Origin of the sequence: Ralstonia sp. 24A2 (genome assembly GCF_051783885.1) — a bacterium.
Lineage (GTDB): Bacteria > Pseudomonadota > Gammaproteobacteria > Burkholderiales > Burkholderiaceae > Ralstonia.
This window is the reverse complement of the sequence record NZ_JBPVZD010000003.1, coordinates 498,240-1,414,163: the sequence shown is the minus strand read 5'-3', so window position 1 is coordinate 1,414,163 and position 915,924 is coordinate 498,240. Positions and strand designations below refer to the sequence as shown.

Sequence of the window (915,924 nt, the reverse complement as noted above, 5' to 3'; positions counted from 1 at the left end):
TTCACCAGCGGCGCCATCTTGATGGCCTCCGGGCGCGTGCCGAACACTGTCAAAATCTTCCCGGTCATTTTGCTCTCCCCATGTCGTCTGCATCGGCTGGTGGCTCCAAAGCGCGACGACGAACGCGTCGCTTCTGACGCCGGCGCAGACTTCACCACAGAGCGAAGGCCGTGCCATGCGTCATGCCTGGTCCTGCCGTGGCGCTACGACGCCATCGCGCGCGCGCCGATGCGAATCCTCCTCGTTACCCGTATCCCTCGTTGATCAAAAACGTTTCATCCGTGACACGTTGGTCCTAGAACCACAGGATGGCGCGTGCCACTACGCCCTTCGCTCGGTCGGCGTGGGTCAGTGGCAAGCGGTACTGCACAGTCAGGTCAAGCCAACTGGCCGGGGCGCTGTACTGCGACTCCCGAAACCAGTAACGAAAGTTGATGCCTGGGCCGACACCCAGTGCAAGTTGCCGGTCAGGCGCCTTGTTGTCATGGTCACCAGCCAGCACCACGTGCGGATAGACCGTCAGGTGATCGCTGATCGAATTGAGCATCCAAGTGTGGCCATAGCGCATTTCGGTGCTGACGATCAGGCGGCCCTGGTTGACGAAGTACGCACCCTCGCCATACACCTGCCAGGTCTGCCAGCGTGGTTTGGTGACCTGAAGGTCAAGGCCTTGGTCGGTGGAAAAGCCGATGCGCAGCAGCGTGTCGTTGGTGGTCAGTCGGCCGATGCGAAACAGGCGCTCGGCGGTGAACACAAGATTGAGGTCCTTGATCGGCTTGTAGCGTGCGCCCACCGACCCCTGCGCAGTTGGTAGACCGGTGATGCCGTTGCGGTCATACACGCTGTCGTAGCCGCGCACGAAAAGCTGGAAGATGCTGCCGTCACGATAGCCAATGCCCGGCGGCTGCCAGTACACCTCCGCGCCGCCCTGCGCCGTGCTGACGGTGTTGGGCAAACCGAATGCCGATGTCTGATACGCGCCCGAGAGCACCATGCCGAACGTGCGCTGCATCTGCTCGACTTCGCGCCGGTAACCGAAGCGACGGTCTGCGGGGAGGCGGTCATCACCGTTGCTACCACCATCGCTCTTGGCGTCGGCATCTGCGTGATCAAGACTCTGGCGGAACAAATGGATGGCGGTCGAGTTGTCGCCCAGGCGCTTGGCGGCATAGGCCGCATCGGCGTAGTGGGTCCAGCTGCCCTGGCCGGTGGCAAACCCGCGCTGGAAGGCTGCCAGCGCCGCGCGGTCGTCGCGTGCGCGCAGGTGGCTGTAGGCTTCGTTCAATTCGCGCTGGCCGATCGTGCGCGGGTCGTCAGGTGAAGTGGCTTCGCCCTGTGCCTGGGGTGCCATCGCCTGGGCAAGCAGCGCCTTGGCGTAGCGTTGTTGCGCCGGGTCTTTGGCGTGTTCTTCCGCCAGCGTGGCGGCCTGCGTTGCGCCATCGCGGTCGCCCAGTTGCAAGCGTGATTGCGCAAGGCGCAATTGCACATCGGCATCCGGCTGATCCTGCAGGGGGCTGAGCGCATCCAGCGCCGCCTGCGGATGTTTGGCGGAATACGCGCTGTCCGACCATGCCAGATGCAGGTTGCGCTGTTCCTGCACGGTCCAATCGGTACCTTGCACTGCGTGCGCAAAGTCCTGTTCGGCCGTGGCCGGGTCACTCGCCCTCTGCGCCAGGAACCCGTGCTGCGCATACACGCGCGGTTCATTGGGGTACCTCTGCACCAGTGCATCGGCTTGCGTACGTGCCGCCTCCAACTGGCCCTTGCGCGTGAGTACATCGAGCAGCAGCAGGTTCAGTTGCAGGCTGTCGGACTGCACAGCCAATGCCGCACGCGTGGCTGCCTCGGCATCATCGAGCTTGTTGGCATCGATGGCTCGGTAGGCGCGGTCTGCCCGGAAGTACGCGTCGGGCTGCAGCGGCTGCACGGCCTGCTCCGCCATCGACGCGCCATGACATAGCGCCCACACCGCGGCAGCAATCGGCCACCGCAAACGGCGCGAGATAAAACGGTCTGCTCTCTCGGTTTTCATGCCACACCTCCCGCAACAGATGGATTGGGGCGTACCTCTGGGCCGGGCGCCAGATCCGGCAACACCGGTGTCGGAGGTATCGGGGGGATGGGGGGAGCCTCGGGTGCGAGTGCCGTGCCTGCTGCAACTGCCGGGCCGGCGCCCGTCATGGATTCGACGGCCAGGGTGGCCGAATACGCCGCTGGGCCGAACACGACCGTAGCGCGGCGATTGGGGTCGGCCATCAGTGCCAGCTCGGCCAACATCTCGTGGTCGCATGCCATGAAGCACGCAACCTTGCGGCCGGCCGCACGGGCCAGTTCTTCCAGCGCCTCGCCGTTGGGCAACTCCGACACGGCGATATTGAGCGCGCCGTCCTCGCCAATGGAGAACGGCACCACGTGATGCCGCACAGCCAGATCGCGCGGCAAGCAATCGGCCAGCGCGCCCAGCACAACGTTGGTCAGGCTCACACGCGGCAGGTCAACCTGTTCGGCCAGCGCATCGGCCAGCGTGTCGGCCGTCACCAGCCCTTGCTGGACGAGGATGGTCCCCAGCCGACGGCCGGTCTCCTGCTGTATGGCCAACGCGGTGTCGAGCTGCGCTTGCGTGAGCACCTCCCACTTGAGCAAGGTCTCGCCCAGCATGGAACGCGTACGGCCAAGCGCGTCGTTCGACAGGTAGGTGTGCTGGGTCTTGTCCCACGCGATCGGCTTGCCGGTCAGACAGTAGACCAGAAAGATCTTCCACGCCCGGCACACCGAGAAGAAGTTGATGAAGTTGTTCACCACCAGCCTGGGCAAGCACAGCACGCCCTGCAGCGGACCGTTCAGACGCCCGACAAAGTACATACGCTGTGCCAGCCGGTTGATCAGCAGCGTCGCGTTGATGGCCAGCAGGTTCTGCATCCAAACGGTGCTGACCACGAACGCGCCATCCGGAACCGACGCCCACCCCTTGGCCGTCAGTGCGCCAACGACCAGATAGTTGAGTGACAACACATAGGCCAGGATCGAAAAGAGCGCGGTCAACACACCCTTGCGGTCACGGAAGAACATGTACTTGGTGATGAGGCTGCCCTTCCACCCCATCTGCAGCCAGCCCTGGAACGCGATGCCGAGTACCCAGCGCGCGCGCTGCCGATAGGCGGTACGGAAGGTACTTGGAAAGTACTCACGCGTTGCCAACAATTGCGGCCGCACGCCGCGACGGCGCCCAAGACGCCAGCGCGTACGCGTCTTGCCCTCCGCATCCTCCGCAGGCGCCGCGTTCTCACAGATCGGGAAGTGCACGAAGGCTTCACGCATGCCCAGCTCGCGCAGGCGGAAGCTGAAGTCGTAGTCTTCCGTGAGCGTGCTGGTATTGAAGGGCGAATCCCCGCGCACCTTCATCACGGCTTCAATGGCGCGACGGCTGTAGCACAGTGCCACGCCCGCACCAGGCACCGTGCCGGTCAGCGCCTGGCGCGCCACCAGGTCCTTCTGGTGTGTTTCGGAGAAATCATCCATGTAGGTGCCGGCCACCCACTCGTACCACTTGCGCTCAAGGGAGAGCACCGGCAACTGCACCAGATCCTGGTCGCCGATGAAGTAGTTGAAGTACTTCAGCTCCAGCGGGTGGATCACGTCTTCGCAGTCGTGCACGATCACGCCCACAAAACGGATGCCGTGGCCTGCCTCGTAGCGGGTGATGGTCTGGATGATGGTGTTCAGGCAGTCGGCCTTGCAGGTGGGGCCATCGTGCGTGACCGCCGCCCGCACCACGCGACCCGGGTAACGGCGCACCATGCGCTCCACCTCGGTGGTGGTTTCCGCATCATTGCGGTAGGCCCCGGCAAAGATGACGAAGTGCGCATACTCCATCGTCGCCAAGGTGTTCTCCACCATCTTGGCGATGACGTCGTATTCCTTCCAGGCCGGCACCATGACGGCGAGCCACTGCTCTTCGCGGTCACGCAGCGCCTGCGCCGAGATGGTGACGGGCGTGCGGCCGCGCTGCGGCCAGAGCCACAGCTCCCGCACCCAGTAGAAGGCGTCCAGGAAGAAATCGTCGGCGGTGCTGATGAGGATGACGAGCGTGGTCGCCACCGTCAGCGTGTTGAGCAACGCCAGGTAGATTTCCCATGGCACATCGCTCATGGTCCCTCCCCAAAGCCGGCATACGACCGATGCCTGGCAACGCCCCCGTTTTGCGCTGTGGCGCTCATCACTTTCCCCAAGTTCTTGTCGACCTGCGGCGCAACCGCTTGCGCCGTACATCCGGCGCCATCGCCATGCAAGCGATGACTGCCGATGCGTGGTTCTCTGGCCCGCTCCGCAAGCCTGAACGCGAGGACCGTACCAACCCCCGCCAGGGCGCGCTGTTATGCGGTGTCGCATGCGGCACGGGCTTGCACGCGGATGCCGCTCACGCAGGGTTGTTGCAAGGGTGAACGCGATGCGAGGTTCTAAGCCGCGCTGCAATTGCAGCCACGGCACGCAATACCCGTTGACATGGAACCGCACTCGTCCGGGCAGCCGACAAGCCCGCCCTACAAAAGGCGGAGGCGCTTGGCACCCAGGCGCAGGGTGTTCGGCTGAGGCACGCGCATGCGCAGCCCGGCCGGCATGGCACGGCCCCTTGCGCGCGGGGCTTGGTGTATGGGGGTAGAGGGGAACAAAGCCTTGTGGGAACAGGCTCTACAGGAAGTGGAGCGCCATCGTTGCGATGCGCAGCGAAGACGCACGGCGATCGTGCAGCAGGAGGGGGATTGCATGACCCGATGCGAGCGACCGAGACGGCGGTACCGGCAACAGGGTCCGTGCCTCTCACTCAAATCGGTTACAGCGTTGAAACACAAAGCCGCGCACGAGGCGCGGCTTTGCAAGGGTCATGCGTGTCTGCGCGTCAGGATGTCAGAACTGTTCCCAGTCATCTGCATCGCTGGCGGCAGCGGCAATGGCCAGCTTGCCGGGCTTGGGCTCGATTGCCGCGGCAGGGGTAACTGCCGGAGCGGATGCCGGTTTGGCAGGCGCTGCGGCAGACAACACAGCAGGCTTGCGAGCAACACGCTTGATTGTCGAGGCAGGCTTGCGCACGACAGGTTTGGCAGCAGCAACCGGCGCAGCCGACGGTGCCTTCGAAGCGCTCACCATAGCAGCCGGCACAGCATGCGTGCCAGCCGGCGGCAGGCGGAACGACGCCACCGTCTCACGCAGCACGCCCGCCTGCTCTTCCAGCGATTGCGCAGCGGCCGCAGCCTCTTCCACCAGTGCCGCGTTCTGCTGCGTCACCTCGTCCATCTGCGTGACGGCCTGATTGACCTGCTCGATACCAGCGCTCTGCTCGTCCGACGCGGCGCTGATCTCACCCATGATGTCGGTCACGCGCTTGACGGCCACCACCACTTCGTCGATCACCGCGCCCGCTTCGGTCACCAGCGTCGAACCGTTTTCAACACGGCCAACCGAATCGCTGATGAGTTCCTTGATTTCCTTGGCCGCCGTGGCCGAGCGCTGCGCCAGGCTGCGCACCTCACCCGCCACCACGGCAAAGCCACGGCCTTGCTCGCCAGCACGCGCGGCTTCCACTGCGGCATTGAGCGCCAGGATGTTGGTCTGGAAGGCAATGCCTTCAATCACGCCAATGATGTCGGCAATCTTCTTGCTGCTGTTGTTGATGCCGGACATCGTCTCGATGACGCGGCCCACCACCTCACCGCCCTTGACGGCGATGTCCGATGCGTTGCCCGCAAGCTGGCTGGCCTGACGCGCGTTGTCGGCGTTCTGCTTCACGATGCTGGTCAGCTCTTCCATGCTGGAAGCGGTCTCCTCCAGCGAGGATGCCTGCTCTTCCGTGCGCTGCGAGAGGTCCAGGTTGCCGGCGGCAATCTGCTTGGTCGCGCTGGCGATGGAATCGCTGCCGCCTCGCATCGTCTCGATGGTGCGAATCAAACCACGCTGCATGTCGATCAGGCCGCGGGTGAGCGCACCCATTTCGTCATGGCTGCTCACGGTGATGTGCTCGGTCAGGTTGCCGCGCGAGATCTCACCAAAGTGGCCGAGCATGCGCGACAGCGGCACGGAGATCGCGCGATGCAGGCCAAACGCACAGCCCAGCGCTGCAGCAATGCCCACCACAATGGCGCCGATGATCAGCATCAGAAACGCGTGCGAGCGGGCCACCGCATCGTCGTATCCGGCCTTGGCCTGCTCGGACTGGCTGCGATCCAGCGCATCTGCGGCGGCGGTCAATGCCACCGACAGCGGAGGAATGACGTCCATGACCACTTTGTCGGCTGCAGCCGTATCACGGGCACGCAACGCGTTCATCAGCGGCTCAATGCCATCGCGGAACAGCGCCGCGCGCTTGGCTTCCACATCGGAGGCCAGGCGGGCCTCGTCGGCGCTCATGGGCAGCGCCTTGTACTGCTTCCAGGCGTCGTCCGACTTTGCGCGGTAGCTATTGGCCTTGTCGAGGATCGCCGGCACCTCGGCGGCATCGGGGTGGAAGACCGCACGATCCAGCGTGGTGCGCACGATGGCGGCATGCAATTGCGCCTTGGCCACCAGCGAGGTTGAAGCGAGCTGGTTGCTATAGATCTCTTTGATGGTCGCGTCGGACGCGCGCATGCCGACAACGCCGATGGTGCCAATGGTAGCCAGCAGCACGGCGAGCAGCGCGAGGGCTGCATTGAGTCGGAAACGGATGGAAAGTCGATTGAACATGGGATGTAAAGCGGGCGGCAAAACTAGTTGAGGCCCCCGCTATAACGGCCAGTCCGCGCCATTTCTGAAGTCTGGCGCGGACAGAATCCCGTGGTCGAGCGACTGCAGTAAGTGGCTAGTAAGGCACAGCCATGTTGTTTTCGATGCGGGCGTGGTCGCCCGGGCGCAGGCCGTTCGGGTTGTTTTGCGTGAGCGTCACCATGGAGTTGTCGTTCAGACGCATGGTCACGCGATAGGTCTGCCCCACCACCGTATTGCCTTCCACGGCGTTGCCGGCCATGGCGCCCGCCACCGCGCCGCCGATGGTGGCCACGGTATTGCCGCGTCCGCCACCCACCTGGTGACCGAGCAGGCCGCCCACCACGCCGCCCAGCACCGCGCCCACCCCAGTGGGCTGCCCGCGCACCGGCACCGCGTCAATACGTTCGATCACGCCGTAGCGGTTGTCGGCCGGCGCCTCATAGGCCGGCGCGTTGTTGTTCGGATAGGGGGAGTAATTCGGCTGCGAATAGGCTGGCGCCGGTGCCGGCTGCTGAGACGGATACGGTTGCGGATACGGCTGCGGCGCATTCGGGTCATAGCTGCCGTTGTAGCCGTTGTTATAAGTATTGTCGTATCCGTTGCTGGCATAGCCGTTGGCGTACGGCGTCGTGCTGTAGGTCGTGCTGCCGTAGCTGTTGCCGTATGCGCTGCTGCCTGCCGCATAGCCGGCGCCATAGCCTGCGCCGTAACCGGGGTAGGGCGCCGTGACACAGCCGGCCAGCCCAGCCGCGGCGACAGCCATTGCCGCCACTGCCATCCACCGCCCTGTGCGACCGGCGCGCGCCAGCTTGTTTGTTGCTTGCATGATTGATCCCGTGTGTGGACGAGGCGTCTGGTCCGGCCCGGCGGCCTTCCTACGATCTGCGCCCCTTGCCGCAAAGTCTATGCCGCAGGCCGCACGCCCCGTGCAACCAAACTTCTTCATTGGTAACGGCGTGTAACCTCGTTACGCCAGGGGCTTCCGGCGCACAGGGGTATGGGCGCGCTATGATCGCCCGAGCGCCGTGCACGGCACCTTTTGCTGACAAGACGCGGCCCGCCCTCCTCTCCTCACCATGCAGCCGACGCTTCTGATCCTCATTGCGATGACGCCCAACAACGTGGCGCAGATCGCTCAGCACTTCCACGTCATCCACGCCCCGACCCGGGCAGAACGCGATGCCGCCATCGCCCGTGACGGCCACGCCGTACGCATCGTGCTGACCAACGGCTCGACCGGCCTGACCGGCGCGGAGATCGTCGCCTTACCCAAGCTGGAACTGGCCTGCGCGCTGGGCGCCGGCTACGAGAACATCGACGTGGAAGCCGCCCGGGCGCGCGGCGTGGTGGTGGCCAACGGCGCCGGCACCAACGACGCCTGCGTGGCTGATCACGCCTTCGGCCTGCTGCTGGCCGCGGTGCGTGGTATCCCGAAGCTGGACCGCGCCACGCGCAATGGCGTCTGGCGCGACGACATTCCGCTGCAGCCGGGTGTGTGCAACAAGCGACTGGGCATCGTCGGTCTGGGCACCATCGGCCTACAGATCGCGCGCCGTGCAGCGGGCTTCGACATGCAGATCGGCTATCACAACCGCAAGCCGCGCGACGGCGTGTCGTACCCGTATTTTGGTGCGCTCAAGGACATGGCTGAGTGGGCGGACTTCTTGATCGTTGCCACGCCGGGCGGCGCGCAGACCAAACACCTGGTGAATCAATCCGTTCTGGAAGCGCTGGGGCCGAACGGCTGCGTGGTCAACATTGCGCGCGGCAGCGTAGTGGATACGGCAGCGCTGGAAGCCGCTATCCGCGCAGGCAAGCTGGGCAGTGCGGGGCTGGATGTGTACGAGAGCGAACCGAAGCCGCCGGTGGGCTTGCTGGATCTGGAGCAGGTCGTACTGACGCCGCACATTGCCGGTTGGTCGCCGGAATCGGTGCAGGCTACGGTGGATCGCTTTCTGGAGAACGCCCGCCGGCATCTGGCGGGCGAAGCGGTGGTGTCCCCGGTCTAAGCGCGCCTCGCTTCGACCGGGAACGGGGCCACTACACGATCACGACGTCGGCCGCTTCATCTGGCACGACGTCGGCTGCGCTCCGAGGTGCGGCTCAAGCGTGACGTCGGTACGCCAGCCGTAGCCGGTGTTCTCCTGGTCGTACTTCACCTTCTTGCCGTCGGCCTTCACCCAGGTGGTGACATACAGCGTCTGCTGTGCCTGGTGATCGGTCTTGCGCATCTCGACCGGGCCATTAAGGCTGTCGATCGTCATGCCTTCCATCACCTTGGCCACCTTGGCGGGCTCAGCCGAGCCTGCCGTCTTGACGGCCTTGGACAGGAAGGCCATGCCGGTGTAGACATCGGCGTTGAAGAAGTCGTCGTTGTATTTCTTCTTGAAACCGTCGAGCACGGCGTTGGTTTTCGGATTGCCGTCGTTCGGGGCAAAGTAGCTGATGACCTTTACGCGATCCGCGCCCGACGCGCCCATCGCGGTCGGCACGCCGGTGGTACCGGCGTAGTACGTGTAGAAGTTGGTGCTCAGGCCCGCATCCTTGGCCGCGCGAATCAGCAAGGCCAGATCGCTGCCCCAGTTGCCGGTGATGACCGTATCGGCGCCGGATGCGCGAATCTTGGCCACGTACGGCGAGAAGTCCTTCACTTGCGCCAGCGGATGCAGGTCTTCGCCCACCACTTGAATGTCCGGGCGCTTGCGCTTGAGGTAATCCTTGGCCGCACGCGCCACCTGATGCCCGAACGAGTAGTTCTGGTTGAGCAGGTAGACCTTCTTGATGTTCGGGTCCTTGGCCAGATAAGTGGTCAGGGCCTCCATCTTCATGTCGGAGTTGGCGTCCAGACGGAAGTGCCAGTAGTTGCACTTGCTGTTGGTCATGTCCGGATCGACCGCCGCGTAGTTGAGATAGATGATCTCTTTGCCCGGATTGCGGTCGTTGTACTTGGCGATGGCGTCCTGCAGCGCCATGCCCACACTGGAACCATCGCCCTGTGCAACGTAGCGGATGCCCTGATCGGTGATCTGCTTGAGGATCGTCAGGCTCTCTTGCGGTGAGACCTTGTTGTCGAAACCGACGACTTCAAACTTGGTGCCGTTGCCGCTCCAGTTCTGCTGGTTGGCCAGATCGGCCGCGTATTGCCAGCTGCGCAACTGGTTCTGGCCCAGCGCGCCCATCAGCCCGGACAGCGGATCGATCCAGGCGATCTTGACGGTCTCAGCGTGAACAGTGCTCGCGCAAAATGCGCCCGCGACGGCCGCCGCGCACAGCGCGAGTCGGAATGCCTTCATGCAAATGTCTCCTGATGTCTTATCGTTAGACGCCGTGCAGAAGGCATCGTCGAGCATGGTTCTTGCACAAAACCGCAAACCGAGGCTTACGGTAGCTCGATCCTTCCATACACAAACGTATGTGCATGGTAGGAGTGCGTTTGTTGACATGTCAACCGGAGAAAACCTGGGGCGCTCAGCATGCGCTCAGCGCTGGACAGCGGTGTCAGCGCCGCTAGAATCCGCCTTCATGTCCAAGCCGCACGAGGTGCGCATGCCCTCCCCGCTGATCGACGAACACGACGCCCCCGTCGACGCCGAATCCACCTCCGCCGCCGCGCCGCGCGCCCAGCTCACGCCCAATGACTGGGTGCGCGCGGCCACCGACCTGCTCGTCACCAAGAGCATCGACGCCGTGCGCGTGGACGTGCTCGCCAAACAACTGGAGGTCACGCGCGGCAGCTTCTATTGGCACTTCAAGAACCGCGACGATCTGCTGCATCAGGTGTTGCAGGACTGGAGCGAACGCACACGCGTCGGCCCCAAGCTCGAGCGACAGAACCCATCGGTGCAGGGCTTGGTGCGTGATCTGTTGGCACTGCCGTTTCGCGGCCGCAGCGCGCGCCGCACCGCCATGATCGAGTTCGCCATCCGTGCCTGGGCGCGACGTGACCCGATGGCACAAGAGGCTGTCGAAACCGTCGACGAGCACCGCATGGACTACTACGTCCAGCACTTCCAGGCGATCGGCTTTGCGCGCAAGGATGCCAAGACGCGCGCCTTCATGCTGTATGCCTACCAACTGTCTGAAGCCACGCTGTGGCACCAGGGCAGCAAACCCGACAAGGACGCGCGCCGCCGCTTCTTTGAAGACACCCTGCTGGCCGGCGCGCCGCTCACCGGCTCAAGCGGAGCCGTGCAGGAATAAATCGTGCTGCATCGCGCGCATTCCAGATCGAATGTGCCGCGATGCCCGATTCACCCGCGTTTCAATCCTCTGATCTGCCCAGCCGGCTGGACCGCCTGCCGTGGTGCCGCTTCCATACGCGTGTGGTCATGGCGCTCGGCATCACATGGTTGCTCGACGGGCTGGAGGTCACACTGGCTGGTGCCGTGGCCGGTGCACTCAAGCAAAGCCCGGCGCTACAACTCACCAACGCGCAGGTGGGCATGGCCAGCAGCGCCTACCTTGTCGGCGCGGTGCTGGGCGCGCTGCTGTTCGGCTGGCTGACCGATCGGCTGGGGCGGCGCAAGCTGTTCTTCATCACGCTCGGCGTCTATATCTCGGCCACCGCTGCGACGGCGTTTTCTTGGAGCTTCGCCAGCCTCGTTGTCTTTCGGATGCTCACGGGGGCGGGCATCGGCGGGGAATACGCGGCCATCAATTCGACGATTCAGGAGCTGACACCGGCGCGCGTACGCGGCTGGACAGATCTCGCCATCAACGGCACGTTCTGGGTGGGCGCGGCACTGGGCGCTGGAGCATCGTTGTGGCTGCTGAACCCGGCGCATCTGCCGATCGATACGGGCTGGCGGCTGTGCTTCTTTATCGGGGCAGCGCTGGGGTTGGTGATCCTCGTCATGCGCTTCTGGATTCCTGAGAGCCCGCGCTGGCTGCTCACGCGCGGCCGGCACCCAGAGGCTCAGGCCATCGTCAGCGAAATCGAGAACGCGATCACTGCACAAGGCCATCGCTTCGACGCGGTGCCGCTACCAGCACTGCGTCTGCGCACACGTGCGCATCCAGGCTTGCGGGAAGTTGCACGCGTGCTGCTCGTGCAGCATCGGCAACGCGCGCTGGTGGGCCTCGCGTTGATGGCTGCGCAGGCGTTCTTCTATAACGCGATCTTCTTCACCTATGCGCTGGTGCTGACCGATTTCTACGACGTGCCCGCCACGAAGGTCGGCACCTACCTGCTGCCGTTTGCACTGGGCAACTTTCTCGGGCCACTGTTGCTCGGGCGGCTGTTCGATGTGCTGGGCCGGCGCATGATGATCGCCACCACCTACGCGATCAGTGGCGTGCTGTTGCTCGCCAGCGGTGCGTTGTTCAGGGCGGGGATACTTGACAGCACTACACAGACGCTGGCGTGGACGGTGGTGTTCTTCTTTGCATCGGCGGCCGCCAGCTCGGCCTACCTGACGGTGAGCGAGACCTTTCCGCTAGAGGTGCGCGCGCTGGCCATTGCACTGTTCTATGCCGTGGGCACGGGCCTGGGCGGTGTGGCGGGCCCCGCGCTGTTCGGCTGGCTGATCGACACGCACGCCCGCAGTGCCGTCTTTGCCGGTTACGCACTTGGCGCCGTGCTGATGCTGCTGGCCGCCGCCATACAGGCACGCTGGGGGACCGCCGCCGAGCGCAAACCGCTGGAACAGGTTGCCGCGCCGCTGTCTGCGGATGACAGTGTCGCTTGATCTATGCCAAGGTCACGCCACACGTGCCCCCGCTTGTGGCAGATATACTGCGCGCTGCCCTTTCCTGTTTTGCCGGAGACATCCATGCCTGACGCGACGTACAACGACCAGAACATCTTCGCCAAGATCTTGCGCGGCGAACTGCCCTGCATCAAGGTGTATGAGGACGACCACACCATCGCCTTCATGGACATCATGCCGCAGGCCGACGGCCACGTTCTGGTGCTGCCCAAGGAAGGCGCGTCGGAACTGTTCGACCTGTCGGATGAGGCCGCCTCGGCCGCCATCCGCACCACGCGCAAGCTGGCCCGTGCCGTGCGCGCAGCCTTCACGCCGCCGGGCATCGCCATCTTCCAGCTCAACGGCAGCGCCGCCGGCCAGACCGTGCCGCATGTGCACTTCCACGTGCTGCCGCGCTATAGCGACACCCCGCTGCAACCGCATGCCCGCGTGCAAGCCGATAGCGACAAGCTCAAGGCACACGCCGAGAAGATCATTGCCGCATTGCAGGCCGAGTAAATCCTCCCCCTACGGCGCAGCGGATGGCACGACCGCATCCGCCTGCGCTGCTGCCCCCTCCCGCCCTTCATCACGTCGATAGGCCAGCCGGTACAACACCGGCAGCACCAGTAGCGTCAGCGCCGTCGACGACAGAATCCCGCCGATCACCACGGTCGCCAGCGGTCGCTGCACTTCCGCGCCGGTCCCCGTCGCCAGTGCCATCGGCACAAAGCCCAGCGAAGCCACCAGCGCCGTCATCAGGACGGGGCGCAACCGCGTGAGCGCCCCTTCCCGCACCGCCTGATCGACTGACTGCCCGCCCTCGCGCAGGCTGCGGATGAAGCTCAACATCACCAGCCCGTTGAGCACGGCCACGCCCGACAGCGCGATAAAGCCCACCGCGGCGGAGATCGACAGCGGAATGCCGCGCAATGCCAGCGCCAGGATGCCGCCCGACAACGCAAACGGAATGCCGGAAAACACCAGCAGCCCGTCCTTCAGGTTGCCAAACATCATGAACAGCAGTGTGAGCACCATCGCCAACGCCAGCGGCACCACAATCTGCAGGCGCTCGGTGGCCGACTGCAACTGCTCGAACTGACCGCCCCACGCCATCCAGTAGCCGGTCGGCAAACGCACCTGTGCGTCGAGCACAGCCTGCGCCTCCTCCACGAACGAGGCGATGTCGCGCCCACGCACATTGGCGCTGACGACGATGCGCCGCTTGCCGTCTTCGCGGCTGACTTGGTTGGGGCCGGTCACCTCGTTGAGCGTCGCCACATCCGCCAGCGGCACGTAGCCCTGGCCGTTCGGCAACGCGAGCGGCAGACGGCCGAGCGCGGTCGGGTCGCTGCGCAAGGTTTCCGGCAAGCGCACAACGATGCCGAAGCGGCGGTCACCCTGGAACACCGTGCCAGCGTCCTTGCCACCGATGGCCGCCGATACCGTGTCCTGAATGGCGCCGATGGACAGCCCATAGCGTGCCGCCTTGTCGCGATCGATCTCGACGTTGAGGAATGGCAAGCCGCCCGTCTGTTCGATCTTCACCTCGGCGGCACCGGCCAGCTTGCCAAGCTGGGCTGCCACGATCCGGGCCTGCGCTTCTAGCACAGTCATGTCGTCGCCGAAAAGCTTGACGGCCACGTCACTGCGCACACCCGAGATCAGCTCATTGAAGCGTAGCTGGATCGGCTGCGAGAACTCGTACGCGTTGCCGGGCAGTGCCTCCACCGTGGTGCGAATGTCGGCGAGCAGTTGATCGCGGTTGCGACGCTTGCCGTCTGGGCCGGTGGGCCAGTCCTTCTCCGGTTTGAGCATGATGTAGCCATCGGAGATACTGGGCGGCATCACGTCGGTTGCCACCTCGGCCGTACCGGTGCGGGCAAAGACGCGTTCAATCTCAGGGAATTTCGCCTTGAGCGTGCGCTCAATCTGCATCTGCATGTCGAGCGATTGCGCCAGCCCCGTGCCCGGCACGCGCATCGCCTGGATGGAGAAATCGCCTTCGTTCAGGTTGGGCACGAACTCCGCACCGAGGCGCGTAGCGGCCACCAGCGAAACCGTCACCGTCACCGCCGCAAAGGTCAGCACCACGGCCGGCGCAGCCAGTACGCGTTCAAGCAGCGGCGCATACATGCGGCGCGCCCAGCCCATCAGGCGGTTCTCCTTCTCTGCCACGCGCTCGCCGATGAACAGCGCCACCGCCGCCGGCACAAACGTGATGGACAGGATCATGGCGGCAGCCAGTGCTAGCACCACCGTAATCGCCATCGGGTGGAACATCTTCCCTTCCACACCAGAGAGCGCAAAGATCGGCAGGTACACGACCATGATGATGAGCTGGCCATACAGCAGCGGGCGACGCGCTTCGCGGGCAGCTTCAAACACCTCATCGAAGCGCTCGGCGTGTGTGAGCGGTCGGCCGCGCGCCTCCTGTGCATGCGCCAGGCGCCGCACGCAGTTCTCGACGATCACCACCGCACCGTCGACGATGATGCCGAAGTCCAGCGCGCCCAGGCTCATCAGGTTGGCACTCACCTTGGCAGACACCATGCCGCTGAAGGTCATCAGCATCGACAGCGGAATCACCAGCGCCGTCAGCACCGCCGCGCGCAGGTTGCCGAGGAAGAGGAACAGGACAGCCATGACCAGGATGGCGCCTTCCAGCAGGTTCTTCTTGACCGTGGCGATGGCCTTGTCGACCAGCACCGTGCGGTCATAAACCGATTCCACGCGGATGCCCGCCGGCAGCGTCTTGCGGATCTCCTGCATGCGCTTGTCCACCGCCTGCGATACCGTACGGCTGTTCTCCCCCATCAGCAGAAACGCAGTGCCGAGCACGACTTCGCGCCCGTTGCTCGTCGCGGCGCCTGTACGCAATTCACTGCCGCTTTCGATGGTGGCGACATCGCGCAAGCGCACCGGCGTGCCATTCGGGCTGGCGAGCACGACGTTGCCGATGTCGGCCGCATCGCGCAGCTGACCGGGCGCACGCACGAGGTATTGCTCCCCCTTTCGCTCGATGTAGCCGGCGCCGACGTTGGCGTTGTTGCGCTCCAGCGCGGCCACCACGTCGGCCAGGGTGAGCTTGTACGAAGCCAACCGCTCGGGGCTTGTTGCCACGAGGAATTCCTTGGCAAACCCGCCGATGGTGTTCACTTCCGTCACGCCCGGCACGTTGCGGATCTGCGGGCGGATCACCCAGTCCTGCAGCTCGCGCAGGTCGGCCGGCGTGTAGACGGCGCCGTCTGGCTTGCGCGCATTGGCGTCAGCCTCGACGGTCCAGAGATAGATTTCACCCAGGCCGGTAGAGACGGGGCCCATGCTTGGCGCCATGCCGGCGGGCAGTTGCTCCTTGGCAGCCTGCAGGCGCTCGCTCACCAGCTGGCGCGCGAAGTAGATGTCGGTGCCTTCCTTGAAGATGACGGTGACTTGCGATAGGCCGTAGCGTGACAGCGAGCGCGTCTGCTCCAGCTTTGGCAGCCCGGCCATGGCCGTCTCCAGCGGATAGGTGACGCGCTGCTCGGTCTCCAGCGGCGAGTAGCCCGGTGCCGGCGTGTTGATCTGCACCTGCACGTTGGTGATGTCGGGCACCGCGTCAATGGACAGGCGCGTGTAGCTGTACGCACCGAATGCGGCAGCGGCCAGCACGGCCAGCAGCACCAGCCAGCGTTGCGCGATGACGGTTCGCAGAAGGCGTTCAAACATGGCGCCTCCTCTTAGTGGCCGTGGTCTGCGGACTTGCCGGCTTCGGCCTTCAGCACATAGCTGTTGGCGGCGGCATAGCGCGTGCCTGCGGGCAGGCCTTCCACGATCTCTGTCCACGTGCCGTCGGTACGGCCGGTCTTGACCGGGCGCACCTCAAAACCAGTCTGCACGGGCACGAACACCGAGGGCTTGTCGTCGACGGTCTGCACGGCATCGGCACGCACGGCCACGGGTACCTGCACGCGACCCGACTCCACCGACACGTTGACGAACATGCCCGGGCGCCAGGCCAGCTTGGGGTTGTCGAGCGTCACACGTGCGGGGGCCGTGCGTGTCTGCTCGCCCAACAATGCACCCACGTACGACACCTTGCCCTGCACGGACGTGCCGGTGGCAGTGGCGTGCACGGTGGCGGCGGCGTTGGTGGTCACCGCTTCCAGGTCCTTGGCGGTGATGGAGAAATCCGCCCAGACGGTACGCAGGTCAGCCACGGTAAAGACCGCGGTCTCGGCCTGCACGGCCTCGCCTTGTGACAGGTGCCTGGCGACAACCACACCATCAAATGGTGCGCGCAACTCGAAACGGTTGAGCGCCGACCCAGACGGTGCCGCGCCAATGGCCGTCAGCTTCTGACGCGCGTTGTCAGCCGCAATGCGCGCCTCCTGCAGCGACGTGCGAGCCTGCTGGTAGTCCTGCTCGGCGGCAATGCCCTGCTCCCACAGGCGTTTCTCGCGGGCGTGGGTTTCCTGCGCCAGCGCCAGCCGCTGTTGCGCAGCCTGCAGCTCGCTGCGCTGGTCCGAGAGCGTGGGGCTCGACAGCACCGCAAGCAGTTGGCCCTGCTTCACGGCTTGCCCCAGCTCCACCGCCACCTTCTCGGCCACACCCGCCACCCGCGGCACCACGTGTGCGGTGCGATCTTCGTTCAGCTTGATCTCGCCTGGCAGGACAACTTCCGTGCGCAACACCGTCACACCCGCGGTCTCCACGCCGATCTTGGCATTGGCGATGGCCTCGGCCGTCATGGCGAGCGTCTCGGCGTGCGGCGCCTCGGCCTGCTCTGACGCGGCTGGCGCGGGTGCGGCCTCTGCGTCGGTGGTGGCGGCCTGGCGTGCGCCCATGCCAAACCACAGCCCGGCGGCGGCCAACGCGCCCAGCACGACGATGAGCGCGATGGCGCGCCGTTGTTGCGGAGGAAGTGTCATGTCAGCAAAGAGAGAGGTGCCGGATCACCGGCCGAGAATGCGATCGATACCGGCTGCCGCCTGGTGCGCGCGCGACAACGCGGCCAGGTACTGCGCACGCGCCTGAAACAACGTGCGCTGGGCATCCAGCACATCGAGAAAATTGAACTTGCCGGCGTCAAAGCCGATGCGCGCGGCGTCATAGGCACGTTGCGCGCCGGGCAGCACGTCCTGGCGCAGTGACTGCACCGCCGTACGCGCGGCATCGAGCCGCGCAACGTCTTGCGCCAGCGTGGCGTTCTGCTCAAGTTGCAGCACACGATAGTCTTCGAAGGCCTTGTCGGCCTGCCGCTGTGCTTCCAGCAGGTTGCCCTGATTACGATCGAACAATGGCAGCGGCACCGCAATGCCGAGCACCGCCATGTTGTTGTTCGCACTGCTGTCGCGCTTGACCCCTACGTTGACCGTCACATCAGGCACGCGCTTGCTGCGCTCGACGTTGGCGAGCGCCTGACGGCGGTCGATCTCCAGACGGGCACGGACGGCGCGGGGGGTGTTGTCCAGCGCGCTTGTGGTCGGACTTGTCGCCTGGCGTGCCTCGGGCGGCACGATGGGTAGTGTCTCTGCGCTACCATCGGCTTCCGGTGCAGCAACGGCGCCGCCCCAGAACGCAGACAAGGCGCGTTGTGCGACCAGCAATTCGGCGCTCGCATCACGCAGCTCGATAGCTGCGCTGGCGCGCGCCACGCCGGCCTTGGTCTGCTCTACCGGCGACACCTTGCCTGCCTGCACACGCCGCGCTGCAGCCGACTCGGCCTGCGCGGCCAGTGCGTCAGAGGCCTGTGCCAACGTCAGTCGTTCTTGCGCGATCACCAGATCGAAGAACGTGCGTGTCACGTCGGCGCGCAACTCGGCGCGCAGGACTGCCGCGTCTTGCGTGACGGCGTCACGCCCCAGCTCGGCTGCACGCGTACGGGCTGCGCGCTTGCCGCCAAGCTCCAGCGGGATATTGAGTTGCGCCGTCATGGTGGCGCGGTTGCGGCGCACGTCCTCGGTAATGAACGCGGCCTCGGGGTTGCGCAGGCGGCTCGCCTGATCCAGCGCACCTTCACTGGCGGCGATCTCGTAGCCCGCCGCCGCCAGTGCGGGATGCGTCTGCATGGCGCGCTCTACCGCTTGCTGCAGCGTCACGCGTTCGGTCTGGCCGGCAACCCCATTGCCCAATACAGAAAGGGCCACCGGGGTGACAGGGTCAGTTGCCGCCACGGCAGCCAAAGGAGCAGCTAGAAGACACGCAAGGGCCGCTCCTACGGGCCGATAGAGCCAGGGCTTGCGACGCATCACACGAGGGCGCCGTCGGTGTACGGATTGCGCTCGCGCGGGCCACGCGTGTCGGTCAGGCCGCCATCGGTGTACGGGTCGCGCGGGCCGATGCGGGCTTCGAGCACGACTTGTGCTGCGGCACCGTCGGTGTACGGATCGCGTGTGCCGGTTTTCGCCCCATCGGTGTAGGGGTCACGCGGGCCAGCTTTCGCCAGCGGCGCGGTCATCGACTTCACCTGTGGGACACCCCAGGCTTCGTGATGGTCCTGGGCGGCCACGGCGGCGCCGGAAGCCAGCAATGCTGCCAACGCGGCAGAGGTGGCCAGAGGCAGCAGTACACGTTGGAATCGAATCGCCATGATGATCTCCTTGGATAACCCGACACCAGCAAGACAGGAAGGGGGCGGTGTCAGTGGGGCCAGTCTAGGGAGGGGGTCGCCACGCAGGCATGACTTGAACATGACAAACTTGTCATCTTCGGCCCCGCTACAGGGGTTTTGGCATATCGTGGCGGCATCGGCAGCCAAGACGGGCAGCGTCGTACCACGCACGCCCGCAACTTTCATCATGCGACTGCTCATCGTTGAAGACGAGCCCAAGGCGGGCGACTACCTCCTGAAAGGCCTGACGGAATCCGGCTTCGTGGCCGACCTCGCCCGCACTGGCCCCGATGGCCTCTTCCAGGCCATGGAACACGACTACGACCTGATCGTGCTCGACGTCATGCTGCCCGGCCTGGACGGCTGGCAGCTCATCCAGCAACTGCGCCGTCACAAGAGCACGCCGGTGCTGTTCCTGACGGCGCGCGACGACCTGAACGACCGCCTCAAGGGCTTGGAACTGGGCGCCGACGACTATCTCGTCAAACCCTTCGCCTTTGCCGAACTGGTGGCGCGCGTGCGCACCATCCTGCGGCGCGGCCCGATGCGCGAGAGCGACGTCCTCGAAATTGCCGACCTGACCATCGACACCATCAAGCGCCGCGTCACGCGCGCCGGACGCAAGATCGACCTGACCGCCAAGGAATACGCGCTGCTGCACCTGCTGGCGCGCCGCGCGGGCGAGGTGCTGTCGCGCTCGCTGATCGCCTCGCAGGTGTGGGACGTGAACTTCGACAGCAACACCAACGTGGTCGATGTGTCGATCCGCCGCCTGCGCGCCAAGGTGGACGACCCCTTCGAGCACAAGCTGATCCACACGCTGCGCGGCATGGGCTACGTGCTGGACGCGGTGGGTCGCTGATGGATCCGCTCATGCGCTGGCCTGCATCGCTTGCCAGCCGGCTGGTGCTGGCCTTCGTTGCGGTAGCGGCCGTTACGCTCACCGCGGCCGGCACGTACCTGTATTACGCGCTCAACGCCCAGCTGCGCGCCACCGACGACGCCATGCTGCTCGGCAAGATCACGCAGCTGCGCCACCTCACCAGCGAGGCACTCGGTGCAGACGATCTGACACGCAATGCGCACCGCTATACCGACGTGGTCTCCGGCCACGACGGGTTGATCCTGCGTGTGGCCACGCTTGAAGGACGCACGCTGATTGAAGTCAATCCGGAAGGCGAACAAGTGACGGTGCCACCCGCGGTTCGGGCTGCGGTGCCGCCAACGGAATCGGCCGTGCATACCTGGATGTCGATGTCCGGCATCACATCGCGGGCAGTCGCGGCAGAGGCGTGGCTGGGGCAAACGGGTACGAAAGTCATGGTGCTCGTGGCGCAGGATGGCGACAGCCGTGCCGCGCTGCTGGCCAATTACCAGCGGCACATCGTCTTTGCAGTGATTGGTGGTGTGGCTGCCGTGGCGCTGCTGAGCCTGGCGCTGGTGCGCAGTACGTTGCGGGGCCTGGAGCGCATCGGTCGGCAAGCTGCTGCGGTGGTGCCCAGCCAACTCGACACACGCCTCGCGCTTGAGGGTGCGCCACGCGAGCTGGCTGACTTGATGGCCTCGCTCAACGCCATGCTCACGCGCCTGCAGGATGGCTTTGCGCGGCTCTCACAGTTTTCGGCAGACCTGGCGCACGACTTCCGCACGCCGCTGGCCAACCTGGTCGGCCAGACCGAGGTGACGCTCGCCCACCCGCGCACGGTGGAGGAGTACCGCAGCGTGTTGGAATCCAACCTGGAGGAGTACGCACGCCTGTCGCACATGATCGAAGACATGCTGTTCCTCGCACGTGCCGACCATGCGCGCGTGGCGCTGTCTGTTGCGCCGCTCGACGCGCGGCACGAGATCCAGGTGCTGGTGGACTACTTCGAGGCGGTGGCCGCCGATCGCGACATCGCCATCCACGTCACGGGCGATGCGCAGGTGCGGGCAGATGCCACGCTGCTGCGCCGGGCGATCAACAACCTGCTGGACAACGCATTACGCTACACGCCAACGGGCGAGCGCATCGATGTGGTGGTGGAGCACCTGCTCCAGGAGATCAGCATTGCGGTGCGCAACCCGGGGCCGACCATTCCGGCCGCGAGCCTGCCGCTGCTGTTCGAGCGCTTCTACCGGGGAGACCCGTCAAGAGCGCAATCCGGGGTGCAATCCAGCCAGTCCACGGGGTTGGGACTGGCCATCGTGAAGACCATCATGGACCTGCACGGGGGTACGGTGCGGGCCAGCAGCCCGCCGGGTGGGCGGACCGAGTTCCGGCTGGTGTTTCCGGCTTAGTCTTCTCAGGTGCCAATGCGCAACGCCGACGGCGTACGCGTGGCATCACGCCCGTCGTCGCGCAGGACCTGCCGGTAGGCGGCGGCCACCAGTTGGCCGATGAAGCGCAGCAGACGGCGCGGCGCGTTGATGTCTTCCGTGACGGCAAAGCGCGCCGGCACGCCGTCGACGGGTTCGCCGGAGAGCCAGAAGCGCACGCCCGCCGGTACGTCGATCGATTGGCCGGGCTTGAGCCAGATGTCCTGCATCTGGTGCTCTTGCGTGACCCACAACAGCCCGGCTTGTGCGGCGATGGTTTGGGCCCGTGCCGACCGCCAGCTCACCGGCACGCCCGGCCGGTCCAGTTCGAAGATCCTGATTTCGCGCATGATTGAGACTCCTTGTGCCGGGGTTCGTGGTGGATGTATTTGGTATTGGGCACTGCTGGTCGGCACAACCCCATCTTGCGCGGCGCACCAAGGCATTGACATGAACAGTTGTGAACAGTTTTGCTGAACTGTTCAGAGTCTTTCACGAACACTTCGGTTCATGGTCTGGGCCTGTGGGTCCGATTGTTAAACTGACCGCCCATCGCCCCTTTGCCCATCAGGCTTCTCCGTCGCACCCTCCGACCCAGTCGGAAGCGCGTCCGGCTGGCCAGGGTGGAACAACAGGGTGTGGTAGGTATGAACAGCATTGACTTCAGATCCACCAATCCGCGCAGGCCAGCGTTATGCAAAGCAAAAGTAGGGCAACACTCATCGGACTCATCGCGGTGTTGCTGTGGAGTTCGATCGTTGGTTTGATCCGCGGTGTCAGCCAGAACCTGGGGGCGGTGGGCGGCGCCGCCATGATCTATACGGTCGCGTCGGTGCTGCTGGTGTTCTCGGTGGGGTTCGGCAACCTGAAGGCCTTTCCCCGGCGTTATCTGGTGTGGGGCAGCCTTCTGTTCGTTTCGTACGAGCTGTGCCTGTCGCTGTCGATCGGCTACGCCAACAATGGCCGGCAGGCCATCGAGGTCGGGATGGTCAACTACCTGTGGCCGACCTTCACCATGCTGTCGGCCATTGCGTTCAACAAGCAGCGGGCGAACGCCCTGATCGTGCCGGGTGCCCTGGTCTCTATCCTGGGGATCTGTCTGGTGCTCGGCGGTGATCAGGGGCTGGATATCGCCGGCATGGCCGCAAACGTGCAGGACAACCCGCTCAGCTACGGATTGGCCTTTGCGGGGGCAGTGATCTGGGCGGCGTATTGCACGGTCACCGCCCGCATTGCCGAGGGCAAGAACGGCGTCACACTGTTCTTCATGCTGACGGCGCTCACCCTGTGGATCAAATTCTTCGCCACGGGCGGCGGTGCGATGCACTTCGGCGTCTCTGCGGTCATCTACCTGGCACTGGCGGCCTCCGCCATGGGGTTCGGCTATGCGGCCTGGAACGTCGGCATCCTGCACGGCAACGTCACGGTGCTGGCGGGTGCGTCGTATTTCATTCCTGTGTTTTCTGCGGCGCTGGCGGCTGCGCTGCTGCATGCTCCGCTGTCGTTCGCGTTCTGGAAAGGCGCGTCGATGGTGGTGGCCGGGTCAATCCTGTGCTGGCTCGCTACGCGTGGACGGCGCGCAAAGGCACCGTCCACGCCAAAGCCCTCGCACGAGCAACAGAACGCCCACGGGCAGTGAGCGCTAAGTCGGTGCTCGTCCTGAACGGCCTGCGCTTCAGCCTGCCGCCTGCTGAACCAAGCGGTGGTAGAAGCGGATCAGCTCGACCAGGTTGGCCTCGGTAATCCGCTCGTTCGTGCCATGAAAGCGCGGCAGGTCTTCCGGCTTGGCGCGCACCGGTGAGAATCGATACACGTGGTCGGCAATACCGATCATGTGACGCGAATCCGTTGCACCAATCATCAATCCCGGCGCCACCACGGTGCCCGGAAACAGCTCGCGCACCGTCTTGTTGATCAACTGATACGACGCCGATTGCGTGGGCGACACCGGCGAGGCTTCGCTCACGCCCGGCAGGTTGCTCAGCTCGAACTTGCCGTTGGGTGCCGCTGCCTTGGCGGCGCTCTCCACGTGCTCGGTGATTGACGCCACGGTGTCGCCCGGCAGCAGGCGGAAGTTGACAATGGCCTCGGCACGGCCGGGCAGCACATTGTCCTTGTTGCCGGCCTGGATGACGGTCAGCGCGGTGGTGGTGCGCAGCATGGCATTGGAGCTGGCAGACGCCTCCAGCTGTTTCTGCACCAGCGGGCCGAACAGCCACAGGTTCGACAGCGCGACACGGCTGAAGCCCTGCATCTCAGGCGCCAGCGTCTGGAACATCTCCTGCGCCACACCGCGAATGCCGGCGGGCAGCTGATCGTCGTCCAGGCGCTTGAGCGCGGCGCTCATCATGGCAATGGCGCTCTGGCCATGCGGCGGCGGCATCGACGAATGCCCCGGGGTGGCCGACACCTTGAGCTGCATCGACAGGAAGCCCTTCTCCGCCACGCCGATCAGCGCTGCCGGCTTGGTCAGCCCTGGCAACACGCCTTCGGTAATCAGCAGCCCTTCGTCGATCACGAAATCGAGGCGCTCGCCGCGCGACTTGAGCAGCGCGGCGATCTGCTTGGCGCCACGGTCGCCGCCCACTTCTTCGTCAGCACCAAAGGCGAGGTGGATCGTGCGGCGTGGCTTGAAGCCGTTGGCGGCCAGCAGTTCGATGGCCTCCATCTGCGAGATCAGGTTGCCCTTGTCGTCCCACGCGCCTCGGCCCCAGACCATGCCGTCCTTCACCACGCCGTCGAAGGGTGGCTCTTTCCAGTCGCCTTCCGTGCCGGGAGCGATGGGCACGACGTCCTGGTGCGCCATCAGCATGATGGGCTGCAATGACGGGTCAGAGCCCTTCCAGGTGTAGAGCAGTGCAAAGTCACCCACCTGCTCGCGTTGCAGCACGGCGTGCGCCTTCGGGTAGCGCGCTTCGAGCATGGCGTGCAGCTGGCGGAACTGGTCTGCGTTCAACTGCGCGTCGGTGGCGCTGGATACGGTACGTGCACGCACGGCCTCGGCCAGGTGCGCCGCTGCCGCCGGGCCATCCACAGCCACCGGCGTGACGGCCGGCACATCGAGCTGGCGCGAACCATGCCGCCATGTGTTGAAGGCCACATAGGCCGCCACCACAACCACCACTGCGATCACGAGCCGCAACAGCCGCCCGATCACTGCACCACGACGCTTGTACGACGCTCTCATTGGTCTCCGCTCCTTGAGGTGAACTGCCTTCGCCCGGCATGCGTGCGCCGGGCGTAAGGCGTCAGTATCGCTGTACTCGCGTGCCGCCGCCAGCACACCTCAACACGTCACCATGTCCTGACCGAGTAACCATCTACGCAAATATTCGTGGGAATAGGGCCACCCGCCATGCTGGAATCACCCCATGTTCCCTTTGCGGCATGCACACCCATGAAGCTCACACATCGACTCTTCCTCGCCTTCGCCACCCTCACATTGACCGCTGCCACGTATGCGGCACCGTTGCGCATTGGCGTCACGCCCGGCGCGCTGGCCGATTCCGTAGAGGTGGCCGCCGCCGAAGCCCGCAAGCAGGGGCTGGACGTCAAGGTGGTCGAACTGACCGACTGGACCACGCCCAACGTCGCGCTTGCCTCGGGAGACCTGGATCTCAACTACTTCCAACACCAGGCCTTCCTGGACAACGCCATCAAGGAGCGCGGCTACGCGTTCAAGAGCGTCGGCATCGGCGTGCTGGGCAACATTGGCCTGTATTCCAGCAAGATCAAGCGCCTGTCCGATCTGAAGGACGGTGCGCGCGTGGCGGTGGCCAATGACCCTGTCAACCAGGGCCGCGGCTTGTTGCTGCTGCAGAAGGCGGGGCTGATCAAGCTGCGCGATGGCGTGGGCGCGCGCGGCACCCTCAATGACGTGGTCGCCAATCCGAAGAAGCTCAAGTTTGTCGAAATCGAAGGCCCGCAGCTCGTGCGTGCACTGGACGACGTGGACCTCGCGCAGGGCTATCCGGCGCACTTCGTCAATGCGGGCAAGGGGGATGTTGCCGGCGCTGGCCTGCTGTACTCGGGCATCGACGACGAGTACTTCGCCATCCGCTTCGTGGCGCGGCGCGACAACGCGGGCGATCCGCGCATCGCGCGCTTCATCAAGCTGTATCAGGAGTCGCCAGCCGTGCAGCAGCAGATCCACACGTCGTATGCCAACGACAACAAGCTCTACACCCTGCCCTGGCTCAAGCGCTGAAACGATGATCCGGTAACGCCATGACCACACTTGTCTCGAACCCCGTCCACGCCTGGCCTGACGCTCCCGCACCGCACGCCAGGGCCGCCGATGCGGTTGTTGCTACGCCCACCGCCGGCACCATCACCTTCCGCAACGTCGGCAAGACGTACCGCGCAGCGGCGGGCGATGTGCATGCACTGCAAGGCATTGACCTCGACATTCCGGCCGGTGGCATCTTCGGCATCATCGGGCGCAGCGGCGCGGGCAAGTCCAGCCTGCTGCGCACCATCAACGGGCTGGAGAAGCCGACCAGCGGGCAGGTGCTGGTGGATGGCGTCGACGTCGGCACGCTCGGCACGCATGCGCTGGTGGGGCTGCGCCGCCGCATCGGCATGATCTTTCAGCACTTCAATCTGCTCTCCGCCAAGACGGTGTGGGATAACGTCGCGCTGCCGTTGAAGGTGGCCGGCGTGCCGGCGGCGGAGATTGCGCAACGCGTGGACGCGCTGCTGGCGCTGGTTGGGCTGGAGGGCAAGCAGCATGTGTATCCGGGACGCCTGTCCGGCGGGCAGAAGCAGCGCGTGGGCATTGCCCGCGCACTGGTGCACCGGCCCGAAATCCTCCTGTGCGACGAGGCCACCTCCGCGCTCGACCCGGAAACGACTGACGCCATCCTCGCGCTGCTGCGCGACATCAACCGCCGCCTGGGCCTGACCATCGTGCTCATCACGCACGAGATGGGCGTGATCCGCGACATCTGCGACAACGTGCTGGTACTGGAAGCCGGTCGCGTTGCAGAACAGGGCCCCGTGTGGCGCATCTTTGGTGATCCGCAGCACGACGCTACGCGCGCCCTGCTGCAACCGCTGCGCGGCGGCCTGCCCGACGACGTGGCGGCGCGCCTGCAGCCCGCCCCGCCCACGCGCGGCGCCTTTGAGCAACTGATTGAGCTGGGCTACACCGGCACGGCCGCCGTGCCCGAGCTGGCGCAGATCGCCCAGGCGCTTCGCTACCCGACACGCCTGCTGCACGCCGATCTCGATCGCATCCAGGGCCGCACGCAAGGGCGCTTGCTGGTTGCCGCAGCGGGCGGCGCTCTCTCGCAAGACGCGTTGGCGGCCTTGCAACTGTCCCAGTCCACCCGGAGCCTCGGCTATGTCCCCGCTTACGATTGACCGCATCTGGCAGGGCCTGCTCGACACGCTGACGATGGTGTCCGCATCTGCGCTGATCGCCGCGCTGGCCGGCATTCCGCTGGCGCTGATCCTGGTGCTGACGGCACCGGGCAGCACGCTGGAATCGCCGCGTGTGCACCGCGTGCTGGGTGCGCTCATCAACGGCTTTCGCGCCACGCCCTTCATCATCCTGCTGGTGGCGCTGCTGCCGTTCACGCGGCTGGTGGTGGGGGCCACCATTGGCGTCTGGGCGGCGGTGGTGCCGCTGTCGATCAGCGCCACGCCGTTCTTTGCGCGCATTGCCGAGATCAGCCTGCGCGAAGTCGACCGCGGCCTGGTGGAAGCCGCGCAGGCCATGGGCTGCGAGCGCCGCCACATCGTCTGGCACGTGCTGCTGCCTGAAGCGCTGCCCGGCATCATCGGCGGCTTCACGCTCACCATCGTCTCGCTGATTGGCGCGTCGGCCATGGCGGGCGCGGTGGGTGCGGGGGGCCTGGGTGACATTGCCATCCGCTACGGCTACCAGCGTTTCGACACCACCGTCATGGCGGTCGTGATCGTGATCCTGATCGGGCTGGTGAGCGTGGTGCAGTGGGTGGGGGATGGATCGGTGCGGCGGCTCAAGGCACGATGAGGGCACGATGACAGCTGCGATGGACACGGCGCAACGATGCATCTGCGCAATCCTTCGTTGGCACCGTTGCGGGCGTCCTCAAGAAAGGCGACGGGGCCGGGGGCCATCATTGGTTCTTGCCCAACGACAATGACGCCGACCAACGCGCTCCCCGCGCACAAGCTGAGTGGCACGCCCCCGATTCAGCGCACAGGCGAAGGCCGCATGCTGTATTGCCGTTTCGTCTCGAGCCAGTTTTGATAGGCCTTGTATGAAAATTCAGCAAGCGCGCGAGCCGCGGTCCCGCAGGCGAGGTTCTTGTCCTGCTCTTGCTTGGCCGCGACGATGAGGTGGTCCACGTAGTCTTGCGCCTGCGTGGTCATCAACGGTTTGAGCCCTTGCAGTTGATTGCTGAACGCGCTCCTCGCATAGGGTGGGAAGGCTGGGAGCACTTCCGCCGCAATGGCCGTATCCACCGACAAGAACGCTCTAAGCGCATAGCCGCAGTAGGATCGCTTGAAGACTTTCAGTCCTTCAAGAGACCCCAGGTAGGTCTTCGCGCTTTCTGCCAACGTGCTCTCTGGCGTCTGTGACGCACCAGAATCCGCAAAGGCTGCTGGCATCACTACCGTTGCTACCAGCAATACGATCAAACCAGTACAACGCCCAAAGGCCAGCGAGCTTGCCATGATCGCCCCCCGTATGGTTTTAAAGATAACGATGCCGGCATTGGGCAACGATGTTTTTATGCTGGGAAGTAAAGCATTCCGTCTGCGCTCTTCCCATTGGTCATATGGCGGATGACGGTGGACGTAACGAGCCTGAAACGTTCTGCCCCGTTTCTGCTCCGATTTGTGGAATCCGATGGCCTCGTTTTCCGTTCCAGCCAAGGCTGGAGCGGTTTTCCATGTTTCACCTCCGAACACTCCACTAAGCGAATGGATTGCCTATATTCGTTGAACGGCAAAGGCCTTTGAAAAAAGGGGCCGTAATGCTCGGGGAGGAAACATCATGCGTACACGTACAAGCCTGTTCAGCCCGTCAACCCCAGAGAAGATGGCGGAAAAGGAATTGCGGGAAATGCGTCTGACCTTGTTCCAGGCCGAACGCCATCTGCTCGAAGTGCAGATGCATGTCGCCTATTACCGTGACATGGTGGCCTTTCTGGAAGACGTCCAGGCCAGCGGGGTGGAGCAAGTTGTGGACAAGCGGCACGCGCCCGACGACTACGCGCTGGGTACACGCGCTGCGCTCAGGACCGTGTTCAAAGCGCGCCCACGCCCCGAGGCCACGGAGGTCGGCTAAACGTGTTGTGCGCATGAAGCAGGCGGACCTGAACCTGGACGTGCCCTTGCGCGTTCAGCGCAATGGCTGACCGAGTGAAAAGCCGCCAGCCTAGGGCCTGTTGACGCTAAAAGCGAGCGCCCGCAAGGGGCAGATGGGTCGCAGGGCTAGGCGTGGACGGCGCCGCTTAGCCGGCTAAGTAAGCCGGCCACAACGACGCCATGTGGCCCATCTACCCCTTGCCCTCCGGGTTGACCCGAGGGGGGGCCATCTGCTTTGTCGGCGCGCCTTGCAAATGGAATGACCATTTGCGGCGGCGTCCTTCGCGCATCTGGCCCCCGCTCGGGTCAACGGGCGATCGCTTTTAGCGTCAACAGGCCCTAATGCGGGACCGGCGGCACTCACTTCCTCCGGAGCGGCGTAACGTCTACCGCCGCGCCAGTGCACTCACCACGCGCACCAGTTCATCCACCTCCTCACACGTGTTGTAGAACGCCAGCGACGGCCGCACCGTGGCCTCCACGCCAAAGCGCCGCAGGATCGGCTGCGCGCAATGGTGGCCTGAGCGCACGGCGATGCCTTCGCGGTTGAGCGCAGCGCCCACCTCTTCCGTGCGATACCCCGCCAGCGTGAACGACAGCACGCTCGCCTTGTTGGCGGCCGTGCCGATCAACCGCAACCCCGGGATGCGCGACAACCCGTGCGTGGCATACACCAGCAGATCATGCTCGTAGCGCGCGATGTTCTCCAGACCGATGCGCTCAACGTAGTCCAGTGCAGCGCCCAACCCCACCGCGTCGGCGATGTTGCCGGTACCGGCCTCAAAGCGCGCGGGCGCGGGCTGGTATAGCGTCTTCTCGAACGTCACGTCGGCAATCATGTTGCCGCCGCCCTGCCACGGCGGCAGCGTATCGAGCAGATCCTGCTTGCCGTACACCACGCCAATGCCGGTGGGCCCGAAGATCTTGTGGCCGGAGAACACGTAGAAGTCCGCATCCAGCGCCTGCACGTTCACCCGCAGGTGCGACACGGCCTGTGCACCATCTACCACCACGCGCGCCCCCGCCGCATGCGCCAGCGCAATGATCTCCTGCACCGGCGTGACCGTGCCCAACGCATTCGACACCTGCGTGACAGACACCAGCTTCGTCCGGCTGCTGAGCAGCTTGCGGTATTCATCCAGCAAGATCTGGCCGCTGTCGTCCACCGGAATCACGCGGATGCGCGCGCCCACCTGCGCGGCAAGCTGCTGCCACGGCACGATGTTGGCGTGGTGCTCCAGGTGCGAAACGATGATCTCGTCACCCGCGCCGATGTGCTGACGACCGAACGTCTGCGCGATGAGGTTGATCGCCTCCGTCGCACCACGCACGAAGATGATCTCGCTGGCCGAACGCGCACCGAGGAAGCGAGCCACCTTGTCACGGGCCCCCTCATAGGCATCGGTGGCACGTGCGGCCAGTTCGTGCGCCGCGCGGTGGATGTTGGAGTTCTCGTGCGCATAGAAGTACGCCAGCCGGTCGATCACGGCCTGCGGCTTGTGCGTGGTGGCGGCGTTGTCCAGCCAGATCAGCGGCCGGCCGTTCACGCGCTCGGCCAGGATCGGGAAGTCCCGCCGCACGGCCTGCACGTCGAACGTGCTGGCGCGGTGCGGCTGGTGACTGGTCTCGCGCGGTGCCTCCAACACCGGCGGCGCAAGGAAGTAGAACTGCCCCGCTTGCACTGCACCGCCCGGCTGTCGCAAGGCATCTGGCCCGGCCGGTGGTGTACCGGCAGCACCGTCAATCAGCCGAGCCAATGCATCGGTACCCGGCAGGTGGAACGGCTGCGCGGTAACGCGATCGTCCGGCGCGCCAGCTTCTGTTGCCGCCACGCCCGCATGCGGCACGGCTGACTGGTAACCACTCGCCTCGCCCAGGAAGTAGTACGGCGAACCAGGTGTCGAAACCGGGTGCGCAGGCGTGGGTTGACCATGACCGGATACCCCCTGTGGCAGCGCCGCTGCGTACTGTGTGGGCACACCCAGCACGGGCACAGGCGGCACAGCGGGCGCAGCTTGCGCGGTGGGCAACGGGCTCAACTGCGGCGCAGCACCCACGGGGGCCGGATCAACCTCGGGCTCGGCCCCCGGCAACGTGGCGAAGAACGCGTTCGCCAGTTGCGTCAGTGCGGCGACATCCGGCAAACCCGCAGGCACCTCTGCCACCGGCAGCACCAGGCCGCTCACGCCGGCCGGGTTACTTGTAGGTGTCGGGATAGTCATGGTACTTGCCGATCTCCACGTCATCGAGCACAGCCAGTGCATCTTCAGTCAGCACTGCCAGTGAGCAGTACAACGAAATCAGGTAGGACGCGGTGGCGTTCCGGTTGATGCCCATGAAGCGCACCGACAACCCCGGGCTCTGCTCACCCGCCACGCCCGGCTGATACAGGCCGACCACGCCCTGGCGCTTGTCGCCCACGCGCAGCAGCAGGATCTTGGTGCGGCCGTTTTCATCAATGGGCACCTTGTCCGACGGGATCAGCGGCAGGCCGCGCCAGGTCAGGAACTGCGAGCCGAACAGGCTGACGGTGGGCGGCGGCACCCCGCGCCGCGTGCATTCGCGGCCAAACGCGGCAATCGCCAGCGGGTGGGCCAGGAAGAAGGCGGGCTCCTTCCACACCTTGGTGATCAGCTCGTCCAGGTCATCCGGCGTAGGCGCACCGGTGAGCGTGGAGATGCGCTGTGTCTCGTCCACGTTGGCCAGCAGGCCGTAATCGGGGTTGTTGATCAGCTCACTTTCCTGACGCTCCTTGATGGTCTCGATCGTCAGGCGCAGTTGCTGCTGGATCTGGTCGTGCGGACTGCTGTACAGGTCGGACACGCGGGTGTGCACGTCCAGCACCGTCGTCACGGCGTTGAGGAAGTACTCGCGCGGCTGATCTTCGTAGTCGACGAAGGTTTGCGGCAGCTCCGCACCCTCGTCACGCTGCGAGCACGCGACGCGCACGTCGCGCGGGTTCTTCACGCGGTTCAGGCGAAAGATGCCGGCCTCCACCGGCTGCCATTGCAGCAGGTGCACCAGCCAGCGCGGGCTGATGGTGGACAACTGCGGAACGGTCTTGGTCGCGTTCGCCAACTGGCGCGCGGCGGTATCGCCCAGCGCAGTGCGCACGTCAAAGGTATCTGCTTCTGCCATGCAATGACTCCCAACTTCACTTGGTGGAATGCGCCCCGCTTTGCCGGTGGGGCGCGGTGGAAAAAACGAGGGATGTGGATAGGGACGTGGGCGGGTCAGCGCGCAGCCACTGCGCTGCGCGCCTGGGGTGCCTCGTTCTGCGCGTTGGCCTGCACGTTGGCTTGCGTGATGCTGCTGCCAGGCGGCACGCTGCGCGTGAGCCACACGTTCCCGCCAATGGAAGAACCGCGCCCGATGGTGATGCGCCCGAGAATGGTCGCCCCGGCGTAGATGACGACGTCGTCTTCCACCACCGGATGGCGCGGCGCGCCCTTCTCCAGGTGACCTTCGGCGTCGGCGGAAAAACGCTTGGCGCCCAGCGTCACCGCCTGGTAGATGCGCACGCGCTCACCAATCACCGCTGTCTCGCCAATCACCACGCCGGTGCCGTGGTCGATGAAGAAGCCGCTGCCGATCTGCGCGCCGGGGTGGATATCAATGCCGGTGTCGGCATGCGCGGTCTCGGCCACCATGCGCGCGAGCAGCGGCAGTCCGGCGCCGTACAGATGATGTGCAATGCGGTGATGAATGACGGCGAGGATGCCCGGGTAGCACAGCAGCACCTCGTCGACGCTGCGTGCAGCCGGATCGCCGTGGTAGGCGGCCAGCACGTCGGTGTCGAGCAGCCGGCGCAGCGCGGGCAGCGCCGCTGCGAAATCGCGCACCAGCTGTATGGCCTCGGTATCGGAATCGGCATCGTGTGCGCCGGCCTGGCGTGCGGCGTGTCGCAACTCAAGCCGCATCTGCGCGACCAGCGCGTTGAGTGCCGCATCGAGCGTGTGGCCGACGTAGAAGTCTTCGCTCTCTTCTCGCAGGTCCGTCGGCCCGAGCCGCATGGGGAACAGCGCCCCGCGCAACGCTTCCAGGATCTGCCGCACCGCCTCGCGCGAGGGCAACTCACGGCCCGTGACTTCGGTGCGGCCGTGGCGTGCGCGCCAGTCAGCCCGCGCCGTGCGCAGCTCGCTAACGATGCGGTCCAACTGCCAGCCTGCGCTTTGCGCGGGCGCAGGCCGCCCCGCGATGACGCTGTCGCTCATCGTCGCTCCCCTGTTCAGTATTCGGTGATTGGTCTTGTGGTTGGGTGAGGTGGCCTGGCCGATACCCTCAGTCCTGCTGCCACGGCAGGCCCCAGCGGCGCCAGCCGCCTGCCTCGCCGCGCTGCTGTTGCTCGTCGAGATCGCCCTCGAAACCCTCGAGCACGTTGAACGCGTTGGCAAAACCCGCAGCCGCCGCCGCTTCGGCCGCCGCTGCAGAACGCTTGCCGCTTCGGCACAGCAACAGCAGTACTGCATCCTTGGGGGCCGCCTTTTCCAGCTCCCGCAAGAAGCGCGGGTTCTTGAGCATGGCGGGGCCGGTCTGCCAGGCAACGTGCACGGTGTTGGGCACACGGCCTACGAACTTGCGCTCCTCTGCAGTGCGCACATCCACGAGGATGGCCTCGCCGCGGCTGGCCAGTGCCCAGGCCTCGGCCGGCGTCAGCCCGCCTGCATAGCGCAAACCTTGCGCGGCGGCATGGGCACGCGCGCGCTCCAGCAGCGTGGCCGAAGGCGTCGACAGCACGTTGTCGAGCACGGCCTGGACGGCCGGATCGCGCACGGCGGCAGTGGCTTGAGCAGTGGTGGCAGGCATCGGACCTCCGGCTTGGCAACAGTGAGTGATGGACAAGCCCACTCTAGCCGTGGGTGATATTTGATAAAACGAATAAAACCACCCTTCGATCAACGGTCATCGCATAAAGCGGGCAGATGCCCTTCTCCCACTTGCGCGGCAGGCCGCTACAATGCGAACAGTCACGAACAGTTGCACGTAACTGTTCCGCATCATCCGCCACGGAGGGTTGCTGCCCATGAAGCTCCTGATCGACGCCACCACGCGCGTGCCCATTGCTGACCAGATCGTGGCCGGCGTGCAGGCCTGGATTCGCGACAACGACGTGCGGCCCGGCGCCAAACTGCCGTCGATCCGCCAGTTGGCCGCCGAGTACAGCATCAGCCGGTTTCCGGTGATCGAGGCGTACGACCGGCTGGTGTCGCTGGGGTTGCTGGACTCTCGCCACGGCTCGGGCTTTTACGTGGCCGAGAGCGGCCTGACTGGGCGTGCGGGACGCGGCTGGTCTGACCCGCGCCTTGCCGAAATCGAATCCGATCACATCCTCGAACAGTTCAACTACCCCGATGCGTCGCTCAAGCTGGGTGGCGGTTTTGTGCCGGCCGACTGGCGCGACCTGGGCGGCCTGACACAGGCCATCCGCCAGGTCTCGCGCACCGACGTGGAAGCCGTGATCGACTACGCCACGCCGCTGGGCACCCCCGCGCTACGCCACCAGATCATGACGCGTGCGCGCCAGCTCGGCATTCAGGCCGAGTTGCCCAACGTGATGATGACGGTGGGCGCCAGTCAGGCCATCGACCTTGTCATCCGCCACCTGCTCAAGCCCGGCGACACGGTGTTCGTGGAAGACCCGGGCTACTTCAACGTGTTTGGCCTGCTGCGCCTGCACGGCGTGAAGCTGATCGGCATTCCGCGCACCGCCGACGGCCCTGACGTGGAGGTGACCGAGGCGATGCTGCGTGAGCACCGTCCCAAACTGTTCTTCGTCAACAGCGTGCTGCAGAACCCGACGGGCTCGGTGCTCTCGCCGCCGGTGGCGTTCCGCTTGCTGGAGCTGGCCCGACGCCACGGCTTCGTGTTTGTGGAAGACGACATCTTTGCCGACATCCAGGGCGACCCGACCGCGCGGCTCGCCACGCTGGACCAGCTCGAACACGTGATCTACGTGGGCGGGTTTTCCAAGACGGTGTCGGCATCACTGCGCGTGGGCTACCTGATCGCGCGGCGCGATCTCGTACAGGACCTGACCGATGTGAAGATGCTCACCAGCGTGGGCGGTTCACGCTTTGCTGAAGCGGTGGTCGCCACGCTGCTGGAGCGCGGCGCCTATCGCAAATATGTCGAGCGGCTACGCCAGCGCATCGGCGATTCGCTCCTCGCCTCGCTCGATGTGCTGACCGATGCAGGCTGGGAAATCTTTCATCACCCGCCGGGCGGCAACTTCCTATGGACACGCGTGCCGCACATCGAGGACTCACGCGAACTCGTGGCGGCGGCGGCACAGCATGGTGTGACGCTGGCGCCCGGCAGCTACTTCCGGCCGAATCTGGAAGTCTCCCCGTGGGTGCGGATCAACACCGCCTACACAGGCGAGGCGCGTGCGCTGGACTTCCTGCATGAGATGGGCCGACGCCCGGCACGCAAGCGGGCATAGCGGGCACGGATGGTGAGGCCGCTGGGCGGGAATGACGGTTGCGGGGACGTTGCCGTCTCCCATCACCGCAGAGGCCGCATCATGCACGCTAACAAATTCCGTTCTGCCCGGCCGCCGCTTGTCGGCGCAAAAACGCTCCCGGCCAGCGCGGTTCCGGACGATCCTGTGCAATACGCATCACGACGCATCCGCTCCGTTGACGCAGCAGGCACCGAAGCCTCTGGCAGCACGATCGACAGCGATGGCAAGAGCAACGAGGCCATCCAGAATTCATCGCTGTGGCAAGACAACGTCATCTACTCCAACGCCTCGCTCGTCAACACCAACCCCGAGCCTGACCCCGACGCACCCATCGCCGGCATCGACAGCCGGCCCGGCCAAGGGTTTCCGGCCGTCGCCACAACAGCAGGACACCACGTCGTACGGCGTGGCGAAGTTGAAGAGACAGTGCGCAAGAGCACGCACATCGTGCAGCGCTTTTCGCTCGAAGACGACAGCCCCGACACAAAGCCGCACTGACAAGCATGTCGCGTTGACACGCTTGTGCAAACTTTCGCACACCACAACGCCATCTTTGTTGCCTAGAGTCGGTCCGGCCTTGCTGACGAACCCGCAGTTCTCGCCCGTTCTCGCTCATGCCGACCTTCCGCTACGAGGCCGTCACGCCGGCCGGACTTCGGCACGCTGCTGGTCGATGGCCGCGTTGAAGGCCATGCGGTAGAGATAGGCGCCCGGGTTCTGCACCGGTTCGATGGCGTCAGCGCTGCCATTGCCTTCCAGACGCAGCCAGATGTCCTGCAGCGCATCGCCGGCCAGGTCGGGGTTGCCCAGCCGTCGGGACAGCAGGTACTTCAGGTGGCTATAGCGCTCCACCAGAAAGTCGCGCAGCACGGCGCGGCCGCCATCAGCCATGGCGCCCCCCGGTTGCGATAACGGAGACGGACACCGCCGGCGCGACACAGCCCCAGCTCTGCCCCGATGCACGCGGCATGACGACAAAGGTGAATGGCTGCGCCACGGATGCCGGCACAGCCTCGCCAACCGACACGCCCTGCAGCACGTTCACCACCAGCCGATCGAGCACCGCATCGCCGGTGGAATCAAGCAGATGCACCGGGCCAATCGCACCCTGCGCATCCACCCACAAGCGCAACGCAATGCGATGCCGACCTTGCGCGAGGACCGCGTTTGCACAGAACGCATCACGTACGCGGTGCTGGATCAGGCCGTAGTACCGGCGTTGTGCGAGTTGGTTTGCGGTATCGGTATCGTTTGCCTCTGCGCTGGCTTGCGAGCGCACGGGCAGCAGCACCAAGGTGTCCGTGCCGGTGTAGCGCGGGGCTAGGCCGCTGCCTTCCAGCAAGCGCAACAGCGCCATGTGCGGCGTCATGGCACCACGCACGGCAGGCGCAGCACGGCCTGCCGTCAACACGCTGTCATACAGCAGAGACACCCCGGTGACGGCGCCGTAGCGCTCCAGCGCGCGCTGCAGCGGCTGCGGCTCGATATCGAACCAGCGCTCGACATCCAGAGGCGGCGCGCCGGCAATGACGGCCGGCTCCGGCTCGACAGGGCCGGCAGACACGGCAGGATGGAAAACGCAGACGCCGATCATCGCGATGCACCAAGGCAGTATCCGCCGCGCACCACCCGATGCGACGTTTCCAGCCATACCCGGTCAGTGAGAGACGCGTGCTCCATCGCCCGGTGTGCGGACGTGTTTCACAACGCGCAAGTGTGAAGTAAGCGCGTAGGGTAGTAATGCAACGTGACTGTTCTGTTACAGCACCCGTTGGAGGGGGTGCAGAGCAAGTGCACGCTCAGGCGTTTGAATCGCCCCCATGCGGGCTGAGGGTGCGTGGGGAGACCACCATCGTGTCGTGGCCAACAGGCAATCCAGCAATAAAAAAGGCGGCCAGACCAGGGCCGCCGAAGGAGACACCGCCGCGCTCAGTGCGCCACGGCGTTGAAATTGGGCGGCCGCCGATCGACGAACGCCCGGAAGGCTTCATGCGCCTCGGGAGACTTCAGGCGCTTGGCAAAGCAGGCGCTCTCCGCATCCATCTGCTGGGTGAGCAACTCGGCATCACGCATCAGGCGTTTGGTCTCGGTCAGTGCACCCAGCGGCTGGCGCGCGAGGCGCTGCGCAATCGCCAGCGCCTCGTCGCCCAGCTTGTCGAGCGGTACAACGCGGTTTGCCAAACCCCATGCGAGCGCGGATTGCGCACTCACTGCGTCACCCAAGGCAAACATCTCGAACGCACGCACGTGGCCCAGCCGCGCGGGCATCAGCAGGCTCGATGCGGCTTCCGGCACCAGCGCCAAGTTAACGAATGGCGTGGAGAGCTGTGCGTTGTCGGCCAGCAGCACGAAGTCGCAATGCAGCAGCATGGTCGTGCCGATGCCGACCGCACGCCCCTGCACCGCCGCCACCAGCGGGCGCGTGGCGCGTGCCAGCGCATGCAGGAAGCGGATGACGTTGCGCACGCCGCCGTTACCGCCGCCAGTCATGGCTACGGAGGCAAATTCGCCGATGTCGTTGCCGGCCGAGAACATGTCGCCCTCAGCACGCAGCAGCACCACGCGCACGGTGTTGTCACGCTCGGCGGCATCCAGCGCATCGGCCAGTGCGCCGTACATGGCATCGGTGATGGCGTTCTTCTTGTCTGCGCGTGCCAGGGTGAGCGTCAGCACGCCATCGGCAATATGGCTCTGAATATGGCTCGGGATGTGTTCACTCATTGCTCGTCTCCGGTGGGGAACTTGGTTTGCAGGCTGGCGAGCCAGCGTGCAACGGTGTCGATTTCTGCGTCGGTAAAGCCTTCGGTCAGGCGCGCGTTCAGCTCGGTCAGGCCGCCGCGTGTTTCGGCCAGCGCGGCGTGGCCGGCGGGCGTCAGCCAGAGTTGCCAGGCGCGGCCGTCCTTGGCGTCTGCACGGCGCTCGATCAGGCCGGCATCGGCCGTGCGATCCACCAGGCCACTCATCGCAGAGGGGCCGAGGTCGAGCGCGGCACCGGCTTCGCGCATCAACGCGCCGTCTTTCTTTTCCAGGAAGAACAGCAGGCCGGATTGCGCAGCGGTCACGCCCTCGCCGGTGCGCGTTTGAATCCAGCGCTGCAGGCGGCGTTGCCCGACGTTGATGAGATAGACGAGGCGGCGGTCGGGTGCGGTCATGCGGCCTCCGCGGCTTCAGGCGCACGCGCAGCCGCTGCCTGCGCGCCAAGCCAATCAGCCAAACCCGGCCAGAGCGTGTCGACGAACTTTGGGCGAAAGAAACCCATGTGCCCAACAGCACCGCCTGCCTCCGCTGGCGCAATCTGGCGACGCTCGACCCAGGTGCCGGTGAAATGCTGCGTCAACGCGTTGATGGCGGGCGGCGTGGCCCAAGGATCGTCGTCAAAGCCGTAGACGAGCACGGGGTTCGTTACGCGGTTGAAGCGCTCGACAGCGCCGAGCGTTGGATCATCGAAGAAGTAACGCTGCATGCCGGCCCACGCGCCCCACTCGATGGCGACCCCACCCGGCAGGTCTTCGCCCAGGCCCATGCGCTTGCCGGGCACGTAGCCAATCAGCCGCCCCAGTGCCGGGCCAACACCGCGCAGGATCAGCTCGACACGCCAGCGCTCACCCCGCTGGCGGATGAAGCGCGAGTTGCCGGTATGGCAGGCCACCAGCACCGCGCCGGCCAGACCCCAACCCGCACCACACATGCCGATGCCGTGGCCGCCCACTGAATGCCCCACGGCCAGTTGCGGCAACGCTGGATACCGCGCCCGCGCCCAGCGGGTCACGCCTTCCGCATCGAGCAGCATCCAGTCGCGCATGCGGGCAGCAAAGCCGCGCAAGGTCTTCGGCCGGGATGCACCGATACCGCGATAGTCGTACGTAATGGCGTGGAAGCCGCGTTCGGCCAGGAACTGCGCAAAGGCCTGGTAGATGCGCTGCGGCACGCCCGTCGCCGGGTGCATGACGACCACGCCCTGCGGCGTGCCGGCAGCTGCCCAGAACGTGGCGCCCAGGGGGTAGCCGTCTGTGGCGGGAATGGTTTGAGGTGTGCTGTCCATCGTATCGATTTAGTTCGCATGCGAAGTGTTTTACTTTGTATGCGAAGTAAATCGACGTGTCAACCACCGAAAGATAAAGTACTTGCTTAACTATTCAGAGTCGCTATAGTTAACAATATGCTTAACCATGACACCTCTCTCGATCTCGCCTTCCAGGCGCTGGCTGATGGCAACCGGCGCGCGATGCTGGTCCAGCTCGTACGCGGCCCAGCTTCTGTGAGCGAGCTGGCGCAGCCACTCGACATCTCGTTGCCGGCTGTGATGCAGCACTTGTCCGTGCTGGAGAACTCCGGTCTTGTGCGATCGGAAAAGGTGGGCCGCGTGCGCACATGCCGTATCGAACCCGAGGCCCTGAGCCTCGCCGAGCAGTGGATCAACCAACGACGCCTGGAGTGGGAACAGCACTTCGACCGCCTCGGCGCCTATCTGGAAACCCTCAAAACCCAAGGAGAACCGAATGACGACAACCATTGACCAGCCCGCAGGCACGACCCTGCACCCGCTTGTGATCTCGCGCACTTTCCCCGTATCGCGCGACTGGGTCTTCAAGGCATGGAGCACCGCCGAGCACATCAAGCGCTGGTTCTGTCCGACGCACTACACGGTGCCCGACGCGACGGTGGAGTTCCGCGTGGGCGGCAAGTTTGACGTGTGCATGCGCTCGCCCGAAGGGCAAGACCACTGGTCGCGCGGCCACTTTCTGGAGATCGTGCCCAACGCGCGTCTGGTGATCGATATGAACGTGGTCGACGCAGACAACCGCCCTCTGATGAACGCTCACACCATCGTCACTTTTGCAGAAGAATCCGGCGGCACGCGCATGGAAGTCACGCAGACCCACACGCCGCTCGCCCCGATTGCCGAGATGATGATCAAGGGCGCGCCCGAAGGCTGGAAGCAAACCCTGGACAAGCTGGAACGCGAAGCCGCACGTGTGCCGCTGGCCGATGGCGTCAAGCGCTCGGTCGTGCACGCCACCTTCACCGTCGAGCGCACGTACGACGCCCCGCGCTCGCGCGTGTTCAAGGCGCTGACGGACCCAGCCGCCAAGGCCAAGTGGTTTGCCGGCGGCAACGGCTACACGCTGCTGGTGCGCGAAATGGATGCCACGCCCGGCGGCCGTGAAGTCGTCAAGGGCCGATGGGACAGCGGTGTCGTCTCCAGCTTCGAGGCCCTGTACCACGACGTCATCCCCAACGAGCGCGTGGTCTACTCGTATGTGATGCACCTCGATGACCGCAAGATCTCTGCTTCGCTTGCCACGCTGGAGCTGCGTCCGGCCAAGGATGGCTCGGGCGGCACACACCTCGTCATGACCGAGCAAGGCGCCTTCCTTGACGGCTACGACGATGCCGGATCGCGCGAACGCGGCTCGCAGTTCCTGCTCGACATGTTGGGCGATTCACTCAAGGACTGAGCATCCGAAGCACGTCGCGCGCGACGGCCGCCACGGTGACCGCCGCGCCGACGATGAGTGCCATGCCCCACAGCACGCCACCCACATAGGCGAACAGGATCTGACGCGTGGTCATGGCAGCGTCTCCAGCAGCGGTTGCGCAAGGTGCAGCAGTTGGTGGCACGTGGCGATCTCGTTGTCACCCGGCTGGGTCTCCGACAAGCGCACGTGGGTCAGCCGCCAGGCCGCGGTGTCCACACCGACGATTGCCGCCACCGTTCCGGCTTGCGCGGCGGCCTCATGGTTGCGTTCGATGGCGTGCCGGAAGACATCCGTCAGCCCCACGTCGGGCACGATGTCTTCGACTTCGATATAGGCAAAGCGCGCCATCTGCGCCGGCCCCTTGCGGGCATCGAGCGCCATCTGCGTGTGGATGGGCGCGCGGCCGAAGCTCTCGGTCACGACGTGGTAGCGGCCGTTGACCAGAAAGTCGCAAAACGCCGCGTCCTGCTTCCACAGATACAGCGACGAATACGCATTGGCCGTCGCGCCAAACTCGCCACGCTCACGCAGCAGGAAGGCCTTGAAGAACAGTTCCGGCGCGTCGTCCCACAGCGGGCCGCGTTGACGCGCACGCTCGTGCAAGCGCGTCATGTCGTAGTCCGCAGGCAGGTGGTGGACATAGTGGGCAAGCAGCACGGCGCACCTCAGCTCTTGTCCGCCACATACTGCGCGATGCCGTTGCCGAACGACCAGTTCTCGGGCAGCACCTCCACCAGGTTGATGAACACGTCTTCAGGCCGCACGCCAGGGCTCTCATGCAGCAGCTCGACGATGCGGCGGTAGAGCGCCTGCTTCTGCTCCCGCGGGCGCGTGTTGCTGACGGTGATCTGGAGGATGACCACATCGTCGGTGCGCTGAATGCCCAGGTAGGTGGGACTGACGCTGAAGGTGCTGGCGTCGAACTCGGTAACCGTCATGAAGCGGTCGTCTTCCGGCACGTTGAAGGTCTCACGCAGGGCGCGATAGACGCCGTCAAAAATGGCTTGGTGATAGGCAGCAGGCTTGCCGCGCCGCAGCGACGCTTGAACGAGAGGCATGGTGAACTCCCTGGTTTGTGATGACCACAGAATGCCCCAGGTTGATCATTGAAAAAAGACATCCTAAGATATTTCAATCATTCGATTTCAAAATGATTGAACCATGAGGATGCTTGATCTGGAGGCCGTACAGGCCTTCGTACTGACCGCCGACCTGAAAAGCTTCACGCGTGCCGCCGAGGCAATGGATTCCACGCAATCCGCCGTGAGCCTGAAGATCAAGCGGCTGGAAGACGCGCTGGGCCGCCGCCTGCTGGAGCGCACGCCGCGCCTTGTGCGGCTGTCGCAGGACGGCAGCGCCTTTCTTGGCCCCGCACGCGACCTGGTGGCTGCGCACGCAGGTGCGGTCGGCTCGTTTGGGGAGGAGCGGCGCCGGCTGTCGGTCGGCATGAGCCACCACATCGTCGGGGCGGAACTACCGCGCTTGCTGCGCCAGATGCGCCGCGCAGAGCCTGCGCTGACGCTGGAGATCCGCATCGGCAGTTCGCGCGAGATTCTCGATGCGTTCGAAGACGGCGCACTGGACGCCGCAGTGATCCTGCGCCATGACAGCCGCCGCACCGACGGTGAAGTCCTCATGGAAGAGCCCTTCGGCTGGATGGCTGCCCCCGACTTCGAACACCGCAGCGGAGAACCGCTCTACCTCGCCACACAGGCCGAGCCGTGCCGCGTGCGCGAGATGGCTGTCACCGTGCTGGATGGAGCGAGCATTGCGTGGCAGGAAGTGTTCGTTGGCGGCGGCGTGGGCACCATCGGTGCGGCAGTCGCCGCCGGGGTGGCCGTGGCCGCGCTCAGCCGGCGCGTGGCACCGCCCGGCACCATCGACGTGGGTGAGTCGCTCGGCCTGCCGCCGCTGCCGCCACGCAGCGTGGTGCTGCATTCTCGCGTGGCCGATCCGGTGGCAAAGAAAGCGCTGCGCACATTTGCCACCACCCTGCGAGCCACGGCGGGGCGATAACGCTGCAGGCGCACATTTGCGCAATCGCTGCACCGCGCGGCGCGTGTCGGGCGGCTATGCTCTCCAGCATGAAACCCCGCACCATTCGCGACTACCACCGCCGCATCGCCCGCGTGATCGAGGCGATCCTGGCCGACCCCGCCGCCCCACACACCGTGCAGAGCCTGGCGGAGGTCGCGCATCTGTCGCCGTTTCATTTTCATCGCATCTACCGCGCGCTCACCGGTGAAGGGGTATTCGAGACCGTGCAGCGCGTGCGGCTGGCGCAGGCGGCCCAGCGCCTGACCGGGGCAGAAGACTCCGTCACCGACGTCGCCCTCAACGTCGGCTATGGCAGCCCACAGGCATTCGCACGCGCCTTCCGCGAGTTCACGGGTGTGAGCCCGCGCGCCTTTCAAACCCGGCAGCAGGAACTGATCGTGCCGACCATGGAAGCCGCCGGCCTGCCGCCGCTCGAGCTGGTCGAGCAGCCGCCCCTGAATGCACTGTGCCTGCGGCACGAAGGCCCGATCGCGACTATCCGTCAGACCTTCATTGCGCTATGGCAGGCACTTGGCCTCGAGAGCACGTCGCCAGATGCACCTGACCGCATCGGCATCTGCTATGGCGATCCGGAAACACCGGGCTCGTTTGAGTACTTTGCCGGCATCATTCTCGATGCACCGCGTGCAATCACAGGCGACTTGCAGCCTATGCGCCTTGAAGGCGGCCTCTACGCATCGCACCGGCTCATCGGCCCCTATGCGCTGATCTCACCGACCATGCAGGCACTCTATGGCCGCTGCCTGCCCAGCTACGGCTTCGAGCCAGACGATCGCCCCACGCTGGAGCTGTATCGCAACGGCGCGCGCCAGCACCTACCGCGCGCCTGCGTGACTGACCTGATGATCCCTATCCGCAAGGAGTAAAGATGCTGCGTCGTTGGCTTACCGCCGCCATGGCGGTCTTTGTCGTGGGCGCCGCCTATGCGGCCGAGCCCGCCGCGCCCTACCACGTAGGCGGAACCTCTCGCGTGTTCCATCCGCAGGTCGAACGGCATTGGCGCGGCGCACGCGCCGAAGCGCTCGTCACCAACATCTGGTATCCGGTGGATGCCTCTGCTCCTGAAACGCCGCACGACATCGGTGAGCCAAGCCACCCGCTGTTTCGCGGGCACCCTGCTGCCCATAACGCACCGCTTGCGGGTACGCAGGCCACCTACCCGCTACTCGTGCTCTCGCATGGCACGGGCGGCACCGCGGATAGCCTCGACTGGCTGGCCGCCGCCTTGGCCGCGCAAGGCTACATCGTCGCAGGCACAAACCACCCCGGTAACAACGCACTGGAGCCACTCACGCACGACGGTTTCATGCTCTGGTGGGAACGCGCAACGGATGTGAGCGAAGTCATCGACGGTGTGCTTGCCGATGCGACACTCGGCGCGCATGTCGACCGCGACCGGATCGGCGCGGTGGGCTTTTCATTGGGTGGTTATACGGTGCTGGAGTTGGCCGGCGCGCGCACCGATGTGCCGGCGTTCATGGCGTTCTGCGGCTCGCCGCAGGCCGACGCCATCTGTCACCCACCGGAGATGCGCCGCGTAGAAACCGGACCGCAGCCCAACGCATCGAAGACACCGCAAACAGAGGCCTCGCTTGCGCGCTCGGGCGCGTCTTACCGGGATACGCGTATCAAGGCCGTCTTCGCCATCGCGCCGGCGCTGGGCATGGCGATGGACCCAAACTCGCTCGGCAACATCACTGTCCCCATCTCGCTGATGGCCGGTGATGCCGATGTGACGGTACCCGTGGAGACCAACGCACGCCGCATCGCCGGGCTGTTGCCCAAGGCGGATCTGCTGCTGGTGCCGGGCGCCTCGCACTACACGTTCATGGACACGTGCTTGCCAGGTGCGGTGGCACATCTGCCGCCGTGGCTCTGCCAAGACAACCCGGGGGTGGACCGTGATGGTGTACACGCGCAGGCCGCGCGCCGTGCGCTGGACTTCTTCCGGGCGACGCTGCCGGCCAAGACCTGAGCATCGCCCGCCGGTGGCCTACCGCTTCTGAAGGGCGACGCTGCCGATCGAATAGCCCGCGCCAAACGAGCAGATCAGGCCCAGATCGCCCGACTTCATATCGGCGCGGTGACGGTGGAACGCAATGATCGAACCCGCCGACGCCGTGTTGGCAAACTCATCCAGAATGACCGGCGCTTCGTCCGCCGAGGCGTCGTGCCCGAGCAGGCGCTTGCCGATCAGTTGGTTCATCGCCAGGTTGGCCTGATGCAGCCAGAAGCGGCGCACATCCGCCGGCGTGCGCCCCAGGTGCTGCAGATGACCGGCGATATGCTCAGCCGCCATCGGGCAGACTTCCTTGAACACCTTGCGGCCTTCCTGGCGGAAGAGCTGGTCGCGGTCATCCGGGTTGCGGTCTTCGCTGCGCGAGAGGTAGCCGGCGTTGTTGCGGATGTTGTTCGAGAAGCTGGTCGCGCACTTGGTGCCGAGCACGCGCCAGGCATCCGTCGAGCGGGTGGCTTCCGCGCGCTCGACCAGCACGGCCGTGCACACGTCACCGAAAATGAAGTGGCAGTCGCGGTCTTTCCAATCCAGGTGGCCGGAGGTGATCTCAGGGCTCACCACGAGCGCTGCACGCGCGGTACCACTGCGCACGGCGTTGATCGCCTGCTCCAGCCCAAAGGTGGCCGACGAGCACGCAACGTTCATGTCGAACGCATAACCGCCCGCGCCGATGCCGTTCTGGATTTCGACACCCAGTGCCGGATAGGGGCGCTGGAAGTTGGAGGTGGCGCAAAGCAGCATGTCGACATCGGCGGCGTCACGGCCGGCAGCTGCCAGGGCCTCGCGCGCGGCCGCCACGCCGATCTCGGCCTGCAAGGACAGCGCATCGTCCGGGCGCTGCGTCAGGTGCGGGCGCATGCGCGCCGGGTCCAGCACCCCGATCTTCTCGATCACATAGCGCTGGCGGATACCCGAAGCCTTCTCGATGAATTCCGCCGACGATTCCGACAACGGCGCCAGCTCGCCCGCAGCAATGGCCGCTGCGTGTTCCGCATTGAAGCGCTGTGCGTAGGCGTTATAGGAGGCAACCAGCTCCTCGTTGGTGATGACCTCCGGCGCGACCCACAGGCCCGTGCCGCTGATAACAACGTCGTGCATACCCGGTGTTTGTGAAATTTGTGTGGCGGGGACGATAGCACATTGGGGGAGGGGTAGGCCGGGGTCGGGTCTTGTCGTTTACATCTAGTCCTCGTCAGCGTGACTGCAGAAACACGCGCGTCGCATGGGGGTAGCCCCATCTCCGTAAGAGGCCTACACAAACCCACCGACAACCCCCACAAGCACCAGTCCGACCATCAATCCGAGCACGCTGATCTTGAATGTCTGGTGCGTCAGCCCCATGACAAGCGTCCAGATCACGCCGCCGAGTGCCAGCGCACCTGCGGCAAGCACGGCAAGAAATCCGACACCCCAGTCCTGGCTATTGCCGCCAAACGTCAGGATCGCCCAGCAGGTCAGCGCCGCAACGGGAAAGATCGCGACACCTCGAATGAAGTCTCGCTTTTGCACCGCGTCAGCGCCATTCGGCGCGCCTTCTCGATTTTCTCTTGTGGCCATGCATTGGGCGCTTCAATTGAACAGCTGAGGGATATGGCCTTCTACGGCGCAACCGCCGATGCATCATCAGAACCCAGGCTGGCGTCCGCCCCTTTCAACGGATAGTCCGGATGCCTCAAGCCATACAGCGTCACGAACACGCGGATGTCTCCGTTGCGCAGGAAATGCACCGAGAACTGCCCGGTGCGCTTCGCGTCGTACTCAGGCACCGGTACAACGCGCTCCTGGTAGTGCTCGTCTCGTTCGTCAGTCCAGCCAATCGTCGCGGTCAGTCCTGATCGCCAAGGGTTAGGGATGGGCGCACAACACGCGAACTTTCCGCCGCCCTGATGGGCGCCCAGAAACCCTCCACCACCACGGCCGTTCACCGTAAAGTGGCCAATAGCCGCGTTGGTATGGTTGTAGCCGACGATGCTTGGTGCGATGGTCTTGTCCTCGCAACTGCCAAGCAGACCGCCTGCCACGACCGCTACCAGAACCAGCCCCAGCAGCATTGGGGCGATGCCCTTGAAACCGCGGACAGGCCGCTGACTCAACCTTGCCCCAAGCGACCCGACAAGCTGATCGCCATCTGACAGCCGACGGTGACGCGGCCGAACAAGGAAATACCAGTAGGCCACTGGCGGTGTGATCAGCAATCCGGCCGGCGCGCCGTAGATGCCCAATAACAGAGTGCCCAGCAGGAAATCATCCGCGCCGCAGCTCAGCGACTGATCTACGCACGCCACGACCAGGAAGAGGAGGCCGGCCAGCACGATGCCGATGGCGGGCCCCACAACAAAAGAAAGCGCAAAAGCCCACTTCCTCCAATGGGCGCGCGCTCCGTTGGAGACTGGTACCCGAGCTGCACTCATGTCGTGAGCAGAACCTTACGGCCGTGCAGGAAGTACATGTTCAATGTGCCTCTTCCCACGAATGTCTTAGTAGGTACGACTGCCCCGTTACTGCTGCGGCTTTGCCCACAGCGGACTCTTGTTGTCCGAGGCCAGCACCTGCGCGAGCACGTCTGCATCGGCATCACGAGCCGGCGCTGCATTGTTCTTGCGGGAACGCACGACCTTGGAGCGCTTCTTTCCGTGCTTCTTCGCCTGAGCTTTGGTCTTCGTGCTAGCTTGAACGGTGTTGGCAGAGGCTTGAGACGTCGTGGTCATCTGAGCGCCGATGCTGGCGTTCATCCAGACGGCGGTGAGAAGGGCTGCAGCGATTTTGTATTGCATCGTTCTGAGAGAGGTTGATTGATTTAGAAGAAGGGGCCGACCAAGAGAAATGCCAGCGCCGTGACGCCCAGCACGATCACTCCGCCCACGCCGATCAGGGTATAGGCGATGCTTCGGGCAGTCTGCCTCTTGCTGGCGGCAGTGCTGGTTACGGGCTTACCGCTCTTGTTGTCTTGGCGCTGCGCGCCGTAAGTCATCAGCAGCAACACCTCACCGAGCAGCATGAAGAGCGCGGCGATTGCGAAGATGATCATGATGATCGGGCGTAAAGCAAAAACGGGACGCTCGGGTCGAACATATCTGCGGCATATCCGTAAGCGCTATCAACGAACACTCGGTACCAGCAATAGGCTCACGAAGCACCACCGCAGACTGAAACTGTTCGCCCTCACCGAGCCATTCCAATGAAAAGTTTCTCGGGGCTGTGTGACGGCGGGCAAATCCGGCCACCTCGGCACGCCGTAGCAGCCTATTCACCACCTTTGTCATAAACCGTGCGGTTGCGCATATGGCCACGATGGTTAATGGTGAATTCATCCACACCATCCTGTGCAAAGCCGGCCATCGAGTCGTGGACATACTTATCGAACAACGTCACGAGCGCCGGCGGTGTCTCTCCCACCCGATGCATGGCCTCCCACATATCCAGATCTTCCTTGATGAAGCCCTTGTTCAGGTTGTCCCGCATGCTCGGCGTGGTATTGGTAAAGGTCCCCTGACGCCCGTTCTTCACCCATTGGTAGTACGCAAACTCCCGGTCATGATCTGCCACGCGCTTGGCATTGGCATATTTACGCTGGAAATCCTTGCACTGCGACTGGAAGTGGCCGTTGGTCAACTCCAGGAACTTCGCATCATCGGCAGGCGCGCCCTGGGTCTTGGCTGTTGATACGAATGAGTCCAACCTGCGAAACCGATAAAAGCGATAGCGATCCATGCACCGGTTCAGCACCTCCTCGGTCGAGCCGCTCACCTTGCAAGCGCCGACGTAGGCATTGAAGTCGTCGAGCAGTTGATCGGACGGGGTAAAGTTTCTTTTCTCCCGCGCGGTCATCGCGTCAAAGGGTTTTAGCGGAACACCGGCAGCAAATGCCTCCTTGTACATGTGGACGCAAGGCACCAGCGCCAGGAAATTGTACGAGTCGACGCCGGGCGAGGAGCTGCGCCCTTGCGTATTGGGCCTGTAGCCGCCCCCCACGTCCGAATGCGCGCCGGGGTAGGCTACCTCTACGCAATTGCTGGGCAACACACCCTTGTAACGCACTGAATCGAGCGAGAAGCAAGCCCGCACCTCATGTGAAGCCACATAGTGCACGCAGCGCTGAATGGATGGATGAATGCGCAAGGCCTTGTTGGCCCAAGCTTGATGGCCTTCCATCGTCAGCAGGTCGGCCCCGATTACGCCAACCGAGGCCACTGTGTCAAAGATGCCCAGAAAGATGATGCGCACCGGCACACCTGCCAGCGTGTGCCCAGCACCAGCCGGTTCGCACAACAGTTCGTAAAAAGCATTGCAGAACGCGCGTGCCTGAGCGGCACCGCGCGAAAAACCGAATACCGACACGGTGAACTGCTGCACCTTTGGCTTGGGGTCGCTTTTGAGAATCGCGGCAAGTTCCTTGGCTTTTGCCTTGATACCAGCTCTGCCCGTTTCGACCGACCACGGGTTGCTGCTCCACCCAGCTGCCAGCTTACCGGCGTCATTGTCGGGCACGAGCGGCCCGTTCTTCACGGCCCGATGCAAGGCGTTCAGCGTTTGCAGCAGCCCCCAGAAGATGCGTGCCTGCCCGCCGTAAGCGGCCGCCTTGCCGGCCGTGGCCTTCGCCCCTTCGTGTTGGGTTTCGCCCACTAGGGGGAACGGTGTACCGACGCCAGGAACGTACTCCGAGCGAAAAAAAGCCGATGGGGTGGCGCTCTTCTTGTCCTCGCTGTCACGGTGCGCCATCCAGAGTCTGACTACATTGCTCTGCTTGTTCTGGGGCAAGTCGTCGTCACGGTTGTTGCCCGTGCCGTCGAAAAACATTCCCAGAAAGACCGTAGTTGAGCAACTAGGCTTGTTCTTTTCCGGCAACGTACACGAGAGCGCCTGTGCACGCCGAATCAGGTCTTTCTTGGAATTGGCCAGCAGCTCACTTTTGGCCAGAGCAGGTGCCATCGAAACAGCCGGGTTACCCATCAGTCCTTCTCCTTCGTCCACTCATCGTGCAGCGGATTGTTGGGACTGCGCAGATCCCAGTTGGTGATGACCACCTTCACCGTGTCACCGCCATAGAAATGCACCTGCAACTCGCCAGGCTCGTCGTAACGCGGGACATCCACGCGCTTCTCATGCCAATTCGAGTCGGGGTCAGTTTCGAGTTGCCACTTGACCGTGACCTGTAGTCTGTCATGCCAGCGTTCAGGAATCATCACGCAACACAGGCTGCGCCCACCCCCCGTCTTTGCATCGCTGATACCTCCCCATGTGCCATCGACGTAGAAGTTGTCTACCGTGGTGTGAGTGTGGTTGTAGGGCACGATGGAAGCCGTCGCACGACGAGTACCGGCATGCCACCAGTCGTAGGCCCACCACGCCAATGCCAGCACAGCACCTGCGCCAAGTACGACACCGGCGTTGCGAAGCCAGGGCTTGGGTATTTGCACGTTGAATGACTTCCTTGAAAAACAAAATCAAAAAGCGGAGACTCTATATGAACCGCAATTGCAGCCGAATCAAAAAACAAAGCGACAATGCAAATAAAACAAGTACAGCCCAACCCATCACTCTATATTTCTTTCGAAATAACGGAAGCGAAATTAGGAGCACCACGTATACGGAAATTGAAATAAATATCGTGTACCAAATCCATGCATACCCCTGCCCATCTTTCCGATAGAAACCACGTGCAATAAGCCAGGCAATGGTGCCACCCGTCAACACGCTGGCCGGCAAACCAAGCAGCAAGTAGGCAATCATCAGCACCAAGGAGGGCTTCTTCATTCTGAAACAATTTTCCTACTTTCATCAATGTGGCACTTGAGCGAATCCATGGACTACGAATCCGGTCAAAAGTATCTTTCAAATAACTCCTCGATCCAGCAACACCTGCCCTAGGTTACCGGCAGTCCAGGTTTGGGTTTCCAACACGTCTTGTATGGTCGCCAATATCGGGGATTGGGTGTCTAGCCCCTCCGTAGCCATCGCCAACACGGCGATGTCGACCAGATTTTCGACGCGATAGGCAGCCGCCTGTGCGCAGGTGCGCACCATATCTGCATGCGCTTCGCTGGGCAGTAATGTAGGCGAAACAGCGCCCGGCATTTCCCGTTGCATGAAGTCGAGAACCGCGTCGGGTTGGGTCCGGCTCATGAGGGCATCCAGTTGCGCCTGGTCTAGCTCCAGTCTCTGCGCGGCGTTGCCTGGCGCCAGCTTCGGCAACAGAGACGGCATGCCCGTGCGGTTGATGACCATCCACGCAGTGGTGGGGGCGCAATAGCTCCGCCACTGGTCGGCAAGCAAGATTTGCGGGAGTTCTGTTAGCACTCGGGTATCCGCAAAACGCACCAGCATTTTTTGCGATTCTGGCAGATGCGCCCAGTACGCCAAACGCCAAGCGCTCACCAAGTCCTGCGCTGTACCCGTGCTCGCTACCAGACTCATCATGGGGCGGCCACTGCAATGGGCAAGGAGACGCGTCAGCGCCGCCTGGCCGGGTGCTTGCACGCTCAGCGGTACAAGCAGGGGGGCAACCGTGGGTAGGCCAACGACGATTTCGCCCTCATAGCAGTTGACGGCACCAGACAGATCGTTGTGAGGCGCTGCACCATGATCGAAAGCGCTGTCGATCAAGGCATACCAGCGGGCGTTGCGATGGAGATCGCACTGACTGCGCCAGAAGGCCACTACGGCGTCAATGTCGGTTTGGTCTTGGCCAAACCATTGGAATGGGCCCAGGGTTGTCATACGGATGCAAATGGACTGCCTGCCGCCAATGCCTTGAGCATGCACTCAACGCAGATGCTTTGTGGGAACGACGGCAACGGATAGTCCGCATTCACCGGCCCCTGAAACTGCCGCTGCGCCGCCTTATACGTAATCGGCCCAGCGCACTCCACCGTAATGTTCCCGCCCTCGATCGTGATCGACGCCCCACCTGCCGTGGCGATGCGAATGCGCTTGGCCGCCGCAAAATCCACGTTCATGTTGGCCGACACCAGCTTCAGGTCTTGCTTGGCCATCAGTTTGAGCACGTCGTGCTGGGCCTGCACGTCGATGTTGTCCTGCCCCGCAGTGATCTGCAGTCCGATGTTGTTGTCGCCCGCCTTGGACAAACCCGCCGCTACGCCAATAGCCTGACCGGCGTGCATGCGCGCCTGTTTGCCGATGGCGAGGTTGGTGTCCTGGCCACTGCCCAGGGCGATGCTCTCGCCGTTGGAGAGCTGCAAGTCTTGCCCGGCCACCATCACCAAACCTGCACGGCCAGCAAGGTGCACCATGGCTTCGCCTTGCTGCGGCACCTTGCCTTGCGTGGCGGTGTTGCCGGCGCTGGCGTCTTGCTTGGCGGCATCCAGTGCTTTGCCGTCGACCATGCCGGCCGCTGCTTTGCTTTGCTTGCCGAGCGGCGCGTCGTCGTCCTTGGCGGTGGCGAGTGCCGTGGTCTGGTGCATGACGGCGCCTTGCCCCAGCGATGCGGTCAACGCCTTGGCTTGCTTGATGAGCGCGATGCCCGCCGCGTTGTCGCCGGTGGGCACAGCTTTGCCGCTGGAAGCGTCACGGTAGGTGGTGAGCAGCAAACCCGCTTGACCGCGCACAGCCGCGTGCCCATCTGTACGCAACTCGAAGCCCTGTCCGCGGAAGCTGCCGCGCCGGTTGTCTTGCTGATGAACGAGGTGGCCGAGGTTGAGCTGGCTGTACTGCTGCGTGGTGCCGAGCTGCGTACGCAACTGCCCATCGCTGTCGTCAAACACGAGTTGGTTGTAGCCATTGCCGCCGTGCTCTGCACTCTTGAAGCCGGTGTGCGCGGCGGCGTTGCGGTGGCCTTCGGCTTCGGTGCCCATGCCGTGCCACGCGGGGCTATGGCCGCCGGCCAGGTTGCCTTGTGCGCTGGCAGCGCTGTCGCTGCCTTGCTTGTAGAGCGCGGTGCCATCGCTCTGGCTGGATGCGCCTTGCCCACCCGGCGTGGGCGCGATACCAGCTTCGCCCTGTCCGTTGTACAGCGCGCCAATCACGACTGGCTGGTCGATGTCGTCTTCGCTGAACTTGACCAGCACTTCCTGGCCGATGCGGGGCAGCCACTGCCAGCCCATGCCTGAGCCAGCCTGGCGCTGCGCGACACGCACCCAGCGGGTGCTGCGGTCGTCAGCACGCTCGCCTTGTTGCCACGGGAAGCGGACGCGGATTTCGCCGGCAGGGGTTGTGTGGTGTTCGCCGTCGCCACCCGCCTGGGTCTGGCCGTCGGGGCCGACCACGATGGCGCTGTGCACACCCTGCGCGGTAGGCGCGGCGTACAAGCGCCCCGTCTCGGGTTCCGTCACAGCGGGGCGCCACGGGCGGCGGGCATCGCTCGCACGGAACCAGCCAACATAGCCATGCTTGCGTGCGGCAGCAAGCAGATCGCCGGTGGGTGCAAGGCGCTCGACCGATTCGTCCACCTCCTGGAAGCCGAACACGCCGGGGCCGGATTCCGGTGCGTCGGGCGGCGTATCGAACAGTAGCGACGCATCAAGCCCACCCAACCGCTGGCCCAGCGCCAGATGTGTGTCGGCCGTCAGGTTGTTGATGCCGCAGTGCTCGACCAGATCCATCAGCAGCGGATACGGTGCGCTGGCGTCAGCATTGGGGTCTTGCGGCAGATGCGGGCAGTCCCTCACTTGCAGGCGAGTGCCGCTGCGCAGCGTGCGCACCGTGCCACGGCCGGAGAACAGCAGCGCACGCGCCTCCAGGCTTTCCATCACCTGTTCGGCAACGCGCTGTGCGTTGGCTGCGTCGGGCGCCAGCGATGGGCTGATCGACAGATAGGCGTCTGGGCTGCCGGATGCGGCACCTGCGCGTGCCGGCGCATGGCCACGCACGCTGTTCTTGCCTTCCGGGTCCCATGCGGCCACAGCCACGCCGCCTACCGTCGTGCGGCTATGGCAGGCGAGTTGTTGGATGGCGTCGCTTTCTTCCTGGCTGTGCGCACGGTGGTAACGAATACCACCATCGGCAGCCGATTCCGTGTCTTCCGCCAACTGCGTGCTGTCGGCAAAGATCACCAGCGTGTGGCCACCATGCGCCTGCTCGTCTTCCACCGTGGTAAAGCCAAGCCCGGCTTCCGCCAGCAGGCGCGTGACGAAGTGGTAGTCGGTCTCGCGAAACTGCGCGATGTGGCTGCGCGTGCCGAAGTCGCTCATGCGCGCCTCGGCGCCCGCGGCATAGCGCCACGACGCGTACGGTGCGTACGGGTTCAATACCTGTTCAAAGATGTCCGCCAGCGGCCGGTTCTGAAACACCTGGCTGTGCCGCTGCTGCGTCGCCAGCCAGAACCAGGGCACGACGGTCAGGCGATAGCGCGTCAGGCTGCCGTCTGCGCCAAGCTTCTCTGCCAGGCGGATGAGGCCAGTACGTTTGGTTTGCGTGCCGTTGGCCAAGGTCGTGACCAGCGTCACGCGTTGACCAAGCAAGGATTTGAGCGCGATGCGTGCGTTGGCGCTGACGGCCACCACGCGCCACTCGAACAAATCGGAGAGCGCCTCGCGGCCGAGCCACGCTTCCACCGCCAGGTCGGCCAGCGGGCCTTCGCCTTCCAGGGCATACAGACGATGCGCCGGAGCAAAGAGGTTCTGGAGAAGGGTCGTTACGTCCATTCGCTGTCCGATACTGCAACGACGGGCGCATCACGTGAGAACGATGACGTGAAGCCGGCGCGCATGCATTGTGTGGGCGGCGCATTGTCCCGCATTGCGCCAGCCGCCTGATTAACGCCCGGCAACACAAACATCGCCCGGCGATTGCCCTTCCGGACATCCACCGAGCGGCTATTTCCCCTTGTAACTGGGTTGATTGGCCGGTTGATTGGCGTTTTGCGGCGCAAGCAATGCCGCCAGCAAATCGGCATCTGGATCATCTGGCGCCAATCCGCCTTTACGGTTCTTGGCTTTTGTCGCGGCTTGCGGCTTTGCCTTTGTAACTTGCGCAACCTTGACCGGTGTATTGGTGGATTTTGCAACCAGCTTGGCGGTTTCCACCTTGGCTTGCGGCGTATCACCCGATTTGGCCGTCACGGCTTGCTGCACCGTGGTCGAGGTATGGGCATCCTTTGCAGGGGCATCGGCAGTTGCCTTGGCGGTTTGCTCATCCTTGCCCGGCTTGTCGAGCGCGTGCTCGTCGTTAGGGGTCACGTTGACGATCGTGGCCGCGGGGGCTGCCGCACTCTCACTGGCTGGCGCTCCAGGCGCGGTAGCCTGCGCAGGCTCGGCCGCGGCCTGCTGTGTGGCAGCTGGTGTGGCAGGCGCAGCGTGTTCCGCCACTTGCGGTGCACTCTGATCGCCCGACGGATTCAGCACGATCCACGCCCCGACGCCCGCCAACAGCACGGCGATGACCGCAGCGATGCCATAGCGACGCCCCAAACTCTTGGGCGGATTGCCACCTGCCCCGACCCTGCCTTCCAGGCTCGCGAGGATGCGTGTATGGCCAGCCTCATCAGTTTCAGACTGGGAATTGAAGAGCGTCGGAGGCCCTTCTTTTTTCAAATCGCCGTTATTACTCATCACGGGTCAAGAATTGAAATAGAATGCGCGGCGAGCGTATGCGTATCAAAAACAACGTCCGAGCATCAGGTACAACAAAACATGCCGATTCCGGTTGTGGCTGCTGATTCTAAGTCTGGCCTAGCTGAAAGACAAATGGTTAGGAAAGGCACACGCTTTCTTTATCGTTTGTTAATAAAACAGAACCAAAAATCGGCTGAATCTTTATCGTTTCATAATATTTTCAATCCCTGAATACAGATATAAATCAGGCTGAATTGATGTAGACGCCTACGCTCCGCAGGTCGGTATGGTTTTCGCTGTTCTCGCTCTCTACTTCGTCGCCATGGTGGTGGTGGCTGCGGTGCTGCTGTTGCCGTCGGTTCGGCAACGCTGCGCTGCGGTCGTGCGCGCACAGTGGCAGCGCCTGAGCGCTGGTGCGGCCGTGGTCGGCGCGCGCTCGGCAGGCTCGTTGCGCGGGTCGGTAGACAGCGCAGCGTCAAATGCGTCTGCGTTCAAGCGGTTCGTAGCGCGCCGCAAGCTGCTGCTGGTGGGCGCGCTGGGCGTGCTGTCGGTGCCCCCCATCGTGGCGCTGGCGCTGCGCGAGCAGCAGTCGTTCGAGTTTGACGATGACCAGGTGCGCGAGCCGGACCCGCACATCTCTGCGCTGCTCAACGGTGAACGGCTGATCCCGCCGCCACCGCTGCCGCCCGAGGTGTTCACCACGCGCGAGGTCGAGCTGATCCGCCCGGCCATCCGCGATGCGAGCCGCGACTGGAACCTGCTCGACGCCGATTTCCGCCAGCGGCTGCTGCTCGTCTACAAGATCATGCGCGACGAACACGGTTACGAGATGGCGCTGCTCGAAGGCTTCCGCAGCCCCGATCGGCAAGCCAAGCTGGCGGCGATGGGCAGCAACGTCACGCAGGCTGGGGCGTATCAGAGCTACCACCAGTACGGCCTGGCAGCAGACAGCGCGTTCTTCCGCGACGGCAAGCTGGTGATCAGCGAGAAGGATCCGTGGGCGATGCGCGGCTACGAGTTGTATGGGCAAACGGCGGAGTCGGTCGGCCTCGTGTGGGGCGGCCGCTGGAAGATGATGGACTTGGGCCACGTGGAGCTGCGCCGCAAGGGCGTACTCGGCAAGCGTCCCGACGTGCCAGTCCAATGATGAATCGATGAATCGAACACATACGGGGAGCATGCAATGACACGTCCCTTCATCCTGCTGGGTGACAAGACGGACCACGGCGGTGTGGTGATCAGCGCGTCGGGCAACACGTCCACGGGCGGCAAGGGCATCGCCTGTGTGGGCGACAAGGTCACCTGCCCCAAGCAGGGCCATCACGGCACCACCGTCATCGTCACCGGAGATCCGAACGTCATCATCGACGGCAAGCAGGCTGCGCGCCACGGCGACAAGACCGCCTGCGGCGCCACGCTCCTGTCCAGCCAGGGCAACACGGGCAGCATCTGAGAACGACATGGCTGCACGACTCTTCCGGTCCGGATTGACGCTGCTGGCAGCGTTCGTGGTGGTGTGGATTGCCGTCATCGTGTGGTGGCAGTCCACCAATCGCATGCCGAGCACCGCCGACATCGTCACCTACCTGTTCCTGCTGCCGCTGGGCATGGTGATTGGCTACTGGGTCATCAAGCGCGCGCTGGACGGCATCCGCTCCAACGTTGCCGCGGGCCGTGAACTCTCGGCCGCAGCGCCCGCTGCTGCTGCCAAGAGCGATGGCACACCGGCCGACCCGCAAGATGCGACCCGCCACTGGCGTGCCGTGCTGCTCGCCAGTGCGTTGCGCGCCCCCGGTGGCAGCGATGCGGCATCGTTGGTCGATGCCGTGCAGGCCAGTGCTCAGCCGGGTCTGACCGACGTCCAGGGCTTTGGTCAGCAGATCTTTGCGGCGCCAGTGGATGGCCTCGACATCGAAGACCTACGCAGCGAGCTGACGGAACGCCACCCACACGTGGACTGGCTGGACGAACAGTTGCGCGCGTTAACGCTTGCCGGGCAGGTTGCCGAAGAACTTGCGGCCCATGCCGTCGCGCAGCATCCCGAACCCACTGGCCTCGATGCCACGCGGCTCGTCATCACCGCCCTGCTGCCGCGCGAGTGGACCCCGCAACAGCAGACCACCGCAGATGCTTGGTTGCGCCAGCGCATTGGCATGATCTGGCCCGCCGATCACCTCACCCTTGAGCCGATCACAGCCAAGGGCGATGCCGATGCCCTGCTGCTGCTCGATCGCGCCACGCAGGCCGTCAACCGCACAAGCGACGAACGCGTGCTGCGCATGCTGGTGGTAGCCGACTCGCTGATCGGCCCCAGCGCCGTGGAGCAACTGACGCAGCACAAGCAGTTGTTCGAGGCCAACCGCCAATATGGCCGCGTGCCGGGCGAAGCCGCCGCTGGCGTATTACTCTGCGCGCCGGCCCTCGTTATGGCCCAAGCAGCGCAAGCCAACCCGCCCGCAGCTGATACGGGGGATGACGCCCCGCCGGCCAGCATCACGATCACCCGCGCCAGCGTGGCCCGCCTGGAAGCACCCACACCCGATCGCGGCCAGCCGCAACTGGAAGCCCTTGGCGGCGCGGTACGTCACGTGCTGGAGGCGCTTGCTGCCGCTGCCGATGCAGAGCCACTCGTCGCCAGCGTCGTCACCGACACCGGCATGCACCCCGTGCGCACCGTGGAGGTCGCACGCATCTTCTCTGAACGCTTTCCCAAGCTGGACGTGGCCGCCGATCTGCTGCCCCTGGGCACGCCGTGCGGCTACGTCGGTGCGGCGGGTGCCCTGCTGCCAGTGGTGGTGGCGCACCAGTTGAGCCAGCAAAGCGGCAAACCCGTGCTGGCCATCACCGCCAACGACATCCAGCAGCGCGGCGCCATTGCGGTGGTGCCGAGCCTGACCTAATCCTGAATCCCGAACTGTTCCCGAGCCGAAGGCAACATGCAACGCTTCCTGAACTTCCTGACCAACTCACGCACGCTGTCGGTTCTCGGCGTGATCGTGCTGACCATCTTTCTGCTGCTGATCGCGCAGACCTTCGAGATTGGCCTGGTCTGGGCCGGCATCGCGCTGGGTGTGCTGCTGACGCTGTGGCTGGTGGCCTATCTCTGGAAGCGCTGGCGCGCGCGTCAGGCCAGCAAGAAGCTGGAAGGCGTGCTGGAGCAAGCGGCCACAGCCGACAAGGCCGTCACACCCGACAAGCGCGAGGAAGTCGAAGCCCTGCGTGTGCGTCTGGCAGAGGCCGTCAAGACCATCAAGCGCTCCAAGCTCGGCCAGATGTCGGGAGACGCCGCGCTGTATGAGCTACCGTGGTACATCGTGATCGGCAACCCGGCGGCGGGCAAGAGCACGGCGGTGCTGAATTCGGGCCTGCAGTTTCCGTTTGCCGACAAGGGCGGCGCGGTCATTCAAGGCATTGGCGGCACGCGTAACTGCGACTGGTTCTTCACCACCGAAGGCATCCTGCTCGACACCGCCGGCCGCTACTCCGTGCACGAAGAAGACCGCCGCGAATGGCTCGGCTTCCTGGATCTGCTCAAGCGCTATCGCCCGAAGGCCCCCATCAACGGGATCGTGGTGACGGTGAGCGTGTCGGAGCTCACGCAAAACCGCCCCGAATTCGCCATCAACCTGGCCAAGAACCTGCGCCAGCGCGTGCAGGAACTGACCGAGCGCCTGGAAGTGTTCGCCCCGGTGTACGTGATGTTCACCAAGGCCGACCTGATCACCGGCTTTACCGAATTCTTTGGCGACAGCGAGAAGCAGGAGCGCGACCGCGTGTGGGGCTCTTCCCTGCCCTTCGAGCCGGATGCCAAGCCCGATGTGGCGGCCATGTTCGACCAGCGCTTTGATGAGCTGTGCGACGGCCTGAAAGAGATCAGCGTGGCGCAGATCGCTCTGCACCAGAAGAACAAGCTCTCACCGGGGCTGCTGAGCTTCCCGCTGGAGTTTGCGTCGATCAAGCCGACGCTGCGCTCGTTCCTGGTCACGCTGTTTGATGAGAACCCGTTCCAGTACAAACCGGTCTTCCGCGGCTTCTACTTCACCAGCGCGCTGCAGGAAGGCGCGACCAATAGCGTGTCGGCCGAGCGCATTGCGCGCCGGTTCGGGCTGTCGACCGATGGCGCCGCGCGCAACCGCGAGGTGTTCTCGAAGAACGGCTTCTTCCTGCGCGACCTGTTCTCCAAGGTGATCTTTGCGGACCGCCAGACGGTGCGCCAGTTTGCGAGCCCCGCCAAGACGCGCCTACGCATCGCTACCTTCTTTGGGCTGGTACTGGCGCTGGGTCTGATGCTGGGCGGCTGGACGTGGTCGTACATGGGCAACCGCACGTTGACTGCCAACGTGCAGGCCGACCTCGACAAGATCGTGAAGATGCAGCAGAACCGCGTCGACCTGCAGGCCCGCCTGGAAGCGCTCGACATGCTGCAAGACCGCATCGAGCAGCTTGATCGCTATCGCAACGACCACCCGCTCGCGTTGTCGCTGGGCCTGTACCAGGGCGATACGCTGCAGCACAAGCTGCTGGATGAGTACTACAACGGCCTGCGCCAGGTCATGCTCAAGCCGGTGGGCGGCGCGATTGAAACCTTCCTGGCCGAAGTCAACGCGCACCCGGACCAGCTCGCACCAATGGTGCGACCGCCTGAAACCGGCGCGGTGATGACCACGTCTGTGACCACGGCAACCGCCACCGTGGGTGGCGCCTCGGGTGCCGCCGCCAATACGCCGGTCAACAACAACCAGGCCACCGCCTCGACCGGTGCCAAGCGCTACACCGATGCCTCCCCCACCAACGTGGAAGACGGCTACAACGCGCTCAAGACCTACCTGATGCTGTCGGACAAGCGCCACGTGGAAGTCGCGCACCTGACCGACCAAGTCACGCGCTTCTGGCGCGGCTGGCTGGAAGACAACCGGGGCAACATGCCGCGCGAGCAGATGATCCGCTCGGCGGAACGCAACCTGTCGTTCTTCCTGGCGCACGTCAACGACGACAACTGGCCGATGCTGGAAGGCAACCTCTCGTTGGTCGACCAGACGCGTGAAAACCTGCGCCGCGTGGTGCGCGGCATGCCGGCTCGCGAGCGCGCCTATGCCGAGATCAAGGCCCGCGCCTCCACGCGCTACGCCCCGATGACGGTCGCCCGCATCGTCGGTGAGACCGGCGCTGGCGTGGTGGCCGGCAGCTACGCCGTGCCCGGCACCTTCACCAAGGAAGCCTGGCTCGGCTACGTGCAACCCGCCATCCGCGAAGCCGCCAACAAGGAGCTGCAGACCAAGGACTGGGTGCTCAACGTGGCCGCGCGGGATGACCTGACGCTGGAAGGCAGCCCCGAGCAGATCCAGAAGGCGCTGGTCACGATGTACAAGACCGAGTACGCCCGCGAGTGGCAACGCTTCATGCAAGGCGTGGCCATCCAGGACTTCACCGGCTTCGACCAGGCCGTCACCGGCATGAACCTGCTGGGTGACCCGACCAACTCGCCGATCCGCAAGGTGCTCGACACCGCCTACGACCAGACCTCGTGGGACAACCCGTCGATGCTCAACGCGGGCCTGAAGCAGGCCAAGACCGGTGTGCTGGGCTGGTTCAAGCAGCTCTTTGCACGCCAGACGCCGTCGCAGGTGAACATCAATGTCGATACGGGCAACATCGCCGATGCCGGCTCGATCCCGATGGGTCCGGTGGGCAAGGAGTTCTCCGGCCTGGCCCGCGTGGTGATGGTGCGTGACGACAAGTCGCTGCTGCGTGGCTACATGGATTCGCTGTCCAAGGTGCGCACGCGCTTCAACCTCATCAAGAACCAGGGCGATCCGGGCCCGGGCGCGCGCCAGCTCATGCAGCAGACGCTGGATGGCAGCGGCTCGGAACTGGCCGACACGCTCAAGTACGTGGATGAACAGATGCTGACCGGCATGACCGACAGCGAGCGCGCCACGCTGCGCCCGCTGCTGGTGCGTCCGCTGCTGCAGTCGTATGCGGTGGTGATCCGCCCGGCCACGGCAGAAATCAACAAGGTGTGGAACGCGCAGGTCTACCAGACGTTTGCCACCACGCTGGCTGACAAGTACCCGTTCTCGGCCAACGCCAAGATCGAAGCCAGCGCAGCCGAAATCGGCCAGGTGTTCGGCCCGGACGGTTCGATTGCCAAGTTCGCCAGCACGACCATCGGTCCGCTGTCGGTGCGCCGTGGCGACATGCTTGCCGCCCGCACCTGGGGGGATCTGGGCCTGTCGTTCGTGCCCGAGTTCACGACCGGCTTTACGCGCTGGATCGCGCCGCTCACGGGCGGTGCAGCGGGTGGCGGTGCCGGCGGTGCAGCCGCTGCCGCCCCGCAGACGGTGTTCCAGATCCTGCCGGTGCCGTCGCAAGGTGCAACCGAATACACGATCGAAATCGACGGCCAGCAACTGCGCTATCGCAACACGCCGCCGCAGTGGGCCAACTTCGTGTGGCCGAACCCGCAGGGCACGCCGGGGGCGAAGGTGACGGCCACCACGTTTGACGGCCGCACGGTGGAGCTGCTCAACGAGCCGGGCCGCTTCGGCCTGGAACGCCTGATTGCCACCGCGCAGCGCAAGCGTCGCCCGGACGGCGCCTTTGATCTGTCTTGGACAAAGGACGGCCTGACGGTTGCCATCAGCCTGCGCATCATCAGCAGCCCGCAGACCGGCGGCACGACGGCTTCCGACTCGCCGCAGGGCCAGGGCCTGCGCGGCCTGCGCCTGCCGACGTCGATTGCCGACATGAACGCACCGCTGAACACCTCCACCCCACCCGCCCCGGCTGGCTCGCCACCGGCGGGCCGCACGCCGGCCCCTGCTCAGACGCAGGCCGCAACCCGGTCCGCTGTCACGGAAGAGCAAGGGGGGACGGCACAATGAGCCTGACGCAGTTGCAGCTTTCGTACTTCGGCAAGCTTCCATCGCGTGGCGATTTCGTCAAAAGCGCCAACAACGTCCAGTTGCTCGACACGCTCGACCGCTGGTTGGCGCAAGGCATGGAACTGCTGGCCGAAGCACCGGACTGGAAGACCACGTACGACACCTGGAAGCCGGTGCAATTCGCCTTCCTGGGCTCGCAGAGCCGGCTGGCGATTGCAGGCACGCTGATGGCCAGCAGCGACCTGTCTTCGCGCCGCTTTCCGTTTCTGACGGCGGCGGCAATGGAGGTCGATCGCCCGATCAGCTTCATCGCGCGCAGCCCGATCGCACTGGCCCGCCTGTGGACGCGTGCCGGTCAGCAGATGATCTCGCTCGGCCAAGCCTCGGATGCCACCGAGGGCCTGCGCCTGCTGGCCGAAGGACAGCACAGCGTAGAAACCGACAACGGCACGCAGGCCTACGACGCCAGCTTCTCGGATTTCATCGACTTCCAGACCGTCTCGGGGCTCGAGCAGATGCTGCGCGCGGAGGGCCACAACATCCGCCTGCGCCGCACGCTCCTCGCACTCGGCACGCTGCTGCAGCCGGTCATGGCCAATGGCTCGTCGCGCTTGGAGAAAGGGCTCACGCTGCCCCTGCCGGCCGACCCGCTGTACCGCAGCTTGGTGGCGAGCTTTTGGCTGGAACTGGTGTCGCGCTTCCTGCAGCGTGCGGACTTCGAGCTCTCGCTGTTCCTGGGCGAGATCAACGGCGCTGAGCGTTTGGTCATCGGCTTCAACGGTGCATCGTCGCGCACGCTGCACAGCGTGATGTCGCCGCTGGCGTACGCCGAGCAGAACATCAACATCGACGATCCGGAATGGGTCGACCAGCACGTGAGCGGAGAGTACGGCTTGGCCAAATTCGTGAGTTACCTGGATCAACCGCAGCTCTCGCTGCGCGTGGCGGTCGACACCTTCCGCGAAGTCTTCATCGGAGAATGAACATGGGTCTGGATGCAATCAAGCGCGGCTTCCGGCCAGCAACGATCCTGATGGTGTACCTCGCTGCTCTGCCCGGCCTCGCCTTCGCTGCCCCTGGCGACCAGCCGCCGGCTGCTGCAACGGTAACGGCGGCCACGCCTACCCCGGGTCAGGTCGTAGCCGGCGGTACGGTGCCCGACGAAGCCACCAAGGCCAGCGTGCTGGCAAAACTGCGTGAGCTGTACGGCAGCACCAACGTGGTGGACCAGATCGAGGTGGGCAATGTGGTGTCGCCGCCCAACTGGTCGGCCAACGTGCAGAAGATCCTGTCGCCGGCCATCAAGCAGGTCAACCGCGGCCAGCTCAACGTCGACGGCACGCAGGTTTCATTGCACGGTGATGTGGGCAACGAAGCGCAACGTCAGCAGATCACCAGCGACATGGCCACCACGCTGGGCCAGAGCTACACGATCAAGAACGGCCTGCGCGTGGCGGCGGTGTCCGAGCAGGGCCTGCTGGACAAGACGCTGGCCAACCGCATCATCGAGTTTGAAACGGGTAGCGCCACGCTCACGCCCAAGGGCCGTGCGATTCTGGATGAGATGTACACCGTGCTGCCACGCCTGAACGGCCGCAAGATCGAGATCGTCGGCCACACCGACAACTCGGGCAGCCGCGCGATGAACCTCAACCTGAGCCAGGCGCGTGCGGAAACGGTGAAGAACTACCTGATTGCCAAGGGTGCCGAGCAAGGCACGCTTACGGCGATTGGTGTGGGGCCGGATCAACCCGTGGCGGCCAACAATACCGATGAAGGGCGGTCGCGTAATCGGCGGATTGAGTTTCGGGCGAGCCAGTGACGCAATTGTTGCCTGACGTCAGTTTGTACAAGGGGTACGGTGCGATGCTGCACAACGCAGGCATCCACTAGCTTGATCCGCTACCTATGACACCGGCCCCTTCCTCCGCCTTTCCGGAATCCGATTCCGCGTCTGTGCCTCACGCCGCTCCGACCAACGCGGATCGCGACGCTTGCCTGCTTCGACTGAGCCAGTATTCGCTCGATGCGCCTGACGCCCCGATGCCTTTCAGCCGCCGCTTGGCAGAAGCCGAGGGATGGTCGTCTCTGTTTACCCTGACCGTCATCGAGGAGTACAAGCGCTTTGCCTATCTGGCGGTGTATGCCGGGCACCCGGTCACGCCGTCTGAGGCGATCGATGCCGCATGGCATCTTCACCTGCAGTATTCAAAAGACTATTGGACGGTGTTCTGCGCGGAAGTACTGCGCGCTCCGCTCCACCATGCGCCGGGCATCGGCGCGCCGGGTGAAGAGGACACCTACGCGCGCCACTACCAGCAAACGCTCGACAGCTACCGGAGTGCGTTCGGCGTCGAACCGCCCCCCGATGTCTGGCCGACGCCGGAAGGCATGGCTGAGCAAGTGCCGGACAATGGCACGCAAGAGGCGGATGGTCCCGCATGGCGTCCGCGCAGCATTGCCCCGCCGCCGCGTGTTTCGACCGCTCGCCGGATCAAGCCGCTTGCGTGGCTCACGATCGGCGTCACCCTCATCGCCATCACTACGCATGCTGCGCCGGATGCCGGCGTGCTGAACTATCCGGGGCCGCTCTTTCTCGCGTTCTACCTGGGCGTGTGCGTGATGGCTTGTCTGTCGATCCGGGGCCTGCACCAGTTCACGTACAAGCGTCGCCCGCGGGGAGTGGCGCACGGCAGCACGCCGCATACGCTTACGCCCGACGAGGCTGCACTCATTGCAGGCGACGCTTCGCGAATGGCGCAGGTCGCAACACTCGCGATGCTCGACGCAGGCGCGATCCGCATTGCCTACCCAGCGAAGAAAAGCCGCGACCGCAAGACCTACGTGGTCGCAAACGCGGAGCACACGCCCGAGCGCCACGTGAACGCATGGGTGTGGCTAAACCAGCAAAAGCAGCACCGCTCGCCATGGCCGAGCTTCCGAGATCGACTCGTCAACGAAGCCTCCGATATGACAGCGCGGCTGCAAGGTCAGGGATGGATGTGGACGTCCGGCTCCATGCGCGCAACGACGTTGGCTGCGTGGGCGATTGCGCTGCTGGTACTCGGGCTCGGCGTGACGAAGGTATTTGTCGGCCTGATCCGAGATCGTCCGGTGATGTGGCTGTTGATCGAAATAGCGTCGTTCGGATTCGCGTACTGGTGGTTGACCGCACGACTGGTCGGCGTTGGTAGCGCCGGACCGACCGCGACAGCGGACGCCGCGCTCGATGCTTACCGTCAGCGTGGCCAGCAGGCGTCCGATGCCCGTTGGTCGAAGACCGACCTGCTGTGGATGACGGCGTTGGGTGGTACCAGCGTGCTGACCGGCACAGCCTGGGCCGGATACCGATCGATGATGGGCGGACCGGGAATGCCAGTCAGCTCCGGAGGCTCTGGGAGCGACACGTCGAGCAATTGCAGCTCAAGCAGTGGTAGCTCAAGTAGCTGCAGCTCCAGCAGTTGCGGATCGAGTGGTTGCGGCGGTTGTTCGAGCAGTTGACGAGGTTTGCATCTGCATAGACCCCACGCCAGGCACCGTGCCTGGTTGGGGCCCATATAGAAGATCAGCCTGCGCTATCCGGCGACGGATCACCCAAACCCAGCAGCTCTTCAATCTGCGACAACGTCGCATCATCCTTGACCACCGTGCGCAGCCAGGCATGCAGCGGCATGTCGCCCCACTTGGCGGCGCGTGCGGCCAGATAGGCCACCGGGCTGTGCGGCTCGGTCTGACGGAAGAACTCCGCCACTTCACGCAATTGATCCAGTGCTTGCGCGCGCGAGCGGATCGGCCCCACTACAGTTGCGACAACCGCTTCCGTTGCGGCCTGCCCGGCAGCTTGCTGGGCTGCCTTGGCTTCCACCGCAACCGGCTTGGGCTCAGGGGGCTTGCCACCGAAACGCTCGATCAACGCACGCACCGTCTGCAGCGTCTCGCGGGCCGCACGGAAGCTCGGAGCATGGTCACCTGCGCGCCCATCGAGCACGGATTGCAACCGCAGCAACGCGGCCCCGCAACCCACCACATCGTCATGCAGCGTCTTGTAGAACGCCGGTGATGTGGACCGCCGTGCAGCCTCAAACTGCTCCTGCGTAACCTTGCCGCGCGCGAGCTCATCGGCCTGATCCGGATCGCGGCGGATCGCCTCGACCAAGCTGCTCGCGACTTCCCAGTCGACGAGGTTGTAGCCGCCCTTGGACGCATCCACCAGCGGCACTTCGCGGATCAACTGGCTCGAACGTGCAGCCAGCCATGCCATGCTGCCTGTACGCGCCTCGGGGTCGTCCGCCTCGGGCAGCGGATAGATGTGTTCCCAATACTGTTCGCACAGGCCCGAGATCAACTCATAGCCCTCGCGCAGGCCCGCAAAACCGCGCTCTTTCGACAGCGCTTCGGTCAGCCACGCGAGCAGGCGCAGATCCTTCGTGCGGTTCTGCAACAGCGACGTGCCCTCGGTAATCACGGCGCGCCAGTCGGCCTCCTTGATCTCGGTCACCCACTCGCCTTGGTCGAGCGACGGATCGTCGAAGCGGCGTGCCTCTTGAATGCTGTCGAATTCGGCGGAGAAGAGCATGTCTTCGCCGCAGGGTTGCGCGCCAGGCAGCGGGGCCAGCAGTTGTTCAAACGGAAGAGTTGCCATGATGTAACTAGACGAGAAGATTGATATGCCTTCCCGGTATCGCCTCTGAAGAGCGTCCCCGGGCATGTCTCTTTGCTTTGTTCAACGATCGAGCGGTGGCTTGTCGTCTGGGTACCGCACCTCCACGATCGACACGCCCATCCAGCTGCGTCTTATCTCCAACACATAGCGATTGCCCCGTGCGACCGAAACCGCCTCTCCGGTAGTGGATGGGCTACTCCCGCCCGTCGAAAGGAAGTCCCCGGCATCAGGACCGTCCAACAACTGGAATTTGACATGGCTGGTCGACCTCGTGCTGCGATACCCCGACCCGGGCGACGATCGGGTGTCATCGCATCTGGCAAGCACGAGCAGCGGTTTAGCAAAGGCGGCGTTATATACGTTCATCAGGCTCTCGCCATTGGCCCCGACCACGATCAACAGGCAAAAGAACATTGCGCTGCCAGCGCCCGAGAGATCAACCGGGCCAGCGCGCTCGCTTGCCGGTATGAGCATTGAGGCGCCCATCGTCATCAGTATCAACAAGATGAACGACACGACAAAAACGAGCGGCCAGCGCACCAGCCACCATAGCCAACTCTGATCCCCCGCCCAATGCGGATAGGGGTTGAGCTCGTAGAGAAAAAGCGACAGAAAAATCGTGAAGATGGCGCCGAAAAGGAGACCGACCATTGTGCCGGCACCGCTTTCCCCTGGCTCTTCACCCGAGGTTTCGGTAGACGCTGTTGTAGATGCTTCTGACATCAGCGGTGCGCTCTCTATCGATATGCAGTAGAAGTCATGAAGAATGGCGGAGTCGGTTCGCAACCCATTTGACTCGCTGGATTGATTGATGCCGATTGTCCCCTGCAGTACGCTTTGCAGAGACCTGCATTGACTTAGGTCGACGAGTCCTCAAGGTTTGATGAGTCGACAATCAGCCAGCGCCAGCGTCAGGCCAACGAACTGCCGGTTCAGGCAATCGAGTGTGATGTCCTTGCTGAGCTTGTACGCCGAGATTTTGTTGTCAGGAAATGCAGCCTTCAGCGCGTCGCGCTGGTCATCCTGAAACGGGGCGCCAACCTTGAGGTCTTCAGTAACAGCCAGCGTGTTCAGGCTGTCGTCGGACAGCGGGTACACCTGCCCCTTGAACTCAAGGCGATGGCCGTCGTACTTCTTGGCAGCGCTGGGGGCGTCCTTGAAATACTCGGTGAGGACTTGCCGGTACGACACCTGAAGTGGCGCGTCCTCGCCGGCCAGTGCGGGGCTGGCGACCAGCGCAGCGAAGATCGGGGCAACGGCAACGCGAAGCAGTGGGGCCATGTTGGTGCGTTTGAAAATAGGGCAATCCTCGCTTGGCTGCGATTGGATTCAACGGTGCTGATGCTACTCAGGGCGGGTCGGTTTAGGGGGATTGTTTCTAAATCTTCATATGAAGATTGCGGCACCCAGAATCTACCGACATGCGGCCAGCAACGGGCTGAACCGCGTCCGGCGCCCACGCCCTGATGCGCAGAGTTACTGATCGTACACGCCTAATAACGACATCCCCATCCAACTTCTTTTCATCGAGATCAGGGCAATCTTGCCATCGTCGGCACGGGCGCCGTGTTCGCTCGTACCACTCCAACTGAACCGAAGGGTCTCTCCTTTTAGCGGCCCCTCCAGAAACTCGTATTCAACCTCGGTGCGGCCAATGCTTCGATTACCTTTCGGAGAAACGGACGTGCTCAAGCGCCTTGCCTTCACTATCGACCCCTCGCCGTATGAGGCGTTGTACAGATTCATCAGGGTGCTGCCGCCGAACGTAACGACGGCAATCGCGGTGGCAAACAGCACAGCGTTCATTCCGTCCGTCACCTTCTCAAACTCCTTTGCAAAGTCAGTATCGTCAATCCGGCTTGCGATGATGGCCTGCGGGATCAGGCACACAATGAACCCAGCGATGACCAGCGGGTACCGCAGCCACCACCATCGCGCGCTTTGCACGCCGCTCAGTGGATAGGGGTCGGCATAGCCAAAGACGATCAGGAAGAGCGCTAGGGGGACGATCAACAAGATGATCACCGCGCCGACGATGGCGATTTCACCGGGTGGATTCTCTGGCGCGTCAGACATTCTTTTTCATCGGGATATGGGTGTGCTCGGATGGAGTCGTCACCTGCACACTAAACGGTATGCCGCCGCCAAGGCCCCGTCTTGCGGCGACGCTTTGGCATCCGTTTGCGGACGTTGACGCTATGTGGGCCAAGCAGACGTAAGCAACAATGCAGGCGTAGCTGAAACGCCTTGTTGCCTACAAGAATCCAGAAATCATGCAACCAATCAGTGGTTGGGTTCCGAAACCGGATTGCTTTCTTCCTGCCGTGCAGCAGGCTGTGCTTGCTTGTACTTCGCGTTCTGGATTTCCTCCAGACGTTCCGCCACTTCATCGCCCTTGAGGAGCGCCACTCGGGCGCGCACGGTTGCATTCACGTACTGGTGAGCAAAGCCATCACTCACGCGCCAAGTCTCGCCATCCTGAACAAAGTCAAAGTCGCCTTCCATGACCTGCCATTCGGATTGGCCCAGTGCGGACAGAACGATATCGCGATACTCGGCCTGTACCCGGCAAGACCACTTGCCATTGCCAAGTGCCGTGCAGTTGTTCAGGGGCTGCACATTGCGCACGGTGCGCGTGTCGGTTTCGGGGGGCTCCCCACGCATCTCGCGCTTGCGCTTGCGCGCCGCATCAAACGCATCCTGCTGGAGTGGTCGAGTCTGTTTAGTGAAGTCGTCCACGCCGTTTGTGAAGGCCGTGCGCAGGCGAGAGGCGCCGGCCGGCTGGCCTAGCTTTTCGTCAATCTGCCGATACCGGGCACGCAGAACGCGCGGGTCTTCACCCTTCACCAACATCTCGCCGTTCTTGCCCGTGGGACTGATGCTGTAGCCCATGGGGACCGCCAGATCACCAATCTTGACGGTGGCTGTGCAGCCACGTGAGCGCTCTTCCTTGACGTAGCCCACTTCCTTGACGTCTGAAAACTGCGCCGACAAGTAGTTCACTGACGCGGACTCTGCCGATCGAAAGGCATCCCTCGTGCTCTGCATGAACGCAGCGCTGCGAAACGCTTGCTGCACACGAGGGTTATCGCACCCTGGCGTTGCGTCCGGTGCAAATACGTACCATGCTGCGGCAACGGCAAAGGCTGCGCCACCACACAGCCAAAGCCATCGCGGCCCTGGAAACAGAGCATCCAGCATGGCCTTGTCCGATTGCTTCAGCAGCTCCTTGCTGTATGCCTCGGCTTCGCGCTGCACTGCTGCATGCAGTTGCTGAACTGCCTCAACGCGCGCGGCATTGCCTGCGAAACCGGCCTGCGAGACCGACAAGGATTCGATTTCCTCCAGATCCTCGTCGGACAGGATGTCCTCCATATGCAGCCAGATCAGGGCCTCACCTGCATTGGGGTAGGGCTCGAGTTCGCCGGGCAAGGCATCGAGCCGCTGGCGGGCAAGATCGAATTGCGCTTGTTGGATGAGTGTGTCTGAGAGCAGGCCGTCAAGAATCGGCGTGGCGGCAATGGGCATGCGAAGCGGGACGTATTGAAGAAAAAGGGGTCACGCGGTTTTCAGAATGAAGTCAGCGTCTTGGCGACTCACCGCAACGAATCAACAACGTTCAAAGCTAGACCACCTGTTGCTGCGATAACGTCCGTCAAAAACACCGTTGGTTTAGCTCTTCTCGTGGTGAATGCGAAGTCAATTTCCCTCTGAGCGAGGAGGCAGCGCAAGTTCGAACGCGCTGCAATACTTCGCCAATCGCGGGTCCGCATTGGGGGCGCCATAAGCTGATTTCTTGCTGTCAAAGCTAAGAACGTACCTACGACTAATGACATCCCCGACTTTATCGTCAAAACATGAACGACTAACTTCGAGATCTAGCCATCCCTTCGCTTTCCCCTTGTCCTTAACTCGCACGTCTGACAGGAAATCATCCAATACCTTCACGTATGTGCCGTCGGAGCAGTTGGCATAGCCCATGAAGTGCACTACATCATGCATACCATATGCACCAGAAAAATCTTTGATGAGATAGTCGGGTCTGCCGTCGCCATCGAAATCAGGTTGACCATAGACGAAGGTCTTGCCATTGGAAAAGGTATATAAACAGTCACCTTTTCCATCTGCGCGGCAAATACTCGCCATCCTCTCCGCATTTATCTCGATCTTCACTCGGGCTTCTGGAGTCGGCGCGGCACAAATGCTAGCTCGGCTCACCTGCGATCCAGACGCACCACCATCGGATTGCGCACTTGGCGCACACCCCAGAAGAAGAAACGCTATGCCAGTTGTACAAAGTCTCATTGTCATAGTCCAGTGGCATCTAAAACAAACGAACCACGCGCCTCCGATAAGGAGCCGAGTTCAGTTCCCACAACGTAGTTTCGGTCTGCGCGCCCAGCATAGTTGGGCCAGTTTGCCAAAGCTGTTTGTGTAGCGTTGACTTGGGCTGCATCTGTGAGGAGTCGCGCTGTAAGAGCAGACTCGTGCGCGTTCGTCCACTGCGCAGGGGCAAGACTCCAGCTTAGCGTGGGATTCGCTTGGATTGCCGCCACGATCGAATTTCGCACGCGCTCCCCACTCACATGCGCTGGACGAAAAATGTGCCATCTCAACAGGATTGCCGCAGCCTTCTCGGAAGTGAAAATCGTTCCTAGCGTTCCATTCACCGTGACAGAACCAGAAGTCACTGTCACCGAAATACCCAGCACGTCACGAAGACGGAGTCTTACCATATCCCACATCGAGTGGCGAACGGTCTGTATTGTTCGTCCCGCCATGACCCACCTGAAGAACCAATGCCAGTTCTTGTAGTAGTTCGCCTCTGCGGGGTCCCGATCAACAAGCGGTAGTTGCGCAACGTTGTCAGGTGCTTGAAGCGGGTCTACGTTGTCATCATGAGATCGAATCCAACCCGCGTACTTTCGCTGCCCCGCATTCCAGAGTGCGCCTTCATTGCTGCCGACCCACGTGTCCGAGGGGTACAGCCCAAAGTTTCCGTAGGCTGTCAGGTAATCGTCACGGCTCTTGGATAGCACGTAAGCAAGAAAACCGGGGAGCTCACCGTTCTTATATCCCCCGTCTGGCATGATGCCCATCGTCCAGTGACATGGGCCTAGCGACACCAGTGCATCGTCGTAAGCGTTGACGGAATCGAACGCACCCATGCACTCCTGCTCTGCAGCTGCGCGAACGGCGCGATAGGTCGAGGCGGTCGCCCCAGTCAAGTTCGACTGCAACGTTGCGACGGTCGTTGCAGCGTCAATCAGAGACTCGGGTGTCATTTCGGCCTCTTCACGCCATGTATGCTTTGGCACAAGGCTCGCTGGGCCACCATATGTGGAATAACTGCTGTAAGTCCCCAGTACCTGGTATTGGCTAGCGTCCCGCGTTCCTGGATATGGGTAATACCCGCTGAAATCCCGATAGAACATGCGAGGCGCAGAATTGGGAAGCTCGTTATAACGCCAGATATTCACACCATTGGCGGCAGTGGTTGTTCGCTGCCCATGCGCGATATTCCACGCCTCGATGACAACGGGACATCTGTAGCCGTTCCCAATCCAGTGAGCGATCGCCTGTCTGGTTCGCTCGTTCACCAGTCCGCTAATTGGGCCGGTATACCGCGCTGTATTGGTGGCTTGCTCGAGCGAGGCTACATAGAAAGATTCAGGTGGATCGGTGTTGGGTGCAGTCCCTAGCGCAGCGACTTCGTGCGCTGCCTCCCCCGTCTGAGGGTCATTCGTCATTTGGTGCAGACGGGAACGATTGAGCTGCGCCACGCGTGCCATGCTCGCATAGATCTGAAACTCGCGGACAGCCCATTCCGTCCCTCGTCCAAACGAACCATCAGGCGTCCCCACCAGCACAAATCCAAGCTCCCGCAGATCGCGCTGCAGTTGTTCTACGTGCCCAAGCACGGCAACCGATCCCCCCCCTTGCGAAGGAGTCTCAGCGGAAGCTGGCGATGCAGGTGGATCCTCAACGCCGCCCCACTTTGGGGGGGTGTTGTTCGCAGTATTGCCATCATGATCGCCACGCCTCAGATCGTGGTTCCCATAAGCCATCCCAGAATCCCCTTTTCTTATATGTCGTGACGATGGTTGAGCTTCGTCAAGCCCTGCGCAACCAGTTCTGACGTGGCGGCTTGGTCTTGAGACTCATGAAAGCGCCGCAAAGCAGCCTGGCTCTTTCGCCCGAAGTCTCCATCGATCTTTCCGTCATAGAACCCAAGATTCTTCAGACGCGACTGGATCCCCTTGTGCTGGTTAGTCGAGCTTTGCTTCTTGAGGTCAAGATCCCATACCCATGGTTGCCGATCTTTTCCAAAGGCATACACCGTCAACTTCCCTTTTCTCACACCCGGCGGAGCGGGGTGATCAATGATTCCGTTTGAAATCACCCCCTCAAACGTCTGCCCACCCAGCTCAAGGCGATACGGTTTCCCCTCCAACGAACCTCGCCCATACTGCTGCTGCACACGAATCGCAAACCGTTCGGCAGGAACAACAGTGGAGTACGGCATATGAGGGGGGATCGTAGGGCTACCGCCGGGCCCCACAAACGCGTGTCGGGCCCCTTTAAACGTCACCATCCCCGGCGCATGCAGCTCAATCGTTCCGTTGGTCACCTTGATCTGCGCACCACCCGCATTGACCAGCACATACTGCTTGGCCTCTGCCGTCACGCTGGCCTGCGTGGACGCCACGGTCACGGCCTTCTCTGCCACCAGGTGGCTTTCACCCTTGAGGCTGCTCAAACCCACCTTGCCGCTGGCGGCATGCATGGCGATACCCGGTGTGGCATCCCCTGCCTGCCCGAGCGACTTGCCATGCGCATACAGGCTCAGCCCTTCGGCCACGGCAACAGACAGGTTGCCCCCCACAGCCACATTCGCATCCTGCTTGGCGGCAAGCATCACCTGCGTGCCAGCAACAATCACGGCGTCGACGGGCGTGGTGGTGACGATGCCCTTGGGCGCGGAGATTTGCAGATGCGGCTCGCTATAGGCAACGGCTTGAGCGCCTTCCCGCCCGCTCTCTGCGTGACGCAGGACTTCCGTGGTGTGGCGCAACTGCTTGAGCGCAGGCAGCTCCTTGGCAGCAGGCTCGTCGGCCATGCCGGCCTTCTGCTTCTGCGCAGCCTCGGCCAGGGATTCCGCCAGATCGCTTGTCGCTTCGATCTGGCTGGCAGCAGCTTCGCTGTCTTGCAGTGCTGCGCTTGTACCAGCGCTGTGCGCGGTGAGCAGAAGACCGGCACCTGCGCGCACGCTGCCACTGTCGTCGGTGGCAAGCGCGGCGCCGTGGCCGAGATCAGCCTGACGGGCACTGTCGATCTGTTCCTTGTGGTGGCCCAGCACGAGGCCGGTGGCGGCCTGCGTGGTGCTGAGTTGCGTGCGGCCCTGGCCTGCCGTGTCGTCAAACACAAGCTGGTTGTAGCCCGACGTGCCCGCCTGACTGCCTGCCAGCGCCTGCGTCTTGATGCCGGAGAGCACCGCGTTGTGAGCGTAGGCGCCCTGGCTCTTGCTGTCGCCGGCAAACCAGGCGGGCGCGTTGCCGGTAGCGCCGGCCGCTCCGGCCTGGTTCTGGTTGTACTGTGCGTCGGTCTGGCCAGTGCCGTTGTAGGCGGCGCCCACTACCACGGGGCGGTCGATGTCGCCTTGCAGGAATTCCACCAGCACTTCCTGGCCCACACGTGGCAGCGCCACACCGCCCCAGTTGGGGCCAGCAACGGGCGCGGCCACGCGCACCCAGGCACCTAGGCCTGCGCTGGCGCGTGCGTTGTCATCGCCAGCCGGGTGCGACTGACGGCTAGCCGAGCGCGCACCGCGCTGCCAGTGGAATTGCACCTTGATGCGGTGGTCGCGGTCCGTATGCACCGGGCCATCGGCGCCAATCACGAGTGCGGTCTGGCTGCCGTTGACGGTCGGGCGCGGGTGCAGTGCGCGCCCTTGCTCGTCGCTCTGCTGGGGGCGTACGGGCACACTGTCGCGCACCACGGTGAAGTGGTTGCGGTAGAACGTGGCGTCTTCGCCAGCGCCCTTGTTGCTGCCGGCGCCAAGCACATCGCCATCCTTCAATGCCCCGAGCGTTTCGGTCAGCACCTGCCCGAAGCGGTCGTTGAAGTTATTGCGTGCCTGGTGCGTCACGGCCAGCACGGCAAAGCGCTGGTCGCCCTCATCGTGATCAAAGTGGTCGGTCAGCTTGAAGCGCGTGCCGGTCGCCAGCGTACGCACGCTGCCTTCGCCATCGAACTGCTTGTCGCGCAGTTCCAGCGCTTCCATCATCAGCCGTGCGACACGCTGTGCCTGGTTGTTGTCTTCAAACCAGTATTGGCCGGGATAGTCGGTGTCCTGCAGCGTCAGTTGCGGGCCGTCGCTGCCCTGCTGCTGGCCCCCAAGCTGCGCCGTGCGCTTGGCATTGGCGCGGTAGTCCCAGCTTGCTATCGACACGGCGTTGGTCTGCCAGCGGCGCGTGCCCTGCCAGCGGTCGATCACGTCTTCGGTGGCGGTAGTGTCCGCACGACCAAAGCGGATGCTGGATTGCGCGTTATCGGTGAACACGTCATTGGCATCGGCGATGACCATGCGGTGCACGCCCAGCGCATCGCCATCCTTGGCTTCGTGCTCGAAGAAGTAGAACAACCCCTCTTCGGCCAGCAGGCGCGTGACGAAATCGAAGTCGCTCTCTTCGTATTGCGTGATGACGCTGCGGCGCGTGTAGACCGAGCTGTCGCGCAGCGCCCAGCGCCATGCGGGCACCAGCCGCCCTTGTCCCTGGTAGTCGCCAAAGAGGCTGTCGATCACCTCGATGATCGACATGTCCTGGAACAGGAAGCTGTCGCGGCGGTAGCGCAGGAAGGCGAGCCACGGCTCGATCACCAGCCGATAGCGCACCAGGCCGCCATTGGCGCCAAGCTGCTCAAAGCGCGTGACGTGGCCGTGGAACGGGCGCAGCGTGCTGCGGCTTTGCTGCGTGAGCAGGTCGAGCCGCACAGGCTGGCCGAGCAGCTTGGTGGAATCGATGTCGGCGTTGTCGGACAGCGCCGTCAGTTCCAGGCGGAAGCCACCTGCGTCCGTGTGCTCGGCGGCGTCCAGTTGTTCGGGCAGCAGCGCGTTCGGCCCCAGCGGCGTTTCCAGCCGCAGCAGGCGGTTGGCCTGGGTGAAGGCCGCGCGCAGCAGGTTTGCCAGCTCGGTCGGAGAGACCATGGTGTGCTCGCTTATTGAATGCGGTACTTGAACTCGCCGCTCTTGCCGACGCCCACCTTGATCTTCTCAACGCTGCCGCCCTCGGCCATGCGCGTGAGCACCGATTCGGCAATCTCTGGCAACAGCGTGCCGTTGAGGATGTGGTCGACCGCGCGGGCGCCGGCATCCACCTCGGTGCAGCGTGCGAGCACGGATTCCACCAGCGCGTTGTCCCACTGGAAGGTGGCCTTGTGGTTGACGGCCACGCGGTCACGGATGCGGCCCAGCTTGAGCGTGATGATCTCGGCCAGCACGTCGTCGGAAATCGGGTAGTACGGCACCACCTTCATGCGGCCGAGGAACGCCGGCTTGAACGCCTTGTAGAGCGTTGGGCGCAGCTGTTCGGCCAGGGCATCGGCGTCTGGCAGTTCTTCGGCCGCCTTGTTCAGGCACGCCTGCATGATGTTCGACGACCCGACGTTGGACGTCAGGATGATGATGGTGTTGCGGAAGTCGATCGGGCGGCCTTCGGCGTCGTCCATCTCGCCCTTGTCGAACACCTGGAAGAACATCTCCAGCACATCGGGGTGGGCCTTCTCGACTTCATCCAGCAGCACGACGCTGTACGGGTTGCGGCGTACGGCTTCCGTCAGCACGCCGCCCTCGCCGTAACCGACGTAGCCCGGCGGCGAGCCCTTGAGACCCGACACGCTGTGCGCCTCCTGGTACTCGCTCATGTTGATGGTGATGAGCTTGCGCTCGCCACCGTAGAGGATGTCGGCCAGCGCCAATGCCGTTTCAGTCTTGCCCACACCCGACGGCCCAGCGAAGAGGAACACGCCACGCGGCTTGTTCGGGTCTTCCAGATTGGCGGTGGCGGTGCGCACGCGCTGCGCGACGGCATCCAGTGCGTGCGCTTGGCCGATCACGCGGGCGGCCAGCAGCGGCTTGAGGTTCAACACCGTGCGCAGCTCATCCTTGACCATGCGGCCGAGCGGAATGCCCGTCCACGCGGACACGATTTCCGACACCACGTGGCCATCCACCTGCAACGGCACCATCGGGGTTTCGCCTTGCAGCGTGCGCAGTTCGGCCAGCAGCTTGGCCAGTTCGTCCGGCTCATCCGCGGTGCGGGCGCGCTTGGGCATCGACACCACGTTGCTGTTGGCGGCCACGGGCAGCGCGTCTTCCTCTCCGGCTTGTGTGGTGCCGCTCTCGCGCGCTTCGCGCAGGGCCTGGATGCGGGCGACGAGTTCGCGCTCCTTGGCGAGGCGTTCGGTGTTCTGGGCGACGCGCTGCTCCAGTTCGGCACGTTGCACGTTCAGGGCTTCCAGGCGCGCATCGTGTTCTGCCCCAGCGCTCTGCTCGCGCTCCAGCGCGTTGATCTCGCCTTGCAGGCGCTCAAGCGTTTTCTGGTCGTCTTCAATGGCGCCGGGCATGGCGCTCTGACCCAGCGCCACCTTGGCGCAGGCGGTATCCAGCACGCTGACGGCCTTGTCCGGCAGCTGACGCCCGCTGATGTAACGGTGCGACAGACGCACCGCCTCGGTAATCGCCTCGTCCAGCACGCGCACACCAAAGTGACGCTCCATCAGCGGCGCCATGCCACGCAGCATGGAAGCCGCCAGCGGCTCGCTCGGTTCTTCCACCTTGACGACCTGGAAGCGGCGAGCCAGCGCGGCGTCCTTCTCGAAGTACTTCTTGTATTCGCTCCACGTGGTGGCAGCAATGGTGCGAAGTTCGCCGCGCGCGAGGGCCGGCTTGAGCAGGTTGGCCGCATCGTTCTGGCCAGCCTGGCCACCTGCGCCGATGATGGTGTGCGCCTCGTCGATGAACAGGATGATTGGTTTCGGGCTCTTCTTGACCTCGTCGATCACGTTCTTCAGGCGGTTCTCAAACTCGCCCTTCACGCTGGCGCCCGCCTGCAGCAAACCCATGTCGAGCGTGCGCAGTGTCACGCCTTGCAGCGGCGGCGGCACGTCGTTGGCGGCCACGCGCAGGGCCAGACCTTCCACCACGGCGGTCTTGCCCACACCGGCCTCGCCGGTCAGGATCGGGTTGTTCTGGCGGCGGCGCATCAGGATGTCGATCACCTGACGGATCTCGGCGTCACGGCCGATGACCGGGTCGATGCGGCCATCGCGAGCGGACTGCGTCAGGTCGACCGTGAACTGGTCGAGTGCCGGCGTAGACGACAGCGCTGCGGCGGGCTTGCCGCCATCTTCGGCCTGAGCGGTTGCATCGTCAGCGATATCGACGGCCTGCTCCTGCTCGTCCGAACCGGCGGTCATGCGCTCGAAGTCATGCTTGAGGCGATCGACCTCGAACTTGGCAAACAAGCGCGAGCCACGCTCAGCCAAGGCAGACAGGCTCGGCTCCGTCAGCAAGGCCAGCAGCAGATGGCCTGAGCGGATGCGCGTGATTTGGGAATCCAGCGAGGCGATCAGCCAACCGTGCTCGAACAGCTTTGGCAGGTACGGCGAGAACGCCGGCGTGCGCGTGTTGCCCTTCTGGAAGCGGCCAATCTCTGCTTCCAGATCACGCTGCAGCGCTGCCAGGTCAATACCGCTGGCACGCGCGGCCACTGCGAAATCGCTGCGGCGGTTTTCCAGCAGTGCCAGGAACAGGTGTTCTAGGTCGACCTCATAGTTGCCTTGCGCCATGCACAGCGAGGCAGCGCGCTCGGCAGCCTGCCGGCTGGTCGCGTTCAGCTTGGCGATCAGGGTCTTGAGTGGGATGGCCATGGCGGCAGGGCTCCGAAGGGTCGAGAAGGTGTCGGTTGTTAGTGTCAGTGCAGCGGTGCGAGCGTGTAGCGTGCGTCGCTGCGGTCTTGCTGTGCGGGACGCGAACAGAGGAATGTGTCCCACCCAATCCTGCCGCTGTCTCGTGCGCCGAGCGTGCAGCCAGTCACGTCTTGCTGACGCAGGATCAGCTTGATCTCAAATTCGAGCGTGGTGCCGCACAGGATGGTCAGCATCTTGCGCAGCGCCAGTGCGCCCGGCGCACCGGGCAGGAAGTTGCGGTACTGCGCCCGCTTGAGCGGGCCGACCCACAGGCGCACGCGCAGATCACGCTGCCAGACGCGGGCACCGGCCAGGGCAGTTGCGCCCAGCACATTGCTCGTGCTGCCAAGCCGCGTGTACTGCGATGCAGGCACGTGATACCAGCCGCCCACGAATTGCTCCACGCGCACCGGCGCCTGGAAGTAGTCCGCCAGCACGCGCTGCAGATACGCGGCAGACACCGGGCGGTGGCGCACCGCGGTGGCATAGCCGGCCAGTGCTTCGTCGTGGATGGCGCCGGGTGTGCCGGTCAGATCGCTGCGCAGCGTCTTGTCCGCCGCGCCGGCCAACGAGAGCAGCAGCGGCAGGTAGTGCTTGCTGTTGTCGACTTCGTACTGGAACGGCAGCCGGTACTTCTTCCACGCCAGGTAGAACAACGCCGTCGCGCGATTCGAGAAGATGTCGAAGAACGCGCGGGCTGCACGGTCGCGCCAGACGGATTCGCGCTCAGCAACGATCTCGGTGTAGCGCAGCGGCAAGGCGCCTTGCCCACCGAGCATGCCAAAGAAGGAGGGCGTAATGGCGAGGTTGTCGAGCGCGCCCTCTTCCAACGCGGCGATGAAGGCCTCGTCGGTTTCCAGCATGTCGGGCGTCAGGCTTGCGGCCTCGATCCCCTGCAGCTCGCTGGGCGGAAACGACAAAGACAGCGTGTTGCGAAAGCTCACCCGCGTGGCAAGCGCCTGCTCGGGCGCCTGACTGCCGCGGCGTGCGAAGAGCTGCTCCAGCAAGCGCACGGCCTGGAAGAACTGGTACCGGTGCGGCTGCTTGAGCAGCCGGCGGATCACACCAGGATCGATTCGCCGCTGCGAGGTGCGCATTTGACCAGTTCCTTGCCGCTGCGGCGCGACACCGCGATCAGTTGTACAAAGCTGTTCATGTGGACGTACAGGCCGAAGAAGTGGTCCAGCACGCGAATGAAGCGATGCAGGCCCGTGCCGACAAAGGCGTCTTCGTCCAGCGTGAGACGGATTTCCAGGCCGCGCACAAAGGTGGCGAACGGCTTGCCCGCCAGCCACTGCGTCGCTGGCTGGTAGTCCAGACCCACGATGCCTTCGATCTGCCGGGCAGAAATCGCGCTACGCGGCAAGTCATGCAGACGCAGCATCTCCTTCAAAGTCGGCAGCCCATTCTGTACGAGCGAAAGATGGTTCAGCGCCAGCAGTGAGATCAACCGCCACTGCGCCGCGCGCCCACCGCCAAACCGCATGGAAGGCGTCGGTTTGCGCAGGAAGGTGATGTTGCGGGCAATCGAGCTGCCCTCCATCGACAGGTCACCATCGGGCTGACCAAACGCCAGCGTTGCTGGCAGATCGCGATTGGTGCAGGTGACCGACAGGCTCAACGTATCGGTCTGCGGGCTGGCCGGGTCGAACTGCGTATCCACGATCGAGATCTCGGTCTCAAACCCTGGGCTGCGCTGCGCGACCATCTCGTTGCGGCGGGCCAGCCAGTAGTGGCCTGCGCGGCCCGGCTCTTCGCCGTGGTGCAGCGAGTAGAACGGGCGGAACTCCGTCACCTGCTCGTGCGCGGTCGTCTCGCGCACCAGCTGTACTTTGTCGATCGAGTAGATGTCAAAGCCATGTGCGCGGCGGCTGTCGGCCACCACCGGATATGCACTGGCGGTGTGTTCGATGCGGATCGGGTCCGCCTTCTGCTGGAACAGGTTGACCACCGGCGTGCAGTGCAGACGCAGGTGTTCCGCTTGCAGGTTCTCGAGCAGGCGCGCGGCGTGGGAATCGCTGCGTACGTCTTTCAGCACGAGGTGCAGGACCAGCTTGCGCACTGGCGTGCCGGGCGTCAGACCGCGCCGCAGTGCCGCCAGGTCGATGTCGAAGAAGTTGAACTTCTCCGAGAAACTGAAGTGCTCGGTCAGCAATCGATAGGCCGGGTGTGAACGCGCCGGGCAATCGATCAGGGATTCGTCTTCGGTAAAGCCGACTTCCAGCAACGGTACGCCGGCCAGGCGCTTCCATACGCCGGGGCGCTCGCCCTCCACGTACGCAGCAGCGGTATGCAAGAAGAGTGCATCGCCCAGCGCCGCCACAAACGACGGTTCGCCATCCATGTAGACACGCAGCTTATCCAGCGCCAGCGACTCGAAGCCGCCGCGCTCACCAACGTGCTCCAGCGTGATAGCGATGGCGCCGGTCGCGCCCTTGGGCAATTGCACGGCGGCCGGCGCGGACACGGCGCGCTCGAACGTGGCCGCGGCTACCCGCACGGGCGCGAAGGTCACGTCATACGCGGTGCGGAAACGGCACTCCACCTTGCGCACAATGCGCGTGGTCAGGAAGGTGCCGCGTGCAATCGTGACGGGGGCACTCAACTGCGCAGCCACGCCACGCACATCGAAATGCGCCACCGAGCACGAGGGAAACGGACGCAGGTAGTGGGGGTACAGAACCTCCAGCAGCGCCTCGGTAAATTCGGGGTAATCGTCGTCGAGCTTCTTGCTGACGCGCGCGGTCAGGAAGGCGAACGACTCGATCATCCGCTCGACGTGCGGGTCGTCGCAGCCCTCGCCTGACATGGCGAGCCGGCCAGCGACCTTCGGATACCGCTCGGCGAAGTCGCGCGAGTACCGGCGCAGGAAGGCCAGTTCTCGTTCGTAGTAGGGCAGCAGCTCTTCCATCTTCCTTGCGGTCCGGTACAGGTCCTGAGGCCGTCAATCGGTGCACTCAGGCCCGAAGGCAATCTCAGCCGCGTCCGCGTGAAACGGAGTAGCGCAGCGTGGACGGTTGCAGCGTGGCGTCGAAACTCACCGGCTCGCGCGCAGGCCCGACCAGCAGCACTGCACTGATCCCAAAGCACAGCGCGTTCGTCGCCCGCTCGTTGATCTCCAGCGACACGTTCACATGCTGCAGGCGCGGTTCATGGCGCTCGATCGCCTTGGTAAGCGACTGGCAGATGTAATTGCGGTCGTAGAAGCTGGCGAGGCTCAGGCCGGCAAAATCGTTGAGCCCATAGGTGAGCAGCGACCGCTTGCACTCCGGCAAGCCATGCAAGTCATCCTCCTCAAACACGATGCGCGTGTTGAGCAGGGATTCAATGTCGCGTGCGACCGTGCTCTTGAGTTCTTCCAGCGAGAGCTGGCGCAATGCCGTGGGCATGGGCGCGTGGGGCTCGTCGTCGAAGAGCTTGTCGAGCAGGCTGGGTTCGAAGCCTTTCATGCTGCGGTTGCAGGTGCCGATGCCAATGCAAGACGCCGCAGCGTACGGCTGCGGCGCTTGCAATCAGAACGCCAAACGTTAAAACGTTAGACCGAGTACGTCTTGTCGTTCTTCGTGAGGCTCCAGGCGCCTTGCGAGTTACCGCCTTGGCCGCCTGCACCCTTCTGCTGCGTGTACTTCCACTGCACAGCGGCGTAACGCAGGCTGAACGTGTCGCTCGGGATGCCCTGGGCCACCACTTGCGAATCGACTTCGCTCAGGATGGCGTTCTTCAGCTTCACTTCGAGGTACTTCACGCGGTTGCCTTCACCGTCAGCGCGGAAGAATTCGATCGTGACTTCACCGAAGGTCGTACCGCCCGAAGCGTGTTGGTACAGCAGCGGGCTGACCACGTCCAGATCCTTCGAGAACACCATGTCGCGGTGCTCGCAGCGCTCGGCGGTGTGACCGCCGGCGGTCGAAGCCGTGGCCGAACGCGGTTGCACGATGGCTTGCGACCAGCTGTTGATCTCGATCCAATCCTTGTGATCCTTGTCTTGCGACTCCCCCTTGATTGCCGGGCTGTCGAACTTGACGTAGATATCCTTCATACAGAGACCCTCTTCAATAGATAGGTTGTTGGTACTGCAATATGTAACGAGCGCAACGCGTGGTTAGGCCCGAACATTCCCCCCCGGGGAGAGTCCGGTCAGGAATGTGATTACGAGTTGGTTGGCTTGGGCAGATCGGCCACCAACCGCAGCGAGATCGAGAGCTCATCCAGCTGGAAGTGCGGACGCAGGAACGCCACCGAGCGGTACGTGCCCGGCTTGCCCGGCACCTCCGACACCTGGATCGACGCCTCGCGCAGCGGGAATTGCGCCTTCTGTTCTTGCGTGGCGTTGTCGTCCAGCAGCACGTACTGCGAGATCCAGCGGTTCAGGAACGTCTCGACGTTCTTGGCCGAGGCGAAGCTGCCGATCTTGTCGCGCATCATCGCCTTCAGGTAGTGCGCCACACGCGACACCGAGAAGATGTACTGGAGCTGAGCCGACAGCACCGCGTTGGCGTTGGCGCTGTCCGTGTCGTACTTCTTCGGCCGCTGCACCGACTGGGCGGCAAAGAATGCGGCGTAGTCGGAGTTCTTGCAGTGGACGAGCGGGATGAAACCGAGGTCGCTCAGTTCCTTCTCGCGGCGGTCGGTGATGGCGATTTCGGTCGGGCACTTGAGCGCGACTTCGCCGTCGTCGGTCTTGAAGGTGTGCGTCGGCAGGTCTTCGACCAGGCCACCACCTTCCACACCGCGAATGGCCGCGCACCAGCCGAAGTCTTCAAACGCCGCCGTCAGGCGTGCACCGAAGGCCCAGGCGGCGTTGCACCACAGGTACTTGCTGTGGTCGGTGCCATCCACGTCTTCGACAAAGTTGAAGCCTTCAACGGTGGTGCCGTCCTTCGGGTTGTACGGCAGACGGCCCAGGAAGCGCGGCAGGGTCAGGCCAACGTAGCGCGAATCCTCCGACTCGCGGAAGGACTTCCACTTGGCGTATTCCACCGTGTCGAACACCTTGGCCAGGTCGCGCGGCTTGCCCAGGTCGGCAAACGATTCAAGGCCCAGCAGCTCAGGCGACGACGAAGCGATGAACGGTGCATGCGCGGCGGCGGCCACGTGCGCCATCTGCTCGATGAAGTACATGTCCTCAGGCTGACGCGTCACTTCAAAGTCGCCGATCATCGCGCCAAACGGTGCGCCGCCGAACGTGCCGAACTCTTCTTCGTACACCTTCTTGAACAGCGCGCTCTGGTCAAACTCGATGGCCGTCTTGAAGTCCTTCACGAGATCGCGCTTGGTGGCGTTGAGCGCCTTGATCTTGATCGTCGTGCCGGTCTGCGTTTCCTTGACCAGGTAGTTCATCCCGCGCCAAGTGGATTCCAGCTTCTGGAATTCCGGCGCATGCATGACCGCGCTCAGCTGCGACGAGATCAGGCGATCCAACTCGGCCACACGCGCATCGATCGTGGCAGACAGGTTGTCGGACACCACCACGGTGCCGTTGAGCACCTGGCTGGCCAGCTCGCCAATGATGTCCTTGGCGCGCTCACGCTCGGAGTCTGATTTGGCAACGCGGCTTTGCTCGACGATGCTGTCGAGCAGGCTGACCTCCTCTGCAACCGAGGCACCCTGCGCAGCGGATTGGTTCTCAAGCATCCTCGCCCCCGTTTGTCTTGGCGCCGAGCTTCTTCGCGTTTTCGGTGTTCTTCAGCACGTCGGCCAGCAGGTCTTCCAGCTTGTCGTTGCCGGCCATCTTGTTGCGCAGGTCGGCCAGCTTGGAACGCGCCTCCAGCAGCTGGCGCAGCGGCTCAACCTGCTGGACCACGGCCTCGGGGCTGAAATCTTCGATCGAGCGGAACTTGAGGTCGACACCAAAACGGCCGCCCTCTTCCGTCAGCGTGTTGGGCACCTGGAAGGCCGCGCGCGGCTCCACGGCCGACATCACGTCGTCAAAGTTGTCTCGGTCGATATTGACGAACTTGCGGTCGCGCAGCTTGGGTTGCGGCACTTCCGACTGGCCCGACAGGTCAGCCACCACGCCGACGACGAACGGCAGTTCTTTCTGCTCGATCGCGTCGCCGATCTCAACGTCATACGTCAGTTGCACGCGCGGCGGGCGCACCTTCTGCAGACGCTTCTGCACACTTTCTTTCTTGGCCATCTCGTTCCTCCACAGATGCGGGACTCGTGCAACGCTTAGCGCAGCGCGCCAAACGGATCGGCACTGCCGCTGGCACCGCCGGTGGCGGCCGGAGCCGCTGCGCCACCATGGTTGGCGGCCTCGGTTGCAGCCGGAACGGCACGCTTGACGACCGGGCGGCGCTTGACGACCGGCTTGTTGGCTTGTTGCTCGCCCGGGAAGAGGACTTGCTCGCCCAGCGTGTCACGCAGCATCTTGGCCAGCACCTGTGCATCGGTCTTGACGTCGCCTGCCAGTGCGCTGTCAGCACGCAGCTCCTGCAGCGAACGGCGCGCCACGCGCAGACCGCTCACTGCCAGGATGCTCTTGGCCTGACGGTCGCTGCCATCACGCTGCAGCGCTTCTTCTGCGGCCAGGATGGCCTGCGGATATTTTTCCGAACCGAACTGGATCTGGGCGATGCGCACCCACGGTTCGTCACGGGTCGGGTTGACCTTGGCGATCTGCTGATACAGCTCGATGGCCTTGTCCTGCTGACCACCCTTGGCGGCAGTTTCCGCCTCCGACATGCTTTGCTTGAATGCCTCGTCCGTTTGCGGGCCTGGGTTGGTTGTGGCGCAGCCTGTGATCAGGGCAGCGACACCAGCCAGCACGATGAGGGAACGGAGAACGCGGGAAATAGACAGGGAGTTGGCCACGGCGAGACTCTTCAAAGTTTCAAAGCGGTGCGTCGACATCCAATCATATTCACCGGAATTGGCGAGTTAAATGTTGGTCTCGACTGGCGCGAAATAGTACACTCCGCTCGTTGAAGTTGACAACCACAAATGGATCATTAAGAAACCGAAACATTTCCTTTGAATTCAAGGCTTTGCAGCGCTCCCAGGCGGCAAACCACGATTATTAAGAAATCGAAATATTTCGCCGTTTTCAATTATTAAGAAACCGAAACATTTCACAATTTCTTTTATTCGAACAAGCGCGAAACCGGTCAAATCAATAGAATTAAACAGTACAAAAATCAGGCATGAAGACAATGAAACTCGATGCAGCAAGGAGGCTGTCGGGCTGCGACAGCCCCCCCGAACGCCGCGTCGCGACGGTGCTCAAACTGATGCTGGCCGGGGGGAGCGTGGTGGCCCTGGCGGCCTGCTCCACCGGTGCCAGTGTGCTGGCCGGCGCCGCCAATGGCGCTCTGGAAGCCATGGGCCTGAAGTCGTCGAATCTGCCGGACGCGCAAAAACCGCCGCGCGAGGTGCCACTCAAGCTCACCGCCGGCAGCAACCTGAACGCCGCCAACGACAAGCGCCCCGTTGCGCTGGTGGTGCGCCTGTACTCGCTCAAGGACCCGACCAGCTTCCTGCAGGCACCGTATGACACCTTCATCGATCCGGCACGCGAGAAGCAAACCCTCGGCGCTGATCTTGTGCAGGTTCGGGAAATGACGCTGATCCCAGGCCAGCGCTACGACTTCACGGAGAAGGTCTCGCGTGAGGCCACGACGCTCGGCGTGGTGGCGCTGTTCCGCAGCCCCGCAGCCCAGCGCTGGAAGTTCGCCTTCAACACCGAGAAGAACGAGAAGAACGGCATCGTGATCGGCCTGCACGCCTGCGCCATGACCTTGACCGCGGGCGCGCCGACCACACCGGCCGGCAGCACACCGCAATCCGATCTGAACCTGCTTTCGCCCGCCATCTGCGGCAGTTGAGCCGGCGCATCCATGCACAAGCACTAGAAGGGCCAACGTGAGCTATTCCGCAAAGATTCTCTGGGGCGAGGGGCTGTTCCTACGTCCGCAGCACTTCCAGCGCCAGGACGCGTACCACGAGTCGCGCCTGCACGCGACCGCGCAAGTCATCCAGCCCTACGGTTGGGGCGTGCGCCACGCGCGCTTTGATACCGATGCGCTCGCCAGCGGCGTGCTGCGCGTGACGGAGCTGTCGCTGTTCTTTCCGGATGGCGAGCTTTACTTCGCGCCACAGGCAGATGCGCTGCCGCCGCCGCTCGTGCTGGATGCCATTCCGGCTGGCGTGTCCGAATTGACCTTCCATATCGCGCTGTATCCGCTGCAGGAAAACGGCGGCAACTACCGCGAGCCGGTAGAAGGCGCGTCGGTCTCACGCTTTGTCGGCGCAGAAGAGGAAACAGCCGATCTCTATACCGAGGCCGAGCCCGCCGCCATCACCTTCCTGAAGAAGTCGGTCAAGCTGGTGGCGGAGACCGAGCCGCGCGACCAGTTCATCTCCCTGCCCGTTGTGCGCGTGCGCCGTACCGGCACCGGCGGGTTCGAGCTGGATGAGGCCTTCGTTGCGCCCAGCCTGTCGATCAACGCCTCGGCGGTGCTGTATCAGCGGTTGCGCCGGCTGCTCGATGCGCTGCAGGCCAAGGTCAACGCGCTGTATGGCTTCCACCGCGAGCCGACCAAGAACATCATCGAATTCCGCTCGGGTGACATTGCCTCGTTCTGGCTGCTGCACACGGCCAACGCGGCCTTCGCGGCGCTCTCGCACCTGTACCACCACCCGGATCTGCACCCCGAGCGCCTGTTCCAGGAAATGCTGCGCCTGGCCGGCGCGCTGATGACGTTCACCAAGAGCTACACGCTGACCGACCTGCCCGCCTACGATCACGACCAACCCGGTCCGGCGTTTGCCAAGCTGGACACGATCGTGCGCGAGCTGCTCGATACGGTCATCTCCACGCGCTACTTTGCGATTGCGCTGGAAGAGACGCGCCCGTCGTTCCACCTGGGCCGCATCGACTCCGGCAAGATCGACGACAAGACCAGCTTCTACCTGTCGGTGTCGGCCGACATGCCGGCGGCAGAACTGGTGGAGGCCATTCCCGCCCGCTTCAAGCTGGGCGCGCCTGACGACGTGGAGAAGCTCGTGCTCTCATCCATGCCCGGCGTGCCGCTCACCTACACCCCGCAGGTGCCGCCGGCCATTCCGGTGCGCCCGGGCGCGTGCTACTTCGCCATCGAAGCGCGCGGCATGCTGTACGACCGCATGCTGCAGGCCCAGACCATCACCATCTACGCCCCGGCCGGCATCCGGGAACTCAAACTTGAACTCATTGCGGTGACTTCATGAGCGCTACCACCACCCCTTCGCTGTTTGGCGGTTCGGCACCCGCACCCGGCAATGCCGGGGTCGATGCCCGTGAGTCGAACTCGCACGCGCGCACGCTGCTGGACTTGCTCTATGACGGCTTCTTCATGCTGTTCCAGTTGCGCAACGGCCAGCAGCCCGCCAGCGCAGAAGACTTTCTCGCGCGTGTACGCACCTTCCTGGATGAGTTCGACCGCGGCGCCAAGCGCCTGAACGTATCGGCCGAAGATGTGTTCGACGCCAAGTACGCTTTCTGTGCGGCCGTGGACGAAACCATCCTGTCGTCCAACTTCTCGATCCGCACGGCGTGGGAGCGCCGCCCGCTGCAGCTCGTGCTGTTTGGCGAGCAACTGGCCGGTGAGACCTTCTTCGTCAAGCTGGAGGAACTGCGCGCCCACGGTGCCCCGCGCCTGCAGGCGCTCGAAGTCTTCCACATGTGCCTGCTGCTGGGCTTCCGCGGCAAGTACATCCTGGAAGGGCCTGAAAAACTCGCCTACCTGACCGCACGCCTGGGCGATGAGATTTCCGCCATCAAAGGCAAGCGCGCCGCCTTCGCACCGCACTGGCCGCTGCCGGACAAGGTGGCGCACACACTCAAGCGCGAGACGCCGCTGTGGATCTTCGGCGCGGTGTTTGCGCTGATGGCGCTGCTGGCTTTCCTCGGGCTGTCGCACACGCTGCGCACCAAGACCAACGAGACGCTGGAAGGCTATTCGCAGGTCATCAAGCTTGGGCCACGTTTCTCGCACCTGACGATTTCGTTGCCCTGAGCGCTGCCCCCGATTGCCACCCTGGCGCGGCCGACACCCGCGCCAGCCTGCTGATACCGCTTACACATCCATCGCGACGCCGCTCCGATGAAGCCTTTGTCCACCCTGTCGGCCACAATGCCGCAAGCTGTCCTGGGCGCGCTGCTCGGGCAGCAAACCCGCCAGATCACCATCGAGACGGCGCTCGCTTCCGACAACCTCGTCGTGGAGCGCTTTACCGCCACCGAGGCGGTCTCGGCCTCGTTCGTGCTGCAGGTCGACTGCCTGAGCCCGTCTGCCCACCTTGATACAGTCAAGCTGGCCTCGCAAGAAGCCACACTGCGTCTGATGCAGGCCGATGGCCGCTGGCGCGCGTGGCACGGCTACGTTGCCGACTGCGCATCGCTGGGCGGTGACGGCGGCCTGGCACGCTATCGATTGCGCATCGTGCCGTGGCTCGACCGCCTGCGCACCCGCAGTGATTGCTTCGTTTATCAGAACAAGACGGCGCTGGAGATCATCGAAGAGGTCTTTGCCGAGTATCCGGTCGCGCACTACAAGATTGCCGCGAGCCAGCCGTGCGCCAAGCGCTCGATCTGCTGCCAGTACCGAGAGACCGACTACGCGTTCGTGATGCGCCTGCTGGCGGAAGAGGGCCTGTCGTTCCGCATCGAGCATCAGCAGAGCGACCAAAATGACAACAAGCAGCAGGGCAACGCCCAGTCGCGCCCGCAGTCTCGTCATTCGGTCGTCATCTTCGACAACGACGCGGAGCGACCCGCCTGCGCGCAGTCCGACATCCGCTTTCATCGTGTAGATGCCACGGAAAGCGAAGATGCCATTGAGCGCTTCTCGAACACGCACAGCGTCGGCACCAATGCCGTGACCCTGGCATCGTGGGACTACAAGGCGCTGGCCGCCACCACCGGCCACGCCACGGCCAAGGATGCCGGCGGCGAGTTGCCCACGCTGGAGAGCTTCGAGGCCTCTGGCCCGTATCAATATACCGACGCGCAAGGCGCCAGTCTCGCCGCACGCCTGCGCATGCAAGCGCATGAGGGTGCGTTCCTGCGCTACCGAGGCCAAGGCAGCGTGCGCCAGTTGGGCGCCGGCCAGCGCTTCAAGCTCACGCAGCATTTCGACAGCAAGCACAGCGAGTTTGTCACGCTGCAGGTCGAGCACGAGGCCGCCAACAACCTCGGCGCCGATATCGCGCGCCTGCTGGGCACCACGTCAATCGAATCGGGCAGCTACCGCAATCGTTTCATTGCCGTGCCCGCCGATGCGCCCATCGTGCCGGCGTATCGCCGCCGCCCGACCGCGCCGGAAGGCCAGGCCGCCGTGGTCATCGCTGATGACGGCGCACCGCTCACCACGGACCGCGACCACCGCGTACGCGTGCGCTTCCCGTGGCTGCGCGCGCCGGAAGTCAACGCCTTCTCCGATCCCGGCAGCAGCGACCGCTCGCAGATCACCGCCTGGGTGCGCGTGGCCACCGCCAGCGCCGGCCCCAACTGGGGCGGCAATCACCTGCCGCGCGCGGGTACGCAGGTGCTGCTCACCTTCATCGACGGCGACATCGACCGGCCGATGGTCGCCATGCAGTTGCACAACACGCAGGACGCCCTGCCCTGGCCCGCTGCCGATGCGCCGCTGGGTCAGGCGTTGTCCGGTTGGCATTCACAAGGCTTGGGCGGCGACGGCTACAACCAGTGGGTGGTCGACGATCATCCGGGCCAATTGCGCACGCGCCTGGCCAGCTCCACCGCCAACAGCCAGCTCAATCTCGGCTACGTGACCTCGCATGGCGCCACCGGCGGGGACCGCGGCAGTTGGCGCGGCACCGGAGCGGAGCTGCGTACCGATGCGTGGGCCGTGGTGCGGGCGGGCGCGGGCCTGCTGCTATCGACCACCGCGCGGGCACAAGCGGCTGGCACGTTGCTCGACGCGCGTGAGGCACGCGGACAGCTCACCGCCGCGCAGAAAACCGCGCAGCGCCTGTCCGATGCGGCGTCCAGCCAGCAAGCGTTGCCGCTGGCGGCCAACGAGGCGTTTGAGCCGATCGACAAGGCGCTCGACCCGACGCAGGACGGGCACTATGCAAGCAGCGTCAACGGCCAGGACACGCAGCAACCGGTCGACAAGTTCGGGCAGCCGCTGCTGGTAGCGGAGTCGCCTTCGAGTATTGCGCTGACCTCACAGGCCACCACTACGGTTTATGCGGGTCGTCATCTGCATGGTACCGCGCAGGCCGATTGGCATCTGGCTGCCGGGAACGTTGTCGCCGCCGCGGCTGCCAAGGGCGTGAGTCTGTTTGCGCAGCGCAACGGCATCCGCGCGATTGCGGAAGGCGGGCCGGTGTCGATCCAGGCCCATACCGACGCGTTGGCTGTGCTGGCGGACAAGGCTGTCACCGTGACTTCCTCTGCGGATTCCGTTGAGATCCTCGCGCAGCAGAACATCGTGCTGCACGGTGGGGATTCGATGATCCGACTGGAGGGGAATGCGGTGACGTTTGAGACGTCGGGGTTGCTGTCGGTGAAGGGAGCCGGACATCCGTTGGTTGGGCCGGGGGGGCAACCGGCGCAAATGGTGGCATTGCCCGCGCTGCAACTGGGGCCATACAAGGGCCAGTTGCAACTCGTCGATCACGGCGAGAAAGCCATGCCCGACGTTCCGTACAAGATCGTTGGCGCAGACGGCGCGGTACTGGCCGAGGGCATTACGGACCAATCAGGCAAGAGCCCCGTCGTTACAAGCGACAAGGCAAATGCCACGGTCTACATTGGCCGTGGCGGCTGGACGATCAGCGAAGAGACCATCGAAGAAAGCGGCTGTGGCTGCTGATGACCCGACAGATATGCACGTGCACCAGCAATGACAAGCGACGAACCTAACCACGATCATGACCACGCCGGTGGTAGCGCCGAGCTCTACTTCGAACACGGATTCGGCCAAGCAATCTCCGGCTTGACTGTGCGTGTGACCGCCGGCAGCAAATCCTTCTCCGGCGCTACGGATGCACAGGGTTTTCTGCCGACGCTCCACTTGCACTCGCCCGGCACACCAGCAGCGCACGATCACGGCAACTGGGTGGTTTCCGCAAAGGCACCGGTGCGCGTCTCCATTGAAGTAAAAAAAGGAGACGGTTCCTGGAAGAACATCGGTGCCTTCAATCTCGAGGACGGCCAGCGCAAGCGCGTTACCGTCTCCGCAAACAGCACTGCCAGCCCCATGCCTCTGGCGTTGCACGGCGCAGCTTAAGGATTCACTACATGGCTACGGAACAACAGCAAGTCCCCGCTGAGCAAGCACAGAGTGAGGCGAATGGGAACAATACGGAGCAGCAACAAGCCCCCTCTCAGCAGGTACAGAGTGAGACATCTGGGAACAATACGGAGCAACAGCAAATCCCCGCTCAGCAGGTACAGAGTGAGACGAATGGGAACAATATTCTGCAGACAACGGTGCAGTTGGTGCAGCGGTATTGGGTGCGGGTGACTGCTCAAATGCGCGAACATGGCCCCCCTGTGTCAACAAGTTTCGCGGGAAACTTGCCATACGTTCTTGTCATGCAGGATGGAGAACATTGGCTTGTATTGAGTACGGGGCTCACTGGTATGTCGAACGGGCGTGCCAGTTTTGGCATCCCGGGAGCAGGGCGATATCGGGCTTACGCCAAAGAGCCCACGCGTACGTTCCAAACCGGGGCAGCGTTCGAGATTCCCTTCCATCAGCTACCGAATGGGCAGGACAGTACCCGTGAGGTACAGCCTTGGTTTGATATGGAAGTCACCGCCACCGGAAGCCCTCAAACCTTTCAGGTGCGACAGGCGCTGCCCAATACACTTGGCCGTCCCGCGAACCTCTACCCTCCAGCAAGCGCTGCCCCGCATCCGCTAACTCAAGCACATACATCCGCATCAACGCCGCTCGACTTTGGCAACTATCTCATTACTAATCAGCTATGGAGTGACATCAGCCGTTGCTACGGCACCTCCCACTCTGTGGTCACCGCGAGCGCAAACAGAGCGGCGCTCGAAATGATCTATGGAGAGCAGCTGATCGTTGTTGGACAGCATGGCCGACGGTTGCAAATCGACGATAGAACCATTGAATTTCAAGAAGGCGCCACTGAAGGTGGGCGGCAGACTTTCGGCTTTGCTGACAACACAAATATGACTGCGAGTGAGTGCATTCGCAAAGCATATCCAAAGGTTTTTGATTGGTGGCTGCAGTCAATGACAACGCTTCGACTATCAAGTGCAACCGTGTCCAGCACATGGCGCCCACATACAGGGTCGACACGCCATCGCTACTCCTTGGCGTTGGATTTGGTCTACCTAACCGGCCTGGTTGATATATCTCCGACACAGACAGCATCCACTACGGTATGGCTGAACAGACTGCAGCCCATTTCCAATCCGGCAAACACGGCACCGCCGGCAAACGCAGACGAGTCGCACAAGCGATTGCTCTCCACCGCATTTCACAAGCACTTGGCTGAGGATAAAGCTGCAAGCCATCTTGGATGGCTTGGAGGACCCTGGGCACTCAAACGCTCGGAGGTGGGGCTTAGCGGGAATACGGCCTTCATCGTTACAAATAACACCCACAAAAATCACGTCCATGTTAGCGTTGGAATAGAGCAGTCCTGACCTATGAACATGATCCGAAAGCATTGCACCCTGCTAATAATTGCAGCCACTTGTGCGACAGCTACCGCAAATGCCGCCCCTTCGTACAAGAACAGGTACTACAGCGAAGAGATGGGGAAGTGGTACAGCGTACCTAGCAAGCCTGCCGCGGTAATTCGCAGCCAGGACTTACGATCCTCATTCAAAAAAAGTGAGGCAATCCCCACCTCTAGCAAAGCGCCGGAGAATTGGACTGTACGAGCTCTATACGATGGCCCAGGCGGAGATCTGCTTGAATTTGACCGAGATGGGACTGTTGTTTACAACAGCAGCGACCCTAACAAGACTGCCGCAAAAGAAGATTATGCAATGAGGCAAGTTTTCGCCAAAGGAAAGCCTATTTGGATTAACGCGACCGTATTTAATATGATCACCAAATCCACGGAAGATGCCCCGGGTTACTCCTTTGCGTTCGCACCTATTGGCATAGTTAGAAGTGCACACGGAAAATATTGCCCAGTACGAGATATTGATCCAATTAAGCATCAAACACCTTGGAATGGCGCGCCCGTCTACATACTCGACGGTACGTGTGACGACTCCATTGAATTAAATTTAGGTGAGCATAAATTTCTCACCTACCCTGGCTTCAAGAATATCAAAGAACCGTATTTTTTTTGGTCTATTCAATATTTTAGCGACCCGGTTACCCAGATGTACAGCGAGTCCGGTGAATGCCTACGCTATTGCGACGAAGAGAGCCAGAAGAAGGAAGCAGCACTCAGAAGTGCTGGCAACTAGCGCCCAGCCAGCAACGACCACACACAAGCGCTGCCCGCCCTCGTGGGCGGCAAACACGATAGCCAGTCCGGCGCCGGTGACGAGTTGAGTACCGAGGTCTGAGTCATAGTGCATGCAAATGCAGATCTGCCCCCTCGCATGATCTATGACCGCTCAAACCTGAAGCGCGATGGATGCGCTGCAGGCACCTCCAAACATGGCTATGAAGGGTGGGCCGCAGTTCTGAAAGGAAGCCGAATAGTGATCAGCGCGATTCGCCAGTTCCTTACCGTGTACGCCGCAGCAAAGACCCAAAGGATCGGGCGCGAGAATGCGATCAACTACGTCATCTCCCATCCGATGCACAGTGACTGGTGGCTCACGTCTGTAGCAGCCAATTCACGGCAGTGTTTCCAGCTAAGCGAGGCGATACCCACGTTCAACACCGACTACGGCGGCGCCATCTCGCAGTGGGATAGCGATCAGTGCGAGCCGAGACTCTAGCCCTGCCCCGCCCTCCAACCTCAGAAACAAGACACCACGGGTTTTCTAGAAAAACTGTTTGGGCGAGGCGCCAAAGACAGCACCACTAAAGCGGCTGCCGATGCTCCCCAACCGGCGAAAGGCGAAGGCAACACCTCCGGCGACATCGCCCCGGAACTCGCCTCCGCTCTGCAGTCCTACCAACAGGGACGGCACGAAGCGGCGATCGCCGCCGCTGCCCCTCACGTGGATCGCCATGCCGACGCCAACCGGCTATGCATCCACCTGCCGTCCGGTTTCTGCCCGGCGGCAGTTCAGAGGCAACGATCTGTGCAGGTTCATGTTGTCCCGACCTAGACAATGAAAAAAGCACCGCAATTGCGGCGCTTTCTCACGCGAAGCCAACGATAAGGACGTTCCTGGAGGCTAGCGTGCCCATTGCGCGAACCAGTGGATAGCGGCGACCGCCAAGGCTAGGCCGCAGCCCGCATTGCTGAGCACCTCGGACCAGAACTGGACCGGCTCGTCCTGACGTGAGAGGCGCCGGCCGGTGACGCGCTGGCGAAAGCTGCCGCGACACCACAGCGACCACGCACGGCCAAGCATGGCAACGGCGCACAGCCCAAACAACACTCCCAGGGCAGCGTTCGGCATGGCCCCTCCTTCAGGTGGCATGGTGGCGCCTCGATACGCCTGAAAAGGCATACAAGTTTGGGGCGATTCCGTAAGCCTTATCTCCCCAAACGCCATACCAATAATAAGACTTATCGGAATAGCGGTCCTGTATGCACGAAGAACTCACCGGTCAGCGCCCAATCGATCATTCGTGATCACTGGCACTCCAGTGAAGCACCTCCAGCGCAGAAGCGACATGCAGACGCCGCTGCGCCAGCGGGCAAGGCAGGAGCGGTTCGGCGCGCTCCTGGCGGCGCAGCAACGTATTGCGATGCACGCGCGTCTTTTCGGCCGCCTCGGTCACGTTGCAACCTTCCGCGAGACAGACGCGAAGCACCTGCCGCAACGACCTGTCCGCTTTGACCAGATCGCCCAGGTTGGGGTGACGAACTGCTGCACAGATCCATGTGCTGTGCCATCAGTGCGATCAGACCCATGTTGTTTGCGTGCACCACGCCGACACCGGTGTGCAGTCTTCCCAGCAACCGCTGTGTGGGCAGCGCATTCAAGTGACCGCGCCTGACGTTACCCAGTGCAGCAGTAGCGCGCTGCGGTTGAATCTGCAGATCGCTGCCGCCGCTACGGGGACGCCCATCACCTGGCTCGGGACCACATTCAGCCCATCGACCTCCTCCAGCCATGCCGCTTGGACAGTGGGCACGATTTCATCGCCCCGCCGGATCGGTTCCTGAACACGGGGCGAAGGCAGCGGCCAAGATGGACGTACGGGTGGAGCTGGATTCTGCAGCATGGCAGCGCCTTTCGCTGACGCATGTCCCGCCACACACAGACTAGACGGCATGCACATCGTTTGCGCCCGATCGGCTGGGTGTTTTCCCTACCCTACGCCGGCTTGAATCTAGGCCAACTCAACGCTAATATTTGGCCGTTAGAACGTTAGCTGTAGGCCAACAATACGTACTTATGGCGCCCTATTTTGGGCAGGGCCTGCGTATGGCAGCGACGCGGGGTTCGGAGCGCAGCCCGAAAACCCGGGTCGGACCACAGCGCTGCCAACCAAAAGCTCCCTACCCCTGGGCACCTCGACCCAATCTGGAGACACGCTGTGACCGTACATCACCTTCCGCCCACAGAGCATGTGGATGTCCTCATCGTAGGCGCCGGCCTGTCTGGCATCGGTGTTGCGCGTTACCTGGAGACGGAGCGCCCGGGCACGTCCTACGTCATCCTGGAATCGCGTGCGGTTACCGGCGGCACGTGGGACTTGTTCCGCTATCCCGGCATCCGCTCCGACTCGGACATGCACACCTACGGCTACGAGTTCAAGCCGTGGCCGTACAAGAAGTCGATTGCCGGGGCGGCCGATATCTTGTCCTACCTGCGCGAGACGGCGGCTGAGTATGGGATCAATCGCCACATCCGCCTGCAGCACAAGGTGATTCAAGCCTCGTGGTCCAGCGCTCAAGCCCTATGGACGGTCGAGGTCGAACGCACGGACACGGGCGAACGCAAAACGATGCTGGCCAAATGGCTGTTCAGCGCCGCCGGCTACTTCGACCACGATGAGGGCTTCACCCCCAAGCTGGAAGGCATTGAACGCTTTCAGGGCAACACCATCCATCCGCAGCATTGGCCAGAGGACCTCGATTACACCGGCAAGCGTGTCGTGGTGATCGGCAGCGGCGCCACCGCCGTCACGCTGTTGCCGGCCATGGCGGACAAGGCCAAGCATGTGACGATGCTCCAGCGCACGCCCACCTATGTCTGGAGCCTGCCCTCGGAAGACATCATCGCCAACACGCTGCGCAAGGTGATGCCGCACGCGTGGGCCTACTCGCTCGTGCGCCGCAAGAACATCGCCATTTCGCGCGGCATGTGGTACCTGTGCAAGAAGCATCCCAAATTCGCGCGGCGTCTCATCCGCTTCCTCAACAAGCGCCAGTTGCCCAAGGGCTATCCGATCGACGTGCACTTCAACCCGCCCTACGACCCGTGGGATCAGCGTTTGTGCGCGGTGCCCGATGGCGATCTGTTCAAGGCCATCCGCGAAGGCCAGGCATCCGTGGTAACGGATCACATCAAGACATTCACGGAGACCGGCATCCTGCTGGAATCGGGGCAAGAGCTGCCAGCCGATATCGTGGTGACGGCCACCGGGCTCAACATTCGCCTGTTCGGCGGCATCAAGCTGATCGTCGACGGCGAGCCCGTCGATCTGCACAGCACCGTGACCTTCAAGGGCATGATGCTCAGCGGCGTGCCGAACTACGTCTTCGCCATCGGCTACACGAACTCGTCGTGGACGCTCAAGCTGGGGCTGCTGGCGCAACATTTCTGCCGCATGCTCGACCACATGGATCGCACCGGCGCCGCGATCTGCGTGCCGGAGACCCCGGACGCTGACATGCCCAAGCTTCCGCTGCTCAAACTCGGCTCCGGCTACGTCAAGCGCGCTGTCCAGAGCATGCCATGCCAGGGCGTGGAATCGCCGTGGATCATGTCGGAGGACTACATCGTCGACGTCGCCAACCTGCGGGACAGCCCGGTCGAAAACCCGTTCCTGCGTTTTGAGCATGCCCACCAAGCGAGCAGCACGGCGCGCTCGCAAGCCCGGCAAGCGGTGGGGGCCTGATCATGTCGATCCACGCCATGGATGAAGCGCGCGATCTGTTCTGCGACGCGCCGACCGGTGTCCGCCTGTGCTATCGCACGTACGGCCCCGAGAGCGGAGAGCCCCTGCTGCTGATCGCGGGCCTGAGCCTGCAACTGACGTCATGGCCCGCCAACATGATCGACAGCCTGGTGCAACGCGGCTTTCGCGTCATCGTCTTCGACAACCGCGACGTCGGCCGCTCCTCGCGCATCCCGCAGAAGCCGCCCGGCTTGCTGCGGCAATTCCTGTGGTTGCCGAAGCCTTCGGCCTATGACCTCGAAGACATGGCCGCCGACACGGTTGGCCTGCTCGACCATCTGCGTGTGGCGCGCGCCCATATCGTGGGGATGTCGATGGGCGGCATGATCGCGCAGATCATCGCCGGCCGCCATCCGCAGCGCACGCTGTCGCTCACCTCGATCTTCTCCAGCACCGGCTCGCGAAAGGTCGGCCAACTGGCCATGTCCAGCATGCTGATGCTGATCAAGCCTCCCGCACGCACGCGCGACGAAGCCGTGCAGCGTTACAGCGAGGCCATGGCCCACATCGGCACGCAGACGTACCCCGTGAACGACGCCGCGCGACGCGCCTACGCCGCCGACGCATGGGACCGCGGCCAGCAGGCCAAGGATGCCGAAGGCATGGCACGCCAACTCGAGGCCATCATGAAGTCGGGCGACAGAACGGCAGACGTCCGCCGCATCCAGGTGCCGACGCTGGTGGTGCACGGCGATCGGGATCCGATGGTGGCAACCAGTGGCGGCACCGCGACTGCGGCTGCCATCCCCAATGCGGAGATGGTCACCATCCGCGGCATGGGCCACGACATCTCGGAAGGCGTCGTGCCGCTGCTGGTCGACCTGATCGCCGGACATGCGAGACGCAATACGGCAGGCTCCGCAGCCGAACAGACGAGCGCCAGCCGGCATTCCGCCTGAGGTCGTTTCGGCGTGCCGTGACCACCTCGTCGGCACGCCACCCAAGCATCACCAAAACAAAAATAGCCGTTGCTGCGATCTCTCAATCGAGAACGCATAGGAGACACCATGCTGCAAGGCTCCCCAACCGAGCTCGTGGCTAGCTTTGAACGCCAGCGCCGGGCTTTTGCGCTGGACCCCGCCCCGACACTAGCCACGCGCCTGTCGCGTCTCGATCGACTCGCCACCTGGCTCGACTCGCACGAGCCGGACATCGTGCGCGCCATCGACGCCGACTTTCAAGGCCGCTCGGCGCACGAAACCCGGCTTGCCGAGGTGTTTGTCGTGCGCGCGGGCATCCGTCATGCGCGGCGCCACCTGAAGCAGTGGATGCGTACGCAGCGCGTGCCGACCGCATTGCACTTCCGCCCCGCCTACAACCGGCTCATGCCACAGCCGCTGGGCGTGGTGGGCATCATTGCGCCGTGGAACTATCCGCTGCAACTGTCGTTGGGGCCCGCACTTGCTGCGCTTGCGGCCGGCAACCGGGTGTTGATCAAGCCGTCGGAGCTCACGCCCCGGTTGTCGGCGTTGCTCGCTTCGATGGCGCGCGAGATATTCAACCCGGATGAGCTTGATGTCGCCATCGGCGATGTCGAACTCGGCAAGGCCTTCGCGAGCCTCCCGTTCGATCACCTGTTCTTCACAGGCTCAACCCAGGTTGGGCGTGACGTGGCGCAAGCGGCGGCGGCCAATCTGACACCGGTCACGCTGGAACTCGGCGGCAAATCGCCAGCCATTCTGGATGTGTCGTGCAATGTCGCCGCTGCAGCGCAACGCATCGCCTTCGGCAAGCTGCTGAACGCGGGGCAGACCTGCGTCGCGCCCGACTATCTGCTCGTGCCGGCCGGCACCGCCGAGAAGACCGCCTCGCATCTGGTGCAAGCCATCGGGCGGCTTTATCCGCGGCTCGTCTCCAACCCTGACTACACCGCCCTCATCAGCGATCGGCATCGCAGGCGCCTGGCCGAGATGGTCAGCGAAGCCCGCGCAGCGGGTGCACGCGTGATCGAGGTCAACCCCGCCCGCGAAGCGTTCAACACTGCGACGCGCAAGTTCGCACCGACCATCGTGATCGGCGCATCGGCCAACTCGCGGCTGATGCGTGAAGAGATCTTCGGGCCCGTGCTGCCCATCGTCGAATACGCAAACCTCGACGACGCGCTGGCGTACGTTCAGCGCAACGCACGCCCGCTCGCGCTGTACTGGTTTGGCGACGATGCATCGCGCTGCAACCGCGCACTGCGCGAAACCGTATCGGGCGGCGTCACGATCAACGACTGCCTGTGGCATCTGGCACAGGAGAGCCAGCCGTTCGGCGGCGTCGGCCCGAGCGGGATGGGCGCCTACCACGGCAAGTGGGGCTTCGACACCTTCAGCAAGCTCAAGCCGGTCTTCCATCAGGCTCGCCTGAACGGTACGGGGCTGTTCCACCCGCCCTACGGCCACACCTTCAACTGGCTGCTGCGCGTCCTCTCGCGCATTGCCTGATCCCGTTCGTTGCTTGTCGAGAGAAACATCATGAATCAACAGTTCGACTACATCATCGTCGGCGGCGGCTCGGGCGGCTGCGTGGTTGCAGGCCGGTTGTCCGAGGACCCGAACGTCTCGGTCTGCGTGCTGGAAGCAGGCGGCCATGGCGACGGCATGGTGGTCAAGGTGCCGACGGGCTCGGTCGCAATGCTGCCAACCAAGCTCAACAACTGGGCGTTCGATACCGTGCCGCAAGCCGGGCTGAACGGGCGCATCGGCTACCAGCCGCGCGGCAAGGCGCTGGGGGGCTCGTCGGCCATCAACGCGATGGTCTACATTCGCGGCCACCGCAGCGATTACGACCACTGGGCGTCGCTGGGCAACAGCGGCTGGTCGTATGACGACGTGCTGCCCTACTTCCGCCTCAGCGAGCACAATGAGCGCTTCGACAACGCCTGGCACGGCCGCAACGGCCCGCTCAATGTCAGCGACCTGCGCAGCGACAACCCCTTCCAGGCACGCTATCTGGAAGCCGCTCGCCAGGCCGGCCTGCCACTCACCGACGACTTCAACGGCCCCCAGCAGGAAGGCATCGGCATCTACCAGGTCACGCAGAAGCAAGGCGAACGCTGGAGCGCGGCGCGTGCGTATCTGCACCCGCACATCGGCCGACGCGCCAACCTTACGGTCGAAACGCACGCGCAAGTCCGCCGCATCCTGTTCGAAGGCAGGCGCGCGGTGGGCGTAGAAGTGCTGCAGAACGGCACGGTACGCACGTTGCGCGCGCGGCGCGAAGTGGTGCTGGCTGCCGGGGCGCTGCAGACGCCGCAGCTGCTGATGCTGTCCGGCGTGGGGCCGGCACAGGAACTTGCACGCGTCGGCATCCACACCGTGCGGCATCTTCCGGGCGTGGGACGCAATCTGCAAGATCACCCCGACTTCGTCTTCGGTTACCGCTCCGGCAGTCTCGACACGCTGGGCGTCTCGCTGCGCGGCAGTATGCGCATGCTGAGCGAGATCCTGCGCTTCCGCCGCGAGCGCCGCGGCATGCTGACGACCAATTTCGCGGAAGGCGGCGGCTTCCTGAAGACGCGCCCCGAGCTTGAGGCCCCCGACATCCAGCTGCACTTCGTGGTGGCGATGGTCGACAACCACGCGCGCCGCCTGCGCCTGGGCCATGGGTTCTCGTGCCACGTCTGCCTGCTGCGTCCGCGCAGCCGGGGCGCGGTCACGCTACGCAACAACGATCCGCTCGCCGCACCGCTCATCGACCCAGCATTCTTCGATGACCCGCGCGATGTCGAAGACATGGTGGCCGGCTTCAAGATCACGCGCAGGCTCATGCAGACGCCCGCACTCGCCAAGTGGGCCACGCGCGACCTCTTCACCTCGCACGTGAAGACCGACGACGACATCCGCGCCGTCCTGCGGCAGCGCACCGATACCGTCTATCACCCTGTCGGCACCTGCCGCATGGGCCAGGACGAGATGGCCGTGGTCGACCCGCAGCTGCGCGTGCACGGCGTAGATGGGCTGCGTGTTGTCGATGCATCGATCATGCCGACGCTGATCGGCGGCAACACCAATGCGCCCACCATCATGATCGGTGAGAAGGCCGTCGATCTGATTCGCGGTGTCAGCCGTGTCACGTCCGACATGCGCGAAGAGGCAGAAGCCACCGCCGCGCAGCCCGCGACCCATCACCAAGAAACCCGTCATGCAACCACCTGAGGTATCCCTGGAGATTGATGCATATGAACTCGTATAACGTAGCCAGGTTCACGGCCTGGAGCGCCATCGTTGGCGGTCTCGCGGCGTGCGCCACCCTCGCCCTGTCGGTGGTCGTCACGGGCGGCGACATCGAAATGGTGCCCCACGGCCCGGCAATGCTGGCTTTGCCGGCGCAAGGGCGTGACCTGTTCCGCTGGTGGATGCTGGCCGACGTGCTGGGCTTCTATCTGCCGTTCGTGGCCATTGGCGGCTACTTCGTGCACACGTTCCGTGAAGAGCTTGGGGCGCTGCGCGAGATGATCGCCATTGCTGTTGCGGTCTATATCGTCTGCGGCATCGCTGGGGCGGTGCTCCAGTTGTCGACCATCCATCCGCTCGCGCATGTGTATGCCAGCGGGGACGAAGGTGCGAAGGTTGCAGCTGGCGCCGTGTGGACCGCCATTGCCAATGCCACGCAAAACGGGTTCTGGTGGGTGGAAGGCCCGCTCGTGTTCTTCTGGACATCGATCGCCGCCAGACTGCTCAAGAAGGCGGGCTGGCGCGGATCGTTCCTTCTCCATATCGTCGGCTGGGGCTTCGGCGTCTTTTTCGTGTTCGGCTTCTTCCCGAGCCTTGCTGCAGTCACGGATGCGGGCGAAACCGTCGGCGTCCTGGCCCTGCCGCTCTGGATGCTGGTATTTGGCTGGCAGTTGCTACGTCGCGCGCCGACGCTTGCGGTGCCGAATGCGGCCCGGGCTTAACCCCTCGTCTACCACCCACGTGAAGTCTGGAGTCGAAACATGCCCCCGGAAACAATACGCAGCACGCGCAAACCGTGACCGAAGACGACATCATCACGTGGGCCCGCGAGAACATGGCGGCCTACAAGGCACCACGCATTGTTGAATTTGTCGAGTCCCTGCCCAAATCGGGCACCGGCAAGATCGTGTGGCGCGAGCTTCAGGAGCAGGAAGCCGCGAAGGCTGCACGAACCACAAGCTGAGCCGATCACCGTAGTCCGCATCCACTTCTGGAGATTCCACCTTGTTCACCGCCGCAAGCAAGTTGCTGCTGCTCTTTGTGTATGGCGTCGCAGCCGGCAGTTACCTGACGGCGCTGCCGCTGGCGCCGGACGCTGTCCACTGGGTGCGTGTCGCGGCTGCGGTACTGCTCGCCGTGCATGCATTTGAAGTGCTGATCTGCTTCAGAAAGGTGGCCCTGCACAAGGGTCCGCTGTTCGATAGCGTGCTGCTGACGCTGCTCTTCGGTGTCCTGCACTGGAAACCGATGGCCGATGCCGCGCGCCGACCGCGCTGATCGCGGAGTGCCCCCGAGCCGCAAACATCGATCGGTGGCTCAGATAGCGGCCTCAAGAAACGACAGCCCCGCCATGACAACTCCGACCACCAGCAGTATGGTCGGCGTGCGCGTGTTGGCATCGAAACCAGGGTGCCGTGCCACACGTGCCTCCAGCGCCTGATTCACAGACTGGAGAATCTGACGCTCGTTCGCGTCGACCTTGTCGAAGATGTTCGTCAGCGCGTTGTCGGTATCCGGGAAAGGATCGCGCAGGAGCTGCGCCGCATCGGCACTGGCGCGCTGCAGGCTCGCGGCGGACAACAGCGCCGATGCCACCATGGAAGCGAGGGCCGCCATCGCAAAGCCCACGCGCACCATGCTGCCAGGCGCGTGAAGGTCGACGCTGCCAAAGCGCAGGATCGACGCATACAGCGTGATCAAACCCGCTAGCGCCCCGAGCGACAGCGTGAACATCATGCGCAGATGGCTCGTGAGCAGCAGTCTTGCGCCCTCGATATGTTCCAGGTGGATCTTCACGAACGTATCGATCGCGAAGCGGCAGGCCTCGAAACGTAGTTGCCGGTCTTCCGACGCTTGTGCCTGGCTCATGCGCAGCCTCCTGAATGGCTAGATAGCTGTCTCATAGTCATATCAAACCGCACCGGCAAACACGCGACGCAGGCCTACGGCAGCCGCCCAACGCGCGCCTTCTGCCTGGCTGACGGCATCCTGCGCACGCAGGTAGCTGCGCCGCGCATCCAGTACCGAGCTCACATCTGTCAGGCCGGCATCGAACAGGCGTTCCGCACGCACTGCCGCGGTTTCGCCGGCAGCCTGCGCCTGCTGCCACTTGCTCAAAGAGGCCTCCGAGGTGGACCACTGCGCCAAGGCCACCTCGGCGTCTGACAATGCGGCTAGCATGGCTTTTTCATACTCGGCCATCGCTTCGTTGGCCCTGGCCTCGTTGACCGCGATGTTCGCGCGGATACGCCCGCCATCCAGGATCGGCAACGTCAGCGAGACGCCGTAACCCAGTACCACCTGCGGAGACGCGGATTGGCCAACGATCGCCGTCCGTTCACGCGTGTTGGCCCACTCGATCTGCAGCCGCGGGTAGACCTCTCGACGTGCCACACCCACGCGTGCCAGGGCGGCATCCAGCGCGCGAGCTTGGCGCAAGACATCCGGGCGGCGCTCCAGCAGTTCGCCAGGCAGCAAGGTGGCCGGCGCCTGCGGTGCGGTGGCGCTCGCCTGCAAGTTCAAAGCCGGCGCCTCACTCACGCCGAGCAGGACGGCCAGTTGGCGATGACGTATCCGCCGCGAACCATCCAACTGCTCGGTAACGGCTTGCTCCTGCGCCAGCTCTGCCTGCCAGCGGTCCACATCGACCGACGTGGCCTGCCCTGCGTCGAACTTGCGGCGAACCACTTCGACCTGGCGCTGCGCAACGGCAATCGCCTGACGGTTCAGCGCCACGCGGTGCGCAAGCGTCTGCAACTCGAAATAGGCGGTTGCCACATCAGCCGCCAGCGCGATCTGGGTTGCTCGTAACGCCTGGGAGGCGGCTTGCGCGTCCGCCTCGGCCGCGTCGATCGCCAAAGCCCCTCGTCCGAAGACATCGATTTCCCAACTCGCACGCAGGCCGGCGAAGCTACGTTCAGCACGCGGATCGATACCCGTCTCCCGGCCGCGTTGCGCCCCTGCTACAGCGCCCAGCTGCGGCCGGCGATCAGCCTGTGCCCCGTCGGTCAGTGCACGTGCCTGGGCCAGCCGCGCGGCGGCGATCTTCAGGTCTCGATTGGATTTGAGCGCTGTATCAATCAGCGCATCCAGTTCACTACTACCGAAGTCGCGCCACCACTCGGCGGCCACGACGCCTTGGGTGGCGATTGCACTTTCGCTCCATTGGCTGGGCACGTTGACGGTGGTTGCCGTCGGCGCGGAGCCGGCCGGGGCCGTGGCGCAGCCGGCCAACCCAATCAGAGTGACCACCGCGGCGCCAAGCAGCGTCTGGCGCGTGGTGCGGCGGAATACGGGGGCAACAGAAGAAATCAGGGGGTACATGCAATAGCTCCGGGCATTGACGAGTCGATTTCTTTAACTATACTATACGTATAGTAAAGTTCCAACATAAGGAGATCCCATGGCTGCACCCAATGAGTCTTCCAACTCTCGCGACAAAATTCTCGATGCCGCAGCAGACCTGATGGCAGAGCGCGGTGTGACCCAGCTGACCATCCAGGCGACGGCAGATGCCGTCGGCATCACCAAAGCCGGGCTGATCTATCACTTCAAGACACGTGACGATCTGCTCACTGCCCTGGTCGAGCGCATGGTGGCCGAGCTGGACGCACAGGTCGGCATACCAGCGCCGGACGATGCAGAGCCGATTTCGCTACGGGCAAAAATGGCCGAGCTGACAAGTTTCACCTTCGACATGCCTGCCAGCCAGAAAAAGCTCATGGCCAACATGTTGGCGGCGGCCTCGGCTCACCCTCACCTGCTACCGCCGGTCCAAGCGCTGTTCACCCGCAGCTATGAAGCCTTGGACCACGGCCCCAAGGCCGGTCTTGCGCAACTGCTGTCCGTAGCGCTGGACGGCCTGCTGCTGCTCGAACTCCTTCAACTGCACGAGTTCACCCCCGACCAACGCGCCGCCATGCGCAAGGCGGTGGAAGAACTGGCGCGCGGTCTGCCCTAACCCCTGCCCCACCGCTTCGATTCAAAGGTTGCCCCATGCGTACCCATTTCCAGCCCACCGCCGGGCTCACGGTCCTCGCGGCTGTGGCGTCAGCATTCGCCTTGAGCGCTTGCTCCCCATCCGCCACGCAGGTGGCCGCACCTCCCAAGCCGGTCAAAGTCGAGGTCGTCGGCGCAGTCCAGGCCAGAGCATCCGCCGACAGCTTCGTCGGCACCCTGCGCGCGCGCCAGCGCAGTGACCTGGGTTTCGAAGCCGCCGGCCGCGTGATCGCCATCCCCGTCGAGGTGGGTGACCGGGTGCGTGCAGGGCAGGTGCTCGCACGACTGGACGACTCTCCAGCCCGCTGGCGCCTGAACAAGGCTGAAGCCGACCGTGCCGCAGCAGCAGCAACCGCGGTAGAACGCCGAGCCCAATTGCAGCAGCAAGAGGCACTGGCACGCGACAAGATCATTTCGCAGACGGCGCTGGAATCTGCACGGGCCGCCCACCAGCTTGCGCAAAGTCAGCTGGCAGCAGCCGATGCCGCACTCGCTACGGCCCGCCGAGATCTGGCGCTCACCCACATCACCGCCCCGTTTGACGGCGAAATCGTGGCACGTCTGACGCAGCCTTTCTCTGACGTTGCGCCGGGCCAGGCCATCCTGCAGATTCAGGCCGGCAACGCACTGGAGGTGGTTGCCATGCTGCCTGACAGCGTGGCCGCCAGCCTCTCGTCCGGGGACAGCGCCCAGGGCAAGAGTGGTTCCGAGTCATTCCCGCTTGCGCTGGAACGGCTGTCCGCACGCAGCGACAACGGCTCGCTGGTGCAGGCGATCTTCCGTGTGCCGCAAAGTGCGGCAACCTCGAAACATCTGCGCAGCGGCGGCGTCGTGTCGGTCGAGCTGCCTAACCGCAGCGCGCCCAACGCCATCACCGTGCCGGCGCCTGCCGTCATGTGGGGCGACAAGCCGGGCCAGGCTGCCGTCTTTGTGCTGGACCAGGCTGGCAAGCTGCAGCGCCGCCCGGTGCAAGCGGGCACCGCCGTACAGCGCGAGGGCCGCGTCACGGTTTCCCAAGGCCTCGCGGCCGGCGACCGTGTGGTCGTGGCAGGCACCGCCTTCCTGCATGAGGGCCAGCCTGCCCAAGCGCATCCGACGCAGACCCTGCTTCAAGGCGCAACGGAAGGGGTCGCGCAATGAAACTCACCGAAAGCGCGTTCAACAGTACCCGCCTGACGTTCTTCGCCGCGCTGCTGATTCTGGTATCGGGTGTCGTTGCCTTCCTCAGCTTCCCATCGCAAGAGGAGCCCTCTACCACCGTCCGTGACGCGATCGTCATCGTGGCCAACCCTGGCCTGCCTGCAGAACGCATGGAGCAGTTGGTCGCACGTCCGCTGGAAGAGCGGCTACGCCAATTGCCCGAGCTCAAGCACGTGACCAGCACGGTGCGCCCCGGCACCGTCATCCTGCAGGTCAACCTGCGCGATGAGGTGCGCGACCTGATGCCGGTCTGGCAACGCATGCGCGCCAAGATCGAAGAGGCTCGCCCACTTTTCCCCGCCGGCACGCTGCCGCCGCAGATCAACGACGACTTTGGCCGCGTGGCCATCGCCTCGATCGCCGTGACGGCGCCGGGCTTCTCGATGAGCGAGATGCGCGAGCCGCTCAAGCGCCTGCGTGAGGGCATCTACGCCATCAAGGGCGTACAGGGCGTGTCCTTCCACGGGCTGCAGGACGAACGGGTCTATATCGAATTCGACCGCACACGTCTCGCAGGCCTGGGCCTGGGCGCCAACGCCGTACTGCAGCAACTGCACCAGCAGAACGTCGTGCTCTCGGGCGGGCAGGTCGTGCTCTCGGGCCTGAACAGTGCGGTGGTCGCCTCGGGTGAAATCCGCTCGCTGGAGGCGCTGCGCGATTTCGTGCTGGCTGTGCCCGCCAGCGCCGGCACAGCACCGGCCACCGTCCGCCTGGGTGACATCGCCCAGATCCGCGTGCTGCCGGCTGACCCACCGGAGTCTGCTGCCATCTATCGCGGCGATAACGCCGTGGTGCTGGGTGTGTCGATGCGCCCGGGCCAGAACATCAAGATGCTGGGCCAGGAGCTCAAGGAGCGCGTGGCCCAGTTGGAACAGCAGTTGCCTGCCGGTTTCTCGCTCGACTTCGTGACCTACCAGGCCGACGTGGTCGAGCGCGAGATGGGCAGCATGAACCGCGTGATGGCAGAAACCATCATCATCGTGATGGCGGTGGTGGTGCTGTTCCTGGGCTGGCGCGCCGGCATCATCGTCGGCAGCATCGTGCCGCTCACGATTCTCGCCACGCTGCTGGTGATGCGCGCCTTGAGCATCGAGCTGCATATCGTTTCCATGGCGGCCATCATCATCGCGCTCGGCCTGCTGGTGGACAACGGCATCGTGATTGCCGAAGACGTCGAGCGACGCCTGGCCATGGGCGAAGACCGCAGAACGGCCTGCATCCGCGCTGGGCAATCGCTGGGGATTCCGCTGCTGACCTCTTCGCTGGTCATCATCTTTGCCTTCTCGCCATTCTTCTTTGGCAACACCACGGTCAATGAATACCTGCGGCCGCTGGTGATCGTGGTGGCGCTGTCGCTGCTGAGCTCCTGGCTGCTGTGCCTGACGGTGACGCCGCTGCTGTGCTACTTCTTCCTGAAGCCCGGCCACCACAACGCTGACGAGCCGCCAAAAGAAACCGGCTTCTACGCGGGCTATGCGCGCGTGATCCGCAAGGTGCTGGAGCACAAGGGCAAAATGCTGGCCGTGATGACGGTGCTGTTCATCGGCTCGATGGTGCTGCTCTCGCGTGTGCCGGCCGGGTTCCTGCCGCCGTCGGAACGCCCGCAATACCAGGTTGCAATCGAGTTGCAGCCGGGCAGCGATGCGCGACGCACGCAAACCGTGGTGCGCGACCTGAGCCACTGGCTGAGCGACAAGAAAGCCAACCCCGAAGTCACGACCAGCATCGGTTACGTGGCAGATGGGGGCCCCCGCGTCGTACTGGTGCTCAGTCCGCCGTTGCCGGCCTCGCACGTGGGCTACTTCACGGTGAGCGTGCAGAGCGCGAAAGATGTTGCGCCCATGATCGAGCGAACACGCCAGTGGATGGCGCAGCGCTATCCCGATGTGCGCGTGGATGCCAAGCGCTTCTCACGCAGTGCAAACGATGCCGGCACGGTGGCCTACCGGATCAGCGGCCCGGACGAAACCGTACTGCGTGACATTGGCACCAAGATCGAAGGCGTGCTGCGCCCGCTGCCCGGGATGGTGCACGTGCGCAATGATTGGGGCCCACGTGTGCCGCGTGTGGACGTGCAGATCGACCAGCGCAAGGCGCGCCGCCTGGGCATCAGCAGCGAAGACATCGCTACCTCGCTCGGCGCCCGCTATACCGGCGTGGAGGTGTCCGTCCTGCGCGACGGCGACACGCTCGTGCCGCTGGTGGTGCGTGGCAGCGATGCTGAACGTGCCCGCCCCGAAGACTTGGCCAACACGCTGATCCACCCGGCCAGCGGCGCGGCCCCTGTGCCCCTGTCGGCACTGGCGAGTGTGTCGCTATCTTCTGAGCCGTCGGCCATCCGCCGACGCGACCTGGTGCGCACGCTGACAGTGGAGGGCCGCAGCACGCAGGCCACCGCGCAACAGATCGTCGACCGTGCCGCGCCCGACATCGCAAAGATCACGCTGCCCCCGGGCTACCGTATCGAGATGGGTGCCGAGATCGAGGAAGCTGCCGATTCCAACGCGTCGCTCAAGACATACCTGCCGCTCGCGGTGGTGGCCATGCTGTTGCTGTTCGTCTGGCAGTTCAACTCGTTCCGCAAGCTGACGCTGATCGTGGGCATCATTCCGTTTGCGATGATCGGTGTGGCGCCGGCACTCCTGCTCGGCGGCGAGCCGTTGGGCTTCATGGCCAACTTCGGCATCCTGTCGCTGGGCGGCATCATCGTGAACAACGCGGTGCTGCTGCTTGAGCGCATCGAGGCCGAACTGGCTGCCGGCAAGCCCCGGCGCGAAGCCGTGGTGTCGGCTGCCGTGGCGCGGCTGCGCCCCATCGTGATGACCAAGCTGACGTGCGTGGCGGGTCTGATCCCCCTGCTGCTGTTTGGCGGCAGCCTATGGGCGGGCATGGCGCTCACCATCATCGGCGGGCTGTTGCTGGGTACGTTGATCACGCTGGGCCTGGTGCCTGTGCTCTACGAACTGCTGTTCGGCGGGCGGCTGGCGCGCTGGCTGGAACAACGTCGCAGCGGTGAAGCCTCCGGATCGATCGCTCACTCCTGATGCAATGCGGGTCCTGATATGCGGGACCTGCACTGCGTCGATCTCTTAAAGCCAACTGGGTGGTCTGAAAGGCCACCCAGTTGGCTTTTGGCATGTCGAAACTTCGCGGTTAGATGGCCGAGGGCTGGGCAGTCAGTGGTGGAGGCGCCGGAAGTGCTGCACCTGGAGAGGGATTGCGTAGCAGTCCGTGCAACAGCAGCGATACCACATGCGTGATAAACACCTTCGGCTCCAGCGCCTTAGCAGCACAGATGCCGAAGGAGTGCTTCCACATCTTCAGAAACAGCATCGGTGCGACCAGAGCCAGCGTGGTCTGGTGCACATCGGTTTCTCGAAAATCACCCCGCGCCACGCCGCGCGCCAGGATGCGAGCAAACAGCCGATCGTAGCGCTCTATGACCTCCACGCTGTAGTACTGCACGAGATCGGGGAAGTTGCCTGATTCGGCGATCAGCAGTTTGGTCAGCCCCGAGGCAGCGGATTCACCAATTCGCTCCCACCAGCGCATCAGAATCTCGTGCAGCAGCGCCTCGCTGGTGCCTTCGAAGGTATCAATGAAGACTTCTCCTTCAGCCAACACAGGCAGGAGGTTTTCCTGGATCACTGCCTTGAACAGTTCTTCCTTGCCAGCGAAATACAGGTAGACCGTGCCCTTGGATACCCCTGCGGCCGCGGCGACATCTTCCAGCCGCGTGGCCGCATAGCCGCGCGCAACGAACAGGTCCAACGCAGCGGAGACCAGCTCTTGCGGCCGGGCTTCCTTGCGTCGGACCCAACGTTTAGCGGACGGCCCGCAGCCTTGGCGCTTCACGAAACTCACTCCAAAAGGCTCATTCTGGGAGCCTTTAAAGGAATCGTTACGAAAGCAGCGTGATTACTGCGAAGTCCGCCCTAAACCGCCGATGGCATAACCTCGATTCAGGTTCAGCTCATTTTCCTGCGCGCGCTCCAAGGCGCAATAGGCGTAATAAAACACCACGGACTGATAAGCCCAGACAAGCAGCGCAATCGTATAGAAAACCGTGTGATCATCGTCACCCGGAATATGGTAGAAGTCATAGATGCTGGCAATCGTCTGTGCGGATATCAGCGCCAGAATCAAGCCAGCAGCGACAAATTTCTCGCCGACGTTCAGCAACCTCTTGATAACGTAAGCGACGTAAACCGAGAACAAAGACCACATCACCAGATAGAAGTAAGGCTTTGGCCCCACCATGAAATCTGCCGTCCAGACAACGACGGTTGCCGCCAATCCGCCCCCCACATACATGACATCCACACCAGTCGATGGCTTGTATCGATGCGTAACGGCCATCATGCCGGCGACCGCGATCACTGGTACACCGACGGTTCTCGAAAACGCATCGCAAAAAAGTGAGATGTTCAGGAAAACCTGCTCTCCGGTTAATGCGTTGGTCAATAAGTTCGTTGCCGAGAACGTCACAACCAGCCACTCGAACCCGAGCAGGAAGTTTCGCTTCTTGAGAAGCTTGATCCCGTAGATCAATGACGCCGTGATCAATGTGAAATCAGCGAGGCAATAAAGATAATATTTTGGTTCCATGATGAATTCCGGTGGTTTCGATGAATGTCTTCACCATTGCGTTTATCCACGAACATCAATCCTTTCTTATCGGCTGGCGATGAATTGCGCGAGGTCTTCGATGTCCTGTTGTGACAACGGGCCGGCCATCGCCGCCATCGCGCCGGTGGCGTCGTGGCGCTTACCGGTCTTGAAGTTCGTGAGCTGATCGACCAAGTAGTCGTAGCCCTGCCCAGCCAATCGCGGATACGCGTCCTTCCCCTCTAGCTGCTGCCCATGGCAGGCGGCGCAGTTCTTGGCCTTGGAGAGCGCCTCGCCACGTGCTACGCGCGCCGCATCGGCATGGAAGCTCGTGTTCGGCAGCGGCGTCATCTGCGAGAAATGCGTCACCATCGACTCGAACTCGTGCTCCGTCAGGCTGAGCGCAAATGGCGTCATGGTCGGGTCGCTACGCTCGCCACTGGCGAATGCCTTGAGCTGCTTCCTGAGATAGGCCTCCTTCTGCCCAGCCAGGCGCGGATAGGCCTGGGTAACGGCGTTGCCTTCGAAGCCGTGGCAGTAAATGCAAGAATCGCTGGCGCGCGGCCAAGGGCCGTTCACACGTGCGTTGCTGTCCGAGATCTTGTCGACCTCATTGCTTATCCGCAGCAGGCCATAGACTTCCGGCCCATAGACGATGCCGCCGACCACGGCAGCCGCCAACAGCAGCCAGCCCGACAAGATTAGCATCCGCTTGCCACGGCTGCGTGGTTTCGTTGTGGTATTCATCAAGCCTTCCCCCCGGCTACGGCCTGCAGCGCCTGCAACGCTGCCTTGTGGCCGGAGCGCACCGCACCATCCATGTAGCCCGCCCAGATTTCCGCCGTTTCCGTGCCCGACCAGATCAGCTTGCCGACCGACGGGTGCAGGGCTTCACCGTACGTGGTGAGAAAACCGGGCGGCATCGGCGACACGCAGCTCAGCGTCCATTTGTCTGCCTTGAGCCAATCGCGCTGATGGAACGCGATGGGGTGCAGCGCTTCGTCGCCAAACGCCTCGGCATAGATCTGCGAGAGCTGGGCCTCGGCCTCTTTCGGGTCGGCCGGCAGCATGCTGATGTGCACGAACGCGTTGATCACGCCGAACGAGACATCCTCCGGCGAGTTGTCGTACGCCCAAAGTACCGGCCCCCCCGGTTGAAAAATCCAGCCGTTCAGGCCCTTGTCGCGCCAGAACGCTTTCTTGTAGACGTGCGTCGTCTTGCGTCCGGGCGCAAACGCCGGCCAGCGGCGCTGCATTTCGCGGCGTTTCTCCGGCAGCGGCGGGTCGAAGGCGATCTGATTGCACAGCATCGGCGCGAGCGCGACGATCACGTTACGCGCACGGACCACACCATTGGCGGTATGAATGGCGACCGGTCCGTTCTGCCAGTTCTCAATGCGCAGCACGGGGCTCGACAGTCGGACCTTGTTACCCAACGCTTCCGCCATCTTGATCGACAGAATCTGCGAGCCGCCCGAGAGTCGGGTGCCCTGCGCGCCGTCCTTGACCGCTTCGAGCCGGTCGTAGTTGCATTCGGCTGAATTGACCATCGACAACCAGTGCAGCAGCGACAGCCGCGCCGGCGAGGCGCCACCCGTGATCGCCAAGCCAGTCGACCAACCGATCTGGTCTGCGTTTGCGATGTTCTTTTTCACCAGCCAGTCGCCGACCGACATCGCGTCGAACTCGGCGGCGCGCGGCGATTTCCACGGCGCGCCGCACGGCACGCTCTTGGCCAGCTCCTCGAGTTCATGCGCAATCTTCGGATCCGTGCCGAAGCCGCCCTCGGTATCGACTGCGGCACGCGCGCCACCGGCCAGCATCACGGTCTTACCCTGCCAGTAGGTGGGAAACGTGCCAACACCCAGCTCGCGAGCCAGATCGGCAACCGCAGTCTGACCCGGCCCGATCCATTGGCCGCCCGATTCCGAGAAGTAGCCTTTGCCGAGGTCGTGGTTGAGGGTGCGTCCGCCAACACGGTCGCGCGCCTCCAGCACCACGAAGGATTCGCATCCGGCACGCTTCAGGTCACGTGCAGCGGTCAGGCCGGCCAGCCCGGCACCGATGATGGCCACTTCGAGCACGTCGCGCTCATCGCCGGCGGTAGTTGCCGCGCTCGCCACCTTCGGCAGTACCGCCGCCGTTGCCGCTGCCGTCACCGATGCGGCCATGCCGAGAAAGCCGCGCCGCGTGAGCGCGGCCGCCTCGGGGGCCTCCTCGCGTTTCTTTGCAATATCGTCCATCTTGTTTTCCGCCTAGCTTGAAAAATCTGCGTGGTCTATCGGCTTGCGATGTATTGCGCCAAGTCTTCGAGATCCTGCTGCGACAACGCTCTGACGACTGCCGGCATCGCGCCGGTGGCATCGCGGCGCGCACCGCTCTTAAAGCGCGTCAGTTGATCGACCAGGTAGTCGTGGCCCTGCCCAGCCAATCGCGGATAGACGTCCTTCCCCTCCAACTGCTGCCCGTGACAAGCGGCGCAGTTGTTGGCCTTGACCAGCGCTTCGCCGCGCGCCACGCGGGCGGGGTCCGCCTGGAACGTCGTGTTCGGCAGCGGCGCCGTCTTCGAGAAAAACGCCACCAGGCCGTCCAGCTCGCGCGGCGACATGCTCAGCGCCATCGGCGTCATGTTCGGATCGCTGCGTTCGCCGCTGGCAAATGCCACGAGCTGCTTCTTGAGATAAGGCTCCGGCTGACCCGCCAGGTGCGGATAGATCTGGCTGCCCGCATTGCCTCCGTAGCCATGACAGCCAATGCACGCCTCGCTCGCGCGCGGCCACGGACCGCCGGTACGCGTGTCCTCCGCCGAGATCTGATTGACCTGCTGACCCAGCTGCAGCAGCCTGTAAAGCTCCGGCCCGTACACGATGCCGGCGATCACGGCGACAGCTAATAGCAGCCAGCCCGACAGGATGAGCATCCGCTTGCCGCGGCTGCGTGGTTTCGTTTTCGTGGTCGTATTCATCATGCCCTCTTCGCTGCCAAGGCTTGCAGCGCCTGCAAGGCCGCCTTGTGGCCGGAACGCACTGCGCCATCCATATAGCCCGCCCAGATATCCGCCGTTTCCGTGCCCGACCAGATCAGCTTGCCGACAGACGGGTGCAAGGCTTCACCGTACGCGGTGAGAAAACCGGGCGGCATCGGCGAGACACAGGTCAGCGTCCATGGATCTGCCTTGCCCCAGTCGTGGTCGTGATACGCCACGGGATGCAGCGCTTCGTCACCGAGCGCCTCGGCATAGATGCGCGTAAGTTGGGCCTCGGCCGCCTTCGGGTCGGACGGCAGCAAACCGCTGTGCACGAACGCGTTGATCACACCGAACGAGAGGTCCTCGGGCGAGTTGTCGTACGCCCATAGCACCGGCCCCTTGATTTGGAAGATCCAACCGCTCAGACCCTTATCACGCCAGAACGGCGTCTTGTAGACATGGGCCGTCTTGCGCATCGGCGCATAGGCGGGCCAGCGGCGTTGCATTTCGCGGCGCTTTTCCGGCAGTGGCGGATCGAAGGTGATCTGGTTGCACAGCGGCGGCGAGAGCGCGACGATCACGTTGCGCGCACGGATCACGCCGTTCGGGGTATGAATGGTGACTGGTCCGTTCTGCCAGTTCTCGATGCGCAGCACGGGGGTTGAAAGTCGAACCTTGTCGCCCAGCGCCTCTGCCATCTTGATCGACAGGATTTGCGAACCGCCCGAGAGACGGGCGCGCTGTGCACCACCGCTGGTGCCTTCAAGCCGCTCGTACTTGCAATCGGCCGAGTTGATCATCGACAGGTAGTACAGGAGCGACAGTTTCGTCGGCGAGGTGCCGCTCGTCAGCCGCAAGCTCGCTGACCAATCGATCTGGTTCTCCGGTGCGACGTTCTTTGTCGCCAGCCAGTCGCCGACCGACATCGCATCCAACTCGGCGGCGCGCGGCGACTTCCACGGCGCGCCGGACGGCACGCCCTTGGCCATCTCTTCGAGTTCGCGCTGAAACTTCATATCCGTGCCGGGTACGCCACCGAGCTCGATCGCAGCGCGTGCATCGCCGGCCAGCATCGTGGACTTGCCCTGCCAGTACGTGAGAAACGTACCGACGCCGAGCTCGCGAGCCAGATCGGCAACCGCGGTCTGGCCTGGCCCGATCCACTGGCCCCCTGCTTCTGAGAAGTAGCCTTTGCCCAGGTCGTGGTTGAGGGTGCGTCCGCCAACACGGTCGCGCGCCTCCAGCACGACGAAAGACTCGCATCCGGCACGTTTCAGGTCACGTGCCGCGGTCAGGCCGGCCAGCCCGGCGCCGATGATGGCCACTTCGAGCACGTCGCGCTCGTCGCTCGCGGCAGTGGCGGCGCTCGCCATCTTCGGCAATACCGCCGCCGTTGCCGCTGCCGTCACCGATGCGGCCATGCCGAGAAAGCCGCGCCGTGTGAGCGCGGCCGCCTCATCGCGCTTCTTTGCAATATCGTCCATCTTGCTTCCCGCCTAGCTTGAGGAATCTGCGTGGTCTATCGGCTTGCGATGTATTGCGCGAGGTCGTCGATATCCTGCTGCGACAGCGCTGCGACGACCGCCGTCATCGAACCCGTGGCATCGCGGCGCGCGCCACTCTTGAAGCTGGTCAGCTGATCGCGCAGATAGCCGTAACCCTGCCCGGCCAGTCGCGGATACAGGTCTTTGCCCTCCAGCTGCTGCCCGTGACAAGCGGCGCAGTTGTTGGCCTTGACCAGCGCCTCGCCGCGCGCCACGCGGGCCGGGTCCGCCTGGAATGTCGTGTTCGGCAACGGCGTCATCTTCGAGAAATGCGCCGCCAAGCCGTCGATCTCGTGTTGCGACATGCTCGCTGCCAGCGACGTCATGGTCGAATTGCTGCGCTCGCCGCTGGCGAAGGCGGTGAGCTGCTTCTTGAGGTAGGCCTCCGGCTGACCCGCCAGGCGCGGATAGGTCTGGGCGCGTGCGTTGCCCCCATAACCATGGCAAGACACGCACACTTCGCTGACGCGTGGCCATGGACCGCTGACACGCGTGTCCTCCTGCGTGATCTGATCGAGCTGCTTGCCAAACTGCAGCAGGCCATAGAACTCCGGCCCGTACATAACGCCGCCGACCACCACTGCGGCCAACAGCAGCGCGCCCCCCAGTACCAGAATCCGCTTGCCGCGGCCGCGTGATTTCGTTGTCGTATTCGTGTTCATCATGCTTTCCCCCCAGCCGCGGCTTGAAGCGCTTGCAATGCCGCCTTGTGGCCCGACCGTATTGCGCCGTCCATGGTGGTAATCCAGATTTCGGCGGTTTCCGTACCCGCCCAGATCAACCGGCCGATTGGCGGATGCAACACATCGCCGTACTTGGTGAGAAAGCCCGGAGGGATGGGCGATGTGCAGCTCAATGACCAGTTGTCAGCCTTCCCCCAGTCGTGCTCGTGGTACGCGACGGGATGCAGCGCTTCGTCGCCAAACGCCTGGGCATAGATGCGCGAGAGCTCGGCTTCGGCAGCCTTGGGATCGGACGGCAGCACGCCGTTGTTCACAAAGGCCGAGATCACGCCGAACGAGACATCCTCCGGCGAGTTGTCGAAGGCAAATTGGACCGGCCCCTTCAATTGCACGAGCATGCCGTCCAAGCCCTTGTCACGCCAGAACGCCTTCTTGTAGACATGCGCTGTCTTGCGCATCGGTGCATAAGCAGGCCAGCGGCGCTGCATTTCCCGGCGCTTTTCCGGCAGCGGCGGATCGAAGGCGATCTGGTTGCACAGTGATGGCGAGAGCGCGACGATCAAACTGCGCGCGCGAACCACGCCCTTCGCGGTGTGGATGGTCACCGGTCCGTTTTGCCAGTTCTCGATGCGCAGCACCGGGGTCGACAGGCGCACCTTGTCGCCCAGCGCCTCGGCCATCTTGATTGACAGGATCTGCGAACCGCCCGCAATGCGGCTCTCCTGTGCACCGCCCTTGATTGCTTCGAGCTGCCTGTAATTGCAATCCGCCGAGTTGATCAGCGACAGATAGTGCAGCATCGATAGTTTTTCCGGTGCAGTCCCCGTCGTCAGCTGCGCGGCGAGCGCCCAGCCGATTTGGTCTTCCGGTGTGAGGTGCTTGGTTGCCAGCCAGTCGGCGAGCGACATGGCGTCGAACTCGGCAGCACGCGGTGACGTCCACGGTGCGGCGGTCGGCACGCTCCTGGCCATCTCCTCGAGCTCGCGCCGCAGCTTCGGATCCGTGTCAAAGCCGCCGTCGTTTGCGAGGGTTGTGCGTGCGTTGCCGGCAAGCATCACTAAATCGCCCTCCCAGTGCGTCAGGAAGGTACCGACACCCAGCTCGCGAGCCAGATTGGCGATCGCGGTCTGGCCGGGCCCGATCCATTGGCCACCCGCTTCCGAGAAGTAGCCGTTGCCGAGATCGTGGTTGAGGGTCCGTCCGCCGACGCGGTCGCGCGCTTCCAGCACCACGAAGGACTCGCACCCCGCACGCTTCAGGTCACGTGCCGCGGTCAGGCCTGCCAGCCCGGCGCCGATGATGGCCACCTCAAGCACATCGCGGCCATCGCTTGCTGCAGTGACAGCGCTCGCCACATTCGGCAGTACCGCCGCCGTTGCCGCTGCCGTCACCGATGCGGCCATGCCGAGAAAGCCGCGCCGCGTGAGCGAGGCCGCCTCCGGCGCCTCATCGTGTTTCTTTGCAATGTCGTCCATCTTGCCCCCCGGGCTTAACTTGAAAAATCTGCGTGATCTATTGGCTTGCGATGCATTGCGACAGCGTGCCGACGCCCCCGGGGCATCGCGCCAGTGACATCGCTGCGTGCACCGCCCTTGAAGCGGTTGAGCCCTCCCCATGCGCTCCATGGGGAGGACGGATGCACTGGAGTCAGTCGAAGTGGCCGACCTCGACAAAGTCGTCCTGCTGGAGCAATGCATGCGGGTCGGTCATCACCCCGTTGCGTTCGACAAATCCCGCATAGGTCGTGCTGCACGACCATCCAAGCAGCCGCTGCATTTCCTCGGGGAAGCGCTTGACGCGCTCGATCGGCAACGTCAGGTAGTGGTTCTCTTCCTGCCGCAGGATCGCGAGGTCATACGACATGGTCAGCCCCGTGCGCGGCGCATTGCTACGGTTCTGACCACCGCCGTGGTACGTCGAACCGATGAAGATCAGCGCATCGCCCGCGTCCATCGAGGTCGGGATCGCCTCTTCTTGCTTTGGCATGCGTTCGTCGTCCCACTTGTGGCTGCCGGGGATGACCAAGGTCCCGCCGTTCTCTTCGGAGAAATCGGTGATGGCGATCATGATCTGCACGCGCGCCTCTCGGCCATAGCTGGGGTGTCGCCACAGCCAGACCGAATCGTCACGGTGCAACGGTTGCACGCCTTGACCAGGGTGAATCTGAATGGCCTGCGTCACGCCCACCTGAATGTCGGGCGCCACCTCGGCCCGGTTCTCTCCACTCCAGAGCTGGATCGGTTTCTGCAGGATGAGGCGCGCGGTTTCGAGATACAGCGGGTTCAGCGCGACGTCGACCATATGGTCGGTTCGTGCAAACAGACGTGACAGCCGCCGCGTTTGTGCACCGGCAAAGTATTCGTCCACCCCATTCGGCGTGGTTTCGAGCATCGGAAGAAGATCCTGCTTCAGGTGTTCGAGCAGGCTGGGGCTTAGGAAGCCCTTCACGATCACACCGCCGTCCGCTTCAATGACGGATGCAAGTTCAGAGGGCGTTGCTGAGTTGGGGAAACGCTTGACGGACATGGTGTTACCTCACGTTGATGTTGATGGCTGAATAACGGCGAAACGGCCCAGGGCGTCGTGTTGCTTTGCAGTGAGAGCGCTCGCCTTCAGGCTGCCGCGTCCCGCACCTTGCGGTTCAACCGATCGTCCAATGTGTTTGCCGCGGCCAGCGCCCCATTGAGGAGACACCAGCGGAACGGCTCTGGCGGCAGCGAGGGCGTGTCGTAGCGCAACGCTGCGAGCAGCGGCGGCTCGGTACCGCGAATCTTCTGGGCGAGCATGTTCCCGAGCATGGATTGACTGGCCAAGCCATGGCCGGAACACCCGGCGGCGTAGTAGATGTTCTGGTTTGCGCCGGTGGTGCCGACCACGGGAAGCGCGTTGCCTGCGGTACTGATGTAGCCGCTCCAGCAGTGCCGCAATGCGACGTCCTTCAAGGCCGGCAAACGCTCATGGAGGTTTGCTCTCAGCGCTCGATACTGGTCGTAGGCGGGCACGTTCGGCGTCTCTGAGCCGTAGGGGTAGTGGATGCGCTTGACGGTGGAGATGATTGTGTTGCGTGCCGTCAGGCGGAAGCTCTCCATGCTGTAGTGGCCCGTCACGATGCCTTCGCGCCTTGGCCAATCCAGCGAGGCCAACTGCACTGCGGACAGCGGTTCGGTCTCGATCGCCGAGATCCGCAATGGCACCACCTTGTTTGCAAGCAAACCGAGCTGCGGGGTGTAGGCATTGGTGGCCAGCAACAGCACCGGGGCGGTGACGCTACCGCGCGGCGTCTTCACCTGAATGACCGGGCCTTCGGTGTAAGACAGCAGCGGCGTGTTCTCGTAGAGCTTCACGCGAGCCCGCAGCGCGGCACGCCGCAGGCCCATGACGTATTTGCCCGGGTGGAGCGTTCCGCCGGCCGGCGTGTATTCGCCAAATAGAAACGCCGACGGAATGCCGCGCGCGCGCATCTGCGCGTGATCGAGAAATTCCGACTTGTGGCCGTGTTCGATACCGACCTGCATATCCGCGCGGATCTTCTTTTCCTGCGACGGATGGACACCCGCCCGGATCCACCCGGACTGCACGTACTCGCAGTCGATATCGTGTTCCTTGAGCTTGCCTTCCACGAAGCCGACAGCGTCGTCGTAGTAGCGGACGATCTGCGTCGCCCGTTCCTTGCTGAGGCCCCTGAACATGAGGTCGTATTCGAGCGCCATGGCGCCGGCCAGATAGCCTGCGTTGCGTCCGCTTGCGCCGAAGCCCGCGAAATCCCGCTCAATCACAACGACGTTCGCGCCCAGCCTGGCCAGTTCCAGCGCCGCGGAAAGACCTGCGAAACCGGCACCGGCAATCACCACATCCGCGCTGACGTTGCCCTCGAGCGCGTGCTGCATGTCGTCGGGCTTTTCCACCCACCCACCCAGCGCCCGATACTTCCCCAGGTCGGCTCGCTCTTTGCCGTCCTCAAGATTCGTACTCATTTCAGACTCCCTCAGTTCCTACTCAAGATGTGGACGGCCAGCGCGGCTTCTTTAATGCCGTCCATCCCTCCATGCACGAAGACGGGGGCTTTGCCATGGCTGCCCCCTGCGACTTCTTCTGTTGAGGGTTGGGTCAATCAAACGTGGATCGATGCGCGACGGTGCGCTGCACATCAGTTGAAGCCGGCTCTCATATCCGGGCGAAAGAGAAGCGGCGCCGCCCTTCTGTTTCACCGTCAAGTTGGGAGCCGTTCAGCACTTCCCGAAAAGCATTGCGCACGCAACCAGCACTGCGACGCATGAAATCCATCATCCGATTTCGCAGCCAGCATCCGCATTACATGAGCGTATCGCCGGCCCTCTAATTACGTTATTACGGCCTAATATTAACGGCGCACCGGCCTACACTCAAGGACGAGCAAGTTAGGGAAAACACCGACCAAGCGGGACGCAAACGCTGTCGAGCCGACTCAACTTCGTTCACTGCAAGTTACGGTGTGGCGCGGCAGACCATCGGAAGCGTTTCGCAGCGCGAGGTGGGCGGGGAACGTCCTCTGCGACGGACTCGCGTTAAAGACGCACGCGAGCGCTGCACGTCAGGAAGCAGTCATCGCTCGCACACAAGGACGTGAAAGAAAGAGGCAGCGTTTTTCCCATTCCGTCGGATAGGCCTATAATTTGCGGAAGTTTTGTAGAAGCCATGGGAGAGTCAACGTGCAAAACAGCGCGGTCAAGCAAGGAACCCCTGACCATTCGGAGGGAGCCAAGTCCGCCGTGCGCCCATCAACACGGCGCAATCGGGAACAGCGCATTCGCGAGATCATCGAAACCGCGCGCCAGGTCTTTCAAGAGGACGGCTATGCTGGATTCGCAATACGTCGCGTAGCAGATCGCATGGGCATCACCCATGGAAATCTCCAGTACTACTTTCGAACGACGGAAGAATTGCTGCGCACGGCGCTCCCGGCCTATATGAGCCAGGTCATGGAGGATTACGCGGCAATTGCGAGTCGTCCGGGCACGGGGGCAGCGCAACGTTGCTCCGCGCTGATCAATCGCATCTTCCAGAACATCAACGAAACCGATCTGCCGAAATTCATGGTGGAGATCTGGGCATTCGCTTCGCATGAAGCCTTTGTCGCAGAACTGCTGGACGATATGCAGGCGCGTTTTCGAGACATCTTTGCGAAGTTGTTGTCGGAACTCCACCCCACGTTGAGTCACGAAGAATGTCTGGTGCGCGCCGCCGTGATCGGTGCCCAGATGGACGGCATGACGCTATTCGCATCCCACGGCGATTACCCCGGAAGAGACTATGTCGAGCTCGCTCGTGTTGGGAAGCGCGCCGTCAAAATGGTCGTGAGTGCTTCAGCAGCAACGCTGCAAAGCGAGGTGCCTCTTCGTCGTCCACGCACACAGCACGACGGTAGCGATGCCCGTGTCAGCGTTTTTGGATCTGACGGGTATCTGCAGCCGGCCCTACTGGAACTGCGCGCGCGTCAGTCGACTCAAGACACCTTCCATTACCGGCCGACGGCGCAGGGCAAACGCAGAGAGCTCAAGATCAACGAGATCATCTCCACCGCCACCAACCTGCTGGCGACGGAAGGCTATGCAAATTTCACCCTGGCACGGGTGGCAAGAGAACTCGGCACCCTGCCATCGGCGCTTCAGAACTATTTCCCGACCCATGACGATTTGCTCCGTTCGACAATGGAAGCGGTGGGGCAGGCTTATCTGGACCGCTACTCGGAGATCGGCAAACCGAGCGGCAAACCGGCACTGGAGCGCATGCTCGAAATTGCCGCAGAAAACTTCGAGGAAACCTGTGTTCCTGCGGTGCAGCAGCTGTGGTCGGAGATGTGGGCGCTGGCCCAGCATTCGGATATCACGCGTGAACATGTGAGAAACGGCTATGCCGCCTACCGGGTGGTCTGGGCCGACCTCATCCGGGAAGTCGACGCGACGGCAACCGCGCGGGAATGCCTCGCTCGCGCAACGCTCATCACAGCACTGCTGGACGGTGTCACGGTGCTGAGGTTTGACGCCCAGCATCAATCGGTGAGCGAGGACCGCGCATTCGAGCTGGTGATGGTGATGACTGCGCTCATCGCGCAAGGGCGGATCGCCCCCAACGACGTTCCGTAAAGCAAAGCATTCTCAGAAAAAAGAAGATGCCGTGCTGCCACGGCATCGAAAGACCCCAGAGGAGACCGAACCTAGGATCTAGGAGACGTCACCAGCGTACGCTTTCAATCGCATCGGATGACTGTGCTCGCTGGTTTAAGGGGGCGTGGCGACCGCGCACGCCGCTGAGACGACGACTTTGCTTGCCTCAGCGCACCTGCGTGCAGTAAGGCGCCCGGAACGGCTCGCCCGGCGTCAGCGACGGATCGTTGAGATCGCTGATGTCGTAGCCGTAGTTGCATCCCCCGGTTGGCAGGGGCCGGTAGAACAGCTTGTCGCCGTAAAACCGGTAAACCAGCGTATGGCGATCCGGGCAATCCGGGGTCACGGGCGCACCACCATGCAGCGAGCCCGAGTGGAACAACAGCGCATCGCCCGGCTCCAGATCCCAGGAGACAACGTCCCACGAGGCTGGGTCTTTTGCACGGTCGGCCTCAATGTTGGGCAGTAGAGGCCAATCGGTGTTGGCCCACAGCGGCTTGGTGTGATCGTTGGGGTCGTTGTAAGAGGTACCGTTGTACTGCGCCCCAAGGTGAGAGCCTCGCACGACCTCCAGCGCATTCTTGCGGGGAATCTTCTCAAAGCACGTCCAGATGTTGAGCAACTGCGGCCCGCTGAACGGATAGTACGAAGTGTCCTGGTGCCACGGTGATCGGCCGGCCCTGCCGCCCTTCTTGATGAAGAGTTCCTCGCCGATGAACCACACATGCTCGGAATCCCAGAGCGACGCTACAAACTCATCGAGTCCCAACGCCTTGACCGTTGCAACGTGTACATCGCGGTTGTCGAAGTTGCCGTAGTCGTTGAAATGCTCATCCGGCGTACCTGCAAAGGCGTAGCCGTGCTGCGGGCTGGGGTGGGCAATCCCGTAATCGAACGCCTCGCGCATCCGCTTGAGGCGCTCGGGTGAAAACAGGCCTCGGGCGACGGTGGCGCCATCGCGCGCCAGCTCCAGCTTCATCTGCTCAGTCACTTGCATGTGAACCCCTTCTTACCTCGTTGGATAACGAACCGTCTCGAAGATGCCGAGAGACACGGGGAGACGTGTGTGCGCATTAACTGGCCTCAGAGCCCAGCCAGCACGCCCTCTTTCGAAAACAGAATCGGCTTGCCACCCGCATCGATCACAGCGGCGGTGAGCGCTGCGCGGTCTTCACGCTGTGCAACCGCCAGCGGCGCGCCGTCTTCACGCTGCTTGAGCACGAGTCCATCCAGCCCAACCGCAACGAGCCCGTTACCCGACGCCACAAGACCGGTGATCGAACTCTTCGTCTCGGCCTTCAACGGTTGCCAGTTCGCTCCACCATCGCTGCTCTGGAACAGGCTGCCGAGCAGACCACCCACCACAATGCGGCCATCGGCTGTGACCACGCCAGACCACAACGAGCCCTTTCCGCCGGTTGCCAGGTAGTCCCAGGTGGCGCCGCCGTCCGTCGACTTGAGCACCGTCCCCTGCTCTGCCGAGATGTAGAGCGCGCCCTTGCCATCCGCAAACACGTGGTACAGGTTGCGGTCGGCCTTGCCACCTCCGGGTGGTTTTGGCAACGTCGTTTTGGTCCACGTCTTGCCGCCATCATGGGTCTGCAGCATCAAAGACCACAGGCCGACCGCAATGCCATCCCGGTCGTTCGTAAAGAGCACGGAGAAGAGCGGCTGATCGACGGCCGTGTCCATGCGCTGCTTTTGCCAGGTCTCACCGCCATCGCTCGTCGCGAGAATCACGCCCCACTGCCCGACTGCCCAGCCATGTTTGTCATCGGCAAAGGAGACAGCGGATAGCGTGGCGGACACCGGCACCGTGCGCGCCTGCCGATACGTCTTGCCTTCGTCGTCGGAGAGCAGAACGATGCCGTACTCGCCCACGGCGACGATGCGTTTTCCGGCGCGCGTGGCGTCCAGCAGCATCCTGTTGGTCGGCGCTGGCCACGTATGCGCGGGTTTCGTCGCCCAGGTGGCCACCGTGCTTTCGGCGGGTGCTTGTGCAAACGCTGCGGTGGCCGCACACAGCGCAATGCTGGTCAGGATCGTTTTCATCATGGCTGTGTCTCCGGATCAATGGCTCAGCAGGCCCGGCGCACGCGCCGGCTTGCGCCGCGGGAACCAGCGCTCCAGCACCGAGGCCAGCGCCGGCAACGCGGTCATCGCCATCACTAGGTTCACGATGAACATGAACGCCAGCAGCTTGCCCATGTCGGCCTGGAACTTGAGCGCAGAGAAGCTCCACGTCGCCACACCAACCGCCAGCGTGATGGCGGTAAAGATTGTCGCCACGCACTCGAACTCCAGCGCGCGCTCCATCGCTCGCTCAATCGGGTCGCCTTCGGCCAGGTGCCGCTGCAGGCGGTTGTAGATGTACAGCGCGTAGTCCACGCCGATACCGACCGCCAGCACCATCACCGGCAGCGTAGCCACGGTCAGGCCGATCTTGAGTTCCTTCATGAACCAGTAGCCGATGAAGGTGGCCACCGTCAGCGGCACGCAGCAGGCCAGCATCGAGCGCCAGTCGCGGTAGGCCAGGAACACGAGGATCACGATGGCCGCGTACACGTACAGCATCATCGGCAGTTCGCTGTGCTCCACCTCGTCGTTGGTGGCGGCCAGCACGCCGGCATTCCCTGCCGCCAGGCGGATGTTGACGCCGGGGAACGGATGCGACACGCGGTACTGCTTGATGTCGTCCAGGATCCGATTGATCGTCGTCGCCTTGTGGTCGGTCAGGTACAGGTGCACAGCGGTCATGCTGCAGTCGGCCTTCATGAAGCCCTTCAGACGCGCCACGTCCACCGACACCGCACCGTAGTTCTCGGGGTCGATCGGCACGACGTTCATCTTTGGATAGTCTTCGTTGTAGCCCGCGTTGTAGGTCCGCAGCATCCCCGAGTACGACTGGGCGGACACCACGCCCGGCTCGGTGCGCATGGCGGCGGTGAATTCGTCCTCGTACAAGCCGACGGCCGGGTTGTCGCACGCCTTGCCGGTCGACTCGATTGCAACCGACAGCCAGTCGAGGCCCATGTCGTAGTTGCCAGCAATCGACGTCGCGTCGCGGTTGAAGCGCGCTTCCTCGCGCAGCTCCGGCGCACCGGGCTGCAGCGTGCCGATCACACGATCACGGCTTTGCCAGACCGCCAGCCCAAACACCACTAACGTGATCAACAGCGTGACGCCGGCGTACTTCGGCTGCGCCACCTTGGACAGCGGGCGCAGCACCGCCGAACGCCAAGCTGCACGCTTGAGCGCGCTCTGCGCATACGCCTGCGTGAAGTTGAAGCACGAGGCCGCAACCGGCAACAGGATCAGGTTCGTCACGATCTTGTAGGCCACGCCCAGCGATGCCGTGATGGCCAGTTCGCGCACCATCGGGATCGGAATCAGCAGCAGCGTGACGAACGACACAAACGCGGTGACCAGCGCCAGCACGCCCGGGATCAGCAGACCACTGAAGCTGTGGCGCGCGGCGTCGTACGAGCTATTGCCGCGGGCAATCTCACGCACGATGAAGTTGACCTGCTGCACGCCGTGCGACACGCCAATGGCGAACACCAGGAACGGCACCAGAACAGCGAGCGGGTCGAGACCAAAGCCGAGCAGCTTCAACGTGCCGAACTGCCAGACGAGTGAGCTCAACGAGCACACGATCAGCAGCACTGTGAAGCGCACCGAGTGGCAGTACCAGTACACCGAGAGCGCGGTCAGCAGCAGCGCGATCGCGCAGAAGACGAGCACACCCTTGGCGCCATCCGCAATGTCACCGATCTGCTTGGCAAAGCCGATGATCTGGACCTCGTAGCCGGCATCTTCAAACGGCTTGCGGATCTTGTCTTCGAGCGTGTGGTTGAACGCCACGTAGTCGAGCACCTTGCCCGTGCTGTCGCGCTCGTTCAGCTCGGCGGTGATCATCGCGCTGTCTTCGTTGTGCGAGACCAGCGTGCCGACATAACCACCCAGCGTGGTCGCACGACGAATGCTCGCCACGACTTCAGGCGTGAGCTGATCCGGTGTGATGTTGCCCGAGATGATCGGCTCGGCGCGGAAGCCTTCTTCGGTGATCTCGTTGACGAACGCGTTGGGCGTCCACAGCGAGCGCACACCAATGCGATCCACGTTCGGCAGGTAAATGACGGCCTGGGTCACGTTGTACAACCGTGTGAGACCCTCCGGCGTCCAGATCGAGCCCTTTTTCGCGCGCACCACCACCGTGATGCGATTGGCCCCGAGCAGATCGTTCCGGTACTTCTGGAACGTCTGGATGTACTCATGGCCGATTGGCATCTGCTTCTCGAAGCCCGCATCCATGCGCAGTTGCACGGCAAACACGGCCATCAAGGCCGTAAACAAGCCAATCACCGCAAGCACGATCGCGCGGTGGCCGAAGAAGGCTTTTTCCAGCCCCGCAACAAGACGATTCAACACGACACTACCCCTTCAAGTATTTCTGGCGGCGCACCGCGTGCGCCACCGCCCGACACGGACGCGTCAGAAGTTGCGCGTGATGAATGCGCCGATGAAGTTGCGATCCGAGTACGGATTGCCCACCGTGTTGTGCCCGCCCCAGAACGCCGTGAAGTTGATGCCCGCCTGCCACACCGTCGGGTTCTGGTTGAACAGCACGTAGAAGTTGGCGGACTTCGCCCCCTGCATGTAGTTGGCGTTGAACGTCGGCGTGTAGCCGTACAGCGCGGCGTTGAATGTCACGCCGGGCGTCACCTGCCAACCGGGGATGAGCGTGCCGTCATACGTCCAGTTGAAGTCGACCGTCACACCGCCCGAGGCAGCCGTACCCTGGCGCATGCCGATGGGGTAACCCGTGTCCGAATTGTTGTTCAACCACGTCAAGTAGCCAGCCTGGGGCGCCTGCATGACCTGTACACCGTTGACGGTGCGTGTCACGCTTCCGCCCAGGCCGGGGTAGTAGACCATCGTCGCTTCGGCGGTCAGCGAGGCCGAATCTGCTCCGATCATCTTGAGGAACGGATACTCGCTGCGCGTGAGCGCCAGAATGCCGTTGATGCCGAACTGCAGCTTCTTGCGGTCGACCCACTGCTGGCAGTCGACGCCACCCGGGTTCACGTTCAGGTCCATCGGTCCGCCTGCGCCGTAGCAGCCCGAGAGCGCCACCGCATCACGCGGGCGATACGACAGCTCGGTGCCGACTGCCCACGGTCCCACCGGGAAGTTCGCGCTGATACCAAACAGCTGACGATTCTGCTGATACGACCACTGCGCCGTGTTGTTCGCAAGCGAGGTCAACACGGGCGACTTGTCGGTGTAGTTCTCGTAGTAGAACGCGAAGTTCGCGTCGATGGAGGTCGGCACGTAGTTGAACTTCACACCGAACTGCGGCTTGTACTTTGAAGGCAGCTTGTTGGAGACCGGCACCCCGATCGAGAACGAAGGAGGGCCAGCGAAGTCGCCATTAACCAGGCCGTTGTTGATCGCCGCAATGGTGCCCGGGTCGCGGCTGTTCAAACCGTTCTGGCCCGCCACCGTACCCGCGCTCGGGCCGTTCGCGTTGAAATTGGTCGTGTTCGCGGTGAAAGGCTCAGCACCACGGCCCACAGCGTTGGACGCCGACCAGAAAGAGCCGACCGGCGGCATGCGGTTGCCGTTCCAGATGAACTGGTAATAGGCCTCGGTGCTCAAGCCATGCGAGAGATTTGTGGCAAAGCTCACCATCGGCGCAGGTAGCAGCGCCTGCTTGAGCTGGGAGCCCGGAATCAGAAGCTTCTGGATATCGAGCGAGTTGGTGGCATTGATGCCGCCCATGGCATACATGCTCTCGCCCCAGTTGATGACCTGGTTACCGATGCGGACGTGGGCGTTCTGATCCGCCACGGTAAAGTCCTTCTGCGCCCATAGATCCAGCACGTGCGCGTCATACACCACCTGCGCCCTCGCATCACTCGACAGCGGCGTGCGCTCGGTGTTTTTGGCCATGAAGTCGTACATGCCCGTGCCGCGCGCCATGAACTTCAACCCCTCGCTGGGCATCGTCAGCAGCAGTTCACTGGTCGCGCTCAGGTACGCGCTGTAGGGCTTCCACTTGCGGTAGTTCAAATCACCGTTGTCGCCCGCGCCCCACTGGTCGGTATTGGCCGCCGCACCGCAGCCGTTTGCGTTCGGATCACCCGTGAGCGCGCAGCTCGGGCTTTTCGTCCGCGCTGCCACACCGGCCGTGACGTTGCTCACCAGCGAGCCTTTCACCGCGTCGTCCGTGCCCATGGTGAAGTCGTAGGCGTACGCTGCAGACGTTGTTGCCGCCAACACGGCGAGCGAAATCGCTGTCCGCGTGGACATCTTCTTGGTATTCATGTTTTCCTCCAACCCGTTTTGATACCGGCACGCCCCTCCTCAAGCGCGTGCCGGCCCCCGCTCATGCGGCCACGTTCAGCGCTCGCTCACCGCGCGCAGGGTTTCGGCCGTGAAGAAGTCCGTCTTGAAGCGCGGATCATTGATCTGCTCGTACCAACGAATGTCTTTGCCTTGCCCGAACGTCGTTTGGTCCATCACGTAACGGCCGTTGCTGAGGTCGTACATCGCGAAGGGCAGGTTGTCGCACGTGCCGCCCAGCTCCCACACCGGGATCGGGTAGCTCTCGCGCACCTTCCATAGCTTGCCCTGGGCGTCGTAGTCTTCGCCGACGAGGGCCAGCCAGCTGTCTTCATCCAGGTAGAAGACCTTCTTCGATGCAACGTGGCGGGCGCTGGGCTTGAGCGTGGCCTCGACCACCCAGACGCGGTGCATCTCATAGCGACGGTTGCTCGAAGCAACGCCATCGGGCGTGGCAACGTCGTGCAGATTGGTCTTGAACTTGTACATGCCGAACGCGTTGTACGGCACCAGCAGTTCCTTCTTGCCGACGAGCTTCCAGTTGAACCGGTCGATGGTGCCGTAGAACATGTTGGCTTCATCGATCAGGTACTGGTTCTCCATGCCGATGACCGGCGCATCATGCGTATAGGCCGGCATGCGGCGCACACGGCGCTGCCCCGGGAAGTAGTAGAACGTTTCCGAAGGCTTGTTGAAATACTGGCGTTGCACAAACGCCTGCCCAGCGAGCGCCGGTGGCGATTCCATCTTGAAGAAGGCGGCAGTGCTCAACTGATCCACATCCTGCGGCGTCGTCTTGCCCGGCTTGCCCCAGGGCAAGAACGCGTGCTGCGGGGAGACGACATCGATCCATTCGTTACTACCCGGGCGCGGCGAAATGGTGGTGATCATCTTGGGCCATTCGAAGCCCTCACCGTGGTAGCGATAGATGTAATTCAGGATCGCTTCCGCGCCGTTCTTGGGCTGCGGAAACGCAACACCCGGGAGCACTGCCGTCTGCAGTTGCTCGCCGGTCGAATCAAGCTTGGCCGCCGTGAGGTTTGCCTTGGAGTTCTGCGCAACGACGTCGGGCACCTGGCATTCGCGATGCGACGGATACACGTCCATGCGATAGCCCTTCTTCTGCTTGAGGAGCTGGATCTGGCCTGGCGTCAGCTTGTCTGCGTACTTGTCGATGTTCGATGCATCGATTGAATACAGCGGCTTCTCATTCTTGTGCTTCCAGAAATCGCCGCGAACCTTGCCCCACTCCCATCCGGCTTCTGGGGATTGCTTGCCAGCATAGGCAGAGACGCTACCGTCCTTGCTGGCCGAGCGATCACCGCCCTCGGGAGTGAGGTCTTCCGCCATGGCGGCGGTGCCGATCACACAACATACTGCGGCCGCGATAGCGGATACGACTCCAATGCGTTGCTTCTTCATCATGGGCTCCTTCCAATATCTCTCTCGCCTTGCAGCCGGCATGTCCGGCCGCCTCAAACGCTCATTCCGCTCCGGATCCGGCCACTGCCGTTGCGCGAATCTCGATCAGCAATCCGGGCAAGGCCAACTGCGTCACCCCCACCGCTGACCACGACGGATAGCGGCTCGGAAAGTACTGGTCCTTGACGGCGATAAACGCATCGATGTCGCCATGCAGGTCCGTGTGAAACGTTGTGAGTTCAACGACGTCAGCCAGGCTCGCGCCCGCCTCTTCGAGAACGAGCTTCAGGCATTCGAATGCGATCTGCGCCTGCGCGTGCATTCCCTCCGCAGGCTTCATGTCGGCGTCCACCCCAACCTGGCCAGACACCCAAACCATGTCGCCCACGCGCGTTGCCGGCGAGAAGTGATATGCGTCGTAGTGCCCTTGGAAAGGGGCCGGGACGATCGATTGACGCTTATTGCTTGCAGCCATGGCCTGAGCCTCTCTGCTAGATGCGTTGATGGAAACAGGTGTGCGGAGCAGAAGAAAACGCCAACAGCGCTGTAGCCCCGGCACCTGTTTTCGGGCTGCCATTTGAAGATCGCCTCGCCGCCAAGAAAGCCAGCACGGCCGCGTGACGCGCGGTGCGGCACCGACCTGAGCGACGCCCACCTGAGCATCGCCTTACGAATACGTATTGACGGCCTACAAATAACGTTAGTACGGCCAAATATTAGCGTTGCACCGGCCTATCATCAAGGTGTGACAAACTAGGGAAAATACCAACCAAGCGGGACGCAAACGATGTCCAACCGGTTCATTACAGGTGCTTGTGTGGATTCGGCGGTTCGATCGCCGCAGCGCAACGCTGCAGCACGCGCGCGTGCCGCGTTGCCATCAGACAAAGGGCCGGAACAGGAGCGACTGGGGGAGGCGCACGGGGCCGGGATTCACGCGGCGGTCGAGTGAACCGATCCGCGCCTGGGCAGGCGAAAGGGTTTATGCCTAGCAGGCCTGGCTAATTGCCGAAGTGCGAGTCGAGACCGACAGGTCGACGCGGCATTGCTAGCGCAGCGAACAGCACACGCGCTAGCGCGCAGGCCACCCATCAGAAGAAGGCAACCTCATCGTTGCTCATCAAAAGCAACGCTTTACGAATGCCGGGAAAGTCGGCGAATGAATAAGCCGGCAAGCTCCAGCAGGTTCTGCGCCGTGCTAACGCGCCCAGCCGCCGTGAAGATGCCGTGCATGTGACGAGGCAGGTGATGATGCTCTAGCAAGCCACCCGCCCGCGCCGCCATTGCCGCGTATTCGATACCTTCGTCGCAGAGTGGGTCCAGGCCAACGGTGGCGATGAACATCGGCGGCTGACGGCGGCCCTCTGCGTGTAGCAGCGGCGACAAGGCAGGCTGGTCAAGCGATGTGCCTGCGGGCACGTACAGATCACGGAACCATTGCATCGATTCTGCGACGAGCGGCAGCCCACCCTGGAAGCGGCCGTAGGACGGCCGGCTTGCGGTAAGGTCCGTCACCGGATAGAGCAGCACCTGGCCTATGACCTGGTACGCCCCTGCAACCGGCGCGTTGCTGATGATGGTCGCCATGCTGCCGCCCGCGCTGTCGCCAGCCAGCACTACGCGGCTGGCGTCAATGGACAACGCTGCCGCATTGGCGACCAGATGGCCGAGTGCCTGCTCGCAGTCGCGCAGCGGCACGGGCCATTGATGTTCCGGGGCAAGGCGATATTCCACCGACGCGACGATGCAGCCACTCTGCCGCGCCAGCAGCCGGCAAATGCCGTCATGCGTGTCGATGCTGCCGATCACCCAGCCGCCGCCATGCAGAAACACGACCAACGGCCCCTTGCCGCCCTCGCCCTCCGCTTCGTCCGGCTGGTACAACCGCACCCGGATCTCACCGTCGGTCACCGGCACCATGATGTCGCGATGGCCAACGCCGTCGATGTCGTTCAAGCCGTTCAAGCCGCAGGCCCGGGCGAAGTTCGCACGCGAAGGCTCCGGCGGCAGGCTGCCGTAGTGCAGACCGCCCGCCTCGCGGAACGCCTGCACCAGAGGCCGCGCATCCTCCGCCACCTCGGCGAGCGGCTGCCAGGAGCGTTCAGAAGACATGCCCTGGCTCCCGTCAGACCGGCTCGAATGCGCCGGGATTCCAGCGCACCGCCGCGCGGTACTCGTCCACCGTGCCGGACCAGTTGTTGATGACCTTGCCCTGGGCGCTCTTGTACCAGCTTGAGCAATCCGCCGAAAATGCCGAGCCGTTCATCGCCGCCTGCAGCGCACGGTTGTAGTCGTCGGATAGCGCCTTGCTGACCTGGAACCCGCCAGCGCCTGCGGCCTCGATACCGCGAATCGCATCGATGATGTAGCGCTGCTGGATCTCTAGCATCGAGATGATGGAGTTGTGGTTCAGGTTGGTGTTCGGGCCATAGATCATGAATAGATTCGGGAAGCCCGGTACCGCCATGCCGAGGTAGGCTTCCGGGCCGTCGGCCCAGGCATCGGCCAGCGAACCATCGAGGCCGCTGACCTGCAGGTCACCCTGGAATGCCTGGCTCTCAAACCCGGTGCCGAACACCACGACGTCGAAAGCGTGCACGCGGCCATCCTTGGTCAGAATGCCCTCTTCGACAAACGCTTCGATTCCGGCCGTCTCGAGCGTGACGTTGTCGCGCGTCAGGGCCGGATAGTAGTCGTCGGAGCGCAGAATCCGCTTGCAGGCAAATTCATAGTCAGGCGTGAGCTTGGCACGCAGGGCCGGGTCGGCCACGCTACGCTCCAGATGCTCCAGCGCCAGGCGCTTGCCTTCGCGCTGCGCATCGGTGCCGACGCGGGTGCGCTCGAAGCCCGACTCCCGGAATGCATGCAGCCGCTCGCGGCTCTTCTCGAACAGTGCCGGATCACGCTGAAATTCATCGAGCTGTTCCGTGGCGAAGACAATCTGATTGCGCGGCATGATCCAGTTGGCGCTGCGCTGAAACACGGTCAGATGGTTCACCACCGGGGCGATCTCGGGGACGTACTGCACCGCGCTGGCGGCGTTACCAATGCTGGCGACGCGCTTGCCCCGCAGGTCCACGTCATGGCGCCAGTCGGCGGAATGAAAGTACGCCCCCTTGAAGGTGCTCAGTCCGGCCACCTTGGGAATCAACGGTCGGTTGAGCTGGCCCCAGGCCGGCACGAAGAAGCGCGAGGTCAGGCGCGAGCCGTCGGCCAGCTCGAAGCGCCAGAGGCGATCTGTCTTGTCCCAGACCGCGCTGCGGATTTCGCTGTTGAAGCGCAAGTGAGCATCGAGTCCGAAACGGGCTGCGAGCGATTCCATGTAGCCGAGCAACTCGTCGCGGCCCGCGTACATGGCGCTCACGCGCAGATGCGGATGGAAGCTGTAGCAGTAGAGGTGCGATTCGGTGTCACACGCCGCGCCGGGGTAGGAGTTGTCGCGCCAAACACCGCCCAGCGCCGGGCGCTTTTCCAGCACGACGAAATCATCGATGCCCGCCTGCTTTAACTGGGCCGCCATGCCCAACCCGCCGAATCCGGCGCCGAGGATGACAACCTTGTAGTGACCGTTGGTTTCCACGTGACTCATGATGCTTCGCTTCCTGTACTGCGGGCCCCGCCGGACGACGGGCCCCTTTGCAATGGATTGGTAGATGCCGGCCTGCGCTGTTCACGAGCGCATCGCAGGCGAAGGTCGGGCTTCGCACCTGGCGCAGGCCAACGTGGTTCTCCAGCCAGTGGCGCGCCGGTCTTGACTGGTCCAGCGAGTGCCCCACTCCGGCCTCAGTACGCCTGTTCGTAAAGCCGCAGGGCGTCGGCTTGCTGCACGTCGATCGGGTTGTTCTGTAGTAAGCGCTGCTGCTGCATAGCGTCCGCAGCGAGCATCGCCAGGCTGTCGCGCGTGACACCTGCATCGCGCAGCCGCCGTGGCGCACCGGACCGATCCATCAGGTCCTCCATGAATGCAATGAAGGCAGCGGTGCGGGCGTCGTCATCGCCACCTGCCTCGCCGATGCCCAGCGCACCGGCCAGCTCTGCGTACTGCGCAGCCGCTGCTGCGGCGTTGAAGCGCAACACCGGCCCAAGCATCAGCGCGTTCGACAGGCCGTGCGGGATATGGAAATGCCCACCCAGCGGATACGCCAACGCATGCACGGCCGCAACCGGCGCATTGGCAAAGGCCTGGCCGGCGAGCGTCGCGCCAAGCAGCATCGCCTCGCGCGCGCGCCGGTCGTTACCGTTCTCGCACGCAGGTAGCAGATTGGCCGCCAGCAGGCGCAGCGCCTCACGCGCCAGCGCGTCGGAGATGGCGTTCTTCTTGTGCTTGCTGGTGTAAGCCTCGATGGCGTGAACCATGGCGTCGATGCCTGTGGCCGCGGTGTGCTGCCGCGGCAGGCCGACGGTCAGCTCGGCGTCCAGGATCACGCGGTCTGCGTAAAGCTGGGGCGCGACGATTCCCATCTTGGTGGTCTCGCCGACCGACACGATGGAGATATTGGTCACCTCCGAACCGGTACCCGCCGTGGTCGGCATCTGCACCAGCGGCACGCGTGCGCCCTTGACGTTTCCGATGCCGTACATCTCGGCCAGCGGCTGCTCGGAGACAACCAGCACGGCCGCCAGCTTTGCAATATCCATCGACGAGCCGCCACCCAGACCCACCACGAGGTCGACACGGGCCGCGCGCGCATGCTCGACGCAGCGCAGCAGCACCGCCTCAGGCGGATCGGCTACCACCTCGTCGAACACGGTCACGCGGAAGCCGGCGGTCGCCAGCGATGCCTTAGCGCCCTCCAGCACCCCGGCCTTGTGCAGGCCGCCATCGGTGACAACCAGCACACTGCGGCGCTCGGTCCATGCGGCCAGGATCTCTCCAAGGCGGCGCGCGGCGCCCCACTCCTGGTGGATGGACGGGACCGTGTCGAAACGTACCGGCTGTGGGAATTGATCCATGCTCTTGCTCGTTGGTGCTGTCGGTTGCGCCACGCTCAGACCTGTGCGCACAGGTACTTGATTTCCAGGTATTCGTCGATGCCGTATCGCGAGCCTTCACGGCCGAGGCCGGACTGCTTCACGCCACCGAACGGGGCCACCTCGTTGGAAATCAGACCGGTGTTCAGGCCCACCATGCCGTACTCCAGCGCTTCACCAACGCGCCAGATGCGCGCGTTGTCGCGGGTGTAGAGATAGGCGGCCAGGCCGTACTCGGTGTCATTGGCCATCGCAATCGCCTCAGCCTCATCGCGGAAGCGGAACACAGGCGCGACCGGGCCGAACAGTTCCTCGCGCGCCACGCGCATGTCCGGCGTGGCGCCGGCAATCACGGTCGGCTCGAAGAACGTGCCACCCAATGCATGACCCTTGCCGCCGACGACGACCTTCGCGCCCTTGCCGACGGCATCGTCGATCATGGCTTGCAGGTGTTCGCACGCGGACTTCTGAATCAGCGGCCCCTGCTGCACGCCTGGCTCGATGCCATTGCCGACCTTGAGCTCCGCCACACGGCGCACCAGCGCCTCGACAAAGCGATCGTAGATGCCATCCTGCACCAGGAAGCGGTTGGCGCATACGCAGGTCTGCCCGCTGTTGCGGTACTTCGACGCCATCGCGCCTTCGATGGCGGCATCGAGATCCGCATCGTCGAACACGATGAACGGCGCGTTGCCACCCAGCTCGAGCGACAGCCGCTTGATCGTCGGCGACGACTGGCTCATCAGCACCCGGCCAACCTCGGTCGAGCCAGTGAAGGACAGTTTGCGCACGACCGGGCTGGCCGTCAGCACCGCGCCGATCTCGCGCGACGGGCCGCACACGACCTGGAGCACCCCGGCGGGAATGCCGGCACGCTCGGCCAGCACTGCCAGCGCAAGCGCAGTCAGCGGCGTCAGGTCGGCCGGACGCACGATGATCGAGCAGCCCGCGGCAAGGGCGGGCGCCACCTTGCGGGTGATCATCGCCGCCGGGAAATTCCACGGCGTGATGGCCGCGCAAACGCCGACCGGCTGTCGAATGACGAGGATCCGCTTGTCGGTCTGCGGATGCGGCGCGACGTCACCGTAGATGCGTTTGGCTTCTTCCGCGAACCACTCGACAAACGACGCCGCGTAAAGGATTTCGCCGCGCGCTTCGGCCAGCGGCTTGCCCTGCTCCGAGGTCATGATCAGCGCCAGGTCGTCGGCGTTGGCAATCATCAGATCGAACCAGGCACGCAGCAGCTTGGCCCGCTCGTGGCTGCTGCGGCGCTGCCACATGGCTTGCGCTTGTGCGGAGGCCGTGATGGCCGATTCAACTTCGGCACCGCTCAGGCTGGCCACGCGGGCCAGGATCTCGCCCGTGGCAGGGTTGGTCACCGCAAACGAGCGTCCGGTGGATGCCTCCTGCCACCCCGAGGCCAACCAGGCGCGCGTTTCGAGCAGTGAAGGGTCGCGCAGACGGTCTTGGAGCGCGGCAGTAGCTTGGGTGTCGTGGTTCATTGCGTTGAACTGCATGGATATAGATGACGCTTCACAGAAGGCGGGCGGGCAAGCTACGCAGCGGCAGGATGGTTGTCTCGGCCGCGCATCCTCGGCCCGCCCATGACGAGGTCCCTACCTCACGACGACGCTTGGCAAAGGCAACGATGGCAATCAGTTGAGCACCACCATGCAAGCCGCCAGCCTCGACACATCTTCTTTTTACGTATCATCGGCCTACAATTAACGTTGATTTGGCCAAATACTAACGGCATATCGGCCTAAACTCAACGCAGCAGGAGCTAGGGAAAACACCAACGGAAGCACGCCCAACTGATGTCATGTCGAGTTGTATGGGCGTGTTGCTGGACGAGTAGTCGGGACGGTTCAAGCGCAAGTATTTGCACGCGCGTGCGCTTGACCATCGAAGCGGGCACTTCGTTGCCGCGTGCGCGGGCTTGAGCGGCTGAAGGAGAGGCTAGGCTTGCCGACTCTTACCAAGAGGGACAATGGTTTAGTGTTCGCTAGCCCAGTACGGTAACGGGCGTACGCAACTCCTGCGCGATTGCGGCGTTCCAGAAGGTTTGCTCGTTGGTGACGCGCTGCAGTTGAGCTAGAGCGCATTGAAATCGTCAGCCGGCACGGCCGCCTCATGCAACGAGCGGTCGCCTTGCGCACCCCGGTAGATGCAACCAGTCGCATTAACTGTGTCTGCGAGTCTGCTTGTTGTGTCGTCAGTCGCAGAAACTCTGTCATCCGACACAACACCGTCCTTGAATTCCGTAAATAACTGTATATATTTACAGCACCTGTACATTCATACAGCTATTCGCCATGGACGACCTGATCCGCATCGAGAACGAGTACGACCGCCAAACCGCAGCGTGGCTGCGCAATCGCCTGGGCGATCAGGCGTTGTGCGAAGTCGTGATGCGCATGGAGGGACACGGTCGCCCGTATGTGTCAGAGGTGTGCCGCACGCTCGGCGTGACGCGTCCGCCATATCAGCGGGCTTCGCGCGCACGGCCGCTCAACCGTGCCGTAGGCGAGGCGTATCTCGCCACCATCCGCGGCATCCTGGGCGCGGGTCGGCACGCGGTGGCGTAACGCTGGGTCAGTCCGACAAAGACGCCGCGGTCTCTTCACGCAGCCAGGCAAGCCACGCGCCGGCGGAGCTGTCGGGCGTGATCGGCACGCTCGACAGCAGGCAGTACGCAGATCCATCACGCCGGAAACCGTCCGGTGCCACCAGCCTCTCATCTTTCAGATCGTCACCCGCCATCAGCTTGGAAGCGATGGCTGTGCCCTGCCCCGCCAACGCGGCCTGCAAGCTCAGATAGAAGTGTTCGTAGCGCGCCTCCGGCAACCGCCCGCGTGTGCGCCGCATACCGCTGATGCGCCACCACGTCTGCCAGGCGTCGGGGCGCGTGGCCGTGTGCAGTAGACGCCGACGTACGGTGGCATCGGTATGCGGCGCACGCACAGGGCCGATCCATTCCTCGCAGATGGGCTCCGCATGCACATGCTCCGGCCATGCAAAGTCATTGCGGCGCAGGGCAACGTCGACGCCAGTGCGCGCAAAATCGATTGGCCCGCCTGCAGCAAACAAGTGCACCTGGATGGAAGGATGTCGCGCCTGAAAGCGTGACAGGCGCGGGATCAGCCAGCGCATCGCCAGCGTTGGCTCACACGAGACCACCAGTGCGGAAGAGGTGGCACGACGGGCAATCCGGTCGATGCTTTCTGTGAGAATAGAGAACGAATCTGCAGTCGCTAAGCGCAGTTGTTCTCCAGCCGGCGTCAGGAAAACGGCCCGGTTGCGCCGCTCGAACAGGTCAACCCCCAGCGATTCTTCCAACTGCCGAATCTGGCGGCTTATAGCGCCATGTGTCACGTGCAACTCCTGTGCAGCGCGCACAAAGCTGCCGTGTCGCGCTGCGGCCTCGAACACGCGCAAGGTATTCAGCGGGGGAAGCGCCATCTGTCAGTTTTTCTCACTGAAAAACCGCATCATAAATCGATTTTCAGCGATGCCCCACTCGCCCAGAATCGGCGCATCTCCACTTTGCATCGAGCGCCTGACATGGCCGAACTTCTTGCCGTTGCTGTCATCACGATATTGGCCGTCATCAGCCCGGGGGCGGATTTCGCCATGGTCACGCGCAACAGCCTGCTGTATGGCCGGCGTGCGGGTGTGCTCTGCGCTTTGGGCATTGCATTGGGCGTGCAGGTGCACGTGTTCTATACGATGTTCGGCGTAGGGTTGCTGATTGCGCATGCGCCAGCGCTCTTGCAGGGCATCAAGCTGGTCGGCGCGGCGTACTTGGTGTGGATCGGTTGGAAGACGTTGTCGGCCAAACCGATGCCCGTGGGCAAGACAGCGGATGACGGCACGGGCAGCGACACGCTGTCGGCCGGCGCCGCGCTGCGCATGGGCTTCCTCACCAACGCGCTCAACCCAAAGACGACGCTGTTCGTCGTCAGTACGTACACGCAGGTTGTTCACCCGGGCACACCGCTGGCGGCGCAGTTCGGCTACGGGCTCTTCATGTCGGTGGCGCACGCTGCGTGGTTTGCATTGGTGGCAACTGTGTTTGCGTCGGGTGCGTTGCGGCGTTCGCTGCTGGCGCGGCAGCAGATGGTCGATCGCGTGATCGGCGTGATCCTGATCGGGCTGGGCCTGGCACTGGGGTTCGCACGGCTGGCGTAGGGCCTGCGGCACGGCGTCGCAGAAAAGTTGCCAGTTGCCGAGCCAGCAGTATCCTCGCGCGATGTCCGCTCGCCGCCTCGCCTGGAAACCTGCACCCCGCCTGCATCTTGCCGGTGGGCGTTTGGTCGCCTGGGTACTGCTTTGGACGTATCTGCTGGCAGCCACATGGATGCCGTTGGCGCACGCCGCACGCGCGCACGCCGAGCAATTGCCAGTGACGTTGTGTTCCGCGCACGGCACGGGCGTGATGATCATTCCGCTGTCCGATCCGGGCGAACGCAAGCGCGTCGAGCAATCCATGTCGGCGCCAGCGTGCTGTGGCGCGTGCGTCGTCCTGGCAGACATCGCGCCAACGCTCGATATCGATGCGCCCAACGCACCGGCCTTGCTGGGCAGTGTCAGCGCAACAGACATCCTCACCCCTCGCCTTGCCACTCCTGCGCCGCAACGGCGCGCCCGCGGCCCACCGCTGGGTTGACCCGCTCCCACCCAAGACACCTTCGCCCGCGCCGTGATTGCGGCGGCGGGCTTCACCCATTTCGTCCTTGTCTTTCTCATGAAGCTGGATCACCCACACTCCGGACGGCACGCTGTTGCCCTGGCGGTTGCCGCGCTGTCGTCCATGTCCGTCGCTCACGCAGCGGAACCCGCTCCACCTGAAATCGACCTGGCGACCACGATGGTGATTGCACCGCCGCCATCGTCGCCGCTGACCATCGTCACTGATCCGAAGTCCCCACGCCAACCGCTGCCCGCCAGCGATGGTGCGGACTACCTCAAGACCATCCCCGGCTTTACCTCCATCCGCAGCGGCGGCACCAACGGCGACCCTGTGCTGCGCGGCATGTTCGGTTCGCGGTTGAACATCCTCACCAACGGCACGTCGATGCTGGGCGCGTGCCCCAACCGCATGGACGCACCCACCTCGTATATCTCGCCTGAGAGTTACGACAAGCTGACCGTCATCAAAGGGCCGGAATCGGTGATCTACGGGCCGGTCGGCTCGGCAGGCACCGTACTGTTCGAGCGCAACACCAAGCGCTTTGCCGAGCCCGGCACCCGCTTTGATGGCAGCGTGGTTGGCGGGTCCTTCGGCCGCAATGACCAGAACGCCGATTTCACCGCCGGCACGCCCGACGCCTACGCGCGCATCACCACCAACCACGCGCATCAACAGGACTACAAAGACGGCAACGGCAACACCATCCCCTCTCAGTGGGACAAGTGGAACGTCGACGCCACGCTCGGCCTCACGCCCGACGACCACACGCGCCTGGAACTGACCGCCGGCACTGGCGATGGTTACGCGCGCTATGCCGGACGCGGCATGGACGGCGCGCACTTCCGCCGCGAGAGCGTGGGCCTGCGCTTTGACAAATCGCACATCGGTGAAGTCCTGCAGCGCATCGAAGCGCAGGTCTACTACAACGATGCCGACCACGTGATGGACAACTTCACGCTGCGCAAACCCGACCTGATGAGCAGCATGCCGATGGGCATGGCCGCCGACGTAGGCCGGCGCACGGTGGGTGGACGCGTGGCCGCCACGCTGCGTTGGGCCGATGCGCTGCAGCTCGTCACCGGCCTGGACATGCAGACGAGCCGTCTGCGCTCACGCAGCGGCACGGAGATGGAGTCGTACAGCACTCGCGCATGGGTGCCTAGCGCCAGCTTCTTCAACACGGGCGCCTTTGGCGAGCTGACCTGGTTTGCGGCCGAGCACCAACGCGTGATTGGCGGCGCGCGCATCGACCAGGCCAGCGTCCGCGACGACCGTACATCGATCAGCAGCATGATGGGCAGCCGCCCCAACCCCACGGCGGGCCAAGACCGCTCGCGCACACTGCCCAGCGGCTTCGTGCGCTACGAGCACGACGTATCCGGCGTGCCCGCCACGCTGTACGCTGGCGTTGGGCATGCGGAGCGCTTTCCGGATTACTGGGAACTGATTTCGCCGAGCACGGGGCCCATGGGCTCCGTCAACGCGTTCTCCGCCATTCGGCCGGAAAAGACCACGCAGCTCGATGTGGGCGCGCAGTACAAGAGCGCGCGCTTTGATGCGTGGGTTGCGGCGTATGCGGGTGTGGTCAACGACTTCATCCTCTTCAACTACCGCCCCGGCATGATGGGGCCGATGTCACAAGCCAACAACGTAGATGCTCGCATTGCGGGCGGCGAGATCGGCGGAACATGGCGCGTGAACAATGCATGGCGCGTCGACGGTGCGCTTGCGTACGCATGGGGACGCAACAGCAGCACCGGTCAACCGCTGCCGCAAATGCCACCGCTGGACCTGCGCCTGGGTGTGGAGTACGAGCGCGGGCCGTGGTCAGCCGGCGGCCTGTGGCGCGTGGCTGCGGCACAGCACCGCTATGCGTTGAACCAGGGCAACGTGGTCGGCCAGGACTTCGGGTCCAGTGCGGGATTTGGCGTGCTGTCGCTGCATGCGGGCTATGCGGTCAGCAAGACGGTGCGCGTGGCCGTGGGCGTCGACAACGCGCTGAACAAGGCCTACACCGAGCACCTGAACCTGGCCGGCGATGCAGGCTTCGGCTTTCCGGCGCGCACGCCCATTCCTGAACCGGGGCGCACCGCGTGGGCGCGCGTGAGCATCAAGATGTAGCGCGGTATTGCGCTGTGTGCACATTGCGCGAGGGAATTCGCCAAATGTGACCCCGTAGGCGCACAAAATCACCGCGCGTGCATTGAGGCTCGCTGCGCCCTGCACTACCTTGGAACCATCAGCGATCGCTCGCCGCGCCCGGCGCGCGGTCGCTTTTCGTTTGCTATCAAGGAGTGTTGTTCATGCTGCATACGCTTTCCAAGTTGTGGTGGGTGCTCGCGCTGCGCGGGCTGTGTGCGTTGGCCATTGGTGTTGGCGCGTTCGTGGTGCCTGCGGCCACGCTGGCTGCGCTGGTTCTGGTGTTTGGTGTCTATGCGCTGGTGGAGGGTTGCCTGCTGCTGGCGACGTCCTTTGGCGGCCAGCACCGCAGCCATGATCGCTGGCCCACTTTGCTGCAGGGGTTGCTGGGCGTGGCGGTGGGTGTGCTGACGCTGTTCAATCCGGCAGTCACTGCGCTTGGGCTGCTGCTGTATATCGCCGCGTGGTTGCTCGCGCAGGGCGTGCTACAGATCGTGGTGGCCATGCGCCTGCGTGAAGAACTGCACGGCGAGTGGTGGTTGATCCTTGGCGGCATCGCCAGCGTTCTGTTGGCAGGCGTCCTGCTGTGGCGCCCGGAGACGGGTGTGCTGGCGGTGCTGTGGTGGATTGGCGCGTGGGCCATCCTGTGGGGCATCGCATTGATCTTCGCGTCGCTGCGCGTGCGCAAGTGGGGTCGCAGCGGCTCCGCGCGCGCGTTCGCTTAGCGCCTTCCATCATGCCCACGCCGTTTCGTGATCGCGCGGATGCCGGCCGGCAACTGGCCGATGCACTCGCAACGCGCAACCTGCCCGCGCCACGCATCGTGCTGGCGCTGCCGCGCGGCGGCGTGCCGGTTGGGTATGCGATTGCGCGGGCGTTGAACGCAACGCTCGGCGTGCTGCTGGTACGCAAGCTCGGCACGCCGTGGCAGCCGGAGCTGGCACTCGGCGCGTTGGCGGATTGCGGCGCGGGCATGCCACCGCATATCGAATGGAACACTGAACTACTCGACGCCATCGGCCCTTCGCAGGCGTATCTGGACGAGGTGACGGCGCAAGAGCTGACAGAACTGGAACGCCGCCGCGCACGCTACGGCGTCGTGCCTTTGCCGCTGGCAGGCGCGACAGTCATCGTGACAGACGACGGCATAGCAACCGGGGCGACAGTGCGTGCAGCCCTGGCTGCGGTACGTCATGCCAAACCCGGGCGCCTTGTGCTGGCCGTTCCAACGGCGCCAGAGACCATTTGGCACACGCTGCGCGCCGAGGTGGATGACGGCCTGTGCCTCATCGCCCCGCCCGACTTCAGCTTCCAGGCCGTCGGGCAGTACTACGGCAATTTCGATCAGACCGAGGACAGCGAAGTGATTGCGCTGCTGGCAGACGCCGCGCAACGCAATCTTCGTTAAGCCATCAAGCCGCCTGCAAACGCTGCTTGCGCTCGATGTCCGGCAGGAACACCGTCAGCAGACCAATGAGCGGCAGGAACGAGCAAAGGTGGTAGACGTTGTAGATGTCGGTGGCATCGGCCAGCTTGCCGAGCACGGCTGCACCGATCCCGCCCAGCCCGAAGGCAAACCCGAAGAACAGGCCCGACACCATCCCGACCTTGCCCGGAATCAGCTCCTGCGCATACACGAGGATGGCCGAGAACGCCGAGGCCAGCACCAGCCCGATGATCACTGTCAGCACCGCCGTCCAGAACAGGTTGGCGTACGGCAGCATCAGCGTGAACGGCGCCACACCCAGGATCGACACCCAGATCACGACCTTGCGGCCCACGCGGTCGCCAATCGGGCCGCCCACGATCGTGCCCACCGCCACCGAGAACAGGAAGAGGAACAGGAACAGTTGCGAGGTCTGTGCCGACAGGTGGAACTTGGTGATCAGATAGAACGTGTAATAGCTGTTCAGGCTCGCCAGATAGAAGTACTTGGAGAACAGCAGCACGACCAGCAGCGTCATCGCAAACGTCACCTGACCGCCTGTCAATTTGACCGCCGCATGCGCGCGGCCACCGGCCTTGCGGCCGTGGCCCGCAGCGCGTTCACGCTTGTACCAGCCGCCCACGTGATAGAGCACGAAGATGGCGATGAGCGCGGCAATCGAGAACCACGCCAGGCTGTGCTGCCCGTACGGCATGATGATGGCCGCGGCCAGCAGCGGGCCCATCGCGCTGCCCGCATTGCCGCCCACCTGAAACAACGATTGCGCCAGGCCATGCCGCCCGCCCGAAGCCATGCGTGCCACGCGCGACGATTCCGGATGGAAGATCGACGAGCCCGTTCCCACCAGCGCCGCCGCCAGCAGCACCGTGCCGAAGTTGGGCGCCACCGACAGCAGCACCAGCCCCACCAGCGTAAAACCCATGCCCACCGCCAGCGAGTACGGCTTCGGGTGCTTGTCGGTGTAGAGCCCGACCATCGGCTGCAGCAGCGACGCCGTGATCTGGTACGTGAGCGTGATCAGCCCGATCTGTGAGAAATCGAGGTGGAAGTTGCCCTTGAGCAACGGATAGATCGCCAGGATCAACGACTGCATCATGTCGTTGAGGAAGTGCGCGAAGCTGATGGCGCCGATCACGCCAAAGCCGGTCTTGTCGGCCTGCATGGGGGCTGCGGCCGTGCCGTTTGCGGTGGTTTGCATGATGGTTTTGCGAAGAAAGGAACACAAGCGAGAAGCGCTCCATCATGCGCCCAAACGGTGCAGGCTTGTTACCGCAAATTCGACAATGATTAGCGCGAAACAGACAAATTACTGTCCGGGCAGAAGCGTCACCGCGCACCGCGCCGCTTCACCAAAAACACCCCCTGATTTCCCGCAAACCCGCGCCGCGCTTGCCTCGGCAGACAGCTAACCTGTTAGCCATTTTCGTGCAGGAGGCTCGTCCGTTCGTAGCATGGCCCGTCAGGAGGCGCTTTCTATACTCGGCAGCATGGACTGCAGTACGGCGCAAGACACACACACAAGGCGCCAGCACTGACAGCCAGAGCATGTGCACGATCTGCACACCGAATCGGTGACCGGCGCCCCAATGACGTGGCCGCCGCACGCCGGCCAGTCATGGGAGGGGGAACCATGAAGATCCTGCTAACGGGAACGCACTACCGCGCGATGGGAGACCTCTTCTATCAGGCCTTGCTCGACGACCGCGTCATCTGCTGCTTCGTGACCTCCGAAGCCGTGGACGTGACCGGCAACGCCATGCATCCGTCGCCCGCCACCGCCTCCCCGTGTACCGACCCTCGGCTCGCTGACGTCTCTCGGTCGGCGAGTTATTGCGCGCCCCTCGTCCCGTAGGGCGCGCTCTTTTCTACCGATGCCGTCAGCGCGGGGGCGCTGGCGGATCACCCCGGAACAGACGCCTCAGCCAATCAGCCCGGCATCCGTCAGCTCACGCTTCATGTAGGCGTACACCACCGGCGCGGCAATCACGCCGCCCACCCCGAACAGTGCCTCCATCGCAATCAGCGCAAGGATCAGTTCCCATGCGCGTGCATCGATGCGGCTGCCGATGATGCGCGCGTTCACGAAGTACTCCAGCTTGTGCACCACCACCAGGAAGACGAGCGACGCCACCGCCAACTCCAGCGACGCCGTCACGCTCATCAGCACGATGGCCGTGTTCGAGATCAGGTTGCCTGCCACTGGAATTAGCCCAGCCACGAAGGTCAGCAGAATCAGCGACTTGGAATACGGCACATGCTGCCCGAACAGCGGCAGTGCCCCATACAGGTAGATGGCCGCCAGCGCCGTGTTGAGCGCGGAGATCTTCACCTGCGCAAACACGACGGCCTCGAATGCACCCGCGAGCCGCCCCAACCGGTTCAGCAATGCCGCCGCCAGCGGCTTGTGGCGTGCCGGGTCGGGCGTATCGGACCACGCCACCATCGCCCCAAGGATCAGCCCCACCAGCATCAGTGCGCTGGCACGCAACCCGTCGATGCCGATGGTCGACACCTGATGGCCATGCTCCTTGATCATCTCGACAAGCTGCCCACGCAACTCAGAGACCGACTGCGGAACGTAGTCGACCACCGCTGCCGGCAACGATTCACGCAGGTTGTCGAGCACGTCGGCAAGTCGCGTGAGCATGCCTTCGAGCCCATGACCGTGCTCGACCAGGCGACCGATCCCGATGCCCAGCCCGGCCAGAATGAGCGCTGCAATCAGGAACACACCGCCCACCGCAATCGCCTTGGCGCTCTTGGACAGCGTGCGCCGCTCACGCAAACGCGCCTCCAGCTTGCGTGCCAACGCATAGACGAGAAAACCGGCAATGGCCGCCGGCAGCAGATGCAGCCACAGTACGGCCGCGATCATGGCGGCCACCAGCACATAGCTGACGGTATCAATGGTGCGGGAATGCATGGGCGGAGGAAGCTTCGTCATGAGAACAGGCCGGCAGCGATGTTGATGGAGAGCGCGAGGATGCTCGTATTGAAGAAGAACGACAGCAGCGACTGCCCGAGCACCGCCCGGCGCATGGCGCGCGAGCGGATGGCGACGTCGGCCGTCTGGCTGGCGACCGCGATCGTAAAGGAGAAGTAGAGAAAATCCCAGTAATCGGGCTCGATCTCCTGGTCGGGAAACACCAGCGTCGGCGCGTTCGGCACGCGGTAGTACAGATGCGCGTAGTGCACGGTGAACATCATCGGCACCATCAGCCAGGCACCCAGCACCGTCACGCCGGTCAACGCGTAATGCCAGGCCTGCGCATGCCCCGCCGACTTGGCCGTGACCAGCTCGAAGGCAATCGCCACCATGCTCGCCACTACGCCCAGGCAAACAACGGCCAGCACCGCCGAAGCGCGCTCATCTTCACGGCGCGCCACCGCGCGGATGCGGCGCGGATTGGCCCGGAGCATCATCACCGAGACCAACACCAGATACGTCCACACCGCGGCATCCCAGCCGAGCAGTGCACGTGTCAGCCAACCATGCGCTGCCGGTATCAGCACAGCAACAACGATGCCCAGCGTGAATGCCCCGAGCAAACGCGGCCGTGTAGAGGCAAATCGGGGGATCGAAAAGGACTCGTCCTGCGGGTTCACATGGGCCTCGTGCGTGCGTTCTGGCAAGGCGACATGGTATCTGCTCAGGCTTGAACGCCCAATGCCGGTTCAGGGCCGGTTCAGGGCCGGTTCAGGGCGACGTGAGCATCGACGCGAGCGAACGCCTGCACTTCTCCTTCACGCGCTCGTGCGTCTTCAGTTGCTCGGCAGTGATGTTGGCTTCTGGATAGACGCGGCACATGCCGACGATGGCGATATCCAGCGAATCCGACGAGCCGGCCTGGAACTCGAACTGCTCAAGCACCGTGTCATCCGTATCGCGCACGGTGATCTGGAACGGGCCGGGGGTGACGAAGGTGGTGCAACCGGCCAGCATCGTGGCCGCCGCAGCCAGAGCGATGCACAGCGTAGAACGGGTTTTGCCAACAAGGCGGCGGGCACGGGTCATCGAGAGCTCCAGGCGTGAATGCCAGTCAGACGCGGCGACACTATATCGGTTCACAAAAACAAAAACGCCCGCAAATGCGGGCGCTCTTACGAATCATATGCGCTGGGCATCTTCGCCCAGGCGATAGCCTCAGGCATTGGCGCCGTCGGTGTACGTGTTGAACTTGTCGCCAACCTTGGCACCTTCCGTGTAGGTGTCGAACTTGCCAGCGCGGGCCAGTGCACCTTCGGTGTACGGGTCAAACTTGCTGCCGGCCTTGGCGCCTTCCGTGTAGGTGTCGAACTTGCCAACGCGGGCCAGCGCGCCTTCGGTGTACGGATCGAACTTGCTGCCAGCCTTGGCACCTTCCGTGTAGGTGTCGAACTTGCCGGCACGTGCCAGTGCGCCTTGGCTGTAGACATCAAACTTGTCGCCCACCTTTGCACCTTCGGTGTACGGGTCGAACTTGCTGCCTGCCTTGGCGCCTTGCGTGTAGACGTCAAAACGTTGACCCGCTGCGGCGCCTTGGGTGTACACGTCGAACTTCGTAGCGGCCAGGGCGGGCACGGTGGCCAGGGCGATCAGGGCAGCGATCAGGGTGCGTTGGGCTTTCATGATGTCTTCTCCAGATGGGCGCAGCGCGTCGGGCAGGTATCCGGTGAATCTGTTGGACTGTTTCGCTGCGGCGCCGCATTCGATGGAGTTATCGTAGGCGAGCCTGTTCAGACAATAAATGTCGCGACAGACAATTTATTGTTGCGATATTAGAAATTACGGGAAAACCCGCATCAGCACTGGTTTTGCGGCCTGCAGCAAGGCGCAGCCGGTTTATTTGCGCAAACTAGAGATGTGACTTTTCCGACAAAAGCCAGCTTTGTGCGCCCGACGAACGCTTCGGATTGTTTCACTTTCGTGCAGCGCACCAACTGCAAGTGCGCCGCACAGATTGTCATTTCCCGATACAAACACGCACAGGTTGGTGGGCGAGCCTGTGCCACACTGCGCGACATTCGCTTTCGACTACTTCGCCCCCCCACACGATGAAACGCTTTCTGCTGGCCGTAGCCCTTCTAGGCACCGCACTCCTCTCTGGCTGCGGCGTGGTGGCCGCGCCTTGCCGTGTCGCCTCGGCGGGGCTGAAGATGGTGCCGCTGGTGGGGCACGTGGCAGCAGTCCCCACCGATGCCTGCGCCGACATCATCGACTGACCACCCGCACATCACTCCCGCGCGTTAGCGATACCTGTCTGCCGCGCCACCCAGTCCTGCAGATCCTTCAGTTGCTGGGCGTTGGCATGGAAAGCTTCGGCTTCACGCTCGTGCTGGGCTTCAACGTCAGAGAGGACAACGCCACTGGGGGCTTCATCAAGGAGGCCGGTGGTGGTGGGAAGCTCGGCACGGTTGGCGGAGTTCCACATGCCGACAAAGCGGCCAGGGATGCGGCAAGCAGCATCGTCGTGCACAACGACTTCATGGGGCACCTCGCGATCGCGGTAAAGGATGCGGTCTCGAAAGACCGTCTGGATGTGGGTCTGCGCTTGCGCGGCCTGATCAGCAACCTGTGCGGTCACTTCAGCTTGGCGGGTCTCGGTCTTTGCGGCGGCAACTTGGCGCTTGAGAGCGTCCGCACGCTCCTCGCGCATGCGATGCAGATCGCCCGTGCCATAGCCAAGACCAAACGCCAGGGCCAACGCCAGGATGGCACCGCCCCACAAGCGGGGATCGAGCAGGCTCATGGCGTGACACCTCCCGCGTGGATCGCAAGAACGGCTCGGGCGCGTGACCACAACGCGCGCCGGTCATCGATACCGCTGGCGCCGCCGTTGATGCGGCGGGTCAGTTCCACAAAGGCGGCGTCGGTGTCTTGATCGGCAAAGCGATTGAGCCCAGCACGCAACCAGAACCACGCCGCCGATGCGGCCGCATGCACGGGCTGTTCGAGCAGCTCAGGCTGCGCTTCCAGATCCAGGCCCAATGCGATGCCGCAGGCGCGATAGTTGGCGCGGCCGGTGACCTGGATCAGGCCACGGCCCAGAAAGCGCTTGCCATCACCCGGCTGCGTGTTGCCCAGGTCTGCACGGCCCTCGTAGCCGCGCTGTGCTGGCGTTGGCCCCCAGAGTTCACGCACGTAGCGCAACTGCCCGGACTCGTGCCCGACCTGCGCCAGAAACGCGGCAATGCGCGCAGGCGTGTTGATCTGACGGAACAGCAGAACATCGGCGAGGATCGGCGCAAACACATCGGCACGCATGCCGGCGTTGGGCATGACGGTGCGCAGTTGTGCGGCGGTCAGAAGAGGTTCAACCATGGTTTGCCTTGCTCAAGGTTTCTCGCACGTCGTCGACGACCTCGGCAAGATCGGCGTCGCGTCGCTTGTTGATGAAGTTGAAGACCCAGCGCACGATCGCCCAGCCCGGCAGGCCGCAAACGAAGTAGATCCCGCCGAGTGCCATCGCGCCGTTGGCCGAGCCGATCCAATGCGCCACCCCGAAGTACTGGATGACGGTGGCGCCGCCACCCACGCTGGCGATGACGGTGGAGATGAGCGCGACCGCCCACTCGCCGCGTGCGCGTGGCAACGTCATCACCATCACGACGATGGTGGCGAGCGCGCTGGCGCAACCCGCCACGGCCGCGGGCCCGCCGATGGCTTTGAAGGCAGCCGCGCCCGCGGCCCCCGCCGCGGCACTGCTGCTGATAGGTTCGGACATCGGTTCCCCCCGGAAATAAAAAAAGCCCGCGCGATGGCGGGCTGTGCGGCTGAGATAACGGTGCTTACCAGTCGATGGCTTGCACCTCTTCGACGCTGGTTGCGGCGTTGATCTTGGCGATCAAGCCTGCGTACTTCTGCTGGGCGGCGACGCGGTGGGCGAGCCAGTCGGTGTTGACTTGCTGGACTTGGGTTGCGGTGTGCGGGGCAAATGACCAGGCATCGTTGCTGGCGCACCAGATGGGGGTGGTCCAGGTTGATGATGCGATGGCGGCTGCGCTGACAGCGCATTGCAGGTTGAGCTGATCCGTATCCTGTGAGGGATAGGCATGCGCACCATCCAATGCCGACGAGGTGAAGCCGGCAACCAATGCGTTGGCACATGCTGCGTTGACCTTGGCGGACTGCTCTGCCTGAGCCTGCGCCAACAGCTGAGCATCAGTTGGCGGCAGCGGTGCTACCAACGCACCGCTCACCACAGTGTGGCCGGGCTGCCTAAGGCAGGTCTGCCACTCGTCATGTGTGATCTCGATGACGTTGGTCAGGCCTTCGGGGACCGGGCTGTCGACGTTGTCGTAGTAGGCGGTGATGTGACCCCGCAAGTCGTATGCTGCGAATTTCTGTTCCATTTTTACCATCCCAAGGCAAGCCAGTTCGCACCGATAGCAGAAGGGGTGTAGTTGTTCTGAATCCGATACGTCGAGAAAGACAATGGCGCACCAGAAATGAAAGCATTTGCGTTCGGTGACAACGTGTAGCCGGCGGCACTCGCCAGAAAAATTGCGCATGCCCCCGGAAACGCAAGTGGAAACACACCATCCACCGTCGAAGGAGACGTGCCGTTCGACACGGGCACACTGATGGCTCCCCACTGGACGATCAGGCCACTCGGTAGCTTCTGATAGCCGCTAGCCTGCAACGATCTACCAAAATCACTGCTGGAAGAATTGACCGCCGTACCAGTGATGAACCACACCCCTGAATAGACATAGGTGAACTCAGCACTTGTTCCTGCAGGAACAACAAACGTCGCTAGGAGACCAGACGACGGAGTTTGCAGCTTATCCGTGCTTTGCGGGACGACCGTCAGCGGTTGCGAGCCAAAATTGGCAACCGTCACGACCGCGCCAATCGGTATTGAATATGTCGCAGAACCTGGAATGCTGTACGAGTTGAAGCTTGTCGAGTACCCGTAAACCTTCCCACCCACATGCGCAGCAATGCCGGTCAACGAACCGGTAAATGGCGTTACGCCGGAAAGTTGCTTACCTACGCGTTGCACAAACGCTGTCGTCGCCAGCTTCGCACTGTTGTCGAACTGCGCAGGCGTGGTCCAGTGCGCACCTGACATCGTGCTCGCATACGGAAGCTGAGCCGACCCTCCCACGACATACCAAACGTTCAGATTGCCAAGCGATTCGAGCACCAGCGTATCGCCATAATCGACCGTCATCGTGGAGAGGTTCGCCATGCCGGTCACAAGCTTGTCACCGCTTCCTGCAGCGACCTGGATAGTCACCGCGCCCCCGGATCCGTAGTTGAAAAACTCCAGACGGCTCCCCGGAGGCGCCGAGGCAACACTCGGCAGCGTAATGGTGATGGCGCTTTGCTGAAAGGTGACGATCGACTGCCCCATATTGGCCGCGGTTAGCACAACACTCGCACTGACAGCGTTGAGAACCGCGCTCAAGCCCACGCCTTGTACAAACGCCGTCGTCGCCAGCTTGTTGCTGTTGTCGAACTGCGGCGGTGTCACGCCCGTGGTCAACGTCTGCCCCGCGCTGACCCACCCGTTCAAACCGTTCGACACGAACTGCACGGCTTCACCGGGATTGAGCACGAGGCTGTTGGCGCCATTGCCTTGTCCGAAGGCAAGCGTATCCGTGCCGTTGCGCGTCACCGTCGTCGAGCCACTCGCTTGCATATAGGCAACGCAAACGCTCGTGCCGTTCGGGCAATTTGCTGCAGGCGGCAACGTGATGGTCTGGCCGCTGGCCGTCACGTTCATGAGTGCGCCCAGTGCAGCCGTGGTCAGCCCAGTCGAAACGGCCAGGTTCTGGATGCTGGAGAAGCGCTCCCCCACTGCAGCAAGAAAGCCTGCACCCGGCGCTTTGGGCACATTCGGGTAAGGCACGATGCCCGCGTTCGTCACCGTGCTCTGCCCGTTAGCAACCGTGATGACCGCCAACCCCACGTACCCCGCCGTCACCGCTGGTGTGACCTGTGTGTTGGTGGGCGCGGCCGTGCCGGCAACGAGCTGTAGCGACACCTGCCCTGCACGCGTAGTCGGCTGCGCAGCGCCGCTGCCACCTGGTCCATTGAACGCCTGCGACGGATTCGCGCTGTTGTAGTACGGCAGCACGACATTGCCGATGTCGTTGTCCAGGTAGGCCGCCTGAATCAGGTAGTTCTGGCTGTAGCCGGTCGTGGTGGGTGCCGTGAGCGTGAAGGACTGCGCATCCATCAAGATGCCTTGCTTCAGCAGGCTATGCGTCGTGTCTTGCGGCAGCGCGCTGTACGGTGTGCCGTCAAGGTTGGCCTGCTGGTAGATCTGCCCCGGCGTAATGTTCACACTCATCGAAGCGGGCGACGTTGGCACGCAGTTCAGGCCCGAGACCACGGTGGACGTGCCGAACAGATCGGCGCACAGCTTGGCCAGCGCGATCATGGTCTGTCTGTTGGTATTGAGCAGGTCCGTGGTTTGCGGCACCTGGCCGCTGTAGACAATCTGACGATCCAAGACTGTTCTCCAAAAGAAAAAGCCCGGCGTGTTGCCGGGCTGTCGGTGGTGAAGAAAGGCGCGTACGCCTAGGAACTGATGCGCGTCCAGACAATGGAAGCCGCCGGCCGCACCGATTCAATGGCGGCGTAGATGTCGGCGTCGGACACAGTGTTGCTGCTCATCGAGAGATCGGTGTATTCGCCTTGCGACGGCACGTTGTAGCCAGTCGTGACGATGCTGTAGCCCGCGACATTCGGGATGCCGCTACCGAACGGCCGATACGCCTGCACGAACGCCTGGTACGTCAACGACACCTGCCCGTATGCGCCGGCCATGCCGTAGCCGCTGTTGGGGGCGTCATAGGCGCCGCAGTCCGCCGGGCGGTTGGGTTCGATGACGATCGGCGCGCGACCCGTCAGGTCTGTGAGAACCCGCACGATGGCGTTGCGCGTGCCGCGCTCACGAAGCACGTTGGCGATGATGTTGGCGCGAAACGAAGCGTCCGACTGGCCTGTCCTACGCTGGATCGATGTGCCGAAATAGTCTGCCGCGATCATATCGAGCCAGCCATCGGACGCCGTCCTGATGCGCGTCTGCAGCCTTGCGTAGGCGTACAGGGTGTAGACATAGGCACCACTGTAGGCCAGCCCCTGCAATAGCGCGTTAAGCACCGGCGACTGCGCCACATCACCAAACCAGCGCGGCAGATAGCCACGTATGCGCGCAAAGATGTCTTGTTGGTCACCTGTTGCCATTACGACACCGTGATGGAGTTGAGCGTGGTCTTGATGACCTGCAGGTTGGTGGCCGGCAAGTCCGTCGTGCCGCCGTTAAGCAGCATGCTCGTGACGTTGATCACCCCAGGTGACGCGTCATATGCCACCTGTGCCAGCCGCGAATACGCAAGAGTGGTACCCAGCGGCAAGCTGTTGACGTAGTTCATCAGGGCCGTCTGCACCTGTGCCGTGATGACCTGGTGCGTGTAGCCCGCCGCGGTTGCGATGCTCATCGCCACCGCGGCGTTGACGACCACCGGGCCATACACATAAAACGTGCTGGTCAGTGGTCGAACCGCATCCACCGCGTTGCTCACGCTGGAGAGCAACGCGGACGGGGGCGAGCCGCTGCCGTCATCCACGATCACGATGAACGTGCCGTTCTGCTGCAGCCCCGCATAGGTCTGGTTCTCCAGGATCACGTACGTCAGGCCTTGCTTGATGCTGGCAATGGCCGAACCGATAGCGGTCTTGGTCGCCTTCGACAGGCTGGCCACGTAGGCGATGAACCGCGAGCGGAAGGCACTGTCCGGCTCTGCGTCAGCACCGTTGGCGAAGGTCGCGGCGTTGGTCACTGTATCAACGCCGGCGATGGCTCCCACGATGGTGGAAACCGCGCCAGCCACCGCGTTGCCCGCTGCACCGGGTGTCACCGCCTGCACTGGCACGGTCACGCTAGCGGCGCCCGCTGGGATCACATAGCCGCTCAGCACAGCGCTGTAGGCGGGGTTGGTCGTATCAATGGTCACGTTGAACTGCTGCGTGCCGTCGCTCGTCTGCACCACGGCGGTAAGCGGCACCAGAACCTGCTGCGTGGTGGTGAAGCGCGAGAACGTCACGGTGCCGGTTGCAGGCACGGCGGCGAGGCGGCTGAGGCCGAAGTCGGCCATCCACGAATCGAGATCGGCCCCGCTCGATGTCGATGCCCGCGTGATCGCCATGACCTGCAGGATCAAACCCTGCAACCAGACCGTTACTGCGGCGTTGGCTTCGACTACCGCGCGCAGCACCGACCCCACGGTCAGATCGACCAGCACCTTGGCATAGCCCTGGATGGCCGTCACCTGGTTGCGCACGAGCGTCACCCAGTCTTGCGTCTGAATGGACATATCACTTGCTCACATTGAATTGAAGGGATACCGGCTCGCGCGTGATCGAGCTGGAGTACAGAATGCGCACGCTCACGCCGCCCGTGATGGCGGTCACATCCACCTGCGGCTCGGGCGTCTGCGCAACACCGGCTTCCAGCGCCGTCTGCGTGCGGATCAGGCCGCGCAGCGCAGCGATGTCGAGCGTCTGCCCGATCCGCTGCGTCAGGCCTGCACCGTAGTCGGTGTGGAAGAGGTAGTCACCCTGGTTGGTCACCAGGCGCCGCACGATGCGTTGTTGCGTACGCAGGTCTGCGCTGGCCAGGCCCAGGTCGCCCGTGGGCGAGACGGCGATGTCGTCGCCCACCCAGTGGTTCAGGTCGTTCAGGAGTTGTTGGGTCATGCCACGCTCCCCGTGGTGCTGGGACCGGACTGCACGCCCGTGTGACGGTGCGTTTCGTCGATCGGATGACCGTTGGCCGACACCTGCCCGCTGAACTGCGTGTTGCCGCTGATGCTCATCGAGTTGCCAGTGCCGTTGTTGCCCGACACCGCCATGCCAGCCTGACCGGTGATGGTTTGCGTCACCAACAGCGTGCCGTCGATCTGCACCGGGCCGCTATGGTTCCATTGCGGGGCGTGGCTGGTCAGCGTGCCGGCACTGACGAGCGTGACGGTGCCGTCGTTGTGGAACTGCAGCTTGGAGCCCGACGCATGCGAGAGAAAGAACTCGCCGGATTGCGCGCCGGTGGGCCGCGCCTGATCACTGAACAAGCGCGCGCAGATGTAGCCGTTCTCGATGTCGCCGCCGAGAAACTGCACCTCCACCTGATCGCCTGGGCTGACCGGCGCATCGATGCCCCAGCCATTGCCGACCCAGGCAGAGGCAACGGGCATCCAGCCGGTCAGCGAGCGCGCTGGGTCGGTGGGGTCTTCGGGTTGGAGGCGTACGCGCGCAGATGCCGTACCGGGGTCGTAACTGGTGACGATGCCCATGCGGTTCTCTGCACGATTCGACTGCGCCATCATCGCGGCGAGCACCATCTGGTTGCGAAGCTGTTGAATCATTTGCTGGTGTCCCTGTTGATGTCCTTGGCGGAGATCTCCATCACATAGCCTTCACTCAAGCTCATGCTGCGCGTGATGCTGTCGATGAGGTAGTCCTGGTCGAACTTCGTGCCGGTGCCCGTCAGGCGGATAGTGTCGGTTTGCGTGAGGATGTGATCGGCGGGCAGGCGCGCATGCAGCTTCATCTCGTGCTGCGCCACCTCGTCGTGCTTCTGCTTGGCCAAGCGCTTGACGCCGGCCTGGTCGAGGCCATTGCGCTCAACGGTGTGGGTCGGCTTGCGCCCCTTGCCGCCATCGGCCTCGTTGCTGTAACGGGCGACAAACGGCTTGCTCTGCTTCTGATGCCACGAACGCGCCTCGACCGTCACGCCTTTGGCAACCGTCAGGTCGCGCGACAACTGCAGACTGGCCACATTGGCCGCCGGGTTGCCCTTGTCATCACGCCCCCACCGCAGCTCATAGGGCTCGGGCGGCGCGGGCGCGCGCGGGCCGAAGTACAGCGTCTTGCCGGTAACATAGCAAACGAACCCTTCAGCCAGGGCCATCGCGGCAAGCAGGTCCCATTCACTACGCTGGTCCGTCATGCTGACCTGGTCACGCGCATACAGCTTGCCCACCGGGCTCTTCGTCGCGCTGCCGGCGATCTCCAAGCCATGTGCCGTTGCCAGCTTTTCTGCCACTTCCGATGCAGTCTGGTTCTGGAACTGCACGGTCACCTTCGCGTCGATGAACAGCGCGGTCAGGTCCCGGCCGCTCAGCGTCAGCTGGGCCAGGATCGGATCGCACTCGACGCTATCGACGCGACCGTAGATCAGCGTTTGCAGGTTGGTCTCGTCGTACTGCAGCGGATCTTGCGGAAAGCCGGCAAAGATCTCGACCAGCAAATCCCGCTGGCTTGAGAACCAGTTCGCATCGCGGTCGGGTGGCAGGCCGCCCGCGGCCAGCGTGAGCTGAAACGTATCCGCCTGCGCATACGAGTTGTTCTGCACAGACCAGCTCACACAGGCCGGCACACGTTCGCCGTTGACCCTCACGATCGTGCGTGGCTGCCGCACCTGCGGCACCACAGGTAGTTTGTTCAGGCTCATAAAGAAAAAGCCCCGCAATGCGGGGCCGTCCGGTTGATTGAACTGGCTGGGCTAAGGGTTCATCAGGCCGCCCACGTTGTCCTTGTTTGGCGGAATCGTCAGCGTCTGGATGCCGTGCACCTGCGGGTCACCCATCAGCTGCGGGTTGGCCTTGGCCAGGCCTGTCCAGGCCATCGCATCGTTGTATTCCTTGACAGCCATCTGCATCAGGTTGCCGCCGGCCACCACGACTTGCTTGGCACTCGTGTAGGTCGAGGTGATGTTCGCCTGCATTCGACCTGCAACGCGATCGAGCTGAACCAGGACAGGCAAGCTCAGTGCCGAGTTGATCTGTCCGTTGAGTTTCGCCACTTGCTGCGAAACCGGGTTGTTCGGCAGGATGCCGCCCAGTGTCGTCACCGTGGTCAGCGCATTGTTTGCGGACGCGACCAGCGTCTGCGCACGATTGCGGACTGCGGTGACCTGTTGCAACACGTTGCTGAGCGTCGACTGCGCTGCATTGGCAAAGTTCGCCACCGTGCCGATCGCCGCGTTGGCCGAGTCCATCAGGCCCGACAGCGTGCTGTCGCCAATGGAACTGACCATATCGGTGGCAGTTGCGGCATCGCTCTTGATCTGGCTGTCGACGCTCTGGCCCTCATCCTTGCCGGCGAACTTCGACAGGTCACTGGTCACCTCGCACGCGATCTTGTAGGGGATCTTGTAGAAGCGCTGGAAATCTGCCCGAAACTCGCGGATCACCACGGCGTAGTAGATCTCGGACCATTGCAGCAGCAACGACGAACCGCGCACGCGCAAATCATCCAGCTCGCGTGCACGTAAGAGCGCATCCTCGCCAAGCAGCCAGCCCGACCACTCGACGGGTGCGCAGAACGCCCCCATCGAGTCGATCACGCGCGTGCCACCCACCAGGTCATGCATGGCCAGCTTTTGCGTACCGCCAAACGAGAGGCTTTCGGGAATCTCCAGATCCTTGAACTGGAAGCCCCCGAGTTTGAGAGCAAAGTCAGACATGGTTGATCAAAGTCCTGAAGGCATCAGTTGCATGCCGGAGTTGAAACCGCTGGCGCCGGTTTGCGGCCGTGCGAGGTTACCGTTGATCTGCTTCCACACCACCTGCCCGACCGTGCGGCCGTCCATGGTCACGTCGCCCTTGAGGATGACGGGCTTCTGGTCCGCAATCTTCACGGAGCTGCCAACCACCGGGCTGCGGTTGTGACCTTCGTTCGAATACGGTGTGGTGGACGGGCTCGTGAGCTTCTTCCCTTCACCCGGGTGCAGCAGGTCGTACAGGTAGGTGCCGAGCGTTGCGCCTTTGACACCGCTCAGGCGCTCGGCCAACGGGTTGATGAGGTTGGTGTTGGCCCAACTGCCGACCTGATACGCGGTCTTGCCGACTTGCCAAGCCGTGTCTATTGCGTTGACCGCCAGACCAACCGGCCCTGCAAACCGCAACGCTGTGCGCGCCACCGGCGACTTAACCAAGGCGCCCGTAGCGCCCAGCACTGCTTTGAACGGCGATTTGGCCAAAGCACTTGCGGCACTCAACAGCCCTCGCCCCAAGCCAGCGCCCTTGCGAAGCACCGACACGCCGGTTGTCCCTAGCGCCTTCACCATCCTGCCGGCATTGCGTCCGACCAATCGCGCCCCTGTTGCGAGCGAGCGGCCACGGCTGGCCACGTTGCGAACCAGCGTCTTGCCCAAGCCTGCGCCATTACGGAGCGCTGACAACGTGGTTTTCCCCAGCGACTTCGCCATGGTGCCAGCACGGCGTCCAACCGATCGCACCCCATTTACGAGCGAACCGCCACGGGTCACAGCGTTGCGGACCAATTTCCTGCCCCAATCCGCGCCCTTACGGAGTGTCGACATCCCTGCTCTGCCAATCCGCTTCAACCGCGAGCCAAGCGCTACACCCAACTTGCGAAGCGGCTTGCGCGCGATCGACTCGCCCAGCTTCAGGCAATCGCATGGCGAGCCCTTGCCCGCGCCACCACCGCCCGCAGGAGGCACCAATACTGGCAACAGCTTCTTGAAAAGCGTCAACGCCGTGACCGCAAGCATGACCCCCTTCGCGACTTCAGGATGCTCCTGTGCCAGCTTCGTGATCTTCTCGATGAGACCACTGAACTTCTCCAAACCAGCACTCGCCAACGGCAAGATATGCTCGCCGAGCGTGATCTTCAGGTTTGCGACCTTGGTTTTGTAGTCTCGAAGCTTGGCGTCGTATCCCTCGTTTGCCTTCTCATAGACCTGGCCAACGCCTCCCGCTTGCTTGTTGTTCTGCAGGTACTTTCCCGCACGGTCCTGCTCGTGAAGCAGCACGCGTGCAAGGTTGGCATCTTTCGCGCCCAGGATGGCTTCCAGCTTCGCGTTGAGGCGATCCCCCGAATACCCCTGCTTCTGCAGCGCGGGCACGATCACGTCAACCACATACTTGAACGGGTTGGCCGCAAACTCTTGCGAGCGCGCCATGCCCGTCGCATCCACGCCGACAATGTGCCCGGACTTATCGCGATGCACGGCCTTGTGGTCCAGCAGCTTGACCCGCTCCAGCTCCCGCACGGCAATGGGCGACATCTGCCCCGAGGCCCAACCCTGCAGCGTGGACATTGCAGCAACGCTGGTGTTGGAAGCACCAGCACCCTGCATGAACTGCTTCAGCCCGTAGAAGGCGGCTTCCGTTTGCGTGAACTTTGTGGAGAGCTTGCCGGACTGCATTGCCTCCTGGTAATCCTTGGGCGCCACCTTGCCATCGCTGACCAGGTAGGTGTTCGTCACGGCATCCAGTGTCTCGCGCACCTTCTCCGTGTTGATCTTGCCGGTGTTGGGGTCAATCACCCCATCACGCATCTGCGCCACCTTCAACGCAGATAGCGCAAGCTCTTCGAATTTCGCTCCATCCGTCGAGCCCGTCGCAGCCATCAACCCCGACTTCATCTGCGCCAGCATCTCGGTCACCTGCTTCGCCTGTGCCGGATCCTGCAGAATGGTCTGTGCGCCGCCATAGAGGCCGGCGAGGTCGGTATAGGACTGTCCCTTAACCGCAAGCCCTTTGATGAACTTGTCGTTGGCGGCAATCACGTCGGGCTGAAACTGGCTGATGCGCTCGAGCATGGTGTGATACTTCGACGCCGCATCCAGCTCGTCCTTCCACATCAAGGCAGTTTCCTTGCCTGCCTTGACCAGGGCATCACCGGTATCGGTCAGCTTCTTGATCTTCTGTAGTCGGGACTCGACTTTCTCTGCGTTCTTGTCGATCGCCTCGAGTCGCGAGGCGATCTCCATCAACCCGCGCGAGGCGCTATCCACCAGCGCAATCCGTATCCCGATCTTGTAAGCATCGAGGCTCATAGGAATCCTTGTTCGTCTGTTGAGGCCGCCGATCTCACGTGCGGGCGTGTGCGATAGGGCGGCCCCCGCTGGAGCCGCCGCCACCACATCTCCCACCCTCTTCCGCAGGTTGTCAGCCTGCTCCAGTGCCAACTGCCTGAACGACCGCCCGACCAGCGTCGGGGCCAACTATGGCCCCTGGCTCCGCCAGGCGACGCACCCTCTCTGCAGGCGAGAGATTCATTCGCGCTCTTTGAAAGACATCGTCTTCAGATCAAACTCAGCGCCATGAAACTCACTGCATTTGATGGCCATCGCCTGGCGCATCGTGTCGTCCAGAGAAAACGCCACGTCGAACGGCACGCCGTTATGCACGAGCCACATGGCCTCGTGAAACGGGCCGTTCGTCAGGAGTTTTTTAGCTCGGCCTCCGGCTCAGCTGTCTGGATGAAGCTGGCAGCCACGCCGCGTTGTGCGGCTTCGTTGCCCTCCTCGCCCAGGCGCTGATACAGGGCACGCAGTTGGCCTTCCGTGGCAGGCGTGAGCACCGGGTCGCCATCGATGGCCGAGACGAACTTGAGGTGCGCCACCTCCGCCAGATACAGCATGTTGAGCTCGCTGCTGCCCGCGGCCTTGGCAAAGTCCAGGTTGCCCAGCGGGCTGGGCTTGCGCAGTGTGATCTTGCGGCCGAGCGCGTCATCGATGACCACCTCTTTCGCGGCGGCCTTGATGATCTGTTCGGATGGAGTGATGGTCACGTGCGTCATCAGGACACCTTCACGCGGCGCGAGGCCACGAAGTTGACGGATTGCTTGATGGTGGCGTCGCCCGCGCGGTTGCCGGCATCGGCCAGCGTCATCATCACGCCGTCGTAGCGGAACTGCGAGACCGAGCCATTTGCTTCCTGGATCGTTTCGTAGATCTGTGCACCCACCTCGTTGAGGCCGGCGTAGTAGCCCTCCTCAAGCTGGGCGAAGTAGCTGTCGAGCGTGGCGTCCTGGCGCTCCACATCGAACGAGCCAGACCAGCCGTCGAAGAAGCGCACATGGTCGGTGATGCCATCCAGGCGCTTGACGCGCACGTCGGTCACATCCTGCTTGCTCTTGAATGCGGTGATCTTGCTCGGTTGCAGCGTGCCGTTTGCGGTCTGGAAGACCAGCGCGTAGTCGCGGCCAACGGTATAGCCTTGAATCGGCATAGTGTTCTCCAAAAAAGAAAGGCCCCGCGTTTTGCGGAGCCAGAGGGTGGATTGAATGCTGCGTTACTGGTTGTTGGTCGAGGTCCGGATCACGGTGGCCTGCGAGCCCTCCACGTTCACCAGGAACTTCTCGATGACCGACAGGTAGACCACCTTCACGTCGGCCTGCATGTAGCCGAGCGCCACGCGGTTCATCGGGTTGTTGTTCGCATCGATCTGCACCGAGTACGCGGGGCCGCCGTTCACCGCGCCGATCATGCCCTGATGCTCCATCGAGCTCAGGAAGTTCGACAGCGTGGCGGCGGCTTGCGCACGCACCGTGGCCGACTGCAGCTGACCGACGTACTTGCCCATGCCCGCATTGATGGTGCTGGCGATGTAGTTGGTCATGCGCGTGTAGTTGTCGCCCTGCGTGAGCGCGTTCGAGCTGGTGTTGTGACCAGCGCGGCAGCCGAAGTACGCGCCACCCGGCACCGGGTTCGTGACCACGTCGATACCGGCCTGGATCAGCGTCTGCAGCTCGGCCGAGCTGTAGCTCTGGTTGGCAAACGTCTTCTGCGTGCCGACCACACCATAGATCGGCTTGTTCAGGCTGCTGTTCTGCGGCGACAGGTTGGCCAGCAAGCCCGCCACGAAGCCTTGCGGCGAGACCAGGCGCGTCACACCGTTCACGGTATCGAGCCAGTACACCCAGTCACCAAACAGCAGCTTGAAGGCGTACGAATCGATGCCAGCGGTGCTCTTGGCCGTGACGGCGTTGGCGATGGTGTCGCCGCTCGGCCCCACGCCGATCATGTAGATGCCTTCCGACAGACCAAACGCAACCTGCGTCGGCCAGGTGGTGGCATCGGCGCAGTCGGCCAGCATGGCGATCGACACGCCCTGGTTGCGCAGTGCGTACATGCCCTTGCGCGGCACGGTGTCCTGTCCGAGCAGCACGGCGCCGTTGATGGTGGCCGCGCCGTCAGTGCCGCCCGTCAGGGCAAGCGTGGCTGCCGTCGGTGCGGTCGTGCCGGCGCCTGCGCTGGCGGTGATGATCTGCGAGGCGCCGCGCATGACGCTCACGCCGTTGTTGATGGCGTTGGCGATGGCCACCCACAGCGCATTGCCGGTCTGGCCTGCGCCAATGTTGTCGAACACTTCCGGTGCCAGCGCGGGCGCTGCCACGGTCACCTTCCAGGTGTTGGCTGCAGAGCCGGCAGACAGCGCCACCGTGACGGTGTTGCCGAGCGAGCCCGTGTACTTGGCAGTGAACGTGATGCCGTTGGTCTGTGCGATCACGGTGGCCGCGGTATCGGTGCCATCGGTCACGCGCACGCAGCGGAAGTTGTTGGCGCCTTGCTGGACAGCCACGGCCACGGCGGTGCCCATGTCATACGTGCGATTCTGGATCGCGCCGAATGCCTGGGCGTACATAGCCATGTTGCCGATGATGGTTGGCGAGTTGACCGGGCCCCACGTGGCGGTCCCCACCACGCCAAGCACGTTGGTCGGCACACCATTGAGCAGGGTGACCTGCGGCGGAACAATCTGGACGTACAGGTCCGGAACGATGAGAGCAGTGGTATTGATGCTGCCCTGCTGGACGATCGGCATGCTTGCCTCCAAGGAAAACAAAAAAAGCCGCTCAAGGGCGGCCACACATGAAAAAGCCGCCCAGAGGGCGGCACGGTTTGATGAACTGCGACTGCAAATACACAGGGCCGTTCAGCCCATCACTTACTCCACCAGGGTGCGGACAGGAAACTGCGCACCCATCGATGCGCCGGTCGTCACGCTCTCCACACCTGCTGTGATCTGGTAGGCCGTTTCGGTCACGATGGTCGCGTACTCAACGGCATAGCGCAGATCCCGCCGGTAGATCAGATTGGTCGGGTCATCGTGCTGCAACCCAAGCTTGTAGCGCAGCGCGGCGCCCTGGTCCGGCAGCGTCAGGCGCACGAGGCCCGACAGCACTGCGTCGACCTTGCCTGCGATGAGGTCGCGCGGCGCAGCGCCATTCGCCCATGTGGAGATGAGGAACGTGCGCTCTTGCCGGCGCGTCTCGCGCTGCACGGTGCCGATCCCCCCAACGCGCGGCGAGATGTTGGTCGCGCCCGGAATGGTGATCGACGCGCCCGTCGCGCTCGCCGGCTGGTCCACCGCCACCAGTGCGGCAACCGCCGTTGCAATGCTCGCGGGTGTATCGCCGGCTTGCACGGCATATACATACGCACGCCCATCGACCAGCAGCACGACGTTCTGCGGCGTGCTGACCGTGCCGTTCACCATCACGGTCTGCCCAGCCAGGCTGAGTGCGAGCGTGTTGACCGGCGGCGCAGCCACCGTCCAGTCCGAGAAGGCCGTGCTCTTGTGCCGCTGGTGGCTCTTGGTCGGGAAGACCGACACATGCGCCTTGTTGGCCTGCAGGTCGGTCTTCAGCTGCGTCATGTTGGGCCAGCCGCTGTACACCAGCACGGGATTGCCCGTGATTGATGGTTGGCCAGTGCCGTTCGGATAGACCACACCCGTGACGAGCGCGACGAGTGCGTTGGAAACATCAGAGAGGTCTGCCATAAGACAAGCGCCTTCATCAATGCGCGCTGCAAGGCGCGATCGATCGAGTGAGTTGCATCAAGGAGTGAGATCACCTCGATCAAGTCGTCACCGTGCAGTGACATCGAGGCAGGTGTTGCATGTGTAGGAACGAAGCGCAGAAACAAAAAAGCCCGCTGGGTGGCGGGCATTTTTTTCGCTACGTCTACGCTTCGTCTGGGTAAGTCAATGCACCCCAATGGGGTGCATGTCTCGGTCTGAACCGGTTACGCCGCGAGGGCAATCGAACATCTGGGAAACAGAATACGAAGGGGATATAAACGGTGCAAGGGGTCTGCGAAAAAAATTTTCAGGCGAACATCGGAGCCGCTGCAGCAGCACGCACGGCCTTCACCATCTGCACGCGCGCGACCTCTGAATCGATAACGTGCGACATGATTGACTGTGCCTTTGCAAGACGCACCTTCCAGTGCTTGAGCGTGTGCGGCGATGCGCCGTGTTTGCGCACGAGGATGCGGCACACCATCTCTGCAGGCATGCGGTGCACGTAGTGATACTGCAGCAGGCGCTTCGCAACCGGATCGGCAATCTTCTGCCAGGCGCGCTCCACCAGCCAGCCATCATTCACGTCGATCGTGACGATGGCTTGCGGTGCGCCGCTATCAGCATCGCGCATGGCAACCGCCAAGCGTGCCCACGATGCGCAGTACTGCGGTTGCCAGCTCGGATCACGCACCACGCGGCCCCAGTTGTCCAGACGGTCTTCGATTCCCATATCCCTTTTCCTCGTTGGTTCAGTGCTCGTTGATTGCCGTGAGATGGCAGCGTCCATCACAGCGGCAGATATCGTTGGGCGTCGCGCCCCGGCAATCGCTGTGCTCACGGCCAGCGGCGCAAGGGCGTGACGCGCGTCTACTGAAACAGGCGCACCTGCACAGGCGCCACGCGCACGGATTGCACCCAGCGGCCCGTGGCATTGCATTTGCGGTCCTCGGCCAGCTCCAGCCGCTTGGCGGCAATCAGCTCGCTGCGGCGGGCAGAGACGCTGGACTTCTCAATGCGCAGCGCCTGCGCAATTTCAGCAATCGTGGCGGTGCCAACGCGGGCCACGTAGTCGGCAATGCGATCGCACTGCAGCTTGGCCGTCGACGTGGTGCGGCCACGTCGAAAGGCATCCATCGAAGTTTCGGTGACAGTCATGGGAATAGGCTCCAGTCGGCGCACATGGGCGCGCGGATTGAACAAGATTCGGTTCGGCCCGGCAGCCCAGGGAGAGGGTGGGAGGCAGGTCGATGGGTTGTAATTTAGATTATTCTAAACTACGATGTCAAGATACTTCTAACCCACAGATTAGAAATTTCTTGCTCTAATGCGCCCCATGGACATCTACGACAACCGCCGCCAGTGGCTTGCCCACTGGATCCAAACCCTCGTCAACGGCGACCGCGCCGAGTTCGAACGTCAGTACGGGTACTCCCGCTCGCAGGTGGCTCAGTTCCTGTCGCGCACCTACCAGGACGGCCGCAGCATTGGTGATATCGCTGCGCGCCGGCTGGAGAAGAAGCTGGGGTTTCCGGACCGCACGATGGACGCGCCATTCTCCGAAGCGGCCGCACACGCCGTGGGCGGGGTGGATGACGGCGCCCCCGTATCGGCGCAGAGCAAGGGCTTTCCTGCCCGCCCCATCACCACGTATGACCGCCTGGATGAACTGCCGACCGAGTCGACCATCCTGATCACACATGTGGATGTGACACTGTCTGCCGGCAATGGCCGTGAGACCTGGCACGTTGAGGAGAAGGAGCCGTTGCCGTTCCAGGCCGACTACATCCGCCGGCTGGACGCGAGCCCCAAGAACCTGGTTGCGGTCAAGGTGCGCGGCGACAGCATGGAGCCGCGCCTGTTTGACGACGACACCGTGGTGGTCGACAAAGCCGACCGACGCATCCCCACCGGGGGCGGCGTGTTTGCCCTGGTCTACTGCGGAGAGATGCTGGTCAAGCGCCTGTTCCGCCTGCCCGACGGGTCGATCCGTGTAGTGAGCGACAACAAGGAAAAGCACGATCCGTTCATGGTCGCCCCCGAGCAGCTCGAGCACATCGACATCGTTGGCCGGGTGAAGTACCGGTCGGGTATGGGCGATTTCTGAGCGCGCCCGCACCCGCTGCCTCAACACATGCAAACCCGCTTCGGCGGGTTTTCTTACGGGTGCTCGCAACGTTCTAAACAGTGATGCTTAGAATTATCTTGACATTCCATTAGAAACATCTAAAATATCGGGATCAACAGCGCGAGGGGAGCAGAATGGTCAACGCGAGCACGCCGATGGAACGCCTGGTCTGCCAAGCCCTGATTGCCGACGACATGTTTTGCGCTGACCGTGGCCTGGATGACACGCACATCTACATGGCCCCCATTGCCGCCACCCTGCTGCGCAATGACCTGGGCGACTCGACCATGGCCTCGTTGGGGCGTGAGTTGCTGCGCCAGTTCCTGCGCGACATCCAACAGGCGGTCGCAGAAGAAGCGACGCTTGCCGATGCCGCCATCGACACAGCCGACATCGGCGAGCGCGCTTGGTATCGCAACGGTGCGCTGGTGCTGGCCGCTTGATGCTGCGCCGCGCCCTTCGTGGCAGGCTTGAGCGCCGGCGCATCGATCTACTGATCGTCGTCGCCCTGTTTGGTGTTGCGCTGCGCGCGCTCGGGCACCTGCTCTGACACGGAGATCCGCATGAAGCACGGCACGAGGCGGGACCCACCCCAATGGGTAGACGCACACGCTGCCCTCGTCGACTGGCTACTCGTGATTGGCGTGGGGATACTTGCCGGGGCCGTGATGTATCTGGCTGTTGCCCTGCGCGCGGGCACCTAAGCACCCTGATTGACACACACGTTTCTTAACCGAATGAACGAAGCACTGATCCGCATTCTTCACACCACCCGCAACGCATGGGGCCTGGCCGCCGAGCAACGTAGCGCGCTGCCCCACATGCCGCACAACGCTCACTGCATGAGCGCGACATTTGCCGCTCCAGTATTGGCATCATTGAAAAACCTACGCTCTAGCCAGCGTTAATTTGACAACCGGAATCCGCTAGAGCGGGACGCGGGTTCGATTCCCGCCACCTCCACCAGTACACCGCAGCACCAAAGATCACGAAAGACAATCTAAGCTGTTGATTTGACGGCCTTCGAGCCCGTTTTTTGTTTGTGCTCGGTTGTCGGCGATTGTTTTGGGTGGTCCTCGAAAGTCCACGCAAAGTACACATGGAATGCACGCGCCATGGCGCCATCACGCCTCTTCCTGGCCGAGCGAGAATCGACCGGTTTTAACTTGGGATCCTAGGTCAGTGACAATGAAGTCGACAAACGCTTGGCCCTGGAATCCGACTCGGTCAATGGTGGCGGCGGTGTCTGGGCTAATGCAGCCACGGCAGAGGGTGCAGTGGCCAAGGCGTCGGCATCTGGTTCTTGTAGTCCGGCTTGGCCCGTGTCTTGTCCATCTCGTACTCCGCACTGCGGACCTTGTCATCGATGCGCTTCTGGACCAGCGGATCGGTCGACGACGTGATTGACCCTGGGTCGCTTGACACAGCCTGCGTGGTGGCGGGGGAATCCGGTGCGGTTATTGATGCCGGCGGCGGCTGACCCAATGCAGCCGAGGCAGTTAGTGCAGCAGCCAGGGCAAGCATCGTCTTCAACGGGCGCAGTTCGATCATGATTCGGCTCCTTGCTTTGCGAAGCCATCGATTGCATCGGCCACCTCGTGGACGGGAATATCAGTTGCAGTGGCCTCGGCGTGTCAGAAAAGGGTGAGCGCGGCTGATGTCGCAAGAGACAGCGAGGGCATCGCAAGATGCGCTCCCGCAGCCGACCTCGTTGCTCACGTGCAGCGCGATGAAGTTGGGACCTTTGACATTCCAGTGGGACGGTGCAGCGCCAATGCGTCAGGCGCGTTGCAGACGGGATGTCGCCATAGCAGCGTCGATGGCCGATGCTTCTTGGAGGCGGTCCCTGATTTCGCGCCGGACCGGAGTGACCTGCCCCCGGAGATTAGTACGCTGACGATGTAGAGTCCGTTCCGAAGAGGAGCGGTCATGAAGAAGCGATTCACCGAAAAACAGATTGTTGGCGTGCTGTAGGGAGCTGAAGCAGGCCTGAAGCCAGCAGCGCTGTGCCGCAAGCACGGTATCTCGGAGGCGACCTACTACAACTGGAAGGCGAAATTCGGTGGGATGACGGTCGCCGACACGCAGCGCCTAAAGGGGAGTTGGAGCAGGAGAACAACAAGCTCAAGCGCCTGCTGGCCGAATCGATGGTCGACAACGCGGCGCTGAAGGACCTGTTGGCTGCGAAGAAAATCGGGCCCCCATGCCGAACGCCACGTGGCCCGTCAAGGGGACAATCGCCCGCGCAAACGTTGATCAATATTTGCTAGAGGGAGCGGGAGTGGTGCTGGTACCCGTTGCGGCTCCGCTTGCGCTGCCGCTGGTGCTAGCGCCAGTTCCTTGCGGCGCCCCACTCATGCCTGATTGAGGTGTCACACTCCCAGAGCCAGCAGCGGAACCAGTCCCGCTACCTGCAGCAGTGCAGCCAGCTAGCGCGCAGGCGATGGAAAATGCAAGCGCACTAATCGAGGTTGTCGTTCTCATGTGGTCCTCCGTATCTCGGGTGGTCAGTCTTTTCCCTGGCACTCACGTTGGATTCGCGGGGGCCAGTGATGACGGGCGAGCAAGTGCCGTTCCCACTCGCCATGACTTAACTGGCGGCGCTTCCAGAGACCCACCGCCCGAGATTTTGGAGGCTGGCCACGAACGCTGCTCCGTGCCGATCAAGGCAGAACACATCGACGCTTGGTTCAACCCGGACCCGCCGACCTTGAAGAAACCATGGATGAGATTCTGAAAGATCGCGCGCGGCCATATTACGAACACAAGCCCGCCGGCTAACCCCGTCAACCTGTGGACGCCGTTTCAAAGACACATACATGTAGACGCAACCGAATCTGACCGGCCGAGCAAGAGGCACGCCTTAGAGTTTTGCTGTTCGAAGAAGACGCGGACCCAGTGCGACTCTTGGCTGATGTACGTCACGCGTCGCTAGACAGTGGGAACAATCGCACATACGGTAGACGCGAGGACGATCTGCAGATCGCAGTGCAGATCGTGGTGCAGATCGAAGGGGAGCCATCCTGGGAGAGCTCCCATGGAACTTTCAGTCAAAGCAAGACATGGCCACGTCGAGATTCGCACACGGCGGCGCAGCGACCAAAGATGGATGAGTGAGTTTCGGTATGTTCCCGACCACGGGTCGCCCTCCGAGTGGGCTTCAGCATGCGCTCCAGAGGGTTTCATCACAGATGCGATGGCAATGAGCGCGGCCATCTTGCTCGGAAAGGAAGCCGCCGAGGAGCTTGCCGCGACGAGACGCTCTAAACACCCCACGTAGTGGTTATGAGGCCTCGGTCAGCGGGTATGGCGCGAATCGCACCACCTCCTCCCCGATCCAATCATTGACCGCCAGCGACCGCCGCTGCATCGGCGCCACCTCGTTACGTGCGAACACCTTCGCCGCCTTCTCCACGTCACCGAAGCCGCCCGTGTTCGACGGGATGATCCCCATGAGCTGCGGCGGGATGCGGTGCACCGCGCGCAACTCGTCCACGTCTTCCTGGGCCTGCGCGGTGTCGGTCAACCTATCCATCGAGCAGCGGAGAACGTTTATTCATAAGGCTTATGGGCCAGTATCCGCGCTCCCGCCGACGTTGCACGGGCTCTACAACTCACGCTGCATGAGCAAGCAATCCAGCCAGCGCCCGAACTTGTAGCCCACCTTCTCCAGCACGCCCACCTCGCGAAACCCGCAGCGCGCGTGCAGCTTGGCTGATCCCGGGTTCTCATACCCACCACCGACCACAGCCACCATCTGCTTGAACCCACGCGCCTGGCATTGCGCAATGAGCGCCTGCAGCAGCAACGTACCGACGCCCCGCCCTTGCGCGGCCGCATCCAGATAGATCGAGTCTTCCACCGTATTGCGATACGCGGGCCGCGCGCGGTGCGGGCCGGCGTAGGCATAGCCGAGCAGCTTGCCGCTGGCCTCGGCCACGATATAGGGCATGCCGACGTCTTGCAGCGCCTGGAAGCGGCGCGTCATCTCGGTCAGGTCGGGCGGGTCGATTTCGAAGCTGGCAGAGCCGAACAGCACGTGCTGCGTATAGATGGTGACGATGACCGGCAGGTCAGCCAGGGTGGCCGGGCGGATGCTGACGGCGTCAGCGCCGGAGGCAACGTCAGAAGCGTTCATGGGGGATGCAGAGGACATGGCGACAAATGCATGCGCGAAAGCGTCATTGTCATGCCAATTTCATGTGCCAGACACGTCGCCGAACAGTCCGTACAGGTATGCCTATCGGACGACGCCGGAATGCGGTAATTTGGCACACGCATTTGCCACGCCGCGCGCCTCCCGTTTTCCTCCTATGCACGACCTGTTTCCCCTCCTTGCTGAATACGGTGCGTTTGCCGTGTTCCTGAACGTGTTGCTCACGCAGGCCGGTGCACCACTGCCCGCTGTGCCGACACTGCTGGTGGGCGGTGCGCTCACCATGATCGGCCCCCTGCACTTTATGGAACTGCTGCCCGCTGCCGTCACCGGTGCGCTGCTGGGCGATGCCCTGTGGTACGTGGCCGGCAGGCGCTACGGCCGACACGTGATGGCGCTGCTGTGCCGCGTGTCGCTGTCGCCCGATTCCTGCGTGCGGCGCACGCGCACGCAGTTTGAGCGCTGGGGTGCGCCGCTGCTGTTGATCTCGAAGTTTGTACCGGGGCTGTCGACGGTGTCTTCCGCGCTGCTTGGCACGATGCGCACGCCGTTCAGCGTGTTCGCGGGGTACAACCTGGCCGGCTCGGCACTCTGGGCGGCAATCTGGCTGATGCTTGGGCGCATGGCGCATGACAGCATCGACCAGGCGCTGCGGTTGCTCGACCAGCTTGGCAGCCGCGCCATCGCGCTGATCGTGGTGCTGGCGGCGCTCTACGTGGCCGGGCGCTGGCTGCAGCGCTGGCGTTTTCGCAAGATGCTGGAGATGGTGCGCATCTCGCCCGACGAGCTGCACGCACTGATCGAATCGGGTTCAGCGCCGGTCATCATCGATGTGCGCAGTGACAGCTCGCGGCAACTGCAGCCGCAGCGCATTCCGGGCGCGATGCTGTACGACATGTCGAGCAGGCACAACGCCATCGAGATCGACGGCCCCGACCGCGAGATCATCATCTACTGCGCCTGCCCCAACGAGGCCTCCGCCATCATGGTGGCGCGCACGCTGATGGGCCGTGGCTTCAAGCACGTGCGCCCGCTGCATGGCGGCATTGATGCGTGGGTGGAACGCGGCTATGGCGTGGAGCACGTGATCTCCGTATCGCCGGACACGCTGACCACTGCCGAAGCGCGCGCCTGAGCTCACGCCTTTGGCGGCGCCACACATTCGGGCGCCACAAAAACAAAAAGCGCACCTCGCGGTGCGCTCTCCCGTAAGTACGGCAAACATGCGGTGCGCCAGCCCCCCGGCTCGGACACGCCGCATCGGTCCGTGGCATCCACCCGAAGGCGGATGTGGCGAAGTGATCCCCGTTTGATCCCGTCTTCGCCGGTCGGACTTGACCCCCTTGTTATTCATCGCAAAGCCACCGTTGCTGCTGGGGCGTTCGCGTTGTTATTTCCCGTCCTTCTCTACTTTCGTCGCCTTGCGGCTGGCCATTGATATGGCACTCCTGAGGAGTAACGGCTGGTCTTAATAAAACTTTAGGTATTGCCCTTCTGCCGTCACGCAAACGTGTCGATGGCACCGTCGTGGCTGGAAACGCGCTGCGGTGCAGCAGCCACGGCGCTGGTGGTATCGGCATGGCCTTGTGCGTTGCCGCCAAAGCGACTGCCGCTGCCACCGTTGCCCGCGCCGTTGCCTTGCGCAGATGCGCCCTGCCAGGCGCCCTGCTGCTGGCTGAAATCGCCCGTGCTGACGGTCGTTTGCGCAAGCTGCATGCCGCCTTGCTGCATGGCATCACGCAGACGCGGCATGGAATCCTGCACGAGTTCGGCCACGGCTTGGTGCTGGCAAACAAAGCTGGCATTGACGGCACCGTTGTCGACATCGAGCTTGACGTGCAGCCCGCCCAGTTCGGCCGGATTCAACTGCAGCTCGGCCGACGACTGGCGGTGCACCTGCATGAAGGCAAGCTGGCTCGCCATGCTTTGGGGCCAGGCGGCATCGCCAAAGGTCGGTAGCGTATGGACCTGCGCGGGCGTGATCGCCGCGGTGGCAGCGGTGCCGGCCACTCCAGCGGTGCCAACGGCAAAGGTTGGTGCGGCAGCCGCGGCATTGCCTTCGGCGCGCGCGAAGATACCTTGGAACTGGGTACCACTGCCCTGTGCATCCGCCTGCGTGCCGGTGTTACCACCATTGCTCGCGCGGCTGCTGGCATCTGCCACAACTGCCGCGGCGGTTTGCGAGTTGTTGCTTTGCGCGCTCGATTCCGCGCGCTTCGGCAGGCCGTGCTCGCCGTTGGTGTTCTGCGTTGGCGAGGCACTGCCCAGTTGGCGCACGGCAGCCGGGGTGTTGTCAGACACGGCACGCGTGCGTGCCAGCGTCTGAGTGAGCGCGTTGCCATCGGGCAGCGGCGTGGCGGGCAGCGTCGGCGTGTTGCCGTTCGCAGTCGCGCCAGCGGCCTTGGTGCTCTTGGCAGCTTGCAACGCGGCTTGGCCAGCCGGCGTGGATGCGGCCGCATCGGCTGCCGCGTCGGCACCACCTTGCGAACCATTGGTGGCAGCGTTCAGCGCAGCCAGCGTGGCGGCGTCGGCATCGGTCGTGGTTGCGTTGCTTGCGCCCTGCGCTACGGTGGTCGTGGCAACCGACTGCGTGCTGGACTGGGCGCCGGACTGCGTGGCCGGCAGCGTTGTTGCGGATGCGGCGACGGCAGTCTGCTGGGCAACTTGCTGAGCCGCCTGCTGCGCTGCCTGGCGCGCAGCCTCAATCTGGGCTGCCAGTTGTGCAGCTGGATCAATGACGGCCTGCGCCGCAGCCGCATCCAGGTCCTTGGCATCGGCAGGTTGCGCCGGCTTGGCGCTGGCAGCGTCCTGCGTGCCAGTTGCCGGCACCGTCTGAGGAAGAGCCGTGGCAGCGGGTTTGATGTCTTGGCTGTTGCGCGCGCCGGCGTTTGCAGCATCCTTGCGAGCGATATCTGCGCGGCGGCTGGCGGCATCGTCAGCAGCGGACTGTGACTGTGCATCGGCACGACGACGCGCGGCATCCTGCGCCAGGCGATCTGACAGCAGGTTGCCGAAGGTGTCGCCGTTGGACGACGACGCGCTCTGCGACTTGTCAGCGGCAGCGTTGTTGCTGGCGGACAGCATGCCGGTCAGGTCTTGCGCGGCAGTATTGGGGGTAGCACTCAAACCCACGTTGACTCCGTCTTCCATCTGCGTACGTGTACGCGTGTTCAGTTGCCGCCCTGCGCTGCACGCATGCGGATCACCTTGGCGGCGTGTTCATCGTTCTCGCGCTGGTCGCGGCGCTCCTGATCCAGGCGCTGCTCTTCAATGTGGCGCTGGCGCAGGATGTCGAACGATTGCTCACGGCGCTGCTTCTCGATCCAGTTGGCACGGCTCGCTTCAAGCTGGTTCTCCAGCGCGTTGATGGTGCCCTTCTGCTGGTCCACTGCGGCACCCAGCCGGTCAATGAACGCGGCGTAGTTGCGCAGGCGCGTGATGTCGATGCCGCCCTCGGCGTTGGCCGTGTTCAGCATCTGCTGGTGATAGTTGTTGCGGTAGTCGGACAGCAGGGCCAGCTTTTGCGTGGCGGCCTCGCGCGTGTTCATCAGGCGGCCGACTTCCTGCGTGGCTTTTTCGGTGTCCTTCTGGGCCAGTTCCAGCACCGTATTGAGGCGGAACGGCTTGCTCATGGTGGTCATGGTCGAACCTCCGGATTTCCACTACGTCAACCAATCGGTTTCAAACTGTGCGGCTTGAGCCCGAAGCTTTTGCCGCGCTTAACACTTCACACTGTCAAGCGAGCACCGCGTTCATCTTCTCCAGCGTGTGCTCACGGCTTTCGTTCTCAAACATGCCCTGCTGCAGGAACGCCTCCATGTCGGGATAGCGGGCGATGGCCTGGTCGGTCATCGGGTCGCTGCCACGCGCGTAGGCACCCACGGCAATCAGGTCGCGGTTGCGTTGGTAACGGGCATAGAGCTGCTTGAAGCGGCGGGCGGTATCGAGCTGCTCGCGCGGCACGATGGCCGACATCACGCGGCTGATCGACTGTTCGATGTCGATGGCCGGGTAGTGCCCCTGCTCGGCCAGCTTGCGCGAGAGCACAAAGTGGCCGTCCAGGATGGCGCGCGCGGCGTCGGCAATCGGGTCTTGCTGGTCGTCACCTTCGGCCAGCACGGTGTAGAACGCGGTGATCGAACCGCCACGGCCGCTGGCATCCACCATGCCGTTACCGGCACGCTCCACCAGCGCCGGCAGCTTGGCAAATGCCGAGGGCGGATAGCCCTTGGTGGCCGGCGGCTCGCCGATGGCCAGGGCGATCTCACGCTGCGCCATCGCGTAGCGGGTGAGCGAATCGACGATCAACAGCACATTGCAGCCGCGATCCCGGAAGTACTCGGCGATGGTGTGTGCGTAGGCAGCGCCCTGCAGGCGCATGAGCGGTGAGTTGTCAGCCGGTGCGGCCACCACGGCCGAGCGCGCGAGCCCTTCCTCACCAAGAATCTCGTCAACGAATTCCTTCACTTCGCGGCCGCGCTCGCCGATCAGGCCGACCACCACCACGTCGGCCTGCGTGTAGCGGGCCATCATGCCCAGCAGCACGCTCTTACCGACGCCAGAGCCGGCAAACAGGCCCAGGCGCTGGCCTTGGCCCACGGTCAGCAAGCCATTGATGGCGCGCACGCCCACGTCGAGCACGTGCTCGATCGGCTTGCGCTTGAGCGGGTTCAGCGGTGCCGGAGCCAGCGTGCCCCAGGCCAGATCTTCTTGCGGGCCCAGCGGCCCCTTGCCATCCAGCGGCTCGCCGTTGGCATCCACCACGCGGCCCAGCAGGCGCGGGCCCACGGGCAGAAACTTGCTGTGCGCGATGGTCGGGTCGGCAGCGTCGGTCGGCACGTGCTGCGGTTCCAGCGGGAACACGCGCGCGCCGGGCACCACGCCCACCAGATCCGTCTGCGGCATCAGGAAGGCGCGCTCTTCAGCAAAGCCCACCACCTCGGCCAGCACGTAGCGGGCTGCCCCGCCACCATTCGGCAGTTCCACACGGCAGGCGCTGCCCACCGGTAGCTTCAGGCCCACAGCCTCCATGACCAGGCCAGCCACGCGCGTGAGCTTGCCGCACGTCACCACCGGGCGGGCCAGGCGAGCGCGCTGTGCGGTCTGGCGCAGGTGCGCTTGCCACACGCGCACGTTGGGATTATTGGCCGCTGCCTGGCCAGCCGATTGCACAGTCTCAGGCAACATGGAGCGCCCCTCCGGCCACACGCTCGGCTTCCGAGCGCTCGCTGGCGATCCATGCGGTATCGCGGCCCAGCGCGCGGGTCAGTTCTGCCCAGCGGGTCTGCAGCGTGGCATCGGTCTCGCCGAAGCGGGTTTGCACACGGCAACCGCCACGTTCGATGGCGGCATCAACGATGATGGTCCAGCCTGCCGCGGCCAGTTCGGTGCCCAGCATCTGGCGAATCAGTTCGGCATCCTCGGCATGCACGCGCAGCATGGCGGGCGCCGGTGCGGTGGGCGCATCGCCCAGCACTTCACGGATGAGCGGCAGCACGCGCTCGGGCTGCGCATGCAGCGCGCCACGCAGAAACTGCTGCGCAAGTTGCAGTGCCAGATCCACCAATTCGTCGGCAACGTTGCCGTTCAATTGATCGATCGCTTCACGCACCGATTGCATCAGCGTGGCGATCTGCTTGGCGTCTTCCTCGCCCTGGCGACGACCTTGCTCGAAGCCGTCCTGAAAGCCCTGGGCAAAGCCATCGCGACGGCCTTCGTCGCGGGCGGTGGCCAGTTCGGCGTCCAGCATCGCCTGCCATTCCTCTTCGGAAATCGACGGCTCTTGAGGCTCGGCTTCCGGCGGCGGGGGCGGTGCGGCTTCAGCGGCGGCCTGTTCAGCCTGGCGCTCGAAGTCAGTCGGCTCCCACGGCTGGTACTCGACCAGCGTATCGCGCGGAATGATCGGCGGGCGCGGCATCTCAGCGCTCCATCACAAACACATTGGGTGCGCGCGTGCGATCAGACATACGCGTCCTCTGCCTTGCGGCCGATGCTGATCTCGCCCTCGTCGGCCAGACGGCGCGCGATCATCAGGATTTCCTTCTGCTGCGCCTCGACTTCCGACACCTTGACCGGGCCCAGCACTTCCAGCTCTTCCTTGAGCATCGTGCCGGCACGCTGCGACATGTTGGCGAACACCTTGTCGCGGAACTCCTGCTTGGCCCCCTTGAGCGCCACCACCAGCACTTCCTGGCTGACTTCGCGCAGCAGCGTCTGCAGGGCGCGGCCGTCCAGGTCGATGAGGTTGTCGAAGACGAACATCTTCTCGACGATGGCGTCGGCCAGTTCCGGATCGCGCGAGCGCACGCCCTCGATCACGGCGGATTCCACCGCGCTCGGCACCAGGTTGAGGATTTCTGCCGCCGTGAGCACGCCACCCATCGCGTTCTTCTTGCGGTGGTCGTTACCCTGCAGCAGCTTGGTCAGCACGTCGTTCAGTTCGCGCAACGCGCTTGGCTGAATGCCGTCGAGTGTGGCGATACGCAGGATGGTGTCGTTGCGCAGGCGCTCGGTGAAATAGGTCAGGATTTCCGAGGCCTGATCGCGGTCCAGGTGCACGAGGATGGTGGCGATGATCTGCGGGTGCTCGTTGCGGATCAGTTCCGCCACCGACGACGCATCCATCCACTTGAGGCCTTCAATGCCGCTGGTGTCGCCGCCCGAAAGGATCCTGTCGATGATGTTGGCAGCGCGGTCGTCGCCCAGTGCCTTGCGGAAGACGGTGCGGATGTACTCGTTGGAGTCCACGTCCAGCGGCAGGTCTTCAGCCTCGACAAAGAAGGCGTCAAACGCGTCGAGCACGCGCTCGCGCGAGACGTTCTTGAGCGCGGCCATCGTGGCGCCCAGCTTCTGCACTTCGCGCGGACCCAGGTGCTTGAGCACTTCGGCGGCTTCGCTTTCGCCCAGCGACATCATCAGGATGGCGCTGCGTTGGAGTCCTTCGGCGCTCATTCGTTACTCACCCATTGCTTGATGACGGCCGCGACGGCACGCGGGTTCTGCTGGGCGACACGACGCATCGTCTCCAGCTTCTTCTCGAAATCGTTGTTCTTGAGCTGCGGCAGGCTGTCGGGCACGTCGCCCTCTGCGCCGGCGGCGGACGGGCCTTCCAGCTCCGGCCCGGCCGAAGCGGCGGCGCCGGTGATGATCGGGGCGTTCGGGTCTTCGCCTTCGCGGCCCACGAAGGTGGGCGTGGCAGGCTCGGCCTTCTTGCCCATCGAGCGGATCGCCGGGCGGACCACCCCAAACACCAGGATCAGGAAGCCGATTGCCAGCGCCAGGTACTTGGCCCCTTGAATCGCGTACTGGATCATGTCCGGCTGCTTCCACAGCGGCAGGTCGTCCTTGGGCACCGGCAGCGTGCCCGAGAACTGACTGTTGACCACGTTCACGGAGTCGCCACGCTTGGCGTCAAAGCCCACGGCATCCTTGACCAGCGCGTTGAGCTTGGTCATGTCGGCATCGGACAGCGGCTTCCAGGTCTTGCCGTCGGCACGGTAATTGACCACCACGGCCACCGACAGGCGGCGCACGGTGCCCACTGCAGCGCGGGTGCGGCGCACGGTCTTGTCGACTTCGTAATTGGTGGTGGTGTCGCGGGTGCTCGACGAGTTGCCGCTGGTGGTCGTGCCGGTGGCGCCTGTATTCGCACCTGCGGCAGCGGGCTGCTGCAACGGCTGACCATTCGGGCCCGTGGCAGCCGGCTGGGAAGCAGGCGCCGGCGCGGTCGGCAGCATGCGCGGCGCGGTCGGCGGCTGGTTGGACAGCGCGCCCGGCACGCCACCCTGGGCATCGGCCTTGTTTTGCGTGGCTTCAGCGGTATGCGTGCTGCGCACGGCAGCGTTGGCCGGGTCCTGGTTCGGACGGTACGTCTCGGCCATCTGTTCGGTGTTGTCCAGATCGACGTCGGCGGTCACCTGGGCGCGCACGTTGTCGTCGCCCACCACGGGGCCGAGGATGGCTTCGATGCGCTTGATATAGCCCTGCTCGATCTCGCGCACGTAGTTCAGTTGCGTCGGGTCCAGACCCGAGGCGTTGTCCTGGAACGCGGTCGACAGCAGGCGGCCGGACTGGTCGACCACCGTCACGTTGGCCAGCGGCAGGTTCGGCACGCTGCTGGAGACGAGATGGCCGATGGCCTGCACCTGCGAGCGGTCGAGCATGCGGCCCGGATACAACGTCAGCAGCACCGAGGCGCTGGGTTTGGCCTGCTCGCGCACGAACACCGACGGCTTGGACAGCGCCAGGTGCACACGGGCGGACTGCACCTCTTGCATGGCCTGGATGGTGCGGGCCAGCTCGCCTTCCAGGGCGCGCTGGTAATTGACTTGCTCGGCAAACTGGCTGGTGCCGAATTTCTGGTTTTCCATCAGCTCAAAGCCGGCCAGGCCGCCCTTGGGCAGCCCTTGCGACGCCAGCTTCAGGCGGGTCTCGTGCACGTTGGCCTCGGGCACCATGATGGCGGTGCCGCCGTTGGCAAAGCGGTACGGCACGTTCATCTGCTGCAGGGCAGCGATGATGGACCCGCCGTCGCTGTCACTGACGTTGCTGAACAGCACGCGGTAGTCAGGGGCGCGACTCCACAGCATCGCAGCGGCAATCACGGCCACCAGTGCGGCCCCGCCGATCATCATCAGCAGACGCGGCGGGATGTTGGCAAACCCACGGCCGAGCGGGCCCAGGGCGCCCGAGGCACCTCCGTTCTGGCGCGTCATCGCGCCTTGGCCCACCGCCGGCATATCAACCGTACCGAGCGTGTCGGCGACAGCAACCGAATCGGCTGTCGTTGGCATCCCAAATCTCCTGACTGACTGCGTTGCCGGAGCAACTAAACCCCGAGAAATCCAAACAACGGGCAAAGCTCCGTGGTTGCCATTATCGGCAGGGGGTGCGCAAGCAATTCGGCAAGAAGAGGGCCTTTTCCCGCTCTTTTGGGCGCTTGGGAACGGCAGGCGGGCGGCTACCTTTGCATCACCGTGGCGCCATAGCGGCCAGAAGTTCGCTATTCGTCGGCCAACCGCCGGCCCAACGTCGGCCAACAACCGGCGCCACATGCAAGAGACGCATAAAAGAGGAGTCCTCTTCACATGGATATTACGAACGCCAACTCGGTGGTGTCACTGATGAACAGCGTGCTGGCACCGTCGGGCAAGGTCGGCGGGCTTGGCAGCGCCAGCGGCGCAGACGGCGATGGCGCCAAAGTCAGTGTCGACTTTGGCGCGGTGCTCAAATCGTCGCTGGATAAGGTGGATGCTTCGCAACAAAAGGCCGAATCTGTCTCGCGCAGTTTCGAAATGGGCAACAACGACGTGGATCTGCACGACGTAATGCTCTCGCTGCAGAAGGCCAACATCGACCTGCAGACCGCTGTGCAGGTACGTAACAAGTTTGTCTCGGCCTACCAAAGCATCATGAGCATGTCGATCTGACGCCACACGCGCCGGATCTTTTTTTGTCTGCACCAACTGGCAGTTGCCGTTGGGAGTCCGCATGTCCAAACACGCCAAACACCGCCGCACAGGATCAACCCGATCCGAGATTGCGCTGGTGGTCATCGCCCGCAATGAGGCAACCTGCATCGAGCGCTGCCTGCTGAGCGCCAAGCCGCATGTCGACCGCATGATCGTGCTCGACACCGGCTCCACCGACGACACCGTGGCGATTGCCCAGGCATGCGGCGCGCAAGTCCACCATTTCACGTGGGTGGACGACTTCTCGGCCGCCCGCAATGCCGCGCTGGCCGCCGCCAATGCCGACTGGAACCTCGTGCTGGACGCCGACGAGTGGATCGAAGGTGGCACCGACGAGCTGCGCAACGCCTGCACCTTCGGCCCGCTGCTGGGCGTGGTGTGCATCCGCAGCGAATACGACATCTCGGGCCACGTCGAGCACTCCAACAGCTGGATTGCCCGCCTGCTGCCGCGCGGCGTGCGCTACAAGGGCCGCATCCACGAGCAGCCCAATGCCAACCTGCAACGCGTGCGCCTGCCCCTGGTGATCGGCCACGACGGCTACATGAACGCCAAGCTGGACCAGAAACGCGGGCGCAACCACACGCTGCTGCAACTGGAACTGGCCGCGCACCCGGATGATCCGTACGTGCTCTACCAGCTCGGCAAAGACTTTGAGATCAACCAGAAAGACCCGGCCCAGGCCGCCGCGCACTACCAGCGTGCGCTGACGACGGCGCCCAAGACAGCGCCCTATCGGCATGACCTGTGCATCTGCCTGCTGGCGTGCCTGAGCAAATCCAAGCAACTGGACGCGGCCATCACCCTGGCTGGCGAGTGGATGGAGGAGTGGTCCGGCTCGCCCGATTACTTCTACATGCTCGGCCACCTGATGTTTGAAGCCGCCGCACAAGACCCCGCGCAGGCCGAAAAGCAATGGCTGCCGATGGCGGAGTCCGCCTTCCTGAAATGCCTGGAGATTGGCGAGCAGCCCAAGCTGGACGCTGCCGTGTTCGGCCGGGGCAGCTTTGCCGCCGCGAAGTATCTGGCGCTGACCTACCGCGCCCTGGCCGACACCCTGGCCATCAAGTCAAACCAATATTCCGACCTCGCGCGGCAAATGCAGGAACGCAGCGCTGCCGTCGCCGCATGAGCGAGCACTGAACCATGAAGACAGTCATCCTGGCCGGCGGCCTCGGCACACGCATCAGCGAGGAGTCGCACCTGCGCCCCAAGCCGATGATCGAAATTGGTGGGCGCCCGATCCTGTGGCACATCATGAAGATCTACGCGGCCCACGGCATCAACGACTTCATCATCTGCCTGGGCTACAAGGGCTACGTCATCAAGGAATACTTCGCCAACTACTTCCTGCACATGTCGGACGTGACGTTCGATATGTCGAAGAACGAAGTGACCGTGCATGAGCGCCACGCCGAGCCCTGGCGCATCACGCTGGTCGACACCGGCGAGCAATCGCAGACCGGCGGGCGCCTGAAGCGCGTGGCCGCCTACCTCGACCCGAACGAGCCGTTCTGCTTCACCTACGGCGATGGCGTGTCCGACATCGACATCACCAGCAAGATCGCCTTCCACCGTGAGCACGGCAAGATGGCCACCGTCACGGCCGTGCAGCCGCCGGGGCGCTACGGCCTGCTCCAGCGCGACGGCACACGCGTGACCGGCTTTACCGAGAAGCCCCCCGGCGACGGCGGCACCTGGATCAACGGTGGCTTCTTCGTACTCAATCCGTCCGTCATCGAATACATCGCGAGTGAAGACACCCCCTGGGAAGGCGCGCCAATGACCCGCCTGGCCGAGATGGGCGAACTGAACACGTTCGAGCACCACGGCTTCTGGCAGCCGATGGACACGCTGCGCGACAAGAACAGCCTGGAAGCCCTGTGGCAATCGGGGAGCGCGCCGTGGAAAAAGTGGTGACGCTTCACCCGGCCGCCTGGGCTGGCAAGCGCGTCTTCCTGACCGGGCATACCGGCTTCAAAGGAAGCTGGCTGGCGCTGTGGCTGCGCCAGCTTGGCGCAGAAGTCCATGGCTACAGCCTGGCGCCGGAAACGAACCCGAATCTCTTTACACTGGCCAAGGTGGAATCAGCCCTGGCAGGTCATACGTTGGGTGACATCCGTGATGCGGGTGCCTTGCGTAACGCCATGACTGCGGCACGGCCCGATGTTGTCTTTCACCTGGCAGCACAGCCACTGGTGCGTGCGTCGTATAAGGACCCTGCCGCCACCTACGCCACCAACGTGATGGGCACGGTGAACGTGCTGGAAGCCGCGCGTGGCTGCACGAACCTGTCGGCCATCGTGGTGGCCACCACCGACAAGTGCTACGACAACCGCGAGTGGGCCTGGGGCTACCGCGAGACCGATGCACTGGGCGGTCATGACCCCTATAGCGCCTCCAAGGCCTGCGCCGAACTGGTAACCGCGAGCTACCGGCGCGCGTTCTTCGCCAACGGCCCACTGCTGGCTACGGGTCGCGCGGGCAACGTCATTGGCGGCGGTGACTGGTCGGAAGACCGGCTCATCCCCGATGCCGAGCGCGCCATGCGTGCCGGTGCGCCGCTCGTCATCCGCTCACCACACGCCACACGGCCATGGCAGCACGTGCTGGATTGCCTGCATGGCTATCTGCTGCTCGCGCAACGCCTGCTGGCCGGTGATGCATCCTGCGCCACCGCCTGGAATTTCGGCCCGGACAGCGCCGCCACGCGCACGGTTGAACAGGTGCTGCAAGGTCTGCAACAACATTGGCCCACGCTGATCTGGCAACTGGATGCCAGCGCCGCCACGGGCAAGCACGAGGCCGGCATGCTGCATCTGGACGCCAGCCGGGCGCGCCAGCAACTAGGCTGGCAAACAGCGTGGCCATTCGAGACGGCGCTGGAGCACACCGCTGCGTGGTATCGCCAACGGCATGACAAGACGACAGATGCACGCACGCTGTGCGACCAGCAGATCGACCGCTTCACTGCCGCCGCATCTGCTGCCACATCCAGGAGCACCGCATGAGCCGCTTCACCATCACACCGACACCGCTGGCCGGCGTGGTTGAAATCGACCGAAAGATCATCGGGGATCATCGCGGCTACTTCACACGCTTCTTCTGCGCAGAGGAACTTGTCGCCGCCGGTTTCGATACCCCGGTCGCGCAGATGAACCACTCCTACTCAGCCAAGCGCGGCACGGTGCGCGGGCTGCATTTCCAATACTCGCCGCATGCCGAGATCAAGCTGGTGAGCTGCGTGCGCGGCCGCGTGTTCGACGTGGCCGTCGACCTGCGTGCCGGTTCGCCTACCTTCTTGCAGTGGCATGCAGTGGAACTGTCCGCCGAGCGGCACAACAGCCTGCTGGTGCCCAAGGGGTTTGCCCACGGCTTCCAGACGCTCGAAGACGATTGCGAGCTGCTGTACCTGACCTCGACGCCATACGCGCAGGCCGCTGAAGACGGCCTCAATCCGAACGACGGCCGGCTAGGCATTGCCTGGCCGCTCGCCATGACCGAATGCTCCGACCGGGACCGTGCACATCCGCCGCTGACCAACGCGTTCACGGGGATCGACTTGCCGGCCTTGCGCAGCCACTGACGCCTGAACCACAGGAACAGCCATGACCCAGAAGATTCTGTACTCCAAGCCGTCGATCACCGAGCTGGAAGTCGAATACGCCACCGATGCCGCCCGCAACGGCTGGGGCGACCAGTGCTACGCCTATATCAATCGCTTCGAAAAGCAGTTCGCCGCATTTGTCGGCACGCAGTACGCAATCGCTACATCGAGCTGCACCGGTGCCATGCACATGGGCCTCGCAGCGCTGGGCATCGGCGCGGGCGATGAGGTGATCCTGGCCGACACCAACTGGATCGCCACCGCCTCGCCCATCACCTATGTGGGCGCCACGCCGGTGTTCGTTGACATCCTGCCCGACACGTGGTGCGTAGACCCGGCGCTGGTGGAAGCCGCCATCACCCCACGCACGAAAGCCATCGTCGCCACGCATCTCTATGGCAACCTGTGTGAGATGGACCGTCTGCTGGACATCGGTCAGCGCCACGGCATTCCCGTGATCGAAGACGCGGCCGAAGCGCTCGGCTCGCGCTGGCACGGACACGCTGCGGGTGCGCAGGGCATTTTCGGCACCTTCTCGTTCCATGGCACCAAGACCATGACGACGGGCGAAGGCGGCATGTTCGTCACGAACGACCGTGCGCTGTACGACCGCGTGATGACGCTGAACAACCATGGCCGCGCGCCGGGCGGCAAGCAGTTCTGGTCTGACTTCATTGGTTTCAAGTACCGGATTTCGAATATCCAGGCCGCCATCGGCTGCGCGCAGCTTGAGCGTGTCGATACGCTGGTCGCACGCAAGCGCGAGATTTTCGCGGCATATGCGCAGCACCTTGGTGGCATCAGCGGCATTGCGCTCAACCCGGAAGCACCCGGCACGCTGAACAGCTACTGGATGCCCACGGTTGTGTTTGACGAAGCGCTCGGCATCACGCGCGACGGGCTGCTGGCAGCGTTCTCGCGCCGCGGCATTGATGCACGTGTGTTTTTCTACCCGCTCAGCGAGACCGAGCTGTTCGGCACGTCGGCAGCCAGCGGGCGCAAGAACGCGCCCAACAGCTACGCGATTGCCGAGCGCGCCATCAACCTGCCGTCGTATCACGACATGTCGAGCGAGAACATCGAGACGGTGTCCAACGTGGTGCTCGATCTCGTACGCGAACACCAGGAGAAGCTGGCATGCCTGGCATCCTGACACCTGATCAAATCGAGACCTTTCAGCGTGACGGCCTGCTGATTCTGCGCGACTTCTATGCGCCGTCGCAGGTCGAGCCGATCCAGCGCGCGATCTACGACATCATCGGCCTCATCATCGACAAGTACCGTCTCGACATCGAGCGCGCGCCGTTTGCGCCGGAGCGCTTCGACGATGGTTATCAGGCGGTCATCAAGGCCAACCGCAAATACGGCGCCGAGGTGTACGACGCGGTCAAGCAGATCCCGGCGTTTGTCCGCCTGCTGGGCGATCCGCGCCATGAAGCGTTGGTGACAGAGGTACGGCCCGGCGCCCTGCCAGGTATTGCGCACGCTGGCTCAGGCATCCGCATCGACAACCCGCGCGAAGAGAAATTTCGCGCCAACTGGCACCAGGAATACCCGGCCCAGTTGCGCAGCCTCGATGGCGTGGTGTTCTGGAGCCCGCTGGTGGAAATCACGCCCGAAATCGGCCCCGTGGAGTTCTGCCCGGGCTCGCATGTGGAAGGGCCGCTGCCCGTGTTCAGCGCCGACCCCGACAACGCCGGCAAGCAAGGCGCGTATGCCCTGCTGATCAAGGACGAAGCAAGCTATCTCGCGCGCTATCCGCACGTGCAGCCGCTCACCAAGCCGCGCGATCTGGTGATGGTCGATTTTCTCGTGCTGCACGCATCGGGACACAACACCAGCCAGCGCTCGCGCTGGTCGATGCAGTTCCGCTACTTCAATTTCTGCGAGCCGACCGGGCGCTCGCACGGCTGGAAGGGCTCGTACGCCAACGGCGTCGACTTCCGCACCGTCCACCCCGAACTCTCCGTGGAAGCCTGACGATGACCAGTGCACTGCCATGCAACGTCTGCCAGCAACCGCTGCCAGAACCGATCTACCGCGCCCCGCAAAGTGCGCTGTCTTCACTGCGTCGCGCCATGGAGGGCACGCTGGAGGTGTTCTGCTGCGCCGCATGCGGCCACATCCAGACCGTCGAGCTGTGCGATAACGGCAGCTTCTACGACACCGAGTACGACATCCTCGTCAACAGCGAGGAGGAAGACCAAATCTACGCCGTCGAGAACGGCCAGAAGATCTTCCGCGCCGACCACCAGGTCGCCACCTTCCAGCGCAAGCTGGCATTGCCGGAAGGTGCACGCGTGGTCGACTTCGGCTGCGCGAAAAGCGCGACCATGCGCCTGTTGAAGCAACAGCGCCCGGACGTAGACGTCCACCTGTTCGACATTAGCGATCGCTACGTCGGCTTCTGGGAGAAGTTTCTCAGCCCCGAACAATGGGCCACGTACACGATCCCGCCGGCATGGCAACGTTCGTTCGACGTGGTCAGCTCGTTCTTCTCGCTCGAACACATCCCCGACCTGACGACCGCGCTGCGCAACATCCATGGTCTGCTGCGTGACGGCGGCAAGCTGTACGCCATCGTGCCGAACACGTTCACCAACTCAGTGGACTTTCTGGTGGCGGACCACGTCAACCACTTCACGCACACGTCACTGCAGGCGCTGCTGGCCAACCATGGGTTTGATCTGCTCGAAGCGGATGCGCAAAGCCACCGTGGCGCGTTCGTCGTCACGGCCGTGCGCCGTCCTGGCGACAGCAAGATTGCGCCGGTGCTGGATGCAAAAGAACTGGCCGACACGCAGAGCGCTGCCAACCGACTGGCCCGCTTCTGGCAGCAGGCCTCCAGCCACCTGACGGACTTTGAAACGCAGCACGGTGGCGCGCCTGCCGTGATCTACGGCGCCGGTTTCTACGGCGCCTACACCGCCAGCAACTTGCAGCAGCCGCATGCGTTGCGCGCGTTTGTGGACCAGAACCCGTACCTGCAAGGGTCGTCGCTGGCCGGCAAGCCGGTTGTGTCGCTGGACAGCATTCCGGACGAAGTCGAGGTCGTGTACCTGGCCGTCAACCCGGTCATTGCCGATGAAGTCCGCCACACCGTGGAAGCTGCGTATCCGAACCGCTTCCGGTATTTCCGCTTCCAGCCATGATTGCGCGCGGCAAACTCATTCTTCGGGAATGGCGCGAGGCCGATATCCCGCAACTGGTGCCGCTGCGCAACGACGTACCGACGCAGCTGCAGTTGATGACGCGCCCACGGCCCAATTCCGCGGCCAGCGTGCGCGACTGGCTGACGGCCAAATCCAAGCAGAGCGAAGTGGTGTTGTTCGTCATCGCAGCCCAGGCAGATGACAGCGTGCTGGGCTATCTCCAGTTGAACCACATCGATGCGGTCAACCGGCATGCCTCGCTGGGCATCTGCCTGGCGTCGTCTGCACAAGGCCAGGGCCACGGGCGCGCCGCGTGCGAAGCCGCGTTTGCCTATGCCAGCGAAACGTTGTGCCTGCGTAAGATCACGCTGGAAGTGCTGGCCGAGAACACGCGCGCCATCGCACTGTACGAAAAGCTCGACTTCCGCCACGTCGGCACGTTGCACGCGCACTACCTGCAAGACAACCGCTGGCACGACGTTGTCCTCATGGAGCGAATGCTGGCGCCATGAACGTCGTCATCACACAACCGATGCTGTTCCCATGGGTCGGCCTGCTTGAGCAAATCATGCTGGCGGACGTGCTCGTCAACTACGCCGACGTGCAGTTCTCCAAAGGCAGCTTCACCAACCGCGTGCAGATCAAGGAGCCGACTGGCACGCGCTGGATGACGGTGCCGCTGGAGAAGTTCCACCTCGGTGCCCGCATTGACGAAGTCAAACCCGCGAGCAACGTCGACTGGCGTGCACAGCATTTGCGCCTGCTGGAACAGGCCTACGAGGCCGCACCCTATGCGGGCGACATGCTGGCGCTGGTGCGCGAGGTGTACGCGGTGGACTACCCGAACATGGGCGCACTGGCGCTGGCATCCATGCGCGCGGTGTGCCGCTATCTGGGCATCGAGTTGGACAGCAAATTCATCGACGCGCCCGAACTGGACGTGCCCGGCAGCAACACCAGCCGTGTCCTCGCCATCGTGCAAAAGCTGCAGGGTGACACCTACATCACCGGTCACGGGGCCAAGAACTACCTGGCCCACGCCGAATTTGAGCGGCACGGCATCACCGTTGCCTACATGAATTACGCCATGCGGCCGTATACACAGTTGCACGGCGCGTTCACTCCCTTTGTCAGCAGCCTGGACCTGATTGCCAATCATGGTCCGGCCAGCCCACAGTACTTGAGTCCTCAGACCCTCAACTGGCGCGAGTTCATCCAATGAGTGAGATTGCAGCAATCCAAATCGAAGCCGGGGCTGCCCTGGCGCCTCCAGAGCAGGATGAGGTGGTCCAGCAGGTTGCGCTGAGCGTCTGCATCCCGACCTACAACCGCGCCCGCTACCTCGACAACCTGCTCGCCGAACTGGTCACGCAGATTGGCGAGCTGAAGTTCAGCTACGAACTGCTGATCGGCGACAACTGCTCTACCGACAACACGGAAGAGGTCGTCGCGCGGTATCAGGACAAGCTGAACATCCGGTATTTCCGCCGACCGTCCAACCTGGGCTCCGATGAGAACCTGAACCGGTTGTACCGCAGCGCACAGGGCAAGTACGTGCTCTACCACGCGGACGACGACCTGCCGATCCTGGCCGAGATCAACAACAACATCGGCATCTTCGAGCGCAACCCCGGCGTGGGCGTCATCTTCGCGCCCTGGATCCTCCACGACCTGCCGACCCGGCAAGACGTCACGACGTTCTATCGCCAGGACGATGACTACCTCATCGAGCAGCGCGACTATTCCAAGCTGATGGCGCTGGTCCTGTCGCATCACCTCTTCCCGGAGATCTACCTTGCGCGCCGTGAGGTGATGAACCAGCTGTATTTCAGCGCCCCCGAGCACGCGTTCTACGCGTTCGTACACGCAGCGGAAATGCTGGGCACCAGCGCCGTCTACTTCAGCAAGACGCCGTTCTACCGGTCGGTCACGCGCTACTTTGATGACGAAACCCGCTCACAGGCAGGCAACGAGCAGGTGAAGCACGCGTGGGACCGGTATCGCGGCGGGCTGGAATACCTGTTCGGCAAGTTCTCGCATACGATGCCGGCAGCCGAGCGGCCAGAGTGGCTGAATGCCATCAACCAGTTCGTTCTGGTACGCATGAAGGTGGCATTGCGCCTGCGCACCCAGGAAGGCGGCCACTGGATCGACAACTACTACATCGCCAACCGCATTCGCGCGCTGGGCGAAGCGGCCGACCTGCCCGCGCCGTACGACCTGTACCGCGTGAACGCGGCATTCGAATACGTCACCAAGCTCGATCCGTTCAAGCCTGAGCCGCCCAGGTACGCCACCCTGCGCCGCGCGCCGCTGCAGGTCTTCCACCACGCACAGGGCTTTGCCGGGACCGAATTCCTGGTGCTCGACGACGATGCCGCCCTCCCGCACCACACCATCGTCGTAACGCCGATTCCGATGGACATTCCGGTGCCCGCCGGCCGCGAAGTGCACTTCGTGTCGGAACTCGAAACGCTCGCCAAATTTCCCTAAGCCGAACGCAACATGGATTTCTCCAACGCCAACTCCGTGGTCTCGCTGATGAACAGCGTGCTGGCACCGTCCTCCGCTGTCGGTGGCGGCACCGCCAGCGGGGATGCCGCCAAGCCCAGCGTCGACTTCGGTGCCGTGCTCAAATCGTCGCTGGACAAGGTCGATGCCTCGCAACAGAAAGCCGACGCCATCTCGCGCAGTTTTGAGATGGGCAACAGCGACGTCGACCTGCACGACGTGATGCTCTCGCTGCAGAAGGCCAACATCGACCTGCAGACCGCCGTGCAGGTGCGCAACAAGTTCGTCTCGGCGTACCAGAGCATCATGAGCATGTCGATCTGACGTGACCCCACCGTCGCTTGGCTCTCGTCGCCAGCATCAAGCGACGGCCAGCGCGCTTACAACTGCCCCCAAGCGCGTGCCCCAATTCGCATGCCGTCCGTGGCAATATTGACGTCCCATTGAACGCGGTCACGCGCAAACCGCCTGCTCAGAACCCGCTTACGATCCTACTGCGCGACCCGATCTTGGCCCTGCGATGCTCACCGTACCCGTGTACGGCTGCGCTTCTCAGACCAACCTCGGGCCGCTCGCTACGGATCGCGAACAGGTTCTCAGGCCGCTGCGGCACGCGCCGCACAGGCGTCAGGACCGTCCCCGGGAGTCTTGCCGTGAACGACGTGCTGGCGCTCGATCAGCAACTCTGTTTTCCTCTGTACGCCGCCGGCCATCTGCTGACGCGCCTGTACCGTCCGCTGCTCGACGAACTGGAGCTGACCTATCCGCAATACCTTGTGATGCTGGCCTGCTGGCAACAAGCGCCCTGCGCCGTGGGCGATCTGGGCCGCACGCTGTACCTGGATACCGGCACGCTCACGCCGTTGCTCAAGCGCCTGGAGGAGCAGGGTTTGCTCACGCGCACACGCGATCGTGACGACCAGCGCCGCGTCGTCATCGAGCTGACCGAGACCGGTCGCACTCTGAAGGAGCGCGCCGCCAAGGTGCCGCAAGCGCTGACGTGCAAGATCCCGCTCGAACTCGACGAGATCGGCGCCACGCGCGAGGTGCTGCACAAGCTGCTGAATGCGCTGGCTGCAGCAGATGACCGAGGGTAGCCGCCCCATTGCCCCATCGCCCCCTCACGCAGCCCGGCCGGATTGACGTGCCGGCTGCATCCCGAATTTTCATCTCCCTGACACACCGTGCAATCCACTCCCACCAACCCGGCGCCGGTCGCGCTTGTTGTTATCGCGCGCAACGAAGCCACCTGCATCGAGCGCTGCCTGCTCAGCGCCAAACCGTTTGTCGATCGCATGGTGGTGTTGGATACCGGCTCCACCGACAACACCATCACCATTGCCCAGGCATGCGGTGCGCATGTCAGCCAGATGACTTGGCAGAATGATTTTTCCGCCGCCCGCAACGCCGCACTGGACGCCGCCAATGCCGACTGGAACCTCATCCTGGATGCGGATGAGTGGCTGGAATCCGGTGGCGAGCACTTGCGCGCCCTCGCCAATGCGAACCCGATGCTGGGCATCCTTTGCATCAAGAACGATACCGATGCGACTGAAGATGCCAGCCAACTGATCGCATGGCTCCCCCGGTTGCTGCCGCGCGGCGTGCGCTACGTGGGGCGCATCCATGAACAGCCGGTGTCATCACTGCCGGCAGAACGCCTGCCCATCGTGCTGCGGCACGACGGCTACACCACCGCCAAGATGCAGAAGAAAGGCGATCGCAACACACAGCTCCTGCTCGATGAACTCAAGCATCGGCCAGAAGATCCTTACGTGCTGTTCCAGCTCGGCAAGGAGATCGAGCTGCATCAGGAGGACTACGCCAGGGCGGCAGACTATTACGCCCGCGCTTTCGCCCGCGCGCCGCAAGACGCGCCCTACCGCCGCAACCTCGCGCTGCGCTATCTGTACAGCCTGGGTAAGTCTGATCGGTTGGACGAAGCGATGGCGCACGCGGATGCCAGCATCCATGCATGGCCGGACTTTCCGGATCTGTGTTTTGCGCTTGGCTTGGTGTTGATCGATGCGGCAGTCAGGCACCCTGAGCACGCCAGCACGCAGTGGCTGCCGTTGGCGGAGCAGGCGTTCAGCCGTTGCCTGGAGATTGGCGATCAGGCGGGGATGGACGGCAGCGTGGTCGGGCGAGGCAGCTTCCTGGCTGCCCAGCAGCTCGCCACCGTGTATCAGATGCAGGCCAGTGCGCTTGCCCGCAAATCCGAGCAATACATGGCGCTGTCGAAGGAGATGCAGGGCGCGCCTGCGCCTCGCGAATCGTAGGGGCTCAGTCGCTCAGCATCAGTAGCGCGCCATGCTGCCGTAGGCGTGGCTGGCGTTGTTGGCGCGGCGTGCCGTGTCGATGCGCTTCTGCAGGCGGTCCAGGCGCGGATACACCATCGCGCGCACACGGGCGTCGTCCTCAAGAATGCGTACGAGCAGCGTGCGCTTGCGCTCGATGTCGTCGCGCGACAGCGTGGGATGCGGCTCCGAACGGCGCAGCGCATCCACATAGGCGGCGCTTTCGCGTTCGAGCGTACTGACGACTTCCCAGTTACCCACTTCAGCCGCGCCGACCATTTCGGCGGTCAGGCGTGCGATGGCTTCGTAGCAGGCGAACAGACTTTCGCTGTCCTTGATCGGGATGTGGCGGTGCATGTTGGCTCCAGTTGGGCCGAATTCGATAAAGAAATCGCTTTGCTGCGCGGCCAGCCGCGTCAGCTCACAACACTCAGGTGGTTGCTGGGGGCCGCCGCACCCGGCTGGCCAATGGCAAGCCAAGCATCCTGCAGCGAAGCCAGCAAACCGTCAACCTCGGTAAGCATCGACAGATCGTTGGTGCCATTGGCCACCAGCAGGCGGCGCAGCATGTAGTCGTACAGGCCGTTGAGCTGCACGGCGATCTCGCCACCACGCTGGTGGTCAAGACTGGCCTGCAACCCCTGGCCGATGATCGAGATGGCCTTGTCGAAGGCACGCAGCTTGGTGGGCAGGTCACCGCGCTCGATGGAGGCGGCGGCAAGCTTGACGGCCGCGCGTGCTCCTTCGAACAGCATGGCGATCAGCCGATGCGGGTTGGCGTCAACCACAGACGTCTCGATACCGACTTGCGCGTAGGCACCGATGGCGCGGCGTGCTGCGTACATGGGAAAGGTCCTCGCTGTGTGATCTTGTTATGGGTGTTGCTTCAATCCTGACTTAGCTGCTCTTGGTCTGGTTCGCAATGGCCGCGAGCTGCGTGGTCAGGTAGGTGCTGGTATTCGTCATGCTGGCCACCGCTGCAGACAGCGCGTTGAACTGCGTGTAGTACAGGGCCTGCTTGTTGCTCAACTGCAGTTGCATATTGGTGATCTGGCTGGCGAGCGAGGTGAGCGAGCTGTTGATCGAGTCTGTCTCGTTCTGCACCATGCCGTTGGTCGACAGCAGATTGGTCATGACCGTGCTCAGCTGCGCGGCATAGCCACGCTGCACCGTCACCGTACCGCGGTTGCCCAGGGTGCCGCCGGTCACCTGCACGGTCAGGCCGTCGACGGCCGTACCGGTGGCGCCGTACAGGTTCTGACCCGAGCCCGTGGCCGCCACACCGTTGATGGTGCCCTGCACGTCCGTACCAATCGTTGCGGTGGGGCTGCCGAACAAAGACGAAGCGCCATTGCCCGACACCGACACCGACGAGATCGAACCGAACTGGTTGTCGGTAATCGACAGCACACCGCTGGCATTGGCGGAAACCGATGCCGTGACCTTGGCGCTCTGCAGGCTCGACGACGCGTTGATCTGGCTCTGGATTTGCGCAGCAAGACCCGCGGCGCTGTAGCTGCCGGCCGGCACCGTCACGTTGACGGCGATGCCGCTGATGTTGAAAGCCAGCGTGTCGTTGGAGCCTGCCGTGATGGTCGTGTTGGCTGCAGCCGAGCCCGTGAGCGAGCCCTGCGTGGCCAGTTGCGTCACGTTGACGCCATAGCTGCCCGCCTGCGTGGTATCCGAGAAGGACGGCACGTTGACCAGTGCATCCGTAGCCGTGCCGGTGCCTGCAAACAGGCTCGCCACCTGGCTGGGCGACGCAGCAATGGCGGCCGACAGCTTGGTGTTGTCGACTGCCAGCGTGCCGTCCGAATTCATCGTCACGCCCACGCTGCCCAGCGACTGATAGTTGCCGTTGCCAACCGCCTGGCCCAGCACGTCGGTAATCTGGCTGATAAGCGTCTTGGTGCTCACATCGCCCGCCAGCGGGCCGTCGTTGGCCTTGTTGCTGGTGTCGATGTTGGTGAGAGCGTTCAGCTGCGTGCGCAGCGCGTTGTAGCCGTTCACAAAGTTGGTGACGGCGGTGGTGGTGGCGGTCGGGTCGTTGGCCACGGTCACGGTGGTGCTGCCCGTCTTGGCCAGCGTGAACGACGTGCCGTCCACCACGTTGGACAACGTGTTGGTCGGGCTCTGCACGGCAATGCCATTGATGGTGGCCTGGGCGTTCTGGCCCGTGGTCACCTCGGTCATGTTCTGCGTGCCGGCGGGGTCTTGCGAGAGCAGCGATTGCAGCGTCGCATCGCCTGACACGGAAATCTTCATCTCCGAGTTGGAGCCACCCGCCGTGGAGGTCAGCACCAGACGGTACGGACTGCCGCTGCCGTCATCCACGATGCTGGCCGAGACACCCAGGTTGGCCGAGTTGATGGCATCACGAATGCCAGCCAGCGTGTTGTTGGACGAATTAATGGTGATCGAGCCGCCGGCCAAGCTGCCGTTCTGCGTGAACGTGGAGCCGGTGTACTTGCCGCCCGAGAGGCTGCCGCCCGATACCGAGCCGAACGAAAACGAAATCGTCGTGGACGTGCCGCTGCCGATGGCCGTGGTGGTGGACGTCTGCCCTTGCGCGGCCAGCACCTGCGATTGCGCAAGCTGCGTCACGTTGACGGCATACGAACTGGCCGGCGCCGAGCCGGTGACGGATGCACTCAGCACCGACGCGTCATAGCCGCTCGCCTTCATGGCGCTGTAGTTCGATGCAGTGGTCAGATTCGACAGTGCAGTCTGGAAGGTCGACAGCGCGCTCTTGAGCGTGCCCACGGCCGAGAGCTGCGTCTGATACGAGCTCTGCTGGGTCTGCAACTGTGTCAGCGGCCGGCTTTCCACGCTCATCAGGCTGGAGACCAGCGAATTGACGTCGATGCTCGTCCCGATACCGGGGATCGAGATCGGCGGTACATAGCCGCCGGTTGTGGAAGAGGTCGTAGTAGTCGCCATGATCGAATCTGGTGAGCGTCTGCTTGGCGGGAAGTCTCTCTTGTCAACGGCAGCGCCGGCCACTTCTTTAGGGCATGGCGCCCATACGCCACCCCTGATGAAGGGGGGTGTCGTTCAGCCAAAAAAAAGGCCGGCGCCCCGAAGAGCGCCGACCCTTGTCCCAGCCGCCAAGCGGCCGGGCCAGCTTCCGTCTGCTATTAGCCCTTCAGCAGGTTCAGGATGCTGTTCGGTGCCGAGTTGGCTTGCGCCAGCATGGCCGTACCTGCTTGCTGCAGGATGTTCTGGCGGGTCATGTTCGACGTTTCAGCCGCGTAGTCGGTGTCGATCATGGCGGACTTTGCAGCCGACAGAGCGGTGTTCGACGAGGTCAGCGTGTTGATGGTCGAGCTCAGACCGCTTTGCTGTGCACCCAGGCTGGCACGTGCCGACTTCAGGCTGGCCAGGTCGGTATCGATGGCCGCCTGAGCTGCCGTGGCGTTGGCAGTCGACGTGACGCTCGTGCCGGTCAGCGTGCCGAAGCTTGCCATGTTGGCGTTGGTCACCGTTGCCACGTCGGTTGCCGAGCTTTGGCCGTATTGGAACGTCGTGGACGTCACCGTGCCGTCGAACAGCTTGGCGCCGTTGTAGTTGGCGTTCGTCTCGATGTTCTTGTTGGCCGAGGCCAGCTGTTGGTATTCCTTGTCCAGGTTGGCCTGGTCGGTGGTCGACAGACCGCCGTTGTTGGCTTCCACAGCCAGCTGACGCATACGTTGCAGGTTGTTTTCAACCTGGCCCAGGTACGAGTCGGCCGTTTGCAGGTACGACTGTGCGTTGTTGGCGTTCTGGATACCTTGGGTTTGCGAGTTCAGCGTGGTGGTCAGGCTCGACGACACAGCGTAAGCGGCGGCATCGTCCTTGGCGCTGTTCACGCGCAGACCGGTCGACAGACGTTGCAGCGACGTTTGCAGAGCGTTCTGCGATTGCGACAGAGCTTGCTGCGTTTGCAGGGACGAGATGTTGGTATTAAGGCTGAGGGACATGACGGCTCCTAAGTTTCCCGATGGCGTTGTTGCCCGTTTGGTTGCTCGTTCCGGCTAGGCCGGGCAACGTGACCTGCAACTTGAAGGGGATCAGGTCTGCGTTGTACTCAGGTTATCGGTGGCCGCGGCAGAAAGTTTAGGGGCAACTTGACAAATTTGTGCGCGAGCGGCGGTTTGGCCTGGCGGGACACCCTACTTTCACCCCCTACCAAAAGAGGCACTGGGCGTCCTTCTTGGCGGATAGGTGCTCGGCTATACTCGATCGATCCGTTCAGAGGCGCCCGCATCCCTATATAGAGAGCGCCATCGCACAGATGGGGAGTTGCAAGCCCGCCGGACCAGCCCAAACCTGCCGGCGGTTAGAAGAGCTCAAGTCGAGCCCGTTTGACCCGCAACGCCCACCATGCTCAACGTTCTGATTGTCGAACCGCACGATATTGCCCGTGCCGGCTTGCGCCAGATCCTCAAGGATTCACGCCTGGCCCGGCAGATCGAGGCAGTGCCCGACCTGCACAACGCCAACCAAGACCTGCTTGCCGAACGCGAGTGGGACGTCATGCTGTTCTCGGTGGAATCTGCCACCGGTGACGAATTCCTGACCATCAAGACCGTCCGCCAGCAGCACGCACGCCTGGCCGTACTGGCACTGGGCCGTCATCCCGAGGCGTTGCTGGCCGTGCGGGCGCTCAAGGCCGGCGCGTCCGGCTATCTGCCGATGGACGCCAGCCAGCCGCAACTGCTGGCGGCCGTCAACGCCATCTCCAAGGGCAAGAAATACCTGCCGTCTGACATGGTGGAAGTGCTGGCCGACAACCTGAACGTCGACTGGGACAAGCCCCGCCATGACATCCTGTCCGACCGGGAATTCCAGACCCTGCGCATGCTCGGCTCCGGACGCACGCTGAGCGAGATTGCCGAGGCGTTGCAGATCAGCGCCAAGACAGTCAGCGTGTATCGGGGGCGGGTGCTCTCGAAAATGAAGCTGCGCAACAACGCCGAGGTGACCATGTACGTGGTCAGCAACGGGCTGCAGCTATAGGAGACGCGGTTCGCGCGGTAGGCGCAACCCGTACTGGCGCACGTTCTCGCGCACCAGATCCTGCACCGCGGATGGCTCCAGCGGCCGCGTGAGCAGATACCCCTGGTACTCGTCACAGCCGACTTCGCGCAGGAAATCGAGCTGCCCGGTGGTCTCCACGCCTTCGGCCACGGTCTTCATGCCCATTGCCTGGGCCATCATGATGATGGCCCGCGTGATGGCGGCGCGCTCGGCCACGTGCGGCAAATCCTGCACGAATGAGCGGTCGATCTTGAGCGTATCGATCGGGAACCTGTGCAGATACGACAGCGACGAATATCCGGTGCCAAAATCGTCCAGCGCCAGCGACACGCCCATGGCGCGCAGCTCGGTCAGCAGCGCATGCAGCGAGGGATCGTCGCGGATCAGGATGCCCTCGGTCATCTCCAGCTCAACCGCGTCGCCGGGCAAACCGCTGGTGGATAGCGCCCCGCGCACCATGGAACTGAGCTGCCCCGAGCTGAAGGCCTGCCCCGACAGGTTGATCGACATGCGCAGCTGCGGCAGCCCGATACGGCGCCAGCGCGCAAGCTGATCGCAAGCGGCGCGCAGGATCCAGCGGTCGATCTCGACGATCAGGCCGGTCTCTTCCGCGTCTTGAATGAACTGGCCGGGCATCATGCGGCCGAAATCCGCCGAGTTCCAGCGGATGAGCGCCTCAACACTGACGATGCGGCCGCTCTTTACGTCCACGCGCGGCTGGTAATCCGCGTAGAACTCGTTGCGGTCGCTGGCGCGGCGCAGGCCCGATTCAATGCGGAAGCGGCGCGAAACGCGGTCGTCCAGGTCGCTGGTGAAGGTCTGGAAGTTGTTGCGGCCGCGCTCCTTGGCCAGGTACATGGCCGCGTCGGCCTTGCGCAGCAGGGTGTTGGGGTCGTCGCCATCGTGCGGTGCCACGGCAATGCCGATCGACACGCCCAGGAACAGCTCCTGCCCGTCGATATGGAACGGTGCGCTGATGGCCGAGAGAATACGCTCGGCCACGCGCCGCGTGCCCAGACCGTCGAGCGCTTCGAGCATGACGACAAATTCGTCGCCGCCCAGGCGGGCCACGGTATCGGCCTCACGCGCGCAGGCTTGCAGACGGGCGGCCACTTCGCGCAGCAGCATGTCGCCAAACTGGTGGCCCAGCGTGTCGTTGACGTTCTTGAAACGGTCCAGATCCAGGAACATGACCGAAACGCGCGAGCGATTGCGGCGCGCAATGGCCAGCGCGTGCTCCAGACGGTCTTCCAGCGCGGAGCGGTTCAGCAAACCGGTGAGCGTGTCGTGCGTTGCCAGATGCCGGATGCGCTGCTGCGCCTCGCGAATCTGCGTGATGTCGACCAGCGACACCAGCACGGAGTAAGGCGGCAGGCCCGCATTGGCCCCGGCCGCGGGCACGGCGGTCATCGAGTGGCCGCCCTCGGTGTAAAGCGGCGTCCAGTTGCTCGACACCCACACGGTGCGGCCATCCTGGCAGTGCAGCCCGAAAATCTGGTTCAGCTGCGGCAGGCCCTCGGCCATTACGTCGCGGTCGGGCCAGTCAGTGTCGTGGATGGTCGTCTCGAACTCGTCAACGGCCGACAACACCACCTGTGGCAGCAGGCGGCCAATCAGATCGGCCACCGGCACGCCCAGCAAGCGCGCGGCGCTGGGGTTGGCGTACGTCACGCGACGCTGCCCATCGCACACCAGAATGCCCTCGGTCAACGCATTGACCATCGACAGCAGGTCGAGCTTCGGGCAAAAGCCCGGTGGCTCGCCGCGTGCCGGACAGTCGGCCGGCAACCCGTCGGCATCGACAGGTGCAACGGCAGCGTGGGTGGGAAAGGGCAAGGAATTCAAGACGGCTTCCGGCAGGACATTGTGCGGCGCCGGGAACTGGCCCGGCGCCCTTTGCAGAACTACAACGGCACGCACAGGCAAATCTTTCGGGCGGACATCACTTTTACGCAGAGGTTTGCGTGCCGGGAGATGCGCAAGACGCTTGAAGGCTGGCCTGGTCGTCAAAAAGTGACTTATTAGCAACTTATAAATCACTCAACGGCCAGTTCGCTTTGCCGCAAACCCCCGAGATAGACGGGATTGACCGCGTTTCTTGCCGGAATGAGCTGGACAGAGGTGGGGAAGAATGCCATCCGAGAACCCGACTCTGGAATTTCCGAATTTCGAGCCGGGAAGGCCCACCCCCCTATAGCCTCCGAGTGATCCCCATGGCCGAAGCTGCTGCCGCCACGACTGCCCCCGCCCCTGCAAAGGGCGGCTCCACCAAGCTGCTGCTGATCATCCTGATCGTGCTCGTGCTCGTCGGCATGGGCGGCGCCGCTGCCTGGTTCTTCCTGGGAGGCGGCAATCACGCTGCATCCCCTGCCGCGCCGGCCAAGCCCAAAGAGCCGGTCTTCGTGGCCATGGATACCCTGACCGTCAACCTCAAGCCTGAGGAAGGCAACGATCGCTATCTGCAGGTCGGCATCACCTTCAAGAGCTTCGACAAGCACGCTGAAGAAGGCATCAAGACCTACACGCCCGAGTTGCGCAGCCGGATTCTGACGCTGCTGGCCAGCAAGACCCCCGCCGAACTGTATCCGGCTGAGGGTAAGGCCGCGCTGGCCCGCGAAATCGTCGAACAATGCGAGCAGGTGTTCAAGGCTGTCGGCAAGGAATCGCCGGTGGCGGACGTCCTGTTCACCAACTTCGTGATCCAGTGACATGCTCAAGGAAGAGTTTCTTTCCCAGGAGGAGATCGATGCGCTCCTCAAGGGCGTCACCAACGAGGTCGACGAGGAACCGGTCGCGGCCGACCCGTCTGGTGTACGCACCTACAACCTGGGCTCTCAGGAGCGCATCGTCCGTGGGCGCATGCCCACGCTGGAAATCATCAACGAGCGGTTTGCGCGCAACTGGCGCCTGGGGTTGTTCAACTTCATGCGCCGCAACGCGGAGATCTCCGTTGGGCCGGTGAAGGTCCAGAAGTACAGCGAGTTCATCCGCAACCTGGTCGTGCCGGCCGCCATCAACCTCGTGCACGTCAAGCCGCTGCGCGGCACGGCGCTGTTCGTGTTCGACCCCAACCTGATCTTCCTGGTGGTCGACAACCTGTTCGGTGGCGACGGGCGCTTCCACATGCGCGTGGAAGGCCGTGACTTTACGGATGTCGAGCAGCGCATCATCCAGCGCATGCTGCAGCTGATGTTCGACCACTACGGCAAGGCCTGGCAGCCGATCTACCCGATCGAGTTCGAACAGCTGCGCATGGAAATGCACACCGAGTTTGCCAACGTGGCCACGCCCAACGAGGTGGTGGTCACGACCAGCTTCAGCGTGGAGCTGGGCAGCAACGGCGGCGACGTGCACATCTGCATGCCCTACACGATGATCGAGCCGATCCGCGACCGGCTCACCTCAGCCATCCAGGGCGAAGCACTGGAAGTGGACAAGCGCTGGGTGCGGTTGCTCTCGCAACAGGTGCAGACGGCTGAGGTGGAACTGGTTGCCGACTTGACCACCGCCCGCGTGCAGTTTTCCGACCTCCTGAACATGAAGGTGGGCGATGTCCTGCCGGTTGAGCTGGACGATTTCGTGACTGCCAAGGTGGACGGCGTGCCCGTCATGGAATGCAACTACGGCACCTTCAACGGTCAATACGCCCTGCGGGTCAACCGCATGCTGAATATGAGCGGCAGTGAATCTGCCATGGAGTCTGACGATGACAACTGAACCGACCATGAACCCCCAGAGCGGCGCCGACGACATTGACGTCGAGATGACGATGGAAGAGGCCATGGCCCTGGAAGCGGCACAGCGGGCTGCGGCCAACCCTACGCCAGCAGCCACTGCTGCTGATGCGGACAGCAGCATCTTCAAGCCGCTGACCGCTGACAGCAACGCGGCACCGGCCGGCCGCAACGACATCGACATGATCCTGGACATCCCCGTTCAGTTGACGGTGGAGCTTGGCCGCACCAAGGTGCCTATCAAGAACCTGCTGCAACTGGCGCAGGGCTCAGTGGTTGAGCTGGACGCACTGGCCGGTGAGCCGATGGACGTGCTGGTGAACGGTTACCTGATCGCCCAGGGCGAAGTGGTGGTCGTGAACGAGAAGTTCGGTATCCGCCTGACCGACATCATCACGCCGTCCGAACGTATCCGTAAGTTGAACCGTTGAACTGAATACATAAGCCGTCGCACCTGACGCACCCTGCGCAACCACTGCTCCCCCCGGGCAAGGTGTTGAAATGAACCATGCAGTTGATTGGGCCCGCACGCTTGGCGGGCTGTTTGTAGTGTTGGCCATGATCGTGGCAGCCGGCTGGCTGCTGCGCAGGCTGCAGCACCGCGCGGGCATGGGCCCTGGGCGGCGCAGCCAGGTCATCTCGGTGGTGGCGCAGCAGATGCTGGGCGCCCGCGAGAAAGTCGTGGTGGTGGAAGTAGAAGACACGTGGCTGGTGCTGGGCGTCACCCAGCAGCACGTGCAGACGCTGCACACGCTGCCACGCCCGGCAGATGCCGCTGCCGCAAACACGCCGCAAACCCACGCCGGCAACAACACAACACCCGGCAGCAAGCCGCCCGCCTTTGCCGATGCGCTGGCCAGCGAGCTCAAGCGCCGCTTCACGGGCAACACAGGGAAGTCGGAATGAACATGCGTGCTGTCTTCCGTGGCTTGATCGCACTGGCACTGCTGTGCGCCGCGCCCGCCGTGTTTGCACAGGCACAACCCGGCCTGCCGCTACTCTCGGGCGCTGCCGGCGGGCAAAGCTATACGCTGCCGGTGCAGACGCTGATCTTCCTCACGTCGCTGGGCTTCCTGCCGGCCATCATCCTGATGATGAGCAGCTTCACGCGCATCATCATCGTGCTGTCGCTGCTGCGCCATGCACTGGGCACGCAGACCACGCCGCCCAACCAGGTGCTGATCGGGCTGGCGCTGTTCCTCACGTTCTTCGTCATGTCGCCGGTGCTCGACAAGGTGTACACCGACGCCTACGTGCCGCTGCGCGACAGCAAGATCACCGTAGAACAGGCCATGGACACGGCCGCCACGCCGCTGCGCCAGTTCATGCTCAAGCAGACGCGCGAGCCGGACCTCGCCCTGTTCGTCAAGATGGGCAACATGCCGCCCATCGCCACACCCGAGCAGACGCCCATGCGCGCGCTCATCCCCGCCTTTGTCACCAGCGAGTTGAAGAGCGCGTTCCAGATCGGGTTTGCCATCTTCATCCCGTTTCTGGTGATCGACATCGTGGTGGCGGCAGTGCTGATGTCGATGGGGATGATGATGGTCACGCCATCCATCTTCTCGCTGCCGTTCAAGATCATGCTGTTCGTGCTGGTGGATGGCTGGCACCTGCTACTGGGTTCGCTGGCCCAGAGCTTTGTGCAATAAGGAACCGCCATGACACCCGAATACGTATTGGATATGGCACGCCAGGCGATGCAGGTCGCCATGATGGTGGGCGCGCCCATGCTGTTGGTGTCGCTGGTGGTCGGCCTGCTGATGGCGGTGTTCCAGGCTGCCACGCAGCTGAACGAGCAATCGCTGTCGTTCATTCCCAAGCTGGTGGCCGTGGCCGCCACCATGATCCTGGCCGGCCCCTGGCTCGTGAGCGTGATCGTCGACTACACGCGCGATCTGCTCACCAACATCCCCAACTACGTCAACTGACGTAGGCACCCCGCACCGCCAAACCCGCCACCATGATCCAGTTCACCGCCACCCAGCTCAACGGCTGGATCGCCATGTACTGGTGGCCGCTGGTGCGCGTACTGGCGTTCATCGCCATTGCACCGCCGTTTGCCAACACGGAAGTGCCGATGTCGATCAAGGTGGCGTTCGGCGTGATCATCACGGTAGCGCTGGCGCCCATGCTGCCGGTGCCGCCTGGCGTGTCGGTGGGCTCGTACGAGGGGCTGTGGATCACGCTGCTGCAAGTGGCGATCGGGCTGTCGCTCGGGTTTTGTGTGCAGCTCGTGTTCAGCGCCATCAGCGGTGCGGGTGAGCTGATGTCGATACAAATGGGCCTGGGCTTTGCCACACTGATCGACCCGCAGCAGACCGAAAGCAGCATGCTGCTCGGCCGCTTCCTCAACCTCACGGCCATCACCGCCTTCATTGCCGGCGACGGGCACCTCGTGCTGCTGCACGCCCTGTTCGACAGCTTTACCGCGCTGCCCATTGCGGCCACGCCTCTGGCCAACCCCGGCTGGCAGTCACTGGCCGAAGGCGGCACCATCGCCTTTGCGCTGGCCATCCGCATCGCCCTGCCGATCATCGCCATCATGATGATCGTCAACCTGGGCTTTGCCGTGCTGGCGCGCACCGCGCAGGCGCTCAACCCGTTTGCCGTAGGCATTTCCGCCACGCTGGTGGTGGGGCTGATGCTAATCATGGTGATGATGACCTCGCTCGCGCCGGTGGTGGAGCGGTCGGTGATGGATGCGATGGAGTTGAGTGGGCGGGCGTTTGGGCAGTTCGGGCAAAATCGGGCGTTGCCTCGCTGATGCAACCCGTCTTCAAGGGTGCAATCGACGTCCGTCCTTCCCGCCGTATCCACCAATGAATAGTCAAAGAATTCGATTTCTTCGCCGACGTATTCCCACTTTCGAGTGCGTCCCTGGATGCCACGACTGTTGTGGGCCCGTGACAGCCTCAACGGAAGAAATGTCGAGGCTTCCCGTCAAGAGCGACAGCGAACACGAAACCGCACTGGCAAACCTGAGTTGCCCGCATCTCGATGCCAAGGGATGCAGCGTGTATTCGGAACGCCCGTTGATTTGTCGATTGTTTGGGACAACTCCACGACTCGCCTGCCCGAACGGGAAGCGGCCAGACAAGATGATCGATCCGGACACTGAAGCGGAGATTCACCGCTTCTTTGCAGAGACACGTCACGTGCTGGTCTGAGGCAACGCGGCGTAACGAGGGTTCCACGCCTCGATCGCTTCCTCCATGGCACTGAACAGTGCGGTGACGCGCGCTTCGTCAAAGCAAGGGCGCAACGATAAGTCAGATTCCGCCGTACGCAGCTGCCCGAGATGCCAGTCAGAACATGCTCGGCGCGGCTTCCTGAAAGTTGCCTAAGCCACGGTGTTAGTCTTGCGCAATCACACATGTTCAAGCTTCACCGAAAAGGAGTCTCACCACATGAGCCGCCGTGTTCTTGTGACGGGCGCAAGCCGTGGCATCGGCCGCGCGATTGCCTACCAGCTGGCGTCTGACGGGTTCGACGTCTCGGTCCACTGTCGCAGCGGCCGCAAAGAGGCCGAGGCCGTCGTTGCCGACATCCAGGCGCAGGGCGGCACTGCCCGCGTCCTGCAGTTCGACGTGCGCGATCGCACTGCCTGCCGCACGCAACTCGAAGCCGATGTGGAAGCACACGGCGCGTACTACGGCATCGTCCTGTGCGCAGGCGTCACGCGCGACGCGGCCTTCCCTGCCCTGACAGACGAAGACTGGGACATCGTGCTGGAGACCGGCCTGGACGGCTTCTACAACGTCGTGCATCCGCTCACCATGCCGATGGTGCGAGCACGCCAGGGCGGGCGCATCGTCACCATTGCCTCCGTCTCGGGCGTAATGGGTAACCGTGGGCAGGTCAACTACAGCGCGGCCAAGGCGGGGTTGATTGGCGCGACAAAGGCGTTGGCGGTGGAGCTGGCCTCGCGCAAGATCACCGTCAATTGCGTCGCGCCCGGCCTGATCGAAACCGAAATGCTGGCCCACATGGAACACATGGACCAGGCCCTGCAGGCCGTGCCGATGAACCGCGTTGGCCAACCCGCCGAAGTGGCTGGGGTGGTGGGCTTTCTGATGTCGGATGCCGCCTCCTATGTCACGCGGCAGGTCATTGGCGTCAATGGCGGGATGATCTGATGAAGCCTAAGAAGACACCCGCAGCGCCGACACGCACCACAGAACCCGTCCTCAAACGCAACTTCGCCCGCCGATTGGCCAGCCGTTTTGCCCTGCGCCTGCATGTTGTGCTGATCGTGCTCTGGTCACTGGCGTGGGGTGTGGCGTGCAGCAAGCTGCTGCACATGGCGGGCATGGATTCACCGCCGTGGCGCTACAGCATTGCTACCGTGGCCGCTTGGCTGGCGATGCTCGTTGCTTTCAAGCTGTGGCTGGCTTACACAGGGTTCACGCAGCGCCGCAAACAGCAAAGCACGCAAGGCGATTCGATTGTCGATACCGCCGCAGATGCGATCGACTTTGGCTCCGGCCTGCCCTTGCCGCGGTTTGCCGGTAATGCAGGACGCGCAGCCATTGGCGAGCGCGGCGGTAGCTTCAGCGGTGCGGGCGCTTCGGCCGATTTCGAACCGTTGGCTGATGCAGGCGACACATCGCTACTGGGCGACGCAGGCAGCAGCGTGGCCGAAGGGCTGTCTGCGGCAGACGAAGCGCTGCCCATTGCCTTGGTGATTGCGGTGGTGGCCGCCGCCGTGGCGGCTTGCCTTGGCGTCGTGACGTACTTCTATGCGCAGGGGCCAATGCTGCTGTCAGAAGCCGCATTCGAAGTGCTGCTGGCCGGTGGATTGATCCGCACCGCGCGCCGCGCCAATCAGGCCGACTGGCTGCGTACCGTGGTCGTCAAAACGGCGGTGCCATGGTTGATCGTGCTCGGTTGCGCGATCGCGATTGGCCTCGTGCTGCGTTGAACAGCCCTGGTGCCGGCGCCACCAGATCGTCTACCACCGGCACCACAGCCAGCAGCATCAGAATCGACACCAGCGGAATACCCGAGCAAGAAGACGCGCTCGATAGGCACATCCAAAGTGGGAAAGGACGCTTCCGACTACGGAACCCTGAGCCCATCACACGTGCGCCACGCGCATCTACATCATCCTAAACATCCATGCTCGTCAGACACATCTCCGCAAAGCACTGGATGCCTATACTGCATTGCTAAGACGCTCCTCCGCAGTACGCGATGTCGTGCGACGTTGACCAAACGGAGCAAGGAGACATGACAATGGACCTCATCGTGGAGCAAGTGGAAGTCTGGGCAGCCAGCATTCCGGACAAGCCAGGTGGCCTGGCAACGGTCTTGACAACCCTGCGCGATGCCGGGGCCGATCTGCAGTGGATCATCGCGCGCCGCAGCCCCGACAGACTCGGCGAAGGCGTTGTCTTCGTCACCCCACTGCAAGGTGATCACGAAATGCAGGCCGCGGCGGTGGCGGGCTTCAACGTTTCGCAAAAACAGCACTGCGTTCGTGTCACGGGCCGCAATCAGCCAGGCATTGCCGCGGCATTGACCGAGGACCTTGCCGAGGCCGGAATCAACCTCCGGGGTTTCTCTGCCGCAGCGATTGGCTCGCAGTTCGTTGCCTACATTGCAGTTGATTCGCAAGAGGCGGTTGACAGGGCAATTGCTGTTCTTAAGGCCGTCTGATCGCTTGAACGGCGGCGGCCAACCAAGGCGCACGCCAAACCTGGACGCTCAAGGCGCAGCGAAACATGCGCGCCAATGTGCAGGCCGCAAGTGCGTCAAAGGCCCCGGAGCCGTCAGAATGCGCGATCCACCGCCGGCCGCCCACGCTGCTTCAGATGATGCGCCGCCGAGCACAAGTCCAGCACATGCTGTGTCTCCAGACTTTGCGCACGCGTGAGCAATGCGTTCAGCGGTGGGAGTTTCCCCTTCCAGGCCAGCAAGGTGTAGTTGCCGCCATCCTCGGAGAGCCAAATGGAGAAGGATTCTCCGAACGCAGTGCGGACTTCGTCCAGGTAGAACGGAATATCCGGGTCAGTCTCCAGGAAATTGGCGACCAGCACGCCATTGTCCGCAAGCCGTGCGCGGCAATCCGCATAGAACTCCGCCGTGCCCAGTTGCGCGGGCATGCCGTATGCCAGAAAGCCATCGACCAAAATCACATCCGGCCGCGCCTCCTGGCCTTTGACGTATTCGACGCCATCGGCACAGACCACCTCGAAGCGACCGTCATCCGGCGGAATCTGGAACGCATTGCGCAAGGCGATCACGGACGGGTCGATCTCGATTGCCACCACTTTCGTATCGGGAAGATGGTGATAGCAGTACTTGGCCAGCGAGCCGCCACCCAAGCCAATGATCGAAATCCGGGCAGGCGCCGGGTGCAGGAGCAAGAAGCTCATCATCGTCCGGGTATAGCCGAGCACCAGCTTGTTGGGCGCATGCCTGAGCATGAGGCTCTGGATTGCCTGCTCATCGAAATGCAGTGAAATGATCGGCCCGGATTCCAGCACCACGGGTGTCCCATCACTGGGAGAATCAACGGGAAACGCCATGTCTGCGTCAAGGAAAGCGCTGGAGGGGTCCATCTGGGGGGGCTCAATCAAATATCCGCAAGGGTGGCAAGGTTACAGCACCACCCCATAGCCCCCGGAATCCGAGACAACCCGCCTCAATGGCCCCCGAGCGTCTCGGTGACCTCGGCTACCGGTTCAGCCACTGTTCCCGGCTGACTTTGAGCACCGCTTCGGCCTGCCTGGATAGCGCTGCTTGGTGCTCGCGGGCGGCATCCTCGCTGGAGCCGATCAGCACATCGCATCGGGCGATGGCAGCAGCAAAGCTGTCCTGATAGTTGTCGTGCCCAACAGCGGCCAGGATGCCCGCCTTCTCCAGCTTGCCCCTGACCCGATCGTTCGCTTCGCTGACCAGCACCGTGATGCTGCGTTTCTCCAGCTTGGCGATCACTTCCTCCAGGGTGAGCAGCCCGGTCATGTCGATAAACGGCACGCGTTTGAGCCGCAGAATCAGCACCCGCGGGTCTGCGTGGGTCTGACTCAAGGCGCGCTCGAAATTTTCGACCGCCCCGAAGAAGAACGGGCCGTCGATCGCGTAGACCAGCACGCTGGGTGGCAATTGCATCTGCCCCAATTCGGTACCGAGCTGCTGGACAGACTGCTGCGACACCTCAACCGACGAGGCCATCCGCCGCAAAAACTGCAGCGTGGCCAGGATGACGCCGATGTTGACCGCCACCACCAGATCGGCAAACACCGTCAGGAAAAACGTCATCAGCAGAATCGCGACATCGGCCCGTGGTGCACGCCGAGTCATCCGCGCAAAGTGTCGGACCTCGCTCATGTTGTAGGCCACCACGAACAGGATCGCCGACAACGCCGCCAGCGGCACCTTCGACGCCAACGGCGCAAGCAAGAGGAGGATCGCAACCAGCGTCAGCGCGTGCACGATGCCTGCCAAGGGGCTGTTCCCCCCGTTTCGGATGTTCGTTGCCGTGCGGGCAATCGCGCCGGTCGCCGCGAAGCCGCCAAAGAGGGGCGCCGCAATATTGGCAAGCCCCTGACCAATCAGCTCCTGGTTCGCGTCGTGTCGGGTCCCGGCCATGCCATCGGCCACCACCGCCGACAGCAGCGACTCAATCGCACCCAGCATCGCAATCGTAAAAGCGGGCCCGACCAGTTCGACGACGCGCGTCATGGTCACATTGGGCAAGGAGATGTTGGGCAGGCCTTGTGGAAGGCCGCCAAAGGTGCTGCCAATGGTGGCCACCCCATCGAAGTGGAACGTTGCCTGCAGTGCCGTGACGACAACCATCGCCACCAGTGGGCCAGGCACCCGTTTAAGACGAGCAAAGCGCGGGGTGAGGATGACCAGCAATAGGCTTGCGATGGCCAATGCCGTGGTTGCGGGATGCAGATGCGGCAGGGCTTGCAGCGTATGCCAGAGCTTGTCGTGGAAATGTGCCCCAGACGGTTTGGGTAGCCCGAAAAAATCGGGCCATTGCCCCACCCAGATAATGACGCCGATCCCTGTCGTAAAGCCGACGATGACCGGGGCCGGGATGAACTTGATGACCGTCCCCAGCCTGGCGGCACCCATCCCCACCAGAATGATGCCTGCCATCAGCGTGGCGATCTGAAGGCCATCGATGCCATGGGCGGCCGTGACACCCGACAGGATCACGATGAATGCACCCGTCGGCCCTGCGATCTGCAGACGGCTGCCACCCAAGGTGGAAACCAGCAGGCCGGCGACGATGGCGGTATAGAGCCCCTGCTCAGGCTTTGCGCCAGAGGCAATGGCAAAGGCCATCGCCAGCGGTAACGCCACGACGCCGACGACCAGGCCAGAGATCACGTTGGGCAGCCAATTCTGGCGTCGCAGCAATCCAGCACGATAAGCTTCTTGCAGTGCGATCATGGATGTGTCCTGCCAACCCGTTCGACTCATCCATGGTAATCCCGGTGCCCGTGCCGCGAGTCAAACCGTTGATGGTTTCAATGTATCCGCAACAGGCAGACCGCTTGATCCGCCCGGGCTCCGTGCCCAGATGGGCGAATCAAATGAGCGACTCAAGCGCGCGCCGCCCTCAATGCGGCTTACCGCCGACGCAACAGCAGGTCGTCGACGATCGGCACCACCGCCAGCAGCATCAGAATCGAAGCCAGCGGAATCGTGGTTGCATAGCCGAGGTGCTTGAACCCCAGCGCACCCGTCACGCCACCCACGAAAAACATGCCCAGCAGCGACAGCAGCAGCCGCAGCTTGGGCCGGTTGGCGACCACGGTCGGCAAGTTGCGATGCCCGTGGTTCCAGTACAGCGCCTTACCGACCTCAATGCCGATGTCGGTGGCCAGCCCTGTCACGTGCGTGGTGCGGATCTCCGCCTTTGAAATCTTGGTGATGATGGCGTTCTGCAACCCCATCAGAAAACACAGCAGCGCGACGGTGGCCGGCACAAACACGACGCGGTATTGCCCGAGCGACGTGCCCATCATGCCGAAGAGCAGCAGCAACCCGGCTTCGAGCATGAGCGGTAGCGCAAATTCACTCTGCGTGCTGCGTCGGCGCCCCCAGTTGACAAGCACAGCCGTACAGGCCGCCCCGCACAGGAACGCCAGCAGCGATGCAAAACCCGCGAGCAGGAGCACGATATTGCCCAGCACAAGGTCGTCGGCCATTGCCGAGACAATGCCGGACATATGCGAGGTGTATTGCTTGACGGCGAGAAAGCCGCCCGCGTTGGCAGCGCCCGCCACGAAGGCCAGTGATTGCCCCAGGCGCCGGTTGGCGTCGTCGGTGCGTTGGGGGCTGGTCAGGCGGCGGAGGTATTGAATCGGCATGACCCATCCAGACGGTAACCAAGCGGCCATTATGCCCGCTCAAAGGTCACCGTCTTTAACGGAAGGTCAAGGATTGAAGTACTGGAACAGCGACATGCCCTGCATGGCCGTGAAGGTCTTCTGCGCGGCCTGCAACGACACTTGCTGCTGGGCAAACTGCGAGATCGCGGTGGTGTAGTCCACCGACTGCAGCTTGGAGATCTGCTCCTTCAACTGCTCGCCGTAGTTCGAGCCGCTGCTGTTGAGCGTGGTGATCTGCGCCTGCTGCGTGCCCACCGTCACCTGGGCCTGCAGGGCGACCTGGTAAGCGTTGTCGAGGTTGCCCTGCGCCGTCTGCACGGCTTTCTGCAGGTTGGCAACGTCGGTGGCCTGGGTGGCCGGGTTGATCGGGGTGGACAGCGCCGTGATCAGGTTTTCGTAGGTCTTGAAGATGCTCTGGTTGGCCGACGGATTGGACGGGTCCGTATTGGCGATACGCACGAACACAGAGTCACCCGACACCGAGTTCGGCATCGATACATTCTGCGAAACCTGCACCGTGGGCGGCTGACCGCTGCCGACGTACTGCACGCTGCCGCTCGTGTTGACGAACGGGTCGGTCGTGCCGTTTGCGCCACCGAACAGCGCCACGCCCTGGGCGTCGCGCTGGTTGGCGGTGGCGAGCAACTGCTGATACTGCTGCTTGACCTGCGCCAGCACACCAATGCGCTGTGAATCCGTCATCAGCGAGGTGTTGGCCGACACCAGGCTCTGCTTGCCCTGCTGCAGCGTGGTCACCAGGTTGGTAAGCGCTGACGACACGTTGGTCAGGCGCGCGTCGGTGGCGTCGCGGTTGACCTGGTACTGGTCGTTGGCGTCCTGCGTCTGCTGCAGTTGCGACATCTGGCCGAACGCGCTCGGGTTGTCACCCGCGCTGGTGAGCGCAATGCCGCTCGCAATCTGCTGCTGCAGCGTCATCAGGCTCGACTGCGTGTTCTGCATCGAAGCGGTGGATGCTGCAAAGAATTGGGCGGTGCTGACTCGCATGATCGGTCCGGACGAAGGGCTTTAGGACGTTATCGGCAGATGGGGCAGATTCTTCAGTCGACCAATCAGCCGCCGGCAATCGACAGCAAGGAATCGAACAGCGTATTCGCGGTCTGCATCACCTTGGCCGATGCCTGGTAGGCCTGCTGATACTTCATCAGGTTCATTGCTTCGTCATCCAGGCTCACGCCCGACACCGATTGCTGCTGCTGCGTGGAGCTCGCCAGCAACGCCTTCTGCGAGGTCAGGTTGCTGCTGGCCGTATTGGCCTGTACGCCCACCTTGGTGACGAGGTTGTTCCACGACGAGCCGATCGAGGTGGTGCCGCCGTCGAGCAGCGTGGCGTTGCGCAGCTTGGCCAGCGCGCTGGCGTTGCCGCCGTCGGTGCTGTTGGCAGTGTTGGCCGAGATGGTGAACGTATCGTTGTTGGCCGGCGTACCCGAGAGCGTCAGCTGCACGCCGTTGAACGAATACGTTGCGCCCTGCGTGTACGGCGCCGTACCACCTGTGTACGTGGTGTTGGTGCCGTTCACGCTAACCGTCACACCACTCGCCGGGAAACCCGAGAGCGACCCGCCCACGGCAGAGCTGTAGGTCAGGTTGACCGGCGAAGTGAGCGGTGAACCGGCGTACGCGCTGTTCACGCCGATGGACGACACCGTGGCGCTGCCCGTGTTGTTGCTGCCCTGGTTGAGCACCACCGGCGTGGCGGCCGCCACGTTGTGATAGTCGGTGGTGAGCGTCTGCATGCTCGATGCCGCGTTGGCGGTCGGGCGCACCAGGAACGAATCCCCACTGTTCATCGTGCCCGACACGTTCATCGTGATGCCGTCGATGGTGGTCGGCCAGCTCGTCACCGTGACGGAGGCGGAGCCGTCCGGGTAGTGCGAGACGGTGTAGGCGCCGCCCTGGTACTTGATCTGGTAGTCGTAACCCTGGCCCGCGTTGGCGTTGGTGATGCTGGCCGTGACCGTGGCGCTGCCGGTGTTGTTACTGCTGGCAGCAACAACGGGGCCGGCCACGGAGAACAGGTTCGCCCCCATCTTGCCGTTGGCGTCCATGCCCAGACTGTTCTGCGCGTTCACGTCGGCCGACACGGCCGCAGCCAGTTTGCCCAGACTGTTCTGCGCCGGGATGAGCGTGTTGCGGCGGAAATCCATCAGGCCGCCCAGGGCGCCGCCGCCCAGCTGGCTGTCGTCAATGGTGACGGTGCCGGCCGGGCTCTTGTAGCCAACCGACAGCTGCGTCGGGTCGTACTGCGACGGCACAGCCGCCAGCTGGTAGCTCTGGTTGCCCTGCACCAGCGCCTGGCCGTTGCCCACGTAGATGTTGTACTGGCCGTCGCCGGTCTGCACCACGCTGGCCTTGATCGACTTGTTGAGCGTCTGCACGAGCTGGTCGCGCTGGTCACGCAGGTCGTTGGCAGGCTGGCCGGTCGAGGCCTCGGCCTTGGAGATCTGGTCGTTCAGGCCGGCAATCTGCTGCGCCACACTGTTGACGGAGCTGATCTGCGTCTGCACCTGCGTGTTGACCTGGCCGGACAGCGAGGTCAACTGACCAGCAATCGAGTTGAAACGGCTCTGCAGGCCGGCCGCAGCGTTCAAGAACACCTGGCGCGCGGTGGTGCTCGACGGGTTGGACGTCAGGCCGTCTGCGGAGTTGAAGAAGCTGGTCAGCGCCGAGGAGAGGCCGCTGTTGCTGTCCGACATGTACTGGCTCAGGCCGGACACCAGGCTGTTGAGCTGGTCAGCCGAACTGGTGGCGGCCTGGCCGCTCTGCACCTGGGCCGTCAGGAACTGGTCGTAGATACGCTTGACGGTGGTCACGTTGGCACCCTGCCCCAGATAGCCGACACCGGCGTACAGCGGAATGTTCTCCGTCTGCACGGCTTCCTGGCGCGAATAGCCAGGCGTGTTGGCGTTGGCGATGTTGTTGCCGGTCACCTGTAGGTTGATATTGGCGACCTGCAGGCCGGTCGCGCCAATATTCAAAAGGGACGTGCTCATAGTTATCTCGGTGCGGGCGGCACAGCGCCGCCAGGATGGACCCTACAAACAACATCGGCCGGCTCTGATCAAACTTGAGCCGGCCGATGCTATTGGTTTTCGTTTCTGATAGCGAACGTCAAACGATCTGTTTGAGCACCGCCATGATCTTGTTGGCGTAGTTCGGGTCTGTGGCGTAACCCGCACGTTGCAGGCCCTTGGCAAACGAAGCCGCATCGTTACCGTTGCCGGCCGCGACAACGTTGCTGTAGCGCGGGTTGTTGGCCAGCAGGTTGGCGTAGTCCTTGAATGCCTCGGCGTACGAGCCGTAGGCGCGGAACTTCTCCTGGACCTTGTGAGCGACGCCGCCCACGTATTCGGTGGTGGTCACCGTGGCAGTCTTGCCCGTCCACGAGCCGCCGGCCTTGATGCCGAACAGGTTGTGCGTGTTGGAGCCATCCTTGGCCTTGATCTCGCGGCGGCCCCAGCCGGACTCCAGCGCGGCGTGGCCGATCATGAAGTTGGCCGGAATGCCGGTTTCCTGCGCAGCCTGCGAGGCGTGGCCGATCAGCTTGTTGTAGAAGCTGGCCATGCGCTCGCCACGCGGCTCGGCAGCCACGCCCGACAAATCCACATCCGGCGCTGCACTGGTGGACTGCCCAGCATCGGCCTGCTTGCGCAAGGCAGCCAGCGCACGCTGCACACGTTCTTCCAGCCCTGGGCGCGGCACGGTGCTGATGCCCGAGCCGTCATCTTCCCCACCTGACACCGTCGGCGCAACCGCCGCGGCCATGCTGTTGAGCGACGAGCGGGCGATGGCGCGGGCGGCATCGGTCGAGCCAGCGGCCCCGGGCAACGCGGTATTCGTGGCCGTCGTGCTGGACAACGCGGTATTCACCGGCCCCCCGGCATCAGGGTTCACGTGGTTGGCCTGGCGCAGCATCTGCTTGAGCAACTGGTCCGCCACGCCCACCCCGCGCGACGCCATCGTCTGCGAGAGCTGCTGGTCGAGCATCGACGTGTACATCTTGGTCGACGACGAATCGAATGGCCCATTCTGCGGCGATGCATCGCGCATCTGCTTGAGCATCATGTTCACGAAGATCGCGTCGAACTGCTTGGCGACGGTCTTGGCGGCGCCGGTCGGGTCGGTGCGTGCGGCCTGCTTGAGCGACTCGAATCCGGTGGAGTCGAGCGCCAGGCGGCTGGTGAGGTCGGTCGGGTTCATGGCGTCGGCCCCGGCGTCAGATGATTTCCAGCTCGGCACGCAGGGCGTTGGCCGCCTTCATCGCCTGCAGGATCGAGATCAGGTCTTGCGGGTTGGCGCCGATCGCGTTGATGGCCTTGACCACGTCCGCCAGGTTGGTGCCGCCCTTCACGTTGATGAGGCTGCCGCCTGCCTGCTTGACCTCAATGTTCGAACGCGCGGCCGCCACGGTCTGGCCTTGCGAGAACGGTGCCGGCTGGCTGACCACCGGCTCGGTGCTGATGGTGACCGACAGGCTACCGTGCGCCACCGCGCAGGGCTCGAGCTTGACGAGCTGGTTCATCACCACCGAACCTGTGCGGGCATTGACCACCACACGTGCGGCGGCCAGTGCCGGCGTCACTTCAATGTTCTGCAGCTTGGCGAGAAACCCGACGCGGTCCGACGCCAGCGCCGGTGCGCGTACGTTGATCGTGCGGCCATCGGCGGCCTGGGCGGTATCCGCGCCGTACTGCTTGTTGATGGCGTTGACGATGTTCTGCACCGTGCCGAAATCGGTTGTGCCGGTGTCGAGCTGGATGCTACCGGCCTCGCCCACCGTGGCCTGCACCGCGCGCTCCACCGTCGCCCCGTTGGCGATGCGGCCGGCGCCCAGTTGATTGATCTGTACCTTGCTGCCGTTGGCTGACGCGCCTGCGCCGCCAATCACCACGTTGCCCTGCGCCAGCGCGTACAACTGGCCATCCACGCCCTTGAGCGGCGTGAGCAGCAGCGTACCGCCGCGCAGGCTCTTGGCGTTACCGATGGACGACACCGTCACGTCAATCATCTGGCCCGGCCGCACAAAGGCGGGCAGCGAGGCCGTCACCACCACGGCGGCGGTGTTCTTGAGCTGAATGCTGGCGCCGGCCGGCACGTTGATGCCGAACTGCGTGAGCATGTTGTTGAAGCTCTGGATCGTGAACGGGGTCTGCGTGGTCTGGTCACCGCTGCCGTCCAGGCCGACGACCAGGCCGTAGCCGATCAGCGCGTTCTCGCGCACGCCGGCAACGCTGGTCAGATCCTTGATGCGGTCAGCGTGTGCTGCGGTGGGAATGAATCCGGCAATTGCGCTCAGTGCCACCAGGACCGCGCCAAGGGTGCGATGTAACGTCGTGCGATACAAAGTCATGGCCGCTTCCTTAGAACGGTGACACGGTCAGGAAGAACCGCGACAGCCAGCCCATCTGCTGGGATTCGGACACATAGCCCGTACCGCGGTACTCCATGCGTGCATCCGCCACCTGGGTGGACAGCACGGTGTTCTGGTTGTTGACGGTGGTCGGGTTGACCACCCCCGAGAACTTCACCGACTCGGTGCCCTGGCCCACGGCGGTCTGTTTCTCGCCGCTGACCACCAGGTTGCCGTTGCCGAGCACTTCCACCACCGTCACCGTGATGGTGGCCGTGAAGTTGTTCTGCGCACCGTTGGCGCCCTTGCTGTCGAACTTGTTGGCATCGCTGGCCGACACGCCCAGCAGCGACAGCACGCCAGGGTTCATGCCGGCGAACGTCGGTACCGAAGCGGTCATGCTGCCAGTGCGGTTCACGCTGCCGGAAGTCTGCTTGCTGGCCGCCGTGTTCTCGGTAATCACGATGGTGATGGTGTCGCCCACCATGTGTGCGCGGCGGTCTTCGAACATGCCGCGAAAGCCGCCGCTGCCCGATGCCACTTCCTGGTAGATCGCCCCATTCTGGCGCGGCGCCATGACAGGCATGGGCGGGCGGGCCGTCGTCGGGCCCTGCACGATCGGCTCGGGCGGCGGCAGCATGCCGCAAGCACTGGCGAGCACGGCAGCGGTGCCAAGCACAACCAACTGAACCGCTTTTTGCACCATCGGCACAGCGCGGCCGCCGTGCGAGAGCGAGTAGACCGGGGGGGTTTGCATCGCGTGACTTCCTTAAAGCAGCACCGTCGCGCTTAGAGCTGCGACAGCTTCTCCAGCATCTGGTCGGACGTCTGCACCGACTTGCTGTTGATCTCGTACGCACGCTGCGTCTGGATCATGTTGACCATCTCTTCCACCACGTTCACGTTGGACGTTTCCACGTAGTTCTGGTTGAGCACGCCCACGCCGTTCGAACCCGGGTTGGCCAGGTTGGCGGTGCCCGAGGCCTCGGTCTCGGCGTACAGGTTCTCGCCCATGCTGCGCAGGCCGGCCGGGTTGATGAAGTTGGCCAGCTGGAACGTGCCCACCTGCGTGTTGGCTGCCGAGCCCGGCGTGCTGACCGTCACCACGCCGTCCTTGCCAACGGTCAGGCTGGTGGCGTTTTGCGGAATGGTGATGGCCGGCTGGATCGGGTAACCGCTGGAGGTCACCAGCTGACCCTGCGCGTTGACCTGGAAGCTGCCGTCACGCGAGTAGGCCAGCGTGCCGTCCGGCATCTGCACCTGGAAGAAACCGTTGCCGTTGATGGCCACGTCGGTCGAGTTGCCGGTCTGCGTCAGGTTGCCCTGCGTGTGCAGACGCTCGGTGGCGACGATGCGCACACCGGTACCGATCTGCATGCCCGAAGGCAGCGTGGTCTGTTGCGACGATTGCGCACCCGGCTCACGCACGTTTTGGTACAGCAAGTCTTCGAACACGGCGCGCGAGCGCTTGAAGCCCGTCGTGTTGACGTTCGCCAGGTTGTTCGAGATGACATCCAGCTGCGATTGCTGGGCGTCCATCCCGGTCTTGGAAATCCACAGGGAGCGAATCATGTTCGAGTCCTTGGTTGATTCAGTTCACGCGCCGGCCGCTTAAGCGTGGCGCAGCAGTTCATTGGCCGACTGGGCATTCGTGTCGCTCGTCTGCAGCGATTTCATCTGCATCTCGAGCTGGCGCGAAATTTCAATCATGTTGACCAGCGAGTCAGTCAGGTTGACGTTGCTGCCTTCCAGTGCGCCGGGCGTGATGCGCACGTTTTCGTTCGTGTCGGCGTCTTGCCCGTCACGCTGGCGGAACAGGCCATCGGCGCCGCGGTTCAGGTTGGAAGGGTCGATACTGACCAGCTTCAGGCGGCCCAGCGACACCGGCGGCGTCACGTTGTCCGCGCTGATGGCATTGACCGTGCCGTCCTTGGCAAACTGCACCGTCGTATTGGGCGGCAGCGTGATCGGGCCACCATCGCCCATCACCGGCTGCCCGGCCAGGGTGACGATGGTGCCGTCGGCATTCAGTTGAAACGTGCCCGCGCGGGTATAGGCCTCGGAGCCATCTGCGGCCTGCACGGCAAAGTAGCCCTGCCCGTCGACTGCCACATCCAGCGCTCGGCCGGTGGTTTCGATCGGGCCCTGGGTCACATCCGTGCCAATGGCCGAAGCCATCACATAGCTGCGCGTGGGCGAGCCATCACCCTGCACGCCTACCGTATGGAACGCGTCGATCTGCGCCTTGAAGCCGGTGGTGCTGGCGTTGGCGAGGTTGTTGGCGCTGGCAGCCTGTTGGTCGAACAGGTGCTTCACGCCAGTCATCGACACGTAGATCGAGCGGTCCATGCGAATGTCCTTGGTGTGCCGCAGTTAATAAACTTCAGGCGATGGCGATCAGGCGATTACATGCTCACCAAGGTCTGCAGGATGGTGTCCTGCGTCTTGATGGTCTGCGCGTTGGCCTGGTACGAGCGCTGGGCGATGATCATGTTGACCAGCTCGGCCGACAGGTCCACGTTGGATTGCTCCACCGCCGACGACTGCAGCAGGCCGAACGAGCCCATGCCCGGCGTACCCAGGTTCGGGGCGCCCGAGTTGGACGTTTCCACCCACTGGTTGCCGCCGATGTTCTGCAGGCCTTCCGGTGCCTTGAAGTTGGCCATGGCAACCTGACCCAGAACCGAGGTGCGGCCGTTGGAATAGCGCGCAGTCACCGTGCCGTCGGTGCCGACCGAGTAGCTGGCCAGGCGGCCGGTGGCGTAACCGTCTTGCGTGACGCCAGGGGCCGTGTCGTTGTAGCCGCCGCCGTATTGCGTGGTGCCGGTGAAATCCATGCTGCCGATGCTCATGCCGCCAAACGTCGCGTTGATCTTGCTGGGCGTCGTGGTCAGCTGGCCGCTACCGTTGAAGCTGAGCGTGGCAATCGCGGCGCCAGGGTTGGGCGAAGTCTGCCCAACGCCGTCGACCTGCGAATACACGCTCCACTGGCCAACGCCGGTGTTCACGTAGTAGTTGGTCAGCATGTGGGCCTTGCCCGTGCCGTCGTACACCTGCTCCGAAACGGAGTGGTTGAACGTGGACGAGTTGGTGGCCGAGAACGGCGTGGTGGTCGGCGGCGTGGCAGCGGCATCCAGGTTCACGCCGAATGCGGTATTGGTGGTCGCCAGCGGTGCCAGGTCATTGACCGGAATCTGCAGGTTGGTCAGCACGGCGGTGTTGACCTTGCCGGTGGAATCCACGCCGTAGCCGGTCAGGTTCTGGCCGGTGGCGGAGATGATGTAGCCGTTCTTGTCGGTCTGGAACTGGCCGTTACGCGTGTACGACACCTGGCCGCTGCTCGCGTCGACCATGCGGTAAAAGCCCGTGCCGTTGATGGCGATATCCAGCGGGTTGCCGGTAATGGTCACGTTGCCCTGCGTGAACGACTGCGACACCCTGGTCACGCTCACGCCCTGACCAATCTGGTTGTCGGATGCGCCCACCAGCGAGCGTGCATACACGTCACCAAACTCGGCGGTCGATTTCTTGTAGCCGACCGTGTTGGCGTTGGCAACGTTGCTGCCAATCACATCGAGGTTGGAAGAGGCGGCGTCGAGACCGCTCAGGCCTTGCTGGAATCCCATAGTGTTCTCCCGAGAATAGAAGTGCGGCGGGCGTGTCTGAGACGGACCCGTTACTGAATAGAAGCGACGTCAGACAGCTTGGCCGTCCCGCCGGATGCCAGCACCAATTGCATCGTGCCGTTGTTGATGGTCACGCCAGCAACCTTGTCGACGCCCAGCGCGTTGGCCGTGGCGATCTTGCCGCCTTGCGTGGCCGCGACACTGATCGTGTAGTTGCCGTCTGCCAGTTGGTTGCCCTTGTCGTCCTGACCGTTCCAGGTGTAGTTGCCGGAACCGGCAGTCATCTGGCCCAGGTCAACGGTGCGCACGGCAACCCCGGCAGCGTTCTTGATGGTGACGACCACGTCGTCGGCGCCGTTGGGCACCGAGACGCCAAAGTTGGCCTTGCCGGACGCCAGCGCCAGGTTGGTCGTCGGCACCTGCACGGTCCGGCCGATCATCGACGAGGCCTGCGTGGCCGCGTTCTGCGTGAGCATGCTGGACATCGTGGTGTTCAACTGCTGGATACCGTTGACCGTGTTGATCTGGGCAAGCTGCGAGGTCATCTGCGAGTTGTCCATCGGGTTCAACGGATCCTGGTTCTTCAGCTGCGCGACCAGGAGCTGCATGAACGTGCTCTGCAGATCGGTGCTGTTGGTCAGTGCCAGGTTGTTGCCGGTGTTCGTGCTCGTGGTACCGGTAGTGCTGGAGGTGGAGCTGACGGTCATGGTCGTGTCTCGCTAGATTCGTCGCGTGTTTGGCTGGAGCGGGTGCGCTTACTGGCCCAGGGTCAGGGCCTTGGCGGCCATCGTCTTGGTGGTGTTGGCGACTTCCACGTTGGCCTGGTACGAGCGCGAGGCAGAAATCATGTTGACCATTTCGTCCACCACATCGACGTTCGGCATCGTCACGTAGCCGTCGGCATCGGCCAGCGGATTGCCCGGCTGGTGCATGCGCTTCATGGGGGTGACGGTGTCTTCGACCACGCGGTCGACCGACACGCCGGTGGCGTAGTCGTCAGCCCCCTGCTCGGGCGAGAACACCACCTGCTTGGCGCGGTAGGCGGTGCCGTTGGGGCCCGTCACGCTCTCGGCGTTGGCCAGGTTGGAGGCCATGACGTTCATGCGCTTGGACTGCGCGGTGAGCGCGCTGCCAGCCACATCCATCACCTTGAATAGCGACATGTTGGTTCCGCTGTCTGAATACTGCTTACTGTTGCCGGATCGGGGCCGTTGTTGTGTGGGCGCTCTCCGGGCCAGACTGCCTGGCCCGGGGCGCCGCATCACTCCCGCCCCTCTTTCGTCGCGCCCGAGACTGCGGCGCGATCGTCCTACCCTGTCTTGCTCTGTTCTGCTTTGCCTTGCTAGCTGCTCTGGATGGCAGCCAGCATCGACTTGATCTTCTGCGTCACGATGTTCAGATCCGCCTCGTAACGCACGGTGTTGTCGGCAAAGCGCATGCGCTCGCCGTCCATATCGACCGTGTTGCCGTCAATGGAAGGCTGCTGCGACGTGCGGTACTGCACCTCGCCCTGCAGCGACTTGGCCTGCTGCGAGAGCGAGGCCTGCATCAACGTCACATCACCGGCAGGCGCACCGTCCGCCGTCAGGTGGCCGGACGCCGTGGCCGTCATCGGCAGCGTGTTGCCGCCTTGCTGGCCGACCGCCTTCTGCAGCGCCGACTGGAAATCGAAGTCGCGCGCCTTGAAGTTGGGCGTATCGGCATTGGCAATGTTCGAGGCCAGGATCTGGTGCCGCTGCGAACGCAGTTGCAGCGCCTTCTCCTGAAAACCGAACAACTGATCCAGCTTGTCGACCATGTCTGTCTTTCCTCGCGCGTGGCGTCTTGTTGGTGCTGCCACCCGCCGGGTTGGTATTCCGTGGGGTTGGAGAAGCAGGCATCGGCGGCCCCTTCAAAACCGCCGATGCCGTCTCCAGAACCGCTGTATTGCTGAGTTGCCGTCATGCAGCCTCAGTGGAGAGGGCCTTGTCTGCGGATCCGGGGGCCGGCCGGGAAACCGACCTTCCGGGGCAGGCCGCGCGGCAAATGGAACAGCACCACGCAACGCCAGGGACTTCACCACGTTGCAAAGTCTAGGGGCCACCTGGCAAGAGCATTCGTCCGAATAAGGGGGGGATTGGCCGACATTTCCGCATTTGGCCCTCCCGCGCGCGTGGCTACACTTCACCGGACTTTCGATGGAGGGCTTTCCATGTCCACGCGGTTTGTACGCAGCGCCCAGTACCCGACCTTTGCCGTTGGCCGCCGCCATGGCGCCGCGGCAATGCCGTTGGCCGCCCGCCAGCGCAAGCTGCTGCTGGCCCTGGCGCTGGGCGTGCTGGTAAGCCTCGCCCATCCGATCCTGGCGCATGCGCAAGGCATGATGCGCGTCGGCTATGCACCAGCAGCCGCCAACATGCCGATGCCCGGCCAGGCCGCACAACCCGCCACGACCACCATCCAGGGCCCGAACGCCATCCAGATGCAGATCCAGCAGCAACTGCAGTCGCAGCTGGACATCCTGGGCGGCACCAATGACGCCGGCGCCCCGCGCGCCTCGGTGGAGGTCGGCCCGGTCGACCCGCGCGTGGCCAACCAGCCCTGCGATCAGGTCGACCTGATGCTGCCGGCGGCCAACCGCCTGCGCGGCCGCATCCAAGTTGGAGTGCGCTGCAAGTCACCTCACGCCTGGGCGGCGTGGGTGCCGGCCACCATCCAGATTACCGGGACGTATTACGTCGCTTCGCACCAGCTCTCGCCGGGCAAGACGCTCGACATGAGTGATCTGGAAGCCCGCACGGGGGATCTCTCGATGCTGCCGCCGTCCGTCGTGCAGCAGCCCGCCGACGTGGTCGGGCGCGTACTGGTAACCAGCGTGGCGGCCAACCAGCCGTTGCGTGCCGAGAGCCTGCGCCTGCCAATTGCCGTACAGGCCGGCCAGACCGTCAAGCTCGTCGCCGAGGGCGGCGGCTTCCAGGTCACCAGCGACGGCCGGGCCATGAACCAGGCCGCCGTGGGCCAGGTGGCGCAGGTGCGCACGGCCAACGGCAACGTCGTTTCCGGCATTGCGCAGTCCGCCGGTGTGGTCGCAATCCAGTTTTGAGATCGATTTGAGATCAATCGATCACATATCTACTGTGATGCACAACCGATATCCCCCGCTAAAGTTTGGACGGGGGTTGGCCGATATGGGTGATAGGATGAACGCGCTCTTCGGAGACACCCGTGAAAATCAACCATATCGTCAACAACACGCCGGCCATTGCGCCGACCAAGGACGCTGCGTCCGGGTCTGCACGCGCGACCGGCTCGCCCCAAGCCGCCACGACGGCTACGGGTACGACGCGCCACAGCGGCCAGGACACGACCGCGCCTTCGCTGTCGGTCCATCAAGTTTCGCGCCAAGTGGGCAGCGGCGACTTCGACGCAGCACGCGTCGAGCAGATCCGCAGCGCCATTCAGAACGGCACGCTCAAGATGGACGCCGGCAAGATCGCCGATGCGGCGCTGTCCGACGCGCATTCGCTGCTCTCGGCACAAAGCAAAAAGGTCTGACGGGAGCCTCCCGTCGTCCGTCCCCCATTTCTCATGACGCCGCCGGCCCTTGGCTGATCGCGGCGGGGCGGTGTGCCGGCCGGCGGCTGCCCAAGCTCCCCAGCTAAAGGTCGCCAACATGGACAACACACTGCTGATCCGCACCCTTGCCGACGAGCAGGAACTGCTCCGCGCAGCCACCCTGACCCTCGAAGCCGAAGCGCAAGCGTTGCGCGACGGCGACATGGTCGAGCTCGAGCGCGTCACCCAGACCAAGCAGAAACAGCTCGCCGCCCTGGGCGAAGCCGACCGCGAGCGCCGCCTGTGGTGGGCGCAGCATGGCGGCGCCGATCCGTACGGGCTGGTCAAATACCTGCGCACCGATGAAACCGCCAGCCGCCTGTTCGACGAGAACCTGGCCCTGGCCCACACCCTGCGCCAGCGCAATCTGGACAACGGCACCCTGATCGATCTGCGCCTGCGCGCCACGCAAAACGCGCTGTCGGTCCTGCACGCAGCCAATAACGGCGGCGGCACGCCTTACGGCCGCGACGGCAAGCAACCGCTGTCGATGCCGCGCTTCTCCGTCGTCGCGCAGTAAACCGCACGGCGCCTCCGGCGGCGAAGATTCGCCGGTTTACGTTTACGTCAATGGGTTTGAAGTGGGGCTAGCTGGCCCTGCTTGATCCTGCTATCTATATGGGCTTAGCACACCACCGATCGGGGTAAACAAAAAGGTTTACATCCCATTGATGGGTGCAACAAGCAAGCTGGGGATTTATTCTGCCGATTTTGGCGGGGTATATCCTCCGCGCCTGGCGACATAAACAAGAAAACCGGAAAGAAATCGCGCCTGAATGGCATGCCAAGGTTTCGGCCCGGCGGCACCGTACTTGGTGACTGCCGGTTGAACGGGGAAACATACCGAAACCGCGCGTCATTGCGTTTCTACCAGCCACGCCTGCATCAATTTGGATCTCGCCGATCCAAATGGGCGACGGCCGGCCATATTCCGGAAATGGGCAAACAACCATAACCAGACAGGCGGCGCAGTGAAATCGATCGTAGTTGAGGCACACCCCTTGGTGCGTGCCGGTGCGACCCACGTTTTGCAATCTTTGCCGGCCATTTCCGAAGTCGTCAGCGTCGACCCGGACGAGGCCCTCTTTGAAAACCTCGCGGCGCATGCGGACGCCGAGTTGGCCCTGATCGGCCTGCCCCTGCCGGGCATCGACGATCTGCCGGCGCTCTCCCGGTTGCTGCAGCAGCCGCACCCACGGCATGTCGCCGTGCTGGGTGAAAGCGATTCAGCCGCCCATGTGCGCGCGCTGATGCAATTGAATATCTCGGCTTATCTGCTGAAAAGCTATTCCGGCAAGTTGATTGCAGCGGCATTGGAATTGGTGCTGGCCGGCGGCCGTTATATACCGGCCTCAATCGTGCTTGCCCGATCGGATACGCTGGCAGGTGGTGCCGCCAACGGCGCCGACGACTGCGCATTATTGGGACTCACCCAACGCCAATACGAAATCCTGGTTCTGCTCTCGCGCGGTCATCCGGTCAAAACCATCAGCCGCATGCTTAGCATCTCCGAGGCCACGGCCAAGGCGCACATCAATGCGCTGTACCGTCGCCTGGAAGTCCGCAGCCGTACCGAAGCCGTATTCGTCGCCACCCAGCGTGGCGCCATGCTGCTGAATCAGCCGCAACTGGTGGCTGAGCCGGCCACGTCGTCCGTGGCACCCGTACGCATCGCGCGTACCGGTTGAGCACCCCACCCCATTCACTACTCGTCTTCCCGAAGCAAAAAACGGCGCCCGGAACCCCGGACGCCGCTGTAAATACCCACCCGCGCTGTCGACACACGGGCGGTGACAAGGAAAGCGCAGGTTTAGAACTTTGCGCGGATGCCCACGCCGAAAGTATCAGCCGAGCTCAGGTCGGATACCTTGTCGCGGAAGTACGCGGCATACACATCCGTGCGCTTGGACAGCGAATAGTCGTAGCCGATTGCCCAGGTGTTGCGCTTCACGTCCGCTGCACCCGAGGTCTTCGTGTAGGCGTACGAAGCCAGCACGCTGCCCGGGCCGACCGGGATCGAAACGCCCAGCTGGCCGCCGTTGCTCTTCGCATCGCCCGAGGCGATCGTGTTCTTGATGTACTGGTACTGGCCATACAGCTTGACCACGCCGAAGTCGTACGAGGCGCCCAGTTGCGTTGCCGTCTGACGCTGGAAACCTGCCACCAGCGCATTCAGGTCACCCGGGTTGGCATCGAAGCGCACCTGCTGGAAAGCCGCGGTGGCCGCAAAGTTGCCGCGGAAGTACAGGAAGCCCGCGCCAAACTTGTTCTGGCCATCGTGGCCGGCCTGTTCACCCGCACCGTACATCAGCGTGCCGGTGAAGCCGTTCATGTCCGGTGTGGTGTACAGGATCGAGTTGTTCCAGCCCGAATCGCCCACCAGGCCCGAGATGCCAGCTGCGCCCGTGCGGCCGTTGCCCAGGTAGGTGTGGAACACCATCGGCGAGAAGGTGTACGAATCGCCAAACGGGTTAAACAGGATCGTCGAAACGAAGTACTGCGGCGTATTGCGACCCAGCTTGATCGAGCCCCAGGTGTTCGACTGCAGGCCGACGAACGAATTACGTGCAAAGAACGTGTCGCCATCAAAGCGACCGCTCTTGCCGGTGTCGGGGCGGAAGAACGCTTCCACCGTGAAGATCGCCTTCAGACCGTTGCCCAGGTCTTCGCTGCCCTTCATGCCCCAGTACGACGTGGACATGCCGCCGGAGTTGACACCCCAGGCGCGGTCGGATGCGCCCAGGTTCTTGGTTGCGCCCGCCCAGGCATCCACCTGGCCGTACAGCGTGACCGACGACTGGGCCTGGGCCGCACCTGCGGTCAGCCCGGCGGCAGCGGCCAGCACGGCCAGCTTGAAACGTCGCTTGAGTTGCATCGTTGATTTCTCCCTCTTCTGGTTCCGTTGTGTTGAATTCGCTTCGCGGTGGCAGGTGGCTCGCCTGCCCCGCTGAGATCGCCGCGAGTGAATGCAACAGCCGTGCCAATACGCCGTCAGCACGCTGAAGTGTCACGAACGAATACGTTTTCGCGGGAAGGCGCGCAGACTAGCTTGAATACCCCTGCCAGACAAGTCCCAACACCGGGGTGTGTGGCGCCGTTTCTGCACCGTACTGGCGCAAGTGCAGAGAGCGTGTCATGTCTTTTTGCGGGAGTGCGAAACCCACCAAAAAGTCGCAGGGCACGGCGCCACGAGCACGGTTTGGCGAGCCAAATAAGCGAGCCGCAACGCGGCCATGCGGCTTTTTGGTGGGTTTCCCGAAGGGTTCGTTTCAAAACGGCTCGCGTGGGGTGTTGCAGCCCTTGCCCTTGGAACGCCAAGGGCGGCGGCCTGCGCCTACCACGCAAGCCGTTTTTAAACGAACGCATCTCCCGTAAAAGGGCATGACACGCTCTAGTCGTTTTGGAGCACGCGGATATCGACTTCACGCGTATAGCGCTCGGGCGAGAAATCGCAGTACGTGAGGGAAATCGGCACGTCGGCCACGCTATAGCCGATCCGACGAACACGCACCAGCGGCACACCCTCCGCTACTTCAAGCTGACTGGCCTGATGGGCATCGGCCACGCACGCCAGCGGCGCCTCGCGCGAGCGCGCAATCGTCAGGTTGGCCCGCTGGAAGACCTGCACGAACAGGCGGTCTTCAAAGTCACGCGCCTCAAGCATGGCCGCCAGCCGTGACGTCAGCCACGTACGCAGCAGCATGATGGGCTTGCCCTCGACCTGCGCGCGGCGCTCCACGAACGCCACCTGCGCGCCAACCTCCAGACCGAGCGCGGCCGCCACCGTCTCGTCAGCCTGCTCCAACCGGAATGCGCTGACGGTATAGGCGGCGCCCGGCACGTACTCCAGCGCTGCATCGGACTGCCCCGGGGCATACAGCACCGGACGATGCGGCCCCACACGGTCGAGCACCACGCTGCGTTGCCCGCGCGAGCGCTTGAGCAACCCGCGCGCGGCCAACTCATTGAGCGTGCGACGCGCAGTCAGCCGCGAGACGCCGTAGCGTTGGGCGACTTCGTTTTCGCTGGGAGCGACGCTGCCGGCCGGCAACGCACCGTGCAGGATGTCGAGCCGAATGCGATCGGCCAGTTCAAGGTATTTGGGAAGGCGGGGCGTCATGTCGACGTTATAGTCAGGAACGCCCAAGCGCTCCAACGAAAACGGCCCACCGGTCTGGTGGGCCGTCGTACCCGAGAGGGTAAATCAGGCAATCAGGAATTTGTCGCGGTTCTTGCCGATCCAGGCTGGTGCACGGCCACGGCCGGACCACGTTGCGCCCGTCTTCGGATCGCGGTACTTCGCCGGCACGGGTGCCTTCGCACCAGCACGGCGGCCACGGCGCGGTGCCAGGCCCAGGTCTTCAGCGGTCAGGCCGTATTCGGCAACCGTTTGGCGCACTTGCTGGATAACGGCTTCCAGCTCTTTGGCGCGGGCGGTTTCGATCTGCTCTTCGAGCTTGGCCTTTTGTGCAACCAATTCCTTGTATGTCGCCATATGCGCTCCCAATAAATTCTGTTGTGGATCAGATATTAGTTCAATTGTATTCATAACTGAAATGAAATTTCAACGGTTTTGATCGCGCACCGCAACCTGCCGCAAGCGCACCCAAACGGTTCGAATCAAATCAGGCATACCGAATGCTCAAGATTCAACCGGAAAGTCAGATTGACGCATCCACTTGGTATACGCGATCAGACAAGACCGCAAACCTGCGATGCACTGCATTTCAGTGCCATCACATTAGCAAGCGCTTATGGGTCCCGCAATTTCCGGGGCCAACTTCCACCAACACATTGCATGGAGCCCACGGTGCCGCAGTCCGCAAGGCGACACAGCAACTGCCATTGGCACCGCATTGCGCCGGCACCCAAGATCCATTTGTGACAGACGATAAAGCTGCTTCAAAGCGGCAAGCCCGGCGGGCTGGTAGGTGGATGCATCGGCGATGATTCCGTCCTTGCCCGTGTTTTACAGTCGGCTTTGCGCTTTGGCATGCCAGTATGCCTCCTGCTTACAGGCACAATCTTTTTCTTTCCATAACGTTCAATCGGGCGAGTGAACACCAATTTCGCCCTCACAATGCGAATTCGCATCTTGATGTCGGCGCGCAAGTTTGTACGCACGTATCACCGAGGCAAACGACATTCCGCCGACAAGGAAAGCGCTTCAGATGTGGCATTGCCGGCATCGATTGAACCCGTATCGGTAGAAACCCCTTTACTGTCGATGCAGCAAACAACCCAGCACCGCGTGACCAAATGAAACGCACTGTGTGTTGTATAAAGCACAAATCAATGATTTGCGCGACACGCAACTTTTGCGCATCATGAAAGTTGTGGTCCCGCCTCCGCAGGCTGGCGCCTATTGCGTTGCTCGCGGACACGTTGATTGCGTGGTGTCTCAGGCAATACCATTGGTTGGAGCGTGGGATGCAAGACGAACTTTCCTACCCGCTGTCGGCACAAAGCCTGCCCGTTCCCCTGTATGTCGTTCTCGAAGGTCGCATCGTGTATGCCAATGCAGCAGGCATTAGCATGGTGCGCGCGCTCTCGGTCGACCAACTGCTCGGCGAGCCGTTCTCGCGCTTCTTTCAAGATGTGCCTGTCGCGCTAAGTGCGTATGCGGGCACGGACGCAGATCCGCAGACACCCGACCCAGCCGCCACGCAGGTCGCTTCCGCCATCTCCTTGGGCGCATCCGATGCGCCGGTCACGGTCAGGCTGACTGTCACACCGACGCGTTTTGACGGGCTACCCGCGCAGCAGGTAGTCGTGCACGGGTTGCCCCTGCCGCTCGATGCGCAACTGCCCGGCAAGGCCGGTGAGCGCGTTCTCAGCGCTGAAGCCATCGGTGCGGCGTTGCCGCACGAACACCTCGAACACCTGCTGTCTACGCTGCCCTCGGCGGCTTCGCTTGGCGAACGCTTGCACGCGGTGTTGCGCGCGTTCGAAGCGGCGCTGCCCACCGCGCTGTGCGTGGTAACGCGCGTGGTGTCCGGGCGGGCGCGGTGGTACGGCACGCAGGCCGCCCGCGCGCAACTGGCCGCGCCTGCGTCGGGCGAACTCGATGTCGAACTCGCCCGCGTTGCACCGCTGTTGAACGACATTGCCCCCATCGAACTGATCCGCCAGTCCAATACGCCGGCCGCCCTGCACGAGATACTCACGCGTGCGCTCGGCACAGCGTTGCCCACCTGGCTGTGCCGCATCCCTGCCCAGCACGGGGGCATGACCTCGAGTGATGATCTGCTGTGCCTGTTCTACCCCGCACCGGCTGAGACCACGCCCGACGACGTTGCATTGCGCGCCGTATCCGCCAGTTATGTCAGCGCGCTGGTCAAGCTGCTGCGCCTTGAAGGCGAGTACCGCCAGGCACGTGACCTGCGCGATCAATACCGTCTGGTCGTCAACCACTTGAGCGAAGGCGTGCTCACGCTTTCCACCGACGGCCGTGTGCTGTCGTACAACCGCAGCGCGTCCGAGATCCTGCGCTTGTCGGGCGCATCGTGGAAAGGCCGCCCGCGCATGGCGCTGAGCGACATGATGCTGGCCGAGGACGGCACCATCCTGCCGCGCGCCGCGTGGCCTTCCACGCTGGCCGCGCGCACCGGGCGTGCCATCAGCAACGTGGTGGTAGGCGTGCCGGCAGGCAATGGGCAGATTGTCTGGCTGCGCGAATCCGTGCTGCCGATGTTTTCGCCGGACAGCGCATCACCGCATGCGGTGCTGGTCATCTTTACCGACATCACGGCAGAACGTTCGACCTACGAGCAACTGCGTCTGCTGGAAACGAAGGACTCGCTGACCGGCCTGCCCAATCGCGCGGCATTCATCGAACGGCTCGACGCGCGCCTGGCCCTGCCTTCCACCGGCCGGGCCGCACTGCTCTATATCGGGCTGGACCACTTCAAGACCGTCAACGAGGCGATGGGGCACCACATCGGCAACCAGGTGCTGAATCTGGCGGCGCAACGCATTCGTGCCGAGGCCGGCCAGCGCGCACTGCTGGCGCGCCTGGGCGGCGACCAGTTCTGCGTCGCCATCGACGACCCCGACACCGTTGATGGACTCGCCCAGCAGGTGCTTGCAGCGCTCGCCAAGCCCTTCACCGGCGGCGAGCGCGAGCTGCACCTGTCGGCCAGCATTGGCGTCACGGCATTTCCGGAAGACGGCAACGATGCCGGCACACTGGTCAGCCACGCTGAAGCCGCCATGTACCGCGCCAAGGAGAACGGCCGCAACCGCATCGCGCGATACTCGCGTGCGCTTGAAACGCAGATGCTGCGCCGCTTCACCCTCAATGAGCGCATGCGCCGCGCACTCGCACGCGGGCAGGTGCGGCTGGTGTATCAGCCCAAGTACGCGCTCGCCTCGGGTGAACTGGTGGCAGTGGAAGCATTGATGCGCTGGTCCGACCCGGAGCTGGGTGCGGTTTCCCCCACCGAGTTCATCGCCGTGGCGGAAGAATCCGGCTATATCCTCGAACTCGGCCGCTGGGCGCTCATGCAGGCCTGCACGCAGGGGCAGGTGTGGGAGCGCAACTTCGGCTTCACGGGGCGCGTGGCCGTCAACGTATCGGCGCGGCAATGCGATGCCGGCGTGATCGAGCGCGACGTGGATGAAGCGCTCAAGGCATCGGGCATGACGTCGTCGCGGCTGGAGCTGGAGTTGACGGAGAGCGTGCTGCTGGCCGATCGCCTGTCGACGCAACGCCTGCTGACGAGCCTGGCTGCGCGCGGCGTACGTATTTCGCTCGACGACTTCGGTATCGGGTTCTCGTCGCTGTCGTATCTGCGCAGCCTGCCGATCCACAATATCAAGATCGACCGCTCGTTCATCAGCGGCGTGCCTGCGGTGGCAGACTGCGTGGCGCTGACGAAGACCATCATTGCGATGGCGCGCGCGCTGAACATGACTGTCACGGCCGAAGGCGTAGAGACACCCGAGCAATCGGCCTTTCTCTCGACACATGCCTGTGACGAAGTGCAGGGCTTCCTGTTTGGCCGACCGCTGGAAGTGCCGGCCCTCGAAGGCCTGCTGCGCTCGCTCAGCCGCGCGCAGGCATAAAAAAGCGGCCCCGAGGTTTCCACCCCGGAGCCGCCTCTCTTGAGCGAAGCGCATATCAGCGCATCAACGCGTCGATACGTTACCCACCAAGCCGCCCAAGGCAGCACCACCCAGCGTTGCGCCTGGGCCGCCGATCAGCGCGGCACCTGCAAGCCCGCCCACCCCCGCACCGATGGCGGTGTTGCGTTGACGCGCCGTCATGTCGGCACAACCGGTTGCCGTCAGCACCGTGGCAGCCGCCAGAAAAATCGTCAGTACCCGAACCATGTTCTTCTCCTTCAAATGCGTCGGTCGCGACCCGTGATCGCCGTTGTCGCGTGGAGGGAGTCTGGTCGAAGAACGCCTGACATTCTGTTTCCGGTTGTAATCAAACGTTGCATGAAGTGGACCGTGTCAACGCGACGGGTGTGCCAAATCCCCGAGCAATGCCGACCAAAGCCCGTCGCCACGCGGGTCGGGCAACGTTTCCCACAGACTTATCCACATGTTCTGTGCATAACCCGTCATGCTGCAAACCGTTGACATGACAACGGGCTTGACGGATTCCTGCAAACGTGTCGACAACGTAAAACGCGTACGCCAAGCGAAAGTTATCCACATCGAGCGCGGTCGTTACATCGTGCAACAAATCCTTGTGCGTCAAGCAGTTGCAGCCGGTTTCGCAGGCGGTTTGGGCGTTGCTGTGAACAAATTGGGCAACTGCGACAAGCTGACCTGCCCCCCTCCCACGAGTAGCGGCCAAAGGATTCCAGCAAGAACCCAACTCAGGTTCGCTCAGGGGCCGAGACTATGGACGCCGACTACGGCGCTTCGATCAGGCGAAAAGGAGCCAAGCCGACTTGGCCGGTCACATGGAAGGGATGCTGCAGCCGAAAGCGTTACTGGAGTTTGCGTTTCTTACGCTGCCGCATGACATACCGCCTCAACACGGTTACCCGCCGGGTCAGCCAGGAACGCTGCATAGTAGTGAGGGTGGTAATGGGGCCTCAGGCCGGGGGCTCCGTCTGAATGCCCGCCTGCCGAGAGCCCTGCATGAAAAAAGGCGTCCACGTGCTCACGAGACGGGGCCTTGAAACACCAGTGCCGTTTGTTCGTCCCGATTTCGCTGGGATCCAGATACACAGCCAGGAAGGTCGAAGCGGTATCGTCAGCCGAGCAACGCTCGCCGTAACCGAGTGCGGTGGTCCGGTCATAGACCTTGCTTGCACCCAGTGCGGTCATGATCGCGTCGTAGAAGTGCCGCGCTTCCTGGATGTCCGGAACGCCGATCGACACATGGTCAAGTAGCTGCATTGCATGTACTCCCGTTACTCCCGTTACTCCCGTTGCCCCCGCCCGAATCAGCCTGGGCAAGACAACCTAATCCGCCTGTGAGGGGATTCAAAGTGATGTTGTGAGGTTCGTTCGATCGCCGGCAGTCGGCGGCGACGAGATCACCAGAAACACGACATCCTCTTCAGACGTGTTGGCGAATCGATGACGGACCCCAGGTTCAACATGGACGCCTTCGCCTGCACCGAATGTGACCGAATGCGCTTCAAACTGAAGCGTCGCCGTACCGGACAGGACATAGAAGAACTGCCTTGCCTTCGTATGAAAGTGCGGGGTTTCTCCCGCACCTGGCGGAACACGCTCCTGGATCACACTCAAGTCCGGCTGCTTGAGCAGGTGCCAACCGTCGCAGACGGCGCCCCATACGTAGTGTTCTGAGGTTTCAAAAGAAACGGCGGAGATCTCGTTGTTCATGGTGGATGTCGTTGAAGACAGAAAATGCGCCTCGACTGCCATGGCGTTGAGGCTCGTGTTTCGGGAGTGTTTCGTGTTGACGGCGCTTACCCTCGCTGCCGGTAGACGCGCGCCATGCTGGCGAGAAATGAGAGCGCAGAAATCGCGCAGGCCAGCGCAAATACGTACACGGCGAATTGGCCATCGGCACCGCCGTGCATGCCACCCACCAGTGCAATCACCACAGCAACCAGGGCCGCACCAATGGATTGGCCCGTGGTTCTCGCCGTTGAGAGCACGCCTGAGACAGTGGCCGTCCGGTTCTTGGCCGCGTTCGTGAACATTTCCTTGTTGTTTGGCGGGAGGAAGAAGCCATACCCCATTCCGCATAGCGCCACGCGCCACAGGAAATCCTCAACCGTCGGGTGTTCAGGGAGCAGGACGAGAGAGCCCAACCCAAGACAGAACATCAAGACGCCCATGCTGGAGACCTGCGTCGCATTCAGGCGATTCGTCAGCCGGCCGGCAATCGGGGCGCACAACGCGACCGCCATCGGCCAAGGTGTGAATACCAAAGCGGATTTCAGAACGCTGTAGGCATAGGTGTGCTGCAGCACAAACGGCAGCGCAACCAGCGCAATCCCCTGTGAGACGAACATCGTGACCGATGTCAGCACGGCGAATGTGTAGCGGCGCGACTTGAAAATATCCAAAGGCAGAAGCGGATGCCTGGCCCGGGTCTGACCAGTGACGAACACACACACCAGCACAGCGGACAGGGCACCAAGAGCGATGACGGTATGGTTGCTCCACCGCCCGATCTGGTCGACGGCGAGCGCAAAAAGACCAAACGCCGCAGCAGAAGTCATGGCGCCAAGCACATCGAAGCCGTGCTCCTTGTGCGTGTCCACCCCCAGGGCCATGGCTGAGAATGCAATGGCCGCAATGCCAAGGGGGATGTTGATGAAGAACAGCCATGGCCACGACGCATAGGAGACGATGAGCCCGCCCAATGCCGGGCCAAGGGCCGTTCCTACGGCAAATACCAGGGCGTTCAAGCCGAAGACGGTCCCCAGGGAACTGGGTGGAAAGATCACCCGGTAAAGGCCATAGCCGACGCTGATCAGGACAGCGTAGCTGATGCCCTGGAGGACCCGCATGACGACCAGCATGTTGAACGTCGACGCCAGTCCGCACCCCAGGGATGCGATGGTGAACAACACCAGCCCCGCCGTATAGAAACGTCTTTCGCCAATTCTTGAGCCAAGCGACGCGCAAGTCAGCATCGCCGCCGCGCTGGCCACCTGGTAGCCATTCGCCACCCAGATGACAGAGGCAGCACTGACGCCAAGATCCGTTGCGATGGTCGGCAGCGCAATGTTGACGATCGAGCTGTCCAACGCCGACATCAGTACGCCGATCAGAATGGCAGCCGCTGCAAAATGACGTCGCGGTATGTCGAATCCGTCTTCGCTGGATTCACTGATTTCGGCAGTCGTTGGCATGGGTGGCGGGCTTGGCAGAAGCGGTTCTGACGAGGGAGCGCTGCTAGCTAGGCCTTGGCAGTTCCAATGCAAACGGCATCCAGGGCGGCCTCCAGCATAACGCGGGCGTCTTCACGCCGCTTGCGCGCCAAGCGCTCAGATCCGACACGCCATTGCTCAGGGTCATCAACGAGCATGGCATGGATGTCGGCCACCGGCCGAATGACACCGCGACTGCCCCATTGGCCGTCCGGAATCTCCGTGGGGAAGACCCAGACACGCGTTGCAACGCTCTCGAACGTGCCGTTTTCAGCGCGCGCCACAGCTTCGGTGATTTTCCTGACGAGCGTCTTGCGCGATTCGTCTGTGTATTGCCCCTCCGGCACTGTGGGAATGATCCGATAGCGCGGCAGCGTCGACGGCTCTCCGCCCACGTACACGGCCGCCGGCCGGTGGACATTGAGCACCGTGACGCTCTGCGCAATCTTGTTGTCGGCACCGTAGCCTTCCGCTTCGATCAGGATGTCCGAGAGCTCTTTGAACAGGCGGGCCTCCGCCTGCGGGGTCAGGGCGTTCTCAGGGATCAGCGCGTCGATCATCGGCATCGTATTTCTCCTTGCTCAGCAGTGTTGAGGTGGCCATCTTCGGAATTTACGAGGCGCAACGGTAGTGGCAGAATTGCCATTCTTTGTGGGATATCAGACACGCAGGTGACCACCATCCGAATCTGGGCCTACGACGGCATCCTGGCATCCGGTGTCGCTGGCCCCATCGACGTTTTCAACGCGGCCAACCATTTGATGGATCAGGTGCCCACGCGGGAGGGCGGCCGTTCGACCAGGTTCAGTTGGCGGGTCGAGTCGATGGACGGGCAGCCTGTCACAGCCGCATCGGGGCAGCACATTGCCGTGGACGGCAAGATCGACGGGCGCAAGCGCGCAGACGCCATTCTGCTGACCGCGCCATTCGTCTCCGACATGGAGACATTCCTCACGCGCAAGGACCTCCTGAACGTGCTGGGCTCTGCCATCCGTAGCCAGCACAGGGCCGGCGCCGTGGTTGCCGCGTATTGCACCGCCAACTACCTGCTTGCCGAAACCGGTTTGCTCGATGGCCGCGTTGCCACCACGCACTGGGCGAAATCCGCCGACTTCGCACGGCGTTATCCGGGCGTGAGACTGCGGGCGCAGGAAGCTCTGACCATGCAGGACAGAATTCTTTCGAGTGGCGCGGTGACGTCGTATCTCAATCTTGCGATACGGTTGGTCGAGACATTCGCTGGCGAAAGACTCGCCGGAATGACCGCAAAGATGCTGTTGATCGATACCAGCCGGACTGCGCAGGCGCCGTATGCAAAGCTCCTCGGCGAACATGGGCACGCGGATGCGCTCGTCGCGCGTGCACAGCAGCATATGGAATCAACGCTGGAACAGGGTGTTCAGCTCCACGCACTGGCAGCCGATCTCGCCGTCAGCGAACGCACACTGAACCGCCGATTCAAGCAGGCGGTGGGCATGCCGCCGTTGGAATATCTGCAGAATCTCCGTATCGAAGTCGCAAAGACGCTGCTTGAATCCAGGCCCATCGGTGTCGACCAGGTGAGCGCTCGCGTTGGGTACGGCGACGTCAGTACCTTCCGGCAGCTGTTCAAGCGCAAAACTGGCCTCTCGCCCCGGGAATACCAGCTACGGTTTGCACGCGCTGCCAATCCGATCGACGCTTGATATTGATCGGGATGCGGCCCCGCCGGATCCCGCATTGCGCCTTGTCCTGCATCCGAAACCCATCGCGCCCGCGCGGGGCATTACGCCAGATCAGCAGGGGTATCGACATCGCGCAGGATGCCGGCATCGTTGCTGTTGATGCGGATGAGCGTGGCGGGGTCTATCAGGCGTCGCGCGCCTTCATCGCCGTCGAGCGCAGTCAGGCCCGTGAAGAAATCAGCGCCAAAGCCGATGGGGTGACCACGCTGCCCGGCGTGGAATGGCGCGACACAATGGTGTGCGTCGAGTGCCTGTGCAACTTGAACGATGGTCTCCGGGGCAATCCACGGCATATCGGCCAGGGCGATGATCCAACCGGCCGCGCCAGGACGTGCCGCCACACCTGCGGCGAGGCTGGCACCCATGCCGTTGGCCGCCACCGTGCATCGCAAGACTTCACAGCCGGCCTCGGCCAGCAACACGGCCAGTTGTTCAACCTGCGCGCCATGCGTGGCGGCAGCCGGTACTACGGCCACGACATCGCCCACGGCTCGCTGCAGATGTCGCGCAGCCTGTACGGCGACAGGCGTGCCATCGGGCAGTGTGGCGAGCAGCTTGTTCGCTGCACCGGCCGGGTCAAACCGGCTGCCGCGGCCCGCTGCCAGCAGCACACCAACAACAGCACCGGCAACGGGCCGCTTGTGCATCAGACCACCTCAGTCTTGAGTGTGACTTCCACGTTGTTGCGCGTGGCGTTGGAGTACGGGCACACCTCGTGTGCCTTGGCCACCAGCGCCTCGGCATCGGCTTGCGACAGGCCGCCAACACGCGCCGTCAGCCCGACTTTCAAGCCAAAGCCCCCTTCAGAACGCGTGCCGATGCCCACGTCGCAATGGATCTCGATGCTGCTCGGGTTGAGCTTGAGCATGCTCTTGGCGACAAAGTCGCATGCCGAACCGAAGCACGCGGCATAGCCGGCCGCAAACAGGTCTTCCGGCGTGGTCGTATTGGGCTTGCCAGGGCCGCCCATGGCCTTGGGGACCGACAGGTCATGCGAGACCCGGCCGTCCTCGGTTTGCGTGTGGCCATTGCGGCCGCCTGTGGCGGTGGCGTGGGCGGTGTACAGGATGTTCAATGCCATGACGTGCTCCTCCGGTAGGTGAACAACGAACAACGGGACAACACAAGCGCGGACGCAAGAAGCGGTCCGCCAAGCATAAGCCGCAAAACAAGAAAGCCGGCACACATTGCTGCGTGCCGGCTCCAATCGCATCACGCGACAGAGAAACTCACCGCGCAATCACACCGTATCGAACGGCAGCTTGCGATGCCGCTTGCCCGTCAACGCAAACACCGCGTTGGCCACAGCTGGCGCAATCGGCGGCGTACCAGGCTCACCCAGACCAGTCGGGTTGTCTTCCGACGGCACGAAGAACACGTTCACCGGCGGCGCGTCCGGCATGCGCACGGGCGGATAGTCGGGGAAGTTGCTGTTCTTGGTTGCACCGTTCTCGATGTCGATGGCAAAGCCCGGGGCGATCATCGCCAGGCCAAACACGCAGGCGCCTTGGATCTGCGCTTCCGCACCCATCGGGTTGACCACACGGTTGGCGTGCACGCCGGCTGTCACGCGATGCACGCGCGGCTTGCCCTTGTCGACCGAGACCTCCACCACATACGCCACAACGGACTCGAACGATGCATGCACCGCCACGCCCCAAGCCTGGCCCTTGGGCAGCTTGCGCTTGCCATAGCCGGACTTGTCGACGGCCAGTTGCAGCGCGGCGCGGTGGCGTGCGTGCTCCTTGTCGTTGAAGCGCGCCAGGCGGAATGCGACCGGGTCTTGCTTGGCGGCGTGCGCCACCTCGTCGACCATCGTTTCCATCACGAACGCCGTATGCGTGTGACCAACCGAGCGCCACCACAGCACCGGCACTTCCACGTCGGGATGGTGCACCGTCAACTGCATCGGAAAGCCGTAGTCGTTCTCGATCACGCCCTCGACCATCGTGCTGTCGACGCCGTTCTTGACCATGAACGCCTCGAACGGCGTGCCCTTCAGGATCGACTGACCGACGATCACGTGATTCCAGCCGACCACCTTGCCGCTGTTGTCGACACCCACGTCCACGCGGTGCAGATGCATCGGACGGTAGTAACCGCCGCGGATGTCGTCTTCACGGCTCCAGATCACCTTGACGGGGCCATTGTGGCCGGCTGCCGCGTAGGCCTTGGCCACGTTGGCGGCTTCCATCAGATAGTCCGAGGTAGGCACCGCGCGCCGGCCAAAGCCGCCACCGGCCATCATCGTGTTCAGCTCGATCTTCTCGGGTGGCACGCCCAACACCTTGGCGATCGCGCCCTGGTCGATGGTCTGGAACTGCGAGCCGACCCACACCTTCGCACCGCTGATCTTGCCACCGGCGCTCTGCACGTCGATCGTGCAGTTCAATGGTTCCATCGGCGCGTGGGCGAGATACGGAAACTCGTAGTCGGCCTGGATACGCTTGGGCGCAGATTGGATTGCACTGACATCGGCAGGCTTGGCCACCGTGCCGGGCTGACCGGCGAGCTTCTTGTACTCCGCCATCAGCGCAGGCGTGGACACCTTCGAGCCGGCGTCTTCCCAACTCACCTGCAACGCGTCGCGGCCCTGCTTGGCCGGCCAGTAACCGTCTGCGATGACGGCCACGCCCGTGCCGCCCCGGTCCGTCGGGATCTGCAGCACATCGACCACGCCCTTCACAGCCTTGGCCGCTGCGGTGTCGTACTTGGCCACCTTGCCGCCAAAGCGCGGCGGGCGGGCCAGCACGGCCACCTTCATGTTGGGCAGGCGCGTATCGATGCCGAACTTGAGCGAGCTGTCGAGCTTGGCGCGCGCATCCAGGCGCGGCGTGGGCTTGCCGACAATACGGAACTGCGACGGGTTCTTCAGCGTGACCTGCGCCGGCACCGGCAGTGCCATCGCGGCTTGTGCCAGTTCACCGTACGTGGCGCGGTTGCTGCCCGAGGTGATCACACCATCGGCCGTCTGGCACGTGGAAGGATCCACCTTCCAGCGCTCCGCAGCGGCCGAAACCAGCATGGCGCGTGCACGCGCACCCAGCTCGCGGTATTGCTGGAACGAATGATTCAGCGCGGTGGAGCCGCCCGTCATCTGGATGCCGAAACCGGGGTCCTTGTACGGATCGCCCGCCGGCGCGAGCACACCACGCACGTTGCGCCAGTCAACGTCGAGTTCTTCAGCCAGCGCCATCGGCAATGCGGTATGCACGCCCTGGCCGAACTCGAGACGATTGACTGCTACCGATACAGTATTGTCCGGCGCGATGATGATGAACGCCTGCGGCGGCGAAGGCGGCTTGGCCTTCGCGTCCTGTGCGCCTGCCAGCACCGGCGCAATACCAAGTGCAAGACCGCTGCCGGCCAGCGACGTGAGCTTCAGAAAGCTACGGCGATCCAGTGTCGCCGCACCCGCGTCCGCAGATGCCGGTTGAGGGTGTGCGCCGCCACCCGCCAGTGCTTCAAGATTTCGAATACGCATCGTGAGTTCTCCGGTGGGGCTCAGGCCAGCGACTTGGCGGCGTCGTGAATCGCCGCGCGGATACGCTGATACGTGGCACAGCGGCACAGGTTGCCGGCCATCGCGCTATCGATGTCAGCGTCGGTCGGCTTCTTCTTGCTGCGCAGCAGACCCACCGCGCTCATCATCTGGCCGCTCTGGCAGTAGCCGCATTGCGCCACATCGTGCTTGACCCAGGCATCGAGCACGGCCTTGCCGACCTTGTCGTCGGCGATATGTTCAGACGTGGTGATCTGCTGGCCGGCCACCGCGGAGATCGGCAGCACGCAACTGCGCGTGGGCTGACCGTTCAAGTGCACGGTGCATGCACCGCACGACGCAACACCGCAACCGAATTTCGTACCAGTCAGACCGAGGTTGTCGCGCAGTGCCCAAAGCAGCGGCGTCGACGGATCGGCATCAACTTCCACCGGTTTGCCGTTGATGTTCAACGTGACCATTGTGGTGTTCTCCTTGTGGGGCATGAGGGAGTCTTACCGTTATAAAGCCTTTGATACAGCGGGCTGGCGGTATGGACGGGGTGTATTAAAGCAGGTTCGCTTACGTTTTGCTGGCGAGTACTTCACATGGGATTTCCGGCGGGACGAAGTGAATTCCTGCGGTCGGCACACGGTCCGGAGCCGTCCGAATCCCGCCCAGGCAACTTGACAACTGTCCCCATCCGCCCCCAGTATCGACAAATGCACTCCCAGCAGATCGCCCTTCTCACCGCTCAAGCCCGCACCCTCTCGTGCGTGCGCGGTCTGCTATCGCTATCCGCTTCCCTACTACGCGTGTAAGCGCGTAGACCTCTCTTTCCCCCTCGTTCCGGTGTTTGACCGGTCCGTTGCGCAACAGGCGACGGGCCTCGTGTGACGTGATCCGTTCACCGATTTGGAGCTTCGCATGCCGACCTCGATCCTGCTTTCGCTACGACTACTGACCGGTTGCCAGACCACGCGCCCGTGGCTGTCTGGCCGCCACACCCGCACCCCGAACCCGGCCACGCCGGACGCCGCACGCGCGGTCGTCCCCGACGTATGCAATCGATCTCGATCACCCAGGACACCCACACCATGTTGAAGAACCCTGCCACCAAGTACCGCCCCTTCCCCCAGATCGCCCTCGCCGATCACACCTGGCCCAGCAAGACCATCACCCGTGCCCCGATCTGGATGAGCACGGACCTGCGCGATGGCAACCAGGCCCTGTTCGAGCCCATGAACGCCGAGCGCAAGATGCGCATGTTCAAGATGCTTGTGCAGATTGGCTTCAAGGAAATCGAAGCCGCCTTCCCCGCTGCCTCCCAGACTGACTTTGATTTCGTACGCGAGCTGATCGAAGGCGGGCACATTCCCGACGACGTGACCATCGAGGTGCTCACGCAGGCGCGTGAAGACCTGATCCGCCGCACCATGGAATCGCTGCGCGGCGCCAAGCGCGCGATCATCCACGTCTACAACGCGACCGCACCGGTGTTCCGCCGCACGGTATTCAACACCGACCGTGAAGGCGTCAAACGCATTGCCGTGCAAAGCGCCAAGCTGATCCGCGAGATTGCGGAGACGATGCCTGAGACGCAGTGGACGTACCAATACAGCCCGGAAGTCTTCAGCGGCACCGAACTGGAATTTGCGCTGGAAGTCTGCAACGCGGTGACCGAGGTCTGGGACCCTAACCCCGCGCACAAGATCATCTTCAACTTGCCGGCCACGGTGGAGATGGCCACACCCAACATCTACGCCGACCAGATCGAGTGGATGCACCGCAACCTGGCACGCCGCGATTCGATCATCCTCTCCGTGCACCCGCACAATGACCGCGGCACCGCCGTGGCCGCCGCCGAGCTGGCCGTGATGGCCGGCGCCGACCGCGTGGAAGGCTGCCTGTTCGGCAACGGCGAGCGCACCGGCAACGTGGATCTCGTCACGCTCGCGCTCAACCTGTACTCGCAGGGTGTCGATCCAGAGCTGGATTTCTCGCACATCAACGACGTGGCGCGCACGTGCGAAGACTGCACGCAACTGCCGGTGCATCCGCGCCATCCGTACGTGGGCGACTTGGTGTTTACGGCGTTCTCGGGCTCGCACCAGGATGCGATCAAGAAGGGCTTTGCGGTGCAGAAGCCTGATGCGCTCTGGGAGATGCCCTATCTGCCGATCGACCCGGCTGATGTGGGCCGCGCGTACGACTCGATCATTCGCGTGAACAGCCAGTCGGGCAAGGGCGGCATCGCGTATCTGCTGGAATCGGGCTACGGCGTCGCCATGCCGCGCCGCCTGCAAGTGGAGTTCAGCAGCACCGTGCAACAACTGACCGACGAGAGCGGCCGCGAAGTCACCGGTGCGGACATCTGGGCGCTGTTCCAGCAAACCTACCTGCGCACCGATGGCGCAATCGGTTACGTGTCACACCGCTTGACCGAGCAGGACGACGGCAGCCAGCACATCCGCCTGGTGGTCAACATCGCCGACCACGAGCACATCTGCGAAGGCGCCGGTAACGGGCCGCTGGATGCGCTGGTGCATGCGTTGTCGCACGTGCTGACGGCGCCCGTGTCGATTCACCACTATGAAGAGCGCGCGCTGGGCCAGGGCGCCAACGCCGATGCCATTGCGTTTGCGGAGGTGGCCGCACCGGGCGTGGCGGGCAGCGTGTTCGGCGTGGGTGTGGATGCCAACCTGACGACGGCATCGATCCGCGCGGTGGTGGGTGGTGTGAACCGCCTGATCGCCCGTGCCGGCAAGAGCATGCTGCGTCGCGGCAACGCCGAGGCTGCCGTCGCCTGAGTTGCCTTGGGGTGCAGGTCGACCTCACGCAGTGGGGCGCCAGTTGCTAAATTGGAGAGATGCGGCCCGGGCTCGCCCCGGCCCATCCCTTCCGAAGCGCGCAAGCGTGCACGCCCACTGCCACAGGAGAACCGACATGACCACTCGTCCGACCGCGAAAGACAATGCCAAGCGTTTTGCCAGTGTGATTCAGGCGCTTCATGCTTGCCAAACCGCTTGCGAGCATTGCGCGACGGAATCCGGCAAGAACGGCCACGCTGAAACCATGGCGCGCTGCATGAGCCTGTGTACGGACTGCGCGGAATACTGCGCCATCACGCGCAGGTTCCTGGAACGCAACAGCGAATTTGCAGAGTTACTGCTGGAAGACTGCGCCGAGATTTGTAACCAGTGTGCGGAAGAATGCGATCATCACGGCCAAGGCCATTGCAGCGGCTGCGCAACCGCCTGCCGCGCCTGCATGAGCGCCTGCCTGAAAGTTGCCGGTGTTGAGGCAGCCACCGCAGAACCCACCGTTTTCTGACCCCTTCTTCAACGCATATGAAAATTGGCGAGCTCGCCCAGCGCACGGGCATCAGCATCGAGACCATCCGCTTCTATGAAGCGCAGGGCCTGCTGCCGCCGCCGGCGCGCGCCGCCAACAACTATCGCGTCTACACGCCCGAGCATGCCGAGCAACTGGCCTTCATTGCGAAGTGCCGGTCGCTTGACATGGCACACACCGAGATCCGCCGGTTGCTGGAGTTGCAATCCAACCCGCAAGCCTCGTGCGAAGAGATCAATCATCTGCTGGACGACCACCTGCGCCACGTTGAAGCGCGCATTGCGGAGCTGACCGAACTCAAGCGCCAGATCGAATCGATCGGGCTGCGCTGCACGACGGCCGCGTCCGTCGCAGAGTGCGGCGTGCTGCAGTCGCTGCATGAAGAGCCGGTTTCCACCAGCCATCATGGCCACAACCATGACCACGGAGAGGGCGAACACGCACATCGGCACATCCGCGGCGTGCATCGCTGACCTGTCTTCCCCCCTGCCGTGCACGTCACTTTGACGTGCGATACTCGCCGCATTTCACGACACGTGGGTGGGGCGGATGAAGACGAAACCGGCAACGCATTTTCTGCATCAGCAACGCATGGCGCTCGGCGCGGTCACGATGGCCGCCGCTGCGGCAACGCAAGCAGCGACGCCGTCGCGCATCACAGATGTCACGCTGTATCCGGATAGCGCCACCATCGTGCGCACCACCACCGTTACCGCTGGTGCGCGTAGTGTCGAACTAACCTGCCTTCCAACAACATTCGATGCCGACAGCCTGCGTGTCGAGGGCGATAGCGCCATCCGCGTTGGTGACGTGCGCGTCGAATCGGTGCCCAGCGAAGGCAGCGCTTGCGCAAAGACGGCCCTGGAGACACAGATCCGCACGCTGCAAGACCAGCGTGCCGCGCTCGACGTGCAACTGCAGGCGAACGCGCTATCGGCCAGCTACCTGAAGGCAGTGAGTGAGCGCACCGGCGGCGATGGGCGCGCACCCGCCACGGATTTCTCCACGCTGGGCCGCGCCACCGATGCGCTGGCGCGTAACGCGCAGGAAGTCTTCACGCGGCAAGAGCAACTGAAGAAGCGCGACGCCGAGTTGAAGGCGCAGCTCGACGCGCTGCAACGCACGCATGGTTCTGGCGCCGACACGCTGCGCACGGTCCGCATTGCCGTGGCAGCACCACGCGGTGGCGAACTACGTGTCAGCTACCAGACCTCGCGCGCCGGTTGGCGGCCGGCATATCAGGCCAGTGTGGATTCGGTACGGTCCAACGTCTTAGTCGAGCGACAAGCAACGCTTGCGCAATCAACGGGCGAAGATTGGCGTGGCGTGCGGCTGCGCTTGTCTACAGGCCAGCCGCGCAACACACCGCGCGGGCCGGAACCGTATGCATGGCAACTGAACATTCAGCCGCCACCGCAAGCGATGCCGTATCCGGCAGCACCGGTTGCTGCCATGGCGCCAGCGCCCCGAGCCAAGCTTGGCCGAAGCAACGAACAGCGGGAAGTCGACGAGGCCCCACTGTTCGAAGTCAACACCGTCCAAACCGCCTTTGCCACCGAGTTTGAAGTACCGGGCGCAGTGGAACTACCATCTGATGCGCAGAAGGTGACCTTCACGCTGGCCAGCGAAACGCTGCCCGCCAAGCTGGCCGCGCGCAGCACACCGCGCATGGACACAGCCGCTTACCTGATCGCCACCGTAGATCGCCCGCAAGGCATCTGGCCTGCAGGCAACCTGCAATTGCGCCGCGACGGCGCAGTGGTCGGCAATACGCAATGGAACCCGGCGGCCGACGATCAGAAAGTCACGCTGCCTTTCGGCCGAGATGATCTCGTAACCGTGGTGGTGGAAACACCCAAGACCTATCAACGCAGCGTGGGCCTGCTCGACAACCGCAACGAACGTCAGCTTGGCGCGCTCTATACCGTGCGCAACCGGCACCGCGATGCGATTGACGTGCAGATCCTGGAAGCCACGCCGGTCAGCCAGTCCGACGACATCAAGGTGCGCTCGACCTTCTCGCCGGAGCCCGCCAAGCGCGATTGGGAGCACCGCCCGGGCGTGATCGCGTGGGAGCAGACGATTCCGGCCGGACAGAGCACCCGCTTCTCCGCCGACTACCTCATCACCTACCCGAAGGACGCGCGCGTCACCGGCCTGCGTTGATCGCCCTCCCGTGCACGCGCTGTCGGATCGTTGCGATCAGACGCGCGTGCGCATCACCCGCAGCCCGTTGAACACCACCAGCAGGCTCGCGCCCACGTCGGCAAAGATCGCCATCCACAGCGTGGCGTCGCCCATCACGGCGAGCGCTAGGAACACGGCCTTGATACCGAGCGCCAGCACGATGTTCTGACGCAGCACCGCCACCGTGCGGCGGCTGATGCGGATGAAGCCGGCGAGTTTGCGGGGGTCGTCATCCATGATGGCCACGTCGGCCGCTTCCAGTGCGGTGGCCGTGCCGGCCGCGCCCATGGCGAAGCCGATGTCGGCACGTGCCAGGGCCGGTGCGTCGTTGATGCCGTCACCCACCATGCCGACAAAGCCATGCTGTGCGGCAAGCTCGCCCACCACGCGCTGCTTGTCGGCGGGGAGCTGCTCGGCATGGACGTTGTCGATACCAACGGTCTTGGCGATGGCCTGTGCCGCACGGCGGTCGTCACCGGTAATCATGACGGGCTGTACGCCCAGTGCACGCAGTTCTGCAATGGCCCGTGCGCTTTCCGGGCGCTCGCGGTCACGCACACCGAACAGCGCCACGGCTCCGCTCGCGTCGCACAGCGTGACGGCGGACATGCCTTCGGCCTGCAACGCCTCAGCGGCAGCACGCCAGGCTGACGTATCGAAGCCGCGTTCGGCAACGAGTGCAGCATTGCCCAGGTGCCAGCGCACACCACCCAGCGTGCCCGCCACACCACGGCCCGGCAGCACGGACAGGTCCTCAACCGAACCGGCATCCACCGCACCGTGCGCAGCCGCCGCTTGCACGATGGCCACGGCGATCGGGTGTGTGGTGTTAGCGTCGAGCGCGGCGGCCACTGCCAGCGCATGCAGGTGCGTCGCATCGGCAGTGGCGTTCAGATCCGCCACTGCGCGGCGCGTGCCACCGGGCAGCACGACAGCATCGAGCACCGGGCGGCCAGCAGTGAGCGTGCCGGTCTTGTCCAGCGCCAGCGCACGCAGGCGCCGGCCGCTTTCCAGATAGACACCACCCTTGACGACGATGCCGCGCCGGGCCGCTGCGGCCAGGCCACTGACCACCGTCACCGGCGTGGAGATCACCAGTGCGCACGGGCAGGCGATCACCAGCAGCACCAGCGCGCGATACGTCCACGTGAGCCAACCATCGGCAGTGACCAGGGGCCCGACCACGGCAACCGCCAGTGCCAGCAACATCATCGCGGGCGTGTAGATGGACGAGAACTTGTCGACGAAGCGCTGCGTGGGCGCGCGCTGCGACTGCGCCTCCTGAATGGCCCCGGCAATGCGCGCGAGCGTGCTGTCAGCCGCTGCGGCTGTGGCTTCAGCTTCGATCACGCCATCGGTCACGATGGTGCCGGCGAGGATGGTGTCGCCCACGGTCTTCTCTACCGGCAGGCTCTCGCCGGTGACGGGCGATTCGTCCAGTGCGGCGCGGCCGCTGACGATGCGTGCATCCACTGGCACACGGCTGCCCGTGCGTACACGCAGGCGCGCACCGATGGCGACCGTTTCGACAGCCACATCGCGCCAGCCGCCATTGCCATCCGTCAACTCTGCGGTGTCGGGGGCGATGGCGGTCAGTGCGCGCACGGCATCGCGAGCACGCACCAGCGCTCGCGCTTCGATGGCTTCCGCCACGGCAAACAGGAAGATCACCATGGCCGCTTCGGCCCACTTGCCGATCAGCAGCGCGCCGATCACGGCCACCGCCATCAGGAAGTTGATGTTGAACGTGAGCGCACGCACGGCAATCCAGCCCTTGCGCAGCGTCGGCCCGCCAGCCAGCGCGATGGAGGCGAGCGCCAGTGCCAGCACCGGCCAGGCGTGATCGCCCAGCGACCAGGCGATGGCCTCGGCGCCAAACGCCGCCACGCCACCGACACCCAGCAGCCAGGTGCGGCGTGAGATGCCGGTGGGCTCGGCCACCCCAGCGGCGGCGCGGTCATGCGCTTCCAGCACTTCGCCATCCATGCCGATGGCACGCAGCGCCTCCAGGAACGGCGTCACGTCGTCAACGGTGTGGTGGATGGTGAGGTGGCGCTCCAGCAGGTTGAAATCCAGCGCGACCACGCCGTCGGCGCTGCCCAGCTTGGCGCGGATCATGCGCTCTTCGGTCGGGCAATCCATCTGCTGGATGCGGATCTTCGTACGGCCCTTGGCACGAGCGAGCGCGGCGGCATCCACAGGCGCGACGGGCGCTACGGCTTCCCGCGCGTGGCTGTGATCATGATCGTGTGCATGGTCGTGATCATGTGCGCCATGGTCATGCGTCTTGTGGGAGGTCTCTCGAACGACTGGGTGGTCATGGCCACAGCAACCGCCGCAACCGGACGCTTCCGGCTTGGCGGCGTGGTCGTGGGAAGGCAGGGCGGAGGCGAGATCTGGTTTCATGCCTCCATTCAAAACCCTGAAGAAGCTTCAGGGTCAAGCCCTCATCTCAAATGGGGCTTTTGCTCCACTCGGTGACGATGGCGCGGACTTCCGGCCAATCGCCCAGGCCCGATTCGGCATTGATGTGGCCGCGTGCGCCCAGATCGATCGGCGTCGCGCCCCAGGCTTCAGCTTGGCCGCGGCTCCAGGCGGCATCGCTGAACGGGTCGTTGGTACTGAAGATCAGGGTGGCGGGAAACGGCAGGCGCTGCTGCGGCACCGGTTGGAAGTCAGCCAGCTCGGGCGGCGAATCTTCACGGCCGAGCTGCGGCGGCGCTACCAGCAAGGCGCCGCGCACGCGCGCTGCGTGGGCGGAGGCCGCAGCCCAATGCGCCGTGAGCACGCAGCCCAGGCTATGCGCCACCAGTACGACGTCGCCCGGCGCGGCATTCACGGCAGCATCCAATGCGGCTACCCAGTCGGCACGTTGGGGCGTGAACCACTCGCGCTGTTCAACACGATGATCCCCATGCAGGCGCTCCCAGCGCGATTGCCAGTGCTCGGGGCCGGAGTTCTGCCAGCCGGGCAGGATCAAAACAGTCGGGGCAGTGCTCATAGGGTCTCCAGCATCGGGTTGGAACGCGCCACATTCTGCCGCGATTTGGTGGGCGGTGCCTGCGTCACTTATCGACAAGACAGCACAATTCATCCAAATATTCTGTTTCACAGGCAGATCAGCAGCTTCTACAGTCGTCCATCAACAAATCCCGCCAACAGGGATTCCGATTCCAAGCACTCGGAGGAGACCATGCTCGCATTGCTCGGGCTGCTGACCATCGTCGCGCTGTTTATCGTCATCCTGACGAAACGCATGTCGCCGCTGGTTGCGCTCATCGCCATTCCCGTCATTGCTGCGCTTGTGGGCGGCTTCGGGCTCAACACCAGCAAGTTCATCATCGGCGGCATCAAGGATGTGGCGCCCGTGGCGGGGATGTTCATCTTCGCCATCCTGTACTTCGGCATCGTCACGGACGCCGGCATGCTGGACCCGATCATCGACCGCATCCTGCACACCGTGGGCAGCCGGCCGCCGCGCATCGTGGTGGGCTCCGCACTGCTGGCGCTGCTGATTCACCTGGATGGCTCGGGCGCGGTGGCGTTCCTGATCACCATTCCCGCCATGCTGCCGCTGTACGACCGGCTTGGCATGGACCGCCGCATCCTGGCGTGCGTGACGTCGATGGCGTGCGGCGTGAACTTCCTGCCGTGGACGGGGCCGATGATCCGTGCCTCCGCCTCGCTGCACATGCCGGTGACGGACATCTTCAACCCGCTGATCCCGGTGCAGATCGTGGGCCTCGTCTTTGTGTTCGTGTGCGCCTGGCTGCTGGGCAAGCGTGAAGAAAAGCGCCTGGGGCTCGCCAACCATGGCGGCGCCACGCAAGTCGTCGCCCGCCCGCTATCGGATGCCGAACAAGCACTGCGCCGCCCGCGCAATTTCTGGATCAACCTCATCCTCACCGTCGTCGTGATGGGCGTGATGGTGAGCGGCAAGGTCGACCCCGTGGTGATGTTCATGCTGGGCGTGGTGGCCGCGCTGCTCATCAACTACCCGAATGTGGATCAGCAACGCCAGCGCGTAGACGCCCACGCCAAGGCCGCGCTGATGATGGCGAGCATCCTGCTGGCGGCAGGCGTGTTCACCGGCATCATGAGTAAGTCCGGCATGCTCACAGCGATGGCGAAGACGGCGGTGGACTTCATTCCGCCCGCCATGGCGCACCACATTCCGGTGGTACTGGGCGTGCTGTCAATGCCGCTGTCGCTGCTGTTCGATCCGGATTCGTTCTACTTTGGCGTGCTGCCAGTGGTGGCTGAAGCTTCGAAGATGCTGGGCGTCGCTCCCGTGCACGTGGCGCAGGCTGCCGTGCTCGGCCAGATGACGACGGGCTTCCCGGTCAGTCCGCTCACGCCGGCAACCTTCCTCGTGGTCGGCCTGTGCGGCATCGATCTGGCGGACCACCAGAAATTCTCGATCCCATTCCTGTTTGGCGCCACGCTGCTGATGACGGTGGCGGCTGTGGTGCTGGGCGTTCTTCCGTGGTGATGGTATGAAAAAACTACGCATCGGCGGCGGCGCCGGCTACTCGGGTGACCGCATCGAACCCGCGCTGGAACTGGCAGAGCACGGCGACATCGACATACTGATGTTCGAATGCCTGGCTGAGCGCACCATCGCGCTCGCACAACAGGTGCGTCGCAAAGACCCGTCGCATGGTTATGACCCGCTACTGGAAGCGCGCATGCGTGCCGTGCTGCCGGCATGCGCCGCGCGCGGCATCCGCGTCGTCACCAACATGGGTGCGGCCAATCCGCAAGCCGCTGCGGAACGCACGCGCGCCATCGCCCGCGAACTGGGCCTCCAGCTACGCGTGGCAGCCGTCACCGGCGACGATGTCTTCGATTTGCTACAAGCGCGCGGCCACGACTTCACGTTGATGGACGGCGGTGCACCCATCGCGTCGCTCGGGACACGCATGGTGTCAGCCAATGCGTACCTCGGCGCGCAAGGCATCGTCGATGCGCTGGCGCAAGGTGCCGATGTCGTCATCACCGGGCGCGTGGCGGACCCTGCGCTGGCACTCGGGCCACTCGTCCACGCATTTGGATGGCGCATGGACGACTGGCACCGCATGGGCTGCGGCACGCTGGCCGGGCACCTGCTCGAATGCGCGGGGCAGATCACGGGCGGCTACTTTGCCGACCCGGGTGTGAAGGACGTACCCAACCTCGCACGCCTCGGCTTCCCCATTGGGGAAATCGGTGAAGACGGTTCCGTGCTCATCACCAAGGTTCCTACCGCCGGCGGCCTCGTCACCGAGGCCACGTGCAAGGAGCAGTTGCTATATGAGATCCACGACCCGGCGCGCTACCTCACACCCGATGTCGTGGCGGATTTTTCCAACGTGCGCATGCGCACCGATGGCAAAGATCGCGTCGTCATCGAAGGTGCAACGGGCACGCGGAACACCGGTCAGCTGAAGGTCTCGATCGGCTACCTCGACAGCTACATCGGCGAGGGCCAGATCAGCTACGCCGGCCCCAACGCGGTAGCACGCGGCAAGCTCGCTCTCGACATCGTGCGCGAGCGCTTGGCGCTCACGGGTGTGCAGATGACCGAGATGCGCTTCGAGTTGATCGGCGTGGATGCATTGCACGGCGCCGCGCTGTCGCGCACCGATGCCGAACCGTATGAAGTGCGTGTACGTGTGGCCGCCCGCACCGAATCAATGGCCGAAGCCATCCGCATCGGCAACGAAGTCGAAACACTGCTGACCTGCGGCCCCTCCGGCGGCGGCGGCGCGACCAAGAGCGCGCGCGAGATCATCGCCGTGGCGTCGACGTTGATTCCCGCTGAACTCGCCCCACACACCGTGCACATTCTGGAGAGCTGACATGACCCGCATCCTCCGCGACCTCGCCCACACCCGCGCCGGCGACAAGGGCGACATCTCGTGCCTGTCCGTCATCGTGCATCGCGCAGAAGACTTTGCCGTACTGGAACAGCACGTGACGGCCGAGCGCGTGCGCGCGCATTTCGCCGAACTCGTCCACGGCGATGTCGAACGCTACGTGCTGCCGCAACTTGGCGCGCTCAACTTCGTGCTGCACGGCGCGCTGGCCGGTGGCGTGACGCGCTCGCTGGCACTGGATGCGCATGGCAAGTCGCTGTCGAGCGCGCTGCTCACGCTAAGGATTCCCGACTAAGATGCGCCCATCGCTCTATGGGAGATGCAAATGAAGTTCGGATACACCATCGTGTATGTGCCAGACGTTCCGGCATCGCTGGCATTCTTTGAAGCCGCGTTTGGGTTTGAGCGCCGCTTCCTGGCAGAAACGAACGATTACGGCGAACTCGAAACCGGCGCCACAACGCTCGCCTTTGCCGCGCGCGAACTTGCCGAGTCGCACTCGCCCGCAGGGTTCGTCTATGCGAGCCAGTCAGACAAGCCTCTCGGCATCGAACTGGCCTTCGTGACGCCTGACGTCGGGGCCGCGCATCGTCATGCGATGGCCACCGGCGCGACGGAGATCGCGGCGCCGCAAGTCAAACCCTGGGGCCAGACCGTCTCCTACGTGCGCTGCCCCGACGGCACACTCGTGGAACTCTGCACACCCGTCGGCTGACCACAACGGGCGCCGCGGCTTGGTATGAACCTCTCCGTCAAGCAACTCCGCGCCTTTGCCGCACTGCGCGAGCACAAGAACTTCACGCAGGCGGCGCAGACCTGCCACCTGTCGCAGTCGGCCTTCAGCGCACTGATCCAGAACCTGGAGGCCGATGCCGGCGTGCGCCTGTTCGACCGCAACACGCGCCACGTTGAGCTGACACCCGAAGGCGAAGCCTTTGCCGAATCCGCCCTGCGTCTGCTGGCCGATTTTGAAGCCACCTTTGCTGAACTGCGCGACCGCGCGGCCGCACGCACCGGACGCGTCACCGTGGCTGCGCTGCCATCGATTGCGGCAGGCATCCTGCCGGGCGTGCTGGCAGATTTTTCTGCGCGGCATCCGGGCATTCAATTGGCGCTGCACGATCAGCTGTCTGACCCATGCATCGACATGGTCCGGCGCGGTGCGGCGGACTTCGCCATTGCCGCCATCGGTGCAGACATGGCCGGGCTGACAGCACAGCCGTTCTGCACGGACGACTTCCATCTCGTCTGCCACCAAGATCACCCGCTCGCGCGCAAGCCGATGCTCGGTGTGGGCGATCTCGTCGATGCGCCGTTCATCCACCTCGCACGCAACACGAGCATCCGGCAGTACCTCGATGCAGCCCTGCACCCGACCAAGCTGCGCAGCGGCATGGAGGTCGAGCACCTGGCCACCGCAGCCGCGCTGGCGGCGGCCAACCTGGGCATTACCGTCATCCCCGCGCTGGCGTTGTTCCAGTTCCGCTTGCCGGAGCTGGTGGTGCGGCCGCTGCCACTACCCGGGCTGGTGCGCACGCTGTACGTGATTCGCCGCGATGGACGCAGCCTGTCCGTGGCGGCGCAGACGCTACTGGACTTGCTGCTGGCCCACCCCGTACACGCCGACAGCGAGGCTTGAGGCAACTTGACGCTACGCAAACGCGTGCGCGCAGCAAGCGTGGCGGCGTCAACCGAGGCTGCTACAGTGGACTCATCTTCATGTCCGGAGCGCCCCCATGTACCAACGCATCCTCGCCGGTTTTGACGGCAGCCAGGAAGCACGGCTCGCTGTTGATCAAGCTGCGGCACTTGCCCAGGCATTCGGCGGCCAGGTCCGCGTGGTATGGGCGATCGGCTCGCCAACCATGCCGGAGTCGCGCGAAATCTACAGCGTCGACAAGCTGCGCGACACCGAACACCAAACCGCTGACCACTCCCTGGCCGAACTGCAACGAACGCTGGAAGGCGCCGGCGTTGCCGTCGAAACCGGCATCCTGATGCTCGACTCCACCGACGACGACATCGGCAACGCCCTCGAGCACGAAGCCGTGCGCTGGCAGGCCGACACCATCGTGGTCGGCTCGCACAACCGCAGCGGGCTGTCGCGCATCCTGCTGGGCAGCGTGGCCGAACGCACGGTCAAGCTGTCGCGCCGCACCGTCATCGTGGTGCGTGCACAGCACCCCGATCACACGAGCGGCTGAAGCAGCACTTTCATTTGAATCGGTATCGAATCGGCATACTATGCAACTTGTTGCATAGTGATAGGTGCTGTGCTATGTTGCCTCCACGCTGATGCAATCTGTTGCACTTCCTGTTCAGGAGACACCGTGACCCAACCGATTCCTACCGCGCTGTCCACTCAATCGCAAGCCACGCTCACCGCCTGGCATGCCATGCTTGAGAGCGGCGACATGGACGCACTCGACGATCTGTTCGCCGACGAAGTCGTCTTCCGCTCGCCCGTGGCACATACGGCTTACCCGGGCCGCACTGCCACCACGCTGGTGCTGCGCACCGTCAACACGGTCTTTGAAGACTTCCAGTACCACCGCAGCTTCGCCACGGATGATGGTGCGAGCGTGGTGCTGGAATTCAGCGCCAACGTGAGCGGCAAATCGCTCAAGGGCATCGACATGATCCGCTTCAATGCGAGCGGCAAGATTGTCGAATTCGAGGTGATGGTTCGCCCGGCAACCGGCCTGCAGGCACTCGGCGCGGCCATGGGTGCCAAGCTGGCCGACAAGCTCGCGCTGCTCAAGGCCGAGGCCTGAGCCTCCGCGTCGCCCCCCCCTTCCTGATTCCATAACGATTTCCAACGGAGACTGCCATGTCGCTGCCCCCGATCCTGCAAAACCGCCTGTCCGTGCCCGTGGTGGGCTCGCCGCTGTTCATCATCTCCAACCCTGACCTCGTGATCGCGCAGTGCAAGGCGGGCGTGGTCGGCTCGTTCCCGGCGCTCAACGCACGCCCGGCCGAGCTGCTGGAAACCTGGCTGCAGCGCATCACCACGGAGCTGGCCGAATACGACGCGCAGCACCCGGACAAGCCGTCGGCGCCGTTTGCCGTCAACCAGATCGTGCACAAGTCGAACGACCGCCTGGAGCACGACCTGGCACTGTGCGTGAAGTACAAGGTGCCCATCGTCATCACCTCGCTGGGTGCGCGTGAAGACGTGAACCAGGCCGTGCACAGCTACGGCGGCATCGTGCTGCACGACGTGATCAACAACAAGTTTGCCAAGAAGGCGATCGAAAAAGGCGCGGATGGCCTGATCGCCGTGGCCGCGGGCGCGGGCGGCCATGCGGGCACGACGTCACCGTTTGCGCTGATCCACGAGATTCGTGAATGGTTTGACGGCCCGCTGCTGCTGTCGGGCGCGATCGCCAACGGCAATGCCATTCTGGCAGCGCTGGCTGCCGGTGCAGACTTGGCCTATGTCGGCTCGGCCTTCATTGCCACCGAAGAAGCCAACGCGATCGAAGGCTACAAGCAAGCCATCGTGGAGAGCACTGCCAGCGACATCGTCTACACGAACCTGTTCACCGGCGTGCACGGCAACTACCTGCGCAAGAGCATCGAGGGCGCGGGCCTGGACCCGGAAGCCCTGCCGGAATCGGACCCGAGCAAGATGAACTTCGGCTCGGGCGGCGGCGCGAAGGCCAAGGCGTGGAAGGACATCTGGGGCGCCGGCCAGGGCGTGGGCGCAGTCAAGCGCGTGGTGCCGGCGGCGGAACTCGTCAAGCGCTTTGCCGAGGAGTTTGAAGTGGCGCGCCGCCGCTTGAACAACATCGAGGCGCTGCGTGCCCCGGTGGATAACAAGGCGACGGTTTAAGTCTTAAGCCGTCACAGAGGCTGGCTCCAGCAACGGCAGCACATCGTCTGCCCACGCGAGCCAGCCTTCTTCGTAAACGATGCCGCGTTGAAGCACCGCGTGCTGCAACCGCTGCGCACGCGAGAGATCCGCGCGCGCAAAATCACGCTGCTCGATCTCGCGGAAGGTGTTCAGGCGGGTGCGGTGCTGCTCGATCAGGCGCTGCATTTCGTCGGCAAAACCGAGCGGGCCGATCACGGCATCGGCGCGCAGCTTCACCAGCACTTCTTCGCGGTTGTCCGACGATACGGTCGGCTCCAGCACCCAGCGCGCGAGTTCTTCTCGGCCCGGTGGCAGCACGGTGTACGTCTTCTTGCGGCCGTCTTCCTCTTCTTCCACGCTCACCCAACCGGCTTCGGCCATGCGGCCAAGCTCGCGGTAGATCTGCTGGTGCGTGGCACTCCAGAAATAGCCCATCGACTTGTCAAAGCGGCGGGCTAGCTCGTAGCCCGACGAGGGTTTTTCCAGCAAGGAGGTCAGCAGTGCGTGTTGGATGGACATGAGCGAGATGACGTGAGCTTGCGTTGTTCCATCGACCGGGTGCCAGGCACCAGCGGCCAATGCGATCTGCGAACTTTACAGAACAGTGGAGGACGCGTCATGCACTGTTTGCCGCTCACAACAGCGCTGCGCGTCACTCGGCAACCTGTGCTTGCATGAAGTCCTGCGCAGCTTGTACCAGCCACGTCCGCAACGCTTGCAACGGTGGATAGTCCGTCCGGCTGGTGGGCCACGCGAGGTAGTAGCGCTCTGCGCTTTCCATCTCGGGCACGTGGGGCAACGCGCGCACAAGGTCGCCCTGCTGCAACTCGTGGGGGATCAGAAAGCGCGGCAGCAGTGCCACGCCCAAGCCTGCAACGGCAGCCTGCGCGGCGGTGGCGAACTGGTCGAACAACATGCCTTGCGCGTCTGCCCTGTCCACGTGATCGACCTGATGGCTGGCGAACCAGCGCGACCAGGCATCGGGGCGCGAAGCCAGGTGCAACAGCGGCGCGCGCAACAGATCGTGCGGCTGCGCAAAGTCGTAGCGGGCCAGCAGTGCCGCGCTGCAGGCGGGGACGACGGTTTCGCTCATCAGCAAGGCGAGCTCCGCACCGGGCCAATCCGGCGGGCCGAAATGGATGGCCGCATCCACCGCCTCCAACTGAAAGTCGAACTGCGACAGCCGCGTGGTCAGGTTGATGGTGATGCCGGGGTGCTGGTCAAAGAACTGCGGCAGGCGCGGCGCCAGCCAACGGGTACCGAAGGTGGGCAGGATGGCCAGATTCAAGCTGCCGCCCTGCGGGTTGGCGTGCAAGCCCACCGTGGCGCTGGCAATGCGCATCAATGCGCCACGGATCTCCTCCGCATACGCCTGGCCCGCTGGGCTCAGGCGCACGGTCTGGCGTTCGCGCACAAAGAGTTCTGCCCCAAGGCGGTCTTCCAGCGCGCGAATCTGGCGGCTGACGGCGCTTTGCGTCAGGTGCAGCTCTGCGGCGGCGGCCGTAAAGCTCTGGTGGCGCGCGGCGGCCTCAAACGCACACAGCAAGGACATCGGCGGCAAAAAGCGGCGTGACGGGAACATGGCGACCAGCGAGAGGCGATGTGTACATCGGGGGAGTTCATTCTATTTTGGAATGAACTATGCCCGGATTATCGTTTGACTGGCGCACAACCTCCAGCCCAATATCACTCCAACCTTGGCAAACCCGATCCAGTCATGAGCGCAACGCATCAACCCCAGGCCGCAAACTTCGTCCAAGCAGATGACATCCGCACGCGCTTTTCGCGCGCCATGTCGGCCATGTACCGCGAGGAAGTGCCGCAATACGGCACCCTGGTCGAACTGGTATCCGACATCAACGCGCACGTACTGAGCGCCCAGCCCGCACTGCACACGCAGATGGCGCAATCGGGCGAACTGGAGCGGCTGGATGTGGAGCGCCACGGCGCCATCCGCGTTGGTACGGCGGCTGAGCTAGCCACGCTGCGCCGTCTGTTTGCCGTCATGGGGATGGAGCCCGTTGGCTACTACGACCTGTCGGTGGCCGGCGTGCCCGTGCACTCCACGGCATTTCGCCCGGTGAGCGATGCGGCATTGCTGGCCAACCCGTTCCGCGTGTTCACGTCGTTGCTGCGGCTTGAGCTGATTGCCGATGCGGCCCTGCGCGACAAGGCCGCGGCCATCCTGGCACGCCGCCAGATCTTTACGCCCCGCGTGCTGGAATTGATCGCCCAGTGCGAGGCCGACGGCGGTCTGGCCGACGCAGATGCCGACGCCTTCGTACGCGAGGCGCTGGAGACCTTCCGCTGGCACAGCACCGCCACGGTCGACGCAGACACCTACCGCGCGCTGCAAGCCGCTCACCGCCTGGTGGCCGACGTGGTGTGCTTCCGCGGCCCCCACATCAACCACCTGACGCCGCGCACGCTCGACATCGACGCCGCGCAAGCCGCCATGCCCGCGCGCGGCATGGACGCGAAGGACGTGGTGGAAGGCCCGCCGCGTCGCGACTGCCCCATCCTGCTGCGCCAGACCAGCTTCAAGGCGCTTCAAGAGGCGGTGCGCTTCACAGACAATGCCGGCGCCCACACGGCGCGCTTTGGCGAGATCGAACAGCGCGGCATCGCCCTCACGCGCAAGGGCCGCGCGCTGTACGACCAACTGCTGGCCGAGGTGCGTGACATGGGCAGCGCCGGCAGTGCCGCGCCGGACTATGAAGATCGGCTGGCGCAGGTGTTCCGCGCCTTCCCCGACACGCATGACGCACTGCGTGCGCAAGGGCTGGCGTTCTATCGCTACACGCTCACCGCTTCGGGCCGGGCGCAGGCTGAAACAACGGCGGCCGATGCCTCGTTGGATGCACTGCTGGCCAAGGGCTGGGTCCAAGCCGCCCCCATCACGTATGAAGACTTTCTGCCGGTAAGCGCAGCGGGCATCTTCCAATCCAACCTGGGCGGCGAAGAGCAGAAGCAGTATCAGGCCCATGCCGCACAGCAGGCGTTCGAGACCGCGCTGGGTGCGCGCGTACACGATGAGATCGCACTGTACGAAGCGGCTCAGCAACGCTCCATCGATCAGGTGTACGCCATGCTGCGCGGCACCCCCGTTGCGGATGCTGCATGACTGACATCGCCATGCCGGCCTTTGCCGCCGTGTTCGCACAGCCTGCCGGCTCGCCCATCCGCGAGCTGTTTCCGTACCTCAGCCAACCGGGGATGATCTCTCTGGCGGGTGGCTATCCGTCGCCCAGCCTGTTTGACGCGGAAGGGCTGGCGCAGGCCGCCGCCCAAGCCATGGCGGGCGATGCGCAGACCCTGCAGTACGGCGCCACCGAAGGGCTGCCGGTTCTTCGCACCGCACTCGCTGCATTGATGCGTGAGCGCGGCATTCAAGCCAGTGCCGAACAGATGATGGTGACCACAGGCTCGCAGCAAGCATTTGACCTGCTGGTCCGCGTGCTGATCGAACCGGGGGATACGGTGCTGGTGGAAGTGCCGGCCTACCCCGCCACGCTGCAAGCCTTGCGCCTGGCGCAAGCGCGCATCGTGCCCGTGCCGATGGATGACCACGGCCTGCAAACCGATGCGCTGGCCGAGCTGTTACGCCAGTCGCCCGCCGCGCAGCGCCCCAAGCTGCTCTACACGGTGCCGAACTTCTCCAACCCGCGCGGCACGCTGCTCTCCGCCGAGCGGCGCGAAGCGCTGGTGCAACTCGCCTGTACGCACGGCTTCTGGGTGGTGGAAGACGATCCCTACGGCGAACTGCGCTTCAACGCCCCGGACATGGAGAACGGCAACACGCCGCCCATGCCTCCAACGCTGCGCACGGTGGGCGACCGGTTGTCTGCAGGCGGTGTGAATCCGGTGGTGTACCTCTCCAGCCTATCCAAGACCGTCGCCCCTGCGCTGCGGATCGGCTGGATGCTGGCCGACAGCAGCCTGCTGCGCCGCTGCACCATCGCCAAACAGACGGTGGATCTGTGCACCTCTCCACTGGCGCAGATGGTGGCAGCCCGCTACCTGGAAAGCGGGCGCTATCCGGCCACGGTGCAGCGCGCCCGCATTGAATATCAGCGGCGCATGCAGGCCTTGGTGCAAGGCATCGCCACGCAACTCGATGGCCACGTGCATTGCGCGGCGCCGGCGGGCGGCATGTTCGTCTGGGCGACGTTCGCGCAGGCCATCGACCCGCAAGCGCTGTTTGATGCCGCCGTGTCGCAGCAGGTGCTGTATGTGCCCGGCAAGGCGTTCTATCCGGACAACGCACAGCTCCACACGATGCGCCTGTCATTCGCCGCGCCCGAGGTGCCGCAGATCGAGCAGGCCGTGCAGCGTCTGGCTGCGGCCGTGGCGCTGGCCATGCGCTGACATTGCCTGATATTGCCCTTGGGCAGACAACCTTCATCGCTGTTGCCATGACACCCGACAACCTGATCTCCACCTTGCTCGGCATCGTGGGCGCCGCCCATGTCCTGACCGGCGACGCCTGCGCCGAATACGAATCCGATTGGCGCCAGCGCCTGCACGGCAAGGCGCTATGCGTGGTGCGCCCCTGCAGCACGGCGGAAGTGGCCAACGTTGTGCGCGCATGCGCCCAAGCCGGCGTGTCGATCGTGCCTCAGGGCGGCAACACCGGCCTGGTGGAAGGCTCGGTGCCCGATGCCAGCGGCGAACAGATCGTCCTGAGCCTGCGCCGCATGCAGACCGTGCGCGCCATTGACGCCGCCAACATGACGGTCACGGTGGAGGCCGGCTGCGTGCTCCAGTCGCTTCAGGAAGTGGTGCACGAGGCGGGCCTGCTCTTCCCGCTGAGCCTGGGTGCGGAAGGCAGTTGCACCATCGGCGGCAACCTGGCGACCAATGCCGGCGGCACGCAGGTGGTGCGCTACGGCAATGCGCGCGAGTTGTGCCTGGGGCTGGAAGTCGTGCTGCCTGACGGGCAAATCCTGGAGAGCCTGCAAGGCCTGCGCAAGGACAATACCGGCTACGACCTGCGCAACCTGTTCATCGGCAGCGAAGGCACGCTGGGCATCATCACGGCGGCCACGCTGCGCCTGTATCCGCAACCCGCCGCGCAATTGACGGCGTGGGCGGCCGTGCCTTCGCTGGAGGCGGCCACAGCGTTGCTGGCCTTGTCGCATCGGCATCTGTCGGCCGCGCTCACGGGCTTTGAAGTCATGGGGCAGGAAGGGCTCAGGCTGGTTGACACGCACTACCCGCATCTGCGTGTGCCGATGTGGCGTGAGACGCCGTGGTGCGTCTTGCTGGAAGCGTCCGACAGCGAATCCGAAGCGCACGCCAGGGCGCAGTTTGAACACCTGCTAGAGACCGCGATGGAAGACGGCATCGTGACCGACGCCATCATCGCGGAGAACATCCGCCAGGCGCATGACCTGTGGCACATCCGCGAGAGCATCACCCTGGCGCAGGCAGCCGAGGGGCGCAACATCAAGCACGACGTGTCGGTGCCGATCTCACGCATCCCCGAGTTTGTGGCGCAGACCGACGCGCAGCTACTCGCGCTGGTGCCGGGGCTGCGCCTGATCAACTTCGGGCACCTGGGCGATGGGAACCTGCACTACAACGTCCAGGCGCCGGTGGGTGCAGATGCGGCGGCGTTCGTTGCCGCGCATGAGGCTGCGATTGGGGATGCGGTGTACCAGTCCGTCCACCGCTTTGGTGGTTCGATCTCTGCAGAGCACGGCATTGGCACGCTCAAGCGCGACCACCTTCCCCACTACAAAACACCGGTGGCCCTGCAGTTGATGCGCACCATCAAACAAGCGCTCGACCCGCAGGGCCTGATGAACCCGGGCCGCGTGCTCGCATAGACCCAGCACGCTCGCCAGATCAGATGGCGCGATAGGTATCGCTCACGGCCATGGAATGCATGGGGCGCCGCAGCGTCGGATCAAACGGGTTGATCAGCGTGGACAGTCGGTTGGCCTCGCGCAGCAGGATGTCGTACACGATGGGCAGGCGGTCTGCGCTCAGACGGTTGGCGAGCGTGCCGACCGACAGCGCAGCAACCACGTTGCCATTGCGGTCGAACACCGGCACCGCTATGCCGGCATTGCCTTCGAGCAGCCCGTCCGTCTTGGCGCTGTAGCCCTGTTCGCGGGCTTTCCTGACCTCGGAGCGCAGGTAGACCTCGTCATACACGCTGTAGTGCCGGATGCGTGGCAGGTTGTAGCGCAGCACCTCCTCCTGCTCGGCCTCGGGCAGGTGCGCCAGGATCACCAGTGCCCCCTGGCCCACGCCCAGTTCCACCCGGCCGCCCACGTCGCCCGTGAAAGTGCGGATGGGGTACTGCCCCTCCACGCGGTCGAGGCACACCGCATCAAAACCCGAACGCACCAACAGCAACACCGTGTCGCCCAGGCTGGCATTCAGGCGCAGCAGGGCCGGCCGCGCCACGGAGCGCAGATCGTTCACCGCGCCCGCCTGGGCCGCCAAGCAGAACAAGTCCAGGCTGAGCCGATAGAGCTTGTTCTGCTGATCCTGCTCGACCATGCCTTCCTGCATCAGGCCCTGCAGCAGACGGTGCGTCGTAGCGGGGGTCATGCCCAGTGTCTTGGCCAGGTACGTAACACGCACACCTTGGTGCTGCTGCTCCGCGATGGTGCGCAGGATCTGGAAGGTGCGGTGCATGGCGCTGCGCTGATGCGCATCGTCGTCGGAATCGAAGGACATGAAGCTGGAATGGAGTGAATTTGCTTGATCGATTGTATTCCGTTGATCGGAATAAATACGAGAAATATTCCAACTACAGCGTATACACCTAGGTTAAGACGATGTTTTGGCACGCATGTTGCAATAGCATATCCATATTGTTCAGATACCGAAGTCTGGCGACGCCCCCAGTCGCAAAGGATGTCCGATGAGCTTTCTGCGCCTCAACCATGTCTCCAAGCAGTACGGCGACCTCCGGGTGGTTCAAGACTTTTGCCTGGACGTCCACAAGGGCGAATTTGTCTCGCTGCTGGGCCCGTCGGGCTGCGGCAAGACCACGACCCTGCAGATGATTGCGGGTTTTGCCGAGGTATCCGAAGGCACGATCGAGCTGGACGGCAAGAACATCACCCGCACCCGCGCCAACGCGCGCGGCCTGGGGATCGTGTTCCAGACCTACGCACTGTTCCCGCACATGACGGTGCGCGAAAACGTGGAATTCGGCCTGGAGATGCGCAAGTGCCCTGCAGCGGAACGCCGCGAGCGCGCCATGCAGGCGCTGGCGCTCGTGCATCTGGACAAGCACGTTGACCGCTACCCGCGCGAACTGTCCGGCGGGCAGCGCCAGCGCGTGGCCCTGGCACGTGCACTGGTCATCAAGCCGCCGGTGTTGCTGCTGGACGAGCCGCTGTCCAACCTCGACGCCAAGCTGCGCGAAGAGATGCAGTTCGAGCTGCGCGAGATCCAGCGCAAGGTCGGCACGACCACCATCATGGTCACGCACGATCAGGCCGAAGCCATGTCGATCAGCGACCGCGTAGTCGTCATGGAAGCGGGGCGCATCACCCAGGTGGATACGCCGCTGGCGGTGTACGAGCACCCGCGCAACGCGTTCATCTCCACGTTTGTCGGCAAGGCCAATCTGCTGCATGCCTCGGTGGTGTCCGGCAACGATGGCGAGGTGTGTGCCGCTGTCGGGTCCGTTCAGGTGGCACTGCCGCCGGGCGCGTCCGTGGGCACCAAGGTCGTGCTGGCGCTGCGCCCCGAGAAGATGACGTGCACCGCCGACGGCTCCGGCCGCTGCGAAGGCCGCGTGACCGAGCGCTTCTTCCTCGGCAATCAGTGGATGTACACCGTCGACACGCCGCTGGGCGCGATGCTGGTGTCGGCCGTCAACGACGGCGCCGCGCCCTGCGACGTGGGCCAGACCGTGGGTGTGGATTGGCAGGACCGCTACGTGCGCGTAATCGGTACTGGGGAGGCGGCATGAGCCGACGACCAACCTGGGCGCCATGGAGCATGACCGGCCCCGCGCTGGCCCTGTTCGCCGTGATGCTGTTCGTGCCGCTAGCGTTGAGCGTGATCCTGTCCTTCAACGTCTTCGATGCGGACAAAGGGCCAATCCCGGGCACCTTCACGTTCGCGCACTACCTGCACGTGGTGCAGGACCCGTACTACTACGAAATCTTCTGGCGCACGCTGCGCGTCTCGGCGCTGGTGACGCTGGTGTGCATCCTGATCGGCGCGCCCGAGGCCTACATCCTGAGCCGGATGCGCAAACCCTGGCGCTCGATCTTTCTGCTCGTGATCCTGGCGCCGCTGCTGATTTCGGTGGTGGTGCGCGCATTCGGCTGGAGCATGCTGCTCGGGCCCGAAGGCTTGATCAACGCCGCGTTCAAGGCCATCGGCATCGGCTCGGTCAAGCTGCTGTACAACGAGACGGCCGTGGTGATTGCGCTGGTGCACGTGATGCTGCCGTTCATGGTGATCCCGGTGTGGACGTCGCTGCAGAAGCTCGACCCGTGGGTGGAGAACGCCGCGCTCTCGCTGTCCGCCTCGCACTTCACCACCTTGCGCCGCGTGGTGCTGCCGCAGGTCATGCCGGGCATTCTGTCGGGCAGCCTGATCGTGTTCGGTCTGTCGGCCAGCTCGTTCGCCATTCCGGGCCTGCTGGGCGGGCGCCGCGTGAAGATGGTCGCCACGCTCATCTACGACGAATACCTGAATGAACTCAACTGGCCGCTGGGCGCGGCCATTGCGCTAATCCTGCTGGCGGCCAACCTGATCATCATGCTGGGCTGGAATCGCATGATCGAAGGCCGCTACAAGAAGACGCTGGGTTGAAGGAGCGCACATGCAAAAGAACGGACCGCTCGCGCTCATCTTCAACGCGCTCGTCATCACCTTCATGCTGGCGCCGCTGGTGATCGTGTGCATCGTCGCCTTCACGCCCGAGGAAACGCTCACGCTGCCCACCAGCCACTTCTCGCTGCGCTGGTTTGATCAGGTGGTACATCACCCGGATTTCGTGCAGTCGTTCTGGAACAGCCTGTGGCTGGGGTTGGCAGCGGCCACGCTGTCTACCGCGCTGGCGGTGCCGGCGGCCATGGCCATCGTCCGCTATCGGGCGCCGGGCTTGCAGTATCTGCAGGGCGTGTTTCTGTCGCCGCTGATCATTCCGCACCTCGTGCTGGGCGTGGCGCTGTTGCGCATGTTCTCGCTGGTGGGTGGGCAAGGCAGCTTCGGCTGGCTGATCTTCGCGCACGCGTTGATCGTCACGCCGTACACGATGCGGCTCGTGATGGCGGCGCTCGTCGGCTTTGACCATTCGGTGGAGCACGCGGCCTACTCGCTGGGCGCCAGCAGCTTCACGGTGTTCCGCCGCATGACGCTGCCGATGATCCTGCCGGGTATCACGGGCGGGTGGCTGCTGGCCTTCATCAACAGCTTTGATGAGCTGACCATGTCCATCTTCGTCGTGTCGCCTGCCACCGTCACGCTGCCGGTGCGCATGTACATGTACGCCACCGAATCGCTCGACCCAATGATGGCCGCCGTCTCGGCGCTGATCGTCTTCCTCACGCTGGCGCTGATGCTGCTGCTGGACAAGGTCTATGGCCTGGACCGCATTCTGATCGGCAAGCATTGAGACAGAGACCACGATGATTGCTCCTGCAAAGCCCTCTGCTCTCGCGCAACTCCAGCGCCTCAAAGAGCGGAACCGCCCCACGGTGGCGTTCGTACTCGATGGCCAGCCCGCTGAAGCCCTGGCAGGCGATACCGTGCTGACGGCAGTGCTTACGCACACGCGCCAATTGCGCATCAACGAATTCAGCCAGCAGCCGCGCGCCGGCTTCTGCATGATGGGCGCCTGTCAGGACTGCTGGGTGCGCCTGGCGGATGGCCAATCACTGCGCGCCTGCCAGACCATGATCGAGCCCGGCATGCATATCTGCACGCAGCCGGCTGGCACCGAAGGAGCCGCGTGATGGTGACAACTACGGTGCAGGCTGCTTCCACACTGCAGCGTCAGGCGCAGCAGGATCTGCCGCCCGTCATCATCGGTGCCGGGCCCGCAGGCGTGCGCGCGGCCGAGACCTTGCTGGCGCACGGCCTCAAGCCGATCGTGCTGGACGAAGCCCCGCGTGCCGGCGGCCAGATCTACCGACGCCAACCCGATGGCTTTGGCCGCACCGCCGCCGAGCTGTACGGCACCGAGGCCGAACGCGCGCAAGCTGTGCATGCCACCTTCGACCGTATCCGGCCGCAGCTCGACTACCACCCGCAGACCCTGGTGTGGAACGCGCAGCCCGATCTGCTCGATCTGCTGCACGTGCCCACGCGCGAGATCAGCAGCCTGCCCTGGCGCGATGTGATCGTCGCCACCGGCGCCACCGACCGCGTGCTGCCCATCCCAGGCTGGACGCTGCCAGGCGTCTACACACTGGGCGGCGCGCAGGTCGCGCTCAAATACCAAGGGTGTGCGATTGGCGATGCCGTTGTGTTTGCCGGCACCGGCCCCCTGCTCTATCTGGTGGCCAGCCAATACGCTAAGGCGGGCGCGAAGGTGGTGGCGGTACTCGACACCGCACCGGCATCCGCGCGCTACAAGGCTGCACCGGCCATGCTGGGCCAGCCTGCCGTGATGGCCAAAGGCATGGCGCTGGTCGCCCAGCTCAAGCTGCACGGTGTGCCGGTGCACCACGGCGTGCGACTGTTGCGTGCTGAAGGCGCTGAGGACAATTCGGCAGTGGAACAACTCGTGTGGCAAGACAGCGCGGGCCGTGAACAGCGCACCGCCTGCTCTGCCGTCGGCATGGGTTACGCGCTGCGGCCCGAAACACAACTCGCCGATCTGCTTGGCTGCGCGTTCGAGTTCTCCACCCTGCACCGCTGCCACGTGCCGCGCATCGATGCCCTGCGGCGCAGCTCCGTCGCAGGCGTGTATCTGGCGGGCGATGGCGCGGGCATCATGGGCGCGGATGCAGCCGAGCTCTCGGGCGAACTGGCAGCGCTAGCCCTGTTGCAGGATCGTCAGATCCCCATCGACGCCAATCGCCTGCCGCAATTGCATCAACGGCTGCAGAAGGTCGAACGATTCCGCCACGCGTTGGAGATCGCCTTCCCGTTCCCCGACGACTGGGCCGCGCACGCCAGCGACGATCTGGTGGTGTGCCGCTGCGAGAACGTCACCGTCGGCACGCTGCGCCAGACGGCAACCGAATGCAATGCGCGTGAACTGAACCGCCTCAAGGCGCTGTGCAGGGTCGGCATGGGCCGTTGCCAGGGCCGCATGTGCGGCGCGGCGGCAGCGGAGATTCTTGCGCACGTGCAGTCCGTTCCACTGGAACAGGTGGGCCGTCTGCGCGCGCAAGCGCCGATCAAACCGCTGCCGCTGGATGTGACCGAGGCGACCGAGACAACCGAACAGGAGAACCACCTTGCGTGAGCAACTCGCATGCGACGTGGCCATCATCGGCGGCGGCATCATGGGCAGCGCCACGGCACTGTTCCTGCGGAGGCGCGGGTTGACCGTCACACTGCTCGAGCGTGACCTGTGCGGCTCGCGCTCCAGCGGCGTCAACTTTGGCGGCGTGCGGCGCCAGGGGCGCTTCATCGAGCAGTTGCCACTGGCCCAGCGTTCGCACCAGATCTGGGGCCGCCTGACCGAGCTGATCGGCACCGAGGCCGAGTACGAGCGCAGTGGGCACTTCAAGATCGCCCGGAGCGTAGCCGACATGGAATCGCTGGCCAGTTACGCCGAGCGCAGCCAGGGCTACGGCCTTGGCTTGCAGCTCATTGAGGGCCGGGCTGCGCTGCAGAAGTATTTTCCGATGGGCGGCGACCAGGTCGTCGGCGGCTCGCTGTGTCCGGAAGATGGGCAAGCCAATCCGCGCCTGCTGTCCCCCGCGTTTGCCCGTGCCGCGCAGGCTGCCGGCGCCGATGTGCGCGAACACGCGCCGGTGCAATCGGTCGAGCACGATGGCGCGCGCTTCGTCATCCATGCACGCCAGCATGACCGGGACCTGCAGATCAAGGCACCCGCCGTGGTCAACTGCGCCGGTGCGTGGGCCGCGCAGTTTGCGGCGCAATGGGGCGAGCCGGTGCCCATGTTCACCATCCCGCCCACCATGGGCGTGACCGAGCCGCTGCCCTTCTTCCTGCCCTGGAGTCTGGGCGTGGAAGGCGGCGGCATCTACTGCCGGCAGGTGCGGCGCGGCAACGTGGTGTTCGGCGGCGGGCGTGGCTACGTGCTGGACGATCAGCGCGCACGCTCGTCGCACGTGGCCATCCTGCGCCAGTTGCCGCAACTGGCCGCCCTGCTGCCGCAACTCAAGGGTGCCCACATCATCCGCACCTGGAGCGGTACGGAAGGCAACCTTCCCGACGACCAACCCGTGATTGGCGCCAGCGCCCGCCGCCCAGGCCTGTTCCATGCCTTCGGCTTTGCCGGTGCCGGCTTCCAGCTCGGGCCGGGCGTGGGCGACGTCATGGCCGAATTGATCGCCGAAGGCTGCACCAGCACGCCCATCGAACCCTTTTCCATCCACCGCTTTCTGCAACCCGCTGCTTGATGCACTCGATGCACTGATGCCCCAGGAGACCACCATGCTTGTGAAACCCGCACACACGTCATTCACGTCCTTCATTGCAGCGGCGGCCGGTGCCGCGCTGCTTGCCGCTGGCACCGCCCACGCCGAAACCAAGACGCTGTACATCGGCATGAACGGCGGCAACATGGAGCGCACCTACACGCAGTTCGTGTTCCCGCCGTTCGAGAAGGCCAACAACGTCAAGGTCGTGGTCGTGCCCGGCACCTCGACCGACATCCTCGCCAAAGCCCAGGCCACCAAGGGCAAAGCGCAGATGCACGTGATGACGCTGGACGACGGTGTCATGTTCCGCGCCATCGGCATGGGCTTGTGCGAAAAGCTCAAGCCCTCGGCCAACCTGTCGGCTGTGCCTGCCATTGCCCACCTGAAGGGCGATTACGCAGTGGGCCTGTCGATGGGGCTGACTGGCTTGGCCTACAGCACCAAGATCTTTGCCGACAAGGGCTGGGCACCGCCCACCTCGTGGGGGGATCTGGCCGACCCGAAGTACAAGGGCAAGGTGGTCGTGCAATCCATGCCGGCTTCGTCGTTCGGGCTCGACGCCTTCCTGATGTTCAACCGCCTCAAGGGCGGCACCGAGAAGAATGTCGACCCGGCATTCAAGGCGTGGCCGACCACCATCGGCCCGAACGTGGTTGAGTACATCCCCAACTCGTCGAAGGTGGTGGAGATGATGCAGGCGGGCGATGCGGCGCTGTTCCCCTACACGCTCACGCAGGTGGAGCTGATGAAATCCAAGGGCATCCCGATGGAATTCGTTGCGCCCAAGGAAGGTGCGGTCGTGCTGCTGACCGCACAGTGCGTGCTGGCCAACAACCCGGATGCCGAACTTGCGCAAAAGCTCTCGGACTACCTGATCAGCCCCGAAGCACAGGCGCTCGCCATGGAAAACGGCTCCTACAACCCGGTCAACCCCAAGGCCCCGCTCAAGGGCAAAGCGGCTGAAGACCAGGCGCGCATGAACAACATCCTCAAGACGGCCGTTGCCCTGGACTGGGACGTGATCAACGCCGAGCGCCCGGAATGGAGCAAGCGCTGGAACCGCGTTGTCGAGCGCTAAGCACCTCGGCAACCGAACGGCTTTTTCGATTGAACATGAGAGAACGGTAAGGATTCGCGATGTCAGATTCCCGAACACGATTGCAAGCGGTACTGAACGCCCTGGGCCTGGATTTGCAGGCCTACGAGGGTGCGGACTGGACAAGCCGAGCCCCGCGCGATGGCGCCGTCTTGGCGACCGTGAAATCGCATACCGCCAGTCAGGCGGAGGCCGCTATCCAGAGCGCACATCAGGCGTATCTGACGTGGCGCACCGTGCCCGCGCCGGTGCGCGGCGAACTGGTGCGCCGCCTGGGCGAAGTACTGCGCACGCACAAGGCTGCCCTGGGCGAACTGGTGTCGCTGGAGGCCGGCAAGATCACCTCCGAAGGCCTGGGCGAAGTCCAGGAGATGATCGACATCTGCGACTTTGCCGTGGGCCTGTCGCGGCAATTGCATGGCCTGACCATCGCCAGCGAGCGGCCCGGCCATCGCATGATGGAAACCTGGCATCCGATGGGGGTGGTAGGGATCATCTCGGCGTTCAACTTTCCGGTGGCGGTGTGGTCGTGGAACGCGGCGCTGGCGCTGGTGTGCGGCAACGCCATCGTCTGGAAGCCGTCGGAAAAGACACCGCTGACCGCGATTGCCTGCCAGCACCTGATGCAGCAAGTGGTCGATGCGTTCAATGCGGAGAAGCCGGGCGCCATCCCTGCGGGGCTGAGCCAACTGCTGATCGGCGGGCGCGACGTCGGCGAGGCACTGGTGGCCAGCCACCTGGTGCCGGTGGTCAGCGCTACGGGTTCCACGCGCATGGGCCGTCAGGTCGGTGTGAAGGTGGCGGAACGTTTCGGCCGTTCGATTCTGGAACTGGGCGGCAACAACGCAATGATCGTCACGCCCTCGGCCGACCTGGAACTGGCGGCCCGCGCGATCACGTTCGCGGCCGTGGGTACAGCGGGCCAGCGCTGCACGTCATTGCGTCGCCTGATCGTGCACCGCTCGGTGGCGGACACGCTTCTGGCCCGTCTGGAAAAGATCTACCAAAGCATTGCGATTGGCGACCCGCTAGCCGATGGCACGCTGGTCGGGCCACTGATCGACGGGGCTGCATTCGATGCCATGCAACAGGCGCTGGCGCAGGCACGCGCTGAAGGCGGCACCGTACTGGGCGGCGAGCGCCTGCGTGAAGACCTGGGCGCAGATGCCTGGTACGTGCGCCCAGCGCTGGTCAAGATGCCCAAGCCGACGAAGGTGATGGAAAGCGAAACCTTCGCGCCCATCCTCTATGTCGTGGTGTACGACGGTGATACCGAAGAGGCCATTGCCATCCAGAACAACGTGCCGCAAGGCCTGTCGTCGGCCATCTTCACCGGCAGCCTGGGCGATGCCGAGCGCTTCATGTCGTCCGCGGGCAGCGACTGCGGTATCGCCAACGTCAACATCGGCACGTCGGGCGCCGAGATCGGCGGCGCATTCGGTGGCGAGAAGGAAACGGGCGGCGGCCGAGAGTCCGGCTCCGACGCGTGGAAGGGTTACATGCGCCGTGCCACCAACACCATCAACTACAGCGGCGCACTGCCGCTGGCACAGGGTGTTCGGTTTGACGTGTGATGTTCGATGATGGGCGGCGGCGTGGAATGCGCCGCCGCCCGGATGCTCAACGTGCGGTGCCACCCACCTCGGTGATCGCGCTATAGACCAGCGTGCGCAACTGCCGGCGCACCGGGTAGGCGGACGACGGCAGGACCTGCGTCAGGAACAGGCCGATCAGGTCCTCCTGCGGGTCGACCCAGAAGAAGGTGCCGGCCGCGCCGCCCCAGAAGAAGTCACCGGAACTGCCGGGAATCAACGTGGCCGATGGCGCGACCGTCGTGGCGAAGCCCAGCCCGAATCCGACGCCGTCATAGGCGGCCTCACTGAACATCGAGCGCGGCGACATGGTCGATATGCTGGCCCCACCCGGCAGGTGGTTGGCGGTCATCAGCGCCAATGTCTTCGGCCCCAGCAGGCGCACTCCATCCAGCTCGCCGCCTTGCAGCAGCATGCGCGCAAAGCGCAAGTAGTCAGCGGCGGTGGACACCAGACCGCCACCGCCCGAAACAAAGCTGGGCGGCTTCAGGTAAGGGCTGGTGCGCGGGTCGTCCTGCAGGGCCGGTCGGTCTGACACCACCGTCGAGCCGAGCGCCCCGACGGCATAGCAGGCGCAGAAGCGCGATGCCTTCTCTTCCGGCACATGGAAGGCGGTGTCGACCATGCCCAGCGGGTCGAATATGCGATCTTTCAGAAAGGTCTCGAACGGCACCCCGCTGATCTTGCCAACGAGATAGCCCAGCACGTCGGTGGAGACGGAGTAGTTCCACGCCTCGCCCGGCGAGAACTCCAGCGGCACGCCGGCCAGCTTCTCGATCATGTCATCGAGCGTGCCGTTGGTCGCGATGTCGCCCAGCTTCAACCGGCGATACGCCGCATCGACATTGGTGTTCTGATGAAAGCCATAGGTCAGGCCGGAGGTGTGACGCAGCAGATCGACCACCAGCATCGGGCGTGTGACAGGCCGTGTCTGGAAGCTCTCCATGAGGCCTCCGGCATACACGCCCAGATTCGCCCATGCCGGGATGTACTTGCTGACCGGATCATCCAGTGCGACCTTGCATTGCTCGACCAGCATCATGAGCGCCACCGACGTGACGGGCTTGGTCATCGAATAGATGCGGAAGATCGAATCCTGGGTCAGCGGCACCTGCCGCTCGCGGTCAGCCATGCCCAGCACGGAGTTCAAGGCCAACTCGCCACGTCGCCACACCTGGACCAGGGCGCCGGGCAGTTTGCCGGTCGCAACGTAGGCGTCATCGATAAAGCGTTCGAGCCGTTCGAGCCGTTCGCTGGACATCCCCAGCGTTTGCCTGCCTTGCTTATCCATGCCTTCTCCTTGTATTCAGGCCCACACCAGCGGTGCAGGCTTGCGAGACTCCATCCGGTCTATGCGGGATTTCCAGCCACGTCTGCCGGCCAAGTTGACACTGTACAACCCCGGCCTGCCACCCGTGGCCGGGCCGTCCTGTGCTTCAATGCGGTTCGACCGCAACGCCACCCCAACATGAAGCGCTTCGACGATCTGTATCTCTTCACACGCGTGGTGGAAGCCGGTGGCTTTTCTGCCGCCGAGCGCGCCACGGGCATTCCCAAATCGCGCCTGAGCCGCCGCATTGCCGAACTGGAAACGCAGCTCGGCACGCGCCTGCTGCAGCGCTCAAGCCATCGCGTGTCGGTCACGCCGGTGGGCGAGGCGGTGTACCGGCATGCGCGCGACATGGCCGATGCGTCAGCCGCCATCGAAGCGCTGGCGGGTGCCGCACGCAGCGAGCCTGCTGGGGTATTGCGCGTGGGCACCTCACCGCTGCTGGCTGAAACGTTGCTCGCGGGCTGGCTGGCCGAGTTTGCCGATACCCACCCGAAGCTGCGCATTGAGCTGGACCTCTCGAACACCTATGTCGATCTGATTGAGCAGCGCATTGATGTCGCGATTCGCGCGGCGACCGGTCCGTTGCCTTCGCGCGATGTGGTGGCGCGGCATCTGGCGGTTTCACCGCGTGTGCTGGTCGCTAGCCCGGCGTTGATTGCCCGGTTGGGCGAGCCCGACACGCCCGCCGATCTTGAAGACCAGCCATGCCTCGGTCAGGGCACGCTCACGCGCAGCCGCGATTGGGTTCTGCATGACGCGCGCGGGCATCGGCTGGTGTTGCCTATCCGCCCGCGCTTTGCTGCAGACAACATCATCGCCCTGCGTGAAGCGGCCATCGCCGGGCTCGGTCTGGCCATCCTGCCGCTGCACTGCTGCCACGCCGCGCTTGGCAGCGGCCGGCTGCGCACGGTGCTGCCGGGCTGGACAGCCGAGCCGGCAGACCTGCACGCGCTCTATCCGTCGCGCGCCGGCGTGTCGCCCTCGGTCAAGGCGCTGGTGGCGTTCCTGCGCGAGCGCTTCGCCGCCGAAGCCACCATGCAACCGCTCGCCTGAGGCCGCCGCTCACTTCACCACGCGGTCGAGGAAGTCCAGCATGCGTGCACCGATTTCCTCGTGGTGCGTCTCCAGCGCAAAGTGACCGCTGTCGACAAAGTGCACCTCCGCATCCGGCAAGTCGCGCTTGAAGGCCTCCGCACCAGGCGGAATGAAGATGGTGTCATTGCGCCCCCACACTGCCAGCAGCGGCGGACGGTGCGTGCGGAAGTACGCATGCAGCGCCGGATACAGCGCCACGTTGCTCGCGTAGTCCAGGAAGAGGTCCATCTGGATGTCGAGCTGGCCCGCGCGGCTCAGGAAATATTGGTCCAGCAGGTAACCATCCGGCGCCACGCGTGTCGGGTCAGGCACGCCGTTCAGGTACTGCCATTGCGTCATCTCATCGGACACCAGCGCGTGCAGCTCCCGGCGATGCGCTTCGTCCGGATTGGCCCAGTAAGCCTTGATCGGCGCCCACGGGCCCTCCCCCAAGCCTTCTTCGTAACCATTGCCGTTCTGCGTGACGATGGCCGTGATCCGCTCCGGATGCGCCATCGCCAGACGCCAGCCGACCGGCGCACCGTAGTCGAACACGTAGATCGCGTAGCGCGACAGGCCGACCGCCTGCGTGAAGCCGTCCACCACGTGCGCAAGGTTATCGAAGGTGTAGCGGAAGCCCTCCGGTACTTGCGTCAACCCAAAGCCGGGCAGGTCCGGCGCCACTACGTGATAGCGCCCTGCCAGTTGCGGAATCAGGTCTCGGAACATGTGCGAAGCACTTGGGAAGCCGTGCAATAGCAACACGGTGGGCGCATCGGCCGGGCCGGCCTCGCGATAGAACACGCGGGCACCCTCGACCTCTACCGCGCGATGACGAACAGCGATCGGGGCATAGGCATCCGCAACGAGATGGGCTGGCTGGACTGGGGCGTTCATGACAGGGCTCCTGGTGAGATTTCGGGGAACGGCACCGGAGCTCATAGTAACCATTGAAAATACGTTTTTCAAGTTACATGAAATTTTCCCATCGTTCACATCCCGATCTGTGATGCAAAACAAAACGGGCACGCCGTGTGGCGTGCCCGCGTGGGGATGGATGCCTCAGAAAAACTCAGGTGAGCCGCTCAAGCGCCTGCGCGGCAATGCGGCGCGTGATGACTTCGGCGGAGTCTTCCGTGGCCAGTTGGGCGCCCTGGCCCGACCACAGGTTGATGAAATCCCCCGAGCCTGTCGGCTCGGTCTTGGCGCGCAGCGGTGCTAGCGAACCACCGGCCGTCGGGAAGGCCGGCGCAAATGCGCTCATCGGGCCGATCTCACGCATCAGCCGGTTGACGATGCCACGCGCCGGGCGGCCGGTGAACAGGTTGGTGAGCGCGGTATCCGCATCGGTCGCTCGCTTGAGCGCGGCACGATGGATGGCAGACGTCTTCGCCTCCGGCGAGAGCATGTAGGCCGTGCCGATTTGCACTGCCGATGCGCCCAAGGCGAGTGCCGCCACCACGCCTCGTGCATCGCCAATGCCGCCAGCCGCAATCACGGGCACACGTACCGCATCGGCCACCTGCGGCACCAGTGCAAACGTACCGACCTGCGATTCGATGGACGTGGTGAGGAACATGCCACGGTGCCCGCCTGCCTCGTTGCCCATGGCGATGATAGCGTCCACGCCGCGTGCCTCCAGCCAGCACGCCTCTTCCACGGTGGTGGCGGCAGCGATGACCTTCGCACCGGTGGCTTTCACACGCGCCTGCAGTTCTGGCGCCGGCAGGCCGAAGTGGAAGCTCACCACCTCAGGCTTGATCGCTTCCACCAGTGCGCAGGTGGCCTCGTCAAACGGTGCGCGGTTGACGGCCGGCGCCTGCGTGTTCAGGTCAATACCAAGCTCCGCGTAGTACGGCGCCAGGTGCGCACGCCACTTGGCTTCACGCTCCGGGTCGGGTTGCGGCGGCGTGTGGCAGAAGAAGTTCAGATTGATCGGGCCGCGCACGGCCGCGCGAAACTGCTCGACCTGCTGGCGTACCTGGTCTGCGCTCAGCATCGCGCAGGGGATTGAACCCAGGCCGCCCCCGCGCGCCACGGCAATCGCCAGCTCAGCACCACCCACGCCTGCCATCGGCCCCAGCACGATCGGCACCTCAATGTTGAACAGTTCCAGCACGCGGGCATCAGGCCATGCGCTCATGATCATCTCCGGCAAGGGTCTTGGATGGAGACATGGTAATGCGGCCGCCTTTGCGCCGAATTCCGACGGCGGCAACGCCCCCTTCAACGTAACTAGAATAATCCATCCATCCGGTTACAATTCAAGCGTTGATCCTAAAGGTTCCTTATGTCCTCGCCCGCCGCCGCATCGCCTGACGCACCCATGCTGATCGCCGACCACCCGGTGCTCGACATGCTCAACACCACCGCCAACGTTGACGGCCAGTCGCACGACTTCTGGCAAACCGATGAGGATGTCTCTGACTGGCTTGTCCGCGCCGGCTGGTTGGCGCAGCCGCTGGCTGGCAGCTACCCGCCCGGCGTGCTGCTGGCGGTGGCGCGGCATCTGCGCGAGGTGATCCGCACACTGGTGGAAGCACGCAAGGCCGGCCGCCCTGCCAGCGCGGATGCGCTCAACGTCTTCCTGCGGCAAGCCCCCAGCCACCCCGTATTGGTATGGGATGGCGACACCCCGCGGGTAGACCGCCTGCGCCCGACCGATTCCGTCGAGCAGCGCCTCGCGCCACTGGCCGAAGCTGCTGCACACCTGCTGGCGGAAGGCGATTTCCAACTCGTACGCGTGTGCGAACACCCGGAATGCACGCTGTGGTTCTACGACCGCACCAAGTCGCACAAGCGACGCTGGTGCAGCATGGCCGTCTGCGGCAACCGACACAAGGTGGCGGAGTACCGCAAGCGCCAGCAAGGCTGATTGCCCACCTCGGCCCTCGGTCGTTCCAATGCTGGAACGCCGCGTCGCTGCCAAGCCGGCTGCGCGCCAGCCGGCCAGTTCGTAACCTGTTCTCCCGAAACATCGCCCCTTTCAGGAGAACACCATGTCGCAAACCCACTCCCCCTCAGCCCTGCGTCTGACCGGCCGGACGGCCATCGTCACCGGCGGCTCACGCGGTATCGGCGCTGCCGTCGCGCGTCGGCTCGCCGCAGATGGCGCACGCGTGGCCGTGGTCTATCGCAGCAACAGCAACGAGGCCAATGCAGTGGTCGAGTCCATCCGCAAGGCTGGCGCAGAAGCCATTGCCCTGCAGGCAGACGTAGCCGACGCTGCCTCCGTCAACACGATGGTCACCACGGTGCGCGAAACCTTTGGTGCCATCGACATCCTCGTCAACAACGCGGGCATCCTGGAAGGCCAACCGGTGGGCGCGATCGATCAGGCGTCGTTCGACGCGCAGTTCCGCACCAATGCCCTCTCGGTCATCCTCGCGACCCAAGCGGTGCTGCCGCACATACCGGCGCGCGGCGGACATATCGTGAATGTGTCGTCGAGCCTGGTGTATCGGCCGCGAGCCGGCCTGGCGGTGTATGCCGCAAGCAAGGCAGCCGTCGACGGGCTCACGCATGCCTTTGCCATCGAACTGGGGCCGCGCAACATCACCGTCAACGCGGTAGCACCGGCGCTCACGCGCACCGACATGACTGCGCCGATTCCCGATGCGGTGAAAGACCGCATGCGCGAATCGACCCCGCTGGGCCGCCTGGCGGAGCCGGAGGACATTGCTGACGCAATCGCCTTCCTGGCCTCGGACGACGCGCGCTGGATCACCGGCCGCACGCTCATGACCGACGGCGGCTTCATCTAAGCAACGCACTGAAACGGCCATACCACGAGCACATGCGCCCAGACGGTTTGGCCGTACCCTGCCCTATGCGGCGCCTTGAATTTTTGTGAGCGGTCGGAAAAAAGAAGCAGGCTGTCTGAGCGCAGCGAGTTTGCCTCCTTCTCCGCCCGGTCACGGAAATTCAAGGAGTCTGTCGCCGCATCGGGCGCGCCTTTCTTTGCTTACTTTCTTTGGCAAGACAAAGAAAGTGAGTCGGTCCCGGCAGGGGACGAAACCGAGGCGCACCACCACCGCCAGTAAGCTCCAATCCGCGCCCACAAAACGCAGGCGCGGCACCCGCATTTACTCAGCCAGTTGCTTGACAAGGCGATAGAGGAACTCGCGCCCGTCATACAGCCGCGCGATCTCGATGCGCTCATCCAGACCGTGCGTGCGCAGGTCAGCCGGCTCGGTGAACAAACCCGACACGCCGTACATGGGGATGCCAGCATTGCGCATGAAACGGCTGTCGGTAGCGCCCGTGCTCATGGCCGGGATGACAGGCACGTTCCACATCTGCTGCGTAAGCGTGTCAACAGTCTTCACCAGGTCGCCGTTGAGCGGCGAGGCTGGGCTCGCGAGCGGCTTGTTGATGTAGCGCACCGCAATCTTGTCGTTGCCGATCACCTGCTTCAACTGGCGATCGATGTCGGCCGGGTCGTCATGCGGCAGGATGCGGCAATTGACGGTCGCCTTGGCCGATTGCGGCAACGCGTTCTCGGCATGGCCCGCGTTGACCATGGTGGCGACGCACGTGGTGCGCAACTGCGCGTTGTAGAACGGGCTTGCCGACAGGCGATCAATCGCCGCCTGATCCGGCTTGCCGGTGCCGACAGAACGCATGTCGTCTGCCAGTTGGCCCGAGGCCAGCGGCGCGCTGCGCGCGAAGTAGGTCTGCGTCACGTCTGCCAGCTTGACGGGAAACTGATACGCGCCCAGCCGATCCAGCGCTGCCGACAGCGCGTACACCGGGTTCGTCTTGGTCGGCACCGAGCTGTGGCCACCCACATCGCGCACTTCCAGTTCATAGGTGGTGTACATCTTCTCGGCCACTTGAATGCGATGGAGCACCGGCTTGCCGCCGCGCAGCTCACCACCGCCACCTTCGTTGATGCCGAATTCGGCCTTCACCAGTTCGGGCTTGTTGTTGACGATCCAGTACGCGCCGTTGCTCGGCACATCACCGCGCTCTTCATCCGTGGTCAGCGCGAGGATGATGTCGCGCGAGGGCTTGAAGCCTTCCTGCTTGAGCTGCCCCAGCACCGAGACAAACGCCGAGGCCATCGCCTTGTCGTCAATGGCGCCACGCGCGGTGAAGTAGCCGTCGGTCTCCTGCAGCTTGAACGGGTCGGTCTTCCAGTCGTCGCGCTTGGCTTCCACCACGTCGATATGGGCCAACAGCAGAACCGGCTGTTTCGCTCCCGTACCCTTGTAGCGCAGCACCAGGTTGCCCTTCTTCGGGAAGGGCTCGATCACCTGCATGTCGGAAGCGGCAAAGCCGGCATCGGCCAGGCGCTTCTCCATCGCACGGGCAGCCTGGGTGGTGTCACCCGCCGAATGCGTCGTGTTGATCTCGACCAGCTCTTTGTAGATGTCGTGATAGCGCTGCTGCTCGGGCGTGAGCGCGGCGGGCGCCGGCTTGCTGGCTGGGATGGTCTGGGCGATCGCCCCGGCGCTGCATGCCAATACGGCAGCAGACACGAGGGCGCGGACAGAAACACGACGACACTGGAAACGCATGACACCTCCGAATAATCGTTATGAGTGCACCGCATAAAACAAAGCGGGGTCGACCCGAAGGCCGACCCCGCAGTGTAGCCCTGCGGCAGCCACTTCGCTGCCGGGGGCAATCCTTGAATGCCGGTGCGTTACATCGCTACGCGGAACACCGCCACAGCACGGCGCAACTCGTCCGCCTGCTCTTCCAGTGCCTGGGCGGCAGCGGCAGCCTGCTCAACCAGCGCGGCGTTCTGCTGGGTCACGTCGTCCATCTGCGTCACGGCTTCGTTGATCTGCTCGATGCCGCTGCTCTGCTCGGCCGAGCCCGCGCTGATCTCGCCCATGATGTCGGTCACGCGCTTCACGGCCACGACGATCTCTTCCATCGTCTTGCCCGCACGTGTCACCAGGTTCGAACCCGATTCCACACGATTGGCGGAGTCTTCGATCAACGATTTGATTTCCTTGGCGGCACCGGCGCTGCGCTGTGCCAGCGTACGCACTTCACCCGCCACCACCGCAAAGCCACGGCCTTGTTCACCCGCACGTGCAGCTTCCACTGCCGCATTCAGCGCGAGGATGTTGGTCTGGAACGCGATGCCTTCGATCACGGCGATGATGTCGGTGATCTTGCGCGACGACTCACTGATCTCGCCCATGGTCGTCACCACGTCTTGCACCACCGCACCACCCTGCACGGCGATCTCGGAGGCGTTCACCGCCAGCGTGCTGGCCTGACGTGCGTTGTCGGCGTTCTGCTTCACGATGCTGGTCAACTCTTCCATGCTGGAAGCGGTCTCTTCCAGCGAGCTGGCCTGCTCTTCCGTACGCTGCGACAGGTTGGTGTTACCCGCAGCAATCTGCTGCGTGGCCGAGGCGATCGACTCGCTGCCACGGCGCACCGTCACCACGGTTTCCTTCAGCTTGGCCTGCATCTGCTGCAGGCCTTCCATCAGCAGGCCCATCTCGTCACGCGAGTGGATGCGGATGTCGGTCGTGAGGTTGCCGCCCGAGATTTCATGGAAGTGCACCAGCATGTCTTCCAGCGGCCGCGAGATGGCACGCGAGAGCACGAAGTAGCAACCGGCCGCCAACGCCAGGCCCACGGCAATGACGATCACGAACGTCCAGACCAGTCCGTTGAAGAACGATTGCGATGCCGCGTAGGCGGCGCCCGACACTTCCTCCTGGATCGCGTTCAGGCGGTCCGACTGCTCGGCATAGGCGCGAAACTGCGTCGGGATCTTTTCCAGCGCCAGTACGCGGGCAGCATCCTTGTCCCCACGCTGCAGCGCTTCAACGGCCCCGCCGATACTCTCCTTGATGATCAGGGTGCGCTGCTTGCCGGCCTCACCGGCAATGCGCTCCTCTTCCGCCGTCGAGAACGGCAGGGCCAGATAGTCCTTCCACGCTTTCTCGCTGTTCTTGATCTGCGCTGCGATACGCTCCAGTGAATCCGCGCTCTTGGTGGAGTCCGTGTCGAAGATCGCGCGGTCCAACGCGGTGCGTGCCTGCGCAAGCTTCGACTCAGCCTGCCCCAGCGCCCGTGTAGACGGCAAGTTGTTGGAGAAGGTTTCCTTGAGCGCTGCGTTGGAGCGCAGATTACCGACCAGCCCCAGCGCACCGACGCCCGCCAGGAATACAGCCAGAACAAACAGCACCAGCGCCAGCCGGGCCTTGATGGAGAGCGTCTTCATATCTGTCGCGCGAAGTTTTTGGGGAACATGAAGTGATTCCTCTATGGGAATCGAATTCAACAAAACTAACGACAGATCCTCACCGATCTTTAACTACATCGTGAGGGCTTCCCCGAAGAACAAGGCCCAGTGCGACTCTTAGCTCACCCCAACATGCGCACCATCAGCGCGTTGGCGAGCGGCACACCACGCACGGTCACGGTCTGGCGTGCTATCACTGCAAACCCATTGCGGGCGAAGAAGGGCTCGGCGCTCAGGCTGACATGGGAGTGCATGCGCGACAGCCCGCGCTGTGTGGCCAGCCCCAGAATGTGATCCATCAGTTGCTGCCCAATGCCCTGTCGCGCATGTGCGGCCGATACAAAGAAGTGGTCGATGTAGCCATCCGCCTGCAGGTCGGTGTAGCCCGCAGGCTGTCCGCCAATCTCGGCCACAAAGGGCTGGTTGCGGCGAATGTGGTCGGCCCATGCCACGACGTCGTAATCGGTCGGTGCCCAGGCTTCAAGTTGCTCACGGCGGTAACGGGCGGCAGCGAGGCCATGCACGGCGGAGTAGAAAACCGCGCGCAGAAGCGGCTCGTCGCCTGGGTGGAAAGCGCGGATGCGCGCGGGATGACGCGGTAGCAGTACGTTCATGGTCATTGGCCAGCGTGCGGCAAATCCATTGACGCTAACACGTCCTTGATGTGCTGCGCCGCCTGCTGAGCACTCTGCACCGCCGGCACGGGGGGTTGCTGATCGGTCGACAGATTGCGTACGTGGTCGTCAATGGTGATGCCGGTGCCTAGCGGCGCCAGCATCGCGGCCGATTCGTGCATGGCCCACTGGAAATCGTTGAGCGGCGCATTGCGCGCGGCCTGCAGGCCGGCAGGGTTGGCCACCATGGTACGGGCGACGACCGGGTCCCGGTTGTCATCGGGTGCGGTCAACTCTAGCACCTGGGCGAGGTCCGGCGCGCTCGCGTCGCGGGCAGTCAGTGGTGTCTGCACGCCGTAGCGGTTGCGCAGCGTCTTGATGATGGCGGTGTGATCGTATGGCTGCGCCGCCGTCGAGCGAAAGATCGTTCCCTTGGGAATCCACGGTGACACCACCACCGCCGGCACACGCACGCCCAACCGGTCAAACGCGAAGAGCTGCCCCGGTTGCGGCGGGCTGGGCGGCACGGCAGATGGCGGCGGCACGTGGTCATAGCAGCCGCCGTGTTCGTCAAAGGTGACGATGAGCATCGTCTGGTGCCACTGCGGCGAGGTGCGCAGCGCGTTGTACACCTGTGCGACCAGCGCATCGCCGTAACCGACATCGTGCGGCGGATGCATGTCGTTGGGCCAGTCGAGATCGGCAAAGTAGCGCGGCTCGATAAAGCTGTACGAGGGCAGCTTGCCGTTGGAGGCGTCGTCCAGAAAATCGTCGAACAGGTGGAAGTGGTCCAGATGCATCCATAGCCGCGTGAGCGTGAGCGACTGCGCAAAGTCGTGGTAGTAGACACGCCAGTCATCCGGCACCACACCATCCAGCGCGTTGAACAGCGTCGGCATCAAGTACGGAAAATGCACGGGCGAGTTGTTCGGATAGCCGTGCGCCGTACCGGTGTGCACGAAGAAGCGGTTGGGCCACGTCTGACACGGTGCGGAGGCAAACCACGCGTCGCTCACGGCGTAGTTGCGTGCCAGCGTGCTGAGCGCCGGCACCTGGTCCGACGTGAAGAAATGCATGATGTCTTGCGGGTCACCGCCGTTCTTGGCGTAGTTGGTGGTGAAACCCTGCATGGTGGGCGTCTGGCCCAGCGGCGTCTGCGCGCCAAAGAGCTGCTGGTTGATATCGGTAAAAAGCTCGCCCGGGTCGGGGCTGGGCAGCGTCATCACGTTGGGCGGTGCAGGGGTCGTCCACACGCGGATGGGGTTGCCACTGCCGTCGGGGTTGGTCTCGGTGCCGGAGAGCCCATCGAACTCGGCGCTCTTGGGGTAGAGCGTGCCGAACAGGTTGTCGAATGAGCGGTTTTCCAGCATCAGCACGACCACGTGCTGGATGACGTCCAAGCCTGCCATGATGGCCCCCTCGTCTCGTTGTGCGGCGGCCGCATCCATGGCGGCCTGCGGCTCACTATAGGAAGAAACGAAGGGGACTGACGCCGCAACAAGGCCTAGCGGTGTACCGCCGGCAGCACCTGCCACGCCATCAGCGCGCACCCTGCCGTCACCAACCACACCACCGGCCACGACGACCACGCCAGCACGTGCGGCAGGCACAGCGAGGTCAGCCCCAGCGCAGAAAAGGCGCCCGTATTGCCCAGCCCCAACGCCGTACCTGCCCGCTGCACACCTGCCAGCGTTGCCATCTCGGTAAAGCCCACGCCATGCCACGCCGATACGCAGATGCCCGCCACCACAATGGCCGCCACCAGCGCCGCACGCATGATCGACAAGTCGATCGGCAGCGCAGTCGTCATCCACGCCACGCCGGCCAACACAACGAACAGCGCCGCGCTCAATCGGGCGCAGATCAGCAGGTAAGCACGGCGATTGCCGTGGCGATCGGTCCAACGGCCGCTCCACACGCGCATGACCGCCGCGCCGCCCTGCACTGCGGCCATGGTCAGGCTGAGCGTCAGCACATTGGCGTGCGCAAAGTCCCGCAGGAACACGGTCGCAAAGGCAACCACCGCCCCTTGCGGCACACACAGCAGGCAGATGGCCAGCGCCATGCGCCACAGCATTGGGTCTCGCAGCGGGCCAGGGCCTGCTGTGGCTTCAGTCTTGGCGACGGTGGCGGCAATGTCCGGCGCGTCGTGCACCCAAAGCCAGGTCAGCACCGCCGTCAACGCACAGGCCGCAGCCAGCACGCCGTACACCACGGCAAACCCGGCGTGCGCGGCCAGGCTCGGCAGCACCAGCGCGCCAATGCCACCGCCCAGCGGCACGGCAGTCTGGCGGATGCTCATGGCCAGGCCGCGCTCGCCCTCACGAAACCAACCCATGACCGCGCGGCCGCTGGAGCCATTCACGCTGCCGCCCAGCAGGCCCACGCTCAACATGCCGGCCGCCAGCCACGTCAGCGGCGGCGCACTGCCATGCATGGGCGCCACGAAACACGCCATCACCAGCAACGCCAGCGCCGTCGCCCCAAGGCCCGCCAGCAGCACGGCGCGGTCGCCCCAGCGGTCGGTCAGCAAGCCCCACGGCAACTCGCTGATGGCAATGCCCAGCCCCAGCAGCCCCAGCGCGATGCCAAGTTCGGCATTGCCCAGGTGATACGCCGAGCGGATGAACACCGCCGTGGTCGGGATGCCCGAAAACGCAGCAGAAAAGCTGGCATTGGCGGCCACGCCCACCCCCAGCACCTTCCAGCGGTGGTGGTGTGAAACGTGGGCGGGAGCAGCCGGTGAAAGCGCGGCGGTCGTCATGATTGCCTCTCCAGGATTGCATTTGACAGGCGCAGTCTGGCGGAGGAAGATCAGGCCTAAATGACGTTATTCCCTCATTTCAAGACATCATGCGCAGAATCGGCTTTCTGGTGTTTCCGGGCTGCAGCCTGCTGGATTTCACGGGCCCGCTGACGGCCTTTGACGTGGCCAACCGTCTGGCGCCACAACCGGCCTATCGCATTGACGTGCTGTCCGAAGACGGCGCGCAGGTGCAGAGCGCGCCCGGCCTGGTCATGCAGACACAGAAGCTGGACGACCCGGCCTTCGACACGCTTGTCATCTCGGGCGGCAACGGCCCGCGTGCGGACACGTTTTCCACAGCGCTGATCGCGTTCGTGCAGGAAGCTGCGCAGCATTCACGGCGTATGACGAGCGTGTGCTCCGGCGCGTTTGCGCTGGCCGCCGCCGGGCTGCTGGACGGCCGCCGCGCCACCACGCACTGGCGCATGGCCGCGCAGTTGCAGCGGCGCTATCCGCACATCCAGGTGCAGAGCGACCACATCTTCATCCACGACGGGCCAGTGTGGACGTCGGCCGGCATCTCGTCGGGCATCGATCTGGCGCTGGCACTTATTGAAGAAGACCTGGGCGTTGAAGTCTCCCGCGCAGTGGCGCGTGAGCTGGTGGTGTATCACCGGCGGCCGGGCGGGCAATCACAGTTCTCGGCGCTGCTGGAGCTGGACCCGGCATCGAGCCGCATTGCGCGTGCGTTGAGCTATGCGCGCGAGCATCTGCACGAGACGCTCGACGTCGACCGCCTGGCCGAAGTGGCACACCTGAGCCGACGGCAGTTCGATCGTGCCTTCGCGGCCGAGACCGGCCAGACACCCGCCAAAGCCGTCGAAAAGCTGCGCGCAGAAGCCGCCCGCCCGCGCGTGGAATCCGGCGACGAATCGTTGGAACAGGTGGCCCGCGCCGTCGGCTTTGCGGATCCGGAGCGCATGCGACGTGCGTTCATCCGTGTGTTCGGGCAGCCGCCGCAATCCGTGCGGCGGGGTGGACGATCAGGGCGGTCGCGGCTGGCGGCCTAAGACTTGCTGATCCCAGCAAACCCGCTACCCTAGCGCGCTCGGCATCAACGCTTTTTGCCTCACCCCATGTCCACCGACACCACCCTGCCCCTGCTTTACAGCTACCGCCGCTGCCCGTATGCCATGCGCGCACGCCTGGCGATGCTGCAGGCCAACCGGCGCTTCCAGACCTTTGAAATCGTGATGCGCGACAAGCCTGCCGCGCTGCTCGCGCTGTCGCCCAAGGGCACGGTGCCGGTGTTGCATCTGCCCGATGGCAGCGTGCTGGAAGAGAGCCTGGACATCATGCGCTGGGCACTCGAATCGCCCGACCCCGAAGGCTGGTGGAGCCGCGCCCAGACCGACGACAACCAGCGCCTGCTGCGCACCAACGACGGCGACTTCAAACGCCTGCTCGACCGCTACAAGTACCCCGACCGCTATCCAGAAGATGGGCAATCGCGCGAAGCAGTGCGCGCGCAGGCAGTGGCCGCGCTGCTAACCCCACTGGAAACAAGGTTACAGGCACAGCGGTATCTTGGCGGCGCAACACCGTGCGCGACGGATCTGGCGATCTTTCCCTTCGTGCGGCAATTTGCGGCGGTGGAGCCGGATTGGTTTGCCGCACAACCGTTGCCCGCGCTGCAAGCCTGGCTGGCGGGCTGGTTGGGCAGCCGCCTGTTCGAGGTCTGCATGACCAAACAGCCGGTGCAGGCCGCTGCGGTGTTTCCCGAATTTCAGCCCGTCACCTGAACCACATACGCGGAGGCATGCATGAGCGCGAACACGAACACGAGCAACATGCAGGATGTGGCACCGGACAGTACCGCAGCACGCGTCGCCCTGTGGCGCGCCTTGCATGTTGAAGTCGACGCGCCGCCGCACGTGCTGGAAGACGGCGTTGGCCTGAAGCTGCTGGCACCTGAGCCCGGCTGGCAGCAGCGCGGCGACATGAACCCCCAGTTCACACGCCCTTTCCGCGCCTCCATTGTGGCGCGTGCACGCTTTATCGAAGACCTGGTCATCGAGCAGGCTGCGCGGGGGCTGAGCCAGTACGTCATCCTCGGCGCGGGCCTCGACAGCTTTGCGCAACGCCGGCCCGACGTTGCATCGCAGCTCAAGGTGTTTGAGGTGGACCAGCCCAACCCGCAGGCATGGAAGCGCCAGCGCCTGATCGAGCTTGGCTTTGGCGTGCCCGATTGGCTGCGCTTTGTACCGGTCGATTTCGAGGCGGGCGGGTCCTGGCAGGCAGGGCTTGCAGCGGCGGGGTTTGATGCAAGCCAGCCGGCCATCGTGGTGTCCACCGGCGTGAGCATGTATCTCACCAAAGAGGCGAACGCGGCCACGCTGCGCGAGGTGGCGGCGCTGGCGCCGGGGTCGATTCTGGCGATGACCTTCCTGCTCCCGCTGGACATGGCAGACCCCGACGTGCGCCCCGGGCTGGAGATGGCCGAGAAAGGCGCACGCGCCAGCGGCACGCCCTTCATCAGCTTCTTCACGCCGCCGCAGATCCTGGCGTTGGCCCGTGAAGCCGGTTTCAGCAAGGCGCAGCACATCTCGGCAGCCGAGCTGACCACGCGCTACTTTGCCAACCGAACCGACGGCTTTCGCCCGCCGAACAACGCAGAAGAACTGCTGGTCGCAACGGCCTAGCCGTACCCCGGGGTCAGGGTTCGTGCACAGGCCCCGGCAGCGCCTTCAAGCCAATCCACAACACCCCGATGACCACGTTGATCGGCACGCTGAGCACGCCCGGCACGTAGAACACCGCCGACAGGCCGGGCGTCTTGAGCCCCAGCTCCACCAGGCCGCCCAGGGCGTAACAGAGCAGCCCGCACCAGAGCCATCGGCGCATATAGGCCAGCAGCCAATGCGCGTGCGCCTTGTTGAAGCGCCACGCTGCTGAACGCTCGAACAGGTTGCCGTGGCTGGCGTCCTTGAACAGCCAGCCGAAGAAGAAGTAGCGATACAGCAGGGTGCGAAAGGCAAGCTCTTGCATGACGACTCCTTCACCCGCGGCCCCGTGAGTCCAATTCGTTCCAGCGTATCAAGGAATCGCCGTCTGTGAAGCCGATTCTTTGCAGCTGACACAGTCAAGCACCGGATGGCCTGAGGCCCCCAACCCCCTCTTCTGCCCACCTTACCCATGCCAACGCCCCGCCACTTCGCGGGACGTTTTGTATGCCTGTGTATCTGCCACCCGCGTCGATACGTGCCCTGACAGAAATGGGGGTTGGGCGCTACGTGCGTGATACGTCAGCCGTCTTAAATGCGTCTCGTGGCCCGGCGCTGCATGACAACAAAGCGAATCCCGGCCGCGCAATCCCAACGCAACCCCTCTCTCCAAGGAACACGATCATGACCCGCATCGAGAACGTGCTGTACACCGCCAAGGTTCGCGTCACCGGTGGCCGCGACGGCCAGGCCCAGAGCAATGACGACCGCCTGAACCTGAAGCTCTCGCCCCCGGGCAGCAGCGGCCGTGGCACCAATCCGGAGCAGTTGTTTGCCGCAGGGTGGTCGGCCTGCTTCATCGGCGCGATGGGCCGCGCTGCCAGCCAGATGAAGATCAAGCTGCCGGCCGACCTGGCACTGGATACCGAAGTGGACCTGGGCACCACCGACGATGCCTACTTCCTGCAAGCCCGCCTGAACGTCAGCCTGCCGGGTCTGGATCGTGAAGTGGCGCAAGCCGTGGTGGAAGCCGCACACCAACTCTGCCCGTACTCGAAGGCCACGCGCGGCAACATCCATGTCGAACTGAATCTGGTCTGACGCCATCCGCAGCCAGCCCGGTGTGATTGGGCTGGCCACCGCTCCCAACCTTTTACGGACTTGAGATCATGCGCACCTACTTACGCGCCGCCCTGGTGGCGATTGCCATTGGCGCGGCCTACTTTGCTGCCACCGGCGCACGTGCCTACAGCCCATTCAGCGCACCTGCGGCCAACGGCAGCGCCGCCCCCGACTTCACCGGCATTGACCAATGGCTGAATTCACCACCGCTCACCATGAGCAGCCTGCGCGGCAAGGTGGTGCTGGTGGATTTCTGGACATACTCGTGCATCAACTGCATCAACACGCTGCCCTACGTGAAGCAGTTGCATGAGAAGTACAAGGATCAGGGGCTCGTTGTGGTGGGCGTACACACGCCCGAGTACCCGTTCGAGAAGTCGACTGCGAATGTGCAGGCCGCGCTCAAGCGCTTCGACATCCGCTATCCGGTGGCGCAGGACAACAGCTACGCCACATGGACGGCCTTCCACAACCAGTACTGGCCCGCCCAGTACCTGATCGACGCCGATGGCCGCATCGTCTATCAGCACTTTGGTGAAGGGCGTTATGCCGAAACGGAAGCCGCCATCCAGAAGCTGCTGGCAGAACGCAAGCCGGCACAACCTGCGCGTTGACGCCATCACCCCAAGGGGGACGACGCCTTGGGGTGTGGCGGAATACGCCACCACGTGAGCACCACTGCCAGCAGGAACGCTACGTAGCTCACGGCAAACACCCACAATGGCAGATCGTAGTAGAGCAGCGCGCTCACCCAGCGCTGGATGAAGCCGCTTGAACCGGCCGAACCGGTGCGCAGCCGATCCTCCAGCACCGTGAGCGGACATGGCACATCAAGCACCGCCAGCCCGGCAACGATGCTGATGGCTGCGAGATGAACAAAGCGGAAGACGCGATTGCGTGCCCAACTGCGTTTGCGCGCTGCACCGACCCAGATGGCAACGAGCCCGCCCACGATGAACAGGACGAGCAACGCGTGCAGCACGAGCACGGCATCGGCCAAGGCAGTCATGCACTCAGGACCTGCTGATGTTCCGGAACGCCCAGTGTCTGCCCAAAACCGGGGGAGCGCTACAGGGCCCGGCTCAGCTCGCCAGCTTCTTGAACGTCTCCAGCACTGCATCCCCTTTGAAGGGTTTGACGATCCAGCCCTTCACGCCAGCCGCCTTGCCGCGGTCCTTCATGGCCGGGCTGCTTTCCGTAGTGAGCATGATGACGTTGACCGTCTTGTTGCCCAGCTCGCCGCGCACCTTCTCGACCATGGTCAGGCCGTCCATGTTGGGCATGTTCACGTCGCTGATGACCAGCTTGAGGCCGGGGTTGGCCTTGATCTTTGCCAGGCCGTCTTTGCCGTCCACGGCGGTATCCACAGCCAGGCCATTCTTCTTCAGGAAGCCGGCCACCTCGTCGCGCACCGTGCTCGAATCGTCGACCACCAGAATCTTGCTCATGGGTTTTTCCTCGTTCTCAATCTGAATCAAAACAATTCCAGTTCACCGCTGGACTCGACCTCGTCACGCACGTCGGCCACGAAGTTCAGCGGTGCATGGGTGCACACACACACCGTTGCGGCCACCCGCACGGCGTCATTGATCGTGACCGTATAGGCGGCCATGTACCCCGGCTTGAGCGCATCCAGATACGGCAGGCAGCGCGCGCTCACCACGTAGGGCGTCGACATGCCCAGGTCCGGAAACACCTGCAGCAGTTCCTGGTTCACCGCCCCGCAGCACAGGTTGCCGATCTCCAGGCGTGCTTCTTCAAACGAGCGGCCGGTGCCTTCTCCGGTGAAGTACGCACGCGTCGCCTCGTCTTCATCAAAGCGCAGCACCAGCAGCAGGCGGAATACGATGGATGAGATGGTCAGGATCATGGCCTGCTCACCGCCAACGGCATCGCCCTGGGCCGCGGCGGCCACTTCGCAGGTGTCTTCCGCATGCAACGCAAGCCTGCAGCGCGCGGCCTTGCGGAAGATGCGGTCGAAGCTGTCTTGCGCGTTACTGCTGATCACGTCATACCTGCCTGATGGCTTAATGAAGCTGGGTTTGAAACTGGTTCGCCAATGCCTCGACGCTCGACAACGACGCCGTGATCATCTTCCCGCCCGCCTGAATGTCCTGGAACGTGGCAGTGGTGGTCAGGTCATTGAGATGCAGGCTGTTGCGATAACTCTTGGACAGCTCTTCCGAGCGTGCCGCAAGCGAGCGCACCTCACTGGCGACCACGGCGAAACCGCGGCCTGCCGTACCCGCACGCGCCGCCTCAATGGATGCGTTGAGCGAGACGATCACCACATGGCGCACGATCGACTGCAACTCCTGGTTCTTGGCGTGCATGTCGTGGTTCTGCTCCATGAGCGAGATCATCTGCTCATGCCAGCGCTCGAAGGTCAGCGCCAGGCCACGCAGGCGTGCAGCTTCGTCCGTAATCTGCCGGGCGCGGCTGGCCCATTGCTCCTTGGCCTCTGCGGCCGACTGCAGCTCGGTGCGCAACTGCTCAACAAGCTCTGCCTGGTCGGATGCGGCGCTCTGCATCTGCGCGACGGTGGCTTCCAGCGTCTGCGCCTCGCGCGTGCCGGCCTCTACTTGTGCGGTGTGCTTCGCCAAGTCACTCGATAGTGCGGCAATGCGGTGCTCGGCGTCGCTCAGCGTGCGCATCAGCGCGTTGAGCCTGTGTTGCTGCGCCATCCACGCCAGCACTCCCAGCACCAATCCGCCGGCCAGCGCGGCCAGAACAATCGATCCCATTACGACGCTTCCTTATCCATATCCATGTGCACGTCCGCCTGGCCGCCGAGTGCCGCGTTCACGCTGTCCACCGCAAAGCGCTCGGGCAGGCAGACCACGGTCTGGAACTGGCGAAACGCTGCTCCCTTGTGGTCATCGGTAAAGCGCAGCTCGATGCGGCCCTGCTCACGCTTGAGGAACTCCAGCACGGCATCCATGCCAACACCGCGGCCGGAGACTTCCGTCACCGTCTCGGCGGTCGAGAAGCCGGGGCGGAAGATGAACTGCGCAATGTCTTCGTCGCTCGGGCGCTCTTCCGCGCCAATCCAGCCACGTTCGACGGCGATGTTGCGGATGCGATCGAGCGCCAGACCGCGTCCGTCGTCGCACAGCGTGATCTGCAACATGCCCTGGTCGACACCGACTTCGAGGTCGATCGTGCCGGCTGCCGACTTGCCAAGCGCAGTGCGCACGTCGGGCGTTTCGATGCCGTGGTCGATCGAGTTGCGCAGCAGGTGCGTGAACACGTTCTGCAGAATGCCGCCGGCTTCCGTGCGCACGCGGTAGCCGTTGTCGTCGATGTGCACGGCGGCCGGTTCCTTGCCCAGCTCGCGCGCCAGCGACGGCAGCGATTGCAGCACGCCCGACAGCATCTCATCCACCGTTTCGCTGCCCAGCAGACGCAGTAGGTGATAGACGGAATCGCGCATCGACACCAGCTCGTACAGGCTGCCTGGGTTGGCCGATTCCAGCAGGCGCAGGCTTTCCTGAATGCGCGACATGGCGTCCGGCACCACCTGCACAGCACCGCCTTGGGCTGCACCACCCTTGCGGCCCAGCTTGCTTTCGTTGATGCGCGCGTAGTTCTCGATGGCCTCGCGCACGCGGGTCAGTTCCTGCATGAGCCAGTCCTGGTCCCACGTATGCTCGCTGCCGGGCTCGCGCAGCGCGTGGTAGGTCTGCTCGGTCTCGTGCACGACGTTGGTCAGGTGCTGCAGGTTGTACGTGCGGGCGTTGCCCTTGATGGTGTGCATGTTGCGGAACAGTGCCGCAATGGCCGCGCTGTCTGCCTGCGAGTACTGGCGGATGATGCGCTCGTTCTCGTGCACGAAGCTGGTGGAGCTGTCGATGAAGTGCTGGAACTTCTCCTGGCTCACCGCCAGGATCTCGCCGATCATCTCCAGGTTGCGACGCTGCTCGCTGGCCTCGGCAGCAAGCTTGCGCAGCTCGGTCACATCGCGCACACACAGCATCAGGCGCAGGATGGTGTCGCTCTCATCGGTGATGGCCGACCACGACAGATCCAGCGTCTTCACGCGGCCATCCGGCATGCGCTTTTCCACCTCGCTCGCCAGCAAGTGCTGGTTGAAGGCAAAGTTGATGATGTCCTGCCCCAGGCACGCATCCACTGCCGCGTCCACCTGTGACAGTGCATCGGCGCCCAGGCTGGTATCGGCAAAGATCAGGTCCATCAGCTTGCGGCCAGCAATCTCCTGCGTCTCGAAAATCGACTCCAGGTAGATCGAGTACTCCTCGTGCACCACGCCGGCATCGACCACGGTCAGGATGCCCTGCTGCATGTTCTGCAGCATCGCCTGGATGTCGGCCGTCTTCTGCTTGAGCAGCGCCTGGTTCTCCTGGATCTTCTCGATCATCTGGTTGAACGCCACCACCGAGTGACCGATCTCGTCCATGCGGCCCACCGGCACGCGGCGCGTGAAGTCCTGGCTGGTGGCGATCTCGCTCATCTCACCCTGCATGCGCGTGAGCGGGCGGGTGATCTGGCGATACAGCAGCATGCCGATGGCGGTCAGCAGCACGATGGCCACGCCGCTCACCACGCCGATGGTGGTGGCCGTGCTGGCGAGCTTGCCGTTCAGGCCGGCAATGGCCTCGTCCTTCTCGCGGTTCTTCTCGATGCGCAGCGTCTCGACAATCTTTTCCAGCACATCGCGATAGCTGGCCACGTTGGCAAACAGGAAGGCTTGCGCAAGCTCGTTCTTGCCTTGCACCTTCATGTCGGTGGTCTGCTGGATGGCCTCGAAATAGCTGTCGACGGTTTCCTTGGCCTGCGTGACCAGCCCTTCCTGTGCATGGCTGTTGGCGCGCTTGGCCTGCACGTCCAGCGCGGCACGCAACGCGGCTTCCTTGGCCTTCAGGTCTTCCTTGGCCTGCGCGACGATGTTGTCGTCCGGCGCATACACCAGCACCATCGTCGCCAACTGCACGTCCTTGACGAGCGACACCAGATCGGCCGACGCCAGCGCGCTCGGCACCACACCCTCGGTCACCTGCTTGACCTCGGACGCGCTGCTGCGTGTCTGGTAGACCGCATAGCCGCCAATGGCCGCCAGCGCGACAAACATCAGCACGATCAGCAAAGTAATACGGTGACGAATCGTCATTTGAAATTCTCTCGGTCCAATCGCCGACCCCTTCAAAAGTGGGGGGCATCCTTATGCGTTACCGAACTTCGGAGGCGCAATTATTGGAGTCGAAAGATGACCAATCGATGACTGCCACAGCAGAAAATATGGCATTGCAACATCGCATCACCGCATGCGAGCATCAGGCCGCACACCCGCATGCTGCTTGGATCCTGGCTGAAATGGCGTCGCACCCTACTCAAGTAGGGATTAGCCGAAAAAGGCTAAAGTTTTTCGCATCACCGCCGTTATTTCTGCGCCAATTTATTAACCGGTTATTGATAAGGTTATTTCCCACTCATTTACCCGGAATTTGGAAAAAAGGCGTTTCTAAGCTTCTCACTGCATATCTGCGGCCGCACTTGCAAATCGTTGCCAAGTGGCTACCGCCCCACGTTCCTGCCAGAATGGTCTGCTGATCCCCCACGGAGGCAGACCCACATGAAGAAGCGTGCACCCGAGACCGCGGCACCGGCATCCGAATTGATCGACGCCAAGATCGCCGAGCTGAATGACTGGCGCGGCGAGATGCTTGCCAAGCTGCGCGCGCTCATCCTGGCGGCAGACCCCGAGGTGGTCGAAGAATGGAAGTGGAGCGTGCCCGTCTGGTCGCACAACGGCATCCTCTGCACCGGCGAGACCTACAAGCAGACGGTCAAGATGACGTTTGCCAAGGGCGCGTCCGTGCCGGACCCCGCAGGCCTCTTCAATTCCAGCCTGGAAGGCAACACCCGACGCGCGATTGATTTTCGCGCGGGCGACAAGGTGAACGAGAAGGCTTTGAAAGCGCTCATCCAGGCCGCCGTTGCCCTGAACAAGTCCACCGCACGGCGCTGAGATTCGGCGAACCGCCAGGGGCGGTAAGATGCGGCCCCTGCATCCGGGGCATCGCCCTGGCCAACCAACGGAGTGATTTCAGTGATTCAGCCGAGCAACGTATTCAAGGACAACCTTGCCCAACTGCCCGCCATTGACGGCATCGAGCGCATCGATCTGGTCGACGGCAAGGGCGCCGTGGTGGCCGACATCGAGAACAAGCCCGGCAAGCAGGGCTCGCTGGCGGTGTATCACTATCTGCAGCAGGCCTTTGGTCAGCTCGACGCCAACGCCGCCGAGCATGGCCTGGCCGTGTTTGCCGAGCACACCGTCGATGCGCGCAACCGCCCGGGCGCACACCCGAATGTGGACCGCCTGCTCGCCATTGCGGCCGGCGGCGAGGCGCTGCGGATCGAGGTTGTCGCCCGCGCCTGATACGTTAGCCGCATCGCCCTGCATGGGCAGTTCTGTGGGCGGGCATGACAGCAAATCTCATCGGATGATGACGCCGAACAATGCCCCCATCTCACTCACAGTCAGTCTCCGCACGCAAACCATGAAGCTCAACCGGATCCTGCTGGTCACCAGTGCCGCGCTATTGGTTGCACTCCCTGCTGCGGCGCTGGCCTTCGCCAAGCCGCTGCGCGTCATTGCCCCGTCGCTCATGCCGGGCATCTCCTGCCCTTTGCCCAACATCTGCACCGACGACATTGCCAGCCTGGGCGATGCGCAACGGCTGTACCAGGAGGGCTACGCCAAAACCGCCGATGTGGTGGGGCCATTCCAGCGCGCACCGCGCATGGTGTTTTGCACAACCACGGCTTGCGCCGATACGTTCGGCATTGGGCGGCGTGCGGCGGAAGCCGTGGGCAACCTCGGCCTGGTCATTGCGCCGCGCGGGTGGAAGACCTATTACGTGACGCACGAGTTGATCCATTTCCGGCAAGCAGAAGTGCTTGGTAACTATGCCGTGGCAACCCGCCCCGGATGGTTGATCGAGGGCATGGCCTATGCGCTGAGCAATGACCCTCGCCACCCGCTGGGCGAGCCGTTCGAGCAATGGCGATCCGGCTTCGAAGCCTGGCATGCAACCCTCGGCACGCGCGACCTGTGGGACGCGGCAAGAGATATCCGTTAAACGGCGCGCAGACAGCAATGGACACCAACATGGATGCGTCACGCCCCGCACAGGCAACCAACGCGCTGAGCGTGCTCGCGGTCTTCCTCAAGCTGGGGCTGACGTCGTTTGGCGGCCCGGTGGCACACATCGGGTACTTCCGCCGCGAGTTTGTCGAGCGGCGGCGCTGGCTTGACGATGCCACGTTCACTGATCTAGTTGGTTTGTGTCAGTTCCTGCCGGGGCCGGCCAGCAGCCAGGTAGGCTTTTCGATCGGCTTGCTGCGCGCCGGGTGGCTTGGCGGCCTGGCTGCGTGGTGCGGGTTCACGCTGCCGTCCGTCGTGCTGCTGATTGCCTTTGCCATGCTGGCGCCAACGCTCGGCGGCCCCTTGGGTGATGGATTGATCCACGGGTTGAAGCTGGTGGCGGTTGCCGTGGTTGCGCAGGCCGTGTGGGACATGGCGCGGCGCTTGTGCCCCGATTTGCGTCGGGCCGGCATCGCACTGGCAGCCATCGTGCTGCTGGGGCTGACGGCTTCCGTCTATGCGCAACTCATCGCCATTGCGCTCGGCGCGGTGCTTGGCCTTGCACTGTGCCGAGACACATCCGTGACAGGCGTCACCGCTGTGGCTGCACAGCACGCGGAGTTCCGCATTTCCCGCAGCGCTGGCGCCATCGCGCTGGTGCTCTTCTGCGTGCTGTTGTTCGGGCTGCCTGCGTTGTCGCAGGCCGGCGCGGGCGATGCCGTTCGCGTGTTCGACGCGTTCTACCGTTCGGGCGCGTTGGTGTTTGGCGGCGGCCACGTCGTGCTGCCGCTGCTGCAGGAGCAGACGGTTGCCACAGGGTGGATCACCTCCAGCAACTTTCTTGCCGGATACGGCGCCGCACAAGCGGTGCCCGGCCCGCTCTTCACGTTCGCAGCGTTTCTTGGCTGGATGATGAGTGGCGTGCCCAACCACCTGGCCGGCGCCGTGCTCGCCACGGTGGGCATCTTCTTGCCCGGCTTGCTGCTGGTCGTTGCCGCGTTGCCGTACTGGCAGGCGTTGCGCGCACGTAGCGCAATGGCGGCACTGCTGGCGGGGGTGAATGCCGCAGTGGTTGGCGTGCTGGCGGCCGCGCTGTACTCGCCCGTCTGGACCAGCGCCGTGCGTTCGCCTCCGGATTTTGCGATCGCTGCGGTCGGGTTCTGCCTGCTGACGCGGTGGAAGCTACCGCCGCTCGCCGTGGTGGCCTTTTGCGCTGTCGCGGGCATTGCCCAGGCCACCCTCCTGCACTAACGCCCGCGTCAATGCAAAGCGCGCTGCGCCGTCCAACGCTTGTAGCGCCGCGTCTGGCAAGCGTTGGCCAACTGCTGCATCACCAGCGCCCTGAATGGCGAGACACGCGGGTTCGTACCACGCCCTTGGCTCAGCCGCTGCAATTGGAACTTGACGACCGCCATGTTGGCCAGCGAGCCCAGCACCTTGTTCTTCCAGGTAATCGGGCGCAGCACTGGTGCAGTGTTCTTGCCAGCCTGCCAATCGCGCGGCAGGTTCGGATCGATTGACAGCGCGGTCGCAATGCCAACCATGGCGATACCGCCGTCGACCACCTGCTCTGCCACCGCACGGCGGCGGATACCGCCCGTGACCATCAACGGCATCTGCGCGATTGTGGCAATGTCTCGCGCGAACTCCAGGAAGTACGCCTCACGGGCAAGCGTGCGGCCATCGCGGGCCAGCCCCTGCATGGCCGGCGCCTCGTAGCTGCCGCCTGACAACTCCACCAGATCAACGCCCAGCGGGTTGAGCAGTTCGACCACGCGCTTGGCATCGTCCGGGCTGAAGCCGCCGCGCTGGAAATCGGCCGAGTTCAGCTTGACCGCCACCACAAACTGCGGCGACACCGCACCGCGCACCGAGCGCACGATGTCGAGCAGCAGGCGTGCGCGGTTCTCGATTGCTCCACCCCATTGATCCCGCCGCTTGTTCGTGATCGGGGAGAGAAACTGACTCAGCAGATAACCGTGCGCCGCGTGAATCTGCACGCCGGTAAAGCCGCTTTGCTCCGCCAGCACCGCTGTGCGCGTGAAGCGTTGCTGCACGTTGGCGATGTCGGCGGCGGTCATCTCCCGGGGCACGGGAAACTGCTTGGACAGCGCGCCCAGATCCATCGCCACGGCAGACGGTGCCAGCGTGGTCTGACCAAGTGCGGCTGGCATCTGCCGGCCCGGGTGGTTGATCTGCATCCAGACGTGTGCACCGTGGGCGCGCGCGGTTTGCGCCCAGCGCCGGAAGCGGTCCAGATGGGCATCGTCTTCCAGCACAACGCCGTTCGGCCCGGTCATGGCACGGTGGTCCACCATGACGTTACCGGTGAGCATCAGACCCGCTTTGCCATTGGCCCAGGCTTCATACAGGCGCACCAGCGCATCGGACGGCGCGTGGTCCGCATCGGCCATGTTTTCTTCCATGGCGGCTTTGGCCAGGCGGTTGGCAATCACCGCACCATTGGGCAGCGTAAGAGGCGTGAACAGCTTCATGAGGGGCATCCCGGTTTGACGACGCCCTAACCTTAAGCTTAAAGTCGACTTTAATGTCAAGACCCAGCGCATGCGTATGAAAATCGGTGAACTGGCGGAGCTGAGTGGCGTAGCCGCCTCGCGCATCCGCTTTTACGAAGCCAGCGGCCTGCTGCAGCCCGCACAGCGACAAGCCAACGGCTACCGCGAGTACACGCCCGACACGCTGACCCGGCTGGAGATCATCCTGTGCGCGCAGGGTGCGGGGTTCTCGCTGGAGGAAATCCGCGCCATCCTGCCGCCCGATCTGGACAAGTGGCCGCATCAGGAACTGCTGGAAGCGCTGCACCGCAAAATCAGCGAGATCGAATTGCTGGAGCAGCGCCTGGCACAGACCAAGCACCACCTGCTCGCGCTGGTGGGCGACATCAACAACCGCACGGAAGGCGAGAGCTGCGCAGGGCGGACCAAGCGCGTACTGGACAAGATCACGCAGAGCGCGGCGAAAACACCGTCGGCAGACCTGCAAACGCGCCGCACAAAAAAGCGCGCCTGATCCACGCGCTCCTTCCGGTTGACACGGGTTGCACGTTGCGGCCCAAGGGCACGCGGCGTAGCATGGAAAAGCCGTTTTTTCCGCGCTTTCCGGGAGATCGCCCATGTCTGCCCAGCACGAAGAAAAAGTCCGCCAGCACATGGCGGATGCAGTGGCCCTCGCACGCGGACGTGCACCAGACATTGCCGCACTGTTCGAGCCGTTCATGCGGCACTACTACGGGCTGGCAGACCCCGAAGACGTCGTCTCGCGCAGCGTGGCCGATCTCTACGGCGCGGCGATGGCCCATTGGCAGCTCGGCCAGAAGTTCGTGTCAGGGCAGCCACGTGTGCGGGTCTACAACCCGAGCCTTGAGCAGCACGGCTGGTACAGCGGCCATACGGTGGTCGAGATCGTCAACGACGACATGCCGTTCCTGTTCGACTCCGTCACCATGGAGATCAACCGACAGGGCCTCGCGCTGCATTCCGCCTGCCACCCCGTCTATCGCATGCGGCGCGATGCGGCCGGCACCCGTCTGGCAGTGGAAGCCGGCGGTGTGCTGCGGCCGGCAGCACTCGCGGGCGACACCCCCGCCGATGCCGATGCCGATGCCGAGACCATCGATGAGAACGGCAAGCGCGACGAAAGCGCCCACTACGAGTCCTACATCCACATCGAGGTCGATCGCTTTTCTGAGCCACAGCGGATACAGGCGCTGCACGACGGCCTGGTGCGCGTGCTGCGCGACGTACGTGCGGCAGTGGAAGATTGGAAACCGATGCAGGCCGCTGCCCAATCCGCCATCGACGCGTTGGGCGCCCGCGCCGCACAGGCCTCTGCCGACGAAACCGAACGCGCAGAGATTGCCGAGGCGCAAGCCTTTCTGGCCTGGATGCTCGGGCGGCATTTCACCTTCCTTGGCTATCGTGACTACGAACTCGTCGTCAAGGAAGACGGTCACTACCTGCAGGGCCTGCCCGGCACAGGGCTGGGGGTGTTGCGCGAGGCGTTTCGCGATCCTGGCAGCCCCGACCTGTCGCGGCTCGCCCCCGGCGCAGTCAAGATCATCGATGCGCCTGCGCCCATCTTCCTGACCAAGGCCAACTCGCGCGCCACCGTGCACCGGCCCGGCTATCTCGATTACGTGGGCGTGAAGCGCTTTGACGCCAACGGCCGCGCATGTGGCGAGCGGCGCTTCCTGGGGCTCTACACCTCCACCGTCTATATGGTGCCGGCCGAGAGCATTCCGCTGGCGCGGCGCAAGGTTGCCAGCGTCATTGCGCGCACCGGCTTCCTGCCGAACGGCCACCTTGCCAAGACGCTCGTGTCGATTCTCGAACAGCATCCGCGCGATGAGCTGTTCCAGATCGACGGTGAAGAGTTGCACGACCTGGCGCTCGGCATCCTGCGGCTGCAGGAGCGGCAGCGCACGCGCCTGTTTGTACGGCGCGATCGCTTTGACCGCTTCGTGTCGTGCCTTGTATTCGTGCCGCGCGAGAAGTTCAACACAGACTTGCGCATTCGCATTCAGAAGCTGCTGCAGGACGCCTATCACGGTACGGGGGTTGAGTTCACACCGCTGCTGTCGGAATCAATGCTCGCGCGCATCCACATTACCGTGCGCACACAGCCGGGCAACGTGCCCGAGGTGGATGTGACCGAGCTGGAAGAGCGTATCGTGCAGGCCGCGCGGCGCTGGCAGGACGACCTGGCTGACGCCCTGCTGGAGCGCGGCGGTGAGGAGCGCGGCAACCGCCTTCTGCGCCGCTATGGCGACGCCTTCCCCGCAGGCTTCCGGGAGGACTACCCCGCCCGCCTTGCCGTGCGCGACATCGAACTGATGGAACCACTGCTGGCGGCGGCACCATCAGCACCGCCAGCCGCTGCCGCCGGCACGCTCACGATGCAACTCTACCGGCCGCTCGAAGCCCCCACCGGCGCACTGCGCTTCAAGATCTATCGCGCGGGCGAGCCAACCTCGCTGTCGCGCAGCCTGCCGATGCTTGAGCACCTTGGCGTACGCGTCAACGAAGAGCGCCCTTACTGCGTCGAGCCTGCGGACGCGGCACCCATCTGGATGCACGACTTCGGCATGGAGACCATCGACGGCAGCGAGGTCGATCTCGACGAAGCACGCGTGCGCTTTGAAGACACCTTTGCACGCATCTGGACGGGCGATGTCGAGAACGACGATCTGAACCGTCTGGTGCTGCAGGCTGGCCTGACCTGGCGCGAGGTGCGCATCCTGCGTGCGTATGCGCGCTATATCCGCCAGATTGGCTCGACGTTCAGCAACGCTTACATGGAGAGCGCACTCACGGGCAATCCGTCCATCGCCCGCGCACTGGTCCACCTGTTCCTGGTGCGCTTCGACCCGGCGCTCAATGCAACCGAACGTACGCACGATGCCGACAAACTGCGCGCGCAGATTGCCGAAGCACTCGAAGAGGTGCCGAACCTGGACGAAGACCGCATCCTGCGTCAGTTCCTGGGCGTGCTGGAGGCCACGCTGCGCACCAACTACTTCCAGAATGCCGCAGACAACGGCCAGGCAGGGCAATCGAAGCCCTACCTGTCGTTCAAGTTTGATCCCGCACGCGTGCCGGGCCTGCCCGAACCAAAACCGATGTTCGAGATCTGGGTGTATTCACCGCGCGTGGAGGGCGTGCACCTGCGTGGTGGCAAGGTTGCCCGCGGTGGCCTGCGCTGGTCTGACCGGCGCGAGGACTTCCGCACCGAGGTGCTGGGGCTGGTCAAGGCGCAGATGGTCAAGAACACCGTCATCGTGCCGGTGGGTTCCAAGGGTGGCTTTATCGTCAAGCAACCGCCGCCCGCCAGTGACCGCGATGCCTATCTTGCCGAAGGTGTGGCGTGCTACCAGACCTTCCTGCGCGGCCTGCTCGACCTGACCGACAACTACGTCGACGGCCGCCTCGTGCCGCCGCGCGACGTGGTGCGCTATGACGAGGACGACCCCTATCTGGTGGTGGCCGCCGACAAGGGTACGGCCACGTTCTCGGACTACGCCAACGCCATCTCTGCGGAATACGGCTTCTGGCTGGGCGATGCGTTTGCCTCGGGCGGCTCGGTCGGCTACGACCACAAGAAGATGGCCATCACCGCGCGCGGCGCGTGGGAATCGGTCAAGCGGCACTTCAGCGAGATGGGCGTCGATACGCAATCGCAGGATTTCACCGTGGTGGGCGTGGGCGATATGTCGGGCGACGTGTTCGGCAACGGCATGCTGCTCTCGCGCCATATCCGTCTGCTGGCGGCGTTCGATCATCGGCATGTTTTCCTCGATCCATCGCCCGATGCGGCCACCAGTTTTGCCGAGCGTGAGCGCATGTTCAACCTGCCGCGTTCAAGCTGGGCCGACTACGACAAGACGCTGATCAGCCCCGGGGGCGGCATCTTCCCGCGCACAGTCAAGTCGATTCCACTATCCCCCGAAGTCCGCGCGATGCTGGATGTGACAGCGACGGAGATGGCGCCGAATGATCTGCTGCACGCCATTCTCAAGGCGCCGGTGGATCTGCTCTACAACGGCGGCATCGGCACCTACGTCAAGGCCAGCAGCGAAACGCACGCCCAGGTGGGCGACCGTGCCAACGACGGGCTGCGCGTAGACGGCGCCCAACTGCGCTGCAAGGTCGTGGCCGAAGGCGGCAACCTCGGCTGCACGCAGCTGGGCCGCATTGAATATGCGCTGCACGGCGGCCGCATCAACACCGATGCCATCGACAACTCCGCCGGCGTCGACTGCTCGGACCACGAGGTCAACATCAAGATTCTGCTCGGCCTGGTGGTGGCGGATGGCGAGATGACGCTCAAGCAGCGCAACACCTTGCTCGCGGAAATGACCGACGAGGTGGGCGAGTTGGTGCTGCGCGACAACTACTTCCAGACGCAGGCGCTCTCCCTTGCACGCACGCGCACCACGCAGTGGCTGGATGCGGAAGCGCGGCTGATGCGCTACCTGGAACGCACCGGGCGCCTGAACCGGCTCATCGAATTCCTGCCGCCTGACGAGGAGATCGACGCCCGGCGGGCCGCCAGCGGCGGCCTCACCACGCCGGAACGCGCGGTGCTCATGGCCTACAGCAAGATGTGGCTGTACGACACGCTGCTGGCCAGTGAGCTGCCCGACCAGCCCTTCGTGGCCGATGGCCTGCCTGGGTACTTTCCGCATCCGCTGCTGGCGCGCTGTGGCCCGACCATGCCAAGGCACCCGCTGCGGCGCGAGATCCTCGCGACCCTGCACGCCAATGCGCTCATCAACCGTGCCGGCGTGACATTCGTGCACCGCCTGGCCGAAGAGACCGGTGCCGAGCCGCTGGCCGTGGTGTGGGCTAGCCTCGTGGCGCGCGCGGTCTATCGGCTTGACCCGCTCTGGGAGCAAGTCGACGGGCTCGATGCGCAGGTACCGCACGAAACGCAGACCGCGCTGTTCACCGCATTCGCACAACTGCACGAGCGGGCCGCGCTGTGGTTCCTGCGGCGGCGCATGTCAGATGTGCCGGCCACGGTTGAGCGCTTCCGCGACGCGGTGGACGCGCTGGCGCCGGAAGTGGACGGCTTGCAGACGGAAGACTCCGCGCGCACCGCAGCACAACAGCAGCAGGCCCTGACCGACGAGGGCGTGCCCGAGGTTCTGGCGCGCACGGCGGCAGGTGTGCCCGCGCGCGTGTCGCTGCTCGACATTGCCGAGGTGGCCACCGCAAGCGGTTGCGATGCCAAGCTCGCCGCACGCGTGTACTTTGCGCTCGACCAACCGCTTGGCTACGGGTGGCTGCAGGGCGGCATCCTCAACCTGCCCACGCAAACCCACTGGCAGATGCTGGCGCGCGCCACGTTGCTTGAAGAACTAGGACAACTGCGCCGCAGGCTGACCGGCTCGGTGCTGCGTGATGCGCCCGCCGGTGCAGGAGCAGAAGCGCTGGTCGAAGCCTGGAAAGCCGCCCGGCAAGACGCACTGGCACGCTACAACCGCGTGATTGCCGATCAGGTGGCCGCAGGGCAGGCAGATCTGGCCATGCTGTCGGTGGGGCTCAAGGCGCTGGCCGAAGTGGAGGCTTGAGCGAAGCGCACGCCTGAACGCACCCCCTCTCCTGTGCGGCGGCCCCACCACTTCTACCGTGGTATCTTGGCCGCCGCGTCGTGAATCCGCCGCCTGAGCGCGCCATCCGGTGCGCGCTGCCGTATCGGCCGCTGCATCAGCGGCATGGCAGGCACCTGCGACTCACGTTGCGCATCCGACAGAAATCACACATGGCTAAAGGCCGCATTCAGGCCGTATCAAAGTTGTTGGGGGCGGGATGATCATCGGGATTGATCTGGGAACAACAAACAGCCTGGTGGCCGTTTGGGAAGACGGGCGGCCACGCCTGATCCCGAACAGCCTTGGGGAATACCTCACACCCTCCTGTGTGAGCCTGGACGAAGACGGCACCATCCTGATCGGACGGGCGGCGCGCGAACGGTTGCAGACGCATCCGGACAAGACCGCCGCCGTGTTCAAGCGCTTCATGGGCAGCGAGCGCACCCTCCGCCTTGGCAAACGCGAGTTTCGTGCAGAAGAACTCTCCGCGCTGGTCCTGCGCGCGCTCAAGGAAGATGCCGAAGCCGCGCTGGGCCAGCCGATCACTGAAGCCATCATCACCGTTCCCGCCTATTTTTCCGATGCGCAGCGCAAGGCGACGCGCGCGGCAGGTGTCATGGCGGGCCTCAAAGTCGATCGGCTGCTGAACGAGCCCACGGCGGCAGCCCTGGCGTACGGCATCCATCAGCTTGGCGCCGAAACCCGCTTCCTCGTCTTCGACCTGGGCGGCGGTACGTTTGATGTGTCGGTGCTCGACATGTTTGAGGGCGTCATGGAAGTCCGCGCGTCTGCCGGCGACAACTTCCTCGGTGGCGAAGACTTTGTCGCCTGCATCATCGACCGCTTCTTCGAGCAGGCCAAGGCACCGGCCAAGCTCAAGACCGATACCGCATTCATGCAACGCCTCACCGCGCAAGTCGAGGCGGCAAAACGTGCGCTGTCGGAACAGCCGACGGCGACGATCGAAGTGGTCCACAACGGCGATACGTACACGCTGGCGCTGGATGAAGCCACGTTCGAACAGATCTGTGCCCCGCTGCTGCAGCGGCTGCGTACCCCGGTAGAGCGCGCCTTGCGCGATGCCAACCTGCGCGGCACGGATCTCGACAAGATCGTGCTGGCCGGCGGCGCCACGCGCATGCCGATGGTCCGGCGCATGGTTGCCCGCATGTTCGGCCGTTTTCCGGAGTGCGAGATCAATCCAGATGAGGTTGTGGCGCTGGGCGCTGCCGTGCAGGCTGGCCTGAAGATGAAGGATGCCGCGCTGGATGATGTCGTCATGACGGACGTCGCGCCCTACTCGCTCGGCGTGGCCGTGGCCATGCGGCTGCCGGACGGCTCCTATACCGACGGCCACTTCGACCCGATCATCGAGCGCAACAGCCCGGTGCCGATCAGCCGGGTGAAGGACTACGCCCCGGTTCGTGAGGGGCAACGCGAGCTGGATCTTCACATCTACCAGGGCGAGGCGCGGCTCGTAACAGAGAACATCCTGCTGGGCACGTTGAAGGTGCCCTTGCCGAACCTGACACGCGCCCAGTGCGCGGTCGATGTGCGCTTCACCTATGACGTCAATGGCCTGCTGCAGGTCGAGGCCACCGTGCAGAAGACCCAGGAAACGGTGAGCCTCGTCATCGAAGACAACCCGGGCCTGCTGTCTGAAGAGGAGATCGCAGCGAAGCTCGCCGCGCTGTCGACGCTCAAGATCCATCCGCGTGATCAGATGGAGAACCGCACCCTGATGGCGCGCGCGGAACGGCTGTATCAACAGCTGCGCGGCAACGAACGTGAATGGCTTGGCGCTCAGATCCGCTTGTTCGAGGCTGCGCTGGCATCGCAGGAGATGCACCGCATTCAAGCCGACCGGCAGAAATTCAGCGAGCTGATCGAGCACGTCGAGCGCCAGATCCGTGTCTTCCCACAGCCCGAACCCCAAGCCTGATTCGCGAACGGAACGACCATGGCGCCGCGCTTTCTGCAGCAGCTCGAACTCGATACCACAGCGGATGAGCGCGCGATACGGCGTGCCTATGCGCAGAAGCTCAAGAAGATCGACCAGGAGGCCGACCCAGCCGGTTTCCAAGCGCTACGTGCTGCCTATGATGCGGCACTGACGTGGGCGCGGCAGCCCAGCCGGTCCGCGCCGGAGCCGGACCTCGACGCAGGGGCCGAAGCCGACGCGGCGCCAAGCCCGGCGCCCACGCCATCCTTCGCGCCGCCAAACGTGGCATTCCCCACGCTGCGTGCGGAGCCAACAGCCCCACCGCCGGTGGCACCAGCACCCGTGCCGGCACCGCAGGACGAGGCGGCGGCAGAGGCCAACGCCGCGTTCACCAGCTTCATGGATGGGTTCAAGGCTGCCGCCGCCAACCCGAAGACCATGCCGGATTACCACACGTGGCAGGCCGCGCTTGAAACGCTCATGGCCGGCGATGCACTGATCAGCATGACCGCGCGGGAGCTGTTCGAGTACCGGTTCGCGGCCCTGCTCACCCAGGGTTGGAAGCCGGGCCATGAAGCGCTGCTCGTCGCGGCCACCAATGTGTTCCGCTGGAACGAAGACCGCCGGCACCTTCAGAACTTCGGAAACGTGGGCTTCGTGCTCGACCGCGCCCTGCAGGAACGCGCGCTGTTCGATCGCCTGCCGCCGAAGGATCGTGCGCAGCAACGCGCGCTCATCCAGCGCTTGCGCAATCCGTCGGAGCCGAACCGTCGGGAGCTGCAGGACTCTTTCCTACTGCTGGAGAACACGGTCAGGAATTTTCCAACGTGGCTGGGCATCATCACCGACGTCAGCCAACTGCCGCGTTGGAGAGAACTGTATGCCGCGTTGCCGCCTGGCAAGCGCGGCAAGCAAGTACCCCCGGGGCAACTGCCACAGCACCCAACCTCCACCGGATCACGCAGGAGTGGCTGGTGGATGGTGCTGCTGCTTGTCATCCTGGTGAATGGTGCTCGCCTCCTCAGCAATGGCTCGGGGCCACAGCCGACCGTGTCTCCGGGGCAGAGCACCATCGCCAACAAGCTCCTGGTACCAACCGATCCGATGCCCGTGCCTCCACCAACGCAGGCATTCAGCTCAGACCCGGTCGACCCGCGCCACGGTCGGCAACCGCCGCCACCGCTCTCGCAGAAGGCCGTTGCGGCGCTCGTCAGGAAAGCACCAAGCCCCGAAGTCTGCGACGAGGTCTTCCGAATCACGCAGGTCTATGACCTTGACACGCCTTACCAGAGTGCGAACCCCGGCCCGGCATTCGATCGTCAGATCGTCGCCTGCGTTGCGAAGCGGCATTGGCCGATGTCGATGATGAGCGACGTATCCGTCCAGCAAGCACTGAGCCGCGAGAAGGCACGCTTGGCTGCGAACAACAAAAAGCTCCAGGCCGACATCGACCATCTCTATCTACGTGGCGACAAGCCGAACCCGTTACCACCGGCACCCGCGCCGCGCCTGCAGGGCATCTTCAAGGAGTCCACTGCGACCGGCGCATCGGCCAACGTGGAGTGACCACCGCGCACATCGTGTGGCTTTCCTGAGGGCTTCCAAGCAACCAATGCATTCTTAGAACGCGTGATGCCTGACATTCTCTCCACGGCGGTAGTTGCTGCGATCGTCGGCCTGGGTGCCGCAGCAGCGATGATTTACTTGATCCAGGTTTTGCCGCGCCGCGAGGAGGCGCATTGGCGGCTGGAAGTCGAGCACCACATGCACGCGTTTGAACGTGCTTCGACCCCTTCGACCCTATCGCAGTACTCGCTGACGCTGCTCGATAAGATTGTCGTTCTGGTGGCTGCACCTGCAACGGCGGCCGTCATCCTGATCTTGCAAGGCGTATCCGCCGACAGCCTGCTGCTGTGCTTCTACTGCTTTGCACTCGTGATGCTTGCCATCACCGGCATCAAGTACCTGATCCTGCCCGACTTCGTGGTGCTGCCCGTGCTGTGGGTCGGGTTGCTGCAGCACGCCTACTTCGGCAGCAGTGCGCAAGCAGTATTTGGTGCAGCGGCGGCGTACATGGCTGCAACTGCCTTTGGCGCACTGGTCCAACTGCGAAGAGGGAGAGAGCTCTCCTTAGGCGGTGCAGATGCCAAATGCCTTGCAATGGCGGGCGCCTGGTTTGGCATCAGCGCCGTGCCAACCTTGCTGATCGTGCTGGCCGGCACGCTGCTTCTCTGGGGGACCGTCAGACTCATTCTGCGCCAGCCCCCCGATCAACCGGTTCCCATCGCCCCCGCACATGTGGTGGCATCCCTTGTTGCTGCTGCAGGAGTCCGGCTGCTGTAGGCAGCGTATCCCGCGGCAACAGTGCGTCCTCAGTTCCCGCTCGCCCCTGCTGCGCGCGTCTGATAGCGAAGCAGATGGTCGGTGCCGGATTCCGACAGCCACAGCTCACCCGGCCGCCCCATCATCTGCCGCACACGCGCATGCGGCCGAGGCATCGGCAGCACCTCGAACGTTTCCGTGCGCGGGTCAAAGCGCACCAGCGCATTGGCGGTCCACTCACTGAGCCAGACGATGTCCTGATCGTCGACAAAGATGGCGTAGGCGTGCGGGTCTTCACCCGGCAATTGCCATTCGCGCCATTGATGGGTTGCCGGATCGAACATGCCGACCTTGCCGGCATTCCACTCGCTGATCCAGACATGCCCCTTTGAGTCCGCCCACACGCGACGCGCGCCCTGCTTTGGTGTTGGCGGCTCGATGACCTGCGCGGCGCCGCTCACACGATCGATATGGCCCAGGTAGCTGCTGGCCAGCGATGCGAAGTACAGGTTGCCGTTGGGGGTGACGCAGATGCCGTATGCGCCGGGGCCGCGCGGTGCATCAAACACGCGCATCTTTCCGCTGGCCGGGTCCAGCTCGCCGTAGATACCGCTCTGCCCGGTAAACCACAGGTGCCCCTGCTTGTCGAACACGGCGGTGTTCAGGTTGGCGCCGGCGCGGTTTTTCGGCAACGGAAAACGCGTGACGGCAAGCGTCTTTGGGTCGACGCGCACGATGGCATTGAGGCCGCCATCGGTAATCCACGCGGCCTGATCAGGGCCGACGATCACGCCATGCGGGGCTGACCCGGTGCCCAGCGCAACACGATCCACCTTGCCGTTGCGTGGGTCCAGCCGCCCAACCGCAGCTTGTGCCTGCGCGGTGTACCACACGGTGCCATCAGAGGAGGGAGCGACATCGTGCGGCGCACTGCCGATCGGCACGGCAAATCCTTCAAACGATGACGATCGCGGCGGCTGTGCCTGCGCCGTACCGATGGCGAATGCGATGCACGCGAGCGCTGCCATGCCTGTTTTCTGACCGATCTTCAGCATGTCCGCCTCCATGCGAGGGACCCCGACCGCTTCATTGTTGCACCGATACGGTCGCAGTCCCAACCCGCATTCAAGTACCTCAGCGCATTAAAAAAGGCCCATGCGAATACATCGCATGGGCCCCTTTGGACTGTCATGACATCAGCGGATCAATGCTCCATGTGCTCGCGCATCTCGCGCTCGTGCATCTCATGCTCGCGGGCTTCACGCTCACGGCGGGCACGCAATTCGCGCTCGTGATCCCTGGCCGCCTCTTCGTGCATCTGCTGACGGTCGCGCATCGCGTCGTGGCGCTCCTCGGCTCGCTTCTCTGCATGTTCAATGCGCTCCGCACGTTCGCGGTCCTGGCGGAGTTCGCGATGCTCTTCTGAGCCCGGACCCACAGGCGGTGCGGTCTGCGCATAGGCGGCGGTTCCGGCCAGGGCAAACAGTGCAGCAATCAACGTGTGCTTGGTTTTCATGGTGGCTCCTCGTGAGGTTCATGGTGCCTCACCTGGCGGTGCCGACGCGCCGGTCCACGAAGGCCGTGTGCCCGCAACATCCCGCGCAGAGGTGGACACCAGTGACTCAGCAAGAAGCTCGCCCCGCGCACTTGTGCCGGAGTGGAAATCAACCATGTGCCGGCTGTATCGCAATCAGAGCGATCACAACCGTTCGCGTGCAGCCGACGGTCAGTGGTGCTCCGAAAGCCGCGCGCGATGGAAGCAGCAAACCGCAACAATCACGACCGGAAACCGGGATGGCCGCACACCAGAATAAGGAGAGGCACGCGCTTGAAGCCGCGCTCAGTGGGCGGTCGCGGCGGCCAGCCTTCGGCCGCTTGAACGAACATGGCCCGACGCTTTGAGGAAAACATAACCCTGGAGTGTCACCCGCGCGTAGCAGCGGTCGGGGCCACGATGCTCCAGCGTGACGAGCTGTCGCTCGATCAGCGCTTCAACATCCGCGCGATCCAGTTCATCGGGCTCGGCACCATCGTTGACGAGAAGCAGGACGGCAAATTCATGGGGACTCAGCACAGTCGACTCCAGCAGTTTGTCGGTCACGGAAGGGCCGCCGTGACGATAGGCTTGATTCACTGACACCATGAGCACTGCAAGAGCCGATGGAGATGAGAGAGAGCGTGCTGTGCCGGCCTGCAGGAGAACCAAGCATAGGCGTGTGCGAATGACCAATCAAGGCGCCTGCACGCCACGTCAACGCCAGGCTGCAGGCCGATGTTTGGTGCCCGAGCACGCTCGCGGTGCAACATACGTTTGCCTTGTCAGGGCGCGCGCGGTCGACAACGATTGCGCCAGCCGCGCGTTTGCACTGCAGCGACTATGCAGCGACGTTTAGTCCTTTTGCGTTAGCCCTTTTGCTTGTTGCAACGACGTCTTGCCGGTTCTGCTGCGTTCAACCGTCCACCGGTTGTTCGGGCATGTCCAGGTTCAATTGATAGAACGCGGCATCCAGCCAGCGGCCGAACTTGAAACCGGCTTCTTTGACAGTGCCCGAGTGCACGAACCCCAGGCGGGTGTGCAGGCCGATGCTCGCCCCGTTGGCCGCGTCAATGCAGCCAACGAGAACGTGCACCTGCTTCTCTTTCGCGCGGCGGATCAGCTCGCGCAGCAAACGCTCGCCAAGCTTGCGACCACGGCATGCATGGTGCACGTACACGCTGTGCTCCACTGTGTACTTGTAGGCGGGGAATGCGCGGAACGTGCCCCAACTCGCAAAACCCAGCAATCTGCCCGCGCCATCGACGGCCCCCACCACCGGAAAGCCACCCGCACGCTTGGCGGCAAACCAGGTCTCCATGGCCTGCGGCGGACGCGGCACATAGTCGTACAGCGCCGTGGAGTTGACGATAGCCTCGTTCAGGATTTCCAGAATGGCCGCTGCGTGTTCAGCCTCGGTGCAGTCGATCAGGCGGATGTCGTCATGCGTTTCAGGGGAAGTCATTCAAGTGCCTCTTGCTGGGTATGCGCTGTTGCGGCGCGGCGCACGTTGGCGGCGCCAAAGACGGTGTCAGGTGGTGCGATGATTTCCATCATACTGGATTTGCGCATCCAGTAAACTGGAATTCGATGCTCATGCAGCGCGGCAAGCGACATTCGGCTTTCGCGTCCGGTCGGGCGTCCTATGCTGATTCCGACGCCGGGAGAACGCCCATGCCGCAGTCGACCTTTGCCTACGTCACCTACATCCGCACCACGCCCGAGAGGCTGTGGCACGCCCTGACCGATGCCGATTCCATCCGGCAGTACTGGTTCGGCATGCGCTGCGAAAGCCAGTGGACGGCCGGCGCTTCCTGGAAGCTGGTATCCGGCGACGGCGTGATCTTCGATGACGGCGAGATCATCGAAGCCGAGCCGCTACGGCGTCTGGTGATCCGCTGGCAACACCAGACCAAACCCGAACTCAAGGCGGAAGGCCCGTCGCTCTGCACGATGGCACTGGAGCCCAGCAGCACGGCGGTCAAGCTCACGCTCACGCACACCATCGGGCGCGAACCTTCCAAGCTGATCGAGGCAGTCTCCGGCGGCTGGCCGAAGATCCTCTCCAACCTCAAGTCGTTGCTGGAAACAGGCGCCATCGCTCTGGAGGAAGCCTATCCGCCCGAGAACACCCAGGCGCAAAAAGGCGTGAGTGACAGGCCATGAAAAAGGGCGCGCCTTCCAAGGAAAGGTGCGCCCTCGTCATTGCAGGTTCAGGCGATCAGTCTTCGTCCGCAACGATGTTGCCGCGACGACCGAAGCCGTGCAGCGGGTCGATACGCTCAACGCGTTCCAACGCTGCATACGGGTCTTCCAGCTGCGCGTGCGCGCCAAAGGCGTGCATGGTACGGCGACGCTCCGATGCGCGGCCAGCCACTTGCGTCGGCGCACGCCCATGCACCACCGCACTCACGCCGCCGTAGTGGCGCGCCATGCCCGGGCGCATCGCAAACGATGCCGGCTCGGGCGGCTCCACCCAGTCGTTGCGGCCCAGCCGGCCGCGGTAACCGAAGCGGTGGAAACCAGCCGCTTCAGCGGTGATGGTGTCGGCGGCCTTCACGACTTCGCGGCGCTGCGGTACGTGTTGCGTCTGCGGTGCAGGCTCGGCAGCGCGAGCCAACGAGGGCTCGGTGCGGTCAGCTCGATCGACGACGATGACTTCGTTGGCCGAAAGCACCGGTTCATCCGGGTCATATTCCGGGCTGCGCGTAAACGGCGTGGCGGGCGCAGCGGTGCCGGCAGGTGCCGGGCGGCCGCTCCATTCCTGCCACGAGCGCACATGGGTGATGTCGCCGTCGTCGTCATGGTCGACCACCAGCAGGCGCGTGTTGCGCGGGCGCTGCCAGGCCGTCTGCTGAGCATGCAGCGCGGCGCGTGAAGCTGCCGCAGTGGGCGTGAGTGTGGACGCAGGTGCGGGCGCCTTGGTGCGCGTCATTTTGCTGCGGATGGCGCGGTCCAGGCGCGAGAGGATCAGCCACACCACCAGCACCCCGCCCATGCCAGCAATGATGTTGCCGTACAGGCGCAGTTGCTCGAACGGCAGGCCGCTCGGCCCCACGCTGCTGATGGAATACCCCACATACAAGCCCAGCAGCCCCCAGATCGAGATCACAAGCACCGGCCGGAAGATGCGGAACCACAGCACGTGGTGCACGGTGCCGACAACACCCTTGTCCGAGAACGACTGTCGGATCGAGTTGCGCGAAACGTCAATGACAAGTGCGGTCATGGCGAATTCCCCTGTTGTTGTACGCCCCGGTCGGGGCTGGTCCAGCGGGCGCGGGCGCGCGTGCGCTGGAAGGCGACGGCCGGAAAACCGACCACCGTGGTGATGAGGTTGAGAATCCAGAACGCCACCGGATACCAGACGGTATCGACGAAGTAGCGCAGGATGCCGTCGTCGTAGCGGCGGTCGATAAAGCAGCCTACCGCCAATTGCAGCACGCACGTGATGAACAGCAATGTGCCGTGCCAGCGCGGGAAGGCTTCCATGCGCCACTCGGGCGGCATGGTGATGAAGAAACCCGCAACCGACCATGTGATGACGAACAGCATGTTGTACGCCCACACAACCGACAGCGCGTACTCAAAGAAGATCGGCCACATCATCGATTGCCGCAGGCTCAGCATGGCCGGCGCGTACTTGATCAGCGCCTGGATGCCACCCTTAGCCCAGCGCAGGCGCTGCTTGTAGAGCCCGCGGAAGGTCTCGGGCATCAGGATCCACGACAGCGCACGCGGCTCGTAGCGGATCATCCAGCCGCCCACCTGCAGCTTCCAGCTGATGTCGATGTCTTCGGTGAGCATGTCGTTGCTCCAATAGCCCACCTCTTCGATCGCGCGCTTGCGAAACATCACGACCACACCTGACACCGTCAGCAAACGCCCGTAAATCTGCTGCGTGCGCTTGATGAGCCCCACGATCGACGAGAACTCACCCACCTGCATGCGCCCCAGCAACGTGGAACGCGTGCGAATGCGCGGGTTGCCCGTCACCGCGCCCATGGTTGGGTTGTCCAACAGGTGCCGGATCATCCAGGCAATGGCGTCCACGTCGAGGATGGAGTCGCCGTCGATGCACATCAGGTACTCGGCGTCCGTGACTTGCGCGGCGGTGGTGAGGCCAATCGCCTTGCCCTGGTTGGACGCCTGATGGATCACCAGCAACTGCGGGTACTGCGCAGCAAGCTCGTTCAGGCGCTCGCCGGTGCGGTCGGAACTGCCGTCGTTGACAGCGATGATGTCGAAGTTCGGATACCGCATGCGGGCAAGGTGGCTGATCACCTCGCGCACGTTGGCCTCCTCGTTGTAGCAAGGCACGATGATCGACACCTTGGGGTAGCTCTTCACCCCCAGCAGCGCCAGCGGATGCTGCACGTTCCCGGTACCGCGTTCCAGCAGGAAGTAATGCAGCAGCCCCCCGATCATCCAGAAATACGACATGAAGAACGGGTAGTAGAAGACGAAACCGGACACCCAGCGTTTAGCGACGAGCAAGTCCATGTCAGCCTCCCGCCTTGTTGTTGGCCGCGTTGTTGGCCGACGCAGAGCCCGCCGCGGCCTCGGTTGCTACCGGGCTCTTGCTTGCCGGTGCCGCCGGTGCCTCCTGGGCGCTGGGGGGTTGCGTCTTCGGCAACGCGCCATCGATCTTCTCTGCGCTGGGCGGCGCCTTGCGCGTTTCGATATAGCTCTTGAGCGACATCACATCGCGCAGCACCTCGGTGTCGGGCCGTCCGGCAATGAAGTCATCCGGGTAGTAGCCATAGTTGAGGGCACCGGCGGCGCGCAGGTGGCTCATCTGCTCGTGCAGCTCAGCGCTCGGGATCGGCTTATCTTTGTTGCGCCAGTCCACCGCCTGCAGCTCGAAGATGGTCTTGCGCAAGCCGTCCTTGTGCTTGGCCACGGCGGCGGTCAGCTTCTTCATCCAGTCCTTCGGGTCGCGGGCTTCTTCCATGTAGGGCATGGCCTCCAGCGCAACGTAGTCGTAGGCCTGCAGGAAGTCGTCATAGTTCTGCGCCGTCCAGGTCTCGGCCTTCGGGTCAAGCACGGGGCCGGAGAAGATGTTGCGCGCGGTCAGCATGTCGCGGCCGTTCTGGTAGCCCTGCGCCACCGCGATCAGCTCGTGCGAGAAGGCGATCAGCGCAGCGGTCTTGCCGCGCGTCCACTTCTGCATCAACTCGGGCGACTGACGGATCTGGTTGATGTCACCCGGCAGACCCATCGCCTGGTAGGCCTTGAGTGCAGCGGGGCTGGCGTCTTCATAGTCGTCGAGCACGCCGTCGTCGTGGAAGAGAATGCCGTCGATGATGGCGTTCTTGGCCAGGTCCTCGTAGATGTCGCTGATCATCTTGCGGGCTTCCGGATCAAACGGCGACAGGCGCGGCGGCTTGATCGTGCCTGGCTTCTGCGGTGCGCCCGGCAAGGACTGCACGAGGTGCGTGGCGGCGGGGTTGTTGGCCGGCAGCTTGAACGACAGCATCGGCAACCAGGCGTACACCTCCACCCTTGCACGCGTCTTCAACTGCCACGACACGCGTGAGAAGAGGTCGGCACGCATCGGCATGTGGCGGTTCGGGAAGTACACGGAATCGACCGCGCCGTTGCCCTTCGGGTCCGCATAGGCCTGCAGGTAGACCGCCCGCGGCGCCAGGTCCCTGATGCGGTCGATCAGCTTGCCGAGGTTGGCCTCCTGCTGCTTCGGGTCGGGGTCATAGATGTAATCCATGTCGACCTGCACGACGCGCTGCACGGGGTTGATCTCACCGTGGTGGGTGACCGGTTCACGCAGCGAGCGCTCCAGGTTGCCGGTGGTGGTGTCGTAGCCCATCAGGCTGCGGCGGATGGCGGTGAGCGGCACGTCCGGCGTGTTCGGACCCGGCTCCAGCGTGAGCATGTACTTCAGGCCCACGTTGGCGGCTTCCTGGTCGAGCATCAGGTTGTGCGCACCGTACGGCCACACCACGGTCTGCACCTTGGCACCGATGTTTTTCTGGATGATGTCGACACTGCGCTGCAGGTCATCACGCACGCGCTTGCGATACTCGTCGTCGTTCTCATACCGGCCCAGCTTGGCCAGGTATTGGTGCGTACCGGCAGCCGGCAGCTCGTTGCCCTGCGGATTGGCCAGGATGCCGTGGTGCATGTCATGCGTGTGAGTGCCGAATTCCGCCAGGCCCGAGGCCTGCATCTCACGAATCTGCTGCCAGTTCATGAAGAAATCACGGTCGACGATCTGCTTGTCCGACAGCTTGATCTTGGCGCCCTGGGGCGCGTTGGTCCACTCCGTCACCAGCCCGAACACGGCAGGGAATCGGAACTGCTTGAGCAGCGGAAAGACCTTCGAGTAATGGCTCTCGTAGCCGTCATCAAACGTCAGCAGGATCGGGCGCTTGGGCAGCGGCTTGCCGCCGCGGCGCGCTTCATCAATCTGCGCCAGCGTGACCGGGTGGTAGCCGTTGGACTGCAGCCAGCTGAACATGTTGGTGAGCGCCTTGGTGTCGATGGCAAACGCATCGGGCAGCGTCTCGAAGCTGGCGCGCAGGTTGTCGCGAATGTCGTGGAAACACAGCACGCGGAAGGTCTTGCCGTCGTCCGGATCGGGCTTGGGCAGAAAGTCCACCTGCAGGGCAGCGGCCGGACGGACGGCGGCGACCAGCGTCAGCGCCGCAATCAAGACCATCCAGCCGAAGAATCGTCGCAATGACGTTTGTCGAAGTGCTCGCATAGGCCTGTTGTGCACCAATCAGAGAGGAATATTGAGGTTCAGATAGAGGAACTTGCGGTTCTCAGGCTGACCGTCATAGCGATGGCGCCCGTAACCGATCCCATATGAGATCTGCGTCTTGCGGTTGATCTGCCAGACGTGCTCAAGCCGTGCCTCATACATCGGGCTGTTGCCGAACGACTGCTGGTTGTACATACCGCCGGTCAAGTAGACGCGTTGCGTAAACGACTTGTCGGCATAGCGCCAGGGTGTCCATGACCAGATGGCAGTGGCGGTGCCGCTGTAGTCGCGTGATGGGCTGAAGTAGTTCAGGCCCGTCATGGTGTTGGTACTGGTATCGGCTCCCAACAGCACGCCCACCGTGTGGCGCGGCGAGGTGAATACCTGCTGATAGAAGTTCGCAGCCACGCGCTTGCGGAAGTTGTCGTCTGAATAGCGCGACATGCCGTACGTCAACGATGCGTAGCGCGTTTCATCCCACGTGTAGCGCACGTTGCCCGACACCGTCTTGCCGGTCACGCCCACCTGGTACGCCTTGTAGGGCACCTCCAGGTCATCGGTGGTGACCAGACCCGAGACCTTCCAGTGGTCGCTCGGCATCCAGGTGGCATCCAGCGTGCCGCCGGTCTTGCCGGCCGAGCCGACCGATTGGTGCACCTCGCCGTTCACCTCCACGCCGGTGTCGAACCACTGCAGGCCCGCGCCGTTGCGTACACGGCTTTGCGATGTGCCATCAAACTGCGCACGCCCCGCAAAGTTGTCGAAGAACAGTCGATAGTGGTCAGAGAACGGGCCGCTATAGACCTTGGTATTGACGCCGTACTCGTTGTTGGCAAACACCGAGTTGCCCTTGTCCGCCGTGGACTGGATGATCAGCTGCGGGCTCTGATAGACATCCAGGTCCTTGTTCAGCGCATGGATGGAGCCGTTTTCAGGAAAGCGATCGCCCAGCCCGTTGGCGACATCCTTGGCGGTCTTGAGATCATCCACCGCAAGCGATGCACGCCCGTAGCCCGACACCACGCTCAGATCGTCCGGGTGTTCTGCCAGCGCGGTCTTGTACATCTCCCGCGAGCGGTACGGCTCGGCCTGCACCATGGCACCGTCGGCGCGCGCACTCACCAGCGAGGCGGAGAACGGCGCTTCATGCCGCCACTTGTCCATCTCGGCAATCCCCTGGTGCGTACGGCCTGTCAGCACCAGGTACTGCGCCTCAAGACGCTTCACGCGCGAATAGTCCGGGTTGGGCGTGCCGGCTTCCGGCGCCAGGCGCACATATTCCGGGTTGTCGGCCTTCATTTTGTCGAGCAGCGCACGGGCATCTTCAAAGCGGCCGGTGTCCAGCATCGCGTAGAACAAGCCTTCCTGTACGTCGCCGGTTTCGATCTCGCCGGGGCCGGCGTCCTTCAATGCCTGCGAGTAGGCAGCGGCAGCCTTGTCGGGCGTATCGAGAAACGCATACGCATCACCCGCCGCCACGCGCGTGTAGGCCGGCACCTTGCCCGACTGCGACATCTCTTCGTAACGCTTGACGGCATCCTTCATGCGCCCGCGTGAAGCCAGCGCCACCACCTCGTCGGCGACGATCTCCTGGCGGAACTCGGCGTTCTCCTTCGTATCGGGCACCTTCTTGATCAGCGCCTCGATCTCTGCAACTGCCTGGTCGATGATGACGAAGCGCTCGGGCCCCTGGATGGACTTCAACTGCTGATGCCCCCAGCGGATGCGCTGTGCCGCAGCGGCATGATCGACGTGCCACGACTCGGCTTCCGTGAACCAATCGGGGTGCTCGCGCAAGTGTTCTTGCGCCAGCGTGGCGGCGCCTTCGCGCGCCTCGCGCTGGACTTCGTTGCGGAAGGCCTCGCGGTCGGTCGGCATCGGGCCGGCCGGGGCGTTCTCCGGCTGGTTGGCGGTGGAGTGCGTGGCCGCAGCGTTGGCAGCTTCTGGCGAGACCTGCAGCGGCTCCAGCGTGCCCGGCCCCTGGGCACTTGGGCCTGTGGGTGCAACCGGAGCAGCCTGTGCGGCGTCAGGCGACTGCACGCCCGGCGGCAGGATCACCGTGGGCGACGGCGGCGGCGCGGGCGGGGCAGCAGGTGCCGCCATGTCAGCGCCTGGCACGGGCGACGGGGCCTGCTGCGCAGGCGCCGCCGGCATCGCGGACGTGGCATCGGCCGGAGCGGGTTGCTGGGCTTGCGCCACCAACATGGCGTTGGCGGGCGAAGCGGGCAGACCGCTCGATCCGGTCGGCGCGGCAACCGCTGTGGTGCTGCCGTTCAGTTCAGCGAGTTCTGCGTCGATCAGGTTGCGCGTTGCGGTGTGCGAAGCCTCGCTGGTGGTGGCCGCGGCCTGCGCGACCATCGGCACGGTGCCGACCAGCACGACCGTGGCGGCCGCAATTGCGCACCTGCGCGGGTGCCAGACCGGCGCCGTACCTGCACACGGCTGGCTCAAGAGAGTTGGCTCGTAGGGGTTCATGTTGTTTTGGTGTCCGGTAAGCGGCGCGCACGTGCATACGTGCGTCGGCCGCGTGATGTGGGGATCGGACCCTGGGGACCAGAGCGTGTCAGCCCAGGCGGGCCGTGCCGTTGGCAGTGCGCACAAGCGTGCGTGGTGGTTTGGCAGGCGCCACGCCGCCAAAGGCGCGTGTCATGGCAGCCCAGCGCGATTCAGCACCGTGATCCGGCATGGCAACACGGGGCGCCGTCATCACAGCATCAGCAACTGCAGCGGCCGCAGGCAGCGAAGCGCGCGACGGAGCGGCCGCTGTCTGCACGAACACGGCCTCGTCCTCCTGCACAGTGGCCGAGGTTTCGCCAGGCGCCATGACACTCCCCTGCAATTCAAGCGGAATGCCCAGGCGCATGGCGGCGTACACGGCCTCGCTCTTGTTGCGCACGTTCAGGCGGCGATACAGCGTGCATGCATGCGTCTTGACGGTGGCTTCTGAAATGCCGAGCAGACGGCCAACCCCCTTGACCGAGTGCCCGCGCGACAGCAGCACCAGCACTTCGTACTGGCGCAGCGATACATTCAGCCGCTGCGCAGCTTCCGACGCATCGAGCGCGAGCATCGTCACGGCCGTGGCAGCCGGGCGCGGCATCAGTGCCGGATACGACTGGCCGCCCGCCAGCACCAGCTGCAACGTGGCCAGCAGCACTTCGGGCGGCTGCGATTTGGCGACATAGGCGTCCACCCCGCACGTCATGGCAACGTGCGCCTCTTCAGCCGACTGGCGGGCTGCCAGCAGCACAACGCGGCTGGCCTCGCTGCAGACGATGGCCTCGCGCAGTTGAGCGGTGTCGACCGGTGCATCGGCCTCGTCCAGGCCGATGACGAGCAGATCAGCCTGCTGTTCGACGGCATGCACATCGCCCGGCTCGCCAACCGGCAAGACAGGGGCGACGACTTCCAGACCCAGGGTGGGATGCGCGAGCAATTGCGCAAGTCCGGCTCGCAGCAACGGATGATTCTCCAGCAGGACTGCTTTCATGGTTTCCTCGTTTTCTGGTGAAGCGATTCCGGCCGAGCGCGTACCGAGCCTGCCGCGGCAGGCATGCACGTGCGCGTAGTCGACCGTTGAAACCCCGGGACCGTCCGAGAGAAGCGCCCTGCCGCTGGCAAGCGCAGATGCGCCAGCAGTGGAGAAGCGAAGTGCGAATGCCGTGGATTGATCCGGATCCGCTTATGGGAAGAACGTTGTGTGCGTGAGGCGCCAAGCGCTTGCTCACGCAGAATGACCGCACGACATTGAGCAAGCATCGGGCCAGAACCGTGCAACGCAACATCTGCTTACACTCTCGGCACAAAACCGACCGGTCGGAAAGCGATTGAAACCTGCTGTGGCAAAGGCTCAATGGCCTGCAGCTTCGTTTGCTGCACTGCCGCGTGCGCACCCTATTTCTGTAACCGGATGGTTACGACTTCAGGACGAGTGGCGAATGCGTGCTCGTGCCGTCGGTCGACAACTGAACGTTTTTACAACCTGTTTTAAAACTTACCAAGCAAGAGAGGCCGGCGCCGCTTGGTCACGGCAGCATGTGTTGCCGGCAGCGCGGAGGTGAGGTATGCGCAGGGCCGCTCAGGGCTTACGACGCATCACAAAGAGGAAGAGGCTATCGATGGCGCCCACCATGAAGATCAGGCCCGCAGCCGTGTGGAGCATCCACGCGCCATCTGAAAACGGCAGCGAGATCGAGGTGTGCGGAATGGCTCCCACCACGGCAGCCGCCACGGACATACGCACTACCGGCACCCACCATGTGCGCTGAGCAGGTGGCGGATCGTCATGATGACGCGGCGCCGGATTGGGCGAAGCAGAACGCTCGTCGGGCGTCGGACAGGGCATGCGGCGGGGGCAGGAAGTGGCGGGCATGCTGCATTGTTGGACACAACTTGTCCGACCGATACTGGGAACAGCCCCGCACATCCGGCCTATTTCTGCCGACTGCGGGGCATGTGCTCAATGCGCCAGATGCGCGAGGTTCTTCAGCATGTCGGCCGTCATCTCTGCCACGCCGTATTCAGGCTTCCAGCCCCAGTCGCGCCGTGCAACGGAATCGTCAATCGAGTTGGGCCAGCTTGCGGCAATCGCCTGACGGAAATCCGGCGCATACGCCACTTCAAACGACGGGCGATGCTGGCGGATTTCGGCGGCCAGTTCTGCCGGCGTAAAGCTCACGCCCGCCAGGTTGTAGCTGCCACGCTCGGTAATGTGCTCGGCCGGGGCTTCCATCAGCTCAATGGTGGCGCGTACGGCGTCAGGCATGTACATCATGGGCAAGGCTTCGTCGCTCTCCAGGAAGCACGTGTAGCGCTCGCCCTTCACAGCGGAGTGGAAGATGTCGATGGCGTAGTCTGTGGTGCCGCCGCCCGGCGCGGTCTTGTACGAGATCAGCCCCGGATAGCGCAGGCTGCGCACGTCGATGCCGTGGTGTTCGAAATACCAGCGGCACCAGCCCTCGCCCGCCAGCTTGGAGATGCCGTAGACGGTCTTGGGCTCCATGACCGTGCTCTGCGGCGTGTTGTCTGCAGGCGTGGTCGGGCCAAAGGCGGCAATCGAACTCGGCCAGAAGATGCGCTCGATGTTGTGCTGGCGCGCGGCCTCCAGCACGTTCAGCAGACCGTTCATGTTGAGCTGCCAGCCCCACGTGGGCGATTGTTCGGCCGCCGCAGAAAGCGCCGCCGCCAAGTGGTAGATCTGCGTGATGCCGTGGCGCTCGATGATCTCGCGCAATTGGCCGCGATCGGTCACGTCGAGCATTTCGTGGCGGATCTGCGGGTGGCGGCCCTTGGGCACCATGTCGCTGGTCACCACGTTGCCGGTGCCGTAGCGCTCGGCCAGCGCTGCAGCCAGCTCCGTCCCCAACTGCCCGTTGGCGCCGATGATGAGGATGCGCGGCGCCGCACTCGTGCTGCTGCTCATCAGATGATCCCCAGTTCCTTGCCGGCGGTTTCAAACGCCTTGAGTGCCGCATCGAGTTGCGCGCGTTCATGCACCGCGCTGATCTGCACGCGAATACGCGCCTGCCCCTTGGGCACCACCGGGTAGAAGAAGCCGATCACATACACACCCAGCTCCAGCAGGCGTTTGGACAGCGCCTGTGCCTTGGGCGCGTCGTACACCATGATCGGCACGATGGGGTGGTCACCCGGTTTGATGTCAAAGCCCAGTTCGACGATCTTGCGGCGGAAGTACTGCGCGCTGTCTTCCAGCTTGTCGCGCAGCGATGTGTCGGCTTCCAGCAAGTCCAGCACCTTGATCGACGCCCCAACGATGGACGGTGCCACCGTGTTCGAGAACAGATACGGCCGCGAGCGCTGGCGCAGCAGCGCCACCACTTCCTTGCGTGCGCTGGTGAAACCACCCGACGCACCGCCCAGGCCCTTGCCCAGCGTGCCGGTAATGATGTCGATCTTGCCGAACACGCCGCGGTGCTCGTGCGAGCCGCGCCCGCGCTTGCCCAGGAAGCCCGTGGCATGGCATTCGTCGATACCGAGCAACGCCCCGAATTCATCGCAGATGGCACGAATCTCATCCAGCCGCGCGATGGTGCCATCCATCGAGAACACGCCATCGGTAAAGACCAACTTGAAGCGCGCACCCGCTGCATCGGCAGCCTTCAGTTGTTCGCGCAGATCATCCAGGTCGTTGTGCTTGTAGCGATAGCGGCGGGCCTTACACAGGCGGATACCATCGATGATGGACGCGTGGTTCAGCTCATCGCTGATCACCGCATCGTCCGGCCCGAACAGCGTCTCGAACAAGCCGCCGTTGGCATCGAACGCCGAGCCGTAGAGGATGGTGTCTTCCGTGCCAAGAAACTTCGCCAGCCGCGCTTCCAGCGTCTTGTGCAGATCCTGCGTGCCGCAGATGAAGCGCACAGAGCTGAGGCCAAAGCCGTGCGAGTCCAGCGCCTCATGCGCGGCCTTCAGCACCTCGGGGTGCGACGACAAACCCAGGTAGTTGTTGGCACAGAGGTTGATGACCTCCTTGCCGTCGGCCGTGCGGATCACGCTGCCCTGCGGCGAGGTGATGATGCGCTCGGTCTTGTACAGACCGGCCTCTTCGATGGCTTCCAGTTCGTGGCGGATGTTGGCGTAGAAAGCCTCGATCGAAGCCCCTGTCGAAGCATTGCCTGCCGTTGTCCCCATGGTGCTCCTCCTGTAGACTGCGTTGATCGATAAATCGAACAAGTTCGATATATCGAATAATTTGTTCAATTTACAAGATACCATCCGATGGCACAAGCCCCTGCCACCCGTCCGTTTGAAGAAGGGCTAGCTGACGGCCCACCGGCCGTTGGCGCCAAGCTGCAAGTGCTGCGTCAGGCACGCAAGCTGTCGCTGGACGAACTCTCGCGCCGCGCCGGCGTGTCCAAATCGATGCTCTCGCAGGTTGAGCGCAACCTTGCCAACCCAACCGTGGCCGTGCTGTGGCGCTTGGCAACTGCGCTGGGTGTGGGGCTGGCGGATTTCCTCTCACCCGAAGGTGCTGCGGATGCGGCACCGTCCGTGACGGTCATCCCGGCTCACTCCATCCCAGTCATCAAAAGCCCGGATGGCAAGTGCGAATTGAAGATTCTTGGGCCGGTGGACCTGGCCGCACGCTTCGAGTGGTATGAACTGACGATCCAGCCGGGCGGTGTGCTGGCGTCAGAACCCCATGAGGTGGGGACAAAGGAGCACCTATCGGTGCTCAGCGGCACGCTGACGGTGCAATCCGGGTCGAGCGAGAAAAAGGTACGGCACGGAGAATCCGCGCGCTACCCGGCGGACGTGCAGCACGCGATTTCGAATGCGGGGAAGACGGTGGCGACGGCGTTGCTGGTGGTGGAGTGTGCGCAGTAGTAACAACAGTGCAGCATCCGCCAGCACTGATCAGCAATCGACCTACCGCATAGCCATCTAACTACGACATCGCAGCCCGCCGCACTTGCCAAGGCTAAGAGGCCAACCTGCGCCTCCAACACAGAAAATTTAAATAGAAAATAGAAAAATCAATCTCGACAGCATTAAAATAAAATCCCTACATAATAAGTTTGTTGAATATTCTTCTTAAATAATGGAATTGCATGGGGCTAGCACCATCTCGCCCCGCCTCGACCATCTCTTTCAGAGAACCATCGTCGATCGGAATAATAAAACCGCGATCATCATGGGCAGTGTCGATACAACGCTGCAGCAAGGCTTCCCAATCATCAATCTTCCTGCAAACCAGCAAACCGACTCGCCCTCGGCTCGGTGAAAATCGACTAGACAACTGGTCTAGCTCCGGATTCCCCACATCTTCCGCATAGTTTTTGCACTCCACAAATATATGCGCGCTTGGATAGTGCAGCGATAACCAATAAAAAAACCCGCTTGTTGCGCTGTTCACATACGTAAGATCAATGCGCTTCCGTCCTTGATGAATTTGATGTTGCTTCGTTGGCGTTGTCAGTGACGGATAAAAAAGCGCAGTGAGAATTTCTTCGATCACATTCTCGTACTCGGTTGCCTGCTTCCGTCCCGGTGAGATTTTGGTTAGTCTCTTCAGATGCTCCGCGAGGTCCGGCGGACTCGAGCCTTCTATTTCCGCCAACCCAAGGTGATCTAGCGCTCTTGGGAGTCTCTTCTTTTTCTCTTCGCGGTACTTATCCAATACAGAAGGGTGCTTAATGGTTTGTTCCACGACTGCGAGTTTGTCAGCCCCATATTTTTCCATGAGACTTTTCTTCGTTACACGCTTACGACCATCCTTTAGCACCCAGACCAAACCAGTATTGAGACGCTTCTCCTCCTCTTGCATTTCCGGAAGAAGATAGTGCCGGTAATATTCCTGCGAGTCATACCAAACCCTGTGCCTCACCGCTATTTTCGGAACAAGGATCACACGACCGAAATCCGATACCGGTAGCGAAACTAGATACTCCTCCCATGTCTCAGATTTCGGATTCCATATTGGCCCAGATGCAACATCAGACACCAAAGGAATTCCATAATAACCACATGCATTTTGAGTGTACTTTATTAATGGAGCCCGGAGTATGTTGCAAACAGCATCCGATATTCTGTCAGGGCCAATGCCATCAATGAGCAGACAAGTATCTTCCAGATCCTGCAGCAAGCCCGTCACACCGGCTTTCGATTTGGTCAACGCCGACCATACATCGCGCGCAGACCCATCCCCCATTCCGCTCCCTCGTGATTTTCCACTGGAAAATCCAAAGTGAAAGTCGTTGTTTTCCCCTAAACACGAAAGCAAATCTATAGCACCATCATGATCACCCGCAGATATTCTCTTTAGAACGGTATCAAAATAACCTTGCAGCAGAGATAAGCATTCTGTTGCCCATGTGCTGTTAATACTGCGCAATCTCCCTGGATCCAAAAAAACAGGAAGATCGGTATCAAGCCGAACATCGACAAAATCCAAATAAGGCTGACTCTTTCCAAGTTTGAAATACTCAGAGACCCTCATGCCAAACCCCTGAAATTTTTAATAAGTTGAAAAAAGCAACTTCCCCACTAATTCTCCGATACACGCACCCGACAACTTATCTCTTCGCTAACGCTTCTGTGAGGAAAGCCACACTAGATCAGTGGCCTGTTAAATCACTTGCAGCTGAGCCACACGCCACACGCGCGGCAGCAACACACCCAGCATCAACCCACGCAGCGCCATGAACCCCAGCATCGACACCCACAGCCCGTGGTTGCCCCACAGCGGCTGCAGCGTGATCGACAGTCCCCAGAACACAGCGGCCGCCACAGCCATCGTCACCAGCAGTTCACGCGTGCGCGTGGCGCCGATGAACACGCCGTCAAACTGGAAGCCCCACACCGACACGATCGGCAGCAGCGCCGCCCATACGAGGTAATGTCGTGCGGCTTCGCGCACGGCCGGCTGATCGGTCAGCACGCCGATGATGGCCGAGCCTGCCAACGCATACACCGCCGCAAACAGGCACGCCCCTAGTACAGACCAGAGCGTCGACACGCGGATCGCCATGCGCAACGCGCGACGATCGCGCCCACCCAGCGCTGCGCCCACCAGGGCTTCGGCCGCATGCGCAAAGCCATCCAGCCCGTAGGCCATGAAGGTCAGGAAGTTGAGCAGTAGCGCGTTGGCGGCCAGCACCACGTCGCCCTGCTTGGCGCCCGCGTGGGCAAACCAGCCGAAGGCGGCCAGCAGGCAGAGCGTGCGCAGGAAGATGTCCGTGTTCAGGCCCATCAGGCGGCGCCACGCATCTCGCGCGAGTAGTTCAGCACGCGTGAGCGGCGGCAAACCCAGCGGGCGTTGCAGCCACAGCAGCAGCATGCCCAGCGCAAACCCGGCGATGTCCGCCAGCGCCGTCGCGGCACCGATGCCGCCCACGCCCATGCGTGCACCCAGCACGAGGCTGAGCACCGCCACCATGTTCACCGTGTTGATGAACACCTGCAGCAGCAGCGCCCGCCGCACCTGCTGGCGCCCGAGCAAGGTGCCGAGCACCACATAGTTGGCCAGCGCAAACGGCGCTGACCAGATACGCGCATGGCAATACACCTCGGCCATGCGTGTAACGGATTCGCTCGCACCCAGCAGCGCCAGGGTGATGCGGATGGCTGGCCCCTGCAGCACCAGCAGCGCGGCCCCGATCGCCAACGCCAGCAACAGTGCACGCACCACGCTCGCCCGCAGCGCACGTGCATCGCCCGCACCATGCGCCTGCGACACCAGCCCCGTGGTGCCCATGCGCAGGAAGCCAAAGCCCCAGAACACGAAGTTGAAGAACACCCCGCCCAGCGCCACCCCGCCGATGTACTCCGGCCCAGGCAAGTGCCCCGCCACGGCGGTGTCGACCGCCGACAGGATCGGCTGCGTCAGGTTAGCCAGCACGATCGGAAACGCCAGCGTCAGCACGCGACGGTGCCACTGCGCAGGTGTCGCAGGTGCAACCGATGTGACGGATGAGGACTCCATGGGGTAAAAAAACTGGGAGAAACGGTGAAAAAGAGGTGCAACCGCCAGCGATTTCGCTATGATTGCGCCCCATTGCGAGTTCCGGCAATCGAGCGGCAAGTGCGGCACCCCGCACAACGTCGCCGATGACTATACGCGAATCCCCCCGGAAGGCAGGCACCGCGCCGCGCCTTTCATCGCGACCGGGCAGGTGCGGTTGATGCTACGCGTCAACCCGTGCACGCATGTCCCAGGCTGGTGAAACCCACCACATGGGACGGTGGGCGGCGCCAAAACAGCGTCGCCTCGGTAGAACTAAGCGGACTGGTAAGCAAACCGCGATGCCCTGTCGAGCGTCCGAACTCGCCGGGGTGGAGACTCCCTTGGAAAAAAACGTACAACGCAACCTTGGCGCCTGGCCCCTGATGTTGACTGGCCTCGGCTCGATCATCGGTTCGGGCTGGCTGTTCGGTGCGGGTCATGCCGCGCAGGTGGCAGGCCCTGCTGCCATCTTCACCTGGGTTATCGGCGCAATCGTTATTCTGGCCATCGCCCTGACGTATGCGGAACTGGGCGCGATGTTCCCCGAGTCCGGCGGCATGGTGCGCTACGCGCGCTACTCGCACGGCTCGCTGGTGGGCTTCGTGGCCGCGTGGGCCAACTGGATCGCCATCGTCACGGTCATCCCCATTGAGGCCGAGGCCTCCATCCAGTACATGAGTTCGTGGCCGTGGCCGTGGGCGCAGGGGCTGTTCCAGCATGGCGAGCTGACGCCGGTGGGGCTGGTGCTCTCCGCTGTGCTGGTCATCGTGTACTTCCTGCTGAACTACTGGGGCGTGAAGGTGTTTGCGAAGGCCAACAACGCCATCACCATCTTCAAGTTCATCATTCCGGCGGCAACGGCCGTGGCGCTCATTGGCGCAGGCTTCCACCCGAGCAACTTCGGCATGACCGAAGCGGCAAGCGGCGCGGGGAATGGCGTAGGCGGCTTCGCACCGTACGGCTGGTCTGCGGTGCTGACCGCCATTGCCACCAGCGGCATCGTGTTCGCCTTCAACGGTTTCCAGAGCCCGATCAACCTGGCGGGCGAGGCGCGCAACCCGGGCCGCAACGTGCCCATCGCGGTGATCGGCTCGATCCTGCTGGCGGCCGTGATCTACGTGGCGCTGCAGATCGCCTTCCTGGGCGCGGTGCCGCCGGAGTCGCTGGCGGGCGGCTGGCACGGCATTGATTTCCACTCGCCGTTTGCCCAACTGGCGATTGCGCTCAACCTGAACTGGCTGGCCATCGTGCTGTACATCGACGCGTTCGTCAGCCCCTCGGGCACCGGCAGCACGTACATGGCCACCACCACGCGCATGATCTATGCGATGGAGCGCAACAACACCATGCCGGCCATCTTCGGCCGCGTGCACCCGTTGTTTGGCGTGTCGCGTCCGGCCATGTGGTTCAACCTGGGCGTGTCGTTCATCTTCCTGTTCTTCTTCCGCGGCTGGGGTGCGCTGGCGGCCGTCATTTCGGTGGCGACGGTCATCTCGTACCTGACGGGGCCGATCAGCGTGATGTCGCTGCGCCGCACGTCGCCGGGGCTGCACCGTCCGCTGCGTCTGCCGGGCCTGTCGCTGGTGGCGCCGTTTGCGTTCGTGTGTGCATCGCTCATCCTGTACTGGGCCAAGTGGCCGCTGACCGGCGAGATCATCGTGCTGATGCTGGTAGCCCTGCCCGTGTACTTCTACTACCAGGCCAAGGCCGGCTGGCCCGACTTCAAGACGGAGCTCAAGGGCGCGTGGTGGATGATTGCTTACCTGCCCACCATCGCCGCGCTGTCGTACTGCGGCAGCAAGGAGTTCGGCGGCCACGGGTTCATCCCCTACGGCTGGGACATGGGCATCGTGGCGGCCATCTCGCTGGTCTTCTACCACTGGGGCGTGGCCAGCGGCTGGCATACGCGCTACCTGGAAGAGGTGGACAGCGTGCATGAAGATGCTGAGGTGCGCGACGACAAGCGTGCGCCACGCGAAGTGCCGCAAGGCATCTAAGCTTCATTGCGGCAGCAAGAAAAAGCGCCCGACCGGTTCTGCCGGCGGGCGTTTTTTATTTGTGTCACCGCCTACCGCGCTTCAGAAAGTTCCGGCTCAGCAGAAAACGCGCGTGCCCGCCGGAAGAACGCCACAAAGATCACGGCCGCCATCACCAGCGCGCAACTGAGCAGCATCAGGCTCAACGTGAACCCGCCGGTGGCCGCCTTGATGATGCCTACCGCCACCGGCGCTACCATCCCCGCGCTGCCGCCAATCGTGCTGATGATGGCGATACCGGCTGCTGCGCTCCTGCCGACAAGGAGGCTCCCCGGCATTGCCCACAGCACCGTGAACGCACTGGAGATGCCGGCAGACGCCAGCGCAAGACACAGCAGGGCCATGCCCGCATTGGTCGGAAATGCGCTGGCGGACACCAGCCCCACTGCTCCCGCCAGTGCTGCGAAACCGAAGTGCCAACACCGCTCGCCGGTGCGGTCCGAGTGGCGTCCGACCACGATGGAACCCACCACGCCGCAGACGGCGGGCAGCGTTGAATACAGGCCGACCTCCATGACGGTGAGCCCCATCCCCTTCAACATCGTGGGGCTCCAGAACGCGAGCGCATAGACCCCCAGAATCACGAGAAACGAAACGAAGCCGAGCACCCAGATTCGCGTATCGCGCAGCGCATCGGCCAGCCCACCTGTATGGCTGTGGGACTGTTGCGCACCACCCTCTTGCAAGAGCACCTGCAACCGACCGCGTTCGGCGGTGCTCAGCCAAGGCGCTTCCGCCGGCCGGTTGGGCAGGATACGGAAAGCAACGATGCCCAGCACCACGCAGGGCAGCCCTTCCAGCAGGAACAACCATTGCCAGCCATGCAACTGCCCGACGCCGTTCAGGTAGGTCATGATGGTTCCCGCCGCCGGTCCGGCAACGATCGGCGCCAAACCGTAGGCCATGAAGAAGAAGGCCGTCGCCTGCGCAAGACGCCGCTTCGGAAACCAGAGCGTCAGGTAGTAGAGCACCCCAGGCGCGAACCCGGCTTCGAACACGCCGATCAGGAAACGCAGCACATAGAACTGTGTCGGCGTGGTCACGAACACCATGGCCGCGCTGGCGAGCCCCCACAGGCTCATGATGCGCAGCAGCGTCGCACGCACGCCAATGCGGGCGAGCAGCATGTTGCTCGGGACCTCAAAGACCGCATACCCGAGAAAGAAGATGCTCGCCCCGAGCCCGAACACGGTGTCGCCAAAGGCAAGCTGCTCGCGCAATTGCAATTGCGCAAACCCGACATTGGTCCGATCCAGGTAGTTGAAGAGGTAGCAGACACACAGCAACGGCAACAGGCGCCAACTGATTTTCCGGAACAGGGCGTCGTCCGCCATGGGGGGATGGGTGCTGCTGACATCGTGCGTTGCGGTCATCATCGGGCCTCGGCTGGTGCGCCCTGGGGTCGGACTCGACATGGGCCGGCCCATCTTGGCGTCGGCGCCGTGGCAAGACTGTCGCCGATTGGCACTCTCCGATGAGGACTAACCCTGTCTGGAACGATCGCGAGAATCCCTGTGAAAATGGCGGGCAGGAACCCATTTCCTGTGCTGGCTCCGACAGCACACGCCCCCATGCGAGAAGACTCCACTGGTTCAGCCGAATCTGCAGCCCCTGCACTGTCAGCGGAGCTTGACGCCTTGCTGCGCGCCAATGCCAGAGACCGGCGCCTGGCCAAAGGCGAGGTGCTCTTTACCTACGGCTCGGCGCCGGACGCGCTGTTCTACCTGCAGCGTGGCCGCATCCGCGTCAGCACGACGGCGGCCAGCGGGCGCGAGGCGATGCTGGGCATCGTCGAGGCGGGTCAGTGGTTTGGGGAGGTGTCACTGCTGATGGATGCGCCGCGCGTGTACGACACCCGCGCCGTGGTCGATTGCGAGCTGCGGGTCGTGCCGGCGGCCACCTTCCACGCCCTGGTCGACGAGCAGCCGAAGTTCCTGCGCGAGTTCGTCCGTCTGATCGGCCACCGTTATCGCGGGGCGCTGGAGTGGATCGACGCCACGGTTCTGCTGCCGTTCCCGACGCGACTGGCGCGCCGTCTGCTGGATGCGCAGCAACTGCATGCGCACGCGGTGCCCAGCGAGGCAGACGCAGCGCTGCGCCTGTCGCAGGAAGAGTTGAGCCAGATGCTCGGCGTCTCGCGGCAGAGCGTGAACCGGCAGCTCAAGCAGTGGGAAGGCCAGGGCATCCTGAGCCTCGACTATGGGTGCGTGACGCTGCTCGACAAGGCGGCATTGCGTCAGCTCGCCAGCTGAAACGCCGCACGACGGGGCCATCGAACGATGGCCCTGCCTGGCAACCAACGTGGCGGCTTACAACGTCGAGAACTCAGCCCCGCCCTTGGGACGGATGTACTTGGGCATGGGGATGGCGCCCATCTTTACCGCGCCGAGTACGGCCGCCTCGATGGCGCCGGCATCCATGATGCTGTGGTATTCGCCGTTCACGAAGTTGATGTTGGCGCCGTACACCACCATCACGCCCTCAGCCGCCTCCTTGGCATCGGCAGGCACCGAGAAGGTATGGATGGAGCCGCCCGGCTCGTAGAGATAGCTGCCCGCGGTCTGCGGATCGTGCGGATACTCGATGTAGTTCCATTGCCCCTTGGTCGTGTAGAAGTGAACGGTGCCGGTGTGGAAGTGCGTCGGCAGGACAGTGCCGGGTTCAAACTTGCCGTACAGCACCCACACGCCGTTCTCACGATCAAGAAACAGCGGCGTGATCGTCACGCCGGGCATTTCGGTTGGCAGGCCGCCCACTTCGTTCACGTTGACTGTGAGCAGACGGTCCTGGTGGGTCGTGACTTCAGGTAGAGCCATTGCAATCTCCCATAGGTTTATAGGCCGGTGATACCGGCATCCACCGCCAGCGTTTGGGCGGTGATGTAGACGCTCTCGTCGGATAGAAAGAAGAGCAGTGCGTAAGCGACTTCCCACGCGGTGGCATGCCGGCCGAACGGGCCCGCTACGGCACCACGCTCTGGGCGGCCCGCGGTGGTCAAGCGCCCCAACGGGGTATCGATCAAGCCGGGCATAACCGTGTTCACGCGGATACCGCGCCGCGTGCCCTCCATCGCCACATGCCTGGCAAGCCCTTCCAGCCCTGCCTTGGATGCGTCGTACGGAACGAGCTGCGAACCTGCACGTCGGGCGGCAATGGACGACACGAAGAGGATCGAAGCGCCATCCTCCATGCGTTCAAGACCATGGCGGCAGCACAGCATCGGGCCGCGCAGGTTGGTGTCGAGCACGCGATCCCATTCGTCGAGCGTGAAGCCGTGCAACCCGGTCGGGCAGGTAATGCCGACGTTGAGCACCATGCCATCGAGACCGCCCAGATCATCTGCCGCCGCATCGATCATGCGGCGCACGTCGTCATCGCGGGTGATGTCCGCCTGGATGGAAAACGCACGGCCACCCTCCTGCTCAATCCGGCGAACCGTCTCGCGTGCGCTGGCAAGGTCATAGTCGGCTACGGCCACCTGCGCACCTTCGCGGGCGGCGAGGATGGAGATCGCCCGGCCATTGCCGATCGGGTCGGTGGCGGCGTCAAACACACGTTGTCCGCCGCCCACCACCAGCACGCGCCGCCCCGCCAGACGCCCTCTTCCAGGTGCCTCGCCCAGCGAAGCCGCGCTGGGGGCACGTACGTATGCGTTGGATTCCATCGCCATCTGCCTGTGCGGATCAGGCCGTGGGTGCGGGCTGTGCATCCGCCTGGCCAAGCATGCCGGCCAGCACCTGCAGCCTGGCCGGCTCAGGCAGCCCGCCCAGCAGCTGGCGCATCATCGTCAGGCTGTCAAAGTAGATGCGCTCGCAGATCAGCGTCTCGCCGTCAAAAAGGAACAGCGCGATCATGCGGCAGCGGAAGCTGTTGCCCGTGGGCGGCAACCCCCGGAGTACGCCACGGTGCGTGCCCAGCAGCCAGAATTCAACGATGACGGCGTCTTCCGTGTGGCGCAGTTTGATGATCTCGCTGCGCTGGTCAGGAAAGGCCTTTCGGCTCGCCGTGTAGTACGCACGTACGCCGTCGTTGCCGTCGTACACATCGCCGTTGGGAATGATCTCGTAGTGCGGATGCGGGAACGTTGCCAGCACGGCGTCAAAGTCTTGCTTGATCTCGTCGGCAAAGTGATCCAGCACGAGGCGTTCGCGGTGCGCGCGCAGCGCTGCGCTGATCGGTACGGTGTCCATCGTCGTCTCCAGTCCTGTAGGCATCGTCGGGGCCCGGAACCGCAATCGGAACCGGGCAGGCCAGGGCATTATCAAAAACGACCCGCGCGCAGACTGTCGTGGATTGGCGATCTCGTCCTGGGACTAACCCGAAGCTGACGAAACGGCCGGCATACCGCCCGCAACGTTAGGGAACGTGAACATAGGAACCGCTTCCCTACGCTAGACTGCGCTCCACAGCGCATCTCCAGCCCTCCAGACCCCTCCATCAAGAACAACGCATGCGGTCATCCTTTATGAAACGGCTTCTTATCGTGGTTGTGTCGGTGCTTGCCCTTGGCGCGTGCGGCAAGAAAGAGGAAGCACCCGGTGGCGCCGGACCGACTGCCATGCTGGCCGCCTCGCCGGAGGCCAGCGCCAAGCAGGCCGAGGGTGCCGAGCGCCGGTTTCTCGCCTACGAGCATCGCGTCTCATTGGAAATCGACGCCCCGCAGTTGGAGCGCCTGTACCGCGAGCTGCAGGACGCCTGCGTGAACGAAGCCACCTGGCACTGCACGGTCATGGATGCCAGCATCCAGCTTGAACGTGACCAGCGCGGCGGCACCGCCCACCTGAACCTGCGCGCCAGCCCCGAGGGTGTACGCGCCATGCGCAAGCGCCTGGCCGACAGCGGTGGCGTGGTCAGCCAAGGCACCCACGTGGACGACCTGGGCCAACCGATTGCCGAGGTCGGCAAGCGCCTGGAGATGCTCAAGAACTACCGCGCCAGCCTGCTCGACCTACAGCGCAAGGCGACCAAGGTGGAAGACCTGATCCTGATCGCAGAAAAGCTGTCGGAAACGCAATCCGAACTGGAAGCGGCCAGCGGCAAGAACGCGCATCTGATGGACCGCGTGAACCGCGAGGTGCTGTCGATCGACCTGAGCACCCGGCAGACAGCTGCACGCAGCCTGTGGGCGCCCATCGGCAATGCCTTCCGTGAGTTCCTGCCAGCACTGGTGAGCGCCAGCGCGAGCGTGATCTCGGCGGTGGCCTACCTGCTGCCGTGGGTGATCGTGCTGTCGATCGTGGGCGTGCTGGTTGCACGCGTGCGGCAAAAACGGCGGCAGCAGAAGTCGGCCGATTGATCGATTGATCGATTGGTCGCCAAATAGCAAAGCGCCCGCCAGAATCAGCGGGCGCTTTTTCTTTGGGCTTACGCCGCCTTCATCAACCCTTCCATCGCCTCGCGCACGTAGGCGATCAGGTCGGGCCCCATCCACGGGCTGGCGGAAAGCGCCGGCTCACGCTCCATTGCCAGACGGATCTTCGCCTGCGTCTGCGGATCGTCACCCGCATACGAGCGGAACAGATCGATCCATTGCCGGGCAAGCTGTTGCATCTCCGGCGCATGCGGTGCCGTCCCCTTGGCAAGATGCTGCCGCACCTGGGCGATGAGGGTCGGCCACTCGTTGGCACGCTTGCCGAAATTCGCACGCATGTACTCCAGCTCCTGCGGCGACAGGTACTTCGCATAGAGCACCAGCTTGGTCTCGTTGGCTGCTTCCATGATGAAGTCGAGCATTGCCAGGCTGATGCCGGTGCGATCCTGCAGGATCGGCTCGTTGATGTGCATGGTGTGCAGCTTGGCCGTGAGGATGGGGTCCAGCGCGGCGTCCTTGGCGAGCAGCTCCATCCATTGCTTGGCGAGCGCCTGTGCCTCGCTGCTGCGTGAGGGCACCTGGCGCTCCATCGCCGTGCGTACCGTTGCCACCAGCGCCGCCCAGCGCTCGTTGCGGGCGACATCCGCATCCAGACGTTCGGCACGCTGGCGCTCTTCCTGCGAAAGATATTTGTCGTACATGGTCATCCATTCCAAGGTTGTGAGCCACTCGGCAAGCTCGGGCTCTTCCTTACGCATGAGCTGGTCGTGCAGACGGGTCAGCCGGTCGCGCAGCACGCTGGCCTGCGTGATCTGCTGATCGAGCATCGCAATCTGCCGTTCCATGATCGTGGTCAGGGGAACGTCCGGGCTTGCCAGAAAAGCCCCGACATCAGCCAGCGACATGCCGAAACGCCGCAACGCCTGGATCTGGTGCAGCCGGGCGATGTCAGCCTTGTCGTATAGCCGGTAGCCGCTGTCGGAGCGGGCCGAAGGCGTGAGCAGGCCGATGCTGTCGTAGTGATGCAGCATGCGGACCGTGAGGCCGCAGCGTTTGGCGAGGTCGCCCACTTTCAACAACATGGTCAGCTCCTGTCTTTTGGCTTGAACCCAGGCTAGGACCTCACGCAGTGTGAGGGTCAAGCGCGGCGTGAATGGATGACGCCCCGTGAAGACGCAGGCGCACTCCGCATTCTGAACCATGCCCCTCTGTGGTGGGGACTCGGGCCCGCCAGCCCGCGCCACGCCGTGCGTCACAAAAAATTCATTTAACTCTGTGTTCAGCGGTCCCGCATGTGACCGTTAGGCGGAATGTCTGAGCTTCCGTCCAACGCCATGACTTCCTCACCGCTTCCCTTACCGGCGGGCATTGCGCCCGAGATGCTGCGCACGGTGTTTCAACCGATCTTCCGCCTGTCCACCACCGAGGTGCTCGGCTACGAGGCACTGCTGCGCGGGCCGGTCGGCTCGGCCATGGAATCGCCCGCTGCGTTGTTTGCCGCAGCATCGGACACGCAGGGCGCGATTGCGCTGGAGACGACCGCGGCACGCCTGGCCATCGCCAATTTCTCGGCCATGCGCCTGCCGGGCAAGCTGTTCCTGAACTTCAGCGCGTTTGGCGTGCGCCAGTTGCTGCAAGATCACGCCCGCCTGCTGCACGCGATTGCCGACCACGATCTGCACCCGTCGCGCATCGTCATCGAGCTGACCGAGCAGACGCCCATTGATGACCTCGCTAGCTTTGCCCAGGCGCTGTCGGTGGCGCGTGACTTTGGCATGCAGTGCGCGCTGGACGATTTCGGCACGGGCAACGCCAACCTGAACCTGCTGATCGAGCTGACGCCGGACTTCATCAAGCTCGACAAGTATTTCCTGCGCGACATTGCCAAGCACCCGGCCAAGCTGGACGTCACGCGCTCATTGCAGCAAACGCTGAAGGGCAGCGCGACCAGCATCATTGCCGAAGGGCTGGAAACGGAAGACGAACTGGGCGTGGTGCGCGATCTGGGTATCCGCTTCGGCCAGGGCTTCTTTCTGGGGCGGCCGCAGGACAAGCCGGCAAGCGACATGTCGAGCCAGGCAGCGCGCGTGCTGCAGTCATCGCAGATTGCAGTGTTTCCACAGGCCGTGCGCGTAGGCTGGCGTGCCATCACGGCAAGCAAGCTGCTGCACGTGGCGCCCACCCTGCCCCTGCGCTGCAGCAACGACGACGTGCTGAACCTGTTCAACCGCCACCCCGATCTGCACGCCGTGGCGCTACTCGATGAAGACGAGCGGCCGTTGGCACTCATCGCCCGCCGCGCCTTCATTGATCGCTATGCGATGCCGTATCACCGTGAGCTGTACGGCAAGAAGCCGGCGCTGGCGTTTGCCAACCGGCAGCCGGTGTTGGTGGAGAAATCCGCCTCGCTGGAAGACATGTCCGCGCTGCTGATGAGCGAAGACCAGCGCTACCTGACCGACGGTTTCATCATCACCGAGCACGGCCGCTACCTGGGCCTGGGCACGGGCGAAGAGCTCGTGCGTACCGTCACCGAAATCCGCATCGAAGCGGCGCGCTATGCCAACCCGCTCACGTTCCTGCCTGGCAACATTCCGTTGAACCTGCACATTGAACGTTTGCTGGAAGCCCGCGCGGAGTTCTACGCCTGCTATGTCGACCTGAACCACTTCAAGCCCTTCAACGACCAGTACGGCTACTGGCAGGGTGACGAGATGCTGAAGATGGCCGCTGCCGTGCTGGCCACGGCGTGTGAGCCGACGCGCGACTTTCTCGGCCACGTGGGCGGGGACGACTTCCTGATCCTGTTCCAGAGCGCCGACTGGCGCGCGCGCGTTGAGCATGCCATCGCCACGTTCAACACCAACGCGCTGGCCATGTACACGCCGGCTGACCAGATAGCCGGCGGCATCCACGCAGAAGACCGCAAGGGTCTGCCGGCGTTCTTCCGCTTCGTGACGATGGCGGTGGGTGCGCTGCACGTGTACCCCGGCGCCGCACGCAACAGCGACGACATCGGTACGGCAGCTGCACTGGCAAAACGCCGTGCCAAACAGAGCGACAGCGGCTTCTACCTGGAAGCAATGCGGCCCGCGCAAACGCTGTCGGCCATCGCCTGAGCGTCTGCTGCTAGAGCGCCTCCGCCGGATCGCGCCGGCGGCGGGCCGGGCGGTTGGCCAGCGGCGTGAGATCGGCTTCAAGGTGTGCGTGCAGCGCCTCCAGCCCTCCCTGCTCAAAGAAATGATGACCGGGCAGCGTGCGCAGTACGCTCGGGCCGCGCGTGACGTCGGCCCAGGCGGCATAGTCCGCTTCGTTCAACAGCGGATCATCCTGGCCGCGAAAGCCGAACAGCGGCAACGACAGCGGCGGCTCGACGCGGTAGTCGTAGATCTCCGACAGTCGCAGGTCGGCACGCAGCGTCGGCAGGATGTACGACAGCGTGCGCGTGTCCGTCAGCACGGATTCCGGCATACCGCCCAGCCCGCGCAGGCGGTCGATGAAGGCGGTCTGCTCCAACTCGCAGATCGGCGGGCGGCCCAATAGCCGATGCGGTGCACGATGCCCGGAAATGGCCAGCGCCACCGGCTGCACCCCACCGCGCGCACGCAGCGTACGGGTCAGCTCGAATGCCACCAGTGCGCCCAGGCTGTGCCCGTAAAACGCAAACGGCAACGCATCGGCCTGCGCACCGGCCACCTCATCGGCCATGCCGGGCAGCAGTTCATCGAGATGACCGGCGCGCGCCACCCCTGCCGGCAGAAAGCGATGCGGCAACTGAATGGCCCGCACCTCGAAGCTCCGCAGCCCGGCCGGCCACTTGGCAAAGTTGCCCGCACTGCCGCCAGCATGGTGGAAGCAGTACAACCGCAGGCGCGGCGCAGTCACGGGCGTGCGCCCGATCGGAACGATATAGCGTAGCTGGGACATGGCGGTCACCCTCCTTACCAGGAAACCTCACGCGGCAGGCCGTAGGCATCTGCGCCAGGGAAAGCCGGCCACGCAGGCGCCTGCGCTTCCTGCGCCGGGCTGTGGCCGGTCAGTTGCGCCAGCAGCGCGTGCTGGCGGGTGCGGGCGGATTCGATGCTGGCGGCCTTCACGTGGCCGTAGCCGCGAATCTGCTTGGGCAGGTTGGCCAGTTGCAGCGCCGTGTCGTATGTGAGTGCATTGAGCTTGCCGAGCGCGGTGTCGATGGCGTGCTCGTATTCGACGATGAGCGCGCGCTCCTGCCGGCGTTCGTGCGTGTAGCCGAACGGGTCGAAGCGCGTGCCGCGCAGCCACTTGAAGCGCGCCAGCACGGCAAACAGGCGCTGCGTGCCGGGCCCGTACGTGCGCTTGCGCGGCGTGCCGCCTTCCAACGCCGAAAGGATCGGCGGCGCCAGATGAAAGCGCAGCGTGACGTCGCCCTCGAAGGTCTCGGCCAAGGCGCGGCGGAAGTCCTCACCGCTGAACAGGCGCGCCACCTCATACTCATCCTTGTAGGCCATCAGCTTGAACAGGTTGTGCGCCACGGCGGTGGCCAACGTCTGCTTGCCGGTGGCAGCGCGCTCGGCTTGCCGTACGTGCTCCACAAAGTTCACGTAGCGGCGCGCATAGGCTTCGTTCTGGTAAGCCGTCAGGAAGCCACGGCGATGCGCGAGCACGGCATCCAGGCTGGCAGGCTTTTGCAGCTTGATGATGGATTCCGCCAATGGCTTGCTCGCCCCGATGCCCGCATCGAACGCCGCATACCTCCCCCACTGGAACGCACGCTGGTTGGCCGCCACCGCCACGCCGTTGACTTCAATGGCACGCAGGATGGACGCCTCCGACAGCGGTAGCAGCCCACGCTGAAACGCATAGCCCAGCATCAGCAGGTTGGTGTACAGCGCATCGCCCAGGTGGTGCTGTGCCAGCGCACCGGCGTCAACAAACTCCAGTTTGGCCTCGGCCGTTTCCCCCAACAGGCGGCGCAGTTGCTCGGTGGGGAACTGCCAGTCCACTTGCCGGATGGCGTGCCCAGGGGGTGTCTCCTCCGTGTTCAGCACGATTTGCGTATGGCCGGGCTTGATCTTGTCCACCGCATCCCGCGCAGCGGCGGTCAGGATGTCGTAGCCCAGCACCACGTCTGCCTGGCAGGCAGGAATACGCTGCGAGTGCAGCGCGTCCTGCCGCCGCGCAATGCGCACGTGTGACATCACCGCGCCGTTCTTCTGCGACATGCCGGTCATGTCCAGCACCGAGGCACCCTTGCCTTCCAGGTGCGCGGCCATGCCGAGGATGGTGCCGACCGTGATGACGCCCGTGCCGCCAATGCCGCAGATGAGCACGTTGAACGGCGCATCCAACGCTGCAAGCAGCGGCGTCGGCAAGGCTGGCAGGTTATCCGGCAACGCAGCCTTCTGTTGCTTGCGCCCGCTGCCGCGCAGGCGGCCGCCTTCCACAGTCACGAAGCTTGGGCAAAACCCTTTGGCGCACGAGGTGTCCTGATTGCACGACCCCTGATGTACGGCACGCTTGCGGCCGAACTCGGTTTCCAGCGGCACGATGGACGAACAGTTCGATTGCGTGGCGCAGTCTCCGCACCCCTCGCACACCAGCGGGTTGATGAAGAGATGCCGGGCCGGCGCCTGCACGGCTTGCTTCTTCTTGCGGCGGCGCTTTTCCGCCGCGCACACCTGTTCGTAGATCAGCACGCTGGTGCCCTGCACCTCGCGCAACTCGCGCTGCACGGCATCGAGCGACTCGCGCGGGTGGATGGTCACGCCGTCTGGCAAGCCAGTACGGCCGTCATGGCGTAATGGGTCTTCCGACACCAGCGCAATGCGCGTCACGCCTTCTGACGCCAGCTGCCGCGCAAGGGCCGGTACGGTCACGGTGCCGTCCACTGGCTGGCCGCCGGTCATGGCGACGGCGTCGTTGTAGAGCAGCTTGTAGGTGATGTTCACCTTGGCGGCTATGGCCGCGCGAATGGCGAGATAGCCCGAGTGGAAGTAGGTGCCATCGCCCAGGTTGGCAAACACGTGCGGCACCTGCGAGAACGGCGCCTGGCCGATCCACGTTGCCCCCTCGCCACCCATCTGCGTAAAGGTCTTGTTGTGCTCGGGGTAGATGGCGGTGGCCATGATGTGGCAACCGATGCCACCCAGCGCCAGGCTGCCGCCGGGCACCTTGGTGGACGTGCTGTGCGGGCACCCCGAGCAGTAGTAGGCCGAGCGCGCGGGCGTTGCCACCTCACGATCGAGAAAGGCCTGCCGGTCACGCAACCAGGCCACCGTCTTGGCAAGGCGGCCCTGCGGATGAAACTGTGCGAGCCGATCCGCAATCACCATAGCGATCTGCGCGACGGAAAGATCCGTCTTGGCGGAGAACACGCCGTTGCCAGCAGGGCCCGCCAGCTCGCCCACCCCGTCGGACTTGCCGACGATCCGCGGGCGCGCGTTGTCCGGCAGGTCGTACAGGAACTGACGCAACTGCGATTCCACCACCGGGCGCTTCTCTTCGATGACGAGAATCTCGTCCAGCCCCGTGGCGAAATCGCAGATGCCCTGTGGCTCCAGCGGCCAAGGCATGGCCACCTTGTGCAGACGCAGGCTGGCCATCTCGGGTGCATCGGCGTCGATCTCCAGCAGGGCGAGTGCTTCGCGTACATCGCGGTAGCTCTTGCCGGAGGCGATGATGCCCAGACGCGCGGTGGGCGCATCGTGGGTGGTGCGGTTGAGCCGGTTGGCGCGCGCATAGGCCAGCACGGCGGGCAGCTTGTGGTCTTGCATCAGCGCTTCCTGCTTGCGCGCGGTCAGGCCCAGTGGGTCTGATGAAAGGCGGCAGTTCAGCCCGCCTTCTGGCAGCACATGGTCAGTCGGCAGATGAATCTGCAGCGCAAACGGATCGGCATCGATGCCGGCGGACGACTCCACCGTATCGGCCAGCGCCTTGAAGCCCACCGCGCAACCCGAATAGCGCGACATGGCCCAACCGTGCAGGCCCAGCTCGATGTACTCCTGCACATCGGCCGGATACAGCACGGGAATCATCGCCGAGCAGAACAGGTGATCGCTCTGATGCGGCAGTGTGGACGAGTACGCACCGTGATCATCCCCCGCCACCAGCAGCACGCCGCCGTGCGCGCTGGTGCCGGCATGGTTCAGGTGCTTAAGCACATCGCCCGAGCGGTCCACGCCCGGGCCCTTGGCATACCAGAGCGCAAACACGCCGTCGTGCTTCGACTCACCCAGCAGGTGCACCTGCTGCGTGCCCCACACGGCGGTGGCAGCCAGGTCTTCGTTCACACCGGGTTGGAAGCGGATGTCATGCGCGGCCAATGCATCGCTGGCTTTCCAGAACGCCTGGTCCAGCCCACCTAGCGGCGAGCCGCGATAGCCTGAAACAAAGCCCGCCGTGTTGAGCCCCGCAGCACGGTCACGCAAGCGCTGCACCACCATCAGGCGGACCAGCGCATCAATGCCGCTCAGGAACACGCGCCCCGTGTGCGCCGTGTATTTGTCTTGTGCCGTGGTGAGTTGCACGCGAACCTCGCGAAGGTGGGGCGGTAGCAAAACGCAGCGCGAGCGGAGCCTGCCCCGCCGCGCAGCGGGCATCGAAACAGCATGGGTTGAACGGAAGAAGGCGGTCGGCTTACCAGTCGATCAGGCAGGCGCTCCACGACAGCCCGGCGCCAAAGCCGATCAGCACGACCTTGTCACCGCGCATCACGCGGCCCTGCCGCACGGCATCGCCCAGCGCCAGCGGGATGCTGGAAGCGCCCGTGTTGCCCGTATCCGCCAGGCTGACGAAGAAGCGTTCGGGCGCAATGCCCATCTTGATGCGCACCGACTCCAGCATGTGCGCGTTGGCTTGATGGAAGACGAACAAGTCCACGTCTTCCTGCTCAAGGCCGTTCTTCTCCAGCAGCGCGTCAATCACCTCCGGCACCTTGGTCAGCACGAAGTTGAAGACGCCAGGCCCATTCATGCGGAAGTCCGGCTGATACGCGCCGCCGCTGGTCAGGCCATGCAGCCCCGAGGTGTGCGCGGTGATGGCCTCGGCGCCTGTGCCATCGGTGCCGAACTCGAAATCGCGCACACCGATGCCGTGGTCGGCCCGGCGGATGAACGACGCAGTGGCCGCATCGCCCATGATGGTCTTGAGGCTGCGGTCTTCCGGCGCCACCAGCTTGGTGTACGTGTCGGCCGTGATAAGCAGCACGCCCTTGGCGCGGCCGCTGTCGACCAGCCCCTCGGCCAGCATCAGGCACGACACGTAACCCGAGCACCCCTGGTTCACGTCGAGCGCGCCGCTGCGCGTGGGCAGGCCCAGTGCATGCTGCACCAGGCAGGCGCTCGTCGGGATCAGGAACTTGGGCGTCTGGCTGCAGAACAGGATGAAGTCCACCTCTTCCGGTGCGATGTCGTGCTCGTCCAGAAGACGGCGTCCGGCGGCGATGGCCAGCTCAAGGCTGTACTCGTCGTCGCCGGATATATGCCGAAGGTGGATGCCGGTTTTGCCTGCGATTTTGTCGACAGGCCAATCCGGGTTCAGCTCAGCAATGGATTGATTACTGAGCGTCGCATCCGGCAGCGCATAGCTGATCGATTGAATCTGTACCGCCATGAGAGGGCTCCGCGTGAGTGCGTGGTTGCGCGACTGCGTTATTGACGGTGATACACAAGAGGCACCATGACTGGGTCGGCCTGCCGCAGCAGTGCCCCGCCCCAGGAGAAGCCCACCCCAAAGCCGACCATGCCGAGCGTCTCACGCACTGGGCGTGGGGCATCCGCGTCGTGCTCGGTCACCATCATCAATGGGATGGACGGCGGGCTGGTGTTGCCGAAGCGGTCGATGTTGCTCGGCATCTTCTCGGGTGCAATGCCGATCTTCTTCGAGAAGTAATCGAGCATGAATTTATTGGCCTGGTGGAAGAGCCAGCGGTCCACGCTCTGCACCGGCCAGCCGGAGATGGTGGAGAGCTGCTGCACCAGTTCCGGCACGTGGTTGAGCGTGAGGCCAAACACGGCCGAGCCATCCATGTACAGCTCTTCCTGCGAGCGCAGCACCTTGTCTTGCGGGTGTGGGCGGCGCTCAGCCGATTCCACCGTGCGCGGCTGGCGAAAGCCGCCAGCTTCGATGATGAGCGAGTCGCTGCCCGCGCCGTTGGTGCCGGCAAAGAAGAAACTCTCCGCCGCGTCTTCCGAATACTCGATGGCCGTAGCCGTGCCCGCATCGCCAAACAGGATGTTGGCCGGAATGTCGTGCGGCGAGATCAGCTTGCTGGGCGTGTCACCCACCAGCAGCAGCACGCGCCGCATCCCTTCCTTGGCCAGCAGCCCGAAGGCCACCATCAGCCCGTACACGTAGCCCGAGCAGCCGAGCGTGATGTCAAACGCCGCGCAGTGAAACGACAACCCCAGCCGGCGCTGCAGCACGCAGCTCGTGGCGGGCACCACGTAGTCAGGCGTTTGCGAGAGGAAGATCAGTGCATCGACGGAATCCTTCTCCCAGCCGACGGACTCCAGCAGGCGCTCGGCCGCCACGTAGCAGAGGTCGGACGCGCACATGCCATCGGGCGCCACATGCCGGGCCTGGATGCCACACAGCTTGGCCGTGCGGCCAATCTCCACCGGATCACCGGCGATGTCTTCGTTGCGCCGGACGTGATCCGGCACCGCGGCAGACACCCCGGCAATGCGCGCGTTGTGAAAGCGCCGGTAGCCCATTCAAGCCTCGACGCTCTGGCCGTGCACCAGCGCACGCAGCTCGCGGAACGTGGTCAGCTCCTGCAGCGCCATCGGGTCCACCACCTTCTGGTAGTGCGTATCGATCAGTGCGATGGTGCTGAGAAACGCCAGCGAATCCCACACTGCCTCTTCCACCATGTTGAAGTCGTCGGTGATCCGCTCCGGCGACACTTCGAGCAGGGCCGCGAAGTCTTCAATGAATTTTTGATCGTCCATCGGTTCACCTCAATCATCAGGAAACAGCGGGGGAAATACGCCAGTCGTGCCGGCGGGCATGGTCCAGCAGTGCTGCGTTGGAGCCGACCGCCACCGGGTGGTCAGCCAGGGAAAGCATCGGGATGTCACTGTCGTGGTCGCCATAGGCAAAACCGCCGTGCATGGAAAGGCCGTGCACCTGCAGGAACTGGCGCAGCGCAATGGCCTTGCCCTCGCCAATGGTCGGCTCGCCCAGCATGGCGCCGGTGTAGCGGCCGTCGCGTTGCTCCAGACGGGCGCACACCACGTGCTCGATCGACAGGTCAGCCGCAATGGGCGCAATGGCCTCGGCAAACGAACCGCTCACCACGATGACAACGGCACCGGCCTGCTGATGCGCGTTGAGCCGTGCGACCACCGTGTCGTGGTACAGCGCTGCGCGATTGGCCTCAAACCACTGCTGCGCGGCGCGTGCCATGTCCTCCACCGGAATGCCCGCGAGCTGCCGGTAGAAGTAGCGGTTCTGCGCGGCGCGGTTGGCGTTGCGCTCGACATACCACGTCAGGTTGGCGCGCACGTCACGGATGCGGCGCTCGGCCTGATCGGGCGAAGCGGCTGTGCTGCGGTGGTACTGCTCCAGCACGGCGAGCATGCTCTTCGGGCGGATCAGCGTTTCGTCCAGATCGAACACCGCGCAGATGCGCGCAGCGTTGACCTCAGGCGCAGCACAGTCAGGGGCGATGACGGCAGTCATGACAGCACCGTCCATCAGTTGTGCAACGACTTGAGCGCCGTGCTTTCCAGTGCGGAGACGAACTTGCGGTCCAGCACCGTGAAGGTAAGCGTGAGTTGCGCAATCACCTTGCCTTGCTGGCGAAAGTCGATCCGCACGGCCATCTTGCCGTCGCCGGTGGTGCGCAGGTTGCGCTCCAGCACGCGGTACTCCAGGTCCACCCGGAACGGATAGGCAAAGGCCTTGAAATCCACGTTGATGTTTTCGGCCAGATACATCTTGGCCGCCGTGGAGTGGAATTTCTGCGTAACGGCATTGCCCATCTGCCGGGCCGCTTCCAGCAGCACCATGAACTGCACATGCTTGCCAGTCACGTGGTCACTCAGGTCAGCGCATTCATCGTCGATCAACAGCACGCTGGTGTAGGTGTCTTCACCCGTTTCCTGCGGGTCGGAGATCAGCGTGTTGGAGCGCTTGATCTTGTGCGTGAGTGTGCCGTCACAGCGCTGGTGGCTATCGAAATAGCTGCGCAGTGAGATCTGTCCGGCATGGTTGCTATGGGCCACCAGATCACGCAGCACGTCCACCTGCGATTCAGAGATGCCCTGCTCCAGCGAGATGGCGGCAGGCTCGAGCTGCCCGTCACGAACACGCGCGACAAGCTCATCGAACGTGAGGATGCTTTGCGCGTTGGACAACTCCTGAAACTTGTTGCCAACCACACGAATGAGGGTATCGGTCATAGGGCGCCTGTCGTATGCGTGCTGGGTAATTGGATTGCCAATTGCGATGCACTCGACATCCATTCGAATGCGCATCGCATTTGTCATCGTTTTTATATCGACCCGCCTTTTCCGCATGTGCGCTATTGCATTTACATATGCGGCCAACCTGATGAATTCGCGCTTTGGTGCTCTGCCGCAAATCCACTGCTGGAAACGGGTCATTGCCTCTGCCGGACGCATCCTACCGTTTGCTGCAATGCGGTCAACTGCAAAAAAATACAGTAGACGGGTTGCTGCTTTTCACACAGCATCCGCGCTTAATCACGGCGCCTTTGTGCTTTGAACCAAACCGGGGCACAGGCGGCCCTGCCGCACCTTTTTGATCTGCAAAACGGTGCACGCACGTGATTTAAAAGGCCGCCATTGGATTGCCAATCAATCCAATGCGACGGATTGGTGAAACCGCGCGTTGGTGTGCGGCATCCGGCCCAACCTGGATGCCCGCTGGCCGATGCGTTCCACACTCCAATAGAGGCAGCAAGATGGCTCAACACGACTCCAAGGCCCTGGCCAACAAGTTCATCCACGCGCTGGAAACACGCGACCTCGACGCCGTATCGGACCTGCTGGCCGATGACGTTGTCTTTGAAGACGTGCCGCTGGCCGACACCGTGCACCGCGGCAAACCCCGCGCCGTCGAAAAAGTGGCCGAGTTCTTCGGCAAATCGTCTTCGTACGTCTGGAAGAAGCACCGCGTGGTGTCGGAAAACGGCACGGTGTTTGTCGAGCGCACCAGCGACATCGTCTTTGGCGACAAGAAGGTCACGCTGCCGATGGTCGTCATTCTCGAATTCAACGACGCCGGCAAGCTGACGCTGTTCAAGGACTACTTCGACCTGCAGACGCTGCAAAGCCAGCTGGCCTGATTCGCTGCTGATCCGCAGCTGATTCGCGGGCGAATTCCATGCAGGCACGCCGCCATCCCGGGCGGGTGGCGGCGCCTTCCCATCGCCCTACCTACCGATCCACCGTTTGAGGAGATGACCGATGAGCACGTCGTATCGCTCCGAAATCCACCGCTTCGGCGCACCCGCCGAAATCCGTGACCTGCACATCGATGAAGCCGTGGCGCTGGTGCGCGATGGCGATGCGATTGCCGTATTGCTGGACGTGGTCCAGCCCGAGCAGCTCGATACTTGGTGGGCCGACCCGTCGTACCCCGAGGTGATTCCGCACCGCTCGCTCTCGGGCGTTGCCAACACCGGCGTGGCTGTCGGCCCGATGCAGTTTCTGGAAAACGAAAAGCTCGTGGTCGGGCTGGCGGACTACTTTGCTTATGCCGGCCGCTTCAACGGGCAACTGCGCAACACCGCCTTTGCCCGGCTGATTCACGATGCGCTGCACATCGACACCGTGCAGGTGGGCACGTGGGCGGAGTTTCCGCTCACCTCCAAGCGAGAGTTCCAGCCCAAGAAGGAAGGCATCTACAGCGTGCCGCCGCATTGCGACGCCATCCACTTCTCGCGCGACCCGGGCAACTGGCCGATCGGCGAGAACTACTCCGAGCTGAAGAACCAGATCTCGGTGTTCCTCTCGGTGGCGGATTCCAACGAAGGGACCGGCCTCGTGTTCTGGGACTACCGCCCGCAGGACTTCGCTCAGCTGCACACGCTGATGAGCGAGTTCTTCGCCAACCAGACCATCCCCCAGCTCGAAGACGTACCCAAGCTGGTGGTGCATGGCAAGCCTGGCCAGCTGCACGTGCTCAACACGCGCGTCATGCATGCCGTGGAGCAATGCCAGGCCGTGCGCCGCACGATCGGCGCCTTTCTGGTGCGCCATGAAGACAGCTGGCGCATGTTCCACTGAACCCGCCCAGCCACACGTTGATCGGCAGATGCCCGCGCGGCGTCTGCCGGTGCTAGAGGCCCACCCATGAAGAAATGGATCGTGCTGTTCTCGATCGGCATCTACCTGCTGCTGATCAACCTGGACCTGACCATCGTCAACCTGGCGCTGGCGGAGTTCTCCAAGGATTTCAACGCCAGCATCGAGCAGATTCAGCTCGTGATCGTCAGTTACCTGGCGGCCGCGGCGGCGTTCTTCTGCCTGTCGGGCGTGCTGGCAGATCGCTATGGCAAGAAGCGCGTGTTCATGGCGGGCGGGCTGCTGTTCGTGCTGTCGTCGCTCTATATCGGAGCGTTTGCGCACAGCATCGAGGCCATCATCGCCGCGCGCTTTGTCCAGGGCATCGGTTTTTCAGCCACGCTGGGGCTGGCACTCATCCTGATCGGCAAGGCGTTTCCGCCCGAGCAGAAGGGCCTGGCAACCGGTGTGGCCGTCACCATCACGGGGATCGGGCTGGCGGCGGGGCCGCCGCTGGGCGGCTTCATCCTGCAGGCTTTCGGGTGGGAGATGATCTTCCTCATCAACGTGCCGCTGGGGTTGCTGTCGCTGCTGCTCACGGCCGTGTTTGTCGACAAGGATGATCCGCACGAACTGAGCGCCCGCGCGCTCGACGTGGTGGGCGTGCCGCTCTACCTGCTGGGGCTGGGCTGCCTGATCGTGCTGTCCAACGCGCTGGCCACGCTTTCCTGGGCGCAGATTGGCGCGCTGACGGCAGTGGGCGCCATCTCGACCGTACTCTTCGTGCGTCGCAGCCTGCACGTGGAGGCGCCGCTCATCAACCTGTCGCTGCTGAAGAACGGCACCTACCTGACGGTGGTGGGCATCCGCATCATCTTCAACTTCGTGATGGCGAGCTTCCTGTTCGTGCTGCCGCTGTTCATGCAGAACATCCTGAACTACTCGAAGGTGCGCGCGGGGCTGTGGGTGCTGTGCATGACGGCGTGCATCTTCGTGGTGGGGCCCATCACCGGCAAGGTCATTGATCGCCACGGCTACAAGCTGCCTGTACTCACCGGCATGGCGCTGCTGCTGGTGAGCTGCGCCGCCTTTCTCACGCTGCGCGTGGAATTGTCCATCGTGCTGTTCGTGATCGGGCTGGTGAGCTTCGGGCTGTCCAACGGCGCACTCACCACAGCCACCATCAACGGTGCCACATCGCAGGTGTCGCCCAAGCACACGGGTACGGCCATTGGCCTGTTCTTCACGCTGTCGATGGTGGGAGCGATGTTTGGGGTGGCGGTGTCGGGGTTGATTCTCAGCAAGGTGGGGGAATTCGAACTCGCGCGACATATCGCCAGTGCTGCCGCCACGTTCACGCCCGAGCAGCTGCACACGCTGCACGGGCTCGTCAACGCCAGCCAGAACCTGGTCAACGTCGCAGGCACGTTTGCCGATCACCCGATCGATGCGGTGCGCGACCTCGTCAACACAAGCTACGTGCCTGCCATGCGCGCACTGATGGCGTTCAACGCCTTGCTGGCTGCCATCGGCATCGGCCTGTCGGTGGCGCTGTTCAAGCGCAAGGAAACGCGCCCTGCCGAATCCGCTGACCCCACGAAATCCCGCAACGAACATCTCGAAGGAGCCGTGTGATGCAATCCAGATTCCTGAATTTCGATTTCGGCAAGCTGCACTACCTGCAGGGCGGCAAGGCCAACGGACCCACCATCGTCTTCCTGCATGGCACGGCGTCCACCGCCGCTTCTTACGCCGATCTGGAACCGATTCTGGGCGACCAGTTCAACCTGATCGCGCTGGATTTTCCGGGCCACGGCCAGTCGGACCATATCGACGTGGCGCGCTTCGGCTTTCAGTACAGCATGATCGGCCTACGCACGTTGTTTGAAGAGTTCCGCCACCGCCTGTCGCTGCACGAGATCATTGCCGTGGGCAACAGCGTGGGCGCCAACATCGCCACGCAATCGCTGTTCAAGGACCCGAACCTGCTTGGCCTCGTGTCGATTGCCGGCGTGCATGCTGTCAGCCGCGAAGATGCGTTCTCCAACTTCCGCCCTGAGGCACCAAAGGAACTTGCGTTCAAGAACCACCTGGTGGGCGATGAGGCCGATGCGCTCACACGCGCTTACCTCGACGTCTCGCAAGCCGGCACGGAGGTCTACAAGCGCATGCTGACGGACATCAAGGAATCCGACGGCAACTTCCGCGAGCAGTTCGCCATCCACTTGAAGACGCAAGGCTGGCTGGACGAACTGGCCATCCTGTCGGGCAGCAAGGTGCCCTTCCTGTACATCGGCGGCAAAAACGACGCCTTCATCGACAACGCCTACTACGACAAGCTGCAGGCCCGCGTGCCGCGCATCCAGCCCGCCAATGTGCACATTCTGGAAGACGTGGGCCACGTGCCACACCTGGAAGCACCTGAGGTGTGCGGCAAGCTGATCCTCGAATTTTCCAAGACGCTGTAAGGAGCCGGCCATGAGCCTACTGATCGTCGGGTGCGGCCCCGTTGGGATGACGCTGGCCGGGCTGCTCGCCCAGCAGGGCGAGGCGGTGCAGGTGATCGACAAGCGGCTGGAGCTGTCGACCCTGCCGCGCGGCATTGCCGTCAACCAGGCGAGCCTGGCGGTGTTCGACCAGCTTGGCATTGGTGCACAGCTTGATGCGCTGGGCCTGCGCGTGCCGCGCATGAACCTGTACCGGCGCCGCGCGTACTTTGCCGACATCAACTTCCACCAGCTCGACATTGCGCGCCCGCATTTCTTCCACCTCACGCAAGACGTGATCGAGCGTGCGCTGTATCGGCGGATTTCGGAGCTGGGCGTGTCGATCCGCCAGGGGCTGGAGTTGCAGGCGCTGCAAGAAACGCCCACTGGCGTGGTCGCCACCTGCACCCACCCGGACGGCACCGAAGAGCACATCTTTGCAGACCACGTCGTCGCCTGCGATGGCGGCAACAGCACAGCGCGGCGCCTGCTTGAGGTACCCGTCGACCAGGTCATGTATGCCGGCTACTTTGTGGTGGCAGACGTGAGCTTCGACACGCTGCCGCTGGCCAACGACGAGATGCACTGCTTCTGCGGCGTGGACGGCTACCTGATGATCGTGCCAATCCCGGGTGGCAGCTACCGCGTGATCGCGTCCTTCCCGGGCGAAGACCCGCAGAGCGGTTTCGATGCTGCGTTCATTGAACGCATCATTCGCGAGATGACGCCCATCACCGCCAACGTGCGGCACCTGCACTGGATCACGCACAGCGCGTTCGGCCACCGCATTGCCAGCCGCGCACGCGTGGGGCGCGTGTTCTTTGCCGGTGATGCGTGGCACCAGTTCAGCCCCATCGGCGGCACCAACATGAACCTCGGCATTGAAGACGCGGCGGTGCTGGCGCGCGCCATCCTCGCGCGCAATCTGGATGCGTATGAGCTGCCGCGCCTGGAAGCCGTGGCGCGCAATCTGGCGGTCACGCGCTACCTCAGCCGCCTACTGGTGCGCTCGCCCGATCTGGCGATGACCGAACGTCCGTTTGGTGCACCGTCGCTTAAGCGTTTGCTGCACGACGAGCTGCCGCGCTTCCTGACCGGACTGCGCACGCGCATCCCGGCCGCAGCACCCCGCAGGGAAAACGAAGTCGTCACCGCCTGATCTGCACAGGAGACCTTCATGGTGCTCACGTTCCGCACGCCTGCAGCCAGCCGGCTGCCGTCGCTCACCGGGCTGCGCTTTCTGGCGGCCGTGCTGGTCTTCCTGTACCACGGGTCGCTCATGAAGATCGCGGTGTTCAACCCGTTTGCCGATGCACAGTGGGCCACGGCTTACAACCACCTGTTCAACGTGGGCGGGCGCGTGGGGGTGTCGTTCTTTTTCGTGCTGAGCGGGTTCGTGCTGACGTGGTCTGCACGCAGTAGCGATACCACGCCGGCGTTTCTCAAGCGGCGCCTGCTCAAGATCTACCCCAACCACATCGTCACGTGGGCGGTGGCGATGATGCTGCTGGTGGCGCCCGGCACGCGGTCTGCGGTGTGGCTGCCCAACCTGTTCCTGCTGCATGCGTGGGTGCCGGAAGACGACATCCTGCGCGGGGTGAACGCGGTGTCGTGGTCGCTTTGCAGTGAGCTGCTGTTCTACATGCTGTTTCCGCTGATCCTGCCGGCGGTGCAGCGCATACGCGCAACGCGGTTGTGGTGGTGGGCAGCGGGCACTGTGGCAGCATTGCTGGCAGCGCAGGGGCTCATCACGCTGTTCACACCGGACGCGCCCGTCGCGCCGGGTTGGCCGTTGCCCGAGCTGCGCTTTTGGCTGGCGTATTTCTTCCCACCGCTGCGGCTGTTCGAGTTCGTGCTCGGCATGCTGATGGCACGCATTCTCATGACAGGGCAGTGGATCAGGCTTGGCCTGCTGCCAGCGTTTCTCTTCATGGTGCTGGGGTATGCGGCCGCGCGCGTGGTGCCGTTTCAGTACAGCCTGAACGCAGTCATCATCGTGCCGATTGCGCTGCTCATCACCGCCGTGGCAGCAACGGATGTGGCCGATGCCCCCACGCTGCTCGCCTCACGCACGATGGTGTGGCTGGGCGAGGTGTCGTTCGCGTTCTACATGGTCCACCTGGAAGTGCTGTACGGCGCGCGAGCGCTCCTGCACGGGCAGGCGTTTGCCACGCCCGTGGCACTGGGTGTGATTGCGGTGGAGTTCGGCACGGCGCTGCTACTGGCATGGATGCTGTACGCGCTGGTCGAACGTCCCATCATGCGCCGCTGGGCCGGCAGCGCACGGCCGCGCACCGCACGCGCGTTGGTCAACCGTGCAGACGACGGCAGCCGTGCCTGAGCCTCAGGCTGCCGTGGCCGGAATCAACCCCAGCATGGCCGCCTTCACCACTGCATGCGTCTTGTTGGCCGCGTTGAGCTTGGTGATGGCGTTCTGGATATGAAAGCTCACGTTGCGCTCGGTCATCTCCAGGATGGCCGCCACCTCGGCCACGGTCTTGCCCTCGGCCGTCCAGTGCAGCGTCTGGCGCTCAACGTCTTTGAGGCGCGCGGCGGCATCGGGCAGCACCTTGCTCGCCATCAGGTTGCTGATGGTGGCGTGGGCAAGCTGGCCCAGCCAGATCATCTCCGGCTCGATGGCGGCCAGCTCGTCTGCGGTGATGGGCTCGGCGCTGCGCGCCAGGCTGAAGGTGCCGAAGATGCCGCGATGGTCTCGCATGGTTTGCGACCACCCGTGGTTCAGCCCATGCGCGCGTGCCTCCACCCAGAACGGCTCGTTCGGATCGCTGATACCGGGCCACAGCATGGGCTTCACGCAGCGCTGGCCGAACTGCAGCACCGGGTCGATGGCGGCATAGCCGCGCGCCAGATAGGTCTCTCGCCAGCGCTCGGGGTAGTTGCTCCACGCCACGGTATTGAAGCGCGTGATCGGGATCGCCGCACGCAAGGCATAGGCGTAATAGTCGAAGCCCAACAGGGTGACGGCCGTGTGCAGGCTACGAAACGCAGCGTCTGCATCGTCCAGGGTGTTCAACTCGCGCAACAGTTCTGCGCGCCACGATGTCATCCGGTTTTCCGTCAATTCAATGCGAGCGCCCATGCAAGCGTTCTCCCAAATAGAGTCAGTGCGGCAGCAATGGCGCCGGATAATCCCGCGCACATTACCGCCTCCACCGACAGACGTTTTGAACATGGCCGCGTGCCGGCACAGCATGCGGCACTCCCCCGGCTCAGGCTTGTGGCGGCCAACCCGCGTCAGTGCGCGGTTTCAGCCTTGATCTGGTCGTCGCCTTACGCTTCGCTGATGGCTCGAAACGGCGTGCTGGAACTATACAAAATTTGAAGCGGTTTGCGCGGCGCAACATACTAACGAGGGGTAGTACATTTTCTCGAATGCGGATTTGACTGAAGGCAGGAATAAATCGGCTGATAATCGCCAGCCTTTGCGCAAATTTGGTTCACGGATATAACCACGTGCTTTTTATTGGCTGCTGCGTGGTTGCTTGCTGTTCGGACTTCCCTGGCGTTCACGTTACGTGAACACTGAATGTTCTTGGACAAAGCCGTCTTGCCGTTCGCACTTATTGCAAGACAGCGCAAACTCGAACCCGTCGCCACTGGACGCGCACTTACGCAAATGTCTGCCGGAATGTGCGCCATGCCTCGGCGCGCGTCTCGAAACCGATGCCGGGTGCCTGCGGCAAGCCTGCATAGCCCGCCTCGATGCGTGCGCCATCCGCCAGCCCACGAAACGGTGCAAACGCAAACGGGCTGACCTCCGCACCGCCCAGGCCAAGTGCCGCCACCAGATGCAGCGCAAAGAGATGTCCGCCGTGCGGCCAGAACGCATGGCGCGGCCAGCCGTGCTCGGTCATGGTGTCGATGATGCGCAGGTAGCCCGGCACGCCATAGCAATGCACGGGATCAAACACCAGCACGTCGCGCGCGCTGCGCAGGCCACCGTATTGATCGAGCAACCGCGCTTCGGCCTGCGAGAACAACGCCTCGCCCGCAGCGATGGGCGGCACATACACCTCGGCCACCTTGGCATGCGTGGCGAAGTCCAGCGGGTCACACAGGTCTTCGAACCACCAGAGCCCATAAGGCTCCAGCACGATGGCCGCCTGCAGCGCAGTGGTCTGGTCATACAGGTTCATGGCATCCACGGCGAGGTGGCTGGCACCAGACAACTGCGCGGCTGCCACTTCAATGCGTTGGCAATCCACGTCCAACGGCGCACCACCGATCTTCATCTTGGCGTGCGTGAAGCCGAGATCCACGCAGCGGCGCATCTCATCAGATAGGCGCGCCAGATCGTCCTGCGGATAGCGATAGCCGCCGCCGGCATACACGCGCACACGCGGTTGCGCCACTCTGCTGAGCCGCTGTGCAAGGAAGGCATGCAGCGGCACACCGGCAATCTTCGCAGCCGCATCCCAGATCGCCATGTCGAGTGTGCCGACCGCCACGCAGCGCTCGCCGTGGCCGCCGGGTTTCTCGCCCGCCATCATCGTGTGCCACGCCCGGAATGGGTCGAGGTTGGTGCCCGCCGCATCCGCCAGACTGCCGGGTGACGCAGACAGCAGGCGCGGTGCAAAGCGCTCGCGAATCAACCCGCCCTGCGCAAAGCGGCCGACCGATGCGTAGCCGTAGCCGACCACCGGTTTGCCGTCACGCATCACATCAGTGGTGACGGCCACCAGACTGGTGGTCAGCCCACCCGATGGAATGGACGGATCGTCATATCGGGAAACCGGAATGGCCTGCTCGCGAATCTCGGTGATGTGCATGTCAGCCCTCGCAGCACCGCCGATGTGGCGGCACGTTCGCGTGCATTGTCGCAACTTCGCGCGCCACGCGTGCTCCGGCGGCGACATGGCCGTGCGATCGTCAGCAAGCCATGCGCCTCAACCACGCGACAAATCGTCGCAGTAAAAATAACAATTTGCGGGGCCTGCGTGCAGCGTGGACAACGTTGCGGAAATGACGCGTGTCACTTTTACACGCGTATGTGGCGGCGGCCGCCCGTGCAAAAAATTGAGCGCGGATTTAACGCGGAAAGCATACGTTTATCGCGCTATCGAATTGCGCGCAAAGCCCTTACAGTCTCGCCCGCGACTCGCCTTTTTGATGTAGTCGAGACCCCGACAACAAGCACGACGGTACGAAGCAACAGGGTCACTTTTCGGCGCGTCTTCGTCGCCTCGTCACTCCCCCGGTTTGTGGCGCTTTTTCAACTTGGGCCTATCCCGAGATGGCGGAGCTTTGCCTGCAATCTGGCGATGAGACGAGGACGTGGTTTTGACTTACCGCGGCGTTCTTCGCCGTGACCCTTTTGCACAGGAAGTACCCGTCTCATGCGTACCCAACTGCTCTCTCTTGGTGTTGCCATCGGTGCAACGTTTGCCCTGTTTGCAGCACCAAGCCAGGCCAACTGCGTGGCCAATCCGCCCACGCAATCCAACAGCACCTTTCCGGCCAGCCTGACCGGCAAGCTCGCGTACCACAGCTACGTGAGCTACGGCGACGGCACCAGCCAACTCTTCATCTACGACTTTGCCGCACGCACGCTGCAGCAGGTGTCGCAACCGTCCTGGGGCATCCAGGACCCGATGAACGCGGTGTTCAGCCCCGACGGCAAGTGGATTGCCTTCATGGGCATCACCAACAACGCGTGGAACGTGTTCTTCTGGCAGGTCGGCTCCAGCAACATGCCGATCAACCTGACCAACAGCACGGGCCAGACGCGCAACGAAGATCCGAAGTTCAGCGCTGACGGCAAGTCACTGCTGTTCAAGCAGAACGGCGACGTGATGCAGGCCGCGCTGTCGTACACGAGCTCGGGCCCGGTGTTCACCTCCCTCGTCAACCTGACGCGCACGGCACCGTCGGTGGAAGACTCAATGCCGTTCCCCACGCCGGATGGCACCGCCGTGTACTACGCCACTGGCACAGGCAGCAACATGGGCCTGTACAAGCAGACCGTCGGCAGCACCAACAAGGTGGCGTTCGACACGCCGGCCGGCCTGGTCGCGTACTACCCGATCGTGCGTGCAGACGGCACCGTTTTCTACGCCCGCTGGCTTGACGCCACCAGCCAGTCCGACCAGATCTACACCAAGGTCAACCCGGGTGACACGCCCAACCAGCTCTCGCTCAACGACTGCAACAGCAATAACTCCGACCCCTCGCCTGTGAACGGCACGAACTACGTGTTCTTCTCGTCCACCACGGCCGGCGGTTACCAGCTCTACCTGGGCGATGCGAGCACGGGCCAGCGCTGGAGCCTGTCGCAGTTTGGCGTGAACAACGACACCACCAAGGCCAAGCTCGGCTCGAACTACTTCCCGGGTGCCACTGCCTCGGTTGCCCCGCAGACGACGGTGCTGCTCTCGCAAGGCAAGCCGGCCAGCGCTTCGTCCAGCTACAGCAGCGCCCTAGGCCCGGCCTATGCGTTTGACGGCAACACCACCAGCACGCGCTGGGATTCGATTGAAGGCGTGGCCGGCACGCAATGGCTGATGGTGGACCTCGGCTCGACCCGCACCATCAACGGCGTCGATCTGTACTGGGATGCCGGCGCCAAGGTGTACTCCATCCAGACCTCCAACGACGGCGTGAACTGGACCAACATCTACGCGACCACCAATGGCGTGGCGTACGGCCACGTGGCACTGGCCAACCTCAAGGGTAGCGGCCGCTATGTGCGCATGTACGGCACGCAGCGCGCCACACAGTGGGGCTACTCGCTGGACGAAATGCAGGTGTGGGGCTACTGATCGATTGATCGATCCGTCTGCCTGACATGACGACGCCCCGGTGGCTATGGCCATCGGGGCGTTTGTCTTTGCAGCGCGCTAGCGCATCAACCCGCCTGGAACTCGCCAGGTACCCAGGCAAACGGCTTGGCAATACGGTTCCACGTGTTCATCTGCGCCACCACCAGCGTGAGGTTCGACAGCTCGGCCTTGCTGAAGTGACGCAGCATCTCGTCGATCAGGTCCTCGCCGATGGCGTTGTTGGACAGCAGCGTCACCGCATCGGCCCAGCGCAGCGCGGCACGTTCGCGCTCGGTATAGAACGGCGTCTCCTCCCACACGGGCAGGGAGTAAAGGCGGATGGCGGTCTCGCCCGCATGGATGCCTTCCTTGTAGTGGCGATCCAGGCAATACGCACAGCCGTTGAGCTGCGAGATGCGATAGCGCAGCAGCTCCAACAGGCGCATATCGAAACCGCAGTGGTTGACATACGACTCGACCGCCAGCACAGCTTCAACCATCTTGGACGGCAGTTCACCAAAAGAGATGCGTTCGTTCATGCAAAGGCTCCGTTGAAAGACCGCAGCCATGGTAGGCAGCACTGACCGTTGCAGCGTGCGTGCATGCCGTATGGCAAAGATCATCCCGCCGGTATACGCCGCGCCGTTGCCTCTGGTTGAGGACTAACCCCTAGATTGTCAAAAGCTGAACATTCAGCGTGGACATGACTCGGCACGATGGCGTCTCCGCACCACGCCACAGGATGGACGATGCCCGTCCCGATCAAACCACGCACCCAAGCGCCGCACGGCATGACCCGGCGCGATTTCCTGACCCTCGGCACCGCCGCTGCCGGCCTGGGCGCGTTTGGCATGACCTTGCCCGACACCGCCCTCGCAACCGCATCGGCAGCGGATGCCGACTGGCACGCCGGGCAGCTCGCGCACTTGATCCCCGCCGCCAGCCATGACCGCATTCTCATCAAGGCATCGTTTCAGGCACCACTGGCGCGCGCACCGTGGCTGATCGTGAACGGCAAGCGCGTCGCTGGCGAGCCCACCGATACAGCAGGCCGCTTCTGGCGCTTTGATGTGCGCGGCCTGCAGCCGGCCACGCAGTACACGCTGCGCATCGTCGACGCTGGTGGCAAACCGCTGGCCGATGCCTGGCCGCTGAAGACCTTCCCCGCACCCAACGCGACACCTGCGCGACTGCGCATACTCGCCTACACGTGCGCCGGCGGTTACGACGGCCCTTCCATCGCTGGCAAAACCGCCTGGCTCGATATGAACGCGCGCCGCCGGCTGCTGGCGCGCGGCATGGCGTTCGCCCCCGATGCCGTCATCGCCAACGGCGACCACATCTACTGGGACTTGCAGACCTCGCAGAACAAGCCCTTTGCACGCGACGTACGCGAGCTGATGTGGGCAAAGTTTGGAGGCGCTCTCGACACGTCGGTGCCGATGTCGCACCCAAAGAACGAGCCGATCTTCACACGCGTATGCGACTACCAGATCAGTGGGCTGTACGGCACCACGCTGCGCTCCACGCCCGCGTACTTCCTGACGGACGACCACGACACCTTTGAGAACGACGAGTTTGACGATAAGGTCGCCACGCTGCCGCCGGAGCCATATGGGCTGATCGGCGCGGAGCTGACACAGCACCGCTACTACCCCGAGTTCCTGCCCGATGCCAACCGCCCCGTATGGCTGCCAGGCGGCGACAAGGCCGGCATGCCCACCGATACCAACAGCGCATTCGGCACGCTGCGCTACGGCGCACTGCTTGAGGCCGTGCTGTATGACTGCCGACGCTTTCTCGACAACAAGGGCATCCACGCACGTGTGGTGCCGCAGTGGGTGGAAGACTGGCTGATCGCGCGCACGCGTGCGGAAGACACTGCGCACTTCTTCCATTTGCCGTCGCTGCCGTTTGCGTATTCGTCGGGCAAGCTGGGCGACTGGTATCCGGATCTGCTCGACAAGAAGACCGGGCGACTCGTCGCAAACCAACCCAAGGCAGGCTGGCAGGCAGGCTGGCACGCGCAACATCAGCGCCTGGTGGCCGCGCTCGCTGAGCAGAAGCAGCGCGCCGCCGTCATCGTGCAGGGCGATTTTCATGCGTCGGCGGTGGGGGCGATGTCGCGTTCGGGCGATCTGGCGTTCGCGCAGCCGATACATGCCGTCATGACCGGCACCCTGGGCACTGGCGACCTCGCTTTCCCGTCGGCATTCCGCAGCATCGAGACCACGCCGGCGCTGTCCGTCGCCATGCAGGAAGCGTTGCGTCCAACCGAGAAGAACGGCTTTACCATCATCGACGTGACACCGGAGAAGATGACCTTCTCGCTGTTCCTGTGGCGCCCGCCCGAGCCGGTGGACGCCATCGACACCCTCCAGCCGGCGCTGGTGTACGAGGTACCGCGCCTGGCCTGAGGTGTCCGCACAACAACAAGGAGACGCATGGCGAAGATCTGCATCGTGGGGGCCGGTTCGATCGGCTGCTATCTGGGAGGCCGTCTGCTGGCCACGGGCGCTCACGTAACACTGGTCGGGCGTGCACGCATTGGCGAAGAACTGCGTACGCATGGCCTGACGTTGACGGACTACCGCGGTGGCCACTGGCAGGTGCACGCCGCCGACGTGGCCTACGCGACCGAGCCTGGCGCTGCAACCGCGGCAGACCTGGTACTGGTCACGGTCAAGTCGGCTGCAACCGCTTCCGTGGCGGATGAGCTAAAGCCGCTGCTGCGTCCTGGCGCGGTGGTGGTCAGCTTCCAGAACGGACTGGGCAATGCCGACGTGCTCCGCGCCGCGCTGCCGCAGCAGACCGTGCTGGCGGGCATGGTGCCCTTCAACGTGATGCAGCCTGGGCCAGGCGCCTTTCATCAGGGCACGGCGGGTGAGCTGGAGGTCGCCGCATCGCCCGCATTGGGCACGTTCCTCGATACTTTCCGGCGTGCCGGTCTGCCGCTGGTTGAGCGTGCGGACATGGTCTCGGTGCAATGGGCCAAGCTGCTGCTCAACCTGAACAACGCCATCAACGCACTGGCCAATCGGCCCTTGAAGGAAGAGCTGTCGCAACGCGCCTACCGGCGCTGTCTGGCGCTCGCGCAAACCGAGGCGATGCGGCTGCTGGCGCGCGCAGGCATTCAGCCTGCCAAGCTCACCCCCATACCACCTGCGTGGATCCCGCGCCTGCTGGCCACGCCCGATGCCGTATTCGCACGGTTGGGCGGCAAGATGCTCGCCATCGATCCGCTCGCGCGCTCGTCCATGTCCGACGATCTGGCCGCCGGCCGCACCACCGAAGTCGACTGGATCAACGGCGAGGTCGTGCGCCTGGCCGATCGGCTTGGGCAACGCGCGCCCGTGAATGCGCAGCTATGTGCGCTGGTGCATGCCGCGGAAGCGGCCGCCGCACGCCCGAGCTGGTCGGGCAACGATCTGCTGGTCGCACTGCGCTCGGCCACTTGAACACCTGAGCGCGATTCAGCTTGCGCTCAGTAGCAGCGGCATGTCCTGAATCTCGATGTGCCCGTAGCGCAGGCGGATGGCACCCAGCTTCACCAGCGCCTGCAGCTCCTTGCTGAGCGTCTGCCGGCTGACGCCCAGCATCATGGCCAGCGCATCCTGCGAGGTGCTGATGGTGGCGCGCCCTTCGGCCGATTGCGATACGTCGCCATGCGCCAGCATGGCAATCCGCCGCGCCACGCGTGCGCGCGTGCCCTGCAGCGCCGCACTTGCCAGCGAGCCGTACGCCAGGCGCAAACGCATCGCCACCAGCCGCGCGATGGCGGCCGCAAACGCGGCATCGCGCATCAACGCCTCGAAGCGCTCGGCACTGACAGCGAGCACCTCGGCCTCTTCCAGTGCAATCGCACAGTGGCCACGCGGTTGCTGATCCAACGTCGACACGCCGCCAAACCAGTTGCCCGGCTCAACCAGCGCGAGAATCGCCTCGTCGCCTTCGGCATTGAAGATCGACAGCTTGAGCACGCCGCTGGCGACGCCAAAGAACGCGTTGGCACCCGCATCCACCGGATCGCCCTGGCGGAAGAGGAATGCCCCCGCGGCAACAGACACGGTCGTGGCGGCTTCCAGCAAGGCGTGCGCCGCCTGCGGCGGAAGGCTCTGGAACCAGGGATTGGCAGAAAAGACTTGCATGACGGGCGACGACAGACTTAGCTGGCACGAGCCTACATGCAATGCGTACGCATTGGCAAAGCTGCTGCGCGTTGCGGCCGACCGACATACCCCACTTCCGGGCGCCCTCCCGGCCGGCGCGTTCTGCTAACGTCGCTTGTCGCTCGACCATTCTTTGGGGGTCTCATGCCGTATCCGCGTGTTCTGGTTGCCGTTGCCGCGCTGCTCGCAAGCGTGTCCGTCTGGGCGCAGAGCGCGCCCGCCGCCAACGCAGACGACACCCGCAACGCTCAGCTGCTGCAGGAAGGCGCACAGCTTGCCAAAGCAAGCCGGCAAGCCGAGGCCATTGACGATTTCGACAAGGTGGCCACTTTCTACGAGAACGCATATCGCGACGACACGGCCCGGCTCTACAGCGCCCGCAGCCAGGTTGAATCGCTGCTGTACCTGGCGGAAGCGGCCAACGCCAAGACAAGCGCCAAAGTGGTGTCGTCCAACTGGGCGTATGCGTACTACCTCAAGGCCTACACCCTGATTGAGTTGAATCGCGCAGATGAGGCCAAGACGATCCTGCAGCGCGCCATCGACATGGCACCGCACAATGCGCAGTTCCATGCGGAGATGGGCAACCTCTACCAACGCGAGAAGAACTGGCCGCAGGCACTCGCCAGCTTCGACGCCGCCGCACGCGATGCGCGCGAGTTCTCGCCGCCGCAGATCAAGAACAACGAGCTTGGGCGCGCCTGGCGTGGCACGGCGTACGTGTATGTCGAACAGAACAGGCTGGACGAGGCCGAAGCGCTGTACCGCAAATGCCTGGAGCTGGACCCCAAAGATGGCCGCGCGGCAGCGGAGCTGCGCTACGTGCAGGCACAACGCGCCAAGGCGGGCAACCCGTAAGCGGACTACCCTGGCCGGCGCCGCAGCACCCACCCCACAGAAAACACATACCGGCTGCCGCCCACCACGCGCGTCACGCTGTGCTCGCACGCATCGGGCCGGAACAGCTTGATGCGCCGTGTCTGGAAGATCGGGTTGGCGCAGACAAACTCACCGCCCGCACGCGGCGACTTCAACACGACATTCAACCGATAGTGCCGCCCGTTGGACACCGGGTCGGTATGCGGCGGGATCTCCGCGCCTTCCGGATAGCGGATCAGGTAGCTGTCAAACGGAATCGGCCACGTTGCGGTGGCCAGCAGCATCTTGTCGTAGCCCGTGCCCTGGCGGCCACGTTGCCAACGAAAAGCGGTTTGAAGAAACTGACGCAAGGAAGACATGAGAGCCACAGGTAGCGGAACCCGCGCATGTTAGCCGGGAACTACCGCCGCTTGCCAACCTTCGACCAGTACGTGAACGGCGCTTCGTGGCACTCGTAGTCGAGTTCGGCCACGCGCGTCTGCAGGCGTTCCTGTACATCCCGTACGGCGAGGTTGTAGACCACCGGACCAATCTCTTCGATGAAGAAACTCAGCAACGCGCCAGCCTGAATGTTGCCGATACGCTCTTCCAGGTGGTCAGTGAAGTAGCGCTGGATGGATTGAATCGCCTCTTCGCGGGTATCGCGGTCAAGCTCGATCGGCATGGGGGCTCCTGAGAATAGGCAGGCTTCAGAGCGTCAGCTTGTAGCCCTCGTGGCTCGCCACGAAGCCCAGGCTTTCGTAAAAACGATGCGCCTCGCCGCGGGAAGTGATCGACAGCGGCATTGCGCGTTGGCCGCCAGTCTAAGCCTTTCTGTGCGCTGGCCGCATGAGCGTTGCGCAGCCAAAAGCATCAGTCCATCGTCTATCGTTAAGGCAGGACCACGGTGGCCCGCCAGCGAGTGCATGGGCCGCCTCATCGCATGGGAGACACAGCATGCGCGTCGAGCTGAACCACACCATCGTCTGGTGCCGCGACAAGCAACAGTCCACCCGCTTCCTGCGCGACATCCTCGACCTGCCCGAACCCATCCCATTTGGGCAGATGCTGGTCGTACCGCTGTCCAACGGCGTCTCGCTCGACTTCTTTGACAGCGACGCGCCGATCGCCGCGCAGCACTACGCCTTCCTCATCAGCGATGCCGAGTTCGACCGCGCATTCGCGCGCATCCAGGAAAAAGGGCTTGCGTACTGGGCGGACCCCGCCAAGAAACGGCTCGGCGAGACCTATGCGCACAACGGCGGCCGCGGCCTGTACTTTGATGACCCGGACGGGCACTTTCTGGAGATCATGACGCGGCCGTATGACCTGGGGTCGTGAGCTCGCCTACCATGCAAGGCCTGATGGCATTCCTCTGCACAACACAATCCACATGGACAACGCTCCATTTACGCAACGCCCGCTAGGGCCGATGCTGCGGCGCTGGCGCACCCTGCATCGCGTCAAGCAGACACACGCCGCCGAGCTGTTTGGCGTAGCGCAATCGACCATTTCCCGCTGGGAGGCCGGCGTGCAGGACATGCTGCCGGATGAGCGCCACCGCGCAGAAACGCTGCTGCATGCACGACTCAGCTCCGCCGCCGACCACGCACTAGCCCGATTGATCGACGCGCATCCGCGTGCAGTGCATCTCGTCTGCGACCTGACCCATCGGCTGCTCGCATGCTCACCCGCACGTGCCGCCGAGTTCGGCCAGCCGATGGCGCAACTGATGGGGCAATCGCTATGGCGTTATGCCACGAAGGCCATCGCCCAGCGGGAAGCTGCGCTTGACGCGCTGGGCTGGCATGACAACCTCGCCCCGCCCGGCGTGGAGTTCAGCACCGGCACCAACGATTCGATCGTCGTGCCCATTCGGCCAAGCCTGTGCCGCTGGACGCGCATGACACTGTCCGACGGCACGGCGGTGCGGCTTGTCGAAACGCTGTCGGCAAGCTGAATCGTACCGTCCGCATTTTTTGTGCGTGGACAGTCCACAGTCGAACGCCATAGGCTCAGCCAACAAACAATCGACCCGCCCCATGACGTCCGATACCTTGCTTGCCCGGCTCGACTTTCTGCGCGAGGCGGAGCGCCTCAAGAACGTACTGCGTAGCGGCTATACCTCAACAGGCCGCCCCGAAAGCACAGCGGAACATAGCTGGCGCTTGAGTCTGATGGCCATCGTGTTTGCCGATGCGCTGAAGGAACTCGACCTGTTGAAGGTACTGCAACTGTGTGTGGTACACGATCTGGGCGAGGCCATCCACGGCGATGTGCCCGCCACTCATCAACACGCACATCCCAACAAGAGCATGCAAGAGCGCCTTGACCTGCTACAGCTCACGCACATGCTGGATACCCCGGCGCGCAACGCCATCGTCGCACTGTGGGATGAATACGAAGCAGCAGCCACGCCGGAAGCACGGGCAGTGAAGGCGCTGGACAAACTGGAGACCATCCTGCAGCACAACCAGGGCGCCAACCCTGACGACTTCGACTACGCGTTCAACCTGGGATACGGGCAGCGCTACATGCAAGCGGCGCCGCTGTTTGCCATGCTGCGCGAGCTGCTGGATGCGCAGACGCGGCAGCGGATAGCGGACTCGACACCGGCCGCAGAATCGGGCTACCCGCGCATCACCTCGTAGCGCATCTCCACGAACGTGTCCTTGTACGGGGTGGCCGATGTCAGCTTCAATGCCGGTGTCACCACCGCACGTGGCAGGAGCGGCAACCCGCCGCCCAGCACCACCGGCATGATCTGCACGATCAACTCGTCGAGCAGGCCACGGTCGAGAAACTGCCCGGCCAGCTCGCCGCCACCGACAATCCACACGTTCTTGCCGTTGGCCGCCGCGCGCATCAGTTGATGCACGGGCACCACGTCACCCTGCACGAATCGGACATCCGCGCCCTCCACCACCGGCAGCTTGCGCGAAGTGAACACCCACGCGGGCTGCGTGTACGGCCAAGGCGCAGCTTGCGCAGTGCCGGGCTTGACCAGCTCGCGCAGCAGCCATTCATAGGTGGATGCACCCATCGCCAGTGCACCCACATCGCGAATGAAGCCGTCGTAGCTCGTACCGTCGAGTGAACCGAACTGCATCAGCCAGTCAAGAGAATGGTCCGTCGTGGCAATGAATCCATCGAGGCTGGCGGCAGCGTAGTACTGGGTCTTGGACATGGCATGCGCTCTTGTTAATGTTTGGGGACACGATGCTACGCGCACCACGTTAGTACCGGCTTGCGGACATACAATGCAGCCCAGCCCACTGCGAGCTGATTCCAGCCACCCGACCCAGGACAACGCCGCAATGCCCACCGGCTACGCCTTCATCGCTGCCTTTGTGCTCTGCACGCTGCTGCATCTGACGACATTCGCTGTCGTCGGCACGGCCTTCCGGATTCCCGTGCGCGAGATGACGCTCGGCTTTGGGCCGCAGTTGATCCGGTTGGGACGTGTGCGCATCCGCCTGTTGCCGCTCGGCGGCTCTGTCCGCTTCAAGGACTTGAGCGAAGATGGGCTGACCGAAGACGATCTGCTCGGTGCGCTGGATACCCAGCCGCTGTGGATGCAACTGGTGCTGGCCCTCTCGGGTGGGATCATGCTGTTGGCCGTTGCGTTGGCACTGCTCCAGCTTGAAGCGCTGCCGACCTTCATTCACGGCTTTGCGCAGATCGTGCTCGGCGCCCTGTCTCCCGCCGGCGATGCACAGACCTTCCTGGCGCAGGCGCATCAGGCCATCCTGCAGGGGCCATTCACCATGTTGCTGGGCGGCGTGGCCGCCAAGTTTGCGGCGTTCAACCTGCTGCCGCTTCCTGCAACCAATGGTGGGCAGGCACTGGCCTTCATCGGGCGCAGGCTTGGGCTGGCCAGAACGTGGCCCGCGCAACTAACGCAGTTGCTGATGCTGGCATATCTGGCATTGGTGCTGTCCTGGGCCGCTGCGCTGGTGACGTACGTCGCGCACCAATAGTCCGCATCGCCGTTCACCCCGCCCGCAAGCCTTTTTCCGCCAACCACTGCGCATTGAACAGACGCGCGAAGTACAGCGTGCCCCGATCGCACAGGAGCGTGACGATGGTATGCCCGGGCCCCATTTCGCGCGCCAGCTGCACCGCCGCGCCCACGTTGATGCCGGTCGAGCCCCCAACGAACAACCCTTCCTCGCGCAGCAGCCGATAGACCATCGTCACGCACGTCTGGTCATCAATGCGGATGGCATCGTCAATGGGCGTGCCCTCCAGATTGGCCGTCACACGCGTCGAGCCGATACCCTCGGTGATGGAGCTACCTTCGGCCTGGATGGCGCCCGTCTTGATAAAGCTGTAGAGCCCACTGCCGTGCGGGTCCGCAAGTACGGTCTTCACCGCCGGGTTTTGCTCTTTCAGGTAGCGCGCCACGCCGGCCAGCGTGCCACCCGTGCCCGTTGCGCAGACGAAGGCATCGACCTTGCCTGCTGTGTCATGCCAGATCTCGGGGCCAGTCGTTTCATAGTGCGCCTGGCGGTTGACGGGATTGTCGAACTGGTTGGCCCAGATGGCGTTGTCCAGCTCCTGCGCCAGTCGGCCGGCAATCTTCTGGTAGTTGTTCGGGTCTTTGTACGGCACTGCCGGCACAGGGCGCACCTCTGCGCCCAGCACGCGCAGCAGGTCCATCTTCTCGGGCGATTGCGTTTCAGGAATCACGATCACGCAGCGATAGCCGCGCGCCGCGCAGATGTGCGCCAGGCCGATGCCGGTGTTGCCTGCAGTGCCCTCCACCACCGTGCCACCCGGCTTGAGCGTGCCGCGCCGCTCGGCGTCTTCGATGATGTAGCGCGCGGCGCGGTCCTTGACCGATCCACCGGGGTTCAGGAATTCCGCCTTGCCAAGAATCTCGCAGCCGGTTTCCTCGCTCAGCCGGGCCAAGCGGATCAGCGGCGTGTTGCCGATCGTGCCGACAAACCCATCGTGGATGGACATGGCGCCTCCTGCAGTGTGGTGTGCACACCTTTACAGGATAGACAGGGAAAGCAAGCCCAGTGGACTAGACCACACCGGCAGCGTAGGTGACGTCCGCAGCGCAGATCCGATTGCGCCCCTGGTGCTTGGCGTCGTACAACGCGCGGTCTGCGCGCACGCTCAGGCGGTCGAAGGATTCACCAGCCTGCCAGCAAGCCACCCCGCCGCTCAGGCTGTAGTGATGCACCTGCGCGCCAATCGCCACCATCTGTGCAGCGGCAGCCTTGCGCAAGCGTTCAGCCAGGTGCATGGCGTTGTCGAGACTGGTTTCCGGCAACAGCAGCGCGAACTCCTCGCCGCCGATGCGCCCCAGCATGTCGGTCGGGCGCGACTGGGCCTGCGCCATCTGCACGAAGGCACGCAGCACGGCATCGCCGCCGGCATGGCCCAGCGTGTCGTTGATGCGTTTGAAATGATCCAGATCCAGGATCAGCAGCGACAGCGTCCCGGCCTGCATCTGCAGGCGGTCGACATAGCGGCGTGCCAATGTCTCAAAGCCTTTGCGCGACAACGCACCGGTGAGGAAGTCACGGTTGGCGGCTTCACGTGCATCGGCCAGCAGCGCGTCGTGCATCATCAGCATGGCCGACATCGACAGGATCGGCATGATGGCCGCTGCAATCACCAGCAGCAGCACGCTGCCCGCCGTGGAAAACATGGAGGGGCTGGAAGCGGTGTCCAGCGTCAGGAAATAGATACCGCGCGCCAGCTGGCAAGCCCCGAAGGTAAAGGCAATGGCGGCCGTCACCCGGTACGGATACGTCGGGCGGCCGGCTGGCGGATGCCGTACCAGCATCCAAGCCAGCGCCGTGCAGAAAGCCGCCGAGAACAGCGTGGTCGAAAACACACGCATGGGGATGCTGTCGATGGCATAGCGCCAGTAGATGACGGCCACGCCCACCGCCGCCACGCCTGCCAGCAGAATCGGCCAGTGCGGCCGACGACCCAGAAAGCGCGCGCAGCCCGCGTAGTACGCCGCGCCGCCCAGCGCCAGCAGCACGTTGGCCGCAACGACAGAAAGTTCGTCGGGAATCGTTCCGCGCAGCAGGAGCATCGGCAAGGCCAGCACCACCGCAAGGTTGGCGCCAAACCATTCAGCCACACCCGGCTTGCCCGCGCGCAGCAGCGAGCCCAGCAGCACCAAGAGCACAAAGCTCATCAGCGCAGACGTGGCGATGGCGACGCCTGGATCTAGCATGGGCACCCTCCCGCTGGGTCTTCTGTGGCCGTGGATTCTACGTGAGGGCGCCTTCTGCGGGCATCACCGGGTGGAGGGGCACGAACTTCCGCCAACTTGTCTACATCGTCTACTCAAGTTGGGTGAGCACGTGTTTGAGATGGGAGAAAGATCGGGGCGCGCCGCCGCTCAGACGTCGGCAGAAAGATAGCGCGCTGGCACCGCATCGGTCAGCCACACACCATTCTCCGAGCGAAAGAACACGTATCCATCGGCATGCATGCGCGCGGCGTCCACTGTCAGCAGCACCACAACCCCATAGCGCTGGCCAACCGATCGGGCAACGGCCAGATCGCTGGTCAGGTGCACATGGTGGCGCTGGCGCTTGTCCAGGCCGGTGGCCAGGATGGACTCCAGAAAACGCGTCGCCGTGCCGTGGTACAGCACCGCAGGCGGCGCCACGGGCAGCAGGCCGAGGTCGACCTCGATCGAATGGCCCTGATTGGCACGGATGCGCAGGCCGTCTTCGCTGATCGCGAAACGCTTCTTGTCGCTGGTTTCAACCACGGCTTCAAGCTGCTCGCGCGTCATCGGGCGGCCCGATGCGGCGGCATTTTCCAGCAACGTGTCGATACCGGCCCACCCGGCATCGTCAAGCGTCAGCCCGATGCGCTCGGGTTCATGGCGCAGGATCAGGCTGAGGAATTTGCTGAGGGATTTGAGTTCGGATGGATACATGTGCGCGATGTTCTCATCCCTCAGAGCAGGTGACCATCAGGCATGGCCAGAAAGCTGCGAAATGATCGCGCCCGGGTTCTTGGTGGCCGGCGCCACCGTGACACCCGTCACCCCGTGCCGCTGCAACGCCTGTGCAACAAACCCGGATGCCTTCATGTCCTCGACAAACCCCGCGACATACGCCGCTGCCTGTGCCCCCCGGCGGGTCGGCACACCCATGGCCTGGCGGATGACCATGAAGCGCTCGTCCAGCAGCCGCACGCCCGGCACGTTGGCAGCATCCGCTTCAAGCTGTTGCTTGACGCCCGCAGCTACCTCGCAGTGCGTGTCGAGAAAGGTCTGCACCACCGCAGGTGACGTGGGTGCCCGGACGATCTCAGCATGCTGCAGTTCACGCGTGAGAAACAGGTCGTACGCGCTGCCCTTGCCAACCACGACGCGGTTGCCGGCGCGGTCCACATCGGCGTTGGTGCGGATGGGCGAGTCCTTGCGTACGAGGTAATAGCCCTCGATCAGCACGTACGGTTCCGTGAAGGCAATGCTCGCCGCGCGGCGGGGGTCGATGGCGAAGAAACCGATGTCCGCCTGCTCCTGCGACACCACGTCGACCGACTTGCCGGCGGCATCCACCACGACGAGCTTCAGCGCAACGCCCAAGCGTTCAGCCAGCGCGCGCGCCAGATCAACAGATACGCCGACGGCCTGCCCCTGTGCATCCAACCTCGCAAGGATCGGATTGCCCGTGTTGATGGAAGCGCGCAGCGCGCCCGTGGGTGCCAGCGCGGCAAGCAAGGTCGAGTCGATGGACATGATGGATTGGCTGGCAGCTGAGGAGATTGGTGATCGTGGAGATGGCGCCGATCGGGTGACTGTGCAGTCGCGGCAAGTGTACCGATGCCCTGGCGCTGGTGGACTACTCTTTACCAAAGCAGGCTGCATCCGCGCACCCATTGCCGAGAAATTTTCGCCACGCTAACGCCACTTCTGCGCCTGCAGCAATCGCGCAATGCGGACCAGAGTGTGCTTGCATACGCAACGAAGCCAAGTACCGCAAAGCCGATCAGCCCGCCATGTCAGCGCCACTGTCCAACCCGCCGGCGGGGAGGAGCCATGCAAGGAATCCATCACAAGGTCTGCACTGCAATACTTGCTGCAACGATTTCGTTGTTTGCCGCATGTGGCGGCGGTGACAGTGGCGGGAACTCGGGCAACGGCAGCGGCAATGTGGCTTCCCCGCCGGGCGGCGTGCATCTGCAAGTGGTGTCGTTCGGTGACAGCCTCTCGGATGTCGGTACCTATGCCCCGATCGCCGCCGCGACGGGCGGCGGGCGCTTCACAACCAATCCTGGGCAAGTGTGGACGCAAGACGTCGCGCAGTACTACGGCGATACGCTCAGCGCGGCATTTACGATCGACCTCACGCATGCACTGACGGCGCAGAGCGGACTCGGCTATGCGGAAGGCGGCGCGACGGTTGCAACGCCGGCAAGCCTGTACGACTTCCTGACCGACGTGATCGGCAATGTGGAAATGCCGGTCAACCAGCAGGTGTCGAGTTATCTGGCACGGTACGGCAGCTTCAACGCCAATCAACTGGTGCTGGTCTGGGCCGGCTCGAACGATGTACTGCGCGCCGGGACCCTGCCGGCCTCGGCACCAACCGTGCAGACGGCCGCAACCACGCTCGCGCAGGTGGTCGGGCAGATCCTCCAAGGCGGCGCTACGCATGTCGTGGTGATCAATGTTCCCAATATTGGACTCTCGCCCTCAGGCGTCGCGTCGCCCGACGGCGGTGCCAACCTGACCCAGCTATCGCAGATCTTCAACAACAGCCTGACCACGGCCCTGCAAGCCAATGGCCTGCAAGGGAAAGTCATCCTCGTCGATTCCTATACCTGGATGACCCAGACCATCGCGGCCTTCCAGGCCAATGGCTTTACCGTCTCCAACACCAGCTTTGCCTGCGACCCGGCGAAGACGCCTCATGCAACGGCATTGCTGTGTTCGCCGGCAACCTACGTGTCGCCCAACGCCGATCAGACCTACGTGTTTGCCGACACCCTCCATCCGTCGACACATTCGCATGCCCTGTTCGCCCAGTTCGTGGAGCAGCAGATCGCCAAGAGCGGTCTTGGGCATTGAACCCGTGTGCACGATGACTGGCTGGTTGAGCCTGTTGGGAAGCGACGGATCGCCGAGGTGATGTAGCGCACCGCATCACCAACCGCGAGTGTTCGATGCCCAGCGACACTTCCGTCTCGGGACCATCACTTCCCCATCAACCTCGCGGCAATATCCCGTGCCTCGTCAAGAGAAGCCTTGGCAGGACAGACTTGGAGCCGGTTGCTCAGCGTGCCTGAGACCTTTGCATAAGTCACCACTCGCCCATCCATGACAACGGCCATCATCTGACCGATATGGCGCTGGCTCCAATCCGCAAGCCGCTTCGCCGCATCATCCGCAAACACCAACCGAATACCGGCGCCCTCAGGGTCGAGCCCTCGATTGCAATCCCATTCAGCCAACGCGCCAACCACGTCGGCCTGCGTCAACAGCGGCTCGCTGGCCACCCACACGGTCGACTCGGTCTCTGACTCGTGCAGGCGGGGCATCTCCACCATGTCTGCTTGCGACGTACTGCTAGCTGCCGCGATGCTGAGCGCGATCCGGGAGGGGCCCTGCCGAGCTGTCGCCGCTTCCGTGCGCGACATCTTGAGACGCTCAGCAAAGGACTTCAAACCCTCGGCGGTACGGATCGGCGTGTCGAGCCACCAGCATCGGCTCTGTTTCGACGCCGAGAGAGGCATTTGCAGGTCGGTCCACTCCGCACCCTGCTTCGCTCGGTAGGCAACCGTCATCTCGTCGCCCAGGAACCGGCTGGATTGGTGATCAGCGACACGCAGATCGGCAACCTGCGTGGACGTACTCCATGCCGACAGATAAGCCGACAGCAATGTTTCGTCGGACGCCGTTTGCAACCTGGCATCCGTCCAATCGGAGCCCAACAACAGTGTTCTCGCCCGTGCGGAATCGGGCGAGTAGCGATCATCCAAAATCTGCCGCAGCCGTGAGCCCAGTTGCTTCACCGCCTGTGCAGAGAGCAATTCGCCCGCCTGTGCAGGTGCGGAGGCAGCCAACTCGACAAACCGGAGCGCCAGCGCCTCCGGGTCATCAAAGCATGCTGGCGATGCCAGGGCCGGCGTCACGAGGCAGGCGCTGCTCAGGGTCAGCGCGATTGCGATGCTGCGAGAACGTTGGGGGAGTGCCATGGCGTATCTAGTCGACCGGGGCCAACGCCCCAAGGAACAATGCCGTGGAGTGAACGCGATTTGGTGCCGTCGCGCAAGCTGACCAATCGGCACCAGTCGGCCGATCCGTCGTTCACGACTGCCACGCGCCCGCGATCATCCGTGCCAGCAGCTCGGCGTACGACCACCCGACAGCCCGCGCCGCAATCGCGGTCAGGCTGTCCTGATCCTCCCGCCCCGGCCGGCCCGCGCCGGTCATGTTCGGCTTCATGTTCAGGTCGAACAGCCGGTAGCGCCCGCTCGCATCGGCGCGGCAATCGATGCGGATGGGTGCACGGGCGCCGACCAGTTCGTACGCGCGCAGGCAATCGGCAATCAGCCCGCGCACAGCAGGTGCTTCCGTCTCTTCAGACGTAAGCGCAACGCTGTTCTGCGTGACGGCCACGGCGCCGTTGTAGGGCGCAACGCCGTTGTCGTGGTTGAAGCGGCGCACGGGCGGCAGCACGCTGGCGATCTCGCTATTGAAATGCGTGGGCAGATCGGGCTGGCGCGGCATGACGGTCAGCGTCAGCTCCTCCCCGCTCAGGAACTGCTCGACGATGAGAGCGTTGCCGAAGGCGCCGCCATCCAGCAAGGCCGCCGTCACGCGATGGAATTCAGGCAGATCACGCACGAGCGTCACGCCCTGGCTGCCGCGTCCGCGCACCGGCTTGATGATGAGTGGGAAGGCGAGACCGAGGCGACTCAACCCGTCGCCATCGAAGGCATGAGTTGGTGGCACATCGCCCATCGTCTCGCACCCGGCAAGGCGCGATGCCGCCGCCGGCAGCCCATGTGCGCGCAGCATCGCGTTGGTCGCGAACTTGTCGTCGGCATTCTGCTGGCGCTGCGGCAACTGGCCGACCACTTGGGCTTGATGCATGACCGCTTCGAGCGGGTGGCCGGCAAACAGCACAGTGTTGGCCCACAGCAGCGTCGCGCCGCGTGCCAGTGCATCGGCAATGCCGTCGGCCGTATCGGCAAAAACCCAGTCCATCGCGCGTGCCGGGTCGGGCTCGGCCACCGGTGTCAGCACGTCATAGCCGGACTGGCGCAGCGCAAAGCCGATGTCCGCGCCGCTATCGGAGTAGCCACCGGGCTTGGCATCCTTGCGCAGGCCATCGATGACGGGCGGAGGCAGCGCTTGATAGAGGATGGCGATGCGATGCGGCGTGCGATTGGCGGCGGGCATAGGCTGCTGCGGCAGAAAGACTGCCTTGCATTCTACGAGCGCCGCCGCCGTTGCGGTCAGTGCCTGGGGTACAGATCGTCGATGGCAGCGCCGCCAACCGAAACCAGCACGGCCTCGGTGGACTCTACCGCCGCAGGCTCGGCCTCTACGGTCAGGATGTAGCGGCCGCCCAGGACGACATTCTGGAACTTGCGTTCGTACGTTTCGGCCAGCTCGCCGCGCGGCTGGTGGTCTCCGCTGACGAAGTTGCCGCACACGGCACCCGCTTCGTCACCCTGGTACGAGAGCGCCACGCAATCGCGTGCCAAGCCGGAACGCAGCACGGTCTGTCGGGCCGCTTCGGCGTCGGCGTGGTCAATGAAGATGCGGACGATGGTAGGCATGAGGTTCTCCTGGTCGTGGTGAACCGTTGACGCATCGCGTGTGCCTGTGGCCCGTCAGACCGCGTCGACCATCGGCCCATCCCACCCGTCCAGATACTTGGGCAGTGCATCCGCCACATCCACTACGCGGTGCCGGTAAAACAGGTGCATGGTCGGGGCCAATGCGTCGGGCAATCCGTTCTGCGCGGCGCGTGCAAAGAGGCTGTTGGGGATCACTGCCATGCCCAGGCGATTATTGCCGAACAAGGTCTCTCCGCAATGGCGGCAGAAATGGCGCTTGAGCTGGCGTGTGGGGTGTTGGAAGGCGATGAGGTCGTCCGCGCCGCGCTCAACGGTGACGTGGGCCGGGTCCCATGCGGTGGCGGAGAGGACCGGCGTGCCGTAGAAATCGCGGCAGGCGTTGCAGTGGCAGTTGGCGCGCGCAGCGGGCGCGCCAGCAACGCGCAAGTGCACACGGCCGCAGATGCATTGCAGGGTGTCTGGGATCGTTGTCAAACCTGAGCTCCTGAGCGGATAAGCTGGCGCGCATTCTACGGGCGCCCGCTCAGGTCTGCTGGAGGTGCTGCGCGGGCTAGAACAGCGCCATCTGCCGCATCCCAAACCCGATCGCCTCTTCCACGCGCATACGCGCGTGCGAGAGCGACCCTTCGATGCCCGAGAGCGTGCCGGCCAGCCAGCGGTAGACGAGCGGCGCATCACCGCGCGGGCTCAGGTGGATTTCGCCGAGCTTCTTGCCGCGCTTGTCGCGGTAATAGTGAGAGCGGTAGCCGCGTTCCCAATGCGTGATCGGGCCGCGCCATTGGCGCGGGCGGCGGGGTTTGGCGGCGGGTGTTTCGGCTGGCGCTGCCGACACCGAATCCTCCCAGCCGAATGCGGGTTTGGCGAACAGCGGCAAACCTTCCAGATCGGGGTAGAAATCCATCGTCGTAGGCTCAGCTAACCGCGCCGCCTCTGGCTTTGCAGACACACACGGCGCGTAGTCCGCATGATACCTGGGTTTGTAGAGAACATCACGTGCAAACGCAATGCGGGCGCGCTCCGGATGCGGGTCCGCATCGGTATCATGACGGTTGCCAACCCACTCAGACATCCGGCAATCCGCCCGCACGCGCCATGAATCTCTCCCTCAAGCCGTTCGTCACCACCAAGACCGCCTTGCTCGCCAGCGCCGTGTGGCTCGCGGCGGGTTGCACTGCCCCGGTCACCGCCCAGGAAAGCACCTTCGCACCACTGCTGCGCCATCTGGCGGATCGCCTTGTCACCGCCGATCAGGTGGCGCTAAGCAAATGGGACACCGGCCAATCGGTCTACGACCCCGAGCGGGAGGCCAAGGTCATCGCCAACGTTTCGGGCATCGCGCCCACCTTCGGGCTGAGCGCCACCGATGTGGCCAATGTCTTTGCCGACCAGATCGAGGCCAACAAGGAAGTGCAGTACGCCCTGCTCAACGATTGGCGCAGGGCTGGCGCTGCGCCCGCCACGCCGCGGCAAAGCCTCTCGGGGGATATTCGCCCTCGGCTGGACACGCTACAGACGTCGATCCTGCAAAGCCTGCGCGAAGCTGCCCCGGCCCGCAGCCAGGCAAATTGCCTGACGCAGGTCGCACACGAAATCGGCCGCGTTGCCCACGAGAAGTCGCTCGACACGCTGCACCGCATTGCGCTGGATCGCGCGACGGCGCGGCTTTGTGCCAAATCCTGAGCGACGGATATGTCAGCGCGGTGACTGCTCTACGCACAACCGGATGCACGAAGATTGCCGAGGGCGCAGGCTCAATGAGAGTGGCGTTGACGCCTACAGCGTGCCGGCCCGGCGACAGACCTCTCTGACCAGCGCGTTCAGCAAGGTCGCCTGGTCACTAGCCGCCTCCACCATCGGCACAGCCCAGGCACAGTCCGACAGATCGAAGTGATGCTGCCAGCCCTGCGAGGCCTGCAGCCCGGCAAGGCTGAACCCTGACGACCCGCCCGTATCGGCATGCCCGCCGCCAATGGATTCGCCAAGCTCGAACGCCCGCTCCCTGAATGGGCAGAGCCACACGCCATACACATGGTGCGAAGCGTGTTGCGATGTCGGCGCCTGGTTCTTGTAGCCGAGCCGGAGCACCTGGCTCTGCAGTGCCCAGCCTTCAATCGGCTTGGACTTCTCATAGAGATAGGCTGCATCGAGAACACGGCCGCCGGGCCAACTCACCTGCCGCGCGTCAAAGGTCAGGTTCTTGAGCTTGTGCGGATAGGCAAGCTCAGGCCAGTCTTTCTCTGTTCGAGCAATCGACGCGTCAAACAAACGAATCTCCTGCCCCTCAAATTCCAGTGCGAGTTGCCAGGTTTCGTTCGGGATGACGTTGGTGAGGGTGGGCATTGTGTTTTTGGCTCAGCGGTCTGCAACGGGTCGAACACCGTTGCACATCGCGCATTTTTACGAGATTTTCATTTGACGCTCAATGGGGGCGGCGCGTAGTATTTATTTACGGTTGCGGGACAGACCCAACACCGCCAATCTCTTGAGGGAGCCTCATGAGCACCAATGCAAAGCGCTTCGATGCGCTTGTCTTCATCGGCCGTTTCCAGCCGATGCACCGTGGACATCTTGACGTATTGCGCCGGGCATTGAGCCTTGCCGATACGGTTTGCGTCCTGATCGGTTCGACCGACAAGCCCCGCACCATCAAAGACCCGTTCTCGTTCGACGAGCGCCGGCAAATGATCGCCTCCGCGCTGGATGAGGCGTCCCGCGCCCGTGTGCGCTTCGCGCCGGTACAGGACTCGACCTACAACGATGGCGACTGGGTGCGCTGGGTACAGGACGCGGTGGCCGCCGAACTGGGCGAGACCGCTGGTCGCAAGATCGGCATCATCGGCCACGAGAAGGACAGCAGCTCGTACTACCTCCGCATGTTTCCGCAGTGGGAGCTGGTGGAAGTCGACAGCGCCGAAGACATTTCCGCCACCGAGATCCGCGAGCAATTCCTGGCCGAGCGCAGCAACAGCTTCGTGTCGTGGGCCGTACCTGCGCCGGTGTTCGACTGGATGGAGGACTTCCGCAACCAACCGGCCTTCGCGCAACTGAAGGCGGAAGCGGAGTTCATTGCCGGCTACAAGAAGGCTTGGTCGGCGGCGCCGTATCCGGTCACCTTCGTCACGGTCGATGCGGTGGTCGTGCATTCCGGCCACCTGCTGCTGGTACGCCGGCGCAGCGAACCCGGGCGCGGCCTGTGGGCGCTGCCGGGCGGCTTCGTCGACCAGGAGGAACGACTGGAGGCTGCGTGCCTGCGCGAGTTGCGCGAAGAGACTGGACTCAAGTTGCCGGAGCCCGTGCTGCGCGGCTCGCTGAAGGACCGCCAAGTGTTCGATCACCCGCAGCGCTCGCTGCGCGGGCGGACCATCACCCACGCGTTCCTGTTCAGCTTCCCGGTGGGCGAACTGCCGCGCGTCAAGGGCGGCGACGATGCCGACAAGGCACGCTGGGTACCGCTCAATGATTTCGCGCGCATGCGCAGCGTCATGTTTGAAGACCACTTCGACATCGCCTACCACTTCCTCGGCAAGCTCTAACGCTTCCAGCATCAGATTCATCCGCCGGGACAGACCCGGCGGCCACCCAACGGCATAGAGGAGCTCTAGCCATGCAAAACGACCTGCGTCGTCTGTCGTCCATCCTGTCCAATCCGATCCTCAACACGGATTCGTACAAGGCCTCCCACTACCTGCAGTACCCGCCGAACACTTCAGCGATGTTCTCCTACATCGAATCGCGTGGCGGGCGCTATGACAGCACGCTGTTCTTCGGGCTGCAGATGCTGCTCAAGGAATACCTGAGCAAGCCCATCACCACGGCGATGATCGACGAGGCCCGCGACTTCTTCGCTGCACACGGCGAGCCGTTCAATGAAGCCGGCTGGCGCTATATCGTCGAAGCCTATGACGGCTATCTGCCGGTGCGCATTCGCGCGGTGCCGGAGGGCGCGGTGGTGCCGACGAACAATGTGCTCGTCACCGTGGAATGCGACGACCCGCAGGTGTTCTGGCTGACCTCGTATATCGAGACAATGCTGCTGCGCGTGTGGTATCCGGTGACGGTGGCCACGCAGAGCTGGCAACTGCGGCAACTGGTGCGCCGTTACTTGGAACGCACCAGTAACGACGTTTCGCAACTGCCATTCAAGGTGCACGACTTTGGCGCACGCGGCGTGTCGAGCGCGGAATCCTCGGCCATTGGCGGCGCCGCGCACCTGGTGAGTTTCATGGGCTCGGACACCGTGCTGGGCGTGGTGGCGGCGAACACCTACTACAACGCGCCCATGGCGGCGTTCTCGGTGCCAGCAGCCGAGCACAGCACCATCACCGCCTGGGGCCGCACCGGCGAGAGCGATGCGTATCGCAACATGCTGCGGCAGTTCGGCAAGCCGGGCGCGATCGTCTCGGTGGTCTCCGACTCGTACGATCTGTTTGCCGCGCTGCGCATGTGGGGCACGGAACTCCGGCAGGCCGTCATCGACTCCGGCGCCACGCTGGTCATCCGCCCGGACTCGGGTGACCCGAAGACCATCGTGATGCAGACCGTACGCGCGCTCGACGAAGCGTTCGGATCGGTGGTCAACGGCAAGGGATACCGCGTGCTCAACCATGTGCGCGTGATCCAGGGCGATGGCGTCAATGCGGAATCCATCGAAGCCATCCTGGCTGCGTTGGAGGCAGCGGGCTATGCAGCAGACAACATCGTGTTCGGCATGGGCGGCGCGTTGCTGCAGCAGTTGAACCGTGACACGCAGCGCTTTGCCATGAAGTGCTCGGCTGTCAAGGTGGATGACATCTGGCGCGATGTCTGCAAGGACCCGGTCACCGATGCCGGCAAGCGCTCCAAGCAAGGCCGCCTGACCTTGCTGCGCAATCGCCTGACCGGCGCTTACCAGACCGCAACGCTTCCGCTGGCCTGGGACGACCGGCGCGTCGAAGGCGAATGGGAGGAGGCGCTTCAAACTGTCTTTGACGGCGGCAAGCTGCTGGTTGACGTGTCGCTGGATGACGTACGTGCCCGCGCCCAGGCACACGAAGTCTGAATCCGAGGCTGCCACCCTGACGCTGTAGCGTGCCCGCCGCGGCCCGGACCACCGCACATGTGGTTCCGTCGCGGCACATGGAGAAGCGTCAACAACCTGATCCCGATCATGATCGAGAAGAAGAAGCTCTATCACGTGACCGTGCTGTCGAACTTTGCACGGGCATTCGACAAGTACTCGCTTTGCTATGCGAAAGCCGGCATTCCGGAAAGCACCTATCCCGATCGCTTCTATCTGCTGGAGCGTAGCGAACTCGAGATCGGCTACCAGAAGGCTTCGCGCTTGATTGAGAAACTGGCAATTCCGGGCAACCGGTTGATTGCACTGGAGACCGAAGTCGACCCCAGGCTGATCCAGGAGAACACGACCACCGGACGCGGCGTGTTCATCCAGTCCGGCCACATCAGGCTCAGTGGGTTGTATGACCTGGAGCAGAACGACAGCGGCATCGCAATGCGCCGCGCTGTGGTTGAGGAAACGGCGGCGGCTTCGCTGCAACTGTCGAGCCACCAGTTTCAGGCGTTTGCAGCGCTGCGGCCGCGCACCCTGTCCATCCTGCCCATCGCGCAGGGTTGCCAGGCCAAATGCGCGTTCTGCTTTTCCAAGGCGTCGATCTCCGCTGACCAGGCGCCGTATCGGCCCGACTGGGACGCCATTGGCGCATGGCTGGACAAGGCGGCAGCGCATGGCGCCGAACGCGCCGTGATCACCGGTGGCGGCGAGCCGACGCTACTGCCTTTCGCACAGCTCGAAAAGCTCATTGCCTGCTGCGCAGCGCGATTCAACAAGGTGGTGCTGATCTCCAACGGACACGCGTTTGCATCGCTTGCACAAGCCGAGCGCATTGCGCACTTGCGTGCCCTGCATGACGCGGGGCTACGCGTGCTGTCGCTCTCCCGACATCACTTCGATGCGCAGCGCAACGAACGCATCATGAAGCTCAACACGCCAGTTGAAGCGCTCGCCAGCACGTGGCGCGCGCATCGTCATCTCTGGCCGAATCTGCACCTGCGGTTCATCTGTGTTCTGCAGGACGACGGGGTGGAAGACGAAGCGACGCTCGAACAGTATCTGACCTGGGCGGCAGACCAAGGCGTTGAAGAGATCTGCTTCAAGGAGCTCTACGTTTCCACCAGCACGGAATCGATGTACTTCGATCGCGCGGCAAACGATTGGAGCCGGCATCATCAGGTGCCGCTGTCGCTTGTGACCAGCTTCGCAGCGCGCGAGAGTTTCTCGGTTGAACACCAGTTGCCATGGGGTGCGCCCGTCTTTGCTGGCAAATGGGCAGGCCGACCGATGCGCATTGCTGCCTATACCGAGCCGAGCCTGTATTGGGAGCGCTCACACGGCATTGCCCGAAGCTGGAACGTGATGGCTGACGGCCACTGCTTTGCATCACTGGAAGACCGCGCAAGCGAACTCACCCTGGGGAACCCGACATGAACTTCGCAGCGTTCAAACTGTGGCGCGAAGCCTGCCTGCGCACAACGCCCGACGTGGTGGATTGCGCAGAGACAAACCTGTACGCCGCCCTCGCCTCGCTGCAACCGCGTCTCGATCCCTCGCAAACGCCGCAGCGCGTGCACCGTTGCGATCTCGCACGGGCATGGCTGCAACGGTATGGCTTCGACATCGTGCTTTCGCGCCGCGCGCTGATCAGCCGCGGGGTGCGGCACGCACTGCAATTGATCTTCCGGAGGTTGTCTGCACAGGGCGCCCGTCTGTGGCTACCGAGTGACGTCTACCCGGTCTACCAGACGTTGGCCCAGTCGGCGGGCATCGCGCCACAGATGTTCCCGACGCTGCCCACGCCACGCCTTCCCGTGGACGCGGCCATCGACGGCCCCGAGTGCCTCCTCGTCGCGAACCCGCTCAAGCCGCTGGGGCGGTTCTTGAGCAATGAAGACTGTGCTGCGCTGGTTGCGTGGGTCAATGCGGCGCCCGGTCGGCGCCTGCTGATCGACTGCGTCTACGACCTGGGCGCACCGTTTCATCCCACGACGATGAAACTGCTGCAGACAGAGCGCGCGATTCTGCTGCACTCGGCCACCAAGGGCTGGCTCACGCCGCAGACGTTCGGCGTGGCACTGGTGGGTGAAGACTGTACCGGATTCGAAACTGATTTCCGTGAAGATCCCCCGTCTGCCATGCAGCTGCAGTTCGCGCACCACTTCCTGTCTGCTGCGGCCGACTGTCCGGCGCGGGTGGTCAACGCACTTCAGGCACGTGCGCGCAATCTTGCGGAGCGAGTGCCACAGGTGGTTCGCGACGCGTGTCTGGTCACGCCTGCAGACGGCGCCCCCGGTTGCTACCTCTTTCCGGTGTCGTTCAGTGCAGAGCAACTCTTGAACGATCACGGCCTGCTGGCCATCCCGGCAAGCGCATTTGGGGCTCAGGGGTGGAATGGCAGCATCCTGACCAGTTTGTCCGGCGCCTTTGCCCAACAACACCATGGATAGATCCGACATGACGCCCCTGGCCGACATGGCCGTCTACGACGACGCCGATTTCTACGATCAGGAATTCGCCAACCGGGACCACGACGCCAGCTTCTTCATCGAGCAGGCCAAGCAAGCCGGCGGCCCCGTCCTGGAAGTGGCGTGCGGCACCGGCCGTATCACGCTGCCCATTGCACGGGCCGGCGTCGACATCACAGGGCTGGATGTCATGCGTTCCATGCTGGATCGGGCACGCCAGAAGTCGCAGGCCGAAGGGCTCGATGTGACCTGGCTTGAGCAGGACTGCCGAGCAATCCAATCAGAGCGGCGCTTCGCGCTGGTCTTCTCGGCCACCAACGCTATGCAGCATCTGCACGACCTGGATTCGGTCAACGCGTTTCTGGGTTCTGTGAAGCGCGTGCTGGCGCCAGGTGGCACGTTGATCCTCGATGTGTTCAATCCGGACATCCGCAAGCTGGCACGGTCGGCCGATACCCGCTATCTGCACAAGTCGATGATTGACGCCGAGGGAAGGGAAATCTGCGTCGAGGCAACTTCGCACTACGACACGGCCAGCCAGATCCTGAGATTCGAACTCTATTACCTGCGTAACGGCGAGTGCATCCGGACCAAGCAGGTCAGCATGCGCTGTTTTTTCCCGGAAGAGCTGCTGGCGCTGTGCCGGTTCAACGGATTCGAGGCCGTGCAGCGGTTTGGAGGGTACGACGCGTCGCCATTCACGACGCACGCGTCCAAGCAGATCCTGTTCTGCCGTGCCGCCTGACATACGCCCCGGCCAAGCACAGCGATACGGAAGTCCGCTGCGCTTGGCCCGGAGGGCCTGCATGCACCTGATGCCTAAGCCTCTGCCGCACCGATGACCAGCAGAAGCTCGTCGAGTCGTTCAAGAGTGGAAGCCATGCCTTCCTTCAGTCCCATGTCGATGACCTTCTGCACATCTTCCGGCGAGTTGTAGACCACAACGGTCGTCACGAGCGTCGTTTCCTTTGCATCGGTGAAGGTGACATCCCAACGCGCCCTGGGCATATCGGGATTCACAACGCCGGTCTCGTCACTGAAGCCGTCCAAGGCCGTGTAGCCGTCGATCGGGCTGATGGATTGATAGTCCAGACGGCTCCAGAACGTCTGGCCGTCAGGGGTGGTCATGCCGTAGTGCCAATAGCCCCCAGCCTTGAACTCCATGTGCTTGGTCTTGGTGGTCAGAGGCTTGGGTGCAAACCATCGATCGAGCAATTCAGGCTTCGTGTGGCAATCCCACACGAGCTGGCGCTTCGCCGCGAACGCCTTCTTCACGGTGATGCTGCTCTTTTCCTTGTCGACGAGAAAATCGAATTGAAGCTTAGCGTTCATCACCTTCTCCCTTCAGTTCTTCTAAGAGGTTGTCCAGATTGCGATACCGGCCTGCCCAGGTCGCGCGCTGGTCTGCAAACCAGCGCTCTGCGGCATCCAGCTTCTCTTGTTCAAGCACGCACGTCCGGATGCGGCCGCTCTTGCTGGAACGGACCAACCCGGTCATTTCCAGTACCCGCACGTGCTTCATGAACGACGGCAGGGCCATGTCGAATGGCTCCGCCAGTTCACTCACCGTTGCGGGCCCGCTACCGAGCCGATGAACAACAGCCCTGCGCGTCGGGTCTGCAAGCGCATGAAAGATCGCGTCTAGCGCAATTGCATTGTTATCCATTTGGCTAACTATACTCTCGATGATTTTCCGCTGCAACAAGGCGTTTGTCCGCATGCTCGATGCGCCCATCGCGGCGTGCGGCGGTAACGCATCGTAGAACGTCCGGCTCAGTTCCAGAGAAAAGCGATTGCCTGCCGCGGGCCCGACCTGCGTCATGTGCTGAGCGTTAAGCCGTTTGCGTGACTGACGCATCGCGTGGCGGCTGCCTACACTGAGTCATCCCGACTGCGCCCAGAAGGCCACATGACACAGAGGCCACGCATTCCCGTCTGGCTGATTGTTGCAACGGCGTTCGCCGCCTTCATCGGCCTGAATCTATCGGTCGCCTACGTCCTCAGCCGCTTCCCCAGCCCGGAAGACGCCTGCACGCAAAACTGCGCCGTTGTCGGCAAGCGCGGCGTGATGGAGTACGTCTACCCCCGAGAGCAGCGGGGCCCAAAGGAATGCCGCTGCAGGTGACCCCGAATACGCCGCCTATCGAGAAGGAGTCCGTCATGCTGAAACTGCCGCGCATCTTTGCAGGATGCCTGCTCGCCGTCGTGGTTGCGGTGATCGCTGGGTGCAGCAGCCCGCCCATGCGACAAGCGACCATCCAGCGCCTCTACATCCTCAATTGCGGGGAAGGTGTTGCGGGTGACATCTCACGTTGGTCGCCCGGTGTGAACGTCGGCCAATCGATGGCGTTTGCCGACAACTGCTACTTGATCCAGCACGCGCAAGGGTGGCTTCTGTGGGACACGGGGGTCGACGACGCCATCGCCGCCATGCCCGATGGGCTGGCTCCGGCCGATCCGAAGGCAACCTATTGGCGCCGGCCCAAAACACTGGCGAGCCAGCTTGAGGAGATCGGTGTCCGGCCCGCCGACATCAAATACGTTGCCATCTCGCACAGTCACCCAGACCACCTCGGCAATGTCGAGATGTTCCCGCGCGCGATGCTGCTGGCGCAGAAAGCAGAGTACACGTGGCCCGGCGCCAACAACGCGCCGCGCTTCCAACCCGGCCACCCGGTCACCGAACTCGAAGGCGACAAGGACGTGTTCGGTGACGGCAGCGTCACGATTCTTTCAACGCCCGGTCACACGCCCGGCCATCAGTCCTTGCTGGTGAAGCTGCCAAAGACAGGCGCGATCGTGCTGTCTGGCGATGCTGTCCACTTCAGGAGCAACTGGGACAACCGCCGCGTGCCCGCCCTGAATTTTGACAAGGACAAGACACTGGCCTCCATGCAGCGCATCGCCGATCTGCTGGTCAAGGAGAACGCGCAACTCTGGATCAATCACGACAAGGCGCAGCGCGACACGTTGAAGATGTCCCCCGCGTACTACGAGTAGGCCTGCAACCGACATACACCCGCTGCTGGAGTGTGAGACATTGGCCGTCCCGACAGCGGCATGCGCCCCATCCCGCGGCACCCGGCTCTGGGATGTGATCGATTGAAGTCGGTTCGAGTCAGCGGACGCCCATGCCCGATTCTTCAGGAGACACACATGCCCAGCAAGAACACGATCTGTCTGTGGTTCAACCACGATGCGGTGGACGCTGCCAACTTCTATGCGGAGACCTTCCCCGACAGCGCGGTGCAGGCCATTCACCGCGCACCGGGCGACTACCCCGCCGGCAAGCAGGGCAACGTGCTGACGGTTGAGTTCACCGTGGCCGGCATCCCCTGCCTGGGGCTGAACGGTGGCCCGGTGTTCCAGCACAACGAAGCCTTCTCCTTTCAGATCGCCACGGACGACCAAGCCGAAACCGACCGCCTGTGGAATGCCATCGTCAGCAACGGCGGCCAGGAAAGCGCGTGCGGCTGGTGCAAGGACCGCTGGGGCATCTCGTGGCAGATCACCCCACGCGTGCTCAGTGAAGCGATCTGCGACCCCGACCCAGCAGCAGCCAAACGCGCCTTCGACGCGATGATGACGATGGGCAAGATCGACATCGCCGCGATCGAAGCGGCACGGCGGGGCTAAAAACGTCTCGCCTCTGATGGCACATGGACTGGGGTATATGGAAGCGGAGCACGTGCAAGCCAAGCGAAAACTGGCTTGACGCGAAGACTGATCTCATGAGCGGCGATGGGCACCCACCCACGCCCCTTCCCTACTGAACCAGTCCGTCAGAAAGTCGATGAACGCGCTGACCTTGGCCGACAGGTTGGCGCGCTCCGGGTACACCGCAAAGATGTCGGCCGCAGGCAATGCCCAGTCGGCCAGCACAGGCACCAGGCGCCCGGCATGCACGTGCTCGTGGACGTCCCACTCGGAGCGCATCAGGATTCCGTAGCCGGCCAGCGCCCACAGCACACCGCTCTCACCATCGTTGGTGCTCAGTACACCGCGCACCTTGATGGTCTCTTGCTTGCTGGCGCGCGTGAGGTACCACGTGCCGTAGGCGGCGTCGCTTTCGCGCAGCACGATGCACTGGTGCGATTGCAGGTCACGCGGCACCTGCGGCACGCCCGCGCGTTTCAGGTACTCGGGCGACGCGCACAGCAGCCGGCGGTTGCTGACGATCTTGCGCGCCACCATGCGCGAGTCCGGCACCGTGCCGAACCAGATGCCGATGTCGAACGCCTTATCGGCCAGGTTAACGGAGCGGTCGGTCAGCTCAAGCTGCAACTCCACCTCGGGATAGCGCTGCACAAACGCCACCACCGCCGGCGCGATATGCCTGCGCCCGAAGCCGAACGTCGCATTCACCCGCAGCAGCCCCTTGGGTGTGCCCCGGCTGCTGGAGACGGTCTGCTCCAACTCCTGCAGTTCTTCGAGCAACCGCGCGCCGGTGGCCAGATAGATCTCCCCTTCATGGGTGACGCTCAACCGGCGCGTGGTGCGATTGAGCAGCCGCACGCCCAGCCGCTTCTCAAGCTGCGCCAGCCGCGCGGTAATGGCCGGCGGCGTCACACCAAGCTCGCGCGCCAGTGCCGCCAGCGAGCCCTGCTTGACCAGCTGGGTGAAAAATTCCAGATCCGATACGCGATCCATTATTCAGTTTAAATGAAGAATAGATAAATCTATCGGCCAATTATAAAACGCTCCTGCATATCTACACTCCAGTTCGCCAGTGGACCGGGCCCGATACCGATAGGTACGGCCGGCCACCCGAATTGGAGGAAGCATGGCAAAGACGCTGTATCAAAAGCTGGTGGAGTCGCACACCGTTGCCCAGCTCGATGCGCAAAACGTGCTGCTCTATGCAGACCTGCACATCATGAACGAGTACACCAGCCCGCAAGCCTTTGCCGGGCTGAAGGGGGCGGGTCGCCCCGTCGCCGTACCGGGCCAGCAGATGGCCGTAGTCGACCACATCATCCCCACGCACCCGGTGCGTGTGCGCGTCATCCAGGACCCGGCTTCTGCGCTGCAGGCGTCCAACCTGGCGAAGAACTGCAGCGAGCACGGCATCGTCTTGTTCAATACAAACGACGCGCTGCAGGGCATCGAGCACGTCATCGCGCCGGAGCTGGGCATGATCCGCCCCGGCATGGTCGTGCTCTGCGGAGACAGCCACACGACCACCTACGGCGCATTCGGCGCGCTGGGCTTCGGTATCGGCACATCGGAGGTCGAGCACGTGCTGGCCACGCAAACGCTGGTCTACCGGTTGGCGCAAGACATGCGCATCCACGTAGACGGCGAACTGCGCAGCGGCGCCACCGCCAAAGACCTGATCCTGCACATCATCAGCCGTATCGGTGCGCAGGGTGCGCGCGGTTACGTGGTCGAGTTCACGGGCAGCGCGATTGCGGCGCTCTCCATGGAAGCGCGCATGACCCTGTGCAACATGGCCGTGGAAGCCGGCGCGCGCGGGGCACTCATTGCGCCGGACGCCAAAGCCACGCGCTACGTGCTTGAACATGCGCGCGACGTGGCCAATACGCACGCAAGCGCCGCGCTTGCCGACTGGCGCCAACTGTTCAGCGATGCCGATGCGCGGTTCGATGCCGAGCACCGCTTCGACGCCCGCGACGTTGCACCGTACGTGACATGGGGCACCAGCCCCGATCAGGCGATTCCCGTAACGGGCACGATCCCGCAGCCGGACGCGGCCTCCGCCCAAGCGTTGCGCTACACGGGCCTGCAGGCCGGCACGGCCATCGAAGGCGTGCCCGTGCAGCGCGTGTTCATCGGCTCGTGCACGAACGCGCGCATTGAAGACCTGCGTGCCGTCGCAGCCATCGTGCGCGGTCGCAAGGTGGCGCCCAGTGTGCGCGCGATGGTCGTGCCCGGCTCGGGCGCGGTGCGCCGCCAAGCCGAGCAGGAAGGGATTGCCGACGTGCTCCGGGCCAGCGGCTTTGAATGGCGCCAGCCGGGCTGCTCGATGTGCCTGGCCATGAATGACGACTTTCTCGCCCCCGGCGAGCGCTGTGCCTCCACCACCAACCGCAACTTTGAAGGGCGCCAGGGGCGCGGCGGCATCACGCACTTGATGAGCCCCGCCATGGCGGCCGCCGCGGCCATCACCGGCCGCATCACCGACGTCCGCCAACTGCACGCACAACAAACCGAGGCCGCCCATGTCTGATACCCAACGCATCGAAGGCATCGCTGCGCCGCTGCCCACACCCAACCTCGACACCGATCAGATCATGCCCAAGCAGTTCCTGCGCGGCATCGACAAGTCCGGTCTCGACAAGGGCCTGCTCTACGACCTTCGCTACGACGCCGAACACCAACCGCGCAGCGCGTTCGTTCTCAACCAACCGGCATATCAGGGTGCCTCCATCCTGGTGGGTGGCGGCAACTTCGGCTGCGGCTCCAGCCGCGAGCACGCCGTGTGGGGCCTGCAGCAGTTCGGCATCCGGGCCGTGATCGCGCCGAGCTTTGGCGAGATCTTCTACAGCAACGCGATGAACAACCGCCTGCTGCTGGTGATGCTCGACCCGGCCGTCGTCGAACGCATCCTGGCTGACGTATCCAACCCCGCCACCAACCATATCGCCATCGATGTGGAAGCGATGACCGTGCGCAGCCATAGCGTCGAGGCAACGTTTTCGTTGTCCGAGCGCCATCGCCACATGTTCCTGCATGGCCTGGACATGATCGGCGCCACGCTGGCGCGCTGGGGCGAGATCGACGCCTTCCAGCAGACGCACTGGGAAACGCGCCCCTGGCTGCGCGATGTTGCGGCCACCACGCGCGCGCGCCTCGCGGCAATGGCACCGGGCAGCAGCCTCTGAGGCTGGCCCTGCACGCTCTTCAACACGCACAGACAGCGCCGGCGCTTCACCACCTCGCCCAAGACGAGGCGCGCCGTGCGTCCAACCAGGAGACAACCATGGAAGCGTCCATCCAGGCGCAAGACACGCGTGCCGGCCTATGGCGCACGCTCGTCGACTGCAAGATCGGGCCACTGCCGCTGCCCGTGTACGTAACGATGGCCGCCATCACCGTGCTGGCGGCGCTCAACAAGAAGCTGCCCAATGACATGATCGGCGGCTTTGCCGTGCTGATGCTGCTCGGCTTCCTGCTGGGCGAGATCGGCGCGCGGCTGCCGGTGTTCAAACACATTGGCGGCGCGGCCATCCTGTGCCTGTTCGTGCCGTCGGCGCTGGTCGGCTACAAGGTGATCGACCCGGAGATGATGAAGGCGCTCACCACCACTATGAAGACGGCCAACCTGCAGTATCTGTACATCGCCTGCCTGGTGGCCGGGAGCATCCTGGGCATGAGCCACCGGGTGCTGGTGCAGGGGTTCATGCGCATGTTCATCCCGCTGCTGGTGGGCACGCTGGCGGCCATCGCGGCAGGCATCACCGTGGGCCTGTTCTTCGGCTATGACCCGAAGCACACGTTCTTCTTCATCGTCATCCCCATCGTTGGAGGCGGCATTGGCGAAGGCATCCTGCCGCTGTCGATCGGCTATTCGGAGATTCTGGGCCGGCCGCAGGCGGAACTGATCGCCATGCTGGTGCCGGCAGCGCTGCTCGGCAACGTGGTCGCCATCCTAGCGAGCGGTGTACTCAAGACCCTGGGCGAGAAGCGGCCGCACCTCAGCGGCAATGGCGATCTGGTCAAGTCCGGTAAGGATGCCGACCTGCTCAGCAACAGCCACACCGATGTGCCCATCAACCTGAGCCTCATGGGTGCGGGCCTCATGATCAGTTGTGCGTTCTTCATCTTCGGGGCGCTGCTCGCGCAGTCCACGGGCATTCCGGGGCCGATCCTGATGATCATCAGCGCGGCACTGCTGAAAGTATCGAAGGTGCTGCCGCAGAAGATGGAGCTGGGCGCCTACCAGATGTACCGCTTCGTCTCGACCAACCTGACGTTCGCCATCCTGGTCGGCCTGGGCGCGCTGTTCGTGTCGTGGAAGGAGCTGGTAGCCGCCTTCACGCCGGGCTACTTCGCAATCTGCGCGGCGACGGTGCTGGCGTTAGTGGGCTCGGGCTTCTTCGTCGGCAAATGGCTGGGGATGTATCCGGTGGAATCGGGCATCGTCACCGCGTGCCACAGCGGGCTGGGCGGCACGGGTGACGTGGCCATCCTCTCGGCCTCCAACCGCATGGGGCTGATGCCGTTCGCGCAGATCTCAACGCGCATCGGCGGGGCGGCCATGATTGTCTGCGCGACGCTTCTGCTCAAGGTGCTGCACTGACGGGCGCCGACTCCAGACCCACGCTTGCACGGTAGAACGCGTCGATGGCATTCACCATCTGCGACAGCCCCGGCTGTTCCAGCGGATAGTGCCCCGCGTTCTCCAGCATGACGACCTTCACCGGCACCTTCTTGATACGGTTGAGGAATGGCTCGCTGAGATGCAAGGGCGTCCAGCGATCTGCCGCCGGCTGGGTCAGCAGGATCGGGCAGATGTCGAAATCCTCCGGCTCCGTCGCAGGCTGGTAGGACATGTAGCTGCTGAGAAAAGCGATCGTCATCGCATTGGGGAGCGGCGCCTGTCCATGAAGGAGATTGCCCAGGTGCTGGGCTTCAGTGACCTGTCGTCGTTCTCGCAGGCCTATAAGCGGTGGACGGGTACGGCACCGAGCCTTGCGCGGTAAACAAAATTGGCCGGCCCCAAAGGACCGGCCATCTGAGACACAAGCCTCAACCCACGTCAGCCCAGATCCAGCGGCACAAAGATCTTCGTGTCGTCCCGCTGCACCAGCAACGCAACGTGCTTGCCGGCGCGATCCACCAGCGTGCGCAGTTCCTGCGCAGACGACACCGGCGTGCCGTTGAGCGACAGGATCACGTCACCCGGCTGGATGCCAACCTTTGCTGCAGGCCCCGTCGCATCCATCACCACCAGCCCGCCAGGCAAGCCGCTCTGACGCTTCTCTTCCGGTTGTAGCGGACGCACCGCCAAGCCCAGGCGGCCTTGATCAGGGGCCGCCTTTTCATTGGACGCCACCTTCGCATCCTTGGCCGCGCCCACGGTCACCGACAGCGTGGTCGGCTTACCCTGGCGGATGATCTGCATCGGCACAGTGGTACCCGGCTTGATCTCGGCCACCTGCTCCGGCAGGTCGCCCGAGTGGTCGATGCGTGCACCGTTGATCTGCAGGATCACGTCACCGGTCTGCAAGCCAGCCTTGGCGGCTGGGCCGTCCTTCTCGACCGAGTTGACCAGCGCGCCCTCGGGCTTAGGCAGCTTGAAGGAATCGGCCAGCGACTGGTTGACCTCCTGCACCGCAATGCCCAGGCGGCCTCGCGTGACCTTGCCGGTGGACACGAGCTGCTGCTCCACCTTCATCGCCACATCAATCGGAATGGCAAACGACAGGCCCTGGTAGCCACCGGTCTGGCTGTAGATCTGCGAGTTGATGCCGATCACCTCGCCGCGCACGTTGAACAGCGGACCGCCCGAGTTGCCGGGGTTCACGGCCACATCGGTCTGGATGAACGGCACGTATGTATCGTCCGGCAACGAGCGGGACTTGGCGCTCACGATGCCCGCCGTCACCGTGTTATCAAAACCATACGGCGAGCCGATGGCCGCCACCGGCTCACCCACCTTGGTGTTGGCCGGATTGCCGATCTGCACCACGGGCAGGTTGTTGGCGGAGATGCGCAGCACAGCCACATCCGATTGCTTGTCTACGCCCAGCACCTTGGCCTTGAACTCGCGACGGTCAGTCAGCTTGACGTTGACCTCCTGCGCGCCGTCCACCACGTGGGCGTTGGTGAGAATCAGCCCATCAGCCGAGACGATGAAGCCCGAGCCCAGTCCGCGCACGATCTGGTCGCCGCGCTGCTGCGGCATCTGCGGCATGAAGCGCTTGAAGAATTCGGCAAACGGATCATCCGGGCTCATGCCGGGCGGCAGGCCCTGCATGCTGGTGCGCTGGGCATGCGCGGTGGTGCTGATGTTGACCACCGCCGGGCCGTAGCGCTCGACGATGCCGGAGAAGTCCATCGGCGCGGCCATCGCCACCGGCGCCATGGCGGCCGCGGGCGCAGCGGCAGTCGCCACTGGTGCGGCCACCGCGTGCGAGATCATGTCTTTCTGCAGATAGGCATAGCCGCCCGCAACGGCGATCACGGCGGCCAAGCCAGCCGCGCTGCGTGCCAGGGTTTGACGTGTCATTGTCGTGTCCTCTCGTGCTGGTGCGAGGGCCACGGCTGGCGGGGTCGTCTGCCGTGCCCATCGGTTGCAGGCATCGTAGGCGGGCAGACTTAAACGAGACTTAAGCGAGGTTCGGGCGGGAGCCCGAAGGCCTGTTCACGCAGGAAGCAAGCGCACACAAGGGTCGGATGCGCCGCTTGGCATTGCTGCGGCCCATCTGCCCCTTGCCCGGCGAGCCAACGTGGGCTCGCTTTTTCATGCCGCTGGATGCGGGGGCAATCAGTGGCTATCCAGCCAGTTCTTGACGTAGTCCGCCACGTCTTTCCATTTCTGATCCACGATCAGCACATGGCATTGCCCCGGAAACTCATGAAAATCCGTGACCGAGGATTTGTCGCTGTATTGATTGAAATTCTTGAGATTGAGGGCGGCAGGAATGATGTGATCGTCTTCACCGGCAATCATCAGCAGAGGATTGTGTGGCTGACTGAAATCGATCTTCGCCACCTTTTCACTGGTGCCACGCCCGACTCGGCGTGATTCGGGCACGCCATAGTCCTTGTAAATCTGCTGGGCTTCAGCTTCCGGCACGCAATTGGCAAACGCATACTGGAAATCCTCGAAAGACGGCGAGTAGGCCTTGTCGGCACTTTCGAACGGGCTGATCACCGGCCAGTTGCTTTTGATGAACGACCATTTCGCCACGATCAGGCCCGACGCCGGCGCCGAATCGATGGCCACGGCCTTGGCAACCAACCCTTCCGACAGCAGCTTCTGCACCACCAGCCCGCCCATGGAATGCCCGATCACGATGGGCTTTTCCGGAAGCTGACGCAGCACCTTCCGGTAGCTTTCCACCACCTCATCCAGGGTCAGCTTGCCCAACGCGGCCTGGGCTTGCGGCGTGCGTTGCTGTTCAAGCGGCCCATCATGCAGGGGCCACGCCGGCGCGATGGTGGTGTAACCCAGCTTCTGGAAATAGGCCTGCCAGTTGTCCCATGCCTTGGGCGTCATGAACATGCCGTGCACAAACATGATCGTCTTGGGATGCGAAACCGGCTGGGTTCCCGTCGTTGCCGACACGGCATTTCCGGACGCGGCCTCCGTGGCAGGCGCTTGCGCTGCAGGCTGCGCAGAACATGCCGTGGCGCCAGCCAGCAAACCGGCAAGCAATATGGAACGACACACCCGCTTTGCGGCGTAAGCCTGGGCCTTCCGCTCATCGAACATCAACATGACCATCCCCTTGAGATAAAACATTCCCGCCTGATTCAGCGATCGTGAAGATGGCCCGGCAATCCGAGAATACCCACGCTACGCACCAGAAAAATCGCCTTTGACATCGAGGCCGCTTCGTGCAAATGATGCGTCCATCATAGTGGCCATCCGAATACGTGACATGATCAAAAAGCCGGGATTCTTTGCTGAAACGCCGACGGAACTGGACGCTGGAGCAGACCCCTTCGCCTTCAAGCGCGATGCGTTTTCCGACGTGCTGGAGTTGATCCGGGTGCGCGGCAACACGGTCTTCACCTGCGCGGCATCGGCCCCGTTTGGGATGCGGTTTCCGGCAGGCAAATGCCGGCTGCACATCATCCGAAGCGGGAGCGTGGCGATCCAGGTGGAGGGGCTCGAAGCGCAGTTTCAAGCCTCGCAGGGCGATCTGGTCATGCTGATGCATGGCCATGGCCACGTCATCTCGGACCGTGCGGGACGCCCCGCCAATCTCCTCACGGATCTGGCACGACAACAGTACGATCGGGAGCGCCTGACCCTCGGGCAGGGAGACACCACCTGGCTGTGCGGCGATTTCGGTTTTGATGGTGTGCTGTCGCAACGCCTGCTGTCCGTGCTGCCGCCGGTGCTGATCCTGAAGGGCTTGCGGGAACGGCCGTTCGAGTGGCTGGACCTCAGTTGCCACTTCATTCTCGACGAGGCATTGAAGCCACGCGCAGGCGCCGCCGCGATGATCTCCCGCTTGCTCGACGTCATCTTTGTTCAGCTGCTGCGCACCTGGGCGACCGATGGCATGACCGGCCACGGCTGGTTATCGGGGGCAATCGACGAGCGCATCAACCCCGCGATGTCTGCCATGCATGCCGATCCTGGCCGGGCATGGACGGTCCATGATCTGGCCGCGTTGTCGAACCTGTCCCGCTCGGCGTTCGCCGATCGATTCCAGCGTGTCGTGGGCCAGGCACCCTTGAGCTATCTCACCACTTGGCGCCTGGATCGGGCCGCTGAGTTGTTGCGGCACAGCCGCGCACCGATCTCCGATATCGCAAACCGGGTCGGATACACGTCCGAGGCGGCATTCAGCCGCGCCTTCAAGGGACGATACGAGATGTCGCCGATGCAGTGGCGCCGATGCAATACCGACTAGGCCAGCCGCCTACGATCACGCGTAGGCCTTGAAGGGAAACCGCACCACCACACGCAGGCCGCCGCCCTCGCGTGCCTCCAGTGCCAGCGTGGCGTCATGCGCCTGCGCAATCTCGCGCACGATCGCCAGGCCCAGGCCACTGCCGCCGGTGGGCGCCTGTGCGGGGCGATAGAAGCGGTCGAGCACGCGTTCGCGCTCCTCGGCGGGGATGCCGGGGCCGTTGTCTTCCACCACGAGCTGCACGCCGCCATCAGGCGCGTGTCCGGTGGACACATCCACACGCGCGCCACGCGGGCAGTAGTTGAGAGCGTTGTCGATCAGGTTGACCAACAACACGCGCAGCGCATCGGCGTTGCCGCTGACGGACGCCGGCTGCGACTCCATGGCGATACCAAGATCGATGCCCTTGTGCACCGCTGCCGGTGACAGCTCGGCCACCACGTCGGCCGCCACGGCATCGAGCGCGACCGGTGCGCGCTGCGTATCGGCAGCCCCCGGCTCTTGCCGCGCAAGCGTCAGCAACTGGCCAACGAGGCGGATCATGCGCTCCACGCCGCGGTGCAGATCGGCATGCGCGGCGCGGCGTTCGTCTTCGCTCTCCGCGCGATCGGCCACCTGCAACTGCAGCTTGAGCGCAGCCAGCGGCGTGCGCAGCGCGTGCGCGGCATCGGCAACGAATGCGCGCTGATGCGCAAGCGCCGTACCGAGCCGCGCGAGCAGGTCATTCAATGCGTTGGTCAGCGGGCGGATTTCATCGGGCAAACCGTGCGTGGGCAACGGCGACAGCGCCGCCGCATCGCGCGTCTGCACCTGCTTGGCCACCGAGCCCAGCGGCGCAAGCCCGCGCCCCACGGCCAGCCACACCATCCACCCCAGCAGCGGCAGCAGGATCAGCAGCGGCGCCACGGTGCGCAGCGCCATGCGGGCCGCCACCTCGTGCCGCGCGCTATACGGCTGGGCGATCTGCACGACAGCCGGCCCATAGGCCACGCTGTAGACCCGCCACGTGCCCTCGGGCGTACGCACATCGGAGAAGCCCAGCGCCGCGCGCGCGGGCAAGTCAGGACGCGCGTGCGAAAGATAGAGGCTGCGGCCAGTATCGTCCCAGATGCGGATCACCACATCGTCATCACCCGCGATGGCGGCCAGCGCGGGCGGTGGCGGGTCGATCCATTGGCTCGGCAGCGCGGCGGCCACCTGCTGCATCTGGTAGTCGAACAGCGCATTGGCTTCCTGGCGTGCCTGCGCGTAGATCAAACCGGTGGCAATGACGATGCCCACCAGCAGGCCACCGGCCAGCCACCACAGCAGGGTTTTTCGAATTGAATGCATGCGCTATTGGTGGTCTTTGTCGTCGGCAGGTTCCGCAGGCGACGTGGGCGCCTCACGTGGAATCACATACCCCACGCCGCGAATGTTCTGGATGAAGTGGCTGCCAAGTTTCTTGCGCAGCGCGTGGATGTAGACCTCGACGGTGTTGCTGCCGACCTCTTCGTCCCAGCCGTAGAGGTTGTCCTGCAGCTGCGCGATCGACCACACCTTGCCGGGCCGTGCGAGCAACGCATGCAGCACGGCAAACTCGCGCCCCGATAGCTTGACCGGCAGGCCCGCCCGCAGCACCTCGCGCGTGACGGGGTTGAGCAGCACCTCGCCGTGGCGCATGAGCGGATCGGCCCGGCCGCCCTGGCGGCGCAGCAGCGCATGCATGCGCGCGGCCAGCTCCTGCAGGTCGAACGGCTTGACGAGGTAGTCGTCTGCACCGGCATTGAGGCCGGCCACACGGTCGGCCACCGCATCGCGCGCGGTCAGGATCAGGATGGGGATGGCGATCCCGCGCTGGCGCACCTCACGCACCACCTCCAGCCCGTCGCGCTTGGGCAGGCCGAGATCGAGCAGCATGAGGTCGAACATGGAGGTGCCGGGTTCTGCGCCCGCGGTGCCAGATGCGGCGCTGGGCGCCGTCACTGCCTGCACGGCGGCCTCGCCGTCGCGCACCCAATCGATGGCGAAGCCGTCGTGGCGCAAACCCTTGCGCACGCTGTCGCCAATCATGTCGTCGTCTTCTACGAGCAGCACGCGCATGACAAACCAAAAATGAGCCGGGGAAGGCTCATTGTAGAACTGCCGGGTGAGCGATGGGGGCAGCTCACGCTTCGCGCAAGACTGCCCGCCACATCATCACCGCATCAGAACCCGCCCGACTGGATCAACTGGTTCAGCACGCCGATGTTCAGGCTGCCCCAACCCGTCGGGTAGTCCCACCCCTGGGCGGCGTTGTAGCCATAGCCCTGATAGCCGTTGTTGCCCGACACCACGTCGTACCGCAACAGCGAGGCGTTGGCCGGAATGGCGCTGTAAAGCCGCGCCGCCGGGAAACCCAGGTTGCCGTTGGCCGCCAGCAACCGCGCCCAGAAGCCCACGAAGATCGGTGACGACAGGCTGGTGCCACCAATCTGCTGCAGTTGCCCGTAGTTGTAGATGTAGGCGCCGGTGCTCTGCGCGGCATCGAACGACACGTCAGGCAGCAGGCGCGCATTGCCACCCTGCCAGCTCGGTGCCGGCAGGATCTGGCTGATGCCGCCGCCCGTGGCCCACAGCTTGCCGTTGCCATCCAGGCCCTCGTTCCACACGGTTTCGCTGGCGAAGCTCGAACCGCTGGTGTACAGCGTTGTGCCGCCAATGGCCAGCACGTGCGGCGACGATGCCGGCCACGACACGCTGTAGTTGCCGCCGTCCGGATAGCCGCGATTGTTGCACTCGTACACGCCCTCGTCACCGGAAGAGACGGAGAACGTCTGCCCCTGCGCTGCGGCCGTGGTGAAGATGGCCTCTTCGGCGTTGAGCGTGCCGTCAGCGTTGGCGTCGTTCTCGCACCAGCCAAGCGACACGTTGATGATCTTGGCCGTGTTGTCCGACACCGCCTTGTTGAAAGCCTTGGTCAGGCCCGTGTTGCCCGGCGCGTTCAGGTCGGCCATGTAGAACGCTAGCTTGCCGACCGCGCCACCGGCCGCACCCACGATGGATTGGCTGTCGAGGTTCCACTCGCCCTGGCCGTCCTGGTCATCGGCGTAGTTGCCGCTCGTGCCGTTGGTCTTGATGGCTTGCGTGGCAACGGTGGCGTAGCCGTTGCTGCTGGTGAAGGTGCGCAGGTCGCGCAGCGTTTGCGACACGCCGCCAATGGTGATGATGCCGATGGTGGTGCCGCTGGCCGTTGGCACGCCGGTGGCGCCATACAAGGCCGGGAATTCCTTCGGATAGTGGCCCGTAGCCGTACCGGCGGCCAGCGTGCGGGCTTCTGCCACGTCACCCACGCGCAGCAGCGGGCGGGCGCGCGTCACGTTCTGCAGCCCCAGCACGGACCCTACGATGCCGCCCAGCGCACGCGGCACCTGAGCGCGGCCGCTGTTGGCAAAACCGCTGCGGCCTGCAAACTGGTAGTGCACCAGCGGTGTGTTGAACGCGGTCTTGACCGTGCCCGCCGTACCGCGTGCTGACACGAGCAGCCGGTTGGGCGCCACCTCAATATCGATGAAGCCGTTCTGGCGCAGATAGTTCACCACGGCATCGACCTGCGCCTGGGTGGGTGCGTGATCGGCCAGGAACTGCGCGCTCGTGAGGTACTTGCGATAGTGCGGGCTGCGGGGGTCGTTCACGTCATGCGCGAGTGCCTTGAGCTTGGCCTCGTTGCGCGGCGTGAGGCTGATCAGCACATCGGCGGTCTGGCCAGGTGCGACCTCGTTGGCGGCACCGCGCGCCATGAGCTGGGGGCCTGTGACGAAAGCCTTTGTGTGGGTATCGACCCAATCCGTAGCGGCATGCACGGAACCCGTCGCCAGCACCAGCGGCCATGCGCGGACCAGGTGACGGCATAGGGAGGAAAGATGCTGCATGGGGGTGGCAGTACGGTTCATCGGATGTCCCTTTTAGGAGTACGACGTTGTGGAGCCACCGCGCTTGTGGCGCCCGTGGCGTCGTTCACCGTATCCATCACCTCGCCCCTGCAACAGTGCAAAAACATACAGTTGCGGGCGGAGCCATCCACACCTAAGCAGGCGGTTGCGCAAGGCTGCGCTTGCCTTTATCGTGACGCGATCGACCACCAGACACCCGCGCGCAGATGAGCGCCCTGCCAGCCACTCCCCCCGCTCCCGCCAACGCTTCGACCGACTTGCGCGAGCGCATCCGCACCGCGCGTGCGTCGCTGTCGCCGGCCGAGCGTCAAGTGGCCGACTGGGTACTGCGCCAGCCCGGCACGGTGCTGAGCCTGCCGGTGGCCGCCATCGCACGTGAGGCCGGTGTCAGTCAGCCGACCGTGATCCGCTTCTGCCGCTCGATGGGCTGCCACGGTCTGTCGGATTTCAAGCTGCGGCTGGCACAAGGCAATCTCGGCGACGTTGCGCATGACAGTGCACGCGGTGCCGCGCCAGAACGCGCCACACCGCCGCTTGGCACGCGCGTACTGCAGAACACCATCGACGCGCTCGCTGCATTGCAGGACCGGCTCGATGCACAGGTGCTGGAAGCGGCCGTTGCGCTGGTCGATGCCGCGCACCGCATCGACCTGTACGGCTTCGGCAGCTCCGGCGTGGTGGCAGCGGATGCACAAACCAAGTTCTTCCGCTACGGCATTCCCGCCAATGCGTACAGTGATCCGTACCTCGTGTCGATGTCGTTGAACGTGTTGCAGGCGGGCGATGTGGTGATCGCCATTTCCAAGTCGGGCGCGCTGCCCGAATTGCAGACGGCCGTGGAGCGCGTGCGTGAACTGGGCGTGCGCGTGATTGCCGTGACAGCGCCAGACAGCGCACTGGCCGCACTGGCCGATGTAGTGCTACCCGCCGACGTGGACACCAATGTGGCCGACCGCTCCATGGTGGCGCGGCTGCTGCACCTGGCGCTGCTCGATGCGCTGGTGCTGGAAGTGGCGCTGCGCAAGGGCAGCGCCATTCCGCAAGACCGTCAGTTGCCCGAGTAGATCGGGCTGCGGTCAATCAACACATATACCTGCGCACCGCCGGGTATGGCGGGCAACAGTTCGCTGAGCGCCACGGTCGTGCTGTCAGCGCGCGGCGTGAAATTCCATGCGCCGATCTGCGCTCCGCTGCTGAACGCCACCGTCTCCCCCGATGACACACGCACGACGCTCTGGCCGCGCAGTTCGATTGTGCGCGTCACCGTCTTCGCATCCGCGGGCGTGCCGAACAGGTGGGAGTAAGCGCCCGGCCGGGCAGCTTCCTGCACGGTCATCTGCGTGACGGCCAACGCCGGATTGGCACTGAGAAACGCCGCAAGCGAAAGCGCGGCGGGCAATACGTAGGAAGCAGAGAAGGTCATCGCAAACTCCTGTCGTCGTGTCAGAGACAGGATCAGCGTAGAAGGCCGCCGCCAACGGCAAGGTGGCGCGCAAATGACAAACGCATCATCTACCGCAACCACATCCGGGCGCGATCAATGCCCTTGTGCGACCGCGTGGTCCATCGCCGCGCACAGGCCGATGAGCGCGGGGTACGGCGAGTGAATCACATACACCGGCATCGACGCCACATAGCCCGAGAAGCGGCCCTTGTCTTCAAAGCGCCGACGGAATGGCGAGTTGGCGAAGGTCGGGCCCAGACGCGGCACGATGCCGCCGCCGATGTACACGCCACCGCGTGCACCAAGCGTGACCGCCAGATTGGCCGCGATAGTGCCCAGGAACGCGCAGAACGTGTCGACCGCGTAGCGGCAGCGCGCGTGATCGCCCAGGTTGTCTTCCACCTCGCCGAGGGCGATGGCAGTGATGTCTGCGGCGCGCCGTACGGCGGGGCCTTGTTGCCAGAGGTCGAAGCACGCGCCCAGCGCTTCGTAGATCAGCTCCAGCCCCATGCCGGAAACCAAGCGCTCGGCCGACACGTGGCCGAAGCGGTCGCGCGCGAAATTCCAGATGGCGACTTCCTCGTCGTTCATCGGCGGGAAAGCAACGTGGCCGCCCTCGCCCGCCACGGCGATGAAGCGGCCGTCCGGCGTGGGCAGCAATGACGCCACGCCCAGGCCCGTGCCCGCACCGAGCAGCGCGCGCGGCGCATCGGTCAGGCTCGCGCCACCGCCCACTTGCTCCAGCTCATCGGCCGGCAGGTACGGCAGCGCATGCGCCAGTGCGGCAAAGTCATTGAGTACGACAAAGGTGTCAAAGCCCAACGCACGCCGCATCGCTTCAATGGAGAACGCCCAGTCGCGGTTGGTCATGCGAATCTGGTCGCCCAGCACCGGATTGGCGATGCCGATGGCGGCATGCCTGACACCCGTGGCGGCAATCTCACGCGGCAGCGCCGCAAGATACGCGCGCATGGCCGCCTCGAGCGAGGGGTAGTCATCACCGGCCAGCACGCCGATGTGGGCGAGGCGCATGGGCGCCATCTCCAGCGCGAAGCGCACGTTGGTGCCGCCCACGTCAGCCACCAGGCGCGGGTAGGCCGTCACACCGGCCGTGGTGCCCGTGCTCACCTCATGCAGTCCAATAGACATCGAGCGGTACCTCCCGCTGATGAATGACGTAGCTCACCGGCAGCGCACGCTGCGCCGCACCCTGTGCAGCCTCGTCAAATACCTTGCGCTTGACCGGCCCCGTGATCGACAGGAACAACTGCCGCGCCGCGCACAGCGCCGACAGGTTCAGGCTGATGCGCCGATGCGGCGCCGCACCTGGGCGCACCGGCAAATACGCAGGCGCGTGCTTGCGGTCAATGCCGTCATCCAGTTCTGCCGCATCGGGAAACAGCGATGCCGTATGCCCATCGTCACCCATGCCGAGAATGACGACGTCCGGTTGCTGGAATGGATCGTTGGCGGTAGCCACGCACGCGTCGACATCCACGGAATCACCATGCACGTGCGCGCGCAACACCAGAGGAAAGAAACGCGCGGCAGCAGCAGCGTCCTGCAGCAAATGCTCGTGCACCAGGCGTGCGTTGCTGTCGGCATGCTCGGGCGGCACGGCGCGCTCGTCGACCAGCGTGATCGACACATCGGCCCAGCGCAGCGGCAGCGCGCGCAGCGCGGCAAACAAGGCGATGGGTGAGCGCCCGCCGGATACCGCCAGGCAAGCGCTGCCCTGCTCGTCGATCACGCGCGCAAGCGTGCTGGCAATGGCTTCTGCCAAGTGCGCGACTTGTGCTTGCGCGTCGGCCACGGCATGCCACTGCATCGTCATCACATCTCCTCGTGCCAGGCGGCGTCATCGCGCGAGAGCAGCGCGCTCGATGCCGCGGGGCCCCAGCTGCCCGCCGTATAGCTCTTGGGCGGCATGCGGACTTCGTTCCACGCTTCGATGATCGGCTCGACCCAGCGCCACGCTTCGGCTTGCTCATCGCGGCGCACGAACAGGCCCAGCTTGCCGTTGACGGCGTCCATCAGCAGACGCTCATACGCGCCGGCATGGCGCACACCGCCGTGGTTGGTGAAATCCAGGTCCAGCGTGGAAGGCTGCAGCCCCAGTGCCGCACCAGGCGTCTTGGTCAGGAACTGCAGGCGGATGCTCTCTTCCGGCTGCAAGCGAATGACGAGGCGGTTTTCCGGAAACTGGATCAGCGGCTTGGGAAACAGCGCATGCGGCACGTCATGAAAGCGCACCACGATCTCCGCCAGCCGCTGCGGCATGCGCTTGCCGGTCCGCAGGTAGAACGGCACGCCGGCCCAGCGCCAGTTGGCAATCTCCGCCTTGATGGCGACAAACGTTTCGGTGCGGCTGTCGGGCGGAATGCCCTGCTCGTGCAGATAGCCCTGCACCGGCTGCCCGGCGATGGCGCCTTCCAGATACTGGCCGCGCACGGTCTTCTCCGGCACTTCCTGCAGGGGGATCGGCTTGAGCGCCTTGAGGATCTTGAGCTTCTCGTCACGGATGGCGTCTTGCGACAGGCTCGACGGCGGCTCCATGGCGACGATACATAGCAGCTGCAGCAAGTGGTTCTGCACCATGTCGCGCAGTGCGCCGACGCCGTCGTAGAAGTCACCGCGCTTTTCCACGCCAAGCTGCTCGGCGATGGTGATCTGCACGTCCTTGATCCACTCGCGGCGCCACAGCGGCTCGAACAGCGCGTTGCCAAAGCGGATCGCCATCAGGTTCTGGACGGATTCTTTCCCGAGGTAGTGGTCGATCCGGTAGATCTGCTCTTCGGCAAAGTACTCGGCCACGGCGGAATTGATGCGCTCGTTCGATGCCAGGTCGGTGCCCAGCGGCTTTTCCAGCACCAGCCGCACGTTGGGCGTATTCAGGCCGACGCGGGCGAGTTGCGCGCAGATGTCGATGAAAATGCCGGGAGCGGTGGCCAGGTAGCAGACGGTCACCGGCGCGCGATCTGCGCCCAGCGCTTCGGCCAGCCCATCGAAGTGCTCGGGCTTACGGGCATCCACCTGCTGATAGACGATGCGCTTGGCGAACGATGCCCAAGCGTCATCCGAAACGGGGGCGCCGGAGTACAGGCGCATGGTCGGCCGCGTTTCGCGCTCAAGCAGGGCCAGGTAGCCCGCAGTCTCCAGCGGCTGGGTGCCGATGGCGAAGATCCGCCCGCGCGGGTGCAGCTCGCCGCCCTGGTGCGCATCGAACAAGGCCGGAATCAGCTTGCGGCGGGCAAGATCGCCCGTACCGCCAAACAACACCATGTCGAATGCGGGCACCGACATCGTCATCTCCTGTGTGTGAGCCACTGATTAGGCTAGCCTAGGAAACATGCACGAATCGCGCAGGAATCACGCTGATTCATTGTGAGCGCGTTTTGTGGCGGCTAGCGGTACAACGTGCTTTTCTCGCCCATTTTGTAGTATTACTACATCACAGGCAAGGCGTTGTTGCGACTGCCCAGGCAATGCTTTCCGACCGACCGCCTGACGCCTGGAGTGGCGTATAGCCGGACCCTTGGCGCTTCTTCGGGCACGCAATTCGCGTGCTCAGCCGCCAGGGAGTCACGGGCACCTGTGGAAAACCCTGCTCCACGATCTGCCCGTTTGTAGGAAAATTACAGAATTCCGTCCCACCCCGGACCCCATCAGGAGAACCAGCATGGCCCTGCACCGCCTGCACAACGTTGTGGCCGACGTCACCCAGCGCATCATCGACCGCAGCCGCGGCCCCCGTCAGGCCTATCTGGATGTCACGCGCAAGAACATCGGCCGCAAGGTCGAGCGCTCGCTGCTGTCGTGCACGAACCTCGCCCACGGTTTTGCGGCCATGCCGGGCGAGGCGAAGATCCGCCTGAAGGCGCTGGAGCGGCCGAACATCGGCATCGTCTCGGCGTACAACGACATGCTGTCGGCGCACCAGCCGCTGGAAGCGTTTCCGGCGTGGATCAAGGAAGCCGCGCTGGAAGCCGGCGGCACCGCGCAATATGCCGGCGGTGTGCCGGCCATGTGCGATGGCGTGACGCAGGGGCAGGACGGCATGGAGCTGTCGCTGTTCTCGCGCGACACGATTGCACTGTCGACCGCCGTGGCGCTGTCGCACCAGATGTTCGACGCCGCGCTGTACCTGGGCGTGTGCGACAAGATCGTGCCGGGGCTGGTGATCGGCGCGCTGTCGTTCGGCCATCTGCCGGCCATCTTTGTGCCCGCTGGCCCGATGACCACCGGCATGAGCAACGACGAGAAGGCCCAAACACGCCAGCGCTACGCCGAGGGCAAACTCTCGCGCGCCGACCTGCTCGAAGCCGAATCCAAGTCGTACCACGGCGCCGGCACCTGCACGTTCTACGGCACAGCCAACTCCAACCAGATGCTGATGGAAGTCATGGGCCTGCATCTGCCGGGCACCGCGTTCATCAACCCGGGCACGCCGATGCGCGAAGCGCTCACGCGAGAATCTGCCCGCCAGGTGCTCAAGCTCGTCTACGGTGGCGATCAGTTCACCCCCATTGCGGACGTGCTGGACGAACGTGCGTTCGTCAACGGCATCGTCGGCCTGCTGGCCACGGGCGGCTCGACCAACCACACGCTGCACCTGATTGCCATGGCGCGCGCGGCGGGCATTCTGCTCACGTGGGACGACTTCAACGATCTGTCGGGCGTGATTCCGCTGCTGGCGCGCGTGTACCCGAACGGCAAGGCGGACGTGAATGAATTCCAGGCAGCGGGCGGCTTGTCGATCGTGATTCGCGAGTTGATCGATGCCGGTCTGCTACACGACGATGTGACCACCGTCATGGGCAAGGGCCTGCGCCGTCATGCGCAGGAGCCTTTCCTGGAAGACAGCACGCTGGTGTGGCGCGATGGCGCCGCGGCTTCGCTCGATACCAACATCGTGCGCGGCGTGGCCGAGCCGTTCTCGGCCGATGGCGGCCTGCGCGTGCTGGACGGCAACCTCGGGCGCTCGGTCATCAAGGTGTCGGCGGTCAAGCCCGAGCATCGCTTTGTGGAAGCACCGGCGCGCGTCTTCCATGCCCAGGACGACCTGATCCACGCCTTCAAGGCCGGCGAACTGGAGCGCGACTTCATTGCTGTGCTGCCGTACCAGGGCCCGGCTGCCAACGGTATGCCCGAGCTGCACAAGCTCACGCCCACGCTATCGGTGCTGCAAGAGCGCGGCTTCAAGGTCGCACTGGTCACGGATGGCCGCATGTCGGGCGCATCGGGCAAGGTGCCGGCCGCTATTCACATCACGCCGGAAGCGCTCAACGGCGGGCCGCTGGCGCGCGTGCGCGATGGCGATGTCGTGGTGCTGGATGCCGAAGCCGGCACGCTGTCGGTGCGTGTGCCGGAAGCGGAATGGAATGCCCGTCAAGTCACGACGCCAGACCTGGCGCACTACCACGCGGGTGTTGGTCGGGACCTGTTCTCGGGCTTCCGCCGCAATGTGTCGGCGGCGGAAGAAGGCGCCTGCACGTTGTTCGTGTCTGCAGGGGCGTAAGTTGGCGCAGTGCGCGTCGGCGCTGTTCCGGGGCGAACTACGCCCGGTCACAGCGTCGACGTGTCAATCGAGATGCCCAACTCCCCAGCCATCTGTTCGACAAGCGCCTGAAGCCGGCTCACCTGGTCGGCCAATCGTTTCTGCTCGGCTTTCAGCGCTTCGAACTCTGAAGGCGCGATGGCCTCATCGCCGGCAGCACCCTGTGGCATGTCGGTCTGCGTGACTTCACCGCACAGCAAGTGCATCCAACGGCTTTCACGCTCGCCGGGCGTGCGCGGCAACTTCACGACGGCCGGCGGATCGCTTTGCGCCATCTCTTCCAGAAACGCTTCGACGGACGAAATGTCGGCAAAGGCGTGGAGCCTTGCAGCGTTCAGTCGCAACTCGGCGGCGGTCTGCGGGCCACGCAGCAGCAGCACGGTAAGCAACGCGACGGATTGATCTGGCATGCCAAGCACGCGCTTCATGTTGTGCTCGAAGCGCGGTACGCGACTGCTGCTGCCTTCCATGACCAGGCTCAGCGATTTCAGTCCGTCGATGGCCGTGAGGATCTCGGCTTCGGTGACAGTCATCACCGGGGCGCGCGCAGTTTTCTGATTGCAGCCGGCAGCCAGCGCGTTGAGCGTCAGCGGGTAGGTGTCGGGCACCGTGTGCTGCTTTTCGACCAGGACGCCGAGCACGCGTCCTTCAAGGGCAGTGAGGGTGCGAATGGCGCGGCGCGCAGGGGCGTCGGGATTGACGTTCATGATGGGATAGCGACGGATGCGTTGGGAGCGAGGCCGGTCGTGCGCCTGTTAGGCCGCGGCCTGTGATCCCAACATGATATCCGGCATAGACGAAGGCACCCGTCGCCATCGGGCTGGTGCAGCGTCAGCCCTTGGCCGGCCCGCGCACCAGCAATACCGGCGTGGTGGCCTGACGGATGAACTTCTCGGCCACGCTGCCCAGCATGGCGTGCGCCAGACCACGGCGGCCATGCGTGCCGATCACGACCACATCAGCGCCGCTCTGTACGGCGTCGCGCTGCAGGGCGGCAGCCACGTCTTCGCCCACGTTTTCGGTTTCTACCAGCGCCGTTTCCTGCGGCAGCCCTGCCGTGGTGAGCGTTGCTGCGGTATCCGCCAGCAGCGCCGTGCCAGCCTGGATGAACGATTTGCGCAGCTCGCTCGGGTCGTAGTAGCCAACATCAAACAGCATGGCCGGGCTGTCGACGATATACACGGCGCGCACGCTGCTCTGGAAAGCCTTGGCCAGGCGCACGGCTTCGGCCAGGGCCAGTTTGCTGGTTTCGCTGCCGTCCACGGCGACCAGGATCTTCTTGTACATGTTCAAGCCTCGCAGGAGAGTGGTTGGGGATGTTTGCGATGGCACGGCTGTGCCGGCACATGCGTATTCTGTGACATCCACAGCCCTTTTGCGTTGCGCCAAATCAGATGGCCGTCACTAAGTGACACAACAATGCACCGTTATCCACCTGCTCCCACACCTGAGTTGATCGCGGCTTACCGCAGCGCTTGGTATCGCGTCGCGTCGCCGCAAGGCGATGTGCTGCTACCCATCGACGCCGCCAGCCCGCAAGTGGCCGCGCTGCTCGCGCAGGCAGAAGCACCATGGGCTGTATTCGTGACGGCGTATCAACCGTTCTCCCACCCGGTCTCTGCAGAAGAGAACGCCGCGCGCCAGGCCGAGCTGCTTGCCTGGGCCATCGCGCGCGGCATGCCATGGCTCACTGGCGAGGGCTGCCCACCTGAAGACACGCCTGCGGGCACATCCAATGCGTGGGCGCCAGAGCCCAGCCTGCTGCTCTTCATCGACGATCCGACCATCGCCGACACCCTGATGTTGACCTTCGAACAGAACGCGGTAGTGCTGTGCGATGCGCAGGGTTTTTGTACCTTGCGTTGGCACCCGTATCTGCCAGACTGAGTTACGCAAGAACGCACTGACGCGAGTGGCGCTTTGGAGCACTGCGAGTGGCGCTTCCGATGCTTAAGTGCTGACGCGGATACATCAGCAGGAGGTTCGTATGGAACTGCATATGCAATCGCATCATTGGGAGCGCCGCATGCCCGACTGGATGGCTGCTGCCGTGTCGGGCATCGTGGGTGGCGCGCTGGTCATCGTGCTGGAGTTCTTCTGGTCGACCATGGTGCTCAATGAAAGCCCCTGGCGCCCGACGCACAAGATCGCGGCCATGGTGATGGGCCAAGGGGCGCTGGAGCAGATGTCGCTGTTCAGTTTCGGCATCGTGGCGACCGCGCTGGTGCTGCACTTCGTGCTGGGCGCCATCATGGGGATGATTCTCGGGGCCATCATCGCACCGTTCCACTTCGATTCGAGCATGGGCATGCTCGCCGCCATCGGGCTGGCGTTTGGGATCGTGGCGTACGTGGTCAACTTCTACGGCATGACGGCGGTGTTCCCCTGGTTTGCATCGGAACGCGGGTCGGGGCCATTGCTGGCGAACCTGCTGTTTGGCGCGGTAACGGCGCTCACGTACGGCATGCTGGAGCGGCGCGCCCAGGAAACGATGCACTGACGCGCCGTTTTTTTCCTGCGGCGCCGCAAGACACCCGGTGCCATCAGGAGACGGCCGCCTGCGGCACCACATGCCGGAGGCGGCCGTTTTACATTGCATCGCAGCACACACGACGTGTGTTGGCGCAATCCGTATGCCGGGTGCGCGTCCTCCTTTCGTTGCCTTGCACGATCCAGATGAGCGACCTAGCCTAGCTTTAGCGTGTTGAGGCAGATCCTCGGCGGGAGGTGCCCATGGCCCTTGCGATTGCGCTTGTGCTGATCGTCGTGCTGGCGGTGGGGTTTCACTTTGTCAGCCCGTGGTGGATCACGCCGATCGCGTCCAACTGGGTGCGCATGGATGACACGCTGACGATCACCATCGTCATTACCGGTGCGCTGTTCATCGCCATCAATCTCTTCGTCGTCGCGGCGCTCCTGCGCTATCGCCACAGGGAAGGCAACCCCAACGGCCACCGCGCCACGTACGAGCCACACAACCGCCGCCTGGAGTGGTGGCTGATCGGCATCACCTCCGTGGGCGTGGCAGCGATGCTGGCACCCGGCCTGTTCGTCTATGCCGACTATGTGCGCCCGCCTGCCAACGCGCTGCAGATGGAAGTGCTCGGCCAGCAGTGGCAATGGCGTTTCCGCTTTGCCGGCGCGGGCGGCAAGCTCGGCACGACCGACACGCGTTACATCTCCGACGACAACCCATTCGGCCTGAACCCCAACGACCCAAACGGGCGCGACAACCACCTGATCGACGCCGCCGAGGTGCACCTGCCGCTGAATCGCCCGATCCAGGTGCTGACACGCTCGCGCGACGTGCTGCATGACTTCTACGTGCCGCCATTCCGCGCACGCATGAACATGGTGCCGGGCATGGTCACCACGTTCTGGTTCACGCCCACCAAGGCGGGCCGCTACGACATCCTGTGCGCACAGCTTTGCGGCATCGGTCACTCCAACATGCGCGGCGTGGTGGTGGTGGAAGACGAAGCCGCGTTCGCGCGCTGGCTGGCGCAGCAACCGACGCTTGAGCAACGCCAGCAAGCCAAGGTGCAGGCCGCCTCGGCCACCGCAGGCGGCAGCACCCAGGCGTTGGCCGACCAGGGCAAGGCGCTCGCGCAAGCCAAGGGCTGCGTCGCCTGCCACACGATCAACGGCAGCCCTGGTGTTGGCCCCACATGGAAGGGCCTGTACGGCTCCACCCAGACCATGGCCGACGGCTCAACGGCAACGGCGGATGACGCCTATCTGCGTGCGTTCATCCGCGACCCGAAAGCGCGCGTGGTGAAAGGCTTCGCGCCGATCATGCCGAACTTCGATCTGAGCGAGCAGGAGCTGTCAGCGCTGGTGGCGTACATCAAGGCGCAAGGTGGCGACGCTGCAGCCGCGGCTGCCAAACCGTAGCGAGGAGACTCCATGTCCTACGCCCACACCGACCACGACGGCCCGCAAAGCTTCTGGACGCGCTACGTCTGGAGCCAGGACCACAAGGTCATCGCGGTGCAGTACTCGCTTACGGCCATCGCCATCGGGCTGGTGGGGCTCGTGCTGTCGAACCTGATGCGGCTGCAGCTGGGCTTTCCGGGCAAGTTCGCCTTCATCGACGCCAATCACTACTACCAGTTCGTCACCATGCACGGGATGATCATGGTGATCTACCTGCTGACGGCGCTGTTCCTGGGCGGCTTTGGCAACTACCTGATCCCGCTGATGCTGGGTGCGCGCGACATGGTGTTCCCGTTCCTGAACATGCTCAGCTACTGGGTCTACCTGCTGGCCGTGCTGGTGCTGGTGGCGAGCTTCTTTGTGCCGGGCGGGCCGACGGGCGCGGGCTGGACGCTGTATCCGCCGCAGGCCATCCTGCCGGGCACGCCGGGCACCGAGTGGGGCATCGTGCTGATGCTGGTGTCGCTGGCGATCTTCATCATCGCAGCCACGATGGGTGGGCTGAATTACGTGACCACCACGCTGCAGGCGCGCACGCGCGGCATGACGCTGATGCGCATGCCGCTCACGGTGTGGGGCATTTTCACGGCGACCGTGCTGGCGCTGCTGGCGTTTCCCGCCCTGTTCGTGTCGGCCATCATGATGCTGCTCGACAAGACGCTGGGCACGAGCTTCTTCGTGCCGGCGGTGGTGTCGATGGGGCAGCATCTGCCGCATGCCGGCGGCAGCCCGCTGCTGTTCCAGCACCTGTTCTGGTTCTTCGGGCATCCGGAGGTCTACATCGTTGCACTACCGGCCTTCGGCATCGTGTCGGACCTTATCAGCACGCACGCGCGCAAGAACATCTTCGGCTACAAGATGATGGTGTGGGCCATCATCATCATCGGCGTACTGAGCTTCGTGGTGTGGGCGCACCACATGTTCGTGTCGGGCATGAACCCGTACTTCGGTTTCTTCTTTGCCACCACCACGCTCATCATTGCCATCCCGACCGCGCTCAAGGTCTACAACTGGGTGCTCACGCTCTGGCGTGGGGACATCCACCTGACCGTACCGATGCTGTTTGCCATCGGCTTCATCAGCACGTTCGTAATCGGCGGGTTGACGGGGCTGTTCCTCGGCAACGTGAGCGTGGACATTCCGCTGTCCAACACGTACTTCGTGGTCGCGCACTTCCACATGGTGATGGGCGTATCGCCGATCCTGGTGGTGTTTGGCGGGCTCTATCACTGGTATCCAAAGGTGACGGGCCGCATGCTGAACGACACGCTGGGCCGCGCGCATTTCTGGATCACCTTCATCGGCACGTACCTGATCTACTTCCCGATGCACTACCTGGGCGTGCTGGGCATGCCGCGCCGGTATTACGCGTATGAGGGCTACAGCTTCATTCCGCCATCCGCGCAGACGCTGAATACGTTCATCACCGTCATCGCGATCATCGTGGGGGTGGCGCAGTTGCTGTTTCTCTTCAACCTGGCATGGAGCCTCGTGCGCGGCAAGAAGGCTGACGGCAACCCCTGGCGCGCCACCACGCTCGAATGGCAGACCCCGCAAACGCCACCCGTGCACGGCAACTGGGGGCCGACGCTGCCGGTGGTCTATCGCTGGGCGTATGAGTACAGCCCGCCCGATCGCACCGAAGACTTCGTACCGCAGAACGAGCCGCCGTCCGGTGCACCAGGCGCGCCCGAGACAGAAGCCGACATCCTCCACGCCGGCGGGGTGCGCGCATGACAACCCTGCCCCGCCACTTCGCTCCAGATGCGCCGCCTGTGCTGCCAAGCGCCGGGCGCATTGGCCTGCGCGTCTTCATGGGTGTAGTGACGGCGCTGTTCTCGCTGCTCATCCTGGCCTATGCGATGCGCATGCGCGAACCCGATTGGATGCCCGTGCCTCACCCGGTGCTGTTGTGGTGGAACACCGGCGCGCTCGCGCTGGCCAGTGTGGCGATGCAACGTGCACGGCGAACGGATACACGCCGGACGATCTGGTTGCTAGCGGGCGGCGTGCTCGCGGCGCTGTTCGTCTTCGGCCAATGGATCGCATGGCAACAGCTCTCGGCCGCCGGACAAGGCGTGGCGGTCAACCCGTCCAACAGCTTTCTCTATGTCTTCACCGGCCTGCATGCAGTGCACGTGATCGGCGGGCTCGTCGTCTGGGCAGTAACGGTCGCACACCTGCGCAGCAACGCTGATCGCACCCAGCGCGCCATCGCGCTGTGCACAACGTACTGGCACTTCCTGCTGGCCGTGTGGCTCGTGCTGCTGGCGGCGATGTGGTGGATCACCCCCGCATTCGTCACCGCCATCTGCGGGCCGTTGTATGGAGCCACGCCATGAGCACGCCCACGCTCCCGACCGATTCCCCGCAAACCTTGCCCGAAGGCTGGCACGGTATCGTCAACGATTGGTCGGCCGACCGCGAGGCCTTCAAGGTGCCGTGGGGCAAGGCCATGATGTGGATCTTCCTGCTGTCGGACACCTTCATCTTCAGCAGCTTCCTGATCGGCTATATGACAGTGCGCATGTCGACCACGGTGCCGTGGCCCGACACGGCCGAGGTGTTCGGCATGAAGATCGGCAGCATCGAGGTGCCTCTGCTGCTGATCGCCATCATGACCTTCGTGCTCATCAGTAGTAGCGGCACCATGGCGATGGCCGTCAACTTCGGCTACCGGCGCAACGCCAAACGTGCGGCAGCGCTCATGCTGGCCACGGCGCTGCTCGGTGCCAGCTTCGTCTGTCTGCAGGCGTTCGAGTGGACCAAGCTGATCGTGCTCGAAGGCGTGCGGCCGTGGGGCAACCCGCTGGGCGCGGCGCAATTTGGCGCGTGCTTTTTCATGATCACCGGGTTCCACGGCTTTCACGTGACCTGCGGCGTGATCTACCTGCTGCTGATCGCGCGCAAGATCCGGCAACCCGGCTTTATCGAACACGGCAACTTCCAGATCGTGGAGATCGCGGGCCTGTACTGGCACTTCGTCGATCTCGTCTGGGTGTTCATCTTTGCGCTGTTCTACTTGTGGTGAGGCACGTCATGGACCACACCGAACCCGCTCATGCTCCAGAAGCTGCACACGGCCAGCAGCACCCCATCGGCATCTATCTGAAGATCTGGGGCCTGTTGTTTGTGCTGAGCACCCTGTCGTACCTGGTGGACTACTTCCGCGTGGAAGGCCTAACACGCTGGATCCTGATCGTCGTGCTGATGATTGCCAAAGCGGGCCTGATCGTATCGGTGTTCATGCACATGGTGTGGGAGCGTCTGGCACTGGTGTACGCCATCCTGATCCCGCCCCTGTGCCTGATCGTGCTGATGCTGTTGATGGCTGCGGAAGCGCATCACACTTTTGGCATGCGTACCCTCTTCTTTCATTGACCGCAACACCGCCTGAACGTAAGGATTGGTTGCACGACACGCAACCTGGCGCCATTCCTAGCACCATCTTCTGATCGAGGCGCTAACAAGCCTCGCCGCGCGATGCCGGCCATGGCACCGCGCCACGACACAGGAGACAGGCATGGAAAAGGTGTTGGTGGAAACCGACCTGCGCGACGTTGCGCAGCCCAATGACGATGCACTCTTTATCAAGGTCAACTGGCACCTGCTGCCGCTGCTGATCACGTGCTACGTCGTCGCGTATCTGGACCGCATCAACATCGGCTTTGCGCAGTTGCAGATGAAGCAATCGCTGCCGTTCAGCGATGCGGTGTACGCGGCAGGCGCGGGCATCTTCTTCGTCGGCTACTTCCTGTTTGAAGTGCCGAGCAACCTGATCCTGGAGAAGATCGGCGCACGCAAGACGCTGCTGCGCATCATGGTGTGCTGGGGCCTGTGCGCGGCCGCCATGATGTTCGTGCAAACGCCCATGCAGTTCTACGCGCTGCGCTTTGCGTTGGGCGCATTCGAGGCGGGGTTCTTTCCCGGCGTGATTCTGTACCTCACCTACTGGTACCCCAGCAGCCGGCGCGCCAAGGCCATCTCAACCTTCATGGTCGCCCTGCCGATTGCCGGGATCATCGCCGGCCCAGCCTCGGGCTGGCTGATGAAATTCATGAACGGTGTGCTCGACCTGCACGGCTGGCAATGGCTGTTTGTCATGCACGGTCTGCCGGCCCCCCTGCTTGGCATCGTGGCCTATTTCACGCTGAAAGACCGCCCCGAAGACGCCGCCTGGCTCACACAAGGCGAGAAACACACGCTGCGCCGCCTGCTGAGCCAGAACAGCGCCCAAGCAAGCCATGGTGCGCTGGGCGGGCTGCTGCGCGATCCGAAGGTCTATCTGCTGTCGCTCACGTACTTCCTGTTTCTGGGCGCGAGCTATGCGGTGGTGTTCTGGACACCGACGCTCATCAAGAGCTGGGGCGTGGCAGACGTGTTCGTCGTCGGATTGCTGGCCGGCATTCCCGCAGTGGTGGGCGCCGCCAGCATGGTGCTGGTGGGCCGGAGTTCCGATCGCCGCCAGGAACGCCGTCGGCACTTTGCATGCATGGCGCTGCTGGCCGCATTCGGCCTGTTTCTGACGATTTTTGCCAAGGGGCACTTGGTCTGGTCCATCGTGGCGCTGGCGGTGGTCGCGGTGGGCAAGTCGTCCACCACACCGCTCTTCTTTGCCGCCGTGAGCGAGTACGTTCCGCGTAAAGCCGCCGCGGGTGGCATCGCCCTCATCAGCAGCCTGGGGAACCTCGGGCCATCGGTCATGCCTTCGGTTACCACGTGGATCACCAGCCATGCGGGGTCCCCGGTGCCGGGGCTGGCGTTCGTGATGGGCTTGTACCTCTGTGCCGGCGCCCTGCTGATGTGCGTGGTACGGCGTGGGCCGAATCACCCCGCCTGAGTCCGCCGGGCCATCAAGCAGGTTTGCTGACATCCAATGAAAAGGCCCGCCCACTGTAGGAGTGGGCGGGCCGAAAAACAGAAACCAAACAGTCGATTCAGCTGATTGCCGTCGAATCCAGCGCCTGCGTGAAGTCGGCCAGCAGGTCGGCTTCGTCTTCAATGCCGACCGACACACGCACCAGCGAGTCAGCAATGCCCATGGAGGCGCGGCGCTCGGCACCCATTTCCCAGTAGATGGTCGGCGCGACGGGAATCACCAGCGTGCGCGTGTCGCCCAGGTGGGTGGCGCGCACGGCAAAGCGCAGGTGGTTGAGCATCTCCACGTAGTCTGCGCCTTCCACCAGCTCGAAACTCAGCAGGCCGCCGTAGTGGCGGAACAGCTCGGTGGCGCGAGCGTGCTCGGGGTGCTCCGGCAGACCGGGGTAGTACACGCGCGCCACCTTCGGGTGCGCGGCCAGCGTGCGGGCCAGCGCCAGCGCGTTACTGCAGGTGCGGTCAATGCGCAGGGCCATGGTTTCGGCGCCCACGGCAATGCGGTGTGCGGCATCGGCAATGAGCGTGGCGCCCTGATCGCGCAGGCCTTTCTTGCGAATCTGCTGGATGCCCTGCATTTCCGGCTTGGCCTTGCGATAGGCCGGGAAGATGTTCGGATATGTCGTCCAGTCGAACAGGCCGGTATCGACCACCGCGCCGCCCAGCGCGTTGCCGTGCCCGCCGATGTACTTGGACAGCGAATGCACCACGAGGCTCGCCTGTGCATCCCGCCCGCGGAACAGCCATGGCGAGGTCATCGTGCTGTCGATCACGTACAGCAGGCCGCGCGCCTTGCAAATGTCACCGATGCCCTTGAGGTCGGCCACCTGCGTGCGCGGGTTGGCGATGGTTTCCACAAAAACGAGGCGCGTGTTCGGCTGCACGGCGTCCGCCACGGCCTGTGCCGAGGTGGCATCGACAAACGTCACTTCCACGCCCATGTGGCGCAACGTCTCGAACACGCTGTTGGTATTGCCGAACAGGAAGGCGCTGGAGACCACGTGGTCGCCCGCGCGCAGCAGGGTCGAGAACACCGCCACGATGCCAGCCATGCCGGTGGCGAAACACGCGGTGGCCAGGCCGTCCTCCATCATGGTGATCTTGGCTTCCAGCGCTGCCGTGGTCGGGTTGCCCTGACGCGCATAGGTGTAGCCGGGCTTGCCCTGGAACACGTCGATCAACTCGCGCGTATCCGTATATCCATAGGTGGTGGATGTATGCAGCGGCTTGTGCACGGCGTAGTGCTCGGAGCCGGCTTCGCGGTCGGCGTGCAGGAGGGCGGTGGTGAGTCCGGTCATGGCGGGCGGGGGCGAAAGAAATGCGGGAAAGCTTGGCATTATCGCGCGATTTGGGGCGCACCTGCGGCGGCGCAGCACGTGATGTCGGGTATAGCGCCGAAAGCCGCGCGGCACCTGCGGCTTGCCGCACATGTCTGCCGAGGCCCTTAAGTTGCCCGGGCAGCCGCCGTTATGCACTGTAATAATGTCTGATCATCAAAACATTCTGATCGAACAGTCCCAGCGCTAGAATTGTCGGTCGCCGCCCGCTCGGGTGGCTCCCGCCCCCGTCAACGCTTCGCGGTTCTGAAACGCTTCCATGTGGATTGTCCAACTCGCGCTGCGAAGGCCGCTGACGTTCATCGTCCTTGCGCTGCTGATCCTGCTGGCAACGCCGTTTACGCTCATGCGTACGCCAACGGACATCTTTCCGGAAATCGACATTCCGGTCGCCAGCATCATCTGGAACTACAACGGCCTGCCCGCCAAGGAGATGGCCGATCGCATCGTCTCCGTGACGGAGCGCAGCCTCACCACCACCGTCAACGACATCGAGCGCATCGAGTCGCAATCGCTGGGCGGCATCTCGATCATCAAGGTCTTCTTCCAACCCAACGCCAACATTCAGACGGCGCTGGCGCAGATCGTGGCGAGTACGCAAGCGCAGGTGCGCCAGTTGCCGCCGGGCACCACGCCGCCGCTGGTCATCAAGTATTCGGCGTCGAGCATTCCGATTCTGCAGCTGGGCCTGTCTTCCAACACGTTGTCAGAGCAGGAACTCAATGACACGGCGCTGAACTTCCTGCGCCCGCGCCTGATTACCGTGCCGGGCATTGCCGTGCCATTTCCGTACGGCGGCAAGAGCCGGCAGATCACGGTCGATCTGGATACGCAGAAGCTGCTGGCGCAGGGCCTGACGCCGGTGGACATCGTCAATGCGGTGGGCGCGCAGAACCTGATCCTGCCGGCCGGCACGCAGAAGATCGACGCCACCGAATACGGCGTCACGCTCAATGGCACGCCGGGCAGCATCGCAGCGCTCAATGCCATTCCGGTCAAGACCAGCAACGGCGCCACGCTGTACCTCGGCGACGTGGCCAACGTGCGCGACGGCTTCTCGCCGCAGACCAACGTGGTGCGCCAGGACGGCCAGCGCGGCGTGCTGCTGTCGGTGCTCAAGAACGGCGGCGCGTCCACGCTGGACATCGTCAACAACATCTACAAGCTGCTGCCCGCGGCGGAGGCAGCGCTGCCGCAAGATCTCAAGATCACGCCGCTGTTCGACCAGTCGCTGTTTGTGAAGGCAGCAATCGAGGGCGTGATTCGCGAGGCGCTGATCGCTGCGTGCCTGACGGCCGCCATGATCCTGCTGTTCCTGGGCAACTGGCGCAGCACGGTCATCATCGCGATATCGATTCCCTTGTCGATCCTGACATCGATCATCGTGCTGCACCTGATTGGCGAGACCATCAACCTGATGACGCTCGGCGGCCTGGCGCTGGCGGTGGGGATTCTGGTGGACGATGCCACCGTCACCATCGAGAACATCGAGCGTCATCTGCACGAGGGCAAGGACCCGATCACCGCCATCCTGGACGGTGCAGCCGAGATTGCCGTGCCGGCCTTCGTGTCCACGATCTGTATCTGCATCGTGTTCGTGCCGATGTTCTTCCTCACAGGCGTGGCGCGTTACCTGTTCGTGCCGATGGCCGAAGCGGTGATCTTTGCGATGCTGGCGTCCTACGTGCTCTCGCGCACGCTGGTGCCGACGCTGGTGATGATGCTGATGACCGGGCACACGCAAGACACGAAGAAGCCCGACGCCGCGCCCGGCACGTTCGCACGCATCTACAAGGGATTCAACGCGCAGTTCGAGCACATGCGCGGCAACTACGCGGCCATCCTCGGCGGGCTGCTGGAGCGCCGCCGCGCGTTCGCGCTGTCGTTCCTGGGCTTCTGCTTGGCGTCGTGTGCGCTGTATCTGGTGCTGGGGCGCGACTTCTTCCCCGATGTGGATGCCGGCCAGATCCGCCTGCACATGCGTGCGCCGTCTGGCCTGCGCATTGAGGAGACCGCACGCCTGGCGGACGAGGTGGAATCGGCCATCCGCGAGATCATTCCCAAGCAGGAACTGTCGACCATTCTCGACAACCTGGGCGTGCCGAACTCGGGTATCAACCTGTCATACAGCAACGCCGGCACGATCGGCACGCTGGACGGCGAAATCCTCATCGCCCTGCGCGAAGGCGAGCGCAAACCCAGCGCCGTCTACGTCAGCCGCTTGCGTGAAGAACTGCCCAAGCGCTTTCCGGGCGTGGAGTTTGCCTTCCAGCCGGCGGACATCGTCAGCCAGATCCTGAACTTCGGTTTGCCCTCGGCGATTGACGTGCAGTTCTCCGGCGCCGATGTGGCGACCAACCAGCAACTCGCCGGCATCCTGGCCAACCGCATCAAGCAGATCCCTGGCGCGGTGGATACGCACGTGCACCAGCGCTTCGACCAGCCAACGCTTGCTCTGAACATGGACCGCACGCGCATCCAGCAGGTCGGCCTGGAAGGGCGTGACGTGGCGCAGAACCTGCTCGTGTCGCTCAGTTCCAGCTTCCAGACGTCGCCCACGTTCTGGCTGAACCCGGTCAACGGTGTGGTGTATCAGGTGGCCGTGACGAGCCCGCAATACCGCGTGGATTCGCTCGATGCGCTGCTGCGCACGCCGGTGGCCGGCTCGCGTGGCGGTGCAGCGCAGGCGGGTGGCCCGCAACTGCTGGGCAACCTCGTCCAGGTGAGCCCATCGGTGCAGCCGCAGGTCGTGTCGCACTACGACATCACGCCGGTGGTGGACGTGTACGCCGCCGTGCAGGGGCGCGACCTGGGTGCCGTCGCCAAGGAAGTGCAGAAGGCCGTCGACGACATCCGCCCCAAGCTGCCGCGCGGCGCGCAGGTGACCATCCGCGGCCAGGTACAGACGATGGAATCGTCGTTCGTGGGCCTGGGTGTGGGCCTGGTGATGGCCATCGTGCTGGTGTATCTGCTGATCGTGGTGAACTTCCAGTCGTGGATCGACCCGCTCATCATCGTGACCGCCCTGCCGGCGGCACTGGCGGGCATTGCGTGGATGCTGTTCGTGACGGGCACGACGCTGTCGGTGCCATCGCTCACGGGCGCGATCATGACGATGGGGGTGGCGACGGCCAACTCGATTCTGCTGATCTCGTTTGCACGCGAGCGGCTGGCCGAAGGCATTGCACCGGTGCAGGCCGCGCTGGAAGCCGGCGCCACCCGCCTGCGCCCGGTGCTGATGACGGCCTTGGCAATGATGATCGGCATGGTGCCGATGGCGTTGGGCCTGGGTGAAGGCGCGGAACAGAACGCGCCGCTGGGCCGTGCGGTGATCGGTGGCCTGCTGTTTGCGACCGTATCGACACTCTTCTTTGTTCCGGTGGTGTTTGCCAGCGTGCACAACAGATTGCAGCGGCATACCAAACGAAATGCCCGGCGTGGTACCGGCACTGACTTACGGGGAAGCGAAGGACATGTCTGAGCAAACATCCAGCGCCCATTCGGGACCGCATTCAGGGCATCTGGCAGACGGCCCGCCACACCATGTCGTCACCGTTGACCCGATCGAGCAAGTGGACCGCGGCCGCGCCATGCGACGCGCACGCTGGGTCGTGATTGTCGTGGCCGTGCTGCTGGCGCTGGGCGCCGCGCGCACGCTGGTCAATCGTTACTACAACACGCATGCGCTGGAGCGGCAGGTGAGCGCGCAGACCAGCCGCTACGTCAACACCACCGCGCCCAAACCCGCCAGCGCCAGCCGTGACCTGACGCTGCCCGGCACGCTGCAGGGCTTTGTGGAATCGCCCATCTATGCGCGCACCAACGGCTATGTGCTGCGCTGGTTCAAGGACATCGGCGCGCATGTCGACAAGGGCGAAGTGCTGGCCCTGCTCGACACGCCGGAGGTGGACCAGGAACTGAACCAGGCCCAGGCCGCGCGCAATCAGGCTGCCGCACGTCGCGCACTGGCACAGACCTCGCTCACACGCTGGCAGAACCTGCGCCAGAAAGACGCCGTCTCGCAACAGGAACTGGACGAGCGCACCAGCGCCGCCAACCAGGCCCAGGCCGACCTGGCCGCCGCCGAGGCCAACGTGCGCCGCCTGCAGGAGCTGCAAGGCTTCCGCCGTGTGGTGGCGCCGTTTGCAGGTGTCGTCACCAAGCGCAATGTCGATGTGGGCACGCTGGTCAACGCCGGCAATGCGGGCGCCGACCGCGAGCTGTTCACGCTGGCGCAGACCGACCCCCTGCGCATCTACCTGTACGTACCGCAGGCGTATTCGCAGCAGGTGAAGGTCGGCCAGGACGTGGCCGTCACGCTGGCCGAAATGCCGGGGCAGACCTTCCACGGCACCATCGCGCGCGCTTCCGGCGCCATTGATACGGCCACGCGCACCATGCAGGTCGAGGTGCAGTTGCCCAACAAGGATGGCCGCCTGATGCCCGGCGCGTATGTGCAGGTGGCGGTTGCCGGCAAGGCCGGGGCGGCCGGCGATGCACCGACATCGTTCATCGTGCCGACCAACACGCTGTTGTTCCGCAAGGAAGGCCCGCGCATTGCCGTTGCGGAGAACGGCCGCGTGGACCTGCGCCCCGTCAACATCGGCCGAGACTTCGGCCGCACGGTGGAAATCCTCTCCGGCCTGAAGCGCGACGATGCGCTGATCCTCAACCCGGCCGATTCCATCGAACAGGGCGAGTCGGTGACCATCGTGAAGCCGGCGCCTGCCGCTTCGCCTGCTTCCTCGCCTGCGGCCTCCGCGCCGCGCGCATCATGACCGGGCTGCGTCCGTCCGCGCTGGCAGCCGCACTGACCGCCCTGCTGGCGGGCTGCTCGCTGGCGCCGCACTACGAGCGTCCGGCCATGGCCGTGCCCGCCCACTGGCAGACCGAAGCCCCCTGGCGCGCCGCGCAACCCGCCGATGACGCACCCAAAGGCCCCTGGTGGCAACGCTTCAATGATCCGCAGCTCGACAAGCTGATCGATCAGGCACTGCGCGAAAACCAGTCGCTCAAGGTGGCACTGACCAACCTGGAGCAGGCCCAGGCGCTCACGCGCGTGGCACGCGCCAGCCTGCTGCCGACCGTCACGGCCAGCAGCAACGATTCGCGCACCCGTACATCCGCCTTCCGGCCGCTCGCGTCGTACAGCAGTCCGACCATGTCGACGGTACAGAACGACTTCGTACTGCGCGCGGACGTGAGCTATGAAGCCGACCTGTTCGGCCGCGTACGCAACACCGTTGCCAACGCCACCGCCAGCGAACAGCAAGCTGCAGCCAACCTGGAGAACTTCCGCCTGCTGCTCACCGCGCAGGTGGCCACGACCTGGTACAACCTGCGCGAAACCGATGCGGAAATCGCCGTGGTGCAGGAAGGCCTGACCTTGCAGCGCAAGGCGCTCGATTTCGTCACCTCACGCCATCAGGACGGCGTGGCCTCCGGGCTGGATCTCGCGCAACAGCAGGCGCTGGTCGACAGCACCGCCACGCAGGCTGAACTGCTGATCAAACAGCGTGCACAGTATGTGCATGCGCTGGCCACGCTGGTCGGCACACCCGCGCCCGCTTTCCACATGGACCCCGTACCGCTGGCAGGAACACCGCCCGCGATTCCGGTGGCGCTGCCGTCCGACGTCATTGAACGCCGCCCCGACGTGGCCGCCGCTGAACGCGGTGCCGCTGCCGCCAACGCACAGGTGGGCGTGGCGCGTGCTGCGTTCTTCCCCAGCGTCATGCTGGGTGGCGGCGCCGGCTGGGAAAGCCGTGATCTCGCGCTGCTGTTCAGTGCGCCCACGCTGTTGTGGTCGTTCGGCACGCAGATCGCGCAGACGGTGTTCGACGCCGGCCGCACGAGCGCACGCGTGGACTTTGCCAACGCGGGTTACCAAGGCGCGATCGCCAACTATCGGCAGACAGTGCTGGGCGCGTTGCAGGAAGTGGAGGATGGATTGGCCGGGCTGCAATCACTCGACCGGGCTGCCACGCAGGCCCGCGCGGCGGTGGAAAGCGCCCGCAAGGTCTACGACATTGCCAGCGTGCGATACGAAGGTGGGCTGGCAACTTCGCTGGACGTGATCACCGCGCAGCAGTCGCTGTTGAACAACCAGCGCACGGCCGTGCAGATCCTGGGGCAGCAGCTGACGACCAGCGTGTTCCTCGTCAAGGCGGTGGGCGGCGATTGGAACCACCCCGCTACGGCGCCGACAGCCAAACAGTAGTGATTGGGTCAGGTCAGGCAATGCGGCGCAGGAAGCCCGCACCGGCAAACAGGCCTGCCAGCCAACTCAGCATCAGCGCTACGGTGACCCCTGCTTCAAGAAGCTCGGAGGTGTCACCAGGCACGCGCAGCGCCAGCGCAATCACCGCGGCCATCAACACACCCGCCGCGACAAGACTGACCAGCAGCGCACCCAGGCCTGAGGCAAGCGTGCGCACCAGCGGCGGGTGCACATGCGCCGGCGGACACAGCACCGCCATGCGCGCACGCACGTAGGCGGCGGTGCGCGTGCTGTCGGTGGCATCAGCGTGATGGCGCATCACCTGCATCCACGTTTGCGTATCCAGCACACCGGAACTCAGCTCCTGCGTCACGCGCCGCAACGCTGCGCGCTCGCGCGCGTGGTCGGTGGCATCAGTGGGGGTTTCGTTCGGGGCGGGCTTGTCGAATACCGCCGGCGCCGCGGCCGGGTCGTTCGCACGCACCTCGTGCCGGTATGTCACGCGCACGCGGCGTGAGCGGACGAGGTACGCCAGCGTCCCGATCGGCACCAGCACCTCCGCCGCCAGCAACAGCGTCATCGGCAGCCCCGCCGCCGCTCCTCCGGTCGCCTGCGCGGCCCACGCCTTGATCCCGCCGCTCATGGCCAGCGTGGCCACCAACTGCAGCAGGCAATAGCCCAGCCAGACCAACGGAAACCAGCGCACGCGCAAGAACGCCACGACCACCAGCCCCAGCGGAAAGACCAGCCCCACGAGCGCTGGCACGAGCCGGAACGAATCACCGCCTGCCTCGCCGAGCATGAGGATCATGCTCATTGTCAGCATGACAGCCAGCGCGGGCAGCGTGTTCAGCCACAACAACGTCACCAGCCAACCCCGCACGCCATACAGCCGATGCGCCTGCGCACGCGCTGCGGAGATTGCAATCCAACTTCCCTGCATGGAGTTCCCCCGTCCGGATCTGCAATGGTTTCAAGTGCCGTCCAGGCCGCAGTTTCCGGTTTTCCGGCGATTGTGTCATCGGGCAAAAAGCGGACGCTCCCCACAGCCGGGGGGAACTATTTAAATCTGCCTCACATATTCCACAAACCCAATACCAGCATAGCTTTCCGTCAGAATCAAGTTTGCTTAATTCAGATTTTCAATAATCTCACTGTTGTACTGGACCGGTCTTTCTCGACAAATACCCACGTGACCTGCTAGGCATGTCATCTGCACATAGGGGGCGGATTATTTTGCATAGGACAACCCTGCCGGCTGTACCGGACGCAACCCGGGCAGGCGCGCTACCATCGGCGTTCTTTTCTCCCGTCACCCTCCCGACCCCAACATGTCCGACATCCAACGCTTCCATACCAACGCCCGCATGAGCCAGATCGTGATCGCCAACGGCATCGTGCATCTGGCCGGCCAAGTGCCCGACGCCGCGTTCGACTTCAAGTCGGTGACCGAGCAGACCAACAACATCCTCGCGCGCATCGACACGCTGCTGGCTGAAGCCGGTGTCGACAAGACGCGCCTGATCTCCGCCAACATCTGGCTGACCGACGCCAAGCACTTTGCCGAGCTGAACGCCGCATGGGAAGCCTGGGTGCCGGCCGGCCACGCACCCACGCGTGCCTGCGTGCAATCGGGCCTGATGCGCCCGGGCATCGACGTGGAAATCGCCGTCACGGCCCTGGCCAAGGGCTAAAAGCAGAAGGCAAAACTCACCATGCGTTTTGACACCATCGTGCTGGGCGCCGGCATCGTCGGCGTGTCGGTGGCGGTGCACCTGCAGCAACGCGGGCGCGCCGTCGCCTTGGTTGATCGTCGGGCACCGGGCTTCGAGACGTCGTTCGGCAATGCCGGGCTGATCCAGCGCGAAGGCGTCTATCCGTACGCCTTCCCGCGTGACCTGCCGACGCTGCTGCGCTACGCAAGCAATACGTCGGCAGACGTGCATTACCACCTGGGTGATCTGCCCAGGCTGCTGCCTTTCCTGTGGCGCTACTGGCGCAACTCGCACCCGAACCGGCACGCAGCCATCGCGCGGGCCTATGCACCGCTCATCGCGCATAGCGTGACTGAGCATCGCGCGCTGGCAGAAGCTGCAGGCGCCACAGATCTGATCCGCCCGAGCGGTTGGATCAAGGTCTTCCGCAACGCGGCCACGCAGGACGAGGAAACCCGCACCGTCGAGCGCTGGCAGCGTGAATACGGCGTTGCCTTTGAGACGCTCGACCCCGCGCGCCTGCGCACGGTCGAGCCCCATCTGGACCCATCGCTGCTGGGCGGCCTGCGCTACACGGAAGCCGATTCCGTGAGCGACCCCAATGCGCTGGTGACGGCGTATGCGAAGTATTTCGAGCAGATCGGCGGCCAGCTGTTTGAAGGCGATGCGAACTCGCTCACCAGCAACGCGCCGTGGCTTGTGCGCAGCAAGGAAGGCGAACTGCGTGCGGACAACGTCGTCATCGCCATGGGCCCGTGGGCGGACGTGGTCACCTCACGCCTGGGCTACAGCCTGCCGCTGGCTGTCAAGCGCGGCTATCACATGCACTACGCCCCCGCGCCGGGCACGCAGTTGAACCACCCGGTGCTCGATGCCGATGGCGGCTACGTGCTGGCACCGATGGCACACGGCATTCGCCTGACCACGGGCGCGGAACTCGCACACCGCGATGCACCGAAGACGCCCGTGCAGTTGGAGGCTGTCGAGCCCGTCGCGCGCAATCTCTTCCCGCTGGCCGAGCGTGTGGATGCGGAACCCTGGATGGGCGCCCGCCCCTGCACGCCCGACATGCTACCGATCATCGGACAGGCGCCGCACCACCCGAGCATGTGGTTCGCGTTCGGCCACGCTCACCACGGTCTGACGTTGGGCCCGATCACCGGGCGCTTAATTGCGGAAATGATGACGGGCGAGACACCCGCGGTGGATGTACGCCCGTTCCGTGCACAGCGGTTCTGGGATTCGGCGCGTTAGTTCAGTCCGCCCTGGCACAGGTACTCGATCGAAAGATAGTCGTCGAGCCCGTACCTGGAGCCCTCAAGGCCGTAGCCTGATTCCATCACGCCACCGAACGGCGCCGCCTCGCTGGCGAGTGCGCCCTCGTTGATACCGATGATGCCCGCTTCCAGCGCGTGGCTTTCAGCGCAGAAACCCATCGGCTCGCGCGCCAAAGCGCCGGTACACGCCAGCCTGCATGTAGACGCGGTTCGGGCACACGCAGGTCTGGCCGGCTTTTCGCACCAGAAGGCGGGGCAGGCCGCGGCGCCCTATCTGACGTCGGTGAAACGCATTTTCGACACGCCCGGCAGGCCCACCCTAAAACTCCATATCCAACTCATCAATATCTTCCTTCTCCGCCTTTGCCCCGGCAATCCATTCGGCAACGTGCGGGTGCGCGAGCACGCGCATGCAGTACTCGGCGATGTCCGGGTCGAGCTTGACGTCGTAGGTCAGGAATCGCATGACGACTGGCGCATACATCGCGTCGGCCATGCTGATCTCGCCAAACAGCCAGGGGCCGCCGCCGTACTGGGCAAGGCATTCGCGCCAGATAAGCGTGATCCGCTCGATGTCGTGCTGCGCGCGCGACCAGATGCGGAAGTTCGGAAAATGTGCGCGCAAGTTCATCGGCAGTGCGGAGCGCAGTGCGCTGAAGCCCGAATGCATCTCGCCGCAGATCGCGCGGCAATGTGCGCGGGCATGCCGGTCGGCGGGCAGCAGTTTGGCCTGGGGCAAGAGTTCGTTGAGGTATTCAGCGATCGCCAGCACGTCCCACACCTTGCGGCCCTCGTGCGTGAGGCACGGCACCAGAATCGACGGCGACAGCAGCAGCAATTCCGCACGCGATGAGGCGTCGATCGGCACGCTCACCGTCTCGAACGCCAGGCCGCTCAGTCTCGCAAGCAGCCAACCGCGCATCGACCACGACGAGTAATTGCGGCTGCTGATGGTGAGCGTGGTCTGGTTGGCGGATTTCATATCGGTCCCCGGTTGTCGCGTTTCCAATCCGGTGCATGGTCGGCGCCAAGCACCTTGCCGGTGCGCTGTCTGCACTCCTGCGCTGCAAGGGCGCAGGCCGCGCCGCGCCCGGCGTGAATGCCGCGCAAAGCCTGTGCCAGTCATCACCAGCACGCATGCGGTTTCCCGCCCACCGGCGCCTGAGTTGGCACACGTATTGCCTGCTTCGCTCGACCTGCTTTCACGTCCGTTCGCGTGCATTCACGTGTCCTGCGACGCAATCGCCATGAACCTGCTCGCGTATCCCCTCTACCAGTGGCTCTCCGAATGCCTGCGGCCTGCGCGGGCGTGGGCCTCGTTCTCGCGGTTGGCGATGGCGCAGTGGTCACCCTCGACCGAGCACCCGACTGGCCGCGCCATCGATGCTTGGCTCGAACTGCTGGAATGCAGCGCGATCACGCACCGCCGCCCGTCGTTCGGCATCGACAGCGTTGAGGTCGACGGCCAAGCGGTGCCAGTGGTGGAAGACACCGCGATGCAAACGCCGTTCGGCACCCTGGTGCATTTCCGCAAGGCCACGCCCACGCGGCAACCGCGTGTGCTGGTTGCCGCGCCTTTGTCCGGCCACTTCGCCACGCTGCTGCGCGGCACGCTGCGCACGATGCTGGCCGATCACGACGTGTATGTGACGGACTGGCATAACGCGCGCGACATTCCCGTTTCCGCCGGGCGCTTCGGCTTTGATGAATACGTCGGCCACCTGATCGACTTCATCCGCCACATCGGCCCGGACGCACACGTGCTGGCCATCTGCCAGCCAACCGTGGCCGCGCTGTCGGCGGTCTCGCTCATGGCCGCCGACAACGACCCCGCGCAGCCGGCCAGCCTCACGCTCATGGCCGGCCCCATCGATTGCCGCGTGGAGCCAACCGCAGTCAACGAATTGGCCAACAGCAAGCCGATCGAATGGTTCGAGAAGAACCTGATCGGCGTCGTGCCGCCCGGCTTTGTGGGCGAGCAGCGCCGCGTGTATCCGGGCTTCGTGCAGTTGAGTGCGTTCATGTCGATGAATTCGGATCGCCACGTGCAGTCGTTTGAAGAGATGTACTACCAGCGCGCCAAGGGCGACCCTGCCAAGGCAGACACCATCCGCGCCTTCTACGACGAGTACCTCGCCACGTGCGACCTCACTGCCGAGTTCTATCTGGAAACGGTCGAGAAGGTGTTTCAGCAATACGCACTGCCGCGCGGCGAGCTGATGGTCGGCGGACGGCTGGTTGAGCCGGCAGCAATCCATCGCACCGCGCTGCTGACGGTCGAAGGCGAGAAGGACGACATCTGTGCAGTCGGGCAAACCGTGGCCGCGCAAGACCTGTGCTCGGGGCTGCCGGCGTATCTGAAGACGCACCATGTGCAGGCCGGTGTGGGGCACTACGGGGTGTTCAACGGCAGCAAATGGGAAAAGCAGATCTACCCGATTGTGCGCGCCACCATCCACGACAACGAACCCCTTAACGCCAACACCAGCGCAACCACCACCGGTGGCGAAGCAGACAACGCCCACCGCGTCACGCTGTGGGCGCTGCTCAATGCACAAACGTCGAGCCAGACCGTCACGCGCGGGCGCTCACGCAAGATGGCAGTCGTGCACTGACCCCGGGGTCCGTGTCAGCGAGGCGTAATTTAGACGGGCGAGTATCGAGCCACGGGCGGGTCATTCTCCATCGATGTCGGTCGATTCACGGAGGGTTGCGATGAACACTCACACCACGGAGTCCCAACGCGCTTCGGGCCTGTTGCATCCGGGCGGCAACCCCATCCGCCTCAATACGGGCGACTTCGTTGCCATCGATCGCCGCCAGGATGCCAAGTACGAGGCCACCTATCGCCCGCAGGCGCTGTACAGCCGCGCCGACGAAGGCTTTGCCGCCAACAACGAAGCCTTTCTGCTGCATGAGGTCGCCACCAACCGGCCGATCTACCTGGAAGACACGGGCCCGACCGATTTCCACACGCATCTGCCGCCGGGCGCCTTTCAGTTCGTGCTGGTCACATCGGGCGTGTTTACGTTCGACTACGATGGCCGGCTGCATTACGTCGGCCCCGGCTCGGTGATCCTGCAAAGCGCGATCGTGCATCGGCAGCTTTTCTACACGTGGTCGGGGCTGTCTACGGAAGACAACCTGAGCACGCCGCAAACCGTGGTGCCCGACGCGCTATCCATGGGTTGCTCGGGCAAGTTTCTGGAAGCTTTCATCACCGATCCGACCACGTTTCCCAACCCGACGATTGTGCCGTCGGCACTGATCAACGAAGCCGAAACGCCGCGCATCGCCTGGAGCCATCCGGTGCATGATCGGCCGGCAGGCGCAGGCTTCTGGGTGCAAGACCCGCTGGAGTTGCATGCGCTCTACAGGCCGTTGGCCGGCGATTCCATCCGATCGCCCGAACCAGTGTACGTGCGCGACACCGGCATCGAAGCACCAAGCGGCCAGCTTGTGACGGGGCACCTCATCGCCACTGACCCGCACGGTGAATCGAGCCTGCCCAAGAGCCAGGCGGGTGCAGTGGACGCGGCTTCCTTTTCGAAGGGCGAGGTGGTCATCTACCGTGTCATTCGAGGCGCGGCCACATTCAAGGACGGCGCTGGCAAGCTGTTTGAACTGACCGCCGGCGACGTGGTGACGGCGGGCCAGCATTCGGTCGCGCTCGTCGGCATGGACGAAGACACGCAGATTCTCCGGCTCGGCCTGCTGAAGAACATCGAACAGCTGCGTAGCTGGACGCGCGCGCAATGCGAAGAGATCGATGGTTTGGCGGGCCGCATCATTACCAGGACCGAGACGCGCCCGCAGCGGACCGAGGGGAAGCCGGTCGGGTATCTCTACGAAGCAGTCGCGGCATCCAACGGAAACACCGGCCGCTTGAGCGTGGCAAACGGAAACCGGCTGTAGTCCGAACTCGTCACGCCACCGCCGTCGCACTCGACCACCGCCTTGGCAATCGGCACGAATACGGGCCGGCAATACATGCGCGACTTCAGCAGCACAAAGCGTGCGGCATGCGGGTCCACGCCGATGTGCGTGAAGATGCCGAGATCCCAATGCTCCTGCGGCGTCTCGGTCACCACCACCTGCGCCGCGCCGATGTCGAGCAACGCGGTGCGGCCCATGCGGATGCGCTGGCCGGTGTAGGTCGGGCCGGTGATGGTGTATTCGCCGTCGCTGATGGCCGCGACTTTGCCCTGCAATGCACGAGATACCGGATACACGCCCAACTGCACGAGCGGCACCTTGTCGCCTACGGGCAGCGTGACGGTGGCGCCCATGCCCGCCTCGATCATCGCGGCGACGGCTTCGGGATCGCACACCGGCCCGACAGCGATGCCGGTCAAACCCTGCTTCAACGCTTCGTGCAGGACGTGCATGTCATCACAGGTGCCGCCGGACATGCAGTTGTCGCCGTGGTCGAGCAGCAGCACGGGGCCGTTGCCGGGGCCATCTGCCAACTCAGCTGCGCGTGCGATCGATTCGGCCAGCGGTTCGGAGCGGTAGACGAAGCCTTCGCGATCGGCCCAGATGGCTTCCGCAATGCGCTGTGCGGCGGCGTCTGCGGCTTGTGCATCGCCGTTGCCCACCACGACGACGGAGAGGCATGGTGCAGCAATATCGGCCAACCCGAAGCCCGCGAGGATCGACACGGCCAGCATGCCCTCCTTCTCGGCTTGTTTGGCCAACGCCACAGCGCGATGCATCGCCCCTTCATCCGTGCGGCTGCGCAGCGTGTGCGTGACGATCGGCACGCGCCGCCAAGTGAGCACCGGGTTCGCGCGGCCGGCCAGCTTGTCGAACAGCAGGCGCCCCGCGTGCTCACCCGTCTCGTACATGTCGACGTGCGGATACGTCTTGAAGCTCACGGCAATGTCCGCCAGGTCGATGAACTTCTGCGTGAGGTTGCCGTGCAGGTCCAGCGCGACGGTAATCGGCACATCGGGCACCACCGCGCGCAGGCGTTCGAGCAGATCGCCTTCGCCGTCGTCGCTGTTCTCGGCGACCATCGCGCCGTGCAGGTCGAGCATCAGTGCATCGCACCCCGGCGCGGCCGCAACGATGGCGTCGCACAGCGCGGTATAGGCCTCGGCGGCCACGCGCCCGCTTGGGTTGGCCCCGGCGATGACGGGCACGACAATCTCCGCACCCGCCGCTTCCGCCAGATCGATGAAGGCACCGGCCGCTGTGCGCGTGCCCTTGGCGGCGCGGTAGGCGTCGGCACCATAGCGCGGATGGAACGATGCCAGTGGCGTCGGCACCGGTGAGAACGTGTTGGTCTCGTGATTGAAGCGGGCGATCAGGATGCGCATGGGGGGGTGTCGGTTATGAGCGGCCAGCCGCCTGCAGCATGGCGTGCAGCAGCACGTTGCAGCCGGCTTCCAGATGTTCGGGGCGGGCGTCTTCGATCTCGTTGTGACTGATGCCGTCCTTGCATGGCACGAAGATCATGGCGGTGGGTGCAACGCGGGCGAGGTAGACCGCGTCGTGGCCTGCGCCGCTGATCACGTCCATCTCCGACAGGCCGAGCTGCCGCGCGCCGTTGCGCACCGCGTCCACCAATGTCGCGTCGAACGGTTGCGGCGGGAAGTACACGACCTGCTTGAGTGCGATGTCGATGCCGCTGCGCGTGCGTAATTCGGCAACGGCGGCATGCAACGCGGCGTCCATCTCGGAGAGCACGGCATCGTCCGCTGCACGCAAGTCGATCGTCATCGACACGCGGCCGGGAATCACGTTGCGCGAATCCGGATGCACGCTGAGGCAGCCCACGGTGGCACGTGCGTGCGGCGGCCGCTTCAGCGCGATGCGGTTGGCAATGCCGACGAGCTCCGCAGCGGGCAGCAAAGCATCGCGGCGCAGTTCCATGGGCGTGGGCCCGGCGTGCGCCTCCATGCCGGTCAGGACCACGTCGTACCAGCGCTGGCCGAGCGCGCCGGTCACCACACCAATCGTCGTGGCGTGCGCCTCCAGCACCGGTCCTTGCTCGATATGCGCTTCGAAATACGCGCCCACCTGCCGGCCGCCCACTGCCTCGGCGCCCGCATAGCCGATGCTGAGCAGCGCTTCGCCCACGGTCACGCCGTCACGGTCCTGCGCGGCCAGCACGGCGTCCAGCGCGAACTCGCCGATGAAGGCGCCGGAGCCCATCATCACCGGCACAAAGCGCGAGCCCTCTTCATTGGTCCACACGGCCACTTCGATGGGGGCTTCGGTTTCGATGCCCGCGTCGTTGAGCGTGCGCACGACCTCGATGCCCGCGAACACGCCGTAGTTGCCGTCGAACTTGCCGCCGGTGGGCTGCGTGTCGATGTGGCTGCCGGTCATCACGGGCGGCAGTGCGTTGTTGCGGCCGGGGCGGCGAGCGAAGACGTTGCCGATGGCGTCCACGCGCACGGTGCAGCCGGCGGCTTCGGCCTGCGCGACAAAGAAGTCGCGGCCCTGGCGGTCGAGATCGGTGAGCGCCAAACGGCGCACGCCGCCCTTGGGCGTGGCGCCAATGCAGGCCTGCTGCATGAGCGTGTCCCACAGGCGCGTGCCGTTGATGCGCAAGGTGGTGTCGAGATGGGTAGTCGTCATGATGGTGTGCGGTTCAAGCGGCCAGGCCGACGCCGAGATAGCGATCCTTGATGGCGTCGTCGGCGCGGAATTCTTCATTGCTGCCGGTGTAGACCACGCGGCCCTGTTCGATGATCACATGGCGGTCGGCCAGTTGCGTGCAGACCTCCAGGTTCTGCTCCACCAGCAAGATAGACACGCCCGCCTGCTTGATCACCTTCAACTGCGCGACGATCTCTTCGACGATGACGGGCGCCAGTCCCTCCACCGGTTCGTCGAGCATCAACAGGCGCGGGTGGTTCATCAGTGCACGGCCGATGGCCAGCATCTGCTGCTCGCCGCCGGAGAGGTTCGCGCCACCGTTGCGCCGCCGTTCATGCAAACGCGGAAAGATGCGATAGATGTCCGCCAGCTGCCACGGCGAATCGCGCCGCGCGCCGAGCTTCAGGTTCTCCTCCACCGTCAGCAGCTTGAAGATGCCGCGGTGCTCCGGCACCAGACACAGACCCTGCGCGGCAATGCGATGCGCGGGCTGCCCAGCGATGTCCTTGCCGCGAAAGCGGACGTGCCCGCGCGGTGCGACCACACCGGCAATCGCTTTGAGCGTGGTCGACTTGCCCGCGCCATTGCGACCGAGCAACGTCACCAACTCGCCCTCGCCCACCGATAGCGCCATGCCTTGCAGCACGTGGCTCTTGCCGTAGTAGCCGTGGAGGTCTTCAACATCGAGGATCATCGTCACTTCTTGCCTCCCGTGATCATGTTGCCCAGGTAGGCGGCGCGCACGCGCGGGTCTGCGCGCACGGCATCGGGCGTGCCCTCCATCAGCACCTTGCCCTGCTGCATGACGGTGATGGTGTCGGAGATGTCCATGACGATGTCCATGTTGTGCTCGATCAGCACGACGGTGTGGTCGTGCGCCAGGCCACGGATAAGCGCCTTCATGGCGGGCAGGTCGTCCACGCCCATGCCGGAGGTCGGCTCGTCGAGGAAGATCGCGCGCGGGTTGGCGGCCAATGCCATCCCCACTTCCAGTCGGCGCTGCTGGCCGTGCGAGAGCGCGGCAGCCGGCGTGTCGGCCAAGCGCGGCAATTCCAACCGATCGAGCACGCGGTCGACCGTATCCGTGCAGGCCAGATCGCCCTGTGGCAATCGCCAGCCGTGCATGGCGCGGCGCGGTGTGGTGCCTAGCGCGGCCAGCCGCACGTTCTCGCGCACAGAGAGACTAAGGAACAGGCTCGTCACCTGGAACGACCGCGCAATGCCGCGCTGCACGCGCTGGTAATCCGCTTCACGCGTCACGTCATGGCCATCAAAGACGATGGTGCCGCTGGTGATCATGCGCGTGCCCGTGAGCATGTGGAACAGCGTGGTCTTTCCCGCACCGTTGGGGCCGATGACGGAATGCACCGTGCCCGGCATCACGCGCAGATCCACGCCGCCCAGGGCAGTGAATTTGCCGTACTGCTTGACGATGCCCGTGGCTTGCAGGATGGGCGTGGTACTCATGCGCGTTCCTCCCGAACAGCAGACGAATTGCGCGGTGAGCGCACGCGTTGCCACAGCTTCTGCCCGAGGCCAAACAGGCCGCGCTGCATGAACAGGCTCACCGCAATCAGCAGGAAGCCCAGCAGCATCAACCAGCGCGGCCACAGGCTGGAGAGCCAATCCGACAGCAGCACATAGAACGCCGCGCCCAGGACCGACGCAAACACGTTGCCCGTGCCGCCGATGACAGTCATTACCAGGATCATCTCGCTGACGTGGTAGTCGATGTTCGCCAGCGGCGCGATGCCCGTGAGCATGGCGTGCAGGCCGCCTGCCAACCCCGTGACCGCACCCGAGATGACGAACGCCAGCAGCTTGAATGCCTTGACGTTGTAGCCGACGGCGAGCGCGCGTTCTTCGTTGTCGCGAATCGCCAGCAGCGTGCGACCGAACACCGATTCCGTCACGCGCTGCACGAGGAAGAACACGATGAGGAACAGCACCGCCACGAATGCGTAGTACGTCCACGGCGACCCCGCAAACGCGGGGCGCGGAATGTCGAGCAACCCGTTGTCCCCGCCCGTGAGCGACGGCGTGGTGTAGGCCAGGAAATAAAACATCTGCGAGAAGGCCAGCGTGAGCATGACGAAGTACGTGCCGCGCTGGCGGATGGCGAACCACCCCACCGCTGCGGCCACGATCGCGCCGACCACCACCGCCAACCCGATCGCCACCGGCATCGGCAATGACAACTGCGTCAGGCCCACGCCCACCGCATAGCTACCCAACCCGAAGAAGATGCCCTGCCCGAACGAGAGCAGCCCCGTGTAGCCAAGCAGCAGGTTGCAGGCCATCACGGCCATGGCGTAGACCAGTACCTCGGTTGCCAGCGTGCCGGAGGTCAGTACCAGCGGCAGCAGCAGCGTCACACCCAGCGACAGCCACCAGAAACGGTAGCGCGAAAATCCATGCAGTGCGGCTAGCATCATCCCCTCCCCCAGCAGGCCGTGCGGGCGCAGCAGCAACACCGCTGCCATCGCCACGTAGATCATCAGCCGCGCACCCTCGGGCCACAGCGTGCTCATCAGGCTCTGCACGATGCCTACCAGCAGACCGCCGACCAGCGCCCCCGCAAAGCTGCCCATGCCGCCCACCACCACCACGACGAACGCGATACCGAGTGCCTCCACACCCATGAACGGTTCCGCACCACGGATGGGCGCAGCCAGCACACCGGCCACCGCCGCCGTGGCAGCACCCAGCGCAAACATCAGGCTGAACAAGCGGAACACGTTGATGCCGAGGAGCGACACCATCTCGGTCGATTCACTGCCCGCCCGCACCGCGCTGCCGAGCCGCGTGCCCTCGAGCAGCCACCACAAGCCCATCGCCAGCACGGCGGTAAAACCGATCACGAACAGCCGGTACTTGGGATAGACGAAATCACCCCACATCACCACGCCCTGCAGCGCGTCGGGCGGCGGCACATCCACGCCCAGCGGCCCCCACGCCACGATGATGAGTTCCTGCACGGCCAGCGCCAGCCCCACGGTGATGAGGATGTGAAACTCATGCGCCTGCGCATACACATGGCGCAGCAGCACCTTCTCCGTCACCCACGCCAGCGCGCCGATGACGATGGGCGCGAGCACCAGCGCCATCCAGAAGTTCATGCCCAGTTGCAGGGCCTGAAAACAGAGATACGCACCCAGCGCATAGAACGCGCCGTGGGCGAAATTGACGAAGCGCAACAGCCCGAAGATGATCGACAGCCCTACCGCCAGCAGGAAGTAGAGCATGCCGATCCCCACGCCGTTGACGACCTGGAGCAGGTAGACGTTCATTGCGTTGACGGAAATTGCATGCAGGAAGACAGGCGCCCGCAACTCATGTGGAGCGCGGGCGAGCGGTGACTCAGATCAGGCCAGCTTGCACTGCGTCTGTTCGACCGGCAGGAACGCCTTGCCGACCGACACCACCTCGGCAAAATCGTCCTTGTCCTTCATGCGGCTCTTGGGCTTGCCCTTGAGCAGGTAGTAGTTCTTGAGCACCTGGTGGTCGGCCGCGCGAATCTCTTCGGGGCCGGTCAGGCCGTCGTACTTCATGCCCTGCAGCGCGGCAATCACGGCCTTCGGGTCGGCACTGCCCGCCTTGGCCATCGCGTCGAGCAGGATCTTCGTGCATGTGTACGAACCCGCCAGGCTGTAGTTCGGGTTGGCCTTGAACGCCGCTTGCGTGCGCTTCACCAGATCACGGTTGGCGGGCGTGTCCACGTCGTGCCAGTACTGCGCGCCGAAGTACACGCCGTCGCACAGATCCGCGCCCAGCGATTCGAACTGCTCCAGCCCCGACGCCCACGCCACCAGGATCGTCGTGTTCTTCTTCATGCCAAAGCTCACCGCCTGGCGCAGCGTGTCGGACGATTGCGAACCGAAGTTCAGGATCAGCAGCACGTCGGGCTTGGCGGCCATCGCGTTGGTCAGATAGCCGCTGAACTCCTTCTCGGTGAGCGCGTGGTAGCTGTTGCCCACGTGTTCGATACCCTTTTCCTTGAAGATGTTCTTGGCCGCCGAGAGCAGCCCGTCGCCAAACACGTACTGCGGCGTGATGGTGTACCAGCGTTTGGCCTTGGGCATCGATTCGATCAGCGGGCGCACGGTGCGCTCGATGGCGCCATAGGTCGGCACCGACCAGCGGAACGTCGCGCGGTTGCAGTCCTTGCCGGTAATTTCATCGGCGCCGGCGGTGGTGATGAACACGCCGCCGAACTTCTCCGCCTCCTTGCCCATCGCCAGCGATTCGGAGGAGAGAATGCCGCCCGCAAAGTAGCGCGCGTTCTTCTGCTGCGCGAGTTCCTGCACCTTGCGCACCGCCGTGGCGGGCTTGCCTTCGGTGTCGAGCACGCTGTACGCCAGCGGCCGGCCGAGCACCTTGCCGTACTGCTCCACGGCCAGCTTCATGCCCATGTCCGCAAATTTGCCGTTGGCGGCAAACGCCCCGGACATTGGCACCGGGCAGCCCAGCTCGATGACATCGGCAGCAAACGCAGAACGGGCCTGCAGCACCGACGCAGGCACGGCGGACAGCGCCGCCAGTTTGAGCAAGTCTCGACGATTCAAAGCGCACTCCTTGGGGTTCGTGTGAGTACAGAACAAGCGCCTGGAGCCACCTGTGGCGGCTTCCTCCTAGCCCTACCGGCGAGGTTTTCGCCGACTGTCACGTCGAGCAAGAACCAGACCAGTTTCTTATATTTGTTATGATAAATAGGCGAAATCATCATAGAAGCCGCGTCCGCGCCGCGTCAACGGCGAAGCCGTCGGTGTTTACGCCAAGGTGTGTGCGGCGGAAGTGCCGGGCGACGATGCGGAAATGCGGTGCGTGCGCACGCTCGAAGGGCATGCATGCACCACGTCGGTCATGCCGAGCGGCACGACCCCGCAGTTAGAATGCGCGCAACTCAGGAACGGACATCCATGGCCACACTCGGAGCAGGCAAGACAGCGTCGATCGGCATCCGCAAGCAAAAGCGCGCCGACCTCGTTGCCGAAGAACTCAAGCGGCTGATCACGCAGCGCAACCTCAAGCCCGGCGACAAACTCCCGCAGGAGATCAAGCTGCAGGAGACCTTTGGCGTGAGCAAAGGCACCATCCGCGAGGCGCTCAAATCATTGGAAGTGCAAGGGCTGGTAAGCGTGAGCACGGGGCCGGCCGGCGGCGGCACCATCGTCGAGGTGCCGCTGGACCGCACGTTCCAGCTCATGCAGAACTACTTGTTCTTCAAAGACATCGGCATTGCGGACGTCTATACCGTGCGCCGCCTGCTTGAGCCTGAGCTGGCCGCCGGTGCCGTGCCGCATCTGACGGAAGACGACTTCCACGCGCTTGAGCACACAATCGACCTGTGCGACCCGGCTTCTGCCAAAGCTGTTGCGCCACTGGATCAACGTCAGGAAGACCTGAGCTTTCACGACATCCTCGCTGCTGCCAACCCCAACCCGATGCTGCGGTTCTGCTGCGAGCTGATCAACGAAATGCTGCGGCAGTTGGTGGTGTTCGGCAACGAGACCTCACCCAAAGACCACGCCAAGTTCGGTGCGTCCACCGTCAAGTTCCATCGGCAGATTTACGAGGCCGCGCGTGCGCGCGATGCCGAGCGCGTGCGCGAACTCATGGCCTCGCACATGGAAGACTGCACGCACCACGTCACGCGCATGAACGGCCGCGTGCATGGCCGCCTGGTGCTGGATTCGGAGATGCCACGCCGCGGCCGTCCGCTCATCGACGAGCACGACGACGGCAGCGAAGACGCGTGAGCACTCAGTAGGTCTTGTACGGCAGAAACTTGCCGCTCATCACGATGCACACCCGATCGCCCTTGGGGTCGGGCTCACGCTTGAGATCCATGTTGAAGTCGATCGCACTCATGATGCCGTCGCCAAACTCTTCGTGGATCAGCGCCTTGAAGGTCGTGCCGTACACGCTGATGAGTTCGTAGAAGCGATAGATCAGCGGGTCGGTCGGCACGGCAGTGGGTAGCGAGCCTTTGTAAGGCGGCACCTGCAGTAATGCGATCGCCTCTTCCGGCAAATCCAACGCCACACCCACGGCATTCGCCTGCGCTTCGGTCAACGTCATCTGACCGAGCAGTGCGGCGGTGCTCCACTCCTTGCTGTGGCCGATCACCTCGGCCAGTTGCGCCCACGTCAGCTGTTTCTTGATCTTCTGCAGGACGATCAGGTCGGTCACATCTTCGCGTTGCATGTGCGGCTCCTCGGGTTGGATGACAAAGAGAAAGGTGCGCGCAACATGAGCAAGGTCGATGCCATGCACAAAGCGCCGCGCCCATGGCGGCACTTGCCTGTTCGGCTGCGACTTCCGCATTGCAACATCCACCCCACCGCCTTTTCAACACGTTGCAGATTGGCCCCGGACTAGGGCAAACCCCGAGATTGACAGCGCTGTCAATTGTGGCCATTCTTGCGTCCGTCAGCCCGCTACACATTGAGAACAGAACGCTGACACCGCTGTCATGCAAGGCAGACGGGACCAAATATCAGGAGACAGTCCATGGAGCTCGAACCCCGCTTCGATGCCTCACCGAGGCCCTTGAAGCCCGCGCGCCGGTCGGCGGCGCATCATCAATCCCGTAGCAAGCGCCTGGGCGCATCGGCCATCGCTGCCGCCGTATTGGCGCTCGGCACAGCCAGCGCCCACGCCTACGACGTCACCACCAGCCCCTATCTGCTGGGCGACTGGGGCGGCCTGCGTACCCGCCTGGCCGACCAGGGTGTGACGTTCAACCTCGGCTACGGCAGCGAACTCGCGCACAACTTCAGCGGCGGCACCGAGCACCTCACGCGTTATACGGACCAGTGGGTCATGGGCACCACGCTGGACATGCAGAAGCTCACGGGCTGGCAAGGCGCTACCTTCCAGGCCACTGTCACCGACCGCAACGGCCGCAACCTCGGCAGCGATGCGAACATCGGCAACAACATGCTGATCCAGGAAGTCTATGGCCGCGGCCAGACCTGGCACCTGACGCAGTTCTGGCTGAACCAGAAGCTGCTCAACGATCGCCTGGAAATCAAAGCCGGGCGCGTCACGGTGGGCGAAGACTTCTTCTCGTTCTCGTGCGACTTCCAGAACCTGACCTTCTGCGGCTCGCAGCCGGGCAACCTGGTGGGCAGCTACTGGGTCAACTGGCCGACCAGCCAGTGGGGCGCACGCGCCAAGGTGCACACCTCGGCCGAGACCTACGCGCAGATCGGCATCTACCAGGTCAACCCGAACTACGTGGATGACAGCTGGGCCCGCCGCAACGGCTGGAAGCTCAACAACCCGGGCGGTACCACCGGCGCGCTGATCCCGCTGGAGTTCGGTTGGCTGCCCAACATCGAAGGCCGTCCGGGTTCGTACAAGGCAGGCGTCTGGTACAACACGTCCAACGGCAAAGATCTGTACGAAGACGTGAACGGCAACCCGCGCGGCATCACCGGCCTGGACGCACGCCAGCGCAGCGGCCAATATGGCGCCTACCTGAACCTGCAGCAGCAAGTGACCGGCACGGCCGGCGGACGCGGCGCCACGGTGTTCCTGAACTTCTCGCAGGCAGACCGCAACACCGCGCAGACCGATCACCAACTCTCGGTGGGTGTGCAGTACAAGGGGCCGTTTGATCGCCTGTCCGACACCATCGGCTTTGCCGTGGGTGCAACACACAACAACGGCCGCTTTGCCGATTTCGTCCGCCAGAACAATGCCCGCACCGGCTCGAACGCTGTCGTGGGTGACGGCTACGAATACGTGAGCGAGCTGTACTACAGCTACTCACCTGTGCCCTCTGTGTACTTCCGTCCTAATCTGCAGTACATCCTGCATCCGGGCGGCACCACGCAGAACAAGAACGCGTTCGTGATCGGCCTGAAGACCGGCATCACGTTCTAAGAACACCCTTACGCACAACAGGAGACCTCTCATGATTTCCCGCGTACTGAACACCATTGCCGCTGCGGCGGTCCTGAGCTTTGCCGCAACGTCGGCCTACGCCAGCAAGGAAGCCCCGGTGATCGGCTTCTCGATCGACGACCTGCGCGTCGAACGCTGGACGCACGATCGCGACTACTTTGTCGAATCGGCCAAGAAGCTGGGCGCGACCGTCAACGTGCAATCGGCCAATGCCAACGAAGCCAAGCAGATCGCCCAGATCGAAAACCTGATCGCGCAGAACGTCGACGTGCTCGTGATCGTGCCGTTCAACTCGAAGGTGCTGGGCAACGCCATTGCCAGCGCCAAGAAGAAGGGCATCAAGGTCGTGTCGTATGACCGCCTGATCCTCAATGCCGACATCGACGGCTACGTGACCTTCGACAACGTGAAGGTGGGCGAGATGCAGGCGCAGGGCGTGGTTAAGCTTGCGCCCAAAGGCAACTACTTCCTGCTGGGTGGCGCCTCGACTGACAACAACGCCCGTCTGTTGCGCGACGGCCAGATGAAGGTGCTCAAGCCGCTGGTCGACAAGGGCGACATCAAAATCGTTGGCGAGCAGTGGACGCCGGAATGGGATCCTTCCAAGGCGCAGAGCATCATTGAAAACGCGCTGACCGCGAACAACAACAATATCCAGGGCATCGTCGCGTCCAACGACGGTACGGCGGGTGGTGCGATCCAGGCGCTGACCGGCCAGAAGCTGGCGGGCAAGGTGCCGGTGTCGGGTCAGGATGCCGACCTGGCGGGCGTGCGCCGCGTGGCCGAAGGCACGCAAGCCATGACGGTGTACAAGCCGATCAAGGTGATTGCCGCTAACGCCGCCGAGATGGCCGTTGACCTGGTCAAGGGCACCGCGCCCAAGTTCAACACCAAGCTCAACAACGGCAAGAAGGACGTCGACACCGTGCTCCTGACGCCGACCGTGCTGACCAAGGACACGCTGGACACCGTCATCAAGGACGGCTTCTATACGCACCAGCAGATCTTCGGCAAGTAAGCCGTCGATGCAGTCGTCAGTCGTCAGTCGTAGTGAGTAGGAGGACGCCATGAGCAGCAACGGCACCCTGTTCGAGATGCGCAACATCGTGAAGTCGTTCTCCGGTGTGCGCGCGCTCGACGGCGTGAGCCTGGCAGTCAAGCCAGGCGAATGCGTCGGTTTGTGCGGGGAGAACGGCGCCGGAAAATCCACCCTCATGAAGGTGCTGTCGGGGATCTACCCCTACGGCACCTTCGAGGGCGAGATCGAATGGGAAGGCACACCGCTGCGCGCGCATTCCGTGCGCGACAGCGAGCACGCAGGCGTCGTCATCATCCATCAGGAACTGATGCTGGTGCAGCAGCTCTCCATCACGGAGAACATCTTCCTCGGCAACGAGATCACCAAGCCGGGAGGCCGCATGGACTACGACACCATGCATGCCAAGGCCGAACAACTTCTCGCACGCCTGCGACTGACCGACGTGAACGTGGCCGCGCCCGTAAGCAACTACGGCAGCGGCCACCAGCAACTCTTTGAGATTGCCAAGGCGCTGGCCAAGAACGCACGCCTCTTGATCCTGGACGAGCCGACGTCGTCGCTCAGTGCCAAGGAAATCGAGGTGCTGCTGTCCATCATTGAAGACCTCAAGCGCAGCGGCGTGGCGTGCGTCTACATCTCGCACAAGCTCGATGAGGTCAAGCGCGTGTGCGACACCGTCACCGTCATCCGCGACGGCAAGCACATCGGCACACGCCCCGCCGCCGACATGAGCGTCGACAACATCATCACGATGATGGTCGGCCGCGAGATGACCTCGCTCTTCCCCAAGGTGGAGCACACCGTGGGCGACGTCGTGCTGGAAGCCCACAACGTCACCTGCTGGGACGTCAGCAACCCCAACCGCAAGCGCGCCGATAACGTGAGCTTCGCCGTGCGCCGAGGAGAGATCCTCGGTATTGCCGGCCTGGTCGGTGCGGGGCGCACGGAGATGGTGTCCGCTCTGTTTGGTGCCTACCCCGGCCGCTCCAGCGCGGAGATCACCATGGAGGGCAAACCCATCAAGGTCGGTTCGCCCGCAGATGCCATCGCCAACGGTATCTGCCTGGTGCCCGAAGACCGCAAGCGCCACGGCATCGTGCCGCTCATGGGCGTGGGTGAAAACATCACGCTCGCCACGCTGGCGCAGTACGCACGTGGCGTGCGCGTGGACAAGGGCGCCGAACTCATCACGGTCGACCGCGAAATCAAGCGCCTGCGCATCAAGACCGCCAGCCCAGCGCTGTCGATCGCCAGCTTGTCGGGCGGCAACCAGCAGAAGGCCGTGGTCACGAAGATGGTGCTGGCCGCGCCGAAGGTGCTGATCCTCGACGAGCCCACACGCGGCGTCGATGTCGGCTCCAAGTACGACATCTATAAGATGATTGCCGACCTGGCCGCCAGCGGCGTGGCGATCATCATGGTCTCGTCCGAAATGCCGGAGATCCTGGGCATGAGCGATCGTGTCCTGGTCATGGGCGAGGGCCAGGTGCGCGGCGATTTCGTCAATCAAGGCCTGACCCAGGAGCGCATCCTGGCTGCAGCAATCAATGCCGAACCGCAGCCCCAGGCTGCCTGAATTGCCATGTCGAATATCCTGCATTCCCAACTCACGCGCCAGAACGGCAGCAGCGGCGGCCCACGTCTGGACGGCCGCGCCATCCAGCAACTGTTCGTGCGCTACAAAGTGCTGGCGCTGCTGCTGGCCGTCGCGCTCATCTGGATCTTCTTCTACTTCCAGACCAACGGCACCTTCCTCAAGCCCAACAGCATCTCCAACCTGTTCCTGCAAATGTCGGTGACGGGCATGCTGGCCTGCGGGATGGTGTTCGTCATCATCGCCGGGGAGATCGACCTATCAGTCGGCTCGCTGCTCGGCCTGCTCGGCGGGCTGGTCGCCATCTTGACCGTCAATCTCGGGTGGAACACGTGGCTGGCTGTGGGCACGGTGCTCGTGGTGGGCGCGGCCATTGGTGCGTTCAATGGATTCATCACCACCAAGCTGCGCGTACCCTCGTTCATCGTCGGGCTGGGTGGCATGCTGGCGTTCCGCGGCGTGCTGCAGTGGAGCACCGACAGCGTGACCATTGCACCAGTGCCCGATGACCTCGTCAACATCGCGCAGAGCTTCGTGCCGGCATGGCTGGCGTGGTCGCTTGCGGCCGTCATCGTCGCCATGTCGGTCGTGCTGACCGTGCGTCGCCGCAGCGAGCGTGCCCGCCTGCAACTCGCAGTCCCGCCAATGTGGGCCGATGGCCTCAAACTGCTGGCCATCGCGGCGGCATCGTTCGGTTTTGTCACCGTGCTCAACCAGGCCAACGGCGTGCCGCTGCCGGTGCTGATCCTGTTGATCCTGCTGGCGATGTTCTCGTACGTGGCCACGCAAACCGTGTTCGGCCGCCACGTCTATGCGGTGGGCGGCAACATGGAAGCCACGCGCCTGTCCGGTGTGAACGTGGGCCGAGTCAAGCTGCTGGTGTTCGTGCTGATGGGTCTGATGTGCGCCTTTGCGGGCATCATCACCACGGCGCGTTCGGCGGCGGGCTCGCCCTCGGCCGGTGTGGGCGGCGAGCTCGATGCCATCTCCGCCTGCTTCATCGGCGGTACGTCGATGCGCGGCGGCTCGGGCACGGTGTATGGCGCGCTCATCGGTGCACTCGTCATGGCCAGCCTCGACAACGGCATGCAGCAGATGAATGTCGACGCCTCGTGGCAAATGATCGTCAAGGGCGTCGTGCTGGTGCTGGCGGTGTGGATTGACGTGCTGTCGGGCTCCAATCGTGGCTGACGGCGGCTGACACCAGAGCACCCTCGGGCTCAGCCGAGAGCCCAATCCAATGACCTGAAAAGACACGGCGGCGTGCTCAGCGCCAGCCGCCGGTCGCCCCTTCTTTCCTCATCCCGAACGGAATCCGACATCGTGGCTGACTACCAAAATCCCGCTCGCATTCTCGTCACCGGCGTCGCCGGCAACCTGGGCCGCAAGGTCGTCGAGGCGCTGGCCTCCACCCCGTGGTGCACATCCATCATCGGCGTCGACTGGGTCCAGCAGAACGTTGCGTTTTCTCCGCAGGCGGCCGAGCGCTTCCGCTGGGTCGTCGCAGACCTCACGCAAGCCGACGGCGCGTGGGCTGAACTGCTCAACAACGTCGATGCAATCATCCACCTGGCCGCCATCCATTCCACACCCGATGCGACGTGGGAGCAGGCATTGGCCTCTTACGGCATGACGCTCAACGTGCTGGAGGCGGCTGCCACGCGTGGCGTACGGCGCTTCGTGTTTGCCTCGTCCAACCATGCGATGGGCGCGTACAAGGACCAGCCGCTGGCCGGCACCATCGGCCCCGGCCAGCTCACCGCCGAGTTGGCTCCGGCACCCGGCACTCGCTGGAATAACGGCATCGAAGACGTCTACTCGCTCGCCTACGGCACGTCCAAGGCCATGGGCGAACGGCTTTGCAAGGCAGTGGGGGCCGTATCGGCAGCAGCAGGCGGCAAGCTATCAATCGTGTCGCTGCGCATCGGCTGGGCACTGCCAGATGAAAACGACCCGAACGACATCAACTACTCCGGCACCGCCGATACGCCCGTGCCCACCGAAGTGCCCGATGAAGCCAGCCGCATTGCGCTGCGCTGGTTCCGCAACATGTGGCTGTCGAATGCCGATCTGCGACGGCTGTTCCTGCGCTCCGTTATGGCGGACCCCGCTGGCTGGCCGGCACCGGCCATCGTCGTGAACGGCGTATCGAACAACCGCGGGATGGACTGGGGTCTTGAGACCGGCCGCAAGCTGATCGGCTATGACCCGCAGGATGATTTGTACGCGTTAATCAAAAACACGCGGTAGCCCAGATAAAAAAAGCCCGGCATGGTAGCCGGGCTTTTTTTTGTCAAGCGCAGAAAGATCAGGCGGCGCGAACGGGCCTCAGATTATCTTCGTGGCCGATCTCTTCTTCGGCCTGCTCGCTATCGGTATTGGGCTTGCGTACCTTGTCCAGCAACAACGTGATCGCGGACGCCAGTGCAATCCCGCCAATCAGCGACAACAGGGCTAGAACCAAGGCACCTGGGCCAGAACGGGTGTCCGGCAATGTAGGGCCCGACACGAATCGCGCTTCCGAAATGTGCTTGGTACGCATCTGCTCAGCGACCAGCATGATCTGGTTGTAGACCTCACGCGTCTTGTCGTCCTGAAGATTCTTGCCCTTGAAGACGTCCTGGCCGATCTTCACGAACTCAGCCAGCAAGCCATTGCCGGTTTGCACCTGTCGGCTACGCTGATCAATCCGTTCATAAAACTCGTTGCGCAGTGCATTCTGGTCGGCATCGCGCTCCAGCAACGTCAACTGCGACTTCAGGTTGGCGATCTCGGTCTCGATCCCGACGAGCTGCGCGACGGGAGACAGGTAGCGTGAGGAATCATTGTCGTTGCCCGTCGAGAGCAACTGGCGCGCTTCCATCTTGGACGCCTCGGGATACTTGCCTGCGATGGCGCGCGCCGCGTCAAGTCGGGCAGCGGCTTGCGCCAAAGCCAATCGCTTTTGGATGATCTGGTTGTCGATCTGCTGTTTCTTCGCCTTGGTTTCACCGACTTTAGTGTCAATCGCATCCAGCAGATCTTCGTTCAGCATGGTGTCCTTGACGAAATCACCCAGCAGTTGAACACGCGCCTGGGCATTTTCCGGTGACTGAGCCTTGAACGAAATCGAGAAACCTAGGATGCCAACAGCCTCAAGCGCAGCCTTTGCGTCAGTGATGTAACGCAAATCGTCCTTGGACAAGGGTTGTACCGCTTGGAGGTGCGCCTGCACAAAGCGCTCGCTCAGCGCCCCAAGCAGATAGCGACCGTTTACGTCGTCAAGCTTCTTGTTCGCTTCAAGGTAACGACGCAGCGTCTCACCATCCCAGAAGGCTGCCTTTTGCGCGTTGAATTCCGCAAATTTACGCGGTGCGCGTAAAAAACCTTCACTGGAATATTGACGACCCACCCAGAAGGAAAGCGCAAAAAACAGCACAAAAAAAACGGCGGCAAGCAAAATGATCCGTCGACGCAATTCCCAGCAGCGCAGCATCAAGTCTTTCAAATCAAAACCCAAAAGATCATCGTCCCGATACGCCGCCGCATTATCATTCTTCATCACTTCTTTCCGTCCTGAAAAACTGCCAATCATTTGCAAACAACCGCACCCGAGATCACTTTTTTAATCGCGCTTGTTTATCCTATGCACTCGGGCCCGCGCGCTCTGTTGGCTGGCATCTCAAACTGCTCCACGCCATGAGGCCGCGAAGACGTTACAGCTTGGTGACGAACCGCGCGAATGGAAGAAGAAGTCGACGGGATTACACGCATTGACTTTTCCGTCACTTTTCCCAAAGATTGCCTAGCCTGTGATGGGCAATTCTCGATATTTTTGAGCGAAACCTCAAGGACTATGTCCGTCTCGGACCAACAAAATACCAATAGATTACGACTCGTTAACATAACCGCCCGAATATGCGCGCCACCACCCTCCGACGGGTGGGTTGACCAATTGCCCGCCGCACCTCATGCGGCCGCCACATTGGGTTGACGGCAATCGCTTGACGTCATGCCGCAGTCGCCTCCGGGCCAATGCCTCAGCGCGCTGGCGAACAGGTTGATTCGCGAATCACCAGTTCGTACTGCAGATTCTCGTGCACCGAGTGGGGCTTCAGCCCGGGCAGATGCGGGCGGTGGATTGCGATGAGCTGCTCGACGGCCGCATGCGCCATCGCCTGAATCGGCTGGCGCACGGTGGTGAGGGCCGGCCAGAGCTGGCGCGAGAGCGGTGTATCGTCGTAGCCACAGATAGAGAGTTCTTCCGGCACCTTGATGCCGCGTGCCTGCGCCACACGCAGTACACCGGCGGCCATATCGTCGTTGCCGGCAAAGATGGCGGTCGGGCGCGGCTCACATGACAGCAGCCGCTCGGCGCAGGCCACGCCAGATTCGAACGAGTGCTCGCCCTGCTCCACCAAGCGCTCATCGACGGCGATACCCGCTTGCGCCATCGCGTCGCGGTAGCCGAACACGCGTTGATATGCCGCACCGTGGTCCGGATCGCACACCACAAAGCCGATGCGGCGATGCCCCAGGCCGATCAAGTGCAACGTCATATCGCGCGCGGCGGCACGGTCTTCGGTGTTGACGGACAAACCTTTGTGCTGGCGATCGGCAGGCGCCAACCGCACGTAGTCAACACCAGCCTCGTCCAGTGCATGCACCAACGACGCCACATCCGACACCGGCGGCGTGAGGATCAGCCCCGCCAGCGCGCGCTGGCGCACACTCTGGATGATCTGCTCGGCGAGGTTCGGATCGCGGTAGTTGCAGGGCGTGAGCAGCAGACTGTAGTCGAGCGCCTGGCAGGCTTCGAGCGCGCCGTGCTGGATGTTGACGATGTAGTTGTCGGAGGGGTTGTCGTAGACCAGCGCGATGATGTCGGCGCGCTTGCTGGCCAACCGCCGGGCCGCGGGGTTGGGCCGGTAGTCGAGCGTCTGCATCGCCTCAACCACTTTGGCGCGCGTCTTCTCGCTGATGTTGGGCTCGTGGTTCAGCACGCGCGAGACGGTCTTGATGGACACGCCCGCATGCGCGGCAACATCATCAACGGTGACGGCTCCGGCGCTGCGCTTCATGGTCTGGCAAGGGTCAGGCGAATGGGGTTCTCGAACACGAGACGGGCGCTGCAAGCACGCCCGTCGTGCGTTCGATTTTACCGCCAACCCTCGCGCTGCGCCGGGTGAAATCAGTGCGGGCTCAAGCTCGGGCGCCTGAACGTCCAACAGGCAGGCGGACAATGCCCTGCGCCAGACTCACGCCCAGCAGCACGAGCCCACCACCGATCCAGTGATAGCTGCGCACGGTCTCGCCCAGTATCACCGCCGCCATGGCCGCCGTGAAAACGGGCATCAGGTTCATCAGCACTGCCGTGCGCTCGCTGCCGATGCGCTTCAAACCCAGCATCCACAAATACGACGCGGCGATCGACGAAGCAATACCCGCAAACACCACGAGCCCGATGCCCTGACGCGGAATCGCGAGACTCTGCGCCGTGAAGGCCAGCGGCACCAGAAACACCACGGCAATCAGCACCTGCACATACAGGTTGAGCCATTGCCCGAACGGCAACGCCCAGCGGCGATAGAGGATGTTGTACAGCGCGTACGCGGTCGCGCCGATGAGGATCAGCACGTCACCGCGGTTGACGCCGCCGTCGAGGAACGTGGCCGGATGCCCCCGGCCAAGCAGATACAGCACGCCCAGCAGCGACACCACCACGCCCGTCACTGCCTGCACGCCCACCGGCTGGCGGAACACCACCAGGTTGATGATGAGCCCCAGCATCGGGATCAACGCGCCGATCACACCCATGTTGGTGGCGCTCGTGCTGTGCGCAGCGTAGTACGCCAGGCACTGGTACATCACCATGCCCAGCAGCGCGAGCACGGCAAAGCGCGGCAGTTGCGCCGCCACCTCCGCACGCTGGCGCCACAGCGGCCGCACACAGAACGGCGTGAGCACGCACGCCGCCAGCAACCAGCGATAGAGCGAGATGGCCGCCGGGTCCAGCACACCGGCCGCCGCCTTCGAAACAATGGTGTTGGCAGCCCAGATCAACACCGCCAGCAGGGGATACAGCACAGGCACAGCGGCCTCCGTTGTCAGACGATGTTCGAAGTGTAGTGATGTCTGGTTCGGAACATATAATGCGAACCAGACAATCTGACGTATCAAAGGCGACAACATGTACACCGCCTCTGCCTACCGCGAAGCCGATCTGCACGTGCCGAAAGGCGTGCCGTTCTATTTCCGCTACAACCACTTCGAGCCCGAGACCGCCGTTGAGCCGCATACCCATCCTTGGGGCCAGCTCTGCCGCATCAGCCTCGGCCTGATGGAGGCGACCGTGGACGCACACAAGCTGACGGCGCCGGCGGAATACCTGATCTGGGTGCCGGCCAACGTGCCGCATTCCGCATCGATCCGGCAGGCGACGGATTTCATCTCGGTGTACGTGGCCCAATCACTGGCCGAGCGCCTGCCCGCGACAGGCTGCCTGATTGCGCAAACGCCGCTGGTGCGCGCGTTGTTTGAAGACTTTGCCGCGCGCCGCGTGTCGGTCATGCAAGACGCCTGGGATTTGCGCCAGTTCGAGTTGATGCTCGAACTGCTCACCCGCGCCGAGCACACCGACAGCTATCTGCCCGACAGCCAGGACCGCCAGCTCGAACCCATTCTCCAGGCCATCCGCCTGGAGCCCGCCGACAACACCACGCTGCAAGCCTGGGCAGAGCGCGTGCACAGCACCGAGCGCACGCTTGCACGCCGCTTCCAGGCCGAACTCGGCATGAGCTTCGTGCAGTGGCGCAACCGCGTGCGTCTGCTGCGCGCGCTGGTGTGGCTCAAGGAAGATCGCTCCGTGCAGGACATTGCTCTGGCGCTGGGTTATGGAACACCCTCGGCGTTCATTGCGATGTTCCGCAAGCAGGTCGGGTTCTCGCCGGAACGTTATCGACGGCAGATGTGCGGCGAAGGCGAGCGCTCCGCCGCATAGATCACCCGATTCAGGCAACCGAATACCCACCATCGGCCACCAGTGCGTGGCCCGACACAAAGCTCGCATCGTCCGAGGCGAGGAAGGCCACGATCGTCGCCATTTCCTGCGCGCTGCCAACGCGGCCGGCTGGTGTGCCGGCGGCAAAGTCATACATGGCCTCAGCCGACGGCCAGATGCCCCGATGGTGGAACGGTGTCTCGATCAGCCCCGGTGCCAGCGCGTTGACGCGGATGCCCCGGCGGAACCATTCGATGGATGCCGTCTTCGTCATGCCGATCACCGCATGCTTGGTGCCGATATACAGGCCCGCGTTCTCAAAGCCGATCACACCGCCCATCGATGCGTTGTTGATGATGCTGCCTGAGCCTTGGCGGAGCATCACCTCGGCCTCGTACTTCATCGAGTGGAAAACACCGCGCACGTTCGGATCGAACACCTTGTCGTAGGTGGCGTCGGTCTGCTCGGTGAGGGGCGCGAACACGCCTTCGGTGCCGGCATTGTTGAAGGCGATGTCCAGGCGCCCGTAGGTGTTGACGGTGAAGTCGACCATATTGCGGATGTCGTCTTCCCGCGTGACGTCCGCTTCAATGGCGGTGGCTTCACCGCCGTGTGCGCGAATCGTCTGCACCAGCGCGTCGAGTTCTGCCTTGCGCCGTGCGGCCACGACCACCTTGGCGCCGCGCTTGGCCAGTTCAATGGCCGAAGCGTGCCCGATGCCCGAGCTGGCGCCCGTCACGAGGGCGACCTTGTCCTTCAGTTGTGCGGATTGCGTGGATTGCGTGTTGGTTTGGGTTGCTGCGTTCATTGCCGGCTCCTTGCCGTGAGTTCTGTTGATCTGGCGCCCGCTGAATCGTCCAATCCGTCGGCGCTGCCAGGCTTGGAGCCAAGTATGGGTAGGCCCGCGCAGCAAATAAATGGAATAATCCGGCAAACAAAATTCCTATTTCTGGAATTCAAGGGGTTGCCATGCAAGACCGGCTTGAACTGCTGCGCATCTTCACCGCCGCCGCCAGTGCGACGACGTTTCGAGAAGCGGCTGCCCGGCTCGGCGTATCGCCGCAGGCCGTCACGCGAGCGGTGCGCGAGTTGGAAGACGCTCTGGGCGAGACGCTCTTTCACCGCAACACGCGCAGCGTGCAGATCACGCGCTACGGGCAGGATTTCGCCGCACAGGCGCAGACCGCGCTGCAGACCGTCGATGGCCTGTTCGATGCCTCGTCGGCCAAGGCGGCAGAAGCGGGCGGCATCGTGCGTGTCACGGCGCCTTCGCACGTGGGGCGCACCTATGTCATGCCCGTGCTGACGGCGCTGATGCAGCAACACCCCGGCCTTGTCGCAGACCTTCGCCTGTCAGACACCCCGTCCGCTGTCGTCGATGAGCAGATCGACGTGGGCGTGCGCGTTGGCTTCATCGGCGACAACCGCTTCGTGGCGCGCTCGATCGGCAGCGTGCCGCTATGGGTGGTGGCCGCGCCCGCGCTGCTTGCCCGCGTGGGCGAACCCAAGACGCCCGACGCACTGCTGGCGCTGCCGGTCACCACGCTCATCAACCGCACCGATGGCCGTGCCTGGCCGTGGGCCTTCCGTAGTGACACCCAGATCCAGCCCCGCCACACGGCCTTCGTAACCGATGATCCGGAGACCGAGGTGCAAGCCGCGTGCGCGGGCCTGGGCTTCATGCAAACCTCGGAGTACCTGCTGCGCCCGCATGTTGAACGCGGCGAACTAGTGCGCGTGCTGCGGCGCTTCGAGCCCCCATCGTGGAAGCTTCACGTCTACCGCCCGCAGCGCGGGCCGGTACCGACACGCGTGCGAGTGGTGTTCGACGCGCTGACCGCGCACCTGGAGACGCTCTGCCAACCGTAAACGCGGACAGCGGCAACCACCCCGCTACACAATGGCATTTCGACCGCCCAGAGGAGAGTCCGTGCAAACGCAGATGGCACGCCCGCATCCCGCACTACGCCCGTACATCGACCGCTACTGGAGCTGGGAAGCCGCGCCGGGCGAGCGCATCGCGCTACCAAGACTCCTGCCCGGCACAGGCGCCGAAGTATTTCTGCATCACCGCCAGCCGTTTCATAGCGAGAGCGGAGCCGCACTGCCCTCCGCGCACATGCTCTGCGTACGGCTGCAGCCGTATGCGCTGGCATCAACCCATGACATCGGCTTCACGGCGATACGGATTCGCGCGGGCCGATGGGGTGCATTGGTCCGCGAATCCATCGGCCGGTTGCTGGATACACAGGCGCCGATCGATGCGTTGTGGGGCCGCGAAGCGCTCGATTGGCGCGAGCAGGTGGCGCAGGCCGCCGATTTCTCGCAGCGCGTCACATTGATCGATGCGTTTCTGCTTACACGGCTGGCACCCGCGCACGCCGATGCCCAGGTGACGGCAGCGGTTGCCGCGCTCTATGCCGCGCCGCATACCACCTCCATCGATGCGCTGGCCGCACGCTTGCACCTTGGCCGGCGGCAGCTGGAGCGCCGCTTCCTGGCGGCGGAAGGATTGCCGCCGGTCGCGTTCCGGCGGCTGGTACGGTTCCAGCACACGGTGCGCGCCTTGCATCTGCATCCGCAGTTGCCATTGCTCGACACCGCACTCGCGCATGGCTACTACGACCAGCCGCAGTTCAATCGGGAGTTTCGATCGCTCACCGGGCAATCGCCATTGCGCTATCGACAAGATGCGCAATCGAAGACGCATTTCTACAAGACCTCGCTCGCCTGACCAGGAAAGATGGCAGCCCCGTCTTCCTAACTCTGAGGTGAAGCATGTATCTGCTGATCGTTCGACTGCGGGCGCGGCCCGAAACCGTCGACGCCCTCTGCCAGCAGCTCTCAATGTTGGTGGCATTGGCGCGCGAGGAGCCCGGTACGCTGGCGTATTCGTTCTATCGCGCGCATGACGAGCCGGACGTGTTTCTCATGCACGAGGTCTATCGCGACCGGGCTGCGTGGAAGGCGCACATGGCTTCCGAACCCGTACAGCGCGCGCTGGCGACATTCGATGCGCTGCTAGTAACACCACCCGCCATCACCAGCGGAGAACTGGTGGAAGCGCACGGATTGACGTTGGGCGAAACAGTATAGGTGACCCGCGCCAACTGAAAACAATTGTGGGAATCCGCGCCACACAACCGTTTCCGGGCAGTGACATCCCTTAGAATCAAGCGCGTTGCAGATTTGGAAGCCCCCCATGCGCACACCTTGGTTCACATCCGCACGGATGCTGGGCTGTGCCCTCGCCCTGAGCGCGCCTGTCCTCAGCGGCTGCAGTTCTCTCATGTCAGAAGGTACGACGGCCGCGGCCGGTGTCGGTGGCGCGGCCCTCGCTGCCAAGGTGACCGACAACGCCGCAGTGGCCACCGGTATCGGCCTGGGCGTGCAAGCCGGCGCCCGCGCAGCGCTGCAGCACAGCCAGCGCGTCGTGCATACCGAAACACAAGATCAGATTGCCCAGATTGCAGGCGCACTGCCTGACAACACCGTCGGCAACTGGCAGATCAAACACCGCATTCCCCTTGAGCCCGATGAACGCGGGCGTGTCGTCGTCACCCGTTCGATCAACGGGCCGCTCGTCAGCTGCAAGGAGATTCTCTTCACCGTGGACGGCGAGGCCACACAGGTCGACTTCTTCATCGCGTCGATCTGCAACGACGGCAAGCAGTGGAAATGGGCCACCGCCGAGCCGGCCACCGCGCGATGGGGTTCGCTGCAATGAGGACGTTGCGCTGGCTTCTGTTGGGTTGCGCTGGCCTGGTTGCCGGATGTTCATCGGTCGGGCCGCTGACGGGCGCGGCGGCAGGTGTGGCCAGCGGCGCGGTGACGGCCAATCCGGCAGTGGCCTATGGCGTGGCGGTCACGGTCAACGCGGCCACCGATGCTTCGATCAAGTACGCCACACGCAAGTGGGCAGCCAGTGAACAGGATGCGCTGGCCACCGCCGTCGGCCGGCTCAGTGACGGCACGCCTTCGCTCAACTGGTCATTGGAACGCCTGATGGGCATCACCAAGGCGCACGGCAAGGTGGTGCTAGTGCGCACCTTCACCACGCCGTTGGCAACGTGCCGCGAGGCGATCCTCACCGTGCAGGACGGCGACGCACCCAAGACGGCACCCGGCTACACCATCTACGCCTGCCAGAACGGCAACACCTGGCAATGGGCCAATGCGGAACCCGCTGTACCCCGCTGGGGCAATCTGCAGTAGTGCGCTAACCCTTGGCGGCCAAGCGCGTCACTGCGTCCTGCAGAAACCGCTTGCTCGCTTCGATGATGATCTGCTGCATGGCTTCGTCCGGCATGGCCCGGGCGATGTGGATGGCGCCCACCAGTTGCGCGATCATCGCCCACGCGGCGTCGCCATCGCCCAGGCGCTGCGCAAGCACCGCGTGGCCCTTGCGCATTTCCTCTTGATACAGCGCGCGCACGGAGGTGTCTGCGCGCGCAATCTCTGCCGCTAACCCAGGTACCGCGCAACCCGCCTCGGGATGCTTCACGTGGGCGAGGTTGAGGTAGCGGTCCAGTTCAAAACGCAGCCAGTCCTCCGCCGTGTCGTGCGGATTGCCGGCCCACATCTCGCGGCTGGCGGCCAGTTCGGCCTCGATCAGCGCCTTGAGCCAATCCGACTTGGACCCGAAGTGGCTATAGAACGCGCCGCTGGTCATGCCGGCAGCCTGCGCGAGCGCATCCACGCCCGTCCCGGCAAAGCCAGTCGCCTTGACCTTGCGGGCCGTTGCCTTGAGCAACTCCTTGCGCTTTTCTTCCTTGTGACCCGGTTGGTATCGCATCTCTATCCCTGCACTTCGACTGGCTTGACACTATGCAACCAGTATCATAACGTTCGTTACGGTAACGACCGTTATTTTATAAACGAGGTGGATATGGAGACAAGCAGCAAGCAGGCAGCACTCGTCATCGGTGCAGGAGACGCCACGGGCGGCGCCATCGCCAAGCGCTTTGCGCGCGAGGGCCTGGTTGCCTGCGTCACACGCCGCTCGGCCGACAAGCTGCAACCGCTGGTCGAGGCGATCCATGCGGAAGGCGGCCAGGCGCTCGGCTTCGCGTCGGATGCGCGCAAGGAGGAAGACGTCATCAAGCTCGTGGACGACATCGAGCGCGACGTCGGCCCGATCGAGGTCATGGTCTTCAACATCGGCGCCAACGTGCCGAGCAGCATTCTGGAAGAGACCGCCCGCAAGTACTTCAAGATCTGGGAGATGGCATGCTTCTCCGGCTTCCTGGCCGGGCGCGAGGTGGCCAAGCGTATGGTCACGCGCGGGCGCGGCACAATTCTCTTTACCGGTGCGACAGCGGGGATGCGCGGATCGGCCAACTTTGCGGCATTCGCGGGCGCAAAGCATGCGCTGCGGGCGCTGGCGCAAAGCATGGCGCGCGAACTGGGGCCCAAGGGGATTCACGTGGCGCATATCGTGGTCGACGGTGCGATCGACACGGAATTCATCCGCGAGAACTTTCCCGAGCGCTACGCCCTGAAAGACCAGGATGGCATCCTCAACCCCGAGCACATCGCCGAGAGCTACTGGTACCTGCACACGCAACCGCGCGACGCCTGGACGCATGAGCTGGATCTGCGTCCGTGGATCGAGCGCTGGTAAGACCATCACAACACAAGGAGACACACGCATGAAGCAGGTCGAATTCTTCTTTGATGTGGGCAGTCCGTACAGCTACCTCGCGTATCACCAACTGCCGAAGATTGCGCAAGCCAAGGGCGCGGAGATCGTCTGGCGGCCGATGCTGCTGGGCGGCGTGTTCCAGGCGACGGGCAACAGCAGCCCGGCCACTATTCCCGCCAAAGGCCGGTACTCCAACATTGATCTGGAGCGCTGGGCGCAATACTTTGGCGTACCGATCCAGCAGAACCCGCACTTCCCGATCAACACACTGCAACTGATGCGCGGTGCCGTGGGCATGCAGCTGCGCAGCGATGCCGAGTTTCACAACTACCTCGCTACCATTTTCAGCGCGATGTTCGAGCACCCGCGCAACCTCGGTGACCTGAAAGAGCTGGCCGCCGTGCTGGAGGCCGCCGGCATTTCTCCCGCGCTGATGATGGAGCTGGTGCAGGACGACCACGTCAAGCAGACGCTGCGCAAGACCACCGAAGAAGCCGTGGCGCGCGGCGTGTTCGGCGCGCCCACGTTCTTTGTCGGCGACGACATGTTCTGGGGGCAGGACCGCCTGCATTTTGTCGAACAGGCGTTGTCCTGACGCCCACATGCGCCGGTGAGGGTGTGCCGGCGCCTCCCTATATCGCCCTACCTTACGACGCAACACCGCATCGCCTTGCCTCATTCAATGCGAATCATTATCATTTGCGTTATTGATTCCACTGAACTCTGTCATGCACGGTGTTGCCCTCCTGCTCGGGTTGCTGGCCGCAGGCTGCCTGTACGCGGCCTCGCCTAATCAGGCGCTGCTGGCGCCGGGCTCGCTTGTGCGCGGCCGTTTGCTCTGCGCGGCCGCACTGGCGATGGCGGCGATTGCCGTGGTGCTGTGGAACGACGTGCTCGGTTGGGCCGGCGCGACCATCGGCGTGTTGCTGGTGGTGGCGGGCGGGCTGTCGCTGTGGCCGATGGCGGGCGCGTGGGTGCAGCAACGCCGCCATGCTGCGGAGGCGCGGCCATGAATGGCATGGGCACCAAATGGCTGGCCGGCACGGTGCTCGGCCTGCCCCTGTCGATTGCGCTGTGCACGCTGGCGATCCTGTGGCTGCCGGGCGGCTGGGAAAGCGGCCTCATTGGCGCACTGCTCGTCTGCCTGCCCCTGTGGGTTGTCTTCATCAGCGTGAGCGTGCTGTTCTCGACCAGCGTCCGCGCATGGGCCGCGTTCGGCACGGCCAACCTCCTGTCATTCGGCGTGCTCTGGCTGCCGCGCCTGTTGCACATCTGACGGCTGACCATGAAATCCGCAACCCTTCGTCTGTATCAGACGCTGCATACCTGGGTCGGCCTGATGGCTGGCTGGGCGCTGTTCATCGCGTTCTTTGCCGGCGCACTCACGGTCTTTCATGAAGAGCTGCATGCGTGGCAAAACCCCTTGCGCGCAGAGCACGCTGCCGTTGCCACCACGCCGGCGGATGTCGACCATTTCGTGAACACGCTGGTGCGCACGCACCCGGCAGCGGCCGCCAGCGCGTACGTGATCCTCCCTAACGAGGGCGAGCCCGAGTTCTCCGCCTATTGGCAGAACAGCAAGGGCGATTGGCAGACCACCACCGGCAGCAAGCTCGCCGCCGGCAAGACCACACCAAAAGACCTGTCGCTCGAACCTTCCAAGGGGGAACTGGCCAACTTCCTGAACCGGCTGCACTACTCGCTGGGGTTGGAAGACATGGGCATGTACTTCATGGGGGTGATCTCGGTGCTGTATGGCGTGGCGCTTATCTCAGGCGTGCTGCTGCACCTGCCGCGCCTGAAGAAGGATCTGCTGGCCGTGCGCCCCGGGCGCAACCTCAAGCGTTTCTGGATGGACGTGCACAACGTGCTCGGCCTGTTCAGCCTGCCGTTCCACCTGATCTTTGCGATGACCGCGCCGGTGCTGTGCCTGAGCGTGGTGCTGATGACGGTGTTCAACAGCGTGGCACTCAACGGCAAGCTGTTCGATGCCGTGCCGCGCGTGACCACCGCGGCCGGCACGGTGGTAGCCGCCAATCGTTCGGCATCGATGTTGTCGGCAGAGGAACTGCTGGCGCGCGCACGCGCAACCGCCGGCCCCAACTTCACCGTCAAGTCGATCCACTACCAGCACATCGGTGATGCCAACGCCGTAGCGGAAGTGCGCGGCAGCAGCACACGCGCGGTGGGCGACTACGGCTCCGTCGCCATTCACGCCGCCGCCGGCCAACCCAACAGCGGCCAGCTCGTCAGTGATCAGACGCCCGATGCACGCGACACCAATCACGCCATCTTCAGCCTCGTCTACGGCCTGCACTTCGGCACCTACGGTGACATCGTCCTGCGCCTGGCGTACCTGGTGATGGGTATTGCCGGCGCGTTCGTCTTCTATTCGGGCAACCTGCTGTGGATCGAGTCGCGCCGCAAGCAGCGCAAGCTCGATCAGCCGCGTGTGCACCAACTGCTGGCGCGCGCCACGGTGGGTGTCTGCATCGGCTGCTGCGTGGGTGTGATGGCGATGTTCCCGGCGGCGCTGCTGTGGCCGGAGCGCTCGACGGGCGTGACGTACTACACGGTGTTCTTCGCGGCGATTGCGTGGGCGCTGGTACGACCGCCAGCGCGCGGCGCGATGGAACTGCTAAGCGCCGCGGCCATTGCGGCGGTGCTCGTGCCTATCACCAATGCCGTCGTGACTGGCGGCCACCTGCTGCGCACGATCGCGCGCGGCGAGTGGAACGTGGCCGGTTTCGACCTGGGCGCGCTAGTGCTTGCGTGCGGCTTTGTCGCCCTCGCACGAGCCACGCTGCGCCGGGCGCGCCAGGGTGCGCCTGATTCTGTCTGGGCGATGCCCGCACGCAAGGCAGACGCCAACAACGCACGCGCCGGCAACGGCCTGCATCCAAGCGTGGCCAAAGAGCCGTAACACCAAAACAGCAGCACAAACCACAACCACCCGCACGTTCCCACGCCTGCCGTTCAGCGGCATGCGTGCGCACGCGCACGCCGTTTTTCAATGACACGCAGTTCAGGGGAGCATCACATGCCAGCCGCCGTTTCACGCCGATCCACCCTTTGCCGCAGCACGCGTGTCATACGTCCGCGCGTCACGCCGCTGGCGCGGCAGCTTGCCTGGATGCTCGCGGCCATGAGCGCGGGCGCACCCGCCTGGGCTCAACAGACCTCGGCCCAGGTCGACCTGCCCGCCACGCAGATCTCCGCCAGCAAAGCGGCGGCGTACGGGGCCAAGCAGGCCAGCACCGGCGCGCTGGGTGACAAGCTATTGCTCGACACGCCGTTCTCCATCAACGTCGTCACGCAGGAGCTGATCCAGAACCGCCAGGCGCAGACGATTGGCGAGGTGTTCAAGGGTGACCCGTCCGTGACTGCCAACAACGACGGCTACATTGGCGAGGCATCGAACATCACCATCCGCGGCCTGCAGCTCGACTTGCTGGAGGGCTACAAGATCGACGGCATGGCCGTGCCCAACTGGGGCAGCGATGTGCCGCTGGAGCACTTCGAGCGCGTGGAACTGCTCAAGGGCCTGTCGGGTTTCATGTACGGCTTCGGCACGCCGGGCGGCATTGCCAACTTCGTCACCAAGCGCCCGACCAACACCTTTGGCGGCAGCGCCACGTTCGGCTATACCAGCGGCGGCACACTCAAGGAATCGATCGACCTGGGCAGCCGCTTCGGCCCCACCAAGGCACTGGGCGCGCGCCTTGGCGCGGTGCATGAAGAAGGCGACACCTTTGTCGACGGTGGCCATATCAAGCGCGACTCCGCATCACTCGCGCTCGATGCGCGCATCACGCCCGATCTGCAATGGTCGTTCGACGGCCTTTATATGCAGCGCAACGTGCAGGGCGCGTACTACGGCATCATCCCCGGGCAGGACTTTGGCGTGCCGGTCAGCGAGTTCGTGCGCACGCCGCGCGCCATTGACGGCAGCCAGCGTGTGGCCTCGCGCGGTTCGTACTACGAAACCGAAATCAAGTCCGTCGGCACCGAACTGAACTGGGCCGCCGCGCCCGACTGGAACGTACGCGCGTCGTACCGCTACACGCAGCAGAACCGCGGCAACGCCGACAGCGCCATCCAGCTGACCGACAACGCCGGCACCTTCAGCGAGCTGCAATATGGCTCGTATCAGCGTTATGCATACAGCCAAGCGCAGGTGATGGCCAATGGCAAGGTACGCACGGGTTCGATCGAGCATGAACTGGTGGTCGGCACGTCGTGGCAGAGCCTGACGCAGGCTACTACCGGCTTCGCTTCCACCTTCCTCGGCACAGGCAACCTGTACAACCCATCGGTCTTCGTGTCGTCGGGTGCGCAGTTGATGCGGGCGCCTTCATCGGAGGGGATGTACCGCACGTCGAAGATCAACCAGACCTCGGTCTTCGCCAGCGATACCGTCAAGTTCAACGAACAGTGGTCGGTGCTCGGCGGCCTGCGCTACACGCGCTTCAGCCAGACCGGCTACACGCCGAGTGGCAGCATCTCGGCCAAGTACGACCGCGAACCGATCACGCCCACACTGGCGCTGATGTTCAAACCCGTGCAGCCGATGACGCTGTATGCGAGCTATGTGGAATCGCTTGAGGCGGGTGCCAGCGCGCCCATCACGGCGCTGAACGCCGGTACCGTGTTCGGCCCGCTCAAGAGCAAGCAATACGAGGTGGGCGCCAAGGCGGAGTTGCACGACTGGACCCTGGGTGCGGCGCTGTTCCAGGTGCAGCGGGGCCTGGCATACCTGCGTCCGGACAACGTCTACACGCAAGACGGCATGACGCGCTACCGCGGCCTGGAGTTGAGCGCACGGGGCAAGATCGCGCGTGACTGGACGGTGCTGGGCGGGTTGCTGTTCATGGACTCCGAGAACACAGAGTCCGATGTCTCGGTGCTTGGCAAGCGTGCGTACGGATCACCGCGGTTCAAGGCGACGGCGTATGTGGAATATGCAGTGCCTGCGATGCCGGGGCTGGTGCTGTCTGCCGGCGGCCAGTACGTCGGCAACTCGGCGTTGGAGGCCAACAACAGCAATATCGTGCCGGGGTATCACACGTTTGATATGGGGGCGCGGTATTCCACCAAGGTGGGTGGCAAACCTGTGACGTTGCGGTTCAATGTCGACAACCTGACCAATGAAAAGTATTGGTTGCCGAGTTGGGGGTTCATTCTGGCGCAGGGCGCGCCGCGGACGTTCCGGGCTAGTGCTACGGTTTATTTTTGATTCTTGGTCTTGGTGGTTTGCCTCCCTTTCGGCCCCGGCAGGGGACGATACGAGAGATGGACCAACAACAAAACCAAAAACAAGTTGCATATCTAACTAAAAATACCTACCATCCAACTCACCATGTTTGACCACTGCCTCTACTTCAACACCTCCGCACTGGCCCGCAAGCTGGAACGCGTCTGGGCAGATGCCTTCGCCCCCTTCGACCTGACACCTCCACAAGGCTTCATGTTGAGAGCGATCGTCGACCGCCCAGGCATGCTGCAAAGCGAGCTATCGGAAGCGATGTCCGTCACGCGCCCCACGGCAACGCGTGCGCTGGATGGCCTGGAAGCCAAGGGCCTGATCGAGCGCCGCAAGACAGAAGCCGACGGCCGCGAGACTGCGATCTTCCCGACGCCCGAGGCAATGAAGATCGGGGCGGCACTGAACGAGGCCAGTGGTGCAGTCACTGCCCGCCTAAAGCGCGTGTTGGGCAGTGCGGAGTTCACCGATACGGTGTCGAAAATCCGAGGTGTGCGCTCAACCCTGAGCTGAGCGTTTTTTTTTGGCTCATATAGTTGCATTGCTAACCAATAAAGGAAGCTATCATGCCGATCCTCCACGTCAAAGTCAGTGCCCAGCGTTCTGCGCAAATGACGCAGAAGATTTCCACCACGCTGCTGGAACTCACCTCCCGCATCCTCGGCAAAGACCCCAAAGTCACGGCCATCGCCATCGACTACGTCGACCCGGCGGACTGGATTGTCGGCGGGCAGACGCTCGCTGCGCAGGGCAAGCACAGCGTCTATTTCGACATCAAGGTCACGGACGAAACCAACACCAAGGCGGAGAAGGCGCAGTACATCGCCGAGGCGTTCGAGGCTTTTGCGGCGTTGCTCGGCAATCTGCACGAGGAGTCCTATATCTATGTACAGGACGTCCGCGCTGCAGCGTATGGCTACGGCGGCAAGACCCAGGAGTATCGCTTCCAGCACGCGTGATACACGCGATGTGCCGAACACGCCGCTCCATTCACATAACAATCAGGGGTGATCATGAACCGCATGAGTGCTTTTTTTGCGGCCAGCTGGCTGGCCGCCGCGTTGCTGTATTTCGGCCAACATTCGCTGGCGCTCACGGCATTGGCAGGTGTTGTGCTGCTGGCCGGCTACGACCTGTTTCGTCCGTGATGTGTACGCGAGCACTTACGCCGGGCCACCCCGCTGTTGCGCCCGGTAACGCAGCGGGCTGCTGCCGTAGCCCGCTGCAAACGCACGGCTGAGCGCACTGACGCTGCCAAAACCGCATTCATCCGCAATGTGATCCAGCGACTGCCTGCCGGTGCGCAACAGGAAGGCCGCCAGCTCCAGCCTTAACGCCGCCGCGTAACGCCGCAGGTTGCTGCCGGTGGCGGCGGAAAAGCGGCGTGTCAGGGTCCGCTCACTCATCGCCGCCTGGGCGGCCAGCTCCGCCAACGTGGGCGGTGCTGCCAACTCCCGTTCCACGATCTCCTGGATGGCCAGCACGGCCGCATCGCCGTGGCGCTTGAACTGCGCCGTCCACACAGCCATGTGCTCGTAAGACGGCAGCGACTGCGTGAGCGCCGTACGCAACAGACGCCGCGATGCGCCCGCACCTCGGCAGTGGTCTATCACATAGGCGCACGCATCCACGGCCGGGTTGACCCCGCTCACGGTGATGAGGCGGCCATCCACCACGAGTGGCTTGTCCGGCGTGTACTGCACATCGGGAAAGTGTCGGGCGAACCAGGCGCGCTCGCTCGCCAGCCCTGTTGCGCGGCGGCCGTCGAGCAAGCCCGCCTTGGCGAACAGCGGTGCGGCATTCAGGCCGACCACCAGCGCACCGGCGTCGTATTGCGCGCGCAGCCAATCGGCAAATAGCGCCTCCTCGCCTTCCAGCCCCGCTTGCGGCGCAAACTGGCCGGGCACGATCACCACGTCATGCGGGCCGGCCGTGCGCAATCCGCCACTCGCCGGCACGGCCATGTCGGCAAAACTGATGGCGGGTTGCCCGTCTGCCGACAGCAGATCGATCTCAAACAACCGGCTGCCCATCACATCTACGCTGCGCGCCTGCATGGTGCCAGCCACCAGCAACATCTCCTGCGTGAGGAACACGTAGCCCGCAAACAGGCGCGGCGGCAGCAGGATAGCGATGCGGGCGCGCTCGGGACGGTGCGAGCGTTTGGAGGCGGCTTTCGACTGGCGATTCATATCAAGAACGTGGCGATTCAAATCAACCGAAATTGTCACGCGCTTGCTGAAATACGGCAACCATCCGCCCCTCACCCGGAGCCGTCATGATTGCCCGCACGCTGTTCGACGCAGAACACGACACCTTTCGCGAATCCGTCCGCCGCTTCATCGATGCAGAAGTCCTGCCCCACCACGAGCGCTGGGAAGACCAGGGTTACGTTGACCGCGCCATCTGGGAGCAAGCCGCTGCCGCCGGCTACCACTGCGCCAGCATGCCCGAGGCGTACGGTGGCGCCGGTGCCGACATCCGCTACAGCACGGTGCTGATGGAAGAGATCGCCCGCGCGGGTGCCACCGGCCTGGGCTTTGGCCTGCACTCGGAAATCGTCGCCCCCTACCTGCTGCACTACGGCAGCGAGGCGCTCAAGCAGCACTACCTGCCCAAGCTGGCGAGCGCGGAGATGATCGGCGCGATTGCCATGACCGAGCCCGGCGCCGGCTCCGACCTGCAAGGCGTGCGCACCAGCGCGACACGCAGCAGCGACGGCGACCACTACGTGCTCAACGGCTCGAAGATCTTCATCACCAACGGCTGGCACGCCGATGTGGTGATCGTCGTCGCACGCACCACGCCGGAAGGCGGCGCCAAGGGCACGAGCCTGTTCGTGGTGGACACGAGCATGGATGGCTTCAGCAAGGGCAAGCGCCTGAAAAAGGTTGGCATGAAGGCACAGGACACGGCAGAGCTGTTCTTCGACAACGTGCGCGTGCCCGCCGCCAACCTGCTGGGCGAAGAGCATCGCGGCTTTGCGTACCTGATGCAGGAGCTGCCGTGGGAGCGTCTGCAGATCGCCATCAGCGCCATTGCATCCGCAGAAGGCGCGCTCGACTGGACGCTGCGCTATGTGCGCGAGCGCCAGGCTTTCGGCAAATCCATCCTCGATTTCCAGACCGCACGCCACACGCTGGCGGAGTTGAAAACCGAAGTGCAGATCGGCCGCGTGTTTGTCGACCAGTGCATTGCGTTGAAGCTGGCCGGCAAGCTCGATGCGGCCACCGCATCGATGGCCAAGTACTGGACGACCGACCTGCAGTTCAAGGTCATGGACCGCTGCGTACAACTGCACGGCGGCTACGGCTACATGTGGGAATACCCCATCGCCCGCGCGTGGGCCGATTCGCGCGTGCAGCAGATCTACGGCGGCACCAACGAGATCATGAAAGAGCTGATCGCCCGCACCCTTTGACGAGTACGACACCAAGGATCGAACCGTATGGAAGCCTATATCTACGACGCCGTGCGCACGCCGCGCGGCAAGGGAAAAAAAGATGGCAGCCTGCACGGCGTCACGCCGCTGCGCCTGGCCGCCACCGCGCTGCGCGCCATCCGTGATCGCAATCAGCTCGACACCGCGCTGGTGGATGACGTGGTGCTCGGCTGCGTGGAACCCGTGGGCGAACAAGGCGCCTGCATCGGCCGCGTGGCGGTGCTCGCCGCCGGCTATGCCGAGACGACCGCTGGCGTGCAAATCAACCGCTTCTGCGCTTCCGGCCTGGAGGCCTGCAATATGGCCGCCGCGCAGGTAATGGCCGGGCAGAGCGACTTCGCCATCGGCGGCGGCGTGGAGAGCATGTCGCGCGTGCCGATGGGCGCGAGCGGCGGCGCGTGGCCGGTCGATCCGGCCGCAGCCATTCCGCTGTACTTCGTGCCGCAGGGCGTGTCAGCCGACACCATCGCCACCCAGTCTGGCTACAGCCGCCGCGATGTCGACGCCTACGCCGCCGAGAGCCATCGCCGCGCACATGCCGCGGCCACGGCAGGCCGGTTCACCGGCTCCATCGTGCCGGTGCGCGACCAGAACGGCCTCACCATCCTCGAGCGCGACGAGATGATCCGCCCGCAGACCACCGTAGACACGCTCGCGCAACTCAAACCGTCGTTTGCGGAACTCGGAGAGCAGTACGGCTTCGACGCCGTGATCCGCCAGCGCTATCCGCAGCTGGAGCGCATCGAACACGTGCACCACGCCGGCAACAGCTCGGGCATCGTCGACGGCGCCGCAGCCGTGCTGATCGGCAGCCGCGAGGCTGGCCAGCGCGCGGGCCTCAAGCCGCGCGCGCGCATCCGCAGCTTTGCAAGCATCGGCTCGGAGCCGTCAATCATGCTGACGGGCCCCTCCTACGCCGCCGAGAAGGCGCTCAAGCGCGCCGGCATGCGTGCGTCGGACATCGACCTGTACGAACTCAACGAAGCCTTCGCCTCCGTGGTACTGCGCTTCATGGAGGTCATGGCCGTGCCGCACGACCGCATCAACGTCAACGGCGGGGCCATCGCGATGGGGCATCCGCTGGGCGCGACGGGCGCCATGATCCTCGGCACGCTGCTCGACGAGCTGGAGCGCCGGGGCGCCAGCACGGGCCTGGCCACGCTGTGCGTGGGCGCGGGCATGGGCACCGCCACCATCATCGAACGCATCTAAGGGAGCGCAGACATGATCGACATCACCATCGACGCCGACGGCATCGCCACGCTCTCGTGGAACCAGCCGGGCCGCGCACAGAACGTGCTCAGCGGAGAGACCTGCGCCGCCTTCTTCGCTGCCATCGACAAGGTGATTGCGGATGCCAACGTCAAAGGCATCCTCATCACCTCCGCCAAGCCGGACTTCATTGCCGGCGGCGACCTTGAATGGCTGCAGGCCAGCGACGACGCAGCCACGCTGTTCGATCGCACGTGCGAACTGCACCGCGCGCTGCGCAAGCTGGAAACCTGCGGCAAACCCGTGGCGGCTGCCCTGCCCGGCTCCACGCTGGGCGGCGGGCTGGAGATTGCGCTCGCCTGCCACTACCGCGTTGCGGCCGACAACGCACGTGCGCGCTTCGGCTTGCCGGAAGTCACGCTGGGGCTGCTGCCGGGCGGTGGCGGCACGCAGCGCCTGCCGCGTTTGATTGGCGCGCAGAAGGCGCTGCCGATGCTGCTGGAAGGCAAGCGCATCAAGTCCGCTGACGCGCTCAAGCTCGGCATCGTCGACGCGGTGGTCAATGCCGGAGAAGAAGCCGACGCCGCACGCACGTGGCTCCTGAGCGAAGGCCAAACCCGCGCGCAGCAACCGTGGGACATCAAGGGCTACAAGGTGCCCGGTGGCGGCATCTCCAGCCCCGCCGTGCAGCAGCTATTCACGGCTGCCAACGCCATGCTGCGGCGGAAGACCTACGGCAACTACCCGGCCGCCGCCAGCATCCTGTCGTGCGTGTACGAAGGCCTCATCACCGATCTCGATACGGGCCTGAAGACCGAGGCGCGCTACTTCGTGCAGGCCGTGCTCTCGCCCGAGGCACGCGCGATGATCCGTACCCTCTTCTTCAGCCTGAACGCGGCCAACAAACTGGCTGCGCGCCCGGCGGATGTACCGGTGCGCCGCTATGCCAAGGTGGGCGTGCTGGGCGCGGGCATGATGGGTGCCGGCATTGCCTACGTCACCGCCAAGGCGGGGTTGCCCGTCGTGCTGCTCGACAGCACGCAGGAAGCCGCCGAGCGCGGCAAAGACTACTCGCGCCAGCTGGTCGAGAAACAGGTACAGCGCGGCCGCCTGCATGCTGAGCAGGCCGAAGCGCTGCTCGCACGCATCAAACCCACCACGCGCTATGCCGATCTGGACGGCGCCGAACTCGTCATCGAAGCCGTGTTCGAGCAGCGCGACATCAAGGCCGATGTCACGCGGCAGGCCGAGGCCGTGCTGTCACCCGATGCCATCTTCGCGTCCAACACGTCCACGCTGCCGATCACCGGGCTGGCGGAAGCGAGTCAGCGGCCAGGCAACTTCATCGGGCTGCACTTCTTCTCGCCGGTCGACAAGATGCCGCTGGTGGAAGTGATCGTCGCGCGGCAGACCACGCAGGCCACGCTGGCACAGGCGCTCGACTACGTCAAAGCCATCGGCATGACGCCCATCGTCGTCAACGACAGCCGGGGCTTCTACACGAGCCGCGTGTTCTCCACCTACGTGCTCGAAGGCCTGGCGATGCTGAGCGAAGGCATTGCCCCCGCACTGATCGAGAACGCCGGCATGCAGGCCGGCATGCCGGTCGGGCCGCTTGCGCTCATCGATGAGGTGTCGAGCGAGCTGATCCACAAGGTCAACCAGCAGACCCGCGCTGACCTGGGCATCGCCTACATCGAGCGCCCGGGCGAAACCGTGGCCGAGCGCATGGTGGCGCTGGGCCGCATCGGCCGCAAGGCTGGCCAAGGCTTCTACAACTATCCCGAGGGCGGCAAGAAGGCGCTGTGGCCAGGGTTGGCCACGGAATACCCCAAAGCCGCCACGCAGCCCGATGTGCAAACCCTCGTCGACCGCCTCATCACCGTGCAGGCTGTGGAAACCGCGCGCTGTCTGGACGAACGCGTGGTGACGGACCCGCGCGATGCCGATGTGGGTGCGTTGCTCGGCTGGGGCTTCCCGGCGTTCCGGGGCGGGCCGGTATCGCACATCCACCGCGTGGGCGTGGGTGCCTTCGTTGCGCTGTGCGATCGGCTGGCTGCCGAACATGGTCGCCGCTTTACACCACCCGCGCTGTTGCGCGACATGGCAGCGCGGCAGGCTGTGTTCTACGCACGCTGATCGACACCAACAAATACGGGAGCCGCGCGATGTCCGTCCTGCACGTCATCGACAAGACCGAGCTGAAGGTGCTGGCCACGCCGTCGGACTGGCACGCATGGTGGGTCACGGCGGTCAACTTTGCGTTGATTGCCGCGGCGTTTGCGCTGCCTGCCGTGTGGCCGCATCCGCTTGCGTGGGGTGTGGCGTCTGTCGTGCTGGCCGGGCGTGCGTTGGGGCTGGGCATCCTCACGCATGACACGGCACATCTGGCGTTCTTCCGCTCACGGCGCATGAACGAATGGGCGGGCACGTGGCTGTTCGGCGGCCTGCCCAACGTGCCCTACCAGGCGTATCGCAAAGGCCACCTGGAACATCACCGCACCGCCGGCACCGCCAATGACCCTGACCTCGCCTTCGTGCAAGGCTACCCCGCCACACGGGCGAGCCTTGCCCGCAAGCTCCTGCGAGACGTGTCGGGCATCAACGGCGTGAAGAACCTCGTCTATCAGGTACAGACCTTCCACTGGAAGACCACCGCCCCGGTCCTGGTCTCGCATGGCGTGCTGCTCGGCACGCTGTGGGCGCTGGGCGTTCCGCAGGTCTATGCCTGCTGGTGGATTGGCATGGTGTTCGTGTTTCCGCTGCTGGTGCGCGTGCGGGTGATGAGCGAGCACGGCGGCGTGCCCAACCACCTCTCGCGCGACCCGCGCGAGAACACCGGTACCACGCTGGCCGGACCGCTCGGGCGGCTGCTCATCGGCCCGAACCGGGTGAACTTTCACGTTGAACACCACCTGGCTGCGAGCGTGCCATCCTATCGGCTGCCGGCCCTGCACCGGTTGCTGACACAGCGTGGCTACTACGCGCACGCCCGCTGCGTCGCACCGTCGTACTGGGCGGTGATTCGCAGGTGCATGGCGGCGCGTACCTCAGGCGAGGTAGGCACCGCGCCCGTTGCCAACCTCCCCCGCGCCCGGGCGCGCGGCGTGCTCGACAATATGCGCTGAACCCGCCACGGCGAAACGTTGCGCCCAAACACCAGCCCCAAGAAGCGCGTGTCCGGGCAAACGATTGCGTTTCTCCCGCCTCCCCCCTACCGTTTGGCTTAAGACACATGTGATCTGCTCCGATATAGAGTGATGTGCATGGAGTTGCCGAGACCCCGGGCCGCAAGACGTCCCCCAGAGACGACTGGCCCCGGAGACACATGGATAAGCACACCCTGGAGTGGGGATGGCCGCGGCGCAATCGAAGGCTTTAGATGGCACGACGTCAGGGCGGCGGTGGCGGCCAGGGGGCGCCCTTGGGCTGCGCGGGCTGCTGTCACCGCTCAACCTCGGGGCGGTGGCATGCCTGGTCTTCATCTGGTGGTTCACGTTCCACCAACTCACGAAAGAGCACGACCGCCTGATCCGCGATGCGGAAGCCCGGACCGAAGTCGAAGCGCAAGCCTTTGGCGAGTACTCGCTCGGCAGCACGCGGCGCGTGTCGGAATTCCTGCTCGACCTGCGTGCAAGCTGGCTGGCCGGCCGCGAAGTGTTCGAGCAGGTGATCCACGAGCGACAGGAAGTGGTGCGCGACCTGACCTTCCAGGTAGCCGTGATCGACGCAAACGGGATGCTGCTCTACTCCAGCATCGGCCCCGTCACCGAGCGCCTCGACCTGAGCCAGCGTGAGCACTTTCGCGTGCACAAGGAATCGGGCGGACGCGACGCGCTGTTCATCAGCGACCCGGTCCAGGGCAAGGTCTCGAAGAAGTGGTCGATCCAGTTCACGCGGCCCATTCTCAAGGCCGGGCGCTTTGCGGGCGTGGTGGTGGTGTCGGTCAGCCCGGAGCAGTTTGCGGGCTTTGCCAACACGCTCACCGTCGGCAAGGACGGCGTGGCCACCATCATCAAGGACTCAGGCCTGATCATCGCCCGGGTGCCCAACCCGACCGTCGGCATGGAGAAGCCGCCGCGCAAGCGCCAGTTCAACGAACCGGGTGCGCCGGAAACGGGCAGCTACCGCGTGGTCTCGGGCACCGACGGCATCGAGCGCATCATCGGCTATCACCATGTGCCCGAGATCGGGCTCTACTTCCTGGTCGGCGAGTCGGTCGCATCAGTGCTGGAGCCGTTCGAAACGTATCGGCACACTGCCATGGTCGGAGGCGTCGCCTCGACCTTGCTGATCGGGCTGCTGTATCTCACGCTGCGCCGGCAGATGGCTGAGCGCAAGCGGCACCTGGAAGAGATGCGCATGGCCTCGCTCGTCTACGCGTCGAGCAGCGAAGCGATGATGGTGACGACGCTCGACGGCGAGGTGGTCGACGTCAACCCGGCCTTTACCGTCACAACGGGCTACGGCGCGCGGGAGTTCAAGGGGCAGTCCAGCGAAGCCATCCGTTCCGAGTGCAACGAGAGCACGGTCATCGATGCCATGCGCACGGCCGTTGCCGACAAAGGCACGTGGAGCGGCGAATACCTGATCCGCCGCAAAGACGGCAGCGAGTTCCCGGCCTTGCTGACCATCGACACCTATGCAGGCAGCACGCTGGGCGAGCCGCGCCGCGTGGCGCTCTTCCACGACATGACCGAGAAGAAGCGCGCGGAAGAGGTCATCTGGCGGCAGGCCAACTTCGACACGCTCACCGATCTGCCCAACCGGCACCTGTTCTACGATCGCCTGCGCCAGGAGATTGCCCGGGCCCACCAGTCGCACACGCAGCTGGCGCTGCTGTTCATCGACCTGGACCGCTTCAAGGAGGTGAACGACACCCTTGGCCACGACCAGGGCGACATCCTGCTCAAGGAGATCGCGCGCCGCATCTCGGCCATCGTGCGCGGCACCGACACGGTCGCGCGGCTGGCCGGCGACGAGTTCACCATCATCCTGCCGGACCTGCCCGATGCCGGCACCGCCACGCCCATCATCCGCGCCCTGCTGGCACGCATTGCCGCACCGCTGCGGCTGGGCGAGGAAAGCGTGGAGGTATCGGCCAGCATCGGGTTGGCGCTGTACCCGCGCGATGCGGACAGCGCGGAATCGTTGCTGGTGCGCGCCGATCAGGCCATGTTCGCGGCCAAGAGCGCCGGACGCAACCAATGGGCCGTCTTCACCCCGGCACTGCAGCGCGCGGAGCAGGAGCGCTTGCGCATCACGAGCGACCTGCGCGTGGCACTGGAGCAAGACCAGCTTGCGGTGCACTACCAGCCCATCGTCGACATGCACACCGGCAAGGTGCGCAAGGCGGAGGCGCTGATCCGCTGGACGCACCCGATGCGCGGCGAAATCGATCCGGCGGATTTCATTCCGGTGGCCGAAGACAGTGGGCTGATCGTCGAGATCGGCAAGTGGGTCCTGAATCAGGCCTTGGACCAACTCACGCACTGGCACGCCACGCTCGACAGCACGCTGCAGGTGTCGGTGAACAAGTCACCGGTGGAGTTTCGCGCCCACCAGTCGACGGCCGAATCCTGGCCCAAGGTCGTGGAGCGTCGAGGCATCCCGCCACACAGCCTCGTGGTCGAGATCACGGAAGGCTCGTTGATGGAAGACAACGCAGGGGTGGTCGAGCACCTCCACGATTTCCGGCGCGCCGGCATCGACATCGCGCTCGACGATTTCGGCACCGGGTACTCGTCGCTGTCGTACCTCAAGCGTTTCGACATCGACTACATCAAGATCGACCAGTCGTTCGTGCGCAGCCTGGCGCATGACCCGAAGGACATCGCGCTGTGCAGCGCCATCGTGAGCATGGCGCACGCACTACGCATCAAGGTCATTGCCGAGGGCATCGAGACCGAAGAGCAGAAGGCCATCCTCGTTGCCGCCGGGTGCGACTACGGGCAAGGCCACCTGTTCTGCCCGCCGGTACCGCCGGCAGCGTTCGAGGCCTTTGTGGTCGAACGACAGCTCGCAGAAACCTAGACGCCCCGACCCGCGCCAGCACCGGCTCCGACCACCGAGCGGTTCTTGCCTTCGTGCTTGGCTTGATACAGCGCCAGGTCGGCGGCTTCGATCAAGGTGGTGTTCGGCACGTCGTGCACCGGGCTGACCACCGCGCCACCCACGCTGGCCGTCACGTACCCGCCCGTGGACGAATGCGCGTGCGGCACCTGCAGCGCCTCGATCGCGCTGCGAATCTTCTCGGCCAGCATCTTCAACCCCTCGGGGCTGGTGCCGGGCAGCACCACGGCAAATTCCTCGCCGCCAAAGCGTGCAGCCAGATCGCCGGGTCGCCCCAGGCATGCTTCCACCGTGCTGCCGATGCGCTTGAGCACCTCGTCGCCGGCCACGTGGCCGTAGTTGTCGTTGTAGAGCTTGAAGTTGTCGACGTCGATCATCAGGAACGACAGCGTCGTCCCTTCGCGCGCGCCGCGTCGCCATTCCGCGCTCAGGTATTCGTCGAGGTAGCGGCGGTTGGCCAGGCCCGTCAGACCATCGGAGTTGGTCAGGCGGCGCAGCTCCAGGTTGGCTTCCAGCAGTTGCTGCTGCGACTGGCGCAGCGCGCGGTAGGCCTCATCGCGCTGCAGCAGGTTGACGTACGAGCGCGAGTGGTAGCGAATGCGCGCGAGCAGCTCGATGCGGTCCGGCAGCTTGACGAGATAGTCATTGGCGCCCGCGGCAAACGCGGCGCTCTTGATGACCGGCTCTTCCTTGGTGGACAGCACGATGATGGGCACATCGCGCAGCACCGGGTTGGCGCGGTAGTCGCGCACCAGCGTCAGGCCATCGGTGCCCGGCATCACCAGGTCCTGCAGGATGACAGTGGGCCGCGTCTGGATGGCGGCAATCATCGCCTCATCCGAACGTGCACAGTAGTGGAAGTCGAGGCGCTCTTCGCCGGCCAGCGCCTGGCGGATGGCCTCGGCCACGATGGCCTGATCGTCCACCAGCAACACCATCACCGGCACATCGGCCGCGGCCGGCGTGCGCAGCAGCGCGCGCGCAGCTTCCAATGCGGCTTCTGCCGCGGGGATGGGCTTGTCTTCCGGACCGCCTGGGCTGTCATGTGGTTGGTTGGTCATGTGATGCTCCCCGTTTTTTTGGTTATGCGATATCGATCGTGGCCCGTGCCGCGTTCATTTGCGTACGAGCGCTGTGAGTTCATCGGCAATGCGGCCGAGCGGCAGGATGGCGCGCGCCGCGTCCAGGGCCGCCGCCGCCTTGGGCATGCCGTACACCGCGCTGGTCGCCTCGTCCTGCGCGATCGTGTGATAGCCCTTGGCGCGCATCGCCTTCAGGCCGATGGCGCCGTCGCGCCCCATGCCCGTGAGCAGCACGCCAATGGCGGTGCCCTGCCAATGCTCGACCAGGCTGTGAAAGAACACGTCCACCGACGGGCGATACGGCGTGCTTGCCGGCTCGCGCGTGTAGCTGAACGTGCCACCGGGCAGTACGTGCATGTGGTCGTTGGTGGCGGCCAGCAGCACCTCGCCAGCACGCGGGCGATCGCCTTCCACGGCCACGCGCACCTTCAGTTCGGTCTGGCTGTCCAGCCATTCCGCCATGCCGGCGGCAAAGGCTTGGTCCACGTGCTGGACCACGGCAATGCCCGCCGGAAACTCCGGCGTCAGCTTGCCCAGCACGGCCGCCAGCGCGGTCGGGCCACCGGCAGAGGCGCCAATGGCCACCAGCGGCGCGGCGCCGTCACGCACGAGCGTGCTCACACGCGGCCTGGGCACGATGGGCTTTTCCAGCAAGCGGCCGATCTGGTCGATCTTGGTCAGCAGCGGGTGGTTGCCCTGGGCATCGGTGCCGCTGGTCAGCGTGGGCGTATCGACGGCATCGAGTGCCCCCGCGCCCATCGCTTCGTACACGCGCCAGGCGTTGGCGCCCACGCTGCTGGTGACCACCAGGATCGCGCACGGATGGCTCGACGCCATGATGCGGCGGGTGGCCTCCACGCCGTCAAAGCGCGGCATGATCAGATCCATCAGCACCACGTCTGGCGGCTGCGCGGCGCAAAAATCCACCGCCTGCGCACCATCGGTCGCCACCCACAGCACGCGGTGTTCGGGCCGGCGCGCAATCGTGCGGCGCATGGCTTCCACCGCCAGCGGCATATCGTTGACGATGCCGATGTTCATGTCCGCGCCTCCCCAATCAGGTCATGCACCGCGTCGAGCAGTGCTTCATCGTGGAAACTGCCTTTGGCGAGGTAGTAATCGGCACCGGCGTCCAGGCCCCGGCGGCGATCCTCCTCCCGATCCTTGTAGGACACGACCATCACCGGCAGTGACTTGAGCACCGCGTCGCGCTTGATAAGCGTCACCAGCTCGATGCCGTCCATGCGCGGCATGTCGATATCGGTAACGACGAGGTCGAACTGGGCGCCACGCAGCGCGTTCCAGCCGTCCATACCGTCCACCGCCACGGTGACGATATAGCCGCGCTTCTCCAGCAGCTTGCGCTCGAGCTCGCGCACCGTGAGCGAATCGTCCACCACCAGCACGTGCTTGCGCTGCTGCACGGCCACGCCCTGCCCGCGCTGCACCTTGTCGAGCTGGCCGCCACGTACCAACTTGTCGACCGAGCGCAGCAGGTCATCCACGTCGACGATGAGCACAGCATCGCCGTTTTCCATCAACGCCCCGGCGGCAATGTCGCGCACCTTGCCAAGCCGCGCATCCAGCGGCTGCACGACCAGCATGCGCTCGCCCAGGAAGCGGTCGACGGCAATGCCGTACGTCTCCGCACCCTCGCCAATGACGACCACTGGCACGCTGTCGCGCGCCTCGCCGGGCGGCTGCGTGCCGAGCAACTGGTGCGCGGTCACCAAGCCGACGGGGCGGCCCTCAAAGTTGAAATGCTGTTGGCCTTCGAGCATGTCGATCTCGGTGCGGGCCAGTTCCAGCGTGCGCCGCACGTAGGCCAGTGGAAACGCATACGCCTCGCCACCCACGTCCACCAGCAGGCTGCGGATGACCGACAGCGTGAGCGGCAACTGCAGCATGAAGCGCGTGCCGCGACCGGGCTCGGTCTGGATGCGCACGGTGCCGCGCACCGCCTTGACCATCTCGTGCACGGCATCGAGCCCGACACCACGGCCTGACAGGTCCGTCACCTGCTCGCGCATCGAGAAACCCGGCAGCAGCAGGAAGTCGAGCAGTTCGTGGTCCGACAGGCGGCTGGCGGTATCGGCATCCGACAGACCGCGCCGCACCACTGCGGCGCGCACAGCCTCCAGGTCGATGCCCGCGCCGTCATCAGCCACGGTAATCAACAGCTTGCCGGCGCTGTGACGCGCCTCCACCGTGATGCTGGCCTCGGCGGGCTTGCCCTGCGTCTCGCGGGCTTCGGGGGTTTCTACACCGTGGTCGATGGCGTTGCGCAGCAGATGGCCCAACGGCGCATCCAGCATGTCGAGGATGTCGCGATCGACTTGCGTGGCTTCCCCCACGATGGCAAAGCGCACACGCTTGGCCAGCGAACGCGCCAGGTCACGCACCACGCGCGGATAGGCGTGCGTGGCATCGCCAAAGGGGCGCATGCGGCATTGCAGGGCTTCGTCGTACAGCTGCTGCGCAAGGTGCGTGCTGCGGCGGTCGAAGCGGTCGAGATCGTCGATGTGCTCGCCCAGCGTCTGCTGCATGTGGCCGAGCATCTGGCGCACATCGTTGAGCGCGGCGTGCATGTCGGCATCGGCATGCCGGTCCAGCCGCTCGACCAGCGTTTCGTAGAGCGTATCGAGCGCGAGCGTGGCCGAGCGATGGCTGCGCTTGACGCGCAGCATCGACTCGCCAAACGGCTTGAGCCAGCGTGATTCCACCAGCGATTCACCGGACAGGCTCAGCAGCCGGTCAAGGTTGTCGGCACGCACGCGCAGCATGCGTTGCCCGTCGTGGAAACCTCGGCGCGTGCTGCCGATGGGGTCGCGATCCGGCACCGGTGCGATGGGTTCAGGCGGAGGTTCCGGTGGAGGTTCTGGTGATGCCGCCGGTGCGGACAAGGCCGCTACCTCGGCGTTCAGCAGCGCCATCGCGGCCTTCAGCGTTGCATCTTCGGCGGCCTGCTCGGGGTCAGCAAGCGTTGTAGTGGCCGGCGCAGCGGCAACACCGTCGGCGGCAGAGAATGCGGCGAGCACGGCGTCGACGTCCGTGCGTGGCACCTGCCCAGCGGTGGCAGGTTGACCCACACGCAGCAGCAGGTCAGTCCCACGCAGCAGCACATCGACATGCGCAGCAGTCAGCACCAGTGTGCCCCGCTGCGCGGCCACGAACCATTCCTCCATGCGGTGCGCGACGTCCACACCATCCTGCAGGCCGATGATGCGCGCGGCACCCTTGAGCGAGTGCGCGGCGCGCATGCAGGCTTCCAGCGCGGCGGCATCGGTGGGCGCGCGCTCCAGCGTCAGCAGGCCAGTGGATAGCACGCGCGTCTGCGTCTGTGCCTCTTCGTGGAACAGCGCGAGCAGCGATTGGCGGCCCAGATCGTCATCCATGCTCATCGCAGGCTCCGGGCGATCGAATCGAACAGGCGGTCTGCGTCGAGCAGGCCGATGGTGGTCTCGCGCCAGGCCAGCACGCCGCGTGCGTGCGCCGTGGCCGCGGTGGTCAAGGTGGACGGCACCGGCAGCAAGGCCGACGCCGGAAAGCGCAGCACGCCCTCCACCTCATCCACGGGGAAGACCGCCGGTTCGTCCTGGTGCGCCGCCACCAGCAAGCGCGCGTAACCGTTGCGGCTCGCGTGCTTGCCGCCGCCCGAGCGGTCCAGGCCCAGCAGCTCGCCCAGCGACACCGCTACCGTCAGCGCACCGCGAATGTTGACCAGCCCCAGCACCACCCGATTGCGCCGATGCGGCAATGAGTGAATGGCGCGCGGCTTGTCAATCTGACGCAGGGCAGTGGCCGGCAGCGCCAGCCATTCGTCGGCAATGCGGAAGACGAGCACGGCCAACTCTGCGTCAGCCTGGTCTTGCGCGCGCAGCGGTGCAGCGTTGCGATGGGCGCGTGCGGCGGCTTCCAGATCGTCCTGGCTCAGCGCGCGGTCGAGCAGCGCTGCAGCGCCCTGCTCGAAGACGGGGCAGTTCAGGCAGCGTGTGTACGTCGGCAACTGCGGGCAGGAGTGGTCGCCGCGGGTGCCGATGCGGTTCCAGCAATCGTCAACGCGCGTGGTGATGCCCGCGTGATCATGGACGGCGTGCGCCATGCGTTCCTCGTAAGTACTCCGGTGGTTCGGATGGTGCGGACGGTGCCCTGCCCTGGCGCGCCAGGGCCCGCTCTGCACGCAGCATCAGCTGGCGCGCGCCCACCGTGTCGCCAGCCACGTCCAGCAGTGCGGCAAGGTGGGTCAGGGCTTCGTAGTGGGCCGGCTCCAGGTAGAGCGCCTTGCGGTAGAAATCACCGGCATCGGTATGGCGGCTGCGCGCATCGGCAATCAGGCCGAGCAGGTAGAACGTATCGGCTTCGGGTGCGCGCAGGTTGGCGATCTCCAGCGCCACGCGCTCGGCCTCGTCAAAACGGCCCGCGTCGGCCAGCCGGCGTGCTTCCGCCAATGTGGGCGGTTCGGGCAACAGCGCTTCAAGAACGGGGATGGCAGGTACGGCCAGCGCCGCGGGCCGTGCTGCAAACACGGGTGCTGGTTTGGCTGCAGGCACGCGCGCCGCCACCGGGCGCACAGGCACGGTCGGCAGCGTAATGCCGGGCAAACCCACCGGTAGCGCGGCTGGTTGCTCCGGGGGCAGCGGCAGGCGGAACGGCAGCGGTGTCCGCACCCCGGTCTCACCCGCCGGCGTGCGCTGGAAGGCAAAGGCCAGCGGAATACGCGCAGAGCTCATGGCGTGACGCATCATCAGGCCGGTCTCGGCCGGGCCGACAAAGATCATGCCGTCGTCCGCCAGTTGCGCATCGAGCCGGCGGATCGCCTGGTCCTGCGCATCGCGGTGGAAGTAGATCAGCACGTTACGGCAGAAGATGAAGTCGTAGCGCGTGTCCTCAGCGGGTGCATCCGACAGGTTGGCCTGCGTAAAGCGCACCAGCCCGCGCACGGTGTCGCTCAACAGCCAGTTGCCATCGGCCTCGGTGAAATGCCGATCGCGGAACGTGAGCGGATGGCCGCGGAACGCGTTGCGCCCATAGACCGAGCGCTTGGCCATTTCAAGCGCGCGCGCACTGATGTCGATCGCGTCGATGGTGAAACGCGCCGGGTCGATACCCGCGTCGAGCAGCGCCATCGCTGCGGAATAGGGCTCCTCACCAGTCGAGCACGGCGCGCTCAGGATACGCAGCACGCGCATCGGCTCGCGTACCAGCTTCTCGCCAGCCAGGCGGGCGAGCGTGACAAAGGCTTCGCGGTCTCGGAAGAACCAGGTCTCGGGCACCACCAGCGCTTCGATCAGCGCCTGGCGCTCTTCGGGCGAGGTGTTCAGGCGCAGCCAGTACGCGTCCAGCGCTGCCGCGTCCACTGCATTCGGCATGCCGCGCGCGGCCAGCATGGTGCGGGTGCGGTCCAGCACCACGCGCTCCAGCGTGTTCGCGCCGAGCGACGGCGCATCAATGCCGGTCTCGTGAGAGAGCCAGGCTTCAAAACGCGGGTCAACGGCCACCATGACGATCAGGCTGGTTGTGCTGCTGCCGGAAACAGCAGCGCACGCGCCTGCGCATCGAGCATCGCCTGCGCATCGACGCGCTGCACGAGGCCGTCGTCCAGGCCGGCAACGGGCCCGAGCCAACGTGCGTTGGGCGTGGCGACACCGCTGTCGGCAAAACGCGTCGCATCGATGCGGCGCGTGTGGGTAGCATGCTCGACGATCAGGCCGAGCAGCGGCGCATCGTCACCGCGTGTGTCTGCCTCGTACTGCACCAGCACCAGGCGCGTGGAACGCAGCGGCCGCGCCGGGCGCCCGAGCGCCAGCTGCGGCACGTCAATCACCGGCACTGGCGCGCCATGCCGCTCGACCACCCCGGCCACCCATGCGGGCGCACCGGGGATTGCCTTGGGTGCGGCCAGCGGCAGCACTTCGGCAATCTGCGCCACATCGAGCGCATAGCGGTCGCCATCGAGTTCAAACAGGAGGTAAAGCATGGCGATTCTCGCTACAGCAAAAAACTCCGGCAGGCGTCAGGCTTCGATCTTGAAACGCGACACGCCGGTACGAAGCTGGTTGGCCACCAGCGTCAGGTCATCAATCGCCTGCGACGACTGGCGCAGCGATTCCGCCGTCTGCTGCGCGGCCTCCGACAACTGCGACAGCGCCTGCGTGATCTGCTCGGCGCCGGTGGCCTGCGTCTGCATGCCTTCGTTCACCATCTGGAAGCGCGGCGCCAGCGTCTGCACCTCGGTAATGATCTGCGAGAGCTGCGTGCCAACCTGCTGCACATCGCGCATGCCGCGCCGCACTTCTTCCGAGAACTTGTCCATGCCCATCACACCGGCGGACACGGCAGACTGGATCTCCTTCACGGTCTGCTCGATGTCGTAGGTGGCGACGGCCGTCTGGTCCGCCAGGCGACGGATTTCGGTGGCGACCACCGCAAAACCGCGGCCGTATTCGCCGGCCTTTTCGGCCTCGATGGCGGCATTGAGCGACAGCAAATTGGTCTGGTCTGCCACCTTGGTGATGGTCGACACCACCTGGTTGATGTTGGTCGCCTTCTCGTTGAGGATGGCCAGCTTGGCGTTGACCGAACCCGCCGCTTCCATCACGCCGCGCATGGTGTCTTCCATGCGGGTGAGGCCGCTCTGGCTGGCGCCGGCCAGCGTGGCGGACTGCTCGGCCACGGTGGACACCTCGTTCATGGTGCGCAGCAAGTCGCGCGAGGTGGCGAAGATCTCGCGCGAGGTCGCGCCGATCTCGGTAGTGGTGGCAGCAGTCTCAGCGGCGGTGGCCTGCTGCTCCTTGGAGGTGGCGGCAATCTCGGCCACCGAGGTCGTCACCTGCAGGGACGATTTCTGCGCCTGCGACACCAGGCTCGCCAGCTCTTCGGCCATGCGGTTGAAGCCTTCTTCCAGCGTGCCGAATTCATCGCTGCGGTGCAGGTCCAGCCGCCCAGACAGGTTGCCGGTGCGCATGTTGTCGTGCACCTGCACCAGCCGCGCCATCGGCACGGTAATCGCCTTGTGCAGGATGTAGCCGAGCACCAGCGCCGCCAGCAGCACCAAGCCCAGCGCCACAGCCAGCGTCACCTCGGTGCCTTGCACGGAGGTGCGGATCTGCCGCGCCGATTCATCGGCCACGGCACGGTTGTCGGCAACGAGCTTGTCGACGAGGCCGGTTGCCTCTTCCCACGCCGCCGTGGAACGCAGCACAACCGCCTGCGCGGCCGGCTTGGACGTGCGTGCCAGCTGCATCGCCTCGTTGAACAGCACCAGGTATTTGTCGACCGCCGCGCGATAGGCCCGGAAACGTTGGCGATCGTCTTCACGGTAGATCGTGGCCTCGTAGGCAGTCGAATGCTGGTCGAGATCGCGCGCGATCTGGGCAGCGCGTTCCAGATCACGATTGGTGGTCGCGGCGTCGGCATCGACAAACAGGGCGCGCTCAAGCGTCGCGTGGCTGTTGCGCGTGGCTGCACGCAGCGAGGTCGACAGATACAGCCCCGGCACGGAGTCGCGCTCCAGGCTCACGGCCTCTTCGTCAATTACGCGCAGGCGGTCATACGACACCGCCGCCATGATGACCATCAACACGAACAGCACGCCGAAGCTGAAGACGATGCGGTTGCCGAGTGAGAACCGGCCGCCGCGAAGCATGCTTGCCAGGGTTGTGTTGCTGATGTGGGGCGTCGCAGAAACCATGTTTAAACCTATGAAACAGATACCGGGAAGACATGGAAGCGGCTCGCAGAGCACACCCCACAAAACTGTGTTGAATGGTAAAGGAACGTATCGGCCACCGGAACCGAAACCTTTGCGATCGGACACAAATTCGGGTAAGTCCTTGCCAGGACAGACATCGGCAGTATGCAAGCCACCCCGACAAGGTGCGGCGAAAGCGCACACTGCACGCACGCGTTGCGCCTCAGCAAACACACAAAAGAAACGCCGGTTTAACCGCCACGCACTGCACGCGCAAACGCTTGCACCACGTCGGCAGAGGCGTCGGTGATGGCCCAGTAGCCCATGCCGGTGCTGCGCCAGTACATGAGCTGGTAGCCGCGCTCAGTGCGCAGGGCGGGCTCGGTGTCAGCACCGGCCTCGGGGCGCACGTACAGATCCACCGGGTGCTGCGCGGAGCGATAGACCAGCACCGCCACCGGACGGCCGTCGATGTAATCCAGCCGCCCGCCGATGAGCGGGAAACCGCGCGTGGCCAAGTCCGTGACCGGTGGTGCGTAGTCGATACGGCCGTTGAACCACGGTTTGACCGTGTGACGATCCGACGACAGCACGTCGGTCTCGCGTGCGCCCAGCAGCGCCCGCACGTGGCTGGCGGTGATGTCATGTGCGGTCTGTGCCACGGTATCGGGCCGGCCGACCAGCACCCCCACACCCAGTGCCACGGCCGCCACTGCGCCGGCGCCCAGACCCAGGCCGAGCCCCCGGGTGGGCGTGGTCAACCACCCAACCAGACGTTGCCAAGGAGATTCCGCCCTCCGCCGCGGGCGCGCAGACGCAGGTGACGTTTGCGGCCGGGCTCCGGCCTTGGCCTGCGCTTCCGCCTGCACGGCGTGCAGTACGCGGTCGCTCAAACCCGCGGGCGCCTTCATGTACAGCGCAGGCGCGCGCAGCCCCTGGCGCAACGCACGCACCACGGTGTCGTGGCGCGTGGCAACGTCCGTACAGGCCGTGCAGTTGCCCAGGTGTGTTTCCATGCGCAGGCTGTCGGCCGCACCGAGTTCGCCATCGGCGCGCGCGGCCAGCAAAGCGCGGATGTCGTCACAGTTCATGGCGGGCCTCCTTGGTACTCTTTCCCGTGCCGCCCGATGCACGGATCGGCGTGACATTGGTGCGCGGCGGCGCGGTGTCTTCGGTCAACAGGCGCGCGAGCTGCTGCCGCGCACGCGCCAGCCGTGACATGACCGTGCCGATGGGTGCATCGACCACGGCGGCAATGTCGCGATACGGCAGGTCTTCCAGCTCGCGCAGCACGAGCACCTCGCGATACGGCACGGGCAATAGCGCGAGCGCGGCATGTACCCGGCGCACATCGTCGATACGGGCAAGCAGCGCAGCCGGGTCCACGCCGTAGCTGGCGCCGTCGTCATCAGCCTGCGCCTGACTGGCGGCAGCTTCGTCATTCCACGGCTGGGCCGGCGCCTGCTTGCGGCGTGCGCATTCTGAGAACCACGTGTTGCGCACGATGGCCAGCAGCCACGGGCGGCCATCCCCGCCGCGAAATCCGCCAAACAGCCGGAACGCGCGCAGGCAGGCTTCCTGGACGATGTCGTCGGCGTCCTGCGTATCGCCCGAGAGCCAGCGCGCCAGGTTGTAGGCCGCATCGACATGCGGCAGCACCGCCTGGGCAAAGCGCTGGGCGTCGGTGGGCAGATCGAGCGTGGGGTCTGACAGGTCGGACATGGCGGCCTGATAGCGGTTGACGTGCGTATACCGAAGTGCAATCCAGTTTATTCCCGCCGAAAGAAATTTCGTTGAAAACGCGCGTTTCGTGGAATACGCGCCCACGCCGGCCGGTATGACAGGCAGGACCGGCGCGCCATCTCTCTTCATTTCTCTCCATTGCGCTGGATCAACGACCGAATCAGCAACCCAACGCAGGGGACACCCCATGAGCAAGCAACCCGGACGACGCCAGTTTCTGCAACTGGCCGCGGTCGGCGGTCTGGTGTACGCCTCCGGACTGCCCGGCTGGCAGGCGATGGCCGCCACCAAGCGCGCGGCAGGCGCCAAGCAGGAAGATTTCTATTTCGTGCAGTTGTCAGACACCCACTGGGGCTTCAAGGGTGCGCCCAACCCCGACGCACGCGGCACGCTGCCCAAGGCGATTGCCGCCGTGAATGCGCTGTCGCCCGCGCCGGACTTCGTCATCTTCACGGGCGACCTCTCCCACACCACCGACGACCCTGCCGAGCGCCGCAAGCGCCTGACCGAGTTTCGCGACATCGCCGCCCAGATCAAGGTACCGGTGGTCCACTACATGCCGGGTGAACACGATGCCTCGCTCGACAACGGCGAGGCCTACATCGAACTGTTCGGCCGCACGCACTATGCGTTCGACCACAAGGGCGTGCACTTCATCGCCATCGACAACGTGTCGGACCCGCGCGCCCAAGTGGGCGAGGCACAGCTCGCGTGGCTGGCGGCGGACATCCGCTCGGTGCCGGAACACACGCCCATCGTGGTGTTTACGCACCGGCCGCTGTTCGATCTGTACCCGCAATGGGACTGGGCCACGCGCGACGGCCAGCAGGTGATCGACCTGCTCATGCCGCACCCGAACGTGACCGTGTTCTACGGACACATCCACCAGGAACATCACCACATGACCGGGCACATCGCGCACCACTCGGCGCGCTCGCTGATGTTCCCGCTGCCTGCACCGGGTTCGCAACCCAGGCGCGACCCGATCCCCTGGAATGCCTCACAGCCCTATCGCGGCCTGGGCTGGCGCAGCATCACCGAGCACGGCAAGCAGGATGCCGCCACCTGGGCGCTGGCCGAACAACCGATCCAGGCCAGCAGCGAGACCACCGCTATCACCAAGACTCCGGAGACCACCTGACATGCGCCCGTTCATTGCACATAACCCTAAGCGGCGCCTGGCGCTGCGTCAGTTCACCGTGCTCGCGGCCGGTGCCGCACTCGCGTGCGTTGCGCATGGCGAAGGCCCGCAGGTGATCCGCGTGCACGCGCGCAAGTTCACCTTCACGCCCGACAAGATCACGCTCAAGCGCGGCGTGCCCGTGGTGTTCGAGTTGACCGGGCAGGACATCCTGATGGGCTTTTCGATTCCCAGCTTCAACGTGCGGGCGGATGTGGTGCCGGGGCAGACGGTGCGCCTGGCGCTCACGCCCGACAAGACCGGCACGTTTGATTTCCTGTGCGACATCTTTTGTGGCTCGGGGCACGAGACGATGAATGGGACGCTGACCGTTACCTAATACGTTTGGTGCGAGATCGTGAGCGCCCTGCCTGTGTGCAGGGCGTTCGATCAAACAACGTAGCGCACATGATGAGCCTCGGTTGGCAGCGGCAAGCTCCACCGATGCAGCATCGCTTCCAGCGCCTTGTTGGACAGCGATGTATCCCGCTTCGCGTTCCGGCGCAACAGTTCGGCGCGAGGCTGCTCGAGATACACGATCTCCACCTCTGCGTGATACGCAAAGAGCAGGTCGAGCGTCTTCTGACGCATGCGCTCGCTCAGGTGCGTCGCGTTCCAGATGAAGGGCTTCTCCGCTCGCAGCAGTACCTTGGCACGATCCACTGCCAGATGCGCGACCATGCCTTCGTTCTTACCATGACGCAGCCCAAGCTCGTCCCGCGCATCGTCAAACGACACCACAGGCAACTCCGGATGGTGGGCGGCCACCCAACTATTCTTTCCCGAGGCGGGCAGCCCTGACATCACGATGACTCTGGCACCGAGTGTCTGGTGAAGCTGATAGTCAGGATGTACATCAGCGCCCCGGAAATAGCTCACCGCCGTATGCGTGTCGGCAAAGGGTCGTGGCGTGCCATAGCAGCCTTCCTCGCGCGCAAGCTCCCGGAAGAGTTCGATGTTGTCGAGCACGCGCGCACTGTCAGCGCAGATGCGACCACGCATGTCGGCCTCGGCCAGCATGGCGAGCAATGGGATGCTGAGTTGCCAGGAAAGCTCGCGGACGAGAAATTCGGGCGACCCTCGGCGCGATCCATCCAGCGCAAAGAACGGCACCTGATGCACGCTGATCAGCCGGCAGATGGATTCGCGCACATCCAATGGCACACCGGCATCCCACAATGCGATGCGCGCATCAATGGCACCCTTGCGCGAATGTCCCGGCTGACCGATGGCCCCCGTCACCGGATCGATGACAGTGGTGCTGTACTTCGCCATGTCGTGCAGCAACGCCGCCAGGAATACCGTCTCCTGCTCGGCACGCGTGGCGGCCTGGTAATCCGGCAGCGCCAGCAACGCTTCCACCACCATCTGCGTGTGGGTCCAGACATCGCCTTCTGCGTGGTTCTCCACCCCTCCTTGTGGCAACTACTCACGGAAGCGATTTTCTCCCTTCTGCCGTGAGGCCGTGCTCAACAGGCCATGACTGTCCTCGGGCGAATTAGCAGCCACAGACCGACAAGGGATATGCACCCCTAACCGTTATACTTTTCTGATGTCCCTGCGCACCCTTCACTCGATAGTCCATGTCCCGATTCTGGAGGGAGCTCTCGGCACCAGCCTTCCGTTGCTCTTCCTAAGGGATGGAGAGGTTAGCTTTCTTGCGCTTGCATGGGTTCGCCAGAAGTCACTTGTGGAGGGGCTTAGCAGTTCGACAATTGCGAAAGCCGTAGCTGCCATCGGGCGCTTCTACGATTTCTACGAACTGGAAAAGAGCGGGAGGGCGCTGGCTACAGGCGAGCTGCGGCTGCTCTTAATTCAGTTCTACGAAGCTCGCCGCTTCGGCTTGAAGTCATTGGCGTGGGACGCGGTCAAGGTGACGACTGCTGCCGCTGATGTCCGGGTGGTGAGCGACTTCACGGATTGGTGTGCCGACAACTTCGGACACGCTTACATCAATCCGCTTGAACGGGTCATGATTCAGAGCCTCAATCTTCGGGAACAGCGCGCGGCTAGATTCAAACTCTCGTTCCGGAAAAACTGGGACGTTCTGTACCACCTCACTCCAGCAACTCAGGCTGCGGCGGGGGTGGTCTCGCGTAGACCCTTTGACCCAATGCGAGGCAAGCGTCAGCGCAGCTTCTCTGACAACAAACACTTTCCGGCGGACAAGGTTTGGGAAACCATCTGCAAGACTCCGCTCGTGCGAGACAAGCTCTATCTGCTGCTCTTGTTCTTCGGGGGACTTCGCATGTCCGAGCCCCTTCATCTGTTTGCTTCCGACGTTAGCGTTCTACCCGACGGGATGGCACGTGTAGTGATGGGACACCCACAGGATGGAAGCTATCAATGGATAGCTTCAGACAAGAAGAAGCGGTCAGGACACCGAGCCACCTTTCTCAAGGAAAGGTATGGACTTGGTGCACGAAACGTTCTTCCCGAGAGCCACCCCCTGCATGCAGGCTGGAAGGGGATGATGGCTGATGACGGGAAGCGCTCGGAGTCAGTCGTGCACTGGCTTCGCGAGGATGCGGGACGCCTATTCGCCCAGTTGCATTCTGAGTACGTGAAAACGTTTCGAGGAAGGTTGACCGACAGCCATCCCTACTACTTTGCGAATGTTAAGGTCGGCGAGAGCTATGGGCGGCCCCTCACGCTCTCGAACGCTACCAAACTGTTCAATCGCGCAGCCCGGCGCGTCGGCTTGAGCACCGAGCAGCCCGGCGTGAATCCGCATGGCGGCCGGCATTTCTATGGCTTTTACTGTGCCTCGATTCTTCGCCTGCCCATCGAAACCACTCAGCGATTGATGCATCACCAAAGCGCCATCTCAACCCAAGACTACTACGCCCTGTCGGCAAAGGCTGTTCGAGACGAACTGGTAGCAGCACAAGAACGAAGAGCGCTGGAAACCCCTCCTATGTTGGCAGCACCCCTCCTTAGCCCGGACCAGGGCGCCAAGGCTTATGCGTGATTCAGTATCGGTTTTCCTTCTCCCTACGTCGTCAGGTTCCGTAACGCTGAATCGGATGGTCTCGGCGCCCCATGTTTCGCCAGAGCTCACCGCCCTTCGGCTGGAGGAAATACTGCAGAAGCATGAACAGATTCGCATTCGCGAGTTCTGGGAAGACGTATTGCTGAAGCCGAGCGGCGAGAAGGCATGGCTCAACGCATTCAAGAACAAGGTCGCAGGAGACCATCTAGGTTTGACGTACCTCCGAAGCTCAGCCTTGCGCACAGCTCTCGGGACCAACATGCGCGGCCAAGAACTGACCGAACACCTCCGTCAGCTTCCGTTGGCCACTCAGCGCAGCATTGTTGAAGCGCTTCGCCCCAACACCCGAGGTGGCCTTGACGGCATCGTTGTGACGCCAGGTTTGGTTTATGCCCCGGATTTTCGAGCCATGCTGCGCAGCGCTCGAACACCAGAATGCTTTGTTGTAGAGCTGGTCCGTACCATGCGCGATATGGGGACGCCGCTGTATCACGCGCAGCGGTACATGGAGCTGCTTCTGATGCTGTGGGCTCGCAATCTCGTGCTGTTCCCTGCGGACCTCAAGACATGGCGAATCAGGAACAAGTGGGAGACTCTCAGGAACGAGCGTTACACAGGTTCCAAAACTGCGCTGGTCCAAGCTGTAACGGACGCCATGAAAGGCACAACAACCAGTGAGTTCCAGAGCAGGACCTACGGATTACTGACCTCAAGTTCACTCGCCGCTTCAACGGATTTGTGTCTTGACCTGATTGCCACGTATGAAGCTGACCTACTGGAAGCGACGGCACACTTTGAGGGGCAAGCGCTTTACTCTGAAAAGAGTTTCGCTACACGTGTAGGTCAACTCTACCGACTGCTCTTCAACCAAGCCTACCCCTCGTTTGCCGTTGCACGAACCCAAACGAGAACCGCGAAATCCAAGTCGAATGAGCAGCTAAAGGGAGACGGCACCTTCGTTTGGCTGGAAACGACAGCACCTGCTCTGCAGCCTTGGGCGGACTTAATGCGCCGGTTCGTTGCGCAACTAAAAACTGCCAGGCTGGACGGCCACATTGGGCGCCTGAATAGCTTCGCAGACTACCTTCTGTCCTTGGAAAACCCTCCCCGCAGTCCGTTTGAGCTGCGTCGCCAAGAACACATTTTTGACGCTACGCTGAAAAACAGCCAGACGTACTGCGAATATCTCCGGATTCGGATGAAGAGGTCAGTCGCAAGCACGTCGCTTTCTTTGCTCCGGCGGTTTTTCGATTGGTACGTGGACTACCTGCTAGCGTCTGGTGCGAATGAGGCGGGGACCTTTGTAAATCCTGTGCTCTCCACAGATACCCTAGGCAGCGACCGGAGGGACCGCTCCGGGCAGACGGCACGCAACGCCCTACCTGGCTACGTGCTTGAAGAGATAAAGGCCGTGCTGGTCGAGAACGATTTCGCGTTCGGAAAGGCGCAGCCGAACCATTACGTACGCGTTCTCGATAGGCAGACCGGTCTTCCGACGCGAACATGGTTCCCCGCACCAACCGTTTGCCTTTACCTGATGCTGGAAGCCCCCCTACGGTCACATCAAGCCCGCTGGATGGATTCCGGAGAACTTGACGCGTTGGTCTTGGATGCCGTAAGCGGGAAGCTCGTTCAGAACCCTTCGCCCTACGCCATCGCTGGCCGAAGAGAGGCGGCACTACGCCTACAGCATGACACTCTACGCAGCACTGACTGGCTGGGCTTGTGGGTCAACACCAACAAGACGGTGATGTACGACCGCGATGAAGTCGGCTACTGCATCCCTTACGTTTCCGAGCGACTTTCGACTCTCCTGAAAGGCATGGCTGCATGGCAGGTTCGCTACAACCTACCGATGACCGCGCCGATTCCTTACTACGGCGAAAAGCATAGCTCCGAAGAGCGCAAGCGCATTGCTGACAAAGGGCCCCAAGTTACTCCCTTGTTTCGGGACCCTGCCACGAACAGAGAGCATGCGCCTATCACCTATGACCGGTTGGTCACCTTCTATACGAAGGCGCTCGCCGAAGTTCAGAGGCGAATTAAGGTCAAGTACGGTCACGACGTTCGGCTGGTAACAGAAGACGACAAAGGCGAGCTCAAGTGGGTTGTGGACCTTCACACCCTACGCGTGAGTGGCATCACAGCGATGATTGAAAGCGGCGTTCCGCTTGAGGTTGTGTCCCAATTTGTCGCGGGACACACAACGTTGGTGATGACGCTTCACTACCTCAAGTTTTCGCCGCTGAAACTGCGGCAAATCCTCAAAGATGCCCACGACAAATCGCTGGAGACGCAGGATTTTGTGGGCTCCGAATCCTTCCTGCAAAACCTCGACAGCTTCTCCCCATTCCTGCTTGGACAGGATGGCGCCGGCCAAGGAGCCGGTATGGGCGCTCTCAAGGAAAAGACCGGCATCATCAACATTACCTCGGAGGGTATCTGCCCCGGAACGTCTTGCAGTACCGGAGGACCCGTCGATTCGACTCGAATCTCTCACGGACCGGTTCCCGGGGGACAACGTTGCGGTCTTTGCCGTTACTGGATTACTGGGCCAGCCCATTTGCTCGGCCAAGTGGCAGCAGTGAACAATCTCGCTTACACAATTCGCAAGAAAGGTCTCCAAGTTGCAGACCTCAACGATGAACGTTTGGATGCAGAGGATGCCGGAGACCAGAAGAGAGCTCGCCACCTTCGTGACCGAGTAGATTTGCTGAACAGAGAGTTGGCCATTGACGTCGAGGAATGGGCGGCGCGGTATCGATACGCGGAGCAATCAGTGAGCCTTCTGAACGAGTATCTAGCTACTAAGGCGGCGGTCGAAGGCGCGGCCGTACCTGTTCCACTTCTCACTGCGGGTACGGCTGCCGAATTGAAGATAACCCTTGAAGAAGCCCATGAATTCGCTTTGCTGGACCAAATCACGCAGATGTCGGACTTCGTTACGGGCTTCAGCAACCGCGAAGCAGAGGTCGAGAAGAACGCCATCCTGTCAAAGATGCTGGCAGCCAACGGGGTTAAGCCTTTCCTCCTGACCCTGTCAGAAGAGCAAGCTCACGAAGCAGGCAACTTGCTATCCGCCTTGCTCTTGCAGCAGGTCAAACACAGCGACCTGGACGACGTCTTGAATGGACACACCAAATTGAGCGCGTATCCCTTGCTCGCCGAGCGGCTACGCGCCCTTGAAACCGCTGCCGACGAAGGCAAGCCTCTTGCCGCCCAAGCGGACCTTCTCGCTCTAGCTCACCAAGAGAAAGCAGATTCTCTCCAAACTGAAGGTTTGTTCGCATGACGGTCATTGAAGCCACCGAATCAGCCGATGCCACTTACCAGCGCCTGCTGGAGCAGGTCACCAATCCGCGTCAGCGCACATCGCTCGAACGCATCAAGGCCGCCTGCGACTACCTGGAAGCGCAGAAACTGAAGGTCAGCCCGTCATCAGTCGAGAAGTATTGTCTGGGCCGGGATTGGGATGGTCCCAAAGCGCAGTCAATTCGGAACTCAAAGAACGTTCTGATGCTGTATCTCCAGGTTCGACAGTCGAAGCAGGTCCTGAAGCCTTCTGGGAAAAAATCGTCGGAACCCGAGATTGCTGATGAATCGCTGCGCGCGTACGTGCAGCTTTTGAAAGATGAGCGAGATAACGCGGTCGCAGCCAAGAAGCGCATTGAAGCGGGCTTACGGAGCCTGCCAGGAATCTCAGTAGACGCGTTGCTGCGCGGGGACAAGGTGGCGGAAGCCCGCACCGGGACAACGGCGACACCGCAAGCATTGAAGCTGGCTTTGAGCTCTCTTCTTGATGATTCCCGCCTCGCCAATTGCGGTCTCGAGGTAGCGAAAGGCCGACTGCGCCATGCTTCAACGAAGAACGTTCTTCTTGAAAAGGACGAGCTCGACGCAGTTGTGGCGGCTTTGAGCGATACGAGCTCGCTATGAAGACGAGACGAGCGAAAGGAACTACCTCCGCAACAGATTGAGACCGAGTTTGGACGGCCACGCTACCGCCGGCTGCGCGACAACCGCTTCAACACCTGTTCTTCTTCCGTCGACCAACTCAGCGGTCGCTCCCATACGGCGGGCTCGGCAAACAGGGCGGAATCCAGCGCATTCAATCTCGTTAGGAACGGCTTATCGATGCCGCATATGCGAGCCAGCGTGAGAATGCTGTACGCCTGTCGGGCGATGTCCTGTAGGCGATAGATTTCCCAAAGCAAATCGCGCGCTTCTGACGTCGGGTTGCTCTGCCATATAGCACGAAGCGCCGCCGAAGAAAGCTTCTTGCGGTGAGTTGCGGAGGCGGAAAAGTCACGTGCTATCATGGCCCGAAATACTGTATATTTGTACAGTATCCGTAGTCGAAAACATCTCGTCAATGAGAGTTGCCTCGATGTGAAGGATGCGACTCCAGCAAGCCCCAGCTGAGTGCTGACGACATCTCGCAAAGCGACTCCCAACTCTCTCTTTCAGACCATCCATGATGCAAACGACACAGGTGGTACGCATGCCCTCGCGAACCCCGCGCACCGCCCCGATAGCGACAACTCTCGCGCGTGCCGGTAGCAAGGAGGAAGCGCTACGGTTGGTCGGTTCGGGCGGTGTCGCAGCCGTCGAGCTGGACTACGAATCGGGATGGCAAGACGCAGTTGAGTTAGGACGGCTCGGCCGAGCAGTTGGCGTTCGTGTCGAGTTCCGAGGCCACGAGAGCATCGCGGTCAAATCGCCTGCCGCCCTCGTTGCTGGCCTTGCGCGCGCGAAGCCGTCGTTCCGGCAACGCAATCTCTACTGCCAGTTCGACCTAGACCTATTGCCCGCTGGTCAACTGGAACAGCTCGAGGTCAAGGCCACAAAGCTGGGCGACTACATTTTGGGTGGGCACCTGTTGCGGGACGTCGATGCGGTCTGGTCCGAGTAGCACTACGCTTTGATGGGCTGCGACATTGCTAGCTCCATTCGTCGGTCGATAATAGTTCGCTGATTACAGGTGCACGACATTGATGGCATCGCCCAATGTCTCGCGCGCGAGTGCTTCCATGTGATGGTGGTGGGTCAGGAAAATCACCTGGGTCTGCTTGGCAAGGGAGGCCATTGCCCGCAGACCCGCAGCCGACCGCGCGTCGTCATAATTGATGAACAGGTCGTCTGCAATGAACGGCAGCTTGGACGCCTGCTCCAGGCGAATTTCCAAAGCGGCCAAACGTAGTGCCAGATATAGCTGGTCGCGGGTGCCGTCGCTCATGCCCGAGATGCCAACATGCTTGCCGTCGGGCCGACGCCCCTCCAGCACCATGGGTTGCTTGTCGAAGTCCACGACCAAGCGCTCAAAGGAACCCTGAGTCAGTTCCTTAAATATTGCACTGGCCTTAGCCAGCATCGGGCCTTGCTTTTCCTGGCGATAGCGGTCAATGGACCAGCGCAACAATCGGGTAGCTGTGCACACTTTCACGTAGCGCTCGGCCGCATCAGCCATCTTCGACAAAGCCTCTTGCCGCTGGCCCTCTGCCTGCGCCGCAGCATCCGAGCCGCCGATGGCCGTCAATGTGGCCTCTGCGGTTGCCAGTTCAGCGGATAGCGTTCCCTGACGCTCGACGACGGTCGTGAGGTCCCCGGACAGCGCGGCAATATCCGTGGCAATCTCCGGCAAGTTGGCCACTGCAATCTCAGCCTCGATGTCCTGTCTCGACTGGCCATCTCCGCCCGTTATCAGTTCGCGCCTTAGTCGAGCGTCTTCCGCCAGCAATCGACGCTTTTCATCGGATTTGGCAATGCATTCAGCCAAGGCCTCGCGAGTGGATACGCCCGCCCGCGCCTTCAAAGGCTCAATGACGGCTTCTGCTTGTTGCTTGGACGTCTCCAACTCCGCGACCTGCTGCTCCGCCACTCTCAGCGCTGTAGTTAGCCGCTCTTGTTCATCTCGCGCTTGATTGGCCAGTCGCACCTTGATGACAAGTCGTTGCACCGCCTCCGCAGGCTCTTGGCCGTTTAGGGGCGCGGCAATAGCGCCGCACAATGCTTCAACACCCTCGGCAAACAAGGCGAGGTCTGCCTTCATCGTATCGATGCGCTCGGCCTGAATCTGGCACACCTTGCGAGCCTTTTCCTCGATTTCGCCAATCAGTTCCAGGGCACCTTCGACAGTCCCGGTATCGTAGGCAGCGTCCAGTCCGGCATTCGACAGCGTGGAAGCCCAGTCCTCAGCCCACGAGGCTGCCTCCTTTCTGGCTTCGACCAAGTCATCTTGGAGCGCCACGTAGACTTGGCGGGCCGTGACCAGTTGACCATTCAGCGTGTCTCGACGCCCTTTGACGCCATCCGCTTCAGAAATAAGATGCTCGGCTTGAATGCACAGCGCGCTCAAGTTCTCAGCGCTCCCCGGAGCAACCCCGTTCTCCTCAAGGACGGTGCGCAGTTCCTGAGTCGCATCCGCTAGGACATTCAACGCGAACTGAGAGTCCTTCTGGGCTTCAAGAAGCGAGTGGCCGCGCTCAAGTACGACGTCCTTTTTGCGAATCCAATCTAAAGCATCATCGAGCGGCAGACCGTCGAGTCCCGCTGCCACGGTCAGCGCAGTCCATTCGGAAGAGAATCTGTCCAGCTGTCCTTTGGCAGCTTCTAGCTGCTCCTCAAGTCGGGTTCGGATATGTTGCTGTCTTTCGAGCTCATCTTTGTGCGATTGAAGTTCGGTCACATCTTCGACGTTACTCAAGTGCGTATCTGCGAGCACATCCGCGTCCTGCATCGCCGATTCGAACTGTTTCGCATCAGTCTCAAAATCGTCCGTCCGCTGTTTGACGGATGCCCACTTCTCATCCCGCTCAGCTCGTGCCTGCTCCACCATTGCATAGGTGGTCGGATGCTTCAGCTCCGTGAACTGATTGACCCGAAGCACGGCTTCCCCGACAGCAGAAATCTGTTCCGACAGGTCCTTGGACAGGGAGTCGACCTGCGCCTCGAGACTCTGCCGTTCCCGCAGTCGGCGTGCGAGAGCTTCGCCGGAGGGGAACTGGAGCTTTGACAGGAGCTCGATGTCCATACGCCAAACGCCTAGGGCTCGCATAGCCGTCTCAAGCCCGGCCTCGGCTCTTTCGACCAAGATGCGTTGCTTTTCCTGAACCTGTGCGGGGTCGCCCAGGGATTGTGCCTTGCGCAAAGCCGCCCGCAGACCCGCAGTTACCTTGACCTCGGACAAACCGTCCAACTGGGCTTGAAGCGATTCAATATCGGCTTTCTTTGTCCGCTCAGAGGAGTCCGCTGCCTTGAGGGATTGTTCAATCCCGCTGGCTTTCCTGGCAAGGTCTCCGAGCTTGCGGCGAATCAACAACGACGGCAGCTTGAGCAGCAAGTCCTCTTCGGAATCGTAGGTCCACTTCAACTGAAGGCACGCACGACGAACCTCCGCCTGAAGCCCCTGGATTTCGCTTTTTCGTCGTTCGATGTCCCGTGCGTATGGCTCGTACCGGCCGCGTCGTGTCTCAAGTGCGGCAATACGCTGCTCAGCGCTCAACAGGGATTCATCCACGAAAATCGCCGACAGCGATTCCCTGGCGGCGGCCACCTCGCCTTTGCGAATCTTCAGCACAGCTTCAGCGCGAGCGATGTCGCTTTCTGCCTGGTTCAGTGCTTGAGCCGCGTCTTCCGGCAGGTCGGTCGCTTCTTTCAGAAGTTCCAGGGCAGCATCGTTCTGACCGAGCGCGTCAACAAGTGGCGCCAGTCGACGCACACGCTCAAGCCGCGCTCGACGCATATCGAGTTCGCGCCAACTGGCCCGCGCTGCCTCCAGAGATGCCCGTAACGTCTCGACAGCGCTGTTTGCGTCGGCCCAGACCTTCGTGCGGACCGAAGCTTTCTTGAGAGCGCTATTTGCCGAGTCAAGCTGGTCAGCGGCGGCATAGTAAGCGCGTTCAGCCGATTTTCGCGGCGCCCAAAGCTTGTCGGCTTCTGCGGCCAGTTGGTCTCGGACTGTTCCGAGGCTCGCCACCCCTGCGGCTGATTGGAACAGGATTCGGCCGATGTCACTCTCAGCATTCAGGATGTCATTGCCGCCTTCAACCAGTCGGAGGTGGTCAAGCCCGAACATGTGGTCAAAGAAATCGCGGTCAATACTGCCCAGGAATGGCTCTAGCGCCAAATCCGGCAAGGCGCCGTTTGCGGGGGTTCTAAGTGTCTGCCGTTGAGCCTTGATTCGGACGAAGTCCAGTGACGTCTTGCCATTACTGACGGACGCACCCAGTCTGAGCTCATTCAATGGATGCAAAAACCCATGCGGTGAGCGCACCGGAATGCCAAAGAGCAGGTCGAGAATCGCCGCTCTCAGAGTCGATTTGCCGGCCTCGTTCGGACCGACGACAAGATGAAAATCAGTTGTTGAGCCGGGAAACTCAAGAGACCGGTCGGAGAATTTGCCGAATTTGAGCAGGTCGAGTCGCTGGAATCGCATAGCCGTTATTCCGTCTTCTCAAGATGGGCCAGCAGACCTGCCCGCGCCTCATTGACCAGTGCGCTCAGATTCCCGTCTCTGATTTCGGGAAAGTAAGCAATCATCTGTTGCAGCTCAGGCGGCGACTTGGTTACCAGGCCAAGCAGCTCCTCCTGAAGTGCCTTCAAGAAATCTTCGTCGCCCTCGGCAGTCGCCAGCAATTCACTAAGGTCAGACAGTGCATCGTGTCGCGCCCTAATGGTCTGCCCGTCATCTTTCATGGCGGTCCGAACTCGTACTTTTTCAATCCACAGCCGGTCGGGCGCCAGCGCTGCAGCGACCCCCAGCACTTCCTGGCGGAGTTGAGCCTCTTCCCCGAACAGGTCTCCGTGCGCTGCCGATTCGCCAATCAACGTCACCCTCATGGCATAGGTCAGGCTGCCGCTGGCGTCATTCAGAAATTGGGTCAACTCGCGCTCGACAGTTCGGACAGCGGCGGCCAGGGATTCGCATGCTGAGACATCGACGACTAGGTCGTGCCAGCGTAAAACGTCAACATACAGGCGTTCAAGCGTTCGCAGGCCTGCGTTATCCACGCTCACCAGGACAGCACCCTTGGCCCCCGTTTCCCGAATATGCCGACCCTGGAGATTGCCAGGAAACACGACGGTCGAAGGTCCCTCCCAGACCCGATGCTCGTGCACATGACCTAGGGCCCAGTAGTCGTAGCCCTTGGCATGCAACTCATCCAAACTACAGGGCGCATAGGGGGCGTGCACCGTATTGCCTTCAAGCGCCGTATGCAGTACCCCAATGTTGAACATGCCGGGTTCAGGCGCCGGATAGGTCGTGACCAGATTTTCATACGTCGCCGCGTCTTTGAAGCTTCGACCGTGCAACGCCACCTTGAGATGCTCAATGCGGAAGGTCGAACACTTCCTGGTCACGAATCCGTAGACGTTGTCCGGTAGCTGCAGTTGCTTGGTCATCTCGCTTTCGGCGTCGTGATTGCCGTAGAGGAGATACACCGGGATACTCGCTTTTTTCAGGCGCCCCATTTCCTTGGAAAAGTAGATGCCTGTGTTGTGGTCTTTCCACGGTCCGTCGTATAAGTCGCCTGCAATAATCATGAAGTCGACTTGTAGCTCAATGGCCTCACTGACCAGCTTGGTAAACGCGGCGCGCGTTGCCCCTCGCAGGAGGTCTGCCGGGGCGTCCTGATAAGAACTCAGTCCGACGAGGGGACTGTCGAGATGTATGTCTGCCGCATGAATGAATCTCAAGACCTTCTCCGTTTACCCTCTGCGACTTGTTGAGAGGTACCGCCGCCGCAATGCACGCGGCGTGAAACGGCACTTCCCGCGCCTCGCCTTTATTGTTGCTGCTCCAAGACACTTACCTTGGCTGCGGCAATGGCAGCCTCAACAACGCCATCAATCGCGTCTGGCGTTGTTCCGACAGCTGGCGGCATCCATGTTCGAGATTCCACCAGGTGGGGCAGCGCAGCTACTGCGCCAATGGGCTCGATACCCATCGCTGTCAACCGCTCGACCAACTCCTCGAAGACCTCGTTTTTGCGTAAGCACCAGGTCGAGGCAAAGCATCGCCAGAACGTCCAGCCCGCGCGCTCGAGAATGCGCTGGCGGTTCATGTCACTCTGCCATCGGTCAGCCCCGTGGTACGCATCTCCGTCACATTCCACCGCGAGGCGCGCGTCATTGGCACCTTCCACCACCATATCCAACCTGTACGCCCCACTCTTCACCTGAGGGATGACGCGGTAGCCACGCTGGACGAGCATCGTGAATACCTCCCGCTCAAATCCAGATTCACACAGCTTGATGAGGCCATCCTGGGCGTCGACGTCTAGCGTGACCTTTGGCTTGCTGAAGTGCTCGAGCAAGGTCATGCGGATGTCCTTGTCCGAAACCTGCTCGGCGGTGACGGAGCGAACCAGATACATGCGGTCACGCGCGCGACTGGCTGCCACGTTGAAGCGCTGGTCGTATGCATTGCCAGAGAGGGGGTGGCAGCGCTCAGGGTCGGCCACCATGGATAAGAACATGATGTCGCGTTCGCTGCCCTGGAAGGTGCGTGCATCCCCGCAATCAAACTCGCAACGTAGTAACTCCGAGGCGGAACACCGCTCCCGCACCAAAGTGTCGATGTACTTGGCCTGCTCCATTCCCAAGAGCGATACCACGCCAATAGTGCGTCCTGCGTAGCGGTCATCCTCCAAGATGGCGCTGATTTCCGCGGCGATAGCCTCTGCCTCTAGTCGGTTGCAGTCGTGCCTGTCCCGCATGCCGCCCGGCACATGGATGTCGATGAGCGGTGGGTCGAGGCGTTCAGACGCCAGAGGGATACGCAACGGCTGGATGGCACCCTTATAGAACTGGTTGGAGTACGCGATGATGGGCGGCACACAGCGGAAATGCTCGCGCAGCATGACTTGGTCGGCAGCGAAAACCCGGGCGGCCAAGTCATAGAGGGATTTTTCCGGAGTCATATCCTGACCATATGGTTGGTCGCCAAGGAAGCGCGTACGCAATTCGTCAATCTCAGCGCTGGAGACGAAGCTCCCATCCGGTGAGACTTGCTTGTCGTCGCCTACCACCAGAATTTTCTTCGCACGCACGATAGCCGGCAGCGCCCACAGGTCCGACTGTGAGGCCTCGTCGACTATGACTAAGTCGAAGGCGCCGATGTCCGGTGGCATCGACTCCGAAATCTTGGCGTGGCTCATAATCCAGCACGGCACTGCGCCCGCGGCATCCAGCATCGACTGTTGAGCGTCTCTCCGGTAGCGCACAGCGTTCGGCCCCGTCCCCTTACCGATGCGCCGAATGGCCGTCGCGTAGCCAGCGAGCGCTTGCAGGACCTTTGGGCTGGCATTGTTTTTTGTCGCAAGCCAAGCAGCCTTGCCCACGACCTCCTTATACATCTGCGCCAGTGCCGCTTCGAGGTCGGTGCGCCGCGCGTTGAGCTCCACTAGCTCTTTGCGTGCTTCAATCTTGTCGAGATGGGAGCGCATACGGGCCCAGTTCCAAGCCTCTCTCCAGGAGGCCGGAAAAGCCGAATCCTCGGCCCCATTGGCCACTGGCACGTGCGACACTCTTCCAGCGATGTTTACGCCGCCAGCCGAGTAGAGCCGCGCAGCAAACTCCTTCACCCGGCCAATGACGGGTGCCAGTCCGCACACTCGGCGCAGTTCCACCATGAGCTCGGTGTAATCGGCAGCGACTCGGGCACTTTCCTTCGTCGAATTGCCCAGCGACTGGTCGACGAAGTCCCGCAGCCTCTGTGTGATGGGCCCACTCTTGCCGGCCAGCCGCTCGTGCAGTTGGCTGAAGGCGACGGAAGCTTCTGCCAGTTCCGCTCGCGTCAGGTGCTGAATGAGGTAACCACGCACAACTTCATAGTCATCATGGCTTCCACACGCCAGATTTGCGGGCGCTCGGGCAAACACGGCCTCGCCGGCACGGTGCAGCATCGCATCGAACTTGGTCGCCAGGTTGTGCGCTTTCTTGGCAGCAACGGTGACCCGCTCTAGCATGCGCAGCTGAGCGACCCCGCCCAGCAGGCTTGGAAGCTCAAGGACTTCCGCGACTGGATTCCACCGGCTGGAGAACGACAAGACCTGCTCATGCAGTTTCAGGTAGGACTGAACATGCTGCCAGTCGTCGCTGGAGGCTGGTGTTAGGCCATTTACCTTGACTTTGGCAACATGGTCCTTTGCCTCACCGGCGCCAATGGCCATAAAGCCGAATGGTTTGCCGGTTGCAGCAGCGCGCCCGACGGCTTCGACTGTCTTGGGATGGGCCAGAGCTTCCGAGGGGAAATCTACGGGCCGCTTCATAAAGGCCGAGCGCGCTTCGACGAGACGAGTCGCATCATCGAATAGCGCCACCAGCGCATCGACCTCGGTGGCATACGAGGGTTGCGCACACTTGCGGCGAAGCGCTTCTGGCCAATCGGTTTCCACGTCCGCTAGCGCTTTCAGCTCTGCCTGAGCGTCTCCAAGCTGGGCGAGCAAGGTGCGCGCGGACTGCAATACCTCGGGAGTCAGAGCTCGAAGCGGTGGAAGTTGGCCCGACTGAGTCGCCTCATCGAGCGACTTTAGCTTGCACAGCAGCGTGTGCAACTGAGCAACATTGGCTGGCTGAGGCAGCTCATCCGGGCTTGGGAGTTCCGCAGCCAAATAGGCGAGGTCCTCTCCCAAATTCCGCCGGTCTTCGCGCAGGCGGACGCCCTCCTCAGTAGATAGAGGGGGCGCGTGCTGCGCGTCCAGCGACAATTCGTCGTCGAACCAAGCATATTGAGGCGCACCTTTGACGACGAGTTGGGCCAGTTCTTCCGCCCTGTAGCTCGCTCCATCGACAGGGGTCTCGGCCAACTGCTGCATAGCGATTTCATCGACGCGGCGGTCAATGTTCACCAGCTCATGGTGCGTGCGGTCAATTGCCCGATGAAGCCGGTCAATTTCATCGCGCGTCGCTTCCGGATTGAGCTGGGATACCTGATGCTGGATGGCCTCGATTGAGGCCTGGAACTGGCGGATACCATCTCGGTCTCCTGCCAGCAGGGCGACCGTCAACGGCTGGACCTCCTTGGGAATCTTCCCTTGCAACACTTCCAGGGCTGGCTCACCCTTGGACGTCACCAGAACCCGCTTTCCCGTAGCGAGATAGTGGCAAATAATGTTCGCGATAGTGTGAGTCTTGCCCGTGCCCGGCGGCCCTTGCACCGTCACGCCGGCGGCGCGTTCTAGGCGCTGCACGATGGTGACCTGCTCCTGGTTGTACGGCAGCGGGAAGTACAGCTCCTTGGTTTCGCCGCCCCCATTACTGCCGCTGGCACCACGGCCAGAAAGGCCGCGGAAGTTTACTGCCTCGTATTCGAGGGAAATATCCGATGGCGGCGTCACCAGCGCTAGCGGGCCATCGGGAATCTCGCAGCCTGCTTCCAACTGGCCGCGGATGTTCTTCAAATCGGCAACTAGGTAGTTGCTCGACTTCGGGCGCGTGAAGACGACCCATGAGTCCGTGACCACCAACTGTTCCCCTGCGGCGGGCGCGTCTTGGCCGCGGGCAAGCACTTCCACATAGGTGCCCTTGCTGTCCAGATTGCGGGCAACCAGTTTGAGTACATCGGCGTAGCTCGATGGAGAGAAAGGCGATACCGGCGTCTCCTTATGCTGGGAGAGATGCTCAAGCATCGCTTTTTCGCACTCGGAAGCGCCATGCGTGCCGCACGCGACGAACCCATCCATTTCACAACCCGGCTCAGTGGCGCGCGGGCGCACCTCCAAGGACATAGATTCTGTGTCCAGGGAGATTTCAAGCGGTTGGGTCAACAACGGGTAGTGGAAATCGAAAGGTTTCCCTTCGTAGCTGAGTTTCCAACTTGCCACGCCCAGGCCCCAGACGAATTCGACAGGGTTCGCTGTCTGCTCGGCATGCAACTGGTGCCGCAGGGCAAATAGGTCGCCGTATAGGTAGATGGTCTTGCGCCGGGGTTTCTCGCGCGCGGCCCACTCCTGCCATTGGTTGATATAGGCGACTAGGGCAACCTCCGCTTCTGAACGGATGCGCTCCTCCAGCGCAGGGTGCTCTAGGTCTGGTACCTCTTTCTTGGCTCTTTGAATCCAGCTCGTCAGAGCGCCTTCGTCGAGCTGTGGTGGCTTTCCGTTAGGGTCCGCGTCAACTCGGAAGACCTTTCCGAATTTTTCAAAGTCGGGCTCCGGCGGCGCGATTTCCTCCAGACGGTCGACCTTCATCCATACGTGGTCACCTTCTTCCTGGACATCGAAGGACACGCCTGGCAAGTTGGCGAGGTCCTTGGGAAAGAGCCGCGGAAGGGCCGATTTCCCAACGTGAAACGCCCGTGGGTCTACATCTTTGAGTTGCTCTTCGATGTAGACAAACAATCGATGCAACAGCTCACGCGGCGAAGGGGACATGTGTTACCTCAAATGCATTACGTATTTGCCATCGCGGCCGGAGCAGCTCGTTGGCACCACAGGATGCGTATTTGACCAACAACCGGCAGGGTACTCAAGACGCATGGGATGAGCCATTTTGGACGATTACCGACTAATGCACCATCCACTGGGACCACCCCCTATTTGGGAGGGGCAAGGTCGTTCGACAGTCGTGCGGCGTTAGTCGACAATTGGCGCATCTAATGCTGGAGATGCGCGTGCGTACTTTGACCCTTTTCTTTGGCCTCCTATGGCGAACCGTTACTCTTCAGCTAATCGTGTCGCTGGCCATCCTGGTTCTAATTGGCGCCACGGGCGCCGACGTCTTTCATCGACATGAAAAGTACATCCTACTGAAGCCAACACTCATTTACGGCGCGTTTGCACTTGCGCTTCTTATCGGCTGGCTCGGTCTTCGGGTAAACCTCGTTCGAGCTATTTGGGGCAAGCGATTGAGCCTGTCGGCCCCACAATGGCATCGCTGTGTTGTCGCGCTCTCGGTGTTATTCGTGGGGCTTGCTGCCCTGAACCTTATCGTCGCCTTTACAGCGCCGCTGGAGGTCTGGGTGAATTACAAGCTCTTCGGGGCCTTGGCGATTTTCTGTGCTGGGATTTTTGGCATCACGTTGTGGGTCCAGCGTAGAACGGATGGCAGCGCCTGAGGGAATGCGAAGGCATGCTGCCACCTATCCCACAACGGTATGTTGAGTACGCCATTCTGGAAACTCTGGAACTAACAAGCTGGCGTGCCCCGTGGGGCTCTGCCGTTCGGGCACGAAGAAGAGGCGCGCGTGCGGTGGTCCGTGTACGCAACATAATTTCGACGAACAGCGAAAGGAAAGACTTTGGAATACGCACATGACCCTCGCTCGGGTCGCAACCTAACCGTAGACCAGTTCAAAGACTTGTATGGTCCGAAGCGTGACGCTCGTGCCGGTCTTCGCGTTCGCCCAGTTCTGCACTGCTTGGCTTGCGGCGTCGCTCTGCATACTGTTGCGGAAAACAGCGCGACTGCTGTGCGGACCTGGGGGCATGACCCCAGTCTGGGTACTTACTGCCCCATAAAGACAGAGGGTGGCGAGCGATACGCACTGCTTCCGCCGAAGGATACCGACCCCGCTGCCGGGGCGGCATTGCGAGAGGCGTTCTTCAAGCGCTGGCGGAACCACTGGGGATATGTGCGTGAGATTGCCTCGTTTGCCAATATTTTCACCCTCATCGACTTCCTGAAAGCAGCGGACCGCACACGTTTCTGGGAACAGCGGCACCTTGCGGAGTGGCACCTTCCATACGTCTTCCTGTCGACCTGTGACTTCCCACCACCGACTGGGAAGGCGGCGGCATTTCGAACTGAGTGGCTCCGGTTTCGATTTGACGGGCGATACCGGACTCTCGCAGACCTGTGGATTCACGCGGCACCGGATTTCAGGTTTCTTCGCCTGCGGTACCAAAAGCCCGTGCGTAAGAAGGAACCTGGTCCAGCGAATTTCATTGCGGCAGAGCCGGTCGAGGTGAGTCCCACTTGGATGATGCGTAGCTATCCGCAACCCCTTAAGTTTGCACTCGACGAAATGCAACGCGCGTTTCCACGAGAGCTCGCGCTGGCCGGCTGACGAAGGTGCACACGCGGTCAACTCTATTACATAGACCGATGACAACAAGAGAGTCGTGAACTTCGACCCCGGAGGCACCATGGAACTCGAAGACATCACCCACTGCACTATCGCCATCAATTGCAAAGTGCGTGAGTTCGGTGGCGACTACGATGGCAGGCAAACCAAAATCAAACGCGGTGGCGATGTGTCCGACAACATGGTCGGCGCGTTCGAGATAGAAGAATGGCCGTCCTGTGATTTTTTGCAACACAGGTCTTCAAAACGTTCAATACGAAACAGCCTTAATAGGGATGTTGGCGACACATCAATCCTCTAGTATTTGCAGCGCAAAAATCTTGTGCTGGGCCAGTTTTCGGGCCTTCAACGACCGTACGTAGCCCAGCAGATTCAACACTGTTGGGGACAACATGGTCTCGATGACCGAGCTCGCGAGCTTGCTGCGCGAGAGCTTCACGCAAGTCAATCGGCTGCTGCGTTTGGAAACTCCGCTGGGACCGAGTGCATTGTTGCCCGAGCGCTTGAACGCGACGGAGCGCCTGGATAACGGCGGTTTCCGCCTGGAACTGACTGCGCTGTCGGACGACGCGAACCTCGACGCCTCCAAGCTGTTGGGCCAAGCCGTCCGGTTGGACCTGCTGACGCAGCTGAGCCGCAGCGCGTTGCGCCCCTTCCATGGCCACGTCACCCGTTTCGAACAGGTCGGTGCCAACGGCGGTCTGGCACGTTACCGACTCGTAATCGAACCCTGGCTGGCGTTCTTGCGCTATCGCCAGGACAGTTTCCTATTCCAGGACATGTCGGTCATTGAGGTCATCGACAGCGTGTTCGGCGACTACAGTGGCCAGGGTCGACTGGTACCGGCGTGGCGCTGGTCGCTGCGCGATGCTTCGGTCTATACCCGTCGCAGCGTCATCACGCAGTACGAAGAAAGCGACTTCGATTTCGTCACCCGGCTGTTGGCCGAAGAGGGGTTGTTCTACTACTTCGAGCACGAGGCGGCTGATGGTGAATCACTGGGCGTGCACCGCATGGTCATAGCGGACGCCAATGAGGTCTTCACCGACAACGCTCAGACCTCCATCCGCTTTGGCAGGTCTGATGCCACAGCGAACGAAGACGTCATCGACCGCTGGGCAGAGGTTGCTCGCTGGCAAACCAATGCTGTGTCGCTCTCGAGCGCCGACTACCGTGCCAACACCGTCCGCAAAGCTGAGCTCGGGTCGCCTCAGGATGGCGGCCAGCAAATCACCTTGCAGGACACCGACTACCCGGGTCAATACTGGTTCGAAGACAGCAAGCAGGCCGAGCGCACCGCACGCCTCGTGCTGGAGTCCATCGAAGTTCGCAATGCGCAGACGGACGGTGAAGGCACGGTACGGACTCTAGCGCCGGCAACGACCTTCTCGCTCGTCGACCACTATGGGCATGACGACACCGAGCGATTCGTTGCGCTGGTTGTCATCCATCAGGCACGCAACAATTTCAATGAGCGCTTTGCTCGGGTTCTGGTTGAAGCGTTTGGTGGGAATGCACGCGCCGATACACAGAACCAGGCGTTCTACCGCAACCGGTTCACCGTCATCTCATCCAAGGTGCCGTACCGGCCTCAGTTGCAGGACGAGCACGGTCGGCAATTGCATCCGCGCCCAACGGTAGTTGGCACCCAGACCGCGCTCGTAGTTGGCTCCGGTGGTCCCGTCCACACCGACCGCGACCATCGCATCAAGATTCAATTCCATTGGCAGCGCGGCGCACGCTCTGTGAGCCGACAGGCGCACCCCGCCGGCGAGGACAACGCCCGTGCAGACGCCAGCCTTGGCTGCTGGGTGCGCGTTGCCGCGCCGGTTGCCGGTCCAAACTGGGGCAGTGTCGCCTTACCCCGCGTGGGTCAGGAAGTGCTCCTCGAATTCCCGTATGGGGACATCGACCGGCCGGTTGTCGTGGGCGCCGCCTATAACGGCAGTGGCCAGACCGATGCCCAGTACAACCAGAACCAGGCCGGTGCAGCAGGTGCCACAGGTAACGCGCCAGCTTGGTTTGCCGGGAACGCCCAGAGCCAAGGCCCGTATGCGCACAATGCGGTGCTGTCGGGCATCAAGACCCAGGCGCTGAGCAACAGCCAAGACGGCACTGGCGGCCATAACCAGTTACTGTTCGACGACACGGCCGGCCAGAGTCGCACTCAGCTTGCCACGACGCAAGCGGCGAGCGCACTCACGCTCGGCCACCACAAGGCCCAGAAGGACAACGCTCGCGAAGGTGACCTGGGCCACGGCGCAGCCCTCGAAACGGATGACAGCGGCAGCGTGCGCGCCGGCTCTGGACTGTTGTTGAGCGCGCACTCTGCAGATGTCGGCGCCTCATTCCTGGATAGCGAGGATGCTGCCAATCAAATCGAGGCCAGCAGTGACCTCGCGGAGTCCTTGGCCGATGCTGCGCGGAAGCAAAAAGCGGGGCTGCCTGATGAAACTTCCGCGAAGGACCTTCCGGCGCTCGCACAGCTTCGGCACACCACCGAGGTCTTGCGTCACGCCGAGACCGGTGGCCAAGAAGCCAGCGCTGTCGCATACAGCCAGCCGCACCTGCAGGTGTCGGCCCCGAAGGGCATCCTGGCCACCACACCAGCAGACGCTGTTCTGGTTGCCACAACACAGTTCACGGCCGTCGCCAAACAGGATGCCAACGTCGCCGCAGGCGGCAACCTGGCCATGGCCTCAACGGAAGGCATCAGTCTGTTTGCTCATGGGAAGGCGGTTGGCCAGACGTCTGATGCGACGCCAGGCATCGCTCTGCACGCTGCAACCGGCAAAGTTGGTTTGACGGCGAGCACCGGTGGCGCAGCATTCGCAGCCGAGAAGCAGGTCACCTTCGCGTCGACCCAGGCGAGCGCTACCGTTGAGGCCAAGCGGCACGTTCTGCTTAACGCCGCCGGCGCTCAAATCAAGGTGACGAACGGGACGATTGAGCTGCACGCACCCGGCATGGTGACTTTCAAGGGTGCCAACCACAACCTCATGGGTCCGGCGGGAGCTCAGGTCAACAACACCCTACCCAAAGGGAAGCCGCCCTATGACGAGCAATTCGTGCTGCGGAACAAGGAGACGCAGGAGATTCTGCCCCATCACCCCTATGTCGTTGAGGACGCCAAAGGCAACGTCCTCGCACAGGGCATGACTGATGAGCAGGGGCGTATCTCCCGCGTCTACACAGCCAGTCAAGAAGGCATCAAGGTTCTCTTTTAATCCACCGCCATGGCATTCGAGCGCTCCCCCGTCCCCGCTATCCCGCCGACCGCTACTCCTGCACCTGCCCCCGCGCCGGCCGCCGAGAGCCGTATCGAGCTGGAACGCCCGCCTGTGCGCGGAACAGCGACCACCAATCCAATCAAAGGCAGCAAGGTATTCGTTGACTATGTGCCTGAGCCGTTGCTCATATTCCGGCCCGACACCGGCGAGTTCATGTGCATCCCGTCCAAGGACGTGACGCAGTTCGAGAACGACGCGAACTACCTGGACCATGTCATCGACACGTACCACAAGGCGAACGCCAAGGCGGACGACTTGGCGGAGCAACTGCACAAACTGGACCTCGCACCACAGTCGGGTCAAGCGAAATACACCGAGACTGCGAAGGCCTTGGAGCAGGCGTATGCGGAGGCAAAGGCCGCGCAAGAGAAGCTTCACGGAGCGCTCAAGCCGCTGGGCAAGATGGACAGTGGGCACATGTCGATTGTCGAAATCATCCCCATCTACAACGCGTCTGGCGGACCGGTGCGCAAGTTCCGCAAGTACACCGCGCGCTACGTGCGCTCGGACCGCATCAAGAGCAACTGGGACCGCTACGTCCCGACCGGCTGGGAGAAGCGACAGGGCACGGCGAAGGAAAAGGATTCGGGGCAAAAGTCCTTTATCAAGAAAGAGAATGACCAGTACAAGCTCGACAAGGATGAGTTGAAGAAGGGAGTGTCGACGCTCAAGACCAAGTTCAAAGCCGATTTTCTCAAGCTTGAGACGCACTGCGTCCAGGGAGCTTTGTGGGACTGGGCCGATGGCTGGAATAAGCATCTGAAGTATGACCGCGCGACGAGCAACCCGAACGCGAAGTGGAACAACAACATCGACCTCACAGCGCAAGCACAGGTGATGCGTTATTTCGCTGGCTATGGTCTGGCGACCGAGTGGGACCCGCTCAAGGGCAACTGCGCCCTGAAGGCGAGCGCCCGTGCTGAAGTTGCTATCGCGGAAGCCAAGGCCGTTACGACTATCTATTTCCCTGACCGCGTCGGCTGGGTGTGGAAGCTGACCGACGACCCCAACGACACTTCCACTGCGGTTCGATTTGCTGCGGAGCTTGCGCTGAACGGAATGGTCGGCGCAAGCATCGTCGGCGAAGCCGGCATCGCGGTCGATTGGACAGATGAGAAACGCAAAGAGTTAGGCCTGTTTGGCTCAGCCGCAACGGCGACCCGTAGGCCGCGAAAACTGAACGTCAATCAACAGCCGACCGGCCCGGGGGCCAATGCAAAGCTGGAAGATAACCACCTCGACCCAACTGCCAAAGCTGAGCTGGAGGTGTTTGCCGGAGCCAAAGCAGAGGTGAAGCTATGGGGCGGCCTGCAGTGGTTGAACCCTGAGCAGTTGGGCCTGGGCTATCTGGAATTCGCCAAGGTTACCGACTCTGTGTCCGGTCTGCTTGGCATCGGCGCCGGCTGCATGTTGGAGTTGACTTACGCCTCTGGCAAGTTCCGCTTCCGCATGATGGCGAGTGCGTGTTTGGGATTGGGCGCGAAGGGCAAGCTCGAACTCGAGGTCGACATGGGCCAGATTGCTCAATTCTGGAAGTGGCTGGCGTTTCAGCTCTATCACGCCAACTACAAGCAGCTTAAATTCATCGCGGCAGAAGCTTTCGACGCGATTGTGAAGCTGCAGGTGATGATTGTCGAAGGAACCATCGAGAAAATCGAAGACACCGTCGGCTGGGCCCAAGAGACCATTAATCGCCAATACAAAGAAATCGTGGACAGCTTCGAGCGTGAGGAGCAGCGTGTTCAGTTAATGAACCGCATTCTGAAGAACGCGGGTGACTACCTTCGCTACACCACACCCGAAGCGAGGGGCATCATGCTGTACCAGATGACACGGCACGACTGGAAGATTGATGGCTGGGATGGCCGCAACCATGGCGGCCGTTACTATGGCCGGCGCAAGGACGCCGTGAAGGCGATTCTGAAGGCAGCTCAGACCCGCCGCGACTTCGACAACATCATCCAGCACATGTCGCCGAACGGTTCGAAGTGCACTGATGCGGTGACTGCCGACAACCGCCAACAAGTGCGAGACTTCCTGAACATGGACATTATCGGAACCGCCAAGGACGGGCAGGTGATAGAAGACTTCTACAACAAGCTGCAAGCCTCACTGAAGTCCGAGCCAACTAGAGGGTTTCCGATGTTCAATAACGATTCGCCACAGTACGCCGAGCAGCGTGCTTGGGGCATTGACCACTCCATGCTGGCGGACATCGGCTCGATGCCAATGCCACCCAGTTCGTACGCGTGACAGCAGCTACGGAGTAAGTTGTTTGGCCGCGTTGACCACGCACCGGAAACCAGTTTTCCCTGAACGCTCGGCGAGAACTTCACCGGTATACCGGCTCTTAAACGGCGGCACAACGGGCTCGCTTTTGTGTCGGTACATAGTCGCGGACGATGCATAGTCATCCTCGATGCCCCTAAGCACCTTCTCGGTTCCGGTCGCGGGCCCTTGTGGGTTCTTGCGCGGAGAGTGCTCATAGTAGTCCGGGTCAAACCAGTCGTTCACCCATTCCTGCCCGTGCGCGCCCATGTCATACAGGCCCAGGGGATTCGGTGGGAATTTGCCGATTGGATAGACGGCTGGGGAATCCGCATTCGGCAGCATCTTTTTTCGCTGCTCATAGCTCGCAACGTTGCGCCCCTCCTCGTACTTGCCATTGTCCGTACCGAAGGGGACATACTTGCCACGACTGCGGGCGGCGAACTCCCATTGCGCTTCTGTTGGTAAATCGAAGGGTTGGCCGGTTACGTTCGCAAGCCATCCGCAATAGGCTTTTGCCTCTGGCCAGTTGACGCCAGCAGGCACGTCAGGGACCGTTCTGTATTCCTTATCAAACTTGGCCTGCGCGATATGCGGTTTGCCGACAGCATCGGTATACACGTCAAAGTCGGCGACCGTAACCTTGTACTTCGACATCGAGAAGCTGTCCAACTCGACCTCATGCAGCGGCGTCGCGTGGGCTCGGCCAGGCGCATACGGCATTTTGTCTGGCGTGCTCACCGGGCCAAAATCCCCCATCTTGAACGTGCCACCCTTGACGAAAACGAGATTCGACTTCGTCTTCTGAACTAGGCCTTGGACTTCAGGGCGCGCATCGAGCGCCCACGCATGCGAGCCAACGAGGAGGGCTACGGCGGTCGCCAGTGTGCGGAGAGTCTGGGAAGGGGATGGCAGCCAGGACATTGTGAGCGCGGACGATACAAGCGGAGAACAGCCCATATTATGGAGAGAAACCTGGCCACCGCCCCATCGCGTTACACATATGAAGATTTGACAAAACTTCACCCGGCCGCATCAGTCGCGGGAGCTTTCCTGAAGCCAACCGGTGTCCTGGGCGGCCAAATTTCCGCTGCGGGCACACCGCCCAGGCAAAAGGCGCCTCCATTTGAAGGCCGCTGCGTAGCACAGCGCTCGTCAGTGCGCTTATGACGCCCTTGGGAGCCGCTAAGGACGGCCTAGGACTTCTACAACAAGCTGCAAGCCGCACTGGAGGCTGAGCCGCTCCGAGGATTTCCAATGTTCGACAGCGATTCGCGCAGTACGCTGAGCAGCGTACCTAGGGCATTGAGCACTCCATACTGGCGGACATCGGTTCGATGGCGACGTCGCCCACTTACGCATAGTCGGCTCGTTAGGGTGCAATCTTTGTTGGGGAGTTCACTACGCAGCGGAAACCGGTGGTGGCGTGCCGTTCCGAAAAAACGGTTCCGTCGTCGTTGATGAGAGGTTTCATTTTCGGTGCGGCCTTCTGCCGATACATCGCAACACCGGTCACGTAGTCCCCCTCAATCCCGCGCATTACCTTCTCGGTACCGGAATCAGGACCCAATGGTTTCTTCCGCGGTGAGTCCTCGTAGTAGGTCTCCGAGAACCAGTCATTGACCCAATCGGTACCGTTGCCCGTCATGTCATACAGCCCCAAAGGGTTGCTTGGGAATTTACCGATAGGGTAGACCTTTGGCGCAGATGATTTACCGTCGGACATCAAAGCTTTCCGTTGCGCGTAGCTGACCACATTACGCCCCTCTTCGTACTCTCCGTTGTCCGTTGCGTACGGCACGAGTCGGCCGCGACTGCGCGCAGCGTATTCCCACTGCGCCTCTGTCGGAAGGTCAAATGGCAAACCAGACACCTTGCCGAGCCAACTGCAGTAGTCCTTAGCCTCTTGCCAGTTGACCCCGGCCGGCACGTTAGGAACTCGTCGCAATCGGGCTTCATAAGGCAGCGTGGCGATATGAGGTTTCCCCTCCGCGTCTGAATAGACATCGAAGTCCGCATACGTCACCTTGTACTTGCTGATAGAGAAGCCATCGAGTTCGACCTCATGGACCGGACTTCCATAGCCATAGCTCGGCACGAGAGGCATTTTGTCCGGGGTCGACTCTGGCCCGAAGTCGCCCATCTTGAATGTGCCACCCACGACGAAGACTAGGCTTGCCTTGCTTCTCTGAATCAGCGCGTGAACAGCGGGGCTTGTATCGAGCGCCCATGCATCCGCTCCAGCGATGAAACCAACGGTAAGCGCGAGTGTGCGAAGAGTCTGTAGAGGGATTGGCAGCCAGCGCATTGCAAGTACCCAGGGATAAGCGAAGAACATCCCATATTTTGAGAGAAACTCACCCGCTTCCTCGTTGCGTTACATATATGAGAATTCGGAAAAGTTACCCCCGGCAGCCTCAGTCGCGGAATCTCTGCGAGGATTATGAGCGTTCGCACTTTGCGGAGTCCGAAGAGCGAACTGGGACATCGCTGCGCACGTTCATGCGAGTCGTTCGCGCCGTTGCGCTCCTCACCCATTCCTCCACTGCGACCTGCATGCAGAGCGCAGCATCTAAGACTGTTCAGTAGCACTCTTCGTTCATGGAATCCCGGCTCGTAACTTTTCGCGAAAGGCCGGGGTCTCGGCAGTAACTGCGACACAATGTGTTGTAACGAGCCTCACTTCGCCTTGCCCGAGGATTGTCTCGCTTAAATCAGAATTAATTATTATTTAGTTCAGTGAAATTCCATTTCGCCGAGCTAATACGAGTGAATGGACTGCGGTCGGAGGTCGTTTTTGGCGTGTGAATTCCGCTGAAGAGGAACCCCTCCAAAGTGGGGTGCCGCAAGGGCCGAGGAGAACTTTATAACGTTTCTCTACAAGAATCGCCGGGATGGGCGATAAATTATTTGTTTGCGAAAAATCACGAATATCGGGCGTCGGCCGTGCCACCTTCTTCATGACAAGGGAGGGCAGCCCCGGCCGCACAGATAACCGAATACAACGCCAGCATCGAGTAACCTGGCCAAAATCACAACGACGTCCAGTACCTCGTCTCAATGTCCTCCGTTTTGCATACCGCAGCTGGAAAGAAGCTGTTCGACTCACTGGGCGAACTGCTCGTTGGCAATCATCTTGAACAGCGAGAACTCACTGTTTCCGAAGAGCGCCACGAGCGCTACATGGCGACGTGTTTGGTGACCTGGTGCTTTGACCATGAGCTCACAGAAAACACCGTAGCAGGCAACGCCGCCATTGCTGAGCGACATTTCGGCTACAACGCGTCAGCACTGAACGCCCACGTGTCGGGACTCTGCCGTGAGGCTCACAACAATCGCGACCTGCGCGGCCGTTTCATGCAGCGCATCGATACGGACGACGCGGATTCGTTGGAGCACTCCAGCCAGAACCAACTGGTCCATGATTTCGGTGCCTTCACCGTGCACCGGACTTGTCAGCCATGTAGCGGTGACGGTCGTGTCAGCTGTTCCGGCTGCGGAGGAAACGGAAAGCGCCGCTGCGGGAGTTGCGGTGGCGGCGGCACACATACGCGCATGGTGACGCGCACGCGCTGGAATGGTCGCCATAACGAGTCGTACACCCAATCCGTGACGGAAACGTGCGGAGGATGCGGTGGTTTCGGCAAGGTCGTATGCACAAGTTGCGGCGGGTCCGGGAAACAACGGTGTCGTGCTTGCGATGGGCACGGCCGATTTACCGATACCACGCATGTGAAAGCTATCGCCAAGCCGGCTTGGCATGTGCCTGCGCTTTCAGGGCTCTCTGGTGCTGCGCTAACACACGCACTATGCCGATATGGTCCTCAGCATGCCCGTCGTCTGGTCCCACTCGAGCTAGCCGAAACCGGCTACAACGAAGAGGACAACTGGGTTGTGCATTACGTTGGTGAGGCCGAAGTCGTTGAGCTGGATGTCGGCGTAAAGGCAACGCCGTACACGGTCGCAAGCGTTGGTTCCCGAGCCACTCCGATTCTGACGCCGCCCATTTTTGACCAGCTGCTGGCGACAGAGTTGGCTCATGCAGTCAGCGCCCAAAATACGAAGCGTCTTTCAAGACGGCAAGCACGGCGGCTGTTCGGTGAGTATTGCGCTGTCCCCGTGTTGGATGCTGGGCTCAGGGAGATTGCGCAACTGCCTAAAGACCGGTTGGGTGACAGTGGCGCTGCTCTCCAGAAGGTCGCCGGAGGCTTCATCTCTGCCGATACGTCGGCAGCCATTGGAAAGTCCATCCGAAAGGTCCTGGACAAGGTCTCTCCGGCGAACTCCAAGGTTGCCTGGGGTCTAGTCGTCGCAGCGCCCATTGCCCTGGGCTTTGCATTCGGCGCCGACTCCTTTTATATGCGAAACACCCTGACCGCCGGCAGCATCATCGGCGGCATCATGCTTGGGGTCATCGCTGCGGTGCTTGGAACGCTCATCGTTTCGCCGGCCGCATGGGCGCTCAGTGCGAGTGTGAGCGCTGTCGCGCGCAGACGTGTCCCCAAGTCATACCGCCAGCGCGGTCAAAACTGGGCGCCGTTAAAGGCAGCGTGCCTGAGCGGAGCGGTAGCAGGCATGCTCGGCGCGGGATATGGGGTTCTTGGCACATATCAATGGGCGCCTCGCGTTCGTGATGCGGCGGCCCCGACGGCGAATTGGCTCGTCCACAATGTGCAACCCAGTTCGCCACTTCATATTCTTGGGACCTACTGGCTCCCTCCCGTGGTCGCCGCAATGCCGGTCGTACACCAAACAGAAGCAGAGATGTACCGCGACGTACAGCGGTTACTCATTACGCGTGGCTATCTCAGGGGGCAGGCAGATGGCAATCCTGGTCCGCGGACACAGGCCGCCATCACCAGATACCGTGAAAGGCAACACATCTATGGGCCGCTGTCGACCGAGCAGCTTTTGGCTCATCTGCGCACTCATTGAAGCCAAAGAATTGTGCGGTCTCGAATCAAGCTCCGCTTCTACGCATTAGTGCGTGCGGAAACATGATTTGCCCCGGGCAGTGCGCAATAGCTATATGCGGTGTAGGTTAGTGAGGTCTATATGAAAAAAGGAAGGAAAAAGACGACTGCTCCCGGGCAAGCATATGGATACCTCGTACAGGTGGTGCGTGTGTTGTGGCACCTCCTTCGGGCCCAAGGCGACGACGTCGTGGCTTTTGAAACTTTAGGGGATGTGGCGGTCGAGGGCGGCAAGAGCACACTTGCAGAAGAAGACAAGAGCGGCCTCTCCCACAATCCAATCGCGAACAGCTCTCCGTCACTCTGGAAGACCTTCGCAAACTGGGCTGATGCGCGTCGAGATGGTGTCCTGCCGGCTTCGTGCAAGTACATCCTGTACGTCGCTCAACCATATGACGGAGATTTTGTTCAGAAACTCAGCGACTGCCATAGCTATCCGGAAGCACAGCGGTTGGTCGGCAAGCTCCGTAGAGAAATGCTTCCTACCGAAACCTCTGGCGGCGAGACCGACAACATTGGAGCGACATTGCAGACCCAGCTCCTTAGGTTGTTTGCCCACAGCGATAGCGCTATTGCGAATATTGTTGTCGACTTCACTCTGGAGAAGACCCCCACATCTCCGATAGATGAAGTTCGTGGAGAAATCGCTCGTAGTGAAGATGACGAGCATGTTAACGAGATAGTCGAGAGTCTGCTTGGTTGGGTCAATGCGCAGTTGATGACGCATATCAAGAACGGTGTGCCAGCGCGAATCGCGTACAGCGATTTTCGGAGAAGGCGACTGGCTGTCACAAAGCGCGTTACAGGTAACCTCAAAGCGTTTCCGGAATCCGAGCTCGTGGTTACCCAGGCGCAGATTGCAGCCGAGTTCACAGGAAGCATCTATGTGCGCCAGCTACATCTGCTTAACCTGAAGAACGATGACATTGCGGCCCACATCAGCGATTTCCTCCGCGCGTCAGCGCAGAGGACGGAGTTAAGCGATGCTGGCTACTTAAACAGAACCAGTTTCGGCAGGTATGAGCGCGACTTGGTGGAGCGGTGGAACATCAGTCGCCAAGAAATCGAATACAGCTCGTCAAGTAAATCGGCTATTAAACGTGGCATCGACATCCTATTTCGTTGCCTAAAAGAAGACGCTCAACTGCAAGCTCTATCTTTGCCACGCTATTTCATACGCGGTAGCTTCCATTCGATTGCAAACGAGCCACGGATAGGCTGGCACCCAGACTGGAAGAAACTTCTTGGTGTCGACGAAAAGGAATCTGGCCATGCTGCTTGATGAAGTGGAGCAAGTTCAAAATCCTGGCCTTGGCGCTGCCCTAATTTGGCGATTCACCTGCGGATATTCAGAAGGCAGCGGAGGAGATGCGATGCCACTGCCCTACGCATACCTGGTCATCCCGTTCCTGTTCCAAAAAAGTGTACTTGACGCCGTCGCGTCAACCAAGAGCGGGTTACGCAAGGTGGAGGAAAAGCTAAGTGGCAACACTGCGCTGCTGGCTTCCGTGCAAGACACTGCTGACGCCATGCGGGAACTGTCGCGGGACTCAATCGCGCTCGCGCTTCGCGCTGGGCTGATATTCGTGGATACCGCCGATGCTACCGTGCGCGCACGCAGCGTGACGCCCCCAGGGCTCGACGATGCTGTGGCTGCACATTTGCTAAAAGCTGCGGACAAGCTAGGCAGGTGGGCAGCCGGAGTATCGCTTCGAGAGTTTTGCTTCATCTTCCATGTGGAGCTTTAAGTTGAAGCTGCAAATCATCGAAATCATTCTGTGGCCGCGCAAAGGCGAATTCGAGCCGCGGCGAGTCATATTTAAACCCAAGAAGGCAAACATCATCACGGGGGCTTCGAAGACGGGCAAGTCTTCAATCATCCCCATCATCGACTACTGTCTAGCCTCAGACCGCTGCTCTATCCCTGTCGGCATCATTCGCCAAGCTGTTTCCTGGTTCGGCATCCTGGTCGAGACCGACGAAGGACAAAAGCTCTTGGCTCGCCCTGAACCAGGTAGACAGCCAAGTGCGCAGGAAATGTTCGTGATTGAGGCCGACAAGGTCAGCATTCCCCGCAGCATCGCGGCAGCAAACACGAACTTCAAACAAGTGAAAGCCACACTTGACCGGCTGGCACGGCTCACGAAGCTCGGAACGGACGTAGAGAATCAAGACAGTGGATATGCTGGTCGCCCAAGTTTTCGTGACCTGATGGCGTTCTGTTTCCAGCCCCAGAACGTCGTCGCTAACCCGGATGTCCTGTTCTATCGCGCAGACACAACGGAACATCGAGAGAAGCTTCGCGCGATTTTCCCATATGTACTTGGCGCGATTACCCCCGAAAGCTTGGAGAAGCAGTGGGAGGTTGACCGGCTTCGGCGAGAGCTACGCGTGAAGAGGCGAGAGGCCGATGCCTACGAGCAGGCTTCTCGGACATGGACAGCAAACATCAGCAACTGGGTGGCTGAGGCATACGAGTTAGGACTGGTCAAAAAAGATGCGCTTGAGAGGAAGCAGGAGGCGGAACTTCTCTCCTTGCTGAACTCCCTCGTTCGCCAGGGCGTTCCAGAACGCCCTATCTCTGCCGAAGCGATGGAAGAGTCCGCGCTGGAGTACGCCAGTCTCCAAGTGGAAGAGTCAAATCTAAACACAGAACTGACCGAGGTTCGGCATAGGCTCAACCGCCTTGCTGAACTCAGAGGTTCAGTGAGCCAATACAAATTGTCGCTGGATAAAAGAAAGGGGCGTCTTTCCCTTTCGCGTTGGTTGCGAAGCCAAGCTCACGACTCCGACCAGAACTCCTGTCCAGTATGCGCGCAGTCCCTAAGCTCGCAGACGGCAGTTGTCGACGTCATGTGCGATGCCCTTGCTGTTGTCGAATCGGATGCTCGCCGCGCCTCTCAAGCTCCAGCGGTATTTGACCGAGACTGGAACATATTGAACAAGACCCTGCACGAGCTAACAGACAAGCTCGGCGCGGTGAGCGTGCGTCGGAGAGGAATTGAACAGAGAAGCGCACGCGCCAAGCAGCAGAGGCTTCTGACGAACCAGACGGCACGTTTCCTGGGGGCTATTGAGCAGGCCCTCGTCTTGTACAACGCCAGGGCCAATACAGGGGCAGACAAAGCCATCAGAGACATCGAGTCCCGAATCCAATCGCTCTTGACGGAGATTGGTCGAGAGAACTTCGAGGCCCGACTGGTAGAAGCGCTGAAGCGACTCTCGAAGTCGATGGAGAAGCTGTCTTCGAAGTTGGACGCGGAAGACCCGGCTGCTTGGCTTCAACTGGACACAAAGGAGTTGACGGTTAGGGTAGGAGGCGCCGAAGGCCGTAACGACTATCTCTGGCAACTAGGCAGCGGCGCGAATTGGTTAACCTATCACGTGGCCTCTACGCTTGCCCTTCATGCGCTCTTCCTTGCGCAGAAGAATTCGCCCGTGCCCGGTTTGATGGTCTATGACCAACCCAGTCAAGTCTATTTTCCGAGAAAACTTGCTAGCAGGCATAGCGACGACGATGACCCCAAAATTCCGGACGAAGACACTGATGCGGTCCGTCGTTTCTTCGACGTTTTCGGAAAGGCGACGAGCACATTCAAAGGCGGGGACTTCCAAATAATCGTTGTAGACCACGCTGGCCGTGAGATTTGGGATGGCTTGAAAGGTATCCATGTTGTTGAAGAGTGGCGGAACGGGAAGAAGCTCGTCCCTGAGGCGTGGATTGACGCGGTAAGTAGCAACGGCACAGCAGATACGAAGGACTAATCCTCCTTTGCTATACCTTTGTTGCAGGAGCGAATGGCTCCGGCGACGGAAGCGTTAACGCTCTGCAGCGGTGAACCAGAGGCAGTGAATGGCAACTCGCACAATTGACTTGGTCTACGACAACCTCAGTCATGCTCAGGTTGCAGCCGAGGCCGTTTTGGAGGGCGGGACGGCTAGCAAGCACCAGCAGAGGCTCGATGACGAAGTCATGCGACTTGAGAGCGGCCAGCGGCGGTACACGTGCCTCTATTGCTTGGAGTCGCTCAGCATCCGCGGGTCGCTTGAGCGGGTCTACCATTTCGCTCATCCGAAGAACCCCGGGGCGGAGTGTCCTTACCGGTCCGGATATGTTCTGACGAAGGAGCAATGGGAGGCTCTCAAATACAACGGCGCCAAAGAGTCGCAGGTCCACAAGCAGATGAAGGCTTGGCTCGTGGAGAGCCTGCGCGCGGACCGCGATGTCGAGCCGAACACAATCATTGAAGATAGTCGGATGCACAGTTGGGTGGACCGCTCCGTGTGGCGCAAGCCGGATGTCCGTGGGAACTGGCGCAGCAAGACTCTGGTGTTCGAGGCCCAACTATCGACGACGTTCATATCCGTCATCGCCGCTCGCCGGCAGTTCTACCTTCAGGAAGGAGCATTGCTGTTCTGGATATTTCGGGACGCGATGCTTGCGGAGGATGCGCTGAGGTTCAGTGAGAGAGATGTCTTCTATAACAACAACTGGAACCTGTTTTCCGTCGACGCTGAAAGTGTTGCTGCGTCAAAGCGCGAGGGGGAGCTTAAGCTATGGTGTCGTTGGCAGGAACCTGTCCTGCGGCAAGGCGGCATTCAGCTCAAGTGGCACAAGAAGTTGGTTGGCATGTCGCAGTTGACGCTCGACTTTGACAAGCAACGGGCGTACTACTTCGATTTCGAAACGGCTCACAGCGAACTCAAGGCGGCGCTCGCGCCTCGGGCGGTGCTTCCTCCTTTCAAGCAAAAGCACTTCCACGAAGCTCACTCAACTTCCAAACAGGACCGGGACAAGGAACTGGCGCAGCGGCTTGCCTTGCAGGCACGCTACGACATCATGCCGAGCGAGCTGGAGCGCGCCTGGCTGATGGCGGATGATGAGCAAGACCACTTTGGCATGCTGCGTGTTCAGAACTACGCTTACGGGGTGCTCGCACCGTACCTGCATCCCGTTTGCGCAACGGCGCCTCGGTCTCTCGACGGACGGGATGACCTGCGCACCATCCTGAGCGGTCTTATCTCGCTGCGACTTGGCCGAATCGTCGGCGTCAGAAGCATGAACTGGAAGCAGTTGGAAGACATGGTCTTCCGCGCAGCCGTTGGTTACTACGGCGTGTTTCGCTATGCGGCCAGAATCTATGGCAGATTGAACGACATAGGGTACGACCGACCGGAATCCATCGCTTCCAGCAACTATCGAGAGTTTTCCGAGCGAAAGAAGAGCGTGCCGGTTATGGTGAAGAGGGATTTCGACGAGGCGTTCAAGCTTCTCTTCCCTGAGTTGAACCCAGGCAACTGAATACGGGCAGACGGGGGGCTTGCTGGGAAACTCTGGCGCGAACCAGGGCCTACGTCACCGTAACGCGTCTGGCTGGCTTGCCGGCCGCCAACACCGATTGCAATTAGTCTGATGACGTACGCTCACGCAATTCGTCCAATCCGCAACCGATTGCGAAAGTTTTCCTACGTTAGTGTCTTAGGCGAGCTCTCCCAGTTCATCCAGACTGAGTCGACGGCAGACGATGGGAAGGTGCACGCGCCATGGCTTGCAGAACGTGTCGCCGTTTGGGTGCTACGCGACGAGCCACGAATGTATGGTTCCGAGGCTATCTCGCAGCAAGAACTTCGGAAATGTATTGACCATGCCTGGAAGGTGACGGACAAAGCGTTTACCGGATTCGGCCCAGGGCGCTCCTTTCATCTCACGCTGCGGTCGTTGCTACTCCCGCAGATTCCGCATCAGCGAGAACAGGAGCTGGGACCCTTCGCCCGTCAAATAGACCTTCTCAATAAGCTCCAGACGAATTCGCATCTCTATCGCTTGTTTGAAGACGTATTGGGCATGCCTCCAATGGATTTTCTCGGCTTGGCGACGCTCTTTCGCGGACACTCTCTAAAAGATATTTCAAGGGTCATCGCCATCGACTACCGCACGGAGCTACAACGGATATTTGGGAGGGAGGCTGTCGAGCGGTTCTATCAAACCATGCTTATCTCTCGAGACGTGACCGCGGAGCAGTTGGGCGAGGTCGGTCCGGACGAATGGTTTCAGCCAAACCTTCTCTATAGGACACCGTTCACGTTGCTGAACAACAAGACCTGGTTTTTCTGGGGGCGTTGCTGCCTCGACCGCAACCTAGGATACGTGTTGAGCGACATCGTCGGTCGTAGCGATAACAATGGGGTTCGACAAGCCTTCGAAAAACTGTTCGAAGAATACGTTGGACGAAGCCTAAGTCTGATGGGCCTTGAGATATTGAACGAAGACCGGGTCCGGGCCCGCTTTGCTGTCGAAGGCCGCTGCTGCGACTTCGCAGTTGTCGACGGGAGCGACGTGGTGTTGCTCGAGGTCAAAAACAAAGCGCTGACTCACACGCTCCCTGCTGCCGGAACCGCTCGCGACTATGCTTCAAAGCTCAGTGCGACTGTAAAAAAAGCGGACGAACAGCTCAGAAACGTCGAAACTTTTGTGCAGCGGGCTTACCCCGCCAGTGCTGTGCATAAGGTGGTTATCACCTATGGCGACCTCTTTGCTGCTGAGACAGACCAACTGTTCTCGACGAGCTCAGACTACTTCGCATCGAACGACCCGGTGTACATCTTCAGCGTCGACCATCTCGACCGGCTCGTCGAAGCTGTCCGCTTGAATAAATGCCGATTCGCATCCTTCTTCGAAGACTACACGCGACGGCGAAGCGAGCCGGAAAAACGCCTTCTCCTGCTTTCAGACCTTCTCAACGAAGAGCCGTATCGGGCCCCGAAGTTGCCCGCTCACCTTTTCGAAATTTACGCTCCTTTCTACGAAAAGTTGATGGAGCGAGCGCAACCCAAGCACGAGGCCGCCGCTTCTTGAGGTACGCATCAGCGGTGAGTCCTCTTCGAGTGTCGGCGCCCGCTAGCGCCTTCCGTCATCACGCGAACGATTGAAGGGTTAGCCTGTGAGAGTTGCGGCAATTCCGCGTGGTATCCATATAGGCGATACAGTGCGACGGCAATCGCGCACGAGCGTGAGTATCCGCCTTCGCAATGCACGACAACCGAAACGATTTCCGGGGGTAGGGTTTCGACAAACGTGCGGATGGCAGAGCCGTGCTCAGCCGTGAAAGCGTAAGGAAGCTTCTCCTTCGCTCGAGCAGACAAGTCTGGGCTGAGGAAATCGACGTCAGAAAAGCTCAACCGGAGCACGTGAGCAAAGCTAGCGATGCTGGCTGGTGGGCGTTCTGGCGCAGTGACAGAGATGACGGCAATCGAGGCGAGTCCAGGAAGCCGCTGAGCGTCCGCACGTGATAGTGCGAACACCTGTCGTCCGCCATCGGCGGGAGGTCTGTACAGCTTGCTGAGAATGTCTTGCAGGCGCTGCGCCATTTCTCTGCCTCACGGCTTTCCGGGCGCTGCATACTTCATCGCGGAACGCTGATAGGTCCATGAGAGAAGTTCGGCAGCAAGCGTGACATCCCGGAGCTCATATACGGCGAGCATCGCGCGCGCATAGTCGTCTCTGGAGACATCCTGAAACGTCAGCGGAGCGCAGTTGTGAAGCAGCAGCGGGATGTTTGCTGCGAGGCGGCTAGTAAGTTTGTTGCCGTGGGAAAACGGTTGCAGGTAGGCAAGCTGTACCCACAGAAACAAGGCAGCCTCGATTGGGTTCTCGATGCGGGCCGCTTTCTCCACGATAGATTCCAGCATCGCCTCGATGACGTCAGGCTCCTGCATTGGCGAGTAGAGCGTGCCGGCAATGCCGAGCGGACCGTTGCGGATGGAGCCAAGTGAGCTGCTATCTGGAACCAAGTCCTGCATGAGAATCGCGTGCAGGTTTTGGACGGCTAGGCTGGAGAGCGGCTCCCGCGGAAGGCAATCGATAAGGAAGTCGACGGCTGCTTTGTGGTTGAGCAACATCACGGTGTCTACGTCGCAACGCATGGAGCCGCCATTGAGCAGTTCCTCAGCTGCACGCAGGCTGTAGCGGCTACCCTCCAGGCGGGATGAGTTCCAAGACAGGTCGACGAGCGATTGCGCGAAAACATCACGCACGTTGATGTCTGCAGGCTGCGCCTCGCCCAGGTGGCCCAGACGACAAAGCTGCTCCGCCACGTCCCGCGGCATCAGCCACGACTCATTGGGGACGTAAAGGTCGACAAACTCGCGCAGATACGAGGCGGGGCCTCGTGCCGCCATGGGTAAGCTGAGCGCGTGCGTAAGCTCGACTTCCGAGCGTGACCAAGTCCGGCGTGCGGTAGCGCTGGTGTATGTGGGGGCAGCGGGCATTGAGAAGAAAGTGTCGTGGCTGGTTTGAGGCGCGGCCGTGGCGCGTTGGACGTAGCTACGGCTTACAGAGAATCTGTGGCGGTCGCCGTGTTCGAGGCTACTCGGCCTTGTCGAGCCCCGCACGACACAACTCCAACGCGTGGTTCAACGCGTCGATTTCACCTTGCATCTCCGCCGCCCGCCGTAGCAGTTGCCCAACCTGATGCCAGTACGCATAACCCAGGTCGCCGTCGGACAATGCCAGCTCGTGAATCTTACGGAGCGCTATGTCGAGGTCAAGCTGACCGTCAGAAGGCATTTGGCACTCCCCAGCGACGTACACCCGGTCCGGCCAGGTTACGTCGAAAAGTCATAGTTAAAAGGGTATGTGCATCCATCGCAGTAAACGTGCTGCCAGTAGCTCGCGCGAAACCGTCCAGGTTGTCCGCAGCTCTCGCAGACGCAACGGGCGCTCGACACAGCCTTTTCTACCGCTTTTCGGATACGCCCCCACGCATCGATGTCGCAAAGGTAACCATTCGCGAGTTCCATCTTCAGTTCGCCCGCAACGTGGCGGACGTCCGTACAAAACGGAAGCACGGGGTAGACGCTTCTATCCGAAAGTAGCACTTCGTCCATAGCGGAGAGACTCTCCGGGTTCTGAACCTGGTCGCACCACATCGTGCGTAACTCGTGCTCAATCTCTCGTGCGGAAGCTTCGATGATTGGATACCAGCCGCGACCACACTGAATGCCGAAGTGTGCAATGTTTGACGGGTATGCCTTTGGGTTCCGCGTCGCGCGAAAAAACAATGGGTACCGCGAAAACAGGCGGCTCTGCTCGGCAGCCAGTCGTGGCTTTTGCACCGGCGAGCAGTTGAGCGACTTGTCGCCATGATGGGCACTGTGGACCATTGTTGAAGAGCTCCTTCGTTCAGCCTTATCGAGGGAGGCGCTTGTCCGCAAGAGAGTGTCGATATGCGACAGCTCCTGGAAGACGTGTCCATGCCGCGAAGAACGTCATTATATACGTTTACGCAGTATACGTTTAGATAGTATATGTTTGCGAAGTAGACGGAAAGGTCATGTTGCGCCAACCTCCGGGCCATGACCGACACAGATAGCAAAGACATTGACCCCTACCTGCGGCGCAGGCTGGCAGAACATGTCCGGAACCTGCGTTTGGAAAAAGGCATCTCTCAGGAATTGCTCAGCGTCCAATGCGGTTTCCACCGGACCTACGTGAGCCATATTGAACGAGCTGCTACCAACATCACGCTCGACAATCTGCAGAAGCTTGCCCTCGGGCTCGAGGTAGACCCTTCAGAATTGCTCAGTCGTTAGCGCGAGCGGCCAGTGAGCGGCGCCGACCTCAGTGTGAGTGAGGCCGAACACGCCAATTCTCTGCAGCAAGCGCTCGCATCAGTCGCCATGAAAGCGGCGTGCATGAGCCGCCTTTTGAAATCGCGCGGAAGCTCGCCAAGGCCCCGCAAGTCCCAACCGTGTACCTCTATTGCGACGACGAGCTCGCTGAATTTCTTCTTACTTGACAGTACCTCAATCGAGCCGACAAGAAGGAGATTGGGTACATCGTCGAAAGCAGGCTGTTCTCGAAAGGGCTAGTCGGAAAAGAGCCATCGCAGCCCGCGACAATCTGGTTGCCCAGATAGCTAGGCATCGAATCTTGGTCGCCTTTTTCCGGCAGAGCCGTACAACGATGCATCGACTGGCTGCCCCAGGAAATCAGCCTGCAGGTACCGGAAAGATTTTGTCGCCTAGACGGCACTTGGCAGGTTTGTAGGCAACTTGTTGCCTGACGTCCCCAAAGATGCCTGAGCGCTGACGCCCACCTGTCACGGCCGTTCTTCAGGGGAGTTTTCTACACCACGTATTGGATGCGATGCGCTTCTGTGGGAAGAGGCAAATCCCACCGGTGAAGCATGCCTTCCAGCGTTTTGTTGGTCAGCGAAGTGTCCCGCTTCGAGTTCCGGCGCAATAGCTCGGCACGCGGCTTTTCCAGGTACACCAACTCAACTTCTGCACCGTATGCGAACAGCAGGTCAATCGTCTTCTTACGCATCAGCTCGCTAAGATTCGTAGCATTCCACACGAAGGGCTCCTTAGCCCGCAGCAGTTCCTTCGCCCGAGCCACGGCCCGATGCGCCACCATGCCTTCGTTCTTGCCATGACGCAGCCCCAGTTCTTCGCGCGCATCGTCAAAGGAGACAACTGGGAGGTCCGGATGATTGGCAGCCACCCATGTGTTCTTGCCAGACGCCGGCAAGCCCGACATCACGATGACCTTGGAGCCGTCCTCCTGAAAGAGTGCGAAGTCCGGATGGATTTCCGCGCCCCGGAAATAGCTCACCGCTGTGTGGGCATCGGCAAAAGCCCTTGGCTGGCCATAGCACCCATCGTCTCGAGCGACCTCCCGAAAAAGCTCGATGTCATCCAGCACCTTCTGCTGGTCATCGCAGATTCGGCCACGCATGTCAGCCTCAGCGAGTGCCGCTAGCAGTGGAATGCTTAGTTGCCAGGACAGCTCCCTAACAATGAACTCAGCTGACTTACCTCTCCGCGACCCCGCCAAGGCAAAGAACGGAACCTGGTGAACGGCAATGAGCCTGCAGACGGCTTCCCGGATGTCGAACGGTACGCCTACATCCCATAACGCAATACGCGCATCGATGGCTCCCTTGCGGGAATGGCCAGGCTGACTGATTTCACCCGACACGGGGTCGACAACGGTCGTGCTGTGCTTTGCCACGTCATGCAGCAACGCTGCCAGGAAGAGCACTTCCTGCTCAACTCGTGTCGCTGCTTGATAGTCTGGCAGCGCGAGAAGGGCCTCTACCACCATTTTGGTGTGCGTCCACACATCTCCTTCGCGATGGTATGAGCCCTGAGGTGTCACTTTCGCCAGTTCCAGAGCGGGAAACGCGTTCAGGCACCCTTGGAAATCGGGACTCTGCCCGTCGCTCGGAACGAGCTTCTGTATGTTCATCCAATCCATGGTCCACACTCCTCTGTGGATACTCAAGGAAATAGTTGCCTAATTAGTTATTCAACTATTAGCAAGCCCTTGATTTGTTGTTATTAGTTGCCTGAGACAGGGGTAGAAGCGTGATACCTCGGGTCCTGCGGCGTCGTCTTGGCAAGTTCGAGCACGGGAAACGCCGCGAGGCACGCCTGGAAATCGGGCGACATGCCCGGAGCGGGCACCAGGGCCCGCAGGTGTTCGTAACGCATCATGATGTCCTCTCCGTCATGGTTGCGCGCAACGTGTTCCAGGTCACCGTTGGCCGTGGCGCATACAGATCGACGCCCGGCGACAACAGGTTTGGAATGAACGGTTGCTCGGAATGGTGCTTGCCTGACTCCAGAATGGCTTGTACGAAATCCTGTCGGACCCACTTGTATCGGCCTACGGTCTGACCATCGACCTCCACCTTGATGTAGAGGCCCTCGGACAGATCGGACTTGTCGCACTGCCGCCATGCGAGCGCGAGGTCGAGTCCCGCACGCTGCACGGTTTGCTCGAAGGCGCTTCGCCACTGCACGGTCTTAGCCAATGACGGCCTGAGCAGCGCTCTAAGCCCAGCGAGCGTGGCCGGTGCCGTGCCTTCGTACAAGACTGGAACGGAAAGCACCGGGCCATCCGCCAGTAGCACCCGACGTGCAGCGGTCGACAGGAACTCGCCCGTATGGCGGTCCAGCACGTCGAACTCAAAGAAGTGGTGAGGCAACGCGTCATAGAACACCGCATGCTTCTTGGTGACGGTCTCGCCGTACATCACATAGCGGTCTTCCAGGCGCTCCAGCAGCCAGGCCTCGTGGGCAGCGGCCCAGGCTTTGACGAAGCTGAACTGGCGCTCCCGCCCACCACCTACCAAGTAGTGGCCTCGGGACTGCAGCAGCAATTCGCCAGCGGCACTGAAACTGATGCCAGTGTTGGCCCCGTCGATCTTCTCTTCGACAACGAGGTACTGCCCGTGCAGCGTTCGATAGGGAATGTGCTCGTAGCCAGCATCACCATCCTGCAGGCGTGAGCCTTCCAGATGCGGTGTGCGCGGATAGCGAAACAGGTCGAGCGATTGCGCAAGTGCGCGATGATCCAGCGTCATGGTTTTCTCCAAGCCAATGTGGGAAAAGCCGACGACGCGGAAAAACGGAGGGGGAGAGGCGAAGGATTGGTGCAGTGCGCGCTCCCGGAACCGCGCCTGCCGATGGGTTCCGATCTAGAACGACGCTGCGTTCAGTACGGACGGGCAGGCAACCGCGATACCAGGAAACTGGTAGTCGTCGGCGTCAGGCGATGTGACGGAAGGCTGCGGGCACTTGATTCACCAATCGAAGTCAGGGTGGAACGGAAATTGAGGGCGGAGCTTAGAGAGGTGTGCAGGCGTTGTCAATTGCAGACTGGCAATAGCATGACGGTGCCGCGCACGCTGGCCTGGGTGTCTCGATGCGGCTCCGCAGCTGCTCCACAATGCATCAGTCCAGATCAGCCTCGATCTCCGGATTGGGTTCACCATCCCTGGTGGCAATCAACCCTTTCGGCGCAAGTGGGATCAGGGGCAGGATCAGCGCGTACACCACGGTGGTCGCAATCACACAGTACGTGAATCCGTGCGTTGGACTGCTGCTGTAGATGCGCGAACCCAACAGATCACCGGCGCGTGCCGAGAGCGCAAACACGCCATCCACCAGCATCATCAGCGTGCCTTGCAAACCCGGCGGACAAGACCGCATCGCAAGGTCGAGATACGCAGCCGTGGCGACACCTCCCATCAGCCCGATCGGTGCCGCCAGAATCAGCGCGAGATCGGCCGAGTGAATGAAGGCCAGCGGAATCATCTGCGGCACGGCGACGATCGTTCCCCACCACAGCAGCGTGTTCAGTGAGACCTTCTTGCACAGGAAGCCGTACAGCAGGAAGGTCGGGATGAACGCGGCGGCAAAGATGCCGTTGTAGTACGAGTAGACCGAATCCGACGCATGCAGCGTGTTGGTCAGATAGAACTGCAGCGGCGTGGACGCGCCCGGCGCAAAGTTCCACAGAAAGCAGATGAGCACTGCAGGATAGACGGCCCGATGCTTCGCTAGCCGCCGGACGTTGCCCACGAAATCTGTGCCCCTGGCTTGCGGCTTGTCATAGGCATCGCCAAAGACGGACGTGGGTTTCCAGAACCCCAGCACGGCAATCGATAGCGTGAACGCCGCCGCCAGCAAAAAGGCCCCTTTCGGGGCCAGATGATCGGAGATGACGCCGGACGCAAATGCCCCGGCAACAACCGGAACGGTGCCAACCACATTCAACAGTGCACTCAAACGTCCGGACATGCGCTTTTCCTGGCCCACCAGCGCGATCAACCCTTGATAAGCCGCGGCGACAAATCGGGAAGACAGCATGGCCAGCAGCATCCAAACCACCAGTGCTGCGTATGAGAACCCCGAAAACGCCATCCCGATCAGTGCCAACGCAGTGGCCGGCGCAAAGATCAGGAAGAAGCCGCGATCGCGCAATCCCAGCGGGTTCCACTGATCGCGCGCCAAGCCGAACGCAAACGCGAGGTACACCGGGACGCCCGTCACGAGCCGGAAGATCGAGATCTGCGTCGCCGTTGCATGCAACTGGTTCTTGAGCAGGTACGAGGTCTGGATGTCGACTAGGTAGCCGGCCGGCGTGGCCAGAGCGATGAACAGGGTGAGACAACCGAAGTACAGCAGGGTCTGGTCACCGCCCTTGAAGTCATGCCCCTCCAAACCCATGGAAAAGCGCGCAAGTCGCGCAGCGTGCCAGCGGTTGGCGAGGGCTTTGGATCGGTCGGAGAATTTCGTTGCCACGGCATTTCCCCCACGGCGACGACTGGCTAAAAGCATGCGCTGCATGACTGCGTCGGGTCACCGCGCATCAACGGGCTACGAGATAGGCTTTGGCAGCTTCGATTTCCGGTCGCGTGCTATCCGCGCTTCTTGCGAGCACCAGCAATCGTTCGAAATATTCGGCCGCCTTGTCGCGCTGGCCGGAAAGGGCTGCGGCATGCGCGGCGCCGTAGAGCCCGTGAAAGCGGTTTGGATATTCCCGCAGCGCCGCCTCATATTCCTGCAATGCGGCGCCGGATCTTCCTTGTTCCACCAGCAAGTCACCCAGTAGCTCGCGCATTGGAACGAGCCTGTTCTCCATCGCCACGTTCTTGATGCTGGCATCTTCGCCATCGGCGGCCGTCCGCATCCATTGCTCAGCGCGCGTGCGGTTGCCTGCCTGCTGAGCGATCCACGCCGAGACGGCGGCAATCTCTTCTTCGATTCTGGCTACCCAGTAGGGCTCTTTTGATTTCTCAAGCGCTTGCTGCAAGCTCTTGAGCGCCTCGATCTCCTGCTTTGCGCCCGTCAAGTCGCCGCTGCGCGCCATCCCGAGGCCGCGCGCGAATCGCGTGATCGAATCAGCGTAGGGCCAGTTGTTCGAGGTGATGGGCAGAGCGGCCGCGGCTTTCCAGTCGGCTCGCTCTACGGCGTAACGCGCGGGCATTGCCGCAACAGAGTTCTTATTGCCATTCAGCGTTGGAGGACTGCGCGTGGCGGTTGCAGCCCCTTGTTCAATCAAGGCGCGCGCCTTTGCATCCTGCGCCAGCTGCAGATACGCATACACCGCGAAATCCAACGCGTGGTAGTAGTCGGGCTGAACTTCGAGGGCGGCCAAGTTGGATTGAATCGATTCCGGCCAAAGCCCGAGCATCGTGTAGATGTGGGATGGCATATGCCGGGCATGCGGTGCCGCAGGCGCGATGGTGGCGTACTTACCCGCTGCGACCAGACCCAGCGCAGCAAGAGGCGGATAGTCATAGGCGTGGATCAGGTAGTGCGCCGCCCCAGGGTGCTGCGGATTCTTGGCAAACAGCTTCTCCAGAATCGCAGCCGCCTTGCGCTGATTGGCGTAGGTCCGGTCGCTGACCGGCGCGGCGGCTTGCAGCGCGAGCGCATAGTAGATCCAGACCTCATCATCGTCTGGGTAGCGCTGCGTCATGCGTTGCATGGCATCGGCGTACGCCTGCAAGCGAGTTGCCACGGGCACGCTCTGATAATCCTGGTAGTAGGCACCGATCGCTTCGATCCAGTCACGTTCGCGCTGCGTCTTCGCACCGATGGAACGGGCCTTGGCCAGCGCTTGCGATGCAGCCTGGGCATCAGTCATGGACGGTGTACCCGCCAGCGAATTGCCCAGCAGATTGACGGCAATCCCCCAGTAAGCGATTGCGCAATCCGGGTCCTGCTCGATGACCGACTGGAAGGTCTTGCCCGCCTCGGTGAACCAGAAGGAGTGCAGCATGGCGACACCCCGCTCGAAGAGCGGTTGGACCTTCGGGCTGCAGGATGTGGGGAACGTGACGTGACCGAGTTGATCGGCGCTCGCATGGTGTTCGTGCTCGTCATGTTCATCGGCAAGCGCGAAAGCAGCCGCCATCATCAGCGCTGAAACTGCGAGGCCCACAAGCGTGCGTGAGTGCATGAGTCTCTCCCCATGCGTCGCTGCAAAGCAATGAGGTGCCGTATCTGCCCAGGCAAGCCAAGCGCGTTGGCGGCCCAGCGCTCTTACAGCACCGTTGCTCTCAGCGTATCCGTGGTGCGGCAGGAATCAAGCACAAGAGCGCACCGCGCTGAAGCTGAACCTGATGCCAAAAGCGTGCCAAGCCCCTCTACGGCTGGAACGACCGTATGGATGCGTGGAAGCAGCGCAATGGTGTTGGGTAAACGCCCCGGTCTGTTACATCGAAGAAACACGACCTTCACGGCCATGGCTGCCGACGCGCGTCACCTCATTTGCGCGGCGCCGGCCCGCGCGATCCATGGGTTCGAACGTACACGACCGCATGCTAGGATGACCTTTCCCCTGGCAGCCCCCCTCCGCCATGACGACCATTTACGCGACCCTCGGCGTGCAGCCGGACGCGACACTGGACGAAATCAAGCGCGCCTATCGCCGTGCCACGATGAAGTGGCACCCCGACCGCAACCTTGGCCGCGAGGCCGAAGCCTACGCAGCGTTCCAGGAAATCCGCGAGGCCTACGCCATCCTCTCCGATGCCGAGCAACGCCGGGTCTACGACGAGGTGTTCGCGCAGGAAATGCAGCGCTGGCAGGCCGAGCGCGACGCACAGGAAGCTCAGGAGCGAGAAGCGCAACGGGAGCGTGAGCGCATCGCGCAGGAGCACTACGAGAAGATGGTCGCCATCGCGATGCGCTTTGCTGACGATGGTCACAACCGGGACGTGCTCTTCGGTGTGCTGCTCGGGCGGGACTGCGAGGCAGAGCTGGCGGCGCGCATTGTGGATAGTGTGTGGGCGATGCAGGAAGCGCGGCGGGCGAGTGTGGCGGCTGCGAAGGTGCCTGACGTTGAGGCTGTTCCGACACCCGAAGCGACGCGGCCCCAGCATCAACCCAGCGCCTTTGAGTCGTTCTGGCAAGGCTTGTTTGGCTTGCGACCGTAGCTGTCTTTGAGACGCCCTGACCCGCTCAGGGCGTTGTCATTCGCAGCTGAGCCTATCGGCGCTCAACTGCAGCCAGCGCATCCCATGTGTCTGGGTTCAACTGGCACCCCTCCAGCGCGAGCAGCACATACGCGCCAATGGCATCAAGAAACCCCGCACGATATTCCAATTGGCGTGCGCCCAGCACGTAGTCCAGCGTCTCCCGTAAAAGCGCGGGTTGGAACGAGCGATGCCGATGCAACGAACGCTGCGTAATCCGCAGAAACCGCTGCGCGCGCAGCGCACCGGATTGGTACAACGTGGGGGCGGATGGAGGGGGAGAAGGGAACGATGCGGGGCGAAGCCCGCTTTGAGGAACGGCCATGACGTCTCCTGACGACACATCGATCATGGGCTCGCCGCCCTCGTCGCTAAACGAGGGTGGCGGGCCTGCGGCGAGGTTAGCGACTGGTGTCAGGACCCAGTAGACCTTGCGGTCTCACTCACCCGGCCCGCCATTGAAAACGGACGAGAGTGTACACAATGAACGGAGGTTCACTGTCCCGACTAGGTCGCTAAACCCAGGCCTTCGTTGGTGCGAAGGCAGGTGGATTCTATTGAGGGTCTTGGGACGTGAACATCGCCGGATTCCTAAAGTGCGATGGCTGCGCTTTAGCACCGCTCGATCAAGATGATGAAGCGAAAGAATTTGTGCAGATGCGAAGCCTCACTTAATCGCACGTGCGATCAGTCGCAAGCCTTCCTCGGCCACTTCGTAGTGGATCAGTCCATAGCTGGGGAATTCGACCATGAATCCAGTCTTGAGGTAGCCCCATTGCTCAGCCGTATGTTCGTCGCTGTACGCGCCGTCCTCGATCGAACACACAACCACGCCACCGTCATCCGTACCTAGACCAACATGGTCACCAAGCCTGACTTCCTGTCCGTCGGCGTATTTCATGGTCATATCGTTAGCGCATTGGGTGGTACTTGCCCCACCCAAAGTAGTCGTTGCGCTTCTGCGCGGCTTCATCATACGAGTCTGCTTCGAACGACGTCAGCAATGCAGCCTTGCCCTCGTACAGATGCTGCCGTGATTCGAACTGACCCGTCTCCAGAAGAGTGATTTGCGTGCCGCCAGCAGGGTCCACCATCTGCCATACCTCGTAGGTCGCCATACCGCTTCCTCTATGCTTTCCTTGCAGCGAAAGCCTTGACGTAGTCGTCCACCGTGGCAAGTGCTGTGATGTCGATCTTCATACCCCGTTGCGTTGCACGCCGGGCTGCCAGATTGCCTAGCACGTCCAGTTCTTCGCTCGTTATGAAGTAAGCGCCGATGTCGGCTCCGAACCGATCGCTTGGGCGCAACTTGTCCGCTGGTACTCGCAATGTGTCGGCGATCTCGTTCCTGAGAACACGGACATCCGTCTCATCCAGATCGCCCGTGGCGTAGAACTGCGCGTAGATCTGGGCATCGTTAAGCGACTCTCGATCGGTAAGAGCAACAAGGCTCCTCCTGCGACGATTCCGGCGAAGCAATGCCACCCCTCCACTGAGTGCAACTGCAAGTGCCGCTAGAGGGAAGAAATTCATGGTGTAGCGACAATGCACGAAGTCATCAGGGCAACCCCGCTCGCGCGAGCCAGTAGTTGGCCAGCGCCTGCTGAATGGAAGGCGTGTCGAATCCGTCCGGCCCCTCAGCTTCGAGCTTGAATTTCAGGTACTCAACAATTGCACCGGCCTGCGCTTTCGAGAATACGGAATGCCGATACACAGCACTATCCCAGGCTGTCCGATTCCCGTACCTCCGAGGATTTATCCTTTCCGCTGAACCCTGGTCCGCAAGGCCGTGGACCAGGTGGAATACAACATCGTTGTAGTGAATCTCACCTCTGATGTCATACACCATGAAAGCCTGTAGGTAGTACCTGAATGCCTCGTCGGAGAGAAAGGACAAGACTGCGTCCTGATCCATCTTGAATATGTGCAGATCCCTCCAGTTTTTGACCCCACGAAATATTTGTTCAGTTTCAGCAGGCTCGAAACCTTCATGACTGCAGACCAGCGCCCAGTCCGGAGGCACCTCGACGTCAGAGAATGCGCTGAGGATTGCGTCTTCCAGTTTGGCTTTTTCCATAGCTCTGCATCCGTAACGATCAGCTCTGGACTTGAATTTCTAGTTCCACAAACCATTCAGACCAGCATCTGCACCGTACCAATCAGCGGAAGTAGGATCGCTTACATCCTTAACCCATTGCAGGAAGGTCACGATTTGCCCCGCCTGCGCGGGTGAGAACTTGTTCCTGAAGCTCCGCCATTCCTCACGAGGTTCAAACTTGGGGTTGTCAGGCAACAATGCTGATATGGCCAATGGATCAGCCCACTCTGGGCTCAGTAACACACCACAGAGGATGGACGGCACGTAGTACTTGAAGAAGTCGCTATTGGTGCCGTTGCGGATCGCAGACGGCCGAATCATGTGTGTCCAATCCTCTAGCTGCACATCGGTCCAGGGCCTACCGATCACCCGCTGCAGATCCTCTTCAACCTCCCAGTCGATGTCTCCGTCCGGGCGTCTATGATCTACGGGAACAGGTGTAGTTGGGAAAACACGCCGCATCCCCTCGGCGATTCGCCGAGCTTGAGCCGTCAACTCTTTAGAGTCCATTGCAAACTTCCACTTGTTGAATGATCTTTACCCACTCGCCCTGATGCCGTGAATCACCCCCACGGAAACACCTATTCATGAGGTCTCGGCGAGCATTGCCGCAAGACTGAAGTGCGCTCCTCTTAGCAAGCAGCGTCGCCACGTCATCTCCTGGCTTGCAATACGACTGTCCCCGCTTGCAAGCTTCCGTCACCGCCTTGTTGCGGCGTATGTATTCATCCCAATCGCAGTCACCGGGAGGTTCGCCTCGATTGAAAGCCTGTGTCACGGCGCTAATAGCTGCGCTGCACGCCCGTTGTACCCGCATGAGAATTCTCAACATCCCCATCTCAGGAGGCATGCGACGCGATCCAACGTTGGAGTCCAATTCCTCCTCTGGTCGGGGCGACACGTTGATGCTTTGACTGCCTGTAGGGACAGGCATAGGCGGCCTGTATCCAATGCCCGTACCGGAACCTACCCCCACTTGTGCGTGCGCTGATCGAATAAGCTCTGACACCACGCGCTTCAACCAACTCAATGTCGCATTCCAACTACTCACAAGCACTGACTTCACACGCGTCACAACAGAAGAAGCTTCAGCGTCACCATGTTGCGTCCGCTCCACGCTAAATGGGCTCGCAAGCGTTGACAGATTGGCCGGCTGCTGAATCGTCAAGTTGTCGAAAATCTCGATAAGCCTATGCGCGGCATCATAGACATAGCGGGCGGAGGTGTCCTCCGGTCCGGTCACGGCTATGCGCTGCCCGATGGGATCATAGTCATAGTGGATTCTCAGATTTCCGATCTGACGATCCGTTAGCCACCCACGTGCGTTATAGCTGAGCTTGTGGATCAAGCCTTCCGTATCCACGGCCTCAAGCACCCGCCCTGCAGCATCGTATTGAGTGACCCGGCCGGTTTGGCCGGATGGATTGGTAAGCGTCAACAGGTCGCCCTTGCCGTCATAGGTGAATGTCCACGTTCCAACCGTGATCAATCCTTTGCTATCCGTTGCTGTCAGAACTTGCCCATTCGCATCGTATGTCCACGCTGTACGTTCGCTATCGCCGGAAGCTGCGGCGGCAAAGCCTTGACTACCGTTAGCATCACCAGTCGGCGTCACAGTATGCGAAAGCAAATTCCCATTCGCGTCGTAGGAAAACGCCTCTATCTTGTTCGGCGTTGCCATGCGGCTCACAGAGCCTTGCTGCGGGTCCCATTCCGTTGTGGTGGTCTTCGCATCCGCCGTCCCGGCCCCGACTACGCGCTGCGTCTCGCGGCCGAGGGCATCGTAGACATACGTCGTCGTGGAACCGTCATAGCCCGTCTTGCTTGTCGGGTTGTTATTGGCGTCGTAGCTGGTGCTTTGCGCGGTGTTGCCACAAGTCGGGCAAGGCGCCGACACCCCCGTAGGCAACAACACACCGTTCTGCTTGAGGAAGGTGTACGTGCTGGTCGTGCCTGATGGCTGTGTGACGATCGTCTGGCCATTCGCTTGGTACTGGAACTGATACCGATCCGCTCCGGCAGTCAGTTCGCTGGTAATCGCCCGCCCCTGATTGTCATAGGCATACGTGGCATACCGCACACCAGCTTCGTCGATCACGCCGGTCAGTGCGGTCGGGAAGCGCGTGTCTTCGTACACGTACTGCCGCACGGTGTTGTCCGGCCAGGTGACGGAGGTCAGCATGCCGGTTGCGTTGTAGGCGTACTTCGTTACAGCACCATCTGGCGCGGTGACGCTGGATACGCGACCTTGCGCGTCGTACGCAAGGGTCAGGCTACGGCCGCTGGGGGCTGTGACTTGCGTAAGCTGGGTATTAGTGTCGTAGGTAAGCGTCGTAGTGCGGCCGGTCTGCTCCCGAACGGAAAGTAGTTTCCCTTTGGCATCGTAGGTCTCAACGGCTCCCGTCATCGCCGTGGTGTACAGCCACGATGAAATTGCCCCTGACGCGTCGTATGTCGGTTGCAACACGTCATTCCCGATTGCGGTTTTCCAGGTACGAGTTGTGTAGTTCGGAGCAAAGAACACCGCCTCGCCGTCCCCACGCCGGGCAACAACCCGAGGCATTGACGGAAAGTCAGACTCCTGAAACTGCAGGTTGCTTTGCCACTCGCTTGTCCACCCGCCCGGGCCTTGAGCCGGCGATGCGAACAAAGCCGAACGATACGTCCGTTGGTAATGAAGCGCGGCGTCGGGGAGGCTTAGATCTGTCTCCGTGAGGATTTTCACGCCCGTTGCAGGCTGCACGGGATGTCCGACCGGGCATGACATTGTGCGAGGTGGCTCAACGCGCCACATCCCTTTGGCGTCAAACGAACCAATCTTCTCGGGCGACCAGCCTACTGAAGGATCGGTATTGCCGATGCCCCACGCGAAGTAGCCGGTCGCATATCCAAGGTGGTTCCAACACCGAGTTGATCCAGGAGCCCACGTTCCGGGGATAGGGGCATTCGCACAGGCTGCCTGGGGAGTGCTGTATAGGGTGTCTACGCGCACCCCCACCACGCTAACATCTTCTGACCATGGCGTGTAACCAATAACACTCCAGGCCGCTGCACACTGCATCCAGCTCATGAGTAGCAGCACCACTAGTAAGACCTTTCGCATTCCCAACCCCAGCGTATTTTTGTTGGTTGGCGAGTCTAAACAACTCCGCTTCTTCGATACTTAGTATTTCTTTTTTTTGAATTAATTATCTTCAAAATCTAATGTGTCGACGGTAGGTGCTGATTTACCTCTCACGGATATCTCCACAAAAGGCCGGCTGACAGCATAGTCCGCAAGATTAGGTTTAGCCGAAGCCCTGTATAGAACATCTACCCGTCATCCCGCTCGTCGGCAGATTGCCCGTCGATTCAACGGCTACCCAACAACCGACACTCCGCCGACAACGCCAGCAGATTCGGATCGCGCTCCCGATTGCGCTGCATCACTAACACGATGTGCTGACTGATCGCGTAGCGCGCCGCCAGCGGAATCAGCTGCACCTTGGGGCTGAAATCCGCCACGCGGCGCGGGAGCAGTGCATAGCCGATGCCGCCGCTCACCAGGTTCATCAGCGAGAAGATGTCGCCCACGCGCAGTGCAATCTGCGGTGCAAAACCGGCCTTGTCGAAGGCGGCCATGAAGTCGTGGTACGTGGCGAAATCGTCGCCGAGCGCGACGAATTTTTCGCTGCGCACGGTTTGCAGGTCGATCTCCGTCGATGACGCATACGGCGAGTCCAGCGGCGCGGCAAAGAGAATCTCGTCATCGAACATCGGCACGGTGAGCAGATCAGGATTGCGCAGCGGCTCGCCCAGCGCAATGACGATGGCGTCGAGCTGGCCGTCTTCCAGCTTGGCCAGCAGGCTGCGGTTCGAGCCCAGCGTGAGTTCGATGTCGAGCGCGGAGCGCCGCGTCTTCAGCCCCGCGAAGATGCGCGGCAGCGTACCGACCGTCATCGAATAGAGTCCGCCGATCTTCAGCGTAGTGGAGGAGAACCCCGCCGCTTCGCGTGTGCGGCGCACACCGGCTTCGCATTCGGCCAGGATGCGTTCCACATGCTCGGCAAACACGTAGGCGGTGGAGAGCGGGATCAGCTTGCGCCCGTCGCGTTTGAACAGCGGGCAACGCAAGCCCTCTTCCAATGAATGCAGCGCGCGGTGCACGCTCACCGTGCTCTGCCCGAGCGCCTCCGACACGCGCGCCATGTTGCCCAGCGTCATGAAGGACTGGAACACCTCCAGCTTCTTCAATGTGATGTCTTCATCAATTGCCATGGTTCTGTCTCCGCTGGGCGTGGGCCGGGTGTGGGCTTAGGGCCGCACTTTGCCGTGATCTGCCCATTCTTTCATTAACTTAAAGCTAATGAAACCGCGACTAGGTTGATTGAAGTGCACGGTTTTCCGGCATACGGTACAGCCCATCGAGTTCACGGTTGGAGCTGTCCACTCATGCAAGCGATGTCCAACAATCCGGCCAACGCCGCCATCCCGCCCCAGTGGCGCAAGCGGCGCGACGAGAAGGAACGCCGTCTGGCTGCCGCCCGCCGGATCGCCAACGGCAAGGTCATCCCCACCACCGATATCGTCGCCGCGCTGGAAGCGCTGCTCGCCCCGGGCGACCGCGTCGTGCTGGAGGGCAACAACCAGAAGCAGGCCGATTTCCTGTCGCGCTCGCTGGCCAAGGTGAACCCCGAGCGCCTGCACGATCTGCACATGATCATGCCGAGCGTGAGCCGTGCCGAGCACCTGGATATTTTTGAAGCCGGCATCGCGCACAAGCTCGATTTCTCGTTTGCGGGGCCGCAAAGCCTGCGCATCAGCCAGTTGCTGGCCGACGGGCTGCTGGAAGTCGGCGCCATCCACACCTACATCGAGCTGTATGCGCGGCTGGTGGTGGACTTGATCCCCAACGTGTCGCTGGTGGCCGGCTTCAAGGCCGATCGCCAGGGCAACATCTACACCGGCCCCAGCACCGAAGACACGCCCGCGCTGGTCGAGCCCGCCGCGTTCTCCGATGGCATCGTCATCGTGCAGGTCAACGAGATCGTCGATGACCCGGCCGACCTGCCGCGTGTCGACATTCCCGGCTCGTGGGTCGACTTCATCGTGCAGGCCGACAAGCCGTTCTACATCGAGCCGCTGTTCACGCGCGACCCGCGCCTCATCAAGCCCGTGCACGTGCTGATGGCGATGATGGCCATTCGCGGCATCTACCAGCGGCACAACGTGCAGTCGCTCAACCACGGCATCGGCTTCAACACCGCAGCCATTGAGCTGATCCTGCCGACGTACGGCGAGCGCCTGGGCCTCAAGGGCAAGATCTGCCGCAACTGGACGCTCAACCCGCACCCGACGCTGATTCCGGCAATCGAATCCGGTTGGGTGGAAAGCGTGCATTGCTTCGGCACAGAACTCGGCATGGAACGCTATGTGGCCGCACGCCCCGATGTGTTCTTCACCGGCCGCGATGGCTCGCTGCGCTCGAACCGCATGCTGTGCCAGTTGGCGGGCCAATACGCGGTGGACCTCTTCATCGGCGCGACGCTGCAGGTGGATGGCGATGGGCATTCGTCCACCGTCACGCGCGGCCGCCTGGCCGGTTTTGGCGGCGCGCCCAACATGGGCCACGACCCGCGTGGCCGCCGTCACGCCACGCCCGCATGGCTCGACATGACCGAACCGGTGACGATGCTGGAGCGCGGCAAGAAGCTCGTCGTGCAGATGGTCGAAACGTTCCAGGAAGGCGGCAAGCCCACCTTTGTCGACACGCTCGATGCGGTGGCCGTGGCCAAGCAAAGCGGCATGCCGCTCGCGCCCATCATGATCTACGGCGACGACGTCACCCACCTGCTGACCGAAGACGGCATTGCGTATCTCTACAAGGCACGCTCGCTGGAAGAGCGGCGCGCAATGATCGCGGCGGTGGCAGGTGTCACCTCCATCGGCCTGCGTCACGACCCGTCCAAGACCGAGCAGATGCGCCGCGACGGCCTGATCGCCCTGCCAGAAGACCTCGACGTGCGCCGCGGCGATGCCAGCCGCGAACTGCTCGCCGCCAAGAGCATCGCTGACCTGGTGGAATGGTCCGGCGGCCTGTACGACCCGCCTGCACGCTTCCGGAGCTGGTAATGGAGAAGACACTGAACCGGCCCCTGCCGGCCAGCCCGAAAGCACGTGCGAAGCGATTGGGCGCGCTGGTGGAGTCTGCCCTCATCGACGAGGTGACGCTGTCGCCCAAACCCGGTCTCGTCGACGTGCGCGGCAACGGCGCGCATCACGACCTCGATTGGACGCTGATGGTGCACTCGGCCCAGACCCTGCGCCCGGCATTTGAGGCCATGGCGTTGGCGGGCGCGCAGATGGACTCGCCGCTGGCGCTGCGCGAACGCATCGGCCGCCTGGGTCGCGAAGGCGAAGCGACCATGCTGGACGCGACCGGCGGCATCAACACGCACCGCGGCGCCATCTGGGCGCTCGGGCTGCTGGTGACGGCGGCCGCGCAAGAACCGCAGGCGTTGAACGCCGCCGCCGTTGCGAATCGTGCGACACGCCTGGCCAACATCCCGGATCGCTTTGCGCCGGTCTCCACTGGTCACAAGGGCGAGCGTGCGTGCAACGACTACGGCGTTGGCGGTGCGAAGGGCCAGGCCTGTGCCGGCTTTCCGCACGTGATCAAGGTGGCACTGCCCGCGTTGCATCAGGCGCGCGCCGCAGGCATCCGCGAAGACCATGCTCGCGTGGATGCGCTGCTCGCCGTCATGGCCACGCTGGACGACACCTGCGTACTCGCACGCGGTGGCGCCAATGCGCTGCGTGTCGTACAAACCGGTGCGACCACGGTACGCGCCGAAGGCGGCTTGGCAACTTCGCAAGGCCGCCGCGCCTTCCGTCTGCTCGAACAAGACATGCTGGCACTGCACGTGTCACCCGGTGGTGCAGCCGATCTGCTGGCCGCCACGCTGTTCCTCGACCGTCTGCCCGCAAGCGCGCACGCAGCGTCCGATCTCGAATCCGCTCATCAGGAAACCGAACATGGAGCGTCTTGATTTTCAATTCACCGGCGGCGCACCCGCTAGCCGACGTGCCTATGCCGGCGTGGTCGGCTCGGGCGACCTGGAGGTGCTGCTCACCCCCGGCAACGCTGGCCAGATCGACGTGGCCATCACCACGTCCGTCAACGGCATGAGCGCGACGTGGCAAGCTCAGCTTGCGCGCGTGTTCGGCTCGCACGCATGGCCTGCTGCCAAGATCACCATCAACGACTTCGGCGCAACACCGGCCGTAGTGCGGTTGCGGCTCGAGCAGGCGCTCGAAGCGCTCGCGCAGTCGTAAGGAGACGCCATGTCACGCAACCCGATTGAACGCGACAGCTTTATCGAACGCGACGCGCGCCGTCGCGCGATTGCCCTGCTCGACCCCGGCACGTTCCGCGAACTGCTCGATCCGTTCGAGCAACTGACATCACCGTGGCTGCCGCGCCAGGGCATCGTCACACAGGCCGATGATGGCGTGGTCGTCGCGCGCGGCACGCTGGGCGGGCAGCCCGCCGTAGTGCTCGCCATTGAAGGCGCCTTTCAGGGCGGCAGCATGGGCGAGGTGTCCGGCGCCAAGATTGCCGGCGCACTGGAGCTGGCGGCGGAAGACAACCGCAATGGCATTCCCACACGCGCCGTCATCATCTTCGAGACGGGCGGCGTGCGGCTGCAAGAGGCCAATCTTGGCCTCGCGGCCATCGCTGAAATCCATGCAGGCATCCGCGCGCTGCGTGAGTACGGGCCGGTGATCGGCATCACGGCAGGCACGGTCGGCTGCTTTGGCGGCATGAGCATCGCCGCCGGCCTGTGCAGCTACCTGCTGATGACGCGTGAGGCACGCCTCGGCCTCAATGGCCCGCAGGTGATCGAACAAGAGGCCGGCATCGAAGAGTACGACTCGCGCGACCGCCCCTTCATCTGGAGCCTAACTGGCGGCGAACAACGCAATGCCACGGGCCTCGCCGATGTCTGCATCGAAGACGACTCCGTCTCGATCCGTGCGCAGGTGATCGCATGGCTGCAGGCAGGTGCACCGAAGCACCAGCGCAGCGAGCAGGTCGACCACTACCTCGAACAACTCGCCGCCGTCGACACCTCGCGCCAAGCCACGGCCGAAGATGTGCGCACGCTCTACGCAAAGGATCAAGCATGAGCCAGAACGAACTTTCCACGCGCGGCGCTACCTGGATGCGCGCACTCACCGGCGGTACGCCGGTTGCGGGCTACGGCAGCACGCTTCAAGTCATCGATGCCACGCTGGCAGGCCAGCCCGCCCGCTACATCGCCGTCGTGCCCAATGCAGACAACCGCTTCCCACGCGCACGCAATGGCGAAGTCGGCCTGGTCGAAGGCTGGCAGCTCGCGCGCGCCGTGCGCGATGTCGTGACTGAAGACGCCAGGCAAGAGAAGAAACGCGCCATCGTCGCCGTTATCGACGTGGCCAGCCAGGCTTATGGGCGCCGCGAGGAAGCCTACGGTATCCACCTCGCACTGGCCGCCGCGGCGGATGCCTATGCCGCTGCACGTCTGGCCGGCCATCCGGTGATCGGCCTGATCGTCGGGCGAGCCATGTCGGGCGCGCTGCTGGCACATGGCTATCAGGCCAACCGCCTGCTTGCACTCGACGATGCCGAAGTGATGGTGCACGCGATGGGCAAAGCCGCAGCGGCACGCGTGACGCTGCGCTCCGTGGCCGACCTGGAACGCCTCGCGCAGGAGATTCCGCCCATGGCGTATGACATCGCCAGCTTCGCGTCGCTCGGGCTGCTGTGGAAATTGCTGAAGGTGAAGTCCGCTGACACACCCGATGCGGGCGACATCGATACCGTGCAAACCGCGCTCGCCGCAGCACTCGCCGACATAGCCGCAGACCCATCGCGCGGGCTGGAAAGCCGGCTCGGCGCGCCGCTACGCAACGCCTCTGCGGAAGTCCGCAAACGCCTGCGCGCCCAATGGAACACGCAAGCAGAAGGCGCGTAGCACATAGAGAAATGCCATCGGGGCGCCAAGCCATGCAACAGACGGTGTGGCCGTACCCTGCCCTAGATGGCGCCTTGAATTTCTGTTGCAGGGAGGAAAAAGAGTGCAGGCCTGTTTGAGCGAAGCGAGTTGCCTGCACTCCCTCCCTGCGACAGAAATTCAAGGAGGGGGTCGCCATCTCGGGCGCGCCTTTCTTTGCTTACTTTCTTTGGCAAGACAAAGAAAGTGAGTCAGCCCCGGCAGGGGATGAAACAAGGGATGCACCACTAACGCAAAAAAAACCTCACCCCTCGATCACCACAACACACAACAGGCGACCCATCGCCGTTCCTTCAGGAGACAAAGACGTGATCATCTACGGTACGACCCTGCTGGCGCTATGTCACATCGCCGGCCTCTTCCTGGGCGACTTGCTCGGCCAGGCCATCGGCGTGAAGGCCAATGTAGGCGGCGTGGGCATCGCCATGCTGCTGCTGATCTTCGCGCGCCTCTACCTGCACAAGCGTGGGCTGATGCCGGCCGCCACAGAAGCCGGCGTCTCGTTCTGGGGCGCAATGTACATCCCAGTGGTAGTGGCGATGGCAGCCACGCAGAACGTGGTGACGGCGCTGCGCGGCGGCCCCGTCGCGCTGCTCGGTGCCATCGGCGCGGTCGTGGTGTGCGGTGTGTGCATCGCGCTCATCAACCGCACAGGCAAAGCCGAAGACCGGCAACCCCTGCCGCCGCTGCCTGAATCCGAACAAGCCCGCGCCTGAGGAGCCCCGCCATGCTGTCAATGCTAGAGAAAGTTCTGCAACACAACGGGCTGGTCGCGGCGTTTGCGCTGGTCGGCATCGTCATGGGCCTGTCGATGTGGCTGTCCAAGAAGCTGACCTTCGGGCGCGTGCACGGGTCTGCCATCGCCATCATGATCGGGCTGGTGCTGGCCTACTGGGGTGGCGTGCAAACGGGTGGTGAACGCGGCCTGGCTGACCTGAAGCTGTTCGGCGGTATCGGCCTGATGGGGGGCGCGATGCTGCGCGACTTCGCCATCGTCGCGACAGCCTTTGAGGTGCAGGTGACCGAGGCGCGCAAGGCCGGCCTGATCGGCGCCGTCTCGCTGCTACTGGGGACGGTGCTGCCGTTCATCGTCGGCGCCTGCGTTGCCTACGCCTTCGGCTATACCGATGCGGTCAGCGTCACCACCATCGGCGCGGGCGCCGTCACGTACATCGTCGGGCCGGTGACGGGCGCGGCGCTGGGTGCCAGCTCCGATGTCATGGCGTTGTCGATTGCCACGGGCCTCGTCAAGGCGATCCTGGTGATGGTTGGCACGCCGTTCGCGGCCAAGGCATTGGGCCTGAACAACCCGCGTGCGGCCATGGTGTTCGGCGGATTGGCGGGTACCGTCAGCGGCGTGTCGGCTGGGCTTGCTGCCACCGACCGGCGTCTGGTGCCTTACGGCTCGCTGGTGGCGACGTTCCATACGGGTCTCGGTTGCTTGCTCGGGCCGTCGGTGCTGTTCCTCGCCACCAAGGCGCTGATCGCATGACGCAAACGCCGCTGCGCGCGCACGATCTGCTGTGGGTGTCCGCGATGCCCACAACAGCAGACGGCGCACCTTTGCCGGACTGGGCCATCGCGGCATGTCAGCAAGGTGCGCCCGTCGTCGTGCGTCGTGCACCGCGTGGTGCGGATGGGTCGATCCCGGTAGGCCTGCGCGGCTGCGTACGGAGCGAGCGCTGCGCTGGCACCGTCGCGGCCAGCGCCATCACGCGTGTGGTCACGCCAGAAATGCTGGCAACCACCGCAACGGCGATCGCTCACGACGCCCCGTTTGCAGCACTGCGCACCTTACGCGCGTTGGCCCCCGCACTCGATGCCCTCGGCTGGGCCTGGGGGCCGACCGGGGGTGTGGGCTTTGCGCTCGCCAGCGGCTTACCTGTCTTACACACGGACAGCGATCTCGACCTCGTCGTGCGCATGCCGCATGCCCCATCGGCTGCGCAGCGCGAGCACCTCGTGCGCCAGCTGAGCGACACCGAATGCCGCGTCGACCTGCAGATCGACACCGGCCACGGCGGCTTCGCCTTGCGCGACTGGTTGACCTCGCCACACAAGACACTACTCAAGACCGATCTCGGCCCCGTGCTCGTCGCGGATCCTTGGAGTCGTCTGGCATGAGCGTCCTCTTCATGTTTCCGGGTCAAGGCAGCCAGCGTGCGGGCATGCTGCACGCGTTGCCTGACGACCCGGCCGCCGCGCAAACACTGACCGAAGCTGGCGACGTGCTGGGCGTTGATCCACGCACACTCGATACCGCAGAGGCGTTGCGATCGACAGTGGCGGTTCAGCTGTGCTTGTTGATTGCCGGTGTGGCCGTGGCGCGCACGTTGGTTCGACAGGATGCCGCGCCAGATATGGTGGCCGGCCTGTCGATCGGCGCGTGGCCCGCAGCCGTTGTGGCTGGCGTGCTGGATTTCAGCGATGCACTACGCCTGGTCCGCCTGCGCGGGCAACTCATGGAAGACGCCTACCCCAGCGGCTACGGCATGGCCGTCATCGCCGGCCTGACCGAACCGGAAGTCGCCGCCGTCGTTGCGCTGGTCAACTCGGCAGCAACGCCCGCCTATGTCGCCAACCTGAATGCAGAGCGGCAGATTGTCGTGGCGGGCAACGATGCCGCACTCGCGCAGGTCATAGCCCGTGCGCAAGCAGCGGGCGCGTCGACGGCGTCGCGGTTGTGCATGGCGGTGCCATCGCACTGCCCGTTGCTCGATACGCAAGCCGCCGAGCTGGCTGCGGCCACAGCAAAGGTCACTGCCCACGCGCCGCAACGCACGTACGTCAGCGGCAGCCGTGCGCGCGCACTCTTCCGCGCCAATCTCATTGTCGAAGACCTGGCCTGGAACATGGCGCGGCCGGTGCTGTGGCATGACACGATGCGGCACGCGTTCGAGCGTGGCGCTCGGCTGGCCGTGGAGATGGCGGGCAACGGTGCGCTGAAACGTCTCGCGCAACCCGTCTTTGCGGATGATGCGGTGTTCGATACGAGTAGCGGGCTGGATGCGGTGCGAGTACGGATACAGCGTCAACAGCGCTCGGACAGCCGATAGCGCTGATCGCGCACAAAGAAAAACGGGGCGCTCGGCCCCGTTTCTTTTTGCACATCGTCTTAAACGATTTCCCGCGTCTCCAGGAACTGAATGTCCGGAAACCGCTCCTGCGTCAGCCGCAGGTTCACGTTGCTGGGCGCCAGGTAGACGTAGTCACCGGCACCATCCAGGGCCACGTTGTGGCCGGCCTTGTCGATCAGCTTGTCGATGTCTTCCGGTTTGCCCTTGAGCCAGCGGGCGGTCGCGCATTCGTGCGGCTCGAAAATGGCATCGACGCCGTACTCATGCTCCAGGCGGTGCGCCACCACGTCGAACTGCAGGATACCGACGGCGCCCAGCACCAGGTCGTTCGAGGCAATCGGGCGGAACATCTGCGTGGCGCCTTCTTCAGCCAACTGCTGCAAACCCTTCTGCAACTGCTTGAGGCGCAGCGGGTTGTTCAGGCGCGCGCGGCGGAAGAATTCCGGCGCAAACGACGGGATGCCCGTGAACTTGAGCGTCTCGCCTTCGGTAAACGCATCGCCCAGGCGGATCGTGCCGTGGTTGGGCACGCCGATGATGTCGCCGGCAAAGGCCTCTTCGGTAGTATTGCGGTCCTGCGCCATGAAGGTGATGGCGTTGTTGATGGAGACCGTCTTGCCGGTCGACACCTGCAGCAGCTTCATGCCGCGCTCGAAGCGGCCCGAGCACACACGCACAAAGGCGATGCGGTCACGGTGCTTCGGGTCCATGTTGGCCTGGATCTTGAAGACGAAGCCGGTGAACTTGTCTTCCAGCGGCTTGACTTCGCGCGTCTCGGTGGGGCGCGCCAGCGGCTCGGGCGACTGGCCCACCAGCGCATCCAGCAGCGACTGCACGCCGAAGTTGTTCACCGCCGAGCCGAAGTACACCGGGCACTGCTTGCCGGCCAGGAACGCCTCTTTGTCGAACGTGTGCGAAGCACCGCGCACGAGTTCGATGTCGATGCGCAACTCTTCGGCCTGCGAGCCGAGCACGCGATCCAGCTCGGGATTGTCCAAGCCCTGGATCAAGCCAGCGGTCGCACCCTTCTCGCTATCAGCGTTCGGGTCGAACAGCTGCACGGTGTCGTTCACCAGGTGATACACGCCCTTGAACGACTTGCCCATGCCGATCGGCCACGTCATCGGCGCGCACTGGATCTGCAGCACGCTTTCGATTTCGTCGAGCAGTTCGATGGGCGCGCGGCCTTCGCGGTCGAGCTTGTTGATGAACGTGAGGATGGGCGTGCTGCGCAGGCGGCAGACGTTAAGCAGCTTGATGGTCTGCGCTTCCACGCCGTTCACGGAGTCGATCACCATCACGGCCGAATCCACAGCCGTGAGCGTGCGATACGTGTCTTCCGAGAAATCTTCGTGGCCTGGGGTATCGAGCAGGTTGACGATGTAGTCGCCGCCGTCGTTCTGGTACGGAAACTGCATCACAGAAGACGTGACGGAGATGCCGCGCTGCTTTTCCATCTCCATCCAGTCGGAAGTGGCGTGGCGGTTGGCCTTGCGCGCGCGCACGGCGCCGGCCATCTGGATGGCGCCGCCGAACCACAGCAGTTTTTCCGTCAACGTGGTTTTACCCGCATCCGGGTGGGCAATGATGGCGAACGTCCGGCGGCGCCGGATCTCCTGCTGCAGCGTACTCACGGGCAAAAACCGAAAGGGAGGGGTGAAAAATGCGGATGAATGCACACATGGCGTGTGTGCTGGCCGGCGGGGGTCATCCTGACGGCCGATGGACTGCCCGATCGGAGCTGTCAATCCGGGGCAGCCGAGATTGTACGCGATCGGCGACCTTGCTTAGGATCAACTGACCCGGCGCGCAAGCAAGGGAAACTCCGTAGGAACCGTCCGCCGGATGGTGGAGACCAATACGGTGTCGGAATGCTCCGACAACCCTTTCGGAGACGGTGTTATCGAAGTTGTCATGAAGCTCCCGTATTGTGGAGGCCGTCGTGAAACCCACACGGTGTGGTGCTTTGCGACATTGAAAGAAAGTAAGAAGTTAAGAAGTAAGGAGTCCAATCGTGCGTAGTCGAACCCCTGTCGATCCCGCAGTGCAGCGCATTCTCGAGACCACCCGCAAGGCGTGGCAACTCGACGCGGAAAGCCTGCGTGCGGCGCGTCAGCAGCGTGCCGCCAATCGCCGCAAGCGGATCAAGGCTTTGCCGCAGGACAGCCTGCGGGCGCTCGCAGCGCTCGCCCTGCAAGCGGAAATTCTGGTAGTGCACAAGACCGTGGTGACGGTCGGCTAGTCGCGTCGTTTTCGTTTTCACCCGTATCCAGGGCCACAGTTGTGGCCCTTTTGTTTTGGGGCGCGACGTGTTGGGGCATGGCGGTTGCTTGGCAGTGAGGACGATTGCACTGCAGGAGCCCCCATGACAGAGTTGCCCCCCAAACCACCCGCCAACAGCGCCACCGTCACCACCCTGCATCCGCAGATCGATCACACCGCGCAGCGCGTGAAAGATGCCACGGCCGACGGCATCGACCGGCTGGCCGGCGTTGTCTCCGGCACGCTCACGCAAATCGACCGGCGCACCGAACAATTGAAGACACTGCACGCAAACGCGTCGGAGCAGGCGAGCAGTTCCATGCGCCAGCATCCGGCGCTGACTGTTGGCCTGGCCTTCGTAGCGGGCGTATTGCTGGAGCAGTTGACGCGGGACTAGCCCCGGCTGTCGCGCGTGCCGTTGGCCGTGCCAGCCGCCAGCGTCGGGTTGAGCAGCGCGGCCTGTGCGGCAGAACCGGCGGCAGCTCTGACCGCCTCTTCCTTGCGGCTGCCAAACAGCAGCGCGTACTGGCGCGTCACCAGCGCGCCAAAGAAGAAAATCTGCGCGGAATAGTAGATCCACAGCATCAGTGCCACTACGGACCCAGCCGCGCCATAGGAAGACGCCACCGCGCTGCTGCCAAGATACAACCCGATGAAGCGCTTGCCGAGCGAGAATAGGAGCGCCGTCACCACCGCGCCCAGCGCCACGTCGCGCCAGGCCACGCGCGTCTCGGGCAGCATCTTGAAGATGGTGCCGAACAACAGCGACACCACCGCAAACGCAAAGACGGAAGATACCGCCTCCGCCACCGGTGCGAAGAAACCCGCGCCCGCCCAGATCTCGCCCCAGAAGCGCTGGACCACCGCCAACGCGGCATTCACGATGAGCGAGACCAGCAGCAGAAAGGCCAGCACCAGGATCAAGCTGAACGACAGCAACCGTGCGCGCAGCAGCCCCCACAACCCGGACTGCTGGCGCGGCGGAACCTCCCAGAGTTCATCGAGGCTGCTCTTGAGTTCAGAGAACGCGCTGGTGGCGCCCACCACCAGCAGCACGACGGCGGTGATGGCGGCAAACAGGCCATGGCCGGAGCGCTTGGTGGCGGCCAGCACGGTCTCAACGGCGGCCGCGCCCTGGTCGCCTACCAGGCCCTTGATCTGCCCGAAGATCTCGCCGCGCGCGGCCTGTTCGCCAAAGAACAGCCCGGCAATCGAGATGACCAGCACCAGTACCGGCGCCATCGAGAACAGCGTATAGAACGACAGCGCCGCGCCTTTGCTGGCCGCGCGATGCACAGACCACTGCCGTCCCGCCCCGATCAGCACGTGGGCAGAACGCTTGAGCACATCGCGGTCGATGAAGAAGGCAGCCAGGCGCATGAACGGTCCTTGAGGGAGGCGGCACGGGCAGGCCCACGCCGCCCTCGAGCGTAGTCAGCCCGCAGCATACGCGCAAGCGGGGCTCAGAGGTCGTCGTCGGTGCCCAGTAGCCGGCTGATGAGGAAGCCCGCACCAAAGGCCAGCGCAATGGTCGCCAGCGGATGCGTGCGCATGCAGTCCACCGCATCGTTGGCAAAGCGTTGTCGCGATACGCGCCATTGCTCGCGACGGGTTACTGCCTCATCGAGTGCATCGGCGGCCGCGCCGGCGGCGCGGTCGATGGCCTGGGCGGTGGTCGCTTTGACGCGCTCGGCTGCCTGCACCACATCTTCGCGGATCAGGTTGCCGCTGCCATCGGATTTGGGAAACGGGTTGGTCTGGGACGGTTCCATGGGTCTGCGCTCCTGAGGTTGCATCGCGTGTCGATACGCACAAGGTTGGCTGCCCCTCACCTGCGCCCGGCCATCAAACCCCAAAGCAGACTCACCACGAACAGCACCACGAAGATCATGAACAGGATCTTGGCGATACCGGCTGCACTGGCAGCGATGCCGCCAAACCCAAGCGCGGCCGAGATCAGCGCGATGATGAAAAAGATGACGGCGTAACGCAGCATGGCAACCTCCTGTGCGGTGTGGATACCCACCGTCAGCAAGCTGCGTACCGCGCCCGGAACATCACCGAAGTGCGCGACCTACGCCTCGGTGGCGTGCGGTCGGCCTGACCCTGAATGGGTGCTGTCGTCACCGCCTTCGCTGTTGCCGTATTCCTCCAGTCGGTTGTAGAGCGTCTTCAGGCTGATGCCGAGCAGCTCGGCCGCGCGCTTCTTCACGCCGCCGCATTGCTCCAGCGTGGCCAGGATGATCTTCTTGTCGGCGCTGGCCAGCGACGTGCCCACCGGAATCGTCAGCGTGGAGCCGGACGTGGTTTGTGTGCTCGACACCTGCAGCGGCACGTTGGCCGTGTCGATACCCGCGTCGTCCGACAGGATGAACGCGCGCTGCACATAGTTGCGCAGCTCGCGCACGTTGCCGGGCCAGTTGTAGGCACGCAGCGTGTCCATCGCGGGCGGCAGGAAAGCCTTCTTGGTGTTGTTCTGCGCGTTGAGCTGGTCCAGGAAATGCTGCGCCAGCAGGTCAATGTCCTTGCCGCGCTCGCGCAGCGGCGGCAGTTGCAGCGGGAACACGTTCAGGCGGTGATACAGGTCAGCACGCAGCTTGCCGTCGGCCACGGCCTCTTCCGGGTCGCGGTTGGTGGCGGCAATCACGCGCACGTCGGAGTCGATCTCGCGGTTGGTACCCACGCGCATGAATACGCCGGTCTCCAGCACACGCAGCAGCTTGACCTGCAGCTCGATCGGCATCTCGGTAATTTCATCGAGGAACAGCGTGCCGCCGTTGGCGCGCTCGAAGTAGCCCTTGTGCTGGCGGTCGGCACCGGTAAAGCTGCCGCGCTCGTGGCCGAACATTTCCGACTCGATCAGGTTGGGCGAGATGGCGCCGCAGTTGACCGGCAGGAAGGGCTGCTTGCGGCGCAGGCTCAGATCGTGGATGGTCTGCGCGGCCAGCTCCTTGCCGGTGCCGGACTCGCCGATGAGCAGCACGGTCGCCTCGGTGGGCGCCACGCGGCTGACCTGGTCATATAGCGTCTGCATGGCCGGCGAGTTGCCGAGCATCTGGCCGAACAGGCCCAGCCGGCGCAGCTCGCCGCGCAGGTTGCCGATCTCGGCTTTCAGATCACCCGGGCGCGGAATGCGCGCGAGCACAGATTTCAACCGCTGGAAGTTGACCGGCTTGACGAGGTAGTCGGCCGCACCCATGCGCAGCGCCTCAACGGCGGTCTCCACGCTGGCGTGGCCGGTCATGACGATGATCTCCGTGCCGGAGTGCGGCGCGATGTCTTCCATCAGGTCCATGCCGTTGCCGTCGGGCAGCAGCAGATCGATCAGGATGGCGTCGGGGCTGTGACGCGACATCTGAATGCGCGCATCGCGCAGCGAACCGGCCTGCGCGGTGGTGAACCCTTCCGCACTCACCAGCTCACCCAGGGCGGCGCGAGCGTTGGCATCGTCTTCGACAATCAGAATATGTGGCATCTCGATTCGATTGGTTGGCCGGCGATTCGATTGGACCGTCGGCGGTCAATGCGTGGGGCAACTGCGGGCCTTCCATGCGCGGGCAGGCGGCAGGTGCAAAAAGTATTCCATCGCAGACCCGCTTGGCGGCGGGCGCAGTGGTTGCGCAGCCAAGCCCTAGTGCCGGTGCAGAGATCGGTAACTTTTACACGTTCTCGTGCAAGAAAAGACTCGGAGGCGTCACTCCGGGTGGCCGGCCCGACCAAGCGGACGTGATCTCAGCATAGGTGAGAAGGCCAAGGCTTCGCCACCCGCCGGACCGAATGAGCACCGGATGGACACGATAGACCGCCTGAGGGGGAGAAGCGGGAGTGAAACCTGCGCCCCGCCAACGTCTCGGACCCATTTCTTGTCAGCGTTTGGCCGACAGGATGGCCGAAACGTCAGCGCATGCCTGACATACAACGCGCTAGGGCGGCCCCGATAATGGCTCAACTTTTTAACACAATGTGACGGGATGACGACGCGCCAAGCCATCGGGAGCCAGCATCGCTGAACAGGCGGCTCCGTGCCGGGACGTCCCCGTCGTGACCGACCACGAGGGAGCCATGTCCTTGAGCGAAGCCAACGCCTTCGACCGTGCAGTCACTACCGGGCGCCTACGCTGCCCCCCGGGCCTGACCGAACTCGCCGAATTCGACGATGCCGATCACGTGCCGGCTGAAACCGACACGCCTGCCAGCCAGGCCACCTCAATCACACAAGCGATCGCGGAGCCAGATTTCGGCCACCTCTATGGCCGCTCGCCGGTGATGCGCGCGCTGTACAAACAAATCGGCAAGGTATCGAACACGCTGGCCACCGTGCTCATCATGGGCGAATCGGGCACCGGCAAGGAGCTGATCGCGAGCACCGTGCATGACATGAGTGCGCGGGCCGACCAGGCCTTCATCGCCGTCAACTGCGGCGCCATCTCGCCCAACCTGATCGAGTCCGAACTGTTCGGTCACGAGAAGGGCAGCTTTACCGGCGCGGCGCAGCGCCATATCGGCTACTTCGAGCACGCCAGCGGCGGCACCATCTTCCTGGACGAGATCACCGAGATGCCGGTGGAGATGCAGGTCAAGCTGCTGCGCGTGCTGGAGACGGGCGTGTTCATGCGCGTGGGCGGCACCGAGCCGATCCAGACACGCGTGCGCATCATCGCGGCCACCAACCGCAATCTGATGGAAGCGGTGGCCGACGGCGCCTTTCGTGAAGACCTGATGTACCGTCTGGCCGTGGTGCCGCTGCAGGTGCCGCCGCTGCGCGAGCGCGACGACGACATCGAAGAGCTGGCCCTGCACTTTCTCGCGCAGTTCAATGCTGCGCACCAGACGGACAAGGTGTTCTCGCGTATGGCACTCAACGTGTTGCGCAGCCACGCCTGGCCCGGCAATGTGCGCGAGCTGCGCAACGCCGTGCAGCGCGGCTACATCCTCGGTGAGAAAACCATCGAGCTGACGGCGCCGCTGGCATCGCCGCGCGGCCCTGCGCAGCCAAGCGTCAAGGAAGGTGTGCTGAGCCTGTCGGTGGGCGTGACGCTGGCCGACGCGCAACGCACGCTGATCCTGGCCACGCTGGAGCACTTTCATGGTGACAAGCGCCAGGCGGCCAAGACACTCGGCGTGAGCCTGAAGACGCTGTACAACCGGCTCGACCTCTACCAGACCACGGCCACCGCCAGCATGGCAGCCTGATCCGGCGCTTTCTCGACGTTTCAAACCGCACGCACCCACGCTGAAGTCTCAGCGCGGATGCGTGCGCGTGCGCTCGCCCGGGTGCTCATGCGGCGCGCGACGGGGTGGAGGGTCCATTGCGGCGTGCCTCCATCGGCCCGCCTGCGGTAGTGTCAACCATTGGACTCGCATGGCGGGCCTCCTCACGTGGTGTTGGTCAGACAGGTCGGTTACTGGCTTTGCTTGGTCGCACCCGATGGTGCAGCGCTGGCGCCTGCTGCTGCAGCGTTGCCCGAGCTTGACGTGTCACCCGCACTGGCGCTGCCAGATCCACCCGACTTGCTCGAAGACTTCGCGTGATGCGACTTCTTGTGCTTGGGCTTCGGCTTGGCGCCTTCGGCATTACCGTCGGCAGGCATGGCATCGGTGCCCGCCTTGGGCGCATTGGTCGGCGCATCTGCCGGAGCGGGATTGGTCTGGGCCAAGGCCGTCGTCATGCCGAGGGCCAGGACGGCGCCCGCGAGGGCGGCAGTCAGCGTGCGTGATTGCATCGGTTTCTCCTTACGTGTGACGGTGATTGAACGCGAAGCCGACTGATTGCCGGCTTCCCGGTCACCACAGCAACGTATGTACCTGCCATGCCACCTGTTGCGATTGCGCGGCATCGCACGATCTGGGCCCATGTGCGGCCGCCGCGCTGTCATGTGCCGGCAACAATGCGCATATAAAAACGACATGACCATGTAGAAACGGCGTGCCAGCCACCTGCAAACCCTTGTCGCATCTAGGTTCTATGGCATGGCACACGCTTTGCATCGATGGAGGGTCATGTCGGTCGCAAGACTGGCGCCCACTCACCCAAGGAGGCAAGGCGAATGGTCAAGGCCGCTCTCGAAATGCGGGCGAAGCAGCATCTCGCGCTGACGCCGCGGCTGCAGCAGTCCGTGAAGCTGTTGCAGTTGTCCGCCAACGAATTTGCGCAGGAAATGCAAGAAGCGCTCGCCAGCAACCCGTTCCTGGAAGAGGTCGAACAGGAGGCCCAAGAGACCGGACGGCAGCCTCAGGCTGATGGTATGGACCCGATGGCCCGCACGGGTGAGGTGTCTGCCTCCGCCGAACCGAACGATGCGGCCGCTGACACCACGCACGCAGAGGAAGCGCCGCCCGAAACCACCATCAGCGCCATCGAAACCGATCCGGCCATCGCCGCATCGGAAGAGTTTCCTGCAGACTTCAGCACCTATTACAGCCATAACGGCAACCACCATGGCGATGGTGAAGACAGCGACATCGGCGAATGGGTGCACGCCACCCCGAGCCTGCGCGAACATCTGCACGAAGAGCTGCTCAGCTATCGCTTGTCCGAGCGCGACCGTGTGCTGGCGCAGACCGTGGTTGAAGCACTGGACGATGACGGCTACCTGCGCCAGCTGCTCTCTGAGCTGATCCCGCTGGCCCCCGTGGAGCCCATACCCACCGAGAAGGAAATGCAGATCGCGCTGGCGCTGGTACAAAGCCTGGACCCGCCGGGCGTGGCCGCGCGTGACCTGTCCGAATGCCTGCGCCTGCAGATCGAGGCGCGTCCGGCCGGCGTTGGATACGGCGCAGAAGCCGAAGAACGCATTCAGGAGATCGCGCAGGACATCGTGCGCAGCCACCTGTCGCGTCTGGCCAAGCGCGAGTTCGTACTGATGCGCCGCGCACTCGGCTGCACCGAAGATGAACTGCGCGACGCCTGCGCACTGATCCGCTCGCTGGACCCGCGCCCGGGGCAGCGCTTCTCGCAGGCGCACGCGGGCTACGTCGTGCCCGACGTGTTCGTCACCAAGATCAAGGGCAAGTGGATTGCCATCACCAACCCGGCGGTGGCGCCGTGTGCGCGCATCAACAAGGTCTATGCCGAACTCTTCGCACAGACGCGCGGCCACCACCGCACACCGCTGGCGCATCAGTTGCAGGAAGCGCGCTGGCTGATCCGCAACGCGCAGCAGCGCTTTGCCACCATTCAGCGCGTGGCCGAGGCCATCGTCGCGCACCAGAAACACTTTCTGGAATACGGCGAGGTGGCCATGAAACCGCTGGTGCTGCGCGATGTTGCCGAAGAACTCGGCCTGCATGAGTCGACCATCTCGCGCGCCACCGGCAACAAGTACATGGCGACGCCGCGCGGCATCTTCGAGTTCAAGCACTTCTTCTCACGTCAGCTCGCCACCGACACGGGTGGTGCATGCTCGGCCGCCTCGGTGCGGGCGCTGCTCAAGGAGATGATCGAAGCCGAAGACGCCGATGCGCCGCTCTCCGATGTATCGCTCGCCAAAATGCTGGCCGAGCAGGGCGTGATCGTCGCGCGCCGCACGGTCGCCAAGTACCGCGGGCTGATGCGCATTGCACCGGCCGAACTGCGCCGCCAGGTCTGACCACGCTGCCCACCCAACAGGACAACGGGACGCCCGTGCGCAAGCTGCCAAACCACCACACTCACCGCGACCACGCTGACGACGCTGCAATGTCGTCGCCCCACCTGGCCGATGTGACGATGTTCTGGGCGGCGGAGGGCGGCGGCGTCAAACGCTACCTGCGCGCCAAGCACGACTTCCTGCGGGAGACGCACTGGCGGCACACGCTGGTGGTGCCGGGCGCGGCTGACGATGCGTCCAACGAAGTGGCTGTGGTGCCCGGCGTACCGTTGCCGATGTCGGCGGGCTACCGCGTGCCGCTGCGTTGCGGCCCGGCCGAGCGCGCACTGTGTGCGTTGTCGCCGGACCTGATCGAGGCGGGCGACCCGTACCGGCTGTCGTGGGCGGCGTTGCATGCGGGTGCGCGGCTGCAAGTGCCGGTGGTGGCGTTCTGCCATTCGGATCTGCCGGCCTTCTTCCGCCGTCTGGGCGGGCCGCCTGCTGAACTGGCGGCGACGGCCTATGCAAGCAAGCTGTATCCGCACTTCGACACGGTATTCGTGCCCAGCCGCTACATCGCGCAAAAGGTGGCGGAACTAGGCGTGCAGCGCATGGAACTGCAACCGTTGGGGGTGGACACGCGCCTGTTCCACCCCGCACGACGCTCGCTGCGCTGGCGCGCGCAGCTTGACCTGCCACGCGACGCGCGCGTGCTGCTCTATGTGGGCCGCTATGCGCCGGAGAAGAACCTGCACGTGCTGTGCGACGCCGTGGACAAGCTCGACGACGGCACCGTGTTGGTCACCATCGGTTCTGGTCCGACGCCACCGCACGGCAGACACGTACGCGCCCTGCCATATGAAGGCGATGCACAGCATTTGGCTGCAGCCATGGCCAGTGCGGATGCCTTCGTGCATGCGGGCGATCAGGAAACGTTCGGCCTTGTTGCATTGGAGGCGATGGCCAGCGGCGTGCCGGTCGTGACGTGCTCGGCCGGCGGCCTGGCCGAGCTGGTGAACGAGACCGTCGGCTATACCGTGCCGCACTGCCGCGCAGACGATTTCGCGCAGGCACTGCGTGCACTCGGGCAACGCGATCCGGTAGCGCTGGCGCATGCGGCACGCCGCCATGCCATGCAATACGACTGGCGCGTCGTGCTGCCGCAACTGCAGCGCCGCTATCTGGCGCTGCTCGGCCGACAGGCCGACATGACCAACGAAACACGACGCCCCGCCCGCGAACGCGTGCGCGCCACCCGTACCCGATAAACGAACCCATCCACCATGTCGCGCTACCTGGTCATTGCCATGCACGATGTCACGCCCGCTACTTGGCCGGCATGCATGGCGTTGCTTTCCGCGTTGGATGAAGTCTGCCGGGTACCCAAGTCGCTGCTGGTCATTCCCAACTTCCACCGCGGCCCCACCGCGCGCAACAGCGAGCGCTTCTGCCGCATGATGACCGAGCGCATGAGCGAAGGGGATGAGCTTGTGCTGCACGGCTACGCACACCTGGACGACCAGCCCCTCGGCGGCTTTGTTGATCAGTTGATCCGCACGCGCTACACGGCGGGCGAAGGCGAGTTCTCGGCAATTCCCCTGGCGGCGGCGCGCGCGCGCATTGAAGCCGGTGCCGCCTGGTTTTCCGCCAACGGCTGGCCGCTGCATGGCTTTGTCGCACCGGCATGGCTGATGAACGCAGCCACGTGGCAGGCCCTCGACGCGCTACAGCTGCGCTACACGACCACGCTGCAACGCTTCTACTTGCTGCATCCGACGCGCGCCCTGAAGGCGCCCTGCCTGACCTACAGCGTGCGGTCTGACGCGCGCCGGCTGGTATCGCGCTATTACTTGCGCTGGCTGACGCGGCAACACGCAAACACGCCGTTGCTGCGTCTGGGCCTGCATCCGGCCGATGCGGCCTATCCGGACGTCATCCGCCACTGGCAGGAACTACTGGCTGCCTGCCTGGAAACACGCACGCCGGTTACCAAGAACGGCTTTGCGCAGGTGTTTGCACAGGCATTGATGGGCGGCCCGGAAGCCTCCCAGGCCGGCCGCCCTCTGACGTCGTACTAGAACAGCCACACCGACAGCCCGCCAATCAACATGCCGAGCCCGGCACCGGCCAGCACATCGCTCGGGTAGTGCAGGCCAAGCACGACCCGCGACAGCGCAACCATGAGCGTGAACGGCACCAGCGCCAGCGCCATGCGCGGGTAGTACGCGGCCATCACGATGGTGAACGACACGGCGTGCAGCGTGTGCCCGGACGGAAAGCTGAACTGGTCGAGCACGCGGCCGCACAGGTGGATCTCCTCGCAGGAAAGATACGGGCGTGGCCGGCACACGCAGCGCTTGAGGAGGATGTAGATAACGAGCGAGAGCAACCCTGTAAGGCCCATCTGCTTGGCACACTCCCAGCCGGTGTCCCCGCCAATCACGGGCAGCGCGGCCATCAACGCGTACCACAGCATGCCGTCGCCCAGGCGGCTGACGCCGCGATAGAACCGCATGGCTACCGCATCGCCGGCAACGTGGTTGAGCGCCACGGCCAGTTGGCGATCGCGCTCGCGCCAGCGCTTCCAGTCAGGCCAGGCGTGGGTCGCCATCGTAGGCCTCGCCGGTGGTGGCCGCGTGATGCACGGCCATGAGCGCCGCTTCAAAACGTTCAAGCACACGCGGCCAATCCAGTTGCTGAGCGGTCAGCCACGCGGCATGGCCAAGGCGTTTGCGTTGCGCCACATCGACGGCGAGTTGCACGGCCGCATGCGTCAAGCCAGCCGCATCCCCCACGGGTACGGGCCAACCGTTTTCACCCGCGCGCAGGTGCATGCCCGCTGCTGCGGTATCGAATGCCACCACCGGCAAACCGCTGGCCATGGCTTCAACGACGACGTTGCCAAACGTCTCCGTCACGCTGGGGAACAGAAACAGATCGGCCGAGGCATAGTGCGTGGCCAGCGCTTCGCCGTGCTGCATGCCGGCAAACACGGCATCGGAACAACGCTGCTGCAGCGTACGCCGCAGCGGGCCATCACCCACCAATACCAACCGCGCACTGGGCATGCGCCGGCGCACAGCGTCGAATGCGGCCAGCGCAGCATCCAGGTTCTTCTCCACCGCCAAGCGCCCCACCATGAGCACCACCGGCGCATCGTCGGCAACACCCCACTGCGTGCGCAACGCGTGGCTGCGATAGTGCGGCGCGAACTGACGCGCATCGACACCGCGCGTGCTGACGGTCAAGCGCGTGAAACCGAATTCGCCCAACTGCCGCTGCAGCTCGCGCGTGGGGACAAAGGTACGGTCCGTGCGGTTGTGAAAGGCACGCAAGTAGCCGCGCACCAGCACCTCGGCACCTTCCCATGCGTAGTGGCGCCCGTACTCATCAAAGCGCGTACGGAAGTCCGAGGTAACCGGCACCCCCAGCCGCCGCGCCGCCTGCATGGCCGACCAGCCAAGTGGCCCCTCGGTCGCCACATGCACCAGATCAGGCCGGTGCAACTGCCACGCGCGCAGCAAACGACGCCGCACAGGTAAGCCCATTCGCAAATCGGGATACAGCGGGATCGGTACACCCGGCACGCGCAACGTGTCGTCTACCCACGCTGGCTGGCCGGCATCGATGGCACGTTGGCGTGGACGCACGAGCATCACGTCGTGCCCGCGCGCATGGAGAAACGCAACCGTGCGCGCAGCCGTCAGTGACACGCCGTTCAACTCCGGCGGCCAGGTCTCGGTCACATAGGCAAGACGCATGGCGCCGCTCACCGTTGGTGCTCGCTGCTGCGCGAGGGCTTGCCGGCGTCACCGCGCTTGTCGGCCAGTTCGTCGGCGCTATGGTTGGCGACCTGGCGGTCGCGGTCTTCGCGATTGGCCGTGCAGCGTTCGCGCACCACGCGTTCAATGCCGGGTGTGTTGTGCAGATCGGTGTCGAGCTGGCCGCTCTCGATGTCGCGCGCCGCTTGTTCGATGTTGGCACGCGGGCCGGAGCGCTGCTCGTCCAATCGCTGATCGCGCTCATGTGGCAGACAACCCGACGTCCCGGGCGCGGCCGCTGGTGTCTCGTGATCGTGTTCAGGTTTGCCGAGCACGCGGTCGACACGTTCGCCAATGGGCCCGGCATCGGGTGCGCGCGGCGGCGTGGTGTTTGCCGATGGCTCGTCGCGCTGGTTCGGGCTATGCACGGTGGCGCGCGGGTGCGGGTTCATGGCGCCCTCCTGCGGACGAAACCTCGATACCCAGCCCCCCGCAACCGGCGTGCCACACCAGCGTGCGGGTGCGCATGGCCATGGCAAGATGCGCGCTACGCATGTGCCATGCGACAACAGCATCCGAGTGCTGCCAAAGCAATCGTCTCACTTGTCGCGTAAGGGTTACCTGTGTGGCGTGTAACGCTTGCGTGCGCAGGATGTGCCCGTCGCCTACAGCCGCGCCAGAACGCGCAGCGCACGCACCAGATCGTGCGGCGATACCGGCTTGACCAAGTGCTCATGGAAGCCGCTCGCCAGCGCGCGCACACGGTCATCCGGCTGCGCAAATGCGGTCAAGGCGATGGCCTCGATCGGTGCCGCGCCGGCGGGCAAACGCTGACGCTCCCACCAACGGACCTTCTGCAGGATCACGTAACCATCTTCATCGGGCAGCGCGATGTCGCACACCATGACCTGCGGGCGCGCCGATGGCCCCCAGGCATCGAGCTGCAGAATGGCTTCCTGACCGGAGCCGACACTGCCAACATCCGCTCCAACCTGCGTCAGCAGCGTCGCCAGCGCATCGCGCGCGTCTTGCTGATCATCGATGAGCAGCACGCGCAAACCAGCCAGCGAAGGCAGTGGCCCATTGCGCGCGGGGTCTTCTGTCAACGGTGCGGTCAACTCGGCGCCGGCGTGCAACGGCAGGTAGACGGTGAAGGTTGCGCCGCGGTGTTCGCCGTCACTGTGCGCATGCAGGCGGCCGCCGTGCAGTTCGGTCAAACGCTTGACGAGTGCAAGCCCAAGGCCCAGACCACCAGTGTGTCGCGTGTGCGAGTCATCCGCCTGGCGAAACGGGTCGAACAGATACGGCACGAAGGCCGGCGCGATGCCCCGGCCGTTGTCACGCACCACGATGCGGACCACCTCGCCCACTAGGTCGGTCGACAGCCAGACGTCACCACCTTCCGGGGTGAACTTGATGGCATTGGTGAGCAGGTTCCAGACGATCTGCTGGATGCGATCCGCATCACCGTCGATCTCGTGCGCCTGCAGTGCAGAGGAGGTATGCAGCGTGATGTGGCGATCGGCGGCCAATGCGTGCACGCTGTTGAGCGCACTCTCCAGCGCAATGCGCAGCGTGAAGGGTTCACGCGTCAGGCGCAGCTTGCCGCTCATCACCCGCGTGGCATCGAGCAGGTCTTCGATCAAGCGCACCTGCTGCTCCACACCGGCCTTGATACCGGCCAGCGCGCGTTGCATCAACGGCGCGCCGCCCGATATCTGGTTCTCAAGCACGTAGGCCCAGTTCTGAATGCCGTTGAGCGGCGAGCGCAACTCGTGCGACACCACCGCCAGGAACTGATCGCGCGCCAGCGCGGCGGCTTCTGCCTGAGCACGTGCGGCCTGCTCGCGCAGCAGCAGCGCATTGCGCTCACGCTCGGCCTCGGTGCGCTCGGTCACGTCATAGACAATCAGCAGTGCTGCCTCCATCTCGCCAAAGCGGTCGGCTTCGGGAATCACGCGTGCGTTGTAGTGCGTGATACGCGTGCGCTCCGCGTTGGCTTCCAGATGCAGCGTCAAGGTCTGCTCGGTGCCGGTCTCGAATGCCAGGCGTGTTGCCTCATCTAGCGGCGCTGCCACGCTGGTCGGCAACGGCGACTCGGTCAACGTCTGGCCGGTCATGTCGGCCGGCGTCACGCCAAAGGCTTCGGTCACGGCGCGGTTCACATAGACACAGCGCAACTCGCGATCCAGCCGCGCAATCACGTCCGGCGCGTTCTCGACCAGCGTGACGAACTCGCGCTGATGGCGAAAGCGTTCGCGCTCGACTTCCTTGCGCTCGGTAATGTCCTCCACCACACACACCAGCGCCTGCACGCTGCCGTCCGCTCCATGCTGCGGCGCGTAGGAAGCGTGCACAAAGCGGCGGCCGATATCGCGCGGGTACTCCAGCTCCATCTCGAAATCGACACGGCGGCCGGAGAAGCCTTCAGCCAGTTGGGCCTGCACGCGCGCGTAAGCCGCGTCCCCCATCAGCTCACGCAGATGGCGCCCCAGCACGTCGTCCACCTGTAGCCCGAAACGTTGCGCATATGCATGGTTGGCAAAGCGCACACAGTGCGCGATGTCGATCTGCACCAGCGGAAACGGCACGCTCTCAGTCAGCCATTGCAACTGGAATTCGGATTCAGTGAGCGCGGCCAGCGCCTGCTGGCGCTGCGTCACGTCTTCGAGCAGGCCCACGGCATGGGCCGGTGCACCTTGGGTATGCGGCATCAGGTCGCCGCGCTCGCGAACACGGTGCTCGACATGATCCGCGCCGATCCAGCGGTACTCGAGCGTGAAACCCTGCCCGCGCGCCAAGCCATTCCAGGCTGCGCGCAGCGCCACGTGGTCCCCCGGGTGAACATGTGCCAACCAGTGCTCGCGCGCACCGCACAAGGTCTCGGGCCGTACGCCCCAGCTTTGCGCGGCGGCGCTCACGTGCAGGCGTGTTCCCGCCAACGGATCGTCAACCCAGAACACGTCGAGATGCCGGCCGCCGTCAGGCGCGGGCCGTACAGGCTGTGTGCCGTCCATCGTTGCCGACAGGTTGACTGCAGATTCGCTCATCCCATCCCCCAGGCCAGCCTTGCGTGTGCCGGCGCGTAAGCCTCGTACCTTCAGCTTGGGTAGCAGATTTCGTTCCTGGGCCGGCACAAACGAAGCGTGCCCGCGATTGGCGGGCACCCGCGCGTGCGAATGCGCTTACTTTGACGGCAGTTCGGCGGCCGTCTGCGAAGCACCGTTGGCCTGCGCCACCAGCACCCGAATGGCGTTTGGCGTGACCGCGCCCACGCCGCCGGCAGGCAGTGTGGTGATCAGCCAGTCGGCGTTGTTGGCCAGGCTGAACGGCTGCGAAGCGAAGATGACGTTTTTTGTACCGGCCGTCGTCACGCTCACCCGGTACGTGCCGCCGTCCAGGTAGATCGAATCCTGCGTGCTGGCCGGCGATGCGGCGCCATATGACGCACCACCCATGGTTGGCGAGAGGGGAGTGATGTCGGCATTCGGTGCGGTCACATACACGTCAACGTTGTTCGCGTTGTACGACGCGTTGAAGGTACGCACGCGCGCCTTGTCCGAGAGAAGCGATTTGTTGTACGGATCATCGATGATCGACAGGCTGGTGGCCGTACCGGTGGCCGCGACGATCGCCAGTGCGGTATAGCGATGCCCATTGGCCGGCGAGAAGCTCGCCGTGGCCAGCGGCGCGGATGTGCCGGCACTCGCCACGGTCGCGACCGTCGGCACCGCGTCGATACCGAAATAGTTGCTGATGTTCTTGAAGCCGACGTTGGCAATCTTGACGGAGCCGTTCACGCCAAAGTCGACGTTCTGAATGAACGGGTTGGCATGCACCGTGCGGTACTGCGGCGAGCTGGTGCCGATGATCTGCCCGATGTCATCATCGCCACCGCCGCACGCCGCCAACGCGCCCAGTGCGCCCAATGCAAGCGCGGCGGCAATCTTCCTGATCTGATTCTTCATCATCTTCAACCTCGGAGGAGTATGTCTTGGAGCAGGCGGCAACCATGCAGCGCACCCGCGTGTGTGTTGTCCAATGCGACGCTCGCCTACCGAGCACGGCGCGTGCCCGCACCTGTTGAATCCACGCTCCAGCGAGATACCTGACGCAGCGTGCAAGCGCGTCTCGCTATACTTGCGCGATCCACACCGCCCTCGTACACGACGCGTTCCAGCATGTCCGAACCGCGCCCGGCAGACGCCGCGCCCCTTCCCGATAGAGCCACCCCCCAGGCGGATCTGCAAGCGCTCACGCAAGATCGCGAACGTGTGCAGGCGTGGCTCGACGCACGCGCAACAGGCGCGCGCGCGGTGGGTGCATCCACGCTGTCGCAATACCGCGTGGAAGCGGAGCGCGTGTGCTGGTATGCGCGCACATTCGGCAAGCCAATCGCCACCTGGCTGCGTGACGACGCCGTCGCGTATCTGCGCTTTTTACAAGAACCACCCACATGGGCAATCAGCGCGCGCGGCATCGAACGTGACGCCACCGACTGGACACCGCTGCGCGGCCCGCTCTCGGTGCGCTCCACGCGCCAGAGCAGTGTGATCGCCGCCAACCTGTGCGGCTGGCTGCAGCGCACCGGTTATCTGCGCACGAACCCGTTTCTCGACGACGACGCGATCGTCATCACCGTACCGGCACCGAGCAGCACATCCCCCGCATCCTCAGCACCGCAAACGGCGGCTGCGGAATCCGATGCCTCGCTGAGCGCCGCCGACATGGCACTGCTGGTGGATGCCGTGCGCGCACGCGTGGCGTTGGGTCGTGAAGCGCGCCTGCGTCAGGCACGCGACCGCTTCCTCGCTGAGCTTCTCGCGCATGCGGGCCTGCGCGTATCGGAACTCGTAGGCGCACGCATGGGCGATGTGGCCTTGCATGCCGTACCCGCTGCACAGGCGGCATCCGATGGCACGCTGCCAGCGTCGGTCTGGTTGCTGACAGTCGGCAGCGGACGCTCGCAGCGCTGGCTGCCATGCGATGCGTTGATGGTCACGCTGCGCGAGTACCGTGCGGCGTTTGGCCTATCGCCGCTGCCGCTGCCCGAAGAAGCCACGCCGCTGCTTCTGTCGATCCGCAAGCGCTCGCCACGGCGTGCCGACGGCAGCATCATCGATTCCCCCGCCCTGCGCCGCGATTTCGGTGAACGCAAGGGCATCGCCTCGCGCTCGCAGCTGCTGCAGATCGTCAAAGCCATGCTCGACGAAGCCGCAGACTATGCGCGCGCCGCCGGCCAGACCGATGCAGCAGCACGCCTGGCGAATGCGTCGCTGCGCGGCGTTCGTGGGGCACACCTGCGCGAGCGCCTCGCCGCCGGTGAGGCGGCTGCCGACGTTGCGCATGCGCTCGGCTTGGCAGCGTTACCCACTGCCGCTGCACGCGCACGCGAAGCCAATCTGGCCGCCAGCATTGCCGAGGCGGCACGCAAACTGGCCACGCCGTCGGCCTGACATTCCTCCACACATCACGCAGAAACGGGTACGCACCGTAGGTGTTTGCCGGGTTCGCCCCGATCGTTGAAACCGATTGTCGGCGCGATTCTCGCAACAGTCGTCACTCACATCGTCCGCAGAAATGGGTACGCCTGGCAGCGCAATCGTCTACAAGAGCACGCAGAAACGGGTACGCTCACGCCTAGAATCGCACGCAGAAATGGGTACGCTTTTGGTGTGCGGGCAAAAAAAAACGCGGACTCGAAGGTCCGCGTTGTTTGACTACCGCTGGCTGCACGGCGTGTTCAGTGTCCGCCCGAGAGATAGAAGAAGCGGAACAGGAATACCGCCGAGATGATCCACACGATGATCGGCACCTCGCGCATGCGGCCTGTGAACAGCTTCAGGCCCGAATACGTGATGAAGCCGAAAGCGACGCCGTTGGCGATCGAGTACGTGAACGGCATCATGAGTGCGGTCAGCACAGCCGGCACGGCTTCGGTAGTGTCTTCCCAGTTCAAGTCCACGAGCTCGCGCAGCATCAGGCAGGACACATACAGCAGCGCGGGGGCGGTCGCATAGGCGGGCACCACGCCAGCCAGCGGCGAGAAGAACAGGCACAGCAGGAACAGCACGGCCACCGTCAGCGCGGTCAGGCCCGTGCGGCCACCGGCCTGCACGCCCGAGGCGCTTTCAATGTACGCCGTGGTGGACGACGTACCCAGCAACGAACCGGCCATGATGGCCGTACTGTCGGCCAGCAGCGCCTTGTTCAGGCGGTCCATCTTGCCCTCCTTAAGCAGGCCTGCGCGGTTGGCCACGCCCATCAGCGTGCCGGTGGCATCAAACAGCTCCACCAGGAAGAACACCAGCACCACATTCAGGATGCCCACCGACAGTGCGCCCATGATGTCGAGCTGCATCAGCGTCGGCGCCAGCGACGGCGGCATCGACACCACGCCATGGAAGGTGTTGCCGGCAAAGAAAAAGCTGGCCGCCGTCACAGCCAGGATGCCGATCAGGATAGCGCCCTTCACACGCAGGTGGTCCAGCGCCACTATCAGGAAGAAACCGATTACCGCCAGGATGACCGAAGGCTGATGCACATCGCCCAACGTCACCAGCGTCGCCGGATGACCGACGATCAGCCCCGCGCTATGCAGCGACACGATGCCCAGAAACAGCCCGATACCCGCCGTGATCGCCACACGGATCGAATGAGGAATCCCGTTGACGATCATCTTGCGGATGCCAAACAGGCTCACCAGCATGAACAGGCAGCCCGAGATGAACACCGCGCCCAGCGCCGCCTGCCACGGAAAGCCCATGCCCTTGACCACAGCGTATGCAAAGTACGCGTTCAGGCCCATGCCCGGCGCCATGGCAATCGGGTAGTTGGCATACATCCCCATGATGATCGTGCCGATCGCCGCAGCGATGCAGGTGGCCACGAACACGGCGTCGTGCGGCATGCCCGCGTCGGCCAGGATGTTCGGGTTGACGAAGATGATGTACGCCATCGTAAGGAACGTCGTCAGACCAGCAAGCACTTCCGTGCGAACGTCGGTCTGGTGTTCCTCGAGCTTGAAGGTGCGTGCAAGCCAAGTCATGCGGGTTGTCTCCTCTTGTTGTGAAGTGTCATCGCTGGCCAGCCCAGGGTAGAGCCGGATCCCCCCGATGCACGCCCACCACGGGGCGAGGCCACTCTGAACAAGATTCCGACACGCCAAAGCTGGCCGGTCGAAATACTGTGCATTCAGACGGAATGATGGAAAACGCGCCGGCCAAGTGCTAGTTGGCGCGACGCGCGGGATGCGCATGATGCCCGAAACATTGACGGTCCGCACGTGCGCGTCCGCGCTTGTCCGCCTGCCCGAACACGGCCCGTCGCGTCGCACAAACCGTACCCATTTCTGCGAAACCGCGATGTCGTGCGATCCTGCTGGCGATTGGCGTACCTGTTTCTGCGTGCCGGTTCGCAGAAACAGGTACGCCTGGCGCTGAGAAAACGTCTCGTCTCGCGAAAACTGCCGTGATAGTGGGTGGGCGTACCTGTTTCTGCGTGACATCGAAAACCTCTGCGTACCCGTTTCTGCGGTCAAGCGTGTTCTCTGATACAGGCAATGCGAACCAGTTTCTGCGTAAACCTGAAAGGGAAGGCGTACCCGTTTCTGCGGGGATATGACGGAAGGGGCGTACCCGTTTCTGCGAGGAAGGGCATAGACCCGTGAGGAAGATGCGAACCCATTTCTGCGGATGGGTACGCAGAAATGGGTTCGCTTACGGTGCGGCTATACAAGACAAGCCGTTGGTGGATAAGGGTTTTTACCCGCAGAAACAGGTACGGCCATGCAGGATGACACCTGCTCAGCCGGCCTGCATCCGGGCGATGCGCCATCAAGTTTCAGCGATGAAAGTTCTGCTTCCCAGCGCCAACGACAATTCGGGAGGCCGCGCATCGGCACTACCGCTGCCCCGCGCTCCGCAGAAACAGGTACGCACGAATTCGACGTAGATGGTTTGAAGCGTGTGCTCGCTTTTTTGTAAATCCATTTGGGACCAGGCCCTCATGAAGACACGCTGTTCAACCACGCGCAGAATTGGGTACGCATAAGCGCGAACGATTTGTCGGCTAGAACGCAGAAACAGGTACGCTTTGAGCCAGCACACGCGAGATATGGCCGTTTCGGCCGCAGAAACGGGTACGCACCGCCTGAGGCACTTCGTTTTTTCGGCTGTCTCCGCCAGTTTTCTGTGGATAACACTGTGGACAACCCCATGTTGTCCCCGCAGAAACGGGAACGGGCTTTGCGCAGAAGCGGGTACGGTTTCACGCAGAAGCAGGTACGCGACCACGCAGAATCAGGTTCGGCCCTTCGCAGAATCGGGTACAAAATGCCCCCCTGAACCCAATGCTGACAAGGCTTTGCGGGGCGCGTATACGGTTTACCTGTAGTAAACGTAGAAGGTATAGATAACTTGTAGTGAGGAAAGGTCCCCCGTGGACAACCCTTCAGGTTGCCCACCGATGCCCTTCCCGCAACAACGAGTGAAAATCAGAGAACGTACCCAATTCTGCGTGACAAGCCGAAGGCGTTTTAGTACAAAGGCTCTGAACAAATCTCGCGCACCATGGTCACCAAACGCCTTACACCCAACGGGAAGCCGGACGACACTTCGCCCAGCCGCATCATCATCCCCTCGGGAGGGCAAGTCATTGCCGCACCGGAGAAATTTCAGCGCCTCTTCGATGAAGCCCAGGCGATGGAACGCGAAGACGCCTGGCAAAGCGGCGAAGTCGGGTTCCTCAGCCGTGCCAGCGTGCAAGTCACCCTTCCCTATCGGGCTCCCAAGGGCTCGCCGCCGGTCTGGACGCGCTCCAGCGGCAACATTTCGCTGATGATTCAGCCTGGGTACTTCACACAACAACGTTCGGAGCGGGCCACCAATGGCCGGCAACGCATCGTTTCGGAAACCGTCTCTTTCGGCTATCCCTATGGCTCATATCCACGGTTGATGCTGGCCTGGATCGGCAAGGAAATCATGGCCAAGAAGAAACGCGGCGAATTCCAGGGCACGGTGGAAGACCGGCGCATTTCGCTTGGCAACTCGTTGTCGGAGTTCATGTACAACCTGGGCATTCCGATGGCCACGGGGGGCAAGCGGGGCACCATGACGCTGGTACGCCAGCAAATGATCCGCCTGTTCTCGGCGACGATTGCCATCGTGCAGAACAAGTCCGCGCCCACCCAGAATCAGAACCAGGAACCGCTGTCGATCGACCGCATCGGCTATCTGCTCGCCGATCAACTGTCGACCTGGTGGGATCCGATGCAGCCAGGCCAGGGCTCAATGTTCGAGAGCTTTGTGGTGCTTTCTGAGCCGTTCTTCAACGAGCTCGTGAATCGCCCTGTGCCTGTGGATATGCGGGCGTTGAAAGCGCTCAAGCAATCGCCGTTTGCGCTCGACGTGTATTCGTGGCTCACCTATCGCTTCTTTACGATCCAGAAGCGCACGGAAATCCCGTGGGAAGCCCTGCAGATGCAGTTTGGTACCGAGACCGAGAGCGAGCGGAAATTCCGCGCCCTGTTCCGTAAGGCGTTAAAAGACGTGCTGGTCGTCTATCCGGATGCCAAGGTGGATGCAGATTCGTCGAAGGCGCTGATCCTGCAGCCGTCACGTACCAGCGTGCGAAAGCTGGCCTGAAGCAAAATTTGCTGCGGGCAAAAAGAAAGGGGAGCCGAGGCTCCCCTTTTTCATCTCAGGCGATCAGCCCGAAATGCTTATTCCGGCTTGATCGCCGAGGCTTGCAGACCCTTCGGGCCTTGCTTCACCTCAAACGAGACCTTCTGGCCGTCCTTCAGGGTCTTGAAGCCCGAACCCTGAATTTCGGAGAAGTGCGCGAACAGATCTGCGCCGCCGCCGTCCGGAGTGATGAAGCCGAAGCCTTTGGTTTCGTTAAACCATTTGACAGTACCCGAGGCCATGCAAAAATTCCTTTAAAAAAACAAAAAAACAAGTCATCCAGCCGATCCGGACATCGCACGAAGAGTCCGGCTGATTCCGAATCCTGCGTAGACAAAGTCTTCAGACGACTGTCTAAGCATCATAACCAGTTTGGGGCACAGTGTCGATGGTCGGGATTTCTTTGTAATGTCGCTTTTCTGCACACTGGTAAACACCTAGGAAGCACGCAGATACCGGGCTGAACGCGTGAGGTTATGCGCCAAAGACCGCATTTACATCTCAATTTAGGTGGATTGAAGGCCACTAGTGTTTGCTAAGGCTTATTTCATCATTTGTATAAATTGAATTTTATTGATCTTGTGTTTTCACGTTCTCTTCCCTAAGATGAGCGCTACTGACTTTCAGCGCTGAAAGTGGAGGACCAGTGAGCGCCAAGATCGTAACGGTATTCAATCAGAAGGGCGGGTGCGGCAAGACGACGGTCAGCATGCACATCGCCGGAACTCTCGGCTTGCGAGGCAATAAGACGCTGCTGGTCGACATGGATGAGCAAGGGACAGCGACCCGCTGGGCAGCGCAGGCCCCAGATGAGAAGCCGTTCCCCGCCTCCGTCATTGGGCTGGCGCCGTCAGGCGGCGCGATGCATCGGGAAGTTCGCAAGTTTGTAGGCGACTATGACTACATCGTGGTCGATTGTCCGCCCGCGGTACATTCCCCTTCTTCGTCGAGTGCGTTGCTGATTTCAGACATTGCCTTGATTCCAGTTGTGCCCTCGCCGCCTGATCTCTGGGCCGCAGTCGCAGCAAAGGCACTCGCCCAGCAAGCACAGGTGACCAACGAGACGCTACGGATTCGCGTGCTGGCCAACATGGTTCAGCGACGTGTATCCCTCGCCAAGCAAGCCATTGAGATTCTTGGTGATGATGGTGATATTCCGTTGATGGATTCCATGATCGGTTCGCGTTCGGCATTCCGAGAATGCCAGGCAATCGGCGCCACAGTGCACGGCGTACCGGGCGCGCGGGAAGCGGTCAATGAAGTCGACATCATGGTCGACGAGGTGTTGCAGTTGTTGCAGGAGGAACGTGTATGAGCGCGAAGCTGAAATCGCTCAAGGATGGGATGCTGGCGGGTATCGCAGCAGAAAAGACCAAAGCTGCCCCCGTCGACAGGTTTGCGTTGGCTGAACAGGCCATCACCTCGCACCCGAGGGGCTTGCTTGGGCAACCCGTGGCGCCCGTTTTCAGCGCTGAAAGTTCGACGCCTGCGAATACTTCTGAGCGCCGTGTCATCAAGGTTCCGCTGGAGCGCCTGCAGGAAAATCCGCTCAACGCACGGCGTATCTACGACCCGCAGATCGTGCAGGAACGGGCTGCCTCGATTGCCACGCACGGGCAGCAAACGCCTGGCTTAGCTGCCCCCGATCCCGCCAAGCCTGGTTGGTATGTCCTGATCGACGGTCACTACCGCAAGCGCGCCCTGGCCGCGGCGGGCAAGGCCGAGATGGACTGCTTCATCGAAGACGGACTGTCTGATATTGATTTCTATCGCTTGTCGTTCGTGCTGAACGAGCAGCGTTCGGGGCAGTCGGTGCTCGACAATGCGATTGCTTGGCGCCAGTTGCTGGACGAAGGAAAAGTAAAAAAAGAAGAAGATATTTGCGAAATTACCGGTGTGTCAGCCGGTACGGTCAATAAGACCCTGGCGCTGCTGAAACTGCCGGAAACCGTGCTGGACGTGATGAAAGAGCGCCCGGCTGGAATCGGGATTGCGACCGGCTACGAGCTGACGCTGTACTTCAAGAGCGCCGGAGAGGAGCGCACACGTGAACTGGTACATCGGGTGCTCGAAGAAGGTTTGTCGAGCCGTGATGTTGAACAGATTCGAAAAGTGGCCCAGGAGGGGCGTACCCGAAAGGTCAAGGAAGTCAGTCGCCAATACAAGATCCGTAGCAGTGAAGGTGATCTTCTCGGCACAATTAAGGAATGGGACTCCGGCCGCGTCATGCTGGATGTGAAGCTGCAAGATCGAGCTGCACGGGAATCCTTGGTAGAGGCGCTGAAAAGTCGCTTTGGCCTAGACATCGCATTGCTGTAACTGCCTCCTCAGATCATCGAAAGCGCCCCTTGGGGCGCTTTTTTTTTGCCCAATTCGCCAGGCTTCGGAGCTTACGAAGGGCAGAGCGTACCTATTTCTGCGTACGAAAACGCCGTCCACGCAGATGGCCAATCAAGGCCCTCTGTTTCCGCTGAAAGCGCTTCCTGACACGTGTTAGGAGGTGCCCATCGCTCATGTCCTGCGCGAAAACATCTCTGCAACTATATCAAACCTCTATAAAAATAATGATCTATGATATTGAGATATTGATGTTTTTAACCCTTTGTGTACACTATAGAGACATCAAAAACCTCCAACATGGCTAGACCTGGTCTGCATTTCTCTACCGAACAGCAGCAGCGAATCGTTGAAGCGGTTCAGCGGCTGGACGTCGCTTTTCCGCACGACAATGCGGTCTTCCTTGATGAGCTGATTGAGGCGGTCCATGTTGTGACGCGCCGCGTTTATGGCGCGCGCCGATATGCGGAGTGGTTGGCACAAGCCGGTGTGCAACGCCGGCCCAGCAATACGACGCTGCAGAAGGCGGTGGACCGAGCGCGCGGGCGGGGCGATGTGTCTGGCGGTCCCGCGGCGGATGCGGTGGAGCCTTGGCCGATCCCATGGGCGCTCGCAGAAACGGGTACGCTTTTGGCTCCAACCGGTCATCCGGCCCGCGAGGAGCGTGACCGGGTGGCATCACGTGCCATCGGCGCGCCGGGAGCGGGTGCCGAATGGATGGAGGCACGCATCCGTGCCGAAGTGGCAGAAAGGGCGTTGGAGCACGAAGCCGCACGCAACCGGCAACTGCAGGCGGCGATGGCCGATCTGGAGCGCCGCCTTGGGGAGGCGCTGGCCACGGCGCCCATCACTCCGCCCAAGCTGACGGATACAACGCTTGAGCGCTTGGAGCAGACTTTCGAGACCGTCACGCGCTTGGAAGGCGCCGCCAGTGCGCTGGCCGGCACCGAGCGTTTCCTGCGACTGCAGAACGATGCCGTGCGCCAGCAGACGCAGAGCGAGGCTGACCAACTGCGCCAGCGTATCCGCACGCTGGAAGCCGAGGTCACGCAACTGCGTACCCAGATCGACGCCTACCGTCGTACGCCCGAGCGCGCCGCGCCAGTCTCGCGTGGTTGGGTCAAGCCGTCTTCCTGACGCGCCGTTGGCGTGTACTGACTGGTCCACGATGCCTCGGGCGAGCGTCAAATCGTACGCAGAATTGGGTACGCTTTTCGACTTTCGGCGCTGAAAGTTGGCTGGGCGGACTTGCAATCGGTTGTAGGAAAGACCTGCCGGTGGGCAGTGCGAACACTGCCGCGCAGCGTCCATCCCGCACCATCAAAGGGTTGAGTCGCAGGCATATGACTTGCTCATGACGCTACGTCTCATCGATGGAGTTGTCATGAACGAGAAGATCACCAAGGCCGTGTTTCCCGTGGCGGGGCTCGGTACGCGTTTCCTGCCCGCCACCAAGGCCAGCCCGAAAGAGATGTTGCCGATCGTCGATAAGCCGCTGATCCAGTACGCGGTGGAAGAGGCAGCAGCTGCGGGCATTACGGAGATGATCTTCATCACCGGCCGCGCCAAGCGAGCGATTGAAGACCACTTTGACAAGGCGTATGAGCTGGAATCGGAGTTGGCGGCCAAGAACAAGCACGCGCTGCTGGAAATGGTGCAGTCGATTAAGCCGCCTGGCGTGGAGTGCTTCTACGTGCGCCAGCCCGAAACGCTGGGCTTGGGTCACGCAGTGTTGTGTGCGCAGAAATTGGTACGCGACGAACCCTTCGCCGTGATCCTGGCGGACGATCTGCTGGATCACCAGCCACCCGTCATGCAGCAGATGACGGAGCTTTACGATCACTACCGCTGCTCGATCGTCGGTGTCGAGACGATTGCGTCAGATGCTACGCGTTCGTACGGCGTGGTGGCCGGTCGCGAATGGGATGATCGTCTGATCAAGCTTGACGGCATTGTCGAGAAACCCGCGCCAAAGGATGCGCCGTCCAACCTGGGCGTGGTCGGCCGCTACATCCTGACGCCGCGCATCTTCGATCATCTACGCAACCTGAAGCCCGGTGCCGGCGGCGAGCTGCAGTTGACCGACGCCATCCAGAGTCTGCTGGCGGAAGAGCAGATCCTGGCCTATCGCTATCGTGGTCAGCGCTTCGATTGCGGCAGCAAATTTGGCTACTTGCAGGCCACGGTGGAATTCGCGCTGCGTCATCCAGAAGTGCGCGCTGACTTCGAGGCGTACCTCGCCAAGCGCATGGGTCTGCTACCCAAACAAGAGAGGGTGGACGAAGTGGACCCGCTGGTTCACGACACCATTCCGTTGGGCGTGGCTGCCTGACGTTTCTTGACGCTTGTCTCCTGGTCGACCGTGCGGGTTTTCGCACAGAACGCACGGCCGATTCTGGAAAACCGCACACTTCTTCAGCGTCTCCCTGATCAGGCGATCTCCCGCAAAGCTTTGTACCACCGGCATTTGCGGAGGGCTGCCGCGTTCGCGTTCTGCATGGAATGCTTCTTGAGTTAGAGCGACCACCCATAAACCGGCGGGCCGCTCGCATGTCGCGCACCTCGACAGGTGCCGACGTGTCACGGGCAAAGGCCGCCGCCAACGCTCCAAGGAGACACCATGACGCAGCCCCAGGCTGGCGCGGTCACGGGCGAATTCACGCCCACCCAAGCCCCCGCCAAAGACACCCCCGCAGACGTGCGTCGCCGTCTGCGTTCCATTTTCTCCGGCTCCGTCGGCAACCTGGTCGAGTGGTACGACTGGTACGTGTACTCGGCGTTTGCGCTGTACTTTGCCAAGTCGTTCTTCCCCAAGGGTGACCAGACAGCGCAGTTGCTGAACACGGCAGCGGTGTTTGCCGTCGGCTTCCTGGCACGCCCGGTGGGCGGCTGGCTGATGGGTATCTATGCCGACCGCTACGGCCGCAAGCGCGCGCTGTTCTTCTCGGTGGTGCTGATGTGCATGGGCTCGCTCATCATTGCGCTGACGCCGAGCTACGCGACCATCGGCGTTGCGGCACCGGTGCTGCTGGTGCTGGCGCGCCTGTTGCAGGGCCTGTCGGTCGGTGGGGAATACGGTACGTCCGCCACCTACCTGAGCGAGGTCGCCAACAAGGAAAACCGTGGCTTCTTCTCCAGCTTCCAATACGTTACGCTCATCGCCGGGCAACTGGTGGCGCTGGCGTTGCTGATTGTGCTACAGCAGTTCGTACTGACGCACGAGCAGCTGGAGGCATGGGGCTGGCGCATTCCGTTCTTCATCGGTGCGCTGTGTGCGCTGATTGCGATGCGCATGCGCTCGCACATGGAAGAGACGCAGTCCTTTACCGCCGCGAAGGAGAACAAGAAGCGCGGCACGCTGGCTGAACTCGCCAAGCATCCGCGTGCGGTGGCTACTGTCGTGGGCCTGACACTGGGCGGTACGGTCGCGTTCTACACGTACTCGATCTACATGCAGAAGTTCCTGGCCAATACGGTGGGCCTGTCGAAGGACCAGGCGACGCTGGTGTCCGGCGCAACGCTGCTGCTGTTTGCGATTCTGCAGCCGATCGTGGGCGGCTTGTCCGACCGCATTGGCCGTCGTCCGATCCTGATTGCGTTCGGCGTGCTGGGTACGCTGTTCACCGTGCCCATCATGACGGGCATCAGCCAGACGACCAACGTGTGGACGGCCTTCTTTCTGATCATGGCCGCGCTGGTAATCGTCTCGGGCTACACGTCGATCAACGCCGTGGTGAAGGCCGAGTTGTTCCCGGCAGAAGTGCGTGCGCTGGGCGTCGGCCTGCCGTATGCGCTCACGGTGTCGATCTTTGGCGGCACAGCTGAATACATTGCGCTGTGGCTCAAGCAGGCCGGCCATGAGTCGCTGTTCTACTGGTATGTGACGGGCTCGATCTTCTTGTCACTGTTGGTGTACGTGTTCATGCGCGATACTCGCGAGCATTCCCGTATCGAACACTGATTCATGCCTCCATCCGACGGCCACGCCGACCTTGCCCACCCCGCACGCGGACGTGGCTGGCGGCTGGCCGTTGCGCTGGCCATGGCGGCTTGCTGCGCGGCAGCAGGGTGGGGCGCTTACGCAGTTGCCCTGCAGCGCTACGTTGCCACGCGTGCTGAAGAGGCCGGCCAGCGCACCACCTTCTACGCGCAGAACCTGCGCAGCACGCTGGCGCGCTACGAATCATTGCCACGGCTGGCGGCGCTGGAACACGTGCTGCACGTTGCACTGCTGGAAGGCCCGCAGGCGGGGGACGCCACCATGCGTCGCGCCGCCAATGCCTATCTGAAAGAAGTGCAGGCCGCCACCGATCTGGCTGCCGCTCACCTGATCAATACGACCGGCCTCACGATCGCGGCCAGCAACTGGGATCTGCCGACCTCGTTCGTCGGTCAGAACTACGCCTTTCGCCCGTACTTTGCCGAAGCCATGCGCGAGGGTCTGGGCCGCTTCTACGGTGTAGGCAACACCACGGGCGAGACCGGCTATTTCGTGGCCGCGCCCGTGCGCGAAGGCAACAAGCCGATCGGCGTGGTCGTTGTGAAGGTCAACTTGGATGCCTTCGAGGCGTCGCTCTCGCGCAGCGGCGATACGGTGCTGTTGGTCGACGGCCATGGCGTGATCTTTCTGTCTTCCGTGCCTGAGTGGAAGTACCGCACGCTCGGCACGCTGAGCCCCGAACAGCAAACCGCGCTCGATGCGACGCGCCAATACGCGCCGCATACCCTCACGCCACTCGACACACAAGCCGGGGGCGTACCCTTTTCTGCGGACCGGCCGCCCCAGACCGTACGCGTGGCGCTGCCCGGAAAATCGGTGTCGACACTTCGTGTGCAGTACCGCCCGGTAGGCTTGCTCGGCTGGCAAGTCGCCGTGCTGATCGACCCGCGCGATGAGCAGCGCACCGCGCTGGTGGCCGGTGCCAGCGCGGCGTTTGCCATGGCGTTGATCTTTGCCGTGTTCGTCGCGCTGCGCCTGCGTACGCGCCGGCGTGAAGAACAGCGCCGTGCCCGCGCCGCATTGCGTGAAGTCCAGCGCGATCTGGAAGCGCGCATTGCGCAGCGCACCGCGGAACTCACCTCCGCCAACACCGCACTCGCTGGCAAGGTCGAGGCGCTCGACGCGGCGCAGCGCATCCTGCGCGAAACGCGCGACGCCGCCGTGCAGGCCGGCAAACTCGCGGTGCTGGGCCAGATGGCCGCCGGCATCACGCACGAACTCAATCAACCGCTCACCGCGCTGACCACGTTGTCCGACAACGCCAACCAGCTCGCCGAGCGCGGCCGCATCGACGAGGTGCGCGGCAACCTCACGCATATCAGCCAGCTTGCCGAGCGCATGGGCCGCATCGTCTCGCATATCAAGGCGTTCTCGCGCAAAGGTGATGCGGCACGTGCGGCGGTGTCGGTGGACGAGGCGATCCGCCAGGCGTTGATGCTGGTGGAGACACGTCGCCGCCAAGCCGGCGTCACGGTGATGGCGGAACCGGTGTCCGCCGACCTTGCCGTCTGGGCCAACGCCGTGCGGCTGGAGCAAGTGCTCGTCAACCTGATCCGCAACGCCATTGATGCGACTGCCGAGGCGCCGGAACGCGAATCCGCCACCGTGCATGTGAGCGTTGAACCCATCGAGAAATGGGTACGCATCACCGTGCGCGACTTCGGCCTGGGCATTCCGGCCGATGTGCTGCCGCGGCTGTTCGAGCCATTCTTCACCACCAAGGACGACGGTCAGGGTCTCGGGCTTGGCTTGGCAATCTCGCTGGCGATCATCGAAGATTTTGGTGGCCGGCTCGAAGGTCATAATGTTGACAATGAGGTCGGCGACGATGCAGGCGGCGCAGAATTCATCATCGAGCTGGAACGTGTTGGAACCCATGTCTGAACCTACTTCTTCTGACGCGTCTTCCCCCATCGATCACGCACCTGTCTTCCTGATCGAAGATGACGACGTGGTGCGCCTGGGCTGCGAGCAAGCGCTCACGCTGGCGGATGTGCCGGTGCAGTCCTTTGCCGATGCGGAAAGTGCGCTGGCCGCGCTCGCCACACAAACGCCCGCCGTGGTCGTGACCGACGTGCGCCTGCCCGGCCGCGACGGCCTGGCCGTACTGCGCGAGATGCTGCAGCACGACCGCCAGTTGCCCGTCATCCTCATCACCGGCCATGGCGACGTGACGATGGCCGTGGCTGCCATGCGCGCCGGTGCGTACGACTTCATGGAGAAGCCGTTCCACTCAGAGCGCCTGGTCGACGTGGTACGGCGTGCGCTGGAAAAGCGCAGGCTCACTTCCGAGAATCTGCGCCTGCGCGAGGCGTTGCAGGGCCGGCAGGCGTACCCGCTTATCGGCCAAAGCGCGGCCATGCAGAACGTGCGCCGGCTCGTTACCGCATTGGCGCCGACGGATGCCGACATCCTCGTCACCGGCGAGACCGGCTCGGGTAAGGAAGTGCTCGCACGCGCCATCCACGAGGGCAGCCGGCGGCGCGGGCCATTCGTGGCACTCAATTGCGCCGCGCTGCCCGAATCCGTGTTCGAGAGCGAGATGTTCGGCCACGAGTCCGGTGCGTTTACCGGTGCCAACCGCCGCCGCATCGGCAAGATGGAATACGCCAATGGCGGCACGCTGTTTCTCGACGAAATCGAATCGATGCCGCTGGCCTTGCAGGCCAAGCTGCTGCGCGCGCTGCAAGAGCGCAGCATCGAACGGCTGGGCAGCAACGCGAGCGTGCCGGTCGATTGCCGCGTGGTGGCGGCGGCCAAGGTGGACTTGAAGGAGGCGTCTGACCGCAACGTGTTTCGCGCGGACTTGTACTACCGCCTGAACGTCGTGTCGATTGCGCTGCCGCCCCTGCGCCAGCGCGCGGAAGACATCCCGCTGTTGATGGCTCACTTTCTGCAGCAGGCCGGCGTGCGCTACGACCGCACTGCGCCGGACTGGTCTGCGCAGGACATGATGCGCTGGCAGCACCACGACTGGCCCGGCAACGTACGCGAGCTGAAGAACGTGGCTGAACGCTTCTGCCTTGGCCTGGACGATGGTCTGGTCGCAACGGAGGCGAGCCAGCACTCACTGGCGGGCCGCATGATGGCGGTGGAGCGCACCACCATTGAAGAAGCGCTGCGCGCCACCGAGGGCAATGTCGCCCGCGCGGCCGATCTGCTGGCCGTGCCGCGCAAAACGCTATACGACAAGCTCAACCGGCACGGTATTGAGCCGGATCGCTTTCGAACCAACTGATTCCTACCGCAGCGACGATTCGCCCACTTTCTTGCCGCCCTGCGGCGGCCAGCACGTTGCTGCCAACAGCACGGCCACAACGGCGTAGACAGCCTCCGTCACCGCCAGCGGCAGCACGTGCACTTGGTACAGCGCGGCGGGCAGGTCGGCCAGCGCGTGCAGCAGGATCGCCAGCACAACAATCGCAAAGCGCCGCTGCCGCACTGCGTACCACACCACCAGCGTCAGGGTGAACTGGATCAGCATCGCTGCGATGCGTTCTACCGCGGCACCCGCAGCCAACCACGGCGAGAGCTGCGTGAGCATCGCGTGGATCGCGCCGGCCATGGCTTCGGCGCCGCCGGCCGCCAGGCGCGTATCCAGATCGCCCCGGTTGGCGGCAATGCCAAACATCACCATTTGCGCTTGCGATGCCGTGCCGATCAGCCAGGCTTCAACGCCTGCGTGGCCGAGTGCGTAGGCGACGGGGGTGCCCGCATCGCCGGGCTTGCGGGTGAGAAAGCGCAGGCCGAGCCAGCGGCCGACCTCTTCAAACAGCCCCGCCATCAGCGCGCCATAGATGACGAACAGCACGGGCGTGCGCAGCCATTGCGCCGTCACCGGATTGAACTGCAGCAGATAGACATGCAGCAGGCGCTCCAGCACCAGCGCAAACACGACAAATACCGCCGCACCCACGAAGATGTCGCGCCACGCCAGATCAAAACGCCGGCGCAGCCAGAGCCACGCGCCAATCGGCACACACGCGATCAGCACGGCGGCAAAGGCATGGGCAGCGAGGGCCAGAAACGGAACAGGCGGAACGGTTGGCATGTCGGATGGCGCAGATCAGGTTGCCCGCATGCTACCTGAGGGCCGTGGCCGTGCCCTCGTGCGTCTTCATCGGTCCCTCATGGCGCGATTGTTACAATGTACGCAGGCGGCAGCAGGTGCCGCGCTTCTTGGCAGGGCAGGGCTGACGGTCGTGAAACGCATGATGTGGCGGTGGATCTGGGTGTGTGGCGTGGGCATCGGTGCCATCGGCATGGCGGCGCCCGCTCGGGCGGCACGCTGGCACGAATATCTGACGACGACGTCGGTGGCGGCCTCGATTGACCGCAATTCCCTGCGCTCGAACCAAATCGGCCACAAGACCTTTCTTGCCCGTACCGTGCTCAAGCGCGGTGAACGCCGTGCCCGCGGCACACGCTATCGGCCAGGCACGATGATCCTCTCGCGCCAGGAGATCGACTGCCGTCGCCAGCGCATCCGTCTGGTCGACTACGTGGTACGCGATCCCGGTGGCGCCACGCTCGACACGGGCACAGCTGCCGGCGCGCACTGGATGCGCATCCGGCCGGGTACGCTGGCAGCGCGTTCGGCCGCCTATGTCTGCGCACGTCGCTAGACCGTTGCACGCGCGCGCCGCTGGCGCGCTGGCGACTCGACAGCGGCCCGCGGGCATAGCACTATGGTGAGCGCTTCCTATCACTGCTGGCCGGCTATCGTTCCTGTTCGATGAAACTCACTCTGAAGTCGCAGGCGGCCATCATGGCGACCGTCATCAGCGTGACGGCGGTGAGCTTGTTCGGCTGGTCGCAGCGCGAGCCGATCCGCCGCGAGGTGATGGCGCAGATCAAGGCGCAGCAGACCGCGCTGGTGCGTGAATCCGCCGACGATCTCAAGCAGCGGCTCGACACCTACCTGGGCGTGCTGGAACGCACCGCCCAGCAGATGCATACGGTGCGGTTCGATACGCCGGCGCAGCGTACCCATTTCTTCGAGAGCATCCTGCCCACCAGCGGCCTCTTCGACGGTGTGTTCCTAGCCTCGGCTGACGGCAAGGTGACCGCGACCTCGCCGTACCGTGAAGGCGTGATCGGCCTCGACATTACCGATCGGGATTACTTCAAGCAGGTCACGGTGGTCGACCAGCCGACCATCTCCGCGCCGCTGCGCAACCGCGTGGGCGGCGAGCCCATCATCATTCTGGCGGCGCCCGTGCATGACCAGGATGGCCGCCTTGTCGGGCTGATCGGCGCGTCGCTGTACCTGCTCAAGCCGAACTTCCTGGGTGACCTGCGCGACATGCGCGTCGGCCAGACCGGCCACGTGTACCTGATCGAGCGCGGGGAGCACCCCGCCTACATCGTGCACCCCGATGCGGACAAGACGCTCGCGCCGCTTGATGCCGATCCGGCCATTGCGGCGGCGTTCCGCAGTGATCCGTCTGTGTTGCCTGGGGTTGGCGGCGACGTCGTCACCACGCAGGACATCATCGCCACCGGCTGGACGCTGGGCGCCGTGTTGCCCGGTGCCGAGGCCAATCGGCAACTCTTCATCATGCGCCAGCACTTTCGCTGGTCACTCGTGTTGCTGGCGGCGTTGATCGGCATGTCGGTATGGGCGGCGATGCTGTGGCTGCTGCGCCCGCTGGGCCGCCTGCATGCCGCCATGACGCAGCTCTCCAGCACCGACTTGCGCGATGCGCAGCCGCTCGCGTTGCCCAGTGCCTCGGTGGAAATTGAAGCGGTGTCCACCGCGTTCCACAAGCTGATGGGGGAGGTGGTCCGCCAGCGCGCCGAGCTGGAAGCCGTGAACGACGCATCGCCGATGGGTCTGTTCCGTACCGATGCTGCCGGCCGCACGGTCTACGGCAACGAGGCGTACCGCCAACTGCTGGGTGCGACGCATGAAGAGGCGCTGGCCGACGTGTGGTTAGCCCGCCTGCACCCGCACGACCGGGAGGCCAGGCTGGCTGGCTGGCACGATGCCGTCGCGCACGGCATCGGTTACAGCGCCGAGCAGCGCGTGATCGTGCCGGGCGTTGGCGAGCGCCTGCTGGTGGTCAACACCGCGCCCGTACGTGTGGACGGTAAGGTGGTCGGCCATGTTGGTGCGATGGAAGACATCACCGTGCGCGCGCGCGCCGAGCAGGCCTCGCGCGTGCTGGCCAAGATTCTCGATTCCACCACCGACTTCGTCGCGCAGACCGACTTGCTCGGCAACGTCACCTATATCAATCCGGCCGGCCGGCGTTTTGCCGGTATCCCGCTGGAGGCTGACGTGCGCACCCTGACCGTCGGCGATTTTTATCCGCCGGAGACGATGGACTGGCTGCGCGAGGTGGCTGTACCCGCCGCAGCGCGCGACGGCGTGTGGATTGGCGAGACCACCGTGCGCGGCGTGGCCGGCGAGGTCGTGCCGGTCAACCATATGATCATCGCGCACCGCAATCCTGGCGGCAGGATGGAGCACTTCTCGTCCATCATGCGCGACATCACGCAGGACAAGGCTGCCAAGGAAGAGCTGCAACGCAGTCGCGAAACGCTGCAGACGGTGACGGATGCGCTGCCCGCGCTGGTGTCCTTTGTCGATACGGATGAGCGCTATCGCTTCCTGAACGCCGCCTACGAGAAAGCCTATGGACGGCCCGCCGCCGCCATGCTCGGGCAGACCGTACGCGACGTGGTGGGCGAGGATGGCTACCGCATCCTGCGTGACGCCCTGCGGCGTGCGCTGGCCGGCGAGACCGTCGTCTTCGAACGCGAGTACCGCGGCCGCGACCTGTACCGCTGCGAAGAGATCAGCTACCTGCCGCAGTTCGATGCGCAGGGGCACGTGGCTGGCGTGCACGCAGTCACTCTCGACATCACCGAGCGCAAGAAGCAGGAGCTGCGTTTGCGCGCGCTCACCACCACCGACCACCTGACTGGCCTGCTCAACCGCGCCGGCTTTGACGAGCGCCTGCTCGCCGCGCTGGACCAGGCGCGTGTGACCGATACCGTGGGCGCGTTGCTGCTGCTCGATCTCGACGGCTTCAAGGCTGTCAACGACACGCACGGTCACTCCGTGGGCGATGCGCTCCTGCGCGCCTTCGCACAGCGCCTGGCGCGCGCCGTGCGGCCATATGATGGTGTGGCGCGCTTTGGTGGCGATGAGTTTGCCGTCGTGCTGGAGCAGCTCTCGCAGCCGGAAGACGCCAAGATGGTTGCGCGCACTGTCCTCGCTGCTTGCAACAAGCCGTTTCGCCTGGGCGAGGTCACCGTGCAGATCGGCACCAGCATCGGCCTGGCCGGCTTCGACAGCCGGACGCTTGCGCAGAGCGTGGTCTTTGAGGCCGCCGATGAGGCGCTGTACGAAGCCAAATCGCGCGGCAAGGGCCTGTTCGTGAGTGCCGACGAGCTTTCTGCCGGCTGATTTCGCGGTGCCGCACTGCGGTGCGCACTTTACGCAGAAATGGGTACGCTCGATGGCGATTTGGTGCTGTTGCGCAGGCAATATTGCGCCGCAACATCCGCCCCCCAGGCCGGGCGGCGGACAATCCCCTATCGCACGGTCGTGCGCTTTCCGGTAAAGTCCCGCGACTGACTGCGCGCGCCGGCCACCCCGGCGCGTCGCACAAGCGCGCTGTACCCATGGCGCCTTCGCTTCACACTCCGACGCACTCCCGATGCGCGCATGCCCGATCCGGCATCGCTCGCACGGGCAAGTCTTCCGCCGTTTCGCCAACGTTGTCTTGTGGCGCGAAACCGAGGCAGGCACGCGGCCGGACGCGATGCAGGGCGCATGCGGGGGGAGCGACGGTGTTGGGCCAGCGCACTCTTCAAGACCAAAATCGCATTCGGCAACAAGCGACGGACAAAAAGGAGCAGGTTCGCATGCAAAAGACGATCAAACGGCTGCTGGTGACGGCGGCAGCTGCGGGGGCGGCAATCGCAACGGGCACGTCGTTCGCGGCCCAGGACATCAAGATCGGCGTGGCCGAAGCGCTGTCGGGCGGTGCAGCCCAGTACGGCGTGGCCATCCGCAACGGTTTCCAACTGGCGGCTGACGAGATCAATGCCGCCGGTGGCGTCAATGGCAGCAAGATCGCGCTGGTGATCGAAGACGAGCAGGGCAAGAAGGAAGAAGCCATCAACGTCTTCAAGAAGCTGATCTTCCAGGACAAGGTGGCGATGGTGTTCGGCCCCACGCTGTCCAACTCGGCCCAGGCGGCTGACCCGATCGCCCAGGCTGCCAAGACGGTGGCGTTTGGTACCTCCAACACGGCAGACGGCATCACCAGCATCGGCGACTACGTCTTCCGCAACTCTGTGACCGAAGCCGACGTGCTGCCGGCCACCATCCAGACCGTGGTGAAGAAGGCCGGCGTGAAGAAGGTAGCTGTGCTGTACGGCAACGACGACGTCTTCACCAAGAGCGGCTACGACAACTTCAAGAAGGCGCTCGAAGACCTGAAGATTCCGGTGACGACCACCGAAACCTTCGCCAAGGGCGACGTGGACTTCAAGGCGCAGCTCACCAAGATCAAGGCGACGAATCCGGATGCGATCGTGCTGTCGGCACTGATTGCCGAGGGCGGTCCGATCATGGTGCAGGCGCGCCAGCTCGGCCTGAACGTGCCGATCATCGGCGGCAACGGCATGAACTCGGTCAAGATCTTCGACCTGGCCAAGGACAAGTCTGACAACCTGTGGGTGGGCAGCCCGTGGTCGATCGAGAACCACACGGCCGAGAACAGCAAGTTCATCACCGCCTACACGTCCAAGTACAAGGCTGCGCCGGACCAGTTTGCAGCGCAGGCGTATGACGCGATGTACATCGCGGCTGCAGCACTGAAGACGGTCAAGTTCAGCGGCAACCTGGAAGGCGATCGCAAGGCTATCCGCGATGCGCTGCCGGCGGTCAAGCACACGGGTGCAACCGGTGCGTTTGCGTTCCGCCAGGTGACGGCACGCGGCAAGCCGGCCGGCTATGACGCTGTGCAGACGCCGATCGTGAGCGTGACCAAGTCGGGCAAGTACACGATCGAGAAGTAATCGTCGGTTCTCGTAGAGACCGAAACGCGGGGCGTAGCTAAACCTACGCCCCATCGCTTTTTTGTGGCCGCTTTGGTGACATTCGGCCGCACTTCACTCTGATTCATCATGCTGGAACAGCAACTCGTCAATGCGCTGTCGCTCGGCTGCGTGTATGCGTTGTTCGCCCTGGGATTCACGCTGGTTTTCGGCATCCTGGGCGTGATCAACCTGTCGCACGGCGCGGTCTTCATGCTGGGTGCCTATGCGGCGCTGCAAGTGGTTCTCCATTTCGAACTGCCGTTGTGGGCAGCACTGGCTGTCGGCTTTGTCGTCAGCGGCGTGGCCGGGCTCATCATCGATGTGCTGTTGCTGCGCCCCCTGCGCCGCCGCAACGCGCCTCACCTGATCCCGATGATCGGCACCATCGGTGCGGGCATCGCCATCAACAACGCCATGCAGGGCGCGTTCGGCGCGGAGAACATGCGCTTCCCGGCCGGGCTCGTGTCGGATGCCTCGCTGGACCTAGGCGGTATTCACCTCACGCCGCTGGAGCTGGGCATCATCGTGCTGTCGTTCGTGCTGATGGCGGCGCTCATGCTGCTGCTCAAGCGCACGCAGCTCGGCCGCGCGCTGCGCGCGATTGCCGAGTCGCCCAAGGCGGCGGCGCTGCTGGGCATCAACGTGGAAGGGCTGTTCCTGCTGACCTCGTTTGCCGCGGCGGCGCTCGGTGGGTTGTCCGGCGTGCTGATCGGCCTCTACTCCAACGCCGTGTTCCCGCTGATGGGCCAGCCGATGCTGCACAAGGGCATCGCGGTCATCATTCTGGGCGGCCTGGGCGATATTCGCGGCGCGATGCTGGGCGGGCTGTTCCTTGGTTTTGCCGAGGTGCTGTCGGTGGCCTACATCGGCTCGACCATGCGCGATGCGGTGGCGTTCGGTCTGCTGTTCCTGATCCTGCTGGTGCGGCCGCAAGGGCTGTTCGGCAAGGTGCTGGAACGCAAGGCATAAGGAGACCGACGACATGGAATGGTTCGACAATTTCTGGTCGGTCTACAGCAACCTGGTGCTCACGCTGGGCATCAATGCGTTGCTGGCGCTGTCCATCTATCTCACGCTGTCGTGCGGCTTGCTGGCGATGGCGAATGCGGCGTTCATGGGCATCGGCGCATACACGGCATCGTTGCTGACGATGAATGCCGAGATGCCGTTTTCGGTGGCGCTGCTGGGCGGCATGGTGGCGCCGGCCGTAGTGGCCGTGGTCATCGGGCGGCCGACGCTGCGCCTGTCCGGCGTGTACCTCGCCATGGCGACGCTGGGCTTTGGCGAAGTGGTGCGCGTGCTGATCCTGAACACCGAAGACTGGACCGGCGGCGCGCTGGGCTTGAACGGTATTCCGCAACTCACGCAGTGGTGGCACGTGGCGCTGGCCGTGTTGCTTACGCTGTTCGTGCTGGCACGCATGCGCCGCTCGAAGGTGGGCCGCGCGTTCGAGGCCATCAAGGAAGATGAGACGGCCGCTGGCCTGATGGGCATCAACGTGGCGGGCACCAAGCTGCTGGCGTTCACGCTGGGTGCCGCCATCGCGGGGTTGGCGGGCGCGCTCAACGCGCACCTGACCTTCTTCATCGGCCCGAACGAATTCGGCTTCGACCGCGGCGTGGAAATCCTCACGATGACGATTCTGGGCGGCACCAATGGCCTGACCGGCCCGGTGCTCGGCAGCCTGATCCTCTCGCTGCTGCCGGAACTGCTGCGCGCGTTCAAGGATTTCCGCCTGGTCGTCAACGGCGTGATCCTGATGGTGATCGTGCTGTTCCTGCCCAAGGGCATCTGGGACCCGGCGCGTTTCGCGCGCTGGTTCGGCATCAAGCGCGGCGGCACCATGCCGGGCGCGGCTGCCTCCAATGAATCGCGCTGAGGCCGCCATGCTGAAACTCGCATCGATTTCCAAAAGCTTTGGCGGCTTGTCGGTTTTGCAGGACGTCAATATCGAAGTGCCGCAGGGTTCGATCTTCGGTTTGATCGGCCCGAACGGCGCGGGCAAGACGACGGTGTTCAACCTGATCACCGGGCTGCTCGCGCCCACCGGTGGTTCGCTCACGTTCAACGGGGAAAACCTCGTCGGCAAGAAGCCGCACCAGATTACGCAGATGGGCATCGCCCGCACGTTCCAGAACATCCGCATCTTCAAGGAGATGACGCTGCTGGAGAACGTCGTGGTCGGCATGCACCGGCACCTGGACTACGGTGCACCGGGCCTGCTGCTGTCGCTGCCCAAGTACCGCGCCGCCGAGCGCCGCGCGCGCGACCGTGCGCTGGAGCTGCTCTCGTGGGTCAAGCTCGACCACAAGGCGCACGACATTGCCGACAACCTCTCGTACGGCGACCAGCGCAAGCTCGAACTCGCGCGCGCGCTGGCCACCGAGCCCAAGCTGTTGCTGCTCGACGAGCCCGTCGCCGGCATGAACACCGGCGAGAAGGTTGACCTGATGGCCGAGATCGAGAACATCAAGGCGCGCGGCTACACGATCTTCATGATCGAGCACGACATGCGTTTTGTGATGGGCCTGTGCGAACGCATTGCTGTGCTGAACTTCGGCCGCATCATCGCCGAAGGGCCGCCCGACGCGATCCGCAACAACCCGCAAGTCATCGAGGCTTATCTGGGCCGCGATGATGACGAAGCTGAAGAGGCCACGGCATGACCACGCTGCTGGAAGTCAAAGGGCTGGACGTGTCGTACGGGCACATCGCGGCCGTCAAGGGCATCGACTTTGCGCTCAAGACCGGCGAGATCACCTCGCTGGTGGGCGCCAATGGCGCGGGCAAGTCAACCACGCTGCTGGCACTGTCGGGGCTGATCCCGAAGTCGCAGGGCGAGGTACGCGGCCAGATCCTGTTCGAGGGCGAAGACGTCTCGCAGTGGTCGCCCCACAAGCGCGTACAGCGCGGCCTCGTGCAGGTGGCAGAGGGCCGCGCCACGCTCACCACCATGACGGTGCGCGAGAACCTAGAGCTGGGCGCCTATACGCGCAAGGACAGGGGCCAGATCGGCTCCGACCTGGAGCGTGTGTTCCACTTGTTTCCGCGCCTGAAAGAGCGCATCGACGGCCTGGCCGGCAATCTGTCGGGCGGCGAGCAGCAGATGCTCGCCATCGGCCGCGCGCTAATGGCCCGGCCGCGCGTGCTGCTGCTCGATGAGCCGTCGATGGGGCTGGCGCCGATCATCGTGCAGGAGATCTTCCGCATCCTGCGCATGATCAACGCCGAAGGGCTAACGATCTTCCTGGTCGAACAGAACGTGCGGCAGGCGCTGAAGATCGCGCAGCACGGCTATGTGCTGGAGACGGGCCAGATCGTGCTGGCTGACAGCGGCAAAAACCTGCTGGGCAATCCACGCGTGCTCGAAGCCTACCTGGGCGGCTGAGCGCGTTGCACGCAACCGGCGCCACCTCCTGGCGCCGGTTTTTTCCCAAAGCGTACCCATTTCTGCGTACGCCCCAGAAAAAGCGTACCCGTTTCTGCGTACGTTCAATGCCCCGCCAAAACGTGCCGTTGTGCGTCGAATAACGCGATCAGCGCATCGGCCACGGCCCGCACGCGCGGGGAGCGCCGCACGTCTGGATGGATCGCCAGCCAGATTTCCCGGTGTAGTGCGGGGTCATCGACTGGCAGTCGGCGCAAAAGCGTACCCATTTCTGCGGGCGCGCCCAGGAAGTGCGGAAGCGCTGCCACACCCAGTCCGGCCAGCGCTGCCTGGTGGATTGCCGCCAGATCGCTACAGCGCAGAACCACGCGGCGCTCGCCCGCGTACGCGTCCAGCCAACGCTGCTGTGGCACGTGGCGCAGGCGCTCGTCGTAGCCGATGAACTCCCATTCCGCTTCGGGTTGCGCGAGGACTTCCGGCGTTGCGTATAGGCCGTAGCCGAGATCGCCCAGCGGCCGTGTGGCCAGCGTGGACGCGGTTGGGCGAGACAGCCGGATGGCGAGATCAGCCTCGTGCGCCATCAGGTTGGCGTTGCGCGTCTCGCCCAGGAGGACCAGGCTGATGCCTGGCCACTGGCGGTGCAGCGCGGCCAGGTGCGGTGCGATGAAGTGGCTCGCGATGGTGGGCGGCGCTGAGATGCGTACCGTCCCGCGCAGGCTGCCTGCACCGGCCGCTGCGCGGGCGAAGCCGGCGGCCTCTTGCTCCATGCGCTCAGCGCGCTCAGCCAGTGCGGTGCCTTCGGTGGTCAGGCGCCAGCCGCGCGGCAGGCGGTCGAACAACCGCACGCCCAGCGATTGCTCCAGTGCATCGGCACGTCGCGCCACCGTGGTGTGCTCCACCGCCAACCGCCGCGCTGCGGCCGACAGGCTGCCCTCGCGTGCCAGCACAAGGAAGTAGCGCACGTCATCCCACTGCAAGGAAGAGGAAGGTTCGGCCACCACGGCACTTGCCAGTACACGCTTGGGCCGATCTGGGCTTTTTTGCACAGAAGATGGTCAGTTTTTATGAATTCCCGGGCGATTCTGAACGGAATACGCTTGTTTCACAACGTGACGGCAGCAATACCCACGGTCACAAAACTGAAAAGCGTACCCATTTCTGCGAGGACATTTGCCATGCACGCCAAGGTGATCCAACTCCGTGAACCCGCATCAGCACTGGGTTTACAGCCAGCCAGCCTGATGTTGCCGCCACCTGCCCCCAATGCGCTCACGGTGCGCCATACCGCCATCGGTGTGAACTTTGTCGACGTGTATCACCGTGCCGGGCTGTACCCGGTGCCGGCGTTTCCGGCGGTGCTCGGTGTGGAAGGCGTCGGGGTGGTGGAAGCACTGGGTACGGACGTGCGCGGTTTTGTGGTCGGCCAGCGTGTGGCCTGGGCAGGGCTGATGGACGGCGCGCCTGGCGGGTATGCAAGCCATCGCAACATCCCTGCCGATCGGGCGATTGCCTTGCCGGATGCCCTGGATGACGAGACCGTTGCGGCCACGCTGCTGCGTGGGATCACCGCACACATGCTGCTGACACGGGTACGCCAGGTACAGGCGGGTGACACGGTGCTCGTGCATGCGGCAGCCGGCGGTCTGGGTCTGCTGCTGGTGCAGTGGGCCAAGCGCCAGGGCGCGCGCGTGATTGGATCGGTCGGCAGCGAGGCCAAGGCGGCTACCGCGCTCGGCCACGGCGCAGACCACGTTGTTCTGTACCGCCAGCAAGACGTGCGTGAAGCCGTGCTGCAGCTCACCGGTGGGAAAGGCGTGGACTACGTCATCGATGGCGTTGGCGGAGCGATGCTGCAGGCGTCCATCGCGGTGACGCGGCCGTTCGGCATGGTGGCGAGCATCGGTCAGGCAAGCGATGTCGGCAATGCGCAAACGAACGTCATCGACCTGTCGGCGTTGGGCCCGTCACGTTCCATTGCGCTGGCGCGGCCCGGCGTGTTCCGCTACATGGCCGATCTGTCGTGCTACCGCGCCGGCGCACAGGCGGCGCTGCAACGCATGCTCGAAGGTGTGCGTGTGCCTGTGGGCGGCACCTACGCGCTGGAAGAAGCGGCGACCGCGCATGCGGCCTTGGAGGCCGGCCAAACCTCGGGCGCGTTGCTGTTGCGGCCGTGAGCGTACCCATTTCTGCGAGGCGTTTGCAGCGTCGCGGTGCCTCGCATCACGTGGTTTCACCCCACTTCACACATCGTTTGGAAGGAGCCGTCCCCATGCTGTACCTGATTCTTTTCACCTATCGCGCACCGCTGTCCGAGATGGACCGCGTGCTGCCGGCTCATCGCCAGCACCTCGATTCGCACTACGCGAGCGGGCACTTCTTGATGTCCGGGCCGTTCTTCCCGCGAGAGGGCGGCGGCATTCTGGCGCGCGCCGCCTCGCGCGAGGAGATCGATGCCATCGTGGCACGTGATCCGTTCGTGCTGGAGAGCCTCGTCGATGTGCACGTCATCACATGGGGCCCGAACCGGCGCGTGGCGGGCTTGCCCGAAGCGTGGTTTGTTGACGGGGCCGTGAGCGCATCGACGTAAGCCCCGCGCAGCGCGCCCGCTATCATGACGGTCTGCCGTTCACGGGGCTGTCATGACCCAACCACCGGATACACCGACACCACCGCCCACCCCGTCCCCGCGCCCTGCGTGGTGGCAGCGCGTGGCTGCGCGGTTGCCGTTCGGCAGTGAGCATCTGGTGTTTGTCTATGCAGCCGTGATCGGCTGCGCGGGCGCGTTGTCGACGATCCTGTTTCGCGAATGCCTGCGTCAACTGCAGTGGTGGCTCTCCGGCACCGACCAGGGGCTGGTGGCCACGGCGCGCGCGCTGCCGTGGTGGGCACGCCTCTTGGTCCCGGCCATCGGCGGTGTGCTGGCCGGGCTCACGCTGCAGGTCGGGTTGAAGTGGATTCCGCGCAAGGGCTCGGAAGACTATATGGAAGCCATCGCCGTGGGCGACGGTGTGCTGAGTGCGCGGCAGAGCTTGGTACGCAGTGCGTCGTCGCTGTGCTCAGTGGCCAGCGGCGCATCCATCGGGCGGGAAGGGCCGATGGTGCAACTGGCAGCGATGTGCGGCTCGTTGCTGGGCCGCGTGCTGCGGCATGTGACGCCGGTGTCGGTTGAGCAACTGCGCCTGCTGGTTGCCTGTGGCGCAGCGGCGGGTATCACCTCCGCTTACAACGCGCCCATCTCGGGCGCCGTGTTCGTGAGCGAGATCGTCTTTGGCGTCATCACCACGGCCACGCTTGGGCCGCTGTTGGTGTCGGCCGTGACTGCGGACATCGTGCTGCGCCAGTTCTTCGGGTACGGGGCAGTCTACGAGATGCCGCACTTCGATTTTGTGTCCGGCTGGGAAGTCCTGACGTACCTCGGGCTTGGCCTGGCGGCGGGCATGGCGGGGCCGCTGCTGCTCGGGTTGATTGACCGCGCACGCGATGCCTTTGCCCGTACCAAGCTGCCGTTGACGTTGCGGTTGGCGCTGGGTGGTTTGATCGTGGGCGGGTTGTCGACGCAGCTGCCGGAGGTCTGGGGCAACGGCTATAGCGTGGTGAACAGCTTTCTGCATCAGCCGTGGCTGTGGCAGACCGTGGCACTGGTGCTGATCTGCAAGGTGGTGGCCACGGCGGCCAGCGCGGGTTCGGGCGCGGTAGGCGGGGTGTTTACGCCCACGCTGTTCTGCGGAGCGGCGCTGGGGCTCCTGTACGGCACCGGCATGCACGCGTTGTTGCCGGGTGCGGCGCCGGTTCCCATCAGCTATGCGGTGGTCGGTATGGGCGCGCTGCTGGCAGCCACCACGCACGCGCCGCTCATGTCGATCCTGATGATCTTCGAGATGACGCTGTCCTATCAGGTGGTGCTGCCGCTCATGCTGGCGTGCATCACCGGCTATGTGACCGCGCATGCGGCGGGCGCGCCGTCGGTGTATTCGCGGGCGCTGGCGCAGAACAAAGAGGAGGCGCGTGAAGGTGCGGACAGCGCACAAATCCCCGCATCGTCGGCGCTCTCCTCGTCTGCGGGCGGTACGCAGAAATAGGTACGCTCAGCTCGTTACGCCGGGTGCCCGTGAGTTTGCGCCTGCATTGTTGGAGGCCATGCGGCGCTTGCAGCCATACGCTCGCATCATCACGAAGCTGAGCAGGAAGCCAATCCCGCCGACCAACAGCAACCCAGTCTCTCCAAGCGCCGGCAGCAGGTTGGTCAGGAAGCCCGTGACAACCCACGCCACCGCCATGACGGAGCCCGCGACGCCAAGCGCCCAGCCTTGGCGGTCTTCGGTCACGGCATCGGAGAAGGCGGTGTACATCGTGGTGTAGGCCACCATGTCAAAGCAGCCGACCAGCGCTGCCAGCGCCCAGAGCACGCCTTCGTACGGGCAGCACGCTCGACAGGATCTGGGCGATGCCGGCCACCAGCAGGCCGGTCTTGGCGATATCGATGACGCTCCACACCCGCAGCATCAGGCGCACGACGCACAGCAGCCCAAACACGAAGCACACGCCGATCGCCCCGCTGAACAGCCCCAACTGCGCGCTGCCGTAGTGAAAGCGGGTCTGGAGCAGCATCATGATCGTTTGCAGATAGAGCCCGTAGCCGATCTGCATCAGAAAGAAGACCACCGACAGATAGGCCACCGCCTTGTGTCGAACCGCTTCGTGCATGACGCGCAGCGCGTCATGCTGTTCGACCTGGACAACGCGATCCAGACGCTCAACCAGACCGACGCGGATGCCACCGCGCGCCGCACCCTGATCGGCGTGTATCACAACCTGATGCGGCAGTGGACTGAGACCTGATTCGGGATGTATGCGTCACACAATGAGAATGGTGCGACGCAAAAAAGCAAGCGGGCTTAGCGGCCCGAGCGGCGATACAGCTCGGCCATCATGCCGCAGCTTTCCACGTGCAGCGCGATGGCGCGCTTGGCTTCACGACGCAGGACTTGCCAGAAGCGGGCGAAGCGGGAGACGGGGGCGGCGTTGAGAGCGGCGGCTTCCATGACGATTCCTTTCTGAGCGATAACCTAGGGATTACCCTATGTTAGTCGTAATATTGCGTCGCAGCAATTCTTGCCTGTTTGTGTCGCCTCACCGCCACATTGATGTGATCACGCCGACACTCTGCTGATCGTGCCAGCGTTGCCGTCCACGCGGATCGTCTCGCCATCCTTCAACCGTGCGCGGATGCCCGGCACGTTCACCACGGCTGGAATACCGAATTCACGCGCCACGATGGCCCCGTGCGACAGGTAGCCGCCGGTTTCCATCACCAGTGCGCTGGCTTTCAGGAAGAGTGGCGTCCAGGCCGGGTCGGTGCTCGGGGCGACCAGCACGTCACCGGTTTGCAGCGCGGTGCCGACGGCGGCGTTGTCCACCAGCCGGGCTTGGCCCTGTGCCGTGCCCGCGCCGACAGCGGTGCCAGTCCAGTGATCACCGGTGGATGCGCTCGGTGCGATGGCTGTGGCAGGGGTTTCACCGTGTTCGGTGATGATGTCTGGCTCCTGCTCGGCCGCCCAATGCGCCAACTGTTGCTGGCGCTCGCGCGCACGCTGTGCAGCAAAGCGCAGCGGCAGCGTGCCGCTGCCCGCACGCACGCATTCGTCCAGTGTCAGGTTGAAGATGTCTTCCGGCGTATCAAGCCCTTCCGGGCCACCCAGCTTGCCCGCCAGTTTCAGCAGGCCAATACGCAGCGCTTCCAGATAGGCCACCAGCGCACTACGTGCGGCTTCACGCTGGTTGCTGTCGCGCACGGCGCTCTTGAGCATCGCCCGCACGACTGGCCGCAGCCAGAACGGCAGGCGTTGCCAAGCCTGCGCAGACGCCGCCTGCTGCCGTTGCCGCACCGCCTGCGCATCGCTGCCGATCAGGCCGACGACGAGGTCGAGCAGATAGTCGGGCTGCTCGCGCCAGCGCGGATGGCGGAAGTAGCTCTCTTCAATCGCGCGGTGGCCGTTGCGCTCCAGAAACGCCCTGAACTGCTGGCGGAACCGGCTATGCGCGGGTAGTTGCTGCGCCCATTGTGTGCCGATGCGTGTGGCGCTCCGTAGCCAGGTCAATGCCTCTGCATCGGTTGCGGCCGTCTGCGCTAGCGCCATCAGGTCATAGCTTTGCTGCGCGGTGACACTGGGTTCGGCGCCGGCCATGAGCGCGGCGGCAAGTGCGTGGCCCTCACCGGGGCGCTGTTTCTCGATGACGTCGACCAGCCCCGAGACCGAGCCGCCCGCTGATCCTTGCAAGAAGAACAGGCTATCCGCACGGCGCACCGTGGCGAAGCGCTCGCGCAGGCAGGTTGCCAGTTTGGCCGGGTCTTCGGGCCACGTAGCTTCGCGCCATTGCGCGGCTTGCTTGCGCGCGCGGTTGAGGTCGCTCTGTGCATGGCGGCGCGTGGCGCCGGCACTCAGTAGATAGCGCACCAGGCGTCCACCGCGTGCCAGGCGCTGTGACCATCTGATCGGCGGCACCGCAATCTCCGGCTGCGTGCCGCCCAGCATGCGGTTGATGGCATCCGGTGCGATGCCGAATGCATCGAACGCCTCCCACTGCATCAGCGAGACATCGAGGTACACGCGGCCCCGGAACAGCGCGGCGCGGTCCAGCCCCGGCACCAGCGGATAGTCGACCAGTGCGTACGTGAGCGTCAGCATGCGGTTGGCCGCGTGGCCGTAGAGCGTCCAGTCGATGGGCGACAGCGGCCCGGGAAACATCTCGCGTGTGTTGCCGCGCGTCCAGAAATTCGGCTGCGTTTGGAGTGCAGCGTAGGTGTAGCGGCCACGCGTGGTGATGGGGCGCGCCTGCACGATCCAGAAGCGCTGGCCGTCCCAGACCCATTCGATGTCATAGCGCGGCTGCGCAAAATCGAGCGCGCGTGCAGTGTCGCGCGCCAGTGCTGCCAGCGCGATGAGCTGCGCATCGTCCAGTACGGCGCGGCGTGCGTCGTCCGCAGCGGTATCGGCGAGTGCCGTGCCGCCTTCGGCCAACGCGCGCGTCATGCGGGTTTTCTTGCCGATCTGGCGTTCGAGCATATGCAGCGTGTCGTCTTGCGGCGAGACCTCCAGTCGGTACGTGTCGCCATCGGCCTGTCCGCCTACCAGCGCTTCGCCCAGGCCCCAGTGCGCGTTGATGACGATCTGGTCATCCCGCCCGCCCAGCGGATCGCACGTGAAGGCGATGCCCGCAGCCACAGCCGGCAGCATGGGCATGATGACCACGGCCATCGCCAGATCGACGGTGTCGATGTCGAAGCGCGCGCGGTAGGCCACGGCCTGTGGGGCGTATGCCGAATCCCACACGGCCTGCACTGCTTCAGCCAGCGCCAGTGCGCCGATCACATTGAGGCGCGTCTCATGGATGCCCGCGAACGAGCGTTGCGCAGAATCCTCCTGTGGCGCCGAGGAGCGCACCGCCAACGGCATGTTCTGCCAGCCACGCGCGGCCAGCGCATGCGAGATTGCGGCCAGCACGGCGTCCGGCACAGCCTCGCCCTGCGCGCGCCCGCGACTGGCTTCAGCCGTCAGCACCAAGCCGTCCGGCACGGGCACGCCCAGCATGGCCAGCCGGCCGAGTTGCCAGCCCTTGCCGCCCACCACCGCTGCACCCGCCGCCGCGGCGGCCTGCCAATCGAGCACCGGGGTGTCCATCACGCCTCCTTGCGGCCGATGCCGTTTAGAAACAGGTCGATGGCGGCCGAGAACCCCGCGTGCAGGTCCATCTCCGGGCGTGCAAGCCAGCGCATCAGCGTGCCCAGATAGAGGTATTCGAACAGCCCGGCCAGGTGTTCCGCGTCGAGCCGCGTGTCGAGTTCACCCGAGCGCTGGCCCGCGTCGATGAGCGCCATGAATACCGCCTCGAACCCGCTGCGCCTGTCGGTATCGCGGGCGCGTGCGGCCAGGTCTGCGCTGGCGAAGCGGTAGCGGAAGTAGGGCGCCAGGTACGGCCGGCGCACGTTGCACCAGTCGGCCGAGGCGGACAGCAGCACCGACAGGCGCGCAGCAAAACCCGTTTGTGCTTCGATGAGCGGTCGCAGTTGCGCGCCGCCTGCCGCCAGTTCGGCATGAAACTGATGCGCCAGCAGCGCCTCTTTGACCGGAAAGTGGTTGTACAGCGTGCCCTTGGACACATCGGCCTGCTCGGCAATCTGCTCCATCGTCACCGCTTCGTAACCGTGTTGCTCGAACAGGGCGAAGGCGGTGGCGGCCAGGTGATCGAGCGTCTGGTTGCGCTTGCGTTCACGGCGGCCGGCTTCGATGGGGATCGGGGTGGTCGACATGGTGGTTCGCTAATTTTTGACGATGAATAATTTTATACGTCGTTCAAAAATATGTGCAAGCAAGATCCCCTCTGTAGAATCGGCCTATTCAACTGGCCAACCGGCAACCTTTTCGACAGGACCGACCATGTCTGCACTGCGCACGCTGTATCCGCCCATCGAACCGTATGAAACCGGCATGCTCGATGTTGGCAATGGCCACACGATCTACTACGAGCGCGTCGGCACGCCCGGCGCCAAGCCGGCAGTGTTCCTGCACGGCGGGCCGGGCGGCGGCATTTCGGCTGACCACCGCCGTCTGTTCGACCCGGCGCGCTACGACGTGATGCTGTTCGACCAGCGCGGCTGCGGGCGCTCCACGCCCCATGCAGGGTTGGAGGCCAACACCACATGGCACCTTGTGGATGACATTGAGCGCCTGCGTGCCATTGCCGGCGCGGATCGCTGGCTCGTGTTCGGCGGCTCCTGGGGCTCGACGCTGGCGCTGGCCTATGCGCAGAAGCACCCCGAGCACGTGAGCGAACTGGTGCTGCGCGGTATCTACACCGTCACGCAGGCCGAGCTGCGCTGGTACTACCAATTCGGCGTGTCGGAGATGTTCCCCGAGAAATGGGCACGCTTTCAGGCGCCCATCCCCGAAGCGGAGCGTGACAACATGATTGCCGCCTACCGCAAGGTGCTCACCGGCGATGACGTTGCGAAGCAGATCGAAGCCGCCCGTGCCTGGAGCGTCTGGGAAGGCGAAACCATCACCCTGCTGCCCGACCCCGACAACAGCGCCAAGCACGCCGACGACCATTTCGCGCTGGCCTTCGCGCGGCTGGAGAACCACTACTTCACGCACCAGTGCTGGCTGGAAGAAGGGCAGTTGCTGCGTGAGGCGCACAAGCTGGCAGGCATTCCGGGTGTGATCGTGCACGGCCGCTACGACATGCCGTGCCCAGTGCGCTACGCGTATGCGTTGCACCAGGCGTGGTCCGACGCGGATTTCCACCTGATCGAAGGGGCGGGCCATGCATGGAGCGAACCCGGCATCCTCGACCAGCTCGTTGCGGCCACCGATCGCTTTGCCGGCAAGTAAGCCATGACCGACTCCGCCGATCTGCGCTTCCTGCTGGCCATCCAGGAGAACGGCAGCTTGGTCGCCACGGCGCGGGCGTTGGGCCTGACGCCATCGGCGGTGTCGCAGCGTTTGCAGCAGCTGGAAAAGAAGCTGGGCGCGCGGCTTGTTGACCGCACCGCGCGCAGCCTGCGCTTTACACAAGAGGGCGCATTGCTGTGCGAACGCGGCGCGGAGCTGATCCGGCAACTCGATACCCTGTCGGAAGACTTGCAGACGCGCCAGGGTGGCCTGGTCGGTACGCTCAAGATCAACGCGCCGCTGGGTTTTGGGCGGCGCTACATCGCGCCCGTCATCAGCGACTTCCAACAGGAACATCCCGACGTCGACATCGAACTGACGCTCTCCGATGCCCCGTTGACGGAAGCGGCGGAGCGCTTTGACGTGGTCATCCATATCGGCGCATTGCAGGTGTCCAACCTCGTTGGCTATGCGATTGCGCCGAACGCACGTTTGCTCTGCGCGTCGCCCGCGTTCATCAAGCGCCATGGCTTGCCCGAGACGCCCGACGATCTCGCCGCGCTGCCCTGCATCGTGCTGCGCGAGAACAAGGAGGATGTGTCGCTCTGGCATTTCAGCAAGGGCCGGATGAGCCGCAGTGTGCGCGTGCAAGCCAAGCTGATCTGCAACGACGGCGATGTGATCCGCCGCTGGGGGTGCGAGGGGCGTGGCGCGATCCTGCGCTCCGAATGGGATGTGGCGGAGGATCTGCGGGCCGGGCGGCTGGTGCGCTTGCTGCCAGGCTGGAAGGCGCCGGACGCCAATGTGATTGCGCTCACGCACAATCGTGCGGGGCTGCCGCAGCGCACGCGTCACTTCATGCAGTTTCTACAAGGCCGCTTCAAGCCGCAGCCGCCGTGGCGCGCATGATGTAGTCAAGCTGAATCTTTGAATCAAACTGGCTTCACCTAAAGGTGGTTCTCACTGCCTACAATCGGCTGCATCGATCAACGCCGATTCGCAGGTGACACGCGTGACTTCCTCTACGTCTTCCCCGGGCTATCCCAAGGCCATCCTGTTTGACCTGCTGACCGCGCTGCTGGATTCGTGGTCGCTGTGGGATCGTGCGGCAGGAACGCAGCAGGCGGGCCGTACGTGGCGCGCGGAGTATCTGCGCCTCACGTACGGTTGCGGCACGTATGTCCCCTATGAAGCGATGGTGCGGGAGGCGGCGCAGAACGTCGGCTTGCCTACCTCGGCACCTGATGCGTTGGAAGCCGGCTGGTTGCAGCTTGAACCCTGGAGCGGTGCTGCCGAAGCGCTGAAGCAGCTGCAGCCGCACTGCAAGCTGGCCGTCGTGACCAACTGCTCGGAGCGGCTGGGCCGGCAGGCGGCGGCGCGGTTGCCCGTTAACTGGGATGTCGTTATCACCGCCGAGCAGGCGGGCGTCTACAAGCCCGATCCCAAACCATATCGCATGGCGCTGGAGCAGCTTGGCGTGGAGGCGGCAGATGCCGCATTCGTTGCCGGTTCCAGCTACGACATGTTTGGTACGGCAGCGGTGGGTTTGCGCACGTACTGGCACAACCGTATCGGCCTCTCGCTGGTAGGCGGTGCGCCGCCGCCGGAAATCGAATCGCCAACCCTGGACGGCCTCGTGCCCTGGGCCAGTTGCTTTGCCGCATGGGGAACACAATCATGACCTCCAGTACCAGCACCCTTGATGCACTCGACACGCCCGCCGCGTTGATCGACCTGCCGCGCATGCAGCACAACATCGCGCGCATGCAGCAGCGCATGAACGCGCTGGGCGTGACATTCCGCCCGCATGTGAAGACCACCAAGTGCCTCGACGTGGTGCGCGCGCAGGTGGCGGCTGGCGCGCAGGGCATCACCGTATCGACGTTGAAAGAGGCTGAGGCGTTCTTTGCTGCCGGCATCACCGACATCCTGTACGCGGTGGGCATTGTCGCGTCCAAGCTGCCGCGTGCGATGGCACTGCGCGGCCGAGGCTGCGATCTCAAGCTCGTCGTCGACAACGTGGAGGCCGCAAACGCCGTGGTCGACCACTACCGCACACACAACGAACGCTGCGAGGTGTGGATCGAAGTCGACACCGACGGCCACCGTTCCGGCATCACGCCTGAGCAGGATGTGCTGCTGGAGGTCGGCCGCATTCTGCTGGACGGTGGCATCGAGGTGGGCGGTGTGATGACGCATGCAGGCTCCAGCTACGACTTGCATGCCCAGGCGGCCCTTGTCGCGCTGGCTGAGCAGGAACGTGCCGGTTGCGTGCGCGCTGCGCAGCGCCTGCGCGAAGCCGGCATTCCATGTGCGGCAGTGAGCGTTGGCTCTACACCGACTGCGCTGGCCACCGAACACCTGGAAGGCGTGACCGAAGTACGCGCGGGTGTCTACGTGTTCTTTGATCTGGTCATGCACAACGTGGGTGTGTGCAAGCTGGACGAGATTGCCCTGAGCGTGCTGACCACCGTGATCGGCCATCAGCCGGACAAGGGGTGGGTGATTGTCGATGCCGGCTGGATGGCGATGAGCCGCGATCGCGGCACCGCCAAGCAGTCGCACGACTTCGGCTACGGACAACCCTGCGCGCTCGACGGTACCCCGTTCGACGGGCTCACGCTGATCGGCGCGAACCAAGAGCACGGCATCCTGGCCGCGGGCGATGGCTCAGTTCGCGATGATCTTGCTACGCGCTTTCCTGTCGGAGCGAAGCTGCGCATCCTGCCGAACCACGCGTGCGCAACGGGTGCGCAGTTCCCCGAGTATCACGCAGTGTCGTCGCGTGGCGGGGTGGAGGTGTGGGGGCGATTTCACGGCTGGTGAGCCGCGCCAACGGTAGAAAGCAAAAGGCCCGCATTGCTGCGGGCCTCTGCCTAAATCAATGGTGCCATTCTGGCGCGCAAGCGTGCCGGAATGCGCTCCTTGCGCGGTTGAGGACGCAGAAGCCCAAGCCATCCACGACGATTCCGATAGGACCGGGGAGCGGCTCGGAATCGGCGCTGGCGACGACAAGGTGCCGGGATTGTAAGTGGCGATGCGGCTGCGGGCTGTAGCACATTTGTTCTACAGATTGCGCTTGCCAAAACGCCCCGGCTTATTGATGGCCGGGCACCGTCACGCTTGGGCGTTGCGCACGAGCGGAAGCCACAGCGTAAAGCGGGTGCCCTCCGGCCCCGATCCCCAATCCACGGTGCCGTCGAGTGCCTGCGCGCGGCGCTGCTGGTTGCGCAGGCCGTGCCCCTTGCCCGTACGTAAGGTGTGTTCCACATCAAAGCCATGTCCGTTGTCTTCGATGATGACGCGGATGCCGTCAGGCTCTGCCGCCGTGCCGACACGAATTTCGCTGGCGCGCGTGTGATGCAGGATGTTGGCAATGCTCTCCTGCACGATGCGCAGAATATGCAACGCGCTTGACGGATCGAGCCACGCGAGGGTCGGCAGCTTCTGCACCTCCCAGCGCAGCGCGATGCCCGTGCCCTCCAGGCGCGGTTCGATGCGAAAGCGCAGCGTTGCCAGCAACAGCAGCAGGTCGGCCTCGACGGGTTCCATCGAGTCGATCGTCAGTTTCAGGTCGTCCAGGCAGCCCTTGAGGATGTGCGAGATCTCGGTCTCGTCGACCGTGCCATGCTCGACCGAGCGGATCGCGTTGATGAGCGATGCGCCCAGGCCATCGTGCATGTCCTGCATCAAGCGTTGACGTTCCTTGCTGATTGTCTGTTGCCGCTCCGCTTCCAGCAGCCGCTGATGACTGCGTTCGAGTTCCGCCTCGCGCGCTTCAAGGCGTTGCGTGAGGTTGGCGTTCATCAGTTCGACTTCGTCAATCGCGTTGACATAGCGCCGGTACATCAGCGTGCCGAAGATGCCGAACGTGATGGCATTGGTGTACGCCCCGAAATACCAACCCTCCGGGCTGACGAAGTTGTTCTGCAGCAGCCAGTCCGACACGCCCAGCAAGGTACAGACAGCGACCCCGATCGCGACCAGGATCCCTTCGTTGGAACGGCGCCAGGCGTGGATGCCGCCCACCAACCCAACGGCAGCCCCCATGAGCGCCGCAAGCGGATAGAGCAGCGGCGTGACCTTGGGCGTGTTGGGCAGCACGGCCAACACCGGCAACGTCAGCACGCCAATCAGGCAGGTCGCCCCGATCAGCATGTGGGTGAACCATGCAAGCGGGCGGCCATGCAACTGGCACAGGAAGAAGTGCACCACGAGCACCAGCCACAACAGGGAGTTGACGGTCAGCCAGGCGAACCAGTCGTTGGTGACCGGCAGATCCACATAGAAGTGCAGGCCCCGCAGAAATGACGTGACGGCGAGGTTGAAGAACAGCAGATAGCTGGTTTCATGCCGCCGCCTGAGCCACACAAAGAGCGAAAAAATGCCGACGGCCAGGAACGCCGCGCTTAGGATGGTCGGTAGCTCCTGCTGCAGCCATTCGCGTATGTGGTAACGCCCCGCCAGTGCGGCAGCAGGTCCCAGCCAAAGCGAGGACATCGCCACCTGGGTGCCTTGCGAGTGCTCCAGGCGGACAAGGACCTCGTTCACCTGCGTGCTGTCGATATGCCTGTCCAGCACCACCCACAGCGGCGTTCGCGTGCTGTTCCACAGCGGACCGTGTTCCTGCGCCTGTTGCACCAGCCGGCCATTGACGTACACCGCAATCGTCCCGTCTGTCTTGATGCGGATGCCATACAACGCAAGCGGGCCGGAGAGCGCGGGTGACTGGGGTACGGAAAGCCGCAACCAGGTTGTGTGCACCACCGGGGGATTCGTCTTTGCGCCGGCCTGGCGCAGCAACGCAATGGGCGGCGCCAGGGGCAGCGTGGCGGGGCGCCACATGTTCGGCAGGGATGCGCTCTCCAGCACCGCAGGTGGTGCAGTGAAACCCGGTGCGTCGACCACCTGCCAGTCCGCTTGCGTCAGGTGCAAGCCGGCCGCCGGCGCCTGCGCACCCCCGGCTTTCGAATAGAAGATGCCCACCATGACCAGCAAGGCCACGGAGAAAACGAAGACCGCGTTGGCAAGAAGGGACGCAGGACGGTATCGCATGCAGTGCCGGTGTCGCAACGCTCAGTAAAGTGGACGGGCCAATATGAAATGCGTTTGAGCGCGACTTGGGAACCCCCGTCAAAGGGGGGAGGCAATAGGGCAATGTCTGGACTTGTCGGCCTGCTTCTGTGTGGAGTGCTGGTCATTCCACGGATGCCTGCACAGACAGGGCATCGCGTTGTCGTGGGCAAAAGAAACCTGTGAAGCGTGTCGCCACGCGGGTTTCTCTAAGTCCTTGAGCTGGCCAGGGCCGAGTCTTAAGGTCGGAAAGCGCGTCACGACGCGAGTACGCCAATGTTTCGAAATGATCTAAATCATGGGCGTTCGGATCGTGTGCCGTTGGGCGCCGGATGCCGCGCGATTGTGCGGGCGAAGGCCCACCCAAGGACGGTTCCATGGATGGACCCGTGCAAACTGCTTCACCTGCCATTCCGTGTGGTGGGGTGCGCTTAAGACCTGAAGAAACAATGCTGTACCGGAGTCTGTGGGCGGGATTGCGGCCGCCTTGGTCATCGGGAGCACCGGAGGCGCGTACGCATGGTTGGGCGCCATCGTCATTGCGCTGTTCGGGTCGGGTTTTCTGGCGATTCGCGCGCTGGTGCGCAAGGAGGGCTGGCGATGGCTCGGCATCGTGGCGTTGTTGCTGAACACGTTGCCGTCCGCAGGTCTGTTGATCGCCATGGTGGTCCAGCGGCAAAGCGCGTGAACGTCCACCGTTCATTTCGGTCATCAGCGCGAGGCCGCGCCGCTACCTCCACCAGGCTCAGGCGGCTCGCCTTGCAGCGTGCCCAATGCTGGCCACGGCCGCCCCGCAAGGGCGACATCCAGGCACGCTTGCGCTGCCGACGAGAGCGTGCGCCCCTTCAGCGTGGCGATATAAACGCCGTCGTGCAAAACAGGATTCACCAAGGGCCTGAAGATCAGCCATTGCGGGTCCAATGTCTGTGCCACGTGGGACGGACAGATTGCCAAACCGAGCCCGGCCTGAGCCAGACCAAGCGCCGTCCCCATGTAGGCGACCTCATACTCGGGCGTACAGGTCATGCCAGCGTTCATCAGCGACTGCAAGACGAACTGGCGAAATGCGCTTTCGCGGCTCAACAGAATCAATGCCTCTTGCGCCAACTGCGTCCATTCGACATGCGGCGTTTGGGCCAGCGCGTGCCGCGCGGGCATGACAACGCCAACCCGACTGCCCTCGACCAGCGTGAGGGAAACATCGTGATCGACGAGCCCGAAATTGCCGATGGCGAGATCGGCCTCGCCGGAGCGAAGGCTCTGGATATTGTCGATCGCCAACCTGTCTCGGATCACCACCCGCACACCCGGAAACTGTTTGCGCATCTCGGCGCAGAGGCTTGGCATGAAGCTGGTGGCCAGCATTGGCGTTACCGCAACCGTCACGCTGCCTTTGCGCTTCAGGTTCATATCCCGCACGGTCGCCAGTCCGGTGTCCAGATCGGCCAGCACACGCTCCGCTACCGGCAGGAAATCGCGCCCGACGGCGGTGATGTCCATGCTTCGTGTTGTGCGGTCGAAGAGTCGAGCTCCCACCTGCGCCTCCAGATCACGCAGGAGCGCACTGAGTGCGGATTGCGTCAGATGTAGCTGCCTGCCGGCAACCGTGAAGCTCCCTGCCCTTGCCAGTGCCACAAAGCCTCGCAACTGTCGCAGCGTGACATTGGCACGCGCTGATTCCGGAATCGTTGGATGGTCACTCATGATCAGAACGCGACGGCGGCGCGTAGGTTGAGCAATTGGCGGACAAGGCTGAATGCGGTGACCATGGATGTCTTAGGGTTCGTCAATGAAGGTTGGCCATCGATGCGAATCGAAATGCGGCCATTTTCTCCTTCCGCTTCAATCTCGTGGACATTGTGATGCGCTACGGGGTCTGCGATCAGCTCAACGCGCGTGCCTTCGAAGCCCAGGGTGGCCAACGCGATGGTGGCCGCAACGTTTGCATTCCTGGGGTACGCAAGCGCTGCCTCGCGGGCACTGCCGCTGAAGATGGCAGCGGCTTCGGTCAGCTCGCCCAGGTTCACGATCGTTTCCGCTGCGGTGTCGCGCCACGCTGCCGGGGGTTTTCGCGCACGGTATTGCACCCGGTGGAGCCCGGCGTATCTGGCAGCAGTAAGGATGTCGAGGCCTCCGATGGCGCCAGCCGCCAATCGCAACTGACTGCCACTGTCCGCCGCCGCGCGAGACAGACGCTCATAACGTTCGGCATCCGCAAGCGAGCCGACGGAGACAAGAAGCAGATCATGTCCCGCCCGGAGGATTTTCTCGCCGTAAGCGTCCACCGCCTGATGGCCCGCGCACTCAACAACGATGTCCGGCACGCTGTCCAACAACTGATCGAGCGAGGTGCACAAAGGCGGGCCTCCCGACGTGGGCTGCCCCGAGTTCGCGGTGGCCCTGCCGGCAGGCACGAGCGCACCACACACCTCGATCTCCAGCCGCCATAGTTGAAGCTGCCGGTACAACTCCGCTCCGATGGCGCCCAGACCGATCAAGGCGATCCGCAATGGGTAGCTGGAACCGGCGTGGTGCTTCACAGCGATACTGCTTGTCATATCGGCGTTGGGTATCCAGTCAATGAGGACTCCAATTAGATGCCCAATGCCGTACCCGCTACAAACGAGGAGTTTTACTGGATTGATGACTTGCCTTGCTGAATCGCCGGGCGAACGCCATGTCACTGGCTTTCGACTGCACCGGTCGAGAGGGTGAACCCCTCGTCCAACCATCCGGTCACACCGGCCGACGTGATTTTCACTGGGCGTCCAAGCCTCGCCAACCGAAGCGCGCCGCGCGCAGCAGCGCGACTGGAAGAAGCCAAGCATCTGTTGGAGCTGACTGCCCTTCCCATCGAAACCATTGCCCTTCAGGCAGGCTTTGGCAGCGTGCAGGTCCTGCGGGCGGAGTTCATCGCCACCGCTATCCGCTCGTCATTTGCGTCGTCGCCCCTTCTTCGGTTGCGCTGCGCAGAAGCTCCAGTTGTCGGTGCGCAATATCGTGCCGGTAGTGCCGCGAGGAAGGATTCATGAACCCATGGTGCGTGTCTTCAATGACGGAGCACGCCACGCCGGGGCCGGCAATCGACGCAGCAACAGATGCCGGAGAAAACGACGGTTCATGCTCTGCGAAGACGACCGTCGCCGGGCATCGAGGAATCAACCCGATGGCGTCGCGGATGCGGGAACCGTAGTACAGAAACGCCCGACTTTGCGCGTGGCATCGCTGGCTTGCGATGTAACGCCATAGGCTCGTCGCCCCCACACTGAATCCGATCAGAAGGGCGGGTTGGTCTTCAACAACATCCGCAATCTTTTGCTCATAGGAGCGCAGGCCATTCTTCGCGTGGAATGCATGAACGGCGTCTTGCTCGCTCGCAAATGGGCAACCGTCGCCAAGCCACGGCGATAGGATGACGGGATCACCAAGCGCGGCGAGCAACGATCGCAACGACGCGTTGATGCCATGAATGTCTGAGGCGACGACGATTTTCATATGGAGGGTGGAGCGACTCGAATGACGCGCAATTGTAAGCAGGCCATCCATGCGGAATCCGTCGCGGAACACATGGGAAAGTGGGCGGTTTTCCACCACTCGCCGTGAGGCCAAGTACCACCTTCTATCTTCGCGCAGGCCAAGCATGCGCGCAGCTCGGAGCGGTGCAGCGATATCACCAGATCAACGGCAGCGAGGCCGGTGAAATCATTCTGCTGAACTCCCGCGTCGGTGCCAGCAGCTAGACGGTAGGGTTCTTCACGGGGGAGGGGCGTTGCGGGCGGCGGGGACATTGATGTAGGCGAGGTTGATGCTCCCCAATTGCCTCACATCCATGCCTGGATGGAGGCGCCCCACCACGCCATTAACCAGCACAACAAAAAACCCGCGAGGCTTGTCGCCACGCGGGTTTCTGTCCGCCCTCAAACAACTGAGGACTGTGTTTGGTGCCCAGGAGAGGACTCGAACCTCCACGGAGTTACCCGCTAGTACCTGAAACTAGTGCGTCTACCAATTCCGCCACCTGGGCTAGGTGAGCGGCGCATTTTACAGACCCTCGCGAAATTTGCAAGCCTTTCTTGAGCGGAGGGAATTTCACCCTGCCAAGCGCGAGTGTTACAGCTGTTACGCGTGGGGTGGTCTACGGAATGGTTGCCCCGCTGGTACGCTGCCGCGCAGTTCTCCGTACCCCCCGCATGTCCCTTCAAGAGGTTGATTGATGATGAAATTCCGCCACGCCGCGACCGGCGCCCTGCTGACCGTGCTTGCCACCTTTGCCCATGCCGAGCGCACGATCTGCACGATCGTTGCCGATGCCGCCACCGGCAAGGTCGTTCTGCACGAAGGCCAGTGCGCCGAGCGTGTCACGCCTGCATCCACCTTCAAGCTGGCGCTGGCCGTCATGGGTTACGACCACGGTTTCCTGAAAGATGAGCACGCCCCCATCGAGCACATGAAGGCTGGCGACCCAGATTGGGGTGGCGAGGCCTGGCACCAGCCCATCGACCCCACGCTGTGGCTCAAGTACTCCGTGGTCTGGTATTCGCAGCGCATTACGCATGCGATGGGCGCGCAGACGTTGCAGGCATACCTGCGCAAGTTCGACTACGGCAACATGGACGCGAGCGGAGACCCGGGGAAGAACAACGGCCTGGACCGTTCGTGGATCACCTCGTCGCTGAAGATCTCGCCGGAGGAGCAGGTGAGCTTCATGCGCAAGATCGTCAATCGCCAGTTGCCGGTGTCTGCGCATACGTATGAGATGGTCGATCGCGTGGTGCAGACTTGGCCCGTGCCGGGTGGCTGGGCCGTGCAGGGCAAGACGGGCACTGCTGGGCCGGGGCCCGGCAACACATCGCCCGATGGCACGTGGGATCAGGCGCACGCTTACGGCTGGTTTGTCGGCTGGGCGAAGAAGGGCACGGGTGACGACAGTCGGACCTACGTGTTTGCAAACCTGATCCAGGACAACAAGGTTGAACCGACATCGGGAGGCTTGCGCTCGCGCGATGCGCTGCTGGCGCGCCTGCCGGAACTGCTGGCCTTCGCGGGCCACTGAACTGCGGGGTCACGCATGACGGTGCTCGGCCTGGCTGCGCACCGTCGCTTCATCCACGCCCAGGCGCTGGTGCAGCTCCTGCCAGCCCTTGGGGGTGACCAGCACCGCGCGCGAGTTGCGCGAACGCAGCATCCAGCCTGCGTCACACAGCCGATGCAGGAACTGCACGCCCAGCGGCCCGGCCAGGTGATGCGTGCGTTCGGTCCAATCCAGGCATTGCCGTGCCAGTCCACGCCGGGTTGGGCGAATGCCGCGCACGTCGAGTCCCATGTCGCCAAACCAGAGGATGCCAGCCGCGCTGATCTCGTACTGCTTGTCGGGCATCGGCAGCAGATAGCCGTGTGACTGCAGCGCTTGTGTGACGGCCACGCCAACCTGCCCGGCAAGGTGGTCATAGCAGCAACGGCAAAAGCCCAGTTCGCGTGTCTTGGGGCTGGGTGCCGTACGCCGCACGGCTGCCGCTGGCGTAATGGCGGCAAGGTGCTCCAGCGCCTGCGCTACGTGCCCACCGGCCAGCCGGAAGTATCGGTGCCGCCCCTCCGTTTCAACGGCCAGCAGGCCGCCGTCGAGCAGCTTGGCCAGGTGCGTGCTGGCCGTCTGCGCAGTAATGCCTGCGGCATGCGCCAACTCGCCCGCTGGTAGCGCGCGCCCATCGAGCAGTGCTGTGAGCATGGCGGCACGTGCCGGGTCGGCGATCAGGAAGGCCGTGCCGGAAAAGCTGTTCAGATGCGACATGTCGGACTCCTCGAGTTACGTCCATTTTAGGGACGCCCGTGCCGCGATGCTTCGACACGCGTCGAAACGTTGTGCGGGGTGCCGGCACTACGCTGGGGCCATCGTTTCCCTTGGATGGAGCCCGAAGATGGATGGCATGACGCTGCAGCACGTGCACCCGAACGCCGTGCAGCGCAAACGGCTGGTGCTGTGCGTGTTGTCGATGGCCGTGCTGGTCGCGCAGATCGACACCGCCGTGGTCAACCTGGCCGTGCGCCCGATCGGCCAGTTCTTTCATGCGGGCGTCGGCCCGCTGCAGTGGGTGATCGACGCCTACAACCTCGCCTACGCCACGCTGCTGCTCACCGGTGGCTTGCTGGCCGATCTGTATGGACGGCGGCGTGCGTTCGTATCGGGGGCGGTGGTGTTCTCGGTGGCTTCCGTGCTGTGCGCACTGGCGCCGTCGATTGGTTGGTTGATCGGTGCGCGGGCGTTGGCCGGGCTGGGGGCATCGCTGATGCTGCCGGCGTCATTGGCAATTCTGCGGGTGGTGTGGCGTGACCCGGTTGAGCGTGGGCACGCACTGGGTGTCTGGGCGGCGTGCAACGGCCTGGCCATGACGATTGGCCCCACGGTGGGCGGCTTGCTCGTTACGCATTTTGGCTGGAGCTCGGTGTTCTGGGTGGTGGTGCCGGTGAGCGTGGCAGCCATGGTGCTGGCCGTGCGTGTGGTGCCGGAATCGTCGGATGCCACGCAACGCCGTTTTGATGCGTTGGCGCAGGTGCTGGGTGCCATTGTGTTGGGCGGCCTGGCGTTTGCCGCCATTGAGGCGCATCGGGACTGGCGTCTGGCTGTGAGCGTGCTGGCGGCGGCCCTCGGTGCGCTGGTGTGGTTCATCCATGTTGAAGCGCGTCATGGCAGTGCCGCGCTGGTGCCGCTGGATCTCTTTCGCATCCGTGATTTCCGGGGCGCCGTGGTCGCCACTGCGGGCATGACCTTCGGCATGTACGGCGCGCTTTTCCTGCTGCCGCTGATGTGGCAAAGCACAGGGCGCTTGAGCGTGACCGGCGCAGGCATCGCACTGATGCCGATGGCGGTGGTGTTCATGGCGGTCTCGCCCACCTCGGGTGTGGTGGCGCGTCGCGTTGGCGCGCGGCTGGCGATGGCCGGTGGCGTGGGCATCATCGCGCTGGGTTTGCTGACGCTGGGCGAGTTTGCCGACGAGGCGTCCATCGTGCCGACGGCCATCGGGCTGGCGCTCACCGGGCTCGGCATGGGCTTTGCCACCGGGCCGTTGATGAACACTGCCGTGGGTGCGGTGGGGCCGGAGCGTTCAGGCACGGCCTCCGCGCTCGTCAACGTTGCGCGCATGAGTGGCGCGACGCTGGGTGTGGCGATTCTGGGTGCGGTGTACGCCGTGTGCGGTGGTGGTGTACAGGGCCTGCGCATGGCGATGCTGGGTGGGGGCATGGTGCAGCTTGTTTGCGCCGCCGTGGCCTGGTTGCACGGTGCCGCGCGCCGCTGAGCATTGCGCTGGCGCATGCAGGCTTTGCAGTGTCGCGCATTCTCGCGGCGCGGGCGTGGCTCTACAGTCGAGTGGACATCCGCACTCTGGAGCCACCCATGCCATTGCAACTCACCCTCGTCAGCCATCCGCTGTGCCCTTACGTGCAGCGCGCCGCCATCGTCCTGCGCGAGAAGGGCGTGCCGTTCACGCGCCGCGACATCGATCTCGCGAACAAGCCGGATTGGTTCCTGCGCGTCTCTCCGCTGGGCAAGACGCCGGTGCTGCTGGCGGGCGATGTCCCCATCTTCGAATCGGCCGTCATTTGCGAATACCTAGACGAGACCGAGGCACCACGCCTGCACCCGGACGCGCCGCTGGCCCGCGCGCAGCATCGCGCATGGATGGAGTTTGGCTCGGCGGTGCTGAATGGCATTGCCGCGTTCTACACCGCGCCAGATGACGCAGTGCTTGCTGCGCGTGCCCAAGACCTGCGCCGGCGCTTCATCCAACTGGAGGCCGCGCTGGCCGATCTGCCGGAAGGCCCGTACTTTGGCGGCGCGCGCTTCTGCATGGTCGATGCCGTGTTCGGGCCGGTGTTCCGCTACTTCGACGTGTTCGACACGATTGATGCGTTTGGCGTGTTGGATGACCTGCCGAAAGTCGGTGCATGGCGCAGCGCACTGGCGGCTCGACCTTCCGTGCGCGATGCCGTGAGTGCGGACTACGCCGCGCATCTGCGGACATTCCTACTGACACGAGGCTCCGCATTGTCGCGACGGACGGTCGCAGGTACGGTCAATTGAAGCCCGCAAAAAAAATACCCGGCGAGGGGAATGCCGGGCTAAGTGGGATAAAAAGCAAATCGGTGAAGTGACATTACAAGAATTTTTTATTGAGATTGAAAAGAATCTTAAAACAGAGTGGTTTTTGGAGGGATCACTCTAAGTAGGCGGGTACTTAGTTGAGTGCAATCGTTTGGGATTAGTCCTTTGTTGGTAAGGGTTTGCGAGAGGCGGCAAATGATTTGCGAAGAATGCAGCGACGGCTGCGCGCAACCTAGCCATCGCGTTCGAGCACAACTACGAGCAGCATCCCCAAAGCGCACTGAAATATCGCTCGTCGCGTGAGTTCAGGCGCAGGACGGAATCATCAACTCAAGTGTGAGGCGGTGTCCGGAGATACGGGGGCGAATCCACGGATGTGCGGGGTGCCCCAATCAATAGATGCACTCAACTAATCTCTCGAAGCAGGTTTGGTGGGCTGCACGATCAAGCGATATCCCTCACCATGAACAGCCTGAATTAGGCCATCACACTCTGTGTCCACCAGCGCCTTGCGCAGCTTGTGGATATAGACGTCCACTGTCCGCTCGCTAGCAAACGCGGTTCCGCCCCACACGTTTCGCAGCAGCTGCGCCCTTGAGTGGACTCGTCCTGGATTCGTGACCAGGAAATGCAGCAGCTGAAACTCCAGCGAACTCAGCTCGACCGTGTGGGTTCCGCGCCTTGTTTGGGCGGTTACGGTATGGGTGAGTAGATTCAACCGTAGCCCATTGACTGACCGCAGCACACTGGTCTGCACCGAGTCTTCGTGACTCAGTAATTGCTGGACGCGCGCAAGCAATTCCTCTACGGCATACGGTTTGACAATGCAATCGTTCGCACCCGCATCCAGTGCGGCACCCTCGGAGTGGTCTCCTGCGTAGCGAGACAATACGATGATTGGCAAGTACCGCATGCCTGCCTGGTGCCGCAGGGTTCGAAGCATTCCGACCGTTTCGTGCTCCGGTTCCGCCCATTCAACAATCAGCAAATCCGGCAAGGCATCCCTAATCGCTGCGGCCACTTCTAGCGGATCATCAATGTGTTGAATTTGAAAATCACTGTCGCGCAGCGAACATGGCAAGCGCTTTCCCGCTACCCGCTCGGGGGAGCACCACAGAACCCTAGTCTTCACTCGCAAAAACTCCTAGAAAAATAGCGAACACCTCACCCGGCGCACCGGTCAAGGAAACTGGAATCGTTCCGATACCTCATGGTCAGGTGGGGACCGCTGCGGCGTGGGAGGCGATATCTTGCGGATGTCGGGACCTGCTCCGTGCTCTGCCACGTAGAGATTGCCTGTTCCATCCACGGCAATGGCAACGGGCATCGAAAACAGCGCGTGCGAGTTCACCGATTTCGGCGCCATTGCCAAAGTGATCACGTTCGACTGAAACCGGCGATCAGCCGACCACGCACAGTAGGGCAAGTGCAGGCAGCAGTTGCGGTCGCGATTGGCGCCAATCTAGTTGGGATGCGCGATCAAACATGGCTTCCCGCCAGTTTGGTGGCAGCAGTTTGAGTACAGTTTTTTGGGTGACAGTACTTGGCGCAGTACGATGACCTGACGGGCGTTTATCGAATGGAAGGGACTTCCATTCGATAACCCTCATACAGGTCACTTCCTTCTCTTCGGCATACGCTGCTTCCTGTGAACCGCAGCACGGCCGAGTACTGTGCCGGCCATGCTGCATGTGGGTAACGCCAGTCTGCATGCTAAAGGGATCACTCGATCAAGAATGCACCCCGGCTTCCACCGCTTTGGAAAATCTCGCGGTAGCGCTCAGTACCGCAAGCACCGACGCGGTAATGATGTTCGGATGCTTTCCCACGCCGAAGCGCGAACCCGGCACACCAGGCCATACCGCTTCTACGATCGCCACTGCCAAAGCATCCGCACCCGTGCTGAGGCTGCGCTCCTCGTAGCTGTCGATCCGCAATGGCAGGCCAAGGGCAGCGACCGTTGCCGCGATGGGGCCATTGCCGACGCCTTGGCGCGTAAGCACAGTCCCCTCCGGTGACGTCAGTTCCAGTTCAATGCCCTGGCCCTCCGGCGTATCGAACAGACGATGATGTCGATAGGCATGACCTGCTTTGTCATCGCCGTGGACCAGATAAGTTTTTTCGAAGACGGCCCAGATCTGCTCGCTGGTCAGCTCGGTTTCGCTGGCATCGGCCAGTTCCTGAATGATGGCGCTGAATTCGATCTGCATGCGGCGCGGTATCACCACGCCGTAATCGCGTTGCAGGAGAAACGCAATGCCGCCTTTGCCCGACTGGCTGTTGACACGCACGATGCTGTCGTAGGTGCGTCCCAGGTCGTGCGGATCAAGCGGCAGATAAGGAACACGCCAGATCCCGTTGGGGTCCTGCGCGGCAAAACCTTTGGCAATGGCATCCTGATGCGAACCGGAAAAAGCGGTAAACACCAGATCGCCGACGTAGGGATGACGCGGATGAATAGGCAAGGCGGTGCATTCCTCGGCAATGCGCGCGACCGCGGCAATGTCGGAAAAATCCAGTCCCGGTGCGATGCCCTGCGTGTACAGGTTCAGTGCCAGCGTCACGACATCCAGGTTACCGCTGCGCTCGCCATTGCCGAACAGGCAGCCCTCGACCCGCTGCGCGCCCGCCAGCATCGCTTGCTCGGCGCATGCGATACCCGTCCCACGGTCGTTATGCGGATGCACAGACAGCACGATATGCTCACGCCGCTCCAACCGGCGATGCATCCATTCGATCTGGTCTGCAAAGACATTGGGCGTGGAAACTTCGACCGTCGTGGGGAGATTGACGATCATCGGCCGTTGCGGTCCGGCATCCCATGCCCGGATGGCGGCATTGCACACGGCGAGCGACACATCCAATTCCGCCATGCAGAAGGTCTCCGGAGAATACTGGAGCACCCATTCCGTTTGCGGATATTGCGCGATCAGCTTTCGGAACAACGCGATATGGTGCTCAACCATCCCGATGATCTGCGGCACGCTCATGCCGAAGACGATTTCGCGCCAGGCCGGAGCGATGGCATTGTAGAAATGCACAATCACCCGGCGCGCGCCCTGAACACTGCGTACGGTTTCCTCGATCAGGTCTTCGCGCAATTGCGTCATGACCATCGGGGTCACGTCATCCGGTATGAGACTAGCGTCGATCAGATGGCGGACGACCTCGAAGTCGGTTCTGGACGCAGCGGGGAAGCCCACCTCGATTTCCTTGAAACCGATACGTGCCAGTTCGTTGAACAGGCGTAACTTGCGCTCGCGATTCATTGGCTCGAACAGAGCCTGATTACCGTCCCGCAGATCGGTCGAAAGCCAGATGGGGGCCTGGGTCAATGTGCGTGATGGCCACTGCCGATCCGGCATGTCGATGACAGGAAACGCACGATACTTAGAGGAAGGATTTGCCAACATAAAAACCTCGAATAGGGAATCAAGAACGCCTGATTCCCCTGCTTGGAGGAAGCTGGTCGAGGTCGGGGTCAGGGGGAATCAGGATGGGTCATGACGCAGATGGATGCGTCCAGACCCCGACCGGATGTCAGACGTAGTAGCAGTCGCGAAAGAAACAGGAAAACCCACATGAGCTTGTCGTAAAAACATGATTTCCTGACGGGAATATAGGCTTGACCATGATGTCCATCTACAGAACAATGGACATATTCTTTATCAAAATGGACATTCAGGTCGAAATGGGATTTGCTTCGCCGTCAGAAGGTGTCAAGGCACTGGACCTCTACGATCACGAGTCTTCCGATTTGCCCGTTACAGGAGCGGTAGCCCGATACCCGGCGGGCCATGTCGTGCCTGAGCATTCACACCACCGGGGGCACCTGCTTTATGCCTCCGAAGGTGTCCTGTTGATCGAGGCTGCCACGGGACGCTGGCTGGTCCCCCCCACGGCTGCAGTCTGGTTGCGGCCTGGCATACCCCATCGACTGGTCATACCGGTGCCTGTAGAGGTCCATGGCATCTTGATCCACAAAGATTCAGCGAAGCACCTGCCGACGGAGGACAGCGTTCTCCATGTCTCCACCTTGTTGCGGGAGCTGATCGGCGCATTGACGTCCCTGGATCTCAAATCCACGCATTCAAAACGCGAAAAGCTTCTGGGAGAATTGTTCATCGAGGAATTGGGCCTACAGCGCCCCCTGCCATTTCATCTGCCATGGCCGTCCGATGCGCAAATTCGGCGGGTGTGCGACGTGCTGGTTAGCGATCCCGCCCATCCCGCCATGGCAGACGATTGGGCTGCGACGCTGGCCATGAGCACCAAGACATTCCATCGTCGCTTTCAGAAAAGCACGGGACTGACATTTGGACGGTGGCGCCAGCAGATGCGACTGATGTCCTCCATGACACTTCTTCTCGAAGGTGCGCCCATTACGCAGGTCGCGTTAAGCAGCGGGTATGAAAGTCATAGCGCCTATGCCGTCGCCTTCAAAAAGCACTTCGGGCTTCCACCGTCCGAGTTTTTCGTTTCGGTTCAACGTCCGGGATCGTAAGCGCGTCTTTAAGGCCATCCTTCAACGACGAAGATAGTTGCTCGGTGGAACACCAAAGGTCCGACCGAAGCGTTCCTGGACGCTGACATCCGTTGCCCAATCCGCAAGCTTGACGGCGCGTGACGGCTCCTGAATGACCTGCATGTAAAGTGATTCCAGGGCAGCACGATGAGGCATGGGCACATGGTTTAGTCGGCGCTCGAGCGGTACGGCAAAACATTGCGTATCGATGGCAAAGGCGCGCTGACGCTTGACGAGCCGGGCCTGATGCAGACGGCGGCGCTAGACGGACGGCCACGCCTCAAGCCGACGCGGCGACCGTAGTATCAAATCGCACGTGGACTGTCCCGTGCGACAATTCGCGGCCGCAGTCGCGGACCGACTGCGACTGAGCGCCTGTGCCTCAACGCGACACCTCCGGCCATCCAAGGCAAACCATCATGAACCGACAAGCACCGCGCTCATGCCCCGACTGGGTGCGGCGCGCCGAGCCGATAGAAGGCGTCGAGCGGATTGAGGCGTGGTTTCACGGCAAGGCGTATGCCATGCACCGCCATGACACCTATGCGATTGGTCGCACGCTCGCCGGTGTCCAGAGTTTCAGCTATCGGCGCAACTGGCGAAACAGCCTGCCCGGCAACACAATCGTGTTGCACCCCGACGAGGCTCACGATGGCCAGGCGGGCACCGACGAAGGGTTCCGGTACCGGATGATCTACGTTGAACCCGCGCTCTTTCAGGACGTGCTCGGCGGACGCGCGCTGCCGTTCCTCGAAGGCGGCGTGACGACCGATCCGCGCCTTGCTGCGGCAACCGCGACGTTGCTGCAGCACGTCGGCTCTACGCTCGAGCCGCTCGAACAGAGCGATGCACTCGCCGATCTGGCGCACGCGCTTGTTGCCGTTGCCGGCATGCCCGCACGACGCTCGAAAGGCGACTTCCTTGCGGCGCGGCGCGCACGCGACTATCTCCACACGAACTGCGCGCGCGTCGTCACGCTCGACGAACTCGAAATGGTGACGGGCCGCGATCGCTGGAGCCTGTCGCACGACTTTCGCTCGTTCTACGGCACGAGCCCATATCGCTATCTGACGATGCGGCGCCTCGATACGGTGCGCCGCATGCTGCTCGGTGGCACCTCGCTCGCTCACGCCGCTGCGGCCGCGGGCTTTGCCGATCAGAGCCACATGACGCGACATTTCGCGAGGACATTCGGGCTGACGCCGGGGCGCTGGCTTCAGATCGCGGGCGGCGTCAAGCGCTGCTGAGAACACCCACGATCGTTCAATACGGCCGCAACCAGCATGCGTATCGTCAAGGTTCCAACCCTTGAACGGAGAGAACGATGTCCCAATCCCTGAACCACACCGCCGTGCCGTCCGAGCGCGGCCAATGCCAGACCATCGACTTGACCGGCAAGATCGCTCTGATCGACGGTCACTGGCAACCGCGTGTCGTCGCGGAAATGAACGACTATCAGTTCAAGGTTGTGAAAGTCGAAGGCGAGTTTCAGTGGCACCGCCATGCCGATACCGACGAAACGTTCATCGTGCTCGAAGGCGAGTTGCGCATCGATCTTCGCGCGGGGCCTTCAGGCGACGGTTCTATTGTGCTGCGTGCAGGTCAGATGGCGGTGGTGCCGAAGGGCGTCGAACACAAGCCCTGTGCAAACGCCGAAGTCAAGCTGCTGCTGATCGAGCCGCGAGGTGTGGTGAACACGGGCGACGGCGCGGCGGGCGAGCGTACTGTCGAGAACGACCAGTGGATTTAAGGCGGCCCCCGGCATATGCCAGGTGAGGCGTCGGCGAAATGATGGTGCAACGGGCTTCTCTCCTGGCCGGTCAGCCGCCAGCGAACCGGCCGCTGTCACGGACTCAGCGCTCCATCGCTACAACCCCATTGCCCGGATCAAAAACGCTTTCACATCGACCTCTGACTTTTTCCCAGCGCGGGACTGGCGCCGGCTGAGACGCCTCGGCTAATGCAGCGCTTGTATTTGGCATCCATCGTTTGGACGCTGGGGTATTTCCGCCGCCCGGCAGGCGGTAATACTTGTCGTGCCGAACGTCGAGGAGAGCCTGGGGGCAATCGCGGAGCGTCGTGGCACCGGGAAAATACTTGAAGTCGACGCGCGTATTGTCGAAATCGTGATAAGCCCCGGGGGTAGACGTGCGCCGCTACCGGCTGTCCATCTCGCTTCATAGTGTCCGTGGCACTGAAGCACGGCTGCGCTGGAACTGGTGATGCGCGTGCGCTGACGCCGCCCGCAACACGCGCAGCATGAACACCCCCAGTCATGCCGGGGGGCTCTGCTGCAACGCCACAACCCAAACGGGGAGCCCCGGCCTATGCCGGCGGCTCCCCGTTTGCTTGGTGCCATGCGGTGCGATGGCCGGCTTGCGAATTTTTCTCACGCATTCATCGCTCTGGTGGTGAGACTGGAATTCGTGAAAACCCTAGGAAACCCGCACCAACCTTAGTGATTGGTTATTTCGCACGAAAAGCATACGCTTACTGCGTAGTACTACGTGTGGTGTGTGCGTACAGGTGCGGATGGTATTGCGGGGAAGGCGCGATCACAGTGCGCCGGATAACGAAAAGATGGAAAGCACATCCTCAGCATTCCGACCGGTCACGCGGCATGCGTGGCACCTCACTGGTTCACAACAACAACCGAAGTCCCTCGAGCATCAGGAGACAACCCATGAAGTTCTTGCTCGCATTGCCATTCATCGGCCTGCTGTGGGTGCCGTTCTATAACCAGGAAACGCCTGCGCTCTTCGGCTTTCCGTTCTTCTACTGGTACCAGTTCTTGTGGGTGCCGATCACCTCATTGCTGATCTGGATCGTTTTCAAGAACGGTCAGAGCAAAGGAGAAGAATGATGGACGGACAGGTCAACTGGACTGCGCTCGCAGTCTTCGTCTTCTTCTTCGCGCTGGTCACGGTGCTGGGCTTCATCGCCTCGCGCTGGCAGCGTGGGCAGTCCGACAAGGGCGCACACATTGATGAATGGGGCCTGGGCGGCCGCAACTTCGGCACCTGGATCACGTGGTTCCTGGTGGGCGGCGATTTCTACACCGCCTACACCGTGATCGCCGTGCCCGCACTCGTGTATGCGGTGGGCGCGTACGGCTTCTTCGCGCTGCCGTACACGATCCTGGTGTACCCGATCGTGTTCCTGATCATGCCCAAGCTGTGGAAGGTGGCACATGCCAACGGCCACGTCACGGCGGCTGATGCCGTGTATGGCCGCTACGGTTCACGCTCGCTGGAGTTTGCCGTGGCGCTGACGGGCGTGGTGGCGACGATGCCCTACATCGCGCTGCAGCTTATCGGCATGGAAGTCGTGATCAAGGCGCTCGGTCTGACGGGCGAGCTACCGCTGGCGGCCGCGTTCGTGATCCTGGCGCTGTACACGTACTCCGCCGGGCTGCGTGCACCGGCGCTCATCGCCTTCGTCAAAGACATCATGATCTACATCGTGGTGCTGGTGGCGGTGGTGCTGGTGCCCGCCAAGCTGGGCGGGTACGGTGCGGTGTTTGCCACGGCGCATGACGCGTTTGCCCTCAAGGGCGGCGCCACGGGCCTCACGCTCAAGTCTGCACAGTTCCTGCCGTTCGCCACGCTGGCCATTGGCTCGGCGCTGGCGGCGTTCATGTATCCGCACACGCTCACCGGCATCTTTGCGGCGCGCAGTGCAGACACCATCCGCAAGAACGCCGTGTTCCTGCCGGCTTACACCGTGCTGCTGGGCCTGATCGCGCTGCTGGGCTTCATGGCCTATGCGGCAGGCATCAAGGTCACCAACAACAACGACGTGGTGCCGGCGCTGTTCAACGCGCTGTTCCCGAGCTGGTTCACGGGCTTTGCGTTCTCGGCCATCGCCATCGGTGCGCTGGTGCCCGCGGCGGTCATGTCGATTGGCGCGGCCAACCTGTTCACGCGCAACTTCTGGAAGCCCTACGTGACCCCCGATCTGACGCCGGCCGGCGAAGAGAAGGTGGCCAAGGTGGTCTCGCTGATCGTCAAGGCGGGCGCGCTGGTGTTCATCCTGTTCCTGCCCACCAAGTTTGCGCTGGACCTGCAACTGCTGGGCGGCGTGTGGATCGTGCAGACCTTCCCGTCGGTGGTGTTCGGGCTGTTCAACCTGTCCAACCGCTTCCGCGCACCCGCGCTGCTGGCGGGTTGGGCGGCCGGCATGATCAGCGGCAGCTGGCTGGCGTTCTCCGACGGCATCAAGCCGGTGCATACCTTCATGATTGGCGGCGACAAGTACACCATCTACACGGGCCTCGCGGCACTGGTATTCAACATTGTCGTGGCCGTGGTGGTGCAGCTGATCTTCGGCAAGCGTGGGGAAGCGACGCACGCCGTGCGTCAGGCAAGCTGATTGATGCGCTGAAGCGTCTGCAACATAAGGAAAGGCCGGTGCCGAGGGGTACCGGCCTTTTTGTTTGGTGTGCTTCGCCGAGTTTCCGAAAGCTAAACGTCGCTTCGATCCGTTTCGGCTCTTCGACAGCATTGGGTTGAGCGCTCAGCTTGGCCTGTTGTCGCCAGTCTGATGCAAGACGGTAGTTCCAACGTACTGTCTGCCCGCCGTACTACTTTACGTTCTGAAGGGCTTTCTCCCATGCTGGGGCAGTATCGGCGAGTTCGCGATAGCAATCGTGATTCGCCAATTGTTGGCCACTTGAGATGTCGACGAGTACGCACGACATGTTGAAGTGCAACGATCCGGTCTGATAGGCAACCTGCTTTCCGTTTTCCCAGAACATCCATCGCCACACAAATGGATCCCCTTTGATTCGGCGGATAACATGCCTTCCCTGGGCGATCACGAGGGTCGTGGGGTAACTCTGACCGTCCGCAAACGGATCGCTCTCTGTCCAACTTTCAAGGCCGTTTGGCCCTGCCCGATGCGCTGATTCAATGGGCTTGTGTGCCCGTGATGCCTGAGCCGATGCGGCGCCTGCAAACAGGAGCATGCCAATCAAAGCCAGCCTTCTGCCCGTGCATTGCATGATGGATAGGAGCGTGTTCGGATAGCTCAGTCTAGTGCGAGATGGACGCAACCAAGGCCCCTTCGCCAGACAAAAAAACGCCAACCCTAGGGTTGGCGTCTTGCTTGGGGCAATACCAGGATCAGTGGAACTGATTCATGGTGTTGTCCTTACCTGCTGCCTTCAGCGCTGCTTCGCCGCTGAAGTATTCCTTGTGGTCGTCGCCGATGTCCGAGCCCGACATGTTCTGGTGCTTCACGCAGGCGATGCCTTGACGGATTTCCTTGCGCTGCACGCCAGCCACGTAGCCCAGCATGCCCTGCTCGCCGAAGTATTCCTTGGCCAGGTTGTCGGTCGACAGCGCGGCGGTGTGGTACGTCGGCAGCGTGATCAGGTGGTGGAAGATGCCGGCTTGACGCGATGCGTCGGCCTGGAACGTGCGGATCTTCTCGTCGGCCTGCTTTGCCAGTTCGGTGTCGTCGTATTCCGTGCTCATCAGCGCGGCGCGCTCGTAGGCCGACACATCCTTGCCGGCTTCCTTCATTGCGTCATACACCTGCTGACGGAAGTTCAGCGTCCAGTTGAACGACGGGCTGTTGTTGTACACCAGCTTGGCGTTCGGGATGACCTTGCGGATCTCACTCACCATGCCGCCGATCTGCGCGATGTGCGGTTTTTCGGTTTCGATCCACAGCAGGTCGGCGCCGTTCTGCAGCGAGGTGATGCAATCCAGCACGCAGCGTGCTTCGCCCGTGCCGGCGCGGAACTGGAACAGGTTGCTCGGCAGGCGTTTGGGGCGCAGCAGCTTGCCGTCGCGCTTGATGACCACGTCACCGTTGCCCAGTTGATCAGCCGACAGCTCTTCGCAATCCAGGAACGCGTTGTACTGGTCGCCCAGATCGCCCGGCTCGTTGGTCACGGCGATCTGCTTGGTCAGGCCGGCGCCCAGCGAGTCGGTACGCGCGACGATGATGCCGTCGTCCACACCCAGCTCCAGGAACGCGTAGCGGATCGCGCGGATCTTGGCCAGGAAGTCCTCATGCGGCACGGTGACCTTGCCATCCTGGTGGCCGCACTGCTTCTCGTCGGACACCTGGTTTTCGATCTGGATGCAGCATGCACCGGCTTCGATGAACTGCTTGGCCAGCAGGTAGGTTGCTTCAGCGTTGCCGAAACCAGCGTCGATGTCGGCAATGATGGGCACGACGTGGGTGACGTGGTTGTCGATCTTTGCCTGGATGGCGGCCTTGGCGGCAGCGTCCTTGGCAGCGTCCAGATCGCGGAACAGGCCGCCCAGTTCACGGGCATCAGCCTGGCGCAGGAAGGTGTACAGCTCGCGGATCAGCGCGCTGACCGACGTCTTTTCGTGCATCGACTGGTCCGGCAGCGGGCCGAACTCCGAGCGCAGCGCAGCGACCATCCAGCCCGACAGATACAGATAGCGGCGCTCGGTGCTGTTGAAGTGCTTCTTGATGGAGATCATCTTCTGCTGGCCGATGAAACCGTGCCAGCAACCCAGCGACTGCGTGTACTTGGCCGGATCCGCATCGTAGGCGGCCATGTCGGCGCGCATGATCTTGGCGGTGTACTTGGCGATGTCCAGACCCGTCTTGAACTTGTTCTGCGCGCGCATGCGGGCAGCGTACTCGGGGTTGATCGCGTTCCATGCGCTGCCGTGGGTTTCCTTCAAACCGGCAACTGCCTTGATGTCGTCTTGGTACTGGGCCATGTGTCTCTCCTAAGGGCAAAGCGTGTTTGAGTAACTGGTTGGTGTGTCGCCCCGTCTGTTGAATCTCGAAGCGAACCGCATGACCAAATTGTAGTGCCGCCTTGATGCGTCGCAACAAGGTCTTATATAAGACATAAGACTTTGTTTGTTGTTATTTTTCAATGGGTTACGTGATTTTTTCCGCAATGCGGAACGTGTTTTCGCGGGGCGAAAACGAGAGGTCGCGGAAATTCGGGGCAAATTTCGCAATGTGAAAAGCGCTTTCGGTGGACGGATGTGGCCACGCGCGGATGGCCTGCGCAATGACAGTTGATGGGTGTTTTTTTGACGGTCTCAAGCCGCGGTGTACACATTGACGCCGGTGGTGTCGGCGGTGCAACTGCCGTTGGCCCCGCGTAGGGGGGCCACGTCCGATTCCGGCGGTCGGCGGGGGATGGTAGGGGTTGCGCTTTGAGGAGAGGGAAAGACCGGTGCCTAACGGCGTCGGCCTTTCCTATATGTCTGCAGCCAGAGCCAAGTCACTCGAAACGCCGTTCGCTCTCGCTATGCGTAGTGGCTTCCACCATAGAGCGGGCTGGCGAAGGCCAGTCATAACGGCAAGACGCGTCCCCGGAGACGGGCCGGGGATACCAGTAAGCAACGCTCAGTGTTGCCTAGGAGCCATCGGGTTCGACTAGCTCAACAACGAATCATCATCCGAATAATCCCCACCGCCCAAGTCGCTGTCGTCAATCAGCCCAAGGCTGTCATCACGCGAGGCCGTGTTGTTGTTACCGCTGTCGCCGTCGTAGTAGTTGTTGATTACGGTTTCCGTGGAGCCGCCCATCAACGGTTGCTGACCAAAGAACCCGCCACCGCCACTGTTGTGGTGGAACATGTTCTCGATGCCCTGGAACAGGAGCGCGCCACCGGCCACGCCCGCTGCCGTGGTGGCGACGCTGCCGAGCGTGCTGCCCAGGCCGCCGCTAAAGAAGCCCGAGCGCACGGGTTGGGCCGGGGCCTGTTGGGGCGATTGGGCCTGCGGCGGCATCTGCATGGGGGCCGCCTGCTGCGGGGCGTATGCGGGGTTGGGCGCGGCACTGTTGGTGTGGCTGCCCCAGTTGTTGGCCGAATCCATGAACGACGCGCTGCGGCTGGCTTGCGCTGCCTGCAACTGGTTCTGTAGCGATGTGATCTGCGTCTGGGCCGATGTCAGTGCCTGATCGAGCAGCATGGCGCGCTGCACGAGCAGGTAAGCGGCATCCGGCTGGCGGGCGGCGGCTTCCAGAATGCGGGCTTCCGCCTGCGGGTCCTTTGCCCCGGCGCGTGCTTGCGTCAGTTGGGCCAGGAAGTTTTCCAGGGCTTGCAGTTCTTGCGGGGACATGGCGCGGTTTCCTATGAGGGTGGATGCGACGTGATCAAGTTAGGGGCCAAGTCTTAAACCACAATTAAGGCCGGGCAGGTTCTTGTGTAACGGCCTGTAACCCTACGCAGCGGGCCGGTACTGGCTGGGGTTGGCGCCGGACACCTTGCGCATCAGGCGCCGCAGTGCGGTGGCGTCTTCATAGCCCACGGCTTCGGCCACGCGGTCGATGGTCATGCGGCTCGATTCGATCAGCATGCGCGCGCGGTTCAGGCGCACGCTCTGCACCAGTGCCAGGGTGCTTCTGCCGGTGGCTTCCTGCACGTGCCGCGACAGCGTGCGTTGCGACATGGCGAACTCTTCCGCCAGCGCCTGCACGCTGGGCGGGTTGGGCAGGGCCGCTTCAATGCGCGCGACCAGCCGGGCGACGAGTGCGTTGCCGTTGGCCAGCATGGCGGGCACCACAAACGGCGCCTGCGCGTGGCGGCCATCGATTAGCAGCACGCGCCCGACGGCATCGGCCAGCGCCACGCCAAAGCGCGTGCGCAGCAGGTGCAGCATCAAGTCCGTCTGCGCGAAGGCGGCGCCGGCGGTGCTGACGGGGCCATCGGCACACACCATGCGGTCTGCGTCGACCGTGCATGCGGGTTCCAATTGCTGCAACGTGGCCGCTAGCCACCATGAGGTGGTCACCCGACGCTCCGGCAGCAGCCCCGCCGCCTGCAGCAGAAACACCGCCGAGCACGATGCCGCCACCTGGCCGCCTGCTGCGGCATGTGCGGCAAGGTGGCGTGCTGCCCGCTGCGCATCGTCACGCGTCAGGCGCGCGGCCAATGCGCCGGCATCGTCAATGCCAAGGCCGGGTACGACCCACGTGCTGCCATCGGGGCGGGGCCGTTTGGGCAAGGCGGCTGCGTCGGTCTGCATGCCACTGCTCAGCCGCACGGTGGGTGCGTCGGCAGACAACACGCGCCACGTCGGGCGGGCCGCCTTTGCGCGCGGCGCGAGTATCGATGCCGCCTGCAGCACATCCAGCGTGGCCGCCACGCTGGTGGCATACGCGCCGGAGAGTACGAGGATGGTGAAATCCGTCATGACCAAATTTGCCTGAAAGATGTCGAAATCGACACTCGAAGTGTAGTGGGCACAGGCGTTCAATGCAGGTATTCCAACAGCAAGCACGGTTGCCCGCATGCCCAACATCCTCATCAAGATTCCCGCAGACACCTTTGGCGGCGCCGCACGCGCGGAGCTTGCACGCCGCATCACCCACGCCGCTGTGCAGGCCGAGCAGATTGCGGATGACCCACGCAGCCGCGCGACCACCTGGGTGGTGATTGAAGACGTGCCCGCCGGTGCATGGTGGTGCGGCGGTGCCGATCTGTCAGCGCAGATCGTGCCGTGCATGGCCATCGCCCATGTGCCAGCGGGCGTGCTGGATGCGGGGGCGCGGGCGGTCTTCGTGCAGTGCATGCACGAGGCCTTTGCGCAGGCGCTGCCCGCCAGCGATGGCCGGCGCACGGTCACCTCCGTGATGTTGCATGACGTGGCCGATGGCACCTGGGGGGTGAATGGCGCGCTCTGGGGGCTGGCCGATTTCATTAGGGCGGCCGGTTATGCGCACCTTCAGCACCGCGTTGCACAAGCCTGATCACCCCGGCGGAGCCCACGCATGACACGCCACAACCAGCAGCAAGACGATCGCCTGGAAGACTTCACGCGCCGCCAGATCACCTTGGACGGCACCACCAAAACCGTGTACGTGGCGGGCACCGGCCCGGGCGTGATTGTCCTGGCCGAGATGCCGGGCATCAGCCCCCACGTGGCGCGGTTCGCGCGCTGGGTGCGCGATGCGGGGCTGACGGTCTACATGCCGTCTTTGTTCGGGCGCGACGGCGCGGTGCCCGAGGCGGATGCCGGTGCGGCGGTCTTCCGGCACGCGTGCGTGAGTGCGGAGTTCCGCGCGTTTGCGGCCAACCAGTCGAGCCCGGTCACGCAGTGGCTGCGCGCGCTGGCGCGGCTGGCCCATGCGGAGTGCGGCGGCCCCGGCGTGGGCGCCATCGGCATGTGCTTCACCGGCAATTTCGCACTGACGATGATGTTGGAGCCCGCCATGCTGGCGCCGGTGCTGTGTCAGCCGTCCTTACCCTTGAACGAGCCGGGCGGGATCGAGATTGCACCGGAAGACGTGGCCGCCGTGCGCCAGCGGCTGGAGCGTGAAGACCTGACCGTGCTGGCCTACCGCTTTGAGGGTGATCGCTTCTGTCGCGCGCAGCGCTTTGCCGCGTATGCCGAGGCGTTGGGAGATCGCTTTGTGGCGCGGGTGCTGCCCGACAGCGCCGCCCACCCGAACCCGCCGCCATTCTTCGCCCAGCATGTGCCTTGCCCGCACAGCGTGGTGACCGCCCACCTGATCGACGCCGCCGGACAACCCACGCTGGCGGCGCGCGACGAGATTCTGGCCTTCTTCCGGCAGCGCTTGGCCTGAGTGGGGACTCACATTGTGGTGTGCGCCCAGCGCCGCCCCGTTTGGTGTAAACCCAGGGCCGCCATCCGCGCAAATTACTTTACAACTAAACTATTCATGACTAATGTAATACCGCATCGAACGCGGAGCTGTCATGAAGATCGTCTGTATTGGTGGTGGGCCGGCTGGCCTGTACTTTGCCCTGCTGATGAAACTGCAGGACCCGTCACACGACATCACCGTCGTGGAGCGCAACCGGCCGTATGACACCTTCGGCTGGGGCGTGGTCTTCTCTGACCAGACGCTGGGCAACCTGCAGCGCGCCGATGCCAAGAGCGCCGCGCAGATCCTCGACGCCTTCAACCATTGGGACGACATTGAAGTCCACATCCGCGGCCAGGTGGTGCGCTCGGGCGGCCACGGCTTCTGCGGCATCGGGCGCAAGCGCCTGCTGAACATCCTGCAGGCGCGCTGCGAGGAAGAGGGCGTCAAGCTCGTCTTTGAAACCGATGTGCAAGATGACGCGGCCTATGCGGATGCCGATCTCATCATCGCCAGCGACGGCCTGAACAGCCGCATCCGCACCAAGTACGCCGCCACGTATCAACCCGATATCGATACGCGCCGCTGCCGCTTTGTCTGGCTGGGCACGCACAAGCTGTTCGAGGCCTTCACGTTTGCGTTTGAACAGACCGAGCACGGCTGGTTTCAGGCGCATGCATACCGCTTTGACGACGAGACCTCCACCTTCATCGTCGAGGCGCCGGAAGAGGTGTGGCGCGCCGCCGGGCTGGAGACGATGGAGAAGGAAGACGCCATTGCCTACTGCGAGCGCCTGTTCGCCAAGTACCTCGATGGCAACAAGCTGATCTCCAACGCCACGCACCTGCGGGGCTCGGCACAGTGGATTCGCTTTCCGCGCGTGGTGTGCAGGCATTGGGTGCATACCAATGAGCACAACACACCCGTCGTGCTGATGGGCGACGCCGCGCACACGGCGCACTTCTCGATCGGCTCGGGCACCAAGCTGGCGCTGGAAGATTCGATTGAACTCGCGCGCAGCATCGGCCAGTACCCGGGCGACCTGAAAGGCGCGCTTGAACATTACGAAGCCGTGCGCAGCGTGGAAGTGCTGCGCATCCAGAACGCGGCCCGTAACTCGACCGAGTGGTTTGAAAACGTCGACCGCTACGCCAACCTGCCGACCGAGCAGTTTGCGTATTCGCTGCTCACGCGCAGCCAACGCATCAGCCACGAAAACCTGCGCCAGCGCGACAGGCGGTATCTCGAACAGTTTGAAGACTGGATTGCCGAGCAGGCTGGCGCACCACGCTCGCCCGAGCACGGCCCGGTGCCGCCGATGTTCACGCCCTTTACCGTGCGCGGCGTCACGCTCAAGAACCGCGTGGTGGTGTCGCCCATGGCGCAGTACTCGTGCGAAGACGGCCAGCCCGCCGACTACCACCTCGTGCACCTGGGCGCGCGCGCCATGGGTGGCGCCGGGTTGGTGATGGCCGAGATGACCTGCGTGTCGCCCGATGCGCGCATCACCCCGGGCTGCCCGGGTTTGTGGAACACCGACCAGCGCGACGGCTGGGCGCGCATCGTGCAGTTCGTGCATGCCAACAGCGATGCGAAGCTGGGCATCCAGCTGGGCCACGCAGGCGCCAAAGGCTCGACGCGCGTGGCGTGGGAGGGCATCGACCTGCCGCTGGAAGAAGGCCAGAACTGGCCGCTGATCTCCGCATCCCCGCAGCAGTATCTGGATGGCGTGAGCCAGTGGTCGCACGCCATGACGCGCGACGACATGGATCGCGTGCGTGATGACTTCGTGCATTCGGCACGCTTGGCTGCAGAGGCCGGCTTCGATTGGCTGGAGCTGCACTGCGCGCACGGGTATCTGCTGTCGTCGTTCATCTCGCCGCTGACGAACCAGCGCAATGATGAGTACGGCGGCTCGCTGGAAAACCGCCTGCGCTTTCCGCTGGAAGTCTTCCATGCGGTGCGCGAGGTGTGGCCGAAGAACAAACCGATGTCGGTGCGCATTTCCGCGCACGACTGGGTGGAAGGCGGCATCACGCCGGACGATGCGGTGGCGATTGCACGCATCTTCAAGGCGGCGGGTGCGGACATGATCGACTGCTCGTCGGGCCAGGTCAGCAAGAAGGAGCAACCGGTGTTCGGCCGCATGTTCCAGACGCCGTTTGCCGACCGCGTGCGCAACGAAGCGGGCATCGCCACGATTGCCGTGGGCGCGATCTCCGAGGCGGACCACGTCAACAGCATCATCGCCGCCGGCCGTGCAGACCTGTGTGCCGTGGCGCGCCCGCACTTGGCCAACCCGGCCTGGACGCTGAACGAAGCCGCGCGCATCGGCTACCTCGACATCCCGTGGCCCAAGCAGTACCGCGCCGGCAAGCTGCAGCTGGAGCGCAATCTCGAACGTGAACGCGCGATGGCGGCGCAGGCGGCGGGGCTGTCGCCGCTGGAGCAGGCCAACCGCATGCAGGGGGTTTGAGATGGTGATGCTTGAAGGGCAACACGCCGTCGTGACCGGAGCAGGCCGGGGGATTGGCGCGGCCATCGCTGCGCAACTCGCCGCACAAGGCGCCACGCTCACGTTGATGGGCCGTAACGCAGCGGTGTTGGACGCGACGGCCAAGACGCTGCCCGACAGCGCCTGCGCGCAGGTCGTCACGTGCGACGTGACGGATGCGGCGAGTGTGTCGGCGGCGTTCGAGTCGGCACGCGCGGGGCTCGGCGCGATCTCCATCCTCGTCAACAACGCGGGGCAGGCCGAGAGCGCATCGTTTGCCAAGACCACGCTCGACCAGTGGCAGCGCATGCTGGCCGTCAACCTGACGGGCACGTTCCTCTGCACGCAGGCGGTGCTGGCGGATGTGCAGGCCAGTGGCCGAGGCCGCATCGTCAACATCGCCAGTACGGCGGGGCAGCGCGGTTATGCGTATGTGTCGGCGTATGTGGCGGCCAAGCATGGCGTGATCGGCCTCACGCGCTCGCTGGCGCTGGAGCTGGCGGCGCGCGGCGTCACCGTCAACGCGGTGTGCCCCGGCTATACCGAGACCGACATCGTGCGCGAAAGCATCGACCGCATCGTCGCCCGCACCGGCCGCAGCGCAGAAGAAGCCCGCGCCGAGCTGACCAAGGGCAACCCACAAGGCCGGCTGGTGACGCCCGATGAAGTGGCCAACGCCGTGGTGTGGCTGTGCTCCGAGGGCGCTTCGTCGATCACGGGGCAGGCCATCTCGGTGTCCGGCGGGGAGGTGATGTGAGCAAGCCCCGCAAGACTGCACTCGCTACGCGCACGTCCGGCTATCAAGGTCACCACAAGGTCGTGCAGGCCCTGGGCGACGAACGCATCGGCCTGGAAGCCCGCGCGCACGTGGACGACCACGTGGACGTGAAGATCTGGCTGCGCCTCTTGGCCTGCAGCACGCAGATCGAACAGCAGATCCGCCAGCGCCTGCGCACGCGCTTCAACACCACGTTGCCGCGCTTCGACTATCTGGCGCAGCTTGACCGCCACCCGGATGGGCTGCGCATGAGCGTGCTGTCGCGCTACCTGATGGTGACGGGCGGCAATGTCACCGGCCTGACGGATCAGCTGGAGAAGGAAGGGCTTGTCAAACGCGAAGCCGATCCGGATGATCGCCGCTCCTTTCGCGTGCTGCTCACCGACGCCGGCCGTCGCCACTTTGCCGAGATGGCGGCCGAACACGAACACTGGCTGATCGAAATGTTCGACGGCCTGGGCGTGGCCAACAAGGACGCGCTGTATGCGCAGCTCGGCCACCTGCGCGTGCACCTCGCGCAGCGCGAAGAAGAGCTGGACGCCCGCGACGATCAACTTTCCACGAACACGAACTCGACCAAACCATGACTGACCGTATTGATCCGGCCCTGCTGGCCGGCAACCGCCGCCCGCTGGCGGGCTATCAAGCGAAGCACTTCCTGTGGAGCGTGCAAGGCGGCGTTGCCACCATCACGCTCAACCGGCCCGAGCGCAAGAACCCGCTCACGTTCGATTCGTATGCCGAGCTGCGTGACCTGTTCCACCAGCTCAAGTGGGCGGACGACGTCAAAGCCGTCGTGCTGGTGGGCGCGGGCGACAACTTCTGCTCCGGCGGCGATGTGCACGAGATCATCGGCCCGCTGGTGCAACTGAAGGCGCCCGAGCTGCTGATGTTCACGCGCATGACGGGCGAGCTGGTGAAGACGATGCGGGCGTGTCCGCAACCGATCGTCGCGGCGATTGACGGCGTGTGCGCGGGCGCGGGCGCGATTCTGGCGATGGCATCGGACCTGCGCCTGGGCACCGTGCGCAGCAAGACGGCGTTCCTCTTCAACCGCGTCGGCCTGGCGGGCTGCGACATGGGCGCCTGCGCCATCCTGCCGCGCATCATCGGCCAGGGCCGCGCAAGCGAGTTGCTCTACACCGGCCGTTCGATGAGCGGCGAAGAGGGCGAGCGCTGGGGCTTCTTCAACCGCCTGTGCGAACCGGCGGAAGTGCTGGCGCAAGCGCAGGCGTTGGCGGCTGACTTGGCCGCCGGCCCGACCTTCGCCAATGGCATCACCAAGACGATGCTGCATCAGGAATGGACGATGACGATCGAGCAGGCAATCGAGGCCGAGGCCCAGGCGCAGGCCATCTGCATGCTGACCGAAGACTTCTCGCGGGCGTACCACGCGTTTGTCGCCAAGCAAAAACCGGTATTCGAGGGCAACTGACATGAGCGACAAGGACTACCTGCAGTGGCCGTTCTTTGACGACACGCACCGCCAACTTGAAGCCGAGCTGGATGCCTGGGCGACGAAACACATTCCGCACGATCACGGCCGCGATGTGGATGCCGAATGCCGCGCGCTGGTGAAGCTGCTCGGCCAGGGCGGCTGGCTGCGTCACGCGGTGGGCGGCACGGCCCACGGTGGCGCAGGCGAGACCATCGACACGCGCGCCATCTGTCTGATCCGCGAAACGCTGGCACGCCATTCCGGCCTGGCCGACTTTGCGTTTGCGATGCAGGGGCTGGGCTCGGGTGCGATCTCGCTGCACGGCACGCCGGAGCAACGCGAGCGCTATCTGACGAAGGTGGCACGTGGGGAGGCCATCTCCGCGTTTGCACTGTCCGAACCCGACGCCGGTTCCGACGTGGCCGCCATGGCCTGCGCCGCGCGCGAGGATGGCACCGACTACGTGCTCGACGGCGAGAAGACGTGGATTTCAAACGGCGGCATTGCGGATTTCTACGTGGTGTTCGCCCGCACGGGGGAAGCGCCGGGTTCGCGCGGCATCAGCGCGTTCATCGTCGAGGCCGGAACGCCGGGCTTCGAGATTGCCGAACGCATCGACGTGATTGCACCGCACCCGCTCGCACGCCTGCGCTTCACGAACTGCCGCATCCCGGCCAGCCAGCGCGTGGGTGCCGCGGGCGAGGGCTTCAAGGTGGCGATGCGCACGCTGGATGTGTTCCGCACCTCCGTGGCCGCCGCCGCGCTGGGCTTCGCGCGCCGCGCATTGGATGAAGCATTGACGCGCGCCACCACCCGCAAGATGTTCAGCGGCGTGCTGGCGGACTTCCAGCTCACGCAGGCCAAGCTCGCGCAGATGGCCACCGCCATCGACAGTGCGGCGCTCTTGACCTACCGCGCCGCGTGGCAGCGAGACCAGGGCCGCAACGTCACGCGCGAAGCCGCCATGGCCAAGATGACCGCCACCGAAAACGCGCAGCAGGTGATCGACGCCGCCGTGCAGATGTGGGGCGGCCTGGGCGTGGTGAGCGAGCAGCCGGTCGAGCGTCTGTACCGCGAGATTCGCGCGCTGCGTATCTACGAAGGTGCGACCGAAGTGCAGCAACTCATCATCGCGCGCGAACTGCTGCGCGCAGCGACACCTGCCAAGCCCTGAACACGCCCTACGCCAGAGACGGAGAGCTCGCCATGCCCAGCGCCCATATCGACACCTTCGCCCGCGACCGGCTGCCGCCGGTGGAGCTGCAACCGGTGTATCGCTTCGACTTGCCGGCATTGCAGTTTCCGGCGCAGCTCAATTGCGCGACCGAACTGCTCGACCGCCGTGTGGCGGCAGGCGAGGGCGACCGTCTCTGCATCCAGGCCCCCGGCATCCGCTGGACCTATGCGGATTTGCAGGAACATGCCAACCGCATCGCCAACGTGCTGGTGCACGAGATGGGCGTGGTGCCCGGCAACCGCGTGCTGCTGCGCTCGCCCAACAGCCCGATGCTGGCGGCATGCTGGTTTGCGGTGATGAAGGTGGGCGCGATTGCCGTGGCGACCATGCCGCTGCTGCGCGCCAAGGAGCTTGGGCAGATCATCGCCAAGGGTGAGATCGGCTTTGCGCTGTGCGATGCACGACTGATCGACGAGTTGAACGATGCTGTTGCGCAGGCTGCCAAGCCGGTGCAAGTGCGCCACTTCCACGACGACACGCCGGAAGGGCTGGAGGCCGCGATGGCGCGTCAGCCGGCCACGTTCACAAACGTCGATACGGCAGCCGATGACACCTGCCTGCTCGCCTTCACCTCCGGCACCACCGGCGTGCCGAAGGCGACGATGCACTTTCACCGCGACATCCTGGCCATCTGCGTGTGCTGGCCGCCGCATGTGCTGCAGCCGCGTGCCGACGACATCTTCATCGGTAGCCCACCGATGGCGTTTACGTTCGGGCTGGGTGGCCTGCTGTTGTTTCCGATGAGCGTGGGCGCGTCGACGGTGCTGCTGGAGAAGGCCTCGCCGAACGAGTTGGTGGAGGGCATCCGCACCTTTGGTGCCACCGTGCTGTTCACCGCGCCCACCACCTACCGCACCATCGCCGCGCGTGGTGAAGAACTGCGCGCCACCCCGCTGCGCCGGTGTGTATCCGCCGGCGAAGCGCTGCCTGTGGCGACACGCACGCTGTGGAAGAACGCCACGGGCATCGAGCTGATCGACGGCATTGGCGCGACGGAGATGCTGCACATCTTCATCTCTGCCGCCGATGAGAACGTGCGCGCAGGCGCCACCGGCAAGGCCGTCCCCGGCTATGTCGCACGCGTGGTGGACGATCAGGGCAACACCGTGCCGCCGGGTACTGTCGGCCGCCTCGCTGTGCAAGGCCCGACCGGCTGCCGCTACCTGGCCGATGACCGCCAGCGCGCCTACGTGCGCGACGGCTGGAACCTCACCGGCGACGCGTACGTGATGGACGAGGAGGGCTACTTCCACTACCACTCGCGTACTGACGACATGATCATTTCGTCGGGTTACAACATCGCCTCGCCCGAGGTGGAAGATGCGCTGATGCAGCACCCTGCCGTGGCTGAATGCGGCGTGATCGGCGTGCCGGATGAAGAGCGTGGTCAGATCGTCAAAGCCTTCGTGGTGCTGCACCCGGGCCACGAACCGGGGCCGGAGATGGTCAAGACGCTGCAGGATTTTGTGAAGCAGACGGTGGCGCCGTACAAGTATCCGCGCGCCATCGAATTCCGCTCGGCCCTGCCGCGCAGTGAAGTCGGCAAGCTGCTGCGCTACCGCCTGCGTGAGAACCCCAAACCATGACGTATCACTTCGAGCGCGCCGCGCGCATCCGCTTTGCCCATTGCGACCCGGCCGGCATCGTCTACTTTCCGCAATACCTCGTGCTGTTCAACGGGCTGGTCGAAGACTGGTTTACCGATGGCCTGGGCATCTCGTATGCCAACATGCTGGGCCCGCGCCGCATCGGCCTGCCCATCGTCAAGCTGGGCTGCGAGTTCAGCGCCATCAGCCGCATGGGCGACGACGTGCAGTTCAAGCTGAGGCTGGACCGGCTGGGCGGCAAATCGCTGTCGCTGTCGCTCGACTGCTGGGCAGGGGATGAACAGCGGGTGCGCTCCCAGCAGGTGCTGGTGTTTACCGATCTCAATACGCATCGCGCCATTGCGGTGCCGCCGGACGTGCGGCAGGCGCTGGGCGAATGCGTCCAACAATAAATAGGAACCCAATCATGCAAGTACTTCTTCCTCCCGGTTGGCCGCGGCCGAAGGGCTATGCCAATGGCGTGTCCGCGCGCGGTCGCATGGTGTTCGTCGCCGGCATGATCGGCTGGGACGCGCAGGGCGTGTTCCACACCGACGACCTTGGCGGCCAGGTGCGCCAGGCGCTGCAGAACATCGTCGAAGTGCTGGCCGAAGGCGGCGCCAAGCCTGAGCACATCGTGCGTATGACCTGGTACGTGACCGACAAGAAGGCCTACGTTGAGGCCTATCCGGAAATCGGCCGGGCCTTCCGCGAGTTGATCGGCAGTTTCAGCATTGCGATGACGGCAGTGGAGGTATCAGCGCTGGTGGAGGATCGGGCGAAGGTGGAGATTGAAGTCACGGCGGTCGTGCCGGACTAGGTGATGATCTTTTGTTAGCGGGAGACAAAAAAGTCTGTACCAGGTCCGCTGTTGAGACGTATAGAAACCGGTCTGCCCCGATTAAGCGGGGGACCGGTGTTTTTTTCGAATAGGTGTTGGCTAAGCGGAAGCAGGCGTCGCCGACGCCAAGCTCTTGCGCACGCTGCCGGAGCACATCGTCATCAATGACGATGTGCTCCGTACCGGATAAGTCAGGTCGTTCTTCTTGCGAGGCCTGATAGGCGGCTAGAGACTTATAGCCCAGTGCTGCAGCTACTAGTTGCTGCGCGTGGCCAAGAGCGACGGGTTTGGGGAGTGAGGCGCTTTGGATGCGAACGGTGTAGGCGAGCGCACGGATACCAACAATGGACATTGCGATTCTCCATAGTTGGCGCGGGCCATCGAGTGACTGCGTGCGCCGCACCTGCGAGACCATGCAAGGGTTGGTACGCGATGAATTAGGGGATGAAGCTATGTAGGTTTTGGGTCACTCGCAACTCAGGCTGACGCCGTGAGTTAGTTATGCTAGATACCCGGCCGGGTATGTGGCGAGTCCGGATTTCGTCCGCCTTCAGAAAAAGAGCGAGCGGGAGAGGTACAGCTTGAGGGCGGCGTCGAACGCGGATTCCGAGCTTGTTCTGCTCCCAACGGGGGTCCAGTCAGAGAGGGCGGTAGGGCTTTGGCGCCGGGCGCGCCGTAAATTGCCGGGTGGGCAGCTTCGCTTACTCGAATAGCTTCACGTCGACCTTAGAAACGTCGCGCACGAGCTCCAACACGCGCTTAGTCTGCGCACAGATGAAGGTCGAAATCTGATGCACTAGCGCGCGCTCATCACCCACGTAAACGTCGGAGGCAGCGAGCTCTGGCGCGGTGTCCAGGATGAGGTGGCCCATGGCACGAACTTCACGCTCGAGCTGCCTTGGGGGTGTGCGGGTGCGGTGAGCGAAATCCGCCAGCGCGTATGGCGTCAACTCTTCCGACAGAAAGACATCCCCGAAGGCCATGGCCAATTCGCCGTCGACGTTCTCTCCATACGCCTTGACCGACACGAGGTCGTACATTGGGGCCGGCTCCAGCCCCGCCGGCGTTACGTGGAACGAGATGTTCTTGCCGTGCGCATCACTGTTGCCCAGCAAGAGCTGCAGAATGGCCCAGCGGAGGAAAAAGATACGCGTGTGCGCCGGCGCCACCATCTTGTCCAGCAACGAAAAGAGCCTTTCGTAGCTGACCCCTTCTCGAATATTCCGAACATCGACGCCTGAGCCAAGATTCCGCTCGTACTTGAAGGTGGACGGCAAGTCGAGCGCTTGGCATGCATCAATGATGTGCGTGCGCAGGACCGCTCGCGCCAGGTTGGGAGAGGCCTCATCCCACTGCACGATGCGGTCAAACCGCTCGATAAGGAGAACCGGCTCCGGAATGCGTCGAATCGAAACAGTGGCGACCGGCAAATGCATGCGCGCTGCTTGGTTTAACCGGGCCGCCAGCGTCATGCAGAAATGCTCGTTGGCCACCATATGCGGCAGCTTCGCATTGCGGCTTTCCGGCTTGAGCAGGTGCGTCGAGCTCAGGGAGCCCTCCGCAAGCGAGAGCTGGTCTCCTTCGACGAGTACCTGCAGCTTGTCTTGGTAGCCGGCCAACGATAGACGGACCTTGCCGTCCCACACGGGAAAAGGCACCGCATCGCGCAGCCGAATGCGCTCGCTCAGCTCTTCATCGGTGATTGGCCGGCGGCCTGGTGCGCCAACTTGCTCGTGCGCGGCGCGAGCCGCCTCCTCCGATGTCGCATCCATCGCGAGAAAACTGAATGCCCCGACGGGTTCTGCGCCCAAGGCGTGAACCAAGGCAAAGATATTGTTCTTGGACACATGATTGTGGGCAGAAACAATATCGAGGGCTCTGCCCTCTGGCAGCAGGTTCTCCAAAAAGCGTTGGACCGACCCTGGGCTGTCCGGAGGACCGTTAAGCGGGATGGGGGGCGACAAGGAATAGGCCCCCCGACGGCTTTCCCACGAGCGGGCATACTCGAACCCGTAACGGTTCTCGTGCGCATCGAAACTCAGCGTGCCGACGGCCTCGCCCCCGGTGGAGACGTGTAGAACGTGGCTCATGATTCGTGCCCACCGGTTGAGTGGGATTCACCCGGCCGCAGATGCGGAGGAAGCAGCAACGATGGCGCGACGTCGAGCGCCTCGTTCTTGGTGGTGACCAGCATAATGAGGCCCAAGCCCGTCAGCACGCGCAGCAGGCGGTCGGAGCCGACGGCGCCACCGTTTTCCAACCGGGAGAACACGTTGGCCGCGACGCCGCACGCATGTGCAGCATCGTCGATACGCAACGCGAGTTCGAGCCGCCGGTGACGCACCAGCGCCCCTAGGCCTGGCAGGTCCTTAATGTATGGAGCAGGTCGGAGCCCCGGCTCTGGGAGAGTTCGAGCCATAAGTTTCTCGATTGGGAAATTATCATGCAATACCTTCCGATTGGAAGGTAATTTCTCTATAGAGAAACAATAGGCCAACCGGGGCTCGAAAGTCAATAAATTCTCTATTTAGAAACTATCAAGCGGACTCTTGCGAGCTGGCTCCAGTAGCCCGCAGCCTGATTGAGGTCGGCGACAGCACCTCGACAAAGCATCCGTGTCCCCTCAGACAGCGCCCGAAAGCGCTGCTGCAGTTCCTTGCCGCTGTAGATGCGGAGCGTCTTGTTGGTAGTGGCCGTCTGGTTGATGTTGCCCCAGATGCGCTGTATTTGGTCGCCGAAGAAAATCTCCAGGCGCTCGCCGCCGGCGCCAAGCAGCTCGTTGGCGGCCACGCCTACGTTAAAAAAGCCCTTATCTCGGTAACTGCGCTGCAGAGCAATCCCACGCCGGACGTGCGTGAGTTGCTGCGGAAAATCCGCGTCTGCAAGACGTCGCTAGGCGAGCACAGAGCGCTCGCATGTGGGGTACTGCGTATGCCATCAAGACGCAGCAGCGCCGTTCGATCCGTGCTGGGTGATGCACTAGATCGAGGCGGTTCGGTGATCCTTGGCGACCAGCATCTGCCGTAGCGCTGCGTTGGTCCGGTCGGGATGTTCTAGATGGGGCGCGTGGCCCGCATCGGGAATCGTCGTCAATCGCGCCGCGGGATGCAGCGCCAGCGTGGCGTGTGATACGGATGGTGCATAAAGACGGCTGCGCTGTCCGTACAGGTGGAATAGTGGCCAGCGTGCCCCTTGCAATAGCATGCGGAAATCCTGCTTGGCCATGTCTTCCCAGAGCGTAGCGAGGGTGTGCGGAACGCATTGCCGCATCAAGCGCATCACGTTTTGCGCCTGCTCGGGATTCGGCTGTACCCCTGTCGCCCATAGGCCTGCGGTTACAGGGGCGATCAGACTTTCCCAGCGTTGCTGAATCCGGGTGGTCATCTGCTTGGCCTGAGCCATGTCATAGTGGCCGTGCAGTCCATGCGGCCAATCCGGGCTGGTGACGAGCTTTGGTGTCATGTCGATGCTGCCGATCATGGTGATGGGCAAATCGGACTGGCTGCGCATTAACTCCCACGCCACCATCGCGCCCATCGACCAGCCGACGACCACCACATCTTCGAGTGCCAGATGGCGTATCAACGCAGCCACATCTTCGGCAAGCCCCGCGATGGTCGCACCGGACGGTCGCAGTGCGGTAGATAGACCGTGGCCCGCGTGGTCCGGTGCAATCACGCGGTAGCCCAGCGCTGCCAGCGCGCGCTGGCTCTCGAACGTCTCGCCTGATACGGACCACCCATGCAGCAATAGCACCGGTCGCCCGCTACCGGCTTCGCGCCAGCCGGGTAGGCCTGCGCGAGCGGTGTGCTCTACGAAGGCGGGCGGGGTGCCGCAAGCGCGCACCGAAGAAGAAACACTCACCGGCAGCTCCTCGGAGAAGAGAGAGGGTTCGGCATTGCCGTACGGGAAAGTCATCTATTGACATCCCGATTCGAGCGTTTATATCATGAAACATGAATCAGTCATCATGTTTTTGCGGGCGCAGCTTTGCTGTGTTGCCCGTGCAGCGAGGTAGGGATGTCCCAAGCAGAAACTGTCGTAACCCAGCCCAAGACCGCACGCGGTCAAAAGACGCGGGAAGCGCTATTGCGCGCCTCCGAAAAGGTGTTTGGAGAGAAGGGTTACTACACCGCGTCAATCTCCGAGATCACGCAGGAGGCTGACGTTGCCATGGGCACGTTCTACCTGTACTTCAAAGACAAGGAAGACGTCTTTCGCGCGCTGGTGGCGCACATGCTGCAACTGTTGCGTACGCACTTGCGCAAGCATGTCGCGGCGGCCACGTCGCAGATCGAAGCGGAGCAGCTTGGCCTGAAGGCGTTCTTGTCATTCGTCTCTCGTCACAAGAATCTGTACCGCATCGTGCTGGACTCGTATTCAGTGGATGAGAGCATTTACCGCGGCTATTTCCAGGTGTTTGCCGATCTGTACAGCCATCGCCTCGATGATGCCGTGGCACAAGGCGAACTTGCGCCGGGCGATGCGGAGGTCCGTGCCTGGTGCCTGATCGGTATCAGCAACTTCCTCGGCATGCGGTATGCGCTGTGGGAAAAGCCGGCATCGATGGACAAGGTGGTCGAGGTCGCGCACGACTTGATCACGCATGGGCTCGCGGTGCGATGACTGCGTAGACTAACGATGGGCCACCGTCACACAGAATGCAGCGGGGCCGAACCACCTAAGGAAGGAGACAACGATGCAACGCAACCGCACGGCCATCCGTGTACTGGCGCTCGCAGCCGGCCTGCTGGCCGCAGCTGGCGCACTGGCTAAAGGCATCAAGATCGCCCACGTCTATGACAAGACCGGCGCGCTGGAGGCTTACGCCAAGCAGACGCAGACCGGCCTGATGATGGGCCTGGACTACGCCACCGGCGGCACGATGACGGTGAACGGCAACAAGCTTGTGGTGATCGAGAAAGACACCCAGGGCAAGCCCGACGTGGCCAAGGCCCAGCTGGCCGCGGCGTACAGCGATGACCGCGCCGACATTGCCGTCGGCCCCACGTCTTCCGGCACCGCGCTGGCCATGCTGCCGGTCGCGGAGGAGTACAAGAAGATCCTGCTGGTGGAGCCGGCGGTGGCCGACTCGATTACCGGCGACAAGTGGAACCGCTACATCTTCCGCACGGGCCGCAACTCTTCGCAAGATGCGATTGCCAACGCGGTGGCGCTGGACAAGCCGGGCGTGCAGATCGCCACGCTTGCGCAGGACTACGCCTTCGGCCGCGACGGCGTGAAGGCATTCAAGGGCGCGCTGAAGAACGCCAAGGTCGTGCACGAGGAATACCTGCCGACCAACACCACCGACTTCACCGCCGGCGCACAGCGGCTGTTCGACTCACTCAAGGACAAGCCTGGCCGCAAGATCATCTTCATCATCTGGGCCGGTGCGGGCAATCCGTTCAAGATCGCCGACCTGGATCCGAAGCGCTACGGTATCGAGATCGCCAGCGGCGGCAACATCCTGCCGGCCATGGCGGCCTACAAGAATTTGCCGGGTATGGAGGGCGCGACGTACTACTACTTCGGCATCCCCAAGAACAAGGTCAACGAGTGGCTGGTGTCAACGCACTACGCCAAGTTCAAGACGCCGCCTGACTTCTTTACGGCAGGTGGCATGGCGGCCGGCATCGCGCTGGTGGAAGCGCTCAAGAAAACGGGCGGCGACACCGGCACCGAGAAGCTGATCACCACCATGGAGGGCATGTCGTTCGACGGCCCCAAGGGCAAGATGACCTTCCGTAAGGAAGACCACCAGGCCATGCAGTCGATGTACCACTTCAAGATCAAGGTGGACCCGGCGTTTGCCTGGGGCGTGCCGGAGCTGGTGCGGGAGATCAAGCCCGAAGAGATGAACGTGCCGATCCGCAATCACCGCTGATGAGCGCTAGCGCCAACCCCAATACCGCTCACGGTACGCCCGCGCTGGAAACGCGCGGGCTGACCATCCGCTTTGGCGGTCACGTGGCCGTCAACGCGGTGTCTTGCGCGTTCCGGCCAGGCGAGCTGACTTGCATCGTCGGGCCCAACGGCGCAGGCAAGACCACGTACTTCAATCTGATCTCGGGGCAACTGCCGCCCACCGCCGGACAGATCCTGCTGGGCGGGGAAGACGTGACGCGCCTGGCCATCTCGGCCAAGACGCGTCGCGGCATTGGCCGCGCATTCCAGCTCACCAGCCTGTTCCCGAACCTGCCGGTGCTGGAGAACGTGCGGCTGGCAGTGCAGGCGCGCGCCCATCGGGGGCTGGATCTGTTCTCGGTGTGGAGCAGCCATCGCGCCATCCGCGAAGAGGCGCTGGCCTGTCTGGAGCGCGTGGCCCTGACCGATCAGCGCAATCAGCCGGTGGCTTCGCTCTCGCATGGCAATCAGCGCAAGCTGGAGGTGGCAATCCTGCTGGCGCTGCAGCCGCGCATCTTCATGTTCGACGAACCGACCGCCGGCATGAGCGTGGACGAGGTACCCGTGATCCTCAACCTGATCCATGAGATCAAACAGGACAAGAGCAAGACCGTGCTGCTGGTCGAGCACAAGATGGACGTGGTGCGCTCGCTGGCCGACCGCATCATCGTGCTGCACAACGGTACGCTGATGGCCGACGGCGACCCGGCTGAGGTGATCGCCTCGCCCATCGTGCAGCAGGCGTATCTGGGCACGGCCGAACCGATGGCGGAGGCAGCGCATGGTGAGTGTTGAGGGACAAACCACGCCGCTGCTGCGCTTGACGGACGTGCAGACCCACATCGGGCCGTACCACATCCTGCACGGCGTGAGCTTCGAGGTGCCGCGTGGCGGCGTGACGATGCTGCTCGGGCGCAACGGTGCTGGCAAGACCACCACGCTGCGCACCATCATGGGTTTGTGGCAGGCGAGTGCGGGCAGGGTGGAGTTTGACGGCATCGACATCACGCGCCGTCATACGCCGGCCATTGCCCAACTCGGCGTCGCCTACGTGCCCGAGAACATGGGCGTGTTTGCCGACCTGACCGTGGCCGAAAACATGCGCCTGGCCGCGCGCGGCGGGCCGGTTGACGAGAAGCGGCTCGATTGGGTCTTCCGCATGTTTCCGGCGCTCAAGATCTTCTGGCACCAGCGCGCGGGCGTGTTGTCGGGCGGGCAGAAGCAGATGCTGTCGGTGGCGCGCGCCATCATCGAGCCGCGCAAGCTGTTGATCGTCGACGAACCGACCAAGGGGCTGGCACCGGCCATCATCCAGAACATGATCACGGTGTTTCGGGAGCTCAAGCAGACCGAAGTCTCCATCCTGCTGGTGGAGCAGAACTTCCACATGGCCAAGTCGGTGGGCGACACCGTGGCTGTGATGGACGACGGCAAGACCGTGCACACCGGCCGCATGGCCGGGCTGGCTGAAGACGAAGCGCTACAGCAGCGGCTGCTCGGCCTGTCGCTGGCGGCGCATCAATGAGGGAGCGCGCCATGCAACCGCAGCGCATACCCGGACCACGCGAACCGACACCCATGCCAACTTCGACTGCTTTGCCGGCCGCCGCCGCACCTGCCGACTTGCCCAAGGTCCGCCTCGACTGGACACCGCTGGTGCTCGCACCGCTGCTGATGCTCGTGGCGCTGCCGCTGGTCGGCAGCACATCGACGTGGCTCACGCTCACCATTGCCGGCCTGGCGATGGGCATGATCATCTTCGTGGTGTCGTCGGGCCTCACGTTGGTGTTCGGGTTGATGGACGTGCTCAATTTCGGGCATGGCGCCTTCATTGCGCTGGGCGCATATGTGGCGGCCTCGGTGCTGCTGCCGATGCAGGCGTGGGTGGAGGCAGATAGCCTCCTGCTCAACCTGGGCGTGTTTGCTCTCGCCATTGCCGCGGCCGTGGTTGCTGCGGGTGCCGTTGGCCTGTTTTTCGAGCGCGTGGTGGTTCGCCCGGTCTACGGTCAGCACCTCAAGCAGATCCTGATCACCATGGGCGGCATGATCGTCGCCGAGCAATTGATCAAGGCCATCTGGGGCCCGGAGACGATCGCGCTGCAAGCCCCAGCCACCTTTCGCGGTGCCGTGCTGCTGGGCGATGCGGCCATTGAGAAGTTCCGGCTCATCGCCGTGGTGCTGGGCCTTGTGATTTTTGTGGTGATGCTGCTGGTGCTCAACCGCACGCGCATTGGCCTGCTGATCCGCGCTGGCGTGGAAAACCGCGAGATGGTGGAGTCGCTTGGCTACCGCATCCGCCGGTTGTTCATCGGCGTATTTGTCGTGGGCGCGGCGCTGGCGGGGCTGGGTGGCGTGCTGTGGGGTCTGTACCAGCAGAACATCACGGCGGCGATTGGCGCGCAGGTCAACGTGCTGATCTTCATCGTCATCATCATCGGCGGGCTGGGGTCGACCACGGGGTGCTTCATCGGCGCGGTGCTGGTGGGGCTGATGGCCAACTACACAGGCTTCCTGTTTCCGAAGGTGGCGCTGTTCTCAAACATCCTGCTGATGATGCTGATCCTGCTGTGGCGGCCACAGGGGCTGTATCCGGTGGCCAAACGCTGAGCGGAGCCGCATGACCATGAAGACCATGATCCGAATGCTCTCCGGCGATCTGCCCCGTAGCCGCACGCTGACCGTGCTGCTGATCCTCATCCTGCTGGCGCTGCTGTGTGCGCCGTTCCTGTTTCCGGGCGCGCGCGCGCTCAACATGGCCGCGAAGATCTGCATCTTCGTCGTGCTGGTGGCGAGCTACGACCTGCTGCTCGGCTATACCGGCATCGTCTCGTTTGCACACACGATGTTCTTCGGCATCGGCGGCTATGGCGTGGCGATTGCCATGTCGAACATGACGCCAGGGTGGGGCGCGCTGCTGGTTGGTACGTTGGGCGCCGTGGTGGTGTCTGCGGTACTGGCCTTTGTAATCGGGCTGTTCTCGCTGCGCGTGCGGGCGATCTTCTTTGCCATGATCACGCTGGCGGTGGCCACGGCGTTTGCGACGCTGGTCTCGCAGCTCTCCGACTGGACCGGCGGTGAAGACGGCCTGACCTTCAAGGTGCCCGAAGTGTTGACCCCGGGTTTCTCGCTGGGCGATACCGAATGGTTTGGCGTGCTGCTCAACGGCAAGCTGCTGTCGTACTACTTCGTGCTGGTGTGCGCGGTGGTGTTGTTCCTGATGCTGCTGCGCCTGGTGAATTCGCCGTTCGGACGCGTGCTGCAGGCCATCCGCGAGAACGACTTCCGCGCCGAGGCCATCGGCTACCGCACTGTGGTCTATCGCACGGTATCGACCGTGCTCTCCGCCGTATTTGCCGCGCTGGCCGGCGTGCTGATGGCGATCTGGCTGCGCTACAACGGGCCCGATACCTCGCTGTCATTCGAGATCATGGTCGACATCCTGCTGATCGTCGTGATTGGCGGCATGGGCACGCTGTATGGCGCGGTGATCGGCACCACGTTGTTCCTGCTCGCACAGACGTATCTGCAGGATGTGATGAAGCTCGCCAGCGATGCCACCGCCGCCGTGCCGCTGCTGTCGAATCTGCTGCACCCGGACCGCTGGCTGCTTTGGCTCGGCCTGCTGTTCATCCTGAGCGTGTATTACTTCCCGCAGGGCGTGGTGGGGCGCCTGCGCGGGCGTCATGACACACACGAGATCGCGTCATAACGGAGCCCCCGATATGATCGTCGTCGATTGGTTGCACAAGAACGCCCAGCACACACCCGACAAGGTCGCGCTGGTGGACATCGACTCTGGCCGCCGCGTGACCTACCGCCAGTTCGACGAACGTGCGAGCCGTTTTGCCGAGGTGCTGACGCAGCAATTGAAGCTGACGCCTGGCGCGCGTGTGGCTGTGCTGGCACACAACAGCGCCGCGTATTTCGAAATGCTGTATGGCTGCGCGAAGGCCGGCATGGTGATGGTGTGCCTGAACTGGCGCTTGCCGGTGGCGGAGCTGCTGCCGATCCTGCAGGACTGCGTGCCGGACGTGCTGGTAGCGGGAGACGGCTTCGTCAGTGCCGCAGCAGACCTGCAACGCACGCGGCCCATGCGCGTGCTGTATCTGGCAGGGGATCGTTCTATTGATGCGCCCGCAGGCTGGATCGAATTCGAAGCCGCTTTGGTTGCGGCCTCCGGCAACGTCATCGAAATGCCGTGCCGCGACGAGCACGAAGTCTGGCACCTTCTCTACACCTCCGGCACCACGGGTCGCCCGAAGGGCGTGATCCAGACCTACGGCATGGTGTTCTTCAACGCCGTCAACGCCATGCTTGCCAACAAGATCACGCGTGACGACGTGTTCCTCAACGTGCTGCCGTTCTTCCATACGGGCGGGCTGAACCTGTACGCCAACCCGGTGCTGCACGCGGGCGGCACAGTCCACATCCTGCGGCAGTTCGATGCGCAGGTGACGCTCGACAAGCTCGACCGCCGCTCGGGCGAAGGCATCACGATGTTCTTTGCGGTGCCTTCGGTGTACTTGTTCCTGAGTCAGCATCCTGGCTTTGCGCGGGCGGATTTTTCAATCGTCCGCAGCATGGCCGCCGGTGGTTCACCCGTGCCGCAACCGCTGCTCCAGACATACCTGGACAAGGGTGTGACGATTTGCTTCGGCTTCGGCATGACAGAAACCGGCCCCACCGTGTTCGTCTGCGATGAAGCCACGGCACGCCGCAAGATCGGCACGATCGGCAAGCCCGTCGGCTCGATGCTCACGCGTGTGGTCGACCCGCAAGGCAATGACGTCGCCCCGGGTGAGCGAGGCGAGTTGCTCATCAAGGGCCCCGGCATTACGCCCGGTTACTGGAACCTGCCCGAAGCCACTGCCGCTGCCATCCAGGATGGCTGGCTGCATTCCGGCGACATCGCTTACATGGACAACGATGGCGATTACTACATCGTCGATCGTGCGAAAGACATGTTCATCTCTGGCGGCGAGAACGTGTACCCCGCCGAAGTGGAGAACGTGCTGTTCCAGCTCCCAGCGGTCGCCGAGGCCGCAGTCATCGGCGCCGCCGACACCCGCTGGGGTGAGGTCGGCGTGGCGGTGGTGGTGGTGCGCGCGGGCGCAGCGCTCGACGCCGACACGGTCATCACCCATTGCAAGGCACGCCTGGCCAGCTACAAGGTGCCACGCGACGTGCGTTTTATCGACGCGTTGCCGCGCACGCCGTCAGGCAAGGTGGAAAAGCACAAACTGCGTGCGCAGTTTGGGGCGCACTGAAGCCGCGCACCTTCAACGTATTCAGGAATGCCATCCATGCAGCCTTCCAGTCTGCACGTGCTTACTCAGGTGGATTTCAATCGCTTTGCCGCGCTCTCGCGCGACGACAACCCGATCCATTGCGATCCCGCGTTCGCCAAGACCACGCACTTTGGCGCAACTGTTGCGCACGGCATGTTCCTGTTCTCACTGTTGAGCGCGCAGATGACGCGTAGCTTTGCGCAGCCCGTGTTGCCCATCGCCCAGACCTTGATGTTTCCGCGCCCGACGTTCGTGGCCGATGGCGTGGCGGCGGTGCTGGCGCTGCAGCCTTCACCCGGCCCCGGAGCAATGACGCTCGATACCGAGATCCGGTGCCTGCAACGCAACGGTGAGGCGCTGAGCGATCCCGGTGCGCAGGTGACGGCGCTGGGGCGCGCCCATGTGCTGTTGGGTGCTAGTGCCGTTGGGCTCACAGAACAGCGTGCTTCCATGCCTACCGTTGATGCCGCGCAGCTGGCGGGCGATGCGGTGCTTTACCACTTGTTTGTTGGTCAGTCGGTTCAGGCGACCCGTTCCTTCACCACGGCTGACATCGACGAGTACGCGGCACTGTCGGGCGACGGCAATCCGTTCTACACCGACGCCGCGTTTGCACGCTCGCGCGGTTTCAGCGGCGAACTGGTGCCGCTGCCGCTGCTGGCTGGCATGTTCTCCGACCTGTTGGGCACGCGCTTGCCCGGGCGCGGCACGGGTTGGATGAAACAGGCACTGCATTTGCGCGCTGCGACAGGCGTGGGCGAGCCGCTCACCGCATCGGTGCGCATCGTGCGGCTGCGCGCCGACAAGGAACTGGTCAATCTTGCCACCGACGTGCGAGGCGTCGATGGCCGGATCGTGTTGCAAGGCGAGGCGCTGGTGCTGGTACGCAACCTGGAAGACAAGCGTGCTGAGGTCGCCGCATAGCTCGAATGTAGTGAGCAAACTCGTTGCAGTGGAAATCTTCGGATGAAACACCGATAACAGGGAGGCACTATGAGAACGATGCAAGGAAAGGGCAGTGGCCGCCGATTGTGCGGCACGCTGCTGACAGCGATGGTCGCGTCGGGCGCGATCGGTCTGGCAAGTTGCGGCGGCAGCAATGACAACAACCCCACACCGAGCAACGTCAAGCCGTCGTTTGTCGGCACGGTGACGATCACGCGTTTCGATGGCGTGAGCGACGATCTGTTGACGGCTGGTCTGGGTGCATCGGGGCTGGCATCGTCCACGGCACCCACGGTGGCCAACGCGACCGCCCCCACCGCAGCTGAGTTGCGGCGCCTGGCGATCTACAACAACTACCGCGCGCTGGTCGACACGAACGCGAAGGGCGGCTATGGCACGCTCTACGGCCCGAACGTCGACGCCAGCGGCAATGTCACGTCCGGCAGCGGCATGGTGCCCGGCGTGGAATACGTCGCCTATTCCGACGATGGCACCGGGCAGCAGAATGTCGTGCTGCTGGTGCAGATTCCGGACGCCTTCGATGCGGCCAACCCGTGCATCATCACGGCTACGTCGTCGGGCTCACGTGGCATCTATGGCGCCATCTCGACCGGTGAGTGGGGCCTCAAGCGCAAATGCGCCGTCGCCTATGCGGACAAGGGCACCGGCGCCGGCCCGCACGACCTGGCTACCGATACCGTACCGCTGCAGGACGGTACCCGCACTACGCGCGCAGCCGCCGGCAGCAAGGCGCAGTTTGCTGCGCCGCTCACTGATAGCCAGCTCGCCGCATTCAATCTGGCCACGCCGAACCGGCTCGCATTCAAGCATGCCCACTCGCAACGCAACCCTGAAAAGGATTGGGGCCGTTTCACACTGCAAGCAGTGCAGTTCGCCTTCTGGGCCATCAACGACAAGCTGAGCGGCTCGAGCGTGCTGAATGGCAGCGCACTGGCGGTGCGCCCCAACAACACCATCGTCATCGCCTCCAGTGTGTCCAACGGGGGCGGGGCGGCTATTGCGGCCGCCGAGCAAGACACCACCAACTTGATCGACGGCGTGGCCGTGGGCGAGCCCGGACTGAACCTGCCGGCATCGGCCAACGTGCAAGTGCAGCGTGGCGGCGTGACGCTGCCCGTGAGCGGCAAGCCGCTGTTCGACTATGTGAGCTACGCCAACGAGTTCCGCTTGTGTGCGGCGTTGTCGAGCAGTGTGTCGGCCGCGCCCACGCAGTCGTTCTTTGTCGGCAACGTCGGCTGGCCGGCTAGCGTGCAAGCCAACCGCTGCGCTGCCCTGCACGCCAATGGTCTGCTGTCTTCCGCCACCACGGCCACACAAGCAGATGAAGCGCTGCAGAAGATGCGCACTTACGGTTGGGAGCCCGAATCCGATCTCGTGCACGCCTCGATGGCGTATTTCGAGATTGATCCGTCGGTTGCCACTACCTTCGGCAACGCGTTGGCACGCGCCAGTGTGCTCGACAACCTGTGCAACTTCAGCTTTGCCGCCGTGGACGCATCTTTCCACCCGACCGCCGTCAATGCCACGACGTTGGCGCAACTGGCCGCCACCGGCAACGGTATCCCGCCCACCACCGGTGTGCAGTTGATCAACAACCTCGCACAGGGCGGTGCCACGCAGAGCAAGCAATCGGTCGATTCATCCGGTACGCAGGCGGCCAATCTGGACGGCGCCCGGTGCCTGCGTAACCTCCTGACCGGTGCAGATGCCGCTTCGCAGGCGCTGCAACTCGGCATTTCGCAGACATTGCGCACGGGCAACTTGGGTGGCAGGCCGGCACTGATCGTGCAGGGCCGCAACGATGCGCTGCTGCCGGTCAACCACGGCGCGCGGCCGTATCTGGGGCTCAATGCGCAGGTCGATACGGGCAGCAAGCTCTCGTATATCGAGGTGACCAATGCCCAACACTTCGATGGCTTCATTGACCTCGTGCCGGGTTACGACACGCTCTTTGTGCCGCTGGTGCTGTATGAACAACGCGCACTGGATGCGGTGTACGCCAACCTGAAGAGCGGCACGCCGCTGCCGCCGTCGCAAGTGGTGCGCACGACGCCGCGTGGAGGCACGGCGGGCTTGGCGCCCGCCATTGCGGCCACCAATGTGCCGAACTTCACGAACACGCCGGCGGCGGCCGACCGCATTTCGGTCAGCGTCTCGGGTGGTATGGCGACCGTGTCCGTGCCCAACTGATTCCCATCCGACGCAGGGTACTCCGCCACGGAGACCGCCCTGTGCTGCCCTGAGCGCTTGATACGTCCGCGCTCAGGGCGCTTCCCCCAGCACTTTTTTCAGTTCAGTTCTGATACATGCGGCATCTCGTGCGGTTACACGATGAAATATGAATCATGTCTCATATAAAAAAAACTCCACGGCAACGCGGTTGCGCAGTACCCGCCGTACGTTGGTTTTCGTTGCAGTGAAGGCAGCAAAGCAAGACCACCTCAATAGGAGAGAGACACCATGAAACACCCATTCGGATATCGATGGCAGTGGCTTTACGTGCTGGCTGTCGCACTGATGACCGCGCTGGCAACGTTTTCAGCGCACGCGGCGGTCACCGCCGGGCCCGGCGCGTGGAGCAGCCAACAAACCTGGGCTACAGATACGGCCAATGGCGGTAATTTGACCGGCTACTTTTATTGGCCAGCCAGTCAGCCGACCACGCCCAACGGCAAGCGCGCCCTGGTGCTGGTGCTGCATGGTTGCCTGCAAACCGCGTCCGGCGACGTGATCGACAACGCTAACGGTGCGGGCTTCAATTGGAAGACGATTGCCGAGCAATATGGCGCCGTCATCCTCGCACCCAATGCCACCGGCAACGTCTACAGCAACCACTGCTGGGACTACGCCAACACGTCGCCCAGCCGCACGAGCGGACACGTGGGCGTGCTGCTGGACCTCGTCAACCGCTTCGTCACCAACTCGCAATACGCCATCGACCCGAACCAGGTTTACGTGGCCGGCTTGTCTTCCGGTGGCGGCATGACCATGGTGCTGGGTTGTATCGCGCCGGACATCTTTGCGGGCATCGGCATCAACGCTGGCCCGCCGCCGGGAACCACCACCTCGCAGATCGGCTACGTACCTTCCGGCTACACCGCCACGACGGCGGCCAACAACTGCAAGGCGTGGGCAGGGTCGAACGCCAGCAGCTTCAACACGCAGATCGCCGGCGCCGTGTGGGGGACGTCGGACTACACCGTGGCGCAAGCGTATGGTCCGATGGACACTGCAGCCTTCCGCCAGATTTACGGCGGCACCTTCACGAAGGGTGCGACGGTTTCGATTTCGGGTGGCGGTACCAATACGCCCTATACCGATAGCAACGGCAAGCTTCGCACGCACGAGATTTCCGTCTCAGGTATGGCACACGCGTGGCCGGCCGGTACCGGCGGCGACAACACCAATTACGTCGATGCCACGCACATCAACTACCCGGCATTCGTCATGGACTACTGGGTGAAGAACAACCTGCGTGCCGGTAGTGGGCCGGTGCAGTCTGGCAGCACGCCCACCGGCCTGGCGGTGACGGGCACGACCACCACGAGCGTTTCGCTGTCGTGGAATGCGGTGACCAACGCGACCAGCTACAACGTCTACCGCAACGGCAGCAAGGTGGGGTCATCCACGTCCACGACGTACACCGACTCGGGCTTGATCGCGGGTACCACCTACAGCTACACGGTGACCGAGATCGACCCGACGGCGGGTGAAAGCGCGCAGTCGACCGCCGTGTCGGCCAAGACGCAATCGAGCTTTGCCTGCACGGCCACCACGGCTAGCAATTACGCCCACGTGCAGGCTGGGCGGGCGCACGACAGCGGCGGTGTGGCCTACGCCAACGGCTCCAACCAAAGCATGGGTCTGGACAACCTGTTCTATACGAGCACCTTGGCGCAGACGGCGGCCGGCTACTACATCGTCGGCAATTGCCCGTAAGCCAGCACCGACGTGGCCGTAGCGGCCGCTAAGCAGGCCGGTCCCAAGTGCGTTCAGCCATGGCTGAATGGAATTGGGGCCGGCGCCATTCCACTCTTGAGTCAGACCGTACAGACGCCGATGCCAACCTTCGACTATCAGACCCTCTTCCGGCGCGCTCCGGTGGGCATGGCGATGTCCCGGGAGCGCGTGGTGCTCGACGTGAACGAAGAGGCGGCTCGCATCTTCGGCCACGCATGCGGAGCCATCATCGGCCAGTCATTCGAGATGCTCTACCCAAGCCAGGGCGATTTCGAACGCATGGGCGCACGTATTGCACCCATCAACAACGTACGCGGCAGCTATTCGGACGAGCGCATCATGAAACGCGCCAACGGCGAGTTGTTCTGGTGCCATGTGACCGGTCGGGCATTCGATCGCGACCGACCGCTGGGCGAGGGCATCTGGACGTTCGAAGACCTATCGGCGCATCGGCCGATGGCGGTCGAGCTGACACCACGCGAGCGCGATGTGGCTGCGCAACTCATCGAAGGAAAAAGCAGCAAGCAGATCGGCAAGCAACTCGACATCAGTCCGCGCACGGTTGAAATATACCGCGCGCGGCTCATGAAGAAGTACGGCGCCAACACGGCGATCGAACTGGTCCGACGACTGATGGGCCACTAGGTGGTGCCGACCAATGCGCGGCTGCGACAAGTGGCGATGGGTCTTTCGCGCGAGCCACGCTCACGGTTGTCAGAGCGCGTCTTCGTTCGCAACCGCTCCATACAACAAGGAGGGGACACATGGATCGAAGACAGTTCATGCGAGGTGCTGCCACGCTGGCCGGCGGCGCAATGGTGGTGCCGATCGCTCGAGCGGCTGAGCCCGGCGTGCATACCGACAAGATCATCTTTGGGCAGTCCATCGGCTTCAACAGCATTTGGGATGGGGTGTACCGCAACTACACCAACGGACTGCTTGCCTACTTCAACCACGTGAACATGCTAGGAGGCGTGCACGGTCGCAAGCTGGAGCTGAAACACCTGGAAGACGAATACGTACCCGAGAAGACCACCGCGGCCAATATCCGCGCGTTTGTTGGTGATGACGTATTTGGCCTTGCTTGTCTTGGCGGTACAGGCAATACAGCCGCCGCATTGCCGCTGATCGAGCGATACCGTTTTCCGGTCGTCGGCACGCTGACCGGCGCGGAAGCCGTGCGAAAAGCGACTGCGCCCCTGTTCCATACTCGCGCGCCGTATTCGAGCGAAGTGGCCAGGATGATTCAGCAAGCAACGACCGTGGGGCTCAAGCGCGTTGCCGTGGTGCATCAGGACAACGCATTTGGCATGACTTGCGTGCAGGCCGCGCAGGGGGGGCGGCAACGTTCGGCGCCCACATCGTTACGACGATTCCGCACAGCGTTCAGGGCGACGACGTTGACGCCGACTTCTCCTGCGGACACGGCGGAACTCAACGGCAAGGCGTCATCAGCGAAAACATCATCACACCAAAGAAAAAGCGGCAGGATGAACCCGCCGCTTTCCAGTCTGGCCGATGCGGGATCAAGCAGTTTCGGCAGCCTCTTCGAGGGCTTCTTCGAGGGCTTCAAACGGACTCAAAAGCGCCCACTGCTGAGCAGGCGAGCCGTTGAACGGATAGCCCCAGATCGGCTGGCCATCCTTGATCACCCGGTCCTTCAGGTCGACCACCAAAGACTGATTGGCGAGGGACGTGATGTAACCCGGCCGCACAAAGAAGCTCCACTGCTGGGTGGGCGTGGGCGCACCGTTATAAGGCGACACGATCAGCGGTACCTCGCTTGCTGCGCGCTGGCCCTGGAAGTCGAGGGCAAGCCACCCTTGGGAAGAGTGCAGCAGGATCGCGTTCTTACTCCACTCAATTTCCCAGATCGTGGTCTGACCATCGCCGTTTTGCTTAAGCTTCGCGGGGGAGTATGCGATCTGATCTTGGACGCCAAGGAAAAACGTGGTGTTGGCGCGCAGTCTGATGACTCGCGGTTCAGTAGCCATATTACCTCCTGTGAGATTATGTTCCGCGTTGGGAACATGAGTAGGAATAGGATTATGTTTGCCGGCTGTCAAAATATTATACGAGGCGGGATCGCGTTTTTCACATTTTAATAATATAAAAGTCAGATCTAATGGTCTTTGTAATTTTGATCTGCGATTATTATTCTTGATAATTAATTTTCCAGTAAATCTGACATTAATTGATCTGCCTTTAGTGGCATGAAGATCGCTCAGCGCAACGTCAGGATTCTCCAAGCAGGCCGCGATGGGCGTGCATGCGCCAGCCCCGCTTGGAGTGGGTTGGTGGAGGGGCGTTGGGGGGGGGCAGTCTGCGACCTCATCCGTTCAATGACGGATCAGTGTCGGCTGCTGCAGAAAGAAAAACTGAACTCAGTATTCGGATTATTGGCAGCCCCAGATTATTGGTGGCTAGACTGAGTTAATCATCCGGATATGATTTAGGTACAGCCTTTTGTCTGTCGTTGGCGCTCCGTCATGAACAGAGCGCCAACGGCAGATGCGGCGTTTTCAGGCTGCGCTCACGGCTCGTGGCGTAGATACCCTTCCTTGCTCGGGTCGGGCATGAAGTACGTCACGATGAACGACACGGCGCACAGCGCGGTCACGTACCAGTAGAACGTCGACTCGCTGCCGGCCTGCTTGAACCACAGCGCAACGTATTCGGCCGAGCCGCCGAACACCGCGTTGGCAATGGCATATGACAGGCCCACGCCCATCGCACGCACCTCCGGCGGGAACATCTCGGCCTTGATCAAGCCGCTGATCGACGTGTAGAAGCTGACGATGGCCAGTGCCACCGTAATCAGGCTGAATGCGGCGACCGGGCTCGACACCGTGGCCAGTGCGTTCATCAGCGGCACCGTGCCGATAACCGACAGTGCTCCGAACAGCAGCATCGAATTGCGGCGGCCGATGCGATCGGACAGCGCGCCGAACGCCGGCTGCAGCAGCATGTACACGAACAGCGCCACCGTCATGACGTTGGAGGCGGTTTTCTTGTCCATGTGTGCCGTGTTGACGAGGTACTTCTGCATGTACGTCGTGAACGTGTAGAAGATCAGCGAGCCGCCGGCGGTAAAGCCGATCACGCGCAGGAACGCGCCTTTATGTTTCCACGCGCCGCGGATCGTGCCCGCGTCCTCGGCCTTGCGCGATGCGGTGGTCTGCGTTTCGTGCAGCGACTTGCGCAGGTATAGCGCAATCAACGCGGTGAGAGCCCCCACCACAAACGGAATGCGCCAGCCCCAGGCTTCCATTTCAGCGGTGCTCAGGAACTGCTGCAGGATCACCAGCACGAGCACCGCGCCCAACTGACCGCCGATCAGCGTCACGTATTGGAATGAGGCAAAAAAACCGCGCCGCCCGGCAAGTGCCACTTCACTCATGTAGGTGGCGCTGGTGCCGTATTCCCCGCCCACCGACAGGCCCTGGAACAGGCGCGCCACCAGCAGCAGGAACGGTGCGAGTGCGCCGATCTGTGCGTAGGTAGGCAAGACCGAGATCAGCAGCGAGCCGCCGCACATCATCAGCACCGAGATCATCATGGCCGTGCGCCGGCCGTGCCTGTCGGCAATGCGGCCGAACAGCCAGCCGCCAATCGGCCGCATGAGGAAGCCCGCTGCAAACACGCCGGCCGTGTTCAGCAACTGCGTTGTCGGATCCCCTTTGGGGAAGAACGCCGGCGCGAAGTACAGCGAACAGAATGCGTAGACGTAGAAGTCGAACCACTCGACCAGGTTGCCCGATGATGCGCCGACGATGGCGAGGATGCGGCGCCGGGTGTCATGTGGGTCGACGGCTTGCTGGTTGGCTGTGATGTCCATGGGAGCGTCTCGGGGTGAGTGTTCTTGTGGAATGGCGTGAAGCCGACCCACAGAATTGTAGCGACAAGTGACGGATTGCCGCGCCCCGGAATTGCCCCGATGAGCGAGATGGCGCGTTGCCGGAAGTGCGCGAAACAGGGCACTTCCGGCGGTTTGGGGTTACGCAGAAATGGGTACGCTCATTGCTGGCGTCATGCCAGTTTTGCCCATTCCATTCAACGGGCCCCCTGTCGCGCGTTGAATGCCACGCGCAATACCAGCGCCACGACCGACGCCACCGCGCAGAACGTCATCAGCCCCGACCAGCGCGCGCTGGTCCACGCCAGGCTGGCACCATACGCGCCCACCGACATGCCGATGAACAGCGCCGTCATGAACACTGCGTTGATGCGGCTGCGCGCTTCCGGCGCCAGCGCATAGATGATGGTCTGGTGCGAGACGAGCGCCGCCTGCACGCCCACGTCAAAGAGGAGCGTGCCGATCACGATGGCGATGAGCGAGTGTGGAAACAGCGTCATCGCAGCAAACGTCACTGCCATCAGCAGTGCACCGCCCACGACGATGTGGCCGGGTGCCACGCGGCCGGACAGGCGCCCGGCAATGCTCGCACCCAGCGCACCCGCCGCGCCTGCCAGCCCCAGCAGACCCGCCTGGCCCGTCGACAGTCCGAGCGAACTCGTCAGGTGTAGTGCCACAGTCGACCAGAACCCCGAAAACGCAATGCCGATGAACGCCTGCGTCAGCGCCGACGCCCGCAGCCGCGGATGCTGCATGAACAGCGTGCCCAGTGAGCGCAGCAGCGTGAAGTACGGCTGCCGCGTGGCGGGTGCCACGCCAAAGTGGGACGCGCGCACGGCAATCGCCAACCCGACGATCGCCACTGCTGATACACCAAATGCTGCACGCCAGCCGAAGTGGTCCGCCACGATGCCGCTGAACACGCGCGAGCTGACGATGCCGATCAGCAGCCCCGTCATCACCGTGCCGATGTTGCGGTTGCGATTCAGGTCTGTGCTGATGGCAGCGGCGCTGGGCACGAAGTCCTGCGCAATGGTGGCCGACAGCCCGATCACAAAGCCCGAGGCTGCCAGCAGCGGCAGGTTGGGCGCGAGGCAACTGCCGATGAGCGCGAGCGTGAGCAGTACCGCCTTCCACAGGATGACGAGGCGGCGGTCGTAACGGTCGCCCAGCGGGCCAAAGAAGAAGATGCCGCTGGCGTAGCCGGCGGCCGTGAGCGTGGGCAACACGCCCAGCGCATGCGGCGCGATGGCCAGGTCGCGGCTGATGAGCCCGAGCAGCGGATGGTTCAGGTAGATGCACGCCACGCTGATGCCGGCACCGGCCGTGAGCAGGCGGATCAGTCCTTGCCGATCGCTTTCATGGCGCGTGGCGGCGGATGTGGAGGGCGTTGCGGGTGTGGCGGGTGTGGGAGAAACAGGCGAGGCCGACATGGGAACCTCATGGGAAGATTGCTGCGTCGCAGCGAAGCGGCGATCCTAGCAACTTTCCTTTGAGGTTGCTGACGGCGGAATAACCCCGCTGTCGGTGATGTCGACCCTACCCAGTCAGGCGCGTTCGTTGGCCGGTGCGGGCGATGGTGGCGAAGCCTCTTCCACGTCTTCGCTGTGGCCGCCCTGCACGTCGTGACCGGCGTTGTCGATCCACAGGCGGGCACGGTCTTCGCCCACGCGCGAGAGTTCCATGCGGTACTCGTAGCGGTCGGGCCGGTACAGGCCCTGCAGCAGTTGCACCGGGCGCCCGCTCATCTCACGCACGATGCGCTGCACTGACAGCAGCGGCGCACCGACGGCCACGTCCAGATACTGTGCCGTCGCCACATCCGCCAGCCGCGCCGAGACCACCTGCGACGCGCGATCAATCCGCACGCCGGAGGCCTCGATCAACCGCAGCAGCGATTGGTTTGCCAGGCGCTCGAGCGTGAGCTTGCTGGTCACGTCCAGCGGCAGCCACGTGGTGATGAGCGCCATGGGCGTGTCTTCCAGATGGCGCACGCGCACGAGCTTCTTGATCGGCGTGCCGGGGGCCAGGTCCAGGCATTTGGCCTCGTCGGGCGGGGCCAGCACGTCTTCAAATTCGACGACAACGGCGGAGGTACGCTCGCCCACGTCGATGATGTTCTGCAGTAGCGTCTGCCCGCCGCCCATCACCAGCGGGTCATCGGGCTTGACCACGAAGGTGCCCATGCCGCGGTGGCGGCGCACCAACCCTTCCTTGACCAGGTAATCGAACACGCGCCGCATCGTGACGCGCGACGCGCCAAACTGACGGGCGAGTTCGATCTCGCCCGGCATCGGCCCATCCCCGAATTTGCCTTCGAGAATCTGCTGGCGCAGGACAACGTAGATCTGGTGGTAGAGCGGTACCACGGCATCGGGCATGGCGGTCGTGGGTCCGTGCGTGTGCGGCGAGGTCGAGATCGGAAAAGGTGGTCGTCAGGAGAGAGAGAACGACCAAGCGCGGGATGACTTTAGGAAAAGACGACAAAAAGCAGGGCGTACGCCCGTCCATCCGCGACGATAGGGGGTTTTGGCTAACGTGTAAAGTTGTGCGTTACCTGCTTGTTACCTGTCAGCCGCTGGCGTGCCGGCGTCATCCGCCGGCGGATGATTGCCATGGCTGTAACGCGGGTTCGGTTCGCGCATCGAGTTCTTGGGCGCCACCGGTTCGCCCAGCGCGTTGACCAGCGCCACGTGGATCGGCGTGCCGCTTTCGCGGTCGCGCAGCAGCATCGGGCCTTCGCCGTCGGGGGTGAGATAGCGGTCGCCCCATTGCATGAGCGCCACGATGGCGGGCAGCAGATCGACGCCCGCACGCGTCAGTCGGTACGCATCGCGCACACGGTCGCCGGGCTCCTGATATGGCACCCGGCGCAGGATGCCGTAGGCCACCAGTGCCTTGAGCCGCGACGACAGGATCGCCGTCGAGCACCCCGTGCGGCGCAGGAACTCGTCGAATCGCGTCACGCCCGAAAACGCCTCGCGCAGCACGAGCAGCGTCCACTTCTCGCCGACGATCGACACCGCCGCCGCGATCGAGCACGGCTGTTCCATTGACGCCACCAACTCGGACGCCGCAGGGACGGGGAAGGGTTCTGGGATTCTCATACCAAAATCATAGTCAATTCTGACTTTGCTTGCAAAAGTCAGGGTTTCTGCTAATCTAGGTTCAAATTGAAAAGTCAGGTGGCGATCCCGCTCTGACAATCACAAAACGATCCATCGCGTGAGGAGATCCCCATGCTTTACACCATCCACCGTTACCCCGCCGAATGGATCGACCGCTGGACCATGCACGACGGCTCCATCGCCACCGTGCGCCCGATTCTGCCGCAAGACGCTCCATTGGAGGCCGCCCTGGTCGAGGGGTTGTCGTCCGAGTCGCGCTATGCGCGCTTTCTGGTAGGCGGCGGCCGGCTGTCTGACGAGATGCTCGCCGCGTATACGCAGATCGACTACGTCAACCACATGGCGCTGATCGTGAGCGTGGCCCGCGCGGGTGGCACCGGCGAAGACCTGATCGCTGACGGCCGCTTTGTCATCGAAGACGGTGTTGCCGAGTTCGCCATGCTGGTGGCCGATGCCTGGCAGGGCAAGGGCGTGGGCCGGCGCCTGTTCGCTACGCTGGTGCGGGCCGCGCGTGTCTCCGGCGCCCGCGAAGTCTTTGGCGAAGTGCTCTCCACCAACCGCCGCATGATCGGCCTGGCCCGTGATGCGGGTTTCCACGTGGCCGGCGTGCCGGGCGACGCCACCGTGTGCACCGTGCGCCTGCCGCTGGCGCAGGTCGAAGCGGCCATCACGCCTTTCGTTTTCGCCTGATCTTTCCTCCTTCGCGCGCCTGCACCCCATGCAGGTGTGCTTACTGCGTGTCTCTTTCGCCGCCGTTGTGCGGCTTCTTTTTTGCCTGATTCATCGAAATTCATGGTGCTCAGTGCAAAAAAACATCGCTTTTGTGGATGAGTTGGTGCGCATAGACTCTTTCGCGTGGCCTGGTGCGTGGGTGGCCCCCCCCTCCTGCGTGCCGGCGCCGCCCGATTCCAACCATTCCTGTTCTGTGCCCCACACCATGAGCAACGTGACACCTGTGCTTGCCCCGTTCCACCTTGCCTTCCCCGTGCACGACATTGCCGCCGCGCGCGCGTTTTACGGCGACATTCTTGGTTGCCCCGAGGGCCGCAGCTCGCCAGACTGGGTCGACTTCAACTTCTACGGCCACCAGATCGTCGCCCACCTAGCGCCGGACGAAATCGGCCACCGCAAGACCAGCGCCGTCGACGGCGACAACGTGCCGGTGCGCCACTTTGGCGTGGTGCTCTCGATGGCTGAGTGGGAAGCCGCTGCCGACAAGCTGCGCGCCGCCGGCATCGACTTCATCATCGAGCCGCACATCCGCTTCAAGGGCGAAGTGGGCGAGCAGGCCACGATGTTCTTCCTCGACCCGTCGGGCAATGCGATGGAGATGAAGGCGTTTGCCAACATGGCATCGCTGTTTGCCAAGTAAGACGGCCGAAGTCAGTCAGCACGGCGCGCGTATCCTTGCGGTTCTCTCCTGATCTGCGCGCCTCATGCTTCGAGAACTCAAGACCTTCATTGCCGTTGCCCGGCACGGCACCTTTGCGGGCGCGGGCGAGCGCATTGGCCTGACGCAATCGGCGGTGAGTGCGCAGATCCAGCGGTTGGAGGAGTCGCTCGGCTTTCAGTTGTTCGATCGCACCGGCCGCTCGGCCACGCTCAACGCCGCCGGGCGCGATGCATTGGCGCTGGCCGAGCACATCGTCACGCTGTACGACCGCCTGGGCGATCAGGCCGGCGGCAACGAGCAGCGCGGCCTTGTTCGCGTGGGCGCGATTGCTTCAGTGCAGACGTCGTTCCTGGTGGATGCGCTGGTGCAGTTCCGGACCGAATTCCCGCATTGCCGCGCGCGCGTGTTGCCGGGCGTGTCGCTGGACCTGCTCGGCCTGGTGGATGCTGGTGAGATCGACCTGGCCGTGCTGATCCGCCCGCCGTTTGCCGTGCCGGCCGATCTTGAATGGCGCACGCTGGTGGCCGAACCTTTCGTACTGCTTGTGCCTGACAGCCTGCCAGGCGATGACTGGCGCGTCCTGCTGGAGCACCAGCCGTTCATCCGTTACGACCGCCGTTCGTTCGGTGGCCGCCGGGTTGACCAGTTCCTGCGCGACCAGCACATCACCACGCACGATGTGATCGAACTCGACGAGCTGCAAGGCATGACGCTGCTCGTGGCGCGCGGACAGGGCGTGGCGCTTGCCCCGCAGACCGCCGCACAGGGCGCATGGCCGCCCGGCGTGCGCGCCATCAGCCTGGGCGACGACACCTTCACCCGCGAGATCGGCCTGATCGAACGCCCGCGCCACAGTCGCCAGCCCATTGCCGGCCGCCTGGCCGACTGCATCGACGAAGCGGCGCGCGTCACCTGAGTCGAGCCATGACCATCGCGTGATACCCGGCATGAGCCGCGGCGCGTTGACCAGCCGTTATATCGGCTCGTATATTACGACGATCATTTCTCCATCCATCTGGGTCTCTCATGCAACGTTTCTCGCTTCGCACGCACGTGCGCGCCATTGGTCTGGTTGCTGCGCTGTCGCTGGGTCTGTCTGCACCGGCGCATGCCGCTGATCTGGTCGTCTCGGCAGCTGCCAGCCTGACCAACGCCTTCAAGACGATCGCCCAGCAGTACGAAGCGCAGCATCCGGATACCAAGGTCGTGCTCAACTTTGGCGCGTCGGATGTGCTGATGCAGCAGATCGTGCGCGGCGCCCCGGCTGATGTGTTTGCCTCCGCCGATCAGGAAGCGATGAACAAGGCCATGGACGAAAAGGTCATCAAGGCAGACACGCGTCATGACTTTGTTGCCAACCAGCTCGTGCTGATCGTGCCGACCACGGGCACGGTGCCCGTGCATGCGCTGACGGATCTGACCAAGCCCGAGGTGAAGCGCGTGGCGATCGGCAACCCGGCGTCGGTGCCGGTGGGCCGCTATGCCAAGCGTGCACTGGAAGCCGCCAAGCTGTGGGAGCCGGTTGAGGCTAAGGCGGTGCTGGCGCAGAACGTGCGCCAGGCGCTGGATTACGTGTCGCGCGGCGAGGTCGAGGCGGGCCTGGTGTTTTCCACCGATGCCGCCATTGCTGCCGACAAGGTGAAGGTGGCAAGCCCCGTGCCGCTGAACGTGCCGCTCACGTACCCGATCGCTGTGACATCCGGCACGAAGCAGCCGCAGCAGGCAGCCGACTTCGTGGCGTTTGTGATGTCGCCGGCTGGCCAGGCAGTGCTGGCCAAGTATGGTTTCCTGAAGCCCTGATTACGCGGTAGCCGGTTGACCCGCGCGCTCTGCATCCTGCTTGGGCGTGCGGTGGATGCGCAGCACCAGGAAGGCGCCTGCCACGCACAGCCCGCCCGAGATCATCGAGGCCAGCGTGTAGTTGCCTAGCGTGGAGCGCATCATGCCCGCGCCCAGCGTGGCAAACGCCGCGCCCAGCTGGTGCCCTGCGACGATCCAACCAAAGACGATGGGCGCCGCCGCCTTGCCGAACACGTCGTTGGTCAGGCGCACGGTCGGCGGTACGGTGGCGATCCAGTCCAGCCCATAGAACAGCGCGAACACCGGCAGGCCGAAGAACTCGAAGCCGAACGCATACGGCAGGTAGATCAGCGACAGCCCGCGCAGGCCGTAGTACCAGAACAGCAGCACGCGGCTGTTGTAGCGGTCGGACAGCCAGCCCGACAGCGTGGTCCCCACCAGGTCGAAAATCCCCATGACCGCCAGCAGGCTTGCGCCCTTGACCTCGGTCAGGCCGTGGTCTGCGCACATGGCGATGAAGTGCGTGCCGATATAGCCGTTGGTGCTGGCGCCGCAGATAAAGAAGCTGAAGAAGAGCAGCCAGAAATCGCGCTTGCGCATGGCCTGCACAAGCGTGTTCATGGCCAGAGTGATCGGATTGGCGCGTGGGCCTTGGTCAACCTCCGGCGCGTCGGCCGGCTCGCCGTAGGTGCGCAGGCCCACGCTCTTGGGCGACTCCGGCAGCAGCATCGCAACGATCGGCAGCAGCAGCGTCAGCGCGCCGGCCACGATCAGCACCACCGGGCGCCAGCCGTAGCGCTCGACCACCGCCGCCATCATCGGCAGGAAGACGAGTTGGCCGGTGGCAGAGCTGGCTGTCAGGATGCCCATTGCCAGCCCGCGGTGCGAGGTGAACCAGCGGTTGACCACCGTCGCGCCCAGGGTGATGGCCGCCACGCCCGTGCCACCGCCCACCATCACGCCCCACAGCAGCACCATTTGCCAGGGCTCGCGCATCATGGCCGAGAGCGCGGTGCCCGAGACCAGCACGGCCAGCGCGACCAGCACCGTCCGGCGGATACCGAAGTACTGCATCGACGCCGCCGCAAACGGCCCCGTCAGCCCATACAGCGCAATGCCGATCGAGATGGCCAGCGAGATCGTGCCGCGGCTCCAGCCGAACTCGTGCTCAAGCGGCAGCATCATCACGCTGGGCGTGGCGCGCGTGCCGGCCGCACACAACAGGATCAGGAACACCACGGCCAGGGCGAGCCAGCTGTAGTGGAAACGTGGGGCGATGAGGCGGGCAAGTCTCTGCATGGGGGCGTCCGATTCCGGCGTTCGATTCTTGTGGGCTCGACAATGTGCTATTCGTTACCGACCGGTAACAACGTGCTTGCGATGGTAGGTACCGCTCGGTAACATGTCAAGCAGCAATCGAATGTCACCGATGCGGCTGGGGGTTTGCCTCCGACCGCGTCTGCAGGAGTCGTTACATGGCAGCACGCGGTCCACGCGCCGTTTCTCCTTCCGTTGAGCAACCCAAGCCGACGCCCCGCCGCATCAGCGGTGAGGACGCGCACGCCAGCCTGCTCGAGGCCGCCCGTCAATTGTTTTACTACGAAGGCGTGCGGGCCGTGGGCATCGAAGCGGTGGTGGAGAAGGCGGGCGTCAACAAGATGAGCCTGTACCGCCAGTTCAAGTCGAAAGACGACCTCGTCCTCGCGTACCTGGAGCGCAGCGACGAGAACTTCTGGGGCTATTTCAACGCGAGCATGGCCAAGCACCCGGACGACGCGCGCGCGCAACTGCTGCAGTTCTTTATCGATGTCTCCGAGCGTGCCTCGCGTCCTGGTTATCGAGGGTGCCCGTTCGTGAACGTGGCGGCGGAGTTTCCGGATCTGTCGCATGCGGCGCGGCAGTTCGTCCAGCGCAACAAGGCGCTGCTGCTTTCGCGCCTGCGCGATCGCGCCGAAGCCGCCGGCGCCACCGACCCCGATGCGCTGGCCGACGATCTTGCCTTCCTGATCGAGGGGGCCTATACCGCCAGCCAGACCTTCGGCACCGACGCACCGCGGTTGATCAAGAGCCTGCCGCGCACGGCGCGCGTTCTGCTCGATGCCAATATCCCGGTGTGCAAACCGGACTGATGTTGTAGTCGCGTCACGAGCGCGCGGGTGCTGCACGATGCCGCTACACTCGCTGGCATTGTTGCTTCGGCTGCACCCGATTCGATGACGCCCAACCAAGTCCCGCTCTCTCCTGTTTCTTCTGTCCGGCCGACACACACCGCGCCCGTGCAGCCGCTGTCCTTGCCCGCGGCGCTGTCGCAGGCGCAACGTGCGCTCGACCGCATCGTGCTCGGCAAGCCGCTGCAGATCCGCCTCGCGCTGGCGTGCCTGCTGGCACGCGGGCATCTGCTGCTGGAAGACCTGCCCGGTGTGGGCAAGACCACGCTCGCGCACGCGCTGGCCCGCACGCTCGGGCTGCAATATCAACGCGTGCAGTTCACCAGCGATCTGCTGCCGACCGACCTGATCGGCGTGTCGATCTACGTGAAAGAGAAGGGCGCGTTTGAATTCCACCCCGGCCCGCTGTTCGCGCAGGTGGTGCTGGCCGACGAGATCAACCGCGCCACGCCCAAGGCGCAGAGCGCGCTGCTTGAAGCGATGGCCGAAGGGCAGGTGACGCACGACGGCGCCACGTATCCGCTGCCCGAGCCGTTCTTCGTGATTGCCACGCAAAACCCGCTCAACCAGATCGGCACGCACCCGCTGCCCGAATCGCAGTTGGATCGTTTCACGATGCGGCTGTCGCTTGGGTATCCCGATCAAAGTTCGGAGCGTGCGCTGTATCTGGGCGGCGGCGCGCCGCAGGACATCCAGCCTGTGCTGACCGCCGCGCAGGTTGTCGCGCTGCAAGTTGCCGCCGATGCCGTACACGTGGCACCCGCGTTGGTGGACTACGTGCTCGCGCTGGTGAATGCCACGCGCACCGATGCGCAGGTGCAGATGGGCTTGTCGCCGCGTGCCGGTCTGGCGTTGTTGGCGGCGGCCCGTGCCTGGGCGCTCATCGATGGCCGCGATGCCGTGCTGCCCGAAGATGTGCAGGCGGTGTTCAAGGCGGTGGCCGCGCACCGGCTGCTGCCGACGGGCGGTACGTTGTCGGCCACCGCGCTGGCGCAGCGGCTGCTCGATACGGTCGCCATTCCCTAAGCACACGGCGCCATGGCGCGTTTCACTTCACTGTTGCTTGCACCGTTGCGTGCGTTGTTTCGCACGCCGTTTCGCATCCTGTGTGCGGGCCTGGCAGCACTGCCCGGCATCCGCTTCGCGCGGGCGCGCGTGCAGCGCTTTCTGCAACGGCCGCGCAAACCGCGCGAAGGCCGCATCCGCCTGGATCGCAACCACGTCTACATCCTGCCCACGGCGGCCGGCGTGGGCTTTGCGCTGCTGCTCGTGGTCATGCTCATCACCTCGCTCAACTACAACGTGAGCCTGGGTTTTTTGCTGACGTTCGTGCTGGCCGGCGTGGCAGCGGCAGCCATGTGGCAGACACACCGCAACCTGGTCGACCTGGAAGTGCGCGGTGCGGCGGGCGAGGCCGTGTTTGCCGGGCATGCGCTCAACGTGAGCGTGGCGCTGGCCAACGTCACATCGTGGGCGCGCGTGGGTGTGGATGTGAGCGCGCGTGAGGCAGCACCGGTCGAGGCCGCGCTCGATGCGCAAGACGCCACGGTGGCCGCGCTGGCGTTTGCCGCCCAACCGCGTGGCTGGTTCAAGCTGCCGCGCCTGACGGTATCGACGCGCTTCCCGCTCGGCCTGTTTCGCGCGTGGAGCTATGCCGATGCGCCGCTTACGCTGCTGGTCTATCCCGAACCCGAGCCTGCCGTACCACCGTTGCCCGCCAGCTTCGCACCCGACCCGGGCGAGGAGGACAACCCGCGTGCTGCCCGCACCCAGGTCGAAGAGTCCGCCGACCAGCTGCGCACCTATCGCCCGGGCGACGCACTGCGCAGCATCGCTTGGAAGCACAGCGCGCGGCTCGACACGTGGATGAGCCGCACCGGCCAGCAGGTACGCCACGCGCAGTGTGTGCTCGCCTGGGATGCGCTGCCGCCCTCCATGCACGCGGAGCAACGCCTGTCGCGCCTGTGCGCCTGGGTGCTGGCCGCCGAACACGCGCCCGCCGGCGACGAACCCGAATACACGCTGATCTTGCCGGGTGTCTCGCTGGGACCTTCGCGGGGGGCTGCACATCGTGATGCGTGCCTGCGCGCGCTGGCCTTGTGGGGCAAGCCGGCCATGCCCGAGGATGCGGAGGCGGCAGCATGAGCACCGCCATCATCGGCACCGAAGCCGCGGCGTTCGGCGCCGCCCGTGCCCTCACGCACCGCGAGCACGGCTGGCTGATCGTGCAACTCGCCGTCGTGCTGGTGCCGCTGCTGCGCGCGCTGCCGTTGGTGACGTGTGCCGTGTTTGGCGTGCTGCTGCTCTGGCGCACACTGCTGTGGGTGCGTCGCGCGCCGTTGCCAGGCAAGTGGGTGCTGGGCTTCACAGGCGTGGTCACGTTGCTCGTGACGCTGGCGCTGTCCCTGCGTACCGGCGGCAACATTGGCCGTGATCTGTCGGTAGCGTTGCTGGGTGCGTTTCTCGTGCTCAAGCTGATGGAGTCGCACACCGTGCGCAACGGCATTCTGGCCACGCAACTGTGCTGCTTCCTGCTGCTCTCGCAAACGCTGTTTGACCAGCCGCCCTGGCTGGCCGTCACCTTGCTGGCGACGGCAGCGCTGCTGCTGCGCAACTGGCTGCTGCTGTTGCATCCGCAGGCACGCATGCGTGTGTCGCCGGTGCGCATGTTGATGCGATTGGTGGCGATGGGCCTGCCGTGTGCTGCCGTGTTGTTCCTGCTGTTTCCGCGTCTCGATCATCCGCTGTGGAGCCTGCCGCGTTCTGCTGAAACCGGCACGAGCGGCATCACGGACCGCATGGCACCTGGCTCGATCGGCCAGTTGATCCTGTCGGACGATCTCGCCTTCCGTGCCGACTTTGCCGGTATGCCGCCGCCGCTCGATACGCTCTACTGGCGCGGCATGGTGTTGTGGCGTTTTGATGGCGAGGCATGGACGGCAGCCGCTACGCGGCAACGTCCTCTGCCCGGGAGCGTACCCATTTCTGCGAGCGCAGTTGCAGGCCAATCGGGCGTGGTCGACTACAACATCACGCTGGAAACCACGCACCAGCGCTGGCTGTTTGCGCTCGATCGTGGCCTCTCGATCGAGGCGCGCGACGACATTGGCCGCAGCGTTGACGCGGAGTTCCTCAGCCGCCAGCCGATCGACCAACGCATGCGCTACCACGCGCGTTCACGCCTGCCTGATCTGTCGGGCGGCAATCGCGTGGATGACGCGCAACCGCTTGACTCAATCACGCTGCAGACGGCGTTGGCACTGCCACCCGGCAACAAGCAGGCGCGCGCGCTGGCTGCGCAATGGGCCGAATTGCCACCGGCTGACCGCGTATCGGCTGCGCTCAAGCTGTTCGGCAGTGCGCCGTTTGCGTACACGCTCCAACCCGAGCCGCTGCAGGGCCAGCAAATCGACGACTTCCTCTTCCGTACGCACCGCGGCTTCTGCGAGCACTACGCGGGCAGCTTCGTCTTCCTGATGCGCGCGGCGGGTGTGCCGGCGCGTGTGGTGGTGGGCTACCTCGGCGGCGAGGTGAATGCCGTGAGCGGCGACATCATCGTGCGCCAGTCCGATGCGCATGCCTGGGCCGAGGTGTGGCTGGCCGGGCGCGGTTGGGTGCGTGTGGACCCGACCGCTGCCGTCGCGCCGCAACGCGTGGAACGCGGCCTGGCAGCAGCCGTGCCCGCCAGCGAATTCCGTTCGCGTCGCGTGGAAGAGCCCGCGTGGCTGCGCAGTGCGCGCTGGGGGCTCGATGGCCTCATCAGTGGCTGGAACCGCTGGGTGCTCGGCTACGACCGCAACCGGCAGGCGCAGCTCTTTGCCTGGCTGGGGCTGGATGCGGCGGACCCGCGTGCGGTGCTGTGGGGCGTGTCGGCGATCTTTCTGCTGGCGGCGCTGCCGCTGCTGTGGCAGCAGCGCAAGCCCAAGCCTGATCCGGTACAGGCGCAATGGCAGCGCGTGTGCGACCAACTGGCAAAGCACGGCTGTCCGCGCAGCCTGACAGAAGGGCCCATGGCCTATGCCGAGCGTGCCGCTGCACAGTTTCCGCAGGCGGCCGACGCCTTGCGTCGCGTGGCCGCCGGTTACATCGCGCTGCGCTATGGCCGTGACGACGGCGATGCGCCAGCGCGCGCCCAGCGCCTCGCACGTTGGAAGGAAGACGTGGCCGCGCTGCGCGTGTCCGCATGACGAGAGAACACCGGTATGACGCAACCCATAGGCACGTGCTCGACAACCCCATCTGGTCATCGCTGGCAAGTGGCCACCTGCGTTTCCGGCAGGGCGGCCCGCTTGCCTGCCGCTACCGTGCCGATGTCGCGCCGTTTGCGGCCATTGCTGCCAGCCCTGACGCGATGCCCGCCGCCTGGCAGGCACTGCACGGGTTGCTGGAGCCGGGTGAGCAACTGTCACTGTTTGCGCGCTCGGCCATCGATGTTCCGCCGGAATTCGACGTTGAGCGGGCAGGCATCCTTCAGCAGATGATCGTGGTGCGCGACCCTGGCGGGCACATCGACACCACCGATATCGTCCGCCTGGGGCAGGCCGACGCGGCCGGCATGTTTGCTCTGACCGAGCGCAACAAGCCTGGCCCATTCCGCACCCGTACGCAGGAGACCGGGCAGTACATCGGCATTCGCGAAGGCGGCCGCCTGATCGCCATGGCCGGCGAGCGTATGCAACTGGATGACTACGTGGAGATCAGCGCCGTCTGCGTGGACGATGCGCACCGCGGCAAGGGTCTGGCCAACCGGCTCATCCGCGTTCTGCAGCACGACATCGCGCGGCGCGGGAAGACACCGATCCTCCATGTGTTCGAGCACAACCGCACGGCGATCGCGCTGTATGAGCGGTTGGGGTTTGCGGTCCGCCAATCGTTTCATCTGACCAAGGTGATGCGTCGGGAAGCATAGCCCGGCATTTTTCTCAAATCACCGCGCAACACGGTGATTTTGACGCCGCATTGCGTGGCTGCGTCGCATTACTCATATTGGGTAATTTAGAGTCAGCTTTCGAAACATAATCACGGTTCTCTTCCGTGGTTCGAGAACGTTTGCGCCATTGTCCTGCTTGACTTTGTGGAATGTCGATGGTGCGTGTTTGGCCTCCGGTAAGGCATTATCCACGTTTGACAATGTTTGCAATCGGACCGAGGTTGCTTCATAGACTCCATTTCAAGCCGATAAGCAGTTAATGGTTTTGATCATTTGAAAAATGAATGGGGCAGGGCGGATCGGCGCATTATCAAGCGTATTTTTAAAACGGGAGACTGACATGACGAGAATGCATCGCGGCGCACTGCTTTCGGCCACCCTGGCAGGGCTGCTGATACTGGGCGGCTGCGCCAGTTCGGGCTCGGGCGACATGAGCGGCACCAGCGGTGGCGGCACCTCCGCCAACAACGGTGGCGGCGGCTCGGGTGGCTCTGGCAGTTCGGGCGGCACGGGCGGGTCCACCACGACCGCCTCGACCACGCCCACGGGCGACGTCGCCACCAAGGGCGGCGGTGTGCTTACAGCCACGGGTGGTGCCATCAGCGGCCTGGGTGCGACGGTGGGCGGCTCCAATGCGCCCGGTGCGTCTGGGTTGAGCAAGGTGGTCGACAACGTCGGCAATACAGTCTCGGCGCTTGGCACGGGCGTGCAGTCCGGCCTGGGCAGCATGGGCACCAATCCGAATCCGGTCGGGACCACGGTGTCCAGCACGGGCAATGTGGTCACCCAGGTGGGCAATACCGTCAATGCCACGGGCGGTCTGGTGACCAGTCTGGGTACGGGCCCGCTGCAGCCGCTCGCACCGGTGACCACGCCGGTGGGCGGTGCGGTCTCGCAGGTGGGGCAGGCGGTGGCCAATGCCGGCGGCACGCTGGGTACGGCCCTGTCGACGGGGCCGGTGGAGCAGGTCACGCAACAGCTCAGCTCGACCGTGGTGCCGCTCACCTCGCAAGTCACCACCACCACGCAGACGCTGGGCAACGCCACAGGCCTGGGCGCACCCGCGACGAACCTGCTGCAGACCGTGGGTGGTACGGTGGCGAACGTCGGTACGTCGCTGACCGGCACCAATGCACCGGTGGTGTCCAACGTGGGCGGTGTGGTGACGGCCACGGGCAGCACGGTGGCAGCGCTGGGTGGTGCGGTTTCCACGCCGGGTGGCAGTCCCTCGGGCAGCCCGCTGGCGCCGATCACCAATGCGTTGGGTGGTGCCACGGGTGGCAGCAATCCGCTGGGTGCCGTGACCGGGGCCCTGGGCGGCGTCGCAGGTGGCGGCACGGGAAGTAATCCGCTGGCCCCGGTGACGAGCGCACTGGGTGGCGCAGCAAGTGGCGGTACCAACCCAGCCGCCGGCGTGACGGCGCCGGTTGGCGCGCTGCTGACGGGGGTGGGTTCATCGCTCACCTCAACCGGCGCGGCCACGCCGCTGGCCCCGGTGACGGGCGCTGTGGGTGGTGCAGTGGGTACGGTGGGCGGTGTGCTGGGGGGCTCGCCGCATCATTGATCCACGCTGTGCCAGCTGGCCGTCCATGCTTTTCGCTGGACGGCTTTTTTATTGCGTAGCCGCAGCGCTGGCCTCCGCCTCCAATGAGTTCCACACAAGGTGGATCAATGCACGCTTGACCTTGGATAATGCACACCGGTTTCCATTGCATTTTTCGTTTGAACGAGGGGTGACTGGCATGAGCGCAGGCGATCTGCTGTTCCGGATGTTCCGCTATCAGACATGGGCGAACGAAGAGATGATGCAGGCGATGCAAGGCTTGCACGCTGAGCAGCACGCCGAAGCGCGGCATACCGCGCTGCGCCTGATGAACCACTGCCTGGTGGTCAACAAGATCTTTGCCGCGCACCTGGCCGGCAAGCCACATGGCTTTGCTGCCGACAACACGCCCGAGACGCCCACCCTGGAGGCATTGCGCGCAGAGCTTGCGACGGTGGATCAGTGGTATCTCGATTACGTGCGCGCGGTCACGCCGGCCGCGCTGTCCGAATCCGTGCCCTTCACGTTCACGGATGGTGACCTGGGCTACATGATGCGCGAAGAGATGCTGATGCACGTCATCACCCATGGCGGCTATCACCGTGGCGAGGTGGGACGGGTGATGCGGCAGGTGGCGGCCAGCGCTGGGCCGGATTTCCAGATGCCGTGGGATACCTACGCAGTACATCTGCACAGGACGGAGCCCGCACGCAGATTGCAAGGCGCAGAGACACTGACCGTACCGTAATCGCCTGTGCCGCACGCAGCTCGCGCCGGTGCATTTGGGTTTGTAAAGTACAGGTGTCCGCGCAGACTCCGCTGGGCGGCATCAGGAGACCCAAGATGATCAAGTACGCGTTGTTCGCCCGGCTCATCGCCAAGCCGGGCAAGGAACAGGCCGTGGCCGACTTTCTCGCTGCCGGTCTGCAGATGGCCAATCAGGAAGCCACTACCCCGATCTGGTTTGCGCTGCGCATTGCACCCAACGTGTTCGGTATCTTTGATGCGTTTGCCACCGAGCAGGATCGCCAGGCGCACCTCGACGGCCCAATAGCCCAGGCGCTCATGGCCAATGCGGCCGAGTTGCTGGCGTCTGCGCCTGAGATTGCGCCGATTGAAGTGCTGGGCATGAAGAACACGCTGGCAGGCTGACGCCACCACCGCGCACACGCAGGGCCGCCTCGCCACCGGCCTCGCGCGTTGCGTGCATCGCACCCGCAACGTTGCTTCCATATCACGCGGCAGCACATCGGCCACATCTCAGTGGCATCTAAGTCTGCGTGCCTAGCCTGTCTACGTCATCACTTTGTAGCGCTCGCGAAGTTGACGGCGCAATTGACGGAGAAAGCAATGGACACACAATCGGCATGTGCGGTGCGCGGCCTGTTGAACAAGGTGCCCCAGGTGGCGCTGGGGTTCTGGGTCATCAAGATTCTTTCCACCACGGTGGGTGAGACGGGCGCGGACTATCTGACCGTCAGCGTTGGTTTGGGCACGGCCATCACCGATGGTGCGATGGCTGCGCTGCTTGCCATCGCACTCGCCGCGCAGGTACGCGCGCAGCGTTACGTGCCATGGCTGTACTGGCTGACGGTGGTGCTGGTGAGCATTGTCGGCACGCAGATCACCGACCTGCTGACCGACAAGCTGGGCGTGAGCCTGTATGTGAGCACCGCAGTCTTTAGCGTGATGCTGCTCGCGGTGTTTGCGATCTGGTATCGCGTGGAACACACGTTGTCGATTCAAGCAATCGACACGCGCCGCCGCGAGCTGTTCTATTGGGCCGCCATCCTGTGCACGTTTGCGCTGGGCACTGCGGCCGGTGACCTTGCCACGGAGGCGCTCGGCCTGGGCTTCCAGTGGGGCATCGTGGCGTTCGGCGCGCTCATCGCGCTGGCGGCAGCGGCTTATGCGCTGGGTGCGAACAAGGTGTGCGCGTTCTGGATCGCCTACATCCTGACGCGCCCGCTGGGTGCCGCGCTGGGGGATTTCCTGTCGCAGTCGCAAAGCTACGGCGGATGGGGTCTGGGCGCGATGATCACCAGCGCCGTCTTCCTCGTCGTTATCGTTGTGCTGGTGGGGTTTGCCCAACGCAACGCAGGTCGTGTCCCTCAGGCCGCCACGGCCGCCTGATTTCCGAATTCCGAAGCCTTTTCATCCCACCAAGGAGATGTCATGAAGCTCGTCAAACTGACGCCGTCGCTGGTTGCCGCTGGTCTTGTGCTGTTCATGGCCGCCGCGGGCCATATCGCGACCCTCGATCTCGGCACCATCAACACCGCGCATGCCGCTGCGCCCTCTGCGTTGGGCGATCTTGGCCCGTTCCGGGCGATTGCGGTGGACACTGCATCCATCGTCGACAAGGGCGATCTGGCCGGCGCGAAGACCCGCATCAAGGATCTGGAAGTCTCATGGGATAGCGCCGAGGCCGGCCTCAAGCCTCGCGCTGCATCGGACTGGCACCGCGTTGACAAGGCCATCGACCGCGCGCTCGAAGCCTTGAGGGCCAGCAAGCCCGATGCCGCCACCTGCAAGCAGATGCTGGCGGAGTTGATCCAGACCATGGACCAGGTCAGCGGCAAGCGTTGATCGCGCTGCGCTCCATGTTCTGATGTGCTGAGGCGAGAGCGCGTTTCATGCGGTCCCAAAACGAAAAGGGCAGACGTTCGGTGGATTGCACCGAGCGTCTGCCCTTTTCGATGTACGTTGTGTCCGCCCGCGTTTAGCCCGGCACGCGCACCCAGCCTTCCATCAGCACGCGCGCGCTGCGGCTCATGATGGCTTTGGTGACGGTCCATTCGCCGTCGACCAGCTTGGCCTCCGCGCCCACGCGCAGCGTGCCGGACGGATGCCCGAAGCGCACCGCATTGCGCCCGCCGCCGCCAGCCGCGAGGTTGACCAGCGTGCCCGGAATCGCCGCTGCCGTGCCGATGGCCACGGCAGCCGTCCCCATCATCGCGTGGTGCAGCTTGCCCATGGAGAGCGCGCGCACGAGCAGGTCCACATCGCCCGTGCTGACATTCTTGCCGCTGGAGGACACGTACGCCTTCGGCGGTGCCACAAAGGCCACCTTGGGCGTGTGCTGCCGCGTAGCCGCTTCGTCGATGCTCTTGATGAGCCCCATGCGCACCGCACCGTGCGCGCGGATGGTCTCGAACATCGCCAGCGCCTTCGCGTCGCCGTTGATGGCGTCCTGCAGCTCGGTGCCGGTGTAGCCGATGGCTTCGGCATTCACGAAGATCGTCGGGATGCCGGCGTTGATCATCGTCGCCTTGAGCGTGCCCACGCCGGGCACATCGAGGTCGTCGACGAGGTTGCCGGTGGGGAACATCGCGCCGCCGCCGTCACCGTCTTCTTCAGCCGCCGGGTCGAGAAATTCAAGCTGCACTTCCGCCGCCGGGAAGGTCACGCCGTCCAGCTCAAAGTCGCCCGTTTCCTGCACCGCGCCGTTGGTGATGGGCACGTGCGCAATGATGGTCTTGCCGATGTTGGCCTGCCAGATGCGCACGACGGCGGTGCCGTTTTGCGGCACGCGGCTCGCGTCCACCAGGCCATTGCTGATGGCGAACGGGCCGACAGCGGCGGAGAGGTTGCCGCAGTTGCCCGACCAATCCACAAACGGCTTGTCGATCGAGACCTGGCCGAACAGGTAGTCCACGTCATGGTCGGGGCGCGTGCTCTTGCTGAGGATCACCGTCTTGCTGGTGCTCGACGTGGCGCCGCCCATGCCGTCGATCTGCTTGCCGTATGGGTCGGGGCTGCCGATCACGCGCATGAGCAGCGCATCGCGCGCCGCGCCGGGTTCCTGTGCGGCCAGCGGCAGGTCTTGCAGGCGGAAGAACACGCCCTTGCTGGTGCCGCCACGGATGTACGTGGCGGGAATCTTCACCTGTGCGGGATGGCTCATGCTGCTTCCTTGTTCGATTCCAGGAAGTCCTGCGCAAAGCGCTGCAGCACGCCGCCTGCTTCGTAGATCGAGACTTCCTCGTCGCTGTCCAGGCGGCACGTGACGGGCACTTCCACACGCTCACCGTTCTTGCGATGGATGACGAGCGTGAGGTCAGCACGCGGTTGGCGCGCGCCGATCACGTCATAGGTTTCGGTGCCGTCGATGCCCAGCGTCAGGCGCGTGGTGCCCGGCTTGAACTCCAGCGGCAGCACGCCCATGCCGATCAGGTTGGTGCGGTGGATGCGCTCGAAGCCTTCGGCCACGATGGCCTCCACACCGGCCAGGCGCACGCCCTTGGCAGCCCAGTCCCGCGAGCTGCCCTGGCCGTAGTCGGCACCGGCAATCACGATCAGCGGCTGCTTGCGGTCCATGTAGGTCTCGATCGCTTCCCACATGCGCGTGACCTTGCCTTCGGGCTCGATGCGCGCAAGCGATCCCTTCTTCACCGCGCCATCCACCACGGCCATCTCGTTGATGAGCGTGGGGTTGGCGAACGTCGCGCGCTGTGCGGTCAGGTGGTCGCCGCGATGCGTGGCGTACGAGTTGAAGTCCTCTTCCGGCAGGCCCATCTTGGCGAGGTATTCGCCCGCGGCGCTGCTGGCCAGGATGGCGTTGGATGGCGAGAGGTGATCAGTCGTGATGTTGTCGCCCAGCACAGCCAGCGGGCGCAGACCCTTGAGCGTGCGCTCGCCCGCCAGCGCGCCTTCCCAATACGGCGGGCGGCGGATGTAGGTGCTCTGCGCGCGCCAGTCGTACAGCGGGCTCACGTTGGCAACGGATTCGCTGCGCTGCTCGAACATCGGGATGTACACCTGGCGGAACTGCTCCGGCTTGACCGAGGCACGCACGATGGCGTCGATCTCTTCGTCGGTCGGCCACAGGTCTTTCAGCAGAATCGGCTTGCCGTTGGCATCCGTGCCAAAGCTGTCGCGTTCGATGTCGAAGCGCACCGTGCCGGCAATCGCATAGGCCACCACCAGCGGCGGGGATGCGAGGAACGCCTGCTTGGCATACGGGTGGATGCGGCCGTCAAAGTTGCGGTTACCCGACAGAACGGCCGTGGCGTACAGATCGCGGTCGATGATCTCTTGCTGGATCTTCGGGTCCAGCGCGCCGCTCATGCCGTTGCACGTGGTGCAGGCAAACGCGACGATGCCGAAGCCGAGCTTTTCCAGCTCTGCCTTCAGTCCAGCGTCTTCCAGATACAACTCCACCGCCTTGGACCCTGGGGCGAGCGAGCTCTTCACCCACGGCTTGCGCGTCAGGCCCAGGCGGTTGGCATTGCGCGCCAGCAGCGCGGCGGCAATCACGTTGCGCGGGTTGCTGGTGTTCGTGCAGCTTGTAATGGCAGCGATGATGACCGCGCCGTCCGGCATCTGGCCCGGGGTTTCTTCCCACTTGGCGGCGATGCCCTTGGCGGCGAGGTCTGCCGTGGCCACACGTGCGTGCGGGTTCGACGGGCCGGCCATGTTGCGCACCACGCTCGACAGATCGAAGCGCAGCACGCGCTCGTATTCCGCGTGCTTGAGCGTGTCGGACCACAGGCCTGCGGTCTTGGCGTACGTCTCGACCAGCTTGACCTGCTCGTCGCTGCGGCCGGTCAGGCGCAGGTAGTCGAGCGTGTTCTCGTCGATGGAGAACATCGCTGCGGTGGCGCCGTACTCGGGGGCCATGTTGGAGATGGTGGCGCGGTCGCCCAGCGTCAGGCGGGATGCGCCTTCGCCGTAGAACTCCAGGTACGCGCCCACCACCTTCTGGCGGCGCAAAAATTCGGTCAGGGCCAGCACGATGTCGGTGGCGGTGATGCCGGGTTGGCGTTGGCCCGTCAGTTCCACGCCGACGATGTCCGGCAGGCGCATCCACGAGGCGCGGCCGAGCATCACGTTCTCGGCTTCCAGGCCGCCCACGCCGATGGCGATCACGCCCAGCGCATCGACGTGCGGCGTGTGGCTATCCGTGCCGACGCAGGTGTCGGGGTAGGCCACGCCGTCGTGGGCTTGAATGACCGGCGACATCTTCTCCAGATTGATCTGGTGCATGATGCCGTTGCCCGCCGGGATCACGTCGACGTTCTTGAACGCGAGCTTGGTCCAGTCGATGAAGTGGAAGCGGTCTTCGTTGCGGCGGTCTTCAATGGCACGGTTCTTGGCGAAGGCGTCGGGGTCGAAGCCGCCGCATTCCACGGCGAGGGAGTGGTCGACGATCAGCTGTACTGGGACAACCGGGTTGACTTTGGCGGGGTCGCCGCCTTGGTCGGCGATGGCATCGCGCAAGCCGGCGAGGTCGACCAGTGCGGTTTGGCCGAGGATGTCGTGGCAGACCACGCGGGCGGGGAACCACGGGAAGTCCAGGTCGCGCTTGCGTTCGATCAGTTGCTTGAGGGAATCGGTGAGCGTGGCCGGATCGCAGCGGCGAACCAGGTTTTCAGCCAGCACGCGCGAGGTGTAGGGGAGCTTGTCGTACGCGCCGGGGGCGATGGTCTCCACGGCTTCACGGGCGTCGAAATAATCCAGCGTTGTGCCGGGGAGGGGTTTGCGGTGTGCTGTGTTCATGGTGTGGGTGCATCCCTTGTTTCTCCCCCTGCCGGGGGCGACTCGCTTTCTTTGTCTTGCCAAAGAAAGTAAGCAAAGAAAGGCGCGCCCGAGATGGCGAAAGCCTCCTTGAATTTTCGTAACCGAGCGGAGACGGGGAAAACTCGCTTCGCTCAGACAGTTCCCCGTCTTTTTTCCGCTCGCTTACAAAAATTCAAGGCGCCATCTAGGGCAGGAACGTCAACGGCCAAACCGTCGGTGGGCTTGGGTTGACGCTCCGCTTACTTCCTACTGCTGATGCCCTATGCGCGCTTGCCGATCGGCACGAACTTCAGATCGTCCGGGCCGGTGTAGTTGGCGCTCGGGCGGATGATCTTGTTGTCGATGCGTTGCTCGATGATGTGTGCGGCCCAGCCAGACGTACGTGCAATCACGAACAGCGGGGTGAACATCGCCGTCGGCACGCCCATCATGTGGTACGACACGGCGCTGAACCAGTCCAGGTTCGGGAACATTTTCTTGATGTCCCACATGACGGTTTCCAGGCGTTCGGCAATGTCGAACATCTTGGTGTTGGACGCTTCCTTCGACAGCTTGCGCGCGACTTCCTTGATGACCTTGTTGCGCGGGTCGGACACGGTGTACACCGGGTGGCCGAAGCCGATCACGACTTCCTTGGCTTCCACGCGGCGGCGGATGTCGGCTTCGGCTTCGTCCGGGGTGTCGTAGCGCTTCTGGATTTCGAAGGCGACTTCATTGGCGCCGCCGTGCTTCGGGCCGCGCAGCGCGCCGATGGCGCCGGTGATGGCCGAGTAGATGTCCGAGCCCGTGCCGGCAATCACGCGGCCGGTGAACGTCGAGGCGTTGAACTCGTGTTCCGCATACAGGTTGAGCGATACGTGCATCGCATCCACCCACGACTTGGACGGCTCCACGCCATGCAGCAGGTGCAGGAAGTGGCCGCCGATGGAGTCGTCATCCGTTTCGACTTCGATGCGCTTGCCGTTGTGGCTGTAGTGGTACCAGTACAGCAGCATCGAGCCGAGCGAGGCCATCAGGCGATCAGCGATGTCGCGTGCGCCGGGGGTGTTGTGGTCGTCCTTCTCGGGCAGCACGGTGCCGAGCACCGACACGCCCGTGCGCATCACGTCCATCGGGTGAGCAGAAGCGGGCACCCATTCCAGTGCGGCCTTCACGTTGGCGGGCAGGCCGCGCAGGGCCTTCAGCTTGGCCTTGTAGGCGGTCAGTTCGGCCTTGTTGGGCAGCTTGCCGTGCACCAGCAGGTGGGCGACTTCTTCAAACTCGCACGCACCGGCCAGGTCGAGGATGTCATAGCCGCGGTAGTGCAGGTCGTTGCCGGTGCGGCCGACCGTACACAGTGCGGTGTTGCCGGCGGTCACGCCCGACAGGGCCACGGATTTCTTCGGCTTGAAGGCGCCGGCGTTCGGGGTGCTGTTGTCAGCTTCGCTCATGGGGAATCTCCTGTGTCGGTTCGTGTGTGGTGTTATTTCTGTGCGGCGAACAGTGCGTCGAGCTTGTCTTCGTACGCGTGGTAGCCGAGATACTGATACAGATCGGCGCGCGATTGCATGGTTTCCACGGCGGCCTTTTGGGTGCCGTCACGCATCACGGTTTGATAGAAGTTGAGCGCCGCAGCGTTCATCGCGCGATAGGCGCCGCAGCAGTAGAGCGCGATGTCGACATCGGCGCTGCGCAGTTCGTCGGTGGTGAAGAGCGGCGTGCTGCCGAACTCGGTCAGGTTGGCCAGGATGGGCACCTTTACAGCGGCCTTGAAGCGGCGGTAGTCGTCCAGCGTCTTCATCGCTTCGGGGAAGATCATGTCTGCACCCGCTTCTACGTAGGCCACGGCGCGCTCGATGGCTGCATCAACACCTTCCGAAGCGGCTGCATCCGTGCGGGCCATGATGACGAAGCCGTCATCGGTGCGGGCATCCACGGCGGCCTTCACGCGGTCGACCATTTCTTCGATGGGCACGACCTCCTTGCCCGGGCGATGGCCGCAGCGCTTCTGGCCGACCTGGTCTTCCATGTGCACGGCAGCCACGCCTGCCTTGATGAACGAGCGGACGGTGCGTGCGATGTTGAAGGCGCCGCCCCAGCCGGTGTCGATGTCGACCATCAGCGGGATCTGCACGGCGTCGGTAATGCGGCGGGCGTCGATCAGCACATCTTCCATCGTGCTGATGCCCAGGTCCGGTATGCCCAGCGAGTTGGCGGCCACGCCGCCGCCCGACAGGTACACCGCCTTGAAGCCGGTCTGCTCGGCCATCTTGGCGGCGTAGGCGGTAATGGCGCCCACCACCTGCAGCGGCTGGCGCATTGACTGTGATTCGGCAACGGCCGCGCGGAACTTGGCGCCGGCGCTGGTGAGGTGTCGTTGGGTTGTGCTCATGTGGGCTCCAGAAGGAATGGGCCCCTATTGCAGGAAGCGGGCCATCCCCGCCGCCCCGCGTAACCCGTTGATTTGTATGGAAGTGATCTTGCCGCCCGTGCGCACTTCATTTCAAAAATGAAATTTTCAATTTCAATGTGGAAATGCTGGGCGCATAATGACCCGACCGCCGTTTCTGCTGTTCGCACTGCGCCATGAGCCCCACCCCCGCCGATCAGGCTGGCCGCCCGCGCATCTGGGCCTGCGGCATCAGCCGCCTGAGCGACCTCTTCCTCGACATTGCCGCCGAGTACAACGATCGCGCCGAGCTGCGCGTCGTCACGCGCGGTTTTGAAGACATCGTGCGCGAGATCGATGCGGCGGGTCTTGAGCGCCCCGACGTGGTGGTCGCAGGCGGCTCCAATGGCGCGTATCTGAAGCCGCGTCTGTCGCTGCCCGTGGTCGTCATCAACCCGACCGGCTTTGACGTGATGCATGCGCTGGCCCGCGCCCGACGTACGTCACCCGGTGATGCAGAGTCAGTGGCACTTGTGACCCACGGCGACACGCCCGACGAAGTCCGCCGGTTTGTCGCCGCATACGGCATGGACGTGGTATTTGCCTCCTACACATCGCGCCAAGGTGCAGAGAGCTGCGTGCTGGACCTGCGCGATCGGGGCGTGGGCGTGGTGGTCGGCCCCGGTTTGGTGACGGACCTGGCCACGCAGGCCGGCATGAACGCGGTGTTCCTGTATTCGCGGGACTCTGTGCGCGCGGCTTTCGACACCGCGCTGGAAGTCGTACAGGCCACTCGCCGCGAAGCGCAGCGCCGCCAACGGCTCGATAACCTGTTGCAGCATCTGCGCGACGGTGTGGTCGCACTCGACGCGCAAGGCCGTGTGGAGGCGATCAACCAGCGTCTGGCCACGGCGCTGGGCATCGATGCCAAGCAGGCGGCCGGGCAGCCGCTGCTCAGCATCGCGCCCAACCTGCTGGGCCTGCTGCCGGATGCCGAGGGGGACACGCTGGGCACCGTGCACGGCGTGAACTACGTCATTCATCGTGGCCCGCTCACCAGCACGGGGGCCGGTGCTTCGGAGGGGACCGTGTTCACCTTCCAGGAGTCCCGCGCGGTGGAACGGCTGGACCGCACGCTGCGCTCACGCCAGCGCCCGCAGCAATTCAGCGCGCGTTACCGGCTGGATGATCTGGTGGGCGAATCGGCCCCCATCGAGCGTGTGCGTACGCTGGTGCGGCGTTATGCAAAGTCGGATGCCACCGTGCTCGTGCTGGGCGAATCCGGTACCGGCAAGGAGATGGTGGCGCAGGGCATGCATCAGCTCAGCGCGCGGCGCGATTTTCCGTTTGTCGCCATCAACTGCGGCGCTTTTCCTGAAGCGCTGCTGGAGAGCGAGCTGTTCGGCTACGAAGAAGGCGCGTTCACCGGCGCACGCAAGGGCGGCAAGACCGGGCTGATTGAAGCTGCACACCGCGGCACGCTGTTCCTCGACGAGATTGGCGAGATGCCGCTGCCGCTGCAAAGCCGCCTGCTGCGTGTGCTGCAAGAGCGCGAAGTGGTGCGGCTGGGTTCCACGGAGCCCACGCGTGTGGACATCCGCGTGGTGGCTGCCACGCACCGCGCGCTGACCGATGCGGTGGAGGCCGGCACCTTTCGCGCAGACCTCTACTACCGTCTCAATATCCTCAGCATCGCATTGCCGCCGCTGCGTGAGCGGCCCGATGACGTGATGCCCTTGGCCGCCGAGTTGCTGGTGCAGGCTGCACGCCGAGAGCCGCGCCTGCTGCTGCGCATTCCCGATACCGACGTTGCCGCCCACGTTCTGGCTCATGTTGCTGACCCGCTTCGGCACTACCGCTGGGCCGGCAACGTGCGTGAGCTGCAGAGCGTGGTCGAGCGGATTGCCGTGGAACTGGCGCACGCCGATGACGCCGATGCAGGCACCATCACGCAAGACGTGCTGCGCCTGATTGCGCCGGAAGTGTTTGCCAACGGCACGCACGGCAGGGCGCCGGCATTGACGTTGCGCGAGCGCAGCCGAGGGGTGGAAGCCGAAGAGATACGCGCCGCACTCGCGGCGCACGATGGCGACCGCGACGCTGTGTGCGCCGCGCTGGGCATCAGCAAGACGACGTTGTGGAGGCGGTTGCAGGCGGGCTAACCGGGCGCCCGTCAGGATCGGATCGTTGCATCAATCCAGTAACCGCAAGGCATCTGCCAGCGAAAGCACCGTCGTGCGCGACTCAAACGCCGTCGCAAACAGATGATCGTGCACGACCTGATCCGGGTCGTAGCAGCAATCCTTGACGGTGAACAGGTGGAAGTCCGCATCGCTCGCATGCGCAATGGACGACAGCATCACACCCGTTGATGCCACGCCCACCATGAGCAAGGTATTGATGCCTTGCGCGGAAAGCCGCACCTGCAGATCGGTGCCAAAGAACACGCTGGCTCGGTGCGCAATGATGAGCGGTTCATCGTCCTGCTGACCGAGTTCCGGGGAGATCTGGTCGTGGACGAACAGCCCGAGCTGCTTGACGCCTTGCCCGTTCTTGTTCAGCGGACTGACTTCCGGATAGCCGGGGCTGAAGTGGAACTTGGCGAAATAGACGCGGATGCCCTTGGCCCGTGCGGCGTCACACAGCGTGCGTGTATTGGAGAGCAACGTGGGCGCGACTGATGGAAACAACCCCATGATGTCGGTCTGATAGTGCATGACCAACAGCGCAGTTTGCGACGGCACAAGGGTCGGAGTTTGCATGGTCTCGATGCGCAGGTTGGCGGTGGAGCGTGATGGGCGACTCTATCACGGCATCCTTGGCTCACATTTCAGGCAGCCAGGCACGGTGGTTTTGCGTCGATTCGGCCGATAGCCGCCATCTGGGCGCGATGTCGTGTCCTATGGTACGGTTGAAAAGATATTGCCCATGAACACGCACAGACGGCGGGTGCACGGGCAGCATGAAAGTGCTGTTGAGGAGAGTGAAGCACCGTGAGTGATGCGAAACACGACGCGCGACGCACGCTGCAAACGGACAAGGCCGCCGTCAGCAGGGCATTACGTCTGAGCGTGCCGCCAGAAGCCAGGCCTGCGCCAGTGAGCCGGAAAGACTGGCTGCGGCAAAGGAAAGAGCAACTGCAGGCGGCCCGGCTTGCTGCCAAGCAACGGCGTGATCAACTCAAGGCCGAAATCCTGTCGGCCGCGCAGGATGTTGCCCGGGAAGAGCGCGTGGCAGCCAAGCTGGAAGCGGACCGCCTGAAGGCAGAAGCCAAGGCCGCAAGCATTCACGCAAAGGAAGATGCGCGCGCCGCTGCCAAGTTCGAGCGCAGCAAGCCCGCCCGTCCTACCTCCAAATCCAAACGAAAAACGCTGGGGCCGGGAAAACGCAAACTGGTCTCGTACGCTGATCTGCTGCGCATGCGCGGGTGATCGATCGGCGGGGCGATCATCAGCGGAACCATCACGCCCCGTGTTGCAGTTTGAAAGCCCAGACGCTAGATTCACGCCAGTCGAAAAAGGCAGACTTGGTGTGGTCCAGCCCAAGTCCTTTCCTGAGAAGCCTTCAGCGGAAGCTCTGTCCATGCCTCGTGCATGAGTCCCACGACGAACACCGACGCCATCCAGGCGTTGTTTGCTGTTCGTCCGTGCGGTTCTCAAGAGATCGAACTGCTCCGGTCGAACGACCATCACGGAGTCGCTCATGCACGATTTACCCCTCTACGACGTTGTCATTGCCGGCGCAGGCCCAGTTGGTTTGTTCCTCGCCTGCGAGCTGCGCCTCGCCCACCTCTCGGTGCTGGTGCTGGAGCAAGCGGAAGATCCACATTCGTCCTTGAAGCAGCTCCCGTTCGGGATGCGCGGGCTGTCTTCGCCCACGCTTGAGGCCTTTGACCGTCGCGGTCTGCTGGATGACATCACCGCTCCGCAACGCGCGACAGTGCCGCACGCGCACTGGTCACAACAGCCCCACCGTCGCGGCGGCGCGGGTGGCCATTTCGCGGGCATCCAGTTTTTCCATGACAGGATCGACACGACAACGTGGCCGTATCGCTTGCCCAGTCCGGCTGGCACCAACGTGGCATGCGAGCTGGCGCATATCGAATCCGTCCTGGCTGCGCGAGCGGGTGTACTGGGCGTGCAGATCCTGCGAGGCCTCGGTGTGGATGGCGTCGAGCAAGCGGCCGAAGACGTGGCCGTGCGCGCCGGCAGCCAGACCTTTCGCGGGCGTTGGCTGGTCGGTTGCGATGGCGGACGCAGCACCGTACGCAAGGCGGTTGGTTTTGAATTCGCCGGCACCGAACCGGAGTTCACCGGCTATTCGGTTGAGGTGGAGCTGGCAGAGCCGCACACGCTTTCCCCAGGGCGTCACTACACGCCCACAGGGATGTTCACGTACCAACCGCCGGGCACCATTGCCATGGTGGATTTTGATGGCGGCGCGTTCCACCGTACCCAGCCGATCACGCTGGAGCATGTACAGCGGGTGCTGCGCCATGTGGCTGGCACCGGTGTCACCGTCACGGCGCTCAAGTTGGCGACGACATGGACGGACCGCGCCTTCCAGGCGACGGCGTATCGCAACGGGCGTGTGCTGCTGGCCGGAGATGCCGCGCACGTTCACTCGCCGCTGGGCGGTCAGGGGTTGAACCTCGGACTGGGCGACGCCATGAATCTTGGATGGAAGCTCGCCGCAGCCATTCGCGGCGATGCGCCGGACGGTCTGCTCGACAGCTATGGCGCGGAGCGGCACCCGGTGGGCGCGCAGATACTGGACTGGTCACGCGCGCAGGTGGCGCTCATGCGGCCGAGCCGCAGCACGCGGGCGCTCGAAGCCATCCTGCGCGATCTCATCGATACGCGCGATGGTGCGACCTACTTTGCGGATCATGTCTGGGGCCTGTCGCTGCGCTACGAGATGGCCGGCGGCTGCAACCACCCGCTGGTCGGCCGCAGCGCCCCTGACTTCGCACTCACCGACGGCACTCGGCTTGGCGAACGCCTGCGCAACGGCAAAGGCCTCTTGCTGGACTTCGACGCTTGCGCACCGCTGCAGGCACTGGCGGGCCGCTGGCCAGAGCGCATCACCTATATCGCAAGCGATGCCAAAGACAGGCTTGGCCTGACCGCTGTGCTGGTACGTCCTGACGGCATCGTCGCCTGGGCGGGAGAGGGTGCAGCCGACCAGCAGGTGCTGACGCAAGCCGCATTGCGATGGTTTGGTGCGGTTTGAGCGATTCAGGCCATCGCGATTGATGCCGCAGTTCGGGGCGATTCGGGGCGATTCGGGGCGCAATGGCCCCGAACTGCGGGCCCACAGCTTCCTTACGGAACGCCCATACCGGGCGCATTTTTAAGTTTTCCTTAACGAACGGAGTGTTACGCTTTATTACGGGGTGGGCTCTGGAGCGCTGACATAGCGATTTCCAAGGGCGAACAAATCAAAAACAGGTCGGATCCCCACGTGGGCTGACCGTGCCGCCGCAATGTAAAGCGCGCCAGAGTGATCGCGACAGCATTCGGATTTTGGGGGAGAGGCGTCATGCGATTGCTGGTGGTCGAGGACGATCCGATGATCGGAGAGGACCTCGAAGAGGGGTTGCGCCAAGAGAATTATGCGGTGGACTGGGTGCGCGACGGCGATGCCGCAGCGCTTGCCCTGCGCCAGCAGGTCTATGACCTGCTGCTGCTGGATCTGGGCCTGCCGGGTCGTTCCGGGAGCGAAGTCCTGAAAGCCTATCGCGATCAGGGCGGCGACATTCCGGCACTGATCATCTCGGCACGGGACACGCCTGCCGACCGCGTGATGACACTGGATGCCGGTGCCGACGACTACCTGATCAAGCCCTTCGATTTTGGCGAGCTCATGGCGCGCATACGTGCCTTGCTCCGCCGGCGCTCGGGCCGCCGCTCCGTCACGATCGTGTATGGCAGCCTCAGCCTGAACCCCGGTACGCACGAGGTTCATCTTCGCGACCAACCGCTCAACCTTTCCAAGCGGGAGTTCGCCCTGCTGCTCGTGCTGATGGACGCGCGCGGCGAGGTCGTGTCGCGCGAGCTCTTGAAAGAGAAGCTCTACGACTGGGATGCCGACGTCGAGAGCAATACCGTCGAGGTCTACATCCACGCGTTGCGCCGCAAACTCGGGCGCGACTTCATCAAGAACGTACGGGGTGTCGGCTACAAGCTGACACAGACGCCATGAAGACGATCCGGGGGTACCTCCTGGCCTGGCTGATCGGCGGCATGCTCCTCTGCACATTCGTCGCAGGCGTCCTGTTGTACAACGTTGTGCGGGCAGAGAACCGCCAGCTGTTCAACAACCAGCTCAGGCACATCGCAGGGTCGTTGCTGATCCACTTGCCGCCGCTGGCCACCGAGCCCGGCAAGCCCGACGCCGACGAGGGCGACTACCCGGACGACGGCATCGTCGTGCAGGTCTGGGACGCCAGTGGCAAGCTGAGCTACTCGTCGCGTCCGGCAATCACCTTGCCCCGCTACCCCGACGACGGACTGAAGACCGTACCGTTTCGTGGCGAGCGCTGGCGGGTGTATGGCGAGGCCCGCTCGGGACAATTCGTTCAGGTTGCGCAGCCGATCGTTGTTCGCAAGGCCCTGGGCCTGCGGCTGATCTGGCTGGCGCTGGCACCGTTTCTTGTGCTGGTCCCGATGCTGGCCGCCATCATCTGGTTTGCCGTGCATCGCGGCCTGGCGCCGTTGCGCCGCACGGCGGAATCCATCGAGCAACGCGGGCCCAGTGCGCTGGAGCCGGTGGAGATGCGCGCGCTGCCGCGCGAAATGGGCCCGATCGTCGATGCGTTGAACAACCTGATGAAGCGCCTGGATCGCGAGCTGACCTGGCGGCAGGCGTTCACGGCAGAAGTCGCGCACGAACTGCGCTCACCGTTGACCACGCTGAAGCTGCAACTGCAGTTGGCCGAGCGCGTGCAAACCGACGAGCAGCGTGTGAAAGCCTTCGCCAAGCTGCATGCCCGTCTTGACCGCGCGACCCATCTGGTTCTGCAGCTGTTGACCTTGGCGCGTCACGAGCGCGGCTTGCAAGACGCAGACATGCGCCCCGTCGACCTGACAAAGCTCGCGCACCAGGTGGTGGCCGATCTTGTCCCGCTGGCAGAGAGCAAAGACATTACGCTGACGCTGGATGCAATGGCAGAGGCCCCCTCCCGGGTTCAAGGGGACGAAGACGGCCTGCGCACGCTGCTCAGCAATGTTGTCGATAACGCCGTGCGCTATACGGCGCCGGGCGGCCGCGTGGACGTCGTCGCGCTGTGGATCGACGATGCGCCGGCATGGCGCGTGGTGGATACTGGCCCCGGCATTCCGTGGCAGGAGCGCCAGCGCGTGTTCGACCGCTTCTATCGATTGGTCGACGCCACGACGGTCGGTAGCGGTCTGGGCCTCGCCATCGTCAAGAATATTGCGGAGCGCCACCGGGCCACCGTTGTGTTGAGCGACAATCCGGCGGGCCATGGTCTTGTCGTCACCGTTGCGTTTCCACCGGTAGATCGGAAAACCGCGGAATCGCTGTCCGCGGACACGGCCGCACGGCGGCACGTTCAGGACGCAGCCGAGATACTGTCTCGGTAGCTGCACGCGCGCTAGGGACACCTACAGACAGGGGGCATGCCACACGCGCGGCATCGCATTTCATTCATTTACGTCGATCAGTCAATGCAAGCCACATCTTCTTCCGCACCGATACTCCCTACACCGGTGCCAACCGTTCTGCGGTCGCTGATCGACCAGACCATCAATTCGATTCTGGAAGAGGCCGCGTCCAGTTCCGGACTCGAAGCGGGGCCGATCGGGCGATGCGGTGACTACGCAATCGTTGGCGCGCGGGTGCTGACATTGCTGACCGGTCACACCTATGTGGCCGTTGCCGGTGGCGAGTTGATCGACTGCGGCAGCGGCCGCTATGTGGTGCTGAACCCTTCCAGGGCGGCGCGGCGCACGGTGCGCAAACTGTCGGAGCTCAAGGAATACCACTGCTGGATTCAAGCCCTGCACGCCAATGCACCAAATTGCGCGCCAAACCGGTCCCGCGTGGAGATCGTCGACTTTACGGCCAGACATGACGAGCAGGTCGCGAATCTGCTCGGTGTGCCGTTCACCCGCACAGCCGCGCCCAGCTACCTGTGGGAATGGGAAGACGCCCTGGGTGACGTGCCGGACGACGCGCGCGCACACATGAACACGACGCGCAAGAAGCTGGGCTGGCTGTGGGAAGACCCCAGTTGCACGCGTCTGCTGCACAAATACGAGAAGGACTACGACGCACTCTTCGGGCGGCTGACCGCGCTTGCCATCCTGCGCCTGGCCGACAGTTTTGAGACGGCGCTTGCGGCACCCAAAACGGCCACGCTTTCCGAGACGGGTATCGGATAGGCGATCATGTGGTCTCCGCCTGCGCACGCTGAACAACCATGACCGCCCCCAAGCCCGACAACCTGCAACCGACGCTGGTTGGCGCCAACGTCGAACTCCGTCCCCTGCTGACAGACCATGCATCGGCACTCGTCATGGCAGCGGCGGATGGCGAACTTTGGAACTTGAAGGTGACGGTGGTTCCGGGGCCGGAGACGGTGGATGGCTACGTTGCGACGGCACTGCAAGGGCGCCAGGCCGGCACCGTCATGCCGTTTGTGATCCTCCGGCGTGCGTCCAACCAGATCATCGGCAGCACGCGCTTCTGGAAGATCGACCGCACCAACCGGAAGCTCGAAATCGGGCACACGTGGCTGAGCCAGTCGGCCCAGCGGTCGAGCATCAACACGGAGGCCAAGCTGCTGCTCCTGACGTTCGCGTTTGAAGTCATGCAGTGCGTGCGCGTGCAGTTCACCACCGACGAGTTGAACGAAAAATCCCGGGCGGCGATTCTGCGCATCGGCGCCAAGCAAGAGGGCATCGTCCGCCATGAGCGCATCATGCCCGATGGCCGAAAGCGCAACTCGGTGCGCTTCAGCATCATCGATACCGAGTGGCCGGAGGTGAAGGCCATGCTGGAGGCACGGCTCGCGCGATAGCCGGTGGGGAGCGGCCGGCGCGCTACGCCAGGCAGGGTGCCAACACCTCCGCCACCCACTCACCAAACGCCTGCATGCGCCGAGACAGATGGCGCCGGTGCGGGTACACCAGTTGCACCGGCATCGAAGGCACAGGCCACGCCTGCAGCACCTCCACCAGCTCACCTGCCGCCAGGTGTTCTTGCACGTCAAACGCGGGAATCTGAATCATCCCCAGCCCGGCCAGACAGCAGGCGATGTAGGTCTCTGCATTGTTGACGGCGACCAGACCTTCCATCTGCGTGGTCTGCAGCGTGCCGTCTTTCAGCCACTCCCACGGCGCAATGCGACCGCTGGTGGGCGAGGCGTAATTCACTGCATGATGCCGGCCCAAGTCTTCCGGCGATTGCGGCAGGCCGTGCTGCGCGAGATAGGCAGGGCTCGCGCAGTGGATCATCCGCAGCACCCCCAAGGGCCGTGCAACCAGGCTGCTGGACGACAGCTCGCCCACGCGCAGCGCGCAGTCGATGCCTTCGTGCACCAGATCGATGGCGCGATCGCTGGAGCCCAGCTCTACCGTCACGTCGGGGTGGCGCGCAAAGAACGTCGGCAGGGCAGGGGCGACGAGGCGACACGCAATGCGGCTGGGCATGTCCACACGCAAGCGTCCGCTGAGCGTCGCGCCCTGCGGGCGGAACTGCTGTTCGAGTTCTTCACTGTCGGCCACCAGGGCGATGGCGCGGTCGAGCAGGGCTTCGCCGTCTTGCGTCAGGCTCACGCGCCGCGTGGTGCGGTTGAACACCCGCACGCCCAGACGCGATTCCAGTTGCTGGATGGCCAGCGACACCGTGGGCCGAGGCACCCCCAGCTGATCGGCCGCCAGGGTGAAGCCGCCGCTATGTGCCACGCGGATGAAGATGCGCAGTTGGTCGATCCGGTCCATGGGTGTGATTGGTAGTGAATCATGGATAGTTCATCTCAATCTGCTTAGTTTATCCATCCAAACTGGCTGATTACAGTGCTTGGCAACCCCCTTACCCTGACCTGGAGGTCTGACATGTCCAAGCACAGCATTGAAGGCAAAGTGGTTCTGATTGCCGGTGGCGCCAAGAACCTGGGCGGGCTTATCGCCCGAGATCTGGCCGCTCACGGCGCCAAGGCGGTGGCCATCCACTACAACAGCGCCGCCACCAAGGCCGACGCCGATGCCACCGTGGCCGCCGTCGAACAGGCCGGCGCCAAGGCCGTCGCCCTGCAAGCCAACCTGACCACGGCCGGCGCAGTAGAAAAGCTCTTCGCCGACGCGGTGGCCGCCGTGGGCCGGCCCGACATTGCCATCAACACCGTGGGCAAGGTGCTCAAGAAACCGTTCGTGGAGATCTCGGAAGCCGAGTACGACGAGATGACGGCGGTCAACAGCAAGTCCGCCTTCTTCTTCCTCAAAGAGGCGGGCAAGCATGTGAACGACAACGGCAAGATCGTGACGCTGGTCACCTCGCTGCTGGGTGCCTTCACGCCGTTCTATGCGGCGTATGCGGGTACCAAGGCGCCGGTCGAGCACTTCACCCGTGCGGCGGCCAAGGAGTATGGCGCACGCGGCATCTCGGTCACGGCTGTGGGCCCGGGCCCGATGGATACGCCGTTCTTCTATCCGGCCGAAGGTGCGGATGCAGTGGCCTATCACCAGAGCGCGGCGGCGCTATCGCCGTTCAGCAAGACGGGTTTGACCGACATTCAAGACGTCGTGCCCTTTATCCGCCATCTGGTGAGTGATGGCTGGTGGATCACCGGTCAGACGCTGCTGATCAACGGTGGGTACACCACCAAGTAAGCCGAGCGGCAATCGGCCACCGCGCTGCAAAGACTGCAGGCCTCCACTCGCCTCAGTGTGTGCCGCTTCAGGCTAAGCAATCGGCGGTCTGCGTGGCCGTCTCGTCGGTCTTGCGCAATACGGGAAGGGTGACGACAAACGTCGTCCCCTGCCCGGGGTGGGTGATCACCTCAATGCGGCCGCCATGGCGTTTCACAATGCCGTGAGAGACCGAGAGCCCCAACCCCGTGCCCTGGCCAACGGGCTTGGTGGTGAAAAACGGATCAAAGATCCGGCTGACCACCTCGGGCGGCATCCCGATGCCGTCATCCGCAATCTCGACCGATACCCAGCCGTTGCCGCTGCGTGAGCCAATGGTGATCACACCATGCTCCGGAATGGCCTGGGCGGCGTTCAGCAGCAGGTTCATGAAGACCTGATTGAGCTGCGATGGGATGCACTCCACACTCGGCAACTCGCCATACGCCCGCACCACCGTTGCCTTGTACTTGATCTCGTTGTGGATCACGTTCAGCGTGCTCTCAAGACCGGCATGCAGGTCTGAGAGCTCCCATGCCTCACTTCCCGGCCGCGAGAAATCCCGCAGATCCTGAACGATGCGGCGTACGCGCATGGAGCCTTCCAGCGAGTCGTCAATCAGCGGGAGGATGTCGTCGCTCACGTAGTCGAGATCTGCGCGCTGCCGACTTGCGGCCAGGCTGGATTGCGCGTCTTCGTCCAGTTGGCCACGCACCTGGTCGTAGGCGGAAATGACCTGGAGCAGGCCCTGCACCCATCGCTTCAGGGTGTTGAGATTGGCATGCACAAAGCCGATCGGATTATTGATCTCATGCGCCACGCCTGCCGCAAGCTGACCAATGGAGGCCAGCTTTTCCGACTGCAGCAGTTGCACGTGCGCCTCCTCAAGCTGGTGGATCAGTTTTCGCTGTTCTTCTTTCTCTTGCTCCAGGCGCGCCTGTGCCTGCTTGCGCTCCTCGATTTCCTGCGCCATCTTGCGGCGCATGCGTTCGAGCATATGGGTGGTGCGCTCGTACTCCCGCAGCATGGCTTCCAGTTTGCGGGTGCGGTCCTGCACCTGTTCCTCCAGCGTGACGGCCATGCCTTGCAGCAGGGTGGTGCGAGCATCAAAGCGCGACACCATCAACGTGACGGTGAGGATGCCGAGCGTGAACATTGCAATGGTGGTCGCCAGCCACTGTGTGTTGATGCCATGGGCTGCACCGCAGATGGCACCAGGGGCGAAATGGGCGGCCGCCATGCCCGTGTAGTGCATCCCGGTGATGGCCCCGCCCATGATGATGGCGGCCACGATCCGTTTGATGATCAGATGCCGGCGTTCAACCGCGCGGAGCGCGTGCGCGATGCTCAGCGCAGCGGCCGCCGCCACGATGGCAACCAGAACCGACGCGGCAAACAACGCCGGATCGTATTGGATGCCAGGCTGCATGTGCATGGCGGCCATGCCCGTGTAATGCATGCCGGCAATGCCCAAGCCCATCAGCACCCCGCCGGCGGCCAGGCGAGCCAGCGTCAGCTTGGTCAGCGTGACGACGCGCAGCGCGAAGTACGAGACGAGAATGGCGATGACGAGAGAAGCCAGGGTGATTCTGAAGTCGTACCCGAGCGGAACGGGCAGCGAAAACGCCAGCATGCCCACGAAGTGCATCGACCAGATGCCGATGCCCATGGCCGTGGCACCCGCAACCAGCCACATGTGCCGGAGCTTGGGTTTTTCCATCAGCGAGATGAGGCTGGCAAGTTCGAGCGCCGTATAGGACGCCAACGTCGCAATCACCAGCGACAGTGAAACGAGCAAGACGTTGTACGTGCCATGCATGGTTGGCTCCTGTTGCAGGGCCGGCAAGCTGAGGATCGGGCGATCCGGGTGTGCAGGCGAGGATGCCGGACGTGTCGTCCACCTCTGGGAAAGCCGTGCATTGCGGTTGCATCAGGCCACGCATGTGCCTCCCGATTCCCATCCCATCCGCCTTATTGCCAATATCGTCTGCAGGACCTCGATTCTGCATGGGGATAAATGCTTAGATTCATTTGACGAAGGGGTGTAGGTGGTTATGTGCAGTGTCATTCATTCGGTGGTCACCATTTTCCGGGCAGCTCCGGTGCGACCAAGCCAGTGTTGGCATGCAGGCTGGTTTTCTACGGCTTCGCAGATTTTGAAAACCCTTTCCAGCGAACAACAGATGCGCTCCTCCCACAAAATATTCTGGCACTAGGGGGGGATACGTATGATGCTTTGTAAAAGACCGTCGTTAATGACGTTATCAGCGCGTGATTCCCAGGCATAAGGCAGAGTTCAATCCACATCACCTCTCCGCTGCTCATGACGCACATCACCGAAACGGAACTGTCCGAAGCGATCGTTGATCTCGTCAACTGCGGGGTGTTTTCGGTCGATCGCGACATGCGCGTTCTGAGCTGGAACCGCTTCATGCAAATGCACAGCGGCCGCGCCGGCGAAGAGGTTATCGGGCAGAGTCTGTTCAGCCTGTTTCCGGAGCTGCCCGAAAAGTGGCTGCGCAAGAAAATCGAGGCTGTGTTTATCGAGGGCGTCACCACCTATACCTCCTGGGAGCACCGTCCGTACGTATTTCGCTTCAGCCCGACTCCGCCGATGACGGACGTCATCGATTCGATGCGGCAGAACTGCAGTTTCATTCCCATTGACGATGGCAACGGTACCGTGATTGCCGTGGGTGTGACGTTGATTGATGCGACCGATATCAGCCTCGCCGTCGGCGAGTTGCGCAAACGCGAGAAAATCGCCACCGATGCGCTGGCAGAACTGACCCTGCGCAATCTGCAGCTGTCGGCCCTGAATGAGCAGCTCGCACAAGCGCATCAACAACTGCTGCAATCTGAAAAATTGGCCGCCATTGGTCAATTGGCCGCGGGGATCGCGCACGAGATCAATAATCCCGTTGGGTTTGTGCTGTCGAACCTGAACGCGCTGGAGCGCTATCTCCAAACGCTGATTACCTATGCGCGCGATGTGCAGAAGCTGGCGGTCGAGGCACACCCCACACTCGACACCCAACTGGTAGACCTGGCACAAGCGGCAGACTTTGATTACCTCGTCATGGATACGCCGGTGCTGCTGACCGAATCGAGGGAAGGCCTGCAGCGGGTTCGGGAGATCGTGGTCGATTTGCGCGATTTCTCCCGCGCCGATAGTGCACACCAGTGGGAGCAGGCAGACCTCCACCGCTGCATTGAATCCACGCTCAACATCGCCCAGAACGAAGTCAAATATCAGGCCGAGCTGATCCGTGAATTTGGCGACGTACCGCCACTGCACTGCATTCCCTCGCAGATCAGTCAGGTGGTGCTCAACCTGGTGGTCAATGCCGCGCAGTCGTACAAGCACCGCCGCAGGAACGGGGACGAGCGAGGCACCATCACCATTCGTACCGGCTTCAATGGCGGCGATGCTGGCCAGATCTGGTTTGAAGTGATCGACGCCGGCTGCGGCATCCCACCGGAAAACCTCAAGCGCATCTTCGATCCGTTCTTCACCACCAAGCCGATCGGGCAGGGGACCGGCCTGGGCCTATCGGTGACTTACGGGATCGTCAGCGCGCACGGTGGCCACATCGATGTGAGCAGCACGCCAGGCCGTGGCACGACCTTTCGGGTCACGTTGCCGCAGCGTCGGGCTGCCACCGACAGCGTCGCCCAACAACACGCGACGAGCACGATGCTCGCCGCCCCGAACAACGCACCCTAGCGAGGTCAGCATGGCACGCCCAGTGCGGCGGCCCGACCCGGTCATCCCCAAGATGGGGCGTGCGCTTGAGCCGTGCCTGCAGGCACTGTGAAGCTGCATCAGCAGAAGGAGGTTCGATATGGCTGTCTATGAAACAGAAGCGTCGCACCCCGATACGGTTGGGGATGAACATACGGGCACGCCGGAGGTGCCACAACCCCAATCCGACCAAGCCGCCCAGGCCGATCAGCAAGCTGCACCGTGCCCTCCTGCCGCGCGCCCCGCGCTGGCGCCGATGGTGCTCCTCGTTGATGACGAACCGGGTGTTCTGTCGGCGCTGCGGCGCCTGCTGCGTCCTACCGGCTACCGGGTATTGACCGCGGAAAGCGGCACCGCCGGTCTCGAACTGCTGGCAGTGAATCCGGTCGATCTCATCATCTCGGACATGCGCATGCCCAACATGAACGGGGCCGAGTTTCTGTCCAAGGCGCGTGCAGCGTATCCGGACACGGTGCGCATCCTGCTCACGGGCTATTCCGAGATCGACTCCGCAGTGCGGGCCATCAATGAAGGCGGCGTCTACCGCTACCTCAACAAGCCCTGGGACGACCAAGACCTGCTGATGACGCTTCAGCAGGCCCTTGAGCAGCGCACGTTGACCCGCGAGACCGCTAGGCTCACCACCCTCACGCAGCAGCAGAACGAGCGGTTGCAGCAGATGAACGCAGGGCTGGAAACCGAGGTGGTGGCACGTACCGAAGAGATTCGCCAGACGCTGATGTTTCTGGAGGATGCGCAACGCGACCTCAAGCGCAACTTCACCAACATGGTCCAGGTGTGCGCCAGCATGATCGAGTTGCGTTGCGGCGCCGTGGGCGGGCAATCGATGCGGGTGGGCGACATAGCACGCCGCGTCGCCCAAGCCTATGGGCTGACGGGGCTGCAGGTGCAGGACATCTTCTACGCCGGGCTGCTGCATGGCATTGGCAAGCTTTCGCTACCGGACAATCTGCTCAACCGGTCGCTCGATCGGTTGAGCCCCGAAGAGAGCAAGCTGTATCACCAGCACCCCTTGCGCGCGCAGATGGTGCTGACGGCGGTGCCGCAGCTTGCACAGGTGGCGCAGATCATCCGGCACCAGTACGAGCGCTACAACGGGCGCGGCACGCCGGACCGGCTGGTGGGCGAGGGCATTTCCATCGGCTCGCGCATCGTTGCACTCGCACGGGACTACGTTGACCTGCTGATGGGTAGCATCGTCAGGCAGCGCGTCAGTGCCGAACAAGCGGCAGAGATGATCAAGGCCCAATCCGGCTTGCGTTACGACCCACTCGTCGTCGTACGCTTTGCCGCGGTTCTCAAGGAGTTGGAAGACATGCCGCCGGTGCAGCAAGTCCGCTCGATTGACCTGCGTGAAGGGATGCGCCTGGCCGACGATCTGCTGACCCGCCGGGGCGTGTTGCTGATTGGCCGCGACAGCGTCATCAACGCGCACCAGATCGAGCAGATTCGGCGCTTTGAATCGCACGAGGACATGCCCTTCGCCATCGTGATCTATCACGATGCCTGAGATTGGCTGGCTGAACGCGCCAGCCCGTGCTCAGTTTGCGCCGCCCGTGACTGGCGCTGCCGGTGCAGATGCGGGTGCTGATGCCGGTGCCGTGACTGCCGGTGCAGAAGCGGGCGCGGGTTCAGCATGCGCTTTGGGCTCCGGTGCAGGCGGCGTGGCAACCGGCGCGGAGGCCGGTGCAGGTGTGGCAGCCGGCGTTGCGGCCGGAGCCGATGCGGGTGCAGCCACCGGCACAGGCGGGGCGGGCGGCGTCGGCACCACGGGCGTGGTCATCTTCATCGGCTCGCCCTGCGCCGTGGGGGCAGGTTCGGGCAGCGGGGCCACGTGTTCTTTCGCTGCCGCCTCCGCCACCTTCACTGCCGCGCGGTCACGGTGTACCGGGTCGATCTTCAGGAAGTGGTCGACCAGGTTGAAGTAGCGCTCGTAAAACACACCGGCCGGAATCGTCTCGCTGGCCACCTTCACCATCGAATCGTCGCCCGAGCCGATCGGCAGCGACACCGAGCCCAGGATGCTCAACCCCACGCTGGCCGATGTGCTCGTCTTCTTGAGCGAGTAGCGGTCTTGCACCGCGTTCACATATGCCGTGCTGGACGTGCCGTCGGCATTGGCATCCGCACACACCACGTGGAAGGCAATCACCACGTGCGAGTCATTGCTCGGCTGGAAATTCTTGCTGCCGTCGATGGTGTCTGCGCGCGGCGAGCTCGACACATACCCCTGGCTCAGCAGCGCGCGGCGCGCGGCCTCACACGTGGCATCCGCCTTGGCGTGGAACGTGCGCGCGTAAGGGCTGGCCGCCGCATCGAACTGCTCTTGCTGATAGAGCGGCGTGGGCGCGGAGCTGCATGCCGACAACAGGGCGGCAACTGCACACGAGGCGGACAACAGGCGGAAGCGGTAGGGCATGGTGTGGGTCAAAAGGGCAAGGCCTGGCGATGTGCGGTGCTGTGCCATCGCGGGTGCGGCGCAAGTTTTGTGCGCGACGCTGGCTGGCGGCCACGTGGGTTTGGGTGGCCGGGCGTCATTATAAGTTTGTTGGGTGACCGGGGGCGTGGCTATCAGGTCACCTTGGGGCGATGGCGGTGCCTCTAGAGCTTGGCCAGCCACGTGTCAACGATCGTCCTACCGCGCAATTCCACCAGCCAGCGTTCAGGAATGCCTACCTCTCCATACAGCAACCCAGCCAGACCACCAGCAATGCAGGCGGTCGTGTCTGTGTCGTTGCCGAGCGCAACCGCACGTTTCACGCAGTCTTCATAGCGATACGTTGACAGCAGGCAATGGATGGCAGACCAGAAGCTGTCGACTACATATCCAGACCCCTGCGGTGCATCGAAGCGTCCGTCCAGCACGATCTTCAGTTCGGCCTCATCAGCGGTACCGGCATGGCGTTCCAGCAACTCGTCTTCTGCCGTTCGCACCGCGTCGGCTGCGGGCTGACCTTCCAGAATGCCCATCGCCGTCAGGCAATAGAGCGCACAACAGAGCTGGGAGCGTACGTGCCCATGCGTGACCAGACTCTGCTTGCGGGCAAGGTGAATCGCCTCGTCTCGGGAGGTTGCCACCATGGTCACGGGCAGGCATCGCATTAATGATCCGTTGCCGTTGTCGCGCTCACCACTCGGGCCGGCAACTGACGGGTTGGCGCCATTGCCAAGCGCGTAGAACGCTTGCCGCGTTTGCAAACCGATATCGAAAACCTCGCCGTCAGGCGTGAATGCGCCGCGCTGGAACCAGTTCAGCAGACTGGTTGCGAAGGTGTCGAGATTCAGTGAGGGATCGCGCAGCAAGGCATCAAGCAACGCGAGCGCTTGTGCACCATCATCGCTCCACGTGCCGGACGGTACGCCTGCGTGAGCGCGCTCGAAGCCGGGCGGAGGCGTCATCTCAATCTCGGTTGGAGCGGGAATCGATGCTGCGCCGTGAAACTCGTACGGAACACCCAGGGCGTCTCCAACGAGCAGGCCGAGCAAGGCCCCGCGCAGGCGGGTTTGGCGGGATAGATTTGTCATGTGCGGACGCTTGTTAGGGTGGAGTCAGCCTGCAGAGGAGGCGTTTGGCAGATAGGGGGCTTCCACCGGCACGATCAGCCCTTGAAAATCCCCCATGGCTTTCTCTCGTTGCTCAGCAACAAACGGTGTGATGTCTTCCACCGACAACAGCATTTCACGCCCAAACCGTTCCAGCGTGCGGCCGCGCAGGCCGAGCTGGATGGCACGACGCTCGATTGGGCGCCCGGTCGGATCGTGGTCTGGGTCCCATTGAAGGCGGACATCGGAGTGCGTGACTTGCGCACGCCACGCCTCTTCTGTTGCGCAGTCGGATGCGGCAAACGATGATGCCACCGCAGTGCGCAGCAACTCGTCGAAGAATGTTCTCGGCAATCGAATGGCGAGGATGCGCTCCTGGCCTTCCTTGGTTGCCCAGCCGGCGCGGAACATCATCCAGAGGAAGTTCGGCTTGATCCAGCTCATGCGGCTAAAGCTGAAGTCGCCGCCAAATGCTTGGTGTGCGACGGCGTACTCGGCAATCGATGGTTTGTAGGCTTGGTAGACGTAGATCGAATCTGCGTCGTACTGCGCCATGATGTGTTGGCCCGTGTTGGGCCAGTGTTGGAGTTGTTCCAGATACGATTGATATTGCATAGGTTCTTCAGTTGGGCATGGGAGTGTGCCCCGTCAGGTCGGTGTATCCACCTCATCCCAATCCGCATTCTCGAACCGCACCAACCAATTGAGCGCGTAATGCCGTTCGAGGATGGCGCCTGGCACCAGGCCATCGGGCAACGCTTGCCGGCCCAGTTCCGCTTCTCGTTTGATCCAGTGCAGGCGGTAGTGCAAGTCCAGCGCGTCGAGGATCTCTGCAGCCGGGCGCAACTGCGCCTTGGCCGGCCAATCTTCTGAGGCGATGTCCAGCACATTCCGCGCGACCTGCGGCACGTCGCAAATACCGGTGGGAAACGGTAGCTCCGGCAGAAGGCCAAGCGCCCATTCGAGCAACGCCAGGCTTTCGTAACGCCAGACCATCTGGATGGTGGCTTTTTCTTCAGGTGCGTCATCCTGCAGGTATGCCTGCTCACGTGGCGAGAGATAGGAGAACGCGGGGGCCAGCCGTTGCCGGAGTGCGTCAATCGTGAGCGGCTTGCTGTTGGGATCATTCAGGCTTTCCGCCCGCGCCGCCACGGCCAGTAGTGCCATGACACGGCCGGCTACCTCGGCCGCCGGACGCAACTGCAATTCGGGCTCACTCACCAGCGGCGGCAGGCTGCTCGCCACACGAATGCCATGCTCGGCCAGCAGTGCTTCGCTGCGCGCTTTGCGTTGCCATGCTGACTGCGGATAGGGCACCTGTGCCTCCGCGTCCTGCTGCCCGGCACCGTTGAGCAGAATCCGGCCCTGTGGGTCGCGCACGCTGCCATCCTCCATGAACGCCACTGCGTTCGCCTGTTCTGCCCAGCGCGAGAACGCTGCATGGTCTGCTGCCGAGATCGACAGGCTCAGGTGCTGCTGCACGCGCTGCAGGTGCCGCATCAGGTGATAGCGCGTGCGGGTCATCTGGCCGTCGCCACGGCTGAGCACGTAGCCAATGAAGCCATCCAGATGCGGCTTGAGTTCCGGATCGCCAAGGTCTCGCTGGCCTTGCACGTGGTGCGGGAAGTCGATCGCGGGCAGCGTGGTCAGGGTGCTGTAGGCGTTGACCAGGAGTACATCAGCGGGCGCGGGTTTGGCGCCGCCAAGCAGGGTTTTGAGTCGGTTGAGCATGCGGTTTCCTGCGCCGGTGGATTGATGGTTACTCAAACGTCACACCATGAATCACAAGCTCGATCTGGCTATACGGATTCTGCTCAGAGAGCTGCATTTCCGTTTGATAGTCCGCTAGCCACACGTTATGAAGCTCCGTGACTACACCTTTGGATGATGTTTGCTTGCAATGCAGGTCGATAGCGGAACCTGTCAGCTTCTCGAAAACTGTTGATGCGGGCCGCTCACGCCCTACGATACAGATACGCTCCTTAGCCCCCTTGTAATCAGGCTGCGGCAGCGGGATGCGCAGCGTTGTGCCTTCTTTGAACGACTGATTGGCGGCGATCAAGGCCGCTGCATCCTGCAGGTTGGCCTGTGTCTCACGGAGGGCAGGCTGTACGAAGTGCAGGCGTAGCGTTGCGATGCCATAGAGCAGAGCGAAGCTGGTCCAGGTGCCATCCCTTGACGGATCTGCGGGCCTCGTGATTTCGGCAATGACACCGTTGTTACGTCGATTGATGAACGTGGTGATCATCCGCTGCGGATTTGCCCGCGCACCCTTGCTAGTCCATTCCAGATCGAATACTGCACGCTTGAATGGAAGCGGCCGACTGCCATCTGCCGGCAGGCTGTTGCGAATAAATTGAGGCAACTGACGCTCGTCGAATGCTTCGTTCAAGTACGTTTCGGGGTTGCTCAAGACCGAAGCCACTGCAGACGGTTGGCGCTCCGTCCGGCGAAGCAGGGCAAGCGAGGCTTGACTCCGCAGGGGCTCCGGCGCAGAGACCACTTGATCAACAAGTAGGCGAATTTGTTCACAGAGTTCGAGTGGTGAGTCGAATGAGTCGACTTCACTAGACTTTGCTGCCGCGCTTAGGAGCTTGTCGGCCTCAAGCATTTCAGCAATCGTGCTGCGTTCCCCTGTCTCGTCATCAGATGGTTTGTGCAGGGCTGCGATTCTCGAGGCTTCCAACAAGCTTTGCATCGCCACAGGCGACATCAGCGGCAGATACTGAAAGACATTTCCTTCCCGCGCGCGTAGGAACACTTTGCAGTCTCGAGGTGTCGCAGTCACCATCGTCTTCATCAACTGCAGTGAACGCAGCCGCTCCGTGGGCGACAGCTTCGCGCTCCATAGTGGCAACTCGCTTTTCTCCGAACCACATAGCCGTTTGCGTAACGTCGGGTCGTTAAATACCTTCTTGGAAAGCCGCAGCGCCTCTTCTCCTTGCGGTGAGTCAGGAACGAAACCTGCTGCCAGCAATGTTTCGCGGAGTGCTGCATCGCTTGGGGGTTGGCACGGGAAATCCCCTTTCTTCGTCGCCGAGTTGGCAGGTGCAGGGTTCATGGTCGACGGGACGGTGTCGACGGCATAGGCCGCTGCCGAGAAGAAGCAAAGCAACGCGAGGATAGATTTTCTGTAGATCCGCATGCGGGTTCTAAACGCTTTTGTATGTTATGCAATGCGCGGTGCGCGGAGGTCTTTCTTTCCGACACACGCAGTACGGTAGGGCTGCACCAGCAGTGTGAGGATTGCAGGCGAGTGCAGGTCTCCCTAAGTTTTCATCCAGCCTGTGCGTAACGCCACAGCCCAGTCTGGCCGCCCACGCTGCTCTGCAAGCACCGCCGCGTCATCCCACGCATATTCAATCGCGCGAAACTCGGCAGCCCACTCATCGCCGTGCCCGGTCACGATGGCGTAACGCGCATGCGGGCTGCCAACCTCAATGGAGTGCGCGAAAGGATGCGTGTCGCTGTACGCCTGCAGCCCAACGCTGCCAGGGTTGACGATAAAGCGGCCGTCCGTCAGCTTCATTGCACGTGGCACATGGGTATGGCCGCACAGCACGAGCTTGGCGTCGGCATCAACAGCGCGGGAGAGCACCTCATCGTGCGTGGCCGCGCGGCAGCCCTTTTCCCAAAGCGTTTCCAGAAAGTAGGTCACGTCGCTCTCAGCAGAGCCGTGAACGAGCAGCACATCGTCTTCGATGTACTGCAGCTCCGGCAGGCTGGCAAACCACGCGAGCTGGTCTGGCCGCAACTCCGCAAACGCGTACTGATCTGACGCGCCCATGCGGGATGGATCGCCCGCAAGCAACTGCCTTTCATGATTGCCGCGAATGGTCGGCAGGTTCAGTGCCATCAACCGGTCGACCGTCTCGCTCGGCTGCAGCGGGCCGGACGCAATATCGCCAAGGTTCACGATCAGATCGACCCCCTGGCCTTGAATGTCTTCTAGCACTGCGTCCAGCGCGGCCAGATTGCCGTGAATATCGGAGAGGGCGGCGATTCTCATGGGGATGCTTGGGGAGTGGGGTTTGCTTCGGCCTTATCCGAGAAGCCGAGGCACGAGATGCGAGCGGAATTGCGCATAGTCCTCCGCGCTGGAAAAGCAGCGCTTTGGAATGATGCTGAGGTTGTAGTCGGATCGATACAGCAGGACCATCGCCTCGTTCTCTTTTGCTTTCGCGAGGTCGGCCCAGCGCAGATTCTCGTTGTAGTCCTGTGAGCGGATGTGGAGGACTTGGTCATCCCACGAAAGCTCAAATTCAGAGCGCAGGTTCTTCTGCTGCTGGTACAGCCGCTTGGCGCGATTCGGAACAACCAGATAGCGAATTGCAGCTTGTGCAATGGCAAGACCTGCCGCGCCGCCTGCCAAGGTGGCCGCGTAGGCGTTCTTCGCTGCGATATAGGCCACGACACCTAGCGCAAACGCGCCGATGGTCCATACCGCCTTCGCCCGGCTCATCGTGTAATGAAGCTGGAACGCGGCAACCATGTCCTGCTCTGTTGTGAGAAATGTACGCGCCATGGCGATGTGCGGATTAGGTGACGCATCGTACCCGAGAGTTTTTGCACAAGTAAGCGCCTGCGCGATCGCGGTTTTATTAACGTATCGTCATAAACCCCTACTGCAGAGGGCTTCCTAACTCCAAATCTCGGGTTATTCTGTTCCCCAACAAAATCCGAGTGCGATTACCTTATTCGGATTATAAAAAATCGCCTAATCCAAAATATCTAAAAGGCGATTCCCGAAAGAGAAAATCTTCAAGGGTCAGTCAATGGGGCGTAGGAGAAAGAAACAACCCTCCACGAGCGACGTGCTGCTGGCACTGCCGTGGTGGATGCTGGCGATTGGCTCTGCGGCCAGTTATCTGATCTTCCACAACATCCTCCCGGCGACGTTTGCGGCCAACCCGTTTCTGGGCATCGTCGTGATGATGATTCGCGGGCTGGCGTGGGTGCCCGCGTTGCTGCTCGCCTTCTTTGCGGTGCTGTCGTACCTGCGAGAGCGCCGCCAGCAGGCCGATGCCCGGCTCGACCCCGTACGCAACGAACCGGCCATGCGGCTTCGACCGGCGAAAGCGCCGTCTCAGCCCGCACGCAAAGCGATGGGCGGCGATGCACCCAACGCAACGCGGGACGCCACCACTCCCCAACAAGCACCCACGCAGGCACAAGCCACCGCACCCCAAAGCTGGACCTTGGAGGCCATCAAGTCGCTTGAGTGGAAGCGGTTCGAGCTGCTGTGCGTGCAGTACTACGAACAGATGGGGTTCACGGTCAAGACGGTGCCGCACGGCCCCGACGGCGGCATCGACGCCACGCTGTACAAGGCCGGCCTAGACGCGCCCGTGGCGGTGGTCCAGTGCAAGGCGTGGGCCAAGCCCGTCAAGGTGGAACAGGTGCGGGCGTTGGGCGGCTCAATGCTGGCACACAAGGTCAAGCGAGGCGTGTTCTGGTCTTTGTCCGGCTATGTCGGGAACCCGGTGCAGGAGTTTTCAGAGAGCGCCGGTATCCAGCTATTGGATGGGCCGGCGATTCTTGAGCGCATTCGTGCGCTCGATCCGGCTAAGCAGGCTGCGTTGCTGGCGAAGGTGTTTGAGGGGGATTACCGGACGCCGTCGTGTCCGGCTTGTGGGGTGAAGCTGGTGGTACGGCAGGGAAAGGGGACACCGGTTTGGAGGTGTACTAACTCTTCGGCGGGGTGTCGGTATACGTTGCGGATGGCGCGCGCGGCTTAGTCGTTGTTGCCATCAATCGAGCGGCAACTGCACACGAGACGGATAACAGGCGGAAGCGGTAGGGCATGGCGTTGGTCAAAAGAGCTTGGCCGGGCGATGTGCGGTGCCTTGCTATCCGCAGGTGCGGCGCAAGTTTTGTGCGCGACGCTGGCTGGCGGCCATGTGGGTTTGCATGGCCGGGCGTCATTGTAAGTTTGTCGGGTGACCGGCAGTTGCTGGGATGGTGGGCGTGGTTCTCGTGCGGACGAAGCCCCCTCGAACTTGTAGTCGTGGCGACAGTCCACTGCCGCCGCGACAAAACAATGCAGCGGAGGGCTGCAGTGGTTCCCTCTACCGAACTCGTTGTTTCAAGATTGGGGTACGAACAATCTGACGCCATGCTTTCGCGAAAGGCGATGGCTTTGGATCCGATGTCATTTCCTCTTCTTCTGTTTCTTCTTCTTCTTCTTCTTCTTCTTCTTCTTCTTCTTCTTCTAGCTCCCCAAAGTACAGTAGCGTGAAGCCAAAGCTCTTAAATTTATCGAGATCAGCACAGACAGCGTGCAAATCCATATCCAACTTCGGTAGCTCGCCGATTGACCAAAGTCCCCATTCGCCTAAATCCTCTTCAAGATCCATTCTGTTCCACAAGCTACGTGGAACATTCCCAGGTTTAACCAACTCCGCAATATCCGATTTTTTAACCAGAATACGTCGCCCAACAACATTTAGGGCGCCAAAAAAACCTCTTGCACTGCTCAGATAGCCGCCATCACCTAACGAGCCGCGCAAAAAACTCGTTCTGCTTACTTTTGTTTGAGTGACTTCATCTACGGCGACATAAAAATTTGCCCAATCGCAGATATGCCGAGAATTGAAGGATCCACGTCCGGCAGAAAAGCTGACGGCATCAACTAGGAGGCAGTCAATTTTCGCCTCTCTAAGAATGTCAGCATCACTTGGAATAACACCTTCCTTCGAAATTACAAGATAAGCTGGGTTCGTTGACCTGTACGAGCTGCTCAATCCAGTTATGTTAGGGTCTATCGTAGCTTGAATGTTGTCAGGGGTAATTCCGGGTTCAATATGCTCAAATCGATTAAGGAGTTTGTCAACAATATACTCAGAGACGTCGGATGCTAATTCTGTCTCAAATCCAGTAATTCCAGTGACTATTTCGTCGCGTTGCAAGTTAATTGGAAATCGACCGTCGGAATCAAAGATCAAAATGCTCGGTGTTGAGGCAGAAATTATTCCGAGTTCGTTGGAGATATGTGGCTGCAATTTGAAGCTGTATGTTGTGATGTAAATGCCATTACATATTACGATAGGTGTTGGAATGCCTCCCCGTTCAAGGGCTTCATAACTCCAGATAATGTCATCATACTGATCGCAAGAAATTCGCCTCCACTTTGTCGAGTCGAGGGGTGCATCGCATTCCGGAACTGTGTATTCCTGCTTGAGTGTAACTTCCCTGTTTGAGATCACGGTTCTCTTTACACTAGGGGAGGACAGACAGAACCAATCCCAGTCATGAGGGCGATGGATAAGAGGTCTCAGCGTTGATTCGGACAGCTCAATTTCTATCTTCGTGCCATGGTGAAAATCACACGGAACAACCTCAATTGCTTCTTCGCCTTGTTGGCAGGAGAACTGGATGCCGTTACTTTGGTCATCAAAAATTGATCTTGTGGTTACCTTTATTTCAGGTCCAAGAAGGAAGGCCGCTAGTAGACCAATTCCGAAGCGTCCGGTTCTATGAACAGTAGAGTGCCCTTTTGATTCATGATTTTTTCTCCAAGCATCACTATTTCTGAAGGAAGCGCCAATGTTCAAGAAATACTGGTTAACGACGTCCGGTGTCATTCCGACGCCAAAGTCTTCGATAACGAATTTTGAACAGCCGTCAGATGTGTCGATGAGAGTAACAATAACGTCTTCGGTTTCGCTGTCTCTTGTAATCAAGCCTTTGGAAATAAGGTCTTCTCGCTCTAGACAAGCATCGACAGAGTTTTGAACTAATTCGCGAATACCTATCTCCGGCTTATCGCCGTAAAGAGGGGAAACTAGGAGATCCATAAGTTCCGCGCTTGCTGTTCTAAATTTGAACTCTCTTGGGAGATACGGTGGGCGACGTGTTTCTGAAAAAAGCTTCGGGTTATCTATGTTAGATTTTATTCTTCTTATTGTTATGCCGAGTTTATCTAATGGATGAAATCGGCCATAGATCTCTCCCAGTACCGCCCAGCTATTATCTAACTCTTGCTGAATATCACGAAGAAGTCGCTGCATGGCGAGAAAAGTTCCCGCGCTTTCTGGCTCGCAGTCAACAAAAATTGCTTCAGGATCGTCGTGCGCCTGATTTATTTCTCGAACTGAAAGGTGTTTCCGCCACTCATTTCTAGATATCGGGCTTGCTAGTGATTTTAAGCGTAGTAACTGTCCGGGTGCTCTCGATGAATGAATTTGTAGGTAGTCCGCTATGCGCAGTACAGCCATAACAAATGGAACTCTTGCATTGTGATGAATGCGCCTCTGCGTTAATTCCAATGCATCCACTGCCGATCGTAGTGAAAGATTATGACTTCTTGCTACGTATCCACTCAAGTCCATTAAGGCAGGTAAGTTAAATTCGTCCAGTATAAGAGGATTATCTGGGCCAGGGATTCCGGACAATGCTATCTCGTGCGCGAGTCGGGCGTGATGTCTGCGTAGAAATTCACCTATTAATAGGCGATGTCGAAATGTAAGGTCTAACTTATTCTTGGGTAAGCTGTGAACAGGTTCTGTGTTTCCAAAAAGAGAAAATAGCTTTCTTTGATCAAAACGGCGAGCTTCAGCGAAAAATTGATCCCACAGCGTGGGCCAATCAGTTTCGTTCGTTACATAGCGAGACGGGCGAGCCTTGTAGGTCCCGTTAATAAGAGAATAGAATCCGTCTTCAGAGATGTGAAGTGCGCAATCATGCATTAGAACGGACAGCACAATTAGTGCGCCATCCTCAGCGGTAAGTTGAGGCCAGGACTCATCGGACATAATGCTTTCTGCGGTAAGTAGTACCTCAGAAAGATGTTTGAGGCTATGATCAGTGTATTCATGGAAGAATACAGTTTTGTTGTCCAGTGTCCATGGCTCTATGATGGATAGTGATTTTAGTACTGTAGAGTTTATTGAGTGATCTCGTTTGATGAGATCATTTAGGCGTGATGGGATATCCATGATTTATTATTTTGTCTGCTATTGGTTGATTGGGAATCGATTGTGGGTATTATTACCATTTTTTCAAAAAAATGGGAGTTCCCCCTTCCGAGGGGCGCAATTATCTTTGACCTAGCGAAGAGCCGGTCAACTTGTTCGCCCCTTGTTGACCAGCTAAACTCCCCTCGCTGCGCAAACAACCGCAGCCGAGACTGCAATCTCGCACGTCACTACCCGGAAGAAACTCAAGTTTCTTCCGCTGTCGTCGTTCGCCCCTACGGGCGGGCCCGACAGGGAGGGCTTCGGCCCTGCCGTCTTGGTAGTACGTCGGTATTGCAGACCTTGTCGTGTGCCCGCCCACCCTCCCCGGTGGGTGGCTCCCCACTCAATCAGCAGAGGGCAAGACAATGGATCAACCGACCCAAGCCGTACCCATCCCACGCGGGCATCGCCCCGCACGTTCTCTTCTCACTCGCATTGCGCAACACCCTCCCTCCGGAGGCGCCCGATGAGCCTTGAAACCAAGCGCGACTATTTGCAAGGCGCCCTGAGTGGCCGAGATTTTCTGCGCCGCACGCAGGCGGGCCTGAAGCTGCATCGCCAGTTCGAGCCCAAGACGCTGCGCTGGGAATACCAGCTCCACATCCAAGACAAGCCCGCCGAATATCAGGCCGGGTTTCTGGATGCGATTGGCGCGTACATGCTGACCACGCTGGAGGGCGTGCTGGTCGACCTATACCGGTGGGAAATCCTGCGCGTGCTGGAACGCGCAAATCAGCAGAAATAAAACAACAGCAGTGAACGCGACCCCGAGACGGGCGGGGGCGCTTGATGTCAGAAACGCTTTCTCAACACGGCACCCGGCCAGTCACACCCTGACCCGACACCGTGCACCAACGTTGCACCGGTTGCGACTGTGGTTGCGGCGGAGGCGTTGCCCCACCCACCGGGTGAAGCGTCTTGCCTACGAACTCAGACTGCTTCCTCCGCTCTTGTTCAAGCGCGGCTTTCTGCGCGTCTTCGATTTGCTGGGTCATGGCAACCAGCCGCGCATATTTCGGATCGCGCGCATCCTGGAAGGGCGGCAGCGGCGGCGCAACGGGCAGAAGCAGTGGCTCCCCAACGTATGCCGGAATCGACATCTTCGTTTTCTTCCCCCAGGTTGCCGCCTCACCGATATCCCACGTCGCCACCCGCATGTCGAGCGTGTGTTCATAGTCGCGATTGACGTCGGCCACCGTGGGCGTGCCCGATGGCGCGGGAAGCGGCTGCAGAGATGGCGGCAGCGTTTGCAGCGTCGGATAGACAACGCGCACGTAACTGAGGGTCGCCAGGGAGTATTCATACAGCACACCCTGATACGCCTGCAGGATCTGGGCGCGGCTATCGGCCTTGGCGTTCGAGACAAAGAGGATGAACGAGGTCAGCGTTTTGGCGTAGCGGGCGTTGGCGTCTTTCTGCGCTTGCACAACTTCCGGTTGAGCGCGGACTGGCGCAGGTCGCACCGGAGCGCACCCAGAAAGTGCACTGACGACGGACACGAGCACCGCCACTGTTTGAAATGCCATCCGAATTTGACGCGACATTGCAGCCCCTAGCTGAACGCAAGATAAAACCGAATCAACGCGAGTGATTTTTGTCTGTCCGAGCCACACCCGGAGGGTTCACATCAGGGCTCGGGAAGATCGTGAAGCGCAAGCCCGATTGGGCTGCGGAAAATGATATAGATCGGTCTCGTTTTGTGTCAACGGCGTTCAGATAACGCCAAATTGGGTGGCCTTGTGATGTGGCCGAACTGCCTTGGGGCATGGGTTTCCGGCGCCCCAGCGCCCTACCACGCAGCTTTCCTCAGCACACAGCAAGGATGCCGCCCGCTATACAGGCAGAGGCGCGTAACCTTGCGCCGCCAATGCATCCATCGCGTCAGGTCCATTCGGTTATCAAACGGTAATGGAGGCGACAACGTTATTGCCCCGAGGGTGGGGTTCTCCATATCCCGGCGCTGGATTTTAATTTGGCCCGATCAAAACCATCAGGGGGGATCCGATGGCTACCGGGTGCCTGTGGCCCGGCAGATTGATCCATAAACATCAGAAAAAACGTTATCAACAACTGAGCCTAGGAGCATGTGGTGCTAAATCGTATTCACCAAGCGTTTTCAATGACGGCAGTGGTTTCGGCAGCCGTGATGCTGACCGCGTGTGGCGGCGGTGGCGACGGCGGTAATCCTGACATGACGGTCAGCTACGGTACGTCCTCCCTGACGGCAAAGGCGTTTCAGGGCCAGCAGTTGGGCGTGAATGCATTTCAGGATCCGATGGTCACCGTGCAGGCCACGGTGTTCGGCTCGGCCAGTGGCACGGTCTACGCGCGGGTGCTCGACTCCGGCCAAGGCTTTGGTGGCAGCCCGCTGAGCGTGTCCGCGCAGGGCTCCGGCCGCTACAGCGCCAACCTCAAGGCCAATGCGGCCCTGGTTCCCGGCACCTACACGGGTACCCTGACACTGCAGCTTTGCAAGGATGCCGGCTGCTCAAGCCAATACACCACCGCGGGTGCGGCGCTGCCCTATACCGTCACGATCACGCCCCGGCTGTCGGTGGATGTCTACGTCAATGGCATGTTCTTCGGTACAACGACGTCTGGCCCGGGCCTGACGGTGCCGGCGGCGGTGCCGAACAACAGCAACGTGGAGTTCCGCAGCAATATTCCGGTGCAGTGGCGGTACTCGTCTGGCCCGGGCTTTATCGGCGTAACGGTCAACCAGTCTTCAACGAGCACGGATTGGAAAGCCACGCTGGTGCGGCCGGCCAACGCGTCGACCGACTTCATTGGCCTGAGCGCCGTCACGCAAGACTCCAGCCAGTTCATCCAGCGATCCGCTGATGTGTCGGTCCGAGTCTTGCCGTAACGGGTAGATGACCGGGGGCCCAGCCCCCGCGTTCTGAATGACCGGCCAATGATGTGACGGAAGTGGAGGGGGCGCCGTTTCTCAACGCCTTCTCCCACTTCCTAGCGCGCCATCTTCGTCAGCGCGTAGTAGTGATGCCGCCCACTGCGGTCGGCAATATCGAAGAGATAGCCTCCCTCCGGAACCACCATCGTCGCGAACGAAGGCGGCGCGGTGCCGGAATTCACCGGGTCCGGGTTGGCATGGTATGCGTAGCCAAACAGCTGAACGCGCACGGTCGATCTCTCGCGCGTCCAACACGACGCGCGGTTAGCCCCGGTACTTGCCCACAAAGTGCTCGCACTTGCCAACCCGCCTCAAGTTGGCTGCCCATTGATACAGCGCTTCAACAAGGCTCTTGTTCACCGTCACCGGCTGATCATCCACGCGGCCAAGCAGTGCAGCTTGATCCGGGTAGGGCTTCTCAAGCAGGAGCCGAATTTCGCCGCCACCACTCAACGTCAGGTAGATCGCTTCCCGAGGTTCGAACTGCGGCGAGAACGTGGCGTTGCGCAAGCTGGCGCCGTCAACGGCCTGCGCGAGCTTGGCAATGAGCGCCGCGTCTTCGGTGGTGTATTCACAGCCGGTTTGCTTCAGGCGTTCTTCGTCCATGGTCCTGAGCGGCAACAGGGCGGGGTCGGTCAGGTACAGCGTGGCGGCGGTCGCTTTGTGCATCCGCGCGCTCAGGCCGTCGAGTGCCCAGTAGTCGTGGTTGGCCTTGACGGCAGGCTCCGTGCTGGCCAACTCGGTGGTGGCCTGCCCGAATGCGGTTTGGCTCATGGCGCAAGCGCAGGCCAAGACCAGAGAGATGATCTTTTGCATCAGGTTTCGCCCCCCGAAACGTGCAATGTTGTAGTGCGGTGAATGTTAGACCGGCGGCGTGATGGATTGGGTTACGAACTCACAATTTCCCAATCTGCAACCACTGCACGGATGGGTGTTCTCCGGGCACCGTCTCTGGGAGCACGGTGTGCGCCAGTCTCAAACCGCGTGCGGAATTGGCAAGCCACACCACCGCATCCCGAGTCGCACGGTTGCCGACCACGTAAGCGCGAAACCCGGGGCTGTGCCCCCAATGGAAGAAGCACTGCTGCGCGGGCTCCAACCCCCAGCCGAGGCCCCAGGCAACATGGGGGTCGGGCGGATTGGTGCCAAGCAAGTCCTCGGCGTTGTCGCCCTGGCGCACCTGCACCGCGGGCGCAAACCACTGCGCGTGAGAACGGCTGGAGAGTCCCTCCGCATCCAGCACGGCGCGAACAAAGCGCAGGTAGTCCGATGCGGTGGTCAGAAGCGACCACGATGCCTGCGCCGCTTCCACGCGGCGCTTGGGCACGGGTTCGCCCTCCCACTCGTGCCCTTGCGCGTGATTGGCGGCAAAGCGGTCCTGCCACTCCAGGCTTGAGTGCGCCATGCTAAGCGGCGCGAAAACCCGGTTCCGGGCCAGTGCTTCCAGCGGGCGATTTGCGACGGTCTGCATGGCGCGCTGCAGCCAGGCGAATGCGCTGCTGCCATAGCTGAAACGTTCACCCGGCGCGAAATAGGTTTGCAAGGGCGCGGCTTCCCGCACGATGTTGGGCAGTCCGCTGGTGTGCGTCAGCACGTGCCGGCTCGTGATGTGGCGGGCCCGGGTGTCGTTGGGCACGTACTCACCGCAGAGGTCAAGCAGCGGTACGTCCAGGTCCAGCAGGCCTTCGTCGACAAGCTGCAAGGCGATGAAGGACACCAGCGGCTTGGTGAGTGAGGCGGCCTCAAACACCGTCTGCGCGTCGACCGGGCTCGGGTCGTGCGCGCCCCGAATCCCAACGTAGCGCTCGGTGATCACGCTGCCCGATTGCAGCGCGGCCAGCGACACGCCGGGGATCACACCCGCGGCCGTCATGCCGGTGAGCCATGGGTCCAGTGTCGTCATCGTTGCGCTGAGTGCGTGGAGGTTGGGCGAGGCATCCGCTACGACATCAAATGCCGGGCAAAGAACATCGACAAGCGGGCATCCCGCACCATCGTCGCTTCGGCGGACAACATGTGGCCTTCGCCGGGAAAGATCAGGTGTTCGGCAACGCGGCCACCCGTGGCATATCGGTCTGCAAGGCGCTGGGCCATGGCGGAAGACCATGTCGCGTCATTGTCGCCAGCGCTGATCAACAACGGGCCTGCGTACTGGTGAATCGCAATGGGCTGCGTGGGCAGCAGCGTTTCCGATGTGCCGTTCCATGTCCAGGCCCGTCGGGCCGGGTCCCACGCCTGCCAGCCGGGGTCGCCGGGGTCACGCCATTCCCTGGCATCGAACGCCCCGCAAATGACGTCGGGCGGGGCATGTACTGCAACGGCATCAGGTGCGTGCATGGTGTCGTCTGCCGTCATGAGCACAGCCAGCAGCAGCGCGTGTTCCGCACCACGCGAAACGCCGTAGACCCCGGCCCTGCCGGTCGACCTTGGGCGGTGTCTCAGCGTGTCGAGCGCCACGGCAGTTCGATCGATGGGCACGTTCTCGATCTGGCCCGCGTTCCAGAGGTTGCCGCCCGTGCTGTACCCGAACGGCAGCGCAGCGATTCCCCTTGCTGCAAAGCTGGCTGCCTGCAGGTGGGCGAAGCCGGACCACGCACCTTCCGACCCGTGCAGCACCAGCACGTGGGGAACCGGCTCACCTCCAGTGGGTTCATAGAGGCGGCCAAGGCCTGGCACGTCCACTATCATGAACGGCGCCGTCGCTGCGGGATTGCTGGTGCTGTTGGGCGATTGCAAGTAGGCCTCCCATCTATCCGATTCAGAAAATCGCGACCGATACGTGCGCGCGATTGTGCTGCCAGCCCATGCCGATGTCACGTCTTGCTTGAGCCCAACCATGCACCCACCCTATCCCGGCACCTGCCTGTGCGGCAGCGTCAAATTCCAGCTCACCGCCGATCCGCTCACGTTCTACGTCTGCCATTGCACGCTGTGCCAGCGCCGTACCGGCGGCGCGGCGCTCCCCGTGATGTGGGTTCGGCGCACGGATCTGGAGATTCTGGAAGGCCACGCACCGCTTGCTGAGTTCGACCTCGGTAACGGCCACACCCGGCGCGCCCGCATCTGCCCGCGTTGCGACACGCGTCTGTGGGCTGAGCCGCTGGATAAACCGGATATCGCGCTGCTCAGGCCCGGCACGCTGGAGCATCAGCAGGCCTTCGAGCCCATCGCGCATGTGTACACGCGCAGCAAGCAGCCGTGGTTTCTCATCCCGCCCGGTGTGGCGCAGTTTGAGACGTATCCGGCAGAGCAGGGGGAGTTGGTGCGGTTGTGGCGGGTGGCTAGGGGCGGGGCTCCGGACTGATGCGCTGCTATAAGTGTTTGGGTTGGCGAGAAGTGCCCACAAGCACAGCGCTATTCCTATCTAACTGAACACCCTGAAATGAACGCGATTCGAGTGCTCGCTCTGCTGTTGCTGGTGTTTCCCGTGCCGTCCTTCTCAGATGCGTTGAGCGATTGTGTTGACCGCTCGCTCAAGGACGGGTCTGTTCACGGTGATGCGTATTGCTACGCGCAAGAGTCAGATCGATTGGAGAAGGAATTGGAGTCTTTGTTCTCCGAGAAGCTTCGTCAGCTCGAAGGGTTGCCGCAGGCGCTGGAAGTCTCAAAAGAACTGCGGGCTGAGGCTCGTCGGAATTTTACGGAGGCCCAGACACACTGGATGGCCTACGAGCAGGCAGCCTGCCGGTTCCAGGCGGATTCCACACTTGGTACGGGAAGGCCTCGAGCGTATTCCATTTGTAAGATCACACTCGTCAAAAGACGGATCTCTGATTTGGAGGCCTCTGGGTTCTAGCGCGGGGCCATCAACACGCGAGTCCTGGCGATCATCAGTGAGCGTCCATTGGGACAAGGCCTACCCCCAGGCCACCGTTCCAGCCCATGTACACGTATCCGGAATCCGTCAGCAGCACGCTCCCGACATTGCTGGATGGCGGTCGAAACCGGTCAGTCAGTACGAACTGGCCGGCCGGCCTGGAACGCAGTACCGCGACATCCGTCCCAAACACCGCGGTCGTGATGCCGGTATTTGCGTTCACGTGAAATGCCATTGCGACGCCTTCATAGGAGGTTTTCCGCTCCAGGCCATCGGCCACGCGCAATTTCGTGATGCCATCGGAGCGGACGAAAATCGTCCTGCTGACTGTCCCGGTCATTGGGCCACCAAAATCCGCTGCCCGAGCCTCTGTCAATTTCCTAGGTGCGCAGGGGGCGGTGACATCGAACATGAGCAGCGCTCTGCTGCTGTCATGGATCACGAGCACGGGCTCGTCAGAAAATGACGCGAATGCGTACGCGAAAACCGGGCCGCGGTACTTGATCTCGCCAAATGGGTTGCGACATTGCATGGTTGCCGGACCGTTCCCCACGTTGTACACGAGCAATCCTCGGGAGAAATCGGGATTCAAGGATCGCTCCTGCAGGTAAAGCCGGCGCGCGTCCGGTGACAGGTGCATCGTCATGAAGTCCCCCGCAATGCGTTCTTTGACGCTTGGTTTTTCGGGGTTTGTGATGTCGAGGACGGCGATGCCAAAGCGTTTGTCGAGAGGGGATTGCTGATTGCCCGTCTCCATGATGTATGCGCGTTTGCCATCTGGACTCAGGGCGAAGTCATCTACACGTGTTCCCACGAACTTCGCGATCACCTCTGGGCGATCAGGTTGGGTGAGCGAGATGAGATAGAGGCCATGGCTTTCGCCCAGGGTATTCGTATCCCAGGGAAGCACCGCCGCCACGAGCAAGTCTGGGCGCCCAGGTGCAGTCACCAGTTTGGAAACGTAGCCGTTGATGGCAAGACTGCCCAGAAGCCCGTGCTCACGCACGGCAGGGTCCTTGTCGGACGTGTATTTGGGCGCCCCGAGTTCCAACCCCAACGACTTCAGGTAGCGCGCGTTGTCTTTGTTGCTTCCCAGCGCGGCATAGTCCAGCGCGTTGTAACCGAGGTCGTCCGCCGCATCCAGGCGTGCCCCGGCCTGGAGCAGCAGCTTGATCATCTCGACGTCGCCGTGCTGGGCTGCGTGCATCAACGGGGTACGCCGTGTATGCCGCAAATTGGGATACACGCACTCGTCATCGCCCGGGCGAAGTTCTTTGGCTGACTTGTAGGCCTGATTGACGTCGGCACCTGCCTGCAACAGCATCCCGGCGGTGTCGTGGTTGTTCGCGTCAATCGCGTAGAAGAGCGCTGTTTTGCCAAAATCATTGGCCGCATTCACCGGGGCGCCCTTGCCGAGCAGGTATGCGAGGTTCTGCGTGTCCTTGACGGCAAATGAGAGCAGGGGTTCGTTGCCTTTCCCCAGACGTTGCAGTGCTTCCGGTGGCAGCCTGTCGACCAGCGGTGCAACGATCTGCACCGACCGGTTGTTCAGCAGAGCGGTCGCAAGCGCTCGATAGACCTCGGTATCCGGTTGAGCATCGGGATCGTCTTTCCCACTCGACAATGCCTGCGCAATCTCCGCGGGCGATGTGCGGCTGTTGCGTACAAGGTCCAGCAGCGTGGACTGCGGTTGCAGATCGCTTTTCATGAAGCTGCCGGTGGCACGCAGCAGAACCAGCCACATCGCGCTGCTGGCGGCAGCCTGCGCCGCCTTCCGCGGCAGGCCGAGCTTTCGTTCGTAGTGCGCGATCAGTATCGGCAGTGTCCGGTCAAACTCGGCGGTGAACGCGTTGTAGAGGGCAAGATTGCTCGGGCTCTGTTCTGCCCATTGCTTGAAGTAAGGGATGACGTCGGCATTCCGTTCATCTCGTTTCGCCCGGGCAAACGACGCCCAGTTCGCGACGGGAGGTGAGGCCAGGCCATGCCGTGCAAGCGTCTGCGGAGAGAAGCCGGCTTCGGCCAGGGAGAAGTTGTAGTAGCGCCAATGCGCCTTGATGATCGTCCCGGTGCAAACCTGAGGGCCGTCCTCTGCGCGAATCTGCTCGGCCAGGGCCAGCAACTTCTGCATGAACTTCTGCCCGGCGAGGCTCTCTGGGCACCCGTAGTCAACATCGATGGGGGAGCCGGACCCCGAGCCCAGGTCAACGTCACCCGTAAACACGCGTGCCGGGTGTGTTCGCATGTCTTGGCAGGTGAGCTGGCCGTCCTTTGCCCAGACCAGGCCGGACAGGGTCATCAATGCAACGGCGAGAACCCGCTTCATTCGCGTACCTGGGGGAGTCGGAGAGATGGCGGAACCTTAGCACCGGGCGGCAGCTTTGCCGACTCGCTTGAAGGGGGGTAAGGCCGTCGTGGGTCGCCCACGCGTACACGCGCAGCAAGCTGTGGCGGGAGGCCAGGGGGCGGGACTAGGCACGACTGCTTTGATCCGTGCCGATGCGTTGTGAATCCAACGCACCGGGGGATGACGCTGGGCGCGCGCCCGTGCTAAAAGCGTTGCCATTTCTCACACCGTGTTCCGCACAGGATCAACAAACAGGATGAAGTCAGTCAGCGCATTACTCGTGGTCGTATTGCTGGCCGGATGCGCCTCCGCTGTCGAGGAGCGCGTATCGAACAACTACATGGTGCAAGGGGCAGCAGCTCAAGCGCGTGGTGACTGGGATACCGCACGCCGGGCCTATGCACGTGCAACCGTCAATGCCGATCTGGCTAGGTTGCCTACCGGCCGCAGAGCGATCCTGCACTACGAGTACGGACGCTCACTGGGTGTGACGTGCTTCTTCGATCAGTCTGAGCACGAACTCAATGCCGCCTATGAACTCGACAAACAGGCAGGTCAACCGCTGCATCTGTCCTTGGTCGAGCTGGCCAGGTTGAACCTTGATCAGAAGAAGTTTGCGCAGTCTGTTGAGTACTTTGAGCGCGCGTTGCCTGAACTCGACAAGTTCGGGGCTGCCTCCAGAGCCCCAGCTGGCTACGCCGATGTTCTGGATGAATACGCCAAAGCCCTGGAGGGTGCAGGAAACGCCGTCGAATCGAAGATTCAGGTGAATCGCGCAGCAATGCTCCGGGTAGAGAAACAGAGCAAGCGATCCATTACAGATCGCACGCCGTACGGCAAGTTCTGCACACCGGCGTAAGCCGATGATTGAAGCCATGCAACAAGAGAAACACCCATGCAGCGTCACACCACAGTCCGGATTGCCATCTACGCGCTGACCCTGTCGGCGGCGCTTTCCCTGGTTTCGATTGCGACCTACCTCATCGGGTACTGGGGCGAATGGGAGCAGGTGTTTGCCGCCTATCCGGCCAAGCAGCGTTGGTTGTGGGCGGTGGCATTGCTATGGTCGCTTGCCACGTTGGTTGCCGGCGCTGCGTTGCTGCGCAGGCTTGCGTGGGGGCGCACGCTCTATGTATCGGCAGCCGTTGTTGCCCTGATCGCGTACTTCGTGCTCCAGCCCTGGGTGCTGGCACTGAGCGCTGTGCCCGTGCTCGCGTTGACAAGTGCAATCTTGCTGAGTCGCCTTGGTACCCACTATCTGATGGACGCACCGGATGGGTTTGCGATGCCTCCCAAGCGGACCCTCCTTGCCATCGCCATCCTGGCGGTATCCGCCATCGTGTTCACCATTAGCTATCAGGGCGTCACGCTGCGGCTCGGGTGGATGCTTACGGTGTTCCACCGCCCGGGGGTGTCGTTTCTTGGCGCGCTGCTCGGGCTAGTGGTGGGGGCGATCCTGATGCCAAAGGGCAAACGGGCCTGGGCCTTCGGCATAGGGTTGATGGTGTCGGTGGTGGTCATGGCGGCCACTGTGCTGGGGTACCTGCCGTATGCGTCGCCGTTGGCCCGCCTCCTCGGGCCGGGCTATCGCGAGTACGTCATCGACCTCAAGTTGATCAACACGATGCAGGTTCTGTTCGGCCTGCTTGGTGTGTGCATGCTGAACAAGGATCGGGGCATCGAGCCGAAACAACCGAAGCCGCCGAAGCCGCTTTCCTGGCCTGACTACCGCTGAGCGCAGCACGCGTGTGCTTGCGACATCGTCCATCTGCGGATCACGAACTGAATCTATGCTGAAGCCCCGTTCTTCCTTCATTGCGTCCGGCACAGGCGTGGTTGCCGCAGCTGTGCTGTGCGGGTTGGCCCTGTCCGCCAACGCCGATATGAAAAGCGCCGAGCAGGCGATGCGGCAACAACGCTATGGCGAAGCCGTGGCGGAACTCAAACCGCTTGCCGAGCATGGCGACGCGTACGCCCAGGCAAGTCTGGGCACGCTGATGATGTACGGCGTTGGCATGCCGCGAGACGACAAGGCCGCGCTGGAGACGTTCACCAGGCTGGCGAAAACGAACCCCGTGCTGGGCGACAACGGGCTCGCCGGGTTCTACGTCATGCGCCAACCCGGCCCCGAGGGTTACGCCAAGGCGCTTGCGTTGTACCGTAAGCATGCGCAGGAAGGCGATGCACAGGCGCAATACGGTCTCGGCACCATGTATTTGTACGGCTATGGCGTGCCGGCGGATTACGTGCAGGCTTTGCATTGGTACCAGTTGTCTGCCGATCAACACAACCTCTGTGCACTGAACGCGCTCGCTTACCTGTATGACATTGGCCTGGGGGTGCCGCGCGATGGGGGCAGAGCCTTGCGCCTGTACCAGCAGGCTGCCGATGGCGGGCTGGCTTACGCCACATACAACTTGGGGGCACTCTACGAGACCGGCCGTCACGTGCCCGTCGACCTGCGGCGCGCATTTGTGCTGTATCAGAAGGCTGCCGAGCAGGGTGTTGTGTACGCGCAGACCCGCTTGGGCACCATCTACGGAGAAGGACTCGGCGGCGTCAAGGTGGATGGTGCGAAAGCGTTCGAGCTGCTGCGTAAGGCTGGCGATCTTGGTGACCCAGCTGCGTACGCTGAACTCGGCTATCTGACCTACAAGGGCATTGACGGCAAGCCGGATTTCCAGGCGTCAATGCAGTGGTACACCAAGGCAGCGGAAGCCGGCGCACCGGCCGGTGAAGCCGGTATCGGGTTCCTGTATGCAGAAGGTAAAGGGGTTGAGAAAGATGACGCCAAGGCTTTCGCGTGGCACAAGAAGGCGGCCGAACATGGCGACGCACAAGGGCAGCGGGAGCTGGGGCTGTACTACCTGACCGGGCGTGGCGTTGAGAAGGACAGTGCCACCGGCATGCGCTGGCTGCTGAGCGCAGCGGAGCAGGGTGACCTTGATGCGCGGGCAGCGGCCGGTGGTGTGTACCTCGGGGGCAAGTACGCACCGGCCGATTATGTGGCCGCTATCAAATGGCTGCGTTTGGCGGCGATTGCCGGCCACGCCAAGGCGCAGTACAGCCTTGGTTCAGCGTACTACGACGGCAAAGGCGTCAGGCGCGATCCGTTCCGTGGCTTCTTATGGCAGGCCATCTCGGCTGAACGCGGGTACGAGTTCGCCAAGCAGCATTACCTGGATGGTGAGCTCGGCCTCTCGTACGACCAGCGTATGCGCGTCAGCCACATCACACGGACATGGCAGGTGGGGCAGGACCTGCCGGTCGAGGCAGAACCGACGGGCTATGTCGGGCTGGGTGTCTTCAATCTGAATGCCCCATTTACGCCGGGCAAGTAAAGCCGGTTTCGCAGCATCCATTGCCACCCAATGGTGGTATCGATTTGAAGAACTGACTGAACAAGGAAAAAAATGACTCCACAGCAAGTGGTTGGGATGGCGGTGCGATTGTTCGCCATTTGGCTCGTCGTGATTGCTTTTCAACTTTACGGTTTGGCGCGAGCCGCCGTATACATGGCGCCGGACAAGACAAGCGCTTCGATGCTTTACGGTGGGGTTGTCATGGCGCTGATTCTGGCGGTTGTGTTGTGGCTGTTTCCAATGCTGGTTGCCCACAAAATCGTTCCGCGTACGCACCACACCAATACGTTGCGTATGCCAGCACGTGAGGCAACCGCCGCAGCCTCGGCCATCCTTGGTCTATGGGTGTTGATCGGGGCGTTGCCCCAGGTGATGGGAATTTCCGGAATCTCAATTGTGGGAGGCGGATCACATGCTGTGATTGCGTACTTCTCACAAGAGCCAGGGCGTCTGGCGCAGTTCACTGCATCCGGCTTCCAATGTGTCCTGGGCTTGCTTCTGTTACTGAAGCCGTGGTGGGTGGCGAGTAAGGTGTTTCCTCCATCTGCCACGGAACAGGAGGGCACCTGATTCGGGTTGGCGCCGCGCTCGCCCGAGTGTGATCGCCAGTTTGCCGGAGCCGTGCAATCGGCTCCGACTTACACCGCCACCACCCCCCGCCCCAACTGCGCCGGCACAGGCACCACCACCACCCGGTTGCCCCCATCCCCCTTGGCCATCAGCAGCGCGCTCTCTGCCACCTTGGTCAGCGTTTGCGGCAGCACGCCTTCCTGCGCCCATCCGCTCGCAACCCCCACGCTCACGGTCAAGTGGTCTGCCACGCTGGAGCTCGCGTGCGGAATGGCCAGCGCGGCCACGGCGTCGCACAGGCGCTGTGCGGTCTTCGCTGCGGTTGCCATGTCGATGTTCGGCAGCAGCACGGCAAACGCATCGCCGTTGTAGCGGGAGGCGAGGTCGGCCTCGCGCTGCATCTGTTTGGCCAGGCATTGCGCAACGGCGGTCAGGCATTTGTCGCCCAGGATCGGGCCGTACCACTCGTTGTAGTCTTTGAAGGCGTCGATATCGATGGTCAACAGCGACAGCGGTGCCTCCCAATGCGCACCGTGCCGCCAGGCATCGTTCAGCGCGGCTTCGAACGCGCGGCGGTTGGGGATGCCGGTGAGCGGGTCGGTGGCGGCCAGGCGTTTGAGTTCTGCGCGGGCGGCGGCCAGGCGCGAATGCAGGACGCTGTTCTCGATCAGCAGCAGCAACAGGACGAAGCTCGCGCCCAGCAACCCGAACGCGCGTCCGACGTAGAAGCCGAGGTCATAGCGCCCGGCGTTGAATACGGCACTGAGCGCGACATCGCATATCCATACGCACAGCACCACCATCAGCCAGACGTCGATGGTCAGGTGCGGCTTGCTACGCCACAGCACGATCAGGGCCACCATGCAGCACAGCCATGTGGTGCCCGCCACCGCCATTTGTGCGGGTCCATAACGATTGCCGACCATGAAGGCGGGCAGAAGGTGTTCGCCAGCGGTAGCCAGCGCCACGCACGCGGCAGATGCCGCCAGCACGGCGGCGATGATGAGCAGCACCGTGCCGCGTGCGAGCTGGCTTTCGGCAAAGCGATCGGGCTCCCGGTCTTCACGTACTTTGAGCACGGCATACACCATGACGAACAACGGAAAGCCCGCGTGCCAGAACATGTAGATCCAGGCGGTGCTTTGCGGCCCCGCGCCCAGCAGCCCGCCGTGTGAAAACAGCCCCGGGAATGACAGCAGGTGTCCGACGGCGGTGGTTGCCGTAAACAGGTAGCCGCACGCCAGCGCCAGCATGGCGCGTGAACGCGTGATGGCAAATTGCCCGAACAGCAGGACGGCCGTGATCAGGTCATTGAGAATGAGTGCTGATTCGTACGTGGGGATGAACGAGGGAAGCTGTGCCAGTTGCACCTTGGCAAATGGCAGTGCCGAGATGAAAACCACCAGTGACAGCAAGGCCACCGCCTGTGCCGTCAGATAGGTCCTGCGCCCCGGAGACAGGCTCAGCAACAAGCCCGGCTGCACTTCAAGCTGTCCCGATCTCAAAATGGCCCCCTTGCAGCGGTGACTGCGTCACTCGTTTTGTTGCATCGCACGGCGGTCGGTGTACGGGGTGTTTCTGTCCCCCAAGAGCCTTGCGTGCCATCGATTCCCACTCATCGTTGATAGTCACGAGGGGGGCCGATGTCAAAGCCCAACGTTGCGCACGCGCACGCTGCATGGGGGTGGGGGTAAGATGCGTCGCACCCCCGCCACACATGCCCAGCCCGCTCCCGGAGCCGACCACCTTGAGCCGTGCCCAACACCCCCTGCAGGGAATCGCCTTTCTGATTGCGGCGGTCGCGTTTTTTGCCGCCTTCGACACGCTGACCAAATACGTCAGCACCGCAGTGCCGGTGGCTATGGCGCTCTGGTTCCGCTACCTGTTCCAGACGGTCACGACGGGCGCCACGCTGCTGCCCAGCCGGGGGCGTGCATTGTTGCGTACGCGCAGGCCTGGGCTGCAGGTGTTGCGCGGGGTGTTGCTGCTGTCGGTTAGCCTGTTTGCGTTTCTGAGCCTGCGGCAGATGCCGGTGGGTGAGGTGACGGCCATCGTGATGCTGACCCCGCTGGTGATCACCCTGGTGGCAGCCTTGCTGCTGGGCGAGCAGGTTTCTGCCGTGCGCTGGGTGTTCATGGCGGGTGGGTTTCTGGGCGCCATGATGGTGCTCCGGCCCGGCGGCGGCGCCTTTGGCTGGAACATGCTGCTGCCGCTGGGGCTGGTGGCCGCCAATACCGGCTTCCAGGTCGTCACCAGCCGGCTGGCCAATGTGGACGAGGCGGGCACGACCCACTTCTATACCGGCGCTGTCGGCACGCTGCTGCTGACCTTTGCGCTGCCGTTCGGCTGGCAGGCGCTGGGGTGGACGTGGTGGCTGCTGCTGGTCCTGATGGGTATCGTCAGTTCGGCAGGCCATGCCTTGCTCATCCTGGCGTACACCCGTGCGCCGGTGGCGATGCTCACGCCTTACCTCTACATGCAGATCGGCTTTGCCATGGTTGGCGGCTGGCTGGTCTTCTCGCACGTGCCGGACGGTTGGTCGGTGGCGGGCATCGTGGCCATTGCGATATGTGGGGCGGCGGGCACGTGGGTCGCGGCGCGCGAGCGGCGCATGGCAATGGTGCTGTCATCCGCTTCGTCAGGCGGCTAGCGCCGCGCGCATATGCGAACGGCGCATATGCACATGTCCGGCCGCGGGATGCTCATATAGCCAATCGATCGTTCGCGCCTGTGGGGCACGTGACTATCCTTGCCGCTTTCGTCAAGGATCACCATGTCGTCTACCGCATTTCAGAGCGTTCCGCGCGCGCTTGCCGCGCTGCTGCTGCCACTGTCGATTGCAGTTGCCACGCCGGCGCTGGCCCAGAGCCCAACGCCCATCCTCGACCAGATTCGCCAGTCCGGCACCATCACCCTGGGTTATCGCGAAGGCGCGGTGCCCTTCTCGTTCTCTGATGCCAAGGGCCAGCCCGCCGGCTACGCGGTGGACCTGTGCCTGCGCGTGGCCGAAGCCGCGCAGCGCCGGCTCAATCTGCCAGAGCTGAAGGTGCGCTGGTTGCCGCTGACTGCGCAGAGCCGCGTGCCGGCAGTGGTCAATGGCCTGGTCGCCCTGGATTGCGCGCCCAACACCATCACGGCAGAACGCAAGAAGCAGGTGGATTTCAGCCTGGCCTACTACGTCTCGGCGGTGCGCATGCTGGTGCGCACGGATTCGGGCATCCACTCGTTTGACGACATGCGCGGCAAGACCGTGGTGACCAGTGCGGGCTCCACGAGCGACCGGCATGTGCGCCGCCTCAAGGATCAGTACGGCTATCGCGAGGTCTACGCCAAGGACCACGTTGAATCGTTCCTGCTGCTCGACACGGCGCGCGCACAGGCGTTCGTGCTCGACGATGTGGTGCTCTACGGCCTGCGCGCCAACGCAAAGACGCCCGAGCAGTACGAGGTGGTCGGCCCCACGCTGTCGGTGGAGCGGAACGCGCTGATGCTGTCCAAGGCCGATGCGCAATGGAAGGCCTTGGTCGATCAGACACTGACCGCGCTGTTCGCCAGCCCGGACGTGCTTGCGCTGCAGAAGCGCTGGTTCCAGCAGCCGATTGGCGCCCGCGGCATCGTCCTGGGCTTGACGCCGTCGCCGGAAGTGCTGGCCGCCTGGAAGCATCCGTCGGACGAGGCCGTTGAGTGACGGCGATTGCAGTGGCAGCCCCCGTGCTGCCGGATTGGAGCGACGTGGAAGCGGCCAGCGCACGCCTGGCCGGCCACGCGCTGCGCACACCGGTGCTGCGCTCCCCCGAGATGGATGCCTGGGTGGGGGCGCAGGTGTATTTCAAGTGCGAGAACCTGCAGCGCACCGGGGCGTTCAAGTTTCGGGGCGCGTTCAACGCGCTGGCGCGCTTTGGCGCCGGGCAGCGCAAGCGCGGTGCGGTGGCGTTTTCAGGTGGCAACCATGCGTTGGGCATGGCGCTGGCCGGGCAGATGCTTGGCATTCCCGTCACCGTGGTGATGCCGCACGATGCCCAGGCCAGCAAGGTGGATGCCGCACGGCGTTGCGGTGCGCACATCGTCTTCTACGACCGGCGTACCGACGACCGGGAAGCCATCACGCGCGAACTGTCTGAAGCGCATGGCCTGACGCTCATCCCGCCCTATGACCATGCCGACGTCATTGCCGGCCAGGCGACCGTCACGCGCGAGCTGATCGAGGAGGTCGGTCCACTGGATGCGATTTTTGCGAGCCAGGGCGGCGGCGGGCTGCTCGGCGGCGCAACGTTGGTCACAGCGGCGCTGGCACCGGCCTGCAAGGTGTACGGGGCGGAGCCCGTGACGGGCAACCATGGCCGGCAGTCGCTGCAGGCCGGTCACATTGTGCATATCGACCCGCCGGAGACGATTGCAGACGGTGCGCGCGCGCAGCATCTGGGCGCGCTCACGTTCGCGCTGTTGCAGCGCGGTGTGACGGAGATCGTTTCCGTGGAAGACGCGGCGCTGGTGGCGTGCATGCGCCGCTTTGCGCAGGCCATGAAGCTGGTGGTGGAGCCGACAGCCTGCCTTGGCCTGGCCGCGGCCCGCTATGGCGGTTTGCCCATCAAGGGGGCGCGCATCGGCGTGATCGTGACGGGCGGCAACATTGATCTGCCGCGCTACCTTGGGCTGCTTCAGGAAGACGCATAGGCGCCGCACCCGATGCCCGGTACGGCGGCGTCAGACCACGCAGGACAGCCGCTCCCGCATGGCCTGCAGGATGTTCCGCCAATGTGAGTAGATCAAAAAGTGGCCCCCATCCTCCACCTCGTGTAACTGCGCACCCGGAATACGCCGGACCAGCCCGCGCGCCGCGTTGATGGACACATGCCAATCCAGCGCGCCGTGAAAGAACTCAACCGGCATGGCAAAGCGGTGGCTGTCGATGTGCCAGCCGTGCACATTCAACAGCGTCTCGACCACGAAATGCTGGCCACCGTGTTTGACGCCGGCCAGCAGCTCCTGCGCGTAGTTCTCGCGAAACGCGGCCTGCCGGAAGACTTGCTGGTCCACGTCCGGCATGGATTTCAAGATGGATTCGATGTAGCGGTAGACATCCTTGCGGATGCTGCGCACCACGACATGCAGCAGCGGCGGCAACAGGTTCGGCATGTAGCGCGCCACCATGAGCGCCATGCGGAAGTGCGCGGAATAGGCCTTGATGTCGTCCACGCGTTCGATCGGGGGCGTGGCCGCCACGATAAAGACGGCGCTCACGCGCTCGGGCAGTGCCTGCGCGGTGGCAAAGGCATAGGGCATGCCGGCTGAGTACCCCAGCACCGCAAAGCGATCGAGCTTGAGATGGTCGGCCAGCGCCTGCACGTCGGCAGGCCAGTCGGCCACCTTGCGCCCGGGCATCGGGTCGGAGTCACCCGTCCCCGGGCGCTCGGGAATGATGAGGCGGATCGACGCCTCGCGCAGCAGTGCATCGTCCGGATGCCGCAAGTGCCGCGAGCATGACAGGCCGTGCATCTGGATCACGGGCAGCCCATCCGGATCCCCGCTGTCTGACCACGCCAGCGCGCGGCCATCGGGCAGGACCATGCGGCCGTCTCCTGCCGATGCGCGCGCCGCCGGCGTGGGGGTGGCGGGCTTCCCCAGCCGAAGGTGGTTGAGGTGGCCGCCACCCTGGTCGAGCCACAGCGGCGTTGACCAGATGGCCTGCACCAGCTCCGGCTGGCGGCGTACACCCACTTTGGCAAAGATAGCCTTCAACTGCGTCTTGGCGGTGTTCGTGGTGGTGCCTAAATCCTGCGCCGATTCCTCCAGGGTCAGCCCGCGCACCAGCCGCTGGGCAAGTCGTGCTTCTGCTGCGGTCAGGCCAAACAGTTCACGCAGCCCGCTTTCCGGCACCAGCGGCACATCGGCGCTCGCGACCCAGAGCATCGCCAGCGGGGCGGACTGATTGGTTGGCTGCAACTTGCTGACGAGCACGGAGAGCGGCCCGGCGGCCTGCTCCAGGCGGAATGCGGTGCGGGTGCCCACGTGTGCGGCAGCCGAAGCCACTTCGCGCAGCGCGTCCTCCAGCAGCTTTCTCGGGCGGGATTCCATGCGCCCGGCAACGCGCACCAGGCCGTCGTTGTTGTCCAGGATCAGCCGCAGTGCGCGGTTCATGCTGACCACGGCGCCGGTATCTTCCACCAGCGCCACGCCAACCGGCAGACGGTCCAGCACGGAGTCACTGATCTGGCGATGCGTTTCTGCGTCGGTCTGGGTCTGGCGCATGTCCCACGCGCGCACGAAATGCGGCGCGAGCAGCTGGAATACCTGCTGCTCTGCCGCGCTGGCGGTGCTCGGCAGTGGGTTGCTGGCGTCGCCAAACCAGCTGGTGACGATGGCATCGGTCTCTGCAGTGGAGACGGGTCGCGCATCCTGCGTGCCGGTCTGCATCAGGAAGTCGGCCATCGCCTGCAGCAGGCTGGGCCACAGGTCGTCGTCGCTGGCGGCGCCGTAGATCAGGCCAATGAGTCTGGAGAGCGTTTCCGCCGGAATATCCACTGTCTCGCCCATCGACCCCTCCCGCGTGGCATGACCAACACCCAGCAATACCCGTACTGAGCGCCGATCATGACACGGCCCTGGCAAGTAACGCATACCCCGATCGGGTGATGCATCTTTGTGGTGCACCGTCCACCATGAGCCTCAGCGCAATGCACAACGGAACGCACGACAGGGTCTGGGGAGGCCACATGACGGATCTGCATCTGCTGGCGGGCGGTGCCACGCCCGGCACTCACGCGCCGCCGCGCAATGGTTGGCCGATGCCCGCGTGGGCCGATCCGCCCGTCACGCACATGCTCCGCCTGCTGGAAGATGCATTTTCTGCCATGGATGAGGCGGTGCTGCTGTTGTCGGGCGGCGGGGTGATCGTGCACGCATCGGCGCTGGCGCGGTCGTTGCTCGACAACCGGTGCGGGCTGCGGGTCCGGCACGACAGGCTCTGGCACCCGAGTCAGACGGTGCTGGATCACCTGGCCCGTGTGATGGCGACAACATTGCACACCGGATGTCGCTCAAAGATGACCGTCTCGCTCGCCTGGGGCGAGACTTTGAGCCTGGACATGGCCCCCGCCAATCCGCAGATGTTTCCGTCGGGCGCACCGCTCGTCTTCGTGCGGATGCGCCGCAACAGCGCGCTCAAGCAAGCCGATGCCGACAACCTGATCACCGCGTTCGAGATCACGAAAACCGAGGCGAAGGTGCTGGCAGGGCTGGTGGCGGGGCTGGCACCGTCCGCGCTTGCCGCGCAGAACGGCGTGTCGGAACACACCGTGCGGTCGCACATCACCAGCATGAAAGGGAAGATGCACTGCAACCGGATCGTGGATCTGGTGAAGCTGGCGGTGCTGGCGTAGGGCGTACTGCCGGTGCTTTAAAGCCCTGCCTCTGCCAGCAGTTCCGACGGCTTGCAATCGAGTGCCTGCGCAATCCGCAGCACATTCAGCAGCGTCACATTGCGCTCGCCGCGCTCGATCTTGCCCATATGTGAGCGATCAATCTCTGCGCGGTCGGCAAGCGCTTCCTGCGACAGCAGGGCCACCTTGCGCCGCGCACGCACAGCCGCACCGAGCAGCGCGAGCTGACCGTCTTTATCCGTTTTGAATGACACCCTTGGCATGCCGCAATCGTCACGTTATGATTGCTTTACAGCCACGGTATTTATGACCCATTTTTGTTGGGGAAGTGCCGTTATCCGGCGTTGTTCCAACCACCACACACTCTCTTTATCTGTTGCCGATCCCTATGAAAACAGCCCTGGCGCATAAGAAGACGCGTTTCCTGACCTTTCCCGGTGCACTGGCCGTCTCCGCAGCACTTGCCCTGACGGCATGCGGTGGCGGAGGGGACGGCAGCACCTCCACGGCGGGCAGCGGCACGACGCCCGCTGCGCCTGCCCCCCAGGATGCTGTCAGCCAGTCATCCGCCGCACTCGTTGCGCAGACGGGCGCCACTGCCGTGCCGGGCACGACGGCCAGCGCGCAGGCTTTCGATCTCACGGCGGACATTGGCGACACCTGGCGACTGGTGCTGAACCAGAACGGCACGTTCACGATCAAGGTGCTGTCCACCCAGTACAACCTGACGGACACTTCTGGCACGTTCACGCAGTCGACCAGCGGCAACATCGTGACGTTCATCGGCGCGAACGGCAGCTTCACGCTCAAGCTCGACACCCGCACCCAGACCATTTCCGGCACCGTCATGCTGGGTTCGCGCACGTCTGGCGTGGCGGGTTCGGGCTACACCGTGCCGGCGGATACCACCAAGCTTGCGGGCGATTACTTCTACATTGGTGCCACGCGCAACGCGAGCAATGGCGGCTCCCCGTCGTTTGTGGGCGGTACGTTCCGCATTGCGGCCAACGGCACCGACATGACGCTGTGCGACAGTGGGCTGGTCAACGCGTCGGGCGCGTGCGACGCTGTGGCGGGCAGCAACTCACCTGGCCAGTTCGCTCTCAAGCTGGTGAAGAACACGTCAGATGGCCTGACGCATGTCCAGCTTGCGGGTTCGGATTTCGGTCTGTTGAGCTTCCAGGCTGGCGATCGCGGGCCGGTTCTGGTCATCGACCGCTTCGGCTACAACCAGGCGACGCCGCCGGTGCTGCGCACGGGGGCGGTGTATGCGGCAAAACAGCGGGTGCTTGCCGGAACGGAGGCCAACGGTTCGTGGGAGTGCACGGATCATGGCACGTTGATCGGCACCGTCACGTTTAACGGTACGACGGTGCAGACCGCGGACACCAGCGGTCAGCCGACGGCAGAAACCCTGTACTACAACAGCATCAGCACCAACACCGGGCTGGTGCCAGTCAACGGTGCGGCGGCGTCGGTGGTGAATGGCCAGGCCGCCAGCGCCGGGGTGATTGTCCTACCGCTCTCGTCCAGTCTGCTTGTGGTGGAGCGCGACGCCGCGCAATCGGTGGCGGTCTGCCACCCGAAGGGCTGACAGACTGAGTCGCCACTGTCGGCGGTAAGCCGGAGCGCCCACGGCATCGCAAGTGCCGTGGGCGTTTTTCGTTTTGGTTCGGCGTTGCGCAGCAACTGATTTCAATCCCGCAGGTAGCGCGCATAGGCTGCCTGAGCTCCCGGGCTCGCGGCAAGAATGGCATCGCAGAGGCCAGGAAACTGTTCAAGCAACGCCAATAGCGGATAGCGGTCGGCCTCGGCGAAGAAGCCTTCCTGCCGACAGTCGACGACAAGCTGGGCAGGGCCATCCCAGATCAGGATCTGCGGGTACACCAGCGCAATGAAGACCGTGCCGATATCGGCATTGCTGTCGTCTTTGAACGGCTTGGGGATGGCATCCTGAAAGAACCGCAGCGGCGTTTTCCGAGTGGCAGTCACGATAGCGGCGAACCTGCGGTTGTCATGGAGAGGGGAAAGAAACTGCGCTCACTTGGCCGGGAGAAACCGGTGCCGCTGTGGCGGCAGGGCCGGTCTCTCCAGGGCCGCGTCTTACTGTGCGGCCAGCACGTTGCCTTGCTTGTCGACCAGGGCAACCTTGACGATCTCCGCAGTGACGATCTTCTGTGCGGTATCGGCACTCTGGAAGTAGCCATACACCGCGAGCTTGACTGCATCGAAGCGGGCACGCTGGGCTTCGATGGCGCGTGCGGTGGCTTCGTTGTCGACCTTCAGATAGTGGAATGCGTCGCCATTGCTGAAGCCGAGCTTGTATTCGCCGTTGTCGAAGAAGTAGCGATAGGCCCCCGCTTCCCAGAGCGAGTTGTCCAGAGGGAAGCCCTTCCGGTCGAAGCTGTATTTGCTGATGGGGTTCGGGACCGTCATCTTGAAGTAGCGGCGCGACTTGGCTGCTGCGACGTCGGCGTCGATCTTGGGCGTGAGCGCGGCCAGCAGGTCGTGCTTGCGGAACTCATCCGTTGCACGTGCGTAGTCCTTGGAGACGCTGGTGGCGACTTGCGGATAGTCCGGCGGCATGCCTGTGAGTGCCAGATAGGCGTACATGAGCTGGTTGCCGCTGTCGAGCGTGACGTAGCTGCTGTTGGGCGTGGTCTTGTCGGCCTTTGGCAAGGCCTCGTGCGCGGCGGCGGCCTGTGCGTCGCGCACGGCTTGCGGCGACGTGGCCTGGGCCAGGTTGGGCGTTGCCAGGGCGGTGGTCTGGGCCTTGGTGGCATCGGTTGCCTTGTCGCCGCAGGCGGCCAGGTTCAAGGTGCCAGAAAGTGCGAACAGCAGTGCGCAGGCGCGAGCGATCTGGCGGACGGAACGGGTGGTCAGCATGATGAATTCCAGGCGTCGGTGGCAGGGGTGAGCAGAATGTCTGGCCAGGTTCAGCCGCGCTTGGCGAGGAACTTCAGCACGCCGGCGGCCGCGAAATACAGGCTGACCGCGCAGCCGAGATAACCGCCCGCACCAATCGAGAAGGCGCGCATTGCTTCGCGTGTCATGGCGCCGACCATGTCGGCGGCACCGTTGCCGCCAAATGCCAGGGCCGCGCTTTGCGCCACGAGTTGTCTGCCGCGGTTCTTGACTGCTGCCATGGCTTCGTCGGCTTTTTCGCGGGCGAGCTGTGCGTCTGGTACGGCGAACAGCGCGGTGAGCGTGCCGGTCTCGTCAAACTGCGCATCGACGGTCATGTTCACGGCAGGAGCCTCACTTGAGCGCCAGATGCCTTCGAGCGTGAAGGCATGCTGGCGACCGTCGACGATGATCAGACCGGTGCCGCTATGCGTGTCGCGCAAGATTTTTCCGCGTTGTTGCATGGTGAGTTTCTCCTGTTCGATGTTGTCGTGAAGGTGTGCTTCCGCTGATGCCGTGCATGGCGCGGCTGCACTGCGGATACCCCCTATTCGCGGCGACGGTGTCGAACCGGAAGAAAATTTTTCTACGCGGTTGTGCGGGCAGCAGCCGTCCGCCCGCACAACCCTTGGCGGGTGGCGGAGCGGGGTGCCGGCAATGTATGGAGGGAGAGGGTTGACGCTGCCGTTAGTTGCCCGGCCGGGCGGCGCGGGTGGCGGAGTTGAACATTTCCATGAGCGATTGGGGCGTGACTTGCCCCGATTCCGTCTGTACCTGGAAGAGATTGAGCTTTGCGGGCATGTAGCCCTGTGCCGCCGCTGCCTCGAAGTAGCGGCGCGCCTGTGCCACATCGCGTGTGGTCCCATGCCCGAGGTAGAGCATTTCGCCCAACTCGTTGAGCGCATAGGGCATGTCTTGCGCGGCTGCCAACCGGAACCAGCGCATGGCGACGGTGTTGCTGCGCGTGACCTGCGTACCCGCGCCAAAACCGTTGCGGTAGGCCGTGCCGAGTACCGATGAGGCCATCACGTTGCCGCCGCGTGCCTGGCGTTCCAGGCGGGGCAGGTCATCGCGGTTGACGCCCTTGGCCTCGCGCTCGATCTGTTGAGCCATCGCCATCTGTTCTTCCTGCCCGGCGGTCTGGAACCACTGCGGCAGGGGTTTGCCGTCGGCCGTGCTGACGGGGGCTGCTTCTACTGACGACGGTGCCGCACCACGTGCAGGTGTGCCGTCTACATTGCGCCCTGGGCGCGCGAGCATCAGGCGTGCTTGGGCATTGGTGGCTGGCACGAGTGCAAAGTCACCGATCAGCGAGGTGGCGATCCACGGCCGTTGCTCATCGTGCGTGCTGGCGCGTACGTCGGTCATCACGTGCTTCATGACGTCTTCGATGGGCATGCCGGGGCGCGTGAGCCAGTTCGACAGGGCTTGTGCAAACGGGCCGTTGGCACCGCGTCCGTCCAGTGCACGCTCGCCGGGTTGCGTGGCGTAGGCCACCAGCATGCCGTTGGCGGGTTTTTGTGCAACGAAGCCGGCCGGCGCGCCTGCGCCACGGTAGGCACCACTGAAGCCGCCTTCTTCAGGATCGTTGCGGCAGGCGTCGAGCATCACCAGCGACAGATGCGCGCCGCTGTCTTTGAACCGGCTGATCAGGTAGTCGACCGGCATGGCTGTTTGCGACAGCGCGTCGGGGCGGTCCAGCGGCGCATCGACGGGAATCAGGTAGTTGCGCCCCCGGATCTGCATACCGTGGCCGGCGTAGTAGAACGCGGCCGCGCCGCCGGATTTCATGGCTTCCGCAAGACGGCCAAGTGCCTGATACAGCGTGCCGCGGTCGGTGTTGATGAGCAGCTCGGTGGCATAGCCCGCTTGCTTGAGCCGCGCGGCGACCAGGCGTGCGTCATTCTCGGCGTTATGCAGCGCATACCGGCCCGGGTAGCGCGTATTGCCGATCACCACGGCAAACTTGGGCGCGCTGCGGTAGTCGATCGATTCGGGCTGCGTGGATGCAGAGGTGGCGGGCGCCGGCGTGCCGGCTGTCGCGGGCCCGGCGCCGGAGCACAGGAGCCATGCTGCGACGGCCATGCTCGCAAGGTGCAGGCCGTTGGAAGCGCGCGTCCGGTGTCTGCTCATGGCCGGGGCTTGACGATGCGTGCATCGAGCACAATGCCCGTTGCCTTGAGCCGGTCCAGCGCCTGCTGTACTTCGCCTTCGCGCACGGTGATCCATATCAGGCCCTGCTCGTCGGGGCCGCGGACGATCTTAAGATTGAGCCCGGCGAGCGTCTTGCGCAGTTCGCCCAGCGTGACGCCATCGGCAAACACGGCCTGGATGATCGGGCCGGCAGTGGCCGAGCCGCCCTCCGAGCCGCGGAAGACCGGCGCATTGGCATCGTTGCTCAACTGCTCCAGGCGCATGGTCTGCACACCGGCCACCAGCGCCAGCGCCGCGATGGATGCGAATGCCCAGGCACCTGCCGCCGGCCGTTGCCACCACGCGGCCAGGTGCCGCCACCAGGCCTGCTGTGCTGAGCTGTTCGGCCGACGGTTGGCGGCTGGCGCCTTGGGCAACGCCTCGAACGGCACCAGCGGTGCAGTGTGCGCGGCTGCGCGGGCATGCACGGCCGCACGGGCCTGGTCAACGAGTGCGCGATCGGCCAGAGCGGTCTCGGCAAGCTCGGGATGCTCGGCAATCATGCGTGCCATCCAGGCGTGCTCCGCGGCGTCGAGCTTGCCGCAGGCGAACAGGAACGATTGCGCCTCGAAGCGCGCCAGGTCTTCACTGTTCATTTGGTCTTCTCCTTGCCCATGCCCAGTTTGCGGCCCAGGCATGCGCGCATCCGGTTTGCCGCCTCGCGGACCCAGCCGCGCACCTGTTCGCTGTTGAGCAGCTTGCCCTCGGGCATGTGGGCCTGCAGCACCGTTTTCATGTGTTCGTAGGTCAGGTCTTCGTCGAGCGCGAGCTCCATTGCCAGCCGGTAGTTCGGGCTGCGGCCAGCGGGCAGTTTTTCCAGGCAATCCTTGGCGGCTGCGATGACTTGGTGCTGATAGGCCGCGTCACCGGTGCTGTCGTGAGGCAACACCGGACATGTCAGGCCGTTGAGCAAGTCACCTTGAATGTCTTCGTTGGCCGTGTCGTCGTCAGCGTCGGTGGGATGACTGCTGCTGGTGCGCAAGGCATCACGAACGCGCACCTCTTTGTAATGCTTGCGCAGTTCGGTGAGCGTGCAGTACTGGGTGATGCGTTGCACCCAGGTTTTGACCGAGCTGCGTTCCGGGTCGTACTTGGGCGCGGCGTTCAGGATCTGCAGCCACGTCTCTTGTACGGCCACGACAGCAATTTCCCGGTTGAACTTTGCCGTTTGCAGGGCGCACAGGTCGATGGTCTTGTACATCCGGTGGTAGAACTCGCGCTGCGCCTGTTCAGCGGCACGGCCATTGGCACCTGGCTGGCCAAACTTGCGCAGCAGGTGCGTCAACTCTTGGTTTTCGACGTCGTCGCGATTCATTCCCGAGGTTCCTGCGTGATGTCCGGCCAGGCTGAGCCTGCCGGTAAAGGCGCGGGCCAAGCGGGCGCACCCGATTTTATGTGAAGGCGCATGCAGCCTGTGCTCAGTTGAGGGGAGTACCTGCCTGGTCGTCTGCACGCGGGTCTTGCATGGCATCGCCAAACATCATGACCGCACGCGCAATCGCCCGAACTGCGCGAGACAAGTGGCGTTCCCACGCACACTGGTCATCAAACAGCAACTCGACGGTAAACCACACCGCACCGGCCTGCGTATGCGCCTTGACCAGCTTCATGCGGCGGTTGACCTGATCGAGTGCCGCCAACGCCTGCCGCAGTTCCGGCTCGGAATCGATGCGCCAGACGTTGGGCAGGATCAGTTTTGCGAAATCGGGGTCATCTTCATCAAAGCACAGCGCATAGGTCATCCCTTCGCGTTTGAAGCGAATGTCACCGTCGTCGTCGCGCTCGGCCGGATAGCCATCGGCGAGCAGGTGATCGAGCAGGTGTTTGACGTGGTCGTGCATGGTTTCCTCCAGGGTGAACGAACGGGTGCCGGGTGCCGTGATGCGGTCGGCTTGCCACGGCACGGGCAGACACCCTTTATTCGTTGCGATGGGGGGAAACCGGAAGAAAATTTTCTGACTCCTCAGGCTTGAGTGGTGGCGTATCCGCGTGGCACTAGCGCAGGCGCACCGCCTGCCGGACTTGCGCGCAGAAAAGATCGGCGCGGCCGTCGATGATGGCCCCGCTCGGCAACCGGTTGGTGCGGGCATGTGCGCGGCCGATGGCGTTTGCCAATGCGGCATCGCCATCCACGGCATAGGCAAAGACTGACAGTCCGGTGGCGGCGGCATCGTCCAACAGTGTCGGGTTGGCATCCATTGTCTTGGCATCCACGTGAACGCCGGCAGGCTTGCCCAGTTCTGCCACCAGGTCAAGCATCCACGCGCGTGTCAGACTGGGCGAGCTTGCGTGCTGCGCGATCAGATGTGTCCAGCGGTTGGAGGCTGCAGCCTCGGCGTTGCGTCCGTCAAAGACGATCAGGCCGAGATAACCCTGGCGGTCGGCGCCGCGTGCGCAGCGCAGCGGTGTGCGCAGCCCCGATGTCAGAAACCAGTTGCCGTGCGGGATGGCCTGTTGCAACTGCGCGACCAGGGCTTGCACCGGCTGGCAGTTGCCGACCACCTCCTTGATCTCGGCGTTGAAGGTCTTGTCCGGATGGGCAGCGGCAATGGCCGCGGCGTCGGCAAGGAAGGGTGGCGCCTCATCGGTTGCTCGGCCGTGCAGGGTCATGCGTGCGCGCTGCCAGTCGGCGGGCATCAGTTGGGCCACCGGCAACTTGCTGCCGGTCATGACGGCCCGGCCGGTGGTCAGGTCATGGTGCAACACCCACGTGCCGTCGGCCAGTTGCTGCATGTCGATTTCCACGCCGTCCCAGTCGCCGGCGTAAGCGCTGCGCAGAGCGCTGGCGGAGTTCTCCGGCGCATCCGCAGAACCCCGGTGGGCATGGATCTTCATTCCAAGGCATTCGGCCAGCGCGGGTGCTGCCGATAGTGCGCATGCAAGGGCGGTACCCAGTGCAGCACACGCGTGTGCGAAGTCAGGAACCCGCGGGGTGATAGCCATATGACAAACCTTGCAAGACACGGGTGCGGATGGATTCGTTGATCGGATAGCCGTAGCCTTGCCCCACCGCCACCACGTGGGCAATGTTGGCGAGCACGTTGCGGCCCGCACTTCCTGATGCGCCGTCTGCGCCGCGCGCCCACTGCAGCATCTGCGTGAACAGGGGGCTGCGCGTGACGGCGTTGTCGGTATAGGACAGCGATACCCATACGCCGCACAACGTGGTCAGCAGCACGCCGGTGGCAATCAACGCCGCGCCGCGCGTGAGCCGGCCATCTGCCGGTGCGCGCAGCAGCAGCAACGTCTTTGCAAGCAGGTAGAGCAGCTTGGAGAAGTGCCCGATGGCGCCCAGCAGCGAGAAGAACAGCGCAATGGCCGGCACAACGGCGGCACGCGTGGCGTCGATCCCGGCCTGCTCATACTTGCCACCACTGGCGAAGTCACTGGCCGACGCCTCGTACTTGACCAGCTCCTGACGCACCTGGCCATCGACGAAGGCGTCGTACGCCAGTGTGAATTCGGCGGGCGAACCGTAGGAGGTTGCAACGCGGATCTGCGCCGGCAGCTTGAGCGTCTGACGCAGTTCCTGCTGCACGCCAGGGCGGGCAACGAAGGCTTCGTACGAGAGGCCGGGCGGGATGTGGTCATTGCCAATCTTTACGCTGCGGGCGCTGGCCGACATCTGCTGGCGGTAGCGCTGTTCCACCGCCGCGCGGAACGAGGCTTCGTCTGCCGGGTCCCAGTTGGCGGGCACCGGCACGCTGCGCCGCACGTGCTTGACGACCCCGCCGCGCGCCCGAGCCGGTACCGTGGAGGGTTGCCACCCGCGCCGCGCAAGCTGGTTGCGGTAATCGTTCCAGGCGCGATCCTGCTGGTTGCGCAACCCTTCGTCGGATGCGGTCGGAATGCGGGCGTACTGGTGCCATTTGTCGCTCAACGCCTTCATCGCATCCTGGTAATCCTTGTAGTAGGCCTGCGTCGGCTTGGAACGGCGCAAGGCTGTGCGAATGAGCGCTTCTTTCACGGTGCGGGTCTTCTCGTCGAGCCGGTCCACCGACACCGCCAGAAAGGGAAACAGCGCGAGGAATGCCTTGCCTTCAGGGCGCGCAAACAACGCCTCCTCTTCCACCAGCCCGTCGAGCTTCAATCGGCCCTGCACCAAGGACCGCTGCAGCAGCACGGAGTTAACCGCAATGCGCCGGAACTCCGCATCGCGTGTGTAGACGACGACGTCCACCAGCGTCTTGATGGCGAAGTAGACCACCAGTACGGTCACCGCAAACCACACCGCGATGGCCTTGTAGCTCGGCTTGCCGGTGCCTTTCTTGGCACGGTGCGTCAGCATGAGCTGGAGCACCACCAGCGCAGCAGCGATACCCGACAGGGTGCGCCCGAAGATCTCGATATGGTGAACATCGTCGATGGTCGTATCACCGCCGACCACGTCGAGCAGGCGCGCATTGAACCCCAACTCGAACGTCAGGTAAACCAACGTCAGGCAGATCAGGAAGAGGCCTTGTTTGAGCAGGACGGATCGCGTGGAGGGTCGGTCGGCGGCGTCAGCGGCCGCCTGTTGAGAAGCGGACAGCGATGTCATTTGAGCAGATCCACTCGCACTGGTTTGATTTCCTCGGCGGGGAAGGACATGGGTGCCGGACCGCGTGCGATGGGCGGCGTGCCACCACTCGTGCCGGTATTGGGGCCGCCGCGCTTGCGATGGGTGGTGCTGGCGGTACCGGTACTGGCAGGACTGGCGGTCGGACTGGTCGGCGTGCTGGTGGTCGGGGCGCCGGTGCCGGCGGTCGTCTGCGGGAGCCCGGGCACATAACGGTTGTCATCGCCAGCGGGGGCGTTGCCGGCGCTACCCTCCGGCGCGCGCAGCGCCGCATCGGCAAACGGCTTGGCATTCAGGTCCGTGCCCGGTGCCACCGGCACGGTGGACTGCAGCATGCGGTTGTCGGCGTAGGTGTAGCGCACCAGGCGGCCATAGCCAGGCATGTCGAAGGTCAGCGCATTGTTCCTGGTGTCGAGGTTGGCGCGCGGGCGGTCCTTGCAATTGCCGAATTCCCAGTGCAGCACGTCGCTGCCCTGCACGGCCAGCAGCACGTACTTGTACGGGCAGTTGCGCTCCTGCGTCTCGATGGTCAGCACGGTGCGGTCACCAATGCTGTCCACGCGTGCCACCTTGGCGGTGAGGGCGTTCTGCAGCGGGATCACGCGCATGTAGCGCGCCAGCTTGAGCGAGTATCCGCCGCTGTCCTTGCGCAGCGTGCCGTCCGAACCATCTTGCAGTTTGAACGTGTCCACCACCGTGCCGAACAGCTCGGTGGTATCCATGCCAAACTGCACGCCGCCGCGGCCGTTCGGGTTGACGGCGCAACCGGCCAGCAATGCCGTTACGCCAAGCGTCATGCACAGTTGACGCACAGAGGGGCGGGGGCCGGTGGGAAAAAGGGCACCCATCTTGGTGCTGTCTGGAGCGGTTGTCTTATTCATGCGACGGACATCAGGGGGGCTGAATCGTGCAGATGTTGTTCGGGTGTACGTCGGGTGTTGTTGCATTAGCCAATACGGGTGAGTAGCTTCGTAAGCTGTCGAAGAAGGGGCTGCGCGGGCATGGAAGCGAAGCCTTGACAGAGGTGAATCACGGTCGGTCACCCGCTTCAGCCCTTCGCGCTCACGGTATCGAGGACTTGCTTCCAGCCAGCAGGCAACCAATTCATCACGGCGATGTTAGGTTCATACGAGGCCGCCTGATCCCGGCAGTATTTTTCGACAATGGGTGCAAGCCGCGCCGTGGGCGCCTGGCGCTTGGCTTCCATCCCCTCATAGATCAAGCGAAATGCTTCGTTGAGCCCTGGTATGCCTTCAGACAGATGGCCGACAAGGATCGGGTTGTACTTGATCGCATAGATGTTCGAGCGCAGGGCAAACGCATCATTGGCCATCAACCGGCCGACGCACTTATCCGGAGCCGCCTCTGCCCGGCCCCTGTCAACCATGTCCTGGGACTCCTGGACTTCCTTCCGAGTCCTCTCGTATTCTTTTTGCGCGTGGGCGATATCTTCCGGCGTGCTGCAGACGCTTTTCAGAAAGCGCTTCTCGATATCCGACAGGACATGCGCCTTGTCATCACGGCTGCCCGTTGGCGCATCCGGTTGGCGAGGTTCGATTCGCACGACTGAGCTCATGACTTGCGCGCAATCTCCCGTGCGGCGCTCCAGCAGTTCCGGGTGTTGAAGCAGGACCTCCACGACCCGGCTTTTGTTGTCACGCAGGGCGCGCTGCGCGCGCCCGGTGTCCCACGGCATCCCGCCGTCCATGAACAGGCCCACGGTCTCCGCATCATTGTGGTCGATGGCATGCAGAAAATCGTTGTCGGTCCACATCACCCCACGGTTAGCCAGTTCCTTGCGCGGGTTTGTGCTGGTTTCCTTTTTGACCGTATCCAGTTTCCTGTTGAGCTGGTCGACGCCTTCCGAAATCTGGTGCGTATCCACCAGCAAGCGCTGGATTTGTGCAGCAAGCGGGGACGCCGAGGCGATCAGGCCGCCCGCATCTGCATGCCTGGCGCTGGCGATGGCTCCCACACTGAACGCCGTCGCGCACACCCCTGAGCAGACCACTAGGCTGGAATGCAACTGGGCGCCTTTCGGAAGGCCCAACAGTTTCATGGCCAGTAGCACCAGGAACAGCATCACCACTGCAACAGCCACGTAGCTGATGTAAGGAAAGTAGGGCCGCAGGAAATCCAGCACCGGGAGGAGCGTTGCCGTGGAGATCGTGATGACCGCATTGATCGGGCCAATATGGTCTGTGACCCACTTGCCGACTTCAACGTATTTTTCGGTTTTCATATTGGCCAGTCAGTGGGCTTTTGCCAAGCCACTCAAGAAACGATGTCTCTTGCCTCGCTTGGCGATCAGCGTTCCCAGGAAGCCAGGCGATGCCGCTGTGGAGAGCGTCGCTCCTTATTGCTCGTTCACGACCTGGCGCATGATTTCCATCCAGCGTGCATGTTCTTTTTGCGGCATGACGATGCGCCACTTCGGACGGTCGATGTCGCGCACGGTGATGAACAGGCCGCTGCGTGCCGCCGCCGCGCTATTGGCGCCGATGTTGGCAACGGCACCCTGCAATCCGCCGCCGATGACCTGCCCGGCCGTTTCGTGAATCGTCTGCCACTCGCGAATGTCGTCAAAGCTGTATGCCTTCCGCGCGCCCGCTTCGATCAGGGCGATCTTGCGCGTTGCCGGGTTGAGTGCAATGCCGCATGCCGATTCCACACCCGAAGCAAACAGGTAACCCGTGCCTTCAGTCAGACCGATCATCTCGCGCAGGTGCTTCTCCGCCGATGCTTGGTGGCTTTTGCTCCAGCGCCACACCAGAAAGACCGGAACGGCCGCGACGATCAGGACAAGCAATCCGATCCCGGGGCTTTTGGCTGCCAACAAGGTGATCAAACCGATGAGACCGAAAAAGAAAGCCCAAAGTCCCGACAGAACCCACATCAACTTCATCAGGGCACGCATGTCATTTCCTCAATTTTCTGGGGTAGTTAAAAGGGGTTGGTCTTATACAGCGCGAATACCACACCAAGGCGACGTAACGCCGCCTTGGTGCGTGCAGACTTATTGCAACCAGGCGCCGACATAACCGCGGTTGGTGTTGCCGGTAAAGACACCGTGCTCGACCACCGCAAATTGCGTACGGCCTTCCGAGACAAAGCGATAGGCCTGGAACCACGTGTTGCCTGGCAAGCCAACTGCAGCGGCAGGTGCGCCAGACAGCAGCGTCGTCAGCTTGTCCGCCGTCAGCGTGACGGGGGACTGCCCTGCAATGCTGATGGTGGCGTTGCCCGAGGCGTCGACCGCAATGCTCGAATGCACGGGGGCTGGCGACGCGGCAGGTGCACCGTCGCGGCGGCAGTCTTCCCAGTATTGAGAGAAGGTGACGCCCGCAAGATCGGTGGCCGATGTCACCTTGGATGCGGTCTGTGCGACCAGCACGTCGGTCGATTTGAGCCCGTCGGTGCCGTCGCCTGCGTTGGCGGCCATGCAGACCATTGAAGCGGCCGGCAGGTTTGGATCGCTGGCCAGGCTGGAGAAGTTCATGCCGTAGCGGACGGGGCTGCCCCACAGGAAGCCGCCATCCGGCTGCGGTGTCACCGTAATGGCCTGCGAGCCGAGGGCCAAGGTTCCTGCCACACCCACGCCGTTGTCGACGATCGTGGCAACGCCAGGCGTCGTGCCCTGCGCGTTGTAGCGATAGTCTGCGTACCCCACCGTGCCCTGCGGAATGACCGGAGTCGAAGTGGTGGCTGCGCAGGCCGGAGCGGGGCTCAAACGCGTGGCCGTCCAGTTGCCGCCAACCGACATGGTGGGCGCGTCCTTGTAGGTGCCCGACGCCGTATTCGTATCGGTGAATGCGCCGACGAGGGCATCGTTGTTGTAGGTGACGCCGCCGGGCATCGACGGGATCGGGACTTGTTGCCCGGAGTTCGCCCCGATTGTCCATTGCCCCGTACCCGGAACGTAGATCACCGCGCCGCTCAGGAAGGCCTGGGTACCATCGTTGCGTGTGACGGTTCCCGTAATGCTGCCGTCCGCTTCGCTGATGGTTGCCACATAGGTGTCATGGCTGCGGTCTGCGCTGCTGAATTGCCACTGGCCCGCAAACAGGCACATGCTCTGGCTTTGCAAATGCGCCTGCGCCACCGCGGGCGATACCAGAGTCTTCTGCGGAGAAGCTGCCCGGATGGCGGAAGCGACGGTCGGGTCAGCTGCGAATGCGGCGGGCGTTTGCGCAAAGTTCAACTGCGTATTGGTCAGTGCGGCAATGGAAGCGGCCGAGATCTGAATGCTGTTGGCAGGGTTGCCACCCGCGTCGAGCGACTGGAGAAACGCGCCGATATTGGTGACGGTGTCGTTGGTCACACCAGTGGCCCCAGGCACGAGTGCAAGCGGTGTCACAACGGCTTGGCCGGCAGCAGAGCCGATGGTCACGCCGCCAACGGAGAAGGTCACCATCTGGCCCGGCACGTAGTTGAAGTGGCCCGCGGCATCCGTTGTGCCGCTCAGGTTGCCCGACACGTAATGCAGGCCGGCGACCGGCGCATCCACAAAGACACCTTGAGCGGTTTGCGGCGTGCCGGGGCTGTTGCCATTGGCGTTGGTGGAGCTGTCATTCCCGCCGCCGCAAGCGGCAAGGGCGGCGCAGAACGCCAGGCAGGTGAAACGCATGTTGTGGGTTGTTTTCATCGCGGATCGGGCCCCGTGCAGAGCACGGGAACAAGTGATTGATACGGCAACTGAATGGCTGGGAGCACCCTTCTTTGGTAGGGAGGGCGCCTGCTTCATAGAGGGGTCGGTGAGTGCACCGGCCGATCGATTTGGCTTAACCAGTTCGGTTGAGACGAATGTCGCGGTGCAGTGGCTGGTGATGGCGCATGAGTTCCTCCAGGTGGAACGGCTGCCTGCCGCATCGGGGTGGCGCATTGCCACGCCATTGCCGGGCCGTTAACCCCTATTCGCTACTACGCGCCAAAGACGGAAGACTTTTTTGGGGGGGACTTTGAAAGTTGGCCGCAACCTGTACTGCTAGAATTCTGCGGTCCTGACGCAGACCAAAAAAGCAATCGAGCGCAGGCCGGGATAGCCGCATTTTCTGCGGCCAACACCAGTGATCAATCACTCCGGGGGGAGTCATGGAAGAGCAGGTTCAGGCCGGACGTTCGGCTCCAGCGGCGGCCGACGATAAGTCGACCCTGCGCAGTGTTCTGCAGATGTCGTCCGATTGGATTTCACCCGTCAACGCAACGGTGGCCGGATCGACAGTCGTTCTGGATCTGTTCGCTCCGCTCTTCGGCCATACCGCAGGCCGGCTTGCAGCCATCGCGGGTGGGGCCTGTGTTCTGGTGCTGCTCTATTCGCTCGTAAAGCTGGAGCAGCGGCGCAAACGCATGCAGCCCATCCTGAGTCCGGGCGCGTTCTATGGCCGTTCTCGCAAACTGTGGTTTGTGACGGTGGCTTGCCTCGGCGGTTTGGGTATGGCGTCCGGGACGATCTCCCATGCCGATCAACCCAATCCCAGTGCGTTGGGTTCTGCGTTCCCGCAAATCGCACAGATTCAACAGACACTGGCTTCGCTGGACTCGAAGGTTGGTGTGCTGTCCGATCAGACGAAAGCTATCCAAGACAACACGGCAGCCATCCGCGATGCAGTTGCACCGCAGGACGCACGCGGCAAGCTGTCGCGTCTGGGCTACGGCATCGATGACGAATCGAAAGCACGCGCCGTTGAAAGCTGCGATATCGACGCCCTGACGCTCTATGCCGCGCTCCATGAAACGATGCCGCTGGCACTGCCGATCTTCGGCAAGCGCGGAGGCTCGACGCTGGAAGCCCCCATCCTGTCGAAGAACCCGCATTTTGCTGAGGCACTGAACGTGCTGTCGTCTCAGCCCCAGTTCGACAAGCGGGCGGTCTCGACGCCGTACCTGCTGACCTTCACGCAGGCCCAGACGACCACAATTCCAGCGTTCGATGGCCTGCTCGCCAAGGCACGCCAGCACGGTGTGCAGACCACTGGTTTGCTCGCGCCGATGGTCAAGGCCAGCCCGCTGGCGGTTGCGGTCTGGTTTGGCAACAACGACGCAGTGGCTGCGCTGCTCAAGGCCGGTGCGGATGCCGATGCGCCGGCCGTTGAATTGATGGCGCCCGTGAATGACCACGGCAACGTGACCATGAAGAGCATTCCTGTCTCGACCGCGCGGGAAGAAGCTCGCCGCTTGAAGTTGTCTCTGCCGGCCCTCGGGTAAGAGACTCGCATGACCACCCGAGCCGTATCGGTCTGATACGGCTCGAAGACCATCTCGACGCTACGGATACCAAATCACACACATGATTGCCTTCATCCTGCTTGCACTGTTGACGTTGCCCGTGGCGCGGTTGATTGGGACAAGAGAGAACGTTGCCAAGCGATGGCTTTGGTTCTTGATTGCCGCGATACAGGTGTATGTGGTGGTGGCGATCGGCTTGAGGGATGCCGGCGGCTTGCTGCGAGAGTGGGCGCTGTTTGGCTCGGCGTCCAGTGGGAGCGGGCTTGGCTGGTTGCTGGCCCTGAGCATGAGCGTGGTGACGATCGCCATGTTGCAGATGCGCCGCCGCGCGACGCATCCGTTCTCCGCCGCGGTCCTGTGCTTACAACTGGCTGTGAGCGCACTGGCGTTCTATCAGGCCACGGCGCTTGCCGGTATTCAGGCGTTCTGGGTGGCGCCTCTACTGGTCTTCATCCTGCGCAAAATGGACTTCGGACGCCGCTGGCGGGATCTCACCGGCAAGGTGGATGAAACGCACTACGCGTCGTCGTTTCTTGAGTTGTCGTATACGCCAGGCAGCGATACGTTCGACATCGTGTTCAAGCAGGGCAGGCGAGGGCCGCTTGCAAGCGGCGTGAAATTGCTCTCGCTACCGTCAAGCGAGCAGGGTGTGTGGAAGGACGCCTACCTGGATGAAGAGCGTGCCAAGCTTCAGAACGAGCATGCCCAGCCGGTCAAGCTGCCGTTTGCCGCGCAAGGTCTGCCGCTGGTGCACGAGCTGTGGAGCGCATATATGGGCGATGCCAATTCCTGCTTTGGCGACCCATGCCTGAATCTTCTGATCCGGTCAAAGGAAGAGGAGACGCTCTACACGCCCACTTCCACCCAGACAACGTATGTTCCCGGCTCAACCGCGACCGGATGGACGAATAACGGGCAAATGATCAACGTCGACATACCGGGCAAGACCATCACCACCCAGGTCCAATCCGGCCCGGCAACGTGGGCGCCCTCGGGCTACTGCACTGTCACGATCGAGGCCAATCTCAACGACGTTTGCTACAGCTACACCATGACTGCCGTTCCGAAGAAAGAGGCGAACCTCATCGTGTCGGTTGGGCAAGCCATCAACAAGAAGGCGTGGGCCACGATCCACGCGATGCAGCGCGCGGAAAAGGCGCAGCACGAGGCAGCCGCGCAAAAGCGGCGCGCTGCGGAACAGGCAGCCGTGGAGGCCGCATCGACGAAGGCAGCCGAGTCTGTCCGGCAGGTGTTGGAAGCTGCCGGGTTTCACGCGTCGGGCGAAGGTGTTTTCTCATGGCATCGCCACGACCCGAGCGGTGTCCTGGTGGAGTTGATCGCGGCGGACCGGAACGGCCGGGCGTTTGTGGTGGCAGGGCAAGGCGCAGACCGTTGGCAAGGCCTCTGGCAGGGCGCCGAAGCCAAGTTGGAAGGCAATGCACTTCAGCTCAAGGTGGTGGATGAAGCGTACCGCGCGCAACACCTGGCCGAGCGCCGATTCAGCTTGATGACCAACGTCGGGCTCAACGAACAGCAGGCTTGGTGCGATCGCGTCAACTTGCTCGGCGCAGCGAAGGCCTAGCGCCACCATGCAATGGCGCGTCTGCCGTGTGAACGTGGTCGACGCGCTTTTCGCTTTCCCTGTCGTTGGTGAGTGAACTGCCTTAGACCGAGACGGCAACCGGCATGTCCGGAACGCCATGCCCAACCGGCAACCACGCCTTCGCCAACTCCAGCGAGTGCGTCACCCCGGTCACCAGAATCTCGTCGTTATAGTCGTCAGGGTTGTTTGGATCTGAGGTCTGGCTGGCATGCTTCTCGCCTCAGACGGTGCTACCGCGCCCGCAGCACCGACGGCGGCATGCCCAGCAAGCGCTGAAAGCTGCGGCGCATCCGTTCCGTATCGCCAAATCCGCATTCGTTCGCCACGCGCTGCATGGACGTCGCGCCGCTCTCCAGCGCGGCGCGGGCGGCTTCCACACGCAGCTTCTCGACGGCCTTGGCTGGGGTGAGGCCGGTTTCAGCCTGGAAGGCGCGCGCGAAGTGGCGCGGGCTCATGCAGGCGTGTTCGGCCAGGTCACCCACGCGGTGGGGCGCGCCCAGGTTGCGGCGCACGTGATCCAGCAGCGGTTTGAAGCGGCCACGGGCAGAGTCCATCTCGTTGAGCGCCGAGAACTGCGATTGCCCGCCGGGGCGCCGGTAATAGACGACGAGCTGCCGTGCCACCGCACGCGCTACGCGCTCGCCCAGGTCTTCGGCAATCACGGCGAGTGCGAGGTCGATACCGGCGCTGATGCCCGCGCTGGTCCAGATGGGGCCGTCGTTCACGTAGATGTGGTCGGCCTCCAGCTGCACCTGTGGGAAGTCGCGCGCGAATTGCTCGCTGCGGCACCAGTGTGTGGTGGCGCGCCGGCCATCCAGCACACCTGTGGATGCCAGTAGCAGGCTGCCCGAGCACACGCTGGTGACACGCGCGCCGCGTGCCGCGCAGCGCTGTACGAAGCGGCGCGTGCGTGCGTCCAGCATGGCGGCATCCACGCCATCACCGCCGGCCACGAGCAGGGTATCGACCTGACTTACGGGCGGCAGCGCCTCGGCCGCCAAGAGTGCGCCCGACGAGCTGCGCACCAGGCCGGGCTGTGCGGCCACGATCCGCAGGGCGTAGTGGTCATCCCGGTAGCGGCTGGCCACCTCGAATGCCGCCACCGGCCCGGCGGCGTCGAGCACCTGGAAGTCAGGAAACACAAGAACGGCAATGCGATGGGACATGGCAGTGGGCAGGCGCGGATGGCAGTAAATGAGGGAAGCATGACATTGCTGCCAACACGATAGAGCGCGATGCTGTGCATCGTCAACTCGCGTCAACCCACCAACCAGGAGATTCGTGCCATGAGTGCTTCCCCCTTCATCGTTGTGTTTGCGTTGTTCGATCGTGTCACCCATCTCGATTTCACCGGCCCGGACGAGGTGTTCTGGCGTCTGCCCGGCGCGCAATGCGTGATGGCATCGGCCCGTGGCGGAGAGATCCGTGCGGATGGCGGCCTCACCATCACGAACGTGCAGCGTCTGGCTGACATTCCGCATGCGGACCTCATCTGCGTGCCCGGCGGTTTTGGCGTGATCGAAGCCATGGCCGATGCCGACTTCGTGCGTGAGGTGCGCCGGCTGGCAGACGGCGCCCGCTATGTCACCTCGGTGTGCAGCGGCTCGCTCGTGCTGGGCGCTGCCGGTTTGCTGAAAGGCAAGCGCGCGGCGTGCCATTGGGCGTGGCGTGATCTGCTGCCGCCCTTCGGCGCCATCGTGGACGAGAGCCGCGTGGCGCGTGACGGCAACCTCATCACCGGCGGTGGTGTGACGGCTGGCATCGACATGGCGCTCACGGTCATGGCTGATATTGCCGGCGCGGACTATGCGCAGTCGGTGCAGCTTGGCATCGAGTACGCACCGGCGCCGCCGTTCGAATGCGGGCGCCCAGAACTGGCTGCGCCGCAGATCCTCACCGCCGTGAAGGCACGCCTGGAGAACCTGCGCGCGGATCGCCACGCGGCGGTGCAGAAGGCAGCGCAACTGCTGTGAATGTGTGAGGCGTGCGTGCAGATTGCGGCGACAATGGCGTCCTTTCCCGATGTCATTGCCGCCTGGATCGGCGCGCCGCACCGCACATGAACACACCGTCCCCCAACCTGAACGCCAACGGCCCCGGTCGCCCCATTGGCATCGTGGCCGCGCTGCATGAAGAGATCAACGAGCTGCTGACGCTGCTGTCCGGTGCGCGCGCCGTGCATGTCGGCAGCCGGGATTTCTGGACGGGCGAGCTGGATGGCCAGGCGGTTGTTGTGGTGCTGTCGCGCGTCGGCAAGGTGGCAGCCGCCTCCACGGCAACCCTGCTGGTTGCGCAGTTTGGCGTGCGGGCGGTGGTGTTTGCTGGCGTGGCCGGTGCGCTGGCGCCAGGGGTGGCGGTGGGCGATGTGGTGGTGTCGACCGAGCTGCTGCAGCATGACGTCGATGCCTCGCCGCTGTTCCCGCGCTGGGAGATTCCGCTGACGGGCGTGGCGCGCTTTCAGGCAGATGCCGCGTTGTCCCAAGGGCTGCTCGAAAGCGCCCAGGCTGTGCTGGCCGATCCGCTTGGGTTGCTGGGGCAGCCGGTCATGGAGGCGTTCGGTATCGCCTCGCCGCAGGCATACGCCGGTCTCATCATCAGCGGAGACCGCTTTGTTGCCACCTCGGCGGAAAGTGCGGCCTTGCGTTCGGTATTGCCCGACGCGCTGGCCGTTGAAATGGAAGGCGCCGCAGTCGCGCAGGTCTGCCATGAATGGGGCGTGCCGTTTGCCGCCATCCGCACGATCTCCGACCGCGCAGATGATGCGGCCAGCGTGGACTTTGCACAGTTCATTGCGCAAGTGGATTCGCGCTACAGCGTAGCCATCCTGCGCCAATGGCTGGCTACTGCGCCTTCGCGATAGCCAGATATTTGTCGAGCGCGTTGGCGCGCTCGCTCAGGCGGAATACCTCGCTCTCAAGCCGCTGCAGATCGTCCGCCACCGCCTTGCCGTAGACCGTGTCCTCAAAGGTGCCGGTCTTCTCGTGGAAGTTCAGCCACGCCTGCTCTGAACCCACCAACGCGTCTTTCGCCTTGCCATTGAGCTTGCCGAGCAGCGCCTTGTACGTGCTGTCCAGCCGGTCGTCCTGCGCTGTCTTCTCGGCCGACAGACATGCCGCGATCGCGCTGGTGCCGCCACTGGCATCGGCCTTGTCGACGCATGCATAGAGCTTGGTTGTGATGCCCTGGGGCGCGCGGCGTTTGATGCCCTGGCCCAGTGTCTCCGCCGCAAGCGCCCCGGCACCGTAGCCAAGCAGGGTGAGGGAGACGGCAAGTGCCTTCAGTGTCGCTTGCGTGTTCAAGGTGTCACTCCTGATCGTTATGCCAGACCGAACTCCTGCGCATGGATCTTGGACATCGGAATGGCGCACTCCATGACGATCGTGGCTGCGGCCCCGGGGTTGATGGCGGATTTGGCCATCGCCATGGCTTCCTGTATGGCGAGCCCATAGGCGATATGCCACGTGGTGGGCGTCATGCAGAACTTGCTGACCCTCGGTTGGAGGTGCGGCCAGAACACCTGGAGCAGGCGCACGGGCAAATCATTGGATCGCCCTTCGCCGGGGTAGCGCGGCACGCCGAAGCCTTCGGTCCCACAGGTTTTTGAGACGTGGGTGAAGGTTTCGCCCAGGTCGGGCAGCGACGCGGCGCCCAGGTTTTGGGCCTGACCGGCCACCAGTGACCAGACCGAGTACTGCGTTTCGGCCAGCGGAGCGTTCAGGATATCGCCGAAGAAGAACACATGACCATCCACCCCCTGGATGACGACAAACGGCGGTGTCTCCGAGCGTGCGGCGTATTCCGCGCGCAAGCCCATCTGGCAGGCAAAGCCCGCCAACGCACCCAGTGCTGTGAACAGTGTCTCGACATGCACGCCGCGCTCGTTCTGCAGCGCTTTCATCGTCGAGTGATAGATCTCTTTGGACGCAATCTTGGCGCCGACGAGCGGGTCTTCAGGGAGCTTGTCGGCAATCGTCCGGAGCATGGCCGCGATGGCGGGGTGCTCGGCTTCGGCCGGCTGTGCATCTGGCGTGGCGGCTGAAGGGGCCGCTGTTGCTTCGGGTTGAGCCGCTCGGGCAGGCTCGCCCGTTGCTGGTTTCTTGCCGAACAGGTTTCGAAACATGGCGCGATCCTCGCTGGCACAGGGCCTTGAACGATGACCGCGCGATCTTAGCGGAAACCGCAATCAGCCCGGCAGGTAGGGTTGCAAATTCTTCAAGGCGTTTTCCACGTACGCCTCTTTCTCACCCACGGGGGCCACGTAGTGCAATGCTGCGGTGGCCGCTTCCAGGCCTTCCGTGCGCGCAATGACCCACGCCGCCAGGTACGGTGAGGCAAAACACCCGCCAGCCGTTGCCACATTGCCATTCGCATAGAACGGCTGGTTCAGCACTTCCACCCCCGCTTCCTGCACCCACGGTTTGGTCGTCAGGTCCGTGCATGCCGGTATGCTGCCGACCAACCCCAGCTTGGCGAGGACCAACGTGCCGGAGCACTGCGCGCCAATCAACTGACGTGACGGGTCGAGCGCCAGCCGCGCCATCAACCCCGCATCGGCAACAACCTCGCGCGTGCGCATGCCGCTACCGACAAGGATGGCGTCCGCCGTGCGCGCCTCTTCCAGCAGCGACTGCGCATGCACCGTCACACCGTTCATCGACGTGACTTGCGCCTGCGGGCAGCACAACGTCACGCGCCAGTCGGGCTTCTTGATGCGGTTGAGCACGCCCAGGGCGATGAGCGAGTCCAGTTCGTTGAATCCGTCGAAGGTGAGGATGGCGATGTGCATGGCAGTCGTGGAAGTTCTGGCCGGGGCCCGGTCGGGTGGGGTGTGGGGCATGCTAGGCCGCGGTGGCAATACAATCAAAAAATTGTCCTTAGTACATCCGGGGCCGCCTGCCATGACCCAAGCCCGCTATCAGCCGTTGGTCGATGAACTGGCTGCGCAGATCCGCTCTGGCGATCTGCCGCCCGGCACGCGCTTGCCGACGCACCGTCGGCTGGCCGAGCGCCACGGCATTGCGCTGGTCACGGCCACGCGCGTGTATGCCGAACTCGAAGCGATGGGCCTGGTGAGTGGCGAGGTAGGGCGCGGCACCTTCGTGCGTGAGGCCGTGCTGACGCGCGGCCTGGGCGTCGATCAGCAAGCCGTGGCGGCGGGGGTGGTGGACCTGAACTTCAACTACCCGGCGCTGCCGGGTCAAGCCCAGATGTTGAGTCGCGCGTTGCGGCAGCTCGCCACCCAGGGCGACCTTGAAGCGCTGTTGCGCTATGCCCCCCACGGCGGCCGGACGCACGAGCGTGCCTGCGTTGCACGGCACCTGGCACTCAGGGGCCTGGCGGTCGAGCCGGACAACGTGCTGGTTGTGGACGGCGCGCAGCATGGGCTAGCGGTCACGGTAGCGGCGCTGCTGAAACCGGGCGACGTGGTGGCGGTGGACGCGCTCACCTATCCCGGCTTCAAGGTGCTGGCCGAGTTGCTGCATCTGGAGTTGGCGCCGGTGTCCGCAGCGGGGCAGGGGATGGATCTCGATGCGCTGGAGCGCCTGTGCGCACGCCGCCGAGTGCGTGCTGTGTATGTCATGCCCACCCTGCACAATCCGCTGGGCTGGGTCAGCGGTATTGGCTGGCGGCGCCGGTTGGCCGCCATCGTGCGCCAACACGGATTGCTGGCGATTGAGGATGCCGCCTACGCCTTCCTCGCACGCGAGGCACCCACGCCGTTGGCCGCGCTTGCACCGGAAGCCACGGTCTATGTGTCGGGCCTGTCGAAGAGCGTGGCCACGGGTTTGCGTTTCGGCTTCGTTGCAGCGCCGACGGTTTGGGTGAGCAAACTCGAACGTGCCATTCGCGCGACCACCTGGAACACGCCCGCCATCGTCACCGCCCTGGCGTGCGCGTGGCTCGACGACGGCACCGTCGATCGCCTCGAAGCTGAGAAGCGGCGTGATGCGATGGAGCGCCAAGCCATCGCGCGCAAAGCCTTGGCTGGGCTGACACGCATCGGTCACCCGGCGTCGTACTTCGTCTGGCTCGTGTTGCCGACGGAAGTGCGTGCCGACCATGTGGTGGCGGTGTTGCAGGCAGACGGCATTTCCGTAGCGACGGCAGAACCCTTTGCCGCATCGAAGCAGGTGCCGCACGCATTGCGTCTGGCACTGGGCTCCGTCGCGCTCGACCGGTTGTATGCCGTGCTGCAGACCGTCCGGCAGCGCGTTGAGGAACAGGTTGGCCGATGAGGGTAGCCAACCCCACGCCTGTCACCTTGAATACACTCACACCCCAACATCAACATTCGATGGCTTTGCCGATGGGAGAACGCATGAAACACTGGCTTTTGACGATGACGACGTGGGTGGCCTGCGCCTGCGCAACCTTGAGCGGTGTGGTGCATGCCGCCGACTCCGCAACATTGACCATTGCCGTTGGCGCCCAGCAGCGTACATTGGCACGCGAGGCGCTGCTGCATGATCCGCGTCTGGCCGATGTCACCGTGGAAGACGAAAACCTCAAGCGCCGCCTGACCTTCAAGGCGATTCCCGTGACTGAGCTTTTCAAGGGCCAGTCGACCAATCCGGATGCGAGCGCCACCACTGCCGCCAGCGATGGTTACGTGTCGCACTTGCCGATGCGCTTGCTGCTGGCAGATCGCCCTGATGGGCCGCGCGCCTGGCTTGCGGTAGAAGACCCGGCTGCGCCGTGGCCGACGCTCAAGGGCCAGGACATCGGGCCGTTCCGCCTGATCTGGACGGCGCCGTCGGCCAAGGCCTCCGTGGTGAACGAAAGTCTGTGGACCTACAACATCGTGCGCATTGACGTGGCGGCGCAGCCTGAGGAACGCTTCGCAGCCATCCGCCCCGCTGCTGGGCAGCCTGCGGATGGCACGGTCATGCGCGGCTTCGCCACCTTCCAGCGCGTCTGTTTCTCCTGTCACACACTCAATCGCGCGGGCGATGCCAATCTGGGCCCAGACCTGAACGTGCCCTACAGCCCGGTGGAATACCTCGGCGATGAGAAGCTGCGCCACCTCATCCGTGATCCGCAATCGCTGCGCTGGTGGCCGAACGCACGCATGTCGTCCATTGACGAGAAGACGCTGTCCGAAGCCCAGCTCAATGATCTGTTGGCGTACTTTCACCATATGGCGCACCACAAGGCGGCTGCCGCACATTGAGGCGCGTTGGCTTCAGTGCCCGAACTGGGCCTGATATTGCGACGGCGTGAGATCAAACCGGCGCCGGAACGCCTTGGCCAGATGCGCCTCCGAGCCGAAGCCGGCATCGCGCGCGGCGCGCTTGACGGAGTCGCCCGCCTCCAGATGCGCGCGGGCTGCCTGCAGCCGTAGCGTTTCCAGAAAGGCGCGCGGCGTCATGCCGGTTTCGCGCGTGAAGCGGCGGTGGAAGGTGCGGGGCGCCTCGCCGGCCACCGCGGCCATCTGCTCGACGTCGGTCGGTTCGCGCAGACGGGTGCGCAGCCAGTCGACCAGTGTTGCGTACTGCCCGGACTGGGTTTCCAGCGCCAGCGAGTACTGCGACTGATTGCCCATCCGCCGCACGGCCAGAATCAACTGCTTGGCCACCCGCGCTGCCACCCAGCGGCCGAGATCCTGCTCGACCATCGACAGGCACATGTCGATGCCCGCCGTGACACCGCCTGACGTCCATGCCTTGCCGTCCTGCACGTACAGCGCATCGGGTTCGACCGCAACCTTCGCAAAATGCTGCGCGAGCAGTTGTGCCGATGCCCAGTGTGTGGTGGCCCGGTGCGCGTCGAGCAAGCCCCAATGCGCCAGCACGAACGCACCGGTGCAGACCGACCCGAACCGCCGCGCCGAGGCGCACACCTCGCGCGCCCACTGCGCCAGCGCAGTATCGGTGCCCGTCGCCAGCAGACCTTCGCGTTCGCCACCTGCAACGATCAGCGTGTCGATGGCGGTCGATGCCAGTGAGGCGGTCGACTCCGTATCGATGGCGATGCCGTTCGAGGCACGCACCAGCCCGCCTTGCGAGGAGACAGGCACGACACGGTAGGCCGGTTCAACGTTGAAGGCATTCGCCATGGCAAAGACATCAGCGGGGCCGGCCACGTCGAGCATCTGCACCGCCGGATAGGCGACCAGCGCGACCACGCGCTGGTCTGTCGAGCGGCGGCTTGCATTGGACTTGGCGGCAGTAGGAGCGCGTGGCATGGGTGGAACTGCATTGGCAGAAATCGACAAATTATTGTCATTGCTGCCAATGAGGGCGTCAAGCTACGCTGGGTTTCCGAGATGCCACTTGCCCGACCATGCGCTTGACCCTGCCGCCGCCCCGTCTCAACCTGATCTGCCTGCTGTTTGCAGGCTTGGCCGTTTGGCTGGCATTGCAGGTGCACCAGGACCCTGGAGGTGTGCCGGCTGCCGCGAGCCACGCGGATGCATCGACTGCGCAGTCGGAGATTCCTGCCAACCATGCGCACCCGTGGCGCGCACGCCCCCTTGTGGCCGTGGTCGGGCACAACGCCAATACGGAATTGACCGACTTCGTGGTCCCCTACGGTGTGCTCAAACAGGCAGACGTGGCGGACGTGATTGCCCTTGGCACACAGCCGGGGCCGATTCAGATGTTTCCTGCCTTCCGTGTGGAACCCGACGCCACCATCGATGCATTCGACGGGCGCTTTCCCGAGGGCGCGGACTACGTCGTGGTGCCCGCCGTGCACGAGGATGACGATCCGCGCCTGCTGGCCTGGGTACAGCAGCAATGGGCCAAGGGCGCGACGGTCATCGGCGTATGCGACGGTGCATGGGTGCTTGCGCGCGCCGGGCTGCTGACGGGCCGCCGCGCGACCTCCCACTGGTATGCGCGCGATGCGCTTACCAGGCAGTTTCCGCAGACGCAGTGGGTGGCCGGCCACCGCTACGTGGCCGATGGCCGCGTGGTGACGACGACGGGCGTGACCGCCTCGGTGCCCGTTGCATTGGCGTTGGTTCAGACGATGGGCGGGGCAGAGCGCGCTCGCGCGGTGGCCGATGCCATTGGCGCGCCCGACTGGTCAGCCGACCATGCGAGCGCGGGCTTCAGGCTGAGCCCCCGGCATCTGTACACGGCGGCCAGCAACATGGTGTCGCTGTGGCGGAGCGAAACACGCAGTGTTGTCCTGCAACCCGGCGGCGATGACGTTGCGCTGGCACTGGTGGCGGACGCACATGCCCGCACCTATTTCACGCGCGTGCTGGCAACCGCTGAAACCTCGGGCGGTGTGCGTATGGGTAGCGGCCTGGTGTTTCTTCCCGACCGGGTGGGTGCGGCAGCGCACGCGATACTGCCGCTATCCGACACGCCGCAACTGCCGCGTGCGGTGGCTGCTCTGGATCAGGCGCTAGAGGACATCGCGCAGCGCCATGGTGATGACACCGCAGCGTTTGTTGCGTTGCAGATGGAATATCCGATGCGCCGGGCGTTGACATCAGAGCCCCCCAAGCGAGGGGCAGCAATCCCCCGGTCGACCGACTAGAACGGAGCAAACCAAAACCGCCCGGGGGGGGAGTCATGCAACGATGTGCAATGAACCTGATGCTCGGTTGTGCTTTGCTGGCTGGGTGGCCCGTATGGGCGGCGGAGATCGAATGGAAAGTCCTCGATCGGTTTCCGCTGTTCAGTGACTACAAGACGTTTGAGAAGATTGCTGAGCATTGGCCCGCAGGTTCTTCTGCGGCCGCGTTCGTTGATCAACCCGGGTTTGCTTCAACGGTGGCGACACTGCTGCCTGTCGGAGACAAGGAAACGGTCTGGCGCCCTGAGACGGGCACGTATGACAAGACCAAGCTCTTCTCGTCGACGCATTGGATCCAGGCGCGGTTGACCGAGGTGCCGGGCGACATGGAGTGCACCTGGACCGTGGATGGGGTCGCGAAAGGCAACTCGCGCTGTGCACAAAGCCCTGCGCTTGAGGTCCCGGCGGGAGCACCATTTACCGTGATCGCGCATGCTGCCAACGGGGTGAGTGGCACGCGGCATGTCTCGAAGATTGCAGAGCACCTCATCGTCGCGCTGGGCGATTCCTTTGCGTCCGGCGAGGGTAATCCAGACCATCCTGCCAAGCTGGCTGCCATTACCGCTCATCAGGGCTGGTTCACGAATAACAACGTGAAGAAGTTTGTCGTTGCCGGAGCGCAATGGTGGGACGAGGCATGTCATCGTTCGCTGCTCTCGTGGCCAGCGCTAGCTGCGCTGAAGCGGGCCATCGAGAACCCGCACGAGGTCGTGCAGTTTGCATCGTTTGCGTGCTCGGGGGCGGAAGTCTACGACGGCATGCTCAGGGCTCAAGCGGATCCGCCCGGCGTTCACGCGCCATACCTTGTGGAACGTGATTGGTGGGGGCGTGATGGGGGTGCCGGTTATCAGCTCACGCAGGGCACATGGAATGCCGATCCGTCATCGATTCCGCCGCCGCCGCAAGACTACAAGAATCGGCTGAAGTTGTCGCAACAACATGCTCTCGCGCTGCTCCTGTGCGATGAGCGCACGATACGGCGCAACACGGTGACAACGCGGCCCGTCATGCCTGGGTTGTCCAAAGACCAAACCTACTTTGGGGAAGTCGACCTCTACACCTGCAAGACACCGGACCGGCGGCCCGAGCAGGTGCTGATGTCGATCGGCGGGAACGACGTCGGCTTCGGTCCAGTGGTCAAGTGGCTCCTCTTCCCGCCGAATGCCGGTGGCAATTCGGTCACGCACCTCTTTCGGCAGTTTGGTCTCGATGTCGAGAAGCAAGTCGGCCACGTTGTGGCGGCCGACGATGCGCGGCGCAAGATCGAGACGGTGCTTCCGTCGTTGTACAAGGATCTGGCTGGCGTACTGACGGGGCTGCATATTGCTCCCGAGTCGGTCACGCTGTTGGAATACCCAGACCCGACGCTGGGTTCACCCTCCGACCTCAAACAATGCAACGCCCGCACTCGGGATGGCAACTCTCCTTTCCAGTTGGTGGTGCAGCAGAAAACGCACAATTCGCATCACCTTTTTGGCATCAACACACAGTTCTACGAGGAGATCCGCGAGACTTTCATTAAGAGGCTGCAAGATGCCCAGACGGCTGCCGTGCAGGACGCACACTGGCAGCAGCCTTTGAACAGTCAGCCAGCGTTTCAGCGCGGAGAGGTTTCTGCGGACTATTGCGCGGTGTCCACTGCTTGTACGAAGGTGGGGTGCGATACAGGTGATCGTGTGCGGTGGTGGAAGAGTCCGGCGTATTCCGATACCCAGCCGTTCGCCAATCTGTCCGAGTTCGATGCCTATGACGCGACCCGCCTTCGCGGCATGCGCTACGGCGTCGATGCGCTTCTCGCGGGAATCGGCATTCACTCCTCGGGCCAGCCAAAGGTCGATTGGATTTTCGGTTCAGCGCATCCAACCGCCAACGTGCACGCGCGCATCGCAGATCGTGTTCCGTCCGCACGAGACAACCCGGTACAGGCGCTGACCTCTCGCGAAACGCAGTAGCGCAGGCACGTGCGCGGCATTACTCCGTCGCCCACGCCACCAGCGTGGCGACGGTGTTCATATTGCGTGCGGTCCCGGTCTTGGCAGCGGGAATCTTCAGCTTGGAATGCGCCATGCCAACGCCGTAGTACACGTAGATCTCACGTGCGCCGAGGGCGACTTTTTCTTCCTGCCGGCCGCTCAGGGTCGCCAACGTATCGGCAGGTGGCGGCGTATCGAGAAAGATGGCGACCGTCCGATTGGCTGCCTGGGCTTTGAACGGGTTGCCATCCAGTACCGCCGCCAGTTCTGCGCCTGTGCGCACGAGTACACCCACGGGCTTGCCGGCGTAGTCCTCCAGGCAGCGTTCCAGCTTGGCCTTGACCGAGGCTTCAGACAACCGGCTCTGAAAGACCACATTGCCGCTTGCAATGTAGGTGCGCACATGGGTCAGGCCAATGGATTCGCACATCGCCCGAAGGTCGGCCATGGGCAGCTTGCCGGTGCCGCCAACATTCACGGCCCGCAGGAAGGCGACATAGGTCGGCATGACGGAAGGGTCTCCTGAGTCTGTCTGTCAACTTAGCAACGCATGGGTTGCGTACATTTTGTTACTCGTGTGACGGGAATGTATAACCCGACGCCCCGCACGCCCGGTATTCTGCGCCGCGAATCCATTGAACCAGGAGCGGCCCGCCAACGGGGGTGTGGCGCATCCTGCATCCCGCACTTGCGAATAAGGAGAACCCAGCATGTGGAAAAAAGTTGCCCCGACATTGATCGTTGCCGCGCTCGCCGGTCTGACGACCTTGCCGGCAGCCGCCGATGATTTGCGCAATGCGCTCGGTGGCGCACTGGGCGGCGCAGGTGGCGCTGCCGTGGGCGGCGCAATCGGCGGCCAGACGGGTTCGGTGATTGGCGGCGCGATTGGCGGCGGCGCCGGGGGCGCACTGACGGCCAACGGCCGCGAGCGCAAGGGCGCCATCGTCGGCGGCGCACTGGGCGGTGGCGTGGGCGCGGCTGCAGGCAATGCCATGGGCGGCCGCACCGGCGGCATCGTTGGTGCGGGCCTGGGCGGCGGCGCAGGTGCGGCGCTGGGCGGCAACGTGCAGCGCAACTCGTACTCCGATCACGATGATCGTGGCCGCCGTCGCCACGGCAAGCATCACCATCACCACTGATCGGGCATTGACCGGGAGTGCATGCGCTCCCGGTTGCCTCGATCTTCCCGCCTTCAATCAGCCGATCTGGCTGATGGCGCACGCGCGCTCCCTCCCCAAGACACATTCCTGAAGCCGGTTCGCTGTTGCCTGGCTAGCGGTCTACCATACCGTGGCAATCGACGCCGCCACGCAGGAGACCGCCATGACGCAACGCTTCGACGCCATCATCATCGGTACCGGACAAGCTGGTCCGGCGTTGGCCGCGCGGTTGTCCGGCGCGGGCATGAAGGTTGCCATCATCGAGCGCGGGCACTTTGGTGGCACGTGCGTCAACACCGGCTGCATTCCCACCAAGACGCTGGTGGCCAGCGCCTATGCGGCGCGTCTTGCGCAACGGGCCGCCGAGTACGGCGTGATGATCGACGGGCCGGTCACGGTCGACATGGCGCGTGTGAAGGCACGCAAGGATGAGATTTCCGGGCGCTCCAGCCGGGGCGTGGAACAGTGGGTGCGCGGCCTTGAGCACTGCACCGTCTTCCAGGGCCATGCACGCTTTGAAAGCGCGCACACGGTGCGCGTCGGTAGCGATCTGCTGGAAGCTGAGCGCATCTTCATCAACGTTGGCGGCCGCGCGTTGATTCCTGCGATGCCGGGGCTGGACCAGGTGCCCTATCTCACCAACGCAACCATGATGGATGTGGATTTTCTGCCCGAGCACCTGATCGTGATTGGCGGCAGCTACGTGGGGCTGGAGTTCGGCCAGATGTACCGGCGGTTCGGCTCGCGGGTGACGATCGTGGAGAAGGGCTCGCGACTCATCGCCCGTGAGGATGAAGACGTGTCGCAGGCGGTGCGCGACATTCTGGAAGCCGAGGGCATCGATGTGCAACTGGCCGCCACTTGCTTGAGCGTGCGCGGCGAGGCCGGCAATGTCGTGGTCGGGCTGGATTGCACGGGCGGCGCGCGTGAAGTGTCGGGCTCGCACCTGCTACTGGCCGTCGGGCGTGTGCCCAACACCGATGATCTAGGCCTGGACATGGCCGGCGTCGAAACCGACGCGCGCGGCAACATCCGCGTCGACGAGCAACTGCGTACCAACGTCTCCGGCATCTGGGCCCTGGGCGATTGCAACGGCCGGGGCGCCTTCACACACACGTCGTACAACGACTACGAGATCGTCGCGGCCAACCTGCTGGATGACGACCCGCGTAAGGTGTCGGACCGTATCCAGGCCTACGCCATGTACATTGACCCGCCGCTCGGCCGCGTTGGCATGACGCTGGCGGAAGCCAAACAGTCTGGCCGCAAGCTGCTGGTCGGCAACCGCCCGATGACGCGCGTCGGGCGTGCCGTGGAGAAGGGCGAGAGCCAAGGCTTCATGCGGGTGGTGGTCGACGCGCAGAGCCACGAGATTCTTGGCGCCGCGATCCTGGGCGTGACCGGCGATGAGGTCGTGCATTCGCTGCTCGACGTGATGTACGCCAAGGCGCCGTACACCACCATCAGCCGTGCCATGCACATCCACCCGACCGTGTCAGAACTGGTGCCGACGCTGCTGCAGGAGATGCAGCCGGTGCCGTAGCAGCCGAGCCGAAAGCCGGCAGAGCACGCCTGTCACACCCCCAGGTGAATCGACGGAAGCACCGTGCTCAGCCGTGCCACCACCAGCGTGTCGACCTGAAAGAGCATGGCCACGGCCGTCACCACGACCGCCGCGCCGAACACCTGCTGCAAGCGCTGCGCATATCGAGACACCTTACGGACCTGCGCGGTCACATAGCGGCCGCCATACGCGATGGCAAGCAACGGAATCGCGGCACCCGCAGAGAACAGCGCAAGCAGCACGCCGGCACGCCCCAGGTCCTGCGCCTTGGCCACCAGCGCCAGGATGGCCGCCAGCGTGGGGCCGGCACACGGCGTCCACACCACGCCCAGCGTCATGCCCAGTACGAAGCCGCCCGCCAGGCCGGTGCCAGTACGAGATGCCACCCCTGCAAAGCGATCGATGACGCCGCCAAAGGGGGCCACCAGCCGCTCGAACACGCTGGGCCACAGGCGGGCCAGCCCCGACAGCAGCAGGATCACAATCGCCACGGTGCGCACGGCATCCTGCGCCCAGGCAAACGAACTGGAAAGCGCGCCAAATGCCACGCCCAGCGCAGAAAATGCCAGCACGAAGCCCAGGGCAATCGCCACCGGGCGCAGCGCGCTGGCCTCGTCGCTGGAGGCGCTCAGCACCATGGGCAGCACCGGCAGCACGCACGGCGAAGCAATCGTCAGTACGCCGGCCAGCGCAGCAAGAATGAGGTCGATCATCGGGGGTCTCCTGGTTGGTTGAGCCGATGACCGCATTAGGCGTCGCCCACGTATCGCGGCTGTTTCTGCAAGCAGGCGCAAGTGCAATGTTTCTTGTTCGGCAGCCTGCCAGATACAGAGCGATACAAAAGGCCCCCACAGGGGCCCCCAGCCGCCGCACAATGCGCTCATCGCCTGCCGTCGGTGTTGCGGTGCGACTGCTGAAAGGATGCCTGCCATGAAGGATCTGCTGCTACTTGCCACCATGACGTTTTCCGCGTTGACCTGCGAGCTGGGCGGCGCGGGCGTCTGCCGCTGGACGGCGCCCGGGCCCGCCAATAGCGCTGATACGCGGCGCACGACGTCCAACCGGCGCCGGCAGACCAACCCGTTGTTCACCCAACTCTCCACCCCCATCGAGCGCAAACCATGAGCCAGCCCGACCACATCCTCATCGTTGATGACGACCGCGAGATCCGCGAGCTGGTGGGCACCTACCTTGAGCGCAACGAGATGCGCGTGACGCTGGCCGCCAACGGACGCGAGATGCGCGCTGCGCTCGACAAGGGCTCGGTCGACCTGATCGTGCTCGACCTCATGCTGCCCGGCGAAGACGGCCTGGCCCTGTGCCGCGACCTGCGTGCCGGCCCGCGCAAGAACCTGCCCATCCTGATGCTGACCGCCCGCAACGAAGAGGCCGACCGCATTCTCGGCCTGGAGATGGGCGCCGACGACTACCTCGTGAAGCCGTTTGCGGCGCGCGAACTGCTGGCACGCGTGCGCTCCGTGCTGCGCCGCACGCGCATGCTGCCACCCAACCTGCAGATCACCGAGGCGGCCACTGTGCTGGCCTTTGGCGACTGGCGGCTCGATACCACGGCGCGGCACCTGCTGGATGATCAGGACGTGGTGGTCGCCCTGAGCGGCGCGGAGTACAAGCTGCTGCGCGTGTTTCTCGACCACCCGCAGCGCGTGCTCAGCCGTGACCAACTGCTCAACCTCACGCAAGGCCGCGATGCGGAGCTGTTCGAGCGCTCCATCGACCTGATGGTGAGCCGCCTGCGGCAACGCTTGGGCGACGACGCGCGGGAGCCGAAGTACATCAAGACTGTGCGCAATGGCGGATACGTGTTCGCCTCGGCCGTGGAGATTCGCGAGGAGCGCGCATGATTGCCTTGCGCACCCTGCGTCTATGGCCACGCACGTTGTTTGCGCGCCTGATGGTCATCCTGCTGGTGGGGTTGGCACTGGCGCAGGGGCTGGCGTTCAGCCTCGTGGCGCATGAACGTTCCGACGCAGCGGATCGGCTGATGCTCGGCAACCTTGAAACCGATGTGGCCAGTTCGGTCGCCATGCTGGACATGCTGCCCCCGGCCAAGCGTGAGGTCTGGGCGAACCGGCTGAGCCGGCGCACGTACCGTTACCAGCTCGACGCCGGCATCCGCAGTGATGCGCCACCGCGCGACGCGCTGTCTCGCGAGGCGGCCGCCACCATCGACCGCGCGCTGGAGGGCCGGTACAACGTCACCGCCAATGCCGTGCCCGGCGGCGGCAATCAGTATCAGGTACACCTGCGTCTGAGCGATGGCAGCCCGCTCACCATCGACGTACATCCTGCACCGGCGGCCATGGCGAGTTGGCTGCCGCTGCTGCTGGGTGTACAGCTTGTGCTGCTGGGCGGATGCGCGTGGTTGGCCGTGCGCCTGGTCACGCGCCCGCTCAAGCAGTTGGCGACTGCCGCAGAAAGCCTCGGCCCCGATCTCAAGAGCGACGTGATTCCCGAGCATGGGCCGGTGGAAGTCGCGCATGCGGCGGCGGCCTTCAATGCCATGCAGCAGCGCATTGCCGGCTATCTGGCCGAGCGCGTGCAGATCCTGGCGGCGATCTCGCATGATTTGCAGACGCCCATCACCCGCATGCGTCTGCGGCTGGATCTGATGGACCCGTCTGAAACGCAGGAGCGGTTGGTGCAAGACCTGCGCGCGATGGAGCATCTCGTGCGCGAAGGCGTGACCTATGCACGGACGCTGCACGGCAGTGCGGAAGCCCCCGCGCGAGTGGACATCGACGCGCTGCTCGACAGCCTGAGCTACGACTACCGGGATGGCGGTACACCCATCGTGGTGGAGGGCAAGGCCGGTGCGCCGGTTGAGACCCGGCCACAGGCGCTGCGGCGCATCCTCACTAACCTGATCGACAACGCCATCAAGTTTGGCGGCGACGCCGAGGTGACGGTGTCGCGCGAGTCCAGCGGCAACCTGATCATTGCCGTGCTGGATCAGGGCCCCGGTATTCCCGAGGCGGAATTGGAGCGGGTGATGCAGCCGTTCTACCGGCTGGAGACGTCACGCAACCGGGGCACGGGCGGTACGGGTCTGGGGTTGGCGATTGCGCAGCAGTTGGCGCAGGCCATGGGTGGACGTCTGGTGCTGGCCAATCGTCAAGGTGGTGGGCTGCAGGCAACACTGACGTTGCCTGCGTGAGTGATGATCGTGCCGCTGTCAGGGCACGATCGAGAGGAACAGGTAGGCCGCAAAGATCGCGAGGTGAACCACGCCTTGCAGGATCGTCGTGCGGCCCTTGCCCAGCGTGAGCGCTGACACGATCAGGGTCAGGAACAGCAAGACCATCTCTTTCGGCCCCAGGCCCAGTTCCAGCGGCCGGCCAATCCAGATGAACACGGCGGCCACCGTGGGGATGGTCAGCCCGATGCTGGCCAGTGCCGAGCCCAGCGCGAGGTTCAGGCTGGTCTGGATGCGGTCGGCGTTGGCGGCGCGTGCGGCAGCCAGCCCCTCGGGCAGCAGCACCAGCGCGGCAATGACGATCCCCACCGTTGCTGCCGGTGCGCCCGCGTTCAGAATGGCCGCTTCCACGAAGGGGGACAGCACCTTGGCCAAGCCCACCACCGCCACCAGGGACACCATCAGCAGTACGGCGCTGGCCACGGCCACGCGGGCCGGCGGCGGTGGGGCGTGCACGTCTTCGTCTGAGCTGTCGACCAGGAAGTAATCGCGGTGGCGGATGGTCTGCACGATCACGAAGCAGCCGTACAGCACCAGCGAGGTCACACCGGCAAAGCCGAGTTGCGAGGACGTCAGGATCGGGCCGGGTGTGGAGCTCGTGTAGTTGGGCAGCACCATGGTCAACGTGACCAGCGCGGCCAGCACGGCCAGCGCAGCGTTGGCGCCCGGCGCCTGGAAGGCCTGCTCGCGGTGGCGCAGGCCGCCCACGAACAGGCACAGGCCCACGATGCCGTTACAGATGATCATGACTGCGGCGAAGACCGTATCGCGTGCCAGCCCGGCTTTCTCGGGCCCGGACGACAGCATGACCGACACGATCAGCGCCACCTCGATCACGGTCACGGCAATGGCCAGCACCAGCGTGCCGAACGGTTCGCCCACCTTGTGCGCGACCACCTCGGCATGATGCACGGCGGCAAAGACGGCGCCAGCCAGCGCCAGCGCCATCAGCGCGATCAACCAGCCGGGGGGTGTCATGAGCGTGCCGGCCACCAGCACCACCCACGCGAGTAGCGGGGCGGCGACTGTCCAGTGGGGCAGCTTGTTGGAGGTGACGGCCATGGAGGGTTCCTTGTTGTTGTCTCAACGCCGGCGGGTGGCGAAGGGCGCGGATTCGGAGTGGCCCAAATATAGCGCATGCGCCGCTACAGACCTGTCATGGCCTGTCACGGCCTGTGACTGCCTCCTCCCGCGTGCTGGCCGTCAAAGCGTGCGCCGGAGGGGCCAGCCCAGACGCGCCCAGCATGACTGCCGAGCGCGTCAACCTGCCAGGATCACTTTGCAGCGGCCGCAGCCGAGACTTCTTGGCTCCAATAGCTTGGCAGTGCGCCATACGGGTTCGGCAGCGTCTTGGACGTGAAATACACGCTGCCCACGTTCTTGGCCGACGCGCCGAGCATGAAGGTCTGCATTTGCGTGGCCGACGTGGCGTACACGATATGGGCGAACCGGCTGCTCGGGTAGTTGGCCTGCCATGCGAGCGGCGCGTACTTGGCGTAGTTGCGCGCGCTGTCTTCGAACGTGACGATCTGGTCTGCCACCGGCAGGCTGGCGTAGATCTCCGGCACGTTGGTGCCCGGGTTGCCCGTCACCGTGTAGGTGGGCGACAGGCCCTTGATGTAGTTGTAGACCGATTGGTAGAACTGCACGTGCGCGGTCACGCTGTCGGCGGTCATCTCGTCGATGAAGAAGCCGTCGACCTGATATAGCGCCTGATAGGTGTTGATATCCTGCACCACCGCCGACAACGCCCGGTTTGCGTACGAAGTCGAGACGTAGCCGATCACCTTGCCGCCTGCGGCGTGCACCTTGGCTACCGCGGCGACGTAGTTCGGGTCTTGCGTGGTGCCCGGGCCGCTGTTGGGGTTGAGGATGACGGTGGTCGGTACCGACTGCGCCGTGGTGGCGAGCGTGTTCCACTGCGTTGCGCCGCTACCGGATGGGTAGATGTAGGCCGGCACCAGCAGGCCTTCGGCCCTGGCGTGCGACGCGCCTGCCAGTGCGCATGCCGCAAAGGCAACGGCCGATCCGATGATCCGCGCCGAACGTGCCACGATGTACGTGGCGAATGCGGGCGTGCGCCCCCCCGTGACTGTCTTTTTCATTATGTGCCTCCTAACGGCGCAGAGATCTGCGTCCGTCAATTGGCCCGCCGCCATTGCGGGTCAGCGGGCAACTGGCTGACTTCTTGGCGGTTCCCCGTTCGGAAGTCCCTATAGCTTTGCGTCGCCGGATCGCTCCGGTTTTGCCAAAGTTCTGGGCACTTGCCCATTGGCCGAAAACTCTACCGGGGCGTCGTGCTGCCGGCAAACACAGATTGTGCAAATGCGCAGGATTGCCGCAGAGCGTTGTCGGAAACCGACGCAGCGCGCGCTTACGCGAAAGAGAGCATTGACGCCGTACGCGGATTCCTCAATTTCGCGCACCGGTGAACATGAGCAATCCGCAGCCACGTAGCGGCACGTGTCAGGCGTGCCGTGCGGATGCCTCGCGTCTTCTGGTGGACAGGTCAACGGGGCAAGGCGAATGGTGGGTGTTCCCGCAGGGTGATGTTGCGGCCGCAGTGGTATCCAGATGGCGGGCGGGATTGCCCTGATTGCCTGCGGCAGCGTCCCCGGCACCCGCCTGCAAAGCCAGCAAGCATTCGTTTGCGTGACGTCAGCGCGCGTTCTGGCCACGGGGCCGCGTCGGAACGATGTCCGTAGACGGCGCACGGGTTTCATTTTTCTTGCCGGGTCCGGGTGCTAGTCTGGGCGCGCACCTATTCGACGGTGGCCTCACCCCCGACAAGGCTTGATGAAGGGAACGGCAATGCAGTTTGCCGCATGACGATAGAAGCGCGCCGCAGGTATTGCACCGCGGGCGAGCGCGCTCCCGGAGACCACGTCCACATGCAGACCGACGAGATTCACCTGCGCCAGGCTTCGCTTGACGATTGGAGCGCCGTTGCCGCACTCCTTCAGCGCTGCGGGTTGCCCGCAGACGGCACCCAGGACAGCATTGACGCCTTTCACGTGGCGCTGGATAAAGACCGCATCATCGGCTGCGTGGCGGGGGAGCAGGGCGGGCGCTCCATCGTGGTCCGCTCGGCCGCGGTCGACCCCGTCTACCGGGATCGTGGCATTGCCAGCCGGCTGATCGAAACGCTGCTGCTGCGCGCACGCGGTACCGGCGCCCGTGAAGCGTATCTCCTGTCGACGACCGCACCGTCTTACTTCGCACGCTGGGGTTTCTCACTGTTTCCGGCGGAGAAGGTGCCGGCGGAAGTACGCGCGTCGATGGTCTTCCGCAGCGCGGAGCGCACCTCGGCGCTGTGCATGCGGTGTGACTTGCGATAGGGCGGGACCGGGTGGCTAGCAGAAATGCCACGCCACGCTGGTCACCAACGCTGTCACATACAACCCCAGGCCGAACACCGCGTGCGTCACCACGCTGTGCAGCCGCGCCGCCGCAGGGCGCGGTGTGCGGCTGGCGGCAATGCCGGCACCCATGGCTGGCTGCATCACGAAGAAAGGCGCCGCCACGCTGCCGATGCCGATGATGAGCGCGGGGCCGATCGTCGGGTGGCACGCCCAATCGAGCCCCCAACCCGCCAGCAACACGCCTGCGAAGGCGATGCCGATCAGGTAATGGGCTGTCCAGCCGATCAACCGTTCGCCCGCGATGGGCGCTGAACCGCTGATGGGGGCATGCCGCACACGCCCCCGGAGCAGATGGCCAAACCAGCGCCCGACCATGCCGTAGTCCAATGGCGGTACGCCAAGCAGACGCTGCCGGACGATGGCCCAGATGTCGATGATGACCGTGGCGCCAGCGCCGATCAGCAGCGCACAGAGCAGTGTGCGTGTGGTCTCAGACATGGGCGGGTTCCATTCGTGTGGCACGCGCATGGGCAATCCAGCATGCGGCGGTGAAACGCACTTCCGTACCCTGCACATAGGGCTCGAACGCCGCGCGCATCGCATCGACAGCGCGCGCACGCGTCTGCGCGTCAACCTCTTGCAGCGCCAGCCCGACGGGGCCGAGCCGGCTGAGGTACGGCACGAGCTCCCGCTCGGGCAGGACGCATTCAAAGTCCATCGGTTGGATGTCGATGTCGGTCCAGCCGCTGGCGGCCAGGGTGCAGGTCACCCGGCTGCGGTCTGCAAAGGCGAATTGCCCGGGCGCACCGGGTTTGCGCGGTGGCAGGTTCGGCAGCAGCGGCACCGCTGCGCGTTCCGCGGTGGTCATGAACGGGTTGTCGGCGGGGCCGCGCCATGCGATGAACCAGAGCGCTGCGCTATCACGCGCGGCACGCCGCAGGTTGGTGAAGGCCGCGACCGGATCGTCGAAGAACATCACGCCCAGGCGCGAAACGATCATGTCGAAGGCCGCGGGTTCGAAGGCGTAGGTTTGTGCATCGGCACAAACGAAGCGTGCGGGTGTCGCTTCGCGTTGGGCGCGCTCGCGGGCGGTCTGCAGCATCGGTGCTGAGATGTCGATACCGAGGCAGCTACCGTTGTCGCCAAGCTGGCGCGTGACGGCGAGCGTCGTGCTACCGGTGCCGCAGCCGACATCGAGCACGTGCTGCGCCCGATGGGCACTCACCGCTTCAAGAAGCTGGTTTTCAAGAGGCTGGAACATCTGGTCGAGCGCTGTCTGGGTGGCAACCCAGGCGTGTCCTGCGTGGCCGTTCCAGAGGGCGGCCTGGGTGCCGTCAGTTGGGGGCATCGTCTTCATGATTGCTGTCCTGTGCGCGCCATCTGGGCGCGGGCACTACACTGTGCAGGTTCAAGTCAACTTGAGGTCAAGCAGTGAGCACGCTGGACATTGCCGAAGTGACGCAGCAGGCGGGTGTGCCTGCATCAACGCTGCGGTATTACGAAGAGAAGGGACTGATTACCTCGACCGGACGGCGCGGGCTGCGTCGCCAGTTTCATGCCGATGTGCTGGAGCGGCTGGCGTTGATTGCGCTGGGGCGTGCGGCGGGCTTCTCGCTCGACGAGATCGCCCACATGTTCGCGCCAGAAGGGCAACTGCATGTTGACCGCCAGATGCTTGCCGCCAAGGCGGACGAGCTGGACCGGACGATCCGCCGCCTGAGCGCCATGCGCGACGGCCTACGGCACGCAGCGGTCTGCCCCGCGCCGAGCCACATGGAATGCCCGACGTTCCAGCGGATTGTGCGGGCAGCGGCATCGGGCGCAATCGCGCCGGCCGACACCACCGCGCAGCCGCGTGCCCGACGCCAGCAGGCGCGCTAGCGGCGTGCGACAATTTCGCCCCCAAGCTGCATATCACCAACCGGGAGACCTCGATGACCGCATCTGCTGCTGTATTCGCCATTCTCGTTGCATTGCTGCTCGGGGCCATGATCCCGGGGCCGAGCTTTGTGCTGGTTGCACGTAACGCCATCGGACTGTCGCGTCGCGACGGCCTGGCCACTGCACTGGGGATGGGCGCGGGCGCGCTCTTCTTTGGCGGTCTGGCGCTGGCGGGGCTCTATACGCTGCTGCAGGCCGTCGAGTGGCTCTACATCGGCCTGAAGATGGCCGGCGGCGCCTACCTGACCTATGTCGCATGGAAGATCTGGCGCGGCGCCAAGCACCCCATCGCCATGGACGAGCGCGTCGCACCGCAGGCTGGCAGCACGCGCAAGTCGTTCTGGACGGGCATCACCACGCAGATGAGCAACCCGAAGACGGCCATCTGGTACGGCAGTATCTTTGCCGCGCTGCTGCCGCAGCATCCGCCGGTGTGGTGCTATTTCGTGCTGCCGCCGCTGGTGTTCCTGGTGGAATTCGGCTGGTACACGATCGTTGCGCTGTGCTTCTCGAGTCGTGTACCGCGCGAGATGTATCTGCATGCCAAGGCTTGGGTGGACCGCGTGGCCGCCGTTGCAATTGCCGCACTCGGGCTGCGCCTGATCCTGACCGCGCCCAAGGCTGGGCTGTAACAACGGGTCTTATCCATCGGTATCGGAAGCAGGGCGGGTTCACACCGCCCTCACACCACGGGCTGCGCGCCGTGTTCGTCGGGGTGCGCAGCCCTGTTCATTTTTCTCCCATCTTTTCCTTTGCACGCATGACGTCCCACGCCTTTTTCACAGGCCTGTTCAACCTGCTGCTCGGTATGGGCCTGGGCGTGGCGGGCGGGCTGCTGGGTATCGGTGGCGGGCTGATCGCCATTCCCGTTCTCGGCTACCTGTACGGCATGGACCAACACCTGGCACAGGGCACCGCGCTGGTGATGATTGCGCCCAACGTGCTGATCGGCTTTCTGCGGTATCACCAGCGGCATCCGGTGCATTTGCGCTCCGTGGCGTTGATCTGCGTGTTCTCGATGGCGGCGACGTACATGGCGGCGCGCTTTGCGGCGGGGCTGGATGCGCATCATCTGCACACGGCATTTGCGGTGTTCCTGATCGTGCTGGCGGTGTACTTTGCTTCGCAGCTCAAAGACAAATCGGACGCGGTCAAAGATGCCGGGCACGCTGCGCCGCACGCCATGCCTGCTGCCGCCATGCCGTTGATGGGGATCGCCAGTGGCGCGATGTCGGGCGTCTTCACCGTGGGTGGCGGGCTGGTGGTCGTGCCGGCGCTGGTGACCTTCTTCGGCATGCCGCAGACGCGCGCGCAAGGCATGGCGCTGGCACTGGTGGTGCCAGGTACGCTGATCGCGCTGGCCACGTATGCCCACGCCGGGCATGTGAACTGGGGCACGGGCATTCCGCTGGCAATGGGCGGCATTGTCAGCGTGTCGTGGGGCGTGACGCTTGCGCATCGGTTCTCGCCGTTGCGCTTGCGGCTGGCGTTCTGCGCGGTGCTGCTGGGTACCGCGTTGATGATGTTGCTGGTCAAGCCGGTCTGATCGGCTCGACACAGGTGTTCAAAACGGAGGACGGATCGTGGCAGAACAGGACAAGGAAGCCGGACGTGCACGCCGCGCACAGGTGATGGGCGAGGCGTTTGTGGAGCGGGCGATGAGCGGTCTCGATGCCTTCTCAGCGCCGCTGCAGGATTGGCTCAACGAGCACGCCTGGGGCAGTACGTGGCTGCGTGATGTGCCGGGGGGCATCGACCTCAAGACGCGCAGCCTGTGCACCTGCGCAATGCTGGCCGCGCTGGGTCGCAGCACTGAGCTCAAGGGCCACGTGCGCGGCGCCATCAACAACGGCGCAACGGCAGTGGAGATTCGCGAAGTGCTGCTGCACAGCGCCATCTACGCGGGTGCGCCAGCGGCCATTGAGGCATTCCGCTCCGCACGCGAGGTACTCAACGAACTGGGCGTGAGCCTCGAAGACGGCCGCTAGTGTTAACGCGCTTAACACAACTTGCGTGACGAGAGTGGCGTCCCTATGCTCGCGGAGTTCTGCTGGCGACATGCAGCACCGGTTGCCGGCCCAACTACGCTCGCACCCTCGAAAATCCCATGTCTCAAGACCTCAAGACCCGTCTGGGCGGCTTGCTTGTACTCGCCGTTGGCGCGGTGATCGGTTGGTTCTTCATCCTCGGTCCGCTGCATCAGGCGCAGGCTGGGGCATCCACAGTGCGCTACTCGCTCAAGGCCATGGTGCTTGTGCCGGGCTGTCTGGTCTTCGGCCTGGGCTATCTGCTCGGCGGCGATAGGCTCGCGTACCACGACGCGCAGCGCAGGCGCCCCACACCCGCCGGCTGGGCGCTCATTGCGGCGTTTCTAGTGCTGGCGGCATTGTTCTACTGGTGGTTCAAGCAGCAATTTGCGGCGCTGGGATATGGCGGCTGACAAGGAGGCCGATGTGGACATCTCCGATGATGACCTGACGCGTTTTGCTGCGCAGGGTGCAGTGCTTTTGCCGGCAGTCGCAGCGCAAGGGCATGTGGAACACGACAATGCCCACATCTGGTACGCGACGTTTGGTGTGGGCACACCGGTGATCCTGCTGCATGGCGGGCTCGGCCATGCTGGTAATTGGGGCCATCAGGTGCCGGCGCTGGTGGCTGCGGGCTATCGTGTCATCGCTGTCGACAGCCGTGGACACGGCCGCAGCACGCGCGACGCCCGGCCTTATACGTACGAGCGCATGGCGTCGGATGTGCGCGCCGTCATGGATGTACTGGGCATTGCGCGTGCCGCTTTCATCGGCTGGAGTGACGGCGCCTGCATCGCACTCACCCTCGCCATGCAAGCGCCCGAGTGCGTGGCGGGCGTGTTCTTCTTCGGCTGCAACATGGACCCAAGCGGCGCCAAGCCTTTCCAGCCCACGCCCGTGATCGACCGTTGCTTCAGCCGCCACCGGCAGGACTACGCCACGCTGTCCGCCACCCCTGGCGATTTCGACGCGTTCGTCGCTGCTGTCACCGAAATGATGCAGACGCAGCCGAACGCCACGGCTGGGGAACTGGCTGCGATTCGCGTGCCCGTGACCATTGCGCAGAGCGAGCATGACGAATTTATCCAGCCCGAACACGCGCAGTACCTCGCGCGGACGATTCCTGGCGCGCAGTTCGTACTGCTGCCGGGCGTGAGCCATTTCGCGCCGTTGCAGCGGCCAGGGGTGTTCAATGAAGCGGTGTTGGCTTTCCTCGCGTCGCTTTCCCAATGACAGATCTAGAACCGTATGACGACTGCCCTGATCGTGATTGACGTGCAGACCGGGTTGTTTACGCCCCCGCCAGCTGAGGCCGAGAGCGTGCTGGCTGCCATCAACCAACTGATTGCCCGCGCGCGTGAAGAGAGCGTGCCGGTGATCTTCGTGCAGCATGAGACGGAGGGCGATGAGCTGCCCCACGGCACACCCGCGTGGGGCCTCGTCGAGACCTTGCAGGCGCTTCCCACCGATCCGGTCGTGCGCAAGACGACGCCGAATTCGTTCCTACGCACACAGTTGGCGGAATTGCTTGCGGGTCTCGGTATCGAACATCTGGTCGTCTGCGGATACGCCACCGAGTTCTGTGTGGACACCACGGTTCGCCAGGCGGCCGCGCTGGGCTACACCATGACGCTGGTGGCTGATGCCCACACGACGCACGACAAGCCGCACGCCAGCGGCGAGATGATCCGGCGCCATCACAATGCGACGCTGTCGTCGATTTCCAGCTTCGGGAAGCGGATTCTGACGCCATCTGCCGAGACGATCGTGTCGGCGGGGTTGGCACGCGGCTGAGCGTATTTGCGCAAGCCCGGCCGGGCGCCGGGTGTTATCCACAGAAACAGTGGGTAAGCCTGTGGATAACGATGGGAGTGCCCGGCGCCATGCGGTTTGCAGTGCATTGCTGACTGCGTAGGCAGACAGGGGGGCGTCGATGCTGTCTTAGCTGACCACGTCTGACGTACCCGGCGTGCCGTAGGCGGCCTTGATTGCCTTGTGCCGTGCTTCCATTTCCTGACGCAACGCGCGGCGCTGCTGAGCGGCTTCGAAGCGTTCTTTTTCTTCCGCATTGACGGGCGTGAGCGGTGGCACATCTGCCGGCTTGCCGTCGTCGTCCACCGCCACCATCGTGAAGTAGCAGCTGTTGGTATGGCGCACGACTTGGTTGCGGATGTTCTCCGTCACCACCTTGATGCCGATCTCCATGGACGTGCGGCCCGTGTAGTTGACCGACGCGAGGAACGTCACCAGCTCGCCCACGTGGATCGGTTGGCGAAACACGACCTGATCGACCGAGAGCGTGACAACGTAGCGGCCGGCGTAGCGGCTGGCGCACGCATAAGCCACCTGGTCGAGCAGCTTGAGGATGTTGCCGCCGTGCACGTTGCCGGAGAAGTTGGCCATATCGGGCGTCATCAGCACGGTCATGCTGAGCTGGTGGGATTGCGTATTCATGGGGCGTTGAAACCGGAAGGATGGGGAAAAGCGGTGCGCAGAAATGGGTACGCAGTGGCGTGCCATTGTGCCGCGCTCGGGCCATTTTGTGCGGCATCGGGCGAAAATTGATGGTGTCGCGCTACAACATGCGCTTCCATGACCGCAATTTCCACTGCTGTGCCGCGCGTGCTGTCCATCACTCCAATTGCTTCGCGGTACCCGTGGGCGCCGCAGATCAACGATAGGCTTGATACACCGATGATTGACCATCGGCGCTGATCAGCAGCACATCGTAGGGCATGCGGCGGCCTCCGTAGGCGGGCCCGTCCATGCCCGGCGAGCCAAGCGGCATGCTCGGCACGGCCAGGCCAACGGCCTTTGGCCGCTCGCGCAGCAGGCGGTTGATCTCGCGTGCCGGTACATGGCCTTCCAGGGCATAGCCCTGCACCATGCCGGTGTGGCAGGAGGCGTAGCGCTCGGGCATTCGCGCCGCCTTTCTGGCCTCGACGGTGTCTTCAACGTCATGCGATACCACGTCGAAACCGTTGTCCCGCAGGTGTGTGAGCCAATCTTTGCAGCAGCCGCAGGTGGGGGTTTTCCAAACCTCGACGACGGGTTTGGATGCCGCTTTCTGCGCGATTGCCATGGCAGGCAGAAGCGCCAGGCCGAGGGCGAAGGCGCGCCGGGTTCGAGACAGCGGTTGGGTTGGCAATGTCGTGGGCATGGTGTTGTCGAGCAAGAGCAAGAGGGTGTGTCAGGTTCCGGGGGGTGAAAGTACGCCCAGCCAAGACACCAGGGCGAGGACCCCCAAGGCTAGGCTGGCTTCGGTCGTCAGACTGCGGCGCAGTGCTGTAACGGCCGCGGCGTGATCGCCGTTTTGCAGTGCGAGCGCAAGGCGTGGGCTCAATTGATACCGGTTGGCTGCAGCCAGCACCAGCATCCCCGCAAATAGCACCAGCTTCGCGACCAACAGGCGGCCGTAGGCTGTGGTCAGCAAGCCTTCCACGGTGGGGCCGACGATCAGCCCGTAGTTGACCAGCCCGGTCACGACCAGCGTCACGACGATCACCGTACCGATGCGCGCAAAGCCATCGGCTGCGCGGCCAAGTTGTGCAGCGCGTGCGGTAGCTTCTTCGGGCGACGACCCTTGCGCTTGCGTTGAAAGAACGGCGAACGCAAACAACGCACCCACCCATGCACCGGCGGCCAGCAGGTGGGCGATGTCAGACGCGAGATGCAGTACGCCGAGTGCACCGTCGTTGATCGCTCCGTGCCCCGTCCAGGCGAGCGTTGCCAACGCAATGGCGCCCAGGATGGACAGCGTGCCAAAGCGCGGCGCGGGGCGTGTGCGCAGCAAGGCCAAGACAACGGTGGCAAGCAAGGCCGCCACGCGTACCGTCCAAGACAGTCCGACCGGGGTGGCGGTCAGGATCATGTCGAAGACGTGGGCTGTCAGCTCGGCATACGTGTCGACACCCGCCATCGCCTTGGCCATCACAACCATGCTCACCAGCGACAGCCCAATGCCGAGAGCGGTGGCAAAGCCGATCACGCGAACGTACTGCCGTGCCACCGTGGCGTTGCGATCGTCTGGCTGCATGGAATGGATGCCCGCATTGACGCAAAAGAGCGCCACACCAAACAAGACCATCAAGGCGACGTACAGACCAAGCCGTAGCGCTACAACGAGCCAGTCATCCGGCACCGCTTACCTCACCTGAAACGAAATGGCGCCCTTCACGTTGTGGGTATCCGCCGATACGGCACGCCAATCCACGCGGTAGGTGCCAGCGGGCAGCGGCTGCGCTGGCGTGATGACCATGGTTTTGTCGTCGTCGCCCCGCGATACTCTTGTCTCGACCTTCATCGGCGGGTGATCTGCCATGCCGGGCATACTGGTCATCAGCAGATTCGCGCCCGAGAACTGCGGCATGAGGGTCTCTGAGAAATGCAGTTCGATCTTGGCGGGTGCGGCAACTTCCGCGTTGTCTGCCGGCGTTGAGGAGAGCAGCTTCGGATGCGCAACTGCGGCCGAAGCCATGAAGACGAAAGCGGTGCCAATGATGGCGCGGCTAGCGAAACGAGACGTGAACATTGGGGGCACTCACAAGGTGGGTAGATAAAAACGTTAGAACCAGAACCGAACACCCGCAACAACGCGGGTTTCGCCACGGCGGCCGCCGGCGGCTTCAATCATGTTGGCCGTCGCGCCAAACGACTGGCTGCGCTCGATACCGATGTACGGGGCGAACTGCCGGCTGAACTCGTAACGCAGCCGCAGGCCTGCTGTCGCGTTGGACAGCCCGGCGCCGATCGCCAGGTCTGGATCACGTTTGCCATGGAAGTTGGCTTCAAGGCGTGGCTGCAGGATCCAGCGCTGCGTCAGCAGTAACTCGTATTCGCTGGACAAGCGCAATGCCGTGCGGCCGTTGGTGCCCACATAGGCGGTCGCTTCCACATCAAACCAGTACGGCGCCAGGCCCTGCACCCCGAACGCCACCCAGTTGCGCGCTGGGCGTCCAAAGCCGGCATCGTTTCGAACCCCGAGCTGCGTATCCCAGAACGTCGATACGGCATGGCTCCAGAGTAGCTCGGTGCGTGCCTCTTCAAAGCGCCCCTTTTCGATGCCGCCCTCTGCCTTGAGCACCGCCTTGTCGTACGCCGTGCCATAGCGCGCTTGCATCTCATAGGCCGCTGCGTTGGCGCTATTGCCGTGTACCCACTCCAGCCTGTCCACGAGCACAGAACCAAACAGGTGTTGGTCCGCCATCTCCATCATGTGGTGGCTATCGGCGAGTGCGTACTTGCCAACACCGACGCGGTATCCGCCTGAATACGCATCAGGATCGCGGGCGTCGGGCGGTGCGGAACCACCTTGCATCTTCATGCTGCCATGGTCCATTCCCTGCGCGGTGCCGTGGTCCATGCCTTCCATGGCACCGTGGTCCATCCCCTGCATCGAGCTATGGTCCATGCCCTGCATTGCGCCGTGGTCCATCCCTTGCATCGAGCTGTGATCCATCTCTTGCGTTGGGGCACGGCTTGATGAGGACGCCGGGGCTGGCTCCGCGCTCATCGGCTGATATTCCTGGGCCGAGGCCGCGCCGATGCCGGCGGCGGCCAGTGCCACCGTCAGAAGTGTTCGTGCGTGCTTGCGCATGTTGGATCCGCTGTGAAAGTCGAGCATCAGGCCACCACCACTTCGCGGAACATGCCCGCGTCCATGTGCAACATCAGGTGGCAGTGCCATGCCCAGCGGCCCAGCGCGTCCGCGGTGACAAGAAAGCTGATCCGTTGCGCCGGCTGAACCGGGAGCGTGTGCCGGCGTGCCAGGAACGTGCCGTCGGGGGCTTCGAGATCGCTCCACATCCCGTGCAGGTGCATGGGGTGCGTCATCATCGTGTCGTTGTGGAGGATGACCCGCAGCCGTTCGCCATAGCGGAAATGCACGGGCGTTGACTTGCCGAACTCCACGCCGTCGATCGACCACGTGTAGCGCTCCATGTTGCCCGTGAGGTGCAACTCGACTTCGCGCTCCGGGTCACGCTTGTCGATCGGGCCACCGACGGTGTGCATGTCGGCAAGTACCAGCACGCGCCGTCCGTTGTTGCGCAGCCCGATGCCTGGGTCGTCCAAATTGGTGCGCGCCATGTCGACGCGCATGTCGGTGCTCGGACCATATTCCGTGCGCGCGTGGCGCGCGGTTTTGCTTGGCACTTTCAAGTCGCCGTGCATGCCGCTGTGCGCGGCATGCTGGCTATGGTCCATGCCCGGCATGCTGCCGTGCTCCATACCACCGTGACCCATGCTGCCCATGTCGCCCATCATGTCCGACATGGAAAGCCACTCCACCTTGTCGAGCGCCGGCACCGCAGCCTGCAACCCTTGGCGCACCGCCAGCGTGCCGCGCGCATAGCCGGACCGGTCCATCGACTGCGAGAAGATCGTGTAGGCATCGTCCTTGGGCGAGACCAGTACATCGCAGGTCTCACCGGGGCCGAAGCGGAACTCGTCCACCGTCACCGGCTCGATGTTCTGGCCATCCACCTGAACGACCCTGAGCCTGAGCCCTGGGATGCGGACGTCGTAAAACGTATTGCCCGACCCGTTGATGAAGCGCAGCCGCACCGTCTCGCCCGGCGAGAACAGGCCCGTCCAATTGCCGGCGGGCGTGACGCCATTGGTCAGATAGGTGAGCGTGGCACCGGAGACGTCCGCCAGATCGGTCGGGCTCATGCGCATCTCGTTCCACATCTTGCGTTTGCGCATCGCGGCCTGCCAGCCATCGTTGGAGACATCGCGGAAGAAATCCACCACCGTGGGCTGGTGGTAGTTGTAGTAGTCGCCCTGTGTCTTGAGCTTGGCGATCACCCGCATCGGGTCTTCATCCGTCCAGTCCGACAGCAGGACGGTGTGATCGCGGTCCGCACGGATCGGGTCGCCACCGGCGGCGTCAATGATGAGCCCGCCATAGACGCCCGTCATCTCCTGAAAGCCCGAGTGCGAGTGGTACCAATAGCTGCCGCTTTGCTGCACCTTGAAGCGGTAGGTAAAGGTCTCGCCGGGTGGGATGCCGTTGAAGCTGATGCCCGGTACGCCGTCCATCTGGAACGGCAGGATGATGCCGTGCCAGTGGATCGACGTGTGCTCGCGCAGGCGATTGGTCACGCGCACGGTGACCGTGTCGCCCTCGCGCCAGCGCAGCGTCGGGCCCGGCAGCATGCCGTTGATGGTGGTGGCCATCATCGGGCGGCCGGTGTAGTTCACGGGCGTCTCGTCGATGACCAGATCGAACTCGGTGCCGCGCAGCACCGGTGCCGCCCCCAGCGCGGTGGAGGCCGCGGACGCCGCCAGTGACGAGGTGAAGCCACCCAGCCCCAGTCCGGTGATCACCCCACCGGCGGCCAGGCCTTGCACGAATCGCCGGCGCGGCAGGTTCGGTAGCACGATGCCTGATGGACCGGATTGACGGTGACTGCGCATGATCGGGTTGTCCTTTTGTAATGTCCGGTGCAGGTTACTGAGCCGCGGGCTACCCCGACCTGACCAAGACATTACAAAACGGTCATGTTCGCGTCAGGTTGCCGGCGACGCGGTACTCTACCGCCCATAGATAAGCCACAGCGCGTGGCATGTAACTTGGGTGCGACATGAAACTGCTAGTCGTCGAAGACGAAGCCAAAACCGGCGAATACCTCCAGCAAGGCCTGACTGAAGCCGGCTTCGTGGTGGATCTCGCCCGCAATGGCATCGATGGCCGGCACCTGGCCCTGACCGGTGATTACGACCTGCTGATCCTGGATGTGATGCTGCCCGATCTGGATGGCTGGCAGATCGTCCAATCGGTGCGGGCAAGGGAGCTCGCCGTGCCGGTGCTGTTTCTCACGGCGCGCGACAGCGTGGCTGACCGGGTCAAGGGGCTCGAACTCGGTGCGGATGACTACCTCGTCAAGCCGTTTGCCTTTGTCGAGTTGCTGGCGCGCGTGCGTACGCTGCTGCGCCGGGGGACCAGCGCCGTGACGGCTGATCGCATCCAGGTGGCCGATCTCGTCCTGGACCTCGCCCGTCGGCGTGCATCGCGTGCGGGTCAGAAGATTGCGCTGACGAGCAAGGAGTTCTCCCTGCTGGAACTGCTCGCCAGACGCAGCGGTGAGGTCCTGCCGCGTTCGCTGATTGCCTCGCAGGTCTGGGACATGAACTTCGACAGCGACACCAACGTCATCGACGTCGCCATCCGCCGCCTGCGCGCCAAGATCGACGACAACTTTGAGCCCAAGCTGATCCACACCGTGCGCGGCATGGGCTATGTGCTCGAAGACCCTGAGGATGCGGCGTGATGGAACCACTGCGGGGGCAGCTTTCCCTGACGACGCGGCTGACCGCGTATTTCGCGCTGTGCTCGACCGCCGTCCTGCTGGGCCTGGGCGTGGTGATTGCGTTGGCCATGGACCATCACTTTGCGGTGGAGGACTACACCGCATTGCGCGAGAACGTCAGCGTCATCCAGAAGATCGCTGAGTCGAATCCCGCATCGCAGGTGCCGGAGCGCATCCGCGAAGCGCTCGTGCATCGCACCGACCTCGTCGCGCGCGTCCAGGGGCCGGACGGCAACATCCTGTATGTGACCAAGGACTTCGATTTCCAGGCCGCAACGCAGGCGTTGATGGCGCCACGGCACAACAACGACGCGCTGGTCTGGGAGCAAGCTGGCCAGCAGTACCGGGGCATGCACGCAAGCATCCCGGTGCGCGGTGGATCGTCTGGCGCGCTGGATCTCCTGCTGGGCATCAATACCGACATTCACGCGCACTTCCTGCACACGTTCCGGGGCACGTTGGCGTTCTACATTGCCGTGGCGGCGCTGGCGACCGGCCTGTTCGGATGGTGGGCCGCGCGCCGGGGGCTGGCGCCGCTGCGCACCATGGCCTCGCGCGCGCACACGGTGACGGCCGACAAGCTCGACGAGCGCATGCCGGTTGCGTCCGTGCCGGTTGAGGTTGCGGATCTGGCCGTCACCCTGAACGCCATGCTTGAGCGGCTGCAGAGCGATTTCCGCCGGCTGTCGGACTTCTCCACCGATATCGCGCACGAACTGCGCACCCCCATCACCAACCTGCTCACGCAGACCGAGGTCGTGCTCGCCCAGCCGCGCGCGAGCACCCAGTACCGCGACGTGCTGACCTCAAACGCGGAGGAGCTGCAACGTCTGGCGCGCATGGTCTCCGACATGCTCTACCTCGCCAAGATGGAGCACAGCCTGACGCTGCCGAGTGCCGAGGCCATCCACATCGACGAAGAGATCCGCGCGCTGTTCGAGTTCTATGACGCCCTGGCCGAAGACAAGGCTGTCCAGCTCGATTTGCACGGCGATGGCCGCGTGATGGGCGACCGGCTCATGCTGCGTCGCGCGCTGAGCAATCTGTTGTCCAACGCGATCCGGCATACCCCGCGCAGCGGCCGGGTGGTCGTTTCTGTGAGCGATGCGCGCGAGGGCGTGACGATTGCCGTGGACAACGACGGCAACGAAATTGCGCCCCAGTTCCTGCCGTTCATCTTTGAGCGCTTCTTTCGCGCAGACAGGTCACGCGCGCGGCCTGAGTCGGAAAGCGCGGGCCTGGGCCTGGCTATCACCAAAGCGATTGTCGTGGCGCACGGCGGCACCATTACCGTGGCGCGTGTTGACGGCCGCACGCGCTTCTCAATGTATTTGCCGCATCCGAGTGCGGCGGCTGATGTGGTTGTCTAGCGTCGGTTGAGGCTTCCAGCACGAACGACGCCGCACGCGCACGGCAATCGGCAACACGTGGGTGAACGGGTTTGACCCCGCACAGGCCTGGGCCAGCCTGACCTCGTCCCAAGGGGGGCGGTCTGCCGGCCCTGCAAGCGGGTGCACGGGCGAGCATTGCTCATGTGATTGGCGCAGCCTGTGACGGCCGGGAAGTGTGACGCCATGACAACGATTAGTTGACCGTGGACAGGCCCGGCGCCGAAGTCGGCGACTTCACACTAAGAAACAGAATGCGCCGCAAGCGACTTACGGTAGAGTGAGGCCCGCCGCAGATGCGGGTGGCGACCGAGGGGTCGAAGTTGCTGCCTTTGGGGGAAGTGCGATCGACAGCACAGGGCGTCGGTGGAATCCAAAAAGCGTACCATACGCCACTATAATCCCGTGTGGACGGGCGGCTTTCCGCTCGAATAACAACGTCCTTGCATCACCTCCTTTGAGGAAGCATGTCGAAGCGCGCCATCCTCGGGATTCATTTTCGCGACATCTTGTTTGATTCATGCCTCATTTCAAATATCGCCTGAGCCGGGTCTCTGCAAGAAAGTTCTGGTACTACTTTTCGAATGCATCAAGCCATTTTCTGGCTCGAACAACCAAGCACGGGAGAGCCGAGGCATTCCTAAAGGGAAAAGGCCATCACGGCAGCCGTCAGGATGTACTGGATCGCCTGAATTACTACAACTCGATTTCGGAAACGTTTGGCCCAAGTGGAAACGCGATCGAGTATTCAAACTTCCTGTTGAAATCCCCAACCAGCACCATTCAGAGCAAAGATCGTAATATCGGCAGCACCTATTTTTATGATCTGGTTGACCTGATGGACTATTTTGGTCCGGGTTACAACTTTGACTATGACTGCGGAGATGTGACCACCGAGCCGACATCTCCTGCTTTCGTAAAAAGCCGCCCCATTAAGGATGCTTCGCACAACGGAATTCTTTTGAAGCTGGATGCAATCCGGCATTTTTCCTTTGCGCGCGACAACATTGATTTTGCTCATAAGAAATCAATGGCAGTTTTCAGGGGGCCTTGCCACCAGGAGCATCGCCAGGCATTTGTCGAGCGGTGCCATGACCTGCCGAACGTTGATATCGGCGATATTCGAAAGTCCGTACAGGGGAAGGCGATTCACAAAGCGCCCATGACGATTGGCGAGCAGCTGCAGTACAAGTACATCGTCAGCGTTGAAGGGAATGACGTTGCAACCAATCTGAAATGGATCATGTCGTCCAATTCGCTGTGCTTCATGCGACGGCCCCGGTATGAGACGTGGTTCATGGAGGGGAGGTTGGTTCCCGACGTGCACTATGTCCTGCTGAAGGACGATTTCTCCGATCTCCAGGAGAAAATGGAGCATTACCAGAAATTCCCGGGAGATGCGCTGGCGATCATTCGCAACGCCAATCAGTGGGTGGCGCAATTCCTGAACCGCGATCAGGAGCGCTTGCTCGGTTTGATGGTGATCGCAAAGTATTTTCGCCTGTCGGGCCAGCAGGCCTTCTGGTAAATCGCAGTCAGGGCGACCTGCACAACGTTTGATCCAGGGCAGGGCGGCGTGCGGGTCTGTCAGCGGGTCGCGCGCCGGCGCGCTACACTCTTCATCTTTCGCCGTCTTCGTACGATTCTCCCGCCATGACCGCGTCTGTCGACACGCGCACCCCTGCGCCTACCTCCGCGCACCCGCTTTCCACCGAGCAACAGGCTTTTTTCAATGAGCACGGCTACCTCGTCCTGCGGGGTCTGGCCAGTCAGCATGAGTGCGCCACCTTGCTGGCGGCCGCTCAGGATGCGCTGGAGCGCGCAATCCCGCCCGTAGAGCTGGAAACCGACGTCGGCTACGCCGGGGCACCCTCCTCGCGCGAGGCGGAGGGCGGTCACACCGTGCGTCGCTTGCTCGATGCGGATTCGCGCGGTACCCCTTACACAGAATGGGCACGCGATGCGCGTGTTGCCGGGCCGATCGCACAACTGATCGGCAGCCCGGTGCACCTCTCGCTTGCGCACCACAACTGCGTGATGACCAAGCACCCGGCCTTCGGCACGGCTACGCATTGGCATCGCGACAGCCGTTACTGGTCGTTCGCGCGCAATGCACTGGTGTCGTCATGGCTGGCGCTGGTGGAAGAGACGGTCGACAACGGCTGCCTGTGGGTCATCCCCGGCAGCCACAAGATCGAACTGCCCGCTGATCGTTTCGACGCTAAGCTCTTTCTGCGCCAGGACCTGCCTGAAAACCGCGAGCTGATCGACACTGCCCGCCCGGTACCACTGCTGCCTGGCGACGTGCTGCTCTTCCACTGCAACACTTTCCACGCGGCACGAGCCAACCAGACCGGCGTGGTCAAGTTCTCCGCCGTCTTTACGTACTACGGCCCTGACAATCACCCGCTGCCGGGCACGCGGTCGTCTGCGCGACCTGATCCGCTGGTCGGCTGAGGAGACGTGGGGGAGCGTTCAACGTTTGCCTTCCCCCATTTGTAGGTGCATGGCGGACAGATTCGTGTCACGCGTCTTTGCTAAGGTGAACTCCCAACGACGATGAACGGGGGAACACCATGCCGATTCAGGAAGTGACACACGGCGCGCACGTGATCTTTGTGGATTCGCTGCAGCGCGACGACCGTCGATGGACGGCGCGTTTCCAGGTCTGCCGCGCGGGCCACGTCGTGTGTGACTGGGAGGACGTTGAGATGCCGGAGGGATTCATCTCTGCCCAGCTTGCCGTAAGCGCCAGCGTATTGCTGGCCGAGCACCGCCTCTCCAGCCTGTCGTCGCATTAAAGAACGCCCGCCACGCAGCGGGCGTTTTTCTGTGCGGGTGCCCGCGTTTTTTGGGTGGTACCCGATCCTTGGCGTGACCCGTTCATCGCATGCAAGCGACCGTTTGCACCCCACAGCCTGCCTTTCGTCGCACCGTGGGCGACGTCTCCAAAGCACCTGCCTAGACTGCCTCCTGACCGCCGGAGCCCCAGCCGGCCACGCCAACTCAGGAGACTCCCATGACTGCAGTGTTCTCGACGCCGCTGATGTCCCGCGCGGGCGCCGCATTGGTGTTGATGCTGGCTGCGGCCAGCGCATCCGCCGCCACGCTCACCGTTGTCGTTGAAGGCACGCGGGGCCGCCAGGGTGCGGTGCGCGCCGCGATGTTCCGTGATGCCACCAGCTGGCTCAAGCCCGATGCGGCCGTGCGAGCAGACATCGCTGCGCTCGACAGCGTGTCAGGCAACAGCGTCACCTTTGTCTATCCGGACCTGCCGGCGGGGCGTTATGCGCTGTCGGTCTTTCATGACGTCAACAGCGACGGCCAGCTCGGTACCAACCCGGCCGGTATTCCCGTTGAGCCCTACGGCTTCAGCCGCGATGCAAAAGGCCGCTTTGGCGCGCCGTCCTTCGACGATGCGGCGATCGACGTGCAAGCCGATCAACACGTGACCATCCATCTGCACTGACATTGACTTGGGGGCCTGCCATGCAACGCCGATCCTTCCTTGCGGCATTGGGTGCCGCACCGTTTAGCCTGACATTGCAAGACGTGATGGCGGCCAGCGTGGACCCGTGGGCCGCCGGGTTTGCTGCCGCCCGCACGCAGTACCCGTGGCTGGCGGGTTATCAGGGCGCCAGTGCGGACATGCCAACCCGTGCGCTCAAGATGGAGGGCACGTTCCCGCCCGCACTTCGCGGCGCGTTCTACCGCAACGGCCCCGCGCGGCATGAGATTGGCGGCATGCGCTACCACCACCTGTTCGACGGCGACGGCATGATCCAGCGCTACGACATCAGCGAACAGGGTGTCACGCACCGCGGCGTATTCGTGCGCACCGACAAGTTCGTCGCCGACACCGCCGCCGGCAAACCGCTGCGTGCGATCTTCGGCACCGCCAACCCCGACATGGAGCCGGTCAGCACGCCCGACAGCATCAACGTGGCCAACACCAGCCTCGTGATGCATGGCAACGAGATGCTCGCGCTGTGGGAGGGGGGCTCGGCCATGCGCGTTGATCCGGACTCGCTGCGCACGCTGGGCGCGCAGACCTGGCGCGACGACTACAAGGGCATGCCGTTCTCCGCCCACCCCAAGGTGGAGCCCGATGGCAGGCTGTGGAATTTCGGCGTGAGCAGCGCGGCGGGTCTGCTGACGGTGTACTGCGTGGGCGCAGATGGCGCACTCAAGCGTGTGCAGTCGGTCAAGGTGCCCGATGTGGCGATGGTGCATGACTTTGCCGTGACGCAGCACCACCTGGTGTTCCTGCTGCCGTCGTTCATCTATGACGTGGAGCGATCGCGTGCTGGCATGTCGTTCCTCGATGCGCATGTGTGGCGGCCCGAGCTGGGGATGCGGGTGCTGGTGCTCGACAAGAATGACGTCACGCGCATGCGCTGGCTGCAGTTGCCGGCTGGCTTTGTATTCCATCTCGGCAATGCGTGGTCGTCACCAGACGGGCAGGAAGTCCACCTCGACTACGTCCGCTCGGACGACGCCACCATCGTCACCACCACCCTGCGTGAGCTGATGCGCGGACAGATCCGCCCGGCACCCGGCGCGCGCCTGACGCAACTGCATTTGAACCTGCGCACAGGGCGTGCCGATCAGGTCGTCACGGAGCACGTGGCGGAGTTTCCGAAGATCGACACACGCCGCACGGCTTTGCGCCATCGTGCGTTGTTTACCGTGGCCCACACGGCGCCATCGGGTAACGCACAGGCGCTGCACGGGTTCGACACGGTCATGCGTTTCGATCCGGATTCGGGGCAGGTGCAGCAGTACCGCTTTGGGCACCGCGTGCTGGTGGAGGAACACCTGTTCGTGCCGGCCTCGGCCACTGCCCGCGAAGGCGAGGGCTGGCTGGTCGGTACGGTGTTCGATGTGGATGCCGGCTGCACCAAGTTGACGGCGTTCGATGCGCGCAACCTGTCGGCAGGGCCGGTGGCCGTGGCGAGCCTGAACGGCGTGGCGCCGCTCGGCTTGCACGGGCTGTTTCGCGCGGCCTAGCGCGCGTTCCTGGTCATCAGAGCGGGTGGGTCAGCAAGCTGTAGATCGTGCGCACGCCGCTCACGTAGTTGCCCATCCGTAGATTCTCGTTGGCGGCATGTTGGTTGTTGTCGGCATTCACCAACGGAATGATTGCAAACGGCACCTGCAGCACCCCCACGATTTCTGCAGTGGGCACGGTCCCACCCATCATGCGGATACGCACCGGCGCGGGGCTGGTGCCAAAGCTGTCGGTCAGCGACTGGTAGGCCCATTTGCCCACTGCCGAGTCGATCGGTGAGCCCGCGGCGTCTGCACCTTTGCTCTGGTATGAAAAACTGGCGAGCTTGTCGTAGCGGCTGCGTTCTTCGTCGGTCGGCGTGTCCTTCACGAGGTGATAGCCCTGTCGAACGATGTACTGCTCGATCTGTTTGCCGAGGTAGGCCGCGCTGGAGTCCGGCGTGGTTCGTAGATCCATCTCGGCGACAGCCTTGTCGGGCACGATGTTCGCCACCTTGTCGCCGATGGCAGCGGACGCCATGCCGCGCACGTTCAATGATGGGTACTGCATCGCCTCCTGGTAATTGGCGCCGACCTTGTCGGCGTGTGCAATGCCCAGGCGCTTGTTGAGCGCAGCCTCATCGTCAGGCACGGCCGCCATGATCTTGCGGTCGGCCTCGCTGATCTGCACGTGATCGTAGTAGCCCGGCACGGTCACGCGGCCCTGATCGTTCTTCATCGATGCCAGCAGGCTGGCCAGCTGCTGCGCCGGGTTGCGGGCGTAGTTGCCGTAGTGCCCGCTGTGCAACGGCACCTTGCCGCCATAGACGGTGAGCCTGGCCTCGGCGACGCCGCGGTTGCCGAAGATCAGCGTCGGCAGATTGCTCGCGTGCATGGGACCATCGTGGATCACGATGGCGTCGGTGCGCAGCAGTTCGCGGTTTGCCTGCATCACCTTGCCGATGGAGGGCGAGCCCTTTTCTTCCTCACTGTCGAGGATGACCTTGACGTTGACAGCCGGCTGGCTGCCGCCGGCCTTCAGCGCGTCGATGGCGGCCAGCATCATCATGATCGGGCCCTTGTCGTCAGCCGACGAGCGGCCGAACACGCGCCATTCCGGGTCCAGCGGGCCGCTGAAAAGCGGGGCCGAGTCGATTTCTTCCCAGCTGCCCTGCGCCGTCTTGCGTTTGAGCACGGGTGTCCACGGGCTCTTTTGCGCCCACTGCGTGGGGATCACCGGCTGGCCGTCGAGGTGCATATAGAACAGCACCGTCTTGCGCGCGGCATCCGGCGCAGTGTTGTTGGATGGCAGTTCGGCATACAGCATCGGTTTGCCGTTGTTGGCCAACTGCTTTGTCGTGAAGCCACGCTTGCGGAACGCCTGCTCCAGCCAATCGACGTTCTTGCGGACGTCTTCCGGCACGATGGCGTCATTGGGCAGCGACAGCAGCTCGAAGTACTCGCGATAGGTGGCCTGGGCATGACGTTCGGCGTCTGTGGCGGAGAGTTCAGCGGCGCCGGCCAGGCCGGCTGCCCCGAGCATCAGCGCGGGTACCAGTGCCACCAGCAGGCGTTGCGCTGCACGGGGTGCGAAAGTTTGGCGGTCTGCGAACTGGCGGGGCATATGAGCACTCGGCTGGTCGAACGGTGCATAGCAGTCTGAGCACATGTGACCTTTTTGACCATTAGAATTTTCTTGGGATATCTTTGCATTTTCTGCAAAGCAAAAAGGCCTCTCGCTTACCTCGCCCATGTCGTCCCATCGCCTGCAGGAAACGTCGCTACGCTATTTTCTTGAGGTTGTTCGCAGCGGCTCGCTGACGGAAGCTGCTGCGCGTTTGCACGTCAGCGCGTCGGCCATCAGCCGGCAGGTCGCGATGCTTGAAGCGTTGCTAGGTGTGCCATTGTTCGAGCGCCAGCCGCGCGGCATGACGCCCAGTGCGGCGGGCGAGCTGCTCGCTGCGCACGCGTTGCGCGGGGCGCTGGAGGCCGAGCGCGTGGTCTCCGATATTCAGGGCTTGCAGGGGCTGCAACGCGGGCGGGTGCGCATTGCGTGCTCCGATGGCTTTGCGATTGAGTTCGTGCCGCGCGTCATCGTGGCGTTTCGGGAGCAGCACCCGGGCATTCAGTTCGACCTCCGGGCCGAAGAACCCATGCGCGTAACCGAGGCAGTACTGCGCGGTGACGTAGACATCGGCCTGACCTACAGCCGCGCCGCGGTCCAGGGCATCCGCGTGGAGTACCAGCAGCGTGCATCGGTGTTCGCGATCATGCGGCCCGACCACGCGCTGGCGACACTCCAAAGCGTGACACTGGCGCAGATGCACCCGTTTCCGATTGCGCTCTCGGGGCCCGACAACACGGTACGCCAGCTGTTCGACATGAGCTGCAGCCATCGCGGGCTCGTGTTCGAGCCGGCGCTGGTCAGCAACCGCTTCGATGGACTCTTGAGCTTCGTTCTGCATGGCGGCGGGCTGGCCATCGCGGGGGAGATCACGGTGCGCGATCGCGTGCTGCGCGGCGAGCTGCATGCCGCGGAGATTCGCGAGCGCGGCATGCGTGGGCGTGCGGTTGAACTGCAGACGTTGGCCGGTCGCACCTTGCCCGAGGCGGTGCGGGTCTTTCTGGACTTTCTGCGTCAGGCGCTACCGGCGTCGAAGTAGCGCCAGGGCTCAACGGAAGGCGGGTTCGTCAAAGCTACGCAGCTTGCGCGAGTGCAGCGCCTCAACGCCGTTCTCGCGCAGCAGGCGCACGGTTTCCATGCCAATCGCCAAATGCTGGCTCACGCGCTGGCGATAGAACAGGTTGGCCATGCCGCGCAGCTTCAGCTCGCCGTGCAGCGGCTTGTCCGACACGCACAGCAGGGTGCCGTAGGGCACGCGCAGGCGGAAGCCGTTGGCGGCAATCGTGGCGCTTTCCATGTCGATGGCAATCGCGCGCGACTGGTTGAAGCGGCTGTACAGCGCCTGGTACTTCAGCTCCCAGTTGCGGTCATCGGTGGACACCACGGTACCGGTGCGCATGCGCGATTTCATGTCGGCGCCGGACAACCCAGTAATGCGTGCCACGGATTCCTGCAGCGCCACCTGAATTTCCGCGATGGGCGGCACAGGCACCCACGGCGGCAGGTCCTGATCGAGCACGTGGTCATCACGCACATAGGCGTGGGCGAGCACGTAGTCGCCCAGTTGCTGCGAGCGGCGCAGGCCGCCACAGTGGCCGATCATCATCCAGCAATGCGGGCGCAGCACGGCCAGGTGGTCAGTGATGGTCTTGGCGTTGGACGGGCCCACGCCAATGTTGACCAGCGTCACACCCAGGCGGTCTTCGCGCACCAGGTGGTAAGCGGGCATCTGCGGCAGGCCCTTGATGCGGTGCGCATCGTCGGGCGCCGGGGTGCCCAGTTCGTGCACCGTGTCGCCGGGTTCGACAAAGCGGACGTAGCCCTCGTCGTTGCCGTCTTCCATGAGCTTGCGGCCGAGCGCGGCAAACTCGTCAACGTAACGTTGATAGTTGGTGAACAGCACGAAGCGCTGGAAGTGCTTCGGGTGCGTGGCGGTGTAGTGGTACAGGCGCTGCAGGGCGAGGTCGACCCGCTCGGCAGTGAACATCGACAGCGGCTGCGGCTCGTCGCCCTCGGGGCGGTAGGTGCCGTTGGCGATGGAATCGTCGATCTGCGCGAGGTCGGGCAGCGTGAACGCGCCACCCAGCGCACGTGCCTGCTCGGGCGTGATGTCCACTGTGGACGCTTCCACCACGAACGGCAGCGGAATCGGCCGGTTGCTCACGCCCACCACCACCGGGCTGTTGTGATAGTGCAGCAGGCGCTCGATCTGCACGCGGTAGTACTCGCGGAAGAGATCCGGCCGCGTGAGCGTGGTGCCATACACCCCCGGATACGCCACCGTGCCCCAGGCCGGCCGCGCATCGCTCACCAGCGTTTTCGGGTCGACGGTGATACCAAGGTACGGGTAGCAGGCGGAGCCGTCTTCGCTGCAGTCTTCACCGCGCGCGAAGGCGAGGAAGCGGTCGCGAATCGTCTGCGCGGAGCGCTCGTAGATGGCGGTGATGCGCTCGACGGCGGTGTTGGCGTCGGTGCAGATCGCCAGGTCGTGCGCGGGATAGAGATGGGCGGTGGCGCGGGTATCGGTCATGTACCGATGATACCGACGTTTTGTGAACGCAAGATAGCCGCGTCGTTACGTCACTACGTTACGTCACCGCATCCACAATGGGGCGTGCACGCCAGCGCAGGAAGCGCTTCCAGGTCGACATTTCCACCCGCTGCGTGGAGCCTGCACGCAACCAGTTCGGCAGCGCCTCGATCCCGCTGCATAGCAGGAAGTACAGCACGGCAACCGCGCCAAACACTTCCGCCGGATACGCCACTGTGCGGCTGTTGACCTGGCTTGCGGCGGTGGATAGCTCCACCACGCCCACGATGTACGCCAGCGACGTGTCCTTGACCGTCGACACCCACTGATTGGCCAGTGACGGCAGCATGATGCGCCAGGCCTGCCGCAGCACGATCGTCAGCAGCGCCTGCGTGGGCTGCATGCCCAGCGCCAGCGCCGCATTGCGCTGCCCGGCGCCCACCGCGCGCAGGCCGGCTTCCATGCTTTGCGCGATGTAGGCGGCACCCACGGCCGCCAGCGCGGCGACCACCGTAGCCGTTTCCGGCACGGCCACGCCCAACGCCATCGGGATCAGGAAGTACGCCCAGAACATCAGCATCAATACTGGGATGGCGCGCAACGTTGCCAGCACGCCGCGCAATGTGTGTGTCAGCCAGCGCAGACCGGGCGCCGCATCCAGCCGATCCAGCAGCACGGCGAAACCGACACCCGCCAGCGTGGCGGCCAAGCAAGCCAGCAGCGCCATCCACACGGTGAGCACCGCGCCTGACAGCGGCCCGTTCGGATACGGACCCACCAGCAGATACCGTAGATGCAGGAGGAGGGCCTCTGCCGTCATGCCGCGGCTCCAGCCAGCCCAGCGGCTGAGGTGGATATCCAGCCGAACCGCCGCAGCACCAGCGGCGCCGCCCACTGCAGCAGCAGGATCACCACCGCATACAGCACGGTTGCCACGGCAAAGGCCTGGAAGGCGAGCAGCGTGTCGGTTTCCACCTGCCGCGCGCTGTAGGAGAGTTCTGCCAGCCCAATGCCCATGGCCAGCGAGGTGTTCTTGATGGTGTTGGCGCATTGCCCCAGCAGCGGTAGCGCCGACACGCGCAGCGCCTGCGGCAGCACCACGCGCAGAAAAGCCGCACGCGGCGTGAAGCCGAGCGACAAGGCAGCCTCACGCTGGCCGCGAGGCACCGCGCGGATGCCGGCACGCAACTCTTCCGAGAAGAACGCGCCGGCATACAGCGCAATGCCAAACGCGGCCGCCAGGAATTCAAACGACGGTGCCGGCAGCCGCCAGCCCCCCAGCGTGATGCCGTTCCAGCCCGTAATGGCGCCGACCACGTTTTCGCCCAGCAACTGCGCAGCCCCGAAATACCAGAAGAACAGCTGCACCAGCAGCGGCGTCTTGCGCAGGAAGGCAACCAGCCCGCGCGCCGGCAGGGTCAGCCACGGCTGGTTGCTGGCGCGCAGTGCCGTCAACAGTAGGCCAATCGCCAAGCCACTGGCGATAGCCGCCGCCGACACCAGCAGTGTCATCCCGAAGCCCTCCAGCATCCAGCCGAGGTAACGCGGCGGCAGGGGCTGGAGGAAAGCGGGCAGGCTCAAGCTCACTTGGTGCTGCCGATCACGAAGTCACGCGGCAGCGGTGCAGTGCTCTTCGGGCCGAACCAGCGGTCATAGATGCGAGCGGCGGTACCGTCTTTCTCCAGACCTTGCAGGATCTGGTCGACGGTGCTCGTCAGTTGCGTCTCGCCTTTGGGTACGCCCACGCCCATGTATTCGCGCGTCAGCACGAACGGCGAGATCTCCAGCTCGCTGCGATTGGGCAGCGTGGCCAGCAGCGCGCCGAGCTTGGCGCCGTCCTGCGCGAACGCCTGGATTGCACCGCTGCGCAGGGCCGTGAGCGCCAGCGGGGAGTCGTCATAGGCGATCACACGGGCGTTGGGGTAGCCCTCGCGCAAGGTGGTCTCCTGCGTGGTGCCCTTGTCCACGCCCAGGCGAATGCCATCCTTCTTCAGATCATCCGGCTGCTTGAGGAAACCCTTCTTGGCAATGAACTGCAGGCCGCTCGCAAAGTACGGCGTGCTGAAGTCGATCTGCTTCTTGCGCTCATCGGTAATCGTGAAGTTGGCGGCAATCAGGTCGACCTTGCCCGAGGTCAGCAGCGGCACACGGTTGGCCGGGTTGGTGGCGCGCAGCTCCAGCTTGACGCCCAGCTTCTTGGCGATTTCCTGTGCGTAGTCGACATCCAGGCCGACCGGCTGGCCGGTCTTGGCATCGGCATAGCCGAACGGCGGGTTGGCGTCGAACACGCCCACGCGCAACACGCCCGCCTTCTTGATGTCGTCCAGGCGGTCAGCCCGGGCGGCCGGTGCGTGCAGCACGGCCAGCGCCAGCGCCGCCCCAACGACCACACCCACCGCCTGGCGCGACGATTTTGCCAAGCCCCGTGCTGCCCCTCGCAACGAGAAACGCCCCGAGAATTCTGCTTGCATGACGACCCCCTGAAGATTTTGAGGGGCTCAGCGTAAAGTGGATGCTGCACCGCGCAAACGAATTCATTGGCAGATCGATATGCGTGCTGCCCGATTCTGGTGCGCGTAACCTTGCGCGGTGCTTCAGTTTTTACAGTTGCCGCCGATAGGGCTTGACAGGTGTTCGAGCGTGCACCACGCGTTTACCCATCGCAGCGATGTAGCCGATACACTGGCCAAAAAGAAAAAACAGGCACAAACAGACGGGGGAGTACAACGTGGACCAACTGGTTGGCGATCACCTCCGCCAGCATTCTCTCGGGCATCGGGAGCGTGGATCGTGCTGATCGCTGCGCTGGCCTGTGCCAGCCTCGTTTCCATTGCGCTGATTGGCCTGTCATGGCCGCGTCGTGACGATGCGGAAGTCTCCGCCTTCATGCTGCTGGCGCTGGGCACTGCATTGTGGAGCGGTGCGCGGCTCATGGAGGTCGTCACCTTCGACATGCCCGTGCGTGTGGGCTGGGCCAAGGTGGCCTACCTCGGGATCATGATGGTGCCGGCCGCGTGGCTGCGCCTGGTGCTCGGCCTCACGCGGCCCGAGCTAAACGCGCTGCCACTCGTGCGTGCGGGCTGGGTGCTCGCACTGCTGGTGGCCGCGGCCTTCCTGGGGCTGGTTGCCACCAATGCGTTGCATCACCTTGTCTGGCTCGACGCGCGCTTTGTCGTCATTGACGGCGTGCAGCGGGCGGTCTTTGCCCATGGGCCGGTGTTCTGGGTTGGCACTGCTTACAACTACGTATTGCTGGCGATGAGCCTGGTGTTGCTGACGCTGCCTACCAGCGACGCTGTCAACGTGCTGTATGCCCACGCCGCCACGCGCACGCAGGTGCGGCTGGCGCTTGTGGGCGGGCAATTGTTGCCGCTGGTGGCGCATCTGGCTTATCTACAGCACTGGACCACGGCCCTGGGTGGCGACCTCACACCCGCTACCTTCGCGATCAGTACCGCGCTGCTTGGCTGGGTTGTGCTGCGCCCGCGCCTGCGCGATACCGCCGCCTACGCGCGCGGCAAGATCATCGAAGCCATGCGCGATGGCTGCATCGTCCTGGCGCGCGATGGCACCGTCGCCAGCATCAACGCGGCAGCGCGCTACCTGCTGCCGACCGCACGGCTGCACGCATTGCCGCCCGACGTGCTGAGCGTGCCGAGCATCCTGCGCGAGTTTGAACGCACGCGCCTGCCCAATCGCCACCAGGTCTGGCTGCACGACACCGGTCGCACACTGGAGATCACGCTCGAAGGGCTGATTGACGCGCGTGGCCGGCACACCGGTGTGTTCCTGCTGTTGCGCGACGTGACGGTCGAACAGTTGCAGCGTGCCGGCATGGCCAGCGCGCAAGATGCACTGCGTGGCGAGCTGCAACGTACGCAGGCCAAGCTCAGCCTGCTCGAGAACGACGTCAACCGTGACGCGCTCACGCGCCTGTTCAACCGCCGCTTTTTCGAGACGCAGGCACCGCGCCTGCTGGACCATGCGCGCCGCGACAATCGCCCTGTCACGCTCGCGCTGTTCGACATCGATTGTTTCAAGCAATACAACGATACCTACGGCCACCTGCAGGGCGACGACTGCCTGCGCATGGTGGCCGACACGCTGGGCATGGCTTGCCGCCACCCTGATGATTTCATCGCCCGCGTGGGTGGCGAGGAATTCATCGCCATGCTGTTCGACCTGAGCCTGGACGATGCACGCAGTGTCGTGGCACATGTGGTGGCCACGGTGGCCGAGCGGGCGCGCCCGCATGCGGCTTCTACCGTGGCGCAATACGTGACGCTGTCAGCCGGCGTGGTGACGGTCACGCCCGATGGCGAGCGCCTGGACGTGCTGTTCGAGCATGCGGATACGGCGCTCTATGAAGCCAAGCGCAACGGGCGGAACACGTTGCGTTTTCATCATGCTGCGCCGGGGTTGCGCAGCGTCTCAGGCGGGGAATGAGTCTGCAGTCGTGATCAGCTTGGCAGTGGTTTAGGAAACCACATCAAAAACAGCGTGTACTCCCCCACCACGGATTCGCACTGAATGCTGCCGTCGAATGCTTGCATCACGCGTCGGCAGAAGGTCAGCCCGACGCCCGAGCCCTTGCCATGATGCTTGGTGGAGAAGAAGGGGTCGAAGATGCGGCGCTGGATGGTGGGCGGGATGCCCGTCGCGCTGTCGCGTACCTCCAGCACGTAGCGCTCCTCCGTTTGCCGGCACGCAATCTCGATATGCCCTTTGTGCGCGATCTGAATGGCATGCAGGGCGTTCTTCAGAAGGTTGAACAGCACATAGACGAGCAGCGTGTCGGAGCCGATGAAACGCCAGTCGGTGTCGAAGTCGCGGAGCGCAATGCGTTCTCGTTCACCGGATTGGAAAGGGTACTGCGCCAGCGCTGTGTTCACGCATTCGCGCAACGAGTGGGTGGCGAAGGTGCGGCGATCCAGTCGTTCCAGCGTGACCGAAGCTAGCGTCATGTCAATCACACCATGTGCCGAAGCAACTTCGGACGAGATGGTTCCCGCCAGCTTGGATACGCGCTCCAGCATGCCGGGCTGCGAAGGCGGTTGGCATAGACCGTGTTCGACCGCCAGTCGGTATCCATGGAAGAGTTCGGGCCATGCACGTGCGATTTCAGCGGCCTGCAGGCGGATGGTCGTCAGCGGTGTACGGACTTCGTGCGCGACGGTGGCCGCGAGCGCGTAGGGGCGCATCAGGTCAAACATGATGATGCCGACAGCGATCGTGCCGGGGGCAATGGCAAGCGGCAAGACACCGGGCGGGTAGATCGCAACGCCATAGTTCGTTGCGTAGTCCACCGCAGACAGCGAAATCAACCCGACACCAAACAGGCACGTCCGCAGCCGTTTGCGTTTCTCAGCCGTAGCGTTTTGCTGGCCCACATACAACAGCCACATGCTGCGCGACACCAGCGCAACGGTCTGGACGATATGCAAGGCTTCCAACGGACCGGCTTTCGGATAGAAACCAAAGTGGAAATGCCGCACGCCGGCGATGATCAGCTCGCTACCCAGCAACAGGGCGATGAGCACGACGTCCAGTGCGTACGCTGCAATTAGCCAGCGTTGCTCCTCCGGGCGTTCCGCCACCTCCGTTGCGAAGTGGTAAAGCGTGGTGGGCAGCACGAGAATCGCCACCCAGCCCGCTTTGGCCAGCATGCGCGCTGTGTTGATGTCACTCGTCTGAAATAGAAATGCCCACAGCCCCTGCCACACGCCGATGAGAACGGTCAGGCAGAAAAACACGCGGCCCGCTCGTGTTCGCCATCGCGTTGTAAGCACATGGATACCGCAGAGCAAGAAGAGAGACGAAACAAAAATCGGTAACAGCGCGTACATGGAATTGGAGGCCGGTTAAAAGGCGATATTCACGACGCAAAGTGTCGATGGTTCTCAAAAGTAGCAGTAATTGCGGGGTATGCGAGCGTATCGATCTCGTGTGTTTTGTTGAGATCCCGCTTGGACTGCCTTGAGCCGCCGCCGCGTGCGGCGTTGTACCTCGAAACAGAAATAGAGCGTATCGCGTGGGGTAATCAATTTGCCTGTTACAAAGCTTAACGAGCATCGCAAAAATGGATGCATGCGTGGGGTTTCCCATGCATGCGTGGCTGCCGCTTGCAGCCATTCCATTGACGGAGCACACAATGCCGACAGGCCAATCCATTGACGCAGTTGTCGATCAGTACCTGCGCAACGCAGAGCTTTCCGCCCCATTTTCGGCACGCCAGACTTTCCATCACGCTTTCGATGTGTATTTGAAAGACTCCAACGCTTTCGCCAACACCTATTTCTCTCGCTATTTCGAATGGCAGGGTGTTGCGCGTGAGCGATGGTTTTACGAGTGCGTCGATGCAAACCTAGTGGGCGGCAACGTGATTTTCATCACAAAGCGGGCACATCAGGAGTTTGTGGAAGAGACCTTTCCCTTCCAGCGGGTCGATTGCTATCTGAATACGTTCCGTATTCGGTCCTGCTCGGCTTATCTGTTGTTTCGCTTCATGTCCGGCGGGAGGCTGGTATCACTTGGCTACCAGCAGATCGTGATTGCCGGCAGTGACCGCAGTATCCAGCGGCTACCCGAGCACGTTATGCAGCGTGCGAAGGACTACGAGTTGCTGGAGACGGAGGTGCCGTTGGCAACTGCGTAACGCTTTGCTGAATCGTTGAGGTTTGGGGAAACCGCATGGAGAACAGCGTGTATTCCCCAACTACGGACTCACATTGAATACGGCCACCAAAAGCCTGCATGACACGGCGACAGAACATCAGACCAACGCCTGCGCCCTTGCCGTGATGCTTGGTGGAAAAGAACGGATCGAAGATGCGGCGAAGTACCTCGGGTGAAATGCCGGTCGCATCGTCTCGTACCTCAAGCACATGCACATCGCCGTCGCGTCGGGCAGAAATTTCGATCTGGCCTTTCCTGGCGATCTGGATGGCGTGCAGGGCGTTCTTGATGAGGTTGAACAGGACATACATCAGCAGCGTGTCGGACCCAACGAAGTGCCAGCCAGGGTCAAATTCGCGGACACGAACCCGCTCACGTTCGCCCGGTTGGAAGGGATACTGCGACATCGTCATGGCAACACAGCCGTGCAGCGAGTGCGCGCTGAACGTGCGCTTGTCCAGGCGTTCCAGCGTGACCGAGGCAAGCGCCATTTCAATGATGCTGTGTGCGCTGGCAACTTCTGCGTTGATGGCGCCAGCCAGTTTGGAAACGCGCTCGAGAACAGCAGGCGACAGTGGTTCGCGATCGTTGCACAGGCCATTGTCGACGGCCAACTGGTAGCCGCGAAACAGGTCGGGCCACGCGCGTGCGATTTCGCCAGCTTGCAGCCGGATGGTCGCCAGTGGCGTGCGGACTTCGTGCGCCACCGTGGCAGCCAATGCATACGGATGCATCAGGTCGAACTTCACGACGCCCACCGCGATGATGCCCAGGCTGGCGGCAATGAAAATCACGCCAGGCGGATAGAGTGCAACGCCATAGTTGACTGCGTAGTCCGTGGCGGAAAGCGTATAGAGCCCGAGACCGAACAGACAGACCCACAGGCGTTTGCGTTTTTCCGCCGTGGCGTGTTGTTGTGCGGCATACAGCAGCCACGCGCTGCGCAGCGCCAACGCGACCGTCTGGACAATATGAACGGCTTCCAGCGGGCCAGCCTTTGGATAGAACCCAAACGGAAAATGCCAGACGCCGGCGATCACCCAATGGCTGCCCAGCAGTAACGCGATCAACACGGCATCCAGCGTGTACGAGGCGAGAATCCAGCGGCGCTCTTCCACCCGCTCCGAGATCTCTGCCATGAAGTGATAGAACGCCGTCGGGACAATCAGGATGGCGACCCAGCCGAGCTTCGCCAGGAGGTGTGCAACGCTGGCATCACTGGTCTGAAACAGGAATGCCCACAGCCCCTGCCAGAGGCTGGTGAGGACGGTCATGCTGAAGAACGCCAAGCTTGCACGTGTCCGACCGCGTGTGCTCAGCACATAAACGCCGTAGAACAGGAACAGCGACGAGACGAAGGCGGGGAAAAGGGCGTACATGAGGGTCGGAAGCCGGCGCATCGCACCGGGGTACCACTACCGACACGGGCTGTCGGCGACCCTCAAGAGTACTGGCTTTCTCCGCCTTCGCGCACGGGTTCCGATGTCACATCTTTTTCATTCTGGCTTAAACGAAAGCCCAAAAAGGGCACCCGGCAAGGCCCCCCTCCAACGGATGGAACAAAACGGACTAAACCGCTTCGATCATCATCGCGTCGATAGCAAACGAATGGTCGAGTGCCACGGCAAAGTACTGGCGTGCCTCATCGGCCGCGCGGTCGAACAGGTCGCGAATGGCATCGGCGCGCACCTGCGGCGTGCGGATGCGGGCAATCCACGAATCAAAGGACATCGTTAGCTTCCAGGTGCGCGGCGTGCCCGGTTGGAAGCCGGCCTCGGCCAGCATGGCCTGCCATTCGGACACGCGATAGTCGCGCACGTGTGACGCATCGCGCAGCACCTCGGCGGTTTGCAGCAGCGTGTCGAGCAGCGGCGTTTCCGGCGCAACGATGTCAACGATGACGAGCTTGCCGCCGGGCTTGAGCACGCGGCGCGCCTCGGCCAGCCCGGCGCGTACGTCGTACCAGTGGTGGGCGGAGAAACGGGTGGCGACGATGTCGAACGCGCCGTCATCGAAAGGCAGGCTTTCCGCGCGGGCGGCCTGCGTATGCAGTTGCTTGATGCCGCGCTTGGCAGCTTCAGCGGCCACCACGGCCAGCATGTCTTCCGACAGATCGGCCGCCACCAAGGCCGTCACATGCGGTGCCATGGCAAAGCTCACGTGCCCGCCGCCGCAGCCGAGATCGAGCACCTTGGCATGCGGCATCGATTGCGCCAGCGCAGCCAGCGTCTCCAGGTCAGCGCCCTGGGCGTGTACGGCGCTGGTCAGATAGGCCTGGGCCACCTGGCCGAACTGCTGGTCGACGAGTCGATGCTGCTGCATGGCTGCTCCTTTGTTCTTGTGGGGACGGGGAGCGGCCAGTGTAGGAGCGTGGTCGGTGCAGCGAAATTCGTGATTGGCGAAATGGGGTATCGCGCCAACGCTCTGAGGCTATGGCGCCGGCTGCTTAGACGAAGCGGAACAGGTGCGCAGGTGTATCGACCAGGACCTGCTTGCGGTCGGCTGCGTTGGGCAGCAGCAGGTCAAGGAAGGCCCACGTCTTGTCGTAGCTGATCTGCGATTCGAACTGCGTGTGCGGCCAGTCGCTACCCCAGACGAGGCGGTCCATGCCGAGCGAATCCTTCAGGCGCGGTAGGGCGGCTTGCGCGATGGCTTCACCGCGCCCGTCGCTTCCGTTTCGGTAAGCGCCAGAAATCTTGACCCACACACGGCGCGTGCGGCCGGCAGTGAGCAATGCACCAAAGCCGGGGTCGTCCACACCCAGTTCGGGGTTGGGGCGGCCGAAGTGGTCGACCACGACGTTGACCTGCGCTTCCAGAAGCGGCTGTAGCAGTGCGGGCAGGCGACGTGCCTCCACGTGCAGCTCCACATGCCAGCCAAGCGCATGCAGGTGTGCCAACGCGGCTTGCCACACGGGCGACTTCAACTGTGGGTCTGGTGCGCCGATCAGGTTCAGGCGGATGCCGACGATGCCCTCGGTGTTCATCTGCGCGAGCAGGCTCTCGGGTGCGGCCGGATCAATGACGGCGACACCACGCAGGCGCTGCGGCGCTTGCTTGAGTGCGGCCAGCAGGTAGCTGTTGTCGACACCCAGAAAGCTTGGCTGGATCAGCACGCCGTTCGACAGGCCATGCGCGTCGAGCTGCGCGAGGTAGGCCGACAGCGGCGCGTCGTAATCCGGCGCATAACGGCGCGCATTGGCCAGCGGCAGGCCGCGCTCGAACACGTGTGCGTGAGTATCGATGCCGGTGATGCGTGATGTGCCCGATGTGGAAACGTCGCGCGCGCCGTTGGTCGCGCATCCGGCAAGGGCAGTGGAACCTAGCATGGCAAGCAACCCGGTGTTGAAGGCGCGGCGAGTGGGCATGGGGTCTCCTGTTGGCGACGGATGAAGAGCGTCGTCATGATCTTGTGATGGGGGTTCAGGCCGTGACGGCGGCGAGGTCGCGGCCACGTGTTTCGGGCAGCATCAGCACGGCCAGCGCGACGATCGAATATGCGATGGCCGCATCGATGCCGATGGCGGTGCCGAGCGACATCGACGCGCTCATCTTGCCCACCAGCACCGGAAACGCGGCAGACACCACGCGGCCGAAGTTGTAGCAAAAGCCCACGCCCGTGCCGCGCACGCCATGCGGATACAGCTCGTTGAACAACGCCCCCATGCTGGCCGGAATACCGGCGGCAAAGAATCCCAGCGGAAAGCCCAGCACCAGCATCGCGCCGTCAGACAACGGCACCAGCAGGTACACCAGCACGGTGACCACACAGCAGCACGAGAACAGTAGGATGTTGCCGCGCCGGCCGATCACGTCCAGCAGCCACGCGCTGGCCACGCAGCCGCACCAGAACGCGAAGATGATCACCGCCAGATAGCCGCCCGTGCCGAGCACCGACAGGTGGCGCTCCGTCTTCAGATACGTTGGCAGCCACGTCATCAGCGCGTAGTAGCCACCGTGCGCACCCACGCCCAGCAGCCCGCCGATCAGCGTCATGCGCAGCACCTGCGGGCGGAAGATGTCGAGCAGCGGAAAGCGCGACACCGGCATCGCATCTGCCTTCACTTCCGTTTTGGCAACGACGGGTTCCTGCACGCCCCGGCGGATGTAGATGATGAGCAGCGCCGGCAGCAGACCCGCGGCAAACATCACGCGCCAGGCGAGGTCCGGTTCGATGAGGGAATACGTGAGCGCATACAGCAGCACTGCAGCGCCCCAGCCCACGGCCCATGCGCTTTGCACGGTGCCCATGGCCTTGCCTCGGTGGCTGGCGCGAATGCTCTCGGCCATCAGCACGGCGCCCGCGGCCCATTCACCGCCAAAGCCGAAGCCCTGAATGGCCTTGAGCACCAGGAACTGCTCGAAGTTCTGCGCAAAGGCCGAGGCGAACGTGGCGATCGAGAACCACAGCACCGTGATCTGTAGTGTGCGCACGCGGCCGAAGCGGTCGGTCAACGCGCCGGCAATCCAGCCGCCCAGCGCGGATGCCACCAGCGTGATGCCCGACACCAGCCCAGCCTCGGTCTTGTCGATGTGCCACGCCGCGATGATGGTGGGAATGACGAGGCTGAACATCTGCACGTCGAGCGCGTCGAGTGCCCAGCCGCCAAAGCACGCCCAGAAGGTGCGCTTCTCCCCTTTTGAAATCTCTTTGAACCAGCCGAACATGCGGTCTCCTCCGGGTGACGTGGGCAATGCTCGGAAAGCACATTGCTCTAGTCATCTATATGAATAGAGGAATTCTAGGGCCAGCATCAAGGCGACGCAGTTGGTGTTAACCCGTGCGGAAGCCCTAGGCGATGTCGGTGCGGGCGCGCGCCAGCGCCGCTAGGCGGGCCTGCGCAGCGGGATCATCCAGCACCGTGTCTGCAGGCCCGGGTAGCCGGCGGCGCCAGTTGGGATGTGTGTGGATGGTGCTGGGCAGGTTCGGTTGCTCCGGCAGGCCGAGCAGGTCTTCCATCGGCACGATGATGAGCGGCAGCGGTGCAGCGGCGGTGTACGCCGTGGCCGCGGTCGCGAAATCGTCAGCCGTGGCGGTGAGGATGGCATCTGCGTCAGCGGCGTTTGCCGTGCTTGCCGCCTCCAGCGCTGTCAGCAAGGTGGCGGTGGCGAGGTTCTGGCGTGTGAAGGCCTCGACCAGCGCATGCCGATCCGCCATGCGCAGCACGTGTGCCTGTGCTTCATCCACGCCGGCGGGCAGTAGCCCGAGTTTGCCTTGCCAGTGCAGATCGCGGCCGACCCACCACCCTGCCAGCGTGGAGAGATCGTGCGTGCTGGTCATTGCCACCGAGGTGCGTGCCCAGTCTTGCGGTGGGCGGAATGGGTGATGGGCCACCTCTTCCTCGCGCTCGAACCAGAGGATGCGCATGCCGAGCAGGCCGGTGTCGGCCAGTTGCCCGCGCAGCCCGCCTGGCACGGTGCCAAGGTCTTCACCGATGACGATGCAATGGTTGCGCCATGACTCCAGCGCAATCAGCCGCAGCAGGTCCTGCAGCGGGTAGCGCAGGTACACGCCATCCAGCGCCGATGCCCCCTCCGGAATCACCCACAGCCGCATCAGCCCGAGCACATGGTCGATGCGTACGCCGCCAGGCGTGGACATCACCGCGCGCAGCATCTCAATGAAGGCGCGCAAGCCTTCCCCCATGCCCTGCGAACGCATGGCACGCGGGCTGAACGTGGTGAGGCCCCAGTTCTGCCCCTGCGTGTTGAAGAGGTCGGGCGGCGCGCCCACCGTCATGCCAATCAGCACGTCCTGCTGCCGGCTCCACACATGGCTGCCTGCGCTGTCAGTGCCAATGGCCAGATCGGCAATCAGGCCGATGGCCATGCCGGCGTCTTCCGCGCTGCGCTGCGCGGCCGCCAATTGGCGTGCGGCCGCCCATTGCAGGAACAGGTGGAAGTTGACGGTGTCCGCATGGTCGCGGGCAAATGCGTGCACGGCCGGGCTGGATGGCGATTGATACGCTGCGGGCCATTGCTTCCAATGCCATGTCTGCGGATCGCGCGCACGTATGTCGGCGTCGAGCGCTTCGCAATGGGCGTGGTCGAGTAGGCCTTGGCCACGCGCGGCGCAGAACGTTTGGAAATCTTCGTGTAGCTGCCGGGCGGTTTCATCGCCTGCGGCAACCTGTTGCTGCATCTGCTGATGCAATGCGCGCAGCACTGTCAGTCGAGCCGTGGCACTGACTGGCCAGTCGATCAGCTGTGCGGTTTCCAGCCGCGCGTAGATGTCGGTCAGGCCGCAGTCGGCTACCACTTGTCGCATGGCGTGCTCGCCGAACAGCGCGACAGGGTCGATCATCGTCGCGTTGAGGAACAGCCGGCTCGACGGCGAATACGGCGAATAGCGATGCGGGTCTGCACTGAACATGGCGTGCACCGGGCTCAAAGCCAGCGCATCGGCGCCGTGTTGCGCGAGGCTGCGCGCCAGCGCGCCTGCGTTTGCGTAGCTGCCCAGCCCGGCGGAGAGCGACGCCAGCTCGCTGGCGGAACGCAGTCCATAGAGCTGCGCTGAACTGCCCCACAAGCGTGCGCCCGGCAAGCGCCCGCGTGCTTTCAACGCATCGGCCACGGCATAGCAGCGCGGCGGTGCAACGGCGAGTGTGGCCTCGATGCTGCTGCCTGCTCCCGTGTCGATGCGCAACTGGTGATAGCCGGCCCTCGGTATGGGCGCCAGTCGCAGCATGGCGCGGTTGAGGTCGGCCCCGACGGTACCTTCGACGGTGCCGTCGCCATGTTCGTAGTCGACTCGATATGGCCGGCCCGCCAGCACAGCCAGTTGGCGCGACGCGGTCTCCAGCGCGATGGGTTGGCCAACCACGCCGGTGACGAGCGCGGGCACGGTCAGGTTGTCGGCTTCGGCATGCAGGCGCGCGAGGCTGTCCGCGGCCTCCGCAGCGGTGGCGGCAGGCAGGCCCAGGCAGCCCAGCACGGTGCGCAGTACGTCGTCGCTCACGGACATGGTGTTGCCGGCAGCGTCTTTCCACTCGACTTGCAGACCCGCCTGCGCAGCCAGCCCATGCAGTGCATCGTTGGATGTGTGGGGCACGTGGTTCATGGCGTGGGCTCAGTCCGAGGGCTGCGTCAGCAGGGCGATGCAGGCGTGTGCCGGCACTTGATGCGTGGCCAGTGTGGCGGCAGCGCCGTCGCGCGATTCATAGAGCAGGTCGGATGGGTTGCCGGCCAATGCCGTCGGCAGCGATACCGGCTGCGCCCCCAGGTTGACGGCGAGTGTCAGCACGCTGCCGTCGCCCAGCCGCCAGCGCCCCACCGCACCTGTGATGCCGAGCGGCACGGCATCCAACGCGCGCGCGCCCACCAGGCGCGGCACGATCTGCGCGTGGCGAAGCGCCAGCAACCGGTGCGTGCGGTTGAGCCAGGCGAGGTGCTCGGGGTTGGTGAGTTCGGCCTCGCCGGGCCAGGACGCCTGGTAGGTGCGCTCGTCGTTCGGGTCGGGAATGCGCTCGCGCTTGAGCGGGTCCGAGAACGCCGAGAACCGCCCGAACTCACGCCGCCGGCCTTCTCGCACCGCATCCGCCAGCGCGCCATGGTGGCTGGTGAAGTAATAGAACGGCCGCAGGCTGCCCCACTCCTCGCCCATGAACAGCAGGGGGATCTGCGGACACAGCAGCAGCAATGCCTGTGCGGCGTGCAAGGCTTCTGGGTGCGCGAGGCGGGTGAGCCGTTCACCGAGCGGCCGGTTGCCGATCTGATCGTGGTTCTGCAGATACAGCACGAAGGCCGTGGGCGGCAGCGCGCCGCTGGGTTCGCCGCGCGGGGCGCCGTTGTGCAGCGCAGACGGCTCGCCCTGGTAACAGAAGCCTTCTTGCAGCACGCGTGCGAGGCGCTTGGCCGGCGCATCGGCGTAGGCAGCGTAATAGGCTTCGTGCTCGCCCGTAAGCAAGGCATGCAGCGCGTGGTGGCCGTCGTCGTTCCACTGCGCTTCGAATGAGCCCGTCGTGTCAGCTGGGCGGCTATCCTGAGCAGCAGGCAACGTTGTCGCACCACGCAGCAGCGATGCGGCGTTGTTCTCGTTCTCCAGCACAAGGTGCACGTAGCGCCCAGGTTCGACTGCCTGGCGTACGCGTGCAGCCAGCTCGCCCAGCCAGTCGCGTTCACCAATGGCCTGCACGGCGTCCAGGCGCAGGCCGTCGAAGCGATACTCCATCAGCCACATCAGCGCGTTCTGGATGAAGAATTCGCGCACGACAGGCTGGCGGAAATCGAACGCGGCACCCCACGGCGTGTGCGTGCCCTCATGGAAGAAGCGGCGCGCATAGTGATACAGGTAGTTGCCGTCGGGCCCGAAGTGGTTGTAGACCACATCCAGGAAGACCATCAGCCCGAGACCATGCGCGGTGTCGATCAGCGCCTTGAGTTCGTCGGGCGAGCCGTAGCTGGCGTCCGGTGCGAACGGGAGCACGCCGTCGTAGCCCCAATTGCGTGCACCCGGAAACTCCGCCAGCGGCATCAGCTCGATGGCGGTGACCCCCAGCCGCGCCAGCTCGGGCAGCCGCGCACGGACGCCGTTGAAGCCACCCATGGCGCCGACGTGCAGCTCGTACAGCACGGTCTCCTGCCAGGGCCGGCCTTGCCAGTCGGCGTGGCGCCACAGGTAGCGCGCCGGGTCGACCACCAGGCTGGGGCCATAGAGATCTTGCCACTGCGCGCGGGCTGCCGGATCGGGCACGGTAAGGGTGACACCATTGCGGTCGGTCACGCGGTATCGGTAGCCCAAGCCGGCGCCGATTGGCGCAACGGCCGCGTACCAGCCGTCGGGTTCCGCCTCCATGCGGATGGCGTTGGCGTCGCTACGGCCGCTGCGGTCGTAGCCGGCGTCGATTTCGATCCACGCCTCGGTGGCGTCCGGTGCCCACAGGCGGAAGCGCGTGCGATCCGGCCCGAGGCAGGTAGCGCCAAACGGCAGGTCATGCGTGAAGCGCGCGCGGGGTACGGGTTGCGACATGGGTACTGCAGCAGTCATAGCGTGGGTTCCGGGCTATCGTCGATAGGGCCGATGGGGGTGAGCGTGGTGGTGGCGTTTTTCGCAGGCTCAGGTTCCACACCAAGCAGGCGCCGTGCCGCACGCACAAGGCCGGCCAGCGGAACCGGCAGCCAGGCCGGCCGGCTGGCGGTGTCCGCATCAAGGTGGCGGGCCGCGTCTTCCAGTAGGAACAGGTTGAGCAGTTCCGGGTGGATCGGGCATCCGCCGGCATCCGCATAGGTCTGCAGGAAGTGCTCCGCAGCCGCCGCACGGAAGCGTTCGAGCAGTTGATCGCGACGCTCCTGCACCGGCCCCGTCACATGCTCGGGGCCTTGCCGCATGGCCTCGGTCACATCGTCCAGCGAATGCAACAGGCTGGCGACGTCGCGCAGCGGGCTGTCCTTGCGCCGGCGCACCTCAACCGGCAATGCCGGGTCGCCGCCAAAGTTGACCAGGAATGCGTCGCCTTGCGAGACGAGCACTTCATCGAGATGGAAATCCCCATGCAGGCGCGACAGCGTGGCACCGAGCCCGGCCTGCGCCGATGCGCTGATGGCAGCCGGCAGCGCATCACGTTGCAACAGCAGCCATTCGGCAGGTTCGTGCGGAGCGTGTGCGTCTTGCCACGCCTCCACATGGTTCAGCGCCTGTGTGACCTGCCCGCGCACGCGTGCCGACCAGTTGCGCACATCGTCTGCATCTGCGGGGCGTGTGCCGAAGCGCGGGTCGTCGCTCGGTTGGGCCAACAAAGCATGCAACTCGCCCAGGCGCGTGCCGATGGCGCCGATCTGCGCCAGGTAGCTCGCCAGCGCTTCGTTGGTGTCGGTGCGCGATTCCGATGCCGCCGTGGGCGCGATCTCGCCGTCGCCCAAAGACACGGCTTCGGCCTGCACGGCCAACTCGTCGATGGTGCGGCGCAGGTAGTCGAGCACCCAGTTCCAGGCATTGCCCTGGTTGGGCACGTAGCGTTGCAAAACCACTAACGTGGCGGGTTCGCCCACCGGGCCGGCGTGCGTGATCTCGCCGATGAGCGCGGCGGTGTTGGCATAGCCGGCGCGCGTGAGGTGACGCGTCATCTCCGCCTCTGGGTGCGTGCCCGGGCAGACCCGCCGCATCAGCTTGACCATCACCACGTCGTCGATCACCAGCGTGCTGTAAGACTGCTCCGGTGCCAGCCATTGCACGTGCGCGTCGGGCGCCAGCGGCAAGCGGGCCTCGGGGGCGGCGGCTCTGGCAGCGTCGGCAATACCGGGTTCCGGCAGGAAACGCACCGTGCCGTCGCTGGCCTGCAGCGTGGCGCCGCGCACGAGGTTGGCAAGCAGCGCACGGGCGAAGGTTTCGGTGGTGAAGGCGTCGGTCAGATAGCCGACGTGGCGGCCGCGGCGCACGCGGGCGAGCGCCAGTTGCACAGGCAGCGCGGGCAGGGTGGTGGACTCCCACGCAATCGACAGGGGTAGCAGATAACGCTCGATGCGCTCCACGCCATCTGCATCGCTCAGCGTGACAACGACTTCGTTGAAGAACACCTCAGGCCGTGTTGCGCCCGCCAACGGCCGGTTGGTGGATGAGGCATCCACCGGCACTGCTGCGCCCCAGGCAAAGCGCGCACTGCGCAGCACATCCGTGTTATGCAGCACGTCACCGTCGTGCGGCGCGTTCTCGTGGCCAGCAAACCAGCGACGCATTGGTAGGTAGGTCGGCAGGACCTCGTGCTCGATCGATTGGCGGTGGGCCTCGCGCTGGCGCGTGTCGGACAGCGTATCCAGCCCCGAGCGCAAGACCAGCGTCATGAACTCCGGCAACTGCTCGGCGGCCGGTTGCGCCCAGCTTGGGCCGGGCTCGTTCTCACGCAACTCCAGCCAGAAGAAGGCATAGGGCTGCAGCGTCAGCAGATACGGCAGTTGCCCGACGGGCGGGAACGCTGTGCCGCCAACCAGCTCGATCGGCACGCGCTGCGCATAGTTCGACAGATCCAGCTCCACTGCCTGCGAAGCGCGGGACAGATTCGCCACGCACAGCATTGGCGGTTCATCTTCCAGCGCGCGAATGTAGGCCAGTACCTTGCGGTTGGACGGCTGCAGAAAGTGGATGCTGCCGCGCCCGAACACGCGGTGCTGCCTGCGTGTCGCCAACAGGCGCCGCGTCCAGTTCAGCAGCGAATGCGCGTCACGGCTCTGCGCTTCCACGTTCACCGATTCATAGCCGTACAGCGAGCCCATGATGGCCGGCAGCACGAGCTGCTCCGGGTCGGCGCGCGAGAAGCCGCCGTTGCGGTCGGGCGACCACTGCATGGGCGTGCGCACGCCGTCGCGGTCGCCCAGGTGGATGTTGTCGCCCATGCCGATCTCGTCGCCGTAGTACATGACGGGCGTGCCGGGCATCGAGAACAGCAGGCTGTTCATCAGCTCAACGCGGCGCCGGTCGCGCTCCAGCAGCGGTGCCAGGCGGCGGCGGATGCCGAGGTTCAGGCGCGCGCGTCGGTCGCTGGCATAGACCTCCCACAGGTAGTCGCGCTCGGCGTCGGTCACCATCTCCAGCGTCAGCTCGTCGTGGTTGCGCAGGAAGATCGCCCACTGGCAGGTGTTGGGCACTTCCGGTGTCTGCCGCATGATGTCGGTGATCGGGAAGCGGTCTTCACGCGCGATCGCCATGTACATGCGTGGCATCAGTGGAAAGTGGAATGCCATGTGGCATTCGTCGCCGGCGCCGAAGTATTCCTGCGTGTCTTCGGGCCACTGGTTGGCCTCGGCCAGCAGCAGGCGGTTCTTGAACTCGGCGTCCATGGCCGCGCGCAGCTTGCGCAGTACGGCGTGCGTCTCGGGCAGGTTTTCGTTGGAGGTGCCTTCGCGCTCCACCAGATAGGGCACCGCGTCCAGCCGCAGGCCGTCCACGCCCAGGTTCAGCCAGAACTTCATCACCCCGATCACGGCCTTGAGCACGCGCGGGTTGTCGAAGTTGAGATCCGGCTGGTGGGAATAGAAGCGGTGCCAGTAGTAGGCCTTGGCCACCGGGTCCCACGTCCAGTTGGAGGGCTCGCTGTCGATGAAGATGATGCGCGTGCCGGCGTATTTCTTGTCGTGGTCGGACCACACGTAGAAGTCGCGCAGTGCAGAACCCGGCTTGGCCCGCCGGGCGCGCTGGAACCACGGGTGCTGATCCGACGTGTGGTTGATGACCAACTCGGTAATGACGCGCAGGCCGCGCGCATGCGCCTCGGTAATGAAGCGGCGCACGTCGGCCATGGTGCCGTAGTCGGGGTGAACTCCGCGGTACTCGGCGATGTCGTAGCCGTCATCGCGCCGAGGCGACGGGTAGAACGGCAGCAGCCAGATGACGTCCACGCCCAGCTCGGCAATGTAGTCGAGCTTGGAGATCAGGCCTGGGAAGTCACCGATGCCGTCGTTGTCCGAATCGCAGAACGACTTGACGTGCAACTGGTAGATGACGGCGTCCTTGTACCAGAGCGGGTCATCCACCAGCAGCGCGGTCGGGTTGCGCGTCATGACAGGAGATCCTCCATGAGCCGGCGCTGCACCAGACGGCGAACGTGCGTTCGACCAGAGAGCGTGATGCGGTCGGCGCGCGGCGGGTTGGCGAATTCACGGTCTGTGCAAATGCCATGCCTGAGGGGCCGCAACCCACGCGTGACCTGGGAAGCCAGCCAATCTCACGGGTGGCGACGCGTGTGGTGGCATGACCCTGGGGTGCGTCGTGCGCAGCTTGCGCACGGGTTTGTAATTTTGGGCCGGCTTGGGTCTGGGCGAGGCGCGGGAAGCTGGCCCAGCAAGCTGTCACCGCATCGGTGTATAATAGTATTTAGTAATCAAATCGATCGTATCAATCAATTTGTACAATATGACGGGTCACGATACGATCACTCCCGTCGTCAACCCAACCAACCCAACCACTATGTCGCTGATCAATACTCAAGTTCAACCGTTCAAGGCCGAAGCTTTCCACAACGGCAAGTTCATCACCGTTACGGAAGAGTCGCTCAAGGGCAAGTGGTCCGTGCTGATCTTCATGCCGGCCGCGTTCACGTTCAACTGCCCGACCGAAGTGGAAGACGCTGCTGACAACTACGCAGAATTCCAGAAGGCTGGTGCCGAGGTCTACATCGTCACGACCGACACGCACTTCTCGCACAAGGTGTGGCACGAAACGTCGCCGGCTGTGGGCAAGGCCCAGTTCCCGCTGGTGGGTGACCCGACCCACGCCCTGACCAACGCCTTCGGCGTGCACATTCCGGAAGAAGGCCTGGCCCTGCGCGGCACGTTTGTGATCGATCCGCAAGGCACGATCAAGACGCTGGAAGTGCACGACAACGCCATCGCCCGTGACGTGAAGGAAACCCTGCGCAAGCTCAAGGCTGCCCAGTTCGTCGCCAACAACCCGGGCAACGTGTGCCCGGCCAAGTGGAACGAAGGCGCCAAGACCATCAAGCCGTCGCTGGACCTGGTCGGCAAGATCTAAGTTTCAAGGCTGTTTGCTGCCTCAGGGCAGCATGAAAAACGGCCGGCTCTGCCGGCCGTTTGCTTAAGGGCGGCGGCATGTGTCGCGCCCTGTTACAGACGCAAAACGAATAAAGGAAGTCGTCATGCTGGATGCTGATGTCAAGGCCCAACTGAAGGCCTACCTCGAACGCCTCGTGCAGCCCATTGAGCTGGTCGCCAACGTCGATGACAGCGAGGGCTCCCGCGACATGATGGACCTGCTGCGTGATGTGGCCGAGCAGTCCAGCATGATTGTGCTGACCGAACAACGCGACGCGGCAGAGCGTGCGCCGTCGTTCCTGATCCGCCGCACCGGCGCCGATGTGAGCGTGCGTTTTGCCGCGATCCCGACCGGCCACGAGTTCACCTCGCTGGTGCTGGCGCTGCTGCAAGTGGGCGGCTATGCCCCCAAGCTTGAAGCCGACGTCATCGAACAGATTCGCAACATCGAAGGGGATTTCCGCTTCGAGACCTACATGTCGCTCACGTGCCAGAACTGCCCGGACGTGGTCCAGGCGCTGAACGTGATGTCCGTGATCAACCCGCGCATCCAGCACGTCGCCATTGACGGCGGCATGTACCAGGACGAAATCGAGCAACGCAAGATCATGGCGGTGCCGACAGTGTTCCTGAACGGCGAAACGTTTGGGTCGGGCCGCATGGGCGTGGAAGAAATCCTCGCCAAGATCGACACCGGTGCAGCAGCGCGTGACGCTGAAAAGCTCGCCGCCAAGGAGCCGTATGAAGTGCTGATCGTCGGCGGTGGCCCCGCTGGTGCGGCTGCGGCTGTGTACGCGGCACGCAAGGGCGTGCGCACCGGCGTGGTGGCCGAGCGCTTTGGTGGTCAGGTGCTGGACACGCTGGCCATCGAGAACTTCATCTCCGTATCGGAAACCGAAGGGCCGAAGTTTGCCGCCGCGCTCGAGCAGCACGTGCGCCAGTACGAGGTCGACATCATGAACGCGCAGCGCGCGGTCAAGCTCACGCCGGCCGATGCACCGGGCGGTTTTGCCGAGGTGACGCTGGCCAACGGTGCGGTGCTCAAGGGCCGCTCGATCATCCTGTCGACCGGTGCACGCTGGCGCAATGTGAACGTGCCCGGCGAGCAGGAATACAAGAACAAGGGCGTGGCGTACTGCCCGCACTGCGATGGCCCGCTGTTCAAGGGCAAGCGTGTGGCCGTGATCGGCGGCGGCAACTCGGGCGTGGAAGCGGCCATCGACCTGGCCGGCCTGGTGAGCCACGTCACGCTGCTGGAGTTCGGCGATCAACTCCGCGCTGACGCGGTGCTGGTACGCAAGCTGCAAAGCCTGCGGAACGCGACCATCGTCACCAACGCGCAGACCACCGAGATCACCGGCAACGGCGAGAAGGTTAACGGCCTGCGCTATACGGACCGCACGAACGGCACGCAACATGAAGTCGCGCTGGAAGGCGTGTTCGTGCAGATCGGCCTGGTGCCCAACACCGAGTGGCTGGATGGCGCAGTGGAGCGCAACCGCTTTGGCGAGATCGTTGTCGACGCGCGCGGTCAGACCAGCGCGGAAGGCGTGTTTGCCGCAGGCGATGCGACCACCACGCCGTACAAGCAGATCATCATTGCTACTGGCGATGGTGCCAAGGCTGCGCTGTCGGCGTTTGACCACCTGATCCGGGTGCCGCTGGCCGAAGCTGCCTGAAGCTGAACGGAGCCGTACCAAGCCGGACTTTGCGATAAGCGGGTCCGGTTTTTTCTTTTCTAGCGACGATTTTCCTGGCCGCTGTGCATCTGCGGATTCACCACGCTTCGGCTCTTGCCATCCACTTCCCGCACAGGCAGCGTGGCGACATCCAAGCCGTCAATGCAGCATGCGTTGACGCTGAGCAACGCGGGATTGCTGCGGCGCTGGTGATAGACGTAGATGCCGCATGTCCCGCAAAAGTAGTGCTGGGCCACGCCGGTGTTCCAGCGGTACGAGCGCAATGCGTCCTGACCACGCGTAACGTGGAACCGCTCGCGCGGCACGCTTGCCATCAGCGCATTGCGCTTGCTGCACAGTGAGCAGTTGCAACGGATCAGTTCATCGAGTTCTGCATCGAACGTGAAGGCGACGGCTTGGCAATGGCATGTGCCCGTGTATTGCATCGTGGTCTCTCCGCGATGTGTGGGGTCAAGCAGGATACGCCCCGGTTTGCAGCGCTGTCGCCCGCTCGCTGCACATCTCCACAAGACGGTCGCGCAGCACGCGGCCCGCGCTGTCGAGGTCCGGCCGCGCAAAGAGCGCCAACTCCAACCCGCCAATCTCAGGAAAGCCATCGGCAGCGCCAAGGACGCGATGCCCCGGCTGCATGGTGCTGGCCGGCAGAAGGCTTACGCCCAGCCCCGCGCTGACGGCCGCGCACAGGCTTGCCAGGCTCGGGCTTGAATAGGTGATGCGCCACGCCTGGCCGAGCGATTCCAGCGCGTGCAGCATTTCCTGCCGATACAGCGCGCCCACCGGAAACACCACCAGCGGCAGCGCGGGCTGCGTTGGCCCGAGCGGCAGCGTGTGTGGCCGTTCCGCACTGTCGATCCAGCAAACCGGTTCTGCCCAGCGTGCATGGCAGTCGCTATCGGTGCCCCATTGCTTGACCAGCAACATATCCAGATCGCCATTGCGGTACAGCCGCAAGAGGTGGTGAGAGAGGCCGCTTTCCACCTCCAGCCGCAACCGCGGGCGCTCGCGCGCAAAGCTGGCGATGAGCGGCATCAGTGCGCCGCTGCCGAGGTCTTCCGGCACGCCCAGGCGCAGTACGCCCTCGGTGTGTTGCGGGCTGAGCGCCTCGCTGGCCTCGCCGGCCAGGCGCAGCAGGCGGCGTGCGTAGCCGAGCAGCCGGTCGCCTTCTTCGGTGGGCAGCACCTGCCGCTGGCTGCGGTCGAGCAGGCGGCAGTTCAGTTGTTGCTCCAGCCGCAGGATCTGCTGGCTCACCGTCGATTGCGTGAGGTGCAGATGCTCCGCCGCCCGTGTGAAGTTGCCGGTGTCGACCACCGTGACGAAGCTGCGCAGCAAGATCAGATCAATCATTTGATAACCCACTGATGTGCATTCAATCATTTAATTTGAACATACATCAGCGCGCAACCATAATCGGCCAGTTATTCCGATTGCCAGGAGGAAGCCGAGATGGCGTTGCGTGTCTGGAAGCGCTGGATGGTGACGATGTGTGCCGCTGGTGTCACAGCAGGTGCCACAACGGGTTGCGTTGCGGCCGGTGAACCGGCGTGGCTGCTCAATGCAGCAGCCAAGGGCGAGACAGCAAAGGTGGCCGAGCAACTCAAGCAGGGCGTATCGGTGGATGTGCGTGACGGCGGCAACAGCACGCCACTGCTGCTTGCTACGCAGGGCAATCACGTCGACACCGCCCGTGTGCTCATTGATGCCGGCGCAGACGTCAACGCCCAGAACAAGCGCCTGGACAGCGCCTATCTGCTGGCCGGTGCCGAAGGGCACCTGGACATCCTGCGCATGACGCTCAGCCACGGCGCCAACCTCAAAAGCACCAACCGCTACGGCGGCACCGCGCTGATTCCGGCTTGCGAGCGCGGCCATGTGGAGGTCGTCAAGACGCTGCTCGAAGCCGGCGTTGACCCCGATCACATCAACAACCTTGGCTGGACGGGCTTGCTTGAAGCCATCCTGCTCAGTGACGGCGGGCCGCGCCATCAGCAGATCGTCCGCCTGCTGATCGACCACGGTGCCAACGTCAACCTGGCCGACAACAAGGGCGTGACGCCGCTGCAGCATGCCCGAGAACGCGGCCAGAAGGCGATTGCCGACATGCTCGTTGCAGCCGGCGCCCGCTAAGCACCTTTCAGGATTCAGGAGATCACGATGTCCGATGAACAATACATGCGCGAGGCTGTGGAACTGGCCCGCGCCAACATCAACGCTGGCGGCGCGCCGTTCGGCGCCGTGCTGGTGCGCGACGGCAAAATCGTCGCCCGCGCCGTCAACGAGGTGCACACCACCAACGACCCGACCGCCCATGCCGAGATGCAGGCCATCCGCCAGGCCAGCCATCTGCTGGCCACGCCGGATATGAGCGGCGCCGTCATGTACGCCAGCGGCCATCCGTGCCCGATGTGCTTTGCGGCCATGCACCGCTGCGGCATCCGCGCGGCGTGCTTCGCTTATTCGAACGAGGACGGCGAGCCGTTCGGCATGTCCACCGCAGCCATCTATGACGAGCTGAAGCGAGAGCCGCAGGCGCGTGCGCTGCAGATGCGTTCACTGCGCCCCGCCGGCGAGCAGGGCCTGTACGAAACATGGAAGGCGCATCAATCGTGACCGAGGCGACTGCACAGCAGGTCGCGCCGGCCGCGTCCGCTGCATCGCCCGCGCGCGCCGATGCCGGCTGGATCGGCGTGCTGGTGGTGATTGTGCTTGGCCTGAACCTGCGCCCCATTCTCACGACCATCGGCCCGCTGCTGGCGGAGATTCGCGCGGGCACGGGGCTCAGCTTGCAAGGTGCGTCCCTGCTGACGGTGATTCCGGTGCTGTGCATGGGCAGCATCGCGCTGTTCCTGCCTTGGCTGGCGCGCTGGGTGAACGAGCATCGCGGCGTGACGTGCAGCCTGTTGGCGATTGCCGGTGCATGCCTGTGGCGGCTGTGGGCCGGTAGCGGCATCGCGTTGATCGCCAGTGCCGCGCTGGCTGGTACTGGCGTGGCCATCATCCAGGGACTGGTGCCGGGCATCATCAAGCGCTGGTTTCCGCAGCGCGTGCCGGTCACGCTGGGTTTGTATTCCGCTTCGCTCATGGCGGGCGGCGGCATGGCGGCCACGCTCAGCCCGCGCATTGCGCACGTGGCCGACTGGCACGTGGGCCTTGGCATCTGGGTGTTGCCGGCGCTGGCCGCACTGGTGTTGTGGGTGACTGCCCGCCCGCGCGAGGCGCTGCCAACCACGCAGCACGGGCCAGTGCTGAATTTCTTCGGCAATCGGCGCGCATGGCTGCTGGCCGTCTACTTTGGCGGCGCCAACGGCGGCTACACCAGCATGATTGCGTGGCTGCCAATGTTCTATCGCCAGCTCGGCTGGAGTGCGCAGGATGCCGGCGGCCTGATCGGCGTCATGACGATCTTCCAGGTGGCCGGCGCGTTTGGGGCGCCGTTGCTGGCGCGTCGCTGGAGCGATCGGCGCCCGTGGCTGCTGGCGGCGTTGTTCTCGCAACTGGTGGGGATGGCCGGCCTGCTGCTCGCACCGCAAGCCGGAACGGCGCTGTGGATCGCGCTGATCGGCTGCGGCCTGGGGTCGATGTTCTCGCTCTGCCTGACGCTCACGCTCGACCATCTGCCTGATGCGCGCGCTGCGGGTCATCTCGCGGCGTTCGTGCAAGGCATCGGCTTCATCATCACGGGGATCATTCCCTACGCAGTGGGCTGGCTGCGCGAATTGACGGGCGGCTTTCAGGTGCCGTGGCTGCTGCTTATTGCCATCGTGATCGCCGCCATGGTCGCAACGCTGCGCTTTGCGCCGGCCGGCTACGCCAGTGCCATGGGGCGTATCTAACGCGCCTCCTTTAACGCGCCTCCCGACCCCATCCCCACAAGGGCTTTCGGCGGTTTGCAAAAAAGTCTTGTAATGCGAATCATTCGCATTTATAGTTTGTCCATCGACAGTGTTGCAGCCGATGGACAAACCGCCAAGCGCAACCTGTCGAACCGAATTCCGCTGTGAGTGCGCTCGCCTGTCAGTGCAGGGCGCCCCAGCAACCGGTCTTTTGTGGGGACCGCTCTGACACACAGAGCGTTTGGCAGTAGCAAGCCGCCCGACAGTCGGGAAAGCACTCAGACCCCGCTTTCCCGACTGCGACTTTCCCGGGCCGCCAGCCATGCCGTCTTTTTTCGGAACCCCCGTCTGCACGATTGCGACGCCGCTTCCGGCCCTGCTGCGCTGTCTACGCTGTACTCCTAGCCTTACGCCCCCGAACGCCATGCCAAATTCGACCGACCTGCGCCGTGCTGGGCTCAAAGCCACGTCACCGCGCGTCAAGATTCTGGAAATTCTTGCTGCCGGCACGGACCACGGCCGTCACCTGAGTGCGGAAGACGTTTATCGCCAGTTGCTGACGTCGGATCTCGACATCGGTATCTCGACGGTCTACCGCGTGCTCAACCAACTGGTGGATGCCAGTGTGCTGCTGCGTCATACGTTCGAGGCCGGCCATGCGGTGTATGAGATCAACGAGGGTGCGCATCACGATCACCTGATCTGCATGTCGTGCGGCCGCGTGGAAGAGTTTCATGACGACGCCATTGAGGCGCGGCAGGAGCACGTGGCAAGTGAGCGTGGCTTTGTGCTGCGCGATCACGCGCTGGCGCTGTACGGTGTGTGCCCGGCGTGTCAGGCCAGTGCCGGTGCGCGGGACGCGGTTGGGCTGAATGCCTAGGGTGCACTTCACATGGATGTGACCCGCGCGTTTGGCCCAGTTACGCCCTGAAACATCATCGGCGAGATCGTGGCGAAACTCATCCGCTGCCGTGGGTTCCAACACATCGTGTTACCCAGGAGATGCCGATGCAACGCCGTCTGAAGTCCGAAGATGAACTCAAGACCCTGCTGGCCCGCTGCGTTCAGCAACATCCGGAATGCGCCAATTGCGAGTTGCGCACCATGTGCATTCACCGGCCCGATCACACCGGTTGCAACTGGAGTGCCGAATTCGATTTTCCAAGCGATGACGATGCCGCCGCCATTCGCGGCCTGTCGGTCGCCAAGCGTCTGCTGACGCGGGCGCGCACGCAATACAACGTGGTGGCGTAATGCTTGGGCGCTAGCCCTTCGCTAGCCCTTCGCTTGCCGGGCGATACGCTCGAGCAGTGCGCGGGCGCTTTCGCCGTGCCCTTGCTGTGCCAGCAGGCGCGCATTCAGCACGAGATTTTCCAGCACGAGTTTGGCAATGCTTGCCGTCAGCGAGACGATCACCTCGTCCTGGCTGAAGTGGGCATCTTCCATTTGCGTCAGCTGGCGCGAGACCAGCTTGCAGACCAGGTCGCGCAGCATCTGCTCGTCAAAGGGCAGGTTGGCGAAATCCACCGGGTCTTCCTTCTCGACTTCCGCAATCAACTGAACCAGCAGTTCTTCGGTCATGATGCGTCCCCCGTTCAGGTTAGGACCAGTCTACGCCTGCACCCCGCAAAAATAAAACGGGCCCGCATGGTGCGAGCCCGTAGGTGTTGTGACGTTGCGTCGGCGGCTATTTACGGCGCATGAAGTGGATTGGCTGTTCAACCGCAGCAGACGATGACGATTCGCCCGAAGAGCAACCGCTGCAGCCACTGCCGCATGCACTGCCTGAGAGCGGATCGGAGTGGCACGACGGCGACTCGCCCGGCGTGAGCAGACGCTGCCCGAAGGCGCGCATCCAGCTCGGCCGGGAGGGGCGATCACACCAGCCAGCCACACGCGCCATCGTGCGGGCGCGCGTGGCGGGCGCATAACGGCCCGTCAGCGACAACGCGCTCAGCGCCACGACCGTGGCGACGACGCCGGTTTCGACAATGTGATACACGCTCATGTCAGCACCCGTGCGATCTGGTAGGTGGCGAAAGCGGCCAGGTAGGCCAGCGCGAAGAGATAACCGGCCGTGCCTGCCATCACCTTCCACGAATTGGTCTCGCGGCGGATGGTGGCCAGCGTCGAGATGCATTGCGGCGCGTACACGTACCACGCCAGGAAGGCCAGTGCCGTCGCCAGCGACCATTGCTGCGCGATGATTGGCGCCAGTTGCGCAGCCGCATCCTCATGCGTGGCCGACAGCGAGTACACCGTTGCCAGCGCACCCACGGCCACTTCACGGGCGGCCATGCCCGGAATCAGCGCAATGCACATCTGCCACGTGAAGCCGATCGGTGCGAACACGACTTCCAGTGCGCGGCCGATCATGCCGGCAAAGCTGTAGTCGATGGCGGGCAAGGTGGCGTTGGCGGGCGGCGACGGGAATGTCGACAGGAACCACAGCACCACCATCATCTTCAGGATGACCGTGCCGATGCGGCGCAGGAAGATGCGCGCACGCTCGATCAAGCCGACGATCAGGTTGCGCACGCTGGGCAGGCGATACGACGGCAGCTCCAGGATGAGCGGGTGCTCGTTGCGATCGCGCTTGAGGTACTTGAGCACGTACGCCACGATCAACGCCGAGACGATGCCGGCCATGTACAGCCCGAACAGCACCAGCCCCTGCAGGTTGAACACGCCCCACACCTGTCGCACCGGAATGAACGCACCAATCAGCAGCGCATACACCGGCAGCCGCGCCGAACACGTCATCAGCGGTGCCACGAGAATCGTCACCAGCCGGTCGCGCGGGTCCTGGATCGTGCGCGTGGCCATCACGCCGGGGATCGCACAGGCAAAGCTGGAGAGCAGCGGAATGAACGAGCGCCCCGACAGCCCGGCACCCGCCATCAACCGGTCGAGCAGGAAAGCAGCGCGCGGCAGATAGCCGGATTCTTCCAGCGACAGGATGAAGAGGAACAGAATCAGGATCTGCGGCAGGAACACCAATACGCTGCCCGTGCCCGCGATGATGCCGTTGACCAGCAAGCTCTTGAGCATGCCGTCGGGCATGACCGTGCCGACCCACACGCCCACGGCTTCCACTGCGCCTTGAATGCCGTCCATGAGCGGTTGCGCCCAGGAGAACACTGCCTGGAACATGAAGAACATCAGCACGGACAGCAACAGCAGGCCCAGCACCGGATGCAGCACGATGCGGTCGAGCCGGTCGTCCAGCTCGGCGGTGCTGCGCGGCATGCTGACGGCAGCGTCCAGCAGGCGCTTGACCTCGACATGCGGGTCGGCACCGGCCGGCAGCCCTGCCGGCACGGCCGGCAATTGTTCATGATCGATATGCGTGACGAGGTCGGCTGCGCCATTGCGCTTGATGGCCACGGTCTGCACCACTGGCACACCCAGCGCGGCTTCCAGCTTGGCGCGGTCGATGCGGATGCCGCGCCGTTCGGCCGCATCCACCATGTTCAGTGCCAGCACCATCGGCAGGCCCAGGCGTTGCAGCTCAAGCACGAAGCGCAGGTGCAGGCGTAGGTTGGTGGCATCCACCACGCAGATCAACATGTCGGGGCGCGGCTCGCCACGGAACGTGCCCAGGCAGATATCGCGCGTGATGGCTTCGTCGGGGCTGGTGGCGACCAGGCTGTAGGCGCCGGGCAGGTCGAGAATCTGCACGTGCCGGCCCGACGGTGCGGTGAAGCGGCCTTCCTTGCGCTCGACCGTCACGCCCGCATAGTTGGCCACCTTCTGGCGGCTGCCGGTCAGCAGGTTGAACAGCGCGGTCTTGCCGCAATTGGGATTGCCGACCAGGGCAACGCGCAATGCCGGCGAGGAAGAGGAGGCGGGAGAAGCGTGCATCTGCATGAAGACCGGATAAGCGGGGCCGGAAAGTGTCGGCGGCGGGCTACGCCGCCTCGCGCACCTGCGCGGGCGGGGCCGTCTCGGTGGCCGTTGTTGTGACATTCGCAGCCGGAGCGGCGGGTTGCGTGGCTGCTTCAGCGCGTACGCGAACGCGCGCGGCCTCTTGGCGGCGTAACGCAAAGCGCGTGAAGCCGACCTGCACGACCAGCGGGTCACCGCCGAACGGGCCCACGGCCACCACGCGCACCACTTCGCCCGTGACGAACCCGAGTTCGCGCAGGCGTTGGCTGATGGGATCGGCGGGCTCACGGTCTTCAACGTGATCCACCACCGCCGTCGCCCGGCGGGAAAGCTCGGAAAGCCGCATCGTGCCTAGTCGTTAGCTTGATATTGCGTAAATGCGAATCGTTTTCATTATATCGCAACATCACGTGTGAAGGGCTGCGGCACGGGGTCGCCGGGATGGTTATTTCGGACGAGGGATTAACGCGGAGGAAGGGGCGTTGCGTTGAAGGCACAAAAAAAGCCGGGGTGCGCGCAAAACCGCTGCTGGGACCGGGTTTTTGCCAAATTACCCTATCCTGGGTATTGGCCGGATGGGGGTCATTGCCTATGCTTCAAGTGCGCTGAACTTCCCCGTTCAAAGCGTATTCTTGAAGCCACCGGATACCGCTATCCGGTGGTTTTTTCTTTGGTACGTGTCAAATGCAGGGTGACTCAGTCGCTGGCAATCGTGCCGCGGCCTTCGCTCTTGGCGCGGTAGCAGGCGGCATCTGCGCGCGCCAGGAAGGCACCGACATCCACGTCATCTGCCTGCAATTCCACCACACCCTGTGAGAGCGCAATCTCTGCCCGCGCCCCGGCAGCCAGCAGCGGCTGCCGTGCCAGTGCCGCGCGGATGCGGTCGGCAAACGTGACGGCAGCCTGCATGTCGCAATTGGGCAGGATGATCGCGAACTCGTCGCCGCCCAAGCGGGCCACATAGTCCTGCGTGCGCGTGTTCTGCACGACCAGCTCCGCTACGCCGCGCAGCACGTCGTCGCCGGCGGGATGGCCGTAGCGGTCGTTGATGATCTTGAAACCGTCCAGGTCGATCATGATGAGCGCCAGTGGGGCACGCGTGACGGGGTTGCCGCCACGGTGGGCTTCGACCTGCGCGCGCAGGGTCGCATCAAAGCCGCGGCGGTTTAGCAGGCCGGTCAGCACATCGTGCGTGGCGTCCCAGGAGATGCGCTGCACGGTCTCGCGCGTGGCCGACACATCGCGCAGCACCAGTACGCCGCTGCCCGACGTGCCCGGCAGCGGGCCCCATGACAGCTCCACATCGTGCTGGCGCCCATCGTGGCGCTCCAGCCGCAGGCTGCCCGAGAGCGTACCGCCCGAGCGCAGCAGTTGTGTGGGGATGACGCGCCTGCCGCTGTCGTGCTCCATCAGGTGTAGCAGGCGGTTGATCGATTGGCCGACTGCGCGCGCAGGGTGCGTGCCGACAAGCGTTTCAATGGCACGGCTGGCGTGGGTGACGATGCCGTCGCCGTCGATCGTGAGCAGCGGCTCCTGAATGGCGTCGAGCACCAGCAGCGCGGCGCGTACCTCTTGTTCGAGCGCTTCCTTGGCGCGTTGCTCGCGCGTGCTATCGACCACGGCGACGATCCACCCGGCCAGCGGTGCACCCGCCCCGCCGATGGGGCGTGCCGTCAGCAGCACCGCGCCAATACCTGCACCTTGCCCCGTGGTGATCACCACCGGCTGATCCGCCAGCACCAGCGGCGCGCGTGGCAGATGGGCAAGCGCGGTGGCCACGGCCTGCGCCGCGGGCGAAACCGGGTCCCCTGCCTTGGCCTGCAACGCCAGGCTGATGGCCTGTGCGCTCGTGCCCAGCAACCGTTCGAAACGCACGTTGGCAAACGGCACCGACAGCGCGCGATCCAGAAACGCCAGCCCGACCGGGGCCTGCTCGGCCAACCCGCGGAAGAATGCGACGTCCTGCTCGCTGACCTCCAGCGCCTGGTCCCAATACCTGGCGAGGTGGCCGACACGCACGGCTAGCGCGCCTACCTCGGTGGCCGGGTCGAACGTGGAGACCTTTGCGTCCGCCAATTCGCCCAGGCGCGTGAGCGGGCCGGGCGAGTGGGCATCGTGCAAGGGGGGGCGGCCGGAGGCGGGCGCAACCGGATGGATTGGCAAGCCGCCTTCCACCTCGTGGCGCAGCCGCTCCAGCGGGCTGACCGCGCGCTCGATCCAGAACCAGGCGAACAGCAGGCAGACGGCCCCAAAGGCGATGCCGGCGGCGATGAGCGTACGCGTCGTACGTGCCGCGCCAGCGTAGGCCTCCTGCGCTGGCCACCAGACACCCACGCTCCAGGGCACGGCATTCAGCCGGCGATAGCCGACGATGACGGGTGCGTGCCCCGGCGGGGTGAATTCAGCGCCCTGGCTCCAGCCCTGCGCGAGCGAACGCGCAGAAGTGGGCAGGGCGGCCAGATCCGGCGCTTGCTGCAGCAGGCGCGAGCGATCCGGCGCGACAATATATTTGCCTCCTTCCGACACCACCACCAGACGCCCGGTGCGCCCCATCCGGACGGCTTCCAGATCGGCGAGCATCGGATTGCGCGACAGCTCGATTGAGCCGATCACCAGCCCCGCAAAGTTACTGCCGTTGCCATGCAGCGGTACCGCAAACGAGGCCACCGGGCGCTTGCCCGCCGGCGCCAGGAACGGCTCGGGCATGTAGAGCCGGTGTGTGTCTCGCACGGTCTTGAAGATGGGGTGGTCGGCCATGTTGTCGCCGCGTCGTTCTGGCAGCGCTGGCGCGTCGGCCAGGATGGTGCCGTCGGCGCCGACCACCAGGACGTTGTCAAACGCGCCGCGCAGGTCGGGGTGGGTGTCGAGCCAGGCCTGGCCGTCGGCTGGCTTGCGCAGGTCGCTGACGCCCTCGGCGGCGGCAGAGAGGCGGTCGATGATGCCGGCCAGCCGCGCGTCGATCGGGCGGGCCGCTTGCGACATCGCCTGGTCCAGGCGGTTGTCGATCTCCTGTCGTGTGTCGTCGTAAACCGTGGAGACGGTCACCCCAATCAACCCCGCAAACGGCACCAGCGCGGCGAACACCACGCCCGGCAGTAGGCGGAACAACAGGCGGCGTGGGGCGGTAGGCGGGGGTGTGTTTGGCATGTGCCCGGATTTTAGAGCGAGTTGGCGCCGTGGAAACCCCGAAACGTCAATAAAACCGCCTAGATTGCAACAGTTGCGTACACACTTTCCACAAGTTGCGTGCGATAGGAATTGCAAGCAAAATGCTTGCGCACTGCGTCAGCCGTCAGCCGGCACGATGCCGCAACTGCATCGTGTGCCTTGGCGTACGGCCTCTGAGCCGCATGTCGTGTAGTCACTGAGGTGCAGCCGCAGAGTGCATCCGCTCTCCACACCAAGGCTCTACCGGTCATTCAAGTGCCGAAGCACGCTTTTTTTCCCTCCACGCTGCGCGGCCGTTTGCTTGCACTGGCTGCGGTGGCCGCCTTGCCGGCCATCATCGTGGCGATTGCCGGCGTGGCGCTCTACCGTGACCGGCTCAACGACCATCTTGCCCAGCGCCTGACCCACGAAACCGAGTCCGCCGCCGCGCGTGTCGGGATGGTGCTGTCCAATGCCAACGAACTGCTCTCCGTGCTGGTGGCCGACGATTCGGCGCTGCGCATGGACCAGCAGGAATGCAGCCGCTTCGTCAACCGCGTCTTCCATAACCAGAGCGAGCTTTCCAACCTTGGCGTGATCGACGCGCATGGCAAGCTGGTGTGCACGCCCGATCCGGCCAATCTCGGGATCGATGTGTCGGATCGTGAATATGTGCACGAGATCCTGGCGACTGGCCAGCCGGCGCTATCGACATTCGTCATCGGGAAGGCGTCCAACCAGGCCGTGATCGTTTCGGCGCGGCCGATGGTGGCCAGCGATGGCGCCATCCGGGGTGTGGCCTATGCTGCCGTGCGGCAGAGTGCCCTGATTTCAGCAGCCTCCGGTGGTATGCCGGAGGCGCCGGTCTACCTGATCGACGCGTCCGGCAACGTGCTGTCGATCAACGCCACGATGACGCCTGGGCAGGCCCCCACGATTGCAAAGGGAACGCTCGTGGCCATGGCTGGCCAGCAGCCGGGCGACTCCGTACTGGTAGACGACGCCGACGGCGTGCGCCGCGCCTATGCAGCCATGGTGGTGCCGCATGCCGCCGCCGGGCGCCTGCGCATCGTGCGAGGGGTGGACGCGACCGACATTATTCGCCAGCAGCGTGATATCGCCCTGGCCGGCGGCGGCGCCATCCTGTTGATGATCGTGCTGCTGCTGGCGTTGATCCAGATGGCGATGCGGCGGCTGGTGCTGCCGCGCGTCGATGCGTTGGTGAATGCGGCGCGTCACTACGCAGCGGGCGACTTCTCCGCCCGGGTGGCCGAGCAGGGCACCACGCGCGATGAGCTGTCGTTACTCGAGCGCACCTTCAACGAAATGCGCGCCGCCATCCAGCGCCACGATGCCACCGTGCATCGCCTGACCGAACGTTTCCAGCGTGTGGCACGTGCCACCAACGACTGGATTTTCGACTGGGACATCGCTACCGGAGAGTCCTGGGCCAACGCCAGTCTGCACCGGCTGCTGGGCAGCGACGCGCTGCTCGGCCCGGGCGAGGACGACGGCATGGGCGGCGGCACCTCGCGCACGCTGACCTTCCACCAATTTGTGCATCCGGACGATGTGGACGCGTTCGGCCAGCAACTGCGTGCAGTACTGCATTCGGATCAGGACAGCTGGCACCGCGTTTGCCGCGTGATTGACGCCAACCGCGCCACGCGCACCGTGGAGATCCGCGCCAGCATCTATCGCGGCAAGGATGGCCGTGCCGTGCGCATGGTGGGCGGCGTGAGCGATATCTCGCAGCGCTCGGCCATGGAGCAGGAGCTGCGAGCGAGCGAGGCCAACCTGAGCGTGGCCGAGCAGATCGCGCAACTCGGCAGCTGGCGCTGGGACGTGCTGCGGGATTCCACTACGTGGTCTTCCGGCATGTACGTGTTGACCGGCGTGCCGGCGGGGGTGCCGCCCACCTTTGCGCAGCAATCGCAGTTCTTTACCGCCGACAGCTTCAACCGCCTGCGCGAAGCCGCCAGCCATGCGGTGACCGAAGGCGAACCGTATTCGCTGGAGCTGGAGATGATCCGCCGTGACGGCGAGCACCGCTGGGTGCTCTCACGCGGCAACATCGAGCGCAATGAACGCGACGAGGTCGTGGCGCTCTTCGGCACCATGCAAGACATCACCGAGCGCCGCGACTCCGACGAGCAGCTGCGCCTGCTGCGCCGCGTGGTCGAATCGGTGCCCTCGGGTATTGCCGTGGCGGACGCACAGCAACCGGACATGCCGCTGGTCTACGTGAACCCCGGTTTCGAGCGCATGACCGGCTACCGCGCCGAAGAGGTGCTTGGCCGCAACTGCCGCTTCCTGCATTCGTCCGAGCCGGGGCAGCCGGCGTTGAACGAGGTGCGCACCGCCCTGCGGGATGCCAGCGAGATTCGCGTGCTGTTGCGCAACTTCCGCAAGGATGGCCACGCGTTCCTGAACAACTTCCTGCTCTCGCCCGTGCGTGATGCCAAGGGCGCGGTCACGCACTACGTTGGCATTCAGGACGACGTGACCGAGCAGGAGATGACGCGCGCGCGCCTGGCGCAGCACGCCACGGTCGACCCGCTCACGGGCCTGCCCAACCGCACGCTGCTGGCCGACCGCGTGCAGCAGTCGGTAGAGATGGCCGCGCGCCAGCGCAGCCGCTTCTATGTGGCGCTGGTCAATATCGACCGCTTCAAGGTCATCAACGACAGCCTGGGTCATCTGCTGGGCGACGAGGTGCTGCGCCGCGTGGCCGAGCGCCTGCGCGATGCAGCCGACACGGTCGACACCGTGGCGCGCTTTGGCGGTGACGTGTTTGCGCTGGTGGTCTCGCATGCGGGCTCGCGCGGTGTGGATTTCGGCTTCGACCTGTTTGCCGAACCGATTCGTGTCGAAGGGCACGAGGTGTTCGTGACGGCGAGCATTGGCGTGGCGGAGTACCCCACGCACGGCACGGATGCCGACACCCTCATCCGCCATGCCGAGATGGCGATGTACTACGCCAAGCAGAACGGCCGCAACCGGTTGGAGTTTTTCGCACCCGAGATGGACATCGGTGTGTCGTACCGCTTGAATCTGGAACACCAGATCCGGGCTGCGCTGGAGCAGGGCCAGTTCCGCCTGCTGTATCAGCCGCAGATCGACACCAAGACCGGCCGCGTGTGCGGGCTGGAAGCGCTGATCCGCTGGATTCACCCGACGCGCGGGCTGCTGCCGCCGGCGGCGTTTATTCCGGTGGCCGAAGAGAGCGGTCTGATCGTCGACATCGGCAATTGGGTGCTGGCCGAGGCTGCACACCAGCGCGCTGAATGGCATGCACGTGGCCTGGCCGATGATCTGACGATTGCCGTGAACGTGTCGCCGCTGCAGTTCAAGCGCGGCACCGTGCTGCCGACGCTGCTCAAGCTGCAGCGCCAGTATGGTCTGGGCTCGGGCTTTCTGGAGCTGGAGGTGACCGAGTCGATGCTGATGGAAGGCACCGAGCGCACCATTGAAGACCTGACGGCCATCCGCCAGCTTGGCGTGCGCATCGCCATCGATGATTTCGGTACTGGATATTCGAGCCTGGCGTATCTGAAGCGTTTGCCGATCGACCTGATCAAGATCGACCGCGCTTTCGTCAAGGACATCGACCGCGATTCCAACGACGCCGCCATCTGCACGACTGTGGTGGTGCTTGCCCACAATCTGGGTGTGAAGGTGTGTGCGGAAGGTGTGGAAGACCCCGCGCAGGCTGCCTTCCTGACGTCGCACCAGTGCGACGTGCTGCAGGGCTACTATTTCAGCGAGCCACTGCTGCCGGATGCGGTGGCAGCGCTGCTGGAGCGCGATACGCGCTTCACGGTCTAGCCGGGCAGGGCGCACGCAAGGTGCGCCCGCACTGCCATCACGCGCGGAATACCGCCACCGCGTGCTTCAGATCTTCCGATTGCCGTGCCAGCACCGAGGTGGCTGCCGCGGCTTCTTCCACCAGCGTGGCGTTCTGCTGCGTCACCCCATCAAGCTGTGAGACCGAGTCGTTGATCTGCGCAATGCCGCTGCTTTGCTCGCGCGAGCTGGCCGAGATTTCCGACATGAGCTGCGTGACGGTTTGCACCGATTGCACGATCTGCGTCATGGTGGCGCCGGCCTGGTGCACCAGTGCCACGCCATCGCGCACGGACTGATCCGACGCGCGAATAATCTCCTTGCTCTGTGCGGCGGCCTGCGCACTGCGTTGCGCGAGGCTGCGCACCTCGCCGGCCACCACGGCAAAGCCGCGGCCTTCTTCACCCGCGCGGGCGGCTTCCACTGCGGCATTGAGCGCGAGGATGTTGGTCTGGAAGGCGATGCTCTCAATGGTGGCGATGATCTCGGTCACGCGCTGGCTGTCAGCGCGGATGGCGTCCATGGTCTGCACGACGCGCTGCACGACTTGCCCCCCGTCGGCGGCGATGTGAGACGCCTGTTCAGCCAGCGCGCTGGCTTCGCGCGCGTGATCGGCATTCTGCGCAACCATGGACGTGAGCTCTTCCATGCTTGACGCGGTTTCTTCCAGCGCGGCGGCCTGCTGCTCGGTGCGGGCCGACAGGTCATGGTTGCCGGCGGAAATCTGCAGCGTGCTGTGGGCGACGTTGGTGGCGCCGTCCTGGATGTCGCGCACGATGGACGACAGGCTCGCGCGCATGGTGCCCATGGCGCGCATGACCTCGCCCAACTCATCGTTGGAGCGGACTTCTACCGTGGTGGTCAGGTCGCCCGCGGCCAGGCGCGTGGCCAGCGTGGCCGCTTCTTCCAGCGGGCGGATGAGCGTGCGCGCGAGCAACACGCCCGACATGGTCGCCAGCCCCGCGCAGCCCACACCGGTGAGCCACAGCCAGTCACGGCTGAGTACCAGCCATGTGGCGTTGTGCAGGTCCGCCGCTTCCAGCGCAATGTGCGCCCATAGCGTGCCGATCAGGATGGCCACGGCAATCAGGCTTTGCAGCCCGATGACCTTGAAGCGCAGGCTGTCGCGCTGGAACAGATTGACGGCACGTCGCCAGCCCGTGCGCAGGATGCGTCCGGCGCGCACGGTGTACGACGTGTCGCCTTCGTTGATGGCCGCGTAGGCACGCTGCGCGCGCGCAATCTGCGAGGGCGTGGCCATCGAGCGCACGGACGTATAGCCGACGACGTTGCTGCCCTGGAACACGGGCGTGACGTTGGCGAGCACCCAGTAGAAGCCGCCGTCCTTACGTCGGTTCTTGACGAAGCCGCGCCACGGCTTGCCGGCTTGCAGCGTGGTCCACAAGTCCGCAAAGGCGGCCTCGGGCATGTCGGGGTGCCGCACGAGGTTGTGCGGCGCGCCCACCAGCTCTTCCTGTGTGTAGCCGCTCACGCGCACGAACGCCGGATTGGCGAAGACGATGCGGCCTTTGAGGTCGGTGCGGGAGATGAGGTAGTCGGTGGGGGCGAGTGCGGTTTCGGCTTGGGTGACCGGGAGGTTCTTGCGCATGATGTGCCGCGCCTGATGGGCGCGCAGGTAGGCGGAAATCGGCTGAAATTGGCGGGAGTCCTCCTTTGCAACGGCACGCCTGGCGCGAGGCTAAAGGCCGAAATGTGACGCGGATTGATCCAGATCAAATGGGCGGGTGGTACCTCACGCCGCCAAGAGCGGGCCTTGGCGGGCATAGCCATTGCTAAATTGAGGGCGACGCGGGCGCAACCGTTGGAGACGGAGGAGCAAGGTGGTCAAGATCTGTGGAGACGTGGAGATCGTCCCTCGGGTGATCCCGGCGGGCGAGCGCGGCTGGGAGGCCCGGATCGATGTGGTCTTTCGCAGCGCGGAGGGGCCGTCACTGACAGGCTCGCAGCCCGTGCTGCCGGGGTGCACGTTCGGCTCACCGCGTGAGGCAATGGATGCCGCGCTGTTGTATGGGCAGCGCGTGCTGGGTGACTGGGTGCGCGGCGCGGCTTGACCGCACCGGCCCGAACGTCAGATGGGTTTAGAGGCGCTCTTGCGCCTTGCGCTGCTCGCGCGTGAGTCCGGCTGTCCAGTAGCCTTTGGCATCGATGGCGTCGCGCGGCACCGCCCAGGTGCCTTCGAGCAACGTGCGCACCTGCCTGAGTAGCGACGCCTCACCTGCCAGGAAGACTTGCGGCGTGCCTGTCGGCAGCTGTTGCGCACTCAGCGCACCCACCACCATGGCGCCGGCGTGTGCCGTATCAGCTTCGACCCAGTGGATGTCATGGCTGCGCGGGTGGCCGGCAAATGCACCTTCAAGCGGCAAGCGTGCACGGGCATCGCTGATGGCGATAAAGGCATGGACGGGCGTGCGCTCGGGCAGGCTCTCCAGAATGGCGAAAATGGCCGGCAGCGCCGTTTCATCGCCCACCAGCAACGTCCACGGTGCAGTGGGATTCACCTGGAAGCCGCGCTTGGGGCCGGCAAATTCCACTTCATCGCCGGGGGCGGCGTGCTCCAGCCAGCGGGCGGCGGGGCCGTGCTGTGCCGCGGGCGTCTCGTCGTGCACGACAAAATCGACTTCCAGTTCAGCGCGCTCGGCGTGGTAGCGGCGGATGGTATAGGCGCGGCCCAGCATGCGATCGGCTGCTCCGTTCGCGTTGAGCGGAAACATCAGTTTGATCGCGGCGCCTGGCGACATGTCGGCCAGATCAGTCAGGTCGGTCGGCGAGACACCGGTAAAGACCACACGGCGCATGCGGGGCGACAACGTATGGATGGCGTGCACGCGCACACGGCGCGTGGCGGGTTTGAGGGGGCTAAGCAGCTGCGACATGAGACCTTGTGTGCGGTAGAAGGCAAACATAGTTGGGCTGCGGAAAAGAGGGTGATGGGCTGCACGGGCGCAACTCAGGTGGCGACAGGCCACCCGGACCGCGCCGCGCGGTTCAGCGCTCTCCGGTGATTTCCTTGAGGGCGCGCAGCAGGATGTCTGCCACGCGTTGTTGCTCTTCGCGCGAGGCGAAGCGTTTTTCCATGATGGCGAACTTCAGGCGCCAGCGTGCGGTGCGCAGCGGGTCGTTGCCGGTGTCGGCCCATTCGGCCGAGCCGTCGGTTTCGCGGTCGAACGCCATGGCTTCATTCATGCGCTTGACGCGTTCCCCCATGGCGCGCAGTTGCGCGAGGATGGCGTCTGCACTGTGCTGGCGCTCGGCCAGCCAGGCAACGCCCTCGGGCGTGATGCCGTAGCGCTTCTTGTTGCCCTCGGCCGTTACGGAGGCGAAGCCGTGGTCTTCCAGGTACGACAGCGCCGGGTACACCATGCCGGGGCTCGGCGTATAGAAGCCCAGCGAGTGCTCTTCCACCGCCTTGATCAGTTCATAGCCGTGGCGTGGGGCACTCTTGAGCAACGCCAGCAGCACGAGCTGCAAATCGGCCGAGCTCAGCCGGCGTCCGCGCCAGGGGCTGCTGCCGCCTTCGTCGTCGCCCTCACCGTAGCCGCCGGGGCCGCCGAAACCACCCATGCCGCCCATTCCACGGCCAAAACCACCGCGGCCGTGGTCGTGACGGCCCATCACCATGAAATGCTTTTCCATCCACATTTTGTGGTGGCGTCCAAACCATCCGTGCATCGTCACTCTCCTGCAAAACATCATTCGATATATCTTAAGATACATCGAATGATAGTGGCGACCGTCCTGAAGTCAAGGACGAGGGCGAAAAAAGTTTGAGGAGCAGGGCGTTCAGGTTGCGGCTTTGTCGCTGCCCACCATGGCCGCGTGCACCAGCCAGCGCCGTACGACCTGTTCTTCTTCGGGCGTGAAGCCTTCGAGCAGCTCCCGTTCAATGCCGCCGGAGCGCTTTCGGCAGGCGGCCAGCACGGCTGAGCCTTCCGGCGTCACGTCGATGTGCTGGATGCGGCCGTGCACGGCATGCGGCCGGCGCGTGATGGCGCCGCTGCGTTCCAGGTTGGCGACGATCACACTCACGGTTTGCGGGGTCAGCATGGCCAGTCGGGCGAGGTCGGCATTCGAGACGCCGGGGTAGGCGCGGATCATGGTCAGCACCAGGAACTGCGGCAGCGTGACACCAACGTCGGTCATGGCGCGTTCCATGCGCAGGCGGTGCGCGGCGCTGGCCTGGCGCAGCAGGTAGCCCAGATAGCCTTCTTCACCGCGTTTGCCCTGACCGGGCTCGGGAATGAGGGGGGTGTCCAACTCGTTGCCCACGTTTGTGGCAGGGGCGCGCTTGCTCATGATGTCAGAGTTCGAATATGATGTTCGAGCACTGATATTAACACTCTTACAACGTCGTCCCTCAAAACAGGAGTTGGACATGCACGATCTCTCGCCTCGCATGGAGTACTCGGAATTTGTCGAAACCGCCGGCGGTGTGTCGGCTGCATTGCAGGCGCTTGGCAAGGCGGTGGACGCCTCCGGGTTGGAAAAGCCGCTGACCGAGCTCATCAAGGTGCGTGCCTCCCAAATCAATGGCTGCGCGTTCTGCGTGCAGTTCCACCTGAATCTGTCGCGCAAGCTGGGGGTGGCGTCGTCCAAGCTGGATCTGGTTGCCGTGTGGCGCGATACGCCGGCGGTGTTCACCCCGCGCGAGCGCGCCGCGCTGGCCTGGACAGAAGCACTGACCTCGCTGGCACGGGCAACCGACCACGGTGTGGAAGACCACGCGTATGACGCCGTGTGTGAACAGTTCTCCAAGACCGAGGTGGCCTTCCTCACGGCCGCCATCGCCAATATCCAGGCGTGGAACCGCATTGCCGTGTCGTTGCGCTTTGCGCCGCCGGTGCCCGCAACCGCCCCGGTTGCATCGCAGGAGGCATGACCATGGACACCATCCGCCCCGTTGAAGACGAAGCCGCGCTGCGTGCGTGCTTTCCCGTCATGCATCAGTTGCGGCCGCATCTGGCCGACGTCGATGAACTGGTCACACGCTGGCGCCGGCAGATCGAGCACGGCTATCGCCTCATCGCTGTCTGGCGCGACGGCACGCCCGTCGCGTTGGCCGGGTACCGGGTGCAGGAGAACCTGGTCTATGGACCGTTCCTGTACGTTGACGATCTGGTGACCAATGCCAACCTGCGCAGCAGTGGCCTGGGCAACCTGCTGATGGACTATCTGAAGGACGCGGCGCAGCGCCTGGGCTGCGTACGGCTGGTACTGGACACACCGTTGTCCAACGTGCTCGGCCACCGCTTCTACTACCGCAATGGGCTGCTGGCCGGTGCGCTGCGTTTCGGGTTCAACATACCGGCCGGGGGTGCCGCATGACGACATTGCTGCATGTGGCCGTGAGCCCGAGAGAAGGTCGATCGCACAGCCGGCGCGCAGCGCATCTGGTACTCGCGCAACTGGCCGAGGCCACCTCGGGCCTGCGCATCATCGAGCGCGATCTTACTGCAACGCCGCTGCCACATCCCGATGCCGCCTTCGTCGAGGCCAGCCTGATGCCCGATGCAGATCGCACGAACGCACATCATGCCGAACTGGCGTTGTCCGAGACGCTGATCGGTGAACTGGAGGCGGCGGATGCCGTGCTGATCTCCACGCCAGTGCACAACTACACGGTGCCGTCGTCGCTGAAGGCGTGGATTGACCTGGTGGTGCGGCCCGAGCGCACGTTCCGCCGGACGCCAAAAGGGAAGGTCGGCGTGCTGGCGGATCGCTCGGTGCTGGTGGTGTCGGCATCGGGCGGCAACTTTGACGGCGACCATGCGCAGACGGATTTCCTCATGCCGTACTTGCGCTACGTGTTTGCCACGGTGGGCATCCAGCAGGTGGATGGCATCCGGTTGCAGAACACGGCGCGCGGCGCAGAGTCTGCTGCACAGGCGTTCGATGGATTCCGCCGGGAGCTGGCTGAGCGCATGCTGCTGATGCCGCTCGTGGCCTGAGTCGTTCTCAAAAAAAGGCCGGCGCATGGCCGGCCCGTCGTTGCATCAGCACCTGCGGCCCGGGGGGCAGTTGTGGATGCGGTTCTTGTTGCGGTCCCAGCCGCCTTGTCGCATCTCCCAGCCGTGGCGGCCGTGCACCCAATGCGGCGCCCGCCAATGTTGGCCAGGACGCCCGCGCATCTGATGGCCAGGACGCCAGACATAGCGGTTGCCGTGCCATTGCCAGTAACCCGGCGCCCATACGTAGCCTGGCGGCATTCTTGGAATCCGCTCGTGGCGCGGTGGTGGCGGTGGGCCGACTCGCACGTGCACGGACACCTGCGCCTGTGCAGGTAACGTGATCGAACCAAGCGCGCCCGCGACTGCCAGGCAGATGCCGAGCATCCATGCACTCTTCTTCATGTGGGGATCCTCGCGAAGTGATGTTGGCTCGGATCGTAGCATCGGGCGTGGCGTCTGCCCTAGTGCACCGCACCACCACTGACCTTCAGATCGGCGCTGGTGGCGAGCGCAACGCGGATCGCCGTGCGTATCCCCTTGACCTGCGTCTCCAGCGACAGGCTTGGCCGGCCCGCATGCTGCGCTGCCAGCTCGGGCGTGGTCGGCACGTGGATGAAGCCACCGCGCACCTGCGGCGCGCGCGTGGCGATGTGATGCATCAGACCGTAGAACAGGTGGTTGCAGTTGTAGGTGCCGGCGCTTTGCGACACCGCTGCAGGCACACCCGCTTCGCGCAGCGCCTGCACGATCGCCTTGATCGGCAGCGTGGAGAAATACGCCGTCGGCCCGTCTGACACCACCGGCGTATCGACTGGCTGGTTACCCGCGTTGTCGGGAATGCGCGCATCGATGACGTTGATCGCTACGCGCTCCACCGAGATCTCTGCACGCCCGCTCGCCAGCCCGAGCGCGAACACCAGCGTGGGCGACGTCTCTTCAATTGCCGCCACCAACTGTTCATTGGCCACGCCGAACACGCATGGCAACTGCCGTGCCACGATGGTCGCGCCGTCGACTTGTGTGCCATCGAGCGCTTGCGCGATGTCCCACGACGGGTTGGTGGGGTCGGATTCAAACGGTTCGATGCCGGTGACGAGTACGGTGGTCATGCATGGGCTCCTTATAAACATCCGTAGGTATGCAACTATATTTCGGAAAAAAAGGCGGCAGGTGCCGCCTGGGTGTTTGCTACGTGTTCAGCGCGTTGCGCACTTCACGGATGGCCTCGACCGTGTCGTCAAACGCGCTGGGGCCCACGTGCTCGCGCAGACGCCGCGCCACCTTGGCGCTGGCCGCTTGCAACGCGGTTTCCATTGCACGCGCGGCATCGGTGGGGAACAGGTTCCATTCGCGGCCATCTTCTGCCGAGGGTTGGCGCTCCACCAGTCCTTTGGCGATCAAACCGTCGACAAGCCGGGTGCCGGTCGGCCGCGCAATGCCCAGCACCTCGGCCAATTCGCGGTTGAGCACACCGGGCCGCTTGAGCACCACGCGCAACACGAACCCCTGCGGTGGCGTCAGGCTGAATGGTGCGTACGCGGCAGTCCATTCACGCTCGACGGTACGTGCGAGGGCGGTGGTGTTGAAGTACAGGCAGTGATCGAACATGCGCGGCAGTCTAGCGACAGATCGTTAGGGATGCAACGAATATTTCCGTCGATCCATGATCGACAGATTCAGGGCGCAGCCTCGGTTGCTTGCGCGAGTTGCTTGAGCGCCTGTACGAAATAGGCGCGGTCGTGCGGGGCGAGGTCTTGCGTGGCTTCCGACAGCCGCTCCATCGCGGTGCGCGCGGTGGCATGCTCTCCATCTGCATTAGAAAACCATGCCAACTCCAGCAGCAGGCCGCTGACTTGCACGTGGCCGTAGCGATGGCGGCCGCTGTCGTGCTCGCGCAGGCGCAGTGCTGCCACGTCGGCCCAGCGTTGCGGCCAGTAGCGTGCATCGAAGGCTTCAGCAAACGGGCCGGCCTGTGCGCGGAGATCCGCCAGGGTGAGTGGGGCGCGTGGTGCATCGGCACGCGCAACGCGCATCAGGGCGATGGCATTCCACGCCGATTGCAGCGGCCCGCCGTTGCGCAGCGCTTGCCACTCGCTCATGGCCAGCCAGCGCACGGCATCGACGGTGCCGTCTGTTGGTGTCGCGTTTCCGGGTGTCGCCTTGCTGAGCGCATCCCGCAGCAGCCAGCACGTCATGCCGAGGTTGGCGGCCACCTGCTGCACGGCATCGGAGGCCTGGCTTTCCAGCGCGGCGGCCAGTGCGGTTTCGAACTGGGCGACGATGCGTTGCGCCGTTTGCACCCGCACTTCCGGCACAACGTCGGCTGCGTCGGCGTAGAGCAGTCGCGCCCGTTCAATCAGTGCGCTGAGGTTGTTCCACTCAAACCGGATCTGCGGGTGATAGCGCAGCAGGCTGCGGCCGGGTTCGGTATCAGCCATGCGTGCGAGCAGGCCGGCGGCGAGGTCAAGGTCGCGTCGGTCATACGCGCACCAGGCGGTGACGACACGCTCCATGGCGGCGAGGTAGTCATTGCCCAGCACGTGCCGCTGGCGACGGTGTGCCCGCAGTTGTGAGAGCAAGGCGCTGGCGCGCGTGGAGTCGCCCAGCCGGCGTGCGGCCATCGCCTCGCCCAGGGTGACGAGGGCGCGCTGGAAGTCGTTGTCGGCGGCATCCCCCGCGTGGCGCAGGGCGAGCAGTGCGCCGCCACGCTCGGCGTCGGATGCGCTGCCGGTGTGCGTGCCGGCGCCCAGCGCATGCAGCAGGCGCCCTTCGCGCATGGCATGGCGCGCCGTCAGGAAGGCGTGCCAGAACGCGGGGTTGGGTGTGCCGCAGGCTGGGCCGGATAGCGCGCTGGCGGCGACATCGGCAGCGTTGTCTGTGGCGCCTTCCGTTGCCGCAATGCCGAGAAAGGCGCGCACATCCGTGTCGTCGGCAATGCGCCCTTCAACCAGGCACACGACGCGCCCGGCGTCTTCAGGTGTAAGCCAGAAAGGGCCCTGGCTGCGTTTGTCGGCGTTGAGGAAGCGGGGCTCGCGGTCGCGCTGTTCGCCCCAGCCGGCTTGCACCCCCCAGTTCTGCCAATCGCGAAACGCGCGGCTGATCATCATGCGCTGCGTGCTGGCATCCGACACCGCACCGCGCAGATCCGCCAGTCGCACGAAGGGCTGTTCGGGCGAGAGGCGATGCGCATAGGCCAGCCGCACCAGCAGCCACAGGCTCTGGAACGGTGCGCGCCGGCCGTCGACGGTTTGCGGCGTGGTCAGTTCCAGGTGGAGGGCGGGCAAGTTCGGTGGCTGCATACGGAAACAGCGGCAGAGGCTGTGAGGCAAGACGAGAAACGTTGCCGTCATTGTGCGCCAAGCCGTTTGTTACAGGCGTTACGCGCGTGACGTGCAGCACGCCTTGCGCGCTGGAAAGGGTGCGCTGCGCTCCCTACGATGCGCAGCGCCGGTGCCTGCCGGTAGCCAACTGCAACGTTCAAGGAGTTCCTATGTTTTCTCGCTGGTCAAAGACCTTGGCGCTGGCCATCACGGCCGGAGCCTTCGTGATGGGCGCCACCCAAGCACGCGCCGAGCTGGTCGTGCGCGATGACCTCAAGCGCGTGTTCGACGAGGCTGGTGTTACCGGCACCTTCGTGCTGATGGACATCAGCGATGACCGCACCTACGTGGTCGACCCGGCGCGCGCGGCGCGGCGCATCCACCCGGCATCGACCTTCAAGATTCCCAACAGCCTGATCGCTCTCGATACGGGTGCCGTGCGTGACGATCACGAGGTGCTTCCATATGGCGGCAAGCCGCAGCCCTACAAGCAATGGGAGAAGGACATGGCATTGCCGGAGGCGATCCGCGTGTCCAACGTGCCGATCTACCAGGAGGTCGCTCGCCGTATCGGCCCCGCGCGCATGCAAGCCTATGTGGATGCCTTCGACTATGGCAACCGCCAGATCGGTAGCGAGATTGATCAGTTCTGGCTGCGTGGTCCGCTGGAAATTTCCGCGTTTGAGGAAGCGCGCTTCACCAGCCGTCTGGCGCTCAAGCAACTGCCGGTGAAGCCGCGTACGTGGGATCTGGTCCACCGCATGTTGCTGATCGAGAAACAGGGCGATGCTGCGTTGTATGCCAAGACGGGTGTCGCTGGCGGGTACCAGCCCGAAATTGGCTGGTGGGTCGGCTGGGTCGAGCGCGAAGGGAAGGTCTATGCGTTCGCCTTGAACATCGACATGCCGCTGGAGGCCGATATGGCCAAGCGTATCCCGTTGGGCAAGCGGCTGATGCAGGCACTGGCGGTTTGGCCGACACCGTAAAACATTAAAAATGCGGTATTTCCGATTCTTATATTCAATCGGGAATACCCGTGGTTAAGGATAAGAACTTGGTTGTGGGACGATTTTGTCTGTCAATAATTGTTGAATTAGACCGTTACAAAATGGTCATTAAGAACATGTCATGTCTGGTCGTCCGTAAACGACTGAACAGAGAGCGTCGCCCGAGGGTCGGGTATTGGGGGTTGTTATGCGCAAGTGCTATACGAGAGGGGCCGCCGCGTTGACGGTGGCGATTGCGGTGATTGGGGCGGCAGGAGCGCAGGCCGCCGATGGCCAGCGCGGCGGCACGATCCGTTTCACCGGAGCTGTCGTTGCAACCGGGTACAGCGTACAGGCAGGGCCGCGTGTTGCTGGCGGGGCCGATGGGCTGCAGGCGCGTACAGCTGCAACCGGCAATCAGGTGGTGGTGGACTTCAACACACCCGCAGTTAAGCCAGTGCCGGCCGAGGTGTCGGTGGTGGCGCGCAGCAAGTCGTCAAGCGTGTGGCAGCGCGTTGGCCAGGCTGTTGGTGAGGCCGTTGTGCGCGCTCGGTATGACGGTTTCAAGGCCAATGTGCTGACGGGCAACAGCGGCAAACTCACGCTCTCGCGCCCGCCCGGCGCAGAACCAGCCCTGGCCGTGGTGACGGTCGCATACAAATAAGGCGGGAATTCTCCCGCCTTTTTTTATTCGCCTGCGTCAGCGCTTACGACGCCACCGGTCCCACCGGAGATTGGAACGGGTGGTATTGATACAGCCACGTCTCCGACAGCGGCTTGCCATCCACGCGCAGGAACAAGCGCATGTCCACCGGCTCCTTGCCGTCGACCGTCAGATCGAACTGCGCACGCCAGTGGCCCGGCACGCCATTGGGCACGGCTTCGGTAAACACATACGAGAACGTGCCGCGTGAGCTGCTCAGCACCGCTTCGGGCTTCACGCCAAAGGGCAGTTTCTCCAGTGGGCCGCCCTTGAACTCCACCATGAACTTGCGCACGCCGTGCGGACGCGGCTGGCCCGGCTGACCACCATTGCCCATGCGCGTGGCCACACAGCGCGCCAGTTGCGTCGGATACGGTTCATCGGCCAGCCAGTGCAGGCGATAGCGCAGGCGGTACTGGCTGCCCGCGCGCGCCGGCGCTTTCGGCACCCACATGGCGACGATGTTGTCGTGGATCTCGTCGTCGGTCGGGATCTCGATGAGCTGCACGGCGCCTTCGCCCCAGCCTTCCAGCGGCTCGACCCACAGGCTCGGGCGGCGCTCGTAGTGCACGCCGTCCTGATAGTTGTTGAAATCGCGGTCGCGCTGCAGCAGGCCGAAGCCGCGCGGGTTGTTGTCGCCAAAGGCGGAAGCCATCGTGCGCGGCGGATCGTTCAGCGGGCGCCAGATGCGCTCGCCGTTGCCTGTCCACAGGGCCAGGCCGTCGGAGTCGTGCACCTCGGGGCGCCAGTCGGTGGCCGTGCCCTTGGCGGTTTCCGAGAACCAGTACATCGACGTGGCCGGCGCGATGCCGAAGCGGTCAATGTCCTTACGCAAAAAGATCGCCGTGTCGATGTCCATCACCACGCCCTTCGTGCGGTGCATGACGAAGCGGTAGGCGCCCGTGATGCTCGGGCCGTCGAGCAGCGTGTAGATCGTCACGGAATCGGCGCGATTGTCTGCCGGTGTGTCGAACCACACGTGCGTGAAGTTGGGAAACTCTTCCGGCTTGCCGGCCTGCGCCACATCCAGCGCAATGCCGCGTGCGGAGAGGCCGTACTGATACAGCTCGCCAATCGCACGGAAGTACGACGCGCCCAGGAAGGCGACCCAATCATTCTTTTTCCAATCGAGCTTCTTCTGATCGCCCAGGCGGCTTTCCTGGAAGCGGAAGCCAGCGAAGCCGCTGCCACGCGGCAGCTTGCGTGCGGGGCTGTCGGCGGGCATGTCGAAGTACGACTCGTCGTAGACGACCTCGCGCGCGGCGCCTTTCTCGACCACGTGCATGCGCACCGGCGCGCGGAAGAACGTGCCCAGGTGGAAGAACGTTACCGGAAACTGGCCGGGGCCGTCCGCAAACAGCGCGTGGGCGGTGTCGAACTTGATCTTGCCGTGGGCTTCGTAGTCGATCTTGGCGAGGATGTCGGCCGGTGCCGTGGCGGGCGGCGTGTACGGCTGGCCAGCCATCGCGCGGGCGCGCTCGATCAGCGCATCGAAAGAAAACGGCGCAGCATCGCCCAGTTTGACGCGGCTGGCGGCCAGTGCTTCCGGCGTGATGCCGAGCGCTGCCAGCGTGGCGGTAACGGAGGCTGAGGCAAGAAGGGTTCGACGTGTGACCATAGGTGCCTGTAACGTAACTTTGGAATCAGATTAATCCGACATGGTAACGCGGGCAGGGGTTCCGGACAGGGACTTGGCGTCGCACTTGGTGGGGTCGATTGATATGCGACTTATACTTCGCCCATTGTGTTTTCAGAACAAGAACAATATGCCGGTTGATTGGAAAGCCCGCCCCGCGCGCGGTCGTTTTGTCCTCGGCTGCATCGCCCTTGTCGTGATCGGGGCGGGCAGCAGCTATCTCGGTTATCAGGATGGTGAACAGCTGACGGCAGCGTGGTCGCGCCTGAGCGTCGGCACAGCCGTTGCGGCAATTGGCCTGCTCGGCTTTCTGCTGCTTGCTTTCGGCTCCGCTGCACGCCGTGAGCGCATGCTGTTTTCGAGCGTGGCGGTGCGTTCGCGCCGCATGCGCATCTCCGGCTGGGTGGCCTCGCTGGTGATCGGGGCGTTCATCTTTGCTTACGTCTACGCATCAACAGGCGTGTAACCGTCAGACCGCTTCCGCTGACATTCACACCGCTGGATCCACTGTTCGTCGCACGCCGCTTGGTTGAGGCCAAACGGTTGGTGATACTGCCTGCCACCGATCCAATGTGGGGGCTTCATGGCGCAACGACATTACAGTCTTGGCTGGTTAGCCCGCGCGGGTGTCGCGCTCGGCCTAGCCGTGTGCACGTATGCAGCGATCGCTGCGCCACAGTGCGATGCGCCAGCCCAGTTGAATGACGGCTGGCAGATTGACGCGAGCCCTACCGCTGCCGGCTTCGATGCTGATCGCCTCTGCCGCGTCCTACGTAACCTCGCAGACGGCGATATCAACTTCCACAGCTTGCTCGTCGTGCGCAACGGCCGTCTGGTGGCCGAGGTCTATCGGCCCGGCAAGGACGAGCGCATCAAAGACCTATTCCGCACCACGCGAACATTCGGTCCAACGACCGTGCACGACGTCCGGTCGATCAGCAAATCGGTGACGAGCCTGCTATGGGGGATTGCGCAGGTGCAAGGCAAGACGCCGTCGCTCGACACGCCCGCGTTGTCATTGTTTTCGGATCTGACCGACCTCAATGGGCAAGGGCGCGAGGTGATCACGCTGGCGCAGATGCTCTCGATGTCGAGCGGTCTGGCCTGGAACGAATGGAACGCGACCGGCCTCCTGGATAACGACGAGTTCGGCCTGATCTGGCGCGGCGCGCAGGCGCACTACGTATTCGACCGGCCAATGGCGGCGCCGGCTGGCACGCAGTTCAACTACAACGGCGGCAACACCGCAGTGCTGGCACAACTGCTGGTGGAGCGCGTGGGCATGTCGCTGCCCGAGTACGCACGCAAGCAACTCTTTGAACCGCTAGGTATCACCGATTGGGAGTGGGTCGACGATTTTCGCGGCCGCCCGATGGCGCACGCCGGCTTGCGGCTGCGGTCGCGCGATCTCGCCCGCATCGGGCAACTGGTGCTGCAGCACGGCCAATGGCAGGGTCGCCAGATCGTACCTGCCGAGTGGATTGCGGAATCGACGCGCCCACGCATCGACACCGGCATCGAGCCTGGGCTGCAGTACGGGTATCAATGGTGGCTCGGCAAGGTTGAGGCGGGTGGCGCGCAGCAGGACTGGGTCGGCGGCATCGGCAATGGCGGCCAGCGCCTGTGGATCATTCCCGCGCTCGGCATGGTGGTCGTCACCACGGCGGGCGACTACAACCAGCGCGCGATCTGGAAGCAGGCCGAGACATTGCTCAGCCAGGTGATGGCGACGGTGCAGCCTGCGTCGTCACCCGCGTCAGTCACTAGGTGACGGCCGTTCAGCTCAGAGGAAACGGTCGAGGATCTTGCGGCTGGGCTTGTCCAGCGCAAAGTGATCGCGGATCAGGTAGTGGATGCCGTGGCTGTCCGAGATCAGCAGCGTGCTGCCAGTCAGGCGGCGGATGTCTTCCTCGCCGCGCAGTACGAGGTCGGTTTGACCGCGATCGGTCTGCACGGTCCACGTGCTGGGCGTTGCGTAGGTCGATACGCCGATGATCTTGCGAATCTCGGGCATGAACTCGCGTGTGGCCAGTTCGTCTGCGATCAGCGTGCGCGTGGGTTCGGGCAGTGCATCCAGCCGCGTGATCCAGACCAGCTCGCGGCCATCGGTGCTCATCAGGCTGAAGCCGTCGCCCGCAGCGGAAATCGGAAACGCACGCACGGGCACTACGCCTTCATGCGAGGTGCCGTCGGCCAGGGTTATGACCAGCTTGCCGAGGTTGTTGCGGCTCAGGGTGAAATCGGGCGTCTGCATTGCCGTGCTATTCCAGAAACGTGATTGCGCGCTTACTGCGCGTACGCGGGCTCGGCAGCGTCCACACGCTCACCGTCGCTCGTCATGTCAGTGTCGGCATCGACATTGCGGGCCTGTGCCTGATAGAGCTTGTAGTACGCCCCTTCGCGCGCGAGCAGCTCGTCGTGGTTGCCCACTTCGACGATCTGGCCGCGGTCCATGACGACCAGGCGATCCGCCTTGCGTAGCGTCGACAAGCGGTGCGCGATGGCGATGGTCGTCCGGCCCTGCACGAGGTTGTCGAGCGCCTTCTGGATTTCCTTCTCGGTGGTCGTGTCCACGGACGACGTGGCCTCATCCATGATCAGGATGCGCGGGTTGATGAGCAGCGCGCGCGCAATCGAAATGCGCTGGCGCTCACCGCCCGACAGTGCCTGGCCACGTTCCCCCACCAGCGAGTCATAGCCATGCGGCAGGCGCAGGATGAACTCGTGCGCATGCGCGGCGCGCGCGGCGGCAACGATCTCCTCGCGCGTGGCGTCGGGCTTGCCGTAGGCGATGTTGTCGGCAATCGTGCCGAAGAACAGGAACGGCTCCTGCAGCACCAGACCGATGTTGCGGCGGAATTCCGAGACGGGCAGCGAGCGGATGTCGACGCCGTCCACGCGGATCGCGCCTTCCGACACATCGTAGAAGCGGCAGATCAGGTTCACCAGCGTGCTCTTGCCCGAGCCGCTATGCCCCACCAGGCCAATCATCTCGCCCGGCTGGATCGACAGGTTCAGGCCGCGGATCACCGCCCGGTTGCCGTAGCGGAAGCCCAGGTCGCGCAGTTCGATCGCGCCATCAACCTTGTCGAGGTGCATGGGCTTTGTCGGCTCCGGCACGCTCGACACGTGGTCGAGGATGTCGAAGATCCGCTTGGCGCCGGCCGCCGCCTTCTGCGTGACGGACACAATGCGGCTCATCGAGTCCAGGCGCGTGTAGAAGCGGCTGATATACGTCAGGAACGCTACGAGCACGCCCACGCTGATGGCGTCGTGGCTGATCTGCCAGATCCCGAAGATCCACACCACCAGCAGGCCCACCTCCGTCAGCATGGTCACGGTGGGGGTGAACAGCGACCAGACGGCGTTCACCCGGTCATTGATGGCCAGGTTGTGCTTGTTGGCCTCGGCAAAGCGCGTGACTTCGCGCTTTTCCTGGGCGAAGGCCTTGACTACGCGGATGCCCGGGATCGTGTCGGCCAGCACGTTGGTGATTTCCGACCAGATCCGGTCGATCTTCTCGAAACCGTGGCGCAGGCGGTCGCGCACCAGGTGGATCATCCACGCGATGAACGGCAGCGGCATCAGCGTGACGAGCGCCAGCCACGGGTCGATCGAGACCAGGATCACTGCTGTCATCGCGATCATCAGCACGTCGGTGGCGAAGTCGAGCAGGTGCAGCGACAGGAACACGCTGATCCGGTCGCTTTCGGAGCCGATCCGGGCCATCAGGTCGCCCGTGCGCTTGCCGCCGAAATACTCCAGCGACAGCTTGAGCAGGTGCTCGTACGTCGTGGTGCGCAAGTCGGCGCTGATGCGCTCGGACACGCGCGCCAGCAGGTAGGTGCGCGCCCAGCCCAGCGACCACGCCACCAGCGCCGCGCCAAAGAGGCCGGACAGGTAAAGCGTGACCAGGCCGTAGTCGATCGGGGTGCCGTTCTGGTACGGGATCAGCACCTTGTCCATCAAGGGCATCGTCAGGTACGGCGGGACCAGGGTGGCGCCGGTGCCGAGCAACAGCAGGGCGAAACCGGCCAGCAACTGCCACCGATACGGCCGGGCAAAGCGCCACAGGCGCAGCAGCGCCCAGGTGGAAGGCGGCTGTTCCAGCTCGCGGCTGCATTGCGGGCAGGTGTCTTCACCCGGCGGCAGCGGCGCCTTGCAGGTCGGGCAGACGTCTGCGTCGGCCGGGGCGGGCTCCGCGCCTGCGGTCAGGGCGTTGCGGCGCGCGTCGAACACGTCGGCGAGCCGCAAGGCGTCGGCGTTGTGGCCCAGCGTGTACCGCCAGCTCGCCAGGCGTTGCTGACCGTCGGCCAGCTCCAGTGTGCCCACGCCGGCGTGGTCGGTATGCGAAAGCGTCATGCCGGGCGCGATGTCCCAGCTTTGCAAGTCCTTTCCGCCGGGTGCCCGCCCGATCAGGCGGCGATGCGTAACAACCAGCCACCCTTGGGTAAAATGCAGCCTTGCGTCCAAATCGAGCTGCAGCCCAGCCAGGACGGTTTCCTCTGGAGCGAGGCTTGAGCCGAGCTCGACACTCCAGGGGTCCTGAGCGCGGGCAAGGTTGGGGGTGGATGTTGGGGAGGACTGGGTCATGAGCGGCGCAAAGAATTCAAAAAGCGCGTCCCAATGGCCCAAAAAACAGCCCAAAACGGGTAAAGGACGAACATAAATCGGAGCAATGGTGCGGCCATCGCGCGCGTTGAGCGCCCGGCGGCCCGCAAATTTTGCTCGCAAGTATACATAGGGGAGCGAGCCAGGAATTTGGTGCGGTGCACAACGCACTCCTGGCTCAAGCGGTCAACGCCGAAGCCGTTGTAACGTTATTGAAAGGTAACGCTTCATTTTCTCGGGCATTTCGCCCACTGCTTTCCAAGCTAATTCGATGAAGAAGAAGGACATTGAGATTCTCGATGTCATGTCGCTGCGCGGCCCGAATATGTGGACATATCGGCCAGTGCTGGAGGCATGGGTCGACATTGGTGAATTGGAAGATTTCCCTTCCAACACGATTCCGGGGTTCTATGAGCGCCTGTCGACGTGGCTGCCAACGCTGATCGAGCACCGCTGCAGCCCCGGCGTGCGCGGCGGCTTCCTGATGCGCCTGAAGGAAGGCACCTGGCCGGGTCACATCCTGGAACACGTCACACTTGAGCTGCAGAACCTGGCCGGCATGCCGGGCGGTTTCGGCAAAGCACGCGAGACCCCGATCCGCGGCGTCTACAAGGTGATCGTGCGTGCCTGGCACGAAGACGTGACCCGCGCAGCACTGTTTGCCGCGCGCGACTTGGTCATGGCCGCCATTGAAGACCGCCCGTTCGACGTGGACGCGGCAGTCGAAACGCTGCGCGATCTGGTGGACGACCACTGCCTCGGCCCCAGCACGGCTTGCATCGTGGATGCTGCTGACGACCGGGGCATTCCGTCCATTCGCCTGTCGGACGGCAACCTCGTGCAATTGGGCCACGGCGCACGCCAGCGCCGCATCTGGACGGCCGAGACGGACCGCACCAGCGCCATTGCCGAATCGATCTCGCGCGACAAGGACCTTACGAAAAGCTTATTGCAGTCGTGCGGCGTGCCGGTGCCGGAAGGCCGCATGGTCGACAGCGCCGAAGACGCCTGGGACGCCGCTGAAGACATTGGCGTGCCCGTGGTGGTCAAGCCGTACGACGGCAATCACGGCCGCGGCGTCTTCACAAACCTGATGACGCGCGAAGAGGTGGAAACCGCCTACGCCGTGGCCATCGAGGAAGGCAACGGCGTGATCGTCGAGCGCTTCGTCTCCGGCAACGAGCACCGCCTGCTGGTGGTGGGCGGCCGTGTGGCGGCAGCGGCCATGGGCGAGACCGCATCGATTGTCGGCGATGGCACCTCCACCATTGAGGAATTGATCGAATCGCAGATCAACGCCGACCCGCGCCGTGGCCCCACCGAAGAGCACCCGCTGAACCCCGTGCGCCTGGATTCCGCCGCGCGCCTGGAGCTCAAGCGCCAGGGTTATGCCGATGGCACCGCCGTGCCGCCTGCAGGCCGCACCGTGCTGATCCAGCGCAACGGCAACGTCGCCTTTGACGTGACCGACCGTGTGCACCCGAGCGTGGCGGCCCATGTGTCGCTGGCCGCGCGGGTAGTTGGTCTGGACATTGCCGGCGTGGATCTGGTGGCTGAAGACATCTCGCGCCCGCTGGACGAACAGCGCGGCGCCGTCGTCGAAGTGAACGCCGGGCCGGGTTTGCTGATGCATATCCGCCCCGCCCAAGGGGAACCGCGCCCGGTGGGCCGCGCGATTGTCGACCACCTGTTCGCCGACAAGAACGGCGTGCAGGACGACGGCCGCATTCCCATCGTCGGCATCACGGGCACCAACGGCAAGACCGTCGTGGCCAAGCTGGTGGCGCAGTTGCTGCAGCTTTCCGGCAAGCACACGGGGCTGGGTTGCAGCGATGGCCTGTACCTGGACCGCCGCCAGGTGGAAGCCGGTGCACGCGGCGACCGCGCCGCCTGGGACGCCTGCCACCGCATCCTGATGAACCGCGCGGTGGAAGCCGCCGTGTTCGAGAACGACAGCGGCATGATCCTGTCGCAAGGGCTGCCGTATGACCGCTGCCAGGTCGGCGTGGTCACCAACTTCGGCCAGCCCGATCACCTGGGCGATTTCTACGTCGAAGACGAAGACCGCATGTACAGCGTCCTGCGTACGCAGATTGACGTGGTGCTGAAAACCGGCGTGGGCGTGCTCAATGCCGCTGACGCACGCTTGGTCGAGATGGCCGAGTTGTGCGACGGCGAGGTGATCTTCTTCGCCCTCTCGGGTGATCTGCCGGCCATTGCCGCGCACCGTGCCGAGGGCAAGCGGGCGGTGTTCGTGCGCGACGGCAAGGTGGTGCTCGCCACCGGCCAGACCGAGGTGGCGTTGGCCGATGTGTCGGCCATTCCGCTGGCCTACGCAGGCCGGGTGCCGTTCCAGGTCGAGAACGTGCTGGCCGCTGTGGCCACCGGCTGGGCGCTGGGCATCTCGCATGAGCTGATCCGCGCCGGCATCGTTACGTTTGACGTTGGCCAGGTGGATGTGCCGGGCCGCTTCACGCTGTTCCAGCACAACGGCGCCACGATCGTGGTGGACGACGCGCACAACGCGTCGGCACTGCAAGCTCTGGCCGGCGCGCTGGACAACTTCCCGGCAGAACGCCGGACGCTGGTGTTTGGTGCTGGCCTGCAACGCCGCAATGAAGACCTCGTGGCACAGGGCACGGTTATCGGCCAAACATTCGACCGCGTGCTGCTGTGCGAAGACGCAAGCGTCAAGCGCGCTGACGCCCAATTCGAGCCCCAGGCGCGTGCGCTGCTCAAGCAAGGACTGCAGCAAGGCGGCCGCGTGGCCGAGGTCGTCGTCGACGGGGGCAAACGCCAGGATGCCGTGGAAGCGGCACTGTCGCAGCTCGCGCCTGGTGACCTGCTGGTCCTGCAATGCGACGAATGCGCGATTGATGCCACCGTCGAGCAGGTACACCAGTGGATGGGCCGCACGGAACACCGGGCCTGACCAAAAGCAGCCCACAGCACAACGGAAAGCCGACTGTATGGAAGTCTCTCGTATCCGGGCCTTGCGCGGCCCGAATCTCTGGTGTCGTCACACGGCCATCGAGGCCATCGTGGCCTGCTCGGACCAATCGCTCCTGTTGACCGAGCTGCCGGGCTTTGAAGACCGCCTGCGGGCACGCTTCCCGGCCATCGGCCCACTGCGGCCGGATGACGAAGCCGACGCGCCGTCGATGGCGCACGCGCTGGAAGCCGCTGCGCTGGGCCTGCAGGCCGCTGCGGGCTGCCCGGTTACCTTCAGCCACACCGAGCCGACGCTCGAACCCGGCACCTACCAAGTCGTTGTCGAATACAGCGAAGAGGAAGTCGGGCGACTGGCGTTCGAGCTGGCAGGCCAACTCTGTCTGGCGGCGCGTGATGACCAGCCGTTCGATCTGGACGACGCACTGCACCGCCTGCGCGACCTGGACGAAGACGTGCGCCTGGGCCCGAGCACCGGTTCCATCGTCTACGCCGCCGTGGCGCGCGGCATTCCGTATCGCCGCCTGACACAGGGCTCGATGGTGCAGTTTGGCTGGGGCAGCAAGCAGCGCCGCATTCAAGCTGCTGAGACCGACATGACCAGCGCAGTGGCCGAGTCCATCGCGCAGGACAAGGACCTGACCAAGACCCTGCTGCATGCGGCCGGTGTGCCGGTGCCGCTGGGCCGCTCGGTGCGCAGCGCCGAAGAAGCCTGGGAAGCCGCACAGGAAATCAACGGCCCGGTCGTGGTCAAGCCGCGCGACGGCAACCAGGGCAAGGGCGTGGCCGTGCGCATCCGCACGCGGGAAGAGGTGATGACCGCCTACGAAGTGGCGGCCGACATCTCGTCGGACGTGATCGTCGAGCGCTACATCCCCGGCCATGATTTCCGTCTGCTCGTGGTGGGCAAGCATCTGGTGGCCGCTGCGCGCCGCGACCCGCCGCAGGTCATCGGCGACGGCAAGCATACGGTGCGCGAGCTGGTCGATGAGGTGAACCGCGACCCGCGCCGTGGTGAAGGGCATGCCACGTCGCTCACGAAAATCCGCTTTGACGATATTGCACTGGCCACGCTCGCCAAGCAGGGCCTGAATGCCGACGCCGTGCCGCCGAAGGGCACGCGCGTGGTGCTGCGTAACAACGCCAACCTTTCTACAGGTGGTGCTGCGACCGACGTGACCGACGACGTCCATCCGGCCATCGCGGCACGCGCCGTGGCCGCCGCGCAGATGGTCGGGCTCGACATCTGTGGCGTGGACGCTGTGTGCGAAACGATGCTCAAGCCGTTTGAAGACCAGGCTGGTGGCATCGTTGAAGTCAACGCCGCGCCGGGCTTGCGCATGCACTTGCAGCCGTCGTACGGCAAGGGCCGTGCCGTGGGCGAGGCCATCGTCTCGACGATGTTTGCCGATGGCGATGACGGCCGCATCCCCGTGGTGGCGGTCTCCGGCACCAACGGCAAGACCACCACGGTACGCCTGATCACCCACCTGTTGGCCTCCAGCGGTCTGCGCATGGGCATGACCGGCACCGACGGCGTGTACATCCAAGGCCAGCGCATCGATACGGGCGACTGCAGTGGCCCGCGCAGCGCCCGCAACGTGCTGCTGCACCCCGACGTGGATGCCGCCGTGTTCGAAACCGCGCGCGGCGGCCTGCTGCGCGAAGGCCTGGCCTTCGACCGCTGCGATGTGGCCGTGGTGACCAACGTGGGCGAGGGCGACCACCTGGGCCTGAACTACATCAGCACCGTCGAAGACCTGGCCGTGCTCAAGAGCGTGATCGTGCAGAACGTGGCGCCCAACGGCATGGCCGTGCTCAACGCCGCTGACCCGATGGTCGCGCGCATGGCCGATGCCTGCCCCGGCTCGATCACGTTCTTTGCGCAGGACGTTGGCTTGCCGACCATGGCGCTGCATCGTGCCCAGGGCAAGCGTGTGGTGTTTGTCGAGGGGGCCGAGATCATAGCCACCGAAGGCGCCAGCGAAACGCGCATCGCGCTGGCCGACATTCCGCTCACGCGCAACGGCACGATCGGCTTCCAGGTCGAGAACGCAATGTCGTCGATTGCCGCTGCATGGGCGCTTGGCATCGACTGGGCGATCATCCGCCGCGGGCTGGCGACGTTTGTGAACGACGCCGCTACGGCGCCGGGGCGCTTCAACCTGTTCGACTACAAGGGCGCCACGCTCATTGCCGACTACGGCCACAACCCCGATGCCATCCAGGCGCTGTGCAACGCCGTGGCAACGATGCCGGCCACGCGCCGCTCGGTGGTGATCAGCGGGGCGGGTGACCGCCGTGACGAGGACATCCGCAAGCAGACGCAGATCCTCGGCGGGGTGTTCGACGATGTCCTGCTGTACGAAGACCAATGCCAGCGCGGCCGTGAAGACGGCGAAGTGCTGGCGCTGCTGCGTGAAGGGTTGCAGGGCGCTGAGCGCACCAGCCGCATCGACGAGATCCGCGGTGAGTTCCTGGCGATCGATACAGCGCTGGGGCGGTTACAGCCCGGTGATCTTTGCCTGATCTTGATTGATCAGGTGGAGGAGGCGCTGGAGCATATTGCCAAGCGCGTCGCTGAGTAAATCGGAACCCCGGTTGAGTGATCGCCGGGGTTTTGTTTTTGTGGTCAGACTTCCGAACGTTCCACGACCACCTCACTGATTTGCAGCACGGGTTGTATATCCGTGTAATTGGCGATGTCGGCCTTGATCTCCTGCGCGTGCGGGCCGCGGGCCGCCAGGAAAGCTTCGACAGACGTGCAGACGAAATCGCACTTGGCCACGTACACAGGGGCAGTGCCTGGAGCACCACCTGTGATGCCCTTGTCCACCGTGTAGTACAGACATGCCGCGCCGAGCAGCTGTTTCATCATGGGCATATGCCGCTCGCGGTAGTAGGCATGATCGAATCGCGCGCCTGCGGTGTACGGGTACATGACACTGACTTTGATCATCGGGTTCTCTCCTGTTGCTGCACGGTAATCAAGGCGCCGCTGCTTGCGAGGACGACATCGACGTCGCCGATACAGGGCGTGGCCAAGGCGTCTTCCAGAATCGGCGTACGCATTTTTTCAATTGTAAGCACCTGATGCCCCTGCCGTGCCAGTTGGATGGCGAGCCTGCCCCGGCAGGGGGCTGAAACAAGGGATGCATCAACACCAGAAAAACAAGACCAACACCGCCACCAGCGCATCCAACAACGTTGGCCTATGATGGCGCCTCCCGCAAGTCGCGCCTCACCACCATGTCCGATCCCATCACGCTAGCTCCGGTAGAGCTGGCGAAGTCCTACCGCCTCCTGAACCACGGCCCGACCACGCTGGTCAGCAGCGCCCACAACGGCGTGCGCAACGTCATGGCCGCCGCTTGGGCGATGCCACTCGATTTTGACCCGCCCAAGGTACTGGTCGTCGTCGACAGCCGCACACTCACGCGCGAGTTGATCGAAGCCTCCGGCGTGTTCGCACTCAACATCCCCACTCGCGCGATCGCCGAGACCACACTGACCGTCGGCACACTCTCTGGCCGCGACGGCGACAAGTTCGAAGCGCTCGGCCTCGCCACCATGCCCGCCCGCACCATCGACGTGCCGCTGGTGGCCGGCTGCGCGGCGTGGCTGGAATGCCGCGTCATTCCCGAGCCGCACAACGAGAAACGCTACGACCTCTTCATCGCAGAAGTGACCGCCGCCTGGGCAGACCCCGCGCTGTTCAGCAACGGCCGCTGGCATTTCACCGATGCCGGCAGCAAGACCGTGCACTATCTTGCAGGCGGTGCCTTCTTTGAAACGGGCGAGGCTTTCAACGTGGAGGCCAAGCAGCCATGACCGATATCGCCATCCGCCCGTTGATCGCTGACGATGCTGAAGCCTTCAAGGCGCTGCGTTTGAAGGCCATCCACGACGCACCGACCGCCATCTGGCCGACGCACGAGGAAGAGTCGGGGCGCACGCTGGAGGAAACGCGTAACCGCATTCGCACGACCGATCATCAAGTCGTGTTCGGCGCGTTTGCTGGGCCTGAACTGATCGGCATTGCGGGCCTGCGCCGCGAACCGCTTGCGCAAGTCGCGCACAAGGCCGTGCTGTGGGGCGTGTTTGTAGACCCGGCACACCGGCGGGGCGGGATTGCAGGTCGTCTGCTGGACGCCGCCATCGCGCATGCGCGCGCCGCTCGCGTGCTGCAGATCCAACTCTGCGTTAACGCCGAAAACCCACGTGCGCAACAGCTGTATCGCAACGCGGGTTTCGAAACCTTTGGCGTCGAGCGCCGCGCCATGCGTGTCGGTGATCGCTTCTACGACGAAGAGCACATGGCGTTGCGGCTCGACGCCTAGCTGATCGATCGATAGTCCGTCGGTCGCATGCCTGTCCACTTGCGGAAGGCTCGGTGAAATGCGCTCGGCTCTGCAAAGCCCACCGCCACCGCAATGTCGGTAATCGTCCGACGCGTGTCCTGCAATTGCCCGATGGCAATGTCGCGCCTCAAATCATCCTTGATCGACTGATACGTGTGGCCTTCCAGCTTGAGGCGCCGGCGCATAGTGGCCTCGGCCACGTTCAGCTTGAGCGCCATCGCGTCTGATGCAGGCCAACTGGCCACCGGCAGGTTGCGCAGCGTCTTGCGCACGCGTGCCGCGAAGGAATCCGGGTTGCGGTACTTGACGATGAAGCTGCCCGGCGCATCGCGCAGAAAGGTCTTGATGGACGCGGCGGTCTGGATGACCGGCAGGTCAAGAAAGGCGGGCGAGAGATCGACGTAGGACGCATCGTGCTTGAACGCCATGTCATCGCAGAACATCAGGCGATATTCCTGCACGTCTTGCGGCTCTGCGCAGCGGAAGCGGGCGGCAATGAGCGGAATGCGACGGCCCACCAGCCAGCAGACCAAGCCGTAGACCATGATGAACCACGTGGCGTAGGTGAACATGGGTGGCACGCGCGTACCCTTACGGTGCAGGAAGACCAGGCGCACGTGCTGCGCATCCTCTTCGATCTGCACGTGCAGATCATCCAGCACGAGCCGCAGGAAGCCGGTCGCGCGCTGTAGCGCCTGCCGGCCGGTGCGCGCGGTAAGCGCCGCCTGCGTCATCGCCACGAAGCTGCCCCAGCGCATGGGGTGCGCATCCTGCCCGAAGAACTCGTCGTCCATGGCCTGTGCAATGCCGGCCCACAGCGTGCCGTACTGCGTGGACGACACGCGGCTGCGCGGCGAGGTGAGCATCTGCTGCGTAATACCTGCCGCCGCCATGATCGGCTGCATATCGACACCGTGCGCGCGTGCGCGTGTCACGGCCTCATTGACGAGGCTGACTGAGACGGTCCCTTTTTCGTTGTTCTTCATCGTCGTAGCGAACGTTGCGGCAGCGCGGTATGGCAAATCCGCTCACGCAAGTTGAGCGTGACGGGCATCGAAGCCCGCGCGCCGCGTGCCTACACTTTTTCCCCATCGAGTACACGCGCCGCGGGCTGCACAGTGTAAGGCGCCCAAGCACGCAGCGTCACGCGGTCGGCAAGCAGAGAGCAAGTGATGGACGATTTCTATACGGAAGAGCAGCGGATGATCCACGACGCTGCGCGTGACTTTGCCACCGAGCGCCTCGCGCCCAACGCGGCGCAATGGGACCGTGATGGTGCACTGCCAGATGACGTAGTGCGCGAGATGGGCGATCTGGGGCTGTTGGGCATGATCGTGCCGCCAGAGTGGGGCGGCGCCTACACCGACTACGTGGCCTATGCGCTCGCGCTGGAAGAAGTGGCCGCCGGCTGCGCCGCCTGCGCCACGATGATGAGCGTGCACAACTCGGTCGGCTGCGGCCCGATCCTCAAGTTTGGCACCGAGGCACAGAAGGCGCGCTATCTGCCGGACCTGGCCACCGGCCGCGCGATTGGCGCGTTTTGCCTGACCGAGCCGCACGCCGGTTCCGAAGCCAACAACCTGCGCACACGCGCCGTGCTTCGCGACGGCAAGTGGGTGCTCAACGGCAACAAGCAGTTCGTCACCAACGGCGCGCGGGCCGACATCGCCATCGTGTTTGCCGTGACCGACCCCGAAGCGGGCAAGCGCGGTATCTCCGCCTTTATCGTGCCGACGGACACGCCGGGCTTTCATGTCGGGCGGCCGGAGCACAAGCTCGGTATTCGCGCGTCGGACACCTGCCCGATCACGCTGGAAGACTGCGCCGTGCCGGAAGAGAACCTGCTGGGCGAACGCGGCGAGGGCTTGAAGATCGCACTATCCAACCTGGAAGGCGGGCGCATCGGCATTGCCGCGCAGGCCGTGGGCATTGCGCGCGCCGCGTTCGATGCCGCACGCCACTACGCGAATGAGCGCATCCAGTTCGGCAAGGCGCTGCGCGAGCACCAGACCATCGCCAACATGCTGGCCGACATGGCCACGCGCCTGAACGCAGCACGTTTGTTGGTTCACCACGCCGCGCGTCTGCGCAGTGCCGACAAGCCCTGCCTATCCGAAGCCTCGCAGGCCAAGCTCTATGCGTCTGAACTGGCCGAGGAGATCTGCTCCAACGCCATCCAGATCCACGGCGGCTATGGCTACCTGGCCGACTACGCCGTCGAGCGCCACTACCGCGACGCGCGCATCACCCAGATATACGAAGGCACCAGCGAAGTCCAGCGGATGGTGATTGCGCGGCACGTGTAGTACGCCCTGCGCCGCATCGACCGAGTAAGAAACAGCGATGAAAGAGCGCAGACGCGCCGACCAGGAGACGACGATGAGCGAAGTGGCATTTGCAGCAAAGGGTTTTGTGGAGGCGCGCGATTTCCTGCTGCGCCATCGCACCGACTACGACCACGCGTACCGCGAGTTTGCATGGCCGAAGCTGGACACGTTCAACTGGGCGCTCGATTACTTCGATGTGATGGCGCGTGGCAACGACAAGCCGGCGCTGTGGATCGTCGATGACCTGCAAGGCGAAGGGTTGAAGCTCTCGTTCGCGCAGATGTCCGAGCGTTCGTCGCGCATGGCGAACTTCCTGCGCGGGCTAGGCATCGTGCGCGGCGACCGTCTGCTGCTGATGCTGCCTAACCGCGTGGAACTGTGGGACGTGATGCTGGCCGCGATGAAGCTGGGCGCGATCGTGCTGCCGGCCACCACGCAGCTTTCGCCCGACGACGTGCGCGACCGCGTGGAACTTGGCGGCGCGAATTGCGTGGTCGTTGATGCAGCAGAGCTGCACAAGTTCGATGCCGTGGATGCTGGCGTCAAGCGCATCGCCGTGGGGGCGCAGCGTGAGGGCTGGGTCGATCTGGCCGGTGCCTACAGTGCACCTGCCGATTTCGTTCCCGATGGTCTCACGAAGGCCACCGATCCACTGCTGCTGTACTTCACCTCGGGTACCACGTCCAAGCCCAAGCTGGTCGAGCATACGCACCAGAGCTACCCCGTCGGCCACCTGTCGACCATGTACTGGATCGGCCTGCAGCCGGGCGACATCCACTGGAACATCAGCTCGCCGGGCTGGGCCAAGCACGCGTGGAGCTGCTTCTTTGCGCCGTGGAATGCGCAGGCCTGTGTGTTCGTCTACAACTACGCGCGCTTCGTGCCGAAGGACACACTGGACGTTCTGGTGCGCTGTGGCGTGACCACGCTATGCGCGCCGCCCACCGTCTGGCGCATGCTGGTGCAGGAGCCGCTGGCGTCGTACCCGGTCAAGCTGCGAGAGATCGTTGGTGCAGGCGAGCCGTTGAACCCCGAGATCATCGAGCGCGTGCGCAGCGCGTGGGGCGTGACCATTCGCGATGGCTTTGGCCAGACCGAGACCACTTGCCAGATTGGCAACACGCCAGGCCAGCCGGTGGTGCCGGGCTCGGTGGGTCGCCCGCTGCCGGGCTACCGCGTGGAACTGGTCGACCACGATGACCAGCCCGCCAGCGAAGGCGAGATCGTATTGCCGCTTTCGCACCGCCCGCTGGGCCTGATGCAGGGCTACGCCAACAACGCCAAGGCCACCGCCGAAGCCATGCGCAACGGCTACTACCACACCTCCGACGTGGCCATGCGCCGCGACGACGGCTATTTCGTCTACGTGGGCCGCACGGATGACGTGTTCAAGTCATCCGACTACCGCCTGAGTCCCTTCGAGCTGGAGAGTGTGCTGATCGAACACGAGGCCATTGCCGAAGCTGCCGTGGTGCCGAGTTCCGACCCACTGCGTTTGTCCGTGCCCAAGGCGTTCGTGACAGTACGCCAGGGCTACGAAGCTGGCCCCGAACTCGCACGCGCCGTGTTCCTCTTCTCGCGCGAAAAGCTCGCACCGTACAAGCGCATCCGCCGCCTGCAGTTCAGCGAGCTGCCCAAGACCATCTCCGGAAAGATCCGCCGCGTTGAGCTGCGCCGGCTTGAACTGGAGCGCACGCCCCAGCCCGATCGCTTGCCCGGCGAGTACTGGGAAGAAGACTTCGCCTGATCCAATTGATCCCCACTGAACCCCGCCATCGATTTGCTTAGGAGACCCCCAATGAGCGCCGTTGCCTCTCTCGCTTCCGCCAAGCCTGCCGCCAATCAGGACACCCCGCCCACCGTCAAGCTGCTGATCGGCGGTGAGTTTGTCGAGTCCAAGTCGAAGGAGTGGCGCGACATCGTGAACCCTGCCACGCAAGAAGTGCTGGCGCGCGTGCCGTTTGCTACGGCAGCCGAGGTGGATGCGGCCATCCAATCCGCACACGCGGCCTTCGCCACGTGGAAAAACACGCCAGTGGGCGCACGCATGCGCATCATGCTCAAGTTCCAGGCGCTGATTCGCGAGCACATGCCGCGCATTGCCCGCACGCTCACGGCGGAGCAGGGCAAGACGCTGCCCGATGCCGAGGGCGACATCTTCCGCGGGTTGGAGGTGGTGGAGCACGCGTGCTCGATCGGCTCGCTGCAGCAGGGCGAGTTTCTGGAGAACGTGGCCGGCGCGGTGGACACCTACACGCTGCGCCAGCCGATTGGCGTATGCGCCGGCATCACGCCGTTCAACTTCCCGGCCATGATCCCGCTGTGGATGTTCCCGATGGCCATCGTGTGCGGCAACACGTTCGTGCTCAAGCCGTCGGAGCAGGACCCGCTGTCGACCATGCTGCTGGTGGAACTGGCGCTGGACGCCGGTATCCCGCCGGGTGTGCTGAACGTCGTGCACGGCGGCAAGGATGTGGTCGATGCGCTCTGCACGCACGAGCACATCAAGGCGATTTCGTTTGTGGGTTCCACCGCAGTCGGCACGCACGTGTACCGACTGGGCAGCGAACACGGCAAGCGTGTGCAATCGATGATGGGTGCGAAGAACCACGCCGTGGTGCTGCCCGATGCCAACCGCGAGCAGACGCTCAATGCGCTGGCCGGTGCGGCCTTTGGCGCGGCGGGGCAGCGCTGCATGGCGACGTCTGTCGTGGTGCTGGTGGGCGCGGCCCAGCAGTGGGTGCCCGAGCTTGTGGAGAAGGCCAAGACACTCAAGGTGAACGCTGGCGTGGAACCGGGCACGGACGTCGGCCCCGTCGTCTCTCGCGCCGCCAAGCAACGCATTCTTGGTCTGATCGAATCGGGTGTACAGCAAGGTGCCACGCTCGCACTGGACGGCCGCAACGTGCAGGTGAAGGGCTATGAAGAAGGCAACTTCGTCGGCCCAACCATCTTCACCGATGTGACGACTGACATGGACATCTACACCAACGAGATCTTCGGGCCGGTGATGGTTGTGCTGACGGCACCGACGCTGGATGACGCCATTGCGCTGGTCAATGCCAACCCGTTTGGCAACGGCGTGGGCCTGTTCACGCAGAGCGGCGCGTCGGCACGCAAGTTCCAGAGCGAGATCGATGTCGGCCAAGTCGGCATCAACATCCCGATTCCGGTACCGGTGCCGTACTTCAGCTTTACGGGTTCGCGTGGCTCCAAGCTGGGCGATCTGGGCCCGTACGGCAAGCAGGTCGTGCAGTTCTATACGCAGACGAAGACCGTTACCGCCCGCTGGTTTGACGATGCGGTGGATGCCGGCGGCGTGAACACCACCATCAGCCTGCGCTGAGCGGCCAAGGAGCGTTGTCATGAAGATCGCATTCATCGGCCTGGGCAACATGGGCGCCCCGATGGCGCGCAACCTGCTCAAGGCGGGCCACGCGCTCAGCGTGTTCGACCTGAACACGCAGGCAGTGGGGGCGCTGGTGGAAGCCGGCGCCGTGGCCGCCGCTTCGCCCAAGGAAGCGGTGACGGGCGCAGAGACCGTCATCACCATGCTGCCCGCCGCCGCGCACGTACGCAGCGTGCTGACGGTGGAGGATGGCGTGCTGGCTGGCATTGCCAAGGGCGTGCCCATTATCGATTCGAGCACCATCGACCCCGCGAGCGTGAAGACGTTTGCAGCGCTGGCGGCCGAGCATGGCAACACCTTCGTCGACGCACCGGTCTCCGGTGGCACAGGCGGCGCGGCAGCCGGCACGCTCACCTTCATGGTGGGCGGCAGCGCAGCGGCATTCGAACAGGTCCGCACGGTGTTGTCCGCCATGGGCAAGAACCTCGTGCATTGCGGTGATACGGGTGCTGGCCAGGGAGCGAAGATCTGCAACAACCTCGTGCTCGGCATCACCATGGCGGGCGTGGCCGAGGCCATGTCGCTGGGCGAGGCGCTGGGCATCGACCCGAAGGTGCTGGGCGGCATCATCAACACGTCCACCGGCCGCTGCTGGAGTTCGGACACGTATAACCCGTTCCCCGGCGTGATCGAGACCGCGCCGTCGTCGCGGGGCTACACCGGCGGCTTCGGCACCGACCTGATGCTCAAGGATCTGGGCCTGGCGGGTGATGCGGCCAAGTCCGTTCGTCAGCCGGTCTATCTGGGCGCGCTGGCACAACAGCTCTACCAGACCGTGAGCGCAAAGGGCGACGGCAAGCTCGACTTCTCCGCCGTCATCAAGCTCTATCGCAAGGACGGAGACGCGTGATGATCGAACTCGACTTCCTCCACGACAACACGGTCGCGCTGCTGACGCTCAAGCGCCCGCCCGCCAACGCGTTTACGCCGGAAGGTTTGCTGCAACTGCAGTCCACCGTGGAGCGCCTGAACGCGGATGCCCGCGTGCGCGCCATCGTCATCACCGGCGACGGCCCGAAGTTCTTCAGCGCCGGCGCTGATCTCAACACCTTTGCCGATGGCGACCGCGATGTGGCACGCGAGGCCGCTGCACGTTTCGGCGCTGCATTTGAGGCGTTGCAGAATGCGCGCCCGGTGGTGATTGCCGCCATCAACGGCTTTGCAATGGGCGGCGGGCTGGAGTGCGCACTGGCCTGCGATATCCGCATCGCCGAGGCCCACGCCAAACTGGCTGTGCCCGAAACCGCCGTCGGCCTGCTGTGCTGCGGTTGCGGCACGCAGACGCTGCCGTGGCTCGTGGGTGAAGGCTGGGCCAAACGCATGATCCTGACCGGCGAGCGCGTTGATGCGCAGACCGCCCTGCGTATCGGCTTGGTGGAAGAGGTCGTGGAGACTGGTGCCGCACGCGAGGCCGCCATCGCCATGGCGCTGCGGGTGACGACGCTCAGCCCGCAGGCCGTGACCTTCAGCAAGCAGTTGATCCACCAAGCGCGCAACGGCGTGCCGCGCAGCGCGGCGCTGGCTGTGGAGCGCGAGCGCTTTGTCGACCTGTTCGATCACCCCGACCAGCGCGAAGGCGTGAACGCCTTCCTTGAGAAACGCGCGCCGCGCTGGCACAGCACACACGAATCGGAGACGCTGCAATGAGTGCCGTCCAGATGCAGGTGCAGCCCGATACGGCCGTCACCGAACCCGAAGTGCTGATGCGCGTGGTGAACCGCGTCGCGATCATCACGCTCAATCGGCCGTCTGCGTTGAACGCGCTGTCGCACGGCATGGTGAGGCAACTGGCGGTGCTGCTAGAGCAATGCCGCCATGACGATGGCATCGTCGCACTCGTGCTGCGCGGTGCGGGCCAGAAGGGCTTCTGCGCTGGAGGTGATGTACGCTCGCTCTACCAGCTTGCTAAGCAGGGCCGCCGGGACGGCGATGACGGCTGGCTGCAATTCTTCATCGACGAATACCGGCTCGACTACGCGCTGCACCAGTTCCCGAAGCCCGTCGTCGCGCTGATGGATGGCATCACCATGGGCGGCGGCATGGGCCTTGGGCAGGCTGCGCGCCTGCGCGTGGTGACCGAACGCACGAAGATGGCCATGCCCGAGACGCGCATCGGTTTCTTGCCTGATGTTGGGGCGACGCGTTTCCTGAGCGTGATGTCGCCCGAGCTGGAGCTGTATGTCGGGCTGACGGGTGTGACGCTCACGGGTGCCGACGCGCTGCACTGCCATCTGGCGGACCTGTGCGTACCGGCGGAATGGCTGGCTACGTTTGAAGACCGCCTGCAGCGCATGCCGCACGACGGTGATCTGTTGCAGGCCCTGCGCCGCGTGTTCGAGCCGCCGTGCAACATCGTTCCGCACGCGCCGCTGGCGCAGGCCATGCCGTGGGTGCTGCGCTATTTCGATCGGCGTTCAACGGTCGATCGCATCGTTGCCACGCTGCGTGAGAGCCTGGAGCGCGAAGCTGCACGCGAACCACGCCAATGGTTACAGGCCACGCTGGACGCAATGACCACGCATTCGCCGACCATGCTGCATGTCACGCGCGAGGCGTTGCTGCGTGGGCGGCAACTGTCGCTGGCCGAATGCTTCCAGATGGAGCTGGGCATCGTGGCGCGTGGGATTGAAGACGGAGATTTCTGCGAAGGCGTGCGCGCACATCTGGTCGACAAGGACCATCGCCCGGGTTGGGCGCCGTCTACGCTGGCGGCCGTGCGGCCGGAGCGGGTGCAGCATTTCCTGTCGTCGCCGTGGCGGGCGAGTGAGCATCCGTTGGCAGGGCTTGGAAATTAAATGACCAGAAAAGTGATGGAGATGCCGCAAATGCGGTCTGATGTGCACGCAAAGCCTTTGCCGGCGCCCCATAAGCCGATTTCGTGACAAATTTTTGTCATAACTTGCGTGTAACTTACGCAGGCGAGGAGAGGTCTCCCTCACGTTCTCATCGTACGCAGCGGCTTCCGCTGCGTTTTTTTTGCCCGCCGGAAAGCGCGACGGTATCCACGTGTGCGTGATTCTTGCAGACCGGATTGAAGCGCCGTTGAACTCATCGCCCGTCAACCCGCATGGCGCCTGAAAAATACGCCGTTTGCGTCAGAGGATTGTCACGATCGCGGTGCTATAAAAACTGGATGCTTTGCCACCCCAGGAGACCCCCATGGCGACATCCGTCGATTCATTCCAGGTGAAGGTGTATCAGGGCGACAGCGCGGTGCTGTTTGCCTTTGACGTGGCCGATGCAGACCGCGCCGATCTGGCCGGTTTTGCCATCCAGTGCACGCCGCAGGGCGGGGCGCCTTACTGGGTGCCCAACCGCCTGACGTTCGACGCGCCCATCCACGCGGATGCTCCCCTGCAGGCCGGCAAGTACGCCGACTCCATCGACGCGCCATTCCAGTCGTTCCACTGGGTCCACTTTCCGCCGCACGCGGCGGGGCAGTACGCCTACACCGTGCACGCGCGCTACTTTGCGTCGACCAACCCCGTACAGCTTGAAACGCGCGCCACGCGCAACGTGAACGTGACGCTGCATCAGCCGATGAGCGACTGGGCCACGGTGGGCATGGTGCGCGGCTATGTGTCATCGCAGGCGTTCATTGACCACTACGGTGGCAACACGGCGTTGGCGCCGGACAAGCGCGCACAGACCAAATCGCCGCTGTTGTACGACACGCAGCCGTACCAGAACAAATACGCCTACCTGGGCGCCACTGGCCGCCGCCTCATCATCGATCTGCTCAACCAGTGCCAGGCATCCGAGGGCTATGGCATCGACGTGCTGGCCTATGACCTGGACGAGCCAGACATCATCCGCGCCTTTGCGTGGCTCGCGCAGAACGGCCGCAAGGTACGCGTGATCCAGGACAACTACGTCGGCGCCGGCGCGCACCCGAGCGGCCACGGCACGCCCGATGCGTTTGAGACGCAGGCTACGGATTACTTCAAGCAGGCCGGCGCGGACGTCCGCCGCACGCATCTCGCACGCTTCCAGCACCACAAGGCGATCCTGCTACGCGATGCGGCGGGCAAGCCGGTACGCGTGCTGGCGGGCTCGGCCAATTTCTCGCTGCGCGGGCTGTACGTGCAGGCCAACAGCGTGTTGGTGTTCGAGCAGGAGCCCGCGCAGCTCTATGCGCAGGTGTTCGAGCACATCTGGGGTTTGATCGGCCAATACGGTGAGGACGCCGCCGGCAGCCGCAAGGTGGCCGCCGCCTTCCGCACCGATGCGCTGGCGGGCAACTGGCAAGCCGTGCCACAGGGCAGCACGCCGCGTGCACGCTTCGGCTTCTCGCCGCACCAGACCGACGCGCTGCTCTCCGAGGCGGCTGACCGCGTGAAGGGCGCACTGTCGTCCGTACTGTTTGCGGTGATGGCGACCGACGGCGGTGGCGAGATGCTCGATACGCTCGAACACGTCGTGCCGCAAAAGACGGGGCTGCTTTCGCTGGGCGTGATCGACAAGCAGGGCGGGGTGGATGCCTTCGCACCGGGCCGCGACGTGCCATCGCAGACCGTGTCGTTCGCCTACCTGAAGGACGAAGCCCCTGCGCCGTTCAAGCAAGAGGTGGATGCCGGCACCGGCCAGCACATCCACCACAAGTTTGTCGTGTGCGATTTCAACGGCGACGAGCCGGTGGTGTTCTGCGGCTCATCCAACCTGTCAAAGGGCGGTGAGGAGCAGAACGGCGACAGCCTGATCGCCATCTACGAACCGGCCATCGTCACGGCGTATGCGATCGAAGCCATCCGGCTGTTCGATCACTACCGCTTCCGTGCGAGCGAGTCAAAGGCCACGGCCGCCAACCCGCTGGTGCTGAAGACGACTGGCGCGTGGGCCGACCCGTACTACGATCCGCAGAACATCAAGTTCACGGAGCGCACGCTGTTTGCCAAGTCTGGCGCCACGCAAGCCCCGGCGATTGCCTGACGGGCTGCGCCGGCAGCGGTGCATCTGATCGCAATCAGACGCGCCGCTGCCGGTCGCCCCACCATGCATCGCGCAGGCGGCGCTTGGCAATCTTGCCGTTGTCGTCGCGCGGCAGGGCTGGAGTGAACTCGATCTGGCGCGGGATCTTGAAGCCGGCAATCTGGCCACGCAGCCAGTCGATCACGGCCTCGGCCTGCAGCCCTTCGCGTTCGGTCTGCACCACGGCGACGAGTCGCTCGCCGTATTCATCGCACGGCACGCCAAAGACGGCGCAGTCCACCACATCAGGGTGGCGCAGCAATGCATGCTCGATCTCGGCCGGGTAGATGTTGACACCACCGGAGATGACCATGTCCGATGCGCGATCGCACACGTACAGGTAGCCGTCTGCGTCGAGGTAGCCCATGTCGCCCAGCGTGACCAGACCGTCGCGCTCGATCTTGCTGCGCGCTTCGTCATTGCCGCGGTAGGTGAAGTCGGGATACGCGGGTTGGCGGCTGTAGATCAGGCCGACCTCGCCGGTGGGGCAGGGCGTGCCGTCTTCGCGCAGGATGCGCACCTCGGCATCGCACACCGGACGGCCGGCGCTGCCCGGGCGGGCAGCGGCATCGCGCGGGTCCATCACGGTGATCATGCCGGTCTCGCTGGAGGCATAGGTCTCATAGATGACAGGACCGAGCCAGTCGATCATCTTGCGCTTGATCTCGGGCGCGCACGGTGCGCCGGTGGAGGCCACGAAGCGCAGTGAGGAGAGGTCGTATCGGTTGCGCTCTTCTTCCGTCAGCTTGAGCATGCGCACGTACATGATCGGCACGAGGTAGACGGTGTCGATGCGGTAGCGCTCGATCTGCTCCAGCACGCGCAGCGGATCGAAGCGCGGATGCAGCACCAGCACTTCCGCCATCTGCGCGGCCTGCTGGGCGAAGAGGCTGGGGGCGCTGTGATACAGCGGTGCCGGCAGCAGCGCGCGACAGCCCGGCACGATGCCGAAGGTGGCGGCCACCACGGCGCGTGCCTGCTGCAGATGCGTATCGAGCTGGTCCAGCGGCACAGCTTGGCGCACCACGCCCTTGGGCCGGCCCGTGGTGCCCGACGTATAGGCCATGTGCCCGCGCGGCGACACCAGCGGCCCATCGTACGGTGTCTGCAGCGCAAGCCAGTTGGCGTAGCCGTCGGCGCGGTCGGTGCCTTCGGCGTCCACGCGCAGCAATTGCACGTGCGGCGGCAGCAGCGGCTCCACCGCATCGACCAGATCGCGATGACCGATCAGCACCTTGGCGCCCGAATCGCGCATGAGGAACTCCACCTCCGCCGGCGTGAAGTGCCAGTTGATCGGGCAGAAGTGGCAGCCCGCAATGCGGCACGCATGCATTACGTCAATGTAGGCCGGCGCATTGCGCATCAGCACACCGATCACATCGCCCTCCTGCACGCCCATGCGGCGTAATCCACCGGCAAGGGCGGAGCCGCGCGCGAGCAGGGTGTCGGCATCGACGGGGCGGTCTTCAAAGATGAGGCTGGCGGTCATGCGTGTCTCCTTGGGGGCGAGGTCTCGTTATTGGGTTGGACCTCCGCTTTGTCTGCGCAGCATGCCGGATTGAATCGTACTGAACAATCCGCTTAGTATTGCGCACACTGGTGAATGCCATTGAACAACACTGCCCGTCGATCTCGCTTCTCAGCTGAGCCTTCCAGCTTCCATCATGGACCTCAACCTCATCCACCTGTTTGTCGAGATTGTGGAAGCGCGCAGCTTTACCGCGGCCGCGCAGAAGCTGGGCATGACGCGCTCCAACCTGAGCAACCGCCTGAAGGTGCTGGAGCGCGAGACCGGTGCGCAACTGCTGCGGCGCTCCACGCGCAGCCTGGAGCTGACGCAGGCCGGGGAGACCCTCTTCGAGCACGGCCGCCGCATGCTGCAGGAGGTAGAGACGGCGCGTGCCTCCATCGACGGTCTGGGCCAGACCGTGCGCGGCCACGTGCGGGTGAGCGTGCCAACGGGCCTGGGCCGCTTCTTCCTGGGCGACATGCTGCTCGAATTCGCGCGCGAGCACCCGAACGTGACGCTGCGCGTGACGTTCAACAACCGCGTCAATGACCTGATTGCCTCGGAGATTGACGTGGCGTTCAAGATCACCTCAGCGCCGCCGCAGGACACCATCGCGCGCGAGGTCTGCCCGATCGGCTGGAGCCTCTTCGCCACCAAGGCTTATTTGAAGACGCATGGGCCGGTGGCAACGCCTGAGGGGTTGGCCGGGCAGGCCATCGTCTGCCCGCCCATGCCGGGGCGGCGCCTGACGCTGGCGCTCTCGCGCACCGTGCGCGGCAAGACCACGCAGCATAGCGTGACGGTGGAGCCGCGCATGCAGTCGGAGGATTTTCCGTTCCTGGCCGATGCGGTGGCGCGCGGCATGGCTATCGGCTTGCTGCCCAACTACGTAACGCATGCCCTTGCCACATCGACGGCCGCGCCATTCGAGCGCGTGCTGCCCGGCTACGCGGTTGGTGGGCTGGGCGCGCACCTGTTCATTCTCACGCTGCCCAATCGCTATGCGTCGCCCGCCATGCGTGCACTGATCGATTTTGTGCGCTCGCGCGTGAGCCTGCAGGCCGCGGACTGGCGATAAACGTAGCCTGCATGGCAGCCCACGCATGCTGCATACGCACAAAACAGTGCCAAGGCAGATAACGTCCGCCAAATAAACGATATTCGGCATCGCGCCTTGTCTTGGATCAAGGCGGATACCAAAATCGCAAGAGGCGGAGCCGCTTGGGCATATCCGCACCCAGGCTCCCCATCCCTCCCCACGCCACCCTCTGAACTCGGGTGCGCCGTTGCATTCCTTCGAGGAAGAAGTTCATGCCGCTTACCCATCCGTCGCGCCGCGCTTTCCTGAAAGCGACTGTCGTGGCCGGCGTCTCGGTGTATATCGCACCGCTGGGCGGCCGCGCATTCGCGGCCCTGTTTGAAGAAAAGATCCTCACCCCGGTCCAGTGGGACCCAAAGACCGGTACCCCCAAATTCCGCATTGATGGCATCGCCAAGGTCACGGGCGACAAGGTGTTCGCGCGTGATATCCGCTCGCGCGACATGCCACACTGGCCGCAGCAGCAATCGCACGCATTCATCCTGCGCACCACGCTGGCCGATCGCACGTACGAAGGCTTTGACCTGAGCCTGCTGGGCGACGAGCTCAAGCCCGATCGCGTGGTGACCGCTGAAGACCTGGCGCGCGATGGCGTTGCCTTCCCCGCCTTCTATGGCGACGACATGCTGCTGCCGACGGGCAAGACGCCCGCGTATCACGGCCACGCGGTTGCCATCCTGATCTATCACGACTTCGCGCGCTTCCGCTTTGCGAAGGACAAGCTCAAGTTCCAGGACAAGATCATCCGCTACGGTGCGGTGACCGGCCCGCTGGAGCGCGACCCGTGGGGCACCTTCCGCTTCGTGCGCGTGGGCGGCGCGGGGCCGTTTGACGACGACGTGTTCTCCAGCCTGAAGAACGCGCCGATCTTCCCGAGCATGATGCGCAAGCACGAGCCCGTGTGGCCAGATGGCGTGGACCATGGCAAGCTGGGCGAGCAGGGCATCTTCTACGCCAACCAGATCGCTGCGGAGCTGGAGAAGCCGCCTGAGGACTGGCTGGTGCTCGAGCGCGAGTACAACACGCAATCCATCGACACCGCCGCGCTGGAAGCCGACAACGCCAACTGCTGGTACGACAGCACCACGCAGACGCTGCACATGGTGGTGCCTACGCAAAGTCCGGTGGAAGTGGGCGAGAGCACTGCCGAGATGCTGGCCAAGGCCAAGGGTGCCTTCCCCGTGAAGCAGGTGATCGTGCACCCGTGCTACACGGTCGGCTACGGCTCGAAAGACCACTACAACTTCCCGTTCTACGGCCTGGTGACGGCGCTGTATGCCGAAGGCAAGCCGGTGCGCCTGGCCAACGACCGCTACGAGCAGTTCCAGACCTCCATCAAGCGCCACGCGTTCAAGATGCGCTACCGCATCGCCGTGGACAAGAAGACGGGCCTGTTCCAATCGTTCCAGGGCCACTTCGAGGCCAACGGCGGCGGGCGCGCGAACTTCTCGCCTTCTGTGGCGATGGTGGGCGCGACGGCTGCACAGTCGATCTACTACTTCCCGAAGAACGACCTGACCGCCGTGGCAATCGCTTCGCGCGCCATCGACGCGGGCTCGGCGCGCGGCTACGGCACGCTGCAGAGCATGGCCGCCACCGAAGTGATGGTCGATGAGTTTGCCGAGCAGCTGAAGCTCGACCCGATCGAGTTCCGCCTGAAGAACGCACTGCGCTCAGGCATGAAGAACACGCAGGGTGCGATTCCTGCCGGCGCCATCCGCGTGGATGAAGTGCTGCAGGCTGCCAAGGTGCACCCGCTGTGGGTGAACCGCGCCAAGAAGAAGGCTGAGTTTGAAGTCGCCCACCCGGGCAAGCGCTACGGCGTGGGCTTTGCGTGCGTGCAGAAGGATTTCGGCACCGGCGCCGAGGCCTCGTTCGCCAAGGTGGAAATCCGCGCCGATGGGCAGATCGCGCTGCATCACGTCGGGGCGGAAATCGGCACCGGCATGTCGACCTCGCAGGCGATTGCGGTGGCGCGCTGGCTGGGCCGTCCCGCATCGGAAGTGCGCGTGGCGGTGACGGACTGGGCAGACCTGCCGGTCGTCACCAGCGGTGATCCGTACATCATGAGCCAGGCCGATCAGGACAAGCTGGCGGCCAACCCGCGCTGGTCTCCGGCGTATGCATCGCCGGCCAGCGCGACCAACTCGGCGTACTACTTCACGCACAGCACGCGTGAGGCGGCGCGCATCGTCTTCATGCACGGTCTATGGCCTGCTGCCATGGCGATCTGGAGCCAAGGCATCGGCGGCGGCCAGGCGGCATCCCTCGTGGTGCGCGTGGAAGACGCGCGCTGGGTGGACGGCAAGCTCACGGCCGGCGGCCTGGAGGCGCTGCCCTACGAGCAGATCGCCAAGAAGGCACACGACCTGGGCCTGGTGACGGGTGCCGTGGTGCACGTGTTCAACCGCTGGCAGTGGACCGAGGCCGACTTTGACGTCAACGGCACCGCCACGCGCGTGCCGATCGATGGCCTGTCCGTGCGCTACGGCGAAGGCGCCGATGCCGCGCACAAGGCCAAGATGGCGACGGCCGGCGGCTACCACGTGCTTGATCGCAAGAAGGTCTACATCGCGCCCACGCAGCGTAATAACGCGTCGGTCACGTACTACAGCGCGGTCGGCACGTTGGTCGAACTGTCGGTGCAGGAGGCCAGCGGCAAGGTGGAACTGCTGTCGCACCACTCGATCATGGAGTGCGGCTCGCAACTCTCGCCGCAGCTCGTGTCGGGGCAATTGCAGGGTGGTCTGGCGATGGGTATCGGCCACGCGCTGCATGAATCCCTGCCGCTGTATGAAGACGGCCCTGGCAACGGCACCTGGAACTTCAACCGCTACCACCTGCCGCGCGCCAAGGACGTGGCCGTGTGGACGCAGACCGGGACGGTGCTGCCGCCCCTGTCGGAAACCGATCCGCCCAAGGGCATCGCCGAGGTGGTGATGATCCCGGTGGTGGGCGCCATTGTGAACGGCATCGCGCATGCCATCGGACACCGCTTCACCAGCCTGCCAGTGACCGCGGAAAAGATTCAGGAGGTATTGGCATGAGCGCCGGCATGAACATCACCACCCAACCGATCACCTTGCACTTGAACGGCAAGGACGTGGGCCCCGTGCAAGTGCCCGAGGGCCTGATGATGATCGACTTCCTGCACGAATACGCCGGCCTGACGGGCTCGCGCCTGGGCTGCGGGCAGGGCGTGTGCCGCGCGTGCACGGTCATCCTCGACAAGCCGGACGGCACCAGCGAAGAAGTCCGCACCTGCATTACGGGCGCGCATTTCTTCCAGGGCAAGAAGGTACGCACGGTGGAAGGTCATGCCACGCGCAATGAGCGCGGCGAGGTGGTATCGCTCTCGCTCGTGCAGCAGAAATTTCTGGAGCACTTCAGCTTCCAGTGCGGCTACTGCACGCCGGGCTTCGTCAACGGCGCCACGGTGCTGGTGGAGCGCCTCAAGCGCCAGCCGGTCGCGCGTGAAAAACTGGACGAGACCATCACCGAAGCGCTGAACGACCACATCTGCCGCTGCACCGGCTACGTGCGCTACTTCGAGGCCGTCAAGGACGTTGTCCTGAGCACGCCCGGACTCGTCAAGGACGGCAAGTGATGACGATGACCATGGCTCAACCCAACCATCGCAACCTGCTTCGCCTGGCTCGCCTGGCTCGCCTGGCTGTGCTGCCGCTGCTGGCGGCTGCCACGCTGGCAGCCTGCGGTGACCGCTCCACCGACATCCCGGCCGCTGCCGATCAACCGTCGCCCACCAAGCTGACCGGTGCAGACCTGATCAACCGCGGCCGCTACCTCGTGCGCGCGGCTGACTGCGCGGCCTGCCATACAGCCAAGGACGGTGCGCCGTTCGCGGGCGGCGTGCCACTGGCCTCGCCGTTCGGCACGTTCTACGGCACCAACATCACGCCTGACAAGGAACACGGCATCGGCAAGTGGAGCGCCGATGAGTTCTACAAGGCGCTGCACGATGGCGTGACGCCGGACAAGCACCTGTATCCGGCGATGCCGTACACGTCGTACCGGGGCCTGTCGCGCGGCGATACCGATGCGATGTACGCGTATCTGACGCAGCAGGTGAAGCCGGTGGCAGTTGCCAACCGCGAGCATGCGTTGCGCTTCCCGTACAACATCCGCATGGCCATGGCGGGCTGGAACCTGTTCTTCCTGAAGGACACGCTGCCGGATGCCTCAACCGGCAATTCGACGTCGTGGCAGCGCGGGCGGTATCTGTCCAATGCGCTCGGCCACTGCGCGGAGTGTCATACCTCGCGCGGCTTTGCGGGCCAGTTGAGCGCCAGCAAGCCGCTGGGCGGTGCGGATCTCGGCCGCGTGGTCGCACCGGACATCTCGCCCGCAGGCCTGGCCGCACGTGGGTGGACGCCGGCGGATCTGCAAGCGTTTTTCAGCACCGGCATCGCGCAGCAAGGTTCGGCCTTTGGTGAGATGTACCCGGTCGTGCACCTGAGCTCCCAGTACCTGAATCAGGCGGACATTGGTGCGGTGGCAACCTACTTGCTTGGCGACAAGCCGCCTGCGCCGCAACCGCTCAAGCCGGTGGCCGCCACGGCCGACAACGCTGACCAGCTCAAGGCTGGCCGCGCGAGCTACCTGGCCGTTTGCGCCGGCTGTCATGGCCGCGATGGCGAAGGCAAGCCGCACGTGGCCGTGCCGATGCTGGGCAACTCCACCGTGCGCAATGCCGACGTGCATAACTTGCTCGTTGCCATGCTCGACGGCATTGAAGAGCAGCGCTTCCCGGGCACGGAAGCCATGCAGGAGATGCCGGGCTTCGCGCAGATGAGCGACACGGAACTGGCCGCACTTGCGAACTACCTGCGCACGAACTTTGGCGGCCAGCCCGCTGATATCACCGCAGACAAGGTGAAGGGTTTGCGGCAGTAAACGGCCTCTTTGAAGTGACAAAAGCCCGCCCCGGTGTCATGTCTGGGCGGGCTTTTCTTTTGGTGCGCGGGCGGTTGTGCCGGGTCGTGACCGTGGCCACCTTCCGGCACTGTCTCGAGCTTTGTGGAGATGGCGTGCCTCCCTTAACCGCGGGTCAGCGAATAACGAAACCGGCTGATTTCAGGCCACACCGGCATCTATCACGCGCCGCGCATCGGCCACGCGAAACGCCCGTCCGAACCCGCGCGAACGCGCTCTGCCCTGACCGGGTGCGGGTGCTGGCGGCTCCAATCAGCGGCCGTAGATTCGCTCGCACAGCATCGCACTTGCACCGAGCTTGCGCGACAGGTCGGACGCCGCCTGCAACTGCATCGCAACGACGTCACCGGAGGTGCGCGCCGCTTCGAGCCGGGAGGCCGCGCCAGATAGGGTCAGCGCCGCCATGAACTTGTCGCCGGAGCCGAAGACGGGCGTAGCAAACGCCGCCGTGTGCTGGTCGCGCGCGCCCGAGGTGAACAGCGGCAGCGCGGGCGCTTCGTCATACAGCGCTTCGCCCAGGCCCCAGTAGCGGAGCACGTGGCTGATGGCCGTGTCGTCCAACGGCAGCGAGGTACCGGGCAGGCGCGTCTCGCGCAGGCCCTCCGATGGCTCCGCGCGGAACAGGCACAGCCGCCGGCCGTGATCGATGACGTAGTACGATGCGCTCTCCCGTGTGGCCGCCGCCAGCGCGTGCAGCACCGGTTCCACCACGGAAGACAGGTGGAAGGACTGCTCATAGAGCTTGCCCAGATACAGCAGGCGAGGCCCGAGCGAATACGCGCCAGACTCCGAGCGAATGACGTAGCTCATGCGCTCCAGCGAGTTCATCAGCCGGTACACCGTGGTCTTGTGCATGCCCGAGGCTTGCGCCAGGGCCGCCAGTGTTAGCGCTTCTGCCCCCGGCTTGAAGCAGTCCAGCAAGGCCAACGCCTTTTCTACCGCGGCAACGCCGTCATTCCCCATTCCCAACTCCCCAAGCTGATGGACGGCATGATTGTACTGTGTACAACTTGGTTGTACATGGCGGACGGGTAAACGCTAGTGGATCGTCTCGCTTGCCGTGGCTATAGTGATTTCACTGAGTACACCATGGTTGTACATTGTACAACGCTAAAAACAGAGGCAGGCTTTCCATGAGTACCCCTTCGCATACCACTTCCACCATCGTTCGCGACATCGAGCGCGTTTCCCCCCACCTCGTCGAGGCTGCTGCCCACTTCCAGGCCGCCATCCTGGCCGACGTGGCCGGCCGCCGCGGCACGCTGAACGGCCGCGTCAAACCGCTCGCACCGACGATGAAGGTGGCCGGGCCGGCCGTGACGGTCGAGGTCCGCCCCGGCGACAACCTTGCCATCCATGCCGCCCTGGCCGTCGCTCAGCCCGGCGATGTGATCGTGGTGGACGGCAAAGGCGACCAGAGCTGCGCGCTCATCGGCGAGATCATGGCCACGCAGGCGCATGCCACCGGCATCGCCGGGTTTGTGATCGACGGGGCGGTGCGCGATTCGCACGAGTTGGCGCACGGCACGTTCCCGGTCTTTTCTGCCGGCCTGAATCCATGCGGACCCACCAAGAGCGTGGCGGGGCGCGTGAACCTGCCGGTGTCTGTTGCCGGCGCAACGGTGCACCCGGGTGACCTGGTGGTGGGCGATGCAGATGGCGTGGTCGTCATCCCGCGTGAAGACGTCGAGCGCATCCTGGTGCTCGCGCAGAAGAAGGTGGATGCGGAAGCCGCCCGCATCGCAGCCATTCGCAAGGGCGACACGCGCGCGAGTTGGCTGGAGAAAGAACTGCGTGCCGTCGGCATGCTGGCCGAAGGCGAGGCACTCTGATGAGCGTGTCTGCACACAAGCCCGTCGTGCTGGTGACGGCGGCTGACTTGGCGCCGCAGGCGCTGGACATGCTGGGCGACTTCGAAGTTGTGTTCGCTGGCAAGCAGCCCACGGAAGACGACATCGTCGCGCTCTGCGCGCGCCACAAGCCGGTGGCGATCATCGTCCGCTACGGCAAGGTCAACGCTCGCATCATGGATGCGGCTGTCAACCTGCAGGTAATTTCCAAGCATGGCAGCGGCATCGATGTCATCGATCAGGAAGCCGCTGCGGCACGCGGCATTGCGGTGCGTGCTGCCGTGGGTGCCAATGCGGCGGCTGTCGCCGAGCATGCGTGGGCGCTGATCCTGGCGTGTGCCAAGGCCGTCCCACAACTCGACGCGCGCATGCGCGCAGGGCATTGGGATAAGGCGACGCACAAATCGGTCGAGCTGGATGGCCGCACGCTGGGTCTGGTCGGCCTGGGCGCGATCGGGCGTCGGGCGGCCGCCATCGGGGTGGCGTTCGGCATGAACGTCATCGCGTTTGACCCATATGCCAAAGAGGCACCGGCTGGTGTGAAGCTGGTCAGCCTGGGTGAGCTGTACGCACAGTCAGACGTGGTCTCGCTGCACTGCCCCCTGACTGCCGAGAACCGCAAGATGCTGAACCGTGATGCGTTCAGTTGTTTCAAGCCGGGGGCGATCCTCGTCAACACGGCACGCGGTGGGCTCATTGACGAGCCCGCATTGGCCGAAGCACTCGCCAGCGGCCGGTTGCGCGCGGCCGGGCTCGACAGCTTTGACGTGGAGCCGATGACCACGCCGCATCCGTTCCAGGGCATGGCCAATGTCATCCTGTCGCCGCACATCGGCGGCGTGAGCGACGCGGCTTACGTGAACATGGGCAAGGGCGCTGCCGCCAACGTGCTCGCGGTGATTGAGGAACGCGCGCGCACCGCGGCGTGATGCCTATGTTCCTGCTATCGCCACCCGTCGTGCGTGAAGCGGAAGTCTTCACGCGCATGCCGGCCAAGTTTCGCAAGCCGGATGTCCAGACGGACTGGGCACGCGCCAATCGCGGCGGCCAGGCCACCGATTCCTTCCTCGAAGGGCCGGTGTGGAGCCCGGATGGTCGCGGACACGGCCATCTGTACGTGACAGATATTCCGCATGGCCGCATCTTTCACATCTCGGCTGCGGGCGACTGGGAACTGGTGGCCGAGTACGACGGTGAGCCCAACGGCATGAAGCTGGTCGACGATGCGCATCTGCTCATCACCGACTACCGCAACGGGCTGATGCTGCTCGACATCCAGCGTGGGGAAGTCACGCCCTACCTGGAGCGCCGCAACTCGGAGCGTTTCAGGGGCGTGAACGACCTGACGTTCGACTCGCGCGGCAATCTGTATTTCACGGATCAGGGGCAGACGGGCCTGCACGACCCGACGGGGCGTGTCTATCGCCTGTCGGTGGACGGCAAGCTTGACATGCTGCTCGGCAATTGCCCCAGCCCGAACGGTCTGGTGCTGTCACCCGACGAAAAGGTGCTCTACGTGGCCATGACGCGCGGCAACTGCGTGTGGCGTGTGCCGCTGCAGGCAGATGGCTCCGTCAGCAAGGTCGGCCAGTTCTTCACCTCGTACGGCCCGAGCGGCCCCGATGGTTTGACGATCGACACGGCGGGGCGGCTGTTTGTGGCCAACCCCGGACTCGGCCGCGCATGGGTGCTGAACCACCGCGCGGAGCCGGACGTGGTCCTGACCAGCCCCGAAGGTGCGTCGCTCACGAACCTGTGCTTTGGCGGCGCTGAAATGAAAACGCTCTTCATGACGGAGTCGGTGTCCGGCACCGTGCTGAAAGCCGAGATGGATATCGCCGGCCCGCTGCCGCATCGGGCAAAGCCCACGCACCAGCACTAGATCATCGATACGCAACCCCGAGCGCTCATAGAAGCGCGATGGAGGAGACCATGCAAATGTCACACACCTTAGGCACGGTGAATGCCACCACGCCACCGCATCGCGCGGATGTGCGCGCCGCGCCCACGTTGCCCGATGCGGATTACCAGGCGAGCGAACGTACGCTGTCCAAGGCCTTCCGCCGCATCCTGCCGTTCATCTTCGCCTGCTATGTGATCAGCTATCTCGATCGCACCAACGTGGGTTTTGCGGCGCTCACCATGAACAAGGACCTTGGCCTGACCGCCGAGCAGTTCGGGTTTGGAGCGGGGCTGTTCTTCATCGGCTACTTCCTGTTCGAGATTCCGAGCAACCTGATCATGCAGAAGGTAGGTGCGCGCATCTGGATCGCGCGGATCATGATCACGTGGGGCATCTTCTCGATGGCCACGGCGTTTGTGGTCGGGCCCAAGAGTTTTTCGGCCGCGCGCTTCCTGCTGGGGCTGGCCGAGGCGGGGTTCACGCCGGGCATCTACCTGTATTTCACGCATTGGTTTCCGGGCAAGTGGCGCGCCAAGGTGACGGCTGCATTTCTGGTGGGCATTCCGGTGGCAAACATGATCGGCTCGCCGATTTCCGGTGCGCTGCTTGAACTCGGCGGGCTGCATGGCTTGCGCAGCTGGCAGTGGCTGCTGCTGATCGAGGGGCTGCCTGCCGTGGTGCTTGGTATCGCGTGCCTGTTTGTGCTGGCGGACCGTCCCGAGAAGGCCAAGTGGCTGACGGACGACGAGAAAGCCGTGCTCGCGCGCCGCCTTGCGATGGAGCAACGCGACATCGCCAGCAAGCACGGCGCGAGCCTGCGTGACGCAATGACCAACTGGCGCGTGTTCGTGCTGGCGTTCATCAACTTCTGCGGCATCGTCGGCTCGATCGGCGTGGGTCTGTGGATGCCGCAGATCATCAAGCAGTTTGGTGTCGAGCATGCGGTGGTCGGCTGGCTCACGGCCATTCCGTACGCGATGGGCGCGGTCGTCATGCTGTGGTGGGCGCGTATGGCGAACCGCGCGCAGAGCTGCATCCCGTATGTGGCGGGCGCGCTGCTGGTGGCGGCGGTCGCTCTGGCGGCCAGCACGGCGCTGGATGCGCCCGCGCTCAAACTGGCGGCGCTGTGCCTGACGGTGAGCGGCATCCTCGCATTCCAGGCGACGTACTGGGCGATTCCCTCCAACTTCCTGACCGGCCGTGCAGCGGCCGGCGGCTTGGCGCTGATCGTTTCCGTGGGCAACCTGGGCGGCTTTGTCGGCCCGTCGATGATCGGTGCCATCAAGCAGTTTTCGCATGGCTTCACGGCGCCGCTGCTGGCGGTGTCGGCTGTGCTGCTCGTCGGTGCGCTGGCCATCGCCTGGTTGGGCGACCCGGGCGCTGATGCCGGCGAAGCGGTCGCCCATTGACGGCCTGATCGCAGTACCTTGATTCCTAGACATCCAATAGCGCCGCGAAACCCACGACGGCGCCAGGAGACACACATGCAAGTGACGGGCAGTCCTGGTGTGACCGATATCGAGCAGCGGACCCTGCGCAAGGTGGTCTGGCGGCTCGTGCCATTCCTCATGGTCTGCTACCTGCTGGCCTTCATTGACCGGGGCAACGTGGGCATGGCCTCGCTGCAGATGAACCATGACCTCGGGCTGACAGCCAGCGTGTTCGGGTTCGGCAGCAGCCTGTTCTTTGTGTCGTACTTCTTCTTCGAGGTGCCGAGCAACCTCGCGCTGCAGCGCTACGGCGCGCGCATCTGGATCGCGCGGATCATGATCACGTGGGGGTTGGTCTCGGCCGCCACGGCGCTGGTGCGCGGCCCGGCCTCGTTCTACACCCTGCGCTTCCTGCTGGGTGCGGCAGAGGCGGGGTTCTTTCCGGGCGTGCTGCTATATCTCTCGTACTGGATTCCGGCAACGCACCGTGCGCGCATCGTGGCAACGTTCATGGTGGCGATTCCGGCCGCGAGCTTCATCGGCTCGCCCATCTCGGCCGCGCTGCTGCAGATGGATGGCTTTGCCGGGCTGCGTGGCTGGCATTGGTTGTTCCTCCTCGAAGGTATTCCGACGGTGCTGCTGGGCATCGCCTGCCTGCGCCTGCTGACCAATCGGCCGGAAGACGCCAAGTGGCTGTCGACCGAAGAGCGCAATTGGCTCACGAACACGCTGGCCGGTGAAGCGCGCGGGCCCAAGAAGGTCGCGCAGATGTCGCTGGCCAAGCTGTTCTGCAACCGCTACGTGCTGTGCCTGGCGCTGGTGGATGTGTGCGCGTCGGCCGCCGGCAGCACGCTGTCGGTGTGGCAGCCGCAGTTGCTCAAATCGTTCGGGTTGACCGTCATGCAGACGGGGCTGCTCAACTCGGTGCCGTATGCGGTGGCATCGGTGCTGATGGTCTACTGGGGCCGCCGCTCGGATCGCCTGAAGGAGCGCCGCTGGCACACCGCCATCCCCATGCTGCTGATCGGGCTGGGCCTGTTTGGCACATCGCTCAGCGGGTCGTTGATGCCGACCATGGTGATGCTGTGTGCGGTGCTGGTGGGCGCGTATTCGTTCAAGGGGCCGTTCTGGGCGCTGGCGTCGGGCATGCTCTCCAATAGCGCGGCAGCGGCGGGGCTGGCCACCATCAACGCGATCGCCAACCTCATCGGCGGCGGCCTGATGGTGAACGTGTACGGCTGGGTGAAGCAGGCGACGGGCAGCTATGCGCTCGCATTGATGCCGCTGGCCGTGCTGACGCTGGTAAGCGTGGCGACGCTGCTGCTGTTGAGCCGGGCGAAGCCCGAAGGGCAGATGCTGAACAAGACGGAGACGGCCTGACCATGGCCGCACTCAACAGAAGGCAGTTCCTGCAGCTGGCAGGCGCGGGTACGGTGGCGGCCGCTATTCCCGCATTGGCCGGGGCAGAAGAGGTGTGGTCTAGTGGCAGCGCGAAGCCGACGTTCAAGCTGCCTGTGGGCGCGGTGGATTGCCACATGCACATCTACGATGACCGTTTTCCGAGCGCGCCGGGCACCACGCTCCGGCCGCCCAACGCGAGTATCGAGCAGTACCGCAAGGTGCAGGCGCGCCTGGGCGTGCAGCGCAACGTGGTGGTTACCCCGTCGACGTACGGCACCGACAACCGTTGCACGCTGGATGCCCTCAAACGCTTCGGCCCCAACGCGCGCGGTGTTGCGGTGGTCGACACGTCGGTCACCGACGCGCAGCTTACGGAGATGCACGCAGCGGGCGTGCGCGCCATCCGCTTCAACCTCAGCTATCCGGGGGCCACCACTGTTGACATGCTCGCGCCGCTGGCCTCGCGCATCGGTGCACTCGGCTGGCATATCGAACTGGTGGTGCAGGGCGCAAAATTGCCGGAACTGGAGCCCCATCTGCGCGCGCTGCCGTGCCCGCTCGTCATCGACCACATCGCGCACGTGCCGCAGCCGGGCGGCATGCAGTCCGACGCCATGCGGACTGCGCAGCGCTTGGTCGACAAGGGCAACACGTGGATCACGCTCTCCGGCCCCTACGTCGACAGCAAGACCGGCGCCCCCGCCTATGCCGACGTCGAGCCGGTGGCCAAGGCCTTCATCGGCATGGCACCCGAGCGGATGCTGTGGGGCACCGACTGGCCGCATCCGACCGAGAAGGCGCACAAGCCTGACGATGCTGCACTGGTCGACGCGATGGCCGCATGGACCGGGCGGGCCGATTGGCAGGAGATGGTCTTCGTTGCCAATCCGGTCAAGCTCTACGGGTTTGTTTGAGCTTCATCGATCGGCGCGTTCTATCGGGACATTGCGACACGATAGTCCGTGACCCGCATGCGAGGTCAGGGCTGATACGCAACAGCCTCGATCTCGATCTTGGTGCCGACCACGTTTGTCCCCTGCAACGTTGACCGTGCGGGCTTGTGATCGCCGAAGACCGCTCCGTAGACACGATTGAATGCCTCGAAGTCGCGCGCGTCTTCCAGCCATACGGTCACCTTCACGACGTCCTGCAGCGTACAGCCCGCGAGGGCGAGCACGTGCGCAACGTTCTCCAGCGTCTGGCGCGTCTGCTCTTCGATCCCGCCCGTGAGGATGCTGCCGTCTTCGTTTCTGGCGATCTGGCCGGACACAAACACAAAATCCCCTGCCTTGGTTGCCAGCGAGCGGGGCAGGCTCCGCGTGCCGGGGTTGTTTTCTGCAAAGAACGCAATCGCCATTTGGGTTACCTCCGCAGGAGTTCGCAAGTCGCCTCCTCAGAATAGGCCGTTGGAAGGTAAATCTCCGCCTCTGTGGGCGTTTCGATGTTTGCGTAGGCGACCTCTGTGGGGTGAGTTGCCGCATATCGTTGACTTCAATACCGCCACCTACAACGCTAGCTCCACGGCAACAGGCATGTGCTTCTGAGCGCCGTACGGCGTATCGCAAACGGGCCACTGTCGACTCTCACTTGACAGTGTGTTTCGCCCGCCGGGGCTGTTCGCGGCGGATCGCATCGCTACCATGTGCTCCAAATAGGTGCAGCCACGGGCATGCACACAGAACAGAACACATCAGGAGACACACATGCACGCACGCCGCGCCACGGCTGCGGTGGCTTTGGCCATCGCCTCCTTTTTCGCTCACGCACAGGTTTCCGACGACAAGGTCAAGATCGGCTTCATCACCGACATGTCCGGCGTTTATGCCGATCTGGACGGCCCCGGCGGCCTGGAAGCCATTCGCATGGCGGTGGCGGACTTCGGTGGCAAAGTGCTCGGCAAGTCCATCGAGATCGTCTCGGCCGACCACCAGAACAAGGCCGACGTAGCGGCTTCCAAAGCACGTGAGTGGATCGACCGGGACGGTGTGGACGTGCTCTTTGCGGGCCCGAACTCGGCGGCGGGCCTGGCGATGAACCGCATCGCGGCAGAGAAGAAGCGCGTGTACATCAACCTCGGCGGCGGCACCCCGCGCCTGACCAACGAGGAGTGCACGCCCTATACCGTGCACTATGCCTACGACACCAACGCTCACGTACGCGGCACCATCGGTGCGCTGCGCAAGCAGGGCGTGAATTCGTGGTACCTGCTGTCGGTGGACTACGCCTTCGGCAAGGACATGGATGCCGAATCGCGCCGCGTCATTACAGCCGGCGGCGGCAAGGTGGTGGGCGGCACCAAACACCCGCTCGGCGCGCCGGACTTCTCGTCGTATCTGCTGCAGGCGCAGGGTTCGGGTGCGCAGGCCGTGGCGCTGGCCAACGCGGGCGGCGACACGATCAACGCCATCAAGGCCGCCAAGGATTTTGGCCTGGACAAGAAGATGCGTGTGGTCGGCCTGGTCATGACCATCGACGAGATTCACGCACTCGGCCTGCAGACCGCTCAGGGCATGCAACTGATCGACCCGTGGTACTGGAATTCCAGCGATGCCGCGCGTCAGTTTGGCGAACGTTTCTACGCCAAGTACAAGAAGATGCCGAGCGCCCTGCAAGCAGCGGACTACTCCGCTACGCTCACGTACCTGAAGGCCGTGCAGGCTGCCGGCACGGATGATTCCGATCGCGTGATGGCCAAGCTCAAGTCGATGAAGATCGACGACATGTACACCAAGGGCGGGTATGTGCGCGGCGACGGCATGATGATCCACGACATCTACCTGTTCGAAGTCAAGAAGCCGTCGGAATCGACACGCCCGTGGGACTACTACAAGCTCGCGCAGACGATTCCGGGTGAGCAGGCGTTCAATACGCTGGCGGAATCGGCTTGTCCGTTGGTGAAGAAGTAAGCGTGAGCGTGGTGGATCCACCGGCGGCATACCGTCCTGGTGTGATGCCGAAGGTTGCGCGAAACCGGGCAATGAACGCGCTGACGTTGTCATAGCCGAGATCGAGTGCCACCGTCGTTACCGGCGCGCCGGCCGCGAGCTGTTCTAGCGCACACATCATGCGCAACCGGTGGCGCCAGGTTTCAAATGCATAGCCTGTCTCGCAGGCAAATCGCCGGGTGAGCGTGCGCGGGGCAACGGCGGCCCAATCCGCCCAATCCTGCAGGCGCCGAGTGTCGGATGGGTCGGCAATCAACGCATGGGCGATCTTACGCAGGCGCGCATCGACGGGCATCGGCAAGGCCGTGGGTGCTGGCGTGAGCGTGCGGATTTCATCGGCGATCACGGCGGCGATGCGCTGCTGCGCCGGGTCAAGCACGTCGTCAGCCCACGTTGCCGCACGGGAAATTGCGGCACGCAGCAGCGCAGACATCGAAAGCGTGCATGGCACATCCGGCAAATCTACGCATGCATCGGCCGCGAGGTAGGCGGCCCAGCCTACGAATGGTCCGTGCGTCTCGGCACCGTGTTCTACGCCGGGCGGAATCCATATCGCTTGTCCTGCAGGTATGACGCTGCGGCCTTCCGCAGTCTGCACGGTCAGCACGCCTGCATCCGTTCCGAACAACTGCCCACGTGCGTGGCTGTGTGGTGCGGTGGTGCGTGGCGATTGGCTGGTCTGATCGACCGCGTAAAGCCACCGACCACCGGCCGATTGCACACGCTGGGTAGGAAGCAAGGGTTGGGATGGCATGGCCTGAAAAGCGTATCGAATGGCCTATATGGCTGAGTTAGGCCAATTTATCGGCTCTACAGTGGTGCGGTCAATCACCCCTGGAGCACACCATGCGACCCGAAGATGTTTTGCCTGACGCCAACAGCTATGCCGACTTTGATGGACTGACGATCCGTAAGGGCACGGTGGCGGCCTTCCTGGCCAACGCGCAGGCGTGGCTTGACCCCAAGACTGATACTGCTGAACGTGCTGAGGTGGAGCGCCTGTTGCTTGAGGCTGTGCCGGCGCTGCAGAAGCTTGGGGTGTTTGCCGTGCTGGAGATTCGGGATGTGGGGCTGCGCAGGCTGGTGGAAGGTGTACCTGGGTAGGCCGCTGGCTATTGTTCGGGGCCGACACCGGACCGCTGCCGCTATCGCCACTTTCCTGCCGGCGTTGTCATGGTCGACAGCGGAGAAAGGCCCTTGGCTAGTGCTATCAGGCTTACGAACCGTCGACGCATGCAGCGATGAAGCTCAATACAATGCCGCTGAACGAACCATCCGAGGTGACTGTTGAGAATCGAGTGCGCTCCACCTTCCGGCTACCCAGGCATCGCGCTTCGGCAACTTGAGCGCGCCGACATCGATGCTTGGTATGCGTATCTGAAGCTCCCCCAGGTTTTCGAGCACACAAGCTGGAACCTGTCGTCTCCAGCCGACCTCAACGCGCAGTTCGACGGCTATGCGTCCACAGCGCCCGAATCGATCCGCCGCATGGCTGTTGTGGATGAGCGCTCGGGAGCGTTGATCGGCACGATCGGGTTTCACAGCATTTCCGACGTGAACCGGACGGCAGAGATTGCCTACGATCTTTGCCCGTCGTACTGGGGCAGGGGCATTGCGCATGCAATCTGCACATCGGTCACCGCGTGGGCGTTCGTCCACTACGGCTTTCTTCGCGTGCAGGCGACGGTCTTGACCAGCAATGCGCGATCGGCACGCGTACTGGTGGCGTGCGGGTATCAATACGAGGGGCTGTTGCGCTCCTATCGCATGGTTCGGGGAACGCCGGGAGACTTCTCGCTCTACGCAAGACTCGCCACCGACTAGGACAGTTGTCCTGCCGGCTGCGTAGGGAGCACAACGCCGCGCAAGCTGCCCATGCGGCTGCGGCATAAGCAAAGACAAAAACGATCGTTTGTGCGCCGCAGGGCTGCCCATATGCTCGCCGGATCAACCCTCCGGAGACGCCACGATGACGCAGCCCACCACGCCCAACTGGAAACTCGACACCCTGGCCGTCCACGGCGGCTACAGCGCCGACCCGACCACGCGGGCGGTGGCCGTGCCGATCTACCAGACCGTCGCCTTTGCCTTTGACGACACGCAGCATGGCGCTGACCTGTTCGACCTGAAGGTCCAGGGCAACATCTATTCGCGCATCATGAACCCAACCAACGACGTGCTGGAGAAGCGCGTCGCGGCGTTGGAGGGCGGTATCGGCGCACTGGCGTTGGCGTCCGGGCAGGCAGCGGTGACGTACGCGATCCAGACCATTGCCGAAGCGGGTGACAACATCGTCTCGGCCAGCACGTTGTACGGCGGCACCTACAACCTCTTCGCACACACGCTGCCGCTGTCGGGCATCACCACGCGCTTTGCAGACCCGCGCGATCCGGCTTCGTTCGAGGCGCTGATCGACGATCGCACGAAGGCCATCTTTGCCGAGACCGTCGGCAACCCGCTGGGCAACATCACCGACATTGCTGCGCTGGCGGAGATTGCGCACCGGCATGGCGTGCCGCTCATCGTCGACAACACGGTGCCGACGCCGTACCTGGTGCGGCCGATCGAGCATGGCGCCGACATCGTCGTGCATTCGCTGACCAAGTACCTGGGCGGGCACGGCACCAGCCTGGGCGGGGCGATTGTCGATTCGGGCAAGTTCCCGTGGGCAAAGCATAAGGCGCGCTTCAAGCGCCTGAATGAACCGGACGTGAGTTACCACGGCGTGGTCTATACGGAAGCGCTGGGCGAGGCGGCCTACATCGGCCGGGCGCGCGTGGTGCCGCTGCGCAATACCGGCGCGGCACTCTCGCCGTTCAATGCGTTCCTGATCCTGCAGGGCATCGAGACGCTGGGCCTGCGCATCGACCGCATCACGCAAAACGCCGCACGCATCGCGCGCCATCTGCAGGGGCATGCCAAGGTGGAGTGGGTCAACCATGCCAGCCTGGACGATCACCCCGACTACGCGCTGGCACGCAAATACCTCGACGGCAAGGCACCGGGGCTGCTGACGTTTGGCGTGAAGGGCGGGTTTGCGGCAGGCGCGCGCTTTCAGGATGCGCTGCAGTTGTTCACGCGGCTGGTGAACATTGGGGATGCGAAATCGCTCGCCACGCATCCGGCGTCGACCACGCACCGGCAGCTTTCAGAGGCGGAGCTGGCCAAAGCCGGCGTTCGGCAGGAAACCATCCGGCTGTCGATCGGCATCGAGCATATCGACGATCTGCTGGCGGATCTGGATCAGGCGTTGGCGCAGGCCTGAGCTTGGCGCGCGGTCAGGCGTTCACTGCCGGCCGCGCACCCAGCGAAACACCACCGCCATCACCACCAGAAACGGCACCCCCACCACCAGCGTCATCCGGAAATCTGCCATCCATGCCGTGCTGACGATGATGACCGCCATGGCGATGGCGCCAATGAGGGTCAGCACGGGGTAGCCCCACATGCGGAACCGCAGCGTGCGCCCTTCACGCTCCACTGCCCGACGGAAACGCAGGTGCGTGACGAAGATGACGAGCCAGGTGAACAGCGCCCCGAACATCGCCAGCGACATCATCAGCAGGAACGAGTGACCGGGCAGCACGACGCTCAGCACCGCCGCCAGCGCCGCACCGGAGCTGGACACCGCCAGCGCGCGCAGCGGCACACCGCGTTCGCTCACCACACCCAGCGCACCGGGCGCCTGCCCGCCGCGCGCGAGGCTGAACAGCATGCGCGTGGACACATACAACTGTGCGTTCATCGACGACAGCGCGGCGGTGAGCACCACGAAGTTCATCACGCCCGCACCGCCTGCAATGCCAAGAATCTCCATCACCCGCACGAACGGGCTCTTGCCGGTGCCGGCCTGCTGCCAGGGCACCACGGCCAGCATCAGCGCCAGCGTGCAGAGGTAGAAGAACACCAGCCGGAACAGGGTAGAGCGGAATGCGCTCGTGGCAGCGGCCTCAGGCTCACGTGCCTCGCCGGCGGCCACGGCAATCAGCTCGATGCCGAAGAAGCTGAAGATGCTGACCACCGCGCCAAACCACACGCCCGACCAGCCGTGCGGCAGGAAGCCGCCCGCATCCACGTAGTTGTGAAAGCCGATCGGCCCGCCATCCGGTGCGCGATAGATGGCATAGCTCGCCACGGCCAGAAACGCGACGATGGCCACCACCTTGATCATCGAGCACCAGTACTCCGCCACGCCAAACACGTCGACGCTGCTCGCGTTGATCCACACCAGCACCGCCGAGAACCCGACGATCCACACCCACGCCGGCACGCCCGGAAACCAGTACGCCATGTACACCGCCACCGCCGTTACCTCCGCGCCGATCACGAAGACGACCGCCGCCCAGTACGCGTAACGCACCAGGAAGCCGGCGAGCGGGCTGACGTAGTGCTCGGCATAGGCGCCGAACGAGCCGGTGGTGGGGTGCGCGACGACCATCTCGGCCAGGCAGCCCATCAGCAGCAGGGCGATGACCGCGCCGATGGCGTAGCTGGCAATCACGCCGGGGCCGGCCAGTTGGATGGCTGCACCACTGCCCAGGAACAGGCCGGTGCCGATCGCGCTGCCGATGGCGATCATGGTGAGTTGTGCGGAAGAGAGGCGGTGCTGCAAGCCGCCTTCGCGTGCGGCGAGTGCTTCAAAGCTGCCGGAGGCCTTGGTCATGGTGCGAGGCTCTGGAAAAGGTCCGGATGATACGCCTTCATGCAAAACGCCCCGCTTGGGGCGGGGCGTTTGCTCAACGACATGCCAATCGGGCGGATCAGCGCGCCACGGGTTTGGCGTACTGCACCGGCACATCCACCCGCGCTTGCGGCAGCAGCTTCTTGATCAGCGCACGTGCGTCCACCGCGTCCTGAAACGACGCAAAGCGCAGCGTGCTGATGTTCATGTGGCCGTAGTACTCCGCTGATACGGGCGTGACTGCCAGCCCCGCCACTGCCTGGCGCACGCTGTCGACCGCCACCTGCGAGACGACGACCTCGTTGCGGCTCTCACCGACCACGCCACGCTCGTTCGCCACTTGCGTGACGGACGCAGACGTGGCGCCTGCCGACTTGGTGCGCGTGCCGCTGGAGAGCACCTTGAACGACTGCGATTCGATCTGCACCACCGGTGCGCTTGCATATTGCGCCAGCTCCTGCGTCGTCAGGTGCTTGCCGACCACCAGGTCTGCCGCCTGGCATGCCGCACCCATCGAAAGGAGCGCCGCCAGCGCCACGGTTTTCATAACAGTAGGATTGATCATGTTGAAAGGTCTCCGAACGGGCTTACTTGGCGGCAATCACGCGATACTCCACGGCCAGCGGCGTGGCCAGGGTCACGGTGCGCGTACCACCCTGGGGCTGATATGTGGAACACGCGTTGGTCGGCACACCGCTCACGGCATAGACCTCCCACGTGCCGGTCGCGTTCTCGCCATAGAAGGCATAGCTGCCCAGGCCGTACTTGTTCACGGCACTGACGCCGCTGTTGTAGTAGCCGTTGTATGGCAGTGACAACGCCGACACCGTACCCGATGGTGATTTCACGAAGAAGCCGACACTGCCCACGCACACCGAGCCCGACACGCGCAGTTGCAGCGCATCGACCTTGTCGCTGCCCGACACGTTGAACTGGCCCAGCTTCTGCACCGAGCCGTAGTTCAGTTGATTGACGTTGCCAAAGGCCGCCGCAAAATCCGGTACCGCGAGGGCGGCAGGTTTGTAGGTGGCGTATGTCTTGGCCATCTTGACGGCTGCCGAAGCGTCCGCCAGGCCGAAGCCGTACCAGGTGGAGTAGGCATAGCCGGCCCCATTGGTCTGCCAGCCGTAGTCCAAACGCGCCGTGGCCGCGCCATCGACCAGTGTGGTGCTGGTGTCGGCCGTCAGGGTGCCACTGGTCAGATCCACCTTGGCGTTGCGGTTGTCGCGACTGCCATAGTCAACGTCGATCTTGCGAGCCGTGGCGCGCAGGATTTCACGCACATCGCGCCACGTCAGGTTCGGGTTGGCGGCCAGCATCAAGGCCACGATGCCCGACAGCGTGGGCGTGGCCGCCGACGTGCCATTCATGCTGGAGTAGTCGCACTTTGCGTTGTCCTTGGTGTTGGTCGCGGTGCCGCCAATCGCAAAGTCGTTGGTGTTGGCGATGCTGTTGCGGCTGTAGCCGCGCGCGCAGCCCGACAGGTCGGTCGAAAAGATGATTGGTCCCGTGCCGGTTTCACCGTACTTGCCGCTCTCGCCGAATTCACCGCCCAGGCCGGTTACCCAGTTGACCGCACCCGCGTTCGAGTAGCTGGACTTGATGCCCTTGGCATTGGCCGCACCCACCACGATCACGCCGGGTTCCAGTGCTTCGGGATCATTGGCGGGGTTCTCGCAGCTGATCATGCCGGTACCGCCACCGACCGCCGGGCAAGTGCGGGGCGGGACGTTATCGCCGTCGTTGATGCTTTCGTATTCGTTGCCGGAGGCCTTCAGCATGACCAGGCCACGCCCATTGCGCAGGTTCGGGAATGCACGGACCGCGGCCTGCGTGGACACCGCGGTGTCGTACTCCAAAGGAGCCGTCGGGTTCGCACCATACGACGCATTGATGATGTGGCCGTTCTTTGACCATGCAGCACCGCCATAGGCCGCAGTGATGTTCGGGTTGGCCGCACCGAGAAACCGTGCGCCGCCCAGCGTTGCACGCGGTGCGATGCCCATCACGCCCTTGCCGTTCTGCGCGGCGGCAATGATGCCCGCCACGTTCGTGCCATGCGCCTCGCCCACGTTGGCTGGAATATCCGCAGGCGTCGGGTCGTTCGAGCCATCGTCGAAGTTGTACGTCATGTCCGAGTTGGCATTGGCGTACAGGTCTTCGTTGTGCACGTCGATGCCATCGTCCAGCACCAGCACGTTCACGCCCTGGCCTTTGACGCCCGCCCGGTGCGCATCTTCCACGTTGATGTCGGTCGTGCCGTTGGCGACCAGGCCAAATACCGCAAAGAAGCTCGTTGCCTGCTTGAGTGCCCATTGGTAGGCATACAGCGGCTCTGTACTGCCGGTCTGGCAAGCGTATTTGGCGTCCACACCCGTTTCAGCGCAGGTGGATGCCGGTGGCGTATTGCCCCCGTTGTTGTTGCCGCCATTGTTTGCCGTGCTGTTTCCCGAATCCCCACCGCCACACGCGGCCAAGGCCACAGTGGCGAACAGCGTCAAGGCAAGCGTCTTTCCCGTTATGTCTTTCACGAGACCCTCGTTTTGTCGTTGTGTGTTGTGCAAAGCGCAGATGCTTGCGCCGCTCTGACCTGTTCGACGAAGAGAGAGCACGCGGGCCGTGTTTGCCGTAAGCGCGCAGGCGCCAATCAGGTCGGGCCGGATGCTCGCACGCACGCTGGCTGCGATTCAATGAAGAGCGCCGTGCCAGAAGCGAACTGGTACGACTGTCGCGGGAACCTGTCAGCGCGTCTCAGGGCGAGCGCGCTTCAAGTCTTGTGAGGAGAGGGCGGGGATGTGCCGGGTGGGCAATTGCGCGTGTTTCAGCGCATCTGCATGACCCAGCTTCGCCAGTCCTTGTGCTGCACGAACGGCAGCGCGGCGGCACGGCCTTCCAGCGCCAGCATGCGTGTCTCTCGCGGTGACATGCCCGACGCCCGGCGGTACGCGCGCGCAAAGTTGGATGCGTCAGAAAAGCCGTAGGTCTGCGCGATCTCCGCCACCGAACGATGTGTCTGCGAGCGGTTCGCGAGGATCGCATGACATTGCCGCAGGCGCTGCAGGCGCACGTAGTTGAAGAAGCCGCCTTCGCGTTCGAGCAGCCGGTACAGCGTGGCGCGCGAAACGCCGAAGTGCGCCGCGACGCCCTCTGGCGTGAGCGTGAGGTCTGCCAGATTGTGCTGTATGTGCCGGCAGATCGATGCGAACAAGCTCTCCTTCACGGCCGCGGCATTGGCTTGCGTCACCTCACAGTTGATGGCCGCAGCCGCCAGCTGCAGCGTGCCCGGAATGACCGCCTGCGCCTGTGCGGCGTTCAATTGCCCGGCGGTTCGATACAGCGCGCACAGGTGGTCGCGCAGCAGGCCGACCATGGGTGCATCGCCGCGCAACAGGCGCATGCTCAGTTCATCTGGTGAGCGCAGTTCCGGAGCCAGCAGGCGTCGCGGCACGACCAGGCTCAGGAAGCGGCTGTCGCTGGTGCTGGTGGCCAGTGGCTGCGCGGCATCGACGATGAACAGGTCTCCGGGCCGGGTGGCGGTGCCGCTGGCACCGTCACGCTGTCCGCAACTGCCTTCGAGGTAGTACTGGAGCACGTAGACGTCCATGCCGTCGCGCCCGAGCTTGGAGCGCGAGCGGTCATAGTGCTGCGCCTGTGCGCTGATCATGCCCAGACCCGCCTCGCCGCACAGATAGGCATCCACGCTGGCGCGAAAGCCGTGCGATTGGGGCGCAGCCGAGCGGGTGTCGAACAACACGTTGATGGCGTCTCGCCATGCGGCGAACTGATGTTCGCGCGGGAGCGCACTCGTATCGAAATGGGAATGCGGGGGTTTGCTCACGGCGGGGTCCTCGGAGCCGCCATTGTGCAAAGCCTTGCGTGATGGTGGCATGCCCCCGAAGTGGGGGTGCCATACGGTACTGGCATCGACGCTTGCTGCGCAAGCCGCGATGCCTACACCACCGCCAGCTTGGGCCGCTCCTGCCGTGGGATGACCGTGTTGCGCCCGGCGGCCTTGGCCTCGTACAACCGTCCGTCAGCAAGCCGGAGCAGGTCTTCGGGCGTGTCATCAGCCATGACGACACCCGAATGCACTGCCACGCCGATGCTTACGGTTAGCTTGCCGTGCGCGCTGCCCGCGTTGGGTTCGTCGGCAGCCAGCACCGCAGCGCGGATGTTCTCGGCCACGCGCACCGCGCCGGCCACGTCGGTGCCGGGCAGGATGGCGCAGAACTCCTCCCCGCCGTAGCGGCCGGCAAAATCGCCGGGGCGTTTGATGTTGTCGTTCACGCAGCGCGCCACGGTGCGCAAGGCGGTGTCACCGGCAGCGTGGCCGTAGTGGTCGTTGAAGCGCTTGAACTCGTCCACGTCAATCATCAGCACGGCCAGCGGTATGCGGTTGCGGTTGGCGCGGCGCCATTCCACGTCCAGCGCGGCGTCCAGTGCGCGGCGTGTGCCCAGCCCCGTCAGGCCGTCGGTATTGGCCAGCCATTGCAACTGCTGCTCCATTTCCAGCCGCTTGCGCAGTTGCCCGGCAAACAGGATCGACAGCGTCATGAACACCGCGTCGAGCATCAGCACGATGCCGCCAATTACCCACGCACGCTGCCACCACTCGGCATAGATGTCTTCGGTGGCCAGGCCCACCGCCACGATCAGCGGGTGCTCGCCGATATGGCGGAAGCTGAACAGGCGCTCAATGCCGTCCAGCGCGGCCAATTCCACATAGGAGCCCTCGGAGGCCAGCAGGCGCTTCTGGAAGGCGGGGCTGTCGGCGAGGCTGCGGCCGATGAGTTTTTCGTCATAGGGGCGGCGCATGAGCAGCGTGCCGTCGGTGCGCACCAGCGTTACGGCGGCGCGCGGCCCTAGGTTGAGACCGTCAAAGAGCCGTCGGAAGTAGTTCAGCCGCAGTGTGCCGACCACGATGCCCTTGAATTCGCCATGCGGCCCGTTCAGGCGACGGCTCAGTCCGAGTGATACATCGACGCCGTTGATGCGCGGCTTGAAAGGCTCGCTGATATAGAGGCCGACATCGGGTGAGCCCTGGTGTACCTGAAAATAATCGCGGTCGCTGATGTGGATGCGCCGCGGTGGCACCGAGCGCGAATCGATGATGACCTCGCCTGCCGGGTTGGCCACCAGCAGCGAGCCCAGGTCCTGCGCGTTGGTCGAGCGGTCGAACAGCACGAGCTGGCGGATGTCCGGGGGCAGGGCAACGATCTTCGGGTCCTGCATGCCGTCGATCACGGCCTGCATCGACAGGTCGTACACCTCGATATTGCGGGCGATGTCGCGCTGCAGGATCAGCGAGAGGTTGTCAGCGGCGTCGCGCGCACGTGCCAGCGCATCGATGCGCATCTCCCACAGCGACAGGGCCGTCAGTGCGGCCAGCAGCAGCGAGAGTGCCGAAGCACCGATGATCAGCAGGGGAGGGTGTCGCAAAAAGGCGCCGATGGTGCGCTGGAGAGGCATGCGCGTGGAGTGCGAAAGTTAAATGTGAAGCGATTGAAAACGTCGTCTGGATTGTGTACCGGACTCCACCTGGCTACGCAATACCGCCTAGAGCGTTTGTCGAGAACGCAATCGTTTGCGCTTTGCGGCGGAGCAAGGGCTGTCGCATTGCTGCCGCGCTCGGGTCCGCCGCTTGCTGAGCGTCTCCTGAGTATCGTGCACGTCGCGCCCGTGTGTGAGCGGCGCGCGGACACGTGCCCGTGCCACGCTGCATGGCCTGCCTGCACGTTGCCGGTTGCCGATTGCCGATTGCCGATTGCCGGTTGCCGGTTGCCGATTGCCGATTGCCGATTGCCGATTGCCGATTGCCGATTGCCGATTGCCGATTGCCGATTGCCCGGATTGTCTATGCTGGGTATGCCTTCTTGGAGAACGTCATGCCAGACGAACGCGTCTCGTCCGCTCCTGTGCCCGCCAACCCGCATCCACCTGTGCCCGACTCGCATGAGGAGACCCTGCTGGACGAGGGCCTGGAGGAGACTTTTCCGGCCAGCGACCCGGTTTCCATCGACACCGGCAAGCCGGATGTGACACCGAAAGCGCCGGGGAGCGCGCCCGCGCCGTAAAATGTGTGCTTGCGTGTCAACGGAACGGTGGCTTTGCCCGTGTTACGTGACATCAGAAACAATCGTGCGAATTCAGCACACGCGCAATGCGGAGCAATCGGTGCGCCGGTCGGACGCGGTTCCGGCCCGGACGACAACAAGCCAGCACCGGCAAGTCGGGGTCAATGCATGATGTCGATGCCGCACATGCGGCAGCCGGGCGCTGTGCTCGCTGCCGTCTCCCGCCTGCGCGCCGCGGAATTCGCCAATGGCACACCGCCGGCGCTCGTACTCCGTTCACCAGGTTCGGATCGGGCGCGTAACCAACGCCAGCGGGATTTCGTTTTCCACCATGCCTGACGCCGCGTCCCACGACGCCAGCTCCAAACCTCACCGATCGCCGGTCAAGCAAGCGGCGCCCGCGCCTGCTGAACCTGCGGCTGCTTCTCGTCCTGACTCTCGCCCTGACGCTGATGCCGGTCGCGGCTTTGGCCTGGGCAGCTGGGCCGTGATCGGCATTGTGCTGATCCTCGGCGCGCTGGTGTTCGACAGCCTGTATGCGCTGCTCGACCACGTGCATTACGCCGACATGGTCGCCGCGATGCAGGCCACGCCGCGCACGCATGTGTGGCTGGCTATTCTGGCCACCGCGGCGAGCTATGTGGCCCTCACCGGCTACGACGCCTCCGGCCTGCGCTATGCCGGCGCGCAGATGGCGCCCGGTACGGTCGCCACCACGTCCTTCATCGCCTATGCGCTGGGCAACACTGTCGGCCTGGGTTCCTTAACGGCCGGGTCGGTGCGCACGCGCCTGTACACGGCAGCCGGCCTGGATGCGGCGCGCGTGACCGAAGCCGTCGCTTTTGATGCGAGCGCGCTGGGTGTGTCCACCACGGCTTTCGGCGCGGTGGGGTTGCTGTGGGGCGCTTCCCACGTTGCCGGCATCACGCACCTGCCGGCGGCGCTGCTGGAGGCCGTTGCGCTGCTGGTGCTGGCTGGCGTGTTCGTGCTGCTGGCGCTGTGTATGCGGCAGCGCCACGTCACGCTGTTTGGGCGGTGGGAGATCCGCCCGCCGCCGCCGGCGCTGGCGGCACGTCAGTTTGTGATTTCAGCGGCGGACCTGGCGGCGGCCGCAGCAGCGCTCTGGGTGCTGATGCCGACGGGCGCGGTTGACCTGCCGACGTTTGTCGCGTTTTACGCGCTGGCCGTCACGCTGGGTGTGCTGAGCCAGAGCCCGGGCGGCCTGGGCGTGTTCGAGGCGGTCATCCTGCTGGGCTGCAGCGGTCAGGCGCCGCCCGCCGAGGTGCTGGCCGCATTGCTCTTCTACCGCGCCATCTATTTCCTGCTGCCGCTGGTGGTGGCTGCCGCCATGCTGGGGGTGTTCGAGCTGCGCTCGGGCGCGGGGGCGCCCTTTGCTGCCCCATTCGGTCGCGCGGCGGTCAAGCTGTCGCCCGGCCTGCTGGCCGCACTGACCATGGTGGCGGGCGTGATGCTGCTCGTCTCCGGCGTGACCCCGGCCACGGATGAAGCCGAAGACCTGCTGCGCATGCACGTGCCGCTGTTCGTGGTGGAAGCGTCGCACATGATCGGCAGCGTGGCGGGGCTCATCATGCTGTTTGTCGCGCGTGGCCTGCTGCACCGGCTGGATGCTGCGTGGTGGGCGGCACTGGTGCTGTCGCTGCTCACAGGCGTGCTGGCGTTGCCCAAGGGCATTGCAGTGTCGGAGATGGTGGTGCTGGTCACGCTGGCAGTGCTGCTGATCATCTCGCGCCGGCAGTTTGATCGGCCGTCGTCGCTCTTCTCGCAGCGGCTGGAGATGGGCTGGCTGGTTGCCATGGCGTGCGTGTTCGTCGCCTGCGTGTGGATTCTCTTCTTTGCCTACCGCGAAGTGGCTTATGCCAACCAGCTCTGGTGGCAGTTCACCTTTGATGGCGATGCGCCGCGTTCCATCCGCGCGCTGATGGCGGTGGCGGTGACGGGCCTGGGCTTCGGCATGTGGCAGCTCTTCCGTCGCGAGCCGGGCGAGACCACTTGCCCGAGCACGGAAGAGCTGACCCGCGCCGCAGAGATCATCCGCAAGCAACCCGCCGCAGACGCCGCGCTTGCGTTGATGGGGGACAAGAGCCTGCTGTTCTCGCCGTCGGGCAACGCTTTCATCATGTATGCCAAGCAGGGACGCTCGTGGGTGGCGCTGGCCGACCCGGTGGGCGCACAGCAGGAATGGCCTGAACTGATCTGGCGCTTTATCGAGATGGCCGATGCGCATGGTGGCCGTGCGGCGTTTTACAAGACGCGCCCGCAAACGCTGCCGCTGTACCTCGATGCCGGTTTGCGCGCCTACAAGTTGGGCGAAGAGGCTTACGTGTCGCTGCCCGAGTTCAGCCTCAAGGGCTCGCGCCGCGCCAACCTGCGTCATGGCGTCACGCGCGGCGAGCGCGAAGGGCTGTCGTTCGAGATCGTGCCAGCGGCAGGCGTACCGGCTGTGCTGGATGAATTGCGCACCATTTCCGATGAATGGCTGCACAACCAGAACGCGCGTGAAAAGGGTTTCTCGCTCGGCGCGTTTGATGATCGTTATGTGCTCAGCCAACCGGTGGCCATCGTGCGGCGCGAGGGCGCCATCCTCGCGTTTGCCACGCTGATGTGCCCGGATGTGCTGCGCATTGAAGCGAGCGTCGACCTGATGCGCCAGCGCGGCACCGTGCCGCCGGGCACCATGGACTTCCTCTTCGGCAAGCTGATCCTGCACTTCCAGGCTGAGGGCTATCAGCGTTTTGGCCTAGGGATGGCGCCGATGTCGGGCATGGTTGAGCATGAGCTTGCGCCGCGCTGGCACCGCTTCGGACGGATGATGTTCCGCCACGGCGCGCGCTTCTACAATTTCCGTGGACTGCGCAGTTTCAAGGACAAATTCGAGCCGGTGTGGGAGCCCCGCTACCTGCTCGCACGCGGCGGGTTGGCGCCGCTATTCACATTGACGGACGTTGCCGCGCTGATCGGCGGCGGGTTGAAGGGAGTGATCTCCAAATGAGTTGGCACGCACCGCGCACGCAAGAGGCGCGGCATAGGGGAGTGCGACGTATCGGACAGCACGTGGTGGCAGTGGCCGCCACGGCAGTCGTGTGCTGGTTGACGACATCGCCAGCTGCGGCAGCAGATGCGCCTGCGGCAGCTTCGGCACCCAAGCCCACGCTGGTGCAAGGGCCGGTGCTGGTGCCGACGGTGGGCATGACCGGCGCCAGCGGCGTGACGGCCGTGCCGCCGCAAGGTGACATGCCGCCGCGCCTGCAGATGAGCGCCGCCGCCGTGACCGCCAACAAGGCCGCCAACGGTGGTGTGCTGTCGCTGCCCGTGGTGGCGCCGGCCACGCTGGCGGTCGCGCCGGGCGCCGTCGAGTTCGTCACGCATGGCCGTTTTCGTGATGTGCCGGTTTACAAGCCCAAGGGCGAGATCCGCTCCGTCGTGCTGATGCTCTCAGGTGATCAGGGCTGGACGCCTGCCACCTCGCGCATGGCGCAAAGCCTTGCGGAGCAGGGCGCGCTGGTGGCTGGTTTATCCACGCCGGCCCTGTTTGCAAGCCTTGAAGCGGACCTGGGCGATTGCGCCTTCCCCGATGGTGATCTGGAAAACTTCAGCCGCTTCCTGCAGGCCTACGAGAAGGTGCCGGGCTACTACCCTCCCATCCTCGTTGGTGACAACGAAGGCGGTGCACTGGCCTACGCGATGATTGCGCAGGCACGCCCGAACATCTTTGCCGCGGCCATGTCGATGGAGTTCTGCCCGGTGCTGGAGCTGCGCAAGCCGCTGTGCAAGGGCGAGGGCGTGCACTTCAGCCGCCGCCAGAGTGAGAGTCGCACCACGGCTAAGCGCACACGGCCGCCCGAGAATGCGGGGGTCGTGCTGCTGCCGGCCACGAAGCTGTCGGCACCGTGGGTGGCGCTGCAATCGAGCACGCTCACGCCGTTCGCGCGCCGCTCCGGCCCGTTGTGCGAGGGGCGTGCCACGCAAACCTTCATCGACACGATTTCGGGTGCGCAGTCGGTGGCGCTGCCCGTCTTGCAGCCCACCGCGCCGGGTGCCGCCAACGTGCCGCCGGTGACGGCAAGCGAGCCGTTCAAGGCCGCTTTCGCCAAGCTCAACGCGCAGCGCAAGCCGCCGCCCCCGCCACCGCCCGCGGCCGTGTCGGACCTGCCCATCATTGAAGTGGCGGCGCAGCCGGGCACGTCGTCGGAGCTGTTTGCGATCCTGTTGTCGGGGGACGGCGGCTGGGCTGGGCTCGATAAGGAAGTGGCGGCCGCGCTGTCCAAGTCGGGCGTGCCGGTGGTCGGCATCGATTCGCTACGTTACTTCTGGACCCCACGCACGCCGGCCTCCGCCGCGGCCGACATGGACCGGCTGGTGCGCTTCTATGCGTCGCGCTGGAAGAAGAGCAAGGCGTTGCTGATCGGCTATTCGCAGGGTGCAGACGTGCTGCCCTTCATCGTCAACCGCCTGCCAACCGCCTCGCGTGAGCACGTGGCGCTGGCGGTGATGATGGGCCTGGGCAAGCGTGCCGACTTTGAATTCCACATGACCAATTGGGTGTCGAGCAGCGCATCAGGTCTGCTGATCCTGCCCGAGGTGCAGAAGCTGCCGGCGGGCCTGGGCATGTGCATTTACGGCAAGGAAGAAAAAGACACCAACTGCCCGGGCCTGGACCCGAAGCAGGTCCAGTTGGTGAAGTTGCCGGGCGGCCATCACTTTGATGGCGATTACGCCAAGCTGGCGCGCATCATTCTCGACGGTGCACGCGCACCTGGTGCGGCCGCGCGCTAGGCCATCGTTTCCGGAGCCACGTTGCGCCGCGCGGCCCCGGGCGTCACCCTATTGAATCGCTTGAACGCCCGGCTGAATGCTGCCTCTGACTGGTAGCCCAGCCGGCTGGCGGCCTCGGCCAGCGGCAGGCGTTCTTCCTGCAGCCAGCCCAGTGCAATCTGCATGCGCCAGCGCGCAACGTACTGCATGGCCGGCTCGCCCACCAGCCGCGTAAAGCGTGCGGCAAATGCCGAGCGGGACATTGCGGCGGCTTCGGCCAGTGCACCGAGCGTCCACTCCCGTGCAGGCTCGCGATGGATCAACGCCATCGCTCGGCCGATCTGTTTATCCTGCAACGCCCCCACCCAACCACTGCGTGCGGCCGGATCGCGCTCAATCCAATCGCGAATGGCGAGGATGACGAGAATGTCCGCCAGCCGCGTCACCATGGTCTCGCCGCCGGGCTGGGGCGTGCGCGCCTCGGCGGCCATGAAGCGCAGGGTCTGGTCGATCCATTGCGCGTGTGGTGACTGCCGGCTGTCGATGCACAGCGCCGCCGGCAGCAATGCCGCCAGCCGTTGCGCAGCCGGGTGGCCGAAGCGCACGGCGGCACAGATCATCTGCGCGGGCTCGCCGTTGCCGCCGTGGCGCAGCACTTCATAGCGCTCGCTCATCAGCTCGCGCGGCAGGTCGAACAGACCGGCGCAGGCCACACCCGGCTGGCTGGTCAGGCGATGTCCGGTACCACGCGGCACGATGGCCAGATCGCCGGGACCGAGCGGGCATGCCGGTTCATCATCCACCTCCAGCCAGGCGCGGCCACTGGCCACCACGTGCAGCATCATGCAGTCGGACATGGGCGGCAGCGCCAAGCCCCAGGGTGCGGAGAACTCTGAACGGCAATAGAACACGCCGCTCATGCGCAGAAAGTGCAGCGCTTCGCCCAGCGGGTCGATGTGGGTCCAGGGGGGCGGCGTGTTTGTCGAAGTCATGGCGACATCCTGAGCAACAACGCGCCCATTGTGCGCTGATCTGGACGATCGAGCATCAACCGTGGACGCCTGATCACATCGGAGATAGGCCAGCTTTCCATACTGGAGGCGTCTTCTACCACAACGCTTCCAGGAGTTTCACCATGCAGATCGTCCAAGCTTTCCCCGTGTCTTCCGTCCTCGTTCTTGGCGCTACCGGCAAGACCGGTGCGCGCGTCGCGCAGGGCTTGCGTGCTCACGGTGTGACCGTGCGCGAAGGTTCGCGCAACGCCATCCCGGCCTTTGACTGGGAAGACCAGACCACCTGGCCGGCAGCGCTGGCCGGCATGGACGGGGTCTACATCACCTACCAACCCGATCTGGCCGCGCCGGGCGCCGAGGCTGCCATTGGTGCGTTTGTCGAGGCAGCCAAGTCAGCAGGCGTACGCCATCTCGTGCTGCTCTCCGGCCGTGGTGAGCCCGCCGCCCAGCGCAGCGAAGCCATCGTGCAGAACAGCGCCCTTGCCTGGACGTTGCTGCGCGCCAGCTGGTTCAACCAGAACTTCAGTGAAGGCCATCTGCTGGAGCCCGTGCTGGCAGGCGTGATTGCACTGCCCGGCGGCAACGTCGCCGAGCCGTTTGTCGATGCGGGGGATCTGGCCGACGCTGCCGTTGCCGCCTTTACCGACGCACGCCACATTGGCCAGCTGTACGAAATGACTGGCCCGCGCGCGCTGACCTTTGCCGAAGTGGCCGAAATCCTGAGCGACGCGCTCGGCCGCGACATCCACTATCAGCCGATGGAGACGAACGCATATGTGGAGATGCTCTCCGACTACGTGCCGCGCGCGTTTGCGGAATTCCTTGGTGGGTTGTTTGCCGAGGTGCTTGATGGCCGCAACGTGCACGTGGCGGATGGCGTGCAACGTGCCCTGGGCCGCGCACCGCGGGATTTTGCGGACTATGTGCGGGAGGTGGTGAAGACGGGTGTGTGGGACGTGGCGGAAGTGTTGCGCTAAGTGCGGACTGTTATCGGCACATAACGCTTGCGATTGCAGGGGCGCGGCATAATGGCCGCGCCTACAACACGATCGGGGGGATCGGATGGCAGTCGTGGGGTCGTTCTTCGGGCTGTTCGTTGCCGGGATCGCCATCCTGGTCCTGCGGGCAATGTTCAACAGCGCCAGGCGCAAGCGGCGCGAAACCTACATCCAGAACTACGCTTGGCCTCCCGGCTTGCTGGAGCGCTTTGCCGAGAAACATCCCGCGTTGTCTCCCATCCAGCGCGAACAGGTTGTGCGCGGCCTGCGGCAGTTCTTCATCGTCCATCTGCGTAGCGATTGCGACTACGTCTCCATGCCCTCGCGCGTGGTCGACGACCTGTGGCACGAGTTCATTCTCTACACGCGCGAGTACCGAGACTTTTGCCGTCAGGCGTTCGGCAAGTTTCTGGATCACCTGCCGTCGGCGGCGTTGTCGCCGTTGCGCAAGCAATCCAACATCGGTTTGCGGCGCACGTGGTGGTGGGCCTGCAAGGATGAAGCGATCAACCCGCGCAAGCCCAAGGGCTTGCCGCTGCTGTTTGCGATCGATCACCAGCTCGCCATTCCCAACGGTTTTTACTACGTGCCGGATTGCGCCACGATCCTGCCCGGCGGCGAGGTCAGACAGTGCGGCGCAGATTTCGCCAACCGCCGCATTGACGGCAGCATCGAGGGTTTCGGTACCTCGACCCGCCGCCGCAGCAGCAGCGGTGGCGGTGGCGGTGGCGGTGATGGCTGCAGCAGTTGTTCCAGTTGCAGCAGCTGCAGTGGTTGCAGCGGCAGTAGCAGCAGCGACTAAGCCGTCAGGCTTTGGGCTGTGCGCTGTCCGCCAACGACTGCACACACTCATCCACGCTCAACTCATGCAGCATCTCGGGCCGCAGCGTTTCATCCGAGGCACGTTGCAGTACCGACAGCGCACGCGGCTTGAGTCGCACGAACATCAACTGCAAACCGCGTGCCGCACATTCCGCGGCAAAGATGCGCAATGCCTCGATGGCTGAGCCGTCCACGTCAGGTGTTTCTTCCAGGCTCAGCATGACGGCGCGCAGCGGCGCTTGCTGCGGGGCTTGCAACAGCGTGCGCACCTTGCCCAGCACACGTTCGGTGTTGGCGAAGAACAGCGGCACTTCCGGTCGCACGATCAGCACGCCGGGCAGCGGCTTGGCATCCGGGTGCAAGGACACGTCGACAAAGTCGTGACTATCACGCAGGCGACCCAGCAGGCTGACGGTCGGCTCGGAGAGTTTGCGCAGCGTCAGCAACAGGCTCACGCCAATCGCAGCCAGCAGCCCGTGCAGCACGCCCAGCACCAGCACGGCGAGCAGGGCTGCAATCACCACGAGCCGATCCCGGTGCCAGGACCAGTACGGTTTGAACACGCTCGGGTGCAGCGAGTGGCTGACTGCAAAGATCACGATGGCCGCCAGCACCGGCTCGGGAATGCGTGCCAGTTGCGGCAGGAACAACCAGACGATCAGCGCCACCACAACCGCCGCGCACAGCCCCGCCAGACGTGACTGCGCACCCGCAGCCTCGTTGGCGGACGTGGCCGAATACCCGGCTCCCACGGGCATGCCGTGCAGCAGGCCCGAGAGCAGGTTGGCACAGCCTAGCGCGACAAGATCCCGGTTGGCGTTGATGGTATCGCCGTGCTTGAGCGCAAAGTTGCGGATCGAACCATACGACTCCGCATAGAGGATGAGCATGAGCGCGAAGCCGAGTTCGATGCTCTGCATCCACTCTGCGCGGCTCAGGTCCGGCAAGCCGAAGGTGATGTTCTGCAGGTCGATATGGCCGACCACGGCAATGCCGTACGCGTGCCAGTCGAGCCAGTAACCGGCTCCGATGGCCAGCACGATGACGACGAGCGTAGCCGGAATGCGGCCTCCCCAACGCCCCAGGCCAAACAGCAAGGCCAGTGCCACTGCGCCCAACGCCGTGCTGTACGGGTTGGCGCTCGCTGCGCTGCTGAGCAGATCGAGCGCAATGCGCGGCGTGTCGCTGTGGTGCACGGTCACGTCAAGGATCTTCGGCAACTGCTTGACCGCAATCGTCAGCGCCAGCCCGAAGGTGAAGCCGCGCAGCACCGGCCGTGCGATGAAATCCGACATGCCGCCCAGCCGCCCCACGCCCGCCAGGATGAACAGCAGCCCCGTGGCAATGATGAGCGCCGCCGCCAGCGTGAGCGCTGTGCCTGCATTGCCGGGCTCGGAGAGCACCGTCGCAAACAGCACGGCAGCCGACGACGACGTGGCCGACACAATCGCAAAGCGGCTCGACCCGACCAGTGCATACACCACCAGCCCCGACAGCAGTGCGATCAACCCGGCCTGCGGCGGCAGGCTGGCGATGCCGGCATACGCAACGGCTTCCGGCAGCAGCAGACCCGCGATCGAGAACCCGGCAATCACGTCACGCAGCACGCGTTGCTGTGCTGGCATGGGCGGTGCATCTAGCGGTGCGTAGTGCTCTGGATGCTGGAGGGCAGTGGCGGGATGTTCGTAGCGGGGAGGCATGCGACGCGGCGGTCAGGCGGTGAGACGGAAAAGGAATACGCCGCGACCCGGGTGGGCCGCGGCGTGCGGGTTGCGCCGATCGTACTTCAGGCGCGACGGATGCTGCTTACTTGGTACAGGCCTTGCCGTGGCTTGCGCGCATGCCTGCTGCCTTGGCATCGGCTTCGGTCATGTACTCGCCTTGCTTGGTCTTGCCATAGTAGCGGTCACCCGGGCAGTGGTAGACCTTGGTGCTGGAGTTGGCCCAGACCTTGTCCGGGCCGCCACCGGGGGCTGCGGCGGTGGATGCTGCCCCCGGCTTGGCAGGCATGGTTGCTGCCGGCTTGGCCGGCGCTGCGGCAGGTGCCGCTGGTGCTGCAGCAGCGGGGGCGGTTGCGGCCGGAGCGGCAGGTGCAGCAGCGGGTGCTGCCGGCGCACTGGCAGCGCTGGCCTTCTTGTCAACGCCACCGTGACCATGGCAGGCGCCCTTGAGCGTTGCGCCGCTGTACGGTGTGCCGTCCTTGCAGACCGCATGGACAGCAGCGGGGGTGGCCGCCGGTGCGGTAGCCGGCGCGGCCGTGCCCTGCGCAAACGCCGAGCCCATCACCAGCGCGCCCATCGAAAACATCAACGCAGACAGTTTCATAACGAGACCCTCAACGAGGCACGGAGATACGTGCGTGACCGATTAACGTTGGCCGACCATGCGCGTTGACCAAACCGAGGGTTTGTCTGAGGACAAACGCTGCAACGTTGACCATTCCGCAACAGTTGGCGCCTTGTGGTGCTTCTAGTCATGCGCTGGCGGACCCTGTATTGCCCATGCGGCGCCAGCGTCATCCCAGCATAGGCAAGATCACACGGCTTGGTGAAGTTTCAGGCGAACGCGTCGACGCCTTGCACCAGACGCTTGGCCAGCCTTGGCTGGCGTAGCTGCTCAAGCCACCACTGGAGCGCGCGGCCTTCGCCATCGGCGTTGCTGCGCCAGCCGACGTAGAGCAGGTTGGGCTCGCGCGGGTCGGTGGTGCGTTTTTCCACCAGCTCGCCGCGTGCGAGCAGTGACGCCACGCGATGCCGTGGCAGCCAGCCCACGCCCAGACCGTCGCGCTGGGCGAGCGTCTTGGCGCGCATGCTCGGCACGGCCAGCGTGGGTTGCCCGCTCAGCATGCCGTAGGCGCGGCCCGCGGTTGTTCGTGCGGAATCGGCCACCACCACGCCACGGTGCCGGGCAATTTCCTCGCGTGTGAGCGGCGCCTGGATGGCCGCCAGCGGGTGGCGCGGCGACACCGCAAACACCCACTCCACCACGCCCAGCTCGAACCACCCCAGGTTGGGGATGGAAGGCGGCTCGTTGGTTGCCCCGATGACGAGATCGGCACGCCCGTCGCGCAGTGCTTCCCATGTGCCAGCCAGTACTTCGTGCGTCACGCGCAGGGCGACGCCCGATTGCAATGCATCAAATGCATGCATGACCGGCATGAGCGATTCGAACTCCAGCAGTTCATCCGTCACGATCCACAGCCGGTCTTCCCAACCGTTGGCCACCTGTCGCACGCGCTGCGTGATGCGCGACACGTCCTGCGCCAGTCGCGCCGCTTCTTCGGTGAGGAGCAGCCCAGCCCGCGTGAGCTGCAGCCGATAGCGGCGCCGGTCAAACAGCAGGGCGTCGAAACGCTGCTCCAGTTGTCGCGCCGCATATGACACGGTCGACGGCGCCTTGCCCAATTGCGCCGCCGCACGCGACAGGCTGCCCGTCTGGCGGATGGCCTCCAGCAGGGCCAATTCTTCGTCCGTCAACATGTGCAATTCCTTCGAACGTGTTCGTCGGTTGGATCGTATGGCAAACCGCTTGCCCGCGTCCACACTGCAGTCACGCGATTGTTCAAGTTCAATTTATCCCATGGAGGACATCATGAATCGCTTCGAAGGCAAGACCGTTCTGGTCACTGGCGGCAACAGCGGTATTGGCCTGGCAGCCGCCCAGGCATTTGCAAAGGAAGGCGCCCGCGTGGTCATCACCGGCCGTGACGCGGCAGCGTTGGAAACGGCGCGCGCCACGCTTGGCGGCAACGCTATCGCCATCCGCAATGAAACCGGCACCGTGGCTGCAGCGCGCGAGCTGACCCGCCAACTACAGGAAGCGGGCGTGCGTCTGGACGCCGTATTCATCAACGCCGGCATGGCCAAGTTTGCGGCCGTGGCAGACGTGGAGGAAGCCATGTGGGACGCCACCTTCAACGCCAACGTGAAGGGTGCGTTCTTCCAGATTCAGGCGTTGCTGCCCATCCTGAATCCGGGCACCTCGATCGTGCTGAACGGCTCGATCAATGCCCGTATCGGCATGCCGAATTCGTCGGTGTATGCGGCGAGCAAGGCGGCGCTGATCTCGCTGGCGAAGACGCTGTCGGGTGAGTTGCTCGCCTCAGGTATCCGCGTGAATGTGGTGAGCCCCGGCCCGGTCAGCACGCCCATCTACGGCAAGCTCGGCCTGGATGCCGACACCCTGTCGGCCACCGCAGCGCAGATCCAGAGCCAGATCCCGCTGGGTCGCTTCGGCCAGCCGGCGGAGATTGCCGCCACGGTGCTGCACCTGTCTGCGCCCGAATCGGCTTTCATCGTCGGCACGGAAATCATTGCCGATGGCGGCATGAGCCAGCTCTAACCCCCATCCCTTGCTCTGCGGGTCGCCTGTACGTCGTGTGCGGCCCGCGCTGGAGACCATCATGAAGATTCTTCCCAACCTGGCACGCCATTTGGGTGCCGCATTGATCGGCCTGGCAGCGCTGCAGGCGCATGCCGCACCCACGGTGCAAGACCGCATCGTCGATGCCGCTGGTTTGCAGATCCACACGCTGCAAGCCGGCAGCGGTCCCGAAACCCCCGTCGTGCTGCTGCACGGCTATACCGAGACCAGCCACATGTGGCTGCCGCTGATCCCGCGCTTGGCTGACCGCCGCGTGGTGCTGGCGCCGGACTTGCCGGGCGCGGGCACGTCGTCGATTCCCGCCTCGGGTTTCGACAAGAAGACGCTGGCGCAGGACATTCACGCCATGGTGCAGGCCATGGGGTATCGCAAAGTCAAGCTGGTCGGCCATGACATCGGCCTGATGGTGGCGTACGCCTATGCAGCGCAGTACCCCGATGAAGTGGAAAGCATCACGCTCATGGACGCCTTCCTCCCGGGCGTGGGCGACTGGCAGAAGGTCTGGCTGCTGCGCGACCTGTGGCACTTTCACTTCTACGGCGACACGCCGCTCAAGCTGGTGCAAGGCCGCGAGCGCATCTATTTCGAGCACTTCTGGAACGACTTTGCGGCGGATCGCAACCACTCGTTGCCCGAAGCGGATCGCCAGTTCTACGCGCGCACCTACGGTCAGCCGGGCCGTATGGCCGCCGGGTTCGAATACTTCCACGCCTTTCCGCAGGATGCGGAAGACTTTGCCGGCTTTGCCAAGACGCCGCTCAAGATGCCAATGCTGGTGCTGGCCGGTGAGCGGGCTTCCGGCGCGTTCCTGATCGAACAGGCCAAGCTGGTGGCGACCAATGTCAACAGTGTGACCATGAAGGGCTCCGGCCACTGGCTGATGGAAGAAGCGCCTGAGCCCACCATGACGGAGTTGGTGCGCTTCATCAACGCCCCCGCCTAGTGAGTCCAAAGCATGATATTGACGAAATGTCAGCAATTGACGTATTGTCAATATCATGACACTAGCTGAAGAAAACCACCTTCTGCTGCGCGAAGGCCGCAAGATCGTCGAGGCGCTGGGTAAGACACTCGCGCCGCTGGTCGAGGTCGTGCTGCACGACCTGACCGATCCCGATCATTCCGTCGTCGCCATCGCCAACAACCTCTCGGGCCGCCAAGTCGGCGATGCCGTGACTGAGCTGGGTTTGGCGCGCCTGGCCGACCCGGATTTCCCCGAAGTCATCGAGAACTACGCCAACCGGTTCCCCGATGGCCGCCCCGCCAAGAGCACCTCGATTGGCCTGAAGAACAGCCGTGGCGAGTACGTTGCCGCTATTTGCCTGAACATGGACGTCTCCATGTTGAGCGCCGTGACGACTGGCCTCACACAACTGATGCGCGTTGATGTGGCCGCGCCACCGGTGCCCGAATCGCTCGGTTCCCGCCGCGTGGAAGATGTGCGCGTCGCCCTCGAACGCTTTGCTGCCGCACGCAATACCACGCCCATGGCCTTGACGCTGGACCAGCGCCGCGAAGCCATGCGCGAACTGGCCGCCAGCGGCTTGCTCAACCTGCGCCGCGCGCTGACTGAAGTCGCGCAAACGCTGGGCGTGGCGCGCTCCACTGTCTACACCTACCTTCCCGAACATAACGAGGACATCGCATGAGCTTGCCCATCTCCTACGACGACGTTGTTGCGGCCCATGCCCGCCTGCAAGGCGTGGCCCACAAGACGCCCGTGCTGACGTCGAGCACCGCCAACGCCATGACCGGCGCCGAGCTGTTCTTCAAGGCCGAGAACTTCCAGCGCATGGGTGCGTTCAAGTTTCGCGGGGCGTACAACGCGCTGTCGCAGTTCACGCCGGCGCAGCGCAAGGCGGGCGTGATCACGTTCTCGTCGGGCAACCATGCGCAGGGGATTGCGCTGTCGGCCAAGCTGCTCGGCATGCGCGCCGTCATCGTCATGCCCAAGGACGCGCCTGCCCTCAAGGTGGAAGCCACGCGCGGCTACGGTGGCGAGGTGGTGTTCTACGACCGCTACACCGAAGACCGTGAAGCCATCGGCCGCAAGCTGGCCGAAGAGCACGGCCTCACGCTGATCCCGCCGTACGACCATCCGCACGTGATGGCTGGGCAGGGTACGGCGGCCAAGGAATTGATCGAAGAGGTCGGCCAGCTCGACGTGGTACTCGCACCGCTGGGTGGTGGCGGGCTGCTTTCGGGTACCGCCACGACGGTGCGCGCGCTGAATCCGGCATGCAAGATCATCGGCGTGGAGCCCGAGGCCGGCAACGACGGCCAGCAGAGCTTCCGCAAGGGCGAGATCGTCCACATCGACACGCCCAAGACACTGGCCGACGGCGCGCAGATTCAGCACCTGGGCAATTACACGTTTGCCGTGATCCGCGAGCTGGTCGACGACATCGTCACCGTGAGTGATGCGGAGCTGGTAAGCATGATGCAGTTTTTCGCCGGCCGCATGAAGGCGGTGGTTGAGCCCACCGGTTGCCTGGCTGCCGCTGCCGCGTTCACCGGCAAGGTGGATGTACGTGGCAAGCGCGTCGGGGTGATCATTTCGGGCGGCAATGTGGACTTGCCGCTTTTCGCCAAGCTGGTCTTGGGGGCCACATGACCGACGCGCGCTACCTGAACGCGCTGGACCTGCGTCCGCCGGCGGGGCATTACTCACACGCTGTCTGCGCCAATGGTTTCGTGTTCGTGGCGGGGCAGATTCCGGTCACGCCTACGGGCGAAAAGCTCGTCGATGCGCCGTTCGAGACGCAGGTGCGGCAGGTGCTCGCCAACCTGGATGCGGTGCTCGCTGCCGCCGGTACCGACCGTTCGCGCCTCGTGCAGGTGCGCGTGTACGTGACGGACATGGAAACGCACTGGCCCGCCTTCGACGCGCTGTATCGCGCGTGGATCGGCGAACTGCGCCCGGCGCGTGCCGTGGTGCCGGTGCCGACGCTGCACTACGGTCTGGCCGTCGAGATCGAGGCGACCGCGCTGGCGGAGTGACGCAAACGCTTGGCGTTGATGTGAGTCAGGCAAAGCGCAACGTGCGGCAGTTGATCTCCGTGCATATACCGGCCATTGTTGCAAAATGGTCGGCATATCTGCCAAGGCACGAGCCTTGGCAAGACCCTGACGAACACGCCCCCAACGCCAGCTATGACCCAGCCTACGCGGCAACTCACGCAGGAAGACGTACCCGTCGGCCAGCCACTGCCCTTTGCACTCGTGGATGGAGCCAACCGGCTTTTGCTGCCCGCGGGCGTGGTTGTGCCCGATGCGGAGGCCGTGCGCTTGCTGTTTCTGCATGGCGCGGTGATGGCAGCGGCGCCTGCGGAGGATGCGCCTGCTGTGGCGCCGGCGGTTGACGCCGCAGAAGGCAAGCCACGCCTGGGTACGACGGGCCTGTCGATCGGCACCGTTCTGCAAGTGCAGGAGAAAGCCGCCCCGTTGCGCGGTCCGCTGCCATGCCGCCTGATCGGCTACATCGAGGGCGAGGCCATCTTCATCACACAACCCGCCGATGGCAAACGCACGCTGCGCCCCGAGGTGCGTGATGTGCTGTTGCTGCGGGGCTTCTCGGGCCGCGAGGTGGTGAGCATGATGGGCAGCGTGGTGGCAGCGGGGCAGTTCCCTTCGCCGTATCTGGTGCTGTCGATGCCTGCCAAGGTGCACAAGGTGCCGTTGCGCAGCGCCAAGCGCGTGCAGGTGCGTATCGGGGCGACGCTGCGTGCGGACGGGCAGGCGACCTCGCCTGCGGACCGGGTGGCCGTGCTGCGCGACATCTGCCTGAACGGCGCGCTCGTGCAGAGTGCCGGCGCGGCATTCGCACCGGGTGAGCGGCTCGCACTGGATTTCAGCGCCTACGTTGACGGGCAGCAGGAAGACTTTTCCATCGCTGGCCACGTGGCCGGCACCGCGCCCCTGCAGGATGGCCCGGCGGGTTTTCCGTCGTTTGGCGTGGAGTTCTCGCTCTCGAAAGAGCAGACGGCACAGCTGTCGCGCCTGATCATCGAGCGGCTGGACGAGTAAGCCCCGCCTACGCAGTTCCGGCCAGCATCGTCTCGAGCAGCCACGCACCGGCCTGGCCGAGCGTGCGCTTGCGTGACCAGACCACGTCGACCGGCACATGGCGGGGCCAGCCGCGCGCGTGCACTTCATGCAGGCGATCCGCGGCGAAATGGTCGACCAGCCAGCGCGGCAGTTCCGTCCAACCGAAGCCCAGCATCGCCATTTCCAGCAGCATCAGATAGCTCGGCGCCGACCACCGGCGCAGGCTGCGCACGGGCGTGGTTTCAGCGCGGGGTCCGATCGGGTCGACAAAGGTGTTCAGGCGCAGCTCGCGCGCCTCGCGCAGCACCGCATGCGGCACTTCCTTGTCGCCGTATTGTGCGAACGGATGCTGCCGCCCGACGAACAGGCCGATCTCCGATTGCTCGGCGATGGTGGCCGCACCAATGTCAGGCGGATACGCCGGCTGCGTGGCCACCAGCCCCAATTGCGCACGGCCCTGCTGGATGATGTCGAGCACGTCTTCGTACTCGGCAATCAGGCATTCGAGTTCCAGCTCGGGAAAGCGCTGCTCGAGCGCGGCAAGCGTCTGCTCGTAGCGATCGGATTGATACGTGTCGGACACCACCAGTGTCAGGCGCGCTTCAAGCCCGCCGGCCATCTGCGCGGCCAGGCGGTCCATCTGCTCGCCGGCTTCGAGCACGCGGCGCACCTGCGTGAGCATGGCGTGGCCCGCCTCGGTTAGCGTTGGCTGGCGCGTGCTGCGGTCGAACAGCGTCAGGCCCAGGTCGATCTCCAGATTGCCAATCGCCTCGCTCACGGTCGATTGCCGCTTACCGAGCTTGCGCGCCGCCGCCGAGAATGAACCAAGCGTGGCGGCCTCCGCAAAGGCCAGCAGGGCTTCAGGGGAGTGACGCATGGGTGGCTCCAGATGGCGGGATTTGCTCAATATATCGGAAAAACCGATGATATCGAACTGGATAAACTTGCTTCCGCCGATGAAAATCACGCCCATTCATCGGAGTCCTTCATGCAAGTCCCAGCCAAAACCCCCGTCGAGCGCGTGTTCCATGCGCTCTCCTTCGAGCTCCTCGCCACCATCATCTGTGCGCCGCTGTTCAGCTGGCTGATGGGCGTGTCGCTTGCGCACATGGGGGCGCTCACGCTCATGTTTGCCGGCGTGGCGATGGTGTGGAACATGATCTTCAACGCGCTCTTCGAGCGCGTGGAGCATCGCTACAAGCTCTCGCGCACCCTGGCCGTGCGCGTGGTGCACGCCTGCCTGTTCGAGGGCGGCCTGGTCGTGATGCTGGTGCCGCTGGGCGCGTGGTGGCTTAACGTGAGCCTGTGGGAAGCCTTCGTGATCGACATCGGCATCATGCTGTTCTTCCTGCCATACACATTCTTCTTCAACCTTGCATACGACCACCTGCGCGCACGCTGGATGGCGCGTCGTGCGCTGGCCTGAGATTCCGGCCTAGGGCAAACGACGCAGCGCGCCGTCGGGCGCGCTTTCTATAATGAAATTCTTTTCCGCAGAGGGGCTATCGGGGCGCATCGGCCGCGAGTGCCAGTGCCTGTCTTGCCCGTATTCATCCATGCCGCGTTTTGCCGCCATGCCCTCCCATGCCTCGGCAACCGTGCTGCGCCGCTGTTACGAAGCGGCGTGCGCGGGGGACGCCGTGGGCATCATGAACGTGCTGCGTGATGTCTGCAGCGCGGATCATGCTGCGGCAATGGTCCGCTGGCGGGTGGACGGCCGCCTGCATTGGGCGGCCTCGCACGGTGCGCACACGGCGGATCTGCTGCTGCATGCGGCACGTTGCGACGGCGTGGATGCCTGGCCGCTGGCGGATGCGGAAGTGCGCGGGGCGGTGTGGCTGGATTATCGCGTGCGCGGCGTGCCGCTCTTGGCCACGCGTTCCCTGCCGCGCGATCTGCTGCCGCATCTTGCGCAGGCACTGCCGCTTTGCTGGCAGCGCGTTGCCGCCCGCGCGGGCATTGCGCCGCCGCAATCCCCCAGCCTGTGGATCACCGACGTGTTCCGCCTCACCCCGCGTGAGGCCGATGTGGCTGGTCTCCTCGCGCGCGGGGCGGATCCGGCATGCATCGCACGTACGCTGGGCATTTCGCTCGACACGGTGCGCACGCACCTCAAGCATGTCTACCGCAAGACCAACACGCACAGCCAGTGCGATGTGGTGCGGCTGATGTTGGCGTCGTCAGCGCGCCGTTAGCACCGGCGTTCTCCGCCTCAAAAACATTTCACCATTTGGTTGACAGTCCTGTGCTTGGGTACTAAATTCAACCATATGGTTAAATATTCTTCCGATCAGCTCGACGCCGTTTTCCATGCGATGGCCGATCCGACCCGGCGTGCCATGCTGCATAGCCTGGCGGAGCAGCCGCGCACCGTGGGCGACCTTGCCGCGCCGTTCGACATTTCACTGGCCGCAGCATCCAAGCACATCAAGGTGTTGGAGAAGGCCGGCCTCGTGCGGCGCAGCGTGCAGGGTCGCACGCACGTCTGCAGCCTCGACGCCATGCCCATGCACGCCGGCATGGAGTGGATGCGCCACTACGAACAGTTCTGGGGCAGCCGGCTCGATGCCCTGGAAGCCGCGCTGCGCGCCGAGGTGGTGGCAGAGCAGGCGCCACCCAAGCGCCGTCCCCGAGCCCCCAAGCCATGACGCGCCGGCAAGCCATCTGACTTGCACCGCCTGCGTTTCACCAAGGAGAGAACGATGAATGACTACGGCACCCTCATTGCATCCGACACCGTGCGCCTGGAGCGCGTGCTGCCAGGTCCTATCGAGCGCGTATGGAGCTATCTGGTGGACTCCGACAAGCGCGGCCAATGGCTGGCCCATGGCGAGATCGAACCGCGCGTGGGTGGCCGCGTTGAGCACCGTTTCCACAACAGCAAGCTGACGGGGCACGACGATCCGCCGCCGCCCGAGTTTGCGAAGTACGACGGCGAACACCTGATGACCGCGCGCGTGCTGGCCTATGAGCCGCCGCATCTGCTCGCCTATACGTGGCCCGGCAGCGGTGAGGTGCCGTCGGAGGTACGTTTCGAGCTTGCGGAGGATGGCGATGACGTGCGCCTTACGGTCACGCATTCGCGCCTGCCCAATCGCGACGACATGGTCAACGTGTCCGGTGGCTGGCATACGCACCTGGGCGTATTGGCTGATCGATTGGCCGAGCGCAGCCCTGTCAGCTTTTGGCCGACGTTTGCGCGGCTGCACAGCGAGTACCAGCGTCGTATTCCGCGCAGCTAAGGAGACAGCGGAGCTACACCACCGTCATGCGGTTGCCATTGGCGGCCGCTCGGTGGTGGGTGTGCCGTCCTTGAAGAGGGTTTGCAGTTGCGCGCGCAGCTCGGGTGAGTCCGTGTGCTTGTGCACGGACACAGCATGCTGCACCGCCGCCTCCAGCAACTCGGCATCGCTGTCGGCGCTGATGGCGACCGAGCAGTTGTTCTCACTGGGGAAGGCGCGGCAATCGATATAGCGGCGGCCCATGGCGGTACTCCTGAAATGACGATGGCGCGATGCCTAGAGATACCGGTCGCGCGTATCCCTGTTATAGGTCCGCCCAGGGTCGTACATCGTCCCCCGCATGGGGTAGAGTCGCTGCCTTCTGTGGCGCTGCGTCAGTCGATCAGTCGAGGAAGACGTATTGCGCCAAGTAGGGGCTGCGGCCCTCCTGGCCTTCTTCCGTGCAGGGCTGTGCCGGCGCGATGCCACCATGGGTCTGCAGCCGCTGTACATAGCGTGCGCCGCTCAACAGGCCTGCACCGCCGACACTGGTCGCCTGCAACAGCAACATCGGAATGGCGCCGGCCTCAGTGCTGTTGGCCACTTGCTGCACAACCTTGCCCGTGATCTTGCTGCCGTCAGCGGCTTCCCAAGTCGGGCCTGCACCGTGCTTGACGGTGAGTTTTCCGGCGGCATCGTAGAGATCGGCCTGCGGTGCCTTGAAGGCCCACGCCAGCGGCTTGTTGCCGTCACGCGAGCAGACGTAGATCTGTACACCTGTTGCCGATAGCGTGGCGATGGCGTGGTGTGCATCGGCAGGTTGGAGTAAAGCGGGGGCGGTCTGCGCAGTGGCCGTCTGCGCGGCAGTCAATGCCAGTGCAAGCAGGAAAGCGGATGCGATGGAGCGTCGGAACGTGCGAGGCAGGTTGGGCATGGGTCTTCCTTGTACGAGTGCGGAGCATGCGTGATGCGTGATGCGCTATGGGACCACCTTCGCCCCACGTTCCTTCAACAGCTCGCGCAGCACGGAGCGGTGGCAGTGCGCCTCGTCTTCGCAATAGCAGCCGACCGAGAGATTGGTCTGGTGCGACAGCGCAGCCAGCATGTCGAGCAGGCGCGCGGCATCGCCATCGCGCATCTCGGCGCGAAAGTGACGCACGAAGGTTTGCCAGCCTTTCTCGTCATGCGCCACCTGTGCGGCCTGGGCCTGCTTGACAAGTTCGGGCGTGGGGGAGAGTAGCGGCATCCAGATGTCGTAGAAATCGCGGCTGGCGAATTCTTCCTTGGGTACGCCGCGCGGCGGGCGCCGCACGGTGCCGATACGCAGGCCTTCATCGGGTTCGCGCGGCCCGCCGAGCCGGACGATACGTAGGGTCATGGATGTCTCCGTGCGGATGCCGCGCTTTGCCGTAGGTGGGCTTACGAACCCTGCCGGTTCTGCACCGTCGGGAAGAAGACATCCTTCCACGATGCCGGCTTGTTCTTGAGCGTGCCCACGCGCTGCATGAACTCGGCGTAGTGTGCCACGCCCACCGGGGTGGTCGTGAAGCGCGAATCCGGATCGTCGAGGATCTTCTTCACCTCGTCCGGCGAGCTCTTTACCTTCGATTGCGCAATGTAGATCTGCGCGGCCTTCGTCTTGTCCTTGGCGATGAGCGCGTTGGCCTCATCCAGGGCCGCCACGAAGGCCGCCGACAGCTTCGGGTTGGCCTCGTAGAACTTCTTGCTGGTGTAGGTCATGTCCAGCGTGATGTTGCCGAGCACGTCCACGGTGTTGAATACGCGGTGCAGGCCGGGCGCGGCGGCCTCGGTGTACGAGAACGGCGGCGAGGCCATGTGGCTGTTGATCTGGCTGCCGCCAGCCAGCATCACGGCGGTGGCGTCCGGGTGCGGCAGCGGCACGGTGATCGGGTCGAGCTTGTTGAACTGCTTGTCGCCAAAGGTCTTGGCAGCGGCCATCTGCAGCACCACGGCGGGCAGCGAGGTCTTGATGCCGGGCACGGCAATGCGGTCCTTCTCCGAGAAGTCCGTCAAGGTCTTCACGTTCGGGTTGCGCGTCATCAGGTACATCGACGACGAGCTGAGCGATGACAGACCGCGCACTTCCATCGCGCTGCCGCGGGTCTTGTCCCACAGCGTAAGGAAGCCCGGTACGCCCAGCGAGGCGATGTCGAGCGCGCCCGAGAGCATGGCGTCGTTGATGACGTTGCCGCCGTCGAGGATGCGGTAGCTGACCTTCACGTCGCCGAGGCCTGCTGCCTTGGCTTGCTTCTCGAGCAGGTGTTCGCTGGCCATCACCATGATCGGCAGGTAGAGGATGCCGTAGCCGTGGGAGATGCGGACTTCGCTGGCTTCTGCGTGGGCGTTGCTGATGGCGCCGCCGAAGAGAGAGGTGGCTAGCGTGGCAGCCATGGTGAGGCGAAGGATGTTGCGGCGGGTTTGCTGCATGGGTTGTCTCCTTGTTGTTTGTTGGTGGTGCATTCTGGGTTTCGTCCCCTGCCGGGGCCGACTCACTTTCTCTGTCTTGCCAGAGAAAGTAAGCAAAGAGAGGCGCGCCCGAGATGGCGACCCATCCCTTGAATTTCTGTCGCAGAGAGGGGAAGGGGAAAACTCGCTTCGCTCAGACAGTTCCCCTTCCTTTTTCCTCTCTGCAACAGAAATTCAAGGCGCCATCTAGGGCAGGAACGTCAAAGGCCAAACCATCGGGGCGCTTGTGTGGGCGCCAATGCTTAGTTCTGCATGCCCCAGCGTTTGATGGTGCGTGCTTCCAGCGTGCGGAACACCAGGTTCTCCACGAGCAGGCCGATGATGATGACGGTCAGCAGGCCCGCAAACACTTCCGGAATCTGGAGCTGGTTCTTGTTCTCGTAGATGTACCAGCCGAGGCCGCCCTGGCCGGAGCTGACACCAAACACCAGTTCCGATGCGATCAGTGTGCGCCATGCAAATGCCCAGCCGATCTTCAAGCCGGTGAGGATGGACGGGAACGCTGCGGGAATCAGGATCTTGGTCAGATACCCCATGCCCGAGAGCCCGTAGTTGCGGCCCACCATGCGCAGCGTGTTCGACACTGACAGGAAGCCTGCGTGCGTGTTGAGCGACACCGCCCACACCACCGAGTGCACGATCACGAAGATCAGGCTGCCGTTGCCCAGGCCAAACCACACCAGTGCGATCGGCAGCAGCGCAATGGCGGGTAGCGGGTTGAACATGGCGGTGAGCGTTTCCAGGAAGTCCTGGCCCAGCCGGTTGCTGATGCCCAGCACCACCAGCGCACACGACAGTGCCAAGCCGAGCGCATAGCCTGCGAGCAGCGTCTCCATGGACGTGCCGATGCGAGCAAACAGCGTGCCGCTGGCAAGGCCGGCCCACAGCGCTTGTGCCGTATCCGAGAAGGTGGGCAGCAGCAGCGGATTGTCGAGCCAGCGCGCACCACCTTCCCAGACGAGCGCCAGTACGACGAGGATCACCAGCTTGCGCAGCCACACCTGCTCATACAGGCGCTCGGCAATCGACAGCGGTTTTTCGACCACGCCAATACGCTCGAACGCCACGGGTGTGCGGTACACCGGTTCGCGATCGCTGACGTTGGTGGTGGGAATGGAAAGGGTTTCAGTCTGCATGGGTTTCCTCCACCGCGCGGTCGAACAGCATGTTGTGGATTTCCGCTTCGAGTGCCTTGAAGCGCTCGGGGTCGTCATCGCCGCGCGCAAGGCTTGGCAGTTCTGCGCGGACCTGGCCCGGATGCGGCGAGAGGATCAGGATGCGGCTGCCGCAGCGGATCGCTTCCGGAATCGAGTGCGTGACGAACAGCACGGTGAAGTGCGTCTCGTCCCACAGTTGCAGCAGCTCGTCCTGCATCTTGCGGCGGGTGAGCGCATCGAGCGCGGCGAAGGGCTCGTCCATCAGCAGCACGTCGGGTTCCATCGCCATGCCGCGCGCAATCGCCACGCGTTGCTTCATCCCGCCTGAGAGCATGTGCGGGTGGTGGTCCGCAAACTTGCTGAGGTTGACCTTGTGGATGTAGTGCAGGGCGCGTTCTTCGGCTTCACGCGCGCCCAGCTTGCCGGTGGAGAGCAGCGGGAACAGTACGTTCTCCTTCACCGTCTTCCACGGCAGGAGCTGGTCGAACTCCTGGAACACCATCATGCGATCCGGGCCCGGCTTGGTCACCGGTTGGCCCTTCAGGCGGATCTCGCCTTCGGTGGGCGTGAGGTAGCCGCCAATCGCCTTGAGCAGCGTCGACTTACCGCAACCCGACGGGCCCAGCAGGATGTAGCGCTCGCCGGGGTAGACCTGGAAGTCGACGCGGTAGGTGGCTGTAACCAGATGCTGGCGTGTCTTGTACTGCAGCGTGACGCCGCGTACGTCCAGCAATGGCGGTGAGGTCGCCTGCATGGTGTTGTCTCCTGTTTGTGCTTTGTCGGTATGGGTGTGTCGCGTGCGGTGGTGGCGCTACCGGATATCGACGTGATACCGGAAGTGCGCCGCCGCACCGCGTGAGCGCCGCCATTCGAGTGGCACGCGGTCATAGCCGCGCGCCACGCGCTCGATCACCATGACCGGATCACCGGTCTGGATGCGCAGCAGGCGCGCGTAAGTGGCGTTGACGGCTTCGGCGGTGAGCGTTTCTTCCGCGCTCGCGATGATCTGACCGCAGTGCGATTCATATAGCGGGTAGAGCAGATCGCCAAAGGCGCCGAGGTCCAGCGTGGCCAGGTCGGCAAAGCGATCGTGCGGCAGCCAGATTTCTTCGGCCAGCAGCGGGGCGCTGTCGAGCAAGCGCAAACGCGTGAGGCGGATGACCGGTGCGCCGGTTTCGATCTGCAGGCCTGCAGCGGGCGCAGAGGGTGCGTCGAGCACATCGCGCTTGAGGATGCGGCTCTCGGGGATGCGCCGCTCGCCGGTCTCGCTCTGGAAGCGGAAGAAGCGGAAGAGGGAACTGGCAAAGCTGGCCCGTCGCACGAAGGTGCCGCGCCCCTGGAAGCGCTCCAGCAGGCCTTCGGCCACCAGTACGTCCACGGCTTTGCGTACCGTGCCAACGGCCACGTTGTATGTCTTGGCGAGTTCCGCTTCAGTGGGGATGGCGTCACCTGGGCGCCAGTGCTGTTGGGCGATCTGCGCGGCCAGGTCGTCGCGCAATTGCTGGTAGCGGGGCAGGCGGAGGTCGGCGGGCATGAGCAACAATGCAGGTCAACTATTCATCTATATGACTCCGCATTGTAGAGAGCTTGCTTCCGATGGGCAGTACAGGAAAACCCGTGCCTGGGCCTGCTGCCTTGCGTGTGCCTTAGCTGGGGCGGTAGACGCCGTGTTCGTCCACCTGCACGCGGCCATCGGCCAGAAGCTCGGCCAGATGTTGCGAGATCGTGCGGGTCTCGGCGCTCACTGCCCAGAGGCTCTCGTAACCGGGCGGATACAGCAGCCGTTGCTCGACCAGCTGTTCCAGTGTCTTGGGCGATGCTGTCAGCAGCGTCAGCAGGCGTTGCTCGCGCTCGTCGAGCTTGGCCGTGTACGCCGCGAGATCACGCAGGAAGTGCGCGCGGTCGGTGTAGACACCCCGGTGATGAGACGTGACCCACACCTTGGCAGGAAGCTCCGGCAGTCGCGCAAGGCTGCGGCGGAAGTCGCGCAGGCTGGAGCACGCATCGCCGTAGTAGGGGCCGAAGCCGGTCAGGTCGATGTCACCGATGAAGGCCACGCCCTCCGGCTCGACCAGCAGCACGGTGTGGCCGGCGGTGTGACCAGGCATGTGGAACGCGCGAATCTGCGTTTGGCCAACGTCCCACGAAGCGCCGTCCGCGTACCCCAGCGCATCAGGGCGGGGAGCGTAGAAAAAATCGCGCTGGATGTTCTCCAGCATGGCCGGCGCATGTGCCGCGTCCAGGCCGTAGTGGGTCACCATGCCATCCCAACTGTGCACGGCGGCCAGATCCGCTTCGTTCACGTACACGCTGGCATGCGGCAGGCGATGCAGGCCGGCCATGTGGTCTTCGTGCGCGTGGCCCATCACCACCAGTTCAGTCGCGTCGAACTCGGGGCCGATGTGGTTCGAGACGATGGGCGTGTCGAACGCAGCGCGTGTGTCCGAGCCGTGGATCAGCACCTGATTGCCATCGGGGTACTTCCCGCTTTTCTCACCAAAGAAGACGGAAACGCGGCCGAAGTCGACACGCTGGACGGGTACGTAGAGGGCGGGTTTGCCGGCAGTGGTGCTCACGTTGATCCTCTCTTCAATGGGCGGGGCGCCGCGTGCTCGATCGCGCTTATGATCCCGCCATGGAGGCATGGCGATGCGCATTTCGAAGGTTGACCTGAATCTGTTCGTTGTATTTGAAGCGATCTACCACCACCGCAACCTGACGCGGGCGGCGGAGACGCTGTGCATCACACAACCTGCCGTCAGCAACGCGCTGGCGCGCATGCGCAAGACCTTCAACGACCCGCTGTTCGTCAGCACCCCTGCCGGCATGGTACCGACGCCGATGTCGGAAAACATCATCGGCCGGGTGCGCGAGGCACTGCAGTTGCTTGACGCCAGCGCGCACGAAGGCGATGTGTTCGACCCGGCCGCGTCGGAGCGCGTCTTTCCCGTCAGCATGAGCGACCTGACCGAAGCCCTGGTGCTGCCCGCGCTGGGCGAACGGCTCCAGCAGCAGGCGCCCGGTATGCATATCCGCAGCTACTACACCGACCGTGCCGATGTGCCCATTGCCCTTGCGAACGGGTCCATCGCACTGGCCATCGATGCCCCGCTCATTGCTGACCCGCAGTTGTGCCAGACGGCGCTTGGGCGCGACCGCTACGCTTGCATGATCCGCCACGACCATCCGTTCAAGGGCAACGTGCTGTCGATGGAGGATTACCTGGCGATGGGACACATCCACGTGTCGAGCCGCCGCAAGGGCAGCGGGTATGTGGATGCGGAACTCACGCGGCTCGGGCAGCGCCGGAACATCCGGATGCGCGTGCAGCACTACATGGTCGCGCCGCTGATCGCCATGCGCACGGACCTGGTGCTGACGGCGCCGCTCAGGCTGCTGCAGCGCTATCCCGTGCGCATTCTTGAACTGCCGTTCGAGATTCCCGATCTTGAGTGGCACTGCTATTGGCACCGCAGTGTCGATCGGGACCCTGGCAATCAGTGGCTGCGCGAACAACTGATGAGCCTGATGCGCGACGCAGCGGACTGATTCGCGCTAGCAGGCCATCCACAATCAGACCGTCATGCCGCCATCCACAACGATGCACTCGCCGTTGGTGTAGCTCGCGGCGTCGGACACCAGATAGAGCACCGTGCCGGCCATCTCGCGCGGCTCGGCATGGCGGCGCAGCGGGATCTGGCTGATCCAGCGGTCGTAGGTCGCCTTGTCTTCGAACAGCGCACCGGCAAATTTGGTCTTGGTCAGGCCAGGCAGCAGGGCGTTGACGCGAATGCCGAACGGCCCGCATTCCATGGCGAACGCGCGCGTCATGTGGGCGACCGCCGCCTTGGTGATGGAGTAGATGCCTTGCTTGTCGCCCGGGTGCAGCGCGTTGACCGACGCGGTATTGACGATCGCACCGCCGCCTTGCGCCTTCATCATCTTGCCGGCTTCGATCGACATGAAGAAGTAGCCGCGGATGTTCACCTCCACCGTCTTCTCGTACGCACCGAGATCGGTGTCTAGGATGTGCCCGAAGTGCGGATTGGCGGCTGCGTTGTTGATGAGAATGTCGAGCCGGCCATGCGTGCGGCGGATGTGCTCGAACGCGGCCGTGATGTCTTCCATGCGGCCGACATGGCAGGCGAGTGCTTCTGCCTTGCCGCCTGCTGCTCGGATGCGCTCTGCCACGGCTTCGCAATCGGCCAGTTTGCGGCTCGAGACGATCACGTGCGCGCCCTGCTCGGCGAGCAGTCGAGCGATTTCCTCGCCAATGCCGCGGCTGGCGCCGGTCACCAGGGCAATCTTGCCGGTCAGGTCGAACAGGTTGGTGCTCATGCTGTGCTCCTCCAATGGTTGGAATCTTGTGGGCTGCGGTGGCGTCAGTGCTGCGCGTCGATCAGGCGCACCGCGGCTTCGGCCAGCGGCCCGGTCATGTCGCCGGCCTTGCTGGCCTGCGTGCTGGACGCGTTGCCGTTGAGCGCGCGCCGCTTGACGCCTTGCGCAATGGACGCGAGGCGGAAGAAGCTGAATGCCAGATAGAAGTGCCAGTTCTCGATGGGCGGCAGGCCGCGCAGCTCGCAGTAGCGCGCGACCATCTCGGCTTCTTGCGGAATCCCCAAGGCGTCGCGGTCTTGTCCGGCAAGGCCGGGGATGTGCGAGCCCGACGAAGGTAACCGCAGGCACATGCAGAAGTACGCGAGGTCTGCCAGCGGATTGCCGAGGGTCGACAGCTCCCAGTCGAGCACGGCCTTCACGCGGGTGCTGTCCGGCTCGAACATCATGTTGTCGAGGCGGAAGTCGCCGTGCACGAGGGCTGGTTTGCCGTCATCCACTGGGCAGGCCGAGGGCAGCCACTCGATGAGCCGCTCCATCGCGTCAATCCGCTCGGTTTCCGCCAGGCGGTACTGCTTGGTCCAGATGCCGATCTGGCGTTCGAAGTAGTTGCCAGGCTTGCCGTAGTCGGCCAGCCCCACCGCCTCCACGTCAATGTCGTGCAGTGCAGCCATCGTGTGCAGCATGGCATCGTAGGCGGCGGTCCGGTCTGCTTGCGACAGCTCGGGCAGGGCCGGATTCCAGAAGATGCGTCCGTCTTCGAAGCTCATCACGTAGAACAGGCTGCCGATCACGGTGCGGTCTTCGCACAGGTGATACGGGCGCGCCACCGGCACCGCCGTGCCCGACAGCGCGGTCAGGATGCGGAATTCGCGGTCGACCGCGTGGGCGGATTTCAGCAGCTCGCCAGGCGGCTGCCGACGCAACACGTAGCGGGTCTTGGGTGTGCGCAGGAGGAAGGTCGGGTTCGATTGGCCGCCGGAAAATTTCTCGGCCACCACCGGGCCTTCGAAGCCGGGAACATGGTCTTGCAGATACCGCGCCAGCGCGGCGATATCGAGTTGCTGCGGGTCGTTCGTCATGTTGAAACTGAAACGCGTTGAGCGCTTATCCGTAGGTCTGGAAATCGTGCCGCTCGGCATGGTCCAGGTGCGGGATGCCGTTGAAGGTGGCGAGCTGGAACGCGTCGGCGTTGAAGAAGTACTGCGAGATGCTGCAGTTGCGTACCTGCAGGTTCAGCGCGATGGCGCTGGGCGCCGGTGCCGCCAGCACCTGCTGTGCGGTGACGGCAATCGGGCCGCCTGAGCTGACTGCCAGCACACGTTGCCCGCCACCGCGTTGGATGGCCGCACGTGCATCGGCCACACGCTGCTGGAACTGGGCCCAGGTCTCGGGGACGGGCCCGCGAATCTTGTCTTCAGACCACAGTTGCAGCACTTGCTTGAGCGCGCGGTAGTGGTCGCGCATCGACCCGGTGGCCATGCGCGTCAGCTCGGGAAAATCATCCCCAAGCGCCGCAAACAGCCGTTGGAAGTCGTATTCGTTCAGGCCGGCGTGCTGTTCGCACTGGGCGTCCGGGCGGCCCATGCCGCGCAGGATGGCTTCGACGGTTTGCTCGTGCCGCCGCAGCGTGCCGCAGATCACCCGATCAAAGGAGAGATTCCGCTGTGCGAAGTACTCGCCCAGCCAGACGCTTTGTTGGACGCCACGTTCGGAAAGCTGGTCGTAATTCGCCGCGCCAAACGAGGCCTGTCCGTGCCGTACGAGATAAAGCTCCGCCATCGTCTGCTCGCAAAGTAGGGGGACCCAGCTTAGCGGCAGGACATCTATTTTTGAAATTTATTGTTTTAATGGCTGGTCATTCATGGGGAGAATGACTTGCGGCCCGCGCTGGGGCCGCGCTTTGGTGGGCTGCGTTGAAGCACCACTGGTGCTTCAGGCGCTCTGTGCTTCACGCAGCGTTGGGTAATCCGCGTAGCCCTGCGCCGTGCCGCCAAAGAAGCTGTTGCGGTTCGCCTCGTTCATCGGCGCATCGGTTTGCAGGCGGGCCACGAAGTCCGGGTTTGCCAGCGCCATCTGGCCGTACGCTTCCAGGTCGGCCAGGCCGGATGCGACATCGGCGCCGATCTGTTCACGCGGGCGGCCCGGCCGGTTCAGGATGAGCGTGCCCTTCCAGAGCCGGCGGATGTCTGCCAGCAACGGCTCGTTGCCCTGATGCATGACGTGCAGGTAGGCCAGCCCCAGTTGATCGAGTTCTGCGACGGGGTGGCGCCCAGCGCTTTTCGAGATCGCAATACCGCGCAGGGATAACGCGTCGCCTGCCAGCGTTGATGCCGCGTTGCAGGCTGACGGATGTGGGATGTGCCTACGCCAGCATGGCCGCCAACGCCGGCGGCAAGCCGCGGTTGGGCTTGTGCGGCGGGCGGGCAAAGCTGCCTTCGGCGGCACCCTTCGGGGCGAGTGCAACCAGGCTCTCGCAATGCCGGATGGCGCTGGACACGCCATCAACCACCGGCACCGGAATGCGGTCCTTGAGCGTGCGGGCCAGCCCCGCGAGCGGCGCGCCGGCCACGATGATGACGTCGGCGCCATCCTCGCGCACGGCCTGCAGGCTCATCTCTTCCAGCCGTGCGGCGTGGTCTTCCTGCACGCTGCCGATGTCGCGCAGCGGCTGCTGCAGCGAGCGCACGCTCGCCAGTCGCGACGACAAGCCATTGGCCGCCACGCATTCGCGGTACCACGCTTGAATGCGGTTCGAGATCGCGATGATGGAAAAACGCTGGCCCAGCAGGCACGCGCTGGCCAGCGCCGCCTCCGTCATGCCGACCACCGGCACATTGCACAGCTCCTTGATGCCGGCCAGGCCCGGATCCCCAAACGCAGCCACGACCACGCCGTCGTACTGGCCTTGGTGTTCAGCGACCACGCACGCGGTGGCGTAACCGCCCACCAGTGCCTCGAAGCGCGTTTCGATGTAGGCCACGCCAAACGGCGCCGTCGCCATCGTGAGCGTGGTGCCGGGGGAGGCGGAGCGCAGTGCCTCCGCCTGGATCAGCTCCGTCACGCTTTCGGAGATGTTGGGATTGACGACCAGAATACGCATGATGAGAACCTAAAGATCAAACGAGAGACGGCGCACCCGCCGGCAGGAACTGACCGCGCCCCGGTGCCGGGTCGAGGTACTTGCCGTTTTCGACCAGCATTTCGCCGCGCGAGAAGCAATGCACCGGCCAGCCGGTCACTTCGATGCCTTCGTACGGCGTGTAGTCCACCGCGTGATGCAGCGCATCGTTGGTGATGCGCACGCGGCGCTCCGGGTCCCACAGCGCGATGTCGGCATCGGCGCCCACGGCGATGGTGCCTTTGCGCGGGTACAGGCCGTACAAGCGCGCCGGACGATACGAGGTCAACTCCACGAACTGATGCAGCGACAGCTTGCCGCGTGCAATGCCGTCGAACAGCAGCGGCAGACGCGTTTCGATGCCGGGCACGCCGTTGGGGATGTGGTCAAACGGTTGCACCTGCCCGCCGAGTTTCTTGCCTTCCGGGTCGTCGTAGTTGAACGGCGCGTGGTCGGACGAGAACACGCTGAACACGCCGCCGGCCAGCGCGCGCCACACGGCCGCCTGGTTCTCGGGATCGCGCGGCGGCGGGCTGCAGACGCACTTGGCGCCTTCGTAACCGTCGTCGCCCGGCAGGCCCATGTCTTCGGCCGTGAGGTACAGGTATTGCGGGCAGGTCTCGGCCAGGATCTGCAGGCCGCGGCTCTGCGCCCAGCGGATCTGCTCGATGGCTTCCTTGCCCGACACGTGCACGATCAGGATGGGCACGTCCACCAGTTCGGCAAACGTGATGGCGCGGTGCGTGGCCTCGCGCTCCACTGCAGCGGGGCGCGACAGGCCGTGGAAGCGCGGCGAGATGCGCCCTTCGCCCACCAGCTTCTCGGTCAGCCACGAGATGCAGTCGGCGTTTTCCGCATGCACCATCACCAGCGCGTTGTTCTGCTTGGCCACGTCCAGCACGTCCAGCATTTCGCGGTCTGACAGCTTCAGGTCGTCGTAGGTCATGTAAACCTTGAACGACGTGTAGCCCTTGCGGATCAGCTCCGGCAGTTCGTGCTTCAGCACTTTGGGCGTCGGATCGGCCACGATCAGATGGAAGCCGTAGTCGGCCACCGCGCGGCCCTCGGCGCGGCGATGGTAGTCGTCCACCGCCGCCTTGAGCGAATGCCCCTTCTCCTGCGCGGCAAACGGGATGACCGTGGTGGTACCGCCGCACACGGCGGCGCGCGTGCCAGTGAAGAAGTCATCGGCCATGCGCATGCCGTCGGGCATGGGTTGGTCCAGGTGGCAATGACCGTCGACGCCGCCGGGCAGGGCCAGCAGGCCGCTGGCATCGATTTCACGCGCGCCGCGCGGCAAGCCGTGGCCGAGCACGGCGATGCGGCCATCGCGCACGCCGATGTCGCACGTAAAGCGGTCGGAAGCGGTGACGACATCCGCGTTGCGGATCACCAAGTCGAGTTCGGTGGACATGCTGGAGACTCCCTCTTTCCGTTAAGCGACTTCCGCAAACAGGCGGCCCCAGCCGCGCAGCTCGCGCGTGTCTACACCGGCCAGGCGCAGCGACTTCCACACGACTGTCGAGATGGTGTCGTAGACAGGGATGCCGGTTTCCGCTTCGAGTGCCTCCACCAGATGCGCGGCACGCAGATTCGTGCAGAACGTGGTGATGGCTGCCGGTTTTTGCTGTGCCACCTCGCGCACCATGGCGCGGATCGTGTCTTCTTCCACGTCGGCAAAGCTGTGGTTGACGTGCAAGTCCAGGTGGCGCTCAGCCACGCAACGCACGCCACTGCGCGCGTAGTTCTGGACGATCAGTTGCTGCACGTCGTTGAGATAGGGCGTGACGAGGGCAAAGTCCTGCGCGCCCGTCTTCTTCAGAATCTCGTTTAGAGCCAGCACCGACGTCGTGGCCGGAATGCCCGTGGCTTCCGTGATCTGGCGGCACAGCGCTTCGTCCTTCTCAAAGCCGAGCCAGCCGGAGGACGTGCCGTTCCAGGCGATCACGTCCACGTGCGCGTCGGCCAGCAGCCGGGCAGCGTTGAGGATCTTCTCCAGATCGAACTGCCCCAGCGCCTGATCGCGCAGCGAGATTTCCGTGACGGTAAAGCGTGAGAAATGCGCGCTGACGTTGGGCAGGCCGCTCACCATGGCGCTGGTGATGGGTTCCAGTGCCGTGTTGGACGACGGCGTGAGCATGCCGAGCTTGATGCGTTTGGTCATGGGTGTCTTCTTCGTGGTTGGCACAGCCCTCGCGGGCGGAAGCCTCGGGCCGTGCGCATTGTTTTGTTTGGGCGTTACTTTTCAGGCGTGTCGTTAAAGGCCATCGCGGTGCCTGGCTTGCCGTGGCTCGCGTGGGCCAGTGCCAGTTCCTGCGCGAGTGCAGCCTTGCGTTCGGCATCGGGCTTGACGGTGTTACCGGCCTTCAGTGCGGGCAGCACGTAGTCGTTAACCATTGAGCGATACAGGTTGAGGTACTTCGCATCGCGCAGGCCGCCTTCGGTCGACATGATGCTGTTCATCACGATCACCGCGTTCTCCTTGGGCAGCACCGTGATGAACTGGCCCTTGTAGCCCATGGCGCTGAACTCGCGCTCGCTCTTGACGATGTTGTTGACCCAGCAATAGAAGCCGTAGTCAGGCGCCGGGCCAGACGGCGTGGTCATGCGTGCCACCCAGCTGGCCGGCACGATCTGCTGACCGTTCCAGCGGCCCTGGTTCAGCATCAGCAGGCCAAGCCGCGCCATGTCGATCGAGCGCAGGCGCAGGCCCCAGCCACCCGACACCGCACCCTTGCCGTCCGCGCCGTCCCAGCGGTAGTGCTGCATGCCGAGCGGCTTGAACAGGCGGGCCTCGGCATAGCGCTGCTCGGGCTGGCCGGTGATCTGCGAAACGGTAGCGCCCACCAGCACCGGGTTCACGTCGATGTAGTCGAACTCGGTGCCCGGCTTGACGCGCACGCTCGCGGAGGCGGCCACCTTCAGGCGATCCGGCAAGCCGTAGTACAGCGTGTCGGTGCCTTCCACCAGCTTGTACGACAGGCCGCTGGACATCGACATCAGGTCTTGCAGGCGGATGTCCTTCTTGTCTGCCAGCGACGTTGCCAGATCCGGCCGTGCCGCGGCCAGCAGCGGCGCGGGCTTGTCCTGCGCGTTGAGCTTGCCGTCGCCCACCAGCGTTCCCACCAGCAGCGCGCTGATGAACTTGGTGACGGAATAAAGCTCATGGTTGTAGTCGCGCCCGAGTTCGTTGCCGTAGCGTTCGAAGATCAGCTTGCCGTCCTTGATGACGAGCAGGCTGCGTACGTCGAGCTGGTCACGGCGGATCCATTGCGAGAGTTCGATCAGCTTGCGCGAATCGACACCGACCGCTTCCGGCTGCGCGGTCGGCAGTTCCTGTGAGGCATGTTGCTTGGCTGCTGGTGTGGCCGCCGGCGTGGCGGCGTGCAGCGGGGCCTGACCGAACAGGCACAGTGCAGCGAGCGCGGCGGCGCTCAGCAGATGGCGTTGGGTTGTGTGCATGGGGTGTCTCCACCACCACCCGGCGCCTTGCGGCGTGGGTGTGGAATGTGCTTTTGAGGTGATTGCAAGACGGCGTGTGCTTGAGCTCAGATCGGCAGCTTCTTGCTGTAGTCGATCAGCAGCGTTGAGCAGATGAGCAGGCCGGCACCGCAGGCGGCAAACAGCATGAGTGCCATGTCGTACGAGCCGGTGGCCTGCACGATCACACCCACGATGATGGGCATGCCGATACCGGCCACGTTGCCGCCCAGGTTCATCGTGCCGCCCAGGAAGCCGACGCGCTTGCGCGTGCCAAGGATGGACGGCACGCACCAGAACAGGCCGCACCAGCGCAGGAAGAACAGCGTCACCGACAGCAGCGCCACAACGACGATCGGGTCCTTGAAGCGCGCCACGGTGTAGATGGCAATCGTTGCGATCACCGAGGCAATGCCGAACAGCGTGCGCAGCACCTTGGCCTGCGACGCACCGGCAGCCTTCCACTTGTCGGCCAGCCAGCCGCCAAACATTTCACCGACGAAGCCGGAGAAGAACATGGCGAACACCGCACCGCCCATCTGCTTGATATCCAGGCCGTGCACCTTCGAGAGGTAGGTCGGCATCCAGGTCAGCAGGCCGTAGAACAGTGCGTTGAAGCACATCCAGCCGAAGAACATGCCCCACACCGAGCGGTACTTGAAGAAGTCCAGCACATTGCCGCTCAGGTTGGCCGGCTCTGCGGCCATGTCGGCAGCGTGCGAGGCCTCGATGTAGGAGGCTTCGGCATCATTGACGGACGGATGCTGGCGCGGGTGGTTGCGGACGTACCACCAGGCGAAGAAGCCCGCCACCATGGTGCCGATACCAGCCACCACGAACGACGTGCGCCACGATTGGAACTCGGTGATCAGGCCCGCGATGATGAGGGCGCCCAGTGCCGCGCCCAGCGGTGCGCCACCGTCGAGCAGCGTGGCACCGCGGCCGCGCTCGTTCTGCGTCATCCAGATGGCGTTGAGCTTGCCGCCAGCCGGATAGATCGGCGCTTCAGCGGCACCCAGGCCCAGCCGCGTGAACATCAACGGCACCCAGCCGGTGCAAAGGGCTGCGACCGCCTGGAAGAAACCCCAGCCCAGCGTGGCGCCGGCAATCACGACGCGCGGGCCGAAGCGGTCGGCCAGCATGCCGCCGGGAATCTGCATGAAGGCATAGGTCCAGAAGAACGAGCTAAGCAGCAGGCCTTGCACCGCCGGACCGATGTCGAACTCCTTGGCGATCAGGGGCATCGCCACTGACAGCGATGCGCGGTCGATGTAGTTGATGGAGATGAGCATCAACATCATCAGAAAGATCTTCCAGCGCACGGAGCTCTTCGTCTCCGTTAGCGCCATGGCCGGGGCCTGGCTTGCGGTTTCCATTACGCGTGTCTCCTTGATCGCTCCTGAAGCCGTTTCGAGAAGCGCCCGACAGCCTGGCTGTCGTCACCAGTTTGCTGTGGGTACCGCTTCCCGAAACGACCTCAAAAGTCGGTTTGATTGAATTGTGTTGCGCAACGTGGCCGAGTATAGGATACGTAATCTGTAATTACAACACTTGTAAGTTATTGATTTATATACACTGAAATCGCACAATGATGGTGTGTGATAGCCTTCTTGTGGTGCATGTTCCTCATTCCGGTGATGCCTGTGACTCAACCGTTGCTTCAATCCACGCGCTTGCGCACGCTCGGCATGTCGGCCGAAATCGCCACGCGTTTGCGTACCCTGATCGAAGAGGGCGAGCTGCCGCCTGGCGCCCGCATTGATGAGCGCGCTTTCTGCGAGATGTTCGATGTCTCCAAGACGCCGCTGCGCGAGGCGCTCAAGGTGCTGGTGGCCGAAGGGCTGGTCCTGCATCGGCAGTACATCGGCTATCGCGTTGCACCGCTCGACCTCGATGAACTGCGCGCCACCTTCGAGACCTTGCATGGGCTGGAAGCCACTGCCGGCGAGTTGGCGGCGTCGCGCTTGTCCGAGGTGGCCATGGCACGCCTTGAGCGCAAGCACCAGGCCATGCTCGATGCGCACGAGGCGGGGCGTCGCACCGAATACTTCCGCATCAACCAGGAAATCCACCAGCTCATCAT

General features: G+C 63.6%; 841 protein-coding genes, 1 tRNA gene, 12 pseudogenes and 1 riboswitch (1 of these 855 cut by a window edge). Of the genes and pseudogenes, 425 read left to right on the top strand and 429 right to left on the bottom strand.

Translation table 11 applies throughout. The annotated features are described in order from the left end of the window. The 5 genes from wecB to ACS13N_RS23940 all read right to left on the bottom strand — a co-directional run. Positions 1-68, bottom strand: partial view of a non-hydrolyzing UDP-N-acetylglucosamine 2-epimerase gene (gene wecB, locus ACS13N_RS23960; RefSeq protein WP_438934085.1) — the beginning only. The gene continues 1,192 nt to the left of window position 1, outside the view; only the first 68 of its 1,260 coding nucleotides appear in the window; it begins with the start codon at positions 66-68; its stop codon lies off the left edge, out of view. Positions 69-295: 227 nt separating this feature from the next. Continuing rightward, positions 296-2,032, bottom strand: a complete 1,737-nt coding sequence (locus tag ACS13N_RS23955; RefSeq protein WP_438934084.1) for an NfrA family protein — start codon at positions 2,030-2,032, stop codon at positions 296-298. Continuing rightward, positions 2,029-4,149, bottom strand: coding sequence for a glycosyl transferase family protein (locus tag ACS13N_RS23950; RefSeq protein ID WP_438934083.1), 2,121 nt, complete (start codon positions 4,147-4,149; stop codon positions 2,029-2,031). Before ACS13N_RS23950 ends, ACS13N_RS23955 begins: the two co-directional genes overlap by 4 nt. A 756-nt stretch (positions 4,150-4,905) precedes the next feature. Continuing rightward, entirely contained in the window at positions 4,906-6,717 is a 1,812-nt protein-coding gene (locus ACS13N_RS23945) for a methyl-accepting chemotaxis protein (RefSeq protein WP_438934082.1), read from the bottom strand. A 115-nt stretch (positions 6,718-6,832) separates the two neighbouring features. Then, the gene (locus ACS13N_RS23940; RefSeq protein ID WP_438934081.1) at positions 6,833-7,564 is read right to left on the bottom strand and encodes a glycine zipper 2TM domain-containing protein; all 732 of its coding nucleotides are present in this window, start codon (positions 7,562-7,564) and stop codon (positions 6,833-6,835) included. A gap of 250 nt (positions 7,565-7,814) precedes the next feature. Between ACS13N_RS23940 and ACS13N_RS23935 the strand changes: the two genes are divergently transcribed. After that, a complete protein-coding gene (locus ACS13N_RS23935) occupies positions 7,815-8,747 on the top strand; it encodes a 2-hydroxyacid dehydrogenase (protein ID WP_438934080.1) in 933 nt (310 codons plus the stop codon). 39 nt (positions 8,748-8,786) lie between these two features. On the opposite strand, the gene ACS13N_RS23930 is transcribed toward ACS13N_RS23935, so the two are convergent. Beyond that, positions 8,787-10,031, bottom strand: a complete 1,245-nt coding sequence (locus ACS13N_RS23930; protein ID WP_438934079.1) for a branched-chain amino acid ABC transporter substrate-binding protein — start codon at positions 10,029-10,031, stop codon at positions 8,787-8,789. A 229-nt stretch (positions 10,032-10,260) separates the two neighbouring features. Here ACS13N_RS23930 and ACS13N_RS23925 point away from each other — a divergent pair, with 229 nt between their 5' ends. The 3 genes from ACS13N_RS23925 (at position 10,261) to ACS13N_RS23915 (ending at position 12,944) form a co-directional block, all read left to right on the top strand. Continuing rightward, on the top strand, positions 10,261-10,938 hold the full coding sequence (locus tag ACS13N_RS23925) for a TetR/AcrR family transcriptional regulator (protein WP_438934078.1): 678 nt from the start codon (positions 10,261-10,263) through the stop codon (positions 10,936-10,938). A 41-nt stretch (positions 10,939-10,979) separates the two neighbouring features. After that, positions 10,980-12,425, top strand: a complete 1,446-nt coding sequence (locus tag ACS13N_RS23920) for an MFS transporter (RefSeq protein ID WP_438934077.1) — start codon at positions 10,980-10,982, stop codon at positions 12,423-12,425. A gap of 84 nt (positions 12,426-12,509) precedes the next feature. Next, positions 12,510-12,944: an HIT family protein gene (locus ACS13N_RS23915; protein ID WP_438934076.1), complete on the top strand. Its 435-nt coding sequence runs from the start codon at positions 12,510-12,512 to the stop codon at positions 12,942-12,944. 9 nt (positions 12,945-12,953) lie between these two features. Here the strand turns inward: ACS13N_RS23915 and ACS13N_RS23910 are convergent, their stop codons facing one another. The 4 genes from ACS13N_RS23910 to ACS13N_RS23895 all read right to left on the bottom strand — a co-directional run bounded on the left by ACS13N_RS23910 (position 12,954) and on the right by ACS13N_RS23895 (position 18,996). Next, on the bottom strand, positions 12,954-16,133 hold the full coding sequence (locus tag ACS13N_RS23910) for an efflux RND transporter permease subunit (RefSeq protein WP_438934075.1): 3,180 nt from the start codon (positions 16,131-16,133) through the stop codon (positions 12,954-12,956). 11 nt (positions 16,134-16,144) lie between these two features. Further along, entirely contained in the window at positions 16,145-17,335 is a 1,191-nt protein-coding gene (locus ACS13N_RS23905) for an efflux RND transporter periplasmic adaptor subunit (protein WP_438934074.1), read from the bottom strand. 24 nt (positions 17,336-17,359) lie between these two features. Next, positions 17,360-18,553, bottom strand: a complete 1,194-nt coding sequence (locus ACS13N_RS23900; RefSeq protein WP_438934073.1) for a TolC family protein — start codon at positions 18,551-18,553, stop codon at positions 17,360-17,362. 101 nt (positions 18,554-18,654) lie between these two features. Continuing rightward, positions 18,655-18,996: a hypothetical protein gene (locus ACS13N_RS23895; RefSeq protein WP_438934072.1), complete on the bottom strand. Its 342-nt coding sequence runs from the start codon at positions 18,994-18,996 to the stop codon at positions 18,655-18,657. Between the two features lie 208 nt (positions 18,997-19,204). On the opposite strand from ACS13N_RS23895, the gene ACS13N_RS23890 reads away from it, so the two are divergent. Next, entirely contained in the window at positions 19,205-19,879 is a 675-nt protein-coding gene (locus ACS13N_RS23890; protein ID WP_438934071.1) for a heavy metal response regulator transcription factor, read from the top strand. Between the two features lie 11 nt (positions 19,880-19,890). Continuing rightward, positions 19,891-21,297 (top strand): heavy metal sensor histidine kinase, encoded by a 1,407-nt coding sequence (locus ACS13N_RS23885; RefSeq protein ID WP_438934070.1) that lies wholly within the window; start codon positions 19,891-19,893, stop codon positions 21,295-21,297. A 5-nt stretch (positions 21,298-21,302) separates the two neighbouring features. Here ACS13N_RS23885 and ACS13N_RS23880 read toward each other — a convergent pair whose 3' ends face one another. Further along, on the bottom strand, positions 21,303-21,665 hold the full coding sequence (locus ACS13N_RS23880) for a DUF2917 domain-containing protein (protein ID WP_438934069.1): 363 nt from the start codon (positions 21,663-21,665) through the stop codon (positions 21,303-21,305). Between the two features lie 344 nt (positions 21,666-22,009). Here ACS13N_RS23880 and yddG point away from each other — a divergent pair, with 344 nt between their 5' ends. Further along, a complete protein-coding gene (gene yddG, locus ACS13N_RS23875; protein WP_438934068.1) occupies positions 22,010-22,954 on the top strand; it encodes an aromatic amino acid DMT transporter YddG in 945 nt (314 codons plus the stop codon). Between the two features lie 36 nt (positions 22,955-22,990). On the opposite strand, the gene ACS13N_RS23870 is transcribed toward yddG, so the two are convergent. After that, positions 22,991-24,502 carry a M20 family peptidase gene (locus tag ACS13N_RS23870; RefSeq protein WP_438934067.1) on the bottom strand — a complete coding sequence of 504 codons (1,512 nt, stop codon included), beginning with the start codon at positions 24,500-24,502 and terminating at the stop codon, positions 22,991-22,993. A gap of 210 nt (positions 24,503-24,712) precedes the next feature. Between ACS13N_RS23870 and ACS13N_RS23865 the strand changes: the two genes are divergently transcribed. Genes ACS13N_RS23865 through ACS13N_RS23855 form a run of 3 tightly spaced genes read left to right on the top strand, consistent with a single transcriptional unit; the run spans position 24,713 to position 27,313 of the window. Continuing rightward, positions 24,713-25,522, top strand: a complete 810-nt coding sequence (locus ACS13N_RS23865; RefSeq protein WP_438934066.1) for a MetQ/NlpA family ABC transporter substrate-binding protein — start codon at positions 24,713-24,715, stop codon at positions 25,520-25,522. A gap of 20 nt (positions 25,523-25,542) precedes the next feature. Continuing rightward, a complete protein-coding gene (locus tag ACS13N_RS23860; RefSeq protein WP_438934065.1) occupies positions 25,543-26,679 on the top strand; it encodes a methionine ABC transporter ATP-binding protein in 1,137 nt (378 codons plus the stop codon). After that, positions 26,660-27,313: a methionine ABC transporter permease gene (locus tag ACS13N_RS23855; protein WP_438934064.1), complete on the top strand. Its 654-nt coding sequence runs from the start codon at positions 26,660-26,662 to the stop codon at positions 27,311-27,313. The genes ACS13N_RS23860 and ACS13N_RS23855 overlap by 20 nt, the downstream gene beginning before the upstream one ends. A 182-nt stretch (positions 27,314-27,495) precedes the next feature. On the opposite strand, the gene ACS13N_RS23850 is transcribed toward ACS13N_RS23855, so the two are convergent. Further along, complete coding sequence (locus ACS13N_RS23850; protein WP_438934063.1) at positions 27,496-28,182, bottom strand: hypothetical protein; 687 nt, start codon at positions 28,180-28,182, stop codon at positions 27,496-27,498. Between the two features lie 121 nt (positions 28,183-28,303). Here ACS13N_RS23850 and ACS13N_RS23845 point away from each other — a divergent pair, with 121 nt between their 5' ends. Beyond that, the gene (locus ACS13N_RS23845; RefSeq protein WP_438934062.1) at positions 28,304-28,597 is read left to right on the top strand and encodes a hypothetical protein; all 294 of its coding nucleotides are present in this window, start codon (positions 28,304-28,306) and stop codon (positions 28,595-28,597) included. A gap of 406 nt (positions 28,598-29,003) precedes the next feature. On the opposite strand, the gene ACS13N_RS23840 is transcribed toward ACS13N_RS23845, so the two are convergent. The 4 genes from ACS13N_RS23840 to ACS13N_RS23825 form a co-directional block, all read right to left on the bottom strand. After that, a complete protein-coding gene (locus tag ACS13N_RS23840) occupies positions 29,004-30,839 on the bottom strand; it encodes a family 2A encapsulin nanocompartment cargo protein cysteine desulfurase (RefSeq protein ID WP_438934061.1) in 1,836 nt (611 codons plus the stop codon). Continuing rightward, the gene (locus ACS13N_RS23835) at positions 30,814-31,755 is read right to left on the bottom strand and encodes a family 2A encapsulin nanocompartment shell protein (protein ID WP_438934060.1); all 942 of its coding nucleotides are present in this window, start codon (positions 31,753-31,755) and stop codon (positions 30,814-30,816) included. The genes ACS13N_RS23840 and ACS13N_RS23835 overlap by 26 nt, the downstream gene beginning before the upstream one ends. 95 nt (positions 31,756-31,850) lie before the next feature. After that, positions 31,851-32,831 carry a serine O-acetyltransferase EpsC gene (epsC, locus tag ACS13N_RS23830; protein WP_438934059.1) on the bottom strand — a complete coding sequence of 327 codons (981 nt, stop codon included), beginning with the start codon at positions 32,829-32,831 and terminating at the stop codon, positions 31,851-31,853. Between the two features lie 67 nt (positions 32,832-32,898). Next, entirely contained in the window at positions 32,899-33,423 is a 525-nt protein-coding gene (locus ACS13N_RS23825) for a rhodanese-like domain-containing protein (RefSeq protein ID WP_438934058.1), read from the bottom strand. Between the two features lie 217 nt (positions 33,424-33,640). On the opposite strand from ACS13N_RS23825, the gene ACS13N_RS23820 reads away from it, so the two are divergent. Then, entirely contained in the window at positions 33,641-35,059 is a 1,419-nt protein-coding gene (locus ACS13N_RS23820) for a PLP-dependent aminotransferase family protein (protein WP_438934057.1), read from the top strand. Between the two features lie 165 nt (positions 35,060-35,224). Continuing rightward, positions 35,225-35,578 carry a DUF3005 domain-containing protein gene (locus tag ACS13N_RS23815; RefSeq protein WP_438934056.1) on the top strand — a complete coding sequence of 118 codons (354 nt, stop codon included), beginning with the start codon at positions 35,225-35,227 and terminating at the stop codon, positions 35,576-35,578. A 141-nt stretch (positions 35,579-35,719) separates the two neighbouring features. Here ACS13N_RS23815 and ACS13N_RS23810 read toward each other — a convergent pair whose 3' ends face one another. From ACS13N_RS23810 to ACS13N_RS23790, 5 genes are all read right to left on the bottom strand, one after another. Beyond that, positions 35,720-35,971 carry an RNA polymerase sigma factor gene (locus tag ACS13N_RS23810; protein WP_438934055.1) on the bottom strand — a complete coding sequence of 84 codons (252 nt, stop codon included), beginning with the start codon at positions 35,969-35,971 and terminating at the stop codon, positions 35,720-35,722. After that, the gene (locus ACS13N_RS23805; protein ID WP_438934054.1) at positions 35,964-36,644 is read right to left on the bottom strand and encodes a hypothetical protein; all 681 of its coding nucleotides are present in this window, start codon (positions 36,642-36,644) and stop codon (positions 35,964-35,966) included. Before ACS13N_RS23805 ends, ACS13N_RS23810 begins: the two co-directional genes overlap by 8 nt. A 365-nt stretch (positions 36,645-37,009) precedes the next feature. Continuing rightward, the gene (locus ACS13N_RS23800) at positions 37,010-37,789 is read right to left on the bottom strand and encodes an enoyl-CoA hydratase (RefSeq protein ID WP_438934478.1); all 780 of its coding nucleotides are present in this window, start codon (positions 37,787-37,789) and stop codon (positions 37,010-37,012) included. Between the two features lie 8 nt (positions 37,790-37,797). After that, positions 37,798-38,232 (bottom strand): MarR family winged helix-turn-helix transcriptional regulator, encoded by a 435-nt coding sequence (locus ACS13N_RS23795; RefSeq protein WP_438934053.1) that lies wholly within the window; start codon positions 38,230-38,232, stop codon positions 37,798-37,800. Beyond that, a complete protein-coding gene (locus ACS13N_RS23790) occupies positions 38,229-39,122 on the bottom strand; it encodes an alpha/beta hydrolase family protein (RefSeq protein ID WP_438934052.1) in 894 nt (297 codons plus the stop codon). The genes ACS13N_RS23795 and ACS13N_RS23790 overlap by 4 nt, the downstream gene beginning before the upstream one ends. Positions 39,123-39,239: 117 nt before the next feature. Between ACS13N_RS23790 and ACS13N_RS23785 the strand changes: the two genes are divergently transcribed. Together ACS13N_RS23785 and ACS13N_RS23780 are read left to right on the top strand one after the other, a co-directional pair. Further along, positions 39,240-39,596: an ArsR/SmtB family transcription factor gene (locus ACS13N_RS23785; protein ID WP_438934051.1), complete on the top strand. Its 357-nt coding sequence runs from the start codon at positions 39,240-39,242 to the stop codon at positions 39,594-39,596. Continuing rightward, positions 39,580-40,539: an SRPBCC family protein gene (locus ACS13N_RS23780; RefSeq protein WP_438934050.1), complete on the top strand. Its 960-nt coding sequence runs from the start codon at positions 39,580-39,582 to the stop codon at positions 40,537-40,539. The genes ACS13N_RS23785 and ACS13N_RS23780 overlap by 17 nt, the downstream gene beginning before the upstream one ends. Here ACS13N_RS23780 and ACS13N_RS23775 read toward each other — a convergent pair. The 3 genes from ACS13N_RS23775 to ACS13N_RS23765 are packed head-to-tail and all read right to left on the bottom strand — an operon-like array spanning position 40,529 to position 41,618. Beyond that, positions 40,529-40,654 carry a hypothetical protein gene (locus ACS13N_RS23775; RefSeq protein WP_438934049.1) on the bottom strand — a complete coding sequence of 42 codons (126 nt, stop codon included), beginning with the start codon at positions 40,652-40,654 and terminating at the stop codon, positions 40,529-40,531. The two genes, ACS13N_RS23780 and ACS13N_RS23775, sit on opposite strands and share 11 nt — an antisense overlap. After that, positions 40,651-41,217 (bottom strand): DUF4865 family protein, encoded by a 567-nt coding sequence (locus ACS13N_RS23770; RefSeq protein ID WP_438934048.1) that lies wholly within the window; start codon positions 41,215-41,217, stop codon positions 40,651-40,653. The genes ACS13N_RS23775 and ACS13N_RS23770 overlap by 4 nt, the downstream gene beginning before the upstream one ends. An 8-nt stretch (positions 41,218-41,225) precedes the next feature. Beyond that, positions 41,226-41,618 (bottom strand): tautomerase family protein, encoded by a 393-nt coding sequence (locus ACS13N_RS23765; RefSeq protein WP_438934047.1) that lies wholly within the window; start codon positions 41,616-41,618, stop codon positions 41,226-41,228. A 103-nt stretch (positions 41,619-41,721) separates the two neighbouring features. On the opposite strand from ACS13N_RS23765, the gene ACS13N_RS23760 reads away from it, so the two are divergent. The 3 genes from ACS13N_RS23760 to ACS13N_RS23750 all read left to right on the top strand — a co-directional run bounded on the left by ACS13N_RS23760 (position 41,722) and on the right by ACS13N_RS23750 (position 44,593). Then, positions 41,722-42,576, top strand: a complete 855-nt coding sequence (locus ACS13N_RS23760) for a LysR family transcriptional regulator (protein WP_438934046.1) — start codon at positions 41,722-41,724, stop codon at positions 42,574-42,576. A gap of 68 nt (positions 42,577-42,644) precedes the next feature. After that, the gene (locus ACS13N_RS23755; RefSeq protein WP_438934045.1) at positions 42,645-43,484 is read left to right on the top strand and encodes an AraC family transcriptional regulator; all 840 of its coding nucleotides are present in this window, start codon (positions 42,645-42,647) and stop codon (positions 43,482-43,484) included. Positions 43,485-43,486: 2 nt separating this feature from the next. Then, a complete protein-coding gene (locus ACS13N_RS23750; protein ID WP_438934044.1) occupies positions 43,487-44,593 on the top strand; it encodes an alpha/beta hydrolase family protein in 1,107 nt (368 codons plus the stop codon). 18 nt (positions 44,594-44,611) lie between these two features. Here ACS13N_RS23750 and ACS13N_RS23745 read toward each other — a convergent pair whose 3' ends face one another. The 11 genes from ACS13N_RS23745 to ACS13N_RS23695 all read right to left on the bottom strand — a co-directional run bounded on the left by ACS13N_RS23745 (position 44,612) and on the right by ACS13N_RS23695 (position 55,140). Beyond that, positions 44,612-45,733, bottom strand: a complete 1,122-nt coding sequence (locus tag ACS13N_RS23745; protein ID WP_438934043.1) for a beta-ketoacyl-ACP synthase III — start codon at positions 45,731-45,733, stop codon at positions 44,612-44,614. Between the two features lie 153 nt (positions 45,734-45,886). After that, on the bottom strand, positions 45,887-46,192 hold the full coding sequence (locus tag ACS13N_RS23740) for a hypothetical protein (RefSeq protein WP_438934042.1): 306 nt from the start codon (positions 46,190-46,192) through the stop codon (positions 45,887-45,889). A 41-nt stretch (positions 46,193-46,233) separates the two neighbouring features. Further along, positions 46,234-47,046: a DUF3304 domain-containing protein gene (locus tag ACS13N_RS23735; protein ID WP_438934041.1), complete on the bottom strand. Its 813-nt coding sequence runs from the start codon at positions 47,044-47,046 to the stop codon at positions 46,234-46,236. Between the two features lie 87 nt (positions 47,047-47,133). Further along, positions 47,134-47,409, bottom strand: a complete 276-nt coding sequence (locus ACS13N_RS23730) for a hypothetical protein (protein WP_438934040.1) — start codon at positions 47,407-47,409, stop codon at positions 47,134-47,136. Positions 47,410-47,432: 23 nt separating this feature from the next. Further along, complete coding sequence (locus tag ACS13N_RS23725; RefSeq protein ID WP_438934039.1) at positions 47,433-47,663, bottom strand: hypothetical protein; 231 nt, start codon at positions 47,661-47,663, stop codon at positions 47,433-47,435. A 215-nt stretch (positions 47,664-47,878) separates the two neighbouring features. Then, positions 47,879-49,585, bottom strand: a complete 1,707-nt coding sequence (locus ACS13N_RS23720; RefSeq protein ID WP_438934038.1) for a T6SS phospholipase effector Tle1-like catalytic domain-containing protein — start codon at positions 49,583-49,585, stop codon at positions 47,879-47,881. After that, positions 49,585-50,052, bottom strand: a complete 468-nt coding sequence (locus ACS13N_RS23715; protein WP_438934037.1) for a DUF3304 domain-containing protein — start codon at positions 50,050-50,052, stop codon at positions 49,585-49,587. Before ACS13N_RS23715 ends, ACS13N_RS23720 begins: the two co-directional genes overlap by 1 nt. Positions 50,053-50,095: 43 nt before the next feature. After that, positions 50,096-50,389 carry a hypothetical protein gene (locus ACS13N_RS23710; RefSeq protein ID WP_438934036.1) on the bottom strand — a complete coding sequence of 98 codons (294 nt, stop codon included), beginning with the start codon at positions 50,387-50,389 and terminating at the stop codon, positions 50,096-50,098. Positions 50,390-50,467: 78 nt separating this feature from the next. Continuing rightward, the gene (locus tag ACS13N_RS23705) at positions 50,468-51,352 is read right to left on the bottom strand and encodes a DUF4123 domain-containing protein (protein ID WP_438934035.1); all 885 of its coding nucleotides are present in this window, start codon (positions 51,350-51,352) and stop codon (positions 50,468-50,470) included. Further along, positions 51,349-54,234, bottom strand: a complete 2,886-nt coding sequence (locus tag ACS13N_RS23700; RefSeq protein WP_438934034.1) for a type VI secretion system Vgr family protein — start codon at positions 54,232-54,234, stop codon at positions 51,349-51,351. The genes ACS13N_RS23705 and ACS13N_RS23700 overlap by 4 nt, the downstream gene beginning before the upstream one ends. A gap of 171 nt (positions 54,235-54,405) precedes the next feature. Beyond that, positions 54,406-55,140 (bottom strand): hypothetical protein, encoded by a 735-nt coding sequence (locus ACS13N_RS23695; RefSeq protein ID WP_438934033.1) that lies wholly within the window; start codon positions 55,138-55,140, stop codon positions 54,406-54,408. Between the two features lie 289 nt (positions 55,141-55,429). Between ACS13N_RS23695 and ACS13N_RS23690 the strand changes: the two genes are divergently transcribed. From ACS13N_RS23690 to ACS13N_RS23660, 7 genes are all read left to right on the top strand, one after another. Then, positions 55,430-56,290 carry a M15 family metallopeptidase gene (locus ACS13N_RS23690; protein WP_438934032.1) on the top strand — a complete coding sequence of 287 codons (861 nt, stop codon included), beginning with the start codon at positions 55,430-55,432 and terminating at the stop codon, positions 56,288-56,290. 36 nt (positions 56,291-56,326) lie between these two features. After that, a complete protein-coding gene (locus ACS13N_RS23685; RefSeq protein WP_438934031.1) occupies positions 56,327-56,596 on the top strand; it encodes a PAAR domain-containing protein in 270 nt (89 codons plus the stop codon). Between the two features lie 7 nt (positions 56,597-56,603). Then, positions 56,604-58,043, top strand: a complete 1,440-nt coding sequence (locus ACS13N_RS23680; protein WP_438934030.1) for a hypothetical protein — start codon at positions 56,604-56,606, stop codon at positions 58,041-58,043. A 36-nt stretch (positions 58,044-58,079) separates the two neighbouring features. Further along, positions 58,080-62,027, top strand: a complete 3,948-nt coding sequence (tssM, locus tag ACS13N_RS23675) for a type VI secretion system membrane subunit TssM (RefSeq protein ID WP_438934029.1) — start codon at positions 58,080-58,082, stop codon at positions 62,025-62,027. Then, positions 62,024-63,010, top strand: coding sequence for a type VI secretion system-associated protein TagF (tagF, locus tag ACS13N_RS23670; protein WP_438934028.1), 987 nt, complete (start codon positions 62,024-62,026; stop codon positions 63,008-63,010). The genes tssM and tagF overlap by 4 nt, the downstream gene beginning before the upstream one ends. Before the next feature lie 2 nt (positions 63,011-63,012). Continuing rightward, on the top strand, positions 63,013-63,849 hold the full coding sequence (locus tag ACS13N_RS23665) for an OmpA family protein (protein WP_438934027.1): 837 nt from the start codon (positions 63,013-63,015) through the stop codon (positions 63,847-63,849). Between the two features lie 239 nt (positions 63,850-64,088). Next, positions 64,089-65,528: a TIGR04222 domain-containing membrane protein gene (locus ACS13N_RS23660; protein ID WP_438934026.1), complete on the top strand. Its 1,440-nt coding sequence runs from the start codon at positions 64,089-64,091 to the stop codon at positions 65,526-65,528. A 64-nt stretch (positions 65,529-65,592) separates the two neighbouring features. Here ACS13N_RS23660 and tssA read toward each other — a convergent pair whose 3' ends face one another. The 16 genes from tssA to ACS13N_RS23580 form a co-directional block, all read right to left on the bottom strand. Beyond that, positions 65,593-66,669, bottom strand: coding sequence for a type VI secretion system protein TssA (gene tssA, locus ACS13N_RS23655; protein ID WP_438934025.1), 1,077 nt, complete (start codon positions 66,667-66,669; stop codon positions 65,593-65,595). Between the two features lie 81 nt (positions 66,670-66,750). Next, positions 66,751-67,476 (bottom strand): hypothetical protein, encoded by a 726-nt coding sequence (locus ACS13N_RS23650; RefSeq protein WP_438934024.1) that lies wholly within the window; start codon positions 67,474-67,476, stop codon positions 66,751-66,753. An 87-nt stretch (positions 67,477-67,563) separates the two neighbouring features. Then, on the bottom strand, positions 67,564-67,971 hold the full coding sequence (locus ACS13N_RS23645) for a hypothetical protein (RefSeq protein WP_438934023.1): 408 nt from the start codon (positions 67,969-67,971) through the stop codon (positions 67,564-67,566). Positions 67,972-68,166: 195 nt separating this feature from the next. Further along, positions 68,167-68,766 (bottom strand): hypothetical protein, encoded by a 600-nt coding sequence (locus ACS13N_RS23640; protein WP_438934022.1) that lies wholly within the window; start codon positions 68,764-68,766, stop codon positions 68,167-68,169. Between the two features lie 207 nt (positions 68,767-68,973). Beyond that, positions 68,974-70,218, bottom strand: coding sequence for a hypothetical protein (locus ACS13N_RS23635; protein ID WP_438934021.1), 1,245 nt, complete (start codon positions 70,216-70,218; stop codon positions 68,974-68,976). Positions 70,219-70,389: 171 nt separating this feature from the next. Beyond that, entirely contained in the window at positions 70,390-70,863 is a 474-nt protein-coding gene (locus ACS13N_RS23630; protein WP_438934020.1) for a hypothetical protein, read from the bottom strand. A gap of 134 nt (positions 70,864-70,997) precedes the next feature. Further along, positions 70,998-72,758: a peptidoglycan-binding domain-containing protein gene (locus ACS13N_RS23625; protein WP_438934019.1), complete on the bottom strand. Its 1,761-nt coding sequence runs from the start codon at positions 72,756-72,758 to the stop codon at positions 70,998-71,000. 17 nt (positions 72,759-72,775) lie between these two features. Then, positions 72,776-75,898 (bottom strand): type VI secretion system tip protein TssI/VgrG, encoded by a 3,123-nt coding sequence (gene tssI / locus ACS13N_RS23620; protein ID WP_438934018.1) that lies wholly within the window; start codon positions 75,896-75,898, stop codon positions 72,776-72,778. 11 nt (positions 75,899-75,909) lie between these two features. Continuing rightward, the gene (tssH, locus tag ACS13N_RS23615; RefSeq protein ID WP_438934017.1) at positions 75,910-78,621 is read right to left on the bottom strand and encodes a type VI secretion system ATPase TssH; all 2,712 of its coding nucleotides are present in this window, start codon (positions 78,619-78,621) and stop codon (positions 75,910-75,912) included. 44 nt (positions 78,622-78,665) lie between these two features. After that, entirely contained in the window at positions 78,666-79,757 is a 1,092-nt protein-coding gene (gene tssG / locus ACS13N_RS23610; protein WP_438934016.1) for a type VI secretion system baseplate subunit TssG, read from the bottom strand. Continuing rightward, a complete protein-coding gene (gene tssF, locus ACS13N_RS23605) occupies positions 79,721-81,571 on the bottom strand; it encodes a type VI secretion system baseplate subunit TssF (RefSeq protein WP_438934015.1) in 1,851 nt (616 codons plus the stop codon). Before tssF ends, tssG begins: the two co-directional genes overlap by 37 nt. Before the next feature lie 64 nt (positions 81,572-81,635). Next, on the bottom strand, positions 81,636-82,109 hold the full coding sequence (gene tssE, locus ACS13N_RS23600) for a type VI secretion system baseplate subunit TssE (RefSeq protein WP_021193543.1): 474 nt from the start codon (positions 82,107-82,109) through the stop codon (positions 81,636-81,638). Positions 82,110-82,195: 86 nt separating this feature from the next. After that, on the bottom strand, positions 82,196-82,699 hold the full coding sequence (locus tag ACS13N_RS23595; RefSeq protein ID WP_039599336.1) for an Hcp family type VI secretion system effector: 504 nt from the start codon (positions 82,697-82,699) through the stop codon (positions 82,196-82,198). A gap of 110 nt (positions 82,700-82,809) precedes the next feature. Then, positions 82,810-84,294, bottom strand: coding sequence for a type VI secretion system contractile sheath large subunit (gene tssC / locus ACS13N_RS23590; protein ID WP_039599337.1), 1,485 nt, complete (start codon positions 84,292-84,294; stop codon positions 82,810-82,812). Beyond that, positions 84,287-84,799: a type VI secretion system contractile sheath small subunit gene (tssB, locus tag ACS13N_RS23585; protein ID WP_438934014.1), complete on the bottom strand. Its 513-nt coding sequence runs from the start codon at positions 84,797-84,799 to the stop codon at positions 84,287-84,289. Before tssB ends, tssC begins: the two co-directional genes overlap by 8 nt. Before the next feature lie 35 nt (positions 84,800-84,834). Next, positions 84,835-85,476: a hypothetical protein gene (locus ACS13N_RS23580; protein ID WP_438934013.1), complete on the bottom strand. Its 642-nt coding sequence runs from the start codon at positions 85,474-85,476 to the stop codon at positions 84,835-84,837. A gap of 416 nt (positions 85,477-85,892) precedes the next feature. Between ACS13N_RS23580 and tssJ the strand changes: the two genes are divergently transcribed. The 8 genes from tssJ to ACS13N_RS23540 all read left to right on the top strand — a co-directional run bounded on the left by tssJ (position 85,893) and on the right by ACS13N_RS23540 (position 94,558). Beyond that, a complete protein-coding gene (gene tssJ / locus ACS13N_RS23575; RefSeq protein ID WP_438934477.1) occupies positions 85,893-86,486 on the top strand; it encodes a type VI secretion system lipoprotein TssJ in 594 nt (197 codons plus the stop codon). A gap of 37 nt (positions 86,487-86,523) precedes the next feature. Beyond that, a complete protein-coding gene (gene tssK, locus ACS13N_RS23570) occupies positions 86,524-87,870 on the top strand; it encodes a type VI secretion system baseplate subunit TssK (protein WP_438934012.1) in 1,347 nt (448 codons plus the stop codon). Continuing rightward, positions 87,867-88,658: a type IVB secretion system protein IcmH/DotU gene (gene icmH, locus ACS13N_RS23565; protein ID WP_438934011.1), complete on the top strand. Its 792-nt coding sequence runs from the start codon at positions 87,867-87,869 to the stop codon at positions 88,656-88,658. Before tssK ends, icmH begins: the two co-directional genes overlap by 4 nt. Before the next feature lie 87 nt (positions 88,659-88,745). Beyond that, positions 88,746-91,484, top strand: coding sequence for a type VI secretion system Vgr family protein (locus tag ACS13N_RS23560; RefSeq protein ID WP_438934010.1), 2,739 nt, complete (start codon positions 88,746-88,748; stop codon positions 91,482-91,484). A 30-nt stretch (positions 91,485-91,514) separates the two neighbouring features. Then, on the top strand, positions 91,515-91,901 hold the full coding sequence (locus ACS13N_RS23555) for a hypothetical protein (RefSeq protein ID WP_438934009.1): 387 nt from the start codon (positions 91,515-91,517) through the stop codon (positions 91,899-91,901). Positions 91,902-91,912: 11 nt separating this feature from the next. Then, the gene (locus ACS13N_RS23550) at positions 91,913-93,295 is read left to right on the top strand and encodes a hypothetical protein (protein WP_438934008.1); all 1,383 of its coding nucleotides are present in this window, start codon (positions 91,913-91,915) and stop codon (positions 93,293-93,295) included. A 3-nt stretch (positions 93,296-93,298) separates the two neighbouring features. Then, complete coding sequence (locus ACS13N_RS23545; protein WP_438934007.1) at positions 93,299-94,075, top strand: hypothetical protein; 777 nt, start codon at positions 93,299-93,301, stop codon at positions 94,073-94,075. A 138-nt stretch (positions 94,076-94,213) separates the two neighbouring features. Further along, positions 94,214-94,558, top strand: coding sequence for a hypothetical protein (locus ACS13N_RS23540; RefSeq protein ID WP_438934006.1), 345 nt, complete (start codon positions 94,214-94,216; stop codon positions 94,556-94,558). 405 nt (positions 94,559-94,963) lie between these two features. On the opposite strand, the gene ACS13N_RS23535 is transcribed toward ACS13N_RS23540, so the two are convergent. Both ACS13N_RS23535 and ACS13N_RS23530 read right to left on the bottom strand, forming a co-directional pair. Then, on the bottom strand, positions 94,964-95,191 hold the full coding sequence (locus tag ACS13N_RS23535; RefSeq protein ID WP_438934005.1) for a hypothetical protein: 228 nt from the start codon (positions 95,189-95,191) through the stop codon (positions 94,964-94,966). A gap of 166 nt (positions 95,192-95,357) precedes the next feature. After that, complete coding sequence (locus tag ACS13N_RS23530; protein ID WP_438934004.1) at positions 95,358-95,516, bottom strand: helix-turn-helix domain-containing protein; 159 nt, start codon at positions 95,514-95,516, stop codon at positions 95,358-95,360. Positions 95,517-96,278: 762 nt separating this feature from the next. Here ACS13N_RS23530 and ACS13N_RS23525 point away from each other — a divergent pair. The 7 genes and pseudogenes from ACS13N_RS23525 to ACS13N_RS23495 all read left to right on the top strand — a co-directional run bounded on the left by ACS13N_RS23525 (position 96,279) and on the right by ACS13N_RS23495 (position 103,303). Further along, a complete protein-coding gene (locus tag ACS13N_RS23525) occupies positions 96,279-97,805 on the top strand; it encodes a flavin-containing monooxygenase (RefSeq protein WP_438934003.1) in 1,527 nt (508 codons plus the stop codon). Positions 97,806-97,807: 2 nt separating this feature from the next. Next, positions 97,808-98,764: an alpha/beta fold hydrolase gene (locus tag ACS13N_RS23520; RefSeq protein ID WP_438934002.1), complete on the top strand. Its 957-nt coding sequence runs from the start codon at positions 97,808-97,810 to the stop codon at positions 98,762-98,764. Between the two features lie 108 nt (positions 98,765-98,872). Beyond that, complete coding sequence (locus tag ACS13N_RS23515; RefSeq protein WP_438934001.1) at positions 98,873-100,294, top strand: coniferyl aldehyde dehydrogenase; 1,422 nt, start codon at positions 98,873-98,875, stop codon at positions 100,292-100,294. A 30-nt stretch (positions 100,295-100,324) separates the two neighbouring features. Continuing rightward, the gene (locus ACS13N_RS23510; RefSeq protein ID WP_438934000.1) at positions 100,325-102,007 is read left to right on the top strand and encodes a GMC family oxidoreductase; all 1,683 of its coding nucleotides are present in this window, start codon (positions 100,325-100,327) and stop codon (positions 102,005-102,007) included. A 23-nt stretch (positions 102,008-102,030) separates the two neighbouring features. After that, entirely contained in the window at positions 102,031-102,747 is a 717-nt protein-coding gene (locus tag ACS13N_RS23505; protein ID WP_438933999.1) for a hypothetical protein, read from the top strand. Positions 102,748-102,824: 77 nt separating this feature from the next. After that, a pseudogene (locus tag ACS13N_RS23500) lies at positions 102,825-102,989 on the top strand (AMP-binding enzyme); the annotation flags it as partial. Positions 102,990-103,030: 41 nt separating this feature from the next. Next, positions 103,031-103,303 (top strand): hypothetical protein, encoded by a 273-nt coding sequence (locus tag ACS13N_RS23495; RefSeq protein ID WP_438933998.1) that lies wholly within the window; start codon positions 103,031-103,033, stop codon positions 103,301-103,303. A 39-nt stretch (positions 103,304-103,342) separates the two neighbouring features. Here ACS13N_RS23495 and ACS13N_RS23490 read toward each other — a convergent pair whose 3' ends face one another. Together ACS13N_RS23490 and ACS13N_RS23485 are read right to left on the bottom strand one after the other, a co-directional pair. Further along, entirely contained in the window at positions 103,343-103,894 is a 552-nt protein-coding gene (locus ACS13N_RS23490) for a hypothetical protein (protein WP_438933997.1), read from the bottom strand. 42 nt (positions 103,895-103,936) lie between these two features. Then, positions 103,937-105,349, bottom strand: a complete 1,413-nt coding sequence (locus ACS13N_RS23485) for an efflux transporter outer membrane subunit (RefSeq protein ID WP_438933996.1) — start codon at positions 105,347-105,349, stop codon at positions 103,937-103,939. 79 nt (positions 105,350-105,428) lie between these two features. Here ACS13N_RS23485 and ACS13N_RS23480 point away from each other — a divergent pair, with 79 nt between their 5' ends. From ACS13N_RS23480 to ACS13N_RS23470, 3 genes are read left to right on the top strand one after another with little or no spacing between them, the layout of a single operon-like run. Beyond that, entirely contained in the window at positions 105,429-105,986 is a 558-nt protein-coding gene (locus tag ACS13N_RS23480) for a TetR/AcrR family transcriptional regulator (protein ID WP_438933995.1), read from the top strand. A gap of 35 nt (positions 105,987-106,021) precedes the next feature. After that, positions 106,022-107,164, top strand: a complete 1,143-nt coding sequence (locus ACS13N_RS23475) for an efflux RND transporter periplasmic adaptor subunit (protein ID WP_438933994.1) — start codon at positions 106,022-106,024, stop codon at positions 107,162-107,164. Beyond that, on the top strand, positions 107,161-110,268 hold the full coding sequence (locus tag ACS13N_RS23470; protein ID WP_438933993.1) for an efflux RND transporter permease subunit: 3,108 nt from the start codon (positions 107,161-107,163) through the stop codon (positions 110,266-110,268). The genes ACS13N_RS23475 and ACS13N_RS23470 overlap by 4 nt, the downstream gene beginning before the upstream one ends. Positions 110,269-110,377: 109 nt before the next feature. Here ACS13N_RS23470 and ACS13N_RS23465 read toward each other — a convergent pair whose 3' ends face one another. The 10 genes from ACS13N_RS23465 to ACS13N_RS23420 all read right to left on the bottom strand — a co-directional run bounded on the left by ACS13N_RS23465 (position 110,378) and on the right by ACS13N_RS23420 (position 121,001). Further along, positions 110,378-111,079 carry a TetR family transcriptional regulator gene (locus ACS13N_RS23465; RefSeq protein WP_438933992.1) on the bottom strand — a complete coding sequence of 234 codons (702 nt, stop codon included), beginning with the start codon at positions 111,077-111,079 and terminating at the stop codon, positions 110,378-110,380. A gap of 63 nt (positions 111,080-111,142) precedes the next feature. Further along, the gene (locus tag ACS13N_RS23460; protein WP_438933991.1) at positions 111,143-111,832 is read right to left on the bottom strand and encodes a hypothetical protein; all 690 of its coding nucleotides are present in this window, start codon (positions 111,830-111,832) and stop codon (positions 111,143-111,145) included. A 66-nt stretch (positions 111,833-111,898) separates the two neighbouring features. Continuing rightward, positions 111,899-112,540: a c-type cytochrome gene (locus tag ACS13N_RS23455; RefSeq protein WP_438933990.1), complete on the bottom strand. Its 642-nt coding sequence runs from the start codon at positions 112,538-112,540 to the stop codon at positions 111,899-111,901. A 38-nt stretch (positions 112,541-112,578) separates the two neighbouring features. After that, positions 112,579-114,075 carry a flavin monoamine oxidase family protein gene (locus tag ACS13N_RS23450; RefSeq protein ID WP_438933989.1) on the bottom strand — a complete coding sequence of 499 codons (1,497 nt, stop codon included), beginning with the start codon at positions 114,073-114,075 and terminating at the stop codon, positions 112,579-112,581. Positions 114,076-114,110: 35 nt separating this feature from the next. Then, a complete protein-coding gene (locus ACS13N_RS23445; RefSeq protein WP_438933988.1) occupies positions 114,111-114,800 on the bottom strand; it encodes a c-type cytochrome in 690 nt (229 codons plus the stop codon). After that, positions 114,797-116,284: a flavin monoamine oxidase family protein gene (locus tag ACS13N_RS23440; RefSeq protein WP_438933987.1), complete on the bottom strand. Its 1,488-nt coding sequence runs from the start codon at positions 116,282-116,284 to the stop codon at positions 114,797-114,799. The genes ACS13N_RS23445 and ACS13N_RS23440 overlap by 4 nt, the downstream gene beginning before the upstream one ends. 35 nt (positions 116,285-116,319) lie before the next feature. Then, positions 116,320-117,009, bottom strand: a complete 690-nt coding sequence (locus ACS13N_RS23435; RefSeq protein WP_438933986.1) for a c-type cytochrome — start codon at positions 117,007-117,009, stop codon at positions 116,320-116,322. Continuing rightward, positions 117,006-118,502, bottom strand: coding sequence for a flavin monoamine oxidase family protein (locus tag ACS13N_RS23430; RefSeq protein ID WP_438934476.1), 1,497 nt, complete (start codon positions 118,500-118,502; stop codon positions 117,006-117,008). The genes ACS13N_RS23435 and ACS13N_RS23430 overlap by 4 nt, the downstream gene beginning before the upstream one ends. Before the next feature lie 172 nt (positions 118,503-118,674). Continuing rightward, positions 118,675-119,553, bottom strand: coding sequence for a phytanoyl-CoA dioxygenase family protein (locus ACS13N_RS23425; RefSeq protein WP_438933985.1), 879 nt, complete (start codon positions 119,551-119,553; stop codon positions 118,675-118,677). 86 nt (positions 119,554-119,639) lie between these two features. Continuing rightward, positions 119,640-121,001 (bottom strand): NAD(P)/FAD-dependent oxidoreductase, encoded by a 1,362-nt coding sequence (locus ACS13N_RS23420; RefSeq protein WP_438933984.1) that lies wholly within the window; start codon positions 120,999-121,001, stop codon positions 119,640-119,642. A gap of 714 nt (positions 121,002-121,715) precedes the next feature. Here ACS13N_RS23420 and ACS13N_RS23415 point away from each other — a divergent pair. Continuing rightward, positions 121,716-123,149 carry a TetR/AcrR family transcriptional regulator gene (locus tag ACS13N_RS23415; protein ID WP_438933983.1) on the top strand — a complete coding sequence of 478 codons (1,434 nt, stop codon included), beginning with the start codon at positions 121,716-121,718 and terminating at the stop codon, positions 123,147-123,149. A 187-nt stretch (positions 123,150-123,336) separates the two neighbouring features. Here the strand turns inward: ACS13N_RS23415 and ACS13N_RS23410 are convergent, their stop codons facing one another. The 11 genes and pseudogenes from ACS13N_RS23410 to ACS13N_RS23360 all read right to left on the bottom strand — a co-directional run. Further along, positions 123,337-124,167, bottom strand: coding sequence for a phytanoyl-CoA dioxygenase family protein (locus tag ACS13N_RS23410; protein WP_438933982.1), 831 nt, complete (start codon positions 124,165-124,167; stop codon positions 123,337-123,339). 86 nt (positions 124,168-124,253) lie between these two features. Further along, complete coding sequence (locus ACS13N_RS23405; protein ID WP_438933981.1) at positions 124,254-125,225, bottom strand: WD40/YVTN/BNR-like repeat-containing protein; 972 nt, start codon at positions 125,223-125,225, stop codon at positions 124,254-124,256. A 15-nt stretch (positions 125,226-125,240) separates the two neighbouring features. Next, a complete protein-coding gene (locus ACS13N_RS23400) occupies positions 125,241-127,601 on the bottom strand; it encodes an efflux RND transporter permease subunit (protein ID WP_438933980.1) in 2,361 nt (786 codons plus the stop codon). 63 nt (positions 127,602-127,664) lie between these two features. Then, on the bottom strand, positions 127,665-129,500 hold the full coding sequence (locus ACS13N_RS23395) for a DUF1302 domain-containing protein (protein WP_438933979.1): 1,836 nt from the start codon (positions 129,498-129,500) through the stop codon (positions 127,665-127,667). Positions 129,501-129,575: 75 nt separating this feature from the next. Further along, positions 129,576-130,943: a DUF1329 domain-containing protein gene (locus tag ACS13N_RS23390; protein ID WP_438933978.1), complete on the bottom strand. Its 1,368-nt coding sequence runs from the start codon at positions 130,941-130,943 to the stop codon at positions 129,576-129,578. A gap of 58 nt (positions 130,944-131,001) precedes the next feature. Beyond that, positions 131,002-131,415, bottom strand: coding sequence for a RidA family protein (locus tag ACS13N_RS23385; protein ID WP_438933977.1), 414 nt, complete (start codon positions 131,413-131,415; stop codon positions 131,002-131,004). Between the two features lie 659 nt (positions 131,416-132,074). Further along, positions 132,075-133,052: an alpha/beta hydrolase gene (locus tag ACS13N_RS23380; RefSeq protein ID WP_438933976.1), complete on the bottom strand. Its 978-nt coding sequence runs from the start codon at positions 133,050-133,052 to the stop codon at positions 132,075-132,077. Between the two features lie 13 nt (positions 133,053-133,065). Then, positions 133,066-134,529: a flavin-containing monooxygenase gene (locus tag ACS13N_RS23375; RefSeq protein WP_438933975.1), complete on the bottom strand. Its 1,464-nt coding sequence runs from the start codon at positions 134,527-134,529 to the stop codon at positions 133,066-133,068. 194 nt (positions 134,530-134,723) lie between these two features. Next, positions 134,724-135,893: an iron-containing alcohol dehydrogenase gene (locus ACS13N_RS23370; RefSeq protein ID WP_438933974.1), complete on the bottom strand. Its 1,170-nt coding sequence runs from the start codon at positions 135,891-135,893 to the stop codon at positions 134,724-134,726. A 35-nt stretch (positions 135,894-135,928) separates the two neighbouring features. Beyond that, positions 135,929-137,413, bottom strand: a complete 1,485-nt coding sequence (locus ACS13N_RS23365; protein WP_438933973.1) for an NAD-dependent succinate-semialdehyde dehydrogenase — start codon at positions 137,411-137,413, stop codon at positions 135,929-135,931. A gap of 509 nt (positions 137,414-137,922) precedes the next feature. Beyond that, a pseudogene (locus tag ACS13N_RS23360) lies at positions 137,923-138,074 on the bottom strand (two-component sensor histidine kinase); the annotation flags it as partial. Positions 138,075-138,226: 152 nt separating this feature from the next. Here ACS13N_RS23360 and ACS13N_RS23355 point away from each other — a divergent pair. Beyond that, positions 138,227-138,499 (top strand): hypothetical protein, encoded by a 273-nt coding sequence (locus ACS13N_RS23355; RefSeq protein WP_438933972.1) that lies wholly within the window; start codon positions 138,227-138,229, stop codon positions 138,497-138,499. A gap of 7 nt (positions 138,500-138,506) precedes the next feature. On the opposite strand, the gene ACS13N_RS23350 is transcribed toward ACS13N_RS23355, so the two are convergent. Further along, positions 138,507-139,373 carry a LysR family transcriptional regulator gene (locus ACS13N_RS23350; RefSeq protein ID WP_438933971.1) on the bottom strand — a complete coding sequence of 289 codons (867 nt, stop codon included), beginning with the start codon at positions 139,371-139,373 and terminating at the stop codon, positions 138,507-138,509. A gap of 102 nt (positions 139,374-139,475) precedes the next feature. On the opposite strand from ACS13N_RS23350, the gene ACS13N_RS23345 reads away from it, so the two are divergent. The 5 genes from ACS13N_RS23345 to ACS13N_RS23325 all read left to right on the top strand — a co-directional run bounded on the left by ACS13N_RS23345 (position 139,476) and on the right by ACS13N_RS23325 (position 144,151). Then, positions 139,476-140,102: a LysE family transporter gene (locus ACS13N_RS23345; RefSeq protein ID WP_438933970.1), complete on the top strand. Its 627-nt coding sequence runs from the start codon at positions 139,476-139,478 to the stop codon at positions 140,100-140,102. A 61-nt stretch (positions 140,103-140,163) separates the two neighbouring features. Further along, complete coding sequence (locus ACS13N_RS23340) at positions 140,164-140,580, top strand: DUF2946 family protein (protein ID WP_438933969.1); 417 nt, start codon at positions 140,164-140,166, stop codon at positions 140,578-140,580. Between the two features lie 78 nt (positions 140,581-140,658). Continuing rightward, positions 140,659-142,725: a TonB-dependent copper receptor gene (locus tag ACS13N_RS23335; protein ID WP_438933968.1), complete on the top strand. Its 2,067-nt coding sequence runs from the start codon at positions 140,659-140,661 to the stop codon at positions 142,723-142,725. A gap of 182 nt (positions 142,726-142,907) precedes the next feature. Continuing rightward, positions 142,908-143,468, top strand: coding sequence for an HdeD family acid-resistance protein (locus ACS13N_RS23330; protein WP_438933967.1), 561 nt, complete (start codon positions 142,908-142,910; stop codon positions 143,466-143,468). 11 nt (positions 143,469-143,479) lie between these two features. Next, positions 143,480-144,151 (top strand): phosphoribosyltransferase, encoded by a 672-nt coding sequence (locus ACS13N_RS23325; protein ID WP_438933966.1) that lies wholly within the window; start codon positions 143,480-143,482, stop codon positions 144,149-144,151. 4 nt (positions 144,152-144,155) lie between these two features. On the opposite strand, the gene ACS13N_RS23320 is transcribed toward ACS13N_RS23325, so the two are convergent. Next, positions 144,156-145,388 carry an MFS transporter gene (locus ACS13N_RS23320; protein ID WP_438933965.1) on the bottom strand — a complete coding sequence of 411 codons (1,233 nt, stop codon included), beginning with the start codon at positions 145,386-145,388 and terminating at the stop codon, positions 144,156-144,158. Between the two features lie 432 nt (positions 145,389-145,820). Between ACS13N_RS23320 and ACS13N_RS23315 the strand changes: the two genes are divergently transcribed. Beyond that, a complete protein-coding gene (locus tag ACS13N_RS23315; protein WP_438933964.1) occupies positions 145,821-146,042 on the top strand; it encodes a hypothetical protein in 222 nt (73 codons plus the stop codon). A gap of 66 nt (positions 146,043-146,108) precedes the next feature. Here ACS13N_RS23315 and ACS13N_RS23310 read toward each other — a convergent pair whose 3' ends face one another. The 4 genes from ACS13N_RS23310 to ACS13N_RS23295 form a co-directional block, all read right to left on the bottom strand. Continuing rightward, positions 146,109-147,134 carry an AI-2E family transporter gene (locus ACS13N_RS23310; RefSeq protein ID WP_438933963.1) on the bottom strand — a complete coding sequence of 342 codons (1,026 nt, stop codon included), beginning with the start codon at positions 147,132-147,134 and terminating at the stop codon, positions 146,109-146,111. Then, positions 147,131-147,796 (bottom strand): DUF1345 domain-containing protein, encoded by a 666-nt coding sequence (locus tag ACS13N_RS23305; protein ID WP_438934475.1) that lies wholly within the window; start codon positions 147,794-147,796, stop codon positions 147,131-147,133. The genes ACS13N_RS23310 and ACS13N_RS23305 overlap by 4 nt, the downstream gene beginning before the upstream one ends. A gap of 91 nt (positions 147,797-147,887) precedes the next feature. Next, on the bottom strand, positions 147,888-148,205 hold the full coding sequence (locus tag ACS13N_RS23300) for a hypothetical protein (protein WP_438933962.1): 318 nt from the start codon (positions 148,203-148,205) through the stop codon (positions 147,888-147,890). Positions 148,206-148,334: 129 nt separating this feature from the next. Beyond that, positions 148,335-148,799, bottom strand: coding sequence for a hypothetical protein (locus tag ACS13N_RS23295; protein ID WP_438933961.1), 465 nt, complete (start codon positions 148,797-148,799; stop codon positions 148,335-148,337). Between the two features lie 425 nt (positions 148,800-149,224). On the opposite strand from ACS13N_RS23295, the gene ACS13N_RS23290 reads away from it, so the two are divergent. Then, complete coding sequence (locus ACS13N_RS23290) at positions 149,225-149,392, top strand: DUF6726 family protein (RefSeq protein WP_438933960.1); 168 nt, start codon at positions 149,225-149,227, stop codon at positions 149,390-149,392. An 11-nt stretch (positions 149,393-149,403) separates the two neighbouring features. On the opposite strand, the gene ACS13N_RS23285 is transcribed toward ACS13N_RS23290, so the two are convergent. From ACS13N_RS23285 to ACS13N_RS23195, 19 genes are all read right to left on the bottom strand, one after another. Further along, positions 149,404-149,919 (bottom strand): hypothetical protein, encoded by a 516-nt coding sequence (locus ACS13N_RS23285; protein WP_438933959.1) that lies wholly within the window; start codon positions 149,917-149,919, stop codon positions 149,404-149,406. After that, positions 149,916-150,491 (bottom strand): glycoside hydrolase family 19 protein, encoded by a 576-nt coding sequence (locus tag ACS13N_RS23280; protein WP_438933958.1) that lies wholly within the window; start codon positions 150,489-150,491, stop codon positions 149,916-149,918. Before ACS13N_RS23280 ends, ACS13N_RS23285 begins: the two co-directional genes overlap by 4 nt. Continuing rightward, on the bottom strand, positions 150,484-150,894 hold the full coding sequence (locus ACS13N_RS23275; RefSeq protein WP_438933957.1) for a hypothetical protein: 411 nt from the start codon (positions 150,892-150,894) through the stop codon (positions 150,484-150,486). Before ACS13N_RS23275 ends, ACS13N_RS23280 begins: the two co-directional genes overlap by 8 nt. Before the next feature lie 64 nt (positions 150,895-150,958). Further along, positions 150,959-151,522 (bottom strand): DUF4376 domain-containing protein, encoded by a 564-nt coding sequence (locus ACS13N_RS23270; RefSeq protein ID WP_438933956.1) that lies wholly within the window; start codon positions 151,520-151,522, stop codon positions 150,959-150,961. Between the two features lie 2 nt (positions 151,523-151,524). Continuing rightward, positions 151,525-153,633 carry a gp53-like domain-containing protein gene (locus ACS13N_RS23265; protein ID WP_438933955.1) on the bottom strand — a complete coding sequence of 703 codons (2,109 nt, stop codon included), beginning with the start codon at positions 153,631-153,633 and terminating at the stop codon, positions 151,525-151,527. A gap of 68 nt (positions 153,634-153,701) precedes the next feature. Then, complete coding sequence (locus tag ACS13N_RS23260; RefSeq protein WP_438933954.1) at positions 153,702-154,370, bottom strand: hypothetical protein; 669 nt, start codon at positions 154,368-154,370, stop codon at positions 153,702-153,704. Further along, complete coding sequence (locus ACS13N_RS23255; protein ID WP_438933953.1) at positions 154,370-155,500, bottom strand: baseplate J/gp47 family protein; 1,131 nt, start codon at positions 155,498-155,500, stop codon at positions 154,370-154,372. The genes ACS13N_RS23260 and ACS13N_RS23255 overlap by 1 nt, the downstream gene beginning before the upstream one ends. 1 nt (position 155,501) lies before the next feature. Then, complete coding sequence (locus ACS13N_RS23250; protein WP_438933952.1) at positions 155,502-155,882, bottom strand: phage tail protein; 381 nt, start codon at positions 155,880-155,882, stop codon at positions 155,502-155,504. Next, positions 155,879-156,547, bottom strand: coding sequence for a phage baseplate assembly protein V (locus ACS13N_RS23245; protein WP_438933951.1), 669 nt, complete (start codon positions 156,545-156,547; stop codon positions 155,879-155,881). The genes ACS13N_RS23250 and ACS13N_RS23245 overlap by 4 nt, the downstream gene beginning before the upstream one ends. Beyond that, positions 156,544-157,635, bottom strand: coding sequence for a phage late control D family protein (locus ACS13N_RS23240; RefSeq protein WP_438933950.1), 1,092 nt, complete (start codon positions 157,633-157,635; stop codon positions 156,544-156,546). The genes ACS13N_RS23245 and ACS13N_RS23240 overlap by 4 nt, the downstream gene beginning before the upstream one ends. A 51-nt stretch (positions 157,636-157,686) precedes the next feature. Continuing rightward, entirely contained in the window at positions 157,687-158,649 is a 963-nt protein-coding gene (locus ACS13N_RS23235) for a hypothetical protein (protein WP_438933949.1), read from the bottom strand. Positions 158,650-158,655: 6 nt separating this feature from the next. Beyond that, the gene (locus ACS13N_RS23230) at positions 158,656-161,157 is read right to left on the bottom strand and encodes a phage tail tape measure protein (RefSeq protein ID WP_438933948.1); all 2,502 of its coding nucleotides are present in this window, start codon (positions 161,155-161,157) and stop codon (positions 158,656-158,658) included. Between the two features lie 51 nt (positions 161,158-161,208). After that, positions 161,209-161,331 (bottom strand): hypothetical protein, encoded by a 123-nt coding sequence (locus tag ACS13N_RS23225; RefSeq protein WP_269746638.1) that lies wholly within the window; start codon positions 161,329-161,331, stop codon positions 161,209-161,211. A 44-nt stretch (positions 161,332-161,375) separates the two neighbouring features. Beyond that, entirely contained in the window at positions 161,376-161,735 is a 360-nt protein-coding gene (locus tag ACS13N_RS23220) for a hypothetical protein (RefSeq protein WP_438933947.1), read from the bottom strand. Further along, entirely contained in the window at positions 161,735-162,166 is a 432-nt protein-coding gene (locus ACS13N_RS23215; protein WP_438933946.1) for a hypothetical protein, read from the bottom strand. Before ACS13N_RS23215 ends, ACS13N_RS23220 begins: the two co-directional genes overlap by 1 nt. A gap of 63 nt (positions 162,167-162,229) precedes the next feature. Continuing rightward, positions 162,230-163,762, bottom strand: coding sequence for a phage tail protein (locus tag ACS13N_RS23210; protein ID WP_438933945.1), 1,533 nt, complete (start codon positions 163,760-163,762; stop codon positions 162,230-162,232). Positions 163,763-163,885: 123 nt separating this feature from the next. Further along, positions 163,886-164,722 carry a hypothetical protein gene (locus tag ACS13N_RS23205; RefSeq protein WP_438933944.1) on the bottom strand — a complete coding sequence of 279 codons (837 nt, stop codon included), beginning with the start codon at positions 164,720-164,722 and terminating at the stop codon, positions 163,886-163,888. Between the two features lie 328 nt (positions 164,723-165,050). Next, positions 165,051-165,476, bottom strand: a complete 426-nt coding sequence (locus ACS13N_RS23200) for a hypothetical protein (RefSeq protein WP_438933943.1) — start codon at positions 165,474-165,476, stop codon at positions 165,051-165,053. Between the two features lie 137 nt (positions 165,477-165,613). Continuing rightward, positions 165,614-165,901, bottom strand: coding sequence for a MarR family transcriptional regulator (locus ACS13N_RS23195; RefSeq protein WP_438933942.1), 288 nt, complete (start codon positions 165,899-165,901; stop codon positions 165,614-165,616). Positions 165,902-166,079: 178 nt separating this feature from the next. Between ACS13N_RS23195 and ACS13N_RS23190 the strand changes: the two genes are divergently transcribed. The 4 genes from ACS13N_RS23190 to ACS13N_RS23175 all read left to right on the top strand — a co-directional run bounded on the left by ACS13N_RS23190 (position 166,080) and on the right by ACS13N_RS23175 (position 167,779). Continuing rightward, positions 166,080-166,850, top strand: a complete 771-nt coding sequence (locus ACS13N_RS23190) for a S24 family peptidase (protein ID WP_438933941.1) — start codon at positions 166,080-166,082, stop codon at positions 166,848-166,850. A gap of 155 nt (positions 166,851-167,005) precedes the next feature. Then, positions 167,006-167,314: a hypothetical protein gene (locus ACS13N_RS23185; RefSeq protein ID WP_438933940.1), complete on the top strand. Its 309-nt coding sequence runs from the start codon at positions 167,006-167,008 to the stop codon at positions 167,312-167,314. 120 nt (positions 167,315-167,434) lie between these two features. Further along, positions 167,435-167,575, top strand: coding sequence for a hypothetical protein (locus ACS13N_RS23180; RefSeq protein WP_438933939.1), 141 nt, complete (start codon positions 167,435-167,437; stop codon positions 167,573-167,575). Between the two features lie 33 nt (positions 167,576-167,608). After that, positions 167,609-167,779 (top strand): hypothetical protein, encoded by a 171-nt coding sequence (locus tag ACS13N_RS23175; protein WP_438933938.1) that lies wholly within the window; start codon positions 167,609-167,611, stop codon positions 167,777-167,779. A gap of 343 nt (positions 167,780-168,122) precedes the next feature. Here ACS13N_RS23175 and ACS13N_RS23170 read toward each other — a convergent pair whose 3' ends face one another. Beyond that, positions 168,123-168,422: a hypothetical protein gene (locus ACS13N_RS23170; protein WP_438933937.1), complete on the bottom strand. Its 300-nt coding sequence runs from the start codon at positions 168,420-168,422 to the stop codon at positions 168,123-168,125. A gap of 438 nt (positions 168,423-168,860) precedes the next feature. On the opposite strand from ACS13N_RS23170, the pseudogene ACS13N_RS23165 reads away from it, so the two are divergent. Further along, positions 168,861-169,072: pseudogene (locus tag ACS13N_RS23165) on the top strand (transposase); the annotation flags it as partial. Positions 169,073-170,154: 1,082 nt separating this feature from the next. Here the strand turns inward: ACS13N_RS23165 and ACS13N_RS23160 are convergent. Beyond that, positions 170,155-170,364: pseudogene (locus ACS13N_RS23160) on the bottom strand (phage portal protein); the annotation flags it as partial. A 114-nt stretch (positions 170,365-170,478) separates the two neighbouring features. Continuing rightward, positions 170,479-171,009, bottom strand: a complete 531-nt coding sequence (locus ACS13N_RS23155; protein WP_438933936.1) for a GNAT family N-acetyltransferase — start codon at positions 171,007-171,009, stop codon at positions 170,479-170,481. A gap of 175 nt (positions 171,010-171,184) precedes the next feature. Between ACS13N_RS23155 and ACS13N_RS23150 the strand changes: the two genes are divergently transcribed. Next, positions 171,185-172,162: a DedA family protein/thiosulfate sulfurtransferase GlpE gene (locus ACS13N_RS23150; RefSeq protein WP_438933935.1), complete on the top strand. Its 978-nt coding sequence runs from the start codon at positions 171,185-171,187 to the stop codon at positions 172,160-172,162. A 365-nt stretch (positions 172,163-172,527) separates the two neighbouring features. On the opposite strand, the gene ACS13N_RS23145 is transcribed toward ACS13N_RS23150, so the two are convergent. The 6 genes from ACS13N_RS23145 to fliF form a co-directional block, all read right to left on the bottom strand. Next, on the bottom strand, positions 172,528-174,159 hold the full coding sequence (locus ACS13N_RS23145) for a flagellar hook-length control protein FliK (protein ID WP_438934474.1): 1,632 nt from the start codon (positions 174,157-174,159) through the stop codon (positions 172,528-172,530). 38 nt (positions 174,160-174,197) lie between these two features. Next, a complete protein-coding gene (gene fliJ, locus ACS13N_RS23140; protein ID WP_438933934.1) occupies positions 174,198-174,668 on the bottom strand; it encodes a flagellar export protein FliJ in 471 nt (156 codons plus the stop codon). A gap of 94 nt (positions 174,669-174,762) precedes the next feature. Further along, the gene (gene fliI, locus ACS13N_RS23135; RefSeq protein ID WP_438933933.1) at positions 174,763-176,214 is read right to left on the bottom strand and encodes a flagellar protein export ATPase FliI; all 1,452 of its coding nucleotides are present in this window, start codon (positions 176,212-176,214) and stop codon (positions 174,763-174,765) included. Continuing rightward, positions 176,204-176,944 (bottom strand): flagellar assembly protein FliH, encoded by a 741-nt coding sequence (gene fliH / locus ACS13N_RS23130; protein ID WP_438933932.1) that lies wholly within the window; start codon positions 176,942-176,944, stop codon positions 176,204-176,206. Before fliH ends, fliI begins: the two co-directional genes overlap by 11 nt. Before the next feature lie 41 nt (positions 176,945-176,985). Then, a complete protein-coding gene (gene fliG, locus ACS13N_RS23125) occupies positions 176,986-177,978 on the bottom strand; it encodes a flagellar motor switch protein FliG (protein ID WP_039596815.1) in 993 nt (330 codons plus the stop codon). Continuing rightward, the gene (fliF, locus tag ACS13N_RS23120) at positions 177,975-179,819 is read right to left on the bottom strand and encodes a flagellar basal-body MS-ring/collar protein FliF (RefSeq protein ID WP_438933931.1); all 1,845 of its coding nucleotides are present in this window, start codon (positions 179,817-179,819) and stop codon (positions 177,975-177,977) included. Before fliF ends, fliG begins: the two co-directional genes overlap by 4 nt. A 294-nt stretch (positions 179,820-180,113) precedes the next feature. Between fliF and fliE (ACS13N_RS23115) the strand changes: the two genes are divergently transcribed. From fliE (ACS13N_RS23115) to ACS13N_RS23050, 14 genes are all read left to right on the top strand, one after another. Further along, positions 180,114-180,455, top strand: a complete 342-nt coding sequence (fliE, locus tag ACS13N_RS23115; protein WP_438933930.1) for a flagellar hook-basal body complex protein FliE — start codon at positions 180,114-180,116, stop codon at positions 180,453-180,455. 61 nt (positions 180,456-180,516) lie between these two features. Next, the gene (locus ACS13N_RS23110) at positions 180,517-181,629 is read left to right on the top strand and encodes a glycosyltransferase (RefSeq protein ID WP_438933929.1); all 1,113 of its coding nucleotides are present in this window, start codon (positions 180,517-180,519) and stop codon (positions 181,627-181,629) included. A 14-nt stretch (positions 181,630-181,643) separates the two neighbouring features. After that, complete coding sequence (gene rfbF / locus ACS13N_RS23105; RefSeq protein WP_438933928.1) at positions 181,644-182,417, top strand: glucose-1-phosphate cytidylyltransferase; 774 nt, start codon at positions 181,644-181,646, stop codon at positions 182,415-182,417. Continuing rightward, the gene (gene rfbG / locus ACS13N_RS23100; RefSeq protein WP_438933927.1) at positions 182,402-183,508 is read left to right on the top strand and encodes a CDP-glucose 4,6-dehydratase; all 1,107 of its coding nucleotides are present in this window, start codon (positions 182,402-182,404) and stop codon (positions 183,506-183,508) included. The genes rfbF and rfbG overlap by 16 nt, the downstream gene beginning before the upstream one ends. Next, positions 183,505-184,083 (top strand): dTDP-4-dehydrorhamnose 3,5-epimerase, encoded by a 579-nt coding sequence (gene rfbC / locus ACS13N_RS23095; protein ID WP_438933926.1) that lies wholly within the window; start codon positions 183,505-183,507, stop codon positions 184,081-184,083. Before rfbG ends, rfbC begins: the two co-directional genes overlap by 4 nt. Before the next feature lie 22 nt (positions 184,084-184,105). After that, the gene (locus ACS13N_RS23090; RefSeq protein ID WP_438933925.1) at positions 184,106-185,257 is read left to right on the top strand and encodes a DegT/DnrJ/EryC1/StrS family aminotransferase; all 1,152 of its coding nucleotides are present in this window, start codon (positions 184,106-184,108) and stop codon (positions 185,255-185,257) included. Then, entirely contained in the window at positions 185,242-186,084 is an 843-nt protein-coding gene (locus ACS13N_RS23085; RefSeq protein WP_438933924.1) for a phytanoyl-CoA dioxygenase family protein, read from the top strand. The genes ACS13N_RS23090 and ACS13N_RS23085 overlap by 16 nt, the downstream gene beginning before the upstream one ends. Positions 186,085-186,086: 2 nt before the next feature. After that, on the top strand, positions 186,087-187,256 hold the full coding sequence (locus ACS13N_RS23080; protein ID WP_438933923.1) for a class I SAM-dependent methyltransferase: 1,170 nt from the start codon (positions 186,087-186,089) through the stop codon (positions 187,254-187,256). Next, positions 187,253-187,768, top strand: coding sequence for a GNAT family N-acetyltransferase (locus ACS13N_RS23075; RefSeq protein ID WP_438933922.1), 516 nt, complete (start codon positions 187,253-187,255; stop codon positions 187,766-187,768). The genes ACS13N_RS23080 and ACS13N_RS23075 overlap by 4 nt, the downstream gene beginning before the upstream one ends. Beyond that, positions 187,765-188,478: a WbqC family protein gene (locus ACS13N_RS23070; protein ID WP_438933921.1), complete on the top strand. Its 714-nt coding sequence runs from the start codon at positions 187,765-187,767 to the stop codon at positions 188,476-188,478. The genes ACS13N_RS23075 and ACS13N_RS23070 overlap by 4 nt, the downstream gene beginning before the upstream one ends. After that, positions 188,475-189,749 carry a glycosyltransferase family 2 protein gene (locus ACS13N_RS23065; protein WP_438933920.1) on the top strand — a complete coding sequence of 425 codons (1,275 nt, stop codon included), beginning with the start codon at positions 188,475-188,477 and terminating at the stop codon, positions 189,747-189,749. The genes ACS13N_RS23070 and ACS13N_RS23065 overlap by 4 nt, the downstream gene beginning before the upstream one ends. 12 nt (positions 189,750-189,761) lie before the next feature. Beyond that, entirely contained in the window at positions 189,762-190,091 is a 330-nt protein-coding gene (gene fliE / locus ACS13N_RS23060; protein WP_438933919.1) for a flagellar hook-basal body complex protein FliE, read from the top strand. 329 nt (positions 190,092-190,420) lie between these two features. After that, positions 190,421-190,864, top strand: a complete 444-nt coding sequence (locus ACS13N_RS23055; protein WP_438933918.1) for a MarR family winged helix-turn-helix transcriptional regulator — start codon at positions 190,421-190,423, stop codon at positions 190,862-190,864. 87 nt (positions 190,865-190,951) lie between these two features. Next, positions 190,952-192,046, top strand: a complete 1,095-nt coding sequence (locus tag ACS13N_RS23050; protein ID WP_438933917.1) for a glycosyltransferase — start codon at positions 190,952-190,954, stop codon at positions 192,044-192,046. Between the two features lie 18 nt (positions 192,047-192,064). Here the strand turns inward: ACS13N_RS23050 and ACS13N_RS23045 are convergent, their stop codons facing one another. The 4 genes from ACS13N_RS23045 to ACS13N_RS23030 form a co-directional block, all read right to left on the bottom strand. Further along, positions 192,065-192,421 (bottom strand): flagellar protein FliT, encoded by a 357-nt coding sequence (locus ACS13N_RS23045; protein ID WP_438933916.1) that lies wholly within the window; start codon positions 192,419-192,421, stop codon positions 192,065-192,067. Between the two features lie 59 nt (positions 192,422-192,480). Then, positions 192,481-192,909, bottom strand: a complete 429-nt coding sequence (fliS, locus tag ACS13N_RS23040) for a flagellar export chaperone FliS (RefSeq protein ID WP_438933915.1) — start codon at positions 192,907-192,909, stop codon at positions 192,481-192,483. Between the two features lie 52 nt (positions 192,910-192,961). Beyond that, the gene (gene fliD, locus ACS13N_RS23035) at positions 192,962-195,004 is read right to left on the bottom strand and encodes a flagellar filament capping protein FliD (RefSeq protein ID WP_438933914.1); all 2,043 of its coding nucleotides are present in this window, start codon (positions 195,002-195,004) and stop codon (positions 192,962-192,964) included. Positions 195,005-195,201: 197 nt separating this feature from the next. After that, complete coding sequence (locus ACS13N_RS23030; RefSeq protein WP_438933913.1) at positions 195,202-196,023, bottom strand: flagellin N-terminal helical domain-containing protein; 822 nt, start codon at positions 196,021-196,023, stop codon at positions 195,202-195,204. Between the two features lie 403 nt (positions 196,024-196,426). On the opposite strand from ACS13N_RS23030, the gene ACS13N_RS23025 reads away from it, so the two are divergent. Further along, positions 196,427-197,062: a LuxR C-terminal-related transcriptional regulator gene (locus ACS13N_RS23025; protein WP_438933912.1), complete on the top strand. Its 636-nt coding sequence runs from the start codon at positions 196,427-196,429 to the stop codon at positions 197,060-197,062. Here the strand turns inward: ACS13N_RS23025 and ACS13N_RS23020 are convergent. Further along, positions 197,057-198,805 carry a putative bifunctional diguanylate cyclase/phosphodiesterase gene (locus ACS13N_RS23020; protein ID WP_438934473.1) on the bottom strand — a complete coding sequence of 583 codons (1,749 nt, stop codon included), beginning with the start codon at positions 198,803-198,805 and terminating at the stop codon, positions 197,057-197,059. The two genes, ACS13N_RS23025 and ACS13N_RS23020, sit on opposite strands and share 6 nt — an antisense overlap. A gap of 491 nt (positions 198,806-199,296) precedes the next feature. On the opposite strand from ACS13N_RS23020, the gene fliL reads away from it, so the two are divergent. From fliL to ACS13N_RS22965, 11 genes are all read left to right on the top strand, one after another. Next, positions 199,297-199,791 (top strand): flagellar basal body-associated protein FliL, encoded by a 495-nt coding sequence (gene fliL / locus ACS13N_RS23015; protein WP_438933911.1) that lies wholly within the window; start codon positions 199,297-199,299, stop codon positions 199,789-199,791. A 1-nt stretch (position 199,792) separates the two neighbouring features. Then, the gene (gene fliM, locus ACS13N_RS23010; RefSeq protein WP_438933910.1) at positions 199,793-200,800 is read left to right on the top strand and encodes a flagellar motor switch protein FliM; all 1,008 of its coding nucleotides are present in this window, start codon (positions 199,793-199,795) and stop codon (positions 200,798-200,800) included. Next, positions 200,790-201,248 carry a flagellar motor switch protein FliN gene (gene fliN, locus ACS13N_RS23005; RefSeq protein WP_438933909.1) on the top strand — a complete coding sequence of 153 codons (459 nt, stop codon included), beginning with the start codon at positions 200,790-200,792 and terminating at the stop codon, positions 201,246-201,248. Before fliM ends, fliN begins: the two co-directional genes overlap by 11 nt. Positions 201,249-201,318: 70 nt before the next feature. After that, entirely contained in the window at positions 201,319-201,723 is a 405-nt protein-coding gene (fliO, locus tag ACS13N_RS23000; RefSeq protein ID WP_438933908.1) for a flagellar biosynthetic protein FliO, read from the top strand. Continuing rightward, the gene (fliP, locus tag ACS13N_RS22995) at positions 201,720-202,469 is read left to right on the top strand and encodes a flagellar type III secretion system pore protein FliP (RefSeq protein WP_438933907.1); all 750 of its coding nucleotides are present in this window, start codon (positions 201,720-201,722) and stop codon (positions 202,467-202,469) included. Before fliO ends, fliP begins: the two co-directional genes overlap by 4 nt. 9 nt (positions 202,470-202,478) lie before the next feature. Then, positions 202,479-202,748, top strand: a complete 270-nt coding sequence (fliQ, locus tag ACS13N_RS22990; RefSeq protein WP_021193480.1) for a flagellar biosynthesis protein FliQ — start codon at positions 202,479-202,481, stop codon at positions 202,746-202,748. Between the two features lie 32 nt (positions 202,749-202,780). Then, positions 202,781-203,584 carry a flagellar biosynthetic protein FliR gene (fliR, locus tag ACS13N_RS22985; protein WP_438933906.1) on the top strand — a complete coding sequence of 268 codons (804 nt, stop codon included), beginning with the start codon at positions 202,781-202,783 and terminating at the stop codon, positions 203,582-203,584. Positions 203,585-203,639: 55 nt separating this feature from the next. Continuing rightward, entirely contained in the window at positions 203,640-203,987 is a 348-nt protein-coding gene (locus tag ACS13N_RS22980; protein WP_438933905.1) for a YkgJ family cysteine cluster protein, read from the top strand. Between the two features lie 240 nt (positions 203,988-204,227). After that, positions 204,228-204,956, top strand: coding sequence for a 3-ketoacyl-ACP reductase FabG2 (locus tag ACS13N_RS22975; RefSeq protein WP_438933904.1), 729 nt, complete (start codon positions 204,228-204,230; stop codon positions 204,954-204,956). Further along, positions 204,956-205,741, top strand: coding sequence for a hypothetical protein (locus tag ACS13N_RS22970; protein ID WP_438933903.1), 786 nt, complete (start codon positions 204,956-204,958; stop codon positions 205,739-205,741). Before ACS13N_RS22975 ends, ACS13N_RS22970 begins: the two co-directional genes overlap by 1 nt. Before the next feature lie 314 nt (positions 205,742-206,055). After that, positions 206,056-206,478: an ACT domain-containing protein gene (locus ACS13N_RS22965; RefSeq protein ID WP_438933902.1), complete on the top strand. Its 423-nt coding sequence runs from the start codon at positions 206,056-206,058 to the stop codon at positions 206,476-206,478. Between the two features lie 113 nt (positions 206,479-206,591). On the opposite strand, the gene ACS13N_RS22960 is transcribed toward ACS13N_RS22965, so the two are convergent. From ACS13N_RS22960 to flgB, 14 genes are all read right to left on the bottom strand, one after another. Continuing rightward, on the bottom strand, positions 206,592-207,383 hold the full coding sequence (locus ACS13N_RS22960; RefSeq protein WP_438933901.1) for a fused MFS/spermidine synthase: 792 nt from the start codon (positions 207,381-207,383) through the stop codon (positions 206,592-206,594). A gap of 115 nt (positions 207,384-207,498) precedes the next feature. Beyond that, on the bottom strand, positions 207,499-209,229 hold the full coding sequence (locus ACS13N_RS22955; protein WP_438933900.1) for a SulP family inorganic anion transporter: 1,731 nt from the start codon (positions 209,227-209,229) through the stop codon (positions 207,499-207,501). A 179-nt stretch (positions 209,230-209,408) separates the two neighbouring features. Beyond that, a complete protein-coding gene (locus tag ACS13N_RS22950; RefSeq protein ID WP_438933899.1) occupies positions 209,409-210,152 on the bottom strand; it encodes a YoaK family protein in 744 nt (247 codons plus the stop codon). 66 nt (positions 210,153-210,218) lie between these two features. Further along, positions 210,219-211,178 (bottom strand): flagellar hook-associated protein FlgL, encoded by a 960-nt coding sequence (gene flgL, locus ACS13N_RS22945; RefSeq protein WP_438933898.1) that lies wholly within the window; start codon positions 211,176-211,178, stop codon positions 210,219-210,221. Between the two features lie 65 nt (positions 211,179-211,243). Further along, positions 211,244-213,184 carry a flagellar hook-associated protein FlgK gene (gene flgK, locus ACS13N_RS22940; RefSeq protein ID WP_438933897.1) on the bottom strand — a complete coding sequence of 647 codons (1,941 nt, stop codon included), beginning with the start codon at positions 213,182-213,184 and terminating at the stop codon, positions 211,244-211,246. A 118-nt stretch (positions 213,185-213,302) separates the two neighbouring features. Next, positions 213,303-214,391 carry a flagellar assembly peptidoglycan hydrolase FlgJ gene (gene flgJ, locus ACS13N_RS22935; protein WP_438933896.1) on the bottom strand — a complete coding sequence of 363 codons (1,089 nt, stop codon included), beginning with the start codon at positions 214,389-214,391 and terminating at the stop codon, positions 213,303-213,305. Between the two features lie 16 nt (positions 214,392-214,407). Further along, complete coding sequence (locus ACS13N_RS22930) at positions 214,408-215,541, bottom strand: flagellar basal body P-ring protein FlgI (RefSeq protein ID WP_438933895.1); 1,134 nt, start codon at positions 215,539-215,541, stop codon at positions 214,408-214,410. A 10-nt stretch (positions 215,542-215,551) separates the two neighbouring features. After that, on the bottom strand, positions 215,552-216,298 hold the full coding sequence (locus tag ACS13N_RS22925; RefSeq protein ID WP_438933894.1) for a flagellar basal body L-ring protein FlgH: 747 nt from the start codon (positions 216,296-216,298) through the stop codon (positions 215,552-215,554). Between the two features lie 32 nt (positions 216,299-216,330). Next, complete coding sequence (gene flgG, locus ACS13N_RS22920) at positions 216,331-217,113, bottom strand: flagellar basal-body rod protein FlgG (RefSeq protein ID WP_438933893.1); 783 nt, start codon at positions 217,111-217,113, stop codon at positions 216,331-216,333. A gap of 39 nt (positions 217,114-217,152) precedes the next feature. Beyond that, positions 217,153-217,890 (bottom strand): flagellar basal-body rod protein FlgF, encoded by a 738-nt coding sequence (gene flgF, locus ACS13N_RS22915; RefSeq protein WP_438933892.1) that lies wholly within the window; start codon positions 217,888-217,890, stop codon positions 217,153-217,155. Between the two features lie 56 nt (positions 217,891-217,946). Then, positions 217,947-219,167 (bottom strand): flagellar hook protein FlgE, encoded by a 1,221-nt coding sequence (gene flgE / locus ACS13N_RS22910; protein WP_438933891.1) that lies wholly within the window; start codon positions 219,165-219,167, stop codon positions 217,947-217,949. A 50-nt stretch (positions 219,168-219,217) separates the two neighbouring features. Next, positions 219,218-219,874, bottom strand: coding sequence for a flagellar hook assembly protein FlgD (locus ACS13N_RS22905; protein ID WP_438933890.1), 657 nt, complete (start codon positions 219,872-219,874; stop codon positions 219,218-219,220). A gap of 48 nt (positions 219,875-219,922) precedes the next feature. Beyond that, the gene (gene flgC / locus ACS13N_RS22900; RefSeq protein WP_438933889.1) at positions 219,923-220,330 is read right to left on the bottom strand and encodes a flagellar basal body rod protein FlgC; all 408 of its coding nucleotides are present in this window, start codon (positions 220,328-220,330) and stop codon (positions 219,923-219,925) included. A gap of 179 nt (positions 220,331-220,509) precedes the next feature. Next, entirely contained in the window at positions 220,510-220,965 is a 456-nt protein-coding gene (gene flgB / locus ACS13N_RS22895) for a flagellar basal body rod protein FlgB (protein ID WP_438933888.1), read from the bottom strand. A gap of 393 nt (positions 220,966-221,358) precedes the next feature. Between flgB and flgA the strand changes: the two genes are divergently transcribed. The 4 genes from flgA to ACS13N_RS22875 all read left to right on the top strand — a co-directional run bounded on the left by flgA (position 221,359) and on the right by ACS13N_RS22875 (position 224,449). Continuing rightward, entirely contained in the window at positions 221,359-222,249 is an 891-nt protein-coding gene (gene flgA / locus ACS13N_RS22890; RefSeq protein WP_438933887.1) for a flagellar basal body P-ring formation chaperone FlgA, read from the top strand. 122 nt (positions 222,250-222,371) lie between these two features. Next, positions 222,372-222,701 carry a flagellar biosynthesis anti-sigma factor FlgM gene (gene flgM / locus ACS13N_RS22885; protein WP_438933886.1) on the top strand — a complete coding sequence of 110 codons (330 nt, stop codon included), beginning with the start codon at positions 222,372-222,374 and terminating at the stop codon, positions 222,699-222,701. Positions 222,702-222,819: 118 nt separating this feature from the next. Then, on the top strand, positions 222,820-223,281 hold the full coding sequence (locus tag ACS13N_RS22880; protein ID WP_438933885.1) for a flagella synthesis protein FlgN: 462 nt from the start codon (positions 222,820-222,822) through the stop codon (positions 223,279-223,281). Positions 223,282-223,732: 451 nt separating this feature from the next. Beyond that, entirely contained in the window at positions 223,733-224,449 is a 717-nt protein-coding gene (locus tag ACS13N_RS22875; protein WP_438933884.1) for a LuxR C-terminal-related transcriptional regulator, read from the top strand. Between the two features lie 122 nt (positions 224,450-224,571). Here the strand turns inward: ACS13N_RS22875 and ACS13N_RS22870 are convergent, their stop codons facing one another. The 3 genes from ACS13N_RS22870 to ACS13N_RS22860 form a co-directional block, all read right to left on the bottom strand. After that, a complete protein-coding gene (locus ACS13N_RS22870) occupies positions 224,572-225,636 on the bottom strand; it encodes a porin (RefSeq protein ID WP_438933883.1) in 1,065 nt (354 codons plus the stop codon). Positions 225,637-226,152: 516 nt separating this feature from the next. Beyond that, complete coding sequence (locus ACS13N_RS22865) at positions 226,153-226,881, bottom strand: GntR family transcriptional regulator (RefSeq protein ID WP_438933882.1); 729 nt, start codon at positions 226,879-226,881, stop codon at positions 226,153-226,155. 84 nt (positions 226,882-226,965) lie between these two features. Next, positions 226,966-227,256: an H-NS histone family protein gene (locus ACS13N_RS22860; protein ID WP_021193457.1), complete on the bottom strand. Its 291-nt coding sequence runs from the start codon at positions 227,254-227,256 to the stop codon at positions 226,966-226,968. Between the two features lie 935 nt (positions 227,257-228,191). On the opposite strand from ACS13N_RS22860, the gene ACS13N_RS22855 reads away from it, so the two are divergent. Continuing rightward, positions 228,192-230,828: a putative bifunctional diguanylate cyclase/phosphodiesterase gene (locus tag ACS13N_RS22855; protein WP_438933881.1), complete on the top strand. Its 2,637-nt coding sequence runs from the start codon at positions 228,192-228,194 to the stop codon at positions 230,826-230,828. A 63-nt stretch (positions 230,829-230,891) separates the two neighbouring features. On the opposite strand, the gene ACS13N_RS22850 is transcribed toward ACS13N_RS22855, so the two are convergent. The 5 genes from ACS13N_RS22850 to ACS13N_RS22830 form a co-directional block, all read right to left on the bottom strand. Continuing rightward, positions 230,892-231,095 carry a hypothetical protein gene (locus tag ACS13N_RS22850; protein WP_039596769.1) on the bottom strand — a complete coding sequence of 68 codons (204 nt, stop codon included), beginning with the start codon at positions 231,093-231,095 and terminating at the stop codon, positions 230,892-230,894. Positions 231,096-231,725: 630 nt separating this feature from the next. Beyond that, a complete protein-coding gene (locus ACS13N_RS22845) occupies positions 231,726-232,121 on the bottom strand; it encodes a VOC family protein (protein WP_438933880.1) in 396 nt (131 codons plus the stop codon). An 87-nt stretch (positions 232,122-232,208) separates the two neighbouring features. After that, a complete protein-coding gene (locus tag ACS13N_RS22840) occupies positions 232,209-232,574 on the bottom strand; it encodes a cupin domain-containing protein (RefSeq protein ID WP_438933879.1) in 366 nt (121 codons plus the stop codon). Between the two features lie 86 nt (positions 232,575-232,660). Further along, positions 232,661-234,058 (bottom strand): DHA2 family efflux MFS transporter permease subunit, encoded by a 1,398-nt coding sequence (locus ACS13N_RS22835; RefSeq protein WP_438933878.1) that lies wholly within the window; start codon positions 234,056-234,058, stop codon positions 232,661-232,663. Positions 234,059-234,105: 47 nt separating this feature from the next. Beyond that, a complete protein-coding gene (locus ACS13N_RS22830; RefSeq protein WP_438933877.1) occupies positions 234,106-234,642 on the bottom strand; it encodes a tautomerase family protein in 537 nt (178 codons plus the stop codon). A gap of 105 nt (positions 234,643-234,747) precedes the next feature. Here ACS13N_RS22830 and ACS13N_RS22825 point away from each other — a divergent pair, with 105 nt between their 5' ends. Next, positions 234,748-235,761 (top strand): GlxA family transcriptional regulator, encoded by a 1,014-nt coding sequence (locus ACS13N_RS22825; protein WP_438933876.1) that lies wholly within the window; start codon positions 234,748-234,750, stop codon positions 235,759-235,761. An 80-nt stretch (positions 235,762-235,841) separates the two neighbouring features. On the opposite strand, the gene ACS13N_RS22820 is transcribed toward ACS13N_RS22825, so the two are convergent. The 4 genes from ACS13N_RS22820 to ACS13N_RS22805 form a co-directional block, all read right to left on the bottom strand. Beyond that, positions 235,842-236,447 (bottom strand): nucleotidyltransferase family protein, encoded by a 606-nt coding sequence (locus ACS13N_RS22820; protein ID WP_438933875.1) that lies wholly within the window; start codon positions 236,445-236,447, stop codon positions 235,842-235,844. Then, complete coding sequence (locus ACS13N_RS22815; RefSeq protein WP_438933874.1) at positions 236,447-236,881, bottom strand: organic hydroperoxide resistance protein; 435 nt, start codon at positions 236,879-236,881, stop codon at positions 236,447-236,449. Before ACS13N_RS22815 ends, ACS13N_RS22820 begins: the two co-directional genes overlap by 1 nt. Before the next feature lie 159 nt (positions 236,882-237,040). Beyond that, positions 237,041-239,284, bottom strand: coding sequence for a molybdopterin cofactor-binding domain-containing protein (locus ACS13N_RS22810; RefSeq protein WP_438933873.1), 2,244 nt, complete (start codon positions 239,282-239,284; stop codon positions 237,041-237,043). A 20-nt stretch (positions 239,285-239,304) separates the two neighbouring features. Next, positions 239,305-239,763 (bottom strand): (2Fe-2S)-binding protein, encoded by a 459-nt coding sequence (locus ACS13N_RS22805; protein WP_438933872.1) that lies wholly within the window; start codon positions 239,761-239,763, stop codon positions 239,305-239,307. Between the two features lie 615 nt (positions 239,764-240,378). On the opposite strand from ACS13N_RS22805, the gene leuA reads away from it, so the two are divergent. The 4 genes from leuA (at position 240,379) to ACS13N_RS22785 (ending at position 244,801) form a co-directional block, all read left to right on the top strand. Next, positions 240,379-242,091, top strand: coding sequence for a 2-isopropylmalate synthase (gene leuA / locus ACS13N_RS22800; protein WP_438933871.1), 1,713 nt, complete (start codon positions 240,379-240,381; stop codon positions 242,089-242,091). 136 nt (positions 242,092-242,227) lie between these two features. Continuing rightward, positions 242,228-242,614, top strand: a complete 387-nt coding sequence (locus ACS13N_RS22795; RefSeq protein ID WP_438933870.1) for a four-helix bundle copper-binding protein — start codon at positions 242,228-242,230, stop codon at positions 242,612-242,614. Positions 242,615-242,631: 17 nt separating this feature from the next. Next, entirely contained in the window at positions 242,632-243,108 is a 477-nt protein-coding gene (gene cadR / locus ACS13N_RS22790) for a Cd(II)/Pb(II)-responsive transcriptional regulator (protein ID WP_438933869.1), read from the top strand. Positions 243,109-243,184: 76 nt separating this feature from the next. Continuing rightward, on the top strand, positions 243,185-244,801 hold the full coding sequence (locus ACS13N_RS22785; protein ID WP_438933868.1) for a DUF4139 domain-containing protein: 1,617 nt from the start codon (positions 243,185-243,187) through the stop codon (positions 244,799-244,801). Positions 244,802-244,837: 36 nt separating this feature from the next. On the opposite strand, the gene ACS13N_RS22780 is transcribed toward ACS13N_RS22785, so the two are convergent. Together ACS13N_RS22780 and ACS13N_RS22775 are read right to left on the bottom strand one after the other, a co-directional pair. Next, complete coding sequence (locus ACS13N_RS22780) at positions 244,838-247,228, bottom strand: heavy metal translocating P-type ATPase (RefSeq protein WP_438933867.1); 2,391 nt, start codon at positions 247,226-247,228, stop codon at positions 244,838-244,840. 46 nt (positions 247,229-247,274) lie between these two features. Continuing rightward, on the bottom strand, positions 247,275-247,823 hold the full coding sequence (locus ACS13N_RS22775; protein WP_438933866.1) for an RBBP9/YdeN family alpha/beta hydrolase: 549 nt from the start codon (positions 247,821-247,823) through the stop codon (positions 247,275-247,277). Between the two features lie 192 nt (positions 247,824-248,015). On the opposite strand from ACS13N_RS22775, the gene ACS13N_RS22770 reads away from it, so the two are divergent. The 8 genes from ACS13N_RS22770 to ACS13N_RS22735 all read left to right on the top strand — a co-directional run bounded on the left by ACS13N_RS22770 (position 248,016) and on the right by ACS13N_RS22735 (position 254,515). Continuing rightward, positions 248,016-249,314 carry a CitMHS family transporter gene (locus tag ACS13N_RS22770; RefSeq protein ID WP_438933865.1) on the top strand — a complete coding sequence of 433 codons (1,299 nt, stop codon included), beginning with the start codon at positions 248,016-248,018 and terminating at the stop codon, positions 249,312-249,314. A gap of 4 nt (positions 249,315-249,318) precedes the next feature. Then, on the top strand, positions 249,319-250,662 hold the full coding sequence (locus tag ACS13N_RS22765; RefSeq protein WP_438933864.1) for an acyclic terpene utilization AtuA family protein: 1,344 nt from the start codon (positions 249,319-249,321) through the stop codon (positions 250,660-250,662). Between the two features lies 1 nt (position 250,663). Further along, complete coding sequence (locus ACS13N_RS22760; RefSeq protein ID WP_438933863.1) at positions 250,664-250,975, top strand: AtuA-related protein; 312 nt, start codon at positions 250,664-250,666, stop codon at positions 250,973-250,975. A gap of 30 nt (positions 250,976-251,005) precedes the next feature. After that, positions 251,006-251,395 carry a VOC family protein gene (locus tag ACS13N_RS22755; RefSeq protein ID WP_438933862.1) on the top strand — a complete coding sequence of 130 codons (390 nt, stop codon included), beginning with the start codon at positions 251,006-251,008 and terminating at the stop codon, positions 251,393-251,395. Positions 251,396-251,419: 24 nt separating this feature from the next. Next, on the top strand, positions 251,420-252,319 hold the full coding sequence (locus ACS13N_RS22750) for a LysR family transcriptional regulator (protein WP_438933861.1): 900 nt from the start codon (positions 251,420-251,422) through the stop codon (positions 252,317-252,319). A gap of 97 nt (positions 252,320-252,416) precedes the next feature. Beyond that, complete coding sequence (locus ACS13N_RS22745; RefSeq protein WP_438933860.1) at positions 252,417-252,884, top strand: universal stress protein; 468 nt, start codon at positions 252,417-252,419, stop codon at positions 252,882-252,884. Positions 252,885-253,010: 126 nt separating this feature from the next. Then, positions 253,011-253,454, top strand: a complete 444-nt coding sequence (locus ACS13N_RS22740; protein WP_438933859.1) for a nuclear transport factor 2 family protein — start codon at positions 253,011-253,013, stop codon at positions 253,452-253,454. Positions 253,455-253,510: 56 nt separating this feature from the next. Continuing rightward, positions 253,511-254,515, top strand: coding sequence for an NAD(P)H-dependent flavin oxidoreductase (locus tag ACS13N_RS22735; protein ID WP_438933858.1), 1,005 nt, complete (start codon positions 253,511-253,513; stop codon positions 254,513-254,515). Between the two features lie 3 nt (positions 254,516-254,518). Here the strand turns inward: ACS13N_RS22735 and ACS13N_RS22730 are convergent, their stop codons facing one another. Continuing rightward, positions 254,519-255,055 (bottom strand): PadR family transcriptional regulator, encoded by a 537-nt coding sequence (locus ACS13N_RS22730; protein ID WP_438933857.1) that lies wholly within the window; start codon positions 255,053-255,055, stop codon positions 254,519-254,521. Positions 255,056-255,188: 133 nt separating this feature from the next. After that, positions 255,189-256,118, bottom strand: a complete 930-nt coding sequence (gcvA, locus tag ACS13N_RS22725) for a transcriptional regulator GcvA (RefSeq protein WP_438933856.1) — start codon at positions 256,116-256,118, stop codon at positions 255,189-255,191. A gap of 135 nt (positions 256,119-256,253) precedes the next feature. On the opposite strand from gcvA, the gene hglS reads away from it, so the two are divergent. The 3 genes from hglS to ACS13N_RS22710 are packed head-to-tail and all read left to right on the top strand — an operon-like array spanning position 256,254 to position 260,367. Further along, the gene (hglS, locus tag ACS13N_RS22720; RefSeq protein ID WP_438933855.1) at positions 256,254-257,660 is read left to right on the top strand and encodes a 2-oxoadipate dioxygenase/decarboxylase HglS; all 1,407 of its coding nucleotides are present in this window, start codon (positions 256,254-256,256) and stop codon (positions 257,658-257,660) included. Next, positions 257,657-258,904 (top strand): PLP-dependent aminotransferase family protein, encoded by a 1,248-nt coding sequence (locus tag ACS13N_RS22715; RefSeq protein WP_438933854.1) that lies wholly within the window; start codon positions 257,657-257,659, stop codon positions 258,902-258,904. Before hglS ends, ACS13N_RS22715 begins: the two co-directional genes overlap by 4 nt. A 47-nt stretch (positions 258,905-258,951) precedes the next feature. Next, on the top strand, positions 258,952-260,367 hold the full coding sequence (locus ACS13N_RS22710) for an FAD-binding oxidoreductase (protein ID WP_438933853.1): 1,416 nt from the start codon (positions 258,952-258,954) through the stop codon (positions 260,365-260,367). A gap of 19 nt (positions 260,368-260,386) precedes the next feature. On the opposite strand, the gene ACS13N_RS22705 is transcribed toward ACS13N_RS22710, so the two are convergent. Then, positions 260,387-261,229 (bottom strand): IclR family transcriptional regulator, encoded by an 843-nt coding sequence (locus ACS13N_RS22705; protein ID WP_438933852.1) that lies wholly within the window; start codon positions 261,227-261,229, stop codon positions 260,387-260,389. A 187-nt stretch (positions 261,230-261,416) separates the two neighbouring features. On the opposite strand from ACS13N_RS22705, the gene ACS13N_RS22700 reads away from it, so the two are divergent. The 8 genes from ACS13N_RS22700 to amaB are packed head-to-tail and all read left to right on the top strand — an operon-like array spanning position 261,417 to position 269,754. Further along, positions 261,417-262,478, top strand: coding sequence for an ABC transporter ATP-binding protein (locus tag ACS13N_RS22700; RefSeq protein WP_438933851.1), 1,062 nt, complete (start codon positions 261,417-261,419; stop codon positions 262,476-262,478). Next, the gene (locus ACS13N_RS22695; RefSeq protein WP_438933850.1) at positions 262,475-263,332 is read left to right on the top strand and encodes an ABC transporter permease; all 858 of its coding nucleotides are present in this window, start codon (positions 262,475-262,477) and stop codon (positions 263,330-263,332) included. Before ACS13N_RS22700 ends, ACS13N_RS22695 begins: the two co-directional genes overlap by 4 nt. Before the next feature lie 10 nt (positions 263,333-263,342). Next, positions 263,343-264,137, top strand: coding sequence for an ABC transporter permease (locus tag ACS13N_RS22690; protein WP_438933849.1), 795 nt, complete (start codon positions 263,343-263,345; stop codon positions 264,135-264,137). Positions 264,138-264,150: 13 nt separating this feature from the next. Beyond that, complete coding sequence (locus ACS13N_RS22685; RefSeq protein WP_438933848.1) at positions 264,151-264,477, top strand: (2Fe-2S)-binding protein; 327 nt, start codon at positions 264,151-264,153, stop codon at positions 264,475-264,477. Then, the gene (locus ACS13N_RS22680) at positions 264,477-265,937 is read left to right on the top strand and encodes an NAD(P)/FAD-dependent oxidoreductase (protein ID WP_438933847.1); all 1,461 of its coding nucleotides are present in this window, start codon (positions 264,477-264,479) and stop codon (positions 265,935-265,937) included. The genes ACS13N_RS22685 and ACS13N_RS22680 overlap by 1 nt, the downstream gene beginning before the upstream one ends. Further along, positions 265,930-267,063 carry an NAD(P)/FAD-dependent oxidoreductase gene (locus ACS13N_RS22675; RefSeq protein ID WP_438933846.1) on the top strand — a complete coding sequence of 378 codons (1,134 nt, stop codon included), beginning with the start codon at positions 265,930-265,932 and terminating at the stop codon, positions 267,061-267,063. Before ACS13N_RS22680 ends, ACS13N_RS22675 begins: the two co-directional genes overlap by 8 nt. Positions 267,064-267,097: 34 nt before the next feature. Next, positions 267,098-268,162 carry an ABC transporter substrate-binding protein gene (locus ACS13N_RS22670; RefSeq protein WP_438933845.1) on the top strand — a complete coding sequence of 355 codons (1,065 nt, stop codon included), beginning with the start codon at positions 267,098-267,100 and terminating at the stop codon, positions 268,160-268,162. 59 nt (positions 268,163-268,221) lie between these two features. Continuing rightward, complete coding sequence (gene amaB, locus ACS13N_RS22665) at positions 268,222-269,754, top strand: L-piperidine-6-carboxylate dehydrogenase (protein ID WP_438933844.1); 1,533 nt, start codon at positions 268,222-268,224, stop codon at positions 269,752-269,754. 46 nt (positions 269,755-269,800) lie between these two features. On the opposite strand, the gene ACS13N_RS22660 is transcribed toward amaB, so the two are convergent. After that, complete coding sequence (locus tag ACS13N_RS22660; RefSeq protein ID WP_438933843.1) at positions 269,801-271,063, bottom strand: serine hydrolase domain-containing protein; 1,263 nt, start codon at positions 271,061-271,063, stop codon at positions 269,801-269,803. 177 nt (positions 271,064-271,240) lie between these two features. On the opposite strand from ACS13N_RS22660, the gene ACS13N_RS22655 reads away from it, so the two are divergent. Continuing rightward, on the top strand, positions 271,241-272,158 hold the full coding sequence (locus ACS13N_RS22655) for a LysR family transcriptional regulator (RefSeq protein ID WP_438933842.1): 918 nt from the start codon (positions 271,241-271,243) through the stop codon (positions 272,156-272,158). Positions 272,159-272,167: 9 nt separating this feature from the next. On the opposite strand, the gene ACS13N_RS22650 is transcribed toward ACS13N_RS22655, so the two are convergent. Next, a complete protein-coding gene (locus ACS13N_RS22650; protein ID WP_438933841.1) occupies positions 272,168-273,076 on the bottom strand; it encodes an alpha/beta fold hydrolase in 909 nt (302 codons plus the stop codon). Between the two features lie 175 nt (positions 273,077-273,251). Next, on the bottom strand, positions 273,252-274,322 hold the full coding sequence (locus ACS13N_RS22645) for an NAD(P)H-dependent flavin oxidoreductase (RefSeq protein ID WP_438933840.1): 1,071 nt from the start codon (positions 274,320-274,322) through the stop codon (positions 273,252-273,254). 147 nt (positions 274,323-274,469) lie between these two features. On the opposite strand from ACS13N_RS22645, the gene ACS13N_RS22640 reads away from it, so the two are divergent. Together ACS13N_RS22640 and ACS13N_RS22635 are read left to right on the top strand one after the other, a co-directional pair. After that, a complete protein-coding gene (locus ACS13N_RS22640) occupies positions 274,470-275,054 on the top strand; it encodes a CGNR zinc finger domain-containing protein (RefSeq protein WP_438933839.1) in 585 nt (194 codons plus the stop codon). Between the two features lie 124 nt (positions 275,055-275,178). Continuing rightward, on the top strand, positions 275,179-275,943 hold the full coding sequence (locus tag ACS13N_RS22635) for an SDR family NAD(P)-dependent oxidoreductase (protein WP_438933838.1): 765 nt from the start codon (positions 275,179-275,181) through the stop codon (positions 275,941-275,943). A 321-nt stretch (positions 275,944-276,264) separates the two neighbouring features. Here ACS13N_RS22635 and ACS13N_RS22630 read toward each other — a convergent pair whose 3' ends face one another. From ACS13N_RS22630 to ACS13N_RS22610, 5 genes are all read right to left on the bottom strand, one after another. Then, positions 276,265-277,701 carry a M20/M25/M40 family metallo-hydrolase gene (locus ACS13N_RS22630; RefSeq protein WP_438933837.1) on the bottom strand — a complete coding sequence of 479 codons (1,437 nt, stop codon included), beginning with the start codon at positions 277,699-277,701 and terminating at the stop codon, positions 276,265-276,267. A 128-nt stretch (positions 277,702-277,829) separates the two neighbouring features. Next, positions 277,830-279,377, bottom strand: a complete 1,548-nt coding sequence (locus tag ACS13N_RS22625) for a methyl-accepting chemotaxis protein (RefSeq protein ID WP_438933836.1) — start codon at positions 279,375-279,377, stop codon at positions 277,830-277,832. A 143-nt stretch (positions 279,378-279,520) separates the two neighbouring features. Further along, positions 279,521-280,012, bottom strand: a complete 492-nt coding sequence (locus ACS13N_RS22620) for a GNAT family N-acetyltransferase (RefSeq protein ID WP_438933835.1) — start codon at positions 280,010-280,012, stop codon at positions 279,521-279,523. Positions 280,013-280,014: 2 nt separating this feature from the next. Further along, on the bottom strand, positions 280,015-281,421 hold the full coding sequence (locus ACS13N_RS22615; RefSeq protein ID WP_438933834.1) for an alkaline phosphatase family protein: 1,407 nt from the start codon (positions 281,419-281,421) through the stop codon (positions 280,015-280,017). 95 nt (positions 281,422-281,516) lie between these two features. Continuing rightward, entirely contained in the window at positions 281,517-282,776 is a 1,260-nt protein-coding gene (locus ACS13N_RS22610) for an MFS transporter (protein WP_438933833.1), read from the bottom strand. A gap of 89 nt (positions 282,777-282,865) precedes the next feature. Between ACS13N_RS22610 and ACS13N_RS22605 the strand changes: the two genes are divergently transcribed. The 3 genes from ACS13N_RS22605 to ACS13N_RS22595 all read left to right on the top strand — a co-directional run bounded on the left by ACS13N_RS22605 (position 282,866) and on the right by ACS13N_RS22595 (position 285,460). Next, positions 282,866-283,828, top strand: a complete 963-nt coding sequence (locus ACS13N_RS22605) for a GlxA family transcriptional regulator (protein ID WP_438933832.1) — start codon at positions 282,866-282,868, stop codon at positions 283,826-283,828. A 66-nt stretch (positions 283,829-283,894) separates the two neighbouring features. Then, positions 283,895-284,560 (top strand): glutathione S-transferase, encoded by a 666-nt coding sequence (locus ACS13N_RS22600; protein ID WP_438933831.1) that lies wholly within the window; start codon positions 283,895-283,897, stop codon positions 284,558-284,560. Between the two features lie 21 nt (positions 284,561-284,581). Next, a complete protein-coding gene (locus ACS13N_RS22595) occupies positions 284,582-285,460 on the top strand; it encodes a class I SAM-dependent methyltransferase (protein WP_438933830.1) in 879 nt (292 codons plus the stop codon). Positions 285,461-285,473: 13 nt separating this feature from the next. Here ACS13N_RS22595 and ACS13N_RS22590 read toward each other — a convergent pair whose 3' ends face one another. Further along, on the bottom strand, positions 285,474-285,806 hold the full coding sequence (locus ACS13N_RS22590; RefSeq protein ID WP_438933829.1) for a hypothetical protein: 333 nt from the start codon (positions 285,804-285,806) through the stop codon (positions 285,474-285,476). Between the two features lie 359 nt (positions 285,807-286,165). On the opposite strand from ACS13N_RS22590, the gene ACS13N_RS22585 reads away from it, so the two are divergent. Continuing rightward, positions 286,166-286,582: an organic hydroperoxide resistance protein gene (locus ACS13N_RS22585; protein ID WP_438933828.1), complete on the top strand. Its 417-nt coding sequence runs from the start codon at positions 286,166-286,168 to the stop codon at positions 286,580-286,582. 68 nt (positions 286,583-286,650) lie between these two features. After that, positions 286,651-287,217 (top strand): thioredoxin family protein, encoded by a 567-nt coding sequence (locus tag ACS13N_RS22580; RefSeq protein WP_438933827.1) that lies wholly within the window; start codon positions 286,651-286,653, stop codon positions 287,215-287,217. A gap of 5 nt (positions 287,218-287,222) precedes the next feature. Here the strand turns inward: ACS13N_RS22580 and ACS13N_RS22575 are convergent, their stop codons facing one another. From ACS13N_RS22575 to ACS13N_RS22555, 5 genes are all read right to left on the bottom strand, one after another. Beyond that, positions 287,223-287,612, bottom strand: coding sequence for a DUF2784 domain-containing protein (locus ACS13N_RS22575; RefSeq protein ID WP_438933826.1), 390 nt, complete (start codon positions 287,610-287,612; stop codon positions 287,223-287,225). Positions 287,613-287,685: 73 nt separating this feature from the next. Beyond that, positions 287,686-288,051 carry a response regulator gene (locus ACS13N_RS22570; RefSeq protein ID WP_021193405.1) on the bottom strand — a complete coding sequence of 122 codons (366 nt, stop codon included), beginning with the start codon at positions 288,049-288,051 and terminating at the stop codon, positions 287,686-287,688. Between the two features lie 26 nt (positions 288,052-288,077). Further along, positions 288,078-288,611 (bottom strand): hypothetical protein, encoded by a 534-nt coding sequence (locus ACS13N_RS22565; RefSeq protein ID WP_438933825.1) that lies wholly within the window; start codon positions 288,609-288,611, stop codon positions 288,078-288,080. Between the two features lie 19 nt (positions 288,612-288,630). Beyond that, a complete protein-coding gene (locus ACS13N_RS22560) occupies positions 288,631-289,347 on the bottom strand; it encodes a methyl-accepting chemotaxis protein (RefSeq protein ID WP_438933824.1) in 717 nt (238 codons plus the stop codon). Beyond that, a complete protein-coding gene (locus ACS13N_RS22555) occupies positions 289,347-291,731 on the bottom strand; it encodes a HAMP domain-containing protein (RefSeq protein WP_438933823.1) in 2,385 nt (794 codons plus the stop codon). The genes ACS13N_RS22560 and ACS13N_RS22555 overlap by 1 nt, the downstream gene beginning before the upstream one ends. 107 nt (positions 291,732-291,838) lie before the next feature. Here ACS13N_RS22555 and ACS13N_RS22550 point away from each other — a divergent pair, with 107 nt between their 5' ends. From ACS13N_RS22550 to chrA, 5 genes are all read left to right on the top strand, one after another. Beyond that, complete coding sequence (locus ACS13N_RS22550) at positions 291,839-292,171, top strand: hypothetical protein (RefSeq protein ID WP_438933822.1); 333 nt, start codon at positions 291,839-291,841, stop codon at positions 292,169-292,171. A 22-nt stretch (positions 292,172-292,193) separates the two neighbouring features. Next, entirely contained in the window at positions 292,194-292,589 is a 396-nt protein-coding gene (locus ACS13N_RS22545) for a DUF1801 domain-containing protein (RefSeq protein ID WP_438933821.1), read from the top strand. A gap of 81 nt (positions 292,590-292,670) precedes the next feature. Next, on the top strand, positions 292,671-293,003 hold the full coding sequence (locus tag ACS13N_RS22540) for a DUF2322 family protein (protein WP_438933820.1): 333 nt from the start codon (positions 292,671-292,673) through the stop codon (positions 293,001-293,003). A 121-nt stretch (positions 293,004-293,124) separates the two neighbouring features. Then, the gene (locus tag ACS13N_RS22535) at positions 293,125-293,706 is read left to right on the top strand and encodes a hypothetical protein (RefSeq protein WP_438933819.1); all 582 of its coding nucleotides are present in this window, start codon (positions 293,125-293,127) and stop codon (positions 293,704-293,706) included. 17 nt (positions 293,707-293,723) lie between these two features. Further along, on the top strand, positions 293,724-294,962 hold the full coding sequence (chrA, locus tag ACS13N_RS22530) for a chromate efflux transporter (RefSeq protein ID WP_438933818.1): 1,239 nt from the start codon (positions 293,724-293,726) through the stop codon (positions 294,960-294,962). Between the two features lie 8 nt (positions 294,963-294,970). On the opposite strand, the gene ACS13N_RS22525 is transcribed toward chrA, so the two are convergent. Continuing rightward, the gene (locus ACS13N_RS22525; RefSeq protein ID WP_438933817.1) at positions 294,971-296,206 is read right to left on the bottom strand and encodes an NADH:flavin oxidoreductase/NADH oxidase family protein; all 1,236 of its coding nucleotides are present in this window, start codon (positions 296,204-296,206) and stop codon (positions 294,971-294,973) included. A gap of 76 nt (positions 296,207-296,282) precedes the next feature. Here ACS13N_RS22525 and ACS13N_RS22520 point away from each other — a divergent pair, with 76 nt between their 5' ends. The 5 genes from ACS13N_RS22520 to ACS13N_RS22500 all read left to right on the top strand — a co-directional run bounded on the left by ACS13N_RS22520 (position 296,283) and on the right by ACS13N_RS22500 (position 306,109). After that, positions 296,283-296,741 carry a MerR family transcriptional regulator gene (locus ACS13N_RS22520; RefSeq protein ID WP_438934472.1) on the top strand — a complete coding sequence of 153 codons (459 nt, stop codon included), beginning with the start codon at positions 296,283-296,285 and terminating at the stop codon, positions 296,739-296,741. A gap of 103 nt (positions 296,742-296,844) precedes the next feature. Next, entirely contained in the window at positions 296,845-301,803 is a 4,959-nt protein-coding gene (locus tag ACS13N_RS22515) for an NAD-glutamate dehydrogenase (protein WP_438933816.1), read from the top strand. A gap of 238 nt (positions 301,804-302,041) precedes the next feature. Continuing rightward, positions 302,042-303,766 carry a molecular chaperone HscC gene (locus ACS13N_RS22510; RefSeq protein WP_438933815.1) on the top strand — a complete coding sequence of 575 codons (1,725 nt, stop codon included), beginning with the start codon at positions 302,042-302,044 and terminating at the stop codon, positions 303,764-303,766. Positions 303,767-303,784: 18 nt separating this feature from the next. After that, entirely contained in the window at positions 303,785-305,332 is a 1,548-nt protein-coding gene (locus ACS13N_RS22505; RefSeq protein WP_438933814.1) for a hypothetical protein, read from the top strand. Between the two features lie 66 nt (positions 305,333-305,398). Further along, on the top strand, positions 305,399-306,109 hold the full coding sequence (locus ACS13N_RS22500) for a prepilin peptidase (protein ID WP_438933813.1): 711 nt from the start codon (positions 305,399-305,401) through the stop codon (positions 306,107-306,109). Positions 306,110-306,138: 29 nt separating this feature from the next. Here the strand turns inward: ACS13N_RS22500 and ACS13N_RS22495 are convergent, their stop codons facing one another. The 5 genes from ACS13N_RS22495 to ACS13N_RS22475 all read right to left on the bottom strand — a co-directional run bounded on the left by ACS13N_RS22495 (position 306,139) and on the right by ACS13N_RS22475 (position 309,239). Further along, complete coding sequence (locus ACS13N_RS22495) at positions 306,139-307,143, bottom strand: Vgb family protein (RefSeq protein WP_438933812.1); 1,005 nt, start codon at positions 307,141-307,143, stop codon at positions 306,139-306,141. Between the two features lie 149 nt (positions 307,144-307,292). Next, a complete protein-coding gene (locus tag ACS13N_RS22490) occupies positions 307,293-307,604 on the bottom strand; it encodes a hypothetical protein (protein WP_438933811.1) in 312 nt (103 codons plus the stop codon). 324 nt (positions 307,605-307,928) lie between these two features. Beyond that, complete coding sequence (locus tag ACS13N_RS22485) at positions 307,929-308,189, bottom strand: hypothetical protein (protein WP_438933810.1); 261 nt, start codon at positions 308,187-308,189, stop codon at positions 307,929-307,931. A 349-nt stretch (positions 308,190-308,538) separates the two neighbouring features. Beyond that, the gene (locus tag ACS13N_RS22480) at positions 308,539-309,087 is read right to left on the bottom strand and encodes a GNAT family N-acetyltransferase (RefSeq protein ID WP_438933809.1); all 549 of its coding nucleotides are present in this window, start codon (positions 309,085-309,087) and stop codon (positions 308,539-308,541) included. Continuing rightward, positions 309,084-309,239: a hypothetical protein gene (locus tag ACS13N_RS22475; protein WP_438933808.1), complete on the bottom strand. Its 156-nt coding sequence runs from the start codon at positions 309,237-309,239 to the stop codon at positions 309,084-309,086. Before ACS13N_RS22475 ends, ACS13N_RS22480 begins: the two co-directional genes overlap by 4 nt. Before the next feature lie 57 nt (positions 309,240-309,296). On the opposite strand from ACS13N_RS22475, the gene ACS13N_RS22470 reads away from it, so the two are divergent. Further along, positions 309,297-309,788 (top strand): SRPBCC family protein, encoded by a 492-nt coding sequence (locus ACS13N_RS22470; protein WP_438933807.1) that lies wholly within the window; start codon positions 309,297-309,299, stop codon positions 309,786-309,788. Positions 309,789-309,843: 55 nt separating this feature from the next. Here the strand turns inward: ACS13N_RS22470 and ACS13N_RS22465 are convergent, their stop codons facing one another. The 8 genes from ACS13N_RS22465 to kbl all read right to left on the bottom strand — a co-directional run bounded on the left by ACS13N_RS22465 (position 309,844) and on the right by kbl (position 320,997). After that, on the bottom strand, positions 309,844-310,851 hold the full coding sequence (locus tag ACS13N_RS22465) for a poly-beta-1,6-N-acetyl-D-glucosamine biosynthesis protein PgaD (RefSeq protein WP_438933806.1): 1,008 nt from the start codon (positions 310,849-310,851) through the stop codon (positions 309,844-309,846). Further along, entirely contained in the window at positions 310,848-312,125 is a 1,278-nt protein-coding gene (gene pgaC / locus ACS13N_RS22460; protein ID WP_438933805.1) for a poly-beta-1,6-N-acetyl-D-glucosamine synthase, read from the bottom strand. The genes ACS13N_RS22465 and pgaC overlap by 4 nt, the downstream gene beginning before the upstream one ends. Position 312,126: 1 nt before the next feature. Then, entirely contained in the window at positions 312,127-314,346 is a 2,220-nt protein-coding gene (pgaB, locus tag ACS13N_RS22455) for a poly-beta-1,6-N-acetyl-D-glucosamine N-deacetylase PgaB (protein WP_438933804.1), read from the bottom strand. An 18-nt stretch (positions 314,347-314,364) separates the two neighbouring features. After that, entirely contained in the window at positions 314,365-316,821 is a 2,457-nt protein-coding gene (gene pgaA / locus ACS13N_RS22450; protein ID WP_438933803.1) for a poly-beta-1,6 N-acetyl-D-glucosamine export porin PgaA, read from the bottom strand. 88 nt (positions 316,822-316,909) lie between these two features. Then, positions 316,910-317,836 (bottom strand): LuxR C-terminal-related transcriptional regulator, encoded by a 927-nt coding sequence (locus ACS13N_RS22445; RefSeq protein ID WP_438933802.1) that lies wholly within the window; start codon positions 317,834-317,836, stop codon positions 316,910-316,912. A 588-nt stretch (positions 317,837-318,424) separates the two neighbouring features. Then, positions 318,425-318,718 carry a hypothetical protein gene (locus ACS13N_RS22440; RefSeq protein ID WP_438933801.1) on the bottom strand — a complete coding sequence of 98 codons (294 nt, stop codon included), beginning with the start codon at positions 318,716-318,718 and terminating at the stop codon, positions 318,425-318,427. An 87-nt stretch (positions 318,719-318,805) separates the two neighbouring features. Then, a complete protein-coding gene (locus ACS13N_RS22435) occupies positions 318,806-319,768 on the bottom strand; it encodes an NAD-dependent epimerase/dehydratase family protein (protein ID WP_438933800.1) in 963 nt (320 codons plus the stop codon). Beyond that, complete coding sequence (gene kbl / locus ACS13N_RS22430) at positions 319,768-320,997, bottom strand: glycine C-acetyltransferase (protein WP_438933799.1); 1,230 nt, start codon at positions 320,995-320,997, stop codon at positions 319,768-319,770. Before kbl ends, ACS13N_RS22435 begins: the two co-directional genes overlap by 1 nt. Positions 320,998-321,084: 87 nt before the next feature. On the opposite strand from kbl, the gene ACS13N_RS22425 reads away from it, so the two are divergent. Further along, on the top strand, positions 321,085-321,693 hold the full coding sequence (locus tag ACS13N_RS22425) for a helix-turn-helix domain-containing protein (RefSeq protein ID WP_438933798.1): 609 nt from the start codon (positions 321,085-321,087) through the stop codon (positions 321,691-321,693). Positions 321,694-321,871: 178 nt separating this feature from the next. Here ACS13N_RS22425 and ACS13N_RS22420 read toward each other — a convergent pair whose 3' ends face one another. Further along, positions 321,872-323,305 (bottom strand): hypothetical protein, encoded by a 1,434-nt coding sequence (locus tag ACS13N_RS22420; protein WP_438933797.1) that lies wholly within the window; start codon positions 323,303-323,305, stop codon positions 321,872-321,874. A 129-nt stretch (positions 323,306-323,434) separates the two neighbouring features. Beyond that, a complete protein-coding gene (locus ACS13N_RS22415; protein ID WP_438933796.1) occupies positions 323,435-324,790 on the bottom strand; it encodes an MATE family efflux transporter in 1,356 nt (451 codons plus the stop codon). Positions 324,791-325,152: 362 nt separating this feature from the next. Between ACS13N_RS22415 and ACS13N_RS22410 the strand changes: the two genes are divergently transcribed. Further along, positions 325,153-326,808 (top strand): APC family permease, encoded by a 1,656-nt coding sequence (locus tag ACS13N_RS22410; RefSeq protein ID WP_438933795.1) that lies wholly within the window; start codon positions 325,153-325,155, stop codon positions 326,806-326,808. 71 nt (positions 326,809-326,879) lie between these two features. Here ACS13N_RS22410 and ACS13N_RS22405 read toward each other — a convergent pair whose 3' ends face one another. Beyond that, complete coding sequence (locus ACS13N_RS22405; RefSeq protein WP_438933794.1) at positions 326,880-328,262, bottom strand: MFS transporter; 1,383 nt, start codon at positions 328,260-328,262, stop codon at positions 326,880-326,882. Between the two features lie 156 nt (positions 328,263-328,418). Between ACS13N_RS22405 and ACS13N_RS22400 the strand changes: the two genes are divergently transcribed. Further along, positions 328,419-329,099, top strand: a complete 681-nt coding sequence (locus ACS13N_RS22400) for a Crp/Fnr family transcriptional regulator (RefSeq protein WP_438933793.1) — start codon at positions 328,419-328,421, stop codon at positions 329,097-329,099. A 57-nt stretch (positions 329,100-329,156) separates the two neighbouring features. Here the strand turns inward: ACS13N_RS22400 and ACS13N_RS22395 are convergent, their stop codons facing one another. The 3 genes from ACS13N_RS22395 to ACS13N_RS22385 are packed head-to-tail and all read right to left on the bottom strand — an operon-like array spanning position 329,157 to position 331,037. Next, complete coding sequence (locus ACS13N_RS22395; protein WP_438933792.1) at positions 329,157-329,663, bottom strand: 2,4'-dihydroxyacetophenone dioxygenase family protein; 507 nt, start codon at positions 329,661-329,663, stop codon at positions 329,157-329,159. A gap of 17 nt (positions 329,664-329,680) precedes the next feature. Then, the gene (locus ACS13N_RS22390) at positions 329,681-330,511 is read right to left on the bottom strand and encodes an SDR family NAD(P)-dependent oxidoreductase (RefSeq protein WP_438933791.1); all 831 of its coding nucleotides are present in this window, start codon (positions 330,509-330,511) and stop codon (positions 329,681-329,683) included. A 19-nt stretch (positions 330,512-330,530) separates the two neighbouring features. Further along, a complete protein-coding gene (locus ACS13N_RS22385; protein WP_438933790.1) occupies positions 330,531-331,037 on the bottom strand; it encodes an ester cyclase in 507 nt (168 codons plus the stop codon). 275 nt (positions 331,038-331,312) lie between these two features. Between ACS13N_RS22385 and ACS13N_RS22380 the strand changes: the two genes are divergently transcribed. Then, positions 331,313-332,143 carry a DUF4349 domain-containing protein gene (locus ACS13N_RS22380; protein WP_438933789.1) on the top strand — a complete coding sequence of 277 codons (831 nt, stop codon included), beginning with the start codon at positions 331,313-331,315 and terminating at the stop codon, positions 332,141-332,143. Between the two features lie 68 nt (positions 332,144-332,211). On the opposite strand, the gene ACS13N_RS22375 is transcribed toward ACS13N_RS22380, so the two are convergent. Beyond that, positions 332,212-333,240 (bottom strand): MerR family transcriptional regulator, encoded by a 1,029-nt coding sequence (locus ACS13N_RS22375; protein WP_438933788.1) that lies wholly within the window; start codon positions 333,238-333,240, stop codon positions 332,212-332,214. 252 nt (positions 333,241-333,492) lie between these two features. Here ACS13N_RS22375 and ACS13N_RS22370 point away from each other — a divergent pair, with 252 nt between their 5' ends. Beyond that, positions 333,493-335,277, top strand: coding sequence for an EAL domain-containing protein (locus tag ACS13N_RS22370; protein WP_438933787.1), 1,785 nt, complete (start codon positions 333,493-333,495; stop codon positions 335,275-335,277). A 10-nt stretch (positions 335,278-335,287) separates the two neighbouring features. Here ACS13N_RS22370 and ACS13N_RS22365 read toward each other — a convergent pair whose 3' ends face one another. From ACS13N_RS22365 to ACS13N_RS22335, 7 genes are all read right to left on the bottom strand, one after another. Next, positions 335,288-336,085 carry a thioesterase II family protein gene (locus ACS13N_RS22365; RefSeq protein ID WP_438933786.1) on the bottom strand — a complete coding sequence of 266 codons (798 nt, stop codon included), beginning with the start codon at positions 336,083-336,085 and terminating at the stop codon, positions 335,288-335,290. 14 nt (positions 336,086-336,099) lie between these two features. Next, complete coding sequence (locus ACS13N_RS22360; RefSeq protein ID WP_438933785.1) at positions 336,100-339,660, bottom strand: indolepyruvate ferredoxin oxidoreductase family protein; 3,561 nt, start codon at positions 339,658-339,660, stop codon at positions 336,100-336,102. 109 nt (positions 339,661-339,769) lie between these two features. After that, entirely contained in the window at positions 339,770-340,744 is a 975-nt protein-coding gene (locus ACS13N_RS22355; protein ID WP_039596684.1) for a 3-oxoacyl-ACP synthase III family protein, read from the bottom strand. A 38-nt stretch (positions 340,745-340,782) separates the two neighbouring features. Beyond that, entirely contained in the window at positions 340,783-341,847 is a 1,065-nt protein-coding gene (locus ACS13N_RS22350) for a 3-oxoacyl-ACP synthase III family protein (RefSeq protein ID WP_438933784.1), read from the bottom strand. Then, positions 341,848-342,084 (bottom strand): acyl carrier protein, encoded by a 237-nt coding sequence (locus tag ACS13N_RS22345; RefSeq protein ID WP_104656191.1) that lies wholly within the window; start codon positions 342,082-342,084, stop codon positions 341,848-341,850. 16 nt (positions 342,085-342,100) lie between these two features. Further along, on the bottom strand, positions 342,101-342,817 hold the full coding sequence (locus ACS13N_RS22340) for an HAD family hydrolase (protein WP_438933783.1): 717 nt from the start codon (positions 342,815-342,817) through the stop codon (positions 342,101-342,103). A 14-nt stretch (positions 342,818-342,831) separates the two neighbouring features. Continuing rightward, complete coding sequence (locus tag ACS13N_RS22335) at positions 342,832-343,539, bottom strand: AfsA-related hotdog domain-containing protein (RefSeq protein ID WP_438933782.1); 708 nt, start codon at positions 343,537-343,539, stop codon at positions 342,832-342,834. 524 nt (positions 343,540-344,063) lie between these two features. On the opposite strand from ACS13N_RS22335, the gene ACS13N_RS22330 reads away from it, so the two are divergent. The 6 genes from ACS13N_RS22330 to ACS13N_RS22305 all read left to right on the top strand — a co-directional run bounded on the left by ACS13N_RS22330 (position 344,064) and on the right by ACS13N_RS22305 (position 350,214). Next, positions 344,064-344,447 (top strand): limonene-1,2-epoxide hydrolase family protein, encoded by a 384-nt coding sequence (locus ACS13N_RS22330; RefSeq protein ID WP_438933781.1) that lies wholly within the window; start codon positions 344,064-344,066, stop codon positions 344,445-344,447. A gap of 121 nt (positions 344,448-344,568) precedes the next feature. Then, the gene (locus ACS13N_RS22325) at positions 344,569-345,390 is read left to right on the top strand and encodes a hypothetical protein (protein WP_438933780.1); all 822 of its coding nucleotides are present in this window, start codon (positions 344,569-344,571) and stop codon (positions 345,388-345,390) included. A 66-nt stretch (positions 345,391-345,456) separates the two neighbouring features. Further along, positions 345,457-347,022, top strand: coding sequence for an MFS transporter (locus tag ACS13N_RS22320; protein WP_438933779.1), 1,566 nt, complete (start codon positions 345,457-345,459; stop codon positions 347,020-347,022). Continuing rightward, positions 347,022-347,855 carry an alpha/beta fold hydrolase gene (locus ACS13N_RS22315; protein WP_438933778.1) on the top strand — a complete coding sequence of 278 codons (834 nt, stop codon included), beginning with the start codon at positions 347,022-347,024 and terminating at the stop codon, positions 347,853-347,855. The genes ACS13N_RS22320 and ACS13N_RS22315 overlap by 1 nt, the downstream gene beginning before the upstream one ends. A gap of 10 nt (positions 347,856-347,865) precedes the next feature. Then, positions 347,866-349,032, top strand: a complete 1,167-nt coding sequence (locus ACS13N_RS22310) for an FAD-dependent oxidoreductase (RefSeq protein WP_438933777.1) — start codon at positions 347,866-347,868, stop codon at positions 349,030-349,032. Between the two features lie 18 nt (positions 349,033-349,050). Then, positions 349,051-350,214 (top strand): acyltransferase family protein, encoded by a 1,164-nt coding sequence (locus tag ACS13N_RS22305; RefSeq protein ID WP_438933776.1) that lies wholly within the window; start codon positions 349,051-349,053, stop codon positions 350,212-350,214. Positions 350,215-350,217: 3 nt separating this feature from the next. Here the strand turns inward: ACS13N_RS22305 and ACS13N_RS22300 are convergent, their stop codons facing one another. Next, the gene (locus tag ACS13N_RS22300) at positions 350,218-350,973 is read right to left on the bottom strand and encodes an autoinducer binding domain-containing protein (RefSeq protein WP_438933775.1); all 756 of its coding nucleotides are present in this window, start codon (positions 350,971-350,973) and stop codon (positions 350,218-350,220) included. A 529-nt stretch (positions 350,974-351,502) separates the two neighbouring features. Continuing rightward, positions 351,503-352,663: an enolase C-terminal domain-like protein gene (locus ACS13N_RS22295; protein WP_438933774.1), complete on the bottom strand. Its 1,161-nt coding sequence runs from the start codon at positions 352,661-352,663 to the stop codon at positions 351,503-351,505. Positions 352,664-353,230: 567 nt separating this feature from the next. Here ACS13N_RS22295 and ACS13N_RS22290 point away from each other — a divergent pair. Further along, a complete protein-coding gene (locus ACS13N_RS22290; protein WP_438933773.1) occupies positions 353,231-354,652 on the top strand; it encodes a discoidin domain-containing protein in 1,422 nt (473 codons plus the stop codon). Positions 354,653-354,738: 86 nt separating this feature from the next. Here ACS13N_RS22290 and ACS13N_RS22285 read toward each other — a convergent pair whose 3' ends face one another. Beyond that, positions 354,739-355,191, bottom strand: coding sequence for a carboxymuconolactone decarboxylase family protein (locus ACS13N_RS22285; RefSeq protein WP_438933772.1), 453 nt, complete (start codon positions 355,189-355,191; stop codon positions 354,739-354,741). A 210-nt stretch (positions 355,192-355,401) separates the two neighbouring features. On the opposite strand from ACS13N_RS22285, the gene ACS13N_RS22280 reads away from it, so the two are divergent. Together ACS13N_RS22280 and ACS13N_RS22275 are read left to right on the top strand one after the other, a co-directional pair. Further along, positions 355,402-357,069 carry an alkaline phosphatase D family protein gene (locus ACS13N_RS22280; protein WP_438933771.1) on the top strand — a complete coding sequence of 556 codons (1,668 nt, stop codon included), beginning with the start codon at positions 355,402-355,404 and terminating at the stop codon, positions 357,067-357,069. Between the two features lie 27 nt (positions 357,070-357,096). Then, a complete protein-coding gene (locus tag ACS13N_RS22275) occupies positions 357,097-358,110 on the top strand; it encodes a 2-dehydropantoate 2-reductase (protein ID WP_438933770.1) in 1,014 nt (337 codons plus the stop codon). Between the two features lie 15 nt (positions 358,111-358,125). Here ACS13N_RS22275 and ACS13N_RS22270 read toward each other — a convergent pair whose 3' ends face one another. Continuing rightward, positions 358,126-358,800, bottom strand: a complete 675-nt coding sequence (locus ACS13N_RS22270; RefSeq protein ID WP_438933769.1) for a Crp/Fnr family transcriptional regulator — start codon at positions 358,798-358,800, stop codon at positions 358,126-358,128. Positions 358,801-358,965: 165 nt separating this feature from the next. Between ACS13N_RS22270 and ACS13N_RS22265 the strand changes: the two genes are divergently transcribed. Further along, the gene (locus tag ACS13N_RS22265; RefSeq protein WP_438933768.1) at positions 358,966-359,679 is read left to right on the top strand and encodes a tetratricopeptide repeat protein; all 714 of its coding nucleotides are present in this window, start codon (positions 358,966-358,968) and stop codon (positions 359,677-359,679) included. A 5-nt stretch (positions 359,680-359,684) separates the two neighbouring features. Here the strand turns inward: ACS13N_RS22265 and ACS13N_RS22260 are convergent, their stop codons facing one another. Continuing rightward, entirely contained in the window at positions 359,685-360,059 is a 375-nt protein-coding gene (locus tag ACS13N_RS22260; RefSeq protein WP_438933767.1) for a 2OG-Fe(II) oxygenase, read from the bottom strand. Between the two features lie 41 nt (positions 360,060-360,100). Further along, complete coding sequence (locus tag ACS13N_RS22255) at positions 360,101-360,364, bottom strand: DUF2164 domain-containing protein (RefSeq protein ID WP_021193339.1); 264 nt, start codon at positions 360,362-360,364, stop codon at positions 360,101-360,103. A gap of 272 nt (positions 360,365-360,636) precedes the next feature. Here ACS13N_RS22255 and ACS13N_RS22250 point away from each other — a divergent pair, with 272 nt between their 5' ends. The 3 genes from ACS13N_RS22250 to ACS13N_RS22240 all read left to right on the top strand — a co-directional run bounded on the left by ACS13N_RS22250 (position 360,637) and on the right by ACS13N_RS22240 (position 362,330). Continuing rightward, complete coding sequence (locus ACS13N_RS22250; protein WP_048934908.1) at positions 360,637-361,020, top strand: VOC family protein; 384 nt, start codon at positions 360,637-360,639, stop codon at positions 361,018-361,020. A 52-nt stretch (positions 361,021-361,072) separates the two neighbouring features. After that, positions 361,073-361,639 (top strand): helix-turn-helix domain-containing protein, encoded by a 567-nt coding sequence (locus ACS13N_RS22245; RefSeq protein ID WP_438933766.1) that lies wholly within the window; start codon positions 361,073-361,075, stop codon positions 361,637-361,639. Between the two features lie 82 nt (positions 361,640-361,721). Continuing rightward, complete coding sequence (locus ACS13N_RS22240) at positions 361,722-362,330, top strand: HD domain-containing protein (protein ID WP_438933765.1); 609 nt, start codon at positions 361,722-361,724, stop codon at positions 362,328-362,330. On the opposite strand, the gene ACS13N_RS22235 is transcribed toward ACS13N_RS22240, so the two are convergent. Beyond that, positions 362,309-362,866, bottom strand: a complete 558-nt coding sequence (locus tag ACS13N_RS22235) for a dihydrofolate reductase family protein (RefSeq protein WP_438933764.1) — start codon at positions 362,864-362,866, stop codon at positions 362,309-362,311. The genes ACS13N_RS22240 and ACS13N_RS22235 overlap by 22 nt on opposite strands. A gap of 73 nt (positions 362,867-362,939) precedes the next feature. On the opposite strand from ACS13N_RS22235, the gene ACS13N_RS22230 reads away from it, so the two are divergent. Beyond that, positions 362,940-363,659, top strand: coding sequence for a site-2 protease family protein (locus tag ACS13N_RS22230; RefSeq protein WP_438933763.1), 720 nt, complete (start codon positions 362,940-362,942; stop codon positions 363,657-363,659). 13 nt (positions 363,660-363,672) lie between these two features. Here ACS13N_RS22230 and ACS13N_RS22225 read toward each other — a convergent pair whose 3' ends face one another. The 4 genes from ACS13N_RS22225 to ACS13N_RS22210 form a co-directional block, all read right to left on the bottom strand. Then, entirely contained in the window at positions 363,673-364,647 is a 975-nt protein-coding gene (locus ACS13N_RS22225) for a cysteine synthase A (RefSeq protein WP_438933762.1), read from the bottom strand. Between the two features lie 64 nt (positions 364,648-364,711). After that, on the bottom strand, positions 364,712-365,884 hold the full coding sequence (locus ACS13N_RS22220) for a GGDEF domain-containing protein (RefSeq protein ID WP_438933761.1): 1,173 nt from the start codon (positions 365,882-365,884) through the stop codon (positions 364,712-364,714). A gap of 168 nt (positions 365,885-366,052) precedes the next feature. Continuing rightward, positions 366,053-366,601: an RNA 2'-phosphotransferase gene (locus tag ACS13N_RS22215; RefSeq protein ID WP_438933760.1), complete on the bottom strand. Its 549-nt coding sequence runs from the start codon at positions 366,599-366,601 to the stop codon at positions 366,053-366,055. Positions 366,602-366,637: 36 nt separating this feature from the next. Continuing rightward, positions 366,638-367,411, bottom strand: coding sequence for an ABC transporter substrate-binding protein (locus tag ACS13N_RS22210; protein ID WP_438933759.1), 774 nt, complete (start codon positions 367,409-367,411; stop codon positions 366,638-366,640). Positions 367,412-367,711: 300 nt separating this feature from the next. On the opposite strand from ACS13N_RS22210, the gene ACS13N_RS22205 reads away from it, so the two are divergent. Then, positions 367,712-368,743 (top strand): SGNH/GDSL hydrolase family protein, encoded by a 1,032-nt coding sequence (locus ACS13N_RS22205; protein WP_438933758.1) that lies wholly within the window; start codon positions 367,712-367,714, stop codon positions 368,741-368,743. Between the two features lie 125 nt (positions 368,744-368,868). On the opposite strand, the gene ACS13N_RS22200 is transcribed toward ACS13N_RS22205, so the two are convergent. The 5 genes from ACS13N_RS22200 to ACS13N_RS22180 all read right to left on the bottom strand — a co-directional run bounded on the left by ACS13N_RS22200 (position 368,869) and on the right by ACS13N_RS22180 (position 372,385). Further along, on the bottom strand, positions 368,869-369,870 hold the full coding sequence (locus ACS13N_RS22200) for a SecDF P1 head subdomain-containing protein (RefSeq protein WP_438933757.1): 1,002 nt from the start codon (positions 369,868-369,870) through the stop codon (positions 368,869-368,871). Between the two features lie 112 nt (positions 369,871-369,982). Then, positions 369,983-371,080, bottom strand: coding sequence for a biotin carboxylase (locus ACS13N_RS22195; protein WP_438933756.1), 1,098 nt, complete (start codon positions 371,078-371,080; stop codon positions 369,983-369,985). Between the two features lie 56 nt (positions 371,081-371,136). Further along, a complete protein-coding gene (locus tag ACS13N_RS22190) occupies positions 371,137-371,463 on the bottom strand; it encodes a hypothetical protein (protein WP_438933755.1) in 327 nt (108 codons plus the stop codon). Positions 371,464-371,517: 54 nt separating this feature from the next. Then, complete coding sequence (locus ACS13N_RS22185) at positions 371,518-371,958, bottom strand: GFA family protein (protein WP_438933754.1); 441 nt, start codon at positions 371,956-371,958, stop codon at positions 371,518-371,520. 76 nt (positions 371,959-372,034) lie between these two features. Next, the gene (locus ACS13N_RS22180; protein ID WP_438933753.1) at positions 372,035-372,385 is read right to left on the bottom strand and encodes a hypothetical protein; all 351 of its coding nucleotides are present in this window, start codon (positions 372,383-372,385) and stop codon (positions 372,035-372,037) included. Positions 372,386-372,576: 191 nt separating this feature from the next. On the opposite strand from ACS13N_RS22180, the gene ACS13N_RS22175 reads away from it, so the two are divergent. After that, on the top strand, positions 372,577-373,164 hold the full coding sequence (locus ACS13N_RS22175) for a chorismate mutase (RefSeq protein WP_438933752.1): 588 nt from the start codon (positions 372,577-372,579) through the stop codon (positions 373,162-373,164). A 93-nt stretch (positions 373,165-373,257) separates the two neighbouring features. On the opposite strand, the gene ACS13N_RS22170 is transcribed toward ACS13N_RS22175, so the two are convergent. Continuing rightward, the gene (locus ACS13N_RS22170; protein ID WP_438933751.1) at positions 373,258-373,824 is read right to left on the bottom strand and encodes a hypothetical protein; all 567 of its coding nucleotides are present in this window, start codon (positions 373,822-373,824) and stop codon (positions 373,258-373,260) included. A gap of 155 nt (positions 373,825-373,979) precedes the next feature. Here ACS13N_RS22170 and ACS13N_RS22165 point away from each other — a divergent pair, with 155 nt between their 5' ends. From ACS13N_RS22165 to ACS13N_RS22145, 5 genes are all read left to right on the top strand, one after another. After that, the gene (locus ACS13N_RS22165; RefSeq protein WP_438933750.1) at positions 373,980-375,017 is read left to right on the top strand and encodes a bifunctional nicotinamide-nucleotide adenylyltransferase/Nudix hydroxylase; all 1,038 of its coding nucleotides are present in this window, start codon (positions 373,980-373,982) and stop codon (positions 375,015-375,017) included. Positions 375,018-375,088: 71 nt separating this feature from the next. Beyond that, positions 375,089-376,522, top strand: coding sequence for a nicotinate phosphoribosyltransferase (locus ACS13N_RS22160; RefSeq protein WP_438933749.1), 1,434 nt, complete (start codon positions 375,089-375,091; stop codon positions 376,520-376,522). 57 nt (positions 376,523-376,579) lie between these two features. Beyond that, positions 376,580-377,968 (top strand): radical SAM protein, encoded by a 1,389-nt coding sequence (locus ACS13N_RS22155; protein ID WP_438933748.1) that lies wholly within the window; start codon positions 376,580-376,582, stop codon positions 377,966-377,968. Next, the gene (locus ACS13N_RS22150; RefSeq protein WP_438933747.1) at positions 377,965-378,984 is read left to right on the top strand and encodes an aminotransferase class I/II-fold pyridoxal phosphate-dependent enzyme; all 1,020 of its coding nucleotides are present in this window, start codon (positions 377,965-377,967) and stop codon (positions 378,982-378,984) included. Before ACS13N_RS22155 ends, ACS13N_RS22150 begins: the two co-directional genes overlap by 4 nt. Before the next feature lie 25 nt (positions 378,985-379,009). Further along, entirely contained in the window at positions 379,010-379,747 is a 738-nt protein-coding gene (locus ACS13N_RS22145; protein ID WP_438933746.1) for a methyltransferase domain-containing protein, read from the top strand. Between the two features lie 74 nt (positions 379,748-379,821). Here ACS13N_RS22145 and ACS13N_RS22140 read toward each other — a convergent pair whose 3' ends face one another. Both ACS13N_RS22140 and ACS13N_RS22135 read right to left on the bottom strand, forming a co-directional pair. Beyond that, the gene (locus tag ACS13N_RS22140; protein WP_438933745.1) at positions 379,822-380,334 is read right to left on the bottom strand and encodes an SRPBCC domain-containing protein; all 513 of its coding nucleotides are present in this window, start codon (positions 380,332-380,334) and stop codon (positions 379,822-379,824) included. Continuing rightward, the gene (locus ACS13N_RS22135) at positions 380,324-380,668 is read right to left on the bottom strand and encodes an ArsR/SmtB family transcription factor (protein WP_438934471.1); all 345 of its coding nucleotides are present in this window, start codon (positions 380,666-380,668) and stop codon (positions 380,324-380,326) included. Before ACS13N_RS22135 ends, ACS13N_RS22140 begins: the two co-directional genes overlap by 11 nt. Positions 380,669-380,911: 243 nt before the next feature. Between ACS13N_RS22135 and ACS13N_RS22130 the strand changes: the two genes are divergently transcribed. The 3 genes from ACS13N_RS22130 (at position 380,912) to ACS13N_RS22120 (ending at position 382,638) form a co-directional block, all read left to right on the top strand. Beyond that, the gene (locus ACS13N_RS22130) at positions 380,912-381,127 is read left to right on the top strand and encodes a hypothetical protein (protein WP_438933744.1); all 216 of its coding nucleotides are present in this window, start codon (positions 380,912-380,914) and stop codon (positions 381,125-381,127) included. A 35-nt stretch (positions 381,128-381,162) separates the two neighbouring features. Beyond that, the gene (locus ACS13N_RS22125) at positions 381,163-382,002 is read left to right on the top strand and encodes an N-acyl homoserine lactonase family protein (RefSeq protein WP_438933743.1); all 840 of its coding nucleotides are present in this window, start codon (positions 381,163-381,165) and stop codon (positions 382,000-382,002) included. A 156-nt stretch (positions 382,003-382,158) separates the two neighbouring features. Then, entirely contained in the window at positions 382,159-382,638 is a 480-nt protein-coding gene (locus tag ACS13N_RS22120; RefSeq protein WP_438933742.1) for a VOC family protein, read from the top strand. Between the two features lie 93 nt (positions 382,639-382,731). Here ACS13N_RS22120 and ACS13N_RS22115 read toward each other — a convergent pair whose 3' ends face one another. Further along, the gene (locus ACS13N_RS22115; RefSeq protein ID WP_438933741.1) at positions 382,732-383,652 is read right to left on the bottom strand and encodes a LysR family transcriptional regulator; all 921 of its coding nucleotides are present in this window, start codon (positions 383,650-383,652) and stop codon (positions 382,732-382,734) included. A gap of 133 nt (positions 383,653-383,785) precedes the next feature. Between ACS13N_RS22115 and leuC the strand changes: the two genes are divergently transcribed. The 3 genes from leuC to ACS13N_RS22100 all read left to right on the top strand — a co-directional run bounded on the left by leuC (position 383,786) and on the right by ACS13N_RS22100 (position 387,265). Then, positions 383,786-385,192: a 3-isopropylmalate dehydratase large subunit gene (gene leuC, locus ACS13N_RS22110; RefSeq protein WP_438933740.1), complete on the top strand. Its 1,407-nt coding sequence runs from the start codon at positions 383,786-383,788 to the stop codon at positions 385,190-385,192. Next, positions 385,185-385,847 (top strand): 3-isopropylmalate dehydratase small subunit, encoded by a 663-nt coding sequence (leuD, locus tag ACS13N_RS22105; protein WP_438933739.1) that lies wholly within the window; start codon positions 385,185-385,187, stop codon positions 385,845-385,847. Before leuC ends, leuD begins: the two co-directional genes overlap by 8 nt. A 98-nt stretch (positions 385,848-385,945) precedes the next feature. Continuing rightward, positions 385,946-387,265, top strand: coding sequence for a 2-hydroxycarboxylate transporter family protein (locus tag ACS13N_RS22100; protein ID WP_438933738.1), 1,320 nt, complete (start codon positions 385,946-385,948; stop codon positions 387,263-387,265). Here ACS13N_RS22100 and ACS13N_RS22095 read toward each other — a convergent pair. After that, entirely contained in the window at positions 387,249-387,545 is a 297-nt protein-coding gene (locus ACS13N_RS22095; protein ID WP_438933737.1) for a hypothetical protein, read from the bottom strand. The genes ACS13N_RS22100 and ACS13N_RS22095 overlap by 17 nt on opposite strands. A gap of 24 nt (positions 387,546-387,569) precedes the next feature. On the opposite strand from ACS13N_RS22095, the gene ACS13N_RS22090 reads away from it, so the two are divergent. Further along, entirely contained in the window at positions 387,570-387,668 is a 99-nt protein-coding gene (locus ACS13N_RS22090) for a helix-turn-helix domain-containing protein (protein ID WP_438933736.1), read from the top strand. A gap of 56 nt (positions 387,669-387,724) precedes the next feature. Here ACS13N_RS22090 and ACS13N_RS22085 read toward each other — a convergent pair whose 3' ends face one another. Beyond that, the gene (locus ACS13N_RS22085) at positions 387,725-389,197 is read right to left on the bottom strand and encodes a DegQ family serine endoprotease (RefSeq protein WP_438933735.1); all 1,473 of its coding nucleotides are present in this window, start codon (positions 389,195-389,197) and stop codon (positions 387,725-387,727) included. Positions 389,198-389,455: 258 nt separating this feature from the next. After that, complete coding sequence (locus ACS13N_RS22080; protein ID WP_438933734.1) at positions 389,456-390,436, bottom strand: alpha/beta hydrolase; 981 nt, start codon at positions 390,434-390,436, stop codon at positions 389,456-389,458. 139 nt (positions 390,437-390,575) lie between these two features. Between ACS13N_RS22080 and ACS13N_RS22075 the strand changes: the two genes are divergently transcribed. Beyond that, entirely contained in the window at positions 390,576-391,559 is a 984-nt protein-coding gene (locus ACS13N_RS22075) for an AraC family transcriptional regulator (RefSeq protein WP_438933733.1), read from the top strand. 15 nt (positions 391,560-391,574) lie between these two features. On the opposite strand, the gene ACS13N_RS22070 is transcribed toward ACS13N_RS22075, so the two are convergent. The 3 genes from ACS13N_RS22070 to ACS13N_RS22060 all read right to left on the bottom strand — a co-directional run bounded on the left by ACS13N_RS22070 (position 391,575) and on the right by ACS13N_RS22060 (position 395,470). Continuing rightward, complete coding sequence (locus ACS13N_RS22070; RefSeq protein WP_438933732.1) at positions 391,575-392,891, bottom strand: ATP-binding protein; 1,317 nt, start codon at positions 392,889-392,891, stop codon at positions 391,575-391,577. A gap of 3 nt (positions 392,892-392,894) precedes the next feature. Then, on the bottom strand, positions 392,895-393,641 hold the full coding sequence (locus ACS13N_RS22065; RefSeq protein ID WP_438933731.1) for a response regulator transcription factor: 747 nt from the start codon (positions 393,639-393,641) through the stop codon (positions 392,895-392,897). 104 nt (positions 393,642-393,745) lie between these two features. Then, complete coding sequence (locus tag ACS13N_RS22060; protein WP_438933730.1) at positions 393,746-395,470, bottom strand: S53 family peptidase; 1,725 nt, start codon at positions 395,468-395,470, stop codon at positions 393,746-393,748. 206 nt (positions 395,471-395,676) lie between these two features. Between ACS13N_RS22060 and ACS13N_RS22055 the strand changes: the two genes are divergently transcribed. Beyond that, positions 395,677-396,534 (top strand): MurR/RpiR family transcriptional regulator, encoded by an 858-nt coding sequence (locus tag ACS13N_RS22055; protein WP_438933729.1) that lies wholly within the window; start codon positions 395,677-395,679, stop codon positions 396,532-396,534. On the opposite strand, the gene ACS13N_RS22050 is transcribed toward ACS13N_RS22055, so the two are convergent. From ACS13N_RS22050 to zwf, 4 genes are all read right to left on the bottom strand, one after another. After that, positions 396,519-396,893: a CzcE family metal-binding protein gene (locus tag ACS13N_RS22050; protein ID WP_438933728.1), complete on the bottom strand. Its 375-nt coding sequence runs from the start codon at positions 396,891-396,893 to the stop codon at positions 396,519-396,521. The two genes, ACS13N_RS22055 and ACS13N_RS22050, sit on opposite strands and share 16 nt — an antisense overlap. Before the next feature lie 114 nt (positions 396,894-397,007). Next, the gene (locus ACS13N_RS22045; protein ID WP_438933727.1) at positions 397,008-398,063 is read right to left on the bottom strand and encodes a glucokinase; all 1,056 of its coding nucleotides are present in this window, start codon (positions 398,061-398,063) and stop codon (positions 397,008-397,010) included. Beyond that, entirely contained in the window at positions 398,044-398,748 is a 705-nt protein-coding gene (pgl, locus tag ACS13N_RS22040; protein ID WP_438933726.1) for a 6-phosphogluconolactonase, read from the bottom strand. Before pgl ends, ACS13N_RS22045 begins: the two co-directional genes overlap by 20 nt. Continuing rightward, positions 398,748-400,217: a glucose-6-phosphate dehydrogenase gene (zwf, locus tag ACS13N_RS22035; RefSeq protein WP_438933725.1), complete on the bottom strand. Its 1,470-nt coding sequence runs from the start codon at positions 400,215-400,217 to the stop codon at positions 398,748-398,750. Before zwf ends, pgl begins: the two co-directional genes overlap by 1 nt. A gap of 376 nt (positions 400,218-400,593) precedes the next feature. Between zwf and edd the strand changes: the two genes are divergently transcribed. Then, the gene (edd, locus tag ACS13N_RS22030) at positions 400,594-402,432 is read left to right on the top strand and encodes a phosphogluconate dehydratase (RefSeq protein WP_438933724.1); all 1,839 of its coding nucleotides are present in this window, start codon (positions 400,594-400,596) and stop codon (positions 402,430-402,432) included. Between the two features lie 47 nt (positions 402,433-402,479). Here the strand turns inward: edd and ACS13N_RS22025 are convergent, their stop codons facing one another. Beyond that, entirely contained in the window at positions 402,480-403,178 is a 699-nt protein-coding gene (locus tag ACS13N_RS22025; protein ID WP_438933723.1) for a YceH family protein, read from the bottom strand. Positions 403,179-403,302: 124 nt separating this feature from the next. Beyond that, positions 403,303-403,758 (bottom strand): universal stress protein, encoded by a 456-nt coding sequence (locus ACS13N_RS22020; protein WP_438933722.1) that lies wholly within the window; start codon positions 403,756-403,758, stop codon positions 403,303-403,305. Between the two features lie 132 nt (positions 403,759-403,890). Between ACS13N_RS22020 and ACS13N_RS22015 the strand changes: the two genes are divergently transcribed. The 8 genes from ACS13N_RS22015 to ACS13N_RS21980 all read left to right on the top strand — a co-directional run bounded on the left by ACS13N_RS22015 (position 403,891) and on the right by ACS13N_RS21980 (position 411,247). Then, positions 403,891-404,358, top strand: coding sequence for a DUF3293 domain-containing protein (locus tag ACS13N_RS22015; protein ID WP_438933721.1), 468 nt, complete (start codon positions 403,891-403,893; stop codon positions 404,356-404,358). A 100-nt stretch (positions 404,359-404,458) separates the two neighbouring features. After that, positions 404,459-404,971, top strand: coding sequence for a hypothetical protein (locus ACS13N_RS22010; protein ID WP_438933720.1), 513 nt, complete (start codon positions 404,459-404,461; stop codon positions 404,969-404,971). Positions 404,972-405,204: 233 nt separating this feature from the next. Beyond that, positions 405,205-406,365, top strand: a complete 1,161-nt coding sequence (locus ACS13N_RS22005; protein ID WP_438933719.1) for a cytochrome c oxidase subunit II — start codon at positions 405,205-405,207, stop codon at positions 406,363-406,365. Positions 406,366-406,377: 12 nt separating this feature from the next. Continuing rightward, positions 406,378-408,144 carry a cytochrome c oxidase subunit I gene (gene ctaD, locus ACS13N_RS22000; RefSeq protein ID WP_438933718.1) on the top strand — a complete coding sequence of 589 codons (1,767 nt, stop codon included), beginning with the start codon at positions 406,378-406,380 and terminating at the stop codon, positions 408,142-408,144. Further along, complete coding sequence (locus tag ACS13N_RS21995) at positions 408,141-408,749, top strand: cytochrome c oxidase subunit 3 (RefSeq protein ID WP_438933717.1); 609 nt, start codon at positions 408,141-408,143, stop codon at positions 408,747-408,749. Before ctaD ends, ACS13N_RS21995 begins: the two co-directional genes overlap by 4 nt. After that, on the top strand, positions 408,746-409,438 hold the full coding sequence (locus ACS13N_RS21990; RefSeq protein WP_438933716.1) for a heme-copper oxidase subunit III family protein: 693 nt from the start codon (positions 408,746-408,748) through the stop codon (positions 409,436-409,438). Before ACS13N_RS21995 ends, ACS13N_RS21990 begins: the two co-directional genes overlap by 4 nt. An 8-nt stretch (positions 409,439-409,446) precedes the next feature. After that, positions 409,447-409,788, top strand: a complete 342-nt coding sequence (locus tag ACS13N_RS21985; RefSeq protein ID WP_438933715.1) for a cytochrome C oxidase subunit IV family protein — start codon at positions 409,447-409,449, stop codon at positions 409,786-409,788. 142 nt (positions 409,789-409,930) lie between these two features. Next, positions 409,931-411,247, top strand: coding sequence for an MFS transporter (locus tag ACS13N_RS21980; protein WP_438933714.1), 1,317 nt, complete (start codon positions 409,931-409,933; stop codon positions 411,245-411,247). A gap of 97 nt (positions 411,248-411,344) precedes the next feature. Here the strand turns inward: ACS13N_RS21980 and ACS13N_RS21975 are convergent, their stop codons facing one another. Continuing rightward, positions 411,345-412,619, bottom strand: coding sequence for a cystathionine gamma-synthase family protein (locus tag ACS13N_RS21975; protein WP_438933713.1), 1,275 nt, complete (start codon positions 412,617-412,619; stop codon positions 411,345-411,347). A 259-nt stretch (positions 412,620-412,878) separates the two neighbouring features. Here ACS13N_RS21975 and ACS13N_RS21970 point away from each other — a divergent pair, with 259 nt between their 5' ends. The 3 genes from ACS13N_RS21970 to ACS13N_RS21960 are packed head-to-tail and all read left to right on the top strand — an operon-like array spanning position 412,879 to position 418,839. Next, a complete protein-coding gene (locus ACS13N_RS21970; protein ID WP_438933712.1) occupies positions 412,879-416,100 on the top strand; it encodes an efflux RND transporter permease subunit in 3,222 nt (1,073 codons plus the stop codon). Beyond that, the gene (locus ACS13N_RS21965; protein WP_438933711.1) at positions 416,093-417,397 is read left to right on the top strand and encodes an efflux RND transporter periplasmic adaptor subunit; all 1,305 of its coding nucleotides are present in this window, start codon (positions 416,093-416,095) and stop codon (positions 417,395-417,397) included. Before ACS13N_RS21970 ends, ACS13N_RS21965 begins: the two co-directional genes overlap by 8 nt. Then, positions 417,394-418,839 (top strand): efflux transporter outer membrane subunit, encoded by a 1,446-nt coding sequence (locus ACS13N_RS21960; RefSeq protein WP_438933710.1) that lies wholly within the window; start codon positions 417,394-417,396, stop codon positions 418,837-418,839. The genes ACS13N_RS21965 and ACS13N_RS21960 overlap by 4 nt, the downstream gene beginning before the upstream one ends. Positions 418,840-418,852: 13 nt before the next feature. On the opposite strand, the gene ACS13N_RS21955 is transcribed toward ACS13N_RS21960, so the two are convergent. Then, complete coding sequence (locus ACS13N_RS21955; RefSeq protein WP_438933709.1) at positions 418,853-419,782, bottom strand: hypothetical protein; 930 nt, start codon at positions 419,780-419,782, stop codon at positions 418,853-418,855. Between the two features lie 388 nt (positions 419,783-420,170). On the opposite strand from ACS13N_RS21955, the gene ACS13N_RS21950 reads away from it, so the two are divergent. Further along, positions 420,171-420,533: a RidA family protein gene (locus ACS13N_RS21950; RefSeq protein ID WP_438933708.1), complete on the top strand. Its 363-nt coding sequence runs from the start codon at positions 420,171-420,173 to the stop codon at positions 420,531-420,533. 21 nt (positions 420,534-420,554) lie between these two features. After that, positions 420,555-421,808: an NAD(P)/FAD-dependent oxidoreductase gene (locus tag ACS13N_RS21945; RefSeq protein WP_438933707.1), complete on the top strand. Its 1,254-nt coding sequence runs from the start codon at positions 420,555-420,557 to the stop codon at positions 421,806-421,808. Here the strand turns inward: ACS13N_RS21945 and ACS13N_RS21940 are convergent. Together ACS13N_RS21940 and ACS13N_RS21935 are read right to left on the bottom strand one after the other, a co-directional pair. Continuing rightward, positions 421,805-421,972 (bottom strand): annotated as a pseudogene (locus tag ACS13N_RS21940) (aldehyde dehydrogenase family protein); the annotation flags it as partial. The gene ACS13N_RS21945 and the pseudogene ACS13N_RS21940 overlap by 4 nt on opposite strands. A gap of 178 nt (positions 421,973-422,150) precedes the next feature. Beyond that, on the bottom strand, positions 422,151-422,813 hold the full coding sequence (locus ACS13N_RS21935) for a glutathione S-transferase family protein (protein ID WP_438933706.1): 663 nt from the start codon (positions 422,811-422,813) through the stop codon (positions 422,151-422,153). Positions 422,814-423,078: 265 nt separating this feature from the next. On the opposite strand from ACS13N_RS21935, the gene ACS13N_RS21930 reads away from it, so the two are divergent. Together ACS13N_RS21930 and ACS13N_RS21925 are read left to right on the top strand one after the other, a co-directional pair. Next, positions 423,079-424,446, top strand: coding sequence for a polyhydroxyalkanoate depolymerase (locus ACS13N_RS21930; protein WP_438933705.1), 1,368 nt, complete (start codon positions 423,079-423,081; stop codon positions 424,444-424,446). A gap of 100 nt (positions 424,447-424,546) precedes the next feature. Continuing rightward, positions 424,547-425,746, top strand: a complete 1,200-nt coding sequence (locus tag ACS13N_RS21925; RefSeq protein WP_438933704.1) for a hypothetical protein — start codon at positions 424,547-424,549, stop codon at positions 425,744-425,746. Here the strand turns inward: ACS13N_RS21925 and ACS13N_RS21920 are convergent. From ACS13N_RS21920 to ACS13N_RS21890, 7 genes and pseudogenes are all read right to left on the bottom strand, one after another. After that, a complete protein-coding gene (locus tag ACS13N_RS21920; protein ID WP_438933703.1) occupies positions 425,677-427,152 on the bottom strand; it encodes a M81 family metallopeptidase in 1,476 nt (491 codons plus the stop codon). The two genes, ACS13N_RS21925 and ACS13N_RS21920, sit on opposite strands and share 70 nt — an antisense overlap. Before the next feature lie 13 nt (positions 427,153-427,165). Beyond that, a complete protein-coding gene (locus ACS13N_RS21915) occupies positions 427,166-428,419 on the bottom strand; it encodes a Zn-dependent hydrolase (RefSeq protein ID WP_438933702.1) in 1,254 nt (417 codons plus the stop codon). A 13-nt stretch (positions 428,420-428,432) separates the two neighbouring features. Beyond that, on the bottom strand, positions 428,433-429,134 hold the full coding sequence (locus ACS13N_RS21910) for an ABC transporter ATP-binding protein (RefSeq protein WP_438934470.1): 702 nt from the start codon (positions 429,132-429,134) through the stop codon (positions 428,433-428,435). A 2-nt stretch (positions 429,135-429,136) separates the two neighbouring features. Further along, positions 429,137-429,907: an ABC transporter ATP-binding protein gene (locus ACS13N_RS21905; RefSeq protein WP_438933701.1), complete on the bottom strand. Its 771-nt coding sequence runs from the start codon at positions 429,905-429,907 to the stop codon at positions 429,137-429,139. Then, positions 429,904-430,740, bottom strand: a complete 837-nt coding sequence (locus ACS13N_RS21900) for a branched-chain amino acid ABC transporter permease (protein ID WP_438934469.1) — start codon at positions 430,738-430,740, stop codon at positions 429,904-429,906. Before ACS13N_RS21900 ends, ACS13N_RS21905 begins: the two co-directional genes overlap by 4 nt. A gap of 135 nt (positions 430,741-430,875) precedes the next feature. Next, positions 430,876-431,730: pseudogene (locus tag ACS13N_RS21895) on the bottom strand (branched-chain amino acid ABC transporter permease); the annotation flags it as partial. Between the two features lie 75 nt (positions 431,731-431,805). Next, positions 431,806-433,005 carry an ABC transporter substrate-binding protein gene (locus ACS13N_RS21890; protein WP_438933700.1) on the bottom strand — a complete coding sequence of 400 codons (1,200 nt, stop codon included), beginning with the start codon at positions 433,003-433,005 and terminating at the stop codon, positions 431,806-431,808. Positions 433,006-433,359: 354 nt separating this feature from the next. Between ACS13N_RS21890 and ACS13N_RS21885 the strand changes: the two genes are divergently transcribed. After that, positions 433,360-434,199: a FadR/GntR family transcriptional regulator gene (locus tag ACS13N_RS21885; protein ID WP_438933699.1), complete on the top strand. Its 840-nt coding sequence runs from the start codon at positions 433,360-433,362 to the stop codon at positions 434,197-434,199. A gap of 4 nt (positions 434,200-434,203) precedes the next feature. Here the strand turns inward: ACS13N_RS21885 and cynS are convergent, their stop codons facing one another. Further along, complete coding sequence (gene cynS / locus ACS13N_RS21880; RefSeq protein WP_438933698.1) at positions 434,204-434,647, bottom strand: cyanase; 444 nt, start codon at positions 434,645-434,647, stop codon at positions 434,204-434,206. Between the two features lie 306 nt (positions 434,648-434,953). Between cynS and ACS13N_RS21875 the strand changes: the two genes are divergently transcribed. The 5 genes from ACS13N_RS21875 to ACS13N_RS21855 all read left to right on the top strand — a co-directional run bounded on the left by ACS13N_RS21875 (position 434,954) and on the right by ACS13N_RS21855 (position 441,237). Next, positions 434,954-436,333 (top strand): carbohydrate porin, encoded by a 1,380-nt coding sequence (locus ACS13N_RS21875; RefSeq protein ID WP_438933697.1) that lies wholly within the window; start codon positions 434,954-434,956, stop codon positions 436,331-436,333. Between the two features lie 31 nt (positions 436,334-436,364). Then, positions 436,365-437,372 carry a D-xylose ABC transporter substrate-binding protein gene (gene xylF, locus ACS13N_RS21870; protein WP_438933696.1) on the top strand — a complete coding sequence of 336 codons (1,008 nt, stop codon included), beginning with the start codon at positions 436,365-436,367 and terminating at the stop codon, positions 437,370-437,372. A 49-nt stretch (positions 437,373-437,421) separates the two neighbouring features. Next, entirely contained in the window at positions 437,422-438,969 is a 1,548-nt protein-coding gene (locus ACS13N_RS21865; protein ID WP_438933695.1) for a xylose ABC transporter ATP-binding protein, read from the top strand. Between the two features lie 6 nt (positions 438,970-438,975). Further along, on the top strand, positions 438,976-440,178 hold the full coding sequence (locus ACS13N_RS21860) for a sugar ABC transporter permease (protein WP_438933694.1): 1,203 nt from the start codon (positions 438,976-438,978) through the stop codon (positions 440,176-440,178). Between the two features lie 132 nt (positions 440,179-440,310). Beyond that, positions 440,311-441,237, top strand: coding sequence for an NAD-dependent epimerase/dehydratase family protein (locus ACS13N_RS21855; RefSeq protein ID WP_438933693.1), 927 nt, complete (start codon positions 440,311-440,313; stop codon positions 441,235-441,237). A 58-nt stretch (positions 441,238-441,295) separates the two neighbouring features. Here the strand turns inward: ACS13N_RS21855 and ACS13N_RS21850 are convergent, their stop codons facing one another. From ACS13N_RS21850 to ACS13N_RS21840, 3 genes are all read right to left on the bottom strand, one after another. Further along, complete coding sequence (locus ACS13N_RS21850; protein WP_438933692.1) at positions 441,296-442,528, bottom strand: hypothetical protein; 1,233 nt, start codon at positions 442,526-442,528, stop codon at positions 441,296-441,298. 478 nt (positions 442,529-443,006) lie between these two features. Beyond that, a complete protein-coding gene (locus tag ACS13N_RS21845) occupies positions 443,007-444,047 on the bottom strand; it encodes a LacI family DNA-binding transcriptional regulator (RefSeq protein ID WP_438933691.1) in 1,041 nt (346 codons plus the stop codon). A 121-nt stretch (positions 444,048-444,168) separates the two neighbouring features. Further along, entirely contained in the window at positions 444,169-445,059 is an 891-nt protein-coding gene (locus ACS13N_RS21840) for a DMT family transporter (protein WP_438933690.1), read from the bottom strand. Positions 445,060-445,156: 97 nt separating this feature from the next. Here ACS13N_RS21840 and ACS13N_RS21835 point away from each other — a divergent pair, with 97 nt between their 5' ends. Then, complete coding sequence (locus ACS13N_RS21835) at positions 445,157-445,966, top strand: AraC family transcriptional regulator (protein ID WP_438933689.1); 810 nt, start codon at positions 445,157-445,159, stop codon at positions 445,964-445,966. Between the two features lie 10 nt (positions 445,967-445,976). Here ACS13N_RS21835 and ACS13N_RS21830 read toward each other — a convergent pair whose 3' ends face one another. Further along, positions 445,977-446,774: an SDR family NAD(P)-dependent oxidoreductase gene (locus ACS13N_RS21830; RefSeq protein ID WP_438933688.1), complete on the bottom strand. Its 798-nt coding sequence runs from the start codon at positions 446,772-446,774 to the stop codon at positions 445,977-445,979. Between the two features lie 161 nt (positions 446,775-446,935). Between ACS13N_RS21830 and ACS13N_RS21825 the strand changes: the two genes are divergently transcribed. The 5 genes from ACS13N_RS21825 to ACS13N_RS21805 all read left to right on the top strand — a co-directional run bounded on the left by ACS13N_RS21825 (position 446,936) and on the right by ACS13N_RS21805 (position 450,181). After that, positions 446,936-447,835, top strand: coding sequence for a LysR family transcriptional regulator (locus ACS13N_RS21825; RefSeq protein ID WP_438933687.1), 900 nt, complete (start codon positions 446,936-446,938; stop codon positions 447,833-447,835). A 61-nt stretch (positions 447,836-447,896) separates the two neighbouring features. After that, the gene (locus ACS13N_RS21820; protein ID WP_438933686.1) at positions 447,897-448,700 is read left to right on the top strand and encodes a helix-turn-helix domain-containing protein; all 804 of its coding nucleotides are present in this window, start codon (positions 447,897-447,899) and stop codon (positions 448,698-448,700) included. A gap of 44 nt (positions 448,701-448,744) precedes the next feature. Next, positions 448,745-449,062: a putative quinol monooxygenase gene (locus ACS13N_RS21815; RefSeq protein ID WP_438933685.1), complete on the top strand. Its 318-nt coding sequence runs from the start codon at positions 448,745-448,747 to the stop codon at positions 449,060-449,062. Positions 449,063-449,198: 136 nt separating this feature from the next. Next, on the top strand, positions 449,199-449,693 hold the full coding sequence (locus tag ACS13N_RS21810) for a hypothetical protein (RefSeq protein ID WP_438934468.1): 495 nt from the start codon (positions 449,199-449,201) through the stop codon (positions 449,691-449,693). Next, a complete protein-coding gene (locus ACS13N_RS21805) occupies positions 449,690-450,181 on the top strand; it encodes a hypothetical protein (RefSeq protein ID WP_438933684.1) in 492 nt (163 codons plus the stop codon). Before ACS13N_RS21810 ends, ACS13N_RS21805 begins: the two co-directional genes overlap by 4 nt. 4 nt (positions 450,182-450,185) lie before the next feature. Here the strand turns inward: ACS13N_RS21805 and ACS13N_RS21800 are convergent, their stop codons facing one another. After that, positions 450,186-450,761: a TetR/AcrR family transcriptional regulator gene (locus ACS13N_RS21800; protein ID WP_438933683.1), complete on the bottom strand. Its 576-nt coding sequence runs from the start codon at positions 450,759-450,761 to the stop codon at positions 450,186-450,188. Between the two features lie 93 nt (positions 450,762-450,854). Between ACS13N_RS21800 and ACS13N_RS21795 the strand changes: the two genes are divergently transcribed. The 9 genes from ACS13N_RS21795 (at position 450,855) to ACS13N_RS21755 (ending at position 458,021) form a co-directional block, all read left to right on the top strand. Then, complete coding sequence (locus ACS13N_RS21795) at positions 450,855-451,589, top strand: SDR family oxidoreductase (RefSeq protein ID WP_438933682.1); 735 nt, start codon at positions 450,855-450,857, stop codon at positions 451,587-451,589. A gap of 28 nt (positions 451,590-451,617) precedes the next feature. Next, positions 451,618-452,205 (top strand): 2-hydroxychromene-2-carboxylate isomerase, encoded by a 588-nt coding sequence (locus ACS13N_RS21790; RefSeq protein WP_438933681.1) that lies wholly within the window; start codon positions 451,618-451,620, stop codon positions 452,203-452,205. A gap of 133 nt (positions 452,206-452,338) precedes the next feature. Continuing rightward, positions 452,339-452,623: a hypothetical protein gene (locus tag ACS13N_RS21785; RefSeq protein ID WP_438933680.1), complete on the top strand. Its 285-nt coding sequence runs from the start codon at positions 452,339-452,341 to the stop codon at positions 452,621-452,623. Next, positions 452,620-452,886, top strand: coding sequence for a hypothetical protein (locus tag ACS13N_RS21780; protein WP_438933679.1), 267 nt, complete (start codon positions 452,620-452,622; stop codon positions 452,884-452,886). Before ACS13N_RS21785 ends, ACS13N_RS21780 begins: the two co-directional genes overlap by 4 nt. A gap of 9 nt (positions 452,887-452,895) precedes the next feature. Then, positions 452,896-454,533 carry a PepSY-associated TM helix domain-containing protein gene (locus tag ACS13N_RS21775; RefSeq protein ID WP_438933678.1) on the top strand — a complete coding sequence of 546 codons (1,638 nt, stop codon included), beginning with the start codon at positions 452,896-452,898 and terminating at the stop codon, positions 454,531-454,533. A gap of 117 nt (positions 454,534-454,650) precedes the next feature. Beyond that, positions 454,651-456,846 (top strand): TonB-dependent siderophore receptor, encoded by a 2,196-nt coding sequence (locus tag ACS13N_RS21770; RefSeq protein ID WP_438933677.1) that lies wholly within the window; start codon positions 454,651-454,653, stop codon positions 456,844-456,846. A 123-nt stretch (positions 456,847-456,969) separates the two neighbouring features. Then, the gene (locus ACS13N_RS21765) at positions 456,970-457,386 is read left to right on the top strand and encodes a MarR family winged helix-turn-helix transcriptional regulator (protein ID WP_438933676.1); all 417 of its coding nucleotides are present in this window, start codon (positions 456,970-456,972) and stop codon (positions 457,384-457,386) included. 53 nt (positions 457,387-457,439) lie between these two features. Further along, entirely contained in the window at positions 457,440-457,832 is a 393-nt protein-coding gene (locus ACS13N_RS21760; RefSeq protein WP_438933675.1) for a tautomerase family protein, read from the top strand. A 63-nt stretch (positions 457,833-457,895) separates the two neighbouring features. Then, positions 457,896-458,021 (top strand): hypothetical protein, encoded by a 126-nt coding sequence (locus ACS13N_RS21755; protein ID WP_269746639.1) that lies wholly within the window; start codon positions 457,896-457,898, stop codon positions 458,019-458,021. A gap of 15 nt (positions 458,022-458,036) precedes the next feature. On the opposite strand, the gene ACS13N_RS21750 is transcribed toward ACS13N_RS21755, so the two are convergent. Next, positions 458,037-459,065, bottom strand: coding sequence for a GlxA family transcriptional regulator (locus ACS13N_RS21750; protein WP_438933674.1), 1,029 nt, complete (start codon positions 459,063-459,065; stop codon positions 458,037-458,039). Positions 459,066-459,151: 86 nt separating this feature from the next. On the opposite strand from ACS13N_RS21750, the gene ACS13N_RS21745 reads away from it, so the two are divergent. From ACS13N_RS21745 to ACS13N_RS21725, 5 genes are all read left to right on the top strand, one after another. Further along, positions 459,152-460,294, top strand: a complete 1,143-nt coding sequence (locus ACS13N_RS21745) for an acyl-CoA dehydrogenase family protein (protein WP_438933673.1) — start codon at positions 459,152-459,154, stop codon at positions 460,292-460,294. Between the two features lie 27 nt (positions 460,295-460,321). Further along, entirely contained in the window at positions 460,322-461,527 is a 1,206-nt protein-coding gene (locus ACS13N_RS21740; RefSeq protein ID WP_438933672.1) for an acetyl-CoA C-acetyltransferase, read from the top strand. A 12-nt stretch (positions 461,528-461,539) separates the two neighbouring features. Next, positions 461,540-463,666, top strand: a complete 2,127-nt coding sequence (locus ACS13N_RS21735; RefSeq protein WP_438933671.1) for a 3-hydroxyacyl-CoA dehydrogenase NAD-binding domain-containing protein — start codon at positions 461,540-461,542, stop codon at positions 463,664-463,666. A 29-nt stretch (positions 463,667-463,695) separates the two neighbouring features. Then, positions 463,696-464,655, top strand: coding sequence for a fatty acid desaturase family protein (locus tag ACS13N_RS21730; protein WP_438933670.1), 960 nt, complete (start codon positions 463,696-463,698; stop codon positions 464,653-464,655). A 226-nt stretch (positions 464,656-464,881) separates the two neighbouring features. Then, the gene (locus tag ACS13N_RS21725) at positions 464,882-467,560 is read left to right on the top strand and encodes a bifunctional diguanylate cyclase/phosphodiesterase (RefSeq protein ID WP_438933669.1); all 2,679 of its coding nucleotides are present in this window, start codon (positions 464,882-464,884) and stop codon (positions 467,558-467,560) included. On the opposite strand, the gene ACS13N_RS21720 is transcribed toward ACS13N_RS21725, so the two are convergent. The 9 genes from ACS13N_RS21720 to ACS13N_RS21680 form a co-directional block, all read right to left on the bottom strand. After that, positions 467,557-468,660, bottom strand: coding sequence for a diguanylate cyclase domain-containing protein (locus tag ACS13N_RS21720; RefSeq protein WP_438933668.1), 1,104 nt, complete (start codon positions 468,658-468,660; stop codon positions 467,557-467,559). The two genes, ACS13N_RS21725 and ACS13N_RS21720, sit on opposite strands and share 4 nt — an antisense overlap. A gap of 54 nt (positions 468,661-468,714) precedes the next feature. Then, the gene (locus tag ACS13N_RS21715; protein WP_438933667.1) at positions 468,715-469,722 is read right to left on the bottom strand and encodes a chemotaxis response regulator protein-glutamate methylesterase; all 1,008 of its coding nucleotides are present in this window, start codon (positions 469,720-469,722) and stop codon (positions 468,715-468,717) included. Then, positions 469,719-472,082 carry a hybrid sensor histidine kinase/response regulator gene (locus tag ACS13N_RS21710; protein WP_438933666.1) on the bottom strand — a complete coding sequence of 788 codons (2,364 nt, stop codon included), beginning with the start codon at positions 472,080-472,082 and terminating at the stop codon, positions 469,719-469,721. The genes ACS13N_RS21715 and ACS13N_RS21710 overlap by 4 nt, the downstream gene beginning before the upstream one ends. Further along, positions 472,079-472,783, bottom strand: a complete 705-nt coding sequence (locus ACS13N_RS21705; protein ID WP_438933665.1) for a chemotaxis protein CheW — start codon at positions 472,781-472,783, stop codon at positions 472,079-472,081. The genes ACS13N_RS21710 and ACS13N_RS21705 overlap by 4 nt, the downstream gene beginning before the upstream one ends. After that, the gene (locus ACS13N_RS21700) at positions 472,764-474,182 is read right to left on the bottom strand and encodes a CheR family methyltransferase (protein WP_438933664.1); all 1,419 of its coding nucleotides are present in this window, start codon (positions 474,180-474,182) and stop codon (positions 472,764-472,766) included. Before ACS13N_RS21700 ends, ACS13N_RS21705 begins: the two co-directional genes overlap by 20 nt. A gap of 5 nt (positions 474,183-474,187) precedes the next feature. Beyond that, the gene (locus ACS13N_RS21695; protein WP_438933663.1) at positions 474,188-474,658 is read right to left on the bottom strand and encodes a chemotaxis protein CheW; all 471 of its coding nucleotides are present in this window, start codon (positions 474,656-474,658) and stop codon (positions 474,188-474,190) included. Positions 474,659-474,694: 36 nt separating this feature from the next. Then, on the bottom strand, positions 474,695-476,371 hold the full coding sequence (locus ACS13N_RS21690; RefSeq protein WP_438933662.1) for a methyl-accepting chemotaxis protein: 1,677 nt from the start codon (positions 476,369-476,371) through the stop codon (positions 474,695-474,697). A gap of 251 nt (positions 476,372-476,622) precedes the next feature. Beyond that, a complete protein-coding gene (locus ACS13N_RS21685; protein WP_438933661.1) occupies positions 476,623-477,462 on the bottom strand; it encodes an anti-sigma factor family protein in 840 nt (279 codons plus the stop codon). Continuing rightward, positions 477,452-478,093: an RNA polymerase sigma factor gene (locus tag ACS13N_RS21680; RefSeq protein WP_438933660.1), complete on the bottom strand. Its 642-nt coding sequence runs from the start codon at positions 478,091-478,093 to the stop codon at positions 477,452-477,454. The genes ACS13N_RS21685 and ACS13N_RS21680 overlap by 11 nt, the downstream gene beginning before the upstream one ends. Positions 478,094-478,301: 208 nt before the next feature. Between ACS13N_RS21680 and ACS13N_RS21675 the strand changes: the two genes are divergently transcribed. Together ACS13N_RS21675 and ACS13N_RS21670 are read left to right on the top strand one after the other, a co-directional pair. After that, positions 478,302-479,255: a metallophosphoesterase family protein gene (locus ACS13N_RS21675; RefSeq protein WP_438933659.1), complete on the top strand. Its 954-nt coding sequence runs from the start codon at positions 478,302-478,304 to the stop codon at positions 479,253-479,255. A gap of 1 nt (position 479,256) precedes the next feature. Further along, on the top strand, positions 479,257-479,634 hold the full coding sequence (locus tag ACS13N_RS21670; RefSeq protein WP_438933658.1) for a cupredoxin domain-containing protein: 378 nt from the start codon (positions 479,257-479,259) through the stop codon (positions 479,632-479,634). Positions 479,635-479,684: 50 nt separating this feature from the next. Here ACS13N_RS21670 and ACS13N_RS21665 read toward each other — a convergent pair. Then, positions 479,685-480,695 (bottom strand): annotated as a pseudogene (locus ACS13N_RS21665) (AAA family ATPase); the annotation flags it as partial. A 151-nt stretch (positions 480,696-480,846) separates the two neighbouring features. Here ACS13N_RS21665 and ACS13N_RS21660 point away from each other — a divergent pair. Genes ACS13N_RS21660 through ACS13N_RS21650 form a run of 3 tightly spaced genes read left to right on the top strand, consistent with a single transcriptional unit; the run spans position 480,847 to position 486,222 of the window. Further along, positions 480,847-482,265: a hypothetical protein gene (locus ACS13N_RS21660; protein ID WP_438933657.1), complete on the top strand. Its 1,419-nt coding sequence runs from the start codon at positions 480,847-480,849 to the stop codon at positions 482,263-482,265. Between the two features lie 55 nt (positions 482,266-482,320). Continuing rightward, entirely contained in the window at positions 482,321-485,578 is a 3,258-nt protein-coding gene (locus tag ACS13N_RS21655) for a VPA1269 family protein (RefSeq protein ID WP_438933656.1), read from the top strand. Then, positions 485,575-486,222, top strand: a complete 648-nt coding sequence (locus ACS13N_RS21650; protein ID WP_438933655.1) for a hypothetical protein — start codon at positions 485,575-485,577, stop codon at positions 486,220-486,222. Before ACS13N_RS21655 ends, ACS13N_RS21650 begins: the two co-directional genes overlap by 4 nt. Positions 486,223-486,284: 62 nt before the next feature. Here ACS13N_RS21650 and ACS13N_RS21645 read toward each other — a convergent pair whose 3' ends face one another. Next, positions 486,285-486,605: a hypothetical protein gene (locus tag ACS13N_RS21645; RefSeq protein WP_438933654.1), complete on the bottom strand. Its 321-nt coding sequence runs from the start codon at positions 486,603-486,605 to the stop codon at positions 486,285-486,287. A gap of 182 nt (positions 486,606-486,787) precedes the next feature. Here ACS13N_RS21645 and ACS13N_RS21640 point away from each other — a divergent pair, with 182 nt between their 5' ends. Next, positions 486,788-487,198, top strand: a complete 411-nt coding sequence (locus ACS13N_RS21640; RefSeq protein ID WP_370407237.1) for a PHA-granule associated protein 4 — start codon at positions 486,788-486,790, stop codon at positions 487,196-487,198. A 63-nt stretch (positions 487,199-487,261) separates the two neighbouring features. Here the strand turns inward: ACS13N_RS21640 and ACS13N_RS21635 are convergent, their stop codons facing one another. The 3 genes from ACS13N_RS21635 to ACS13N_RS21625 form a co-directional block, all read right to left on the bottom strand. Beyond that, positions 487,262-490,720, bottom strand: a complete 3,459-nt coding sequence (locus ACS13N_RS21635; RefSeq protein ID WP_438933653.1) for an AAA family ATPase — start codon at positions 490,718-490,720, stop codon at positions 487,262-487,264. Between the two features lie 5 nt (positions 490,721-490,725). Next, the gene (locus ACS13N_RS21630; RefSeq protein ID WP_438933652.1) at positions 490,726-491,982 is read right to left on the bottom strand and encodes a metallophosphoesterase family protein; all 1,257 of its coding nucleotides are present in this window, start codon (positions 491,980-491,982) and stop codon (positions 490,726-490,728) included. A gap of 89 nt (positions 491,983-492,071) precedes the next feature. Then, positions 492,072-496,661 carry an AAA domain-containing protein gene (locus ACS13N_RS21625; RefSeq protein WP_438933651.1) on the bottom strand — a complete coding sequence of 1,530 codons (4,590 nt, stop codon included), beginning with the start codon at positions 496,659-496,661 and terminating at the stop codon, positions 492,072-492,074. 239 nt (positions 496,662-496,900) lie between these two features. Between ACS13N_RS21625 and ACS13N_RS21620 the strand changes: the two genes are divergently transcribed. From ACS13N_RS21620 to ACS13N_RS21605, 4 genes are all read left to right on the top strand, one after another. Beyond that, a complete protein-coding gene (locus ACS13N_RS21620) occupies positions 496,901-497,344 on the top strand; it encodes a septation protein IspZ (RefSeq protein ID WP_438933650.1) in 444 nt (147 codons plus the stop codon). 1,030 nt (positions 497,345-498,374) lie between these two features. Then, entirely contained in the window at positions 498,375-498,614 is a 240-nt protein-coding gene (locus tag ACS13N_RS21615) for a hypothetical protein (protein WP_370407232.1), read from the top strand. Positions 498,615-498,705: 91 nt separating this feature from the next. Beyond that, the gene (locus ACS13N_RS21610) at positions 498,706-501,540 is read left to right on the top strand and encodes a type VI secretion system Vgr family protein (protein ID WP_438933649.1); all 2,835 of its coding nucleotides are present in this window, start codon (positions 498,706-498,708) and stop codon (positions 501,538-501,540) included. 9 nt (positions 501,541-501,549) lie between these two features. Continuing rightward, positions 501,550-503,856 (top strand): hypothetical protein, encoded by a 2,307-nt coding sequence (locus ACS13N_RS21605; RefSeq protein ID WP_438933648.1) that lies wholly within the window; start codon positions 501,550-501,552, stop codon positions 503,854-503,856. Positions 503,857-503,862: 6 nt separating this feature from the next. Here the strand turns inward: ACS13N_RS21605 and ACS13N_RS21600 are convergent, their stop codons facing one another. Then, entirely contained in the window at positions 503,863-504,795 is a 933-nt protein-coding gene (locus tag ACS13N_RS21600; protein ID WP_438933647.1) for a formylglycine-generating enzyme family protein, read from the bottom strand. A 448-nt stretch (positions 504,796-505,243) separates the two neighbouring features. Further along, the gene (locus ACS13N_RS21595; protein WP_438933646.1) at positions 505,244-506,209 is read right to left on the bottom strand and encodes a formylglycine-generating enzyme family protein; all 966 of its coding nucleotides are present in this window, start codon (positions 506,207-506,209) and stop codon (positions 505,244-505,246) included. Positions 506,210-506,931: 722 nt separating this feature from the next. On the opposite strand from ACS13N_RS21595, the gene ACS13N_RS21590 reads away from it, so the two are divergent. From ACS13N_RS21590 to ACS13N_RS21565, 6 genes are all read left to right on the top strand, one after another. Next, positions 506,932-508,806 (top strand): hypothetical protein, encoded by a 1,875-nt coding sequence (locus ACS13N_RS21590; RefSeq protein ID WP_438933645.1) that lies wholly within the window; start codon positions 506,932-506,934, stop codon positions 508,804-508,806. A 228-nt stretch (positions 508,807-509,034) separates the two neighbouring features. Next, positions 509,035-510,126 (top strand): ABC-three component system protein, encoded by a 1,092-nt coding sequence (locus ACS13N_RS21585; protein ID WP_438933644.1) that lies wholly within the window; start codon positions 509,035-509,037, stop codon positions 510,124-510,126. Next, on the top strand, positions 510,116-510,592 hold the full coding sequence (locus tag ACS13N_RS21580; protein ID WP_438933643.1) for a three component ABC system middle component: 477 nt from the start codon (positions 510,116-510,118) through the stop codon (positions 510,590-510,592). The genes ACS13N_RS21585 and ACS13N_RS21580 overlap by 11 nt, the downstream gene beginning before the upstream one ends. A 1-nt stretch (position 510,593) precedes the next feature. Beyond that, positions 510,594-512,609, top strand: a complete 2,016-nt coding sequence (locus tag ACS13N_RS21575) for a DUF3732 domain-containing protein (protein WP_438933642.1) — start codon at positions 510,594-510,596, stop codon at positions 512,607-512,609. Positions 512,610-512,697: 88 nt separating this feature from the next. After that, positions 512,698-514,146 (top strand): DUF6035 family protein, encoded by a 1,449-nt coding sequence (locus ACS13N_RS21570; protein WP_438933641.1) that lies wholly within the window; start codon positions 512,698-512,700, stop codon positions 514,144-514,146. A gap of 291 nt (positions 514,147-514,437) precedes the next feature. Further along, positions 514,438-515,700, top strand: coding sequence for a hypothetical protein (locus ACS13N_RS21565; RefSeq protein ID WP_438933640.1), 1,263 nt, complete (start codon positions 514,438-514,440; stop codon positions 515,698-515,700). Between the two features lie 521 nt (positions 515,701-516,221). On the opposite strand, the gene ACS13N_RS21560 is transcribed toward ACS13N_RS21565, so the two are convergent. After that, positions 516,222-517,022, bottom strand: coding sequence for a Fic family protein (locus tag ACS13N_RS21560; RefSeq protein ID WP_438933639.1), 801 nt, complete (start codon positions 517,020-517,022; stop codon positions 516,222-516,224). Between the two features lie 187 nt (positions 517,023-517,209). After that, complete coding sequence (locus tag ACS13N_RS21555) at positions 517,210-517,410, bottom strand: hypothetical protein (RefSeq protein WP_438933638.1); 201 nt, start codon at positions 517,408-517,410, stop codon at positions 517,210-517,212. Positions 517,411-518,198: 788 nt separating this feature from the next. Here ACS13N_RS21555 and ACS13N_RS21550 point away from each other — a divergent pair. Continuing rightward, the gene (locus ACS13N_RS21550) at positions 518,199-518,435 is read left to right on the top strand and encodes a helix-turn-helix domain-containing protein (protein ID WP_118891170.1); all 237 of its coding nucleotides are present in this window, start codon (positions 518,199-518,201) and stop codon (positions 518,433-518,435) included. Between the two features lie 535 nt (positions 518,436-518,970). Here the strand turns inward: ACS13N_RS21550 and ACS13N_RS21545 are convergent. The 5 genes from ACS13N_RS21545 to ACS13N_RS21525 form a co-directional block, all read right to left on the bottom strand. Next, positions 518,971-520,104, bottom strand: a complete 1,134-nt coding sequence (locus tag ACS13N_RS21545; protein ID WP_438933637.1) for an AAA family ATPase — start codon at positions 520,102-520,104, stop codon at positions 518,971-518,973. A gap of 83 nt (positions 520,105-520,187) precedes the next feature. Further along, a complete protein-coding gene (locus ACS13N_RS21540) occupies positions 520,188-520,343 on the bottom strand; it encodes a hypothetical protein (protein ID WP_438933636.1) in 156 nt (51 codons plus the stop codon). Continuing rightward, positions 520,340-521,215, bottom strand: coding sequence for an RNA ligase family protein (locus ACS13N_RS21535; protein ID WP_438933635.1), 876 nt, complete (start codon positions 521,213-521,215; stop codon positions 520,340-520,342). Before ACS13N_RS21535 ends, ACS13N_RS21540 begins: the two co-directional genes overlap by 4 nt. A gap of 370 nt (positions 521,216-521,585) precedes the next feature. Continuing rightward, the gene (locus ACS13N_RS21530; protein ID WP_438934467.1) at positions 521,586-522,863 is read right to left on the bottom strand and encodes an MFS transporter; all 1,278 of its coding nucleotides are present in this window, start codon (positions 522,861-522,863) and stop codon (positions 521,586-521,588) included. 142 nt (positions 522,864-523,005) lie between these two features. Further along, entirely contained in the window at positions 523,006-524,601 is a 1,596-nt protein-coding gene (locus tag ACS13N_RS21525; protein WP_438933634.1) for a tetratricopeptide repeat protein, read from the bottom strand. A 400-nt stretch (positions 524,602-525,001) separates the two neighbouring features. Here ACS13N_RS21525 and ACS13N_RS21520 point away from each other — a divergent pair, with 400 nt between their 5' ends. Further along, entirely contained in the window at positions 525,002-525,580 is a 579-nt protein-coding gene (locus ACS13N_RS21520) for a J domain-containing protein (protein ID WP_438933633.1), read from the top strand. Positions 525,581-525,632: 52 nt separating this feature from the next. Here the strand turns inward: ACS13N_RS21520 and ACS13N_RS21515 are convergent, their stop codons facing one another. The 8 genes from ACS13N_RS21515 to ACS13N_RS21480 form a co-directional block, all read right to left on the bottom strand. Further along, positions 525,633-525,971: a hypothetical protein gene (locus ACS13N_RS21515; protein WP_438933632.1), complete on the bottom strand. Its 339-nt coding sequence runs from the start codon at positions 525,969-525,971 to the stop codon at positions 525,633-525,635. Positions 525,972-526,286: 315 nt separating this feature from the next. Continuing rightward, entirely contained in the window at positions 526,287-526,520 is a 234-nt protein-coding gene (locus ACS13N_RS21510; protein WP_438933631.1) for a hypothetical protein, read from the bottom strand. Positions 526,521-526,530: 10 nt separating this feature from the next. Next, positions 526,531-526,737 carry a hypothetical protein gene (locus ACS13N_RS21505; protein ID WP_438933630.1) on the bottom strand — a complete coding sequence of 69 codons (207 nt, stop codon included), beginning with the start codon at positions 526,735-526,737 and terminating at the stop codon, positions 526,531-526,533. Between the two features lie 10 nt (positions 526,738-526,747). Then, positions 526,748-527,152, bottom strand: coding sequence for a hypothetical protein (locus tag ACS13N_RS21500; RefSeq protein ID WP_438933629.1), 405 nt, complete (start codon positions 527,150-527,152; stop codon positions 526,748-526,750). 25 nt (positions 527,153-527,177) lie between these two features. Further along, the gene (locus ACS13N_RS21495) at positions 527,178-527,696 is read right to left on the bottom strand and encodes a DUF6714 family protein (protein WP_438933628.1); all 519 of its coding nucleotides are present in this window, start codon (positions 527,694-527,696) and stop codon (positions 527,178-527,180) included. 39 nt (positions 527,697-527,735) lie between these two features. Continuing rightward, positions 527,736-528,227, bottom strand: a complete 492-nt coding sequence (locus ACS13N_RS21490) for a hypothetical protein (RefSeq protein ID WP_438933627.1) — start codon at positions 528,225-528,227, stop codon at positions 527,736-527,738. After that, positions 528,217-530,460: a DUF6531 domain-containing protein gene (locus ACS13N_RS21485; RefSeq protein ID WP_438933626.1), complete on the bottom strand. Its 2,244-nt coding sequence runs from the start codon at positions 530,458-530,460 to the stop codon at positions 528,217-528,219. The genes ACS13N_RS21490 and ACS13N_RS21485 overlap by 11 nt, the downstream gene beginning before the upstream one ends. A gap of 608 nt (positions 530,461-531,068) precedes the next feature. After that, the gene (locus tag ACS13N_RS21480; protein ID WP_438933625.1) at positions 531,069-531,974 is read right to left on the bottom strand and encodes a LysR substrate-binding domain-containing protein; all 906 of its coding nucleotides are present in this window, start codon (positions 531,972-531,974) and stop codon (positions 531,069-531,071) included. Positions 531,975-532,148: 174 nt separating this feature from the next. On the opposite strand from ACS13N_RS21480, the gene mdcA reads away from it, so the two are divergent. From mdcA to mdcH, 9 genes are all read left to right on the top strand, one after another. Then, complete coding sequence (mdcA, locus tag ACS13N_RS21475; protein WP_438933624.1) at positions 532,149-533,828, top strand: malonate decarboxylase subunit alpha; 1,680 nt, start codon at positions 532,149-532,151, stop codon at positions 533,826-533,828. Continuing rightward, the gene (locus tag ACS13N_RS21470; RefSeq protein ID WP_438933623.1) at positions 533,828-534,745 is read left to right on the top strand and encodes a triphosphoribosyl-dephospho-CoA synthase; all 918 of its coding nucleotides are present in this window, start codon (positions 533,828-533,830) and stop codon (positions 534,743-534,745) included. Before mdcA ends, ACS13N_RS21470 begins: the two co-directional genes overlap by 1 nt. Further along, the gene (locus ACS13N_RS21465) at positions 534,732-535,031 is read left to right on the top strand and encodes a malonate decarboxylase subunit delta (RefSeq protein WP_438933622.1); all 300 of its coding nucleotides are present in this window, start codon (positions 534,732-534,734) and stop codon (positions 535,029-535,031) included. The genes ACS13N_RS21470 and ACS13N_RS21465 overlap by 14 nt, the downstream gene beginning before the upstream one ends. Positions 535,032-535,040: 9 nt before the next feature. Beyond that, on the top strand, positions 535,041-535,886 hold the full coding sequence (locus ACS13N_RS21460) for a biotin-independent malonate decarboxylase subunit beta (RefSeq protein WP_438933621.1): 846 nt from the start codon (positions 535,041-535,043) through the stop codon (positions 535,884-535,886). After that, positions 535,883-536,713: a biotin-independent malonate decarboxylase subunit gamma gene (gene mdcE / locus ACS13N_RS21455; protein WP_438933620.1), complete on the top strand. Its 831-nt coding sequence runs from the start codon at positions 535,883-535,885 to the stop codon at positions 536,711-536,713. The genes ACS13N_RS21460 and mdcE overlap by 4 nt, the downstream gene beginning before the upstream one ends. 347 nt (positions 536,714-537,060) lie before the next feature. After that, positions 537,061-537,468, top strand: a complete 408-nt coding sequence (madL, locus tag ACS13N_RS21450) for a malonate transporter subunit MadL (protein WP_438933619.1) — start codon at positions 537,061-537,063, stop codon at positions 537,466-537,468. Between the two features lie 11 nt (positions 537,469-537,479). After that, positions 537,480-538,244: a malonate transporter subunit MadM gene (madM, locus tag ACS13N_RS21445; RefSeq protein WP_438933618.1), complete on the top strand. Its 765-nt coding sequence runs from the start codon at positions 537,480-537,482 to the stop codon at positions 538,242-538,244. Further along, positions 538,241-538,876 carry a malonate decarboxylase holo-ACP synthase gene (locus tag ACS13N_RS21440; protein WP_438933617.1) on the top strand — a complete coding sequence of 212 codons (636 nt, stop codon included), beginning with the start codon at positions 538,241-538,243 and terminating at the stop codon, positions 538,874-538,876. Before madM ends, ACS13N_RS21440 begins: the two co-directional genes overlap by 4 nt. Next, positions 538,873-539,808 carry a malonate decarboxylase subunit epsilon gene (gene mdcH, locus ACS13N_RS21435; RefSeq protein ID WP_438933616.1) on the top strand — a complete coding sequence of 312 codons (936 nt, stop codon included), beginning with the start codon at positions 538,873-538,875 and terminating at the stop codon, positions 539,806-539,808. Before ACS13N_RS21440 ends, mdcH begins: the two co-directional genes overlap by 4 nt. 59 nt (positions 539,809-539,867) lie before the next feature. Here mdcH and ACS13N_RS21430 read toward each other — a convergent pair whose 3' ends face one another. Beyond that, positions 539,868-541,463, bottom strand: a complete 1,596-nt coding sequence (locus tag ACS13N_RS21430) for a peptide chain release factor 3 (RefSeq protein ID WP_438933615.1) — start codon at positions 541,461-541,463, stop codon at positions 539,868-539,870. A 380-nt stretch (positions 541,464-541,843) separates the two neighbouring features. Here ACS13N_RS21430 and ACS13N_RS21425 point away from each other — a divergent pair, with 380 nt between their 5' ends. Together ACS13N_RS21425 and ACS13N_RS21420 are read left to right on the top strand one after the other, a co-directional pair. Next, the gene (locus tag ACS13N_RS21425; protein ID WP_438933614.1) at positions 541,844-542,071 is read left to right on the top strand and encodes a hypothetical protein; all 228 of its coding nucleotides are present in this window, start codon (positions 541,844-541,846) and stop codon (positions 542,069-542,071) included. Positions 542,072-542,194: 123 nt separating this feature from the next. Beyond that, positions 542,195-542,488, top strand: coding sequence for a hypothetical protein (locus ACS13N_RS21420; protein ID WP_438933613.1), 294 nt, complete (start codon positions 542,195-542,197; stop codon positions 542,486-542,488). On the opposite strand, the gene ACS13N_RS21415 is transcribed toward ACS13N_RS21420, so the two are convergent. From ACS13N_RS21415 to ACS13N_RS21400, 4 genes are all read right to left on the bottom strand, one after another. Beyond that, complete coding sequence (locus ACS13N_RS21415; RefSeq protein ID WP_438933612.1) at positions 542,485-543,471, bottom strand: YihY/virulence factor BrkB family protein; 987 nt, start codon at positions 543,469-543,471, stop codon at positions 542,485-542,487. The two genes, ACS13N_RS21420 and ACS13N_RS21415, sit on opposite strands and share 4 nt — an antisense overlap. Positions 543,472-543,554: 83 nt before the next feature. After that, a complete protein-coding gene (locus ACS13N_RS21410; RefSeq protein ID WP_438933611.1) occupies positions 543,555-543,863 on the bottom strand; it encodes a hypothetical protein in 309 nt (102 codons plus the stop codon). A gap of 56 nt (positions 543,864-543,919) precedes the next feature. After that, complete coding sequence (locus ACS13N_RS21405; RefSeq protein ID WP_438933610.1) at positions 543,920-544,087, bottom strand: DUF1328 domain-containing protein; 168 nt, start codon at positions 544,085-544,087, stop codon at positions 543,920-543,922. Positions 544,088-544,165: 78 nt separating this feature from the next. Further along, a complete protein-coding gene (locus tag ACS13N_RS21400) occupies positions 544,166-545,566 on the bottom strand; it encodes a sigma-54-dependent transcriptional regulator (RefSeq protein ID WP_438933609.1) in 1,401 nt (466 codons plus the stop codon). A 587-nt stretch (positions 545,567-546,153) separates the two neighbouring features. On the opposite strand from ACS13N_RS21400, the gene ACS13N_RS21395 reads away from it, so the two are divergent. Next, positions 546,154-547,284 carry a sigma-54 interaction domain-containing protein gene (locus ACS13N_RS21395; protein ID WP_438933608.1) on the top strand — a complete coding sequence of 377 codons (1,131 nt, stop codon included), beginning with the start codon at positions 546,154-546,156 and terminating at the stop codon, positions 547,282-547,284. 209 nt (positions 547,285-547,493) lie between these two features. Here ACS13N_RS21395 and ACS13N_RS21390 read toward each other — a convergent pair whose 3' ends face one another. Continuing rightward, positions 547,494-547,814, bottom strand: a complete 321-nt coding sequence (locus ACS13N_RS21390) for a hypothetical protein (RefSeq protein ID WP_438933607.1) — start codon at positions 547,812-547,814, stop codon at positions 547,494-547,496. A gap of 324 nt (positions 547,815-548,138) precedes the next feature. Between ACS13N_RS21390 and ACS13N_RS21385 the strand changes: the two genes are divergently transcribed. From ACS13N_RS21385 to ACS13N_RS21375, 3 genes are all read left to right on the top strand, one after another. Beyond that, positions 548,139-549,680 (top strand): RNA polymerase factor sigma-54, encoded by a 1,542-nt coding sequence (locus ACS13N_RS21385; RefSeq protein WP_438933606.1) that lies wholly within the window; start codon positions 548,139-548,141, stop codon positions 549,678-549,680. 89 nt (positions 549,681-549,769) lie between these two features. Further along, entirely contained in the window at positions 549,770-550,927 is a 1,158-nt protein-coding gene (locus ACS13N_RS21380; protein ID WP_438933605.1) for a glycosyltransferase, read from the top strand. A gap of 15 nt (positions 550,928-550,942) precedes the next feature. Beyond that, the gene (locus ACS13N_RS21375; protein WP_438933604.1) at positions 550,943-551,737 is read left to right on the top strand and encodes a DUF2334 domain-containing protein; all 795 of its coding nucleotides are present in this window, start codon (positions 550,943-550,945) and stop codon (positions 551,735-551,737) included. Here the strand turns inward: ACS13N_RS21375 and ACS13N_RS21370 are convergent. From ACS13N_RS21370 to ACS13N_RS21350, 5 genes are all read right to left on the bottom strand, one after another. After that, positions 551,734-552,270: a phosphatase PAP2 family protein gene (locus ACS13N_RS21370; RefSeq protein ID WP_438933603.1), complete on the bottom strand. Its 537-nt coding sequence runs from the start codon at positions 552,268-552,270 to the stop codon at positions 551,734-551,736. The genes ACS13N_RS21375 and ACS13N_RS21370 overlap by 4 nt on opposite strands. Continuing rightward, on the bottom strand, positions 552,248-553,420 hold the full coding sequence (locus tag ACS13N_RS21365; RefSeq protein WP_438933602.1) for a glycosyltransferase family 4 protein: 1,173 nt from the start codon (positions 553,418-553,420) through the stop codon (positions 552,248-552,250). The genes ACS13N_RS21370 and ACS13N_RS21365 overlap by 23 nt, the downstream gene beginning before the upstream one ends. A gap of 8 nt (positions 553,421-553,428) precedes the next feature. After that, positions 553,429-553,872 carry a hypothetical protein gene (locus ACS13N_RS21360; protein WP_438933601.1) on the bottom strand — a complete coding sequence of 148 codons (444 nt, stop codon included), beginning with the start codon at positions 553,870-553,872 and terminating at the stop codon, positions 553,429-553,431. A 213-nt stretch (positions 553,873-554,085) separates the two neighbouring features. Then, positions 554,086-556,437 carry a PAS domain-containing protein gene (locus ACS13N_RS21355; protein ID WP_438934466.1) on the bottom strand — a complete coding sequence of 784 codons (2,352 nt, stop codon included), beginning with the start codon at positions 556,435-556,437 and terminating at the stop codon, positions 554,086-554,088. 168 nt (positions 556,438-556,605) lie between these two features. Continuing rightward, positions 556,606-557,388 carry a DUF4397 domain-containing protein gene (locus ACS13N_RS21350; RefSeq protein ID WP_438934465.1) on the bottom strand — a complete coding sequence of 261 codons (783 nt, stop codon included), beginning with the start codon at positions 557,386-557,388 and terminating at the stop codon, positions 556,606-556,608. 213 nt (positions 557,389-557,601) lie between these two features. Here ACS13N_RS21350 and ACS13N_RS21345 point away from each other — a divergent pair, with 213 nt between their 5' ends. Next, positions 557,602-558,876, top strand: a complete 1,275-nt coding sequence (locus ACS13N_RS21345; RefSeq protein WP_438933600.1) for an integrase — start codon at positions 557,602-557,604, stop codon at positions 558,874-558,876. Positions 558,877-559,163: 287 nt separating this feature from the next. Here the strand turns inward: ACS13N_RS21345 and ACS13N_RS21340 are convergent, their stop codons facing one another. Next, a complete protein-coding gene (locus tag ACS13N_RS21340; protein ID WP_438933599.1) occupies positions 559,164-560,468 on the bottom strand; it encodes an NCS2 family permease in 1,305 nt (434 codons plus the stop codon). A 1,522-nt stretch (positions 560,469-561,990) separates the two neighbouring features. Here ACS13N_RS21340 and ACS13N_RS21335 point away from each other — a divergent pair. Beyond that, positions 561,991-563,064 carry a replication protein RepA gene (locus ACS13N_RS21335; RefSeq protein WP_438933598.1) on the top strand — a complete coding sequence of 358 codons (1,074 nt, stop codon included), beginning with the start codon at positions 561,991-561,993 and terminating at the stop codon, positions 563,062-563,064. A gap of 77 nt (positions 563,065-563,141) precedes the next feature. Here ACS13N_RS21335 and ACS13N_RS21330 read toward each other — a convergent pair whose 3' ends face one another. Continuing rightward, on the bottom strand, positions 563,142-563,345 hold the full coding sequence (locus tag ACS13N_RS21330) for a cold-shock protein (RefSeq protein WP_021193171.1): 204 nt from the start codon (positions 563,343-563,345) through the stop codon (positions 563,142-563,144). 404 nt (positions 563,346-563,749) lie between these two features. On the opposite strand from ACS13N_RS21330, the gene ACS13N_RS21325 reads away from it, so the two are divergent. The 7 genes from ACS13N_RS21325 (at position 563,750) to ACS13N_RS21295 (ending at position 572,678) form a co-directional block, all read left to right on the top strand. Next, entirely contained in the window at positions 563,750-564,418 is a 669-nt protein-coding gene (locus ACS13N_RS21325) for an AAA family ATPase (RefSeq protein WP_438933597.1), read from the top strand. Beyond that, a complete protein-coding gene (locus ACS13N_RS21320; RefSeq protein ID WP_438933596.1) occupies positions 564,415-565,422 on the top strand; it encodes a ParB/RepB/Spo0J family partition protein in 1,008 nt (335 codons plus the stop codon). Before ACS13N_RS21325 ends, ACS13N_RS21320 begins: the two co-directional genes overlap by 4 nt. Positions 565,423-565,740: 318 nt before the next feature. Beyond that, positions 565,741-566,577 (top strand): DNA-binding protein, encoded by an 837-nt coding sequence (locus tag ACS13N_RS21315; RefSeq protein ID WP_438933595.1) that lies wholly within the window; start codon positions 565,741-565,743, stop codon positions 566,575-566,577. Between the two features lie 247 nt (positions 566,578-566,824). Then, positions 566,825-567,772: a UTP--glucose-1-phosphate uridylyltransferase GalU gene (gene galU / locus ACS13N_RS21310; RefSeq protein ID WP_438933594.1), complete on the top strand. Its 948-nt coding sequence runs from the start codon at positions 566,825-566,827 to the stop codon at positions 567,770-567,772. Positions 567,773-568,060: 288 nt separating this feature from the next. Beyond that, positions 568,061-569,401 (top strand): MFS transporter, encoded by a 1,341-nt coding sequence (locus tag ACS13N_RS21305; protein WP_438933593.1) that lies wholly within the window; start codon positions 568,061-568,063, stop codon positions 569,399-569,401. A 3-nt stretch (positions 569,402-569,404) separates the two neighbouring features. Further along, positions 569,405-571,324 carry a sensor histidine kinase gene (locus ACS13N_RS21300; protein WP_438933592.1) on the top strand — a complete coding sequence of 640 codons (1,920 nt, stop codon included), beginning with the start codon at positions 569,405-569,407 and terminating at the stop codon, positions 571,322-571,324. After that, entirely contained in the window at positions 571,317-572,678 is a 1,362-nt protein-coding gene (locus tag ACS13N_RS21295) for a sigma-54-dependent transcriptional regulator (RefSeq protein WP_438933591.1), read from the top strand. The genes ACS13N_RS21300 and ACS13N_RS21295 overlap by 8 nt, the downstream gene beginning before the upstream one ends. A 3-nt stretch (positions 572,679-572,681) precedes the next feature. Here the strand turns inward: ACS13N_RS21295 and ACS13N_RS21290 are convergent, their stop codons facing one another. Beyond that, positions 572,682-573,491 (bottom strand): YhfC family intramembrane metalloprotease, encoded by an 810-nt coding sequence (locus ACS13N_RS21290; RefSeq protein ID WP_438933590.1) that lies wholly within the window; start codon positions 573,489-573,491, stop codon positions 572,682-572,684. Between the two features lie 163 nt (positions 573,492-573,654). On the opposite strand from ACS13N_RS21290, the gene ACS13N_RS21285 reads away from it, so the two are divergent. The 7 genes from ACS13N_RS21285 to ACS13N_RS21255 all read left to right on the top strand — a co-directional run bounded on the left by ACS13N_RS21285 (position 573,655) and on the right by ACS13N_RS21255 (position 581,888). Further along, a complete protein-coding gene (locus ACS13N_RS21285; RefSeq protein ID WP_438934464.1) occupies positions 573,655-574,065 on the top strand; it encodes a surface-adhesin E family protein in 411 nt (136 codons plus the stop codon). Between the two features lie 110 nt (positions 574,066-574,175). Next, positions 574,176-576,857 (top strand): diguanylate cyclase domain-containing protein, encoded by a 2,682-nt coding sequence (locus tag ACS13N_RS21280; protein WP_438933589.1) that lies wholly within the window; start codon positions 574,176-574,178, stop codon positions 576,855-576,857. A 461-nt stretch (positions 576,858-577,318) separates the two neighbouring features. Further along, on the top strand, positions 577,319-578,479 hold the full coding sequence (locus tag ACS13N_RS21275) for an ABC transporter substrate-binding protein (protein WP_438933588.1): 1,161 nt from the start codon (positions 577,319-577,321) through the stop codon (positions 578,477-578,479). 108 nt (positions 578,480-578,587) lie between these two features. Beyond that, positions 578,588-579,469 (top strand): branched-chain amino acid ABC transporter permease, encoded by an 882-nt coding sequence (locus tag ACS13N_RS21270; RefSeq protein ID WP_438933587.1) that lies wholly within the window; start codon positions 578,588-578,590, stop codon positions 579,467-579,469. A gap of 13 nt (positions 579,470-579,482) precedes the next feature. Beyond that, complete coding sequence (locus ACS13N_RS21265; RefSeq protein ID WP_438933586.1) at positions 579,483-580,379, top strand: branched-chain amino acid ABC transporter permease; 897 nt, start codon at positions 579,483-579,485, stop codon at positions 580,377-580,379. 7 nt (positions 580,380-580,386) lie between these two features. Further along, entirely contained in the window at positions 580,387-581,166 is a 780-nt protein-coding gene (locus ACS13N_RS21260) for an ABC transporter ATP-binding protein (protein ID WP_438933585.1), read from the top strand. Next, positions 581,163-581,888 (top strand): ABC transporter ATP-binding protein, encoded by a 726-nt coding sequence (locus ACS13N_RS21255; protein ID WP_438933584.1) that lies wholly within the window; start codon positions 581,163-581,165, stop codon positions 581,886-581,888. The genes ACS13N_RS21260 and ACS13N_RS21255 overlap by 4 nt, the downstream gene beginning before the upstream one ends. Before the next feature lie 104 nt (positions 581,889-581,992). Here the strand turns inward: ACS13N_RS21255 and ACS13N_RS21250 are convergent, their stop codons facing one another. Next, positions 581,993-582,865 carry a LysR family transcriptional regulator gene (locus ACS13N_RS21250; RefSeq protein WP_438934463.1) on the bottom strand — a complete coding sequence of 291 codons (873 nt, stop codon included), beginning with the start codon at positions 582,863-582,865 and terminating at the stop codon, positions 581,993-581,995. A gap of 198 nt (positions 582,866-583,063) precedes the next feature. Here ACS13N_RS21250 and ACS13N_RS21245 point away from each other — a divergent pair, with 198 nt between their 5' ends. The 3 genes from ACS13N_RS21245 to ACS13N_RS21235 all read left to right on the top strand — a co-directional run bounded on the left by ACS13N_RS21245 (position 583,064) and on the right by ACS13N_RS21235 (position 585,967). Then, on the top strand, positions 583,064-584,062 hold the full coding sequence (locus tag ACS13N_RS21245; protein ID WP_438933583.1) for a zinc-binding dehydrogenase: 999 nt from the start codon (positions 583,064-583,066) through the stop codon (positions 584,060-584,062). A gap of 95 nt (positions 584,063-584,157) precedes the next feature. After that, positions 584,158-584,475: a YciI family protein gene (locus ACS13N_RS21240; RefSeq protein ID WP_438933582.1), complete on the top strand. Its 318-nt coding sequence runs from the start codon at positions 584,158-584,160 to the stop codon at positions 584,473-584,475. Positions 584,476-584,527: 52 nt separating this feature from the next. Further along, positions 584,528-585,967, top strand: coding sequence for a ClcB-like voltage-gated chloride channel protein (locus ACS13N_RS21235; protein WP_438933581.1), 1,440 nt, complete (start codon positions 584,528-584,530; stop codon positions 585,965-585,967). A gap of 6 nt (positions 585,968-585,973) precedes the next feature. Here ACS13N_RS21235 and ACS13N_RS21230 read toward each other — a convergent pair. After that, positions 585,974-586,601: pseudogene (locus ACS13N_RS21230) on the bottom strand (MFS transporter); the annotation flags it as partial. Between ACS13N_RS21230 and ACS13N_RS21225 the strand changes: the two are divergent. Further along, positions 586,593-586,727, top strand: a pseudogene (locus ACS13N_RS21225) (PKHD-type hydroxylase); the annotation flags it as partial. The pseudogenes ACS13N_RS21230 and ACS13N_RS21225 overlap by 9 nt on opposite strands. A gap of 56 nt (positions 586,728-586,783) precedes the next feature. On the opposite strand, the gene ACS13N_RS21220 reads toward ACS13N_RS21225, so the two are convergent. The 3 genes from ACS13N_RS21220 to ACS13N_RS21210 form a co-directional block, all read right to left on the bottom strand. Next, positions 586,784-586,930, bottom strand: coding sequence for a hypothetical protein (locus ACS13N_RS21220; protein ID WP_438933580.1), 147 nt, complete (start codon positions 586,928-586,930; stop codon positions 586,784-586,786). A gap of 108 nt (positions 586,931-587,038) precedes the next feature. Further along, the gene (locus tag ACS13N_RS21215) at positions 587,039-589,567 is read right to left on the bottom strand and encodes a PEP/pyruvate-binding domain-containing protein (RefSeq protein ID WP_438933579.1); all 2,529 of its coding nucleotides are present in this window, start codon (positions 589,565-589,567) and stop codon (positions 587,039-587,041) included. Next, the gene (locus tag ACS13N_RS21210) at positions 589,567-590,196 is read right to left on the bottom strand and encodes a TetR/AcrR family transcriptional regulator (RefSeq protein WP_438933578.1); all 630 of its coding nucleotides are present in this window, start codon (positions 590,194-590,196) and stop codon (positions 589,567-589,569) included. Before ACS13N_RS21210 ends, ACS13N_RS21215 begins: the two co-directional genes overlap by 1 nt. 127 nt (positions 590,197-590,323) lie before the next feature. Between ACS13N_RS21210 and pip the strand changes: the two genes are divergently transcribed. From pip to ACS13N_RS21190, 4 genes are all read left to right on the top strand, one after another. Continuing rightward, positions 590,324-591,277, top strand: a complete 954-nt coding sequence (gene pip, locus ACS13N_RS21205) for a prolyl aminopeptidase (RefSeq protein WP_438933577.1) — start codon at positions 590,324-590,326, stop codon at positions 591,275-591,277. A gap of 3 nt (positions 591,278-591,280) precedes the next feature. Next, on the top strand, positions 591,281-592,186 hold the full coding sequence (locus tag ACS13N_RS21200; RefSeq protein ID WP_438933576.1) for a LysR family transcriptional regulator: 906 nt from the start codon (positions 591,281-591,283) through the stop codon (positions 592,184-592,186). A gap of 94 nt (positions 592,187-592,280) precedes the next feature. Further along, complete coding sequence (locus ACS13N_RS21195) at positions 592,281-592,958, top strand: HAD-IA family hydrolase (RefSeq protein WP_438933575.1); 678 nt, start codon at positions 592,281-592,283, stop codon at positions 592,956-592,958. Further along, on the top strand, positions 592,955-594,103 hold the full coding sequence (locus tag ACS13N_RS21190; protein WP_438933574.1) for a DSD1 family PLP-dependent enzyme: 1,149 nt from the start codon (positions 592,955-592,957) through the stop codon (positions 594,101-594,103). Before ACS13N_RS21195 ends, ACS13N_RS21190 begins: the two co-directional genes overlap by 4 nt. Positions 594,104-594,394: 291 nt before the next feature. On the opposite strand, the gene ACS13N_RS21185 is transcribed toward ACS13N_RS21190, so the two are convergent. Then, positions 594,395-596,332: an ATP-binding protein gene (locus tag ACS13N_RS21185; RefSeq protein ID WP_438933573.1), complete on the bottom strand. Its 1,938-nt coding sequence runs from the start codon at positions 596,330-596,332 to the stop codon at positions 594,395-594,397. 541 nt (positions 596,333-596,873) lie between these two features. Between ACS13N_RS21185 and ACS13N_RS21180 the strand changes: the two genes are divergently transcribed. Then, positions 596,874-597,038, top strand: coding sequence for a hypothetical protein (locus ACS13N_RS21180; RefSeq protein ID WP_438933572.1), 165 nt, complete (start codon positions 596,874-596,876; stop codon positions 597,036-597,038). Positions 597,039-597,061: 23 nt separating this feature from the next. On the opposite strand, the gene ACS13N_RS21175 is transcribed toward ACS13N_RS21180, so the two are convergent. The 5 genes and pseudogenes from ACS13N_RS21175 to ACS13N_RS21155 all read right to left on the bottom strand — a co-directional run bounded on the left by ACS13N_RS21175 (position 597,062) and on the right by ACS13N_RS21155 (position 600,374). Beyond that, positions 597,062-598,054, bottom strand: coding sequence for a LysR family transcriptional regulator (locus ACS13N_RS21175; RefSeq protein ID WP_438933571.1), 993 nt, complete (start codon positions 598,052-598,054; stop codon positions 597,062-597,064). A 2-nt stretch (positions 598,055-598,056) separates the two neighbouring features. After that, entirely contained in the window at positions 598,057-598,890 is an 834-nt protein-coding gene (locus ACS13N_RS21170; RefSeq protein WP_438933570.1) for an aspartate dehydrogenase, read from the bottom strand. A gap of 140 nt (positions 598,891-599,030) precedes the next feature. Continuing rightward, a pseudogene (locus ACS13N_RS21165) lies at positions 599,031-599,156 on the bottom strand (rhodanese-like domain-containing protein); the annotation flags it as partial. 116 nt (positions 599,157-599,272) lie between these two features. Further along, entirely contained in the window at positions 599,273-599,992 is a 720-nt protein-coding gene (locus tag ACS13N_RS21160) for a hypothetical protein (RefSeq protein WP_438933569.1), read from the bottom strand. A 297-nt stretch (positions 599,993-600,289) separates the two neighbouring features. Next, a tRNA-Leu gene (locus ACS13N_RS21155) sits at positions 600,290-600,374 on the bottom strand. A 189-nt stretch (positions 600,375-600,563) separates the two neighbouring features. Between ACS13N_RS21155 and blaOXA (ACS13N_RS21150) the strand changes: the two genes are divergently transcribed. Beyond that, positions 600,564-601,403, top strand: a complete 840-nt coding sequence (gene blaOXA / locus ACS13N_RS21150) for an OXA-22 family class D beta-lactamase (protein WP_438933568.1) — start codon at positions 600,564-600,566, stop codon at positions 601,401-601,403. Between the two features lie 9 nt (positions 601,404-601,412). Here the strand turns inward: blaOXA (ACS13N_RS21150) and ACS13N_RS21145 are convergent, their stop codons facing one another. After that, a complete protein-coding gene (locus ACS13N_RS21145; protein WP_438933567.1) occupies positions 601,413-602,138 on the bottom strand; it encodes an ArsR/SmtB family transcription factor in 726 nt (241 codons plus the stop codon). 127 nt (positions 602,139-602,265) lie between these two features. Between ACS13N_RS21145 and ACS13N_RS21140 the strand changes: the two genes are divergently transcribed. From ACS13N_RS21140 to ACS13N_RS21130, 3 genes and pseudogenes are all read left to right on the top strand, one after another. After that, a complete protein-coding gene (locus ACS13N_RS21140) occupies positions 602,266-603,642 on the top strand; it encodes an MFS transporter (RefSeq protein ID WP_438933566.1) in 1,377 nt (458 codons plus the stop codon). Positions 603,643-603,740: 98 nt separating this feature from the next. Then, complete coding sequence (locus ACS13N_RS21135; RefSeq protein WP_438933565.1) at positions 603,741-604,427, top strand: glutathione S-transferase family protein; 687 nt, start codon at positions 603,741-603,743, stop codon at positions 604,425-604,427. A gap of 229 nt (positions 604,428-604,656) precedes the next feature. Further along, positions 604,657-604,788: pseudogene (locus ACS13N_RS21130) on the top strand (IS3 family transposase); the annotation flags it as partial. Positions 604,789-604,857: 69 nt separating this feature from the next. Here ACS13N_RS21130 and ACS13N_RS21125 read toward each other — a convergent pair. Both ACS13N_RS21125 and ACS13N_RS21120 read right to left on the bottom strand, forming a co-directional pair. After that, complete coding sequence (locus ACS13N_RS21125) at positions 604,858-605,529, bottom strand: winged helix-turn-helix domain-containing protein (RefSeq protein ID WP_438933564.1); 672 nt, start codon at positions 605,527-605,529, stop codon at positions 604,858-604,860. 649 nt (positions 605,530-606,178) lie between these two features. After that, the gene (locus ACS13N_RS21120) at positions 606,179-607,861 is read right to left on the bottom strand and encodes a 2-isopropylmalate synthase (protein WP_438933563.1); all 1,683 of its coding nucleotides are present in this window, start codon (positions 607,859-607,861) and stop codon (positions 606,179-606,181) included. A 218-nt stretch (positions 607,862-608,079) separates the two neighbouring features. On the opposite strand from ACS13N_RS21120, the gene ACS13N_RS21115 reads away from it, so the two are divergent. The 5 genes from ACS13N_RS21115 to mctP all read left to right on the top strand — a co-directional run bounded on the left by ACS13N_RS21115 (position 608,080) and on the right by mctP (position 613,344). Further along, positions 608,080-608,952: an AraC family transcriptional regulator gene (locus ACS13N_RS21115; protein WP_438933562.1), complete on the top strand. Its 873-nt coding sequence runs from the start codon at positions 608,080-608,082 to the stop codon at positions 608,950-608,952. Between the two features lie 440 nt (positions 608,953-609,392). Beyond that, entirely contained in the window at positions 609,393-610,220 is an 828-nt protein-coding gene (locus tag ACS13N_RS21110; protein ID WP_438933561.1) for an AraC family transcriptional regulator, read from the top strand. A gap of 77 nt (positions 610,221-610,297) precedes the next feature. Further along, positions 610,298-610,723 carry a cupin domain-containing protein gene (locus tag ACS13N_RS21105; protein WP_438933560.1) on the top strand — a complete coding sequence of 142 codons (426 nt, stop codon included), beginning with the start codon at positions 610,298-610,300 and terminating at the stop codon, positions 610,721-610,723. A 933-nt stretch (positions 610,724-611,656) separates the two neighbouring features. Continuing rightward, positions 611,657-611,836 carry a DUF3311 domain-containing protein gene (locus ACS13N_RS21100; RefSeq protein WP_004632354.1) on the top strand — a complete coding sequence of 60 codons (180 nt, stop codon included), beginning with the start codon at positions 611,657-611,659 and terminating at the stop codon, positions 611,834-611,836. Next, positions 611,836-613,344, top strand: coding sequence for a monocarboxylate uptake permease MctP (gene mctP / locus ACS13N_RS21095; RefSeq protein ID WP_438934462.1), 1,509 nt, complete (start codon positions 611,836-611,838; stop codon positions 613,342-613,344). The genes ACS13N_RS21100 and mctP overlap by 1 nt, the downstream gene beginning before the upstream one ends. 752 nt (positions 613,345-614,096) lie before the next feature. Here the strand turns inward: mctP and ACS13N_RS21090 are convergent. The 3 genes from ACS13N_RS21090 to ACS13N_RS21080 form a co-directional block, all read right to left on the bottom strand. Next, the gene (locus ACS13N_RS21090; RefSeq protein ID WP_438933559.1) at positions 614,097-615,683 is read right to left on the bottom strand and encodes an isocitrate lyase; all 1,587 of its coding nucleotides are present in this window, start codon (positions 615,681-615,683) and stop codon (positions 614,097-614,099) included. Between the two features lie 673 nt (positions 615,684-616,356). Continuing rightward, positions 616,357-617,046, bottom strand: a complete 690-nt coding sequence (locus ACS13N_RS21085; RefSeq protein ID WP_438933558.1) for a DUF2076 domain-containing protein — start codon at positions 617,044-617,046, stop codon at positions 616,357-616,359. Positions 617,047-617,148: 102 nt separating this feature from the next. Further along, positions 617,149-618,120, bottom strand: a complete 972-nt coding sequence (locus tag ACS13N_RS21080; protein WP_438933557.1) for a GlxA family transcriptional regulator — start codon at positions 618,118-618,120, stop codon at positions 617,149-617,151. A 97-nt stretch (positions 618,121-618,217) separates the two neighbouring features. Between ACS13N_RS21080 and ACS13N_RS21075 the strand changes: the two genes are divergently transcribed. The 10 genes from ACS13N_RS21075 to ACS13N_RS21030 all read left to right on the top strand — a co-directional run bounded on the left by ACS13N_RS21075 (position 618,218) and on the right by ACS13N_RS21030 (position 627,887). Beyond that, a complete protein-coding gene (locus tag ACS13N_RS21075; protein ID WP_438933556.1) occupies positions 618,218-618,676 on the top strand; it encodes a tautomerase family protein in 459 nt (152 codons plus the stop codon). 21 nt (positions 618,677-618,697) lie between these two features. Further along, positions 618,698-619,513, top strand: a complete 816-nt coding sequence (locus ACS13N_RS21070; protein ID WP_438933555.1) for a dienelactone hydrolase family protein — start codon at positions 618,698-618,700, stop codon at positions 619,511-619,513. Between the two features lie 133 nt (positions 619,514-619,646). Further along, positions 619,647-622,010, top strand: a complete 2,364-nt coding sequence (locus tag ACS13N_RS21065; RefSeq protein ID WP_438933554.1) for a bifunctional salicylyl-CoA 5-hydroxylase/oxidoreductase — start codon at positions 619,647-619,649, stop codon at positions 622,008-622,010. Position 622,011: 1 nt separating this feature from the next. Beyond that, positions 622,012-622,785, top strand: a complete 774-nt coding sequence (locus ACS13N_RS21060) for an SDR family NAD(P)-dependent oxidoreductase (RefSeq protein WP_438933553.1) — start codon at positions 622,012-622,014, stop codon at positions 622,783-622,785. Further along, a complete protein-coding gene (locus ACS13N_RS21055) occupies positions 622,782-623,393 on the top strand; it encodes a MarR family winged helix-turn-helix transcriptional regulator (protein WP_438933552.1) in 612 nt (203 codons plus the stop codon). The genes ACS13N_RS21060 and ACS13N_RS21055 overlap by 4 nt, the downstream gene beginning before the upstream one ends. Next, a complete protein-coding gene (locus tag ACS13N_RS21050) occupies positions 623,390-624,241 on the top strand; it encodes an enoyl-CoA hydratase family protein (RefSeq protein WP_438933551.1) in 852 nt (283 codons plus the stop codon). The genes ACS13N_RS21055 and ACS13N_RS21050 overlap by 4 nt, the downstream gene beginning before the upstream one ends. 1 nt (position 624,242) lies before the next feature. After that, entirely contained in the window at positions 624,243-625,418 is a 1,176-nt protein-coding gene (locus tag ACS13N_RS21045) for an acyl-CoA dehydrogenase family protein (protein ID WP_438933550.1), read from the top strand. A gap of 32 nt (positions 625,419-625,450) precedes the next feature. Continuing rightward, positions 625,451-627,067, top strand: coding sequence for an AMP-binding protein (locus ACS13N_RS21040; RefSeq protein ID WP_438933549.1), 1,617 nt, complete (start codon positions 625,451-625,453; stop codon positions 627,065-627,067). Continuing rightward, entirely contained in the window at positions 627,064-627,480 is a 417-nt protein-coding gene (locus ACS13N_RS21035) for an acyl-CoA thioesterase (RefSeq protein ID WP_438933548.1), read from the top strand. Before ACS13N_RS21040 ends, ACS13N_RS21035 begins: the two co-directional genes overlap by 4 nt. A gap of 14 nt (positions 627,481-627,494) precedes the next feature. After that, on the top strand, positions 627,495-627,887 hold the full coding sequence (locus ACS13N_RS21030) for a RidA family protein (RefSeq protein ID WP_438933547.1): 393 nt from the start codon (positions 627,495-627,497) through the stop codon (positions 627,885-627,887). On the opposite strand, the gene ACS13N_RS21025 is transcribed toward ACS13N_RS21030, so the two are convergent. From ACS13N_RS21025 to ACS13N_RS21005, 5 genes are all read right to left on the bottom strand, one after another. Continuing rightward, the gene (locus tag ACS13N_RS21025) at positions 627,865-628,260 is read right to left on the bottom strand and encodes a hypothetical protein (protein WP_438933546.1); all 396 of its coding nucleotides are present in this window, start codon (positions 628,258-628,260) and stop codon (positions 627,865-627,867) included. The genes ACS13N_RS21030 and ACS13N_RS21025 overlap by 23 nt on opposite strands. Before the next feature lie 349 nt (positions 628,261-628,609). Continuing rightward, positions 628,610-629,998, bottom strand: coding sequence for a HipA domain-containing protein (locus ACS13N_RS21020; RefSeq protein ID WP_438933545.1), 1,389 nt, complete (start codon positions 629,996-629,998; stop codon positions 628,610-628,612). Continuing rightward, positions 629,995-630,225 carry a hypothetical protein gene (locus ACS13N_RS21015; RefSeq protein ID WP_438933544.1) on the bottom strand — a complete coding sequence of 77 codons (231 nt, stop codon included), beginning with the start codon at positions 630,223-630,225 and terminating at the stop codon, positions 629,995-629,997. The genes ACS13N_RS21020 and ACS13N_RS21015 overlap by 4 nt, the downstream gene beginning before the upstream one ends. 206 nt (positions 630,226-630,431) lie before the next feature. Beyond that, on the bottom strand, positions 630,432-630,698 hold the full coding sequence (locus ACS13N_RS21010) for a hypothetical protein (protein WP_438933543.1): 267 nt from the start codon (positions 630,696-630,698) through the stop codon (positions 630,432-630,434). 189 nt (positions 630,699-630,887) lie between these two features. Continuing rightward, the gene (locus tag ACS13N_RS21005; protein WP_438933542.1) at positions 630,888-631,826 is read right to left on the bottom strand and encodes an alpha/beta fold hydrolase; all 939 of its coding nucleotides are present in this window, start codon (positions 631,824-631,826) and stop codon (positions 630,888-630,890) included. Between the two features lie 102 nt (positions 631,827-631,928). Between ACS13N_RS21005 and ACS13N_RS21000 the strand changes: the two genes are divergently transcribed. The 12 genes from ACS13N_RS21000 (at position 631,929) to ACS13N_RS20945 (ending at position 646,134) form a co-directional block, all read left to right on the top strand. Further along, positions 631,929-632,534: a TetR/AcrR family transcriptional regulator gene (locus tag ACS13N_RS21000; RefSeq protein WP_438933541.1), complete on the top strand. Its 606-nt coding sequence runs from the start codon at positions 631,929-631,931 to the stop codon at positions 632,532-632,534. Positions 632,535-632,607: 73 nt separating this feature from the next. After that, the gene (locus tag ACS13N_RS20995; protein ID WP_438933540.1) at positions 632,608-633,795 is read left to right on the top strand and encodes a substrate-binding domain-containing protein; all 1,188 of its coding nucleotides are present in this window, start codon (positions 632,608-632,610) and stop codon (positions 633,793-633,795) included. After that, positions 633,795-634,610, top strand: a complete 816-nt coding sequence (locus ACS13N_RS20990) for an ABC transporter ATP-binding protein (protein ID WP_438933539.1) — start codon at positions 633,795-633,797, stop codon at positions 634,608-634,610. Before ACS13N_RS20995 ends, ACS13N_RS20990 begins: the two co-directional genes overlap by 1 nt. Beyond that, on the top strand, positions 634,597-635,340 hold the full coding sequence (locus ACS13N_RS20985) for an ABC transporter ATP-binding protein (RefSeq protein ID WP_438933538.1): 744 nt from the start codon (positions 634,597-634,599) through the stop codon (positions 635,338-635,340). Before ACS13N_RS20990 ends, ACS13N_RS20985 begins: the two co-directional genes overlap by 14 nt. A 53-nt stretch (positions 635,341-635,393) precedes the next feature. After that, positions 635,394-636,422: a branched-chain amino acid ABC transporter permease gene (locus ACS13N_RS20980; RefSeq protein WP_438933537.1), complete on the top strand. Its 1,029-nt coding sequence runs from the start codon at positions 635,394-635,396 to the stop codon at positions 636,420-636,422. Between the two features lie 25 nt (positions 636,423-636,447). Further along, positions 636,448-637,524, top strand: a complete 1,077-nt coding sequence (locus ACS13N_RS20975) for a branched-chain amino acid ABC transporter permease (protein ID WP_438934461.1) — start codon at positions 636,448-636,450, stop codon at positions 637,522-637,524. A gap of 13 nt (positions 637,525-637,537) precedes the next feature. Beyond that, the gene (locus tag ACS13N_RS20970; RefSeq protein WP_438933536.1) at positions 637,538-639,082 is read left to right on the top strand and encodes an acyl-CoA synthetase; all 1,545 of its coding nucleotides are present in this window, start codon (positions 637,538-637,540) and stop codon (positions 639,080-639,082) included. 36 nt (positions 639,083-639,118) lie between these two features. After that, positions 639,119-640,027 (top strand): MaoC/PaaZ C-terminal domain-containing protein, encoded by a 909-nt coding sequence (locus ACS13N_RS20965; protein ID WP_438933535.1) that lies wholly within the window; start codon positions 639,119-639,121, stop codon positions 640,025-640,027. A gap of 69 nt (positions 640,028-640,096) precedes the next feature. After that, positions 640,097-642,259, top strand: a complete 2,163-nt coding sequence (locus tag ACS13N_RS20960) for a 3-hydroxybutyrate oligomer hydrolase family protein (RefSeq protein ID WP_438933534.1) — start codon at positions 640,097-640,099, stop codon at positions 642,257-642,259. Positions 642,260-642,529: 270 nt separating this feature from the next. After that, positions 642,530-644,008 (top strand): extracellular catalytic domain type 1 short-chain-length polyhydroxyalkanoate depolymerase, encoded by a 1,479-nt coding sequence (locus tag ACS13N_RS20955; RefSeq protein ID WP_438933533.1) that lies wholly within the window; start codon positions 642,530-642,532, stop codon positions 644,006-644,008. A gap of 120 nt (positions 644,009-644,128) precedes the next feature. Next, positions 644,129-644,674 carry a LuxR C-terminal-related transcriptional regulator gene (locus tag ACS13N_RS20950; protein WP_438933532.1) on the top strand — a complete coding sequence of 182 codons (546 nt, stop codon included), beginning with the start codon at positions 644,129-644,131 and terminating at the stop codon, positions 644,672-644,674. Between the two features lie 119 nt (positions 644,675-644,793). Beyond that, positions 644,794-646,134 carry an ABC transporter substrate-binding protein gene (locus tag ACS13N_RS20945; RefSeq protein ID WP_438933531.1) on the top strand — a complete coding sequence of 447 codons (1,341 nt, stop codon included), beginning with the start codon at positions 644,794-644,796 and terminating at the stop codon, positions 646,132-646,134. A 428-nt stretch (positions 646,135-646,562) separates the two neighbouring features. On the opposite strand, the gene ACS13N_RS20940 is transcribed toward ACS13N_RS20945, so the two are convergent. The 4 genes from ACS13N_RS20940 to ACS13N_RS20925 form a co-directional block, all read right to left on the bottom strand. Next, on the bottom strand, positions 646,563-647,867 hold the full coding sequence (locus ACS13N_RS20940; protein ID WP_438933530.1) for an MFS family transporter: 1,305 nt from the start codon (positions 647,865-647,867) through the stop codon (positions 646,563-646,565). A gap of 215 nt (positions 647,868-648,082) precedes the next feature. Further along, a complete protein-coding gene (locus ACS13N_RS20935; RefSeq protein WP_438933529.1) occupies positions 648,083-649,318 on the bottom strand; it encodes an MFS transporter in 1,236 nt (411 codons plus the stop codon). A 114-nt stretch (positions 649,319-649,432) separates the two neighbouring features. Then, positions 649,433-650,266: a GntR family transcriptional regulator gene (locus ACS13N_RS20930; RefSeq protein ID WP_438933528.1), complete on the bottom strand. Its 834-nt coding sequence runs from the start codon at positions 650,264-650,266 to the stop codon at positions 649,433-649,435. A 183-nt stretch (positions 650,267-650,449) separates the two neighbouring features. Continuing rightward, positions 650,450-650,992: a winged helix-turn-helix transcriptional regulator gene (locus ACS13N_RS20925; RefSeq protein WP_438933527.1), complete on the bottom strand. Its 543-nt coding sequence runs from the start codon at positions 650,990-650,992 to the stop codon at positions 650,450-650,452. 132 nt (positions 650,993-651,124) lie between these two features. Here ACS13N_RS20925 and ACS13N_RS20920 point away from each other — a divergent pair, with 132 nt between their 5' ends. The 4 genes from ACS13N_RS20920 (at position 651,125) to modA (ending at position 654,206) form a co-directional block, all read left to right on the top strand. After that, positions 651,125-651,703, top strand: a complete 579-nt coding sequence (locus ACS13N_RS20920) for a GNAT family N-acetyltransferase (protein ID WP_438933526.1) — start codon at positions 651,125-651,127, stop codon at positions 651,701-651,703. Positions 651,704-651,950: 247 nt separating this feature from the next. Then, positions 651,951-652,385, top strand: a complete 435-nt coding sequence (locus tag ACS13N_RS20915; protein WP_438933525.1) for a VOC family protein — start codon at positions 651,951-651,953, stop codon at positions 652,383-652,385. A 64-nt stretch (positions 652,386-652,449) separates the two neighbouring features. Next, on the top strand, positions 652,450-653,322 hold the full coding sequence (locus tag ACS13N_RS20910; protein ID WP_438933524.1) for a LysR family transcriptional regulator: 873 nt from the start codon (positions 652,450-652,452) through the stop codon (positions 653,320-653,322). Positions 653,323-653,432: 110 nt separating this feature from the next. Beyond that, positions 653,433-654,206, top strand: coding sequence for a molybdate ABC transporter substrate-binding protein (modA, locus tag ACS13N_RS20905; RefSeq protein WP_438933523.1), 774 nt, complete (start codon positions 653,433-653,435; stop codon positions 654,204-654,206). Here the strand turns inward: modA and ACS13N_RS20900 are convergent, their stop codons facing one another. After that, on the bottom strand, positions 654,207-655,505 hold the full coding sequence (locus tag ACS13N_RS20900) for an MFS transporter (protein ID WP_438933522.1): 1,299 nt from the start codon (positions 655,503-655,505) through the stop codon (positions 654,207-654,209). A 176-nt stretch (positions 655,506-655,681) separates the two neighbouring features. Here ACS13N_RS20900 and ACS13N_RS20895 point away from each other — a divergent pair, with 176 nt between their 5' ends. From ACS13N_RS20895 to ACS13N_RS20850, 10 genes are all read left to right on the top strand, one after another. After that, entirely contained in the window at positions 655,682-656,335 is a 654-nt protein-coding gene (locus ACS13N_RS20895) for a TetR/AcrR family transcriptional regulator (RefSeq protein ID WP_438933521.1), read from the top strand. An 84-nt stretch (positions 656,336-656,419) separates the two neighbouring features. Next, on the top strand, positions 656,420-657,400 hold the full coding sequence (locus ACS13N_RS20890) for an AAA family ATPase (RefSeq protein WP_438933520.1): 981 nt from the start codon (positions 656,420-656,422) through the stop codon (positions 657,398-657,400). Between the two features lie 12 nt (positions 657,401-657,412). Next, positions 657,413-658,519 (top strand): DUF58 domain-containing protein, encoded by a 1,107-nt coding sequence (locus tag ACS13N_RS20885; protein WP_438933519.1) that lies wholly within the window; start codon positions 657,413-657,415, stop codon positions 658,517-658,519. Beyond that, entirely contained in the window at positions 658,516-660,561 is a 2,046-nt protein-coding gene (locus ACS13N_RS20880) for a transglutaminase TgpA family protein (protein ID WP_438933518.1), read from the top strand. The genes ACS13N_RS20885 and ACS13N_RS20880 overlap by 4 nt, the downstream gene beginning before the upstream one ends. A 35-nt stretch (positions 660,562-660,596) precedes the next feature. After that, on the top strand, positions 660,597-661,283 hold the full coding sequence (locus ACS13N_RS20875; RefSeq protein WP_438933517.1) for a GNAT family N-acetyltransferase: 687 nt from the start codon (positions 660,597-660,599) through the stop codon (positions 661,281-661,283). A 361-nt stretch (positions 661,284-661,644) separates the two neighbouring features. Further along, entirely contained in the window at positions 661,645-662,868 is a 1,224-nt protein-coding gene (locus tag ACS13N_RS20870) for a collagen-like triple helix repeat-containing protein (RefSeq protein WP_438933516.1), read from the top strand. 178 nt (positions 662,869-663,046) lie between these two features. Further along, positions 663,047-663,595, top strand: a complete 549-nt coding sequence (locus ACS13N_RS20865) for a DinB family protein (RefSeq protein WP_438933515.1) — start codon at positions 663,047-663,049, stop codon at positions 663,593-663,595. A gap of 95 nt (positions 663,596-663,690) precedes the next feature. Beyond that, positions 663,691-663,999, top strand: coding sequence for a putative quinol monooxygenase (locus tag ACS13N_RS20860; RefSeq protein WP_438933514.1), 309 nt, complete (start codon positions 663,691-663,693; stop codon positions 663,997-663,999). Positions 664,000-664,197: 198 nt separating this feature from the next. Beyond that, positions 664,198-664,980: a COG4705 family protein gene (locus tag ACS13N_RS20855; RefSeq protein WP_438933513.1), complete on the top strand. Its 783-nt coding sequence runs from the start codon at positions 664,198-664,200 to the stop codon at positions 664,978-664,980. Positions 664,981-665,022: 42 nt separating this feature from the next. After that, the gene (locus tag ACS13N_RS20850; RefSeq protein WP_438933512.1) at positions 665,023-665,436 is read left to right on the top strand and encodes a hypothetical protein; all 414 of its coding nucleotides are present in this window, start codon (positions 665,023-665,025) and stop codon (positions 665,434-665,436) included. 133 nt (positions 665,437-665,569) lie between these two features. Here ACS13N_RS20850 and prpF read toward each other — a convergent pair whose 3' ends face one another. From prpF to prpB, 4 genes are all read right to left on the bottom strand, one after another. Further along, entirely contained in the window at positions 665,570-666,754 is a 1,185-nt protein-coding gene (prpF, locus tag ACS13N_RS20845) for a 2-methylaconitate cis-trans isomerase PrpF (protein ID WP_438933511.1), read from the bottom strand. Further along, a complete protein-coding gene (acnD, locus tag ACS13N_RS20840) occupies positions 666,751-669,348 on the bottom strand; it encodes a Fe/S-dependent 2-methylisocitrate dehydratase AcnD (RefSeq protein ID WP_438933510.1) in 2,598 nt (865 codons plus the stop codon). The genes prpF and acnD overlap by 4 nt, the downstream gene beginning before the upstream one ends. 281 nt (positions 669,349-669,629) lie before the next feature. Next, complete coding sequence (gene prpC, locus ACS13N_RS20835; RefSeq protein WP_438933509.1) at positions 669,630-670,799, bottom strand: bifunctional 2-methylcitrate synthase/citrate synthase; 1,170 nt, start codon at positions 670,797-670,799, stop codon at positions 669,630-669,632. A 32-nt stretch (positions 670,800-670,831) separates the two neighbouring features. Further along, positions 670,832-671,740, bottom strand: a complete 909-nt coding sequence (prpB, locus tag ACS13N_RS20830) for a methylisocitrate lyase (RefSeq protein ID WP_438933508.1) — start codon at positions 671,738-671,740, stop codon at positions 670,832-670,834. A 194-nt stretch (positions 671,741-671,934) separates the two neighbouring features. On the opposite strand from prpB, the gene prpR reads away from it, so the two are divergent. After that, the gene (gene prpR, locus ACS13N_RS20825) at positions 671,935-673,899 is read left to right on the top strand and encodes a propionate catabolism operon regulatory protein PrpR (RefSeq protein WP_438933507.1); all 1,965 of its coding nucleotides are present in this window, start codon (positions 671,935-671,937) and stop codon (positions 673,897-673,899) included. A gap of 30 nt (positions 673,900-673,929) precedes the next feature. Here the strand turns inward: prpR and ACS13N_RS20820 are convergent, their stop codons facing one another. Then, complete coding sequence (locus ACS13N_RS20820; protein WP_438933506.1) at positions 673,930-674,499, bottom strand: isochorismatase family cysteine hydrolase; 570 nt, start codon at positions 674,497-674,499, stop codon at positions 673,930-673,932. Between the two features lie 231 nt (positions 674,500-674,730). Here ACS13N_RS20820 and ACS13N_RS20815 point away from each other — a divergent pair, with 231 nt between their 5' ends. The 6 genes from ACS13N_RS20815 (at position 674,731) to ACS13N_RS20790 (ending at position 680,783) form a co-directional block, all read left to right on the top strand. Next, positions 674,731-675,168, top strand: a complete 438-nt coding sequence (locus tag ACS13N_RS20815) for a hypothetical protein (RefSeq protein ID WP_438933505.1) — start codon at positions 674,731-674,733, stop codon at positions 675,166-675,168. A gap of 271 nt (positions 675,169-675,439) precedes the next feature. After that, positions 675,440-676,969 (top strand): FAD-dependent monooxygenase, encoded by a 1,530-nt coding sequence (locus ACS13N_RS20810; RefSeq protein WP_438933504.1) that lies wholly within the window; start codon positions 675,440-675,442, stop codon positions 676,967-676,969. A 309-nt stretch (positions 676,970-677,278) separates the two neighbouring features. After that, positions 677,279-677,941 (top strand): response regulator, encoded by a 663-nt coding sequence (locus tag ACS13N_RS20805; RefSeq protein WP_438933503.1) that lies wholly within the window; start codon positions 677,279-677,281, stop codon positions 677,939-677,941. Beyond that, positions 677,938-679,344 carry an ATP-binding protein gene (locus tag ACS13N_RS20800; protein WP_438933502.1) on the top strand — a complete coding sequence of 469 codons (1,407 nt, stop codon included), beginning with the start codon at positions 677,938-677,940 and terminating at the stop codon, positions 679,342-679,344. Before ACS13N_RS20805 ends, ACS13N_RS20800 begins: the two co-directional genes overlap by 4 nt. A gap of 126 nt (positions 679,345-679,470) precedes the next feature. After that, complete coding sequence (locus ACS13N_RS20795; RefSeq protein ID WP_438933501.1) at positions 679,471-680,145, top strand: hypothetical protein; 675 nt, start codon at positions 679,471-679,473, stop codon at positions 680,143-680,145. A 38-nt stretch (positions 680,146-680,183) separates the two neighbouring features. Then, complete coding sequence (locus tag ACS13N_RS20790; RefSeq protein ID WP_438933500.1) at positions 680,184-680,783, top strand: GNAT family N-acetyltransferase; 600 nt, start codon at positions 680,184-680,186, stop codon at positions 680,781-680,783. A 22-nt stretch (positions 680,784-680,805) separates the two neighbouring features. On the opposite strand, the gene ACS13N_RS20785 is transcribed toward ACS13N_RS20790, so the two are convergent. Beyond that, complete coding sequence (locus ACS13N_RS20785) at positions 680,806-681,705, bottom strand: LysR family transcriptional regulator (protein WP_438933499.1); 900 nt, start codon at positions 681,703-681,705, stop codon at positions 680,806-680,808. Positions 681,706-681,819: 114 nt separating this feature from the next. On the opposite strand from ACS13N_RS20785, the gene ACS13N_RS20780 reads away from it, so the two are divergent. After that, positions 681,820-682,593, top strand: coding sequence for an SDR family oxidoreductase (locus ACS13N_RS20780; protein WP_438933498.1), 774 nt, complete (start codon positions 681,820-681,822; stop codon positions 682,591-682,593). A gap of 67 nt (positions 682,594-682,660) precedes the next feature. On the opposite strand, the gene ACS13N_RS20775 is transcribed toward ACS13N_RS20780, so the two are convergent. Further along, positions 682,661-684,430 (bottom strand): histidine kinase, encoded by a 1,770-nt coding sequence (locus ACS13N_RS20775; RefSeq protein ID WP_438933497.1) that lies wholly within the window; start codon positions 684,428-684,430, stop codon positions 682,661-682,663. Positions 684,431-684,934: 504 nt separating this feature from the next. On the opposite strand from ACS13N_RS20775, the gene ACS13N_RS20770 reads away from it, so the two are divergent. Together ACS13N_RS20770 and ACS13N_RS20765 are read left to right on the top strand one after the other, a co-directional pair. Continuing rightward, positions 684,935-686,338, top strand: a complete 1,404-nt coding sequence (locus tag ACS13N_RS20770) for an ATP-binding protein (protein WP_438933496.1) — start codon at positions 684,935-684,937, stop codon at positions 686,336-686,338. 118 nt (positions 686,339-686,456) lie between these two features. Then, a complete protein-coding gene (locus tag ACS13N_RS20765; protein WP_438933495.1) occupies positions 686,457-687,887 on the top strand; it encodes an HD domain-containing phosphohydrolase in 1,431 nt (476 codons plus the stop codon). A 30-nt stretch (positions 687,888-687,917) separates the two neighbouring features. On the opposite strand, the gene ACS13N_RS20760 is transcribed toward ACS13N_RS20765, so the two are convergent. The 7 genes from ACS13N_RS20760 to ACS13N_RS20730 all read right to left on the bottom strand — a co-directional run bounded on the left by ACS13N_RS20760 (position 687,918) and on the right by ACS13N_RS20730 (position 694,445). Beyond that, positions 687,918-688,796, bottom strand: a complete 879-nt coding sequence (locus ACS13N_RS20760) for a DUF2242 domain-containing protein (RefSeq protein ID WP_438933494.1) — start codon at positions 688,794-688,796, stop codon at positions 687,918-687,920. 182 nt (positions 688,797-688,978) lie between these two features. Then, positions 688,979-689,902 (bottom strand): ADP-ribosylglycohydrolase family protein, encoded by a 924-nt coding sequence (locus tag ACS13N_RS20755; RefSeq protein WP_438933493.1) that lies wholly within the window; start codon positions 689,900-689,902, stop codon positions 688,979-688,981. Between the two features lie 24 nt (positions 689,903-689,926). Beyond that, positions 689,927-690,535, bottom strand: a complete 609-nt coding sequence (locus ACS13N_RS20750) for a DUF4291 domain-containing protein (protein ID WP_438933492.1) — start codon at positions 690,533-690,535, stop codon at positions 689,927-689,929. A 33-nt stretch (positions 690,536-690,568) separates the two neighbouring features. After that, positions 690,569-691,651 carry a DUF4272 domain-containing protein gene (locus ACS13N_RS20745; protein ID WP_438933491.1) on the bottom strand — a complete coding sequence of 361 codons (1,083 nt, stop codon included), beginning with the start codon at positions 691,649-691,651 and terminating at the stop codon, positions 690,569-690,571. Positions 691,652-691,679: 28 nt separating this feature from the next. After that, positions 691,680-693,065 (bottom strand): hypothetical protein, encoded by a 1,386-nt coding sequence (locus ACS13N_RS20740; RefSeq protein ID WP_438933490.1) that lies wholly within the window; start codon positions 693,063-693,065, stop codon positions 691,680-691,682. Positions 693,066-693,188: 123 nt separating this feature from the next. Then, complete coding sequence (locus tag ACS13N_RS20735) at positions 693,189-693,929, bottom strand: metallophosphoesterase family protein (RefSeq protein WP_438933489.1); 741 nt, start codon at positions 693,927-693,929, stop codon at positions 693,189-693,191. A gap of 33 nt (positions 693,930-693,962) precedes the next feature. Further along, positions 693,963-694,445 carry a YcxB family protein gene (locus tag ACS13N_RS20730; protein WP_438933488.1) on the bottom strand — a complete coding sequence of 161 codons (483 nt, stop codon included), beginning with the start codon at positions 694,443-694,445 and terminating at the stop codon, positions 693,963-693,965. A 289-nt stretch (positions 694,446-694,734) separates the two neighbouring features. On the opposite strand from ACS13N_RS20730, the gene ACS13N_RS20725 reads away from it, so the two are divergent. Then, the gene (locus ACS13N_RS20725) at positions 694,735-695,658 is read left to right on the top strand and encodes a restriction endonuclease (protein WP_438933487.1); all 924 of its coding nucleotides are present in this window, start codon (positions 694,735-694,737) and stop codon (positions 695,656-695,658) included. 330 nt (positions 695,659-695,988) lie between these two features. On the opposite strand, the gene ACS13N_RS20720 is transcribed toward ACS13N_RS20725, so the two are convergent. Continuing rightward, entirely contained in the window at positions 695,989-698,856 is a 2,868-nt protein-coding gene (locus ACS13N_RS20720; RefSeq protein ID WP_438933486.1) for an HD domain-containing protein, read from the bottom strand. Positions 698,857-699,343: 487 nt separating this feature from the next. Here ACS13N_RS20720 and ACS13N_RS20715 point away from each other — a divergent pair, with 487 nt between their 5' ends. Next, positions 699,344-699,622, top strand: coding sequence for a hypothetical protein (locus ACS13N_RS20715; RefSeq protein WP_169341309.1), 279 nt, complete (start codon positions 699,344-699,346; stop codon positions 699,620-699,622). Between the two features lie 61 nt (positions 699,623-699,683). Here the strand turns inward: ACS13N_RS20715 and ACS13N_RS20710 are convergent, their stop codons facing one another. Continuing rightward, positions 699,684-700,421 carry a hypothetical protein gene (locus tag ACS13N_RS20710; protein ID WP_438933485.1) on the bottom strand — a complete coding sequence of 246 codons (738 nt, stop codon included), beginning with the start codon at positions 700,419-700,421 and terminating at the stop codon, positions 699,684-699,686. A 575-nt stretch (positions 700,422-700,996) separates the two neighbouring features. Between ACS13N_RS20710 and ACS13N_RS20705 the strand changes: the two genes are divergently transcribed. After that, positions 700,997-701,743, top strand: coding sequence for a hypothetical protein (locus tag ACS13N_RS20705; RefSeq protein WP_438933484.1), 747 nt, complete (start codon positions 700,997-700,999; stop codon positions 701,741-701,743). 101 nt (positions 701,744-701,844) lie between these two features. Here ACS13N_RS20705 and ACS13N_RS20700 read toward each other — a convergent pair whose 3' ends face one another. From ACS13N_RS20700 to ACS13N_RS20685, 4 genes are all read right to left on the bottom strand, one after another. Further along, positions 701,845-702,018: a hypothetical protein gene (locus ACS13N_RS20700; protein WP_438933483.1), complete on the bottom strand. Its 174-nt coding sequence runs from the start codon at positions 702,016-702,018 to the stop codon at positions 701,845-701,847. Positions 702,019-702,052: 34 nt separating this feature from the next. After that, positions 702,053-702,562, bottom strand: coding sequence for a hypothetical protein (locus ACS13N_RS20695; protein WP_438933482.1), 510 nt, complete (start codon positions 702,560-702,562; stop codon positions 702,053-702,055). A 121-nt stretch (positions 702,563-702,683) separates the two neighbouring features. After that, on the bottom strand, positions 702,684-703,691 hold the full coding sequence (locus ACS13N_RS20690; protein WP_438933481.1) for a serine hydrolase domain-containing protein: 1,008 nt from the start codon (positions 703,689-703,691) through the stop codon (positions 702,684-702,686). 38 nt (positions 703,692-703,729) lie between these two features. Next, positions 703,730-704,524: an alpha/beta hydrolase family protein gene (locus tag ACS13N_RS20685; protein ID WP_438933480.1), complete on the bottom strand. Its 795-nt coding sequence runs from the start codon at positions 704,522-704,524 to the stop codon at positions 703,730-703,732. A 100-nt stretch (positions 704,525-704,624) separates the two neighbouring features. Here ACS13N_RS20685 and ACS13N_RS20680 point away from each other — a divergent pair, with 100 nt between their 5' ends. Both ACS13N_RS20680 and ACS13N_RS20675 read left to right on the top strand, forming a co-directional pair. Beyond that, the gene (locus ACS13N_RS20680; protein ID WP_438933479.1) at positions 704,625-705,092 is read left to right on the top strand and encodes a GFA family protein; all 468 of its coding nucleotides are present in this window, start codon (positions 704,625-704,627) and stop codon (positions 705,090-705,092) included. Positions 705,093-705,170: 78 nt separating this feature from the next. Next, on the top strand, positions 705,171-705,584 hold the full coding sequence (locus ACS13N_RS20675) for a lysozyme inhibitor LprI family protein (protein ID WP_438933478.1): 414 nt from the start codon (positions 705,171-705,173) through the stop codon (positions 705,582-705,584). Between the two features lie 34 nt (positions 705,585-705,618). Here ACS13N_RS20675 and ACS13N_RS20670 read toward each other — a convergent pair whose 3' ends face one another. Continuing rightward, complete coding sequence (locus ACS13N_RS20670) at positions 705,619-707,928, bottom strand: ankyrin repeat domain-containing protein (RefSeq protein ID WP_438933477.1); 2,310 nt, start codon at positions 707,926-707,928, stop codon at positions 705,619-705,621. A 277-nt stretch (positions 707,929-708,205) separates the two neighbouring features. Between ACS13N_RS20670 and ACS13N_RS20665 the strand changes: the two genes are divergently transcribed. From ACS13N_RS20665 to ACS13N_RS20650, 4 genes are all read left to right on the top strand, one after another. Beyond that, positions 708,206-708,808, top strand: a complete 603-nt coding sequence (locus ACS13N_RS20665; protein WP_438933476.1) for a hypothetical protein — start codon at positions 708,206-708,208, stop codon at positions 708,806-708,808. 36 nt (positions 708,809-708,844) lie between these two features. Then, positions 708,845-709,684, top strand: a complete 840-nt coding sequence (locus tag ACS13N_RS20660) for a hypothetical protein (RefSeq protein WP_438933475.1) — start codon at positions 708,845-708,847, stop codon at positions 709,682-709,684. Positions 709,685-709,739: 55 nt separating this feature from the next. Further along, positions 709,740-711,290: a tetratricopeptide repeat protein gene (locus ACS13N_RS20655; protein ID WP_438933474.1), complete on the top strand. Its 1,551-nt coding sequence runs from the start codon at positions 709,740-709,742 to the stop codon at positions 711,288-711,290. A 72-nt stretch (positions 711,291-711,362) separates the two neighbouring features. Further along, on the top strand, positions 711,363-711,881 hold the full coding sequence (locus tag ACS13N_RS20650) for a hypothetical protein (RefSeq protein ID WP_438933473.1): 519 nt from the start codon (positions 711,363-711,365) through the stop codon (positions 711,879-711,881). 68 nt (positions 711,882-711,949) lie between these two features. On the opposite strand, the gene ACS13N_RS20645 is transcribed toward ACS13N_RS20650, so the two are convergent. Then, positions 711,950-713,353: a sensor domain-containing diguanylate cyclase gene (locus tag ACS13N_RS20645; RefSeq protein WP_438933472.1), complete on the bottom strand. Its 1,404-nt coding sequence runs from the start codon at positions 713,351-713,353 to the stop codon at positions 711,950-711,952. 275 nt (positions 713,354-713,628) lie between these two features. On the opposite strand from ACS13N_RS20645, the gene ACS13N_RS20640 reads away from it, so the two are divergent. The 3 genes from ACS13N_RS20640 (at position 713,629) to ACS13N_RS20630 (ending at position 716,555) form a co-directional block, all read left to right on the top strand. Next, on the top strand, positions 713,629-714,531 hold the full coding sequence (locus ACS13N_RS20640) for a DMT family transporter (protein WP_438933471.1): 903 nt from the start codon (positions 713,629-713,631) through the stop codon (positions 714,529-714,531). A 123-nt stretch (positions 714,532-714,654) separates the two neighbouring features. Beyond that, positions 714,655-715,569 (top strand): amino acid ABC transporter substrate-binding protein, encoded by a 915-nt coding sequence (locus tag ACS13N_RS20635; protein ID WP_438933470.1) that lies wholly within the window; start codon positions 714,655-714,657, stop codon positions 715,567-715,569. A gap of 11 nt (positions 715,570-715,580) precedes the next feature. Then, on the top strand, positions 715,581-716,555 hold the full coding sequence (locus tag ACS13N_RS20630) for a threo-3-hydroxy-L-aspartate ammonia-lyase (protein WP_438934460.1): 975 nt from the start codon (positions 715,581-715,583) through the stop codon (positions 716,553-716,555). A gap of 30 nt (positions 716,556-716,585) precedes the next feature. Here the strand turns inward: ACS13N_RS20630 and ACS13N_RS20625 are convergent, their stop codons facing one another. Further along, a complete protein-coding gene (locus tag ACS13N_RS20625) occupies positions 716,586-718,415 on the bottom strand; it encodes an alpha/beta fold hydrolase (protein WP_438933469.1) in 1,830 nt (609 codons plus the stop codon). A 179-nt stretch (positions 718,416-718,594) separates the two neighbouring features. Here ACS13N_RS20625 and ACS13N_RS20620 point away from each other — a divergent pair, with 179 nt between their 5' ends. Then, positions 718,595-719,260 carry a helix-turn-helix transcriptional regulator gene (locus tag ACS13N_RS20620; protein ID WP_438933468.1) on the top strand — a complete coding sequence of 222 codons (666 nt, stop codon included), beginning with the start codon at positions 718,595-718,597 and terminating at the stop codon, positions 719,258-719,260. A 17-nt stretch (positions 719,261-719,277) separates the two neighbouring features. On the opposite strand, the gene ACS13N_RS20615 is transcribed toward ACS13N_RS20620, so the two are convergent. After that, entirely contained in the window at positions 719,278-719,523 is a 246-nt protein-coding gene (locus ACS13N_RS20615) for a helix-turn-helix domain-containing protein (RefSeq protein ID WP_438933467.1), read from the bottom strand. Positions 719,524-719,648: 125 nt separating this feature from the next. On the opposite strand from ACS13N_RS20615, the gene ACS13N_RS20610 reads away from it, so the two are divergent. After that, complete coding sequence (locus ACS13N_RS20610) at positions 719,649-720,854, top strand: hypothetical protein (RefSeq protein WP_438933466.1); 1,206 nt, start codon at positions 719,649-719,651, stop codon at positions 720,852-720,854. Positions 720,855-720,955: 101 nt separating this feature from the next. Here the strand turns inward: ACS13N_RS20610 and ACS13N_RS20605 are convergent, their stop codons facing one another. From ACS13N_RS20605 to ACS13N_RS20545, 13 genes are all read right to left on the bottom strand, one after another. Then, on the bottom strand, positions 720,956-721,252 hold the full coding sequence (locus ACS13N_RS20605; RefSeq protein WP_438933465.1) for a hypothetical protein: 297 nt from the start codon (positions 721,250-721,252) through the stop codon (positions 720,956-720,958). Between the two features lie 111 nt (positions 721,253-721,363). Continuing rightward, entirely contained in the window at positions 721,364-722,146 is a 783-nt protein-coding gene (locus ACS13N_RS20600) for a hypothetical protein (protein ID WP_438933464.1), read from the bottom strand. Between the two features lie 50 nt (positions 722,147-722,196). Next, positions 722,197-722,628 carry a hypothetical protein gene (locus ACS13N_RS20595; RefSeq protein WP_438933463.1) on the bottom strand — a complete coding sequence of 144 codons (432 nt, stop codon included), beginning with the start codon at positions 722,626-722,628 and terminating at the stop codon, positions 722,197-722,199. A gap of 223 nt (positions 722,629-722,851) precedes the next feature. Next, entirely contained in the window at positions 722,852-724,297 is a 1,446-nt protein-coding gene (locus ACS13N_RS20590) for a caspase family protein (RefSeq protein ID WP_438933462.1), read from the bottom strand. After that, positions 724,294-724,953: a hypothetical protein gene (locus ACS13N_RS20585; protein WP_438933461.1), complete on the bottom strand. Its 660-nt coding sequence runs from the start codon at positions 724,951-724,953 to the stop codon at positions 724,294-724,296. The genes ACS13N_RS20590 and ACS13N_RS20585 overlap by 4 nt, the downstream gene beginning before the upstream one ends. After that, on the bottom strand, positions 724,950-725,732 hold the full coding sequence (locus ACS13N_RS20580; protein WP_438933460.1) for an RNA polymerase sigma factor: 783 nt from the start codon (positions 725,730-725,732) through the stop codon (positions 724,950-724,952). Before ACS13N_RS20580 ends, ACS13N_RS20585 begins: the two co-directional genes overlap by 4 nt. Before the next feature lie 43 nt (positions 725,733-725,775). Beyond that, a complete protein-coding gene (locus ACS13N_RS20575; protein ID WP_438933459.1) occupies positions 725,776-726,261 on the bottom strand; it encodes a T3SS (YopN, CesT) and YbjN peptide-binding chaperone 1 in 486 nt (161 codons plus the stop codon). Positions 726,262-726,352: 91 nt separating this feature from the next. After that, positions 726,353-727,192, bottom strand: coding sequence for a glycerophosphodiester phosphodiesterase (locus ACS13N_RS20570; protein ID WP_438933458.1), 840 nt, complete (start codon positions 727,190-727,192; stop codon positions 726,353-726,355). 82 nt (positions 727,193-727,274) lie between these two features. Beyond that, entirely contained in the window at positions 727,275-728,897 is a 1,623-nt protein-coding gene (locus ACS13N_RS20565) for a hypothetical protein (protein WP_438933457.1), read from the bottom strand. Further along, positions 728,894-729,712, bottom strand: coding sequence for a hypothetical protein (locus tag ACS13N_RS20560; RefSeq protein ID WP_438933456.1), 819 nt, complete (start codon positions 729,710-729,712; stop codon positions 728,894-728,896). The genes ACS13N_RS20565 and ACS13N_RS20560 overlap by 4 nt, the downstream gene beginning before the upstream one ends. Before the next feature lie 251 nt (positions 729,713-729,963). Further along, positions 729,964-731,157: a hypothetical protein gene (locus ACS13N_RS20555; protein ID WP_438933455.1), complete on the bottom strand. Its 1,194-nt coding sequence runs from the start codon at positions 731,155-731,157 to the stop codon at positions 729,964-729,966. 114 nt (positions 731,158-731,271) lie between these two features. Further along, positions 731,272-731,832, bottom strand: a complete 561-nt coding sequence (locus tag ACS13N_RS20550) for a DUF4755 domain-containing protein (RefSeq protein ID WP_438933454.1) — start codon at positions 731,830-731,832, stop codon at positions 731,272-731,274. 99 nt (positions 731,833-731,931) lie between these two features. Continuing rightward, a complete protein-coding gene (locus ACS13N_RS20545) occupies positions 731,932-733,560 on the bottom strand; it encodes a hypothetical protein (RefSeq protein ID WP_438933453.1) in 1,629 nt (542 codons plus the stop codon). Positions 733,561-734,006: 446 nt separating this feature from the next. Between ACS13N_RS20545 and ACS13N_RS20540 the strand changes: the two genes are divergently transcribed. Beyond that, positions 734,007-735,119: a hypothetical protein gene (locus ACS13N_RS20540; protein WP_438933452.1), complete on the top strand. Its 1,113-nt coding sequence runs from the start codon at positions 734,007-734,009 to the stop codon at positions 735,117-735,119. A gap of 82 nt (positions 735,120-735,201) precedes the next feature. Continuing rightward, positions 735,202-736,722, top strand: coding sequence for a hypothetical protein (locus ACS13N_RS20535; RefSeq protein ID WP_438933451.1), 1,521 nt, complete (start codon positions 735,202-735,204; stop codon positions 736,720-736,722). A 251-nt stretch (positions 736,723-736,973) separates the two neighbouring features. Here the strand turns inward: ACS13N_RS20535 and ACS13N_RS20530 are convergent, their stop codons facing one another. Continuing rightward, positions 736,974-737,909, bottom strand: a complete 936-nt coding sequence (locus ACS13N_RS20530; protein ID WP_438933450.1) for a GlxA family transcriptional regulator — start codon at positions 737,907-737,909, stop codon at positions 736,974-736,976. A gap of 120 nt (positions 737,910-738,029) precedes the next feature. Between ACS13N_RS20530 and ACS13N_RS20525 the strand changes: the two genes are divergently transcribed. Together ACS13N_RS20525 and ACS13N_RS20520 are read left to right on the top strand one after the other, a co-directional pair. Then, entirely contained in the window at positions 738,030-738,716 is a 687-nt protein-coding gene (locus ACS13N_RS20525; protein WP_438933449.1) for a DJ-1/PfpI family protein, read from the top strand. 86 nt (positions 738,717-738,802) lie between these two features. Further along, on the top strand, positions 738,803-739,603 hold the full coding sequence (locus ACS13N_RS20520; protein ID WP_438933448.1) for a 5'-methylthioadenosine/adenosylhomocysteine nucleosidase: 801 nt from the start codon (positions 738,803-738,805) through the stop codon (positions 739,601-739,603). Here the strand turns inward: ACS13N_RS20520 and ACS13N_RS20515 are convergent. From ACS13N_RS20515 to ACS13N_RS20505, 3 genes are all read right to left on the bottom strand, one after another. Beyond that, positions 739,584-740,042 (bottom strand): lysozyme inhibitor LprI family protein, encoded by a 459-nt coding sequence (locus tag ACS13N_RS20515; protein ID WP_438933447.1) that lies wholly within the window; start codon positions 740,040-740,042, stop codon positions 739,584-739,586. The genes ACS13N_RS20520 and ACS13N_RS20515 overlap by 20 nt on opposite strands. Before the next feature lie 17 nt (positions 740,043-740,059). Beyond that, the gene (locus ACS13N_RS20510) at positions 740,060-740,863 is read right to left on the bottom strand and encodes a hypothetical protein (protein ID WP_438933446.1); all 804 of its coding nucleotides are present in this window, start codon (positions 740,861-740,863) and stop codon (positions 740,060-740,062) included. A gap of 63 nt (positions 740,864-740,926) precedes the next feature. Further along, positions 740,927-741,529 (bottom strand): DJ-1/PfpI family protein, encoded by a 603-nt coding sequence (locus tag ACS13N_RS20505; protein ID WP_438933445.1) that lies wholly within the window; start codon positions 741,527-741,529, stop codon positions 740,927-740,929. A 112-nt stretch (positions 741,530-741,641) separates the two neighbouring features. Here ACS13N_RS20505 and ACS13N_RS20500 point away from each other — a divergent pair, with 112 nt between their 5' ends. Together ACS13N_RS20500 and ACS13N_RS20495 are read left to right on the top strand one after the other, a co-directional pair. After that, positions 741,642-742,979: a PLP-dependent aminotransferase family protein gene (locus ACS13N_RS20500; protein ID WP_438933444.1), complete on the top strand. Its 1,338-nt coding sequence runs from the start codon at positions 741,642-741,644 to the stop codon at positions 742,977-742,979. Positions 742,980-743,062: 83 nt separating this feature from the next. Then, positions 743,063-743,914 (top strand): c-type cytochrome, encoded by an 852-nt coding sequence (locus ACS13N_RS20495; RefSeq protein ID WP_438933443.1) that lies wholly within the window; start codon positions 743,063-743,065, stop codon positions 743,912-743,914. A 12-nt stretch (positions 743,915-743,926) separates the two neighbouring features. Here the strand turns inward: ACS13N_RS20495 and ACS13N_RS20490 are convergent, their stop codons facing one another. Beyond that, a complete protein-coding gene (locus ACS13N_RS20490; protein WP_438933442.1) occupies positions 743,927-744,928 on the bottom strand; it encodes a GlxA family transcriptional regulator in 1,002 nt (333 codons plus the stop codon). Between the two features lie 98 nt (positions 744,929-745,026). On the opposite strand from ACS13N_RS20490, the gene ACS13N_RS20485 reads away from it, so the two are divergent. Then, complete coding sequence (locus ACS13N_RS20485; RefSeq protein ID WP_438933441.1) at positions 745,027-746,235, top strand: DJ-1/PfpI family protein; 1,209 nt, start codon at positions 745,027-745,029, stop codon at positions 746,233-746,235. A 50-nt stretch (positions 746,236-746,285) separates the two neighbouring features. Beyond that, positions 746,286-748,226: a hypothetical protein gene (locus ACS13N_RS20480; RefSeq protein ID WP_438933440.1), complete on the top strand. Its 1,941-nt coding sequence runs from the start codon at positions 746,286-746,288 to the stop codon at positions 748,224-748,226. Between the two features lie 19 nt (positions 748,227-748,245). On the opposite strand, the gene ACS13N_RS20475 is transcribed toward ACS13N_RS20480, so the two are convergent. Then, positions 748,246-748,755, bottom strand: coding sequence for a DUF1697 domain-containing protein (locus ACS13N_RS20475; protein ID WP_438933439.1), 510 nt, complete (start codon positions 748,753-748,755; stop codon positions 748,246-748,248). A 202-nt stretch (positions 748,756-748,957) separates the two neighbouring features. Here ACS13N_RS20475 and ACS13N_RS20470 point away from each other — a divergent pair, with 202 nt between their 5' ends. Further along, positions 748,958-749,386: a hypothetical protein gene (locus ACS13N_RS20470; RefSeq protein ID WP_438933438.1), complete on the top strand. Its 429-nt coding sequence runs from the start codon at positions 748,958-748,960 to the stop codon at positions 749,384-749,386. Positions 749,387-749,570: 184 nt separating this feature from the next. Further along, positions 749,571-750,950 carry an FAD-containing oxidoreductase gene (locus tag ACS13N_RS20465; protein ID WP_438933437.1) on the top strand — a complete coding sequence of 460 codons (1,380 nt, stop codon included), beginning with the start codon at positions 749,571-749,573 and terminating at the stop codon, positions 750,948-750,950. A 32-nt stretch (positions 750,951-750,982) separates the two neighbouring features. Here ACS13N_RS20465 and ACS13N_RS20460 read toward each other — a convergent pair whose 3' ends face one another. After that, the gene (locus ACS13N_RS20460) at positions 750,983-751,684 is read right to left on the bottom strand and encodes a cytochrome c biogenesis CcdA family protein (protein ID WP_438933436.1); all 702 of its coding nucleotides are present in this window, start codon (positions 751,682-751,684) and stop codon (positions 750,983-750,985) included. A 217-nt stretch (positions 751,685-751,901) separates the two neighbouring features. Between ACS13N_RS20460 and ACS13N_RS20455 the strand changes: the two genes are divergently transcribed. Genes ACS13N_RS20455 through ACS13N_RS20445 form a run of 3 tightly spaced genes read left to right on the top strand, consistent with a single transcriptional unit; the run spans position 751,902 to position 754,146 of the window. Continuing rightward, positions 751,902-752,096 carry a hypothetical protein gene (locus ACS13N_RS20455; protein WP_438933435.1) on the top strand — a complete coding sequence of 65 codons (195 nt, stop codon included), beginning with the start codon at positions 751,902-751,904 and terminating at the stop codon, positions 752,094-752,096. Continuing rightward, positions 752,093-752,833, top strand: a complete 741-nt coding sequence (locus tag ACS13N_RS20450; RefSeq protein ID WP_039597972.1) for a response regulator — start codon at positions 752,093-752,095, stop codon at positions 752,831-752,833. The genes ACS13N_RS20455 and ACS13N_RS20450 overlap by 4 nt, the downstream gene beginning before the upstream one ends. Further along, positions 752,830-754,146 (top strand): sensor histidine kinase, encoded by a 1,317-nt coding sequence (locus ACS13N_RS20445; protein WP_438933434.1) that lies wholly within the window; start codon positions 752,830-752,832, stop codon positions 754,144-754,146. Before ACS13N_RS20450 ends, ACS13N_RS20445 begins: the two co-directional genes overlap by 4 nt. A gap of 18 nt (positions 754,147-754,164) precedes the next feature. Here the strand turns inward: ACS13N_RS20445 and ACS13N_RS20440 are convergent, their stop codons facing one another. Both ACS13N_RS20440 and ACS13N_RS20435 read right to left on the bottom strand, forming a co-directional pair. Further along, positions 754,165-755,247 (bottom strand): calcium:proton antiporter, encoded by a 1,083-nt coding sequence (locus tag ACS13N_RS20440; protein ID WP_438933433.1) that lies wholly within the window; start codon positions 755,245-755,247, stop codon positions 754,165-754,167. Positions 755,248-755,459: 212 nt separating this feature from the next. Further along, the gene (locus ACS13N_RS20435; protein WP_438933432.1) at positions 755,460-756,290 is read right to left on the bottom strand and encodes a spherulation-specific family 4 protein; all 831 of its coding nucleotides are present in this window, start codon (positions 756,288-756,290) and stop codon (positions 755,460-755,462) included. Between the two features lie 63 nt (positions 756,291-756,353). Next, positions 756,354-756,445: riboswitch (cyclic di-GMP riboswitch) on the bottom strand. 631 nt (positions 756,446-757,076) lie between these two features. Here ACS13N_RS20435 and ACS13N_RS20430 point away from each other — a divergent pair. Beyond that, the gene (locus ACS13N_RS20430; RefSeq protein ID WP_438933431.1) at positions 757,077-757,523 is read left to right on the top strand and encodes a GNAT family N-acetyltransferase; all 447 of its coding nucleotides are present in this window, start codon (positions 757,077-757,079) and stop codon (positions 757,521-757,523) included. A gap of 15 nt (positions 757,524-757,538) precedes the next feature. On the opposite strand, the gene ACS13N_RS20425 is transcribed toward ACS13N_RS20430, so the two are convergent. Together ACS13N_RS20425 and ACS13N_RS20420 are read right to left on the bottom strand one after the other, a co-directional pair. After that, complete coding sequence (locus tag ACS13N_RS20425) at positions 757,539-758,045, bottom strand: DUF2938 domain-containing protein (RefSeq protein WP_438933430.1); 507 nt, start codon at positions 758,043-758,045, stop codon at positions 757,539-757,541. Continuing rightward, positions 758,038-758,904, bottom strand: a complete 867-nt coding sequence (locus tag ACS13N_RS20420; protein ID WP_438933429.1) for a methyltransferase domain-containing protein — start codon at positions 758,902-758,904, stop codon at positions 758,038-758,040. The genes ACS13N_RS20425 and ACS13N_RS20420 overlap by 8 nt, the downstream gene beginning before the upstream one ends. Positions 758,905-758,978: 74 nt before the next feature. Between ACS13N_RS20420 and ACS13N_RS20415 the strand changes: the two genes are divergently transcribed. From ACS13N_RS20415 to ACS13N_RS20385, 7 genes are all read left to right on the top strand, one after another. Continuing rightward, entirely contained in the window at positions 758,979-759,428 is a 450-nt protein-coding gene (locus ACS13N_RS20415) for a helix-turn-helix domain-containing protein (protein WP_438933428.1), read from the top strand. A gap of 53 nt (positions 759,429-759,481) precedes the next feature. Continuing rightward, on the top strand, positions 759,482-760,120 hold the full coding sequence (locus ACS13N_RS20410; RefSeq protein ID WP_438933427.1) for a LysE family translocator: 639 nt from the start codon (positions 759,482-759,484) through the stop codon (positions 760,118-760,120). A 128-nt stretch (positions 760,121-760,248) separates the two neighbouring features. Further along, positions 760,249-761,034: a sulfite exporter TauE/SafE family protein gene (locus tag ACS13N_RS20405; protein WP_438933426.1), complete on the top strand. Its 786-nt coding sequence runs from the start codon at positions 760,249-760,251 to the stop codon at positions 761,032-761,034. Between the two features lie 37 nt (positions 761,035-761,071). Next, positions 761,072-761,476: a carboxymuconolactone decarboxylase family protein gene (locus tag ACS13N_RS20400; RefSeq protein WP_438933425.1), complete on the top strand. Its 405-nt coding sequence runs from the start codon at positions 761,072-761,074 to the stop codon at positions 761,474-761,476. A gap of 119 nt (positions 761,477-761,595) precedes the next feature. Beyond that, complete coding sequence (locus ACS13N_RS20395; protein WP_438933424.1) at positions 761,596-761,928, top strand: hypothetical protein; 333 nt, start codon at positions 761,596-761,598, stop codon at positions 761,926-761,928. Next, positions 761,918-762,748: an alpha/beta fold hydrolase gene (locus tag ACS13N_RS20390; protein WP_438933423.1), complete on the top strand. Its 831-nt coding sequence runs from the start codon at positions 761,918-761,920 to the stop codon at positions 762,746-762,748. The genes ACS13N_RS20395 and ACS13N_RS20390 overlap by 11 nt, the downstream gene beginning before the upstream one ends. 15 nt (positions 762,749-762,763) lie before the next feature. Then, positions 762,764-763,309 carry a cysteine hydrolase family protein gene (locus tag ACS13N_RS20385; protein ID WP_438933422.1) on the top strand — a complete coding sequence of 182 codons (546 nt, stop codon included), beginning with the start codon at positions 762,764-762,766 and terminating at the stop codon, positions 763,307-763,309. 147 nt (positions 763,310-763,456) lie between these two features. Here ACS13N_RS20385 and ACS13N_RS20380 read toward each other — a convergent pair whose 3' ends face one another. From ACS13N_RS20380 to ACS13N_RS20355, 6 genes are all read right to left on the bottom strand, one after another. Next, a complete protein-coding gene (locus tag ACS13N_RS20380) occupies positions 763,457-763,969 on the bottom strand; it encodes an acyl-CoA thioesterase (RefSeq protein WP_438933421.1) in 513 nt (170 codons plus the stop codon). A gap of 217 nt (positions 763,970-764,186) precedes the next feature. Next, the gene (locus ACS13N_RS20375) at positions 764,187-764,675 is read right to left on the bottom strand and encodes a DUF411 domain-containing protein (RefSeq protein ID WP_438933420.1); all 489 of its coding nucleotides are present in this window, start codon (positions 764,673-764,675) and stop codon (positions 764,187-764,189) included. Positions 764,676-764,705: 30 nt separating this feature from the next. Beyond that, entirely contained in the window at positions 764,706-765,656 is a 951-nt protein-coding gene (copD, locus tag ACS13N_RS20370) for a copper homeostasis membrane protein CopD (RefSeq protein ID WP_438933419.1), read from the bottom strand. 3 nt (positions 765,657-765,659) lie between these two features. After that, positions 765,660-766,046, bottom strand: a complete 387-nt coding sequence (gene copC / locus ACS13N_RS20365; protein ID WP_438933418.1) for a copper homeostasis periplasmic binding protein CopC — start codon at positions 766,044-766,046, stop codon at positions 765,660-765,662. A 33-nt stretch (positions 766,047-766,079) separates the two neighbouring features. Beyond that, positions 766,080-767,138, bottom strand: a complete 1,059-nt coding sequence (locus tag ACS13N_RS20360; protein WP_438933417.1) for a copper resistance protein B — start codon at positions 767,136-767,138, stop codon at positions 766,080-766,082. Continuing rightward, complete coding sequence (locus ACS13N_RS20355) at positions 767,138-768,934, bottom strand: copper resistance system multicopper oxidase (RefSeq protein ID WP_438933416.1); 1,797 nt, start codon at positions 768,932-768,934, stop codon at positions 767,138-767,140. The genes ACS13N_RS20360 and ACS13N_RS20355 overlap by 1 nt, the downstream gene beginning before the upstream one ends. 167 nt (positions 768,935-769,101) lie before the next feature. Here ACS13N_RS20355 and ACS13N_RS20350 point away from each other — a divergent pair, with 167 nt between their 5' ends. The 7 genes from ACS13N_RS20350 to ACS13N_RS20320 all read left to right on the top strand — a co-directional run bounded on the left by ACS13N_RS20350 (position 769,102) and on the right by ACS13N_RS20320 (position 776,225). Beyond that, positions 769,102-769,788, top strand: coding sequence for a heavy metal response regulator transcription factor (locus tag ACS13N_RS20350; protein WP_438933415.1), 687 nt, complete (start codon positions 769,102-769,104; stop codon positions 769,786-769,788). After that, the gene (locus tag ACS13N_RS20345) at positions 769,788-771,197 is read left to right on the top strand and encodes a heavy metal sensor histidine kinase (protein WP_438933414.1); all 1,410 of its coding nucleotides are present in this window, start codon (positions 769,788-769,790) and stop codon (positions 771,195-771,197) included. The genes ACS13N_RS20350 and ACS13N_RS20345 overlap by 1 nt, the downstream gene beginning before the upstream one ends. 538 nt (positions 771,198-771,735) lie before the next feature. Beyond that, a complete protein-coding gene (locus ACS13N_RS20340) occupies positions 771,736-772,743 on the top strand; it encodes a glycosyl transferase family 90 (RefSeq protein WP_438933413.1) in 1,008 nt (335 codons plus the stop codon). Positions 772,744-772,868: 125 nt separating this feature from the next. After that, entirely contained in the window at positions 772,869-773,672 is an 804-nt protein-coding gene (locus ACS13N_RS20335) for a phytanoyl-CoA dioxygenase family protein (protein ID WP_438933412.1), read from the top strand. Between the two features lie 119 nt (positions 773,673-773,791). After that, the gene (locus tag ACS13N_RS20330) at positions 773,792-774,016 is read left to right on the top strand and encodes a hypothetical protein (RefSeq protein ID WP_039597949.1); all 225 of its coding nucleotides are present in this window, start codon (positions 773,792-773,794) and stop codon (positions 774,014-774,016) included. A gap of 218 nt (positions 774,017-774,234) precedes the next feature. Further along, complete coding sequence (locus ACS13N_RS20325) at positions 774,235-774,684, top strand: DUF2141 domain-containing protein (protein WP_438933411.1); 450 nt, start codon at positions 774,235-774,237, stop codon at positions 774,682-774,684. A 20-nt stretch (positions 774,685-774,704) separates the two neighbouring features. Continuing rightward, the gene (locus tag ACS13N_RS20320; RefSeq protein ID WP_438933410.1) at positions 774,705-776,225 is read left to right on the top strand and encodes a carotenoid oxygenase family protein; all 1,521 of its coding nucleotides are present in this window, start codon (positions 774,705-774,707) and stop codon (positions 776,223-776,225) included. Between the two features lie 16 nt (positions 776,226-776,241). On the opposite strand, the gene ACS13N_RS20315 is transcribed toward ACS13N_RS20320, so the two are convergent. Then, on the bottom strand, positions 776,242-777,747 hold the full coding sequence (locus ACS13N_RS20315) for a M20/M25/M40 family metallo-hydrolase (protein WP_438934459.1): 1,506 nt from the start codon (positions 777,745-777,747) through the stop codon (positions 776,242-776,244). Between the two features lie 208 nt (positions 777,748-777,955). Here ACS13N_RS20315 and ACS13N_RS20310 point away from each other — a divergent pair, with 208 nt between their 5' ends. Then, positions 777,956-778,867: a LysR family transcriptional regulator gene (locus ACS13N_RS20310; protein WP_438933409.1), complete on the top strand. Its 912-nt coding sequence runs from the start codon at positions 777,956-777,958 to the stop codon at positions 778,865-778,867. A 9-nt stretch (positions 778,868-778,876) separates the two neighbouring features. On the opposite strand, the gene ACS13N_RS20305 is transcribed toward ACS13N_RS20310, so the two are convergent. From ACS13N_RS20305 to ACS13N_RS20290, 4 genes are read right to left on the bottom strand one after another with little or no spacing between them, the layout of a single operon-like run. Continuing rightward, positions 778,877-780,358: an AMP nucleosidase gene (locus tag ACS13N_RS20305; RefSeq protein WP_438933408.1), complete on the bottom strand. Its 1,482-nt coding sequence runs from the start codon at positions 780,356-780,358 to the stop codon at positions 778,877-778,879. A gap of 58 nt (positions 780,359-780,416) precedes the next feature. Then, a complete protein-coding gene (locus ACS13N_RS20300) occupies positions 780,417-781,178 on the bottom strand; it encodes an ABC transporter permease subunit (RefSeq protein ID WP_438933407.1) in 762 nt (253 codons plus the stop codon). Further along, entirely contained in the window at positions 781,175-781,888 is a 714-nt protein-coding gene (locus ACS13N_RS20295; protein ID WP_438934458.1) for an amino acid ABC transporter permease, read from the bottom strand. Before ACS13N_RS20295 ends, ACS13N_RS20300 begins: the two co-directional genes overlap by 4 nt. A gap of 53 nt (positions 781,889-781,941) precedes the next feature. After that, positions 781,942-782,829 (bottom strand): ABC transporter substrate-binding protein, encoded by an 888-nt coding sequence (locus ACS13N_RS20290; protein ID WP_438933406.1) that lies wholly within the window; start codon positions 782,827-782,829, stop codon positions 781,942-781,944. Between the two features lie 319 nt (positions 782,830-783,148). Here ACS13N_RS20290 and ACS13N_RS20285 point away from each other — a divergent pair, with 319 nt between their 5' ends. Then, positions 783,149-784,804, top strand: a complete 1,656-nt coding sequence (locus ACS13N_RS20285) for a diguanylate cyclase domain-containing protein (protein WP_438933405.1) — start codon at positions 783,149-783,151, stop codon at positions 784,802-784,804. A 14-nt stretch (positions 784,805-784,818) separates the two neighbouring features. On the opposite strand, the gene ACS13N_RS20280 is transcribed toward ACS13N_RS20285, so the two are convergent. Beyond that, positions 784,819-786,204, bottom strand: coding sequence for an ATP-binding protein (locus ACS13N_RS20280; RefSeq protein ID WP_438933404.1), 1,386 nt, complete (start codon positions 786,202-786,204; stop codon positions 784,819-784,821). A gap of 305 nt (positions 786,205-786,509) precedes the next feature. Here ACS13N_RS20280 and ACS13N_RS20275 point away from each other — a divergent pair, with 305 nt between their 5' ends. Continuing rightward, positions 786,510-787,013, top strand: coding sequence for an acyl-CoA thioesterase (locus tag ACS13N_RS20275; protein ID WP_438934457.1), 504 nt, complete (start codon positions 786,510-786,512; stop codon positions 787,011-787,013). On the opposite strand, the gene ACS13N_RS20270 is transcribed toward ACS13N_RS20275, so the two are convergent. From ACS13N_RS20270 to treS, 7 genes are all read right to left on the bottom strand, one after another. Beyond that, positions 786,952-788,412, bottom strand: coding sequence for an ATP-binding protein (locus ACS13N_RS20270; protein ID WP_438933403.1), 1,461 nt, complete (start codon positions 788,410-788,412; stop codon positions 786,952-786,954). The two genes, ACS13N_RS20275 and ACS13N_RS20270, sit on opposite strands and share 62 nt — an antisense overlap. Before the next feature lie 190 nt (positions 788,413-788,602). Further along, a complete protein-coding gene (locus ACS13N_RS20265) occupies positions 788,603-789,355 on the bottom strand; it encodes a class I SAM-dependent methyltransferase (protein WP_438933402.1) in 753 nt (250 codons plus the stop codon). Between the two features lie 124 nt (positions 789,356-789,479). Then, the gene (locus ACS13N_RS20260) at positions 789,480-790,400 is read right to left on the bottom strand and encodes an amidohydrolase family protein (protein ID WP_438933401.1); all 921 of its coding nucleotides are present in this window, start codon (positions 790,398-790,400) and stop codon (positions 789,480-789,482) included. Between the two features lie 55 nt (positions 790,401-790,455). After that, entirely contained in the window at positions 790,456-791,700 is a 1,245-nt protein-coding gene (locus ACS13N_RS20255; RefSeq protein WP_438933400.1) for an MFS transporter, read from the bottom strand. Positions 791,701-791,824: 124 nt separating this feature from the next. Beyond that, positions 791,825-794,092, bottom strand: coding sequence for a 4-alpha-glucanotransferase (gene malQ, locus ACS13N_RS20250; protein ID WP_438933399.1), 2,268 nt, complete (start codon positions 794,090-794,092; stop codon positions 791,825-791,827). A 9-nt stretch (positions 794,093-794,101) separates the two neighbouring features. Beyond that, positions 794,102-796,000, bottom strand: a complete 1,899-nt coding sequence (gene treZ, locus ACS13N_RS20245) for a malto-oligosyltrehalose trehalohydrolase (protein ID WP_438933398.1) — start codon at positions 795,998-796,000, stop codon at positions 794,102-794,104. A gap of 14 nt (positions 796,001-796,014) precedes the next feature. After that, positions 796,015-799,521, bottom strand: a complete 3,507-nt coding sequence (gene treS, locus ACS13N_RS20240; RefSeq protein ID WP_438933397.1) for a maltose alpha-D-glucosyltransferase — start codon at positions 799,519-799,521, stop codon at positions 796,015-796,017. 406 nt (positions 799,522-799,927) lie between these two features. On the opposite strand from treS, the gene ahpC reads away from it, so the two are divergent. Both ahpC and ahpF read left to right on the top strand, forming a co-directional pair. Then, the gene (ahpC, locus tag ACS13N_RS20235; RefSeq protein WP_021192992.1) at positions 799,928-800,491 is read left to right on the top strand and encodes an alkyl hydroperoxide reductase subunit C; all 564 of its coding nucleotides are present in this window, start codon (positions 799,928-799,930) and stop codon (positions 800,489-800,491) included. Between the two features lie 124 nt (positions 800,492-800,615). Beyond that, entirely contained in the window at positions 800,616-802,190 is a 1,575-nt protein-coding gene (gene ahpF, locus ACS13N_RS20230) for an alkyl hydroperoxide reductase subunit F (protein WP_438933396.1), read from the top strand. A 59-nt stretch (positions 802,191-802,249) separates the two neighbouring features. On the opposite strand, the gene ACS13N_RS20225 is transcribed toward ahpF, so the two are convergent. Beyond that, complete coding sequence (locus ACS13N_RS20225; RefSeq protein WP_438933395.1) at positions 802,250-802,636, bottom strand: GFA family protein; 387 nt, start codon at positions 802,634-802,636, stop codon at positions 802,250-802,252. 25 nt (positions 802,637-802,661) lie between these two features. Next, on the bottom strand, positions 802,662-803,555 hold the full coding sequence (locus ACS13N_RS20220; RefSeq protein WP_438933394.1) for a LysR family transcriptional regulator: 894 nt from the start codon (positions 803,553-803,555) through the stop codon (positions 802,662-802,664). A gap of 99 nt (positions 803,556-803,654) precedes the next feature. On the opposite strand from ACS13N_RS20220, the gene ACS13N_RS20215 reads away from it, so the two are divergent. The 5 genes from ACS13N_RS20215 to ACS13N_RS20195 all read left to right on the top strand — a co-directional run bounded on the left by ACS13N_RS20215 (position 803,655) and on the right by ACS13N_RS20195 (position 807,295). Continuing rightward, positions 803,655-804,335, top strand: coding sequence for an ankyrin repeat domain-containing protein (locus ACS13N_RS20215; RefSeq protein ID WP_438933393.1), 681 nt, complete (start codon positions 803,655-803,657; stop codon positions 804,333-804,335). Positions 804,336-804,362: 27 nt separating this feature from the next. After that, positions 804,363-804,818, top strand: a complete 456-nt coding sequence (locus ACS13N_RS20210; protein WP_438933392.1) for a nucleoside deaminase — start codon at positions 804,363-804,365, stop codon at positions 804,816-804,818. Beyond that, the gene (locus tag ACS13N_RS20205; protein ID WP_438933391.1) at positions 804,797-806,041 is read left to right on the top strand and encodes a CynX/NimT family MFS transporter; all 1,245 of its coding nucleotides are present in this window, start codon (positions 804,797-804,799) and stop codon (positions 806,039-806,041) included. Before ACS13N_RS20210 ends, ACS13N_RS20205 begins: the two co-directional genes overlap by 22 nt. A gap of 424 nt (positions 806,042-806,465) precedes the next feature. Beyond that, positions 806,466-806,921 (top strand): ferric iron uptake transcriptional regulator, encoded by a 456-nt coding sequence (fur, locus tag ACS13N_RS20200; RefSeq protein ID WP_438933390.1) that lies wholly within the window; start codon positions 806,466-806,468, stop codon positions 806,919-806,921. 128 nt (positions 806,922-807,049) lie between these two features. Continuing rightward, positions 807,050-807,295 carry a hypothetical protein gene (locus tag ACS13N_RS20195; protein ID WP_438933389.1) on the top strand — a complete coding sequence of 82 codons (246 nt, stop codon included), beginning with the start codon at positions 807,050-807,052 and terminating at the stop codon, positions 807,293-807,295. A gap of 21 nt (positions 807,296-807,316) precedes the next feature. Here ACS13N_RS20195 and ACS13N_RS20190 read toward each other — a convergent pair whose 3' ends face one another. The 5 genes from ACS13N_RS20190 to ACS13N_RS20170 all read right to left on the bottom strand — a co-directional run bounded on the left by ACS13N_RS20190 (position 807,317) and on the right by ACS13N_RS20170 (position 813,076). Beyond that, a complete protein-coding gene (locus ACS13N_RS20190) occupies positions 807,317-807,622 on the bottom strand; it encodes a hypothetical protein (protein ID WP_021192985.1) in 306 nt (101 codons plus the stop codon). A gap of 106 nt (positions 807,623-807,728) precedes the next feature. Further along, positions 807,729-808,049 (bottom strand): DUF6587 family protein, encoded by a 321-nt coding sequence (locus ACS13N_RS20185; protein WP_438933388.1) that lies wholly within the window; start codon positions 808,047-808,049, stop codon positions 807,729-807,731. Then, positions 808,046-809,911: a ferrous iron transport protein B gene (feoB, locus tag ACS13N_RS20180; protein ID WP_438933387.1), complete on the bottom strand. Its 1,866-nt coding sequence runs from the start codon at positions 809,909-809,911 to the stop codon at positions 808,046-808,048. Before feoB ends, ACS13N_RS20185 begins: the two co-directional genes overlap by 4 nt. Before the next feature lie 40 nt (positions 809,912-809,951). Next, the gene (locus ACS13N_RS20175) at positions 809,952-810,275 is read right to left on the bottom strand and encodes a FeoA family protein (protein WP_039597926.1); all 324 of its coding nucleotides are present in this window, start codon (positions 810,273-810,275) and stop codon (positions 809,952-809,954) included. A gap of 350 nt (positions 810,276-810,625) precedes the next feature. Then, positions 810,626-813,076 carry a sensor domain-containing diguanylate cyclase gene (locus ACS13N_RS20170; RefSeq protein WP_438933386.1) on the bottom strand — a complete coding sequence of 817 codons (2,451 nt, stop codon included), beginning with the start codon at positions 813,074-813,076 and terminating at the stop codon, positions 810,626-810,628. A 276-nt stretch (positions 813,077-813,352) separates the two neighbouring features. Between ACS13N_RS20170 and ACS13N_RS20165 the strand changes: the two genes are divergently transcribed. After that, positions 813,353-816,904 (top strand): EAL domain-containing protein, encoded by a 3,552-nt coding sequence (locus ACS13N_RS20165; RefSeq protein WP_438933385.1) that lies wholly within the window; start codon positions 813,353-813,355, stop codon positions 816,902-816,904. A 37-nt stretch (positions 816,905-816,941) separates the two neighbouring features. Here ACS13N_RS20165 and ACS13N_RS20160 read toward each other — a convergent pair whose 3' ends face one another. Next, positions 816,942-818,531, bottom strand: coding sequence for a methyl-accepting chemotaxis protein (locus tag ACS13N_RS20160; RefSeq protein WP_438933384.1), 1,590 nt, complete (start codon positions 818,529-818,531; stop codon positions 816,942-816,944). Positions 818,532-818,763: 232 nt separating this feature from the next. On the opposite strand from ACS13N_RS20160, the gene ACS13N_RS20155 reads away from it, so the two are divergent. Beyond that, on the top strand, positions 818,764-818,994 hold the full coding sequence (locus tag ACS13N_RS20155) for a hypothetical protein (protein WP_039600801.1): 231 nt from the start codon (positions 818,764-818,766) through the stop codon (positions 818,992-818,994). A 27-nt stretch (positions 818,995-819,021) separates the two neighbouring features. On the opposite strand, the gene ACS13N_RS20150 is transcribed toward ACS13N_RS20155, so the two are convergent. The 3 genes from ACS13N_RS20150 to ACS13N_RS20140 form a co-directional block, all read right to left on the bottom strand. Further along, positions 819,022-819,846 (bottom strand): siderophore-interacting protein, encoded by an 825-nt coding sequence (locus ACS13N_RS20150; RefSeq protein WP_438933383.1) that lies wholly within the window; start codon positions 819,844-819,846, stop codon positions 819,022-819,024. An 82-nt stretch (positions 819,847-819,928) separates the two neighbouring features. Then, entirely contained in the window at positions 819,929-820,612 is a 684-nt protein-coding gene (locus ACS13N_RS20145; protein WP_438933382.1) for a PadR family transcriptional regulator, read from the bottom strand. A gap of 111 nt (positions 820,613-820,723) precedes the next feature. After that, the gene (locus ACS13N_RS20140) at positions 820,724-821,236 is read right to left on the bottom strand and encodes a MarR family winged helix-turn-helix transcriptional regulator (protein WP_438933381.1); all 513 of its coding nucleotides are present in this window, start codon (positions 821,234-821,236) and stop codon (positions 820,724-820,726) included. Positions 821,237-821,315: 79 nt separating this feature from the next. Here ACS13N_RS20140 and ACS13N_RS20135 point away from each other — a divergent pair, with 79 nt between their 5' ends. From ACS13N_RS20135 to ACS13N_RS20125, 3 genes are read left to right on the top strand one after another with little or no spacing between them, the layout of a single operon-like run. Continuing rightward, positions 821,316-821,819, top strand: a complete 504-nt coding sequence (locus tag ACS13N_RS20135) for a carboxymuconolactone decarboxylase family protein (RefSeq protein WP_438933380.1) — start codon at positions 821,316-821,318, stop codon at positions 821,817-821,819. Continuing rightward, positions 821,816-822,265: a GNAT family N-acetyltransferase gene (locus ACS13N_RS20130; RefSeq protein WP_438933379.1), complete on the top strand. Its 450-nt coding sequence runs from the start codon at positions 821,816-821,818 to the stop codon at positions 822,263-822,265. The genes ACS13N_RS20135 and ACS13N_RS20130 overlap by 4 nt, the downstream gene beginning before the upstream one ends. Next, positions 822,262-822,888, top strand: a complete 627-nt coding sequence (locus ACS13N_RS20125; protein WP_438933378.1) for an FMN-dependent NADH-azoreductase — start codon at positions 822,262-822,264, stop codon at positions 822,886-822,888. Before ACS13N_RS20130 ends, ACS13N_RS20125 begins: the two co-directional genes overlap by 4 nt. A gap of 45 nt (positions 822,889-822,933) precedes the next feature. On the opposite strand, the gene ACS13N_RS20120 is transcribed toward ACS13N_RS20125, so the two are convergent. The 4 genes from ACS13N_RS20120 to ACS13N_RS20105 all read right to left on the bottom strand — a co-directional run bounded on the left by ACS13N_RS20120 (position 822,934) and on the right by ACS13N_RS20105 (position 826,172). Next, the gene (locus ACS13N_RS20120; protein ID WP_438933377.1) at positions 822,934-823,290 is read right to left on the bottom strand and encodes a YXWGXW repeat-containing protein; all 357 of its coding nucleotides are present in this window, start codon (positions 823,288-823,290) and stop codon (positions 822,934-822,936) included. A gap of 59 nt (positions 823,291-823,349) precedes the next feature. Next, positions 823,350-823,997 (bottom strand): pyroglutamyl-peptidase I, encoded by a 648-nt coding sequence (gene pcp / locus ACS13N_RS20115; RefSeq protein ID WP_438933376.1) that lies wholly within the window; start codon positions 823,995-823,997, stop codon positions 823,350-823,352. 79 nt (positions 823,998-824,076) lie between these two features. Further along, complete coding sequence (locus ACS13N_RS20110; RefSeq protein ID WP_438933375.1) at positions 824,077-824,496, bottom strand: MarR family winged helix-turn-helix transcriptional regulator; 420 nt, start codon at positions 824,494-824,496, stop codon at positions 824,077-824,079. A gap of 68 nt (positions 824,497-824,564) precedes the next feature. Continuing rightward, the gene (locus ACS13N_RS20105; protein WP_438933374.1) at positions 824,565-826,172 is read right to left on the bottom strand and encodes a hypothetical protein; all 1,608 of its coding nucleotides are present in this window, start codon (positions 826,170-826,172) and stop codon (positions 824,565-824,567) included. Positions 826,173-826,378: 206 nt separating this feature from the next. Here ACS13N_RS20105 and blaOXA (ACS13N_RS20100) point away from each other — a divergent pair, with 206 nt between their 5' ends. Next, positions 826,379-827,194 (top strand): OXA-60 family carbapenem-hydrolyzing class D beta-lactamase, encoded by an 816-nt coding sequence (gene blaOXA, locus ACS13N_RS20100; protein ID WP_438933373.1) that lies wholly within the window; start codon positions 826,379-826,381, stop codon positions 827,192-827,194. A gap of 208 nt (positions 827,195-827,402) precedes the next feature. After that, a complete protein-coding gene (locus tag ACS13N_RS20095) occupies positions 827,403-827,858 on the top strand; it encodes a hypothetical protein (RefSeq protein ID WP_438933372.1) in 456 nt (151 codons plus the stop codon). A gap of 43 nt (positions 827,859-827,901) precedes the next feature. On the opposite strand, the gene ACS13N_RS20090 is transcribed toward ACS13N_RS20095, so the two are convergent. Continuing rightward, positions 827,902-829,515 (bottom strand): glucan biosynthesis protein, encoded by a 1,614-nt coding sequence (locus ACS13N_RS20090; RefSeq protein WP_438933371.1) that lies wholly within the window; start codon positions 829,513-829,515, stop codon positions 827,902-827,904. A 73-nt stretch (positions 829,516-829,588) separates the two neighbouring features. Here ACS13N_RS20090 and ACS13N_RS20085 point away from each other — a divergent pair, with 73 nt between their 5' ends. Both ACS13N_RS20085 and ACS13N_RS20080 read left to right on the top strand, forming a co-directional pair. Continuing rightward, positions 829,589-829,999 (top strand): hypothetical protein, encoded by a 411-nt coding sequence (locus tag ACS13N_RS20085; protein ID WP_438933370.1) that lies wholly within the window; start codon positions 829,589-829,591, stop codon positions 829,997-829,999. 117 nt (positions 830,000-830,116) lie between these two features. Beyond that, positions 830,117-831,304, top strand: coding sequence for a serine hydrolase domain-containing protein (locus tag ACS13N_RS20080; RefSeq protein WP_438933369.1), 1,188 nt, complete (start codon positions 830,117-830,119; stop codon positions 831,302-831,304). Positions 831,305-831,316: 12 nt separating this feature from the next. On the opposite strand, the gene ACS13N_RS20075 is transcribed toward ACS13N_RS20080, so the two are convergent. Further along, positions 831,317-831,787, bottom strand: coding sequence for a cyanophycin metabolism-associated DUF1854 family protein (locus tag ACS13N_RS20075; protein WP_438933368.1), 471 nt, complete (start codon positions 831,785-831,787; stop codon positions 831,317-831,319). Between the two features lie 32 nt (positions 831,788-831,819). Beyond that, positions 831,820-834,126 carry a cyanophycin metabolism-associated ABC transporter gene (locus tag ACS13N_RS20070; protein WP_438933367.1) on the bottom strand — a complete coding sequence of 769 codons (2,307 nt, stop codon included), beginning with the start codon at positions 834,124-834,126 and terminating at the stop codon, positions 831,820-831,822. A 289-nt stretch (positions 834,127-834,415) separates the two neighbouring features. Here ACS13N_RS20070 and cphA (ACS13N_RS20065) point away from each other — a divergent pair, with 289 nt between their 5' ends. Both cphA (ACS13N_RS20065) and cphA (ACS13N_RS20060) read left to right on the top strand, forming a co-directional pair. Continuing rightward, positions 834,416-837,076 carry a cyanophycin synthetase gene (gene cphA / locus ACS13N_RS20065; protein ID WP_438933366.1) on the top strand — a complete coding sequence of 887 codons (2,661 nt, stop codon included), beginning with the start codon at positions 834,416-834,418 and terminating at the stop codon, positions 837,074-837,076. Between the two features lie 37 nt (positions 837,077-837,113). Next, positions 837,114-839,681, top strand: a complete 2,568-nt coding sequence (cphA, locus tag ACS13N_RS20060; RefSeq protein ID WP_438933365.1) for a cyanophycin synthetase — start codon at positions 837,114-837,116, stop codon at positions 839,679-839,681. Positions 839,682-839,725: 44 nt separating this feature from the next. On the opposite strand, the gene ACS13N_RS20055 is transcribed toward cphA (ACS13N_RS20060), so the two are convergent. Continuing rightward, positions 839,726-840,052, bottom strand: coding sequence for an EthD family reductase (locus tag ACS13N_RS20055; RefSeq protein WP_438933364.1), 327 nt, complete (start codon positions 840,050-840,052; stop codon positions 839,726-839,728). Between the two features lie 290 nt (positions 840,053-840,342). Here ACS13N_RS20055 and ACS13N_RS20050 point away from each other — a divergent pair, with 290 nt between their 5' ends. Both ACS13N_RS20050 and ACS13N_RS20045 read left to right on the top strand, forming a co-directional pair. Then, positions 840,343-840,924: a flavin reductase family protein gene (locus tag ACS13N_RS20050; protein ID WP_438933363.1), complete on the top strand. Its 582-nt coding sequence runs from the start codon at positions 840,343-840,345 to the stop codon at positions 840,922-840,924. After that, positions 840,921-841,433 (top strand): GNAT family N-acetyltransferase, encoded by a 513-nt coding sequence (locus tag ACS13N_RS20045; RefSeq protein ID WP_438933362.1) that lies wholly within the window; start codon positions 840,921-840,923, stop codon positions 841,431-841,433. Before ACS13N_RS20050 ends, ACS13N_RS20045 begins: the two co-directional genes overlap by 4 nt. Here the strand turns inward: ACS13N_RS20045 and ACS13N_RS20040 are convergent. Next, positions 841,430-842,440, bottom strand: coding sequence for an AraC family transcriptional regulator (locus tag ACS13N_RS20040; protein ID WP_438933361.1), 1,011 nt, complete (start codon positions 842,438-842,440; stop codon positions 841,430-841,432). The genes ACS13N_RS20045 and ACS13N_RS20040 overlap by 4 nt on opposite strands. A gap of 186 nt (positions 842,441-842,626) precedes the next feature. On the opposite strand from ACS13N_RS20040, the gene ACS13N_RS20035 reads away from it, so the two are divergent. The 7 genes from ACS13N_RS20035 to ACS13N_RS20005 all read left to right on the top strand — a co-directional run bounded on the left by ACS13N_RS20035 (position 842,627) and on the right by ACS13N_RS20005 (position 852,119). Further along, positions 842,627-843,760, top strand: a complete 1,134-nt coding sequence (locus tag ACS13N_RS20035) for an acyl-CoA dehydrogenase (RefSeq protein ID WP_438933360.1) — start codon at positions 842,627-842,629, stop codon at positions 843,758-843,760. Positions 843,761-843,833: 73 nt separating this feature from the next. Next, entirely contained in the window at positions 843,834-845,528 is a 1,695-nt protein-coding gene (locus ACS13N_RS20030; RefSeq protein ID WP_438933359.1) for an AMP-binding protein, read from the top strand. 51 nt (positions 845,529-845,579) lie between these two features. Next, a complete protein-coding gene (locus tag ACS13N_RS20025; protein ID WP_438933358.1) occupies positions 845,580-847,127 on the top strand; it encodes a CoA-acylating methylmalonate-semialdehyde dehydrogenase in 1,548 nt (515 codons plus the stop codon). Positions 847,128-847,146: 19 nt separating this feature from the next. Then, on the top strand, positions 847,147-848,040 hold the full coding sequence (gene mmsB / locus ACS13N_RS20020; protein WP_438933357.1) for a 3-hydroxyisobutyrate dehydrogenase: 894 nt from the start codon (positions 847,147-847,149) through the stop codon (positions 848,038-848,040). Beyond that, positions 848,040-848,837: an enoyl-CoA hydratase gene (locus tag ACS13N_RS20015; protein WP_438933356.1), complete on the top strand. Its 798-nt coding sequence runs from the start codon at positions 848,040-848,042 to the stop codon at positions 848,835-848,837. Before mmsB ends, ACS13N_RS20015 begins: the two co-directional genes overlap by 1 nt. Next, entirely contained in the window at positions 848,834-849,985 is a 1,152-nt protein-coding gene (locus ACS13N_RS20010) for an enoyl-CoA hydratase/isomerase family protein (RefSeq protein ID WP_438933355.1), read from the top strand. The genes ACS13N_RS20015 and ACS13N_RS20010 overlap by 4 nt, the downstream gene beginning before the upstream one ends. A 364-nt stretch (positions 849,986-850,349) precedes the next feature. Continuing rightward, a complete protein-coding gene (locus ACS13N_RS20005; RefSeq protein ID WP_438933354.1) occupies positions 850,350-852,119 on the top strand; it encodes a phospholipase D-like domain-containing protein in 1,770 nt (589 codons plus the stop codon). 34 nt (positions 852,120-852,153) lie between these two features. Here ACS13N_RS20005 and ACS13N_RS20000 read toward each other — a convergent pair whose 3' ends face one another. Beyond that, a complete protein-coding gene (locus ACS13N_RS20000) occupies positions 852,154-853,647 on the bottom strand; it encodes an acyl-CoA synthetase (protein ID WP_438933353.1) in 1,494 nt (497 codons plus the stop codon). Between the two features lie 175 nt (positions 853,648-853,822). Here ACS13N_RS20000 and ACS13N_RS19995 point away from each other — a divergent pair, with 175 nt between their 5' ends. The 4 genes from ACS13N_RS19995 to ACS13N_RS19980 all read left to right on the top strand — a co-directional run bounded on the left by ACS13N_RS19995 (position 853,823) and on the right by ACS13N_RS19980 (position 859,681). Beyond that, entirely contained in the window at positions 853,823-854,746 is a 924-nt protein-coding gene (locus tag ACS13N_RS19995) for a LysR family transcriptional regulator (protein ID WP_438933352.1), read from the top strand. Positions 854,747-854,979: 233 nt separating this feature from the next. Beyond that, positions 854,980-857,814, top strand: a complete 2,835-nt coding sequence (locus ACS13N_RS19990) for a xanthine dehydrogenase family protein molybdopterin-binding subunit (protein WP_438933351.1) — start codon at positions 854,980-854,982, stop codon at positions 857,812-857,814. A gap of 8 nt (positions 857,815-857,822) precedes the next feature. Beyond that, the gene (locus ACS13N_RS19985; RefSeq protein ID WP_438933350.1) at positions 857,823-858,374 is read left to right on the top strand and encodes a (2Fe-2S)-binding protein; all 552 of its coding nucleotides are present in this window, start codon (positions 857,823-857,825) and stop codon (positions 858,372-858,374) included. Next, a complete protein-coding gene (locus ACS13N_RS19980; RefSeq protein ID WP_438933349.1) occupies positions 858,374-859,681 on the top strand; it encodes a c-type cytochrome in 1,308 nt (435 codons plus the stop codon). Before ACS13N_RS19985 ends, ACS13N_RS19980 begins: the two co-directional genes overlap by 1 nt. A gap of 291 nt (positions 859,682-859,972) precedes the next feature. Here ACS13N_RS19980 and ACS13N_RS19975 read toward each other — a convergent pair whose 3' ends face one another. Further along, positions 859,973-860,683, bottom strand: a complete 711-nt coding sequence (locus ACS13N_RS19975) for an IclR family transcriptional regulator (protein ID WP_438933348.1) — start codon at positions 860,681-860,683, stop codon at positions 859,973-859,975. A gap of 170 nt (positions 860,684-860,853) precedes the next feature. Between ACS13N_RS19975 and ACS13N_RS19970 the strand changes: the two genes are divergently transcribed. From ACS13N_RS19970 to ACS13N_RS19945, 6 genes are all read left to right on the top strand, one after another. Then, complete coding sequence (locus tag ACS13N_RS19970) at positions 860,854-861,552, top strand: RraA family protein (RefSeq protein WP_438933347.1); 699 nt, start codon at positions 860,854-860,856, stop codon at positions 861,550-861,552. Continuing rightward, positions 861,552-862,499: a hydroxyacid dehydrogenase gene (locus ACS13N_RS19965; RefSeq protein WP_438933346.1), complete on the top strand. Its 948-nt coding sequence runs from the start codon at positions 861,552-861,554 to the stop codon at positions 862,497-862,499. Before ACS13N_RS19970 ends, ACS13N_RS19965 begins: the two co-directional genes overlap by 1 nt. 5 nt (positions 862,500-862,504) lie before the next feature. After that, positions 862,505-863,452: an SMP-30/gluconolactonase/LRE family protein gene (locus ACS13N_RS19960; RefSeq protein ID WP_438933345.1), complete on the top strand. Its 948-nt coding sequence runs from the start codon at positions 862,505-862,507 to the stop codon at positions 863,450-863,452. Between the two features lie 50 nt (positions 863,453-863,502). Further along, entirely contained in the window at positions 863,503-864,882 is a 1,380-nt protein-coding gene (locus tag ACS13N_RS19955) for an MFS transporter (RefSeq protein ID WP_438933344.1), read from the top strand. Positions 864,883-864,957: 75 nt separating this feature from the next. Further along, the gene (locus ACS13N_RS19950; RefSeq protein WP_438933343.1) at positions 864,958-866,283 is read left to right on the top strand and encodes an MFS transporter; all 1,326 of its coding nucleotides are present in this window, start codon (positions 864,958-864,960) and stop codon (positions 866,281-866,283) included. Positions 866,284-866,285: 2 nt separating this feature from the next. Further along, on the top strand, positions 866,286-867,218 hold the full coding sequence (locus ACS13N_RS19945) for an amidohydrolase family protein (protein ID WP_438933342.1): 933 nt from the start codon (positions 866,286-866,288) through the stop codon (positions 867,216-867,218). A 65-nt stretch (positions 867,219-867,283) separates the two neighbouring features. Here ACS13N_RS19945 and ACS13N_RS19940 read toward each other — a convergent pair whose 3' ends face one another. Continuing rightward, the gene (locus tag ACS13N_RS19940; protein ID WP_438933341.1) at positions 867,284-867,661 is read right to left on the bottom strand and encodes a RidA family protein; all 378 of its coding nucleotides are present in this window, start codon (positions 867,659-867,661) and stop codon (positions 867,284-867,286) included. A 346-nt stretch (positions 867,662-868,007) separates the two neighbouring features. Between ACS13N_RS19940 and ACS13N_RS19935 the strand changes: the two genes are divergently transcribed. After that, positions 868,008-869,210 (top strand): ABC transporter substrate-binding protein, encoded by a 1,203-nt coding sequence (locus ACS13N_RS19935; RefSeq protein WP_438933340.1) that lies wholly within the window; start codon positions 868,008-868,010, stop codon positions 869,208-869,210. Here the strand turns inward: ACS13N_RS19935 and ACS13N_RS19930 are convergent. Further along, positions 869,167-870,003 (bottom strand): AraC family transcriptional regulator, encoded by an 837-nt coding sequence (locus ACS13N_RS19930; RefSeq protein ID WP_438933339.1) that lies wholly within the window; start codon positions 870,001-870,003, stop codon positions 869,167-869,169. The genes ACS13N_RS19935 and ACS13N_RS19930 overlap by 44 nt on opposite strands. A 92-nt stretch (positions 870,004-870,095) precedes the next feature. Between ACS13N_RS19930 and ACS13N_RS19925 the strand changes: the two genes are divergently transcribed. From ACS13N_RS19925 to ACS13N_RS19915, 3 genes are all read left to right on the top strand, one after another. After that, complete coding sequence (locus tag ACS13N_RS19925; protein WP_438933338.1) at positions 870,096-870,353, top strand: hypothetical protein; 258 nt, start codon at positions 870,096-870,098, stop codon at positions 870,351-870,353. 183 nt (positions 870,354-870,536) lie between these two features. After that, positions 870,537-871,073, top strand: a complete 537-nt coding sequence (locus ACS13N_RS19920; RefSeq protein ID WP_438933337.1) for a GNAT family N-acetyltransferase — start codon at positions 870,537-870,539, stop codon at positions 871,071-871,073. Positions 871,074-871,218: 145 nt separating this feature from the next. Next, positions 871,219-872,514 carry an O-acetylhomoserine aminocarboxypropyltransferase/cysteine synthase family protein gene (locus ACS13N_RS19915; protein WP_438933336.1) on the top strand — a complete coding sequence of 432 codons (1,296 nt, stop codon included), beginning with the start codon at positions 871,219-871,221 and terminating at the stop codon, positions 872,512-872,514. A gap of 21 nt (positions 872,515-872,535) precedes the next feature. On the opposite strand, the gene ACS13N_RS19910 is transcribed toward ACS13N_RS19915, so the two are convergent. From ACS13N_RS19910 to ACS13N_RS19890, 5 genes are all read right to left on the bottom strand, one after another. Then, complete coding sequence (locus ACS13N_RS19910; protein ID WP_438933335.1) at positions 872,536-873,912, bottom strand: amino acid permease; 1,377 nt, start codon at positions 873,910-873,912, stop codon at positions 872,536-872,538. A gap of 97 nt (positions 873,913-874,009) precedes the next feature. Beyond that, the gene (locus ACS13N_RS19905) at positions 874,010-874,495 is read right to left on the bottom strand and encodes a hypothetical protein (protein ID WP_438933334.1); all 486 of its coding nucleotides are present in this window, start codon (positions 874,493-874,495) and stop codon (positions 874,010-874,012) included. A 22-nt stretch (positions 874,496-874,517) separates the two neighbouring features. Beyond that, positions 874,518-876,302 carry a S8 family peptidase gene (locus tag ACS13N_RS19900; RefSeq protein ID WP_438933333.1) on the bottom strand — a complete coding sequence of 595 codons (1,785 nt, stop codon included), beginning with the start codon at positions 876,300-876,302 and terminating at the stop codon, positions 874,518-874,520. A 449-nt stretch (positions 876,303-876,751) separates the two neighbouring features. Beyond that, positions 876,752-877,768 (bottom strand): helix-turn-helix domain-containing protein, encoded by a 1,017-nt coding sequence (locus ACS13N_RS19895; protein ID WP_438933332.1) that lies wholly within the window; start codon positions 877,766-877,768, stop codon positions 876,752-876,754. A 113-nt stretch (positions 877,769-877,881) separates the two neighbouring features. After that, positions 877,882-879,399 (bottom strand): sensor domain-containing diguanylate cyclase, encoded by a 1,518-nt coding sequence (locus tag ACS13N_RS19890; protein ID WP_438933331.1) that lies wholly within the window; start codon positions 879,397-879,399, stop codon positions 877,882-877,884. 416 nt (positions 879,400-879,815) lie between these two features. On the opposite strand from ACS13N_RS19890, the gene ACS13N_RS19885 reads away from it, so the two are divergent. The 3 genes from ACS13N_RS19885 to ACS13N_RS19875 all read left to right on the top strand — a co-directional run bounded on the left by ACS13N_RS19885 (position 879,816) and on the right by ACS13N_RS19875 (position 884,798). Continuing rightward, entirely contained in the window at positions 879,816-880,004 is a 189-nt protein-coding gene (locus ACS13N_RS19885; RefSeq protein WP_438934456.1) for a hypothetical protein, read from the top strand. A 331-nt stretch (positions 880,005-880,335) separates the two neighbouring features. Next, positions 880,336-883,014: a bifunctional lysylphosphatidylglycerol flippase/synthetase MprF gene (gene mprF / locus ACS13N_RS19880; protein WP_438933330.1), complete on the top strand. Its 2,679-nt coding sequence runs from the start codon at positions 880,336-880,338 to the stop codon at positions 883,012-883,014. Beyond that, positions 883,011-884,798 carry an AcvB/VirJ family lysyl-phosphatidylglycerol hydrolase gene (locus ACS13N_RS19875; protein WP_438933329.1) on the top strand — a complete coding sequence of 596 codons (1,788 nt, stop codon included), beginning with the start codon at positions 883,011-883,013 and terminating at the stop codon, positions 884,796-884,798. The genes mprF and ACS13N_RS19875 overlap by 4 nt, the downstream gene beginning before the upstream one ends. Here ACS13N_RS19875 and ACS13N_RS19870 read toward each other — a convergent pair. Further along, the gene (locus ACS13N_RS19870; protein ID WP_438933328.1) at positions 884,795-885,769 is read right to left on the bottom strand and encodes an AraC family transcriptional regulator; all 975 of its coding nucleotides are present in this window, start codon (positions 885,767-885,769) and stop codon (positions 884,795-884,797) included. The genes ACS13N_RS19875 and ACS13N_RS19870 overlap by 4 nt on opposite strands. A 143-nt stretch (positions 885,770-885,912) precedes the next feature. On the opposite strand from ACS13N_RS19870, the gene ACS13N_RS19865 reads away from it, so the two are divergent. Next, a complete protein-coding gene (locus tag ACS13N_RS19865) occupies positions 885,913-886,767 on the top strand; it encodes an NAD(P)H-binding protein (RefSeq protein WP_438933327.1) in 855 nt (284 codons plus the stop codon). A gap of 85 nt (positions 886,768-886,852) precedes the next feature. After that, positions 886,853-887,590 carry a glycine-rich domain-containing protein gene (locus ACS13N_RS19860; RefSeq protein WP_438933326.1) on the top strand — a complete coding sequence of 246 codons (738 nt, stop codon included), beginning with the start codon at positions 886,853-886,855 and terminating at the stop codon, positions 887,588-887,590. A 4-nt stretch (positions 887,591-887,594) separates the two neighbouring features. On the opposite strand, the gene ACS13N_RS19855 is transcribed toward ACS13N_RS19860, so the two are convergent. From ACS13N_RS19855 to ACS13N_RS19845, 3 genes are all read right to left on the bottom strand, one after another. Further along, the gene (locus ACS13N_RS19855; protein WP_438933325.1) at positions 887,595-889,310 is read right to left on the bottom strand and encodes a SulP family inorganic anion transporter; all 1,716 of its coding nucleotides are present in this window, start codon (positions 889,308-889,310) and stop codon (positions 887,595-887,597) included. 106 nt (positions 889,311-889,416) lie between these two features. Further along, positions 889,417-889,935, bottom strand: a complete 519-nt coding sequence (locus ACS13N_RS19850; RefSeq protein WP_438933324.1) for a sunset domain-containing protein — start codon at positions 889,933-889,935, stop codon at positions 889,417-889,419. Positions 889,936-890,165: 230 nt separating this feature from the next. Continuing rightward, entirely contained in the window at positions 890,166-891,089 is a 924-nt protein-coding gene (locus ACS13N_RS19845; protein WP_438933323.1) for a LysR family transcriptional regulator, read from the bottom strand. Positions 891,090-891,201: 112 nt separating this feature from the next. Between ACS13N_RS19845 and ACS13N_RS19840 the strand changes: the two genes are divergently transcribed. The 6 genes from ACS13N_RS19840 (at position 891,202) to ACS13N_RS19815 (ending at position 896,019) form a co-directional block, all read left to right on the top strand. After that, the gene (locus tag ACS13N_RS19840) at positions 891,202-891,951 is read left to right on the top strand and encodes an SDR family oxidoreductase (RefSeq protein ID WP_438933322.1); all 750 of its coding nucleotides are present in this window, start codon (positions 891,202-891,204) and stop codon (positions 891,949-891,951) included. A 61-nt stretch (positions 891,952-892,012) separates the two neighbouring features. Further along, the gene (locus ACS13N_RS19835; protein ID WP_438933321.1) at positions 892,013-892,936 is read left to right on the top strand and encodes an alpha/beta fold hydrolase; all 924 of its coding nucleotides are present in this window, start codon (positions 892,013-892,015) and stop codon (positions 892,934-892,936) included. Between the two features lie 55 nt (positions 892,937-892,991). Next, positions 892,992-893,642 (top strand): helix-turn-helix transcriptional regulator, encoded by a 651-nt coding sequence (locus tag ACS13N_RS19830; RefSeq protein ID WP_438933320.1) that lies wholly within the window; start codon positions 892,992-892,994, stop codon positions 893,640-893,642. After that, positions 893,639-894,607, top strand: coding sequence for a threo-3-hydroxy-L-aspartate ammonia-lyase (locus ACS13N_RS19825; RefSeq protein ID WP_438933319.1), 969 nt, complete (start codon positions 893,639-893,641; stop codon positions 894,605-894,607). The genes ACS13N_RS19830 and ACS13N_RS19825 overlap by 4 nt, the downstream gene beginning before the upstream one ends. Further along, the gene (locus ACS13N_RS19820) at positions 894,604-894,993 is read left to right on the top strand and encodes a RidA family protein (RefSeq protein WP_438933318.1); all 390 of its coding nucleotides are present in this window, start codon (positions 894,604-894,606) and stop codon (positions 894,991-894,993) included. The genes ACS13N_RS19825 and ACS13N_RS19820 overlap by 4 nt, the downstream gene beginning before the upstream one ends. Positions 894,994-895,146: 153 nt before the next feature. Then, complete coding sequence (locus tag ACS13N_RS19815; protein ID WP_438933317.1) at positions 895,147-896,019, top strand: flagellar brake protein; 873 nt, start codon at positions 895,147-895,149, stop codon at positions 896,017-896,019. 7 nt (positions 896,020-896,026) lie between these two features. Here ACS13N_RS19815 and ACS13N_RS19810 read toward each other — a convergent pair whose 3' ends face one another. After that, entirely contained in the window at positions 896,027-896,917 is an 891-nt protein-coding gene (locus ACS13N_RS19810; protein WP_438933316.1) for a LysR family transcriptional regulator, read from the bottom strand. 111 nt (positions 896,918-897,028) lie between these two features. Here ACS13N_RS19810 and ACS13N_RS19805 point away from each other — a divergent pair, with 111 nt between their 5' ends. The 4 genes from ACS13N_RS19805 (at position 897,029) to ACS13N_RS19790 (ending at position 899,282) form a co-directional block, all read left to right on the top strand. Further along, positions 897,029-897,466 carry a multidrug/biocide efflux PACE transporter gene (locus tag ACS13N_RS19805; protein WP_438933315.1) on the top strand — a complete coding sequence of 146 codons (438 nt, stop codon included), beginning with the start codon at positions 897,029-897,031 and terminating at the stop codon, positions 897,464-897,466. A gap of 130 nt (positions 897,467-897,596) precedes the next feature. Continuing rightward, positions 897,597-898,235 (top strand): helix-turn-helix transcriptional regulator, encoded by a 639-nt coding sequence (locus tag ACS13N_RS19800; protein ID WP_438934455.1) that lies wholly within the window; start codon positions 897,597-897,599, stop codon positions 898,233-898,235. A gap of 75 nt (positions 898,236-898,310) precedes the next feature. Further along, positions 898,311-898,688: an ArsR/SmtB family transcription factor gene (locus tag ACS13N_RS19795; protein WP_438933314.1), complete on the top strand. Its 378-nt coding sequence runs from the start codon at positions 898,311-898,313 to the stop codon at positions 898,686-898,688. A 54-nt stretch (positions 898,689-898,742) separates the two neighbouring features. Further along, positions 898,743-899,282 carry an SRPBCC family protein gene (locus tag ACS13N_RS19790; protein WP_438933313.1) on the top strand — a complete coding sequence of 180 codons (540 nt, stop codon included), beginning with the start codon at positions 898,743-898,745 and terminating at the stop codon, positions 899,280-899,282. A gap of 24 nt (positions 899,283-899,306) precedes the next feature. On the opposite strand, the gene ACS13N_RS19785 is transcribed toward ACS13N_RS19790, so the two are convergent. From ACS13N_RS19785 to ACS13N_RS19750, 8 genes are all read right to left on the bottom strand, one after another. Further along, positions 899,307-899,525 (bottom strand): DUF1059 domain-containing protein, encoded by a 219-nt coding sequence (locus ACS13N_RS19785; RefSeq protein WP_039600729.1) that lies wholly within the window; start codon positions 899,523-899,525, stop codon positions 899,307-899,309. A 139-nt stretch (positions 899,526-899,664) separates the two neighbouring features. Beyond that, entirely contained in the window at positions 899,665-900,195 is a 531-nt protein-coding gene (locus ACS13N_RS19780; protein ID WP_438933312.1) for a DUF3455 domain-containing protein, read from the bottom strand. A gap of 45 nt (positions 900,196-900,240) precedes the next feature. Continuing rightward, positions 900,241-900,639 carry a DUF488 domain-containing protein gene (locus ACS13N_RS19775; protein ID WP_438933311.1) on the bottom strand — a complete coding sequence of 133 codons (399 nt, stop codon included), beginning with the start codon at positions 900,637-900,639 and terminating at the stop codon, positions 900,241-900,243. A gap of 41 nt (positions 900,640-900,680) precedes the next feature. Next, on the bottom strand, positions 900,681-901,709 hold the full coding sequence (locus ACS13N_RS19770) for an ABC transporter substrate-binding protein (RefSeq protein WP_438933310.1): 1,029 nt from the start codon (positions 901,707-901,709) through the stop codon (positions 900,681-900,683). Between the two features lie 281 nt (positions 901,710-901,990). Further along, positions 901,991-902,884 (bottom strand): ABC transporter permease, encoded by an 894-nt coding sequence (locus tag ACS13N_RS19765; protein WP_438933309.1) that lies wholly within the window; start codon positions 902,882-902,884, stop codon positions 901,991-901,993. Continuing rightward, entirely contained in the window at positions 902,874-903,659 is a 786-nt protein-coding gene (locus ACS13N_RS19760; protein WP_438933308.1) for an ABC transporter ATP-binding protein, read from the bottom strand. The genes ACS13N_RS19765 and ACS13N_RS19760 overlap by 11 nt, the downstream gene beginning before the upstream one ends. A 57-nt stretch (positions 903,660-903,716) precedes the next feature. Continuing rightward, positions 903,717-904,439 carry a GntR family transcriptional regulator gene (locus ACS13N_RS19755; protein ID WP_438933307.1) on the bottom strand — a complete coding sequence of 241 codons (723 nt, stop codon included), beginning with the start codon at positions 904,437-904,439 and terminating at the stop codon, positions 903,717-903,719. Between the two features lie 112 nt (positions 904,440-904,551). After that, on the bottom strand, positions 904,552-905,481 hold the full coding sequence (locus ACS13N_RS19750) for an MBL fold metallo-hydrolase (RefSeq protein WP_438933306.1): 930 nt from the start codon (positions 905,479-905,481) through the stop codon (positions 904,552-904,554). Positions 905,482-905,554: 73 nt separating this feature from the next. Between ACS13N_RS19750 and ACS13N_RS19745 the strand changes: the two genes are divergently transcribed. Next, positions 905,555-906,454 (top strand): LysR family transcriptional regulator, encoded by a 900-nt coding sequence (locus ACS13N_RS19745; protein ID WP_438933305.1) that lies wholly within the window; start codon positions 905,555-905,557, stop codon positions 906,452-906,454. Between the two features lie 24 nt (positions 906,455-906,478). Here ACS13N_RS19745 and ACS13N_RS19740 read toward each other — a convergent pair whose 3' ends face one another. The 9 genes and pseudogenes from ACS13N_RS19740 to ACS13N_RS19700 all read right to left on the bottom strand — a co-directional run bounded on the left by ACS13N_RS19740 (position 906,479) and on the right by ACS13N_RS19700 (position 915,217). Then, positions 906,479-907,243, bottom strand: coding sequence for an SDR family oxidoreductase (locus ACS13N_RS19740; RefSeq protein WP_438933304.1), 765 nt, complete (start codon positions 907,241-907,243; stop codon positions 906,479-906,481). Positions 907,244-907,287: 44 nt separating this feature from the next. Further along, positions 907,288-908,322 (bottom strand): phosphotransferase, encoded by a 1,035-nt coding sequence (locus tag ACS13N_RS19735; RefSeq protein ID WP_438933303.1) that lies wholly within the window; start codon positions 908,320-908,322, stop codon positions 907,288-907,290. Between the two features lie 25 nt (positions 908,323-908,347). Next, positions 908,348-909,022 (bottom strand): histidine phosphatase family protein, encoded by a 675-nt coding sequence (locus tag ACS13N_RS19730; protein WP_438933302.1) that lies wholly within the window; start codon positions 909,020-909,022, stop codon positions 908,348-908,350. Positions 909,023-909,175: 153 nt separating this feature from the next. Continuing rightward, positions 909,176-909,511: pseudogene (locus tag ACS13N_RS19725) on the bottom strand (alkene reductase); the annotation flags it as partial. Positions 909,512-909,605: 94 nt separating this feature from the next. Next, positions 909,606-910,343: an aspartate/glutamate racemase family protein gene (locus ACS13N_RS19720; RefSeq protein WP_438933301.1), complete on the bottom strand. Its 738-nt coding sequence runs from the start codon at positions 910,341-910,343 to the stop codon at positions 909,606-909,608. A 16-nt stretch (positions 910,344-910,359) separates the two neighbouring features. Next, complete coding sequence (hydA, locus tag ACS13N_RS19715; protein WP_438933300.1) at positions 910,360-911,775, bottom strand: dihydropyrimidinase; 1,416 nt, start codon at positions 911,773-911,775, stop codon at positions 910,360-910,362. A gap of 21 nt (positions 911,776-911,796) precedes the next feature. Continuing rightward, complete coding sequence (locus ACS13N_RS19710) at positions 911,797-912,525, bottom strand: maleate cis-trans isomerase family protein (RefSeq protein ID WP_438933299.1); 729 nt, start codon at positions 912,523-912,525, stop codon at positions 911,797-911,799. A gap of 74 nt (positions 912,526-912,599) precedes the next feature. Next, positions 912,600-913,823 carry a serine hydrolase domain-containing protein gene (locus tag ACS13N_RS19705; RefSeq protein ID WP_438933298.1) on the bottom strand — a complete coding sequence of 408 codons (1,224 nt, stop codon included), beginning with the start codon at positions 913,821-913,823 and terminating at the stop codon, positions 912,600-912,602. An 86-nt stretch (positions 913,824-913,909) separates the two neighbouring features. Next, positions 913,910-915,217 carry an MFS transporter gene (locus ACS13N_RS19700; protein WP_438933297.1) on the bottom strand — a complete coding sequence of 436 codons (1,308 nt, stop codon included), beginning with the start codon at positions 915,215-915,217 and terminating at the stop codon, positions 913,910-913,912. A 261-nt stretch (positions 915,218-915,478) separates the two neighbouring features. Here ACS13N_RS19700 and ACS13N_RS19695 point away from each other — a divergent pair. Continuing rightward, positions 915,479-915,924: GntR family transcriptional regulator (locus ACS13N_RS19695; RefSeq protein WP_438933296.1), on the top strand; the 446-nt coding region annotated here is incomplete at its 3' end.

Coding starts and splice junctions, on each gene's coding strand:
- ACS13N_RS21420 (WP_438933613.1), top strand. CDS start 542,195: ATGACAGAGTTGCCCCCCAAACCACCCGCCAACAGCGCCACCGTCACC.
- ACS13N_RS22690 (WP_438933849.1), top strand. CDS start 263,343: ATGCAAAAGAACGGACCGCTCGCGCTCATCTTCAACGCGCTCGTCATC.
- ACS13N_RS22025 (WP_438933723.1), bottom strand. CDS start 403,178: ATGAACGTCAATCCCGACGCCCCTGCGCGCCGCGCCATTCGCACCCTC.
- ACS13N_RS21825 (WP_438933687.1), top strand. CDS start 446,936: ATGCAAGACCGGCTTGAACTGCTGCGCATCTTCACCGCCGCCGCCAGT.
- ACS13N_RS20785 (WP_438933499.1), bottom strand. CDS start 681,705: ATGGACCGGATCGACCAACTGCGCATCTTCATCCGCGTGGCACATAGC.
- ACS13N_RS20430 (WP_438933431.1), top strand. CDS start 757,077: ATGCAGACCGACGAGATTCACCTGCGCCAGGCTTCGCTTGACGATTGG.
- ACS13N_RS20175 (WP_039597926.1), bottom strand. CDS start 810,275: ATGCGGCTTTCCGAGCTTTCCCGCCGGGCGACGGCGGTGGTGGATCAC.
- ACS13N_RS20140 (WP_438933381.1), bottom strand. CDS start 821,236: ATGAGCAAGCGCGCCCCTGCCACAAACGTGGGCAACGAGTTGGACACC.
- ACS13N_RS21075 (WP_438933556.1), top strand. CDS start 618,218: ATGCCCAACATCCTCATCAAGATTCCCGCAGACACCTTTGGCGGCGCC.
- ACS13N_RS20805 (WP_438933503.1), top strand. CDS start 677,279: ATGCGATTGCTGGTGGTCGAGGACGATCCGATGATCGGAGAGGACCTC.
- cynS (WP_438933698.1), bottom strand. CDS start 434,647: ATGCAACGCGAAGATGTGACCGACCTGATCGTCCTGCAGAAGATCAAG.
- ACS13N_RS23880 (WP_438934069.1), bottom strand. CDS start 21,665: ATGCGCGAAATCAGGATCTTCGAACTGGACCGGCCGGGCGTGCCGGTG.
- ACS13N_RS21355 (WP_438934466.1), bottom strand. CDS start 556,437: ATGGACGGCACACAGCCTGTACGGCCCGCGCCTGACGGCGGCCGGCAT.
- ACS13N_RS22500 (WP_438933813.1), top strand. CDS start 305,399: ATGCCTGACATTCTCTCCACGGCGGTAGTTGCTGCGATCGTCGGCCTG.
- ACS13N_RS22775 (WP_438933866.1), bottom strand. CDS start 247,823: ATGAGCACTGCCCCGACTGTTTTGATCCTGCCCGGCTGGCAGAACTCC.
- ACS13N_RS23420 (WP_438933984.1), bottom strand. CDS start 121,001: ATGAGTACGAATCTTGAGGACGGCAAAGAGCGAGCCGACCTGGGGAAG.
- ACS13N_RS23490 (WP_438933997.1), bottom strand. CDS start 103,894: ATGAGCCAGGCACAAGCGTCGGAAGACCGGCAACTACGTTTCGAGGCC.
- ACS13N_RS21735 (WP_438933671.1), top strand. CDS start 461,540: ATGATCGACATCACCATCGACGCCGACGGCATCGCCACGCTCTCGTGG.
- ACS13N_RS20295 (WP_438934458.1), bottom strand. CDS start 781,888: ATGCTGGAGGGCTTCGGGATGACACTGCTGGTGTCGGCGGCGGCTATC.
- ACS13N_RS20070 (WP_438933367.1), bottom strand. CDS start 834,126: ATGACCCAGTCCTCCCCAACATCCACCCCCAACCTTGCCCGCGCTCAG.
- ACS13N_RS22235 (WP_438933764.1), bottom strand. CDS start 362,866: ATGTCCAAGACCCAGTACTACGCTGCCGCCAGCCTCGATGGATTCATT.
- ACS13N_RS22555 (WP_438933823.1), bottom strand. CDS start 291,731: ATGACGATTCGTCACCGTATTACTTTGCTGATCGTGCTGATGTTTGTC.
- ACS13N_RS22115 (WP_438933741.1), bottom strand. CDS start 383,652: ATGGATCGCGTATCGGATCTGGAATTTTTCACCCAGCTGGTCAAGCAG.
- ACS13N_RS19950 (WP_438933343.1), top strand. CDS start 864,958: ATGCAAGTGACGGGCAGTCCTGGTGTGACCGATATCGAGCAGCGGACC.
- ACS13N_RS21980 (WP_438933714.1), top strand. CDS start 409,931: ATGGAAAAGGTGTTGGTGGAAACCGACCTGCGCGACGTTGCGCAGCCC.
- ACS13N_RS20910 (WP_438933524.1), top strand. CDS start 652,450: ATGCTTCGAGAACTCAAGACCTTCATTGCCGTTGCCCGGCACGGCACC.
- ACS13N_RS22150 (WP_438933747.1), top strand. CDS start 377,965: ATGAACTTCGCAGCGTTCAAACTGTGGCGCGAAGCCTGCCTGCGCACA.
- ACS13N_RS20755 (WP_438933493.1), bottom strand. CDS start 689,902: ATGACAAATCTATCCCGCCAAACCCGCCTGCGCGGGGCCTTGCTCGGC.
- ACS13N_RS22760 (WP_438933863.1), top strand. CDS start 250,664: ATGACCCGCATCCTCCGCGACCTCGCCCACACCCGCGCCGGCGACAAG.
- ACS13N_RS21715 (WP_438933667.1), bottom strand. CDS start 469,722: ATGAACATCGGCATCGTCAACGATATGCCGCTGGCGGTGGAAGCCATG.
- ACS13N_RS20540 (WP_438933452.1), top strand. CDS start 734,007: ATGGAAGAGCAGGTTCAGGCCGGACGTTCGGCTCCAGCGGCGGCCGAC.
- ACS13N_RS21565 (WP_438933640.1), top strand. CDS start 514,438: ATGTATGGTTCCGAGGCTATCTCGCAGCAAGAACTTCGGAAATGTATT.
- ACS13N_RS20450 (WP_039597972.1), top strand. CDS start 752,093: ATGAGCCAGCCCGACCACATCCTCATCGTTGATGACGACCGCGAGATC.
- ACS13N_RS23450 (WP_438933989.1), bottom strand. CDS start 114,075: ATGGACGATATTGCAAAGAAACGCGAGGAGGCCCCCGAGGCGGCCGCG.
- ACS13N_RS23745 (WP_438934043.1), bottom strand. CDS start 45,733: ATGCACGACGTTGTTATCAGCGGCACGGGCCTGTGGGTCGCGCCGGAG.
- ACS13N_RS20895 (WP_438933521.1), top strand. CDS start 655,682: ATGGCAGCACGCGGTCCACGCGCCGTTTCTCCTTCCGTTGAGCAACCC.
- ACS13N_RS20030 (WP_438933359.1), top strand. CDS start 843,834: ATGAGCGAAGTGGCATTTGCAGCAAAGGGTTTTGTGGAGGCGCGCGAT.
- ACS13N_RS20265 (WP_438933402.1), bottom strand. CDS start 789,355: ATGCAGCAGCATCGACTCGTCGACCAGCAGTTCGGCCAGGTGGCCCAG.
- ACS13N_RS21300 (WP_438933592.1), top strand. CDS start 569,405: ATGCCTCCATCCGACGGCCACGCCGACCTTGCCCACCCCGCACGCGGA.
- ACS13N_RS21520 (WP_438933633.1), top strand. CDS start 525,002: ATGACGACCATTTACGCGACCCTCGGCGTGCAGCCGGACGCGACACTG.
- ACS13N_RS21040 (WP_438933549.1), top strand. CDS start 625,451: ATGCCCAGCGCCCATATCGACACCTTCGCCCGCGACCGGCTGCCGCCG.
- ACS13N_RS19810 (WP_438933316.1), bottom strand. CDS start 896,917: ATGCGTCACTCCCCTGAAGCCCTGCTGGCCTTTGCGGAGGCCGCCACG.
- ACS13N_RS20045 (WP_438933362.1), top strand. CDS start 840,921: ATGACCGATATCGCCATCCGCCCGTTGATCGCTGACGATGCTGAAGCC.
- ACS13N_RS20220 (WP_438933394.1), bottom strand. CDS start 803,555: ATGATTGATCTGATCTTGCTGCGCAGCTTCGTCACGGTGGTCGACACC.
- ACS13N_RS23215 (WP_438933946.1), bottom strand. CDS start 162,166: ATGCCGATTCAAGGCTATACCGTTGGCCGCGACTACGCGCTGGTCTTC.
- ACS13N_RS22980 (WP_438933905.1), top strand. CDS start 203,640: ATGAATAGTCAAAGAATTCGATTTCTTCGCCGACGTATTCCCACTTTC.
- ACS13N_RS21480 (WP_438933625.1), bottom strand. CDS start 531,974: ATGGCAATTGATGAAGACATCACATTGAAGAAGCTGGAGGTGTTCCAG.
- ACS13N_RS20420 (WP_438933429.1), bottom strand. CDS start 758,904: ATGAAGACGATGCCCCCAACTGACGGCACCCAGGCCGCCCTCTGGAAC.
- ACS13N_RS23385 (WP_438933977.1), bottom strand. CDS start 131,415: ATGGCTGCAAGCAATAAGCGTCAATCGATCGTCCCGGCCCCTTTCCAA.
- yddG (WP_438934068.1), top strand. CDS start 22,010: ATGCAAAGCAAAAGTAGGGCAACACTCATCGGACTCATCGCGGTGTTG.
- ACS13N_RS20985 (WP_438933538.1), top strand. CDS start 634,597: ATGGTGAGTGTTGAGGGACAAACCACGCCGCTGCTGCGCTTGACGGAC.
- ACS13N_RS20015 (WP_438933356.1), top strand. CDS start 848,040: ATGATCGAACTCGACTTCCTCCACGACAACACGGTCGCGCTGCTGACG.
- ACS13N_RS22650 (WP_438933841.1), bottom strand. CDS start 273,076: ATGAACGCCCCAGTCCAGCCAGCCCATCTCGTTGCGGATGCCTATGCC.
- ACS13N_RS21830 (WP_438933688.1), bottom strand. CDS start 446,774: ATGAACGCAGCAACCCAAACCAACACGCAATCCACGCAATCCGCACAA.
- ACS13N_RS22950 (WP_438933899.1), bottom strand. CDS start 210,152: ATGCCGATTCAATACCTCCGCCGCCTGACCAGCCCCCAACGCACCGAC.
- ACS13N_RS20660 (WP_438933475.1), top strand. CDS start 708,845: ATGCAGCGTCACACCACAGTCCGGATTGCCATCTACGCGCTGACCCTG.
- ACS13N_RS22830 (WP_438933877.1), bottom strand. CDS start 234,642: ATGCCGATGATCGACGCGCTGATCCCTGAGAACGCCCTGACCCCGCAG.
- ACS13N_RS20530 (WP_438933450.1), bottom strand. CDS start 737,909: ATGTCCCATCGCATTGCCGTTCTTGTGTTTCCTGACTTCCAGGTGCTC.
- ACS13N_RS21110 (WP_438933561.1), top strand. CDS start 609,393: ATGAACCGACAAGCACCGCGCTCATGCCCCGACTGGGTGCGGCGCGCC.
- ACS13N_RS19845 (WP_438933323.1), bottom strand. CDS start 891,089: ATGTTGACGGACGAAGAATTGGCCCTGCTGGAGGCCATCCGCCAGACG.
- ACS13N_RS20005 (WP_438933354.1), top strand. CDS start 850,350: ATGGCGACATCCGTCGATTCATTCCAGGTGAAGGTGTATCAGGGCGAC.
- ACS13N_RS21390 (WP_438933607.1), bottom strand. CDS start 547,814: ATGCAATCACGCACGCTGACTGCCGCCCTCGCGGGCGCCGTCCTGGCC.
- ACS13N_RS23955 (WP_438934084.1), bottom strand. CDS start 2,032: ATGAAAACCGAGAGAGCAGACCGTTTTATCTCGCGCCGTTTGCGGTGG.
- ACS13N_RS21345 (WP_438933600.1), top strand. CDS start 557,602: ATGTCCGAACCGCGCCCGGCAGACGCCGCGCCCCTTCCCGATAGAGCC.
- ACS13N_RS23845 (WP_438934062.1), top strand. CDS start 28,304: ATGCGTACACGTACAAGCCTGTTCAGCCCGTCAACCCCAGAGAAGATG.
- ACS13N_RS21410 (WP_438933611.1), bottom strand. CDS start 543,863: ATGGAACCGTCCCAGACCAACCCGTTTCCCAAATCCGATGGCAGCGGC.
- ACS13N_RS21045 (WP_438933550.1), top strand. CDS start 624,243: ATGAGCGACAAGGACTACCTGCAGTGGCCGTTCTTTGACGACACGCAC.
- ACS13N_RS21570 (WP_438933641.1), top strand. CDS start 512,698: ATGGCAACTCGCACAATTGACTTGGTCTACGACAACCTCAGTCATGCT.
- ACS13N_RS20325 (WP_438933411.1), top strand. CDS start 774,235: ATGACTGCAGTGTTCTCGACGCCGCTGATGTCCCGCGCGGGCGCCGCA.
- ACS13N_RS21640 (WP_370407237.1), top strand. CDS start 486,788: ATGCCCTCGCGAACCCCGCGCACCGCCCCGATAGCGACAACTCTCGCG.
- ACS13N_RS21685 (WP_438933661.1), bottom strand. CDS start 477,462: ATGAACTGTGACGACATCCGCGCTTTGCTGGCCGCGCGCGCCGATGGC.
- ahpC (WP_021192992.1), top strand. CDS start 799,928: ATGTCGCTGATCAATACTCAAGTTCAACCGTTCAAGGCCGAAGCTTTC.
- ACS13N_RS22635 (WP_438933838.1), top strand. CDS start 275,179: ATGTCGCAAACCCACTCCCCCTCAGCCCTGCGTCTGACCGGCCGGACG.
- ACS13N_RS23860 (WP_438934065.1), top strand. CDS start 25,543: ATGACCACACTTGTCTCGAACCCCGTCCACGCCTGGCCTGACGCTCCC.
- ACS13N_RS23870 (WP_438934067.1), bottom strand. CDS start 24,502: ATGAGAGCGTCGTACAAGCGTCGTGGTGCAGTGATCGGGCGGCTGTTG.
- ACS13N_RS21670 (WP_438933658.1), top strand. CDS start 479,257: ATGCGCCCGTTCATTGCACATAACCCTAAGCGGCGCCTGGCGCTGCGT.
- mdcH (WP_438933616.1), top strand. CDS start 538,873: ATGAGCGTCCTCTTCATGTTTCCGGGTCAAGGCAGCCAGCGTGCGGGC.
- ACS13N_RS22055 (WP_438933729.1), top strand. CDS start 395,677: ATGAGCGCCCTGCCAGCCACTCCCCCCGCTCCCGCCAACGCTTCGACC.
- modA (WP_438933523.1), top strand. CDS start 653,433: ATGCAACGTTTCTCGCTTCGCACGCACGTGCGCGCCATTGGTCTGGTT.
- ACS13N_RS22750 (WP_438933861.1), top strand. CDS start 251,420: ATGAACCTCTCCGTCAAGCAACTCCGCGCCTTTGCCGCACTGCGCGAG.
- ACS13N_RS23505 (WP_438933999.1), top strand. CDS start 102,031: ATGAACTCGTATAACGTAGCCAGGTTCACGGCCTGGAGCGCCATCGTT.
- ACS13N_RS22175 (WP_438933752.1), top strand. CDS start 372,577: ATGAATCTCTCCCTCAAGCCGTTCGTCACCACCAAGACCGCCTTGCTC.
- ACS13N_RS21215 (WP_438933579.1), bottom strand. CDS start 589,567: ATGGACACCCCGGTGCTCGATTGGCAGGCCGCCGCGGCGGCGGGTGCA.
- ACS13N_RS21210 (WP_438933578.1), bottom strand. CDS start 590,196: ATGTCGACCACCCCGATCCCCATCGAAGCCGGCCGCCGTGAACGCAAG.
- ACS13N_RS23560 (WP_438934010.1), top strand. CDS start 88,746: ATGAAGCCTTTGTCCACCCTGTCGGCCACAATGCCGCAAGCTGTCCTG.
- ACS13N_RS20345 (WP_438933414.1), top strand. CDS start 769,788: ATGGAACCACTGCGGGGGCAGCTTTCCCTGACGACGCGGCTGACCGCG.
- ACS13N_RS20465 (WP_438933437.1), top strand. CDS start 749,571: ATGACGCAACGCTTCGACGCCATCATCATCGGTACCGGACAAGCTGGT.
- ACS13N_RS23680 (WP_438934030.1), top strand. CDS start 56,604: ATGGCTGCACGACTCTTCCGGTCCGGATTGACGCTGCTGGCAGCGTTC.
- ACS13N_RS21405 (WP_438933610.1), bottom strand. CDS start 544,087: ATGCTGCGTTACGCCGTCATCTTTTTCATCATCGCGCTGATCTCGGCC.
- ACS13N_RS22700 (WP_438933851.1), top strand. CDS start 261,417: ATGAGCTTTCTGCGCCTCAACCATGTCTCCAAGCAGTACGGCGACCTC.
- ACS13N_RS22620 (WP_438933835.1), bottom strand. CDS start 280,012: ATGAACGTACTGCTACCGCGTCATCCCGCGCGCATCCGCGCTTTCCAC.
- ACS13N_RS19915 (WP_438933336.1), top strand. CDS start 871,219: ATGACGCAGCCCACCACGCCCAACTGGAAACTCGACACCCTGGCCGTC.
- mmsB (WP_438933357.1), top strand. CDS start 847,147: ATGAAGATCGCATTCATCGGCCTGGGCAACATGGGCGCCCCGATGGCG.
- ACS13N_RS22390 (WP_438933791.1), bottom strand. CDS start 330,511: ATGGAATCCAACGCATACGTACGTGCCCCCAGCGCGGCTTCGCTGGGC.
- ACS13N_RS19980 (WP_438933349.1), top strand. CDS start 858,374: ATGACGATGACCATGGCTCAACCCAACCATCGCAACCTGCTTCGCCTG.
- ACS13N_RS22545 (WP_438933821.1), top strand. CDS start 292,194: ATGAAGAAGCGTGCACCCGAGACCGCGGCACCGGCATCCGAATTGATC.
- ACS13N_RS23690 (WP_438934032.1), top strand. CDS start 55,430: ATGGTTTTCGCTGTTCTCGCTCTCTACTTCGTCGCCATGGTGGTGGTG.
- ACS13N_RS19960 (WP_438933345.1), top strand. CDS start 862,505: ATGTTCCTGCTATCGCCACCCGTCGTGCGTGAAGCGGAAGTCTTCACG.
- ACS13N_RS21605 (WP_438933648.1), top strand. CDS start 501,550: ATGGCATTCGAGCGCTCCCCCGTCCCCGCTATCCCGCCGACCGCTACT.
- fliQ (WP_021193480.1), top strand. CDS start 202,479: ATGACACCCGAATACGTATTGGATATGGCACGCCAGGCGATGCAGGTC.
- ACS13N_RS23210 (WP_438933945.1), bottom strand. CDS start 163,762: ATGCCGATCGTCCAGCAGGGCAGCATCAATACCACTGCTCTCATCGTT.
- ACS13N_RS22385 (WP_438933790.1), bottom strand. CDS start 331,037: ATGGACACCGTACCGATCAGCGCAGCGCTGCGCGCGCACCGCGAACGC.
- ACS13N_RS22350 (WP_438933784.1), bottom strand. CDS start 341,847: ATGGGCTACCGGCGCTTTCACAACGCGCGCATTGCCGGGGTGTCTGCC.
- ACS13N_RS21490 (WP_438933627.1), bottom strand. CDS start 528,227: ATGGACTCTAAAGAGTTGACGGCTCAAGCTCGGCGAATCGCCGAGGGG.
- ACS13N_RS21875 (WP_438933697.1), top strand. CDS start 434,954: ATGGAGCTCGAACCCCGCTTCGATGCCTCACCGAGGCCCTTGAAGCCC.
- ACS13N_RS20110 (WP_438933375.1), bottom strand. CDS start 824,496: ATGTTCGATCACTGCCTGTACTTCAACACCACCGCCCTCGCACGTACC.
- ACS13N_RS23410 (WP_438933982.1), bottom strand. CDS start 124,167: ATGCAAGTGACTGAGCAGATGAAGCTGGAGCTGGCGCGCGATGGCGCC.
- ACS13N_RS20800 (WP_438933502.1), top strand. CDS start 677,938: ATGAAGACGATCCGGGGGTACCTCCTGGCCTGGCTGATCGGCGGCATG.
- ACS13N_RS21320 (WP_438933596.1), top strand. CDS start 564,415: ATGAGCGCGAAGCTGAAATCGCTCAAGGATGGGATGCTGGCGGGTATC.
- ACS13N_RS23370 (WP_438933974.1), bottom strand. CDS start 135,893: ATGGATCAATTCCCACAGCCGGTACGTTTCGACACGGTCCCGTCCATC.
- ACS13N_RS21955 (WP_438933709.1), bottom strand. CDS start 419,782: ATGCAGGGAAGTTGGATTGCAATCTCCGCAGCGCGTGCGCAGGCGCAT.
- ACS13N_RS23255 (WP_438933953.1), bottom strand. CDS start 155,500: ATGTCCATTCAGACGCAAGACTGGGTGACGCTCGTGCGCAACCAGGTG.
- ACS13N_RS22145 (WP_438933746.1), top strand. CDS start 379,010: ATGGCCGTCTACGACGACGCCGATTTCTACGATCAGGAATTCGCCAAC.
- ACS13N_RS21790 (WP_438933681.1), top strand. CDS start 451,618: ATGAAGCAGGTCGAATTCTTCTTTGATGTGGGCAGTCCGTACAGCTAC.
- ACS13N_RS21115 (WP_438933562.1), top strand. CDS start 608,080: ATGATGTCCATCTACAGAACAATGGACATATTCTTTATCAAAATGGAC.
- ACS13N_RS22405 (WP_438933794.1), bottom strand. CDS start 328,262: ATGTCGAGTCCGACCCCAGGGCGCACCAGCCGAGGCCCGATGATGACC.
- ACS13N_RS22610 (WP_438933833.1), bottom strand. CDS start 282,776: ATGACGACCGCCGCGCTTTCACCGGCTGCTCCCGCCCACGTTTCACAC.
- ACS13N_RS22080 (WP_438933734.1), bottom strand. CDS start 390,436: ATGTTTTATCTCAAGGGGATGGTCATGTTGATGTTCGATGAGCGGAAG.
- ACS13N_RS21810 (WP_438934468.1), top strand. CDS start 449,199: ATGCTGGGCTGTGCCCTCGCCCTGAGCGCGCCTGTCCTCAGCGGCTGC.
- ACS13N_RS22060 (WP_438933730.1), bottom strand. CDS start 395,470: ATGAACCGTACTGCCACCCCCATGCAGCATCTTTCCTCCCTATGCCGT.
- ACS13N_RS23810 (WP_438934055.1), bottom strand. CDS start 35,971: ATGGCTGATGGCGGCCGCGCCGTGCTGCGCGACTTTCTGGTGGAGCGC.
- ACS13N_RS23885 (WP_438934070.1), top strand. CDS start 19,891: ATGCGCTGGCCTGCATCGCTTGCCAGCCGGCTGGTGCTGGCCTTCGTT.
- mctP (WP_438934462.1), top strand. CDS start 611,836: ATGGACGGACAGGTCAACTGGACTGCGCTCGCAGTCTTCGTCTTCTTC.
- ACS13N_RS20615 (WP_438933467.1), bottom strand. CDS start 719,523: ATGCCAAGGGTGTCATTCAAAACGGATAAAGACGGTCAGCTCGCGCTG.
- ACS13N_RS21645 (WP_438933654.1), bottom strand. CDS start 486,605: ATGATAGCACGTGACTTTTCCGCCTCCGCAACTCACCGCAAGAAGCTT.
- icmH (WP_438934011.1), top strand. CDS start 87,867: ATGAGCGCTACCACCACCCCTTCGCTGTTTGGCGGTTCGGCACCCGCA.
- ACS13N_RS23175 (WP_438933938.1), top strand. CDS start 167,609: ATGAACGAAGCACTGATCCGCATTCTTCACACCACCCGCAACGCATGG.
- ACS13N_RS20035 (WP_438933360.1), top strand. CDS start 842,627: ATGGACGATTTCTATACGGAAGAGCAGCGGATGATCCACGACGCTGCG.
- ACS13N_RS23945 (WP_438934082.1), bottom strand. CDS start 6,717: ATGTTCAATCGACTTTCCATCCGTTTCCGACTCAATGCAGCCCTCGCG.
- ACS13N_RS19935 (WP_438933340.1), top strand. CDS start 868,008: ATGCACGCACGCCGCGCCACGGCTGCGGTGGCTTTGGCCATCGCCTCC.
- ACS13N_RS20435 (WP_438933432.1), bottom strand. CDS start 756,290: ATGAAAAAGACAGTCACGGGGGGGCGCACGCCCGCATTCGCCACGTAC.
- ACS13N_RS22765 (WP_438933864.1), top strand. CDS start 249,319: ATGAAAAAACTACGCATCGGCGGCGGCGCCGGCTACTCGGGTGACCGC.
- ACS13N_RS21380 (WP_438933605.1), top strand. CDS start 549,770: ATGTCGTCGCCCCACCTGGCCGATGTGACGATGTTCTGGGCGGCGGAG.
- ACS13N_RS20930 (WP_438933528.1), bottom strand. CDS start 650,266: ATGCCCGATGCCGTGGTACCGCTCTACCACCAGATCTACGTTGTCCTG.
- tssI (WP_438934018.1), bottom strand. CDS start 75,898: ATGGTCTCTCCGACCGAGCTGGCAAACCTGCTGCGCGCGGCCTTCACC.
- ACS13N_RS20850 (WP_438933512.1), top strand. CDS start 665,023: ATGAAGCTCGTCAAACTGACGCCGTCGCTGGTTGCCGCTGGTCTTGTG.
- ACS13N_RS21865 (WP_438933695.1), top strand. CDS start 437,422: ATGAGCAGCAACGGCACCCTGTTCGAGATGCGCAACATCGTGAAGTCG.
- ACS13N_RS21650 (WP_438933655.1), top strand. CDS start 485,575: ATGACGGTCATTGAAGCCACCGAATCAGCCGATGCCACTTACCAGCGC.
- fliE (WP_438933919.1), top strand. CDS start 189,762: ATGGATTTCTCCAACGCCAACTCCGTGGTCTCGCTGATGAACAGCGTG.
- pgaC (WP_438933805.1), bottom strand. CDS start 312,125: ATGGACTTGCTCGTCGCTAAACGCTGGGTGTCCGGTTTCGTCTTCTAC.
- ACS13N_RS22755 (WP_438933862.1), top strand. CDS start 251,006: ATGAAGTTCGGATACACCATCGTGTATGTGCCAGACGTTCCGGCATCG.
- ACS13N_RS21050 (WP_438933551.1), top strand. CDS start 623,390: ATGACTGACCGTATTGATCCGGCCCTGCTGGCCGGCAACCGCCGCCCG.
- ACS13N_RS22560 (WP_438933824.1), bottom strand. CDS start 289,347: ATGGGATCGATTGTTCTGGCCGCGCTGGCCGGCGGATTGGTGCTGGGA.
- ACS13N_RS20505 (WP_438933445.1), bottom strand. CDS start 741,529: ATGCACATCGCCATCCTCACCTTCGACGGATTCAACGAACTGGACTCG.
- ACS13N_RS21920 (WP_438933703.1), bottom strand. CDS start 427,152: ATGCGCATCCTGATCGCCCGCTTCAATCACGAGACCAACACGTTCTCA.
- ACS13N_RS20255 (WP_438933400.1), bottom strand. CDS start 791,700: ATGTTCGGCTGGTTCAAAGAGATTTCAAAAGGGGAGAAGCGCACCTTC.
- ACS13N_RS23340 (WP_438933969.1), top strand. CDS start 140,164: ATGTCCGCTCGCCGCCTCGCCTGGAAACCTGCACCCCGCCTGCATCTT.
- ACS13N_RS23545 (WP_438934007.1), top strand. CDS start 93,299: ATGAACATGATCCGAAAGCATTGCACCCTGCTAATAATTGCAGCCACT.
- ACS13N_RS22085 (WP_438933735.1), bottom strand. CDS start 389,197: ATGACACGTCAAACCCTGGCACGCAGCGCGGCTGGCTTGGCCGCCGTG.
- ACS13N_RS22130 (WP_438933744.1), top strand. CDS start 380,912: ATGACACAGAGGCCACGCATTCCCGTCTGGCTGATTGTTGCAACGGCG.
- ACS13N_RS19755 (WP_438933307.1), bottom strand. CDS start 904,439: ATGCCCGCCGACCTCCGCCTGCCCCGCTACCAGCAATTGCGCGACGAC.
- ACS13N_RS23185 (WP_438933940.1), top strand. CDS start 167,006: ATGGTCAACGCGAGCACGCCGATGGAACGCCTGGTCTGCCAAGCCCTG.
- ACS13N_RS20470 (WP_438933438.1), top strand. CDS start 748,958: ATGTGGAAAAAAGTTGCCCCGACATTGATCGTTGCCGCGCTCGCCGGT.
- ACS13N_RS21725 (WP_438933669.1), top strand. CDS start 464,882: ATGGCCGCGGCGCAATCGAAGGCTTTAGATGGCACGACGTCAGGGCGG.
- ACS13N_RS21370 (WP_438933603.1), bottom strand. CDS start 552,270: ATGGCGACCCACGCCTGGCCTGACTGGAAGCGCTGGCGCGAGCGCGAT.
- ACS13N_RS20425 (WP_438933430.1), bottom strand. CDS start 758,045: ATGTCTGAGACCACACGCACACTGCTCTGTGCGCTGCTGATCGGCGCT.
- ACS13N_RS20995 (WP_438933540.1), top strand. CDS start 632,608: ATGCAACGCAACCGCACGGCCATCCGTGTACTGGCGCTCGCAGCCGGC.
- ACS13N_RS19840 (WP_438933322.1), top strand. CDS start 891,202: ATGAATCGCTTCGAAGGCAAGACCGTTCTGGTCACTGGCGGCAACAGC.
- ACS13N_RS23150 (WP_438933935.1), top strand. CDS start 171,185: ATGCACGACCTGTTTCCCCTCCTTGCTGAATACGGTGCGTTTGCCGTG.
- ACS13N_RS21680 (WP_438933660.1), bottom strand. CDS start 478,093: ATGTCCGACCTGTCAGACCCCACGCTCGATCTGCCCACCGACGCCCAG.
- acnD (WP_438933510.1), bottom strand. CDS start 669,348: ATGAACACAGCACACCGCAAACCCCTCCCCGGCACAACGCTGGATTAT.
- ACS13N_RS21990 (WP_438933716.1), top strand. CDS start 408,746: ATGAGCACGCCCACGCTCCCGACCGATTCCCCGCAAACCTTGCCCGAA.
- ACS13N_RS22285 (WP_438933772.1), bottom strand. CDS start 355,191: ATGAACGAACGCATCTCTTTTGGTGAACTGCCGTCCAAGATGGTTGAA.
- ACS13N_RS20275 (WP_438934457.1), top strand. CDS start 786,510: ATGCCGACAGGCCAATCCATTGACGCAGTTGTCGATCAGTACCTGCGC.
- ACS13N_RS20885 (WP_438933519.1), top strand. CDS start 657,413: ATGGCGCGTTTCACTTCACTGTTGCTTGCACCGTTGCGTGCGTTGTTT.
- ACS13N_RS23455 (WP_438933990.1), bottom strand. CDS start 112,540: ATGCTAATCTTGTCGGGCTGGCTGCTGTTGGCGGCTGCCGTGGTCGGC.
- ACS13N_RS21440 (WP_438933617.1), top strand. CDS start 538,241: ATGACGCAAACGCCGCTGCGCGCGCACGATCTGCTGTGGGTGTCCGCG.
- ACS13N_RS19825 (WP_438933319.1), top strand. CDS start 893,639: ATGAGCTTGCCCATCTCCTACGACGACGTTGTTGCGGCCCATGCCCGC.
- ACS13N_RS22795 (WP_438933870.1), top strand. CDS start 242,228: ATGACCACTCGTCCGACCGCGAAAGACAATGCCAAGCGTTTTGCCAGT.
- ACS13N_RS22140 (WP_438933745.1), bottom strand. CDS start 380,334: ATGAACGCTAAGCTTCAATTCGATTTTCTCGTCGACAAGGAAAAGAGC.
- ACS13N_RS19955 (WP_438933344.1), top strand. CDS start 863,503: ATGCAAATGTCACACACCTTAGGCACGGTGAATGCCACCACGCCACCG.
- ACS13N_RS23520 (WP_438934002.1), top strand. CDS start 97,808: ATGTCGATCCACGCCATGGATGAAGCGCGCGATCTGTTCTGCGACGCG.
- ACS13N_RS19815 (WP_438933317.1), top strand. CDS start 895,147: ATGACCCAGCCTACGCGGCAACTCACGCAGGAAGACGTACCCGTCGGC.
- ACS13N_RS23170 (WP_438933937.1), bottom strand. CDS start 168,422: ATGATCGAACTGCGCCCGTTGAAGACGATGCTTGCCCTGGCTGCTGCA.
- ACS13N_RS20890 (WP_438933520.1), top strand. CDS start 656,420: ATGACGCCCAACCAAGTCCCGCTCTCTCCTGTTTCTTCTGTCCGGCCG.
- ACS13N_RS19875 (WP_438933329.1), top strand. CDS start 883,011: ATGAGTTGGCACGCACCGCGCACGCAAGAGGCGCGGCATAGGGGAGTG.
- ACS13N_RS20350 (WP_438933415.1), top strand. CDS start 769,102: ATGAAACTGCTAGTCGTCGAAGACGAAGCCAAAACCGGCGAATACCTC.
- ACS13N_RS22370 (WP_438933787.1), top strand. CDS start 333,493: ATGACTTCCTCACCGCTTCCCTTACCGGCGGGCATTGCGCCCGAGATG.
- ACS13N_RS21595 (WP_438933646.1), bottom strand. CDS start 506,209: ATGTTCTTCGCTTATCCCTGGGTACTTGCAATGCGCTGGCTGCCAATC.
- ACS13N_RS23755 (WP_438934045.1), top strand. CDS start 42,645: ATGAAACCCCGCACCATTCGCGACTACCACCGCCGCATCGCCCGCGTG.
- ACS13N_RS20215 (WP_438933393.1), top strand. CDS start 803,655: ATGGCGTTGCGTGTCTGGAAGCGCTGGATGGTGACGATGTGTGCCGCT.
- ACS13N_RS23270 (WP_438933956.1), bottom strand. CDS start 151,522: ATGGAACAGAAATTCGCAGCATACGACTTGCGGGGTCACATCACCGCC.
- ACS13N_RS22525 (WP_438933817.1), bottom strand. CDS start 296,206: ATGAAGCTGTTCACGCCTCTTACGCTGCCCAATGGTGCGGTGATTGCC.
- ACS13N_RS20190 (WP_021192985.1), bottom strand. CDS start 807,622: ATGACCGAAGAACTGCTGGTTCAGTTGATTGCGGAAGTCGAGAAGGAA.
- ACS13N_RS23475 (WP_438933994.1), top strand. CDS start 106,022: ATGCGTACCCATTTCCAGCCCACCGCCGGGCTCACGGTCCTCGCGGCT.
- ACS13N_RS22095 (WP_438933737.1), bottom strand. CDS start 387,545: ATGACGATCGCTTTTCTCAGCAGCTACATGTCCTACCAGCCTGCGACG.
- ACS13N_RS20730 (WP_438933488.1), bottom strand. CDS start 694,445: ATGGCGCGTACATTTCTCACAACAGAGCAGGACATGGTTGCCGCGTTC.
- ACS13N_RS21160 (WP_438933569.1), bottom strand. CDS start 599,992: ATGCTTGGCCTGCGCGAAGATAGAAGGTGGTACTTGGCCTCACGGCGA.
- ACS13N_RS21800 (WP_438933683.1), bottom strand. CDS start 450,761: ATGCGATACCAACCGGGTCACAAGGAAGAAAAGCGCAAGGAGTTGCTC.
- ACS13N_RS23725 (WP_438934039.1), bottom strand. CDS start 47,663: ATGATCATCTTCGCAATCGCCGCGCTCTTCATGCTGCTCGGTGAGGTG.
- ACS13N_RS21385 (WP_438933606.1), top strand. CDS start 548,139: ATGGTCAAGGCCGCTCTCGAAATGCGGGCGAAGCAGCATCTCGCGCTG.
- ACS13N_RS19850 (WP_438933324.1), bottom strand. CDS start 889,935: ATGAAACTGTCTGCGTTGATGTTTTCGATGGGCGCGCTGGTGATGGGC.
- cphA (WP_438933365.1), top strand. CDS start 837,114: ATGGAAGTCTCTCGTATCCGGGCCTTGCGCGGCCCGAATCTCTGGTGT.
- ACS13N_RS23155 (WP_438933936.1), bottom strand. CDS start 171,009: ATGAACGCTTCTGACGTTGCCTCCGGCGCTGACGCCGTCAGCATCCGC.
- ACS13N_RS23290 (WP_438933960.1), top strand. CDS start 149,225: ATGAAACGCTTTCTGCTGGCCGTAGCCCTTCTAGGCACCGCACTCCTC.
- ACS13N_RS22930 (WP_438933895.1), bottom strand. CDS start 215,541: ATGACTTTGTATCGCACGACGTTACATCGCACCCTTGGCGCGGTCCTG.
- ACS13N_RS23335 (WP_438933968.1), top strand. CDS start 140,659: ATGAAGCTGGATCACCCACACTCCGGACGGCACGCTGTTGCCCTGGCG.
- ACS13N_RS23445 (WP_438933988.1), bottom strand. CDS start 114,800: ATGATGAATACGACCACGAAAACGAAACCACGCAGCCGCGGCAAGCGG.
- ACS13N_RS23795 (WP_438934053.1), bottom strand. CDS start 38,232: ATGACCGCACCCGACCGCCGCCTCGTCTATCTCATCAACGTCGGGCAA.
- ACS13N_RS23220 (WP_438933947.1), bottom strand. CDS start 161,735: ATGACGCACGTGACCATCACTCCATCCGAACAGATCATCAAGGCCGCC.
- ACS13N_RS23640 (WP_438934022.1), bottom strand. CDS start 68,766: ATGTCTGACGCGCCAGAGAATCCACCCGGTGAAATCGCCATCGTCGGC.
- ACS13N_RS23375 (WP_438933975.1), bottom strand. CDS start 134,529: ATGAGTCACGTGGAAACCAACGGTCACTACAAGGTTGTCATCCTCGGC.
- ACS13N_RS23285 (WP_438933959.1), bottom strand. CDS start 149,919: ATGAGCCTGCTCGATCCCCGCTTGTGGGGCGGTGCCATCCTGGCGTTG.
- zwf (WP_438933725.1), bottom strand. CDS start 400,217: ATGTCGGTGCCCGCATTCGACATGGTGTTGTTTGGCGGTACGGGCGAT.
- ACS13N_RS23555 (WP_438934009.1), top strand. CDS start 91,515: ATGACAAGCGACGAACCTAACCACGATCATGACCACGCCGGTGGTAGC.
- ACS13N_RS19930 (WP_438933339.1), bottom strand. CDS start 870,003: ATGCCATCCCAACCCTTGCTTCCTACCCAGCGTGTGCAATCGGCCGGT.
- ACS13N_RS20695 (WP_438933482.1), bottom strand. CDS start 702,562: ATGAGCCAAACCGCATTCGGGCAGGCCACCACCGAGTTGGCCAGCACG.
- pgl (WP_438933726.1), bottom strand. CDS start 398,748: ATGACGATGCAGTGGCATGCCGTGGCCGACGCGCAAGCACAAGTCGCG.
- ACS13N_RS22510 (WP_438933815.1), top strand. CDS start 302,042: ATGATCATCGGGATTGATCTGGGAACAACAAACAGCCTGGTGGCCGTT.
- feoB (WP_438933387.1), bottom strand. CDS start 809,911: ATGCAGATGCACGCTTCTCCCGCCTCCTCTTCCTCGCCGGCATTGCGC.
- fliD (WP_438933914.1), bottom strand. CDS start 195,004: ATGGCGACTACTACGACCTCTTCCACAACCGGCGGCTATGTACCGCCG.
- ACS13N_RS22205 (WP_438933758.1), top strand. CDS start 367,712: ATGCAAGGAATCCATCACAAGGTCTGCACTGCAATACTTGCTGCAACG.
- ACS13N_RS22230 (WP_438933763.1), top strand. CDS start 362,940: ATGCAGCCCAGCCCACTGCGAGCTGATTCCAGCCACCCGACCCAGGAC.
- ACS13N_RS22970 (WP_438933903.1), top strand. CDS start 204,956: ATGAAGCCTAAGAAGACACCCGCAGCGCCGACACGCACCACAGAACCC.
- ACS13N_RS23390 (WP_438933978.1), bottom strand. CDS start 130,943: ATGATGAAGAAGCAACGCATTGGAGTCGTATCCGCTATCGCGGCCGCA.
- ACS13N_RS23785 (WP_438934051.1), top strand. CDS start 39,240: ATGCTTAACCATGACACCTCTCTCGATCTCGCCTTCCAGGCGCTGGCT.
- ACS13N_RS20775 (WP_438933497.1), bottom strand. CDS start 684,430: ATGCATGGCACGTACAACGTCTTGCTCGTTTCACTGTCGCTGGTGATT.
- ACS13N_RS21500 (WP_438933629.1), bottom strand. CDS start 527,152: ATGAATTTCTTCCCTCTAGCGGCACTTGCAGTTGCACTCAGTGGAGGG.
- ACS13N_RS20545 (WP_438933453.1), bottom strand. CDS start 733,560: ATGAAAACAACCCACAACATGCGTTTCACCTGCCTGGCGTTCTGCGCC.
- ACS13N_RS22190 (WP_438933755.1), bottom strand. CDS start 371,463: ATGCCTACCATCGTCCGCATCTTCATTGACCACGCCGACGCCGAAGCG.
- ACS13N_RS23915 (WP_438934076.1), top strand. CDS start 12,510: ATGCCTGACGCGACGTACAACGACCAGAACATCTTCGCCAAGATCTTG.
- ACS13N_RS21535 (WP_438933635.1), bottom strand. CDS start 521,215: ATGACGCTGGATCATCGCGCACTTGCGCAATCGCTCGACCTGTTTCGC.
- ACS13N_RS22255 (WP_021193339.1), bottom strand. CDS start 360,364: ATGCCGATCGAGCTTGACCGCGATACCCGCGAAGAGGCGATTCAATCC.
- ACS13N_RS21315 (WP_438933595.1), top strand. CDS start 565,741: ATGGCTAGACCTGGTCTGCATTTCTCTACCGAACAGCAGCAGCGAATC.
- tssB (WP_438934014.1), bottom strand. CDS start 84,799: ATGGCCAAGAAAGAAAGTGTGCAGAAGCGTCTGCAGAAGGTGCGCCCG.
- ACS13N_RS20315 (WP_438934459.1), bottom strand. CDS start 777,747: ATGCTCGGGGCAGCCGGCCTGGCCGGCGCCGCTGAACTCTCCGCCACA.
- ACS13N_RS20560 (WP_438933456.1), bottom strand. CDS start 729,712: ATGACGCTTGGCGTAACGGCATTGCTGGCCGGTTGCGCCGTCAACCCG.
- ACS13N_RS22955 (WP_438933900.1), bottom strand. CDS start 209,229: ATGATCGCACTGCAAGAAGCTTATCGTGCTGGATTGCTGCGACGCCAG.
- ACS13N_RS20555 (WP_438933455.1), bottom strand. CDS start 731,157: ATGAAAACCGAAAAATACGTTGAAGTCGGCAAGTGGGTCACAGACCAT.
- ACS13N_RS23775 (WP_438934049.1), bottom strand. CDS start 40,654: ATGACCACGCGTCAGATCCTGTTCGCCTATGTGGGTGGCGTGCTGTGG.
- ACS13N_RS20500 (WP_438933444.1), top strand. CDS start 741,642: ATGACCCAAGCCCGCTATCAGCCGTTGGTCGATGAACTGGCTGCGCAG.
- ACS13N_RS21025 (WP_438933546.1), bottom strand. CDS start 628,260: ATGTCCATTGTTGGTATCCGTGCGCTCGCCTACACCGTTCGCATCCAA.
- ACS13N_RS21660 (WP_438933657.1), top strand. CDS start 480,847: ATGTCCCTGCGCACCCTTCACTCGATAGTCCATGTCCCGATTCTGGAG.
- ACS13N_RS21530 (WP_438934467.1), bottom strand. CDS start 522,863: ATGGGTTTGGAGGGGCATGACTTCAAGGGCGGTGACCAGACCCTGCTG.
- ACS13N_RS22840 (WP_438933879.1), bottom strand. CDS start 232,574: ATGAACAACGAGATCTCCGCCGTTTCTTTTGAAACCTCAGAACACTAC.
- ACS13N_RS21000 (WP_438933541.1), top strand. CDS start 631,929: ATGTCCCAAGCAGAAACTGTCGTAACCCAGCCCAAGACCGCACGCGGT.
- ACS13N_RS22730 (WP_438933857.1), bottom strand. CDS start 255,055: ATGTCCATCCAACACGCACTGCTGACCTCCTTGCTGGAAAAACCCTCG.
- ACS13N_RS21965 (WP_438933711.1), top strand. CDS start 416,093: ATGTCTGAGCAAACATCCAGCGCCCATTCGGGACCGCATTCAGGGCAT.
- ACS13N_RS20720 (WP_438933486.1), bottom strand. CDS start 698,856: ATGGATATCCCATCACGCCTAAATGATCTCATCAAACGAGATCACTCA.
- hglS (WP_438933855.1), top strand. CDS start 256,254: ATGAGCGCAACGCATCAACCCCAGGCCGCAAACTTCGTCCAAGCAGAT.
- ACS13N_RS22265 (WP_438933768.1), top strand. CDS start 358,966: ATGCCGTATCCGCGTGTTCTGGTTGCCGTTGCCGCGCTGCTCGCAAGC.
- tssJ (WP_438934477.1), top strand. CDS start 85,893: ATGCTGGCCGGGGGGAGCGTGGTGGCCCTGGCGGCCTGCTCCACCGGT.
- ACS13N_RS20950 (WP_438933532.1), top strand. CDS start 644,129: ATGCCAACCTTCGACTATCAGACCCTCTTCCGGCGCGCTCCGGTGGGC.
- fliS (WP_438933915.1), bottom strand. CDS start 192,909: ATGTACGCAGCACGCCGCGCCATCGGTGCCTACGCGCAAGTCGGTATC.
- prpF (WP_438933511.1), bottom strand. CDS start 666,754: ATGAGCCATCCCGCACAGGTGAAGATTCCCGCCACGTACATCCGTGGC.
- ACS13N_RS22835 (WP_438933878.1), bottom strand. CDS start 234,058: ATGCCAACGACTGCCGAAATCAGTGAATCCAGCGAAGACGGATTCGAC.
- ACS13N_RS22395 (WP_438933792.1), bottom strand. CDS start 329,663: ATGGCTCTACCTGAAGTCACGACCCACCAGGACCGTCTGCTCACAGTC.
- fliJ (WP_438933934.1), bottom strand. CDS start 174,668: ATGACCACCATGAGCAAGCCGTTCCGCCTCAATACGGTGCTGGAACTG.
- ACS13N_RS23700 (WP_438934034.1), bottom strand. CDS start 54,234: ATGGACGTAACGACCCTTCTCCAGAACCTCTTTGCTCCGGCGCATCGT.
- ACS13N_RS21340 (WP_438933599.1), bottom strand. CDS start 560,468: ATGACTTGGCTTGCACGCACCTTCAAGCTCGAGGAACACCAGACCGAC.
- ACS13N_RS21070 (WP_438933555.1), top strand. CDS start 618,698: ATGACACGCCACAACCAGCAGCAAGACGATCGCCTGGAAGACTTCACG.
- prpR (WP_438933507.1), top strand. CDS start 671,935: ATGAGCCCCACCCCCGCCGATCAGGCTGGCCGCCCGCGCATCTGGGCC.
- ACS13N_RS22045 (WP_438933727.1), bottom strand. CDS start 398,063: ATGTCTATTGGACTGCATGAGGTGAGCACGGGCACCACGGCCGGTGTG.
- ACS13N_RS21350 (WP_438934465.1), bottom strand. CDS start 557,388: ATGAAGAATCAGATCAGGAAGATTGCCGCCGCGCTTGCATTGGGCGCA.
- ACS13N_RS23235 (WP_438933949.1), bottom strand. CDS start 158,649: ATGTCTGACTTTGCTCTCAAACTCGGGGGCTTCCAGTTCAAGGATCTG.
- ACS13N_RS20410 (WP_438933427.1), top strand. CDS start 759,482: ATGACCGCATCTGCTGCTGTATTCGCCATTCTCGTTGCATTGCTGCTC.
- ACS13N_RS23350 (WP_438933971.1), bottom strand. CDS start 139,373: ATGGCGCTTCCCCCGCTGAATACCTTGCGCGTGTTCGAGGCCGCAGCG.
- prpB (WP_438933508.1), bottom strand. CDS start 671,740: ATGAGCACAACCCAACGACACCTCACCAGCGCCGGCGCCAAGTTCCGC.
- ACS13N_RS21135 (WP_438933565.1), top strand. CDS start 603,741: ATGCCATTGCAACTCACCCTCGTCAGCCATCCGCTGTGCCCTTACGTG.
- ACS13N_RS22120 (WP_438933742.1), top strand. CDS start 382,159: ATGCCCAGCAAGAACACGATCTGTCTGTGGTTCAACCACGATGCGGTG.
- ACS13N_RS20445 (WP_438933434.1), top strand. CDS start 752,830: ATGATTGCCTTGCGCACCCTGCGTCTATGGCCACGCACGTTGTTTGCG.
- ACS13N_RS21525 (WP_438933634.1), bottom strand. CDS start 524,601: ATGCACTCACGCACGCTTGTGGGCCTCGCAGTTTCAGCGCTGATGATG.
- ACS13N_RS22580 (WP_438933827.1), top strand. CDS start 286,651: ATGCGCACCTACTTACGCGCCGCCCTGGTGGCGATTGCCATTGGCGCG.
- ACS13N_RS22470 (WP_438933807.1), top strand. CDS start 309,297: ATGCCGCAGTCGACCTTTGCCTACGTCACCTACATCCGCACCACGCCC.
- ACS13N_RS22600 (WP_438933831.1), top strand. CDS start 283,895: ATGTCCACCGACACCACCCTGCCCCTGCTTTACAGCTACCGCCGCTGC.
- ACS13N_RS23025 (WP_438933912.1), top strand. CDS start 196,427: ATGCTCAACGTTCTGATTGTCGAACCGCACGATATTGCCCGTGCCGGC.
- ACS13N_RS23895 (WP_438934072.1), bottom strand. CDS start 18,996: ATGGCGATTCGATTCCAACGTGTACTGCTGCCTCTGGCCACCTCTGCC.
- ACS13N_RS21805 (WP_438933684.1), top strand. CDS start 449,690: ATGAGGACGTTGCGCTGGCTTCTGTTGGGTTGCGCTGGCCTGGTTGCC.
- ACS13N_RS19910 (WP_438933335.1), bottom strand. CDS start 873,912: ATGACCAAGGCCTCCGGCAGCTTTGAAGCACTCGCCGCACGCGAAGGC.
- flgE (WP_438933891.1), bottom strand. CDS start 219,167: ATGGGATTCCAGCAAGGCCTGAGCGGTCTCGACGCCGCCTCTTCCAAC.
- ACS13N_RS22855 (WP_438933881.1), top strand. CDS start 228,192: ATGCAAGACGAACTTTCCTACCCGCTGTCGGCACAAAGCCTGCCCGTT.
- ACS13N_RS21975 (WP_438933713.1), bottom strand. CDS start 412,619: ATGCCAAGCTTTCCCGCATTTCTTTCGCCCCCGCCCGCCATGACCGGA.
- ACS13N_RS22715 (WP_438933854.1), top strand. CDS start 257,657: ATGACTGACATCGCCATGCCGGCCTTTGCCGCCGTGTTCGCACAGCCT.
- ACS13N_RS20025 (WP_438933358.1), top strand. CDS start 845,580: ATGAGCGCCGTTGCCTCTCTCGCTTCCGCCAAGCCTGCCGCCAATCAG.
- edd (WP_438933724.1), top strand. CDS start 400,594: ATGGCCCTGCACCGCCTGCACAACGTTGTGGCCGACGTCACCCAGCGC.
- ACS13N_RS22670 (WP_438933845.1), top strand. CDS start 267,098: ATGCTTGTGAAACCCGCACACACGTCATTCACGTCCTTCATTGCAGCG.
- ACS13N_RS21900 (WP_438934469.1), bottom strand. CDS start 430,740: ATGGCCTGCAACCTGCTGCTTGGCTACACGGGGCTGCTCTCGTTCGGG.
- ACS13N_RS23470 (WP_438933993.1), top strand. CDS start 107,161: ATGAAACTCACCGAAAGCGCGTTCAACAGTACCCGCCTGACGTTCTTC.
- ACS13N_RS21780 (WP_438933679.1), top strand. CDS start 452,620: ATGAATGGCATGGGCACCAAATGGCTGGCCGGCACGGTGCTCGGCCTG.
- fliO (WP_438933908.1), top strand. CDS start 201,319: ATGAACCATGCAGTTGATTGGGCCCGCACGCTTGGCGGGCTGTTTGTA.
- hydA (WP_438933300.1), bottom strand. CDS start 911,775: ATGTCCACCGAACTCGACTTGGTGATCCGCAACGCGGATGTCGTCACC.
- ACS13N_RS21770 (WP_438933677.1), top strand. CDS start 454,651: ATGCCAGCCGCCGTTTCACGCCGATCCACCCTTTGCCGCAGCACGCGT.
- ACS13N_RS20980 (WP_438933537.1), top strand. CDS start 635,394: ATGCCAACTTCGACTGCTTTGCCGGCCGCCGCCGCACCTGCCGACTTG.
- ACS13N_RS19775 (WP_438933311.1), bottom strand. CDS start 900,639: ATGACCCTACGTATCGTCCGGCTCGGCGGGCCGCGCGAACCCGATGAA.
- fur (WP_438933390.1), top strand. CDS start 806,466: ATGCCAAATTCGACCGACCTGCGCCGTGCTGGGCTCAAAGCCACGTCA.
- ACS13N_RS21960 (WP_438933710.1), top strand. CDS start 417,394: ATGACCGGGCTGCGTCCGTCCGCGCTGGCAGCCGCACTGACCGCCCTG.
- ACS13N_RS20050 (WP_438933363.1), top strand. CDS start 840,343: ATGTCCGATCCCATCACGCTAGCTCCGGTAGAGCTGGCGAAGTCCTAC.
- ACS13N_RS21845 (WP_438933691.1), bottom strand. CDS start 444,047: ATGAAGCGCAGCGCCGGAGCCGTCACCGTTGATGATGTTGCCGCGCAT.
- ACS13N_RS22770 (WP_438933865.1), top strand. CDS start 248,016: ATGCTCGCATTGCTCGGGCTGCTGACCATCGTCGCGCTGTTTATCGTC.
- ACS13N_RS19985 (WP_438933350.1), top strand. CDS start 857,823: ATGAACATCACCACCCAACCGATCACCTTGCACTTGAACGGCAAGGAC.
- ACS13N_RS22655 (WP_438933842.1), top strand. CDS start 271,241: ATGAAGCGCTTCGACGATCTGTATCTCTTCACACGCGTGGTGGAAGCC.
- ACS13N_RS19855 (WP_438933325.1), bottom strand. CDS start 889,310: ATGCCTCCCCGCTACGAACATCCCGCCACTGCCCTCCAGCATCCAGAG.
- ACS13N_RS22645 (WP_438933840.1), bottom strand. CDS start 274,322: ATGAGCGCATGGCCTGATGCCCGCGTGCTGGAACTGTTCAACATTGAG.
- ACS13N_RS20125 (WP_438933378.1), top strand. CDS start 822,262: ATGACGACATTGCTGCATGTGGCCGTGAGCCCGAGAGAAGGTCGATCG.
- ACS13N_RS20355 (WP_438933416.1), bottom strand. CDS start 768,934: ATGCGCAGTCACCGTCAATCCGGTCCATCAGGCATCGTGCTACCGAAC.
- ACS13N_RS20565 (WP_438933457.1), bottom strand. CDS start 728,897: ATGACATCGCTGTCCGCTTCTCAACAGGCGGCCGCTGACGCCGCCGAC.
- ACS13N_RS22065 (WP_438933731.1), bottom strand. CDS start 393,641: ATGCGCGTGCTGCTCGTAGAAGACGACGACATGATTGGCGACAGCGTG.
- ACS13N_RS20790 (WP_438933500.1), top strand. CDS start 680,184: ATGACCGCCCCCAAGCCCGACAACCTGCAACCGACGCTGGTTGGCGCC.
- ACS13N_RS19990 (WP_438933351.1), top strand. CDS start 854,980: ATGCCGCTTACCCATCCGTCGCGCCGCGCTTTCCTGAAAGCGACTGTC.
- ACS13N_RS23090 (WP_438933925.1), top strand. CDS start 184,106: ATGACCCAGAAGATTCTGTACTCCAAGCCGTCGATCACCGAGCTGGAA.
- ACS13N_RS20090 (WP_438933371.1), bottom strand. CDS start 829,515: ATGGTCACACGTCGAACCCTTCTTGCCTCAGCCTCCGTTACCGCCACG.
- ACS13N_RS21705 (WP_438933665.1), bottom strand. CDS start 472,783: ATGGCGCACGCCGTCCATGATCACGCGGGCATCACCACGCGCGTTGAC.
- rfbC (WP_438933926.1), top strand. CDS start 183,505: ATGAGCCGCTTCACCATCACACCGACACCGCTGGCCGGCGTGGTTGAA.
- ACS13N_RS21815 (WP_438933685.1), top strand. CDS start 448,745: ATGTATCTGCTGATCGTTCGACTGCGGGCGCGGCCCGAAACCGTCGAC.
- ACS13N_RS21710 (WP_438933666.1), bottom strand. CDS start 472,082: ATGAGCATGGATGACGATCTGGGCCGCCAATCGCTGCTCGCGCTGTTC.
- ACS13N_RS23190 (WP_438933941.1), top strand. CDS start 166,080: ATGGACATCTACGACAACCGCCGCCAGTGGCTTGCCCACTGGATCCAA.
- ACS13N_RS20040 (WP_438933361.1), bottom strand. CDS start 842,440: ATGAAGAACAACGAAAAAGGGACCGTCTCAGTCAGCCTCGTCAATGAG.
- ACS13N_RS20440 (WP_438933433.1), bottom strand. CDS start 755,247: ATGGCCGTCACCTCCAACAAGCTGCCCCACTGGACAGTCGCCGCCCCG.
- ACS13N_RS22820 (WP_438933875.1), bottom strand. CDS start 236,447: ATGCACAAGCGGCCCGTTGCCGGTGCTGTTGTTGGTGTGCTGCTGGCA.
- ACS13N_RS20740 (WP_438933490.1), bottom strand. CDS start 693,065: ATGCGGATCTACAGAAAATCTATCCTCGCGTTGCTTTGCTTCTTCTCG.
- ACS13N_RS21785 (WP_438933680.1), top strand. CDS start 452,339: ATGCACGGTGTTGCCCTCCTGCTCGGGTTGCTGGCCGCAGGCTGCCTG.
- ACS13N_RS23460 (WP_438933991.1), bottom strand. CDS start 111,832: ATGGAACCAAAATATTATCTTTATTGCCTCGCTGATTTCACATTGATC.
- ACS13N_RS20330 (WP_039597949.1), top strand. CDS start 773,792: ATGCCGATTCAGGAAGTGACACACGGCGCGCACGTGATCTTTGTGGAT.
- ACS13N_RS22180 (WP_438933753.1), bottom strand. CDS start 372,385: ATGGATTTCTACCCCGATCTGGAAGGTTTGCCGCTGTTCGCCAAACCC.
- ACS13N_RS21555 (WP_438933638.1), bottom strand. CDS start 517,410: ATGCCTTCTGACGGTCAGCTTGACCTCGACATAGCGCTCCGTAAGATT.
- ACS13N_RS22815 (WP_438933874.1), bottom strand. CDS start 236,881: ATGGCATTGAACATCCTGTACACCGCCCACGCCACCGCCACAGGCGGC.
- ACS13N_RS20120 (WP_438933377.1), bottom strand. CDS start 823,290: ATGAAGAAGAGTGCATGGATGCTCGGCATCTGCCTGGCAGTCGCGGGC.
- ACS13N_RS22660 (WP_438933843.1), bottom strand. CDS start 271,063: ATGGATAAGCAAGGCAGGCAAACGCTGGGGATGTCCAGCGAACGGCTC.
- amaB (WP_438933844.1), top strand. CDS start 268,222: ATGTCAGATTCCCGAACACGATTGCAAGCGGTACTGAACGCCCTGGGC.
- ACS13N_RS23355 (WP_438933972.1), top strand. CDS start 138,227: ATGGACGACCTGATCCGCATCGAGAACGAGTACGACCGCCAAACCGCA.
- ACS13N_RS22445 (WP_438933802.1), bottom strand. CDS start 317,836: ATGAAAGCAGTCCTGCTGGAGAATCATCCGTTGCTGCGAGCCGGACTT.
- ACS13N_RS21400 (WP_438933609.1), bottom strand. CDS start 545,566: ATGCCACATATTCTGATTGTCGAAGACGATGCCAACGCTCGCGCCGCC.
- ACS13N_RS21260 (WP_438933585.1), top strand. CDS start 580,387: ATGCTGAAACTCGCATCGATTTCCAAAAGCTTTGGCGGCTTGTCGGTT.
- ACS13N_RS19870 (WP_438933328.1), bottom strand. CDS start 885,769: ATGACTTCGACAAACACGCCGCCCCCCTGGACCCACATCGACCCGCTG.
- ACS13N_RS20135 (WP_438933380.1), top strand. CDS start 821,316: ATGCACGATCTCTCGCCTCGCATGGAGTACTCGGAATTTGTCGAAACC.
- ACS13N_RS21860 (WP_438933694.1), top strand. CDS start 438,976: ATGTCGAATATCCTGCATTCCCAACTCACGCGCCAGAACGGCAGCAGC.
- flgB (WP_438933888.1), bottom strand. CDS start 220,965: ATGGTCGACAAGCTGGATCAGTTGTTCGGTTTTCAGGAGAAGGCGCTG.
- ACS13N_RS19700 (WP_438933297.1), bottom strand. CDS start 915,217: ATGGAAACCGCAAGCCAGGCCCCGGCCATGGCGCTAACGGAGACGAAG.
- ACS13N_RS21395 (WP_438933608.1), top strand. CDS start 546,154: ATGTCCTTGAGCGAAGCCAACGCCTTCGACCGTGCAGTCACTACCGGG.
- tagF (WP_438934028.1), top strand. CDS start 62,024: ATGAGCCTGACGCAGTTGCAGCTTTCGTACTTCGGCAAGCTTCCATCG.
- ACS13N_RS22965 (WP_438933902.1), top strand. CDS start 206,056: ATGGACCTCATCGTGGAGCAAGTGGAAGTCTGGGCAGCCAGCATTCCG.
- malQ (WP_438933399.1), bottom strand. CDS start 794,092: ATGAACCACGTGCCCCACACATCCAACGATGCACTGCATGGGCTGGCT.
- ACS13N_RS20705 (WP_438933484.1), top strand. CDS start 700,997: ATGACGGCAGTGGTTTCGGCAGCCGTGATGCTGACCGCGTGTGGCGGC.
- ACS13N_RS21360 (WP_438933601.1), bottom strand. CDS start 553,872: ATGAACCCGCACCCGCGCGCCACCGTGCATAGCCCGAACCAGCGCGAC.
- ACS13N_RS23245 (WP_438933951.1), bottom strand. CDS start 156,547: ATGATTCAACAGCTTCGCAACCAGATGGTGCTCGCCGCGATGATGGCG.
- ACS13N_RS21560 (WP_438933639.1), bottom strand. CDS start 517,022: ATGGCGGCACGAGGCCCCGCCTCGTATCTGCGCGAGTTTGTCGACCTT.
- ACS13N_RS21290 (WP_438933590.1), bottom strand. CDS start 573,491: ATGCCAACCGTTCCGCCTGTTCCGTTTCTGGCCCTCGCTGCCCATGCC.
- ACS13N_RS22595 (WP_438933830.1), top strand. CDS start 284,582: ATGAGCGCGAACACGAACACGAGCAACATGCAGGATGTGGCACCGGAC.
- ACS13N_RS23260 (WP_438933954.1), bottom strand. CDS start 154,370: ATGGCAACAGGTGACCAACAAGACATCTTTGCGCGCATACGTGGCTAT.
- ACS13N_RS22015 (WP_438933721.1), top strand. CDS start 403,891: ATGCACCGTTATCCACCTGCTCCCACACCTGAGTTGATCGCGGCTTAC.
- ACS13N_RS21760 (WP_438933675.1), top strand. CDS start 457,440: ATGCCGATCCTCCACGTCAAAGTCAGTGCCCAGCGTTCTGCGCAAATG.
- ACS13N_RS23790 (WP_438934052.1), bottom strand. CDS start 39,122: ATGGACAGCACACCTCAAACCATTCCCGCCACAGACGGCTACCCCCTG.
- ACS13N_RS23705 (WP_438934035.1), bottom strand. CDS start 51,352: ATGACAACCCTGGGCCCATTCCAATGGTTTGGCCAAGACCAAACCGAC.
- ACS13N_RS23765 (WP_438934047.1), bottom strand. CDS start 41,618: ATGCCTCTCGTTCAAGCGTCGCTGCGGCGCGGCAAGCCTGCTGCCTAT.
- ACS13N_RS23250 (WP_438933952.1), bottom strand. CDS start 155,882: ATGACCCAACAACTCCTGAACGACCTGAACCACTGGGTGGGCGACGAC.
- ACS13N_RS23515 (WP_438934001.1), top strand. CDS start 98,873: ATGCTGCAAGGCTCCCCAACCGAGCTCGTGGCTAGCTTTGAACGCCAG.
- ACS13N_RS23395 (WP_438933979.1), bottom strand. CDS start 129,500: ATGAATACCAAGAAGATGTCCACGCGGACAGCGATTTCGCTCGCCGTG.
- ACS13N_RS22495 (WP_438933812.1), bottom strand. CDS start 307,143: ATGCTGAAGATCGGTCAGAAAACAGGCATGGCAGCGCTCGCGTGCATC.
- ACS13N_RS22245 (WP_438933766.1), top strand. CDS start 361,073: ATGGACAACGCTCCATTTACGCAACGCCCGCTAGGGCCGATGCTGCGG.
- ACS13N_RS20600 (WP_438933464.1), bottom strand. CDS start 722,146: ATGCTGACCACCCGTTCCGTCCGCCAGATCGCTCGCGCCTGCGCACTG.
- ACS13N_RS20855 (WP_438933513.1), top strand. CDS start 664,198: ATGGACACACAATCGGCATGTGCGGTGCGCGGCCTGTTGAACAAGGTG.
- ACS13N_RS20975 (WP_438934461.1), top strand. CDS start 636,448: ATGATCCGAATGCTCTCCGGCGATCTGCCCCGTAGCCGCACGCTGACC.
- ACS13N_RS22550 (WP_438933822.1), top strand. CDS start 291,839: ATGACTGCCACAGCAGAAAATATGGCATTGCAACATCGCATCACCGCA.
- ACS13N_RS20310 (WP_438933409.1), top strand. CDS start 777,956: ATGTCGTCCCATCGCCTGCAGGAAACGTCGCTACGCTATTTTCTTGAG.
- ACS13N_RS23840 (WP_438934061.1), bottom strand. CDS start 30,839: ATGACTATCCCGACACCTACAAGTAACCCGGCCGGCGTGAGCGGCCTG.
- kbl (WP_438933799.1), bottom strand. CDS start 320,997: ATGGGGACAACGGCAGGCAATGCTTCGACAGGGGCTTCGATCGAGGCT.
- ACS13N_RS21460 (WP_438933621.1), top strand. CDS start 535,041: ATGTCACGCAACCCGATTGAACGCGACAGCTTTATCGAACGCGACGCG.
- mprF (WP_438933330.1), top strand. CDS start 880,336: ATGCCTGACGCCGCGTCCCACGACGCCAGCTCCAAACCTCACCGATCG.
- ACS13N_RS20810 (WP_438933504.1), top strand. CDS start 675,440: ATGCACGATTTACCCCTCTACGACGTTGTCATTGCCGGCGCAGGCCCA.
- ACS13N_RS21695 (WP_438933663.1), bottom strand. CDS start 474,658: ATGCTTTACCTCCTGTTTGAACTCGATGGCGACCGCTATGCGCTCGAT.
- ACS13N_RS20915 (WP_438933525.1), top strand. CDS start 651,951: ATGAGCAACGTGACACCTGTGCTTGCCCCGTTCCACCTTGCCTTCCCC.
- ACS13N_RS19860 (WP_438933326.1), top strand. CDS start 886,853: ATGGCAGTCGTGGGGTCGTTCTTCGGGCTGTTCGTTGCCGGGATCGCC.
- tssM (WP_438934029.1), top strand. CDS start 58,080: ATGCAACGCTTCCTGAACTTCCTGACCAACTCACGCACGCTGTCGGTT.
- ACS13N_RS19995 (WP_438933352.1), top strand. CDS start 853,823: ATGGACCTCAACCTCATCCACCTGTTTGTCGAGATTGTGGAAGCGCGC.
- ACS13N_RS20625 (WP_438933469.1), bottom strand. CDS start 718,415: ATGGGCGAGACAGTGGATATTCCGGCGGAAACGCTCTCCAGACTCATT.
- ACS13N_RS20585 (WP_438933461.1), bottom strand. CDS start 724,953: ATGAACAGTGAAGACCTGGCGCGCTTCGAGGCGCAATCGTTCCTGTTC.
- ACS13N_RS21925 (WP_438933704.1), top strand. CDS start 424,547: ATGAACACTCACACCACGGAGTCCCAACGCGCTTCGGGCCTGTTGCAT.
- ACS13N_RS20520 (WP_438933448.1), top strand. CDS start 738,803: ATGAACACACCGTCCCCCAACCTGAACGCCAACGGCCCCGGTCGCCCC.
- ACS13N_RS21190 (WP_438933574.1), top strand. CDS start 592,955: ATGACCTCCAGTACCAGCACCCTTGATGCACTCGACACGCCCGCCGCG.
- ACS13N_RS21285 (WP_438934464.1), top strand. CDS start 573,655: ATGTGGCGGTGGATCTGGGTGTGTGGCGTGGGCATCGGTGCCATCGGC.
- ACS13N_RS22305 (WP_438933776.1), top strand. CDS start 349,051: ATGGTGCTCACGTTCCGCACGCCTGCAGCCAGCCGGCTGCCGTCGCTC.
- ACS13N_RS21145 (WP_438933567.1), bottom strand. CDS start 602,138: ATGTCGCATCTGAACAGCTTTTCCGGCACGGCCTTCCTGATCGCCGAC.
- ACS13N_RS19975 (WP_438933348.1), bottom strand. CDS start 860,683: ATGGGGAATGACGGCGTTGCCGCGGTAGAAAAGGCGTTGGCCTTGCTG.
- ACS13N_RS20205 (WP_438933391.1), top strand. CDS start 804,797: ATGGAAGGCGCATCAATCGTGACCGAGGCGACTGCACAGCAGGTCGCG.
- ACS13N_RS21375 (WP_438933604.1), top strand. CDS start 550,943: ATGTCGCGCTACCTGGTCATTGCCATGCACGATGTCACGCCCGCTACT.
- ACS13N_RS20900 (WP_438933522.1), bottom strand. CDS start 655,505: ATGCAGAGACTTGCCCGCCTCATCGCCCCACGTTTCCACTACAGCTGG.
- ACS13N_RS21280 (WP_438933589.1), top strand. CDS start 574,176: ATGAAACTCACTCTGAAGTCGCAGGCGGCCATCATGGCGACCGTCATC.
- ACS13N_RS22605 (WP_438933832.1), top strand. CDS start 282,866: ATGCGCAGAATCGGCTTTCTGGTGTTTCCGGGCTGCAGCCTGCTGGAT.
- ACS13N_RS20075 (WP_438933368.1), bottom strand. CDS start 831,787: ATGCAGACGCCCGATTTCACCCTGAGCCGCAACAACCTCGGCAAGCTG.
- ACS13N_RS22010 (WP_438933720.1), top strand. CDS start 404,459: ATGGAACTGCATATGCAATCGCATCATTGGGAGCGCCGCATGCCCGAC.
- ACS13N_RS20300 (WP_438933407.1), bottom strand. CDS start 781,178: ATGACGGCAGAGGCCCTCCTCCTGCATCTACGGTATCTGCTGGTGGGT.
- ACS13N_RS20635 (WP_438933470.1), top strand. CDS start 714,655: ATGTCGTCTACCGCATTTCAGAGCGTTCCGCGCGCGCTTGCCGCGCTG.
- ACS13N_RS19800 (WP_438934455.1), top strand. CDS start 897,597: ATGCCGCGTTTTGCCGCCATGCCCTCCCATGCCTCGGCAACCGTGCTG.
- ctaD (WP_438933718.1), top strand. CDS start 406,378: ATGTCCTACGCCCACACCGACCACGACGGCCCGCAAAGCTTCTGGACG.
- ACS13N_RS23540 (WP_438934006.1), top strand. CDS start 94,214: ATGATCTATGACCGCTCAAACCTGAAGCGCGATGGATGCGCTGCAGGC.
- ACS13N_RS21750 (WP_438933674.1), bottom strand. CDS start 459,065: ATGAATCGCCAGTCGAAAGCCGCCTCCAAACGCTCGCACCGTCCCGAG.
- ACS13N_RS20260 (WP_438933401.1), bottom strand. CDS start 790,400: ATGCCCACTCGCCGCGCCTTCAACACCGGGTTGCTTGCCATGCTAGGT.
- ACS13N_RS22310 (WP_438933777.1), top strand. CDS start 347,866: ATGAGCCTACTGATCGTCGGGTGCGGCCCCGTTGGGATGACGCTGGCC.
- ACS13N_RS23910 (WP_438934075.1), bottom strand. CDS start 16,133: ATGTTTGAACGCCTTCTGCGAACCGTCATCGCGCAACGCTGGCTGGTG.
- ACS13N_RS22240 (WP_438933765.1), top strand. CDS start 361,722: ATGACGTCCGATACCTTGCTTGCCCGGCTCGACTTTCTGCGCGAGGCG.
- ACS13N_RS22745 (WP_438933860.1), top strand. CDS start 252,417: ATGTACCAACGCATCCTCGCCGGTTTTGACGGCAGCCAGGAAGCACGG.
- ACS13N_RS20620 (WP_438933468.1), top strand. CDS start 718,595: ATGACGGATCTGCATCTGCTGGCGGGCGGTGCCACGCCCGGCACTCAC.
- ACS13N_RS22355 (WP_039596684.1), bottom strand. CDS start 340,744: ATGGCGGTACAGATTCAATCGATCAGCTATGCGCTGCCGGATGCGACG.
- ACS13N_RS20650 (WP_438933473.1), top strand. CDS start 711,363: ATGACTCCACAGCAAGTGGTTGGGATGGCGGTGCGATTGTTCGCCATT.
- ACS13N_RS22710 (WP_438933853.1), top strand. CDS start 258,952: ATGACACCCGACAACCTGATCTCCACCTTGCTCGGCATCGTGGGCGCC.
- ACS13N_RS20170 (WP_438933386.1), bottom strand. CDS start 813,076: ATGCCAAACACACCCCCGCCTACCGCCCCACGCCGCCTGTTGTTCCGC.
- fliP (WP_438933907.1), top strand. CDS start 201,720: ATGAACATGCGTGCTGTCTTCCGTGGCTTGATCGCACTGGCACTGCTG.
- ACS13N_RS22590 (WP_438933829.1), bottom strand. CDS start 285,806: ATGCAAGAGCTTGCCTTTCGCACCCTGCTGTATCGCTACTTCTTCTTC.
- ACS13N_RS20380 (WP_438933421.1), bottom strand. CDS start 763,969: ATGAATACGCAATCCCACCAGCTCAGCATGACCGTGCTGATGACGCCC.
- ACS13N_RS19965 (WP_438933346.1), top strand. CDS start 861,552: ATGAGCGTGTCTGCACACAAGCCCGTCGTGCTGGTGACGGCGGCTGAC.
- ACS13N_RS21515 (WP_438933632.1), bottom strand. CDS start 525,971: ATGATCGATGTGTCGTCAGGAGACGTCATGGCCGTTCCTCAAAGCGGG.
- ACS13N_RS22400 (WP_438933793.1), top strand. CDS start 328,419: ATGCGAGAAGACTCCACTGGTTCAGCCGAATCTGCAGCCCCTGCACTG.
- ACS13N_RS21675 (WP_438933659.1), top strand. CDS start 478,302: ATGAGCAAGCAACCCGGACGACGCCAGTTTCTGCAACTGGCCGCGGTC.
- ACS13N_RS22345 (WP_104656191.1), bottom strand. CDS start 342,084: ATGGACGATCAAAAATTCATTGAAGACTTCGCGGCCCTGCTCGAAGTG.
- ACS13N_RS21175 (WP_438933571.1), bottom strand. CDS start 598,054: ATGAGTGACCATCCAACGATTCCGGAATCAGCGCGTGCCAATGTCACG.
- ACS13N_RS23485 (WP_438933996.1), bottom strand. CDS start 105,349: ATGTACCCCCTGATTTCTTCTGTTGCCCCCGTATTCCGCCGCACCACG.
- ACS13N_RS20375 (WP_438933420.1), bottom strand. CDS start 764,675: ATGCCCACGACATTGCCAACCCAACCGCTGTCTCGAACCCGGCGCGCC.
- ACS13N_RS20870 (WP_438933516.1), top strand. CDS start 661,645: ATGACGAGAATGCATCGCGGCGCACTGCTTTCGGCCACCCTGGCAGGG.
- ACS13N_RS23925 (WP_438934078.1), top strand. CDS start 10,261: ATGTCCAAGCCGCACGAGGTGCGCATGCCCTCCCCGCTGATCGACGAA.
- tssE (WP_021193543.1), bottom strand. CDS start 82,109: ATGAAAGGCTTCGAACCCAGCCTGCTCGACAAGCTCTTCGACGACGAG.
- ACS13N_RS23085 (WP_438933924.1), top strand. CDS start 185,242: ATGCCTGGCATCCTGACACCTGATCAAATCGAGACCTTTCAGCGTGAC.
- ACS13N_RS21655 (WP_438933656.1), top strand. CDS start 482,321: ATGGTCTCGGCGCCCCATGTTTCGCCAGAGCTCACCGCCCTTCGGCTG.
- ACS13N_RS21550 (WP_118891170.1), top strand. CDS start 518,199: ATGACCGACACAGATAGCAAAGACATTGACCCCTACCTGCGGCGCAGG.
- ACS13N_RS19765 (WP_438933309.1), bottom strand. CDS start 902,884: ATGCAGACTGAAACCCTTTCCATTCCCACCACCAACGTCAGCGATCGC.
- ACS13N_RS23550 (WP_438934008.1), top strand. CDS start 91,913: ATGGCTACGGAACAACAGCAAGTCCCCGCTGAGCAAGCACAGAGTGAG.
- ACS13N_RS23695 (WP_438934033.1), bottom strand. CDS start 55,140: ATGAGTAATAACGGCGATTTGAAAAAAGAAGGGCCTCCGACGCTCTTC.
- ACS13N_RS21120 (WP_438933563.1), bottom strand. CDS start 607,861: ATGTTGGCAAATCCTTCCTCTAAGTATCGTGCGTTTCCTGTCATCGAC.
- tssA (WP_438934025.1), bottom strand. CDS start 66,669: ATGGCAACTCTTCCGTTTGAACAACTGCTGGCCCCGCTGCCTGGCGCG.
- chrA (WP_438933818.1), top strand. CDS start 293,724: ATGGACACCAACATGGATGCGTCACGCCCCGCACAGGCAACCAACGCG.
- fliR (WP_438933906.1), top strand. CDS start 202,781: ATGATCCAGTTCACCGCCACCCAGCTCAACGGCTGGATCGCCATGTAC.
- ACS13N_RS23730 (WP_438934040.1), bottom strand. CDS start 47,409: ATGCAATACAAAATCGCTGCAGCCCTTCTCACCGCCGTCTGGATGAAC.
- ACS13N_RS22680 (WP_438933847.1), top strand. CDS start 264,477: ATGGTGACAACTACGGTGCAGGCTGCTTCCACACTGCAGCGTCAGGCG.
- ACS13N_RS20780 (WP_438933498.1), top strand. CDS start 681,820: ATGTCCAAGCACAGCATTGAAGGCAAAGTGGTTCTGATTGCCGGTGGC.
- ACS13N_RS21085 (WP_438933558.1), bottom strand. CDS start 617,046: ATGTCCCCGCAAGAACTGCAAGCCCTGGAAAACTTCCTGGCCCAACTG.
- ACS13N_RS20770 (WP_438933496.1), top strand. CDS start 684,935: ATGACGCACATCACCGAAACGGAACTGTCCGAAGCGATCGTTGATCTC.
- ACS13N_RS22685 (WP_438933848.1), top strand. CDS start 264,151: ATGATTGCTCCTGCAAAGCCCTCTGCTCTCGCGCAACTCCAGCGCCTC.
- ACS13N_RS23780 (WP_438934050.1), top strand. CDS start 39,580: ATGACGACAACCATTGACCAGCCCGCAGGCACGACCCTGCACCCGCTT.
- ACS13N_RS23920 (WP_438934077.1), top strand. CDS start 10,980: ATGCCCGATTCACCCGCGTTTCAATCCTCTGATCTGCCCAGCCGGCTG.
- ACS13N_RS22435 (WP_438933800.1), bottom strand. CDS start 319,768: ATGAGCAGCAGCACGAGTGCGGCGCCGCGCATCCTCATCATCGGCGCC.
- ACS13N_RS22475 (WP_438933808.1), bottom strand. CDS start 309,239: ATGTCGCTTGCCGCGCTGCATGAGCATCGAATTCCAGTTTACTGGATG.
- ACS13N_RS22630 (WP_438933837.1), bottom strand. CDS start 277,701: ATGCGTTTCCAGTGTCGTCGTGTTTCTGTCCGCGCCCTCGTGTCTGCT.
- ACS13N_RS19905 (WP_438933334.1), bottom strand. CDS start 874,495: ATGATCAATCCTACTGTTATGAAAACCGTGGCGCTGGCGGCGCTCCTT.
- ACS13N_RS21590 (WP_438933645.1), top strand. CDS start 506,932: ATGTCCTCCGTTTTGCATACCGCAGCTGGAAAGAAGCTGTTCGACTCA.
- ACS13N_RS22615 (WP_438933834.1), bottom strand. CDS start 281,421: ATGGCAGGCTTGGACGTCATCCAGCACGTGGTCGTGCTGATGCTGGAA.
- ACS13N_RS21905 (WP_438933701.1), bottom strand. CDS start 429,907: ATGAGTACCACGCCCATCCTGCAAGCCACGGGCATCGTCAAGCAGTAC.
- pip (WP_438933577.1), top strand. CDS start 590,324: ATGTCTGCACTGCGCACGCTGTATCCGCCCATCGAACCGTATGAAACC.
- ACS13N_RS22210 (WP_438933759.1), bottom strand. CDS start 367,411: ATGTCCATCGACTCGACCTTGCTTGCCGCGCTGGCACCCACGGGCGCG.
- blaOXA (WP_438933373.1), top strand. CDS start 826,379: ATGTTTTCTCGCTGGTCAAAGACCTTGGCGCTGGCCATCACGGCCGGA.
- ACS13N_RS21930 (WP_438933705.1), top strand. CDS start 423,079: ATGAACCTGCTCGCGTATCCCCTCTACCAGTGGCTCTCCGAATGCCTG.
- ACS13N_RS22805 (WP_438933872.1), bottom strand. CDS start 239,763: ATGGTCACGTTGAACATCAACGGCAAACCGGTGGAAGTTGATGCCGAT.
- ACS13N_RS21765 (WP_438933676.1), top strand. CDS start 456,970: ATGTTTGACCACTGCCTCTACTTCAACACCTCCGCACTGGCCCGCAAG.
- ACS13N_RS23855 (WP_438934064.1), top strand. CDS start 26,660: ATGTCCCCGCTTACGATTGACCGCATCTGGCAGGGCCTGCTCGACACG.
- ACS13N_RS21335 (WP_438933598.1), top strand. CDS start 561,991: ATGGTCACCAAACGCCTTACACCCAACGGGAAGCCGGACGACACTTCG.
- ACS13N_RS21730 (WP_438933670.1), top strand. CDS start 463,696: ATGTCCGTCCTGCACGTCATCGACAAGACCGAGCTGAAGGTGCTGGCC.
- flgG (WP_438933893.1), bottom strand. CDS start 217,113: ATGATTCGCTCCCTGTGGATTTCCAAGACCGGGATGGACGCCCAGCAA.
- ACS13N_RS20525 (WP_438933449.1), top strand. CDS start 738,030: ATGAGTGCTTCCCCCTTCATCGTTGTGTTTGCGTTGTTCGATCGTGTC.
- ACS13N_RS21185 (WP_438933573.1), bottom strand. CDS start 596,332: ATGCGATACCGTCCTGCGTCCCTTCTTGCCAACGCGGTCTTCGTTTTC.
- cadR (WP_438933869.1), top strand. CDS start 242,632: ATGAAAATTGGCGAGCTCGCCCAGCGCACGGGCATCAGCATCGAGACC.
- ACS13N_RS22050 (WP_438933728.1), bottom strand. CDS start 396,893: ATGACCTTCTCTGCTTCCTACGTATTGCCCGCCGCGCTTTCGCTTGCG.
- ACS13N_RS21935 (WP_438933706.1), bottom strand. CDS start 422,813: ATGAAATCCGCCAACCAGACCACGCTCACCATCAGCAGCCGCAATTAC.
- leuA (WP_438933871.1), top strand. CDS start 240,379: ATGTTGAAGAACCCTGCCACCAAGTACCGCCCCTTCCCCCAGATCGCC.
- ACS13N_RS23080 (WP_438933923.1), top strand. CDS start 186,087: ATGACCAGTGCACTGCCATGCAACGTCTGCCAGCAACCGCTGCCAGAA.
- ACS13N_RS23280 (WP_438933958.1), bottom strand. CDS start 150,491: ATGGTTGAACCTCTTCTGACCGCCGCACAACTGCGCACCGTCATGCCC.
- ACS13N_RS23720 (WP_438934038.1), bottom strand. CDS start 49,585: ATGGGTAACCCGGCTGTTTCGATGGCACCTGCTCTGGCCAAAAGTGAG.
- ACS13N_RS22695 (WP_438933850.1), top strand. CDS start 262,475: ATGAGCCGACGACCAACCTGGGCGCCATGGAGCATGACCGGCCCCGCG.
- prpC (WP_438933509.1), bottom strand. CDS start 670,799: ATGAGCGAAGCTGACAACAGCACCCCGAACGCCGGCGCCTTCAAGCCG.
- madM (WP_438933618.1), top strand. CDS start 537,480: ATGCTGTCAATGCTAGAGAAAGTTCTGCAACACAACGGGCTGGTCGCG.
- ACS13N_RS20965 (WP_438933535.1), top strand. CDS start 639,119: ATGCAGCCTTCCAGTCTGCACGTGCTTACTCAGGTGGATTTCAATCGC.
- tssF (WP_438934015.1), bottom strand. CDS start 81,571: ATGGAAGAGCTGCTGCCCTACTACGAACGAGAACTGGCCTTCCTGCGC.
- ACS13N_RS23940 (WP_438934081.1), bottom strand. CDS start 7,564: ATGCAAGCAACAAACAAGCTGGCGCGCGCCGGTCGCACAGGGCGGTGG.
- ACS13N_RS22280 (WP_438933771.1), top strand. CDS start 355,402: ATGCCCGTCCCGATCAAACCACGCACCCAAGCGCCGCACGGCATGACC.
- ACS13N_RS22440 (WP_438933801.1), bottom strand. CDS start 318,718: ATGCCCGCCACTTCCTGCCCCCGCCGCATGCCCTGTCCGACGCCCGAC.
- ACS13N_RS20455 (WP_438933435.1), top strand. CDS start 751,902: ATGAAGGATCTGCTGCTACTTGCCACCATGACGTTTTCCGCGTTGACC.
- ACS13N_RS20150 (WP_438933383.1), bottom strand. CDS start 819,846: ATGTTTGCCTTCTACCGCACACAAGGTCTCATGTCGCAGCTGCTTAGC.
- ACS13N_RS22810 (WP_438933873.1), bottom strand. CDS start 239,284: ATGCGTATTCGAAATCTTGAAGCACTGGCGGGTGGCGGCGCACACCCT.
- ACS13N_RS22290 (WP_438933773.1), top strand. CDS start 353,231: ATGCGTACCCAACTGCTCTCTCTTGGTGTTGCCATCGGTGCAACGTTT.
- ACS13N_RS20940 (WP_438933530.1), bottom strand. CDS start 647,867: ATGGACATCACAGCCAACCAGCAAGCCGTCGACCCACATGACACCCGG.
- cphA (WP_438933366.1), top strand. CDS start 834,416: ATGAAGAAGAAGGACATTGAGATTCTCGATGTCATGTCGCTGCGCGGC.
- ACS13N_RS21255 (WP_438933584.1), top strand. CDS start 581,163: ATGACCACGCTGCTGGAAGTCAAAGGGCTGGACGTGTCGTACGGGCAC.
- ACS13N_RS20945 (WP_438933531.1), top strand. CDS start 644,794: ATGGATCGAAGACAGTTCATGCGAGGTGCTGCCACGCTGGCCGGCGGC.
- flgF (WP_438933892.1), bottom strand. CDS start 217,890: ATGGACCGCTCGATCTACGTGTCGATGACTGGCGTGAAGCACCTGTTC.
- tssG (WP_438934016.1), bottom strand. CDS start 79,757: ATGCGCACCTCGCAGCGGCGAATCGATCCTGGTGTGATCCGCCGGCTG.
- ACS13N_RS21105 (WP_438933560.1), top strand. CDS start 610,298: ATGTCCCAATCCCTGAACCACACCGCCGTGCCGTCCGAGCGCGGCCAA.
- ACS13N_RS20335 (WP_438933412.1), top strand. CDS start 772,869: ATGACCGCGTCTGTCGACACGCGCACCCCTGCGCCTACCTCCGCGCAC.
- ACS13N_RS21850 (WP_438933692.1), bottom strand. CDS start 442,528: ATGAAGAATGATAATGCGGCGGCGTATCGGGACGATGATCTTTTGGGT.
- ACS13N_RS23365 (WP_438933973.1), bottom strand. CDS start 137,413: ATGAACCACGACACCCAAGCTACTGCCGCGCTCCAAGACCGTCTGCGC.
- ACS13N_RS20670 (WP_438933477.1), bottom strand. CDS start 707,928: ATGAAGCGGGTTCTCGCCGTTGCATTGATGACCCTGTCCGGCCTGGTC.
- ACS13N_RS23320 (WP_438933965.1), bottom strand. CDS start 145,388: ATGCAAACCACCGCAAACGGCACGGCCGCAGCCCCCATGCAGGCCGAC.
- ACS13N_RS22295 (WP_438933774.1), bottom strand. CDS start 352,663: ATGCACATCACCGAGATTCGCGAGCAGGCCATTCCGGTTTCCCGATAT.
- flgA (WP_438933887.1), top strand. CDS start 221,359: ATGTCCACGCGGTTTGTACGCAGCGCCCAGTACCCGACCTTTGCCGTT.
- ACS13N_RS23425 (WP_438933985.1), bottom strand. CDS start 119,553: ATGTCCGTCAAGCGTTTCCCCAACTCAGCAACGCCCTCTGAACTTGCA.
- ACS13N_RS20665 (WP_438933476.1), top strand. CDS start 708,206: ATGAAGTCAGTCAGCGCATTACTCGTGGTCGTATTGCTGGCCGGATGC.
- ACS13N_RS20860 (WP_438933514.1), top strand. CDS start 663,691: ATGATCAAGTACGCGTTGTTCGCCCGGCTCATCGCCAAGCCGGGCAAG.
- ACS13N_RS23890 (WP_438934071.1), top strand. CDS start 19,205: ATGCGACTGCTCATCGTTGAAGACGAGCCCAAGGCGGGCGACTACCTC.
- ACS13N_RS22465 (WP_438933806.1), bottom strand. CDS start 310,851: ATGACCGCACTTGTCATTGACGTTTCGCGCAACTCGATCCGACAGTCG.
- ACS13N_RS23665 (WP_438934027.1), top strand. CDS start 63,013: ATGGGTCTGGATGCAATCAAGCGCGGCTTCCGGCCAGCAACGATCCTG.
- ACS13N_RS21625 (WP_438933651.1), bottom strand. CDS start 496,661: ATGTCCCCTTCGCCGCGTGAGCTGTTGCATCGATTGTTTGTCTACATC.
- ACS13N_RS20460 (WP_438933436.1), bottom strand. CDS start 751,684: ATGATCGACCTCATTCTTGCTGCGCTGGCCGGCGTACTGACGATTGCT.
- ACS13N_RS22845 (WP_438933880.1), bottom strand. CDS start 232,121: ATGCAGCTACTTGACCATGTGTCGATCGGCGTTCCGGACATCCAGGAA.
- ACS13N_RS20570 (WP_438933458.1), bottom strand. CDS start 727,192: ATGAAGATCCATGCCCACCGGGGTTCTGCGGATGCGCCGGAGAACTCC.
- ACS13N_RS20390 (WP_438933423.1), top strand. CDS start 761,918: ATGGCGGCTGACAAGGAGGCCGATGTGGACATCTCCGATGATGACCTG.
- ACS13N_RS23310 (WP_438933963.1), bottom strand. CDS start 147,134: ATGACGAAGCTTCCTCCGCCCATGCATTCCCGCACCATTGATACCGTC.
- ACS13N_RS21020 (WP_438933545.1), bottom strand. CDS start 629,998: ATGAGCCACGTTCTACACGTCTCCACCGGGGGCGAGGCCGTCGGCACG.
- ACS13N_RS20925 (WP_438933527.1), bottom strand. CDS start 650,992: ATGAGAATCCCAGAACCCTTCCCCGTCCCTGCGGCGTCCGAGTTGGTG.
- ACS13N_RS20735 (WP_438933489.1), bottom strand. CDS start 693,929: ATGAGAATCGCCGCCCTCTCCGATATTCACGGCAATCTGGCCGCGCTG.
- ACS13N_RS22640 (WP_438933839.1), top strand. CDS start 274,470: ATGTCCTCGCCCGCCGCCGCATCGCCTGACGCACCCATGCTGATCGCC.
- ACS13N_RS20385 (WP_438933422.1), top strand. CDS start 762,764: ATGACGACTGCCCTGATCGTGATTGACGTGCAGACCGGGTTGTTTACG.
- ACS13N_RS21245 (WP_438933583.1), top strand. CDS start 583,064: ATGCACGCCAAGGTGATCCAACTCCGTGAACCCGCATCAGCACTGGGT.
- ACS13N_RS23750 (WP_438934044.1), top strand. CDS start 43,487: ATGCTGCGTCGTTGGCTTACCGCCGCCATGGCGGTCTTTGTCGTGGGC.
- ACS13N_RS20535 (WP_438933451.1), top strand. CDS start 735,202: ATGATTGCCTTCATCCTGCTTGCACTGTTGACGTTGCCCGTGGCGCGG.
- fliH (WP_438933932.1), bottom strand. CDS start 176,944: ATGCCGCGCCCGCCGATCATTCCGCGCGATACGCTGGTCGAGTACCAG.
- ACS13N_RS22515 (WP_438933816.1), top strand. CDS start 296,845: ATGTCTGCCCAGCACGAAGAAAAAGTCCGCCAGCACATGGCGGATGCA.
- ACS13N_RS19805 (WP_438933315.1), top strand. CDS start 897,029: ATGCAAGTCCCAGCCAAAACCCCCGTCGAGCGCGTGTTCCATGCGCTC.
- ACS13N_RS23595 (WP_039599336.1), bottom strand. CDS start 82,699: ATGAAGGATATCTACGTCAAGTTCGACAGCCCGGCAATCAAGGGGGAG.
- fliG (WP_039596815.1), bottom strand. CDS start 177,978: ATGAGCGCCGAAGGACTCCAACGCAGCGCCATCCTGATGATGTCGCTG.
- ACS13N_RS20715 (WP_169341309.1), top strand. CDS start 699,344: ATGAGCCTTGAAACCAAGCGCGACTATTTGCAAGGCGCCCTGAGTGGC.
- fliI (WP_438933933.1), bottom strand. CDS start 176,214: ATGTTGCCTGAGACTGTGCAATCGGCTGGCCAGGCAGCGGCCAATAAT.
- ACS13N_RS20750 (WP_438933492.1), bottom strand. CDS start 690,535: ATGCAATATCAATCGTATCTGGAACAACTCCAACACTGGCCCAACACG.
- ACS13N_RS23510 (WP_438934000.1), top strand. CDS start 100,325: ATGAATCAACAGTTCGACTACATCATCGTCGGCGGCGGCTCGGGCGGC.
- ACS13N_RS21970 (WP_438933712.1), top strand. CDS start 412,879: ATGTGGATTGTCCAACTCGCGCTGCGAAGGCCGCTGACGTTCATCGTC.
- ACS13N_RS21545 (WP_438933637.1), bottom strand. CDS start 520,104: ATGGATTGGATGAACATACAGAAGCTCGTTCCGAGCGACGGGCAGAGT.
- ACS13N_RS22490 (WP_438933811.1), bottom strand. CDS start 307,604: ATGAAAACCAAGCACACGTTGATTGCTGCACTGTTTGCCCTGGCCGGA.
- ACS13N_RS21540 (WP_438933636.1), bottom strand. CDS start 520,343: ATGATGCGTTACGAACACCTGCGGGCCCTGGTGCCCGCTCCGGGCATG.
- leuC (WP_438933740.1), top strand. CDS start 383,786: ATGGCAAAGACGCTGTATCAAAAGCTGGTGGAGTCGCACACCGTTGCC.
- gcvA (WP_438933856.1), bottom strand. CDS start 256,118: ATGTTCCCGTCACGCCGCTTTTTGCCGCCGATGTCCTTGCTGTGTGCG.
- ACS13N_RS20710 (WP_438933485.1), bottom strand. CDS start 700,421: ATGTCGCGTCAAATTCGGATGGCATTTCAAACAGTGGCGGTGCTCGTG.
- ACS13N_RS20210 (WP_438933392.1), top strand. CDS start 804,363: ATGTCCGATGAACAATACATGCGCGAGGCTGTGGAACTGGCCCGCGCC.
- flgC (WP_438933889.1), bottom strand. CDS start 220,330: ATGTCGCTATTCAAGGTGATGGATGTGGCTGGCAGCGCGCTCACCGCG.
- ACS13N_RS22880 (WP_438933885.1), top strand. CDS start 222,820: ATGGACAACACACTGCTGATCCGCACCCTTGCCGACGAGCAGGAACTG.
- tssC (WP_039599337.1), bottom strand. CDS start 84,294: ATGCTTGAGAACCAATCCGCTGCGCAGGGTGCCTCGGTTGCAGAGGAG.
- ACS13N_RS20745 (WP_438933491.1), bottom strand. CDS start 691,651: ATGCTCAACCGACTCAAAACCCTGCTTGGCGGCGCCAAACCCGCGCCC.
- ACS13N_RS23685 (WP_438934031.1), top strand. CDS start 56,327: ATGACACGTCCCTTCATCCTGCTGGGTGACAAGACGGACCACGGCGGT.
- ACS13N_RS22195 (WP_438933756.1), bottom strand. CDS start 371,080: ATGCCCGCCGCCAATCGCACGCCGCATCGCATCGCCATCCTCTATCAA.
- ACS13N_RS21005 (WP_438933542.1), bottom strand. CDS start 631,826: ATGACTTTCCCGTACGGCAATGCCGAACCCTCTCTCTTCTCCGAGGAG.
- ACS13N_RS22090 (WP_438933736.1), top strand. CDS start 387,570: ATGAAGGAGATTGCCCAGGTGCTGGGCTTCAGTGACCTGTCGTCGTTC.
- ACS13N_RS22575 (WP_438933826.1), bottom strand. CDS start 287,612: ATGACTGCCTTGGCCGATGCCGTGCTCGTGCTGCACGCGTTGCTCGTC.
- ACS13N_RS19770 (WP_438933310.1), bottom strand. CDS start 901,709: ATGCAGCAAACCCGCCGCAACATCCTTCGCCTCACCATGGCTGCCACG.
- ACS13N_RS22925 (WP_438933894.1), bottom strand. CDS start 216,298: ATGCAAACCCCCCCGGTCTACTCGCTCTCGCACGGCGGCCGCGCTGTG.
- ACS13N_RS22960 (WP_438933901.1), bottom strand. CDS start 207,383: ATGGACCCCTCCAGCGCTTTCCTTGACGCAGACATGGCGTTTCCCGTT.
- ACS13N_RS22625 (WP_438933836.1), bottom strand. CDS start 279,377: ATGAAGACGCTCTCCATCAAGGCCCGGCTGGCGCTGGTGCTGTTTGTT.
- ACS13N_RS22200 (WP_438933757.1), bottom strand. CDS start 369,870: ATGGCACTCCCCCAACGTTCTCGCAGCATCGCAATCGCGCTGACCCTG.
- ACS13N_RS21945 (WP_438933707.1), top strand. CDS start 420,555: ATGCGTTTTGACACCATCGTGCTGGGCGCCGGCATCGTCGGCGTGTCG.
- epsC (WP_438934059.1), bottom strand. CDS start 32,831: ATGAGCGACAGCGTCATCGCGGGGCGGCCTGCGCCCGCGCAAAGCGCA.
- pgaA (WP_438933803.1), bottom strand. CDS start 316,821: ATGAACCCCTACGAGCCAACTCTCTTGAGCCAGCCGTGTGCAGGTACG.
- ACS13N_RS23045 (WP_438933916.1), bottom strand. CDS start 192,421: ATGCACCGCCACATCCCGATCAAGGACAGCGAAAGTCTGTTCGCCTGC.
- ACS13N_RS23735 (WP_438934041.1), bottom strand. CDS start 47,046: ATGAGTGCAGCTCGGGTACCAGTCTCCAACGGAGCGCGCGCCCATTGG.
- ACS13N_RS20675 (WP_438933478.1), top strand. CDS start 705,171: ATGAACGCGATTCGAGTGCTCGCTCTGCTGTTGCTGGTGTTTCCCGTG.
- ACS13N_RS21240 (WP_438933582.1), top strand. CDS start 584,158: ATGCTGTACCTGATTCTTTTCACCTATCGCGCACCGCTGTCCGAGATG.
- ACS13N_RS22320 (WP_438933779.1), top strand. CDS start 345,457: ATGAAGAAATGGATCGTGCTGTTCTCGATCGGCATCTACCTGCTGCTG.
- ACS13N_RS19885 (WP_438934456.1), top strand. CDS start 879,816: ATGCCAGACGAACGCGTCTCGTCCGCTCCTGTGCCCGCCAACCCGCAT.
- ACS13N_RS22170 (WP_438933751.1), bottom strand. CDS start 373,824: ATGCCCACCCTCACCAACGTCATCCCGAACGAAACCTGGCAACTCGCA.
- ACS13N_RS23625 (WP_438934019.1), bottom strand. CDS start 72,758: ATGGCTTATGGGAACCACGATCTGAGGCGTGGCGATCATGATGGCAAT.
- ACS13N_RS22570 (WP_021193405.1), bottom strand. CDS start 288,051: ATGAGCAAGATTCTGGTGGTCGACGATTCGAGCACGGTGCGCGACGAG.
- ACS13N_RS20475 (WP_438933439.1), bottom strand. CDS start 748,755: ATGCCGACCTATGTCGCCTTCCTGCGGGCCGTGAATGTTGGCGGCACC.
- fliE (WP_438933930.1), top strand. CDS start 180,114: ATGGATATTACGAACGCCAACTCGGTGGTGTCACTGATGAACAGCGTG.
- ACS13N_RS23825 (WP_438934058.1), bottom strand. CDS start 33,423: ATGCCTGCCACCACTGCTCAAGCCACTGCCGCCGTGCGCGATCCGGCC.
- ACS13N_RS22365 (WP_438933786.1), bottom strand. CDS start 336,085: ATGTCCCAGCTACGCTATATCGTTCCGATCGGGCGCACGCCCGTGACT.
- ACS13N_RS21330 (WP_021193171.1), bottom strand. CDS start 563,345: ATGGCCTCGGGTACTGTCAAATGGTTTAACGAAACCAAAGGCTTCGGC.
- ACS13N_RS21235 (WP_438933581.1), top strand. CDS start 584,528: ATGACCCAACCACCGGATACACCGACACCACCGCCCACCCCGTCCCCG.
- ACS13N_RS21610 (WP_438933649.1), top strand. CDS start 498,706: ATGGTCTCGATGACCGAGCTCGCGAGCTTGCTGCGCGAGAGCTTCACG.
- ACS13N_RS22865 (WP_438933882.1), bottom strand. CDS start 226,881: ATGACGCCCCGCCTTCCCAAATACCTTGAACTGGCCGATCGCATTCGG.
- ACS13N_RS23200 (WP_438933943.1), bottom strand. CDS start 165,476: ATGGGAATCGAAGACCGTCTGGACAACTGGGGCCGCGTGGTGCGTGAT.
- ACS13N_RS22260 (WP_438933767.1), bottom strand. CDS start 360,059: ATGTCTTCCTTGCGTCAGTTTCTTCAAACCGCTTTTCGTTGGCAACGT.
- ACS13N_RS21995 (WP_438933717.1), top strand. CDS start 408,141: ATGACAACCCTGCCCCGCCACTTCGCTCCAGATGCGCCGCCTGTGCTG.
- fliL (WP_438933911.1), top strand. CDS start 199,297: ATGGCCGAAGCTGCTGCCGCCACGACTGCCCCCGCCCCTGCAAAGGGC.
- ACS13N_RS21265 (WP_438933586.1), top strand. CDS start 579,483: ATGGAATGGTTCGACAATTTCTGGTCGGTCTACAGCAACCTGGTGCTC.
- ACS13N_RS21950 (WP_438933708.1), top strand. CDS start 420,171: ATGTCCGACATCCAACGCTTCCATACCAACGCCCGCATGAGCCAGATC.
- ACS13N_RS21470 (WP_438933623.1), top strand. CDS start 533,828: ATGGAGAAGACACTGAACCGGCCCCTGCCGGCCAGCCCGAAAGCACGT.
- ACS13N_RS22415 (WP_438933796.1), bottom strand. CDS start 324,790: ATGGAGTCCTCATCCGTCACATCGGTTGCACCTGCGACACCTGCGCAG.
- ACS13N_RS21615 (WP_370407232.1), top strand. CDS start 498,375: ATGGAACTCGAAGACATCACCCACTGCACTATCGCCATCAATTGCAAA.
- ACS13N_RS19730 (WP_438933302.1), bottom strand. CDS start 909,022: ATGGCGGAGCTTTATCTCGTACGGCACGGACAGGCCTCGTTTGGCGCG.
- ACS13N_RS21510 (WP_438933631.1), bottom strand. CDS start 526,520: ATGAAATACGCCGACGGACAGGAAGTCAGGCTTGGTGACCATGTTGGT.
- ACS13N_RS20280 (WP_438933404.1), bottom strand. CDS start 786,204: ATGTACGCGCTGTTACCGATTTTTGTTTCGTCTCTCTTCTTGCTCTGC.
- ACS13N_RS22300 (WP_438933775.1), bottom strand. CDS start 350,973: ATGGGCGCTCGCATTGAATTGACGGAAAACCGGATGACATCGTGGCGC.
- ACS13N_RS20880 (WP_438933518.1), top strand. CDS start 658,516: ATGAGCACCGCCATCATCGGCACCGAAGCCGCGGCGTTCGGCGCCGCC.
- leuD (WP_438933739.1), top strand. CDS start 385,185: ATGTCTGATACCCAACGCATCGAAGGCATCGCTGCGCCGCTGCCCACA.
- ACS13N_RS20765 (WP_438933495.1), top strand. CDS start 686,457: ATGGCTGTCTATGAAACAGAAGCGTCGCACCCCGATACGGTTGGGGAT.
- ACS13N_RS22340 (WP_438933783.1), bottom strand. CDS start 342,817: ATGACTGCCGTCATCGCCCCTGACTGTGCTGCGCCTGAGGTCAACGCT.
- ACS13N_RS20195 (WP_438933389.1), top strand. CDS start 807,050: ATGCAACGCCGTCTGAAGTCCGAAGATGAACTCAAGACCCTGCTGGCC.
- ACS13N_RS22020 (WP_438933722.1), bottom strand. CDS start 403,758: ATGTACAAGAAGATCCTGGTCGCCGTGGACGGCAGCGAAACCAGCAAA.
- ACS13N_RS21915 (WP_438933702.1), bottom strand. CDS start 428,419: ATGACGACTACCCATCTCGACACCACCTTGCGCATCAACGGCACGCGC.
- ACS13N_RS20130 (WP_438933379.1), top strand. CDS start 821,816: ATGACCATGGACACCATCCGCCCCGTTGAAGACGAAGCCGCGCTGCGT.
- ACS13N_RS20960 (WP_438933534.1), top strand. CDS start 640,097: ATGAGAACGATGCAAGGAAAGGGCAGTGGCCGCCGATTGTGCGGCACG.
- ACS13N_RS22425 (WP_438933798.1), top strand. CDS start 321,085: ATGGCACAAGCCCCTGCCACCCGTCCGTTTGAAGAAGGGCTAGCTGAC.
- ACS13N_RS21910 (WP_438934470.1), bottom strand. CDS start 429,134: ATGATCCTCGATGTTGAAGACCTCCACGGCTACTACGGCAAGAGCCAC.
- ACS13N_RS23110 (WP_438933929.1), top strand. CDS start 180,517: ATGTCCAAACACGCCAAACACCGCCGCACAGGATCAACCCGATCCGAG.
- ACS13N_RS20320 (WP_438933410.1), top strand. CDS start 774,705: ATGCAACGCCGATCCTTCCTTGCGGCATTGGGTGCCGCACCGTTTAGC.
- ACS13N_RS23740 (WP_438934042.1), bottom strand. CDS start 46,192: ATGGCCACAAGAGAAAATCGAGAAGGCGCGCCGAATGGCGCTGACGCG.
- ACS13N_RS22705 (WP_438933852.1), bottom strand. CDS start 261,229: ATGTCCTTCGATTCCGACGACGATGCGCATCAGCGCAGCGCCATGCAC.
- ACS13N_RS21720 (WP_438933668.1), bottom strand. CDS start 468,660: ATGACCAACCAACCACATGACAGCCCAGGCGGTCCGGAAGACAAGCCC.
- ACS13N_RS20760 (WP_438933494.1), bottom strand. CDS start 688,796: ATGCCCTACCGCTTCCGCCTGTTGTCCGCCTCGTGTGCAGTTGCCGCC.
- ACS13N_RS21795 (WP_438933682.1), top strand. CDS start 450,855: ATGGAGACAAGCAGCAAGCAGGCAGCACTCGTCATCGGTGCAGGAGAC.
- ACS13N_RS22375 (WP_438933788.1), bottom strand. CDS start 333,240: ATGTTGTTGAAAGTGGGCGACCTCGCCAAACGCTGCGGCCTCACGGTC.
- ACS13N_RS21600 (WP_438933647.1), bottom strand. CDS start 504,795: ATGTCCTGGCTGCCATCCCCTTCCCAGACTCTCCGCACACTGGCGACC.
- ACS13N_RS21200 (WP_438933576.1), top strand. CDS start 591,281: ATGACCGACTCCGCCGATCTGCGCTTCCTGCTGGCCATCCAGGAGAAC.
- ACS13N_RS20290 (WP_438933406.1), bottom strand. CDS start 782,829: ATGCAAGCAGAATTCTCGGGGCGTTTCTCGTTGCGAGGGGCAGCACGG.
- flgK (WP_438933897.1), bottom strand. CDS start 213,184: ATGAGCACGTCCCTTTTGAATATTGGCGCGACCGGCCTGCAGGTCGCC.
- ACS13N_RS20495 (WP_438933443.1), top strand. CDS start 743,063: ATGAAACACTGGCTTTTGACGATGACGACGTGGGTGGCCTGCGCCTGC.
- ACS13N_RS23645 (WP_438934023.1), bottom strand. CDS start 67,971: ATGGCCCCACTGCTTCGCGTTGCCGTTGCCCCGATCTTCGCTGCGCTG.
- ACS13N_RS19760 (WP_438933308.1), bottom strand. CDS start 903,659: ATGCAGGCGACCTCACCGCCATTGCTGGACGTACGCGGCGTCACGCTG.
- ACS13N_RS23345 (WP_438933970.1), top strand. CDS start 139,476: ATGGCCGAACTTCTTGCCGTTGCTGTCATCACGATATTGGCCGTCATC.
- ACS13N_RS22850 (WP_039596769.1), bottom strand. CDS start 231,095: ATGGTTCGGGTACTGACGATTTTTCTGGCGGCTGCCACGGTGCTGACG.
- ACS13N_RS21755 (WP_269746639.1), top strand. CDS start 457,896: ATGAGTGCTTTTTTTGCGGCCAGCTGGCTGGCCGCCGCGTTGCTGTAT.
- ACS13N_RS21295 (WP_438933591.1), top strand. CDS start 571,317: ATGTCTGAACCTACTTCTTCTGACGCGTCTTCCCCCATCGATCACGCA.
- ACS13N_RS20550 (WP_438933454.1), bottom strand. CDS start 731,832: ATGCGTGCCCTGATGAAGTTGATGTGGGTTCTGTCGGGACTTTGGGCT.
- ACS13N_RS20590 (WP_438933462.1), bottom strand. CDS start 724,297: ATGAGCAGACACCGGACGCGCGCTTCCAACGGCCTGCACCTTGCGAGC.
- ACS13N_RS19835 (WP_438933321.1), top strand. CDS start 892,013: ATGAAGATTCTTCCCAACCTGGCACGCCATTTGGGTGCCGCATTGATC.
- ACS13N_RS20820 (WP_438933506.1), bottom strand. CDS start 674,499: ATGCAAACTCCGACCCTTGTGCCGTCGCAAACTGCGCTGTTGGTCATG.
- ACS13N_RS22785 (WP_438933868.1), top strand. CDS start 243,185: ATGAAGACGAAACCGGCAACGCATTTTCTGCATCAGCAACGCATGGCG.
- mdcE (WP_438933620.1), top strand. CDS start 535,883: ATGAGCCAGAACGAACTTTCCACGCGCGGCGCTACCTGGATGCGCGCA.
- ACS13N_RS20000 (WP_438933353.1), bottom strand. CDS start 853,647: ATGACCGCCAGCCTCATCTTTGAAGACCGCCCCGTCGATGCCGACACC.
- ACS13N_RS19945 (WP_438933342.1), top strand. CDS start 866,286: ATGGCCGCACTCAACAGAAGGCAGTTCCTGCAGCTGGCAGGCGCGGGT.
- ACS13N_RS19780 (WP_438933312.1), bottom strand. CDS start 900,195: ATGCCCAACCTGCCTCGCACGTTCCGACGCTCCATCGCATCCGCTTTC.
- ACS13N_RS19830 (WP_438933320.1), top strand. CDS start 892,992: ATGACACTAGCTGAAGAAAACCACCTTCTGCTGCGCGAAGGCCGCAAG.
- ACS13N_RS20955 (WP_438933533.1), top strand. CDS start 642,530: ATGAAACACCCATTCGGATATCGATGGCAGTGGCTTTACGTGCTGGCT.
- ACS13N_RS23635 (WP_438934021.1), bottom strand. CDS start 70,218: ATGCCCATTGCCGCCACGCCGATTCTTGACGGCCTGCTCTCAGACACA.
- ACS13N_RS23070 (WP_438933921.1), top strand. CDS start 187,765: ATGAACGTCGTCATCACACAACCGATGCTGTTCCCATGGGTCGGCCTG.
- ACS13N_RS22070 (WP_438933732.1), bottom strand. CDS start 392,891: ATGCATTCAATTCGAAAAACCCTGCTGTGGTGGCTGGCCGGTGGCCTG.
- ACS13N_RS22270 (WP_438933769.1), bottom strand. CDS start 358,800: ATGCAAGTCTTTTCTGCCAATCCCTGGTTCCAGAGCCTTCCGCCGCAG.
- ACS13N_RS20395 (WP_438933424.1), top strand. CDS start 761,596: ATGTCTCAAGACCTCAAGACCCGTCTGGGCGGCTTGCTTGTACTCGCC.
- ACS13N_RS20405 (WP_438933426.1), top strand. CDS start 760,249: ATGACGTCCCACGCCTTTTTCACAGGCCTGTTCAACCTGCTGCTCGGT.
- ACS13N_RS22325 (WP_438933780.1), top strand. CDS start 344,569: ATGAGCACGTCGTATCGCTCCGAAATCCACCGCTTCGGCGCACCCGCC.
- ACS13N_RS19940 (WP_438933341.1), bottom strand. CDS start 867,661: ATGGCGATTGCGTTCTTTGCAGAAAACAACCCCGGCACGCGGAGCCTG.
- ACS13N_RS23535 (WP_438934005.1), bottom strand. CDS start 95,191: ATGCCGAACGCTGCCCTGGGAGTGTTGTTTGGGCTGTGCGCCGTTGCC.
- pcp (WP_438933376.1), bottom strand. CDS start 823,997: ATGACCACCGTACTCGTCACCGGCATCGAACCGTTTGAATCCGACCCC.
- ACS13N_RS22125 (WP_438933743.1), top strand. CDS start 381,163: ATGCTGAAACTGCCGCGCATCTTTGCAGGATGCCTGCTCGCCGTCGTG.
- ACS13N_RS19740 (WP_438933304.1), bottom strand. CDS start 907,243: ATGAGCACCAACCTGTTCGACCTGACCGGCAAGATTGCCCTGGTGACC.
- ACS13N_RS21035 (WP_438933548.1), top strand. CDS start 627,064: ATGACGTATCACTTCGAGCGCGCCGCGCGCATCCGCTTTGCCCATTGC.
- ACS13N_RS23020 (WP_438934473.1), bottom strand. CDS start 198,805: ATGGTCAATGCGTTGACCGAGGGCATTCTGGTGTGCGATGGGCAGCGT.
- ACS13N_RS19970 (WP_438933347.1), top strand. CDS start 860,854: ATGAGTACCCCTTCGCATACCACTTCCACCATCGTTCGCGACATCGAG.
- mdcA (WP_438933624.1), top strand. CDS start 532,149: ATGCAAGCGATGTCCAACAATCCGGCCAACGCCGCCATCCCGCCCCAG.
- ACS13N_RS22100 (WP_438933738.1), top strand. CDS start 385,946: ATGGAAGCGTCCATCCAGGCGCAAGACACGCGTGCCGGCCTATGGCGC.
- ACS13N_RS19820 (WP_438933318.1), top strand. CDS start 894,604: ATGACCGACGCGCGCTACCTGAACGCGCTGGACCTGCGTCCGCCGGCG.
- copC (WP_438933418.1), bottom strand. CDS start 766,046: ATGTTCACGTCTCGTTTCGCTAGCCGCGCCATCATTGGCACCGCTTTC.
- ACS13N_RS21100 (WP_004632354.1), top strand. CDS start 611,657: ATGAAGTTCTTGCTCGCATTGCCATTCATCGGCCTGCTGTGGGTGCCG.
- ACS13N_RS20225 (WP_438933395.1), bottom strand. CDS start 802,636: ATGCAATACACGGGCACATGCCATTGCCAAGCCGTCGCCTTCACGTTC.
- ACS13N_RS23300 (WP_438933962.1), bottom strand. CDS start 148,205: ATGACCCGTGCCCGCCGCCTTGTTGGCAAAACCCGTTCTACGCTGTGC.
- treS (WP_438933397.1), bottom strand. CDS start 799,521: ATGACGCGCAACCCGACCGCGCTGCTGGTGGATGACCCGCTCTGGTAC.
- ACS13N_RS21030 (WP_438933547.1), top strand. CDS start 627,495: ATGCAAGTACTTCTTCCTCCCGGTTGGCCGCGGCCGAAGGGCTATGCC.
- ACS13N_RS23435 (WP_438933986.1), bottom strand. CDS start 117,009: ATGATGAACACGAATACGACAACGAAATCACGCGGCCGCGGCAAGCGG.
- ACS13N_RS23760 (WP_438934046.1), top strand. CDS start 41,722: ATGAGGATGCTTGATCTGGAGGCCGTACAGGCCTTCGTACTGACCGCC.
- ACS13N_RS20485 (WP_438933441.1), top strand. CDS start 745,027: ATGCGCTTGACCCTGCCGCCGCCCCGTCTCAACCTGATCTGCCTGCTG.
- ACS13N_RS19720 (WP_438933301.1), bottom strand. CDS start 910,343: ATGCGTATTCTGGTCGTCAATCCCAACATCTCCGAAAGCGTGACGGAG.
- xylF (WP_438933696.1), top strand. CDS start 436,365: ATGATTTCCCGCGTACTGAACACCATTGCCGCTGCGGCGGTCCTGAGC.
- ACS13N_RS22075 (WP_438933733.1), top strand. CDS start 390,576: ATGATCAAAAAGCCGGGATTCTTTGCTGAAACGCCGACGGAACTGGAC.
- ACS13N_RS22480 (WP_438933809.1), bottom strand. CDS start 309,087: ATGACTTCCCCTGAAACGCATGACGACATCCGCCTGATCGACTGCACC.
- ACS13N_RS21775 (WP_438933678.1), top strand. CDS start 452,896: ATGAAATCCGCAACCCTTCGTCTGTATCAGACGCTGCATACCTGGGTC.
- ACS13N_RS21365 (WP_438933602.1), bottom strand. CDS start 553,420: ATGCGTCTTGCCTATGTGACCGAGACCTGGCCGCCGGAGTTGAACGGC.
- ACS13N_RS22330 (WP_438933781.1), top strand. CDS start 344,064: ATGGCTCAACACGACTCCAAGGCCCTGGCCAACAAGTTCATCCACGCG.
- ACS13N_RS21465 (WP_438933622.1), top strand. CDS start 534,732: ATGGAGCGTCTTGATTTTCAATTCACCGGCGGCGCACCCGCTAGCCGA.
- ACS13N_RS23480 (WP_438933995.1), top strand. CDS start 105,429: ATGGCTGCACCCAATGAGTCTTCCAACTCTCGCGACAAAATTCTCGAT.
- fliN (WP_438933909.1), top strand. CDS start 200,790: ATGACAACTGAACCGACCATGAACCCCCAGAGCGGCGCCGACGACATT.
- ACS13N_RS21835 (WP_438933689.1), top strand. CDS start 445,157: ATGTACACCGCCTCTGCCTACCGCGAAGCCGATCTGCACGTGCCGAAA.
- ACS13N_RS20595 (WP_438933463.1), bottom strand. CDS start 722,628: ATGCAACAACGCGGAAAAATCTTGCGCGACACGCATAGCGGCACCGGT.
- ACS13N_RS22420 (WP_438933797.1), bottom strand. CDS start 323,305: ATGAGGGTCTCTGAGTATTTCAAACTTGGAAAGAGTCAGCCTTATTTG.
- ACS13N_RS19890 (WP_438933331.1), bottom strand. CDS start 879,399: ATGCCTCTCCAGCGCACCATCGGCGCCTTTTTGCGACACCCTCCCCTG.
- ACS13N_RS19785 (WP_039600729.1), bottom strand. CDS start 899,525: ATGGGCCGCCGCTATATCGATTGCCGCGCCTTCCCCAGTGAGAACAAC.
- ACS13N_RS23930 (WP_438934079.1), bottom strand. CDS start 10,031: ATGAAGGCATTCCGACTCGCGCTGTGCGCGGCGGCCGTCGCGGGCGCA.
- ACS13N_RS19745 (WP_438933305.1), top strand. CDS start 905,555: ATGCGCATTTCGAAGGTTGACCTGAATCTGTTCGTTGTATTTGAAGCG.
- ACS13N_RS19795 (WP_438933314.1), top strand. CDS start 898,311: ATGGTTAAATATTCTTCCGATCAGCTCGACGCCGTTTTCCATGCGATG.
- ACS13N_RS23935 (WP_438934080.1), top strand. CDS start 7,815: ATGCAGCCGACGCTTCTGATCCTCATTGCGATGACGCCCAACAACGTG.
- blaOXA (WP_438933568.1), top strand. CDS start 600,564: ATGATGAAATTCCGCCACGCCGCGACCGGCGCCCTGCTGACCGTGCTT.
- ACS13N_RS22780 (WP_438933867.1), bottom strand. CDS start 247,228: ATGAAACCAGATCTCGCCTCCGCCCTGCCTTCCCACGACCACGCCGCC.
- ACS13N_RS23820 (WP_438934057.1), top strand. CDS start 33,641: ATGAAGCTCCTGATCGACGCCACCACGCGCGTGCCCATTGCTGACCAG.
- ACS13N_RS19735 (WP_438933303.1), bottom strand. CDS start 908,322: ATGACGAACGACCCGCAGCAACTCGATATCGCCGCGCTGGCGCGGTAT.
- ACS13N_RS21140 (WP_438933566.1), top strand. CDS start 602,266: ATGGATGGCATGACGCTGCAGCACGTGCACCCGAACGCCGTGCAGCGC.
- rfbF (WP_438933928.1), top strand. CDS start 181,644: ATGAAGACAGTCATCCTGGCCGGCGGCCTCGGCACACGCATCAGCGAG.
- ACS13N_RS21495 (WP_438933628.1), bottom strand. CDS start 527,696: ATGGAAAAAGCCAAACTGGAAGACGCAATCCTCAGCGCATTCTCTGAC.
- ACS13N_RS23030 (WP_438933913.1), bottom strand. CDS start 196,023: ATGTCCCTCAGCCTTAATACCAACATCTCGTCCCTGCAAACGCAGCAA.
- fliM (WP_438933910.1), top strand. CDS start 199,793: ATGCTCAAGGAAGAGTTTCTTTCCCAGGAGGAGATCGATGCGCTCCTC.
- ACS13N_RS22250 (WP_048934908.1), top strand. CDS start 360,637: ATGCGCGTCGAGCTGAACCACACCATCGTCTGGTGCCGCGACAAGCAA.
- ACS13N_RS20080 (WP_438933369.1), top strand. CDS start 830,117: ATGGCGCAACGACATTACAGTCTTGGCTGGTTAGCCCGCGCGGGTGTC.
- ACS13N_RS21985 (WP_438933715.1), top strand. CDS start 409,447: ATGGACCACACCGAACCCGCTCATGCTCCAGAAGCTGCACACGGCCAG.
- ACS13N_RS23065 (WP_438933920.1), top strand. CDS start 188,475: ATGAGTGAGATTGCAGCAATCCAAATCGAAGCCGGGGCTGCCCTGGCG.
- ACS13N_RS21580 (WP_438933643.1), top strand. CDS start 510,116: ATGCTGCTTGATGAAGTGGAGCAAGTTCAAAATCCTGGCCTTGGCGCT.
- fliF (WP_438933931.1), bottom strand. CDS start 179,819: ATGCCAACGACAGCCGATTCGGTTGCTGTCGCCGACACGCTCGGTACG.
- ACS13N_RS23205 (WP_438933944.1), bottom strand. CDS start 164,722: ATGGCAGACCTCTCTGATGTTTCCAACGCACTCGTCGCGCTCGTCACG.
- ACS13N_RS22155 (WP_438933748.1), top strand. CDS start 376,580: ATGTGGTTCCGTCGCGGCACATGGAGAAGCGTCAACAACCTGATCCCG.
- ACS13N_RS20360 (WP_438933417.1), bottom strand. CDS start 767,138: ATGCTCGACTTTCACAGCGGATCCAACATGCGCAAGCACGCACGAACA.
- ACS13N_RS23240 (WP_438933950.1), bottom strand. CDS start 157,635: ATGAGCCTGAACAAACTACCTGTGGTGCCGCAGGTGCGGCAGCCACGC.
- ACS13N_RS20145 (WP_438933382.1), bottom strand. CDS start 820,612: ATGCACGGATGGTTTGGACGCCACCACAAAATGTGGATGGAAAAGCAT.
- ACS13N_RS22535 (WP_438933819.1), top strand. CDS start 293,125: ATGAAGCTCAACCGGATCCTGCTGGTCACCAGTGCCGCGCTATTGGTT.
- ACS13N_RS20990 (WP_438933539.1), top strand. CDS start 633,795: ATGAGCGCTAGCGCCAACCCCAATACCGCTCACGGTACGCCCGCGCTG.
- ACS13N_RS21305 (WP_438933593.1), top strand. CDS start 568,061: ATGACGCAGCCCCAGGCTGGCGCGGTCACGGGCGAATTCACGCCCACC.
- ACS13N_RS20185 (WP_438933388.1), bottom strand. CDS start 808,049: ATGAGCGTGTATCACATTGTCGAAACCGGCGTCGTCGCCACGGTCGTG.
- ACS13N_RS22165 (WP_438933750.1), top strand. CDS start 373,980: ATGAGCACCAATGCAAAGCGCTTCGATGCGCTTGTCTTCATCGGCCGT.
- ACS13N_RS20610 (WP_438933466.1), top strand. CDS start 719,649: ATGAAAACAGCCCTGGCGCATAAGAAGACGCGTTTCCTGACCTTTCCC.
- ACS13N_RS23180 (WP_438933939.1), top strand. CDS start 167,435: ATGAAGCACGGCACGAGGCGGGACCCACCCCAATGGGTAGACGCACAC.
- ACS13N_RS19705 (WP_438933298.1), bottom strand. CDS start 913,823: ATGCACACAACCCAACGCCATCTGCTGAGCGCCGCCGCGCTCGCTGCA.
- ACS13N_RS20690 (WP_438933481.1), bottom strand. CDS start 703,691: ATGACGACACTGGACCCATGGCTCACCGGCATGACGGCCGCGGGTGTG.
- ACS13N_RS22860 (WP_021193457.1), bottom strand. CDS start 227,256: ATGGCGACATACAAGGAATTGGTTGCACAAAAGGCCAAGCTCGAAGAG.
- ACS13N_RS23325 (WP_438933966.1), top strand. CDS start 143,480: ATGCCCACGCCGTTTCGTGATCGCGCGGATGCCGGCCGGCAACTGGCC.
- ACS13N_RS22870 (WP_438933883.1), bottom strand. CDS start 225,636: ATGCAACTCAAGCGACGTTTCAAGCTGGCCGTGCTGGCCGCTGCCGCC.
- ACS13N_RS23075 (WP_438933922.1), top strand. CDS start 187,253: ATGATTGCGCGCGGCAAACTCATTCTTCGGGAATGGCGCGAGGCCGAT.
- ACS13N_RS20480 (WP_438933440.1), top strand. CDS start 746,286: ATGAACCTGATGCTCGGTTGTGCTTTGCTGGCTGGGTGGCCCGTATGG.
- ACS13N_RS22215 (WP_438933760.1), bottom strand. CDS start 366,601: ATGTATCCATCCGAACTCAAATCCCTCAGCAAATTCCTCAGCCTGATC.
- ACS13N_RS23295 (WP_438933961.1), bottom strand. CDS start 148,799: ATGAAAGCCCAACGCACCCTGATCGCTGCCCTGATCGCCCTGGCCACC.
- ACS13N_RS22315 (WP_438933778.1), top strand. CDS start 347,022: ATGCAATCCAGATTCCTGAATTTCGATTTCGGCAAGCTGCACTACCTG.
- ACS13N_RS20095 (WP_438933372.1), top strand. CDS start 827,403: ATGCGCAAGTGCTATACGAGAGGGGCCGCCGCGTTGACGGTGGCGATT.
- ACS13N_RS22135 (WP_438934471.1), bottom strand. CDS start 380,668: ATGGATAACAATGCAATTGCGCTAGACGCGATCTTTCATGCGCTTGCA.
- ACS13N_RS20935 (WP_438933529.1), bottom strand. CDS start 649,318: ATGTCGGCCTCGCCTGTTTCTCCCACACCCGCCACACCCGCAACGCCC.
- flgL (WP_438933898.1), bottom strand. CDS start 211,178: ATGCGAGTCAGCACCGCCCAATTCTTTGCAGCATCCACCGCTTCGATG.
- ACS13N_RS20920 (WP_438933526.1), top strand. CDS start 651,125: ATGCTTTACACCATCCACCGTTACCCCGCCGAATGGATCGACCGCTGG.
- galU (WP_438933594.1), top strand. CDS start 566,825: ATGAACGAGAAGATCACCAAGGCCGTGTTTCCCGTGGCGGGGCTCGGT.
- ACS13N_RS20270 (WP_438933403.1), bottom strand. CDS start 788,412: ATGTACGCCCTTTTCCCCGCCTTCGTCTCGTCGCTGTTCCTGTTCTAC.
- ACS13N_RS21415 (WP_438933612.1), bottom strand. CDS start 543,471: ATGCGCCTGGCTGCCTTCTTCATCGACCGCGATGTGCTCAAGCGTTCT.
- ACS13N_RS20340 (WP_438933413.1), top strand. CDS start 771,736: ATGCCTCATTTCAAATATCGCCTGAGCCGGGTCTCTGCAAGAAAGTTC.
- ACS13N_RS19865 (WP_438933327.1), top strand. CDS start 885,913: ATGCAGATCGTCCAAGCTTTCCCCGTGTCTTCCGTCCTCGTTCTTGGC.
- ACS13N_RS19790 (WP_438933313.1), top strand. CDS start 898,743: ATGAATGACTACGGCACCCTCATTGCATCCGACACCGTGCGCCTGGAG.
- ACS13N_RS23835 (WP_438934060.1), bottom strand. CDS start 31,755: ATGGCAGAAGCAGATACCTTTGACGTGCGCACTGCGCTGGGCGATACC.
- ACS13N_RS22220 (WP_438933761.1), bottom strand. CDS start 365,884: ATGCTAGATCCAGGCGTCGCCATCGCCACGTCTGCGCTGATGAGCTTT.
- ACS13N_RS20865 (WP_438933515.1), top strand. CDS start 663,047: ATGAGCGCAGGCGATCTGCTGTTCCGGATGTTCCGCTATCAGACATGG.
- ACS13N_RS20010 (WP_438933355.1), top strand. CDS start 848,834: ATGAGTGCCGTCCAGATGCAGGTGCAGCCCGATACGGCCGTCACCGAA.
- ACS13N_RS22380 (WP_438933789.1), top strand. CDS start 331,313: ATGAAACGGCTTCTTATCGTGGTTGTGTCGGTGCTTGCCCTTGGCGCG.
- ACS13N_RS21885 (WP_438933699.1), top strand. CDS start 433,360: ATGGCCACACTCGGAGCAGGCAAGACAGCGTCGATCGGCATCCGCAAG.
- ACS13N_RS20970 (WP_438933536.1), top strand. CDS start 637,538: ATGATCGTCGTCGATTGGTTGCACAAGAACGCCCAGCACACACCCGAC.
- flgJ (WP_438933896.1), bottom strand. CDS start 214,391: ATGAACCCGACCGACCTCACCAGCCGCCTGGCGCTCGACTCCACCGGA.
- ACS13N_RS21090 (WP_438933559.1), bottom strand. CDS start 615,683: ATGGCCCAGTACCAAGACGACATCAAGGCAGTTGCCGGTTTGAAGGAA.
- ACS13N_RS21635 (WP_438933653.1), bottom strand. CDS start 490,720: ATGCGATTCCAGCGACTCGACCTGCTCAAATTCGGCAAATTCTCCGAC.
- ACS13N_RS23405 (WP_438933981.1), bottom strand. CDS start 125,225: ATGATGAAAACGATCCTGACCAGCATTGCGCTGTGTGCGGCCACCGCA.
- ACS13N_RS21740 (WP_438933672.1), top strand. CDS start 460,322: ATGGAAGCCTATATCTACGACGCCGTGCGCACGCCGCGCGGCAAGGGA.
- ACS13N_RS23315 (WP_438933964.1), top strand. CDS start 145,821: ATGAAGATCCTGCTAACGGGAACGCACTACCGCGCGATGGGAGACCTC.
- ACS13N_RS21060 (WP_438933553.1), top strand. CDS start 622,012: ATGGTGATGCTTGAAGGGCAACACGCCGTCGTGACCGGAGCAGGCCGG.
- ahpF (WP_438933396.1), top strand. CDS start 800,616: ATGCTGGATGCTGATGTCAAGGCCCAACTGAAGGCCTACCTCGAACGC.
- ACS13N_RS22520 (WP_438934472.1), top strand. CDS start 296,283: ATGAAAATCGGTGAACTGGCGGAGCTGAGTGGCGTAGCCGCCTCGCGC.
- ACS13N_RS20305 (WP_438933408.1), bottom strand. CDS start 780,358: ATGACCGATACCCGCGCCACCGCCCATCTCTATCCCGCGCACGACCTG.
- ACS13N_RS21690 (WP_438933662.1), bottom strand. CDS start 476,371: ATGGTTTCTGCGACGCCCCACATCAGCAACACAACCCTGGCAAGCATG.
- ACS13N_RS21080 (WP_438933557.1), bottom strand. CDS start 618,120: ATGACGGATTTCACCATCCTCGTACTCTCCGGCGCGTATGCCACCAGC.
- ACS13N_RS21275 (WP_438933588.1), top strand. CDS start 577,319: ATGCAAAAGACGATCAAACGGCTGCTGGTGACGGCGGCAGCTGCGGGG.
- ACS13N_RS22225 (WP_438933762.1), bottom strand. CDS start 364,647: ATGTCCATCCACGATGGGTTTGTCGGCACGATCGGCAACACGCCGCTG.
- ACS13N_RS20510 (WP_438933446.1), bottom strand. CDS start 740,863: ATGTTTCGAAACCTGTTCGGCAAGAAACCAGCAACGGGCGAGCCTGCC.
- ACS13N_RS21065 (WP_438933554.1), top strand. CDS start 619,647: ATGAAGATCGTCTGTATTGGTGGTGGGCCGGCTGGCCTGTACTTTGCC.
- treZ (WP_438933398.1), bottom strand. CDS start 796,000: ATGTCGCAACCCGTACCCCGCGCGCGCTTCACGCATGACCTGCCGTTT.
- ACS13N_RS21270 (WP_438933587.1), top strand. CDS start 578,588: ATGCTGGAACAGCAACTCGTCAATGCGCTGTCGCTCGGCTGCGTGTAT.
- ACS13N_RS22335 (WP_438933782.1), bottom strand. CDS start 343,539: ATGACCGATACCCTCATTCGTGTGGTTGGCAACAAGTTTCAGGAGTTG.
- ACS13N_RS20490 (WP_438933442.1), bottom strand. CDS start 744,928: ATGCCACGCGCTCCTACTGCCGCCAAGTCCAATGCAAGCCGCCGCTCG.
- ACS13N_RS23275 (WP_438933957.1), bottom strand. CDS start 150,894: ATGTCCGAACCTATCAGCAGCAGTGCCGCGGCGGGGGCCGCGGGCGCG.
- ACS13N_RS23950 (WP_438934083.1), bottom strand. CDS start 4,149: ATGAGCGATGTGCCATGGGAAATCTACCTGGCGTTGCTCAACACGCTG.
- ACS13N_RS22505 (WP_438933814.1), top strand. CDS start 303,785: ATGGCGCCGCGCTTTCTGCAGCAGCTCGAACTCGATACCACAGCGGAT.
- ACS13N_RS22585 (WP_438933828.1), top strand. CDS start 286,166: ATGACCCGCATCGAGAACGTGCTGTACACCGCCAAGGTTCGCGTCACC.
- tssH (WP_438934017.1), bottom strand. CDS start 78,621: ATGGCCATCCCACTCAAGACCCTGATCGCCAAGCTGAACGCGACCAGC.
- ACS13N_RS19925 (WP_438933338.1), top strand. CDS start 870,096: ATGCGACCCGAAGATGTTTTGCCTGACGCCAACAGCTATGCCGACTTT.
- ACS13N_RS21220 (WP_438933580.1), bottom strand. CDS start 586,930: ATGGAAGCCGCCGCTCTCAACGCCGCCCCCGTCTCCCGCTTCGCCCGC.
- ACS13N_RS19710 (WP_438933299.1), bottom strand. CDS start 912,525: ATGACCAAACGCATCAAGCTCGGCATGCTCACGCCGTCGTCCAACACG.
- ACS13N_RS23440 (WP_438933987.1), bottom strand. CDS start 116,284: ATGGACGATATTGCAAAGAAGCGCGATGAGGCGGCCGCGCTCACACGG.
- ACS13N_RS23905 (WP_438934074.1), bottom strand. CDS start 17,335: ATGACACTTCCTCCGCAACAACGGCGCGCCATCGCGCTCATCGTCGTG.
- ACS13N_RS22905 (WP_438933890.1), bottom strand. CDS start 219,874: ATGACCGTCAGCTCCACCTCCAGCACTACCGGTACCACGAGCACGAAC.
- ACS13N_RS22735 (WP_438933858.1), top strand. CDS start 253,511: ATGTCGCTGCCCCCGATCCTGCAAAACCGCCTGTCCGTGCCCGTGGTG.
- ACS13N_RS20680 (WP_438933479.1), top strand. CDS start 704,625: ATGCACCCACCCTATCCCGGCACCTGCCTGTGCGGCAGCGTCAAATTC.
- pgaB (WP_438933804.1), bottom strand. CDS start 314,346: ATGCGAGCACTTCGACAAACGTCATTGCGACGATTCTTCGGCTGGATG.
- ACS13N_RS23865 (WP_438934066.1), top strand. CDS start 24,713: ATGAAGCTCACACATCGACTCTTCCTCGCCTTCGCCACCCTCACATTG.
- ACS13N_RS23710 (WP_438934036.1), bottom strand. CDS start 50,389: ATGAAGAAGCCCTCCTTGGTGCTGATGATTGCCTACTTGCTGCTTGGT.
- ACS13N_RS23330 (WP_438933967.1), top strand. CDS start 142,908: ATGCTGCATACGCTTTCCAAGTTGTGGTGGGTGCTCGCGCTGCGCGGG.
- ACS13N_RS22975 (WP_438933904.1), top strand. CDS start 204,228: ATGAGCCGCCGTGTTCTTGTGACGGGCGCAAGCCGTGGCATCGGCCGC.
- ACS13N_RS23380 (WP_438933976.1), bottom strand. CDS start 133,052: ATGTCTTCTGAACGCTCCTGGCAGCCGCTCGCCGAGGTGGCGGAGGAT.
- ACS13N_RS22005 (WP_438933719.1), top strand. CDS start 405,205: ATGGCCCTTGCGATTGCGCTTGTGCTGATCGTCGTGCTGGCGGTGGGG.
- ACS13N_RS21745 (WP_438933673.1), top strand. CDS start 459,152: ATGATTGCCCGCACGCTGTTCGACGCAGAACACGACACCTTTCGCGAA.
- ACS13N_RS23195 (WP_438933942.1), bottom strand. CDS start 165,901: ATGACTGTCACCGAAACTTCGATGGATGCCTTTCGACGTGGCCGCACC.
- ACS13N_RS23430 (WP_438934476.1), bottom strand. CDS start 118,502: ATGGACGACATTGCAAAGAAACACGATGAGGCGCCGGAGGCGGCCTCG.
- ACS13N_RS20160 (WP_438933384.1), bottom strand. CDS start 818,531: ATGCGCAAGAACCTCCCGGTCACCCAAGCCGAAACCGCACTCGCCCCC.
- ACS13N_RS22160 (WP_438933749.1), top strand. CDS start 375,089: ATGCAAAACGACCTGCGTCGTCTGTCGTCCATCCTGTCCAATCCGATC.
- ACS13N_RS20055 (WP_438933364.1), bottom strand. CDS start 840,052: ATGATCAAAGTCAGTGTCATGTACCCGTACACCGCAGGCGCGCGATTC.
- ACS13N_RS21505 (WP_438933630.1), bottom strand. CDS start 526,737: ATGGCGACCTACGAGGTATGGCAGATGGTGGACCCTGCTGGCGGCACG.
- ACS13N_RS21700 (WP_438933664.1), bottom strand. CDS start 474,182: ATGGTGGCCGTTGACCCGCGTTTTGAAGCCTGGCTCTCTCACGAGACC.
- ACS13N_RS20655 (WP_438933474.1), top strand. CDS start 709,740: ATGCTGAAGCCCCGTTCTTCCTTCATTGCGTCCGGCACAGGCGTGGTT.
- ACS13N_RS22275 (WP_438933770.1), top strand. CDS start 357,097: ATGGCGAAGATCTGCATCGTGGGGGCCGGTTCGATCGGCTGCTATCTG.